This is a genomic window from Rahnella variigena (assembly GCF_003610915.1).
Taxonomy (GTDB): Bacteria; Pseudomonadota; Gammaproteobacteria; order Enterobacterales; family Enterobacteriaceae; genus Rahnella; species Rahnella variigena.
Genome location: NZ_NSDJ01000001.1, coordinates 115344 through 1038089, shown reverse-complemented (window position 1 = coordinate 1038089; position 922746 = coordinate 115344). Strand labels below are relative to the sequence as shown.

Genomic DNA, 922746 nt, shown 5'->3' with positions numbered 1-922746 from the left:
GCGAGGCAAACCAAACCGATCGATGCTCTACTTGAGCGCAATTCGGTGTTTTACGCTATATCTCAGAGCCTATCTCACCAGTGATTATGACGTAAAAATCGCTGATGAGATAGGTTCTAGCGCCACAGCGTAGAAAAAAGGGCATCGAATGATGCCCTTTTAGTGTGTATTGCGTCAACGAATAGTGACAAAAAACTATCAGCGATTAAGCGATAACTTTAGCAACAACACCAGCACCTACAGTACGGCCGCCTTCACGGATTGCGAAACGCAGACCGTCATCCATCGCGATTGGGTGGATCAGGGTAACAACCATGTTCACGTTGTCACCAGGCATTACCATCTCAACGCCTTCTGGCAGTTCGATAGTACCGGTCACGTCAGTTGTACGGAAGTAGAACTGTGGACGGTAGCCTTTGAAGAATGGAGTATGACGACCACCTTCATCTTTGCTCAGGATGTACACTTCAGAATCAAACTTGGTGTGTGGTTTGATTGAACCTGGTTTAGCCAGAACCTGACCACGTTCGATGTCTTCACGTTTGATACCACGCAGCAGAACACCAACGTTCTCACCAGCACGGCCTTCGTCCAGCAGTTTGCGGAACATTTCAACGCCAGTACAAGTAGACTTAACAGTGTCCTTGATACCTACGATTTCAACTTCTTCGCCAACTTTAACGATACCGCGCTCTACACGACCGGTAACAACTGTACCACGACCGGAGATGGAGAATACGTCTTCGATTGGCAGCAGGAATGGCTTATCGATAGCACGCTCTGGCAATGGAATGTAGCTGTCCAGTGCTTCTGCCAGTTCGATGATTTTCGCTTCCCAAGTTGCATCGCCTTCCAGTGCTTTCAGCGCTGAACCTTTGATGACCGGGATGTCGTCGCCTGGGAATTCGTAAGCAGACAGAAGTTCACGAACTTCCATTTCTACCAGTTCCAGCAGCTCTTCATCATCAACCATGTCGCATTTGTTCATGAACACGATCATGTATGGAACGCCAACCTGGCGACCCAGCAGGATGTGCTCACGAGTCTGAGGCATAGGGCCATCAGTTGCAGCAACAACCAGGATAGCGCCGTCCATCTGAGCAGCACCGGTGATCATGTTTTTCACGTAGTCGGCGTGCCCTGGGCAGTCAACGTGCGCGTAGTGACGAGTCGGGGTGTCATATTCAACGTGGGAAGTGTTGATGGTGATACCACGAGCTTTTTCTTCTGGTGCGTTATCGATCTGGTCGAATGCGCGTGCAGAACCGCCGTAGGTTTTAGCCAGAACGGTAGTGATTGCTGCAGTCAGGGTAGTTTTACCGTGGTCGACGTGGCCGATAGTACCAACGTTAACGTGCGGTTTGTTACGTTCAAATTTTTCTTTAGACATCGATTGTCCCTCTAAGACACGGTTAAATCGGTGGTATCACCACATCAACCAAGCATTTGCTTGACGAATTAGTTTACAGAAAGAAAATCAGGAGGGAGGATTTGGAAGTGGTGCTGATAGGCAGATTCGAACTGCCGACCTCACCCTTACCAAGGGTGCGCTCTACCAACTGAGCTATATCAGCACATACTTGGAGCGGGCAGTGGGAATCGAACCCACATCATCAGCTTGGAAGGCTGAGGTAATAGCCATTATACGATGCCCGCATCCTGGAACTCGGCTACCTGATTGTTCTGAAGAACTTCGAAGACGGGGAAAAGGACGTGAGACACTTAATTCCTCACCTTCACTTGAAGCGACTCTTTCACTTCAAGCTGCCTCATTGCTAAGGCTTGTATGGTGGTGGGGGAAGGATTCGAACCTTCGAAGTCGATGACGGCAGATTTACAGTCTGCTCCCTTTGGCCGCTCGGGAACCCCACCTAATTGTTAGTACTTGAATGGTGCCGGCACCAAGAGTCGAACTCGGGACCTACTGATTACAAGTCAGTTGCTCTACCAACTGAGCTATGCCGGCATCAAGTGCTGCGCATTCTAGGGAGACTTTAAGGGGTATGCAACAAAAAAATTGCATGTTTTGCGCTATCGCTCATGTTTTATTCAAAAAACCTGTTTTTTTACATTTTTAAGCGTTTAAAGGGTTAAATAACGCGCGAAAATATTGCTTCCCTGCGCGGTGATGGCAGCCGCTACCTTCTGTTGTTTTCCAGTTGCTCTCTAAAAAACCTTCTTTACCTGCATTTAAGCCTGGCTTATGCACCACAAAAGTACCTTTGCTTCAGTAATGAGCGTGAAAAGCTGCTTTCTCTTTTACGGAGGCTGATTTCTCAGCCGAATTTGTTGGCGTAATTTTTGCAACCTCCTTTATGAACGCACTGTTTTTATCATCCAAGGAGTGCAACGATGAAGATTATTATGCTTAATGCCGCGACATTACCGGTCTACAGAGATGAACTCGCGCGATTGCTGGTAGAGGCTAACAGCCAGGGAGCTTCTGCAGGCTTCCCTCACGTTATGGAACAAAAGCAGGCTGAAGATTCATTTCATGATTTGCGCCCTGCTCTTTCTCAAAATGAAGTATTGCTTTGGATTGCCAGAGACGAGCAGGGTGTCGTCGGTACCGTTCAGCTTGATTTAGCCGGTAAGACTGAGCTATCCCATCAGGCTGAAATCAGCACCCTGCTGGTGTGTTCTCGGGCGAGACGTCGCGGTGTGGGACGCAAGTTGATGCGAGTTCTGGAAAACACCGCTCAGGATTTGCGTTGCACTATGCTTTCCTCAGATATGCAGTCAGGCTCAGAGGCTGAAGCTTTCTATCGCTCTCAGGGATATCGCTGCATAGAATGCAGGCACGACACGACCGGCTACAGCCGAAAAAAAGAAGTGGTCTATTACAAGCAGCTCTCCCTCTTTAACCCCGCGTCCTATCCCCATCTCTAGTCCGCTATTGTGCGGTGAATTGCACGCCGCACTACAAGAGACTTTTCCCTGTTTGCATAACTTTCTTAAAAATTTTTAAACTCAATCAAAGAAATCGATAAGTTATAAGAAAAAGATCTCCCCCAAAAATTAAGGTGTCTATAATATGCTGCTGGTTTACTGTCTGGAGTTGGCGTGATCGCCTTTCCTGACCTGCGCTAACAGGCAGACTTTAACTTATGAAAAAAAGAGACCCATCTTTGGCAACTCCTTATCTGCAGTTTGACCGTGCGCAGTGGGCAGCCTTACGTGATTCAGTACCCCTCACGCTTAAAGAAGCGGAAGTGGTAAACCTGAAAGGCATCAACGAGGACTTGTCCCTTGAAGAAGTGGCGCAGATCTACCTGCCGCTTTCGCGCCTTCTCAATTTTTATATCAGCTCCAACCTGCGCCGGCAGGCCGTGCTCGAGCAGTTCCTTGGCACCGACGGGCAAAAAATACCCTATGTGATTGGGATTGCGGGCAGCGTTGCAGTAGGTAAAAGCACCACGGCGCGTGTCCTTCAGGCACTCCTGAGCCGCTGGCCAGAGCATCGTTCTGTTGAGCTGATTACGACTGATGGTTTCCTGTATCCCAATAAGACGCTCCAGGAGCGCGGGATCATGAAGAAAAAAGGCTTCCCGCAGTCTTACGATATGCATCAGCTGGTCAATTTCGTTTCCGAAGTCAAATCAGGTGCTAAGCATGTGACTGCGCCAGTTTATTCACATCTTATTTATGATGTGATCCCAGAGGGGAATAAAGTCATTGAGCAACCGGATATTTTAATCCTGGAAGGGCTTAACGTACTGCAAAGTGGAATGGATTATCCGCACGATCCGCACCATGTATTTGTTTCCGATTTTGTTGATTTTTCAATATACGTTGATGCTCCGGAAGACTTATTACAGGGTTGGTACATTAACCGGTTCCTCAAATTCCGTCAGGGCGCCTTCTCCGATCCAGATTCTTATTTCCATCACTATGCAAAGCTGCCAGAAGAAGAAGCAGTGAATATTGCGACACAGTTATGGAATGAGATTAATGGATTGAATTTAAAAGAAAACATACTACCAACACGTGAGCGAGCCAGTCTAATTTTGACAAAGAGCGCCAATCACGCGGTCGAAAGTGTCCGACTGAGAAAATAAACGTTCATCCATCGATATAACCATAAAGGAGAGCCGGGCTCTCCTTTATTTTGATCAAAGACCACGCAGTGAAATTTCCCCACCGATATAAGGCTTAACGACTCCGTCTTGCTCAAGCAGCAAAGCGCCCTGAGGATCAATTCCACGTTCAATACCATGAATCTCCTGTTCACCGATCAGCAACTTAACCGGACGATCAAGGAAATTATCCAGACCACGCCAGCGGGCGATAAACGGTGTCAGTCCTTCACGCTCAAAATGCAGTAAAGCAGAACGCAGCTCATTTAAAAGTGTGGCAGTAAGTTCATTACGATCTATATTAACGCCGGCTTCCTGCAGGTTAATCCAGCCCTGATTAATCGTATCAGCCGCAGGCTCACGCATTTTGAGGTTAATACCCGCACCGATAACCAGTTGCGCGGCATCTCCGGTTTTACCTGTCAGCTCAACAAGGATCCCCGCCAGTTTACGGTCATTAAGATAAAGATCGTTCGGCCATTTAACCCGGACATCTTTGGCTCCCAGACGCTGAAGCACTTCGGCCATCACTATCCCAATCACCAGACTGAGTCCCATCGCGGCGGCTGGGCCTTGTTCCAGTTTCCAGTACATTGAAAGATAGAGATTGCTGCCAAATGGCGAAAACCATTTGCGGCCCCGGCGACCACGCCCCGCCTGCTGATACTCGGCCACACAGGCATCACCAGAACTCAGCTCGCCGATTCTGTCCATCAAATACTGGTTCGTTGAATCAATGACAGGCAGAACGCTAACCTTTCCAGATGGGAGCATCTCGAGAATTTTAGCTTCATCAAGCAACTGGATCGGATGCGGAAGGCTGTAACCTTTCCCAGGAACGGTAAATATATCTACCCCCCAGTCCCGTACCGTCTGAATATGCTTATTAATCGCCGCACGACTCATTCCCATGGCCGTACCTAATTGCTCACCAGAATGAAACTCGCCATCAGCCAGGATAGATATTAACTGCAACGGAACCGTAATATCTTTCATGACAACGCCCCTACGGCATTCACTTCGCCCTGAGAGGCGATGAAACGGACTTCTGGTTCAAGCCAGATCCCAAATTTTGCAGCCACAGTATCACGCACGTATTTAGCCAGTGCGCGTACATCTGCGCTGGTGGCATGATCTTTATTAATCAGCACTAACGCCTGTTTATCATGGACAGCCGCGCCGCCAATGCTAAAGCCTTTCAGACCAGCGTGTTCTACTAACCAGCCTGCTGCGAGTTTAATTTGCCCATCCGGCTGAGGATAAGCAGGCATGGAGGGATACTCTAGACTGATTCTTTTGGCGACAGAGGCATCGACAGTCGGATTTTTATAAAAGCTTCCCGCATTACCTGTCACCGCAGGGTCTGGCAACTTACTTTGGCGCATTGCACATACGGAATCGAAGATCTGGCGGGGAGTCACAGTTTCAGGGCTCAGACGGCTTAAATCACCATAAGTAAGTTTTGGCTGCCATTGTTTTACCAGCTTGAGTCCGACGGCGACGATGGCGTAACCTTCTTTATAGGCATGTTTAAAAATACTTTCACGATAACCGAACTGGCATTCAGCAGACGTTAAACGGGTAACCTTCCCAGCCTTAAGATCCAAAACATCAACGTAATCGCAAATGCTTTGCAACTCGATTCCATACGCGCCGATATTTTGAATGGGGGCCGAACCGACACAACCTGGAATTAAGGCAAGATTCTCAAGACCGGCAATATTATGCTCCAGGGCATAACAAACCAGCTGATGCCAGTTCTCACCAGCCCCCACATGCATGAGCCATTCATTGGCATTTTCAATCAGCTCAATACCTTTAATCCGGTTAAGGACGATGATTCCGGCAAAATCCTCAAGGAAAAGAACATTACTTCCTTCACCTAAAAGCAAAAAGGGCTGCTGCTTTTCCTGCGCCAATTTCCAGGCATTTGATAACTGTTCTGCATTGTGAGCAAAAGTAATTTCAGCAGCATGGGCTGCAAGAGAAAAGGTATTCAGAGACTGAAGAGAAGTGTCGCCAATCGACATAACAATATTACTCATGAGTGACTTAGTTGTGGCTAGTTTAACCGATCCCAAACCCCGTTACTTCGGGTTTTGTGGGCCGTAATGGAGTAACAAACGCCAATACCAGTACAAACATCGAACAAAAAACCCCAAATTCCCCATAGCAAAAAGCCCTGTACGTCAGTACAGGGCTTTCCACTTATTTGATGCCTGGCAGTTCCCTACTCTCGCATGGGGAGACCCCACACTACCATCGGCGCTACGGCGTTTCACTTCTGAGTTCGGCATGGGGTCAGGTGGGACCACCGCGCTACTGCCGCCAGGCAAATTCTGTTTCATCCATACCGCATCATGTCATGATTTCTCACACACTCCGCCATACGAACCAATCTCGGAACATTCAGCTGAAAATCTACTTCAAGTCTCTAAAAACACCTTTGGTGTTGTAAGGTTAAGCCTCTCGGGTCATTAGTACTGGTTAGCTCAATGCATCGCTGCACTTACACACCCAGCCTATCAACGTCTTAGTCTTAAACGTCCCTTCAGGTGGCTTAAAGCCACAGGGAAGACTCATCTCGAGGCAAGTTTCGCGCTTAGATGCTTTCAGCGCTTATCTTTTCCGCATTTAGCTACCGGGCAATGCCATTGGCATGACAACCCGAACACCAGTGATGCGTCCACTCCGGTCCTCTCGTACTAGGAGCAGCCCCTCTCAATCTTCCAACGCCCACGGCAGATAGGGACCGAACTGTCTCACGACGTTCTAAACCCAGCTCGCGTACCACTTTAAATGGCGAACAGCCATACCCTTGGGACCTACTTCAGCCCCAGGATGTGATGAGCCGACATCGAGGTGCCAAACACCGCCGTCGATATGAACTCTTGGGCGGTATCAGCCTGTTATCCCCGGAGTACCTTTTATCCGTTGAGCGATGGCCCTTCCATTCAGAACCACCGGATCACTATGACCTACTTTCGTACCTGCTCGAGCCGTCACTCTCGCAGTCAAGCTAGCTTATGCCATTGCACTAACCTCACGATGTCCGACCGTGATTAGCTAACCTTCGTGCTCCTCCGTTACTCTTTAGGAGGAGACCGCCCCAGTCAAACTACCCACCAGACACTGTCCTCACCCCGGATCACGGGGCCGAGTTAGAACATCAAACATTAAAGGGTGGTATTTCAAGGTTGGCTCCACGCAGACTGGCGTCCACGCTTCAAAGCCTCCCACCTATCCTACACATCAAGGCTCAATGTTCAGTGTCAAGCTATAGTAAAGGTTCACGGGGTCTTTCCGTCTTGCCGCGGGTACACTGCATCTTCACAGCGAGTTCAATTTCACTGAGTCTCGGGTGGAGACAGCCTGGCCATCATTACGCCATTCGTGCAGGTCGGAACTTACCCGACAAGGAATTTCGCTACCTTAGGACCGTTATAGTTACGGCCGCCGTTTACCGGGGCTTCGATCAAGAGCTTCTCCTTGCGGATAACCCCATCAATTAACCTTCCGGCACCGGGCAGGCGTCACACCGTATACGTCCACTTTCGTGTTTGCACAGTGCTGTGTTTTTATTAAACAGTTGCAGCCAGCTGGTATCTTCGACTGGCTTCAGCTCCGGGAGCAAGTCCCTTCACCTACGCGCCAGCGTGCCTTCTCCCGAAGTTACGGCACCATTTTGCCTAGTTCCTTCACCCGAGTTCTCTCAAGCGCCTGAGTATTCTCTACCTGACCACCTGTGTCGGTTTGGGGTACGATTTCGTGTTACCTGGAGCTTAGAGGCTTTTCCTGGAAGCTTGGCATCAACTACTTCACCACCGTAGTGGCTCGTTATCACGCCTCAGGGTTAATATGCGACCGGATTTACCAAATCACACCCCCTACACGCTTGAACCGGGACAACCGTCGCCCGGCTAGCCTAGCCTTCTCCGTCCCCCCTTCGCAGTAACACCAAGTGCTGGAATATTAACCAGCTTCCCATCGACTACGCTTTTCAGCCTCGCCTTAGGGGTCGACTCACCCTGCCCCGATTAACGTTGGACAGGAACCCTTGGTCTTCCGGCGTGCGGGTTTTTCACCCGCATTATCGTTACTTATGTCAGCATTCGCACTTCTGATACCTCCAGCAAACCTCACAGTTCACCTTCGACGGCTTACAGAACGCTCCCCTACCCAACAACGCATAAGCGTCGCTGCCGCAGCTTCGGTGCATGGTTTAGCCCCGTTACATCTTCCGCGCAGGCCGACTCGACCAGTGAGCTATTACGCTTTCTTTAAATGATGGCTGCTTCTAAGCCAACATCCTGGCTGTCTATGCCTTCCCACATCGTTTCCCACTTAACCATGACTTTGGGACCTTAGCTGGCGGTCTGGGTTGTTTCCCTCTTCACGACGGACGTTAGCACCCGCCGTGTGTCTCCCGTGATAACATTCTTCGGTATTCGTAGTTTGCATCGAGTTGGTAAGCCGGGATGGCCCCCTAGTCGAAACAGTGCTCTACCCCCGAAGATGAGTTCACGAGGCGCTACCTAAATAGCTTTCGGGGAGAACCAGCTATCTCCCGGTTTGATTGGCCTTTCACCCCCAGCCACAAGTCATCCGCTAATTTTTCAACATTAGTCGGTTCGGTCCTCCAGTTAGTGTTACCCAACCTTCAACCTGCCCATGGCTAGATCACCGGGTTTCGGGTCTATACCTTGCAACTTGACGCCCAGTTAAGACTCGGTTTCCCTACGGCTCCCCTATACGGTTAACCTTGCTACAAAATATAAGTCGCTGACCCATTATACAAAAGGTACGCAGTCACCCAACAAAGTAGGCTCCCACTGCTTGTACGTACACGGTTTCAGGTTCTATTTCACTCCCCTCGCCGGGGTTCTTTTCGCCTTTCCCTCACGGTACTGGTTCACTATCGGTCAGTCAGGAGTATTTAGCCTTGGAGGATGGTCCCCCCATATTCAGACAGGATGTCACGTGTCCCGCCCTACTCATCGAACTCACAACATATGCATTTTTGTGTACGGGACTATCACCCTATACTGTGCGACTTTCCAGACGCTTCCACTAACACATACGCTGATTCTGGTTCTGGGCTCTTCCCCGTTCGCTCGCCGCTACTGGGGGAATCTCGGTTGATTTCTTTTCCTCGGGGTACTTAGATGTTTCAGTTCCCCCGGTTCGCCTCATTACACTATGTATTCATGTAATGATAATGTGTCGAAACACACTGGGTTTCCCCATTCGGGTATCGTCGGTTGTAACGGTTCATATCACCTTACCGACGCTTTTCGCAGATTAGCACGCCCTTCATCGCCTCTGACTGCCTAGGCATCCACCGTGTACGCTTAGTCGCTTAACCTCACAACCCGAAGGTGTTTCCACCGTCGCGCTGCGATTATTTGAGAGACTCTGTTACAGACTAATCCACCACTCAGTACTTCTACGGAGAGTGATGTTCAGCTGTAAACTTTCAATTTTCAGCTTGTTCCAGATTGTTAAAGAGCAATATCTTAAACACGACTTGTTAAAGTCATCTTTAAGATATTCATTTGATAATGTCTTTCACACATTATCGGAGTGGCGTCCCCAAGGGGATTCGAACCCCTGTTACAGCCGTGAAAGGGCAGTGTCCTAGGCCTCTAGACGATGGGGACACGAAAATTCCGTACCAGACCACACAGTGGTTTGGCACTTTTCGCATCAGCGTAAGGTTACCCTTACTGCATCAACAGGTGCTCTTGCTCATTAATTTCATCAGACAATCTGTGTGGACACTGCACAATGCGTATCTTGAGGTAAGGAGGTGATCCAACCGCAGGTTCCCCTACGGTTACCTTGTTACGACTTCACCCCAGTCATGAATCACAAAGTGGTAAGCGCCCTCCCGAAGGTTAAGCTACCTACTTCTTTTGCAACCCACTCCCATGGTGTGACGGGCGGTGTGTACAAGGCCCGGGAACGTATTCACCGTAGCATTCTGATCTACGATTACTAGCGATTCCGACTTCATGGAGTCGAGTTGCAGACTCCAATCCGGACTACGACATACTTTATGAGGTCCGCTTGCTCTCGCGAGTTCGCTTCTCTTTGTATATGCCATTGTAGCACGTGTGTAGCCCTACTCGTAAGGGCCATGATGACTTGACGTCATCCCCACCTTCCTCCGGTTTATCACCGGCAGTCTCCTTTGAGTTCCCACCATTACGTGCTGGCAACAAAGGATAAGGGTTGCGCTCGTTGCGGGACTTAACCCAACATTTCACAACACGAGCTGACGACAGCCATGCAGCACCTGTCTCAGAGTTCCCGAAGGCACTAAGCTATCTCTAGCGAATTCTCTGGATGTCAAGAGTAGGTAAGGTTCTTCGCGTTGCATCGAATTAAACCACATGCTCCACCGCTTGTGCGGGCCCCCGTCAATTCATTTGAGTTTTAACCTTGCGGCCGTACTCCCCAGGCGGTCGACTTAACGCGTTAGCTCCGGAAGCCACGCCTCAAGGGCACAACCTCCAAGTCGACATCGTTTACAGCGTGGACTACCAGGGTATCTAATCCTGTTTGCTCCCCACGCTTTCGCACCTGAGCGTCAGTCTTTGTCCAGGGGGCCGCCTTCGCCACCGGTATTCCTCCAGATCTCTACGCATTTCACCGCTACACCTGGAATTCTACCCCCCTCTACAAGACTCTAGCTTGCCAGTTTCAAATGCAGTTCCCAAGTTAAGCTCGGGGATTTCACATCTGACTTAACAAACCGCCTGCGTGCGCTTTACGCCCAGTAATTCCGATTAACGCTTGCACCCTCCGTATTACCGCGGCTGCTGGCACGGAGTTAGCCGGTGCTTCTTCTGCGAGTAACGTCAATGTACAGTGCTATTAACACTGAACCCTTCCTCCTCGCTGAAAGTGCTTTACAACCCTAAGGCCTTCTTCACACACGCGGCATGGCTGCATCAGGCTTGCGCCCATTGTGCAATATTCCCCACTGCTGCCTCCCGTAGGAGTCTGGACCGTGTCTCAGTTCCAGTGTGGCTGGTCATCCTCTCAGACCAGCTAGGGATCGTCGCCTAGGTGAGCCATTACCTCACCTACTAGCTAATCCCATCTGGGCACATCCGATGGCGTGAGGCCCGAAGGTCCCCCACTTTGCTCTTGCGAGGTCATGCGGTATTAGCTACCGTTTCCAGTAGTTATCCCCCTCCATCAGGCAGTTTCCCAGACATTACTCACCCGTCCGCCGCTCGCCGGCAAAGTAGCAAGCTACTTCCCGCTGCCGCTCGACTTGCATGTGTTAGGCCTGCCGCCAGCGTTCAATCTGAGCCATGATCAAACTCTTCAATTAAAAGTTCGATTTGCTTAAACAAGTTAAGCGGTGCTCAGAGATTACTTCGTAATAATTCAACTAAATGAATTACTGCTTGGTCACTCTAAGACTTGACATTGCTGTCAATAAATATTTTGCCACCGAAGTGGCTGATATCGTCTTGTGAGTGCCCACACAGATTGTCTGATAAATTGTTAAAGAGCGTACGTTGCGAGACTTAACTCAGCAACGTGGGAGGCAGATAATACTCTTTCTCCCTGAAGAGTCAACCATTTTCTTTTACAAGATGCGGTGTTTTCACCGGGTTGAATCTTCCTGACTGGGCGACTTGGTTCTCGTTAGAGGAGTCGTTGTTCCCGGTCAGTGGAGGCGCATTATAGGGAGTTCTCAGAAGGCCGCAACCCCTAATTTCAAAAAACTTTCTGAATGCTTTCTTTTTGGTCTATACGTCTATAAAGCCCGCATTAATGCGATTTTTTATACGATATCTGCCCAAAATCTTCAGCGAATTTAGCCACCTGCTGCCAGTCGGTGTATTCCACTTCTTTTCGCGTATCGGTTTCGCCGCCTGTCATACGCATAATAAGTTGGATCATTACTTTATCGAACCAGCGATATCGTGGATAACGCAGCGCACCGGCGAATACTGCGCATATTGCAGGTTTCCACGGCGTGGCCAGCAGGAACTTACGCACATACGCATTAGTTTGCGGAGTCCGCTTCTCTGCTTTACGCGCCGTCAGATTCACACCGAAAAATGCCGAAGGCATCTGGTTCAGCGTCTGCACGTGTTTCTCAACGAATTTATCCAGCACCGGATTGAAATGACCATAACGTATAGAAGCACCGATCATCACCTGGTCATAGTTTTTCAAATCGACGTGTTCGGCATGAACGAGATCGATGACATCGCAACTGCACTTCTCTTTCAGCTCACTTGCTATATAAGAAGCAATCGCGTGTGTCTGTCCGTCACGACTTGAATAGAGTATCAACGCTTTCATTCTTGTTTCCCTTTCTTAAAACTCATTCGCGCCAGAACGTCGGCGTGAACAGTACCAATAATGTGAACACTTCGAGACGACCAAACAACATGGTGACGATAAGGATCCATTTCGCCACTGAATTCATAGATGCAAAGTTATCGGCCACAACGCCTAATCCCGGCCCCAGGTTATTCAGCGTAGCCGTGACCGCAGCAAAAGCAGAGAAGTTATCTACGCCGGTCGCCACGATCGCCAGCATGCTGATAATGAAAACCAGTGCGTAAGCGGAGAAAAATCCCCACACAGCTTCGATAATACGTTCTGGCAGTGCGCGATTACCGAGTTTGATGGTGTAAACCGCGTTCGGGTGAACCAGCCTTTTCAGCTCGCGTGTTCCCTGTAAATAAAGCAACAGGATGCGGATCACTTTCAGACCGCCGCCGGTGGAACCCGCACAGCCGCCGATAAACGCAGAGCACAATAATAAAAGAGGCAGGAACAACGGCCATTTGGAAATACTGTCGGTGGTATATCCTGCCGTAGTGGCCATTGAGACTACCTGGAAGAATGCCTGATTGAGCGTTTCCAGCGGCGAGCCGTAGGTATTATGGATCCACAGAATCACCGTGCAGATGACGACCAGCGTGAACTGCACGCCGATAAACATGCGAAATTCCGGATCACGCCAGTACACCTTGAGGTTGCGCCCGCTCAGCACTGCGAAGTGCAGGCCGTAGTTACAACCGGAAATCAACAGGAATACCGCCACAATGCTATTAATAGTGCCGCTATGGAAATAACCGATGCTGGCGTCGTGCGTCGAGAAACCGCCAATCGCAATCGTCGAGAAACTGTGCCCAATCGCATCAAAGACCGACATCCCCGCGCCCCATAAAGACAAAGCACAGGCAATTGTCAGCAGAACATAGATAAGCCACAGCGTTTTAGCCGTCTCAGCAATACGCGGGCGCATCTTGTTATCTTTCAGCGGCCCCGGCATTTCTGCGCGATATAACTGCATCCCCCCGACGCCCAATATCGGCAGAATTGCCACCGCGAGCACAATGATCCCCATCCCGCCAAACCATTGCAGCATCTGCCGGTAGAAGAGAATCGCCTTCGGCAGGGAGTCCAGCCCGACAAGCGTGGTGGCGCCTGTTGTAGTCAGACCGGAGAAGGATTCGAAGAACGCATCGGTCAGGGAAAGGTTCGGCCGCTCAGAGAACAGGAATGGCAATGCCCCGACGCTGCCCAGCACCGTCCAGAACAGCACCACGATCAGGAAACCTTCGCGCGGCTTGAGCTCACTCTTTTGTTTCCGGTTGGGAAGCCAGAGGAATAGCCCAATCGCCAGGGCGACAAAGAATGTCTGACTGAATGCACGCCCCGCACCATCACGGTAAATTAAAGCGACCAGTCCGGGAATGATCATCGTTCCCGAGAAAAGGATGACAAGCACCCCCACGATGCGTGTTATGGCACGAAAATGCATGCTGGTGCGTTCCTCAGCGAATTAACCATAGAAAATTTAAGAAACCGGACGCAGGATAAGCGTGCCACGGCTGATATCGAATAAGTGACTGACGGTTGCCGGCGCATCCGCGGCGGGTAGCGCCAGAACGAGATCTACCGCAGCGCCAAACTCACTGCGTAAAATATGTCCACCGACTTGCGAAAGCAGGGTTTCCACCAGCTGTAACTGGCTGTAATCACACTGCACCGCGAACTCCGCCAGCGGAACTTTTTGCTGCACGACAAGTTGCTTTAATGCCTGCTGAACACCGCCGCCATAGGCTTTCACCAGCCCGCCGGTTCCCAGCATAATGCCACCGTAATAACGTACGACGACGGCGGTAATTTCTCCGATCCCGCTTCCCATCAGCTGACTGAGGATCGGTTTACCTGCTGTGCCCGCAGGTTCCCCGTCATCAGAAAATCCCAGTTGCTGAGAATCATCAGGCGCACCCGCCACAAACGCCCAGCAGTGATGACGCGCTGCGGGGTGCTGGTTTCTGATCTCCTGGATAAAAGCTTTTGCCGCTTCAACTCCCTCAGTTCTCGCCAGCAGGGTGATGAAACGGCTCTTCTTTATTTCTTCGCTGAAACTGACAGGTTCAGCGGGGACGGAATAAGGCTGCATCAGGCCAGCTTCAGATCACGTGTCATGTTCTCGATACGATTATCGTGGATGACAATGTTGTCTTCGATACGAATGCCGCCAAACGGCTTCATTGCGTCGATGCGATCCCAGGCAAAGTGCTTGCTGAACTGCCCTTCCCGCCACGGTAACAGCAACGAATCAATGAAATACAAACCTGGCTCGATAGTCAGCACCATTCCCGGCTCAAGAACACGGGTACAACGCAGATACGGATATTGCGAAGGCGCCGCCAGATGCGTACCGGTGTCGTCCTGCATGAAACCGGCCACATCGTGTACCTGTAATCCCAGCGGATGTCCCAGACCATGCGGCAGGAAAGGCCCGGTCAGATTCTGTTCCACCATAGCGTCTTCACTGATATCAACCACCAGCTTGTGCGCTTTCAATAATTTGGCGATACGGTGATGCATCTGAACATGATAGTCGGTATAGCGCACACCAGCCTTAATCGTATCGATCAGCGCCAGCTCTTCCGTGTTCAGATCTTTGATCAGCGCAGCGAAATCACTGTCCGGTTTTGCGGCATAGGTCCGCGTCAGGTCAGCGGCATAACCGTTATATTCCGCGCCCGCATCCAGCAGGAAGCTGCGCATTTCGGCAGGTGGCTGGTTATCGAGCGTGGTGTAGTGCAGCACGGAAGCGTGTTCATTGAGCGCGACGATGTTGCTGTAAGGCACATCGGTATCACGGTGACCGGTCGCAGTCAGATACGCCAGGTTGATATCGAACTCGCTCATGCCAGAAAGGAACGCTTCTTTCGCCGCACGATGGCCACTCACCGCCACTTTCTGCGCTTCACGCATACAGGCCAGTTCGTAATCTGTTTTGTAGGCGCGTTGATAATGCAGGTAATCCAGCACCGCTTTCGGGTTCACATTCGCAGCAGGGATACCCATGCTGATCGCGCGATCCTGACTGTAGCCGATATAACCGACACGCTTGAGATCAACCGGCAACTGGCCTTTGATGTCATCGGCATTAGCCAGCGGCGTCAGGGAAATTTCTTTGGTCCAGAAGGACTCCGGCAGCGGTTCATGGCTGTGCCAGTAGTCCACCGGCGAATAGAACCACAGCTTCGGCGCATTCACGCCATCCACCCATAACCAGCAATTAGGCACCTGCGTGACCGGCACCCAGGCTTTGAACTGCGGGTTTACTTTGAACGGATAACTATGATCATCAAGGAAGGTCGTCAGCAATTCACCAGAGTGAATCAGTAACGCATCAAGCTGAGAACGTTGCAGAATTTCACGGGCACGCGTCTGCAGCGTGGCGATATGTTCTTTATAAAGCGTAGTAAGCGATTCCATCCAACTGTCCTTTTTCACCTGAAAGACGATGCAGCATCTTACCACAGCCTCACCGTGACCATAGTCCCGGAAGGTTTGTGATCTTGCCTGCAAATAAAACACATCTCATTTGCAAATTATTAACATAAAAACCACACTCCAAAGCATCTGGTCATACCAGATCATCCCAGATGATTCAGGAGAGACACATGCTCTACCAAGGCGAAACATTACACCTGCACTGGCTCGACGGCGGTATCGCGGAGCTGGTGTTTGATGCTCCAGGCTCGGTTAACAAGCTCGACACCCAAACTGTCGCCAGCCTGGGCGAAGCCATTGCGATACTTGAAAAACAGTCTGACCTGAAAGGTTTGCTGCTCAGTTCAGCCAAACCGGCGTTTATCGTCGGCGCGGATATCACTGAATTTTTATCACTGTTTAATGCGCCAGCCGAAAAACTGCACGAGTGGCTGGATTTCGCTAACAGCATTTTTAACCGGCTGGAAGACCTGCCGGTGCCGACCCTTTCTGCCATCAGTGGTTATGCGCTGGGCGGCGGTTGCGAATGCGTGCTGGCGACGGATTTTCGTATCAGCACCGCCGATGCGCGTATCGGTCTGCCGGAAACCAGCTTAGGCATCATGCCGGGCTTTGGTGGCTCCGTGCGTTTGCCACGCCTGATTGGTACTGACAGTGCGCTGGAAATTATCGCCGCCGGTAAAAACATCAGCGGGAAAGAGGCTCTGAAAGTCGGGCTGGTTGATGCAGTGGTTGAAGCGGATAAACTGCGCGACGCCGGTATCACCATGCTGAAAAATGCCATCGACGGCAAACTGGAATGGCACAGCCGTCGTGACCCGAAACGTCTGCCACTGAAACTCAGCCAGATTGAAGCGACGATGAGTTTCAGCGTGGCCAAAAGTATGGTCATGCAAAATGCCGGCAAACATTATCCGGCACCAATGACCGCAGTAAAAACGATTGAAGCCGCAGCCCGTCTGGGTCGTGACGAAGCTTTGCAGCTGGAAACCGCCAGCTTTGTGCCACTTGCACAATCGAAAGAAGCCCGTGCGCTGGTCAGCATTTTCCTTAACGATCAGTTCGTGAAAGGCAAAGCTAAAAAACTGGCGCAAGACAGCGAAAAACCGAAGCAGGCTACAGTTTTGGGCGCAGGCATTATGGGCGGCGGGATCGCTTATCAGTCCGCGCTGAAAGGCGTACCGGTAGTGATGAAAGACATCAGCGACCAGTCCCTGACGCTCGGCATGAACGAAGCGGCCAAATTGCTGAACAAGCAGCTTGAGCGCGGCAAACTCGACGGTCTGAAAATGGCCAAAGTACTGTCGACCATTCATCCAACACTGGATTACAGCGGCATCGAACGTGCTTCCGTCGTCGTTGAAGCTGTAGTTGAAAATCCTAAAGTCAAAGCCGCAGTTCTTGCGGAAGCGGAATCCTTACTCAGCGCCGATACCATTCTGGCCTCGAATACCTCAACCATTCCTATCGATCAGCTGGCTTCTTCGCTGAAACGTCCGGAAAACTTCTGCGGTATGCACTTCTTTAACCCGGTTCACCGTATGCCGCTGGTTGAAATCGTGCGTGGCGAGAAAACTTCAGACAAAACCATTTCGCGTATCGTTTCTTACGCACTGGCGATGGGCAAAACGCCGATCGTGGTGAACGACTGCCCGGGCTTCTTTGTTAACCGCGTGCTGTTCCCGTATTTCTCCGGCTTCAGTTTGCTGCTGCGAGATGGCGCTGATTTCCGCCAGATCGACAAAGTAATGGAAAAACAGTTCGGCTGGCCAATGGGCCCGGCCTATCTGCTGGACGTGGTCGGCATCGACACCGCTCACCACGCGCAGGCCGTCATGGCCGCCGGTTTCCCGCAACGCATGGCCCGCGATTATCGTGATGCGGTTGATGTCCTGTTCGACAACCGGCGCTTCGGTCAGAAAAACCAGCTCGGCTTCTACCGCTACAGCGAAGACAGCAAAGGCAAACCGCGCAAGGAAGTCGATGAACAGGCGATCAACCTGCTGGCCGATAACCTGAAACCGGCTCACGCTGACTTCTCACCGCAGGACATCATCGCCCGCATGATGATCCCGATGATTAACGAAGTGGTGCGTTGCTTTGAAGAAGGCATTATTGCCAGCCCTGCTGAAGCCGATATGGCGCTGGTGTACGGCATCGGATTCCCGCCGTTCCACGGCGGGCCGTTCCGTTATCTTGATACCCTCGGCACCGCCGAATATCTGAAAATGACCGAACAGTACGCACATCTGGGGCCGATGTATCAGGCACCGGCAGGGTTACGCGCCAAAGCGCAAACCAATGAAAGTTACTATCCGGTTGCCGCTCCGCTGGAAAATCTCAGCACCGGCAATCAGGCATAAGGACCGAAATCATGGAAAACGTAGTCATTGTTGATGCAGTCCGCACGCCGATGGGTCGTTCGAAAGGCGGCGCATTCCGCCATGTCAGGGCTGAAGATCTCTCCGCACATCTGATGCGCGCCGTGCTGGCCCGCAACCCGGCGCTGAACGCCAAAGATATTGATGATATTTACTGGGGCTGCGTCCAGCAGACGCTGGAACAAGGCTTTAATATTGCCCGTAACGCCTCGCTGCTGGCGGAAATTCCGCACAGCGTGCCGGCGACTACGGTCAACCGCCTGTGCGGATCGTCCATGCAGGCTCTGCACGACGCGGCCCGCGCCATTATGGTCGGCGATGCACAAGTCAGCCTGATTGGCGGTGTGGAACACATGGGCCATGTGCCGATGAATCACGGCGTCGATTTTCATCCTGGCCTGAGCAAAACTGTCGCTAAAGCGGCGGGGATGATGGGACTGACCGCGGAAATGCTGGCGAAAATGCACCAGATCAGCCGTGAAATGCAGGATGAATTTGCCGCACGCTCCCATCAGCGCGCGCATGCCGCCACGGTTGCCGGGCATTTTGCCAATGAAGTTGTCCCGACCGAAGGCCATAACGCCGAAGGTGTGCTGACCCGTTATGATTTCGACGAAGTGATCCGCCCGGAAACGACGGTCGCCACACTGGCGGCACTGCGTCCGGCGTTCGATCCGGTGAACGGCACCGTCACGGCGGGCACGTCTTCTGCCCTGTCCGACGGTGCGTCAGCGATGCTGCTGATGAGCGAATCCCATGCCAAATCTTTAGGTCTGACAGCCCGCGCCCGCATCCGTGCGATGGCGGTGGTCGGCTGCGATCCGTCGATTATGGGCTACGGTCCGGTACCGGCAACGCGTCTGGCATTGAAACGCGCCGGACTGAGCGTGCAGGACATCGGCCTGTTCGAGCTGAACGAAGCTTTTGCAGCACAAGCCTTACCGTGCGTGAAAGATTTGGGACTGCTGGAAACCATGGAAGATCGCGTCAACCTGAACGGCGGCGCCATTGCGCTCGGTCATCCGCTGGGTTGTTCCGGTTCACGCATTTCCACCACGCTGCTGAACCTGATGGAGCGCCGTGACGTACAGTTTGGCGTGGCGACCATGTGCATCGGTTTAGGTCAGGGTATCGCGACCGTTTTCGAACGCGTCTGATTTTCCCTTTCTGCAAAACAAAAAAAGCGGGCATTCAGCCCGCTTTCATCAATGTGTCTTATCCGTTTTAGTTGCCGTTTTCCCGCCTGTCAGGGGCGGGCTTTTTCATCTTTCTCTCCGATCCTTAAATACAAATCAGATGAAAGAGAAGGCATCCCCAAACAGACGATCTTCCTGCGCACCGCGTTCCGCGACAAAACGCTCACGGGCGATTTTAGCCATCTCAAAACGACCGGCGATATAAATATCGTGCTCAGACAGTGAAGAGAAATCCTGTAAAACCGCGCTCAGCACGGTACCGCTTCTGCCCTGCCAGCCCTCTTCCGGCTGTTCAACTACCGGGATCACTTTCAGGTTCGGATGATTAATGCTCATCGCTTCCAGCTCACCAAGATCGTACAGATGCTTCAGTTCACGCCCGCCCCAGTAAATGGAGATATCGCGGTGCGGTTGCTGCTCGAGTGCGGTGATAAGAATCGAACGGACGTAGGAGAAGCCGGTACCACCGGCAATCAGCACCAGAGGACGCTCGCCGTCTTCACGCAGCCAGGCATCGCCATGCGGAATATCGACGGTGATCGCCTGCTCTTTCAGAATGCGATCCATAACCGCCATCGCGTACAGATTCAGTTCCGACGCGCCGATGTGCAGCTCAATCACATTGTGTTGCGCAGGCGTGGAGGCCAGTGAGAACGGGCGCTTATCGCGCTCATCCATTACCACCATCAGATACTGACCCGCGCGGAACGAGAAAGGCGCTTCCGGAACCAGGCGGACGCGATACACCGTATCCGTTATCGCCTCAACCGAGGTCACTTTACAGCTCAATGTTGTCATGCGTTCCCTCTGTGGGTCATCAAAGCAAAGCGTAGGACAAAGATTCGATTATTTTTTCGCATCGTCTTTATCATTAAGAATAGCGAGTTCATCCCAAATAGCGTCGATACGCGCGGTGACTTCCGGATCTTTCACAATCGGACGTCCCCACTCACGCTGCGTTTCACCCGGCCATTTGTTGGTCGCATCCATCCCCATTTTTGAGCCAAGCCCCGAAACCGGAGAGGCAAAATCGAGATAATCAATCGGCGTGTTTTCTACCAGAACCGTATCCCGTGCAGGATCCATACGGGTAGTAATCGCCCAAATCACGTCGTTCCAGTCGCGGGCATTCACATCGTCGTCACACACAATCACGAACTTGGTGTACATGAACTGACGCAGGAATGACCAGACGCCCATCATCACGCGTTTCGCATGACCGGCGTATTGCTTCTTCATGGTAACGACAGCCAGACGGTAGGAGCAACCCTCAGGCGGCAGATAGAAGTCCACAATTTCCGGAAACTGCTTTTTCAGGATTGGCACAAACACTTCATTCAACGCCACACCCAGAACCGCAGGTTCATCCGGCGGACGGCCGGTGTAGGTCGAATGATAGATAGCGTCTTTCCGCTGCGTCATGTGCGTAATGGTGAATACCGGGAAACTGTCTACTTCATTATAGTAGCCGGTATGGTCACCATAAGGGCCTTCCGGGGCCATTTCGCCCGGTTCAATATACCCTTCGAGCACAATCTCAGCGCTGGCCGGCACTTCCAGATCGTTAGAAATACACTTCACGACTTCGGTTTTATTGCCGCGCAACAAACCCGCGAAGGCATATTCAGACAGCGTATCGGGAACCGGTGTCACGGCACCAAGGATCGTTGCCGGATCGGCACCCAGCGCCACCGAAACAGGAAAACGCTGCCCCGGGTTTTGCTGGCACCATTCCTGGAAATCCAGCGCGCCGCCGCGATGGGATAACCAGCGCATAATCACTTTGTTTTTGCCCAGCACCTGCTGGCGGTAAATGCCCAGATTCTGGCGAGGTTTATTCGGACCGCGGGTGACGGTCAGACCCCAGGTGATCAGCGGTGCGGCGTCTTCCGGCCAGCACTGCATCACAGGGATCTTAGTGATATCAACGGCATCGCCTTCCCAAATCTGTTCCTGACAAGGTGCAGAATGCAGCACTTTGGTCGGCATATTCAGCACTTGTTTAAACTTCGGCGCTTTGTCGAATAAATCACGAAAACCGCGCGGCGGCTCAGGTTCCTTCAGAAACGCCAGCAATTCACCGACTTCACGCAACGCACTGACATCTTCTTTACCCATGCCCATCGCCACACGCTGCGGTGTGCCGAATAAATTGCACAGGACCGGCATGTCATAGCCCTTTGGATTTTCGAACAACAGAGCCGGGCCGCCGGCACGCAAGGTGCGATCGGCAATCTCGGTCATTTCCAGATAAGGGTCGACAGACTGGCTAATGCGTTTCAGCTGGCCTCTCTTTTCGAGTAACGAGAGGAAGTCACGTAAATCACGGTATTTCATGCTAATTCTGAGTCGCCGGGTTGAAGGAGGGCATTATAGAGCCTCTCCGGGGTTGTTGCTGCTTTTTTGTTATCAGCAGGTTTCTTTTTAGTAAGACTCTTACCCTAAGTAAACGCCGATTACGAAAAAGCAGTATAACCGTCAGTCCCGATATTTCTGGTCTGACGGTGCGGATTAGATCTGTGCAAAAATTACTGGCAGTTAAAAGGTACCAGAGGTTGGATCGCCTGAGTATCCTGATATTCCTGCGTTTCCTGCCCATGACGGAACACTTTGAAACCCTGCTCTTTGGCACTGAAGTAACTCAGATCGTTACCGGACACCTGCAGCAAACTGCCTTCACGCAACGCAATCACCGATTCAGACGGATTAACCGCACAGAACTCGGCGATACGCTCATCACGTGTTTCACCCATGTGACCGCTTAAATGCGCATCAATATAATGCGGATTGATTTGCACCGGGAACAGGTTCAGCGCAGGCAGAACGATTGAATTGCGCACCGGCATATCATTGGTGGTACGAATGCTTGGCGTCGCAACATTACAACCCGCGCTCCAGCCGACATACGGCACATTGCGCTCACGCACCGCGCGCTGAATTGGCACGATCAGGCTGTTTTCATGCAGCATCTGATTGAGCATCCAGGTATTCCCGCCACTGATAAGAATACACTCTGCGCTGGCAATCGCCTCAGCCGGGCTTGCTGCGTGATGAATACTGCTGACCTGAATACCCAGCGCATCTGAAAGTTCTTTCGCACGCGCGTCATAATCACTGCGGATCAGGGCGTAAGGGATCAGGACAGCAGAAGTAATTTTGCGGGCCTGTAACATGGCCTGGATGCGCGCTTTCGCGTAGCCCAGTAACTCAGATTCGCCTGAAAGCTTACCGTTACTCAGTAAGAACAACTCCATGAGACTTCTCCTGATAAAATAAGACTAATAGAGGGGATAAGAAGGTGCATTCCTTCGATAATAAAAGATAACGGGTCGACAATCAGCAAACGTATGCAAAGACTTGCACTGTCTGTATCTCGTGAGCGGCTTTTGGTATGCTGCCCCGCTCGACGCTTTAATGTGGGAACCTATGGAATCCTGGTATTTACTCTATTGCAAACGTGGTCAGCTTCTGCGCGCCAAGGAACATCTTGAACGCCAGCAGGTAAACTGCCTGACACCAATGATCACACTGGAAAAGCTGGTGCGTGGACGCCGTACGGCGGTCAGCGAGCCCCTGTTTCCAAATTACATGTTCATTGAGTTTGACCCTGAGCGGATCCATACCACGACGATCAACGCAACGCGTGGCGTCAGTCACTTCATCCGCTTTGGCGCAAAGCTGGCAACTGTCCAGCCGGACGTGATCAAACAACTGATGGAGCCGCCGACGATTGAAGTTCGCGATCCTGATACACCGTATGAAGGCGATCCGGTTGTCATCACTGACGGCATTTTCGCCGGAATCGAAGCCATTTATACCGAGCCGGATGGCGAAGCCCGTTCGTTGCTGATGCTCAACCTGATCAATCAGCCGGTTCGCCAGAGCATTGAAAATACCCACTTCCAGAAACTCTGACCGGTATTTTCGACACATCAGAACTCAAAAGGCACCTTCTGCGGTGCCTTTTTCATGGATTCAGCGACGCTCCGGTAACGCAAATAGCTTACGCGCATTATCATCCGTGATATCAGCCAGCCATTGCGGGTCTTCACCCCGCCATAGTGCCACCTGATTCACGATATGCGGCAGGAAAGCCGGTTCGTTGCGACGGTTCTTTGGTTTGTTCTCCATATCCCGCGGCAGTAAATACGGCGCATCCGTTTCAAGCATCAGCCTTTCAGCCGGGATCAGCGGCAACATTTCACGCAGCTCCAGTCCGCGACGCTCGTCGCACACCCAGCCGGTAATTCCAATCGACAGACCAAGGGACAAATACAACTCAAGCTCCTGGCGGGTGCCGGTAAAACAATGCACAACGCCACCCGGCAAATCTGCCAGCCAGGGTTTCAGCAATGCGGCAAAACGCTCACCGGCGTCGCGACAATGCAAAAACACCGGCAACTGTAATTCTTTCGCCAGTGCCAGTTGCGCCGTAAAAGCCGCTTCCTGAAGGTCAGCTGGCGAAAAGTTGCGATTGAAATCCAGCCCGCATTCACCGATGGCGACGACGTTGGGCAATTCAGCCAGCTGACGAATGTTTGCAGCAACCTGCTCGTTCCAGTCGCTTGCCTGATGCGGATGTACACCTGCCGTCGACCAGCAGAAGTCCGGATGCTCTGCCGCCATCATCTGCGCTTCGATACTTTCCCGCGCAGAGGTACCGGTGATCAACATGCCGCTCAGCCCGGCGGTCCGGGCTCTTTCCACCACCTGCGGCCGGTCTTTGTCAAACTGGCTGCTGGTGAGGTTTATACCGATTTCAAACATGGAAAGTCCTGAAACAGAAACCGCCCAACAGGGCGGTTTTTTAGAGCAGAATAAGGATTATGCAGGCCGATCCGGATCGGTATCAGACTCTGTATCGACATCAGACCGGCGGCGTGCTCCGACGTAGAAACGGGCAAAGAACACCCCGATTTCAAACAGCAGATACATCGGAATTGCCAGCAGCGTTTGCGAGAACACATCCGGCGGCGTTAACAACATGCCCACCACAAATGCCCCAACCAGGACATACGGACGTTTCTTTTTCAGGTCTTCCGGCGTGGTCACGCCACTCCAGCAGAGCAGCACAATCGCGATAGGCACTTCGAAAGACACACCAAAGGCCATAAACAACGCCATCACGAAATCGAGATAGTTGTTAATGTCGGTAGCAATCTGTACGCCAACCGGCGCGGTTTTCGCAAAGAAAGCAAACGCCAGCGGGAACACCACGAAATACGCAAATGCCACGCCCAGATAGAATAACGCAGAGCTTGAGAACAGCAGCGGCATCATCAGACGTCGTTCATGTTTGTACAGCGCCGGCGCCACAAACGCCCAGACCTGATACAAAATGAACGGCGCGGATAAGAACACCGACACGATCATCGTCAGTTTAATTGGCGTAAAGAACGGTGATGCGACATCGGTCGCAATCATGCTCGCGCCCATCGGCATCTGCTTAATCAGCGGTGAGGCCACCAGCTGATAGATGTCATTCGCAAAATAAACCAGCGCTAAAAACACCACCAGAATGCAGATAATGGCATTCAGCAGGCGCTTGCGCAGTTCAATCAGATGACTGATCAGTGGTTGAGTATCTTCAACTGCCATGTTTAACGGTCACCTGTCGTTTGAGTTGATGAAGCCGGTTTGACGGGTGCGGCAGTTTCAGCAACAGGGGCTTCATCCACAGCAGCTTTCGTCAACGGTGCAACCTCAACAGAAGTGTCAGGCACCGGTTCCGTTGGTGTCATCAATGGCTGAGCAGCATGAGCGGATTTATTCGATGCGAGTGCAGCATCAACAGCGCTTTGAGGCGCACCTGCCGGAGCAGAAACCACTTTGTCTGCCGTTGCCGGAGAAACACCCGCGTCATGATGCGCTTCCGCTTCATCCAGAACCGGATTATGAATGGTATTGCCTTCAGCTTTGGCTTCTTCCACCGCCTTCTCCGCAGGGTTAAGCCCTGAATTGATAGACTTTTTCATGGATTCTGCCGCTTCTTTCAATTCGTCCATAGACGCTTTGATTTCAGGCGTTAAATTCTTCAGACCGGACTCTTCCGCTTTCTTCAGGCTATCCTGCAACTCCTGAAGTTTCAGCTCCTGCGATAATTCGCTTTGAACTGAAGCGGCCATTGCACGAAGCGTACGGATCCAGCCTGCTACTGTTCTCACTGCTACAGGTAAACGCTCCGGCCCGAGAACAACCAGGCCAATCACCAATACCAGCAGCAGTTCACTAAATCCAATATCGAACACGGCTTATACCTGCTCTTTGTTTTGGCTCTTGGTGTCTTCTGCTTTCGCTTCCGGCTTGATCTCAACAGACTTTGCCGTGAAATCAGCATCAGTTGGAGAAATGTCAGCGTCTTTAGTTTTTGGCTGAGTGTCGTCATCGCTCATGGCCTTTTTGAAGCCTTTGATGGACGCGCCCAGATCAGAACCCAGACCACGCAGTTTCTTCGTACCGAACAGCAGTACCACAAGAACAACGAGAATCAGGATTTTTGTAATACTAATACCACCCATTTTTTTCACCTCAATAGGAAGGAACGACATTCATTGCCGTTCGCAAACGGCATTCAATTTAAAACAATATGATTAGCTGGCGCGCTTCCATCCGATCAACCAGGAAACAGCACCGGCAGCCATCAGGCAGGCTGGATAAATCTTCACGTCGCCCAACAGCAAAAGGGTTCCGCTTAACAACAGCGTCGCACCTATTCCCAGAAGATAACGAGACTGCCCCTGACGGGAACTCTGGTTATGGATCTGCGAGGAAAGCTTCTCAATGTTGTATTGCAACAGCTTGTGCTGATGCAGACTCTGATACACCAAATCCGGCAACTCAGGCATTTTCTCGAGCCAGAACGGCGCACGCTCTTTCAGTGCGCGGATCATCGCCGGTAAACCGACCTGATCGCGTACCCAGCTTTCGAGGAACGGCTTTGCCGTGGTCCACAAATCCAGCTGAGGATAAAGCTGACGCCCGAGGCCTTCGACATACAACAGTGTTTTTTGCAGCAACACCAGCTGAGGCTGGACTTCCATATTAAAGCGCCGCGCCGTGTTAAACAGGTTTAACAATACGTTGCCAAAGGAAATCTCTGCCAGTGGTTTCTCAAAAATCGGTTCGCAGACCGTACGGATAGCAAATTCGAATTCTTCAACGTTGGTATCGCGGGGAACCCAGCCGGAATCGACATGCAGCTCAGCCACTTTGCGATAATCGCGGTTAAAGAACGCGATGAAGTTCTCCGCCAGATAGCGCTTGTCTTCCTTATTGAGCGAACCCACTATGCCGCAATCGATCCCTATGTAGCAAGGGTCTTCCGGCGTTTCGTAGCTGACGAAAATATTGCCCGGATGCATATCGGCATGGAAAAAACTGTCGCGGAAAACCTGTGTGAAGAACACCTGCACACCACGCTCTGCCAGCAATTTCATATTGGTGCCCTGTTTTTTCAGTGCCTCAATATCAGAAACCGGAATGCCGTAAATGCGCTCCATCACCATCAGTCGTTCGCTGCAGTAGTCCGGATACACTTCCGGCACATACAGCATCGGACTACCTTCAAAGTTACGACGAAGCTGAATCGCATTTGCTGCTTCACGTAACAGATTCAGTTCATCGAGCAAGGTTTTCTCATACTCGCGTACCACTTCACGCGGGCGCAAACGGCGACCATCGGGTAGCAGAATCGGCAGCCAGCTTGCAAGGCGAGACATCAGGCGGATGTCCGCCACAATGGTCGGCAAAATATCCGGGCGGATAACCTTGAGTACGACTGGCTTGCCGTTTTCCTTGAGGATTGCCGTATGAACCTGTGCAATCGAGGCAGAAGCCAGCGGAGTCTGATCGAACTCATCAAACCAGGTTTCCAGCGGACCACCAAGTGCAGCATCGATTTGCTGACGCGCTTTTGCGCCATCAAACGGCGGTACATGGTCCTGCAGCAGAGCGAGTTGATCGGCAATATGCGGAGGGAAAAGATCGCGGCGCGTGGACATCATCTGACCAAACTTGATCCAAACCGGCCCAAGTTGTTCCAGCGCCAGACGCATGCGCTCGCCCAACGGCTTATCTTTGTGACGATGAGGTAACCAGAAAAAAAGATAACGGCCCATTCGCAGCGGCAGCGTTAAGCGGATTTTAGGGATCAGTTCGTCAAGGCCGTAGATAAGAAACATGCGGATAATCAGGTATAAACGTCGCATTTCCCTAGGCGTCACGGTTTGCCCTCCAGTTTTTCGATACGTTTATCCAGCGCATCAAGTTCATGCTTCAGTGCAGTGACTTCATCGCTAAACCAGACGACTTCCAGCGGACCGGGTGCCATTTTCCACTCCTCGGTCAGCGTCTGCGCCACATAACTTTGCTGATGCTTCAGGCCTTTTTGCAAAAAATTAAAGCCGCCCTGAACCGCCTGACTTAACCCCTGTGCGGCGATATCACCGATATAGGGCGCCAGAAATTCTGCGGGCTCAAATTCCGCCATATCCAGCAACGCAGAGAACTGCTGAACCACGGAAATATCCCCGTCGACCACCAGTTCGCCACTGCGCATCATCGGTGACAGCTGCTGGCGATCCCGTAATTTTCGCAGAGATGAAATCCGGGAAGTGACGGTGCAATCGGCCGCGCCGTCCCATTGTCCGAGGACATCGATTTTTTGCTCGCTGAAAACAAAGGTCAGCGGTGAGCTCAGTTCCTGCAACTCAACACGTAAAACTTTACCTGCCAGACGCGTGCGCGCCGCCTTCATGCTGCGATCTTTGAAAAGCAGAAAATTGAGCGGCGTCTCGATAGCGGCAGTCAGCAACGGCGTTAACAACATCGGCATACTCATATCAGAATTTAAAACCCCGATGCAGTGCGACAATGCCACCCGTCAGATTGTGATACGTCACATTTTCAAAACCAGCATCGCCCATCATGCCCTTCAGGGTTTCCTGATCAGGGTGCATACGGATAGATTCGGCCAGGTAGCGGTAGCTCTCAGCATCCTGCGCAACCAGCTCGCCAATGCGCGGCAGAATGTGGAAGGAATAGGTATCGTAGGCTTTGCTCAAAGGCTTGAGGACAGGTTTGGAGAATTCCAGAACCAGTAAACGACCGCCCGGCTTAAGCACGCGGAACATTGAACGCAGCGCTTTTTCTTTTTCGGTAACGTTACGCAGACCGAAGGAAATCGTGATGCAGTCAAAATAGTTATCAGGGAAAGGCAGGGCTTCGGCGTTCGCCTGTACGTAGCTGACGTTACCGACAATGCCGAGATTGCGCAGCTTTTCGCGGCCCATTTTCAGCATGGAATCGTTGATATCGGCCAGCACAACTTCGCCTTTCTCACCCACCAGACGGGAGAATTTAGCGGTCAGGTCACCCGTACCACCAGCCAGATCCAGTACACGATGTCCCTGACGGACACCGCTGCAATCAATCGTGAAGCGCTTCCAGATACGATGAATACCGAAAGACATCAGGTCATTCATCAAATCATATTTTGCCGCAACGGAATGGAAGACTTCTGCCACCATTTCCTGTTTTTCATCTTTGGCTACTGTACGAAAACCAAAATGAGTGGTTTCCTGCGTCTGCTTTTCCATTTTATATGCCTGCTTTTTCAGTCGAACTCTTGGGGAGAAGTGTATCAGAACCCATAGGAAAGCCCCATCACCGATGGTGATTCAACATATTGCAATAATTCACACGTTGAATCTGAAATGCCGTGCTGGCCATTCCGGCAAGCGCGGCCTATTGATGCAGGTTTAGCTCGCGCGGGTTCAGTGTCTGTTCTTCTTCCGCATCAGAGGTATCTGGCAGAGATGCGGTATCTTCAGGTTCATTTTCCGCTTTAGCCCTCTCAGCCAGAGAAGGACTGATTGGCCGTTTAACTTCAACACCCAGAGCGCGGAAACTCTCAACCTGTCCGATAAGATTACCACGGCCTTGCGTGAGTTTATTCATCGCAGCGCGATAACTTCCCTGCGCTTTGTCGAGGCTCTGCCCCATCGACTCCATGTCATCCACAAACAGCCGCAGTTTGTCGTAAAGACGCGCAGCGCGATCGGCAATACGTTTGGCGTTCTGGCTCTGGTGTTCATAGCGCCACAGATTACTGATCGTGCGTAACGCCACCAGCAGAGTCGTCGGGCTGACAAGCATAATATTGTGACGGAGCGCTTCGCTGATCAATTCGGGCTCCCGGTCGATGGCCAGCAGGAAAGCAGGTTCAACAGGGATAAACATCAGCACATAATCGAGGCTGCGCAGGCCTGGAAGTTGCTGATAATCTTTGCGTCCGAGCAGGCGGATGTGCCCGCGTACTGAGGCAATGTGTTCATTGAGAGCGATTTCGCGCTCAGCGTCATCTTCACTATTGAAATAACGCTCGTAAGCGACCAGCGTCATTTTGGCGTCAATCACCACGTCTTTGTTTTGCGGTAACCGCACCACCACGTCAGGCTGCATGCGGCTGTTGCTGTCTACCTGCACGCTGACCTGCGTCTGATATTCATAGCCTTCACGTAATCCGGAAGCCTCAAGCACGCGGCTGAGCACCACTTCGCCCCAGTTGCCCTGCGTTTTGTTGTCACCTTTCAGTGCTTTGGTCAGGTTGACGGCTTCACGCGCCATCTCGACATTCAGCTGTTGCAGATTGCGGATTTCGTGGGCCAGCGTATGCCGTTCACGGGCTTCCTGCCCGAAGCTGTCCTGCACCTGACGGCGGAAACCGTCGAGTTGCTCGCGCAACGGCAGCAGTAATTTGTCGAGGCTTTGCTTATTCTGTTCGTCGGCGCGACGGCCATTTTGTTCGAAAATCCGGTTCGCCAGATTCTCAAACTGACTGCTGAGACGCTGTTCGCTGTTGATCAGCAGACGCTGCTTCTCCTCAGCCGCCATGCGGGTTTCATCCAGACGGGTGGAAACCTCACGCAATTCTGCCTCCTGCGCACTGTTAATTTCCCGCTGTGCGCGCAGTTCCTGATTCAGCTGTTCACACTCGTTTTGCCAGTGCGCCAGCAGTTGCAGCTTTTCCTGACTGGCGGCCTGCAGGCTATGCAATTTTCTCAACTCAAGTTCAGCTTCACGCAGTTGCTGCTGGCCCGATAGCCGCTCGCTTTTGTGCGTATCATTTTCCGCTTTAACCTGCTCCAGCGATTGTTCCAGCAAACGGCGCTGCGTTTCGTACTCCGTTTGCTGTTGCTGTTGTCGCAAACTGGCGACAAGCCACCCCACCAGTAAGCCAATTAACGCCGCTGCCAGAGCAGTCAGAATGCTGATATCCACACGATTTCCCTCTTGAAGTCTCTTGCGGCCAAGGTAATGTCAGGCTGTATGGATGTCCAGTCTATTTTCTGTTGCATTGAGCCTTGGCGAGACGTCTTCCAAAAGGGAATTTCTCTGTACTTGCCCCCTTGCGGCGGTCAGCCACAGGGAGCAGGATTCAAAACCAGCGGCTCAGCCACTGAATGCCAAAAGCGCCAGGCGCCAGAATGCCGAAAGCCCAGATAAGCGCCGACGTCACATTGGCAATCTGAAAATATTTTTGCGGCATACCGCAAATCCCCGCGACCAGCGGCACAACAGCACGCAGCGGGCCAAAGAAACGGCCGATAAACGCGCCCGGCATGCCCCACTTGTCAAAGAAAGCATGACCGCGCACCAGCATTTGCGGATGACGTGAGAAAGGCCAGAAGTTACCCACTCTGTCCTGAAAATGGTTGCCGACCCAATAGGAAAGCCAGTCACCAAAGAAAGCACCCGCAGCGGCGGCGGCCCAGATGGGCCAGAAAGGAATACCGGTTTCGCCAATCAGCGCGCCCAATCCCAGCAGGATAAAGGTCGCAGGAAGGAGCAGTGACAAAAAGGCCAGAGACTCACCAAAAGCCAGAAAGAAGACGATGGGCGCAGCCCACACCTGATGCGCGCGGATAAAGGTGGTGGTGTAATCGAGAAGATCATGAACAGTCAAAAATGCAGTTCCTTTTTATCAGAGATACGGAGCGGGAATTGATCAATTATTCCAGACGCATTACTAACATGACCTTAACAGATCTGCTTAACAGGACAAAAAAATGGGCCGCCAGAGGCAGCCCATCAATGTGATGTAGTTTCTTTATAATCCGATCCTTTCCCTAAATCATTCGAGTTGCAGAAAGGATGACGGGAAATTAGATAAGTCGGCGAGCCGCTTCTACAACAATCTTCACCGCATGGCTTTCGGTCTTCTTCATGGTTTCCGCATCAGGGATTTCCTGCTGCGTACGGTTCACGATCACACCGGCAACCATACCGGCGCGCAGGCCCTGGCTGGCGCACATGGTCAGCAAGGTGGCGGACTCCATTTCATAGTTCATGACGCCCATTTCCTGCCACTCTTTCATCGATTCTTTGAAGCGACGGACAACGCGGCCGGAGAAGGTGTCATAACGTTCCTGACCCGGATAGAAGGTGTCAGAAGACGCGGTCACGCCAATGTGCGTGGCAGCGCCTGCGGATTCTGCCGCAGCAACCAGCGCGGTGGTACAGGCAAAATCGGCGACCGCAGGGAATTCCATTGGGGCGAAATGCAGGCTTGCGCCATCAAGGCGAACGGCGGCGGTAGTCACCAGAACGTCACCCACATTGATGTGTGGCTGGATAGCACCAGTGGTACCGACACGCAGGAAGGTACGGATCCCCAGTTGCGCCAGTTCTTCAACCGCGATGGAAGTCGAAGGACCCCCAATACCGGTTGAACAAACAATCACAGATTTGCCATCAAGCTCAGCACGCCATGAGGTAAATTCGCGGTGGGAAGCCAGACGAACCGGGTTCTCCATCAGTTTGGCAATTTTTTCCACGCGCTCAGGGTCGCCGGGAACAATCGCCAGCGTCGCGCCGTTTAAATCTTTTTTGGCCAGGCCAAGATGGAAAACTTCAGGCTGAGACATAACAAACTCCTCTGTGTGTAAGGTCATAAATTGGCAGGAGGAACACCCGGCAACTGTACTGAACATTGTGACGTTATTTCGTGACGGTCGTCACTATGATGTAACAACAGGAATTACGCATACATTTAATTTGTGATGGTGGTCACAAATTAACAGGCGATTGACGCGATTTTAAACAGCCTGGCTCCGCTACCGGAGACAGGCTGTTTTCAGTTATGACAAATCAGGCAGGAACCGCATCTGCCGCTGCACTACGCGACCAGATACGGTGTTTCAGCATTTCTTTCAGGAACGTTTTCAGCAATGCGCCTTCGGCTTTTTCACCTTCGACAACGCCCTCTTCCGGCACATCATCCTTCAGCCCCAGCAGCGATTTGAAGCGACGCGCATCACCACTTAAACCGATCACTTTCAGGTGCTTATAGGCTTCGAGCAGGTAATGACGGGAATCGCCGTTCATCAGCAGTGCATCGATATGCCCGTGCGGAACAATCACTGCATCGACGGTAATGGAAGGCGACCCGGCAAATGTGGCATCCACCGGTAATGTCGAACCATCATCGGCGGTGACAGTCCCTAAATGACTCGCCAGTAATTTAGGATGCACACCCGCCGCCTGAAGCGCCTGCAAGGTTTCCAGTACATCGGCCGCATTCACGCCTTCACCGAGCAGAATTGCCACCTGACGCCCTTTAATCGTGCCTTTGCCACTGGCATACAAACTCAGGGTCGGATCACTTTTCAGGCCATTCACCGGCTTCGGCGCTTTTATCTTCAGGGTGTCAGCGGAAAGCGTAATACCCAGATTTTTAGCCACTTTCTGCGCCAGCGTCTGGTCAACATGCGCCAGTAAATCCACCACACGCTCGCGGATATACGGCCGCGCCACCTTCGACAATTCAAACGAGAAGGCCCCGACAATATGATCCTGCTCCGCTGTTGTCTGGCTCAGCCAGAACAAACGCGGGTGGGAATAATACTCAGCAAATGACGGACTGCGCTGACGGATTTTTTCCGCATCTATCCGCTCCGGATAGCTTTCGAAGCCGCCGCCGGACGCTGCCGGAGGTGTCTCCCTCGGCCAGTTATTGTTGATGGAATTCGGCTCATAATTCGCCGGATTGGTATCGATATCCTGCCGGTGCATGCCGTCACGCTGGAAGTTATGGTACGGACAGGTCGGGCGGTTAATCGGAATTTCATGGAAATTCGGTCCGCCAAGACGACTGATCTGCGTATCGGTATATGAGAACAGACGCCCCTGCAACAGCGGGTCATTGGTGAAATCGATGCCCGGCACTACGTGTCCCGGATGGAATGCGACCTGTTCGGTTTCCGCGAAGTAATTATCGGGGTTACGGTCAAGTACCATCTTGCCGATGAGTTCTACCGGCACCAGTTTTTCAGGGATCAGCTTGGTCGGATCCAGCAGATCGAAATCAAATTTGAATTCGTCTTCTTCAGGGATCAGCTGAACGCCCAGTTCATATTCAGGATAATCACCGGCTTCGATGGCTTCCCACAAATCACGGCGGTGGAAATCCGCATCTTTCCCGGCCAGTTTCTGCGCCTCATCCCACAACAAAGAGGCCTTTCCGGCCAGCGGCTTCCAGTGGAAACGCACAAAAGTGGCTTTCCCTTCAGCATTCACGAAACGGAATGTATGGATGCCAAAACCTTCCATCGTACGGTAACTGCGCGGAATGCCACGGTCGGACATCGCCCAGAAAACGTTATGCAGGGTTTCAGGTTGCAGGGACACGTAATCCCAGAAGGAATCGTGCGCACTGGCGCCCTGCGGGATTTCATTATGCGGTTCGGGTTTTACCGCATGGACAAAATCAGGGAATTTATGGGCATCCTGAATAAAGAATACCGGCGTATTGTTGCCGACCAGGTCGTAAATGCCTTCATCGGTATAAAATTTGGTCGCCCAGCCACGGATGTCGCGAACAGAATCCGCCGAGCCACGCGAGCCCTGAACGGTAGAGAAACGCACAAACACCGGCGTTTTCTTTGCCGGATCAGAGAGAAAATGGGCTTTCGTGACGTCTTTCATGCTGCGGTATGGCTGGAAATAGCCGTGCGCCGCCGCACCGCGCGCATGAACAATACGTTCAGGAATGCGCTCGTGGTCAAAATGGGTAATTTTCTCGCGGAGGATAAAATCTTCCAGCAACGTCGGCCCGCGGTTGCCGGCTTTCAGCGAGTTCTGATCATCCGAGATTTTGGTGCCCTGATTGGTGGTCAGCGGCTGCTTTTCGCCATTTTTACGATGGCGCTCTAATGCGTCCAGTTTGGCATTGGTATTTTTCGGACTTTTGGCACTGCCGGAAGCGGTCGGCTCTTTCCCCGGCGGTGTCGGCTGGGGTGAAGGCTGATAAGCACGATCGGCGGGTGCCAGGTCGCCCAGGCCAGGTTGAGAGGACTCGATGCCCGTGGCGGGGGCGCGGCTTACCGGTTTTGGCTCACTTTTTTTGGTCACTTTAGACGGTGATTTTGACATTGAACATAGCTCCTAAGACTAAGGTTTCGGGCGTTTGGTGTACGTTCTGTAAATCTTCCATGATGACTTTCCTGATTAACTTTTAACTATAGAACATCTCTTGCGCCTTGCTGTTCATGCTTTAGGGCTATAGTTTTAATCCAAAGCCACAGATTTTCGTATGGACACTTGCCTGGAGACCCCCGATGAAAAAAGAAGAATTGCTTACCCTGAAACAGGCTCCGACCAGCTTTGCTCCTGCCGTCACTCCCGTCGCCAGTACCACCATCCACACCGATACCGACGGACTGCACGCAGGCCAGACCACTATTCCTTCGCAGGGCGAAGACATGCCTGCCTATCTTGCCCGTCCGGAACAGTTCACCGGCAAATTACCGATCATTCTTGTAGTGCAGGAAATTTTTGGCGTACACGAACACATTCAGGATGTCTGCCGCCGTCTGGCGAAACAGGGCTATATGGCCATCGCGCCTGAGCTGTATTTCCGTCAGGGCGACCCGCGTGATTACACCGAAATCAGCGAGCTTTTCGCCAAACTGGTCAGCAAAGTGCCGGATCAGCAGGTGCTTTCCGATCTCGACCACACCGCACACTGGGCCGCGCAACATGGCGGGGATATTTCCAAATTAGGCATCACCGGTTTCTGCTGGGGCGGACGCATCACCTGGCTGTATGCGGCGCACAATCCGCAGCTGAAAGCGGGCGTAGCCTGGTATGGCAAACTGGTGGGTGACAAAACGCTGACCAGCCCGTCACAACCGGTCGATCGCGCCGCCGCGCTGGATGCGCCTGTTCTGGGTTTATACGGCGCAGAAGATTCCAGCATTCCTCTGGATACGATTGAAACCATGCGTCAGGCCATCCGCGCAGCCAACGCCACGGCGGAAATCGTGGTCTATCCGGAAGCCGGTCACGCGTTTAACGCTGATTACCGCCCGAGCTACCACGCGGAAGCCGCCGCTGATGGCTGGCAGCGTATGCTGGATTTCTTTGTCCAGTATGGTGTGAAGTAAAAGTACGGTATTGAGCAAATAAAAAAGCCCGGCAGATTTTCCTGTCGGGCTTTTTACTGGCATTCAGTCAGTTACAGCGGCAATCCTTTAACAACGATAATCTGCTTACAACGACAATCGCCCAAGCGCGCCCTGCCAGTCCTGTTCGAAATTATCGACCGCTTTTCTAAACAGCGTGCTATGCCTGCGGAGGCTGACCGTTTGAGGCAGAAAGTCCGCCATCAACCGGCAAATTAACGCCCGTCACGAAGCGCGCATCATCACTGGCGAGAAACGCAATCACATCGGCAATTTCTTCCGGCTCTGCCCCACGCCCCAGCGGGATACGTTCGGCAAATTTCGCCAGTAACGGCTGGTTATCTTTAATGCCAGCCGCCATATCCGTGAAGGTCAGCGACGGACAAACAGCGTTGACACGCACGCCGTCTTTACCGTGATCCATAGCAATCGAACGGGTGAAGTTGGTCACACCACCTTTCGCGGCATTATAGAAGCTCATGCCCCAGTCACCGCCGATGCCGGACACCGAGGAAATATTCACGATATTGCCTTTGCTTTTAATCAGCGCGGGCATAAAGAAACGTGTGCAGTAGAAAACACCGCTCAGATCGATACCCATGATTTTCTGCCAGTCATCGAGGCTGGCTTCTGTCACTTTGCCCTGCACCACGACGCCTGCGCCATTTACCAGCACATCGACCCGGCCGAATTTATCTTCAATCACTTCTGCCATACGCTCCACATCCTGTGCGGAAGAAACATCCGCCAGATGAATGTAATACTGCGTACTGCTCAACGTTTTAGCGACTTTCTCCAGCTTTTCTTTCGTCCGGCCGACAAGTACCACAATCGCCCCTTCTGAAGAAAAACGCCGTGCCGATGCAGCACCCATGCCGGAACCTGCGCCAGTCACTACCACGACTTTGTCTGTAAACCGGTTCATATTTTCTCCCTGTCTGATGGGTAAAAAGAAAGTAAATCCTGATTTAAGCCTAGCGGAGAACCGCGCCGTGTGCGGAAACTGCCTGAAACCCAGCGCCGTAATCGCGCTACAGCCGCCGTATGACGCGGGCTGAAAAAGACGTAACAAAGTGCAAATGGGAGCAATAAAAAGGGGGCACCGGAGTGCCCCAAATGTTTCAGCAACAACACAACGACTCTTTATTTCAGGCTTTCTCAGCACGCAGGCGCCTGGCGGCTTTCACCATGTTTTCCAGCGACTCGCGGGTTTCCGGCCAGCCACGGGTTTTCAGGCCACAGTCCGGGTTGACCCACAGACGTTCTGCCGGAATGCGATCCGCGGCTTTACGCAGCAAATCTTCAATCCATTCCACGCTTGGCACGTTAGGCGAGTGAATGTCGTAGACGCCCGGCCCGATTTCATTTGGATACTCGAAGTCCTTGAACGACTCCAGCAGGTCCATATCGGAACGCGAGGTTTCGATGGTGATCACGTCAGCATCCAGCGCGGCAATAGAATCCATAATGTCGTTGAATTCGCAGTAACACATGTGGGTGTGGATCTGCGTGTCATCGCGGGCAATCGCGGCATTGAGTTTGAACGCATCCACTGCCCAGCGCAGGTACGCATTCCATTCAGACTGACGCAATGGCAGACCTTCGCGCAGTGCTGGTTCGTCAATCTGGATGATACCGATACCGGCTTTTTCCAGATCCTCCACTTCGTCACGCAGCGCCAGCGCGATTTGTTTGGCGATGGTTTCACGGCTGACATCTTCACGCGGGAAGGACCAGCACAGGATCGTAAGCGGGCCGGTCAGCATGCCTTTCACCGGTTTTTCGGTCAGAGACTGCGCGTACTTCGCCCACTCAACGGTAATTGCTTGCGGACGGCTGACGTCGCCGATAATGACCGGAGGTTTTACGCAACGTGAACCGTAGCTTTGTACCCAGCCGTTTTGCGTGAACACAAAACCGTCCAGATGCTCGCCAAAGTATTCAACCATGTCGTTACGTTCAGCTTCGCCGTGAACCAGCACGTCGATACCCAGACGTTCCTGCTCTTTAATGGCTTGCTTAATATGTTCGCTGATCCCGGTGCGGTATTTAGTGTTGTCGAGACGCCCCTGTTTGAAGTCCAGACGCAGGCCACGGATCTCCGTGGTTTGCGGGAATGAACCGATGGTGGTCGTTGGCCATGCTGGCAGATTGAAACGGGCGCGCTGCGCTTTGGCGCGTTCGGTATAAACGTGTGCACGCTCGATATCTGCGGCGGTGATTGCCGCCACACGTTTACCGACGGCTGCGTTATTTACACGAGCAGATTCGCGGCGGGCGCGGATTGGCGCGCTGTATTCTGCCAGTTTTTGCTGCGCTTCAGCGGTCGGATTGTTCAGTGCAGAGGTCAGTAATGCCAGCTCGGCGCATTTTTGCAGCGCAAAGGCGAACCAGCTTTTCACTTCTTCATCCAGACGGCTTTCAACGCTTAAGTCGATCGGGCTGTGCAGCAGCGAACATGAGCTGCCGATCCAGACATTTCGGCCCGCCACCAGCGGTTTCAGACGCTCAAACCAGGTGCTTAGATCCGCACGCCAGACATTACGGCCATTGATCACGCCCAGAGAAATCAGCCAGTTTTCTGGCAGCTGACTGATGACGGTTTGCAGGTCATCACGACCGGCGACAGCGTCAATATGCAGACCCTGAACCGGTAACTGGCGGATAGTGTCGAGGTTGTGCCCGACGCTGTCGAAATAAGTGGTCAGCAGTAGTTTGGTTTTGCTCTGTTCCAGCGCGGTATAAGCCGGTTTATACGCATCCAGCCATTCCTGCGGCAATTCCAGCACCAGAGCCGGTTCGTCAATCTGCACCCATTCGATATCGCGTTTTGCCAGTTCGGCCAGAACTTGCTGATAAACAGGCAGTATATCGTTGAGCAGGGAAAGACGGTCAAACTGTTCGCCCTTCACTTTGCCGAGCCACAGATAGGTCAGCGGCCCCAGCAGAACAGGTTTCACTTTATGGCCGAGCGCCAGCGCTTCGTCCACTTCTTCCAGCAGTTGTGTCCAGGTCAGTTTGAATTTCTGCCCTTTCACAAACTCCGGCACCATGTAGTGATAGTTGGTGTTAAACCATTTTGTCATTTCCGCTGCGGCAGCCGGTTTACCGGTCGGTGCGCGGCCACGGCCAAGACGGAATAAGGTATCGAGATCAACAGAGCCATCGGCATTCTGATGACGGGCCGGTACGTTGCCCAGCAACAAACTGGTGGTCAGTACGTGATCGTACCAGGCGAAATCACCCACCGGCACCAAATCCACGCCTGCTTCAGCTTGTTGCTTCCAGTGACGGGCGCGAAGTTCACGTCCGGTTGCCAGCAGTTCTTCCTGAGTGGAATTGCCTGCCCAGTAGCTTTCTTGTGCTTTTTTAAGTTCACGACGCAGACCAACGCGTGGAAAACCCAGAGTGTGATTCAGTATCGTCATCTTTTTAATTCCTGTTTAGCCATCCAGATGTTTACACATCCATAATCCGCAGGTAGTGTATATTCCACAAGCGCAAATTATTCATGACACAGTGAAGGACTCTCATGATCGAACTGAAACACCTGCGAACGTTGCAAGCACTGCGCAACACCGGGTCACTGGCCGCAGCCGCCTCGCAGCTTCATCAGACCCAATCGGCTCTGTCGCACCAGTTCAGTGACCTGGAGCAACGCCTGGGTTTCAGGTTGTTCGTGCGAAAAAGTCAGCCTTTACGTTTCACCCCGCAGGGCGAGATCATGCTGAATCTGGCAGAACAGGTGCTGCCGCAAATCCAGCAGGCATTGCAGGCCTGTAATGAACCGCACCAGACTTCACTGCGTATTGCGATTGAATGTCACAGTTGTATTCAGTGGCTGACGCCCGCGCTGGATAACTTCCACCAGAACTGGCCGCAGGTGTTGATGGATTTCAAATCCGGCGTGACCTTCGACCCGCAGCCCGCGCTGCAACAGGGCGAGCTGGATATCGTATTAACCTCCGACATTCTGCCGCGCAGCGGTCTGCATTATTCCCCGATGTTTGATTTTGAAGTGCGTTTGGTGCTGGCACCGGATCACCCGCTGGCAGCTAAAACGGTGATCACGCCGGAAGATCTCAGCGCGGAAACGTTGATGATATATCCGGTACAGCGTCAGCGTCTGGATATCTGGCGGCATTTCCTGCAACCGGCAGGCGTCAGCCCGGCACTGAAAAGTGTCGATAACACGTTGTTATTGATTCAGATGGTGTCGGCGAGAATGGGGATTGCGGCGTTACCCCACTGGGTGGTGGAGAGTTTTGAGCGCCAGGGTCTGGTGGTGACCAAAACCCTGGGCGATGGCTTATGGAGCCGCCTGTACGCCGCCGTACGTGATGGCGAACAGCGTCAGCCGGTAACCGAAGCCTTTATTCGTTCGGCGCGGCAGCACGCGTGCGATCATCTGCCGTTTGTTCGCGACGCGGCACGACCCAATGCCGGTGCACCCACAGTGAGGACATAATCACTGCGGCGCCCACGATAAAGCTCGGCCAGTGCGGCTGCTGTTGCCAGATTGCCAGGTTAACCAGCAGCCCGGCGGGGACGTGAAAGTTGTTCATAATCCCCAGCGTTCCCGCATCAACCTGCGTCGCCCCGTAGTTCCACATGAAATATCCCAGCCCGGAAGCGCCAATCCCCAGCCACACCAGAATGCCCCATTGCAGATTCGTGGTCGGCAGTTTTTGCGGATTGCCCCACAGGAACCACGCCACCACCGCACAGAGCAACGCCCCCAGATAGAACCAGGAAAACGCCGTATGCTGCGGCATCGGACGGGTTTCCATCAGGCGTTTATACCCCACCTGCCCGATGGCAAAACAGATATTCGCCGCCTGCACCAGCAACAGGCCGATGATGAAATGCTCGCTGATGTGGTCGTAACGAATAATCGCCGCCCCCGCCACCGCCAGCAGTGCGCTCAGCGCATAACCGATGCGTATTTTGCGGCCACTGATCAGGTCATAAATCAGCGTGACGTAAAGCGGCGTCATCACTGTAAACAGCAGGAACTCCGGTACCGACAGGTACAGATACGCCTCGAAACTGATGAGATACATGATCCCAAGCTGCATCGCACCTACGGCCATATACAGCAAAATGGTGGTCAGCTGATGGCCTTTCCAGCGCAGGAATGGCAGGAAAACCAGCGCCGCCAGCCCTAAACGGACTAACACGGAGAATACGCTGTCGACCTGTCCGGCCAGATAGACGCCGATCAGGCTGAAGGAAAAGGCCCACAAAATGGTGGTAATAATGAGTAAAGGCACGGCAGTTGAGCCCTAAAATGTTAAAGATAGATAATTGTAACGGAATGAAGGAAACCGCGAAGTGCGAAGGTGGTTTACATCTGTTTAATTATAGAGCAAACGAGAGCAATGCCACGCTTTGAGGGAAACGTGCGCTCAAAGGACACGTTCACGGCTGCGATGGCATACACTTAAAGTATGACTGGAAACGGAGGATGAACTGATGAAATGTTTATATGGAATGCTCGCCGCGCTGCCGCTGCTGTTTGCCGTTCAGACCGCCAGTGCAGTCGAAAAAGTGCCGAACCCTAACGACCCGCTGCTGAACAATCCTTCGCAACAGCGGATGCAGCAACAACAACAGAATAACCAGCAGATGCAGAAACGTCAGCAGGAACAGGATATGCGTAACAGTCAGCAACAGCAGCAACTGAAGCTGAAATCACAGATTCAGAGCAATCAGCAACGATTGCAGATCCAGCAAAATAACCAGACGCTGGGTCAGAAATTGAATCAGACGCCTTAGTTAATCTTTCAGGCGCGGTGGTCACTGCGCCTGATCTGTGCTTTTAGCGCCATGTTCTAGGTAAAATCCGGCCCAATCACATCAATCTTATCGGTACAAATACAGTCCACGCCCCAGCCCAGTAATTCGCGGGCGCGCGCCGGATTATTCACCGTATACACCAGAATATGCAGTCCGGCGTCTTTGATGGCTTTAACGCGTTCTTCATTGAGCAGTTTATGGTTGAGATGCAGAGAAACGCATTCCAGTTCGTCGGTCAGCGCTTTCCAGTTCTCGTGCCATTCGTCGATCAGCAAACCACGTGGCAGTTCGGGGGCGGCTTTTTTAGCGGCAACCAGCGCGTCGAATTCGAACGAGGAAAGCAACGGCGCAACAGGCTGATTTTTCCACAGCTCACGGGCGGCCAGCGCCACGTCAGTACCGGTTTTCTCGTTCAGACCGGTGGTCGGTTTGATCTCGATATTCACCATCATATGATGACGCGCACAGCGTTCGGCAACCTGCGCCAGCAGCGGCAGTTTCTCGCCTTTAAATGCGGCGCTGTACCAGTTACCGGCATCGAGCTGTTCGAGTTTTTCCCACGGCAGTTCACCCGCCACGCCCCAGCCGTTACTGGTGCGGTTCAGGGTATCGTCGTGCAACAGGAAGATTTCCCCGTCCTGCGCCAGTTTGGCGTCAAATTCGATCATGGTATGACCGTATTTTGCGCCCATATCGATGGCGGCCAGCGTGTTTTCCGGAGCCAGCGCGCCGCCGCCACGGTGCGCCACAATGCGAGGATAAGGCCAGGCTTTCATGTTTATTCCATCCGTAATCCGCTGTGAGTATCGAAAAAGTGTAACGCTTTCGCCGGGAAAACCAAGCGCAACAGCGAGCCGGCTGTCGGGAACACTTCATGGGATAAACGCACCACGACGCCGCTGCCCGCCAGTTTGCCGTGCGCCAGATTATCCGCGCCCAGCAGTTCCAGCGTATTCAGCACCATCGAAATACCGTTCTGGGTGTCATCGGTCAGATGGATATGTTCAGGGCGAATACCGACCGTCAGCTCACGACCGCCCCACTCAGGGCGCGGAACCGGCAGCGGCAACTCAAATCCGCCTTCCATCACCAGCGACGTACCGTCAGAGGTCAGCTGACCGGGCAACAGATTCATGGCCGGAGAGCCGATAAAGCTGGCGACAAACAGGCTGGCCGGACGGCGGTAGACTTCCGAAGGCGTACCGATCTGCTCGGCGATACCTTTGTTCATCACGATCACGCGTTCGGCCAGTGTCATGGCTTCCACCTGATCGTGCGTCACGTACAAACTGGTGGTGCGCAGACGGCGATGCAATTGTTGCAGTTCAAGGCGCATCTGCACGCGCAGTTTGGCGTCGAGGTTGGAAAGCGGTTCGTCGAACAGGAACACCGCCGGTTCACGCACAATAGCGCGCCCCATTGCCACACGCTGACGCTGACCGCCGGAAAGCTCACGCGGTTTGCGTTTAAGCAGCGGGCCGAGTTCCAGAATACGCGCCGCCTCTTCAACGCGGTCATTGATCTGCGCTTTGCCAAAACCGCGGATTTTCAGGCCATAGGCCATGTTGTCGTACACGCTCATGTGCGGATATAGCGCGTAGTTCTGGAACACCATCGCGATGCCGCGATCTTTCGGTTCCAGTTCGGTGACACGCTGGTCGTTGATGTAGATATCGCCGGACGTGGTGCGCTCAAGCCCGGCCACCATCCGCAGCAGGGTCGATTTTCCGCAGCCGGAAGGCCCGACCATCACGATGAATTCGCCGTCGGCGACGTCCAGATCGATACTTTTAATGATCTGATTTTTGCCGTCGTAGGACTTGGTCACTGCCTGTAATTTCAAATTTGCCATTTCAGTTACTTCTCACTGTCTACCAGACCGCGCACAAACCAGCGCTGCATCAGGAGCACCACCGCCAGCGGTGGTAATAAGGTCAGGATCATGGCCGCCATCACCTGATTCCATTGAGTCGAGCCGTCGCCGGAGGAAATCATGCTTTTAATCCCCGCCACCGCCGTACCCATCGAGGCATCGCTGGTGATCAGAATCGGCCACAAATATTGGTTCCAGCCATAAATGAAGGTGATGACGAACAGCGCCGCGAGATTGGTTTTCGACAGCGGCAACACGATGTCCCAGAAGAAGCGCATCGCACCCGCGCCATCGATACGCGCGGCTTCCAGCAGCTCATCCGGCAAGGTCATAAAGAACTGGCGGAAGAGGAAGGTCGCGGTCGCCGAGGCCATCAGCGGCAGCGTCAGGCCGGTGTAGCTGTCGAGCATATGCAGATTGGCGATCACCTGAACTGTCGGGAAAATACGCACTTCCACCGGCAGCATCAGCGTCATAAAAATCAGCCAGAAGAACAGGTTACGCAGCGGAAAACGGAAATAGACAATCGCGTAGGCCGAGAGCATCGACACCGAAATCTTACCGACGGTGATCACCATCGCCATGATGAAGCTGTTGATCAGCAAACGACCAAACGCCGGGCTGTTATTGCCAGCGCCCTGCGTCCAGATGGTGCTGATGTTTTCCCATAAATGGGTGCCTGGGATCAGCGTCATCGGCACATCAAAAATCTGTTTGTTATCCAGCGACGCCGCCACAAACGCGACATACAGCGGGAATAAAATCACCAGCACGCCGAGCAGCAGCATGATGTGGCTGAAAATATCCAGCCCTCTGCGGTTTTCAATCATTGGTAACGCACCTTACGCTCGACAAAGCGGAACTGAATGAACGTCAGGCCGCAAACCAGCATCATCAGAATGACGGACTGCGCGGCGGAGCTGGACAGGTCCAGACCGGAGAAACCTTCGCGATACACTTTATAAATCAGCGTCGTCGTCGCCTGCACCGGGCCGCCCGCTGTCGCGGCATCGATCACCGGGAAAGTATCAAAGAAGGCGTAAACCAGATTGACCACCAGCAGGAAGAAGCTCACCGGAGAAATCAGCGGCAGCACCAGATTGAAAAAGCGTCGAACCGGGCCTGCGCCGTCGATAGCCGCCGCTTCCACCAGCGATTTAGGGATCGACTGCAAGGCCGCGAGGAAGAACAGGAAGTTGTAGCTGATTTGCTTCCAGACCGACGCCAGCACCACCAGGAACATCGCCTGACCGCTGTTTTGCGCGTGGTTCCAGTTATAGCCCATCGAGCCTAAGAAGTGGGTAATCAGACCCAGACCGGGGCTGAACAGGAACATCCACAAGACGGCAGCCACGGCAGGCGCAACGGCATAAGGCAGGATCATCAGCGTCTGATAAATCCGGCTGCCGCGTACCACGTGATCGACCAGCGCCGCGAAAAACAGCGAAACCGCCAGTCCGATAAAGGCCACCATAAAGCTGAATTTCAGCGTGGTGTAGAAAGAGTCGAGATAGTACGGATCCTGAAACAGCTGCGTGAAGTTCGTCATACCCGCGAAAGTGCTGGAAAGTCCGAACGGATCCAGCGTCTGCACCGAATACCACAGCGCCTGACCGGCAGGCCACAGGAAAAATATCGCGGTGATTAACAGCTGCGGCAAAACCAGCGCGTAGGGCAACCAGCTGCAACCAAAACCGGGACGGTGTGAACTCATGATGGTTTACTCGTTGATATAAAAGACTCCCCGAAAGGGAGCAAACCAGGTTGGTTTTGAATTTGGCTTTTGGCTCCTCCCCCTGCAAAGGGGGAGGTTGGGAGGGGGTTTTAAAGACGACTAAGGAGCTGCCATTAATACCCCACCCCAGCCCTCCCCTTCGCAGGGGAGGGAGCAAAACGGGATTACTTAGTAGAAGCTTCGAAGCGACGTAACAGTAAATTCCCGCGCTGTACTGCAGTGTCTAACGCTTCTTTCGCCGTTTTCTTACCGCTCCACACGCTTTCCAGTTCTTCATCCACGATGGTACGGATCTGCGGCATGTTGCCCAGACGCAGGCCTTTGGTGAACGGTAACGGTGGCTTGTTCAGCATCTGGCGGGTGGCGACGTCAGAACCCGGGTTCTTCTCGTAAAAGCCATCTTTTTTGGTCAGTTCATACGCTGCGGTGGTCACAGGCAGATAACCGGTTTTCTGGTGCCATTCGGCTGCGATTTCCGGCGTGGTCAGGAATTGCAGGAATTCGGCAACGCCTTTGTAGGTGTCTTTATCTTTGCCATTCATCACCCACAGGCTTGCGCCGCCGATGATGGCGTTTTGTGGTGCGCCTTTGATGTCTGCGTCGTAAGGCATCATGCCCACGCCGTAGTTGAATTTGGAATACTGACGGATGTCGGCCAGTGAACCGGAAGACGCGGTGGTCATCGCGCAATCGCCGTTATAGAACTTGGCGGTGGATTCATCTTTACGACCAAAATAGGTGAAATCACCTTTCTTGTTCATGTCTTCCAGCATCTGGATGTGTTTGATTTGCTCTGGTTTGTTGAATTCCAGAACCGCATCAGTGCCATCGAAGCCGTTGTTTTTGGTGGCGATTGGCAGACCGTGCCAGGCGCTGAAGTTCTCAATCTGGATCCAGCCCTGCCAGCCGCTGGCGTAACCACATTTCATGCCCGCTTCACGCAATTTCTCGGTGTAGGCGGCCATATCCTGCCAGGTTTTCGGCGGCTGATCCGGGTTCAGACCGGCTTTCTTAAAGGCATCTTTGTTGTAATACAGCACCGGCGTAGAGCTGTTGAATGGCTGTGACAGCAGGCGGCCTTTGGAATCGGAGTAATAACCGGAAACAGTCGGCACAAACTGAGAAACGTCTTCTTTAATGCCCGCATCGCTGAACACTTCGTAAACCGGTTTGATGGCTTTGCTGGCCATCATGGTCGCAGTGCCCACTTCGTAAACCTGCAAAATCGCCGGAGCATTACCGGTACGGTATGCCGCGATACCGGCCGCCAGGCTTTCGTCGTATTTGCCTTTATAGACAGGCACGATTTTGACATCAGGGTGCGTCTGGTTAAAACGGTCGGCCAGCGAGTTCACTTCTTTGCCTAACTCGCCGTCCATTGAGTGCCAGAAAGGAATTTCTGTCACAGCGAAAGCATTGGCGCTAAAAGCCAGCGTCAGCGCGGTGCCGATAACCGTTTTTTTGAGGTTGATGAACATGCCTGTCTCCTGAATTCTGCTGGTGTGCTGCAAGTGCAGAGAAATAATGGATGTTAAGAAACGTTTTTAATCGCAGGTAAAATGACACGGAAAAATGACAATAAGGTTACGGGAAGGTTAAGCGGGGATGACAGACAGATGGCAGAAAATGGGGTTCATAGCGGTTAAACGTTAGGAAAAACCGTCCGCAGGACGGCTTATCTTATTAGATTTAGGCTACGGTGCGTTCATTCCAACTGTCTTTAAATATTATGTTCCCATCGACATATTTCCATTGAATTGACTCATAGCGCATTTCAATATTTTCCAGATGCGTTCCTGTTCCCGAACCGGGATGAAGGCTCGGAGTAATACCGGTGATCTTCACATTTTCCATGCGGATGTTGAAATACTCCGCTTCTACACCAGCGTCTAATATGTGATACATCTTAAATTCAGCGGATTTAAGCGTGATTCCCTGACTAATCGTACGGTAAAGTATTGGTGTTGTGCGATCAAATTCCTTTTGAAATAATATCGGTGTATGAATACGCGTACCTGTCAATTTCCCAGTATTTCTATCCGTCGGAACTGTCAGGTGGTGTGAAAGTGACTTAACTTCAATAGAACCCACACGCCCGTGAACATTACAACTTCCGATAACAGGAGAACCATTTTCATCCGTTAACCACAAATAAGCAGGATTAGAAATTTTTATTTCCTTAATTTAACGTTTAGACTTTTTTTTCCTATAGTCTTCTATTTTTCCGATCCACTTCGATACACAGAAGAAACAAACCAGCCATCCTGCGGCATAAACGAATTTCATAGGCCACACAACTGGCAACATAAGGCATCCGATTAACCCGCCAACAAAAAATACAGATTCAAAAAAATCCCATAACTTGACGACAGCAAATATCACCCATTTCGCTGCGCCTTTTGCGACAACATGAAGCGGTTTATTGAGTGACATGCAGTTTTCGCCCTACAGCATCAATTATCCTGTCAAACGCAGGCTGCCCACGCGTAGCACCAATGTGCACTGCATCAATGAACGGTTTAACAGCGGGTTCATAAAGAAAGTAGGTAAGATCATAATCGTGGGGTCGAAGGAGCCTGTAAATCTCCGGCGCATCGATGGCAAGGCTTTCTGATTTTCTTATTGAGCGCTCACTCATTCCCCCTATAAGTAAAATCATCGTCACCCTGCCAATCCAGTTTTTAGCACTTTGCGCACCGATAAATGACACTCTCGCAAGCACGGCAGCACCGGTGACGGCAATAATTTTCGCGATAAGTAAACGCCCGGCAATCGATGATACCACACCCCGATAGACATTATTTTGTTTAGTCACTGAAGCATACTTATCGAATTCTTTAAATATGATCTCTATAGCATTTGTTATATGTTTGTAATTGAGTATGTCATTATGTATTGCTTCAGCCATGCGAAAACTCTGTGTCTGATGTGCATAGCGAGAATCTGTATCAAAATACCCTATAGCCAGATAACCCATATCTAAAGGAACGGTAAGCGCTCCATTTATTAATCCGGTAATTGTGGCTGGGGACATGATGATATCTGAAATTCTATTTGCAACATCGTCTATATCACTTGAAACGTTATTGATATCTGCCACGATAAACCTCCCTGATTTCGTGTTGATATGACCTTAATACAATAAGGGTTAAATGACCAAGTGTTATAAATTCAATTTTTTTTATTAAATGTGCGGCATACCGTGGAATATCAGGGAGCAATATGAATGAAGTACTGTACCTGCCAGCAACTGCCCCTCGCTGTCTGGCAGGCTGAGGTTTACCTTCAGACACCCCTGGTTTTTCTGGTACCAGAGCGATGAAGCAAAAAATAAGGCGCATCAGGTTAACGATGCGCCTCAGGGAATACGAAAAAGAGGGATTACAGTGCGCGTTTCAGACGGGCGACCGCCTCGTGCATTTGCTCTTCGGTTGCGGTCGCGAAGGAAAGACGGAAGGTCGAGTGATCCGGGTTATCGGCATAGAAGAATTCGCCCGGCACAAACACCACGCCCTGCTCCAGCGTCTTTTTCATCCATTCAGCGCAATTACGCGGCTCGCGGAAACGCGCCCACAGGAACATGCCGCCTTTCGGATATTCAAACGTCAGCACGTCGCCCAGCTCGCGTTCCAGCAGTTCGGCCATGATCTGGCATTTCTTTTTATACGCCGCACGGATGGTTTCGATCTGCTTCGGCAGACGACCCAAACCGAGATAGTATTCCGCGATAGTCTGCGACAGCGCGCTGGCGTGCAGATCTGCGGCCTGTTTGATGATGGCAACTTTGTGCAGCAGCCAGTCAGGCATAATCACCCAGCCCAGACGCAGGCCCGGTGCCAGAATTTTAGAGAACGTCGAGGTGTAGATGATGTTTTCGACGTGACCGAACAGCGATTTCGACAGCTCGAACAGCGTCGGCTGGCGTTCATCGGTGAAACGCAGTTCGCCATACGGGTCATCTTCTACAATCAGGAATTCGTGCTGTGCTGCCAGTTTCACCAGTTGCTCACGACGGGCGCGGCTCAGGGTCACGCCGCTCGGGTTACCAAACGTTGGCACCAGATACACGCCTTTGATTTTCTGCGTTTTAAGCAGCTCCGCCAGTTCATCAACAATCATGCCGTCGCCGTCAGAACCGACGGACAGCAGTTTAGCTTCGGCCAGTTCCAGCGTCTGTAACGCCGCCAGATAGGTCGGGCGTTCCACCACAAACACGTCATCCGGGTTAACCACGGCGCGCATCACCAGATCCAGCGCCTGCTGAGAGCCTGCGGTGACCACGATGTCGTCGGGGCTCGCCACCACGCCACGTTCCTGACAAAGCTCAGCAATACGCTCACGCAGCGTATAACTGCCTTCGGTCAGGCCATACTGAAAAGCGTGCTCAGGCTGTTCGGTGATCGCCAGTTGTGTAGCTTCACGCAGGCCGTCGAAATCAAAAAGCGCTGAAGAAGGAATACCACCCGCCAGTGAGATAACGCCTTCCATTTTGCTGTGTTTCAGCAATTCCCGGATGGCCGAACTTTTAAGCCTGACCATACGGGCGGCGAGTAAACCTTCTGTGTTCATGACATGTTCCTGATGATGTGCAAAGTTATAAGAATGTAAGAGATGTTAATTTATAGACAAAATAAAAACCGCAAAGCGCTTGCCGTGCGGTTTACCAGATTTATCACAGATTTTTAAAATGTGAAGCCACTTTATGCACCGAGATAGGCCGCACGCACCGCTTCGTTCGCCAGCAAGGCCGCGCCGGTATCTTCCAGCACCACATGACCGTTTTCCAGCACATAACCACGGTCGGCGAGTTTCAGCGCCTGATTGGCATTTTGCTCGACCAGGAAGATGGTCATCCCTTCTTCGCGCAGTTGCTGGATGGTGTCGAAAATCTGCTGGATGATGATGGGTGCCAGTCCCAGCGACGGCTCATCGAGCAGCAGCAAACGCGGCTGGCTCATCAGCGCACGACCAATTGCCAGCATCTGTTGCTCACCGCCGGACATGGTGCCCGAACGCTGAATGCGGCGCTCTTTCAGACGCGGGAACAGCGTAAACACGCGTTCCAGACGGGCATGATACTGGTCGCGCGTGGCGAAGAATCCGCCCATCGCCAGATTCTCTTCCACCGTCATACGTGAAAACACGCGACGGCCTTCCGGCACAATCGCGATATCGCCGCGCATGATTTTGGCGGTTTGCCACTGCGTGATGTCCTGACCTTCGAAAATGATCGAGCCGTTCGTCGCACGCGGTTCGCCACACAAACTGCCGAGCAGCGTGGTTTTACCCGCGCCGTTCGCGCCGATCAGCGTGACGATTTCCCCTTTATTAATACTCAGGCTGACTTCATGCAGCGCCTGAATTTTGCCGTAATGGGCGGATACCTGATTGAATGACAACATCTTGTTCTGTCCCTTAGCCTTCGCCCATCAACCTTCGCCTAAATAGGCGCGGATCACGTCAGGATTATTACGAATTTCAGCCGGTGTGCCTTGTGCCAGCGGCGTGCCCTGATTCACTACGTAGATGCGATCGGAAATGCCCATCACCAGTTTCATGTCGTGCTCAATCAGCAGAACCGACACGTTGTGCTGGTTACGCAGTTCGGCAATCAGCTGATTCAGCTCTTCGGTTTCACGCGGGTTAAGACCGGCAGCCGGTTCATCGAGCATCAGGATTTCCGGGCGCGTGACCATGCAGCGGACAATTTCCAGACGGCGTTGCTGACCGTAAGCCAGATTGCCCGCCTGACGGTTTGCCAGCTCGAGTAATCCGACACGTTCCAGCCAGTCGGCAGCGCGATCGAGCGCATCCGCTTCGGCGCGACGGAATCCCGGCGTTTTGAACAGCCCCGCCAGTACGCCGCTTTTCAGGTGCTGATGCTGGGCGACCAGCAGGTTTTCAATCACCGTCATTTCGCGGAACAGACGCACGTGCTGGAAAGTACGCACCACGCCCATGCGGGCAATTTTCTGCCCCGGCAATCCTTCCAGATGCTGGTCACGCAGTTTAATGGTGCCGCCGCTCGGTTTATAGAAACCGGTCAGGCAGTTAAATACCGTGGTTTTACCGGCACCGTTCGGGCCGATCAGCGAAACAATTTCGCCCTGGTTGAGGTTCAGCGCCACGTTGTTGACCGCCAGCAGGCCACCAAAACGCATCATCAATCCCTCAACCGCTAACAGAGGTTGCGTACTCATGCCTGTTCCCCCTGATCCGCGATTTGTTTCTTCGAAAGCTTCAGTTTGAGATGAACACGTTTCATCGGCAGCAAGCCCTGTGGACGCCAGATCATCATCAGCACCATTAACGCACCGAGCAGCAACATGCTGTATTCGTTGAGGTCACGCATCAGTTCACGGGAAACCACCAGCAAAATAGCCGCCAGAATGACGGCAAACTGCGAGCCCATCCCGCCGAGCACGACGATAGCCAGCACGAAAGCGGATTCCGCAAAGGTGAAGGATTCCGGGCTGACAAAGCCCTGACGCGCGGCAAACAGCGTACCGGCGAAACCGGCAAATGCGGCGCTGATGGTGAATGCGGTCAGTTTGATGCGGGTCGGGTTCAGCCCCAGCGAACGGCAGGCAATTTCATCCTCACGCAACGCTTCCCACGCACGCCCCAGCGGCATACGCAGCAGACGGTTGATGATGAACAAGGTCGCGATCACCAGCAGCAGCGCCACCATATACAGGAAGATAATGCGGTCGCTCGGATCGTACGCCACATGGAAGAAATTACTGAACGTGTCCCAGCCGCCGTCACGCGGTGTCCGGCTGAATTCCAGCCCGAACAGCGTCGGTTTCGGGATCTGGCTGATGCCGTTCGGCCCGCCGGTCAGTTCGGTATTATTGAGCAGCAGGATACGGACGATTTCGCCGAACCCGAGCGTCACAATCGCCAGATAGTCACCCCGCAACCGCAGCACCGGGAATCCGAGCAGGAAACCAAACGCCGCCGACACCAGTCCGGCCAGCGGTAATGCTTCCCAGAATCCGATGCCGTAATAGTGATTGAGCAGCGCGTAGGTGTAAGCGCCGATGGCATAAAAACCGCCGTAACCCAGTACCAGCAGGCCGGACAATCCGACCACCACGTTCAGACCGAGACCCAGCATGATGTAGATCAGGGTCAGCGTGGCGATATCCACCGTGCCGCGCGAGACGATAAACGGCCAGGCGATAGCGGCGATAATCAGCACCAGCACCAGCAGTTTTTGTTTCGGCGTCGAGCCATCAAAGCTCGGCAAAACCCAGCCCGGTCCGGAGACTTTTTTCAGGCTGCTGCTGACCATCGGGCGGAACAACTGAAACACGAAGACGATGGCGCAGCCGATGGCAATCCACGTCCAGCGCACTTCACCGGCCCCGTTGACCACCAGTTTTGTACCGTCGAGGCTCAGCTGTAATCCCATGATGAACGCGGCCAGCACCAGCAGAACGAAAGCCGAGACCAGCGCATTTAACAGATTCAGGCGCTTCATACTTTCTCAACCTCCGGACGTCCGAGAATACCGGTTGGCAGCACCAGCAACACGACGATCAGCAAGGCGAAGGACACCACATCTTTGTATTCGGTGCTCAGATACGCCGAGGTCAGCGCTTCGGCCACGCCTAAAATCAGGCCGCCGATCATCGCGCCCGGAATGCTGCCGATGCCGCCGAGAACCGCCGCGGTGAAGGCTTTCATCCCGGCCATAAAGCCGATGTAGGGGTTAATCACGCCGTAGAACTGACCGAGCAGAACGCCCGCGACGGCGGCCATTAATGCGCCAATGACGAAAGTCAGCGAGATCACGCGGTCAGTGCTGATCCCCAGCAGGCTGGCCATTTTCAGATCTTCCGCACAAGCGCGGCAGGCACGTCCCATACGCGAATAACGGATGAACAGCGTCAGCGCCAGCATCGCGACAAACGTGACTATCCAGATAATCAGTTGCATGGTGCTGATGGTCGCGGCGAAACCATTCGCCTCGCCCAGAGTCCACTGGCCGGTCACCAGACTGGGTAAAGCGAGATCGCGTGAGCCCTGTGTGAGGCTGACGTAGTTTTGCAGAAAAATGGACATCCCGATGGCAGAAATCAGTGCAATCAGACGCTTGGAGTTACGCACCGGCTTATACGCCACGCGTTCAATACTCCAGCCGTAGGCACTGGAAATCACAATCGCGGCGATAAAACCGGCACCGATCAGCAACCAGCTGGCGTCGATACCCATCATCATCAGAGCGGCGATTACGATAAAGGAGACATAACTGCCGATCATATACACCTCGCCGTGGGCGAAGTTGATCATGCCGATAATGCCGTAAACCATGGTGTAACCAATGGCGATCAGCGCATAAGTGCTGCCCAACGTGACACCGTTGAACATCTGCTGAATGAAATAGAGGAACTGCTCTGACATACCCTATCCTTATTAATCAAGGGTTTGAAGACTTGCATAGCTCCTCCCCCTGCGAAGGGGGAGGCCGGGAGGGGGTTTTAATGGCAAAACTAAAGCCAAAGCACACTTCAAGTCTTTGATTCGCCATTAATACCCCACCCCAACCCTCCCCTTCGCAGGGGAGGGAGCAGAACGGTGAATACCTCTCTCTTCGCAGCGAAAGGTGTTAAGACCATTATTTGATCGGGGTAGACGTGCCGTCCTTATGCCACTCGAAAATACCGAATTCGAATCCTTTCAGGTCACCTTTCTCATCCCAGCTCAGCGGACCCATTACGGTATCCACTGACGCTGATTTCAGATTTTTAGCGATGTCAGCCGGTTCCATGCTGCCGCTGCGTTCCATACCGGTGGTCAGCGCCTGCAATGCAGCGTAAGTCGTCCAGACGAACGGACCGGTTGGATCCAGTTTCTTGGCTTTCAGCGCATCAACGATTGGCTGGTTAGCCGGGACCTGGTCATAACGTTTTGGCAGCGTCACCAGCATACCTTCAGAGGCATCACCGGCGATGTTAGACAATGAGGAGTTGCCCACGCCTTCCGGCCCCATGAATTTGGCGTTCAGACCGGCTTGCTTGGACTGGCGCAGGATCTGGCCCATTTCCGGGTAGTAGCCGCCGAAGTAAACGAAATCGACGTTTTCTTTCTTCAGACGTGCCACCAGCGTGGAGAAGTCTTTATCACCGGCGGTCACACCTTCAAAAAGAACGACGTTGCCGCCACCTTTTTTCAGCGCGTCCTGCACGGAACGGGCCAGGCCTTCGCCGTATTGCTGTTTGTCATGCACAACGGCGATACGTTTTGGTTTGATGGTGTCGAGGATGTATTTGGCTGCGGTCGGGCCCTGATCGGAATCCAGACCGGTGGTGCGCATCACCATTTTATAACCGCGGGTGGTCAGGTCAGCGTTGGTCGCGGCCGGAGTGATCATCAGCACGCCTTCATCTTCATAGATGTCAGAAGCAGGCTGAGTAGAGGAAGAGCACAGGTGGCCGATCACATAACGGATACCGTCGTTGATCACTTTGTTCGCTACCGCAACCGCCTGTTTCGGGTCACAGGCATCGTCATATTCCACGCCAACCAGTTTGTCACCTTTCACGCCGCCTTTGGCGTTGATGTCAGCGATGGCTTGTTTTGCACCTGTAAATTCCATGTCACCGTACTGGGCGACCGGACCTGACATAGCACCAACAATGGCGACTTTAATATCTTTTGCGAATGCCGCCTGACTCATTGCTAATGCAATACAACCTGCCAGCCAGATCTTACCCTTCATTGCTTTCATCCGATTACCCCGTTCATGTGTGTGTTGTGGTTTGCTCTTTGTTGCCTGTTTAAAACATCATCACTTAGGAAATTTAGTATAAGTAATAACGAGTTAACGGCTTATTTCGTCTTATTTTCGAATAAGACTTTATAATTCATATCATTAAACAGGAATTTTCTTCTGCAAATCAAATAGCACAATCAGAAATATGAGGTGTAAACAGAATTTTATTTGGGTGAAAAGGCGGGCTCGGATGTAAACAATCAGTCGTTAACACTGGCTTTATTGATTAAAGCCAACATTTATCGCTTATGCAGAGATCGCTAAAAAACTTTTCGACCTGTTACTGTACAAAAAAAGTTACGCCCGTTCTGCAGAACGATCCGCTACACTGATCGCCTCCTTTTTCTCACCTTTCGCATCATGAAACTAACTATCCAAAAACTGACGTCACTCAGCGCGCAGGACCTGATCGATCTGGCAAAAATCTGGCCGGAGCAAACTGAAAGTGACTGGCAAGCCAGCCTGCAAAACGACCGTGCGCTGTTTGCGGCGGTGTTTAATGAACGCATTCTGGGCGCGGTGAAAATCACGCTCGATGGTAATCAGGCTGAACTGAGTGATTTGCTGGTGCGCGACGTCACGCGTCGTCGCGGTGTCGGGCTGTATCTGATGGAAGATGTGCAGGCGCAGCTGCCGCAGGTGAAAAGCTGGACGATGAAAGCAGAACCTGAGCCCGTGCTGGATGCGTTTATGCAGGCATGTGGTTTTCACAATGAAAAAGGTGTGTGGCGCAAATAAGTGCTACAGGCGACCCGTCCCCCGGTCGCCTGAGTTTCTCTTTTACTGACTGGTTTTCAGCTGGCTTTCCGGTAACTGAGGTGTTTCAGGTTTTGCCCTGAGAAGCGCTATCGCGACCACGCCAAACAACGTGATGCCGCAAAGGGTGAGTAAGCCGGCAATATTATTCGAGAACATACTGTCCGCGGCCACACGGATTTGTGGTGCCAGGAATCCGCCAATCGCCCCGAACAGATTGATGAAACCAATCCCCGCCGCCAGCGCACTGCCGCTAAGCAACGTGGTCGGAATGGTCCAGAACACCGGCTGTACGGCAATAAACCCAACGGCGGCAAAGCACAGCGCACCTATCGCCAGCACCGGACTGGCAACCAGAGCAGAACCCCCAATCCCCAGCCCGGCGGCCAGTAAGGTGAACGCGGCTATCGAACGTAAATGGCCAGTTTTATCGGCATAGCGCGGAATAAAGAAGGTGCCGAACATCGCCGCAATCCAGGGAACAGACGCGATCAGCGACGCACTGAAACCGACTTTTGTTCCCAGCAAACTGGCGACCTGCGTCGGCAGGAAGAAAATCAGCCCGTAAACGCCAATCTGAATAATCAGATAAACCAGCCCGAGGTGCCAGATCGCCGGAATGCTGAAGGCATCCCGCAGGCGCGAATTCTGTTTCAGTTTCTCTTCTTTCGCCAGTTCACCGATCAGCGCCTGTTTTTGTTCAGCTGACAGGAAACGCGCCGTCGCCGGGCCATTATCGAGATACCAGAATGTCCAGATACCGGCCATCACCGCCAGCACCCCTTCAATCATAAACATCCAGAACCAGCCCGGATGTCCGGCAAAACCGTGCATCTCCAGCAACGCACCAGAAAGCGGGCTGCCAAACGTCAGCGCCAGCGGAACGCCCATATAAAATAATCCCATCACTGAAGCCCGGTTTTTGGCCGGAAACCACAGGGATGTCAGGTAGATCATGCCGGGGAAGAATCCGGCCTCGGCAGCACCCAGCAGAAAACGCACCAGCAGGAATTTGAATTCCGTGTCGGCAAAAGCCATTGCTGACGAGAGAACGCCCCACACCAGCGTGGTGCAGCCAATCCATTGTTTGGCACCGAACTTTTTCATTAATAAATTTCCCGGCGCACCGAGAAAAGCATAAGCGACGAAGAATATTCCCGCCCCCATCGCAAAAGCTTCATTACTTAATCCGGTATCAATCTGGTAAGACTCTTTCGCAAAACCAATATTCGCCCGATCCAGAAAGGCCAATATATATAACGAAAGCATAAAAGGAATCAGACGCCAGCGGGTTTTCTCAACGGCTTTATTTAATATCGTCGTCATAATATGAACCTTTTTATAACCGGCCTGTTATTAGTCAAAAAAGGATATCAATAACAGGCCGAAGTAAACGTTCGGATAAATAGTCTGTCGCAGAAATTAATGCTGATATGGGCGGGTTAATTTGCACTCAGGATTTAATTCCACCCCGAATCCCGGTTTATCCAGTACCGATTTATGAATACGTCCGTTCACCGGCACCGGCTCATTAAGCAGGATTGGCGCAAACTGCGCACGGGTGTGGTCAGCCTCAGGTGCAGTCATCAGGAACTCGCTGAAAGGCGTATTGGTGAAGGTAATCACCGCATGATGTGAATACACGGAGGAACCGTGCGGCACCACTAATTGCCCTTTCGCCTTGGCGATGGCGGCGATTTCCAGCAAGGTGGTGAGCCCGCCACACCAGCCCACATCAGGCTGCATGATATCGACGCCGGTTTCTGACAACGTCTGGAAAGACTCCAGCGTGCCGTGGTGTTCACCGGTGGTGACCATCATCCCGGCTGGCGCGTTGCGTTTGATTTCGCGGTAACCGTCATACTGTTGCGGCGGCAGACACTCCTCAATCCATTTGAGGTTATAAGGCGCACAGGCATGTGCTACTTTGGTAGCGAAATTAACGTCCATCGACATCCAGCAGTCAAGCATCAGCCAGAAATCCGGGCCGCATTTCTCGCGCATATCCGCCACCATAGCAGCCGTTTCACGCACGCCGTGGTCGCCATCATGCGGGCCAAAATGCGTCACCATTTTGCCGCCGATGAAGCCCATCTCTTTGGCCAGATCCGGACGTGAACCCGTGGCGTAGAATTGGATTTCATCGCGCACTGCGCCGCCGAGCAGTTTATACACCGGCAGTTGCGCACATTTACCGAACAGATCCCACAGCGCCAGGTCGACGCAGGAAATCGTATTCATCACCAGACCGCCGCTGCCGGCGTAGAACATCGTGGATCGCATCATCTGGTCGTGGATCAGTTTGATTTCTGAGACACAGCGTCCTTCAATAAAACGGTTGAGATGTTTTTCGACAATAAAACACCCCATTTCACCTGCCGTAGACACCGCAAAACCGGTGACGCCATTGTCGGCTTCTATTTCAACTACCAGCGTACCCAATACGTTAATACCGAATGACTGTCGGGATTGTTCATATTCTTTATATTTACTCATTGGCGTACAGACTTTATCGTCGATCCAGTGTTTTTCCTGCTGGTCATGATAATCCGCACCGCCACTGCCTTTTTCTGCGGTCGCGCCGCCCATGAAATATGCACGAATTTCTTTAATTTTAGGTAATGCTCTTGATTCCATCATAATGTAAACTCCGTTTATTTTATCAGGGTAAGGAGAGAGGTTATTTCTTTATTCAGGGAAAAGCTTAAATCATCTATCTTTTGCTTTATTTCATCCGAAAGCGGAATTTTATTTTCGCCCAACGGGAAACCACGTAATGACATGCCAAGTTTATATCCCAGCGGAAAAGGCAATGACGCCATCATCGACATCACGGGTAATGCGGCAAATTGTAATGCCTTTGATTGTTCCGTTTTTCCTTCGCTGAAGAGATCATAAATTTTACGCATCACTTCCGGCAAAACGCCTGCGGTCGCGGTCACGCTGCCGGTGGCTCCGGCACATAATGCGGAGAAGAAAAATTCTTCCCGGCCGGTCATCACAGCAAAATCTGCGTCTGCCTGCGGACAACAGGACAGCATTTTCATCATGCCGACGGCATCACCGCTGGAATCTTTAATACCGACAATATTCGGATGGGCTGCCAGTTCAGCGACACTTTCGGCACTTAACGGATCGGCGAAAAACGGGATGTTATACAGGCATAACGGCAGATTTACCGCGCTGGCAACCTGGCGAAAAACAGTGGTCAGCGTCGCAGCATCATAGTGATAAAACGAAGGCGGCATCAGCACGACCCCGCTGGCACCGGCGCGTTCTGCCGCATGTGCCAGTGCGATGCTTTCATCCGCCGTGGTCGCCGGGATCCCCGCCCAGACGGGGACACGTCCGGCAGTCTGTTCAACGACGGTTTCGACTACCGCACGCTTTTGCTCAACGTCCATATAACCGGCTTCGCCCACCGAACTCACCGGGAACAGAGCACTCAGGCCAGCCGCTATCTGAAAATCGACAATTTTGCGCAACATGTCCATGTCCGGCTTCCCTGCTTTCCAGGGGGTTAACATGGCGCTGATGACTCCTGAAGGTCGTAACATCATTGATTCCTTATGCTTTGTAGCCCAGATCCCTGGAGATTTCCCAGGCGGTTTTTTTTACCTTGTCAGCCAGTGCGTCGATATTTTCCGGCATGACATGCAAGGTGGTGCCCACGACGGAAATCGCTGCCGTGACGCGATGTGCTGCATTGAACACCGGCGCGCTGATACAGCGGATATTCGCCACATCTTCTTCATCATCGAAAGCCCATCCGCGCTGATGGATTTGCTGTAACGCCGTGCGCAGCTGCTGAGCACTGGTCAGCGAGTTGGGCAATACCGGGCTGAATTCCAGTGCAGCAATCAGTGCGTCCTGACGTTCACGACCGCACCAGGTCAGCAGGCATTTGCCCAGCGAAGAGCGGCACAGAGACAGGCGTTTTCCTTCCCAGGTGCGAACCTGAATATTCGACTGGCTTTCGACTTTGATCAGATAAATCGGCGTATCCCCGTCCAGCACGCCGAGATGGCAGAGCAGCCCGGTGTCGTGCATCAGTGCTTTCAGATGCGGGAGTGCGACATTGCGCAAATCGAGCTGGCGGGAAACCTGACTGCCCAGCTCCAGCAATCTGAGCCCGAGGCGGTAGTTACCGGAATTAGACTGGGTAACTAAACGCTGATTTTTCAGTTCCTCCAGCAGCAGATACACGGTGCTTTTGGGCATCCCCAGTTCACTGACCAGCTGGTTCGCGTTGCACTGTCCCTGCCGGAAAATGATGTCGAGAATGGCGACGGCGCGCGTCAGTGCCGGAACTTTTGATTTAGCGATTAATTCCATCATGCTGGAATCCATTCTGTTGAGATGGACAAGTTATAGAGGCAAAAATGAGCAGACGACAGGACGCTTGTGATCCTCTGTGATTGAGTTCTCTATAAAGTTGAATATTCCAACATACTGGAATAACCAGATGATTTAGAAGGGAAAATATTCAGAGTAATTCCAGTATGCTGGAATTAACAGGGGCGTTCAGAGGGGAATTTCAGGCATAAAAAAAGCGACCATAAAGGTCGCTTTTTCACTTCGGAAACTGCGTTTATCAGGCTTCGATTGCCACACGCAGTTTTTTCATCGCGTTCTTTTCCAGCTGACGAACACGTTCTGCGGATACACCGTATTTATCGGCAAGCTCCTGCAGAGTCGATTTGTTTTCGTCGTCTAACCAGCGGGCACGAATGATATCCTGGCTGCGCTCATCCAGACCTTCCATTGCAGAGGAAAGTTTGTCTGTCGCGTCCTGATCCCAGTTATCTTCTTCGATGGTTTCTGCAAAGTCAGAACTCTTGTCTTGCAGATACAGCATCGGTGCCATCGCAGCGCCGTCGCGTGGTTCATCGTCCGGGGTCGGATCAAACGTCATGTCCTGTGCGGCCATGCGTGATTCCATTTCCAGCACATCTTTGCTGGTTACACCCAGTTCGCGGGCAACGTGCTCTACTTCGTCGTGGCTGAACCAGCCCAGACGCTGTTTGTTTTTACGCAGGTTAAAGAACAGCTTACGCTGCGCTTTAGTGGTGGCGACTTTCACGATGCGCCAGTTACGCAGCACATATTCGTGAATTTCTGCTTTGATCCAATGCACGGCAAAGGACACCAGACGCACACCGACTTCCGGATTAAAACGGCGAACCGCTTTCATCAGGCCGATATTCCCTTCCTGGATAAGGTCTGCCTGTGGCAAACCGTAACCTGAATAGTTGCGGGCAATGTGAGCAACAAAGCGCAGGTGAGACAGGATCAGCTCTTTCGCTGCTTCCAGGTCACCGTCGTAATGCAGCCGTTCAGCCAGCGCCCGTTCTTCCTCTGCGGTGAGCATAGGATAGGCATTGGCGGCCCGAACATAGGCTTCCAGGCTACCTTGGGGTACTAATGCTAAAGTGCGCATTTCTTTGGTCATTCAAGCCTCTCATGTATGACGTAATGCAGGTTTTATACCACGTTGCTGCGGGATGATACCGCTACGTTGCTGGCCTTAAGGGGCGACAACAAAGCAACGCCGAGCCCTTCATATTCGCTGCTCTACGACCACGAATTTTACATAAAGTTCACGGACAGATTCAACAGTCTGATGACTGTATGTGACACACTGACTATTGGATAGTGAATTTGTGCCATTGCAGGGGAAGCAGGAAAATGATGGGACGATATAGCAAGAATCGGCTGTTCCCCTGTACACAAAGACTGAGCAGCAGGGGAACATTATAGCAAATTATCGCTACTGTGGTGTAAATCGCCGTAAATGTTGAACCGTCGCCAGCCAGGCTGCAATCCAGCCAATCATCGCGGACACGATCAGCAGCAGCAGGCTTTCATCCCAGCCCAAACCGTGCAGGTCAAAGGTGGTACCGAACACCTGCGCCACCTGGGTCACTACGCTCTCAAGGCGCAGCACCAGCACTTCCGAGAGGATCAGCGACAACAATGCGCCAGTGAAACCGAGCATCGCGCCGCCGTTCAGGAACGGTCTGAGAATGAACCCGTCGGTCGCGCCAATCAGCTTCATGACGTTGATGGTATCGCGTCGGCTGAAGATGCTCAGTCGCACACTGTTACCAATAACCAGGAAGACGGCGATCACCATCAGCACGCCGATCATCGCCGCAATCTGCCCGACCAGACCGGTCAGCGCCGCAAGACGGGCAAACCAGCTGTCATCCATACGCACTTCATCCACGCCATGTACGGCCGCCACGCGGTCGCGCAAGGTGTTGAGTGTCGCAGAATCCTGGAAATTCATTTTAGGCGTGATGATAGCCACCGCTGGCAGCGGGTTTTGCTCCAGCATGTCCATTGCGCCGCCAAAGCCAGACCAGTTGCGGAACTCGCCCATCGCTTCTTCACGGGACAGATAATTAACTTTATCTACGCCCGCTTCGGTTTTGAGGGTTTTCACCACGTTTTCTGCGGCGTCATCATCCAGCGCTTTGTCGAGATACACGGTCAGCTGCGGCGTCGGATACCACTGTTCAGCCGCGGTACTGACGTTTTTCCACACCAGATAACAGACACTCGGCAGCGTCAGGGAAATCGCGATGACCATCACCGTGAGCAGTGTTGCCAGCGGCTGACGCAGCATGTCAGCCAGCGCGTTCATCCACGCATAACGCCACTGTTCGCGCCAGCCACCCTGCAACGCTTTGCTTTTTGCAGCGCGGGCGCTTTTTGCAGTTTTCGCCGGGTTCGGACTGTTCGCCATTAGTACACCCCTCCCGACATACGCCCCTGACTCAGCGTCAGCGTGCGGTAATTACGACGGGCAATCAGACCCACATCATGCGTCGCCATCAGGACGGTGACGCCGACGCGGTTAAATTCTTCGAACAGACGCAAAATGCCTTCCGACAATTCGCCATCGAGGTTACCGGTCGGTTCATCCGCCAGCAGCACCGCAGGCTTGTTCACCACCGCACGGGCGATGCCCACACGTTGTTGTTCACCGCCGGAAAGCTGGATTGGCAGGTTCTTCGCTTTATCCAGTAATCCGACTTTATCCAGCGCAGCCGATACACGACGGCGGATATCTTCGCTGCTGGCCCCGGAAATGATCAGCGGCATCGCCACGTTGTCATACACAGTGCGATCCATCAGCAGATGGTGATCCTGAAAGATCATGCCGATCTGACGACGCAGGAACGGCACTTCGCTGGATTTCAGGCGGCTGATGTCATGGCCGCCAAACAAAATATGTCCGGCACTCGGGCGTTCAATGCCGCAAATCAGCTTGAGCAGGGTACTTTTACCCGCGCCTGAGTGTCCGGTCAGAAATGCCATTTCCGCTTGCTGGATGTGAAAGTTGACGCCCTGAAGCGCCTGTCGTCCGCCCAGATAAGCTTTACTGACCTGTTCAAAGCGAATCATCCGTATTAATCCTCTCGGGCAAAAAGTGCCTCAATAAAATCGTCTGCCTTAAACGGCCTTAAATCTTCGATACCTTCACCGACACCAATGTAGCGGATCGGAATGCTGAACTGATCGGCGATGGCAAAGATCACGCCGCCTTTCGCGGTGCCATCCAGTTTAGTCAGCGTTATCCCGGTCAGCCCGACGGCTTCGTTGAATAATTTCGCCTGACTCACCGCATTCTGGCCGGTGCTGGCATCGAGCGTCAGCATCACTTCATGCGGCGCATCTTCGTCGAGCTTCTTCATCACGCGGACGATTTTCTTCAGCTCTTCCATCAGGTGCGCTTTGTTCTGCAAACGCCCGGCGGTATCGGCAATCAGCACGTCGATATTACGGGCTTTCGCCGCCTGAATCGCATCGAAGATAACGGACGCGGAATCCGCACCGGTATGCTGTGCAATCACCGGGATCTTGTTGCGCTGACCCCAGACCTGCAACTGTTCAACAGCTGCGGCACGGAACGTATCGCCCGCCGCCAGCATCACAGATTTACCCTGTGCTTCAAACTGGCGCGCCATTTTACCGATGGTGGTAGTTTTACCGACGCCGTTTACGCCAACCATCAGAATGACATACGGGGTTTTCCCGCTGACATCCAGTGGCTCGTCAACTTTCGCCAGTATTTCGGACATTTCTTCCTTCAGCTTACCGTACAGCGCGTCAGCATCTTTCAGCTGTTTACGCGAAGCGTGTTCGGTCAGTGAAGCAATGATTTTACGGGTAGTTTCGACGCCAACGTCGGCGATCAACAGCTGTTCTTCCAGCTCTTCGAACAGATCGTCGTCGATTTTTTTACCGCGGAACAGGCCGACAAAACCAGAGCCCAGATTCTGCTTGGTTTTGACCAGACTGCGTTTCAGCCGCGCAAAGAAACCTTCTTTGGTCGGACGCTCCTGCTCAGTTTCACCGGCCGGTAAAACGACGATAGGATCCAGCGGCACCGGCAGCGGTTCTTCGGCTGCGACAGAATCGTCGACATAATCAATGGCATCGAGACGTTCGTCTTCGGCAATTTCTTCGCCCGATTCAGCAAATTCGTCTTCAGCAACAACTTCTTCAATCAGATCGTCTTCAGGCACCACTGGCTGCGCAGCAACCTGTTCGGTGATGTGAACAATTTCTTCTGCCAGTTCAGCGGCGGCCTGTTCGCGAACCGGTTCAGGTTCTTTCAGCGGTTCCGGCTCAATTTCTGGCTCAGGTTCCACTTCCGGTGCAGGTTCGACTTCTGGCTCAGGTTCGACTTCTGGCTCAGGTTCAACCACAGGTGCGATTTCTGCGGCAGATTCTGCGGAGGCTGCGGTATCCCATTCGCCAGGGTGCTGCTCAACCGGAACACCCGGCTCTTCGGCTAGCGGATGTTCTTCAACGACCGCATGTTCTTCAACAACAGACTGTTCTTCAATAACAGGCTGTTCTTCGCGGATTTCTTCCTTCTGCTGCTCTTCTTCCTGACGGCCACGGCCAAACCAGGAGAAGAAACCGCGTTTTTTATCTTTTGCCATTTTACAACTTCACTCCTCGCCGTTAATGACTGGCGAACGGATTATTAATAGGGTTATGGTCAGGCAGTCTATCACTTTCCCCTGCAGGCAACACGCCCGCGTATTGAATTCCGGTGGTTTTTCAATCGACAATGTTAAACATTTGCCCAATGGCCGCACACCGGTAGAATAGCCTTCCAAACGATATGCAACGAAGCCTGACGGCTTTGGATTACACAAGCGAACTATGGCAAAGAAACCCAACACTCCCGCCGCCGGCCAGATCCGAATTATTGGCGGACAATGGCGCGGACGCAAACTTCCGGTTCCACATAGCCCGGGACTGCGCCCGACCACCGATCGCGTACGCGAAACGCTGTTTAACTGGCTGGCGCCGGTTTTACAGGGCGCACATTGTCTGGACTGTTTTGCAGGCAGCGGCGCGCTCGGTCTGGAAGCCTTGTCACGTTATGCGGCCAGCGCCACACTGCTGGAGTTTGAACGCCCGGTTGCGCAACAGTTAGAGAAAAACCTGGCGCTGCTAAACGCCGGTGATGCGAAAGTATTTAACGTCAATACATTGAACTGGCTGGCAAAAGCCGGAAATGCCTTTGATGTGGTTTTCCTCGATCCGCCTTTCCGTAAAGGCATTCTGCAAGACACCCTGAACCTGCTGGAGCAAAACCAGTGGCTGGCGGATGAAGCCTGGATTTATGTCGAAACAGAAGCCGAGCACGGTACATTGGATGTGCCCGCCAGCTGGCGGCTGCACCGTGAAAAAGTCGCCGGACAAGTTGCTTATCGCCTCTACCATCGCGATGTGACGCCTGAAACCGGCTCACCAGAACAGGAGCAGTAAGATGTTGATCAATATTGGTCGGTTGTTGATGTTATGTATTTGGGCGTTTCTGGCGTTTAACCTGATCCACCCGTTCCCGAAGCCGATCAAATACTTTTTAGACGTGGCGATTGTGTTCATGTTCTTTATGCACGGCCTGCAGGTGATGCTGCTTAAAGCCACGCAGGGCAAGGAAAAGGACACCATCGGCCCGTGGCTGCAAACCCGCATCTTCCTGTTCGGCGTGTTCGAACTGATGGCGTGGCAGAAAAAACAGCCGCCGCTGCCCGCTAAAAAGTAATGCCTGTATTGTCGGCGCGTCAGGCGCCGTTCATTTCCTGCGTCGCCCCACAATTTTAAAACTGCGTTAATCAGACCCGTCGTTACGGGGATTTCTGATTGTCGCCGGTGTGCCCTCTCTCCTACACTGAAAGCAAGTACAGGAAAACAGGATGTGTTTTCCTGAAGGCAGATCCTTGCATCGGTTCCATGTTCTGTTCTTACATTTAAAAGGATAAACAATGAGTTGGCCATTCCTCGCAGTATTTTTCTCTGGCTGGTTATTCGTTGACGCCAGCTATCGCGGCCCGCGCTGGCAGCGCTGGGTGTTTAAACCCGTCACCTTACTGCTGCTGCTTTTGCTTGCCTGGCAGGCACCCACGCTCAATGTTTACAGCTACCTGATCCTGCTGGGACTGGCGGCGACGCTGGTGGCAGACGGCCTGTTGTTGCTGCCTGAAGAGCGGTTCATGTACGCCATCGGCGCGTTCTTCCTCTCGCATCTGCTGTATACGTTGAGTTTCGCCAGCCAGATGACCATTACCTTCTTCTGGCCGTTGCCACTGACGCTACTGATTATCGGCGCCATATTGCTGGCAGTGATCTGGACGCGGCTGTCCGAACTGAGATGGCCAGTGACCACTTACATTGCGATGACCCTGCTGATGGTCTGGCTGGCAGGCGAGCAGTATTTCGCGCGCAGTACCGACATGGCGTTTTCGCTGTTCTGCGGCGCGGTGCTGTTGCTGCTGGCGAATATTCTGTGGCTGGTCAGCCGCTATCGCTTCAAATTCCGTGCGGCAGACGCACTGGTCGCCGCCTGTTACTTTGGCGGTCACTTCCTGATCGTACGCTCACTTTATTTGTAATCTCCCGCAGAAAAACCCTTAAAGCGGAACCGTTCTGGTTCCGCTCAATCAAATCGCTTGACCTTAGAGCTGACTCCAGGGTTTACACTGGTCGTAATTCCACTCGGTTTCGAACCGGAGGCTTTATGATCCCAATGAAAAATAACAACAGCTGTAGCTGCGGATGTCAGGGCAAACGCGCGCCTGGACTGCATATCAACAAAATCGGCGCTATTGCCCAGTCCGGTACACATCCTGCCAGCTGTTGCAGTGATAATTCCCCGCTGGCGGCGTCGGCTTGTGCCACCACTTCTGACAGTTGCTGTGCGCCGAAGGCAGGTGAGCACTCACACACTTCTGATGACGGCAGCACAGAAGGTTCGCCGGGCGAAGATGACCCCAGCGCGCCGCCTTCAGGCACTCAGCAATACAGCTGGAAAGTGGAAGGTATGGATTGCCCGGCCTGTGCCCGCAAAATCGAAAATTCTGTTGCCGGTCTGGATGGCGTAAACCGCGCCAGAGTGCTTTTCGCGACAGAAAAACTGGTCATTGATGCCAGCCACGACATCTCACAAAACGTGATGCAGGCCGTGACCGGTGCAGGTTTTACCCTGCAATCCCTCGATAAAAATCAACATACTCCGCAACCGGAAGAGTCGCGCCTGAAAGAGGCGCTGCCGCTGATCGCCCTTTCGGTTCTGATGCTGCTGAGCTGGGTGCTCGACCATTTCAACCCGCAAATGGGTGAAATTGCGTTTATTGCCACCACACTGGTAGGACTGTGGCCGGTGCTTCGTCAGGCTATTCGCCAGACCCGTTCCGGCTCGCCTTTCGCCATCGAAACCCTGATGAGCATTGCCGCAATCGGCGCGCTGTTTATCGGTGCCACTGCCGAAGCGGCGATGGTGTTGCTGCTGTTTATGGTCGGCGAACGCCTTGAATCCTTTGCCGCCAACCGGGCGCGCAGCGGTGTGAAATCCCTGATGGCGCTGATACCCGATACCGCCGTCCGCGTAGTGAATGGTAAATCTGAAACCGTGCCGGTCAGCAGTTTGCGTCCCGGCGATGTTATCGAAATCGCCGCAGGCGCACGTCTGCCCGCCGATGCCATTTTGCAAGGCGCTGCCAGTTTCGATGAAAGTGCTCTGACCGGTGAGTCAGTACCTGTAGACCATCAGCCCGGTGAGAAAGTCCCGGCGGGCAGCCTTTGCGTTGACCGCCTCGCACGTCTGGAAGTGGCTTCCGCCCCCGGCAACAGCGCCATCGACCGCATCCTGCAACTGATCGAAGAAGCCGATGAACGCCGTGCGCCAATCGAGCGTTTCCTCGATACTTTCAGCCGCTATTACACACCGGTCATTATGCTGATGGCGCTGCTGGTGATTGTCGTTCCGCCGCTGGCAATGGGACTGTCGTGGGAAACCTGGATTTACCGCGGGCTGACTTTATTGCTGATTGGCTGCCCGTGTGCCCTGGTAATTTCAACGCCGGCTGCGATCACCTCCGGGCTGGCCGCGGCAACGCGTCAGGGCGCTTTAATCAAAGGCGGTGCAGCGCTGGAACAACTGGCGCTGATTCAAACCGTGGCGCTGGATAAAACCGGCACACTGACCGAAGGCAAGCCCGAAGTCACTGACGTTTTAATCCTGAACGGTGCCAGTGAAGGCGAAGTATTAAGTCTGGCCTCGGCGGTGGAAGAAGGTTCGCATCACCCGCTGGCACAGGCGATTTTAGCCCGTGCAAAAATCAGTAATCCGTTACCGCTCACGGCGCAGGATCGCCGTGCGCTGGCTGGTTCAGGCGTGGAAGGTCTCGTTTCAGGTCGCAAAATTCAGGTACTGGCACCAAAAAGCGTGACTGAAAACAGTCTGACAGCGGAAACCCTTACGCAAATTACTGACTGGGAATCCACCGGAAAAACCGTGGTGGTAGTGTTGCAGGAAAATAACGCGATCGGGCTGATTGCCATGCAGGATCGCCTGCGTGATGACGCGGCAGAGGCGTTGCAGAAACTGAAAGCACTCGGCGTTTCAGCAGTGATGCTGACCGGTGACAATCCGCGGGCAGCGAAAACCATCGCTGACCGGCTGGGCATTGATTTCCGTGCCGGTTTACTGCCTGCGGATAAAGTCTCGGCGGTCACCGCGCTGAATGCGCAAAAACCGGTGGCAATGGTCGGTGATGGCATTAACGATGCGCCGGCGATGAAAGCCGCGACTATCGGTATTGCGATGGGAAGCGGAACGGACGTCGCGCTGGAAACGGCGGATGCCGCGCTGACGCACAACCGTCTGAGCGGGCTGGCGCAGATGATCAGCCTGTCACGCGCCACGCGGGCGAATATCCGTCAGAACATCACGATCGCGCTGGGGCTGAAAGCGATTTTCCTGGTCACCACGCTGATGGGGCTGACCGGATTGTGGCTGGCCGTGCTGGCGGACTCCGGCGCAACGGCGCTGGTCACCGCCAATGCGCTAAGGCTGTTGCGCAATAAATCGAAATAAGCTTAATCGATGCGAACTTAATCGCAGCAGACAAGACTCAGGGCTGAGCTATCAGCCCTGTTTTTCGACTAAACCTTTGCACAATAAATAGCGATACGGCTGGCTTTCGGTATCCGACGCCAGCAGCGTATGTTCCATAAAACGGCAGAAACCGGGAATATCGCGGGTCGTTGCCGGATCATCGGCGATGATCAACAGCGTTTCGCCATCTTTCATGGTGCGTACCGCTTTGCGAACCATCATCACAGGTTCCGGGCAACGCAGGCCGAGCGCATCAAGCTGATGGTCGGGATTGATAAAGGGATCGGTCATTTCGTGTCTCAACATCTTCGGGCGCGGCAAAGCCTGATAGTTTAACCCGCTGGATTTCCCGCGCAACTGACACGGCTCATTGCGCTAAAATTAACCGTCAGATCTGTTGCGCAAACGGTGTGCAAACAGGTACTATGCGCGCCGCAAACCGCTAACGCCCCTGCGACAGCTTCAAGAACGCAGGGTATTTGGGTTCCCTCACCCCAATTTGTTCATAAAAAAAGGTCACATATATGTACTCCTTTACTGCTCAGCAGCGGTTTTCCGCGCTGATATGGCTTTCGCTATTCCACATTGCCATCATTACTTCCAGTAACTATCTGGTTCAGTTACCCGTCTCCATTTTTGGTTTCCATACAACCTGGGGCGCGTTCACCTTCCCGTTCATTTTTCTGGCTACTGACCTGACCGTCCGTATATTCGGCGCGCCGCTGGCACGACGGATTATACTTTCCGTGATGGTGCCTGCGCTGGCGATTTCCTATGTCATCTCGGCGTTATTCTTTGAAGCGCAATGGCAGGGAGCAGAAGCACTCAGCAGCCTGAATATCATGGTCGCGCGTATCGCTACCGCCAGTTTTATGGCGTATGTGCTGGGGCAAATTCTTGACGTTCACGTGTTTAACCGCCTGCGTCAGAACCGCCGCTGGTGGATAGCGCCGGTCGCCTCAATGTTCCTCGGCAATATCAGCGACACCCTGTCCTTCTTCTTTATCGCTTTCTACAAAAGTACCGATGCTTTTATGGCGCAGCACTGGGTGGAAATCGCGATGGTGGATTACACATTCAAAGTGCTGATCTGCCTGGTATTCTTCCTGCCGATGTACGGCATGCTGCTGAATATGCTGCTTAAGCGTTTATCCGCGCAGGGAAATAACCCGCATTCTGCCGTCCGCGTGCACTAAACTGTGAGCGGGGAAGACACAAATCGCGCCATAATCTGACTTGCTTTTGTGGCCTGAATAGGTTGCCATAAAGGCTGTTAAGTCAACATGTAAGCCTGGTTAACAGGCCACTTAAGGAAGCCCGATGCGTAATATCGCGAAAATGATGGGAATGGCAGTACTGATCGCTGGTCTGGCTGCGTGTGACGGTAAAACTACCGATGCACCTGCCGCAGATAAAGGTGCGCCAGCGGCCTCAGCAACGGCAGCGACCGTACCGGTCAGCCTGCTGGAAGGTAAAGTCACCTTCTCCCTGCCGCAGGGAATGAGCGACCAGAGCGGTAAGCTGGGCACTCAGGCAAACAATATGCATGTGTACGCTGACAGCACCGGTCAGAAAGCCGTGATTGTGATCCTGGGTGATAACACCACCGAATCGCTGGATGTTCTGGCGGGTCGTTTACAGGATCAGCAAAAAGCCCGTGATACCAATCTGCAGGTTGTGACCAATAAATCTATTCAGGTCAATGGCCAGACGCTGCAACAACTGGACACCGTAATCACTTCTGCGGGTCAGAAAGCCTACTCTTCCATCGTACTGGGCAAAGTTGACAGCCATTTGCTGACCCTGCAAATCACCCTGCCAGCGGATAATCAGCAGCAGGCGCAGACCGATGCAGAAACCATTATCAACACCCTGAAAATTCAATAAATCCAGAGGTATTGAAAATATCAGGCGGGGCTCAGGCTCCGCCTTTTTTTGTCTTATGCTGTTACTCAATCTCACAAACCCCGCCTCCGCTGTAATAAAAATGTAACATTCCCGTCATAAATCACAGTTCGTTTGTGCGCGAATAGCTAAAATGATGTTCGTTTTGGAACACACCGGCTTCGCCATTTCGTTCGTGGCTCACGATGAGTCCCACCTGATTTATGCCATCGGAGGCATTTATGCTCAGTATCTTTAAACCCGCGCCCCACAAAGCTCCTGTTGATGAGGCCCACGTCGATCCGCTCTACCGCCGTCTCCGCTGGCAAATCTTTATGGGGATATTCTTCGGTTATGCGGCCTACTATCTGGTGCGCAAAAATTTCGCACTGGCCATGCCTTATCTGATTGATCAGGGCTTTTCCCGTGGAGACCTCGGGTTTGCGCTGTCCGGGATTTCCATTGCTTACGGCATATCAAAATTCATTATGGGGTCGGTGTCTGACCGCTCGAATCCGCGTGTTTTCCTGCCCGCGGGTTTAATTCTGGCTGCGGCGGTGATGTTGTTTATGGGCTTCGTGCCGTGGGCAACATCGAGCATTGCCATCATGTTTGTGTTGCTGTTCCTCTGCGGCTGGTTCCAGGGAATGGGCTGGCCGCCGTGCGGTCGCACCATGGTTCACTGGTGGTCGCAGAAAGAACGCGGCGGCGTGGTGTCGGTATGGAACTGTGCGCATAACGTCGGTGGCGGTATTCCTCCGCTGCTGTTCCTGCTGGGCATGGCGTGGTTTAACGACTGGCATGCGGCGCTGTATATGCCAGCCTTCGGCGCGATCCTGCTGGCGGTATTTGCCTTCATGACCATGCGCGATACGCCGCAATCCTGCGGCCTGCCACCAATTGAAGAATACAAAAACGATTACCCGCCGGACTATGTGAAAGAGTCAGCCGAACAGGAACTGACGGCGAAACAGATTTTCATGCAGTACATTTTGCCGAACAAATTGCTGTGGTATATCGCGCTGGCTAACGTTTTTGTTTATCTGCTGCGCTACGGGATCCTGGACTGGTCACCGACTTACCTGAAAGAAGTGAAGCATTTTGCTCTGGATAAATCCTCGTGGGCGTATTTCCTTTATGAATACGCAGGGATCCCCGGCACGCTGCTGTGCGGCTGGATGTCGGACAAAGTGTTTAAAGGCAACCGCGGCGCGACCGGTGTGTTCTTCATGGTGCTGGTGACTATCGCCACCGTCGTTTACTGGCTGAATCCGGTCGGCAATCCGGGCATTGATATGGCCTGTATGATCACCATCGGCTTCCTGATTTACGGGCCTGTGATGCTGATAGGTTTACATGCACTGGAACTGGCACCGAAGAAAGCGGCCGGAACTGCGGCAGGATTCACCGGGCTGTTTGGTTATCTGGGCGGCTCGGTCGCGGCCAGCGCCATTGTCGGCTATACCGTGGATTACTTTGGCTGGGACGGCGGGTTTATCGTGATGATTGCCGGTTGTGTGCTGGCCGTTGTGTTGCTTTTACTGACCATGCTCAGCGAGAACAAACACAAAGCGCAACTGAGAAAAAATGCCTGATTGGTTTTGATGTTCGTCGAAAGGCACCGAAAGGTGCCTTTTTTGTTTTACACAGCTTCAGAAGGGATCCGTCTGCCCGCTTCATCAAACAGTAAAATACTGGCGGCATTAAATCCAAAACTGAGCGGCGTATTTTTAGCAAAAGAGAGCTGTTTTGACGATTTCATTTTCAGGATGTGCTCGCCGAAACGCGCGTATACCAGCGTAGAATCGCCCTGTAATTCAGTGAAATCGACTAAAACGTCAAATGCGTGTTCCGTCGCTTCATTCAGGCGCAACAGCTCAGGGCGGATCGCCAGCGACACGGTTTGTCCATCCTGCGCCGCGGGGAATTTATTGCCCAGAGGAAACATCGGCTGCCCGTCAATACACAACTGGCGGCCAGTCACCTGCGCGGGGATCACATTGATTTTCGGCGTACCGATAAAACCGGCAACAAACAAACTGGCCGGACAGTTGTAGAGTTCAACCGGCGAACCAATCTGCTCAATATTACCCTGATTAAGCACCACAATCCGGTCCGCCAGCGTCATGGCCTCGACCTGATCGTGGGTCACGTAAATCATGGTGTTTTTCAGGCGTGCATGCAGCTGACTGATTTCCTGACGCATCTGAACGCGCAGCGCGGCATCGAGATTCGACAGCGGTTCATCAAACAAAAATACTTTCGGCTGCTGAACGATAGAGCGCCCGATGGCGACGCGCTGACGCTGCCCGCCGGAAAGATTTTGCGGCAACCGGTCGAGCATCTCGTCCAGCCGCAGGATCAGAGCCGCTTCGCTGATGCGTCGGGCGATTTCAGCCGGTGGCGTTCGGATATTCTTCAGACCAAACGCCAGATTCTGCCTGACGGTCATGTGCGGATAAAGCGCGTAGGATTGAAATACCATCGACAGACCGCGCTTTCCGGCGGGCAACTCCGTCACGTCAGTGTCCTCAATGTGGATGGTCCCGTCGCACAGCCCATCCAGCCCGGCAATCATGCGCAGCAATGTTGATTTACCACAGCCCGACGGCCCTACCAGAACCAGAAACTCACCGGAACGGATCTCCAGAGTTAAATCGGGGATCACGGCTGTTTTGCCATAGTATTTTTTGACGTTTTTTAGCGTTAAGCCTGACATAGCGTTGTCCTTTGAAACAAAAAGATGCGCGGTTACGCCCCGGAAAAGGCGAGCAGTATTCCGCCAACATCGGTCATTGCGTCCTGATGGCCCCGCCAGATTTCAGGTAGAACCACGTATAATTAACCTAAACTCCAGGTCGTGGTGAATATTGGTTTTACCTTCCAGCAACAGGGCTGCGGCTATTTCACCTTTTTTAACCGGGTCCTGCGAGATTGTCGTGAGCCCGATCTCATTCACTGGCCGGGGAATATTATCAAAACCAGTAACGGCTATATTTCCCGGAACAGATAGCCCGCTTTTCCGGCAATAATTAATGGCACCCTGCGCGAAGCGGTCGGACAGGCAAATAAACGCGGTGATATCGGGATTACTTATCAGTAATTCCCTGGCAGCTATTTCGCCAAATGTTTCATGATGGTTCGTTTCGCAAAGAAAGCATTTATTCAGATCAATATTCCATTCCCGGAAAGTTGCCACGCAGGCATTCACACGGGTAATCATCACCTGATTATCACCGGAAATACTCTGACTCAATGGCATCACTCCTTTTCGTCCCTGAAGAGAAGGGAATGAAATAATCCCAAATTCACGGTGCCCTTTTTCCAGCAGGTGCAGACAGATTTCCCTCATCGCCCTGTCGTTATCAATAGATACGCTGCTGTGCGAGGGAATTTTAAAATCCGTAGTCACCACGGGTAGATTTTTGGACAACGCTTTGGCGATGATCTGATCATTATTGTGTGTCGCATTAAGGATATAGCCATCTACAGCCGTATTGATGACACTGGCCCGCGCGCCCTGCCCGTTATGCAACGGGATCAGGATAATGCTGACTCCTTTTCGGTCACATTCACCGGCGATGCCTTGCATAAGCTGCACGTCATGACTGTCTGTAAACACATAGCTGAGCGTGTCATTAAAAATAATCCCGATGGCATTCGATTTCCCGGTACGCAATGCCCGACCAAGATTGTCAGGCCCGTAGAAATTAACGGAATGCGCATAATCGATTATTCGTTTTCTTAATGATTCTGACAGTTTTCCCGGATTATTAAATGCATTCGACACCGTGGTGTGCGTCACGCCTAATTCGCGGGCAATTGACTTTAACGTTATCTTACTCAGCTTACACACTCCTGAATGCGGTGAATAAAGGAAGCCCTGCCTCTGAAATGCAATAAATTATCCCACATATACTCACAGCCAACAGGCTATTGCAACGATTATAAAAATAAAGTTTAACGTTAAACAAAATCATTTATGTGACTGTAATAACGTTTATTCAATGATTGTCCATGCTAGCGTTTAAATAGACGTTAATTCATAAAAAAATAATATGAATAACCATTAAATATAATTTCGCATTATGACTAATAACCTAATAGAAACGGGAAATAGCATGAAAATAATGAAACTGGCTGCTATTGCAGGTATCACGTTATTTCTTTCGGGCTGTGGCCCTGATGAAAAAGACCAAACCAGCATTAAAATGTGGGTCGCGCCGAATATTACGCAGGAAGTATATTGGGGTGAAATCGTTAAAGAATGGAACAGCAACCCGGCCAACCGGAAAGTAGAATTCACCTCAATACCGGCGGCAGGAAGTTCTGAAGAAGCCATCATGAATGCGCTGGCGTCGGGTACAGAGCCAGACATTTCGACCAATATTTTTATCGGCTTTGCTAAGCAGTTATCCGAACTTAAGCAGCTCACTGATTATTCCAAAATGCCCGGTTTTCAGACACTGACAGAAACCCGTCATATGGGAAAAACGATTTCAAACTGGCAGTTCGACGGACAGCAGACGGTCATCCCCATTTACATCAGCCCAGTTCTCTACTGGTGGCGCAGTGATCTGCTGACAGCTCAGGGTTTTGACCACGTTCCGACCTCTTATGACGAAATTTACACGCTTTCAGAACGTATCGCGCTCACTCAGAAGGGTTACAGCCTGCAACTGACCAGCGGTAAAAACTGGTGGGATCGCTGGTTCGACTTTATTCCGCTGTATTACGCCGCCGCGGGTGGCCGCCCGTATATTCAGGATAATAAATCGGCTTTCGATAATGAGTCCGGTCTGGAAGCACTGAATTTCATGGCGAAAATGTTTGCCAATAAGTGGACCAGCTACGATTTCACAACCGCAGACGATCCTCTGGCGGCGGGAATGGTGCTGGGAGCCATGCGCGGGCCCTGGGATATCGAACGTTATCAGAAACAATTCCCTGAAGTACTGAAAGAGATCCGTATCGGCCCAATGCCGACTCAGTCTGGCGCGCCGGGTGCAAATACCATGGCCGACAGCAAAGGGATCGTGATGTTCAGTACCTCGAAAGTGCAGAACGACGCCTGGAAATTTATTCAATGGGTATACAGCGACCCGAAACACGATCTGCGCTGGCTTGAACTGACAGGTATGCCTCCGGCCAGAGAAGATTTGCAAAGTAATCCGGTGTTCAGCGACTACCTGCAACAGCATCCGCTGGTGAATGACATCGTCTCCTACGTCCCGAAAGCTGTGCCGCCTGCCGCCGTCACGAAAACGGTCGAAGTCCAGCGCACGATGACCCAAATGATTGAAAAACTGATGTTTGAAAACAACTCAGTGCCGGACGCGCTGCACCAGTCTTCGCAAGAGATTGACAAAATACTGGAACAATAAAGCGATGATTAAACTGAAAGAGTCCACCACAGGAGGCCTTCTGGCCTCCACTTACCTCGGATATTCTCTGGTATTCTGGCTTTATCCTTTTATCTGGTTAGCGGTACTGAGCTTTACTGACTGGAAATTTATTGGCACGCCCTCTTTTAATGGCGTGAAGAATATTATTGCCGTCATGCAGAATCCTTTGTTCTGGACAGCAATGTATAACGTATTTAAATTTCTGGCTTACTATCTGCCGATTGTTTTGGTGTCTTCATTATTATTCGCCTTCGGTTTAAGGAAACTAAAATATGGCAAAGCCTTTGTTGCCCTGAGTTTCCTGCTCGCCAATGTTTCATCCGGCGTGGCGTATTCTATTGTATTTTCCAAACTGTTGAGTGAAACAGGCCCCATAAATGCCTTTCTGATGAACACAATGGGTATTAATGTTCCGTGGTTTACCCATCCGGATTTTGCCATGTTATCTGTTGCTCTTATTATCACATGGAAATTTGTTGGCTACTACGGCCTGATTTTTTATTCCGGACTGATTACGATTCCGAAAGATATTTACGATGCGGCAGACCTCGATAAAACCAGCGGCCCCGGAAAAATATGGCATATCACATTGCCCCTGATGAATGCGCAGATCGTCATGGTGCTGGTTCTGGCGATCACAGTCGCGTTCAGTATTTTCACCGAACCCTATCTCATCACCGGCGGCGGTCCGCTGCAAAGCACCACCACGCCAATGGTAGTGATGTATGAAGCCGCGTTCCGGCAGATGCAGCCAAGCTGGGCCGCCACCATGTCAATTATTGTCGCCGTATTCAGCTTCTCACTGATCTGGATATTGCGCCGGTGTCTGGAAAAGAAAATCGAGATCGTATGATGAAGACTAAAACTGCACAGATGCCGACAGCCTCTCCTGTGCAAAAATATTCGCTGAAAAGAACACTCAGTTCTGTGGTGATCCATCTGCTGATGTTTGTGCTAGCCATCACCTGGTTATATCCCTATTTATGGATGCTAATCGGTTCTTTTAAAAACACCGCTGATATTTATACCACTTCGCTTTTTTCCGGCCCGCTGTCTTTCGATAATTATACTTTCCTGTTCGACGGCAGCGGTAAAGCGGAAAAACCCTTTCTTCGCACGTTGTTTAATTCCATTTTCATTACATTAACCATTACAGTGTGCGTCACACTGAGTTCCTGTTTAATAGGTTATGCGCTGGCAAAAATGGAATTCAAAGGCCGGAATACTTTTAAAAACCTGCTGATCTTGCAAATGGTTTTCCCGGCATTCATGTTTATTATTCCGCATTTTGTACTTATGCGGGAACTCGGCATGCTTAATTCGTATGGCGCACTTATTTTACCGTTTGTCATGAATGGCTGGGGTATTTTTATGATTTCCCAGAGTTTTAAAGGCACGCCCAATGACTATATTCATGCCGCGCGATTAGATCACGCCGGTCTTTTCAAAATTCTGTTCCATGTCATGTTGCCTCTCAATAAATCCATTCTGGCTATCGTCGCGATATTTACCTTCACCAGCGCCTGGGACAATTTCCTCTGGCCGCTGATTGTTATGCAGGACGCTAACAAAATGCCGCTTTCCGTTCTGCTGGCGACGTTCAGTAAATCTTACAGCGTCTATGTCGGCCCGATTCTGGCGGGGTCGGTGGTACAAACTTTGCCGATCGTCGTCTTGTTTATCCTCTTCAGGAAGCATTTCCTGGAAGGGATGTCGCTTTCACTTAAATAACAGGCATGAATGATGAATAACCTGAAAACAGCGCAGGAACGGGTATTTTATCAGGTGTATTTGCCGTCTTTCTGCGACGGTAATACGGACGGATTGGGCGATTTTCAAGGTCTGATTTCTAAGCTGGATTATCTGGCTGAGCTGGGCATTGGCGGTATCTGGGTGACGCCTTTTTACCCGTCTCCGCTGGTGGATAATGGCTATGACATCAGCGACCACTGCGCTGTTGATCCGCGTTTTGGCACGTTAGCGCTTTTTGATGAACTGATTGCAGCCTGTCATCAGCGCGACATTTTGCTGGTGATCGACGTGGTTATTAATCACGTGTCAGATCAGCATCCTTGGTTTCAGGCAGCGCTCAGCCAGCCTGGCAGCCCTTTCCGCGACTTCTTTTTCTTTCGTGAGCAAACTAATAACTGGACCTCTTTCTTCGGCGGTTCAGCCTGGACACAGGAGCCTGGCGGAAAGGCCAGTTACTACCATAAATTCTCGCCTCAGCAGGTTTGCCTCAACTGGTCTCAGCCTGCCGTTGAGCGTGAGATTAAAAAAATCTTCGATTTCTGGATAGCCCGCGGCGTCGACGGTTTCCGTTTTGACGTGATTAATTTTCTGACCACCGATGGCATCGGGGAAGATCACCCGCCAGCCGAAACGGGCGCAGAGCCACCTCATGAAAAAGATATCAATCAGCCCGGTGTGCTCGATGTAGTGAAGCGCCTGTGCCGCCATATCCGTGCACAAGGGGAATTCCTGCTGATTGGCGAAGTGGGCAGTGAAGTATTGCCGGTGATGGCGCCTTATCAGGGTGCGGAGCTGCTGGACGTGGTCTTCAATTTTAATCTTGGCAGCCAGAAACACTTCGATATCACCGCGATCTTCGCCGAAATGCAGGCTATGGAAGCCACGCTGCCCGGCTTACCGACGCTGTTTTTTTCCAGCCATGATATGTCACGCATGATCAGTCGCTTCGGTGAATCCTCCCGGGATGTTCCCCGTGCGGTGGCCGTTTTCGCCCTGCAAATGACCGCCCGTGGTCTGCCTTTCATCTTTCAGGGTGAGGAAATCGGCATGACGGATTTTGTCCCGCAGAATTTGCAGCAAATGCGGGATATTCAGGGCATCACTCAATATCACACCGCAATTTCACAAGGCATGGATGAAGAGCAAGCACTTACTTATGCATTGCCTTTCTGCCGCGATGCCTCCCGCTTACCCGTTCCCTGGACGCCAGCCATTAACAGCGAAGGGCAAATAAACGTCGCGGCCGAGAGTAAGTGCTCACATTCAATTTTTGGCGCGTATAAACAACTGATTGCGCTGAGAAATACCCATCCGGCGCTTCAGCGTGGTCGCTATGAGTACCTCACGCTGTTTAAACAATGCCTGATATTCCGCCGCTTTCTGAAAGGGGAATGTCTGGAAGTGATGATCAATTTCGGCGCGACGGTCGTCAACGTAGGTTATGGCGATGGCAATCCCGTCTTGTTCGGCGCGGATGAACCGCTGCTGGAAAAAAACCAAATTCTTATCAAAAAGGTAAACCATGAAAATACTCAGAAGTGATAAAAATCCGCTGTTAACACCTGCCGATATCATCCCTTCCCAGCCCGGCTGGAAGGTCGATTGTGTATTTAATGCAGGCGTGTGTTCGTATCAGGATGAAACCCTGCTACTGCTTCGTGTTGCGGAAAGCGTGGTCTCAACGGACGCCAATTGTCTGGAAGTACCGCTTCTGGTGAACCGGCAAAATACCTGGCATCCGGGCACTAAACGTTTTCAACGGGACGACCCGGCCTATGACTTCAGTGACCCCAGAATGATTGCACTGAAAGCCGATCCTTCGGTTATCTGGCTGACCTCCATGTCGCATCTGCGGTTAGCGAGAAGTCAGAATGGTGAAGATTTTATTGTGGATACTCAGCCATTTTTAACCGCCGATACGCAATATGAGCAATTCGGCTGCGAAGATCCGCGAATTACGCTGATAGACGGTGTTTACTACATTAACTATTCGGCCATTTCGCCGTATGGCATTTCTACCGCACTGGCGACCACCACCGATTTTATTGCTGTGGAAAAACAAGGCGTGATTTTCTGCCCGGATAACCGCGACGTGTGTTTCTTCCCGGAAAAAATTAACGGCAAATATCAGGCGCTGACCCGTCCTTCGCCCAAACATTTTGGTAAGCCGGAGATCTGGATCTGTGAATCCCCGGACATGCTGCACTGGGGCAATCATCGCCATTTACTCGGCAGCGCGTCCGGCGACTGGGATGCGCTGAAACTGGGCGGTGGCGCCCCGCTGATGAAAACGGCACGTGGCTGGTTACAGATTTATCACGGCGTGGATAAAGATCAGCGCTATTGCCTCGGCGCCATGCTGCTCGACTTGCATAATCCATTGAAAATTATCGCCAAATCCTCAGCGCCGCTGCTACAACCGGAAGCGATTTACGAGAGAGAAGGATTCTTTGGCAACGTAGTCTTTACCTGCGGCGCGCTACTTGAAAAGGACACGCTGAAAATTTACTACGGGGCCGCCGATGAGTGTATTGCGCTGGCGACAATGCCGCTGGCGGATTTGTGGCAACATCTGGGCATTTCAGTAAGTGCAGATTAGGCAGGATCAGAGGCGGGAACCACCAAAGCAGAGTGAATACCCTGCTTTGGTTTTACGACTTTTGTTTTACGACTTTGCTTTAAAACTGATTAGCTTTCTTCAGCCAGATACATCTTACGCAGGTAATGCGGCACGGCATCGTCGGCGTTGGATCCGATGATTTCTGCATCCGGCATGGCGGCTTTCAGTCGTGGCAATGAACCGCTCATCAGACAACCTTTACCGGCCATGGTCAGCATTTCAAGGTCATTCAGGCCATCACCAAAAGCGATGCAATCTTTCAGCGAATAACCCATCAGCTTTGAAACATATTCCAGCGCATGACCTTTTGACACGCCGCCTGCCATGACTTCCAGACATACCGGCAGTGAGAAGCTGACATTCACACGATCGCCCCAGCGCGCATTGATCGCCTCTTCCAGTGGCAGCAGTTTTTCGTGGTCTTCACAGGTGAAATACACTTTGCAGATACCGTCAGTTTCCAGCAAACCCGGCTCATACAGTTTGTATTTGAAAACGGATTCACGGAAGAAATCATCCTGATCGGCGCGGTCACGGTTCATGTACCAGTCATCATTACGATAAACGTTGGTCAGAATATCCGGGTTGTTATGCATGATGCCGAACAGGTCTCTGGCGATGTCTTCATCCAGATTGTGCGAGAAAATCAGGTCGCCGTCGGTGTTATGCACGCGCGCACCGTTGGAGGTGATCATGTACGCGCTGATTTCCAGATTGTCGCGCATCTGCGCCACGTCGATATGGTGGCGTCCGGTGGCGAAAACGAAATGCACGTCGCGCTGAGTCAGCAGTTTCAGCGTCTCTTTGGCGAACGGGCTCAGGGTATGATCAGGTGATAGCAGCGTGCCATCTAAATCGGAAGCAACAACATGGTACATAGCGTTAGGTTCTAACCTCTGATGGAGTTGTGCGCGGCGAACCGCGGATTAAAGCTGTCGCGCAAAAAAGCGCATGATAGCGTCCAGCGCCTGTGCCCTCAGGTCGTCCCGTTCAAACAGGATCTCATGGCGCGCGCCTTCGATGACCAGCGGTTTTTCCCCTTCACAAGGGTGCCCCGCAACGGCCATGGCCTGACAAAAAGCAAGATGGGACCGGTTATCCACCACACGGTCTTCGCTCGCCTGCAATAACAGAACAGGAGTGGTGATTTTTTCGGCTTCTTTCAGGATATGCATCCCCGCCTCAATCCCTTCACGCACCCAGTGATAGGTAGGTCCGCCGACCTGCAACTCAGGATAATCGGCGTAAAACCGCAAATTGCGGCGATAACGCGCGCGACTGTGCGTCAGCTGGTTGACTACAAACGGCAGCGGCCGCCAGTGGCCGGTACCCAGCGCATAGCCATCACGACGAACCGGACGATTTTCCGCCCAGTTAAGGATACGGCGCGATAACCATCCCGGCATCGGCAAATAAATACCGGTCATCGGTGCCAGTAACGCCGCAGCATCGAAATTCTGCGGATTTTTTGCCAGATACAACGCCAGAATTGCCCCGCCCATAGAGTGTGCCAGCGCAAACTTTTTCTGGTACTGACGCGGCGCAACCTCCAGCTGATAAAAGCGGTCGAAATCTTCGACATAATCGTCAAAGTGCTTCACGTGACCACAATGCGGATCATCGAGCATACGCCCGGAGCGTCCCTGACCACGGTGATCGACAATCATGACATCGTAGCCGCAATGGAATAAATCGTAGGCCACTTCGGGATATTTTACGTAGCTTTCTATACGACCCGGTGACACAACGATGACTTTATCGTGAGCAGGCGAACAAAACCGGACATAACGGACAGGAACATCATCAACGCCGCTAAACTCGCCTTCTTCGCGTGTCCGCCAGAAATCCAGCAAAGGCCCGGTCGCAAAGGCTGCAAACTCCTTCTCACGTGTTAACCACTTCGCATAATTCGCAGGCATTCAATGATCCAAAGTCGTCAAACAGGGAGGATGAAAGTGTTATTTGTGAGCTATAGCGCAATTATAGACAATGGCGTATTGTGCCATAAAACAACCTAAAACGTACTCAGGGAGTCTCGCAATGACACTGGACTGGTGGTTAACCTACCTGCTCACCACTTCTATTTTAAGTTTATCACCCGGTTCCGGCGCGATTAACACCATGAGCACCGGCATCAGCCACGGCTATCGTGGTGCCGTGGCCTCAATTGCCGGGTTACAACTCGGTTTAGCGATCCACATCGTGCTGGTCGGTATCGGGCTGGGCGCGCTGATTTCATCATCGCTGCTGGCCTTTGAGTTTCTCAAATGGTTTGGCGCCGCCTACCTGATCTGGCTGGGTATTTGCCAGTGGCGCTCTGCCGGGGCGATTGACCTGAACGCGCTCGCCAGCAGTATGCCGCGACGCCGTTTGTTCAAACGCGCCATTCTGGTGAACCTGACCAATCCAAAAAGCATTGTGTTTCTCGCCGCATTATTCCCGCAGTTTATCATTGCGCACCAGCCTCAGGCTGCACAATACGTGGTACTGGGTGTCACGACAGTGGTTGTCGATATCATCGTGATGATCGGTTACGCCACGCTGGCTACCCGCATCGCCGGTTGGGTGAAAGCACCGAAACAAATGCAGTTGCTGAACCGTATCTTTGGCTCGCTGTTTATGCTGGTGGGTGTGTTGCTGGCCAGTGCGCGGAAGGTTTGATTTCTCAGAATGCAAAAAGGGTCCGGCATCAACCGAACCCTTTTTTATTAACCGGCTAATTTGCTCAGCGGTTGATGATTAAGGCAACACCAAAGCCTGCAAACACCACACCCGCCACGCCATCAATCCATTTCGCCAGACGCTGATACCCGCGGCGCATTTTCGGCAGGGCAAATACCAGTGCCACTAATGAGAACCAGGCCAGGGTTTCCACGACGATCAGCAGAAATATGCCCAGACGTTCGCCGCCGCTGACGCTGTCGCTAACAAACATCGAGAACACGCTGCCGAAGTAAATGACGGCTTTCGGGTTAGAAAGATTGGTCAGCAGTCCGCGCATAAACGTGCGGCCACGGGCAGGCAGAGTCACCGGTGTATCATCGCCGATTTGTTTCTTAGCACGCGCAGATTTCAGCAGTTGCCAGCCCATCCAGCACAGATACAATCCGCCGCCGACGGTGATGATCTGATGCAACCAGGCCATTTTTTGCAGAATAAGATGCAACCCCATCAGCGCAACGGCGGCCCACACCAGCACGCCCAGCGTAATGCCAATCACGCCCATCATGGCTTCTTTACGCGACCGGCTGGCGGCGGTTTGTGAGACAAAGAAGAAGTCCGGTCCCGGACTCATCAGCGCGATCAGATGAACCATCGCAACCGTCAGGAATAGCATCAGCATGATTAACTCTCTGTGTTATGTGTAGGAAACAGAATTCTTACTCGTCGCCGTTATCGATGTGATCGCGGATCATCGCCATAAATGGCCGACCGAATTTCTCCAGCTTACGCTGACCGACACCGGTGATGTCGAGCAAATCGCTCGCGCTGACCGGCAGATGTTCAGCCATTTCCAGCAGCGTCGTGTCGTTAAATACCACGTATGGCGGCACATTATTATCATCCGCCAGTGACTTACGCAGTTTACGCAATTTAGCAAACAGCTTACGGTCGTAATTTCCACCGTAGGTTTTCTGACTGGCACTGCTTTTAATTTTGAGCGTCTGAATACGCGGCACCGCCAGTTGCAGCGGGATTTCACCACGCAGCACCGGACGCGCAGATTCGGTCAGCTGTAACGCAGAGTGCATGGCGATGTTTTGCATCACCAGCCCGAGGTGAATCAGCTGGCGCACCACGCTGGTCCAGTGCTCGTTACTGTGTTCTTTGCCGATACCGTAAACCGACAACTTCTCGTGGCCGTATTCGCGGATACGCTGATTGTTCGAGCCGCGCAGCACTTCGACCACATAACCCAGACCAAAACGTTGCCCGACGCGTGCGATGACGGACAGCGCTTTCTGCGCATCCAGCAAGCCGTCGTAGCGTTTTGGTGGATCGAGGCACACGTCGCAGTTACCGCAGGCGTTCTGTTTACCTTCGCCAAAGTAATTGAGCAGCACCAGACGGCGACAGGTTTGAGCCTCCGCGAATGCGTTCATGGCATTCAGTTTGTGGCGTTCAACATCCTGTTGCGCGCCAGCCGGTTTCTCTTCCAGACAGCGGCGCAACCAGGCCATATCGGCCGGATCATAAAGCAGTACGGCTTCCGCTGGCAGGCCGTCACGTCCGGCACGCCCCGTTTCCTGATAATAAGATTCAATGGTGCGCGGAATATCGAAGTGCACCACAAAACGCACGTTAGGCTTGTTGATGCCCATACCGAAGGCGACGGTGGCAACCACAATTTGCAGGTCATCACGCTGAAAACCTTCCTGCACGCGGGCACGGGTTTCGTTATCCAGTCCGGCATGATAAGCGCCAACGCTCAGCCCGCGACTTTGCAATCGCGCTGCGGTGTCTTCAACTTTGGCACGGCTGTTACAGTAAATGATGCCGCTTTTGCCGCGCTGATCCTGCACAAAGCGAATCAGCTGATCGAGCGGCTTAAATTTTTCCACCAGCGTGTAACGGATATTTGGACGGTCAAAACTGCTGACCTGAATCAGCGGGTCATTAAGTTCCAGCAGGCGGACGATATCGTTACGTGTGGCTTCATCGGCGGTCGCGGTCAGGGCGATCACCGGCAGTTGCGGATAACGCAGTTTCAGCTGGCCAAGGGCGCGATATTCCGGACGAAAATCGTGGCCCCATTGGGAAATACAGTGGGCTTCATCGACAGCCAGCATCGCCGGATTCCACTGTTGCAGCTGTTCCAGGAAATCGCCCATCATCAGGCGTTCTGGCGCGATATACAGCATTTTGATACGTCCCGCGCGGCAACCGGCCATGACTTCCAGCTGTTGCTCACGGGTTTGCGTCGAGTTCAGGCAACCGGCTTCAACGCCTGCGGCCATCAGCTGATCAACCTGATCTTTCATCAGGGAAATGAGCGGCGAAACCACCAGCGTCAGGCCGTCCATCACCAGTGCGGGGATTTGATAGCACAGCGATTTACCGCCGCCTGTTGGCATCACTACCAGACAATCCCGGCCAGAAATGGCGGTGTTGATGATAGTTTGCTGGCCTGGTCTGAATTGCTGATAACCGAAGGTATCGCGTAATACCTGATGAGCCAGCTCTTCTTTGTTTATCACTGCCGCCGTAGACACTCAATTCCCCAACTGTTCAAACCACCCGGCTAAGCCCTAAAGCCGCCGGGGCTGTACTGCACAGACATAATATACCCTAAATTATCCGCGATGCAGCCAACGCAACTGCAACCAGAAGTATGGCGGGGATTACATAATGTCGTTAAGCATAATACCGACGCCGATACGGGTCTGCTTATGGTTATAGTCGATCAATGACTCGCCGTAACCACTGAATACCTGAGTATAGAAGCGAACTTGTTTGGAAATCGGGTAGCTCCAGCCGGTCGTCGCGCCGCCGTAACCGGTATTCCAGTTGTAACGGCTTTCGACGCTGAACACGCTGTCGCCCCACGCATAGCCAACTTTCAGGCGGTAATAGCCCATGTACTTGGCGATGTCCGGGTTGTCGTCATCTTCATCGCTCTCAGGGATGCGATACCAGGGTTTCAGATCAACCTGCCAGTTGCCGTGCTGCGCCATGAAACGGGCATACACACGGTTCCAGCTGCGGGACGTCGGGTCGGAGCGACCGTTAGACTGGTGACTGACACCATATTCTGCTTCACGCAATGTCCAGCCGAGGACATCGTAATCCGTTGCCCAGGCCAGGAAAAGCTGTGGCTCGTAGTTGGTCTCACGGAAAGGTGAAGACTGCCCGCTGTTAGAAAGCTGCCAGAATGATTTTTGCGTGTAGGATGCGCCGAGAACCGAGTTATCACCCGCAATACCGCGCCACAGAGGGAATGCCAGGCTGAGCTGGAACTCGACTTCATCGTGACGTGCTTTATCTGCCCAGTCGTAAGACTCAATCGCTTTCTTGTTGATATTGCTGGTATCGGTGTAAATCAGAAAGTTGGGTTCATAAGGATATAACGTGAACGGGTTGTCATGCTCTTGCAGCATATTTGCAATAATGCTTCCGCGCACAGCAGGTTTATCATGTACTTCCTGTACCGTGGCTTCCTCTGCATAGCCCAACAATGGCAACGCCAACAGCGTGGCACCGACAGCCCAATTTTTACGCATTATTCCTTACCCTCACCCTAAAGTTATTGATTCATTATTTTTTGATAATCAGCCTTCCGCCCGGCCGGCAATGCGCAGACTACAATCCGGAAATCTCAAAGCAGGGCATTTTACACACAAATACATTTCTACATGAGTACTGAATACATTTATCCTTCGCCCGGTAGAAATCCATCCTGCCCGCACCTAAAATCAACACTTCGTTAACTTTTTCGGCGAACATACGATCCACTCGTTTTCGTCAGGAATTTATTCATGTCTGCTTCATCTCTCAGCCACGAGGCCGCCCTGCAACTGATCGGCAATATTTTCGTTTACGATATGCCGTTTAACCGCGAACTGGGCCTCGAGCTGAAACGTCTCGACTGCGACTACGCAGAGTTAAAATTTACCAACCAGACCAAACTGGTGGGCAATGCCGCACAAAAAATCCTGCACGGCGGCGTGATTGCGGCGGTGCTGGATGTCGCCGCCGGTCTGGTTTGTGTGACCAGTTCACTGATCCGCCGTGACAAGCCGGATCATCCGTTGCTGGAAGCGGAAATGCGCCAGCGGTTATCCAAAATGGGCACCATTGATTTGCGCGTTGATTATCTGCGTCCGGGCCGTGGCGACTACTTTATTGCCTCGGCAAGCCTGGTCCGCGCCGGCAATAAAGTGTCCGTTGCGCGCGTGGATTTGCACAGCGATACCGGCGTTCACATCGCCACGACCACGGCGACCTATATGGTCGGCTGAAATCAGGTAAACTCCGCTTCTTTCCTTACTCATTTTCAGGTACCACATGGACGCACATCGTACCCGGCAAGGTGTTATTTTTGCCTTTATTGCCTATCTGATCTGGGGAGTCGCGCCCGCGTACTTCAAGCTGATCAAACAGGTGCCTGCTGACGAAATTCTGACTCACCGGGTGATCTGGTCATTCTTCTTTATGTTAGTGCTGCTCTCCGTCAGCCGAAGCTGGGGCGATGTCCGGCGGGTACTTGCACAACCGAAGAAAGTCGGCATGTTACTGATTACCGCCCTGCTTGTCGGTGGGAACTGGCTGATTTTTATCTGGGCGATAAATCATGATCACATTCTGGAAGCCAGCCTCGGCTACTTTATCAATCCGCTGGTCAATGTGGTGCTCGGCATGCTGTTTTTGCGGGAAAGATTCCGAAGTTTGCAGTGGTTTGCCGTCGCGCTGGCTTTCGCCGGAGTACTGATTCAGGTGTGGATTTTTGGTTCGGTGCCGGTCATCGCCATCGGCCTGTCACTGACGTTTGCCTTTTACGGCCTGCTGCGTAAAAAAATCGGTGTGGACTCGCAAACCGGCATGTTGATTGAAACGCTATGGCTGCTGCCGGTCGCCGGGATTTACCTGTTCTTTATCGCCAACAGCCCGACCAGTAACCTGGCCGCAAATCCGTGGTCGCTTGATTTGCTGCTGATGGCTGCCGGGATTATTACCACCATCCCGTTGCTGTTCTTCACTGCCGCCGCCGCCCGCCTGAAGCTTTCAACGCTGGGCTTTTTCCAGTATCTGGGGCCGACCCTGATGTTCCTGCTGGCAGTGTTGTTCTACGGTGAAACTGTTAATACATCACAGCTCATCACCTTCGGTTTTATCTGGGTTGGTCTGCTGTGCTTTATCACGGATGCACTGTATACGCAGGGCCGTTTACGACGAGGAAGAAGCGGGCACAGCGCTGCGTGAAATAAAGCGCGCCATCGCCGGACCGGTTGCCAGGATGGTGATCAGACGCAACGTCTGCATCGCCATCACAAATCCTAAATCCGCGTGGCTGCCCGCCGCAATAATCGCTACGGTGTCCAGCCCGCCCGGGCTGGTCGCCAGATAGGCCGTCAGCATATCTACGCCCAGCAATTTGGTCAGCACCCACGCCATGCCACCGCAAATCAGCATCAGCCCGATAATCGATGCAATCATCTGCGGCAGCGTGCGCAAAGCCAGTTTGAAAATCGGCCGCGTGAAGCGCAATCCGACACTCCAGCCAATCAGCGTGTAAGCCATCGCCAGCAGCCATTCCGGCACTTCTAAGGCCACGGTACCGGTGGAATGCAAAACCGCGCCGACAATGGCCGGGAGCAGCAATGCGCCGGAAGGAATACGCAGACGCGGCCCCAGCCAGACACCGGCCACCGCCAGAAATAGCGTCGCAAAGAAACGCCACGTCAGCGGCGGAAACCACACCACCGCCGCCGCCAGAGACGCGCTGTCGCCCATCGCCATGCGAGCCACAAATGCGGCCGCGGTGGCCACAAACAGCACGCGCAGATACTGCATAAACGCCACCAGACGAACGTCAGCCCCGAAATCACCGGCCATAGCCACCATCGCACTGGCACCGCCCGGGGATGAGCCCCACGCACCGGTCGGGCCGGGTAACTGGCTAAAACGCACCAGCAGCCAGCCGGAAAGCCCGCTGGCCAGCAGCGTCGCCACCAGCACCATCAGCACCAGCGGCCAGTCATTGAGTAACGGGGGTAATATCGACGGCGACAGGCTTTGGGCAATCATGCAGCCCAAAACGCCCTGAGAGAGTTTGAAAAACAGCGGGTGAATACGCACGCTGGCGCCCAGCAGCCCCATAATGACGCCGATAATCATCGGCCCCAGTAACAGTGCGGCTGGCACATGGAAGGTCTGAAAAATAATGCCCAGAATCAGCGAGGAAACGACGAGGATAAACCACTGCCCCGCCGGAACCATCCTTTCCATCAGCATCGCAGGTTATAACCAGTTTTTACGTTTGAAGTACAAATAAGGTGCCAGACCGGCGAGGATCATCAACGCAATCGCTCCCGGATAACCGAATGACCATTTCAGCTCAGGCATGAACTCGAAGTTCATCCCGTAGCTGGATGCCACCAGCGTTGGCGGCAGGAACACCACGGAAACCACCGAGAAAATCTTGATGATGCGGTTCTGTTCGATGTTGATAAAGCCCATCGCCGCCTGCATCAGGAAGTTCACTTTCTGGAACAGGGATTCGTTGTGCGGCAGCAGGGATTCGATATCGCGTAACACTTCGCGCGCCTGCTCCAGCTGACCTGCCGGTAAACGGGCTTTGCGCACCAGAAAATTCAGCGCGCGCTGGGTATCCATCAGACATAAACGGACTTTCCAGCCGATATCTTCCAGTTCTGCCAGCGTGGAAAGCGCGGCGTCATATTCGTCGCCCTGATGCCCTTCCATGATCACACGGCTGAGTTTTTCCAGATCGCTGTAGATGTTTTCGATTTCGTCCGCCAGCTGTTCGATTTTGGTTTCGAACAAATCCAGCAGCAGTTCATAGGCATTACCATCGACCAGTTTCTGGTTGCGGGCACGCATACGGTAGAGACGAAACGCCGGTAACTCGCGTTCACGCAGGGTGTACAAGCGGCCTTCGCGCACGGTAAAGGCGACGGTGCTGTTACCGGCATGATCATCGGCATCTTCGTAATAAAAGAAGGAGTGAATGTGCAGACCGTCTTCGTCTTCAAAGAAACGCGCAGAGGCTTCGATGTCGTCCAGTTCCGGACGCGTCGCCAGGCTTTGCCCTAATTCGCATTGAACGCGCTCACGTTCCTGATCGTCAGGCTCAACCAGATCGACCCACAGTGAAGTTTTGAGATCGTCTGACTCGTCCAGCTCTAAACGGGATAAGCGGCTGTTTTCTAATTTAAAAGCACTCAGCATGTGCCCGTTCTCCCAAAAATTACGGAAAGTGGACAACGCGTTGAAGCACAGAAAATCACGGAGTGAAAAATGTCACCGGCGTAATTCAGACCAACTTCAGATCTGACTCACAGCGACAGAACGGGGGTCGCTGACAACCACTGAGGCCATCAGCAATGAGGAGGGCCTTAGAAGTGGTACCTGGAAAACAGGTTGTTGAGCCAGTATCTACTGGGTGTGTCCAAGGCGCAGTTCCTCATTGATAATAGTGCGCGCATGTTACGCCGGTAATAAAAAGACTGTCAACCGCGAACAAATCTATTCTGGCAACATTTATGCATAAATTTCAGGCGGTGTTGATAACCTTTATCGGCTTATGTCTCATCGTTTTTTTGGCTACACTCAGGCACCTTATTTCTACGTTACCAGGCTTCTCAGGCAGAGACTGAAATGATTAAACAAATAAACCAGGACACGCTGTGTGATCTGATCACCAAAGCCGCTCATTCCCCGCGACTACGCCAGAATCTGAATATCCATCCGGCGCCGGAAGATGACGTGCAACGTCTGGCCATTGCGATGGAACCGGGCACTTACGTGCGCATCCATCGCCATCCGCATACCTGGGAAATGCTGACCGCCCTGCGCGGACGTTTTCTGGTGCTGATTTACGATAACAGCGGCAAAGTCACCGACCGTCTGTGGCTCGGCGCAGAAACCCGCCTGCTTGAAATCCCGGCCAACACCTGGCACAGCGTGTTATCCCTCGACGAAGGTGGCGTGATTTTTGAAGTGAAATATGGCGCGTATCAGCCAGTGCAGGAACAAGATTATCTGCCAGACACCCCGCCGGAAGGCGAAGAAGGCGTGAAAGAAACGCTGGAGTGGTATGCGAAAGCCGAAGTGGGTGAAATTTTTAGCCTCTAGCCTTTCGGCTCCTCCCCCTGCGAAGGGGGAGGCTGGGAGGGGGTTCTAAAAAGACAAAACCAACGTTAAAGTACGCTTAAACGTTGGTTTTTGACCTTAATACCCCACCCCAACCCTCCCCTTAGCAGGGGAGGGAGTTAAAAATCAGACGGCCTCTAACCTGGCGTAGGCGGCGACCAGCCACTTAATCCCTTCCCCCGGGAACGCCACCTGCAGACGGCTGTGTTCGCCGCTGCCTTCCATGTTAACGATGGTGCCTTCACCGAATTTTGGATGGAGGACGCGCTGGCCGAGTTTGAATCCGGTATCGCTGACGCTGGTTGGCGTGCCGACGCTGCGGTTGCTCATCGGACGCGAGACATTGGCGCGCATTCTGACTTCTTCGACACAGTCCTCCGGTAATTCACCAACGAAACGTGACGGACGATGCGACACTTCTTTGCCGTATAAGCGGCGGGTTTCAGCGTAAGTGAGGGTGAGTTTTTGCATGGCACGCGTAACGCCGACGTACGCCAGACGGCGTTCTTCTTCCAGACGCCCGCCTTCTTCCAGCGACATCTGACTCGGGAACATGCCTTCTTCCATGCCGACGATAAACACTTGCGGGAACTCCAGCCCTTTGGCCGAGTGCAGTGTCATCAGCTGCGTGGCGTCCTGATTGGCATCCGCCTGCCCTTCGCCTGCTTCGAGCGCGGCATGGGACAGGAATGCCTGCAACGGCATCAGGTCTTCGTCTTCGTCCTGATAGCTGAACTGACGCGTTGCCGTCACCAGTTCTTCTAAGTTTTCGATGCGCGCCTGGCCTTTTTCGCCCTTCTCCTGCTCATACATGATGAACAGGCCGGAGTCTTTGATTACGCGGTCAGTCTGCACGTGCAGCGGCATGTCTGAGGTTTCATGCGCCAGTGCGTCAACCAGTTCGGTGAAGCGCTGCAGAGCAGACGCGGCACGACCTGCCAGAACCTTTTCCTGTAACAATGCACGCGTGGCCTGCCACATGGTCAGCTGACGGTCACGGGCTGTCTGACGCACCACATCCAGCGTACGGTCGCCGATGCCGCGCGTCGGGGTGTTCACCACGCGCTCGAACGCTGCATCGTCATTACGGTTAGCCATCAGACGCAGATACGCCAGCGCATCTTTGATTTCCTGACGGTCGAAGAACCGCTGGCCGCCGTAAATACGGTACGGCATCGCCATCTGCAACAAGGCTTCTTCCAGCACTCGCGACTGGGCGTTGCTGCGGTAAAGAATGGCGCAATCTTTCAGCGCACCGCCGTTGTCCTGCCAGGTTTTGATGCGGTTAACCACAAAGCGCGATTCATCCAGTTCGTTGAATGCGCAATACAGTGAAATCGGTTCGCCCTCGCCGTCTTCGGTCCACAGGTTTTTACCCATGCGGCCGTTGTTGTTTTCAATCAGCGAGTTAGCAGCCTTCAGAATGGTGCTGGTCGAACGGTAGTTCTGCTCCAGACGGATAGTTTCCGCATTCGGGAAATCTTTCAGGAAACGCTGGATGTTTTCGACCTGCGCACCGCGCCATCCGTAAATCGACTGGTCATCGTCGCCAACGATCATCACGTTATTGTTGTCGCCCGCCAGCAGACGGATCCACGCGTACTGAATGCTGTTGGTGTCCTGGAATTCGTCCACCATCAGGTTGGTAAAGCGTTCTCGGTAATGCTGCAAAATATGCGGCTTGTTCAGCCAGAGTTCGTGGGCGCGCAGCAATAACTCGGCAAAATCCACCAGACCGGCACGGTCGCAGGCTTCCTGATAGGCCTGATAAATGCGTAACCAGGTCGCCTCGACAGGATTGTTATAAGTTTCAACGTGCTGCGGGCGAAGACCTTCATCTTTTTTGCCGTTGATGTACCACATCGCCTGACGCGGCGGCCATTGTTTCTCGTCGATGTTCAGCGCTTTGATCAGACGCTTGATCAGACGCATCTGGTCGTCGCTGTCGAGGATTTGGAAATCCTGCGGCAAATTGGCGTCCAAATGGTGCGCGCGCAGCAAACGGTGCGCGAGGCCGTGGAAGGTACCAATCCACATGCCGCCCTGACTGGTGCCGATCAGCTGGTCGATACGGTGGCGCATTTCTGCCGCCGCTTTGTTGGTGAAGGTAACCGCCATAATGGAATACGGCGAACACTTCTCTACCGCCAGTAGCCACGCGATGCGGTGAACCAGCACGCGGGTTTTACCACTGCCTGCCCCGGCCAGTACCAACAGATTGCTGCGCGGCGCGGCCACGGCTTCACGTTGTTTTTCATTCAGGCTGTCGAGCAGGTCAGAAACGTCCATAGGCACCGTTTGTCAGGATGAGAAAAGCACTCACCCGGTGAATGCTTTTCTACTGTGAATTTATACAGAGTAATTTAAGAAGGGATTATAGCAATGCTGTCAGCGATGCCAACTGCGAAATCTCAATATGCGGTAACAGACGGGCATCCTTAATGTGCATCAGGTCGCCTTCGCGCAAATTAATCCAGCACGATTGCATCCCGCAACGCACGGAACCCGCGACGTCGGTCGTCAGGTCATCACCCACATGGAGGATGTTTTCCAGCGGGATATCCAGCTTCATTGACGCCTTTTTATACATGTCAGCGTAAGGTTTCGCCCGGCCGTGATCGCCAGCACGCAAGGTGAACTGGAAATATTGCGCCAGACCACAGGCGTGCGGATCGGCATTGCCATTGGTGATCGCCACTAAAGGCCAGCGTTCTGCCAGAGCGGCCAGCGCGTCGTGATTCTCACCCGGAACATAAATCCGGCTGCGCCACAGGGCGAAGGTTTCCATCGCAGCTTTCGTGCCCAGCGTGGCATCACTTTCGCTCAGACCAGCGCGTTTCATCGCCAGCAATACCGCCTGACGACGCCATTCGGTGACGTCGTGATAAATTTCCGCGTCCTCTGCCAGCAATTCTGCGCGCATCAGGCGGATGGTGTCCGGTGCCATGTCGGCCAGCGCCGGATGGAAACCCTGAATCGATTTCAGCGTTTCAGAATCAGTACGACGGATAACATCGTAATTGTCATACAGCGTGTCGTCTAAATCGAAGGTGATCGCTTCAATGCGTTTCAGCGGACGATAGAACTTCATCATGATTTTCCTCGTTTTGCGCGGGGATGCGCGGCGTCGTAAACCGTCGCCAGATGTTGAAAGTCCAGATGGGTATATATTTGCGTGGTGGACAAGTTCGCGTGACCCAGCAATTCCTGTACCGCGCGTAAATCGCCGCTGGATTCCAGCACGTGCGTGGCGAACGAGTGGCGCAGTTTATGCGGATGAATATGGCTGTTCACACCCTGTTTCACGCCCCATTCGGCAAAACGCTTCTGAACATTACGCGCAGAAATACGGCTACCTTTGCTCGACAAAAACATCGCGTCATCCTGCGGATTAAACAGACCACGACGTTCCAGCCAGTGTTCCAGCCAGGTGACGGCCGTGCGCCCGATCGGCACTTTGCGTTCTTTGCTGCCTTTACCCAACACGCGCACTTCGCCGGAAGCCATATCAATATGTTTGCAGTCGATACCCACCAGTTCAGAAAGACGCAGTCCCCCGCCGTACATCACTTCCAGCATCGCGCGGTCACGCACGGAAAGCGGATCGTTGAGGTCGATTTCAAGAAGTTTATTCACTTCATCGACATCAAGATTTTTTGGCAGATGTTTTGGAGAACGCGGGGTAGAAATCCCTTTGGCAGGATTGGCGCTCAATACGCCCTGACGCACCAGCCAGTCGAGAAAACTGCGCAGTGAAGACATGCGCAGCGCCAGACTGGAAGGCCCTAAACCGGCGCGTTTACTGCGCGCCAGTAACATACGAACTTTTGGTGCATCGAGTTGCTGCCAGTTGGAAATACCGATCTCGCCGGAGATGGCGATCAGGGCTTCTAACTGGCGGCTGTAATTAGTCGTGGTGAGCGGGCTGAGTTGACGTTCAACGTGCAGATAACGCAGAAACGCCTCGACCGCGGGATACAGAGGCGATTCGGTGTGGCTCATACCCGTTCGATCCAACGTTCCAGCAGGCCGGGTAACATTTTAGCCAGCTGATTGAGTAAGACGGTGCCCATTCCCGGCTGATAGTGTTGCGGATCACGGCTGCTGAAAATCAGTACGCCCAGTTCACCCTGCTCGCCCATCAGGGAAAGCGCGACAGAACCGACGGCTTTGGCCTGAGGTAATAACAGCAACAGTTCCGGGCCGTTCAGACCACCAAGGTAATGCGGAGTTTCGCCCAGACGCTGAATACGCATCGATTCAAATGCGCTGCGACTTACCGCCAGATGGGTGAAATCGGAAGGCGCGCCGATACGCCAGCCCTCACTGAACAGACGCACATTGGCGCCCGCCAGTCCGAGACTGCGCGCCCAGCGCTGCAGGCGATTTAGCATATCCTGCAAACTGCTGGCCGCCGCAAGCGTGGCCTGCAGTTCGATCATCCGTCCGAACAGCGACTCGTTGATCGAGGCCTGCTCCATCAGCAAAGTAATTTCTTCTTCAAGCTGCGCAATCTGATGACGCTGACGTCCGAGCTGCCATTCAACCAGCGAAATACTGCCTTTCACCGGATGCGGTACGTGCATCTGCTCGACACTTCGGGCATTGCGAATAAAGAAATCCGGGTTTTGCAGCAGATATTGCATCACGCTGTCGTCGTCGAGTGCTATCACCGGTTCAATCTGGTCATCAAGATTGTTCATAGATGAATAAATCCGTCGTAAACATGAGTGGCAGGTCCGGTCATATACAGCGGATGACCCGGCCCTTTCCAGCGAATTTCGAGGCTGCCTCCCGGCAGTTCCACCTGAACTTCTTCAGCAAGTAACCCTTGCTGGATACCTACCGCCACGGCGGCACAGGCACCACTTCCGCACGCCTGTGTTTCACCGGCGCCGCGTTCGTACACGCGTAATTTCACGCTTTCCGGACTGAGGATCTGCATAAACCCGACGTTCACGCGTTCGGGGAAACGCTCATGGCTTTCCAGCATCGGCCCGAGGATATCGACTTCAGCCGTTAATACATCCTCGACCTGCAATACGCAGTGCGGGTTTCCCATCGACACGACGCCGCAAAATACTGTGCGCTCTTCTGCACGCAGAATATAGGTCTTTTCCGGTTTCACTGCACGGAAAGGCACCTGTTGCGGCTCGAACACCGGCTCGCCCATGTTGACCTGAACTTCTTCATCTTCCGTTACCGTCAGCACCATACGACCAGTCTGCGTACTGACGCGAATGTCGCGTTTGTTGGTTAGACCTTTAATGCGGACAAATCGGGCAAAGCAACGCGCGCCGTTGCCACACTGCGCCACTTCGCTGCCGTCGGCATTGAAAATGCGGTAGTGGAAATCTAATTCGGGGTCATAAGGTGGCTCTACCACCAGCAGCTGGTCAAAACCCACGCCACGGTGACGGTCGGACAAACGGCGGATCAACTCAGGCGAGAAGTAGACATTTTGAGTGACGGCATCAACGACCATAAAATCGTTACCCAGGCCGTGCATTTTGGAGAACTGCATAACTGACTCCGTTTACCGCTGGTCAAATCCAGTCGCGATGATCCCTGAAGGAAAGGGCTTCGGCAACGTTGCACGAAACCCCCGGCACAGGCCGGTTAATCTCTGGAATTAGTCGTGAGATCTTCTGGTGATACACCTTTCTGCTGCGATGAACCGTCGTTAGCAGTACCTGGAACATTACTGGTTTTCTGAGTGGTTGATTTTTCCGGTGGTGGGAAATACAACGGCCCTTTCAGTCCGCAACCGGAGAGAGAAAATAATATCGTCGCGGCCAGAGACCAGCGTAAAGCGTTTTTCATTTTATGAATGCCCGTAATTCATGCGACCAAGCTCTCTATAATCGCAGGTGGATCATGAAAAGCAACAGGAATCGATAAAACACACGGGCACATTTTCAGGGTTTAAAGAGAAGGAAAGCCAGATATTCTGCCGCGTGTCCGGGATTGGGACAACTTTTCTAATGCAACTGAAATTGCTGTTTCAACCGGGAAGGTTCGACTTCAGTTTCAGGCAAAGGCGCGCAGGCCGCAGATAACGCATTGCTGCGAAACGGGATCACCTGAATGCGCTCATCAAGAGACACAATCTGGTAGAACTGCGGCAGGTTAAAGTTGATGAAGCTTGAGCCGTAGGTAAACCGGTCATGCGAGGAAGAGTAGAAGCGGCTGACGTCACGCACCAGATCTTCTTTACTGCCTTCACAATGGTGATAAACCTCGACGCGGTTCGACTCATCCAGAATGTAGATGTTGAAACCGATGTCGTCGGAACTGTCTTCGAAGAAGAACTGAATGATCCCTTCGCTGGCGTAGCCGTCAATGACCGCCGGAAGATGTGCCTGGTCAGTCTGCAATTTCACCGACAATCCGTGCAGTTTGTTGTTGGAGATCGCACCGTAGAACTCAATGGCGTTTTCCAGCTTCTGCACGGAAACACTCAGGCGCTCGAAGAACAGACCCCAGGTTTGTCCGGCAACGCGCACGGCTTTGAAACGGCCAGGTTCGAGACGTTTGCTGGAAAGGCGAAGTTCGATGCACTCCGACACCAGTTGCTGAACGCGCGTGCGGATAAGGCCGCGCAAATGCTGGCTGTAGCAGAACACTTCCACCGACTCCGGCGGTGCGGCGTCCTGATGCATTTTGCCCAGAATAGTTTTCAGCGCTTCCAGCACCGCCTGTTCACCGCTGAAATGCAGCGTACGCACTTCGTTCCACGAGTTGCGGTAAAGCAGGTCGATACTGCCGACCATACATTCCTGATTCTGCCCGAAACTGAAAACATCCAGTTTACGGAAATCAAAATGCACGACCTGATTACGGAAGGCCGCGGTCGGATCGTGTTCCAGATTGACGATAATCGCTAAGTGGCGGATCTCACACGGGCTGTACAACGCTTTCGGCGTCGGTGCGGCCAGTCGCAGCGGGAAGTGATGCGACACATCCGCCACCAGTTCGCGCAGTTTAGCGATATCACACAGACCGCCGCTTTTGATGTGCAGACGCGTAGTCGACGTCAGCAGGCCGTTGAAATAGGCCCACGCCACCAGCTTGTTCAGATAACGGTTATATTCCAGCGGCTGATGGCTGACGATAGATTCCATCGACGGCGACTGGTTATACAGATACCAGCCTGTGCGGTTAGCACGGCCAATCGGCACATGAATAAAGGTTAAATCGTTCTCAGACAGGTCAGGTGAAATCTGCGGGTTCACCAGCGTGACTTTGCCCGGCAGCGCTTCGAAAGCGGCGTACAACTTACGGGTCAGCACGCCGATATCCTGCGGGCTGGCACTGACGCTTAAATTGTTGCGACGGGCAAAGCGGATCAGGTTGCGATAGCTTTGCATCATGGCATCAAGCAGTTCGTTATGCGCTTCGCGCACACGTTCGATTTTCCAGTTCGCCCGGTTATCCAGAATAGCCAGACGCTCTTCGTCCCAGCCCCATTCCGCCACCAGCTGACTGAGAATTTCACGACGCCAGCCGACCGATGCCCGTGCGCGGGACAATTTTTCGCAGACTTTTAAATAGAAACAGCGGCGGACTAAATCAAGGCGGGTGGTGTCTTCAATCTGGGTGAGATAGCGGGTCACGCGGTCGAGCATCATACAATAGGAATCAAGCCCGAAGCAGACGATTTCGCCCTGATGCAGACGCTGTTTAATGTCCATCGCCAGCAACTGGGTTTGCGGGTATTCCCACGAATAGGCTTCCAGCAACAGCGTTTTGAGCACCGCTTTATAAGGCGAATCGATACTTTTATACAGCTGCCACAGGCTCGCGCCGAAATACTCTTCCGCCGAGAGCGTACTCAGGCCGCCCAGATCCAGCCATTCATTTGGCGTCAGGGCGCCCTGCGAGTAAAGCGAAAGGACGTATTCGTCGTAATGCGCTTCTTCTTCGCCCGGCACCATATTCCACAGAATACGCTTACCGGCCATGCGCACCGCAGTGCGATAGAATTCGTCGAGCAATAAGATGTGCTGCGTTGAACCGCAGTCTTCGCCGCCCAGGCTGCCACTTTCGTTATGGCGGAAACGGTTTTCGTCGATCAGGAAGAAGCTGACTTCCACGCCCAGCGAGGCCGCCCATTTTTCTAACAGGCTGCATTTTTGCTGTAAGCGGTTGCGTTCTTCGTTATCGAGCCAGGACTGATGGCAGACCCAGATATCCAGATCAGAACTTTGGCTCTGACCGATTGAGGAGGTACTGCCCATGGAATAGATGCCGGTGACAGGCAATTCGCCTTTCACCATGGGCTCAAGCGGGCTGCCCCATTTCTCTTCCAGGTCATTCAGATAGGTTTGCTGGGATTCATCAGGCGTGAAAATACAGATACCATGCGGAACCTTACCTTCAAGGTATCCCGGCATCAGAGGGTGATGTTGATGTAAAAAGACAGGAAGCAGCGTGTAGACCTGTTGAAACGCAGGACCCATGGCTGCCAGTGCACGATCGACTCGTAACTGGTTGATCGCATCCAATCTTTGCTTCAATGTCTCGATGTAGAGGTACAAGACGTTTCGCCTGATTATACAGTGTCTGGAAATAACCCCGTTCCAAATCCGTCATTTATCGTGATGCTTATGCTTTGAACAATCGAAATTGTGCAAATAGTTGACGAATAATTGCTGGAAACGTGATCAATTTAACACCTTGCTGATTGACCGTAAAGAAAGTAACGCACCACAATTACTCTTCCGCTTCTCTGGATTTTACCGTCTGTTCCGCAAAGGAACAATTCCCCGCAGTGACCGTTAACCTTCTTTTACGAATGGCTTCTTACGCTGACAGCTTTCTATTGTCAGTGGTAGGATGGTCGCAGAGACAGTTAAACGGTAACAAACATGTTAGACAAAATCATTCGAATTGCCACCCGCCAGAGCCCGCTGGCTCTGTGGCAGGCACAATATGTTCAAAGCCAGCTGATGGCCTGTCACCCCGGTTTACAGGTGGAACTGGTCCCAATGGTCACCAAGGGCGATATCATTTTAGATACCCCGCTGGCCAAAGTGGGCGGCAAAGGTTTGTTCGTCAAAGAACTCGAACTGGCAATGCTCGATGGCCGCGCGGATATTGCCGTGCATTCCATGAAAGATGTGCCGGTTGAATTCCCGGAAGGTCTGGGACTGGTCACAATTTGTGAGCGCGAAGACCCGCGCGACGCTTTCGTCTCAAATCAATACGCCAGTCTGGCGGATCTGCCCCACGGCAGTATTGTCGGGACATCCAGCCTGCGCCGTCAGTGCCAGTTGCGCCAGAAGCGTCCGGATCTGGTGATCCGCGATCTGCGCGGCAACGTGGGCACGCGCTTATCCAAACTCGATAACGGCGAATACGACGCCATTATTCTGGCCGTCGCAGGCCTGAAACGTCTGGGTCTTGAGAACCGTATCCGTACGGCGCTGACGCCGGAAGAGTGTCTGCCCGCAGTCGGACAAGGTGCCGTCGGTATCGAATGCCGTCTCGACGATCACATCACCCGCGAATTACTCGCGCCACTGGCTCACCGCGAAACTACGGTACGCGTTGAGGCAGAACGCGCCATGAATATGCGCCTCGAAGGCGGTTGTCAGGTGCCGATCGGCAGCTACGCGGAACTCACTGGCGACAACCTGTGGCTTCGCGCACTCGTTGGCGCACCCGATGGCAGCCAGATGGTCTCCGGCGAACGTCGCGGTCCGGCCGCAGAAGCATACAGTATGGGCGTGGAGCTGGCCGAAGAGCTGCTGGCCAACGGCGCACGGGAAATTCTGCAAGAGGTCTATCAGGGGAACGCCCCACGATGACCATTCTGGTTACCCGCCCCTCTCCGGCAGGAGAAATGCTGGTCAACCGGCTGCGTACACTGGGCCGGGTAGCCTTTCATTCCCCGTTGATTGAATTTGCGCCAGGGAACCAGCTCGCAATGCTGCCGAACCTGCTATCCTCATTAAATCAGCAGGATCTGGTGTTTGTACTCTCTCAACATGCCGTGAACTACGCCGATCGCGCATTACGTCAGTCTGCCACCCGTTGGCCGGATAACGTCAGCTATTATGCGATTGGCCGCACCACAGGCCTGCTGTTTCATCGTGCCAGCAGTCTCCCGGTTATCTATCCGCAGGAGGGTGAAACCAGCGAGACGCTATTGAATCTCCCGGCGTTGCAGCGCATTCAGGGCAAAAAAGCGCTGATATTGCGGGGCAATGGCGGAAGGGAATTGCTGGCCGAAACGCTCACGGAACGCGGCGTTGAAGTGACCTACTGCGAATGTTATCAGCGCAGCCCGGTTTACTACGATGCCAGCGAACAGAGCGCACTCTGGCAACGCGCCGGAATTGATACGCTGGTCGTGACCAGCGGAGAAATGCTGCAACAGCTGTACCAGTTAGTTCCTGAATACTATCGAAATTCATGGTTACTGCGCTGTAACCTGGTGGTGGTCAGTGAACGTTTGGCAACCCTCGCCCGCCAGCTTGGCTGGAGCGCAATTAGGGTTGCAGAAAATGCAGACAATGATGCGCTGATCCGCGCATTACAACTACCTGACTAAGGGATGTGCCAAAATGACGGAACAAAAAAATCCTTCCGCGCCGGATGAGAACGTTGTGATCTCCCCAGCGGTTGAGAGCCCCCAGCCAGACGCTTCAGAACGTGACCAGGAGCTGAAAACGCTGCGTAAAAAGCAACGTACCGCGCCGGTATTAGGCGCTATTGCGATTGTATTAGTGATCGCGCTTGGTGCAGGTCTTTACTATCACGGCCACCAGCAATCGCTGGCGCAGGCCGCAGCCAATGCGGCGCTTTCCGAACAGCTTGATGCCCTGCAAAAAAGCCAGCAACAGGATAAGCAGCAAATCGCTTCCCTGCTCGCTCAGCAGGATAAGACTCAGCAGGCCGCTGATCGCCAGCAGGCGTCGTTTGGTCGTCAGTTGAATGAATTACAAGATAAAGTCGCCAGCATTTCCGGCAGCGATGCCAAAACCTGGTTACTGGCTCAGGCCGATTATCTGGTGAAACTGGCAGGTCGCAAACTGTGGAGCGATCAGGATGTCACCACCGCCGCCGCTTTGCTGAAAAGTGCCGATGCCAGCCTCGCGGACATGAATGACCCGAGCCTGATTGACGTGCGTCGTGCGCTGAACGAAGACGTAGGCAGCCTTTCTGCCGTCGCACAGGTCGATTTTGACGGTATCATTCTCAAGTTGAATCAGCTGTCAAATCAGGTGGATAACCTGCGTCTGGCCGACAATGACACCGATGATTCCCCGATGGACAACGACAGCTCAAGCCTTTCCGGTTCGCTGACCGAATGGCGTCAGAACCTGACCAAAAGCTGGCACAACTTTATGGATGACTTCATTACCATCCGCCGTCGTGATACCAGCGCAGAACCGCTGCTGGCGCCGAATCAGGATGTGTATCTGCGCGAAAATATCCGCTCACGTTTGCTGATTGCCGCACAGGCCGTTCCGCGTCATCAGGATGAAGTTTACAAGCAGTCACTGGAAAGCGTATCGACCTGGGTTCGCGCCTATTTTGATACGTCTGACCCGTCAACCAAAGCTTTCCTGGAAGAACTGGATAATCTCAGTCAGCAATCCATTTCGATGGATGTACCGGACGAGCTGAAAAGCCAGCCGATGCTGGAAAAACTGATGCAGACCCGCGTGCGTAACCTGCTCCAGCAGCCCGCCGCCGCCACGCAGGGGGAATAACGCATGTTACGAGTCTTCGTGTTATTCCTGATTGTGTTTGCCGGGATTATTGTCGGCCCGATGCTGGCCGGTCATCAGGGTTATGTACTGATCCAGACCGATAACTACAACATTGAAACCAGCGTCACCGGTTTAGTTATCATGCTGATCGTGCTGATTCTGGTGCTGTTCTTTATTGAATGGATCCTGCGACGCATTCTGCGTACTGGTGCGCGTACCCGCGGCTGGTTTGCCGGGCGTAAAAGCTCTAAAGCGCGTAAGCAAACTAAGGCTGCGATGCTCAAACTGGCAGAAGGCGATCATCGCCAGATGGAGAAACTGCTGGCACGCAATGCTGATCATGCCGAACAACCCGTGGTGAACTATTTACTGGCAGCAGAAGCGGCGCAGCAGCGTGGCGATGACATCCGCACTAATCAGTATCTGGAACGCGCAGCGGAAATTGCCGACACCGACCAGATGCCGGTGGATATTACCCGAGTACGCATTCAGCTGGCGCAGGGCGAAATCCATGCCGCGCGCCATGGCGTTGACCGTTTGCTCGGCCAGTCGCCACGTCATCCGGAAGTGTTACGTCTGGCGGAACAGGCTTATCTGCGTACCGGTGCCTACGGTTCACTGCTGGAAATATTACCGTCGATGGCTAAAGCCGGCGTCCGTAATGACGATGAAATCCGCGTTCTTCAGGAACAGGCTTATATCGGCATGATGAATCAGCTGATGGCAGAAGAAGGCAGCGAAGGCCTGAAACGCTGGTGGAAAGATCAGAGCCGCAAAACCCGACATGAAGTGGCATTGCAGGTGGCGATGGCAACGCATCTGATTGAATGCAACGATCAGGATCTGGCGCAGGAAGTGATCCTCGACGGACTGAAGCGTCAGTATGACGACCGTCTGGTTGCGCTGATGCCGAAACTGCGTTCAGGTAATCCTGAGCAGCTTGAAAAGACTTTGCGTCAGCTCATTAAGCAAAACGGCACTACGCCGCTGCTGAGCAGCACGCTCGGTCAGTTGCTGATGAAACACGGTGAATGGCAGCAGGCCAGCGAAGCGTTCCGTGAAGCGCTGAAACAACGCCCTGACGCGTATGATTATGCGTGGCTGGCCGATGCGCTGGATAAGCTGCACAAACCGGCTGAAGCGGCTGAGATGCGCCGTGAAGGATTGATGCTGACACTGAATAATTCACAGCAACCGTAAGAAAATTGCTGTCTGCTAAAGGCTCCTTCGGGAGCCTTTTTTATGTCATCAATACTTATACCCCAAATCATTTGAGCTGCAGATGCATTGGCTGCTCAAAGGATGACGGGTATGGGCAAAAAAAAACACCTGCGTATGGGCAGGTGTCTAAAACAATCAGGTCCAGGACAACAGATTTAGTGCCTCACTCAACGTTTTGCCTTCTGGATGATAGCGCTTGCGCGTTATCGGTCAGGATGACAATAGGCACTGTAAATTGGCTCTGCGTCATTCCCAGGTTTATGAAGCCGGAGCAAACATAATAGGTGGAATGAGCATCTACGGCGGGAATATTGCAGGACGCGTGCCAGGATGGCAAGGGTCTGTTAATAATTTTTTATTCTACTGATAATTAACAACTTTATTTTTATTACGTATCAGCACCCATTTTCAGAGATGTCAGAGACCGTCCGGTAATCCCCCATTCTGTCGTCAGTGGACGACGTATGAATGTCAGCTTATATGAGTCTATATTTATCAATAAGATACGTGTCTCCTGACAGAGACAGGCATACAGCGGAATGTCGCGGATAAACAACAGGGTGAGTTGAGAAACTCCAGACGAAAAAAAACCTGCTTTAAAAAAGCAGGTTTCTTCGAATGTGGTCGGCGAGAGAGGATGACGCGCATCTTCGATGCTTGCCCTACGGGTCGTTGCTAAAGCAACGTTGTCTCGCTTCGCTCGGCTCAAACCTCCTTCGGAGGTTCTCATCCTCATAAACTTTAGACGAAAAAAAACCTGCTTTAAAAAAGCAGGTTTCTTCGAATGTGGTCGGCGAGAGAGGATGACGCGCATCTTCGATGCTTGCCCTGCGGGTCGTTGCTAAAGCAACGTTGTCTCGCTTCGCTCGGCTCAAACCTCCTTCGGAGGTTCTCATCCTCATAAACTTTAGACGAAAAAAAACCTGCTTTAAAAAAGCAGGTTTCTTCGAATGTGGTCGGCGAGAGAGGATTCGAACCTCCGACCCACTGGTCCCAAACCAGTTGCGCTACCAAGCTGCGCTACTCGCCGATGTCGTGCATCTTACTACTTTCTGATGCTAACTGCATCATTTAAATGAAATTTGTGTGTGGTGCGAAGGGAGGGACTCGAACCCTCACATCCGAAGGACACTAACACCTGAAGCTAGCGCGTCTACCAATTCCGCCACCATCGCATGTCACAATCACAAAATCATTTTTAGAGTGGGGTGGCTAATGGGGCTCGAACCCACGACAACTGGAATCACAATCCAGGGCTCTACCAACTGAGCTATAGCCACCATATCTCTAACTACTAACGTGAACTGTCAGACTTCAACATTTCACCGCAACTCTAGCGCATACTAAATGGTGCGCCCGACAGGATTCGAACCTGAGACCTCTGCCTCCGGAGGGCAGCGCTCTATCCAGCTGAGCTACGGGCGCTTAGCGCCGTTGCGGGTGGGGATACTACGGTTTTAACGCTTGGCTGTCTAGTGCTTTTTTTCAGAAATATTGCGTTTGATTACGCTTTATCCAATACGCATTAAAAGTAAGCGCCTTCCCTTCCCCACCCATGACTTACGGCGTTATTTTAGTTTTTCCGACGTCAGCGCGGCACGTTTGTGCATGCCGAGGCCGAAGTATATCAGCGACACCGCCGCGATGAAAATCCCACCCACCAGCAATGAAACGCGGGTATCCGGATTAATCGCCATACCGACCAGCACACACGCCAGGAAAAGCAGCGTCAGATAGTTGGTATAAGGAAAGAGAATCGATTTAAACGGATGGTTTTTCAGTTTCTCTTTATGCGCATCACGAAAACGCAGCTGGCTGATCAGCACCACAAACCACGGCACCATGCCCGGCAATACGCTGGCGCTGTAAACGTACACAAATACTTTCTCAGGATTCGGAATGATGTAGTTCAGGCACGAACCGACCAGCAGACACAAAATCGTGATCGCAATGCCGTAAACCGGCACACCGCTTTTAGATACATTGCTCAGGAACGCTGGCAACTGACGATTCTGAGACAACGCATACAGCATACGTCCGCAGCTATACATGCCGCTGTTACAACCCGACAGTGCCGCTGTCAGCACCACAAAGTTGATAATACCCGCCGCTGAAGCGATACCAATCTTCGCAAAGGTCAGCACGAACGGACTGCCGTGCGAGCCCATTTCGTTCCACGGGAAGATGGTGATGATAACGAAAATCGCGCCAACGTAGAAAATCAGGATACGCCACAGGATGTTATTGATGGCGCGTTTGAGGGTAACCTGCGGGTTTTTGGCTTCACCGGCGGTGATACCCACCAGTTCCACGCCCTGATAGGACGCCACGACAATACACAGCGCAAACAGGAAGCCTTTCCAGCCGCCGGCAAAGAAGCCGCCGTGCGCGGTCAGGTTCGCAAACCCCACCGGTTCGCCGTGATTACCAAATCCGAAGAAAATCACCGCCAGCCCGACTACGATCATCACAATGATGGTGGTGATTTTGATCAGCGCAAACCAGAACTCCATTTCACCATAGAGTTTCACAGCCGCGAGGTTTGCCGCAGCAACAATCGCCACAGCCGCCAGCGCGGGGATCCACTGCGGTAAATCCGGAAACCAGTATTGCGCGTAAACGCCAATCGCGGTGATTTCGGAAATCCCCACCGCTATCCACATGAACCAGTAACTCCACGCGGTAAGATAACCGTAATACGGCCCGAGATATTTATGCGCATACACTGCAAACGAACCGGCCACCGGCTCCAGATGCAGCATTTCGCCCATCGAACGCATGATAAAGAAGACAAACACACCAGCCAGAATGTACGCCAGTAACACTGACGGCCCGGCCCATTTCAGGGTGCTCGCCGCGCCCATGAATAATCCGACACCGATGGTACCGCCCAGAGCGATCAGCTCAATATGTCTCGCCTCCAGCCCCCGGTGTAGCCCACCCTTTTCTTCTTTATTCTCCATAGATCCTCAATTTCTCTCTCGTTGTGTTTGCCTTCCGGAAGGAGCGGAATGTTATTTTTATTGTGATGATGCCCGTATAGGGCGGAAAAACGGCGTTATGGTTCCGTATTTTCCGACGAGTTGCAAACGCCTATTGAGAAAGATAAGCACTGATATGCAAAGCGGACAGGAAACACAGGCAAGAGAAGTGAAGAAATGAGAGGTGACGCGCCGTCCTGAAGATTCAGAACGGCGGATTCGTTACAGACGACCGGTGTAGTAATAACGGACGAATTTGAGCAGTTTGAGCTGACGACGCAAACGGCTTGGCTGCAAAATTAGACGATAGAGCCATTCCAGCCCCATGTTTTGCCAGATTTTTGGCGCCCGTTTCACGTGGCCGGTGAAAACGTCGTAGGTGCCTCCGATGCCCATATAGAGCGCATCCGGATGAACCAGACGACAATCACGCATCAGGATTTCCTGTTTCGGCGAGCCCATCGCCACCGTCACAATCGCTGCCCCGCTGCCTCTGACGCGTTCGAATAACGAGCCACGCTGCTCCGGCGTGAAGTAGCCATTCTGGCTGCCGACAATATTGACGTTCCACTGCGTGCGCAGCTTTTCTTCCGTTTGTTCCAGAACTTCAGGTTTGCCGCCAATCAGAAAGACCGGCGTTCCTTCACGACCGGCGCGCTCCATCAGGCCTTCCCAGAGATCGGCACCGGCGATACGGGAAACCTGCGCCTGCGGGTATTTACGGCGGATGGCCCGCACAATGCTGATACCGTCAGGATATTTGTATTCAGCGCGGCCAATCAGCTCACTCATTTCGGGATTACTTTCGACGGTCAGCACTTTCTCGGCATTTATCGCCACCAGCGCACCGGTTTTCACCTTGTGACCGGCAAAAAGGTAATCGAGAAAATGCGCCATATTACGAAAGCCCCAAAGGCGGATCCCGCGGATATCGTATTGCGGAACGTTATTCTCCAGATTCATGATTCTTCCTTACTGCCAGCGGCTCCATGAGGTTTTTTCTGCGGGGTATTTTGGCACGTATCAGCCCGGCGGCGTCAAACATCCAGTACAACAATTTGGCCACCACCAGACATGCGCCGAAAACGACACAGAAGAAGACCACCCGCGAAAAGAAGGAATCCACGCCTTCACGGGCCAGCACAATCATATTAAAGACCGCACCGAAGCAAAAACTTTGCAGGATGGCGGCTTTGTAGCGGTTGGTGTCTGCTTTGCCTTTTTCGTACAACCAGTCGAACCATTTGATGATCATACCGACGGCAACAGCGCCCAGCGGGATAAACCACACGCCGCCCATCACCACCAGCGAGCCAATCAGCGTCGGTGAAATCGCCAGGCCGGAATGGTTATCCAGCACTTCCCAGGTGAAATAGTTGGCCGAGTTAAGCACCACGCCCGGACGATCGTGCCACAGCCAGCCGGGGATAAAGACGTAGAAATCACGCACAATCGGTGCCAGTCCCTGAAAACTGATTTTGTCGTAGTTTTGCAGCAACAGCCCCAGATTCTCCCACGGCGAGAAGGTATCGCGCGTCAGATAAAGGAAGGTATAAATGGCCTCCGGACCGCTGACGTTCAGACCGTAGCGTTTAAGCGCCAGCCAGAACATGCCGACGATACCCAGCACGCCCGCCGCCGCCAGCATCCATAAGCTGATCCAGCCGCGAACAATGCCAATAAACAGAAACAGGGCGAACGCGATAATGATATTGGCGCGGGTACCGCCGACGATGACATACGTCAGGAAGCCAAACGCCACCGTACTGGCGAGGAAAAACAGCCAGCGGCGCACGTCGGGTTTAAGGAAAAAGACCACCAGCATGGCCGGAATAAAGAAGTAGAAGAAGCGTTTGAGCGCCACGCCGGACACATCGCTGGAGAATATCTGGCTGTACGACTTGAGCTTAAACAGCAAAAAGCCGTTATGCGCAAAGAAAATAGAAACCGTCACCACCGCAATCAGCGCCAGCAACATCCAGGTGAGATGGGTTTCCACCCGGTTCATGGTAAACAGCGGGCGTGAGGGCCCGTCACGTTTTGCCTTCAGCCGTGTTTTATAGCTGACGTAATAAATGCCGTAGAAACAGGTGGCGGCCAGCATGGCCTGCAACAGGTTTTCGACCGGCACCACTTTCACATCAAACTGGAAAACCAGCAGACAAGTCAGAGGAAAACCGAAATAGAATGTCAGCAGATAGAGCAGAGAAAACAAGACGTTGAAGTTAAAGCGCACGCGGCGAAACTCTTTATACGTCAGCGTCAGAATGAACAGCAGCGAGAACGCATACACCAGTGACAAGCCACCGAGCTGTGTCAGCGTCATGATGCGTCTCCCGCCGCCAGCTGCAAGGCCTGCTGCCAGCCCGCGATGTAATTCGGATTAAAAAAGGCGATATTTTGGCGATCAGCGCTCAGCAACTGGCGTCGTGCTTCCGCCACTGTTTTGGCATCCAGCGCATCGCCGTAAAACAGCACCGGCAAATGCTGCTCAGCCAGATCCTGCCAGAACGGATTCTGACGGCTGACGACGAACGGCACGCCGAACTGAATAAGCAGACATTGCGTCCCAATGCCCTGCTGGCGGTCGAAAATAAAATACCCCAGCGAACAGCGGCGCAGCACGTTGAGATAGTCGTCAAACGCCATCGCGCCGGTCATCAGTTCAACGTTTTCAGGCGCAAAAAGTTTTAATGCCTCAGCGCGAACCTGCTCAATGTAAGTCTGGTTATTGGCCGGATAGCCCATCGGGATAATCACCCGGATATCGGCTCCGAACTGCTGATGCAACGAACGCAGCGCTTCAATATGCTGGTTAGTGCGATCGCCGGAGTTACCGACCAGAACCGTCATCGGCCCTTCGGGCTCGGGCAAATCCGCAGGCTGCGTGAGCGCCGGATCCATCCGCGTCGGGAAATACAGCAACGAAGAAGGCACGCGGGGATGGCGCTGATGGAAGTGGATCAAGTCACCGCGGGTGGCGAAAACATGCCCGATACGGCCCTGCACCAGACGACGCATCAGATAGAACAGACGGAATTTCAGACCGCCTGCCGATTCATAAAGGTCTGCGCCCCAGATATGCCAGCTGACCTGTCGTGCCTTAATTTTGCCGGTCAGCAATGCCAGCCAGAGTGTCGGATTAAACTGGCCGTGGAAGAAAAAGTGATGTGTGCGTTCCTGCGCGCGGGAAATCACCGCCGCCGCCAGCGTCTTTTTATCCGGATAAACGCGAATATCCAGACGCGTGAACTCAGCAAACGCTGATGCATCCGCCGCCGCGACCATAAAATGACAAATCAGCTTTTCCGGCGCGCATTCGGCCAGTACACCATTAAAAAAGCGCAGTACGGTGACATTATGGTGGGGAATGTCAGATCCCAGAACGTGAATCAGCGTTGTCATGCTCGTCTACGATAGATAACAAATACGGTGCAACACAGGGTGAAATAGACGATGTAGGTCGCCATATAGGCCTGTGCAGCGCCAAGAGAACCGTGTATCGGGATCAGCCAGTGAGAGAATCCCGTCAGTAACGCGAACTGGCTGATTTCAGTCAGCACGTAAAAGCGCAATGACGCTCTGGCGATCACCAGATACCCAAAAACATACGAGCCGACTTTCAGCACATCGCCGACCAGCTGCCACGCAAACAAATCGCGCATCGCGATAAATTGTTTTGAAAACAGCAGCCAGATAGCAAAGTCGCGCAGCAGCCAGACGGTAAAACTGACCGCCGCCACCGCAGGCAAAACGAATTTCAGCGATTTCACAATCTCGCGAGTGACATCGCGCTTATCGGTCAGGCGCGATAACGTCGGTAACAGATACACGCTGAAAGAGGCGGTAATGAACTGCAAATAGGCATCGGAAATGCTGCTGACACCCTGCCAGATCCCCACTTCTTTCCAGCTGTAATGCTCCGCCAGCAGATTTCGCATCATCACATACGCCACCGGTAAGGTAACGGAGGTGATCAGCGCCATCAGCGTAAATTTGCCCAGATGGCTGGCGATAAAGCGATCCCAGCCCGGCTTTAAATAATGCAGCGGGAAGGATTTCCGCCGCCACAACATGCCGCCCGCAGGCAGGATCACCAGCGCCGGCACCAGCGCCAGCCCGGCCAAAGCGCCTTCGTAGCCGCCCAGCTTAAAGCACAGCAGATAGGCCAGAAGACCGATCAGGCTGCCGCCGATCACCGCCAGCGCGTTGCCCATGGCATCACGGTAGCCTTTCAGGATGGCCTGAAAATAGTTGGCGTAGGCGATGCCCATCTGAATAAAAGCCACAAAGCGGACGACTGCCTGATAGCGGTCATGGCCGAACAGCGCGACACTCACCGGTCCGGCGGCCAGCAGAAAAACGGCCGCCAGCACCGTCGAGAAACCTAAAATCAGCGTGGAAGACGTGCCGAGAACGGCTTGTAACCGCTCCGGGTTTTCATGATGTTCAGCGACGTATTTGGTAACGCCGTTGAAAATTCCGGCACCGGAAAGCACGCCCAGTACTGTCACCAGCTGGCGGAAATTCCCCGCCTGCCCCACACCATCAGGCCCGAAAGCCACCGCCAGCAGTTTCACCACCAGCAGCCCGGCACCGATTTTAATCAGCGTGGAACCAGCGGTCCAGACGGACGCTTTTGCCAGCGACATATCAGGCGAAATATTGCAGCATGGCCGCAATCACCGTGCGCTGCGTGTCGTCGGTCATGTTGTAGAACAACGGCAGTCGCACCAGACGTTCACTTTCTTTGGTCGTGAAACGATCGACACCAGAGAAACGACCAAAATCTTCACCCGCCGGACAGGCGTGCAGCGGGATGTAATGGAATACAGTCAGGATATCCGCCGCTTTCATGTGACGAATAAACGCGTCGCGATCTTCGATATCGTTCAGGCGGACATAGAACATGTGGGCGTTTTGCACGCAATCCTGCGGAACTGAAGGCAGCTGAACACGGCCAGCGTCGGCCAGATCCTGCAACGCTTCGTAATACTCATTCCAGATGCTCAGACGGCGCTGGTTAATCTTTTCAGCGGCATCGAGATTTCCCCACAGATACGCGGCCTGTAAATCGGACATCAGATAACTGGAACCGATATCACGCCAGGTGTATTTATCCACCTGCCCGCGGAAGAACTGGCTGCGGTTAGTGCCTTTTTCGCGAATGATTTCAGCACGGTCAATCAGCGCCGGATCGTTAATCAGCGTTGCCCCGCCTTCGCCACCCGCAGTGTAATTTTTGGTTTCGTGAAAACTGAAACAGCCGATATGACCTATAGTGCCCAACGCTTTGCCTTTGTAAGTCGACATCACGCCCTGCGCCGCATCTTCCACCACAAACAGACGATACTTTTCGGCCAGCGCCATAATGGTGTCCATTTCACAGGCCACACCGGCGTAATGCACGGGAACAATCACTTTCGTTTTCTCAGTGATCGCCGCTTCAATCAGGGTTTCATCGATATTCATAGTGTCCAGACGGACATCAACAAACACGATTTTGGCGCCACGCAGTACGAACGCGTTAGCGGTCGAAACAAAGGTGAAACTCGGCATGATCACTTCGTCGCCGGGCTGGATGTCTAGCAATAATGCCGCCATCTCCAGAGAAGCGGTACAGGAAGGCGTCAGCAACACTTTCGGGCAGTTAAAACGTTGTTCAAACCACTTCTGGCAGCGCAGGGTGAATCCGCCATCGCCACACAGTTTGCCGCTGCTCATCGCCTCGCGCATGAAATCAATTTCAGTACCCACAATCGGTGGCGCATTAAAAGGGATCATCGTTTCACCTGTACAACCAGTATGCCGTGCGGGCAACTTTGCCACCGCTGGCGAGATAAAGATTCAAGGCCGCGAGATTGCCGGTTTGCGTGGCGACATATAATCGCGACACGCCTTGTTCAGCACACCATTTTTTCGCAGCCGCCATTAACTTTTTGCCCGCTCCCTTCCCCTGATACTCAGGTCTGACAGCCAGCAGGCCAATTCTTACTTCATCTTCGGACAGACGTCGCAGCGTGACAAAGCCCAGTCCGTTGCCCTGTTCATCGTCAATCCACAGGCAAAGGTGATCAAAGGTGCCGAGAACCGCTTTTTCTGCCCACATCGCGTAAAAACGTGCGCTGTCATCCGGCTGATACCAGGGCGCACGAAAACGACTAAGGCGAAATGCCTGACGGGCAATCGCGGTCACATCGGCAATGTCTTCCGGAATGGCCAGACGCCCGGCCGCCAGCGCATTATCCTGCGGCGTCACCGTCACGCAAATGTCCGTTTCACCTTCTGCCAGCCGGAAACCCAGCGCCGAAAGTGCATCCAGCGTATGCGTTTCTGACGCATCCACTTTCGCCTGCACCAGCGCATAGTCATCCAGCGCCTGTGTCGTGATGCCAGTCGCTGCGGCGTCCGGCGTCAGTCGCGCGCTTTTCAGCCGGAAGAATTCACTCTCCCAGACCAGCGGTTCAAGCACGCCGCGCAACGACTGGTTTATCGCCATACGCCTTTGGTATCCACAATCCAGGACTGCTGGATCTGATCGGCGGGGATCGCTTTAAACGATTTATGATCGACCAGCATCACCAGCAGATCGGCTTCTTTCAACGCACGATCAACAGGCTGTAGCGTGACTTTGTTCGCGAGTGACGACGGAAGCTGATGAACGTTAGGTTCAACCGCCCAGGTTTCGCCTGAATGCCAGTCAGCAATCAGATGGGTCACTTCAACTGCCGGACTTTCGCGGAGATCGTCAATATTCGGTTTAAACGCCAGCCCGAAGCAGGCGATTTTGATATCAGCGGCACGCTTGCCGGTCACGGTAAGGCAATCCGCCAGCGCCGCTTTCACACGGTCAACGACCCAGTGTGGTTTGCTGTCGTTCACTTCACGCGCCGTGCGGATCATGCGCGCCAGCTCAGGGTTTTGTGCCACGATAAACCACGGATCGACCGCGATACAGTGGCCGCCGACGCCCGGACCGGGTTGTAAAATATTCACGCGCGGATGGCGGTTCGCCAGACTAATCAGTTCCCAGACGTTAATCCCCTGTGCATCGCAAATCAGCGACAGCTCGTTCGCAAAGGCAATATTCACGTCACGGAAACTGTTTTCGGTCAGCTTGCACATTTCAGCGGTGCGGGAATGGGTGATCACACATTCGCCTTCGAGGAAAATGTTATACAAGTCACTGGCTCGCTGTGAACACACCGAAGTCATGCCGCCAATCACGCGGTCATTTTTAATCAGCTCAACCATCACCTGCCCAGGCAAAACACGTTCAGGACAGTAGGCGACGTTGATATCAGACTGCTCACCGGCCTGCTGCGGGAAGCTCAGATCAGGACGCGCTTCTGCCAGCCACTGCGCCATTTGCTCTGTCGCACCGACCGGTGAAGTGGATTCCAGAATAATCAGATCGCCTTTTTTCAGAACCGGCGCCAGCGAGCGGGCGGCAGATTCGACGAATTTCATATCCGGCAAATGATCGCCCTTAAATGGCGTCGGCACGGCAATCAGGAACGCATCAGCCGGTTCAGGCTGCGTCGTTGCGCGCAGGAAACCGTCTTCAACCGCACGCTTTACCAGCACATCAAGGTCTGGCTCAACAATATGGATAGCCCCGCGGTTAATGGTTTCCACAGCGTGCTGATTGATATCCACACCTACCACTTTTTTCTGACGGGAGGCGAAAGCGGCGGCGGTAGGTAAACCGATGTAACCCAGGCCAATAACAGAAATAATGTCAAAACTCATTGTGATACCCAATGATTCTTCAAAGCGTCAAGAATGTGGCGACAGGCATGCCCGTCACCGTAAGGATTGTGCGCCCGGCTCATGCTGTTGTATTCGTTTTCATCGTTCAGCAGGCGATTCACTTCCTCAACTATTTTAGCGGGATCTGTCCCTACCAGCCGCACCGTTCCGGCATCAACCGCTTCCGGACGTTCGGTAGTTTCACGCATCACCAGCACGGGCTTGCCCAGCGACGGCGCTTCTTCCTGCACGCCACCGGAATCGGTGAGGATCAGATACGCTTTATCCATCAGATAGACAAACGGCAGATAGTCCTGCGGATCAATCAGAACAATATTATCAATGCCTTGCAGAATGCGGTTCACCGGTTCACTGACGTTCGGATTGAGATGGACCGGATACACGATTTGTACGTCGGGATGCTGACGGGCAATGTCCGCCAAAGCCGAGCAGATGCGCTCAAAACCTTCCCCGAAACTTTCACGACGGTGGCCGGTGACCAGAATCAGCTTTTTAGCGGCATCAAGGAACGGGTAGCTATCCGCCAGTTGCTGAGCCAGCGACGCATCACTGCTAAAGCGATCGCGTACCCACAGCAGTGCATCAATCACGGTATTGCCGGTGACAAAAATGCCCTGCGGAGCAATATTTTCCTGCTGTAAATTTGCGCGGGCGTTTTCCGTCGGCGCGAAATGCCACTTAGCCAGATGCCCGGTCAGCAGACGGTTGCCTTCTTCCGGCCAGGGAGAAGAGAGATCGCCGGTACGCAATCCGGCCTCAACATGACCGACAGGGATCTGGTGATAAAACGCAGCAAGGCTAGCCGACAATGTCGTCGTCGTATCGCCATGCACCAGAACTACATCAGGCTGGAATTCATCCAGCACAGGCTTCAGCCCGGTCAGGATGCGGCTGGTAATTTCCGTCAGCCCCTGCCCCGGTTTCATGACATTAAGATCATAATCCGGCGTAATTTCAAAGAGGCGTAATACCTGGTCAAGCATTTCACGGTGCTGGGCCGTGACACAAACTTTGGATTCAAATGCCGCATCCTGCGACAAAGCGAGCACCAGCGGGGCCATTTTAATGGCCTCCGGACGGGTGCCGAAAATCGTCAACACTTTCACAATGTGTTTCTCTTATTTTTACGGCGAGTCAGGGCCACGCCAGCCCCGATTAGACCACCGACAATGCCCCACATAATCATCAGTAATACCCTGCGGGGACTGTCACGTTTTACTGGCTCTTCCGGCGTTCTCAGATAACGATAGGTCTGGAATTTCGCGGTGAGCGTAGGGCCGACATTCAGTGTTGAAAGCATCGCGCGGTTCTGGTCGTAATCAAGATCAAACCCCGGACCTGAAGCCTGCAATAATTCCAGACGGGCTTTCAACATCGGCACGCCCAGCAGGAACATATCGGAATTCGGCAGTTCTTCGGCAGGCGTATCGGTCACGCTTTTATTGATATTTTGCTGCTGAGCTATCTTAAGTGCCTGTTCAGTGGTGTTTGTCGTGCGGGCGAAAACTGCCTGCGCCACGGCTTCCTGACGCTTCACCTGGGCTTTCATGGACTGTGTACGAGCCGCCCATGCGCCTTCCAGCTCATCATATAAATGCTGTGCCGCGCGATGACTGGCGAAATCAACATACTGACGCAGCAGCTTATTGGCGTCGGTGGCGTTTTCCGCTGTCAGCTTAACAATATCATTCGGCACTTTAGCCGCATCACGCGCCGTAAACTGAATGTCGTTGATCAGTTCATCGAGCAGAACGGCATCGGCACGCGGGTCATTCTCCTGACGCTGCTTGTAATAAGGACTTTGCATCCAGAAATCACGACGTGTGTCGTACGCTGCCAGCTGCATAACAAACTCGTTATATGCTTCATCAGAAATCGCCGGACGGTTAACGTCCGATTGCGGCGCATTACGGATATCTAAATTGCGCAGGAACTGTGCCTGGGAAAAATAGGAAGACAGATTATTCACTGTCGGGCGGTCGGTGATCGCCGTGGAACTCCACTCCTGTTTCATCAGATAAGACGAACCCAGTGCCACCAAAGCAAACAGTATCGCCAGGCCAGCAATCCAGAATTTACCGTTCCATAGCGTGCAGCACAGGCCGCGAATATCGAGTTCATTCTCGATGTCGTGTTCGTTCTGGTTTCTGATCATTTCTGGTTTATCCACAGCCAGTATGCCCCTGCTTAAGAGAGTGATTATTGATTAGAGGAACGGCGCAAACGCCTTTTAATACGTTTAATAAACCGCGCCACACGCCAGGCGTGCTTGATGCAGATGCCATACAACAGGAAGGCAACAAAAAATAAGGCCAGCATGACCCATTCAGGTACAAAACTCAGGTGCTCGCCAATGACGCCGACGGCCGCGAGGAGCGCCGCCGCTAATGTGATCAGAACAAAGGCCTGACGGGAAGTAAAACCTGCCCGCATGATCAAATGATGAATGTGCTGGCGGTCAGCAGAGAACGGGCTCATTCCTTTGCGCAAGCGGCGATACATGATGGCAACCATGTCCATCAGCGGAATGGCGATAAGCCACAGCGCGGTCACCGGATTCATCGGATGGGATTCGCCTTGCGTACTTTGCAAAAGGATCCAAATCACGGTGAAACCAATCAGTGTGCTGCCCGCATCGCCCATAAAGACTTTATAGCGCGGCCCCAAAACACCCAGATTGAGCAAAATATAAGGAACGATGGCGGCAATCATCGCAAAGCACCAGAGCGCCAGCTCCATATGCCCGCTGTCATACATGATGATGCCTAATGAGCCGAAGCTGACACAAGACAGGCCGCCCAGTAATCCGTCGATACCATCGACCATATTGAAAGCATTGATAGCGGCCCATACCGCAAACAATGTGATGAGATAGCCGAACGGACCTAATACCATTTCCCACGGGCCAATCAGATGGCCGAGGCTGCGCAGATCGAGGTTAGCGAAACTCATCATCGCGATAGCGACGACGGCCTGAACCATGGCACGGGTTTTGACACTGATATCGTAACGGTCGTCCAGCGCACCGACGAGCACCAGCAAACCGGCGCAGGCAAGATAAAGCTTGCCATGTGGAATGGTGTAATTGGTGATCAGAAAGGCAAAGCAAACGCCTGCATAGACAGAAATGCCGCCCACCAGCGGGATCAACCCCTGGTGACGTTTACGAAAATTGGGTTTATCAACGAGTCCTATTTTATTCGCAACCTTCCGGGCAACGAACAAAAAGAGGAATGAAAATACGAAGACAACAGCTAGCTCAGTACTCATATTGAGTAAATTCACAGTTAAGAGATCTCTTCTGCAAAAATAAGGTGCGGGGAATGGAAAACATCATAAACCTCACAGCCTTAAATCATATCCTATGGTGACAGTTATGGTTTTGTCTCGGGCAAGACCTTATCTGCTGCCATTTCTCGGGCAATCTACCGACAAAGTAAAGAAAGGGCATGTGAAAAACCATCAGCTATTATCCGAATAGTCTGACCATCTTTCCAAAGTAGCATTATGGTAGCTACCAAAAGCAAAAAACGCCACGACTGAGCGTGGCGTTAGACTGAGTTTTACACCAAATTACGACCGTTTCATCATGTCGAAGAAGTCGTCATTGGTTTTGGTCATGGCGAGCTTGTTAATGAGGAATTCCATCGCATCAATCTCACCCATCGGATGAATGATTTTGCGCAGGATCCACATTTTTTGCAGCTCTTCAGACGTGGTCAGCAGCTCTTCTTTACGGGTACCTGAGCGGTTGTAGTCAATCGCAGGGAATACACGTTTTTCAGCGATTTTACGCGCCAGATGCAGTTCCATGTTGCCGGTACCTTTGAATTCTTCATAGATAACTTCATCCATTTTAGAACCGGTATCGACCAGCGCCGTAGCGATGATAGTCAGGCTTCCACCCTCTTCCACGTTACGTGCAGCACCGAAGAAACGTTTCGGACGGTGCAGGGCGTTGGCGTCCACACCACCGGTCAGGACTTTACCTGACGCTGGAACCACGGTGTTGTAGGCACGCGCCAGACGGGTGATGGAGTCCAGCAAAATGATCACGTCTTTCTTATGCTCAACCAGACGCTTCGCCTTCTCGATAACCATTTCGGCTACCTGCACGTGACGGGATGCCGGTTCGTCAAAGGTAGAAGCGATAACTTCGCCTTTTACCAGACGTTGCATCTCGGTCACTTCTTCCGGACGTTCGTCAATCAGCAGAACCATCAGTACGCAATCAGGATGGTTGTACGCAATGCTGGTCGCGATGTTTTGCAGCAGCATGGTTTTACCGGCTTTCGGCGGTGCAACAATCAGACCACGTTGGCCACGGCCAATCGGAGAGGCTAAGTCGAGTACGCGAGCGGTCAAATCTTCTGTTGAACCGTTACCACGTTCCATACGCAGACGTGAATTTGCATGCAGAGGGGTTAAGTTTTCGAACAGGATTTTGCTGCGGGCGTTTTCGGGTTTGTCGTAGTTAACTTCGTTAACTTTCAACAGGGCAAAATAACGTTCACCTTCTTTAGGTGGGCGGATTTTACCGGAAATGGTGTCGCCAGTGCGAAGGTTGAAGCGGCGGATTTGGCTTGGTGATACGTAGATGTCGTCGGGGCCTGCGAGGTAGGAACTGTCTCCGGAGCGGAGGAAACCAAATCCATCCTGCAATATCTCCAGTACGCCATCACCGAAGATGTCTTCTCCGCTTTTCGCATGCTGCTTCAATATTGAAAAGATAATGTCTTGCTTGCGCATGCGGGCCTGGTTTTCCAGTCCCATATTTTCGCCGAGTGCAATCAGGTCAGAGACCGGCGTATTCTTTAATTCGGTAAGATTCATAATGGTGGGTTCTTAAACTCGGGGTATGTCTCGAACATCTGTCGTGAATGGGTATGGCAGGGTCATCCATGCCTGTTTATTGTATGACACTTAAATAACAGCCCAGAAATCCAGCCGCAGGCAGTCGCACGCGGGCGATTCTTGAGGGGTAATGCTGATATTGAAGGTGTCTTAAAGCCGATTTTGTCAAAACCGTTAGATGGTCAAGCACAGTGCCAGTTCAATTTAATTATTATTCAAAGAAACTTTATAGGCAGATGTTTTTGACACAACAGAGTAAAACGTAAGAATCAAACTACAGGTAAGCTCTATTTGCAGTAAGCGTAAACTTAGCACGCTTCTTGACAGGCGTCTAGCGGACAATGTGAAAAACACGGCAGCCCGCTAAACACCTGGCTTGGGTCATCCGGACCTATTACAGATTAGCTGTTAAGAACTCTTTCAGCTGACCTTTCGACAGTGCGCCAACTTTAGTTGCTGCGACTTCGCCGCCTTTAAATAACAGCAGGGTAGGAATACCACGGATGCCGTATTTAGGTGCAGTACCTGGGTTTTCATCGATATTCAGTTTCGCGATGGTCAGCTTGCCTTCGAACTCAGTGGCAATTTCATCCAGAATTGGAGCGATCATTTTGCATGGTCCGCACCACTCTGCCCAAAAATCGACCAGCACCAGCCCTTCGGCTTTCAATACGTCGTTGTCGAAACTGTCATCGGTCAGGTGAATAATTTTATCGCTCATGTTTACTCCAAAGGATTATCTTTACCTTGTTGATGTAGCATTAACCAACATCAGGTTGACTTTATTTCACCGGATACGCTTTCGTAAAGCAATAGTTAGCTGATATTCTACCACACTATGAGCAAAACACACTTGACCGAACAGAAGTTTTCCGACTTCGCCCTGCACCCGCTGGCAGTAGAAGCCCTTGAAAAGAAAGGGTTCCATTACTGCACGCCTATTCAGGCATTGGCATTGCCGATCACGCTCGCTGGGCGTGATGTTGCAGGTCAGGCGCAAACCGGTACCGGCAAGACGCTGGCTTTTCTAGCGTCTACTTTCCATTATCTGCTTTCTCACCCTGCTGCGGAAGGTCGTCAGACTAACCAGCCGCGTGCCTTGATCATGGCACCTACGCGTGAACTCGCGGTGCAGATCCATTCCGACGCCGAAGCATTATCTGAATCTACCGGACTGAAACTAGGTCTGGCCTATGGCGGCGACGGTTACGACAAACAGCTTAAAGTGCTGGAGAGCGGCGTGGACATCCTGATCGGAACCACTGGCCGTTTAATCGATTACACTAAACAGAACCATATCGACCTGGGCGCAATCCAGGTAGTGGTGCTGGATGAAGCAGACCGCATGTTCGATCTGGGCTTCATCAAAGATATCCGCTGGTTGTTCCGCCGGATGCCACCTGCTAATCAACGCCTGAACATGCTGTTCTCAGCAACCCTTTCCTATCGTGTGAAAGAACTGGCGTTCGAAAACATGAACAATGCCGAGTCGATTGAAATCGAACCGGAACAAAAAACCGGTCACCGTATTCAGGAAGAACTGTTCTATCCTTCAAACGAAGAAAAAATGCGCCTGTTACAGACGCTGATTGAAGAAGAATGGCCAGACCGTTGCATTATCTTCGCGAACACCAAACACCGCTGTGAAGACGTCTGGGGCCATCTGGCTGCCGATGGTCATCGCGTTGGCTTGCTGACCGGCGACGTTCCGCAGAAAAAACGTCTGCGCGTTCTGGAAGATTTCACCAAAGGCACGATCGATATTTTGGTGGCGACTGACGTTGCTGCCCGTGGTTTGCACATTCCTGCCGTAACGCACGTCTTTAACTATGACCTGCCTGACGACTGTGAAGACTACGTACACCGCATTGGCCGTACCGGTCGCGCGGGACTGAGCGGTCATTCCATCAGCCTGGCCTGTGAAGAATATGCCCTGAATCTGCCGGCGATTGAAACGTACACCGGCCACAGCATTCCGGTCAGTAAATATAACAGCGATGCGCTGTTAACTGATTTGCCTCCTGCAAAACGTCTTGCCCGCTCGCGTACCGGTAACGGCCCGCGTCGCAACAGCAATTCGTCTTCACGTCGCAGCAGTGCACCACGTAGCAACCGTAAACGTCCGGGCTGATAACCTATGCTAAGCTCCACCTCACTGTATGCAGCGATTGATCTGGGCTCTAACAGCTTTCACATGCTGGTTGTTCGTGAGGTGGCAGGCAGTATCCAGACCCTCGCCAGAATTAAGCGCAAAGTGCGTCTGGCAGCGGGTCTGGATAAGCAAAACCTGCTTTCTCAGGATGCGATGCAGCGCGGATGGCAATGCCTGAAGCTATTTTCTGAAAGATTGCAGGATATCCCCCGCGACCAAATCCGCGTCGTTGCTACCGCAACGCTGCGGCTTGCCAGTAATGCCGACGAATTTCTGGGTAAAGCGCAGGAAATCCTTGGCTGTCCGATTCAGGTCATCACCGGTGAAGAAGAAGCGCGTCTGATTTATCACGGCGTTGCCCATACGACGGGCGGCCCGGATAAACGTCTGGTTGTTGATATTGGTGGCGGCAGCACAGAACTGGTCACCGGTGTTGGCGCGCAGGCCACCACGCTGTTCAGTCTTTCCATGGGCTGTGTGACCTGGCTTGAGCGTTATTTTGCAGACCGCAATCTGGCCAAAGAAAACTTCGATCAGGCTGAACAGGCCGCGATCGACATGATCTTGCCTGTTTCACCTGAGCTGATTGCCAATGGCTGGCAGATTTGCGTCGGGGCTTCCGGAACCGTGCAGGCATTGCAGGAAATCATGGTCGCTCAGGGCATGGATGAACGCATCACGCTGCCTAAGCTTCAGCAACTCAAACAGCGCGCCATACAGTGCGGCAAACTGGAAGAGCTGGAGATTGAAGGCCTGACTCTTGAACGTGCGCTGGTTTTCCCCAGCGGACTGTCCATTCTGATCGCCATTTTCAAAACGCTGAACATCGAAACCATGACACTCGCTGGCGGCGCGCTGCGTGAAGGTCTGGTTTACGGCATGCTGCATTTGCCGATTGAACAGGATATCCGTCAGCGTACGCTGCGGAATCTGCAACGCCGTTACCTGCTCGATAATGAACAGGCCGAACGCGTCGCTCAGCTGGCAGAGAATTTCTCGCTGCAGGTGGCTCAGGAATGGAAACTGGATGCCCGCGCCCGTGACTTACTCAACAGTGCTTGCCTGATCCACGAAATCGGACTGAGTGTCGATTTCAAAAAAGCGCCGCATCACGCCGCGTATCTTATTCGTCATCTGGATTTGCCGGGCTTCACGCCTGCGCAGAAAAAGCTGCTGGCAACGCTTTTGCAAAATCAGAATGGCACGCTGGATTTGCCGCTGCTGAATGAGCAAAATGCCGTACCGCCGCGTCAGGCTCAGCGTCTTTGCCGCATTATGCGACTGGCGATTATCTTTGCCAGCCGCCGCCGCGACGACACATTGCCTGCGGTGCGTTTACGCGCCAATGATGATGAGCTGAGTGTGATTGTGCCGCAGGGCTGGCTGGAACAGCATCCGCTGCGCGCTGAAGAGTTAGAACAGGAAAGCCACTGGCAGAGTTATGTCCACTGGCCGATGTTTGTCGAAGAACAGTAAACGTTCATTTGAAAATCATGAAAAAAGCAGAGACCTGAGCGATCAGCCTCTGCTTTTTTTGTGGTTCATGTTTAAGATCTGATAATTAAAGTCTGACGACTAATTGCCGCCCCTGGCTTTCGCCAGCTGTTCGCGGATTTTCTCCAGATGGCTTTGCCCTTTCACCATGCGTTCCTGGGCGCTGACCACCTTACGTTCACTTTCCCACGCCAAATCGTCCTGCGGTAATTCCATCAGGAAGCGGCTCGGTTCCGGGCGGATCAGCTCACCGTACTGGCGGCGCTCGCGGCAGAGCGTAAACGTCAGCTCTTTTTGTGCACGGGTGATGCCCACGTACGCCAGACGCCGCTCTTCATCCACGTTATCTTCATCAATACTGCTCTGATGCGGTAACAGCCCTTCTTCCATGCCGACCAGATAGACATACGGGAACTCCAGCCCTTTTGAGGCGTGCAGCGTCATCAGCTGAACCTGATCCAGCTCTTCATCGTTCTCGCCACGTTCCATCATGTCGCGCAGCGTAAAGCGCGTGACCACCTGAGTGAGCGTCATCGGCTCATCCAGATCGGTGCCTTCCAGCATTTCTGTCATCCAGCTGAACAGCTGATTGACGTTTTTCATGCGCATTTCTGCCGCTTTCGGACTCGGCGAGGTTTCGAACAGCCAGCTTTCGTAATCAACGCCGTGGATCAAATCTCTGACGGCAGCGACCGGTTCACGTTCTGCCAGCTCGGAAATATTGCCCATCCAGTGCGTGAAACGTTGCAGGGATTCCAGGCCACGACCGGTCAGAGACTGACTCAGTCCCATATCAAAACTGGCTTTGAACAATCCTTTGTTGCGCTGATTTGCCCACTCCCCCAGTTTCTGCAACGTAGCCGCACCGATTTCACGGCGTGGCGTGTTAACGATACGCAGGAAAGCGCTGTCGTCATCGGGATTGGTCAGCACACGCAGATAGGCCAGCAGGTCTTTAATCTCCGGTCGGGAGAAGAAGGAAGTGCCGCCGGAAATACGGTACGGGATGCGGTTCTGCATCAGCATTTTTTCAAACAGGCGCGACTGGTGATTACCGCGGTATAAAATTGCGTAATCGCCATACGCTGTTTTATTGATGAAGTGATGAGCGATCAGCTCACCCACGACGCGTTCCGCCTCATGGTCTTCATTATTCGCTGTCACCACTTTCAGTGACTCGCCATAAGCCAGTTCAGAGAACAGACGCTTCTCGAACACATGCGGGTTATTGGCGATCAAAATGTTGGCGGCTTTCAGAATACGCTGCGTGGAACGGTAATTCTGTTCCAGCTTGATGACCTGCAACTGCGGGAAATCTTCTTTCAGCAGCACCAGGTTTTGCGGCCGTGCGCCACGCCAGGAGTAAATCGACTGGTCATCGTCGCCGACCACCGTAAAGCGTGCGCGGTTGCCGACCAGCAGTTTCACCATCATGTACTGGCTGGTGTTGGTGTCCTGATATTCATCGACCAGCAGATAACGCAGCTTGTTCTGCCAGCGTTCGCGCACTTCTTCATTTTTCTGCAACAGCAGCGTCGGCAACAGGATCAGGTCGTCGAAATCGAGAATATTACAGGCACGCATATGGTCGTGATAAAGGCTGTAGCAGTGCGCGAAGATCTGATCGCGTTCCGATCGCGCCAGACCGGCGGCATGGGAAGGATCAACCAGATCGTTTTTCCAGTTGGAGATCGTCGACACCAGTTGCTGCAATAACGTTTTATCGTTCTCCAGCCATTTCTCGCTCAGCTCTTTGAGCAGCGCCAGCTGGTCCTGATCATCAAATAAAGAGAAGTTAGATTTCATGCCCAGCGCGGCAAATTCGCGTTTGATGATCTCCAGCCCGAGCGTATGGAAGGTGGCAATCAGCAAGCCCCGCGCCTCTTTGCGCCCGAGGGTTTGTCCGACACGCTCTTTCATTTCGCGTGCGGCTTTATTGGTAAAGGTGACGGCCGCGATGTGACGTGCCTGATAACCACATTCACGGATCAGGTGTGCGATTTTATTGGTAATGACCCGGGTTTTGCCGGAGCCAGCCCCCGCCAGAACCAGGCAGGGTCCGGTGACGAATTCGACGGCGTTTTGTTGGCTGGGGTTTAATCGCATGGCGTATTTTTGCTCACCTGATAGACAAGGACGGCGATTGTAGCAGAAACGTCGGCTGAGATTGACTGGCTTTACAGCGCAATTCTTATCCCGGAACGCAGGCCGGATTCCCCACGCGCCGTTTCAGATGTTACATTACGCGTCTGGAAACACTCTCGCAAAAAAGGTCTTATCATGGCAAAAACTGCCGCAGCAATGCACATCCTGGTAAAGGAAGAAGCACAGGCGCTTGATCTTCTGGAACAACTGAAGAACGGTGGCGATTTTGAGAAACTGGCTAAGAAGCATTCTACCTGCCCGTCAGGTAAGAAAGGCGGCCATTTAGGTGAATTCAAGCAAGGCGCAATGGTGCCGGCTTTCGATAAAGTAGTTTTCTCAGCACCACTGATCGAGCCACAAGGCCCGCTGCACACTCAGTTCGGTTACCACATCATTAAGATTTTGTACCGCAACTAAGTTCTGCTTCAGCCAGAACCAAAAGAAAGGGCACCGCATTTTCATGCAGTGCCCTTTTTATTTATCTTCCGAAAACCCTAAATAATTCGAGTTGCAGGAAGGCGGCAAGTGAATGAACCCCGATGAGCTTACATAAGTAAGTGATTCGGGTGAACGAACGCAGCCAACGCCCCTGCGGCTTGAAGTATGACGGGTTTAACTGGCGACGGCGATACGCTTCATATCGGTCATATAGCCACGCAGAGTACGGCCGATAGACTCAATCGGGTGGTTGCGAATGGCTTCGTTAACATCACGCAGTTGCGCGTTATCAACCTGCGTTTCAGCCACAGATTTGCCCAAATCGCCCGCCTGCAGCGTGGTCATGAACTCTTTCAGCAACGGCACGGCAGCGTTAGCGAACAGGTAGTTACCGTATTCAGCGGTATCAGAGATAACCACGTTCATTTCGTACAGACGCTTACGCGCAACGGTGTTGGCGATCAGCGGCAGTTCGTGCAGTGATTCGTAGTAAGCCGATTCTTCGATGATGCCGGAAGCCACCATGGTTTCGAAGGCCAGCTCAACGCCCGCTTTCACCATCGCAATCATCACAACACCGTGGTCGAAGTATTCCTGCTCGGAAATTTTACCGTCGAACTGTGGTGCGTTTTCGAACGCAGTTGCGCCCGTTTCTTCACGCCAGGTCAGCAGGTTTTTGTCGTCGTTCGCCCAGTCAGCCATCATGCCGCTGGAGAATTCGCCGGAGATGATGTCGTCCATGTGTTTCTGGAACAGTGGCGCCATGATCTCTTTCAGTTGTTCAGACAGCGCATAAGCACGCAGTTTCGCCGGGTTAGACAGACGATCCATCATCAGCGTAATACCGCCTTGTTTCAGCGCTTCGGTGATGGTTTCCCAGCCGAACTGCAGCAGTTTTTCTGCGTACGCTTCATCAACACCGTCAGCAACCAGTTTGTCGAAGCACAGCAGAGAACCCGCCTGCAACATACCGCACAGGATAGTCTGCTCGCCCATCAGGTCAGATTTCACTTCGGCTACGAAAGAAGACTGCAGAACGCCCGCACGATGGCCGCCGGTGGCTGCTGCCCAGGCTTTAGCAATCGCCATGCCTTCGCCTTTCGGGTCGTTTTCCGGGTGAACCGCGATCAGGGTTGGTACACCGAAACCACGTTTGTATTCTTCACGCACTTCAGTGCCCGGGCATTTCGGCGCAACCATCACCACGGTGATGTCTTTACGGATTTGCTCGCCCACTTCAACGATGTTGAAACCATGGGAATAGCCCAGCGTTGCGCCGTCTTTCATCAGAGGCTGAACCGCTTTAACCACCGCGCTGTGCTGTTTGTCTGGCGTCAGGTTAACCACCAGATCCGCTTGCGGGATCAGTTCTTCGTAGGTGCCGACTTTAAAGCCGTTTTCGGTCGCTTTACGCCATGAAGCACGCTTCTCAGCAATGGCTTCTGCACGCAGGGTGTAAGACACATCCAGACCGGAATCACGCATGTTCAGACCCTGGTTCAGGCCCTGTGCGCCACAGCCTACAATCACCACTTTTTTACCTTTGAGATAGCTGGCTTCGTCCGCGAATTCATCGCGCCCCATGAAGCGGCATTTGCCCAGTTGCGCCAGCTGCTGACGCAGGTTCAGTGTGTTGAAATAGTTAGCCATGTGTTGCTCCGTTCTATCGAGGTAAGTGCTGTTATTTTTTGTTTCACCGGTGAGCTGGTGAACGCCGTGAATTCACTATATGTCATGTGACACATTGCTTAAATTGATATATTACGAAGATGACGTTGCAGATTATGCAATACTCTCAATCAGTCATCTTTAACGCCAAAGAGCCGGACATTCTTTATGGACTTACGTGATCTGAAACTGTTTTTACATCTGGCGGAAAGCCGCCATTTCGGGCGTTCGTCGAAGGCGATGCATGTCAGCCCGTCCACGTTATCGCGCCAGATCCAGCGGCTGGAGGAAGAACTCGGCCAGCCGTTATTTCAGCGAGATAACCGCACCGTACAACTGACAAGTGCAGGCGAACAACTCAAAAACTTTGCCCAGCAGACGCTGCTCCATTACCAGCAACTGCGCAGCGGGTTGGATCAGCATGGCCCGACGCTGAGCGGCGAACTGCACCTGTTCTGCTCAGTCACCGCCGCCTACAGCCATTTACCGCCGATCCTTGACCGTTTCCGTGCGCAGCATCCGCTGGTCGAAATCAAACTGACCACCGGCGACGCCGCGGATGCGGTTGAAAAAGTCCAGTCCACAGAAGCGGATCTGGCGATTGCAGGTCGTCCGGAAAGTTTACCGGGCAGCGTCGATTTCACGCAGATCGGCGAAATCCCGATGATCCTGATTTCCCCTTCGCTGCCTTGCGCGGTGCGTACACAAGTCAGCGAGCCACATCCGGACTGGTCACAAATTCCGTTCATCCTGCCGGAACACGGCCCGGCGCGAAAACGTATCGACATCTGGTTCAAACGTAACCGCCTGAGTAATCCGCAGATTTACGCCACGGTGTCCGGCCACGAAGCCATTGTGTCGATGGTCGCGCTCGGTTGCGGGATCGCGCTTATTCCGTCGGTGGTGGTCGATAACAGTCCGGAGCCGGTACGCAACCGTATTTCTGTTCTGGATAACGTCACGCTCGGCGCACCGCTGGAGCTGGGCGTCTGCGTGCAGAAAAAACGTCTGAACGAACCGCTGATCGACGCGTTCTGGCAGTTACTCTGAGCAATCGCCGGATAAAAAAAGGGGCACTTTTCAGGTGCCCCTCTGAGTCTAGCCCGCTAAGAAGAAGCGGAACGCCGGATTATCACTTTCGTTGTGACAGTCATAGCCCAGCGCCGACAGGTTCTGTTCGAACTCCGGCTCTTCTTCGTTCAGCTCAAACGCCGCCAGCACGCGACCAAAATCGGTGCCATGGCTGCGGTAATGGAACAGCGAAATATTCCAGTGCGTGCCCAGCGTGTGCAGGAATTTCAGCAAGGCACCCGGGGATTCCGGGAATTCAAAGCTGTAAAGCCGCTCGCGCAGAGGCTTGGTCGGACGCCCGCCCACCATGTAACGCACGTGAAGTTTCGCCATTTCATCGTCGGACAAATCCACAACCTGATAACCGTCGTGATTCAGTTCGTCGATGATTTCCTGACGCTCTGCATGCCCGCGCGTCAGACGCACACCCACAAAAATGCAGGCGTTGTCCGCATCGGCATAACGGTAGTTAAACTCCGTCACCGAACGGCCACCCAGCAGCTGACAGAATTTCAGGAAGCTGCCTTTGCGCTCAGGAATGGTCACCGCCAGCAGGGCTTCGCGTTGCTCGCCCAGCTCGCAGCGTTCTGATACATAACGCAGACCGTGGAAATTCACGTTTGCGCCGGAAAGCACATGCGCCAGACGCTCGCCCTGAATGTTGTGCTGCTGCACGTATTTCTTCAGTCCCGCCAGCGCCAGCGCGCCGGAAGGTTCAGCAATTGCACGGACGTCTTCGAACAAATCTTTCACTGCGGCGCAGATGGAATCGCTGTCGACAGTGATCACGTCATCGAGATATTCGCGACACAGACGGAAGGTTTCGTTGCCGATGCGCTTCACCGCCACGCCTTCTGCGAACAACCCGACACGCGCCAGATCCACCGGTTCACCGGCGTCCATTGCCGCGCGCAGACAGGCTGAATCTTCGGCTTCAACGCCGATCACCTGAATCTGCGGCATCAGCTGTTTGATAAGCACCGCCACACCGGCAGCCAGACCGCCACCACCGACGGGTACGAATACGCGATCGAGATGCGCATCCTGTTGCAGCAGTTCCATCGCCAGCGTGCCTTGTCCGGCGATCACCGCCGGATGGTCGAACGGTGGCACAAACGTCATGCCCTGTTCCTGCGACAGCGTAATCGCTTTGGCTTTTGCCTCATCGAAATTCGCGCCATGCAGCAGCACTTCGCCGCCAAAATTACGCACGGCATCCACTTTGATATCGGCTGTCGCCACCGGCATCACAATCAGAGATTTGATGCCTTTTTTGGTCGCCGACAATGCGACGCCCTGTGCGTGATTGCCCGCTGACGCCGTGACGACGCCGCGTGCGGCCTGCTCTTCGGTCAGGCTGGCAATCATCGAATACGCACCGCGCAGTTTAAAACTGTGGACGGCCTGACGATCCTCCCTCTTCACCAGAATGGTATTACCCAGCCGGGAAGAGATCTTTTCCATGACCTGCAAAGGCGTCACCTGCGCGACTTCATAAACCGGCGCACGCAGCACGGCACGCAGATATTCTGCGCCGCACGGCTGGTCGGGTAGAGGTTGTGATACCGCCATGACTGTCAGCCTCCCAGCTTAGACTTGTCGCGTACTGCGCCTTTGTCCGCGCTGGTTGCCAGCAATGCGTAAGCACGCAGCGCCAGAGAAACCACACGTTCACGGTTTTTCGGCGTCCAGGCTTTGTCGCCACGCGCCAGTTCGGCTTCGTGACGCGCTGCCAGTTCCGCCGCAGGAACGTCCAGCACCATTTTGCGGTTTGGAATATCGATGTCGATGATGTCGCCATCCTCCACCAGCGCAATCAGGCCGCCGCTGCCCGCTTCCGGAGAAACGTGGCCGATGGACAGACCGGAGGTACCGCCGGAGAAACGACCGTCGGTGATCAGCGCACACTCTTTGCCCAGACCCATGGATTTCAGATAGGTGGTCGGATACAGCATTTCCTGCATCCCCGGCCCGCCTTTCGGCCCTTCGTAACGGATAACTACCACATCGCCGGAAACCACTTTGCCGCCGAGGATCGCGGAAACGGCATCATCCTGGCTTTCGTAAACTTTGGCCGGACCACGGAAAGTCAGGTTGGATTCATCCACGCCTGCGGTTTTAACGATGCTGCCCGCTTCGGCGATGTTGCCGTAAAGCACGGCCAGACCGCCGTCTTTGCTGAAGGCATGTTCCAGAGAACGGATACAACCTTCGGCGCGGTCGTCATCGAGCGTATCCCAGCGGCAATCCTGTGAGAACGCCTGGGTAGTACGGATACCTGCCGGACCGGCGCGGAACATTTTTTTCACCGCTTCGTCTTTGGTCAGCATGATGTCGTACTGATCCAGCGTCTGGTTCAGGGTCAGGCCAAGAATGTTTTTCACGTCGCGGTTCAGAAGATTGGCGCGATCCAGTTCGCCCAGAATAGCCAGCACGCCACCGGCCCGGTGAACGTCTTCCATGTGGTATTTCTGTGTGCTCGGCGCAACTTTACACAGGTGCGGGACTTTGCGTGACAGACGGTCGATGTCGGTCATGTCGAAGTCGATTTCGCCTTCCTGCGCGGCAGCCAGCAGGTGAAGAACGGTGTTAGTCGAGCCGCCCATCGCGATATCCAGGATCATGGCGTTTTCGAATGCGGCTTTGCTGGCGATGTTGCGCGGCAATGCGCTTTCATCGTCTTTTTCGTAATAACGTTTGGTCAGCTCAACGATACGGCGACCGGCGTTCAGGAACAAATCCCGGCGATCGGCGTGCGTTGCCAGCAATGAACCGTTGCCCGGCTGAGACAGACCCAGCGCTTCGGTCAGACAGTTCATCGAGTTGGCAGTAAACATACCGGAACAGGAACCGCAGGTCGGACAGGCAGAACGCTCGATTTGTTCGCTGTCGGCATCGCTGACGTTCGGGTTTGCGCCCTGAATCATTGCATCGACCAGGTCGAGTTTGATGATTTTGTCTGACAGTTTGGTTTTACCGGCTTCCATCGGACCGCCGGAAACAAAGATCACCGGAATGTTCAGGCGCAGTGAGGCCATCAGCATTCCCGGGGTGATTTTGTCGCAGTTGGAAATACAGACCATGGCATCGGCGCAGTGCGCGTTAACCATGTATTCCACGGAGTCCGCGATCAGCTCGCGAGAAGGCAGTGAATACAGCATGCCGCCATGACCCATGGCGATCCCGTCATCCACGGCGATAGTGTTGAACTCTTTCGCCACGCCGCCGGATGCTTCGATTTGCTCGGCAACCAGTTTACCCAGATCGCGCAAATGCACGTGGCCCGGTACGAACTGGGTGAATGAGTTGACGACGGCAATAATCGGTTTGCCGAAATCGTTATCCGTCATGCCGGTGGCACGCCATAAAGCGCGGGCGCCAGCCATGTTGCGGCCATGTGTCGTGGTGTGGGAACGGTACTTAGGCATGCTCTGTTCACTCCAAATCATTTCTGTTTAGCAGGCAGCGATATCGCTGCCTGCTGAATTTCTAATTTATCCTCATCATTACCCTAAATCATTCGGGTTGCAGCAAGGCGGCAACTGAATGAATCCCCGGGAGCTTACTCAGGTAAGTGACCGGGGTGAATAAAGGCAGCCAACGCAGAAGCAGCCTGAAGGATGACGGGTAATTACTGTGGGTTGATTGGATCCAACCAACCCCATTTATCTTCGGTTTTGCCGGTGAACAGGCCGAAGAACGCATCCTGAATTTGTTTGGTGACCGGACCACGTTTGCCGATGCCGACCTGAATGCCGTCGACGCTGCGAACTGGCGTGATTTCTGCGGCAGTACCGGACATGAAGACTTCGTCAGCCAGATACAGGGATTCACGGGACAGAACTTGTTCACGAACTTCCAGTCCCATGTCTTTCGCCAGTTTAATAATCGCGTCACGGGTGATACCCGGCAGGGCGGAAGAGGTGAACGGAGGTGTAAACAGAATGCCGTCTTTCACTTCAAACAGGTTTTCGCCTGCGCCTTCAGAGACATAACCGTGAACGTCCAGCGCGATACCTTCCTGATAACCGTGGCGACGTGCTTCGCTGCCGACCAGCAATGAGGACAGGTAGTTACCACCGGCTTTCGCGGCAGTTGGAATGGTGTTGGCGGCAACGCGGTTCCAGGAAGACACCATCGCGTCGATACCCTGTTCCAGCGCTTCTTCACCCAGATACGCGCCCCACGGGAAAGCGGCGATGATCACGTCAGTTTTGTAGCCGTCCGGCGGGTTAACGCCCATACCCACATCGCCGACAAAGACCAGCGGACGAATATACGCGCTGACCAGATTATTTTTGCGCAGAGTCTCGCGGCAAGCTTCCATCAGCTCATCCACGCTCTGGGAAACCGGCATACGGTAGATTTTTGCGGAATCGCGCAGACGCTGCATGTGTTCACGGTGACGGAATACGACCGGGCCTTTATGGGAGTCGTAGCAACGCACGCCTTCAAATACGGACGTGCCGTAATGCAGTGCGTGTGACATGACGTGAACCTTCGCTTCTGCCCACGGAACCATCTCGCCATTGAACCAAATGTAATCAGCTTTCTTCGTCATTCTTTCGTTCCTTTACTCACGCATTCGCGCGTATTTGTTGTGATGTATGTTGCTGGATCTCGACACAAGCGACATCCATAAGTTTGCGTAACTGTGATGACAGTAAATCTACCGGGCGCTGGCTGGCAACGGTCAATTCGATATTTATGTTTTCCGCATTGACCATCGGGGTCATGTTCATCGCGCACACCTGGAAACCACGGTGGCGGACAACGCGTAATACGCGTTCTAACATTTCAGGGCGGAAACGGGCCTGGATTGAGACGTTATGCTGCATCATGACATTTTCTCCAACATGGTTTCGTTGCCTGCGCCCGGTGGAACCAGCGGCCAGACATTCTCATTTTCGTCGATGGAAACCTGAAGCAAATACGGACCTTCGCTATTGAAGAACGCGTCCAGAGCGGCATCGACTTGGTCTTTACGGTGGATACGCTGGCCGGGGATGTTGAATGCGCTGGCCAGCGTGACAAAATCGGGATTATCAGAAAGGTTGGTTTCACTGAAGCGTCCGTCAAAGAACAGTTCCTGCCACTGTCGGACCATCCCTAAACGCTGGTTATCCAGCAGCAGGATTTTGACGGGCAACTGTTTTCGTTTGATGGTGCCCAGCTCCTGAACGTTCATCATGAACGAGCCGTCGCCGGAAACGCAGATCACCATGTCGTCCGGACGGGCAACCTGTGCACCGACGGCCGCCGGAACGCCAAAGCCCATCGTGCCCAGACCACTGGAGGTGATGAAGTTTTCCGGGCGGCTGAACTGCATGTGCTGCGCGGTCCACATCTGATGCTGACCGACGTCGGTGGTCACGACGGTATTTTCAGATTTACGATCAGAGATTTGTTTCAGTAACAGCGGCGCATAAATCGCTTCGCCCGGATGGTCGTAGCGCCATTCGCCCTGCGCTTTCAGCGTCATCACTTCGTCACGCCATGCGCTGATATTCAGCGGCTGGCCGTTCTTAGAAGATGAGTAAAGCGCAGGTAACAGAGCATTCAGATCGCCCTGCAACGCTACGTGCGCCTGACGCAGTTTGTTCAGTTCGGCCGGGTCGATATCCATATGGATAACGGCCGCGTTTGGCGCAAAGGTGTTCAGCTTGCCGGTCACCCGGTCATCAAAACGCGCACCGACGGCAATCAGTAAATCGCAGGACTGAACCGCCAGATTAGCGGCTTTGGTGCCGTGCATACCCAGCATTCCCAGATAGCACGGGTCAGTGGCATCCGGTGCGCCCAGCCCTTTCAGCGTGGCGACGGCCGGGATACCGGTTGCTGAGATGAATTCACGTAAGGCCGGAACTGCCTGCGCCATCCCCACGCCGCCGCCGACGTAGACCATCGGTTTTTGCGCCGCAGCGATCATCGCGCTGGCCTGTTGCAGTTCAGCCATCGGATGCGGGAAGGTTTCTTCCACAGCCAGCAGGTGTGGCGGCAATTCTCCGGTCGCCAGCTGGATATCTTTCGGGATGTCGATCAGAACCGGCCCCGGACGCCCTGAAGTGGCGATAGCAAAAGCTTCCGCCATGATTTCCGGCAATGCGTCCAGCGATTCAACCAGGAAGCTGTGTTTGGTGCAGGCCAGAGATAAACCTAAAACGTCGATCTCCTGGAAAGCATCGGTACCAATGAATGCGGAGCCAACCTGACCGGTGATAGCCACCAGCGGAACAGAATCTAACAGCGCGTCGGCCAGACCGGTGATGAGGTTGGTCGCGCCAGGACCGGAAGTGGCGATACAGACGCCAACTTTCCCGGTTGAACGGGCATAGCCGATAGCAGCCATTGCGGCGCCCTGCTCGTGCCGGCACAACAGGTGTTCCACGCCGCCGTCATACAATGCATCGTATACCGGCATGATTGCCCCGCCAGGATATCCAAATACTGTATTTACACCCTGCGCACGCAACGCTTGTACTACCCACTGTGCTCCGTTCATCCTTATTCTCCTGCCTTTTTGCGACAAGTGCAGAATATTATGCTGTTGCTCATTTTCCGACCCCGCTTCACTGTTCTCTGAAATTCCTGACCCAAAAAAAAACCCCGGACCTTTCGGTGCGGGGTTTCTTTTCAGGTTCAGGCTTGTTTAATAAGCCTTTCTTCGTCCAAGTGCAGCCCCGCACGGTGGGATAATAATCACCACCACGCTAATCACGACTAGGCTAACTACGAGGAGAAGGGCTTTCATTTTTAGGTTTCTATAATTCATATTGCGAACGATTGCCTACAGAGTTATCACAGTCAGCTATTTAATGACAACATTTTTCTTGCGTTATTATTTGCAGCCCGTTGCACAATTCGCAGGAAATCGTCTGATAAATCAAACCTTAGCGCGATCATTAACCTTCTGATTATTTATTGCTCCGGCAATGGCTTTTCCGCGGGTATCCCGGCCAAATGCCACCAGAACCGAAATCAGAATGGCAACAGTACCGGCCACTATCGCCATTGCCAGTCCATAATTGTGTCCATGGCTTTCGGCAATGTAGGCCTGAAGCGTCGCATTAACTGAAGCAATCAGGTTGCCGAGCTGGTAAACGAATCCCGGCAGAACCGCACGGGTATTGGCGGGCACCAGTTCTGTCAGATAAGTCGGCACCACGCCCCATGCGCCCTGCACCATAAACTGCATCAGAAACGCCCCGAGTCCCAGCATCCACGAACCGCCGGAAAATGCCCATAAAGGAATGACCGGGAGTGAAAGCAGTGCGGCAATAATAATCGCCTTCTTGCGACCAATCTTTTCAGAAAGCGAGCCGAAGAAGATCCCGCCGATAATTGACGCGATATTGTAGCTTATGGCGATTAAACTGACGGTATGTGCATCGAAGCCGTGCTGAACTTTCAGGAAGGTCGGGTAGAGATCTTGCGTACCGTGACTGAAGAAATTAAAGCCCGCCATCAGCACCACCAGATAGACACACAGCTTCCAGTTTTTCTTCAGCACCGGCATCAGAGCTGTGCTTTCATTGCGTTCCCGCGCTGCCAGCCAGACCGGTGATTCCTGCACTTTGAACCAGATAAATGGCAGCAGGAAAATCGGCACCGCACCAATCACAAACATTCCGCGCCAGCCCACCACATCAAACAATAAGCCGTACACCACGGCGGCCAGCAAATAACCAAAGGGATAACCTGCCTGGAAAATCCCCGACATCATGCCGCGTGAACGGTCAGGAATGGTTTCCATCGCCAGCGAAGAGGCCACGCCCCAGACACCGCCCATCGCAATGCCGTAAATGACGCGAAGGATCAGGAATACGGTCAACGAAGGCGCCGCCGCAGTACACAGTTCGAAGAATGAAAACAGCGCGATGTTGACCATCAGAACCGGCTTGCGCCCGTATTTCTCCGCAGCACGCCCGAACAGCAGCGCACCGATTGGCCGCACGGCCAGCGTCAGCAGGATAGCCAGCGTGACCTGTTTGATATCCACCTGAAACGCCGTGGCAATATCACTGAGCAGGAAGACCAGAACGAAGAAGTCAAAAGCATCGAGAGTCCAGCTCAGAAAACTGGCGATGGCAACGTTACGCTGCCGAGAAGTCCAACCAAACATGGGTGTATCCCTATTCCGGAATAGCTGTAGGTTATGCGCTCACCGGGACGTTCCGGAAAACCCTCAGTAAGGCCGCGAGATGTTAATCAATGATTCGTATTTGTTTATTTATTGTTAAATACAATTAAATTAAACACCTCAGCCTGTATAACCAGCAACTTAATTAGCGGGCTAATTTGTTTCCGAACACATCAAACTGTTAATGAGTATTGCTGCGGTTGCGATACGCTTCGCATCTGTCTGTGTTAACCCACTGACTTACAAAATATTTATCCGCGATGGTACGCATCGTGCAAATCTTCTCCCCGCAAGTGTTTCAGGCTCAGGCATGCTGGCCCCAGGAAATCTCACAGCAAAGGAAAAAGCATGTCATTAGCCGTGGTGTATACCCGCGCCTCACTGGGTGTTCAGGCGCCCGGCGTCTCGGTTGAGGTACATATCAGCAACGGTTTACCGGCTCTGACGCTGGTCGGTTTACCGGAAACCACCGTCAAAGAGGCCAGAGACAGGGTTCGCAGCGCCATCATCAACTGCGGATTCACCTTTCCGGCAAAACGCATCACCGTGAATCTTGCCCCAGCCGATTTGCCGAAAGAAGGTGGCCGCTATGATTTATCCATTGCGCTGGCGATTCTGGTGGCCTCAGAGCAGCTTCAGGGGGATAAGCTTGAGGAGTACGAGTTTGTGGGCGAACTCGGGCTTTCCGGTGCGCTACGCAGCGTAAATGGCGCGATACCGGCGGCACTTGAGGCGCAGAAAGCAGGCCGGATATTGATCCTGCCGCAAAGTAATCAAACGGAAATGACGCTGCTCGATCCCGGTGTCGCGCGGGTGGCTGGGCACTTATTGCAGGTCTGCGCTTTTTTGCAGGGCGAAGATAATTTGCCAGCCATCGAATTTCCCGTTCACCCGCCCATTCCGGCACATCAGCCTGACATTTCAGACATCATCGGGCAGGAACAATCCAAGCGCGCACTGGAGGTCGCAGCGGCAGGCGGCCATAACTTATTGCTGATAGGACCGCCGGGCACCGGAAAAACCATGCTGGCGAGCCGGTTGCCGGGATTGTTGCCACCGCTGACCAATGAGGAAAAGTTAGAAACCGCAGCTATCGCCAGTCTGGTGTATAACCCGGAGGAAGACGGCGGTTTTTCACGCGTGCGTCCATTTCGGGCACCGCATCACAGCACGTCGATGAGTGCGCTGGTCGGGGGTGGCTCGCTGCCCAGACCGGGGGAAATATCCCTGGCTCATAACGGCGTATTGTTTCTCGACGAACTGCCTGAATTTCAGCGGCAGGTTCTGGATGCCTTGCGCCAGCCGATGGAATCCGGCGAAATCACCATTTCCCGCGCACGGGCGAAAGTCCGCTATCCGGCAAGAGCGCAGCTGATTGCAGCGATGAATCCCAGCCCGACCGGACATTATCAGGGCATCCACAACCGCACGCCGCCACAGCAGGTTTTACGCTATCTGAGCCGGCTTTCCGGGCCTTTCCTCGACCGGTTCGATCTGTCGATTGAAGTCCCGCTCCTGCCGCCCGGTATTTTGAGTCAGCAAAACCATACGCCTGTTCTGAGGGAAAACAGCGCACAAGTGCGGGAACGGGTACTGAACGCCAGAGAAATTCAGTTAAACCGCGCGGGGAAAATCAATGCGCATCTGAGCAGCAGCGAAGTGGAAACGTATTGTGTGTTAACCAAAGCAGACGCAGAGTTCCTGGAAGAGGTACTGCATAAGCTGGGTTTATCGGTCAGAGCCTGGCATCGCATTCTGAAAGTCGCGAGAACATTGGCTGATTTGGGGAGTGTTGAGGGGATTGAACGACGGCATATTGCTGAGGCGCTAAGCTATCGCAGCATGGATAGGCTATTGTTAACTCTGCATAAGAGTCTGGTATAAAAAAACGGGGCATCGCCCCGTTTCATTAGTCATCGCTTTCCGTGTAGTCTTCTACAGCGTCAGCCTGCGGTTTACCGCCAGACAACGTGTGGAATTTCTTCGGACGACGGGTGCGGACAATGTATTTGTTCCACACTTTTTCTGCATCTGTCACAGGTTCACGCGTACCGCGGCAAACCTCCAGGAACAGTTTTTCTTCGTCGTTAGCAGGCTCACGTTTTCCCAGATCCAGCTCGTTAAAGGCAAAGCCGTAACGTTCTAGCATTTGCGCTTCTTTAATGGTGAAATCGCCATGCCGGGAGAACCCGCGAGGGTAATGTTTATTATCAAAAAAACGATTTGTCGTGGTGAAGCTTTCCGCCATCTGACACGCTCCTAATTCTCTCATGGTCGTGCTGTTATGGCGCGGAGTATTAGTTAGGCTTGACATTGTGTAAAACAAAACATTTAAATCTTAACGACAAAAAATATTGGAGATAGTTTTGGACACGGAATTACTGAAAACCTTTTTGGAGGTCAGTAGAACTCGCCACTTTGGTCGGGCGGCGGAATCCCTATATCTGACGCAATCTGCCGTCAGTTTTCGTATCCGACAACTGGAAACCCAACTTGGCGCCAATTTGTTCACACGGCATCGCAACAATATCCGGTTAACGCCCGCAGGAGAACGCCTGCTGCCTTATGCTGAGAATCTGATGTCAACCTGGCAGATGGCGAAAAAAGAGGTGGTGCGTTCGTTACAGCACACTGAATTGTCGATTGGGGCAACGGCCTCGCTTTGGGAAGCCTATCTGACCCCGTGGCTGCAATCGCTTTACACGCAGCGCGGCGCACTGAGACTTGAGGCACGCATCGCCCTTCGCCAGTCTCTGGTCAAACAATTGCATGAAAGACAACTGGATTTACTGATCACCACTGAACCGCCGAAGATGGATGAGCTTTCAAGCCAGCTGTTAGGTAATTTCTCGTTACGACTTTTTTCATCACAGAAAACGGTCAGGGAAGAACATCCGCCGTATGTGAAACTGGAATGGGGTGCGGACTTCCCGCAGCAGGAAAAGCTGCAAAACAGCGATCAGGAACCGGTGCTGACCACAACGTCTGCGCATCTGACGCGCCAGTTGCTGGAAAACACCGGCGGTTGCGCTTTCCTGCCCGCGCATTGGGCGAAGGAATATCCGCAACTGTCGGTGCATGAAGAGATCCCTCCGGTGATCCGCCCGCTGTACGCCGTCTGGCTGCAAACCAGCGATCAGCAGGTTCTGATCCGTCAGTTACTCAAAACGCCGCTGATCACTAATCTCTGAACCGTCCGGCCTCAGGACGGTTCAGGCCGGGGATGGCGCGCTCTTCTGGCTGTCCAGAAGGTACCCATACCTTTTTGCAATCCGATGAAGATGAACAGCAACACCCCCATCACGATTTTGGTCCACCACGAGCTGAGCGTGCCATCGAAGGTGATGTAGGTTTGTATCAGCCCCTGAATGAGCACGCCAAACAAGCTGCCCAACACTGTGCCTACGCCGCCGCTCAGCAACGTACCGCCAATGACGACAGAAGCGATAGCATCGAGCTCTACGCCGCTGGCAGCGAGTGCATACCCTGCAGATGTGTACAGCGAGAAAATGATGCCGGATAACACGGCCAGCGAACTTGAGAGCATATAGATATAAATCGTGGTACGGCGAACCGGCACACCCATCAGCGCAGCAGAAACGTTACTTCCGCCGACGGCATAGACGTTGTTACCAAATCGCGTGCGATGCGCCAGAATAATCCCGCCCAGCACCACCAGCAACATGACCAGAGCCAGCAAAGTGAAACGGCCACCTCCGGGCATTTTCCAGGCATAATTGGCGAGGAAATCATAAACCGGATGGTTAATCGGCAACGATTCTTCCGAGACGATAAAACTCATTCCGCGCACAAAAAACATGCCCGCCAGCGTGATGATGAAAGCCGGCAGTTTCAGCGTATCAATAATCCAGCCCATCAGCGCCCCGAACAGCGCGCCCATCAAAAGCACAATGACAAACGCGTAACCGGGCGCAACGCCATAAGTGCCTATCAGTTTCGCCAGCAATACGCCCGTGAAAGCGATAACAGAGCCCACGGAAAGGTCGATACCGCCGGAGAGAATAACGAACGTCATACCAACCGCGACAATGCCCAGGAAAGCGTTGTCCGTCAGTAAATCAAAGAAGACACGCGTCGAAGCAAAGCCCGGAAACTGCGTGAAGCAATAAGCGTATCCCGCCAGGAACACCAAGATAGTAATCAGCAGGGGCAGATTTCTTTTAAGCATTATCCCTTCCTCCGGAACAGATTACTGAGCGAAACGCGGGGTGACTGAACCACCAGTACGGCGAGAACCACCAGGGCTTTCAATACCAGATTGAATTCAGGTTTAAAGCCGGAGAGCAGAATGCCGGTATTCATTCCCTGAATAATCAGCGCACCGACTACCGAAAGAAGCAGGTTAAAACGGCCGCCCAGCAACGAACCGCCACCGATGACGACGGCAAGAATAGCGTCAAGCTCCAGCCATAAACCGGCGTTATTGGCATCTGCACCCCGGATATCAGCAGTCACAATCACGCCTGCGACAGCCGCGCAAATCCCGCAGATGACGTAAGTGGAAATCAGTACTAAACGGGCGTTTACGCCGGCGTTATAAGCAGAGCGGATGTTGATACCCACCGATTCGATAAACAACCCGAGCGCCGTTTTACGCGTCAGCGCCCAGACCAGCACCAGCATGACGACGGCAATGATCACAGGCATCGGCAGATAAAACAGCGAACCACTACCAAACTGCGACAAACCGTTATGTTCAAACGTGACGATCTGTCCTTCCGTTATTAACTGTGCGATCCCCCTTCCGGCGACCATCAACATCAGCGTGGCAACGATCGGTTGTATTTGCAGGACTGCGACCAGAAATCCATTCCACAAGCCACATATCGCACCAACACCCACCGATGCCAGCAATACCATCGCCAGCGGATACCCCTGAACGGTCATAGTCGCCGCCGTCGCACCCGCTATCGCCATCACGGCACCGACGGAAAGGTCGATCCCGCCGGTCGCGATAACCAGCGTCATCCCCAGAGCCAGCAGTGCTACAGGCGCGCCGCGGTTGAATATATCAACCAGGCTGCCAAACAGGCGACCATCCTGAATGTGGATAGAGAAAAATCCGGGGGCGACCAGGCTGTCGATGATTAATATGGCGACGAAAGCGCCGATTTGCGTGGCACCCTTAGGAAATACAAATCTTACTTTGCGCGGTCTTCCCGTCATTGGCAGACTCCTGTTGCTCATTGATATCTCCTCATTGCGCCGCAATGGCTTTCATAATGGCTGGTACGGAGATTTCAGCCTGCTCGATTTCGGTAACATGACGACGGTCGCGTAACACCACGATGCGGTCGGCATAGCCGGACAGCTCTTCCAGTTCAGATGAAATGACCAGTAAGGCCAGCCCTTCATCGCAAAGTTTCTCAATCAGACGGATGATTTCTGCATGAGCCCCCACATCAATGCCACGTGTGGGTTCGTCGAGAATGAGGAAACGGGGATTGGTCGCAAGCCAGCGGGAAAGAAGCACTTTTTGCTGATTACCGCCGGAGAGATACTGAATTTCCTGCTCCGTACCGGGTGTGCGGATACCGAGCAGCTTGATGAATTTTTCGGCTATCTGGTGCTGCTCTTTCATAGGCAGGGGTCGCAACCAGCCGCGCTGAGCCTGTAAGGCAAGGATGATATTTTCACGCACTGTGGCGGCACCGATAATCCCATCCGTTTTGCGGTCTTCCGGGCAATAACCAAACCCAAGCTTCGCAGCCTTACGGGGGGTGCTGATGGTTTCGGGTTTGCCATCAACCTGCGCGCTGCCGCTGTCATGTCCCTTGATACCGAAGATCAACTGCGCCGTTTCTGTTCGCCCTGACCCCAGCAAACCTGCCAGCCCTACGATTTCGCCCCGCCGTACTTTCAGGTCGAAATTTTCAATGACCCCACGACGGCCATAATCTTTGAAATCGACCAAAGGCTCGCCCGTCACATTGCGATGCTCGGTACGCTTTAGCAGGCTTTCATCAAAGCTGTGTCCCAGCATCATTGGCACCAGATCGATACGTGGCAGATCAACAGTACGTTCAGATCCCACCCGTTTACCGTTACGTAAAACAGTTATCCGGTCGCTGATCCGATAAACCTGGTCGAGGAAATGCGTCACGAAAATCATCCCCACGCCTTTGTCACGCAGCTGAACAAGAATATCGAGCAACATGCTGACTTCTTTGGCATCCAGGCTGGCTGTTGGCTCATCGAGTATTAAGACTTGCGCTGAAAGATCGACAGCGCGGGCAATGGCCACGATTTGCTGGATAGCAATGGAATAAGTGGAAAGAGGCTGGCTGACATCCAGATGCAGACCATAACCTTCCAGAAGGGATTCGGCCTGTTGTTCCATCTTGCGCTGATTGACCAGCCCGAAGCGGGTCGGTTCGCGCCCGATGAAGAGATTGGCGGCAACAGAGATATTCGGCAGAAGGTTAACTTCCTGATATACCGTGCCGATCCCAAGCGACTGAGCATCAGCGGTATTGACAGGTTCAATCGATTTTCCGTTGAGAAAAACTTGTCCGGAAGAGCGCTTATAAACACCGGTAAGCGCTTTAATCATCGTGGACTTGCCCGCCCCGTTTTCACCTAACAGTGCCACTATTTCGCCACGTTCAAGCGTGAAGTCGACATTTTCCAGCGCTTTCACGCCGGGAAATTCTACGGATAAACCGCGGACCTCAAGCAGTGTTTCTGAACCAGGATTATCCGTCACGTCACTACTCCTGCTGCATTCGCCAGGAGGCGAAAAGGGAATAATTTTTACCGGCCTGCCGCTGAGGCAAGCCGGTAAACCGGCTTAATAACCCATGTCTTTTTTCATGTCGTATTCTTTCTGAGCCATATCCGGCAGGATAAGCGCAGACTGAGTCTGAATGAATTTCTTAGGCTGAGTACCATCCTTTTTCATTGCAATCAGAGCATCAAATGCAGGGCCCGCCATATTAGGCGTCAGCTCGACAGAAGCATTCGCTTCACCGGCCAACATCGCTTTGTAGATGTCAGGAACGCCATCGATTGAAACAATTTTAATCTGCGAACCCGGCTTAAGACCGGCTTCTTTAATGGCCTGAATCGCACCGATTGCCATGTCATCGTTATGGGCGTAAACAGCACAAATGTTCTTACCGTTTTGTTCAGCCTTGATGAAGCTTTCCATGACTTCTTTACCTTTACTACGGGTGAAGTCACCAGATTGTGAACGGATAATTTTGACGTTTGGCGCAGCTTTCAGCGCATCGGCAAAGCCTTGTTTACGGTTTAAGGCGACGCTTGCGCCCACGGTGCCTTGTAATTCAACAACATTACACGGCTTACCGGCGACATCTTTGACCAACCAGTCTCCAGCCACTTTGCCTTCATATACGCTGTCCGAAGCCACTGCGGCGGTGTAGAGAGAAGGATCAGTGACTTCGATAGTACGGTCTAACAGGAATACCGGGATCTTGGCTTCTTTAGCTTCCGTCAGAACCGGAGCCCAGCCGGTGGCCACGACCGGTGCGATGAAAATGGCATCCACACCCTGAGCGATAAAGGAGCGTATGGCTTTGATTTGATTTTCTTGTTTCTGCTGAGCATCAGCAATTTTGAGTGTGATACCGCGTTTTTCGGCCTCGGACTTAGCCACTTTTGTTTCCGCAGAACGCCACCCAGACTCAGAGCCAATCTGCGAAAAACCAACAACCAGCGGAGCTGCATGAGCCGCGCCACAAAGTGCTGTTGCCACTGCTGCTGCCACAATTAAGCGTTTGTACATGTTTCTTTCCTCGCGTGTAGTCTGAGCTACTTTTTGTTATGACTCGTAGGGTACGGCCAGGACGTTCACCCGACCTCAGTGTTCATTCCTCTCGACACGACGTCAGGAAAAAGAATGAAAACAGTATTGTCAGGGGCGGTTTGTCGTCACAGGACGATGATTAGGTTTAGTACACTGGGAAAAAGGGAGCATGAGCGGGGTCACATACGGGGAGAACAATCAATTAGTGCATGTATTCAGCCAAAACATGACAAAAAACAACCAGGAAAATGGAGCGGATTGAGCCGAAATGGTGCAAAAGCCGGCAAGACAGAGGTTTTATTGAGGGATTAATGAGCGCGATAAGAAAGGAGGACAAATTACAGACGAAAAAAAACCCCTCGCTTTCGCGAAGGGTTTCAATATGGCAGGGGCGGAGAGACTCGAACTCGCGACACCCGGTTTTGGAGACCGGTGCTCTACCAACTGAGCTACGCCCCTAAATTACGCTTAACATTATGCCTGCTAAAATTAGCAGGCATAATCAAATAATTGGCGGAACGGACGGGGCTCGAACCCGCGACCCCCTGCGTGACAGGCAGGTATTCTAACCAACTGAACTACCGCTCCACCGGTTCTTTCACACGCATCAGCAATCGGCTGATACCTGCTTGTTCCTGTTATTTTCCTTGTCAGGGGAAAAGGAACACGTTCTTTACTAATTTGATGCCTGGCAGTTCCCTACTCTCGCATGGGGAGACCCCACACTACCATCGGCGCTACGGCGTTTCACTTCTGAGTTCGGCATGGGGTCAGGTGGGACCACCGCGCTACTGCCGCCAGGCAAATTCTGTTTCATTCATACCGCATCGTGCCATGATTTCTCATACCACTCCGCCATACGAACCAATCTCGGAACATTCAGCTGAAAATCTACTTCAAGTCTCTAAAAACACCTTTGGTGTTGTAAGGTTAAGCCTCTCGGGTCATTAGTACTGGTTAGCTCAATGCATCGCTGCACTTACACACCCAGCCTATCAACGTCTTAGTCTTAAACGTCCCTTCAGGTGGCTTAAAGCCACAGGGAAGACTCATCTCGAGGCAAGTTTCGCGCTTAGATGCTTTCAGCGCTTATCTTTTCCGCATTTAGCTACCGGGCAATGCCATTGGCATGACAACCCGAACACCAGTGATGCGTCCACTCCGGTCCTCTCGTACTAGGAGCAGCCCCTCTCAATCTTCCAACGCCCACGGCAGATAGGGACCGAACTGTCTCACGACGTTCTAAACCCAGCTCGCGTACCACTTTAAATGGCGAACAGCCATACCCTTGGGACCTACTTCAGCCCCAGGATGTGATGAGCCGACATCGAGGTGCCAAACACCGCCGTCGATATGAACTCTTGGGCGGTATCAGCCTGTTATCCCCGGAGTACCTTTTATCCGTTGAGCGATGGCCCTTCCATTCAGAACCACCGGATCACTATGACCTACTTTCGTACCTGCTCGAGCCGTCACTCTCGCAGTCAAGCTAGCTTATGCCATTGCACTAACCTCACGATGTCCGACCGTGATTAGCTAACCTTCGTGCTCCTCCGTTACTCTTTAGGAGGAGACCGCCCCAGTCAAACTACCCACCAGACACTGTCCTCACCCCGGATCACGGGGCCGAGTTAGAACATCAAACATTAAAGGGTGGTATTTCAAGGTTGGCTCCACGCAGACTGGCGTCCACGCTTCAAAGCCTCCCACCTATCCTACACATCAAGGCTCAATGTTCAGTGTCAAGCTATAGTAAAGGTTCACGGGGTCTTTCCGTCTTGCCGCGGGTACACTGCATCTTCACAGCGAGTTCAATTTCACTGAGTCTCGGGTGGAGACAGCCTGGCCATCATTACGCCATTCGTGCAGGTCGGAACTTACCCGACAAGGAATTTCGCTACCTTAGGACCGTTATAGTTACGGCCGCCGTTTACCGGGGCTTCGATCAAGAGCTTCTCCTTGCGGATAACCCCATCAATTAACCTTCCGGCACCGGGCAGGCGTCACACCGTATACGTCCACTTTCGTGTTTGCACAGTGCTGTGTTTTTATTAAACAGTTGCAGCCAGCTGGTATCTTCGACTGGCTTCAGCTCCGGGAGCAAGTCCCTTCACCTACGCGCCAGCGTGCCTTCTCCCGAAGTTACGGCACCATTTTGCCTAGTTCCTTCACCCGAGTTCTCTCAAGCGCCTGAGTATTCTCTACCTGACCACCTGTGTCGGTTTGGGGTACGATTTCGTGTTACCTGGAGCTTAGAGGCTTTTCCTGGAAGCTTGGCATCAACTACTTCACCACCGTAGTGGCTCGTTATCACGCCTCAGGGTTAATATGCGACCGGATTTACCAAATCACACCCCCTACACGCTTGAACCGGGACAACCGTCGCCCGGCTAGCCTAGCCTTCTCCGTCCCCCCTTCGCAGTAACACCAAGTGCTGGAATATTAACCAGCTTCCCATCGACTACGCTTTTCAGCCTCGCCTTAGGGGTCGACTCACCCTGCCCCGATTAACGTTGGACAGGAACCCTTGGTCTTCCGGCGTGCGGGTTTTTCACCCGCATTATCGTTACTTATGTCAGCATTCGCACTTCTGATACCTCCAGCAAACCTCACAGTTCACCTTCGACGGCTTACAGAACGCTCCCCTACCCAACAACGCATAAGCGTCGCTGCCGCAGCTTCGGTGCATGGTTTAGCCCCGTTACATCTTCCGCGCAGGCCGACTCGACCAGTGAGCTATTACGCTTTCTTTAAATGATGGCTGCTTCTAAGCCAACATCCTGGCTGTCTATGCCTTCCCACATCGTTTCCCACTTAACCATGACTTTGGGACCTTAGCTGGCGGTCTGGGTTGTTTCCCTCTTCACGACGGACGTTAGCACCCGCCGTGTGTCTCCCGTGATAACATTCTTCGGTATTCGTAGTTTGCATCGAGTTGGTAAGCCGGGATGGCCCCCTAGTCGAAACAGTGCTCTACCCCCGAAGATGAGTTCACGAGGCGCTACCTAAATAGCTTTCGGGGAGAACCAGCTATCTCCCGGTTTGATTGGCCTTTCACCCCCAGCCACAAGTCATCCGCTAATTTTTCAACATTAGTCGGTTCGGTCCTCCAGTTAGTGTTACCCAACCTTCAACCTGCCCATGGCTAGATCACCGGGTTTCGGGTCTATACCTTGCAACTTGACGCCCAGTTAAGACTCGGTTTCCCTACGGCTCCCCTATACGGTTAACCTTGCTACAAAATATAAGTCGCTGACCCATTATACAAAAGGTACGCAGTCACCCAACAAAGTAGGCTCCCACTGCTTGTACGTACACGGTTTCAGGTTCTATTTCACTCCCCTCGCCGGGGTTCTTTTCGCCTTTCCCTCACGGTACTGGTTCACTATCGGTCAGTCAGGAGTATTTAGCCTTGGAGGATGGTCCCCCCATATTCAGACAGGATGTCACGTGTCCCGCCCTACTCATCGAACTCACAACGTATGCATTTTTGTGTACGGGACTATCACCCTATACTGTGCGACTTTCCAGACGCTTCCACTAACACATACGCTGATTCTGGTTCTGGGCTCTTCCCCGTTCGCTCGCCGCTACTGGGGGAATCTCGGTTGATTTCTTTTCCTCGGGGTACTTAGATGTTTCAGTTCCCCCGGTTCGCCTCATTACACTATGTATTCATGTAATGATAATGTGTCGAAACACACTGGGTTTCCCCATTCGGGTATCGTCGGGTATAACGGTTCATATCACCTTACCGACGCTTTTCGCAGATTAGCACGCCCTTCATCGCCTCTGACTGCCTAGGCATCCACCGTGTACGCTTAGTCGCTTAACCTCACAACCCGAAGGTGTTTCCACCGTCGCGCTGCGATTATTTGAGAGACTCTGTTACAGACTAATCCACCACTCAGTACTTCTACGGAGAGTGATGTTCAGCTGTAAACTTTCAATTTTCAGCTTGTTCCAGATTGTTAAAGAGCAAAATACTTCGCAGTATACTGTTTCCAATACACTCTGAAGTATTATTTAGGGGCTGTACGGTAATGGTGGAGCTAAGCGGGATCGAACCGCTGACCTCCTGCGTGCAAGGCAGGCGCTCTCCCAGCTGAGCTATAGCCCCATACAGTCACTTACAGATACCTTAATCACTAACACACCAGCAAGATGAGTTAGCCAATTTGTTCTCAGGCAAGGCGGAGTTCATACGACGTTTGCAAGTGCAAACGAGTGTGACGACAACGCAGCATGAGGACGAATTGGTAGGCCTGAGTGGACTTGAACCACCGACCTCACCCTTATCAGGGGTGCGCTCTAACCACCTGAGCTACAAGCCTATTAAGGTATTTCTGCTCGTTACTTTCTATCAGACAATCTGTGTGGACACTGCACAATGCGTATCTTGAGGTAAGGAGGTGATCCAACCGCAGGTTCCCCTACGGTTACCTTGTTACGACTTCACCCCAGTCATGAATCACAAAGTGGTAAGCGCCCTCCCGAAGGTTAAGCTACCTACTTCTTTTGCAACCCACTCCCATGGTGTGACGGGCGGTGTGTACAAGGCCCGGGAACGTATTCACCGTAGCATTCTGATCTACGATTACTAGCGATTCCGACTTCATGGAGTCGAGTTGCAGACTCCAATCCGGACTACGACATACTTTATGAGGTCCGCTTGCTCTCGCGAGTTTGCTTCTCTTTGTATATGCCATTGTAGCACGTGTGTAGCCCTACTCGTAAGGGCCATGATGACTTGACGTCATCCCCACCTTCCTCCGGTTTATCACCGGCAGTCTCCTTTGAGTTCCCACCATTACGTGCTGGCAACAAAGGATAAGGGTTGCGCTCGTTGCGGGACTTAACCCAACATTTCACAACACGAGCTGACGACAGCCATGCAGCACCTGTCTCAGAGTTCCCGAAGGCACTAAGCTATCTCTAGCGAATTCTCTGGATGTCAAGAGTAGGTAAGGTTCTTCGCGTTGCATCGAATTAAACCACATGCTCCACCGCTTGTGCGGGCCCCCGTCAATTCATTTGAGTTTTAACCTTGCGGCCGTACTCCCCAGGCGGTCGACTTAACGCGTTAGCTCCGGAAGCCACGCCTCAAGGGCACAACCTCCAAGTCGACATCGTTTACAGCGTGGACTACCAGGGTATCTAATCCTGTTTGCTCCCCACGCTTTCGCACCTGAGCGTCAGTCTTTGTCCAGGGGGCCGCCTTCGCCACCGGTATTCCTCCAGATCTCTACGCATTTCACCGCTACACCTGGAATTCTACCCCCCTCTACAAGACTCTAGCTTGCCAGTTTCAAATGCAGTTCCCAAGTTAAGCTCGGGGATTTCACATCTGACTTAACAAACCGCCTGCGTGCGCTTTACGCCCAGTAATTCCGATTAACGCTTGCACCCTCCGTATTACCGCGGCTGCTGGCACGGAGTTAGCCGGTGCTTCTTCTGCGAGTAACGTCAATGTACAGTGCTATTAACACTGAACCCTTCCTCCTCGCTGAAAGTGCTTTACAACCCTAAGGCCTTCTTCACACACGCGGCATGGCTGCATCAGGCTTGCGCCCATTGTGCAATATTCCCCACTGCTGCCTCCCGTAGGAGTCTGGACCGTGTCTCAGTTCCAGTGTGGCTGGTCATCCTCTCAGACCAGCTAGGGATCGTCGCCTAGGTGAGCCATTACCTCACCTACTAGCTAATCCCATCTGGGCACATCCGATGGCGTGAGGCCCGAAGGTCCCCCACTTTGCTCTTACGAGGTCATGCGGTATTAGCTACCGTTTCCAGTAGTTATCCCCCTCCATCAGGCAGTTTCCCAGACATTACTCACCCGTCCGCCGCTCGCCGGCAAAGTAGCAAGCTACTTCCCGCTGCCGCTCGACTTGCATGTGTTAGGCCTGCCGCCAGCGTTCAATCTGAGCCATGATCAAACTCTTCAATTAAAAGTTCGATTTGCTTAAACAAGTTAAGCGGTGCTCAGAGATTACTTCGTAATAATTCAACTAAATGAATTACTGCTTGGTCACTCTAAGACTTGACATTACTGTCAGTAAATATTTTGCCACCGAAGTGGCTGATATCGTCTTGTGAGTGCCCACACAGATTGTCTGATAAATTGTTAAAGAGCATGCCGCGGTTCGCAAGGAATCTTATGCGGCGCGGGAGGCGTATATTACGTTTTCCCGCTGAAGAGTCAAGAGATTATTCATTCGAACTTTCTACTTTTTCTCTTCCTGTCCGAGCGACTTGTCAGTCGTTGTTCCCGGTCAGTGGAGGCGCATTATAGGGAGTTCTCAGAAGGCCGCAACCCCTAAAATACAAATAATTTACTGACCGCTGAATCTTTCATCAAATGGTGTTTAAAGCGGCAATTCCTGGATACTTCTGAAGCCATATGACTGTAAAACAGGCAGCAAACTTTGCGCCTCCGCGGTCATCGCCATGCAGTAGGCGACACTCTCTATTTCAACACCGGCTTTTTTTTCTGGAATAGCGACGTGAGAAGTCTCAATTAACCAGTGCGCGCGTCTGGCAATCGCAGAACCGGAGTCGATCATACGCGTGCCGTCTGGCAAAACCTGTGACAGCTCTTGCGAAAGCAGCGGGAAATGCGTGCAACCTAATACCACGGTATCCGGTGGTTCACGTAAACGCAGCCACGGATGCAAGATTTTCTTCAATACAGCCAGTGAAACCTCTTCGCCATGCAGCTTCGCTTCCGCCAGCTCAACCAGCTCCGCCGAGCCCAGCATCAGAATCTGACAATCCGTCGCAAAGCGGGCGACCAGATCATGCGTATAAGGACGCTGTACCGTCGCGCGCGTCGCCAGCAATCCGACCACACCATTACGCGTCAATTTAGCAGCGGGCTTAATCGCAGGGACAACCCCGACAACGGGGCAACTGAATTTGGCGCGTAATGCAGGGAGGGAGACGGTACTCGCGGTGTTACAGGCGATGACAATAATAGAGAGGGGATGGCGTTTCGCGACAGCGGTGACAATCTCCACCACGCGCTCAACGATAAACTCTTCGGATTTCTCGCCGTAGGGGAAAGCCACATTATCGAAGGCATATATATAGTGCAGGTCCGGCAACATCTGCCGGACCTCATCATACACCGACAACCCGCCGACACCGGAATCGAAAACCAGCACCGTCGGGCGGTCAGGAACTTGTGTTGTATCAGAAGGTATAGCTTCCAGAGAGGTAGTACTCACGTCCTGGTGTGGCATAGCCATAAGCCGTCTCGTAATCTTTATCAAACAAGTTGGCAATTCTACCACGAACTGTCAGGTGTGAGGTCACAGGATATGATGCCGCGAGATCCCACAAACTAACACCGCCCAGTTTAACGGTCTGATAAGGATAGGTTCCGTAGTCGGTATCGTAACGCTGTCCCAGATACTGATAGTTGATCGACCAGTCAATGTCAGCGATGTCCCAGTCAATCTGGTATTTAGCCTGCTGCTTGGCACGACGGGTCAGAATTTCGTTGGTTGTCGCATCACGAGGGTCGAGATATTCCAGAGTAATCTTGTGCTGCAACGGGCCGGTATCAAAGGAACCCGTCCATTCAACGCCTTTGATGGTCGCTTTGCCGATGTTGTAATAATTGCTGGTCGAGTCGTTGTAAGAGATCATCTGATCGATGTCATTACGATAGACGGACAAGCGCCAGTCCAGCGGACCCGTCAGGCCTTCAAGCCCGCCTTCCCATTGCTTACTCTCTTCCGGCTTCAGATCGGGATTACCATAGTAATCACTGTAGAGCTGACTCAGGTTCGGTGATTTATAAGCGGTACCGTAGGAAGCAATCAGGCGATAGCCATCGATAAACTCCCATGCGGCGCTGCTCTGCCAGGTGGTGTGCTGACCAAACTGGGAGTTGTCGTCGCTGCGCACCGCGCCTTCCAGTGTGAAATCGCTGATTTTTTGCTGCGTGGTCAGATACACGCCGGTATTGTGCTGATCATAGCCATCGGCAAGATAGCTGGTACCCGGCTCGGTAGTCAGTTTCTGCCAGTCCAGACCTGCGCTGACTTCCCCTTTCCATATCTGGAACGTATTACCCCATTGCACGTTGTACTGATCGGAATCGTCCAGGGAAGCGGAGGCGTCATACGGGCCATATTTCGGATCGTAGTTATAGTCTTTGACGTGGCTGTAGCTGCCGATGAGCTGCGTGGCATAAATGCCGTTCTGATAACGCAGACCTGTGTCATATGTCCGGCTGTAAAGCTGGCGGGTATCAATCAGCGCGCTGCCCGGCGAGTAATACGCATCATAAGCCGTGCGGTTGTCATACCCGTAGGCGCGCGCAAAGCCGCTGATCTCTTCATTGAACTGATGTTGCAGCGCCAGATACAGCGTCTTGCTCATGAAGCCGTCGCGGTCGGGCTGAGGAACGCCGCCGTTATTGCCGTCAGCGACCACGTCAATCCCACGGGTGTAGGTGTAATCCCCTGCTGCCGTCAGCGTGGTGTTCTCACCTAATTTCTGCTGCGTTGAGCCGTTGTAGTTCTGATAGCCGTGTGAGCCGATACCCGCGCCGAGCGTTGTGCCGTCTTTGTCGCGTGTCGTAATAATATTAATGACGCCGCCGATGGCATCCGAGCCATAAACCGCCGAACGCGGGCCGCGAATAAATTCAATGCGCTGAACTAATGAAAGAGGGATCTGGCTGATATCTACTGATCCGGAAATACCCGCCTGATTGAGACGCACACCATCCATCAGGACCAATGTGTGGCTGGAGCTGGTACCGCGAACATATACAGAGGTCAGTTGCCCCATTCCGCCGCTCTGGCTGATATCCACGCCAGGTAAACGACGCAACACATCGGCCACGGATTTTGACTGCCACCGGTCGATATCTTCACGCGTGACGATATCCGTCGGCGCTAATACAGAAGAAACGGGCTGTGGAAAACGGTTAGCAGTAACGACCATATTATCGCTGCTGTTTGTGGAAGTGCTGTCTTGCGCCCACCCTGAAAAAGCCGTGACGGATAATGCCGTCAGCAGCACGTGCTTTTTAATTGTCATGAATCGAGCATCCAAACTTAATTGGCGGATGCCGCAGAGGATCACCGGCGGTAATTCGCGACGACGATGATTAATGCGACGTAACATCGGCAGGTCTTCGGACTTAGGATTTGCAGGCTTATTAATTACACCGTAATTAATTGAAATTACCCGCACCGGGCGATGACTTCCCATCTCCTCTTTCTCCTTTCCTATATAAGGAGAGAAGGAAGAAACAGTGTCTGCAAAATAAAGAATGCTATCGCCGTGATTTCCCCATACCGCTGCGCGCCAGTTCCGGATTCACACCGGATTCCCTTTTAACTCAGTCAATGAGGCCGAAGCGCAATCGTACGATCAACCTATTTGGAAATCCAGACATCCGTAATAGCCAGTAAGCTTTCACGATATAAATGTAACAATGGTGGACTTAACGGAGACATTCCCTACAATCCCCCGCTAAGTTTGTCCATTCATTCCCTGTTAGACGAGATAACCGATGACGCCTGAAAACCTGCCCATTGAACAGTACGACGACCAGCTGGCGGAAAAGACCGCACGTCTCACGGCGATGATGTCGCCATTTAATGCGCCGCAGCCTGACGTTTTCCGTTCTCCTGTCAGCCATTATCGTATGCGCGCGGAATTTCGCGTCTGGCACGATGAGGGCGACCTGTACCACATCATGTTTGATCAGCAGACCAAAGCCCGCGTGCGCGTGGACCAGTTTCCGACCGCCAGCGAACTGATTAACCGTCTGATGCCGGTGCTGATTTCGGCTATTAAGCAAGATCCGGCATTGCGCCGTAAGATCTTCCAGATCGACTATCTGTCGACCCGCAGCGGCAAAATCATCGCCTCGCTCCTTTACCATCGTAAGCTTGATGACGAATGGCAGCAGGCCGCAACCGCGCTGCGTGACCAGCTGCGTGCTGATGGTTTTGATATCCAGCTGATTGGACGTGCCGCGAAAACCAAAATCATGCTCGACCAGGATTATGTTGATGAAGTTCTGCCGGTCGCGGGCCGCGATATGATTTATCGTCAGGTGGAAAACAGCTTCACTCAGCCAAACGCCGAGATGAATATTCAGATGCTGGAATGGGCACTGAAGGCCACGGAAAACTCGACCGGAGATTTACTGGAACTTTACTGCGGTAACGGCAACTTCTCGCTGGCTCTGGCACGTAACTTCCGCCGCGTACTGGCGACCGAAATCGCCAAACCTTCTGTCGCCGCCGCGCAATACAACATTGCCGCGAACCACATTGATAACGTGCAGATTATCCGCATGGCAGCCGAAGATTTCACACAGGCGCTGAATGGCGTGCGTGAATTCCGCCGTTTGCAGGATGTCGATTTAAGCGGATACGAGTGCAACACCATTTTTGTCGATCCACCGCGCAGCGGGCTGGATGATGAAACGGTGAAAATGGTGGCAGGCTATGACCGTATTCTTTATATCTCCTGCAATCCGGAAACGCTGTGTGCGAATCTGGAAACCCTGAGCAAAACGCACCGCATCACGCGTCTGGCTTTGTTTGATCAGTTCCCGTATACGCACCATATGGAATCTGGTGTGCTGCTGGAAAAAATCTGACAGCGGATGGAAAAACAAAAACGGGCACCTTTTGAGTGCCCGTTTTTATTTCAGTCCGTTGTCCACGATATTACAACACGATATTACAAATAGACCCGCAGATATTCTGACAGACACAGGATCGCCATCGCCTGCCCGTAAGGCATAGATGTCAGGGCGATTTCACGGTAGAAATCGAGATCATTGCCCATCGCCGTGCCGAATGAGGTTTGCGTCAGTTCACCGGTCGGATTGATATGCTTGATCACACCCTGAATGGCTTTCTCCGCCACCGGCGCATAAGACGCATCGATATAACGTTTACGTACCGCTTTCAGGATGCCGTAGGCAAAACCAGCGGTCGCCGAACTTTCCAGATAAGAGTGCGGATCGTCGAGCAGCGTATGCCATAAACCGCTGTCGTCCTGACATCTCGCCAGCGCACTGACCTGACTTTCCAGCACCTGCAATAAATAGCGGCGTGTTGCGTTGTTTTCCGGTAAATCCACCAGTTCGAGGAATTCCGGAATAGCAATCGTCAGCCAGCTGTTACCGCGCGCCCAGCGAGCCTGAGCAAAGTTATGATGCCCGTCAAACGTCCAGCCGTGGAACCACAGGCCGGTTTCGCGATCCATCAGGTACTGCACGTGCATCAGGAACTGATACGTCGCTTCTTCAACAAATTCCGGGCGATCCAGTAATTTGCCGATTTTCGCCAGCGGCAGCACGCTCATCATCAGCGTGTCGTCCCACATTTGCTGATGATTTTCGTTGTTATAAACGATGTGCTGCATCGCACCTTTATCAGTGCGCGGCATTTCATACATCACCCATTCAGCCCAGCGCTCCAGATAAGGGCGCCATGCCGCATTGCCGGTTTCCTCATAACGATAAGCCAGCGTCAGGAACGGACTCATGGTATTGACGTTTTTGGTCGGCGTGCCTTCCGCCAGACGTGCGGTAAACCAGTCGTCGATCACCGCCCGCATTTTTTCGTCGCCGGTCTGCTGATAATACTGATAGATACCGTAAAGCCCGATGCCGTGCGTCCATTCCCAGCCCGCCCAGCCTTTGGTATCAATTACGCGGCCATCGTCGAGGCGTAACAAGAATTCACCGGTTTTATCTTCAATATTCACCAGATTGTCAGTCACGTTGTGGATCAGCGATTTCAGTTCGTTGCGTGAAATGAAATGTTCCGGCTGTCGCAGCAAAGCACTGTGTTTAACTTCAAAAACTTTCATGGGGTTCTCCTGTGAATTCAAAATTTATAAACGTCCCTGGACCGGCATTTCAGCAGTATTTTCGCGGGTCAGCTTTTCGGGTGGCGGATTATTGCGATGCAGATAACCGATGTTGTTATTGCCCCACAGAGATTCGTATTTCATCCCTGTCAGCATTTCGACCGTTGCGCGGTCTTCCGGTGTAATTTGTTCCGGGACGATGCGGTTGGCATCACGCATTTTTTGCGTTTCGCGGGTCAGCACGCCGTGCGTTTTCTGATTCAGGCGGAAGAATAAAGAAATCATGAAACCCATGCTGAGCATCAGCAATGACCCGATCACCAGTACACCAAGAATCGTATGACCGACCGCCGGTACCTGCTGGCTTTGCCCGGAAACAAATCCGGCGAGTTGCAGAATGATCCCCACCAGCATGACTGCGCCCGCCTGAGACGCTTTGCGGGTCAGCGTCATCACCCCGGCAAAAATCCCTTCGCGGCGCTGACCGGTAATGGTTTCATCGACATCAGCAATATAGGTATAGATATTCCACGGCACGTAGTTGATCCCGCCGCGTCCCAGACCGGCCAGCGCGGAAATCAGCAACAGTAATGACATCGAATCATTCATGCCGGTGAAATACAGCACACCGTAGGAAATGGTCGCCAGCCCGAACAGCGTAACGGCCAGACGATAAGACGGCGCAGGGCCGAAGCGGATGCACAACGGGATCATGCCGATCACCGCCACGAATTGCAGAATCGCCATCATGCCCATCAGATTGGAAGCAATCGCTGCGCTTTGCATCAGCACGAACACCACGTAATAGGTGAACACGGCGTTAAACACATCCTGCGCGATATACCCGCCAAGGTACAAACCCAGATGCTGGCGGAAAATTTTGATTCGTAACGTGGAAGATAACTCGACTTTCAGGCGTTTCAGGCTTTGTGCCAGCGTCAGTTGCTGACGCTCGCGTTCAATTTTCTTCGTGGCTTCCGATTTGAGTTCTTCCGGACGTTCCCAGGTAAAGAAATAGACCAGCGTCAGGACGAAGGCGCAAATCACCGCAAAGACCAGACTCGAGTAGAAGAAGGAAATGGCGTTATCTTTGCCGAAATGCTGCAACAAAATGCCCGGCAGGAACGCCGCCAGAATCGCAGAAAGCTGCGCCAGCGCGATACGTGCGCCAGAGAATTTGGTCTTCTGTTTAAAGTCATCGGTCATTTCCGGTACCAGTGTTTCATATGGCACCAGAATCATGGTGTAGACGATATCGAACAGCAAATAAGTCAGCAGATAGTAGACGTATCCCATGTCGCCCACCCACATAAAGCTGTAGCTGAACACACAGGGTATACCGAGCAGAATGAAGAACTTACGCCGGCCAAACCGTTTGCCTAGCCAGGTGTTACCGAAGTTATCAGTGAGATACCCCATCAGCGGGCTCAGTACCGCATCGGCGACGCGCGCAGTAGCAAAAATAAAGGTCGCTTCGATGGGCGAAAGGCCGCAAAAGGTGGTGTAGAAATAAAGCAGCCATGCTGCCGTCAGAGCGGTGGTGCCTGCCCCCAGAAAATCGCCAGAACCGTAGGCGATGTAATTAAAGAATCCAATTTTACGTGTTTTCATTGCCGTGTTGCCTCTGTTAAATCACCTATAGGCGTAGGCTGAATGCGAACGAAAATGTATCGTCCGGCCATGATTCAAATTAACGAGGAGCAGGAATGAAAACCTTTTGGTTTTTGCCACTCAAAGCCACTTTATGGCAATGAAATAAAGAAGTGGGCGATCAATCTCTAAATATTGAACATGGGTTTGATATTAATGAAATGACAGTTCATTAAATGAATGAGGGGGATGAAAAATAAAAAAAGGCAATCCACAGATTGCCCTTTATGCATGGCGGGGAAAAGTCTTACTGTAACGTGGATTTTCGCTTTTTCAGCTTCAGGCCTATCCAGAACACCAGCGCGACACTGATCAGCGACGGCACGAAATTAGAACCCAGTTCAGGGTATTCCGCCCGGACAATGGTGCTGTACAGCACCAAGCCCAGCAGGAAACAGGCTGCCGCCAGAACCGGTAATCCTTTCGGCATTTCGCCACGGTGGTAACGCACGTGCAGGCAGTACACCGCCAACACCAGAGAAATAATCGGGAAGATCGAAAACGTTACGACAGAACTGAATAACGCATCGAAAGTGCCATTAATCGACAGCCCGGCAATCAGAGCCAAAACCAGAGTGCCATTATCCTGGTTCGGTTGTTCGGTCATCTTCTTTACCTCAGGTCTTATTATTGATGGAAGTCACAGCCGTACGTTCCTGTTGACGGCGATACCAGTAATACGCGCCTTTGGAGATCATCCGCAGTTGCAGCACCAGCCGTTCTTCCAGCTGACGGCGTTGAGCGATATCCACATCCAGCGCTTCCGCACCGGCGTTGAAAACGATGATCACCATGGCTTCAGCCTGCGCTTCGGTAAAACTGCGCGGCATATGGTTTTCGAGTTGCAGATAATCGGCAAGTTCCGCAATAAAATGCTGAATTTCACGGGCGACGGCGGCACGGAATGCCGAAGACGTGCCGGAGCGTTCACGCAGCAGCAAACGGAATGCGTTGGGATTATTACCGATGAATTCCATAAAGGTGGAAACGGACGTGCGGATCACGCTGCCGCCTTTGGCAATACGCTGACGTGCCTGGCGCATCAGCTGGCGCAGCATCAGGCCGCTTTCATCCACCATGGTCAGGCCCAGCTCATCCACATCGCGAAAATGCCGGTAAAAGGATGTGGGTGCAATACCTGCCTCGCGGGAAACCTCACGCAAACTCAGACTGGCAAAGCTGCGCTCGGCACTGAGCTGGCTAAAAGCCGCCTCAATCAGCGAACGACGCGTGCGCTCTTTTTGTTGTGCTCTTACGCCCATAACCTTCATCCGGATAGTATTCTTCTTTTTGATTATTCGCCCGTTACCGATTCACTATACCAAAATTTTTGACGGGCGGAGCCAAAGATACCACAGCATAAAGTGGGTCAGAATGTTGCTGCTTTACCATTAAATGACAACCGCTTGTGGGGTAAACAGGTGTAATATGTTACTTTCTCGTTGTGATTTTGTATAAAAATAGGTTTCGAACTATGCCACAGCACTCACATTTTGATGCCATTATCATTGGCTCAGGCCCTGGCGGAGAAGGCGCCGCGATGGGACTGGTTAAACAAGGCGCCCGGGTTGCTGTCATCGAACGCTATAACAACGTCGGTGGCGGATGTACTCACTGGGGCACCATCCCTTCCAAAGCACTGCGCCACGCCGTCAGCAGAATCATCGAATTTAACCAGAACCCGCTCTACAGCGATAACTCACGCACCATGAGTTCAAGCTTCCCGGACATTCTGCGTCACGCCGATTCAGTTATTAATCAGCAGACCCGTATGCGTCAGGGTTTCTATGAAAGAAACCAGTGCCAGTTGTTCTCCGGCGATGCCAGCTTTGTCGATGCCAACACCGTCAGCATCCGTTATGCCGACAACACACACGAACAAATCACCGCTGACAATATCGTCATTGCCTGCGGTTCGCGTCCTTACCGCCCTGCTAATGTCGATTTTGGTCACCCGCGCATTTATGACAGCGACCTGATCCTCGAACTGAGCCATGAACCGCGCCATGTGATTATTTACGGTGCGGGTGTGATCGGCTGCGAATATGCGTCGATCTTCCGTGGTCTTAACGTCAAAGTGGACTTAATCAACACCCGTGACCGCCTGCTGTCTTTCCTCGATCAGGAAATGTCAGACGCCCTTTCTTATCACTTCTGGAACAACGGTGTGGTTATCCGCCACAACGAAGAATTCGAGATGATCGAAGGCGTGGAAGACGGTGTGATCATGCACCTCAAATCCGGTAAAAAAGTGAAAGCCGACGCGCTGTTGTACGCTAACGGACGCACCGGTAACACCGATCAGCTGGGTCTGGAGAATATTGGTCTTGAAGCGGACAGCCGTGGTCTGCTGAAAGTGAACAGCATGTACCAGACGGCGCTGTCGCATATTTATGCGGTCGGCGATGTGATTGGTTACCCAAGTCTGGCATCCGCCGCTTATGATCAGGGCCGTATTGCCGCGCAGGCAATGATTCAGGGAGAAGCCAAAGTCCACCTGATCGAAAACATTCCGACCGGTATCTACACCATCCCTGAAATCAGTTCCGTCGGTAAAACCGAGCAGGAACTGACAGCGATGAAAGTGCCATACGAAGTGGGTCGCGCGCAGTTCAAACATCTGGCACGCGCACAAATTGCCGGAATGAACGTGGGCAGTCTGAAGCTCCTGTTCCACCGTGATACCAAAGAAATTCTGGGGATCCACTGCTTTGGTGAACGCGCTGCCGAGATTATTCACATCGGCCAGGCCATCATGGAACAGAAAGGTGAAGGGAATACTATCGAGTATTTCGTTAATACCACCTTCAACTATCCGACCATGGCAGAGGCCTATCGCGTTGCGGCACTGAACGGATTAAACCGCCTGTTTTAAGACTGCGGTTCGGTCCATATAAGGCTGCATGTGCTCTTTAATGGCTTCGGCCAGTTGTTCGTAACGCCCGCGCAGTGGCGAACCGGGACGATATACCAGCGCGATGGTGCGTCGCGGTTCCGGTTTGTCACAGGTCAGGTACGTCACTCCGTCACGGCTGCGCTCATTAGGCACGGCCAGTGATGGCAGCAATGTGATCCCGCTCCCCGCCGCCACCATATTACGCAGTGTTTCCAGACTGGTTGCGCGGAAATGGGTATCTTCATCTGCGCCCGCCTGGAAGCAAAAACCGAGTGCCTGATCGCGCAGACAGTGCCCGTCTTCCAGCATCAGCAGTTTCTCACCGGCCAGATCGGCCATCGCCACGCGATCGCGTGATGCCCACGGATGATCGTCATAGATCGCCAGTTTCATCGGCTCATCAAACAGCGGCACTTCAATAAACGCTTCGCTCTCTTTCACCAGCGCCAGAATCGCGCAATCGAGCTTTCCGCTGTCGAGCTGCGCCAGCAACTGATGAGTTTGCGCTTCGTGCAGATACATTTCCAGTTTAGGAAACGTCTTGTGCAGTGAAGGAATAATTTGCGGCAACAGATAAGGTCCGACGGTTGGGATGAGTCCGATGTGCATCGGCCCGGACATCGCTTCACCCTGCTGACTCGCCATCTCTTTAAGTACTTTCACTTCACGCAGCACTGTGCGCGCCTGATCGACCAGCAGTAAACCCGCTTGGGTAAACAGCACCTTACGGCTGGTTCTTTCCAGCAACATCACACCCAGCTCGTCTTCCAGTTTGCGGATCTGTCCGCTTAACGTTGGCTGGCTGACATGGCATGAGTCTGCGGCGCGACGAAAATGGCGGAACTCTGCCAGTGCCACCAGATACTCTAAATCACGGATGTTCATTTTTTCCTCCAGTCCCTAAAAGGCAATGCGATAGCCGGTAACGATAGATAAGATAGCAATCAACGATTATATCTATCAACCTTTATCGTTAATAATGCCTTCCAACGAAACGGCAATGCCGAAAATACTTTCTATTTGATTGATTAATTAAGAGGTTATTCATGTTTGCAAGCCAGGAAGGGAAACACGTACCGCAAGTTACTTTTCACACCCGCCAGGGCGACCAGTGGGTAGATCTCAGCAGCGATGAGCTGTTTAAAAATAAAACTGTGATTGTTTTTTCACTGCCGGGCGCATTTACCCCGACCTGTTCTTCGAGCCATCTGCCACGTTACAACGAACTGGCACCGGTGTTTAAAAGCCACGGCGTTGACAGCATTCTGTGTGTTTCCGTGAATGACACCTTCGTGATGAACGCGTGGAAAGCTGAACAGAACGCGTCCAACATCACTTTCATCCCGGACGGCAACGGTGAATTCACCAAAGGGATGGACATGCTGGTCGAAAAAGCCGATTTAGGTTTCGGCCCGCGCTCATGGCGTTATTCCATGCTGGTGCGTAACGGCGTGGTCGAGAAAATGTTCGTCGAGCCAAACAAACCGGGCGACCCATTTGAAGTGTCTGATGCCGACACCATGCTGAAATACCTGGCACCTGAATTCAAAGTGCAGGAATCCGTGTCTGTGTTCACCAAACCGGGCTGTCCGTTCTGTGCGAAAGCCAAACAAATGTTGCAGGAACGCGGCATTCAGTACGAAGAAATTGTATTAGGTAAAGATGCAACGACTGTCAGTCTGCGCGCCGTGACGGGCCGGGCGACAGTGCCGCAAGTCTTTATCGGTGGACGCCACATCGGGGGAAGTGACGACCTGGAGGTTTACCTCCATTCAGAAACAGAAGACCTGTGTGAAGTCGCACAATAATCTTCGATAAGAAACAGCTGTAAGAAGTAAGACAAGAAATCCCTGCATTACCAACAAAAAGAAGCAAAGTAAGACTACGTGAACGTTGGCGGATCTCTGATCCGCCTTTTTTTTATTTTACGCTAAACGCGCTTTCGCATCGGCAATCGCCTGGGCGACCTGCTGCGGAGAAACACCCCCTTTGGCGGCACGTTTGTCGAGACAGGATTGCAGCTCGAGAATGGCGTAAACGTCATCGCCAATCACAGAGCTAAATTTCTGCAAATCCGCCAGCGGCAATTCTTCCAGCGCTTTGCCTTGATTAATGGCTTCGACAACCGCTTCACCGACAATATGGTGCGCTTCACGGAACGGCACGCCTTTAGCAACCAGATAATCGGCCAGCTCGGTAGAGTTGGCGTAACCTTGCTGCGCGGCCTCTTTCGCACGCGGGCGTTTCACCTGAATTCCATCCAGCACCAGAGAAGCCATGTTCAGGCAATCCATCCAGGTGTCGAGCGCGTCGAACAACCCTTCTTTGTCTTCCTGCATGTCTTTGTTATACGCCAGCGGCAGGCCTTTCATGGTCATCATCATGCCGGTCAGTGCGCCCTGCACACGACCACATTTGCCACGGATCAGCTCCAGCGCGTCCGGGTTTTTCTTCTGCGGCATCAGGGAAGAACCGGAAGTCACGCGGTCGGACAAATCGATAAACGCCGCTTCACCGGTATTGAAGAAGATCAGGTCTTCGGCAAAACGGGAAAGGTGAACCATGCTGATAGCCGCGTTAGAAAGCAGTTCAAGCACGTGGTCGCGGTCAGACACGCTGTCGAGGCTGTTACGGGTCGCTGAAGCAAAACCTAACCAGCCTGCCAGCTGTTCGCGGTCCATCGGATAGGCAGTACCGGCCAGAGCGCCACAACCCAGCGGGCTGACGTCCAGACGAGTCAGGGTATCTTTCAGGCGGCTTTCATCACGCGCCAGCATTTCGACATACGCCATGCACCAGTGCGCAAAGGTCACCGGCTGAGCGCGTTGCAGGTGGGTGTAACCCGGCATCACGGCATCCTGATTGGCTTCGGCCGTCGCGACCAGCGCCTGCTGCAAGTGATGTAATGCCTCGCCCAGTTCAACCACTTGCGCTTTGCACCACAGTTTGATGTCGGTCGCGACCTGATCGTTACGGCTGCGGCCGGTATGCAGTTTTTTACCGAGGTTGCCCACTTTGTCGATAAGCTTGCCTTCGACCCAGCTGTGAATGTCTTCAGCGTCGCTGGCTAAAATAGCGCGGGGATTGGCACGGACTTCTTCCAGCAATACGGTCAGGGCTTCTTCCAGCTGGATTTGCTCATCGGCTGTTAATACGTTCACAGTCACCAGCGCTTTGGACCAGGCCACGGAACCTACGATGTCCTGCTCTGCCAGCCGGTAATCGAAACGCAGTGAGTCATTGAGTTCTTTAAACCGCTGATCCGCTGCCTGAGTAAAACGTCCGCCCCAAAGTGCCATTTTCCTGCTCCTGAATTTATTATGCAAAAGGGCGCACTATGCTGCGCCCTTGAAAAGGGTATACCGAATGCGCCGCCGGTGCGTTACGCCAGTATGCGTGTGCCGATGGCGACACCGTTAAAGAGTGCTGGTAATTGTTCAGCGTGACGCCAGCTGGCGATATCCACCGGACGTCCGAGAGAACGCGCAGCGTCCAGCGCGGCGTTAACTTTGACGATCATACCGTCAGTGATGATGCCCTGATCGATAAGCTGTTCAGCTTTCTCTGCACTCATTTCCGGAATGCGCTGGCCTTTGCCATCGAGAATACCGCTAACATCCGACAACAGGATCAGATCTGCGCCCAGTGTAGCCGCCAGCGCCGTCGCTGCCTGATCCGCATTAACATTCATCAGTTCGCCAGCAGCAGTGATGCCGATAGAGCTGACAATCGGCAGATAACCTGCGCCGGTCAGCGTGTTGATCAGCGCCGGATTACCCGCTTCGGCTTTGCCGACAAAGCCCAGTGATTCATCCAGCTGCGTCACGCTGACCGTGCCGCCATCCGCCAGAGACAGGCCAACCGCATTGATGTGGTTTTTGACCGCCCACGCCAGCAGGGTTTTATTAGCACTGCCCGCCAGCGCGCCGGTGATGATATCAATCTGATCAGCCGGAGTAACACGCAGACCGGCCTTTTTCACCACAGGCAGATTCAGCTTTTTCATCAGCTCATCAACCAGGTAGCCGCCACCGTGAACAATGACCAGCGGGCGGTGATATTCCTGACGATAAGCCACTACCGCCATGAACAGGCGCTCAAGCGCTTCTTCATTGTCCAGCAACACACCACCTAATTTGATGACTAACGGATTCATAGCTGTTCGCGCCCCGACCGGTTGAGAATGTTAATTAATAACAATAGGTTTCATTTAATCTAGCACCCCTGCGCGTCTGGATAAACGCTCAGGGGCGATTGTTTTTGTCTGCTGACAATCAGAGAGATCGTTAAAGCAGCGATTGCGTTTCAGGGAAGCCGAAACGGATATTCATGCACTGAACCGCCTGTGCAGACGCGCCTTTCAGCACATTATCTTCCGTCGCTACCACAATCAGATGTTCGCCTTTCACCGCAAAACCAATGTCGCAGAACGGCAGCCCGACCACGTCTTTCAGTGCCGGAACACCTTTGGTGTACAAACGCACCAGCGGTTTATCGTGATAAGCATTATGGAAAGCTTCCGCCACATCCTGCTCCGTCACACCCGCGTTCAGACGGCAGGTGATGGTCGCCAGAATACCGCGCGGGAAGTTGCCCAGATGCGGAGTAAAAATCACCGGCACGCCAAGGTGTTCAGCGATTTCCGGCTGATGACGGTGACTGAAGAGTTTGTACGGCTGAAGGCTGACTTCGCAGAAGCTGTTGCCGAGCGTGGCTTTACGCCCTGCGCCGCTGACGCCGCTGGTGGCGTTGATGACCGGCCACTGGCTGTCATTGAGCAAACCATTTTCGATAAGCGGTTTCAGCGCCAGCTGTGAAGCGGTCGGGTAGCAACCCGGCACGGCAATCAGCTGCGCGTCTTTTAATTTGTCAGCCTGCCATTCCGCCAGGCCGTACACGGCTTTGTCGAGCAAATCGAGATGCTGATGCTCGAAGCCGTAGAATTCGGTGTAAAACTCAGGTTTGCTGACGCGGAAGGCACCGGAGAGATCAAACACCACACAGCCCGCCGCCAGAAACTGCGGCGCGAGGTCATGGCTGACTTCGTGCGCGGTCGCCAGAAATACCACATCGACACCTTTCGCTGCTTCCGCCACGTCAGTGAGTGGCAAAACAGGCAAATCGACGATGCCTTTTAATTGAGGATGCAAATCAGAAAGCAATTTTCCTGCATCTGCACTTTGCGCTGAAACCGTTAAACCGGTTATGTTCATATGTGGGTGGCGATTCAGGTAAGCAGCGAGTTCGGCTCCGGCATAACCTGTGGCACCGACAATCAGCGTATTCAACATAGGGCTTGTTCACCTTCTCAATTTTGGGTAGGGGCCGGATGAATTTTTTTCCGGTTTCCTTACGCGCTGGCTTATTGTATTTTTATTCACAATTATTGCATGAATATGAATACTACCCTAACTAAAGGCTGTCAACAGTGAAGATGAAATTACCTCCTTTTATTGAGCTCTACCGGGCGTTAATCGCAACCCCTTCCATCAGCGCAACAGATGCGGCGCTGGACCAGAGCAATGAGACGTTAATCAATTTACTGGCAGGCTGGTTCGGTGATTTAGGCTTCAAAGTCGAAGTGCAACCCGTTCCAGGAACGCGCCATAAATTCAATATGTTAGCCAGTACCGGCGAAGGCGCAGGCGGCTTACTGCTGGCCGGTCACACCGACACCGTTCCGTTTGATGACGGCCGCTGGACACGCGATCCTTTCACCCTCACCGAGCATGAAAATAAGCTCTATGGTTTGGGTACCGCCGACATGAAAGGTTTCTTCGCCTTTATCCTCGATTCACTGCGTGATGTTGACCTGACCAAACTGACTAAACCGCTGTATATTTTGGCGACCGCCGATGAAGAAACCACCATGGCCGGTGCCAGCTATTTCTCCAAAAACGCCAAAATTCGCCCTGACTGCGCGATCATCGGCGAACCGACGTCCCTGAAGCCTGTTCGTGCGCATAAAGGTCACTTGTCGAATGCGATCCGCATCACCGGCCAGTCCGGTCATTCAAGTGACCCTTCACGTGGCGTGAATGCCATTGAACTGATGCACGAATCGATTACCCATTTAATGACGCTGCGCAATACGCTGAAAAGCCGTTACAACCACAGTGGTTTCGTCATTCCGTACCCGACCATGAACTTTGGCTACATTAACGGCGGCGATGCGCCAAACCGTATTTGTGCCTGCTGCGAAATGCATATGGATATCCGCCCGCTGCCGGGTCTGACGCTGACCGACATTGATGGTCTGCTGAACGAGGCTCTGGCACCGGTGAGCGAACGCTGGCCGGGACGTATCATGATTGAAGAACTGCATCCGCCGATCCCTGGCTATGAGTGTCCGCCGGATCATCCGCTGGTGCAGGTGGTCGAGAAACTGCTGGGTGTGGAAACGGAAATCGTTAACTACTGCACCGAAGCGCCGTTTATTCAGGAACTGTGCCCGACGCTGGTTCTCGGACCGGGTTCTATCGATCAGGCGCACCAGCCAGATGAATATATTGATACTGCGTTCATTAGACCGACTCGCGAGCTGATTTCTCAGGTTGTTCATCATTTCTGTTATCACTGATACTGAATGACGGATTGATGAAGAAACAATCAGGGCGCTCACAGGCGCCCTTTGATACTGTACAAAACGTTGATTAGCCAAACTGATATCGTCGCTGTTGTAATTAAATTTCAGCGACATCGCCAAAAAGACCATTTTTCACGTGAGTGATCGGGGGTTTTTGGGTTAAAACAGGGGTGGCTTTTAAAAAGTGTGGCCAGGTTGGCAGGGTGAACGGGGCAAGAATGCCTGACGGGTGAAAGTTATTTACAGAATATAAAAATTAAACGAGAGAACGGGTCAGAGGTAATATGAACGAACAATATTCCGCAATGCGAAGTAATGTCAGTACCTTAGGTAAATTGCTAGGCGACACGATCAAAGATACGTTGGGAGAGCATATCCTGGATCGTGTTGAGAAAATCCGTAAGCTGTCGAAATCCTCCCGTGCCGGAAACGACGCGGATCGACAGGAATTACTGTCAACGCTGCAAAATCTCTCCAATGATGAGTTGCTGCCTGTTGCCCGTGCCTTTAGCCAGTTCCTGAATTTAGCCAACGTGGCGGAACAATATCACAGCATTTCGCCGCACGGCGAAGCGGCCAGCAATCCTGAAGCGCTGGCGCAATTGTTCGATCGTCTGAAATCCAAAAATCTCTCTGAACAGCAATTACGTGATGCCGTTGACCAGCTTTCTATCGAACTGGTGCTTACCGCGCACCCGACAGAAATTGCCCGCCGTACGCTGATCCACAAACTGGTGGAAGTGAATAACTGCCTCAAACAACTCGACCATAACGATCTGGCCGATTACGAGCGCAAACAAATCATGCGCCGTCTGCGTCAGCTGATCGCGCAGTCATGGCATACCGATGAAATCCGCAAAAACCGCCCTTCTCCGGTGGATGAAGCCAAATGGGGCTTTGCCGTTGTTGAGAACAGCCTGTGGGAAGGCGTGCCTGCTTTCCTGCGTGAACTGAACGAACAGCTGGAAACCTCACTGGATTATAAAATGCCAGTGGAAGCCGTGCCGGTGCGCTTCACCTCCTGGATGGGTGGCGACCGCGACGGTAACCCGAACGTGACCGCCGATATCACCCGTCACGTGCTGTTGCTGAGCCGCTGGAAAGCCACTGACCTGTTCCTGCGCGATATCGCAGTGCTGGTATCAGAGCTGTCGATGACCGAATGTACACCGGAGTTGCGCGAGCTGGCCGGCGGTGCGGACATCCTCGAACCTTACCGCGAAATCATGAAACAGCTGCGTTCGCAGCTGACCAATACCCAGGTGTATCTGGAAGCCCGTCTGAAAGGCGAGCGCGTTGCGCGTCCTCACGATTTGTTGGTGAAAAATGACCAGCTGTGGGCACCGCTTTACGCCTGTTACCAGTCGCTGCAAGCCTGCAATATGGGCATTATCGCCAACGGTCAGTTGCTGGATACCCTGCGTCGTGTGCGCTGCTTCGGCGTGCCGCTGGTGCGTATCGACGTGCGTCAGGAAAGCACCCGTCATACCGACGCGATTGCTGAAATCACCCGCTATCTGGGGTTAGGCGATTACGAAAGCTGGTCAGAATCCGACAAACAGGCTTTCCTGATCCGCGAACTGAACTCACAGCGTCCGCTGGTGCCGCGTCACTGGGAACCGAGCGCTGACACCAAAGAAGTGCTCGATACCTGTCAGGTTATCGCCGAAGCGCCGGAAGGCTCAATTGCCGCATACGTGATTTCGATGGCGCGTACGCCGTCTGACGTGCTGGCCGTGCATCTGCTGCTTAAAGAAGCCGGTTGCCCGTTCCCGATGCCTGTCGCGCCGCTGTTCGAAACGCTGGACGACCTGAACAATGCCGACGATGTCATGAAGCAATTGCTGAGCATCGACTGGTATCGCGGTTTTATTCAGGGCAAACAGATGGTGATGATTGGCTATTCCGACTCCGCGAAAGACGCGGGCGTGATGGCGGCATCGTGGGCGCAATATCGCGCGCAGGATGCACTGATCAAAACCTGCGAGAAAGCCGGTATTGCCCTGACACTGTTCCACGGACGCGGCGGTTCTATCGGCCGCGGCGGCGCACCGGCTCAGGCAGCGTTGTTGTCTCAGCCTCCGGGCAGCCTGAAAGGCGGTCTGCGCGTTACCGAACAGGGCGAGATGATCCGCTTCAAATTCGGTTTGCCGGAAGTCACCATCAGCAGCCTGGCGCTTTACACTTCTGCGATTCTGGAAGCCAACTTGTTGCCACCGCCTGAGCCGAAACAAGCCTGGGTGGACATCATGGAACAGCTGTCTGATGTGTCGTGCAAGATGTACCGCGGGTACGTGCGTGAGAACAAAGACTTCGTGCCTTACTTCCGCGCCGCAACGCCTGAACAGGAACTGGCAAAACTGCCACTGGGTTCACGCCCGGCGAAACGTAAAGCCAGCGGCGGCGTTGAAAGCCTGCGTGCTATTCCGTGGATTTTCGCCTGGACGCAAAACCGTCTGATGCTGCCAGCCTGGCTGGGCGCAGGTGCCGGTTTGCAGTCTGTGGTGGATGGCGGTAAACGCGACGAACTGGAAACCATGTGCCGTGACTGGCCATTCTTCTCCACCCGTATCGGCATGCTGGAAATGGTGTTTGCGAAAGCGGACCTGTGGCTGGCGGAATACTACGATCACCGTCTGGTGGGTGAAGAGCTGTGGCCGCTCGGCCAGCAGCTGCGCGACCAGCTGGCGAGCGACATCAAAGTGATTCTGGCGATTTCTAACGACGATCACCTGATGGAAGATTTGCCGTGGATTGCAGAATCCATCGCACTGCGTAATGTCTATACCGACCCGCTTAACGTGTTGCAGGCTGAATTGCTGCACCGTTCCCGCGAGCTGGAAAAAGACGGTAAACAGGATGCCAACGTAGAGCAGGCGCTGATGGTGACGATCGCCGGCGTGGCAGCAGGTATGCGCAATACCGGCTAGTTTCCGCAGAAAAGCAGCCAAAGAAAAACCCGCGAATTCGCGGGTTTTTTGTTTTCAGGATTTAAGCAGGAAAGATTACGCGCGAACCGGCACGGCAATTTCAGGACGCACACCCAGCGTGTGGCAAATCGCATAACTCATTTCTGCACGGTTCAGGGTGTAGAAGTGGAAGTCCTTCACACCTTCGCGGCTGAGGATTTTCACCATGTCCATCGCGATATTGGCACCGACCATTTTGCGGGTTTCTGCATCATCATCCAGCCCTTCAAACTGGCTGTTCATCCATTTCGGCACACGCACGTTCGTCATAGTGGCAAAACGTGTCAGCTGTTTGAAGTTGGAGACCGGCAGAATGCCCGGCACGATTTCCACATCAATGCCCTGACCGGCGCAGCGGTCACGAAAACGCAGGTAGCTTTCCACATCGAAGAAGAACTGCGTGATGGCGCGGTTGGCGCCGGCATCAATTTTACGCTTCAGGTTAATCAGGTCAGACTGCGCGCTTTTGGCTTCAGGATGCACTTCCGGATAAGCCGCGACCGAAATATCGAAGTCACCCACTTCTTTCAGCAACTGCACCAGATCGGTGGCATACATTTCCGGTTTGCCGCCGCCTGCCGGTAAATCACCGCGCAGGGCCACAATGTGACGAATGCCGCTGTTCCAGTAATCCTCTGCAATCTGGCGCAACTCATCCCGGCTGGCATCGATACAGGTCAGATGCGGAGCCGCTTCCAGACCGGTACGTTCTTTAATGCCTTTGATGATGCTGTGCGTACGGTCGCGCTCGCCTGAGTTCGCGCCGTAAGTCACAGAGACAAACTTGGGCTTGAGGCTGCTGAGACGGTCAATAGAGCTCCACAACGTGTCTTCCATTTCGCTGGTACGCGGCGGGAAAAATTCGAAAGAAACGTTAATCTGACCTTGTAACTCGGCCAGATTCTGGTTCAGCGCTTCGCGCTGGTTTGCGTGGAAAAAGCTCATAAACACTACCTCATGGATCACTGCGTTTTATTATGATTCGTTATGATGGACGTTTGGACGTCTAAACGTATAGATAGAAAATGACGTAAAGCGGACAAAGTGTCAACGTTAAAATGAGGGCAAGGGATGATTAATCTTCACGCAATCTGAAAGAATTTCACTTTGGGAAGGTTTTGCTGCGGGGAAGGTGCGGAAAAGTGAAGAACAGCCCTTACGGTAAGTACCGGAAGGGCTGAGATAAATTACAGAAGTTGCGTCAGGCGGTTAAGGTCAGACTGCAATGCACCGGCGGTGACATCACGTCCTGCCCCCGGCCCGCGGATCACCAGCGGGTTATCGCGATACCAGCGACTTTCGATGGCAAACACGTTATCGCATGGCAACAGGGAAGCCAGAGGATGATCTTCACGCACAGCTTCAACTCCAACGCGTGCTTTGCCGTTCGCATCGAAACGCGCTACGTAGCGCAGCACCAGACCCATTTCGCGGGCAGCTTCCAGACGCTGTAGCATTTGCTGGTTCAGCGCCTCGCCGTCTTCAAAGAACTGATCGACAGAACCGTGCGCACAGCTTTCCGGCACCAGTGATTCCACTCGAACCTGCGTCGGCTCGATGTCATAACCGGCTTCACGCGCCAGGATCACCAGCTTACGCATCACATCCTGACCGGATAAATCATCACGCGGATCCGGTTCAGTCAGCCCCTGTTGCCACGCCAAATCCACCAGTTCGGTGAACGGCAGCGTGCCGTCAAATTGCAGGAACAGCCAGGACAATGTGCCGGAAAAAATCCCGCTGATGGCCAGAATACTGTCGCCGCTTTCGCGTAAATCACGCACCGTATGGTTAACCGGTAAACCGGCACCGACCGTGGCGTTATATAGCCAGTGGCTGTCGGTTTTGGAAAACGCGTCGCGGATCTGACGGTATTTATGGGTATCCGACGCGCCCGCCAGTTTGTTGGCGCTGATGACGTGGAAACCATAGCTGGCGAAATCCAGATACTGATCGGCCAGTTCGGCGCTGGCGGTGACGTCCAGCACCACTAAATCGTCATAGGGATGCGCACGCATCCACAGGAACAGCGATTCTTCGTCGTGCGCCTGCGATTCATCATCAAAGAAGGCCAGAGCACGGCTGGCATCCAGTCCCTCGTAATTGAGCAAACTGCGCTTGCTGTCGACCACACCGGCCAGCACAAACTCAAAACCGCTGCGGGCAGAAATGTTCTTTTGCTCGCGGGCAAACAGTTCCAGCCAGCGGGAACCGATATTGCCTTTACCAAACAGCATCAGACCGATTTGCTTTTCAGCACGGAACAGCGTTTTGTGCAGCCCCTGAATCAGGTGCGCGGTCGGGCCGATACGCAGCACGGCGACCAGACTGATACCGTCTTCCGCCTGCCAGATAAACTCTACCGGCTGATCCTTCATTTCCTGATAGAAACGGTGGCTGTGAAGCGGGTTCTTGCACACGCCCGCACCGACCAGCGCTACCAGCGCCAGCCCTTCACGCAGCGTCAGACGCGCCGGAAGTGCCGCTTCTTCAATAACTTGCAAGGCGCTTCCCGCCACTTCGGAGGTGTAGCACAGTTGCAGCAAATTACGGTCCGGGTGAATGCCGGTACACAGCGGTTTGATCTGCGCGCGTTTGAGCAGCAGCTCGACATCTTTTTGCGCCAGGCCAAAATCGTGGCCGGATGGAATGACCATCTCGATCAGACAAATATCATCGTGACTGGTGACAATTTTTGCACCGGTACCGGAAGCCAGCACGCGTTCAATACGCGTTGAGCCCTGCTCCGGCTGATAGCTGCAACGCAGCTGTAAATCGATATCGCTGCCGGAAACCGGCTGAAGCGTACGGGTGTGCAGCACCGGAGCCGCCAGACGCGCCAGTTCACTGGCTTCATCGAGACGCAGCAACGGCAGCAGGCAGGCATCTTTCACTTTACGCGGGTCAGCGCTGTAAACACCGGCCACGTCACTCCAGATGGTCACGCGGCTGGCATCAGCCAGTGCGCCAATCTGGGTGGCGGAATAGTCACTGCCGTTACGTCCCAACAGTACGGTTTCACCCGCATCGCTGCGGGCGATAAAGCCGGTGACGACCAGATATTGCTGAGGATGTTGCGCCAGCAGTTGTTGCAGCAGCGGATACGAACGGCCTTCATCGACCTGAGGTTGAGCGGCACGTTCGGCACGCAGGAATTCACGCGCATCCAGCCAGGCGGCCGGTAATTCCAGTTTGCACAGCACCGCAGACATCAGGCGCGCAGACCAGACTTCACCGTGCCCGACGACTTCGGCGTAAATCGCATCAGTCATTTTGCCATCAAGCAAAACAGCCAGACGTTCGAGATCATGAATAAACGAAGCAATAAGCGGTTCGGCCATTTCCGGCGGCAACAGGCCGGTTATCAAATCACTCTGATAACGGCGCAAAGCCTGCTGAACCTGATGCGCGGCAATTCTGTCTGTCTGGCTGAGTTTCAGCCAGCTGATCAGCTGGTTGGTTGTACTGCCCGCCGCCGACACCACCATCATGTCGCCCGGTTTGGCATACTCGGCCATGATCCCGGCGACGCGCAGATAACATTTCACGTCGGCCAGACTGCTACCACCAAATTTGTGCAACTGACGGCTTCCCGCCGGCGCTGCAACCGCTATTGCATTCATACTTACCTCGTTGCCACTGACTGGAATGCATGTTCCAGATCAGCAATCAAATCTTCGCTGTCTTCAAGACCTACAGAAATACGGAGCAAGCTGTCAGAAATCCCGGCGGCTTTACGCGCTTCCGGCGCCATGCCAGCGTGCGTCATGGTCGCGGTATGAGAAATCAGGCTTTCGACGCCCCCCAGTGATTCTGCGAGGGTAAATAACTTCAATTCTTTCAGGAAATGACGCAGCTGAGCTTCATCTCCGTTAAATTCAAAACTGATCATGGCACCGAAGCCACGTTGCTGACGGCGGGCAATGTCGTGCCCCTGGTTTTCCGGCAGCGACGGATGATACAGCTTTTTGACCTGCGATTGTTTCTGTAAATAAGCAACAATTGCCAGTGCATTTTCCTGCTGCTGTTTCACGCGAACCGTCAGCGTGCGCAGACCACGCAATAACAGATAGCTGTCAAAAGCTGCAGCGGTCACACCAATGTTGTTCGCCCACCACGCCAGTTCTGTCGCGTGTTCGGCGGTCTTAGATATTACCGTACCGGCGACCACATCAGAATGCCCGTTAAGATATTTCGTACACGAATGAACGACTAAATCCGCGCCAAGTTGTAGCGGATTTTGCAACGCCGGGCTGAGGAAGGTGTTATCCACCACGGTCAGCGCACCGGCGGCGCGGGATGCGTCACAAATCGCCTGAATATCCACCACGCGCAGCAACGGGTTGCTCGGGGTTTCTATCAGCACCAGCTTCGGTTGTTCTTTCAGTGCTTCGGCCAGCGCCTGCGGGTCGCCCTGATCGACAAACAGCACGCGATACGCGCCGCGTTTGCTCAGGCTGTCGAACAGACGATAGCTGCCGCCGTAGCAATCGTGCGGTGCCAGCAGTAAATCGCCAGGTTTCAGAAAGACTGTACACACCAGATGAATAGCAGACATACCGCTGCTGGTCAGTACCGCGCCGGCACCGCCTTCCAGATCCGCCAGCGCTTTCTGGACAACATCACGTGACGGATTACCGCGACGCGAATAGTCATGGGCTCTTGGCTGATTGAAATCTTCAAAGTTGTAGGTACTGGAAAGGTAGATTGGCGGAACAACACAACCATATTGCTGATCATTGTTCAGGCCACTGCCTACGGCAATGGTGGCTTGCTTGTGCGTCATAATCATTTCTTCCTGACGAAATGCGGAGGATGAGGGTGTCAAGAGTAACGCCCGGAGTTATAGACGTCAATACATCTGGACATCTAAACTTCTTTGCGTATAGATTGAGCAACAGAGCAATACCCGCTAAAATTATGGCGTTAATGAAGATGTCAGGCAGATCTGTCGCGCTGAGGTTATTGAGCGCAAGGTGACAAAACGAATAATGCCGCAGGAGAAATCGTGAGATATCCCTGTCAAATTCCGACATTTATTTAGTGAGAACAGTGAAAATCGGGCATAATCACGCGGTTTTCAGAATTTTATTTTTTGATAAATTTAAGGTGTCCCATGGCTGAGTGGAACGGCGAATATGTCAGCCCTTACGCTGAACACGGTAAGAAAAGCGAACAAGTTAAGAAAATTACGGTATCCATTCCGCTGAAAGTCCTCAAAATTCTGACTGATGAGCGTACCCGTCGCCAGGTGAACAACCTGCGTCATGCGACCAACAGTGAATTATTGTGTGAAGCTTTCCTTCATGCCTTCACCGGTCAGCCTTTGCCGAATGACGAAGACCTGCGTAAAGAACGCAGTGACGAAATCCCGGAAGCGGCGAAGATCCTGATGCGTGAACTGGGTGTGGATCCTGATACCTGGGAATACTGATCGCAGCTGCACAGAGATATGCTGAAAGACCGTGCGACCCGTCGCGCGTTTTTTCAGTGTCTTTGTGAGAAAAGAAGGTTTGTCTGGCGGGAAGTGAAACGACAGGCAACAAAAAAGGCGCCTAAGGCGCCTTTTTTTGCTCTCAAGCGTAGCTTATTTGCTGCTTGGAACGCTGAAACGCTTGTTGAAGCGGTCAACGCGGCCACCGGTAGCCACTTCACGTTGCTTACCAGTGTAGAACGGGTGACATTCGCCACAAACGTCCAGGTTCAGATCGTGACCCACAGTTGAGTGAGTTTTGATAACGTTACCGCATGAGCAGTTTGCAGTAACTTCTACGTATTTAGGGTGAATACCTTTTTTCATGGAAAACCTCTTCTTAAGGCCGCGTCGCTATCCAACCCTGTTCTGTCAGACACCACGCGTAGTGGATGATAGGCTTTGAGTACGAAATGCACCAAAGGCGGCGAATCATACAGAATCTCTGAGAACCGCGCAATGATGTTCATGCATTTCGAAGGACACAGTGTACACTATCTCGTCATTTTTTTATAGTCTGGATCCACAATGCCTGTTGCCCACGTTGCTTTACCTGTCCCGCTTGCCCGTACTTTCGACTATCTGTTGCCACCTGACATGGCGGTTTCAAAGGGTTGCCGGGTCAGTGTGCCTTTCGGTAAACGCGACGCTATCGGCATTGTCGTCAACGTCAGTGAATCCAGTGATTTTGGCCTGGATAAGCTGAAACCGGTACGCGAAGTGCTCGACAGTTCCAGTCTGTTTACCCCTGATTTGTGGCGCATTCTGTTCTGGGCAGCCGACTATTATCATTATCCGATTGGTGAAGTGCTGTTCCATGCGCTGCCGGTATTACTGCGCCAGGGGAAACCCGCCGAACTGACGCCGCTATGGCAATGGTTCGCCACCGAACAGGGGCGCGCTACGCCGCTCGACAGCCTCAAACGTGCGCCAAAACAGCAGCAGGCCATGGCTGCGCTGATGCAAAAGCCGCTGTATCGCCATCAGGTCGCCGATCTTGATCTCACGGATACGGCGTTGCAGGCGTTACGCGCCAAAGGTCTGACGGATTTACGCAGCATCGCGCCCGCCACGCTCGACTGGCGCAAAGATTTCTCGGTGGTCGGCGAGCGTTTACGGCTCAATACTGAACAGGCCACCGCCGTTGGCGCGATCCGCAGTGAAGATCAGCAGTTTTCCGCCTGGCTGCTGGCCGGTGTGACCGGTTCAGGTAAAACCGAAGTGTATCTGAGCGTACTGGAAAACATTCTGGCGCAAGGGCGGCAGGCGCTGGTGATGGTGCCGGAAATTGGCCTGACGCCGCAAACCATCGCGCGTTTTCGCGAACGTTTCAGCGCGCCGGTGGATGTGCTGCATTCCGGCCTGAACGACAGTGAGCGTCTCGCCGTCTGGCTGCGGGCGCGTAATGGCGAAGCAGGCATTGTGATTGGTACGCGCTCTTCGCTCTTTACGCCATTCGCGCGTCTCGGCGTTATTATTATCGATGAAGAACACGACAGTTCTTATAAGCAGCAGGAAGGCTGGCGTTATCACGCGCGGGATCTGGCGGTATACCGCGCTCATGCGGAAAATATCCCGATTATTATGGGCTCTGCGACCCCTGCGCTGGAAACCCTGCACAACGTGGAACTGGGGAAATATCGCCAGCTCAAACTGACCAAGCGCGCCGGGAATGCCAAACTTGCCCGGCAGAATTTGCTGGATTTAAAAGGGTTGCAGCTGAAAGTCGGGCTGTCGCAGCCGCTGATCCAAAAAATGCAGGAACATCTGAAAGCCGATAATCAGGTGATGTTGTTCCTGAATCGCCGGGGTTATGCACCTGCCCTGCTTTGCCACGAATGCGGCTGGATTGCCGAATGCCAGCGCTGTGACCACTATTACACCCTGCATCAGAATCAGCGCCAGCTGCGCTGCCACCATTGCGACAGCCAGCGCGCTGTGCCGCATCAGTGTCCGCACTGCGGATCGACACAACTGGTTTCCGTCGGTGTTGGTACCGAACAGCTGGAAAACGAACTCGCGCCGTTGTTCCCGGATACGCCCATCACGCGAATTGACCGCGATACCACCAGCCGTAAAGGCTCGCTGGAACAACATCTGAATGAAGTCCATCGCGGCGGCGCGCGCATTCTTATCGGCACGCAGATGCTGGCGAAAGGGCATCACTTCCCGGACGTCACACTGGTGTCATTATTAGACGTCGACGGCGCGCTGTTCTCGGCGGACTTTCGTTCTGCCGAGCGCTTTGCCCAGCTTTATACTCAGGTTTCCGGTCGTGCCGGTCGTGCAGGGAAACAGGGTGAAGTCGTGTTGCAGACGCACCATCCGGAACATCCGTTATTGCAGGTTCTGTTACAGCAAGGCTATGACGAGTTCGCCAGACAAACGCTGGCGGAGCGCAAAAGCGTGTTTCTTCCTCCTTTTACCAGCCATATTCTGATCCGCTCTGAAGATCACGATAATCAGCAGTCCGCGCTGTTTCTCCAGCAGTTACGCAATTTGCTCGAATCCAGCCCGCTGAAAGATGATTCGCTGTGGATTTTAGGGCCGGTTCCCGCCTTGCAGCCTAAACGCAGCGGACGCTTCCGCTGGCAGTTGCTGCTACAGCATCCTTCACGGCGCGTTTTACAGCATCTGATCAAAAGTTCTCAGCCGTTGATTGCCAGCCTGCCGCAGGCTAAAAAAGTGAAATGGACGCTGGATGTGGACCCGATTGACAGCTGATCCCTGAAGGGAATCCGCATAATTAGTCAGGATTTCTGCGTGATGGATCGAAAAAAGCATCTGCATCACACTTTTAATGCAAATTAGGTAACAAATCCTACTCACATTCTGTTTAGAATGTGATGTGCTACACATCATCGGTAGCCAGGTGAGGAATGTTGATGTTGTTGTGTCAGTTTGATGCTGTTGCAAGGAGAGAGACGTTGGAGCACAAGAAAGAATTACCCGCCGCGACAATGAAAGATGTGGCTGAACAAGCAGGCGTTTCAACAGCAACGGTATCCCGCGCGTTAATGAATCCGGAGAAAGTCTCCGCCTCTACCCGTCAAAAGGTTGATCAGGCCGTCATGGCTGTGGGTTATTCTCCTCACGCCCTGTCCCGCAACCTGAAACGTAACGAATCGCGTACGATTTTGGTGATCGTCCCGGACATCTGCGATCCGTTTTTTTCAGACCTGATCCAGGGGATCGAACGCACAGCGGCTGAAAGCGGTTATCTGGTGCTCATCGGCGATTGCGCCCAACAGAATCAGCAAGAAAAAACCTTTATCAATCTGATCATTACCAAGCAAATTGACGGCATGTTGCTGCTCGGCTCCGATTTACCTTTCGACGCCAGCAAGGAAGAACAGCGCAATCTGCCACCGATGGTGATGGCTAACGAATTTGCGCCGGAACTGGAACTGCCAACGGTACACATCGACAACCTGACCGCCGCGTTTGAAGCCGTACATTATCTTCTCAAACTGGGACATCAGCGCATTGCCTGCATCGCCGGGCCGAAACATATGCCGCTGTGCCAGTACCGTTCACAAGGCTATGTGCAGGCACTGCGCCGTAACGGGCTAAGCGTCGAAAAGCAGCTGACGGTTGACGGTGATTTTAGTTATGAATCCGGCGCACAGGCTGTTACCGAACTGATGTCGCTGCCGGAGCCGCCAACGGCAATTTTTTGTCATAACGATATTATGGCGATTGGCGCGATGTTCCAGGCGAAAAAAATGGGTCTGCGCGTCCCGGAGGATCTCTCGGTTGTCGGCTTCGATGACATTAAGGCCAGCCAGTATACCGATCCTCCGCTGACCACCGTCGCGCAGCCAAGATTCCAGCTTGGTCGTCAGGCCATGTTATTATTACTTGAGCAGTTACAGGGAAATCAGGTACAAAGCGGTTCATTGCTGCTCGACAGCGAACTGGTTGTGCGTGAAAGCACCGCCGCTCCCAAAGCGTGAGTCAGTTTTGATGGCTGTTCAGTGATTTTAATTTCAGTAAATGTTCAGGGTTGAGTAACATGACGCACTTCTTCATTCATCACGACACAGCGAAACGATAGTGGCACAAAGAGACTATGTAAGCCGTGGGCGCTCAGGAGCGCGGCGGAAAAGTACCAGCCGGAGTAAAAAACGCAGTTCCCCAACGATCTCCAAAACCATGGTGGTGTTAGCCGTTGCGGTGCTGGTGGTGTTTGTCGGTGGCCTCTATTTTATTGCGCACAATAAACATGAAGAAGCGGTGGTATTGCCGACGCATCCTGTCCGTCCGGGTAATGGATTGCCACCTAAGCCAGAAGAACGCTGGCGCTACATCAAAGAGCTGGAAAACCGCCAGATGGGCGTGACCACGCCAACCGAGCCGACTGCCGGGGGTCAGGTAGAATCCAAGACGCAGCTGACACCGGAACAACGTCAGTTGCTCGAGCAGATGCAGGCCGATATGCGCCAGACGCCGACACAATTGTCGGAAGTGCCGTATAACGACCCGAATCAGGCGACACAAACGCGTACAGCGCCAGCACAGCGCCAGGTTCAGCAACAACAGCCGACGTACGCGCAGCAGCAACCGGTACAGACTCAGCCGCGTCAGGTGCAGCCAACGTATACGCCGCAAACGCAGCCAGTACGTGCGCCGCAGGCTCAGGTGCAAACACAGGCCGTTCAGCCAAAACCGAAACCACAGGTCAAAGAACCGGTGAAAGAGGTGCCGAAAGAAGTGGCGAAACCGCAACAACCGGCGGCAATCACGCAGGTCGCACCAGAAAAACCGAAAGCGCAGGAAAAAACCCAGCACTTTGTGGTTCAGTGCGGTTCGTTCAAAGGGTCTGAGCAGGCGGAATCCCAGCGCGCCAAGCTGGCATTCGAAGGTTTTGAAGGCCGGATCACCACCGGCGGTGGCTGGAGTCGCGTCGTCATCGGCCCGTACAACAGCCGTTCTGGTGCTGACAGCACACTATCGCGCCTCAAAGGCGCTGGCATCTCCGGTTGCATTCCCGTCGCAACCGGGGGTTGAAAACCCGTAATCCTTCCCCAATCTATACTTTCAATATGCCCCGTAAGTTTGTGAGACACGCTCAGTGTCCCGCAAACCTGCGGGGATCTTTTCCGTCTGCAACGAGGAACCGCTCGTGACAACAATTGTAAGTGTACGCCGCAACGGCAAGGTCGTTATTGGTGGTGATGGCCAGGCCACATTGGGAAATACCGTCATGAAGGGCAACGTCAAAAAAGTACGTCGCCTGTATAACGACAAAGTGATCGCCGGTTTTGCTGGCGGTACTGCTGATGCCTTCACGCTGTTTGAGCTGTTCGAACGCAAACTGGAAATGCACCAGGGTCATCTGGTGAAAGCCGCCGTTGAACTGGCAAAAGACTGGCGTACTGACCGTATGTTACGTCGTCTGGAAGCCCTTCTGGCCGTGGCCGATGAAAACGCATCCCTTATCATCAGCGGTAACGGTGACGTTATACAGCCTGAAAACGATCTGATCGCGATTGGTTCCGGTGGCCCGTACGCGCAAGCGGCAGCCCGTGCATTGCTGGAAAACTCAGAGCTTGAAGCACGCGACATCGTCGAAAAATCGCTGAGCATCGCCGGTGACATCTGCATCTACACCAACCAATTCCACACTATCGAAGAATTGTCTTCTAAAGCGTAAGGATCGAAAATTATGTCTGAGATGACCCCGCGCGAGATTGTCAGCGAGTTAGACAGCTACATCATTGGCCAGGATAAAGCGAAACGCGCCGTGGCCATTGCTTTGCGTAACCGCTGGCGCCGTATGCAGCTTGATGAAGCGCTGCGCCACGAAGTCACCCCGAAAAATATTCTGATGATCGGCCCGACCGGTGTCGGTAAAACCGAAATCGCGCGTCGCCTGGCCAAACTGGCTAATGCGCCGTTCATCAAAGTTGAAGCGACCAAATTCACCGAAGTGGGTTATGTCGGTAAAGAAGTAGACTCTATTATCCGCGATCTGACCGATTCCGCCGTGAAAATGGTGCGCCTGCAATCGATTGAGAAAAACCGTTACCGTGCCGAAGAAATGGCTGAAGAGCGCATTCTCGACGTGCTGATCCCGCCAGCGAAAAATAACTGGGGACAGGCCGACGAAGCGCAGGAACCTTCTGCTGCACGCCAGAACTTCCGCAAGAAACTGCGTGAAGGCCAGCTCGACGATAAAGAAATCGAAATCAGTCTGGCATCCGGTCCGATGGGCGTTGAAATCATGTCCCCTCCGGGCATGGAAGAAATGACTAATCAGCTCCAGTCGATGTTCCAGAGCATGGGGGCTCAGAAACAGAAACCGCGCAAACTGAAAATCAAAGAAGCGTATAAGCTGCTGATTGAGGAAGAAGCGGCAAAACTGGTGAACCCGGAAGAGCTGAAAGAACAGGCGATTGAAGCCGTTGAACAGCACGGTATCGTGTTTATTGATGAGATCGATAAAATCTGTAAACGCGGCGGCCAAAGCTCCGGTCCTGACGTTTCCCGTGAAGGTGTTCAGCGCGACCTGCTGCCACTGGTAGAAGGCTGCACGGTTTCGACCAAGCACGGCATGGTGAAAACGGATCACATCCTGTTTATCGCCTCCGGTGCTTTCCAGACTGCCAGCCCGTCAGACCTGATCCCTGAATTGCAGGGCCGTCTGCCAATCCGTGTGGAACTGCAGGCGCTGTCGACTGAAGACTTCGAGCGCATCCTGACCGAGCCGAGTGCTTCGCTGACTCATCAGTACAAAGCATTGATGGCGACCGAAGGCGTGACCATTGATTTCACGGCTGACGGTATCCGTCGTATTGCCGAAGCAGCATGGCAGGTGAACGAAACCACCGAGAACATTGGTGCACGTCGTCTGCATACCGTTCTGGAGCGTTTGATGGAGGATATCTCCTATGACGCGAGTGAAAGTAACGGAATCTCTATAAACATTGATGCAGATTATGTTAGAAGCCACCTTGACCAGCTGGTAGCTGATGAAGATCTGAGCCGTTTTATCTTATAATTTGCTCATACGTTCCGAAAGTGATCTTCAGGGAGGCGTTTGCCTCCCTGATTTTTTTTAGATTTCGGACTGATTCTTCACCTGAGCGAAATCACCTATGAGCACAATGACTCCCTGCACCCCGACAACGCCTGCCCGCGCGTGGCTGGAAAGCCTGCGTCCAAAAACGTTGCCCCTGGCTTTTGCCTCTATCGTCATGGGGTCTGCCATTGCCAGCCTGCAAGGCGTTTTCCATCCGCTTATCGCGCTTCTGGCACTTCTGACTGCCGGATGTCTGCAAATTTTGTCGAATCTGGCAAATGACTATGGCGACGCCGAAAAAGGCAGCGATACCCCCGATCGCGTCGGGCCATTGCGCGGTATGCAAAAAGGCCTGATTACGGCCGCACAAATGAAGCGCGCCATCATGCTGACTATTGCGCTGACCATCGTTTGCGGGATTGCACTGATTGCCGTTGCCTGCCACAAACCGAGCGACGTGGTAGGTTTTCTGATCCTCGGTCTGCTCTCGATTGGCGCCGCCATCACCTATACCGTCGGCACGCGCCCTTACGGTTACATGGGACTGGGTGATATTTCCGTGCTGATTTTCTTCGGCTGGATAAGCGTCGCGGGCACATTCTATTTGCAGGCGGGTTATTTCGACTGGATCGTGATGTTACCGGCGACGGCGACCGGTTTGCTCTCGACCGCGGTGCTCAATATCAATAATTTGCGCGATATCGAAACCGACAGTGCGAATGGCAAGAACACGCTGGCTGTACGTCTCGGCCCGGTCAATGCCCGCCGCTATCATGCAACCATTTTGACGGCCGCTGTCGTGTGTCTGGCGATATTCTCCGCCGTGCATCTGCATCACTGGACTGGCTGGTTGTTTATTCTGGCGATTCCGATGCTGGCAAAACACGTCCTGCGTGTGATGCGCGCTAAAACATCCACCGAAGTACGTCCCCTTCTGGAACATATGGTAAAAGCGGCGTTACTGACTAACATCTTGTTTGCGATGGGTCTGTTGCTCAACTGAGTAAAGTTGGCCTGATGTGCGTTTATCGGGCTGCTTTTCACATTTAACAATTGATGATTTTGCCAACATCTGCCGGAAAGGGATATACTGAACACTCATGCAGCAACCAGATGAAATCCTATGAAATACGATACTTCCGAACTTTGCGACATCTACCATGAAGAAGTGAATGTCGTCGAACCCCTGTTCTCCAACTTTGGCGGCCGTACTTCATTTGGCGGGCAAATCACGACAGTGAAATGCTTTGAAGATAATGGCTTGCTTTATGACCTGCTGGAAGAAAATGGCCGTGGCCGCGTGTTAGTGGTCGATGGCGGCGGCTCTGTTCGTCGCGCATTGCTGGATGCCGGACTGGCACGCCAGGCATTGCAAAACGAATGGGAAGGCATTGTGATTTACGGTGCTGTCCGTCAGGTAGACGATCTGGAAGAGCTCGACATCGGCATTCAGGCGATGGCAGCCATTCCTGCGGGCGCAGGCAGTGAAGGGATCGGCGAAAGCGACATTCGTGTCAATTTTGGCGGCGTCACCTTCTTCTCCGGCGATCATCTGTATGCCGACAATACCGGCATCGTGTTGTCAGAAGATCCGCTCGATATCGAGTAAACCGCTGTTTTCAGCCACAAAAAAGGACGCCGAGGCGTCCTTTTTCATTGAATGGCGGAAGTACTCAGACTTCTTCCATTTTTCCCAACAGTGCACGCAGACGATCCTGCCAGACGTGTTGTTCTTCTTTCAGCTGCGCGTTTTCACGCACCAGAGACTCGTGATTGCCGCTGGCCTGCTGAACTTCCTGAGACAAGGTGTTGTTCTGCTCTTTCAGTTCTTCGATTTCCATCTGCAACAGAGTGATGGTATCAATCGCTTGCTGAACTTTAGCTTCTAATTTCTCAAATACTTCAAATGACATTTTTCGGTCCCCTTATGTTCGCAAGGCGCACATCTTATGTTCTGCCGCATCGTCCGGACACGGCTCAAAAATTCCTGCACTCCGTCGATTTTCATAACGAATTCAATTCAAAATTTCGTATAAACGTCGGGTGTCTTAACGGGTGATTGTATGTAGCCAGCTTTGCCCTGTCTACCCAGAACCCCTTTATCCACGCAGTCTGTTGCAATTTAACAGTGCCGGGTATCAGGAAATGCTTAAAAAGCGGTACCGCTTACCAGAAATCGTCCTTAATACCGAATAACCTTAGCCGCCGTAGTGCTATGCGGCGGGGTGTTCGTTTGGCTCAAACGCCCGTATAAAATGTTAAACCCTGTGCTTTTTGCTCTACATCAAGTTAAGCCAATACGCGAAATCGCTCATTTTTATGACACGACACACAAAATTTGATTTCGCTATTTCTCGTTTATGCTCGTTAACGATAAATTCACATTACGTTCTCATTTAATGATGAACGTCAAAATCCGATTACGTTCACGTACGCACGACAGAAAAACTATAACTAACCATTAACATCATCCTTAGCAGGATCAAACTATGAGCCAAACCATGAGTTCCACATTAAAAGGTCAGTGCATCGCTGAGTTTCTGGGTACCGGGCTTATCATTTTCTTCGGTGCGGGCTGTGTTGCTGCGCTGAAACTTGCCGGAGCATCCTTTGGCCAGTGGGAAATCAGTATCGTCTGGGGATTTGGTGTGGCAATGGCCATCTACCTGACTGCCGCGATTTCAGGCGCACACCTGAACCCGGCTGTAACCGTCGCATTATGTTTGTTCGCGAACTTTGAAGGACGCAAAGTTCTGCCTTACATCATCGCACAGGTTGCAGGCGCCTTCTGTGCCGCCGCACTGGTCTACGGCCTTTATTACAATCTGTTCTTCGATTTCGAGCAAAGCCACAACATGGTGCGCGGCAGTGTCGAAAGTCTGGATCTGGCCGGTATCTTCTCGACCTATCCAAACCCGCACATCAGCGTATTACAGGCATTCTTCGTTGAAACCGTGATTACTGCAGTTCTGATGGCGCTGATCCTCGGCCTGACTGACGACGGTAACGGCCTGCCGCGTGGCCCGCTGGCACCGCTGCTGATCGGTATTCTGATTGCAGTTATCGGCGCATCAATGGGGCCACTGACCGGATTCGCCCTGAACCCTGCGCGTGACTTCGGTCCTAAACTTTTCGCCTACTTCGCTGGCTGGGGCAAAGTCGCCTTTACCGGTGCCCGCGATATCCCTTATTTCCTGGTGCCAATTTTCGGTCCGCTGGTGGGTGCTGCCCTGGGTGCCGCCGGTTATAAAGCGTTGATTAGTCGCAATCTGCCACATCAGATTAATGTGCCGGTTGAAGATAAAGCACCGCAGCCAACCAAACAGCGTAAGGCCTGATCGGCTAAACTGTTCCACAGCTTACTTATTCGCAGGATGAACATTATGTCAGCAGATACGACTCACGAAAAAAAATACATTGTCGCACTCGACCAGGGTACGACCAGTTCACGCGCCGTGGTTCTGGATCACGATGCCAACATCGTCAGCGTTTCACAGCGCGAATTCACCCAGATATACCCTAAATCTGGCTGGGTTGAGCATGACCCGATGGAAATCTGGTCTTCGCAAAGCTCGGTGCTGGTGGAAGTGCTGGCGAAAGCCGACATCAACTCTGATCAGATCGCCGGTATCGGTATCACCAACCAGCGTGAAACCACCATCGTGTGGGAAAAAGAAACCGGCAAGCCAATCTATAACGCGATTGTGTGGCAATGCCGCCGTACTGCTGACATCTGTGAAAAGCTGAAAAAAGATGGCATGGAAGAGTACATCCGTCATAACACCGGCCTGGTGGTTGACCCGTATTTCTCCGGCACCAAACTGAAATGGATCCTCGATCACGTTGAAGGCTCCCGCGAGCGTGCTAAACGTGGCGAACTGCTGTTCGGCACCGTTGACACCTGGTTAGTCTGGAAAATGACTCAGGGACGCGTTCACGTAACGGATTACACTAACGCCTCACGTACCATGCTGTTCAACATCCACGACCTGAAGTGGGATGACCGTATGCTGGAAGCGCTGGATATTCCGCGTGAAATGCTGCCGGAAGTGCGTCCTTCTTCTGAGATTTACGGCCAGACCAACATTGGTGGTAAAGGCGGTACGCGTATTCCTATCGCCGGTATCGCAGGTGACCAGCAGGCGGCGCTGTACGGCCAGCTTTGCGTGCAACCGGGTATGGCGAAAAATACCTACGGCACCGGCTGCTTCCTGCTGATGAACACCGGTACTGAAGCGGTCGCGTCTAAAAACGGTCTGCTGACCACCATCGCCTGCGGTCCGCGCGGCGAAGTGAACTACGCACTGGAAGGCGCGGTGTTTGTTGGCGGGGCTTCGATTCAGTGGCTGCGCGACGAACTGAAACTGATCAGCGATGCAACAGACTCCGAATACTTCGCGTCTAAAGTGAAAGACACCAACGGCGTTTACGTGGTACCGGCTTTCACCGGACTCGGTGCGCCTTACTGGGACCCGTATGCCCGTGGTGCCATCTTCGGTCTGAGCCGTGGCGCCAACAGCAACCACATCATCCGTGCAACACTGGAATCTATCGCTTACCAGACCCGCGACGTGCTGGATGCGATGCAGGCTGACTCAGGCACACGTCTGCAGGCGCTGCGTGTGGACGGCGGCGCGGTTGCCAACAACTTCCTGATGCAATTCCAGTCAGACATTCTGGGCACCCGCGTTGAGCGTCCGGAAGTGCTGGAAGTCACCGCGCTGGGTTCTGCTTTCCTCGCAGGTCTGGCCGTCGGCTTCTGGAACGATCTGGAAGAAGTGCGCAGCAAAGCCACTATCGAACGTGAATTCCGCCCAAGCATTGAAACGACGGAACGTAATGTCCGCTATAAAGGCTGGCAAAAAGCGGTGGCACGCGTTCGCTCGTGGGAAGATCACGACGAGTAATCGCCGGATATTATCGCCAACACCTTTCTGAAACTCCCCGCACGGGGAGTTTTTTTATGCCGATTCCCCGTTGTGCTAAAATCGCTCCACAGATGAGCCCTGCCTCACCGACCTCTTTTTTTCTTTCTACAGGCTTTCCAATGAAACGTGAATTAGCAATCGAGTTCTCCCGCGTGACCGAAGCTGCCGCGCTCGCCGGTTATAAATGGCTGGGCCGGGGTGATAAAAACCTCGCCGACAACGCTGCCGTTCAGTCCATGCGCATCATGCTCAACAAAGTCGATATCGACGGCACTATCGTCATTGGCGAAGGGGAAATTGATGAAGCGCCGATGCTGTATATCGGTGAAAAGGTCGGTACCGGGAATGGCGATGCGGTGGATATCGCGGTCGATCCGATTGAGGGTACGCGCATGACTGCAATGGGACAATCCAACGCACTGGCCGTTCTGGCCGTCGGCGACAAAGGGTCTTTCCTCAATGCGCCGGACATGTACATGGAAAAAATCGCCGTCGGGCCGGGTGCCAAAGGCGCTATCGATCTGAACCTGACGCTGGCTGAGAATCTGGCAAATGTAGCCAGAGCGCTGGATAAACCCCTGACAGAACTGACTGTGGCTGTTTTGGCGAAACCACGCCATGACGACGCTATCCGTGAAATGCTGGCCTCCGGCGTGCGTGTGTTCGCATTCCCGGACGGTGACGTGGCGGCAACTATTCTGACCTGTATGCCGGAAAGCGAAGTGGACGTGTTGTACGGCATCGGCGGCGCACCTGAAGGGGTGATTTCCGCTGCAGTGATCCGCGCGCTGGATGGTGATATGCAAGGCCGTTTACTGGCACGTCATCACGTGAAAGGCGATACACCGGAAAACCGCCGCATGGGCGAAGATGAGCTGGCGCGTTGCCAGGCGATGGGGATTGAAGCCGGTAAAGTGCTGCTGCTTGATGATATGGCGCGCAACGATAACGTGATTTTCTCCGCGACCGGCATTACCAAAGGCGATTTGCTGGAAGGCATCAGCCGCACGGGGAATATGGCGACCACCGAAACGCTGCTGATCCGCGGTAAATCCCGCACCATCCGTCGTATACGCTCGACGCATTATCTCGACCGTAAAGACGCCGCGTTGCACGAATTTATTATCTGACCGGATGCCTTAAAGACAAAAAGCAGAGCTCAGGCTCTGCTTTTTTTATGCGCCGGAAACAGTATCAGACCGTGTGGCCCTGCTCCTGCTGCCGGTTGGACATTGGCCACCAGCACAGCAAGATCAGCACCGCCATCGCAAACATCAGCAAGCCCAGACTGAACTGACCGGTTTGCGGCAACATCGCGGACATCCACGCCACCAGCCCTGAGCCCATATTTTGCAGGCCACCCACCAGCGCACCCGCCGCACCCGCCAGATACGGAAAAGGCTCCATTGCACCGGTAGTTGCCAGTGGGAACAACATCCCAGCGCCGAAGAAGAACAGAGAAGCGGGAACGATCAGCGTCCAGATATTCATGATGCCCAGCCAGCCCGGGATCCACATCGCCAGCCCGGCCAGCAGACAACTGATGACCGAATGCCACATCAGCTGCTGGAAACTTTTTTCGGTACGCCCGGCATACCAGGCACCAAAGAATGCCGCGGGGATCGGCAGGATAAACAGGATGCTGACCATCACGCCGCTCAGTCCGAGAACACCGCCCATCAGCACGCCACAACTGGCTTCGAAAACTGCCACACCGGCCAGCGCACCCACCAGCATTACCAGATAGCGGCTGAAATTGGCGTCGGCCAGGAGTAAACGCAGGCTGGCGAGCATTTTACGCGGCGGATTATCAGCCGTGAATCCCGGACGGGTTTCAGGCAGCCAGCGGTACATAGAAAACGCCACGCCCGCGCACAGGATCAGCAGAAAACCAAAGCTTGCACGCCAGCCCAGCCACGCAGACAAAGCCCCGCCGATGACCGGCGCCAGCAGCGGACTCACCAGAATTCCCATGTTCAGCAGGCTGTTGGCATGACGCAGTGCGCCGCCGCTGTACAAATCACGCGGCATGGTGCGCGCCATCACGCCCGCCACGCCGGTACCCAGCCCCTGAACCGCACTGGCCAGGATCAGCATATTCAGACTGGTCGACATCATTGCGCCCGCCGCGCCAATCAGGAAAATCATCAGACCGGTCAGGATCACCGGTCTGCGCCCGATGTTATCGGAGAGCGGTCCGTAAATCAGCTGTGAGCCGCCGTACGTCAGCAGATAGGCCGCCATCACACGCTGCACGGCACCGGGTTTCACCGCCAGACTGGTTGCCATATCCGCGATATTCGGCACATAAATGGTTTGCGCCATCTGGCCAACAGCGACCAGCAAAATCAGCATTACAAGCAGGTGAATGTTTTCCAGTTTTTTCATTTTTCAGTTCATTATCAGACAGTGATGGAAAAGTGCAGAACAAATAACCAGTAAAACCGGCCGCACGGGCGGCGGCGCATAAGTTAACAAATTAAGATGAATAAGCGAGTATCGCAGTGAACTATCCCGTCTGCCGACTGGCAGCAGGATAAGCCAGCGGTGTAACGCTGGGTGTACGAAAATCGATACTGGCTAACCAGAGCTGATCAGGCTGATAACATTTAACCGATAAGGGATCCGAAAAATTTGAAATAAAATCAGGCCTCAATTTCGGTATTCATGAATAAATCAGGAACAACGGGAGTTTTTATGGCTGATTGGGTAACGGGAAAAGTCAAAAAAGTTGAGCACTGGACAGACAATTTGTTCAGCATCACGGTCAATGCACCGGTCGATCCTTTTACCGCAGGTCAGTTCGCCAAACTCTCTCTGGATATCGATGGCGAACGCGTTCAGCGTGCCTATTCGTATGTGAATCCGCCCTCCAGCAACGAACTGGAGTTCTATCTGGTCAATGTGCCGGAAGGAAAGCTCAGCCCGCGCCTGCACGTGATGCAGCCGGGTGACGAAATTAATATCACCAAAGAAGCCGCAGGTTTTTTCGTCATCGAAGAAGTGCCGGAATGCGACACGTTGTGGATGCTGGCAACCGGCACGGCAATCGGGCCGTATCTGTCGATTTTGCAGGAAGGGCTCGGGCTGGAGCGGTTCAAAAATATTGTTCTGGTTCACGCTGCACGCTTCGCGGCTGACCTGAGTTATCTGCCACTGATGCAACAGCTTCAGCGTCGCTATGAGGGCAAATTACATATTCAGACCGTGGTCAGCCGCGAAGAGATTGCCGGTTCGCTGAGCGGTCGCGTACCGGCGCTGATTGAAAACGGCACGCTGGAAAGCGCTGTCGGCCTGAAGATGCTGGCAGAAGACAGCCATGTGATGCTGTGCGGAAACCCGCAAATGGTGCGCGATACCCAGCAAGTCCTGAAAGACACGCGGGGTATGCGCAAGCATCTCAAACGCAAGCCGGGCCATATGACCAGCGAGCATTACTGGTAAGCCTGTTCCTGCAAAACTAGCGGAATTTAACGTCATCCGGTTCCGGGCCAAAACGATTTGTGCCCGGCGTACCGACAAACGCGCCGCAGTCGATAATCAGCATGATGAAAATCACGGATGGCGCCAGACGGCCTAACACCCAGCTCCAGGTTTGCGGCATCGCCGCTGCCCAGTTTCCGGCCACCAGCATCCACGCCAGCACAAACAGCAATGCCCACCAGGCGGATTTATTGCGATCATGCAATCTTTTCACCAGCACCGCCGCGGTCGGCCACAGTAATACGACCAGCGCAAAACCGGCGGTCTGATAGGTAATCCATTCCTGTGCGGCAAAAAAGAAATCAGCCACCATCAGAATCAGCCAGCTGACCATCCAGATCCAGAAATCGCGGCGGCCAAGGCGGCCGTTAAAAGAAAACAGTGCATGCTGTAACGTCATTGACAGTCCGTTCCGTAAAGTCCAATGGGAGTAAATTGTTAAATCAGGCGGAGTGTAACCTACAGGCAGCGGCCGCGAGAATCTTTACGCTCTCCTTTTGACATTACCCCCCGTTCCCCGCTTTAATCGGTCTGTTGAAACAAAATAAGAAATGCCCTATGACTGTTGCTCAATCTTTATTACGTCTGGCGCTGCCCGCGCTGCTGATGCTGGCGAGCCAAAACACCGCGCTTGCCGACCCGCCGGCCGACCACTCAGGCGCGGAAGAAATGCCCAAAGCTCCTTACCTGCTGGCTGGCGCACCGACGTTTGAAACGACGCTGATCAACTTCCGCGCCAAATACAATGAAGCCAATCCGACCCAGCAGATCGGCGAGTTTCGTTCTATCAGCGATAAATCGCCGAACAGTTCCCTGACCCGGGCCGCCAGCAAGATTAACGAAAATCTTTACGCCTCGACGGCGCTGGAAAAAGGCACCGGCAAAATCAAAACGCTGCAAATTACCTATTTGCCGATTCAGGGTGCCGAAGAGAAAGCCGCGCGCACGCTGGCGATCAGCTACATGGCAAACCTGATGCGTCAGTTTGACGCCACACTTTCTGCGCCACAAAGCGTGGCGAAAGTGACGTCCATGATTGAGAAAGGTAAAGGTCAGCAGTTTTATAAGCAGGAAGTAGGCGCGGTGCGTTTTGTGATTTCAGACAATGGCGAAAAAGGTCTGACATTCGCCGTGGAGCCGGTCAAGCTTGCGCTGGCTGAGCCGTGAGATGACGGCTTTTAATGACAAAAAGCAAAGCCTTTACGTCCAATGATCTCTATACTGTTGCACAGGTAATCTGCTTATTTGGCAGAAATTTTAATCGACACTCGCGTCCCCTTTTGGAGGAAAAAACATGCGACATCCATTAGTGATGGGTAACTGGAAGCTTAACGGCAGCACCCACATGGTTAACGAACTGATTGCTGCTCTGCGTACTGAACTGAGCACAGTAGTAGGTTGTGGCGTTGCGATTGCTCCACCAGAAGTTTACCTGTCACAGGCTAAACACGCTCTGGCTGGCAGCCGTATCGCGCTGGGTGCTCAGAACGTTGATGCTAACCTGTCCGGCGCATTCACCGGTGAAATCTCTGCCGACATGCTGAAAGACATCGGTGCGCAATACATCATCATCGGTCACTCAGAACGCCGCACTTACCACAAAGAAAGCGACGAGTTCATCGCGAAGAAATTCGGCGTGCTGAAAGAAGCGGGTCTGATCCCTGTTCTGTGCATCGGTGAAACCGAAGCAGAAAACGAAGCAGGCAAAACTGAAGCCGTTTGCGCTAAGCAACTGGATGCGGTTCTGAACACTCTGGGCGCGAAAGCATTCGAAGGCGCTGTTATCGCTTACGAACCAGTTTGGGCGATCGGTACCGGTAAATCTGCAACTCCTGCGCAAGCTCAGGCTGTTCACAAATTCATCCGTGACCACATCGCGAAACAAGATGCTGCGGTTGCTGAACAAGTAATCATCCAGTACGGCGGTTCCGTTAACGCGGCTAACGCTGCTGAGCTGTTCACCCAGCCAGACATCGATGGCGCACTGGTTGGCGGCGCATCACTGAAAGCGGATGCTTTCGCAGTGATCGTGAAAGCGGCTGCAGAAGCTAAACAAGCGTAAGCCTGTTTCTTTTCTTCTGCGCAAAAAAAACCCCGGCATGCCGGGGTTTTCTTTTTTGTATGCAAAGAGAGTTATTTGCGAAAGACCTGTCTGTAAAACGTCATTAACGCTTAGAGATCTGATCAAAAATACCGTCTGTCGCGAAATGGTCTTTCTGCGCCTGTGCCCAGGTACCTGCAACCTGATCAATGGTGAACAGTTTCAGTTTCGGGAATTCAGAAGCGAATTTCTTTTCGACTTGCGGATCACGAGGGCGGTAATAGTTTTCTGCCGCGATAGTCTGGCCTTCCGGTGAATACAGATACTTCAGATAAGCATCCGCCACAGTGCGGGTATCACGTTTATCCACCACTTTATCGACCACAGAAACCGTTGGCTCAGCCAGAATCGATTCGCTTGGCGTCACGATTTCAAACTTATCTTTGCCGACTTCTTTGGTCGCCAGCAACGCTTCGTTTTCCCACGCAATCAGCACATCACCGATACCGCGCTCAACGAAAGTATTGGTTGCGCCACGCGCGCCGGAATCCAGCACTTCGACGTTTTTATACAATGCTTTCACGAAATCCTGAGCCTTCGCTTTATCATTGTTGTTGTGATGCAGGGCATAACCCCATGCTGCGAGATAGTTCCAGCGGGCACCGCCTGACGTTTTAGGGTTCGGCGTGATAACCGACACACCCGGCTTGATCAAATCATTCCAGTCGTGAATTTGTTTCGGATTGCCTTTGCGCACCAGGAAAACAATGGTGGACGTATAAGGTGCAGAGTTGTCCGGCAGACGGGTGATCCAGTTTTTATCGATACGGCCGCGCTCGGCAATAGCATCAACGTCATAAGCCAGCGCCAGTGTTACCACATCCGCTTCAATGCCGTTAATAACAGACGTGGCCTGTTTTCCTGAACCGCCATGTGACTGACGCACGGTCACGGTATCGCCCGTTTTAGCCTGCCAGTATTTGCTGAACGCCTTGTTGTATTGTTCATAGAACTCACGCGTTGGATCGTATGACACGTTCAGAATCTGAATATCTTTGGCAATTGCTCCGGTTGCCACCAACAGTAATCCCAAACCTACAGCCCATTTACGCATCGTACTCTCCCGAGATAGTTTCTATGGATTTCATTTATTTGTTCGTTAAGGAGAGCGTGCCAGATAAAAATGAAACGTATAAAGAATAAAAGGTTTTTTTCTATTACTTTCTGGAATAAACAAAAGACGGGCGAAAAAAAACCTCCCGTAAAGGAGGTTCTTTCCATTGCGTAATCAACTGTATCAGAACAGTTTTTTCGCAGTGTCGTACCAGTCTTCTTTGAATTTGCTTTTCTTATTCTCTGGTGCGATACAAACCGAGATCAGCTCGTGAACCATTTTCTCGTTTTCTACGCCGACACAGAAACCGCCCTGAGAATAGTCGCGGCCTTCTTCCAGCAGCAGGTCAACAGCATAAGCGCCCATGCGGGAAGCTAAGATGCGGTCGTAAGCGACTGGCGCACCACCACGCTGAATGTGACCTAATACCGTGCCACGCGTTTCGCGGCAGGTTTCTTTCTCAATGTATTTGGCCAGCTCTTCGATGTTATCTAACTTCTCAGTGATGGCGACGATCGCGTGTTTTTTACCTTTCGCGATGCCTGCTTTGATTTCAGCAACCAGATCATCACGTTTGAATTCAACTTCCGGGATAGCAATAAATTCGCAACCACCGGCAATCGCAGCCGCCAGAGTCAGGTCGCCGCAATAACGGCCCATCACTTCAACGATGGAGATACGCTGGTGTGAAGAGGAGGTATCACGCAGACGGTCAATCGCTTCTACCACAGTGCCCAGCGCCGTGAAGAAACCGATGGTGTAGTCAGTACCGGCAACATCGTTATCGATAGTGCCTGGCAGGCCGATACAACGGATGCCGCCTTCTTTGGTCAGCAAGTCTGCACCTGCATAAGAACCGTCACCACCGATAACCACCAGGCCATCAATACCGCGGTCTTTCATATTCTGCAGCGCTACTTTACGCATTTCCGGGTCACGGAATTCCGGGAAACGAGCTGAACCCAGGAAAGTACCGCCGCGGTTAATCATGTCTGAAACGCTGTAGCGATCCAGTTTGCGCATGCGGTTTTCGTACATGCCGAGGTAGCCATCTTCAATACCGTAGACTTCTAAATCTGCAGATAAAGCGGAGCGGACAACGCCACGGATCGCAGCATTCATGCCTGGGGCATCGCCACCACTTGTCAGTACACCAATTTTTTTGATCATGACTACCTCTGAACTTGTAGATGCAATTTCTTAAGAATCTTGAGCCAGCCTGTTGGGCGAATTTTTCTTGTGCAGCCAAAAGGGCTTACTAGCGTTTGAGCCTATAGTATAACAAAACACCGGTGCTGAATTGATTCAAGTCAGCAAGAATACGCATACACTGCTCTGTACTTCGCAATTTACTGATTCATACGGCTTTTACAAGATATTTCCCGTTCGTTACGCGCAGATTTCCACCTTGTTAATTTCCGCTTTTGTGAACCCATCCCGAATTGCAGGCAAAAAAAACCCCACCTTTCGGCGGGGGAAGACAGGGATGGTGTCTATGGCAAGGAAAAACAGGGATCTTACTCGGTCGTGCTGGTACTACTCGTCTTCTGGGCAGAAGAGGGCTGTAATCCAGATAACTGCTTACGCATCTGTTGCATGCGCTGCTCATGTTTCTGGTTCAATACATCTTTTTGCTCAGGCGTCAGCAGATTAAACATCTGGTTGCGGATGCGGGCCATTTCGACCTGACGATCCACCTGTTCCTGAGCCATTAATTCGGCTTGTGCCCGGACTGCGGCCTGATCAAACTTTTCGGCGGTAACCAACCTGTGCATCGTTTCTATCTGTTCTACATTTACATGAGGCAGATCTTTACGAGCCTGGTGCATCAGGTCACGCATTTGCTGGCGCTGCTGCTCAGTGAGATTTACACCATCAAACATGGTGTTGCGTTCCTGAGGCTTATCCAACATCGTGCTATCATGTTCTGCTGGCATCGCCGACACTGGTTTTGCGCCATCTGCTAAAACGACACCTGAACTCAGCGTCAGAAGCGTGGCCAAACCGAATGAAGCTGCCTTAAACATCACATACTCCTAAAGTCTTTATCGCTTCATCGCGAATCATTGAAAAGCAGTCTAAACCTGCTGCTGCAAACAAGCGTCAGTGCTTGTAAAAGTACGTAAAGTCATGGAATAGCGGCAATTGATGACGTATTTTGCGTCTAGAGGTAAATACAATGAATAAAATTTTGTTGGTTGATGACGACCGTGAACTGACTTCACTTTTGAAAGAATTGCTCGAAATGGAAGGCTTTAATGTTGTGGTGGCTTACGACGGTGAGCAGGCATTAGAGAAAATCGATAATACCATCGATCTTCTGTTACTTGACGTGATGATGCCGAAGAAAAACGGCATTGAAACCCTTAAAGAATTACGCCAGCGCCACCAGACGCCAGTGATTATGTTAACCGCTCGCGGCAGTGAATTAGACCGTGTTCTTGGCCTCGAACTGGGTGCCGATGACTATCTGCCAAAACCGTTTAATGACCGCGAACTGGTTGCCCGGATCCGGGCGATGTTGCGCCGTTCCAACTGGAGCGAGCAGCAGCAAACCAATGAGAACAACGGTTCACCGACGCTGGAAGTCGATGGCTTGCAGCTGAATCCGGGCCGTCAGGAAGCCAGCTTTAATGGCGAAGCGCTGGATCTGACCGGTACCGAATTTACCCTGCTGTATTTACTGGCAAAACATCTCGGACAGGTCGTTTCCCGCGAACATCTGAGCCAGGAAGTATTGGGTAAACGCCTGACACCGTTTGACCGTGCGATTGATATGCACATCTCTAATTTACGCCGTAAATTGCCCGATCGTCAGGACGGACATCCGTGGTTTAAAACCCTGCGCGGACGCGGTTATCTGATGGTTTCTGCTTCATGATAAACAGCCTTACGGCACGTATTTTTGCCATTTTCTGGTTTACGTTAGCCCTGGTGCTAATGCTGGTATTGATGGTGCCGAAACTCGATTCACGCCAGATTACGCCGTTGCTCGATAACGAACAACGGCAGGGCCTGATGATTGAACAGCACGTCGAAGCTGAGCTGGCGACCGATCCTGCCAATGATCTGATGTGGTGGCGCAGACTGTTCCGCGCTATCGACAAATGGGCTCCGCCGGGTCAGCGTTTGTTGCTGGTCACCAGCGAAGGGCGCGTGATTGGCGCTCAGCGCAATGAAATGCAGATTGTACGTAACTTTATCGGTCAGTCTGATAACTCAGATCGTCCGAAAAAGAAAAAATATGGCCGTGTGGAAATGGTCGGGCCCTTCTCGGTTCGTGATGGTGAAGACAATTACCAGCTTTACCTGATGCGCCCTGCCAGCAGTTCTCAGTCTGATTTTATCAACCTGATGTTCGACCGCCCTCTGCTTCTGCTTATCGTCACTATGCTCATCAGCGCCCCGCTGTTGCTCTGGCTGGCGTGGAGTCTGGCGAAACCTGCGCGTAAGTTGAAAAACGCCGCAGATGACGTTGCACGCGGCAATCTCAAGCAGCATCCGGAACTCGAAGCCGGCCCGCAGGAATTCCTTGCGACCGGTGCCAGTTTCAACCAGATGGTCAGCGCTCTCGAACGAATGGTGACGGCGCAACAACGGCTGATATCTGATATCTCACATGAACTTCGTACCCCGCTGACGCGTCTGCAACTGGCTACTGCGCTGATGCGTCGTCGTCATGGCGAAGGTAAAGAGCTGCAACGCATTGAAAATGAAGCGCAACGTCTTGATGGTATGATCAATGACTTACTGGTGTTATCACGCAGTCAGCATAAAAATGAGCTGTCGCGCGAGACCCTGAAAGCCAATGAACTGTGGGAAGGCGTGATTGACGATGCGCAGTTTGAAGCCGAGCAGATGGGCAAAACGCTGGAGGTCACGTCGCCGCCTGGTCCGTGGAAACTGATCGGGAATGCCGCGGCACTCGACAGCGCACTGGAAAATATTGTGCGTAATGCCCTGCGTTATTCACATCATCACATTGCGCTGAACTTCGCCCACGACAGTGAAGGGATCACCATCACCGTTGATGACGACGGTCCGGGCGTGAGTGAAGAAGATCGTGAGCAGATTTTCCGTCCGTTCTACCGGACTGATGAAGCGCGTGACCGTGAATCCGGCGGTACCGGCCTTGGGCTGGCTATCGTGGATACTGCGGTTCAGCAGCACAGAGGCAAAGTCAGAGCCGAGGACAGCCCGCTGGGCGGCCTTCGTTTGATTATCTGGCTGCCGCTGCACCAGCGCTAAGTTTCTGCTATTCTGCGTTCCTCTATCAGGGGGACGCATGCTTAACATCGTTTTATTTGAACCAGAAATCCCGCCAAATACCGGCAATATTATCCGCCTGTGTGCCAACACCGGATGTCAGCTTCACCTCATCGAACCTTTAGGTTTCGGCTGGGACGATAAACGTCTGCGCCGCGCCGGGCTCGATTACCATGAATTCGCCCATATTAAGCATCATGCCAATTATGACGCGTTCCTCAGCAGCGAAAATCCACAACGTCTTTTTGCACTGACGACCAAAGGTACGCCCGCGCACAGTGCCGTCAGCTATCAGGATAATGATTTCCTGCTGTTCGGCCCTGAAACACGTGGTCTGCCGGCATCCATTCTGGATAATCTGCCCGCACAGCACAAAATCCGTATTCCGATGCTCGCAGAAAGCCGCAGCATGAACTTGTCGAATGCTGTTTCGGTGGTGGTATATGAAGCCTGGCGCCAGCTGGGATATCCGGGCGCACTGCTGAAAGAATAGCGTTGTGGAAATGAAGACGATGGCATGCAGAATGATGCCATCGGAAATGCCTGTCAGATACCGTCGCCGAATTCAAAACCCTGCGCAATACCGTTGAAATGCTGATCCATATCCATGGAAGGACGCTCGCTTTCCGGACGCCCGACAATACGCGCCGGTACGCCTGCAGCGGTGGTATGCGGAGGAACGGATTGCAACACGACTGAGCCCGCCCCGATTTTCGCACCCGCACCCACTTCGATATTACCGAGTATTTTCGCACCAGCACCAATCATGACGCCTTCACGAATTTTAGGGTGACGGTCGCCGCAAGTTTTACCGGTACCGCCAAGGGTAACGGATTGCAAAATCGACACGTCGTTCTCAACAACAGCCGTTTCACCGATGACAATTCCGGTCGCATGGTCAAACATGATGCCGCAACCAATGCGTGCTGCCGGATGAATATCTACGCCAAAGGACACTGAAATCTGATTCTGGAAATAAATCGCCAGCGCTTTACGATCCTGCTTCCACAGCCAGTTACCGATACGGTATGCCTGAAGTGCGTGGAAACCTTTCAGATAGAGCAGCGGAGTCGAATATTTATCGACCGCCGCATCGCGCTGATGCACAGCCAGAATGTCGCGGGCAGCGGACAAGATCATTTGTTCGTCGTTGCGATAGGCTTCTTCAACCACTTCACGGATAGCCATCGCGGGCATAATCGGATTGCCCAGCTTATTGGCCAGAATGTAGCTCAGTGCGCCGCCCAGCGTTTCATGTTTAAGTAACGTCGCATGGAAAAAACTCGCCAGCATCGGTTCACACTCAGCCAGTGCTCTCGCTTCTGATTTAATGTTATTCCAGACCAGCTCTAATTCTTCTAGCGACATCACTTTTCCTTACGACTTTGCAAGTTCGGGTAATAAAAAGCCGCCCTGTCGGGAACACCAACAAGGTGGCTATACTTTATACGCCTTTCAGTGGCTGTGTTTTTCGTCCTTGCTCGCACGGGCAAGTAAACTGATCGCTGCTTCACGCGCATCTTTACCGCAGTACAACACCTGGTAAATCTGTTCTGTGATTGGCATTTCAACGTTGTTACGCTGCGCCAGAGCCCGTACTTCTTTCGTATTGCGATAGCCTTCTACAACCTGTCCGATGGTGTCCTGAGCGGTCTGAACATCCTTGCCTTGTCCCAGCATAATGCCGAAACGACGGTTGCGGGACTGGTTGTCTGTGCAGGTTAACACCAAATCACCCAGCCCTGCCATGCCCATAAATGTCGCAGGGTCAGCGCCCAAAGCGGCACCCAGACGTGTCATTTCAGCCAGCCCGCGGGTAATCAGCGCGGTTCGGGCATTAGCGCCAAAGCCAATACCATCTGACATTCCGGCACCAATGGCGATAACGTTTTTAATCGCACCACCCAGCTGAACGCCGATAAAATCCGGGTTGCTGTAGACACGAAAACTTTTGCCACAGTGCAGTAACTGCTGCAAATCGTCGGCAAACGTCGCATCGGTTGCGGCCAGAGAGATTGCCGTCGGCATACCTGCCGCGAGTTCTTTGGCGAATGTCGGCCCGGAAACCACGGCTAACGGAATGGCATCGCCGAGTTCTTCGCGTGCGACATCCTGCAACAGACGGCCGGTTTCCGCCTCCAGCCCCTTCGTCGCCCACACCACACGCGCATCAGGACGCAAGTGAGGTTTCAGCTGGCGCAATACGTCACCAAATACATGGCTGGGTACCACAACCAGCACATTACGGCTGGCGGCTAACGCGACAGACAGATTAGTTTCGAGCAACAGATTATCGGGGAACGGAACATCAGGAAGGAATTCCTGATTACAGCGGGCACGTTGTAAGGCGTTGATGTGGTCGGGATTATGTCCCCACAGCACAACGGGATGGCCATTTCTGGCGAGAGTAATCGCTAAAGCGGTGCCGTACGAGCCGGCACCGATCACTGTCATTGACGCATTGACGGTTTTCATCAGGCATCCTGATGCGGTTCTGCACCTTCGCCTTCAGCTTGCTGTTGCAGATAGTTCATGAACAGAGCGTCAAAGTTAACAGGTGCCAGATTCAGTTGCGGGAAAGTACCGCGGGAGACCAGGCTGGTGATGCACTCACGGGCATACGGGAACAGAATGTTCGGGCAATATGCACCCAGGCAATGCGCCATCTGGTTACCATCGATACCGGAGATGGTGAAGATACCACCTTGCTGAACTTCACACAGGAACGCAGTTTCGTCGCCCAGAGAAGACGTTACGGTCACACGCAAGACAACTTCGTATACACCTTCGGCCAGCTGGCTGGAAGCGGTATCAAGATCCAGTTTAACTTCTGGCTGCCAGTCTTGCTGGAAAACCTGAGGCGCATTTGGCGCTTCAAAAGAGATGTCTTTGGTATAAATACGTTGGATCTGGAAAGCCATCTCGGTGTTATTTTGTTCTGACATGTGAGTAGTACCCTTAAGTTAATAGTCCTTTTAAACACGTAATGCGAAACCACCGCCGCCCTGATTAACCCAGCATTGGGTCAAGGCCACCGCGTGCATCAAGTGCATGTAAATCATCACAACCGCCAACGTGCTGTCCGTCGATAAAGATCTGAGGAACCGTTGAACGACCGCTGCGGGCGATCATTTTTTCACGCTTATCTGCATCACCATCGATAGCGATTTCATCGAATGAAGCGCCTTTGCTATTGAGCAGGGCTTTCGCACGATGGCAGTAAGGGCAGGTTGCCTTGGTATAGATTTCAATTTTAGCCATGGGTTCCACCTCAGAGTCGTAGAATTTAATGCCGTAGCGGTTATCTGAACGTCTTATTTACCGCGAATCATTTACCGCGAACTAAAGGCAGGTTTTCACCGCTCCAGCCGCTGATGCCTTCTTTGAGTGTGAACACACGCTCAAAACCAGCAGCAATCAGGCCTTCAGCCGCAGTACGGGAAGTTTGTCCGGTGGCACATACCACGATTACTGGCTGTGCTTTGTGTTTGGTCAGTTCACCCAGATTGTTGTTTTTGATGTCAGCAGACAACACATTCTGTGATTCAGCGATGTGGCCTTTGCGGAATTCTTCACGCGCGCGAACATCGACAACGATGGCATCTTCTTTATTAATCAGGCGTGTTGCTTCGCCACGGGTGATCTCTTTCACTTTAGAGAAACGTGTTTTAAAGGTGGTCACAATTACTGCAATCAGTAACGCAACCCACGCCAGGCTGAGAACCGGATGCGCACTGATGAACGGCATAATATCTTGCATGGGGTGTAACAACTCCCGTCAGTTGGGGGAAAATTCAAGGCTTCAGAGTATACCTGCGCGCCGGAGCAAATACAGCCAGTAAGCGCGGGCGAATGCCACAATCTGCGGCACGTCTCGGAAAATTAACACGCCTTTATGCTGAAAGTTAACCCTCACCTCACCTCATCTTTGATCTCCTCCGGCTATTCACTTCCTGCACTGGGGTAAAATCAGCCGGCTTAAATGCCTTTAGTCGCGCCTGTTTATCCCGTTTCAGCGGGCGAGCCTATTGAGCATTTCATCTTTTAAACTGAGGTCAATTGACATGTCGAGCAACAAAAAACCGATGGTTCTGGTGATTCTGGACGGCTATGGACATCGCGAAGAGCAACAAGATAACGCGATTCTGAACGCCAAAACGCCGGTGATGGATAATCTGTGGGCCACTCATCCTCACACACTTATCGCAGCCTCCGGACTGGACGTCGGTCTGCCCGACGGTCAGATGGGCAACTCCGAAGTCGGCCATGTCAATTTAGGTGCGGGCCGCATCGTGTATCAGGATCTCACCCGTCTGGACAAAGAAATCAAAGAAGGCGACTTCTTTAATAATAGCGTACTGACCGGTGCGGTTGATCGTGCCATTGCCGCAGGCAAAGCGGTTCACATTATGGGTCTGTTGTCTGCGGGCGGCGTTCACAGTCACGAAGACCACATTATGGCGATGGTGGAACTGGCGCACCGTCGTGGCGCGAAAGCCATTTATCTGCACGCCTTCCTCGATGGCCGTGATACACCGCCGCGCAGCGCTGAAGCTGCACTGAAACGCTTCTCTGAGAAATTCGCACAAATCGGTACTGGCCGTATCGCATCTATCGTAGGCCGCTATTACGCGATGGACCGCGATAACCGCTGGGATCGCGTACAACTGGCTTACGATTTGATGTCACAGGCAAAAGGCGCGTTCACTGCCGATAATGCACTGACTGGCCTGCAGGCCGCTTATGCCCGTGATGAAAATGATGAATTCGTGAAGCCAACCGTATTGCAGGCAGCAGGCGAAGAATCCGCGGCCATCAATGACGGCGATGCACTGATCTTCATGAACTTCCGCGCAGACCGGGCCCGCGAAATCACCCGCGCCTTTATCAGTCCGGACTTCGATGGTTTTGCCCGCGAAAAAGTCATCAACTTCGGCGATTTCATCATGCTGACCGAATATGCCGCGGACATCAACGCCGCCTGCGCCTATCCGCCAGCATCACTGAAAAATACCCTTGGCGAGTGGCTGATGGCACATGGCAAAACGCAGCTGCGTATTTCCGAAACTGAGAAATATGCACACGTTACCTTCTTCTTTAACGGCGGCATGGAAGACTCGTTTGAAGGCGAAGACCGCATTCTGGTGAAATCCCCGAACGTGGCGACTTATGACCTGCAACCGGAAATGAGTTCGGCTGAACTGACGGAAAAACTGCTTGGCGCAATTGCCAGCGGCAAATATGACACCATCATTTGTAACTACCCGAATGGCGATATGGTCGGTCATACCGGCGTTTACGACGCCGCGGTGAGCGCCGTTGAAGCACTGGATAATTGTGTTGCTCAGGTTGTGGATGCCGTGAAAGCAGCCGGTGGCCAGTTGCTGATCACCGCCGACCACGGTAACGCAGAACAAATGCGCGACCCGGCGACCGGTCAGGCACACACCGCGCACACCAGTCTGCCGGTGCCATTAATCTACATTGGCGGAAACGCAGAAGCGGTTGAAGGCGGTAAATTGTCTGATATCGCACCAACAATGCTTTCACTGATGGGCATGGAAATTCCGGCAGAAATGAGCGGCAAACCGCTGTTTATCGCACGCTAATTTCTCTTAAAGCTCTGTTACAAAGGCGTACTGACACCCGTTGGTACGCCTTTTTTGTTTGTGCATCAGCCGGTTGATTAGTGTTACGATACGAGAAGGGACAGCCATATTGTCTATCATCCACGGTCGACAAGCGGAAAAAAGTTTGAGCAAATTCATTCATTTCAGCCTGATGAGAACCCGCCTTTCCGCTCAGGACAAGGCCGTATCTGCCTTCCCATCTTCAGCCTTATTACTTTGTGCTTCTTTACTCTCTCTTTCCGTGAGTGTGCATGCTGACGACAATAAAGATCAGCTAAAAACCATTCAGCAAAATATCGCGGAAAAAGAAAAAAGCGTTAAGCAGCAGAAACAACAGCGCGGCACTTTATTGCAGCAATTGCAGGCGCAGGAAAAAACCATTGCCTCCGCCAGCAGCCAGCTACGCGGAACTCAGTCAACCCTCGCCACACTCAGTAAAGACATTGCCGGGCTTAACGCCTCTATCGATAAGTTGCAAAAACAGCAAAAGACGCAGGAAGAGATCCTGGCAAAACAGCTCGATGCTGCCTTCCGTATCGGTCAGCATAAAGGCTTGCAACTGCTGCTCAGCGGCGAAGAGAGCGAACGTAATGAGCGGATCCTGGCGTATTTCGGCTATCTGAATACCGAACGACAGAAAACCATCGAAGAGCTGAAACAAACCCGCACCACGCTGGCTGAACAGCGTGTTTCTTTGCAATCAAAGCAAACACAACAAAAAAGCCTGCTGAGTGAACAACAATCACAGCAACAAAAACTCGAACAGGCGCGTGCCGCCCGTAAGCAAACGCTCACGGCGCTGGAATCCTCATTGCAAAAAGATGAGCAGAGCCTGACGGAGCTGCGCGCCAACGAATCCAGCCTGCAAAACAAAATTGCCGCCGCTGAACGTGCCGCCAAAGCCCGTGCGGAAAAAGAAGCGCGGGAAGCCGCCGCCGTGCGAGCGAAAGAACAGCAAGCGAAGAAAAAAGGTTCAACCTATAAACCGACCCAAAGCGAACAGTCACTGATGGCCCGAACCGGCGGTCTGGGACGCCCGTCTGGTCAAAATATGTGGCCGGTTAACGGTTCGTTGATACATCGTTTCGGCGAACAGCTACAGGGTGAACTACGCTGGAAAGGCATTGTCATTTCAGCACGTGAGGGCAGTGATGTACGGGCTATTGCCGACGGACGCGTCATTCTGGCGGACTGGTTACAGGGCTACGGGCTGGTTGTGGTTATCGACCACGGTAAAGGCGATATGAGTCTTTACGGTTACAACCAGGATGCGCTGGTCAGCGTTGGCGATCAGGTGAGAACCGGTCAGGCCATTGCTAAAGTTGGGAACAGCGGCGGACAGGGCCAGCCATCGCTGTATTTTGAAATTCGTCGTCAGGGCCAGGCAGTAAATCCACAGCCGTGGTTGGGAAGATAGCATTGCGATATAAAAAGTCCGTTTTAGCTGCCCTTTGTGGTACTGCGTTTTTCGTTTGTCAGGTTCAGGCAGCGAAATTATCCATCCTGATTGATGACTTTGGTTATCGCCAGCATGAGGAAAACCAGGTACTTCAGATGCCAAAAGCGGTATCCGTTGCGATTTTCCCTAATGCGCCAGATTCGCAGATGATGATGAACAAGGCACATCAGCAGGGCCGTGAAATATTGATCCACCTGCCGATGGCGCCGCTCAGCAAACAACCGCTGGAAAAAGATACGCTGACACCTTCGATGAGTGCCGCAGAAGTGAAGCGTATTGTCGATCAGGCCATCAGCAATATCCCGTATGCGATTGGTATCAACAATCATATGGGCAGCGCCATGACCTCCAGCTTGACCGGCATGGAAAACGTCATGCAGGCCATGAATGCTCACAACTTATTCTTCCTCGACAGTATGACCATCGGCAATACCAAATCGGTTCAGGCCGCTCAGGGAACCCGGGTGAAAGTGATTAAGCGCAACGTCTTTTTAGATGATGTGCAGAACGAAGCGGAAATCCGCCATCAGTTTGAACGGGCTATTCAGCTCGCCCGCAAGAACGGTTATGCCATCGCCATCGGCCATCCCCATCCGACCACGGTGAAAGTGCTGCAACAAATGCTGCCGAATTTGCCTTCCGATATCGTTCTGGTGCGGCCAAGCGATCTGCTCAACGAACCCCAGCGCAACGCCCCGGCGGGGAAAGCGACCGGTATCACGGCGTCCAAACCATCACGCAAAGGCATCAGCATCTGCCGCGTGAAACAACCGGTTCCGCAAGTGTATGCCGACAGCATGTTTAGAGTGCTGGGCGAAAGCCTGTCTGCATTGCCGGCAATACAGTTTGTTGAACGCCAATATCTAGCATGGACCACATTTCCTAAAAAATAGGATTCAGGGACATTGACTGGCGGCAGGTTCCCATTTTCGAAAAAATGGATTTGAAATATTCATACAACATATTGATATGAGTGATTTTAGTATCAGAATCAAATATGTAGAGCTTATAGAATTTGCCTCTTATAATGGGTAGCATATTTTTTTAACCGGGCTGAGCAAGGGCGCTATCCGATGGGACTAGATCGATCTAAAATTCTGCTGCTCGACAGCGGCAAAGAATGGGGAGGTGGCACCAACAGCATGTTGGAGTTGCTGAAAAGAATCGATCGTGAAAAGTTTGAAATCAGTTGCTGCTTTTACAATGACTACGCCCGGGATAACGGGGAAACCATTAGCCAGATATTGAACTCGCTCAATGTGCCGGTATTTTTCATTCCTCAGGTCAGACAACCCACCTGGGCAAAAATCAGCAAAGAAGTCCTGCGAACGCTGTTTTTCTTTAGCGGAAATTTACGCCAGAAAGCGATTTATTCTGTTGATAAAATCTGGCGTATAAACCCCAATATCCGCAAAATCCATTCCCTGCTTGAGCTCGGTCAGTTTGATATTTTATATATGAATAATCAGCCAAGTTCTAACGTGGAAGGCTATTATTCGACCGAAGGCTTACCGACAGAAATCGTGCAGCATTGCCGCATCGAACCGGTTCTGAACAAAGACGTCGTGGGCATTGTTAACCGTTTTTGCCACAGCATCATTTCTGTTTCTCAGGGGGTTCAGGAACAGTTGCTCAAACGTGGCGTGCGCAAAGAGCTGTGTTTTACCGTCTTCAACGGCATTGATATTAACCAGCCGTTACCTGATGGCATCAGGATCCGCGCAGAACTCGGCGCAACAGAAGATACTTTCATCTTTGGCAGTATCGGTTCTCTGATTAATCGTAAAGCCCACCACTTCACCCTGCTGGCACTCGATAAATTTAACCGTGCTTTCCCGGAAGCAAAATGGAAAATGGTCTTTGTCGGTGAAGGCCCGAATTTACGCCGCCTGATCCAGCAGGCTGCCGCACTGAATATGATGGATAAAGTCATCTTCACCGGTTTTCAAAGCAATCCTCTGGAATATCTGGCGGCTTTTGATGCCTTTATATTAGGCTCAAAAAGTGAAGGTTTACCGCGGGTGGTTCTGGAATCCATGTTACTGAAAACGCCGGTGATTGGATCCAATGTCACGGGGACTGCCGAACTGATTAAAAATGCAGAAACCGGAATGCTTTTCGAGTATGGCGATATTGAGATGCTCTTCAACCATATGAAAACGCTGTATCTCAACGCCCATTTGCGCAGTGAAATCGCTACGCAGGCAAATCTCACTGTCCGCGAAAAATTTGCGATTGAAAAATATGTCTCTGGCGTGGAAACCGTTTTGAGCAGCGTTAAAAAGAAACAAGGCTGAACATGTTCAAATTTCTAAACTCTAAATATCGTCATATTCTTTCACGCCACAATCTGCCTTATGCCGATACCGTCAAGGCAGGCGCGCCAAAGAATAATATCACCTCTGTCGTCGTTCCTTCCGCGGGTGCTGACTACATTGAAGAAGCCTGTTTATGCGCGGAATTTGCCGACAAATTCGCGACACAATTGCAGGAAATTGTCATTGTGACCGATCAGGATGCCAGCCTGTTCCGGCCTCTGCCTGAAAAAGTCCGCATCGTGACACTGAATCCCGAAACTAAATCCGGCGATTATCGCTATAAACAAATTTATCTCAGCCGTCTGATCAAACTGCTGGCGCCTTTGCAGGCTAAAACTGACGGCATTTTGATGATCGACTCTGATCTGAATCTGCTGAAAATGCCTGAAATTCAGCTGCATGAAAATCATATTTATTCGAGTTTCCGTCAGGGCAAAATGATTGCCAAACTCGGGGATTGTGACCCTGAAATTATTCCAGCGTATTACAAAGACAGCGTGCGGCCTTATATCGTTGACCACGTCAACGGCGCATTTTTAGCGGCGACGCGTAAAACCTGGGAACGTTTGTGCCCGTTGTGGATTATGTTTTTCAGAGATACCTGGAATATCCTGCCAGATAATCAGCCACCGACCGATCAGCTGCCCCTGGCGGCGATGCTCGACACTCTGGACATTAAAAGCGTGAATCTCGGCGACTGGATGAACTGGCCGGTCTCGAAGAAAATTGGCGGCACGCCGTCGGTGATTCCGAAAGAGGTCATTGGCGCGCACGGCGGTTTCCCGCTGACAGAATGGCAAAAGTATCTGGCCTCGCCAGACAATGAACTGCTGTTTAAAGGGCAGGATTACACCCGCAAAGTGCGATATCTGACGGATGCAGAGAAACAAAAGGCAGAACCGGAAGCCTGAACACTCCCGTTAGCCAGAAAAAAGCCCGCTGTTGTGGACTGCACCCCAAAAGTTGGACACCCAACTGAGTAAGGTGCAGTTTTTTATGGCGAAGCCAAAATATACCCTCGAAACCAGAATGGCTGTGGTCAGCCATTACCTCTACGGCAATGACGGGACACAACGGACCGCAGAACGTTTTGGTGTCGAAAGAACATCCGTTCGTCGCTGGGTCAGAGCCTGGCAATTACACGGTATTGATGGCATTACCTGGAAAAATGACCGCCATTCTCCGGCATTCCGGATTGCTGTTGTCCGGACTGTTCTCGGTGAAGAACTTTCAATGCGCGAAGCTGCCGCACGGTTTAATATCTCAAACGAGACCGTCGTCCGGCACTGGGTTAATGTCTACAAAGACGCTGGTGAGAATGGACTTCTGAGCATAAAACCCGGCCGGAGCAAAGGCATGACAAAACCCAAAAAAGCATCCCCACTTACCGATGAGGCGCTGGAAAAGTTATCTCCCGAAGAGCTGCGGGCTGAGCTCCGTTACCTGCGTGCAGAGAATGCCTACCTAAAAAAGCTAAAGGCCTTAGTTCAAAGCGAGAAAAACGGCAAAAAGCCGCAATAATCAGTGAACTAAGGCGTAATTATGCGCTTAGTGACCTTCTGCGTGCAGCGGGGATGTCCCGCAGTACGTGGTATCACAATGTGAACGCGCTGAAGCGAGTGGACAGGCATGCCGGACTGAAAGACAAAATCAGAGAGATATACCACCATCATAAAGGGCGTTATGGTTACCGCAGGATCACGCTCTCACTGAGAAAGCAGGGGCTGCTGGTGAACCATAAAACAGTACAGCGGCTGATGGCAGAGGTGTCGCTCCGGTCGCTTATCAGGGTGAAGAAATATCGCGCCTGGAAAGGGGAAGCGGGCAAGGCAGCCTCCAACATCCTGAGTCGGGACTTCAGTGCATCAAAAGCCAACGAAAAGTGGGTTACGGATGTTACAGAGTTCTCGATACAGGGTAAAAAGTTGTACCTGTCACCGGTTCTCGATCTTTTTAACCGGGAAATCATCTCATACAGCCTGTCGGAAAGACCGGTGATGGAAATGGTGAATACCATGCTGCGTGATGCGTTCGCAAAGCTCAGTCCAGAAGATGCCCCGTTGTTGCACTCGGATCAGGGTTGGCAGTATCGAATGGCAGCCTATCAGGCAAAATTAAAGGCAGAGGGCATAACGCAAAGTATGTCGCGTAAAGGAAACTGCCTGGATAATGCTGTAATGGAGAACTTCTTCGGTACGCTGAAATCGGAGTGTTTTTACCTGAGCCAGTTCGGGAGTCTCAGGGAACTGAGGGAGGCGATAGAGGGATATATCCATTACTACAACAACGAAAGAATAAGCCTGAAATTAAAAGGGTTGAGTCCGGTAGAATACCGAACCCAGGCCCTGAAAGCCGCTTAACATGAACTGTCCAACTTTATGGGGTCAGTCCAGTTGAGCGGGCTTTTTCATCTCTGCGAAAAATCAGATCACCAGTTAAGAATGACCTTTCCGGAATGACCGGAGCGCATCGCATCAAACCCTTTCTGGAATTCATCAATCGGGAAATGGTGAGTGATTAACGGAGTGAGATCCAGCCCGGACTGAATGAGCGCCGCCATTTTGTACCAGGTTTCAAACATTTCCCGGCCATAGATCCCCTTGATAAACAGCCCCTTGAAAATCACCTGATTCCAGTCAATGGCCATTTCTGCAGAAGGAATGCCGAGCATGGCAATCCGCCCGCCGTGATTCATCGCACTGAGCATGCTGCGAAATGCTGCCGGTGCGCCGGACATTTCCAGCCCGACATCAAACCCTTCCGTCATCCCCAGTTCTTCCATGACGTCCGGCAGGCTTTGCTGACTGACATTGACCGCCCGCGTTACACCCATTTTGCGCGCAAGTTCGAGCCGGTATTCGTTCATGTCAGTGATCACAACATGACGCGCGCCAACGTGTTTGCAGATAGCGGCAGCCATGATACCAATCGGACCCGCGCCGCTTATCAGGACATCTTCCCCGACTAAATCAAAAGACAGCGCGGTATGAACTGCGTTGCCCAATGGGTCGAAAATGGCCGCCAGATCGTCAGAAATATTGTCCGGGATTTTGAACGCATTGAACGCCGGTAAAACAAGATATTCCGCAAAGGCACCGGGACGATTTACCCCGACGCCCTGCGCATTGCGGCATAAGTGCGTGCGCCCGCCGCGGCAGTTGCGGCAATGCCCGCAGGTGATATGACCTTCGCCGGAAACACGGTCGCCGATGCTGAAGCCTTTAACTTCCTGCCCGATCCCGACGACTTCGCCGACGTATTCATGGCCGACCACCATCGGCACCGGAATGGTTTTTTGCGACCATGCATCCCAGTTATAAATATGCACATCGGTGCCACAGATGGCTGTTTTGCGGATTTTGATCAGCAAATCGTTATGGCCCATTTCAGGCACCGGCGCATCCGTCATCCAGATGCCTTCCTCACGTTTGAGTTTTGCTAAGGCTTTCATGGAAACTCCTCAGGCGATCACGCCAAGCTTTTTGCCAATACGGGTAAAGGCTTCAACCGCCTTTTCGATTTGTTCAATGCTGTGCGCCGCAGACATCTGGGTACGGATACGCGCCTGGCCTTGCGGCACGACCGGATAAAAGAAACCGGTGACATAAATACCTTCCCGTTGCAAAAGCGCGGCAAATTCTTGCGCTAAACGGGCTTCGCCCAGCATCACAGGAATGATGGCGTGATCGGCCCCTGCCAACGTGAAACCGGCTGCTGTCATTTTTTCACGGAACATTTTTGAATTGCTGAGCAGGCGCTCACGCAGTTCGCTGCCTTCTTCCAGCATGGAGAGCACTTTCAGCGAGGCAGAGACAATCGACGGTGCCAGTGAATTGGAGAAAAGATAAGGACGTGAACGCTGACGTAACCAGTCGATGACTTCCTGACGGGCTGCGGTATAACCACCGGAAGCTCCGCCCAGCGCTTTACCGAGCGTTCCGGTGATGATGTCTACCCGCCCCATCACGTCACAATATTCATGAGTACCGCGCCCTTCGGCACCGACAAAACCGACAGCATGGGAATCATCGACCATCACCAGCGCGTCAAATCGTTCTGCCAGATCGCAGACACCTTTCAGGTTAGCAATCACACCATCCATGGAAAATACACCGTCGGTAGCGACCAGAATATGCCGGGCACCGTCGTCTTTCGCCTGCTGCAAACGGGCTTCAAGTTCGTCCATATTATTGTTGGCATAGCGGTAGCGTTTCGCTTTGCACAACCGGACGCCGTCGATGATTGATGCGTGATTCAGCGCATCCGAAATGATGGCGTCTTCTTCGCCCAGCAGCGTTTCGAATAATCCGCCGTTGGCATCAAAACAGGAGGAATAAAGGATCGCGTCGTCCATACCGAGAAAATCGGCCAGGCGGTGTTCGAGTTCTTTATGGGCATCTTGTGTACCGCAGATAAAACGCACCGACGCCATGCCAAAACCGTGGCTGTCGAGCCCTTCTTTAGCGGCCCTGATGAGCTCCGGATGGTTAGCTAATCCGAGATAGTTGTTCGCGCAGAAATTGATGACCGGCTTGCCACCCGCGACAGAGACTTCAGCCTGCTGAGGCGTGGTGAGTATACGTTCTTCTTTAAACAGTCCTTCAACCCGCGCCTGATCGAGCTGGTCTTCCAACTGCCGATAAAACGAAACAGACATACAGTATTCTCCTGAAATGACTCATTCACGGAATACATTACTAATCTGAATACGAAATAACGATGGAACCGCTCACAATATCTTTGTTTTGCAGCATAGTTCACGCCTTACGGTCTGAAACACAAGAATGCGTGTTATCGGACACCTTCCCAATGTGAGCTTCATAATGAAGTGTTATGATATTACCCAATTACAGGCGGCGCATGGTGCGCGGTTCTTAAAATGATTAAAGGTGGATCCCATGATAATCGTCACTGGCGGCGCTGGTTTTATCGGCAGCAATATTATTAAATCGCTCAATGATATGGGATACCGCGATATTCTGGTGGTCGATAACCTGAAAGACGGCACCAAATTCGTCAATCTGGTTGATCTGGATATTGCGGATTATTGTGATAAAGAAGATTTCATCGCCAGTATCGTTGCAGGCGATGATTTAGGTGATATTGACGCCATTTTCCACGAAGGCGCCTGTTCGTCCACCACCGAGTGGGACGGAAAGTACATGATGGACAACAACTATCAGTACTCTAAAGATATCCTGCATTATTGTCTGGATCGCAGTATTCCTTTCCTTTACGCCTCTTCCGCGGCGACTTACGGCAGCCAGAGCACCAGCTTTGTTGAAGATCGTAAATATGAGCAGCCACTGAACGTCTATGGCTATTCTAAATTCCTTTTTGACCAGTATGTTCGCGAAATTCTGCCACACGCAGAATCTCAGATTTGTGGTTTTCGTTACTTCAACGTTTACGGACCACGCGAAGGCCATAAAGGCAGCATGGCCAGCGTCGCGTTCCACCTGAACAACCAGATCAACGCCGGCGAGAACCCGAAATTGTTCTCCGGCAGCGAAGGCTTCAAACGCGATTTCATCTACGTGGGCGATGTGGCTGCGGTGAACCTGTGGTTCTGGCAGAACGGCGTTTCCGGTATTTTCAACTGCGGTACCGGTCGTTCAGAATCCTTCCAGGCGGTGGCAGACGCGGTCGTGGCGTACCACAAATCTGGCGATATCGAATACATTCCTTTCCCGGAAAAATTGAAAGGCCGTTATCAGTCCTTCACTCAGGCCGATATGACCGCGCTGCGTAATGCCGGTTATGACAAACCCTTCAAAACGGTTGCTGAAGGCGTGACGGAATACATGAGCTGGCTTAACCGCACAGTTTAAGCCCTGCACATTGAGGAATGGATTAACGGTATGAAAATACTGGTAATTGGGCCGTCATGGGTCGGTGACATGATGATGTCTCAAAGTCTCTACCGCACCCTGAAAGCTGCGCACCCGCAAGCACAAATTGACGTGATGGCACCTGCATGGTGCCGTCCCTTGCTCGACCGGATGCCGGAAGTGAATCAGGCGCTGGCGATGCCATTGGGTCATGGCGCACTGGAACTTGGCGAGCGTCGTCGTCTGGGCGTTTCATTGCGCGATACGCATTATGACCGCGCTTATGTCTTGCCTAACTCTTTTAAATCAGCGCTGGTTCCGTTCTTTGCGCGCATTCCTCAGCGCACTGGCTGGCGTGGCGAAATGCGCTATGGCTTGCTCAATGATTTACGGGTCCTCGATAAAGCCGCATTTCCGCTGATGGTTCAGCGCTACGCGGCGCTCGGCTACGAAGCCGGAAAAATCAAAACTGCGGCCGACCTTCCACAACCCATTCTGTGGCCAAAACTGCAGGTCACTGGAGCCGAAATCGCGGCCGTCAAAATCGCCTTTGCTGTCGATAATTCACGTCCGTTGATTGGCTTTTGTCCGGGTGCTGAATTCGGCCCGGCCAAACGCTGGCCGCATTATCACTACGCCGTACTGGCTGAAAAACTGATCAGCGAAGGCTATCAGGTCGTGCTGTTTGGTTCGGCAAAAGACAATGCCGCCGGAGAGCAAATCCGTCTGGCACTGAATGAAAGTGCTCAAGCTTTCTGCCTGAATCTTGCGGGTAAAACTTCTCTGGATCAGGCTGTGGTGATGATCGCGGCCTGCCAGGCTGTGGTCAGCAATGATTCTGGTCTGATGCATGTCGCTGCTGCACTGGATAAACCGCTGGTGGCACTCTACGGGCCGAGCAGCCCGGACTTCACCCCGCCACTCAGCCATCAGGCGAAAGTTATCCGCCTGATCACCGGCTACCATAAAGTCCGCAAAGGCGATGCCGAAGAAGGCTATCACCAGAGTCTGATTGATATTCAACCTGAGCAGGTTTATCAGGAATTAAACCAGTTACTGAGCGCAAGGAAGGAGATTTAATGCGGGTTCTCATTGTCAAAACCTCGTCCATGGGCGACGTTCTGCATACGCTTCCTGCATTAACGGATGCCATGCAGGCTATTCCCGGGATCCGCTTTGACTGGGTTGTGGAAGAAGGTTTCACTCAGATCCCCGGCTGGCATCCGGCCGTCGATCGCGTTATTCCGGTGGCGATTCGCCGCTGGCGCAAAAACTGGTTTGGCTCTGAAACCCGGCAGCAACGCTGTGATTTCAAACGCGAAGTGCAATCCACCCTCTATGACGCCATCATTGACGCTCAGGGATTAATCAAAAGTGCAGCGCTAATCACCCGTGTTGCCAAAGGTGAAAAACACGGGCAAGACTGCAAAAGTGCCCGTGAACCTTTCGCCAGCTGGTTCTACAATCAGCGCCACGAAATTGATAAAAAACAGCATGCAGTGGAGCGCACCAGAGAACTGTTTGCTAAAAGTCTCGGCTATGTAAAACCTGCGACCCAGGGCGACTACGCCATTGCGGCGCGCTTCCTTTCACATTTGCCTGACGATGCCGGTCAGTATCTGGTCTTTCTCCATGCGACCACCCGTGCAGAAAAACACTGGCCGGAAGAAAAGTGGCGTGAACTGATCGGGATGTTGAGTACTGCCAATCTTCGCATCAAACTGCCGTGGGGCGCTGAGCATGAATATCAGCGTGCGTTGCGCCTGGCTGAAGGGTTTCCTTACGTTGAAGTCTTGCCTAAATTGAGTCTCGAGAAAGTGGCTGAGGTGTTAGCCGGTGCGCAAGCCGTGATTTCAGTGGATACCGGACTCAGCCATCTGACTGCGGCGCTGGATCGCCCGAATATCACCCTCTACGGTCCGACCGATCCGGGTTTGATTGGCGGATACGGGAAGAATCAGTGTGTCCTGAAAGCAGAAAACAACTCGCTGGAGGCTCTGCCGGCGGAACGCGTTTTTGAGCAACTCAACGATGTTATTTCTGCCAGTAAGGAAATGAACTGACCATGAGCTATGTAATTATTTTCATTTTGCTGTGGCCATTCAAAATGCTGATGAAACCTTTTCATCAGGGCAAAGGACGCAATCTCGTCATCCAGACCGCCAAAATTGGCGATTTTGTTAACATCACGCCGTTACTCAAACATCTGAAAAAATCGGACGTGTTAATCAGTAAAACGGTGCTGCCACTGGCCGGGCGCGATACAACGATTGAGTCGATCTTCCTGATTGAAGAACACAAGAAGTCTCTCTTCAGTAAAATCCGTCTGGCGTTCAGGCTCCTCAACCGCTATGACAATGTCTATCTGCTGCAACCTAACAGCATTAATGCTTTCTACGCTGCATTTTGTAATGCGAAGCACAAAGCCTTTTTAGAAACCTACGTGCGTAAGTGGTATCACCGGATTTTCTTTGCCACAGCTAACGTGGTTTGTCAGCACGGTAAGTATGACCTCGCTTTAGAAAACTACCTGAAACTGGCTGATCCCGCGCTGACGGCTGACAGTTACCACTCGCATGCCACGCTGCCGTTATGGATCCCGAAAACTCACTATCCTGTGCTGGATAAAACCGGTGAAATCAAAATTGGGATCAGTATTTCTGCGGGGAATCGTGCAAAAACCATCCCACGGGAAGTCTGGCAGCAGATCATACAAAATCTGTCGAATCTTGACTGTCAGTTCATCGTGTTCGGTCCGGCTAATGAACAGCCTTATCTGGATGCTTTACTTGAAATATTAAGTGAAGAGGAAAAATCACGCGTCGTGAGCCTAATCGGTCAGATGCCGTTAGAAGATGTGCCTTTTGCGCTAGGTCAACTTGATGCTTATATCGCCTCAGATTCAGGAAATGCCTATATAGCAGATTCACAAAAAACGCCTATCATCTGCTTTACCGGCCCATGTTGTAAGGAAGAACAGCGTCCGTTAGGTAAGGTGCTGTTTATTGAACCTGAAAACTTTGAACCTGCTTCGTTTGTTTTTGAAACCAGAACCCGTTTTAGCCTGACGCCGGAACAATTGTTTGCGCTGAACGAACATAAATTAAAAGCGATTCACGAGTTCATTACTGACAGCAGAGGTCAGGAGCGCCCTTATGGCTAATACCTTGCATCCATCAATTAAGAATAGGGAAGAGATTGTTAACTCTCTGGGAACTGAAAAAGATGTGGTGCATCTCTCTTTCGGTATCAATGACAGTTATGCTCGCGGAATGGGCATTGCTGTGTTCTCAGTTCTGGAAAACAACCCTGATCTGCGCTTTCATGTTCATTTATTCGGTACAACGCTCAGCAATGAGAGCATCAGCCGAATTATTGAGTTAGCGAAGATGTTTCCCCTTGCCGTCACCACCTATACCTTCAAAGATGAGGCTTTTCAGGGATTGCCGATGGTTGGCCGCTACACACACGCCATCTATTACCGGTTATTTATCCCGCTCATCCTCGCTGATATCACAGATAAAGTGATTTATCTGGATGCTGATACGCTATGTGTCGGTCAGTACAATGACCTGATCAAACTGGATATCAGTCAACACACGTTATGTGCAGTAAATGATGAAAAAAGGGCGCGAGCTAAACTTTGCCCGGTGCTAAAGCTGACTTCTGGTAATTATTTCAACTCCGGATTTCTTTATATCAATATCGAAAAATGGGTTGCCAGAGACACCACCAACCGGGTGATTAATGAGCTTCGCGAAAACGGGGATAAATTTAAATTCCCTGATCAGGAAGCCCTGAATGTCGTGCTGGAAAACGAAATCCTGCTACTGCCTAAAGAATATAATTATATCGTCGATATCATTTACAAACGCGTAGGCCATGAGAAAGCCCTTCCTGCCGGTGTGATCCTGATTCATTACACCGGAAAATGTAAACCCTGGCATTCGTGGGGTGGAAGCAAAGTGGCTGATCTCTATTACTCCTATTATGAGCGCTCCCCATGGAGAGGCATTTCGCTCGACATGCCAGTAAGTTATAAAGAAATGAAACGCTATGCTCGTGTCCTGTGGTTTAAAGGAGACTACTTAAGTAGCGTGAAATGGATGGCTAAGTATATGAACACAAAAGTATTCAGGAAAAGAACACATGATTAACCCTTGGTTATCAGCAATCAAAAAATCGTCATTTGACGATAAGCTTGCTGCACTGTTTTTCTTATTCACCACCATCTCGATTTCTTTTTTTATGCTGTCCGGAGAAGTCACCCGAAACTTTTTCTATATCACGACATATATCGCAGTTATCTATTTCGTATACATCACGTTTAAAAAAGATAAAAAAGTCCATTTTTACGTTTTTTCATGGATTGTATTACTGCTCGGTGTTAGCAAAGTATTGTGGGTCGCATTGACGACCAATGAACAGTATCCGCTGATTGCTCACCATTATCAGATAAGCGGCAAGCGACTTATCCTGGCGGCCTTTATTCTTTATGCTATAGAGCATAATTTGCACAGATGGAAGATATCGACAGTGACTGTCCGCACGGGAATTGCGATCATGACATTGTTATTTATGATTATCTCCGTCATGCATATCGCGGTTTACCTGAAAACGGGCGAGCGTATCCGAATTAACTCTGATGCACCGACTTCCGGTGCTTATACGTTTACTATTTTCTCGTTACTGGTGATGTACAGCCTGAAATTTCATGGACTAAAACATTACAGGCTTTTTTGTCTGGTGATCATGACCATGACATTTGGCGTTCTGGCAGCAACAGAAACCCGATCAGCGGCAATCCTGTTTACCTTTATTAGCGTCTGTAGTGTGCTCTATGATTTCGCGAAGAGTTCACATACATCAAAAATGATTTATGGCTTCGCCATTGCAGGGCTAATCATTTCTGCTCTTTTATCCGGCCATCCGTATTACAACAAAATCGTCACCCGGATCGATAATCTGCAGAATGAAGTCGCCTCTTACGATGCCGGAGACCGTAATACTTCCGTAGGCGCCCGTTTCTCAATGTGGCGCGCGGGTATCGATGCTTTTGAACATCATCCGTTCGGACAGTCAGCAGACAGCCGGAATGCGCTTGCGACAGCCTTCATTAATCAACATGAAGGGGGAAATCCGGAAGCCTTACGTAATCTGCCATTCCATTTGCACAATGACATCATTGACACCTTGTCATTACAGGGCATTTTTGGCGGGATTATTATGGTGTTGTTCTTCGCCGTATTATTGTTATATCCCTTTAAACTCGTCCCTAAAGGCTACGAATTCCTGCTGCTTTCAGTACCGGTCATTTATTTCAGTCAGGGCGATTCTCAGTTCTATAATCGCGAGACGCCGTATTTTGTCGTTCTGATAGTGGGGTATCTGCTGATGTTGCGGATGAAGACCCCTTCAGTCTCTGAAAAATAATGATTTTACGTGCCGGGCACTGCGCCCGGCGCGGTTGCCAGCACTCCTTATTCGTGGAAATTATGTGTCATGACCCTAACAACACCATCCGAAACCATTAAGCTCAGCGCGATCATCCCTATGTACAACGCAGGGGCGATGTTCCGAAATTTTATGGATTCACTCGTCGCGCAAACGCTGGATAGCCTCGAGATTATCATTGTTAACGACGGCTCTACGGACGGGTCAGAGCAGACAGCACAAGAGTACGCCGCAAAATATCCCCATATTCAGGTTATTACCCAGGAAAACGGCGGGGTTTCTCGGGCGCGTAATGCCGGTCTGGATATTGCCCGGGGCAAGTATGTAACCTTTCCGGATGCCGATGACATCATCTCTCCGGATATGTACAAAACGTTGATAGAGATGTGTGAGCAGGATGATCTGGATGCCGCTCAGTGCAATGGTGAACGCTATTTTGTCGGCTCAGAAAAAGTAAAAACGCTCATTCCTGAGGACCGTTTAACCTCAACGGGTGTACTGGATGGGCCGTTGTGGTTGAAAACGGCGCTGGCGACTAACCGGTATTTGCATGTTGTCTGGCTTGGCGTCTATCGTCTCGAATTGATTAGAAAACAGGGACTGTATTTTGAACCTGGTTTACACCATCAGGATATTCCCTGGACGACCGAATTCATGTTCAATGCCCGCCGCGTGAGATACACCCAAACGATCCTATACCGCTACTACATTCACGGTCAGTCAATCAGTAATCAAAAACGCACTGGGATGAAGAACGTTGAATATCAAAGACATTATCTGAAAATTGCCAAAATGCTTGATGAGCTGAATGAGCAATATAAAGACCGGATAAAAATTTATGCTGAGTTTCCACGGCAGGTCACACGTGAAGCGCTGACGGTATGCCACTCAGTTCGTCGTGAGCCTGATCCTGCGGCTCAAAAAGCCATGATTGAAGATATTTATACCTCCGGCACACGTAAGATAATGCTCCGTAATGCCCGCGGCCCGAAGCAATGGTGGCAACTATTATTGTGGCTAAAGCGCCTGCATAACTTACGCAAAAAACTCGCCTGAGGCCTTTAAGAAAGAGATGATTTCCTTACCCACATAATTCCTTTATAACTATTTCCTAAACGAAGTTATTTACCTTTCTATATCAGGCAGATAAATAACTTCACAGCATAGGATTCTTCACCTAAAATCTATTCACTATATTCTAATATCAGATAATAGAATGCCTAACTCAGAAGCCAAGTACGCAGCCTTTATCCCCAGACGAATTTTGCTGGTGAAACTCCGTCATCACGGAGATATGGTGCTCACAACACCAGTGATAAACAGACTGCGCCAGCATTATCCTGATGCTGAAATTGATGTGCTTCTCTATAAAGAAACCCGCCCTATTCTGAGCGAACATCCGTCGCTTTCCCATATTCATGTCATTGACAGAACTTGGAAAAAGCAAGGCATCCGCTATCAGTTACAGCAAGAATATCAGCTGCTGAAAGCCGTTCGCGCACGCCATTATGATCTGGTGATCAACCTGGCTGATCAGTGGCGCAGTGCGCTACTTTCGTTGTTTTCCGGAGCAAAAGTCCGGCTGGGTTTTGACTATAAAAAACGCCGTTCTCCGGTCTGGCGGGCTGGCCATACAGAGTTAGTGACGACTGAAAATCACAGTATTTTGCATACCGTTGAACAAAATATGTCGATTTTATCTCCGCTTGGGATCCCGGTGGAGAATGCCCAAACCTCGATGCATTATTCAGAAAGTGACAAGGCTTTTTGCCAGCAGTTGCTTCTCAAACATCATGTCACCGGCGGATACATCGTGATTCAGCCGACCTCACGCTGGACGTTCAAATGCTGGGATGATGATAAATTTGCCAGCGTCATTGATGGCCTCGCAGATACAGGGCTGACGATTGTCATGACCGCGGGTCCTGATAAAAAAGAACGGGACATGGTGCGTAAAATCCAGGATCTCACTCACAATCCTCAGGTTATTTCTGTTGCCGGGCAGTTGTCGCTGACGCAACTGGCCGCCATGATTGACGGTGCAAAACTTTTTATCGGTGTTGATTCCGCGCCGATGCACATGGCAGCGGCCCTGAATACTCCCTGCGTGGCTTTGTTCGGCCCGACAAAAATGCAGCACTGGCGCCCCTGGGGCAATAACAATACAACTCTCTGGGCCGGAGATTACGCTCCGCTGCCCGCGCCGGATTCTATCGACACAAAAACCCAACAGCGTTATTTGCATGCTATTCCGGTCAGCGATGTTATTGATGCCGCCAGGAGTTATCTGCATGAGTGATTCTGCTGATCAGACAAAAAATATTCGTTTAGCGATCGTCAGACAAAAGTATCGCCCGGATGGCGGTGCAGAGCGTTTTATATCCCGAGCGCTGGAAGCCCTGAACGATCAGAATATCGACCTGAACATCATCACCCGTCAGTGGGAAGGCAAGCCTAATCCGAAATGGAAAATTCATATTTGTAACCCGGCAAAATACGGTCGCGTTTCAAGGGAAAAAGGCTTTGCCGCAGCCGCGCAGCAATGCTGGAAGCAGGAACATTTCGATATAGTCCAAAGTCATGAGCGCATCCCGGGTTGCGATATTTTCCGTGCAGGAGACGGCGCACATCGCGTCTGGCTGGAACAAAGGGCACGCGTCATTTCCCCTTTTCAGCGTTTCCTTACGCAAATCAGTCCCTACCACCGCTATGTTCTGCAAGCCGAAGAAGCGATGTTCCATTCGCCGGAATTGAAAAAAATCATCTGTAATTCTGAGATGGTAAAACGCGACATCATGCGTTGTTACGGGGTCGATGAGAGCCGGTTCGAGGTTATTTATAATGCTATCGACTCGCAAAAGTTTATTCCTGCAACTGACGAGCAACGCAATGCCTCGCGCGAAACACTTTCTATCCCTGCCGGCGCTGTTGCCCTGATTTATGTGGGTTCAGGCTTCGAGCGTAAGGGGCTTAAACCCGCGATAGAAGCCATTGCCGCCAGTGACCGCTATCTCATCGTTGTCGGACAGGATAAAGACCAGAAGAAGTATGAATCTCTGGCGAAGCAGGCAGGATGTCTGGAAAGAGTCCGTTTCGCCGGCGTACAAAACAATGTTATCCCGTTCTATCACGCAGCTGATGGAATGATTTTACCGACGTTGTATGACCCGTTTCCTAACGTCATTCTTGAAGCGATGGCCTGCGGCCTTCCGGTGATCACCAGCCAGACATGTGGCGGTGCTGAATTCATCAGGGAAGGACATGAAGGGTTTGTTTGTGATGCGCTGGATGTGGCAAAACTCACTGAATTCGTGAAGAAAATTCCTTCCCGAAGGGAAAATGCTGAGATGGGAAATGCGGCCAGAGAGCGTATTCTCCCCTATAGCCCAAAAAACCTTTCACAACAATTAGTTGCACTTTATTACTCGTTGCTGGCCTGATGCCATTCGCGCTGACATGATGAGTCGATCACACTTATCTGGTAACATGTGCCCATCTATCCGCCGGGACTATTTTCGCTATATGAAATTGACTTTCCCTTATGCAACGCCTGATAAAAGATGAATATTTTTTATAATATAATCATATATTTAATTCAGCCATTGATTTGGATCCGTTTACTGTTGCGCAGCCGGAAGTCTCCTGCATACCGTAAACGCTGGGCTGAACGTTATGGCTTCTGCAAAGGGAAGGTTGTGTCCGGTGGCATTATGCTGCATTCCGTTTCCGTGGGCGAAACACTGGCAGCCATTCCTTTAGTCCGCGCTTTACGTCATCGCTATCCTTCCTTGCCAATTACCGTCACGACAATGACCCCGACCGGCTCGGAGCGTGTTCAGTCGGCCTTTGGCAAAGGTGTGCATCACGTCTATCTGCCTTATGATCTGGCAGGATCGGTAAATCGTTTTCTTGATGAAGTAAACCCTAAGCTGGTGATCATCATGGAAACCGAGTTGTGGCCGAATCTGATCAGTGCCCTGCACCGTCGCCAGATCCCGCTGGTCATCGCCAATGCGCGCCTTTCAGCCCGTTCGGCAAAGGGATATCAGAAGCTGGGCAAATTCATTCGTACCATTTTGCAACGTATCACGCTGATTGCCGCGCAAAACCAGGAAGACGGTGAACGTTTCCTCTCCTTAGGCCTGAAACGAAATCAGCTCGCTGTCACCGGTAGCCTGAAATTCGATATCTCCGTGACACCTGAACTGGCGGCAAAAGCCATTGCGCTGCGCAGTCAATGGGCATCACGCCGTCAGGTCTGGATAGCTACCAGCACGCATGAGGGTGAAGAAACTCTGCTGCTGGAAGCACACAAAGAACTGCTGAAAGCGCATCCTAACTTGCTGCTGATTCTGGTTCCCCGCCATCCGGAACGTTTCCCGGTGGCCTGTGAACTGACGCGTAAAGCAGGACTCTCCTTCATTCAGCGCAGCTCCGGTGAAGTGCCATCCTCGACCACTCAGGTGGTGATCGGCGATACCATGGGCGAATTAATGCTGCTGTACGGCATTGCTGACCTGGCATTTGTCGGCGGCAGTCTGGTCGATCGCGGTGGTCATAACCCGCTTGAAGCCGCCGCACACGCCATCCCGGTACTGATGGGGCCGCACACCGTTAATTTCAAAGACATTTGCGCCAAGTTAGCTCAGGACGACGGTCTGATTACGGTGATGGATACGGCATCGCTGGTGAAAGAAATTTCGACCCTGCTGACTGACGAAGACTATCGTTTGTATTACGGGCGTCACGCCGTTGAAGTTCTGCATCAAAATCAGGGGGCATTACAACGCCTGCTGCATTTACTGGAGCCTTATCTGCCTGTCCGGAGTCATTAATGGCTGATAAAAAACGTTTATCTGTTGTACTGATTGCGCGTGATGAAGCCGGTTTGTTGCCGGAATGCCTTGAATCAGTTGCATGGGCGGATGAAATTATTCTGCTCGACTCCGGCAGCAAAGATGCAACTCAGGATGTCGCCCGCAGTTTTGGCGCAAAAGTATTTCAAAATACCGACTGGCCGGGGTTCGGCAAACAACGTCAGCTGGCGCAAAGCTATGCCAGCGGTGACTATATTTTGATGATCGATGCCGACGAGCGTGTAACGCCGGAATTGCGCCAGTCGATTGAAAATGTCCTGAAAACTCCGCAGGAAAACACCGTTTATAGCCTCGGGCGCAGTAATCTTTTTCTCGGAAGATTCATGCGCCACAGCGGATGGTATCCGGATCGCGTGAACCGGTTGTATCCTTCCACATTCAGTTATAACGACGATCTGGTTCATGAATCACTGAACACCGGGAGTGCTGCGGTCGTGCCATTGCAAGGCGATCTCCAGCATCTCACCTGTCGTGACCTTTTCGCTTTCCAGCGTAAACAGCTCAGTTATGCGCAGGCGTGGGCAGAACAACGTCATCAGCAAGGGCGTAAGTGCAGTTTCTTCTCGGTTATTTCGCATACGCTGGGGGCATTCATGAAAACCTGGATCCTTCGCGCTGGCTTTCTGGATGGTAAGCAGGGGTTGATACTGGCAGGCGTCAATGCACAATATACCTTCAATAAGTATGCCGCCCTGTGGGCACTCAGCCATCAACTGCAAAAGTGAGCCGTCATGAGCACTAAGGCAATTTATCCCGGCACGTTCGACCCGATGACCAACGGGCATCTTGATATCGTCACCCGTGCGGCACTGATGTTTGACCATGTTATTCTTGCGATTGCGGCCAGCCCAGGCAAAAAACCGATGTTCTCGCTGGATGAGCGCGTGGCGCTGGCGACACAAGTGACGTCGCATCTGGATAATGTTGAAGTGATTGGATTCAGCGATCTGATGGCGAATTTTGCCAAAGCTCAGGGCGCTAACGTGCTGGTTCGTGGTTTACGCGCGGTGTCTGATTTTGAATATGAAATGCAGCTTGCGAACATGAACCGGCATTTACTGCCGACGCTGGAAAGCGTGTTCATGATGCCATCGAAAGAGTGGTCGTTTATTTCCTCTTCACTGGTCAAAGAAGTGGCACGACACGGTGGCGACATCGCGCCTTTCCTGCCACAGGTTATTACTCAGGCCCTGATGGAAAAAATCAGCGCCTGAATCGCTTATCAGCGCTGGCAGTTCGGGCAGAAAAACGTGGTGCGCTGAGCGTGTTTCTTACTCTCAATCGGCGTACCACATGCCCGGCAAAGCTCGCCAGCTCTTCCGTACACCTGTAATTCCTGCGCAAAATATCCCGGCTTTCCATCTGACTGTAAAAAGTCCTTCAGCGTCGTCCCGCCCTGTTCAATCGAACGCAACAGTACTGCTTTGATGGTTCTGACCAGCAACTCCGCTTCATCACGTTTGAGCGAGTGCGCGGGTCTGTCAGGTGAAATACCGGCAACAAACAAGGATTCGCTGGCGTAGATATTCCCCACGCCGACCACCAGTTTGTTGTCCATCAGCCAGGGTTTGATCGGTGATTTTTTCGTACGGCATTTCTCAAACAGATAATCTGCCGTGAAATTTTCGCTCAGCGGTTCAGGACCGAGATGCGCCAGGACATTGCTGGCCGCCAGATCAGAAGACCATAACCAGGCGCCAAAACGCCGCGGATCGGTATAACGCAACACGTGGCCGGTATCCATCACCAGATCAACGTGGTCATGTTTGCCCGGCTCAGTCTCTTCCGGCAACACGCGCAAACTGCCAGACATGCCCAGATGAATGATGATCCATCCGGTTTTCAGCTCGACCAGCAGATATTTAGCGCGACGCTGAACACTCAGAACAGGCTGATCGCTCAACGCTAAGATCTCCGCCGAGACAGGCCAGCGCAAACGCGGATTGCGTACGACAGCATGGAGTATCGTGTGACCTTTCAGATAGGGTTCAATCCCTCTGCGGCTGGTTTCAACCTCAGGTAATTCCGGCATTAATTTCTCCCTTAGCAGAATCGTGTTCAGAGTGTGTCGCAGACACCGACATCAGGCAAATAAAAGTCGCTGTGAATGGAAATCCCAAAATTCAGGCAATAAAAAACCCGGCCGGAGCCGGGTTTTTAGCAATCCACTAAAATTATTTAATTTTAGCTTCTTTGTAGATCACGTGTTGACGGACAACTGGATCGAATTTCTTCAGTTCCAATTTTTCCGGCTTAGTACGCTTGTTCTTCGTGGTGGTATAGAAGTGACCAGTACCAGCAGAAGAAACCAGCTTGATCTTCTCGCGAACACCTTTAGCCATGATGCAGTTCCTTAATACTTCTCACCGCGGGCACGCAGATCGGCCAAGACCGTCTCAATACCCTTCTTATCAATAACACGCATACCTTTAGCAGATACACGCAGAGTTACAAAGCGCTTCTCAGCCTCAACCCAAAAACGGTGGGAGTGCAGGTTCGGCAGAAAACGGCGTTTGGTCGCGTTCATTGCGTGGGAACGGTTGTTACCGCTCACCGGGCGCTTGCCAGTAACTTGGCAGACTCGGGACATGTCTATTCTCCAAAAATCAAATCAGCTCGAGCTTCGTATAGGGTATGGCCGCCTCGTCAGGCTTTTAGAGCCCATCTCAGCAAACTCCACTGAGAACCGACTCACTGTCGTCGGGTAAAAACCAATTCATCAGGTTAGAAACCTGCTGAGATAGGCTCTTATCGCCAAACCCAAGATTCTCAAAGGTGGCGTAGTATACGCTCTGTAGCGTAAGTGCTCAAGTCCCGAACAGCTAAAGATCCCAAAGGATCTTCAAAAAACAAGGCTAAATCCAACCACGCTCGGCAAAAGATACCGTTTCTCCGTGACCTACAACCAAATGGTCGAGGACACGAATCTCAAGCAGCTGGCACGCTCGAATAATCTGTTCAGTCACTTTTCTGTCCATCAGGCTGGGCTCAGCCCGACCGGATGGGTGATTATGCGCCAGAATTAGGGCTGCCGCATTAACCTTCATCGCACCACGAACAATTTCGCGGGGATACACTTCTACGTGCCCAATAGTACCAGCAAACATCTCCTCATGGCGAATAACGCGATGCTGGTTGTCGAGAAAAAGTACCAGAAACACCTCTCTTTCCCGGAAAACGAGCAAATTCTGCAAATATTCTCTGATAACCTCCGGGCTGAGCATCGCATTTTCAGCACTCAAATGACGCAAATAGGCGCGACGTGATAATTCGGAGACCGCGACCAGCTGGGAAAACTTGGCGACGCCCATCCCTTTCGTGCGGGCCATCGCGTCAAAATCGGCCATCAGTAACTGATGCAATGAACCGAATTCCTCCAGCAGGTTCTTTGCCAGTTCCATCACATGCAATCCCCGGCATCCGGTGCGCAGATAAATCGCCAGCAGCTCCTGATCCGTCAGCTCTTTTGCACCAAGTTGCAATAATTTCTCCCGCGGCGGCATCACGCCCGGCCAGGGCTCTTGTCGTTTCGTCATCCTGACTCCTTAATTGACCAGGATTGTGGCACAACGCCATAGCCGTCGTGATTTCCACCGGGTCAGCTTGCGAGACATTACGCAGAATTTTTATTGCTCCGGTAACGGAGCATCGCCAATAGCTGTCATCATTGCGCGTTATGCTAAAATGTCGCTTCTTCCAGCTTTCAACCAATCGGACAATGATGATGACGGGACTTTCCGGCAAACATATTGTGCTCGGTATCAGCGGTGGTATCGCTGCCTATAAAGCACCAGAACTGGTACGTCGCTTACGTGAAAGGGGCGCTGAAGTCCGCGTCGTTATGACAGAAGCGGCGAAATCCTTTGTGACTCCGCTGAGCCTGCAGGCTGTTTCTGGCTATCCGGTTTCCGACGACCTGCTTGATCCCGCAGCTGAAGCGGCAATGGGTCATATTGAGTTAGGCAAATGGGCTGATTTAGTGATTATCGCCCCCGCCACGGCGGATTTGCTGGCCCGCATGAATGCCGGTATGGCGAATGATCTGCTGACGACGGTTTGTCTGGCGACAGCCGCGCCGGTCGCGGTGCTCCCTGCGATGAATCAGCAAATGTATCGCGCTGCCGTCACGCAGGAAAATCTGCAAAGCCTGGCGGCGCGGGGCACGTTGTTGTGGGGCCCTGACAGCGGCAGTCAGGCTTGTGGCGACGTAGGTCCGGGACGCATGCTCGATCCGCTGGTGATTGTTGATATGGCAAACGCGCATTTCTCTTCACGCAAAGATCTGGCCCATCTGAACATTATGGTGACCGCAGGTCCGACCCGTGAGCCGCTGGATCCTGTCCGCTTCATCAGTAATCACAGTTCCGGCAAAATGGGTTTTTCGATTGCCAAAGCCGCCGCTGAACGCGGTGCGCAGGTTACGCTAATCGCCGGACCGGTCACCCAGCCGACACCGCCTAACGTCCGCCGGATTGATGTGGAAAGTGCGCTGGAAATGCAAAAAGCGGTGCAGCTTTCTGCGGGTTCTCAGCATATTTTTATTTCCTGCGCTGCCGTGGCTGATTACCGCGCAGAAATTATTGCTGATGAGAAAATCAAAAAGCAAGGCGATGAAATCACTGTGAAAATGGTGAAAAACCCCGACATTGTCGCGGGCGTTGCCGCCATGACAGAGAACCGGCCATACGTTGTGGGGTTTGCCGCTGAAACCCAGAATGTGGAAGAATACGCGCGGCAAAAAAGGATCCGCAAGAATCTGGATCTGATCTGCGCTAACGATGTTTCACTTGCCGGGCAGGGTTTCAACAGTGATTCCAATGCCCTGCATCTTTTTTGGCAGGACGGGGATAAAATTTTACCGCTCAGCGATAAGTCCCTGCTTGGTCAACGTTTATTAGAAGAGATTGTCAGCCGTTATGATGAAAAAAATCGACATTAAAATTCTCGACCCGCGCATCGGTTCGACTTTCCCTTTACCGGCTTACGCGACACCAGGGTCTGCGGGTCTGGATTTACGCGCCTGTCTGGACGCGTCTGTAGAACTGAAACCGGGTGAAACTACGCTGCTGCCAACTGGTCTGGCTATCCATATTGGTGATGCTAATCTGGCGGCGGTGATTTTGCCGCGCTCCGGCCTGGGCCATAAACACGGCGTCGTGCTGGGCAATCTGGTCGGTCTTATCGACTCTGATTATCAGGGCCAGCTGATGGTGTCTGTATGGAACCGCGGTCAGACCACATTTATTATTGAACCGGGCGAGCGCATTGCTCAGATGGTATTTGTCCCTGTGGTTCAGGCAGAATTCAATCTGGTGGAAGATTTTAACGCCAGTGAACGCGGCGAAGGGGGCTTTGGCCACTCAGGTCGCCAATAAGAACCTGTTCAGCACCGCAGATTTTGACGCGATATTGAACAGATCCTTATCACTATCAGACCGTAACAACGCGAAGGGAACGAAATAAGCCGCAGGATCACAGCGATTCATGCGGCAGTTGTGCGGTTTCTCCATGGTTTTAGCCGTTTTTTAGCAAGGGTCTATTCAGACATGGCAGAGAAAGAAACGACAAAAAGGAACAGGCGCGAAGAGATTTTGCAGGCGTTAGCGCAAATGCTTCAGTCCAGCGATGGCAGCCAGCGGATCACAACGGCAAAGCTTGCCGCCAGTGTAGGTGTTTCAGAAGCAGCTCTTTACCGTCATTTCCCCAGTAAAACGCGGATGTTTGACAGTTTAATCGAGTTTATCGAAGACAGTCTGATCACTCGTATCAATCTCATCCTGCAGGATGAAAAAGATACGCTAAACAGAATCCGTCTGATTTTGCTGCTGATTTTAGGATTTGCCGAACGTAATCCGGGATTAACCCGCATCATGACCGGTCATGCCCTGATGTTTGAACAGGACCGCCTGCAAGGTCGCATCAACCAGCTGTTCGAGCGAATCGAAGCGCAATTGCGTCAGGTTTTGCGGGAAAAGAAAATGCGTGAAGGCAGCGGGTTTATCAGTGATGAAACCCTGCTCGCCAGCCAGTTACTGGCATTCTGCGAAGGAATGCTGTCGCGTTTTGTACGCTCTGAATTCAAGTACAAGCCGACACAAGACTTCGATACCCGCTGGCCGCTTATCTCCGCTCAGTTGCAATAAAAACACGACGCAGCGACAAACATCAGATATCAAAAAGGGCCGAAAGGCCCTTTTGTTTTTCCCGCTACGGCTGAATCATTTTTCCATTTTCATCCAGCATAGCGGTCAGTAAAGCCGACCCGTCTTCTCCTACCCGAAATGCACCATAACGTGCGCTGGCGAAACGCTCACCGTGGCCTTCCTGGAAAAAGTAAGCATCAGTACCCACCGTCAGCGTTCCGGCATTCATATGATAGTTAACCCGCAACTCATCGGGCTTCAGCGGGTCACCGCTATCAAACCGCGCCTGAGTGACCTGCCGGTGCTCATTAACGGCCACAATAATTTTGCCACTGACAGGAAGACAAGGCGTCTGTGGAACAGAATCACAAACCTGACGTTGCTGGTATAACTCCTGCTGCAAAGAACGCGTAATGGCATAGTTGAGAACCATGTAATCCCCCTGCATCAGAGAGCGCGGATCAACCGGCGCAAGCTGCAATATCATCACCGCGCCCTGTTTAAGTACCTGCTCTTTTTGCCAGATACCCGCATTCACTGCGATTAGCGCCAGCAGTATCACTAATCCTGCCAGCCATTTTCTCAGATTACCGGTTCGCATAAGTTTGCTCCTTACACGCGGGGATCAGCTTTTTGGCTGCAAATGCCAGCGCCAGCAACACCACGCCTGTGACAAACATCAGAAGAGATTTATGCAATAAGCTGACGCCGAGGAAGTAATACCAGTCAATGATATACAGCGCCACAAAACAGCCGCTCGCGGCTAAAATCCCCTGACTTCCCTGATAACGGGCCATCAGTAATAACCACAGGCCCAGGCCGATTCCCGGCACATAAAAGGCTGCGGCACCACACAAAACCGCCGCTGCCAGATACAGCATGGCTGATGGCGTCTTTTTCACCCCAGTCTGATACAAACACCCCAGTATTAAACCGGCGGCAATACCTGCGCCGGTACCCTGCGAAAGAGTGAAATACCCTGCTGGCTGCCAGAAAAAGTCGAAGAGAAGCGAGGAATTAATACCGGAAAAACACTGCAATATCAGGCCGGAAGGAATACCCCAGAGGAAAGGAGAAACCGCATCAGCCCATGATGTGGCTTTTAGGTTAATTTGTTCTCTGATAATCCACAGCCAGAAAATCACTATCGCAGCGACCAGCGCTGAAACGGCCCAAAAACTGGCGGCCGGCGGTAAATACATGCCAGCCAGCAAATTGCCGGAAAGGATCAGAAAAAATGTCAGCGCGGTTATCGCCATAAAGCGGAAAGTACGATCAGGCATGGCCAGCGCCATCAACGCAAGCACCGGCAATGAACAGAGCGAGCCCACCAGGAAAGACATTTCCCAACCAGGCTCAAAGAGAATATAGAAACCAAAACAGAGGCCACAGGTTGCGGCTATTACCCATGCCAGCCCGATATGATGCTTGCTCACGCCCTGTACGCGCAAAAGTCCGCCGGCGACAAAGGCAAGGAGCAGCGAAGGGATAATCACCGTGGCAGCGTTGGGATCATTGAGCAGGCCGACAACATACAGCACCAGTATCAGCAGAAGTAAAATAATCATCGCCGCCACCCAGCCACCGATACCCAGCGTCAGCCGCAGATACCAGGGAAGGTGAGAGGAGTGATCGTATTGCTGAATCTCTTCAATTTGCGTCTGATTAAGCAAATTATGCTGACGTAATTGCTCCGCCAGTAAAGCGATCTCCGTGGAGGAGACCTCGACCGGCTGGCGCTCATAGAGTTTACGCCGCCAGTAGAGCATCAGAGCACCACATCCCGCCAGCCATAAAGCCATCAGACAGCCCAGCATAAACAGGCCACCCACATCGTAAGAACTGTCGAACATTTGCATGATCAATACGCATCCAACGGCAGCCAAACTGACCGTCCCCAACGTCAGCATGCAAAGATCGGGATGGCGATAGCGGTAGAAGAGGTATCCCGCCAGCAAAACAACCAGCCATAACGCGGTAATAAAGGGATGATGGTTACCGTAGCTCCAGCCGGATATATTTCCCGCCACGATGGACGTCAGCATCAACAGCAGAAAACCAGCCATCACGCGGGAGAACCAGCGACTGGCAAGCCAGGACTGAGGATTATGTTTTAGGGTCCGCAGGGCAAGCACTTCACGCGTAACCAGACACAATATCTGCACAATCAGATAGCTGCAGAGCGCAGTTGCAGGGAAATAGTCGAGACCGTCAAATGCCGCGCTGTCCAGCAAAGACATTGACACCGTAGCGTAATAGAGCTGAAACGTAAGATTGGCAAGTAACCAGGAGCAGAACCACAGACTGTTCTGTCGGGCGATGAGGGCTAAAGGCAGGAAAACAAACAACCAGGCTCTGAACAACTCCCAGCTGTCGGCGCCCGTCTGATAAATCTGGCCATAGAGGGCAAACAGCGCACCAAAGCTGAGGCCGGCGGCCAGCAAGGCGCTGCGTGCAAGTCCGTCATACCAGCGCCACCAGACTACGACGGCAAGCGCAACGATCAACAACTCTGCCAGCGCAAATTTTGCCATCTTCGGCATATTTGCCCAGTTCCAGGCGACAAAAAAGACGGCACCCGCGACCAGCGACAATAAACCCAGCAGCGAGAGTAACGGGACCAGAAATTTTCGCCATTCAGGATAATCAGGCCGGACACCAAAAAAATCATAAATACGCTGGCATTCCGCTGGCGTCAGGATGCGGCTTCTGACCAGGCGCTGCGTCTGGCGACAGAGAAACTCTGCCGCCCGGGAAGGGATCCATGCTTTGCTGCCCGCTTCAATTTGTGTCATGACATCCCTGCCTTATGAAGTTTTACCCGATATTAAACGCCATACTCCTGCCGGTAAGCCCGCACAGCAGCCAGATGGTCAGCCATTTCCGCTTTTTCTTCCAGATACTCAATCAGGTCGGCCAGCGTAATAATTGAAATCACTTTGCAATGATAGTCGCGTTCAACTTCCTGAATGGCGGAGATGTCTGCGCGTCCGCGTTCCTGACGATCCAGAGAAATCAGCACACCTGCCAGAGTGGCGTTATTGGCATTGATGATTTCCATCGATTCACGGATAGCCGTCCCGGCGGTGATGACATCATCCACCAGCATGACGCGCCCCTGCAACGGACTGCCTACCAGCAAACCGCCTTCGCCGTGGTCTTTGGCCTCTTTGCGGTTAAAGCAGTATGGCACATCGCGCTCATGGTGCTCAGCCAGCGCAACCGCCGTGGTCGTCGCGATCGGAATACCTTTGTAAGCCGGTCCAAACACTAAATCGAAATCAATTTTAGAATCCACCAATGCTTCGGCATAAAAACGTCCCAGTAACGCCAGATCACGGCCGGTATTAAACAAACCGGCATTGAAGAAGTAAGGGCTGATGCGCCCTGACTTCAGGGTAAATTCGCCGAATTTCAAAACCTGTTTGTTCAGTGCGAACTCAATAAACTGGCGCTGATAGGCTTTCATTGATGGTCTCCTCGATAATGTCTTATTTCTAATTGTCAGCCCGCAGGCCATAAAAAAGGCGACTTCTCAGTCGCCTTAAAAAATTATTCCGCCAGCGCCGCTTTCTGCGCCTGGAAGATAGTGTCGATGCCCCCTCGGGCGAGGGCCAGTAAACCGAGTAGCTCCTCATGACTGAACGGCTCGCCCTCTGCGGTGCCCTGCACCTCAATCATGCGGCCATCTTCCATCATCACGACGTTCATATCGGTTTCAGCTGCCGAATCTTCGACATACTCAAGGTCACACAGCGCTTCGCCTTTAACGATACCGACAGACACCGCGGCAACCATGCCTTTCATCGGGTTAGCTTTCAGTTTCCCCGCAGCCACCAGCGCATTAAGCGCATCGGCCAGAGCCACACACGCACCAGAAATGGACGCAGTGCGCGTACCACCATCAGCCTGCAACACGTCGCAGTCGAGGGTAATGGTGAACTCACCTAACTTTTTCAGATCGACAGCAGCACGCAGGGAACGGGCAATCAGACGCTGAATTTCCAGCGTACGGCCGCCTTGCTTGCCTTTGGCAGCTTCACGCGCATTACGCGTGTGGGTAGAACGCGGCAACATGCCGTACTCAGCGGTGATCCAACCTTGTCCCTGACCTTTCAGAAAACGCGGAACACCTTCCTCCACCGTGGCGGTACACAGCACTTTGGTATCACCAAACTCCACCAGCACGGAACCTTCAGCGTGTTTAGTGTAATGGCGGGTCAGTGTTACGGGGCGCACTTGTTGTGCATTTCGGCCTGCTGGACGCATGGATAGTTCTCCGGGTCGCGAATCATGTTTGGCTGCGCATTATACGGACTTCGCGAGGTAATGCCTATCATGACCGGCACGGCACGGCTATAATCGCTGCATCTTTACATTAACAGGTACGCATACATGATCAGAAGTATGACCGCTTATGCCCGACGCGAAATTAAGGGTGACTGGGGCAGCGCAGCGTGGGAACTCCGCTCGGTAAACCAACGTTATCTCGAAACTTACATCCGTCTGCCCGAGCAATTCCGCAGCCTGGAGCCGGTCGTCCGTGAGCGTATTCGTTCTCGCCTGACCCGCGGTAAAGTCGAATGTAATCTGCGTTTTGATCTCGATCCGGGCGCACAGAGCACATTGCAGCTCAATGAAAAGCTGGCTAAACAGCTGGTTGAAGCCGCGCAATGGGTAAAAATGCAAAGTGACGAAGGCGAAATCAATCCGCTGGAAGTTCTGCGCTGGCCGGGCGTCATGCTGGCCGAAGAACAGGATCTAGATGCTATCAGCAACGAATTGCTGGTGGCTCTGGAAACTGCGCTCGACGATTTCATCAGCGCCCGTGAAAGCGAAGGTGCCGCGCTGAAAACCATGATCGAGCAACGTCTCGACGGTGTCAGTGCTGAAGTGATCAAGGTTCGTGCCCAGATGCCAAACATTTTGCAATGGCAGCGCGAACGTCTGGTCAGCAAGCTGGAAGATGCCCAGGTACAGCTGGAAAACACCCGTCTGGAGCAGGAACTGGTGCTGATGGCGCAGCGTGTTGATGTGGCAGAAGAGCTGGACCGTCTGGAAGCACACGTCAAAGAAACGCACAAAATCATGAAGAAGGAAGAAGCCGTTGGCCGTCGTCTTGATTTCATGATGCAGGAATTTAACCGCGAGTCGAATACGCTGGCGTCTAAATCCATCAACGCCGATGTCACGACTTCCGCCATTGAGCTGAAAGTATTGATCGAGCAAATGCGCGAGCAGATCCAGAATATTGAGTAAAACGTCAAAGCGTATTATTAAGTCTTACTAACATTAGAAAGTCCGCATCCTGGCGGGCTTTTTTTTATTCTCAGGAGTTATCATGAAGGCGCCTTAAAACGCGCTAGCCATTCCCTTGTTCTGGCCAGCTGTATCATTTGCAATATGGAGATTGGCATGAACGAACACCATCAACCTTTTGAAAAACTTCGTCTGAACAACGAAAATGGAAGTGAGTATTGGTCAGCAAGAGACCTGTCCTCTTTATTGGATTATAAAGACTGGAGGAATTTCCAGAAGGTTCTATCCAGAGCTATGCAAGCCTGTGAGACAAGTAATCAGGAGATAGCAGACCATTTCGTTGACGCCACCAAAATGGTTACTCTTGGTTCAACAGCATTGCGTGAATTAGATGACGTTCATCTGTCGAGATACGCATGTTATCTGGTTGTCCAAAATGGTGATCCCGGCAAACCCGTCATCGCTGCAGGACAGACTTACTTTGCTCTGCAAACCAGACGGCAAGAATTAGCTGATGATGAAAACTTTAAGCGACTCAGGGAAGATGAAAAGCGTCTGTTCCTGCGTAACGAGCTAAAAGAGCATAACAAACAATTAGTCGAAGTCGCTCAACAGGCCGGCGTAAAAACCACTCTGGATTTTGCCGTGTTTCAGAATCATGGCTATCAGGGGCTGTATGGCGGATTAGACACATTTTGATGTGGGTAGTAAGGTTCGGAAAACAATCGAAGAATTAGGCGGAACCATGCCGGAAAATCTCCCCGCTCCGGAACACAGCATCAGGCAAATTGAATCAGCCGCAAAGCGTCTGAATAAAAAATAACGACAACAGGTTCATTGCCTCACGCACAAAAAAAAAGCCTCCGGTCATCACAACCCGAGGCGTTTTTTATGCTTTAACAGCGAGGGAAATTAGTTTTCCCAGCGTTTCAACAGCACGCAGGCGTTCACGCCACCGAAACCGAAGCCGTTTGACAGGGCATAGGTAATCTCATGTTTCTGCGCGGTATTACCGACAATGTTCAGACCTGCAGCTGCTTCATCTTTGTTTTCCAGATTCAGCGTCGGAGGAACAATCTGGTCACGCACGGCCAGAATGGTGAAGATGGTTTCCAGACCACCAGCCGCGCCCAGAAGATGCCCGGTCGCAGATTTGGTGGATGTCACCGCCAGCTTACCGTCGGTTCCGAACAGGGTTTTAATCGCATTGATTTCACCCAGATCCCCCACCGGCGTAGAGGTAGCATGAGCATTCAGGTGCTGCACATCTGAAGGCTGGATACCCGCCTGACGCAGCGCGATTTTCATGGCGCGACCCGCGCCGTTGCCATCTTCCGCACCCGAAGTCATATGGTAAGCGTCACCGCTGGTGCCGTAACCGACAATCTCAGCCAGAATTTTCGCACCACGGGCTTTCGCGTGTTCCAGTTCTTCAATCACCAGCATGCCGGCACCTTCGCCCATGATGAAACCATCACGAGCACTGTCGAACGGGCGGGAAGCTTTTTCCGGATGATCTTCATGGCCGGTGGACATCGCTTTCGCCGCAGCAAAACCACCCAAACTCACGGTATCGATAGCCGCTTCTGCACCGCCACAAAGCGCAACATCCGCTTCGTCATTACGAATCAAACGTACAGCATCGCCAATCGCCTGAACACCTGCCGCGCAAGCCGTTACCGGTGCGCCAATCGGGCCTTTGAACTGATGCTTAATGGAAACCTGACCAGACGCCAGATTCACCAGAAATGAAGGGATCGTGAACGGGGACAAACGCTTAGCGCCACGGCTGTCGTTAGTACGCACAGCATGGGCAATCGCAGGGAAACCACCGATACCGGAACCGATTACCGTTGCGGTACGTTCCTGCTGTTCCTGCGTTTCTGCTTTCCAGCCCGCATCAGCAACGGCCATATCAGCAGCAGCCATCGCGAATAGAATGAAACGGTCCATTTTTTTCTGGTCTTTGGGCACCACGAACTGATCCGGATCGAATCCTGACTCAGGATCCTGTTCTTTGGTTTGTACCTGACCACCAATTTTCACGGACAGGGTTTCAACAATCTCTTCCGGTAAAACACGGATACCGGACTGACCGGCCAGCAGGCGCTTCCAGATCGTTTCGATATCACAGCCCAGAGGACTCACAGCCCCCATGCCGGTTATAACTACTCGACGATGAGACATAAATATTCCTCTCTGTCTGTTTAGGACTTAAGTTTCTGCGGGCGCTTTGGTGTACCGGCCAGAAACGGGTTTCTGATAATAAGGCTGACAGTATGTGACGAATTACGATTTTGTAAACCCGTAACCAAAAATTTCGTTATGGCTATTTTGCCAAACTGCGCAGAACCAGGCTGGTAATCGCCTGAACGCGCTCTTCCAGTTGTTCCGGCGTTTTTTGTTCCAGCAACAATGGGTGCGAAAAAGGCGTGGTCACGCTGGTGATCGCCATGCAAACTTCATCAAGCGGCGTTTTACGCTCAAACTCACCAGATTCGCGCCCGTCTGTGACCACTTTCTCAACAATGCTGTACATCATTGCCCGGTGATTTAGTGTCGATTTCCATTGCTGAGCCGCTGCTGTCGCGGCCAGATCATGTAATTTACGATCCTGGAAAAAGAGATCCAGACTACGTGTCAGCAGCGTTTTAAAAATAGATCTCAGGCGCAGAGTCGCACTTTGGTCGCTTTGTGCAATCAACAGGAGTGCTTCATCTATCTGCCCAACGCGCTGCGAGCAAATGGCCTCGCCAATAGCCTGTTTAGACTCAAAAAACTTATAGATATAAGCACTTGAAACGCCAATCGATTTTGCCAGATCGGCAACCGACGTTTTGGCAAACCCATAAAGGCGAAAGTGCTCGAAAGCAGCATCAATGATTTGCTCACGCCGTTCGTGCCCGGCAGGTCCACGCTGTGTTAACGCAACCGGAATATCGGGTTTCATACACGCCTCCGGGCAGATAAAACTATTATGCAGTGCGTCAATGAGTGACGATTTTAAATAATCGTAACTTATAAACAGAGAAAATTCACCTCTGATAAGAATGTCGGGCGTACATAAAGAGTAAAAGGAAGGTTAAAGTAACGAGCAATTGCAATTTTTCTAATCTAAAATAATACGCTATTCTTACCCATCCTTTTACACAGGCAAGTTTCATGGGTAATCGCATTAGATTTAGTAATTTCAAAATCAATGCAAAAGAAAAACTCAGTCGAGAGACAATGGGAAACTCATTACTCTACGCGGCTATCGCTTTCTCATTACTGATTCGTCTGGCGCACATCGATGTTACTCACTGTTCTTTATATTATTGGGATCACCGCAGAGGCCATGACCGGTGCTCTTGCTGCCGGACGGCGTAAAATGGACTCCTTTGGCGTCATTATTATCGCATCAGCGACGGCAATTGGTGGCGGCTCTGTCCGCGATATGCTGCTGGGGCACTATCCTTTGGGGTGGGTTAAGCATCCGGAATACATTGTCATTGTGGCCGTCGCCGCACTCATGACCACCTGGCTTGCACCGCTTATGCAACACCTGCGGCGGCTCTTTTTGGTACTGGATGCGCTGGGGCTGGTGGTGTTTTCTATTATCGGGACACAAGTGGCGCTCGATATGGGACATGGTCCTATCATCGCTTCGGTTTGCGCAGTCATCACCGGCGTTTTCGGTGGCGTCCTGAGGGACATGATGTGTAATCAGATCCCATTGGTCTTCCAGAAAGAGATATATGCAGGCGTTTCATTTGCCTCTGCCTGGGTGTATATCGGCCTGCAATATTTCTCGTTGCCACACAATCTGGTGGTAATCATTACCCTGCTGGTCGGGTTTATTGCTCGCCTGATTGCATTACGGTTCCGCCTTGGATTGCCTGTCTTCAATTATCCGCATTCGGACCATTAACCCGGTTTTTATAGCTCACTGAAAGGCAGGCAAATGCGCCTGTCTTAACGCCCCGGCGATTGCCATCACCTGCGGGTGATGAATAAACTCAAAAATCTGGTTCGCCCGCGTTTTCCCGATTCCTGCTGTTGCTTCCCATTCCGGCGAGGTCATTGCTTTCAGCTGGTTCCAGGAATGCTGGCGTTCTGCAAATTTCAATGCAAATGTTGGAAATCCCATTGCTGAAAGCCAGTGGCGAAAATCTTTTTCCCGCGTCAGGGAAATCTGGGCCATCAGCTTTTGAGCCTGTTTAACACCAATGCCCGGAACCGCAGCCATCTCTTTTTCGGTGATATCCAACCAGCTTACCAGCGAATCAGCAGGACGAGCATTGAGCAGTTTTTTCCAGGTTGCCCCGCCAAACCCGGCCATATCCAGCGCTTCCGGACCGCTGAGCCAGACCAGACGGGAAAGGAACTGCTGCGCGCAGCCGGGCTCAGGCGTGAAGCAAGAAAGCGCGTTGTATTGCTGTGGGTCTGGCAGTTGCAGCCCCGTGCGCTCACTCACGCGCCACACAACTTCGTCAAGACGCGGGATCCCTTGCCCGGCCAGTGTAATGGCCACCTGATCTCCCGGGAGCACATCCCATTTTCTGAAACGATTTATGGATCCCACATTCACCTTATTCACCCATTTGTCGTCCAGCCTGAGGCTTTTCAGATTCAGAATGATGGTGACTTTCCCGCTGCGCCCGATAGTCGTCGTGATACCCGCAACTTCAGTGAGCTGTCTTGCCGGTGGATATTTCCACGCCACGGCCCAGGTCGCTGGCTTATTTCTCCAATATTTTCCCGCAGGCTCCTCTTCCTGACGGATGACGACGCCATCGGTCGCAAAAGGCAGTGGCCGGAGAAACCAGGTATCACGCCATTTAGCGACTTCATCAACAGATTTCACGGGCAGGGTGTATTGAGAAACCACAGGAAAACCGAACTGGCTGAGTTTCCCGAGATGCGAGCTCATACTGAGCGGACCATCCGGCCACGACCAGATGAAAATACCCAACTGATTCAATATGTCAGAGACCGAAGTGCGCAACATTGCCCCCGCGACTTTCGATCGCGCATTCAAGCCGCCATTAGCACTTTGCTGATGACCGGTCATCTTCAGATAGAGCTCGCCCTGTAACACCAGTTGGGGTGCCAGGTCGGGGATAGTCAGAGGTATAGCCGGAATCAATGCAGCTTTTGCGGTCCAGCTTTGTCCTTTTTCACCATCACCGCGGCTTAGCAACGCGGCGAGTTGCCCGTATCGGTAAATCAGCGTCACTGCTACACCATCTATTTTGGGCTGCACCCAAAGGTTTTCACGCCCCTTCATCCAGTCTGCAACAGCTCGCTTGTCTTTCATTTTATTCAGCCCGGTATGAGAAACCGGATGAACGGAAATAGCATCTTCTGCGCGGGGGATCACTGGTGCAGGAAGTACCTGACCAGCACATTGCAGCCAAAAACTCTGTTTCTGGCGTAAATTGTCATAGACCGAATCCTCAACCGGGCTGATGCCAGACTGATGGTAAGCAGTGTCCCATTGTGCGAGTTGGGCCGTGAGCTGAAGGGTTTCCTTTTCCAGATGTGTCGCTGGCCAGGCAGGACATGCACGCTCAGACAACTCAGCGCTTAGAGAAGAAAAATGGATAAATAACAGACTGATAATGATGAGCTGGCGCATAAGCACCTCCTTGTGGGCGCCAGTAAACGCCGCAGAGATATCTTCCGCCAGTCGCATTTTTGATTCCTGCGAGATGCATTCACCGTTATTTAGTGAGTTGCTGTAACGAAAAGAAATTTTGGAAGACGGCACGTAAATCTACAAAGAAAGGCTATTTTCCCGTGCGAAGTTGCGATGAAATACGTCTGGGCACTGCACCGAATGCGGCGAGCGTGTATACTGTGCGAGAGATCACTCTTCGCATACTTCCTATCAACCCATTCAGTTGAAACGTCATCATGGTTCAAGGCACGCTATATATTGTCTCCGCCCCTAGTGGAGCAGGTAAATCAAGTCTGATTCAGGCTTTACTTAAAACACAACCGCTCTACGACACACAGGTTTCTATTTCTCATACCACCCGTTCAATGCGACCGGGCGAGAAACACAGCGAACATTACTTCTTTGTCTCTAAAGAAGAGTTTCGCGAGATGATTGAACGTGATGCCTTTTTAGAACACGCAGAAGTTTTCGGTAATTACTACGGCACTTCGCGTGAAACCATTGAGCAGGTTTTAGCTTCTGGTGTGGATGTTTTCCTGGATATCGACTGGCAAGGCGCTCAGCAAATCCGGGAAAAAATGCCTCAGGCACGCAGTATTTTTGTATTGCCGCCATCCAAAGATGAACTTGACCGCCGCTTACGTGGCCGTGGTCAGGACAGCGAAGACGTTATCGCAAAACGTATGGCACAAGCTGTTGCGGAAATGACGCACTTTGCTGAATACGACTATTTAATTGTGAATGATGATTTTGATCTGGCGTTATCGGATTTAAAAACCATTATTCGCGCCGAACGTCTGCGTCTGAGCCGTCAGCGGCTCCGTCATGACGGATTAATCACCAAACTATTGGCAGACTGAAGTCACTTTCAGTATTATGCCCAGTCTTTCGTCACCCTGTGGAGTAGCACATATATGGCACGCGTAACTGTTCAAGACGCTGTTGAGAAAATTGGTAACCGTTTTGACCTGGTGTTGGTGGCTGCTCGTCGCGCACGCCAGCTGCAATCTGGTGGTAAAGATCCACTGGTCGCTGAAGAAAACGATAAATTCACCGTTATTGCCCTGCGCGAAATCGAAGAAGGCCTGATCACTAATCAGATCCTCGACGTTCGTGACCGTCAGGAGCAACAAGAGCAGGAAGCCGCAGAGATTCAGGCAGTGACTGCCATCGCTGAAGGCCGTCGTTAATTAACGAAACGGATCTCACTTGTATATCTTTGAAAGCCTGAATCAACTGATTCAAAAATACCTGCCGGAGGAGCAAATTAAGCGCCTCGTGCAGGCTTACCTCGTGGCGCGGGATGCGCACGAGGGGCAAACACGTTCCAGCGGTGAGCCGTATATTACTCACCCGGTGGCCGTGGCCTGTATTTTGGCTGAAATGAGGCTCGATCATGAGACTCTGATGGCGGCGTTATTACACGACGTTATCGAAGACACGCCTGCAACTTACCAGGATATGGAACAACTGTTTGGCAAGAGCGTTGCTGAGCTGGTTGAAGGCGTTTCAAAGTTAGACAAGCTGAAGTTCCGCGATAAGAAAGAAGCGCAGGCGGAAAACTTCCGCAAAATGGTCATGGCGATGGTGCAAGACATCCGCGTCATTCTGATCAAACTCGCTGACCGTACCCATAACATGCGCACGCTGGGCTCTTTGCGCCCGGATAAACGTCGCCGCATTGCCCGCGAAACGCTGGAAATTTACAGCCCGCTGGCACACCGTTTGGGTATTCATCACCTGAAAACCGAGCTCGAAGAGCTGGGCTTCGAAGCACTCTATCCAAACCGTTATCGCGTCATCAAAGAAGTGGTGAAAGCCGCGCGTGGTAACCGTAAAGAGATGATCCAAAAAATCCTCTCTGAGATAGAAGGCCGTTTAACCGAAGCCGGTATTCAGTGCCGTGTCAGTGGTCGCGAAAAACACCTGTACTCTATCTATTGCAAAATGCACCTCAAGGAACAGCGTTTCCATTCCATCATGGATATCTACGCCTTCCGGGTGATCGTTAAAGACCTCGATACCTGCTATCGCGTGTTAGGGCAGGCTCACAGCCTCTACAAACCGCGTCCGGGTCGGGTCAAAGATTACATCGCAATCCCAAAAGCCAACGGCTATCAATCTTTGCATACCTCACTTATCGGCCCGCACGGCGTGCCGGTTGAAGTGCAGATCCGTACTGAAGATATGGATCAGATGGCAGAGATGGGGGTTGCCGCTCACTGGGCTTATAAAGAGAACAGTGAAACCAGCACGACGGCGCAGATCCGCGCTCAACGCTGGTTGCAGAGTTTGCTTGAGCTGCAACAAAGCGCAGGTAACTCCTTTGAATTTATCGAGAGTGTGAAATCGGATCTGTTCCCGGATGAGATTTATGTCTTTACGCCGGAAGGTCGTATCGTCGAATTGCCTGCGGGCGCGACGCCGGTCGACTTTGCTTACGCCGTGCATACCGATATCGGCCATGCCTGTGTCGGCGCGCGCGTTGACCGCCAGCCTTATCCGCTTTCACAACCGCTCACCAGCGGTCAGACTATCGAAATCATTACCGCTCCGGGTGCCCGCCCGAACGCTGCCTGGCTGAACTTTGTCGTCAGCTCACGCGCTCGCGCCAAAATCCGCCAGATGCTTAAAAACCTGAAACGTGATGATTCCGTTTCGCTGGGTCGTCGTCTGCTGAATCACGCGCTGGGTGCCGGTAAAAAACTGTCAGATATTCCGCCAGAAAACATTAAAAACGAGCTGGATCGCATGAAGCTCGTGGCGATGGATGATCTGCTGGCTGAAATCGGTCTCGGTAACGCGATGAGCGTGGTGGTTGCTAAAAATCTGATGGGCGATCAGTCATCAATGGCATCGTCAGGCACGCGTAACCTGCCGATTAAAGGCGCAGACGGCGTGCTGATCACGTTCGCAAAATGTTGCCGTCCGATCCCGGGTGACCCGATTATTGCGCACGTCAGCCCGGGCAAAGGTCTGGTTATCCACCATGAGTCCTGCCGTAATATTCGTGGCTATCAGAAAGAACCTGAGAAATTCATGGCCGTTGACTGGGATGACCATCAGGAAACGGATCAGGAATTTATCGCCGAAATCAAAGTCGATATGTTCAACCATCAGGGCGCACTGGCGAACCTGACAGCAGCAATTAATGCTGCTCAGTCGAACATTCAGAGCCTGAGCACCGAAGAAAAAGACGGTCGCGTCTACAGCGCCTTTATCCGCCTGACGACTCGCGACCGCGTTCATCTGGCGAATATCATGCGTAAAATTCGTATCATGCCGGACGTCATTAAAGTTACCCGCAACCGAAACTGATTGTTATGACCCCAGAACGTTATGCGCGTATCCGCGAAATGCTTGCGGCCCGACAGCCAGACCTGACGGTCTGCATGGAACAGGTGCATAAACCGCATAACGTTTCTGCCGTCATTCGCACGGCAGACGCCGTCGGCGTTCATGAAATCCATGCCGTCTGGCCTACCACCCGAATGAAAACACTGGTCTCTTCGGCGGCGGGCAGCAACAGCTGGGTTCAGGTCAAAACACACAAAACCATTCAGGAAGCCGTCGCTAAAATGAAGGCGAAGGGTATGCAAATACTCGCTACGAATCTTTCTGAAAAAGCTGTCGATTTCCGTGCCATTGATTACACCCGTCCGACCTGTATCTTGCTCGGACAAGAAAAAACGGGTATCACTCCAGAAGCTTTAGCTCTCGCGGACAGCGATATCATCATTCCGATGATCGGGATGGTGCAATCTCTGAACGTATCTGTCGCCTCAGCACTTATCCTGTACGAAGCACAGCGCCAGCGGGAAAACGCCGGTCTGTATCGCCGCGAAACCAGCCTGCTGAGCGAGAAAGAGCAGCAGCGATTGCTGTTTGAAGGTGGCTATCCGGTGCTGTCGAATGTGGCGAAGCGCAAGAAACTTCCACGCCCTTTCATTGACGATCACGGCCAGATTGTTGCCGATGACGAATGGTGGTCTGCGATGCAAATGACGGTTAAAAAAAGATGAAAGGCCGCCTGCTCGACGCCATCCCGCTGACGTCGCTTTCCGGCGTCGGAGCCAGTCAGGCAGATAAACTCGCTAAACTCGGCCTTGAAACTATTCAGGATTTACTGCTTCACCTGCCTTTGCGTTATGAAGATCGCACCCGCCTTTACACCATCAATGATTTACAGCCTGGCATTTTCGCGACCATAGAAGGCGAAGTGCTGCGCAGTGATATCAGTTTTGGCCGCCGCAGAATGCTGACCTGTCAGATAAGCGATGGCACCGGCATGGTGACGTTGCGGTTCTTCAATTTTAACGCCGCGATGAAAAACAGTCTGGCCGCAGGCCGTCGTGTCACCGCGTATGGCGAAATTAAACGCGGCACCATCGGCGCAGAAGTTATCCATCCGGAATACCGCATTCAGGGTGAAAACAGTGAAGTGGTTTTGCAGGAATCGCTCACGCCGGTTTATCCGACAACGGAAGGTATTCGCCAGGCAACATTGCGTAAGCTGACCGATCAGGCTTTAGAATTACTCGATACCGTACCTATCGCCGAATTATTGCCGGAAGAATTAAGCCGTTCGCTGATCCCGCTTCCTCAGGCGCTGCATTTACTGCATCGCCCGCCGCCAGACATCCAGCTCGCCGATCTTGAGAAAGGTCATCATCCTGCTCAGCGACGCCTGATTATGGAAGAACTGGTAGCGCATAATCTCAGTATGCTGGCCGTTCGCGCCGGTACACAAAGTTATAAAGCACTGCCGTTGCACCATGACGATCGCCTGAAAAAGCAGTTCCTCGCTTCTCTTCCTTTCAGCCCGACAGGTGCGCAGCAGCGCGTGGTGGCTGAAATCGAGCAGGATTTAGCGAAAAGCTACCCGATGATGCGTCTGGTTCAGGGCGATGTGGGTTCAGGCAAGACGCTGGTGGCCGCTCTCGCAGCACTCTGCGCTATCGCTCAGGGGCAACAGGTCGGATTAATGGCACCGACAGAATTGCTGGCCGAACAACATGCCAATAATTTCCGTCAGTGGTTTGAACCGCTGGGAATTCAGGTCGGCTGGCTGGCAGGAAAACAAAAAGGTAAAGCCCGGCAGGCGCAGCAAGACGCGATTGCCAGCGGTCAGGTTTCAATGGTGGTGGGCACGCATGCCATCTTCCAGGAGCAGGTTTTGTTCTCGTCACTTTCTCTGGTCATCATTGATGAACAGCACCGGTTTGGTGTACACCAGCGTCTGGCGCTGTGGGAGAAAGGCCTGCAACAAGGGTTCCATCCACATCAGCTGATCATGACGGCGACGCCTATCCCGCGAACTCTGGCCATGACTGCCTATGCGGATCTTGATACGTCAGTGATCGACGAACTGCCGCCAGGCCGTACGCCGGTGACAACCGTCGCGATCCCCGATACCCGCCGCAGTGATATTATCAGCCGCGTCAAAAGTGCCTGCGAGCAGGAAAATCGTCAGGCTTATTGGGTATGTACGCTGATCGAAGAATCAGAAATGCTCGAGGCTCAGGCAGCCGAAGCCACCTGGGAAGGACTAAAAGAGGCCCTGCCAGCGCTCAATATCGGCCTGGTGCATGGCCGCATGAAAGCGCAGGAAAAACAGGCCGTCATGCAGGCGTTTAAACAAGGCGAAGTGCAACTTCTGGTGGCGACGACCGTTATTGAAGTTGGCGTTGACGTGCCAAACGCCAGCCTGATGATTATCGAAAACCCGGAGCGTTTAGGGCTGGCGCAGTTACACCAGCTGCGCGGACGCGTCGGGCGCGGCGCCGTGGCTTCTCACTGTGTTCTGCTCTACAAAACGCCGCTGAGCAAAACTGCGCAGAAACGTTTGCAGGTACTGCGTGACAGTAACGATGGTTTTGTCATTGCCCAGCAGGATTTAGAGATCCGCGGACCGGGCGAATTACTGGGTACACGCCAGACCGGCAGTGCAGAGTTTAAAGTCGCGGACCTGTTACGCGACCAGGCAATGATCCCCGACGTACAACGTATAGCGCGCTATCTGCAACAGCAGTTCCCGGATCACGCCAAAGCATTGATAGAACGCTGGCTGCCGGAAAGAGTCAGATACACCAACGCCTGATCCCCTTCTCCACTCTCTCTTATCGTCGAAACATTATTAAAAATGATGTTTTTGCGCCTTCACATTCATGCAAATTTTAATGTAACCGCAGCTGAACCGCTTTCTTCGTTGGTTATTTGATGACCTTCACAGAGTGGGGCAAAGTCGGTAACCGGTTTCACACCCCGCCACTACACTGATGATAATTAAGGCAACCGTGTCTGAACTCTTCAACATAAGGCCAATATTATTATGAGCATCAGCCAGTCACTCTTTAACTTTATAGAACTAAAGATCAGCCCTTTTGCTGCCCGGCTTTCCTCACAACGGCACGTCATGGCAGTACGTGACGGCTTCATTTCAGCAATGCCGTTTATGATTGTCGGCTCATTTTTACTGGTTTTTGTCCACCCGCCATTCTCGCCTGAATCTTCGTGGGGTTTCGCCAGGGGCTGGCTGGCGCTTTCGGCTAAATATGAAGTACAAATTTTGACGCCGTTCAATATGACGATGGGGATTATGTCGATCTACATCGCGGCATCGATTGCCTACAATCTGGCAAGAAGTTACAAACTTGACCCGTTTATGACGGCGATGCTGGCGCTGATGTCTTTTCTGCTGGTTGCTGCGCCGCAGGTTGATGAGAAAATGTCGACCGTCGCGCTGGGTGGCGTGGGCATATTTACCGCCATTCTGGTGGCGATTTATGTGACTGAGCTGACGCGGCTGCTGAAAAAATACAATATCGGCATACGCTTACCTGAACAGGTTCCTTCAAACATTAAGCATTCATTCGATTTGCTGATCCCGATTATTGCGGTAGTGGTGACGCTTTTCCCTTTGAGTTTGCTGGTGCAGTCAGGGTTTGACATGCTGTTACCACAGGCGATTATGGCGCTGTTCGAACCGCTGATTTCCGCCGCTGACTCACTGCCCGCGGTACTTCTCGCCGTGCTGATTTGCCACCTGCTGTGGTTTGCCGGCATTCACGGTTCAGCCATCGTTTCCGGCATGTTGCAGGCTTTCTGGTTAACCAACCTTGGCCTGAATCAGACAGATCTCGCCGCAGGTTTACCGATGACGCACATCATGACTGAGGCTTTCTGGAATTTCCTGATCGTTATCGGCGGCTCCGGCGCAACCATCGGGCTGGTGTTGCTGTTTTGTCGCAGCAAGTCGGCGCATCTGCGCACAATGGGCAAACTCAGTCTGGTTCCCAGCTGCTTTAACATCAATGAGCCGGTGATCTTCGGCACGCCAATTGTTATGAACCCGGTATTTTTCATCCCCTTCCTTCTGGCACCGATGGTGAATGCCGTCATTGCCTACACTGCGGTTAAAACCGATCTTCTGCCGCATATGATTTCACTGGTTCCCTGGACATCTCCGGCGCCGATTGGCGCAGCCTGGGCAATGGGCTGGGATTTCAAAGTGTCGATTCTGGTCGTCATGCTGATGGCGCTTTCGATGGTGATTTACTATCCGTTTTTCAAGGTTTATGAAAAACAGCTGATGGCGCAGGAGAAAGCCGCTGAAGCGGAAGAGGTGTTTACGGAAAAGGCAGCACAGTAAGCGATAAATCAGAAGGAAAGGCAGGCACAGAAGCGAAACTTCTGTGCCTGTTTTTTTAACTGAAAGCCGGGAATATTGGCAGCATCAGATACAGTTTAATGACGATCGCATTCGCAATATCAATGAAGAATGCACCGACCATCGGCACAACCAGGAAGGCCAGATGCGAAGGACCAAACTGGTTGGTGATCGCCTGCATATTTGCAATCGCCGTCGGCGTTGCACCCAACCCGAAGCCACAATGTCCGGCAGCCAGTACCGCGGCATCATAGTTTTTGCCCATTACGCGATACGTTACGAAAATCGCGTAAAGCGCCATCGCGATGGTCTGTACGATGAGGATTGCCATCATCGGCAAAGCCAGTGACGCCATTTCCCACAGTTTCAGACTCATCAGTGCCATCGCCAGGAACAATGACAGGCTGACATTACCCAGTACTGAAACGGCCCGGTCGAAAACACGATAAAAACCGAGCCACGCCATGACGTTGCTCAGGATCACACCCACGAACAGAACACAGACAAATGTCGGAATTTCGAAGGCAGACCCCTGAAGCAGGCTGGCAAAGTAAGTTCCAGCCATCAGACATATCGCGATCAGCGCGATCGTTTCCACCATCACCAGCGGGGTGATCATTCGCCCGATGGTCGGTTTTTCAAATGCGCTGGGATCGGCGGCATCTTCCGGTGTGCCGTTTGGTGTTGAAGAATGGCTGACCAGATAACGCGCCACGGGACCGCCGATAATTCCACCTAACACCAGGCCGAAGGTCGCGCAGGCCATTGCAACTTCCGTCGCGTTTTCAAAGCCATAACGTTCGATAAACAGCTTGCTCCACGCCGCACCTGTTCCGTGACCGCCAGAAAGTGTAATCGAACCGGCCAGCAGCCCCATCAGCGGATCAAGCCCCAGCATTTTCGCCATCCCGATACCGATGGCGTTTTGCATCAGTAACAGGCCGATCACGACAAAGACCAGAAGAAATAAAGATTTGCCGCCTGCACGCAAGCTGGAAAGATTGGCATTCAAACCAATTGTCGCAAAGAACGCCAGCATCAGGGGCTCTTTCAGGGACATATCAAAGCCGATTTCCAATCCGAACATCTGATTGGCAATCAGCAACAGCAAAGCGACCAGTAACCCGCCGGCAACGGGCTCAGGAATAGTGTATTTCTTTAGAAATTTGACCGACTGGACGCATTTTCGTCCTAAAAGGAGTACCAACGTGGCGGCAACGAGCGTGCCGTAGGTGTCGAGTTGAATCATTGAAAAACTCCATTTTAAAAAAATATCCAAAAATATTATTGAGTTATAAACATCTCATTTAAGTATCATTTCCCCAGAGGCTGAATTAGAAGTCATTAAAGCTGCGATAAGCAAGAAAAACAGATCGTAAATCTCCCCTTAACCCAAACTCCCCATCAAAAATTGCCGATAGCAAACGATTGCTTTTGTCGGTAATTTCAATAAAAATGCCCGCTTTGCCGCTTATTGGAATGCCACAACATGAGTTCGCAAACCGCAGAACAAGAAACACAGCCATCTGACCTCTCACGCCAGCAAAAAAGTGAACTGATTTACCGCCTCGAAGATCGTCCGCCACTTCCTCAGACGTTATTTGCCGCCTGTCAGCATTTGCTGGCGATGTTTGTTGCGGTAATCACACCGGCATTGCTGATTTGCCAGGCCCTGGGTTTACCCGCGCAGGACACACAGCACATCATCAGCATGTCGCTGTTCGCCTCTGGCCTCGCTTCCATTTTGCAGATTAAAACCTGGGGGCCTGTCGGTTCAGGTTTACTCTCCATTCAGGGTACCAGCTTTAACTTTGTGGCACCGCTTATCATGGGCGGAATGGCGCTGAAAAATGGCGGTGCCGATGTCCCGACCATGATGGCGGCGCTGTTCGGCACCCTGATGCTGGCTTCCTGTACTGAAATCATTCTTTCCCGTTTCCTGCATCTCGCACGCCGCATCATTACGCCGCTGGTTTCCGGCATCGTGGTGATGATTATCGGGCTGTCACTGATTCAGGTCGGACTGACGTCTATTGGCGGCGGTTACTCCGCCATGAGTGATCACACTTTCGGCGCGCCGAAAAATCTGTTGCTGGCTGCCGTGGTGCTGGTGGTGATTGTTCTGCTGAACCGTCAGCGCAACCCTTATCTGCGCGTGGCATCTCTGGTGATCGCCATGGCCGTGGGTTATCTGGCGGCCTGGATGATGGGGATGTTGCCCTCCGTCGCGCCAGCCACACAGACAAACTGGATAACCTTACCGACGCCGCTGTATTACGGTCTGGGCTTCGACTGGAATCTGCTGATCCCGCTGATGCTGATTTTCATGGTCACGTCGCTGGAAACTATCGGTGATATTACCGCGACCTCAGACGTTTCGGAGCAGCCGGTCAGCGGCCCGCTCTATATGAAGCGCATCAAAGGCGGTGTTCTGGCAAACGGCCTGAACTCAATGCTGTCTGCGGTATTTAACACTTTCCCGAATTCATGTTTCGGGCAAAACAACGGCGTGATTCAGCTGACCGGAGTTGCAAGCCGCTATGTCGGTTTTGTTGTCGCTCTGATGCTGATCATCCTTGGGCTGTTCCCTGCCGTAGCGGGTTTTGTGCAACATATTCCTGAACCGGTTCTGGGCGGCGCAACCATCGTGATGTTCGGTACGATCGCGGCTTCCGGCGTGCGTATTGTTTCCCGGGAGCGCCTTAACCGCCGCGCAATCATGATCATGGCGCTTTCACTGGCCGTCGGTATGGGTGTTTCCCAGCAACCGCTGATCCTGCAATTCGCACCCGACTGGCTGAAAACCCTTCTGTCTTCGGGAATTGCTGCCGGTGGTATTACTGCGATTGTTCTGAATCTGGTCTTCCCTCACGAAAAGTAATCACGGGATGTAATCCGTGTGTAACAGCGGCAGCGGGTCTGGAACCCCTGCCGCTTTTTATTGTCTCCATTCTGCTAACCTGTTGAGAAAAGTCGCTGTTTGCGGCATAAACAAAGAATCTTTTTTCCGCTTTCCCGTTACAGGGCTCCAGACGATGAGATTTATCGGTAAAATTTTGCTGACGTTCGCCTTACTTCTGGTGCTGGCGATCGTGCTGGTGTACGTCCTATTACAAACCCGCTGGGCGGCTGGCTGGGTCAGCCGCTGGATCAGCGATAACAGCGAGTACCGCGTCTCCGTAGAGAAAATCGACCACAACTGGTCGTCTCCGGGTCGTGTGACGTTAAACAATGTCGTCTTCGGGCAAAAGAATCAGCCGGAAATCCTGAACGCTGGCGAAGTCGATCTGGATTTAAGCTTGCGACAGATAACCGAGCCACGCTTTTTCGATCGCGTCGTTCTGGCTAACGGTCGCCTCAGCGTCAGCCCTTCCTCAATGAATTTACCGTTGCAGGCCAATACGCTGCAGCTCAGCAAAATGGCGCTGACCGGGAATACCGCCGGATTAGATATTCAGGGACAGCAGATTAATGCCGGCATTTCGCCGTGGCAGCCAAAACCGGCTCAGCTACTGGGTGACAAAGCCGATTTCCAGCTGAGTGCCGCGAATCTGACGGTCAACGGTCTTCCGGCCGAAAATGTGCTGATTCAGGGCAATATCAATAATAAGAATCTGACGCTCAGTAATTTTGGCGGCGATCTGGCGCGCGGTCAGCTGACCGGTAAAGCCACACAGGCCGCTGACGGTAGCTGGAACATTGAAAACCTGCGCCTGAGCAATGTACGCCTGCAAACCTCTAAATCACTTGCTGCTTTTTTTGATGATTACCAGACATTGCCTAAAGTGACTATCCAGCGTCTTGACCTGATCGATGCCCGCTTGCAGGGAACTGACTGGGCATTCAGCGACGTTGATTTGTCTGTACAGGATCTGACTCTGGAAAAAGGCGACTGGCAAAGCGATGACGGGGAAATCACCCTGAATGCAACCGATATGATTGATGGCAATCTGCATATCCAGGATCCTATTATCAGTCTCGACCTTTCACCGCAGGGCATTGCCATCAAACAGGCGACGGCGCGCTGGGAGCGTAGTTTGCTCCGTACCACAGGGAACTGGTTGCGCGCCAACAAACGCCTGCAACTTGATGAAGTTTCCGTCGCTGGCCTGGAATATACGTTGCCGGAAAACTGGAAACAGCTCTGGAATCAGGCGTTGCCGGATTCGCTTTCTGAAGTCTTTGTCGGCCGGTTTATTGCCAACCGAAACCTGATTATTGATATCAACCCGCAGTTCCCTTTCCAGCTGACCGCGCTTGATGGTCTGGGCAATAATCTGTTGCTGGCACGTAATCATCAATGGGGGATCTGGAGCGGTACGCTAAATCTGAATGCCAGCGAAGCCACATTTAATCGTAATGACGTGCGTCGTCCTTCAATAACCCTGAATGCGAACGACAGTCAGGTGAATATTTCCGAACTGAGCGCCTTTACTAAAGAAGGTTTGCTGGAAGCCAGTGCGACCGTTGACCAGCAGCCGCAACGTCATTTCTCATTGAAGATGACCGGCCGCTCCGTACCGGCAAATCAGCTTGAAAACTGGGGATGGCCACATGTGCCGCTGGAAGGTAACGTCAATATGCAGCTCAATCTGCAAGGGCAGATGCCGGCAAATGTCGATTACAAACCGACGCTGAACGGCACATTGCAGATAAACGGCAGCGAGACCATTGACCAGAGGATGGTGAACGGATTGGTTTCCGGTGCGCCATCCCCCGTTGCGCCATAAATCAGTTCGTCTGGCTATAACGCAAAAAGGCACCGCAATCGCGGTGCCTTTTGTTTGGGCTAAAGCAAATCAGTTAATTTCGGGTTCGAGCGGTGCGCCGGGTGCAGCCGGAAGCACCAGATAGGTACCTTCAAACACTGCGCCGTCTACCTCATCGCCGTATAAATTCACTTCGAGTTGCACGCGCGCCTTACGCCCGCGAGCCAGACGATCAAGGTCGCCGCTGACAGAGCCTAAATCCGCCACCGCACGCGGCCTGCCGGTCACCGGCGAACTGTAACGGATATGTGCATCCGCCAGCACAATGGTGCCGCCCAGATGCCGTTCACGCAGCAGCAGCCAGATCAAACCCCAGCCTGTCAGCGTTGCCAGCGAGAACAGACTTCCCGCAAATAACGTATGGTGCGGATTCTGATTGCCGGTTTCCGGCATCGTAGTGACAAAACGCTGTCCGGTATACTGGCTGATCCGCACACCCATTTTCTCACTCAGCGGGATATGGTCGTACCAGGCTTGTTGCAGTTGTCCGCACCAGTCGGGGCGATGAAGAATATCATCCAGCGTTTCGATCGGTTTAATCATCAGGAAGTGACGAACCGGTGTAGTTTGCGGGGTGGTAATTTCCCCCTGATTCACAAAGCCCAGTTTGGCAAAAAAATCCACTGCGTCTTCGCGGGCGCTACAGACCACGCGCTTTACCCCTTCCTGACGCGCCACAGACTCCAGGGTCATCGCCACCAGTGTTCCTAACCCTTTGTCCTGTACATTCGGGTCAACGGCCAGGAAGCGGATTGAGGCCTCGTTATCGGCATTAATGTATAAACGGCCAACAGCAACCGGCTCGCCGCTTTCATCTACGACCATCTGATGATGCGCAATGGAATCGTAGGCATCACGTTCGGAACCTTCAGGCTGACGCAGTGGTTTGCGCAGCATTTCCCAGCGGAATCGGTAATAGGCGGCCAGCTCTTTTTCGGTCGTCGGTACTCTAAGGTGATACATAGATGCGTTCTCTCCGGCGTTATGCCTTATCGATCAGACTTGTAGCCAGAAGGTCACCGGCCCGTCGTTCACCAGTGCCACTTTCATATCCGCAGCGAAGCGCCCGGTTTCGGTCACAATGCCTTTCTCACGACACTGCCCGCAAAAATACTGATACAACCGGTCGGCTTCCTGTGGTTCAGCACCGCGTGAGAACCCCGGACGCATGCCTTTTTGTGTGTCAGCCGCCAGTGTGAACTGCGACACCACCAGCAGGCTACCGCCCGCCTGCTGTACGTTAAGATTCATTTTGTCATTTTCGTCACCGAAAATTCGGTACCCGATCACCCGTTCGCAAAGGCGTTTAGCTTTTTGTTCGTCATCGCCCTGTTCAACACCCAGTAAAACCAGTAATCCCGGCCCTATCTGGCCGCAAACGTCGCCATCGATAGTCACGCTGGCATTCAATACCCGCTGAATTAACGCAATCATACAAATCCTTCGAACTGATTATTCTTCTGCTTTGTATTGAGCAGACTGCAATTTTCTCACAGAACGGAACTCGCCAAGCGTGACGGTAATTTCTGCGCCAAGAAGCACGATACACCAGCTGACATAGACCCAGAGAAATAAAATGGGGATCACAGCCAGTACACCGTAAATCAACTGATACGATGGGAAAAGCTGAATATACAAGGTGAAGATTTTTTTACTCAGCTCAAATAAGGCACCGGAAACCAGGGCGCCTACCAGCGCATCCTTTGCCGGAACTCTCACCGTTGGCACGACCTGATATAAGAGCCAGAACGTCACCCAGGAAATCAGCAAAGGCAGGATCCGCAGCGCATGGTCGATGAGGGAATGCACGCCGCTGAGGTTAAGCCAGTTCAGGGAGAGTAAATAAGAGCTGACCGCCACGCTGGCCACCAGAAGAATGGGCCCGAGCGTTAATACCATCCAGTAGACCGCAAATGAGAACACAATCGGACGCTTGGTTTTGCTGTCCCAAATTTTATTCAGCACGCTGTCCACTGAAGCGATCAGCAGTAATGCGGTGACAATTAATCCGCAGGTACCCACCGCCGTCATTTTGCTGGAGTTGGCAACAAACTGTTCGAGATAACGCTGAATGGTATTGCCCGTGGCCGGCATGAAGTTAGAAAAAATGAAGGTTTTAAGCTGTGCACTGATATCCGAAAAGACCGGAAATAATGCAAACAGCGAAAACACCACGGCAATCAGCGGAACCAGAGAAAGCAAAGAAACATAGGCTAAATGGCCCGCCAGAAGCGTCAGGCCATCCTTATCTGAGCGCTTTAAGAGCAGGACTGTGAATTTCCATAATGATTTTGGGTAGTGGCTCAATGCCCTTTTGTGCATCCTTACATCCTTCAGGAAAAGTATTTCGGTACCGTCTGGTTATCTTCCACCCACACAGCTTCAATGCCTGCCGCGCGGGCAGCCTCGATGTTTTCGGCAACATCATCAAAGAACACGGCCTGATCGGCGGTGAATCCTTCTTTCTCCAGCACATGCTGGAAAATTTCCGGTTCAGGTTTGCGCATACCCAGATTTTGCGAAAGATACATCGCATCGGTATTGGCTTCGATTTCCGGATAGTGCTGCGGCCAGAAATCCAGGTGTAAGCGGTTAGTATTCGACAGCACGACAACGCGATGACCTTCTTCGCGCAGCTTTTGGAATAACGTGATGACTTCAGGACGTAAACCGACGAAAACGGCATGCCAGCCCGCACTGAACTGCTCAAAACTGAGCGCAATGCCCATTTCATTACACAGATCGGCGGCGAACTGCTCATCGCTGATTTCACCCCGCTCGTGCTGCTGGAACACCTCGCCCATGTTGAAACGCTCGGTCAGCGTAGCCAGTGGCGTTCCGCTGAGATGGCTCCACACGCCAAGGACACGTTTGAAATCAATATCAATAATGACGTTTCCCATATCAAAAATGTACAGCATTGCACGCTCCTGATTTCAAAGATGACTTTTAACTTTAGCGGTAAAACGTACACCTGAACAGTGACAGAGTTGCGCTGTTGAGCTCAGCGTTAGAAAAAAGACAAAAAAAAACAGGGTACCCAAAGGCACCCTGTTTCTGTGTAACGGCACGCGTTAAAGAAGATTAACCTTCTTTAGGACCACGCATTGCACGTTTACGATCGTTCTCGGTCAGGTGACGTTTACGAATACGTACAGACTGAGGAGTCACTTCTACCAGTTCGTCATCATCGATGAATTCCAGAGCTTGCTCCAGAGACATTTTGATAGCAGGAACCAGAGTCGTTGCTTCGTCAGTACCGGACGCACGCATGTTGGTCAGTTTCTTACCGGTCAGGCAGTTCACGGTCAGGTCGTTAGAACGTGAGTGAATACCGATGATCTGGCCTTCATACACTTCTGCGCCGTGGCCCAGGAACAATTTACCGCGGTCTTGCAGGCTGAACAGTGCAAACGCAACTGCTTTACCCTGACCGTTGGAGATCAGCACGCCGTTCTGACGCTGGCCGATTTCGCCCGGACGAACGTCATCGTAGTGGCTGAACGTGGAGTACAGCAGACCGGTACCAGAAGTCATGGTCATGAATTCTGTACGGAAGCCGATCAGGCCACGTGCAGGGATCAGGTAATCAAGACGGATACGACCTTTGCCGTCTGGGATCATGTCTTTGACATCGCCTTTACGCTCACCCATGGCCTGCATTACAGAACCCTGGTGTTGCTCTTCGATATCCAGTGTCACGTTCTCGAATGGCTCTTGCATGCGGCCATCGATTTTACGGTTGATTACTTTAGGGCGGGAAACCGCCAGCTCGAAACCTTCACGACGCATGTTTTCGATCAGAACCGACAGGTGAAGTTCACCACGGCCTGAAACGCGGAATGCATCAGCATCTTCAGTTTCTTCAACACGCAATGCAACGTTGTGCACCAGTTCTTTGTTCAGACGGTCAAGGATCTGACGTGAAGTCACATACTTACCTTCTTTACCACAGAACGGAGAGGTGTTTACGTTGAAGTACATGGTTACTGTTGGTTCATCAACGCTCAGCGCTGGCAGAGCTTCAACATTCGCCGGATCACAGATTGTGTCGGAGATGTTCAGTTCGCCCAGGCCGGTGATTGCGATGATGTCGCCCGCTTCAGCAACGGTGGCTTCGATACGCTCAAGACCCATGTGGGTCAGAACTTTACCGACTTTACCGTTACGGGTTTTGCCTTCGCTGTCGATGACAGTGATTTGCTGGTTAGGCTTAACGGTACCGCGTTTGATGCGGCCGATGCCGATGACGCCAACATAGTTGTTGTAGTCCAGCTGAGAGATTTGCATCTGGAAAGGTGCATCCATCTCAACTTGTGGCGGAGATACGTGGTCAACGATCGCCTGGTACAACGGGGTCATGTCTTCGGCCATATCGTTATGGTCGTTACCCGCGATACCCATCAATGCGGATGCATAGATGATTGGGAAATCGAGTTGTTCGTCGGTTGCGTCCAGGTTTACGAACAGGTCGAAGACCTGATCAACAACCCAGTCAGGACGCGCGCCAGGGCGGTCAACCTTGTTGATTACCACGATCGGTTTCAGACCATTAGCGAATGCTTTTTTGGTCACGAAACGGGTTTGCGGCATTGGGCCATCCATTGCATCCACAACCAGCAGCACCGAGTCGACCATTGACATCACACGCTCTACCTCACCGCCGAAGTCGGCGTGTCCTGGGGTATCCACGATGTTGATGCGGTAGTCTTTCCAATTAATGGCGGTGTTTTTTGCGAGGATGGTAATCCCACGCTCTTTCTCCAAATCGTTGGAGTCCATTACGCGTTCAGTGGCTTCTACACGCTCTCCGAAAGTACCGGATTGTTGCAGCAGCTTGTCGACCAGGGTGGTTTTACCATGGTCAACGTGGGCAATAATGGCGATGTTACGCAAATTTTCGATCACAGCTTTGCCTCAGGCATTAGAAATAGCGCGCTATTGTACACGTATTAAGCGAGGTTCTAAACAAGATCACAAGGATCTTGATGAAACAACTTATGGATGGTTACTTTGTGATCCCTTTCACGGTGCAAAAAGACCACTGAACCATTATGACGCACCGTTTTGGTGCTATGCATCTCAGAGTTAGCACCATTATAGTGCAGAAATTCCGTTATGGTGCATACTTATCGAGTGCAAGAGCCCTGTAAAATGGCGTTGTTTGCATTTTCTCAAAGTTGGCACACTTTTCGCTAATAGTTTTTAGGGTAAAAAAAAGTTTTTACAGGGTGACGCGTCTGACCAGTCAAATAATAGCGCTGTTCAGTCCACACGCCAGTTCAAGTAAAGCTGTTATTTCCAACTAAAGACCAAAAATGGTTATTCGTTCCACGACGATAATGAGAAATTCGGGAGAACTAGTATGTCCGCTGAACACGTTTTGACGATGCTGAATGAGCATGAAGTGAAATTCGTAGATTTACGTTTCACAGATACCAAAGGCAAAGAACAGCACGTCACCATTCCTGCACACCAGGTTAGCGCTGACTTCTTCGAAGAAGGCAAAATGTTTGATGGCTCTTCAATCGGTGGCTGGAAAGGCATTAACGAATCTGACATGGTTTTGATGCCAGATGCGAGCACTGCTGTTCTTGACCCGTTCTACGAAGAAACCACGCTGATCATTCGTTGCGACATCCTTGAGCCAACTACGCTGCAAGGTTATGACCGCGACCCACGTTCTACCGCGAAACGTGCAGAAGACTTCCTGCGCTCTTCCGGTATCGCGGACACCGTTCTGTTCGGGCCAGAGCCAGAATTCTTCCTGTTTGATGATGTGCGCTTCGGCAGCAGCATCTCCGGTTCTCACGTGGCTATCGATGATATCGAAGGCGCATGGAACTCCAGCACCAAATACGAAGGCGGCAACAAAGGCCACCGTCCTGCAGTTAAAGGCGGTTACTTCCCGGTTCCTCCGGTCGACTCCTCCCAGGATCTGCGTTCTACCATGTGTCTGACCATGGAAGAAATGGGTCTGGTTGTTGAAGCTCACCACCACGAAGTGGCAACCGCGGGTCAGAACGAAGTGGCAACCCGCTTCAATACCCTGACCAAAAAAGCTGACGAAATCCAAATCTACAAATACGTGGTTCACAACGTGGCTCACGCATTTGGCAAAACTGCGACCTTCATGCCAAAACCAATGTTTGGCGATAACGGTTCCGGTATGCACTGCCACATGTCTCTGTCCAAGAACGGTAACAACCTGTTCGCTGGCGACAAATACGGCGGCCTGTCTGAAATGGCACTGTTCTACATCGGCGGTATCATCAAGCACGCCAAAGCAATCAACGCCTACGCTAACCCGACTACCAACTCCTATAAGCGTCTGGTCCCGGGCTACGAAGCGCCAGTGATGCTGGCTTACTCTGCGCGTAACCGTTCTGCATCCATCCGTATTCCACACGTATCAACGCCTAAAGCGATGCGTATCGAAGCACGCTTCCCTGATCCAGCGGCTAACCCATACCTGGCGTTTGCTGCACTGATGATGGCTGGCCTGGACGGTATCATCAACAAGATCCACCCTGGCGATGCGATGGACAAAAACCTGTATGACCTGCCACCGGAAGAAGAAGCAGAAATTCCAAAAGTTGCAGGTTCACTGGAAGAAGCGCTGAACGCACTGAACGAAGACCGCGAGTTCCTGACCCGTGGCGGCGTGTTCACTGACGACGCTATCGATGCTTACATCGGTCTGCGTAAAGAAGAAATGGATCGCGTGCGTATGACTCCGCATCCGGTTGAGTTCGAGCTGTATTACAGCGTCTAAACACAGCGTTTAATTCTCGAATTAGCTGCTGAACTCAGCGCCCGTCCTCTGACCGGCGCTGAGAGAAATACCCGACTGGAGGCCTGGCAGTAAGAAAGCCTTCAGCGTCAAAATTAAGTAAGACGATTTTATTTGTTGCCGTGGAAACTTTCAGCCCATCTCCGGATGGGCTTTTTTCTCCACACTCTTTCCTGCTTAACCCCTCTGACCCGTGTTTTGGCCGGGTAGCGAGACAAATTGCACCCATCAGGTGCGGGAGACTGCGGTATGGCAACTGGCAAGCTGCCCGATGCTGGGCAGATCCTGAATTCTTTAATCAACAGCGTTCTGCTGTTGGACGACGATTTGGCTGTGCATTACGCCAACCCGGCGGCTCAGCAATTACTGGCGCAAAGTTCCCGCAAACTTTTTGGCACCCCGTTGCCAGAGCTGGTGGGATATTTTTCGCTGAACATCGAGTTAATGCGTGAAAGTCTGACGGCCGGACAGGGCTTTACAGACAGCGAAGTGACTTTAGTCGTCGATGGCCGCGCACATGTGTTGTCACTGACCGCACAGATGCTGCCGGAAGGTTTTATTCTGCTCGAACTGGCGCCGATGGATAATCAGCGACGTTTGAGTCAGGAACAATTGCAGCATGCTCAACAGGTTGCAGCCCGCGATTTGATCCGCGGCCTCGCGCATGAAATTAAAAATCCGCTTGGCGGTTTGCGTGGTGCGGCACAGTTGTTATCCAGAGCGCTGCCCGATCCGGCTTTGCTTGAGTACACCAAAGTCATTATTGAGCAGGCCGACCGTCTGCGTAATCTGGTCGACAGATTGCTGGGTCCGCAACGTCCGAGCCAGCATGTGACACAAAGTATTCATCAGGTTGCGGAGCGCGTTTGTCAGCTGGTGTCGATGGAAAAACCCGATAACGTTCAGCTGGTACGGGACTATGATCCGAGCCTGCCGGAACTGGCACACGACCCCGATCAGATAGAACAGATTTTACTGAATATCACCCGCAATGCCTTGCAGGCGCTGGGGGAGGAAGGCGGCACAATAACACTGCGTACGCGGACTGCTTTCCAGATTACGTTACACGGCGTGCGTTATCGTCTGGCGGCACGCATCGATATTGAAGATGACGGCCCCGGCGTACCGGCACATTTGCAGGACACTCTTTTTTACCCCATGGTCAGTGGCCGCGAAGGGGGCACCGGACTGGGCCTCTCTATCGCACGCAGTTTGATTGACCAGCATTCGGGTAAAGTTGAATTTAACAGTTGGCCAGGACATACCGAATTCTCGGTTTTCCTGCCTATTCGCCAGTGAGGTTCTTATGCAACGAGGGATAGTCTGGATCGTCGATGACGATAGCTCCATCCGCTGGGTACTTGAACGTGCGCTCACTGGAGCCGGTTTGACCTGCACCACGTTTGACAGCGGCAATGAAGTGCTTGATGCCATTGCGACTCAAACCCCTGACGTTTTGTTATCAGATATCCGTATGCCGGGGATGGACGGTTTAGCGCTGTTAAAGCAAATTAAACAGCGCCATCCGATGCTTCCGGTCATCATAATGACAGCGCACTCCGATCTGGATGCGGCGGTCAGCGCCTATCAGCAAGGCGCATTTGATTATCTGCCAAAACCTTTCGACATTGACGAAGCAGTGGCGCTGGTTGAACGCGCTATCAGCCATTATCAGGAGCAACAGCAACCGGCTCGCAGCCAGCCTGCAAGTGGCCCGACGGCGGATATTATCGGTGAAGCGCCAGCCATGCAGGACGTCTTTCGCATCATCGGCCGTTTGTCCCGCTCTTCAATCAGCGTGCTGATTAACGGGGAATCCGGTACCGGTAAAGAGCTGGTGGCTCATGCTTTACACCGTCACAGCCCGCGCGCCAAAGCGCCTTTTATCGCACTGAACATGGCGGCAATCCCGAAAGACCTGATCGAATCCGAACTATTCGGCCACGAGAAAGGGGCGTTTACTGGCGCTAACACCATCCGTCAGGGACGTTTTGAGCAGGCCGACAACGGCACGCTGTTCCTTGATGAAATCGGTGATATGCCCCTCGATGTGCAAACCCGTCTTCTGCGCGTGCTGGCAGATGGTCAGTTCTATCGTGTGGGCGGTTATGCACCGGTGAAAGTGGATGTGCGTATTATCGCTGCGACTCACCAGAATCTGGAATTACGGGTTCAGGAAGGGAAATTCCGCGAGGATTTATTCCACCGCCTGAATGTTATCCGTGTTCATCTGCCACCGCTGCGCGAACGTCGCGAAGATATTCCGCGTCTGGCACGTTATTTCCTGCAAGTGGCAGCGAAAGAATTGGGCGTGGAAGCGAAAAACCTGCATCCGGAAACAGAGACCGCGCTGACGCGTCTGCCGTGGCAGGGCAACGTGCGCCAGCTGGAAAATACCTGTCGCTGGTTAACGGTGATGGCTGCGGGTCAGGAAGTCCTGATTCAGGATTTACCGAGCGAACTGTTTGAAACGTCTGCCCCGGAAACCGGTGGTCAGAGCTTACCGGACAGCTGGGCAACACTGCTGGCACAATGGGCCGATCGCGCCCTGCGTTCCGGTCATCAAAACCTGTTGTCAGAAGCGCAGCCTGAAATGGAGCGCACTTTGCTGACCACGGCATTGCGTCACACGCAGGGACATAAACAGGAAGCCGCACGCTTACTGGGCTGGGGACGCAATACGCTGACCCGCAAGCTGAAAGAACTGGGTATGGAATAACCGGGCCTGAAATAAAAGCCCTGTGCCAGAAAGCAAAACAGCCGCTTATGCGGCTGTTTTTGTTGATAGCAAAGAAATCAGATCACGCGGGAGAATTGCTGCTGACGTACCTGACGGCGCAGATAAATATCAAAGCACATGCAGATGTTGCGGATAAGCAAACGCCCGCGTGGCGTTACCTGAATATGCGTCTCGCTCACCTCAACCAGCCCGTCTTCAACCAGCGGTTTCAGCAGCGCCAGATCATCGGAAAAATAGTCTGTAAAGCGGATGCCATAGCGCTCTTCCATATCCGCAAAGCTCAGCTCGAAATGGCAGATCAGCGATTTAATGACATCGCGACGCAGGCAATCATCATCCGTCATTTCCAGACCACGCCATAACGCATTCCCCTGCTGTTCTACTCTGGCGTAATACGTTTTGAGGTCTTTCTCGTTCTGCGCGTAAGTATCGCCCAGCATGCTGATGGCTGACACGCCCATTCCCAGTAAATCACTGTCGCCCTGCGTGGTATATCCCTGGAAATTACGGTGCAGCTTGCCTTCACGTTGGGCAATCGCCAGTTCGTCATCAGGACGCGCAAAGTGATCCATGCCGATAAAGCGGTAACCGGAGGCGGTCAGCGAGGCAATGGTTTCCTGCAGAATTTTCAATTTCTCTTCTGCGCCCGGCAAATCAGCGTCTTTTATTTTACGCTGAGCGGCAAACAGTTTTGGCATGTGGGCGTAATTGAACACGCTCAGGCGATCCGGGTTCAGCTCTGCCACGCGTTGCAGCGTATACGCAAAACTTTCCGCCGTTTGCTTCGGCAGGCCGTAAATCAGGTCGATGTTGGTGGAATTGAAACCCAGCGCTCTGGCGCGTTCAATCAGCGCAAAGATGAAATCTTCATCCTGCTCGCGATTCACCAGACGCTGCACTTCTTTATTGAAATCCTGCACGCCCATGCTCAGCCGATTAAAGCCTTCGCTGCGCAGATGGTCGAGCACATTCAGCTCGATTTCGCGGGGATCCACTTCCAGTGATATTTCTGCATCGGGGAGAATATCAAAGTGTGCCCGCAGAAGGCCCATCAGACGGCTTATCTGCGCTTTATCGAGGTAAGTCGGAGTACCACCGCCCCAATGCAACTGACTGACCTGACGGCCCTTAAAGAGCGGCGCACGGTGACTTATCTCTTTCTCAAGTACGTCGAGATATTCTTCGGCTTTATGCTGCTGACGGGTTACCAGTTTATTGCAGCCGCAGAAATAGCAGAGCTTATGGCAGAAAGGGATATGCACATACAGAGAAAGGGAGCGCTCAGGGTAACGGACAGCCGCTTGATTAAAAGCCGCATCGTCGTAGCTTTCGCTGAATTCGAGTGCTGTTGGATAGGATGTGTATCGCGGACCTGAATAGTTGTACTTCTGGATCAGCGCTAAATCCCAGACGGTTGTCTGTTCTGACATGGGTGACTTACTCCTTCCGGCGTCGGATGCTGCCGGTTTCCCTTACAGGCAGGCTTTTGGCCTGCCTTACAAAGGTCGCTCTGCGCAAACGTGCTTTGGTTTTCGATAACCGTCGTAGTTTACCGAATAACCAAAGGAGATAACATGCAAAGAGTAAGGCTATTGCCGGAATGACCCAGCGCATCGCTTAGAAACCTTCTTTTGGATTCCCGCGTTTGAGCAACTGCATCATATCTTCGTTCTTCTCTTCTTCTTCGTCATCTTCATCGTCGCCGAGTTCGATACCGAGAATTTCCATCAGAACATCAATACGATCCAGAGTCTGGTCAACATAAGCCTGATCTTCTGCACTCAGCGCTTTGCCGTCGTCGATAAGATCAAGCAATGAATCCAGACGCTCATCGTTTTCCAGTAATGTCAGTTCTTCCTGCGGAGACATTTTTGGTTTTGCCTCTGGCTTCGGCTGAGCGGCTTTCTTCGCTTTCGCTGCATTGTTGGTGACGGTTTCCACGATCAATGGCACCGCTTTTTTACTGCCGATACGCGGATCGGTCTTTTTAGCGCCTGCGCCGCTTTGATTCTGGGCAGCGTCCGGATTTGCGCGTGAGCCTGCTTTATGGCCACGACGCTTATTGTCACGCTTGCGTTCGCGCGCTTCGATATCAAGCTCTACACGACTTTTCTTCTTCGTTTTAGCTGTCGCGGTATTGGCGCGCGGGGCTTTCGCTGGCTGTTTCATGGCATCTGCTCTTAGGTGTGTACATTTAGTATAGATTTGCGGCGGAATCTAGCAGAAAGCGGACAAAGAAAAAAGGCAGCAAGTTAACCTTGCTGCCTTTTTCTTTCCTTCAGAAGAAGGATATTCCTCAAACACTTTCCCTGTATAGCGTCAACGTCCCGGTTTTTCCTTTGCCTTTCAGAGCCTCCGGCTCCGTTTGTCCTTAAATCGCGATGCATTTCCCGTGATCCCTGAATGCAATATTCGTCCTTGTTTCCGTTCTCGCCTTCACCGCGTAAGAAATACTTTACCCGACTGGCACAAAGGCTCAAGATACCCGCCAGCCGTCTTGTCGGTTTCATAACGATATAAATTTTATCTTATTGAAATTGCACAATATTAAAAATTTCGGCGACAAAACAAGCGAAATAACCCGCATCATGAATAGCAAATGTCTTACATCATGAAGGCAATTTCCCCCGCCTTCATCTCTGTGGTCCCTTCGCCTCATCATTCGGATTTTAAAAACACGAACGCATCTCGGCTCTGTTGCAGTTATAATCGCCAGCCAGATACTCATGCCTCACGGAGACGCACGCTTTGACCAGCCAAACTTACAACTATCATATGACCCATTTCGTCATGAGCGCCCCGGATATCCGGCATTTGCCATCTGACGCAGGCATTGAAGTCGCATTTGCTGGTCGTTCAAACGCCGGCAAATCCAGCGCACTGAATACTCTGACGCAGCAGAAAAGCCTCGCACGTACCAGTAAAACGCCTGGCCGTACTCAGCTCATCAACCTGTTTGAAGTGAAGCCGGGCATCCGTCTGGTCGACTTGCCGGGTTATGGTTACGCGGAAGTACCGGAAGAAATGAAGCGTAAATGGCAGCGCGCGCTGGGCGAATATCTGCAAATGCGCAACTCGCTGAAAGGTCTGGTGGTGTTGATGGATATCCGTCATCCGCTGAAAGATCTCGATCAGCAGATGATTCAATGGGCTGTCGATGTGGGTACGCCGGTGATGTTGCTGCTGACGAAAGCCGACAAACTGGCATCCGGCGCGCGTCAGGCGCAGATCAAAATGGTCCGCGAAGCCGTGAAAGAATTCATGGGCGATATTCAGGTGGAAGCCTTCTCTTCCCCGAAGAAAATGGGCGTCGATAAACTGAGTGACAAACTGAACACCTGGTTCAGCGAAATCCCACCCGAAGTGCTGGAAGAAGAGCTTTTTGACGAAGGCGAGTAAATCTCGGCTTAAACGAAGAAGTCTGTAAGTAAAGAACATATCAGGGTAGCCAACAGGCTGCCCTTTTTTATGGGCCGGATTTTTATCACTGGTAGTCAGAAGATAGGCGTAACCCTGTGAAAAATCCAATAAAAAACGCCCCAGACATAAATGCCTGGGGCGGCTAAAATATTCAGCCAAATCCGATTACGTGAAGTAAAAGGTCTGAAAGATAGAACATCTTACCTCTGTACCCTACGAGAGAAACTTTACCCTATTTCATGACGGGGAAAAAGAACTTTTTGTAGTTTACTTACACAAAAATCGTGGATTATGCGATCACCTTCATGGTCTGAGCACATAATCCTGTAGCTTAATTACAAAAAAAGCTTAATTACTATCCACTTAGTGAGCCTGATCCCAGTTCTCGCCAGTACCGACATCCACTTTCAACGGAACCGCCAGTGTCATACTGGCTTCCATCAGGTTGCGAATTTTTTCACTCGCTGCAGCAACATCATCTTTATGCACTTCAAACACCAGTTCATCGTGTACCTGCATGATAATGCGGGCACGCGGAGCATCTGACTGTTTCAGCCAGGCATCGACGCTGATCATGGCGCGTTTGATAATGTCAGCCGCAGTACCCTGCATCGGGGCGTTGATCGCGGCACGCTCGGCACCTTTACGGCGCATCGCGTTGCTGGATTTGATGTCCGGCAGATACAGACGGCGACCATCGAGCGTTTCAACGTAACCCTGCTCAGAAGCCTGAGTGCGGGTACGCTCCATATATTCCAGCACGCCCGGATAACGCTCGAAGTACAAATCCATATAACGCTGGGATTCTTTGCGTGGAATATTGAGCTGACGCGATAAGCCAAAGGCGCTCATGCCGTAAATCAGACCAAAGTTAATCGCTTTAGCGCTGCGACGCTGTTCACCAGATACTTTCTCCAGCGGTGTGCCGAAAACTTCTGCGGCGGTCGCGCGGTGAATATCCTGGCCTTCAGCAAAAGCTTTCAGCAAGCCTTCATCTTTCGATAAATGTGCCATGATGCGCAGTTCAATCTGCGAATAGTCGGCCGCCAGAATGATGTAGTCTTTTGGCGCAATAAACGCCTGACGGATACGGCGCCCTTCATCATTACGCACCGGAATGTTTTGCAGGTTGGGATCGCTGGAAGACAGACGCCCCGTCGCGGTCACGGCCTGATGGTAGGACGTATGAACGCGGCCAGACTGCGGGTTGATCATCAATGGCAGTTTATCGGTGTAAGTCGATTTCAGTTTTGCCAGACCACGATATTCCAGAATCACTTTCGGCAACGGATAATCCAGCGCCAGTTCAGCCAGAACTTCTTCGTTAGTTGATGGCGCACCACCCGGAGTTTTCTTCAGGATTGGCAGTTTTTGTTTTTCATACAAAATAGCCTGCAACTGTTTGGTCGAAGAGAGGTTGAAAGGCTCTTCAGCCAGTTCATGCGCTTTGTTTTCCAGCTCATTCAGTCGAATTGCCAGCTCTTTCGAGTGAGCTGCGAGGATGTTCTGATCAATCAGAACCCCGGTACGCTCGATATGAGAAAGAACAGGAACTAGCGGCATTTCAATATCCGTGAACACTTTGGTCAGGGATTCGCTTTCCTGAATGCGTGGCCAGAGTGCCTGATGCAATTGCAATGTAACATCGGCATCTTCTGCCGCGTAAGGCGCTGCCTGCTCAAGGGCTATCTGGTTGAAGGTTAGCTGGTTCTTACCTTTACCCGCAATTTCTTCAAAGCCCACGGTTTTATGGCCGAGATAACGGTCTGCCAAACTGTCCATGTCATGGCGGCCAGATACGCTATCGAGCACGTAAGATTCAAGCATGGTGTCGAAGGCGATACCTTTCATTTCGATGTCATAACGCAGTAAAACACCGCGGTCGAATTTGAGGTTCTGCCCGACTTTCAGCTGCTTTTCATCTTCGAGTAACGGCTTGAGTTGTTTCAGCACATCATCGCGGTCCAGCTGCGCCGGTGCATCCAGATAGTCATGTGCCACAGGAAGATAAGCCGCTTTACCCGCTTCTGTGGCGAAAGATAAGCCGATCAGATTGGCAGTCAGGGTATCCAGACCATCCGTTTCGGTATCGAAAGCGAAAACATTGGATGCTTTCAGATAACCGATCCACTCATCAAGAGTCGCCTGATCCAGAATGGTGACATATCCCTCCTGCGAGAGCTGGTTTGGTTCAACAGCGGATACTGACGTCGTTTCTTCTGCCGGAGCACCTTTCTTCGCTGCTGCCGACGCTTTACCTGCCGATTTTTTGGCGCTCAGCCAGGTGCCGGATTCAACATCTGCCAGCCAGCGCTTGAATTCATAGCGGCCAAATAACTTGTGAAGTTCATCGGCATCGGGTTCTGAAACCGTCAGCTCAGCACAAGTGAGATCCAGCTTAACGTCAGTTTTAATGGTCGCCAGCTGATAAGAGAGGTAGGCAACTTCTTTATTATCTGCCAGTTTTGCCGCCATGGTTTTTGAACCACGGAAACTGAGTGTCGATACTTTATCCAGATCGGCATATAACGCATCAAGGCCACCAATGCCTTGTAACAGTGCCTGTGCCGTTTTCTCACCAACGCCCGGTACGCCCGGAATGTTGTCCGAGGAGTCACCCATCAGGGCGAGGAAATCGATGATCAGTTCAGGCGGCACACCGTATTTCTCGACAACTTCATCTGGCCCCAGAATCGCATTGTTCATGGTGTTGATCAAAGTGACACCCGGCGTCACCAGCTGAGCCATATCTTTATCGCCGGTGCTGATCAGAACCGCATGACCAGCCTGTTCTGCTTCGAGTGCTAACGTACCGATCACGTCGTCCGCCTCTACGCCGGAAACCACCAGTAATGGCAACCCCATCGCTTTCACCATTTGATGAAGCGGCTCAATTTGAGAACGCAGATCATCCGGCATCGGAGGACGATGGGATTTATATTGTTCGAAAAGCTCATCACGGAAGGTTTTGCCTTTCGCGTCAAAAACCACCGCAACATGGCTTGGTGTGTATTGCAGCAAAAGACTGCGCAACATATTCAGCACACCGTACATCGCGCCGGTCGGTTCACCCGCAGAGTTGGTCAGCGGAGGGAACGCATGATAAGCGCGATAAAGGTAGGACGAACCGTCCACCAGGATTAATGGGTTTTCTGCTATCTGGGCCATAACTCTTCTTTATTCGTGATCAGACATGCTCTAAGGATGCCATAGCCAGCAGGAAAGACGAACCTTGAGAAGGAAATTCATTACGAAGTTGCGGGGGATCTCGAAGGATCATCCTGTGGATAACTTTGTGAATAGTTTTAACAGGAAATTAATTCGGAGGGTTAATCCGAAAACATATCAGGATTTTAGCTACGTGTTTCATCAGGTTATAGGATTGCTTAATGAAATATTGATGTAATAGAAGCTTAATAGCTATTGTGGATAGTAATATTTACTGGAAAACTTTCTGCGGGATATTTTTTATATTCACGCCTGCAAACATTTCCTTTTTCTCATTTCTTCGAAAATATAACGCCAGCCCGAAAGCTGGCGTTGAGATCAGAAATTCTTATTTTTTGGTCGCTAAGAAGTTGATCACATCAGAATATTGTTTGACGTACATATCCATTGAGCTGGTATCAAGTCCGTCATTTTTAACCATATATTTGCCGTTCACAAATACGGAAGGAACGCCTTGCAGACCCAGGTCAGCAGCGGCTTTCTCTTGTTGAACAACCAGAGATTTCACAACAAAGCTGTTAAGTGCAGCATCGTAATCCTCGCCTTTCACACCCGCCTGAATAAAGACTTTACGGATATCATCAGCATTCTGAATGGATTGCTGTTTCTGCACAGCATCAAACATCAGCGGACTCACTTTGTCTTCCACACCCAGGGCAATCGCAACAGCCCAGGCTTGAGTTAATTGTTTACCCAATGGCCCCAGGAATTCGACGTGATATTTGGCATATTTAACATCTTTAGGCAGGTTCTTGCGGATGTTGTCAGAGACATGCCAGACTTGTTCAAACTGGTAGCAGTGCGGGCAATAAAATGAGAAGAACTCGAGTACCTGTGGCTCATTAGCAACGGTTTTATCTAAAGTAACGTACTGTGCGCCATCAGAAAACTGCGCGGCAGACACACTGAAGGCCATAACCATACCAACCAGTGCCAGGAATATCTTTTTCATATAAAGCCTATCTCCATTTAATTAAACTTCGAACATTAATCATGACTTAATACATTGGCATCAGCTGTAAAGGAGGTGCCTGTAATTTCTTAACTTGCTCAGTAAACGCCGCTATCTGACTACGCCAGAAATCTTCATCCTGCATCCAGGGGAAACTCTTAGGAAATGCAGGATCCTCCCAGCGACGGGCAACCCAGGCCAGATAATAAACCATACGCATAGCCCGCAGCGGTTCAATCAAAGAGAGTTCGCGCGTATCTAAATCAGCAAACTCTCCGTAAGCTTCCAGCAAGATATCTAACTGGAGCCTTTGCTCACTTTGATCCCCATGCAACAGCATCCAGAGATCCTGAATTGCCGGACCATTACGGGCATCATCCATATCGACAAACAATGGCCCGTCACGCCAGAGAATATTCCCTGGGTGGCAATCGCCATGTAAGCGTAGAGGTTGCCAGTCAGTATGCCAATAATCGCCCGTAGTGCGAATCAGCTGGTCTGTTGCGGATAAGAAGGGTTCACGCAAACTCTTGGGGATCAGCGGACATTGCGCGAGAACTTCGCGCGGCCGGACGAGATATTCATCAAGTCCGATAGTTGGCCGTGCGGTAAACAGGCTTTCACTGCCCACCTGATGAATGCGCCCAAGAAAACGTCCTACCCACTCCAGCTGATCGAGATTATCGATTTCATACTGACGACCACCCACGCTGGGAAATACGGTAAACATATATCCCTGGTAGTGGTGCAATGTGTTTTCGTTGATAGAAAGAGGGGCAACAGCAGGAATTTCTGCATCAGCCATATCAAGTGAAAACTGATGCTCTTCGTGGATTTGTTCTTCGGTCCATCGCTCAGGACGGTAAAACTTCACCACATAGCGTTTTCTGTCTTCACTAAGAAACTGGTAAACGCGGTTTTCATAACTGTTTAATGCAGTGAGGCCGGACTCAGCAATAAGACCGACACTCTCTAACGCATCAAGGATAAGATCCGGCGACAATGCCTGAAAATTAAAAGCTGAATTGTTCATAACTTCATTCGGATTGGCCGCACAGAAAAATGACAATGGGAAATAGTATCATCTATTTTTGGCGGTTCGCATGAAGTTCACATAAGTTTACATCAATCCTTAATCACGCCACGGGCACGTAAAAGTGCAGTTTTAAAGTCATCCTCATAGTCTTTCTTTAAACCCGGGATTTCAGTCGTGCTGTCAGTACCACGCATTTTCAGGTGATAAATCAATGTGTCATCACTGAGTTCGCCTAATGTCCCCTGGTATCCACATTCTGTGGCCAGCTTCTGGATGAACTCCATCAGGTTCAGATCGCAATCCTCTTTCCATGCCGGATGCAGCAGTTCGATCAGCTCGTTTACGCGATGTTCTTTCATGATAATCCTTCTCCACTTGTTTTCAGACCTTAAAAATAACAGGGTTATTTCGTCAGGGAAAGTACAAGCTCACTGTAAAAAAGTTTAACCTGCCCGGTATAAATTAAGGCGTTACAATGACGGTAATAATGAGGTTCTGAAAGGCGGATATTATGGATCGCAGTAACATCACTGGCGTTATTTTAGCAGGCGGTCGGTCGAGCAGGATGGGCGAAGAGAAAGGGCTGATTGATATTAATGGTCAGCCTTTATTTGAACATATCGCCCAAAGATTACATCCCCAAGTCGGAGAAATTCTGATCAGCTGTAATCAGAATTCTGAACGCTATGGCAGAAATAACCAGACCGTCCCGGACATCAAACAGAATTTCTCGGGGCCACTCGCCGGTATGCTTGCTGCGTTATCAGTGAGTAAAACCGAATGGATACTCTTCGTTCCCTGCGACGTGCCAGATTTTCCCATCGACCTGAGTGAAAGATTATTTGCCGGGCTATCAGGGCAGAAAGCAGCTTATGTGCGTGATCCGGAGCGTGAGCATCCAACGCTTTGCCTGTTAAACCGGAGTCTGTTACCGGCACTGACGTCGTACCTGGAAAACGGCGACAGGAAGCTCATGATTTTCCTTCATAATATCGGAGCAAACTCGGTGCTGTTCAGTGAGTCCGCTGCGTTTTTCAATCTTAATACGCCTGAAGATGTGGCGCTTTGGAAAACCCGCAATCAGGATCCCTCAAGATGATAAACAAACCAATCCCATTACTTGGGATCGTCGCTTATAGCGGTACAGGAAAAACAACGCTGCTGAAACAACTCATCCCCTGGCTTCGTCAGCGTGGTATCCGGACGGGTCTGATAAAACATACCCATCATGATATTGATGTAGATACGCCGGGGAAAGACAGTTTCGAGCTACGCAAAGCTGGCGCAGACCAGACAATGGTTGCCAGCAATAGCCGGTGGGCGCTGATGACTGAAACACCCGGGCATGACGACTTCAGTCTTGAGTATCTGGCAACGCGTTTCGACAGTAGTAATCTTGATATGATTTTGGTTGAGGGATTTAAACATGAAGATATCGATAAAATCGTGCTGCACAGGAAGGAAACGGGAAAGTCACTGGAGAGTCTGATTGATATTCACGTTGTTGCAGTCGCAACTAATGATCTGTTCGCGCCTGTTAGGCAGGTGATCAACATCCTGAATATAAATGAGGTAGATAAAGTGGGGGAATTTGTTGTTCAGTGGCTGGAAAGTCAGCAAAACTAGAGGTTCTGCCCTCTTTTATTTTCCTAAATCTCACATAGCAAAAAGCCCTGTACGTCAGTACAGGGCTTTCCACTTATTTGATGCCTGGCAGTTCCCTACTCTCGCATGGGGAGACCCCACACTACCATCGGCGCTACGGCGTTTCACTTCTGAGTTCGGCATGGGGTCAGGTGGGACCACCGCGCTACTGCCGCCAGGCAAATTCTGTTTCATCCATACCGCATCATGTCATGATTTCTCACACACTCCGCCATACGAACCAATCTCGGAACATTCAGCTGAAAATCTACTTCAAGTCTCTAAAAACACCTTTGGTGTTGTAAGGTTAAGCCTCTCGGGTCATTAGTACTGGTTAGCTCAATGCATCGCTGCACTTACACACCCAGCCTATCAACGTCTTAGTCTTAAACGTCCCTTCAGGTGGCTTAAAGCCACAGGGAAGACTCATCTCGAGGCAAGTTTCGCGCTTAGATGCTTTCAGCGCTTATCTTTTCCGCATTTAGCTACCGGGCAATGCCATTGGCATGACAACCCGAACACCAGTGATGCGTCCACTCCGGTCCTCTCGTACTAGGAGCAGCCCCTCTCAATCTTCCAACGCCCACGGCAGATAGGGACCGAACTGTCTCACGACGTTCTAAACCCAGCTCGCGTACCACTTTAAATGGCGAACAGCCATACCCTTGGGACCTACTTCAGCCCCAGGATGTGATGAGCCGACATCGAGGTGCCAAACACCGCCGTCGATATGAACTCTTGGGCGGTATCAGCCTGTTATCCCCGGAGTACCTTTTATCCGTTGAGCGATGGCCCTTCCATTCAGAACCACCGGATCACTATGACCTACTTTCGTACCTGCTCGAGCCGTCACTCTCGCAGTCAAGCTAGCTTATGCCATTGCACTAACCTCACGATGTCCGACCGTGATTAGCTAACCTTCGTGCTCCTCCGTTACTCTTTAGGAGGAGACCGCCCCAGTCAAACTACCCACCAGACACTGTCCTCACCCCGGATCACGGGGCCGAGTTAGAACATCAAACATTAAAGGGTGGTATTTCAAGGTTGGCTCCACGCAGACTGGCGTCCACGCTTCAAAGCCTCCCACCTATCCTACACATCAAGGCTCAATGTTCAGTGTCAAGCTATAGTAAAGGTTCACGGGGTCTTTCCGTCTTGCCGCGGGTACACTGCATCTTCACAGCGAGTTCAATTTCACTGAGTCTCGGGTGGAGACAGCCTGGCCATCATTACGCCATTCGTGCAGGTCGGAACTTACCCGACAAGGAATTTCGCTACCTTAGGACCGTTATAGTTACGGCCGCCGTTTACCGGGGCTTCGATCAAGAGCTTCTCCTTGCGGATAACCCCATCAATTAACCTTCCGGCACCGGGCAGGCGTCACACCGTATACGTCCACTTTCGTGTTTGCACAGTGCTGTGTTTTTATTAAACAGTTGCAGCCAGCTGGTATCTTCGACTGGCTTCAGCTCCGGGAGCAAGTCCCTTCACCTACGCGCCAGCGTGCCTTCTCCCGAAGTTACGGCACCATTTTGCCTAGTTCCTTCACCCGAGTTCTCTCAAGCGCCTGAGTATTCTCTACCTGACCACCTGTGTCGGTTTGGGGTACGATTTCGTGTTACCTGGAGCTTAGAGGCTTTTCCTGGAAGCTTGGCATCAACTACTTCACCACCGTAGTGGCTCGTTATCACGCCTCAGGGTTAATATGCGACCGGATTTACCAAATCACACCCCCTACACGCTTGAACCGGGACAACCGTCGCCCGGCTAGCCTAGCCTTCTCCGTCCCCCCTTCGCAGTAACACCAAGTGCTGGAATATTAACCAGCTTCCCATCGACTACGCTTTTCAGCCTCGCCTTAGGGGTCGACTCACCCTGCCCCGATTAACGTTGGACAGGAACCCTTGGTCTTCCGGCGTGCGGGTTTTTCACCCGCATTATCGTTACTTATGTCAGCATTCGCACTTCTGATACCTCCAGCAAACCTCACAGTTCACCTTCGACGGCTTACAGAACGCTCCCCTACCCAACAACGCATAAGCGTCGCTGCCGCAGCTTCGGTGCATGGTTTAGCCCCGTTACATCTTCCGCGCAGGCCGACTCGACCAGTGAGCTATTACGCTTTCTTTAAATGATGGCTGCTTCTAAGCCAACATCCTGGCTGTCTATGCCTTCCCACATCGTTTCCCACTTAACCATGACTTTGGGACCTTAGCTGGCGGTCTGGGTTGTTTCCCTCTTCACGACGGACGTTAGCACCCGCCGTGTGTCTCCCGTGATAACATTCTTCGGTATTCGTAGTTTGCATCGAGTTGGTAAGCCGGGATGGCCCCCTAGTCGAAACAGTGCTCTACCCCCGAAGATGAGTTCACGAGGCGCTACCTAAATAGCTTTCGGGGAGAACCAGCTATCTCCCGGTTTGATTGGCCTTTCACCCCCAGCCACAAGTCATCCGCTAATTTTTCAACATTAGTCGGTTCGGTCCTCCAGTTAGTGTTACCCAACCTTCAACCTGCCCATGGCTAGATCACCGGGTTTCGGGTCTATACCTTGCAACTTGACGCCCAGTTAAGACTCGGTTTCCCTACGGCTCCCCTATACGGTTAACCTTGCTACAAAATATAAGTCGCTGACCCATTATACAAAAGGTACGCAGTCACCCAACAAAGTAGGCTCCCACTGCTTGTACGTACACGGTTTCAGGTTCTATTTCACTCCCCTCGCCGGGGTTCTTTTCGCCTTTCCCTCACGGTACTGGTTCACTATCGGTCAGTCAGGAGTATTTAGCCTTGGAGGATGGTCCCCCCATATTCAGACAGGATGTCACGTGTCCCGCCCTACTCATCGAACTCACAACATATGCATTTTTGTGTACGGGACTATCACCCTATACTGTGCGACTTTCCAGACGCTTCCACTAACACATACGCTGATTCTGGTTCTGGGCTCTTCCCCGTTCGCTCGCCGCTACTGGGGGAATCTCGGTTGATTTCTTTTCCTCGGGGTACTTAGATGTTTCAGTTCCCCCGGTTCGCCTCATTACACTATGTATTCATGTAATGATAATGTGTCGAAACACACTGGGTTTCCCCATTCGGGTATCGTCGGTTGTAACGGTTCATATCACCTTACCGACGCTTTTCGCAGATTAGCACGCCCTTCATCGCCTCTGACTGCCTAGGCATCCACCGTGTACGCTTAGTCGCTTAACCTCACAACCCGAAGGTGTTTCCACCGTCGCGCTGCGATTATTTGAGAGACTCTGTTACAGACTAATCCACCACTCAGCACTTCTACGGAGAGTGATGTTCAGCTGTAAACTTTCAATTTTCAGCTTGTTCCAGATTGTTAAAGAGCAATATCTTAAACACGACTTGTTAAAGTCATCTTTAAGATATTCATTTGATAATGTCTTTCACACATTATCGGAGTGGCGTCCCCAAGGGGATTCGAACCCCTGTTACAGCCGTGAAAGGGCAGTGTCCTAGGCCTCTAGACGATGGGGACACGAAAATTCCGTACCAGACCACACAGTGGTTTGGCACTTTTCGCATCAGCGTAAGGTTACCCTTACTGCATCAACAGGTGCTCTTGCTCATTAATTTCATCAGACAATCTGTGTGGACACTGCACAATGCGTATCTTGAGGTAAGGAGGTGATCCAACCGCAGGTTCCCCTACGGTTACCTTGTTACGACTTCACCCCAGTCATGAATCACAAAGTGGTAAGCGCCCTCCCGAAGGTTAAGCTACCTACTTCTTTTGCAACCCACTCCCATGGTGTGACGGGCGGTGTGTACAAGGCCCGGGAACGTATTCACCGTAGCATTCTGATCTACGATTACTAGCGATTCCGACTTCATGGAGTCGAGTTGCAGACTCCAATCCGGACTACGACATACTTTATGAGGTCCGCTTGCTCTCGCGAGTTCGCTTCTCTTTGTATATGCCATTGTAGCACGTGTGTAGCCCTACTCGTAAGGGCCATGATGACTTGACGTCATCCCCACCTTCCTCCGGTTTATCACCGGCAGTCTCCTTTGAGTTCCCACCATTACGTGCTGGCAACAAAGGATAAGGGTTGCGCTCGTTGCGGGACTTAACCCAACATTTCACAACACGAGCTGACGACAGCCATGCAGCACCTGTCTCAGAGTTCCCGAAGGCACTAAGCTATCTCTAGCGAATTCTCTGGATGTCAAGAGTAGGTAAGGTTCTTCGCGTTGCATCGAATTAAACCACATGCTCCACCGCTTGTGCGGGCCCCCGTCAATTCATTTGAGTTTTAACCTTGCGGCCGTACTCCCCAGGCGGTCGACTTAACGCGTTAGCTCCGGAAGCCACGCCTCAAGGGCACAACCTCCAAGTCGACATCGTTTACAGCGTGGACTACCAGGGTATCTAATCCTGTTTGCTCCCCACGCTTTCGCACCTGAGCGTCAGTCTTTGTCCAGGGGGCCGCCTTCGCCACCGGTATTCCTCCAGATCTCTACGCATTTCACCGCTACACCTGGAATTCTACCCCCCTCTACAAGACTCTAGCTTGCCAGTTTCAAATGCAGTTCCCAAGTTAAGCTCGGGGATTTCACATCTGACTTAACAAACCGCCTGCGTGCGCTTTACGCCCAGTAATTCCGATTAACGCTTGCACCCTCCGTATTACCGCGGCTGCTGGCACGGAGTTAGCCGGTGCTTCTTCTGCGAGTAACGTCAATGTACAGTGCTATTAACACTGAACCCTTCCTCCTCGCTGAAAGTGCTTTACAACCCTAAGGCCTTCTTCACACACGCGGCATGGCTGCATCAGGCTTGCGCCCATTGTGCAATATTCCCCACTGCTGCCTCCCGTAGGAGTCTGGACCGTGTCTCAGTTCCAGTGTGGCTGGTCATCCTCTCAGACCAGCTAGGGATCGTCGCCTAGGTGAGCCATTACCTCACCTACTAGCTAATCCCATCTGGGCACATCCGATGGCGTGAGGCCCGAAGGTCCCCCACTTTGCTCTTGCGAGGTCATGCGGTATTAGCTACCGTTTCCAGTAGTTATCCCCCTCCATCAGGCAGTTTCCCAGACATTACTCACCCGTCCGCCGCTCGCCGGCAAAGTAGCAAGCTACTTCCCGCTGCCGCTCGACTTGCATGTGTTAGGCCTGCCGCCAGCGTTCAATCTGAGCCATGATCAAACTCTTCAATTAAAAGTTCGATTTGCTTAAACAAGTTAAGCGGTGCTCAGAGATTACTTCGTAATAATTCAACTAAATGAATTACTGCTTGGTCACTCTAAGACTTGACATTGCTGTCAATAAATATTTTGCCACCGAAGTGGCTGATATCGTCTTGTGAGTGCCCACACAGATTGTCTGATAAATTGTTAAAGAGCGTACGTTGCGAGACTTAACTCAGCAACGTGGGAGGCAGATAATACTCTTTCTCCCTGAAGAGTCAACCATTTTCTTTTACAAGATGCGGTGTTTTCACCGGGTTGAATCTTCCTGACTGGGCGACTTGGTTCTCGTTAGAGGAGTCGTTGTTCCCGGTCAGTGGAGGCGCATTATAGGGAGTTCTCAGAAGGCCGCAACCCCTAATTTCAAATAATTTACTGACCGTTCGCAAATTAAACAATTTCGCCCGAAACGGACAAATAGCGACCTATTTCAGCGTAAAACACACCAGTTTTAGACCAGAGGCTGGAGTAAACTCTCCTTTATAATAAGAGAAAAACATTCAGGAATACCTTACATGTTACTTAATGCCCATCAGCAAGCGGCTCAGCGCAACCTTTCTTATCTGCTGGCAGAGAAAATTGCACAACGCGTTTTGTCTGGCGAGTATCCGGAAGGTGCAATCCTTCCTGGTGAGAATGAGTTAGGGGAGATTTTTGGCGTCAGCCGGACTGCGGTACGTGAAGCAGTAAAAACACTGACCGCAAAAGGAATGCTTTTACCCCGTCCACGGATTGGTACCCGGGTAATGCCTCAATCGAGCTGGAATTTTCTCGATCAGGAATTACTGACCTGGTGGATGACACGCGAAAACTTCGATCAGGTGATGGCGCATTTTATCGTACTACGCCGGGCTCTCGAACCGCAGGCTTGTGCGCTAGCTGCACTTTCTGCAAGTGAAGAACAAAAGCATCAGCTCTCTCTATATATGTATGAAATGCGCCAGCTGCATAACAGCTTTGATCGGGAACGCTGGATAACGGTCGATACCCAGTTTCATCAGCTGATTTATGAGGCGGGGAAGAATCCCTTCCTTACGTCTTTCTCGAATTTGTTCAGTTCGGTGTATCAAAGCTATTTTCGGGCGATTACCGGCAATGAAGTGATTAAGCTGGAACATCACCAGCGGCTGACGGATGCAATTCTTGCCGGTGACGCCAATACCGCCCTTCTGGAATGCCAGAGGCTGTTACTTACCGATGTATGATCCGACGGACTCACGCACGACCAGTTCCGGCGTGAGCACTAAAACTTGCGGCTCGGAATCCGGGTCCTGCAACCGATGTAATAAAGCATCGACGGCCAGTTCGCCCAGCGAGTCTTTGGGCTGATGAATGGTGGTCAGCGGCGGCATCATATATTGCGCCAGCTGGATGTCATCGTAGCCCATCACCGCCACATCATCGGGAACACGTAATCCACGCTGATAAAGCGCCTGATAAACGCCAACTGCCATTGCGTCGTTGCCAGCGAAAACAGCATGAGGCGGTTCGGGCAGCGCCAGCAACTCCTGCATCGCGGCTAATCCGCCTTCAAATTCAAAATCACCACTCACTTCATAACCGGGCAAAATCTTCAGACCTGCTTTATCCATAGCCTGACGATATCCACTCAGCCGTTCCTGCGCGGTAGTTTTATCCAGCGGGCCGGTAATACAGGCAATACGCTGGTAACCCTGACGGATTAAAAACTCTGTCGCCATTTCCCCGCCTAGCAAGGCGTTATCCTGAATGATATCAATGGCGCCATCAAAGGGTGACCAGTCCATCATCACAATCGGTAATGACGGATAACGGCTGATCGCTTCTTTTGAAGGCCGGTGATTTTCCGTACACATGATAAGCAGCCCGTCGACCCGCTTTTGCAACAACGTTTCGAGGCTACGGTTCATACGTTCTGCATCATTATCGGTATTACACAAAATCAGACTGTATCCGCGCTCATAGCAACTACGCTCAACACCCCGCACCACTTCTGAATAAAAAGGGTTACTGCTGGCAGTCAGTAACATGCCGAGAGTACGTGTCTGGTTCAGTTTCAGGCTGCGCGCTAACGCGGAAGGTGCGTAATTGAGTTGTTCAACGGCGGCATTCACTTTGTCAGCGATAGATTCACTGACAAAACGATTCTTGTTGATCACATGGGAGACTGTCGAGGTTGAAACGCCCGCGAGGCGGGCGACATCTTTCATGGTGGCCAATCAGGCCTCCTGTTGTGCAAGAAAATCGTCGATTTCTTTACGCCACGGCACGGAAGGTTGCGCACCAGGACGCGTCACTGCAATCGCCGCTGCCGCGTGTGCGAATCGTACCGCACTGTCCATTGGTTTGCCTTCCAGCAATGCTGTCACCAGCGCGCCGTTAAACGTATCGCCGGCCGCAATGGTATCGACGGCTTTTACACGGAATCCGGCCACTAACTTACCTTCACCGTTCTCGCTCAGCCAGACGCCTTTACTGCCTAACGTAATGATGACAGTCGCGATGCCTTTGTCGTGCAGCGCTTTCGCGGCCCGTGCGGCATCTTCAATATTATCGACTTTAATTCCTGTCAGCTTTTCAGCTTCGGTTTCGTTCGGGGTGATCATATCCACCCGCGCCAGCAATTCATCGGGCAATTCACAGGCCGGAGCCGGATTGAGGATCACCTGCGTTCCGTTGTCTTTGGCAATCTTCGCCGCCGCAATCACCGTCTCGAGCGGCGATTCCAGCTGCATTAATAATGCTGATGCGCCAATGACCTGCTGTTTATAGCGATCAAGGTATTCGGGCGTCACAGCTTTATTCGCCCCCGCATCGATACCGATAACATTCTCACCTTCCGCATTCACGAAAATCAGCGCTACGCCGGTGGTTGTGTCTTTGATGGCTTCGATGGGTTGCGTATCAATATGATCACTGGCCAGCTGTTTACGAACGCGCTCGCCAATATCGTCATCTCCCACACAGGCAATAAAAGAAATATCAGCGCCACTGCGACCAGCTGCAACAGCCTGATTCGCCCCTTTACCGCCAAAGGCTACGGTGTATTGCTTACCGATAACCGTTTCGCCCGGTTGCGGGAAGTGGTTGATATTCAAAATGTGGTCAGCGTTGATACTGCCGAGTACCACCAGTTTGCCTGTCTTCATGTGGAGATCCCTGAGTTAAATAGCGCCTCCCCGAAGGAGGCGCAGTGACAGCATAAATAAAGAGGGTATTACGGCTGAGCAACCAGTTTCAAATCAACAGGGATAACAGCCGGAACTTTCTCGCCTTTCAGCACTTTATCTGCAGTCTGAACACCGATCACACCGATTTGCTCAGGACGCTGTGCCACAGTCGCGCCCATTTTACCGCTGTTAACCGCTTTAATACCGTCTTCGGTGCCGTCAAAACCTACGACCAGTACATCCGTTTTACCGGCAGTCTGCAGGGCACGCAATGCACCCAGCGCCATTTCATCGTTCTGAGCAAACACGGCCTGCACATCCTGATGCGCGGTCAGCAGGTTCTGCATCACGTTCAGACCTTTGGTGCGGTCGAAGTCAGCAGGCTGGCTGGCGAGTATCTGGAAATGATGTTTTTCAGCCGCCTGAGCGAAACCTTTACCGCGTTCACGGGCAACAGACGTACCGGCGATACCTTCCAGTTCGATAACTTTGGCATTTTCGCCCAGTTTCTTAGCGATGTAATCACCGGCCATTTTGCCGCCGAAGGCGTTATCAGAAGCCACGTGGCTGGCGACAACGCCTTTAGTTGCCTGACGGTCAAGGGTGATCACCGGGATTTTCGCCTGGTTTGCCATCGCAACGGCGTTACCTACCGCATCAGAATCCGTCGGGTTGATCAGCATCAGTTTGGTGCCGCGAACGGTCAGATCCTGCACGTTCGCCAGTTCTTTCGCCGGGTTGTTCTGAGAATCAAGTACCACCAGGTTGTAACCCAGTTTGTCCGCTTCTTTTTGCGCGCCGTCTTTCATGGAAACGAAGAACGGGTTGTTCAGAGTAGAAACGACCAGCGCAATGGTGTCTTTCGCCAGAACGTTAGCACTGAAAGAAGCGGTGATCGCTGCGGCGGAAACCCAGACAGCCAGTTTTTTCATATTCATGGTCATAAGTCCTGTAGGAGAGGTTATTTGTTGCTTTTGTTATCCACCAGTACCGCCAGCAGGATGACAACTGCTTTTACGATCATCTGGTAGTAGGAAGAAACACCTAATAAGTTCAAACCGTTATTCAGGAAGCCAAGGATCAGTGCCCCGATCAGCGTTCCGACAATGCGTCCTTTACCCCCGGACAGGCTGGTTCCCCCTAATACCACTGCGGCAATCGCATCCAGCTCGTAACCTGTACCGGCGTTAGGCTGCGCAGAAGACAGGCGCGCCACTTCGATGATACTGGCCAGAGCCGCCAACAAACCACACAGGGAGTAGACGATAATTTTAACTTTATCGACGCTGATACCTGACAGACGCGTCGCGGATTCGTTACCGCCCAGCGCGTAGATATAACGTCCTAAGCGGGTGTGATGGAGCATGTACCAGGCCGCAATAAACACCACCGCCATCAGCCAGACCGGCGTCGGGATGCCCAGCGGGCGGCCGATACCAAACCAGCCGAAGACATCGGCAACATCATTAAAACCCGTGCTGATCGGGCTGCCGTTGGTGTACACCATCGTGATACCGCGCAGCAGCAACATCATGACCAGCGTGGCGATAAACGCCTGCACTTTGCCTTTGGCGACAATCACCCCGGTCACCGCACCGACGGCGGCACCCAGCGCCAAAGCTCCCGCCACCGCGACTAATGCATTCACTTCCAGCCCAACAATCGAGGCTGCCACCGCGCCGGTCAGCGCCAGCAAAGAACCGACGGATAAATCGATACCTGAGGTGAGGATCACCAGCGTCATGCCGACCGCCATAATGGCGTTGACCGACGTCTGCTGAAGAATGTTAAACAGGTTATTGAGCGTGAAGAAATTCGGGCTCATGGAAGAAACCACGGCAATCAACACCAGCAGCGCAATCAGAGACTTTTGCTCCAACAACCACTCTTTACTGATCCAGCGCTTCTTGGCTGGCAATGTCTGAGAACTCATATCTGATTACTCCTGCGTCACGCCGTATTGCTTGCCGACAGCGGCTGCCATCAACACTTCTTGCGTAGCCTGTTCTATCGGGAATTCACCGCTTAAATGACCTTCATGCATCACCAAAACACGGTCACTCATGCCGATCACTTCCGGCATTTCTGAGGAAACCAGGATGATGCTCAGCCCTTCGCGCTTGAACTGGTTTATAAGCTGGTAAATCTCTTTTTTGGCACCGACGTCAACGCCACGCGTCGGTTCGTCGAGGATCAGGACTTTTGGCCGCGTCATCAATCCGCGGGCAATCGCCACTTTTTGCTGATTACCACCGGAAAGCAGGCCGATTGTCTGCATCATCGACGGCGTTTTAATATTGAAGAGACGGATAAAGTCGCCAACGGCCTGCTGTTCTTCCGCGTGCCTGAGACGTCCGCCACCATGGCTGAAATAGCGCAGCGCAGTCAGTGACATATTTTCTTTCACTGACATACCAAGCACCAGGCCATCGCGCTTACGATCTTCTGAGATGTAAACGATGCCGTTTGCCAGTCCGTCCTGCGGTGAATGCGTTACCACTTCGCGTCCATCAAGCGACACATAGCCACTTTTACGCGGCAATGCACCGTAGAGAATTTTCATCAGTTCAGTACGGCCTGCGCCCATCAAACCGGAAATCCCCAGAATTTCGCCGCTGTGCAGATCAAAGCTGACGTTATCCACGCCCGGACCGCTGACATCACGCACCTGCAGACGCAACGCACCGCGCTGATGATTAATACGCGGGTATTGTTCTTCGAGACGGCGGCCAACCATCATTTCAATCAGCGTGTCTTCTTCCAGCGAACTGACCGGACGCTCAGCGATAAACTGCCCGTCACGGAATACCGTCACGTCATCGCAGATTTCAAAGATTTCTTTCATGCGGTGGGAGATATACACCACGCCACAGCCTGCGGCTTTCAGCTCGCGGATCACGCTAAATAAAGAGGCGGTTTCGGTATCGGTCAGGGCGTCCGTGGGTTCATCCATGATGATGACTTTCGACTCAAAGCTCAGCACCTTGGCAATTTCGACCATCTGCTGATCGCCAATTGATAATTCGCCAACCAGACGATCGCTTTTGTAGCGCAGGTTCAGGCGCGCCAGCAGTTTATCGGCTTCGGCATACATCTTTTTCCAGTTAATGCGGCCAAAACCGTTCACAAACTCACGGCCCAGAAAGATATTTTCAGCGATGGTCAGCTGAGGGATCAGATTCAGTTCCTGATGGATGATGCCAATTCCAGCTTCCTGAGAAGCTTTCGGGCCATTGAACGCCGCTTCCTTGCCCAGAAAATGTACTGAGCCGGCATCTTTCTGGTAGATGCCGGTCAGCACTTTCATCATGGTGGACTTGCCCGCGCCGTTTTCTCCCACCAGCGCCATCACACGTCCCGGATAGACGCTGAGCGCCGCGCCGGAAAGTGCTTTAACGCCGGGAAAGGCTTTATCAATGCCTGTCAGTTGCAGCAAAGGTTGCATAAAGGCCTCAGAAGGTTACGCCGGCACACAGAATAACGTTCGCGTAAGGCGAACATTCCCCGCTGCGGATCACAGCCCGACTTTTTTCGCTTTGCGCTTTGAATGCCTCATGACTGACGTAATCCAAAGCAATGGTGTTTCCCTGGTGTTGTTCGAGTTGTGTCAATTGGGCGAGCAACGCTTCATGGAGTTGAGGATTTTTAGTGAAGATTTCCTCGGCGAGGATAGCCCGCTCAACCTGCATCTCATGTGTCACTACCTCTAAGACTTGTAAAAAGGTGGGAACTCCCTGGGTCAGAGCCAGATCGATGCGTTGGCAAGCTGCTGGCACCGGAAGTCCGGCATCGCCAATAACCAGCTGATCGGTGTGACCTAACCGGGCAATAACATGTGAGATTTCGGCATTTAACAGCGGTGACTTCTTCATTGTGAACTCCTACAGCGAAACGTTTCGCTCACGGATGAGTTTATTAACTTCACCACGCATGGCAACGGACAAGTGATGGAATTGTGATCAGCGTCGAAACGTTTCGCTGAATGATTCAGAAACAGCAGGGAAATTTGAGTTAGTCGTTTCAGAAAGGAGAAAGCGAAAATAAAACAGGGCACCCGAAGGTGCCCTGTGACGGCAGAAATTAGCGTTAAATTTCTACCTGCGTACCGAGTTCGATCACCCTGTTAGGCGGAATTTCAAACTGATCCGGTGCGCGTAAGGCGTTACGGCTGAGCGCCATAAAGAGCTTGCCACGGAAGTAGAGATACCACGGGCGTTTGGTCAGGATCAGCGATTCGTGCGACATAAAGAATGAGGTTTCCATCATCCGGCATGGCAGCCCTTCCAGACCACAGCGGTGGAAAACCTCTTCCACATTCGGCGTCTCTTTAAATCCGTAACTCGCGACCACACGCCAGAACGTCGGCGAAAGCTGTTCGATGGTGACGCGCCGGACGTTATGCACATAAGGCGCATCTTCGGTGCGTAACGTCAGCAGTACCACGCGTTCATGCAACACTTTGTTGTGCTTGAGGTTATGCAGCAAGGCAAACGGAATGACGTTGATGGCGCGGGACATATACACCGCGGTTCCCGGAACGCGAACCGGCGGGGATTTCTCCAGAGACGCAATCATCGCTTCAAGAGAGTTGCCGTGCTCGTTCATGCGGCGCATAAGGCGGAAACGCTCGCTTTTCCAGGTAGTCATAACGATAAACATGCACAAACCCAGCGTCAGCGGCAACCAGCCGCCGGAGAACAATTTCGTGGCATTCGCCGCGAACAGCGGGATATCCATAAACAGCAGACCGATCAGCAAAAGCCCCACCAGGAACGGTTTCCAGTGCCAGTTTTTAAGCGCCACCGTACAGGAAAGAATACTGGTCAGCACCATCGTACCGGTCACAGCAATACCGTATGCCGCCGCCAGGTTGCTCGAATGCTCGAAGCTGGCAATAACGATAACCACCGCAAAATACAGCAGCCAGTTAATGGCCGGGATATAAATCTGACCCGCTTCCATTTCTGAGGTGTGAATAATGCGCATTGGCGGCAGATAACCCAGACGCACCGCCTGACGGGTCAGGGAAAACACTCCGGAGATAACAGCCTGAGACGCGATAATAGTCGCCAGCGTCGCCAGCACCAGTAACGGAATTAAAGCCCAGTCAGGTGCCAGCAGGAAGAACGGGTTTTTAATCGACTCCGGATCTTTGAGCAGCAATGCGCCCTGACCGAAGTAGTTCAGCACCAGAGAAGGCAGCACGACGGTGAACCAGGCCAGACGGATCGGGAATTTCCCGAAGTGCCCCATATCCGCATACAGCGCTTCCACGCCGGTAATCGACAGAACGACCGCACCGAGCGCCAGGAAGGAAAACGACTTATGCTCGATAAAGAAGTTAACCGCCCACATCGGGTTCATGGCGCGAAGTACTTCAGGGTTCTGCATGATGCTGTTGACGCCGAGAACAGCCAGCGTCAGGAACCACAACAACATCACCGGCGCAAACAGTTTGCCCACGATGCCAGTGCCGTGTTTCTGAATAATGAAAAGCAGCGTCAGGACAGTAATAGAAAGAGGGACAATATAGGGATCAAGTGAAGGTGCTGCGATTTCCAGACCTTCCATCGCGGAAAGAACAGAAATAGCCGGAGTGATCACCACTTCACCATAGAAGAAGCTTCCCCCAATCAGGCCGAGAATGACCAGTACGGCGGTGGTGCGTGCCGAAGTGTTTCTGCCCGCCAGAGACATCAGCGTCAGAATACCGCCCTCGCCTGCGTTGTCCGCCCGCATCACATACGTGAGGTACTTGAGCGAAACAATGAGGATTAACATCCAGAAAATCAGAGAAAGAAAACCAAAAACGACGCTGGGTTCAACGTTGAAACCATAATGACCGGAAAAACACTCTCTTAAGGTATAGAGAGGACTGGTACCAATGTCGCCATAGACCACACCAATGGCGGCCAGGGTTACTGCTGGGAGTGACCGTTTATGTTCAGTGCTCATATTTCGTTTCTTTTCTTTTTTGCTCGAACATCTGTAAGCGATGCGTGCGCTCAGTCTTATGATGCCCACTAAAAGGCGCACAGTATGCACGAATAAATCTGATTGCCTACCCTTAAATGTGCAGCTAAACCAGGGTTCAGATGAACGGGTTCACAATTTTGATAATAGAAAATTTTTAGTAATCAACAAGCTATAACGATAAAAATAATCGTAGCTTCTCATAAGAACCCAGTACACTATTCAACAACTAAATGGAAACCGGAAGAGACAGTATGGCGCAATCTCCCCTTCTGGCAGAACGGATCGCCCGTCTTGCTAACGCACTAGAACATGGCCTGTACGAGCGGCAGGATGCCATACGACTTTGCCTGCTGGCCGCACTGTGCGGTGAAAGCGTTTTCCTGCTCGGCCCGCCGGGTATTGCAAAAAGTCTGATTGCCCGCCGTCTGAAATTTGCCTTCCGTCACGCCCGCGCGTTTGAATATCTTATGACGCGCTTTTCCACGCCGGAAGAAGTCTTTGGTCCGCTGTCGATTCAGGCCCTGAAAGATGAAGGCCGTTATCTGCGTCTGACTGAAGGTTATCTGCCAGAAGCTGAAATTGTCTTCCTTGATGAAATCTGGAAAGCAGGCCCTGCCATCCTTAATACGCTACTGACGGCCATCAACGAACGTCGTTTCCGTAATGGCGAGCGCGAAGCCCCTATTCCGATGCGCCTGCTGGTCAGTGCGTCTAACGAATTACCTGAAGCCGACGGCGGTCTGGAAGCGCTGTATGACCGTATGCTGATCCGTCTGTGGCTGGATAAAGTGCAGGATAAGCAAAATTTCCGCTCGCTGCTCACCAGCCGCAATAATGAAAGCACCAATCCGGTGGCAGAGTCCCTGAGTATCAGCGATGAAGAATACCAACAATGGCAGCCGGAAATCGACAAAGTTACGCTTTCAGACAGCTGCTTTGAACTGATTTTCCAGTTGCGCCAGCGTCTTGATGCCCTGGATACCGCGCCTTATGTCTCCGACCGTCGCTGGAAAAAAGCCCTGCGTCTGTTGCAGGCCTGCGCCTTCTTCAGCGGCCGGAATGCGATCACGCCAGTCGATCTGATCCTGCTCAAAGACTGTTTATGGCACGACCTGAACACCTATAACCTGCTGCAAACGCAGATCGAACAGCTGATCACCGAACAGGCTTTTCAGCAGCAAACATTGCTGATGAAAATCCAGCAGCTTAATCAGCAATGGATGCAACATCAGCAGCAACAAAGCTCACAGCAGTCCATCAAGCTGAGCAAAAAAGCCGGAATATTCAGCCGCAAGCCGCAATACTCCCTGCCTGACACGATGACCACCACCAGCCTGACATTATTACTGCAAACGCCTTTGCATCTGCATGACATTAAAGTCACGCATTTGCTGTTTGAACGTATCGTTCTGGAGGATTGGCTCAATAAAGGGGGCGTACTGAAAGCCAAAATCAATGGCATTGGCTTTGCTCAGACCGTTGATCTGGAAATCGACGATAAACAGCAATTGCTGGTGCTGGATGTGAGTCGTCAGAGCACACCGCTGACCCTGCCAGGACATGAGCATATTGCCGTTCCCGATGAGATGAAAAATACGCTCAGCGATCTCACCGCAAAACTGGCTCAGCAAAGGCATGAATTCGGCCAGCAGCAAAACTGCCTGTTTGTGCCGGCAGAATGGATGGCAAAAATAGAGGCCAGCCTGTTGCAGGTATCTGAACAGCTGCGTCATCAGCAACAGACGTTCAGCGGACACTGATCATGTTCAGTCTGGAGTCTTTGGATCTTCTGCTGGCCATCAGCGAGGCTGAACTGATTGAGGAATCGATCATCGGCCTGCTGGCGGCACCGGCAATGGCGGTTTTCTTCAAGAAATTCCCACGTCTCAAACGGGCGCTGACCAAAGATCTTCCCGAATGGAAAATGCGACTTCGCCAGAGGATCCACGAAACCCCTGTTCCGGAAGATCTGGCGAAAGAATTCTATCTTTATCAGCATTGCCAGCAGACTGATGCCGTTACTTTTCAGTCGGAACTGCCTGCGCTTCTTGAAGAGCTTGAACGGCTAACCTCCCCTTTCACCACAGAAGCCCGAACGTTGCAGCAGAATCATGAAGCCTCCCGCACCGCCAAAACTGGCAACAGCTTTCAGACCCTGTTCCTCCAGCGCTGGCGCCTGAATCTGACCTTCCAGACGGTGACCGTTCATCAGCAGTTACTGGAACAGGAACAGGAGCAGCTGCAGGAAGAATTGCTGCAACGCCTGGAGCTCAGCAGCGAGCTCTCTCCTTTATTAGCAGAGAACGATACGGCGGCCGGTCGTTTATGGGATATGAGTAAAGGAAAGCGCATGCGTGGCGATATCCAGTCGCTGGCGCGTTTCGGGGCATTTCTGCAGCAGCAACCTGAACTGATGCATCTGGCCGAACAGCTGGGGCGCAGTCAGACCGTCAAAACCAGCCCGCATGAAGATGCCAAAATGGAAACGCACCGGCTGATGGTGCGTGAACCCGCGACGGTACCGGAAGAAGTCAACGGTATCCATCAGAGCGACGATATTTTGCGCCTGATGCCGACGGAGCTGGTAACGCTGGGGCTTCCCGAACTGGAGTACGAATTTTACCGCCGCCTGCTGGAAAAGCGGCTGATGACTTATCGGCTGCAAGGTGATGTCTGGCGTGAGAAAGTGGTTAAACGCCCGGTGGTTTATCAGCAACAGGAACCACAACCGCGCGGGCCTTTTGTGGTGTGCGTCGATACCTCGGGTTCTATGGGCGGTTTTAACGAACAGTGCGCCAAAGCATTCTGTCTGGCACTACTGAAAATTGCACTGGCGGATAACCGCCGCTGTTACATCATGTTGTTCGCCAGTGAAGTGATCCATTATGAACTGACGTCCAATGGCGGTCTGGATCAGGCGCTGCGCTTTCTGGGACAGCATTTTCGCGGCGGTACCGATCTGGCAGCCTGTCTGAATGCCACGCTGGATAAACTGGCGTCACCACAATGGCATGATGCCGATGCCGTGGTCATTTCCGATTTTATCGCCCAGCGCCTGCCTGATGAGGTGCAAAGAAAAGTCAGGACGCTGCAAAAAGAAAAGCAGCATCGCTTTCATGCTCTGGCGATGTCACATTATGGCAAGCCCGGAATCCTGCGGATCTTCGATCACATCTGGCGCTTTGATACGGGCGTTAAAAGCCGCGTACAACGTCGCTGGCAGCGAAATTAAGCCTACAGAGAAAGATAACCATGACTGAAATCTATCAGCTCGATGAGCTGGATCGCGGGATCCTGAATGCATTGATGGAGAACGCCCGTACCCCTTATGCGGAACTGGCAAAAGTGTTCACGGTCAGCCCGGGAACTATCCACGTCCGCGTAGAGAAAATGAAGCAGGCAGGCATCATTACCGGCGCGCATATTACCGTTAATCCCAAGCAACTGGGTTATGACGTGTGCTGCTTTATTGGCATCATTTTAAAAAGCGCCAAGGATTATCCGTCAGCGCTGAAAAAGCTCGAGAGTATAGAAGAAGTGGTCGAAGCCTATTACACCACCGGGCATTACAGCATTTTCATTAAGATCATGTGCCGCTCGATTGATTCCCTCCAGCATGTACTTATCAACAAGATCCAGACAATTGACGAGATCCAGTCAACCGAGACGCTGATCTCCCTGCAGAACCCCATCACACGTACCATCCAGCCCTGAGCACTGATTTCTATACCCCTATTATCCACAGGTAGATCCCAGCTCATTCACAGCGTACAATAGCCTCCTTTTCCCGGGTGAGAGCACCATGTCTGACATTACCCTGATCAGTGGCAGTACGCTTGGCAGTGCCGAATATGTAGCAGAACACGTGGCTGAGAAACTGGAAGAAGCCGGTTTTTCCACTCAGATGTTCCATGGCCCCGAGCTCTATGAAGTTCCGCAGGAAGGGATCTGGCTGGTTGTGTGCTCGACACACGGCGCGGGCGAGTTACCTGATAACCTGCAACCTTTTTTGGAGCAGCTGGAAGATCAGCAACCCGATCTGTCTAAAGTACGCTTTGGCGCATTAGGCCTGGGCAGCAGTGAATATGACACCTTCTGTGGCGCGATCGGTACGTTGGATCAAAAACTGACGTCATTAGGGGCAAAACGGATCGGTGATCGTCTAGAGATCGACGTGACTCAACACGAAATTCCTGAGGATCCGGCCGAGGTTTGGGTGATCAACTGGATTAATTTGATCAAATAAGTGTAAATTTCAGGCGATCAGATGTGGATAACTATGCTTAAAAGCAGGGTAAAACCCGTAGTTATCCCTCTAACAACTCCTGTACGCTTTTCATGCTGTGCATAACTCTCACTTCTGATCCCAGCTTATACTGTCCAGGATCACCGGTCATTCACAGCATTCGATCCTTCTTAGCATACTGATCTTCATAAACAAAAATGACTTATGCACAGAGGATCGCGATCTTAATAGAAGTATTAATAAGAGATCTTTAAATAAAAAAGATCTTCTTTTAATTAGTGAAGATCCCCGGGGACTTGTGGAAGCTCAAAACTTGAGTAGAATCCCTCCTCCCAACGCCATACAAAGAAAGTTCGCTTGAACGCCGAGGTGCAGTCGCATGTTTTATCCGGATCAATTTGACGTCATCATCATAGGTGGTGGTCATGCAGGTACCGAAGCCGCCATGGCTTCTGCACGCATGGGACGTCAGACCTTATTATTAACCCACAATATCGACACGCTGGGACAGATGTCGTGTAACCCTGCAATTGGCGGGATCGGGAAAGGACATCTGGTAAAAGAAGTGGACGCACTGGGCGGACTGATGGCCACGGCTATCGATCATGCGGGCATTCAGTTTAGGATACTAAACGCCAGCAAAGGCCCTGCTGTCAGGGCGACACGTGCTCAGGCTGACCGAGTTCTGTATCGCCATGCAGTACGCACCGCACTGGAAAACCAGCCAAACCTGATGATCTTCCAGCAACCGGTTGAAGACCTGATCGTCGAAAACGATCGTGTCGTGGGTGCTGTGACCAAAATGGGGCTGAAATTCCGCGCCAAATCGGTTGTTCTGACGGTGGGAACCTTTCTGGATGGGAAGATCCACATCGGTCTGGAGAACTACAGCGGTGGTCGTGCCGGAGATCCTCCTGCGATCTCCTTGTCCCAGCGCCTGCGTGAATTACCTTTACGCGTTAACCGTCTTAAAACCGGTACACCTCCGCGTATCGATGCCCGCACCATTGATTTCAGCGTGCTGGCACAACAACACGGTGATAATCCGGCACCGGTATTCTCATTTATGGGCAACGTGTCGCAGCATCCGCGCCAGATCCCGTGTTACATGACCTATACCAACGAAAAAACCCATGATGTGATCCGCAATAACCTGGATCGCAGCCCGATGTATGCCGGGATCATCGAAGGGATCGGCCCGCGTTACTGTCCGTCGATCGAAGATAAAGTCATGCGTTTTGCCGATCGCAATTCTCATCAGATCTTCCTTGAACCGGAAGGCCTGACCAGCAATGAAGTTTATCCAAACGGTATTTCCACCAGCCTGCCATTCGATGTGCAGATGCAGATCGTCCGGTCTATGCAGGGGATGGAAAATGCCGTCATCGTTCGTCCGGGTTATGCGATTGAATACGATTTCTTCGATCCGCGTGATTTGAAACCGACGCTGGAAAGCAAATTTATCGCCGGTCTGTTCTTTGCCGGACAGATCAACGGCACCACTGGTTATGAAGAAGCCGCTGCGCAGGGCTTGCTGGCTGGCATGAACGCTGCCCGTTGTGCCACTGAGCAGGAAGGCTGGGCACCGCGTCGCGACCAGGCTTATCTCGGTGTGCTGGTTGATGACCTGTGTACGCTGGGCACCAAAGAACCGTACCGCATGTTTACCTCACGTGCTGAGTACCGCCTGATGCTGCGCGAAGATAATGCCGATTTACGTCTGACTGAAAAAGGCCGTGAGTTAGGTCTGGTTGATGATGCTCGCTGGGCGCGCTTCAACGAAAAACTGGAAATGATCGAACAGGAACGTCAGCGCCTGCGTGGCATCTGGGTGAACCCGCATCATGCACAGGTTGAAGAAATTAACGCGCATCTTTCTGCTCCGCTTTCTAAAGAAGCCAGTGCGGAAGAGTTACTGCGTCGTCCTGAAATGACCTATGAGCTGATCACAAGTCTTTCCCCGTTCGCACCTTCCGTTCCGGATGTACAGGCGGCAGAACAGGTAGAAATTCAGATCAAATATGAAGGCTATATTGCCCGTCAGCAGGAAGAGATCGAAAAACAGCAGCGCAATGAAAACACCGTGCTGCCGGTTGATCTTGATTACCGGCAGGTGAATGGTCTTTCCAATGAAGTGATCGCCAAGCTTAATGATCACAAGCCGACCTCCATTGGTCAGGCATCGCGGATCTCGGGTATTACGCCTGCAGCTATCTCGATCTTGCTGATCTGGCTTAAAAAACAAGGCTTACTGCGCCGTAGCGCATAAATCACATCTCAATGACCGCCCTTTGTAGCCAAAGCGGCGGTCAGTTCTTACTTTTCCCATCTTTCTGAGTGTTTTATCATTTCTCTACCGGGCTGTTCCCGGAATATCGACTCTTTCTGAGGATTCACTGTGCAAAAGAAACTGGACTCGCTGCTTGCTGCGGCAGGAATAGCGTTACCCGATCAGCAAAAACAGCAACTGATTGGCTATGTTGAACTGCTGCATAAGTGGAACAAGGCCTATAACCTGACGTCTGTTCGTGACCCGATGCAAATGCTGGTGCGTCATATCATGGACAGCATCGTGGTGAATGAACACCTGCAAGGCAGTCGTTTCATTGATGTCGGCACCGGTCCTGGTTTGCCAGGCGTTCCTCTGGCCATTGTTCGCCCTGATTCACACTTCACGCTGCTGGACAGCCTGGGTAAACGTGTACGCTTCCTGCGTCAGGTTCAGCATGAGCTCGGGCTGAAAAATATCGAACCGGTACAAAGCCGTGTGGAAGAGTTTGAGCCAGAGCCGCCGTTTGATGGGGTAATTAGCCGTGCTTTTGCATCTCTTCAGGATATGCTTTCCTGGTGCCATCATCTGCCGCAAAAAGGGCAGGGGCGGTTTTACGCCTTAAAAGGAGTCAGCCCTGATGATGAACTGGCCGCATTACCGGAAGGTATCACTTTGGAATCTGTCATAAAACTGCAGGTACCAGAACTTGACGGGGAACGACATCTCGTCATTCTTCTCTCAAACTAAAGTTGCGTTTTATCAAATAATATTTAAAAAATGGCTGTGTTTACACAGTTAAAATGAGCAGGCTAATTATATAGCGGTGGCAAAGTCTCTATCACCGCTTTTTTACACACTGATAGCATTTAAGAGATGTTTTTATTTTAATCCGGACTGTAATAGTCACTTGTGAAATTGAACGTCCGTCACCCTGCGGATATTCAACTTGTAATGAAAATGTTGTTATTTGTTGGGTTGTTGTGTCAATAAATCGTGGTTATTTTTAAATAAGTTTGTTTAACGAGCAGTGTTTTATTAACAAATTGATTTATAAAGGTTTTAAAAGGCCTGATTAGCTAAAGACATTCAAACAGTGCAGGGTATATAAAGTGTCCTGCGTTAATTATGTGATCCAGTGCACGCTTCTTTGTCGGGTGATGAAATAACCGTATCAAACCAAAAAGGGCAAATTCAGCTATAGTTTGGTTGTCAAAATAGTCGTGAAGGGGAAAATTTAAATAATTGTTCACCTTTTCGCTACTTATCCATTGAATTCGTCCCTGTGCCCCGTATAATTTGCTCGGTTTTTGCTGCTTGACTCAAAACAGTAAAGGCAGTGATATACGGCATTCAGTCTACCTCCAGCTAGGTACTTGATACGGAGAGAACAAACGTCATGTCTGTATCCGGTATTTTACACAGTACAAATAGTGTGAAGGTTGCCAGAAAGCTGTTGATACTGCAGTTATTGACCTTTGTTCTGCTCAGTGCAGTATTTGGTCTTAAAAGCCTGGAATGGACCACATCGGCTCTTATGGGTGGTTTGGCCGCCTGGGTGCCAAATGTACTGTTCATGCTGTTTGCATGGCGCCACCAGGCGCAAACAACGGTCTCTGGACGGGTTGCCTGGTCCTTTGCTATCGGAGAAGCGCTGAAGGTGCTGGTTACGGTGATCTTAATGGTTATCGCACTTGGCCTGTTTAAGGCGGCATTTGCTCCGTTGGGGTTGGCCTATTTATCGGTGTTGATGACCCAGATTTTGGCACCGGCCGTCATTAACAGTTACCGTACTTAACTACTAAAGGGTAAGAGGCATCATGTCTGCATCAGGAGAAATCTCTACTCCACAAGAGTATATCGGTCACCATCTGACTCAGCTTCAGATCGGGACGGGATTCTGGTCGATTAACATCGATTCGATGTTTTTCTCCGTGTTCCTCGGAGTACTCTTTCTGGTTATTTTCCATCGCGTAGCCAAAAACGCCACCAGCGGTGTCCCGGGTAAACTGCAAACCGCAGTTGAACTGGTCGTTGGTTTCGTCGACAGCAGCGTGCGTGACATGTATCACGGCAAAAGCAAAGTGATTGCACCTCTCGCGCTGACCGTCTTCGTCTGGGTGTTTATGATGAACCTGATGGATTTGCTGCCAATCGATTTGCTGCCATTCATCGGCGAGCACATCTTTGGTCTGCCAGCGTTGCGTGTGGTTCCTACGGCTGACGTGAACATCACGTTGTCCATGGCACTTGGCGTATTCATTCTGATTCTTTTCTATAGCATTAAGATGAAAGGCTTTGGCGGTTTCATTAAAGAACTGACAATGCAGCCATTCAATCATCCGGTTTTCATTCCGGTTAACCTGATTCTTGAAGGTGTCAGCCTGCTGTCTAAACCAGTTTCACTGGGTCTGCGACTGTTTGGCAATATGTATGCGGGTGAGTTGATCTTCATCCTTATTGCTGGCCTGTTGCCGTGGTGGTCACAGTGGGTTCTGAATGTGCCTTGGGCCATTTTCCACATACTGATCATTACGCTACAAGCCTTTATTTTCATGGTTCTGACGATTGTCTATCTCTCGATGGCATCTGAAAAACACTGATTTTCTTTCAACACTACTGCGTTTTAACTGAAACAAACTGGAGACTGTCATGGAAAACCTGAGTATGGATCTGCTGTACATGGCTGCCGCTGTGATGATGGGCCTGGCGGCAATCGGTGCTGCAATCGGTATCGGCATCTTGGGTGGTAAATTCTTGGAAGGTGCTGCACGTCAGCCTGACCTGATCCCTCTGTTGCGTACACAGTTCTTTATCGTTATGGGTCTGGTCGATGCAATCCCAATGATTGCGGTTGGTCTGGGTCTGTACGTGATGTTTGCTGTCGCCTAACACTGAGTTCGCTCAGCGTTAATCGAACTACATCAAATAATTCACTTTGAAAGAGGCATTGTGCTGTGAATCTTAACGCAACAATCCTCGGCCAGGCTATCGCGTTCGTCCTGTTTGTCTGGTTCTGCATGAAGTACGTATGGCCGCCAATTATGGCTGCCATCGAAAAACGTCAGAAAGAAATTTCTGAAGGTTTATCTTCCGCAGAACGTGCCAAAAAAGAGCTGGACTTAGCGCAAGCCGATGCGACCGACCAACTGAAGAAAGCCAAAGCAGAAGCTCAGGTAATCATCGATCAGGCGAACAAGCGTAAAGCTCAAATCGTCGACGAAGCAAAAGCTGAAGCCGAGCAGGAACGTAACAAGATCGTGACGCAAGCCAAGGCAGAGATCGACGCCGAACGCCAACGCGCCCGTGAAGAGTTGCGTAAGCAAGTCGGAATTTTGGCCATTGCTGGCGCCGAGAAGATCATCGAACGTTCCGTGGATGAAGCTGCTAACAGCGACATCGTTGATAAACTGGTCGCTGAACTGTAAGGAGGGAGGGGCTGATGTCTGAATTTGTAACTGTAGCTCGCCCCTACGCCAAAGCAGCTTTTGACTTTGCCGTTGAGCACCAAAGCTTAGATCGCTGGCAATCCATGCTAGCGTTCACGGCTGAAGTCACGCGCAATGAACAAATTGAAGAACTGCTTTCCGGTGCTAGCGCGCCTGAAACTTTGTCTAAAACGTTTATTGCCGTATGTGGTGACGAACTCGACGACGCAGGCCAAAACCTGATTAAGGTAATGGCTGAAAATGGACGTTTACGCGTTCTTCCGCAAGTGCTGGAGCAGTTTATCGAACTGCGCGCCTCTCTCGAGGCTGTTGCTGAAGTTGAAGTTACTTCAGCAAATCCGCTTACGGAAGAACAGCAGGCAAAAATTGCTGCTGCGATGGAAAAACGTCTGTCTCGCAAAGTTAAGCTGAATTGCAAAATTGACAAGTCTGTTCTTGCCGGTGTCGTAATCCGTGCAGGTGATATGGTGATTGATGGCAGCGTTCGCAGTCGTCTTGAACGCCTGGCAGACGTCTTGCAGTCTTAAGGGGACTGGAGCATGCAACTGAATTCCACCGAAATCAGCGAACTGATCAAGCAGCGCATTGCTCAGTTCAATGTGGTGAGCGAAGCTCACAATGAAGGTACTATCGTTTCCGTCAGTGACGGGATCATCCGCGTGCACGGCTTAGCCGATGTCATGCAAGGCGAAATGATTGCGCTGCCGGGTAACCGCTACGCTATCGCCCTGAACCTGGAGCGCGACTCTGTAGGTGCTGTTGTAATGGGCCCTTACGCTGACCTCGCCGAAGGTATGAAAGTAAAATGTACGGGTCGTATCCTGGAAGTTCCTGTTGGCCGTGGCCTGTTAGGTCGCGTTGTTAACACCCTGGGTGCACCTATTGACGGTAAAGGTCCGGTAGAGCATGACGGCTTCTCAGCTGTTGAAGCGATCGCACCTGGCGTTATCGAACGTCAGTCCGTAGATGAACCTGTGCAAACAGGTTATAAGTCCGTTGATGCCATGATCCCAATTGGTCGTGGTCAGCGTGAACTGGTCATCGGCGACCGTCAAACCGGTAAAACAGCTCTGGCGATCGATGCGATCATCAACCAGCGTGATTCCGGCATCAAATGTATCTATGTGGCTATCGGCCAGAAAGCGTCCACCATTTCTAACGTGGTTCGTAAACTGGAAGAGCACGGCGCACTGGCAAACACCATCGTTGTTGTTGCAACTGCATCAGAATCTGCTGCACTGCAATACCTGGCACCGTACTCCGGTTGCGCAATGGGTGAATACTTCCGTGACCGCGGTGAAGACGCACTGATCGTTTATGATGACCTGTCTAAACAGGCTGTTGCTTACCGTCAGATTTCCCTGCTGCTTCGTCGTCCACCAGGTCGTGAAGCTTACCCAGGCGACGTTTTCTATCTCCACTCCCGTCTGCTGGAACGTGCTGCGCGTGTTAACGCCGAGTATGTTGAAGCATTCACCAAGGGTGAAGTGAAAGGCAAAACCGGTTCCCTGACTGCGCTTCCAATTATCGAAACGCAAGCAGGTGACGTTTCCGCGTTCGTTCCGACCAACGTAATCTCGATTACAGATGGTCAGATCTTCCTGGAATCAAACCTGTTCAACGCCGGTATTCGTCCTGCGGTTAACCCGGGTATTTCGGTATCCCGTGTTGGTGGTGCTGCTCAGACTAAGATCATGAAGAAACTGTCCGGTGGTATTCGTACTGCTCTGGCACAGTATCGTGAGCTGGCTGCGTTCTCGCAGTTCGCCTCAGATCTGGACGAAGCAACGCGTAAACAGCTGAACCATGGTCAGAAAGTGACCGAGCTGCTGAAGCAGAAACAATACGCTCCGATGTCAATCGTCGCGCAGTCTCTGATCATCTTCGCAGCAGAACGTGGTTATCTGGAAGACGTTGAATTGTCTAAAGTCGGTAGCTTCGAAGCGGCACTGTTGGCTTATGCCGACCGTGAGCACGGCGAGCTTCTGCAGCAAATCAACCAAACTGGTGCGTATAACGATGAGATCGAGGGTAAATTCAAAAATATCCTCGATACCTTCAAAGCAACCCAGTCCTGGTAACACTAAACGGTCCTGCTGGTATTAAAACCCGGCAGGCCGTTTGGTCTTGAGGAGAAGCAGAGATGGCCGGCGGAAAAGAGATACGTAGTAAGATCAGCAGCGTGCAAAACACGCAAAAGATCACTAAAGCGATGGAAATGGTCGCCGCCTCCAAAATGCGTAAAACGCAGGATCGCATGGCGGCCAGCCGTCCTTATGCAGAAACCATCCGTGAAGTGATTGGTCACCTCGCGCTTGGTAATCTGGAATACAAGCACCCGTACCTGGATGAGCGTGAAATTAAGCGCGTCGGGTATCTGGTGGTGTCTACCGACCGTGGTCTTTGTGGTGGTCTGAACATTAACCTGTTCAAAAAGCTGCTGTCAGAGATGAAAGGCTGGTCCGAAAAAGGTGTTGAAGTTGATCTCGCACTGATCGGTTCCAAAGCAGCCTCTTTCTTCGGCTCCGTGGGGGGCAACGTTGTTGCTCAGGTGACTGGCATGGGGGATAACCCTTCTCTGTCAGAACTGATCGGACCCGTAAAAGTGATGTTGCAGGCTTTCGACGAAGGTCGCTTAGACAAGTTATGCGTTGTCAGCAATAAATTTATCAATACCATGTCTCAGGAACCCCGCATCGTTCAGCTGTTACCACTGCCACCGGCAGAAGATGGCGAACTGGCGAAGAAGTCCTGGGATTACCTGTATGAGCCGGACCCTAAAGCCTTGCTGGACACCCTCCTGCGTCGCTACGTGGAATCTCAGGTTTATCAGGGCGTCGTAGAAAACCTGGCCAGCGAACAGGCCGCGCGAATGGTAGCGATGAAAGCCGCAACCGATAACGGCGGCAGCCTGATCAAAGAGCTGCAGTTGGTATACAACAAAGCTCGTCAGGCCAGCATCACTCAGGAACTCACCGAGATCGTCGGGGGAGCCTCCGCGGTTTAAGCTAGGTTTACGAATTACGTAGAGGATTCAAGATGGCTACTGGAAAGATTATCCAGGTAATCGGCGCCGTGGTGGACGTCGAGTTCCCTCAGGATGCAGTACCGAACGTGTACAATGCTCTTGAGGTAGAAAACGGTACCTCCAAACTGGTGCTGGAAGTACAGCAACAGTTAGGCGGCGGCGTTGTTCGTTGTATCGCAATGGGTACCTCAGACGGCCTGCGTCGCGGTCTGAAAGTGAACAACCTGGAACACCCAATTGAAGTTCCGGTTGGTAAAGCGACTCTGGGTCGTATCATGAACGTATTGGGTGAACCAATCGACATGAAAGGTGAAATCGGCGAAGAAGAACGTCGTGCTATTCACCGTGCTGCGCCTTCTTATGAAGAGCTGGCAAACTCCCAGGAATTGCTGGAAACCGGTATCAAAGTTATGGACCTGATGTGTCCGTTCGCTAAGGGCGGTAAAGTCGGTCTGTTCGGTGGTGCGGGTGTGGGTAAAACTGTAAACATGATGGAGCTGATCCGTAACATCGCGATCGAGCACTCCGGTTATTCTGTGTTTGCGGGCGTGGGTGAACGTACTCGTGAGGGTAACGACTTCTATCACGAAATGACCGACTCCAACGTTATCGACAAAGTTTCTCTGGTCTATGGTCAGATGAATGAGCCACCTGGTAACCGTCTGCGCGTTGCACTGACCGGCCTGACCATGGCGGAGAAATTCCGTGATGAAGGTCGTGACGTACTGCTGTTCGTTGACAACATTTACCGTTACACCCTGGCCGGTACCGAAGTGTCTGCACTTCTGGGTCGTATGCCATCAGCGGTAGGTTATCAGCCAACGCTGGCGGAAGAGATGGGCGCTCTGCAAGAACGTATCACCTCGACCAAAAGTGGTTCTATCACCTCCGTACAGGCCGTTTACGTTCCTGCGGATGACTTGACTGACCCATCTCCAGCGACCACCTTCGCTCACTTAGATGCGACCGTGGTTCTGAGCCGTCAGATCGCGTCACTGGGTATCTACCCGGCGGTTGACCCACTGGATTCTACCAGCCGTCAGCTGGATCCACTGGTTGTTGGTCAGGAACACTACGATGTGGCTCGTGGCGTGCAGTCTATTTTGCAACGTTACCAGGAACTGAAAGACATCATCGCGATCCTGGGTATGGACGAATTGTCAGAAGATGACAAACTGGTCGTATCCCGTGCGCGTAAGATTCAGCGCTTCCTGTCCCAGCCATTCTTCGTGGCCGAAGTCTTCACCGGTTCTCCGGGCAAGTTCGTATCGCTGAAAGATACCATTCGTGGTTTCAAAGGTATTATGGACGGCGACTACGATCACCTGCCGGAACAAGCGTTCTACATGGTTGGCACCATTGATGAAGCAGTGGAAAAAGCCAAAAAACTGTAACGCTAGCTTGTTGTGAGAGAGGATGACATGGCTGAAAAAGCTTACCATCTGGACGTTGTTAGTGCTGAAAAACGTATGTTTGAAGGCATGGTACAAAAAATCCAGGTGACGGGTAGCGAAGGCGAGCTGGGGATTTTCCCCGGGCATGCTCCGCTGCTCACCGCCATCAAGCCTGGCATGGTGCGCATTGTTAAAGAACACGGTGAAGAAGAGTATATCTATCTTTCTGGTGGCATTCTTGAGGTGCAGCCGAATGCAACGACCGTGTTGGCTGATACTGCAATCCGTGGGCAAGACCTCGACGAAGCGCGCGCGCTTGAAGCTAAGCGCAAAGCGGAAGAACACATTAGTGGTTCTCACGGCGACGTTGATTACGCTCAGGCGTCAGCGGAACTGGCTAAGGCGATCGCGAAACTTCGCGTTATCGAACTGACCAGAAAAGCGATGTAACGACATAAGTTAGAAAAGCGACCTTCGGGTCGCTTTTTTTTTGCCTTTAAAAAAGTACATTTTCAGTGTTTTTCCCAACGCAAATTTTCGCTTTTAGTGGAATACTTGCGTGATTAATCGACACTTTACCCTCAGTTTTTTTGGTGTAGTCTATGCAGCATACAACCCTTGCAGACTGCGGTCTGCGGGCGGTTTTTGAAGCGAAATATGTAGTAATCCGCGCACTGAACGGGTTACTTTTGTCACTCAAATTGGATTTGTCAGGTTACCTATGTCGAACAGCGCACTGAGTGTGGTGATCCTTGCCGCGGGCAAGGGGACACGCATGTACTCCAACCTTCCGAAAGTTCTTCATCCTTTGGCCGGCAAGCCAATGGTTCAGCACGTCATTGATGCGGCCACGCAAGTGGGTGCCCGGAACGTGCATCTGGTCTATGGCCACGGCGGCGATTTACTGAAGAAAAATCTGGCAGGCAGTGATCTGAATTGGGTATTGCAGGCAGAGCAACTGGGCACAGGTCATGCAATGCAGCAGGCGGCGCCGTTCTTTGCCGATGATGAAGATGTGCTGATGCTGTACGGCGATGTTCCGCTGATTTCCGTCGAGACCCTGAACAAATTACTCAAAGCCAAGCCTGATGGCGGCATTGGTTTACTGACCGTTGTGCTGGATGACCCGACCGGTTATGGCCGCATTGTTCGTGAGAACGGTATTGTTACCGGCATCATTGAGCAGAAAGATGCCAGCGAAGAACAGCTGAAAATTCAGGAAATTAACACCGGTATTCTGGTGGCTAACGGCGCGTCATTCAAACGCTGGCTCGGTCAGCTGAACAACAATAACGCGCAGGGTGAATACTACATCACCGATATTATTGCGATGGCGCATGCTGAAGGGCATCTGATCGCCACCGTGCATCCGGCGCGAAACAGCGAAGTGGACGGCGTAAATAACCGCCTGCAACTTTCCCGTCTCGAGCGCGTATATCAGAGCGAACAGGCTGAGCGTCTGTTGCTGGAAGGTGTGATGTTGATGGATCCGGCGCGGTTTGATCTGCGCGGTGAACTGGCGCACGGTATTGATGTGGTGATCGACACTAACGTTATCATTGAAGGCCAGGTAAAACTGGGCGATCGCGTCAAAATTGGTACAGGCTGCGTGCTGAAGAACTGCGTGATAGGTGATGACTGTGAAGTCAGCCCGTACAGCGTGTTCGAAGATGCGGTGCTGGAAAGCGGTTGTACTGTCGGACCGTTTGCCCGTCTGCGCCCCGGCGCTGAACTGGCTGAAGGCGCGCATGTAGGTAATTTTGTCGAAATTAAAAAGACGCGTCTGGGTAAAGGCTCGAAAGCCGGTCATCTTTCCTATCTTGGCGATGCCGAGATTGGCGACAACGTGAATATCGGTGCGGGCACCATCACCTGTAACTACGACGGCGTGAACAAGCATAAAACTGTCATCGGTAATGATGTCTTCGTCGGGTCTGACACACAGCTGGTCGCGCCAGTCACCGTGGGTAATAACGTGACTATCGCTGCGGGTACGACAGTGACGCGCGATGTGCCAGAAAACGGTCTGCTGCTAAGTCGTGTACCGCAGGTGCATAAACCTGACTGGCAGAAACCGGTGAAGAAAAAATAAGCTATTCTGAGATTTAAGCATTCAGGCGCAGTTCTCTGCGCCTGATGTTTGTTTATCTCATTGTGTTTTGGTCTGCGTTTTCTTCGAAATTCAGCCCAAAACATAATAATCCCCAACTCTCTACAAGGCTCGGGGAACCGCAAGTACACCGGAAAACGGGGCTTGTGGATAAATCAGGTCAGGCATCAAAAAAGGTCCCGAAAGACCTTCTATAGGAATAAAACTGATGTGTGGAATTGTAGGCGCTGTGGCGCAACGCGATATTGCTGAAATTTTGTTGGAAGGTTTACGCCGTCTCGAATACCGCGGTTATGACTCAGCCGGTCTGGCTGTGATTGATGCCGACGGGAAAATGGGACGTCTGCGTCGTCTGGGCAAAGTCCAGATGCTGGCTGATGCGCTGGATGAACATCCGTTGCACGGCGGTACCGGTATTGCTCACACCCGCTGGGCAACACATGGCGAGCCTTCTGAAGCCAATGCCCACCCGCATGTGTCTGATTACATTGCGGTAGTGCATAACGGTATTATCGAAAACCACGAACCTCTGCGTGAATTACTGATTGAACGCGGCTACCGTTTTGATTCTGAAACGGATACCGAAGTGATCGCGCATCTGGTGCATTGGGAACAACTTCAGGGCGGCACGCTGCTTGAAGTCGTTCAGCGTGTTATCCCGCAACTGCGTGGCGCGTACGGTACGGTAGTGATGGACCGCCGCGACCCGTCTGTTCTGGTCGCCGCCCGTTCCGGTAGCCCGCTGGTTATTGGCCGTGGCGTGGGTGAAAACTTCATCGCTTCCGACCAGCTGGCGCTGTTACCTGTTACCCGCCGTTTCCTGTTCCTGGAAGAAGGTGATGTTGCTGAGGTTAAGCGCCGTTCTGTCAGCGTTTATGACAAAAATGGTCATGCCGTTGAGCGTGAAGAAATCGAATCCAAAGTACAGTACGACGCCGGTGACAAAGGCGTTTACCGTCACTACATGCAAAAAGAGATTTACGAACAGCCGCTGGCCATTAAAAACACCCTCGAAGGGCGTTTCAGTCACGGCGAAGTGAATCTGAGCGAGCTGGGCGAAAAAGCTGACGAGATCTTATCGTGTGTTCAGCACGTGCAGATCATCGCCTGCGGGACGTCTTACAACTCCGGCATGGTGGCTCGTTACTGGTTCGAATCTCTGGCCGGTATGCCATGTGATGTCGAAATCGCGTCAGAATTCCGCTATCGCAAATCCGCTGTTCGTCCGGGCAGCCTTATCATCACGCTTTCTCAGTCTGGTGAAACGGCTGATACGCTGGCAGCGCTGCGTCTGTCCAAAGAGCTGGGTTATCTCGGTTCTCTGGCGGTCTGTAACGTGGCCGGTTCTTCTCTGGTACGTGAATCCGATCTGGCGCTGATGACTAAAGCCGGAACCGAAATTGGCGTGGCCTCTACTAAAGCGTTCACCACGCAGCTGACCGTTCTGCTGATGCTGGTGGCTCGCATGGGCCGTCTGAAAGGGATGAGCCCGCAAGTTGAGCATGACATTGTTCACGCGCTCCAGGCGTTGCCTGCGCGTATCGAACAAATGCTGTCGCTGGATAAAACCATCGAATCTCTGGCTGAAGGTTTCTCTGACAAGCATCACGCCCTGTTCCTCGGTCGCGGCGATCAGTATCCGATCGCGATGGAAGGTGCACTGAAGCTGAAAGAGATTTCCTATATTCACGCAGAAGCTTATGCGGCGGGCGAGCTGAAACATGGCCCGCTGGCGCTGATTGACGCGGATATGCCGGTGATCGTCGTTGCACCTAATAACGAATTGCTGGAAAAACTGAAATCGAATATCGAAGAAGTGCGCGCCCGTGGCGGGCTGCTGTATGTCTTCGCCGATCAGGACGCCGGTTTCACTGACAGCGAAGGGATGAAAATTATCCAGCTGCCACACGTTGAAGAAATCGTCGCACCGATTTTCTACACCGTGCCATTACAGTTGCTGTCCTACTACGTTGCGCTGATTAAAGGCACCGACGTTGACCAGCCACGTAACCTGGCGAAGTCTGTGACCGTCGAATAAAATCGACCGGTTCAGTCGCTGATTCTCTGAGCGCCTTTCGGGGCGCTTTTTTATTGTTTCCGGTTTGTCTCTTTCTCAGTAAACGGTCACGATTTTCTTCTCTCAGACTTCGTAACCCGCGCCGGATAAGGTATAGTTCGCGTTTTTCTGAAGGTGCTTTGCTCAATGCAGACCGACTCCATTCGTCTTAACAAATACATCAGCGAGAGCGGAATTTGCTCGCGCCGCGATGCCGATCGTTACATCGAACAGGGAAATGTTTTTATTAACGGCAGGCGTGCCGCGGTAGGGGCTCAGGTATTTGCCGGCGATGTGGTGAAAGTGAATGGTCAGGTTATCGAGCCGCGTGATGAAGAAGATCTGGTACTGATCGCGCTGAACAAACCTGTCGGCATCATCACCACGATGGAAGAAGGTGAGCGGGACAACATCCGTGATTTCGTTAACCACAGCAAACGCGTCTTCCCGATTGGCCGTCTGGATAAAGATTCCCAGGGCCTGATTTTACTGACCAATCACGGTGATCTGGTCAACAAAATCCTGCGTGCCGGTAACGACCACGAAAAAGAATACATTGTGACCGTCAACAAGCCGATCACAGACGAGTTTATTGCCGGTATGGGCGCGGGCGTGCCGATGCTCGGTACCGTGACCAAAAAGTGCAAAGTGAAGAAAGAAGCGCCGATGGTGTTTCGTATTACGCTGGTTCAGGGGCTTAACCGCCAGATCCGCCGTATGACCAAGCACTTTGGTTTTGAAGTCACTAAGCTCGAACGCGTGCGCATCATGAACATCAATCTGAAAGGATTGCCGCTGGGCGAATGGCGCGACCTGACCGATGATGAACTGATTGAGTTATTTAAACTGATTGAAAATTCGTCGTCTGAAGATAAACCGGCGAAAAAAGCGCAGGCAAAAACTGCTCAGGCTAAGAAACCCACTGCTGCAAAACCCGCTGTCACAAAACCGAAAAATACCGAAAAACCGGAGGGTAATTCAGGCTCCCGTAAGCGTTTTGCGCAGCCCGGACGTAAGAAGAAAGGGCGATAATTTGCCCGCTTTTTGTCATCTGCCGGTGTCACAACCGGCATTTCCCGCTTAAAACCCCCGCATTTTGCCCGTATGGTTCGAATTGTGACCAGTGTCATGAAACTGTCACATAACGTACATTTTACTGTCACTAAACTGTCCTATTTTCCTCCTGTGCCAAACACTTTAATTAACGTCGACATCAGTCGGGAAGTTTAAAACCACCAGGAGTGGAACATGAAATTGATGCGTAACACCGTCGCCGGTCTTGTAGCAGCGACTTTCTCCCTCACAGCAATGTCTGCTTTCGCTGCCACTAACCTGACTGGCGCTGGCGGTACCTTCCCAGCTCCTGTTTACGCTAAGTGGGCTGACGCATATCAGAAAGAAACCGGTACTCAGGTTAACTATCAGGGCATCGGTTCTTCCGGCGGCGTAAAACAAATCATCGCCAAGACCGTAGACTTCGGCGCATCTGATGCCCCGATGAAAGACGAAGATCTGGCCAAAAACGGCCTGTTCCAGTTCCCTACCGTGATCGGTGGCGTGGTACTGGCTGTTAACATCCCGGGGATCAAATCCGGTCAGCTGACGCTGGACGGCGCAACGCTGGGTGATATCTACCTCGGCAAAATCAAAAAGTGGAACGACGCGGCGATCACCAAGCTGAACCCGGGCGTGAAACTGCCAGACACCAACATCGCGGTCGTTCGCCGTGCTGACGGTTCCGGTACCTCTTATGTCTTCACCAGCTACCTGGCGAAAGTAAACAGCGAGTGGAAAGACAAAATCGGTTCTGGTTCTACTGTGAACTGGCCAACGGGTCTCGGCGGTAAAGGTAACGACGGCGTTGCAGCCTTTGTTCAGCGTCTGCCTGGTTCAATCGGTTATGTAGAATATGCTTACGCCAAGCAAAACAACCTGGCTTACACCAAGCTGGTTGATGCTGACGGTAAAGCGATCAGCCCGACGGAAGAATCCTTCAGCGCAGCGGCTAAAGGCGCTGACTGGAGCAAAACCTTCGCTCAGGACCTGACTAATCAGAAAGGTGACAATGCGTGGCCAATCAGCTCCACCACCTTCATTCTGATTTACAAAGATCAGCAAGACGCAGCGAAAGGCACTGAAGTGCTGAAGTTCTTCGACTGGGCTTACAAAAACGGCAACAAGCTGACGACCGATCTGGATTACGCAGCTCTGCCTGAATCAGTGGTTGAGCAGATCCGTGCAGCATGGAAAACCAACGTTAAAGACAGCAGCGGCAAAGCACTGTACTAGGAATACCCGTCATACCTGAAGCTGCACCGGCGTTAGCTGCGCTCGTTCACCCGAATCACTTACCTGAGTAAGCTCACCGGGATTCACTTGCAGCTGGCTTGGTGCAACTCCAATTATTTTGGGTATAGTAACTCTGCTTCATTCCCTCTCCGGCCGGGGAGGGAATTAAATCTGAATTAAAAGAGAGTGGTATGGCTGAATACAAGCCGGCTATCAAGGCACCCAGCAAAAACGGTGACATCATCTTCGGCGCTCTGGTCAAACTGGCTGCGCTGATTGTGCTATTCATGCTGGGCGGCATTATCGTCTCGCTGTTTATTGCTTCCCTGCCGAGCATCGAAAAGTTTGGTTTATCCTTCCTGTGGACGAAAATCTGGGATGCTCCGAACGAACAATTCGGCGCACTGGTGCCGATTTACGGCACGGTCGTGACCTCCATTATTGCCTTGCTGATTGCAGTTCCTGTCAGCTTTGGTATCGCATTATTCCTCACTGAGCTGGCGCCGAACTGGATGAAACGCCCGCTGGGTATTGCTATCGAACTGCTGGCGGCGATCCCCAGCATTGTTTATGGCATGTGGGGGCTGTTTGTTTTCGCCCCACTGTTTGCGCAGTACTTCCAGACGCCTGTGGGTGATGTACTTTCCGGTATCCCGATTGTTGGCGCACTGTTCGCCGGCCCGGGTTTTGGTATCGGTATTCTGGCGGCGGGCGTCATTCTCGCCATTATGATCATCCCGTACATTGCCTCCGTCATGCGTGACGTGTTCGAGCAAACGCCGGTGATGATGAAAGAATCTGCTTACGGCATTGGTTGCACCACGTGGGAAGTGATCTGGCGCATCGTGTTGCCTTTCACCAAAAACGGCGTTATCGGTGGCGTGATGTTAGGTCTGGGACGCGCACTGGGCGAAACCATGGCAGTGACCTTTATTATCGGTAACACCTACCAGCTCGACAGCGCCTCACTTTATGCGCCGGGCAACAGTATTACCTCCGCACTGGCAAACGAATTTGCCGAAGCGGAAGCCGGCCTGCACACTGCCGCGCTGATGGAACTGGGGCTGATCTTGTTTGTTATCACCTTTATTGTCCTGGCGCTGTCGAAAGTGATGATCCTGCGTCTGGCTAAGAAAGAGGGCCGTTAAGATGACGACACTCGACATGCAAAGTAACGCAGCATTACTGGAATCACGCCGTAAACGTCAGGCATGGCGCCGTCAGAAAAACCGTATCGCGCTGATGGTCTCGATGATGACCATGGCTTTTGGTCTGTTCTGGCTGGTCTGGATCCTGTTTACCACCATCGTCAAAGGTGTGGACGGGATGTCGCTGGCGCTGTTCACGCAAAACACGCCACCACCGAACACGGCGGGCGGCGGTCTGGCGAATGCCATTGCGGGCAGCGGATTACTGATTTTATGGGCGACGGTCATCGGTACGCCGCTGGGCGTAATGGCGGGGATTTATCTGGCCGAATATGGTCGCAAATCCTGGCTCGCTGAATTCATTCGCTTCATCAACGACATTTTGCTTTCTGCGCCATCCATCGTTGTCGGCCTGTTTGTGTACACCATTATGGTGGCAAAAATGGGTCACTTCTCTGGGTGGGCGGGCGTTCTGGCGCTGGCGTTGTTACAAATCCCGATTGTTATCCGTACCACGGAAAACATGCTGAAACTGGTGCCCGACAGCCTGCGTGAAGCGGCTTACGCGCTGGGTACGCCGAAATGGAAAATGATTTCGGCCATCACGCTGAAAGCGTCTGTTTCCGGCATTATCACCGGTATTTTGCTGGCGATTGCCCGTATTGCCGGTGAAACCGCGCCGCTGCTGTTCACGTCACTCTCCAACCAGTTCTGGAGCACTGACATGATGCAGCCGATTGCCAACCTGCCGGTGACTATCTTTAAGTTTGCGATGAGCCCGTTTGGCGAGTGGCAACAACTGGCCTGGGCGGGCGTGCTGCTGATTACGGTGTGCGTGCTGCTGCTGAACATTCTGGCGCGTGTGATTTTCGCGCCGAAAAAGCAATAAGTTCATTCATTATCGATGGCAGACGAAAACGGCTGCCGTCACTGTTTACCCGGCGTCGCCACGCGGCGCGCGAATAAGAGAGATGTCTTAATGAGTCGAATGACTGACGCATCCAACAGCAAGATTCAGGTTCGCGATCTGAACTTTTATTACGGCAAATTCCACGCGCTGAAAAATATTTCCCTGGATATCGCTAAGAACGAAGTCACGGCATTCATTGGCCCGTCCGGCTGTGGTAAATCCACGCTGCTGCGTACGTTCAACAAAATGTATCAGCTGTATCCGGAACAGCACGCAGAAGGTGAAATCCTGCTCGATGGCGAAAACATTCTGGTGGATAAGCAGGATATCGCGTTGCTGCGCGCCAAAGTCGGCATGGTCTTCCAGAAACCGACGCCATTCCCGATGTCGATTTATGACAACATCGCCTTTGGTGTGCGTCTGTTTGAAAAGCTTTCCCGTACCGATATGGACGAGCGCGTGCAATGGGCACTGACCAAGGCCGCGCTGTGGAACGAATCCAAAGATAAGCTGCACCAGAGCGGTTACAGCCTGTCCGGTGGTCAGCAACAGCGTCTGTGTATCGCCCGCGGTATTGCGATCCGCCCAGACGTTCTGCTGCTCGACGAACCTTGTTCTGCGCTGGATCCGATTTCTACCGGTCGTATCGAAGAACTGATCACCGAGCTAAAATCTGATTACACCGTGGTGATCGTGACCCACAACATGCAGCAGGCTGCGCGTTGTTCAGATCGCACTGCGTTTATGTATCTGGGCGAACTGATCGAATACAGCGATACCGACTCGCTGTTCACGTCGCCAGCGCGCAAACAGACTGAAGATTACATTACTGGCCGCTACGGTTGAGGTAAGAACAATGGACAACCTGAACTTAAACAAACACATTTCCGGCCAGTTCAACGCCGAGCTTGAACACATCCGCACGCAGGTTCTGGCAATGGGCGGGCTGGTCGAGCAACAACTGACTGATGCCATTACGGCGATGCACAATCAGGATGCCGAACTGGCGCAACGCGTCATCAAAGGTGATGACAAAGTTAACCTGATGGAAGTGGCGATCGACGAAGCCTGTGTGCGCATTATTGCCAAGCGCCAGCCGACCGCCAGCGATTTGCGTCTGGTGATGGCGATCATCAAAACCATTTCTGAACTCGAACGTATCGGTGACGTGGCAGATAAAATCTGCCGCACAGCGCTGGAAAAATTCTCGCATCTGCATCAGCCGCTGCTGGTCAGCCTGGAATCTCTGGGTCGCCACACCGTAGAAATGCTGCATGATGTGCTGGATGCGTTTGCGCGTATGGATCTTGACGAAGCGGTACGTATTTACCGTGAAGACAAGAAAGTGGATCAGGAATATGAAGGCATTGTGCGCCAGCTGATGACCTACATGATGGAAGATCCGCGCACTATCCCGAGCGTGCTGACTGCGCTGTTCTGCGCCCGTTCCATTGAGCGTATCGGCGACCGTTGCCAGAACATCTGCGAATTCATTTTCTACTTCGTGAAGGGTCAGGATTTCCGTCACGTGGGCGGCGATGCGCTGGACAAACTGCTGACAGACGGCAAAGACGCGCCGAAAGAATAATCGCTGGCTGATATTGCCCGACAAAAAAAGGCCTCTTACGAGGCCTTTTTGATATCCGCTCTATAACAGCGTCCGATCAGCACAATTACTTCATCACGTAGCGCAGGGCAACCATGACGGCCAGCTGACGGTAATGGGCGGTCTGTAAATCCACTTCATCCGGATTTTCAAACAATGCGCCGAACGTGTACTGGTTGGCAACCTGGTGCACGCACAGGCTGCTGATCAGACGGTGAACGTCGCGTGCCTGCGCATCTTCTTTGAAAAGATGGCTTTGCTTGCCGCGCGCGAGAATATCTTCCAGCAGCGTTAATGCCGATTTGTTGATTTCACGGATGCTGGTGGACTGACGGATAAACCGGCCGCGCAGCATGTTTTCCGTTGAAACAATACGAATGAATTCCGGATGTGAGACGTGGAAATCAAAGCTGGCTTCGACCAGTTTGACGATAGCTTCAGCGGGCGGAAATGACGAGAGATCCAGATCCAGCTCGTGCTGACGGATACCGCGGTAAACGTGCTCCAGCACCAGCATGTACAAGGCTTCTTTGGTCTTGTAGTGATAGACCACCATACGTTTCGTGGTGCTGGCGTTGGAAGCGATATTTTCCATGCGTGCGCCCATCAGACCGGATTCTGCGAATTCTGCCAAAGCGCTGTCAAAAATGCGCTGCTTCAGTCCTATCGGATCATTTTTACGTCCCGGCGCCGGGGAACTTTGGCTGCTCAGCGTCTTATCCTCATCATTAACCACATTCACGCCACAGAGATTAACCATTGCGTCGCTCAGTTACAATCTGCGCGTTCATACAACGCCTCTGCACTTGACGAACGTGGCGTGAGGGTCCACTACTGTAAGTATCGAAGCCTGACTTAAAGGACGCTATTTTGCCTGCAACCACCCGTTTACGTTCAATTGCAACAGTTTCAGTACCAGGAACCTTGCCTGAAAAGCTCACGGCGATAGCTGCTGCGGGATTTGATGGTGTGGAAATATTCGAAGATGATTTGCTTAAAAGTCCGGTCAAGCCGGTGGCTATCCGTAATCTCGCCGATTCCCTCGGCTTACGTATTTTCCTGCTGCAGCCTTTCCGCGATTTCGAAGGCGTTCCGGCGGAAAAACGTATCGAAAAACTCGCCAGCGCGCGCCGTCAGTTTGACCTGATGCGCGAGCTGGGCTGCGATCATTTACTGGTGTGCAGCAACACCGATCCGCAAAGCTCGCCGGAGCGGGAGGTGCAGATTGCCGATCTCGCCGCGCTGGCTGAAATGGCGGAGCCTTATGATATCCGCATCGGTTTTGAAGCGCTGGCGTGGGGCAAACACATCAACCGCTACCGGCAGGCGTGGGATCGCGTACGTGAGGTGAACAGTCCGGCGCTGGGCATTGTGCTCGACAGCTTCCATATTCTCGCCGTGGGCGACAATCTTGACCGGCTGGACGAAGTGCCGCTGGATAAAATCAGCTTCCTGCAACTGGCTGATGCGCCCTACAAAGACATGAACGTGCAGCAATGGAGCCGCAGTTACCGCTGTTATCCGGGACAGGGGGATTTACCCTTGGTGGATTTCGTCAGCACGCTGAACCGAAAAGGCTTCACCGGACCGTGGTCGCTGGAAATCTTCAATGATAAAACCCTGCCGCTGGCAGATGGCCTGCGATCCTTAGCGGAGCTGGAAAAGCGGATGCAGGCTTACGATCAGGATCACAATTCAAATCCATTCATAGAGGAAATTTAGGTTAAGTTTTACATCGTGTATAATTCGGCGTATTAACCATGAAAAAACAAGGGAATGTTATTCATGGATTTCAGAAGTCAGATGTTGAAGAACGCGGTTGCCAGTGAGCAGGCCACTTCTACCCCTTCAGGCTGCAAAGCCTGCCAGCGGAAAGGATTACCAATCTACCCGCTGCGTGTCGCAGCGGTGCCTCATACTCTGGTGAATACAGACTGGCGACCAGATGTTCCTCAGCAAGAAGTTGAACTGACCGGAAGCGAATTTAAATATGCGCTGCGTACTTTACGCATGGGCTATGTGTATGTCTTGCTGGATAAGCGGATCTGGCAGGGCTATCAGGTGACGGCCAAAGGCTTTCTGCGACAATTCAATCCCTTCAATATGCCCGAAAGTGAAACCGTTGAACTGCTGAGTGAATCCTGTGCTCAGCACGGGCACGATGTTTCTGCCAGTTTCATCAATATCGATGACAAAAAATACAGTGAAGCCTGGCTGGCTTTCAGCCGCGATCCCTGGAGTAAAGAGGTGCTTGAGGAATATAAGTCCGAAAGGCGCCCGGTCAGTCGTTTCACCAAAATTTCTCTTCCGGAGTTGAAAAATAATCCGGCGAGTATACCCGCAGCGCTGGTTATGGATCCGCAACTCTCCTCAATGAAAGCTAATGTCGCGGAGTTTGCCACCGAGTATTTTTTCAATAATCCCAAAAGACTTACCGGTGAACCAGACGGTGGCGTTCACGGTTTTTTCCCCCGTACGGACATTGTTAAACAGAGAATTCTGGAACAGAAAATCTCGCACTTTAATGTTGAGTACCAATGCCAGACCGTGGCGCTGGCGCTGAATGACAGCGTGGGCGTGATTCAGGAACTGAATAATAGCCGTATGCAGATTGCGGAAGCGAGGCTGGAATATCTTGAGCTTCCCGGCGTCTTCCACCGACATATGATTTCTGAGGCGATCTGTCAGTACCTCGACAATATAAAAACGGAGGTAGTGAATAATCCCCGCCAGGCGTCATCAGGTCCGGGTATCGGGGGCGGCTATCCACGACCCGTTCCCTGGGAGAAAACGTTCAGCCAACAAACGCATCGTTTGCTGGAAAACTATGACGAACCGGCGCGGGCGTCCTTTGCCGCTGAATTTGAAGAGCGATTTACCTCCCCTGAAAAGCAGCTTGCCGCCATTGATACAGATCTTGCCGCCTGGTATCAGGCACCCGGCTGGCAGACGATCATTACGCATGATTATTCTCCTGATAGCAGTGCGGGGAGCTGGGCTGCGCAGATGCTGACGCTTGCTGCCTGTGTGCAGGGCGGTGCAATGGGCAAAGATACCTTAAAGGTCTGGGCGTTGTGGCTCGAAAAGGCTGACTCACCGGCGTATCAGGGCTTTACGGGAATGGACACCTCATTGCTGAACACTGTTTTCAACTACGGTAATTATAAAGCGGCGGCAACTTCCGATGAGTTTGGTCAGTATCTGAAAGGTGCTGCCATCCAGCGGAGCTGGGCTATCCGTATGCTGGCAGTCACTGGCTCTGCCGCCCGGCTGGGTAAGTCGCTGGCCGAGGCTCCCCGCAAAGGGTTTATGTGGATGATGCAGGCGGCCATGCTGACTGCGGGCGAATCCGTCGTTGTACTGAGATACCAGACGACCTTCCGCGGGTTGCAGAAACATCTCAGACATTCCGCTTCCCTGCGTCAGGCCATGTCGCAAAACGGCCCCGTGCTCAGGCTAACCGGTGGCAGTATGTCGGTGGTGGATGAAATTCAGGGGATGCGGGGCAAAGGGCTGGATACGCCGCTCTGGGTGGAATTCAGTGCGCCGGGGACACTGGCGAAAATGCAAAGCGAGTTACCCGGCTTGACGGAGAAACCGTTCAATAACCCCGCGGTATTGGATGAATTGCACGATGTCTATCTTTCTGAACTGTCGCTGGCAGAAAAAGGCGCAACTGGTCCGGTGCTTAAAGCAACTTATGCGCAGATCGCCAAATATGGCGAGTTAAGCCGCCGCTTGGTCAGCGGTGACGGTGCCGGCCTGATACTGGGGGCAGGATTGCTGGCGATGCAGTGGTTTAACTGGCGTGAACTGACGGAGCGGCTGAATAACTCCGTGGGCACAGATAAAGATCTCGTCGCGGATATGGCCATTAACACCCTGCTGATGATGGAAGGCTTCTCAGAATTGTCAGGTTTTGCCTACAAACTGGCGTTAAAGAAAAACTGGGTGGTGCTGAGCGCCGCAGAGCAGGTGCCCGCCATGGTCAGGTTTGGGGCGGTGTTAGGGGGGATTGCGGGTATTATTGAGGGCTTCGGTACTTGGGCTGATGGGTGGGATGCTTATAAAACTGGAGATACAGGAAGCATAGTTGCTTATGGAATAGGTGGCGCTGCGCTTATTGCTGGTGGCTTGATTAGCGGGTTTTATGGTGCCCAAGGTATTTTCACTTTAACAAGTACTGTAACGACTGGATTTATGGGGTTAGGCCCAGCAGGTTGGGCGGCTCTCCTGCTGATTAGCGGGGCCATGCTGGCCTATGTTGGCAGTGAGTTGCGCACCAAAGCGTTTGAAATCTGGTTGCGACGTACCTGCTTCGGCATTGAGCTGAAGCGGCATGGTAACGATATCGTCTGGCATGCCACCAGCCTGGAAGACCTGGCTGAAGCCCTGATCGATTACCGGGCGATTGTCAGCGGCATGGTGGCAGATGTGGCTTTTGCTTCTGCTTTTAGCCCGACCGGTCGCACCACCCTTGAGGGTGTGATTTATGAACGCATCGATCTGCGGGTGAGTATGCCCGGATGGGCGGCAGGCAAAGGTGGCTGGTCCGTGCATCTGGCGCGTGCCGGCGACGATAAGGTATTGTTCTCGCAATCAGTGAGTGCGCCGGGGCAGGCTGATGGGTATCAGGCTGTGGAGCCTTCCGGTTATTATAAATACCGTCTGTCAGTGGATGAGGAGACGGTAACGGAAGGCGGTAAAGAGAGGAAGATAAACAGCCTGAATCTTATGGTCAGTGTCTGGGCGGAGCAAAGCCGTACAGCGAAAGTGACACTAATCGCGAATTACTGGCCGGATAATACTGATGCAGATTATCAGCTGAGCCTGACGGTCAGTAAACAGGGATGATGTGATGAAACGACAGTCCAGACTTGATGCGCCAGTTCGATACTGGGATGAAGATTTACCTAAACAGGCAGACGATCAGAAAGCTCCGCCGCAGCTGATCCGGGTGAATGAAATCAATGATGTGTGGATGGAGATCCCGCGTTATGTGAATCATGGTTGGGGTGGGCTATGGTTTTTTTCAATAATCTCATTCTTTCCATTGATTACAATCATTATTTTTATTCTGGCGCCAGGGGTTGCTTCTAATCCACTACTGCTAATTACATCTGGCATAATAATTTTTGTTTTTGTTTCACTGCTTATACATTTTTTTAAGATCGTTTTATTTGAACCCCGGGGCGCACCTGTTCGTTTTAACCGCAAGCGGCAGAAAGTCTATGTATATGAATATCAGCGCAGCGTCTGGCCCTGGAAGCGCTGGCGGGTGGTGATCAAGGTATTTGACTGGGCCGATATTCAGGGAGAACGGGTGCAGCTGGCGGGACATGCAGACTGGGGGCACCGGATATACTGCGCGGTTTGTAAACCGGGAACATATGAGGTCGTGGACCGGTTTGTGCTCGCCTGGACGGTGGGCAATCTGCGCGATGCTTACAGTTTATGGAGCCACTGCTGCCACTACATGGAAGCCAGACCGGTGCCTAAAAACCCGCTGCTGACCGATAAGCCAGCAGACTGGACGCCGTTCAGAACGGTACGCTGGCCGTCAGATGTTGAGCGTGAATCAACCACCGCAACAGGATGATGTGATGAAACGACAGTCCAGGCTTGATGCGCCAGTTCGATACTGGGATGAAGATTTACCTAAACAGGCAGACGATCAGAAAGCTCCGCCGCAGCTGATCCGGGTGAATGAAATCAATGATGTGTGGATGGAGATCCCGCGTTATGTGAATTACGGGTGGGGGGGACAATGGTTCTCCTCTATTACTGCTTTATTTTGCCTACCTTTCTGTTTTTTGTTTCTTTCACTCCCAGACTTCGTAATTAATATTCCAATTGTATTATTACTCTTCATTCTCCTAGCTGAATTTGGATTACTTTTCTTTTGTATCTTTGGATTCAGATCTGTTTTATTTGAACCCCGGGGCGCACCTGTTCGTTTTAACCGCAAGCGGCAGAAAGTCTATGTATATGAATATCAGCGCAGCGTCTGGCCCTGGAAGCGCTGGCGGGTGGTGATCAAGGTATTTGACTGGGCCGATATTCAGGGAGAACGGGTGCAGCTGGCGGGACATGCAGACTGGGGGCACCGGATATACTGCGCGGTTTGTAAACCGGGAACATATGAGGTCGTGGACCGGTTTGTGCTCGCCTGGACGGTGGGTAACCTGCGCGATGCTTACGGTTTATGGAGCCACTGCTGCCACTACATGGAAGCCAGACCGGTGCCTAAAAATCCGCTGCTGACCGATAAGCCAGCAGACTGGACGCCGTTCAGAACGGTACGCTGGCTGCCTGATGTTGAGCGTGAATCAACAACGGATCGCCCTTAACCCGTGATCTGATACCCCATCTCCCGCCAGATCCCCGGCAGTTCGCGCATGTCGTGGAAAGTCGTCACCAGCGGGTGATCCAGCGGCGGGTTATGCGGATCGGCGCAGTAGTAAAACACCGGGATGCCTGCGGTGATCCCGGCCTGTGCGCCTGCCACTGAATCTTCTACCAGAATGCAGTTCTCCACCGGCACGTTCATGACCTCGGCGGCTTTGTACAATACCGCCGGATCGGGTTTCCAGCGCTGCAAATCGTAGCCGCTGAACAGCTTATCGCCCATGAAAGGCAGCAAACCTGTCAGTCCGAGGGAGTGCTGCATTTTGGTGACCGGGCCGTTGGAGACGACGCACATTGGCACGGTAATGTGTTCCAGCAATTCACGCGCACCGTCAATCGGCTCAAGTTTAGTGTCGAAAAGCCGCGCGACGTGCTGGCGGAACACCACTTCCATTTCTTCTTTCGGCACATCGATACCGTGCTCTTTATTCACAATTGCGACGATTTCGTAAAGTTTGACGCCTTTGTATTTCTTATACATTTCGTCGAAAGAAACCGTCACACCAAAATGCGCGAACATTTCGACGTAGGCTTCGCAGCACAACAATTCACTGTCCACCAGCGTACCGTCGCAATCAAAAAAGACACATTCAACCTGTGACATACTTTCTCCCTGTGAGCGTTTCATCTATTGGCGTGCATTATGGCACTGTACCCGAACGATAGATTTAATCCCATACATCCAGTGCTGGCGCTTTCGGGCTAAAATCCTTAGGATACCCCCCGATTGTTTTTCCCCCATTTTGGAACTCACCAATGAGCACACCACAGAGCAATGCGACTGCGGGTAAAGGTCTGGCTGAACGTCTGTTTAAACTGACGCAGCACGGCACCACCGTACGCACCGAAACTATCGCCGGTTTAACTACCTTCCTGACCATGGTCTATATCGTTTTCGTGAACCCGCAGATCCTGGGTGTTGCGGGGATGGATAAACAGGCCGTGTTCGTGACCACCTGCCTGATTGCCGCGTTCGGCAGCATCCTGATGGGCGTGATCGCCAACCTTCCGGTCGCTCTGGCACCGGCGATGGGTCTGAATGCGTTCTTTGCTTTTGTGGTCGTGGGCGCGATGGGCGTTTCCTGGCAGATCGGGATGGGCGCGATTTTCTGGGGCGCGGTCGGCTTGCTGCTGCTGACCATTTTCCGCATCCGTTACTGGATGATTGCCAATATTCCGGTCAGTCTGCGCGTGGGCATTACCGCCGGTATCGGGCTGTTTATCGGCATGATGGGGCTGAAAAACGCCGGCATTATCGTTCCGAACCCTGACACCATCGTCACCATCGGTAATCTGACCTCGCACAACGTGCTGCTGGGCGTACTCGGGTTCTTCATTATTGCCGTGCTGGCGTCGCGTAATTTCCATGCCTCGGTGCTGGTGTCGATTATTGTCACCACCGTGATTGGCCTGATGATTGGCGACGTGCATTACACCGGTTTCTGGTCGATGCCGCCAAGCATCACCACGGTTGTCGGTCAGGTGGATCTGAAAGGCGCGCTGAATATCGGTCTGGCGGGCGTCATCTTCTCCTTCATGCTGGTGAACCTGTTTGACTCCTCCGGCACGCTGATCGGCGTGACCGACAAGGCCGGTCTGGCGGATGAGAAAGGTAAATTCCCGCAGATGAAACAGGCGCTGTATGTAGACAGCGTATCTTCCGTTGCCGGCGCATTTATCGGCACGTCTTCTGTGGGCGCTTACATTGAAAGCACCTCCGGCGTGTCCGTCGGTGGCCGTACCGGTCTGACTGCGGTTGTCACCGGTTTGCTGTTCCTGCTGGTGATCTTCATTTCCCCGCTGGCCGGCATGGTGCCGGAATACGCCGCAGCGGGTGCGCTGATTTATGTCGGCGTACTGATGACTTCCAGCCTGGCGCGCGTGTCATGGGATGACCTGACCGAAGCCGTTCCGGCGTTCGTTACTGCGGTGATGATGCCATTCAGTTTCTCGATCACTGAAGGTATCGCGCTGGGCTTCATCTCTTACGTGGTGATGAAACTGGGCACCGGCCGCTGGAAAGAAATCAGCCCCTGTGTGGTTGTGGTTGCGCTGCTGTTCGTGCTGAAAATCGCGTTCGTAGACGGGCATTAATCCGCTGACGTCTGCTTAACGCCGATAAAAAACAGCCCGCATTTTGGACTGACCCCATAAAGTTGGACAGTTCATGTTAAGCGGCTTTCAGGGCCTGGGTTCGGTATTCTACCGGACTCAGGCCTTTTAATTTCAGGCTTATTCTTTCGTTGTTGTAGTAATGGATATACCCCTCTATCGCCTCCCTCAGTTCCCTGAGACTCCCGAACTGGCTCAGGTAAAAACACTCCGATTTCAGCGTACCGAAGAAGTTCTCCATTACAGCATTATCCAGGCAGTTTCCTTTACGCGACATACTTTGCGTTATGCCCTCTGCCTTTAATTTTGCCTGATAGGCTGCCATTCGATACTGCCAACCCTGATCCGAGTGCAACAACGGGGCATCTTCTGGACTGAGCTTTGCGAACGCATCACGCAGCATAGTATTCACCATTTCCATCACCGGTCTTTCCGACAGGCTGTATGAGATGATTTCCCGGTTAAAAAGATCGAGAACCGGTGACAGGTACAACTTTTTACCCTGTATCGAGAACTCTGTAACATCCGTAACCCACTTTTCGTTGGCTTTTGATGCACTGAAGTCCCGACTCAGGATGTTGGAGGCTGCCTTGCCCGCTTCCCCTTTCCAGGCGCGATATTTCTTCACCCTGATAAGCGACCGGAGCGACACCTCTGCCATCAGCCGCTGTACTGTTTTATGGTTCACCAGTAGCCCCTGCTTTCTCAGTGAGAGCGTGATCCTGCGGTAACCATAACGCCCTTTATGATGGTGGTATATCTCTCTGATTTTGTCTTTCAGTCCGGCATGCCTGTCCACTCGCTTCAGCGCGTTCATATTGTGATACCACGTACTGCGGGACATCCCCGCTGCACGCAGAAGGTCACTAAGCGCATAATTACGCCTTAGCTCACTGATTATTGCGGCTTTTTGCCGTTTTTCTCGCTTTGAACTAAGGCCTTTAGCTTTTTTAGGTAGGCATTCTCTGCACGCAGGTAACGGAGCTCAGCCCGCAGCTCTTCGGGAGATAACTTTTCCAGCGCCTCATCGGTAAGTGGGGATGCTTTTTTGGGTTTTGTCATGCCTTTGCTCCGGCCGGGTTTTATGCTCAGAAGTCCATTCTCACCAGCGTCTTTGTAGACATTAACCCAGTGCCGGACGACGGTCTCGTTTGAGATATTAAACCGTGCGGCAGCTTCGCGCATTGAAAGTTCTTCACCGAGAACAGTCCGGACAACAGCAATCCGGAATGCCGGAGAATGGCGGTCATTTTTCCAGGTAATGCCATCAATACCGTGTAATTGCCAGGCTCTGACCCAGCGACGAACGGATGTTCTTTCGACACCAAAACGTTCTGCGGTCCGTTGTGTCCCGTCATTGCCGTAGAGGTAATGGCTGACCACAGCCATTCTGGTTTCGAGGGTATATTTTGGCTTCGCCATAAAAAACTGCACCTTACTCAGTTGGGTGTCCAACTTTTGGGGTGCAGTCCATTTGCGGGCTGTTTGCATTTCTGATGACCGGAATTATTTGCTGACGCGGCGGGTATAGTCGGCAAATGCCGTCAGCTGGCCGCACAGGAAATCGAGCGTCCCCTGATCAACCACTTCGCCTGTCTGCTCATCCACTTTGCTCTGAATGACGCCACCCATGAATTCAGGTTTGTTCATGACCATGGCATCAAGGAAAACCAGGATCTGGCGCAGGTGATACTGGCAGCGTGCGCCACCGACCGGACCCATTGAACTGGTTTGGATCAGCACGGGCTTTCCGGCCAGCGGCTGGTTTGGCAAACGTGAAATCCAGTCGATGGCATTTTTCAGGCCACCCGGTACGGAATAGTTATATTCCGGCGTGACGATAATGACGCCATCCGCCTGACGGATTTGTTCCGCAATCGCTTCAACATCCGCCGGAAAGCCTTCTTCCTGCTGAATATCCGCATCATAGAGTGGAATGGCACCGATGGAAGGTAATGCTTCAATCACGATGCCCTCAGGGGCGACATTCGGTAATGTACGCGCCACCATGTCGTTGTATGACGCTTTACGAAGACTACCTAACAGTGTGACAAACTTCAGTGGTGTAACTGACATGGCTAACTCCTGTTATGGATGATTTTACGAAAGGAACTGCCTGTAACCATAAACGAAAAACGGGTCGACGAGCGTAAACATAAGTGAAGTTTTATTTAGCAGGCGGCAGACTGATGAATTTCATAAAGTGCGGTGATTCGGACTGCTGATCTGTGGAAAGTGTTTGTGTGCGGGTGAAACCGTTTTCGGGTTCATAGCGCCAGCACTGCAAGCGGATTATCGAGGGGGATTGCGCGCATGACCAGGTTATCGACCCTTCAATATCACTCATTACCTGCGCCTCCGGTGTCACGGCAGACCGCAAACGGCCAGAAGCCGGATTCAGGCTGAGCGTCAGCGGACCCTGATCGTTGAGGCCGGACATCTTCAGCATGCTCTGGCGGATACACCACAGTTGCAGCGAGGATTCCACAGGATCGGATTGCATGGCAATCCAGGTTTTCTCCACCGCAGAAAGCTGTAACTGCTGTTGCGGATTCACCAGCGCACTGCGGGCATGAATGATTTCGAGATCCAGACCGACTTTCCCTTCGCTGCTGATTAAGACACCGACAGTGCTTCCGGCATACGCCAGGCTGAAATCAGGGAGATCAAGGGATTCGAAACTCGGACGACCGCTGGGTAAGGTGATCACGTTAGGTAGTTCAGCAATTCCGTACAGGTAGAAAATCATTTCTGCCAGAAGCACGCGGCCGTTTAAGAAACGCTTGCGCTGTTTTTCGGAAAGGTGTTTTGCGAATAATACGATCTCTTTGGGCAACCGGTGTGTATCCGGTTCTGCATCCGTCATTGCCCATCTTGCAAAATGGCACGCCATTGTTCACTCCATGATTAATGGTTCGACCGTATTTTCTCAATTGTTCTAAAGAATAACATTAAGAGAAATCATTAAAAACCGCTTAAAACTCGCAGTGGCGCACACTTCATTCACTTTTCAGACAGATTTTCATCACCATAAAGTGAAACAAATCACAGTTTTAATCGCCAGTTGAGAAGAAATCTCATCGGAATGATGTTCTGGATTTTCACTCATACGATCCGGGTTCCAGATATATCTACTATAGCAACATAAAGAATCGTCAGAAAATGCCGTTACTAGTTAAGCAGCGATCTCGCTGCTTCGCCTGTGAGTACCCTAAAATGTTAAAAACAACGCAATCCCGCTTTATCGCATTGATCAGCTTGTTTTTTATTGTGCTGGTCATCGTTACGCTTATCGTGATCCAGGTCTTTATTGCTCCTCAGCTGAAACAAACGGAAAGTAATCTGGTGGCTAACCAGGTGGATGATGTGGCCGTCGCCATTAACGATCGCCTGAATAAAGTTGAGTCTCAGGTACGCACCATCACCCAGACCGTCGCACAAATGGACAGCGACAGTATCGACCGGCTGCTGCCTGCTCTGGTTGATCAGTATGGTGATGCCGCCGTGTTTGGTGGCGGTATCTGGCCGTTGCCGAACCAGCGCGATCCCGCAAAAATCAAATTCAGCACCTTCTTTGCCCGGAACAGTAATAATCAGCTGACGGTGAATACTTTCTGGAACAGCGCAGAATCGCCGAATTATTTCGATCAGTCCTGGTATCTCGCAGCATCTAAAGGTGAAAAGGGGCAGTGCGTCTGGGCTCCGGCCTATTTCGATGACGCCAGCACCCAGCCACGCACCAACTGTGCGATGCCGATTTATAAAGGCGACAAACAGTGGGGCGTTGCCACTATCGACGTGACGCTGGGCTTCTTTAACCAGCTGGTGACGGAAATGGAGAAAAAGGTTCACGCGACAATTTATATTGTGGAGAAAGACGGCACCATTGTCGGGACCAGCCATTCCACGGATGAAAAGCTGCCGAAACTGGCGTCTCTGGGCGAAACTTCTCCGCTGGCGATGCAAATCCGCAAAGGTCTGGATCAGATTAACGATCAATCCTCTCTGGTGGCGGATTACGACAACGACGGCACGTCGCATACGATGTTCATGAGTAAAATTCAGGGCCCGTGGTATATCGCCACCGATATGCCGACCAGTCAGTTGCTGGCGCGCAGCCATAGCATTCTGACGAGTCTCGGGCTGGTACAAATCCCGATGGTCTTACTGCTGCTGATTGTACTGATTGCGGCGATTAAAGTGTTTATGCGCCAGCTTGCAGCACTGAATAAAAATATCGCTCAGCTTTCAGCGGGCGGCGCGGATTTAACCCGACGCTTACCGGACAGCCGCAGTCCTGAGTTCAATCAGATCAACCAGAGTTTCAACAGCTTCCTGTCTTTCCTGCAATCCATTTTGCGTCAGGTCGGTGACAGCAGTCTGGCGATTACCTCGGCGTCGCGCCAGATTGCCAGCGGTAACCTGGACTTGTCCGCGCGAACTGAAGAACAGGCCAGCTCAATTGTCGAAACGGCAGCCTCAATGGAACAGCTGACCAGCACCGTTAAGCAAAATGCAGCCAATGCGGAGGGCGCTAACCAGCTGGCGCGTGATGCATCGGCAGTCGCGGAAAAAGGTTCGGAAGTGGTGAAGCAGGTGGTTGAAACGATGGGGTCGATCACCCGTTCCTCCCACAAAATCGTCGATATCATCAGTGTGATCGACGGCATCGCTTTCCAGACCAACATTCTGGCGCTGAATGCGGCGGTAGAAGCAGCGCGTGCCGGTGAACAGGGGCGCGGTTTTGCCGTGGTGGCCTCCGAAGTGCGCAGTCTGGCGCAACGCTCGGCGACCTCTGCGCGTGAAATCAAAAAGTTGATTGAAGATTCTGTGGCGGATATTTCCACCGGCAGCAATCTGGTGGCAACGGCGGGGACGACAATGGATGAAGTCATGGGCGGCGTGAACAACGTGGCGACACTGATGAACGAAATCATGTCTTCCAGTCAGGAGCAAAGTCTGGGCATCGAGCAGGTAAACGTGGCCATCACGCAGCTGGATAACGCCACGCAGCAGAACGCCGCGCTGGTCGAACAGGTTTCTGCCGCCGCGCAGGCGATGCAGGATCAGACCGTTCAGCTGGAAACCGTGGTTGCGGGCTTTAAGCTCTGATTTCGTCTGATTCAAAATGTTCAAAACTGAGCGGTAGTGAGCGATCACTTACCGCTTTTTGTTTTGCGCAGTGATCAGTAAAAAGTGTTTTCAGTCATGTAGTTAATCAGGCTGGTCAGTTTAGCGCGCGGCCTGAAATCAGGCAGATACACCAGATGCACCACCCGGGGTTTCGGGATAAAAGACTCCAGCACCGGGATCAGCTTGCCGCTGGCGATATCCTCCGCCAGCAGGACTTTGGGCTGCAACAGCAAACCGGCGCCTTCCAGTGCCGCAGCACGCAGCGCATGACCGTCGTTGGACACATAGCGGCTGTTAACCGGCCACGCTGACGTGGTGCGTTCTGCATTCGCCAGATGCCAGCCTTCGCTCTGATTCCAGACGGTATGCACCAGACACGGATGCGTTTTCAGGTCTTCGGGCGTCGCGGGCGTGCCGAACTGCTGCAAATACCCCGGAGACGCGCAGATCACCATTTCATAAGGTTTCATCGGCTTCGCGACCAGCCGGTCATCGCCGATTTCGCCAATACGAATTGCTGCGTCAAAACCTTCGCCGATCAAATCCACCCTCGCGTTACTCAGTATCAGCTCTACATTCACTTTGGGATGTGTTTGCAGATAACGGGCCAGCATCGGTGCTATAACGCTCGAGCCAAGGGATACCGGCGCGCTGACCCGCAGCAATCCGGTCGGTACGCTTTGCAGGCTTTCCATCGCGCTTTCCGTGAATTTCATCTGATCCAGCACCCGTTTGCCGTTTTCATAAAACACTTCACCGGCATCGGTCAGGCTTTGCCTGCGCGTAGTGCGTTGCAGCAGACGGGCATTGAGATGTTTTTCCAGTTGCTGAATGTGTTTACCGACCATCACCGCCGAAATCCCCAGTTTTTCCGCCGCAGTGCTGAAATTTCCGGATTCTACTACGCTGACAAAGACTTCAATATTCCGCAGCTTATCCACATTACAAACCCTGAGTTAGTACAGAACGAATAATACGAGTCTATATCTAACTCTCAGTTTGGTGAAAGATGATCCAACAAACAACGTTGAGGAAGCTGTGATGAAAATTTTAGTGATTGGCGGGACGGGTACATTGGGTAAAGCGGTGATCCGGGAATTCGGGGCAGAACATGAAATTATCACCGCAGGCAAGACGCGCGGTGATTTTCAGGTCGATATCACCGATGAAAACAGCGTAAAAGCGCTTTTCAAAAGTACCGGGAAAGTCGATGCGATTATCGCGACGACCGGCAGCCTGCACTTTGGCCCGCTGACTGAAATGACCGCAGAGCAATTCAATATCGGCTTGCAGGATAAACTGCTCGGGCAGGTACGCATTGCGCTGATCGGTCAGTCATTCCTTAAAGATGGCGGCTCCGTCACCCTGACCAGCGGGATCATTGCTGATGAACCTATCCGTCAGGGCGCAAACGCCACCACGGTCAATGCGGCTGTGGAAGGTTTTGTCCGTGGTGCGGCGATTGAACTGCCACGCGGCATCCGCATCAACGTGGTCAGCCCGACCGTAGTAGAAGAGTCGCTGAAAGCTTACGGCCCGTTCTTCTCGGGCTTTGAAGCCGCTCCGGCGGCTCGCGTGGCGAAAGCGTATCGCCGCAGCGTGGAAGGGGCGCAGACCGGACGTGTTTATAAAGTCTGGTAAGCTGTAATACTTTGAATACAATAAAAAACCCACATTTTGCAATGTGGGTTTTGTTTGATGCGAAGGGCGGATTACTTACCGATACAGAAGCTGGAGAAGATGCGCCCCAGCAAGTCATCCGACGTAAATTCGCCAGTGATTTCGCTCAGCGACTGCTGCGCCATGCGCAGTTCCTCTGCCAGTAATTCACCGGCCCGGGCGCCAAGCAGCTGGTCTTTACCCTGAACCAGATGCTGTGCGGCGTCTTCCAGTGCGTGCAGATGACGGCGACGGGCGAGGAATCCACCTTCCATATTGTGATTAAAGCCCATGACCTGTTTCAGATGGTCACGCAGCAGATCAACGCCATCGCCGGTTCGGGCTGAAAGCCGAATAAGTGAGTGACCATTTACTTCGGTTTGCCCCAATGCTTCGCCGGTGATATCGGCTTTATTACGCACAACGACAATCGGTAAAGACGCGGGCAGACGTGCCATAAACTCTGGCCAGATTTCCGCGGGCTCAGTCGCGGCGGTTGTGGTGCCATCTACCATAAACAGCACTAAGTCAGCCTGTTCGATCTCATTCCATGCACGTTCAATACCAATGCGCTCAACTTCATCGCTGGCTTCGCGTAACCCGGCGGTGTCGATAATATGCAAAGGCATACCGTCGAGGTGGATGTGTTCGCGTAAAACGTCACGCGTGGTGCCCGCGATATCGGTAACGATCGCCGCTTCACGACCGGCCAGCGCGTTCAGCAGGCTGGATTTACCGGCGTTCGGACGCCCGGCAATTACCACTTTCATCCCTTCGCGCAGCAAGCTGCCCTGACGTGCTTCAGCACGTACCGCATCCAGATCGCCCATCACTGTATTGAGTTTGGCTTCGATTTTGCCGTCAGACAGGAAGTCGATTTCTTCATCCGGGAAGTCGATAGCGGCTTCAACAAAGATCCGCAGGTGAGTGAGTGCTTCCACCAGATGATGAATACGGTGAGAGAAAGCGCCCTGAAGTGAGTTAACTGCAGAACGTGCGGCCTGCTCGGAACTGGCGTCGATAAGATCGGCAATCGCCTCTGCCTGTGCCAGATCGAGCTTATCGTTGAGGAAAGCACGCTCAGAGAATTCGCCCGGACGCGCAATGCGCACGTTTTCCAGCGCGATAATGCGTTTAAGCAGCAAATCCAGGATCACAGGGCCGCCGTGGCCTTGCAGCTCAAGCACGTCTTCACCGGTGAAGGAATTCGGGCCGGGAAACCACAGCGCGATGCCCTGATCCAGCGTGCTGCCGTCTGCATCCTGAAACGGCAGATAATCGGCATAACGCGGCTTGGGCAGTTTACCTAAGACAGCCTGTGCCACATCACGCGCCGCACGGCCGGAAATGCGCAAAATGCCCACACCACCGCGGCCGGGTGGGGTTGCCTGGGCAATAATGGTATCTGAGGTGCTCATAGCAATGATCTCTGTTGGTCTTTTTATGGATATGCAAAAGGCGGTCAAATGACCGCCTTTGTCTTTTATCATCAAGTTTAGCGGTCAGGACGAAAGCCGCCCTGACATTCACTTATGACTTTTTCTTGTCGCGGCTGTGCAGGCCACGTTTTTCCAGCCCGCGATAAATCAGCTGCTGCTGGAGAATGGTTACCAGGTTACTGACGATGTAGTACACCACCAGACCGGACGGGAACCACAGGAAGAACACGGTGAAGATGACCGGCATGAAGGTCATGATCTTCTGCTGCATCGGGTCAGTGACGGTGGTCGGCGACATCTTCTGAATGAAGAACATCGTGATACCCATCAGAACCGGCAGAATGTAGTACGGGTCTTGCGCTGACAGGTCATGGATCCACAGGATGAATGGCGCGTGGCGCAATTCAATGGAACCAGACAGCATGTAATACAGTGCCAGAAAGATTGGCATCTGAATAACCAGCGGCAGACAACCACCCAGCGGGTTCACTTTCTCAGACTTATACAGCGCCATCATTTCCTGACTCATGCGCTGTTTGTCATCACCGATACGTTCACGCATGGCGGCCAGTTTTGGCTGCAGCATACGCATTTTCGCCATCGACGTGTACTGAGCGCGGGTCAGTGGGTACATGATACCGCGGACAATAAAGGTGATTACGATGATCGAGAAGCCCCAGTTACCGACGAACCCTTGAATGAATTTCAACAGTTTGAACAGTGGCTGAGAGATGAACCATAACCAACCGTAGTCAACAGTCAGATCAAGGTGAGGCGCGATGGCCGCCATCTTGTCCTGAATTTCCGGGCCAACCCATAGAGTGGAAGCCACTTGTTGTTGTGCGCCTGGTGCAACGGTAAACGGCGTGCCTTTGAAACCAATCGAAGAAATGCCGTTGTTGGTGCTGGTAAAGAAGGTATTGGTGTCTTTCGCTGACGGGATCCATGCAGTCGCAAAGTACTGCTGCAGCATCGCAACCCAACCGCCCTGAGTGGTGACATTCAGTACTTCGCTCTTATCGAACGCGTACTTCTGATATTTGTCATCACTTGACGAGTATGCCGCGCCGCGGAACGTGTGCAGAGCAAAGTTATTGCTGCCGGTGTCACGGTGCTTAGGCAATTCGGTGGTTTGTTTCAGCTGACCGAACAGAGTCAGTTCAAGCGGAGCTGCTGTGGTGTTGTTGATATTGTATTCAACACTCACCGCGTAAGAGCCACGTTTGATCACGAAGGTTTTGGTGTAAATCGCACCGTTTGCCGCCGTGTAAGTCATCGGAATGCGCAGTTCAGACTGGCCTTCAGACATCGTGAAGTTATCCGAGCTGGTCTGGAACAGAGGACGTTCGCCGTTAGCCGGATTATCTGGACCGTTTTTACCTGTCAGACCGCTTTGTGCCTGATAGATGAAATTAGGAGTGGTTTCCAGTAACTGGAAAGGCTGGTCAGAGCCCAAAGTCGTCGGGTAAGCCTTCAGCAGAGCCTGCTCAATGTCGCCACCACGGGTGTTGATTGTTAATGACAGCACATCACTGTTAACTGTAATTAATTTGCCCTGTCCGCTACCAGGAACAGCCTGGTTAGCAGCATCACCGTTTGCAGTGTTCGCAGTCTGTTGCGTGGTCTGGTTGGCCGGTTGCGGAGCGTGGTCCGTTTGCCATGCCTGCCAGATCATGAAAGACACGAACAGCAGAGCGATGAGGAAAAGATTGCGTTGCGAATCCATCGTTAGAGTTCTCTGTTATTGTCGGTTTTCGGCGGTACGGGGTCATCACCACCTGGGTTCAAAGGATGGCATTTTAATACGCGTTTCAAAGTCAACCAACTGCCTTTTAACATGCCAAAACGACCAATTGCTTCAATACCGTATTGAGAGCAGGTTGGTCGAAAGCGGCAATGTGGCCCGAGCAACGGACTGATGAATAACTGATAACCACGTATCAGCTTTATCAGGATGCGGGAGCCTGTCGGCAATGTCGACGCCATAATTTCTCCAACGCTTCCGTCAGCGCGCGATTATCTAAATCGGCGACACCCTTCTTGGCGACCACCACAAAATCCATCGACGGCAGCGTATGCTGATTCAACCGGAAACTTTCGCGGGTTAGGCGTTTAATCCGATTGCGTTCATGTGCGCGTTTGACGTGTTTTTTTGCGACGGTGAGACCGATGCGGGGATGCCCCAGCTCGTTCAGGCGGCCGAGTATAGTGATTTGCGGCGTGCCAGCCCGTTGTGGCTGCTGGAAGACGAAAGTGAAATGACGGGGAGTTAACAAACGTAACTCCCTGGGAAAAGCGAGCTTAACCACTAAATAGGTTAGCTTTTATTACTTAGAAGCTGACAGACGGGTACGGCCTTTCGCACGACGGCGAGCCAGAACCTGACGACCATTTTTGGTGGCCATACGAGCACGGAAGCCGTGGCTACGGTTGCGCTTCAATACGGACGGTTGGAAAGTGCGTTTCATGGCGATTTCTACCTAAACTTAAATTATTACTGATCAGTAAACGCGAAGACATTTCGGCGAAAAAAAGACCGGTGCCTTTGTCGCAACATATAAAGAAGCGGGATTGTAATAACTGTACAGTCCTGAGTCAATTTACATTGCCAGAAATGGTTCAAGTGTTTACCAGAATTGCCCGTGGTCACACCGCAATATCCATCTGGTTATGACCATCAGGAACACAGGCTTCACACGTAGGGCTGAAGATTATACGGACTCTGCCGTAAATCGCAAGGATCCTCGCCTGATCCTTATCCACAGGGCGGAGATCTTTCTCGCAATGTGATGAAATTTAGCTCAGCGGACTCCTATTTTTTCACCACAGTGATGATTACATCGCCTATTTTAAAAAGGATCGGCTAAGCTTACCCACTTGCCGACCGCTGCCTGTGGATAAAAAGGATCTAAACTGTCAGGAAGGGGAGGATCTCTGTGTCGGATTGCGTTATGATCCGCCATTCCGATCGCGATCCCGGCTGGGTAGCTTTCGACACAAACCGTAAAAAGCGGTTCGCACGTGACTTTACGCCACTGACAGGGTGGTGAGAGAAATTTCCCCCATCCCCTTATACAGGCAGGCGGGACGTGTGCCAAAAATCATGATTTAAAAAATATCCTGATCCTTTTCTTTTTTGATACTTGTTCGAGTGGAGTCCGCCGTGTCACTTTCGCTTTGGCAGCAATGTCTTGCCCGTTTGCAGGATGAACTACCTGCCACAGAATTCAGTATGTGGATACGCCCCCTGCAGGCGGAACTCAACGACAATACGCTGGCGCTTTACGCCCCGAATCGTTTTGTCCTTGATTGGGTTCGTGACAAATACTTAAACAATATTAACGGCTTGCTCAACGATTTCTGTGGGGCGGATGCGCCGTTGCTGCGTTTTGAAGTCGGCAGCAAACCCATGATTCAGCGCGTCAGTCAACCCGTTGCGGCCAGCGTCAGTTCTCAGACTGCACCTGCTATTCCGCGTCTGGCGCCTTCACGTCCGAGCTGGGACAGTTCGCCTGTTCAGCCCGAGCTTTCATACCGCTCGAACGTCAATCCAAAACACACTTTTGATAACTTCGTAGAAGGTAAGTCTAACCAGCTGGCCCGCGCGGCGGCGCGTCAGGTGGCGGACAATCCGGGCGGCGCCTACAACCCGCTCTTCCTTTATGGTGGCACCGGTCTGGGTAAAACCCACTTATTGCATGCGGTCGGTAACGGCATCATGGCGCGTAAAGCCAATGCAAAAGTGGTGTACATGCACTCCGAGCGCTTTGTGCAGGACATGGTAAAAGCCCTGCAAAACAACGCCATTGAAGAGTTCAAACGTTACTACCGTTCAGTCGATGCGTTGCTCATCGATGACATCCAATTCTTTGCTAATAAAGAACGTTCCCAGGAAGAGTTCTTCCACACCTTTAATGCCCTGCTGGAAGGCAATCAGCAGATCATCCTGACCTCGGATCGTTATCCAAAAGAGATCAACGGTGTTGAAGATCGTCTGAAATCGCGTTTCGGCTGGGGCCTGACGGTGGCGATCGAGCCGCCAGAATTAGAAACCCGCGTGGCGATCCTGATGAAAAAGGCCGACGAGAACGATATCCGTCTGCCGGGCGAAGTTGCCTTCTTTATAGCTAAACGTCTGCGTTCTAATGTGCGTGAGCTTGAAGGCGCACTGAACCGCGTGATCGCCAATGCCAACTTTACCGGCCGTGCGATTACCATCGACTTCGTTCGTGAAGCGTTGCGCGATTTGTTAGCGCTTCAGGAGAAGCTGGTCACTATCGATAATATTCAGAAAACAGTGGCCGAATATTATAAAATCAAGGTCGCTGACCTGCTTTCCAAACGGCGCTCCCGTTCGGTAGCCCGCCCACGCCAGATGGCGATGGCGCTGGCGAAAGAGCTGACCAACCACAGCCTGCCAGAAATCGGCGATGCGTTCGGTGGTCGGGACCATACCACGGTGTTGCACGCCTGCCGTAAAATCGAGCAGTTGCGTGAAGAAAGTCACGACATCAAAGAAGATTTCTCCAACTTAATCAGAACATTATCTTCCTAGCGCTATGAAATTTATTGTTGAACGTGAGCATTTGCTGAAACCACTGCAACAGGTCAGTAGCCCGCTGGGTGGACGACCGACGTTGCCTATTCTGGGTAACCTGTTATTACAGGTGACGGATGGCGCGCTGTCGCTGACCGGGACGGATTTGGAAATGGAGATGGTGGCGAAAGTCGCGCTGTCTCAGCCACATGAAGCGGGTGCCACCACGGTACCGGCGCGTAAATTCTTTGATATCTGCCGTGGATTGCCCGAAGGCGCGGAAATTTCCGTTGCTCTCGATGGCGACCGCATGCTGGTAAAATCAGGCCGCAGCCGTTTCTCGCTGTCGACCTTACCGGCAACAGATTTCCCTAATCTCGACGACTGGCAAAGCGAAGTAGAATTCACCCTGCCGCAGGCCACGTTGAAACGTCTGATCGAAGCCACGCAGTTTTCTATGGCGCATCAGGACGTTCGTTATTATTTAAACGGCATGTTGTTCGAAACCGAAGGTGAAGAACTGCGTACTGTTGCGACCGACGGTCACCGTCTGGCCGTATGTTCGATGCCAATCGGCCAGTCTCTGCCGTCGCATTCAGTCATCGTGCCGCGTAAAGGCGTGATGGAACTGGTGCGTCTGCTTGACGGCGGTGACACCACATTGCAGCTGCAAATCGGCAGCAACAATATCCGTGCTCACGTCGGCGACTTTATCTTTACGTCCAAACTGGTTGACGGTCGTTTTCCTGACTATCGCCGCGTGTTGCCGAAAAATCCGGACAAAACGCTGCAGGCCGGGTGCGATTTGCTGAAACAGGCATTTGCCCGTGCAGCGATCCTGTCCAATGAAAAATTCCGCGGCGTGCGTTTGTATGTCAGCCATAACCAGCTGAAAATCACCGCGAATAACCCGGAACAAGAAGAAGCAGAAGAAATTCTGGATGTCGGCTACGAAGGCACCGAAATGGAAATCGGCTTTAACGTCAGTTACGTGCTCGACGTGCTGAATGCGCTCAAGTGCGAAGACGTTAATCTGCTGCTGACAGACTCTGTTTCCAGCGTGCAGATCGAAGACGCTGCGAGCCAGTCGGCGGCTTACGTCGTTATGCCAATGAGGCTCTGATCGGGCTATCTTACTTGTCATTTTGCGATTGGGCAGTGCTCGCAATGCTCACGTACTTGAGTACGCTCCGCTTGTTGTGCGCTGTCCGCACGCAAACTGACCGCGACGAAGACGCCCTGGAATTGGTTTAGATGGCCTTAACGCGCTTACTGATAAAAGATTTCCGCAACATCGAGGCGGCGGATTTAGATCCGTCGCCCGGTTTTAACTTTCTGGTCGGTCCCAATGGCAGCGGTAAAACCAGCGTGCTCGAAGCGGTCTATACGCTGGGGCATGGCCGCGCTTTTCGCAGTTTGCAGGCCGGACGGGTTATCCGTCACGATCAGCCGGAGTTTGTTCTTCACGCCCGTGTAGATGACGGCGGCGATCGTGAGTTGTCGATTGGCCTGAGTAAAAGCCGTCAGGGCGACAGCAAAGTGCGCATTGATGGCACTGACGGTCATAAAGTGTCTGAACTGGCACAAATGCTGCCGATGCAACTGATCACACCCGAAGGCTTCACCCTGCTCAACGGCGGACCGAAGTACCGGCGGGCATTTATTGACTGGGGTTGTTTTCATCACGACCCCGGTTTTTTTATCGCCTGGAGCAACCTGCGACGGTTACTCAAGCAGCGCAACGCCGCGCTGCGACAGGTGAGTCGTTATGCGCAAATTCGTGCCTGGGATCAGGAACTGATCCCGTTAGCCGAGCGCATTAGCGAATGGCGGGCAGCGTACAGCGACGCGATCGCGGCTGATATCAGCGCGACCTGCGCACAATTCCTGCCTGAATTCGCCCTCAGTTTTTCTTTCCAGCGTGGATGGGACAAGGAGACTGAGTACGGCGAGTTGCTGGAGCGTAATTTTGAGCGCGACAGAGCCTTAACTTACACCGCATCAGGCCCGCATAAAGCGGATTTCCGCATTCGTGCCGACGGCACGCCGGTGGAAGATTTACTGTCCCGTGGACAGCTGAAGCTACTGATGTGTGCGCTGAGACTGGCGCAGGGTGAGTTTCTCACCCGACAGAGCGGGCGGCGTTGCCTGTATCTTCTTGACGATTTTGCCTCTGAGCTGGACGCCGACCGACGTCGGTTGCTGGCCGATCGCCTGAAAGCCACCCAGGCACAGGTTTTTGTCAGTGCGATAAGCGCTGAGCAAGTGACCGACATGATGGGTGAAAAGGGCAAGATGTTCCGCGTGGAACAAGGTAAAATAGCCGTTCTATCACAGGACTAAAAATGAGCGAGAAACGTTGATGTCGAATTCTTATGACTCCTCAAGTATCAAGGTATTAAAAGGGCTGGACGCGGTGCGTAAGCGCCCCGGCATGTATATCGGCGATACCGATGACGGCACTGGTCTGCACCACATGGTATTCGAGGTTGTGGACAACGCTATCGACGAAGCCCTCGCGGGCCACTGTAAAGAGATTCAGGTCACGATCCATGCGGATAACTCTGTTTCCGTACAGGATGATGGTCGTGGTATTCCGACCGGTATTCATGAAGAAGAGGGCGTTTCTGCTGCTCAGGTCATCATGACCGTTCTTCATGCCGGCGGTAAATTTGACGATAACTCGTATAAAGTTTCCGGTGGTCTGCATGGCGTGGGTGTTTCCGTCGTTAACGCCCTGTCGGAAAAACTGGAACTGGTTATCCGCCGCGAAGGCAAAGTCCATACTCAGACTTACGTGCACGGTGAGCCTCAGGATCCGCTGAAAGTGATTGGCGATACTGACGTGACCGGTACCACGGTACGTTTCTGGCCAAGCTTCAACACCTTCACCAATCACACTGAATTCGAGTATGACATTCTGGCGAAACGCCTGCGCGAACTGTCATTCCTGAACTCCGGCGTGGCTATCCGCCTGCTGGATAAACGTGATGGTAAAAATGATCACTTCCATTATGAAGGCGGTATCAAAGCTTTCGTGGAATATCTGAACAAAAACAAAACCCCAATCCATCCGACCGTGTTCTATTTCTCCACGGTAAAAGATGACATTGGCGTTGAAGTGGCGTTGCAGTGGAACGATGGTTTCCAGGAAAATATTTACTGCTTCACCAACAACATTCCACAGCGCGATGGCGGGACTCACTTAGCCGGTTTCCGTTCGGCGATGACCCGTACCCTGAACGCGTACATGGATAAAGAAGGCTACAGCAAGAAATCTAAAATCAGCGCCACCGGTGACGATGCCCGTGAAGGCCTGATTGCTGTGGTGTCGGTGAAGGTTCCGGATCCTAAGTTCTCTTCTCAGACCAAAGACAAACTGGTTTCTTCCGAAGTGAAAACGGCCGTTGAAACGCTGATGAACGAGAAGCTGGTGGATTACCTGATGGAAAACCCGTCAGACGCCAAAATCGTTGTCGGTAAAATCATCGACGCGGCGCGTGCCCGTGAAGCGGCGCGTAAAGCGCGTGAAATGACCCGTCGTAAAGGCGCGTTGGATCTGGCTGGCTTGCCAGGCAAACTGGCGGACTGTCAGGAACGTGACCCGGCGCATTCCGAACTGTACTTAGTGGAAGGGGACTCAGCGGGCGGCTCTGCAAAACAAGGCCGTAACCGTAAGAACCAGGCGATTCTGCCGTTGAAAGGTAAAATCCTCAACGTCGAGAAAGCGCGCTTCGACAAAATGCTCTCTTCTCAGGAAGTGGCAACGCTGATTACCGCACTCGGTTGCGGCATTGGCCGTGACGAATACAACCCGGACAAATTGCGCTATCACAGCATCATCATCATGACCGATGCCGACGTCGATGGTTCACACATCCGTACCCTGCTGCTGACCTTCTTCTACCGTCAGATGCCTGAAATTGTAGAACGTGGCCACGTGTTTATCGCACAGCCGCCGTTGTACAAAGTGAAAAAAGGTAAGCAGGAACAGTATATTAAAGATGACGAAGCGATGGATCAGTATCAGATTTCCATCGCCATGGACGGGGCAACGTTACACGCCAACGCCCATGCACCGGCCCTGGCGGGTGAACCGCTGGAGAAACTGGTGGCTGAACATCACAGCGTGCAGAAAATGATTGGCCGTATGGAACGTCGTTATCCGCGTGCGCTGCTGAACAACCTGATCTATCAGCCAACCCTGCCGGGTGCGGATCTGACCGATCAGGCGAAAGTTCAGGCCTGGATGGAATCGCTGGTGGCGCGTCTCAACGAGAAAGAGCAGCACGGCAGTTCTTACAGCGCGATCGTGCGTGAAAACCGCGAACATCAGCTGTTCGAACCGGTTCTGCGTATCCGTACGCACGGTGTCGATACGGATTACGATCTGGATGCAGACTTCATTCAGGGCGGCGAATACCGCAAAATCTGTGCGCTGGGCGAACAGCTGCGCGGCCTGATCGAAGAAGATGCTTACATCGAACGTGGCGAACGCCGTCAGCCAGTGACCAGCTTCGAACAGGCGCTGGAATGGCTGGTGAAAGAGTCCCGTCGTGGTCTGTCGATTCAGCGATATAAAGGTCTGGGCGAAATGAACCCTGATCAGCTGTGGGAAACCACCATGGATCCTGAGCAACGTCGCATGTTACGTGTGACCGTGAAAGATGCCATTGCCGCTGACCAGTTGTTTACCACGCTGATGGGCGATGCGGTTGAACCGCGCCGCGCCTTCATCGAAGAGAACGCGCTGAAAGCCGCCAACATCGATATCTGATAATCGATATCTGATAACGGTATGAGCCGATACAGAGTCCGAACGGGAAACCGCTTCGGACTTTTTTTCGTCTGTGCGAACCCGCTTTCCGGCTGGCTTTACAGCCGGTAATCGCGATAGCATTGAGGAAGATTTCTTAAACTCTGAGGATGCTATGGCTATTGAATTAATTGCAATTGATATGGACGGGACGTTGCTCAATCCGCAGCATGAAGTGACGCCTGCCGTTAAAAAAGCGTTGTCAGAAGCACGGGCGAAAGGTGTGCAAATCGTTCTGGCGACCGGGCGTCCGTTCGTCGGCGTGCAGCGTTACCTGATGGAACTGGATTTGCAGCAGGACGGTTGTTACTGCATCACCAATAACGGTGCGCTGGTACATAATGCCAAAGATGGCAGCGTGATTGCCGAAGTAGCCCTCAGGATTGAAGATTATCACTACTTTGAACAACTGGCGCGCGAGCTGGGTGTGCATTTCCATGCACTCACCAAAACTGACCTGTTTACCGCCAACCGCTTTATCAGCAAATACAGCGTGCATGAATCTTTCACCACCGGCATTCCGTTGCAGTTCTGTCCGGCAGACGAAATGGATCCGGCGCTGACCTTCCCGAAAGTGATGATGATTGATGATCCTGAACTGCTGGATCGCGCCATCAGTCAGCTTCCGGCCGAAGCCAAAGAACGCTATACCATCATGAAAAGCTCGCCGTACTTCCTCGAAATTCTGGATAAACGCGTCAATAAAGGCGAAGGCGTGAAAGTGCTGGCGGAAAAACTGGGTATCGCGCGCGAGAGCGTAATGACGCTGGGCGACCAGGAAAACGACATCGCTATGCTGGAATACGCCGGAATTGGTGTCGCAATGGGCAATGCGCTGGACAGCGTGAAAGCCGTCAGCCAGTTCGTCACCAAAACTAACACCGAAGACGGCGTGGCGTTTGCGGTCGAGAAGTTTGTTCTGAACGACTGAGTTGGCAGAAAGGAACCTCGCAGCCATGGAAAAACAATTAACCTCTGATGCCCGCGGGCATCAGCTGACTAACATTAATGTCTGGACGCCGGACAGCCAGTGGCTGGTGTACGACGTGCGTCCGCATGGCGGTTCTTTCACCGGCTCAACCATTGAGCGGGTGAATGTCGAAACCGGTGAGGCGGAAGTGGTTTATCAGGCGCAAGATGGCGCACATGTGGGAGTGGTAACGGTCAGCCCCGACCTTCCCGCCCGTTATGCGTTTATTCATGGCCCGGAAAATCCGGATGCCAGCTGGCAGTACGATTTTCACCATCGTCGCGGCGTTATCGTGTCTGAGCCCTTCTGTGAAAAGGCGGTCACGCTGGATGCGATGGATATTACCGCGCCTTATACCGCCGGAGCCCTGCGCGGCGGCACGCACGTCCACGTTTTCAGTCCGGACGGTTCGCGTCTGAGTTTTACCTATAACGACCATGTTTTACATGAACTGGATCCGGCTCTCGACCTGCGCAATGTCGGTATTGCCCTTTCCGGCTATGCCGTTACGCCGCCAAAATATCACCCTCGTGAATACGATGGCAGCCATTACAGCGTACTGGTCAGCGAAACAACGCCTGCTCCTCAGCCCGCCAGCAATGATATCAACCGTGCTTATGAAGAAGGCTGGATCGGGCAGGAAGGCTATGTAAAAGCCGACGGTTCCCGGCAGCGTTGGGCGCTGGCCTTTATCGGCGATACCCTTTCTGCTGATGGCAAAAAGCATCCGGAAATCTTCGTGGTGGATTTACCTGAGAACGATGCGGATTACCGTCAGGCGGGTGATAAACCTTTGCAAGGCACGCCGGAAACATTGCCTGCGCCACCGGCGGGCGTGAAGCAAAGACGGATCACGTTCACTGAAATGGGCATTGCCCTGCAACCGCGTCACTGGCTGCGCACGTCAGCGGATGGCGCACAGATTGCGTTTCTGATGAAGGATATAAACGATGTGGTTCAGGTCTGGACGGTGTCACCCAACGGCGGTGAACCTGTGCAGATCAGTCATTCTGACAACGGCATTCAGTCGGCATTCAGCTGGAGCCCGGACGGAAAATCGCTGGCGCTGGTCTGCGATAACAGCGTGATGCGTCTTGATGTTAAAAGCGGAGTAATGCAGCGTTTGACGCAGAGAACAGAGATTGCGCCTTGCGCCGATGCGGTAGTGTATTCACCGGATGGCGGCAAAGTGGCGTTTATGCGTCAGTGCGGAGAATTCGCTCAGATTTTTGTGACCGACGCTCAGTAGCGCATTGAGTAAACCGGCCAGGTTTCGAAAGGATCTCATCATGTTGGCCGGTTTTTTACGCTTATTTTTTATGCGTTGAAGACTTGTGTCCGCGATCGGTGGTGGTCATTGGCGGAACGTGGTCAATATCCACGCCATTGCTCAGCGCAATATTGTGTTCTTCACTCGCTCTGACGCGATCGCGCGTCGTCACTTTTCCGCTGCGGTAATAATCATAAGGCAGTAATACCGTATCCAGCAGGGCGCTGAAGGGTAAATCAATGAGCAGCAGAGGCGTCATCGCCCAGCTGGTATCATCGCTTTTCATCATGTTCACATCAGCACGTGCACCTGAATAATATCCGGTGTCTCCCCCGGTATGGCTCATCACGCTGGAACAACCGCTCGTCGCTAAAAAAACACATCCTGTCATCAGCGGCGTCAGTGCAAATTTAATCATGTTAGAACTCATCTTATGCTGTCAGGCTGAGCTTTTAAGTCAAAGTGACTTATACCACTCAGCACAAAAAATTAACAAAGCAAGCTGTAGCTCTGTGGCTGCGATCCCACTAAGTGTAATTACTATTTGAAATCTTGCAGGAATCTGCCTGCTCTCCCTGGCTTTTCGCTCTGACCTGTCATGTATTTTGGCTGTCAGCATATAAACAACAGCCAAATTTTTTTGTTTTTACCGGCTTGAAAAAATCCCTTTCGTCTCCATTTTTACTGTACGACGCAGGAGGAGGAACGCCGGAAGGGTTCTCCTGTCATCACTGCGACGCTGGCCTGTCCGAATGGAAGGCTATTTAAAAATACTCGCTGAATATCAGGAGAAGTGGGCATGCGTAATTTTGATTTATCCCCGTTATATCGTTCTGCCATTGGTTTTGACCGTTTATTTAATCTTATCGAATCGGGTCAGAATCAGGGCGGCGGCTATCCCCCATATAATGTCGAGCTGGTTGACGAAAACCATTACCGGATTGCTATCGCGGTCGCGGGTTTTGCCGAGTCAGAGCTGGACATCACGGCCCATGACAACATGCTGGTGGTGAAAGGCGCACATGCACCGACTGAAACCGACCGCACTTATTTATATCAGGGCATCGCTGAACGTAATTTCGAACGCAAATTCCAGCTGGCGGAACATATTCAAATAAAAGCCGCCAATCTGTCGAACGGTTTGCTGTATATCGATCTGGAACGCATCGTTCCTGAAACGTCCAAACCGCGGCGTATCGAAATCCGCTGATTTGTCGGCAATAAGTGCCGGCACTAAGTCACTGGCGGCCATCGTTATTGACCGCCAAAAAATGAAAAAGTTTAGGCTCGCCGTCAGGGAGCTGCACCGTCACATCCAGACAGGATGACGGAATGTTAAATCTCGCTTCAAAGAAGGAGTTATACCATGCGTAATTACGATATTTCCCCATTACTGCGTCAGTGGATTGGTTTCGATAAATTAGCCAGTTCAATGCAGGGCGCGGATCAGGCTTTTCCTCCTTACAATATTGAAAAGTCTGACGACAATCATTATCGCATTTCACTGGCGCTGGCCGGTTTCCAGCAGAGCGAGCTGAATATTGAGGTCGAAGGGCCACGTTTAACCGTCAGCGGTACACCTGCTCAGCCGGAAACTAAAGTGGAATATCTGCATCAGGGGTTAGTGATCAAGCCTTTCACCCTGAGCTTTACTCTGGCAGAGCATATGCACGTATCGGCAGCTGAATTTACCAATGGCCTGCTGCATATCAGTCTGGTGCGTGATGTTCCGGAAGCGTTGCAGCCGCAGAAAATTGCGATTGGTACAGAAAAACCTGCGCTGGAAAACACGTCGGCTTAAGAAGTGATCTGTTTATGTTCCCCCTGTAAGGGGGGAACATAAAACAGGGCGGGATGAGGAGTATATTATGTAAATCAGTAAGTAAAACGAGAGATAATTATTATGTTAAACTTTTTATAAGCTTCGTAAAATAAAAAATAAAGAGCAGACTTGAAATACTTTCGTCCTGCTTCTGTGTCAGGGTAGGATATTTCACCGAAATTAGGATCAAAAAGTTTTATCCTTTTTTTTCCGGTTGTAAGACTTACTGAATGTCCGCTTCCCCCGCCTCTGATGCTTAACTGGTAGCCAAAGTTTGAATCAATATGTTTCATTAAGGTTTCTATTCTTTCCTCAATGTCTTCAATCGGTGATAGTTCAATTTTGCTGATAAAGTTAATATTCCCCTGAACCTTTATCAATAACTTAATCGCATCTGCAGTACTGACGTATTCTATTTGTTTGGGGGCAGTTATCTTTTTTGAATTGCTGACTGCTGATGTGCCTTTTTGTGCCATTGCCTGAGAGTTTGCCTGTTCAGCGGCAATTTTCCTCGCCCGACTGACTTCACCCATTTGTTCCTGATAATTCATGATGCCGAGTGTGAGCCGGTGGCACTCAGCGGAATCAAGATATTGTTTGAATGTGCTCCAGTCATGTCCTTTCACCAGATAGGCCGCAGACAGGCCCAGGCACACCCCTTGTAAACCATATAAGTTTTTATTTATCCCCGGAAGTCGGAAACTGCCAATCCAGGCCCCTTTCAGGTTTCGTGGATTGTCGCCTACCCAGTGATTTTTCCGCATATAAGCATTTTGATCAAAAGTAGAGTATTGACCCTGAGTTTGAGAGGCAAGTAGCGCTAATTTATTTTCTATAGGCATGGGCGATTTTTCTAAGAGTTAATTTATGAATGATTGTCTTACGAAAAAGTAGGGTTTCATACTAAGGTTTTTTCATAAGCGAAGTGCTTAATGATGAATTAAGTATGTGTTTAATTACGGAGATATTCAGGATTTGTTTTTAAATAAAAGATGCTTTCTGAAAACAAAAAGGCCAGGGTAATTAAGCTGTTACCCTGGCCTTAAATAATCGACTCTCAACCTTCCGCGTGCGCTTTTTCCACTTCTTCCGCCAGAATCTTCACACCGCGCTCGATCTGCTCTGCGTCAGGCACGTAATTCATGCGCATACATTGATGCGTGTGCGGCCACGGATGTTCCAGCCCCGGGAAGAAATAATCGCCCGGCACCATCAGAACACCGCGCTGTTTAAGGCGCTGATACAGCACTTCGGTGGTGATCGGCAAATCTTTGAACCACAGCCACAGGAAAATCGCACCTTCCGGTTTGTGGATCAGACAACGTTCTTCCGGCAGATAACGGCGCAGCGTGGCGATAGTTTCCTGCACGCGCTGGAAATAGAATGGTTTGATGACCTCGTTTGAAAGGCGCAGTAAATCGCCACGCGCAATCATCTCATGGGCAATCGCTGGTCCGACGCTGCCCGGAGACAGGCTGATAATGCCGTTCATATTACTGATCGCTTTGATGATTTTCTCATCGGCAATCACGATGCCGCAGCGTGAGCCCGGCAGGCCGAGTTTCGACAGACTCATGCACAGAATAATATTCGGGTTCCACAACGGCGTCGCGTCAGTGAACACAATGCCGGGGAACGGCACGCCATAGGCATTATCAATGAGTAACGGAATATCTTTCTGCTGTGCCAGTGCATCAAGGCGGATCAGCTCTTCGTCGGTAATCACGTTGCCGGTCGGGTTGGTCGGACGGGAAACGCAGATCAGGCCGATGTCATCAGTAATATTCAGATGATCGAAATCGACGTGATACTTGAACTGGCCTTCCGGCAGTAATTCGATGTTTGGCTTGGCTGAAACAAACAGATTTTCGTCCAGTCCTGCGTCGGCATAGCCCAGGTATTCCGGTGCCAGCGGGAACAACACTTTGGACATGCTGCCATCGGCACGACGTCCGGCGAACAGGTTGAATAAATAGAAGAAGGCACTCTGGCTGCCATTGGTCAGCGCAATGTTTTGCGCATCCAGCTGCCAGCCGAGCTCTTTCTGTAACATCTCTGCCAGCGCGTGGCGCAACACGTCTTTGCCCTGCGGACCGTCGTAGTTGCACAGCGCTTCCGTCAGCTTGCCGGCGGCCAGCATTTCCGACAGCAGCGTCTGGAAATAATCCTGCATCTCAGGAATTTGCGCCGGATTGCCCCCGCCCAGCATCACGGCGCCGGGTGTGCGCAGACCGTCATTCATATCGCCCATCAGGCGTGTAATGCCTGAAAAACGTGTAAATTTGTCACCGAAAGCAGAAAACGTCATAGAAAACTTTGTATGTTATCAAAATGTGTCTTCCACCATAACGCCTGCAGCAAAACAGTGCAATCGGACCAGCGGGTTTTGACGCGGAGAAGTATTAAAAAAGATGAATACGGAAAATAATTCACTGTATTTTTCGAATATCCCTGAACGGATCCCTTTATGCTTAATGACAGAGTAATAAAAAACGGCTTATGATATTTTTTCTCCCTTGGCATAATTATGCTTAAGAATATATAAATCAGGTTGATAAAATGAAAAGAAGCATACTTATACTGAATATCTTCACGGCAGGCGGAGGAGACCATGCGCTGGGAAAGAAAATAAAAGACATCGCGCGAAGCACCCAGGCTGAGGGGGCATTAATTACGGTAAATGCCAAAACCAGACATATTAATATCCAGGGGAAGGAAGTATTCAATCAGGGTAAAAAATTGAATTATGATGACCCGGTGATTATTGTAACGCCCCACAGTCTCCTGTCACCCGATGTATTATCGACAATGCTGGCTGATTTTTTCTATCAGCTGGACATAATAACGTGCGATACCGTTATTCTGATTGATGAGATGGACGTCACCCGGGATGCCGCTTCATCTGATCGTGATTATAAAGCTGCCCTGTTGAGTCTGTGCTTAGAAAATATCATTGTCCAAAGCCTTGGATTCGCTGAGAAATCGCTGGGTTATTTGCCCATGCCTGAGCAGGAAGTTATCAATGTAAAAAAATCAGCGAAACAGGAAATCATTAAATTACTGGACAGTTACAACTTATCGTTGCCGGCAAACTGTAGCTTATATCTTGCTTATTTAAGTTCTGACACCGTGACAACCTGCGCTCAGATTTTTATTGTTAATTCATTGATAGAAGACAGTGGTTTACTGAATAATTCAGCTTATGTTCTGGTGTGTAGAGAAAAAGGAAGCATTGAACGATTACTGAAAAACCTCAAAGAGTCCTTGTCAGGGTCAATTTATAATGATTTGTTTTCTGAATGTCATTATTCAACCATGAATGACGTAAATATATTCCAGTGCCACGGCTTTTCCCGCGGTACGGGGAAGAAAAAAGTACATATTGTTATTACCCAAACCATTCCCGGCACGACGTTTAAAAATCTGACCAGTATCAGCAAGACCGGCATGATGTCGGGCGATCAAAGCCTTTCCGACTATTTGTCACTGAAAAAGCGTTTACCTTATTACGACAAGCAAACCTGGAAAGATCCTCTTATTAAAGGATTGAATGCCCGTGCCCGTGAACTGGGGGGCGAAGAGCTGCTCAACAAATTTAAGTCGATGGTCGCCGGAAGAAAAGCCTTTAATGGCAGCCTTTCCTTTAAGCTTCTGGCACCCGACGATGCCCCGACGCTGGCAATGAAAAGCAGTCTTCATGCGTTTAACAAGGAAATATATGCAAGAAAAGCCGACGGGAAAATCAGAGAGATATTAATGAGGTACCTCTGACCCTTCGAAGAATAATCGGGAGACCGGCCGCAGGATTGCGCCCCGACCGGTCTTGCCCCTTTTTTATCTTACTTCTTCAGAACTTCCGGATTCACGCAGAACTGTTTCACGTCACCCTTGAGTGCAGCAATCAGGTTATCCACCGCGCAGGCCGCCATATCGTAGCGGGTCTCGTGGGTCGCGGAACCTATATGCGGCAGCGCCACCACGTTTGGCAGGCTCAGCAGCGGAGAATCTTTTGGCAGCGGCTCAGTCTCGAACACGTCCATACCCGCACCATAAATCGTACCGGCTTTCAGTGCTTCAATCAGGGCCGGTTCATCAATGACCGGCCCGCGACCTGCGCTGACCAGAATCGCGCTGGATTTCATTTTCGCCAGTTCTTCCTTACCGATCAGATGGAAGGTTTGTTCGGTCATTGGCAGCAAGATACAGACGAAATCAGACTTTTTCAGCAACTCGTCCAGCTCGCATTTACGTGCGCCAAACTTCTCTTCCGCTTCTTTATGCTGGCTGCGTGCGTTATACAAAATCGGCATATCGAAACCGAAATGCGCACGTTGCGCCAGCGCCAGACCGATACGGCCCATGCCGACGATACCCATGGTTTTGTGGTGAACATCGATGCCGAACCAGTCTTCGCCAATGTTTTCGTTCCACTCACCGGCTTTCACACGCTCGGCCACATTCACCACGCGGCGTGCAGTCGATAACACCAGCGCCATCACGGTATCAGCGACGGTATCGGTCAGCGCCGTCGGTGTGTGCATCATCGGAATTTCGCGACGGGTCAGTTCTGCCACGTCAAAGTTATCGTAGCCGACGGAAATGGTAGAAACCCCGCGCAGGCGTGGCGCATGGTCGAACAACTCTTTATCGATTTTTCCGCCAGAACCCAGCAGCCCTTCTGCGTTTTGCAGAGCATCAAAAACCTCGGCACGGTTTTTGTCAGTGATGCCATCGAATTCGGTAATAGCAAAATGCTCTTCAAGACGTTGATGCAAATCGGCAGGCAGTTTTTTGTACAGAACAATTGACGGCTTATTCATTACAAACTCCAACTCTTTAAATGAGTATTTTCAGATTTTCAGGTTAAGGAAACTTTCCCTTTCGGTTTCATTGCGGCCTTTCGTGGCCTGACGACCAGGGTTAATCCCGCAGAAAGCAGCAGCGAGACGGCCATAAAAATAAATGAGGCGGCCGGGCTACCGGTGCTGCCGTTCAGATAGCCGACAAACCAGGAGCCAAAGAACGAGCCCAGCGCACCGAGGCTGTTGATTAAGGCCATGGCACCGCCGGACACATTCTTCGGCAGCATTTCAGGAATGATGGCAAAGAACGGACCATACGGGGCATACATTGCGGCAGCGGCGACTACCAGTAAACTGTACGAAAGCCAGAAATTGTTTGTGCCAACGGCCCAGGATCCAAAGAACGCCAGGGCGCCGACCAGCAACAGCGGCCAGACAAACAGCTTACGGTTTTGCATTTTATCTGATGCCCATGACACCAGAATCATCGCGATGGTTGCCGCCAGATAAGGAGCGGAAGAGAGCCAGCCCGCTTCGACCATGCCCATCGACTTACCATCACGCAAAATCGACGGCAGCCAGAGCACAAAGCCATACACGCCGATGCTCCAGAAGAAATATTGCAGACAGAGGAAAATCACATTTCGCGAGCGGAAGGCTTCGCGGTAACCGCCGACTGCCTGAATATCTTTCTGTTCTTCTTCTAGCTGTTCGGCCAGGGCTTTTTTCTCCTGCTCACTCAGCCAGCTGACTTCTTCGGGCTTATCTTTGACGCTGAACCACCAGATAATCGCCCAGATCACCGCCGGAATGCCTTCAAAGATAAACATCTCCCGCCAGCCAAACGATTTGATCAGATAGCCGGAAAGCACCGACATCCACAGCACCGTGACCGGATTACCCAAAATCAAAAACGTATTGGCGCGCGAGCGTTCGGATTTCGTAAACCAGTTGCTGATGTAGACCAGCATGGCGGGCATCACGGCGGCTTCCACCACGCCGAGGGCAAAGCGGATCACCGCCAGCATCGGGATATTCGTCACCACGCCGGTCAGCGAAGCAAAACCGCCCCACAGCAATAAACACCAGAAAATCAGTTTCTTAACGCTGCGCCGTTCGGCATAAATCGTGCCGGGGATCTGGAAGAAAAAGTAGCCTAGGAAAAACAGGGCACCGAGCAGGGAGGACATGCCTTTGGTGATGTGAAGATCATCATTGATACCGGCCGCCGACGCGAAACTGAAGTTTGAGCGATCGACGTACGCCAGACTGTAAGTGATGAACACGATTGGCATGATGTACCACCAGCGGCGCGAGGCCAGTCTGGACTTGTTCATAACGGTATCTCCTGATAATGCCTCAGCCTTCCCCGCACCGGTGAGGGTGCCGCGAAATCAGCCGCGTAAAACGTCCACGTAATGGCGCGTTACGGCGGTCAAATCATCCCCTTCAAGCGGGAATTCGATGCCGCGCGGAACATCCTGAGGCAACATTTTCAATAAGGGTTCCCAGCTGCCATCGCTGTTATCGAGCGCCACGGCGTGCCATTTACCAGCACGTTTTTCCGCTGCTTTCACATGCACATAACCGACATGACGTGCCAGACGCTCAGCGGCAATCGCCGGATCCTGTCCGACCCACAGCCAGTTGGCCATGTCGAAAGTCATACTCAATGGCAAATGCAGGGATTCCGCGGCAAACATGAAGGCATTGATGCGCGACAGAATTCCGCATTCCGGGGTCTGATCGTTCTCCACTACCAGCTTCACCGGGCTGGATGCCAGCACCACTTTCAGCGGTGTCAGATCCTGACCCGGTTCAAATTCACCGAGTGAAAACTTAATCGTGCGGGCATTGAGAATGCGCGCCTCTTCAAAATATTGTGGTGCATCAGGATTAAGCTCGCCACCCGACAACTCTCCACCCGACAAAAATAGCGGGAAGGGCACCGAGTAAACCGCAAACAATCCGTGATGCTGAATTTTTTCCGCCAGCGCCGGCAACGTATCCAGCTCCTGCGGGGAGAACAATTCACGGCGGATTTCCACGCCATCGGCTTTTGCCGCGGCAATGACAGAAAGCAGTTCAGCCTGACCACCGAGGTCTTTCACTACGCTGTTGCCGTAGGCGGCGGTGACAATGACGATTTCTCTTTTCATGAACGTTTTTCCTGTGTGGGCGCGCTGCCAATAAGGTGCAGGCAATCATTTCGACACCTCATTTTAGTCAAGCAAATGAGACGTCGTGCCGTTGTTAACGTTTTGTTTCGTTTTATACAACCTAATTGGAACCGGTTCCAGACGACAGAACAAAAGCCCGAAAATATGATCCCGCTCACGAAGAACGGGCAGGAAATCGGGAAGTAAAAGGGATCAGCGAGCTGCGGTAGAACCGCGCGCAATGAGTTCGCCGGAGAACTCCAGGTCTTTAACCGGCTCAGTATTGCCCTGAATGCGGGTCACCAGTTGTCTGAGCGCCGCCACGCCCATGTCGTAAGTGGGTTGTTTGAGGGTGGTAATGCCGACGCCCGCCAGATCGGCCCACACCAGTTCATCGAAACCGGATAAACCGATGTCCGGCCCCCAGCGGAGATTCAGCCGCTGCATGGCGCGCGCGACCTGTAGTGTCAGTGCGCCATTCACGCACATCACCGCTTTGTGTTTATCTGCGTGTCGCGCGACAAAATCGCGCAGCAAATTGTCCAGCCCTTCGGTGTTATACAGCTCAATTTCACCCTGTTCGCCCGTCAGTTGCGGGGATTGCTGCATCCGTTGCAGGAACGTGCGCAGGCGGTCGAAACGGGTATTGACGGTGGCGGGTTCGCTGACGAAAAGCAGCGCTTCGAAACCTTGTTGTACGAGGTGATCGGTCATCATCTGTGTGGCTTCGACGTTTTTCAGGCCGATGACGTCGCAGGCGAAATTCGCGACTTTGCGGTCAATCAGCACCATCGGTAAATTGGCCTGTTGCAGCGTGGAAATCGCCGCTTCGCGCATACCCACGGCGTTCACCACAATGCCATCCACGCGATAACTGCTGAGCAGTTGCAGGTAATGCTTTTCCTGATCCAGCTCGTTGTTGGTGTTACACACCAGCAGCGTCAGCCCTTCCTGACGGCAGGCGGCTTCAACGCCGCGCATCACATCGACAGAATAGGGATTGGTAATATCGGCGAGGATCAGCCCGATAAGACGCGTCTGGCCGCTTTTCAGGCTGCGCGCCATCTGGCTCGGCTGATAATCGAGCAGGGAGATGGCCCGCCCGATGCGCTCTTTCAGCGAATCGGACAGCAGGTGTTGTTCACCGTTGAGATAACGTGAAACGCTGGTTTTACCCGTTTTAGCGGCGCTGGCGACGTCACGTATCGTGGCCCGAACCGCCGCGCCCGGTTCCTGTTTTTTACTCACAGCCTTTCTCCCCTCATGCTTGTCCCACGGAGACTAGCACAGAGTGCCGAAAGGCTGCATCCCGTAAGTCAGCGCAATCCTTCTGCCGTCTGGACGCCGGAAACCGCCCCGGGCTCAGGTCTGTTGCTCAGCGTAAAGGCCGAAATGATCGTCACGCCAAAGGCAATACCGCCGAGGATCAGATAGGTATCGCTGAACCCGATGCGGTCGTACAGGTTACCGGCAAATGCGGAAAGGAAAATCGCTGCCAGCTGTTTGGCAAAGTTAAACCCGATCAGATAAATGGTCGCCGAGAACCGGACATCAAAAATCTGCGTGATGTATTTGAACACACCGACCAGCAGGAACGGCACTTCCAGCGCGTGCAGCATTTTCAGCAGGATCACTTCGATGGCCGTGGTCGCAAAAGAGGAACCGACAATGCGGATCGACATAATCGTACCCGCCAGCAGCAACGTATTTTTTGCGCCGATGCGGTTAATAATCCACGGAGAACAGAACATAATCAGCGCGTTACACAACTCACCGGCGGTGGTGACGTAGCCGAACATTTCCGTGCCCTGTTGCGGAGAAGCAAAGAAGGTTTTGAAGAACGTCGCGAACTGCTGATCAAACACATCATATACACAGGCCACACCAATCACGTACAAAATCAGCATCCACAATTTGCGCTCTTTCAGTAACAACGCCGCCGTTTTCAGAGAGAATTGCGGCTGATTGGCACCGAGTTTATCCAGCACCTGCGCGTTTTTGTTTTCCTGCGGGCGGGCAATCAGCAGCAAAATCATCAAAATGATCGCCGCGCCGGAACCCATCCAGAACACAATGTCCGGATTGATGTTAAACAGCACGCCCGCCGTCGAGGCGCAAATCCCCCAGCCGAAACAACCGAACATCCGTGCCTTGCCGTATTCAAATGAGCTGTTGCGGCTGACCCTTTCGATATACGCCTCAGTCGCGCCCGAGCCACCCGCGAACACGAAACCGATATAGGCACCGCCGAGAATGGCGCCGAGCACAATATTGAGTTTTAACAACGGCGCGAAGACGTAAATAAAGAACGGCGCAAACAGGAACAGCAGCACGGCGATGACCCACAGAAGATGTTTCTTCAGGCCGAGCTTGTCAGAAATGATGCCGAAAACCGGCTGAAACAGAATAGCGAACAGCGACATGCTGGAAAACACGATGCCAGTTTCCGTTTTGCTCAGGCCGATCACGTCAGAAAGCCAGATCGGTAAAAACGGATAACAGGTCGCCATAATGAAGAAGTAGAGGAAGAAATAGCTGCCAAATATCCAGAAGTTAGTATTGTTTTTATAGAAGCAACGATCGGAAGTTTGTGTAGGGTTCATAGTGATTTCCTTGCCGAAACCATGAAAACCGGCACTGTCGTACCGGCGTTTTTTGTTGTTATCTGATTTCTTCGAAGCCCAGAAGCAGGGCGCTTTCCGGATCCAGCACCGGCAACGCCAGCCCGGCATTCGCCAGCCATTCACCGCTCAGCACCGGCGATTCATGCAGCCAGGCCGGTTGCACGCGCATGGTGTGACCGCTGCAGCCGCCTTTCAGCAACGGCGGTTCGTCCAGCACCGTCACGCGATAACGCGCTTCAGGTTTCAGCCCCGGTACCCGTAACGATCCGGGCAATGACCAGGTCGGCATCGCCAGCTGGCTGATCAGAAATACCGCGCTGCCGGCGTTTTTACTGATCACACCGTTAATCAGTACCGTCTCGTCATGCGTATCCACGCGGTACACATCGCCGCTGTGTAATAACGGGCGCAGCTGCTGATGCAGGCGGGTGTATTTCGCAAAACCGGCGCGCTCCGCCTCGCCTTCTTTCACCGGATCCAGCTCAATGCCCATGTGACCGAACAACGCGGTCAGGCCGCGGAATTCAATGCTGTGCTGGCGTGACGTGGCATGGCACAGCTTGTTGCCGATGTGCGATCCCATCACTTCCGGCGGGAAGAAATAGCTCATGCCGCGCTGAATTTTCTGTCGCTCCAGCGCGTCGTTATTGTCAGATGTCCAGAAACGATGGCTGCGTTTAAGCACCTCGAAATCAATACGGCCACCGCCGGACGCGCAGGATTCAAACTCGATGTGCGGGAAGCGTTCGCCCAGCACATCCAGCAGACGGTAAAACTCATGCGTTTGCGCCGTCAGCGCCGCGCGACCTTCGTGACCGGGCTGAACGATTTCGCGGTTCATGTCCCATTTCACGTAATCCACATCGTGCTCGCCGAGCAGCCAGCTCATGCGTTCCACAAGATAATCAAAGACCTGCGGATTATTCAGGTCGAGCACGAACTGATGACGCCCGCTAGGTTGCTGATAACCGGGCAATGCCAGCAGCCAGTCGGGATGGGCGCGATATAAATCTGAATCCGGGTTAATCATTTCCGGCTCGACCCAGATACCAAATTCCATGCCGAGATTTTTGACGTGGTCGATCACCGGTTTCAGGCCGTGCGGGTATTTCTTCTCATCGAGATACCAGTCACCCAGCGCGGCGCGGTCGTGGTCGCGGCCACGGAACCAGCCGTCGTCGATAATGAAGCGTTCCACGCCTAACGCGGCGGACTCAGTCGCCATCTGCATGATGTAGTCTGGATCGTGATCGAAATAAATCCCTTCCCAGGTGTTGAGATGCACCGGACGCGGTTTCTCAGCCGGGAAGCGCAAAATCTGTTCGCGCACAAAGCGGTGGAATTGCTGACTCATGCGGTTCAGGCCGCAGGCGGAATAGCTGGCGTACAGCCACGGAGTTTCCAGCGTTTCACCTTGTTCAAGCCGTTGTTCGCCTGGGAAATACAACGCTTCGGCCTGCACCAGACGCCGGCCGTCGATTTTGATGTCAGCGCGCAGACGATGGTTGCCGCTCCAGCCCAGATGAATCCCCCAGACTTCGCCCTGTTCTTCGCTGAAACCCGGATGACCGATCATCATCGCCGGGAAATATTCGGAAGACGTTTTACCGCGCCGGTTTTCCTGAATGATGCCGCCGTGATCCAGCTGCGTGCGGTGTGGCTGGAACTCTTTGATCCAGCGACCATGAAACGCCATTACCTCGGCGGCGCGCTCCGGCAGCGGCAGCGTCACAGCCAGCCGCGTCACCTGATAGGTGCCAGGCTTGAGATTGGTCAGCGCATTACGCGCCTGCAAAACGCCGCTGTCATCAAGGCGCAATTCGCTGCGAAATTGCAGACCGGCGATCGCGTCTTCGGTGATGATGGTGAGCTGATTCCCGTCGTGCTTTACCTGTGTGGTATTGAACACCGGCGACCAGTCCAGCCCGTCGCGATGGCCTTCCATCCCCGGTGTGCCGAAAGAACCCCGTCCGGAATCCGCGCTGACATTCACCGGCGCTTCCACATCAATCCGGCCATTGGGCACGGCGCGGCTCAGCGAAATGATGTCATCTGCGGAAAACTGACTGAGGCGGTTTCCCCAGTAAAGAATTTCGGCGTAAGGCGTGCAACGGACGATCAGGCTGGTATGCCCGCCGGTTAAATGAACAATCTGGTTTTCCATATAGTCACTGCTCCACAGAGAGATTTGCGCTGATAAGACGCGATCAGGTGGAGTAACTATTGATCAGAAACGTTTCGGGTGGGAAATGTGAAGGTTAAAAACTGTGATATAGGGTGGAAAAATAATCTAAGGGGGAAATATCAGCGTGGTGGATGGACGGTGACGCCCGCCTGCAATTCCGGTTGCCAGAGAACCTGCAGGTTTTTCAGCGGTTCGTTGCGGATCAGCGCCATGGTCATGGTGGCGATTTGCAGCCCGACCGCTTCACGCGTGCCCTGACGGACAGCGGTCACGGCCACATCGGGCACGCTGTCGCACGGCAATCCGTCAAAGATTATCAGGGAAACAGCGCCGCTGAGCAGTAAACCGGCTTCATGCAACGCCAGCGCAGCGCCTTCGCCATGCATATTACAGTCGCAGACGATCGCCGTCGGTGGCACCGGTAAGGCCAGCAGCGCCTGCGTAGTCTGATAACCGGCGCGGCGGCTCGGGCTGATTTTATGCACGTAATCAGGATGATGTGGCAGGGCGTTTGACTGCAATCCGTCGAGATAACCCTGATAGCGCTGACCGATAAACGATTGCTGGTTATTTTCGCCGAGAAACGCGATGCGCTGATGCCCGAGCGCGGCGAGATGATCGACCGCCATCTGCATACCGGCCCGGTTATCGAAATCAAACCAGGCGTAATCCTGCGTCAGACATCCGCTGCGCCCGAGCGCCAGAAACGGAAAATTACGCTGCTGCAAATCCAGCAGTCGTGGATCGTTATCCAGCGTATGCGCCACCAGCATGGCATCGACGCGTTTACTTTCGATGAGTCTGCGCCACGAAAAGGTGCCCAGTTCATCCGGCACCAGCAGTAAATCGATTTCATATTTTGCCAGTTCGCGGGTGATACAGCCGACCATTTCTATAAAGGCGGAATTGCTTAACGGATGAGAAGTGAAGGGGAAAATGAGGCCAACGGCGTCGATTTTACCCATTTTCAACCGGCGGGCGAGGGTGTTGGGCCGGTAGCCACGCAAATCTGCCGCCGCCTGAACGCGTGCTTTGGTGTCCGCTGAAACGTCATCGTACCCGTTCAGCGCACGGCTGACGGTGGTGACAGAGAGACCGAGATCTTTCGCAATGGCTTTCAGAGACATACTCACATCCGTTACACAGGTGGAAAGGCACGTGGCGGGAGAATATCACAAACGCGAAAACGGAGCCGGGTGGCTCCGTTTTTATCAGGGGGATGACGAAATTTACTGCAACGGACTGAGGGTGATCTCGACGCGACGGTTCTGCGCTTTGCCCGCTTCGGTGCTGTTGCTGGCGATCGGATTGTCCGGGCCAGCGCCAGTGGTATGAACGCGGCTGCCTTCAACACCTTGCGTGATCAGCGCGCTGCCCACGCCGTCAGCACGTTGCTGCGACAGCTTCATGTTGAGCGCACGGGTGCCGGTGCTGTCGGTGTAACCGACGACGTTGACGGCGGTTTTCGGATACTCTTTCAGTACCATCGCCACGCCGGTCAGCGTGTTAGCGCCAGCGGGTTTCAGCGTGCTGCTGTTGGTATCGAAGGTCACGTTATTTGGCATGTTCAGCACGATGTTATCGCCCTGACGGGTCACGCTGACGCCGGTGCCTTTCATTTTGTCGCGCAGTTTAGATTCCTGCACATCCATGTAATAACCTGCACCGCCACCCAGCGCGGCACCGGCTGCGGCACCGATCAACGCGCCTTTGCCGCGGTCGTGTTTAGAAGAAGACAGCATACCGACGCCTGCGCCGAGCGCGGCCCCAAGACCTGCGCCAATGCCGGATTTCCCTGCTTCTGATTCGCCGGTGTAAGGGTTAGTGGTACAGGCCGACAGGCCCAGGGTGGCGCAAAGTACGCCCGCAACCACAACTAATCTTTTGCTCATCTTATTTCCTTCAGGATGTTTATTATTCAGAACTTCACCGCTGCATTATGACTGCCTGATTTCCGACAAGTTGCACAGAAAAAGGTGTCAAAACATAAACAAATGCAACGGGAGGACATCAGTCCTGCGGCGTTCTGGCGCTCTTTATGCGCAATTTCGCGGTGTTAAGCAGTAGGAGAATTCCGGATATCCCTTTTTGTATTTTTACCGGTTTCAGGAACTTATTCAGAAAGGGGCTGGAACCAGCGCAGGATATAGGTCGGCAGGTCAGTGCCGGGGTGAAGGGTGCGGGCGGTGATTTCAAACTTTTCTTTGTGATAGAACGCGATGGCACGGTGATTTTGCTGATAGACCTCCAGCAGCAGCACCGGATATTCCTCTTTAGCGGCGCCCATCAGCCGTTGTGCGGTGCCGTCGCCGTAATGAGATTCTTCGACAAAAAGCGCACCAATAAACTGCTGATTGAGCACGCCGATAAATCCGCAAATCACATCATTCGCATCACAATCCACCCAGACGCGCGCTTTGGGCAGAAACTCTTCCCTGACCATTTGCAGGCTTTCAATCCAGTAAGAATCGGCAATAAAAGGATGGGAAAGTAATGAGCTGCGCAGCCACAGCATCAGAATGGCTTCGGTATCGCCGGGCTGCGCAGCGCGGATCATGACGGCTGATTCGCGAGATGGCAGAAGCAATATGACTGATGATCGTTCACCAGCCCGGCGGCCTGCATAAAGGCATAACAAATCGTGGAGCCGATGAATTTAAAGCCTTTCTTTTTAAGCGCTTTGGACATGGCATCAGACACTGCCGTTTTCGCCGGAACGCCTTCGGGACCGGGGGGATTATTGATGACCGGTTGACCGCCGACAAAATCCCAGATGAATTCTGAGAAGTCCTCCCCGCTGGCCTGCATCGCCAGATACGCCTGTGCGTTGCCGATAATGGCTTTGATTTTGCCACGGTGACGAATAATACCCGCGTCGAGCACCAGACGTTCCACATCGTCATCGGTCATTTTCGCGATACGTTTGGGGTCAAAATTATGGAAGTTCTGACGATAATTCTCACGCTTTCTCAGCACGGTGATCCAGGAAAGCCCCGCCTGCTGGCCTTCGAGGCACAGCATTTCAAACAGTTCGCGGCCATCCTTAACCGGAACGCCCCATTCTTTATCGTGGTATTCGAGATAAACCGGCTCTTTCGAAACCCAGCTGCATCGGGTGGTCGCCATTCTGTTGTCCTTATAAGAGGCTGACATGCGTGGCGTCAGTGTGTGGCTTCTCGGATAACTCTGCAACGTCGCAATTTCTGAACCTCTGCCTTGACGCTGGTCGGATCTGAACAATATTTAAAGCCACTTATTACGCAATCCTTACATTTATTCATAGCGTTGCGACACCGATCTTTTAGGGATATCACACTTATGAGCGGCAAAAAGACGTCCAGATTACGGCTGAAGAAAGGAGCATTTGCGGTGGCACTGTGCCTGGGATTACAGGTTCCGGCGCAGGCTTTTGACCAGCTTTATGTTTTCGGCGACAGCCTGAGTGATACCGGCAATATTGGCCGCTGGACCTTCGACAGCAGTTCACATCAGCTTTATGACGAAATCCTGGCGAACAACATCGGCACAACGTTAACGCCGTCCTCAAAAGGCGGCCTGAACTATGCTGAAGGCGGCGGCGTCGCGGTACCGGGGCTGGATTCTGACTACACCACGCAGGATCAGGTCAAAAGCTATCTGGCCTCGACCGGCGGCAAAGCCGACCCGAACGGGCTGTATATTCACTGGATTGGCGGTAACGATCTGGCCGCTGCGGCGCTGAGCCTGAACCCGATCACGGCGGTGGAAATTGCCACCAACAGCGCGACGCAGGCGGCGTCCCAGGTGAACGATTTATTGAAAGCCGGTGCCGGAACCGTCGTGGTGCCAACGGTGCCCAATATCGGTCTGACGCCGGTGCTGATGGAAGGCGTGATACAGGTCGGATTACTGCCAGTGCAGCAACAGGCGCTGGAAGCGGCATATCAGTATCTCAATGCACAAAATACGCCGAATGCCGATGCCCGCACCGAAGCCATTCACAATGCACTGGCGGCCGCTGCAGCGGAAGGCTCCGGTATTCCGCTGGTGCAGGACGTGATCGCAAAAGGGCTGGCAGCGGCTTATGACGCGCTGAAAGACGTAGCTGGCGGCCTGACAGACACCTACAACACCACCGAAGATATCGCGCTGGCGAAAACCGGTGGCAATATTGCGCGTGTGGATATCAACGGGTTGTTCAACGAAGTGGTGGCCGATCCGGCGTTATACGGTTTCGCCAATACTGCCGGTACCGCCTGTCCGGTCGGGACATCCGCGTCGGAATGTACCTCGAACCTGCCGGGTTTCGACACCAGTAAAGCTTTCCTGTTTTCTGACCATTTCCACCCGACACCTCAGGCGCACGCGCTGATTGCCCAGTATATGCAGTCGGTGATCGACGGCCCGCTGGAAGCCTCGGCGCTGAGTCAGGGGTCACTGGCATTGGCGAGAAATACGCAGGGATTGCTCGACAGCCGTTATCAGCAGCTGCGCACGCAGGATAATGACGCCGGAACTTTCGGCATGTTTGGCGGCTATGCCGGACAAAGTGCGGACAGCAAATTCAGCCCGTCGATGGGGCTGGGCGATGGCGACCTGACATCTAACTCGCTGAATATCGGAATGGATTATCAGATGACCGATCGCTGGATGATGGGGCTGATGCTTTCCGGTTCCGATGATAAAGACGATCCGACCGATCATTACAGCTACCGCACGCGCGGCTGGATGGCGACCGCATTCACGGGCATTAAAATCGCCGAAAATGGCTGGATCAACGGCGATGTGCATTATGGTTCGCTCAATTATGACGACATCAAACGTCGCATCACCCTCGGGCCAACCACCCGTACCGAACGTGGTGATACCGACGGCAAACAGATCGGCGGACGCGTCACCGCAGGCTGGGATTTCCCGGTGCTGCCGGTGCTGAAAACCGGGCCGGTTGCGCAATACAGCTGGGATTACAGCAGTGTTGACGGTTACAGCGAGAAGGGGAATAACAGCACCTCAATGCGCTTTGGCGATCAGACTTCCCATTCACAAATCGGCGCACTGGGCTGGCGTGTAAATGCCGAACTCGGCATCGTCAATCCGTACGCGCAGGTAACGTATGACCGGCAGTTTGGGGATAAAACCTACACCACCACCGGCGCGATCAAATCCACCCGCACGCGGTTCAGCCGCACTACCGGCGAGCAGGATGACGACTGGGTTGATATGACCGCAGGCTTAAACGTGCAAATCACCCACAGCATTTCAGCATTTGCGACTATTTCTCAAACCACCGGGCTGGATTCCGGCGAGCAAACTTCCTATAACGCGGGGATCAGTGCGCGGTTTTAAGGGATAAAGGGGCGTTCAGCCCCTTTTTACTGCGCCAGCAGATCGCTGAAAACTAAACAATACCTTTCCGAATCTCTCTGCTGCCTGATTCTGGCTGATTATCTTCCGTGCAGCGGGTATACTGTCGCACTCTCTTTACACCCACTTTCTCGCGTGCGAATCCAACATGCAAAAGTTTGATACCAAGACATTTCAGGGCCTGATCCTGACACTGCAAGATTATTGGGCGCAGCAGGGCTGCACCATTGTTCAACCGCTGGATATGGAAGTCGGCGCGGGCACCTCGCACCCGATGACCAGCCTGCGCGCACTCGGCCCTGAGCCTTTTGCGGCAGCGTATGTTCAGCCATCACGTCGTCCGACCGACGGCCGCTACGGCGAAAACCCTAACCGTCTGCAGCACTATTATCAGTTCCAGGTGATGATCAAACCTTCACCGGAAAACATTCAGGAGCTGTACCTCGGCTCGCTGAAAGAGCTGGGTCTTGACCCGCTGATCCACGATATCCGCTTCGTTGAAGACAACTGGGAAAACCCGACGCTCGGCGCCTGGGGTCTTGGCTGGGAAGTGTGGCTGAACGGCATGGAAGTGACGCAGTTCACTTACTTCCAGCAGGTCGGCGGCCTGGAATGTAAACCGGTAACCGGCGAAATCACTTACGGTCTGGAACGTCTGGCGATGTACATCCAGGGCGTGGACAGCGTTTACGATCTGGTCTGGAGCAACGGTCCGCTGGGTAAAACCACCTACGGCGACGTGTTCCATCAGAACGAAGTGGAGCAATCGACGTATAACTTTGAATACGCCGACGTCGATTTCCTGTTCACCTGTTTTGAACAGCACGAGAAAGAAGCGCAAACCCTGCTGGCACTCGAAAAGCCACTGGCACTGCCGGCGTACGAGCGCATCCTGAAAGCGGCCCATTGCTTCAACCTGCTCGACGCGCGTAAAGCGATTTCTGTGACTGAACGTCAGCGCTACATTCTGCGCATCCGTACCCTGACTAAAGCGGTAGCTGAGGCGTATTACGCTTCCCGCGAAGTGCTGGGCTTCCCGATGTGCAAAAAGAACGAGAAGTGAGATAAGTCAATGACTGAAAAAACATTTCTGGTGGAAATCGGCACGGAAGAACTGCCACCGAAGGCTCTGCGCAGCCTTGCTGAATCTTTTGCAGCTAACCTGACTGCGGAGCTGGATGCGGCGAACCTGCCACACGGCGACGTAAAATGGTTTGCAGCTCCGCGCCGTCTGGCGCTGAAAGTCTCCGGTCTGCATGAATCTCAGGCTGACCGCGAAGTTGAAAAACGCGGCCCGGCTGTCGCGCAGGCATTCGATGCCGAAGGCAAACCAAGCAAAGCCGCTGAAGGCTGGGCTCGCGGTTGCGGTATCACCGTTGATCAGGCCGATCGTCTGGTCACCGACAAAGGTGAATGGCTGGTTTACCGTGCGCACGTCAAAGGCGAAAGCGCGCAACAACTGCTGCCGGCGATGATCGCCACTTCACTGTCTAAACTGCCAATCCCTAAACTGATGCGCTGGGGCGATTCCGACGTGCAGTTTGTGCGTCCGGTTCACACCGTCACGCTGCTGTTAGGCGATGAGCTGATCCCGGCGAAAATCCTCGGTATCGATTCTGCCCGCACGGTTCGCGGTCACCGCTTCATGGGTGAGCCTGAATTCACCCTCGACAACGCCGATCAGTATCCACAGATTCTGCTGGAACGCGGCAAAGTCATTGCGGATTACGAACAGCGTAAAGCGCTGATCAAACAGGATGCTGAGAAAGCGGCGAAAGAGATTGGCGGCATCGCTGATCTGAGCGAAAGCCTGCTGGAAGAAGTGGCGTCTCTGGTCGAATGGCCGGTGGTGCTGACCGCGAAATTCGAAGAGAAATTCCTGGCGGTTCCGGCTGAAGCGCTGGTTTACACCATGAAAGGCGACCAGAAGTATTTCCCGGTGTACGACGCTGCGGGCAAACTTCTGCCGAACTTTATCTTCGTGGCTAACATCGAGTCGAAAGATCCGCAGCAAATCATTTCCGGTAACGAAAAAGTGGTGCGTCCGCGTCTGGCCGATGCCGAATTCTTCTTCAATACCGACCGCAAAAAACGTCTCGAAGATAACCTGCCGCGTCTGGAAACCGTGTTGTTCCAGAAACAGCTGGGTACGCTGCGCGACAAAACCGACCGTATTCAGGCGTTGTCAGGCTGGATCGCTGAGAAAATCGGTGCCAACGTTGAGAACGCAAAACGCGCAGGTCTGCTGTCAAAATGTGACCTGATGACCAACATGGTCTTCGAATTCACCGACACGCAGGGCGTGATGGGCATGCACTATGCGCGTCACGACGGCGAGCAGGAAGAAGTCGCGGTAGCCCTGAACGAACAGTATCAGCCACGCTTTGCGGGCGACGAGTTACCGGCATCGCTGGTAGCGTGCGCGCTGGCAATCGCTGACAAGATGGACACCCTGGCCGGTATTTTCGGCATCGGTCAGCATCCGAAAGGCGATAAAGACCCGTTCGCATTGCGTCGTGCCGCGCTCGGTGTTCTGCGTATCATCGTTGAGAAAAACCTGCCGCTTGATCTGCAAACCCTGACCGAAGAAGCAGTGCGCCTGTACGGCGACAAGCTGACTAACGCCAAGGTTGTCGATGAAGTGGTTGATTTCATGCTCGGTCGTTTCCGTGCGTGGTATCAGGAAGAAGGTCACGCGGTCGATACTATTCAGGCTGTGCTGGCACGTCGTCCGACCAAACCGGCAGATTTCGATGCGCGCGTGAAAGCGGTGAGCTACTTCCGTACGCTCGATGAAGCGGCAACGCTGGCTGCGGCCAACAAGCGTGTGTCCAACATTCTGGCGAAATCCACCGACGTTCTGCTGGATCACGTTCACGCATCCGTGCTGAAAGAACCTGCGGAGCTGAAACTGGCGACGCATCTGGTGGTTCTGCGTGACAAACTGGAACCGCTGTTTGCGGCCGGTGAGTACAAAGAAGCGCTGGTGGAACTGGCTGCGCTGCGCGAAACCGTCGATACGTTCTTTGATACCGTGATGGTAATGGATGAGAACGAAGCGGTGCGTATCAACCGTCTGACGCTGCTGTCCAAACTGCGGGAGCTGTTCCTGCAAGTCGCGGATATTTCGCTGCTTCAGTAAATTTAGCTTTTGCGCCCTCCCCTGCGAAGGGGAGGGTTGGGGTGGGGTATTACAGCAACATCAAAAAGTTGAAGTATGCGTTGACCCTTGTTTTGTCTTTAATACCCCCTCCCGGCCTCCCCCTTCGCAGGGGGAGGAGCAAGGCACCTTATCGGATGCCAATTTCTACGCTTTTTTAAAAAGCGTTCTCCCCCCAATTGTTCTATCCTATAACCCGCATGGAATGCACAGCATCGGCAGGGAACTGGCCGGAAGAAGAACATTGAAATCAGGAGTCAGGACTCATGGCTGTAGGGATCAGAAGCGGTGTATTTTCTCGCTGGCTGGCGCCGTTTATCGCATTGCTGGTCGTTTTCCAGCTCACTGCCTGTGGCGATAAAGAACCGGAACAACGCAAAGCCTTTATCGATTATTTGCAAAATACCGTCATGCGCAGCGGGCAAAATTTGCCTTCGCTGAGTGAAGATCAGAAACAACGTTTTGGTAATTACGCGAACGACTACGGCATTATCCTGTCATTCTCCCGCCAGATGAAAGGCGCCGTAGATGGCAGCCTGGTACCGGTGGTCAGCGCGATTGGTCAGGTGCGTACTCCGCAGGATTACATGACCCAGCGCAGCGCATTGCAACAGGCAGCCAGCACGCTGAGTATGCTGAATGCACAGTTGCGTGATTCAAAAGTGAAAGCCGATACAGCGATGGCTGCACTGAAACAACCGGATGATCTGAAAGCGGTTTACGGCCAGGTGTACAACACGGTTGTCACCCAGCCAGCGAACGTGCTGACGCCTCTGGTGCCAGCGCTGCAAAGCTTCACGCAGGATATCGTCTCTGTCGGTGATTATCTGCAACAACAGGGCCCTCAGGTCGCGTTTGCCAATGGTGGCGTACAGTTCCCGACGCAGCAGCAGGCAACACAGTACAACACCATGATGTCCAATCTGGTTGGTAAACAGCAGACATTGCTTCAGGCGCAGAAAGTCGCCCAGGGTGATTTCAGCAACTAAGCCAGACCATCGTTTTCAAACAAGCCACGTCATCGCGTACGTGGCTTTTTTATTTCCGTCATTCCTGCCCTTATATTTATAAAAAATGACAATTTTTAGCCTGCAAATCCGGCCAAATTCCTCTACTTTTGAAGGCAACTGTTCGATTTTCCCCGTATTTCACTTTAAGGATTTTTGATGAAACGTCAGACGATGACTCTGTTGGCTTCTCTGGTGCTGGCGCCGACGCTGGCTTTTGCTGCCGACAGCGCAACCGCAGATTTCACCCCGGCGCAGCAGGAAGCCATTGGTAAAATTGCGGCGGATTACATGTTGCAGCATCCGGAAATTCTGGTGCAGGTCAGCCAGAAATTGCAGGCACAGCAGGCTGATCAGCAACAACAGCAAACCCTGAGTGCAGTGCTGGCAAACGCCAAAGCGCTGGTGAATGACCCGGCGACCCCAAGCTACGGCCCGAAAGATGCCAAAGTGGCATTCGTGGAATTCTTCGATTACCAGTGCCTGTATTGCAGTCACATGGCGCCGCTGGTTGAGCAGACAGTGAAAGCCAATCCGAACGTGCGTTTCGTCTTTAAAGAATGGCCAATCTTCGGTGACCGCTGGAAAGCGTCCATCACTGCCGCTGAAACCGGTATGGCTATATGGAAAGAAAAAGGCGCTCAGGCGTACTTTGATTACCACAACAGCATTTACCGCTCCGGCCACGACGAAGGCAAACTGACCGATGCCGATATCGCGGGCGCAGTGAAAGCCGCCAAAGCCACAGCACCGACCGACGCACAGCGTAAAGCAACGCACGAAGCCATCGCATCGAACGATGAACTGGCACGTACGCTGGGCTTCAGCGGCACGCCAGGTTTCGTGGTGATGCCAACCAGCGGCGCGACCGCTGAAAACACCACCGTGCTGCCGGGCGCCGTGTCTGCCGAAGATTTGCAGGCAGCCATTGTGAAGGCGCAGGGCGGGAAGTAATTCGGAGTTCAATCCGGCAGCCAATGCTGTCGGATTTTTTCATGACTATAGTTTGGAAAGCACTTCTCAGTATTGAATGTAATGGCTGAAACTGAGTAAATTTTTACGCACTTCGTTGGTTTTCTCGTGGTAACCTTCCTTTCTTCATGGATATTTATTCCAGTGAAGCAATCTCTGATTATTTAGGTCTGACATCAGAGTTCCCTCAAATTCTCACTTATTACATGGATAGTTTATGATTGTTCAATTCGCTGATTATGCTGCGTTGAAAACGGATGAACAGCATTCCGAATTCTCAGCAGTGGAGAGCACGGGATCAGAGCACGTTATTGATCTTTTGGCCCGGCGTCAGTCTGCTGCATATAAAAAGGCCATGGCTCAGGTTTTGGAAGAAGCAGCCAAGCTAGACTGGTAACATTCAGGCTGTCCAGTCATTGGAGTGTCTATGGCTGAACCGGCAAAAAAAAATCATTTCATTACCTGCATCAAATCAATCATTCGGCAATAATAACAGCATTGATGATATTCGTGAGCGCCGCTCACAAGAACTGGTCATCGGACTTTGTGGGGCGAGTGGATCAGGGGTTAAAACCCTTAAAGAAAAAATCATCACTAAACTTAAAGCCTGTAATTATCATGTTGTGCATATAAGAATTAGCGATTTAATGGCAGACACCCTGTCAGCTGCTGAAGCGGCAGAGTTAAAGAAACTTGAAGGCTATGAGCATTTTATCCAGTTGCAAAATCTCGGTAATACTCTGCGTGAAAAACATGGCAATATCATTAACTCCGAATTGGTTATCCGGAAAATAAAAGTTATCAGGACGGCAAATTTAAATACGGGAGATTTTAAAGGAGTATCAGGAAAATCAACCAGTAAAATAGCTTACATTGTCGATCAATTAAAACATCCTGAAGAAGTTGATCTCTTTCGTGAGGTGTATCGTAATAATTTTTATCTGATCGGCTTAGTGAGAACGATTAATGAAAGAGTTATTAATTTGAAAAAGGATTTTCTTAACGATCATCAGATTGCCGAAATAATCAGGCGCGACAGGCGTTCCGAGTACCCTTATGGTCAACATGTCGAGGACACATTGCAGTGTGCCGATTATTTTATCAGGAACATAAATAATGATCAGATTAAAAAATCGATAGCCCGATTTATCGACCTTGTACATGGCGCAAATAATGTGAGTCCCAGCCAGGATGAAACCGGCATGTTCACCGCAAATTCAGCCGCATTACGCTCTGCCTGCTTATCGCGTCAGGTGGGGGCTGCTATTATGGATGATAATTGCAACATCCTCTCCACTGGCTGCAATGATGTACCTGCTGCAGGTGGAGGTCTCTATTCCTGTGAAAGCAAGAGCGATAAACGCTGTTATAACAACGATGGCTGCCATAGTGATATGCACAAGGATTTAGTCAGGCGTGAGGTCGAAGCAGTGATCGCCCGAAGCGATCCGTCACGGGCGAATGAACTTGCAATACAGATTATGAAAACCCCAAAAATAAAGTCCCTGATTGAATACTCGCGTGCTATTCATGCCGAAATGGATGCAATTACAACGATGGCGCGTCTTGCGAATGCAACTACTTGTGGTAAGACACTTTATTGCACGACTTATCCTTGCCACAACTGCGCACGACATATTGTTGCCGCCGGCTTGAAGAGGGTGGTTTATATCGAACCTTATGCCAAGAGTCTGGCTGAAGACCTTCACGGTGATTCGATAGCTCACGCCGACAGTACGGATAAAACTAAAAAGGTTATTTTCGAGAATTTTGAGGGAACGGCACCGAGGCGGTATACAAAATTTTTCGGTTATAGCCGTCCAAGAAAAGATGACAGAGGCAAGCCAATTTCTTATGAAATCCCTGCTTCCCATCACGTTGATCCACAATATCTGGATAGCTATGGTGATTCTGAATCAAAAGTGATTTTGAATGTTACTCATAAGCTTCGTGATGAACCTCTCCCCGATTAACGAAGACGCGGGTATTCGGGATACCCGCTCCCCCTTGTAATTTTATTTCAACCTCTCCTCCGTAAACTCACTTTTCCATTACCGTGACACGTCTGAATGCTTTTTAAGCGAAATAAGCCCGTCTGCCCAAAAATACTTTGTGATGAATATCACGTTTTAATGATAAAGAATCGTTAACAAATAGTGATTTAAGTCACATTTTTGACGGTGTTGCGTTTAAATAATAATCAGTGTAGCCGGGTTACAGGGTGTTTTTGTGATCATGATCACCAAAAGTGAGGGGGTGATGGCCGTATACGTGTGATCTCCGTCACGGGCTGCCGGGTGGCTACGCGAGGCCTATAATCACGTGGTAGAGTCCGCCTCGCAGACAGCAATTCGACGGACGGATTTTTAAAGCAGTGGCAGAAAAACCGAAATAACCGTCACCGATAATTAACTGATATCACGCGCTCTATTGTCAGCGCGTATCAATAGGGGTGCGTTTTATGTTTTCACCAGACGTTAAGATCAAAGTTCAAAACTTTGGTCGCTTCCTGAGTAACATGGTAATGCCCAACATCGGCGCGTTTATCGCCTGGGGTATCATTACCGCTCTGTTCATTCCTACCGGCTGGATCCCTAATGAAACATTAGCGAAGCTGGTTGGCCCGATGATCACCTATCTTCTGCCATTGCTCATCGGTTATACCGGTGGTCGTCTGGTGGGTGGTGACCGCGGTGGTGTGGTCGGTGCAATCACCGTTATGGGTGTTATCGTTGGTGCGGATATGCCAATGTTCCTCGGCGCAATGATTGCAGGTCCGCTGGGCGGCTGGTGCATCAAGCGTTTCGACCGCTGGGTTGACGGTAAAATCAAAAGCGGCTTCGAGATGCTGGTTAACAACTTCTCTGCCGGTATTATCGGTATGCTGCTGGCGATCCTGGCCTTCCTGGCGATTGGTCCGCTGGTAGAAGCGCTGTCTAAAGTGCTGGCTGCAGGCGTGCACATCATGGTTATTCATAACCTGTTGCCGCTGGCCTCTATCTTTGTTGAACCGGCGAAAATCCTGTTCCTCAACAACGCCATCAACCACGGTATCTTCTCTCCGCTGGGTATCCAGCAGGCGACTGAAACCGGTAAATCAATCTTCTTCCTGATCGAAGCGAACCCGGGTCCGGGTATGGGCGTCCTGATGGCGTACATGTTCTTCGGTCGTGGCAGCGCCAAGCAATCTGCTGGCGGCGCGGCAATCATCCACTTCCTGGGTGGTATCCACGAAATTTACTTCCCATACGTTCTGATGAACCCGCGCCTGTTACTGGCGGTCATTCTGGGCGGTATGACGGGCGTGTTTACCCTGACTCTGCTGAACGGCGGTCTGGTGTCTCCGGCTTCTCCGGGTTCCATCCTGGCCGTGCTGGCGATGACGCCAAAAGGTGCGTACTTCGCTAATATCGCGGCCATCGTGGCAGCCTTTGCGGTGTCCTTCGTTATCTCCGCTTTGCTGCTGAAAACCACCAAAGCGAAAGACGGCGACGATCTGGACGAAGCAACACGCCGTATGCAGGACATGAAAGCACAGTCTAAAGGCGGCAAACCTGCTGTTGCAGGCGTGGCGGGCGACCTGTCTACCGTACGTAAAATCATCGTAGCCTGTGACGCCGGTATGGGTTCCAGCGCAATGGGTGCCGGTGTTCTGCGCAAAAAAGTGCAGGATGCAGGACTGACCAACATCAGCGTCACCAACAGCGCCATCAACAATCTGCCTGATGATGTGGATCTGGTGATTACGCACCGTGACCTGACTGAACGCGCCATGCGTCAGGTGCCACATGCGCAGCACATTTCGCTGACCAACTTCCTCGACAGCGGCCTGTACACTGACCTGACCTCCCGTCTGGTGGAAGTGAACAAAGCCAGCCAGTACAAAGAGAAAGTGACGACGACGCTGGGCGACAGCATCGTGGCAGACAATGAAAACGAAAACCTGTTCCGAATCAGCGAAAGCAATATCTTCCTCGGCCTGAGCGCTGGCACGAAAGAAGAAGCGATTCGTTTTGCGGGTGAGCAACTGGTGAAAGGCGGGTATGTTCAGGCAGAATATGTCGACGCGATGCTGGCACGTGAGCAGCTGACCTCGACGTATCTGGGCGAATCCATCGCTGTGCCACACGGCACCATCGAAGCAAAAGACCGTGTACTGAAAACCGGTATCGTGTTCTGCCAGTATCCGGCGGGTATCCGCTGGGGCGATGATGAAGATGACCGCGCACGTCTGGTCGTCGGTATCGCAGCACGCAATAATGAGCACATCAACGTGATCACCAAACTGACCACGGCACTGGACGAAGACGGTGTTATCGAGCGTCTGGCGAACACCACCAGCGTTGAAGAAGTACTGACTATTCTTCGCGGCTGATACTGAGCAGTTAATCGAAAAGTAATTACTAAGCGGGTCTTGCGAGACCCGCTTGTTGATTCGGAGCCCGGTGCTCCTCACGATTTGAAGGAATAAATATGAAAGCATTACATTTTGGTGCAGGTAACATTGGTCGCGGTTTTATCGGTAAATTACTGGCTGATGCCGGGATTGAACTGACGTTTGCCGATGTCAGTCCTGCCTTGCTGGATGCGCTGAACAGCCGCAAAGGCTACGACGTGCACGTTGTCGGCGAACAGGCCACCGTTGAGCCTGTCAGTAATGTGAATGCCGTAAACAGCGCCGGTCAGGATGCCATTAACCTGATCGCCGAAGTTGATCTGGTGACCACTGCCGTCGGCCCGACCGTGCTGGAAAAAATCGCGCCAAACGTGGCTAAAGGTCTGGTTCTGCGTCATCAGCAGGGCAACGAAAAGCCGCTGAATATTATCGCCTGTGAAAACATGGTGCGCGGGACCAGCCAGTTCAAACAGCACGTATTCAACGCGCTGCCGGAAGATGAAAAGGCCTGGGTTGAAGCGCATATCGGTTTTGTCGATTCCGCCGTAGACCGTATCGTTCCGCCAGCGGCAGCCGGTACTACCGATCCGCTGGAAGTCACCGTTGAAACCTTCAGCGAATGGATTGTGGATAAAACCCAGTTCAAAGGTGAATTGCCGCACATCGCCGGTATGGAGCTGACCGATAATTTGATGGCGTTCGTCGAACGTAAACTGTTCACCCTGAACACCGGTCATGCAATCACCGCGTATCTCGGTCAGCAAGCCGGTCACGCGACAATCCGTGATGCAATCCTCGACGAGAAAGTGCGTCTGGTGGTTCGTGGTGCGATGGAAGAAAGCGGTGAAGTGCTGATCCGCCGTTACGGTTTTGACCCGGAAAAACATTTTGCCTACATCGAAAAAATTCTGACCCGTTTCGAAAACCCGTACCTGCATGACGACGTTGAGCGCGTTGGCCGTCAGCCACTGCGTAAACTGAGCGCAGGCGATCGACTGATTAAACCGTTGCTGGGCACGCAGGAATACCGCCTGCCGAACGACAACCTGATCAGAGGGATTGCCGCCGCGATGCATTACCGCAGCGAGCAAGACCCGCAAGCTAAAGAACTGGTAGAATTGCTGGAGAAAGTCGGGCCAAAAGCCGCCCTCGCCCAGATTTCAGGTCTGCCAGAAGATGGCGAAGTTGTGGCGAAAGCCGTCGCTCTCTACGAATCGATGCACTAATACTGCGTTTATTTTGATTTCGCCAACACCAGGCAAAGAAAGCCCTGTCGGGCAGGATGTTTCTGTCCGACATGCGCGCATCATGGATGACGCCAGGGGCGCTGTCAGCATCGGCACTTTACTGCAAGTAAGCCCTATGGAAAAAGCTCAGGCGTTTGAAAACCGTGTACTCGAAAAGCTCAATGCGGGTAAAACTGTGCGCAGTTTTTTGATGACTGCCGTGGAATTACTGGCCGAAGCGCTGGATATTCTGGTGGTGCAGGTTTTTCGCAAAGACGATTACGCGGTGAAATATGCGGTCGAACCGTTACTGACCGGCACTGGTCCGCTCGGTGATTTGTCGGTGCGTCTCAAACTGATTTATGCGCTGGGTGTGATCAGCCGTCATGAATATGAAGATGCGGAATTACTGATGGCGCTGCGTGAAGAGCTGAATTACGACGGCGAAGAGTATCGTTTTACCGATGATGAAATTCTCGGCCCGTTCGGTGAACTGCATTGTGTGACGGAACTGCCACCGGCACCGACGTTCCTGAAACCGGGAGAAGCTGACGAATCGCTGATCGCCATGCAACGTCAGCGTTACCAGCAAATCGTCCGCTCCACGATGGTCCTTTCCGTGACCGGGCTGATCGCCCATATCAGTAATCAGCAGCCTTCCAGGCTCTCTCCGGTTCAGAAATAAATCCCCGTCATACTTCGAGCCGCAGATGCGTTAGCTGCGTTAAGTTAACCGAATCACTTACTTGAGTAAGCTCATCGGGACTCCATCACTTGCCGCCTTTCTGCAACCCGAACTATTTTGGGGATTCGTTTTAGTTAAGCGCATGGCGCACTTCGCCGACCAGCAGCCACAGCGCGGTTAACGCCATCATCCCGCCCATGATCGTGTTGAACATCTTCAGTTTCCATTCCACACGTAACGCCTGACGTAACCTGTCACCCATCACTACCCAGACCAGAATGCATGGCAGATTGATCAGCGCAAAGCCGAGGCAAATCAGCAGTGTGTGATGCAGCATATTGCCATCCGGCGGGGTAAACAGAATCGCAACATTGGTCGCCATCAGCCAGGCTTTCGGATTCACTGCCTGAAATAACGCGCCATTAATCATATTCATCGGCTGTTGTTTTTCGCCTTCTTTCGGCGAGCCGGAACGGTAAATTTTCCACGACAGCCAGAACAGATACGCGCAACCGATCGCCGCCATTGGCAGGCGCACGACCGTCATCCAGCTGAGTAAAATCGCCAGCATAGAAGTCATCAGGGCGCACTGCACCACGCAGCCGAGGGTTATCCCCAGCATCATCGGCACGCTGCGGCGCAGCCCAAAATTCACCCCGGAAGCCGCCAGCAAAAGATTGTTCGGGCCTGGCGTAATTGACATCACGGTGACGTAACTGACAAAAGCGGTATCTATCATTTTAGTTTTCCTGCATCCCCTGTTTTCCAGACAACCAGAGTAAACAGTGAACAGGAAAGGTAACAGAACCAGAAATACGCTATTGTCATGGTTACAGATTGCGTAACGAAAAACTGTATCCATCACTTTTCACGGAACTGACACCATGACTGATACTGCGGATTTCAGCGACACCCGATATAACCAGCTGGCGGAACAACTGGCCGATGCCATTCGTCGCGGCACACTGGCGCCCGGCAGCCGCTTGCCATCGGTGCGGCGCAGTGCGCAAACCTGGTCAGTCAGCATCAATACCGTGGTGGCGGCTTACCGGCGGCTGGAAGATCGCGGGTTTATCGAGGCGCGTCCGCAGTCCGGATTTTATGTCCGTGCAGCACTGCCTGCGCTGACTCATCAGACACACGAACAACCGCAGACGCCCGCCGCAGAACCGGCAGATGAAGTGCTGGATTTGATCGACAAAGTCTTCGCCTCGCAAATCGACCCGACGTATACCAATCTGTCGCTGGCCTGTCCGCAGTCGAATGATTTTTATCCGACCGGAAAGCTCGGACGGATTATGTCGTCTTTGCTGCGCCGTCAGCCAAATCTCATCGGGCAATACGCGTTGCCGCCGGGCAGTCCGGCGTTACGCCAGCAAATCGCCCGCCGTGCGCTGACGCTCGGCATGATTTTAGAACCGGCCGACATCACGATTACGCACGGTTGTATGGAAGCGTTACAGCTGGCGCTGCGCGTCACCACCAAACCGGGCGACAGCGTCGGGCTGGAAACGCCGACTTATTTTTATCTGCTGCCGATGCTGGCGAGCCTCGGGCTAAAAGCGGTGGAAATCCCGACTGATCCGCAAACCGGTTTATCCCTGGATGTGCTGGAAATGCTGCTCACCGAGAAACGGCTGAATGCGGTGATCGCCATGCCGACGGCGCAAAATCCGCTCGGCTTCACTATGCCGCTGGCAGCGAAGAAAAGGCTGGCGCGCCTGATGAACGATCATCAGGTTCCACTGATAGAAGACGGGCTTTACGCTGAAATTCAGTTTGGCGCGACGCTGTCTCCGGCGGTGAAATCTTTTGATCGTGACGGCTGGATCCTGTTTTGCACCAGCTTTACCAAAACGCTGGCGCCCGATTTCCGCATTGGCTGGGTAGAAGGCGGGCGCTTTGCCGATAAGCTGCATAAACTGAAAGCGGTGTCATCGATGGCAGAATCCGCGTTGCTTTCTCAAACGCTGACGGTGTTTCTGGAATCGGGCGGTTATGACCATCATCTGCGGGCTTTACGCAAACGCTACGCATCACAGGTTGAACAGGCGCGCGCGCTGATCGCCCGCCATTTCCCGCAGGGGACGCGTGCCACACAACCGGCGGGTGGTTTTGTGATTTGGGTCGATTTCCCGCCGGGCGTTGATTGCGTCACGCTGTTTCGCCAGTTGCTGAAAGATAAAATCTGCATGACGCCGGGACAACTGTATTCGCCGAGCGGTCGCTACAGTAACGGCCTGCGGTTGTCGTGCTGTTATGTTTTTGATACCCGTTATATTTCGGCGATGATCCGCATTGGCGAGCGTGCCTGTGAGATGTGTGGTTTACCGCCCGGGCTGGCAGAAACGCAGGAGCAAGCTGAAGAATCGCGCACTTCCTGATACACTGACGGTTATTATTCCCAATTTACAATCGTGCCCGCTGCGGCATGAACGGATCTGAAATCATGAAAGAAGTCGAAAAAGCCGAGATCAAGCGTCTCAGCGACATGCTGGATGCACTGAATCACAAAGATGCGACCGTTATTCAGGCAGGTAATGCTGAACTGATCGACAAGCACGAAGAAGAGAAAGAAAAGCTGGCTGCCGAGATCGCGCGTCTGAAAGAAGTGCGTGTGAAAAAACTCAGCACTGAAGCGCAGAAACTGGAAAAGCTGTTCAGCCGTGAAATCACCAAGAAAGAACAGGCTGATATGGGCACGCTGAAGAAAACTGTACGCGGTATCGTGGTGGTTCACCCGATGACTGCACTGGGCCGTGAAATGGGCCTGAAAGCGGTGACCGGTTTCGCGAAAAAAGAATTCTAGTGTAACTTTTCCTCCCCCTTCGCAGGGGGAGGAGCAAAGAAAAACCCCGCCAGCTACACCCGATGTGTTTTTACTTCCCAAATAATCTCCGCCCAAAATCCTCAATCTTGCGATTCACCAGACGCATTTGCATGGTTTTACTCCAGCTTGCTGAAATCCCCGCCGCAGACATCAGCCGCCGGTACTGTTCTTCATCGAACGGCATGTGAAACGCAATAGAAATAGCTTCGGAGACGGAGACTTCACTGTTGCGCGTCAGCAATTCCAGCGGACGATCGCCACTGGTTTTTCCTGTGCCCACGACGCGATATAACCAGCCGCAGCGGCCGCTTTGCTGCAACAGTGGCGACAGATTCTGGCAGTCGAGAAAATGGTTCAGCTTGTAGCAGGGCGCGCGAGGCTGCGTGACCTGAATCAGCGTTTCGCCCCAGCGGAAAATATCGCCGATAAATACGTTATCTTCGGTCATGCCGAGCGTGGAAAGGTTTTCGCCAAAAGCAGGCGGATGGAAACGATCTTCTTCTTCGGGAAACTGCTGGCGCAGCCAGGCGTAATGCTCGCGGGGGAAATGGCACAGCGCGCGGTCAGCGCCACCGTGATATGACTTTTCGGCCTGCTGATCGCCTTCCAGCCCGAAAGGCGTTAAGGCGATGCCACCATCAACCTGACGTTTGGCAATCGCACTGAGTGAGAAATCGGGATATTGCTCGATGGTACCGATGTACACGTCGGGATAATGCATAAGCTCTCCGCTGCTGAAATGTCACTCACACCAGCATAACCTGCATTGAGCAGCGGGAATAGAAGGAATACCTGCGCGCAATCAGGGAACTGCGCGCAGTAAAGAGGGGTCAGAACGTTTCCCAGTTTTCCTGGCTGGTTTTGCCTTGCACTGGCGGTGCGAGAGTCGGGCGACGAAGCGGGGCGGACGCCGGTGCGTTCAGCATATTGTCGTTCCCGGCGAGACGGAATACCGAAACCGCCTGCGTCAGCGTAGCAGCCTGATCTTCAAGGGAATCAGCGGCAGCAGACGACTGCTCAACCAGCGCGGCGTTCTGCTGGGTGGTGCTGTCCATCTCCACAATCGCCTGTGATATCTGCGCGATACCCCGGCTTTGCTCGTCAGACGCCGAGGCAATTTCACCCATAATATCGCGAACATGCGAGACGGATTTCACGATGTCCTGCATAGTGCGCCCGGTATTTTCCACCAGTCTGGCACCGGTACTGACGCGTTCAACCGACTCGGCAATCAGCCCTTCAATCTCTTTTGCCGCCTGCGCGCTGCGTTGCGCCAGTGTGCGGACTTCAGAGGCCACCACGGAGAATCCGCGTCCCTGTTCACCGGCTCGCGCAGCTTCAACCGCTGCGTTCAGTGCCAGAATGTTGGTCTGGAAAGCGATGCCGTTAATGACCGAGGTAATTTCGGCAATGCGTTTTGAGCTGCCGGAAATCTGCTGCATGGTATCGACCACTTCGCCAACTTGCTTGCCGCCAAGCGTCGCCGTGCCTGAAGCCTCGCTGGCCAGTTTGCTGGCGTGATGGGCGTTATCAGCGTTCTGTTTCACCGTTGCGCTCAGCTCTTCCATGCTGGCAGCGGTTTCTTCAACGGCCGCCGCCTGCTGCTCGGTGCGTGAGGAGAGATCGGTATTCCCCGCAGCGATTTCAGCTGCGGCGTGGGACACCTGCGAAACGCCGGAGCGGATTTCATAAATCATGGTGCTGAGATTCTGGCTCATCGCGGCGACTGCGTTCATCAGCATCCCCAGCTCGTCACGACGTGTTGTCGGATGTGCGGCGGTCAGATCACCCTGAGCAATAGCTTCGGCAGTTTTCAGTGTATCGCGCAGCGGCTGGGCAATCTGGCGGGTAATGCGCCACGCAATGATGATGCCGGCCAGCATCACAATCAGTGTAATCACCATCATGATCATCTGCGCATGGCTGATATCCAGATGCGTATTTTCCAGCTCGTTTTTGAAGATTTTCGCCACCAGCGCATTCATTTCTGTGGCTTTTACCGACAGCAGCTGGGAGTTTTTCTGCTCTTCTTCATAGGCGGGCATATACGCCACAACGTGACTTTTATACGTCGCCAGCGCGCTCATCAGCGGGGCGAGAGTGGCCTGCTGATTTGGCAACAGCAGCGCATTCAGCTTTTTGGCATTCGCTTGTGTGTCATCAATCGACTGCAACAGTTTGGCTTCGGATTCTTTGTTAATGCTCAGCAACAGCCCGCGCACGTTATAACGCACGCTGATCAGTTTCTGAATTACCTCAGCCAGAGAAAGACGGATGGAAGGATCGGCATCTTCCACGCGCAACTGATCCTGTAAACGCGTCACCACGGCTTCAGTTTCGGAAAGGTTCCAGCTCGCGCGAACGGCATCCTTCTTATCGACAGCCAGCTTAAAGGCGTCCTGAGCCTGCTGATATTCGTGGATTTTAACCGGCACCTGATTGAGTTCTGCCAGACTCGCTGCATCCCACTCCAGTTTGTCTTTCGACTGGGCAATCAGCTGCGAAAGTGCGCTGATTTTGTCCTGATTTTGTTTGAGATAAGCGGGATCGTAATTGAGCTGATACAGCGTGCGGCTGAGACGGGCTTCGTTTAACAGCGCATTCATCTGGTTGCTGAAATCGACTTTTTCAGCGCGCTGGCTGATGTCGTTAAATTTGATCATCCCTGCCACGGTGATGGCCGCGGCGATCAGAAGTACCAGCCCGAAGCCCAGACCCAGTTTGGTGCCGACCTTGAGATTATTCATCCACTGCGAAAGACCTGTTCCGTTGCTCATGTTCATTCTCCGTCGAACATCCCTTTAAAATTAATAAGTGATTTTGTGAAGCCTTTGTGAACAACCTATCGGTGGACTTAAGAGAAACTTTATAGGGAACGGCGCGTATTTTTGATTAATGCGAGCGGGATCGGATAAGGGCAGAGGGGAAATGAATAATTGGCAATAAAACAGTGATCAGGCTTAGGTCTTTACTCAATAAAGAGTACATGAAAATGGACATAAAAAAGGCGGGTCAGTGACCCGCCATTGGCGAAAACATCGTGCCCGTTATGGGCGGTAAAGCGAAATTACTTCGCTTCAGCCAGACGTTTTGCTGCTTCGTCCCAGTTTACAACATCCCAGAAGGCTTTGATGTAATCAGGGCGTTTGTTCTGATATTTCAGGTAGTAAGCGTGTTCCCAAACGTCCAGACCCAGCAGCGGGTAACCGGATGCGCCTGAAACAGCTTCGCCCATCAGCGGGCTGTCCTGGTTAGCGGTAGAAACAACGGCCAGTTTGCCGTCTTTCAGAACCAGCCATGCCCAACCTGAACCGAAACGAGTGGTTGCTGCTTTCTCGAAAGTTTCTTTGAAAGCGTCAACGCTGCCGAAATCGCGTTCGATAGCAGATTTCAGTTCGCCCTGCAGGGTGGTGCCGGTTTTCAGGCCTTTCCAGAACAGGCTGTGGTTAGCGTGGCCACCTGCGTTGTTACGCAGTGCAACTTTCTTGTCCGCAGGCACTTTGTCCAGGTTTGCGATCAGCTCTTCAACAGGAAGTTTTGCCAGTTCTGGCAGGCTTTCCAGTGCAGCGTTCGCGTTGTTCACGTAAGCCTGGTGGTGTTTAGAGTGATGGATTTCCATCGTTTCTTTGTCGAAATGCGGTTCGAGTGCGTCGTATGCGTAAGGCAGTGATGGCAGTGAATAACTCATGTTCATCGTCTCCATAGTGTAGGGCGGCACCGTCATTGTGAGCACCGCGTAATCAGTCGGATCATTATAGTTAATTAAATGATATTGAAAATGATTATCTATGCTCCACCCTTTGTACGGGTACTCGTAAGCGCCTGTTATACGGGGCTTAGAACCAGATAACCGCAAACAATCCTAAATTGTCTAAAGGCACGTGAAGCTTAGAGGGTCAGCGTAACCGCTGCGGATGCGTATACACCGTTGCCCGTCCCGGTTTGCTGAAACCGACCAGCGTCAGGTTACATTTTTCGGCGACGTCTACCGCCAGCGTAGTGGCGGCGGAGACGGCAAACAAAATTTCGACACCGCACATCGCGGCTTTCTGCACCATTTCATAGCTGGCGCGGCTCGACACCAGCGCGGCGCCGGATTGCCATTCACTTTGTTTTTCTCGCAGGCCAAGCATTTTGTCGAGTGCCACGTGACGTCCCACGTCCTCGCAGCCACCCAGTAAGTCGCCCTGCGAGGTTATCCACGCGGCGGCATGCGTACAGCCGGTCAGCTGACCGATTTCCTGCACGGATTTCAGCTGATTCAGCGCGTTATCCAGATTCGCCAGCTCAAACGTTTGGGTAAACGGCAGCGGGGCGAGCGGGCGGAACAAATCGCCTAGCTGTTCGATGCCGCACACGCCGCAGCCGGTTCGGCCTGCCATGGCACGACGACGCTCTTTCAGCCCGGCAAAACGGCGGCTCGATAATTCGATGTTAACTTCAATACCGTTACAGTTTGGTGTTACGTCCAGCCCGTAAATATCCGCAGCCGATTCGATAATTCCTTCCGACAGCGAAAACCCCAGCGCAAAGGCTTCGAGATCTTTCGGCGACGCCATCATTACCACATGTGAAATTCCGTTATAGACCAGCGCAACGGGCACTTCTTCTGCAATCCAGTCGTCTTCCAGTTCGCCAGGATGTGTGCGCTGCATCACCGGTTTTTGACTGGCTCCGATGATCTGAGTCACTTTTTTATCATCTTTTTCGCTCAGTTCTTTTACTTGATGGACATCCATTGGCAATAACCTTATAAACATTCCGGCTACATAAGCCGTACAAACTGTCAGGACTTTAGGTCTTAATTTTACCGCTTCCGCATCTGCAACGGAAAGCGGCAATTTGAAAGCAATGTGTTAACAAATGATGGGAAGGAGTCTTTCATGCAAGTCAGCAGAAGACAATTATTCAAAATATGTGCGGGCGGTATGGCCGGCACTACCGCAGCATTATTGGGGTTTGCCCCGACAATCGCGCTGGCGGAAACCCGCCAATATAAACTGCTTCGCTCGCGTGAAACCCGCAACAACTGCACGTACTGCTCAGTCGGTTGCGGCATGTTGATTTACAGCCAGGGCGACGGCGCGAAAAACGTCACTGAAAATATCTTCCACGTAGAGGGTGACGCCGATCATCCGGTCAGTCGTGGCTCGTTGTGCCCGAAAGGCGCAGGGGTACTGGATTACATCCACAGCGAAGGCCGTCTGAGATATCCGGAATATCGCGCGCCCGGCTCCGATAAATGGCAGCGTATCAGCTGGGATGAGGCGATTTCCCGTATCGCCCGCCTGATGAAAGATGACCGCGACGCCAACTTTGTCGAGAAAAATGAAAACAACGTCACGGTTAACCGCTGGCTGACCACCGGCATGTTGTGTTCGTCCGCGGCCAGTAACGAAACCGGCCTGCTGGATCAGAAATTCACCCGCGCGCTGGGCATGGTTGCCATCGACTGTCAGGCACGTCTTTGCCATGGCCCGACCGTCGCGGCATTAGCGCCAAGCTTTGGTCGCGGTGCGATGACCAACAACTGGGTCGATATCAAAAACGCCAACGTCATTTTGATTATGGGCGGAAACGCGGCAGAAGCGCATCCGGTCGGATTCAAATGGGTGATTGAGGCGAAAACCAAAAATAACGCCAAAGTTATCGTCGTCGATCCGCGTTTCAACCGCAGCGCCGCCGTGGCCGATATCTATGCGCCAATCCGCGCCGGTTCGGACACCGCTTTCCTGCTCGGCATGATCAACTACCTGATTACGCATAATAAAATTCAGACCGAATACGTCAGGGAGTACACCAACGCCAGCCTGCTGGTGCGGGAAGATTATGCCTTTAACGATGGCCTGTTCAGCGGCTTCGACGCGACGAAAAAATCCTACAACAAAGACAGCTGGCACTATCAGCTGGATGAAAACGGTCTGGCGAAACAAGACAAAACCTTGCAGGATCCGCGCTGTGTCTGGAATCTGCTGAAAGAGCATGTTTCCCGGTACACGCCGGAACTGGTGGAGCGTCTGTGCGGCACCTCGAAAGAAGATTTCCTGCTGATCAGCTCTATTCTGGCGGAAACCTGCGCGCGCGATAAAACCTCGACCATTCTTTATGCGCTGGGCTGGACGCATCACACCGGCGGCGCGCAAATCATCCGTTGTGCGGCGATGATCCAGCTGTTGCTGGGCAATATCGGCATGCCTGGCGGCGGCGTGAATGCGCTGCGCGGTCACTCCAATATTCAGGGTTACACCGACCTCGGTTTGCTCTCGCTGAATCTGCCGGGCTATATGCCTTTGCCTTCGGAAAAACAGACGAATTTCAGCGATTATCTGCAACAGATCACGCCGACACCGCTGGTGGACGGGCAGGTCAATTTCTGGAAAAACACGCCGAACTTCTTCGTCAGTATGATGAAAAGTTTCTGGGGCGATCATGCCACGGCGGAAAACGACTGGGGCTTCGACTGGCTGCCGAAATGGGACAAAAGCTACGATGTGATGCAGCAAGCCGAGCTGATGACTGAAGGCAAACTGAACGGTTATATCGTGCAGGGCTTCAACCCGCTGGCGGCATTCCCGGACAAAAACAAATCCTCGCGCGCGCTCTCAAAACTGAAATACATGGTGGTGATCGACCCGCTGGTGACCGAGTCCTCGAACTTCTGGCAAAACCACGGTGCGATGAACGACGTGCAGACCGCCGATATTCAGACCGAAGTGTTTCGCCTGCCGTCTTCCTGTTTTGCGGAGGAAAACGGTTCGATTGTGAACTCCGGCCGCTGGCTGCAATGGCACTTCCAGGCGTCTGAGCCACCGGGTGAAGCGCTGCACGACGGCAAAATTATCGCGCGCCTGTTTATGAAACTGCGCGAGCTGTATCAGAAAGAAGGCGGTGCCAATCCGCTGCCGGTGATGAATATGGCGTGGGATTATCAGGATCCGCTCGACCCGCTGCCGGAAGAAATCGCCCGCGAAGCCAACGGCAAAGCGCTGGCAGATATCCATGACGATCAGGGCAATCTGCTGGCGAAAAAAGGTCAGCAGATTTCGACCTTTGCCCATCTGAAAAACGACGGCAGCACCGCCAGTTTCTGCTGGATTTACGCCGGTAGCTGGACAGAAGCCGGTAACCAGATGGCGCGCCGCGATAACGCCGATCCATCGGGTCTGGGCTGTACGTCCGGCTGGGCGTGGTGCTGGCCGCTGAACCGCCGCATTCTGTATAACCGTGCCTCCGTTGACCCGCAGGGTAAACCGTGGGATCCAAAACGCGAAATCATCCGCTGGGATGGCGCGAAATGGACCGGCTTTGATGTCCCGGATTACAGCGCTGCGGCGCCGGGCACCGGCGTAGGGCCGTTCATCATGCAGCAGGAAGGCGTCGGGCGTTTATTTGCCACCGACAAAATGGCCGACGGTCCGTTCCCTGAGCATTACGAACCGATTGAATCGCCGATTGGCACCAACCCGCTGCATCCGGCGGTGATCTCCAATCCGGTCGCACGTATTTTTGCCAGCGATTTGCCGAATATGGGCACTGCTAAAGACTTCCCGTATGTGGCGACCACTTATTCAATCACCGAATTGTTCCGCCACTGGACCAAACACGCGTTGCTGAATGCCATCGCGCAGCCTGAACAGTTTATCGAGATCGGCGAAGGTCTGGCCGCCTCGAAAGGCATTGCGCAGGGCGATGAGGTGAAAGTCTCCTCGAAGCGCGGATTCATCGTGGCGAAAGCCGTGGTGACCAAACGCATCAGGCCGCTGACCATCGACGGTAAGCACGTCGACACCATTGGCATCCCGTGCCACTGGGGCTTTGAAGGCGCGACGCGTAAGGGCTATTTAGCCAACACGCTGACGCCGTCAGTCGGCGACGCTAACTCGCAAACGCCGGAGTTCAAGGCGTTCCTGGTTAACGTGGAAAAGGTCTAACGGAGGCGAATTATGGCAATGCAATCACAGGACATACTTCGTAAGTCCGCAACCAACGGGTTCACGCCTGCACCGCGTGCCCGTGACCATCAGCAGGAAGTGGCGAAACTCATCGACGTCACCACCTGCATCGGCTGTAAAGGCTGTCAGGTCGCCTGTTCCGAATGGAACGACCTGCGCGATGAAGTGGGTATCAATACCGGCGTGTACGACAACCCGATGGATCTCAGTGCGAAATCCTGGACGGTGATGCGTTTCTCGGAAGTGGAACAAAACGGCAAGCTGGAATGGCTGATCCGCAAAGACGGCTGTATGCACTGCGCCGATCCGGGCTGTCTGAAAGCCTGTCCGGCGGAAGGCGCAATTTTGCAGTACGCCAACGGCATCGTCGATTTTCAGTCAGAACATTGTATCGGCTGCGGTTACTGCATCGCCGGTTGCCCGTTCAACGTTCCGCGTATCAACAAACAGGATAACCGTGCCTACAAATGCACACTGTGCGTTGATCGCGTGAGCGTCGGCCAGGAACCGGCTTGTGTGAAAACCTGCCCGACCGGCGCAATTCATTTCGGCACCAAAACCGCGATGCAGGATCTGGCCGCAGAACGCGTCAGCGAACTGAAAGGCCGCGGTTTTGAGCACGCCGGTTTGTACGATCCGCAGGGCGTCGGCGGCACACACGTGATGTACGTGCTGCATCACGCTGACAACCCGCAGCTGTATCACGGCCTGCCGAAAGATCCGGCCATCAGCGCCGCAGTCACTTTATGGAAAGGTGTCTGGAAACCGCTGGCTGCAGTCGGCTTCGCGGTAACCTTCGCAGCAGCAGCCTTCCACTTCCTTGGCGTGGGTCCGAACTACGTGAAAGAGGAAGAGCAAGCAGAAGAAGGCGAAAAACATGACGATGAGGAGAAACGTCCATGAAAAAAGAGAAGTTAATCCAGCGCTATAACCTGGTGGAACGCCTCAATCACTGGATTGTTGCCTTTTGTTTTGTGACGCTGGCGCTCAGTGGGATCGGCTTTTTCTTCCCGTCGTTTAACTGGCTGATGAACGTTTACGGCACGCCGCAACTGGCGCGTATCCTGCACCCGTTCTTCGGCGTGGTGATGTTCGTCTCTTTCCTCGGCATGTTCTTCCGTTACTGGAAGCACAACCTGCCGGAAAAAGACGACCTCGTGTGGGCGAAAAATATCGACAAGGTGCTGACCAATCATGAAGTCGGCGACACAGGTCGCTATAACTTCGGTCAGAAATGCGTGTTCTGGGCGGCGATCAGCTGTCTGGTGCTGCTGATGGCAAGCGGCGTGATTATCTGGCGTCCGTGGTTTGCGGATTTCTTCCCGATCCCGCTGATCCGTCTGGCGCTGCTGGTGCATTCGCTGGCCGGTATCGGGCTGATTCTGGTGATCATCATGCACGTCTACGCGGCGACCTGGGCGAAAGGCTCGATCGCGGCGATGACCGGCGGCAAAGTGCCGGTGTCATGGGCGAAGTATCATCATCCGCGCTGGTATCGCCAGGTGCGTGATGAAGAGCAGAAAAAAGAACAAGACCAGAGGAAAGCCGGATGAGCATCCAGATTGTTCCACAGGACGAACTGGCAGACGGTAAAAACGCGGCGGGAAACATCCCGCCTGTGCTGTTCGCCAATCTGAAAACGCTCTATCAGCGCCGCGCCGATCGTCTGCGCGCGCTGGCAGAAAACAGCCCGCTCGACGGGTATCTCAATTTTGCTGCGGCGATATGCGATGCCCAGCAGCGCGTGCTGAAGGAATTTCCACTCAGTATCGATCTGAGCGGAGAATTAGAGAAAGCCGCCGGTAAACCGCCGCTCGATTGCGCTCTGTTTCCTCGTACGCCGCACTGGCTGACGTTGCTGGATGCGCTGATTGCTGTCCTGAAACCGGATGCTTCTGAGCCGGTGCGTGCGGTGCTGGAATGTCTCGAACAGTCCCCGAACCTTCAGCGTGAAATGATGGCGACAGAACTGCTTTGCCAGGATTTCAAACACGTTCCGGCTGACAAAGCGCCGTTTATCTGGGCGGCGCTGTCCCTTTACTGGGCGCAGATGGCGGCGCAACTTCGCGGCGTCGGACGTGCGGATTACGGTGAAAATCGTCAGTTCTGCCCGGTCTGCGGCAGTATTCCTGTGTCTGCGGTGATCAATGCCGGTGGCCTGCGCTATCTGCACTGCAATCTGTGTGAAAGCGAATGGCATGTGGTTCGGGCTAAATGCAGCAACTGCGACGAGATGGAGCATCTGAATCTGTGGTCGATTGATGATGAGCAGGCAACGGTGAAAGCCGAAGCCTGTGATGATTGCGGCGCTTACCTGAAAGTGATTTATCAGGATAAAGACCCGCAGGCTGACGCTGTGGCGGACGACCTTGCCACGCTGCTGCTCGATGACCGTATGGAAGACAAAGGTTTTTCCGGCAGCGGCATCAACCCGTTCCTGTTTCCGGCAGAGTAACCTGTAAATCTGGCAGCCATGACTGGTAAACCCCGGCATGGCTGCTAGCTTTAAAAGAGGTTCCGGCGAAAACGAGGAGGGTGTGATGAAGTTGATCGGCAGCTATACCAGCCCGTATGTGCGCAAGATTTCGGTGATGTTGCTGGAAAAGGGCATCCCGTTTGATTTCATTAACGACACGCCCCATGAACCGGGCTGCAAAATCACCCAGTTCAATCCCCTCGGAAAAGTCCCCGCGCTGGTCGCCGACGATGGCGAAATTTTCTATGATTCCCCGATCATTGTGCAGTTCATCGAGCTGATGAATGTCGCGCCCACGCTGTTGCCGTGGCAGCCGCTGGAAGCATTACGTGTTAAGCAAATCGAAGCGCTGGCCGATGGCGTGACGGACGCCGCCGTGGCATTAGTGCTGGAAGGGCGTCGCGATGCCGATAAGCGTAACGAAGCCTGGATTTTGCGTCAGCGTGAAAAGCTGCTGCGCGGGCTGGATGCACTGGAAAAACATGCCGCGAGCCGCACGCTGCTCAATTCTGAAAGCCTGAATGTGGCGGATATCGCCGTCGCCTGTTGTCTGGGATATCTCAACTTTCGTCGTATCGCGCCGGGCTGGTGCGTCGAACATCCTGAGCTGATAAAACTGGTCGAACGCCTGTTCCAGCGTGAGAGTTTTGCGCGCACGACGCCCCCCGGAAGCGGTAACACCAGCGTTGCAGCAAAAAAGGTGTGAGGCCGCTCGAAGAGTTCTCTTTACATCCCGCCGGTTCGATTTTCACTGCCTAAACTTTATGCAGCGCTCTGCTAAAAACCTGCTGCATAAAGGAGTTCCATCATGGCTTATGATAAAAATCCTCATGCCGTCAAACCGGAAGAATACGGTTTTCCGCTCAAACTCAAAAAACAATACGACAACTTCATTGGCGGCGAATGGGTCGCACCGGTAAAAAAAGAGTATTACGACAATCTGACGCCGGTGACCGGCGAAGTGCTGTGTAAAGTCGCCAGTTCCAGTACCGATGACGTCGAGCTGGCGCTGGACGCCGCCCATAAAGCCAAAGATGAATGGGGCAAAATGCCGGTGCAGCAGCGCGCAAACCTGTTGCTGAAAGTCGCCGATCGCATGGAACAAAACATCGAATTGCTGGCAAATGCCGAAACCTGGGATAACGGAAAACCTATCCGCGAAACCAGCGGCGCCGATGTGCCGTTAGCCATCGACCACTTCCGCTATTTCGCCTCCTGCGTACGTGCGCAGGAAGGCGGGATCAGTGAAATCGACAGCGAAACCGTCGCCTATCACTTCCACGAACCGCTGGGCGTCGTGGCGCAAATCATCCCTTGGAACTTCCCGCTGCTGATGGCTTGCTGGAAAATGGCACCGGCGCTGGCGGCAGGTAACTGCATCGTGCTCAAACCGGCCAAACTGACCCCGCTTTCTGTGTTGCTGCTGATGGAACTGGTGCAGGACATTCTGCCTGCGGGCGTCATCAACGTAGTCAACGGTGCGGGTGGCGAAATCGGCGAATATCTGGCGACGTCCAAACGCATCGCCAAAGTGGCGTTTACCGGTTCGACCGAAGTCGGCCAGCAAATCGCCGGATATGCCGCACAAAACCTGATCCCGGCGACGCTGGAACTGGGCGGTAAATCCCCGAATATCTTCTTCGCGGATGTGATGGATAAAGAAGACGAATTCTTCGACAAGGCGCTGGAAGGCTTTGCGCTGTTTGCCTTCAATCAGGGCGAAGTCTGTACCTGCCCGAGCCGTGCGCTGGTGCAGGAATCCATCTACGAACGCTTTATGGAGCGCGCCATCAAACGCGTTGAAGCGATCAAAACCGGTAATCCGTTAGATATGGAAACGCAGATGGGTGCGCAGGTGTCTGCCGGTCAGATGAAAACCATTCTGGATTACATCGAAATCGGTAAGAAAGAGGGCGCGGAAGTGCTGACCGGTGGCGCGAAGAAAAAACTCGAAGGCTCGCTGAATGAAGGTTATTACCTGCAACCGACGATTTTGCTGGGTAAAAACAACATGCGCGTTTTCCAGGAAGAGATCTTCGGACCGGTGCTGGCGGTAACCACCTTCAAAGATATGGATGAGGCATTGCAAATCGCCAACGATACGGCGTACGGGCTGGGAGCGGGTGTCTGGAGCCGTGACGGCAACGTGGCGTATCACATGGGGCGCAACATTCAGGCCGGTCGTGTCTGGACCAACTGCTATCACGCCTATCCGGCGCATGCGGCGTTTGGCGGCTACAAACAGTCTGGTATCGGGCGCGAAACTCACAAGATGATGCTGGACCACTATCAGCAAACGAAATGTCTGCTCGTTTCTTATTCGAGTAAACCGATGGGGTTATTCTGATTCTGAGTTGCCATTAATACCCCACCCCAGCCCTCCCCTTCGCAGGGGAGGGAGCAGGTCGGCGTTTTTACTCCTCCCCCTTCGCAGGGGAGGGAGCAGGTCGGCGTTTTACTCCTCCCCCTGCGAAGGGGGAGGCGGGGAGGGGGTTTTGCAGGCGACTCAGATCGAAATCACACTACGCTGTTCGGCGGCAACACGACCTGGCGGCTGCGCAGAAACACCACCACCAGCGCCAGCCAGGCGAGGCCGCTTAACAGGTTGAACATGTTAAACATCCCCGCACCGCCTTCGACGTATGCCACTTTTGCCAGCTCGATCCCGACCGTGAAAATCATCATGCTGATGACGCCCATCGCGGCAGAAACCGTGCCTTTGCTCATGTCGCTGGAGAACAGCGTCAGGCGGTACAAACCGGCATTCGCCACACCAATACCGAACGCGTACAGGCTCAGACCGGCGGTCATCCACAGGTACGCATGCGCCGAAAACATCGTTGCCGCTGCGGCGATCAGCAGACCGACCACCATCGGGCCCGCGCCCAGTTTAATCAGGTATTCGACGGTGCGTTTGCCGGTCAGACGCGCCAGCGTCACGTTACCGATAATCAGCGCGCCGAAAATCGGCACCTGCAACAGGCCGTAATCGTAAGCAGCTAAGCCTTCGCCACTGATTAAAATCACCGGCGACTGTGCAATCCACGTCAGCAGCGGCAGGCTGGCAAAACCGATCGCCAGTGCGCCACACACGAACAGACGGTTTTTCAGCACATGTTTGTAATCACGCAGCAGGCTGGGCATGGAGAACGGTTCGCCAAGACGCGAGGCTGTTTCCGGCATAGATTTCCATAATCCCCACAGCGCGATGGCGGCGAGCACGGCAAAAATCACAAACATCGACTGCCACGGCGCAACGTGGATCAGCGCCGCACCGGCCAGCGGACCGAGCAGCGGCGCAATCAGGGCGACGTTCGCCATCATGGCAGTGATTTTGATACACACCGATTCTTCAAACGATTCCTGTATCGCGGCATACCCGACGGCGCCGATAAAGCACAGGCTGATACCTTGCAGGAAACGCATCACCATAAACTGCTCGATGTTTTGCACGAACAGAATCGCCAGGCAGGTGATGATGAAAAAGGTCACGCCGGTCAGCATCACCGGGCGACGGCCGCGGCGATCTGACAGTGGCCCGAGCAGCCATTGCAGGAACATGCCGCCAGCGAGATAAGCGGTCATGGATGTCGGCACCCATTCTTCCCCGGCATTAAAATTAGCCACGACGGCCAGCATGCCAGGTTGGATCATATCGTTGCCGATATAGGTCGCGAACTCGAAAAGCACCAGACACAGAGGGAACAAAAGCGCCTGCCGACCCAAAAGGGACGCAGTATTTGGAGAATTATGCATTTTAGTTATTTCACAGACGTAAGGCTAATCGGTTGAAAATTAGCAGAAAAAAAGAGACTGTCCGGGCGGGTTTCGCAAGCGAGGCAGTAATGCTGGCTATTTTGCCGATTATTTGAGCGCAACGCAATCATCTGATTCATCTTCAGCACAATCTGAGATCGGTGCTTTTACCTTGTTAGCCGCGCAAAAGCTCGCTAGGCTGCAAAGCGAACATCGAAAAGAAGGAAATTGCAGTTAATGAGCCTAAAAATTAGCTGGATAGATAATTTGCGCGCGCTCGCCTGCATGATGGTGGTGACGATCCACGCCAGCACGTCACTGGTGGTCAATTTCGCTGCAGTGCATTCCGCTGAATGGAACGCCGCCAATCTGCTTAATTCCGCCTCGCGTGTTTGTGTGCCGCTGTTCTTTATGATTTCCGGTGCGCTGTTTTTTGGTGAGAAGAGTGCGCAAAAAAGGCATTTCCTGCGCGTCACTTTATGCCTGCTTTTTTACAGCGCCGTCTCGCTTATCTATATCCTCACGATGACAAAAATCGGATTTTGGCCGTCTTTGCGTCTCATTCTGGAAAAACCGGTGTTTTATCACCTTTGGTTTTTCTATGCGATTATCGTGATCTACCTGCTTTCCCCGCTGATTAACGTTAAGGCCGTGTCCGGAAAATATTTGCTGATCGCCGGAATGTTGCTCGGTGTGCTGGCAAATCCCCAGCTGCCGGTCGTGACGTGGCAGAAAATCCATCTTCTGCCGCTGGATTTGTATATCAGCGGCGACACCTTCTATTACGTATTGTATGCCCTGATGGGGCGCGCCATCAGCCAGCTTAATACCGGAAAAACGCCGGTCACACTGGCGGCCAGTGTCATGTTTATTCTCAGCACGCTGGCGATTGCCACGGGCACTTACCGGCAGATGCAGATTAACCAGAATTTCGCCGACACCTTTTACGTCTACAGCGGTCCGCTGGTGTTTATCTCCGCGATGTCGCTGTTTGTGGTTTTCAAAAACGCGCTGGCGCAACGCATCCTGCCGGGATTTGCGCTGATCTCCCGCCATTCGCTGGCCATTTACGGCTTTCATGCGCTGATCATCATTGCCATGCGCAGCCAGCATCTCGATTTCCCGCAATATCCGCTGCTGAATATCGCGTATCTGTTCGCCTGCGGGCTTGGTGGTGGTTTATTACTGGCGATGGGACTGGGGAAAATTGACCGGCGGAATTGGGTGAGTTAAAAACAGAGTTGTCTATTTATATTTTTTATGAATAGTAGTGCATTATATTATTAATTCACTCCTAATATATTTCTATTAAACCGTTGCAGTACGATAAGTATTTTTCATTATCTTTGTCATTTTATTCTGGATACTCTTTCTTTTCATTTATTCAGGCAAAACACTATGACATGCTGGCTGCCATTTGAAATAAACGGTGAAATTTATACGCTGGAGCATCTGCGTGCATCGACAATTATCGCCGTGAGGCCCGCCAGTCATGATTTCCCTGCCCGTCAGTTGCGGATTTTTATTGTTTACACTGATCATTGTTTTACGGCGCATCAGGCCACGTCGGAGTTATGGTTTTATCCGCACAGTCCTGGTAATCACCGGCGATATTTCTGCCGGGAGCGTTATACTTATTCATGTCGCTTACCCGACCTTGTTAATAAGTTAATTAACGAAAATGCGATATTGGCAAGAGCGCCCCATAAGCATCAGGAAACTTTTTATTATCTCGAAGAGCATTATATGGATGTAGATTATTGTTTGTTTTTCGAAATAACAAAAAACAACCATCCGGCGAGCGATATACGATTAAAAGTGATGACGGGTTACCCAAGAGAAAAATGGGCTGGTCCGGTTGGCGTAAACGGGCGATTCAGTTTTTGGTATATTTTTGGTGCGAGAATGAAAGGACTGAAACTGCCGACAAAGCGCAGATAGCAAAAAAGCGACCCAGGGTCGCTTTTTTGTTTTTTACAGTTTCAGGCGGAGGTCTTTGGATTCTCATCTTATCGCGGCACGGCCAGCGGCCTTTACAGGCAGACACCGACGTACTGTTTAGCCCAGCTATTCAGTCCCACAAACCGTCAGTGAGTAAAATTTTACTCACTTATTGCTCAACTTGCAATCAGCCTTGTACAGACTCCCATCTTTCCTGCGCCCGTCTGAACTGTCTTGCGGACGAGAATCCGGCGGCGAGGGCGGCTTTTTCAATGCCTGCGCCTTGTTGCAGGCGTTGTTGGGCGATGGCGATGCGCAGTTGCTCGTGGTAGTCGCGCACGCTGATCCCCAGATGCTGGCGGAACAAACGGGTGAGGTGACGGCTGCTGATGTGTGCCTTTGCGGCGACGTCCTCAACCTGCCAGGCAGATTCGGGTTCGGCGGCCATCAGGTTTTGCGCGCGGTGTACGGCGGGATGCAGGTGATTGCGATAACGCAGCCATGGAGAAAGTTGCGGGTCATCGCCCCCACGGCGGAAATACACCACCATTTCGCGGGCGACATCCAGCGCGGCCTGCGGCCCCAGATGGGTGGCGATCAGATGCAGCGCCAGATCGATACCGGCGCTGATACCCGCGCTGGTCAGCACTGAGCGGTCTTCGACAAATATCCGGTTATCCTTCACCTGCGCGGCGGGTACCTGCTGGCGTAAACGCCCGATCACGTCGTGATGCGTGGTGCACTGATAGCCGTCAAGCAGCCCGGCTTTCCCGGCCAGCAGGCTGCCGGAACAGATACACACCAGCGTTAAATCCCCCGCCTCAATCGCGCCTTTCTGCTGATGCAGCCAGTCGCAGGCGGTCTGTGCCACCGGCGAGGCGAAGTTTTCGGTGGATTCCGCCACACCCGGCATGATCAAAATACTGCCTGCGGGCAGACTTTCTGGCAGCGGTTGCAAATGGCTGACCGTCAGGCCGGTAGACATCACAACTTCCGCCTGCGGTCCGATGTAATGCAGGTGGAATTGCCCGGCAAGGCGCAGCGCTTCTGCCGGACCGGTCAGATCCAAAGACATCACGCCGGGGAGCGTCACAAAGTAGACATTTCGCTGCATAGTGCTTTATCCGTCCGCAGGGGGAAAACGCTATCTTCACACAGCGCGGTCGAGTTCCGCCAGCGCACCGGTCACGTCGGAAATGGTGGCAAAGCGGTCGGCGAGAACCAGCTCGGTACGCAATTTGATGTCCTGCGCGCTCAGCGTGATGCCGCTGGCGTGGGTCATCGGGAAGGTCAGCGTCGCTTCGGTGACAAAAGTCACTGTGTAGCCCAGATCGGAGGCCACGCGTGCCGTTGTTTCGCAGCACTGTTCGGTACGCATTCCGGCGATGATCAGATGCGTGATGCCGTTTTCGCGCAGCCAGCCGTCGAGGCCGGACTCGGTCAGGGAATTGTGGACGTGTTTATGCACCACATGTTGCGGCTGATGACTCAGAAAAGACATCGGTGTCACCAGGCCGGAATCCAGCGAGAACACGCCGTCGGGATTAACATGAAACACGTCGATGACCGGCACATTACGGGTCTGACAGCCGTCGATCAGGCGGGTTAATGCTGCGCTGAAAGCCGGTAAATCATTCTGCTGCCAGAAATCTTTGTGTTCGAATGAACGCTGGACGTCGATGTTTAGCAGGGCACTGTGTGTCATTTTCGGACTCCATCTGATGAGTGTGAAGTCAGTGTGCGCCTGAATTGAGATGATGAGAATGCCAAAAACGGACATGAAACTGACAGCTACGGACGATCTTCGTTATCCGCCGCTGTCAGCGTTTTAATCACAGCATGTTGATCAAAGCTTCTGGTCGGCGCGCCAGTGGTGATAATCGATATGATCGGCCTGGAAATTGGTGGTTTCAGCGTCGCCGGTCAGGCGGTACGCCAGCTGGAAAGCAAAATCGAACGCCAGCCCTAATCCTTTACCGCTCAGCAGGTTGCCGTCTTCCACAAAGGACTGATTGACGTAAACGCCGTCTTTCACGTCTTTGTATAAATCGCCGGAACACACGTAACGGCGGCCTTTCAGCAGGCCGTTTCCGCCCAGCACGCGGGCGGCAGCGGAGCACAGCGGGCAAATCAGTTTACCGGCCTCATCGTGACGGCGGACAAATTCCACCACTTCTTTGCTGGCTGCCAGCGCCACTGAGCCTTCCGGCCCGCCGGGCATGACGACGGCGTCGAATAAACGGTCGCCCTGCGCAGACAGCAATTCGTTGGCCTGCATCTGAATGCCGTGATAGGTGCGCAGTGTCAGGCTTTTCTGGCACGCCAGCGTGGTGACCTGAATGTCCAGCCGCTCGAGAATATCGAGCACAATCACAGCTTCGCCTTCTTCAAATCCGTCGGCCAGCAGCAGTGCGACCTGCTTTTTCGCGTTGTCCTTTACCATAATGCAAATGTCCTCTGAGGATAAAAATCAGAGGACATCATAAAATGAAACGATGTTTTAATATTGTGAGTGTCGTTGCAGACTGAACTAGAAAACCAGCTGCACTTTCGACGCTTTGGATTTATCCATCGCGTAGTCCAGCGCTTCCACCAGGCTTTCCTGCGGGAATTCCGCCGACAGCAACGGCATCGGATCAACGGTTTTATTCGCCAGCCATTCCACTGCCGTGTTGAATTCTTCAGTGAAGCGGAAGCTGCCGACCCAGTTAATTTCTTTGGCAATCAGCATCATCAGCGGGAATTCATTCACTACCGGTCCCATGCCGACCTGCACCAGCGTGCCACGTGCGCGGGTCACTTCCAGACAGCGGCGGATGGATGAAGGATGGCCTGAGGCGTCAAAGGTCACATCGAAGAAACCTTTCTCTGCCTGATATTCGCTGAAATCGCCCTGTGCGGCATCCAGCGCTTTGCTTGCGCCCACAGCCAGTGCCAGCGTCCGGCAGCGTTCACTCGGGTCAGTCACCACGATTTGCGCTGCGCCTTTGGCTTTCGCTGCCAGCACGATTAAGCAGCCAATCGGGCCGACGCCGGACACAAAAACGGTTTTGCCATGAATATCACCCGCCTGATTCACGGCATGAATGGCGACAGCCAGCGGTTCGGCGAACACCATCAGGCGGTCGCTGACCTGATTGTCGTAAGGAATGCACTGGGCGCTGTCGACGATTTTGTACTGCGTGAACGCGCCGTTGATGTGCGGGAAATACATCGCGCTGCCGAAGAATTTCATGGTAGTACACTGGTTCTCGTCACCGGACAGGCAATATTTACAGGCCTTGCACGGCTTACTCGGATTGAGCGCCACTTTCTGGCCGGGCTGCAAATCTGGGTTATCCGATTTCTCCACCACACCAACCACTTCGTGACCGAGCACCATCGCCTCGCGCACTTTGAAATCGCCCACCGCGCCGTGTTCGTAGTAATGCAGGTCGGAACCGCAGATCCCGCCGCGGGTAATTTTTACCAGCGTGCCCTGGCCGGTATAGTCGATAGTCTGGTCGATGACCGAAACGTCTTTTTTCCCGGTCACGACGCAGGATTGTGTGGCAATAGTCATGGAATTCTCGCTCTTTAAAGGGCCTGATTGCGCCCAGTAAAAAGGGTTTGCCGGTCAGAAAATGTGATCGTCGTCACTTTGCGCCGTGTTACGAAAACCTGTTACCCAGAACTTGAACGGACTCAACCTTTCCCGGCGGATTTATCACGGTTTCGCGCCGGAATACTCAGGATCAGATGCGTAATTACGCCGCCCGCCAGCCCCCAGAATGCCGAACCGACACCCAGCAGCGTGACGCCGGACGCGGTGATCAGAAAGGTGATGATGGCCGCATCGCGCTGCTTTTCGTTTTCCAGTGCGCGGTACAGGCTGCCCGCAATGGTGCCGAGCAACGCCAGCCCGGCGATGGTGTGGATCAGCGCTTCCGGCAGCGCGGTAAAGACCATACCGATGGACCCGCCAAACACGCCCGCGATCAGATAGAAAATGCCTGCCGCCACCGCCGCCATATAACGTTTTTTCGGATCAGGATGAATATCCTCGCCCATACAAATTGCGGCGGTAATGGCGGCGATACAGACGGTAAAACCGCCGAACGGTGCTAAAACCAATGCCGTCAGCGCCGTCCAGGTAATCAATGGAGAAACGGGCAGGTGATAGCCGTGCGCTTTCAGGGTGGCGATCCCCGGTGCGTTTTGTGAAGCCATCGTTACGACAAAGAACGGAATACCGATGCCGATAATCGAGGAAAGCGTGAAATGCGGCATGACAAACTCCGGCGCCGCGAAGGTCAGCGTCTGGCCGTGCAGCGCAATATCGCCCTGTAAACCGGCGACAATCAACCCGGCGGCCAGCGCGAGCACCACCGCATAGCGTGGCAGGGCGCGTTTCGCCAGCAGATACACCAGACACATGCTGCCCGCGAGGGCGAAATTACTTTGCAGCGAGGTAAACGCATTCAGCCCAAAGCGCAGCAGAATGCCGCCCAGCATCGCCGCCGAGAGTGCCTGCGGAATGTAATGCATCAGCCGGGCAAACAGGCCGGTCACGCCGCACAGCAGGATAAGTCCGGTGGCAAAAATAAATACGCCAATCGCCTCATTCAGCGAGGTGCCGGGCAGGCTGGTGACCAGCAGCGCTGCGCCGGGCGTAGACCAGGCGGTGACGACCGGCGTGCGGTAATACAGCGACAGACCAATACTGGTGACGCCCATTCCCAGGCCGAGCATACTCAGCCAGCCACCGATTTGCGCCACGCTGGCGCCCGCCGCTTCCGCTGCCTGAAAGATAATCGCCGCCGAGCTGGTATAACCGACTAAAACCGCGACAAAGCCGGCGATTACCGCCGAAAAAGTTAAATCCTGCAAACTAAAACGCGAGGCCATGGGTGAAAATCCTTCTGGTTAGCGGACGCTGGCGGTATGCTGTTGTGCGTTATAGCGCACATCGGATGCGCTCAAGATATCACTGTGCGTTATAACGCACAATGGCGATGAACGATCATCGTCGCAGAGGAGATACCATGCAGGAAATCACCCGCCATATTGGCCGCCAGCTTAAGGCCGTTCGCAGCGAACGCGGCTGGAGTCTCACTCAGGCGGCAGAAAAAACCGGTGTCAGTAAGGCGATGCTCGGGCAAATTGAGCGTGGCGAATCCAGCCCGACGGTGGCGACATTGTGGAAAATCGCCAGCGGCCTGAATGTATCGTTTTCGGAATTTCTTGAAACGCCACCTGAGCAGTCAGCCGCGTTGCATCGCCACGGCTTGCTGACCACCTTCAACAGTCAAACCTCAGGAATGCGCGTCGTGCCGTTATTTCCCTACGACACCACGTTGCGCATGGACATGTTTGTTATCGATCTCGAACCGGGCGGGTGCAGTGAATCCACGCCTCATGAAGCTGGCGTAATCGAGCATGTGATTGTGACTGAAGGTGAACTGACGCTGACCGTTGATGGCGTAACGCGCATATTGAGTGCCGGAGAGGCGCTGCGTTTTGCCGCCGATTGCCCGCATGCTTACCGCAACGAAAGCGGCCATTCCGTGCGTTTCCACGACCTGATACATTATCCGCATTCGCGCCCGTAACGTTTTCATTTCCTGAGGAGAATGACCCCATGAGCCAGCCGCAAGATGTTGTGATCCGTCCGTTAACGCCCGCTGACCGTGAAGGTTGGGAAACCCTGTGGCGTGCATATCTGGATTTTTACCAGTCAGGTCTGGATCCGGCGCAGTTTGATTACACTTTCACGCGTTTATCTCAGCCTGACTACGCCAGCATGTTTGGCTATGTGGCGGAATACGAGGGAAAACTGGTCGGGCTGGTGAATTGTATCAATCACGATCATGGCTGGCACATGCAGCAGGTGGTCTATTTGCAGGATTTATACGTCGATGACAGCGCACGCAAACTGGGGATCGGGCAGAAACTGATTGAAGCGGTTTACGCTTACGCCGACCAGCACGACAAAGCTAACGTCTACTGGACGACGAAAACCAGTAACCATACGGCCCGCAAATTGTATGACCGTATTGGTACGCTGACCGAATTTATTAAATATCAGCGCTAAGCGGTTTACGCATATTCATTTTCGTCGTGACGTAACCCAGGCTGGCGTACAGCGCCTGCGCACCGGGATTGCTGGCAAAGACATTCAGTTCGATTGCCGCACAGCCCTGTTCCTGCAGGCGTTCTTCCATCAATCTGAACGCTGCCGCCGCATGACCCTGACGGCGGAATTGCGGAAACACCGTCAGCTCGTACACGAACGCGCTGCGTACGCCATAACGTTCGACGTTAGAAAACCATAAATAGCCTGCGGTTTCGCCGTTCTCTTCGGTTTTAATCTCGAAAAGATACTGATCCGGCGTATCAATACCTTGCGGCAGTGCATTTTGCGTAGAACTTCGCGCCCGTTCCAGCGCGGTATCCGCCTGCCACAGACCGGCGGTTACGTTCTCTTCGGCATAATCTATTGCCAGCTGTTCGGCGAAATTCGGGTAAAACGCGGCCCTCATCGGCGCTAAAATAGTCATCATTTCCCTCTGATTTATTTGTTATTTTCCGGCTTCTTATAAGGCGTTACGTAGCATTCGCTGATGGTCGTTGAGTGGCTTTCGACCTGCGTGATGATGTAGCCCTTGTCGGTCAGCGCCACGGAGCTGTAAGGCGTTTCATTATGCTTGTCCGAAATCACATCCTGGAATGACTGAATGATTTTCGCTTTCTCATTGGCTCGCGCCGGATCGTCCAGTCCCTCAACCTGAATCATGGCCTGTTTGAACTGGTTGTTGAAGGCGTATTTCCCTGCGCGGCTTTCAATAATCGCCTTGATGTTCACCGTGATGTCATTTCCCAGCAAAAACAGCGTATTGCTCTGATAAATCAGCACATTTTTCCGCTTAGACACGACAAAGCCGTTTTCAATGACTTTCATTTTGCTGTTGTTGGCATACGTCACATCATCGAGGCAAATGGTTTTATCCCCGACCTTAAACTGGCTGAATCGCGCTTTGATTTCTTTCGGCGTGGAAGCCGCCTGCGAACACAGTGGCGCAAGCAACAAAAGAGGTAAGAGCCATGACTTCATAGGAGTTTCCTGGAAAGGTGCTGAATCAGCCGACATAACAGCAGTATAGGGAGACGTGAGCAGGATGCGAACGTTTATCTTTGCCGGCCGGTTTTTTACCGTTTTGGCTAAAGCATCTCCGCCTGTTGCCGATAATTCAGACGATAACGGAATTCCCGCTTCTGCCGGGCCAGCGTCAGGGACAGATCATCCGCGTTATTTCATCGTGAGTTTTCACAGTACGTTTTTCTGTTCCGGGGTAATTTTATGAGTCAGATGCAGGCGCTTTCACCGGCGGCCAGAGTTGAGGCTGCAACAAAGAAAAATGCCCCTAAGAAGGCGATGCGTACCCGTACGCTGATGCTGATTGTCGGGCTGATCACTATCAGTCTGGGTTACATCATTACGGTCGGATTGCTCAGCTGGCAGTCGGCCAATCAGCAGCGTGAGATTGCCCGCCGTTATCTGCAACAAACCGCCAGCACCGACGGCTATCTGGCCCGTCAGAAACTCGATACCGCATTACAAGCCGCCCGCGACCTGGGTCAGAGCATGATAAGCCTGCGTGAAGCCGGACATGCTGACCGCAAACTGGCCGATACCCTTTTGCAAAATGCCCTGAAAAGTCACCCGGATTTTCTCTCTATGTCGCTGGCCTGGGAGCCGGATGCTTTTGATGGCAAAGATGAAGACCTCGCCGCCAAGGAAGGGCAGGATCCGGATGGCCGCTACGTCCGTTATGTGGACCGGGATACCAGCGGCAACGTCGTTTTGCATAACCTCACGGATTACGAAACGCCGGGCAGCGGTGATTATTATCTGCTGCCGCGCAAGCTGCAAAAAGAGGTGATCCTCGAGCCTTACAGTTATCCGTATAACGGCGTGGATACCTTGCTGACGTCAATTGCCGTGCCGATTATGGTGGATGGCAAATTCCTCGGTTCTGTCACGGCGGACTTCTCCCTGCAAACCCTGCAGACGCTGGTCAATAGCATCAAACCTTATCAGGGCACCGGCTATGCGATGCTGTTTTCGCAGTCAGGTAATTACATTTCTTCGCCGAAAAAAGACCAGATCACGCATAAGCTGGAAAATGACCCGTCATTGCTGAAAAGCATTCAGACCGGACAGATGACCAGCCGCGAACAGCAGGATCCGGTGCTGGGAGAAAAGGCGTTTTCCGAATTTGTGCCGATTCAGATTGGTAATACGGGCACGCCGTGGATGCTGGGTATCGTGGCGCCTGTAAACGCGGTGATGAAAGAAAGCACCCGTCAGCTTTATTACGCGCTGGCGCTGATGGTACTCAGCATCATCGTGGTCTTCGCGGTGCTGAGCGTTATCTTTACCCGCAAAGTGTTACGCCCTGTGGGCGGCGAACCTTCCGATGCGGCAAAAATTGCGCTGACGGTAGCGGATGGCGATCTGACACATCCGATTGTGACGCAGAAAAACGATCAGTCGAGCATCTTCTTTGCGCTGCAAACCATGCAATCGCAGTTACGCCATGTGGTGAATGACATCATTTCCACCAGTCATGCCGTCGGCAGCGGCGCGTCGCAGATTGCGGCGGGCAATATCGATCTGGCCTCGCGAACGGAACAACAGGCGGCAGCGCTGGAAGAAACGGCGGCCAGCATGGAACAGCTGACGGCGACCGTAAAACAAAACGCCGATAATGCCCATGTGGCGACAGAGCTGACCGCCAATGCCACGAAAATCGCCGGTAAAGGTGACAGCATCATGACGGATGTTGTCGGCATTATGGGGGAAATTGACGACAGTTCGCGGCGTATTTCTGAAATCACGTCAGTGATTAATGGCATTGCGTTCCAGACTAACATTCTGGCGCTCAACGCCGCGGTAGAAGCCGCGCGTGCAGGTGAACAGGGGCGCGGATTTGCGGTAGTGGCCTCGGAAGTGCGCAGTCTGGCGCAGCGCAGCGCCGATGCGGTGAAAGAGATTTCCGCCCTGATTGAGGAATCGACAAGTCGTGTGGATCACGGTGTCGGGCTGGTGAAAAATGCCGGCGAAACGATGAAAGAAATCATGAAAGCCGTTACGGATGTGCGCGATATCATGAGCGACATCGTCTCGGCATCTGACGAGCAATCACGTGGCATCAGTCAGGTAACACAGGCGGTTCATGAAATGGATGGCGTCACGCAACAGAACTCCGCGCTGGTTCAGGAAGCCTCAGCCGCTTCGGCTTCTCTGGAAGATCAGGCGCGTCGCCTGAATGAAATTGTTCAGGTGTTCCGGCTGAAATAATAGCGACGCAGATGCCATTAATACCCCACCCCAACCCTCCCCTTCGCAGGGGAGGGAGCAGATCGCGTTTTTGCTCCTCCCCCTGCGAAGGGGGAGGCTGGGAGGGGGTTTTACACCGGACAGGAGAACTGAAATATCGGTTTTTTTAACGACACACCCCACTTTCTGCGCTATGTTTTTCTTCCTTTTGCTTTATTTTTTTCAGGAGATTTCCATGAGCCAGTCTTCGCTGATTTTGTATTCCGATGCTAATTTTTTCAGTCCTTACGTAATGTCTGCTTTTGTGGCGCTGACTGAAAAGGGCATTCCGTTTGAACTGGAAACGGTCAGCCTGGATGATGCGGAGAACCTGAAAGAAACGTATTCGGCGCTGTCCTTGACCCGTCGCGTTCCGACGCTGACCAACGGCACGTTTGTTTTATCCGAATCTTCGGCGATTGATGAGTACGTTGAAGAGCTTTTCCCTGCGCCGACGTTTCCGGCTATCTATCCGGCTGATCCGGAAAACCGTGCCAAAGCGCGTGAAGTGCAGGCGTGGCTGCGCAGTGACCTGATGCCCATCCGTGAGGAGCGCTCAACGGAAGTGGTGTTTGCCGGGGCAAAATGTCCGCCGCTTTCTGCTAAAGCGCAGCAGGCTGCGGAAAAGTTGTTTGCCGCCGCCGAACGTTTGCTGGGCGACAAAGAACATCTGTTTGGTGAATGGAGTATTGCGGATGTGGATCTGGCGCTGATGCTGAACCGTCTGCGTTTAAATGGTGATGCGATGCCGGAGAAACTGGCGGCGTACGCACAAGCGCAGTGGCAACGTCCTGCGGTTCTGGAATGGCTGGCGCTGTCGGCTAAATAACCGAAAAATTGCGCGGCCCGTTCAGCCGCGCTTCCCCGATTCAGCCTAATGTCTTGGTCAGGAAATACCGGGTATGGGTAGACGGCGCATCCTCAGGCGTGCGGGTATCGCGGATATAATCTTCCAGCGCCATCTGCATCTCGTAACCCATTCGCTCATAGAATGGCCGGGCCTGAAAACTAAAGGTATCCACCAGCGAATAGCGACATCCCCGCGTTTTAGCTTCTGCTTCCGCCTCGGCAATCAGTTGCGTTCCGACATCTTTTCCGCGTAACGACTCATCGACCCACAACATTTGGATATACATCCATTTACCGACCGTTTCCGCCACAATCCCGGCCTGTTTGCTGCCGTTCTCGTCTTCCACAAAAATACCTAACTCGCGAAATTTCGACTGAGGAACAAAATTCCGGTTGAAAGTGCGCAGAGCTGTTTTGATCTCCTCAATATCATGTTCTGTCGGAGCATGGGTAAGACGGGTCTTCATGACAGGATTCCTTTTAGTTAGCGTTTAGTCATAGCGAGTCGTACTGCAAAGGCGAGAAAAACGGTGCCGGTTAAGCGATCAAGTGTTCTGACCACCGCAGGGCGGCGCAACCAGCGCGATAACGGGCGCGTGGCGGAAATCATGGTGATGGACCAGAGTGTGCCGATCACGGCGTGCATAGCGGCGAGTCCAAAAATATACGGCCCGACCGGATAGCCTGTGGCGACAAACTGCGGCAGGAAAGAAACATAAAACACGCCGACTTTCGGGTTCAGCACATTGCCAAATAATCCCCTTATGAACGGAGAATTGCCGATGCGTAACACTTTCCGGCTGCCCTCCGGCGCGGCCATGTTCATTTCGCTTCGCGGTTTGAGCAGCATCTGCAAACCGAGCCAGGCCAGATAAGCTGCGCCGGTCCACTTAAGCAGTGTAAATGCCATTTCCGACGCCGCAAGAACCGCGCCTAAGCCGAGCGCCACCATTGCGCCCCAGATAAGACAGCCGGTACTGATGCCAAATGCTGACAATAAGGCTTTTTTGCTGCCCTGACTGGCCGCCGTGCGCAGAACCAATGCGGTATCAAGGCCTGGTGTCAGCGTTAAAATTCCGGCAGCAAGTGCATAAGAAAGGAGAGATTCGGTAACGGTCATGGCTTTTCCTGATGAGCGAAAAAACCAGAATAGTGAACAGGATGGGATAGTTGCAATCGCGAATTTAAACGAAATTCGGCATAAAAATACTGGCAAATAAAAAAGCCTGTGGAAGTCGGGCTTCCACAGGCTTTTCAGAGAGTTTTACGCGGGAGATTATTTATAAATTTCAGCGTCAGCGTGCAGTTTGTTGTTACCGGTCACAGAGATGATGCGGTAAGAAGATGCGCCAGCGTCTTTAGCCTGCTGAGATAATTTCGCTTCCAGACCGCTAAGGGTCGTTGAGTTAGCGGCAGAAATTACGCCGATTTTCTGCATGTCGCCGGATGGCTGGGTAATCTGTTGAGCTGCGAAGCTGCCGAAAGAAATCAGAGAAAGGGTAGCAGCTACAGCAAAAATTTTGACGTTTTTCATGATGTTTAATCCATTCAGGTTTATGAGAGTGAAAGGTGTTTGCCTTTCGATGGATGCATAATAGGCCGGATAGCTGACGATGAAAAACGGATTGATTTGAGTATCTCATTCAAAATATTTGGTCTACTTTTTACGCAGTTTTACGTGCGAATGCGGGTAGCTGACGAAACCACATTCGTGCTGACACAGCCTGAAATTGCCTTAGATTTCTCTGCTTTTCTCTCCCTTCCTGCTGATTTTGGGCGGTTTTGTAGAATCGGTGCTAGACTTTGATTGCAGTTCAAGAAGAGGGGCGTTCGTGTAAAACACACGTTCTGCTCGCAGAGCGCGAAACGTTCTGCTTTTGTTTGGCTAACTTGGTTGAACAATATTCACGGTAACGGAAATTTATTCGGAGGAGTCGAAAATGGGAATTTTATCCTGGATTATCTTTGGTCTGATTGCAGGTATTCTGGCGAAATGGATCATGCCTGGCAAAGATGGCGGCGGATTTATTCTGACCGTAGTCCTGGGTGTTGTCGGTGCCGTTGTGGGTGGTTATATCAGTACTTTCTTCGGTTTTGGTCGCGTAGACGGATTCAACTTCGGCAGCTTCGTTGTCGCCGTGATTGGTGCGATCGTCGTACTGTTTATCTACCGTAAAGTCAGAAGCTAAGCTTTCGACCTTAGGTTGAGATGTGAAAAGCCGCGCATGTCGCGGCTTTTTTGTGTCTGTTAATCCTGAAAGATAGCCAGATAGCTGGCTTCAGGCTCATGCAATCTCATGGAAAGAACATCAGCAGGAGAACGGCTTTGATGCATGATAGCGATAAAGATTATCGCCTCAGGTGTCGTTAAAAAGTACGCCATGTGGTGTTGATGTGGAAAACGGAAAAGATCTTCGCGAAACGACACCGGCCTTCCCATCTCAGGATGAGTTGCCAGCATAGAAAAAAGGACAAATAATTCAGAGAGATATTTATCGGACTGGGCTTTTCCCCAATGTTTTTGGGAATAGCGCTGAATATCAAATAAATCCTCCTGTGCCTCCCTGGCAATCTGATAGCGACTCATTTTAGTCTCGTTTTCCACTCATCAGCTGAGCGAAAAAGGTTTCGCCATCCATGACGTCTCCGCGGGCAATATCCGCTTCAGCACGCGACACTTTTTCTTTAAGAAGCCGCATCTTCACTTCTTCAAGCATCTGATAATCTTCGATAGAGAGCATTACTGCGACGGGTTTGCCGTTACGATTGATCTGAACGGGTTCCCGCTGAACTCTCAAAAGAACATCGCCAAATTGAGTTTTTACTTCATTAGCGCTTAGTGATTTCATGCTACTTCCTTCGAATGGTTCGTGCGATTCGTTCGAAGAATTGTACGCCTGATAGTCTCAGATTGCCTAAGGTTTACTCAAAAGGATTTTACTCCACCGGTGACGTCGGCAACCGTACGATGTCCTGATTATCATTTCCCATCCAGTAAACGCCTTCCTTCGCCCAGAACGGCCCTTCGATAAAGTCGAGCAGGTCGGAATACTCTTCGTAAAACTGTTTGCCGTCGCGGTTGTAGACACGCATATAGCCGGAATAATGCCCGCCGTCGCCCGGCAGGGTCATGCGCGGAATAAATTCGAAAGTTTTATACTCTCGCACCACATATTGTTTGTTGGGGCTCCACTGCTCGGAGACGAGTTTCCCTTGTTTCCACCACTGATGGCCTGCGGCGATCACCGCCAACAGTACCGCCAGCATTATCCAGCGCTTGCGCTGACGCACCAGAGCTTCCTGACTTTTGATTTTTGGCATTAACTTAACTCTGTACTTTTACGCGGACGTCCGCCTTTTTTACCATTTTCCCGGCTGGCACTGGCTTTAACCGCGCTGCGCATGGCACCGTTAATTGAGGCAACAATTTTCTGTAAGTCGCTGGCATCAAAAAGAATTTTTGCAAGTAATCCCGGCAGGTAAATATCCACATCACAGGCCGGAATACGCAGTGCTTTGCTGAAACCATCGACTTCTGCGGTGTTCAGTTGTTCCTGTGTTGCGTGCTGAAGTTCTTCAATCAAATCAATGTTAATAAGATACCCGACGCCGTTGCCGTGCATGATCATAAAGGCATGTTGTTCAGGACGGTATTCGACCGAAACAGGGCGGGAAGGGTCATTAGCCGTTTGCTCCCCGCGTTTTAACGCCGCATCAAATCGTGTCATTGGTGCCATGGATCTTCTCCCATTCAGCATTGAGCGTGACGATATTTGCTTCTAAGTAACGAAACAAAGCTTTGATCTCCGCGAACGTGGCGACACCATAAATTTCCATTGTGTCGTAGTTAAGTGAAACCCTGTCAAAAGCCATTTTGATTCTTTGGTCGCCGCGCCGTAAATGAACGTGGCGCGGCAGGTGATCATGGCTGTAAACCATAATCAACCATCCTGAAAAGCGGAGAATTGTGGGCATGAGTTTATCCATAAACCTAGCAGTTAGGTTTATGGTAGACCTGAAGGGATGAATTAGCGAGCGTTACTTTATGAGGGACTAAATCGCCACCAGCCCCCGTACGCCTTCCGCTTCCATTTCTTCTCCGCGCCCGCGTTTTATAATGCTGCCGCGGGACATCACCAGATAGCTGTCGGCCAGTTCGGCGGCGAAATCGTAGAATTGTTCGACCAGCAGTATCGCCATGTCTCCCCGGGCGGCGAGTTGTTTGATCACGGCGCCGATTTCCTTAATCACCGACGGCTGAATGCCTTCGGTCGGTTCATCGAGGATCAGGAGATTCGGTTTGCAGGCCAGTGCGCGGCCGATCGCCAGCTGTTGCTGCTGGCCGCCGGACAAATCCCCGCCGCGGCGATGCTTCATTTCCAGCAGGATCGGGAACAGATGGTAGATTTCATCCGGCACCTGTTTTGCATCGCTTCCGGAAAAACGCGATAAGCCCATCAGCAGATTTTCTTCGACAGTCAGACGCGGAAAAATTTCACGTCCCTGCGGGACATAGGCAATGCCCGCCTGCACGCGCTGGTGCGGTTTGCGGGAATTGATCACCTGACTCTGCCAGCTGATGGTGCCGGACTTCGCCGGGATCAGCCCCATCAGGCATTTCAGCAACGTGGTTTTGCCGACGCCATTTCGACCGAGCAGGCAGGTCACTTCACCGATTTTTGCCTCAAAAGACAAGCCGCGCAAAATGTGGCTGCCGCCGTAAAACTGATTCAGTTCATTTACCTGCAACATAATGCGACTCCTCAGCGCCCTAAATACACGTCGATAACCTGCTCGTTGGCCTGCACATCGCGCAGCGAACCTTCGGCCAGAACCTGCCCCTGATGCAGCACCGTCACGTGGTCGGCGATGGTTTCCACAAAGCCCATGTCGTGCTCGACCACCATCAGCGAATGCTTGCCCGCCAGTTGTTTGAACAGCTCGGCGGTATACTCGGTTTCGGCATCGGTCATGCCTGCTGCCGGTTCATCGAGCAGTAATAAATGCGGCTCCTGTACCAGTAACATGCCGATTTCCAGAAACTGTTTCTGACCGTGTGAAAGCAAGCCCGCCGGGCGATGACGTTCCGCCGCCAGACGCAGCGTGCCGAGCATGTCATCGATGCGGTCGCGCTGTTCGCTGTTCATTTTGGCGCGCAGACAGGCCCATACCGACTTATTGGTTTTCTGCGCGATCTCCAGATTTTCGAACACCGTCAGCGCTTCAAACACCGTCGGCTTCTGGAATTTACGGCCAATGCCGGACTGCGCAATGCGCACCGGATCCAGTTTGGTCAGATCGGTGCGCTGATCGTAAAAAACGCGGCCGCTTTGCGGTTTGGTTTTGCCAGTGATCACGTCCATCAGCGTGGTTTTCCCCGCGCCGTTCGGGCCGATCACGCAACGTAATTCGCCTACGCCGATGTTCAGCGACAAATTGGTCAGCGCCTTAAATCCGTCAAAGCTGACGTTAATGTTTTCCAGCTGCAAAATCGGGTCGGTCTGCCGGCGATGCCGGTCGGCCAGTTGCGGCTGGGTAAACAGATCTTCTGTCATGGTCATCGGGCTCATCAGGATTTCCTTTTACGCAGCAGGCCAATCACGCCTTGCGGCAGGAACAGCGTCACCAGAATAAACATGCCGCCGAGCACAAATTGCCAGTATTCGGGAATGGCGACCGTGAACCAGCTTTTCGCGCCGTTGACGATGCCTGCACCGATAATCGGGCCGATCAGCGTGCCGCGCCCGCCGAGTGCCACCCAGATGGCGGCTTCGATGGAGTTGGTCGGCGACATTTCGCTCGGGTTGATGATGCCGACCTGCGGAACGTACAACGCACCCGCCAGGCCGCACAGCATGGCGGAAATCGTCCAGACGAAAAGCTTGAAACCTTTCGGGTCGTAGCCGCAGAAAATCAGCCGGTTTTCAGCGTCGCGTACCGCCGTCAGCACGCGGCCATATTTACTGCGTGCCAGCGCAAAGCCGAGCGCCAGACTGGCGACCAGCACCAGAACCGTGGCTAAAAATAATCCCACACGGGTGCCGGTGGCGGTGACCGGAAAGCCGAGCAGGGTGGTGAAACCGGTGAAACCGTTATTGCCGCCGAAGCCGGTTTCATTGCGGAAAAACAGCAACATCCCGGCGTAGGTCAGTGCCTGCGTCATGATCGAAAAATACACGCCTTTGATTTTTGAACGGAAAGCAAAGTAGCCGAACACAAACGCCAGCGCGCCGGGCACCAGCACAATCAGGCACAGCGCCCAGGCGAAATGCTGCGTGCCCGCCCAGAACCACGGCAACTCGGTCCATGAGAGGAACGACATAAAATCCGGCAGCCCGCTGCCTGCGGCCTGTCGCATCAGATACATGCCCATCGCGTAACCGCCGAGGGCGAAAAACAGCCCGTGACCCAGCGACAATAATCCGGCGTAGCCCCACACCAGATCGAGCGCGATCGCGACGATCGCATAACACAGGATCTTGCCGATCAGCGTCAGCGTATAGGTGGAGATCGCCAGCGGATTCGTGGCAGGCAGCAGCGCCAGAAACGGCATCAAAATCAGGATGATGAGCACCAGCGTGCCCACCGAAATCGCAACCTTTGGCGCTTTTTGTACGCCGGTAATCGTCAGCGGCTGGCTCATCAGTCAATCACCCTGCCTTTGAAGGCGAAGAGTCCCTGCGGACGTTTCTGAATAAACAGGATAATCAGTGCGAGGATCAGGATTTTGCCCAGTACCGCGCCGATTTCCGGCTCAAGAATTTTGTTCACAATGCCCAGACCAAAGGCTGCCACCACGGTACCTGCCAGTTGCCCGACACCGCCGAGCACCACGACTAAGAAGGAATCGATGATGTAACCCTGACCGAGTTCCGGGCCGACGTTACTCAGCTGCGACAGTGCGACGCCGCCCAGACCGGCAATACCTGAACCGAGACCGAACGCCAGCATATCAACGCGTCCGGTCGGCACGCCGCAGCAGGCCGCCATGGCGCGGTTTTGCGTCACGGCACGCACGTTCATGCCAAGGCGCGTTTTATTGAGCAGCAGCCAGGTCAGCCCAAGTACCAGCATGACGAAGATGATTACCGCGATGCGGTTGTACGGCAGCACCAGATTCGGCAACAGCTGAATGCCGCCGGAGAGCCAGCCGGGATTGGCCACTTCAACGTTCTGCGCCCCAAACAGTACGCGCACGCCCTGGATCAGGATCAGGCTGATGCCCCACGTCGCCAGCAGGGTTTCCAGCGGACGACCGTATAAATGGCGGATGACGGTGCGCTCCAGCGCCATGCCGATCCCGGCGGTAATGAAAAAGGCCACCGGCAGCGCGACCAGCGGATACAGCGCCAGCAGCCCCGGCGCGTAGTGCTGAAACAGCGACTGCACCATGTAGGTTGAATAGGAACCGAGCATGAGCATTTCGCCGTGCGCCATGTTAATCACGCCCAGCAAACCGTAAGTGATTGCCAGCCCCAGCGCGGCCAGCAGCAAAATCGAGCCGAGCGATAAACCGGTAAAGGCCTGACCGAGCAGATCGCCGATCATCAGGCGATGTTGTACCGCTTTCAGGCTGGCAAGCGCGGCGTCACGCACTGTCGCATCGGCCTCAGCTTTCGGATCCGTCAGACTTTGCAGACGACCTTGTGTATCCGGATCACCCGACGTGCCGAGCAGTTCAACGGCTTTCAGGCGCACCTGCGGACTGGCATCGGCCAGCTGTAAATTCGCCAGCGCAATGGAAAGGGCATCGTGAACCGTGCTGTCTTTTTCCAGTTCAAGACGATGCGTCAGCAGCGGCAGCTGATCGGCCTGCGCTTCACGCTGTAAGGCTTTTGCTGCCTGCAAACGGATGGCGCTGTCGGTGCTCACCAGACGGTGTGCGGAAAGCGCATTAGCAATCAAAATCCGCAGGCGGTTGTTCAGCCAGACTTTTTTACTGTCACCCTGCGGTTTGACGTCGCCTTCCAGCGGCGTCAGCCGATCGCCATTCTGGATGAATGCGTGTTTCGCTTCGTCGATGACGACGTTTTCCTGCTTCAGCGCCTCGAGCAGCGGCAGCCTTTCCGGTTGCGGATCCGCCGCCCATTGCTGTAATAACGTGGCCTGCTGGCTGCGGCTGGCGGCAGCAAAGTCATTCGCCGCACCTGCCTCTGCCAGCAACGGAAGGCAACAAAGCAGGAAAAGCAGTGATCGGATGAGGATTCTCATAATGTTCTCGCCGCATAAAGTTGATGCTGGTTTGCTCCTCCCCCTGCGAAGGGGGAGGCGGGGAGGGGGTTTTGCAAGCAACACAGTCGCCATTAATACCCCACCCCAGCCCTCCCCTTCGCAGGGGAGGGAGCTGACCGGTTTTCTCTTCAACCCCTTCGCAAGAAGGAGCTAAAACAATCAGTTACTGGCTGTTTTCACCGGGGTATCTGGCTTTTTATCGTTACCCGCGATGTACGGGCTCCACGGCTGGGCGCGGATCGGTTTATCGGTCTGCCAGACCACGTTGAACTGACCGTTGGATTCGATTTCACCGATCATCACCGGTTTGTGCAGGTGATGGTTGGTTTTATCCATGGTCAGCGTGAAGCCGGAAGGTGCGGCGAAGGTCTGTCCGGCCATTGCGGTACGCACTTTATCCACGTCTGTCGTCCCGGCTTTTTCCACCGCCTGCGCCCACATATGGATGCCGACATAGGTCGCCTCCATCGGGTCGTTGGTCACGGCGTTATCGGCGTTCGGCAGTTTGTGCGCCTTCGCGTAAGCCTTCCATTCAGCCACGAATTTCTTGTTGGTCGGGTTATCCACCGACTGGAAGTAGTTCCACGCTGCGAGATCGCCGACCAGCGGTTTGGTGTCGATGCCGCGCAGCTCTTCTTCGCCGACGGAGAAGGCCACCACCGGCACATCGGTGGCTTTCACCCCCTGGTTCGCCAGCTCTTTATAGAACGGCACGTTGGAATCGCCGTTGATGGTGGAGATCACCGCGGTTTTGCCGCCTGCGGAGAATTTCTTAATATTGGAAACGATGGTCTGATAATCGCTGTAACCGAACGGCGTATAGACTTCTTCGATGTCGCTGTCTTTCACGCCTTTGGAATGCAGGAAGGCACGCAGGATTTTGTTGGTGGTGCGCGGATACACGTAGTCGGTGCCGAGCAGGAAGAAGCGTTTGGCACCGCCGCCGTCTTCACTCATCAGATATTCCACCGCCGGAATGGCCTGCTGGTTAGGCGCGGCGCCGGTGTAGAACACATTTGGCGACATCTCTTCACCTTCGTACTGCACCGGATAGAACAGCAGACCGTTCAGTTCTTCAAACACCGGCAGCACGGATTTACGCGACACCGACGTCCAGCAGCCGAACACTACCGCGACTTTATCCTGCGTCAGCAACTGGCGGGCTTTTTCAGCGAACAGCGGCCAGTTAGAGGCCGGATCGACCACTACCGGCTCCAGCTTTTTACCCAGCACGCCGCCTTTAGCGTTGATGTCATCAATGGTCATCAGCGCGATGTCTTTCAGCGGGGTTTCTGAAATGGCCATGGTGCCGGAAAGCGAATGCATGATACCGACTTTGATGGTGTCGGCAGCCTGTGCGCTCCAGGCTAGACCCATGCTGACTACGGTGGCGGAAAGAGCAAAGGCTTTAATAAAACGTCGACGTTGCATAGATGAATCCTCTGTAAAAATGCTGTGATGTAATTACGTTAAGAGAACGCTGTTATGGTGAAAGTCGAAAAAACATTTAAAAAAGTCATGACGGGTTGCCCGCGTCACTCTCCGCCCGCGCCCGGTGCAACATATGCAGGGTAATTTTGCGCACCTCGGCTTTACTGACGGCAATGTGGTCGTGTAACTGGCGCTGCGCCTCCTCTGTTTGTTGTTGAATGATGGCGAGCAGAATGCCCGTGTGCTCTTTATAGGTGGCGTTCACACGCTCACCTTTGGTGAAATCCAGACGCCGTATGATGCGGATTTTTTCGGTCAGTTCGCGGTGAATGCGCGCCATTTCGGCGTTACCCGCCGCGGCCACCAGCGTCATGTGAAACTCTTCGTCATAGCGCGACACCAGCTGACCGTCTTCGAGCGGCGGCTGATCAATCCAGAAGGCTTTCAGTTCGGCCAGTTGCAACGGCTGAACGGCAGGCGGCAGCGCGCACAAACGTTTCACCGCTTCCAGTTCCAGCACGATGCGCAGGTCATACAGTTGCTCGAAAAAATCGAAATCGAACGGACGAACCTGCCAGCCGCTGCGGAAAAACACTTCGACGTAGCCTTCGTGTTCCAGCCAGAACAGCGCCTGACGCACAGGCGTGCGGCTGACCTCCATCCGGTCGGCAATGTCGTTTTCGCTGAACCGGTCACCGGGCAGCAGGCGGAAGCTGAAAATGTCATCTTTCAGCTGCTGATAGATGCGTTCCGCCAGTCCTTCCGGACGGTTTTTACTGCGTGAAGATTTAGAGCCCGTCAGTTGCATGCAATATTCCCTGTATGTCGGTAGCGTTAAACGGCTGCGTCCAGCCACAGCAAAGCATCGCCCGGTCCGACCGGACGCCCCTGCTGGCAACTGATTTTCAGTACGGTTCCGGCGCAAGGCGCATTCACCGACAGCTCCATTTTCATGGCTTCGACGACGATCAGCGGCTGGCCTTCTTCCACCTGCTGGCCCGGCTCGACCAGGATTTTCCAGACGTTGCCGTTCAGGTCGGCGCTGACTAAATGCCCGTCCTGATCTGCATCGTCTTCCACTAACTGCACGGCGTTGGCCGCAGCTTCCACCGCGGCGCTTTCGGCTTCATGCCAGTGCGCCACTTCGCGGGTAAAGGCTTCGGTTTGTTTCGAGCGGAAATCAGCAATATCGGCGGCGTTGTCGGCAAGAAATTGCGTGTACTGCGCGAAATCGAACTCAGTTTCTTCGATGCGGATTTGTGCGCGGCCTTCGCGGAACGCCTCGCGCTGGATTTCCAGTTCGGCTTCGGTAACTTCATAGAACCGCACCTGATCGAAGAAGTGCAGCAGCCACGGCTCGCCGTTTTTAAACTGCTCATTCTTGAGAAACTTATTCCAGATCGGCAGCGTGCGGCCGACCAGCTGATAGCCGCCCGGCGAATCCATGCCATAAATGCACATGTACATGCCGCCGATACCGACCGTGCCTTCGGCGGTAAAGGTGCGCGCCGGGTTGTATTTGGAACTCAGCAGGCGATGGCGCGGATCGACCGGCACCGCGCACGGCGCGCCGAGATACACATCGCCCAGCCCGAGGATCAGATAGCTGGCGTCGAAAATGATGTTTTTCACATCTTCGCGGCTCGCCAGCCCGTTGGTGCGCTGGATGAAATCGACGTTATTTGGCAGCCACGGCGCGTCTGCGCGCACGGTTTGCTGATAGCGTTCGACCGCGCCGAGTGTGGCGGAATCTTCAAATGCCATCGGCATATGCACGATGCGGGTCGGGATCTTGAGCTGGCTGACATCCGCCAGGTTGTGTTCGAGCGTCAGTAAATGCTGAAGCAGCGCCGTCTGATGCAGCACGCGGCTGTCGTAGCGGATTTGCAGCGAACGCACGCCCGGCGACAGTTCTTCAATACCCTGCTGACCGGCGGCTTTGATGGCGTTCATCAGCAGGTAGATGCGCATACGCACCGCCAGATCCAGCACGTTATCGCCGTACTCAATCAGCACGTAGCCGTCGCCTGCCTGACGGTATTCCACCGAAGGACGTTCAGCCGTCGCCGGAAGCGCCGCGAGAATGGTGGCGGAGGCCGTGGTGTCCGGCAGCAGAGACGGCACCGGCAGCGCCATCGCGTTGACTGGCATCAGCGAGTCCAGCGTGCCTTGCTGCGCCAGTTCCAGCGCCTGTGCCTGTTCAAAACTGATCGGATGAAAACGGATTTTATCGCCCGGTTTTACCTGACCGACTTTCCACAATTCGGCTTTGGCAATGGTCACCGGACAGACGAAACCGCCGAGGCTTGGCCCGTCGCGGGTCAGAATGACAGGAAAGTCACCGGTGAAATTAATCGCGCCGATGGCGTACTCGCAGTCATGCACGTTTGACGGATGCAGACCGGCTTCGCCGCCATCCTGCCGCGCCCAGTGTGGTTTCGGGCCAACCAGCCGCACGCCGAGGCGGTTGGAGTTGTAATGCACCTGCCATTCAGACTGGAAGAAAGTGTCGATGGATCCTGTGGTGAAGAAATCCGGTGCGCCGTGCGGCCCGTAAAGCACGCCGATATTCCAGATGTCGCCGTAAGGCGGCACGATATTTTCCGCCGCCGCCTGCGGTAAACCGACCGGTGCGGGCGTGGTGCAGGCCGCAAGTTCCGGCTGCGAAACGGTCAGCATATCGGCGACACGCAGCGTGCGACCGGCGTGACCGCCAAATTGCCCGAGCGCAAACGTCGAACGGCTGCCGAGATACACCGGCACGTCGAAACCGTTACGCACGGCAAGATACGTGCGGCAACCCTGCATAGCGCGGCCAAGAGTCAGCGTCTGACCGGCCTTAACGTTCACCGGCTGCCAGTAAGAAACAGCTTCGCCATCGAGATGTGCCGGACAGCGTGCGCCGGTCAGCGCGATCACCGCGTCGCAATGAAAGCGCAGGGTGGGTCCCTGTAACGTGAATTCCAGACCGGCGGCATCCAGATGATTGCCGACAATGCGGTTGGCGAGACGGAAGGCAAAATCGTCCATCGGACCGGACGGCGGCACGCCGATATCCCAGTAACCGAGACGCCCCGGATAATCCTGCACGCTGCTGTACGTACCGGGCGCGATCACCTCGATGGCGTTTGGCGAGTAAACAAAACTGTCGAGCATGCGCGTCCACATTTCGCCGTCGCGGAACACCGGCGTGGCAACCACCTGACGCAGATAATCGATATTGGTGGCGATGCCGTGCAGACGGGTGGCGGCCAGCGCAGACGACATTTTCGCCAGTGCGTCCTGACGGTCGGTGCCGTGAACAATCAGTTTGGCGATCATCGGGTCGTAAAAGGCCGACACTTCACTGCCGGTTGAAACCCAGCCATCGACGCGGACGTCTTCGGGGAAAAAGACTTCGGTCAGCACGCCCGGACTCGGCTGGAAATTCTTCAGCGGATCTTCGGCGTAAATACGCACTTCCACCGACGCGCCCTGCGGGGCTTTTTCCATTGCAGGCCAGTCGGGCGGTTCACCGGCGGCGACGTTCAGCATGCATTCGATCAAGTCCAGACCGGTGACCATTTCGGTGACCGGATGCTCCACCTGCAAACGGGTATTCACTTCGAGAAAATAAAATTCGTCGCGCGTGGCGTCATAGATAAATTCAACGGTACCGGCGCTGCGGTAGTTCACCGATTCGCCGAGATGCACGGCGGCGCGATGTAACGCTTCGCGGCTGGCCTGCGGCAAATTCGGTGCAGGGGTTTCTTCCACCACTTTCTGATTGCGGCGCTGCAACGAACAGTCGCGTTCGCCGAGTGCCATCACCCGGCCTTTGCCGTCGCCAAAAATCTGTACTTCGACGTGACGGGCGCGATCGACAAAGCGTTCGAGAAACACACCGGCGTCGCGGAAAAACTGTTCGCCGAGACGCTTCACGCTGTCCCACGCGGCGCGCAGGGCCTCTTCATCGTCACAGCGCGTCAGGCCAATGCCTCCGCCGCCTGCGGTGCTTTTCAGCATCACCGGATAACCGATGTCTGCGGCGGCTTTCACGGCGTCATCAAGGCTGGCGAGCAACCCGGTGCCCGGCGTCATCGGTACATTTGCGGCACCGGCCAATTCGCGGGCACGATGCTTGAGGCCAAACTCGCGGATTTGTCCGGCGGTCGGGCCGATAAACGCAATGCCTGCCGCTTCGCAGGCATCGGCGAATTCTGCGCTTTCCGATAAAAAGCCATATCCCGGATAAATCGCCTGCGCGCCGGTTTCTTTCGCGGCGGCCAGAATTTTGTCGATCATCAGGTAGCTTTCGCTGGCCTTTTCGCCGCCCAGCGCGATGGCGATATCCGCCTGCGTGACGTGCGGTGCATTGCGGTCAGCGTCGGAATAAACGGCCACGCTGGTCACGCCCAGACGTTTCAGCGTACGGATCGCGCGGCAGGCAATTTCGCCACGGTTAGCAATTAAAACGGTGTTAAACATGTGCGCGTCCTCAGCTTTTTACCGGTGAATTCAGGCTCTGGATGTAACTTCTCCAGCCGCCAAATGCGGTGATATCGGTGGCCTCGCCAAGCGCCCACGGCTCGCAGATAAAGCCTTTCACCCTGCGTCCGTCAGCCAGTTCGAGCGAACCCATGCCGAGTGGTGCCGGGATTTCAGCGACGAATTCACCAAAGCGCGCCAGCGGGATATCCCACAGTTCGACGATAATCGCGCTGCCGCCTTCTGCCCGCACCAGCCCCGGTTTTGGCGGTGTGGTATTGGCGAGGGCGTAAAGTTTGTAGGTTGCAGCGGTCGTGGTTTGTTCGACGCGTACCGCGTTGCGGCTGGTGAGCTGGAAGTTCAGCGGCATGCCGGTCAGGTGTGCGCCAACCACGGCAACGCGCACGCTGGCAGCGCTGACCGGCGCAGATGCCATGAATTCTTCGGATTTCATCGCCAGCCCGGTTGCGCCGAGCGGCAGATTCAGGCTGCGCTGCCACTGACGGCCAAAACTGGCCAGTGCATCGTCGTGCCAGGCTGGAGCAATCAGCGTGATACCGGCGGGCAGACCGTCGGCGCGCAGGCTGGAAGGCAGCGCCAGCGCGGACAAATCCGCCAGATTGGTGAAGTTGGTGTAAATGCCGAACTGCGAGTTGTAGAGCACCGGTTCCTGCACCAGCTCTTGCTGCGTGCGGATGGTCGGTGATGTCGGCACCACCAGTGCATCAAATCCTTCCAGCGTCAGACTGATTTTGCGTGACAGCTCAGCGCGTAAATATTCAGCGCGCCAGGCATCGCTCGCGGTGTAGTTCAGGCCATTGGCGACAATCCCGCGAACGATCGGATCCATCGCTTCCGGGCTTTCTTCGAAAATTTCGCCGACCGCTACGGTGCGTTCTGCCACCCATGCGCCGTAATACAGTTGCTCTGCCAGTTCGCGGAACGGCGTGAAATCGACGGGAACGAGGGTGATGCCGCTGCTGTTCAGACGTTCCAGCGCCTGATCGAACTCAAATTCCGCCAGCGCGTCGCCGAAAAATTCCAGACTGTCCGGCACGGCAAAGCGCGGATGCGGTGACATGGCGACCGGCGCGGTAAACGGATTTCTACGGGAGTAGGCATCGGCAGCATCAAAACCGCCAGCGGCCTGGGCGACGGTCTGGGCATCGGCGACTGTCAGGGCGAAAATCGAGACGGAATCATTCAGGCGGCAGGCCGGAACCACGCCGGTATTCGACAGCCAGCCTTTGGTCGGTTTCAGCCCGACGACATTATTAAAGCCTGCCGGAACACGGCCGGAACCGGCGGTGTCGGTGCCCAGCGAAAAGGCCACCAGACCGCGTGCCAGAACGGAAGCCGAACCAGAACTGGATCCGCCGCTGACGTAATCAGGATTGAAGGTATTAGGGACTGCGCCGTAAGGAGAACGGGTGCCGACCAGGCCGGTGGCGAACTGATCGAGATTGGTTTTGCCAATCACTATTGCGCCTTTGGCTTTCAGATTGGCAATCACGGTAGCGTCTGCTTCTGCGGTGTAAGCAAACGCCGGACACGCCGCCGTGGTCGGCCAGCCCGCGATATCCATATTGTCTTTAACGGCGAAGGGCACACCAAACAACGGCAGGGCACTCAGCGAGCCTTCATGCTGATGGCGAAGGGCTTCAAGGTGGAGGATTTGCGCCTCCAGCTGCTCTGCGTTGGCGAGATAAATCCAGGCATTGTCGTTTTGACTCAGGCTTCCCATAACCAGAGAAAGCGTGGTGCGCAGGCTGTCTGGCGCACTACGGTAATGTTGCTGCCATTCCCGCAAGGTAAAACCGCGAAAGGGTGATGTGACTGTGTCTGAAACTGAAGCCATGTTTTGAATCCCATCTGGTATACAAGATTGAATTCATCTAAGCAAAGCTTGTGCCACATCATTATTCATTGATTTTATTGAGTTTAGTCATTGTTGTATGACCGGGCTGTATATTTGTTGCACCACGGACGGAATGCAATTGGGCAAAATTGGGGCGAAAATTTGCGCGATGCCTCGCATCAAAAAGATAAATCTGGCTCAGTAGAGGTATCGGTATATAGTTGTATGAACCGATGATTTATTATTATTTGCAGAAAGGCTGGTATGGCTATGTCTAAAGAAACTATCGACCATTCCACATTAATTTGTCTGGCAGAAGCTGGCGCGGTCAGCCAGTTCAGCGTGGTCGCACAACAGGGAGGGTGGATAATAGTGATCAGATACGGCGAACATCAGCGGACCCTTATCGCACAACGCAGCGGTAAAGTGCGGGTTTTCAAGCGTTTCGACACGCTGGCGGCTTATTTAAAAGACCTGGGCATAAACCAGTTCGAAGTGGATATTACCGACTATGATCCTGTAGGGAGCGGTAAAGGAACTCGCCCCGACCGGTCGGCAGCGCTAAAAAGGGCGCATGAAGCTGCCGCGATGGATGAAGCTACCTATGATTTGTGGTTCCGGAAACGGGTTCAGGAATCACTGGATGATCCGCGCCCCGTCATTCCTCACGAACAGGTGAAGGCTGAGTTTGCAGCCCGGAAAGCCGCGTTACTTAAGGAACAGGAAAAGTAACGAATGATCAAAATGCTGGTATGGAAACCACATGCGCAGGATGATCGCGAGCATATATTCAGTTATGTCGCGGGTGAGAATCCTCATGCCGCTATTGAACTGGATGATGATTTTGATGACGCAGCAGAGCGCATTCTACTCAGTCCCGACATGTATGTAGCAGGACGCGTTACCGGAACCAGAGAATGTATTATTCGTAAGCATTTCAGGATGGTATATCGCGTGACTGACACCGAAATTCAAATCATCAGACTGGTGCATAGCGCTCAGCATTGGCCAGAGGAAACCCCTATTTAATGCAACTTCGTCATCTCTCTGAACGCCTGAAAAAGCTGTTACTGGCGCTGATTCTGGTGATTATTACGCTGCTGGCTGTGCGTACTTATGACGCCTTACAGGGGCCGCCGCTTGAGCCGTGGCACAAACTGGTGCCGGACGAACTGAGTACGGAGCAACTGGATAAGAGCGACTGGCCGGCGTATTTACGCGCCGAGCAGCAGGCGTTTGCTGAAGTGAAGCAGCAGGTGACGGACAAACTCGACAGAGAAGATCGTATTCCGCTTAACCGCTATTACGATCGCAGCCCGATTTATCCCGAGCATTTTGCGCAGGACTGGAACCGCTCTTATGAGCTGATGCCCGACGGTAAACCGGTCGGCGCGGTGGTGCTGTTGCACGGTCTGACCGATTCCCCATACAGTCTGCGGCATATTGCGCAGGATTATCGTCGCCGTGGATTCGTTGCCGTCGGTATCCGTCTGCCCGGACACGGCACCGTACCGGGGGGACTGACCAACGTCGACTGGGAACAGTGGCTGGCGGCAACGCGGCTGGCAATTCGCGAGGCACGACGTGCAGCGGGGGCGGATGTGCCGCTGCAACTGGTGGGTTTCTCCAACGGTGGTGCGCTGGCGATGAAATACACCCTGGATTCGCTCGATGATCCGGCTCTGGCGCGGCCTTCGCGGGTGGTGCTGATTTCCCCGATGATTGGCGTGACCAGTTTTGCGCGCTTTGCCGGATATGCGGGCTGGCCGGCAATTTTCCCTGCCTTTGCCAAAACCGCCTGGCTGAATCTGATGCCTGAATTTAATCCGTTTAAATACAATTCATTCCCGGTGAAAGCGGCGCGTCAGTCTTATCTGCTGACCCATGTTTTGCAACAGCAAATCAGTAAAGACGCGGAGTCCGGCAAGCTTTCAAAGTTACCGCCTGTGCTGGCGTTCCAGTCGGTGGTTGATTCAACCGTCAGCGCCCGTGCGGTGGTGACGGCGTTGTTTAATCAGCTCCCGGCAAACGGCAGCCAGCTGGTACTGTTTGATATTAACCGCAGTGCGTATGTCGGGCCGCTGCTGCGTCCGTCATCGGAAACCGCCGTTGAGCGCCTGCTGCCTGCGCCGCCGCGCGCCTATCAGACGACGGTGATTACCAATGCTTCGCCGGATGATGCGGCCACGGTAGCGAAAATCACAGTAGCAGGGCAAAACAGCGCTTCAGTTACGCCACTCGGTCTGAACTATCCTTCAGAATTCTATTCGCTGTCGCATGTCGCGCTGCCTTTTCCGACAAATGATTCGCTGTACGGGCGCAATCCGCAAGGCCCTGCGCAATTTGGTATCAGGCTCGGTACGCTGGCCGCGCGGGGTGAAAGCGGTGCGCTGGTGGTAAGTATGGATCAGCTGATGCGTGTTTCATCCAACCCGTTTTATCCGTATATGCTGCAGCGGATTGAAGGTTTCTGAACCGGCGGGTTGAGATAACATAAAAAAGCGCTTGCGATAATATCGCGCGCTATATATATTGGCGACATGAACATGACAACAGATACCGACTCAACACAAAACGGCATGCTGCATCTGGATCAACAGATGTGTTTCGCGCTGTACTCCGCGAATCTGGCACTGCATAAGGTTTACCGTAAATTGCTCGGGCAACTCGATCTGACTTACCCGCAATATCTGGTGATGCTGGTGCTCTGGCAGCGTGATGAAGTCACAGTATCTGAAATCGGCGAAAAACTGTTTCTCGATTCTGCTACTTTGACGCCACTGTTAAAGCGTCTGGAAACCGCCGGTTTGCTGATGCGTCAGCGGGCGAAAGCCGATGAGCGTCAGGTGATTATCTCCCTGACCGCAGAAGGCCGGGCGTTACGCGAAAAAGCGCAGGGTATTCCCGAAGCCATTTTGTGTGCGACCGAATGTGAAGTTGGCGAAATTGTGGCGCTGAAGCAGCAACTGGAAGTCTTACGGGCGAAGCTTCAGGACAAAGCGTAAAACTTCGCTTTGAAGAGTGTTAAACAGACGAGTCTGAAGGAGCATCTTAGACTCGTTTGATAGAATCAAATAAGTAGTGTGCGATTAAATCGTTTAATATTTTATGACTCTCACTGATTAAGGAACGAAATATGTCTATTGAAAAAGTTGTGTATCGTGCTCATGCCTCAGCCACCGGTGGTCGTGATGGTCGTGCGACTTCTGACGACGGCGTTCTTGACGTCAAACTGGGTGTACCAAAAGAAATGGGCGGCATGGGCGGCGGCACCAACCCTGAGCAGTTGTTTGCAGCGGGTTATTCCGCCTGCTTCCTCGGCGCACTGAAAGCCGTTGCCGCACAAGAAAAAATTAAGATCCCTGCGGACGCCAAAATTGAAGGCGCAGTCGGCATCGGCGCAATTCCGGGCGGTTACGGTATTGAAGTTCAGCTGGATATTACCCTGCCAGGCTTCGAGCGCAGCGAAGCAGAAGCACTGGTGGCGAAAGCCCATCAGGTTTGCCCGTACTCTAATGCGACCCGCGGCAACATCGACGTCACTTTGAATATTAAGTAATTTTTAGTCATACCGCCTTCACCAGGGGCGTTTTAATGAAATACCAGGGAGGCTCCGGCCTCCTTTTTCATGTCTGAAAAACCCGCCATGATCTCTCTGTCACCTCTGCAGGGCGCTTCTTTCCTGCTGTTCAGGCCAGTATGTATATAAACGTAATCTCAGCATAATCCGTGAACTCGAGGGGCATAAACATGTCACAATGATTCAGAATCTTTCAAAAAACTTCCGGAAAACCACATTACATGAATAGAGTGAAAACTCTATCGCAGCAAAATATCTCTTTATTGTTAGCGATTTACATTGGCATTTTCCTGAATGTCTCCGTGTTTCAACGCCGCTTTGCCGCTTTGGTCAATCATTTCACTTCAACTGAACTGATTCAGGCAGTCACCGAAGTTTGTGCCATCGTCCTGTTTACCTTCTTCGTGCTGCGTTTAATTTCGCTGGGTGGAAAGCTGTTTTTCCGCATCATCGCCACATTACTGGTGCTGATTTCGGTCGCCGCCAGTTATTACATGGTGATGTTCAACGTGGTGATTGGGTACGGCATTGTCGTTTCGGTGATGACCACGGATATCGACCTCAGCAAAGAAATCATCGGGTGGCATCTGTTTATCTGGATGGCGCTGGTCAGTGCTGTTCCGTTATTCCTTATCTGGAAAAACAACCTGCGTCTGACGCTGATGGAGCAGATAAAAACGCCGGGGCAACGTGCGTTGCCATTGATCGTTTTGCTGGCGACAGCGTTACTTGTCTGGCTGCCGCTGCGATATCTCGACCACGAACAAAGTGTGAATGAGAAGAAAACCAACGTCGATTTGCCCAGTTATGGTGGCGTCGTCGCGCACTCCTATCTGCCGTCTAACTGGCTGGCCGCGCTGGGTTTGTATGCTTATACGCAGGTTGATGAAAGCCGGGATGCCGGTAATTACTTTGATCCGGCGAAGGAATTCACCTACGTTCCGCCCGCAGATATCGACGATACCTACGTCGTATTTATCATCGGCGAAACTACCCGCTGGGATCACTTAGGCATTCTGGGTTATGAGCGCGATACCACGCCGCGCTTGTCGAAAGAAAAGAATCTGGTGGCGTTCCGCGGTACCTCCTGTGATACGGCAACCAAGCTGTCGCTGCGCTGTATGTTTGTGCGCGAAGGCGGTACGGCGGATAACCCGCAGCGTACGTTGAAAGAGCAGAATATTTTCGCGGTGATGAAGTCGCTGGGCTTCACCTCTGAGCTGTTCGCGATGCAAAGCGAGCTGTGGTTCTACAACAACGCGGACACCAATAACTTCTCTTTCCGCGAAATCATAGCCTCTGAAAAGCGCAACGACGGCAAGCCGGTCGATGACATGTTGCTGGTCAATGAGTTACAGGAATCCCTGAGAACGCACCCGAAAGGTAAGCATCTGGTGATCCTGCATACAAAAGGCTCGCATTACCTCTATTCCCAGCGTTATCCGCGCAGTTACGCACGTTATACGCCGGAGTGTAAGAGCAATACCTGTACCAAAGATGAACTGATCAACGCCTTTGATAACAGCGTGTTGTATACCGATACCTTTATCGACAACGTGATTGATCAGTTGCGTGATAAGAAAGCGCTGGTGTTTTATGCCTCCGATCACGGTGAATCAATTGATGAGAATTCACATCTGCACGGCACGCCGCGCGAGATGGCCCCGCCGGAGCAGTTCCGCGTGCCGATGATGGTGTGGGCTTCTGACAGCTTCCTGGAGCAGCCAGAACACAAGCTGGCGTTTGAACAGCTACAGGCACAGCAGCGGGTCGGTGCGAGGAAACGTCACGTTGAGCTATTCGATTCGATTTTAGGCTGTCTGGGTTATACATCGCCAGACGGTGGTATTAATCCGGCGAATAACTGGTGTGCTAAACCTCAGGCAGAACAGAAGCTATAGGTTATTTTGGCGCCGTATAGGACAAAATCTGGGCAGTCAGTGCGGATGTTATAAAAAGCCGTTGACGCTCTGAGGGGGTCGCAGTAAGATGCGCCCCATTCGGCGAGTAGCGCAGCTTGGTAGCGCAACTGGTTTGGGACCAGTGGGTCGGAGGTTCGAATCCTCTCTCGCCGACCACATTTGAAAAACCTGCTTTTTAAAGCAGGTTTTTTTTCGCCTGTAGTAAAAGAGGATGAGAACCTCCGAAGGAGGTTTGAGCCGAGCGAAGCGAGACAACGTTGCTTTAGCAACGACCCGCAGGGCAAGCATCGCAGATGCGCGTCATCCTCTCTCGCCGACCACATTTGAAAAACCTGCTTTTTAAAGCAGGTTTTTTTTCGCCTGTAGTAAAAGAGGATGAGAACCTCCGAAGGAGGTTTGAGCCGAGCGAAGCGAGACAACGTTGCTTTAGCAACGACCCGCAGGGCAAGCATCGCAGATGCGCGTCATCCTCTCTCGCCGACCACATTTGAAAAACCTGCTTTTTAAAGCAGGTTTTTTTTCGCCTGTAAAAGCCCGCGGCCTTCTGGTTGCGGGTTTTTGCTTTGTGAGAAGTTATTTCATCATCTTCAAATCACCTTTACGGTGATTTTTATGGTCCTGATAGAAGTTCTCATGCGAATCCAGGCTCAGCAGATACAGTTCTATTTTCTCTTCCCGCCAGCAGTATCCCAGTAATGCCTGCTGTTTTTCGAGCGGAAATTTATGCACTCTTAAATAGCTGAGATCGCCTTTCTTCAGTTCTCCGATCAGTGGATTTCCCTGTATGCGCTCGATTTCATCATCGACGGCAATCTGCTGTGACAAAGTTAATCGTCCAAAGGCTCTGGTAAAGCGATGAGATTCAAACGTATCAATCCTTTGACCGCTCAGTCCTTCTGGCATAGCGCGTTACCTTGTTGTTATCCATCTCGCTTTTGGCTAATAACGTTTCCACAATGAACCGGTAAGTCAGATCAGGATTGTCTTCAGCGATCCGGCCGATTTTTGCCCAGTGTTCAATCTGCTTGGGAATGCTCCGGTGGGAGGCTTCCGCATGTATTTTCACATCACTCACAAAGTCGTCGTCTAAACGAATACTGGTTGCCATGGTTTACCTCTGGTCGTTTTGTATACCCGATAGCAGGGTGCGCCATAACATTGCTTTACGCAACAAATTGTCGCGAATTTCGATCAATCTCCTCATTGCCTGAGAACCGAGAATAGGCAGCTCTTCCCACGTAAGAAAGGGATTTTTGGCAGGACTTTGAAGGTCTGCGAGGTGTCATGTAAAAAGGTTTGTTGGGATATTTTATTTGCACCCGATGTTAGGTGCTTTCTCGCAAATCTGGCAGGTAATAAGCTCTTAAGAATAAGCAATAAGCGCGCCACAATTTAAAAACTCCTTAACATATTCGTTTCAATCAATGTCCGTCCTCTCCCTCCCTGATGCCGGAAAAACAGGCTAAACCGGTACGGATATTGACCTGCACCACCCCTGTGCGTTTGCGCCATTTTGGGGTGTTTTGACGGTGCCGGGGTAAACACGTTCTCTGAACCTGCACGGTCATTTGCTGCACTTCCCAGCATTTTCCGCTGGTTTCCACCCCTATCTCAAAAATAACCGTTCATATATTCATCGTTTAGCAAGAAATTTTTAGGGATTTAAAATGGGTGAAACCCCCAGGAATATTCTTTTACAAAGGGGATTGTGTGGTTATTTGCTGTGCAGACTGAACATTCGTCCTGATTTGGTTAACGAAATGTTTTTTTATGTTTGTTTGTTGTAACTCACAGTCTGTGTAAATGCCTGATGGTTATATTGACGTCAAGGATAGGAGTTGCCAAATTGATAGCCCCAAGGAAGACCAGTGATTATTTCCGGTAAGCTTTTGTAAAGACAACTTTACAGATCGCAGGAAAAAAATGGCAGTTCACCATGCTCTGGTTGGACTTATTGCAGCGCACGAGCAAACACAGTCACCCGCAAATAAAAATAAAGGGTGACGTGAGCTGTATACACAACACACACATCCACATCACCATTAATCAATGGAGCAGAAGCGATGACAATCTCTTTAGGTAAGTCGGGGCTACTGAAATTCAGTATGGGCCTGATTGCGCTGACCGTTGCGGCCAGTGTCCAGGCAAAAACGTTAGTGTTTTGTTCTGAAGGTTCACCTGAAGGCTTTAACCCTCAGTTGTTCACCTCAGGCACCACGTATGACGCAAGCTCCGTGCCTATCTACAACCGTCTGGTTGAGTTCAAAATCGGCACCACCGAAATCCAGCCTGGCCTGGCTGAAAAGTGGGACGTGTCTGCTGATGGCAAAACCTACACCTTCCATCTGCGCAAAGGCGTGAAATGGCAGGACAACAAGGAATTCAAACCGACCCGTGATTTCAACGCGGACGACGTTGTGTTCTCCTTCGAGCGTCAGCTGGACAAAAATAACGCATACCACGGTGTTTCTGGCGGCAGCTACGAATACTTCGAAGGTATGGGCATGGGCGATCTGATCAACAAGATCGTGAAAGTGGACGACAACACTGTGCAGTTCGTCCTGAACCGCCCGGAGTCTCCGTTCCTGGCTGACCTGGCGATGGACTTCGCTTCCATCCTGTCTGCGGAATACGCTGACAACATGCTGAAAGCGAAAACCCCTGAGAAGGTTGACCTGGATCCCATCGGTACCGGTCCGTTCCAGCTTCTGCAATACCAGAAAGATTCACGCATCCTCTACAAAGCATTCCCGGGCTACTGGGGCACCAAGCCGCAGATCGACCGTTTAGTCTTCTCCATCACGCCTGACGCTTCCGTGCGTTACGCGAAACTGCAGAAAAACGAATGCCAGGTCATGCCGTATCCAAACCCGGCTGACATCGCAGCAATGAAAAAAGATAAAACCATCAACCTGATGCAACAGCCAGGTCTGAACGTGGGTTATCTGTCCTTCAACGTTGAGAAGAAACCGCTGGATGAAGTGAAAGTGCGTCAGGCACTGACCATGGCTGTGAACAAAAAAGCCATCATCGATGCGGTTTATCAGGGTGCTGGCCAGCCGGCTAAAAACCTGATCCCACCAACAATGTGGGGCTACAACAAAGACGTCGTGGATTACGAATACAATCCTGAGAAAGCCAAAGAGCTGCTGAAAGAAGCAGGTCATGCAGACGGTTTCACTATCGATCTGTGGGCGATGCCGGTACAGCGTCCGTACAACCCGAACGCACGCCGTATGGCTGAAATGATCCAGGCTGACTGGGCGAAAATTGGCGTGAAAGCCAACATCGTGACTTACGAGTGGGGCGAATACCTCAAGCGTGCGAAAAACGGCGAGCACCAGTCTGTGATGATGGGCTGGACCGGCGACAATGGGGATCCGGATAACTTCTTCGCCACCCTGTTCAGCTGTGCGGCAGCCAAAGACGGTTCCAACTACTCCCGCTGGTGCTACAAGCCGTTTGAAGATTTGATCCAGCCAGCCCGTGCTGAATCTGATCACGCCAAACGTGCTGCGCTGTACCAGCAGGCTCAGGTGGTGATGCATGACCAGGCTCCGGCGCTGATCATTGCTCACTCCACCGTGTACGAACCTGTTCGTAAAGAAGTTAAAGGGTATGTCGTAGACCCGCTCGGCAAACACCACTTCGAAAACGTCTCAATGGAGTGATCGCTTACTGAATAACCCGGGAGCTGCGTTGTGCGGTGCTCGCAATCTTCGCCTACCTGAAGGTATGTCTTGATTGCTGTGCTCCTCCGCCTTGCTCGCGGGCCATTCAGTACAGCCTTGATTCTCAAGAAAGAAATGTGAGCCACAATAAGCCCGGCGAGCTACGGTTCTCCGGGCATTTTATACAGAGAGTACGGGATATGTTGCAGTTCATACTCCGACGTCTGGGGTTAGTTATCCCAACGTTTATCGGCATTACTTTGCTGACTTTTGCCTTCGTACACATGATACCAGGCGACCCGGTCACCATCATGGCAGGCGAGCGCGGGGTTTCCCCCGAACGTCACGCCCAGCTGATGGCAGATATGGGGCTCGACAAGCCTCTTTACCAGCAATATTTCCACTACGTGAACGGTGTGCTGCATGGCGACCTGGGCACGTCCTTAAAAAGCCGCACCCCTGTCTGGCAGGAATTTGTACCGCGCTTTAAAGCCACTCTGGAACTGGGCATCTGCGCGATGATTTTCGCGATCATTGTCGGCATTCCGGTGGGTGTGCTGGCGGCGGTAAAACGGGGATCGATATTTGACCACACGGCCGTGGGGATATCACTGACCGGTTATTCGATGCCTATATTCTGGTGGGGGATCATGCTGGTGATGCTGGTCTCGGTGCAGCTTAATCTGACGCCCGTATCGGGGCGAATAAGCGATACCGTGTTCCTGGATGACAGCCTGCCGCTGACCGGTTTTATGCTGATCGACACGCTTTTCTGGGGCGAACCGGGTGATTTCGTGGATGCTGTGATGCACATGATTTTACCGGCTATCGTGCTGGGCACCATTCCGCTGGCGGTGATTGTGCGTATGACCCGTTCTTCCATGCTGGAAGTGCTGGGCGAAGACTACATCCGTACCGCGCGCGCCAAAGGCGTCAGCCGTATGCGGGTGATCGTCATCCACGCACTGCGCAATGCGCTGCTGCCGGTGGTGACCATCATTGGTTTGCAGGTCGGTACGCTGCTCGGCGGTGCCATCCTGACGGAAACCATCTTCTCCTGGCCGGGACTCGGCCGGTGGCTGATCGACGCACTCCAGCGCCGCGACTATCCGGTCGTGCAGGGCGGGGTGTTGCTGGTCGCTACTCTGATCATCGTGGTTAACCTGCTGGTAGATGTGCTCTACGGCGTGGTCAACCCGCGTATTCGCCACAAGAAATAAGGGGCGCACAATGTCTCAAACCACTGAGCCGGTCGCTAACGAGTTAGTGACGGCTGCGCCAGTGCCGATGCCGCCTTTGCGCGAATTCTGGCATTACTTCAAGCGTAACAAAGGGGCCGTTGTCGGCCTGGCTTACATCATTATCATGCTGGTCATTGCGATTGGCGCGAACGTGATTGCACCGCATTTGCCTGCTGAACAGTTCCGTGACGCGCTGCTGCGCCCGCCGGTGTGGATGGAAGGCGGTAGCTGGAAATTCCTGCTGGGCACCGACGACGTGGGCCGCGATATTCTGTCGCGTCTGATGTACGGCGCGCGTTTATCGCTGCTGGTCGGTTGTCTGGTGGTCGTACTGTCGCTGATCCTCGGCGTGGTGTTCGGTCTGTTTGCCGGTTACTACGGCGGTGTGGTTGACGCCATTATCATGCGTGTGGTCGATATCATGCTGGCCCTGCCAAGCCTGTTGCTGGCGCTGGTGCTGGTCGCCATTTTCGGCCCGTCGATTGTTAACGCCTCGCTGGCGCTGACCTTCGTAGCGTTACCGCACTATGTCCGTTTAACCCGTGCGGCGGTGCTGGTGGAAGTGAACCGCGACTATGTGACCGCGTCGCGCGTCGCCGGTGCCGGTTCTGCCCGTCAGATGTTCATCAACATTTTACCTAACTGCTTAGCGCCGCTGATTGTTCAGGCATCGCTCGGCTTCTCCAACGCCATCCTCGATATGGCAGCGTTGGGCTTCCTCGGTATGGGCGCACAGCCGCCAACGCCGGAGTGGGGCACCATGCTGTCGGACGTCTTACAGTTTGCTCAAAGTGCCTGGTGGGTCGTGACCTTTCCTGGCGTGATCATTCTGCTGACGGTGCTGGCATTTAACCTGATGGGTGATGGCCTGCGTGATGCCCTCGACCCTAAACTTAAGCAGTAAGGGGTTGGAGATGGAAACAACATTAACGAATGAAGTTCAGGTCGGCAAAACGTTGCTGACCGTGGATAAGCTCTCCGTTCACTTTGGTGACGAAGGGACGCCATTCCGCGCGGTAGACCGTATCAGTTACAGCGTGAAACAGGGCGAAGTGGTTGGGATTGTCGGCGAGTCCGGCTCCGGTAAATCGGTCAGTTCACTGGCACTGATGGGACTGATCGACTTCCCCGGCAAAGTGATGGCGGAAAAACTGGAGTTTGGTGGCCGTAACCTGCAGGGCATCAGCGAAAAAGAGCGCCGCCAGATTGTCGGTGCCGAAGTCGCGATGATTTTCCAGGATCCGATGACCAGCCTGAACCCGTGTTACACCGTGGGTTTCCAGATTATGGAAGCTATCAAGGTGCATCAGGGCGGTAACAAAAAGACCCGTCGTCAGCGCACCATCGATTTGCTCAATCTGGTGGGTATTCCTGATCCGGCTTCGCGTCTCGACGTGTATCCGCACCAGCTTTCCGGCGGGATGAGCCAGCGCGTGATGATCGCCATGGCGATCGCCTGTCGCCCGAAATTGCTGATTGCCGATGAGCCGACCACCGCGCTCGACGTGACCATCCAGGCGCAGATCATCGAACTGTTGCTTGAGCTGCAACAGAAAGAAAACATGGCGCTGATGCTGATCACCCATGACCTGGCGCTGGTGGCGGAAGCCGCGCATCACATCATCGTGATGTACGCCGGTCAGGTGGTGGAATCGGCGAAAGCCACGGAAATCTTCCGTGCGCCGCGTCATCCGTATACTCAGGCACTGCTGCGCTCACTGCCGGAATTCGCCGCTGACAAAGCGCGTTTACAGTCATTGCCGGGCGTAGTGCCGGGCAAATATGACCGTCCGAACGGCTGTCTGCTTAATCCGCGCTGCCCGTATGCAACTGACCGTTGCCGTAAAGAAGAACCTGCGCTGCGTGACCTCGCGAACGGGCGTCAGTCGAAGTGCCATTATCCGCTGGATGATGCCGGGAGACCTACTTATGAGTCCTGATAACACCTCATCGCAGCCGCTGTTGCACGCGATTGATCTGAAAAAACATTACCCGGTGAAGAAGGGCATCTTCGGCCAGGAACGCACGGTGAAAGCGCTCGACGGCGTGTCGTTTACGCTCGAACGCGGTAAAACGCTGGCGGTGGTGGGCGAATCTGGTTGTGGTAAATCCACGCTGGGCCGCCTGCTGACCATGATTGAAGTGCCGACCGGCGGTGAACTGTATTACCGCGGTCAGGATTTGCTGAAACCTGATGCGACCGCTGAAAAGCTGCGTCGTCAGAAGATCCAAATCGTGTTCCAGAATCCTTACGGATCGCTGAACCCGCGCAAGAAAGTCGGCCAGATCCTCGAAGAACCGCTACTGATCAACACCAAACTGACCCGCGAAGAACGTCGCGAGAAAGCGCTGGCGATGATGGCGAAAGTCGGCCTGAAAACCGAGCACTACGACCGCTATCCGCACATGTTCTCCGGCGGCCAGCGTCAGCGTATTGCTATCGCCCGTGGTCTGATGCTGGATCCGGACGTGGTGATCGCCGATGAACCGGTGTCCGCGCTCGACGTTTCCGTGCGTGCGCAGGTACTGAATCTGATGATGGATTTGCAGCAGGATTTAGGGCTGTCATACGTCTTCATCTCGCATGATTTGTCAGTGGTGGAACATATCGCTGATGAAGTGATGGTGATGTATCTGGGGCGTTGCGTGGAGAAGGGGCCGAAAGAGGCTGTTTTCAGCAATCCGCGCCATCCGTACACGCAGGCATTGCTGTCCGCGACGCCGCGTCTGAATCCGGACGAACGCCGTGAACGTATCAAGCTGACCGGCGAACTGCCAAGCCCGCTGAATCCGCCTGCCGGTTGCGCCTTCAACGCCCGCTGCCGCCGTGCGTTCGGCACCTGCAAACAGTTCCAGCCTCAGCTGAAACAGTACGGCGATCAGCTCGTCGCCTGCTTTGCCGTCGATCAGGATGAAACCGGCACCACGCAGACCGTTGCCTAAAACAGCCTGAACAGCTGAAATGAAAAAGCCCGCGAAATGGACTGACCCCATAAAGTTGGACAGTTCATGTTAAGCGGCTTTCAGGGCCTGGGTTCGGTATTCTACCGGACTCAGGCCTTTTAATTTCAGGCTTATTCTTTCGTTGTTGTAGTAATGGATATACCCCTCTATCGCCTCCCTCAGTTCCCTGAGACTCCCGAACTGGCTCAGGTAAAAACACTCCGATTTCAGCGTACCGAAGAAGTTCTCCATTACAGCATTATCCAGGCAGTTTCCTTTACGCGACATACTTTGCGTTATGCCCTCTGCCTTTAATTTTGCCTGATAGGCTGCCATTCGATACTGCCAACCCTGATCCGAGTGCAACAACGGGGCATCTTCTGGACTGAGCTTTGCGAACGCATCACGCAGCATAGTATTCACCATTTCCATCACCGGTCTTTCCGACAGGCTGTATGAGATGATTTCCCGGTTAAAAAGATCGAGAACCGGTGACAGGTACAACTTTTTACCCTGTATCGAGAACTCTGTAACATCCGTAACCCACTTTTCGTTGGCTTTTGATGCACTGAAGTCCCGACTCAGGATGTTGGAGGCTGCCTTGCCCGCTTCCCCTTTCCAGGCGCGATATTTCTTCACCCTGATAAGCGACCGGAGCGACACCTCTGCCATCAGCCGCTGTACTGTTTTATGGTTCACCAGTAGCCCCTGCTTTCTCAGTGAGAGCGTGATCCTGCGGTAACCATAACGCCCTTTATGATGGTGGTATATCTCTCTGATTTTGTCTTTCAGTCCGGCATGCCTGTCCACTCGCTTCAGCGCGTTCATATTGTGATACCACGTACTGCGGGACATCCCCGCTGCACGCAGAAGGTCACTAAGCGCATAATTACGCCTTAGCTCACTGATTATTGCGGCTTTTTGCCGTTTTTCTCGCTTTGAACTAAGGCCTTTAGCTTTTTTAGGTAGGCATTCTCTGCACGCAGGTAACGGAGCTCAGCCCGCAGCTCTTCGGGAGATAACTTTTCCAGCGCCTCATCGGTAAGTGGGGATGCTTTTTTGGGTTTTGTCATGCCTTTGCTCCGGCCGGGTTTTATGCTCAGAAGTCCATTCTCACCAGCGTCTTTGTAGACATTAACCCAGTGCCGGACGACGGTCTCGTTTGAGATATTAAACCGTGCGGCAGCTTCGCGCATTGAAAGTTCTTCACCGAGAACAGTCCGGACAACAGCAATCCGGAATGCCGGAGAATGGCGGTCATTTTTCCAGGTAATGCCATCAATACCGTGTAATTGCCAGGCTCTGACCCAGCGACGAACGGATGTTCTTTCGACACCAAAACGTTCTGCGGTCCGTTGTGTCCCGTCATTGCCGTAGAGGTAATGGCTGACCACAGCCATTCTGGTTTCGAGGGTATATTTTGGCTTCGCCATAAAAAACTGCACCTTACTCAGTTGGGTGTCCAACTTTTGGGGTGCAGTCCAAAAAGCGGGCTTTTTTGTGGGCAATACTTAGTCAGAAGCAAATCTGATAAGGTGCCTATAATCGCCATTGTCGGCTTCTCTCAAAGCGAGAATGTATTCAGCGCGATGTGCATCTGGTGAAACGAGTTCGCCTGCTGATATCCCCCAGGGAAAGAACCCCCTTCCAAGCGCGCGACGAAGCACATCGCAAAATATCCGGGAATGCCTTCCATTCCCATTGGGAAAAGGGTGGATCCATACAATGTCTCTGTGAAGTCTCAGGCAGATTTCATCGGGTGGGTAAGTTTCGTTTTCAATCCAGAAAACTGCATTATCGAGAGTATCTCTGACACGCATTGAGATCATATAAGGTGGCGTATTCCCGATGTTTACTTCTCTGCGTCTGAGTTGACCCGCCCATTCCCACGTTTTATTGAACATGTTGCGGTGTAATCGAAGACAGAAATCGACAGTTAAGATCTGTATGTAACTCAGCTTCTGACGGCTGAGATGCGCTAATGCCTGCTGTATGTTCGTTTTTTCAAATTGATTCAGGTCTTCCCGGGTAAAGATGTAGTCGGGAATTAAACCGGCCAGATCGTCAGGGCTAAGTTCCGTTGCCCCTTCAGGAAGGCCATTATTGATGGTTTCGCTCATTTTTCATCCCAGAAATCCCGAGGCCATTTTTGTAATAGGTCGCTTTTAAGCTTGTCTTGTGTCGATTTTTGGAAAGCTGATGATGTGGGTTGCTGTTCCAGCGACATATGAATTTCAGTGTACTGATTAAGGAATCTCGCTTTTTTCTCGGCCTGCTGCTCTCTTAGTTCTTGCAACGTTCGCCCTTGCTTTGGCTGCAAAAAGTATACAAGCTCACAATCCAGGCCCTCAGCGATTTTTTCCAGTGTATTCAGCGTTAGCGACCCCTCAATTTCACCTTTTTCTATCAGCGAAATGCGCGACTGACTTAAACCACATCGTTCGGCAAGCGAGCGGGTGCTCATGCCCAGCGCGCTTCTGAGAAGTTGTATCCATCCTTTTTTTGGACGCTTGGCTTTGCGTCGAGGTTTCATTTCATTGAGAAGGTTGTCTACCTGTTTGATTTTTAATTCTTTATCCCACATAGAGAAACCTTTTAATTGCATATTTACAATAGATTTATTGATTTTCAATATTGAATATACAATCAAATTTGGATAAATCAATTGTATATATGAAATCATTTTAGAATTAATCGATTGTATATATACAATCGATCACAACAAAAAAGGCCAGTCAGCATCCCCCTGACTGGCCTTTTTATTCCAGAGTATGGCTTACCCTTTATGACTCGCCCACCAGCTCAGCAGTTGCAGGGTGGAAGAATAGTAATCGTCTTTCGGTGCCAGATTCGGGCTGATGGCGCCGGCGTTGGCCATGGTGAAATCGCGAATGGCTAACAGGCCCGGCGACATGTTGTAGCCCGCTTTGGTGCCGGTCATCACGTCAATCCAGGCCGGTGTCGCATCGCGTGGGGATTTCTGCCACCACAGAATGAACGGTGCCATCTGCGGGCTGCCCGGATGTGCCCAGCCGAGATACAGCGGGATACGTACCGCATCGTAACTGAAACGCGTCGGCCAGCGGCTGGCCGGTTTCAGGGTGCCATCGGCCTGCATATCCACCCAGTCGGTCGGCAGACGGAATTCACCAAACGCCATTTTACTGAGCATCGCTGTACTGCTTTCATCCAGATCTTTCCAGACTTTCAAATGGCTGTGAGCGTAAAACGCCTGCCAGGCCGGGAAGATGAAATAGGACGGATTGACGGTTACGTTGCTGGTCTGATTGAAACCTTTCACGCCCGGCAGCATCACTTTGTACCCGGCATAATCAATCACATTGTATTTGATCAGCGCCGTCTGCAATTTCTCCGAGGCTTTGGTGTAACGGCTGTCGTTCCACTTATCGCCCGCCAGCAGCAGTGCCCAGGCCATCAGCGTATCGCCATCAGAGGCATTGTTAGTATCCGCCACATGCGGGGTGCTGTTCGGGTCATAACGCCATGAGTACAGGCCGATATCTTTGCGATAAAGCGTGGTGTTCGCCCACTGCCAGAGTTTATCGAACGTCGCCTGATCGTCATTGAAGACCGCCAGCAACATGCTGAATCCCTGGCCTTCGGTGTGACTGACGTTTTTATTGGCGGTATCAATGATGCGCCCGTCCGGCATCAGAAAGCGGCTTTTATACGCTGACCAGCCAGAGTCCTGAGCCATTACGGCAGAGCTGAAAAACGCGAAAATAACGCCGAACCACAGCACAAGACTGTAGCGTCGAAATAACAACATAGGGATCCCTTACAAACCATTTTGATAACGGAAAACGAATGCGCCTTCCGGTGTGCTTTCCTGCCAGCGCAGCGGAACATAAGGCTGTCCGCCCTGTGACAACAACCACTCCGCATAAAGACCTTCAAACAGCGAGATCAGCGCGATGCGCCAAAGCTCGTCATCCTGACCCTGCGGTGAAACCGGCCAGGCAATGTGGACCAGCGCCAGCTGTTGCTGAGTGGCTTCCAGTTTCACCACGCCCCAGTCGAACCGGCTGAGAATATGATTGATATTGTCTTCCAGCTCGCCCAGTGTCGCAGAGGCGGGAAGCGGATGCTGACGCGCCAGATTATTGCCTATCAGCGTAAGAAAACGACGGCCATCCTCATCATCGGCGGAGGCCAGAATACCTGAAAATAGCACCTGCACCAGGCTTTGCCAGCCCGGTGTGGTATGGCGCTGGCGGTAATATTCCTGCGCGACCTGAGTATAGTTATTTTCTTGCATGGTTTTATTTCACCGCGATTAATTTTGACCCATCAGGTAACGGAAGTAGACCTGCGCTGTGCTTTCGTTGTAGTCACCGAAAGTATCGTAGCCAACCTGTCCGCCAATCTGCATGCTTTTGTTCAGATGATAATTGCCGCCCACGCCTGCATTCCAGCCGATGCCGTTCTGCGTTTTACCGCCATAATAGGCTTCGGTGCCGTAACCTTCTGCCACCAGATCTTCCAGCTGTTTCTGCAGTTCCGGATTATTCGGGAAGTAAGCGCTCTTATCCTGAGAGTAAGACTGATAACCCACAGCACCGGACAGTTTCAGATCCCAGTCGTCATACTTCTGGGTGTATTCCACCGGGAAGGAGACGCTGACATAGTTTTGCGGGCTGAAGTAACCACCCTGACCATAAGAGTAGTAGCTGAGGTTTTTGTCGAAGTTCATGTAACCGACGTTGATACCGGTTTTCAGCTCGCGATCGTCATAACGGTAAGGGCGGACATACAAACCGGCATTGGCGTTCACCGATGTGTTGCTCTTCACGTTATTACCCAGATAACTGTAGTAACCGCCTTCGGCATAGAAACCGGCGTCGCCATCGTCGTAGGACAGATTAATGCTGCCGCCGTTTTTGGTGACCTGACCCCATTCCTTGCCGCTGTAATTATCTTTGGTCCCGACGTAAGACAGAATACTGTCGGTGACGGCACGACGTTCAGCAGTCACGCGCAGGGTGGTGAAGTCGGTCAGTTTCGGTGCCCATTGCACACCACCGACCAGCGAGTTCAGATCCTGCCCGAGCGGCGTGCTGCCGATATCGGCTTTGTAGCTGTCACCGGTCAGTGCGGCGTTCACTTCCACGCCAGTTGCACTCTGATTTCCGGCGGATGGCGCGGCATACGTCGTCGGATCCGTGCCGGTAATGGTGTTGTACGCGACGCACTGATCGGACGTGGCATTGGCGGAAGTACAGTTGGTGCTGGAGTTCGCCGCAGCGGCCGCCTGCAATTTGGCAAAGGTGCTGTAGTTGGCGATATCCAGACCGGCCGCTGCGGCTGCGGCGGCCACATCTTTCTGCGCCGACTGCGCTGCTGCCAGTGCGCCCTGACCGAAACGTGCGTTGCCGGTGCCGGAAGGGCTGCCTGCGCTGAGAGAAACCGGTGTGACGCCGATACTCAGACGTGACGTATCAAACGGCACGAAGGCAAAGGTCATCGGCGCTTTGGCTTCGGTCAGCTGGCTGAGACCGCTTTCGCCGTCACGACCACGAATCGACATGTCGCCCTGCGCCCAGGTCGCGGTTTTGCCCTGCAAATCGTCGAGCATGTCGTCGATCTGTTTTTCGGTTGCATTACGTTGCGCCACTGCCGTCGGTTGTGCGGTGGCTGCCGGAATATTGCCCGGCGTGGAAATCTGATCAGACACCTGCCACGGCAACACGGTGCCGTAAGAGGATTGCGTTGCCGGACGTGAGGCCGACGTGCGCGTTGAGCGGTTGATGAACGGGTTGTCGCTGATCTGCAATCCGGCGACCTGTGCCGGACTGTCTGCACCTTCCAGTCCGATCATCTTGCCTTTGGCGGAACGCAGTAACGCCATGGCCTGCTGATGATCGCCCTGTGCTTCGGCAACGCGTGCTTCTAACAGCAGACGATCTGGCGTACGCGGCCCGGTCAGGCCTTCCGTCAGGGTTTTCGCCCGCTGGTTATCGCCTTCGCCCAGCGCCACGTTAATCGCACCCACGCGCGCATCCTGCGTCGGCGTGTCGTTGCTCATCAGATAGTTATAAACCTGACCCGCCTGTTTATTGAGTTTGCCTGACTGATACAGACGTGCCATCGCCAGCATCAGGTCGCGGTTTTGCGGATCGGCCTGCAGCGCGACGACCAGTTTGTCGTAAGCCGCCGCATACTGACCTTGCTCGCGCAGCTGGTCAGCCTGATTGATGACAAAGCCGTTACGCAGATTTGCCAGCGCAGTCGGTGACGTGCCGGACTGAATCTGCGGATTTTGCAGGAAGGCTTGCGCCTCATTGCTCAGACCAGCCTGATTGAGCACGGTCACCTGATCGGCATAATCACCGGCATTACCCTTAACACCCTGACGCATATTCTGGCGCACCAGCTGCACCGCCAGCGGAAGCTGTCCCGCTGCCGCCAGATTTTTCGCCAGCGAACCGACATCCGCCGGTGCGCTCGGTGGATTTTGTGCCAGTGCGCGCAGCGTATTCGAGGCTGCCGCAGTATTGCCCTGTTGCAGATAATTTTCGGCATCCGCCATCTGCGCATTGTAGTTGGCGCGCTGCGCCAGTTCACGCATACCCTGATTCTGACTGCTGCGCGGAATGCGCGAGAGCAGAGCGTTGGCGGTGGACCAGTTTTTGGTTTCGGAAGCAAAAAGTGCCGCGGCGTACAAATCAGCGGAAGACGCGCCCGGACGTGAAGACGGCGCCATAATGGCCTGCGCCTGCGCGGTCTGGCCTTGCGATTGCAGGATGCGTGCCATATCCAGTTTTACCCACACGTTCGACGGCTGACGTTCCTGCGCCTGCTGCAGAATATTCAGTGCGCGCTGCGGATCGTTGTTCGCCACCGCCTGCGCGGCCTGACGACGCAATGGTTCGATGACATCCGCCACGGCCGGCGGGTTCATCTTGGCCTGTAGTCCGGCTGGCAGAGTTTTCAGAACCTGATTAGCTTCGGCGGTTTTGTTTTGCTGACGCAGCACATAATACAATCCGGCGCGGGCATCGGCGTTATCGCCCAGCGCGCTGTATTGCTGCTCAGCGCCGGGAAGATCCCCTTTGCGGCGCAGAATATCCGCACGTAACAAACTGGCAGACTGGCCTTTCTCGCCACCCACCTGCGTCAGCGGAGTGACCGCCGCCAGCGCAGCGTCGTAACTGCCGGAACCCGCAGCGTCTTTGGCTTTAGCTAATTGCGCATAAAACGCCGAATCCTGCGCCTGATTGCTCAGTTGCGCGCTGTTCGGACCGCCCTGCGCGGCGGCTTTGCTCAGATATTGCGACGCTTCTTCAAAATTGCCGCTGCGCTGGGCGATATACCCCAGACCGGCCAGTGCATCGGCGTCGTTCGGGTTATCGGCCAGTACGCTTTCGAATTTGGATTTAGCGCTGGTGACGTCGCCGCTGTTCAGCGCAGTAAAGCCCTGACCTTTCGCTGCGCCGCCAATGTTTTTCTGGAAATAGGCCATCACGCCGGTGTCATTGGGATGACGCGCCTGATAACCCTGATACAAATCACGGTCACCTTCCTGCGGTGCCATCCACAGCAGCGCCTGACGTAATGAGCGGTCCGCTTCGGTGCTGGAACCGGCCATGGTGCTCAGCAGTTTAATGCCGTCGCGACGGGTGGATTCCTGATAAGTCAGCACTTTGCCCAGACCGAGACGTGCCTGCGTATCGTCCGGACGGGAGGCGATGCGCTGTTGTAATCCGGCAATGGCCTGCGGCTGGAGCGATTTATCGCCTGCCATGGTCAGATAATATTCGGTTGCCAGACTGTCGAGCGGCTGGTTACCGTTAAAAATGGTGCGGTACGCCGATAATGCGCCGCTGACGTTCCCTTGTGCCGCCATCTGACGGGCAGAAGCCAGCTGAGCGGGGGGAATCGACTGCATCGCTTTGGCGCTGTTTAGCGACGCCAGACGTGGATCGTCAGGCGAGACGGCAGACAGTTTTTCACGCCACTGATTAGCCGACGTTTTATCGCCACTTTGCATGGAATACAGCGACATCAAATACATCGCCTGCGCATTGTCCGGCTCCACCAGCAGCACTTTCTGCAAGGCGTCTTTAGCCAGATCATCATGCGCGCGCTCGTGCCAGTAAGCGGCCTGATCAAACAGGGCTTTCATGGCCGGATTGGTGGTGTCCGCTGCAAATGTAGCGGCGCTAAAACTCGCGACTCCGGCCATCCCTACCAGATAAATAGCCCTGATCACCGCCAGGGACAGTTTATGTTTTTTCATTTTCCAGCTCCGGTAATCGCCAGAGGGTCGCCTGAAACACAGGCGACTTTGATTGTTTTTGTTATACAGCCGATGCTTTTCATTTCTGACCCAGACGTTTAGCCGCATGACGACGCAGGACCACGAACAGGCTCAGGCCAATCACCAGCGAAACCAGGGTAGCGATCAGCGACAGGATCACGATATGTGTGCTGGCGTACCAGAGCACCATCATGTACCACGGCATTTGTCCGGTCGGGAATTGCTGGCCAACGGAGAAACTGCGGATGCCATTTTCATCGGTAATGATCGCCAGATCACCGCGCACGTTGGCGTTAATTTTTGGCGATTTCAGATCGTTATGGATTTTCAGTAACTGCTGATCGTCTGTACCGGTCGCGACCACCACCACGTGATCGTTAGACCAGCGCGAGCGGTAACTGACGAAGCCGCGCCATGCGCCGGTCGAGGACAGATACCGGTCGGCATCCACCGGCTGGCGGTACCAGTCACCGGTCAGCCAGGCCACGAGACGCTGGACTTCGGTGGGCGTTTTTACGCCCATCGCACCGGCATTGATGCTAAACGGCGAGTCAGCCAGCAACTGCTGATTGAACGGCGTATCGCCAAGCGTAGTGACGGCCAGAATATCGCGGTCAAACAGCGGGTTATTCTGTTCGTCGCCCTTCAGACCAAAGGCCACCTGAACGTGGTTCACCGGCACACCGGTGGCTTTACCGGCGCGTGAGGCCAGGTTCAGCAGGGTATGGATTTCATCCGCCGTCGGCGTTTGCGGCAACAGCATCAGTGTGTCGGAGAAATCAGCCAGTTTGGAATACGGATAAGAGGCGCCTACGAAATACGACAGGTTCGGCAACTGGGCGAAGTGATAGCTTCCGCTCAGATCGATGAAGGATTTCGGGTCGATACGGCTCTTGATGTTATCGCTGGTCAGAATGCTGCACGGCGCATCTTTTTTCGGCTTGATGTCGAAATAAAATTGCAGCTGGTTATCGCCGTAAATCAGGTACGGCGCGAGCTGGATGGTGTAGCGTTCCTGACGGCTGTCACCGCCCAGACGACGCCAGAGGTTCTCGATCAGTCCGACTTTGTTCACTGTCAGGCTGCGCAGATAATTGCTGTTGATGGAGACATTCAGCCTCGAGCTGTCTTCATCAATCCAGTTTTCGGTCGGGAAGCGGTAATCAATGCGCACCGGAATATTGTGACCATCCCACATGAACAAGTCCGGCGCAGCGCGGAATGCCACCTGAATACCGTCGTGATAAATCCCGTTAGAAATCAGTGAATCCTGATCTTTACCCGCCAGTTCACCCAGCGTGACCGGCCGTGAGGTATCAATCCAGCGCGGCGCGTCATACGGTTTGCTCGCAGGAATGGTTTGCTGCGCGACATCCAGATGATCGACGCTATTCGGCATACCGCCGCTGATCAGGCGATACGCGGCCTGACGCAGTTCGTTGTCGTCATTGCCCAGCACCAGCAGCAGTTTGTAGACCGGATTAATCGGGTTATCGATGATCTGAATCGATGCGCCGTTGCTCGCCGGCAAGGTCAGCGAACCGATTTTATCCCCCGGCTTGCCGAACAGTATGCCGTTCTGATCCGGCAAATCGTTCAGGATGACCGGGAAATCGACGCTGCGATAATCGGACAACATGCCGAGATAAGAAGAGACCATCGCCGCTGCGCTGACATCTCCGGGTTTCATCGACGACGTGAAGCCCATGGTGATTTTGGACTCCTGCATTTGCAGGCCATCAAAGAACGGACGCGGGAAGTTACCCAGATTGCGGCCGATATTGAGCTGCTGACCTTCCAGACCAATGCTGGTGGTCGGCAAAATCGTGACCCAGTATTTATCCGACTGATCTTTCTCGCAGGTCATGGTGTTGCTGTCATGCACGCGGAAGCTCAGGTTATTGCTGGACACCACCATCGCAGACGGGATATCCAGATCGTAAACATCGCCGCCGTTACTGCTTTGATTCAGTGGCAGATTACCCAGCGGCTGACCGTTGAGCATCAGCTCGAGCGTGGTATCGCGGGCAATCAGCGCCGGAGAAATTTTCAGCGCCAGCGAAAGATGCGCGTTGGTCACCACTTCGTCCGCCGGCAGGGTGAAGAGAATGCCCGACTGTAACTGGCCGCCGCTGAGCGTCAGCCCGTTTGGCTGTCCCATTTCCGCCACGGTAATATTACTGGTGACCGGCTGAACCAGCGGGATCACCGGTGCCGGCGCGGCGGCCGGATCGGTAACCGGAGTCACAGGCGCAGACAGTGAGCTGCTGTTATTCACCGGCGTGGTATCGGCCTGCGGGGCGTCAGCAGCCGGAGCAGAATCTGCCGGTGCCGCATTGCTGGCGGGCGTTGTGTTGTCTTCCGGCATCGGTGTGACCGGCGGCAGCCACGATGGCGCAGCGGGCAAACTGGTGGCAGGATCCACCGCCGGAGCTGGCGTTTCTTCCGCCTGCGTGAACGGCAGGCTGCTGAACGTCAGCAACAGGCCGGTAGTGATTTTCCTGAGCAGGGACGCCCCCGGCACAGCAGAGAAACGGCGCTTTACGGTCGGTTCAGGTAGTCGGTTCATGCTGCTTCACTCTTGCTGGCGGCGTCAGCGGGTTTATCTTTAGCACGGCGTTCTTTCCACGTGTTGTAGAACAATTCGAACACGCAACGGATGATGCTGAGCAGTGATTTGAACGGGTTATCCTGCGGGTATTCTTCCCCAATCCAGGCGTCGGCTCTGCATAACACCACGCGTACCAGTTCACGGCGTTTTGAGAGCGGCAGGTTTTCAAATTGCAGACGAATGCGCTCTTTGTTGCCGCTGACCTGGCTGACCGGGAAGCTCTCGGCGCCGGATGACAGCTGGATTTCCACTTCTTCAATTTCTTCTTCGAGATAACGCACATCCGGCGTCACCAGCTGCACGCCACCCATCGACATATCGATCGTAGTGGTGCGCAGTGAAATCCCGTTGGCGTAATGAATAATCGCCGGGATCGCCACATCAACACGGATGGTTTTACGCACCTGACGCGTCTCTTTCGCCACTGCAATTGCCGCCAGCAGGATCAGCACGCTAAAGCTGCCCCACGCCACATTAAGCGCGATAACGCTGGGATCAATGGCAAAGTAATCGTGGAAGATGGCGCGCACTATTCCGTAACCGATACCGATAAACATCAGGATCGCGACAATCAGATGCGGCTTCACAATGTTGAAGTCAAAGAAGCCGACGTCGAGCAAACCGCCTTTGTCCGTCACGTTGAACTTGCCGCGTTTTGGCGCGAGCAGGGTCACAATCGTTGGCAGGATCAGGTGGAACGCCATGACGGTTTCATAAATTTCCCCCCAGAAGGTGTAACGGAAACGGCCATTCATGCGGGAGTTGATGTACAGCGACATCACCAGGTGCGGCAGCGCGTAAGCGAAAATCAGGCTGGCGGACGAGGAAATAATGTTCAGATTAAACAGCAGGAACGCCAGCGGAGCGGTCAGGAAGACCACGCGTGGCAGGCCAAACTGGAAGTGCAGCATGGCGTTCAGGTAGCACAGACGTTGCTGCCATTTCAGACCACGGCCAAGCAGCGGATTATCGACGCGGAAAATCTGCGTCATGCCGCGCGCCCAGCGTGTACGCTGAATAACGTGCAGGCCAAGACGCTCTGTCGCCAGACCGGCGGCCAGCGGGATATCCAGAAACGCGGTATTCCAGCCACGACGCTGCATTTTCAGCGCGGAGTGGGCATCTTCGGTGACGGTTTCAACGGCAAAGCCGCCGACTTCTTCCAGCGCCACGCGGCGGATAACCGCACAGGAGCCACAGAAGAACGTCGCGTTCCAGTTGTCATTCCCCTGCTGAACCGGACCGTAGAACAGCGCACCTTCGTTGGGCATGGTGCGGCCAGCAGAAAGATTTCGTTCGAACGGGTCGGGCGAATAGAAATAGTGAGGCGTCTGGATCAGCGCCAGACGCGGATCTTTCAGGAAGCTGCCGACGGTGGCCTGTAAAAAGGCGCGGGTCGCCACGTGGTCGCAGTCGAACACGCAAATCAACTCGCCCTTAGTGAGTTTCATCGCATGGTTAAGGTTACCGGCTTTGGCGTGGGAGTTATCATTACGGGTGATATATCCCACGCCGGCGTCCGCTGAGAACACCGCAAATTCGTCGCGCTTACCGTCATCCAGCACGTAAATTTTGATTTTATCTTTCGGATAATCGATGCACTGCGCCGCCAGAACGGTATCGCGAACCACGTCGAGGCTTTCGTTATAGGAAGGAATATACACGTCGACGGTTGGCCATAAACTGATGTCATCCGGTAAAGGTTCGATGGTGCGTTTTAATGGCCAGGTGGTTTGCAGATAACCCAGCAATAAAATCAGCCAGACATACAGTTCGGCAAGGAATAAACCGATCCCTAAAATAGCTTCAATTGTGGAATTAAAATGCAGTGTTTCTGTGGCGCGCCAGTAAATATAACGCGTCGACATGATGATAGACATGATCACCATGACCACACTAATGCGGCGGCTTTTACTGATGCCGAGCAGGAATAATAGCCCGATGCTGATCAGGCCAAAAATGTACTGCTTCTGGCTGCCCATCGGCGTGATGATGATGACTGCTGCCACCGGCAGCAGCAGAAGAACAAGCAGGGAAAACAGGAATTTATTCATCGCTTTGGGGTCGCTGTTATCGGTGATAGTTAATAACTGCCAGATTTAGGCGCGGCGTGTAATTCACCATCACCGACTTTAATCCCTAAGATGGCGGCGACTTTTTTGCTGATCAGTTCAATATCAAATGCCGAAGCGGATACCGGACTAAAATCAATAATAGAGCGCTGCGAGGCATTCGCCTCTGGCACGCATTCATCCCTGTGGATTGTGCCCAATAATCTTTCATTTAAACGCTGTTCGAAAAATTGTGTGACATCGCGACTTAATGTACGACGGGTGTCACTTTGATTGACGACATAATATTCACCCTTCTTATTATTAAGCGGGGTGCCAATTAATTTATTCTTTTCCATTAACGGCAATAAAGATAATGACGCGGTATCGGCAAGCATGACCACAATATGTAAATCCGCAATAGCCTGAACCGCTTTTAATGCCGGACTTGGACCCGGAGGGAAATCAGCAATAATAATTAAACCCGGATAATTCAGGACGGTATTTAATCCGCGCTGTAAAAAATGCGGATCGGTGGCCAGCTGGTGCTCAAATTCAAGACGCTGGTCTTCGTTGACTTCGCCATAAGGTAATACAAACGTATTTGAACCCGCCTTGAGAATAAACTGGCTCCAGTCGGATTCGTTACCCGAACCTGCCACAAAGCCGCGGGTATCGGAAATAGGCACACCGAAATGAAGGCGAAGGGCGTTCTGCACATCAAAATCAATAACCAGCACTTTGCTGCCACTGCGGGCGAGCGAATAGGCCAGGTTGGAGGCCACCGTGGTTTTTCCTACCCCACCTTTCGGTGAACAAACGCAAACTAACGGCATGAGGCAATCATCTCTAACAAGGGTTGAAGCGGGGTGTCGCGATGTAAATAAGCGCTGGCAGGCTGCGGAGCCCGCTGTTTAAACATCTGTTTAAAGCGCTGGTTAGCATCAGCTGACGCCGGGGGCGCGGAGACCACTGGCGCTGTGCTGCGCACAGGCGCAGGGCTGTAAGCGGGCGCTGAAGGTTGTACCGGCGGCTGGTGATAAAGCGTCGCGGCGGGTTGTTGTACTGGCTGAAGCACCTGCGCGGGTTGAACCGGATTCGGTGCGGGTTGTTTTGGCGCTTCAGGCATGGCTTTACGCAGCGAATCAAGCAAACCCGACCCGCTGTCAGGAATAACAGACTGTGCGTGCAATGTTGGTGCCGGATGAACAGGCTGATGCTGTGCGGACTGAACCGCTGCTGGCACAGGTGTTGCAGCAGCAGGAGGCAGCGTTTCACGCAGCGCATCCAGCAAGCCAAATCCGGCAGCCGGAGGAGCCACTTCAGAAGACATTGGCGCGTGTGCAACGGGGGGTTGCGTTATCTGGCGGTTATCCTGGTGTTCATTCACAGGCCGGGCGGCAGATAGCGAAAATTCATCCGCAGAAATAGACTGAGGGGTGGGTTGCGTCGAACGGCCATTATCGAGAGGACCGGCAGGATCTTCACTGGCGGAAACTTGTTTAATTAACGTCCACTGATTCATTGAACCGGTAATGGATTCACCCGTTGATTTTTCATTAAGCTCTTTATAATCAAGCTTTTCCAACTTCGTCTTATCCATAAAACGTTTAATATCGTCATATTTATTCATAAATCCCGCCCGGTAGGATTATATATATCGGTGTTTTCTGGACGTCAAAACGACCGTGAATGGTCGTTAACAAAGAGTGTGAAAAGTTTAATTTTTTTAAAGTTTTTAGTGGGAATGAGACTCGTCTTAATATATCAGTTCTTTTACAGCATAGAGCAGTTTTTACAAAAAATAGGAATTTCCCGCATAAAAACGAGGGTGACATAACTGGCTGTCTCGAAAAGGTTTTTGGTGTTATTTTACTGCTTGTTTGTCTTAAGTTAGTTGAAAAGCTTATCTTTATTGTGATGTATAGCGCATAAACTTCATCAGTGTTGCTGAACCCTGGATGTTCTGGCTGCGGGGGTATCCGGTTATGCTTCGTAATGTATGTTTTTCGTAAGTTAATTATCTTAACGGATAATTAGTTTAGAAATTTTTTGGCAAACATGTTGTTTTTTATAGCCAAAATATTGACTCAGACCTCGTAAAAACGCGTTATAAGGTATACTGCGCAGAAGTACCGTTCCTGTTAAGGTGAGCGGGTCAAAACGTGTCTGCGGTTAATGGAGAATAAAGTTGCGGGTCAGGCGTTCATTAACGATCAAACAGATGGCAGCGGTTTCAGGCATCGCTGCGTTCACTATCTGTATCTTTATCGTCATCCAGCTGTTTCACTTTGTACAGCAGCGGAGGGATGATTACGCCCAGCAACTTGAAAATATTGCACATTCTGTCCGTGAGCCCCTGTCGCAGGCAGTACTGGATGTCGATCTGTCAGAAACGCAGGATATCCTTAACACGCTGCAACCGGTGGGCATTCTGAGCCGTGCCGATGTGGTGATGCCGAACCAAATCGCGGCGCTGCATACGCATTTCCCACCTGGCCGCCCGGTGCCGCAATGGGTTACCCGCGGTTTTAATTTACCGGTGACCATTTCAGTTCCTCTCTATTCTGCTGCTGCCAGCCCAAAATCGCCCAAGCCGCTGGCATTTCTGGTGCTCCAGGCTGATTCCTACCGTATGTATCAGTTCATTATCAGCGCGCTGTCGACCATGCTGACCACTTATCTGCTGCTGGCGCTGATCCTGACAATTTCCGTGAGCTGGATTGTCAACCGCCTGATCGTTAAACCGCTGCGTACGATTGCCCGCGAGCTGGAATCCCTGCCGGAAAGCGAAGTGCCTTCTCACCAGCTGACGCTGCCGCAGCGCCATGAAGACGACGAAATCGGCATGCTGGTGCGCAGCTACAACCGCAATCAGCAACAACGGGAAAAGTTACCGCAAAAGAGTGATGACGTGTCGCTGTGTTCCGGAAGCAGCCTGAATAATGAAGAACAATTCATTCAGCGCCTGCAACAGCGGCTCAGTTCAGCGGAGCCTGAGAAAGGTTTCCACCTGCTGCTGATCGGCATCGAAAGCCTGCGTGATGACGGCCATGTCGATTGCCCGCTGATATCTTCCATTATGGATGTGCTGCCGGAAAACTGTCTGATGGCGCGTCTGAGTTACAACGAATTTGCCCTGCTGGCGGGAGACATTGCGCGTCCCTTTATGGCGATGCGTCTGGCACGACAAATCATGGAGCGCATCAATGCGCCACAGGAAAGTGATGCCGGCAATATGTCGCTGCATCCGACGGGCAGTATCGGTATCGTCCAGCACACAGGCGAATTCCCGGTGACGGCGCAGCAGATGATGTCTAACGCGCGTGCCGCCAGATTGTCCGCTTATCAGCAGGGTAAGAATCAGATCCTGTTCTTCGAGCCTGAGCTGACCGAAAAGATTCAGAAACGCTTATTGCAGGAAAACGATATTCTGCACGCCATGGAGCAAAGCGATTTCACGCTGTTTATCCAGCCGCAGATGAATATGAAAACCGGTGCAGTGGTCGGCGCGGAAGCCTTGCTGCGGCGTAAAATGCCCGACGGCAGTTACGGGCTGGAAAGTGATTTCATCGTGCTGGCCGAAGAAATTGGTGTGATGAGCCTGCTGGGTTACAAGATTCTCGAACTCGGTTGCCAGATCCTGGCGGACTGGCAGCAGCGCGGCATTACATTGCCCTTGTCGGTCAACCTTTCCGGCGTGCAGGTGCAGCAGCGTAATTTCCTGCCGGAACTGCGCAGCCTCCTGAGCCGTTACAAAATCAATCCGGGGCAACTGGTTCTGGAAATTACGGAAACGGCGCGGATTGAAGATTTAGATCGCGCACTGGTGCTGCTGAGTGAATTACGCGCAGCAGGCGTATCGATTGAACTGGATGATTTTGGCCTGGGCTATTCAGGTCTTGAATATCTCAACCGCCTGCGTTCGCTGCCGATTGATGTCATCAAAATCGACCGCAGCTTTGTCAGCGTGTTGCCTGAGGACGAAGTGATGGTGAACATTGTGGCGTCCATTGGACGTGCAATGAATATCCAGCTGGTCGCCGAAGGGGTTGAAACCGAGGAGCAGCGTTTGTGGTTGCTGAACGAGAATATTCACCTCGGACAGGGGTATTTATTCTCCCCGCCGCTTTCCAAAAAAGAATTTGAACGCAAATTCTGCCAGCCTTCCTGAACGCTCTGAAGGGCAGGAAACCCCTTCCTGCCGGCACTTTTTCTGACTCTCTTTGATTTCTTTACTTACTTAAATCTGAGCTGAATGGTTTCCGCTCTGGTTTTTCATGAGTCGTCATTGCGCAGAGAAACGAAATATTTCCATCATGTTGTGTTGATGTTACTTCAATGCACTCGCCTCATTATCTTTGATCTTAAAAAACCAAGGGCGATGCACTCACTTCAGGATGGGTATTCATGAAAAAATCACTCTTCAAGAGTCTGTATTTTCAGGTTCTTTTAGCAATTACTGTGGGCGTGCTGCTGGGGCATTTCTATCCGGACATCGGCGCGCAAATGAAACCGTTAGGTGATGGTTTTGTTAAGTTAATCAAAATGATCATTGCGCCTGTTATCTTCTGTACCGTCGTTACCGGCATCGCAGGCATGGAAAGCATGAAAGCGGTGGGGCGCACAGGCGCCATCGCGCTGCTCTATTTTGAAATTGTGAGTACTCTGGCACTGATCATCGGGCTGGTGATCGTCAACATCGTACAACCGGGTGCCGGGATGAACGTCGATCCGGCAGCGCTGGACGCCAAAGCCGTCGCGGTTTACGCCGAGCAGGCACAAAGTCAGGGCATCATTCCTTTCCTGCTCGATGTGATCCCTTCAAGCGTGATTGGTGCGTTCGCCAGCGGTAATATTCTGCAGGTGCTGCTGTTTGCAGTGCTGTTTGGATTTGCGCTGCATCGCATGGGTCACAAAGGTCAGCTGATTTTCAATGTGATTGAAAGCTTCTCAGGGGTCATTTTCGGCATCATTAACATGATCATGCGCCTGGCACCTTTAGGTGCTTTCGGGGCGATGGCGTTCACTATCGGTAAATACGGTGTCGGTTCTCTGGTCCAGCTCGGTCAGCTGATCCTGTGCTTCTACCTGACCTGTATTCTGTTCGTGGTGGTGGTGCTCGGGCTTATCGCACGCTTCACCGGTTTCAGCATCTTCAAATTTGTGAATTACATTAAAGAAGAATTGCTGATCGTTCTCGGCACCTCGTCTTCTGAATCCGCACTTCCGCGTATGCTGGATAAAATGGAGCGTCTGGGCTGCAAAAAGTCCGTGGTCGGCCTGGTTATCCCGACGGGTTATTCCTTCAATCTGGACGGCACCTCGATTTATCTGACCATGGCGGCGGTCTTTATCGCTCAGGCCACCAATACCCATATGGATATCTGGCATCAGATCACCCTGATTGTGGTACTGCTGTTGTCTTCAAAAGGCGCGGCGGGCGTGACCGGCAGTGGCTTCATCGTACTGGCGGCAACATTGTCGGCGGTAGGGCACTTACCGGTGGCAGGGCTGGCGCTGATTCTGGGCATTGACCGCTTTATGTCTGAAGCGCGTGCGCTCACCAATCTGGTGGGTAACGGCGTAGCGACTATCGTGGTGGCAAAATGGTGTGATCAGCTCGATGAAGGGCAATTGAAAGCGACATTGAATGGCCAGAAAGGTCTGACAGAGGCTGAGAAGTCTGCTTCAGGTTTTTGAATGATGGCCTGATGATGGAAGAAAATAGCGTTAAACGTTTATAAAAACGCATTTATTTAGCCTCAAATTCCCCTAATATCCACCGGTTGCTTGATGTAACCGGTGGATTATCTTCATAATATGTCTCCAGAACGCCACCTCCGGCTATTATTCCCAGAATATTTTTGGCGGCTGCGCGACTTTGCAGGAAAAGCGCGGTCTAACGAAGGACTGTATTTTTCGTCCTTAAACTTACGCATTCAGTTCCTGTGGGCGAGTCAACTGACACCGGCAGGACAGCAAATTTAAAATTAGATTGTCATTACGTAGGGGTTCACATGCAGGGCACCAAAATCCGTTTACTCATTGGTGGATTGTTGCTGGCAGCAGCCGCAAGTCATGTGCAAGCTGAAGCATTACAACCTGATCCTGCCTGGCAGCAGGGGAAGCTGGACAATGGATTTACCTGGCAGTTGCTGACGACGCCGCAACGCCCGAGTGATCGTATCGAATTACGCCTGGTGGTTCGCACCGGCTCGCTGGCAGAATCTGCCCAGCAATCGGGCTATGCCCATTTCCTTCCGCGTCTGGCACTGATGCACAGCGAAGGATTCAGCACGTCTCAGTTACAGTCTTTATGGCAGCAAGGTATCAATCCGCAGCGCCCGCTGCCGCCGGCTGTCAGTTCTTATGACTTCACTGTGTATAATCTGAGTCTGCCAAATAACCGTCCTGATCTGATGAAGGATGCGCTGAACTGGCTGGCGAATACCGCCGGTAAAATCTCTGTGACGCCTGAGCTGGTGAGTGCCGCGCGTCAGGAATCTCAGGATCCGGTGGGCTCTTTACCACAAAATACGCAGGACGCCTGGTGGCGCGCGCGTATGGCCGGTTCGACCCTGGTCGGGCACAGTCCTGATCAGTTGCCGACAAAACCCATCAATATCGAAGCCTTAACCCGATTTTATCATCAGTGGTATACCCCTGATGCGATGACGTTGTTTGTGGTTGGGAATGTGGATAGTCGTGGTCTTAGCGAACAAATCAACCGGACTTTCTCTGTTCTGAAAGGCAGCCGTCAGACACCACAAACCTTGCCGACACTCTCTGAAGTCACGACCAAATCGATGAGCGTGATGGATGAAAATCTGACTCAGGATCGTCTCTCATTAATGTGGGATAACGCCTGGCAGCCGATTCAGGATTCACAGGCGCTTTCCGCGTACTGGCGCAGTGATTTAGCCCGTGAGGCGCTGTTCTGGCATTTGCAGGAAGCCCTGAAAACTGCTTTCGAAAATAAGAAAGATGCCACCACACCGGGCCCGTCCCTGGGCTTTGACTGCAACGTGCAGTATCAGCGCGCCCAATGTGCCATCCGTATCGACGCCTCACAGGCGAAGCTTGCCGAGCTGTTTAAGCGTTTGTCCGAAGAGTTGCTGGTGGTGCGTGATAAAGGTATTTCGCAGTCTGAATTTGATGCGCTGATTGCGCAAAAGAACGATCAGCTGAGCAAGCTTTTCGCCACCTACGCCCGTACCGACACCGATGTGCTGATGAGCCAGCGTTTGCGTTCGCAGCAGAACGGCGTCGTGGATATCGCACCGGAACAGTACCAGCAATTGCGTCAGCAGTTCCTTACCACGCTGACGTTGCCGGTGCTGAATCAGGAGCTGAAACAGCAGCTTTCCCGCGAACCCGCCATGCTGATTGCACAACCGAAAGGCGAGTCTGAACTGAATGCAGCTGAACTGCGGGCGGTGTATGACAAAGTGATGGCACCGGTGGAGAGCGCTCCGGCAGCGGGTGATGTGCCGGCGGCATCGGCGGCGACGCAATAAAGATCTCGATCGGCTCCCTCCCCTGCGAAGGGGAGGGTTGGGGTGGGGTATTAAGGTCTACATCAAAAAATTTAAGTGTGCTTTAGCAAAGAGTTAGTCATTAAAACCCCCTCCCAGCCTCCCCCTTCGCAGGGGGAGGAGTAAAAACCAAAGCCCAATTCGGCCCGCCCGGAGTAAAGAAAACCGTTATACCCGCCCCGGCATAAACTCCATCGGGATGATCGCCCCGCGATGCTGAATCACGGTGCTCGCTGTCTCATGCCCGCGCACTGCCGCTTCCACCGCGCTTCCACCGGTGAGCCTCACTGCTAAATACCCGGCGCTGAAGGAATCCCCTGCGGCGGTCGTATCGATCACTTTCTCTTTCGGCAATTTCACTGCAGGCACATCGTGCTGCTCGCCTTCGGCGCTGGACACGATGCAGCTTTCGGCTCCGCGTTTTACCACCACTTCGCTGACACCCAGCGCGTGGGTGCGTGCGATCACTTCCTCATACGGCTTCTGACCCCACAACATGTCTTCATCGTCGAGCGTCAGGAAAGCGATATCCGTGCAGGAAAGCATTGCGTTATACGCGGCCTGCGTCTGTTCTTTGCTGGCCCACAGGCGCGGACGATAGTTGTTGTCGAAAATGACTTTGCCACCGCGTGAACGGCAGGCTTTCAGCAGGGTCATCAGACGGTCACGGCTTTCATCGTTAAGGATCGCCAGACTGATGCCGCTCAGGTACAGATAATCGAATTCTGCCAGCTTCTGACAAATCTCTTCGGATTGCGGGCTGTCGAGCCAGTAGCGCGCGGCGGCATCATTGCGCCAGTAATAGAACGTGCGCTCGCCGGTGTCGTCGGTTTCAATCACATACAAGCCAGGCAGTTTGTTTTCCAGACGCTGAGTCAGATCTGTGTTCACGCCTTCCTGCTGCCACGCCTGCAACATCTCATTGCTGAAACTGTCGGTGCCGAGCGCGGTCACGTAATGCACGTTCAGCGCATCAGGGGAAACCTGACGGGAAATATAAACAGACGTATTCAGCGTGTCGCCACCAAAACCGCGGTGGAGGGCATCGCCTTTCTGAGATAATTCGATCATGCATTCGCCGATTACGGCAATGTTTTTGCGGGTCATTGTACCTGGCCTATGTCTGAAGCATTAAAACGAAAGGAAAGAAAAGATCGTCATTATTGCGCTCTAGTCTCTTCATAAGAATGCGGTCAGTCAAATAAATTAAAACGAGGTTTTATTTTTTTCTGCAGGAGGTAAAAAAACGCAGGAAAATCTGAGAAAAAGTGGAAGCAGCGGCACTTCCACCTGCGGGCGTTACTGACTTTCGTTGCGCAATTCAGTCACCGGACGGCCACCCAGACCCCAGTTATCTGTGTCGACCTCATCAATAATGACGAAAGTGCTGGCCGGGTTTTTACCCAGCGTATCCACCAGCAACTGCGTCACACCGGCAATCAGGGCTTTCTTCTGTTCTGCCGTCGCGCCCTCACGGGTGATTTTGATATTGACGTAAGGCATTGCTCTCTCCGGATTGTGAATAAGACGTTAGTGAAATGTTTCATCCATCCCAATGTAGAGCCTGCTGAAAGGAACTTCCAGCCCGGTTTTCGGGTTTTTTATGCGCAAATCATGCAGAGAAATGCGGAGTGATTAAAGTTTCCCCGCGCTACGCCGATAGATAACTCTACTAATGAAAGCCAGGAAACCGGGCTACTTTGCCGCCATGAAACGACGTGCTTCGCTGAAGTCCGGTCTGTTCACATGGACGCCATTGTCGTCACGCAACACATGTTGCCGCATGTCCCCTGATGATCTGATTCTTATTCATGACGGCAGAAAAATATGATAACTAAGATGATGTTAGGGCTGATTACGCCTTCTTTTACCGCGATTGAACGCGTAAAAGCACAGTCTTACTGGCGTCAGTGTCAGAGAGTGTACCGTTTTCAGCCTATTTATCGCACGACAGGAAAGCTGTTGGGGATTGAATTACTGACCGGGGTTTTCCACCCGGCGGATCCGCACAAATTCATTTCACCTGAAGAATATTTTGTTGCGATAGCCGTGGGCAAACGTCTGCAAATCGTGCAGGAGCAGCTCGACCTGTTACAGCGCTGGCAAAGTCTGTTCATCGACCATGAATTACTGGCTTCTATCAACGTCGATGGTCAGGTGCTGGAAATGCTGCAATCTGACACCGCGCTGCGCGCGCAAATCAGCGCGATGCCTTACGTACGTTTTGAACTGGTCGAAAGCGCTGAACATGCACTGAGTATTCCGTTGTCGCAAATCGAGCAATCTGACCGTTTATGGCTCGACGATTTTGGTCAGGGGATCGCAAACTTTTCTTCTTTCACCACCTGGCATTACGAATACATCAAAATCGCCCGCGATTTGTTTATTCTTTTGGGACAGAGCGAAGAAGGCTCGCGCCTGTTTTATACGCTGGTGACGCTGATGAACCGCTACAGCAAAGGCGTGATCATTGAAGGGGTCGAAACAGCCTCGGAATGGGCGATGGTGTGTAATTCGGATGCGCTCGCCGCTCAGGGCTATTATCTGGCGCGTCCTGCGACGTTCGACAATCTTGATAACCTGCCAATACATTTCAAAGGATAATGGATCACACCTTACCCGCTGAGGCGAAGTCTCAAATTGCCCGGTGCGTAGAGGTGGTGTGATTCATTGTTATTCTGTTGATTTAAATGCTTTTAAAGTTACATCTCCTGCCTCGTTTTTCTTCTTTTTCACACGCCGGTTCCGGCAAATTGCGACAAATTCAACTATGGTTAAACACTGGGATTCGTTAACTGTCTGAAAGGAACAGCTTTATGACGCGCACAGGTAAAGTGATCTCCTGGGTTGTGGGCATCATTGTGATTCTGTTGATCGCTGTCGTGATTTTCATCGCGACCTTCGACTGGAACCGCCTCAAACCTACCATTAATCAAAAGGTCAGCGCTGAACTGAACCGTACTTTTGCCATTCGCGGCAATTTAGGGGTGGACTGGTCGCGGCAGAAAGATGAGGCGGGCTGGCGTGCTTGGGTGCCGTGGCCGCACATTCATGCTGAAGATATCGTGCTCGGTAACCCTTCTGATGTGCAAACTGGCGAAAAAGACGCGCAGATGGTGAAACTCGCCCGCGTGGACGCCAGTATTGCGCCACTCGCGCTGCTGCATAAAGAAGTCCTTATTCCGCGTATCTGGCTGAAACAGCCGGATGCGTCGCTGGTACGTCTCGATAATGGCAAAAATAACTGGACGTTTAATCTTGCCAACAGCGACACCAAAGACCCGGCTCAGCCGCCTTCCGCCTGGTCATTTACCCTCAATGACATCGTGTTTGACCGCGGACAAATCGATTATAAAGACGCGAAAATGAAAGCCGATTTCCGCGCTATTATTGATCCGCTGGGCAAACCGCTGCCGTTTACCGAAGTGGTCGGCGATAAAAAAGACGCGTCGAAATCTAAAACTCCGCCGTACGTTTTCGGCTGGAAAGTTGACGGTAAATACAACGGCGAATCGCTCTCTGGTAGCGGTAAAATCGGTGGCATGCTGGCGCTGAAAGACCCCGATGCGCTGTTCCCGTTACAGGCCGATGTACGTTCAGGTAACACGCGGGTAGCGGTGGCCGGGACCTTGCAGGATGCGATGAACCTCGGCGGTCTGGATTTACGCCTGAAATTCTCCGGCCAGACGCTGTCTGATTTGTACGGTCTGACCGGCGTGTTGTTGCCGCAAACGCCACCTTATTCCACTGACGGGCATTTATCGGCGACGTTGCATGGCAAAAATGGCGCGATTTACCGTTATCAGAACTTTAATGGTGAAATTGGCGACAGCGACATTCACGGTTCCCTGACCTATCAGGCCAGCAAACCACGGCCAAAACTGACCGGTGATGTGGTGTCTAAACAACTGCGCTTTGCCGATCTGGCGCCGCTGATTGGTGCGGATTCCAACAAAGATAAGGCCAAACGTGGGGAAACTACCCGCCAGCCTGCCGATAAAGTGCTGCCGGTGGAGAAATTTGATACCAAGAGCTGGCGCGTAATGGATGCTGATGTGAAGTTCAGCGCCAAACGCATCGAGCACGGCAAATCTCTGCCGCTGAGTGATTTGAGCACACATCTGAAACTGACGGACGGTGAAATCTTGCTGGATCCGCTGCGCTTCGGCGTCGCGGGCGGGAACCTGAATTCCACTATCCGCCTCGAAGGGGATAAATCGCCAATGCAGGCGCGTGCAGATATTCATGCGCGTAAGCTGAAACTGAAACAGCTGCTGCCAAGCGTGCAGTCGATGGAGCGCAGCCTGGGCGACCTGAACGGTGACGCCACGCTGACCGGTACAGGCAATTCGGTTGCGGCGCTTCTGGGCACCAGCAACGGCGACATGAAAATCCTCATCAACGACGGCGTGATTAGCCGTGGTCTGATGGAACTGGCTGGGCTAAATGTCGGTAACTACGTGGTCAGCAAACTGTTTGGCGATGACGAAGTGGCCATCAACTGTGCGGCCGCCAACGTCAACGTGAAGAGCGGGCTGGTAACGCCACGGCTGTTTGTGTTTGATACCGAGAACGCGGTCATCAACATCACCGGTAACACCAATATGGCGACTGAGCGTCTGGACTTGTCGATCAACCCTGAAAGTAAGGGCGTGCGTATCCTGACCTTACGTTCACCGTTGTACGTTCGCGGTACTTACAAAAATCCGGATGCCGGCGTGAAACCGGGTCCGCTGATTGCCCGTGGTGCCGCCGCCGTCGCGCTCGGTGCAGTGGTGGCTCCCGCCGCGGCATTACTCGCCCTGATTTCTCCAAGCGATAATGAAGAAAATCAGTGCGGCCCGATATTGCAGCAGATGAAAGAGAAGTAATCGTGTTGGATTAACTCCTCCCCCTTGTGAAAAGGTGAAGGAGTTAACCATGCGCGCCTTCCGGCATCTGCATCACTGAGGCACCGGATCCAGTACCGCACATTTGTGGTCCTGGATCTCCTCGGTCGAGGCGTTATTGAGTTTCAGTAAGTCACGCTCACTGGCGAGCAGCAGGAAATCGCCGCCCGGCAGACTGACCATTGCCATGCCGAAATGCCCCATCTTTTTATCCGCTTCCGGCACGCCTTCGGCCAGAAGCCGGAAAGCACCTTTTTCATTCAGTTCAGCCTGTGTCACTTTGCGCGCCAGATAGGTATGTCCGAGCAGCTTATCCGGCAGCTCTTGCCAGTTATATCCCATCTGCGCGCCATCTTTGCTCAGCGTGGTTTTCACCTGTGGCAGAAGGCAGGAAATGTGGATATGCAGCTGATTCTGCGATCGGCCATACTGCGAGTTAATCGCCAGCGAGACATTGCTGTCATCGATCGGTTTACCGTATTTATCCGCCATAAAATGCCGCGCATTCCATGCCTGACTGAAAAAGTTCGGCGTTGCTGGTTCAAGTAAAGCCGGGCTTTCCATACCGGTGATCCGCGCGGTGGGCATCAGCAGATATTGCAGCGGGCCGTTCAGATCTTTCAGCACCACAAAACCTTGTGGTTCATCGACCTGTGCGCAGGGCTCAGGTTTGCCTGTGCTTTGCTGATTCGGCACGCATTTCTTACTGATGATGTTCCACAGGGCGTTGGGATTGGAGGTATGAGGCCAGAAATACCAAAAGGCCGCAGCAATAACGATAAGCAAGATCAGAACAGGCAGGATAAAACGTCGTAAGCGCATAAGGAACCTTCGCTGAAGGCACCGTGCCGGGCGCATACCGGGCACGGTGTCGGGTCAGTTACAGTGACTGATGGGCGGTTTCTTTGGACAACAGCAGCGCGATCAGTGTCAGCGTTGCCATCGAGGCCAGATACACGCCCACGTAGAACAACCCGTAATGAGTTGCCAGCCAGGTGGCGATATACGGCGCGACGGACGCACCCAGTATCGAAGACACATTATAGGAGAAGGATGCGCCGGTATAACGAACTTCTGTCGGGAAAAGTTCCGGCAGCAGTGCGCCCATCGGACCGAAGGTCAGTCCCATCACCATAAATCCGCACAGCAGGAATACCATCACCAGCGCCTGTGAACCGGCACCCAGAATGGTCGGGAAGCACAGGGCGAAGACGATCATCAGCAGCGTAATGCAAATCATGGTTTTGCGACGGCCAAACTTATCCGCCAGCTGACCGGCAACCGGCACCATCACGCCGAAGCCGATCACGCCAATCATTAGCATCAGCAGAAATTCATTGCGCGGAATGCCCAGTCCGACCGGCTTTGCCGCCGTGCCGTAACCCAGTGAATACACGGTCATGATGTAGAACAGCGTGTAAGTCGCGACCATGATGAACGTGCCGAGCAGCGTCGCTTTTTTGTATTTGGTGAACAGCGTACCGATGGGCACTTTCACCTGTTTACCGGCTTTGGCGATTTTGGCGAACACCGGCGTTTCGTGCAGGGAAACACGCACATACAGGCCGACAATCACCAGCACCGCAGACAGCAGGAACGGCACACGCCAGCCCCAGGAAATGAACTGTTCATCGGTCAGCAGCCACGACAGCAGCAGGAACATGCCGTTGGCGAAGAAGAAGCCGATCGGCGCGCCAAGCTGCGGGAAAGAACCGTACAGGGCACGTTTCTTCGCGGGCGCATTCTCGGTGGCCAGCAGCGCTGCGCCGCCCCATTCACCGCCCAGTCCCAGACCCTGACCAAAGCGCGCCAGCGCCAGCAGCAACGGTGCGAAGACGCCAATTGTCGCGTAGGTCGGCAGCAGGCCGATCACCACGGTGGACACGCCCATGGTCAGCAAAGATGCCACAAGGGTGACTTTACGCCCGACGCGGTCGCCGAAGTGACCGAACAGTGCCGAGCCAATCGGACGTGCAATAAAGGCGATGGCGAAGGTGGCGAGCGACTGAAGTGTGGCCGCTGTCGGATCACCCTGCGGGAAGAAAATGTGCGGGAATACAATTACCGCGGCAGTGGCGTAGATATAAAAGTCGAAGAATTCAATGGCCGTACCGATTAGCGATGCCACGATAACTTTGCCGCGGGAGTTCTGACTCACCAGGTTGGCGTCAGCTTCTAATTCTGGAGTGATAGTGGCTTGCATAAGTGTTTCTTATTTGTAATGAGTGGGAGGGATCTAATGTAAATAAATGTATATCGAAAAGGCATCTTATGCAGAGCAGGGCGGTATTTCAACGCAGCGGAGGCGCTGAAAAAAGGCGTTTAAAGCCGGATCGGGGGAATGTTTTATCAGGGCGAGATTTCACCATTCATAAGTTTGGCGAATGGTTAAAAGGCAGAGTAACTGACTGCAAAACCGCGAAATAAAAGTACGGCTCTCAGTCAGTTATTCTGGTTTTCAGCGCAGTGCAATGCCTGATTTGGCATTATTCACTGCTTTTTAATCTCATTATCAGAATTAATTGCTGATATATGCATTTCATCTGGCACGATGAGATTGTCCGGCGTGTATTCACTGTCGTTTTCCGTGGCGTTTTTCTCATTTTTGCCTGCATTCTGACGGTGATCCGGCATTTTCGGATCATCTTTGTATTTTGCAGTCGCTATCCACGCCGCCACAAATAACGTCAGACGGGCGAAGAAATAGAAGAAAGCCATCAGCCCGATCACCGAACCGAACGCCGCGCCAGAAGGCGACGTCGCCAGTTTCGGCAGCGTCATGGTCATCACGAATTTGATCACCTCAAAGCCCACCGCCGCCAGCAACGTCCCGCGCAGCAGCGCTTTTTTACGTGGCTTGTGGCGCGGCAGCATCCAGAAAATCCACAGGAACAGCAGATAGTTGGCGGCAATGGAAATCACCAGCGTGATGCTGGTCATCACCGGACGCAGCCAGTCAATGCCGCCAAGACCCAGCGCATCGACGATGGTTTTTTGCGCGGCACCGGCAATCGACGTCAGCGACAGCGTGATAATCAGCGCCAGCACCAGCCCGGTCAGTGAAATAAAGTCGCGGATGTAGCGGCGGTAAATCTTTTCCTGATCCTGCGGATTACGTTCCCAGACATCGCGCGATTGTGCGCGGATCGCCTCGCGCAAATTCCCCATCCAGCTGATACCGGAATAGAGCGCAATCAGCAAACCGGATAACCCCACGGCGGTACGCTGCTGGATGGCGGTATTCACCGTACTTTTCAGGGTGTTCGCCAGATTCGGGTCGCTGATGCTGTTGACGATTTTATTGATCAGTTCCGCCAGCAAATCGGGATTTGAGGCCAGCACAAAACCGACGGCGGCGAAGGACACCATCAGGATCGGGATCAGCGACAGAAACGAAAAATAGGTAATAGCCGCGCCAAACTGGCTGCCAAGACGGTCATTAAAGCGCTCGGTAGCGCGCAGCAGGTGGGCGACCCAGCCCCATGACTGAACGTGTTCTACCAGTCGTGAAAATCTGCCGATGTTTTTATCCACCGTAGAATTACCGGTTTTGATATTAATCAGCGGCTCGGGTTTTTCCTGTGTATCAGGTTCTTGTTTAGAAATGATGGGCATTGATCCATGTTGTCCTTAAAAGTGCATCCGGCTTTAAGTATAGACGCCTGAGCCGCCGGGACTAAGTCGCGGCGGTTTAAGCGGTCAGGCAATGAACGTTTGAGTAATGTCGGTCAGCCAGTCCATAAACACTTTCACGCGGCGGGAAAGGTTCAGGCGGTGCGGATAAACCAGCGTCACCGGCATTGGCGGGGCACGGAACTGCGGCAAAATACTCACCAGCTGACCGCTTGCCAGCGCGTCACGCACGCCCAGCAACGGCGCCTGAATAATGCCCAATCCGGCCAGACAGGCAGAGACGTAAGTTTCAGTGCTGTTGACCGTCACTGCGCCGCCGCTTTTAACGGTTTTCACCTGCTTACCGTCGAGATATTCAAAGGCGGACGTATGGCTGCCGAGAATTTGTTCGTAATGTACCATCGCGTGCTGCGCCAGCTGGTCAGGATGATCCGGCGTACCGTAGCGGCGCAGGTAGCCGGGGCTGGCGCAGTTCACCACGCTGAGCTGCCCGAGCGGGCGGGCAATCAGGCCGGAATCCTTCAGCGTGCCGGTGCGGATCACGCAATCGAACCCTTCTCGCACCACGTCCACGCGATGATCGGTACAGCTCAGCTCAATTTCCAGCGCAGGATAACGGTTGAGGAATTCTGCCAGGCGCGGCAGCACCAGATTGGTCGCCATGCCGGTGGTCATATCAACCCGTAAACGCCCGCTGACGCTGGCCGGATTCGACTGAAACATCGACTCCAGTTCCTCCATGTTGGCGAGCAGCTCTTTACAGCGCTGATAAAACACCTGCCCGTCCTGCGTCAGCTGCACGCGGCGCGTGGAACGGTGCAGCAGGCGTGCCGACATCCGCGTTTCAAGTTGCTGGACGAGGCGCGAGACACTGCCTTTTGGCAAACCGAGACTTTCTGCTGCACGGGTAAAATTACTCAGCTCCGCCACGCGAACGAAGACCTGCATTGATTGAATTTTATCCACATCTTGCCCGATTGTTGTTGGTATTGAGACAGTGAAACTCATTATGAACCATTTATCGCACTCAGGTAATCCAATAGGCTATGTTTCAACCGATGTATCAGTGACAAAAATCCAAAGAGGCCCAAAATGAACCGTAAAATCGCTATTGTGACCGGCGGAAGCCGTGGATTAGGCAAGAATGCCATTGAAAAGCTGGCAAAAAACAATGTTGATATCATTCTGACTTACCACAGCCAGGCGGATGCGGCGCAGGCGGTGGTGCAATCAGTTGAAGCACAGGGCGGAAAAGCGGTGGCGTTAAAGCTGGATACCGGCGCGTCCGGCAGCTTTGACACTTTTGTGGCGCAGGTAAAAACTCAGCTGCTACAAATCTGGCAGCGCGACACTTTTGATTTTCTGGTGAACAATGCCGGTGTGGGTTTGCATGAGTCTTTTGCTGATACCACTGAAGAACAGTTTGACCTGATGATGAACGTCCACCTGAAAGGGCCATTTTTCCTGACGCAGAAACTGCTGCCGCTGATGGCAGACGGTGGCCGCATTCTGAATGTTTCCAGCGGACTGGCTCGTTTCGCTCTGCCGGGCTCTTCGGCTTACGCCATCATGAAAGGTGCGATTGAAGTGCTGACCCGCTATCAGGCCAAAGAACTGGGCGCCCGTGGCATTACCGCTAACGTGCTGGCACCTGGCGCGATCGAAACGGATTTCAGCGGCGGTATGGTGCGCGATAATCCGGAAGTGAACAAAATTGTCTCAGCCAATACCGCACTGGGACGCGCCGGTTTGCCGGATGATATTGGCGGGATGGTGGCGATGATGCTGAGCGATGAAGCTGGCTGGATGACCGCCCAGCGCGTCGAGGCTTCAGGCGGTATGTTTATCTAAACCTTAATCGTGCTGGAAACGTTTTGCTTTCATATGTTGCTGTTTTTCCAGTTCGAAAATTGCCCGTTGCAGGTCGCGTTCCTGCGCGGGCGATAAATTCGGAAACTTAAAACTCAGCCGCTGTTTGCTGACAGTTTCACCTTTATTGCTCACCGATTTACGCGCCATCGCGCCGATGTACTGCAAATCCACTTTGAATTTCCCAAGCTCAGCCAGTTCGATCAGGGAATCTTTCAGCACTGCGCCTGAACTGATTTCCGGCGGCGTCATGCCGTCAATCTCCAGCCCCAGCCCGCCAAGAGAAATATCCCTCACGCGATAGGCAAAGTCTGAGGTATCCGGCAGTTTTCCGCTGCAACGGTAATCCGGCAGCCACGGCACATTCACGCGGAAATACTCACGACGCTGAATGGAATACAACACGGGCGGGATATCACAGGTGAAAGTGGGTAAACCTTCGTATGCCACCTGACGAACTTTATTGCATGAAAATTCGACCTTTGCGCCTGCCGGTTCTGCCACAAAATTCAGCGTATCGGCGTCCATTGCCAGACCATTTTCATAATCTGAGCTGCCGAGATCGAATAAAAACTGGTGGTGGTCAGCGTCGACGTCCAGAATTTTGCTGATAAATTGCCCGCGGGAATGGCTGACCATAACCAGCGTCTGGTTCTTCTTTAAGTCACGCAAAACGGACAAGATTGCCAGCGTGTTCCGCTTCGCAAACGACTCTTTAGATACTTCGCTCACCTGCCGCACCTCATAAGAAATAAATGCAAAATTATGGCGCAGCCGTTGACGTGTAAGGCGCCCAATACGGATTATCGGCCACTCAGAACAAAACTTTATCGCGTAATAACGTGGTTTGTGACCGGCCCAAAGGGAAATTGTGCGCCGCAGGGCGCTGTTTGCGCGTCCCTGATTTATATATAGGCTATCTTTGGGCGTTCTGACGTATCTTTTCTCCTGCGTTTTTTATCATTTAAAACATATCGGACGAGAATTATTTTCTCTCATACCGAATAGAAACCGGTCCTCAGGTGTTTACCTTTATATCGAACACTGACGGGCACTGTTTCTATGCAACGATTAACCTCAACTTCAACGCCATCTCCGGTTCTTCGCAGCCGCTATGACGGGCTGACTATTTTACTGCACTGGCTGACGGCGCTGGCCGTCATCTTCCTGTTTGCCAGCGCGCATATCTGGGAAGTCCTCGAGCGTGGCACGCCGCTGCGAAAAGGGCTGCAATCGGTGCATATCTCGGTCGGGATATTGCTGGCGGCGATTATCACCGGGCGTCTTTTGTGGCGCCTGTTTACCGTCAGCACCGGTCGCAGCAAACAGCAACCGGTCGCCATGCCGACGCTGATGAAAGCCGCCGCGCACCTGACGCATCTGGCGCTCTATTTATTGCTGGTCGCGCAAATCATTTTGGGATTTTTATTCCGCTGGTCGCAGGCTGAGCCGTTCTATTTCTTCGGTTTATTCCCCATTCCTGACGTATTCAATTTCGACAGCGTGATGACGAAAACTTTTGGCTCGCTGCACAACAACGTTGCCTGGGCGCTGATCATCATTGCTGGCGTGCATGCGCTGGCGGCACTGTTCCACCATTACGTTCTCCGCGACGGCATTCTGCGCCGCATGTTACCGGGCAGCGCAGGCCGCCCGTAAGTCATCCGTTACTCCCTTACAGGACATCATTATGAAGACAAAAACGGTAATACAGGCGCTGTCGGTTGCTTGTCTGGCTGGCAATCTGCTGTTTTTCAGCGCAGCAGCGAATGCGATGGGCGACGATTCCGACGCGAAGAAAACGCCGGACTGCCCGAAAGGACAAATCTATGACAGCAAAACTAAAAGCTGCATGGTGGATAAAGGCAGCATGATTTCCGATCAGGATAAAACGCAGTACGCCTATCATCTGGCGAAAACCGGGCGTTATCAGGAAGCGCTGACCGTGCTGAATACGCTCAAAGATCAGAACACCAAAGAAGCCTGGAATTATCGCGGCTACGCCACCCGTAAACTGGGTCGCACCGACGAAGGCATCAGCTATTATCAGAAGTCGATTGCCATTGACGCGAATTACGCCAAAGTCCGGGAATATCTCGGCGAGGCTTATATGATTAAAGGGCGTCCTGATCTCGCCAAAGCCCAGCTGGCGACCATCAAAGGCTTATGCGGTACCGGCTGCGAAGAATACCGCGACCTGAGCGCCGCCATCGACGGCCATCCCGAATCCTGATCACGGAGAAACGATAAATCTCACCGGCAGACTTACGTTCTGAACTGAGCCAGTGCCTGTCACGTTTGTGGCGCTACGCGATGGTGTTATCGCGCAAGCACGACGTGGCAGACGATCTGGTGCAATCCACCTGCGTGCGGGCGCTGGAACGCTGCGCGCAGGTCGCCGACAGCACCGGCGTGGATCGCTGGCTCTTTTCTATTCTGCACTCTATATGGGTTAACGAACTCAGGGCGCAGCACGTTCGTCAGGGGCAGGGATTTGCGGATGTGGATGAAACGGAGGCGCCCGCCGACACGCTGTCTTTTGAAGAACGTCACTGGCATACGCAGGTGATGCAGCGGGTGAACCGGCTGCCGGAAGCCCAGCGCAACGCGGTGTTTCTGGTGTACGTCGAAGGTTTTACCTATCAGGAGGCGGCAATGACACTGAGTGTGCCCGCCGGCACCATCATGAGCCGTCTGGCGGCCGCACGGCTGACGCTGGCAAAAGATGCCGGTGCCGCCACACAACCGCAGCAGGGAGTGAAAAAATGACCCGTGAAGTCCCGTCTGCGCCTTATTCCGATGAAACTCTGGTCGCTTATCTCGATAACCAGTTAAGCGAACCGCAGCGCGCAAAATTTGAAGCACAACTGGCGCAGGATAACGTGCTGGCGCAGCGGCTGGCACAGATGTCGCGCAGCAATTTGCCCTTCCACGACGCGTTCGGTGCGATGTTACAGCAAGCGCCGGTCGGTAAATTACAGGCCGCGCTGGATGCCATTCCCGATGTTCCGGCTGCCGGTTCGCGCCGCTTTAGTCGTCGCGCACTGCTCGCCGCGTCGGTAAGCTTTCTGGCCGTCGGACTGCTGGCAGGGCGTTATTCCACGCTTATTGAATCGGAGGATAACTGGCGCGTGCGCGTGGCGGATTACATGTCGCTGTATACCGCGCAGACGCTGGCGGATGTGTATGACTCTGCGGGGCAACAAAAAATCCAGCTGGCGCGGGTGCAAAATACCTTAGGTATCGCACTGAGGCCGGCGGCGCTGGAGGTGCAGGGGGCAGATCTGAAAGATGCCCGCATGTTGCATTATGACGACTATGACATCGCGCAAATCACCTATCTGGATGTGCGCTACGGCCCGATGGCGCTGTGTATTACGCGCAGCGAACACCGTGACACGACGGCGCAGCAGAGTGAAATCCGTCGCGGAATGAACGTGGTTTACTGGCGCAACGCCGGTTACAATTTCATGCTGATTGGCCACAGTCCGGCACCGGCTCTGGCTGCGCATGCAGCGGCTTTGCAGGCGAATCTGGCCTGAGTAATTTCGTCACGTCACTAACTTATGTAATTATTTAAAGTATTAAACTATTTTTAATGCACGTAACGGCAATGTTAAATTATTTACGAAATCTCGATAATATGAGTATTCGGTAACATTTGTGTGGTTGATTTGTCGTTCTTCGCCGCGGTTTTCGTTACTCCCCATTATTGTCCTTTCATACTCTGTGGAAATAATCGCTTAATTCCCACCGCACCGGGTTGTTGATTTCGTTTATCCAGGGGAAATCTGGATAGCTTTCACCTGCAAAACTAAAACTAAACATTCAGAGAAACAGACGTCATGAGAAAGATACTCGCCATGATCCTCTGCCTTAACGTGGTTGCTTTCAGCCAGTCAGCGTTGGCAGAAGATGAAAAACCCGTTGATGTGTTACTGATCGGCGGCGGCATTATGAGCGCGACGCTGGGGACATACCTTCAGGAATTAGAACCAGACTGGTCAATCGACATGGTTGAGCGTCTCGACGGCGTGGCGCTGGAAAGCTCCAACGGCTGGAACAACGCCGGCACCGGTCACTCTGCGCTGGCGGAAATGAACTACACGCCGGAAAAAGCCGACGGCAGTATCGATATCTCCAAAGCGGTCGAAATCAACGAATCCTTCCAGATTTCCCGTCAGTTCTGGACCTATCAGGTTGAGAACGGCGTACTGCACAATCCGCGCTCTTTCATCAACAGCACGCCGCACATGAGTTTTGTGTGGGGTGACGACAACATCAATTTCCTGCGTAAACGTTTTGCGGCGCTGCAGCAAAGCACGCTGTTCCGCGGCATGGAATATTCAGAAGACCCGGCGCAAATTAAACAGTGGATCCCGCTGGTGATGGAAGGGCGTGACCCGGCGCAGAAAGTGGCCGCGACCCGCATTCCGATTGGTACCGACGTGAACTTTGGTGAAATCACCCGTCAGCTGGTGGCCTCATTGCAGAAGAAACCTAACTTCTCGCTGAGCCTCGGCCATGAAGTGCGCGACATCAAACGTAACCCGGATAACACCTGGAACGTGACCGTTGCCGACCTGAAAAACGGCGACAAAGAAAGCGTCATCAAAGCGAAATTCGTGTTTATCGGCGCAGGCGGCGCGTCACTGACGTTGCTGCAAAAATCCGGTATTCCGGAAGCAGATAACTACGGCGGCTTCCCGGTCGGCGGCGAATTCCTGGTGACCGAGAACCCGGACGTGGTGAAACGCCATCTGGCAAAAGTGTACGGTAAAGCGTCTGTCGGCTCACCGCCGATGTCCGTACCGCACCTCGACACCCGTATTCTGGATGGCAAACAGGTTCTGCTGTTCGGGCCGTTCGCGACCTTCTCCAGCAAATTCCTGAAAAACGGTTCCCTGTGGGATCTGTTCGGCAGCGTGAATTTCTCCAACATCATGCCGATGACCCACGTGGGTATCGACAACTTCGATCTGGTGAAATATCTGGTCAGCCAGGTGATGTTGTCCGACGACGATCGTTTCGATGCGTTACGTGAATACTTCCCGGATGCGAAGAAAGAAGACTGGCGTCTGTGGGAAGCGGGCCAGCGTGTGCAGATCATCAAAAAAGATGAGAAAGAAGGCGGCGTTCTGCGTCTCGGCACCGAAGTGGTCAGCTCTAAAGATGGCAGCATTACAGCGCTGCTGGGCGCTTCTCCGGGCGCATCCACTGCGGCACCGATCATGCTGCACCTGATGGAAAAAGTGTTTAAAGACAAAGTCGCAACGCCAGAATGGCAGGCCAAACTGAAGGACATCATCCCTTCTTACGGCACTGAACTGAACGGCAATGTGGCGGCGACCGAGAAAGAACTGGGCGACACCAGCCGCGTTCTGATGCTCGACAACCCGCAGCCAAAAGCGGCGGAACCGGCACCCGCAGCGGACAATTCTTCAGCCCCTAAAAAGGGTGAAGAGCAGAAGCAGGTTGCAGACGTCGCGTTGTAATCTGATTCCGTAAAAAGTGATCGCAAAGGCGCGGGCAACTGCGCCTTTTTAACATCTCATTTTCGCCTCAAAACCCGATTTAGCACGAATAGCTCGTTCTTTGACCGCCCCAAAGCCCTCCAAAACTCCTTTGCAGAATCCTTCAAATCCAGCGGTGACGCGGCCTGAAGCGCTGTCCGGTATCCCGTTTGCCTGTTTTTTTGAAACGTTAAATCCTTTTTTAAATTATGTAGTGATAATGTTATATTCGTAGCCAGTATTTTAAATAATGAAGTTTCAGTAACGATCCCGCGTGTTTTTTTGCTAATTTCTTGTTCGACAGCCATAACAATATTCTTAACCGAATCGCCAAGAACAGAACTGAACATTTAGAGAAACAGACGTCATGAGAAAGATACTTGGTATGCTTCTCAACCGTGACTCACTGGGTGCCAGCGAGCCTGCGGCCGCAGAAGACGAAAAATCCGTTGATGTATTGCTGGTCGGCGGCGGAATTATGAGTGCAACCCTGGGGACCTACCTCCAGGAACTCGAGCCGGACTGGTCAGTCCATATGATTGAACGCATGGACGGCGTGGCGCAGGAAAGCTCCAACGGCTGGAATAACGCCGGTACCGGCCATTCCGCACTGGCAGAAATGAACTATACCCCGCTGATGCCCGACGGTTCTGTCGATATCACTAAAGCGGTGGCGATCAACGAAGCCTTCCAGGTTTCCCGTCAGTTTATGGCGTATCAGGTGCAGAAAGGCGTGCTGAATAACCCGCGCTCCTTTATCAACAGCGTGCCGCACATGAGCTTTGTCTGGGGCGATGACAACATCGATTTCCTGCGCAAACGTTTTGCTGCGTTGCAGGAAAGCACCCTGTTCCGCGGGATGGAATATTCAGAAGACCCGGAACAAATCAGACAGTGGATCCCGGCAGTGATGGAAGGCCGTGATCCGGCGCAAAAAGTCGCCGCAACCCGCACCACCGCAGGCACCGACGTGAACTTCGGCGAAGTCACCCGCCAGCTGGTCGAAGCATTGCAGAAAAAATCCAATTTCACGCTGGCAAACGGTCAGGAAGTGCGTGATATCCAGCGCAATCCGGATAAAAGCTGGCGCGTGACAATTACCGATCTCAAACACAGCCACAAACACCATGTGGTGAATGCGAAATTCGTGTTCATCGGCGCGGGCGGGGCGTCACTGACGCTGCTGCAAAAATCCGGCATTCCGGAAGCGCGTGAATACGGCGGTTTCCCGGTCGGTGGTGAATTCCTGGTGACCGAAAATCAGGATGTAGTGAAACGTCATCTGGCGAAAGTTTATGGCAAAGCTGCCGTGGGCGCGCCGCCGATGTCTGTCCCGCATCTCGACACCCGCATTATTGATGGCAAACAGGTTCTGCTGTTCGGGCCGTTCGCCACCTTCTCCAGCAAATTCCTGAAAAACGGTTCCCTGTGGGATTTGTTCGGCAGTGTGAACAGTTCTAACCTGCTGCCGATGACCCGCGTTGGCATGGGCAACTTCGATCTGGTGAAATATCTGGTCGGGCAGGTGATGCTCAGTGATGAAGACCGTCATGCCGCGCTGAAGGAGTTCTTCCCACAGGCCGAGCAAAAAGACTGGAAACGCTGGGTGGCCGGACAACGCGTGCAGGTCATTAAAAAAGATGGCAAACACGGCGGCGTATTGCGTCTCGGCACCGAAGTGGTCAGCGCGAAGGACGGCAGTATCGCCGCCTTGCTGGGGGCTTCACCGGGTGCATCCACCGCAGCGCCTATCATGATGAAACTGCTGGAAACGGTCTTTAAAGAAAAAGCCGCCAGTGCAGAATGGCAGGCCAAATTCCGGGAAATCATCCCGTCCTATGGCACTAAACTGAATGGCAATATCGAAGCGACCGAGAAAGAGCTGCTGGAAACCAGCCGCATTCTGCAACTGGAAACGCCGTCGATGATCACCACGCCGGTCGCCGACGTGGTTCAGCTGCGACCGCTCGACGTTCAGGCCAAACAAGAGCCAAAACAGCCTGCGGATATTGCTTTGTAATCTCCTGATTTCAGGTACAAAAAAACCGCTTCAGAGAGCGGTTTTTTTGTTGAGGAAGTTCAGTTAGCGCTAAGCTTTCTCAATTTTCATTTGCTTAAATAAGCGGGACAATCAGCCCAGACCGGATAAATATACCTAAGTGAAGAATTCCCCGCAAGCTTAAATTATGATCAATAACCTTACAAATATCATAGGCATGATGGTAGCATCTGCGCGGGGCTAGTTTGCCCGTTTAGCGGCGGGTCACCGGGCTTGAAATTAGCACTTGAGTACCGCGGGGACAATCAGCCCAGATGCTGCTTGTTCTTCTCCAGTCGGTCCCGGTGCTTATTGGTGAAACGCGGTTGTAAAAGGCCGCAACAATGAAAAAGTGTATTTATGCACTGATCGTTGTGCTGGGTTCTTTGATGACGTCGGAAAATGATGGATGGAACGTAAACGTTTCTCATATCAATATTAACGTCAACATAGGGTCTGGTTTGTAGTCATTAAGGAACCGCCCTTTGGGGCGGTTTTCTTAGTTCAGTCTTTACGCCCTAATCCCCAGCACACCAGTCCCGCCACCAGCAGCGACGGGATCGTCGCGCCGACGTCAGGCAGCAGATTTGCCATCAGATGATAGACCGCGATACCGATAAACCAGGCCGCGACAGAGCAAATGTTCAGGTCCTTTTGTGTCTGCCGGCGCAGAACAAAATGATGCGTCAGTACCACACCGAACAGCGGCGCAAATACCGAACCAATCAGCAGCAGGAAGTTTTCGTATTGCGTCAGCGGCACTGACCAGGCAATCAGGGTACACAGCAGGCCGATACCCAGCGTCAGTTTACCGACACTGACCGGCAGAGAAGTGCCCGCCGATACCGCCGCAGAGTGAATATCCGCAAAGGCATTTTCATGTTCATCCACCAGAATCAGCAACAGCGGAATACCCAGCGCAACGCCGGAAAGCGCCAGCAGCAGCGCATTGGCATCGGCTGATGTGCTGACAAACGCCAGCGTATAAGCGACGCCGAGTGACATCATCCACACGCTGCCGAGGAAATATCCGCAGGCGGTGCCCCAGAAATTTTGTCGCGCAGATTTGCCGAAACGGGTGTAATCCGACACCAGCGGCAGCCATGAAAACGCCATCGACACCACGATATCGCAGGCCAGCGCGAACGGCATCGAACCGTCTCCGGCTTTATGCCACAGCGTCGATAAATCCGCGTGCAGAAACAGATAACCGGTCAGCCATGCGCAGCTCGCCAGCAGCAACCAGATACCCCAGCGGCGCAGCACCACGCGGATAAACGCCAGTGGCCCGCTGGCCGCCAGCAAGGTGGCGACGATGCCGAAAATAAACGTCCAGAGGGTCGGATCCGCCCAAAAACTGCCGTCGCCCCAGGCCCGTTTTGCCAGCAGACTGGCGGCATCGCGCATCACAACAATTTCAAACGCGCCCCAGCCGACCAGCTGGATCAGATTGAACAAGACCGGCAACGCCACGCCACGTTTTCCGAGGCTCAGCTTTAGCGACGCCATTGAAGACAAACCTGTTTGCCCGCCGGCCACGCCGACCAGCGCCAGCAGCGCAACCCCGACGGCTGATCCCAGCGCAATCGCCGCCAGAGAACCCGCCAGCCCGAGTCCCGGTGCCAGAATCGCTCCGGCCTGCAACACCATCAGGCCCATACCGAGTGAGAACCACAACGAGAATAAATCAGGCCAACCCAGCACCCGTGATTTTTCCGGCACAGACCCCTGCGGGGAGTAAATACTATTATCTTTCATGAGGTTAATTTCGTGGCTAATGCGAATGCCTGTTATAGCATATTGCGATGTGATCCTGATGAAGGGGCGGGGGAGAAGCGCACTTTTCGATTTTGACAGCGGAATTTCAGGTACAAAAAAACCGCTTCAGAGAGCGGTTATTTTGTTGGGAGATTCAGTTAGCGCTAAATCAACCCAGTTTCACGCTTTAATAATAAGCGGGATCAGGCAACCCAAACGCCACTAACATTTGATGAATATCTATAACGACGGCGAGCTTGAGCGAGTTGCAACCATCCGGAAATTCCGGATAGTTCGTCAGGAAGGGACGCGGGAGGTTTCCCGGCATATTGATTATTACAATCTTGATGCCATCCTTGCGGTCGGATATCGCGTCCGCTCTGCCCGTGGTACGCAATTCCGTCAGTGCGCGACCCAAACCCTGCAAGAATATGTCATTAAAGGGTTTGTAATGGACGATCCACGACTGAAAAATCCGCCAGTGGGTCAGTCAGTTGTGCCGGATTATTTCGACGAAATGTTGGAGCGCATCCGGGATATACGTGCCAGCGAACGCCGTATTTATCTTCGTATCAAAGATATTTTTGCAGGGCAGCGGTAAAACCAGCAAAAAAGAAGCGGATGAAAAAGCTTGCCATCAACATGAGAAATTCGCTGAACAGCGTCGCAAGTTGAAAGAGGCCGAAGGCGAAAAAAGTAATATTGAGGCGCTTTGCGCTCTCGCACAGAAAAAACGTTAACTGCTCTTTCAAATCCCGTCATTTCGAATGGATCACAATCATCCCCAATTTTTCCAGCAAGTGACTTTGCTGCCAGTCGTCGATTTTCACGCCATCGAGATCGACTTTACGGATGTTCAGTTCGCCCAGATCTGAATTCGTCAGGTCGCAATGGGTGATGTTGACGTTATTCCAGTCGAACTCGGTGAATTCTCCACCGGAAAGGTCGGAGCCGCTTAAGTTTGCGCCCTGCACGTTTGCGCCGGTCCAGCGGTTTTCCCATAACTCGCATTTCTCCAGAATGACTTTGCTGAAGTTGGCGTAGCTGAAGTTATTTTTAGTCATGAAGGCGCTGCAAAACCAGGTGCGTGAGGTGATCATGTTCATAAAACTGGCACCGCTGAAATCTGCGCCGGTGGCTTTGCATTCACGGATTTCACAGCCCAGCGCCTGAATGTTTTTGAAATCTGCCATCGTCAGGTCACAGCGCTTAAAGCTGGCATCCTGCAATTTTGCATGCTGGAAAGAGCAGCCTTTTTGTTCTTCATCATCGTAAAAAAGACAATCGACAAATGCGGTTTCTGACAGATCGGTGCTGTCGAACCGGCAGCGGTAGAAGCGGCAGTTCTCCAGTGTCTCGCCGGTGAATTGCTTCACGCTAAAACGCTGGTCAGTGAATACTTGATTGGTGAACATCCTCAATCCTGTTAATTTTTTTATTTCAGTTATAAATAGGTTATCAGAAGTTCCATGTCACGTTAATGATTTTATATTATCAGTAGCTTGCTTTACTTTATAATATTTTCAATCTGATTAATTACTAAGTAAGTGGCTATGAAGGTGTTTTTATTTTAATCTCTTCATTATTTATTTTTGAATATGGAGCATTAATATATGCTTGCACCGGATAAAAAATTTCTCACCAAAAAGACAGCAGGCGAGAAGATCTTACACAATACCCGCAACAGATGGTCCTCACAAACCAGTGAGAGCATGATTCGTAATGGTATTCTGTGGCAGCCCGGCAAGAAAACGATAGATGATTATTCTGTGCATAACTATCACGCATTACGAATAGCACTGGGTAAATTGACGATTCAGGAGCAGAGTTTTTTTAATACCCTGTCTCAGGCACCTTTCTATGCTGTTCACTGTACAGATTCACTTGACGTGGTCAATAAGAACAACGATCTGATTTTATATTCGAGGAAGAAATTAATCAGTAAGGGGGTCCGGTTTAATGCAGGTAACACTCAGCCTATAGATATTTCGATGTTGGGAAATGACGGTTATGTATTTTTTTCTTTAGAAGTGGGTTCACCATTACTGAAATCCTCAAGTCGCTTTGGCAGTATATTTTATAAAATAGCCTATTCTCATCCTGTTTTTCGAAATTCATCGCTGGTGCTAACGGATCAGGTCGCTTTAGTGATGCCGAGATGTCATATTCCAGAACTGAGCCGGGAGGCGGTTAATATATTAGAAAAGAGGGCGTTTAACCGTCTGTCGATAATTTTTAACGGGAAGATGCTCTCCATTTTAGGACTGACGTATTCTATTATTTTAGATAGCCGGAGTTTACCGCCCGCAGATCAGAAAATAATCCTGTCTGCCAGAAATAACGCACAACTGTCTAACGTAGTGAACAGTTTTTTCCGGCCGGAGATCCGTGTTCCGAAAATGGTTGGCATAAAATCTGATGAATATGCAATCCATATGGAGCATTACAAGCCACGGATGAGCAGTTCCAGCTCAAGTGACAGTGATGAAGGCGCTTATGGTAGCGATTTCTTCGGCTCAGGTTCAGACAGCTCAGAGGCAGAAGACTGACAGCCTGCGGTGTGAAAAGTAGTCGACCTTGATTAAGAACGAATCGGTTTGTGGGCAAATTCTACCCTGTCAATTTTGCCCAATTCCCTGCCTGTTACTATGCTCAAAGACTTAAAGGAACTCAGGCAAAGGAAAATCCAAAAATGCGTCTCTCTCCTCTTTTTCTCTCTTTAACTCTGGCATGCAGCCAATATGCAGCCGCTGCACAATCCACATCTGCACCGGCACCAATGCAGGAGCACGTTATGAATCACGCCATCAACGCAGATAACCCATTTCTGAAACCCAGCCCGCTGGAATATCAGGCGCCACAATTTAATCTCTATAAAGACAGCGATTACGAGCCGGCGATTCTCGAAGGCATTCGCCAGAAACTGGCTGAAGTCGATAAAATTGCTAACGACACAGCGCCGCCTACTTTTGAAAATACTTATGTGGCGCTGGAAAAATCCGGCGTTATGCTGCAGCGCGTACAAAATGTTTTTGGCGCGATGACCGGCGCAAATACCAACGACACGCTGCAAAAAATCGACGAAGACACGTCGCCTGAACTGGCAGCGATGGATGACAGTATCCATCTCAACAGCAAACTGTTTGCGCGGCTGAAAGCGGTGTATGACCAGCGTAGCAGCCTGAAAATTTCCCCCGAATCACAGCGCCTGATCGACGTGACGTTTAAAGATTTCGAGCTGGCAGGTGCCAATCTTTCTGATGCCGATAAAGACAAACTCAAGGCGCTGAACCAGCAGGCCGCGACGCTCAGCACGCAGTTCACTAACAAATTGCTGGCCGCGACCAAAGCGGGCGGCCTGACGGTGAAAGATAAAGCGCAGCTTTCCGGGCTAAGTGATGCTGAGTTATCGGCTGCCGCGCAGGCCGCCAAAGACCGCAAGCTGGATAACGCCTGGCTGCTGGTGCTGCAAAACACCACGCAGCAGCCGTTATTACAGTCGCTCGATGACCGTGACACACGGCAGGCGCTGTATGAAGCTTCCATTAATCGCGCTGAAAAAGGCGATGCCAACGACACCCGTACGCTGATTGCGAAGCTGGCAAAAGTCCGCGCGGAGCAGGCTCAGGTGCTGGGTTTCCCGAGCTATGCCGCGTGGAAGCTGGAAGATCAGATGGCGAAAACGCCGCAAGCCGCACTGGATTTCATGCACAAAATTGTGCCAGCCGCGACCGCCCGCGCGCAGCGTGAGGCGCAGGATATTCAGGCCGAAATCGATAAACAGAAGGGTGGCTTTAAAGTGGCTGCCTGGGACTGGCAGCACTATGCGCAGCAGGTGCGCAAAGAGAAATATGATCTGGACGACGCGCAGATCAAACCGTATTTCGAGCTGAACAACGTGCTGGAGAATGGCGTGTTTTATGCCGCTAACCTGTTGTATGGCATCACGTTTAAAGAGCGCAAAGACCTGCCGGTATATAACCCGGACGTGAGGGTTTTCGAGGTGTTCGATAAAGACGGTAAATCGATGGCGCTTTTCTATGCCGATTATTATCAGCGTGATAATAAAGGCGGCGGCGCGTGGATGAGCAATTACGTCGATCAGTCGAAATTACTGGGTAATAAGCCGGTGATTTATAACGTGGCGAACTTCCAGAAACCGGCGGCAGGGCAACCGGCATTGCTGTCGTGGGACGATGTCATCACCCTGTTCCACGAGTTTGGTCATACGCTGCACGGTTTGTTTGCCGATCAGGAATACCCGAGCCTTTCCGGCACCGCGACACCGCGTGATTTTGTCGAGTTCCCGTCGCAGTTTAACGAGCACTGGGCGAGCGACCCGAAAGTGTTTACTCACTTCGCTAAACATTATCAGACCGGCGAAGTGATGCCGCAGGCCTTGCAGGACAAAATCGAAAAGGCCAGTAAGTTCAACAAAGGGTATGACATGACCGAGCTGCTGGCCGCGGCGCTGCTGGATATGCACTGGCACAGTCTGAGCGCAGACGCACCGCAGCATGACGTTGATAAGTTCGAAGCGGAGTCACTGGCGAAAGACAAAGTGAATCTGGCGTATGTGCCGCCGCGTTACCGTTCCAGCTATTTCCAGCACATTTGGGGTAATGGCTATGCGGCCGGATATTACGCCTATCTGTGGACCGAAATGCTGGCCGACGATGCCTTTGCCGGTATCACTGAACAGGGCGGGCTGACGCGGGAGAATGGTCAGAAATTCCGCGACCAGATCCTCTCACGTGGTAACAGCGAAGACCTCGAAAAGCTCTACGAAACCTGGCGTGGCAAAGCGCCATCGATTGAGCCGATGCTGAAAAACCGCGGTCTGGAAGAGTAAAAGCAGCCGTGCCCGGTATCACGCCGGGCACGTATTATCTTGTCGTAAGTAGTGAACGGAAAAAGGTAAAATCAACGCCCGAAAAACGTCGCTACCCCTGCTCAAATTCCCCTATGCTTTTCCCCATGTCTCCGGTCTGCGAGTGAAATCATGTTGTTCGATTTGCCTGACGATGATGTTCTTTATGCTGCGCTGATTGCCCGTGATCCTGCTTACGATGGCTTTGCCTTTGTCGGCGTGAAAAGCACCGGTATTTTCTGCCGGCTGACCTGTCCCGCGCGTAAACCCAAACGTGAAAATTCCGTATTTTATCCATCGATGGTCAGCGCGATGGAAGCCGGATTCCGGCCGTGTAAACGCTGCCGGCCGCTCATGCAGGGCGGCGAAAAAGACCCGCTGGTGCTGAAATTACTGGCCGCGCTGGAAAATGAGCCGTACAGAAAATGGAGCGAGGGCGATGTGCAGGCGATGAATGTCGATCCTTCCACTGTCCGCCGCGCCTTTAAACGGCAGTTTGGCATCACCTTTCTGGAAATGGCGCGTTTGCGGCGGGTAGGTAAAGGTGTCGATGCGCTTACTCACGGTGAGGCCGTGATTGAGGCGCAACTGGACGCCAGCTTTGGATCCGGTAGCGGATTTCGTGCAGCGATCACCCGGCAAATCGGCAGTAACCCCAGTCAGGCGAGAAAGCATCAGTTTCTGAAAGCAGACTGGCTGGATACGCCCATCGGTTCAATGCTGGCAATTGCCAGTCGCGAGGCGCTGTATCTGCTGGAGTTTATTGACCGTCCGGCATTGCCGAATGAAATTGAGCGGCTGAAGCAGCTCACATCCTCTGAAATTATTTTTGGACGAACGCCACTGGTTGATCAGGTTGAACAGGAGCTGACGGCCTATTTCGCGGGTGAAACACACACATTCGCCACGCCGCTGGCAGAGTTCGGCTCGTTATTTACCCGTAAAGTCTGGGATGCGCTCAGAGACATTCCTGCAGGTGAGCTGCGCAGTTATTCCGCGCTGGCGGCAGATATCGGGCAGGCAACGGCGTCCCGCGCGGTAGCACGTGCCAACGGTGCTAACCAGATTTCAATTCTGATCCCTTGTCATCGCGTAATCGGTGCCGACGGTTCGCTGACCGGTTACGGCGGCGGATTATGGCGCAAGCGATGGCTGATTGAACACGAACGAAGAATGGCGCTAAGCCGCTAAACGAGGAGCAGGGTATGAGTCAGCAAAGTCAGGCAGTGGCATTTTCAGAGCTTCACCAGAAATATAATCCGGTCGTTTTATACAACATCTGGGATGCGGGCAGCGCGCTGGCCGTGGCGCAGGCGGGGGCAAAAGCCATCGCCACCGGAAGCTGGTCGTGTGCGGCGGCGCAGGGATATCAGGATGGCGAAGCCATGCCTTTTTCCAGCCTGTTACACACGGTGCAACGTATTGCCTCAGTTATTAGTTTGCCGCTGACGGTGGATTTCGAAACCGGTTATGGTGCAGCCCGCCGCGACAACCTGAGCGCGCTTTTGCAGGCCGGTGTGGTGGGGATTAATGTTGAGGATCAGCAACTGGGATTATCCGCGCTGAACGGAGTACGAGAACAATGCGAGATTTTAAACTCTCTTCGTCAGGAGGCGGAGTCTCAGGGAATTACGCTATTTATCAATGCCCGAACCGATGTCTTTTTGCAGCAGCCTGACGCCACGCAACATTCGGCGCTGATGGCCGAAGTCAAAAAGCGGCTGACTGCTTATCAGAATGCGGGTGCCAGCGGGTTTTTTGTTCCAGGTCTGAGTGACGTTGGATTGATTGCCGAACTTTGCGATGTCTCAGCATTGCCGGTGAATATTATGGCCAGCAGCCTGACGCCGCCGCTGGCTGAACTCACTGCGGCGGGTATCAGTCGGTTGAGCTACGGCCCTTATCCTTATATCGGACTGATGGAAACCCTTAAACAACAGGCGCGCGCGCTGTATTAGCCGCCAGCCGGTGTCCCATCCAGAAGAATACCAGGCCGCCCACCGAGGCGGCGATCAGCGCGATAAACATCACCGGCGGGGCGGCGTAACTGAGCAGAAAACCGCACATCACCGGGTTTATCGCGCCGCCGAGATTGCTCAGATTCTGCATCCCGTAATAACTGCCTTTCATGTTTTCTGGCGCGATAAAGTCGATAAACATGTATTCCACCGGAATAACGATCAGCTCGCCGAAGCTGAAAATCGCCATGGCGATCACCCAGAACAGTATGGATTGTCCGGCAGTCATAAAGCCAATCAGGCCGATGATGAAGAAAATTGTGCCGAGCAGCAGCCATTTCAGCAGCGTATTTTGCTTCATCCGGCTGCTTAATACGTACTGGAAAGCGATAACAATCACGGCGTTGGTGATCATCACTGCGCCGATAATCTTGTAGGCAAAGGTCGCGTCCGACACCAGGATCAGATACTGCGACAGATAACCGGCGAACTGCCCGAACACTATCGACCCCAGCGTACTGCCCAGCGTGAAGTAAATCAGGCGGCGGTCGTGCGCGAGAATGCTCAATGTCTGGCGAAGGTTCGGTTTGGGCAGCGGTTTTTGTTCAGGCGTGGTCTGCGGCGGTTTATGCGGAATATTGCGCAATCCCCAGGTCAGGGAAGTCACGGTGCCCAGTGCCAGCACGCCGGAAATCACGAACGGCAGCATCGGGCTGAAACCCGCCAGCCAGACGCCCAGCGATGATCCCACCGCCCAGCCGACGTTCACCAGCGTATAGTTCATCGAAAAGGCTTTCACCCGTTTTTCCACCGGCAACCAGCTGGCGATACAGGCTTTGAGCGTGATGCTGAGCAGGGCGTAAGACGCATTCAGCAGCGCCAGAACCAGCAGAACGCCGGTCACATTGGGCAGAAACGGCAGCAGTAAGAAGCTCAGACCAAACAGATTGACGGAGACAGTAATCAGCGTCCGGTGATTGAATTTATCCACCAGATAACCGCCGTACAGACTGCTGAGAATGCCGATCGCCAGGCTGGCTCCGAGAATAATCCCGACGCTTTTCGGCAACAGATGATAGTGCTCAGTCAGATAAATCGTGATAAACGGCAGTGTGACGCCTCGTCCGATAGTGAGTACTAACGAACTGGCTAACAGCGCGAGAATTAACGGCGGCATTCCCTTCATGTTAAACGGCATTCCCTGAGTAACAGCAACATTTTCGTTACATCATAAAGGAGTCTGCGCAGTATTTTTCATTACAAAAAAGAGGGATTTAAGAGAGTTGCGCGGCTATCCCCGCGCTTGCCGGAATTTCCCTTACGGCTTCTGCGGTGCCACGCCGTGGAACAGCAAAAGGGCGACATGTTTGCGCAGCATATCGAGGGAAATAGGCGACGCGCCTTCCTGACGCATTTTCATTGAGGCCATCGGGAACAGCGTCAGGCCGAACAGTGAAATAAACAGCAATGCCGGGTTCAGATCCGGGTTCAGTTTTCCTTCGGCCTGCCAGCGGGTGATGCATTCATGCACGATTTTGCGGTTCTTGTCGCCGTTGCGTTCTTCCATGCGTTTTTTCAGCATGCCGCTTTCGCTGATGACTTCGCGCACCCACAGCGGCGCCACCCACGGATATTTTTCTGCCGCATCAATCATGCACTGCGCCATGTGGGTGATCGCCATCAGCGGGTCGTCGGCGTGTGTTTCAAAAATGTCGGTAAATCCGGCACGCACCGGCTGAAAACGTTCGTCGATCATCACGTCCAGAAGCTGTTCGCGGGTCCTGAAATAGTAATGGAGCATGGCGGTAGTGACGCCCGCTTCTTTGGCGATCATGCTCAGCGGCGTTTCAGCGATGCCGTATTGGGCAAACAGTTTCAGAGCCGCGTCCAGCAGCAGTTCACGCTTATCTGCTCCGGATTTTGCACTGCGCGGACGGCCCGGACGACGCGCGGTTGTCGTCTCTGGTTTTTGATCCTTTTGTGCGGATCTCGCCGTTTCTGAGATTTTTCTGTCTGCCATAAGGGGGTTGATCCATTGACCAGATTAATTTGATGCTTCAATATTAATTATACAGTTAATTAATTACAAGTCAGGATGTCATTCATGACGACAATAAATTCGGCACAGAGCGAAGTCGCGAAGGAGAAGCCTTCAATAAAGCTGCTGTTCTCCGCGCTGATGCTGGTGATGCTGCTGGCCGCACTCGACCAGACGATTGTGTCTACCGCGTTGCCGACTATCGTCAGCGAGCTCGGCGGGCTGGATCAGCTCTCGTGGGTGGTGACCTCTTATCTGCTGGCTTCCACGATTGTGGTGCCGCTATACGGTAAGTTTGGTGATCTGCTCGGACGCAAAATCGTGCTGCAAACGGCGATTATTGTGTTCCTGCTCGGTTCGGTATTGTGCGGGCTGGCGCAAAACATGACGCAGCTGATCCTGATGCGCGCCCTGCAAGGGCTGGGCGGTGGCGGGCTGATGGTGGTCAGTATGGCGGCGGTCGGTGATGTCATTCCGCCGTCAGAGCGCGGAAAATATCAGGGGCTGTTCGGCGGCGTATTTGGTCTGGCGACGGTGATCGGGCCGCTGATCGGTGGTTTTCTGGTGGAGCATATTTCGTGGCGCTGGATTTTCTACATCAACCTGCCGCTGGGGATTTTTGCCCTGCTGGTGATTGGCGTGGCGCTGAAATCGCAAAGCGCGCGCATCCGCCATGAAATCGATTTTCTCGGCGCGGGTTATCTCGCGGCGGCGCTGACCTGCATCATTTTGTTCACCAGCGAAGGCGGCACGGTGTATCAGTGGTCGGATCCGCAGCTGTGGTGCATTCTGGCGTTCGGTATCGTGACGCTTGGCGGCTTTATTTACGAAGAGACGCTGGCGGCAGAGCCAATCATTCCGCTGGGTCTGTTCCGCGACCGCACCTTCCTGCTGAGCTGCGCAATCAGCTTTATTATCGGCATGTCGCTGATGGGTTCGATGACTTTCCTGCCGCTGTATCTGCAGGTGGTGAAAGGGTCATCGCCGTCGGGAGCGGGGATGCAGCTGTTGCCGCTGATGGGCGCATTGCTGTTCAGTTCGATAGTCAGCGGGCGTCTGATCAGCCGTATTGGCCGTTATCGTATTTTCCCGATTATCGGTACGTTACTGAGTTTCGCCGGCATGGTGCTGCTGGGCTTTCTGAAAGTCAGTACGCCGGTACATATGCTGTATCTCTATATCGGCGTGCTCGGTTTCGGACTGGGGATGGTGATGCAGGTGCTGGTGCTGGCGGTGCAGAACTCGGTTTCGATGAAACAAATGGGCGTGGCGACCTCCGGTGTGACGCTGTTCCGCTCGATTGGGGGTTCTATCGGCGTGGCGATGTTTGGCGCGATTTTCACCCACGTTCTGCGTGATCAACTGGTGGCGCTGATCCCCGAAGGTACGGTGCTTCCGCGCTCACTCAGCGCGCAGGCAGTACAAGAATTACCGACCGCCATACGCGATGATTATTTACAGGCGTTTGGCTCGGCGCTGCACTCGGTATATCTGATTGCGGCCTGCGTCATGGTGCTGGCGTTTGTCCTGTCACTGCTGCAAAAAGATGCGGTGCTGAAGAAATAACCGGCTGTAATCTCCGTGATTTGCACTAAGCTTTCCCCTTTACGGCGTTGAAATGGCATGGAAACCAGCAACGCCGACAGGGAAATCATAAAGGGGATCGCTATGCTGTTTCGCCGTTTCGAGCGAATGATCGACATCTTCCGTGAGGCACCGGCTGCTGAGCCGCCGGATCAGGTTCTGCCTTTCTATCTTTATTACCTGCGCCAGGTCTGGCCGAGTTTTGCGATTTTGCTGGTGGTGGGGCTGGTCTGTGCGCTGATTGAAGTCTCGCTGTTCAGCTATCTCAGTCAGATTATCGATCTGACCAAAGACACTCCGCCGGGCAGTTTTTTCACCGACCATATGGGCGAGCTGTTGTGGATGGCGGCGGTGGCGATGATCCTGCGGCCGGTATTTATCGGGCTGCATGATTTGCTGGTTCACCAGACTATCAGCCCCGGTATGACCAGCATGATCCGCTGGCAGAATCATAAGTATGTCCTCAAACAAAGCCTGAACTTTTTCCAGAGTGATTTCGCCGGACGCATTGCCCAGCGCATTATGCAGACCGGTAACTCGCTGCGCGATTCTGCGGTGCAGGCGGTGGATGCCATCTGGCACGTGGTGATTTACGCCGCCAGTGCGCTGTTCCTGTTTGCTGAAGCGGACTGGCGGCTGATGATCCCGCTGATTATCTGGATATTCGGTTACGGTGTTTGTCTGCGTTATTTCGTGCCGCGCGTGAAACAACGTTCAGTGCAGTCGTCGGAAGCGCGCTCGAAACTGATGGGCTGCATTGTTGACGGTTACACCAATATCACCACGCTGAAACTGTTCGCGCATACCGATCTGGAGCAGAAATACGCCCGCGAAGCGATTACCGAACAGACTGAGAAAACTCAGCTGGCGGGGCGTCTGGTCACCGGCATGGACGTGTCGATTACCACGCTGAATGGCTTGCTGATTGTCAGCACCACGGGTCTGGCGCTGTGGTTGTGGACGCAGTCGCTGATAAGCGTCGGAGCCATCGCGCTGGCGACCGGTCTGGTGATCCGTATCGTGAATATGTCCGGCTGGATCATGTGGGTGGTGAACGGTATTTTCGAAAATATCGGCATGGTTCAGGATGGCCTGCACACGATTGCAAAACCGCTGACCGTCACCGATCAACCGCAGGCGAAAGCGCTGAAAGTCGATCCGGGTGCGATCCACTTTGATCACATTCAGTTTAATTATGGCAAAGAGAATTCCGGCAAAGGCGGAAGGGTGATCCCCAATCTGGATCTGGCGATCCGCCCCGGCGAGAAGATCGGCCTGATCGGCCCTTCCGGCGCGGGGAAATCCACGCTGGTGAACCTGTTGCTGCGTTTGTATGACATCGACGGTGGCCGCATTATGATTGACCAGCAGAATATCGCTGAGGTCACGCAGGAAAGCCTGCGCGCGCAAATCGGCATGATCACGCAGGACACCTCGCTGCTGCACCGTTCTATACGCGATAACCTGCTCTACGGCAGGCCGGGAGCGACGGAAGAAGAGTTGCAGCTGGCAATCCGTCAGGCGCGTGCCGATGAATTCATTCCGCAGCTATATGATTCGCTGGGCAGAACCGGGCTTGATGCCCATGTCGGTGAGCGCGGCGTCAAACTCTCCGGCGGCCAGCGTCAGCGTATTGCGATTGCCCGCGTATTGCTGAAAAACGCGCCGATCCTGATCATGGACGAAGCCACGTCAGCGCTGGATTCCGAAGTGGAAGCGGCGATTCAGGAAAGTCTGGAGACGCTGATGGGCGGCAAAACGGTGATTGCCATTGCGCACCGTTTATCAACAATTGCCAAAATGGACCGGCTGGTGGTGCTGGAAAAAGGGCAGATTGTCGAGATGGGCAATCACGCCGAACTGCTGGCGCACGGCGGGCTTTATGCGCGCCTGTGGCAACATCAGACCGGCGGATTTGTCGGTATGGATTAAGGCCCGAACTTAACAGACGTCGTGCCGGTAGGGCAGCACTTCACGGGCTTCGTCGGCCCAGCGCTGCACGCCGGCACGTTCTTCCACTAAAAAATCTTCCACGGCATCGCGTAAACCCGGATGACGTAAATAGTGCCACGAGTCGGTGATCACCGGCTCAAAGCCACGCAGCAGTTTGTGTTCGCCCTGTGCGCCCGCATCAAACCGTTTCAGGCCGCTGGCAATCGCGTATTCCATCCCCTGATAGAAACAGGTTTCAAAATGCAGCCGGTCGAATTCTGCCAGACAGCCCCAGTAACGCCCGTAGAAGGTATCGCCGCTGATTAAGCTGAACGCCATCGCTAAGTCACGCCCGTTTTGTTGCGCGAATACCACGCGGATCGCCTCAGGCATTCTTTCCGCCAGCAGGCTGAAAAATGCGCGGGTCAGATACGGCGACTGACCGCGGATGTGATAGGTATTGCTGTAGCAGGCGTAGACGAAATCCCATTGCGCTTCAGTGACCTGCGCGCCTCCCAGCCAGACAAAATCAATGCCCTGCGCCGCCACCTGTTCGCGCTCTTTGCGAAACTGTTTACGCTTGCGCGACGTGAGCGCGTCGAGGTAATCCTGAAAATCGCGATAATCACGGTTTTGCCAGTGATACTGCAACCCTTGCCGGTGCTGCCAGACGGGTTCTGCTGCGATCAGCCGGTTGGCGCGTTCATCGGTAAAATTGATGTGTGCGCCGGTCAGGCCGTTCTCTTCAAGATAATCTGGTATCGCCTGCAACAGACTGACTGCTGCCGGTTCATCGCCCAGCAATCGTGCGCCGGTCACCGGGCTGAAAGGCACCGCGCCGAGCCATTTCGGGTAATAAGCAATCCCGGAACGCTGGCAGGCATCTGCCCAGCCCTGATCAAACACGTATTCGCCATAAGAATGACGTTTGCGGTAGCCGGGAATGGCGGCGAGGATGTTGCCGTTTTCCTGCCAGGTCAGGTGCTGCGTACGCCAGCCTGAATTTGGGCCCAGGCTGCCGCTGTCTTCCAGCGCCGATAAAAATGCATAGCTGAGGAACGGCTGTTGCGCAGGCACCAGCGCATCCCACTGAGCAGCAGGACAATCGGCGAGACGGTCTAACGTGATAACAGGCATCAATTATTCTCGCTGTGGCGTAAAAGAGAAATCGGTTAACTGTCGTTCAGGCAGGGGGATATTACGGCAGAGGTTAAGGTAACAATATAATAAGACTTAAGTCGCTGATTTATCATCCGGAACATTATTTAAAAATGTTCCGGATGTTTTATTTAACGGGCAATTAACTGGCGCGGACTTCCGGGTTATCTGACAGCGAAATAAAGGATGCGCTTTTCGCATCAAAGGCTTCGATGCAACCCGATTCAATATCATACACCCAGCCGTGCAGGGTGATTTCCCCTTTTGCCAGCGCGACCGCGACACAAGGATGCGTGCGCAGGTTACTCAGCTGAGCCACCACGTTCTGATGCACCATACCGCTGACGCGTGCTTCAGGGTTTTCGTGTTCGACGGATTCATTGATGGCTTTCGCGGCATCAGAATAACGCAGCCAGTGCGCAACCGCAGGCATGTGATCGAGACAGGTGCAGTTAGCGATGGCGCTCATTGCGCCGCAGTTTGAGTGCCCGCAGATGACGATATCTTTCACGCCCAGCGCTTTAACCGCGTACTCAACCGTAGCGGAAACGCCGCCCGGTTCCGGACCGAATGGCGGCACAATATTACCGGCATTACGGATAACAAACAGTTCGCCCGGTTCACGCTGCGTGACTAATTCCGGCACTAACCGGCTGTCAGAACAGGAGATAAACAGGGTCTTAGGATTTTGGTTTAATGCGAGTTCTTTGAATAACTTAGAGCGTTGCGGAAACGCCTCTTTCTGGAATCTGAGGAAACCTTCAATTACGTCTTTCATAGGGGAATTCCATGTATTTCAATGCCAGTGAGTCTGCCACGAAAAAAAAGGCAGATCAATCAGACACAATATCAACACTATTTACAGGGAAATAAGCGGTAGCAAAATAATATAATTTTCCGGCGATAAGCATTTCACATTCTGTTTTTTTAATGCCATACCTTTATCTCAGCATTATCCGTCCCCATATTTCCTCTATACCCTGAGTGAAGGAGTCAGTATGACAATCGAATACGCTATTTTCGGTGGCGGCTGTTTCTGGTGTACAGAAGCGGTATTTAAAGACGTCATCGGCGTGGAGTCGGTGGAAAGCGTTTATACCGGCGGGCGTCGTCCGAACCCGAATTACGAGCAGGTTTGTACCGGTACGACCGGTCATGCGGAAGCCATCCGTGTGGGGTTTGACCCTGAAAAACTGACCTACGGTGATTTGCTGGATATCCACTTTGTGACGCACGATCCAACCCAGCTTAACCGCCAGGGTAACGACGTCGGCACGCAATACCGTTCGGCGATTTTCCCGGCGAATGAGCAGCAAAAAGCAGAGGCCGAAGCGGCAATCCTGCGCGCGCAGCACGATCACAGTGATCCGATTGTCACCAGCATCGAACCGCTCGGTGAAGTGTACGTAGCTGAAGGTTATCACCAGAATTACTGGGACGGCGCCGGACAGCAGAACCGCTATTGCATGGCGGTGATCCCGCCGAAATTACAAAAACTGCGTAAGAGTTTTGCGCAGCGGACGAAATCCCTGAACCCGTAATTGCCAACATTGACAGCAAGTACACAGTAAAAGTACACATTAAAAACCAGAACCTCTGTTCTGGTTTTTTTGTTTCCGGGACTTCATCGGGATGACATCGCAATGTGTGGCTTTATTGAGTGCGGACAACTACCCGTTTAGGTGTGCGGTAACGCAGATAGAGATTGTTGAGGATCAGGGCAAAACCGGTGATGCAGGCACCGGCAATTTCAGGTGTGCCGGGCTTGATGCCGGTCAGGGCTGAAATAGAGAAAGCCGTGATCGGGACAACATCCATAAACAACACCCCGTTGAGTGGCGTCAGGATTTTATTGCCAATATTCCAGCACAGGATGCCGATAAAACTGGCGACAAAAGCGGTGTAAAAGACATGTGGGATCACATACTCGAAGTCGCTAACGGCGGGTACTTCCACGAGGCCAGTGATATACAGCAGCGCGTTTAATACCAGCACGCTGGACATCCCGAGAACGCTCGTCAGGGCGGTGTATTTAAGCGGTGACCAGGTCGGGAAAAACGACGCGCCTACGGTGTAAAAAACCCAGCAAAGTGCGCCGAAAATAATCAGGGCGTTGGCTTTGTAGCTGGAAGGGGAATCAAACAGGCTGGCATAGTGCCCTTTGGTGATCACGGTCATGACCCCGAAGAAAGACATCATAATCAGACCGATAGAGACGGCGGGCGGGACGATTTTGCGTAATACGCCATTGACCAGAATACCCAGCATCGGCATGGTGGCCATCATAATTGACGTGGTTAGCGCGCCATTTTCCCCGGCCATTTGCTGGCCCAGAAAGACAAAAAAGCCAAAGCCGACAAAGGCTGCTGAACCTAATAACCACGCCAGACCGGCGCGTTCACCTTTCAGATTCAGCCCCTCTTTTCCTTCACGTAATCTCAGTGCAGTCACTAACGCGATAGCGGCGAACCCATAACGCAACGTGGTAAAAGTATAAGGATCGAGGTGCCTCAGCGCACTGGTCATCATCGGGAAAGTCGCGCCCCATGAAAGGGTGGCGATCAGGCAGCAGAAAACGCCCGCAGAATAAGAATTTTTCATTTCTTTATGTTCCGGTTGAGTTACGTTCTGATTTTATTAAAGCGGGAGGCTGATACGAATTAAGGCGGAAATACGTCTGGCACAACGCGATTATTTCGTCAGTCAGCACATCAAAAATAAACAACTGCCGACTGACGTTTCATACCGGGGAAATTAATCCCCCATCAGTTCTCCCCCTTTTGCCCAATGTGATTTAGGAATTTCAGTGATCACCACATCGACACTTTCAGGCTTACATTTAAGGGTTTCCACCGCGACGCGGGTCACTTCGCGGGCAAAGTCGCGTTTTTGTTCAGCGGTACGGCCTGGCAGCATTTCTAAACGGATCATCGGCATAGTAAATCCTTATTGATTAGGCCCCTCACGGCGGGGCAAAACCTATTCTACGTAAGGATTGAGAAGAATAAATATGTGTTAAGTTGAATGAATTGAAACCTGTGGGTTGTTAATCATGAGCAAATTGTCCGGGATGGAGATGTTTGTCAGAGTGGTGGAATGCGGCAGTTTCACGGCAGCGGCGATAGCCAGCGATGTCTCGCCCACGATGGTGGGTAAGCAAATCCGGGAGATTGAGCAGCGGCTGGGCGCTCGTTTATTGCATCGCACGACCCGGCGACAGCAACTGACGGAAGTCGGGCAACTCTATTTTGAACGCTGCCGCCGGGTATTATCGGAAGTCGCGCTCGCTGAGAATAGTGCGATGGAATTACAGTCCGCGCCTAAAGGACTGGTGCGTATGGTTGCCCCCGTGAGCTTCGGCGGTCAGCGTCTGGTGCCTGAACTGAGCCTTTATATGGCCCGCAATCCCGACGTAAATGTCATGCTGAATCTGGATAACCGGGTGCCCAATCTGACGGAGGGAAATTACGAGCTGGGTATTCAGATCGGCGAGGTATGCGAACCGGGTGTGGTCGCGCGTCCTTTACGTCCGTATCGCCGGATACTGGCCGCTTCGCCAGACTATATCCGACAGCACGGCATGCCGGAACATCCTGACCAGTTGGGCAATTACAGCTGTCTGGGGATGTCTTACTGGCTGCATCAGGACCGCTGGGACCTGACCGGGCCAGACGGCGAGACGTTTAAGGCCTTTATCAACGGGCGCTTTATGTCTAATCAGGGCAACGCGCTCAGGATTGCGGCACTCAGCGGCTGCGGCATTGTTCTGCAACCTGATTACGTGTTGATGGACGATATTGCACAAGGCCGTCTGGTGCCTGTACTGCCGCAGTGGTCGTATAAACAGACGCCGTTGTACCTGATTTATCATCAGGACAGTCGCCCCTCCGCTAAGCTACGCAGCGTGATTGATTTTCTTATCGAACGGCTTGGCGAAAACAGTCAGGTGATGCTGGATAAACGCCCGAGGTCTGACGCTGTTTAAGTAAAAGACGTTCTCAACAGACCTTCTTAAAAGAAAAAGGCATTCCTTTGCGGGGGTGCCTTTTTCATTTCTGCGTATCCGGTATCCAGGAAACATTGGCAAGTTGTGACCCTCATCACCCCGACTTTAATCAGACAGACAGGTTTATAAGTAATGAGTCCAGGGATCTAATGAATTTGCCGGTTCGGACTCTTAGGATAATGACACGCGAAAAGGTAAGAGAGTCTGGAAACGCTGATTTTCTAAGAAAATTCGACCGGAAGCATCAGAACATCTGAGCCGTAAATAAGGAGGGAAAAATATGGAGACTACTAAAAATTCGCTGGCCGGATTTATATCACCCGAATTGGTTTATTTAAATTGCAGTTATACCACTCAGGATGCGTTTTTTTCGGATTCATATCAGAAACTTTATAAACAAGGATTTGTTGAGGCGACCTATCATGAAAATATTCTTGTCAGGGAAGCGCATTATCCGACAGGATTAATAACATCCTGCCTGAATATTGCCATACCTCATACTGACCCGCTGTATATAAAAAAGCCTTTCGTGGCGATTACCCAACTCACAAAACCGCTGACATTTTTGCTTATGGGCAGTACGGATGAAAAAGTAGACGTAGACTGGATTTTCTCTCTTGGCGTGACCCGGGATGAAAATCAGATCGTCTTATTGCAGACATTAATGTCCGTATTTTCTGATGAAAACAAGATTAGCCAGTTAGTCGGGCTTGATTCCCGTGAAGGAATTTGTGAATTTTTCCATTCATTGTAAAAGGTGACGTTATGATTATCTATAATATTAATGAAGCTCCCTTTATTAAAGAAATGTGTGATATTACGCTCAAGCTGTGGGAAAAAGGCTGGGCTGAAAGAAATGGCGGTAATATCAGTTATCTCCTGAGGGAAGAGGAAGTGGCACCTTACCTTGATACACAAAAGGTGATATCAGAAGTCGCACTGCCGATGCCTTTCCCTGAATTGAAAAATAAAATATTTATGGTTTCAGGTTCCGGGAAATACTTCCGCAATGTCATTAAGAATCCGGCCGATACGCTGATTATTTTAAAAATATCTGAAGACGGAAAACATTATCAGCAGCTCTGGGGGCTGGTAAACGGCGGTTGCCCGACCAGCGAACTGGCCTCACATTTAAAATGCCATGCGACACGATTAAAACATGACCCTGAACATCGCGTTATTTTACACACCCATGCGAATGCCACGATTGCGATGACATTTGCCCACGATCTGGATGAAAAGAAATTTTCAAAAACGCTGTGGCAACAAATTACTGAATGCCTGGTGGTATTCCCGGAAGGCGTGGGGATTGTGCCGTGGATGGTGGCAGGCACCATTGATCTGGGTCTGGCTTCCGCTGCCAAAATGGAGTATTGCCGCATTGTGATCTGGGCGCATCACGGAATTATGGGAGCAGGTAGCAATTTTGATGATGCTTTCGGGTTGGTTGAAACGGTGGATAAAGCTGCCGATATTTATCTGCGTTCCGCTGCTGTCGGAATTAAACAGTCGATCACCAGCGCGGAACTGCGCGCCCTTGCTGATGCCTTTAATGTTACCCCACGGGATGGCATTTTATAATTTCTGCTGAATGACAAATAAGAGTAACTATGAAAAATATTAATGTTATTTCCGTCTGCGGATCAGGAACCGTCACCAGTTCCATGGTGGCAGAAAAAGTAAAAGATATTCTTGAAGTCAACGGATATAAGGCAAAAACCGTTGAAGTCAGTCCCGGCGGGGTAGAAGGGCAATTAAGTTCAGGTAAGTGGGATATTATTGTTCATACCAGTCCGCTGAGGGATAAGTATGATATTCCGACCATCAATGCAGTCGGGTTGTTAATCGGTACCGATGAAGATGGATTTATAGAAGAATTACTGCATGAAGTTGAGAGCCTGAAAATATAGAGGGTCTGACTCCACAAACGTTGGTTTGTGGAGAACCTACTTATTGTTCGTAATATGATAATGAAACCTTATCTACAGAGTAAGGAGTCTTGAGCATGTTAGACATTCTTTCGAAAATTATGAATTCATTTGGTGCGGCGATTGTTGTGCCTTTTGTCATTTATATTATTGCTATCATCATGAAAGTAACCCCCAAAAAAGCCTTTAAAGCCGGGCTTAATGCCGGTATTGGTCTGACCGGATTTGGGATGCTCATTGGTGCCTACACGCCTGTCGTCACGCCGGTGATTAATCGTATGGTGGAGACGTCCGGTATTTCACTGCGTATCCTGGATACCGGCTGGCAGGCAACAAGCGTTGTTGCCTATTCAACCAATGTCGGGATGATTTTTTTAGGCCTCGGATTGCTGTTTCAGACAATTTTATTTGTCACACGTTTTACCAATATTTTTATGCCCTCAGATATGTGGAATAACTTTTCCTTTATGTTGTGGGGGTCGATGCTCTATATCGCGACAGGAAATATCTATCTGGCAATTGGATTGATGCTGTTATCCAATCTTTATTCTCTGGTTTGCTCCGAAATAGTGGCTAAACGATGGTCTGTTTATTACGGCTATCCCGGATGCACCATGACCGCTCCTCATCATGTGTGCTCTGTACCGCTGGCGATAGGGGTGGACTGGATATTAAATAAGCTGGGCGCGGACAAAATAAAATGGAATCCGCAGACCTTACAGGACAAATTAGGTTTCATGGGGGAGCCGATTACACTGGGCCTGGTACTCGGGTGTTTAATCGGCATTTCCGGAAATTATACCCGTCTGGGCAGCATTGAAGCCTGGGGAGAAATCTGTAAAGTCGGGATCGCCACATCAGCTGTCATGTGTATCTTCCCAAAAATCGCCGGGGTGTTTGCCTCTGCATTCACTACCATTACCGATGCGTCACGTAAAGCCGCAAAATCGAGTGGCAAAGACCGGGTCTGGTTCCTGGCCATTAATGATGCGGCAGGTTATGGCGAATCAGCAACACTGTTAACCGGAATGTTGTTGATTCCGATTATATTTATTCTGGCGATTATATTACCGGGCAATGAAACGTTACCGATGGTAGACCTTATTGCTATTCCTTACATGATCGAACTGATCATTGCGATATCTGCCGGTAATATTTTTAAATCATTAATTTCAGGGACCATCTGGTGTGTGGGTGGTTTATATATGATCACCGCCGTGGCACCTGTATTTACCGATGTCGCTAAAGATGTCGGTGTGGTTCTGCCGGTGGGTGCCATGTTGATTTGTAGTTTTGCTGTGATGACCAATCATCTTATGGGCGGATTATTCCTGATTTTTCTCACCCAAAACCCTGTCTATATCGCCCTCAGCGTCGCGGTATATATCGTGTTCTACCTTTTCGTCCGCATTAAAAAAGAGTCGATACATGCTTATCTCGAAAGACAAGCTGGTACCGGCAGTGAGCCCAATCAACTGACTCAATAGAGGATGACACAATATGAAACTCGTTATTATTGGTGATGCGCTGGTCAGTAGTGCGACATTAAGGGATGCCGCGAAAGATATTGATTTTCCGGGCAGAGATGAAAGCGAACTGGATGTCGTTTCTTACGAATGGTATTCCGATTTAGAAAAGGAAAAGTTTCAGGAAAAAATTCTGCTGATTGAAAAGAACGGCCCGGAGGCGGTGGAAATTCCCGCTGGCGTGACCGAAGCACTGAAAGACGCGGATTACCTGCTGGTGCATATTGCCCCTGTGTCGAAAAGTATGCTGGAATCGGCGTCAAAACTTAAACTTATCGGAACATGCCGGGGCGGGCTGGAGCATATTGCATTAAACAGTGTGAAGGAAAAAAACATCACGCTTATCCATGTCATCCGTAATGCTGAACCGGTCGCCGATTTCACCTTAAGCCTGATGTACGCGGAGACCCGAAATATTGCCCGGGCGCATCATGAAATTAAAAATGGCAAATGGCGAAAAAGCTTTTCGAATGATGAGCATAAGACGGTACTGGCCAATCATACCGTGGGACTGATTGGCCTGGGTTATATCGGCAAGCTGGTGGCGAAAAGGCTTAACGCATTGGGCGTCAGAGTGATTGCCCATGACCCCTTTATCGATAAGTCGCTCATCATAAAGGAAGGGCTGAGGGTTGAATTACTGGATATGGATTCTGTCATTTCGCAATCAGATATCCTTTCTTTGCATATGCGACTGACACCTGAAACGGAAAATATCATCAATAAAGACGTCTTCAATAAAATGAAGGCCGGAAGCTATATTATTAATACCGCAAGGGCCGGGATGGTGCATAAAGCTGACCTTATTGATGCGTTAAAAAACAGGCGCATAGCCGGTGCTGCGCTGGATGTGAGCTGGGATGAGCCTATCAGTCCCGATGATCCTTTACTCCAGCTGGATAATGTGACCCTGACCCCACATATTGCAGGTGACACGATAGATGCCATTCCTAAAGCGCCTTATCTGCTCAAAACGGTTCTGAATGATTATTTTAAAACGGGTCACAGCGATATGTTGATCATTCAGTAAACGTACAGGGAATTTATCGGAATTTTCATTATTCATCCGGGGAACCGTTATGATCAAAGAAACGTTGACGCTCAATAATAAAACTGGTCTCCATGCGCGCCCGGCCAGTGCGATTGCTAAAATAGTGGGGAAGTGTCAGTCGAAAGTGGAATTTATCTCCCGTGATAAAGTGATTAAGGGGAAAAGCGTCATAGGTTTAATGACTGCCGGAATTACAGGCGGTGCAAAGGTTGAGGTAATTTGTGAAGGAACCGATGAAGAAGCGGTATTTCTCGAGATAAAGGCGTTATTCAATGCCGGCTTCGGGGAGGAATAGCACGGTCTGTGCCTCTTTACATCAGTAAAGGCCTGAATGAGCATTGCCGGCCTTTACTGATTTTTTCCCGATTTAGAAGTGCCCGGTTATTGTAATATATAGATTTTATGACTTCCGTCCGTTAATCTAAAAAAACACTTATCAAGACGTCTTGACTATGAACAAACCTATCTTTCAGGATTATTTTGTTTCTGATCAGCAAAATGTGATTATTACTTCCCGTCTGCCACAAGATTATTCACCCAAAACTCAGTTTAATTACAGTAAAATAACATTGATTACCGGTGGGATTGGTCTGCATATTATTAATGGTAAACCCTATTCAATTTATCCACGGATGTTGTTTTTTACTCAGGCCACTGATTTACACATTTATGAACATGCGCAAGACCTGAGCTTAATTAATATTTATTATCAACCTTCGGAGCATTTCTTTCTGATAAAAGGCTTTGAATCCCTTATTCCTAAGCAATTTGCCTCCTTCCACATCCACCGTTTCTTAGATAAAAAAAGCGCTTTGCTGATACGGGGCTCCCTGGATAAACTCATTGCCAGCCAGCATAAAGGCAGTATTGAACAGGAAAGCCTGTTCCTGCGGCTGCTGGTCGATTTGCGCTACTGTAGTTACTTCTATGATGAGAATAACACCAATGAAAGAAGGATCTTACGGCTAATCCGCTGGCTGCACGCGAACTTTCACGAGAAAATTGACTGGAACCAACTGGCCGATCAGTTTTCCATCAACGTCAGAACGATGCACCGTTACCTGGATAAGGATATCGGCTTCTCACCCCAGCGTTATCTCACCAAATTACGCTTGTTTCATTCCCTCTACCCGCTGCTGTATTCGAACAAACCCATTACCTCGATTGCGCAGGACATCGGCTTTGATGACCACTCCTATTTTGCTACCTGCTTCCGGCGCGAATTTGGCCTCCCTCCCAGAGAGTTTAAATCCACCGCTGCGGGGCAGTCTTTGCTGTCCAGATAGATGCTATAACACACAGCTGGTTTTTGACCCTGAAAACCACAGATCCGATACTCAGTCTGTTCCCTCTGCACGTGATATAATGATGTGTACTAATCATCCTAATCGCGATTGAGGGGCATTCCGCTTTATCCGAAAATGCGAATCAGTATTTACCTATTCCCTGAGTTTTCTGAAAATGAATGATGATATATGTCAGTTTTTGCCTCCTTTTTCATGGTCTGAGGCATCGTTAAATCGACAATTTCTTCTTTTCTTTAGCATAAAAAAGAAGTCTGATTTGCCTTTTATTATTGCAATGTATTGATTGTAATGGTTTTTTGTCTAGTAGTGGTTTTGCTAAATAATCATTTCAGTGAAAGTGGGTGTTCCACAGGGTCTTTTGCTGGGAAAATAATTTGTTCTAGCAGTAAAACCCTACAGGATAATCTACATGAATAAGCCTTGCTCAATGTCTTTGACTCTCATTGCGTTAATCGCGTTGAGTGCATGTAGCACAAAAAATAATGTGGCTACAATAAAAGAGACGTCAGTTAATAAAGGTACGAATAATACCTGCGTTAACGAATTCAAAGCATTACAGCGTCTTTCTCCTCATGATTTTGATATTTATCAGCAACAATTTAATCAGCTGACAAAATCTTATGATGTTTACAAAACGAATAAGGGTCTGATAAACAAAGATGCGCAGGAAATTCTGAACATCGAACTGGACTCAAAATTGAAACTTATCTGCGCAAGAGTTAAAGGTGCGACCTTTAAGAGCATGGACGAGCGCTCTCAGGAAGTGAATAAAATATGATGGCGCGAGTGAAGTCTTTCTTCCTGATTCTGTTACTGATCAACATACAGGGGGCACATGCTGAAGATTCCGTTGATGCTAATCTGAGCCTTTTAGATCAGTTGCAGAGTGAAAATTTAATTTCTGCTCCGGAATCGTCTGTTTTTGCGGAAAAAAATAAGACTTCCACTCCGCTGATTCAGCCTCCAAAAGATATTGTCGTCCCAAAAACACCTGTTGAAAAAGCCGTCGCGCCGCCGTCGCAGTCGCGGCCTAAACCTTCTCCGGCTCCGGTAAAAAAGGCCCCTAAAACACCTCAGCCTGTGCGTGTTCCCTCTGCCACAGCAGATGTCAGCGAGATGAAGAGCAAGGCCGATACCAAGGCTAACGGGCAGCTAAAAAAATCCCTCGAGATGGCAAAATCCACAGCAGAAAAATCCCGTGATCAATATGCCGCCTTGCAGAAATCCTTCGCGGATACGCAAAAAGAAAACCAACAACTACAAGTTCAGATCGAGGCATTAAAAACCAAACCTGCCGTTGTCTCGCCATCTGCAGACCAAAAGCTTGCGCAGAAGAAAGCGCAGGATGAACTGAAACAACTGCAAAATTTGCTGAAAAACACACAACAAGAAAACCAGCAGATGGCATCTAAGTTGCAGAAGCTTCAGGGTAGCCAGAAACAAGCCGAAAGCCTGAGCGAAAAATTATCCGTTGCACAGACGGTGACAAAAAAATCACAAGACGAAATGGCTGATATTCAGCAGTCTTTGAAAAAGACAATGAGTGAAAATGCCGCATTGAAAGCCCAGTTAACGGCGTTTAAAACCAGTCAGGACGGCTCAGCGAAAAAAGCCTCCGAGCAAGTGGCCACCTCTCAGCTGGCGACCAAAAAAGCCCAGAAGGAAATTGCTACCCTCGAGGCGAGTTTTAAGAAATTAAGCACTGAGAATGCGCAGATTAAAACGCAACTTGATACCGTGAAAAAGCAATCCTCAGCACGCATCGAACAACTGGTCTCCTCTGGACACGCCAACGGTAAATCACTGGCGGAATTCGCGGTGCTGAATGCGACATTACAGCAGGCGACAGAAGAAAATCATAAGCTCAAAACGCAGTTCGAGACGCTGCAAAAGCAATCCAAGGCAGAAGCCGAAAAATTGCACGCTTTAGAGAGTACAGGCAACAAATCGCAAGCCAATGTGGTTGAACTGCAAATGACCGCAAAACAAGCTGCCGCTGAAAATGCGCAACTGAAAACTCAACTGTCCACCCTGGAGAAACAGGGTGCCAGCCAGAACGAAAAAATTGCGTTTGCCGTGGCTGCAAATAGCAAATCACTGAATGAAAATCAGACTCTGCAAACAAACCTTAAAAAGGCTGCAGACGAGAATGCGCAGTTGAAATCGCAGCTTGCAGACTTGCAAAAACAGGGCGCTGCGCGGAATGACAAATTGTCAGCGTCAGACGCGGTTAATAAGAAATCTCAGGCTGACTCTATGGCTTTGCAGAAAACCCTCAAACAGGCTGTTGAAGAAAATGCTCAGCTGAAAATCCAGCTGGCAGCAGTGCAAAAACAAGCCGCTGCGCAGAATGACAAACTGTCTGTGTCAGATGCAGCTGCTAAAAAATCTCAGGCTGACTATGCGGCTTTACAGCAAACCCTTAAAAAGGCCGCTGATGAGAATGTTCAGCTGAAAAACCAACTGGCGGACAGGCAAAAACAGGGCGCTGCGCAGAATGACAAACTGTCTGTGTCAGATGCTGCTGCTAAAAAATCTCAGGCTGACTATGCGGCTTTACAGCAAACCCTTAAAAAGGCCGCTGATGAGAATGTTCAGCTGAAAAACCAGCTGGCGGACAGGCAAAAACAGGACGCTTCGCAGAATGACAAACTGTCTGTGTCTGAAGCGGTCATCAAAAAATCACAGGCTGATTATCTGGCCTTGCAGAAAAGCGTCAATCAAACTGCTGATGAGAATGCCCAGCTTAAAACCCAGCTGACTGACCTGAAAAAACAAAGCGCTGAGCAGAATGACAAATTGTCAGCGTCAGAAGCTGCCAATAAAAAGTCACAGGCTGACTACCTGGCCTTGCAGAAAACCCTCAAACAAGCCGCGGATGACGCAGCGCAGTTGAAAACTCAGTTGGCCGACTTGCAGAAACAAAGTGCTGACCAGAGTGAAAAACTGGCGGCTTCTGAGGTCACGAACAAAAAATCGCAGAGCGATTATCAGATATCTCAGGCGGCACTCTCAAAATCTTCTGAGGAAGTTAAACGCCTGACCAGCCAGCTCACTGAAAGTCAGCAGGCTGCGAATAACGCTGCCGAAGAAAAAAGTAAGCTGACAGCTGAACTGGAAAAAACCAAAAAAGATCTCGCCTCACACAGCATCGCGGCCGTTACGCAATCTGGCGGAGAACTGCTCAGTGACGCAGAACTAAAAACACTGCAGGCGAAAGAAAGTAAGAAAACCGGACGCTCTTATTCTGTCGGGTATTTGCTGGGGCAAGCCGCGAATTCAAAAATCGAACAGGTGGTTTCTGCCGGTGAGAAAATTGATCGCAATGTGATTATCAAAGGCTTTGTTGACCGGATGAATGAGCTGTCCAGCATGTCAACAAACGACATGAGAGAGTCGCTGAACAGTCTGGATACTGATATTCGCTCACGTCAGGAAAAGCAAAAATCCTCGAATGAAGAGAATAACCAAAAAATCCTGAATAAAGCGGGCAAAGTCAAAGGTGCAGTTAAAGCAAAATCAGGCTTCATTTACCTCATCAGCAAGCCGGGCTCACAGCCAAAAGTCACGATGGATAAGAGTATTCGTCTGCAGATTGTTGAGACGTTGGGTGACGGTAAAGTCATTGCCAGTGAAAAAGACAACAATGTGATCAGCGCCGCTGTGACGGAAATTCCGGCAGTTCTTCAGGAAGTTGTACTTAAGCTTGGCTTACAAGGTGAAGCCACAATCTACATTCCGCCTGAACTGGCGTATGGCAAAGAAGGCATTCCGGGAAAAATTCCGCCGAATTCGCTTTCCATCATGAAGATCAAAATATTAGGCGTTAAAGACAACTAAAAGTGGTCGGATAAAAAAAGGCAGGTGATTATCAAATCACCTGCCTTTTTTGTTTCTTCAGCGTTGATTTTGCTGATTTCAAAAAAGGTGTTGTTGTTCCTGTCAGACTGAAAAAAAGCTGTATTGACGACTTTTGATATAGGCTGACACCTGTCAAAAAAATCTGAACAAGTTGCCAAATTCTTTCCGCTATCCGCTTTTGAAGTCCTGTCCTATTGTTAATTCCAGCAGCACAACAACACAACGTTAAATAAAAGAACACAACCCAACAATGCACTCTGAGAGGAAATGAAAATGTCTAAATTCGATCTGCTGGACCCACAGAATTCCACCCTGATTTTCATCGACCATCAGCCACAAATGTCATTCGGCGTCGCCAATATCGATCGCCAGCAGCTTAAAAATAATACGGTCGCTCTGGCTAAAGCGGGCAAAGTTTTTAACGTGCCGGTGATTTACACCTCAGTCGAAACGGAAAGTTTCAGCGGCTACATCTGGCCGGAACTGCTGGCGGTTCACCCTGATGTGAAGCCGATTGAGCGTACCTCGATGAATTCCTGGGAAGATGCAGCGTTCGTGAAAGCAGTGGAAGCCACGGGGCGTAAAAAACTGATTATCTCTGCATTGTGGACGGAAGTGTGTCTGACGTTCCCGGCGCTGATGGCGCTGAAAGAAGGCTATGAAGTGTATGTGGTGACCGACACCTCCGGCGGCACCAGCGTGGATGCTCACGAACGTTCCATCGACCGTATGGTGCAGGCCGGTGCGGTGCCGGTCACCTGGCAGCAGGTTCTGCTCGAATACCAGCGCGACTGGTCACGCAAAGAGACTTACGACGCAGTCATGGATCTGGTGCGTGAACACAGCGGTGCGTACGGCATGGGCGTCGATTATGCCTACACCATGGTGCACAAAGCGCCACAGCGTCAGGGTTAATGCCTGAATGCATAGCCCGGTTATTCCGGGCTATAAACGGTGCTCAGTCCGTCGAAATCCTGCAAATTCTCCCGCCACCACATGGCAGCGTTACCGGTGGCATTTTCGTTCCAGGCCATAAAGGCCTGATCGCGGCGGGTTTCTGAATCGAGGCGACGTTCAACCAGCGCGCCGCTTTCCAGATGGGGCGCAGCCAGATAACGTGGCAGATAGCCGCAACCCAGCCCGGCGATTTGTGCATGAACTTTGGCATTAAAGTCATGAACGCTCAGCATTTTCTGCTCGTCCAGCACACGCAAATCAGCGCCGGTGCTGTGGCGGGATGTATCGTGAACGACCACGGCGCGATACTGGCGGATTTGCTCGCGCACCAGCGGTTCCGGCATCGAGGCCAACGGATGAAGCGGCGCAACGGCAAACACATATTCCAGCCAGCCGATCGGGCGATATTCAATGCCGCTGCGTGTGAGAGGTTCCTGCACGGCACCAAATACGATGTCAGCTTCGCCATAACTCAGCGCTTCCCAGCAACCGCCGAGCACGTCGTGGCGGAATAATAATTGGGTATGCTGATGCTCTGCGCAAAAACGGTCGATCAGCGGTGTCAGTAGTGCAAAGGGCACGGAGGCATCAAGGCTGATGGTCAGTTTGCTTTCCCAGCCGCTTTCAACGTACTGCGCCTGTTGCTCCAGTTCGCTGACAGCGCGCAGCAGCACGCGGCCTTTGTCCAGCATCAGACGACCTGTAGGGGTAAAAGTGGCGCGATGGCCGGACCGATCCAGCAGTTTAATGTTCAGATCACTTTCCATTTTCTGCACGGTATAACTCAGTGCCGATGCGGTTTTAAACAGTCGGGCACCCGCCGCGGCAAACGTACCGTGACGGTCTAACGCGTCGAGGATCAGCAGGGCTTCAAGGCTTAATCGCATTCTTTTTCCCACTAAAAAGAGTTGAATACCGGAAAACATTTCCGGTAGTTATGGCTTCCCCATTTCGTATTGTTTAGAGGGATAACGCAACAAATAGTTAACCAGAGGTTGATGACTGTATGCATTGCCAGTATTATCCGTTTGTTTTCTATACAACGTTTATCCGGTCAAAGCAGGTCAGCTATTTTGTGGAATCCCGAAAAAGAGCTTTTTACTGAGCTCTATCAGTACCCTGAACATCTTCGCCATACCTTAGAAAATTTACCCGGCAGCAGCGGCGTCTATATTTTTTACGGTGACGATAAGGCTTTTCCGCTGTATATCGGCAAAAGCGTGAATATCCGCAGCCGCGTGATGTCGCACTTTCGCAATCCTGCCGAAGCCAAACTTCTGCATATGACCCGGGATATTGAACACATTGAAACGATCGGTGAAGTCGGCGCGTTATTGCTGGAATCTGACCTGATTAAAACCCGTCGTCCGCTGTTTAATAAGCGTCTGCGCACCGCCCGCAAGCTGTGTTCCATCCGGCTTCAGGGGCTGACGGCCAGCATTGTGTTCAGCGATGATGTGGATTTTTCCCACAGCGAAGATTTATTTGGCCTGTTTAAAACTAAAATGTCGGCAGTCGAAAAAATCCGGGATATCGCCGATCAGGAAAAGTTGTGTTATGGCGCGCTGGGGCTGGAAAAACTGTCAAAAAATCGCGCCTGTTTCCGCTTTTCATTGGGTAAATGTGCCGGAGTCTGTTGCGGAAAAGAAACGCCGGAAGCCCATCAGACGCGTCTCAGAAGCGCGCTAAGCACCCTGAAAATCCGCAGCTGGCCGTATCCGGGACGGATCGCTATCGTCGAAGAAGCTAATGGTCAGACGGATTATCACGTCATCAATCACTGGTTCTATCTGGGCACAGTAAAAACGCTGGCGGCCGCGAAAGCCTTTGATATCGCCGTCCCGCACTTTGACCGCGACAGTTATAAAATCCTCTGCAGGCCGCTATTCGAGACGGACAGTTCGAAAGTGATTTTGCTGGACTGACGGCAATAAAAAAGGCTGCCAATCGGCAGCCATTCTGTTCATTGCAATACAGCGCAATGCCCGCGAATTAACGCATGGTAACAAACTCTTCCGCACCGGTCGGGTGGATGGCGACGGTGTTGTCGAAGTCTTTCTTGGTGGCGCCCATTTTCAGTGCGACCGCGAAGCCCTGCAACATTTCGTCCATGCCGTAGCCGATACCGTGGATGCCGACGATTTTTTCTTCAGCACCGACGCACACCAGCTTCATGCGGCACGGCTGACGGTGTTGTGTGACGGCGGTGTACATCGCGGTGAAGGCGGATTTGTACACTTTCACGTTGTCTTCGCCGAACTGCTCTTTCGCCTGTGGTTCAGTCAGGCCGACTGTACCGATTGGCGGGTGACTGAACACGACGGTCGCGATGTTGCTGTAATCCAGATGTTCGTCAGGTTTGTTGTTAAACAGACGCTCAGACAAACGACGACCCGCAGCAACGGCAACCGGAGTCAGTTCTACCGCACCGGTATTATCGCCCACGGCGTAAATGCCTTTAACGCTGGTATTCTGGAACTTATCGACGACGATGTAACCTTTATCGTTGGTTTTCACGCCAGTCGCTTTCAGGTTGAAGTTGTCAGTTTCAGGTTCGCGGCCAATCGCCCAGACCAGGCTGTCGACTTCAAATTCTTGTCCGTTTTCCAGTTTCAGCGTCAGGCTGCCGTCTGCATTTTTCACCACTTCTTTCGGAATGGACTCTTTATGCAGCGCAGGGCCTTCGGTTTCCATTACTTCAACCAGCGTTTCAACGATCAGCGGATCGAAAGTACGCAGCGGGGCGTGTTTACGCACGAACAGATGGGTTTCGGCACCCAGCGCGTTCATCACACCGGCGATTTCTACCGCGATGTAACCTGCGCCAACTACTGCAACACGTTTTGGCATTTCGCTCAGATCGAAGAAACCGTCTGAATCGATACCGTATTCTGCACCCGGAATATCCGGATGGCTCGGACGGCCACCGGTGGCGATCAGGATGTGATCCGCGGTGATCTTCTCGCCGTTGACTTCAACGGTGTGATCGTCGACAAAGCGCGCGAAGCCTTTGATCACGTCCACTTTATTTTTGCCCAGCACGTTGTCGTACGAGGTGTGGATACGGTCGATGTAAGCGGTACGGTTGGCGACCAGCGTTTTCCAGTTGAAGCTGTTCACGGTGGTATCAAAGCCGTAATCCGGGCCGTAGTTGCGGATCGCTTCAGCGATTTGCGCGGCGTGCCACATCACTTTTTTCGGGACACAACCCACGTTGACGCATGTGCCGCCCAGCTCTTTAGCTTCGATCAGCGCGCATTTTTTCCCATACATGGCTGCACGGTTGATTGATGCGATACCGCCGCTGCCGCCGCCAATTGCCAGATAGTCATAATGTTTGGTCATCGTTTTATCCGTAAGTTGTGAAAAATGGAGACACTGATTCAGCGTCATTAATCTCAAAATTTGCCTAAGAGTTTAACGTGTTGTGGGAAAGATTGGATCAATGATTGTAATAGGTTTGATAGCTGAGACCTTAGAAAAAGGCCTCAGCGAGGGGAAAAGCTTTACTTACTCAGGCACAACCCAGTTAACCGTAGTATGACCGGTACCGGAAGGCACCAGCACTTTGAGCAGCCACGGCAGAACGTTGTTCATCTGCTGCTCGAGTTTCCACGGCGGGTTAATCACGATCATGCCGGAAGCGGTCATACCGCGCTGATCGCTGTCCGGGCGCACGCCCAGCTCGATTTGCAGAATACGGCGGATGCCGGTCGCTTCGAGATCACGCAGCATTTTCTTGATTTGCTGACGCATCACCACCGGATACCACAGCGCGTAAGTGCCGGTGGCAAAACGCTTGTAGCCTTCCTGAATGCCTTTTACCACGTCCTGATAATCGGTTTTCATTTCGTACGGCGGATCCATCAGGATCAGGCCACGGCGGGAAGGCGGTGGCAGCTGGGCTTTCAGCTGCTGATAACCGTCGGCACGCGCAACGCGGGTACGGTCATCTTTCTGGAATTCACTGCGCAGCAGCGGGAAATCGCTCGGGTGCAGTTCGGTCAGATGCAGTTTGTCGTCTTCGCGCAACAGCTGACGGGCAATCAGCGGCGAACCCGGGTAATAACGCAGATTTTCATTGCGGTTGAAGTGATTGACGACAGACATGTACGCCGCCAGTTCTTCAGGAATATCGTCCCGCTGCCAGATGCGCGCGATGCCTTCCAGATATTCGCCGGTGCGTTCGGCGTGTTCGCCGCTCAGCTGATAGCGCCCGGCACCCGCGTGGGTGTCGAGATAAAGGAAGGGCTTTTCTTTTTCTTTCAGAGATTCAATGATCAGGCTCTGAACGGTGTGTTTCAGTACGTCGGCATGGTTGCCTGCGTGAAAACTGTGGCGGTAACTCAACATAACTTTATTGTTCCGGAGTGGCGTATTGCCGACAGTATAAACTGTTTACACCCTTCATACTTCACGTTGCAGGGGCGATCTTACTTCCCAACCCAGCTGTTCTTGATTTTGAATTTGTCCGCACGGTTATAACTGATTGAGTAGTTGAAGGTTTTTCCGTCTTCCAGTTTGGTGATGCCAGAGACTTTCAGCATCGGCAGACCGGTTTCGCTTTCCAGCAGCGCAGAAAGGGTGTCGTCGAACAGCGAAGCTTCGATCACTGAGTTATAGAATTTAATTTTCCGGCCGGTTTTATTCTCGATATATTCATATAAAGACCCGTTCTGTAAAACCGACTCAGGAATAATGTCGATCATCGCACAGGGAATATAGGAGTCTTCGATCAGGACCGGAATATTGTCCACCAGCCGGACGCGGCGGATATAATGCACGTCGTCTTTTTCATCAATATCCAGCTGACTGGCGATATATTCACCGGCTTTACGCGTTTTCAGGCTGATTAAGCGGCTGGAGACTTTAACGTTATCTTTAAATTCGCGCGAAAAACCGAGAATAGAATCGCTGGTGCCGTTATTGAGCAGATAAACATTGTCTTCAATAACTTTGGTAACGAACATCCCTTTGCCATGAATGCGTTCGATAAAGCCTTCCTGCTCCAGCATATGCATGGCTTTTTGCAGCGTCACGCGTGTCACTTCAAAGCGAACCGCCAGTTCCCGCTCGGAAGGGATTTTATCGCCGACACGATATTCTTTGTTCAGGATGGCCTGTTTCAGGCTGTTTTTGATATCAATATAACGGGCGGTCATTAGCGTAACTTCTTCATGTCAGAGTTATTTTTGAGCAGTATAGACACATGCCTCGCGGACCGGAAGCGTTCGCCCCGGTCCGGGATGTTTCAGCGGAGCCTGATCAATACAGGCGCAGGTTGTTCAAAGGCACGGTGCAGAATTTCCATGGTGGTCATCACATCAGCGGCTGGCACATACGGCGCATGTCCCTGACATATCGTGGCATATACAGCATCATAAACGCGGCCATAATCGCCGTTGCCCGCATCGACATGTTCGGTAATGGTTTGGCCGCTGTCATCAATGTATTTCAGCACGCCATATTCCGTTTCCTGACCAAAATCCGGAGTGCCCGGTAAATTCCCGGCTTTCAGCCAGGTTTCCTGCTGATCGATATTCAGTTTAATAAAGGAGCCTTTTTCCCCGTGAAGAATAAATTTCGGGTATGGCTGCATCACCAGATGGCTGCATTTCACCATGGCTTTGGTTTCGCCGTAATAAAGTTGCAGTTCAAAAGTATCGTCAGGATTGTTTTTATTTCTCACCGAACGGATATCGTAATGCACTAAATCTGGTCGTCCGAACAGGCTGACCACCTGATCGACAAGATGCACGCCCAGCCCGTAAAAAGCACCGTGGGTATAGTCTGCCGGTGCATCGGGGGCGTCAGGACGGAAGTAATCGAAATGACTTTCGAACTCGACGATTTTACCGAGCACGCCGCTGTCGATGACTTTTTTAACGGCTAAAAAACAGCTGTCGAAGCGCCGGTTTTGATATGGCGTCACGGTCAGCCCCTTTTCGGCGGCGAGCGCAAATAGCGACTGCGCTTCTGCCAGCGTCCGGGTAAACGGTTTTTCGACGATGACATTTTTCCCGTGCTCAAGGCACCGTTTTGCCAGGTCATAATGGGTTTGCGGCGGCGTACACAGCGTCACCAGCGTAATACTTTCGTCGTGCAGAATATCGTTCAGATCAGAGGTGAAACGGATGCCCTGATACGCCTCCTCTTTTTCAATGTCCGGGCGGCGGGTGATATCGAAAATGGTTTTAACCTGAAACGTGTCGCGTCGCTGTAAAACGTAAGGCAAGTGGTAACGTGTCGCGCTTTTCCCAAATCCTGCAAATGCGCAGTTTATCTTCATGACGTTTCCTTCCGTTGTAATTGGCGTTTATGCACTGACCTGCGCTGCATTAACTGGAATACCCGCTTCTTCCAGTGCCAGCTGTTTCTTTTCCATCAGCCGGAAGAAGGGATAATAAATGATTGTCGAAATAATAATCATGACGCCTGACCACAAAGCCGCCGGAATATTGCCGCCGGTGGCGAAATATCCATTCAGCAAAGGCGGCATCGTCCAGGGAATTTGTAATACCGGGCGGCCAATAATGTTAAACGTCATCAGAAAATACGACAGGGTGCATAACAGCATCGGCGTGATAATTAACGGCAGCATCATCAGCGGATTAAACACCATCGGCACGCCGAAAATGACCGGCTCATTAATACAAAACAGCGAGGGTGCAAAAGACATGCGACCCAGCGATTTATAATAACGACTTTTCGACATCATCATCGCCAGAACCAGCCCCATCGTCGCGCCTGAACCGCCGGTGCAAATAAAGAAGTTATAAAATCCTTCAGCGAAAATATGCGGTATCGGCTGGTGGCTGAGATAAGCCTGAGTATTTTCGACAATAAACTTAAGAAATATCGGCGCGGTAATGCCGGAGAGCACGTTGGTGCCGTGGATCCCGCAACACCACAGCAGCGAGATAAGAAACACCAAAATTAACATGCCCGGCAGTGTGCCAAGTCCGATGACCAGCGGGCTGAGGATCAGCGTGAAGAATGCGTTGATATCAAAATGCAGGATCACCCGCACAAACCACACCAGCGCCAGACAGACAATCGCCGGGATCACGCTGACAAAAGATTGCAGCACGGCCGGCGGCACATTATCCGGCAGCCGGATGTAGATTTTATGTTCGATGAAAAAGCGAATGATATAGACGGTGAGGATCGAAAGAATAATGGCGGAGAATAACCCCGCGGCGCCGAGATTATCGACGTTAAGCGTGTAGTCATCATTTAACTGCGCCATCAGGAATACGGCGACAGTAATGGCGCAGCAGGTCAGTCCGTCAAGCTTATAATGTTTCGCCAGGTTATAACTGATGCCCATCGCCGAAATTAAACCGATGATCCCGAACGTGACCAGAACCGGTGCATTCAGCGCGGTGCCAAACTGACCTAAATATTCTGTCCATCCGGGGATCGGCAGATTGGCAATAATTAAAAAGATACTGCCGGAAATAATAAACGGCAGCGTCAGCGTAATGCCGTTGCGCACCGCGACCAGAATAACGTTATCACCGACTTTCACCAGACACGGCACCAGTCGTGATTCTATGAATTTCATCATGATGTGATATGCCCGTGATTATTGTGGATATTGCGGCAGGAAAGGCCGGTTTACGACGAGGTATTCGTCGAGAATTTTTTCGGCAATATCCACTGACGGCATTAGCGGATGCACCGAAAGCGCCATTAATGCGGTGGAATAATCGCCAGTGACGGCGGCTTCGATGGTGAGTTCCTCAAAGGCTTTGACGCTCTGGATCAGGCCACGGATTTTCACCGGCAAACGCCCGTAAGCCAGAGGATGCGCACCCTGACGATCTATCATTGCGTTCGTTTCTACCACACTGTTTTCGTCGAGATCGGGCGTTGCTCCGCGATTGAGCGTATTGACGACGTGGATCTCCTGCCGGTTGTTATAAATCGCGCTGATGATCGAACAGGCAGTATCCGAGTAATACGCACCGCCCCGGCTTTCCAGTTCTTTCGGTTTGCTCTCAAGCTGCGGGTTTTTATAGAGTTCAAAAAGCTGGCGTTCTATTTCACGCGTTTGTTCTCCGCGTGTGCCGTGCGTCTGGCTGTCTTTTACGCTGTGCGCCACCATTTCACGGTGCAGATAGAAATACTTCAGGTAGGAAAGGGGATAAAGTCCGAGCGCGCGGATAAAGGCCGGTGGCAATCCGGTATCGGGAATGTTTTGCAGCTGATTCTGGCCATTGCCCTGCGCCAGTTTCTCAATAAATTCTGCGGTGACGTCGTGGCCTTTGACGGCGATCTGATCGGCAAATATCAGGTGATTCAGCCCCATCACGCGGGCATATACGTCTTCACGACGGACGTCATACACCTTCGCGATATCCATCATCATGCTGTTCGCACCGCTGCAAATGCCCAGCGTTTTGATGCTCGAATATTTTTCAATGGCCTCAGTAACAATTCCTGCCGGATTGGTGAAATTGATCAGCCACGCATCCGGGCACAACCTTTCCATATCGCGGCACAAATCTAACAGCACGGGAATGGTGCGCTGTGCCTTCATAAAGCCGCCTGCACCGGTGGTTTCCTGGCCGAGAACGCCGTATTTCAGCGGGATCGCCTCATCGTGAATACGGGCTTCCTGCTGGCCGACGCGCAGCTGAGTCGTAACGAAGTCCGCGTTACGCAACGCGGCTTCGCGGTCGGTGGTCAGATGCACGGTCATCGGGAGCCCGGCTTTTTTGACCATCCGTTGTGCCAGCGCACCGACGATTTTCAGCTTTTCCTCACCGGCTGCGATATCCACCAGCCAGAACTGCGAAACCGGCAATTCGTCGTAGCGCCGGATAAATCCGTCGATCAGTTCCGGTGTGTAACCTGAGCCGCCGCCCAGTGTGACAATTTTGAGTGTTTTCATTCCCCGCTGACTCCCTGTGCTGTGGAAAAACTGTACTGGCATACGCCAGATAACGGAAAGCTAACAGGAATAACCTCGTTGTAAATAGGGTTTAGCGGCAGGAGACAGACAAAGATGAAAATTGCGAGGCAGGTCTTGCTGCAACCTGATAAGCCGAACGGGAGTGATTGATAACATGAATATCTATGGCCGCCGGGCGAAATCGCCGCCCCCCATTGATTTCCCCATAACTTGACCGCATGTTAGAAGTTACGTCATCTTTAAGACGACCCGAATTCACGGCGTGGTGCGCCACAGACGCATCAGCCCCAAACGCTATTACGAAGGACTGGCCCTATGACTGAACAGCAAAACGCGTCGAATCCGCTCTTAAAACCGTTCGCCCTGCCACCTTTCTCTGCGATCAAGCCTGAACATATTGTCCCTGCGATGAAATCCGCTATCGAAGAAAGCCGCCAGACGATTGAACGCGTCGTCGCGCAGGGTGCGCCTTATACGTGGGAAAACCTGTGTCAGCCGCTGGCCGAAAGTGACGATCGCCTGAGCCGTATCTGGTCGCCGATCGGGCATCTCAATGCAGTGAAAAACAGCCCGGAACTGCGAGAAGCTTACGAGCAATGCCTGCCCATTCTGTCTGAATTCAGCACCTGGACCGGGCAGCATGCCGGTTTGTATCAGGCATACCGCGATTTAAAAGACAGCGAACATTTCAGCACGCTTTCTCTGGCGCAGAAAAAAGCCATTGATAACGCGCTGCGTGATTTCGAGTTATCCGGCATTGGTTTGCCGATGGAAAAACAAAAACGCTATGGCGAAATTTCCGCGCGTCTGTCTGAGCTGGGTTCGACCTACAGCAACAACGTGCTCGATGCCACTATGGGCTGGAGCAAACTCATCACGGATGAGAATGACCTGAAAGGTCTGCCGGAAAGCGCACTGGCCGCGGCGAAGGCGCTGGCGGAATCGAAAGAGCAGGAAGGCTGGTTGTTAACGCTGGATATCCCAAGCTATCTGCCGGTGATCACGTACTGCGAAAACCGTGAACTGCGCGAAGAAATGTATCGAGCGTTCGCGACCCGGGCGTCCGATCAGGGCCCGAATGCCGGTAAGTGGGACAACAGCGAAGTGATGGCTGAAGAACTGGCGCTGCGTCACGAACTGGCTCAGCTGTTAGGTTTTGATTCCTTCGCGGATATGTCGCTCGCCACCAAAATGGCCGAAAGCCCGAAACAGGTGATCGACTTCCTGAGCGGTCTGGCAAAACGTGCGCGTCCGCAGGGCGAGCAGGAACTAGCGCAGCTGCGAGCTTTCGCCAAAGAACATTTCGGCGTGGATGAAATGGAAGCCTGGGATTTGCCGTTCTACGGTGAAAAACAGAAACAGCATCTGTTCTCTATCAACGACGAGCAGTTACGCCCGTACTTCCCTGAACAGCGTGCGCTGGAAGGGCTGTTCGAAGTGGTGAAACGCATTTACGGCATCACCGCCAAAGAACGTAAAGACGTAGAAACCTGGCACAAAGACGTGCGTTTCTTCGATCTGTTCGATGAAACCGGCGACTTGCGCGGCAGTTTCTATCTCGACCTGTATGCCCGCGAGCACAAACGCGGTGGCGCATGGATGAATGACTGCGTCGGCAGCATGCGTAAAGCGGACGGCGAACTGCAAAAACCGGTCGCGTATCTCACCTGTAACTTTAACGGTCCGGTGGGCAACAAACCGGCGCTGTTCACGCACAACGAAGTCACCACGCTGTTCCATGAGTTCGGTCACGGCCTGCATCATATGCTGACCCGCATCGACACCCCGGGAGTGGCCGGTATTTCCGGTGTACCGTGGGATGCTGTCGAGCTGCCAAGTCAGTTTATGGAAAACTGGTGCTGGGAGCCGGACGCACTGGCATTTATCTCTGGTCATTTCGAAACCGGCGAACCGTTGCCGAAAGAGATGCTGGATAAAATGCTGGCGGCGAAGAACTATCAGGCGGCGCTGTTTATCCTGCGTCAGCTGGAGTTCGGTCTGTTTGATTTCCGTATGCATGCGGAATATGACCCGGCCAAAGGCGCGCAAATCCTGCAAACGCTGGCAGAAATCAAGAAACAGGTTGCCGTGGTGCCGTCACCGTCATGGGGACGCTTCCCGCACGCCTTCAGCCACATCTTTGCAGGCGGTTATGCGGCGGGTTATTACAGCTATCTGTGGGCGGAAGTGCTGTCGGCCGATGCCTATTCCCGCTTTGAAGAAGAAGGAATTTTCAACCGCGAAACCGGTCAGTCGTTCCTGGATAACATTCTGTCGCGCGGCGGTTCCGAAGAGCCAATGGAGCTGTTCAAACGCTTCCGCGGGCGTGAGCCGCAGCTGGATGCTATGCTGCGCCACTACGGAATCAAAGGATAACCTCTGCCTGTGAGTGTGTGTTTACTGTGTGAAGAAGGCGCCGATGAAGGCGCCTTATCTGTTCTGGCGCAGCGCTGGAATCTGACGTCTGACCCGGATGCCGTGATGGCGCTGGTGCTGACGCCTGAACGTCTGGAATTACGCAAACGCGACGAGCCCAAACTCGGCGCGATTTTTGTCGATTTCGTCGGCGGCACGATGGCGCATCGTCGCAAATTCGGTGGCGGACGTGGCGAAGCGGTAGCGAAAGCCGTCGGTATCAAAGGCAGTTATCTGCCGGATGTGGTCGATGCGACCGCAGGACTGGGCCGCGATGCGTTTGTGCTGGCCTCTCTGGGCTGCAAAGTGCGGATGCTGGAGCGCAATCCGGTCGTCGCGGCATTGCTCGATGACGGGCTGACGCGTGGCTATCGTGATGCAGAAATCGGCCCGTGGTTGCGTGAGCGCATGACGCTGCTGCATGCTTCAAGTCTGACGGCGCTTTCTGAGCTTTCACCAAAGCCGGAAGTGGTGTATCTCGACCCGATGTATCCGCACAAACAGAAAAGTGCGCTGGTGAAGAAAGAGATGCGGGTGTTTCAGGGTTTAGTCGGCCCGGATGAAGATGCCGACGGCCTGCTGGAACCGGCGCGCCGCTTAGCGACTAAACGTATCGTGGTAAAACGTCCGGACTATGCGCCGCCAATGGCTGATATCGCCGCACAGGCCGCAGTTGTGACCAAGAGTCACCGGTTTGATATTTATACGCCGTTATAGAAAGCCTTTGTTGTATCTCAACGAGATGAAAAAGAAACCAGAAAGCACTGCGCATACGTTCTGGTTTCTTATTTTCATGCCTGATTACGCAAATCCTCAATAAACTCAGTGACTGGTACGGTTTTTTCGCGATCCCGTTGTGCCTCGTCGATCTTGTTTAACTGCTCAATAAGGATTTTTTTCATTTCAGCTTCTGCAAAGCGCGTGAGCAAATCCCTGACCATCGGCTGGTAACCAATCTGGTGATGTGCCGCGATAGTTTTCAGGTTATTGAGCAGCGACTTTTGCAGCCTGATTGAAATTGCCTGAAGTTCCATCATGTCATCGTACTCAGCGGCCTCAGACGGGGAAACCGCTTCTGCGTGTTCTTCGGATGCACCTAGTTCGCGGTTATCCCACATTTCTGCATTATCCTGAGCATCCTGGCGGGTTTTCATAATGTCTTCCTCTAAATTTGGAGCGTGACTGCCGATTTTCAAAGAGCACCTTTACTGGCGTAAATTCGCCTTTCAATTTCGTTAGGCTCGAAAGCTGATTTTAGCTGAGCCGGGAGCCCGTTATAGGGTGGCACAAAGCAAATTTTAAGTGTCCGGCCTCTGTTCGTTTCAGCAATAAACCACAAGGTGGGCGGCGTCGTCAGGTGCTTCTCTCGGGTATCCTTAAGGTAATTACCCTCACGGTTGGCAAAACATTCGAAGACCTCTTTCTCCACAACACTGTGTTTTACGAACAATTTCTCTTTCACTGCCGCTGAAAACTGGATTTTCATGATACATCCTGTATGAAAAACTTCATCCGTATATACCTAACATTTTAATTTATTATGTCTAATAAACAGATAGATATTGATTTTATGCAGATATGAAAATTTTCTGTATATACAAAATACGCTTTTGCTCAGGGATTGACCAGAATTCCACGTTAAAATCTCATAAAAAAATGCCCGCCGGTTTTCACCTGCGGGCATTTTTATGTCAGCGTTAACGCAATAATACGTCTTACGCTTCTTCTTCCTCATCGCGCAAAGGCACGATCAGCATGTCGATGTGAACGGTGTTGATCAGCTGACGCGCGGACGACATCAGTTTGCTCCAGAAATCCTGGTGATGGCCGCACAGCACTAAATCCACGCCATATTTATTAATGGCATCCACCAGCACCTGCGCTAAATCACCGCTGCCGCTCAGGGTTTCTGAAATCGGGTAACCGGCGTTTTGCGACAGTTCGTTCAGTGCGTGGTGCGTCTCTTCGGAAATGCGTTTCTGCATGTCGCCCAGATTGACGTCGATAAGACCGGTGTACAGGTCTGAATAGTTCACATCAACGTGGATCAGGGACACCTTGGCGTTATACGGACGCGCCATGGAAACCGCTTTCTCGACTAAAACTTTGCTCTCAGGTGAGAGGTCAACAGCAATCAATATGTGTTTGTAAGCCATAAGAAAACTCCTTCCATAAGTCGGTTAATAGCAATATCAGCATCATGCGAATGTCATGACTTCAGTATAGCGCCAAAATGGTCAGAGAAATCAAGCATACAGATCCCATTTCCAAATCCGGGCATCTATAGATAGAAATAATATGAACAGTTCGGGATTCGTTTCCTACACTCAATAATGCAGGCTTCTCCTGCTTTGGCAATCTTCTGTGGTACGAAAAGAGGGCGGGCGCAGTTTGCCCGGGGGTGTGAAATTGCGGAAAGGCAGGGCGAAACGTCGGGTATGCGCCGCTATTTTACCGGTGCATTGCGCGGTGTCAGTTCGCCTTGAGGGGGAATCATGATCAGTCCCGTTGCGCTGTTTTGGGCTTTATGTTTTGTGTGTGTCGTGAATATGCTGCGCTATTACTCTTCTTTGCGCGCATTGCTGGTGGTACTGCGGGGGTGCGATCCGCTGCTGTATCAATACGTTGATGGCGGGGGATTCTTCACGTCGCACGGTCAGCCGAGCAAACAAATAAGACTGGTGCGTTACATTTATGCTCAGCGCTATGTTGAACATCACGATCCTGAGTTTATCCGCCGCTGTGAACGGGTCCGCGGTCAGTTTATGCTGACAACTGCACTGGTCGGATTAATTTTAATCAGTATGTTAGCGATGCTGATCTGGTACTAGCATACCCTTCGTACTTGAAGCTGCAGCGGCGTTAGCGGCTCTCGTTCACCCGAATCACTGACCTGTGTCAGCACATCGGGATTCTCTCGCTTGCTGCCTTGCTGCAACTCCAATTACTTTGGTTATGAATTAGGGAGGATGTGTGAAAAAGGAAAAAAAAAGGCGACCGCTGCTGAGCAGGGTCGCCTTTTTAATGCCGTTCAGAAAGCTATCAGATCAGCTTCAGCGCAAGCCAGTACAGCACGCCGGAAAGGACAATCGACACTGGCAGGGTTAAGATCCACGCCATTGCAATGTTCTTCACGGTCTTCGACTGCACACCGCCGCCATCCACAATCATGGTCCCTGCAACCGCAGAAGACAGCACGTGTGTGGTGGAAACCGGCATACCCGTATAGCTGGCAACGCCGATAGAAACGGCCGCGGTCAGCTGTGCAGACAAGCCTTGTGCGTACGTCATGCCTTTCTTACCAATCTTCTCACCGATGGTGGTCGCCACGCGTTTCCAGCCAATCATGGTACCCAGTGCCAGCGCCAGAGCGACAGCAATGATGATCCAGATTGGTGCGTATTCAACGGTTTGCAGAATGTCTGTTTTCAGCTCGCCGAGGAAGCGTTTATCCGCAGGAGAGGTTTCCGGCAGCTTGGCCACTTTATCCGCAGTATCAGAAACACACATCAGCAGACGGCGCATATGGCTGCGTTCTTCCGGTGCCAGGTCGCTGTAAGACTGAAGATTGGTCAGCAGTGTTTGCGCGCGGCCGATAGCGTCAAGTGCGTGGCTGCTGTCGCAGTGGAACACTTTAGGCTCATCAGTCGGTGCGATATTGACGTCCGGTGCAGGCACCATTGGCGTCTGTGCAACCACGTGCGGCACGGCATCAACATGTTGCTGATAATACTGGCCGAGGTGAGTCACGGCGTCGCGGGTACGGGTAATGTCGTAACCGGTCGCGTTCATATTCACCACAAAACCCGCTGGCGCCACGCCAATCAGCACCAGCATGATCAGACCGATACCCTTCTGACCATCGTTAGCGCCGTGAGAGAAACTCACGCCGATAGCCGACAGAATCAGGCCGGTACGTGTCCAGAATGGCGGCTTTTTCTTGCCGTCTTTCTTCTCACGTTCCGCCGGTGTCAGGTGGATACGGGCATGTTTCTTATTGCCACTCCAGTAACGGCGCAGCAGGAAAATCATGGTACCCGCGATAATCATCCCGACCAGCGGAGAGATAATCAGCGAAGCAAAAATACCAATCATTTTAGGGATGTTTAACGCATCGACCACGGAAGTGTGAGTCATTAATGCATTGGTCAGCCCTACGCCAATGATGGCGCCGATAAGGGTATGGGAACTGGACGCCGGCAAACCAAAATACCAGGTGCCGAGATTCCAGATGATCGCCGCCAGTAACATAGAGAACACCATGGCAAGGCCATGTGCGGAACCTACATTGAGCAGCAGATCGGTTGGGAGTAAATGGACGATGGCATAGGCCACGCTCAAACCACCGAGCAGGACGCCAAAGAAGTTAAATACCCCTGCCATCACGACCGCTAATTGCGAACGCATTGCCCGGGTATAGATGACGGTTGCTACTGCGTTGGCCGTATCATGGAAGCCGTTAATCGCTTCGTAGAACAGAACAAACAGTAACGCGAGAATCAATAACGAACCGGTATGAATATCCAACCCGGCAAATAGATGCAGCATAATTGTTACGCCAGTTAGTGGTCATGAACGCCGCGCATTATCTGCGAGAACAGGGTGAGGGGAAAAGGAAAATATGACATTTTTTTGACTAAAAACAGTTCAAAAATCACGTTTGTTTCAATTAAATTTTTATTTATCAAAATCTTATTCCTCCTTTGCCAGCTGAAACATTTCCTTACGACGTTCAGAAAGCAAGCTGTCTGACTGGTTTAAGACGCGTCTGTCCCTTACAATTCGCGCCACTCAGGGGGCAGCACGCCCGCTCAGAAGGGGAAACCCTATCTAAAACGTAGTCGAATATTCATAAAGAGAGGCCGAAAGTGGAACAGGTTGATGTGGTCGTCATTGGTGCAGGTGCTGCAGGTATGTTCTGTGCGGCACAGGCCGGACAGGGTGGCTGCCGGGTTCTGCTGCTGGATAATGGCAAAAAAACCGGACGTAAAATCCTGATGTCGGGGGGCGGACGCTGCAACTTCACGAATCTCTACGCCGAGCCGGCGGCTTATCTTTCTGAAAATCCGCATTTCTGTAAATCTGCACTGGCGCGTTACACCCAGTGGGATTTCATCGATATGGTCAACCGTTACAATATCGCCTGGCATGAGAAAACCCTCGGCCAGCTTTTCTGTGATGACTCCGCGCAGCAGATTGTGGCGATGCTCGATAAAGAGTGCGAAACGGGTAACGTTGATGTGCGTCTGAGAAGTGAAATCACCGACGTTCAGAAAACGGAAGAAGGCTTTGTTATCAACGTGAACGGCTCAGCTGTGAGTACTCACTCACTTGTTGTTGCCAGCGGTGGGCTTTCGATGCCGGGACTCGGCGCTTCGCCTTTTGGTTACCGTCTGGCGGAACAGTTTGGCCTGAAAGTGTTGCCGACCCGTGCCGGTCTGGTGCCGTTTACCCTGCACAAACCGCTGCTTGAACATTTACAGACGCTTTCCGGCGTTTCCGTTCCTGCGGTGCTGACCGCCGAAGACGGTACGGTGTTCCGGGAAAGCATTCTGTTTACTCACCGTGGTCTTTCCGGTCCGGCTGTTTTACAACTTTCAAGCTACTGGCAGCCTGGAGAGTTTGTAAGTGTTAACTTACTCCCTGATGTCGATCTGGCGGCGTTTCTGAATACGCAGCGTCAGGAGCATCCTAATCAGAGCCTGAAGAATACGCTGGCGATGCAACTGCCGAAGCGTCTGGTGGAATGTTTGCAAACGCTGGGACAGCTTCCGGATGTGACGCTCAAACAGCTAAACGTGCCGCAACAGGCCGCACTGGTGGAACAGCTGCAAAACTGGCAGGTGCAGCCGAATGGCACCGAAGGTTACCGCACGGCAGAAGTGACACTCGGCGGTGTCGATACCAAAGAGTTGTCTTCTAAAACGATGGCGGCGGCGAAAGTCCCCGGTTTGTATTTCATCGGCGAAGTGGTGGATGTGACCGGCTGGCTCGGCGGGTATAACTTCCAGTGGGCCTGGAGTTCGGCGTGGGCGTGTGCGCAAGATTTGGTGGCGCGGTCGTTCGCCGTGAATCAGCCCTAAATGGATATCTGAGCAGTCGGAGAGGTTTCCCAGCTGCTCATCATTTTTTCGTCTTATTAAAAGTATTTGTTAACGCCAAAATCAATTTTCTCATGCATTGCCACAAACGCAATCAGCCTGTTAGGGATGATGATTTCAATTCCACCCTCATCATCATGAGGGCCCTGATAACAAAATCCCAGCCTCCCCAGCGCGGGAATTAAGGGGCTTTTTAGTTTAATGACAGATGTTTTCATGTCCTCTGGCAGGGCATCTATAATCATTCTGGCTTTAGCAAAACCGGTAATACTTGAGTTCTCCAGTTCCGGTCCTTTACATATAAGCACTTTCATATCATGGATAAGCGTGACCGTATGCCCGTAGGGATGCTGGTAATCAACACGATATCCCGCCGCCACATTTTTAGTTTTGGCCACGTAAAATCCGGCCCAGTCAGCCTCCCTCGGAAAGGATGAGTGCAGCGTACGCATATGATCAAGCTGCTGGTATGCAGCAACTTTAAAACCGATGTGGCCTTTTCTGAGAATGCTTCTTTCAATAGTAATCATATTATTCTTCTAATAAATTATGTGGGGCTGGAATTCACCTTATCGGAAGTGAATAGCTGATTTTATTATGGTAACTGATATATAATATCAAAGCTGTGTTCCTAAATGCATTTAGTTAAATTACAATTGTGTTTAGGAAACTTAATTATTGGTTATTAGCCGGAATATGTAACATTAATTTTTACATGTGAACTGCATTGGTTATGTATTTCACACAATGCGCCGTCATTATTTATTTTCTAATTCTTCAGCAATTGGATAATCCATTCCAGTCTCTCGTCATTTTTCGCCTTACTGTGAATATAAGCATAAATATCAATAGTATCTTCCTCCATCCAGGGGATTTCGACACTGCGCACGTTTAAGTGTACGGGGATGTGCTTGAGCAGGAATGCCGGAAAGAACATCACAGCATCACTTTTTTCAATACAGTAAAGCATATTAATCAGCGAGTTAGATCTGTAACGGATATTCCTCTGATGAGACAATCCATACAGCTTCTCAGGAAGGTAAGCGCTGGTTTCGGCGGAGCTGAGAACGATATGTTCCTCTGCCATCCACTGCTCGTCGCTCAATTGGTTTTTTATACGGGGATGTCCTTTCCGGCACAAACCCACGATCCGTGACTGGGCAATCTTTGTTGAAATGAACGAGTGGTTATGTCTGATGGCTGAGCCAATATCAATGTCGACTTCTCTTGATACCAGCGCGGTGCTCCGCTGGTCTTCCAGCATGATGCGGTTGTTAAAGGTAAAATTTAACTCCTGGGGAAATTTTTTATTTTTTAATAACTTATCAACCAAATAATATTCAATCATCGTATTTGTTCTGATAATAACATTGGAAATTTCAGGGGGATCATCAGTACTCACCATTAAGGAATGGGATATTTCTTCGTCAACATTTTTAAACGAGGGATAAAGCTGGTTAGCAAGCGGTGTGGCTTTTAGTCCTTTGACGGATTTGATGAATAAGGGGTCATTGTAATAATCACGGAGTTTATTTAATGCATAGGTCAGCGTGGGTGACGATATTCCTAATGCTTGTGCAGATTTACTCATGCTTCTGGTTTCATACACCAGCACCAGCGTTTTGATGAGATTGTAGTCAAATTTATTGTTCATTTTCAGTTATTCTTTCTTTGATCAAGTACTTAGTTCAGGTGATATAAAAAATTCAAAGCACGACTTCGAAAAACCTCTATTGTGTCTTATCTCAGGGGAATGCTTAATAACACCTGTTGCCGTGCTAATGAAAAGAAGGTGTGATGAAAGTCCTGACTGATAAACCGACATTTGAAAAATGGTTTGTAGAAGATTATTTGAATATTAACCATAACCCTATGAATCCCTCGATTCTCACTGATGAAGAATTGGACATCGCCCTTTCTGAATCTGCGCCAGAGTCATTCCCGTGTCTGGTTTTCATGGGAGCCCAGGATATTTATTCTGATGGAAATCAGTTGCGGTATATCTACAAGGACGAGTTAAGGCTAATGCAAGAATTACTGGAAGGGAAAGGATTTAGTCATTGAAAGTGGAATAAAATTATTTCAAAAGGATAACCAAAATATCCAAAGTGTATAAAAGAAGTCCTTATCATTGATTTGGTGAATGCATTCGAATGCGAAGGGCACTTTACTGCGTCCTTTGCATTCTGTCTGATCAGTGAAACACCCCGCCACAGATCCCACTATACCTGACCTGCTATGACCGGCACGGCAGAACCGCCTGGATGAGGTAATAGATTTGTTATTTTGTGCTCAAAATTAATCAATCCTGCCTTCTGATTTTTTTCACTTAAGAAACTAGAAAATTCCTAAGCAAAGTGAGTAAAAAGAGCGATATGTTTAGTGATCATTGAGTATTGGTGATTATTTGCCATTTTCTCCATCCAAATTATAACGTTGTTATACATGTCAATCAGACTGGAAAAATAGTTGAAAGCAAATATAAACAGAGAATGCGACTATTTATTATTTATGATTAGTGTTTTATGCTGCTTGAATGTTAATGGCTGGTGATTAATTTCTTGTTTTTTGGTTATTTACAGATTTATCTAATATGTTTAGAAAATTCCTAAGTCCGCCCGCCCGACCTCCCCGCTATCGACATGTCAAAACAGCCTCACTAAGATTAGCCCGTGTTCAGGAGGATTAGGATTTTTCCTCAGAAAAGAATTACAACGGAAAGTACTACCAATGGAATGATAAATGAAACAAACAGTTGTTATCCACTCTGGCTATTATGAGATGCTGACGCTCTCGTCTATCCTTAATCATGTTAATTCAAAAGTTAACTTATTTACTTCATTGAATGAGTTCTACGAATCTGGAATCGGCATGAGCGTAGACTGCATTATTATTGAGATAAATAATAACGTAGAAAACTTTAACTCTGTGATTAAGTTCATCCGGAGAATGGATTTTTTATACAAGCCACCGCGCGTCATTGTAATCACTAAAATAGAACAATACGACAGACTGACACGCCTGGTTGAAGAGAACATTGATATGCTCATCTCTGAACAGGAAGAGTTAACGGTGCTGAGAAAGATGCTCATTACCGGTGTTGTTGACCTTAATTATCAGATGACAATCAGCCCCTATTTAAACAGAAAGAAAAATGAAGTATTTCATCCGGCGAGAATGTGTCTGACCTCAATGGAACGCGAAGTGTTATGTGAGATTAAAAGCATGAAGACCAATTCGGGTGTAGCGCAAAAAATGGGGAAGAGCAGTAAGACGATCAGTACCCACAAGCGAAATGCCATGAAAAAATTGGGGCTTAAAAATTCGATAGATTTGTACAAGTATCTTATGCAGTGATCAGTGCACAGATTTTCTTGCCCGGATACCCTGAAAAGTCGTCTTTATAAGGCAAAAAAGCTATCGATAAACGATAGCTTTTTTTATAGATGAAATACCGAGGCCTGGCTGTCATACAGAATGATTGAGCACACGATTAAGGTAGTGAAACAGCTCTTTGGTACTTTTAAGACCGAGCTTTCTCATCGCGCTGTATTTGTAGTAATAAAGGTTAGAAATTGGAATTGCCGTGATTTTCTCAATGCTTTTCATTCGCTGGTTCTTTGACAGGCAGCGGAGCAGAATGACTTCGTTTTTACTGAGCAAATAGTCCTCAAGAAAAGGTTTGATTGAGTCGTATTTCCCTTTCAATAAGCTGTCAAAGAAGAAATATACTTTCGAGAATGAGTTCTCTTTACATACGCAAAAGTCAGCTAACTTGCTGTTAACAATGATGTTATCACTGAAGATGATGACTTTGCTTTCCTGCTGTGTTTTCGATTTTAAATTATAGATGAATTTATCAATATTAAACTCGAAGCTGATCTCTCCTGGTTCCAGGATATAAACGTCGAAGTTTTCAGCATGTTTATCCAGCGCATCTTCCGCACTGATATGATTGAACGTAATGCCTGAAGTTGTGCGGATTAAAGAAAAGAGGTTTTTTAACCCTACATATGTCAATGTGCATGAGTCAATAAGTGCAATGCGCATCATTAATCCATTCCTTTAAATGCATCGGCTTCCGTAGAGATCATTGCGTATACCTGATAATACATCTCCGTTATTATTACCAAATAAGCTTTCAGGTATACTATCGGGTAAGAATGCAGTCGTCAACGTAACCAAATATGATCATCTTATTATCAAGTAAATAAAATTTGTGAAACCCACAGTGCAACTGCCTGATAATAGATGGTATTTTTTCTATTGCTGACAAAATAAATTACGTGTCTAGGAATATTTTTAATTTCTTCGTTTAATGCTTAAACATTCTTAAGTTAATGTACAAAAACTGACACTCTTAGACACCAGAAAAGAAACCCCACGTTACCTGCTCCCCTTGTAATTTAAATGATTTAACAGACGTGGAAATTGTTGTTTTGAAGATTCCCCCCATAAGAAAAAATCCCTTCAGATAAGGCCATGAATTTTCGTTTCACGAAACTTTCGAAAGAATATCGGATGAAATCTCTGCAAAGGTTGTCCATTTTATCTCGCAATGACGATAAGCGGGTGGCTAATACTTAAGGAGGATTGTCAGATGATGTTTAATCATTATTGCGGGCGACGGCAAGATGTTTTTACATTGTCTTTAAATCATTGTTAACAAAATGTTGCTTTTAATCTGTGAGTGAAAATTTGTTTTTATTCTCTCCTTTTTCATCGGATCACGGTCATGAATGCCTGTTAAAGGGGAAATAACAGGGATTTATTTGTAAGGATTTTGCAAATTATCCTAAGATATGACTGAGTTTTGTAAAGCTATCAATCAAAATGATGCCAATTTTCACTGTAAATCCGCCTTTCAGACGATCAGATTTTTCCCTTTTTTATTAAAAACAACATACTGATTTATAACATTAATCACATTCACCTAATGAATGTGAACATTAGGATTTTTCCACCTTCGTGAATGTATTTCTGCTTACTTACGTAATTTTTGACCACTTTTTCTGCAGCGCGAAGATTGTAATAATGAGACCAGAGTCACAGGAAACAGGGGGCTGGAGGACTGTGCAATGGCTGCACGAGGACGTTCTCCCTAAGGATAATGACAGGAGTGTCAGATGAACAAATGGTCTAAGATTATTGCCATACCGTTAAGCATTTTGGGGGTGTTACTGACATTCCCTGGCGTGGTCTTTGCAAATGTTTCAGAAAATGTCAACGCGTGGGCTAACGCACCTGCGATGAGAGGGCTCGATTCTGTTGATCTGAAATCAACCATCTTGCAGGCATTTTCTCGCAGTCCTTCGGTTACGCAGCAAGCCTATCAGTTGGGTATCGGCCAGGCGCAGATCCGGGAAGCGCAAAGTGCGTGGTATCCGCAGGTGGGGCTGACGGCGAATACTGGCAACTCAACCCAGCAGGATTTTTCTAACAGCCTGAATAATGCGGCTGCCTATGGTCTGACGCTTTCTCAGCTGGTTTATGATTTTGGCAAAACGAATGCCAATGTCAGCCAGCAGAAATCAACGCAGGAAAGCTATCGCTATAAATTACTGGCGACAATGTCTGACGTGGCCGAACAAACCGCGACCGCGTATCTGGACGTATTAAAATATCAGGACCTCACCCGCACGGTTGAGGAAAATATCCGTGCCCTGGAAGACGTCAGAAGAATGTCTTCATTACGTGCGGACGCGGGATTAAGCACCCGTTCTGATGTATTGCAGGCGCAATCGCGTATTTCAGGGATGCGTTCAACGCTGAAACAATATCAGGCGAGTTTATCGGCGGCCAAAGCGCAATTAGAATCGCTGACCGGCGTGAAAGCTAAATATTATCAGCCGTTTGCCGCCAATGATTTTGATAATCCGGTTGTGCCGGAGAATATCGATTATTCGAAAATTCCTACCGTTTTATTTGCACAGACACAGCAAGAATCTGCCTCTTATGAAGTCAGTAAAGCCAAATCGGATTATTTACCGACGCTGAGTTTACAGGCCAGCCGGACGCGTTACGAAACGAATAATAATCCGTACTGGAATAATCAAATCCAGTTACATGTGGATGCGCCGCTCTATCAGGGCGGGGCCGTTTCTGCACGCGTGAGTCAGGCAGAAGGACGCAAAAATATTGCTGCGACGCTCGTTGATCAGGCCAAGCTGGATATCTTGCAAAAAGCGTCAGTAGCTTATGCCAACTGGGCGGGTGCCGAAGGGCAGGTGCAGGCCAGCGCAGCACAGTTGCAGGATTCCATCCGCTCGCGCGATGTGTACAAAAGCGAATATAAACTTAACCAGCGCACGCTGAATGATTTACTCAGCGTAGAGCAGGACGTCTTCCAGGCTGAGTTTTCACAAGTCAGCGCCAAATACGACAGCTGGTATTCACTGATTAATTACACGACGGCGGTAAATAACTTATTGCCTCAGCTTGGAATTAGTCAGGGTGAGAAACAGTCGTTACCCGATCTGAAATAACCTGCAGTTAAATCAACAACAAAAATGTTTTTTAGCATTGAAACAACACCTCACATTACAGACAAGGATTAAGGACAATATCATGAGCAGAAGCATAGATATTATCTCTCGCAAAACGTCGCTGAAGAACGAATTCACTGCCCAGGGAAATACGGCACTCGCAATGAACGAATCGGGCATCGTGGTTATTCATGACTCGGTGAAAAATGTCGCCAGCTATGAACGAAGCGGTAATGACCTGATTATTCATATGCAGGATGGCTCGGTCATCCGTTGTGTAGGATATTTTGAGAATATCGGTCAGGATAATGAAAATAAACTGGTTTTCCAGGATGAAAATCAGCAACTGACCGAAATTGATTTCACCGATGCGACAGCGGCGCATGATACGGCTGCCTTTACGGTTCATGCGGTTGAAACGCCCCTCGCAGGCCTCGAACCTTTACTGCTCAGCACCACGGAAGTCAGTGTTGAATGGCCATATTTACTGGCTGGCGTGCTGGGTGCAGGTGCCGTGGGTGCTTTGCTGGGCCACAGCGGCGGCAGTGACGAAAAAACAAAAGTCATTGATAACACGAAAGATGTCGAAGTCGCCCGTCCAACTTTCCTGGTGACGGATACGCAGGGTGACAGCCAGGGCATTCTTGCCAATCAGGCTGTGACCGATGACGTGCGTCCTACTTTCACCGGCACCGGTAATCCGGGGGCTGAAATTTCTATTGTGGATGCCAGCGGAAAAATTATCGCGACGACGCTGGTCGATGCCAGCGGACAGTGGACGGCACAGCTCGCGCCTCAGTCTGCGGGATCACATACCTACATTGTGGTTCAGGAAAGCAATGGTTCCAGCACCAGCGCGGGTTCCATTACGCTCAACATCGTGACCGAAAAAGCGTCACTGAGTGTCGATACGCTGGCCGGAGATAACGTGCTGAATGCCGCAGAAGCGGGCGCAGATGTTTCCCTGTCTGGCCAAAGCGCGAATCTTGCCGCGGGAACCACCGTGACGGTTTCCCTCAATGGTTCAAGCTGGCAGACCACCGTGGCGGCGGACGGCAGCTGGTCGGTCAATGTCCCGGCTGCGGATGCGCAGGCCCTTGCCGACGGCGTGTATACCGTTCAGGTCAGCGGCGTGGATCGCGCGGGCAATACCATTACCTCCAGCTCGACCTTAACGGTTGATACCCATCCTCCTGCGCTGGTGATTAACACTGTTGCGGGAGACGATATTCTCAATGCCGCAGAATCAGGTCAGCCACTGACGCTCAGCGGGACGTCGGATGCCGGAGCCGGGCAGGTTGTGACGCTGCTGCTTAACGGCATCGCCTACACCGCAACCGTGGATGCCAATGGTCAATGGTCGGTGGATGTTCCTGCTGCCCATGCGGGTGTACTCAAAGACGGAAATGTCACTGTCAGCGCCTCGGTCAGCGATGCGGCGGGGAACAGCACCTCCACCACGCACGATGTACTGGTCGATACGACGGTTCCGGTCGTCACCATCAATACCATCGCCGGTGACAATATCCTCAACAGCGCAGAGCAAACTCAGGCGCAAATCGTCAGCGGCACCAGTACCGGTGGAGAAGCTGGCGACACCGTGACGCTGGTCATCAATGGTCAGACTTACACTACCACGCTGGCGGCTGATGGCTCATGGAGTGTCGGTTTACCGGCGTCCGTATTCAGTTCACTGGCGGATGGCAGTTACGAAGTCAACGTCAGCATCACTGATAAAGCGGGCAACACGGGCTCGCAGTCAACATCAGTACTGGTTGCTTCAGAAGTGCCGGAACTGGCAATTAATACCGTTGCCACCGACGACGTCATTAATGCCATTGAAAAGGGCGAAGCGCTGGAAATCAGCGGGACCAGCAACAGTGCCGATGGCACGCCGGTTACCCTGACGCTGAACGGCATTACCTACACCGGAACCGTATCCGGCGGCAACTGGACGGTCACCGTTCCGGCCACCGATGTTTCAAAACTCGGCGAAGCAACCTATACCCTGTCCGCCCGCATCACTGACGCTGAGGGTAACAGCGGGTCAGCCACACACAACGTAGTTGTCGACTCCGTTCTGCCGAATGTCACCATTGCAGTCACGGCAGGCGACGACATTATTAATGCCACTGAAATCGACGCCGATCAGACCATCAGCGGCAAAGTCACCAATGCGGCGGCGGGCGATGTCGTTACTGTCACCGTAGGTGGCAATGTCTATAACGCGACAGTGCAGAACGACCTGAGCTGGAGCGTCAGCGTGCCGTCCGCAGACCTGAAAGGATTTGGCGACGGCGACCTGACCATCAGTGCCTCTGTAACCAATCAGCACGGCAACACCGGCACCAACGATCGCGAGATCAACATCGACGCCGGTCTGCCGGGGCTGCGTATTGATACCGTTGCTGGCGACGATATCGTCAACAGCATCGAGATCCAGCAGAACCAGATCGTCAGCGGCACCAGCACTGACATCGCGGCAGGCAGTTCGGTCACCGTGACCATCAACGGCGTCGATTATCAGGCGACCGTGGGCGCGAATGGCGCGTGGTCTGCGGCGGTTCCGGCAGCGGACGTGGCGAACTGGCCAGCGGGTCAGCTTGCCATAAGCGTCAGCGGCTCTGATGTCTCCGGCAACTCTGTGACCATCTCCAGTAACGTAACCGTTGATCTGAGCAGCCTCGCCATTGCGATTGATACGATTGCTGCAGACGACATCATAAACGCAGCAGAAAAAGCGGCAGACCTGACGCTGAGCGGTTCAACCCAAAACGTCGAAGCCGGTCAGATCGTGACTGTGAATTTCGCGGGTCACACCTATACCGCGACCGTTGGCACAGACGGCAGCTGGAGCGTAACTGTTCCTGCAGCGGATATGCGCACTCTGAAAGACGGTGACGCGACAGTCAGCGTCAGTGTGACCAATGCGGCGGGCAACAGCGTGGGCGCAGCTCAGGATGTGACGGTTGATACCGTTGCTCCGGCTATCACCATCAACACCATCGCCGGTGACAACGTGCTGAACAGCGCGGAAGCCGGTGCAGATGTGGTGCTGAGCGGGACATCTACCGCCGAAGCCGGTCAGATCGTCACTGTCACCCTGAACGGCAACGAATACACCGCGACCGTCGGCACCGACGGCACCTGGAGCACGGCGGTTCCGGCGGCGGACGCCTCGGCGCTGACCGACGGCACCTATTCTGTGAACGCGACGGTGAAAGATGTCGCGGGCAACAGCTCTTCTGTCAGCGGTTCGGTGCTGGTGGATATCACCCCACCAGCTCTGACTATCAATACCGTTTCCACCGACGACGTGATCAACGCGCAGGAGCATCAGCAGAACCTGATGATCTCCGGTGGTTCCACGGGCGTTCCGGCGGGCGGATTAGTCACCGTTGACATCGACGGCCACAGCTACACGGCAGCCGTTGATGCCAATGGCAACTGGAGCGTTGGCGTACCTGCGAACGTGGTCAGCACGCTGACCGACGGAAGCTATACCGTAACGGCTTCTGTGAAAGATGCCGCAGGCAACGACGGTTCTGTCACACACGACGTCACTGTTGATACCGTTGCGCCGGTTCTGACTATCAATACCGTTGCAGCCGACGACGTCATTAACGCCATCGAAAAAGGCGAAGCGCTGACCGTCAGCGGTACCAGCAATGGTACCGACGGCAGCGTGATTACGCTGAACCTCAACGGCCAGAACTACACCGCAACGGTTACTAACGGCACGTGGACGCTGAACGTTCCGGCTTCCGACGTCGCGAAACTGGGCGAAGCGGATTACACCCTGACCGCCAGCAGCACCGACGCAGCGGGTAACACCGGCAGCACCACGCACGACATTCTGGTCGACAGTTCGCTGCCGTCCGTGAGCATCAGCCCGGTGGCGACAGACAACATCGTTAACGCCACTGAAATCAACGCCGATCAGACTATAAGCGGCAAAGTCACCAACGCCGCAGCAGGCGATACCGTCACCATTACTTTGGGCGGTAAAACCTACACGGCTGAAGTTCAGGACGATCTGAGCTGGAGCGTCAGCGTGCCGTCCGCAGACCTGAAAGGATTTGGCGACGGCGACCTGACCATCAGTGCATCCGTGACCAATCAGCACGGCAACACCGGCACCAACGATCGCGAGATCAACATCGACGCCGGTCTGCCAGGGCTGCGTATCAACACCGTTGCTGGTGACGATGTGGTCAACAGCATCGAGATCCAGCAGAACCAGATCGTCAGCGGCACCAGCACTGACATCGCGGCAGGAAGTTCGGTCACCGTGACCATCAACGGCGTCGATTATCAGGCGACCGTGGGCGCGAATGGCGCGTGGTCTGCGGCGGTTCCGGCAGCGGACGTGGCGAACTGGCCAGCGGGTCAGCTCGCCATAAGCGTCAGCGGCTCTGATGTCTCCGGCAACTCTGTGACCATCTCCAGTAACGTCACCGTTGATCTGAGCAGCCTCGCCATTGCGATTGATACGATTGCTGCAGACGACATCATTAACGCAGCAGAAAAAGCGGCAGACCTGACGCTGAGCGGTTCGACCCAAAATGTCGAAGCCGGTCAGACCGTGACCGTAAACTTTGCGGGTCATACGTACACCGCGACTGTGCAGGACAACGGCAGCTGGAGCGTGAAGGTTCCGGCAGGCGACATGACCAGCCTGAAAGACGGCGACGTCACCGCAACCGCCAGCGTCACCAACGTAGCGGGCAACAGCGCCAGCGCAGCGAATACGGCGGAAGTGGACACCTCGGCGCCAGCCATCACCATCAACACCATCGCCGGTGACAACGTGCTCAACAGCGCGGAAGCGGGTGCAGATGTGTTGCTGAGCGGGACATCTACCGCCGAAGCCGGTCAGATCGTCACTGTCACCCTGAACGGCAACGAATACACCGCGACCGTCGGCACCGACGGCACCTGGAGCACGGCGGTTCCGGCGGCGGACGCCTCGGCGCTGACCGACGGCACCTATTCTGTGAACGCGACGGTGAAAGATGTCGCGGGCAACAGCTCTTCTGTCAGCGGTTCGATGCTGGTGGATATCACCGCGCCAGCTCTGACTATCAATACCGTTTCCACCGACGACGTGATCAACGCTCAGGAGCATCAGCAGAACCTGATGATCTCCGGTGGCAGCACGGGCGTTCCGGCGGGCGGATTAGTCACCGTTGAAATCGACGGCCACAGCTACACCGCAGCCGTGGATGCCAATGGCAACTGGAGCATTGGTGTACCGGCAAACGTGGTCAGCACGCTGACCGACGGTTCTTACACCGTCAGCGCAAGCGTCAAAGATGCCGCAGGCAACGACGGTTCTGTCACACACGACGTCACTGTTGATACCGTTGCGCCGGTTCTGACTATCAATACCGTTGCAGCCGACGACGTCATTAACGCCATCGAAAAAGGCGAAGCGCTGACCGTCAGCGGTACCAGCAATGGTACCGACGGCAGCGTGATTACGCTGAACCTCAACGGCCAGAACTACACCGCAACGGTTACTAACGGCACGTGGACGCTGAACGTTCCGGCTTCCGACGTCGCGAAACTGGGCGAAGCGGATTACACCCTGACCGCCAGCAGCACCGACGCGGCGGGTAATACCGGCAGCACCACGCACGATGTTCTGGTCGACAGTTCTCTGCCGTCCGTCAGCATCAGCCCGGTCGCTACTGACAACATCGTTAACGCCACTGAAATCAACGCCGATCAGCTGATCAGCGGCAAGGTCACCAACGCGGCGGCGGGCGATACCGTCACCCTTACGCTGGGCGGTAAAACCTACACGGCTGAAGTTCAGGACGATCTGAGCTGGAGCGTCAGCGTACCTTCTGCCGATCTGAAAGGATTTGGCGACGGCGACCTGACCATCAGTGCATCCGTGACCAATCAGCATGGCAACACAGGCAGTGCAGATCGCGAGATCAACATCGACGCCGGTCTGCCGGGTCTGCGTATCAACACCGTAGCTGGCGACGATATCGTCAACAGCATCGAGATCCAGCAGAACCAGATCGTCAGCGGTACCAGCACCGATATCGCGGTTGGCAGTTCAGTCACCGTGACCATCAACGGCGTCGATTATCAGGCGACCGTTGGCGCGAACGGCGCGTGGTCTGCGGCGGTTCCGGCAGCGGACGTGGCGAACTGGCCAGCGGGTCAGCTTGCGATTAGCGTGACCGGCACCGATGCTTCGGGCAACAGCGTAACCATCTCGAATAATGTCACCGTGGATCTGAGCAGCGTGGCGATCACCGTAGATACCATCGCGGTGGACGACATGATCAATGCCGCCGAAAAAGCGGCAGACCTGACGCTGAGCGGTTCGACCCAAAACGTCGAAGCCGGTCAGACCGTGACCGTGAACTTCGCGGGCCACACCTATACCGCGACCGTCGGCACCGACGGCAGCTGGAGCGTTAAAGTTCCGGCAGGCGATATGACCAGCCTGAAAGACGGCGACGTCACCGCAACCGCCAGCGTCACCAACGTAGCGGGCAATAGCGCCAGCGCAGCGAATACGGCGGAAGTGGATGCGTCGGCACCGGCCATCACCATCAACACCATCGCCGGTGACAACGTGCTGAACAGCGCGGAAGCAGGCGCAGATGTGGTGCTGAGCGGCACGTCTACCGCCGAAGCCGGTCAGGTGGTAACCATCACCCTGAACGGCAACGAGTACACCGCGACCGTCGGCACCGACGGCAGCTGGAGCACTTCAGTTCCGGCGGCGGACGTCTCGGCGCTGACTGACGGCACCTATTCTGTGAACGCGACGGTGAAAGATGTCGCCGGTAACAGCAGCAGCGTCAGCGGTTCGGTTCTGGTGGATATCACTGCGCCAGCCCTGACCATCAACACCGTGTCAGCCGATGACGTGATCAACGCGCAGGAGCATCAGCAGAACCTGATGATCTCCGGTGGTTCCACGGGCGTTCCGGCGGGCGGATTAGTCACCGTTGAAATCGACGGCCACAGTTATACTGCCGCCGTGGATGCCAATGGCAACTGGAGCGTCGGGGTTCCTGCTAACGTGGTCAGCACCCTGACCGACGGAAGCTATACCGTAACGGCTTCTGTGAAAGATGCCGCAGGCAACGACGGTTCCGTGACCCGCGACGTCACTGTCGACACCGTTGCGCCGGTTCTGACTATCAATACCGTGGCTGCTGATGACGTGATCAACGCCATCGAGAAAGGCGAAGCCCTGACCGTCAGCGGTACCAGCAACGGCGCGGACGGCAGCACCGTCACGCTGAACCTCAACGGCCAGAACTACACTGCGACCGTCAGCAACGGCACGTGGACGCTGAACGTTCCGGCTTCCGACGTCGCGAAACTCGGCGAAGCGGATTACACCCTGACCGCCAGCAGCACCGACGCGGCAGGTAACACCGGCAGCGCGACGCACGATGTTTTAGTCGACAGTTCGCTGCCGTCCGTGAGCATCAGCCCGGTGGCGACAGACAACATCGTTAACGCCACTGAAATCAACGCCGATCAGCTGATCAGCGGCAAGGTTACCAACGCGGCAGCGGGCGATACCGTCACCCTTACGCTGGGCGGGAAGACTTACACCACGACCGTTCAGGAAGACCTGAGCTGGAGCGTCAGCGTACCTTCTGCCGATCTGAAAGGATTTGGCGACGGCGACCTGACGATTTCCGCCAGCGTTACTAATCAGCACGGCAACACCGGCACCAACGATCGCGAGATCAACATCGACGCCGGTCTGCCGGGTCTGCGTATCAACACCGTAGCTGGCGACGATATCGTCAACAGCATCGAGATTAATCAGAACCAGATTATCAGCGGCACCAGCACTGACATCGCAGCGGGAAGTTCGGTCACCGTGACCATCAACGGCGTCGATTATCAGGCGACCGTTGGCGCGAACGGCGCATGGTCTGCGGCGGTTCCGGCAGCGGACGTGGCGAACTGGCCAGCGGGTGCGTTGAATATCAGCGTGACGGGCACCGACGTGTCCGGCAACAGCGTAACCATCTCGAACAACGTCACCGTGGATCTGAGCAGCGTGGCGATCACCGTAGATACCATCGCGGTGGACGACATGATCAATGCGGCTGAAAAAGCGGCAGACCTGACGCTGACGGGGTCGACGCAAAATGTCGAAGCCGGTCAGACCGTGACCGTAAACTTTGCGGGTCATACGTACACCGCGACTGTGCAGGACAACGGCAGCTGGAGCGTGAAGGTTCCGGCAGGCGATATGACCAGCCTGAAAGACGGCGACGTGACCGCAACCGCCAGCGTCACCAACGTGGCGGGCAACAGCGCCAGCGCGGCGAATACGGCGGAAGTGGATGCGTCGGCACCGACCATCACCATCAACACCATCGCCGGTGACAACGTGCTGAACAGCGCGGAAGCAGGCGCAGATGTGGTGCTGAGCGGCACGTCGACGGCAGAAGCCGGTCAGGTGGTGACCATCACTTTGAACGGCAATGAGTACACCGCGACCGTCGGCACCGACGGCAGCTGGAGCACGTCGGTTCCGGCGGCAGACGCCTCGGCGCTGACTGACGGCACCTATTCTGTGAACGCGACGGTGAAAGACGTGGCGGGCAACAGCTCTTCTGTCAGCGGTTCAGTTCTGGTGGATATCACCCCACCAGCTCTGACTATTAACACCGTTTCCGCCGACGACGTGATCAACGCGCAGGAGCATCAGCAGAACCTGATGATCTCCGGTGGCAGCACGGGCGTTCCGGCAGGCGGTCTGGTGACCGTTGACATCGACGGCCACAGCTACACGGCAGCCGTTGATGCCAATGGCAACTGGAGCGTCGGCGTACCGGCGAACGTGGTCAGCACGCTGACCGACGGTTCCTACACCATCAGCGCAAGCGTCAAAGATGCCGCAGGTAACGACGGTTCTGTCACACACGACGTCACTGTCGACACCGTTGCGCCGGTTCTGACCATCAATACCGTTGCGGCCGACGACGTGATTAACGCCATCGAGAAAGGCGAAGCCCTGACCGTCAGCGGCACCAGCAATGGCGCGGAAGGCAGCACCGTGACGCTGAACCTCAACGGCCAGAACTACACTGCGACCGTCAGCAACGGCGCGTGGACGCTGAACGTTCCGGCTTCCGACGTCGCGAAACTCGGCGAAGCGGATTACACCCTGACCGCCAGCAGCACCGACGCGGCGGGTAATACCGGCAGCGCAACGCACGACATTCTGGTCGACAGTTCGCTGCCGTCCGTGAGCATCAGCCCGGTGGCGACAGACAACATCGTTAACGCGACGGAAATCAACGCCGATCAGCTGATCAGCGGCAAGGTCACCAACGCGGCGGCGGGCGATACCGTCACCATTACTTTGGGCGGTAAAACCTACACGGCTGAAGTACAAAGTGACCTGAGCTGGAGCGTCAGCGTACCTTCTGCGGATCTGAAAGGATTTGGCGACGGCGACCTGACGATTTCCGCCAGCGTGACCAATCAGCACGGCAACACCGGCAGCGCCGATCGCGAGATCAACATCGACGCCGGTCTGCCGGGTCTGCGTATCAACACCGTGGCTGGCGACGATGTGGTCAACAGCATCGAGATCCAGCAGAACCAGATCGTCAGCGGTACCAGCACCGACATCGCAGCGGGCAGCAGTGTTACCGTGACCATCAACGGCGTCGATTATCAGGCGACCGTTGGCGCGAACGGCGCGTGGTCTGCGGCGGTTCCGGCAGCGGACGTGGCGAACTGGCCAGCGGGTCAGCTTGCGATTAGCGTGACCGGCACCGATGCTTCGGGCAACAGCGTAACCATCTCGAATAATGTCACCGTGGATCTGAGCAGCGTGGCGATCACCGTAGATACCATCGCGGTGGACGACATGATCAATGCCGCCGAAAAAGCGGCAGACCTGACGCTGAGCGGTTCGACCCAAAACGTCGAAGCCGGTCAGACCGTGACCGTAAACTTTGCGGGTCATACGTACACCGCGACTGTGCAGGACAACGGCAGCTGGAGCGTGAAGGTTCCGGCAGGCGATATGACCAGCCTGAAAGACGGCGACGTCACCGCAACCGCCAGCGTCACCAACGTGGCGGGCAACAGCGCCAGCGCGGCGAATACGGCGGAAGTGGATGCATCGGCACCGACCGTAACCATTCAAACCATCAGCGCCAGTGATGTGCTGACCGCCATCAATGCGGGTACCGAGGTCACACTCAGCGGCACCAGTACGGCGCAGGCCGGGCAGACCGTCACCATCACGCTGGGCAGTGAAACTTACACCGCGACGGTAGCCGCAGACGGCACCTGGACAACCGGCGTGCCGAACAGCGTGTTCTCCGGTCTGGGCGACGGTGCTTATACCCTGACCGCCAGCGTCAGCGATATCGCAGGTAATCCGGCGACCGCCACCGGCACCGCGCAGGTTGATCTGACCGCGCCGGAAGTCACGATTAATACCGTGGCGGGCGATAACGTCATCAACAGTACCGAACACGGACAGGCGCAGGTGATCAGCGGCACCGTAAGCGGGGTGGCCGCGGGTTCTGTGGTCACGGTGACCATCAACAACGTCGATTACCGTGCGGTCAGTGATGGCTCGGGTAACTGGAGCGTCGGGGTTCCGGCGAATGTGGTCAGCGGCCTGAATGACGGCAGCTACACCATCACCGCGAAGGTCACCGACACTGCCGGAAATACCGGTTCTGCCAGTCGTGACGTGACGGTGGAAACCACTGCGCCGGTATTTGTTATCAATGACATGGCGGGTGGCGATAACATTCTTAACGCCACCGAAGCACTGACCACGCTCACCGTCACCGGTACCGTGACAGGGCTGGCTGATGGCGCGACGGTTATTGTGACGCTTAACGGCCTGAACTATCAGGGCACCGTCAACGGCGGCGTCTGGAGTGCAGATATTCCGGCCAGCGATCTGGCGAATCTGGGGCAGGCGCTTTATCAGGTCAGCGTCAGCGGCACCGACGTTTATGGCAACAGCGGGTCTTCGGCTAAAACGCTGCAAACCTCGTCCGACAGCCCGGCAGTGACCATTAATACGGTCGCCGGTGATGACGTGATCAACGCCACTGAAATCACGCAGGATCAGGTGATCAGCGGCACCGTTACACACGCGGAAGCGGGACAAACCGTCACCGTGACCGTGGGCGGTAAAACCTACACCGCAGAGGTGCAGAACGATCTCTCCTGGAGCCTGACCGTTCCGGCAGCCGATCTGGCCGCCATGGGCGACGGCAGCCTGAACATTTCCGCCAGCGTGACCAACACCAGCGGCAACAGCGGTTCCGGTGAACGCGATATCGTCATTGATGCGGCAATCCCGGGTCTGCGCATCGACACCATTGCCGGCGACGATATCGTCAACAGCATCGAAATTAATCAGAACCAGATTGTCAGCGGTACCAGCACCGGTCTGGCCGCGGGCAGCAGCGTGACCGTGACCATCAACGGCGTCGATTATGCGGCGACCGTCGGCGCAGGCGGCAAGTGGTCAGCGGCAGTTCCTGCGGCTGACGTGGCGAACTGGCCTGCCGGTGCGTTAACGGTGTCTGTGAGCGGCACCAGTGCTGCGGGTAACAGCGTCACCATCAGCAATGACATCACCGTTGATCTCAGCAGCGTCAGTATCGCCATCGATACGGTTTCCACTGACAACATGCTGAATGCCGCAGAGAAAGCGGCAGATTTAACCCTGAGCGGTACTACGTTAAACGTTGAAGCTGGTCAGACGGTGACCGTTATTTTTGCGGGTCACAGCTACACCACTCAGGTGCAAACCGGTGGGACATGGAGCCTGACCGTTCCGGCTGCGGATATGACCCTGCTGAAAGATGGCGATGCCTCAATTCAGGTGTCGGTAACCAACACTGCCGGTAACAGCGCCAGCGCAGCTCAGGATGTGACGGTTGATACCGTTGCTCCGGCTATCACCATCAACACCATCGCCGGTGACAACGTGCTCAACAGCGCGGAAGCCGGTGCAGATGTGGTGCTGAGCGGGACATCTACCGCCGAAGCCGGTCAGGTGGTAACCATCACCCTGAACGGCAAAGATTACACCGCGACCGTTGGCACCGACGGCACCTGGAGCACGGCGGTTCCGGCGGCGGACGCCTCGGCGCTGACCGACGGCACGTACTCTGTGAACGCGACGGTGAAAGACGTGGCGGGCAACAGCTCTTCTGTCAGCGGTTCAGTTCTGGTGGATGTCACCCCACCAGCTTTGACTATTAACACCGTTTCCACCGACGACGTGATCAACGCGCAGGAGCATCAGCAGAACCTGATGATCTCCGGTGGTTCCACGGGCGTTCCGGCGGGCGGATTAGTCACCGTTGACATCGACGGCCACAGCTACACGGCAGCCGTTGATGCCAATGGCAACTGGAGCGTTGGCGTACCTGCGAACGTGGTCAGCACGCTGACCGACGGTTCCTACACCGTCAGCGCAAGCGTCAAAGATGCCGCAGGCAACGACGGTTCCGTCACGCACGACGTCACTGTTGATACCGTTGCGCCGGTTCTGACTATCAATACCGTTGCAGCGGACGACGTCATTAACGCTATCGAAAAAGGCGAAGCGCTGACCGTCAGCGGTACCAGCAATGGTACCGACGGCAGCGTGATTACGCTGAACCTCAACGGCCAGAACTACACCGCAACGGTTACTAACGGCGCGTGGACGCTGAACGTTCCGGCGTCCGACGTCGCGAAACTCGGCGAAGCGGATTACACCCTGACCGCCAGCAGCACCGACGCGGCGGGCAACACCGGCAGCGCAACGCACGATGTTCTGGTCGACAGTTCGCTGCCGTCCGTCAGCATCAGCCCGGTGGCGACAGACAACATTGTTAACGCCACTGAAATCAACGCCGATCAGACCATCAGCGGCAAGGTTACCAACGCGGCAGCGGGCGATACCGTCACCCTTACGCTGGGCGGGAAGACTTACACCACGATCGTTCAGGACGATCTGAGCTGGAGCGTCAGCGTACCTTCTGCCGATCTGAAAGGATTTGGCGACGGCGACCTGACCATCAGTGCATCCGTGACCAATCAGCATGGCAACACAGGCAGTGCAGATCGCGAGATCAACATCGACGCCGGTCTGCCGGGTCTGCGTATTGATACGGTTGCGGGTGACGATGTCGTCAACAGCATCGAGATCCAGCAGAACCAGATCGTCAGCGGTACCAGCACCGATATCGCGGTTGGCAGTTCAGTCACCGTGACCATCAACGGCGTCGATTATCAGGCGACCGTTGGCGCGAACGGCGTGTGGTCTGCGGCGGTTCCGGCAGCGGACGTGGCGAACTGGCCAGCGGGTGCGTTGAATATCAGCGTGACCGGCACCGACGTGTCCGGCAACAGCGTAACCATCTCGAACAACGTCACCGTGGATCTGAGCAGCGTGGCAATCACCGTCGATACCATCGCGGTGGACGACATGATCAATGCGGCTGAAAAAGCGGCAGACCTGACGCTGACGGGGTCGACGCAAAATGTCGAAGCCGGTCAGACCGTGACCGTGAATTTTGCGGGTCACACCTATACCGCGACCGTCGGCACCGACGGCAGCTGGAGCGTGAAAGTTCCGGCAGGCGATATGACCAGCCTGAAAGACGGCGACGTCACCGCAACCGCCAGCGTTACCAACGTAGCGGGCAATAGCGCCAGCGCAGCGAATACGGCGGAAGTGGATGCGTCGGCACCGACCATCACCATCAACACCATCGCCGGTGACAACGTGCTGAACAGCGCGGAAGCAGGCGCAGATGTGGTGCTGAGCGGCACGTCTACCGCCGAAGCCGGTCAGGTGGTAACCATCACCCTGAACGGCAACGAGTACACCGCGACCGTCGGCACCGACGGCAGCTGGAGCACTTCAGTTCCGGCGGCGGACGCCTCGGCGCTGACTGACGGCACCTATTCTGTGAACGCGACGGTAAAAGACGTGGCGGGCAACAGCTCTTCTGTCAGCGGTTCCATTCTGGTGGATATCACTGCGCCGATCGTCAGCGTGAATACGGTGGCGGGCGACGATGTGATCAACGCGGCGGAACACTCGCAGGCACAGGTGATTACCGGCGGCAGCACCGGCACCCAGCCGGGCAATCTGGTCACGCTGGTGATTGGCGGAGTCACCTATTCCACGGTGGTGGATGCCAGCGGTAACTGGAGTGTCGGCGTTCCGGCAAGTGTGATTAAGGGGCTGGCCTCCGGCGAGAACACGATTTCTGTCAGCATCACCGACAGTGCGGGGAACACCGGCAGCAGCGATCACCTGATCACCGTGAATGCCAGTGCGGTCAGCCTGAGCATCGACACGATTGCGCAGGACGACATCATCAACGCGGCGGAAAAAGGCGCCAGCCTGACGATTTCTGGCGGCAGCGACATGCTGGCGACGGGTACCGAAGTGACCGTGGTGCTGAACGGAAAAAGTTATACCGCAGAAGTCGGCGCGAACGGCGCATGGACGCTGAGCGTTCCGTCAACCGATCTGGCGGCGATTGCGGACGGTAATTACACCGTGAGCGCCAGTGCCAGCGATGCGGCGGGCAATACGGCCAGCACGACGCACAACGTGGTGGTTGATGCTACCGCGCCTGCGCTGCTGATCAATCCGGTCACCGCCGATGGCATGCTGAATGCCGCCGAACTGGGCCAGCCGCTGACGCTCAGCGGCACGTCTACCGCGCAGGCGGGTCAGACGGTCAGCGTGACGCTCAACAATGAAACCTACACCACCACCGTGAATACCAACGGCACCTGGTCGGTGAATGTTCCGGCGGACGACGTGGCAGCCCTGAAAGACGGCACGCTGACGGTTACCGCCAGCACTACCGATGTGGCGGGTAATCCGGCATCTGCCAATACCTCGGTGATTGTCGATACGGTTGCGCCAACGCTGACCATCAGCACCATCGCCGGTGATGACATCATCAACACAACCGAGCAGCTGGCGGGTCAGACCATCAGCGGCACCACGTCGGCGGAAGCGGGACAGATTGTCACCGTGACCTTTAACAATCGCGAATACCACGCCACCGTCACTACCGGCGGCACGTGGAGCGTGAATGTGCCTGCGGCGGATTTCAACGGCGCGGCAGACGGCAGTTATACCGTCACTGCATCCGTGAAAGATGTGGCGGGTAATCCGGCGGCGACAGATTCTTCTGTCAGCCTCAGCGGTGCCGTACCTGAAATCACCATCAACACCTTCGCGCAGGACGATGTGGTCAGCGCGGCGGAACACAGTGGTCCGCTGGTGATCACCGGTACCTCAACCGCAGCGGCCGGTTCGACCGTGACCGTGACCCTGAACGGCGTGACGTACACCACGCAGGTGGCAAACGATCAGAGCTGGACGCTGAACCTGAGCGCCAATGCCGTGAATGCGCTGGCGGATGGTGAGAATTACAGCATCACCGCATCGGTCACCAACAGCATCGGTAACAGCGGTTCGGCCAGCCACGACATTGCGGTGGATACCACCGCGCCATCAATGACCATCAGCATTGATTCGGTCAGCGATGACACCGGTCGCAGCACCAGCGATTTCGTGACCAGCGATAACACCATCACGCTCAAAGGCGCGTTGTCTGCGGCTCTGGGTAACAACGAGTCCGCGCAAATCAGCCTGGATGGCGGGGTGACCTGGACCACGCTGACCGTGACCGGAACCACCTGGAGCTACGCGCAGGGAAGCGCGCTGTCGGATGGCAGTTACACCTATAACGTGCGGGTGATTGACGCGGCGGGTAACGTCGGATCAACGGCGTCGCAGACGGTGGTGATTGACACCGTGGCACCGGACGCCAGCCAGACCATCAGTATCGATGCAATTTCGCAGGATACCGGCCTGAGCAGCAGCGACTTTATCACCAGCGACACCACCATCAATCTGCGCGGCACGCTCGGTGCGGCGCTGGGGGCGGATGAGTACGCACAAATCAGCCTCGACGGTGGCACGACCTGGAATGACGTCAGTATCAGCGGCCTGACCTGGACGTACATCGACGGGCGCACGCTGACCGACGGGGATTACAACTACCAGATGCGGGTGGTGGATCTGGCCGGTAACGTCGGCGCGACCGCCAGTCAGGTGGTCACGATTGATACTACCGCACCGGACAGCAGCAAAACGGTCAGCGTTGATGCCATCAGCACGGATACCGGCCTGAGCAGCACTGACTTCGTGACCAGCGACACCTCGCTGACCGTCACCGGTTCGCTTGGCGCAACGCTGGCTGCCGATGAAGTGGTGCAGGTGAGTGTCGACGGCGGTCTGACGTGGGCGAACGCGACGACGATCGGCACCGGCTGGACATTTACCGATGGCCGCACGCTGACTGACGGTGATTACACCTACAACGTCCGCGTGGTCGATGCGGCGGGTAACGTCGGCGACGTGACCTCGAAAGTGGTTACCGTCGATACCACTGCGCCGGACAGCAGCAAAACCGTGACCATCGACAGCATCACGACGGACACCGGTTCTTCTGCCAGCGATTTTGTCACCAGCGATACCTCGCTGACGGTCAAAGGGTCAATTGGCGCGGAACTGAGTCCGGGTGAAGTGGTGCAGATCAGCATCGATAACGGCGCAACCTGGACCACCGTAACGCTTCAGGGCAGCACCTGGACTTACGTTGATGGCCGCACGCTGACTGACGGGCAGACGCTGTATCAGGTTCGCGTGGTGGATCAGGCCGGGAACGTCGGTCAGACCGCGCAGCAGGTGGTGACGATTGACACCACCGCGCCGACGCAAGTCATCACCATTGAAGCGATCAGCAATGATACCGGCGATTCCGCCAGTGACTTCATCACCAGCGACAATACGCTGACGATGACCGGTTCACTGAGCGCGGCACTCGCCACCGATGAAAGGGCGCAAATCAGCCTCGACGGCGGTAAAACCTGGTCTGACGTGGTGGTGAACGGTCTGGGCTGGAGCTATGACGCAACCGGCACCGTGCTGGCGGACGGCAATTACAACGTGCAGGTTCGGGTTATCGATCAGGCGGGCAACATCGGCACTATCGGCAGCCAGACCGTGGTTATCGACACGCTGAACCCTGAGGCCGTGGCGACCATCGTTCAGTATTCCGATGACGAAGGCGATCGCACGGGTTCGTTCGGTTCCGGCACGTACACCGATGAAACCGCACCGACGCTGAGCGGCACGCTGAGCAAGGCGCTGGCCGATGGCGAAGTGCTGAAAATCTACCGTAACGGCGTGTATGTCGGTGTTGCCACGGTGGTCGGTCTGGCGTGGACCTTCTCCGATTCAGCGCTGGCGGACGGCACGTATATCTATGTGGCGAAATCGCAGGATCTGGCCGGAAACACCACGTCGTCCACTGATTTCACCCTGACGGTAGATACGTCGATTCCGACCACGATTGCCACCGTGACGGCGGAATCCACGCAGGATACGACGCCGATCATCAGCGGTACCTTGTCCGAAGCGCTGGGCGAAGGGATGTATGTTCAGGTGGTGGTGAACGGCGTGACCTACACGTCGGAAACCGGCGGCGCCGTGGTGGTCGATCCGCTGAACAACACCTGGTATCTGCAGGTGCCGGGCGCGCTCGGACTGGCAAGTTATGACGTGACCGCGCAGGTCAGAAGCAGCGCAGGTAACGGTAACGATGCCGGCATCAGCACCAGCGCGATAGTGATTTATGCAGAAACGGCGGTGGACACCAGCTGGGCAACCACTGCGGGTGCCACATCGACCAATGCCATGGCTTTCAGCCTGAACAGCGGCGGTTTGTGGAACATTGTCACCGGTATTTCCGATTACACCAGTTCTGGCCTGAACAGTTATACCGGCACCACGCTGACCAACTCACGCGGCAATATCGTGGTGAGCTACACGCTGGCCGATACCGACCGTAACGGCACGTCAGACATTTATGCAACGGAAACCAACTACGGTGGCTATATTCAGGGCAAATGGACGGCGAATACGGATGGCACTTATACCTACGGGCAGCAGGCGATCGGCACGCTGATCTGGTACGGCGGCGTGATTGCTTACGACAAAACCGGTGACGGCTGGGTTGATCTGGCTTACGGCGATGCCGGTGGTGACTCCCGTACTTATCTGGTCAACAACAATGGCGTGGTGACCCCAGACGGCACCAACGGTGCGGCGGGCCTTGCCGGAGTTTCTTATCGTGAAATCTCCGGTGTGGATATCAATAACGACGGTACCGTGGACATCGTTCAGCACACCAACCGCAACGGCGTGTACGCCCTGACGGTGGTGAACAATAACGGGACCGGCACATTGTCGGAAACGCAGAGCATTGCCAACGTGTTTGTGCCAAATGCCGCAAACACCACCACGGCCGTGTCTATGACCTGGGCGGATTTCAACGGCGACGGCCTGATGGACTTGTACATTTCCTCCGGCCTGAATCCGAACGGAACGTACAACTATGGTGGCGCGATTTACTACAACAGCGGGCAGGGAACGTTGCTGACTACGCCAACGGCGGTGGAAACATCGACCACGAACGCAGCGTCAGCCGGTTATCTGTCAGCCGCTGTGGACTGGGACGGTGACGGTGATATGGACATCATCAAGTTCAGCACCTATTCCGGCAGCCAGACCGCCACGTTGTATCTGAACGACGGCACCGGCAAAGGCTGGACAAACAGCGCGCTGGCGTCATCGCTGGTCAACGTAACGGGGATTGCGACCCTCGATTACGACTGGAACGGGACGCAGGATCTGCTGGTATCGCAGGCCAACGGCAAAGTGGTGTACATCGCTAACAACAGCACCATTGCAGACGGCACGGCGATCCACCTGCGCATTCTCGACGGCGAAGGGATGAACGTGTTCTACGGCAACACCGTGCAGCTTTATAACTCTGCCGGTGAACTGGTGGCCTCGCAGATCATCAACGCCCAGTCAGGTATCGGTATCAACGATGCCTCGGCGCTGGTGAATTTCTACGGGCTGGATCCGAATGAAACCTATTCGGCAGTGCTGGTACGTAACATCAATGGCGTGTCATCCAATGCGACCTGGAATGACCTGACCGCAGGCGATGGTACCAGCAGCTACTCGTTAACCGCAGATGCGGCAACCGGCGGTAACAGCGGGACGATCACCGGTACCGGCTACAACGACACGTTTATCGCGGAAAGCGGCACCTATGTGTACAACGGCTCCGGCGGCTGGAGCACCACGTCAGACCATGCGATATGGAGCGCCACCGGCGGTCAGGACATCGTCGATTTCCGCAATGCCACCAGCGGCGTCACGGTGGATCTGAGCAGCAGTAACGCGCAGAACACCGGGTTCAACACGTCAACCTTCAGGGATATCGAGGGAATTGCCGGATCGAACTATGACGATGTGTTCACCGGCAGTGCGGGCGATAACGTGTTCGAAGGGCGCGGCGGCAACGATACCTTCAACTTAGGCAACGGCGGGCACGACACGCTGCTGTACAAGTTGCTGGACAGCGCCGACGCCACCGGCGGTAACGGCTCGGATACCATCAACGGCTTTACGGTCGGCACATGGGAAGGCACGGCGAACTCAGACCGTCTGGATCTGAGCGAACTGTTGCAGTCCGGCGGTTACACCGGCACGGGCTCGGCCAGCTACGTCAATGGCGTGGCGACGCTCGATGCCTCGGCGGGCAACATCACCGATTACCTGTCGGTGACCACAGAAGGCAACAATACCGTCATCAAGGTGGATATGGATGGCAGTGGTTCAGCGCAGTCGATGACTACCATCGCCACGCTGAATAACGTGCATACCGATCTGGCGACGTTGCTGGCGAACCATCAGCTGATTGTCGGTTAATCAGTCGCAGAGCGGAGCAGGGGAAAGACCCTGTTCCGCTTCTGCGGATGGCCTGTTCATGTTCCGGAATGAGCGTGAAGGAAGAATGAATTAGGGAAGAATGAAGATGAAAAAAGAGACCATGTTAGATAAAGGCTACACCGCCTGGCTGAAAGCCATGCTCGATATCGCGAAACACTACCGTCTGGATTATTCAGAAGAACACGTTAAAGCCACTATCGCGTGGGAAATGGGTTCACCGGCTGACGTCGTGCTTGATGAAATGGCAAAAAAGCTCGGGCTGGGACGCGTGACCCGTGATTTGCATCCGCGTGATTTGGATCCGGTCAGTGTGCCGTTTGTGGTCACGCTCGATAACGGCCGGCTGGGTGTGGTGACACATCTGGACGCCAGCGGCCAGTGCGCCGTGCAATTTACTGAAGATAACGGGCTGGAAACCACCCTGACGTCTGAACAACTTTCTGAGCGGGCGCAGAGCATCACGCTGCTGCGACCGCTGCATACCATTCCTGATGCGCGCGTTGATAACTACATCAAACCGTACAAGAAAAACTGGTTCTGGGATCTGGCACTGAAAGACTGGCGTCGTTACAGCGACATCATGCTGGCGTCGATGATTGCCAACGTGCTGGCGCTGGCGGGCATGCTGTTTTCCATGCAGGTGTATGACCGCGTGGTGCCGTCGCAATCTATCCCGACACTGTGGGTGTTATTTGCCGGTGTGATGCTGGCGATCACCTTTGAATTCGTGATGCGCATGGTGCGTGTCCATATCTCGGACGTGGTGGGTAAGCGCGCCGATTTGCGTATTTCCGACCGCGTTTTTGGCCGCGCGCTGCGCATTAAAAACGGTGCCCGTTCCAAATCCACCGGCTCCTTTATTTCGCAAATCCGCGAGCTGGAATCGGTACGTGAACTGATCACCTCGACCACCATCAGCGTGATGGCCGACCTGCCGTTCTTCCTGCTGTTCACGGTGATTTTGTGGATGATTGGCGGCCCGCTGGTGTTTGTCGTGTTACTGGCACTGCCGCTGTTGCTGATCCCCGGATTACTGATCCAGAAACCGCTGGCGAAACTGGCCAGTGAAGGGATGCGCGAATCGGCGGTGCGTAATGCGTCGCTGGTGGAAGCGGTGGAATCTCTGGAAGACATCAAACTCATGCGCGCCGAACAACGTTTTCAGAACCAGTGGAATCACTGCAATGAAGTGTCGGCGGATATCAGTATGCGTCAGCGTTTTCTGACCAGCATGCTGATGACCTGGACGCAGGAAGTGCAGTCCATCGTCTACGCCGTGGTGCTGCTGGTCGGTTGTTATCTGGTGATGAGCGGCGATATGACTACCGGTGCGCTGGTCGGCACCACAATTCTGGCTTCGCGTACCATTGCGCCGCTGGCGCAGATTTCCGGTGTGCTTTCCCGCTGGCAGCAGGCGAAAGTCGCGCGTAAAGGGCTGGATGAACTGATGCAGCGCCCGATTGATCAGGAAGACGGTCAGAAGATGGTCCACAAGGCGCAAATCACCGGCGACTACGCGCTGCATGACGCGGTGTTTTATTACGATGAGGAAGAAAAAGTCGCCAATCTGACCATTGCAAAACTGCACATCAAACCGGGTGAGAAAATCGCCGTGCTGGGCAAAAACGGGGCGGGCAAATCGACGCTGTTGCAGGTGCTGGCGGGTATGCAGCAGGTTCAGCAAGGGCAGGTGGTGCTCGATAACGTCAATATTAAACAGATTGATCCGGCGGATTTACGCCGTGACGTCGCGCTGCATAACCAGAATGCCAGCCTGTTCTTCGGGTCGGTGCGCGACAACATCACTATGGGACGCCCGCAGGCCACTGACGAAGAAATTCATCAGGCGCTGGTTATCAGCGGTGCGCTGACGTTTGTGCAGCAAAAAGAGAACGGCCTGAATTTCCTCATTCATGAAGGCGGTGTCGGACTTTCGGGCGGTCAGCGTCAGGCACTGTTGCTGGCGCGTAATATCATCACCCAGCCGCAGGTTCTGTTGCTCGATGAACCGACCGCATGGCTGGATGAGATTTCTGAATGGAATCTGATCAATCAGCTCTCCGGCTGGGCAAAAGACAAAACGCTGGTCGTCGCCACGCACCGTCTGGCGCTTTTACAGCTGGTGGATCGCATCATCGTCATGGATAACGGGCGCATTTCTCTCGACGGCAACAAAGACGAAATCCTCAACAAGCATTTCAGGCAAAAAGGACAGGCACCGGCAGCGGCGCAACAGCCCGTGAAACCGCCGGTTAAACAGGAGGCATCATGATGAACGGACGCACATCATTCCAGCGCCAGCAGGCAGAAAAAGCGCTGCCACGCTCCACCCTTCTGGTGTGGGCCTTATCGCTGATGCTGCTGTGTTTTTTCCTGTGGGCGAATTTCTACACCCTGGATGAAGTCACCACCGGCACCGGTAAAGTCATTCCTTCTTCTCACGAGCAGATCGTGCAGTCGCTGGAAGGCGGGATTGTTCACAGCATCGACGTGCAGGAAGGCGAAGTGGTGGAACGCGGGCAGCGTCTGGCGCAGCTCGACCGGACCAAAACCGAATCCGGCGTCCAGGAAAGCGTGGCGCGTTTACATGCCGCGCTGGCGACGGCGGCGCGTTTGACGGCGCAGATCAACAACACGCCGCTGGTGTTCCCGCAAGAGCTGGATGACGAGCCGGAGCTGGTGAAATCAGAAACCGAACTGTACAACTCCAGCCGCAACAGTCTGGAAAAGCAGTTAACTGGCCTGAAACAGGGCGTGACGCTGATCCGTCGTGAGCTGTCGATGACCGTGCCGCTGGTCAAACAGGGCGCGGCCAGTGACGTGGAAGTGCTGCGTCTGCAACGCCAGATTAATGAAATGGAAAGTAAGGCGACCGATCTCGAAACGCAGTATCACGTGCGCGCCGGTGAAGAGCTGGCCAAGGCCAACGCTGAGATTGAAGCGCAGCGCTCGGTGATTTTAGGGCGTAAAGACTCACTGAATCGTCTGGAATTCTTCTCGCCGGTCAAAGGGATTGTGAAGAATATCGACGTCAATACCGTCGGCGGCGTGATCCCGCCGAATGGCAAGCTGATGACGCTGGTTCCGATCGACGATCAGATGCTGGTGGAAGCGCAGATTTCCCCGCGCGATGTGGCATTTATTCATCCGGGGCAAAAAGCCAAAGTGAAGATTACCGCCTATGACTATTCTATCTACGGCAGTTTCGACGGCGAAGTGACCACCATTTCTCCGGACACGATCCAGGATGAAGTCCGCCGTGATGTTTACTATTACCGGGTGAATATCAAAACCAGCGCTAATTATCTGGAAAATAAACACCACGAGAAGTTTTATATTTTCCCCGGCATGATCGCGACGGTAGATATCAAAACCGGCAACAAAAGCATTCTTGATTATCTGCTGAAGCCGCTCAACAAAATGAACGAAGCGCTCAGGGAGCGTTAATCTTCCTTCCCGCCTTCTGAAAAACTGCAGCCTGAGTGCTGCAGTTTTTTTTCATTACTGCGCCATTTCAGCTTCGGCAAGAAACATAAAAACGCGGTCGTCGTTTTACAAAATCCTTTCAACGGGCGTAATTACATGGGTCATGATCTGCTGCTGAAAATGGCGATGGCTAATGATTATCGTGAAAAATGCGCAGGGCGGGAAAATTCCTATAAATAGAAATGAGATCCTGACGGTTAATAATGTTTAACGCAGATAAATCATTGCGTTGGTTTATTTTTATATTAAGATTTACATATTAAATACTTTTTATTTTCAATGTTAAATATAGAATACCGCCACGTAATTTTAAAATATCAGATCCTGAAGATTATTGTATGACAAGTGTTATGCAATATTATCCGTTTTGTAAAACTTAACTCTTTCAAGGAACCTTATGTCCCTCTCCCGCAAAAAAGGAATTTACCTGTTCAGTGCCCTGATGATGTCAGGAATGACGCTATCTGCCAGCGCAACTGAACCGGCCGCGGCGCCAGTGACGCCATCAGTGACGCCATCAGCGACGGCACCGGTTGTGGCTCCTGCTCCGGCACCCACACCCGCCGTAGATCCTGCATCAGCACCTGTTCCCGCACCAGAACAGACGCCTGAGCCAGTAACCACCAAAGCACCGGCTGCTGAAACAACGTTGCCAACCACTCCGGCAGACACCACGCCTCCGGCACCGGAACCGGCAAAAAATGTCATCCCGGAAGAGGTCACCGCTGAAAGCATTAACGCCGCCGGAATAGCCCCTGCACCGGCGCAGATGCCCGACAGTGAAGAGCAGAAGCGTGCGTATGCCAGCGGTGTCATGCTGGCGCACTTTATCGAAGAGCAGCTCGCTAACCAGAAAAGCCTGCATATCACGCTGAACAAAAATATCCTGCTGGCGGGTATCGCCGATACGTTCGCCCATCAGGGGAAAATGACCGACGAAGATATCCGGGCGACCATGTCCGCGTTTGATGAGCAGGTTAAAGTGCTGACGCAGGCGCAAAACGAGAAGAAACAGGCGGAAGATAAGGCCTACGTTGATGCGTTTGCCAAACGTGAAGGCGTCAAAAAGACCAGGCAGGGTCTGCTGTATTTCATTGACAATAAAGGGGAAGGCGCTGCGCTGAAAGACACCGATACCTTACAGGTGAACTACAAAGGGGTGCTGGTCGATGGCACGGTAGTGGACGCGCCGAAAATCGATAATGCCTACGAGGTTTTCCGCGTGGCCACTATGCCGCCGGTGCTGCGCGACAGTGTGAAACTGATCCGCAAAGGGGGACAGATTACCGTGGTGATCCCACCGGCGACGCTGGAAAAAACCAAAGACGCCAGGGGTGAATCGCCGCTGAATAACGTCGTGATTTACACCATTTCCGTGGTTGATGTGAATCAGTCTAAATAAAATTTTCGTTCTTTAAGCAACGGGACCCGCAGGCCCCGTTGCTGGTGTTCAGCTAGCTGAATCAGTGATGCACAGCAATATACCGTTCGTACTTCGCCGGTTTTAGCTGGCTGAGATCCACCAGCACCAGACCATCAATACAGTTGTTGAATTCCGGATCACTGCCGAAATCAATGAACTGCACGCCGCCGCTTTCACATAGTTCTGAATACTGCTTATACAGCGCCGGAATACTGCATCCGAGATTGGTCAGTAAGCGCTTCAGACGTAGTAAATCTTCCTGATAATCGTCGCCGCAAAACTGTGCCAGCACATCGGGCAGCGAAGCCGGATACGGGCGGCGCGAGGTCGCCAGCGGTAACGCCGGTGCGAAATACAAACGATAAAATGCCACCAGCAAATCGCGTGCAGGCAGCGGCATTCCGCCGGAAATCGACACCGGACCAAACAGATAACGCGTCTGCGGATATTTCGCCAGATACGCGCCAATGCCCAGCCACAGGTAATCCAGCCCGCGTTTGCCCCAGTAAGCGGGCTGAATAAAGCTGCGTCCGAGTTCGATGCCCTGCGCCAGAATCGGGTCCATCTGATGGCCGTACTGGAACAGACTCTGACTGTAAATTCCGTTCAGTCCTTTGCTGGCGACCTGATCGGCGGTCGGGATAAACCGGTAAGCGCCGACGATTTCCAGCGCCTGCGGATCCCATAAGACCAGATGATAATAGTCGTCGTCGTAGCCATCGAGATCACGGCGGCGACCGCTGCCTTCCCCGACGGCGCGGAATGCAATTTCCCGCAGACGCCCCAGCTCACGCAGAACAGGGACGTAATCCTCGCCGTGACGACGATAGAGATAAATCATTTTGCCGTCCGGCGTTTTGCCCAGCACTTCGCTGGCTTCCAGCGCGTGTTTCAGTACGGCGCGATCTTCCGCACGCGCAATCGAGGTTTCAGTGTGGAACAGCCCCGGCTTACCTGCGCCGAGGCGGTAAAGATGTTTACGAAAACGCGCCGCCAGATCGCCTGCCTGCATTTGTCCGTCGTGCCAGCTGGAATACGGAATGCGTGCGCCGATTTTCAGCGTCAGACTGTTGCCGCGCTGGCCGAACATTTCATGCACCAGCAACAGCGTACTGAGCGGGCGGTAAATCATCGACGTGAGATAAAACAGCGCGCTGTTGCTGCCGCTGATATGTACCGGCACCACCGGCGCACGGGCTTTGGCGGCCAGACGGATAAAACCGGTGTGCCATTTGCCGTCGCGCACGCCTTTGGAACTCATACGTGAGACTTCACCCGCCGGGAACACAATCAGCACGCCCTGATTTTCCAGATGTTCCTGCATCTGTGTCACCTGATTTCGCCGCGTGCGGTTGCCCATATTGTCCACCGGGATCATCAGGCTGCCGAGCGAGGACACCAGCGACAACAGCTGATTCGCCACCACTTTGACATCCGGACGCACCGACGCCACCGCGTGCAGCAGCGCCAGACCGTCCAGCGTACCAATCGGATGGTTGGCGACAATCACCACCGGGCCGTAACTGGGGATTTGCTCGCGGTCACGTTCCGTCAGTTCACAGCGAATAGTAAAATGCTCCAGCACCTGCTCGGCCATATCAATCCCTTTCAGGTGCTGATACTGACCGGCAAAGCGGTGAAATTCTTTTTCGCGGAATAAGATTTTTAACAGACGGCGTTGCCAGGAAGGGGTTTTGTGCTGCGGGTCGAGATCCTGAAACAGGGTATCCATGCTGAACATAGGATGTCCTCCGGTTGAAGTCTCCCGACCATAATCAGGGCGCATGACAGTGATGTGTCACTTTGATGGCAGTACGGGGAAGCGTGAATAAAACAGCGGTTCAATTTGTTGCGAAAGTCATCAATTGCTAATAAAGTCAAAGACTCATTTACGGCTTCGCAACATGCCTGAACCTTCTTCGTGAGACACGAATTTCCATGCCTGAACCTGCTTCGCCCGACCTTGCTGCGGTCAGCCCGTCTAAGACCACGCTGCGAATTCTCTCCATTCTGGTGTTCAACTTTGCCAACTATCTGACCATCGGCCTGCCGCTGGCGATTTTGCCGGGTTACGTCCACGAACATCTTGGTTACAGCGCGTTCTGGGCCGGGTTGGTGATCAGCCTGCAATATTTCGCCACGCTGCTGAGCCGTCCGTATGCCGGGCGTTATGCCGATAAAATCGGGCCGAAGAGGGTGGTGATGTTCGGGCTGAGCGGTTGTCTGCTCAGCGGCGTGTTTTATCTGCTGGCGCTGGGATTTGATGCGTCACCGGCGGTCAGCCTGGCGCTGTTGTGTGCCGGAAGGATATTACTGGGCGCAGGGCAAAGTTTTGCCGGAACCGGCTCAACGCTGTGGGGCATCAGCGTGGTAGGTTCGCTGCATATCGGCAAAGTGATTTCGTGGAGCGGCGTGGTGACGTATGGCGCGATGGCGATTGGCGCACCGCTCGGCGTGCTGATTTTTAGTCTCGGCGGCCTGACGCTGCTGTCGGCCTGCATCATTCTGGTGGCACTGGCGGCGTTAATTACCGCATGGCGCAAACCGCCCGTAACCGGCACTGCGTCTGCGCAAATTCCGTTCCGTCAGGTGCTGGGCAAAATTCTGCCGTACGGCATGATGCTGGCGCTGGCGTCCACCGGCTTTGGTGTGATCGCCACCTTCATCACCCTGTTTTATGCCGCCAAAGGCTGGTCCGGCGCGGCGTTCTCGCTGACTTTCTTCAGCGTGGCATTTGTCGGCATGCGGTTGCTACTGCCCAACAGCATTACTCGTTTTGGCGGATTGCAGGTGGCGTTGGCCTGTTTTGTGGTGGAAATCGCCGGGCTGATGATGGTGTTTTTCGCCCCGACCGCATGGGCAGCGATGGCCGGTGCGTTTATTACCGGCGTGGGATTCTCGCTGGTGTATCCGGCGCTGGGCGTGGTGGCGGTGAAGAAATTGCCGCAGGAAAATCAGGGCAGCGCGCTGGCGACCTATTCGGCGTTTCTGGATCTATCTCTGGGAATTACCGGCCCGCTGGCCGGTGTGCTGATGGCGCAGGCCGGGATTGATGCGATCTATCCCGGCTCGGCCTTGCTGGTGTTTATCGCGATGGCGCTGGGTCTGCGGTTGCTGTTACGTCAGCCCTCGCCGGAAACCAGCGCCTCTGTCAGTGCCGATTAAACCGCCTGCCGGAGGCCACGGATGCGCCCCATATGCAGCGTATCCACCAGCTCGCCGTCACGCAGGGCGTAGCACGGGCTGAGGCCTTCAACGCTGAAACCGAACTTTTTGTACAGCCCGATAGCAGCCTCGTTATCGGCATAGACCGTCAGTTCAACGCGGGTCACGTGCAGCCATTTGTCGCATAACTCAAGGGCAGCTTCGATAAGCTTGCTGCCGACGCCTCGCCCCTGAAATTGCGTATCCACACCAATCCCGAACGTTGCCACATGGCGGCGTCGCCACGGCTGCTCGACCATTAAGGTCAGATTGCCGACCAGTTTACCGTCGATGCACGCCACCAGCGCGAACCGGCCGGGCGCGGCGTTAGCAAGCCGGTCTTCCCAGAGCGTGGCGGGCGGATAAGGTAGTTGTAGTGTGTCGCTGTAAACAGGAACCTGAGCGTATAGGTGCTGAAGCGCCTCTGCATCTGCGGCTTCAGCGTGACGAATGACTATTTCGCTCATGGCGACACTCCTCTTTTTGTGGTTACTGTTTGAATATCCTCTACATTTATCAGGAATAGGAAAACTGTCAATTGAATGTTTGGTGAAAAAAAATGCTTTACAAGTGCGAATGATAATGATTATTATTGCCATGCGTTCCGGGGATGGCCTCACACCAAGGTCAAACGGGTCCCCATGAATGCACGACATTGCTCACATTGCTTCCAGTATTACTTAGCCAGCCTTAAGCGCTGGCTTTTTTTTCTTCATATTTTGAGCCGTGGGTTCGTTGGCTGCGCTCGCTCACCCCGGTCACATACTTGTGTATGCTCCCGGGGATTCACTTGCTGGCCGCCTGCCCACAACTCAAACTATTTCGAAAAATGTCCTTTCATATTTTGAGCTGTGGATGCGTTGGCTGCGCTTGCTCACTCCGGTCACATAGTAATCTATGCTCCCGGGGATTCGCTCGCTTGCCGCCTGCTCACAACCCGAATTATTTTGGAAAAAATTTCCTTTCATATTACGGATTCGCTCGCTGGCCGCCTGCCCACAACTCAAACTATTTCTAAAAACACGTTAATTAGAAAAATCCCGCGTCAGGCAAGGATCATATTCTGCTGCCATATCACCCGATCTCCGGCGGGTGGTTGGGCGATGACGGTGCTGCCGGATAAGCGGTTATTGAGGAACATCAGTGAGCTGGCCGGTTGTGCAGTGACGTCGGTGAAATCGAACGTTGCCTGCGTCAGGGTTGAGGAAAGAATATCGATTTGCTTTGGCGCAGTGCCGGAAAGCGTGAAGCCGACCTGATTAAATTGCGAAGCCTGAACCGACAGCGTGGAAGATTTCAGGATCACCGGCGCAGACTGTGTGGCGGCGTTAAACGTACAGCGCACAAAATTTACAGGCGCGGTGCTGTCGAATGCGTGTCCGCTAATAGCGTTGAACACCATATCGGTAAAGGTAATAGCAGCCGTCACGTTGTTTCGCACCACCGGCGCACCGTCTTCCAGAAATGAAAACTGGCACTGACGAATGACGTTCGGGCGCGCAGCGCGTTGCGAGGCCTGACTGATAATCAGCGTGCCATCGGCGGTGCAGCCGGTCATCTGCAAACCGTCGGCATTGACCCACAACATCCCGGACTGCGGGATGGCCTCGTTGGTGATCACCACCAGATCTTCCAGCGTCAGTTCACTCACGCCGGAGCGGGCGACAAACCACGGGCAGACGTGCTTACGTACATTGATACGTTTGGCGCTGCCTCCCCAGGTGACGCCGGAATTGGCAAAGGTCATCAGGCCGGAATTACCGGTATAAGTGAGATCGTGTTCGTACTGACCGTGGGTGACGAACGGGCCTTTTTCCGCGCTTTGTCCGCTGGCATGACAATTCTCGACCAGGCAATACGCCGACGCCGTGAAATCATTTAAATGCCGTGCATTTGCCACGCTGCAATCACTGACATGGCCGTACAGACAATAGATTTGCTGTGTCAGATATCCGGCACCGCCAAAGGCCGTATTCGGCGGATTGGTGAGAGAGCATTGCTGCGTCAGATAATGGGTATTCCAGCGGCGCATCACCACCGGCCAGAAAGAACCCGTTGAGTGGATCCCCTTCACGTTGGCATATACCGCGTATTCAAACGCCACCGGATGACTGCCGGTGATCTGATCATCTCCCGCCCCGGAGAACTGCATATTTTTAACAGTAACGAATTCAACTGGCTCGACTTTTTGCCAGCTGATCACCCTGCCAGCCAGCAGTTCCCAGCCGTTGTAATAGCCAATCTGGATATGTGTGCTGTCAGGAATAGCGATGATTTCCACCAGCTTTTGCAGCTCGCGTTCCGCCGCGCCTTTCACCGGCGTAACCTCCACCGCGTACCAGTCGCCCACGCTGAACAGTGATGAATCGGCAACAGGGAAGATATCGGTCTGTTCCTGCAACGTTTCTGTCAGCGTGAAGGTGACAGGCGTGCCGGTGACAGTGCCCTGGAAAAACAGCACGGCGGCAAACGGGTCATTGACCGGTGCGCTGGCAATGCCGGTGGTGAAAACGCGGTTGTTCTGGAAATCCAGGGTGATGTCAGAACGTGTGAAATGATGGCGGCGCTGAAAGAGCAAATCCGTGAACGCCAGAATCTGGCTGATTTGCGGATCATTCACTAACGCATCCAGCGCATCGTCAGCGGGTTGATCAGCATTAAGAATGCCGAAAGTGCGGAAATCGCCCACGCCCTGATGGATCAGACACCAGCGGCCATTGGCCGAATGGTCAGAACTGATCACTGTGCCGTTATTGGCGGGCAGAACGCAGTTTTTGTCCCAGTGATAATGACCGCCGCCGCCGTCACCGGCCTGAAAATAACCATTAACGAAGACATTATGATCCAGACGTATTTTATGATTCTTCAGCGCGGATACAGAATTGAACGTTTTCATGGAAGATTCCTTATGAGGCTCAGGGGTGAGCCACTTTATTTTGTTATACCTCCGTGTTTTCAACCACAATATGCGGCCCTGTACTGGCTGGCACAATAGAGGTGGTATTTATCAGGATGTTATTCTGTTCGATAAAATAAGAGGGGCGGGAGAATGCCTTATCTGAAAATAACCGTCTGCCGTGCGTGAATGTCACGTGATGTGCCTGATAATGATTAATACCTGCGGCAATCTGAATATGAAGCTGATCGTCACCTGTCACTTCAGTTTGCAATGGCCCTAACCGCCAGGTCACGGGATGGTCGCCGGTGCGCGAAAGTAAAGGCCGGGACATGTGATCGCCGGCCAGCGTGGAATCGCCATTAATCACGATTTTCTGCGGTCCATCTGCGGTTAAAATAAGGGACACATTTTCAATACGGCAGGCGTTAAAGTTAATTTCTTTATTTTTAATTAACAGCGAAACATCTTTGTCCGTTCCTTTGAACTGGCAATGGGAAAAATAGACCAATGAACGACCGTTAATGGAATTTCGGGCTTCAGCCGCCGGATGAGAAACAATAAACGGATCGTCCGGTGCCAGATTACTGATCGTGGAATCATGACGCGGATCCAGCACAAATCCGCAGTTTTCAAACACGTTCATTTTGATACTGCGGCGGCTGTTTTGCAGTAATGTCAGCTCTCCGCTGACACTGCAGTTTTGCACCGTCAGGCCGTCACAGTTGAGGCGCAATATACCGAGATTATCCTGTTCCCCATTCCGGTAAATGCACACATCCGTTAAGGTCAGATCCGTGACATGCGTGTCTGCGGTCAGCATGGAACAGCGGTGTTGGTTGATGACAATCCGTGCTGCCGACTGACCCCAGGCTTTGCCGGAATTGGCCAGCGTCAGGATGCCGGAGTTGGCTGTGAAGTGCAGATCATGCTCATACTGGCCGTGTGTCACGAAAGCACCGGAACTGTCACCGTTGCTGTGACAGTTCTTTACCACGCAGGAAGAGCTGGCGGTCAGATCGTTAAGATGTCGGGCATTAGACGTTGTACAGTCGCTAATCACGCCATACTGGCAGTAAATTTGTTGGGTCAGATACCCTGCGCCGCCCCAGGAAACCGAAGGCGGGTTGGTCAGCGAACAGTGTTCTGTGCGAAAGAAGGTATTCCAGCGGCGGAAAATAACCGACCAGAAGGTGCCCTGCGCGTGAACGTTAATGACATCGCAATAAATGGCATATACCAGAGCGACGGGCTGGGAACTGTTATTAGCCAGCTGCCCCTCTTCGACATATTGCATATTCCGGATACAGACATTTTCAACCGGCGTGACTTTCGCCAGTGCAGATGACTTTGTTCTTTCAGCACCCAGCCGCTTCTGTAATTGAGCCGGATATGTGTTTCATCAATCTGTTCTGTCACCTGCACCAGTCGTTGTATTTTGCGCTCCCAGTGGCCGGTTAGCCTGGCCGATTCCAGGCAATACCACTGGCCGACAGGATATAAGTCGCTGTCCTCTACCGGATAGATTTCTGATAATAAAGGCAAAGGCTCCCGGAGAACGGATACAGTGGTTTGCTCTTCAGCCAGACCTGTGAAAGAAAAAATAGCGGCAAGATAATTATTTTTGGGGTCAGCCAGTATTTCCAGCCCCGACGCTGTCACTGTGTGGTTATTAATATCAAGGGTGATATTCGAGCGATTAAAGCGGTGGCGTGACATGAAGTTCAGCGAGGTATGGGCTTCAATCCGGTGAATAAGCGGATCATTGACCATCGCATTCAGTGCCGCATCTGCCGCGTTCTGTCCGTTAAATATGCCGAACTGACGAAAGTCCATGACGCCGTTATGTAATTGCAGCCAGCGGCCTTTAGCAGATTTAAGCTAAGAAATGACGGTGCCCTGATTGGCTGTTTTCTCGCTACCGGCATCCCAGTACACCAGTTTTGGTGCGCCATCCCCGGCAAAGTGATATCCCAACACCACGGCGCAGGTCCGGTCAGCAGGCGCAGAGAAGTTTCTTAACGCCATAATGTTGCTCACGCTAATTATATTATCCGAATTAATTTCAACGGATTTAAATAATCCGGCCGAGACGACCCCACCGGTTATTCCCGCGATCAACTCGCGGCGGTTAATCATGATCATTCCCGGAAAACAGACGTCACATTAGCGTTCCTGAATATGTTCAATATTTGAGTATTGTACTGATGAGTCATTAAGCAACTTACGGGAGAACAATTTGCCTTAATTTTCTTCAAATCCTTTGGAATCCGTTGCCTGCAATTGTTCATGTTTTTTGAACAGAGGAGTGAAGTTTTTACGCTTTCTTATTCTCAGCCGTTGACTAGACTAGAGAAAACATTGAGGAGAGTTGAACATGATTTACTTACGCAAAGCACAAGAACGCGGTCACGCAAGTCACGGCTGGCTGGAAAGCTGGCATACCTTCTCTTTTGCCGATTATTACGATGCGAACTTTATGGGATTCTCCGCGCTGCGGGTAATCAATGAAGATTTCATCGATGCGGGGCAGGGTTTTGGTAAGCATCCGCATAAAGACATGGAAATTCTGACCTACGTGCTCGACGGCACCGTGGAACACCAGGACAGCATGGGCAATAAAGAACAAATCCAGGCCGGTGAGTTCCAGATAATGAGCGCCGGTACCGGTGTGACGCATTCCGAATACAACGGTAACAGCGACCGTAAACTGCACCTGTATCAGATCTGGATTATTCCAAATCAGAAAGGGCTGGAACCGCGTTACGAACAACGCATGTTCGATGCGCCGCAGGGTCGCCAGCTGGTGCTTTCTCCGGATGCCCGTGAAGGTTCGCTGAAAGTCTTCCAGGATATGGAATTGTCCCGCTGGGCGCTGAAAAAAGACGAACAGTCTGTTTATCAGATTCAGGCTGAACGCCGCGTGTGGATCCAGGTGGTGAAAGGCACGGTTTCCGTTAACGGCCAGAAAGCCGGGGCGAGCGATGCGCTGGCGATCTGGGATGAAACGGCGCTGTCGGTTCACGCAGACGAAGACAGTGAAATCCTGCTGTTTGACCTGCCGCCGGTCTGATAACAGGCAAGTCAAAAGCGTAAGGCGATGCAATGGCATCGCCTTTTTTGCGTCCTGATTTCGTTATTTAAAGCTGACGTTAATGCCGATATTGCCCTGATAACCTTCCTGTTTACCGTCAAAACCCCGCAGATAATTGGCGCTGGCATACAAGGCTGCATTTTTGCTCAGCGTCGCAGTGATCCCGCCGCCCGCTTTCCAGGTACTTTGCGTGAAGTCAGGCGAAATACGGGTACTGGCGATAGTGACCGCGGGGGCATCGCTGAATGTCGATACCGCATCAAGGTTCAGGTACGGCGTAATGTTCGGCTGATCCACCTGCGGCAGATGGGAAAGTCGCACACCGGCCCGTGCCTGCACGCTGTTGTCAGTGGTTTTTTCTACCGAGGCTATCCCGTCGTTGAAGCCTTTCATGTGCAGATACTGATAAATCACCTGCGTCTGAGGTTCGAGTCGCCAGCTTTGGGTTATCGCAAACGGAATGCCGCCTTCGGCAGACAACGCCACCCCGTAGCCGTCCTGTTTAGCCTGCGTTTCACTCTGGAATTCGGTGTGGTAATCGGTGACTTGCCCGACGAAATCCAGATACGCGCCGCTGTCGGTCTTCACGGTGTAATAACCGCCAATGCCGTAAGCATCGGTAGACACATCTCCGGTATCGGTGGATTCACCCACCAGCCCGCGGGCGCTGTCCGAGCTGTTGGTTTTCTGATCCCCCAGCGAAATCATTATCCCGGCATGCACATTATTCCCGCGCGGTGTCTCATCCTGATACAAATCCTTGCCGATCTGGATATAACGGATGTCGCTGTCAAAACTGAAGCGTCCGATATCGTAATTATCATGCGCCCCGCCGATGCGGGCCCATGTGCCATCCTGAGCGCGTTTGACGCTGTCGCCGGTACGTTCGTGATAAGACCCCATTGAGCTAAAACCGTACTGCCGGTTAAGGAAGGGCGCGGCAATGTAACCCACGACATCCGTCCGGTAGGCGATCACTGGTTTAGGTATCGGTGTCGGTTGCGGTGTAGGTTCTGGTGCCGGATCAGGATCAGGCACCGGTTCCGGCGGCGGCACTGGCTCCAGATAAGTGCGCAAATACCAGTCTTTTGACGAACTGCTGCCACCTTTATAGAGATAATAATCGTAGGCCCCGGCACTGACTTTTCTCAGCAATTTCAGTGATGAGGTGTCAGCCCCATCCACCTGCACCAGACGGATCCCATCGCCTGTTGTCAGCGCGCCGCTGCCCCCGACATTGCGCACCAGCACGCCAAATTGTCCGCTCGCGTTACCCTGAACATGCAGTAAATCGGTGGGGGAATTATCGCTGCCCAGTTGCGTGTTGAAATTCAGCGAACCGTTGCCGGAAAGCGTGCTGGCGTTAAGAGTGTGGAATTGCCCCTGCTGCGGTTGAGTGAAGTTCAGCAGACTGTTATCCATAGATAAATTAGTGAGTACTGAATCGCCGGTCAGATTCCACACCGACTGGTTATTCAGCGTCAGTGAGGAGAGATTTTGCACCGCGCCGGTCAGCACGGAGCCATCCAGCGTGACATCGGTTTTCGCCGTGGTCCCATTGATAATATTGCCGATAATCTGGCTTTTGCCGCTGACATTCACCGTGCTGGCGCCGTTATCGGCAAAAGTCATCGCTGCATTAATCCCTAAAACGAGGGAAGCATTGTCGATGATCACCTGGGCAGCACCGTCGTAAATCTTACTGATCCCGACATTGCCACTGTTGATGGTCGCATTATCAATGCGCACTTTTTGCACCTGATCGGCTGTCATGGGGTCGGCATTCAGCGCCAGGCCGACAGAGGCGTTTCCAGGGGTGGAAATAAGCAGTCCGTCTGCCAGTGTCAGATCGTTGGCACCATTAATTGTTACGCCATTTGTTGCAGCCGCTTGTGTGGTAATGGAACCGCCGCTGACTTGCACCACGCTGTCGTTTTGCACCATCAGACCGTTGCTGTACTGCCCTAATGTGTGGATATCAACGTTCTTCATTTGCAAATTACCGAACGTCACTGCCACTGCATTACTCTGATCACTGTCCGTCACGATGGTTCCGCGATCATAAGTAACATTTGAAAAACGGTCAGCAGACCCGTCGATACTTATCCCCTCACGAACCTGAGACAAAATTGACGTATTCAGTAATGTGGCATCGGCATTGTTGATAGCTATTGCAGAACTGCTGGACATTCCCCCAAGATGATTAACGGTCAATCCCGTGGCATTCAGCGTTGCGCCCGTATTGACTTCAACGGCATTATCCGCATTATTGGCATTAATTGTGGTGTTAAGCATATTTGCCGTGGCATTCTCATTAATCACCAGTGCGGCACTATTTGAATTAATCGTTGCCTCGTTGATATTTAATACACTTCCTGTGTCCTGAACAGTGATGGCGTGAGAAATACCGGATGACGTGCTGTTGTGATTAATGACGGAATCTTTTCCGATATTAATTATCCCGCCATTTTGAGCAATGAGGGAGGAACTAAGCTGACTGCCCGTTGCGTTAAACTGGTTGGCGAGTACAGTCAGTTCTGCGCCATTGTTCACCATTATTCCATATTTTATCAACGGGTTATCCGCGACAATATTTTCGTTATCCTTTGTGGATAAGGTCAGCGTTTGATTGTTCGTGAGTAATAGCGGCAAAGAGTAATTTGCCGCACTGGCACTCATGATAGCTATATTTTGCAGACAGCACGCCAGCAGGATAAATCGGGTTATTTGACTGTATTTAAACGCCGGCATCGGGCATTCCTCAAAGAAAACAGGTGATGAATGCCGGACAATGTATTCAATAATCCTCAAACGATAAAATCATTCGATATCAATTTTTAACAGAACGCAGGCAATGATATTAATCGGATTTAGTTTTTATTTATGACACCGTAAAATATTTTATTGATATGTCATTTCATGCTGTAGTGATAATTGTTATTCGTTTTCTCTGTAGCGACACTTTTTTCCTGCGCGAATGACATTTGCTCAAAATGTGAAACATTTCACATCGCCGGACAATCTCCGTGAAATTTTATGAACAGGCTCGCACATTTTCCCGGAAACCATGGAAACCGGTTTCCATAACGCCTCAAATACCCTCAGCAAGCAGAAACGGGCAGAACATAAATCATCTGGGAGTGAAGCAAAATGAAAAGAATCATGCTTTGTTGTTCGGCGGGAATGTCGACCAGTTTATTAGTACGCAAAATGAAAGAAGTGGCGGCAGAGCGCGGCGAAGAAGTGCAGATCGACGCGTTCGGAGCCAGCGAGTTTGACGAAAAATTCCGCGACTATCAGGTCGTGCTGCTCGGGCCGCAGGTGCGTTATATGCAGGCTGATTTATCCAAAAGAGCCGCAGAATTCAATATTCCGGTAGAAACCATCAACATGATGGATTACGGCATGCAGCGCGGCGACAACGTGCTCGACTTCGCTTACGGCCTGATCGCACAGGAAGGAAGCCGCGTATGAGTGGCCTTTATCAGGCGATGGTTAACGTCATCGAAAAACACATCACGCCACTGGCGGGCAGCGTCGGTCAGCAACGGCATGTGATCGCCATTCGTGACGGGTTTATCGCGGCGTTGCCTTTCATGATTATCGGCTCATTCATGCTGGTGTTTATCTTCCCGCCTTTCTCGCCGGACACCACCTGGGGTTTCGCGCGCGGCTGGCTGGATTTGTCGCTGAAGTACCGCGAGCAGCTGATGCTGCCGTGGTATCTGAGCATGGGCGTGATGACATTTTTCATCTCGGTGGGCATCGGCGCAAGTCTCGGTAAACACTATAAACTCGACCCGATCATGACCGGCTTGCTGGCGTTTATGGCATTCCTGCTGGTGGCGGCGCCGTATCATGACAAACAAATCTCGACGCAATATTTCTCCGGCGAAGGCATTTTCACTGCGATCCTGACGGCGATTTATGCCGCCGAAGTGTATGCGCTGCTCAAACGCCGCAACATCACCATTCGTCTGCCGAAAGAAGTGCCGACCGGCGTGGCGCGTTCGTTTGAAATTCTGATCCCGGTGGTGGTGATTGTCGCCACGCTGCATCCGCTGAACCTGTTTATTCAGTCCACCACTGGCATGATTATTCCTGAAGCCATCATGCACTTGCTGGCACCGCTGGTTTCCGCATCCGATTCTTTGCCGGCAATTTTGATTTCGGTGTTTATCTGTCAGGTGCTGTGGTTTGCAGGCATTCACGGTGCGCTGATTGTGACCGGCATCATGAACCCGTTCTGGATGACCAATCTGGCGCTGAACCAGACGGCGTTACAGAACGGCGAGCCGCTGCCACATATCTATCTGCAAGGATTCTGGGATCACTATCTGCTGATTGGCGGCGTCGGCTCGACCCTGCCGCTGGCGATCCTGCTGCTGTGCAGTAAGGCCGTGCATCTGCGCACCATAGGCAAGATGGGCGTGGTGCCGAGCTTCTTCAACATCAACGAACCGATCCTGTTTGGTACGCCGATTATCATGAATCCGGTGTTCTTCCTGCCGTTCACACTGGTACCGATGCTGAACGCAATTTTTGCGTATACCGCCACCAAACTGGGCTGGGTCGCGCAAGTGGTCTCGCTCACGCCCTGGACAACGCCCGCGCCAATTGGTGCGTCATGGGCCGCAAACTGGGCATTCAGTCCGGTAATTATGTGCCTGTTCTGTATGGTGTTATCAGCCGTAATGTACTACCCGTTCCTGAAAGCCTATGAACGTACGTTGCTGAAACAGGAAGCGGAAAAAGCCACGGCACAAACGGCGGACAATGCCGTACCGGCAAACAGCTAAACAGTCAAATAATTCAGTTAAAAACGTTAAGCTAACGGACAGCGAGGATGACAATGAAATACGCATTTCCAAAAGAATTCTGGTGGGGCAGTGCCAGTTCCGCGCCGCAGACGGAAGGTGAAACCCTGAGCCACGGCAAAAGCGCGACGGTGTGGGATCACTGGTATTCACAGCAGCCGACACGTTTCCACAACGACGTGGGTCCGCAGGATACCTCGACGTTTTATAAAAACTGGCGCGAAGACATTGCGCTGCTGAAACAGCTGAACCACAACACGTTTCGCACGTCGATTTCCTGGGCGCGTTTGATCCCCAACGGACGCGGCGAAGTGAATCAGGAAGCGGTCACGTTTTATAATCAGGTGATCGACGAAATGCTGGTGCAGGGCGTGCAGCCGTTTATCAATCTGTTCCACTTTGATATGCCGATGGCGATGCAGGAAATCGGCGGCTGGGAAAACCGCGACGTCGTGCAGGCTTACGCAAAATATGCCGATACCTGTTTTGAGTTGTTCGGTGACCGCGTGAAGCACTGGTTCACCTTCAACGAACCGGTGGTGCCGGTGGAAGGCGGCTATCTGTATGACTTCCATTACCCGAATGTGGTGGATTTCAAACGTGCCGCCACGGTGGCGTATCACACCATGCTGGCGCATTCTCTGGCGGTGAAAGCCTATCGTGCCCGCAATACCGGTGGTGAAATCGGCATCATTCTTAACCTCACGCCGTCTTATCCGCGCTCGCAAAATCCGGCAGATGTGAAAGCCGCCAATATTGCGGATCTGATGTTTAACCGCAGTTTCCTCGATCCGGCGCTGCGCGGTGAATATCCGCAGGAGCTGGTGGAATTGCTGAAAAAATACGATCAGCTGCCGGTCTGTCAGCAGGGCGATAAAGAACTGCTGCAACAGGGCGTGGTGGATTTACTCGGCATTAACTATTACCAGCCGCGCCGTATTCAGTGCCGCGACAGTATGGTCAATCCGGAAAGTCCGTTTATGCCGGAATGGTTTTTCGATAACTACGTGATGCCGGGCCGTAAAATGAACCCGCACCGTGGCTGGGAAATCTACGAGCAGGGCATTTACGATATCCTCACCAATTTGCGCGAAAACTACGGCAATCCGCGCTGTTTCATTTCTGAAAACGGCATGGGCGTAGAGCATGAACTGCGCTTCGAAAAGGATGGCCGGATTGACGATGATTACCGCATTGAGTTCGTCAGCGGGCATCTGAAATGGTTGCACCGGGCATTGCAGGAAGGCAGCGGCTGTCTCGGCTACCATATGTGGACATTTATTGACTGCTGGTCATGGATGAATGCCTATAAAAACCGGTATGGTTTCATCCAGCTGGATCTGGAAACCCAAAAACGCACAGTGAAGAAAAGCGGCGAATGGTTCGCGGCGGTGTCTAAAAACAACGGTTTCGATTAACACAAGGAAAGACATGGCAAACATTAACGACGTTTCGCGGCTGGCGAAGGTGTCGAAAGCGACGGTGTCCCGTGTTTTGAGTGGCAGCCGCGGTGTGAAAGAGGAAAGCCGCCTGGCCGTAATGCAGGCGGTGGAAACACTGCAATACAAACCGAGCGTGATTGCGCAGTCGCTGTCGACTCAGTCTACCGGCTGTATCGGCGTGATTTGTGCGACGGAAAACATTAACCAGTCCACCGGTTATCTGCACGCGCTGGAAAAAGAGCTGCGGCTGAATCAGAAATATTTGCTGTTGCGCTTTGCCACCGACGCAGCAAGCCTCACGCATTCCGTGGATGAAATCGGGCGCGGTCTGTGCGATGCGATGATTGTGATTGGCGCGCGATTTGCGTTGCCGGCATTGCCTGAAAACGTCATCACCATTGATTGTCTGGATGCAGATTCAGCGCGCAGTATTCATTTTGACCGCAGCTTTGCGGCCGAAACCGCCTGCCAGTATGTGCTCAAACAAGGGCGCAGACAGATTGCGCTGATCAATACGGAGAGTCATGAAACTGCCGGGCAAATCTTGCAGGGATATCATCTCGCGCTGGAGAAATTCCTGCTGCCTTATGACCGGCGGCTGGTACACAGCGGCGGACAGGCATTGTCGCAACTGCTGGCACAGAACGTGCCGTTCAACGCGCTGCTGGTGCCGGACGATGCCACCGCGCAGGACGCACTCCGTCAGCTTGCACAGCACGGGCGTGCCGTGCCTGAAAATGTGATGGTATTCAGCCTCGACAGCACGCTGCCGCCGGGTGTTTCTGCCGTTCCGGCAATTGCCTATCCGCTGGAAACACTGGCACAACGTGCGATGGCGTTACTGACCGGACAGTTTTCCGCAAACCTCCGCGCACCGGTTCGCGGTCAGCTTTCCCTGCCATCCTGACAAACCTCTCATGTCGCGCAGCAACGGATATCCGCCTGCGCGATTGTTTGCTAACATCACACTCTGATCCCTTAACCTTTTCAGCGGCACCATCTCATTGATGAATATCAAGAAAAAAAGACCCGTACTCCAGGATGTTGCCGACAAGGTGGGCGTCACCAAAATGACGGTCAGCCGTTATTTGCGCAATCCTGAACAGGTTTCCGGTGCGTTGCAGGAAAAGATTTCTGCGGCGCTCGATGAGCTGGGTTACATCCCCAATCGCGCACCGGATATTCTTTCCAATGCGAAAAGCCGCGCCATCGGTGTGCTGCTGCCGTCGCTGACCAACCAGGTATTCGCCGAAGTGCTGCGCGGTATCGAAAGCGTGACCGATATCCACGGCTATCAAACTATGCTGGCGCACTACGGCTACAGCCAGGAGCGCGAAGAACAGCGTCTGACCTCGCTGCTTTCCTACAATATCGACGGGCTGATTTTGTCCGAACGCCATCACACGGCGCGTACGCTGAAGATGATTGAAGTGGCCGGTATTCCGGTGGTGGAAATGATGGACTGCGTATCGCCGTGCGTCGATCTGGCGGTCGGGTTCAACAACTTTGAGGCCGCCCGCCAAATGACCCAGCAAATTATCGCCCGCGGCCATCGGCATGTGGTGTATTTCGGCGCGCGTCAGGACGAACGTACGATTATCAAACAGCAAGGTTACGAGCAGGCGATGCGCGAATCCGGGCTGGAGCCTTACAGCGTGATGACCAGCCGCTCCTCGAGTTACAGCGCGGGCGCGGAATTACTGCGTCAGGCGCAAAAAGACTGGCCGAAAATCGACAGTATTTTCTGCACCAACGATGACCTGGCGGCGGGCGCATTCTTTGAATGCCAGCGTCAGGGACTGAAAATCCCGTCACAAATGGCGATTGCTGGTTTCCACGGTCACAACATGGGACAGGCGATGGAACCGCCGCTGGCAAGCGTACTCACGCCGCGCGAAAGAATGGGGCAGATTTCCGCCGAACGCCTGCTGGCGAGATTACGCGGCGAAGAAGTGGTGCCGAGAATGGTGGATGTCGGATTTACGATATCTGCGGGTGGAAGTATCTGATCTTTTACTCCTTCCCCTCTCACGAGGGGAAGGCTGGGATGGGGTGTGGGTTTTGCAGATGACAGCGCTGCCATTAAAACCCCCTCCCGACCTCCCCCTTCGCAGGGGGAGGAGAAAGTCTTACTTCTGTACTGTCTTCAGTGCTGCAATACAACGATCCACCACACCTTCAAACTTGTGATCGATATTCACGCGCAACACATCCGGTTCATCATCGCCCGGTTCTTCGAGGGCATCGAACTGGCTGCGCAGTAAATCGGTCGGCATAAAGTGTCCGGCGCGGGCTTTCAGGCGGTCGGCAATCACGTCAAAACTGCCTTTCATGTAGATGAACACCATGCCTTCGTTGTCTTTACGCAGCGCGTCGCGGTAGCGGCGTTTCAGCGCAGAACAGACAATAATGCCGGTTTCATTTTTATGGCGCAGGCTGTAAGCCGCGTCGTTCAGGCGCAATAACCACGGCGCACGGTCGTCGTCGTTGAGTGGCGTGCCGCTGGCCATTTTCTGGATATTGGCGCGGGGATGAAGATCATCGCCGTCGATAAATTTCGCGTTAATTTCACGGGCCAGTGCCGCGCCGACGGTGGATTTACCGCTGCCTGACACGCCCATCAGAATGATGCTTTGTCCTGCCATAAGTATGATCTCTATCCCAAAATGAACATTTTGACTGCGCAGTGAGTCCTAATATTAGCATGTTACCGGTATCATGATACCGGTAACAAATGGAGATGTGACTAATATCACAAAGGAATGCACTGCTGTTTTAGCGGTCGCGGTCTGTACCCGTTGCACTGTTAATTCCTACAACATGTTGAAAATTAAAAACAATGCGTCACCCGGTTTTTAGCCATACCGCAGTGACAGCATGAGGGGAAAGAATATGCCATTAGTTATTGTAGCGGTGGGTGTCGCACTGCTGTTGTTACTTATGATCCGATTTAAGCTTAATGGCTTCATTGCACTGATCCTGGTCGCGCTGGCGGTGGGTATCATGCAGGGAATGCCGGTCGACAAAGTCATCACGTCGATCAAAAACGGGGTAGGCGGCACGCTCGGCAGTCTGGCGCTGATCATGGGCTTCGGTGCCATGCTCGGAAAAATGCTGGCGGACTGCGGCGGTGCGCAGCGCATCGCGACCACGCTTATCGAAAAGTTTGGCCGTGAACACATTCAGTGGGCGATTGTGCTGACTGGTTTTATCGTCGGTTTTGCGCTGTTCTATGAAGTCGGCTTCGTGCTGATGCTGCCACTGGTATTTACCGTGGCGGCGGCGGCGCGTCTGCCACTGCTGTATGTCGGTGTGCCGATGGCGGCTGCATTGTCCGTGACGCACGGTTTCCTGCCTCCGCACCCTGGCCCGACAGCGATTGCCACCATTTTCCATGCGGATATGGGCAAAACCCTGCTGTATGGCTCACTGCTGGCGGTGCCGACGGTCATTCTGGCGGGTCCGGTTTATGCGCGTTTCCTGAAAGGGATCGACAAACCGGTTCCGGAAGGCCTGTTCAACCCGAAAACCTTCACGGAAGAAGAGATGCCGGGCTTTGGTGTCAGCGTGGCGACGTCCCTGGTGCCGGTTATTCTGATGGCATTCCGCGCCGTCTGCGAAATGATCTTGCCGAAAGGCCATCCGGTACTGGCTTACGCTGAGTTCTTTGGCGATCCGGTAATGGCCACGCTGATTGCGGTACTCATCGCTATCTTCACCTTCGGCCTGAACCGCGGTCGTAAGATGGATGAAGTGATGGCAACCGTCAGCGATTCCATCAAAATCATCGCCATGATGTTGTTAATCATCGGCGGTGGCGGCGCGTTCAAACAGGTGCTGGTAGACAGCGGTATTGAAAAATACATCGCCGCCCTGATGCACGGCAGCAACCTTTCGCCAATCCTGCTGGCGTGGTCAATTGCGGCAGTGCTGCGTATCGCACTGGGTTCTGCCACCGTTGCCGCGATTACCGCGGGCGGCATTGCTGCGCCACTGATCGCGACCACCGGCGTCAGCCCTGAACTGATGGTGATCGCCGTCGGTTCCGGCAGCGTGATTTTCTCACACGTCAACGATCCGGGTTTCTGGTTGTTCAAGGAGTACTTCAACCTGAGCATTGTCGAAACCTTCAAATCCTGGTCCGTGCTGGAAACCATCATCTCCCTGTGTGGTCTGGGCGGATGTCTGTTGCTGTCGATGGTCGTCTGACGACAGATTGTTAGCATAAAAAAGGCGAGCCGCGTGGCTCGCCTTTTTCGTTTTCATATTTATGGCTTTCAACAGTTTTTACGCAAAGACAACTCTGAGCGAACCTGTCTGCTGACGGGATTCGGCGATAACAATTTCTACATCCCGGCCCAGTTTATTCAGGCAATCAATCATCTTGGCTTCGCTGATCCCACGAAATTGTCCGCGAAGCAAAGCTGATACCTTTGGCTGGGTCATACCGAAAAGCTTAGCGGCAGCAACCTGTGTTAAGCGTCGGTTTTGCATCAGCTCGCTGATCTTCTGAGCAAGCTGAGCTTTGACCAGCATTTCCTGAGCATCGGGTAAGCCCAAATCGGCGTATACATTTCCGCTGCTGGTCTCGATTAGAACTTCGCTATCTTTATTCATATTCCAGTCCTCTTGCATGAGTTTCAGCAATTTTCAGACGTGCGTTTATCTTTTCAATATCGGGTTTTGGCGTTGAAATTCCACTGGAGGATTTCTTCTGAAACACGTGAAGGACATAAACCGCAGCGGCTATTTTTACTGTGTAAACCGCGCGATAGGTATCACCGATATAGTCTTCCACCACTTCCAGAACGCCGGCACCTTTGTAGCCCTTCAGAGGTTTTGCGTGACTATGTTTACTGCCAGTCTGCGCAAGATGAAGTGCATATCCGAAAGAATCCTGAATATCTTCCGGCAATGAAGCCAAATCCTTTCTGCTGCTTCCAATCCAGTAAAGCGTTTTCATATGAGTTCTCTTCCGTGAACATCAAATCAAATATACCCAAGTAGGTATATTTTGTCTATTTAATAACCCACTAAATCTTCAAATACGCCCTGATTCCATCGAGGAACATCTGCGTCGAGAGCATGACCAGAATCAGGCCCATCAGGCGTTCGAGGGCGCTGACGCCTTTGTCGCCGAGCAGTCGCAGGAACAAATTCGACAGTAGAAGAATGGCCATCGACAGGCCCCAGGCGATGAACAGGGCCAGCGTTAAATGGCTCATCTGATTCGGATACTGGTGCGAAAGCAGCATCAGCGTGGCGAGAATCGACGGACCGGCCACCAGCGGGATCGCCATCGGCACGAGGAAGGGTTCTTCACCGGCAGGCAGGCCGCTGCTGCTTTTCTCTTCCGACGGGAAAATCATTTTGATAGCAATCAGGAACAGAATGATACCGCCGGAAATCGACACGGTTTCGGTGCGCAGATTCAGGAACGACAGGATTTTTTCACCGGCGAACAGGAAAATCAGCATCAGGATAAGCGCGATCAGCATTTCGCGGATCAGCACCACTCTGCGACGTTTCGGGTCGAGATGTTTTAAGACCGACATAAAAATCGGTAAGTTGCCCAGCGGATCCATAATTAAAAACAGCAAAATGGTTGCTGAAATCATTTCGGTCATAACTACCTCAGAAAAAATGCCTGTTATAAGTTGCGCTGCTATTAAAGGCTGCACTATTGATTAAATTCACTTGCCACTTCTACTACATTTTGTAAGGTGGTAGACCCGCGCGTTAACGGGGCACAGTGCATCAAAACAGGCACTCGCTTAGTGCAAACGCGCGTTCAGGCTGTTTTAAGCAGTTATCACCCTCAGGGCAGGACAGATATTATGAAAAATGTAGGTTTCGTTGGCTGGCGTGGAATGGTTGGTTCTGTACTCATGCAACGCATGATTGAAGAACGCGATTTCGACGCTATCCGTCCGGTATTCTTCTCCACCTCTCAGCACGGTCAGGCCGCGCCTTCTTTCACGGGTCAGTCTGGGACCTTGCAGGATGCCTATGATCTGGACGCACTGAGTGCGCTGGACATTATCATCACCTGTCAGGGCGGCGATTATACCAATGAAATCTATCCTAAGCTGCGTGAAATCGGTTGGTCCGGCTACTGGATTGACGCAGCTTCCTCTCTGAGAATGGAAGATGACGCGATAATCATCCTCGACCCGGTCAACAGCGCCGTGATCCATCAGGGTATCGACAAAGGTATCAAAACCTTTGTGGGCGGTAACTGTACCGTCAGCCTGATGCTGATGTCGCTCGGCGGCCTGTTCGCCAATGACCTTATCGAATGGGCATCTGTCGCCACCTATCAGGCGGCATCCGGCGGCGGCGCGCGTCACATGCGTGAACTGCTGACCCAGATGGGCATGCTGCATAACAGCGTGGCGAAAGAGCTGGAAAACCCGGCATCGGCGATTCTGGATATCGAACGTAACGTCACTGCGCTGACCCGCAGCGGCACATTGCCGACCGATAACTTCGGTGTTCCGCTGGCAGGCGGTCTGATCCCGTGGATCGACAAACAGCTCGATAACGGCCAGACCAAAGAAGAGTGGAAAGGTCAGGCGGAAACCAACAAAATTCTCGGCACTTCCAGCATTATTCCGGTGGATGGCCTGTGTGTCCGTATCGGCGCGCTGCGCTGCCACAGCCAGGCATTCACCCTGAAGCTGAAAAAAGACGTGTCGATTCCAGAAATCGAACAGATGCTGGCATCGCACAATGACTGGGTTCGCGTGATCCCGAATGACCGTGAACTGTCGATGCGCGAACTGACCCCAGCGGCGGTAACCGGCACCATGAACACGCCGGTTGGCCGTCTGCGTAAACTGAATATGGGGCCGCAATATCTGTCGGCGTTCACCGTCGGTGACCAGCTGCTGTGGGGCGCGGCAGAGCCTTTACGCCGTATGCTGCGCATCCTTTTGTAAGGTGAAAACTGCCCTGTTTTCTTTGTAAATATTTCCCCCGCGGGACATCAGCACGGTGTCCCGTTTTTATTTAAGCCTTCAATAACTTCCGCCATTTCTCTCCCCGTCCGCAGCGCTTTTTACTGTATTTTTCTTTTTCAAAAATTTGTCCATATTTGAACTCCTTAACGCCCTGCCTTTTTTAATCTTTGTCTATGCTTAGTAGAAGAGCTCTGCCTTTTTGAGAAGCGGAATTAGAGACTTATTTGGAAATTGTGAACACAGACGCACTGGCGCATTTTTTGGCAAAACTGAAGTACCGCCAGATCACAATGCAACGATAAAAAGGGGAGCACACTTAACTTACGGTCGTATTGAATATCTGAATGATTTTATTTGATTTATTGATTTAATTAATCATAGGACGAAATGCATGTCTGTACTTCCCGATCAGCACGTCATTAATCAAATTATATCTGGCCACTACGCTGATCCTTTTTCTCTTTTGGGAATGCATTCTGTCGCTGCCGGGCTGGAAGTACGTGCCCTGTTGCCGGATGCCGATCAGGTCTGGGTTATTGATGTAGAAAAAGGCAAGCAGGTGGCAGAACTGCGCCGTTATGACGAGCGCGGTTTCTTTGTCGGCCTGATCCCACGTCGTAAAAATGCGTTCCGTTACAAGCTGGAAGTCCGCTGGGGCGAGGATCGCCATGTGATTGACGACCCGTACCGGTTCGGCACGTTGTTGCAGGAGCTGGATATCTGGCTGCTGGCAGAAGGCACGCATCTGCGGCCGTATGAGAAACTCGGTGCGCATCCGCAAACGCTGGACGATGTCGAAGGCGTCAGTTTCGCGGTCTGGGCACCGAATGCCACCCGGATTTCCGTGGTGGGTGAATTCAACTTCTGGGATGGCCGCCGTCACCCGATGCGTCAGCGCCGTGAAAACGGCATCTGGGAATTATTCATTCCTGCCGTCCGCGAAGGTCAGCTGTATAAATTTGAAATTATCGACTGCCGTGGCAATGTCAGTCTGCGTGCCGATCCTTATGCCTTTGAGGCGCAGATGCGTCCGGACACCGCCTCGTGCGTGCGTAAATTACCGGATGTTGTGCCGCATTCAGAAAGCAGAAAGAAAGCAAATGCGCTGAATCAGCCCGTTTCTGTCTATGAAGTGCATCTGGGTTCCTGGCGTCGTCATACCGATGACAATTTCTGGCTCAGCTATGGCGAGCTGGCCGAGCAGTTAGTGTCCTATGCCAAATGGATGGGCTTCACGCATATCGAACTGATGCCGGTCAACGAGCATCCGTTCGACGGTAGCTGGGGTTATCAGCCGCTGGGTATGTACGCGCCGACCCGTCGTTTCGGCACGCCGATGGAGTTCAAAGCCTTTATCGATGCCGCGCATAACGCCGGTCTGAATGTGATCCTCGACTGGGTGCCGGGGCATTTCCCGAGCGATGCCTACGGGCTGGCGCAGTTCGACGGCACCGCGCTGTACGAATATGCCGATCCGCGCGAAGGTTATCATCAGGACTGGAACACGCTGATTTATAACTATGGCCGCCATGAAGTGCGTAACTATCTGGCCGGCAATGGTTTTTACTGGATTGAACGCTTCGGCATTGACGGTCTGCGCGTTGATGCCGTGGCGTCGATGATTTACCGCGATTACAGCCGTAAAGCCGGCGAGTGGATCCCCAATTATTACGGCGGCCGTGAAAACCTCGAAGCCATTTCTTTCCTGAAATACACCAACCATACGATTGGCAAGGAACTCGGCGGCGCAGTGACGCTGGCCGAAGAATCGACTGATTATCCGGGCGTCACCATGCCGCCGGACGCGAACGGACTGGGCTTCCATTACAAATGGAATCTGGGCTGGATGCACGACTCGCTGACCTATATGCAGCTCGATCCGGTTCACCGCAAATACCACCACAATCTCATGACGTTCGGCGTACTTTACGCCTACAGCGAGAACTTCATGCTGCCGCTTTCGCACGATGAAGTGGTACACGGTAAAAAATCCCTGCTGGATAAAATGCCCGGCGACGTCTGGCAGAAGTTTGCCAACCTGCGCGCTTATTACGGCTTTATGTGGGCACATCCGGGCAAAAAACTGCTGTTTATGGGCGGTGAATTTGCGCAGGGGCGCGAGTGGAATTTCGACGCCAGCCTCGACTGGCATCTGCTGGACGACGCGACCGGCTGGCACAGCGGCGTACAGCATCTGGTGCGCGACCTGAACCTGACGTATCAGGCCAACGCACCGCTGTATGAACTGGATTACAACCCGCGTGGCTTTGAATGGCTGGTGGTCGATGACCATGAAAACTCTATTTTCGCCTTTGCACGTCGCGACGAAAACGGCGGTGAAATCATCGTTATCAGCAATTTCACGCCGGTGCCCCGTGAGCACTATCGCATCGGCATTAGCCGCCCTGGCCGTTACCGCGAAATTCTTAACACCGATTCGCATTTCTACCGTGGCAGCAATGTCGGCAACGGCTGCGACGTTTACAGCGAAAACACCGGTCATCATCAGCGTGAACATTCCATCAGCGTAACGATCCCGCCGCTGGCGACGGTCTATTTGCGAAGGGAGGCGTAATGAAACAGCTCGCGACCGGTCAGCCCGCGCCTTTTGGTGCGCATCTCAGAGATAACGGCGTCAATTTTTGTCTGTACTCCGCGCATGCGGAGAAAGTGGAATTATGTCTTTTTGATGAGACCGGCAGCGAGCAGCACCTGCCTTTACGGGGGCGCACCGGCAATCTGTGGCACGGTTTTCTGCCCGACGCCAAAGCCGGACAGCGTTACGGTTACCGCATTTACGGACCGTTCGACCCGAAAAATGGCCATCGCTTTAACCCGAAAAAAGTGCTGATTGACCCGAGTGCGCGGGCGATTGACGGTGTGCTGCATGACAATGCGCGCTTTACCGGCGGCACTGACGCACCGGACGATAAAGACAGCGCCGTGGTTGCGCCAAAATCTGTCGTCGTCGCCGGGAATTTCGACTGGGGCGATGACAAACCGCCCGCAATACCCTGGGGCGAAACGGTGATTTACGAGGCGCATGTACGCGGCCTGACCCGCCAGCACCCGCGTATTCCGGCGGCCATTCGCGGCACCTACGCCGGACTGGCGCATCCGGTCATGCTCGAGTATTTACAGCATCTGGGCGTGACGGCGATTGAGCTTTTGCCGGTGCAACATCATGCCGATGAGCCGCGTTTGCAAAAACTGGGGCTGAGTAATTACTGGGGCTACAACGTGCTGGCGCCGTGCGCCGTGGACCCGCGTTATGCCAGCGGACAGGGCGGTGTGTCAGCGCTGAATGAGTTTAAATCGGCGGTTAAAGCCCTGCATCAGGCCGGTATCGAAGTGATCCTCGACGTGGTGTTCAATCACAGTGCTGAGCTGGATATCGACGGGCCGTTTATCTCGTTTCGCGGCATCGACAATGCCAGTTATTACTGGCTCAACGAAGACGGTTCCGATAACAACATGACCGGCTGTGGCAACACGCTGCGCCTGATGGACGACGAAGTCATCGCCTGGACAATTGACTGCCTGAATTACTGGGTGCGTGAATGTCACGTCGATGGCTTCCGTTTTGATTTAGCCACCGTTCTTGGCAGAACGCCGGAGTTCAGCCCGCAATCGCCGCTGTTCAACGCCATTAAGCAGGATACCGTTCTCTCACAGGTCAAACTGATTGCAGAACCCTGGGATATCGGCACCGGCGGCTATCAGCTCGGCAATTTCCCGCCCCCGTTTGCTGAATGGAGCGATATCTGGCGCGACGATATGCGTCAGTTCTGGCTGCACGGCGATATTTCTCTCGGCCAGTTTGCCGGACGTCTGGCAGCCTCCGCCGACAAATTCAATCCCGCAAAGCGCGAACCCTGGGCCAGCGTAAATATGCTGACGGCACACGACGGTTTCACGCTGCGCGATCTCGTGAGTTTTAACCAGAAACACAACCAGGCCAACGGCGAAGAAAACCGCGATGGCCACAATGAAAATTTCAGCCAAAACCACGGCGAAGAAGGGCTGGAGGCGTCTGCACAAGTGCTGCAACAGCGCCGTCTCAGTCAGCGTGCTTTGCTGGCGACTCTGTTTCTGTCACAGGGCACGCCGATGTTGCTGGCCGGTGACGAGCAGGGTAACAGCCAGTCGGGCAACAACAACGCCTATTGTCAGGACAATCCGCTGACCTGGCTCGACTGGGAAAATGCCGATGAAAGCCTGACGGCCTATACCTCTGCGCTGATTGCCCTGCGCCGGAAAATTCCGGCACTGACGCAAAACCGCTGGTGGCAGGAAGGCAGTGAAGATGTGCAATGGCTGAATCAACAGGGGCAACCGATGAGCCCCGGCGACTGGGAACAGGGGCCGCAGCAATGGCTGCAAATCTGTCTGTCTCAGCGCTGGTTGCTTATAGTCAATGCTTCGCTGCACGAGGTTGATTTGCAGCTGCCGCCGGGAAACTGGCAGCCGGTTGCACCGTTCAACAGCGTGCTTTTTGATGAGGAACCCCGGCGTGTCATGGAAGGCTCGCAATGGCGGGCAGCAGCAAAAACCCTCTGTGTCCTACAAGATTTCACTCCACAGAGCCGGTCATTATAAAAACAAAGGAGTCAGATATGGCGACATTAGACAACCGGGACCCGGTCATGCTGGCACGACAGTTGCCGCTGAAATCCGTGGCGTTAATCCTTGCCGGGGGACGTGGTTCAAGACTGAAAGATTTGACCGCAACCCGGGCTAAACCCGCCGTCCACTTCGGCGGGAAATTCCGCATCATTGATTTTGCCCTGTCGAATTGCCTGAACTCGGGCATTCGCCGCATCGGTGTCATTACGCAATATCAGTCGCACACGCTGGTTCAGCATATTCAGCGCGGATGGTCTTTCTTCAATGAAGAAATGAACGAGTTCGTGGATTTACTGCCCGCGCAGCAACGCCACAGCACCGAGCACTGGTACAAAGGCACCGCCGATGCGGTGTATCAGAATCTGGATATTATCCGCCGCTATAACGCCGAATTTGTGGTGATCCTGGCGGGCGATCATATCTACAAAATGGACTACTCGCGGATGCTGATCGACCACGTGCAGAAGGGCGGTGAATGTACCGTCGCCTGCCTGGAAGTGCCGCGCGCTGAGGCCAGCGAGTTCGGGGTTATCGGCGTCACTGAGGATTATCACATCACCAGTTTCGTCGAAAAACCGAAAGACCCGCCAGCGATGCCCGGCAATCCCGATATGGCGCTGGCGAGCATGGGCATCTACATTTTTAATGCGGACTATCTGTTTCGTATGCTCGAAGAAGACATGGCCAGTGAGGAATCCAGCCATGATTTCGGCAAAGACCTGATCCCGAAACTGACCCGTCAGGGCGTTGCCCGTGCGCATCCGTTCGGACTTTCCTGCGTAACGCAAAACGATGACGCGCCGCCGTACTGGCGTGATGTCGGCACGCTTGACGCCTACTGGCGCGCTAATCTGGATCTGGCGTCAGTCACGCCGGAGCTGGATATGTACGACCGCGACTGGCCGATCCGCACGCACATGGAGCCATTACCACCGGCCAAATTTGTGCAGGATCGCTCAGGCAGCCACGGTATGACCATGAACTCGCTGGTGGCTGGCGGCGTGATTGTCTCCGGTTCAGTGGTGGTGCATTCGGTGCTGTTCCCGCGGGTACGCGTTAACTCTTTCTGCAACATTGATTCGACGATTATTTTGCCGGATGTGAACGTGGGGCGTTCATGCCGCTTACGTAAATGCGTCATCGACCGCGCCTGTCAGATCCCCGAAGGCATGGTGATTGGCGAGAACGCGGATGAAGACAGCCGCCGGTTCTATCGTTCCGAAGGCGGCGTGGTGCTGGTCACGCGCGCGATGCTGGCGAAACTATAAACAGATATTAGAAAGCACGACTTTTCGTCATCCCGGTATTGCCGGGATGACCGGGATAATCAGGAGCGCGAATGCAGGTTTTACATGTTTGTTCCGAGCTGTTTCCGCTGTTAAAAACGGGCGGCCTTGCTGACGTCGCCGGTGCACTGCCCGCCGCTCAGATTGCGGAGGGCGCGGATGTCCGCGTGCTCATTCCAGGTTTTCCTGATGTCAAAAAAGGACTGGGAGAAACGCAGGTCATCGGCACGCTGGCGACCTTTGCCGGGCATGTCACCCTTTCACTGGGTTACTTTGATGGCGTGGGTATTTATGTGATTGATGTGCCCGGTTTGTACGATCGCCCCGGCAGCCCGTATCACGATCAATCGTCTTTTGCCTACCCGGATAACCATCTGCGCTTTGCGTTGCTGAGCTGGATGGCCTGCGAGCTGGCACTGAATTTTGACCCGCACTGGAAGCCGGATATCGTCCATTCTCACGACTGGCACGCCGGGCTGTGTTCCGCCTATATCCGCGCCCGAAACGCGCCGGTACGTACCGTGTTTACGGTGCATAATCTGGCGTTTCAGGGGCTGTTCTTCGCACATCATCTCGATGAACTTTATATCCCGCGCGAATTCTTCCAGATGCACGGGCTGGAATTCTACGGCCAGATTTCTTTCCTGAAAGCCGGTCTGTTCTATTCCGACCATGTCACCACCGTCAGCCCGACCTACGCCAAAGAGATTACCCGGCCGGAGTTTGGTTACGGCATGGAATCGCTGCTGCTGGAGCGTGAAATGCAGGGGCGGCTGACCGGTATTCTTAACGGCGTCGATGAAGCCATCTGGCAGCCGCGCGACGACGTGCTGCTGTCGGCGCGTTACGACGCTGATGATTTGCGATCCAAAGCGGTCAACAAAGCCTATCTGCAACGGGCGATGGGGCTGGATGTGGATGATTCGCGTCTGGTCTTCGCGGTCGTCAGCCGCCTGACCAGCCAGAAAGGGCTGGATCTGGTGCTTGAAGCCTTGCCGGATTTACTCGAACGCGGCGGTCAGCTGGCGCTGTTAGGCGCGGGTGACGCGGTGTTGCAACAGGCATTCCTGGCGGCAGCGGCGGACAATCCGGGGCAGGTCGGCGTGCAGCTCGGTTATCACGAAGCGTTTTCCCACCGCATCATCGGCGGGGCGGACGTCATCATGGTGCCGAGCCGTTTCGAGCCCTGCGGATTAACCCAACTTTACGGACTCAAATACGGCACCTTGCCGCTGGTACGTCGTACCGGCGGGCTGGCCGACACGGTAGTCGATTGTGCGCTGGAAAATCTGGCCGACGGAACTGCCAGTGGTTTTGTGTTTGAAGAAGCAACGGGGAAATCGCTCGGAAATGCGATCCGCCGCGCATTTGTTTTGTGGAGCCGTCCTAAGCACTGGCGACACGTACAACAACACGCCATGGGTATTGATTTTGGCTGGAAGGTGGCTGCACAGGAATATCTCACCCTGTATAACCGCCTGATGTCCTGACCCCTGAACGCAGCTAATTTGATCGGGAATGTAACGTTATGACTTCACCGTTTAATTACAACTCACCGACAGTCAGTGTCGAAGCGCTAAAGCATTCGATTGCCTATAAACTGATGTTTATTATCGGCAAAGATCCGTCCATTGCGACGCAACATGACTGGCTGAACGCCACGCTGTTTGCGGTTCGTGATCGTATGGTGGAACGCTGGCTGCGTTCTAACCGTGCGCAAACTTCACAGGACGTCCGGCAGGTTTATTACCTGTCGATGGAGTTTCTGATTGGACGAACCCTTTCCAATGCGTTGCTGGCGATGGGGATTTACGACGATCTGAAAAGTGCGCTCGATGAAATGGGCTTTGATCTTGAAGAACTGATCGGCGAAGAAAATGACCCGGGTTTAGGCAACGGTGGCCTCGGACGGCTGGCGGCGTGTTTCCTCGATTCGCTGGCCACGCTGGCGCTGCCGGGACGCGGTTACGGTATCCGCTACGAATACGGCATGTTCGCGCAAAGCATCATCAACGGTGAGCAAAAAGAAGCGCCAGATTACTGGCTGGAATACGGTAATCCATGGGAGTTTCAGCGTTATAACACCCGCTATAAAGTGCGTTTCGGCGGACGTGTACAGCACGAGGGCGTCAAAACCCGCTGGCTGGAAACCGAAGAAGTCATTGCCTGCGCTTACGATCAGGTGATTCCGGGTTACGACACTGATGCCACCAATACCCTGCGGTTGTGGGGCGCGCAGGCGAGTAACGAAATCAATCTGGGTAAATTTAATCAGGGCGATTACTTTGCGGCGGTGGAAGATAAAAACCATTCCGAAAACGTGTCGCGCGTTCTGTATCCCGATGACTCGACCTATTCAGGCCGCGAGCTGCGGTTACGCCAGGAATATTTCCTGGTGTCGGCGACCGTGCAGGACATCCTCAACCGCCATTACACCACGCACCATACTTACGACAATCTGGCCGACAAAATTGCTATTCACCTCAACGATACGCACCCGGTGCTGTCGATCCCTGAGCTGATGCGTCTGCTTATCGACGAGCATAAATTTGAATGGAAAGACGCGTGGGAGACGGTGTGTCGGGTGTTCTCTTATACCAACCACACGCTGATGAGCGAAGCGCTGGAAACCTGGCCGGTAGACATGATCGGCAAGATCCTGCCGCGTCATCTGGAGATTATTTTCCAGATTAACGATCACTTCCTCAAAGAAGTGGCGGAGAAAATTCCCAACGATAACGGCCTGCTGTCACGCGTTTCGATAATCGATGAAGGGAATGGCCGCAAAGTGCGGATGGCATGGCTTGCGGTCATCGCCAGCCACAAAGTCAACGGCGTGTCGGAGCTGCATTCCGAGCTGATGGTGCAGTCGCTGTTTGCTGATTTTGCCCGCGTTTATCCGGATCGTTTCTGCAATAAAACCAATGGCGTGACGCCGCGCCGCTGGCTGGCACTGGCCAACAAACCGCTGTCAGCGGTGATTGATGACGCCATCGGCCAGACCTGGCGTTCTGATCTCAGCCAGCTGGCGGAACTGAAACAGAATCTGGATTACCTGAGTTTCCTGCAGGCGATCCGCAAGGCCAAGCTGGACAATAAAAAGCGGCTGGCGCTGTATATCGCCCAGAAACTGAACATTGTGGTGGATCCGAAAAGCCTGTTCGACGTGCAGATTAAACGCATCCACGAATACAAACGTCAGCTGATGAACGTGCTGCACGTCATCACCCGTTATAACCGTATTCTGGAAGAGCCGGACGCCGAGTGGGTACCACGCACGGTGATTTTCGCCGGTAAAGCGGCATCGGCCTATTACGCCGCCAAACAGATCATCCGGCTGATCAACGACGTGGCGACGGTGATCAACAGTGATCCGCGTATCGGCAACAAACTGAAGATCGTCTTCATTCCCAACTACAGCGTCAGTCTGGCGCAGCTGATCATTCCGGCGGCGGATCTTTCCGAGCAGATCTCGCTGGCGGGTACTGAAGCGTCTGGTACCAGTAACATGAAATTTGCCCTGAACGGCGCGCTGACTATCGGTACGCTGGACGGTGCCAACGTCGAAATGCTCGAACATGTGGGTGAGGACAATATCTTTATCTTCGGCAACACCACGCCGCAGGTCGAGGAACTGCGCCAGAAAGGTTACAACCCGCATACCTACTTCGAGCAGGACGCTGAACTGCATCAGGTGCTGACGCAAATCGCCACCGGCGTCTTCAGCCCGACCGAGCCGAAGCGCTACACCAACCTTTTCGATACGCTGGTTAATCTCGGTGATCACTATCAGGTGCTGGCGGATTACCGCAGTTATGTCGATACGCAGGATAAAGTCGATGAGCTGTATAAACTGCCGGAAGAGTGGACGCGCCGCACGTTGCATAACATCGCCAACATGGGCTATTTCTCTTCGGATCGTACCATTCAGGAATACGCCGATGAGATCTGGAATATTAAACCGGTGAAGTTGTAGAGCGGGAATAAAGGTGGGACTTTCAGCTCCTCCCCCTTCGCAGGGGATTCAGAAGCGACTTCAATCAGCTCCCTCCCCTGCGAAGGGGAGGGTTGGGGTGGGGTATTAAGGTCAAAAACAAAATGTTAAGTGTGCATAAGCACTTGTTTTGTCTGTTAAACCCGCTCCCGGCCTCCCCCTTCGCAGGGGGAGGAGCTAACTAATTTAAGATGCCAGCGACAAATGTTTCTTCTGCTGTTTGTGTGTTTCCAGCCATTCGGCGACGCGCTGTTGCTGAGTTTTATCCAGCCACATACCGAGTTTTGTACGACGCCAGATAGCATCATCAAGCTGTGAAACCCACTCTTTTTCCACCAGATAACGCAGTTCCGCTTCGTAGAACCCGTGACCAAAATCTTCGCCCAGCGATTCCAGGCTGGTCGCGTCATTCAGGAACAGCTCCGTCTGGCTGCCGTAAGTCCGTGCATACCGGCGTGCCAGTGATTCCGGTAACCATTTGAAGCGGGTACGCAGATTGGCGCTGTAGGTATCACGGTCGCCGTTCAGTTTCCCGCCCGGCAATACGGCCGTTTTGGTCCACGCCGGACCGGCTTTCGGATAGTACTTCACCAGTTTTTCCAGCGCGTGTTCCGCCAGTTTACGGTAGGTTGTCAGCTTGCCGCCAAATACAGAAAGCAGCGGCGCTTTGCCGTCCTGATCGTGAACATCGAGCGTGTAATCGCGGGTTACGGCTTGCGGTGAATCAGATTCGTCATCACACAGCGGACGCACGCCGGAATAAGTCCAGACGATGTCTTCGGTGGTCAGCTGTTTCTTAAAGTGGTCGTTATACACTTTCAGCAGATAACCGATTTCTTTGTCGTCGATTTTCACGTCTTTCGGATCGCCGTGATATTCCACGTCGGTGGTGCCGATGATCGAGAATTCATCCATCCACGGGATCACAAACACAATACGGTGATCTTCGTTTTGCAGAATGTAGGCCTGCGGCTGATTGTGCGCGCGTGGCACCACAATATGGCTGCCTTTGATCAGACGAATACCGTAAGGCGATTTCAGCTTCAGGCCGTCGTCGAAGAAATGTTTTACCCACGGACCGGTAGCATTCACCAGACCTTTGGCGCGCCAGGTATAGGTTTTGCCGGTGTCGATATCTTCGGCTTCCACCATCCACATGCCGTCTTCACGCCATGCGCGGGTCACCCGGGTGCGGGTACGGACTTCGCCGCCACGCTCTTCCACTTCCTGAGCGTTGACGACCACTAAACGCGCGTCATCCACCCAGCAGTCTGAATATTCAAAACCTTTGGTCAGTTCGGGTTTCAGCACGGATTCACTGCCGAATTTCAGGCCTTTACTGGCCGGCAGGCTGGTGCGTTTGCCCAGATGGTCGTAAAGGAACAGACCGGCGCGGATCATCCAGGCCGGACGCAAATGCGGCTGATGCGGTAAACGGAAACGCATCGGGAAAGCAATATGCGGCGCCATTTTCAACAGCACTTCACGTTCAGCCAGCGCTTCGCTGACCAGACGGAATTCGTAATGTTCCAGATAGCGCAGGCCACCGTGGATCAGTTTCGAACTGGCCGAAGAGGTCGCGCAGGCCAAGTCTTGCGCTTCAAGCAGCAGAACAGACAGCCCGCGGCCAGCTGCATCTACTGCGATGCCGGTACCATTAATACCGCCACCAATTACGATCAAGTCTTTGGTTTCCACGTCATCTTCCTCCAGATGTTCGCAATAGCTCTTTTATGTTCGTTTTCGCTCATGATTGTAATCGAGAATCGACAAACAAGCCAAGCGTTAACCAAATAAAAACAATTATGCGTGATGAAGGTAACATTTTTATGTCGGTTTCGAGCATGAAGGCAAAGAGGGAACGAAACCGAACGCGGTGAAGCGTGGAATTTTTCGAAATTGTTCGTTTGAAAGAGAAGAGAGGAGGGAGAAGAAAAACCAGGAGCGCGGCATTCGCGCTCCTCAAAAAAACAACAATTAGCAGAGTTCGAGATGAACGTCGTATTTATCGATAATGCTTTTTACACTGTCCGGCGGCTGTTTGTCGGTAAACATGTAATGGATTAAATCCATTTTACCGAGGTTAACCATGGCATTACGGCCAAATTTAGAATGGTCGGTGACCAGCATGACGCAGCGTGAGTTTTCGATAATCGCACGCTTGGTGCGCGCTTCGTGATAATCGAATTCGAGCAATGAGCCGTCCATATCAATGCCGCTGATGCCGAGAATGCCGTAATCGAGGCGGAACTGAGAGATGAAATCGAGCGTCGCTTCACCCATGATCCCGCCATCACGGGCGCGAACTTCGCCGCCGGCAAGAAACAGACGGCAGTCATCTTTGGCACTGTACAGCGTGGCGACATTCAGATTATTGGTGACGATACGCAGGTCTTTATGATTCAGCAGCGCATGTGCCACGGCTTCCGGCGTGGTGCCGATATCAATAAATAAGGTCGAACCGTCGGGGATCTGGCTGGCAACGCGCGCGGCAATCCGCGCTTTCGCTTCTGACCACATCACTTTACGGTCGTTATACGCCGCATTCACCGAGCTCGACGGTAATGCCGCACCGCCGTGGTGACGGTGAATTTTATTCTGTTCGGCCAGGTCGTTGAGATCACGGCGAATAGTTTGCGGGCTGACTGCAAAATGCTCCACCAACTCTTCGGTACTGACATAACCCTGCTGGCGGACTAAATCGATAATCGCATCATGGCGTTGTGTTTGTTTCACCCGGAGCCCCTACTTACTTTTTTTGTTGCGCGGAGTGCGCGTATCAACAAATGCCATCACCAGACCCAGACCCAGGCCAAAGGCGTGTGCGGCATTAGCCACGGCTGCGCCACCTGTGGCATAACCGATGAACATAAAGATCAGAGAAATAACCAGTAATCCGCCGGGCACGTACAAGCGGCTTTCCGGTTTCAGTTGCCCGGTCAGCCAGGCGTAACCCATCAGCGCGTACACCACGCCCGACAGTCCGCCAAACCAGACGCCGCTGACCATCGACTGGCCCCAGCCGCTGATTAAGGCAGAAATCAGTGTGACAGTGAATAATTTTCCGCTGCCCAGATGCATCTCAATCTGGCTGGCCAGATACCACCACCAGGCCAGGTTAATCAGTAACGCGATAAACGAGAAATTCATCAGGGCAGGCGTGAACCAGCGCCAGACCTGGAAGACGCGCGAACTGTCCGGCCACGCCAGCCAGCTCATCACTAACTCGTCACCCACCATTTGTTGCAGGATAAACACCGCCAGACATAACACAATCATGCCGATGGTCAGCGGCCCCGCGCGGGAGCGCAGACTTTTAAGAAACGGGGTGTGCGACATTTTTAAATGCGGCTGCGCTTTTCCGGTTTTCCAGCTGGCTTCCTGATAACGCGGGTGCAGCGGATCGCGGACAAACAACGCGACCTGTTTTTCGGCCTCTTCCAGACGGGATTCGTCTTCCAGCCAGAGCTGAACTTCCTGACTTTCAAGTTTTATGGTCAGTGTAAAACCCTGCGTTGCCATGTAATCGACAAACGCCTGAGCGAGGCGGGGATTGTTCAGATTTAGAATGCGCACCATAGCGTTAAGCGGTTTCCCTAATTGTTTGACTGCGGTAATTCATTGTTATGTAGACAGGCGATAACGGTATCGCCCGATTATCTGTCAGCAGGCGTCTGGTTAACAGTGTCATGCTAACCTAAATGCTGACGACATCGCATTTTGCTCGCGTGCAGAGAGGCCAATTTTGCTGGCAATTGTTGGCCACTGCCTGACGATTTGCCGGCAGCGCTGGATGATATCCTGCGCATCGCTGTCTGAAATGCGAAAAACGGGCGCGACGGAAAGCGCTAAATCGAGATCCAACGCATTATCAGATTCGCTGATATTCAGTTTCAATCCTGTGCTTTGTGCCACCGGATTCATGTCATAGGCCGGTGCAAGACGCCATCCTTTTCCCGGTTCCAGCAGAAAGCCGTGATTACGCAGATGATCGTCGGTATTGGATACCAGCAAGTTGAAAACGATGCGTGACCAGAGTTCGCGTAAATCCTGATTGGGTTGCGCGCCCTGATTAATAAGTACCGCTGCCAGTTCAAGGTAGCTGACACCGGAAGAGGCATCATCGCCATCCTGATGGCCGGTCAGTGTCATCGCCGAGGCAAAATGTTTACGCTGACCCTGTGCCGTCCGATCAAAACGCTTCACTAAAAAACAGTGGTGAGGATTGGCATAGCGGCGGGCAAGGCTTTCAGGCACATTCAGACCACAGGCTTTTGCCAGCGTACTGACCACCAGTTCCCAGGCGCCGATATCATATTCGTCATTAATGCTGGGGAATTTTGCTATCCAAAGATGACCATCTGGTGCGCTGACGCTGGCTTTCGGGCGGGCGCCGCCAAGCGATCCGCCCGGTGCAATCAGTAAACGTAACCATTCATCACCCGCGGCATCCTGATTTTCACTGTCCTTTTCCAGCGCCCGGCTGGCGGCTTCGAGTTCGCGAATCTGAATGAAAGGAGGAGCCGCAACATCATGACGGTCATCGAGAAAATTGCCTTCATCATTGAGCCGAAACCGCAACGCGCCGATACGAAAATTGTCATGAACGCCCAGCAGGTAATCAGATTCATAAAGACGCTGACCAGCAGGGGCCACGCCTGCGCGTTTTTCCCGTTCCAGCCGTCTTTTCATCAACAACCGTCCCCAGCGATCCGGGCAGGTATCTGCGAAGGCACCAAAAATATCCTGCCCTTGTGCCGGATATTGCGGGCCAGTGAATAAACCTATCCGTGGATCAAGCTGAAGATTGGCAAAATCAGGATGCTCCAGCGCAGCCTGATCATATTCAAAGGCAAAAATTTCACGGCCTGCGGCCTGATGCACATTGAGATAACCGATGCGCAAAGGTGACGGGAGGGGGTTCCAGTCGGCATACACGGCAATCCTTACCGTCATTTCTTCGTCCTTTTAGGGTTTTTTTTACCGGTATTTTCACCCTCCTGAAGCAGTGACGCTAATGAACCGGCACTTAAAAAATCATCCTTAGCCCAGTCACTTTGGGTATCCGTTTCCTCAGATTTTGAACGAGGACGCTCTGCGGGCGCAGATGAAGGCGTCCGTTTTGAACGGGAACTGCGTGAGATGGGTTTGCGGGGAATTAATGTGGCGTCCTGTAACTGGCGTCCGAAGGGGTCATCTTTGAGCAACAAATTGAGATCTTGTTCTACGCCCAGAACCTGCATTACCGCCAGACAGGCACCGAGAGTGACGCCTGTGTTGCCGCGTTCAAGATTGCGCAATGTCATGGGAACCATACCTGCGCGTTCTGCGACCTGTGCTGCCGTCAGTTTGCGGCGCAGCCTCGCCAGACGAAGACGATCGCCAAATTCAGTTAATAGCGATTCAGTTGCCGGAAGCAAAGGCGACGTTTTTCGGGGCATGGTAGCAGCCAATTTGAAGTGTAAACTGAAAGTATTATGGCGATATATGCTCAATATCGCCATAATAATTACACTTTAGCGTGCGGGTAATGTGATGCTCAGCGCGATTTCCGGGTCTTTTACAATCCTTCCAGCGCCTGCTGCAGGTCCGCAATCAGGTCTTCGGTGTCTTCAATACCGATACTGATGCGCACCAGTCCGTCGGTAATACCGCTCTGACGGCGGATTTCCGGCGCGACGGCGCTGTGCGTGGTGGACGCCGGATGGCAGGCCAGCGAATCGGTGTCTCCCAGAGAAACCGCCTGCGTGATGATGCTCAGCTTATCGAGGAAAGTCCGTGCCGCGTTCAGCCCGCCTTTCAGCTCAATGGCCATAATCCCGCCAAACAGTTTCATTTGTTTAGATGCCGTAGCGTGACCCGGATGCTGTTTCAGTCCCGGATAAAACACGGTGTCTACTGCGCTGTGCCCGTCGAGGAATTCCGCGACTGCCTGCGCGCTCAGAGAACTGGCCTCGACGCGCAGCGGCAAGGTTTTCAGTCCGCGGATCAGCAAACTGGCTTCGAACGGGCTCAGATTTCCGCCGAACTGTTTCAGGCCCAGGGTGCGGATTGGCGTGATCAATGCCGCAGGACCGGCCACCACGCCGCCGGTCGCATCGCCATGACCGCCGATGTATTTGGTCGCGGAATGCAGAACGATATCAATGCCCAGTTCCAGCGGGCGCGTCAGGTACGGCGTGGCAAACGTATTATCCGCCACACTGACTGCACCGGCGGCTTTGGCAAGGCGGGCAATTTCTGCCAGATCGGCGATATCCAGCCCCGGGTTAGCCGGTGTTTCCACCAGTACCACTTTGGTATTTTTGGTGAATGCCGCTTCCAGTTCGTTCACATTCGTGACGTGAACCGGTTTGATGCCATAACGCGGCAACAGGTTGCGCACCACACCTTCGGTGCCGCCGTACAGCGTGCCGATATGAATGATTTCATCGCCGGGAACCAGCAGGGCAAACAATGTGGCGCTGATCGCCGCCATGCCACTTGCGCAGGCCACGGCGGTTTCTGCGCCTTCGAGTGCCGCCAGTTTCTGTTCGAAAACGGCCACCGTCGGATTGGCGAAACGGCTGTAAATATAACCGGGTTCTTCACCGCTGAAACGACGTGCGCCGCTGTCAAAGTCCGGGTACGAAAATGCCGATGCGGCGGTGATAGGTGTCGCAATCGCGCCGGTCAGGGCATCGGGCTGCTGTCCGCCATGAACGGCGAGCGTACGCATCCCTAAAGAACGTGAAGTGTTCAGATGTTTCATCTTGGAATCCTGTCGATAGTAGGCAGAAATTATATCAACACTGGAGAAAGGTAGCTTTTTCAGCTTAAGAACATTTTCGGCGCAAACTCATTAGCCTGGTTATAAAGACCTGGGTTAAAACGACCCGGTTTATAAAGACCCAGTTAATAAAGACTATAGCCTGCGCCGGAGGCAAATAAAGGTGGGATCAGGCTTCGATATCTTGCGGGAAGGTTTTTGACCAGGCTTCGAAACCGCCGTCAACGCTGTACACCGACTCGAAACCCTGAGAAATCAGGAATTGCGCGGCGCCACGGCTGCTGATGCCGTGATAGCACATCACCAGTACCGGCGTTTTGGCATCGGCCTGCTGAATAAAGGCGGGCAGGCTGTCGTTGCTCAGGTGATAAGCGCCCGGGGCATGTGCTGCGCCGAAGCTTTGCGGGTCGCGGATATCGACCATCACGGCTTCGCCTGAAGTCAGGCGGGTATGCGCTTGTTCAACGCTGATTGCTTCAAATTGTTCCATTCTGGTCGTGCCTCATAAAAGGTTATGCCGCTATTCTACCCAATAATTGCGCGACTAAGACCAGACGAAAAGCAGGGTTAAGCATTAAACGAGGATCACCTGCACACCTTTCTGGCGTAATTGTTCGATGATTTCACTGTTGGCTTCTTTGCCGGTGATCAGCACATCGATTTGCTCGGTGCGGCTGAACAGCATACCTGCACGTTGGCCGATTTTGCTGCTGTCGACCAGTGCCGCCAGTTTTCCGACATAATTCAGCATCTTCTGCTCGGCCATCGCCGTCAGCATGTCGGTTTTATACAGGCCGTCAGTGGTCAGTCCTGCGCCGCTGGTGAACATCCAGTGCCCGGCATACAGGCTGGCGTCGCCGTCCTGTGGCGCCAGGGTAATTGACTGACTTTTATTGTACTGACCGCCCATGATCACCACGCTGTCGTGTTCCTGCTCAATCAGATAATTGGCCAGCGGCAGATAATTGGTGATGACCTGAATGTCTTTCCCGCACATTTCGCGCCCCAGCAAAAACGCCGTCGACCCGCAGTTAATCACCACACTTTCACCCGGCTGGCACAGTCCGGCAGCCGCTTTGGCGATGCGCATTTTCTCATTGAGATTGTGCGTCTGATGGATGTTCAGCGGCGTCCAGTTCTGACGCGGCTGATTCACGGCTTCCGCCCCATTACGCACTTTACGCAGTTTGCCCAGTTCGTTGAGCTTGGTGATGTCACGACGCGCCGTAGCGGGTGAAATATCAAACTGATCAATCACATCAGCGACGGAAATCTGCCCCTGACGTTGCAGCAGATCGAGAATAGCATTGTGGCGTTGTGGCTCAGTCATGGTGGCTCCGGGCAAAATCGTTAAATGATTATTCCATGATTATAAACGAGCAGTAATGCGAAATGCATTGTTTATGAAGACGCAAATTAATCGGCCTCAATCAATACCCTAAATAATTCGAGTTGCAGCAAGGCGACAAGCTCAGGAAGCCCCGGGAGCTTAGTTAACTAAGTGACCGGGGGGAGTGAGCGCAGTCAACGCATCTGCAACTTGAAGTATGACGGGTATTTATAAGAAGGATTTAAACGGCAGGTCGGTTTCTGTCGTAAAGCAGTCGTCAAAGCCACGCGGATAGTGATACTCGAAGTTATCCTTATCATCCGGATACGTGAATTTACCGCCAACCTGCCAGATAAACGGTTTGAAGCCGTATTTCAGGCGATCTTTTTTCATCTCCCACAGCACACGGATTTCCTGCGGATCGGCCTGGAAATTCGACCAGATGTCGTGGTGGAACGGAATAACGACTTTGGTGTTCAGGGATTCCGCCATGCGCAGCATATCCACGCTGGTCATTTTGTCGGTCACGCCGCGCGGGTTCTCGCCATAAGAGCCGAGCGCCACGTCAATCTGATACTCGTTGCCGTGTTTGGCGTAGTAGTTGGAATAGTGCGAATCGCCGCTGTGATACAGGTTTCCGCCCGGCGTTTTGAACAGATAATTCACCGCACGCTGATCCATCATATCCGGCAATACGCCGGCGGCTTTCTGGTTTGCGGGCAGGGTAATCAGCACCGTGCGGTCGAAGGAATCCAGAGCGTGAATTTCCACGTCTTTGATCCGTATCACTTTGCCCGGCGTCATCACGATACAGCGGCTGGCAGGCACGCCCCAGCTCATCCACAAATCCACGCAGGTTTGCGGGCCGATGAACGGGACTTCAGAAGAACAGTTTTGCATGACAGCGGCGGCCACGTTCACATCGATATGATCGTTATGATCGTGGGTGGACAACACCGCGTCGATCTCCCTGATCGCAAAGGGATCGAGAACGAACGGCGTGGTGCGCAGATTCGGCTGGAGCTTCTTCACACCGGCCATGCGCTGCATCTGGTGGCCGGTTTTCATCAGCGGACTGCTGTGATTCTGCTTGCCCACGCCGCACCATAAATCGACGCAGATATTGGCTCCACCCTCAGACTTCAGCCAGATCCCCGTACAGCCCAGCCACCACATGGCGAAGGTGCCCGGCGCGACCTTTTCCTGCTCGATTTCTTCGTTTAACCAGGTGCCCCATTCCGGAAAAGTGCTGAGGATCCAGGACTCGCGGCTGATCGTTTCTACTTTGCTCATGGTATTCCCTCATCTGAGTTGGCTTTGAAGTAGCGTCATAATGAATCATTTAATGATTATATATGATTTGTTTGTGAGAAAGTTATCATCGAAAACTCATCATGACAATGATTTTCAGGATGTGTTTCTCAGCGGGGATAGCGACAGGAGGGGATGAAGATGTATGGATTTAGCAGGATATCCGTTTTTGTTTAAATGCTTATCGTATTGAAATGCATAATAAATATAAGAATTTTCATTGCGGTGGCAATGACACATCATGACGATATCTTGCGAGACTGCTCACAAATAATCATTATGAATCTTTATCTGATTCGATGTGAGCATTAGAGTGCATCTGTCCCTCACTGTTTAGCGCGGAGTTTGCTATACAAACGTGCTGAAGAGATCAAACAAGGTCAGACGGAGAGTCTTATGGAATTCCTCTACACCATCTTCACCGTATTTTTTAATCAGGTTATGACCAACGCGCCGTTGCTGTTGGGGCTTGTGACCATGCTCGGTTACATCCTGCTCAGGAAGAGCGCGACGGTGATCATCAAGGGCACCATCAAAACCATTATCGGCTTTATGTTACTGCAGGCAGGATCCGGCATTCTGACCGGTACCTTTAAACCGGTGGTGGCAAAACTTTCAGAAGTGTATGGCATTAACGGCGCAATATCAGACACCTATGCGTCGATGATGGCCACGGTTGAGCGCATGGGCGAGGCCTACAGCTGGGTCGGATATGCGGTGCTGATCGCGCTGGCGCTGAATATTCTGATGGTGGTGTTCCGCCGCATTACCGGCATTCGCACCATCATGCTGACCGGCCACATTATGTTTCAGCAGGCGGGGCTGATTGCGGTGTTCTTCTTCATCATGGGCTACCCGATGTGGACGACCATCTGGTCAACCGCAATTCTGGTGTCGCTGTACTGGGGAATCACCTCGAACATGATGTACAAACCGACGCAGGCCGTGACCGAAAACAGCGGCTTCTCGATTGGTCATCAGCAGCAATTCGCCTCGTGGATTGCCTGTAAGGTCGCGCCGTATCTCGGTAAAAAAGAAGACAGTGTAGAAAACCTTAAACTGCCGGGCTGGCTGAATATCTTCCACGACAATATCGTCTCTACTGCCATCGTGATGACCGTATTCTTCGGCATTATTCTGTGCTCTTTTGGCCTCGATACGCTGCAACAAATGGCCGGAAAAACTCACTGGACGATTTACATCCTGCAAACCGGTCTGATGTTTGCGGTGGCGATTTTCATCATCATTCAGGGCGTGCGCATGTTCGTCGCTGAACTGACCGAAGCCTTTAACGGCATCTCCCAGCGATTAATTCCCGGTGCCGTTCTGGCCATCGACTGCGCGGCTATCTACAGCTTTGCGCCGAACGCCGTGGTCTGGGGCTTTATGTGGGGCACCATCGGCCAGCTGATTGCCGTCGCCATTCTGTTTGGCATGGGCTCTTCCATCATGATCATTCCCGGCTTTATCCCGATGTTCTTCTCCAACGCTACCATCGGCGTGTTTGCCAACCACTTCGGTGGCTGGCGCGCGGCGCTGAAAATCTGTCTGGTGATGGGAATGATCGAAATCTTCGGCTGCGTCTGGGCCATCAAACTCACCGGTCTGAGCGCCTGGATGGGCATGGCCGACTGGTCAATTCTGGCACCGCCAATGATGCAGGGCTTCTTCAGCCTCGGCATGGCCTTTATGGGCGTCATCGCGGTCATCGCATTGCTTTACATGTTCTTCGCCGGTCGCACCTTGCGTGCTGAAGAAGATGCTGAAAAACAAACGCTTAATCAGTCCGTTTCTCACTAATGACTTCTCATAAATGATTTATCACCAAACAAAGAGGTTCTCATGACAGTACGAATTCTGGCGGTATGCGGTTGCGGGCAGGGCAGTTCGATGATCATGAAGATGAAAATCGGCCAGTTCCTGACCCAGGAAGGCGTGGATCACACCATGAACAGCTGCGCGGTGGGGGAATACAAATCTGAGCTGAGCGGCGCCGACATTATTGTCGCCTCCACACACGTGGCGGATGAAATCACCGTCAGTGGCAACAAATACGTGGTCGGCGTGCGCAACATGCTGTCGGCGGCGGACTTCGGTCCGAAAGTGATGGAAGTGATTAACGCGCACTTTTCCGCTGACCTGAAAAAGTAAGGAGCGATGTATGAAACTGCGAGATTCGCTGGCTGAAAACAACTCGATTCGCCTTAACGCAGAAGCAGAAACCTGGCAGGACGCCGTGAAAATTGGCGTCGATATGCTGGTGGAAGCCGGTGTGGTCGAGCCGCGTTATTACCAGGCGATTCTGGATGGCGTGAAACAGTTCGGGCCGTACTTCGTGATCGCGCCGGGTCTGGCAATGCCGCATGGCCGCCCGGAAGAAGGGGTTCTCAAAACCGGTTTTGCGCTGGTGACACTGAAAACGCCGCGGGTGTTCAATCATGAGGATAACGATCCGGTGGATATCCTTATTACGCTGGCGGCGGTGGATGCCAATGCACATCAGGAAGTGGGCATCATGCAGGTGGTGAACCTGTTTGATGATGAAGCCAATTTTGACCGCCTGCGCGCCTGCACCACCGCGCAACAGGTGCTGGATTTGATCGACCTGACCTCCGCCACGGCGGTTCACTAATTCGTTATCAGAGAAGGAATTCACTATGACTCATTCATTACCGATGTTGCAGGTGGCGCTGGATAACCAGTCGATGGACGATGCCTACAAAACCACGCGCCTGATCGCCAGTGAAGTCGACATTATCGAAGTCGGCACCATTTTGTGTGTCGCAGAAGGCGTGCGCGCGGTGCGTGATCTTAAAGCGCTGTATCCGGAGAAAATCGTGCTGGCCGATGCCAAAATCGCCGACGCCGGAAAAATACTCTCGCGCATGTGTTTTGAAGCCAATGCCGACTGGGTAACGGTGATTTGCTGCGCCGACATCAACACCACCAAAGGCGCGCTGGAAGTGGCGAAGGAATTCAACGGCGATGTGCAGATTGAACTGACCGGTTACTGGACGTGGGAACAGGCGCAGGAATGGCATGATGCCGGTATCCAGCAGGTGGTTTATCACCGCAGCCGTGACGCACAGGCTGCCGGTGTGGCGTGGAGCGATGCCGATATCACCGCAATCAAACGCCTTTCCGGCATGGGCTTTAAAGTGACGATCACAGGCGGTCTGGCGCTGGAAGATTTGCCGCTGTTTAAAGACATTCCGGTTCACGTATTTATTGCCGGGCGCAGTATCCGCGATGCCAAAGATCCGGTTGATGCGGCGCGTCAGTTCAAAAAATCCATCCGCCAGCTCTGGGGCTAAGGAACATCAGATGATGCACAAAGCCGTTCCCCTCGGTATCTATGAAAAAGCCCTGCCTGCGGGCGAAGACTGGCTGGCGCGCCTGACCATGGCGAAAGAGCTGGGCTTCGATTTCGTTGAGATGTCGGTGGATGAAACCGACCACCGGCTGGCGCGGCTTGACTGGTCACGTGAGCAGCGTTTGCAGGTCGTCGATGCGATTTCGCGTACCGGCATCCGTATTCCGTCGATGTGCCTGAGCGCACACCGGCGGTTCCCGCTCGGCGCAGAAGACGATGAAACCCGCAATCACGGGCTGGAAATCATGCGTAAAGCCATCGTGCTGGCGCAGGACTTGGGCATCCGCGTGATCCAGCTCGCCGGTTATGACGTCTGGTACCAGCAGGCCAACGATCATACCCGCGAGCGTTTTCGTGACGGTTTGCAGGAGTCCGTCGAAATGGCCAGTCGCGCGCAGGTGACGCTGGCGATGGAAATCATGGATTACCCGCTGATGAACTCGATCAGCAAAGCGCTCGGCTACACGCATTACCTGAATAATCCGTGGTTCCAGCTTTATCCTGACATTGGCAATTTATCGGCGTGGGACAACGACGTGCAGATGGAACTGGCGAGCGGCGCAGGACACATCGTCGCCGTGCATATTAAAGACACGCAGCCCGGCGTATTTAAAAACGTGCCGTTTGGCAGCGGCGTGGTGGAGTTCGAGCGCTGTTTTGAAACCCTGCAAAAAAGCGGCTATCGCGGGCCGTATCTGATCGAAATGTGGAGCGAAACTGCCGCCGACCCGATGCAGGAAGTGCGCAATGCCCGCGCCTGGGTAGTGGATAAAATGCAGAAAGCCGGGCTGAACATGGAGGAAATGGCATGACGGAGGCACTGAAACAACGCGTATTTGAAGCTAACATGGCGCTGCCGGCTTTTGGTCTGGTGACGTTCACATGGGGAAATGTCAGCGGCATTGACCGCGAGCGCGGGCTGGTGGTCATCAAACCGAGCGGCGTGGAATACGAGACAATGCAGGCCAGCGACATGGTAGTGCTGAACCTGCAAGGTGAGGTCGTGGAAGGGCATTACAAACCCTCTTCAGATACCGCCACGCATCTCGAACTTTACGCCCGTTTCCCGCAGCTTGGTGGCATCGTGCATACCCATTCGACTTATGCAACCTCCTGGGCGCAGGCCGGAGTGGCGATCCCGCCGCTCGGCACCACGCACGCGGATTATTTTGCCGGAGCCATTCCCTGCACGCGGCCGTTGTCGCGCCACGAAGTGAACGGGGAATATGAACTTGAAACTGGCAAAGTGATCGCCGCTGCGCTGACCGGTACCGACCCGCTGCATATGCCCGGCATTCTGGTCGCCCAGCACGGTCCGTTCTGCTGGGGAACCACGCCGGAACAGGCAGTACACAACGCCGTAGTACTGGAAGAAGTCGCGAAAATGGCGTGGATCACCGGTTCCATCCGCCGTAATCAAACCCCGATGGATGATTACCTGCTGCAAAAACATTTCAGCCGAAAACACGGGCCGGATGCGTATTACGGGCAGAAATAGTCGCTATTGAGATGCCATTAAAACCCCACCCCAACCCTCCCCTTCGCAGGGGAGGGAGCCGATCGAGTTTTTGCTCCTCCCCCTGCGAAGGGGGAGGCGGGGAGGGGGTTTTAATGGCAACGCCCCATCCCTTCGACATGATTTCATGCATTTTTCCTCATCCCCGCAGTGAGCATTTTTCCAGCATAGGGTTTATACATAGATATCGCGATCACACTTTTTCTCACGGAAGCATTCCGTCCCCTCAGACAGAAAAGAGACTGCCCTATGTCGAAGATCACGTTTAAGCAGGATGTTTTTTTGGCGGCGCTCACCCGCCAGTGGCAAGCGTTCGGACTCACTTCAGCTTCAGATATGACTCAGCATCAGTGGTGGCACGCAGTCAGTGCTGCCGTCGCCGAACAACTTCCTCCGCAAAATGATACCGTCAGCGGTAAAAGCAAAAAAATTACCCGCCACGTTAACTACATCTCGATGGAATTTCTGGTCGGGCGTCTTACCGGTAACAATCTGATTAACCTCGGCTGGTACGAAAAAATTGCCAGTGCGCTGCAGCCGTTTGATATCAATCTGACTGATTTGCTGGAGGAGGAAATCGATCCGGCGTTGGGCAACGGCGGACTGGGACGGCTGGCGGCCTGTTATCTGGATGCGATGGCCTCGGTCGGGCAACCCGGTATCGGTTATGGCCTGAACTATCAGTACGGTTTATTCCGCCAGCGTTTTGTTGACGGCAAACAGAAAGAGTCGCCGGACGACTGGCACCGCAACGAATATCCATGGTTTCGCCATAACAGTTCGCTGGCGGTCAGCGTCGGCGTCGGCGGTAAAGTCGTGAAAGATGAGCAAGGTGTTTCGCGCTGGGAACCGGAATTTACGCTGCGTGGCGAAGCCTGGGATCTGCCGGTGATGGGCTATCGCAATGGCATCACACAGCCGCTGCGCTTATGGGAAGCCACGCATCCGCATCCGTTTGATCTCGAAAAGTTTAATGACGGCGAGTTTCTGAAAGCGGAACAACAGGGCATCGACGCCGCTAAACTCACCAAAGTGTTATACCCGAATGACAACCATCAGGCCGGTAAACGCCTGCGCCTGATGCAGCAGTATTTCCAGTGCGCCTGCTCGGTGGCCGATATCCTGCGGCGTCACCATTTCCTTGGCCGCAAAATCAGCGAACTGCCGGATTATGAAGTCATCCAGCTTAACGATACGCACCCGACCATCGCCATTCCTGAAATGCTGCGCGTGCTGCTCGACGAGCATCAGCTGAGCTGGGATGACGCATGGCACATCACCAGCCGTACGTTTGCGTACACCAACCACACGCTGATGCCGGAAGCGCTGGAAACCTGGGACGAGCGTCTGGTGCGTAGCCTGCTGCCGCGCCATTTCCAGATCATTAAACAAATCAACGCCAACTTTAAGAAACGGGTCAGCAAAGAATGGCCGGGTGACGAGGCTGTCTGGGCGAAGCTTGCCGTGCATCACGACAAACAGGTGCGTATGGCAAACCTCTGCGTGGTTGCCGGTTTTGCGGTTAACGGCGTGGCGGCGCTGCATTCGGATCTGGTGGTCAAAGATCTGTTCCCGGAATATCACCAGCTTTGGCCGCAGAAATTCCACAACGTGACCAACGGCATTACGCCGCGCCGCTGGCTGAAACAGTGCAATCCGGCGCTGTCCGCGCTGATTGACGAACGCCTGAAAACCGACGGCTGGGTGAACAATCTGGATTTGCTGAAAGGTCTGGAAGACGGCGTCAAAGACAAAAAATTCTGCAAGCAGTACCGCAAAATCAAGCACGACAATAAAGTGCGGCTGGCGGAATACGTCTGGCAGCGCATGGGGATCCGGCTCAATCCTGACGCGATTTTCGATGTGCAGATCAAACGCCTGCACGAGTATAAACGTCAGCATCTCAATCTTCTGCACATTCTTTCACTGTACCGCCAAATCCGCGATAACCCGAAACTCGACATCGTGCCGCGTGTTTTCCTGTTCGGTGCAAAAGCCGCGCCCGGCTATTACCTCGCCAAAAATATCATCTATGCGATCAATCAGGTGGCAGAGAAGATCAACAACGATCCGATCGTCGCCGATCGTATCAAAGTGGTATTCATCCCGGATTATTGCGTGTCGGTGGCTGAACTGATGATCCCGGCGGCGGATGTCTCCGAGCAGATTTCTACTGCAGGCAAAGAAGCTTCCGGTACCGGCAATATGAAACTGGCGCTGAACGGTGCGCTGACCGTCGGCACGCTGGATGGTGCCAATGTCGAAATTGCCGAACAAGTCGGCGAGGACAACATCTTTATCTTTGGCCTGACCGTCGATGAAGTAAAAGCGCAGCTGAAAAAAGGCTACAAGCCGAAAGCGCTGGTGAAAAAGGACAAACATCTCAAAGCCATTCTCGACGAACTGGCCAGCGGCTTTTATGCCAATGGCGACAAGAAAGCCTTCGATCTGATGCTCAACAGCCTGCTCGACGGCGGTGACCCGTATCTGGTGCTGGCCGATTTTGCGGCCTATTGCGAGGCGCAGAAACAGGTCGATACGCTGTTCCGTAATACCGATGAATGGACGCGCCGCACGTTACTGAATACGGCGCGGGTCGGCATGTTCAGCGCCGACCGTTCTATCCGCGATTATCAGCAACGCATCTGGCAGGCCAAACGATAGGAGCAGACATGGAAGATAAGCAACTCGTTGCAGCCGCGCGCCGGGCAGGGATTGTAGACAGTTTCATCAATATGACGGATGACGTCGAAACAGTATCCGATGACACGCGGACGGCTTTGCTCGCGGCGATGGGGCGGGACCCGGCTGACGTGCCGGAAATCACGCCCGTACCGCCGGTAAAAGTATTTACACAAGGCAAAAAAGTGCTGCTAACGCCGGAAGGTGCTGGCGCTTTCGGCTGGCAACTGACGCAGGAAAACGGCAGTCAGACGCACGGCGACATCCCGGCGGGTCAGGCGCTGAACCTCGGCGCAGCGCTGCCTGCCGGTTATCACCAGCTGACGTTATCGCAAAACGGCAATGTCTGGCACTGCCGGATTATCGTCGCGCCGCCGCGTTGCTATGAGCCGCAGGCGTTGCGGGCGGGCAAAAAACTGTGGGGCGCGACGGTGCAGCTTTACACGCTGCGTTCGGAAAATAACTGGGGCGTGGGTGATTTCGGTGACCTGAAAAAAATGGTCGAAGAAGTTGGCAAACGTGGCGGGGCGTTCGTCGGGCTGAATCCTGTCCATTCGCTGTATCCGGCGAATCCGCAAAGTGCCAGTCCGTACAGCCCGTCGTCCCGCCGCTGGCTGAACCTGACCTACATCGATGTGAACGCCGTGGAGGAATTCGCCGCCAGTCGCGAAGCACAAAACTGGTGGCATTCCGGAGAGACGCGTGACGCGTTATTGCAGGCGCGCAGTACGGAGTTTGTGGATTATCCGCAGGTCATGGCGCTGAAATCCGCCGCGTTGAAACTGGCCTGGCCGCTGTTTTGTGAACTGGCGGAAGACAAGCCGCGTAAGCAGGATTTCCGCCGGTTCGTGGAACTCGGCGGCGACAGTTTGCGGCAACAGGCGCTGTTCGACGCGCTGCATGTGCATCTGCGGGATCTGGATTTAGGCCAGTGGGGCTGGCCGGTGTGGCCGCAAGCCTATCGCGATGCCCAAAGCGCGGATGTACGCGAATTCAGTGAGCGTTATGCCAGTGAAGTTGAGTTCTTTCAGTGGCAGCAATGGCTGGCGCATACGCAGTTTTCTGAATGCTATCAGCGCAGTGTGGAACTGGAGATGCCGATCGGCGTGTACCGTGATCTGGCGGTCGGCGTGGCGCAAGGCGGCGCGGAAACCTGGTCTGATCCGGCGCTGTATTGCCTGAAAGCGACGATTGGCGCACCGCCGGATATTCTTGGCCCACAGGGGCAAAACTGGGGACTTCCGCCCATTGATCCGCACGAAATGAAAGTCCGTGCCTATCAGCCGTTTATTGATTTGCTGCGGGCAAATATGGCGGAGTGCGGCGCGCTGCGTATCGATCACGTGATGGGGCTGCTGCGTTTGTGGTGGATACCGGCGGATCAGGAGGCGGGGAATGGCGCGTATGTCCGTTATCCGCTGGAAGATTTACTCGGCGTGCTGGCGCTGGAAAGTCAGCGGCATCAGTGCATGGTGATTGGCGAAGATCTCGGTACAGTGCCGAAAGAGATTGTCGCCAGCCTGCGTGACAGCGGGGTGTATTCCTACAAAGTGTTGTATTTCGAGCACGATAAAAACTACGTTTACCGGCCGCCGGAGGATTATGTTCCGCAGGCAATGGCAACGGTCACCACGCATGATCTGCCTACGTTGCGCGGTTACTGGGAAGGCGGCGATTTAACGCTCGGTGCGTCACTGGGCGTTTATCCTGATCCGCAGGTGCTGGAGAAATTGCGTGGGGAGCGTGAACACAGCAAGCAGGGATTGCTGGATGCGTTACATCAGACAGGGTGCGTGCCGAAATCGATCGGCAAAACGGCAGCAAACATGCCGATGACGCCGGTGCTAAATGGCGGGCTACAGCGTTATCTGGCGGGCAGTGCCAGCGCATTGCTCGGCCTGCAACCGGAAGACTGGCTGGATATGGATTTGCCGGTTAATGTGCCGGGCACGAATACTGAATACCCTAACTGGCAGCGCAAACTGACGCGAACGCTGGAGGAAATGTTTGGCGATGAGCATATTGATGCGCTGCTGGCCGATTTGAGCAAACGGCGAAAGGGGTAATCCATGTGGCAGAAAAGGGCCTGAGTTTCCTCAGGCCGCTGTGATTAATTCTCTGTTGCCGCCTTGTAGCCTTTCACGATCAGCAACGGTGGATGGTTGGTTTCGGTGGAATCGAAGGTGTACGTCCCGCCATTCTGGTCACCACCGAGGTAGAAAGCGACTTCCGTTTTGCCTTCTGCCAGCGCCTGGCGAACAGCCGTATCCACGATAGCGTCGCGATACTGACGGTTATTATTCATCGAGATGGTGCCAGCTGACTGGTAATCCGTTGCCGGATGGTTATCCCAGTTCACTGTTTTGCCATCCCAGTCCGTGGATGTGCTGTAGACATTCAGCTTGCCGGTGGCGCTGGAAGCCGCATTGCCACCAAACACCCGCAGACGGTAGACGAATAATCCCTCTTCAGAGGCCGGGATGGCTTCTGGCAGCGCAGGAATTTTAAACTTAAACAGGATCAGGCTTTCCGGATTACTGGCATGACCGCCGTTTTTCCAGTTGTCGCTGGCGGTCAGCAACGTGCTGCTGCCGTAATTGGTGCTGCTGTTGGTACTGCTGACGACCGTGTCTTCCAGTGCAGGCTCGTAGCTGTAAGGGATGGTGTTACTGCAATCGAAAGCCAGATTCATACACAAGTCGGTCATGTATTTCGCTGACTGTTCAGGCCAGCCATTCACAAAATCACCATGGGCGGTGTAAATGCTGCCCCACTTCTCGATGCGTTGATCACCGACCATTTCAGGGTCCAGCGAAAGCTGTATTTTGCTGGTATCCAGTGAGGTGATTTGCGGCAACACGTAGGCAATGTTCATGTTGACCTTAGGTATTTTCACCGGAAAAGCCGCAGGACAGACATTGTTTGAGTCATACGTGGCGTTCGCCACACCCTTCTCAGGTTTCAGATGAACACCGTCCCAGCAGTTGGGGAAGTTAATGCCGATGTTGAACTGCACGGCATCCCCGCCTGAGCGCAAACCACAGACCTGATCGGCGGTGTTTGTGTAGCCGTTCCCATTGGCACACAAGAAGCTGACGTGCGGATTGGGTGCGGTGCCCACGTGATCCCCTGCCAGCAGCTGTAACCCCTTTGGGAAAGGCGTCAGCGGATACTTTTCTACCGAGTTAGCCTGATAATAGGTTTTCTGATACGACGGCTTCACCACTTCGCCTGTAGGCAGTTTCATGGTCGGTGCCCAATAGGCGGTGGAATCTGCCTTGTTGTCGCAGGTGGTTTCCGGGTTCGCCTGCAGCGTGTCGTAGGTGGAATACGCATCGGTGCTGGTGTTACCAAAGAAATCGTGCAGCATCGCGTGATTGGGCATACCAAACATCAGAATGGCATCGTCGCCGAGGGTATGGCTATAGGAACAGGAAACGTTGGACTGTCCTGATGCCGCATGAGAAGCCAGCGGCATCAGGGCGAACAGACCCGCGAGAGGGACTAAAACGCGTAAGGTTTTTTTCATAACAGACTCCGGACAGACAGTGATTTCCTTAGAAATGACATCCGGGGAAGTGTGTGTGTCCGGCCTGGCTCTCGCTTGAGAAAGCAGGTCTGAGACGTGTTGTAATACACGATTCCTTTTCCCCTGCCTCTGTTTTATGCGCAATCTGTGCGTGCTGAAAGCGAGTCTGGTTGTGCCATTACGGGCACAGCGACTGACGCAAATTATTGCTCATTAAAGACAGTGTGTATCGCGTCACAATTAAGCAATTGTTAACAATAAAACCACAATAATTAAATGGTTAATGGCATAAAATCATCCTAGCTAAATTGGAGCGTAAGGGGCTGGGATGGCACTAAATGGAAAGTTTGTTATTAACGATGCTGATTATTCACCGTTAAGTTTTCCGGGGTTAGGAACGTTTCTCGCGTTTTCTGGTAACGGTGCTTATCGCAACCTTGGCGGGTGCGGGATGATTCCAGTCAAAGGGCCAATACCAGCCGGTAAATATTGGATTGTTGACCGTCCAGAGGGGGGGCTGAAATCGCGACTTGAAACTGGCATAAAAGACACATACAACCACTACAGAAAAGGTGCTACGTATAAGCATTCCGACTGGTTTGCTTTGTGGCGTGATGATTGGACGATAGACGATTACACCTGGATAGAATTAGTAAAACGGGGGAATTTCCGCCTCCACCCCGGCACCTTATCTGAGGGATGTATTACGCTCCCCCACGATTCAGATTTTGCGATGGTAAGAAACGCACTGTTAAGAACAACATTAATCGATGTGCCTTGCATGAAAGCTTTAAAAGCTTACGGCAGCATTGAGGTGATCGTAAATGGCAAAACCTGTCCGTAGCCTAAATTCCTGTTTCAAATATTTAGCCATGAAATTAGGCAAACTGGCCTTATTTTTTGTGCTGCTTTATTTGGCTGCACTGGCAATAAACCCGGAAAGTTTTATCAGCCTCGAGGCATCTGAAAGTTTTGCTCAGCGGGCAGATGGTTTTGTGAGTCAGGAAAATTTTGATGATTTATGGGTTTTAACATGGGTGGTTTGTTCAGTACTTTCCGCCGTTGTTGGATATGTCGTGATAATGAAATCAATTAAAAAAATAAGGAGAAAGTAAAATGCCGATCCCCCCGTACCTATGGCTTAAAGATGATGGTGGTGCAGACATCAAAGGCTCCGTTGACGTCAACGGCCGCGAGGGCAGTATCGAGGTTATTGGAATGAGCCACGGGCTTAATCTGCCTGTTGATCCCGCTTCTGGCAAAATCACTGGCCCGCGGTCTCATTCAGCTTTCATGTTTGAGAAAGAGACCGACAGTTCAAGTCCGTACCTGTACAAAGCTGTGGCGACTGGCCAGATGCTTAAAAGTGCAGAAGTTCGTTTTTATTCAATCAATGATGCCGGTCAGGAGGTGTGTTACTTCATTGTTGTCATGGAGGGCGTGAAGATAACCGGCGTAAATCCGTGCGTGCCAAATATCCGCATGGCCGGTAACTCACAGATGAACCACATGGAGTCAGTTTCCATGATGTACGAAAAAATCACCTGGAAGTTTGTAGACGGCAACATTCATTACAGCGATGCGTGGACGGAAAGAGTGACGGCGTGATGACTCTTTGTCGTTCTTTTCATAATGCAGTGTTTGCTTGCAGCCACGGCGCAGAATATAAAGAAGAAAAGAGTAGCCCCAGCTGAATAAGTGTGGGGAGTCAGCAACCTTTAGGGCCCAGCAGTGCTGAACCCTAAAGTATTGTGATACTGGAATGGCGTTAACCGATCAGTAGAACGAGTGTTCACCGCGCTGGTGTTCGGTCAGGTCACGAACGCCTTTCAGCTCAGGGAAGTTTTGCAGCAGTTCTTTCTCGATGCCGTCTTTCAGGGTGACATCAATCATTGAACAACCGTTACAGCCGCCGCCGAATTGCAGAACAGCGATACCGTCGTCAGTGATTTCCATCAGGGAAACACGTCCGCCGTGGCTGGCTAGCTGCGGGTTAATCTGCGATTGCAGCTGATATTCAACACGTTCCATCAGCGGCGCATCGTCAGAGACTTTACGCATTTTGGCGTTCGGTGCTTTCAGCGTCAGCTGAGAACCGAGCTGATCGGTAACGAAATCGATGACCGCATCCTGCAGATAAGGTGCGCTTAATTCATCGACGAAAGCGGACAGTTTCTCGAACTTCAGTTCGGTATCCGTCGCTTCAACGGCGTCCGGCGGGCAATAAGAGACACCGCATTCTGCGGTCGGCGTACCGGGATTGATCACGAATACGCGGATTTGGGTGCCTTCTTCCTGGCTTGCCAGCAATTTGGCAAAGTGCTCTTGGGCAGCATCGGTAATAAGGATCATAACATTCGCTCAATAGTTGACTACTCTAGTTGGTTATAATACGCCCTTTCATTTTACCCGTCACCCTTCACGTTGCCAGAGTGTTAGCAGCACGTGCCTATGTCTGCAACGTCCGGCAGATACACGCGATTTGCAGTGAAGCAACGCCCTGATTGCGCAGTAATTTACTGATTTCACGCACTGTGCTGCCGGTCGTCACCACATCATCCAGCAGCATCACGTGCTTATCTCGCAGATTGATATGGCAGGTGAAGGCTTTACGCAGATTCCACTTTCTTTCCCGCTCGGTCAGGCTTTGTTGTGATGTCGTCTGCCGGTCGCGGCTCAGGGCATCGGGCAGGTATTCACAATGCAGCCAGCGTGCCAGTGGTTTTGCCAGCAATTCACTCTGATTATAACCGCGTGAGAAATAGCGTTTCTGATGCAGCGGCACGCTGAGGAGCACGTCGGGTCTGGGCAGATTGCGCATCCGGTAGCGTTCCTGCCAGCGCAGCAACAGCAAGCGGGCGAGTGCGGTGTCGAGCTCTGGTTGCCCGGAGAATTTGAACCGCAACACCAGCCCGCTCACCGGCATTTCATAGGGACTGGCGAAGATCATCGCGTCCCACGGCGGCGGTTTTAATAAACACCGCCCGCAATCAGCCTCACCGCCGCTGGAGGGCAATCCGCAGCGCAGGCAATGCGGCGGGGCGACCGGCAGATGTTTCATACACAGGCTGCAAATGCCCTGGATCGTAAGATGCAGCGGACACTGGCATAGCCAACAGCGGCCGGCAATTGTTAGCATAGTGGCGGGTTCCTTTAGCCATTCAGACAGACACGGACAATACGCTATGAACACGCTTTACCAGGAGACAATCGGCGAAGGAGATCGCCATCTTGCGCTGCTTCACGGATGGGGGCTGAATGCCGAAGTCTGGCGTTACACGGCAGAGCGACTTGCGCCGCAATTTTGTCTGCATCTGATCGACCTGCCGGGCTATGGCCGCAGTGAGGGTTTCGGGGCGATGACGCTGGAAGAGATGGCGGAAACGGTTCTGGCGGTCATGCCGCCAAAGGCCTCGCTGATGGGCTGGTCGCTGGGCGGTCTGGTCGCCAGCCAGATTGCGCTGAGCGCGCCGCAGCGCGTGGAAAAACTGATTACCGTAGCATCTTCGCCTTGCTTTACCGCGCACGAAGACTGGCCGGGGATCCGCCCCGACGTGCTGCAGGGTTTTCAGCATCAGCTGAGTGAAGATTTCCAGCGCACGGTCGAGCGTTTTCTGGCGTTGCAGACACTCGGCAGCGACAGCGCGCGTCAGGATGCCCGATTGCTTAAATCGATTGTCCTGAATCTGCCGATGCCACCGGCTGATGTGCTCAACGGCGGGCTGGAGATTTTGCGCACGGCCGATTTACGCCAGCCGATGACGCAGCTGACGTTGCCAATATTGCGTATTTACGGCGCGCTGGACGGGCTGGTGCCGCGAAAAGTCGTGCCGTTGCTGGATGCGTTACTGCCGGATTCCCGTTCAGAAGTCATTGAAAAAGCAGCACATGCGCCGTTTATTTCTCATCCGGATGCATTTTGTGAACTTGCCGGTCAGTTCCTGATGTCAGAATGAAAATCAATGTAAATATTTTTTACTAATTTCTGGATAATTCCCGAAGGTGATTAATACTTAAGCCGATAGATGCCGGAGGTGAGAGGGTAAGAGTTTCCATCGCCCGTTTGTGTCTCTGGGGAGAAATCTGGTGGTTGACCAGGAAGGTTCGTGCCAGCACAGATTCACCTGCCGTTCATATCTTGACTGCTTTCTTTCAAAATTATTCATCCAATTAGAGGTAATGTCATGAAATCAAATAAAATTATTATTGCAGCTGTTCTGGCAGGTTTGTTCTCTGTGAACGCAATGGCCGCTGAGATGATCACCAAAGAAGAAGCCAAAGATAAGGGTTACACCAGCCTGGGCGTGGTAACGACCAGCAATGAATACACTGCGCCAATGGATGCTAAAGATGAGCTGTCCAAACTGGCTGATGAAAAAGGCGGGAAATACTACGTCGTCATCGCCGCGCAGGAGAAAAAGAAAATCACTGCTACCGCAGAAGTGTTCAAGTAATTCTCTGAATCTGCGAAAAAGGGATGCCTGGTGCATCCCTTTTTTTCGCCTGTTTTTGCGCACTTCCTCTCATTCCTTGTTCTGTATCAAACTGTTTTTAAAGAATTCTCTCCAATCGTTACTCTCAGAGTAACGAAGTGTCAGCGCCCTTAATTGATGGGTATCTCACCGCTTCCTATACTTAACACGCTAATTAAACAGGTCAATTGTGATGCAACCGCCACTTGACTGAACTTCCCACCCTCCTTTTTGTTTCATCACGACGGGAAAGATTCAGCAAGCTCAACCCAGGGAGGTTTGGCATGCCGCAACATCCGCAGACCACGAAAGTATGGGACACCCGCCGCAGCGAAAAACAACGGCGTATCGACAGTGTCCGTTCCGTGGCAGAGGGTAAAGTTTTACCCACAGATAAAATCATCCCCATCCTCGAAACGCTGATCGCCTCCGGTGACCGCGTGGTGATGGAAGGTAACAACCAAAAACAAGCTGACTTTCTTTCCCGTTCGCTGGCAAAAGTGAACCCTGAAAAGCTGCATGATTTACATATGATCATGCCGAGCGTCAGCCGTGCTGAACATCTGGATCTCTTCGAACGCGGTATCGCCCGCAAGCTTGATTTCGCTTTCTCCGGCCCCCAAAGCCTGCGTATCGCGCAACTGCTTGAAGACGGCCAGATGGAAATCGGCGCTATCCATACGTACATCGAACTGTATTCCCGTCTTTATGTCGATCTGGTGCCGAACATCGCGCTGATCGCCGGCTTCAAAGCGGACCGTAAAGGCAATCTGTATACCGGCGCAAGCACTGAAGATACGCCGGCGCTGGTCGAAGCCGCTGCCTTTAAAAACGGCATCGTGATTGCGCAGGTGAATGAACTTGTCGAAGAAGACACCGACCTGCCGCGCGTCGATATTCCAGGTGACTGGATTGATTTCGTGGTCGTCGCCGACAAGCCGTTCTTCATCGAACCGCTGTTCACCCGTGACCCGCGCCTGATTAAACCGGTTCACGTACTGATGGCGATGATGGCGATTAAGGGTATTTACGCCAAACACAACGTGCAGTCCCTGAACCACGGTATCGGTTTTAACACCGCAGCCATCGAACTGCTGCTGCCGACGTACGGCGAACAACTCGGTCTGCGCGGCAAAATCTGTAAACACTGGACGCTGAATCCGCATCCGACGCTGATCCCGGCTATCGAAAGCGGCTGGGTGGAAACCGTTCACTGCTTCGGCGGCGAAATGGGGATGGAAGAGTACATTCGCGCTCGTCCGGATGTGTTCTTCACCGGCTCCGACGGCTCCATGCGTTCCAACCGCGCGTTCTGCCAGATGGCCGGCCAGTACGCCGTCGACATGTTCATCGGTTCCACCTTGCAGGTCGATGGTCTGGCGAACTCCTCAACGGTGACCCGCGGTCGTCTGGCCGGTTTCGGTGGCGCGCCTAATATGGGCCATGACCCGCACGGTCGTCGTCACTCCACGCCAGCCTGGCTCGACATGATTGAAGAGCCGGATCCGATGGCCCGCGGTAAAAAACTGGTCGTACAGATGGTGGAAACCTTCCAGGCCGGGGGCAAACCGACGTTCGTTGAGAAACTCGAAGCCGTCGATGTGGGTAAAGAGTCCGGTATGCCGCTGGCGCCTGTGATGATTTACGGCGACGACGTGACCCACGTGCTGACCGAAGAGGGAATTGCTTATCTGCACCGCGCCCGCTCTCTGGAAGAACGCCGTGCAATGGTCGCTGCGGTGGCCGGTATCACTGACATCGGTCTGGGCGTTGACGCCAAACGCGTCGCCGACCTGCGCCGTCAGGAACTGGTGGTCTTCCCTGAAGACATGGGCATTCGTCGCACCGATGCCACCCGTTCTTTACTGGCGGCAGGCAGCGTGAGCGAACTGGTTGACTGGTCCGGCGGTTTGTATAACCCGCCTGCTAAATTCCGTAGCTGGTAATCATGATGCCGCAGACTTTAACGATTGGCGCTGTACTGACAGCGGAAGAACTGGCCGAAAGGCTGGCAGAAACGGCGACGCAGGCGCTGATCGACGAAGCGCGGCTTAGCCCGAAACCGGGACTGGTAGACAGCCGGAGTTCCGGCGCACATCAGGATTTAACGTTGGATCTGATGGTGCGTTCGGCACGCAGCCTGACCTCCACTTTCTATTTGCTGGCTTTACACAGCTGGCAGCGCCCGGCGGATATCGCCCTGCGTCAGGAAGTGGGGCGCCTAGGTCGTGCTGGTGAAGCACAAATGATGGCGGAAACCGGCGGAGTGAATACTCACCGGGGCGCTATCTGGGCGATGGGGCTGCTGGTCAGCGCCGTTGCCATGCAGCCGGAACGTTTGCTGCCGCAAAGTATTGCGCAGCGCGCCGCGAAAATTGCGGCGTTACCCGATGCTTTCAGCCCGAAAAAATTCAGTAAAGGTTCGCACGCCGTGCAGCGTTATCAGGTGCCGGGTGCGCGTGAAGAAGCACAAAGTGGTTTCCCGCACATTATCGACCGGGCACTGCCGCAGCTTCATCACAGCCGGACACGAGGCGCCAGCGAAAGCGAAGCACAGGTTGATGCCTTGCTGGCGGTGATGACCACGCTTGCCGACACCTGTGTGCTGTCACGCGGCGGTTTACCGGCGCTTGAAGCCATGCATCAGGGCGCGCAGGCGGTACTGGAAGCTGGTGGCACCAGCACGATGGCGGGCAAACAACTGTTGCGCCATCTCGAACACCGGATGCTGGCGGACAACACATCGCCCGGCGGTGCCGCTGATTTACTGGCCGCGACGCTGTTCCTCGACCGCGTGAGCGTGGTCTGAACCGGATACGAATTAACTAACATCAGTACAAAGAGGTGTTATGGAACGTTTTGAATTTAACTACCCGGCGGCTAAACCGCTGGCAGGCCGCGCCGAAGCCGGCGTGGTAGGTTCCGGCGATTTAGAAGCGCTGTATGAACCCGACACAGCCAGTGCGCTGAAAATTATCGTCACCACATCGGTCGACGGCAGCCATACCTTGTGGCAGAACTTTTTTAACCGTCTGAGTGCGCTGCGTGAATTACCGGCAGGCCGTCTGGACATTAATGATTTTGGCGCCACACCAGGGGTTGCCCGTCTGCGTATCGAACAGGTCTTTGAGGAGGCAGAAAATGCCAACTGATACTGATCAGAGCTTTATCGAACTGAGCGCCCGTCAGCGCGCCCGCAAACTGCTGGACGACGGCACTTTCCGCGAACTGCTCGGGCCGTTCGAACGCGTGATGTCGCCATGGCTGGAACCGCAGGGCATCGTGCCGCAAGCCGATGATGGCATGGTGGTCGCGAAAGGCCAGATTAACGGTCAGCCCGCCGTGGTTGTGGCGATTGAAGGCAGTTTCCAGGGCGGCAGCATGGGCGAGGTGTCCGGTGCCAAAATGGCCGCGGCGCTGGAACTGGCCGCAGAAGATAACCGCAACGGCATCCCGACGCAGGCTGTTCTGCTGCTCGAAACCGGCGGTGTACGTTTGCAGGAAGCCAATCTGGGTCTGGCGGCGATCGCGGATATTCACGCCGCAATCGTAGATTTACGCCGCTATACGCCGGTGATTGGCGTGGTTGCCGGTACGGTCGGTTGCTTTGGCGGGATGTCGATTGCCGCCGCGCTGTGCAGCTATCTGATTGTCACCCGCGAAGCCCGTCTGGGTCTAAATGGTCCGCAGGTTATTGAACAGGAAGCCGGTATCGATGAATACGATTCCCGCGACCGTCCGTTTATCTGGAGCATGACCGGTGGCGAAGTGCGCTATCACAGCGGGTTTGTTGATGCGCTGGTGAAAGATTCCCTGAATGAAGTGAAAGACAGCGTACTGTCCTTTATTAAAGCGGGCGTACCTGCGACACATCGTTCTGATAATTATGATTATTACCTGCCAAAACTGACCGGTTTTGACACCGCGCAGCAGGCCAACCGTGAAGTGACGGAAGCCTTGTTTAACCGGGAGGATCGCGCATGAGCAACGTAGCAAATAATGCAGCCAGCCGGGGTGATTACTGGTTCGCTGAACTGACCAAAGATGCCACGCCGGTAAACGGTCTTTGCCCTTCCGTGAAAGCGGCTGACGGCAAACTGAATGACCAGCCCGTGCGTTTCATCGCCGTGGTACCGGATAAAAATAACCAGTATCCGCGTGCTGCGGGCGGCGAAGTCGGCCTGCTCGAAGGCTGGAATCTGGCAAAAGTAGTCAACGACGTCATCGATGCCGACGCTAATGCCATCACCAAACGCGCCATCGTGGCTGTGATTGATGTGCCAAGTCAGGCATACGGTCGTCGCGAAGAAGCATTCGGTATCCATCAGGCGCTGGCCGGTGCCGCAGGGGCGTACGCCAAAGCACGTCTGGCCGGGCATCCGGTGGTCGGGCTGATTGTCGGTAAAGCGATGTCCGGTGCGTTTCTGGCGCACGGTTATCAGGCCAACAAACTGATCGCCTTCAAAAACAACGGCGTGATGATCCACGCGATGGGTAAAGAATCCGCCGCACGTATCACCTTACGCTCTGTGGACGCGCTGGAAAAACTGGCTGCCACCATTCCGCCGATGGCTTATGACATCGAAAACTACGCCACGCTGGGCCTGCTGTCGCAATTACTCGACATCGCTGATCCGGACAAGGCAACACCCGACGACATCAGCAACGTGCAAAACGTTGTCTGGCAAAACATTCAGGACGCACGCAAAGAAGGCGTTAGCCTCAGCAACCGTCTGGGTGCGGAAAACCGCGCAAGTTCGCAGCGCGTTCGCCAGCTGATGCGTCAGGAATGGTAATTCGTTAAAACTTTCAGTCTCAACCGGTAACGCACCTGCAAACAGCGTGACGCAGCCGCATTGCGGGTTCCCGCCCTGACATACCGTCCGGGCGAGGACCTGCTGTTGTCTGCAACTGGACTGTCATACTAAAAAAACCATCGCACCGGCGCCGACTGAGCATTTATTTTTTGCCTCAGGAAAAACGCTATGACTTACGTAATATTGCACGCGCTTGCCCCTATTTTCGTCATCATGATCCTCGGTTTTTACGCCGGGAAAGCGAAAATGGTGGATAACCAGAATGTCTCTTTACTTAATATTTTCGTGATGGATTTTGCTTTACCCGCTGCGCTGTTTGCAGCAACCGTACAGACCCCGTGGGCGGGCATTGTTGAACAGTCACCGCTGATTCTGGTGCTGGTTCTGGCGATGTGGATAACCTACGCGGCGATTTACTTTATTTGTACCAAAGTCTTTAAAAAGTCTCCGCAGGATGCGGCGGTTCTGACGCTGACTGTGGCACTGCCGAACTATGCGGCGCTTGGTTTGCCGATTCTGAGCAGCGTGATGGGTGATGCGCCGTCGACTTCACTGTCCGTCGCGGTATCTATCGCCTGCGGTTCCGTGCTGATGACGCCGTTCTGTCTGCTGATCCTAGAACGTGAAAAAGCGCGTCTCAGTGGTGAAAATCAGGGGTCCTCTCTGGCACTGTTGCCGGTTCTGATGTGGCGTTCAGTGAAAAAACCGATCGTCTGGGCACCGTTGCTGGGCGTGATCCTGTCGGCGATTGGCATTAAAATGCCGGAAATTTTCCTGGCATCGATCAAACCGCTGGGTCTTTCAGCCACCGCGTCTGCGCTGTTCCTGACCGGTGTTATCCTGTCAGCGCGTAAACTGAAAATTAACGGCCCGGTGCTGTTGTCTTGCGTGGCGAAAAACCTGATCCAGCCGTTTATTGCCTGGGGTCTGGTTCTGGCATTTGGCCTGAGCGGTCAGGTGGCTGTGACGGCGATCCTGATGATTGCGTTGTCTGCTGGTTTCTTCGGTATCGTGTTCGGTAACCGTTTCGGGGTTCAGTCTCCGGATGCAGAAGCGTCACTGCTGATCAGTTCCGTATTATGTATCGTGACCTTGCCGCTGTTTATCTCTCTGACAGCCGCACTTCACTAATCAGAAAGGTTGGAATATGTGTGACCCGCGTGCCCATGATTTTGTCTGGATTAGCGACCGTTCAGCGCTGCAAAGCGACGACACGTTACCCGCGTGGGTAAACACCGGCTGGCGTACATCGCTGCCGCTGGTGGTGCGTCGCGATAAGCGGGCTGACGGCGCAGTTCCTGTGGGCATTCGCGGCATGACCCGTATTCAGCGTGCCGCCGCCTGGATAGATCCGGTGGCGGTGGTGCGGGTCGTCACGCCCGAATCTCTGGTCAGCGACATGAATGCATTACTGCATTCGCCGTTTGTGTCACAGCAACCGGTGCAGGCGCTGATTACGTTATGCAGTCTGAAGCTGCCTTTCCCGTGGGGCGTGACGGGCAGTTGCGCCTACGCGCTGGTCAGTGACCTTCCCGTCATGCACGCCGACAGCGATCTTGATTTACTTGTGCGCTGCGACACGTCGCAGGATCCTTCTCAGTTTTCCGATTTTTACGACCAGCTTCAGCGGCTTCCCTGCCGCGCCGATGTTCAGATCAATACGCCACAGGGCGGATTTGCCCTCAGCGAATGGCTGCGTGGCGGTGACATCATGCTGAAAACGGCGTCCGGCCCGTTGCTGGTGCGCGACCCGTGGCAATTGCCGGCAGACTGAAACCGGCCACAAGAAGCAAGGAGCACGATGAAAATCTTATTTACTTTCCCCGGACAGGGCCCGCAGGTGCCGCAAATGCTGCATCGCCTGCCGGATAACCCGCTCACACATTCCCTCATTGAACAGGCCAGCCTCGCGCTGGGCGAAGATGTTTTACTGCTTGATACCGCCGACGCCTTACGCTCCACCCGCGCCGTACAACTGTGTTTGCTGATTGCCGGTGTGGTCTGGGCGAAACAATGCCAGGCCGAAGGCGTTGAGGCCGATTTTTGCAGCGGGCTGTCAATTGGTGCGTTTCCGGCAGCGGTGATTGCCGGTGCGCTCGACTTTGATGATGCCGTACGGCTGGTCGCGCTGCGCGGGGAACTGATGCAAAAGGCCTATCCGCAAGGCTTTGGCCTTTCAGCGATCACCGGGTTGCGTCAGATGCAGGTTGAGGAACTGGTGGCGCAGGTCAACAGCGCTGAATCTCCGGTGTATCTGGCGAATATTAACGCGGAAGACCAGCTGGTGGTTGCGGGCAGCGATGCCGCTATGGCACAGGTCATGCAACTGGCGAAAGGGCTGGGAGCGCAGAAAACGCATCAGCTGACGGTCAGTGTGCCATCACATTGCGCACTGCTCGATGAACCTGCGGCGAAACTGGTTGAGGCGTTTAAACAGATTCACATTTCCCGTCCGACCTGCGGTTATCTCAGCGGAACAACCGGGCGTGTTTACTGGCAGGCGGAAAAAATCGCGGACGATCTGGCGATGAACATGGCGCGTACCGTGAACTGGCGTGATGCCATGGTCGCGGCCTACCAGCGCGATGTGCGACTGGCAATTGAAATGCCGCCGGGCGCGGTGCTTACCGGCCTGACCCGCCGTGCGATGGAACAGGGCGAAGCGCTGTCTTTATGCCAGTCAGGTATGCATGTTGCGGGACGTCTCGCAGCGCGGTTACGGGAAAACGAACGCTGATTAAAGGCATGATAGGTTGGGGATGAAACGCGTGGCGCTGTTTGATTATTGCGCAGCGTGCTATTGTCCAACCACTCTGAACGAAGGGATATCATGCCAGTTTTAATTCGCGGGGATTCGCAAATGATCGTGCTTGAAAGATCGTACAGTCCGGCCACTCTGGCCCGACGGTTTGAAGTCATTGATGAAATCCGTTTCAACAACATTGATATGTTGGTCATCTATGATGAAAAAATTCCATTTATCGCCATTGCCGAAGCCCAAACCAGAACCGATAACCGGGGTGAAAACCGACACCATGTGGTGGCAACGCTGGAACTTGCCCGCAGGGAAAATAGCGTTGAACTGCTCGAAGTACGACAGTTCTGGGAAGACGATAAAGCGTTTCAGGTGGAAGGCGTGGTGGTTAATGCCGGAATGCGAGATTACCGTTTAGCGACCTTGTTGTATGAAACGCTGGTGGTAAAAAAGCATCTCACGTTGATGAGTGATAACGATCATTACACCGGCGGTCGCGCCTTGTGGAAACGTCTTGCGCAGGATTCTGCAGGATTATTAGTTTTTATACTCGATACAGAGAAAGGGCAATTTTACCCTTATGATGGCTCGAAAATGCGTTATGACGGGGTGAGCATTCCTGAGTCTGCTATCTGGAGTCACCATCCGGATCAAACGCACTGGCCGGTCGTATTGATTGCGCAAAACAGCGAGCATCTGTCAGCGCTTTCTGCTCACTAGCGCATACATCCGGCTTTCAGCGGCGAGGGCGAGGAGGTTGGGATCGTGCTCGCGGCTGTGCGGGAAGACCAGCGAAATGGTCTGGCGCATCTGATAGGCTTCTGCCAGTGGCAGTAATTTCACCGTATTTTCGTACACGCCTTTCATCCTGCCGGGAATGAGCGTGTATCCGACGCCCGCCTGTACCAGACTCAGCATCGAAAAAATATCGTTTACCCGTGTGACAATGTCCGGCTCAAAACCGGCGACCTGAAAGGCTTCCTGAAAGCCGTGGTAAGTCGCAAACCCTTCTGCCAGTGAAACGAATTTCTTCTGTTTGTAATCGCGTAAATCCGCCGTGCCTTCCGACGCCAGTTCTGCGCTGGCGGGGGCAGCGAGAAAAATATCATCCTGAAACAGCGGCAACTGATCGTAGCGCTGTGCGTCCACGCTCGAATCACTGGTCGAAATCAGAATCGCATCCAGCAGGCCGTCTTCCAGCTTTTGCAGCAAATCACTGTTAGACCCCATCACCAGCTCCAGTTCAAGCTCGGGTCTGCGCAGTTTCAGCCCCATAATCAGGCGCGGAATGGTTTCCAGGGTCAGTGAATACAACGTGCCGACTTTCAGGCGTTTATCCCCAAAACCGGCGGCGCGCTGCGTGGCCTGGATCCCGTGTTCCATCTGTTCAATCACCTGCGTGGCATGTTCCAGTAACGCTTCAGCCGCGGGCAACGGCAGCAGATTGCGCCCGCGATGGATAAACAACGGACAGCGCAAACCTTCTTCCAGAGAATGCAGGGCGCGATGCACGCTCACGCTGCTCAGACCGAGTTGTTCGGCTGCGCGGGTGATGTTTTGCTTTTCCATGTAAGCGAGAAAAATTTCGAGTTTGCGGAAGGTGATTTCACTGTCGATCATACAGGCTCCTGCGGCGCGTTTTAGGCCGTTGCGGTCTGAGATGATAGCTGAATAGCCGCCGGGCGACTATTCAGGAAGGGCGGCAAAGTCGGGTTCAGGGGATCAGGGTGTAAGACACGGTCAGGCACTTTTTGCCGTCAGCGCAACTTTTACAGCTGCCGCTCAGACAGCTGTCATCCGCTTCCACCGTTTCTGCTTTTCGCATCGCCACCAGCCGTTCGAGCATGGCCTGCACCAGCGGTTGCGGAGCCTTTAGCTGCTGGCTGAGCTGGCGGGCATCTGCCCGGCCAGCCAGTGCGAGAGAGTCGCGAACCTGAATCAGCGTAGTCATGTTATCTCCTAGTGGCAGTCGCTGCCGGTAGCCGGTTCGCAACAGGCCGCGATATTACGCGGCTGCAAATGGAGGCTGACCCGGCTGCGTGCCTTGCGCAGGCAGGTGAGGACGATAGCGTTGAACAGCAGCACGATGAAGATGACGCCCGCACTGTAGGCCGGATGGTTGCTGAAAGTGGCCACCTGATAGAACAGGGTCGCCAGCGAGTAGGCGACGTTCAGCCCCCAGAAAATGGAGAACGTCATCCAGCTGCGGCTGGTTTCACGGGCAATCGCCCCCATCACCGAGACGCAAGGCACGTAAAGCAGCACGAAAATCAGGTAACTGTAAGCCGAAATGGCGGTACCGAATTTGGTGCTCATGACGCCCATGGAGCTGACGCCCATTTCGCCGTCACCTTTGCTGGCTTCGATCGGGTTCGACAGTACGCTGATGCTGAAGGTGTCTTTCAGCCCCTGCCAGGTTTCCTGCACTGCGCCGCCCAGTTCATCGAACAGGTTGAAGCTGGCAGCGTCGAATTCCTCATTGTGGATATGTTCGGCGGTGTACAGCGTGTTCAGCGTACCGACCACCACTTCTTTCGCCATCGCGCCGGTGACCAGACCCACGGTCGCCTGCCAGTTGTCAGAATGTACGCCCATCGGCGCCAGCACCGGTGTCAGTACTTTACTGACCGAGGCCAGTGCAGAATCATTGATGTTATCCACCGCCTGACCGCTGAACGAGAAGCTGTTCAGTGCGCCGATGAAAATACTCGCAATCACGATCACTTTACCGGCGCGCAGCACGAAACCTTTCAGACGCTGCCAGGTTTGCAGCAGCAGACTTTTCAGGTGCGGAACGTGATACACCGGCAGTTCCATCACAAACGGCGAGGCTTCACCGCGCATAATGGTGTATTTCAGCAGCAGGCCGGTCAGGATAGCGACCACAATACCGAGCAGATACAACGAGAACACGATGGATGCACCGCTTTGCCCGAAGAATGCCGCAGAAAACACCGCGAAAATTGCCAGACGTGCGCCGCAGGACATAAACGGCGCCATCATCACGGTGATGAGGCGTTCACGCGGGGCATCCAGCGTACGGGCACCCATAATGGACGGCACGTTACAGCCAAAGCCAACAATCAGCGGCACGAAAGATTTACCCGGCAGACCCAGCGATTGCATCAGCCTGTCCATCACGAACGCGGCGCGGGCCATATAACCGGAATCTTCAAGGAAGGAGAGGAACAGATACATCATGCCGATTTGCGGCACCAGCGGCAGAACCGTATTGATACCGCCGCCCACGCCCTGTGCCAGGAAAATGGTCAGCCACTGCGGGAAGTGCAGGGTGAAGCCAACCCATTGCATACCCTGAATGAAAATTGCTGCCGAGCCAATATCGAAAATCGGTTGCAACGCGCCGCCGATGTTGATCGCCAGCACGAACATCAGATACATCACCAGCAGGAAGATCGGTACGCCGAGGAAACGGTTGAGGATCACGCGGTCCAGCACCTGCGTCAGCTTGTTGGGCGCGGTGAGGTGCGAGTTACTGACGTCCGCGCACAGTGACGCAATGCTCTGATAACGCGCATCGGCAATCAGCAGCGCCGGATCTTCCAGCTTTTGCTCTACCAGACGGGCTTTCACCTGCGGCAGTAAAGCCTGCGCGTTACCTGCGTGCGTCTGGCTGTAAATATCCCCTTCGAGGATTTGCAAAGCCAGCCAGCGACGCTGTTGCAGCGTCATATCTTGCGGCATTTCAGTGGCCAGCACTTCCACTTCCTGTTGCAGCACCGGATGATATTTCACACGTTCCAGCGCGGCCACTTGTGGCAATTCATCAATGGCCGCTTTCAGTTCTTTGATCCCGCTGGCGCGGGTAGACACCAGGGCAACAACAGGGCAGCCCAGGCGTGCAGACAGCGCCGGGATATCAATATTGATGTTCTGAATTTTGGCGATGTCGAGCATGTTCAGCGCGACAATGCAGGGCACGCCCAGCTCAAGCAGTTGCAGTGTCAGGTATAAGTTGCGCTCAAGGTTTGAGGCATCCACGACGTTAATCATCAGATCTGCGTCGCCGCTCAGAATGTAATGACAGGCAATTTGCTCATCGAGCGAGGTTTGCTCGGAGATGGTGGTCAGTGAATAGGTGCCGGGCAAATCGACCAGCGTAATCTGGTGGTCTGCGGTGGCGAACTGGCCTTCTTTACGTTCAACGGTGACGCCAGCCCAGTTACCGACGCGTTGTCGCGAACCGGTTAACTGGTTGAAAAGGGTCGTTTTACCTGAGTTGGGATTACCAATCAGGCCAATAGTCAGTGCTTTCATACGTTCAGATCTACGTGTGAGAAAGGAAAAAACGCGGAAGACTCAACAGAGCCGCGCTAAACAATCTTTCAGAAACCCATCAGAAAGGTCAGGCCAGAAGCTCAAGCTTGAGCAGGTCGAGGTCTTTTTTGCGCACGACCAGACTGGTGCGGCGGGTTTCTATCTGCACCGGGTCGCCCATCGGTGCCACGCGGATGATGTTGAAGAATGATCCCGGAAGCATGCCGAGAGACAGCAGTTTCTGGCGATAGGCCGGACTGATTTCATGAGAAAAGCCGGTGATTTTATAAGCACATTTTGATTGAAGTTGCATAGTTCCTCGCGAAGCGTTCAGGCATTTTGGGGGCAGCGTCACAAAGGTGACGCCGCGCTTCCGTGCCCGTTGATTTCACTGCTCGTGAAATATTGCTCAGAAATTGTCCCTGGTGCGAAATTGCCAGCCTGAGGCTGACGGCGTACTGAATACGCAAAGAAGTACAAACGAGAATAGTTATCATAATTAGTACGCGTGTGGAGACAAAATAAAAGAGGGGGGCCTCTTCACGGGAATCTCCACCGCGTCGCTATCCTAAGCCTGCAACAGTGAGGATTTATTGATTTACCTCAGTGATTGATTCAATAGGAGAGACTTTAAAAAGTGTCGAAAAAAGACACATAAAAAAAGCCGCTGAATATCAGCGGCTTCCGTTTTGCAGGAAAAAACGAGAAATTAGCGTTTTTTGCCGAGAGCGGCAGCCAGAGCATCGGCCATCGCATTATTGCCCGCCGGTGCGGCATTGCGTCCCGCAGGTTTGTTTGGTGTATGGCGTTTCTGATTGTCACGCGAATCTGACGCTGGCGCGGAAGAACGGCGTGCCGGTGCTTCGCCCGGTTGCTCATCCAGACGCATGGTCAGCGCGATACGTTTACGTTGCAGATCGACTTCCATCACTTTGACTTTGACGATATCGCCAGCTTTCACCACGGTATGCGGATCTTCAACGAATTTATTCGCCAGTGATGAGATGTGAACCAGACCATCCTGATGTACGCCGATATCCACGAATGCCCCGAAGTTGGTGACGTTGGTGACAGAACCTTCAAGGATCATGCCCGGCATCAGGTCATTCATGGTTTCCACACCATCGGCAAAGGTCGCGGTCTTAAACTCAGGACGCGGATCGTGCCCCGGCTTTTCCAGCTCTTTGATGATGTCAGTAACAGTCGGCACGCCGAACTGTTCGTCAGTGAATTCACTGGCTTTCAGGCCGCGCAGCACATTCGAATCGCCCATCAGTTCTTTCAGCGCCAGTTGCGTCGCTGCCAGAATGCGTTCGACCACCGGATAGGTTTCCGGGTGAACCGTTGAGGCATCAAGCGGGTTGTCGCCGTGATTGATACGCAGGAAGCCTGCACATTGCTCGAAGGCTTTTGGCCCCAAACGGCTGACTTTCAGCAGCTGTTCGCGGTTACGGAACTGACCGTTTTCGTCGCGCCAGTTAACGATATTCTGCGCCATCATGCGCGTCAGACCAGCCACGCGGGTCAGCAGCGGAACGGACGCGGTATTCAGATCCACACCCACTGCGTTCACGCAGTCTTCGACGACGGTATCGAGTTTTTTCGCCAGCTGAGACTGGCTGACGTCATGCTGATACTGGCCGACTCCGATGGATTTCGGGTCGATTTTCACCAGTTCAGCCAGCGGATCTTGCAGACGACGCGCAATGGAAACGGCACCACGAATCGAAACATCCAGATCCGGGAATTCCAGCGCCGCCAGCTCGGAAGCGGAATACACCGACGCACCGGCTTCACTGACGATCACTTTCTGCGCTTTGACCGCCGGGAACTGTTTTTGCAGTTCGAGGAAGAAGCGCTCGGTTTCGCGGGAAGCGGTACCGTTACCGATAGCGACCAGTTCGACATTATGTTTGATGCACAGCGCGGCAACCTGTTGTGCGGCTTTTACAGCCTGGCCGGTGTGGGGATAAACGGTATCGATATCCACCAGTTTGCCGGTGTTATCCACAACGGCGACTTTAACACCGGTACGTAAACCCGGATCCAGGCCCATGGTTGCGCGCATACCCGCTGGCGCAGCCATCAGTAAATCATGCATGTTGCGGGCGAATACGTTAATCGCTTCATCTTCAGCGCGTTCGCGCACGGTGCCCATCAGCTCGGTTTCAAGGTGCAGCAGCACTTTGATGCGCCATGTCCAGTTGACCACGGCACGGCGCCAGACGTCGGCTGGCGCGTTGTTCAGGCGCAGACCCAGATGGTCGATGATAATTTGTTCGGCATAACTTTCTTTCGGCGGCTCGTCATGCTGCGGATCGGCATTCAGCGCCAGCTGCAGGATACCTTCATTGCGGCCACGGAACATCGCCAGCGCACGGTGAGAAGGCACCTGAGAAATCGGTTCATGGTGATCGAAGTAGTCGCGGAATTTCGCGCCTTCCTGCTCTTTACCCTCGACCATGCGGGAGGTCAGATGGGCGTTTTTCCACAGGTAATCACGAACTTTCGCCAGCAGCGACGCATCTTCAGCGAAACGCTCCATCAGAATGTAGCGTGCGCCATCCAGCGCTGCTTTGGTGTCGGCGACGCCTTTATCCGCATCAATAAACTTCGCGGCGGCGGTTTCAGGTTCGTTTTGCGGATCGTTCCACAACAATTCTGCCAGCGGTTCCAGCCCCGCCTCGATAGCGATTTGCCCGCGCGTGCGGCGCTTCGGTTTGAACGGCAGATACAGGTCTTCCAGCTCGGTTTTGCTCAGCGTGGTTTTAATGGCTTTCGCTAAATCGTCGCTCAGTTTGCCCTGTTCTTCGATGGACTTGAGGATAGTCTGGCGGCGGTCTTCCAGCTCACGTAAATAACCCAGACGGGTGTCCAACTGACGCAGTTGGGTATCATCCAACCCACCGGTGACTTCCTTACGATACCGCGCAATAAACGGCACGGTATTACCTTCATCCAGCAGACGCACCACGGAAGCAACCTGCTCCGGGCGAACCTGCAATTCACTTGCGATAATGCGGCTCAGTTGATCATTCATAGGTCTGGTATCAGTTTTATTCGTTAAAAAAGCAGGGCACAGTTATACGGTTTGAAGACCGAAAATGCCAGTCATCAGGCCGCCCGTCTGCGCGTTTTGAGAGTTAGCTGATCATTTCCCGTAGTCAATCTCATTGACGTACCAGGTCGCGTCGCCGGCTGGCGTGGTCACCACCAGACTGTCGCCGACTTCTTTTTTCAGCAGGGCGCGTGCCATCGGGGAATCGATAGAAATGTAGTCTTTGCGGCCAAAAATTTCGTCATAGCCGACAATGCGAAAACGCTTGATGTCGCCGTCGTCGTTTTCGACTTCCACCCAGGCGCCAAAGAACACTTTGCCGTCCTGCTGCGGCGAATAATCGACGATGCGCAGCTGTTCCAGACATTTGGTCAGATAGCGGATACGGCGGTCGATTTCGCGCAGCCGTTTCTTGTTGTACTGATAATCGGCATTCTCGCTGCGATCGCCCAGGCTTGCGGCCCAGGTCACTTTTTTGGTCACTTCCGGGCGCTCTTCACGCCACAGGAAATCGAGCTCAGTTTTGAGCTTGTCGTAGCCTTCACGGGTAATCAGTTTCGTTTTCATATTACCTGTCACTTTCTCACTGTTTTCCTGCACAGAAATCTGCCGCCATTGTTTCACACAATCGCTTTCCTGACAGCGCACAAATTGACCGAAAAGTCTGACTCACTGCTACGCTTTATATGATGGCTTTTTAGCCAGAGAGCTATTATCCTTCTGTGCTGCTTCTTACGTTTTTTTACCTTCAGATATTTCACGTAATATAATGAATTAAATAAAAATATCTCTCGCGTTTAACCGTCTACAGGGATTGGGGTACAGGTACAAATGGATTTATTAAAATTCTTACTTCGTCTGCCTTTTACATTGATAAAAGGCATCCTGCGCGTGCTGGCCTTTGTATTGGGTCTGCTGGGCCGCATTTTTAAACCGATTGTCGGCAATATCGACTGGCGTGCGCCTGTCTGGTGGACGGCAATGTCCGGCTGGCTTAAGCGTGGTTTTGCGCGTCTTGAAGGCGGAGTAGATAAGTACCCCAAAGCCATCAGTCTGGCGATTCTGGTTTTGCTGTGCGCCGCGGGTGCGGGCGTTTATGGCTGGCACTGGTGGCTCAACCGGCCGCAGCCGATCGAACCGGCGCCGATGGTTTATCAGGATACCAGCGTGCGCATCAGCGGCCCCGAAGCCATTAATTACGCGGCGCAAAAACCTGCACCGCAGCAGGCGATTTTCAATTTCCGTAACTCCGTCGCGCCAATTACCGACGTGGGCAAAGTGGTCGAAAAAGGGATAGCCCTGAAACCGGCCGCCGAAGGTGAGTGGAAATGGGTGAGCGGCTACACCTTAGTCTTCACCCCGAAAAATCCGCTGCCGATGGGCACCCAATATGAAGTGAATTTCTCGCCTGACGTCCTGCTCGCGCCGCAAATCAAGCTGGCGAAAACCCGTTATGAATTCACCGCTCCGGCGTTCGGTTATCAGCTGGGGCAAGCCGAGTACTATCAGGATCCGCAAGACCCGCAAAAACGCAGCGCGATTTTTAACGTTAAGTTCAACGCGCCGGTGGATGTCACCAGTTTTGAAAAACAGATTTCGCTTGGCCTGACCGAAGGCAAAGCCAAAACTGAGTCGAAACTCAATTATTCCGTGGTCTACGACCAGAAGAAACTCAATGCCTGGGTGCATTCCGAACCGCTGAAATCGCTCGACCACGGCGGTTCCGTGCGGGTGACCATTGGCGAAGGCGTGAAAGCGTCCGTCCCTTCTGCACCGACCACACAGGCACGAAATGGCGTGGTGTCTGTGCCGACGCTTTACAGCCTGATGGTTAACGAAGCCAGCGCGCAGGTGGTGGATGCCGACGGCGCGAAAGGTCAGCGTGCGCTGATCGTCGGCTTCAGCGATGCGGTCAAAAACAAAGATATCCGCCAGGCGGTCAAAGTCTGGTTACTGCCACAGCACAATCCAAACGATCAGGATGAAGCCAAAGGCCCGGATGATTACGCCAGCTGGGAAGTCGACAGCGTGGAAAATAACGTCCTCGCGCAGTCTACGCCGCTGAACATTCAGCTGAATGACGCCGAAAGTGATTATCAGCCACAGTTCAGTTTCCGATTTGATGCGCCAGCACACCGCGCCATGCTGGTGGAAATCGACAATATTCTGACTTCTTCCGGTGGCTACAAAATGCCGGAAAAAGTGTACCGCATCGTCGCGGTGCCTGATTATCCAAAATCCCTGCAATTTATGTCGCAAGGCTCACTGCTGTCGGTCAACGGTGACAAGCAAATCAGCGTCGCGGCACGCAACGTGCCGGGCATGCGTCTGGATATCAAACGGGTGATCCCAGACCAGCTGCAACACATCGTGTCGTTCAAAAGTCGCCAGTATTCTTCGGCGGAATTTAACCGACTCAATGACGAGTATTTTACCGAGCACTTTAAATACCAGACCGCGGTAAACAACGATAAGCCGGGTGAAGTGAATTATCAGGGCGTCGACCTCTCGCGTTATCTCTCCACCGATCCGACATCACATCGCGGCGTTTTCCTGCTGACGCTGTCGGAATGGGATCCGAAGAAGAAAGAAGTGAAACCCGAAGCGGATGATGACGGCAATATCTATCAGGACGAAGATCAGAGCGGGGATGAAGCGCCGGTTGGGGATTCGCGCTTTGTCGTGGTCACCGATTTGGGGATTATTGCCAAGCGTTCGCAGGATAAAACCCGTGATGTGTTTGTGCAGTCGATTCACAGTGGCACGCCGGTGGCAAACGCAAAAGTCTCTGTCATCGCTAAAAACGGTGTGACGTTGCTGACCCAAATCACCGGTGACGACGGCCACGTGCGTTTCCCTGCGCTGGACGTCTATACCAGTGAGCGCCAGCCGGTGATGTTCCTGGTCGAAAAAGAAGGCGATGTGTCCTTCCTGCCTGCTGACAGAAATAACGACCGCGGCCTCGATTTCTCCCGTTTTGAGGTCGATGGTGAAATTACCCCGAACGACCCGCGTACGCTGAGCAGTTATCTGTTCTCCGATCGCGGCGTTTATCGTCCGGGCGATACCTTCAATATCGGTCTGATCACCCGCGCCGCCGACTGGAGCAACGGACTGGCTGGTGTACCGGTGCGTGCCGAAATCCATGATCCGCGCGACAAGCTGATGAGTACCATCCCGCTGACGCTGGGTGCCAGCGGTTTCAATGAGCTGAGTTATACCACTGACGATAATTCTCCGACCGGTGAATGGAACGTCTATTTGTATCTGATCGGCAAAGACAACGAGTCTTCCACCTTGCTGGGCCATACCTCGGTAAACGTTAAAGAATTCGAGCCGGATCAGCTGAAGGTGAAACTGCAACTGACGCCGGAGCGTAAACAAGGCTGGGTGAAACCGTCAGAACTGCAGGCCAATATCGACGTGCAGAACCTGTTTGGTACGCCAGCGCAGGACCGCCGTGTGACCTCGAAACTGACGCTGCGCCCGATGTATCCGAGCTTCGATCAGTTCCCGGATTACGCATTCTACGAGAACCGCCAGAACAGCGACGGTTTCGAAACGGAACTGGAAGACCGCACAACCGATGAAAAAGGTACGGCGACTATTCCGCTGGATCTGAAATCTTACGCTGACGCGACCTATCAGCTGCAACTGCTTTCCGAGGCGTTCGTGGCCGGTGGCGGGCGTTCGGTGGCCGCAACGGCGCGGGTGCTGGTGTCACCTTATGACTATCTGATTGGGGTAAAAGCTGACGGTGATTTGGGATACATCACCCATAACGCGGTCCGTCACCTGAACGTGATTGCGGTCGATCCTTCGCTGAATAAGATTGCGTTACCGGATCTGAAAGTCGCGCTCGTCGAGCAGAAATATATCTCTGTGCTGACCAAACAGGATTCCGGCGTTTACAAATATCAGTCGAAAATGAAAGAAGTACAGCTGTCGGAACAGCCTCTGTCGCTGACGGCGCAGGGCAATAACCTGACGCTGGCGACGGATAAACCGGGTGATTTCGTGCTGGTGGTGGAAGATGTCAAGGGCAACGTGCTGAACCGTATTGGCTACACTGTGGCCGGTAACGCCAACCTGAGCCGTTCGCTGGACAGAAATGCCGAGCTGAAACTGAAACTCAATCAGGCGCAATACCAGCCGGGTGAGGAAATCGAAGTGGCTGTTAACGCGCCTTACACCGGCAGCGGGCTGATCACCATCGAGAAAGACAAAGTCTACAGCTGGCAGTGGTTCCATACTGATACCACCAGTTCTGTGCAGAAAATCCGCGTGCCTGCGGGTATGGAAGGGAACGGATACATCAACGTGCAGTTTGTGCGTGATGTGAATTCCGATGAAATCTTTATGAGCCCGCTGAGCTACGGCGTGATGCCGTTCAAAATCAGCACCAAAGCGCGCCAGAATACTCTTGAAGTCGAAGCGCCTGAAGTGATTAAACCTGGCGAAAATCTGGCCATGACGGTGACAACTGACGGCCCGCAACAGGTGGCGCTGTTTGCTGTTGATGAGGGGATTTTGCAGGTGGCACGTTATCGCCTGAAAGATCCGCTGGAATACTTCTTCCGCAAACGCGAACTGGGCGTGGAAAGCTCACAAATCCTGGATCTTATTCTACCGGAGTTCAGCAAACTGATGCAGCTTGCGGCTGCCCCGGGCGGTGACGCGGGTGAAGGGCTGGATCTGAACGTCAATCCATTCAAACGCAAGCGTGATAAGCCTGTGGCTTACTGGTCAGGGATTACCGAAGTCAACGGCAGGAAGCAGTTCGATTATCAGGTACCGGATTACTTCAACGGTAAAATCCGCGTGATGGCGATTTCCGTGACGCCGGACAAAATCGGTAAAGCGCAGACGTCTGCGACCGTGCGCGACAACTTCATTATGACGCCGAACGTGCCGTCAATGGTGGCACCGGGTGATGAGTTTGACGTCAGCGTGGGAGTCAGCAATAACCTTGAAGGGCTGAACGGTAAAAGCATTCCGGTCGCGATTCACCTGAGTGTGCCACCACAGCTGGAAGTGGTGGGTAAAGCCGAACAGAGCCTGTCGCTGGCCGAAAAACGTGAAGGTGTGATTAACTTCCGTCTGCGCGCCAAAGCCTTGCCGGGCGATGCGCCGCTGGTGTTTGACGCGACGTATGGCGATAAAGTCAGCCGCCGGACCATCAGTACCTCAGTGCGTCCGGCAATGCCGTTCCGCACGCAGTCAGTGATGGGACGCATGAGCGGCAGCAGTCAGAACGTCGATAATCTGCGTCAGATGTTTGACGCCTACGCGGTGCGCACAGCAGCAGTGTCTAACTCGCCGCTGGTGCTGACCCGCGGGCTGTCACAGTATCTGGCTGATTATCCTTATTACTGTTCTGAACAGATTGTCAGCCGCTCGGTCCCGCTGATCCTCGGCACTCTTCATCCTGAAATGAAAGGTGAACAAAGTCAGGCGGAAAGCAGTAAGCAGCTGAAAGATATGCTGGGAGTGCTGCGTTCACGTCAGAATGACAGCGGCGCGATTGGCCTGTGGCGTTCGTCGCCGCAAACCGATCCGTTCGTCACGCCTTACGTGGTGCAATATCTGCTGGAAGCCAAAGCCGCGGGCGTTGCATTGCCAGCCGGTATGCTGGAGGAGGCCAATTCGGCACTGCGCGAACTGGCAGCGAATCAGAATGATGATTTATATACGCTACGTCTGCGCGCATGGGCGGTGTATCTGCTGACGCGTCAGGGTGAAATCACCACCAGTTCGCTGGCCTCGGTACAAGACACCTTGCAGCAGCGTTATCCGGACACCTGGAAAACCGATCTGAGTGCGATGTATCTGGCGTCGTCTTATCGTCTGCTGAAAATGGATGATGAAGCGAATACGCTGTTGCAGCCAACCTGGAAGCAACTGAGCAAGGCGTATGACAAAGCCTGGTGGACGCAAAGTTACTTTGATCCGCTGGTGCAGGACGCGACGCGGCTGTATCTGATCACCCGTCACTTCCCGGAAAAAGTCTCCGCTATTCCGCCGCAGGTGCTGGAGAATATGGTCAAAGCGCTGAAAGAGGAACGTTATACGACGTATTCCTCTGCGATGAGCATTCTGGCGCTGGAGAGTTATTCCGCCGAGGTGGCGGCGCAGGCAACGGCACCGGATGCGCTGAAAATCACCCAGTTAAGCAAAACCAAAAATGTGCAACCGCAGCAGATTTCACAGGTTCAGGGGTTGTTTGCTAAAGCGAATTTCACCGCCGATGCACAGGCGCTTCGTATTGAAAACGGCAACGATGCGCCCGCCTGGTACGTGGTGACACAGGCCGGTTATGACCTGTCTGCGCCGAAGAAAGCCATTTCACGTGGTCTGGAAATCACCCGCGATTACACGGATGAAAAAGGCAATGCGGTCACTCAGGTGACACTGGGGCAGAAGATCAATGTGCATCTGAAAGTCCGCGCTAATTCGCAGGAAGGACAGGACAATCTGGCGATTGTCGATTTGCTGCCGGGCGGTTTTGAAGTGGTTCAGCAAACGCCACCGGAGCCGGAGTCTGACAGCAGTGATGAAAACAGTGATGCAGAAGCGTCGGCCTCCTGGCAGTCACCGCTGGCGGCATCGGGTTCAACATGGGCACCGGATTACAGTGATATTCGTGAAGACAGAGTGGTGATCTACGGCAGCGCAAGCACCGATGTGCAGGAGTTTGTGTATCAGATCAAAGCCACCAACACCGGCAGTTTTGTGATCCCGCCAGCTTACGGTGAAGCAATGTATGACCGCGACGTTCAGGCGCTTTCCGTCAGTGATAAAAAACTGGTGGTCGTGCCGGCTGACGAAGCGGCTGTTGCTAAAAAATAACAAAACGCAGTCGCCCCGTCGTTAACGGCGGGGCGTAACCTGTTCTGAGTAGCAAGATGATTTCCTTTTCCGCGTTTTCTAAATCCACTAAACGGCTGCTGCAAAATATCGCAATGGCCGTTTTTTTACTGGCGCTGATCGTACTGGCATGCCGGCTCTGGCCCCATCCGCCACTTTCTCAGGGACAGCCTTTTTCCTCCGCCTATTACGACCGGCAGGGCATTCTGATGCGCATCACGCTGGCTAACGATGACCGTTACCGATTGTGGACGCCGCTGGAACAGGTTTCTCCGCTGGCGGTGAAAGGGCTTCTGCTGCATGAAGATCGCAGTTTTTACTACAATCCTGGCTTCAATCCGTTCAGCCTGATGCGTGGCTTCTGGCGCAGTTATGTGACAGGCGGGAAAATGCAGGGCGGTTCAACCATCACCATGCAGCTGGCGCGTATGCACTGGCATCTGAATACCCGCACGCCGGCGGGCAAAATCATGCAGGTTCTGCGTGCGGTACAACTTGAACTGAGTTACTCCAAACATGACATTCTCGAAGCCTATCTGAACGCCGCGCCTTATGGCCGTAACATTGAGAGTATCGGCGCAGCCAGTCTGATCTATTTCAACAAAGCGCCGAAAGACCTGACGTTACCCGAAGCGCTGACGCTGGCGGTTTTGCCACAATCACCGAGTTATCGTATTGACCCTAAGACCGGTATCTTGGGCGCGGCGCTGACGCAGGCGCGTAACCGGCTTTTCCAGCGCTGGCAGGCACATTATGAAACTGACAGCAGCCAGATCTCTTTGTTCAGATTGCCGCTGGCGCTGCGTCAGCCGGAGCAGATGCCCTATATTGCACCGCATTTAATTGAACAGCTTCGTCAGCAGAATCAGCACCTTGCCGGTACAGACACCCGGACAGACACCACGATTGACGCCGGCTTGCAGCGGCTGATTGAGCGGCAGGTCAATGCGTTTATCACCCGCAATGAAAGTCGCGGCATTCATAATGCGGCTGTTTTGCTGGTCGATACCCGGGACATGGGGGTGCGATCGCTGGTGGGATCCGCCGATTACTACAACCGCGATATTCAGGGACAGGTAAACGGCACCAACGCGAAACGCTCACCGGGCTCGGCGCTCAAACCGTTTATTTACGCACTGGGAATGGAGCAGGGGGTGTTGCATCCGATGACTATTCTCAAAGACGTGCCTTCTGCTTTTGGTGCTTATGCGCCGGAAAATTTCGACCGCCGTTTTCTCGGTCCGGTGACCGCAACCGATGCCCTGAACTTCAGCCGTAATATTCCCGCCGTGTATGTTGCATCGCAGCTGCGCCAGCCGACGTTTTATCAGTTTCTCCGGCTTTCCGGCGTGGCGGATATGTCCAGTGAAAACCATTACGGTCTGTCGCTGGTGCTGGGCGGCGGAGAAGTGACGATGCAGGAGCTGGCAAAACTGTATGCGTTACTGGCGAACCGCGGTGTGTTGCAACCACTGCGGATGCAGAAAACTGATGCGCAACAGACAACGTCCGTACGTTTGCTCAGTGAAGAAGCCAGTTTCATGACGCTGGATATGCTTCGTCAGCACCGCCGTCCGGGGGATACGCTGGCTCAGGCACCGTCTTCGTTGCCGGTTTACTGGAAAACGGGCACCTCGTGGGGCTTTCGCGATGCGTGGAGCGTCGGGATTTTCGGCCCTTATGTCCTGGTGGTCTGGGAGGGTAATTTCGACAGTAAAGGTAATAACGTTTTTGTCGGTGCCGATGCTGCCGCACCGTTGTTCTTCAATATTATCGACAGTATTACCGCCAGCTATCCTGCATTACAGGAGCCAAAACGACCCTTCCCTAAAGGGCTGAAACGGGTGGATATCTGCCTCGCCAGCGGGAATTTACCGACGCCATGGTGCCAGCAAAAAGGCAAAACCTGGTTTATTCCCGGTAAGTCGCCGATCAAAGTGGATACTGTTTACCGTCCTGTACGTCTCGATAAACTGAGCGGTGAAGTCGCCTGCCCGCCTTATGAGGAAGACGAAACCCGTACGGAAGTGTTTGAGTTCTGGCCATCGGACCTGGCCAATGTCTTTGCGCAGGCCGGATTACCAAAGCGGAAACCGCCGGTGAATCACTGCAAAGATGAGGGCGTGGACGTGAGTGGTAATCCGCCGCGCATCACGTCACCGCTGAAAAACACCACGTATACGCTGCGTCAGTCCCAGCAGGGGCGTGACCGGATTTCATTTAATGCGGTGACCGATGCGGACAGTAAAACGGTGTACTGGTTTGTCGATGATATCTATCTGGGAAGCTCCGCCAGTAAAACCGCCATTGACTGGCAGCCTATCAATAACGGGCAATACCGTATCCGCGCGGTAGATGATCATGGCCGCGCGGACAGCCGGTTAGTGAGTATTGAGATTGTGAACTGAACAACGTGGCGGGCTTATCGGATATCTATTTTCAAGGTCGCCATGCCACTGAATTCACCGGTATCCAGACTGCCCCCAATCAGATTAATCGGGTAAGCCGTCATTGAGATATTCCCCATACCATTTTGATTCATAGGTAAATTTCCCGATTCAAAAGGTATCGCTGTACCGCCGGCATTTTCAACGCGAATTCCAATATCGGGTAGATTGTCAGAAGGTCGGCGTCTCGCTATCAGCGTGTATTGATCTGCCAGATCGTCACCTTTCAACAGCATGGCAAGCTGTGTGCCGGTCGGTATCTGAGGCAATCCATTTGCTGTGCAGTCATACGTAATGTTAAATGTTGTGGGAATATGGCCCTTAGGTGGCTGATTTAGAGTGATAAATTTACTGGCGGCGATAGCACCGAAATTGACCGTAATCGTTTCACCTTTATTGATTTCACAGCTTTGCGGTACGGTCAGTTTTCCGCTGATGTAGACGCGGGCAACAGGCGGACCAAGCGGAGGGGCGGTCACTATGGCCGTGCCCGATGACAAATAAACTTCAGCAATCTCGGTTCTTGGTATGTCCACTTCGCCGATAAAAGGTGTGCTGATATAAAAAGTTAATGAGCCTTGAGAGCCAATATTCAGGCTGGCACGGGTACTTTGCTGAGCACAAACGCCATTATTATTTGCATCGGTGTGATGCGTGGCATCACCGAGTGTTTTTGTTGTCGGTACAGCGATACCTGTTGCCGGAGGCAGATCGAGCATTGCCTTGACATCAATGTGGTCGTTAATTTTGTAATATCCCGGCTCAGTTCCCTTAGGCAAGGCGGTTTTTACGGTGTACATCAGTAAAACCCCGCCGCTGCTGGTGGCATCACTGTCGGTACAATTGCAACTGATGGTGTAATTTTGCATCCCACCATTCATGTTTTTTTCATACTTCTTCCCTCTCTCATTATCAGATGCGGGAATATCTTCCTGAAGAAAATTTTCATAATTCGCGCCAGCGCCATCTTCCGGCGAGCATATCGCTGATCCCGCGTGTGCAAGGGATGAAAAACTATTGATGGCCATTCCCAGCAGGGTAAGCTTTATTAACGATGTCAGGTTGCGCAAAACCTGTTTTGTTGTGTGCATGAATTATCCTTAAATACACGGAGCCGTCAGCGAATTCACCTGAGAGGTTGAGGCCGAGATGTTGAATTGAGCCTGACATTGCTGAGAGGCTTCATTCCCCCATTTCACATGAAGTAAAACCTGTTTTTCTAACGGGATACCCGACAGGTAAACGACACCGCCTTCATCCACGATATTGCTTTGTTTATCAGTTGCCGCCATGGCACCAAAAGGCACTGTGGCACCGTTTGGTCGAACCAGTGTCACCAGAATTCGGGCTCCCACACGGGCATCAAAATGTGCCGTTACCATGGCGCCAGAATTCGGGATCACAATGGCTGAGGTATTTTCGATATCTACGTCGTCAGGCAGGGTGGTGGTGTCCATTGCGATACGGTTTTCGTTATACGCAGTCAGATACGGGACGACAGCGAAACCACGCCAGTCAGTTCTGACACCCGGCAAATTTTGCAGACGTGCTCCGCTGGCGCCATTGGTATCTATCAATGCAAAGGAATCACCGAGCGGTTGAGACAGCGTGGCTCCCCGGGAATGCGCCACGATACCGCCTGCAATGCCGTAACTGAGTTGCTGAGAATCTCTGCTGTAGTTGTAACCTGCGTTGAGATTGCCAAAGGAGGAGCGGTAAGTTGAGTAAAGATTGCTCCCGCTCTCATTGTCTTGCTCGGTATAACTTTGCTGAACTGAATAGCTGAGGCGACGATCGTCAAGTGCGGTTCCGCTTAACCCAACCTGATGGCGTGTTCCCTCGCCTTTCTGGTGTGAGACATTGTATGTACCCCAACTTTGTGGCAACCAACGGCTGAGCGGAATACGGAGGTTCAGGGATATCTGTTGATCGTTGTCTTCATCTTGCAGCTGGCTGTAGGAATAGCTCAGGTTATAGCTGACTCCAAAGAGAGTGTTGTTTAAGCCGACGGAGAGGTTCTTTTCCTTGCCGCCATTGTTCCAGTAGTCCTGCTCATATCCTGACAGATACAGGCTCGCACCTTCCCATAATGTCTGATTGATATTGAACTGAATTTTGCTGCGCTTGTGATAGTCAAGTTCCGGAGCATTGTCTCCATCAAGATATTGTGTGGATTCATCAAAATCGTAATAGCCCGCACTTGAATACCGATAGCTTGCCAGACTGAAATCCGTGTCGGTCATTTCAATGTTTTTCGAATACTGGACGCGGTATGACTGGCCTGAGGTGGTTTGATTATTATCCAGAGTGGAACGGGCATGTGTAACATCAGCCGAAATGCCGCCCAGCCACTGGAGGTTATAACCCACACCGATGAGTCCTGAGAGGTAATCTTCAGATACCACTGAGCCCCCGTAGGACGTAATGGTGTTTGAAATACCATAGATAGCTGTACCCTGAGCAAAGGTTGGCTCTTTCTCATTGCTATCTGTCGCGCGATAAACACCTGCTGTTGCACTGTATTTCAACCGGCCGGGGCGTTGCATAACGGGAATCGCGGAAAAAGGCTGATTAAACCGGCGTTCTGTTCCGTCAGCTTCTTTCACCGTTATCTCAAGATTTCCGCTGTAGGATGAGGGATAAAGGTCATTAATCTCAAAGGCGCCCGGAGGGACAAACGACTGATAAATAATGTGATCATTTTGCCGGATAGTGACTTCAGCATTGGAGTTTGCAACACCCCTTATAGTGGGGGCGAAACCGCGCTGGCTGTTAGGCAGCATATTATCGTCAGAAAAAAGCTGAACCCCGGAGAACGGAACACTGCTGAGAATTTCCCCTGAGGTTGAGTTTTCACCAAGCAGCAACTTTGATTTGATGGATTTTATGTCCCGTTCCACGTAGGTCGAGATCGTGTCCCATTTTTTCTCATCTCCGCTGTCGCTGTAAGTGGTGTAATTGCGTACGCGCCAGGGGCCAACGTTTAAGCCATTTTGCAGATTCAGGTACTGGCTGGAATCATCGTTGCCATTTCGATAACTCCGCTGGCCGCCTGAATAGGAATAATTGGAGAAAAGAGAAGGGGCACCATCATCCCATTTTGACGGGTCAATATAGTCTTCAGCTTTCTGAAGGATCGCTGCCTGCGGAATGCTGAAATTAAGCTGCATGAGGTAGAAATCGAATTTGACGTCTGCCGCTGGGATATATTGTGCAAGCGAATCCAGTGGCGCATCTGGCTGAAGACTTTTTAATGCCGGAAAAGCATCAACATTGACGCCCAGTGCCCGCAAGATATTGGGCGTAATCTGCGGTTCAAGTGTGCCATCTGGTCTGGATAAGTAGCTGATTGAATGTCGTAATTTTAATTTTTTATTTACATACAAGGCTGTGTCATAGTCACCAGGCAGCTGCGCCTGATCATTACTCTGGAACAAAGAAAGATCGACATCCCCAACGTCACCCGCTTTACGCTCGATAAACTGAGGGTCGAAATAGACATCTTCTGCATGTGCTGCCTGAGCGGCGAGTAATCCAATAGCCGTACTGGCCAGCAGGCTACCCAGTTTAAGCACGAGCGGCGCTGAGTTCTTTTTAACATCCTCAGTCAAGCTCGTGTGTAAAAATTTTTCATCCGTGAGCATAGTTTTCTCGTACTTCTGAGTTGCCGTAATTTGGCGATGGCTGTGAGTTATGGTGTGGCTTTATTTGTCTGGTTATAAAGGCTGTTCATAGCGTGCTGTTGTTCCGCCATAGTCATTAATCGCATCCCATTTCACACTGCTTCCTGAGGTACCCGGTGGAAGTACAACGTCCAACTGGCTCAAAGGCGCAATCATTGCCACATCTTTTAAGAAAGTAGAGCCAATGCTGAGTGAGCTGAAAACCACGTGATAGGGGCTCGGATTTTTAATAACGAGATGACCGTTGTTTCTGGCGAAAGTGAGCGCCTTCGGTGCTTCAAACGATTTTCCGGGCAGTTTTGTTGGCCGGTAAAAAAGCTTTATCCGCGTATTGACGACCAGTTTAAGTTCGTTTTTTGTATTTTTAGGCGTTGAAGGAATCGCTTTAACATTGATATAGAAAACTGACTCTCTGTCTGTCGGGAGGTCGCTGCCGGTATAGGAAATACGCAGGTTACTTTCCTGTTGAGCATTCAGACGAAATAGCGGTGGAGTGATGATAAAAGGACCGCGTGTTTTTTCTTCCCCCGCATCAACCCAGGACTGTATGAGGAAAGGATTGCTTTCAGCATTATTCTTAACGGAAAGCGTAGCTTCCCTTTTATCTGCGTCATAAATAACGCGGGTGCGCCCCACAACAATTCCGCCAGCATAAGTTATTTGTGACGTGAATAATGAAATTATAATTAAAAATAATATATATGGATTTTTTCTACCCATGCGAATATGAATCCTTACAGTAGCAATATATTCATGCGGTAATTGAATTAGCCCTTAATAAATTGCCCTGCAAAGTTGACTTTATGCAGGGCAAGATTAAAGGTGCTTATCTGTAATCGAGAGTGACTTTCACGCGGGCGTCGGCGGCACCGGCAGTGATATCGCCAGGTAATTTGAACGACTCATAGTACGCAAGAAGGTTCACATTCATGACCTTACCTGGGATTGGGTAGATGATGTCAGGCAGGCCATTAATTTTCATGATGTCATTTGTTGCCGCATCTTCGATTCTGATGCCTACACCATCCGCCATGGCGTCACCATAATCATTGCCAAGTGCAATCAAATCAGTGGTGTCAGCAACGGTATCTGACTCCAGCCATATCCGGAAGTGAGGGGTAGGGTTCGCCTCTGAAACGACTGGGCAGTTATCAAGTGGCAGGGTGAAAGGGATTTTTGGCGAGAGGTCACCAATTTCCTGGAATTGTGCTGCTGAATAAGTCCCTAACGGTATATTAAGTTCTTCCCCACCATTAATCTCACAGGCTTCTTCAACAATTGCGCCTGTGAAATTAATAGCACCATCGATCGCATAGCTATTTGCAGCCATAGCCAAAAATATCCCGCCCGCTAAGAGCTTGAACTTGGTTTTCATTTTTTGCGTCCATTCAGAAATAAAAATTGGAGGTTGACCTAAAGATAATGTTATCTGGTTCAATAATTGAATTCATCACCTTTAGATGCCGGATTCTACCAAGTGTTTTATACCTTGAATAGTAGATGGTAGCCAGCCTGTTTAAAGGATAATGCATTTTTAGTCTGATACATCACTGCCAATGATCATTATCATTTAGATAATTCATTAAAATGATCCGTTGGCGGGTAAATAATCTATTTCCCAAAGAAAACATTATTCTTATGGCTTTGTTATTAAGTAAGCGAATAAATATAATCGTTAGAGTTTTCTTCCCGCAGGCACAATGAAGTGATCATTTTTCTGATACCTATCGCAGGGCTGCTCAGATAACGACCAATGAAACGGGCGAACAGATTTCGGAGAGCGGGACAAACCGTAACAAACCAACCTTCGCTTGCAGAAGATTCCTCTGATATTGTTGATAAATTAGGAAATCCATAATCATTGTTACAATTTCGGCTAGAATATATACCATTAAACGCTGTCTGTTTTAGCTGACTTTTCTGACAATACAAGCTTCAGGCATTCACGCCTTTGGGAGATTTAAATGCAAGAAAATCACAAGATTCTGGTGGTCGATGATGACATGCGCCTTCGCGCACTTTTGGAACGTTATCTGACTGAACAGGGCTTCCAGGTGCGTAGCGTTGCCAATGCCGAACAAATGGATCGCCTGCTGACTCGTGAGTCATTCCATCTGATGGTTCTCGACCTGATGCTGCCGGGCGAAGATGGCTTGTCTATCTGCCGTCGTCTGCGCAGTCAAAGTAACCCGATGCCGATCATCATGGTCACCGCTAAAGGCGAAGAAGTTGACCGTATCGTAGGCCTGGAAATTGGTGCCGACGACTATATTCCAAAACCGTTTAACCCGCGTGAATTGCTGGCCCGTATCCGCGCTGTGTTGCGTCGTCAGGCTAACGAATTGCCAGGTGCGCCTTCTCAGGAAGAAGCGGTCATTTCATTTGGTAAGTTCAAACTGAACCTCGGTACCCGCGAAATGTTCCGTGAAGACGAGCCTATGCCGCTGACCAGCGGTGAGTTCGCCGTGCTGAAAGCACTGGTGAGTCATCCACGTGAGCCGCTGTCCCGTGACAAGCTGATGAATCTTGCACGTGGTCGTGAATACAGTGCGATGGAACGTTCTATCGATGTGCAGATTTCCCGTCTGCGTCGCATGGTAGAAGAAGATCCGGCGCATCCGCGTTACATTCAGACCGTTTGGGGTCTGGGCTACGTATTTGTGCCGGACGGCAGTAAGGCATGAAGCGAATACGCTTTTCACCGCGTAGCTCGTTTGCCCGAACACTGTTATTAATCGTCACCTTGCTGTTCGTCAGCCTGGTGACGACCTATCTGGTGGTGCTTAACTTCGCCATTCTTCCCAGTCTGCAGCAGTTCAATAAGGTTCTGGCATACGAAGTGCGTATGCTGATGACCGACCGGTTGCAGCTGGAAGATGGCACGTTGCTGGCTGTGCCACCGGCGTTTCGTCGCGAAATTTACCGCGAACTGGGCATTTCTCTTTATACCAACTCTGCAGCCGAGGAGAGTGGTCTGCGCTGGGCGCAGCATTACGAATTCCTCAGCCAGCAGATGGCGCAGCAGCTCGGTGGTCCTACCGATGTCCGCGTCGAGGTGAATAAAAATACCCCGGTTGTGTGGCTGAAAACCTGGTTGTCGCCTGACATCTGGGTACGCGTTCCGCTTACTGAGATTCATCAGGGCGATTTCTCTCCGCTGTTCCGTTATACGTTAGCGATTATGTTGCTGGCGATTGGTGGCGCGTGGCTGTTTATCCGTATTCAGAACCGACCCCTGGTCGAACTGGAGCACGCGGCATTGCAGGTCGGGAAAGGCATTATTCCGCCGCCATTACGTGAATACGGTGCGTCGGAAGTGCGGTCAGTGACGCGTGCATTTAACCAGATGGCAGCAGGTGTCAAACTGCTGGCCGATGACCGTACCTTGCTGATGGCCGGTGTGAGTCACGATTTGCGAACACCGCTGACACGCATTCGTTTAGCGACTGAAATGATGAGCGACGGTGATGGTTATCTTGCCGAGTCGATCAACAAAGATATCGAAGAGTGCAACGCCATTATCGAGCAGTTCATCGACTATCTGCGCACTGGCCAGGAAATGCCGACAGAGATCACCGATCTTAACGGTATTTTGGGCGAAGTGATTGCGACAGAAAGCGGCTACGAGCGCGAAATAGATTCAGATCTGGCCGACGGCGAATTACTGGTGAATGCGCATCCGCTTTCCATTAAGCGTGCTGTTGTGAATATGGTGGTCAACGCCGCCCGTTACGGCGATGGCTGGATTAAAGTCAGCAGCGGTCGTGAACTCCAGCGTGCATGGTTCCAGGTTGAAGATGATGGCCCGGGCATTGCGCCGGACCAGCTCAAACATCTTTTCCAGCCGTTTGTGCGCGGTGAAAGCGCCCGAACCACCAGCGGAACCGGCCTCGGTCTGGCGATTATTCAGCGTATCGTTGATGCCCATTCCGGGACGCTGGATATCGGGAAGAGTGACCGCGGGGGATTACGGATCCGGGCGTATCTGCCGTTACCAGTGGAGATGCTGAAAGCGGTGGCGGTTCAGCAGAAACCAGTTTGATTAAGGGGGGCCTTAATAATCCCCCTGGCTTAAATTGCATTAGGACTTTAAAAGCAGACTAAGAAAATTTCGGTTTCTCAATTGCGGTTATCACTTATCACGCTGCGCCGAAACCGCCCAAGAGAGGGAAGTGCTTTCCCTCTCTTGGATCTCTCCCCGCTTTTTACTCCCCGCTACCGCTCGCTGGCTATGTTTCAGGTAGCGATGCGATAGCCGCAAAATTCCGCCGCTGCGCGGTGCCCTCCGTTCGGGCTACAACCCGCGCAAAAAGACGCACGGTTTTGCGCCTCTCCTCCGGCGGTATTTTGGAACCGGCCCTAGGCTTTGACTTCACAACCTCACTCTCTTTATTTTTAAAATGCTGCGGGCGATTCAGAAATCTTGCTGAACGAAGCGGCCTGAAGACCAGAGGCTTCAGGACCGAGTGAAGGCACCGCAATGCGGCAAGATTTCCAGCCTGTCGCTGCGGCTGATGAAACATAGCCAGCGAGCGAAGCGCGCAGTAAAAGAGCCGGGGATTCTTAAGGGTGGTGGCGATAAGCCACCCTTAAGGCCGGTGTGGGCGGCAGCACACGGTTTTGACCTAAGGCCGGTGTGGGCGGCAGCACACGGTTTTGACCTAAGGCCGGTGTGGGCGGCAGCACACGGTTTTGACCTAAGGCCGGTGTGGGCGGCAGCACACGGTTTTGACCTAAGGCCGGTGTGGGCGGCAGCTCACGGTTTTGACCTAAGGCCGATGTGGGCGGCAATCCACAATTCAGCTCTTCCTGCTCATCACATAATACTCTGCCGCTTCTTCCCGCCATCTCGGCGTATTCCCCGTATCCCACGGATTAACCAATAAGACACCTGTGTGCGCAAACGCTTCATCATGCTCGGTCGCCAGAGTCGCCTGATGATTCAGGCAAATAGCCGCCAGTTGTCTGTCCTGCTCTGACATCACTACATTGGCAGCTTCTGACAAGGTCATGATCCGCGGATAATGCAGCGCGCTTGCTGCATCAAACGACAGTAATCGACCGGCAAAATCCTGATTCAGCATTTCCAGCAAGGCTTCAGAAAGCGCGGCTTTCGGCTGGTTCTCCGGCAGATTATCTGCCCAGGTGAAAAGTGCCGCTACGCTCAGGCTGGTCAGGTACAGCTGTGTGGCATCCTGCGCATCCAGCCATTGCAGAACGTTCTTTTGTGGCCTGGGATTGATCATCTCAAAAATGACGGCGGTATTAAGAATGATCATTTGGGTGGCAGTTCCAGTGGCTCAGCGATCACGGATGAAAAACGCTGGCGGAGCTGGCTACCGAGGCCAAAGTCAGGCTGGGTGGGAGTGAGCGCCTGTTTCAGAATGAGACGTGCTTCTTCTTCCATCGAGTGGCCTTTTTTGGCCGCCGCGATACGCAGCAGTTCCTTCACATCGTCATCGAGATTGCGTACGGTAATCGTCGCCATATGAGGTTCCTCTGACAGCAATGCCGTCATTCTGAAATGCTGCCGGGCCGGTTGCAATAAAAAAGGCGCGGAAGCCCGCGCCTGATGAGAGATTATTGCCAGATTACCGTTTCGGTCCGGCGCTGACCAACGCGGCACCTGCCGGGGTGTCGGTATATTTATCAAAGTTATCGATAAACAATTGCGCGAGATGCTCTGCTTTTTCCTGCCACTGCTCACGGCTGGCGTAGGTATTGCGCGGATCCAAAATATGGGTGTCGACGCCCGGTAACGTAGTCGGAACGGCCAGGTCAAACATCGGCAGAGTGAACGTTTCGGCATCATCAATAGTGCCATCTAAGATGGCATTGATAATCGCACGGGTGTTCTTCAGCGAGATGCGTTTGCCGGTGCCATTCCAGCCTGTATTCACCAGATAAGCCTGTGCGCCCGCAGTTTCCATACGTTTCACTAATACTTCTGCGTATTGCGTCGGGTGCAGCATCAGGAACGCGGCACCGAAGCAGGCGGAGAATGTCGGAGTCGGTTCATTGACGCCACGCTCAGTGCCTGCAAGTTTGGCCGTAAAACCGGACAGGAAATGATATTGCGTCTGCGAAGCTGTCAGGCGCGAAACTGGCGGCAGGACACCAAACGCATCAGCAGTCAGGAAAATTACTTTGCTGGCGTGTCCGGCTTTGGAAACCGGCTTGACGATATTTTCAATGTGGTAAATCGGGTATGAAACGCGGGTGTTCTCGGTTTTGCTGCCGTCATCAAAGTCGATTTTGCCGTCTTCACTGACCATCACGTTTTCCAGTAACGCGTCGCGTTTGATGGCTTTGAAGATTTCCGGTTCGGCTTCTTTGCTAAGTTTGATGGTTTTGGCATAGCAACCGCCTTCAAAATTGAAGACACCATCATCGTCCCAGCCGTGTTCATCGTCGCCGATAAGTTTGCGCTTCGGATCCGTCGACAACGTGGTTTTACCCGTGCCTGAAAGCCCGAAAAATACCGCGACATCGCCTTTTTCGCCGACGTTAGCCGAACAGTGCATGGAAGCAATGCCTTGTAATGGCAGCAGATAATTCATGACGGCGAACATGCCTTTCTTCATTTCGCCGCCATACCACGAACCGCCGATCAGCTGGATACGCTCGGTCAGGTTGAAGGCGATGAAGTTTTCTGAATTCAGCCCCTGTTTCTGCCAGTCAGGATTGGTGCATTTCGCGCCGTTCATGACGATGAAATCAGGTTCGAAATTTTCCAGTTCGCTTTCGGTCGGGCGGATAAACATGTTTTTGACGAAATGCGCCTGCCAGGCGACTTCGGTAATAAAGCGGACTTTAAGACGGGAATCGGCGTTTGCGCCGCAGAAAGCATCAATGATAAACAGACGTTTGCCGGACAACTGTTTGCTCACCAGAGCCTTCAGTGACGTCCAGGTTTCCTGTGACATCGGCTTGTTATCATTTTTGCCTTTGCCCTGATCAGACCACCACAGCGTATCGCGGGTGGTGTCATCGCGGACGATGTATTTATCTTTCGGCGAACGACCGGTGAAGATACCGGTATCCACATTGACTGCACCCAGCTCTGTCACTTGCCCGCGCTCAAAGCCTTCGAGACCCGGCGCCGTCTCTTCATTAAAAAGAGTTTCGTAATCAGGGTTATAGACGATTTCGCTATTCTGATGAATCCCATAAAGGGCGAGTTTTTCGGCGGTGATCCCGATAGTCGTAGGCATTTCCCTGCTCCTCACTGAACTTTGAATCCCTCGGTAGGGATAAATCAGTTGTTATTGTAGGTATTTATCGCGTTTTAACCGCGACAAGTCTCAAAGAATAACGGGAGGTGTAAATGTTTTTCCAGAATTGTGATGAAAAACTCGAAAGGTATGCAAAAAGGTTATGTAAAAGAAACAAAAAAGGGACTTTTCGGCGAAAAGTCCCTCAATTTTAAACTGTTAACGATCAGTGAACCTGGTCATCTCCGGAGTGAACATCTCCGCCCGCTTTCAGCGTCGCCATATCCATCGCGTCAAACTCGTAGTCTGCGCCGCAATAATCGCAGTGCATTTCGATTTTGCCATCCGCTTCCAGCATTTCGAGAATATCTTCATCTGGCAGCGTCAGCAGCGCGCCTGCACAGCGTTCACGCGAGCAGGTACAACGGAAACAGACTTCCTGCGGTTCGTATAGCGTGACTTCTTCCTGATGATACAGGCGGTAAAGCACTTCGTTAGCCGGAAGGTTCAGCAGCTCTTCCGCTTTGATGGTGGTGGTCAGCTGCGCCAGATGACTGAATTCTTCAGGATCGGTATCTTCAGCGGGCAGAACCTGCAACAACATGCCGCCTGCAGCAGGCTGGCCTTCAACTTCACCGGTACGGATGAAGATGCGGGTTGGCAATTGCTCGGATTGCATGAAGTAGTTTTCCAGGCATTCCGCCAGGTTTTCACCTTCCAGACCGACCACGCCCTGATAGCGTTCACCGACGGTCGGAGAAATGGTGATCACCATGTAGCCGTTACCAATCATCTCTTTCAGAGAACTGCCTTCGGTAATGTCACCTTGCAGACGCGCAATACCGCGCAGTTCCTGTTTGTTGTTCCCGTTAATCACGGCCAGTTTCAGCGGGCCATCGCCCTGCAGCTGCACGGTAATATCGCCGTCGAATTTCAGGGTCGCGGTCAGCAGGCTGGTCGCCACCAACATTTCGCCCAGCAGATTACGGACTTCTGCTGGATAGTCATGACCGGCAACAATCTCCCGGAAGGTTTCTTTGAGCGAGACCAGTTCACCGCGAACGGCGTGATGATTGAACAGGTAGCGATGCAGTTGGTCGTGATTAGACATAATTTTCTCTCTGTTTAGCGAACTCAAATCCTTCATCCTTCACCGAAGGATTGCGGATTTATTCAGAATCGCCATATTTAAATTTGATCAGGGTCCGCCGTTCCTTTTTATCCGGGCGTCTGTCCGGATGCGGCATTGCATTCATTTTGCGGGCCTCGGAGATTTTCTCCCGGCTGGCAATGCTTGCGTCGGTTTCCTGATACAGTTTCTGTGCTTCTTCCGCGCTGCGGCGCTGAGTAGTCAGCCCCAGAACGGTGATCGTTTTGGTGTCATTTCCCTGACGCAGCGTTATTTCGGCATTCAGTTCCATCAGCTTGCTGGGTTTCCCCCGCTGGCCGTTGTAATGCACTTTGCCGCCATCAATCATCTCTCGTGCCAGCGCGCGGGTCTTATAAAAACGAGCTGCCCACAGCCATTTATCGAGACGTACTGCGTTCTCGTCGTCGTCCTTTTTACCTTTCATCTTTCTCCCCTGACGCTGCCGGAATTATTTAGCCGGGCCTGTTACGGGGTGAATCGAAGGCAACAGGCTACGGAAGTCATTAATGGAGGGATGGTCCTGAAATGACTTATCTGCCATGGTCGAATCCGGATTTTCTATACCCAGACAATAGCGGATACCGAAGGTTTTTGCCGCATTCAGGATCGGCTCACCGTCATCGACAAATAAAGTCCGTTCAGGATCAAAGCCTGTTTGCTTTTGGACCGCAGACCACAACCGCTGATCTTCCTTCGGATATCCAAATGTGTGGGTGGAAAGTAATAAATCAAGGTGCTGATCTAAACCGGTATGCTCAATTTTAACGGACAGGCTGTGCGGATGTGCGTTGGTCAGCAAAATAGTCTGACGCCCGCTTTCACGAAGATGCGTCAGAAAAGGCAGCGTATCGTCACGCAATCGCGCATTTTTGCCGATATTTGTGGTCATCTGATAGATATCCATGTCCAGCTGCTCGCTCCAGTAATCAAAGCAATACCAGTTCATGGTGTGCTGCACCGCCAGATATTCCTCATGAATAATCTGCCGGGCATTTTCAAGCGGAATAGACCGCTGCTGGCTGAGTGCTAACGGTACATCCTGCAACCAGAACTGGCTGTCGAACGCCAGATCCAGCAATGTGCCGTCCATGTCGAGCAAAACGGTATCAATGGAATTCCAGTTAAAATCAGGGGGCATGAAAACTCCATGTCCTGTCGGCTGAAGTGGTACCGGGCGCCGCAGGAAAGAAAAAGTGAGAGCAGGGGAAGGGTTTCAGGGTAGCATAATTTCACAGGGCGGCGCAGAGCCACCCTGCGGTTTTCAGCCAGGGTTATGTGGCATCACAGGCGTCAGCGTGGGGTGAAAACACGAATTGTAATGTTGCTGGATATCGTCGATGCGACGCTTATCTTTTATAAAGCGGCTGATAAACAACACGCTGTTCACCAGCAGAATTCCGAACAACAGGAACAGCAACACGCTGGTACCGAGATAACGCCACAGCGTCGAGATGTCCGGCTCGCTGTGCAATGAAATATGACGGGTACCGTTGGCATCAACGCTGATACTGGTGATCACACCCTGTGCACTGAACGGGGTGTGAAGCAGCAGGGTAGATAAGTGTTGCAGTTGCTTCCACTGATCCTGTGGCGGATTGGCGTACAACCCGACCGGGGGCACTGGCATTTCAATCAAATTGCGGCCTTCATCATTGCTGATTAAGAAGCCACCTGGAGGCGGGCTGTTGAGGCTGTCAGCCGCACGACGGGTTTCCTGCATGAAGAACGACGACGTGGCGTTATTCACCAGCTCACTCAGCGACTGCGCACTGACCGGTCGCAACAGCACGTTGATGCCCTGCAATGAGCCCGCTTTCGCCCGTTTGACCAGTGAATTCCAGTTACTTGAGTTCCCCAGATTCACCAGCGCGTTTTTCAGCCGCACGCAATCATTGCTGTTTCCGCATAACGCTTCTGTTTTCAGCACGATATCGGCAAAGTCATCCAGCAGGATCATGCCGGATTTCTCAATCGCGGTAGCCAGCTGAGGGTTGATGTTTTGCTCCGGGCTTTCGCCGGGGTGCATCTGATTATTGACGGTAGTCTGCAACGCCGTCGCGGCTTCAATGATTTCTGACTGCGGTACAGGCAGCGGCGTTGCGTTATTCCAGTAGATGGCTGAACAATCGAAAGGCATATAACCGGAGGTGGTACGGATAGCTGACGGTGGCACATAACACATGCCAGTCCCCTGAACTTTCAGGGTATCGCCAACGCGCAGCGTAGTTTTTTCCAGATCCTGAACGCTGTTAACCTGCGTACTTTGCGCACCCTGTAGCCAGGCAATGCTGAGCTTCAATGGCAGGCCAAGAGGGACATAAACCACTAATGCCAGCAGCAGAAGAAATGCGCTGGTAGCCAGTACAAGATTTTTTCCCCAAAGCTGGAGCGGGAATTTTTTGACCTCATCATGCAATGACAAAATGCTGCCCTGACGGACAACCTGACTGTTCATATACACTTCGACATCCGTCGGCTGACCCAGGTCGCGGCCAATATAAGGTTGCCAGTGTGGCGGATATATCAGGTCGATAGCACCAAGAGAAATATTGCTGATATCACCTTGCTTGGACTCACCAAATAATCCCCAGCGTTTAGGTAAACCCCGCAGGCAGTGGATTTCTTTACGGTTTTTACCGAAGCGTTCAGACACTACCCGCCAGATAACCCAGCCCGCCAGCGCTGCGGCAACCATCAGGATCCAGGGGAGAAAGATCACCGGACTTTGCAACGTGATGAACAGCAGCAGGAGAATACCCGAAACGGCCAGCGCTTCTTTGACGCCGTTCGAACGGGTCAGGGCGCGTTCCTCGCGGGTTTCGCTGCGCACTTTCACCAGTTCAATATGTTCACTTTCTTCATGGCGGATTGAAGCGTTCTGCGGCTGTGAAGGGATTACCGCTGAAACCGGCACCGGACCTTCGTAGACATGATCGGCCAAAGTGTGGCCGTTGAGTGAAATCACCAGCGGCAGGGTCTGAGTTTTGATCAGCTCGACTTCGTTTTCCTGAGCGATGTACTGCTCCCAGAAAGGCGGCAGGTGAATTTCAGTCGCATCCAGGAAATAACGCCATTTATTCGGATCTTCGCTCGCCACGCCATAACGGGTGATTGCACGCTTAAGGCTGTAAACATTTTCGCTTTTAGTGGTCAGCGTCAGTTTATCTTGCAGGATAATCAGATTATTTCGATGGGTGATCGGCGTTTGCCCGAGGCCTTCATACTGGCGAAGATAACGCTCTACGGCATCGCGTTCTTTTTGTGAAAGTTTGCGCTGGCTTGGTGCGGAAAAACGCACGACAGATTCGTCGCGTTGGCGGCGGCGCAATACAAGCCAAAAATAAGACGCTGTGGCAATGATTGCGATACACAACAACACCAATGTCACGACTACTGTGCTCATCCGATCCCCGTTCAGACGTGGGTGACTTACGTCAACTCTGTGAAAGTATTATACATAAATGGAATGCACATTCTGCGCGCGAGTGCCTTTTAGGTAGGAATTTTATTATTCTTTGGGTGAATATTATGCACAAAAATACCACGCTAGAGGATACCTGCATTTAAGAACTGTCTGGTATCGGTATAATCCTATTTTGATGTCTCAATGTTTTTGTTACAGCAAAAATGTGACCAGCGTGAGTGTTCGGTTGCTTTTTACGCTTTTTTTGCTGATTTTTTAGGGGCTTTCTGTGCAAAAAATGAGTGCGTTCTGAACCGGTTTACAGTAAAGATTGCGATTCTGGCTCTCAATAACGCACAATGCTTATTGATAGCGGTCTTTAAACAGAAAAACGAACCCATTAGAACACCTCTGGTCAGGTGAATAATAAGTTGGGGATGAAATGACACAACACCTGCAAAAACCGAAAATCACTAAGGTGGAAACCGTAGCCCGTTCGCGTCTGTTCACCATTGAATCCGTTGATCTGACGTTCAGCAATGGCGCAGAGCGTGTTTACGAACGTATGCGGCCCTCAGATCGCGAAGCGGTGATGATTATTCCTGTCATTGATAATGAGCTGGTGTTAATCCACGAATATGCTGTTGGCATTGAAAGCTATGAACTGGGTTTTCCTAAAGGGCTGATTGATCCCGGCGAGAGTATTCTGGAAGCGGCTAACCGCGAACTTATGGAAGAAGTCGGCTTTGGTGCCCGGCATTTTGATGTGCTGGCCAAACTGACTATGGCACCTTCGTATTTTTCCAGCCGCATGAATATCGTCATTGCCAAAGATCTTTACCTGAAAAGTCTGGAAGGCGATGAGCCGGAACCCTTGCCGCAAACCCGCTGGCCGGTTTCGCGGATGATGGAATTGCTGCAACACCCTGATTTTTGCGAAGCCCGTAACGTCAGCGCTCTGTTCCTTGCGCATGATTTTCTGACGCGCAACGCCCGCTGAATTCCCCGATAAAACCCCATTAAAAAAGCCGGTCATGCTTGATGCAGACCGGCTTTTTGCTTTACAGCTTATGCATCAGAACAGTTCATGTTCCTGACCGTTATCCATGATGGTGGTCCCCACTTCATGCACGGCATGTTCTGTCGGCTGAGTCCCGTCGATGAAGTATTCCGGACGACTGTTACCGCCGCCGTCAGACAACTTACCGGAACTCTTATCGATAGTGACCGTCACCACGCCTGGCGGTGGCGTTTGTGGTTGTTCAGGCACACCTTCCAGCACGGCTTTCATGTAATCATCCCAGGCTGGCTGAGCACTTTTCGCGCCGCCTTCTGCACCGGAAATCTGATCAGGGATCACGCCTGAAGCCGTTGAACGACCCAGATCACGACGGTGATCGTCAAAACCAATCCAGACCGAGGTGACAACATTCGGGCCATAACCTGAGAACCACGCATCTTTCGAGCTGTTGGTTGTACCGGTTTTACCGCCAATATCGTGGCGCTTAAGGTCACGCCCTGCACGCCAGCCGGTCCCCATCCAGCCTGGTTCACCGAAAATGTTGGAGTTCAGTGCATCGCTTATCAGGAATGAAAGCGGTGTGCTGATCACGTGCGGCGCGTATTGCTGCGCGGCGTCAACCTGCGGTGAGTTAGGCGGGACCTGCTCCAGTTGCGGAGTTGGTACGCTGGTATTATTGCCGGTGGTCGATGTCGCCACGTTTTCTACGTTGTCATCGGACAGCACCGCTGATTTCTGAGTATCGCCATAAATCACCGGAATATTACAGGTGCGGCAGGCAATTTTAGGTTTTGCTTCAAACTGAACCTGACCGGATTCATCCACGATTTTGGTGATGAAATAAGGGTCAACCAGATAGCCGCCGTTGGTCAGGGTGGCGTAACCGCGCACAACCTGTAACGGGGTGAAAGAAGCCGAGCCCAGCGCCAGCGATTCGGAATGCACAATGTTAGAAGCCGGGAAGCCGAAACGTTGCAGATATTCTGCTGCGTAATCCACACCCATGGCACGCATCGCACGCACCATCACCACGTTTTTAGACTCACCCAGACCCCGGCGTAAGCGGATCGGACCGTAATACGTTGGCGGTGAGTTCTTCGGACGCCAGTCTGTACCGGCACCGGCATCCCAGCGGGTAATCGGCATGTCATTCAGAATGGTCGCCAGCGTCAGGCCTTTGTCCATTGCTGCGGTATACAGGAACGGTTTGATGTTTGAACCGAGCTGACGTACCGCCTGATTGGCACGGTTGAATTTACTCTGGTTAAAGTCAAAGCCGCCGACCAGTGCTTCAATCGCGCCGTCGTTTGGATTAAGCGAAACGATAGCCGAGTTCACGTCCGGAACCTGCGCCAGCCACCAGACATCGCCCACTTTACGAACCCAAATCTGCTGACCTGGGCGTACCACGTCAGACACTTTTTTCGGGGTCGGCCCCTGAGCATTGTCGTTGCGATAAGGACGCGCCCAGCGCATGCCGCTGAACGGCAGGCTGATCACCGCGCGGTTCGACATGGTCGCCGTTGCCTGTGCGTCATCCGTTGCGGTGATGACCGCAGGGAACAGCGGGCCATACACTGGCAGCGTTTTCAGTGACTGAACAATTTTGTCCTGATCCCACGCCGGTTCGCCGACTTTCCACAGCTCGTTAGACGGACCGCGATAGCCGTGACGCATATCGTAGTTGAGAACGTTGGTACGCAAGGCTTCCTGCGCGGCAAGCTGCGTTTTCCTGGTAATGGTGGTGTAAACCATGTAGCCATCGTTATAAGCGTTATCGCCATAACGTTTCACCATTTCCTGACGCACCATTTCTGTCAGGTACGGCGCAGAGAACTCAATGTGCGGGGCATGATAATTCGCCACCAGCGGCTCAGCGCGAGCCTGATCGTACTGCGCCTGCGTGATGTATTTCTCATCCAGCATACGCGCCAGCACGGTGTTACGACGCGCCAGAGAACGGTCATGGGAATACAACGGGTTAAAGGTTGACGGTGCTTTAGGCAGACCGGCGATCACTGCCATTTCACTCAGTGTCAGCTGGCTGACATCTTTACCGAAATAAACCTGTGCAGCGGCACCCACGCCATAGGCACGGTAACCGAGATAAATCTTGTTGAGATACAGCTCGAGGATTTCATCTTTGGACATCATCTGCTCAATGCGGATGGCCAAAAACGCTTCCTTAATTTTACGGGTCAGCGTGCGTTCAGGACTTAAGAAGAAGTTACGCGCCAGCTGCTGAGTAATGGTACTCGCGCCCTGTGAGGCATGGCCGGACACCAGCGCAACGGAAGCCGCACGGAAAATACCGATTGGATCCACGCCGTGGTGTTCATAGAAACGACTGTCTTCGGTCGCGATAAACGCATGCACCATTTCCGGTGGGATTTGGTCGAGTTTCAGCGGGATACGACGTTTTTCGCCGTATTGGGCGATTAAATCGCCATCAGCACTGAAAACCTGCATGGGTGTTTGCAGGCGCACGTCTTTGAGCGTGGCGACATCGGGTAACTGAGGCTCGATATATTTATACAATCCGAAGATCGAGGCGGCTCCCAGCAAAATGCAACACACTGCAAGAATCAATAAATACTTTACGAACTTCACCTGAGATTTCCCATTAAGTGTCAATTGGGCAGTTTATAAACAACCGCGCGGTAGTATAAAGGCAAGCCAGCAACATGGATACGTTCTTTTATTTACCTGACAATATGGAGATTGGGCGAAAATGAGACTACAAGCATGGCAGGTAGGTCTGGATATTCAAGCCGGTTTTGCCCGTGCGATCGCCGTTCAGCGGCGGCGGAATGGCTGGCAATTACGTCACTGGTGGCAGCATTCGCTGCCTTCCTTCACATTGAGGGAGGGGATATTACATGAGACCGCGCCGCTGATCGCCATTTTATCGTGCTGGCGAAAAACCCTCCCGACGACATTTTCTCTGCGAATTACCCTTCCGGCACAACGGATTATGCAACAACGCATGGCGGCGCCGGATCCCCGTTTGCGCGATCCGGCCCGCAGTGCGTTTATCTTTGCGCATGCAGCGAAACAGTTTCCGCTGGGCATGGAACATCTGGTGATGGATTACCGCGCTGATCCGCACGGCGACAATCAGGTGGTGGTCACCGCAGCCAGACAACAGGAAATTCAGCAATGGATGGAATGTCTGTCTCAGGCGCAGCTTTATCCGGATGCCATCGAACTGACCCCCTGCGCACTTCAGGTGGCGGCTTTTGCTGCCGGCCTTCCGGGTGACGCATTGCTGGTTCATCGGCTTGATGACGGATTCCTCTGGGCCTCGCCCCACAGTTTGCCATTTCAGTTTGGTTTGTCTGATGACGCATCTGAAGATCTGCCGCTGTCAGAACGCATCCGCCAGCAATACCGCGCGGCGGCGTTGTGCCACAGCGAATGCTTTTTCAGCGGAGCGTCTCCACTTCCGGCAATGCAATGCTGGTCGCCCCTCAGTGCTATTGCGCAGTTATCCGCGCCGTTGCCCGTCAATCCGGGGGATTTTGCACCCGCAGTTGGGCTGGCATTGCGGCAGGGCGATCACTGATGCTGCAGGTAAATTTATTGCCCTGGCGGAAACTTCGCCTGCAGCGCCGGAGCCGTTACTGGCTGAAAATGTTTATCAGTTTTCCGGCGATTATCACGATGACTTTTCTGACACTGACCGCCTTTCTCGTTCAGGAGCGGGCACTGCGGCAACTGCATTTATCTGCGCTGAATACCTCTGTTCAGGTGTTATCGCGCCAGCTGCTGGAGGTGAACGCGGCAACGGAACGGGTAAAAACGCTGAATGCGCAGCGTCTGGCTGCTCTTCAGCAACTGAAGCGAAGTCAGGATTATCTTCAGTTACTGGAATTAGTGGCTGCGCAGATCCCGCAAGACGTGAGCCTGACTGAAATGACGGAGCATCAGCAAGCTCTGACGCTGAAGGGAGAGGGCCACTTTTATCACGATATTTTGTCTTTCCGGGACGTGCTGGCGGCCAGCGGGTTGTTTGGCAACGTCAGCCTTTCTGATGTTCAGCAACAACCTGACCGGATACTGAGCTTCGTGATAAAGACACAATTCCGTTCCGCCAGTCCCGCGCCTGAACAAGGGAAAGCGCCATGATGAGGCTTTTTTCAGAACGCCTCGAGCCGCTGATGGAAAAACGGGCCTGGCAGAGAGGCCTGACTCTGACCGCTGGCGTGCTGGTTCTGATGCTGTTGCTTTACGTCTTCGCATTTCGCGGATTGTGGCAGCAACAGGATGCACTGACACGGGATATTGCGGTCGCACAGCGCACCGTTTTTCAGTCTCAGAGGGATTTGTTGCGTTTACCTCCGCTGAGCACCCTGAAGCAGGAAATCCAAAATAACGCCGCTCTTGTGCAAGAGAGTTTGCCGCTAGCGCAACAATTTGCTCAGCCGCTGAAAGACGCCGGAGCAGAGTTGCTTCGCTGGTCGCCAGCCCTGCAGCCGAAAGCAGAAGAGCAGGGGACGCTGGATTTGCAGCTGACTTTTTCCGGCCTGATACATTTTCTTCATGCCTTGCTGCAACGTCCGGAACATCCCGCGTTCAGTGAGCCGGATATCAGGATGACTGCCTCCGGCTTAAAAGCATCGATTCTGCTGACGCAAACGACCGGTACCGGCGGTTTGGCTTTCAACTCACCCGGCGCTGTGGCCGCGCGCGACCCTTTTTCACGTCTGGCTTCCACAACATGTCCCGACGATTCTGCGATGTCGGGTTGGATCCTGAGCGGCATTTCACAGGTGGGTGGCCGGCAATCGGGCTGGCTGTTATCACCGGATGGACGCTGGACAAAAGTCGAGGCCGGTAATCAGGTGGGAACGCCCGCATGGACGGTTGAAACTCTTAACGCCTCGCAGGCAGAGCTCAGTCTCAGCGAGCCACGGTGCGGTTTGCTGCGCCAGACTCTGCGCTTGGGTAAGAACTCTGCGTTTAAGTAAGAAAAACGATTCTCCATGGAAAGGAAAATAATGAAATACATCAATCATAAACTGGCTTTTATTCTGCTTTGCCTGTGTCTAAGTCCGGTGAAAGCTGCCCCGGCGCTTATTTCTCTGGAGTTTCCGTCATCACCTGTCGGCCTGGTCTTGCAGGCACTGGCGGATTCGCGACAACTTAACCTGGTCACTGCACCGGGTGTGGACGGCGAAATCAGCGTGAAGCTCAAAGAGGTGCCGTGGCAGCAGGCGCTCGACATCATCCTGAAAATGAGCCATCTCACCAGCGAGTTGCAGGGTAATGTTTTACTGGTGTTTCCGGTGGTTGACCCGCTGATTCAGCGACAGCAGCAGGAAGATGCCGCCGGGCAACGGGCGCTCAACAGCCCGATTATCAGCATGACCGTGCCGCTGCGGTATGCGGATGCCAAAGATACTGCGCAGAGTCTGAATACCCAAAAAGGGTCGTTGCTTTCGGTGAAAGGCAATGCCTCGGCCGATACCCGTACCAATACGCTTTTATTACGTGATACGCAGGAGGCGCTGGACGTTGTGGCGCCGTGGATAAAAGAAATGGATTTCCCGCTACAGCAGGTACAACTGGCGGCACATATCGTAACGATGAACAGTGAGAGCTTGCGGGAGTTGGGCGTGCAATGGGGGTTTAACGGTGACGAGCCGATCACGAAAGCCGTGCGTATGAACAATTTCAGTATGGGAATGCCGGTAGAGAATCCGATATTTACGGCGGGCTTCAATCTGGCGCACATCAGCGGGCGGATCCTGGAACTGGAACTGACGGCCCTTGAGCAGGAAGATAAGGTGGATATTATTGCCAGTCCGCGCCTGATGACGGCGCATATGCAAACCGCCAGTATCAAGCAGGGGACCGAAATTCCTTATCAGGTTTCGAGCGGCGCCAGTGGCAGCACATCCATTGAATTCAAAGAAGCTGTGCTCGGGATGGAAGTGACGCCGAAGATCTTACGCGACGGGCGCATTCAGATGGCCTTACAGATAAGCCAGAACATGCCGGGAAGAAGTATAAAACAGTCAGAAGGCGAGGCACTGGCTATCGACAAGCAGGAAATTAAAACTCAGGTGACGGTGAAGGATGGGGAAACCATTGTGCTTGGCGGGATATTTCAGCGTAAAAATCAAAAAACAGACACAAAAGTGCCGGTGCTGGGCGATATGCCGGTGGTCGGTTCCTTGTTTAAACACCAGTACACAAGTGAACAGCGGCGTGAGTTGGTGATTTTTATCACTCCGACCCTAATCCACACGCGATAAACGGGTATTCTGACTTAACGTAAATTGCACAATAACGTTGAGCACATGCAACTTTTTGTGTCGCAAGAGGCTTCTGCGTTTGACGCTGCCGTCGATTTAGCTTACAAGGGTTACCGAATTGAGCACCGTGATCTTTTTATTACGACAGACACGCCGATAAAAACGTACGGTTTCCCTCCTGCGGCGTGCAAAGTGATTTATTCGGTTGCCAAACTACCAAGAGTGTTGAGATAATTTTTTTCTGATCTCGCACTATATCGCTCATGAGGTTTCAGTTTAGGTCCCGCCGCTAATTTGATTGGCGGGGCGGGTTATCATCAACGAATTGTCTTAGTAATACCGAAAAACATGGCAGAGAAACGCAATATCTTTCTGGTTGGGCCTATGGGTGCCGGCAAAAGCACTATTGGTCGACAGTTAGCTCAGCAACTCAATATGGAGTTTTTCGACTCCGATCACGAAATTGAGCGACGTACCGGAGCTGATGTGGGCTGGGTATTTGATTTAGAAGGCGAAGACGGATTCCGCGACCGCGAAGAAAAAGTGATCAACGAACTGACCGAAAAACAAGGCATTGTTCTGGCAACAGGTGGCGGTTCCGTGAAATCACGTGAAACCCGTAACCGTTTGTCAGCGCGTGGCGTTGTCGTCTATCTTGAAACTACCATCGAAAAACAACTGGCGCGTACACAACGCGACAAAAAACGTCCATTATTACAAGTGAGTGCTCCGCCACGTGAAGTGCTTGAAGCACTGGCGAGAGAGCGCAATCCTTTGTATGAAGAGATTGCCGACGTCACTATTCGTACCGATGATCAAAGTGCCAAAGTCGTTGCTAACCAGATTATTAACATGCTGGAAAGTAACTGATTATTGGTTTCCATCATTGCCTGAGGGTGTCAGTTAAAGAAGGTCACAGAGCACGACATGGAGAGGATTACCGTAACGTTAGGGGAGCGTAGCTACCCCATTACGATTGCTGCCGGATTGTTCCACGATCCGGCTTCTTTTATGCCGGTAAAGGCAGGCGATCAGGTCATGATAGTGACCAATGAAACCCTCGCCCCTCTCTATCTGGACGCAATCCGTTCAGTGCTGGAGCAGGCAGGCGTTCGTGTTGATCAGGTGATTTTGCCTGATGGTGAACAATACAAATCCCTGGCTGTTCTAAATGACGTGTTTTCCGCGCTGCTTGAAAAGCCGCACGGACGTGATACCACGCTTGTCGCCCTTGGCGGCGGCGTTGTCGGTGATTTAACCGGCTTCGCCGCAGCCAGTTATCAACGCGGTGTACGCTTTGTTCAGGTGCCTACCACGCTGCTTTCTCAGGTCGATTCCTCTGTTGGCGGTAAAACAGCGGTAAACCATCCCCTCGGAAAAAACATGATCGGCGCGTTTTATCAGCCTGCGTCGGTGGTGGTTGATCTCGACTGTCTGAGAACTCTGCCTGCCCGTGAAATGTCATCGGGTCTCGCGGAAGTCATCAAATACGGCATTATTTTGGATGCCGACTTCTTTACCTGGCTTGAAGACAACATGGACGCTCTGCTGGCGCTGGATATGAACGCGCTGGCTTACTGCATCCGTCGTTGCTGCGAGCTGAAAGCCGAGGTTGTGGCAGCCGATGAACGTGAAAACGGACTGCGCGCCTTGCTGAATCTGGGCCATACTTACGGCCATGCTATTGAAGCAGAAATGGGTTATGGCAACTGGTTGCACGGCGAGGCTGTGGCGGCCGGGATGGTGATGGCCTGTTATACGGCTCATCGTCTTGGGCAATTCAGTCTGGGTGATATTGCCCGGGTGAAAGCGTTGCTGACTCGTGCGGGTTTACCGGTAACCGGTCCCGAAACGATGGACGCCCCGTCTTATCTGCCCCACATGATGCGTGATAAGAAAGTGCTGGCTGGCGAGTTGCGTCTGGTTTTACCAAAAGCCATTGGTCAGTCTGAAGTACGCTCCGGCGTATCACATGAAATGGTGCTGGCTTCGATTGAAGATTGCCGTTAAGACTGCGGCCATAATTTTGGCCAGATAACGACCGATTTCACCCATGCCAGCAAAGCTTTATTTTTTTAGTCAGGATAGTTGCTCCGCGTAAAGCCAGTTAAGGCTTTTAGCCGGGTTGGAGGTTTTAGATGGATGATTTAACACCGGAAGACGATCTCAAACCAGACACCAGCGATCGCCGCCCGCCGCGCGCCCGCAAACCGTCTCCTTCCATTCCCAAAGTTGCTGTTTCCCGCCAGTACGTGATGATCGGCATCGGTATTGTGGTGCTGGTATTGCTGATTGTCGGCATCGGCTCCGCCATGAAGTCGCCAACATCCAATCAGCCAGCCCAGCAGAACAACGGACCGAAAGACATTAGTCTTGCCGGTAACGATGCAGCAGCGCCTGCTCAGCCTTCTGCCCAGGCTCAGGCCAATACGGCGCAAGCCGTTAACGGTCAGCAACCTGCTGATGGCCAGCAACCGAAGAGTATCGGCTTACCGCCGGTTTCCTCCACACCTACGGAAGCCCAGCCCGTTCCGGATAATGGTCAGGCGAAAGAGCGTGTCGATTTGCCTGGAGATATGAGTGATGCGTTATCTTCTCAGCAAAATCAGGTGGATAATGCCGCGCAGGGGGGGATGAATCCTGCTGCACAGTCACTGACCTCTTTGCCAACCGCCCCGGCGACCGTGAACGGTTCTGCCCGCACTCAGGCAGCGGCCGGTGCTCAACCATCCGCCTCGCATATCCGCCCGGCTCCGGTTGTTCGTAATCCGCAGACTTCACACACGGCGAAACCGGCAGAGCACAAACCTGCTGCGACCAGCCAGACTGCACATGCAACCAAACCGCAGGCTTCCAAATCATCGGCAACAGCGGCTCCGTCAGCGTCATCTTCTGTCGCATCGGCAGGCAGTTCAGCGGCCATCAAGTCAGCGCCGGGTACGCACTTTACCCTGCAATTAAGCGGTGCTTCTCAATCGAACTCGCTGAACGCCTTTGCTAAACAGCAAGGTCTGAAAAATTATCTGGTATATCAGACAGCCCGCGACGGGAAGCCGTGGTTTGTGCTGGTCAGTGGTAACTATGCTTCTTCTGCAGAAGCCAAACGTGCCATTTCCAGCTTGCCTGCGGAAGTTCAGGCGAAAAAACCGTGGGTCAAACCTGTACATCAGGTACAGCAAGACCTGAAAAAATGAAACTGATCTCAACGCGATTTGCTGTCTAAAAACAGGATACAATCCGCGGCTGTGAATTGTATAAGTAGCTAACTGACGGCATGAAGAAGAACCGCGCGTTTTTGAAGTGGGCTGGCGGCAAATACCCGCTGATTGATGACATCAAACGTCATCTTCCGGCGGGAGATTGTCTGATTGAGCCTTTTGTTGGCGCGGGCTCGGTATTTTTAAATACCGAGTATGACGCTTATATTCTGGCGGACATCAACAACGACCTGATCAACCTCTACAACATTGTGAAGACACGCACTGATGAATTTGTGCGTGATGCCCGTGTGCTTTTCACGCCAGAGTTTAATGAGTCAGAGCGTTTTTACGTCCTGAGGGCTGAGTTTAATGCCAGCAGCGACCCTTATCGTCGTTCAGTGCTTTTCCTCTATCTCAACCGCCATTGTTACAACGGCCTGTGCCGTTACAATCTCAGTGGGGCATTTAATGTGCCTTTCGGCCGTTATAAAAAGCCGTATTTCCCGGAAGAAGAACTCTACTGGTTTGCTGAAAAAGCAAAAAATGCAGTTTTTGTGTGTGAGCATTATCAGGACACTTTGCTGAAAGCACAGGTTGGCTCGGTGGTGTATTGCGATCCTCCGTATGCCCCGCTTTCTGCGACTGCAAATTTTACGGCTTACCACACCAACAGTTTTAGTATGGATGATCAGCGTAATCTGGCGCGGCTGGCGTATCAGCTTTCCCATGAGAATGATGTGCCGGTACTGATATCCAACCACGAAACACCACAAACGCTGGAATGGTACGCACAGGCGGTTCTGCATCGTGTTTCAGCACGGCGTACCATCAGCAGTAAAGTTGCAAAACGCAGCCTGGTGAATGAACTTTTAGCGCTCTACCGGTGATTGCCGTTCAGCGGTAATCGACGGATAACCCTATCGTTTGGAGAAGCGGATGAAACAGTTTTTGATTGCACCGTCCATTCTGTCGGCTGACTTTGCCCGTCTGGGTGAAGACACTGCCAAAGCACTGGAAGCTGGCGGAGATGTTGTCCATTTTGATGTCATGGATAACCACTACGTACCTAATCTGACGATGGGGCCGGCGGTACTGAAATCGCTGCGCAACTACGGCATTACGGCGCCGATCGATGTTCACCTGATGGTTAAACCGGTTGATCGTATCATCCCGGATTTTGCCGAGGCTGGTGCGACTTACATCACCTTCCATCCGGAAGCCTCAGAACACGTTGACCGTTCGCTGCAACTGATTAAAAGCCATGGCTGTAAAGCGGGTCTGGTGTTTAACCCTGCGACTTCGCTGAGTTATCTCGAATACGTGATGGATAAACTCGATGTGATCCTGCTGATGTCGGTGAACCCGGGCTTTGGCGGTCAGTCGTTTATTCCGGGCACGCTCGATAAACTGCGTCAGGTGCGTAAAATCATTGATGCCAGCGGTTATGACATTCGTCTGGAAGTTGACGGCGGTGTGAAAGCTGAAAATATCGGTGAAATCGCTGCGGCGGGCGCGGATATGTTCGTGGCCGGTTCAGCCATCTTTAATCAGCCGGATTACCGAAGCGTTATCGACCACATGCGCAGTGAGCTGGCTAAGGCCACCCATGACTGAGCCCCTGAAAGCCCTCGGTTTAGGCTTTGATCTCGACGGCACGCTGGTTGACAGCGCGCCCGGTCTTTCTGACGCGCTGGACAGGGCGCTGCAAGATTTTAATTTGCCTGCCGCAGGCGTTGAACGCCTGAGCACCTGGATTGGTAACGGTGCCGATATCATGGTTGAGCGCGCCGTGCGCTGGGCCGAAGGCGATTTATCACCGCAGTTTCTGCAGAAAGTGCGCGATAAATTCGATCACTATTATGCCGATACTGCCGCGGGCGGCAGCCGTTTGTACCCCCAAGTCAAAGAGACGCTGGCCGCTCTGGCCGCAGCCGGAATTCCGATGGGGCTGGTGACTAACAAACCGACGCCTTTCATCGCGCCATTACTGCAATCTCTGGGTATCGACAGCTATTTCACCGTGGTGATTGGCGGTGACGATGTCGTGGCGAAAAAACCGCATCCGGCACCCGTCTACATGACGTTAGCCTTGCTCGGATTGCGCGCCAGTGAAATGGTATTCGTGGGCGATTCCCGCAATGATATCCATGCCGCACAGGCCGCAGGTTGCCCGTGTGTCGGCATGACTTATGGCTATAACTACGGTGAAACCATCGCGCTGACCAAACCCGATCGTGTGCTGGATAATTTTGCCGACCTTTTGCCCACATTAGGGCTGTCATCTTTAAAAGATCAGGAAGCATAAAATGAGTAAACCCATCGTATTTAGTGGCGCACAGCCCTCCGGCGAATTGACCATTGGCAACTACATGGGTGCGCTGCGTCAATGGGTCAAAATGCAGGACGATTACGAATGCATTTACTGCATCGTCGATTTGCACGCGATCACCGTGCGTCAGGATCCGGAAAAACTGCGCAAAGCGACACTCGACACGCTGGCGCTGTATCTGGCGGTCGGCATTGATCCGAAGAAAAGTACCATCTTCGTGCAGTCTCACGTTCCTGAACACAGTCAGCTGAGCTGGGCGCTGAACTGCTACACCTATTTCGGTGAGCTGGGTCGTATGACGCAGTTTAAAGACAAGTCTGCGCGCTACGAGACTTCTAACAGCGAAAGCATCACTGCCGGTCTGTTCGACTATCCGGTGCTGATGGCGGCCGATATTCTGCTTTACCAGACCAATCAGGTGCCGGTGGGTGAAGACCAGAAACAACATCTGGAACTGAGCCGCGATATCGCTGCCCGTTTCAACGCGCTGTATGGCGATGTGTTTACTGTGCCTGAGCCGTTTATTCCGAAGTCTGGTGCCCGCGTGATGTCCCTGCAGGAACCGACCAAGAAGATGTCCAAGTCTGATGACAACCGTAAAAACGTTATCGGCCTGCTGGAAGATCCGAAAGCGGTGACCAAGAAAATTAAAAGTGCGATGACCGACTCTGAAGAGCCGCCAGTCATCCGTTACGACATTAAGAACAAGCCGGGCGTTTCTAACCTGCTGGATATTCTTTCCGGTGTCACTGGCAAAGCGATCCCTGAGCTGGAAGCAGAATTCGAAGGCCAGATGTATGGTCATCTGAAAGGCGCAGTGGCCGAAGCTGTTTCAGGCATGCTGACCGAGGTGCAGGAGCGCTTTAACCGTTTCCGCAGTGACGAAGCTTATCTGCAACAGGTGATGAAAGAGGGCGCTGAAAAAGCCCGCGCCCGTGCCAGCGTGACGCTGAAAAAAGCCTACGAAGCCATTGGCTTTGTCAGCTACGAATAATTCTGGTCTGGCATCAAAGTAAAAAAACCACGTCCCCGGACGTGGTTTTTTATTTTCAGCGCATCATGAGCCGGAACTGAAGTTATAGGTAAATGTCGCGTTATAACGCCAGTCGCGGGATGTGCTGTCGAGCGGCGTGTCGCCAATCGGGCGGGCGGCTTCCACGGATAACGTGTAATGACGGTTATCGCCAAACATCACACCGATGGCGTAAGACGACAGATTTTGCTTCGGTAACCCCTGCTGATTGAACCCCGTATGCGCCGCATCCACCACGGCGTAAGGCTGAATGGTTTTCAGCCACACTCCCTGTTCCAGGCTATGGATATAGCGCATTTCCACCTGTCCGCCGACGCCATAATCCCCCTGCGCATCGCTGTCCGGATAGCCACGCCCGTAATGCAGGGCACCAAAATTCACCCGCTCAGGCTCCGGCAAATCATTGTCAGACCAGTCGCCTTCAACCGACGCGCTGAGCCGCCATTTTTTATCAAACAGATACGCCGAGTCCCCGTTAAATTTCCAGCGGGTAAAGGTCAGATCGGCGTTGGGTGTCGAATTGGTGGCGCCGAGTCCGTCAATTCCCTGACGAACGTTAAACGTCGTATTCCAGTAAGACTGATCGTATTCCCGATATCCGGTCAGGGAAAGCTCGGCTGCCGGATAGCGTATCCGCTGGTTCACCTGCGGTAATTGCAGTTTCTGATCGCCGAGTCTTGCCAGTAAATCGTACTCATATTTCTTGTCGAGATAATCCAGACCGCCGCTGACCGTCCACTGTTTTTTCCGCGTCAGTTGTAACGGGTAACTGAATACCACGCCACCGTTGTATTGCGTTTGCTTATCCTGTGAATCCACAGTGATGCCGTTAGGCAGAAACAGGATGGTGTTGTAATCCTTGTCTTTCTGCTGGTAATAGCTGCCTTTAAGCTGCATCAGCAATCCATCGTCACCGAGATATTGCTGATAGTTCAGACCGGCATAGGTTTTGCGGGTATCACTTTCCAGCGGGATGAGTGTCGCAATACCCAGTTGTTCGCCGTAGGTGCTCAGGCCGCTCAGCGTGGCGTTCACCACCGCAGAACTGTCACCTTTGCGGGTATCCACGGCGGTGGCGATATTCCAGTTTCGCTGCCGCACCGCATCTACATTCAGCGCGGTGGCGCCGTAAATATTGTTCGGATTATTGGCCGTCGCGCTGACTTTAGTGTCCGGCGTGCGTTGCATCAGAATCGTGTAGCGCTCGAAGGTGTCCTGCGTCAGCGGTTTCTCCGCCATGATGTGCTGCGATAATTTGCTTAGCCAGCGGCCGACCTGCTGATTGTCGCTGTGGATTTGGGTTCCGGAAATATATCCTTCGACCAGCCCGACTTTGAGGGTGCCGTCTTTAAAGTTATCGGCCGGAATATAGGCGTAAGAGAGAATAAAACCGTCGCGGTGATAGCGTTGCGTGATGGAATCAGTGGCGGACAGTAATGCCGACAGCGGCACCTTTTTGCCCACAAAGGACGCGAAGGGCGCAACCAGAGAATCCAGCGGGTATTGAGTACCGCCGATAAACTGAATGTGTTTTATCTCAATCAGCGTCTGAGGTGTCAGCTTGGGGGCGGAATCTTTTGCCGGTAAGGAGTGTGAAGGTAAGGCGATTTTTTGCGTTTTGGCCGGAGGCTGGGAAATGGGCTCAGCCAGTTTGGCCGGGTTATTCGGGTCGATCAAAGTGGGAAACATATCTGCCGAACTGTAACCAATGGCAGAACCCAATAAAGCCACCATGCAGGATTTTATTCTCATAAATATTCCTTTGAACGCACAGGCAAATGTTGGAACCCGGTGAATCAAGCCCGCTCTGCGCAGGAAACCGGAGAGCGGGCTTTTTTACAGCTGAAGACAACAACGACAGATTTACAGCTATAGATTTACCACATCAGACTTATGGGGTTGTTTTGACTTTCAGACCCAGTCCTCCTGTGAGGCCGCCGACGGTGGTGCCCACGCCAGCAAGTAATCCTCCTGATTGTGAAGCCGATGCTCCTGCTCCGGCTGAGATGCTGCCGGAATTACTGGCGGTTGTCGTGGTGGTGCTGCTCGCCGGAACCAGGATCGTGCCGGTTTTAGAAACGGCCTGTCCGGTATCCGTCACCGTTGTCCCCAGGCCGGCTAGTGCTGGCGTGCTGGTGGAAAGTTGCGTGCCTGCGCCACTCACGGTGGTGCCGACCTGATTCAGCAAGCCGTTAACCGGTGCGCCCAGTCCTGTGGCACCGCCCACGGTTTGAGTAGTGCCCTGAATCTTGGCGACAACGGGGGTGACGATGCCGGTGGCGGCAGTGGTTACATTGGAGAGTGAGCCGGTCTGCACATTCGCGGCTAATCCGTTACCCGTGGTGGTGACCACTTTCCCGACATTATCCACCAGACCGCCTGCGGCTGATGTCACGCCACTGGCAGGTGTTCCGGTGGTGTTTGCTGCCAGAGAAGTACCCAGTCCGGAAACGCCGGTGCCTAAATCAGCCACGGCAACAGGTACACCGGCGACAGTGGTGCCTATTGCATTCGGATTGGTGCCGAGTTGTCCTACACCGTTTTGCACGCCGCTGCCGACGGCAGTTACGGCTTTACCGGTGCTGTCGATGATGGTCACGACGCCGGTACCGGCGACAGGAATATTACTGACTGGCGTCTGAGTTGCGATGCTGCTGACTTGCGTCCCTACACCGCTCACCGCACCGCCCGCACTGCTCAGGATGGTGCCCGTCGCGAGGGTTGTTGATGGTGTTGTTCCGGTCCCTGTTCCGGTGCCAGTCCCCGTTCCTGTGCCTGTTCCGGTACCCGTTCCGCTTCCATTCCCCGCAGTAGTTGTGCCATCACCTGTAGTGGTGGTTCCTGTCCCTGTACTGGTGCCGGTTCCTGCGGTAGTGGTTCCGTCACTGCCTGAAGTCGTTCCATCGCCGGTTGTTGCCGATCCGGTCGTGGATGTTTTTGCCGTATGAGAAGAACCGCCGCCGCCACTGCCGCTACAGGCAGCCAGTGACAGGGCGACTAAGATTGCCAGGGCAACCTTGTTAACATGACCAACATGAATGGTATGGCGCATGATTTGACCCTCCACGGGAGATTACGCCACAGTTGGCGTAATTAAAGTTTAAGGTGAAGATTCTGAATATTCCATTTGGGTCTGGTGATTATTTTGAATTGCGATCGCGAAAGGTGAGATAACAAGAATTATATTCTGTTATAAGATTTATCTTATAAGTGGAGGGCGAGAAGTGAATCTGAATTCACTTCTCTGAATTGATTAATAAAATAAATGGAGATTTTTTGAGCAGAAGGGCGTTACAGACGGGTTTCGCTGGCAAACCAGTTCAGTTTCTGACGCAAACTCACTACGGTACCTACAATGATCAAACTCGGGCTCTGTACCTGTGTCGCCAGATTACCGAGCTCAGTGAGAATGCCGGTGACCACGCGCTGCGTCTGGCTGGTGCCGTTTTCGACCAGTGCCACAGGCGTTTCTGCTGGCAACCCGTTTTCCAGCAGACGGCGCTGGATCTCAGAGGCCTGGGTCAGCCCCATATAAAACACCAGCGTTTGCTGACCCTGCGCCAGACAGGCCCAGTCTAAAACGCCATCCTGCTTTGCATGACCGGTGATGAGCCGCACGCTTTGCGCGTGATCGCGATGGGTCAGTGGAATGCCGCTATAGGCAGAGCACCCGGATGCCGCCGTGATACCCGGTACCACGGAAAATGCGATACCCGCGGCTTTCAGTGCTTCCAGTTCTTCGCCGCCACGGCCAAAGATAAAGGGATCGCCGCCTTTTAGCCGGACAACGCGTTTGCCCATTTGCGCCTGTTCCAGCAGGATTTCGTTGATACGTTCCTGCGGCACACAATGATGCCCGGCGCGTTTGCCGACAAAAATTCGCTCGGCATCACGACGTATCAGATTCATCACGCCGTCGGAAACCAGCCGGTCGTAAACCACCACATCGGCCAGTTGCATGTGCTGCAAACCTTTCAGTGTCAGCAATCCGGCATCGCCCGGCCCGGCACCGACCAGAATGACCTCGCCGTGTTTATCGACCGGTTCGCTGAACAGTTCTTCGAGATATTGCCCGCTTTGTGCCTCGTCATTATTCGCCAGCGACTGCGCCAGACGATGATGATTGAACAGCTTTTCCCACCAGCGGCGGCGCTCAGAGGCATCGGTAAAGTGCGTTTTCACGCGAGCCCGCAATCCGCCCGCCACCTGTGCCAGTTTGCCCAGATGTTGCGGCAAAATGGATTCCAGACGTTCACGCAGCAAACGCGCCAGCACCGGGGCATTGCCGCCGGAAGACACCGCGATCATCAGCGGTGAACGGTCGATGATCGACGGCATGATTACGCTGGCGCTTTCAGGGGCATCGACCACATTACAGAATACGCGGCGATGTTCAGCGGCTTCGCTGACTTCCTGATTCACTAAGTCTGAATCGGTCGCGGCGATCACCAGCCATTTTTCATCGACCAGCAACGGGGAAAATTCGCCTTTCAGCAGCCGGACTTTGCCTTCCTCAGCCCAGATCTGAAACTGTGACGTGAAGGTGAGGGCGTTAACCGTCAGTTTTGCACCGGCATCCAGCAGCAGGCGCGCTTTACGTTCAGCCACGTCACCGGCACCGACCAGCAAACAGGCTCTGTTTTTTAACTGACAAAAAAGGGGCAGGTAATCCATAGATAATCTTCTCTGAGATGGCGCGTTTTGATACGGCGTTCTTTTAACGACATTCTTTTAAATATGAACAACGCCGCCCGGAGGCGGCGTGGAAAGCGCGGAGTTTAGCTGGTTTGCACCTGAAGACTGGCGGTATTCAGTTCAACATTGCCGTCGTGGACACGCACGTCGTAGGCGGAAATTGAATGCGCTTCATCTTCCATACAAAGGCCGTCTGTCAGGCGAAAATGTTGTTTTTTCAGCGGACTGGCGACCCAGAGTTCGCCCTGATGTTCGGCGATAATCCCGCGTGACAGCACGCTGGCCTGCGCGAACGGGTCGATATTCGACAGCGCAAAAATCTGCTCGTCGGCATACGGACGGAACAGCGCGATTTGCTGACCGTCCGCCAGTGCGCAAACGCCGCAACCTGGCAGGATCTGATCGACAGAACAAAGCGTTAACCACTGGCTCATAATACTTCCTCCCCGTCAGCGATTTGTGTCACCGGAATACGCTCGTCCGGACGCGCCGGACGATGCTGCTGACGTTCACCGACGAACTGCACATTCGGGTCGCGCTGGCTGCTGTTGATAAAGTGGGTAAAGCGGGTTTGCGCCGCCGGGTCATTCAGCGTTTCCTGCCACTCGCAAACCGCGGATCCCCGCAGGCGCGACAGTTCGGCTTCCAGCTGATCGTTTAACCCCAGTTTGTTATCGATGATGACTTTACGCAGGTAGTCGATGCCGCCTTCGAGGTTGTCCATCCAGACTGACGTACGTTGCAACTTATCGGCAGTGCGGATGTAGAACATCATGAAGCGGTCGAGGTAACGCAGCAGGGTATCGTTATCAAGGTCGGCTGCCAGTAAATCGCCATGGCGAGGTTTCATGCCGCCGTTACCGCAGACGTACAGGTTCCAGCCATTTTCCGTCGCGATAATCCCGACATCCTTGCCCTGCGCTTCAGAACATTCGCGGGTACAGCCGGACACGCCGAACTTCATTTTGTGCGGCGTACGGATGCCTTTGTAGCGGTTTTCCAGGCTGATGCCGAAACCGAGGCTGTCGCCCACGCCGTAACGGCACCAGGTGCTGCCGACGCAGGTTTTCGCCATACGCAACGCTTTGGCGTAGGCCTGACCGGTTTCGAATCCGGCGTTGATCAGTTTCTGCCAGATGGCCGGTAAATCGTCTTTCTGCGCGCCGAACATGCCGATGCGCTGCGAGCCGGTGATCTTGGTGTAAAGATTATATTCAGCTGCGATTTCGCCAATCGCCTGCAACCCTTGCGGCGTGATTTCACCGCCCGGCGAGCGCGGGATCACGGAATAGGTGCCGTCTTTTTGCATGTTGGCGAGGAACACATCATTGGTGTCCTGCAACGGCGTGTGCTGTGGCTTGAGCACGTAATCGTTCCAGCACGACGCCAGCAGCGAGCCGACGGTCGGTTTACACACTTCGCAGCCGTAGCCTTTGCCGTATTTATTCAGCAAATCATCGTACGAACGGATGCCTTCAACGCGGATCAGGTGATAAAGCTCCTGACGTGAATAGGCGAAGTGCTCGCACAGATGATGATTAACTTCGATGCCCTGCTTGCTCAGTTCGGCATTCAGCACCTGTGTCACCAGCGGAATACAGCCGCCGCAGCCGGTACCGGCTTTGGTCGCTGATTTCAGTGCCGCTACGGTATGACAACCGCCCTGAACGGCTTTGATGATGTCGCCTTTAGTGACGTCAAAGCAGGAGCAAATTTGCGCGCTTTCCGGCAAGGCATCGGTACCAATGACCGCGCCGCCGCCGCTGCCTGCGTGGGCAGGTAAGATCAGCGCGTCCGGGTTTTCTGGCAACGGAATGCTGTTCAGCACCAGTTGCAGCAGATTGCCGTAATCGCTGGTATCACCCACCAGCACTGCGCCGAGCAGTGTTTTATTGTCTTCGCTGACCACCAGACGTTTATAGAGCGCCTTGCTTTCATCGAGGTAAACGTAGCTGCGCGCGCCCGGTGTGCGTGCGTGCGCATCACCGATACCGGCCACATCTACGCCTAACAGTTTCAGTTTGGCGCTCATGTCTGCGCCCGTGAAGGCGTTATCGCGACCAAGTAAATGGTCGGCGGTGACCTGCGCCATTTTGTAGCCCGGCGCCACCAGACCGAAGGTGCGCTGATTCCACGACGCACATTCGCCGATGGCGTACACATCCGGATCGCTGGTCTGGCACTGATCGTTAATCACGATGCCACCGCGCGGGGCGATGTCTAAATCACACTGGCGCGCCAGTTTATCCTGCGGGCGGATACCGGTAGAGAACACGATGAAATCGACTTCGAGGAAAGTGCCGTCGGCGAATTCCATCGTCTTACGGGCAGACGTGCCGCCCTGAACAATCTGTTTGGTATTTTTGGCGGTATGAACCTGCACACCCATGCTTTCGATTTTCTGGCGCAGCTGGCTGCCGCCCATGACATCGAGCTGTTCGGCCATCAGACCGGGTGCGAATTCAACTACATGCGTTTCAACGCCGAGGTTTTTCAACGCACCGGCGGCTTCGAGGCCGAGCAAACCGCCGCCGACTACTGCCCCGCGTTTGCTGCGACGGGCGCAGGATTCAATCGCGTGTAGGTCTTCAATGGTGCGGTAAACAAAGCAATCCTGACCGTCAGAGCCAGTGATCGGCGGAACCCACGGGTAGGAACCGGTCGCGATAATCAGTTTGTCGTAATACACCGTCCGGCCGCTGCTGGAATGAATAACTTTTTCCTGGCGGTTGAGCGTAATGGCGCGTTCGCCAATCAGCACATTCACGTTGTGCTTTTCGTAAAACCCTTCACGAACCAGTGACAGTTCTTCGGCGGTGTGATGTGAAAAATAGGAGGAAAGATGGACGCGGTCATAGGCCACGCGCGGCTCTTCACATAATACCGTGATGTCGAACTGACCCGGTTCTGCTTTATCCAGTAAGTCTTCGATAAAGCGATGGCCGACCATGCCGTTGCCAATAATCGCGAGTCTGACTTTGCTCATAATTGCCTCAATTTTGATTTTCTGAGGCTAAACATAACGCGCGCGTAACAGGGGGTATTGATGCAAATCAAGCCACTCCCAATATACTCCTTAGGAGGTATTTGGCTGATTTCATTGGGTTTTTATGTAACCTTTCGATTTATAAACACTTTCAGGCTATTGTTCTAAGATTAGCTTTAACATCAGTGATGATGACGTCTTTCTAAAACGATGAGGTAACGCGTGACCAAAACTCCTTTGCGTACCATTAAAAATGTACGCCTGCCTGACCGGGAAGGATTGTGGCAGATAGATATCGAAGACGGTGTCATTCGCCATATCACTTCGCAGCTTGATAATGCCGATTACGGCGAACATATCCTGGACGCGGAAGGCGGGCTGGCAATACCTCCTTTTATCGAGCCGCATATTCATCTCGATACTACGCAGACCGCCGGTCAGCCAGCGTGGAATCAGTCCGGTACATTATTTGAAGGCATTGAACGCTGGGCGGAACGCAAGGCGTTGTTGTCGCATGAGGATGTCAAACAGCGCGCATGGCAGACGCTGAAATGGCAAATCGCCAACGGCATTCAGCATGTGCGTACACATGTTGATGTTTCCGACCCGACGCTCACCGCGCTGAAAGCGATGCTCGAAGTGAAAGCCGAAGTTGCCCCGTGGGTAACACTGCAAATTGTGGCGTTCCCGCAGGAAGGTATTATGTCTTACCCGAACGGCGAAGCCCTGCTGGAAGAGGCGCTGAAGCTGGGTGCGGACGTGGTCGGCGCTATCCCTCATTTTGAATTCACCCGCGAATACGGCGTGGAATCTCTGCACAAAACTTTCGCGCTGGCGAAAAAATATCATGCGCTTATCGATGTGCATTGCGATGAAATTGACGATGAACAATCGCGTTTTGTCGAAACCGTCGCGGCACTCGCGCTGCGGGAAAACATGGGCGCACGCGTCACCGCCAGCCACACGACGGCGATGCATTCCTACAACGGCGCTTACACCTCGCGCTTATTCCGCCTGCTGAAGATGTCGGGAATTAACTTTGTCGCCAATCCGCTGGTGAATATTCATCTGCAGGGACGGTTTGATACCTATCCGAAACGCCGCGGCATTACGCGGGTCAAAGAGATGCTGGACGCTGGCATAAACGTCTGTTTTGGTCATGACGATGTGTTTGACCCGTGGTATCCGCTGGGCACTGCCAGTATGTTGCAGGTGCTGCACATGGGGCTGCATGTTTGCCAGCTGATGGGTTATCAGCAAATTGATGACGGGCTGAAGCTGATTACGACTTACAGCGCGCGCACCATGAATCTGGACGGTTATGGTCTGGAAAGTGGCAACGCCGCCAGTCTGGTGATCCTGCCAGCAGAAAGCGGATTTGATGCGCTACGCAGGCAAGTCCCTGTGCGCTATTCCATCCGGCAGGGCTCGGTGATAGCCGAAACTCAGCCTGCGAAAACGACGATCCATCTTGATAAAGATTATCCCGTTAATTTCAACAGCTAACCGCTGAGAAAACGATAGTAACAATTTGAAATATCTGAAAAAGTTGCTATGAAGCGTAAATAACCGTAAAGGTCTGGCGCTGAGCGTAAAGGCTCTTTAGAATCAGTGGGATCTGTTGTTTGTACTTTCAAGAAAGGAATTGTCATGTTTAAACGTACTTTGGTGGCCTTAACTGCGCTGCTTTCCCTGACTGCAATAACGCCGGCTTTTGCTGCTGGTCAAACCCACGTCATGCTGACCACTTCAGCAGGGAATATCGAACTGGAACTCGACAGTGCTAAAGCACCGGTTTCTGTGAAGAATTTCGTTGATTACGCCCAGAGCGGATATTACAACAACACCATTTTCCACCGCGTGATCCCGGGCTTTATGGTTCAGGGCGGCGGTTTTACTGCTGATATGCAGCAGAAAGCGACGAAAGAGCCGATCAAGAACGAAGCCGACAACGGTCTGCGTAACCTGCGTGGTACTGTCGCGATGGCGCGTACTGCTGACAAAGACAGCGCAACCAGCCAGTTCTTCATCAATGTAGCGGATAACGCCTTCCTGGATCACGGTCAGCGTGATTTCGGCTATGCCGTATTCGGTAAAGTCATCAAAGGCATGGACGTGGTAGACAAAATGTCACAGGTGAAAACGGACAACGTCGGGCCTTACCAGAACGTGCCGACCACGCCGATTGTGATTTTGTCTGCGAAAGTGCTGCCTTAATTTCTCAGCCTTTCCGTTCCTTTCTGCAGTACAAGATCAAGCCTCCGCCAGCCGGGGGCTTTTTCTTGCCCATTTGACGCTCCCTTTCTTGACGCCCATCCCGCCGACTAATAGGTTTTAAGGAACGCCCTGCGTCCACTTTCAAGGAAAATGAAATGAGTGAAGCCCGTCTGATTGCAAAAGCCATGAATGAAGGTAAACCGGTGCAGGATCTGGTGATCCTCCCCGCGCTGGCCAACCGCCACGGACTCATTACCGGCGCGACCGGTACCGGCAAAACGGTCACGTTGCAGAGAATGGCCGAACAGTTTTCCCGCATCGGCATTCCGGTATTCCTGGCGGATGTGAAAGGGGATTTATCCGGTATTGGCGCAGAAGGCGTACCGTCGGAAAAACTCACCGCGCGGCTGAATAATATCGGTGTGACGGACTGGCAACCGCAAGCGTGCAGCATTATTCCGTGGGATATTTTCGGAGAAAAAGGCCATCCGATCCGTGCGACGATTTCTGATCTGGGGCCGTTGCTTCTGGCGCGGTTACTTGATCTCAATGAAGTGCAAAGCGGCGTATTACAACTGGTGTTTAAGATTGCCGACGACAATGGCCTGTTGTTGCTCGACATGAAAGATTTGCGTGCCATGGTGCAGTTTACCGGTGATAACGCGAAACAATTCCAGACGCAGTACGGCAATATTTCCTCTGCCTCCATTGGTGCCATCCAGCGCGGTCTGCTGACGCTGGAAGGTCAGGGTGCCAACCAGTTCTTCGGTGAGCCGATGCTGGATATCAACGACCTGATGAAAACCGATAAAAACGGCCACGGCATTATTAATTTACTGGCCGCTGATAAGCTCATCAACCAGCCGAAGCTCTATTCTGTTTTCCTGTTGTGGCTGCTGGCAGAACTGTTTGAGCAGCTGCCGGAAGTCGGTGACCCTGAACAGCCGAAACTGGTGTTCTTCTTCGATGAAGCGCATTTATTGTTTAACGATGCGCCGCAGGCTTTGCTGACTAAAATCGAGCAGGTGGTGCGCCTGATCCGCTCCAAAGGCGTGGGGATTTATTTTGTCACGCAGAATCCGCTGGATATTCCCGACAGCGTGCTCGGGCAGCTGGGCAACCGCGTGCAGCACGCCCTGCGCGCTTTCACGCCGCGTGATCAAAAAGCAGTGAAAGCGGCAGCGCAAACTCTGCGGGCGAATCCGGCTTTCGATGCTGAAACGGTCATTACCGAGCTGGGCGTTGGCGAAGCGCTGGTGTCATTCCTCGATGAAAAGGGACGTCCGGAGGTGGTGCAGCGTGCGATGGTGATCGCCCCGGAATCCAAAATGGGCATGTTGGGCGACGATGAGCGCAACAAAGCGATTAATCAGTCTCCGCTGTATGGCCGCTATGACGACAGCATTGACCGCGAATCCGCTTACGAGAAAATCACCGCGCAAGGCTTTGGCACCGTCGCTGCGCCGCAACAAACGGGCACGCAGAAACCGGCAGAACAAACGCCTTCCGGCGGCGGGCTGCTGGGCGGCCTGAATGAAATCCTGTTTGGCAGCACCGGTCCGCGTGGCGGTAAACGCGACGGCGTGGTGCAGGTCGCAGCCAAAAGCATGGCGCGCGATTTAGGGCGTCAGATCCTGCGCGGCGTACTCGGCTCGATTATGGGCGGAAGGAAAAAGTAATCACTGTTCTGCTTACGCACAAAAGCTGAAACGGATCAGCTTTTGTGCATTTAGTCCTGTCTGAGTTCTCATTTTCATCTGCAATTTTTTCTTTAATGCATGGCTTTTTGCGGAGTCCGGCACGTTACTGCCTGCGGTTCAGTATTAAAACCGCTCAACTTGAAGGCTGTCACGTTTTTAGGCTGTGTGGGTTTGTAGGCTGAATTGCTTTTGGGCTAAATCAATTCAGCAAAAAGGAGTTATTGTGAAAAAATTACTCGTTACCGGGATCGTCATGGGGCTTTTTTCGTGGCAGGCTGCCGCACAAACCATTGTGCTGACGGATGCTGAAGCCGGTACTGAACTGGGAAACTGGAAGACAGACAGTAAAAAGCTGAATATCGCAGGTCCGGATTTCAGCATCGAGCAGAAAGTGTTGCACGGGGGTAAACAGGAAGGGTCAAAAGTCATCACCATTACCAGCAAGGGGCTGACAATTGCGCTTAGCCCGACGCGGGGGATGGATTTGCTACACGTCACCGGCGATAACATCCGCTTAGGCTGGGATTCACCGGTTCAGGAAGTGGTCAATCCGGCGTATATCAACCTTGAAAGCCGTAACGGTGTGGGCTGGCTGGAAGGTTTCAATGAAATGATGGTGCGCTGCGGCTTTGAATGGACCGGACATCCGGTGACCGCAGACGGCATGATTTATACGCTGCACGGACGGGCGGGCAATACGCCAGCCTCGAAAGTGGAGGTTGAGATTGCCGACAAAGCCCCGTATGAAATCACCGTACGAGGCTTGCTGAAAGAAGACACCTTTAAGAAAGCCAGACTGGAAACCTGGACCGAGCTGCGTTACGTGCCCGGCAGCCATTCCTGGACTATCCACGACACCCTGACAAACCTGTCGGATTATCCGCACGACTACCAGATTATTTATCACAGTAACTTCGGTCAGCCGATCCTCGAAGCGGGCGCCCGTTTCATCGCGCCTCTGAAATCAATTTCACCGTTCAATGATTACGCCAAAAAAGGGTTAGCTGACTGGCAGACTTACGCCGGACCGACCAAAGGATTTGATGAGATGGTCTTTAATATGGTGCCGCTGGCAGATGCGCAGGGCAAAACCATTGCCGGTGTGGTGAACAAAGCGGGGAACAAAGGGGCATCGATTGAATTCGACACGCATCAGTTGCCGCTGCTGACACTATGGAAAAACACTGACACCCTGAAACAAGGTTACGTGACAGGCATCGAACCGGGCACCAACTATGCATATCCGGTCACCATCGAGCGTAAACAAGGGCGCGTCAAACAGTTACAGCCTGGCCAGAGTACGGTGTTTGAGTTGAAATATTCACTTCTGCCTGATGCACAGGCAGTGAAGCAACTTGAGGAACGGGTGAAAACGCTGCAGGACACGCATAAAATCGATGTGAACGAGACGCCGATCGCTGTTGAATAATCCGAGTTTAGGGCGCTAAGGCTGGCGCCCTTTTTTCTCTGTCTATACTTAATCCCACAAGGTATGCGCCCGAATGGCGGTAACCAGGGAGGAAATATGGCGAAGAAACTGACACTCAGACAGCAGGAAAAACTCTTTCGCGAACGTCAGCGGCAGAATTTTCAGGCCAGCAGCGCGCTGGATGGCCTGGAGGTGGAAGTCGTGTCTCTGGATAACGAGAAAATCGCACAACGTCTGGCCGAACTGAGGGGGCACTATGAACGATAAACTCGTGGACGGTGCGGATCCTTATTATTATCCCGGCATCAATGTCCTGAAAAACTCTCTCGATATCCGTGAAGCTCACCGGCTGCAACAGGCTGAACTGGCCTTTACGGCGTTACGGGCGGCGGCTATGCCACTCGGCCCGGCGGTTATGGGGTTGCCACATCTGTGTGCCATTCACCTGTCGCTCTTTCAGGATATTTATCCGTGGGCAGGGGAGTTTCGTGAGATCGACATCTACAAGGACGATACCCAGTTCTGCCATTTCGGCTATATCGAAAATGAAGGCAACGCCCTGATGCAGGAGCTTGAGGAAGAGGAGTTTCTGGTCGGATTGCCGCTGGATAAGTTTGCCGAGCGGCTGGCTCACTATTATACCGGCCTGAATTTGTTGCATCCTTTTCGCGAGGGCAACGGGCGGGTGCTGAGAATTTTTGTCGAGCAGCTGGTTATCCACGCCGGGTATGACATCGACTGGTCCAGCATCAGCCGTGAACGCTGGCTGTCCGCCAATAAAACGGCGGTGTTTGGTGATGAAACCGATCTGGTCGCCATCTTCAATGAAGTGATCAGTGAAATCGATGACGAACATTGATGCGCAAGATCAGAGCGACAAAATACTGAAGCCTGTGCTGAAAAATGCGTAGAATTGCCCGGTAAATTTTCGACTTTTACCGGGAACGCTATGCTGCTGCTGATCGACAACTACGACTCCTTCACCTACAACCTTTATCAATATTTTTGCGAGCTGGGCGCTGAGGTGAAAGTGCTGCGTAACGATCAGCTGACGCTGACCGATATAGAGCAACTTGCTCCGTCGCATCTGGTGATTTCTCCCGGCCCCTGCACACCGGATCAGGCGGGTATTTCCCTGCAAGCCATCACGCATTTCTCCACCCGTTTGCCGATCCTCGGCGTGTGCCTCGGGCATCAGGCCATGGCGCAGGCGTTCGGCGCGAAAATCGTGCGGGCGCGTCAGGCTATCCACGGTAAAACATCGCCGGTGCGACATACCGGCCAGAGCGTATTTACCGGGCTGAATAATCCGCTGACTGTCACCCGCTACCATTCGCTGGTGGTGGCGCCCGAAACGCTGCCGGACTGTTTTGACGTCACCGCCTGGACAGAGCGCTACGGCGAGCGCGATGAAATCATGGGCATCATGCACAAAACCTTGCCGCTGCACGGGGTGCAGTTTCACCCGGAAAGCATTCTGAGCGAGCAGGGGCATCAGCTTCTGGATAATTTCCTTAAAATCTAACCGTTTAATTCCTCGTTAACATCGCTGCAAAAATTACTTACCCATCAGGTGCGATTTCTGTTTGCCTGCGTGTGATTTTTTATGCATATTTTATGATTATATTTTCACATCACTATCAGTAAGGGCGAAGGGTTATGGCAGAAAAATCAGCGGTAGATCGGGGTACGTTCGACAAAGTGATTTTGCCGGTTTATTCACCTGCGAAATTTATTCCTGTTAAAGGTAAAGGCAGTCGTGTCTGGGATCAGCAGGGCACCGAATACGTTGATTTCGCTGGCGGCATCGCGGTGACGGCGCTCGGACATTGCCATCCGGCACTGGTAAAAGCGTTACACGAACAGGGCGAAACCCTGTGGCATGTCAGCAACGTGTTTACCAACGAACCCGCGCTGCGACTGGCTCAGAAGCTGATCGACGCGACCTTTGCAGACCGCGTATTTTTTGCCAACTCCGGCGCTGAAGCCAATGAAGCTGCTTTTAAACTGGCGCGTTATTACGCTTCCCATCGCCACAGCCCGTACAAAAGTAAGATCATTGCTTTCCATAACGCTTTCCATGGCCGCACATTGTTTACCGTTTCTGTCGGCGGTCAGCCAAAATATTCCGACGGCTTCGGCCCGAAACCGGCTGACATTGTCCACGTGCCGTTTAACGATCTGGACGCGGTAAAAGCGGTCATCGACGATCACACCTGTGCGATCGTTGTCGAACCCGTTCAGGGTGAAGGCGGAGTCACTCCGGCTACTAAAGAGTTCCTGCAAGGGCTGCGCGAGCTTTGCGATAAACATAATGCGCTGCTGGTACTGGACGAAGTACAAAGCGGCATGGGGCGCAGCGGTAAGTTGTTCAGCTATATGCATTACGGCGTGACGCCGGATATCCTGACCACCGCCAAAGCGCTGGGCGGCGGCTTCCCGGTTTCCGCCATGCTGGCAACCGAAGAAGTGGCCTCGGTGATGGAACCGGGCAAACACGGCACCACTTACGGCGGTAACCCGCTGGCCTGCGCCGTCGCTGAAGCCGCACTGGATATCATCAATACGCCAGACGTGCTGGCCGGTATCAACGAGCGTCGCGAGAAATTTATCAGCGCGCTGGAGGCCATCAATCAGAAATATCACATCTTCAGCGAGTTCCGCGGTCAGGGTTTGCTGATTGGCGCTGAGCTTTCCGACGCGTTTAAAAATCGTGCAGGCGAATTCCATGCCGCCGCCGCCGAATTCGGCCTGATGATGCTGGTCGCCGGACCGAACGTCATGCGGTTTGCGCCCTCACTGGTGATTGATTTCGCTGATATCAGCGAAGGGATGGAAAGATTTGAGAAAGCAGTGGGGAAAGTTTGTGGGGGGTGAGCCCCACGGCCCTATCTTTGCAACTGACTGAGTAAATTTCGGTTTTTCAATAACGGTTATCACAAGGCCTTGTGTGCCGAAACCGAGCAGAGGGGAAAGGCTTTTCCCCTCTGCACTCCCCTCGCTTTTTCACTGCGCGCTGCCGCGGGTATGACGGACATGTTCTGACGCATCAGTGTGTGGCGCAAAATGTCATCGCTCCCCGATTCCCGAATTTCAGGATTCGAGCCTCAAGTCTCGAACCATTCATTCGGTGCCATTTTTGAGCACGCCAATCAACTTATCTAAAAGATAAAAACGGTCAGCCGTTGAATTTAAGATCTCACGGGCGAATCAGAAATCTTGCTGAACGGAGCGGCTTCGAGACCCAGGGCTCGAAGACCGAGAGAAGGAACCGCAAAGCGGCAAGATTTCCAGCCTGTCACTGTGGTTGCTGAAACATAGCCAGCGAGCGGAGCGCGTGTTGAAAAAGCGAGGAGGAATCCAAAGGAGGAAAAGCATTTTCCTCCTTTGGGCGGTTTCGGCGCAGCGCGTTAAGTGATCCCCGTACTTGAGAAACCGAAATATTCTCCGGTCTGCTTCAAGCCGCCAGTACACGGCATCCGTACTTAAGAAACCGAAATATTCTCCGATTAGCTTTAAAAAGCAGTCTGGCTGTAAGCCAGTAAAAAGGGGATTTAAAAGGGGCAATCCCCTTCACGTTCACGCCTTCCGCGTCAACCAGATCCCATGATGTGGCCTCTGCTTCCACGCCAGTGACGAAATAGTATGCATCACGCTGAGATGTGAAATCACACGCCGCAGATGGCGTTCCATCTCGGTCAGGGGCATATCAGGATGCAGTTCCGGTGCATTGATCAGCGTGTTCTCATTGCCCGGCCCGTCATAAAGCAGTCGCTGCTGACAACTTTGCAACGCAATTTCACAGGTCTGTAAATACTCCGTCGCCAGTTTCTCCGGCAGCATGTAATGCTCGCGGGCGAGAATGGTCATTGCGTTGATGTGCTCGACAATGAACTGGCTGTGCGTCACCCACAGGCGCATATCCGCCAGATAATGCGAGTTAAAGCCGGGCTCCTGCATCGCCTGATTCAGTGACGTGAAAAGCTTGTTGTGCGCCTGATTGACCTGCATGCGGGTGTAAGCAAGCTTCGAGGTATCCGGATTTTCCTCAAGCAGTAAGCGGATAGCATCCTGATAGGTTTCCAGCGCCTGGTGCGCGTTCTGACGCAGTAATCCGCTCTGCCATTGCGGCCACAGCCAGATGGTGCCGCCGAACGCCAGCGCGCAGCCGATCAGCGTATCCACCAGCCGCGGTACCAGAAAATGCACGCCGTTCATCGCCAGCAGTTGCAGGGTATATACCGCCGTCACGGTCATGCCGACCATCGCCAGCCCGTAGTTTTTACGCAGCACCGTATACGACACCAGCGTGACGATCAGCATACACATCAGCGTGATGCCTTCGGGTAATTCCAGCTTCAGCAAACCGGCGGCAATCAGCAATCCGGCCAGCGTGCCCAGCGCACGGTGCTGGATCCGCACGCGCGTGGCGTTATAACCGTTCTGACTCACCAGCATGATGGTCAGCAAAATCCAGTAGGGCTTGGGCAGATTAAAGAACAGCCCCAGGCTGCTGCCAATCGCCAGAATGATCCCCAGACGGGCGGCATTGCGCAGGGCGACAGATTTGAAGGAAAGATAGCTTTTCAGCGCCGGCCAGAAGGGTAAACGCGGCTGAGTGTTCATCAGGTCACGTTTGTACAACGGGCGCTGTGTCCGCAGCAGGCGTGCAATGCGGCTGAAGTGGTAGTAGCAAAACTGGCCGACCGGATTCTCAGGATTGCGCGCGGCGATTTTCTCCAGCGCGGCCAGCTCGTTGGCCATCGTAAACCGTTCGGATAAACGGTGATAAAGAATGTCGTCGGCGATGACCCGCAGACGGGCGGAAATCACCTGCGCATTACGGCGGATAACCGCTTCGGCGTGGCTTTCTTCCACCAGCTTCTGCACTTCTTCCGGCTGATGCAGGCTCACCGTGATGTGCTCCTGCAAATCAAGCGCGACCTGAAAACGCTGAAACAGTCTTTTATGGTGATGATGATGGCCGTGTTGCGGCAGCATGTGCAGTTGCTGATAGAGCAGGGCAATCAGGTCGATGACCTGCTGCTGGCGCGTCAGCAACGGGGGTAACGCGGTTTCAGGATCGGTGTGTTGCGTCAGCAGGCTGTATTTAGCTTCGAAGTAATCCGCGAGTTGCAGATAGAGCTGGCTGAGCGTTTCGCGCATCGGCTGTTCTTCCGATATGCGAAACCACGCCCAGTTAAATAATCCGTACCAGGCCGTACCGGCGGCGAAAAGCACCGGCGCCTGCCATATCGGGCGAACGCCGACCATACTCAGTGTAAAGATGGTCGCCACCAGCGCGCCGGGCAACAGCCGCGCATGCAACGGGCTGATTTCGCCGGTTACGCCAAGCAGTAATGCCAGCGACAACATGATGAGTGGCAGGGGAATGTGCCAGCTTTCCAGCATCACTTGCAGCAGAATGCTGCTCATGGCAAAGAGCGTTCCGCCAATTATCAGGCGTTTGAAAAAGCGTTTATGCGGAGTATCCAGGCCCGCGACGTTGCAGCAGGCAGGACAAAGAGAGAACAGCAGCCCCATTTGCAGATTGCCGAACAACCAGCAGATACCAACGGGCAGGCACAACACCAGCGTCTGGCGCAGCGCGTAGTTAACTTCCGGATGGTAAAACAGTCTTCGCCATAGCGTCATGGATAAAGCTTAGCCCATAAAAAAGGCGCGACAGTGTTCTGCCGCGCCGATTTTTAAGGGATTAACGTGTGCCGTAAACGACAATCGTTTTACCGTGTGCCGAGATCAGACTTTGATCTTCCAGCATTTTGAGAATACGTCCGACTGTTTCACGTGAACAACCGACGATTTGGCCGATTTCCTGACGGGTGATCTTGATTTGCATCCCGTCCGGATGGGTCATCGCATCAGGCTGTTTAGCCAGATTAAGCAGAGTTTGAGCGATACGCCCTGTTACGTCGAGGAAGGCCAGGTTGCCGACTTTCTCTGACGTCACTTGCAGACGGTTTGCCATCTGCGCGGAAAGACGCATCAGAATATCCGGGTTAACCTGAATCAGCTGGCGGAATTTTTTATAAGAAATTTCAGCCACTTCACAGGCAGTTTTTGCACGAACCCACGCACTACGTTCCTGACCTTCTTCGAAGAGTCCCAGCTCGCCGATGAAGTCACCTTGGTTAAGGTAGGACAGTATCATTTCTTTGCCTTCTTCATCCTTGATAAGGACAGCAACTGACCCTTTCACGATGTAGTAAAGCGTTTCGGCTTTTTCACCCTGGTGAATCAGCGTACTTTTAGAAGGATACTTATGTATATGACAGTGAGACAGGAACCATTCGAGAGTCGGGTCTGTTTGTGGCTTGCCGAGAACCATTTGCTATTATCCTCTGTTGTTATCGCTGCCCAAAATCACAGGGCTCAGAGTTCCCTGTATGGCACTTCAAAATCAAAAGCGCCCTTTCAGCATATAACTCCCCAGAAATGCTGCAAGCGGGTGTCGGAGTGAAACAGCCTGATTATTGCCGTTATCACCGTGGGTTCTGTTCTTAAACCGCGAAAACCGTCACCGCAATTCACTGGAAAGTATGTTTCGGCTTTGTTTGTAGCACAGGTTTGCAATGCTGTCTTCTGTTGTCTCGCTTCAGCATGATGGCGATCGGGTTACGTTGCCAGATTTTAGGTGAAAGGGTACTCTGGGAGCGGAATTCGACGAGTTTATTCACCGGGAGAATAGTTCATGCACGCACGCGTAAAATGGGTAGAAGGGCTGACGTTTTTAGGCGAGTCAGCGTCAGGCCACCAGATTTCTATGGATGGTAATGCGGGCGATAAAGCACCCAGCCCGATGGAAATGCTGCTGATGTCCGCAGGCGGTTGCAGCGCGATTGATGTGGTGTCTATTTTGCAAAAAGGCCGTAACGACGTGCGTGATTGTGAAGTCAAGCTGACCTCACAACGCCGCGAAGAAGCGCCGCGCCTGTTCACGCACATCAATCTGCATTTTATCGTCACCGGTAAAGATCTCACCGATAAGATTGTTGAACGTGCCGTCAGCCTGTCTGCGGAAAAGTATTGCTCGGTGTCCCTGATGCTCGGCAAAGCGGCGACCATCACGCACAGCTTTGAAGTGATCAGCGTCGAATAAGTTACGACCAGTCATACGCGTGGCACTGGCTGCGCAATAAATCCAAAAATCGCCGCGCGGCAAACGTCAGCGGCGATTTTTGCGAGTAAAGCACACAGTATTCTGCCTGCGGCAGGGTATCGATATTGAGCATACTCAGCCTGTCTTCCAGCCCGAACGGCGCTTTCATCGCCCGCGCCACAATGGTCAGATAATCAGACTGCAACACCATATTTAGCCCGCACACCACCGAATCTGTATGCACCGGCATTTCCGCTGCCGGCTGATGAAATCCTCCCATCGATAACCTGATTTGCTGGTAATACCCCATATCCGTTTCGGGCAACAGCCAGCGCGCATCTTGTAATTCTTCGAAGGTCGTGGCGCCCGCCAGCGGATGTCCACGCCGGGCGATAACGCAGAAAGGTGCGCTGAACAGTGGCTCACGTACCAGATCTTCCAGCGGAAATCCCGGCCCGGCGGTACCGACCGCGAAATCCAGTTTCCCTTCGCGCAGTGCAGGTAATAACGTGGAAAGTTGCCCTTCTTTGATCAGCAGTTTGGACTGCGGAAACTGCGTCTTAAATTCTCCTGCCAGTCCGGGAAAAACCGTCAGCGCCAGCAGCGATGAAAATCCAATGGCGACGGAGCCCTGCGAATATTGTTCGATCTGGCGAATTTCATCGGCGGCGCGCTCAAGCTCTTCGAGGATAAATTGCATACGCTGTGCAAATGCCCGCCCCGTTTCGGTCAGCGTCATCCCCTGATTGCCACGCACGATCAGCTGCGTATCGAGCGTTTGTTCCAGTTCACGCAATGTTCTGCTGACCGCCGGTTGTGACTGATTCAACGCCCGCGCCGCGCCGCGAATACTGCCGCTGCGGATAACCTGCTGGAAAACCTTCAGTTGCTGTAATTTCGGCAAATAGCGCATCACGATCCCTATCAGTAAAAAGCATCACCCGCCCAAAAATTGCATCTTATGGTCACGCTGTAAAGCTGATAGCGTCAGGATCGCGAAAAATAATATGTTGTTATTCAGTTGATTACGTGATGCATGTCGCATTTTACGATTCATCCGGCAGTGAGAAAATCTGACGTGGTGATAACAAAAAGGGATATCCGCTATGAAAAGTCGTTCCCTGATGATCTTCCTGCTATTTGTCGGTTATGCCGTGGTGTATATCGATAAAACAGTGATGGGTTTTGCGCTGCTGCCCATCGAGCGCGAATTTAATCTGCAACCTGAACAGCTGGGGTATATCACCGGTATTTTCTTCCTGGCCTATTCGCTGTTTCAGATCCCCGCGGGCTGGCTGAATGACCGGTTCGGCTACAAAAAAGTGCTCGGTATGTCGCTGTTCTTGCTGGGCGGCTTCGCGCTGTGTTTCGGAACGCTGGGCCTCAGCCTGGGATTACTGGTCACGTTCCGGTTTCTCTCCGGCGTCGGCCATTCCGGCTATCCTGCGTCCTGCGCCAAAGCGGTAGTGTCTAATTTCGCAGTTGAGAAGCGAACCTTTGCGCAGTCGATTTTGCTGTCTTCCGCCGGACTGGCGATGACTGCCGGACCGCTGATTGCGGTTTACAGCCTGGATCATCTTGGCTGGCGCGGATCGTTCTCCATTCTCGGATTGCTGGCTTTTGCCATCGCCGTAGCGATTGTGATTTTTGTGCCCAATCCGCCGGAAGCACAAGCCCGTACCGGCGCGAAAACTGGTTATCGGGAGTTGCTGAAAAACCCGATTGTCCTGCTGCTGTTTGTCTCAATTTTCTGCATCAACATTCCGTCTTACGGCCTGATGGCGTGGTTGCCAAAATATCTCGTCCAGCAGCGCGGTATGTCACTCGACGTGTCAGGCATGGTGGTCGCGACCGGCGGGCTGGGTATCTGGATTTCTTCACTGGCAACCGGCTGGCTGGTCGGACGCTATATGCAGGGCAAAGAGCCGAAAGTGATTTTCTGCTGCGCACTGCTCAGTGCGTTGTGTATCTGGCTGGTGTTTACGTCGGCATCGGCGGTTACGGCCGGGTTGTTCCTGTTCCTCGGCTACGTTTTCCTGATGGCGTCCTTTGTGACCGTCTTTACGCTGCCGATGAAACGCCTGCCTTCTGACGTCATGGGCGCGGCGATGGGGATCATTAATACCGGCGGGACTCTCGGCGGATTTGTGGCGCCGATTGCGATGGGATATCTCATCACCGCCAGCCACGGTTACCTTTCTACGTTTGTATTTCTGGCGCTGGCGATGGTGGTGGCCGGTCTGGCTATCCTGCCGCTGGCAATAAAACCTCGTGCGCCAATGCGCGATGTGGCTTAACTGAGGAGAAGAGTGGTGACTTTTAATTTCGAAGCAATGCTGGCTGAAGTCAAAGCGGACGTCCTGCGCTGGCGCAGACATATTCATGCCCATCCTGAACTCTCTTTTCAGGAGCATAAAACGGCGGCATACATTACTCAGCAGCTGGAAAGTTTCGGCGGTCTGACCCTGACACATCTGACGCCCAACAGCGTGATTGCCGATCTGAAAGGGGCGCATCCGGGGCCGGTATATGCGCTGCGGGCGGATATTGATGCCCTGCCGATTCAGGAAGAGAACGATGAACCTTTCTGCTCAACGGTCCCCGGCGTGATGCACGCCTGTGGTCATGATGCTCACACCGCAATGTTGCTGGGTGCGGCAAAAGTGCTGACTCAATGTCAGTCTGAGTTGCATGGTTCTGTGCGGTTTATCTTCCAGCATGCTGAAGAAGTGCCACCGGGCGGGGCGCAGGAACTGGTGGATTTAGGCGTGCTGGATGGCGTTGAGAAAATCTTCGGCCTTCACGTGATGCCTAATTCTCCGACCGGTGAAGTGGGGCTGAAAGAGGGGGTATTCTGTGCCTCAACGGATAATTTCGACATCACCATTACCGGCAAAGGCGGCCACGGTTCTATGCCGCATTTGTGTATCGATCCGGTGGTGATCGGCGCGGAAGTCGTCACCGCACTGCAAAACGTTGTGGCGCGCCGTATTGATCCGCTTCAGGTGCCGGTGCTGACTATCGCAACCTTCCAGACGGGCGAAAGTTATAACGTGATCCCGGAGCGGGTGAAGCTCGCCGGAACGCTGCGGACGCATCACAGCAACGTGCGCGAACAGGTGCCGCAGGTGATGGAGCAGATCATTTCCGGAATTACTGCAGCGCATGGCGCAACATACGAACTGCGCTGGACACGCGGCTATGTGAACGGTCACAACCATCCTGAGGCCTGTGCGATAGCGCGTCAGGTGATTGAAAAAACGCTGGGACCGCAGGCGCTGCGCGAAGTTACTCAGCCGCTGTTTGGCGGAGAGGATTTCTCTTCCTACCAGCAAAAAGTGCCGGGGTGTTTTCTGTTTATTGGCAGCGGGAATGAAAAAATTGGCGCGACTTACGGCGTACATAATCCGCGTTTTCGTCTCGATGAAGAGGCGTTACAGACTGGCGTCGCGCTGCATGTCGGGTTTATCCTTCAGTTGCTGATGAACGACGCCTGAGTCCGTTACTCGATCTTTTTCCCTTCCATCAGGCGCTGCACCAGCGGCGCCATAATCAGTTCCATCGCCAGCCCCATTTTTCCACCCGGCACCACCAGCGTTTTGATGTGCGAGATAAACGAACCCTGCAACATCGCCAGCAGATACGGGAAATCAATGTCATCCAGCCCCTGGAAGTGGATCACCACAAAGCTTTCATCCAGTGAAGGAATGGCTTTAGCGGCAAAAGGGTTGGAAGTATCGATTGTCGGTACGCGCTGGAAGTTGATGTGCGTGCGCGAGAACTGCGGCGTAATGTAACTGATGTAGTCATCCATCGAACGCACTACAGAATCCATCACTGCTTCGCGGGAATGTCCGCGCTCGCCGGTATCGCGCACCAGTTTCTGAATCCATTCAAGGTTAACGATGGGCACCACGCCGACCAGTAAATCAACCTGCGCGGCAACGTCAATTTTGTCTGCGACAACGCCGCCGTGCAGGCCTTCGTAGAACAAAATGTCAGTCGGTTCCGGCAGCGCCTGCCACGGCGTAAAGGTGCCCGGCACCTGATTGTAGGGAACCGCTTCGTCATAAGTATGCAGATACTTGCGCGAACGACCGGTACCGGTTTTACCGTATTCGATAAAACTTTTTTCCAGCAGACCAAAGTCGTTGGCTTCCGGTCCGAAATAGCTGATGTGACGTCCGAGGTCACGGGCTTTGCGGATTGCCGCATCCATTTCAGGGCGGGTGAAATGGTGAAAGCTGTCGCCTTCCAGCTCAGCGGCACGCAGGCCAAGCTGCTGAAATATTTTACGAAATGCCAGGCTGGTGGTGGTGGTGCCTGCTCCGCTGGAGCCGGTAACTGCTATAACAGGATGTTTTGCTGACATAGTCGGGCTTACTCCTTAAACGTCACGCCATATTGCCCTTCAGGTCATTCAGGGCAGGCGGAAACAAAGCGCATAATTAATCCCATTGTTACCATAATTATTCGCAGAGGGACAGGCTGTCCAAATCCATTTTATGATCGTGTTTACCAGTCTTGCGGGTTTTCTTCCTGTCCGGCGCGGAACTGACCGCGCGGCATAATGTTCAGCGTTTCATGCAGTTCTGACCAGACCAGCACGATCTCGCCACTTTTCAGCTGACGTTTTACGTCGTCGACTTTCTGTTCCAGAGATCGCTCCTGCTCGCCATAATCGGTGCCTTCGCGCAATACGAAGGATTCCACCACGCTGGTGAGCAGTTCGGCGTCCAGTTCCTGCCAGGGAATAATCACTTTGTTGCTTCCTTTTTCTTTGTTTCTGTCTTTGTTTCTAAAAACGGGGCGATCCAGGCCGGAATGCGCTGTTCCAGCCACATTTGCGGATGACGTAAGCTGCCGGAAACAAAGCCGACATGCCCGCCATGTTCAGTTAACTGATATTCCACGCAAGCCGGCAAATCCTCGGCTTTCGGGATCACTTCCGGCGTCATAAACGGGTCGTCTTTCGCATGGATAATCAGCAGCGGCGTTCTGACCTGCGACAGCAACGGCAGACCGCTGCAACGGCGGTAATAATCCAGCGCGTCGGTAAACCCGTGCGCCTTTGAAGTGATGGCATCGTCAAATTCACGAATGCGGCGCATGGCTTTCAGCTGTGTCAGCGTCACTGGCAACGTGCCCGGATATTTCGCCAGTTTGCGCGAAGCATTGCCTTTGAGCTGATCGAGAAGGTATCGCTGATAAATGCGCGATGAACCGCGCTCCAGCCGGTAAGCGCATGGCTCAAGCATCAGCGGCGCCGACACCACAACCGCCGCTTCAAGCGTACATTTTTCACCTTCCTGCCCGAGATAACAGGCCAGCATATTACCCCCTAGCGAGACCCCTACCGCGCCGGTCGGCACTTCGCCATAGGTTTCATTTAGCCAGCGAATGAAAAAACGCGCATCTTCGGTTTCGCCGGAATGATAAATCCGCTGAAGTTTATTCGGTTCGCCGCTGCATCCGCGAAAATGCATCACGACGCCGAGCCAGCCTTTGTCTTTCCACGCCTGCAATAAGCCATGGGCGTAAGGGCTGTAGAAACTGCCTTCCAGTCCGTGAAACAAGATCATGCGCGGTTTATGACGCGCCTGTTCCGGGTCTTCGCTCCAGGCTAAATCGAGAAAATCTCCGTCCGGCGTATCGAGTCTTTGCCAGTGAGGTTTGAGTTTTGCATGGCGGCGCACCAGCCGTGGTAACAACGTCTGGATGTGAGGATTACTGGCCCCGCGCAGGGGACGAAAGGATTCAACCATAAGATGAATAAATTTCTCTTAAGAGGCTCTTGTGCGATCAATATCACGCTGTTAGCTTCAATGCTATCGCACATCTTTCGGGTCGGAGTACCCAAATTAAATGGAACTTGGTTTATTTTTCTCGATGCTCGGATTTTTATGGGTCGCTGCAATCACCCCGGGCCCGAACAATATGTTGTTAACAACATCTGGCGCTAACTTTGGTTTCTTCCGCTCAATCTGGCTGATGATCGGCATTATGCTCGGCATGCAGAGTATTTTGCTGCTGGTGGCCTTCGGCGTTGGCGGGCTGATCACGGTTTATCCCGCGTTACACCTTTTCCTCAAAATTGCCGGCAGCCTGTATCTGTTGTGGCTGGCGTGGAAAATTGCGACGTCGGCCTATGAAAAACTGGAAACTGGCGCACCGCCACCGAAACCCATCCACATGTATCAGGGCTGGTTGCTGCAATTCCTCAACCCGAAAGCGTGGCTGATGGGGCTGGGCGCAGTGGCGAGTTTCAGTCTGGCGGGTGCGGCTTACAACCATTCGATTGCCGGTATCAGCCTCGGCATGTTCCTGGTGAATCTGGTTTCCGGGATTATCTGGCTTGGGTTCGGTACCGTCATTGGCCGTCTGCTGCGCAGCAAGCGTGCGTGGTACACCTTCAATATCGCGATGGGGATTCTGACCGCCGCCTGTGTGTTGCTGATCTGGCACTGATTTGCAGACAAAAGAAAGGCGCCGTCGTGGCGCCTTTCTCATTTCTTACCGAACGATCCACTAGTCGAGATCAAACGCCTTCGACATGTCTTCCAGCTGTTCCTGTGCATCGAGCCAGGTCATTTCGGTTTCTTCCAGCGCGCCTTTGACTTTGGTCTGCTGTTGCAGACATTCAGTCAGTTCGGCTTTACGGCTGTTGTCGTAAATCGCGGAATCAGCCAGACGCTCTTCGATAGCCGCCAGCTCGGTACTCAGTTTTTCCATCTGGGTTTCGAGTTTGGTGATTTGCTTACGCAGCGGCTGAGTCTGATTACGGAAATCGGCTTCGCGACGTTTCTGGTCTTTACGCGACTGCGCGCTGTTAACGCCGCCGTCTTTGGCCGGTGCATCCTGCTGGCTTTCCTGACGCTGAATGTCCACCAGCCATTGCTGGTAATCTTCCAGATCGCCGTCGAACTGCTCCACTTTGCCGCCGTGAACCAGATACAAATCGTCGGTGGTAGAACGCAGTAAGTGACGGTCATGCGAGACGACAACCATCGCGCCTTCGAAGTCGATCAGGGCTTCGGTCAGCGCCTGACGCATATCGAGATCCAGGTGGTTGGTCGGTTCATCGAGCAGCAGCAGGTTAGGACGTTGCCAGACAATCAGGGCCAGCACCAGACGCGCTTTTTCGCCGCCGGAGAAACGCCCGGTAGGATCTGTCACTTTATCGCCGTGGAAACCAAATCCGCCAAGATAATCGCGCAGTTGCTGTTCGGTTTCTTTGTTCGCCAGACGCACCAGATGTTGCAACGGTGAATCTTCAGCGCGCAAAAACTCCAGCTGATGCTGGGCGAAGTAACCAAGCTTAACGCCTTTCGCCAGGCCAATATCGCCCTGAAGCGGTGGCATGGTGCCTGCGAGCAGTTTGATCAGCGTGGATTTACCGGCACCGTTACGGCCCAGTAAGCCGATACGCGATCCCGGCACAAGATTCAGTTTGATCGACTCCAGAATGGTGGTGTCACCATAACCGGCGCTGACTTTTTCCATGCGCAGCAGCGGATCGGGCAAACTTTCCGGCGATCGGAAGCTAAAATGAAAAGGATTGTCGACGTGTGCCGGCGCAATCAGCTCCATACGCTCCAGCATTTTGATACGGCTTTGCGCCTGCTTGGCCTTGGTCGCCTGTGCACGGAACCGGTCGATGTAGCTTTGCAGATGCGCCACTTTTTCCTGCTGACTTTCAAACAATGCCTGCTGTTGCGACAGTTTGGTCGCACGCTGGCGCTCGAAGGACGAGTAGTTGCCGGTGTATTCGTTCAGCGACTGCTGTTCGATATGCAGTATTTTATCGACGATCGGGTCGAGGAAATCCCGGTCATGGGAAATCAGCACCAGCGTGCCGGTGTAGCTTTTCAGCCATTTTTCCAGCCAGATCACCGCGTCTAAATCCAGGTGGTTGGTCGGTTCGTCGAGCAGCAATAAATCAGAACGGCAAATCAGCGCCTGCGCCAGGTTGAGGCGCATACGCCAGCCACCGGAGAAGGATTTCACCGGCTGCTGTAACTGATTCTGGGTAAAGCCCAACCCGCTGAGCAGGCTGGCCGCGCGAGCAGGAATGGTCCAGGCGTTAATGGCGTCGAGCTTACCGTGCAGCGTGGCGATGGCATGGCCGTCATCCCGCTCGTTGGCTTGTTGTAATTGTGCTTCCAGCTGGCGGAACTCGCGGTCGCCGTCGATAACATACTCTATCGCCGGTTCGTCCAGCGCAGGCGTTTCCTGATTCACCCAGGCCAGCGCCCAGTTAGACGGAAACGTCAGGTTGCCAGCATCGGCGCTCATTTCACCTTTTAACAGGGAAATCAGGGTGGATTTACCGCAGCCATTTTTGCCCACCAGCCCGACTTTCTGGCCGGGATTGATGGTCGCAGACGCGTTGTCCAGCAGCACATTGGTGCCGCGTCGGATTTGTAAGGAGGAGAAAACAATCATAAAGCGCCGTGTTGAGAGTATGTTAAATTGTCATGATAATGATCTAAACAAGACGTATCGCGTCCCATTTTGTCTTTGCGAAGCATGGTAACGGAAAAACCGCACCCTGACGACGCTTTGGAGGTATTGATGTCGCAGCCACCAAAGGTTTTGCTGCTGTATGCCCATCCGGAATCACCCGATTCGGTCGCCAACCGCGTTTTACTGCAACAAGCTCAACAGCTTGAACATGTCACCGTGCATGATTTGTACGCCCACTATCCTGATTTTTTTATTGATATTCATCGTGAGCAGCAACTGCTGCGCGATCACAAGGTGATTGTTTTTCAGCATCCTCTTTATACCTACAGCTGTCCGGCGTTGTTGAAAGAGTGGATGGATCGCGTGCTGGCGCGTGGTTTTGCCAGCGGGGCAGGCGGTAATGCGCTTAACGGCAAGTACTGGCGTTCGGTGGTCACCACGGGTGAACCGGAAGGTGCGTACCGGGCGGGCGGTTATAACCGTTATCCGATGTCCGACATTATGCGGCCATTCGAGCTGACGTCTGCTATGTGCCATATGCACTGGATGACGCCCATCATCATTTACTGGGCGCGTCGTCAGAAACCGGATGTGCTGCAAAGTCATGCCGAAGCTTACGGCGAATGGCTGAAATCGCCGTTACCGCAGGGGGGAATTGCCTGATGGATGTTTCGAATATTCCCATGGCGATCCTGCTGTTTTTGTTCGCTGCCGTAGTGGCGGTGCCGGTGGCACAGCGTTTAGGCATTGGCGCAGTGCTGGGTTATTTGCTGGCCGGTATTGCCATCGGTCCGTGGGGTTTAGGCTTTATCCGCGACGTGGATGAAATTCTGCACTTCTCCGAACTGGGCGTGGTTTTCCTGATGTTTATCATCGGGCTGGAACTGAACCCCGGAAAACTGTGGGCGCTGCGGCGGCAAATCTTTGGTGTCGGCGCCGGGCAGGTGATCCTGACTGCACTGGTGCTCGGCGGTTTGTTGTATCTGACGAAGTTTTCCTGGCAAGCCGCGGTGATTGGCGGTATCGGGCTGGCGATGTCATCCACGGCGATGGCATTACAACTGATGCGCGACAAAGGCATGACGCGTAACGAAGGCGGTCAGCTGGGTTTCGCCGTGTTGTTGTTCCAGGATATCGCGGTGATCCCGGCGCTGGCGCTGATCCCGATTCTGGCGGGCGGTTCGGAAGGCAGCAATAACTGGGAGATGATCGGCCTGAAAGTGCTGGCCTTTGGCGGCATGCTGATTGGCGGACGCTATCTGCTGCGGCCGATTTTCCGGCTGATTGTGGCTTCCGGCGTGCGTGAAGTGTTTACCGCCGCCGCACTGCTGGTGGTGCTTGGTTCGGCGCTGTTTATGGATACGCTGGGCTTTTCGATGGCGCTCGGAACATTTATCGCCGGGATTTTACTGGCTGAAAGCGAATATCAGCACGAACTGGAAATCGCTATCGAGCCGTTTAAGGGTTTACTGCTCGGGCTGTTCTTTATTTCTGTCGGCATGGCGCTGAATCTGGGCGTGCTGTATACCCATATTTTGCTGGTGCTGGCAGGCGTGATGATTCTGGTGACGGTCAAAGGCGCGGTGCTGTACGGGCTTTCCCGCATATTTGGTCTGCGGACATCGGTACGCTTGCAGTTTTCTGCTGTGCTCAGTCAGGGGGGGGAATTTGCTTTCGTGCTGTTTTCGGCGGCTGGTGCGCAGAAAGTGATTTCCTCGTCGCAGCTTTCGCTGTTGCTGGTCGTGGTGACGATATCAATGATGACCACGCCGTTGCTGATGCAGTGGGTCGACCGCATCCTGGTACGACGCTACAACGACGGCGAAGAAAGTGACGAAAAGCATTTTGTGCAGGATGACGAACCGCAGGTGATTATTGTCGGGTTCGGACGTTTCGGACAGGTGATCGGACGTTTGCTGATGGCCAATAAAATGCGCATCACGGTGCTTGAGCGTGATATCAGCGCCGTCGGGCTGATGCGGACTTACGGTTATAAAGTGTATTACGGCGATGCGACCGAACTGGAACTGCTCAGGGCTTCGGGTGCTGAAAAGGCCAAATCGATTGTGATTACGTGTGATGAGCCTGCGGACACCATGACCATCGTGCATTTGTGTCAGCAGCATTTTCCTCATCTGAATATTCTGGCACGCGCCCGTGGCCGTGTTGAAGCGCATGAACTGTTGCAGGCCGGTGTGGCGAATTTTTCCCGCGAGACGTTTTCCAGTGCGCTGGAATTAGGCAAAAAGGCGCTGGTCACGCTGGGTATGCATCCGCACAGTGCGTACCGTGCCCAACAACATTTCCGTCGTCTTGATATGCGGATGCTACGTGAACTGGTGCCGCAAAACCGCGGCGATGTGGCGCAGATTTCCCGTGTGAAAGAAGCGCGGCGCGAACTGGAGGATATCTTCCAGAGCGAAATGCACAACGAACGTCGTCAGCTTGATGGCTGGGACGATGATGAATAGTCCGGCTGGCGAAAAAATAATGTTGCCGTCTGAATGAAAAATGACCGGACGCAATGTCGCAGATTTCAGGAGAAGTAACATGGCTACAACCCGTAAACGGTTTATCGCTGGTGCGGTATGTCCGAAATGTAAGGCGATGGATACGCTGGCTTTATGGCAGGAAGATCAGGTCGAAGTGGTGGAGTGTGTGAAGTGCGGGCACCATCAGCGTCAGACGGATGCACAGGTCAGCAAGAAGCTGCGGCCGGAAGAGCAGGTGATTGGTATTTTCGATCCGAAGTAGCGTTCTTGCTCGTGTTTTTTTATGCTGGTAGTACAGAGACGCGGATTTCCGTTACACTCTTCGCCAAATTTATCCGGTCGCACTTTTCAGGATGATCTCATCGAAAAGTGGCCGACACTGAATTAGCCTTAAGCGAAGTTGCGTGTGTTATGAAACGCCCGCAGACAACAAATTGAGTTTCCAACGGTAGGAGTTATCATGAAAGTAGCAAAAGACCTGGTCATCAGCGTGGCATATCAGGTACGTACAGAAGACGGTGTGTTGGTTGATGAATCTCCGGTGAGCGCGCCGTTGGATTATCTGCACGGCCATGGTTCCCTGATCTCCGGTCTGGAAACTGCGCTGGAAGGTCATGCCATTGGTGACGTTTTTGATGTGCATGTTGGCGCCAACGACGCTTACGGCAACTACGACGAAAACCTGGTTCAGCGCGTGCCTAAAGACGTGTTCATGGGTGTTGATGAGCTGGAAGTCGGTATGCGTTTCCTGGCTGACACCGATCAGGGGCCGGTTCCTGTAGAAATCACTGAAGTTGACGGCGACCACGTTGTTGTCGACGGCAACCACATGCTGGCAGGTCAGGATCTGAACTTCCACGTCGAAGTGGTGGCAATCCGTGAAGCAACTGAAGAAGAACTGGCTCACGGCCACGTTCACGGCGAACACGGCCACGATCATGGTCACGACCATGAACACGGCGAAGGCTGCTGCGGTGGTCACGGCCACGACCATGATCACGACCACGGTCATGATCACGGCAAAAAAGGCGGTTGTGGCGGTAACGGTGGCTGCGGTTGCCACTAATCACTCTGTTTGCTGAGTGATAAAAACGAAAGGCGCCGGAAGGGCGCCTTTTTGTTGCGTCAGAAACAGTATCAATAATGCGGCGGAGGCGTTTCTTCCGACTGATCGGCAATCATTGATGGCTGGCTGGCGCGGAGTTTATCTGTCAGAAGGCGCAGGTGATCGTGCAATCTGCTCATTTCCAGCTGATGCTGTGTGACGATCAAGTTCAGCTCTTCGATAGTAATTTCCTGAAAAGCCAGCTTGTTTTCCAGCATCTCCAGACGTTGTTCAACGGTGTTTGAGTCCATAATTATTACCTCATTTTGCGGCTCAAGTTGATCAGGTTGAGCACTGACCGGAACCCCATACTCTATTGTAGACCGGCAATTCTACCCGTAAACCTGCTTAATTACCTGACCTCTGCGGCGCTTTATCTTTGACTCCTCAGGAGCAGACGAAACTAATTGATGTAAAAAAGGTCTGAATATGACGCTAATGGCGTGTATAGAGATTGTTTTGTCGTGAGACGGACAGTTATAGTAACCGCCGAACTTTCGTAATTATTACCAGAGGTCATACGCTTCTGGTCCTGGAGAAATGGATGAAATCACTGTTTAAAGTAACTCTGCTGGCAACCACCATGGCGATCGCCCTGAATGCCACTCAGGTTATGGCTGCTGAAGCCACAGCACCGGCCGCTGCTGCACCCGCGCCAGCCGCTGCCCCTGCTGCAGCTGCTCCGGCAGCAACAGACACGACCAAGTTCAAAAGTGATGACGAGCAGGCTGCTTATGCTCTCGGCGCATCACTGGGTCGCTACATGGACAACTCCCTGAAAGAACAAGAAAAACTGGGTATCAAACTGGATAAAGACCAGCTGATCGCCGGTGTTCAGGATGCGTTCGCCAACAAAAGCAAACTGTCTGATCAGGAAATCGAGAAGACTCTGCAAACCTTCGAAGGCCGTGTGAAAGCATCTGCGCAGGCTAAGATGGAGCAAGACGCTAAAGCTAACGCTGACAAAGGCGACAAGTTCCGTGCTGATTTCGCCAAAGAAAAAGGCGTGAAGAAGACTGAATCAGGCCTGCTGTATCAGGTTGAAAAACCAGGTGCTGGCGCAGCGCCAAAAGACAGCGATACCGTTGTAGTGAACTACAAAGGGACTCTGACCGACGGTACTGAGTTTGATAACTCTTATACCCGTGGCGAGCCGCTGTCTTTCCGTCTTGATGGTGTTATCCCTGGCTGGACCGAAGGCCTGAAACACATTAAGAAAGGCGGCAAAATCAAGCTGGTCATTCCACCAGCGCTGGCTTACGGCAAAACTGGCGTCCCGGGGATCCCGGCTAACTCTACTCTGGTGTTCGATGTTGAACTGCTGGATGTGAAAGCGGCACCTAAGGCTGACCCTAAAGCAGCTGAAAAACCTGCTGAAGCTGAAGCGGCACCAAAAGCAAACTAAGTTGCTGTTGAGCTGTTGCAGAAAACCGTCGCTAAATGCGGCGGTTTTTTTTCGCCTGAAACTTTTCTTACAGGCCGCCCTTCATTTTATTGAGGTTACTCTATGATGATAACTTGACGCTTTTGTTTCCCCGGCATAACGTCACAGATCCATATAATCGCAAGGCCGTTTTTTCTGTGTCTTTGATACAGTAACGACCGTGGAATGATGAATAATGCGTCCTGACTCCCGTTGGAAGGCGCGATAGAGAGGGTGGTAGCTTCAATGTCTAATTCGCTTATAACTGGCGAAACCGGTGAACTGGATTTGCTGGACCAACGTCCGTTCAGCCAGGTCGATCATGAGATTTTGTCTTCATACGAGGCCGTGGTGGACGGGCTTGCGATGCTGATCGGTGAGCATTGCGAAATTGTTCTGCATTCACTGGAAGACCTGAAATGTTCAGCGGTCCGTATTGCAAATGGTGAGCATACCGGCCGTAAGATCGGCTCACCGATTACCGATTTAGCCCTGCGCATGTTGCATGACATGACCGGTGCGGACAGCAATGTGTCCAAAGCCTACTTCACCCGTGCGAAAAGTGGTGTGCTGATGAAGTCAGTCACCATCGCTATTCGCAACCGTGAGCAACGCGTCATTGGTCTGCTGTGCATCAACATGAATCTCGACGTACCTTTCTCGCAAATTATTCAGACCTTTATGCCACCTGAAACTCAGGAAGTGGCCTCTTCCGTAAACTTCGCCTCATCTGTGGATGACCTGGTAGCGCAAACGCTGGAATTCACCATCGAAGAAGTGAACGCTGACCGCACTGTTTCTAATAACGCGAAGAACCGACAGGTTGTGCTGAATCTTTATGAAAAGGGTATTTTTGATATCAAAGATGCCATCAATCAGGTGGCTGACCGCCTGAATATTTCAAAGCATACCGTTTACCTGTATATCCGCCAGTTTAAAAGCGGGGATCTGGTGGGGAACGAGCGTTGAAACTGCGTTATTGCCTCCTGGTAACCGGTCCTGCTTACGGCACACAACAAGCCAGTGCGGCGTATCAGTTCGCACTGGCATTGATTGGCAGTGGCCATCAGCTGGACAGCGTGTTTTTTTATCGTGAGGGCGTTCTCAACGGTAATATGCTTTCTGCACCTGCTTCGGATGAATTTGATCTGGTCAGATCCTGGCAGCGTATGGCGGCAGACCATCAGGTTGCTCTCAATGTTTGCGTGGCAGCGGCTTTACGTCGCGGTGTCATCGATGAAACAGAAGCCCACAATCAGGGCCACGGCCAGACGAATTTACAAGCCGGCTTTGCCCTGACCGGATTGGGCAGCCTCGCTGAAGCGTCGCTGACCTGCGATCGCATGGTGCAGTTCTGATGGGTTATGGCAGGGACAGGCAATGAAAAAGATAGCGTTCGTGTTCACTCAGGGACCGCACGGCACATCAGCGGGAAGAGAAGGCCTTGATGCGCTGCTGGCTACGTCAGCTCTGACCGAAGATATCGGCGTGTTTTTTATGGCTGACGGTGTTTTTCAGCTCATGCCGGCACAACAACCCGAAAAAATTCTCGCCCGTAATTATATTGCCACATTCGGTGTGTTATCACTTTATGACGTCGATCAGTGCTTTGTCTGTGAAGACTCGCTGAAGTCACGCGGTTTATCTGCGGGACATGAATGGGTGCTGGATGTGGAGCCGTTGTCTGCGACTGAAATTCGCGGGCGACTGGCCAGTTTTGATGTGGTGATGACGTTTTAAATCAGGAAATTCCATGCTTTTTACTCTAGCCCGTTCCCCGCAACAATGTGATTTCTCATTGATTGTTAAGCTGGTTGCTCAGGAAGATGCACTTTTGCTGATGCAGGATGGCGTACTGGCTGCGCTTGATGGCAGCGAGGCGTGTAATCTGCTCAGCCAGCATGTTCAATCGATTTATGTTCTCAGCGAGGATCTGGCGGCCAGAGGATTGGTTGGTCAAATTTCGCACAAAATCACATTGATCGACTATACTGGATTCGTCGCGCTGACTGAGAAACACACCCAGCAAACAGCATGGTGATTTACTGATGTGCTGTATATTTCTTGACACCCTCTTAGGTCAGCCCTAAAATTCTGCGTCCCCATATTAGCTAATGCTTTTTATGGGGCGATTTATCACGCGTTTACAAAGTAGTTTATGAACCAAAATCCAGGAGCTTTTTAATGGCAACAATTAATCAGCTGGTACGCAAACCACGCTCTACGAAGGTTGTTAAAAGCAACGTTCCAGCGCTGGAAGCTTGCCCGCAGAAACGTGGCGTATGTACTCGTGTATATACTACCACCCCTAAAAAACCAAACTCCGCATTGCGTAAAGTATGCCGTGTGCGTTTGACTAACGGTTTTGAAGTTACCTCCTACATCGGCGGTGAAGGTCATAACCTGCAGGAACACTCCGTGATCCTGATCCGTGGCGGTCGTGTAAAAGACTTGCCAGGTGTGCGTTATCACACCGTCCGTGGCGCGCTGGACTGTTCAGGCGTTAAGGATCGTAAGCAATCTCGTTCTAAATACGGCGTTAAAAAGCCGAAGTCTTAATGGTTCTCCGTTAAGTAAGGCCAAACATTTTCACTTTACTGTCAAAATAAACTCTTAGAGTTTTGGACAATCCTGAATTAACAACGGAGTATTTCCATGCCACGTCGTCGCGTCATTGGTCAACGTAAAATCCTGCCAGATCCTAAGTTCGGATCCGAACTGCTGGCAAAATTCGTCAACATTCTGATGGTAGATGGTAAAAAATCTACTGCAGAAGCAATCGTCTACACTGCTCTTGAGACCCTGGCTCAACGTAGCGGTAAAGGCCACCTGGAAGCTTTCGAAGTCGCTCTGGACAACGTTCGTCCGACTGTCGAAGTTAAGTCCCGCCGCGTAGGTGGTTCTACTTATCAGGTTCCAGTTGAAGTCCGTCCGGTTCGTCGTAATGCTCTGGCAATGCGTTGGATCGTTGAAGCTGCTCGTAAACGCGGTGATAAATCCATGGCTCTCCGCCTGGCGAACGAACTTTCTGATGCTGCAGAGAACAAAGGTACTGCAGTTAAGAAACGTGAAGACGTTCACCGTATGGCTGAAGCCAACAAGGCGTTCGCGCACTACCGCTGGTAATCACTTCGCAGTAGTTATGCTAACCAAGCGGGCGCTTCAAGAAGCCAACCCGCTTGGGTTAACTGAACTTGAACGTCCTAGTTATAGAGGAATCAAATGGCTCGTAAAACACCCATTGAGCGCTACCGTAACATTGGTATCAGTGCTCACATCGACGCCGGTAAGACAACCACTACCGAACGTGTTCTGTTCTACACCGGTGTAAACCACAAAATCGGTGAAGTGCATGATGGCGCAGCCACCATGGACTGGATGGAGCAGGAGCAGGAACGTGGTATTACCATCACGTCCGCTGCGACCACCTGTTTCTGGTCAGGTATGGCTAAGCAGTTCGAACCACACCACATCAACATCATCGACACCCCAGGGCACGTTGACTTCACCATCGAAGTTGAACGTTCCATGCGTGTTCTTGATGGCGCGGTAATGGTTTACTGTGCTGTTGGTGGTGTTCAGCCACAGTCTGAGACCGTATGGCGTCAGGCAAACAAATATAAAGTTCCTCGTATCGCGTTCGTTAACAAAATGGACCGTATGGGTGCTAACTTCCTGAAAGTTGTTGATCAGATTGAAAAACGTCTGGGCGCAACTCCGGTGCCACTGCAACTGGCAATCGGCGCGGAAGAGAAATTCACCGGTGTTGTTGACCTGGTGAAGATGAAAGCTATCAACTGGAACGAAGCTGATCAGGGCGTTACCTTCGAATACGAAGAAATCCCTGCAAACATGCAAGAACTGGCTGAAGAATGGCGTCAGAAACTGGTTGAGGCCGCTGCTGAAGGCTCTGATGAGCTGATGGAGAAATTCTTTGGTGGCGAAGAGCTGACTGAAGAAGAGATCAAAACTTCTCTGCGTAAGCGCGTTCTGAACAACGAAATCATCCTGGTTACCTGTGGTTCTGCGTTTAAAAACAAAGGCGTACAGGCAATGCTGGATGCTGTTGTTGAGTATCTGCCAGCACCAACTGACGTTGAAGCTATCAACGGTCTGTTGGATGACGGTAAAGACACTCCGGCAGTTCGCCATTCTGACGATTCAGAGCCGTTCTCTGCTCTGGCGTTCAAAATCGCTACTGACCCATTCGTGGGTAACTTGACGTTCTTCCGTGTTTATTCCGGTCTCGTCAATTCAGGTGACACTGTATTTAACCCAGTGAAATCTCAGCGTGAACGTCTGGGTCGTATCGTTCAGATGCACGCTAACAAGCGTGAAGAAATTAAAGAAGTTCGTGCAGGCGATATCGCTGCAGCAATCGGTCTGAAAGACGTGACTACAGGTGATACCCTGTGTGATCCAGATAACGTGATTATCCTGGAACGCATGGAATTCCCTGAGCCGGTAATCTCCGTTGCGGTAGAACCAAAAACCAAAGCTGACCAGGAAAAAATGGGTCTGGCTCTGGGCCGTCTGGCGAAAGAAGACCCATCATTCCGCGTTTGGACTGATGAAGAGTCTGGTCAGACAATCATCGCAGGTATGGGTGAGCTTCACCTGGATATCCTGGTTGACCGTATGCGTCGTGAATTTAACGTTGAAGCTAACGTCGGTAAGCCGCAGGTTGCATACCGTGAAGCTATCCGCGCTAAAGTTACCGATGTTGAAGGTAAACACGCTAAGCAGTCTGGTGGTCGCGGTCAGTATGGTCACGTTGTGATCGACATGTACCCATTAGAACCTGGCACAAATCCGAAAGGATATGAGTTTGTCAACGAAATCAAAGGTGGTGTAATTCCTGGTGAATTCATCGGCGCGATTGACAAAGGCATCCAGGAACAGCTGAAGTCTGGTCCACTGGCCGGTTATCCGGTAGTAGATCTGGGCGTGCGTCTGCACTTCGGTTCTTACCATGACGTCGACTCCTCTGAGCTGGCGTTTAAACTGGCCGCTTCTATCGCCTTCAAAGATGGCTTTAAGAAAGCGAAACCAGTTCTGCTTGAGCCGATCATGAAGGTTGAAGTAGAGACTCCGGAAGAGAACACTGGTGACGTCATCGGTGACCTTAGCCGTCGTCGTGGTATGCTGAAAGGCCAAGAATCTAACGCTACTGGCGTTGTGATTCATGCTGAAGTTCCGCTTTCCGAAATGTTCGGTTATGCAACTCAGCTGCGTTCACTGACCAAAGGCCGTGCATCTTACTCCATGGAATTCCTGAAGTATGATGATGCGCCAAATAACGTGGCCCTGGCCGTTATTGAAGCTCGTGGCAAATAAGCCACAGTTTTAAACACAATGATCCCGTGCTCTCTCTATGAAGGGAGAGCACAAGAGTAAGGAATATAGCCGTGTCTAAAGAAAAATTTGAACGTAACAAACCGCACGTCAACGTTGGTACTATCGGCCACGTCGACCACGGTAAAACTACCCTGACTGCAGCAATCACTACCGTTCTGGCTAAAACCTACGGCGGTTCTGCACGCGCATTCGACCAGATCGATAACGCACCAGAAGAAAAAGCTCGTGGTATCACCATCAACACTTCCCACGTTGAATATGACACCCCGACTCGTCACTACGCGCACGTTGACTGCCCAGGGCACGCCGACTACGTGAAAAACATGATCACCGGTGCTGCTCAGATGGACGGCGCTATCTTGGTTGTTGCTGCAACTGACGGCCCTATGCCTCAGACTCGTGAGCACATCCTGCTGGGTCGCCAGGTTGGCGTTCCATACATGATCGTGTTCATGAACAAATGCGACATGGTTGATGATGAAGAGCTGCTGGAACTGGTAGAAATGGAAGTTCGTGAACTTCTGTCTGCTTACGAATTCCCAGGCGACGACATCCCGGTCATCAAAGGTTCAGCGCTGAAAGCACTGGAAGGCGATGCAACTTGGGAAGCGAAAATCATCGAACTGGCAGAAGCACTGGACAGCTACATTCCATTGCCAGAGCGTGCTATCGATAAGCCATTCCTGCTGCCAATCGAAGACGTATTCTCCATCTCCGGTCGTGGTACAGTTGTTACCGGTCGTGTAGAGCGCGGTATCGTTAAAGTTGGCGAAGAAGTTGAAATCGTAGGTATCAAGGACACTGTTAAGTCTACTTGTACTGGCGTTGAAATGTTCCGCAAACTGCTGGACGAAGGCCGTGCTGGTGAGAACGTTGGTGTTCTGCTGCGTGGTATCAAACGTGAAGACATCGAACGTGGTCAGGTTCTGGCTAAACCAGGTTCAATCAAACCACACACCAAGTTTGATTCTGAAGTGTACATCCTGAGCAAAGATGAAGGTGGTCGTCATACTCCATTCTTCAAAGGCTACCGTCCACAGTTCTACTTCCGTACAACTGACGTGACCGGTACTATCGAACTGCCAGAAGGCGTTGAGATGGTAATGCCTGGTGACAACGTGAACATGGTTGTTACCCTGATCCACCCAATCGCGATGGATGACGGTCTGCGTTTCGCAATCCGTGAAGGCGGCCGTACTGTAGGCGCTGGTGTTGTTGCTAAAGTTATCGCTTAATCGCTGATAATTAAGAGCAAAAAAAGGGTGCTTCGGCACCCTTTTTTATTGCCTAAATTTGCATACCAAAGAGAGCAAACTACATTTGCAATAATAACCATTCTCATTTACAGTTAGTTCAAGATTTATGCGAAGTGTGGTTTATATGTACGTGTGTTTGTGCAATTCAGTCAGTGATAAAACGATCAGACAGGCTGTCAGGCGTTACCAGCCGCAAACGTTCCAACAGCTGAGGAATTTTGTTCCGGTAGGAACGCAATGTGGCAAATGTGTTCGCATGGCACGACAGATAATGGAAGATGAATTACAGCAAATTCCTGAATACAAAAACATCGCTTAAAAATACTTAGTTAAAAAGTGTGCCTTTTTTTTGACTTACTCTGAACCGGATCTACGCTTTAGATACCGGAACGGAGGAGTTACCTATGAAAGGCGATAAAAAAGTCATTGCACACCTCAATAAACTTCTTGGAAATGAACTGGTTGCTATCAATCAGTACTTTTTGCATGCCCGTATGTTTAAAAACTGGGGACTGATGCGGCTCAACGGTATCGAATATCATGAATCCATTGATGAAATGAAGCATGCCGATATCTACATTGAGCGGATCCTATTCCTTGAAGGCCTCCCAAATTTGCAGGATCTCGGCAAACTCAATATTGGTGAAGATGTTGAGGAAATGCTGAAGTCTGATTTGCTGCTGGAACTCGAAGGGGCGAAGGACTTACGCGAAGGCATTGCTTACGCAGACTCGGTTCATGATTATGTCAGCCGCGATTTAATGATTACTATTCTGGCGGATGAAGAACATCACATTGACTGGCTGGAAACCGAACTGGAATTAATCGGGCGTATCGGCATCCAGAATTACATTCAGTCTCAGTTGAAAGAAGAATCCCAATAAACTCCGGTGTCTTAACTAAACATCAGCCAGACTATGTTGCTTTCCTGGCTGATGTAAATCAGCGCGCCGGCCATTGCCAGACAAGGGCCGAAAGGGATTTGCTCTGACATTTTATAAACGCCCATCCGTATCAATACGAAGACAATCCCCGCCAGCGCAGCCAGAATGCATAAATAGGGTAACATCTGCCAGCCCACCCAGGCACCCAGGGCCGCCAGCAATTTAAAATCGCCGTACCCCATTCCTTCTTTTCCACTGACGATTTTGACTCCCCAGTACAAAAGCCACAACGCCAGATAACCTGCGGCTGCACCATATAATGCATCCTGAAGAGTCACTTCTCCGGAAATGGAATGAACAAGTAATCCGGCCCAGAGCAGTGGCAGTGTAAGCCGATCCGGAAGCAGGTAAGTGGCCAGGTCAATCAGGCTAAGCGCCAGAAGAAACCAAAATAACAGTAAAGCACTCAGTAAACTCAGGGGCGTGGTAAACAGAAACGAGAGGCCAAGGAACATGGCAGCACAACCGGCTTCTGTCAGAGGATACCTTTTCGAGATCGAGGCTGCGCAATAATGGCATTTTCCTCGTAACAACAACCAGCTCAGAACCGGTATGTTCTGCCAGTATTTTAGCGGATGTTTACAGGCCGGGCAGTGTGATGCCGGAAGGCTCAGATTAAAGCCATGTCCGGTCAGTTGACCCTCGTTGTGAATCATCAGCGGCAAGCGATAAACGACGACGTTAAGAAAGCTGCCCAGCAGCAATCCCAAAACAGCGACACAGGTGTGATAAAACCCGCCGGGTAATGAGGTGATAAAAGTCAATTGCAGCCATCCTCCGTCCATACGAAACATCTCTCTTGTTGTTACATCTGCCCGTTAACGCAGTGTGAGTAGTGGAACACTGACGCTTCCGGTGGGGCCGGTACCTGTCACTATTGAGATGGCCACGACCTGAATACCGTATTCCTTATTGAGGATTTCAAGCCAGCGTAAAAGGGTGGCGTAAGGGACCTGTTCAAAGCTTAGGGTGACTCCCCGTTCATTCTGAGTAGTCTTAGGAAGTTGCAGGGATAAACCCGCCGCTGAGGTGTTAATAGCATCCGTCAGCTTTTCTGTCTTAACCCGCAGTCCGGAAGGTGCCCCGAGCCGCTGAGTTTGCTGAAGCATCCATTCCAGCTGGTGACGTTGGGTATTGATCTGGATCCGTGATTGGGCAATCTGATTGTTGAGCGGCGTTAAAATGCCATACCAGACAAAAGCCACCGCCAGCAAAAAAACGGCAATCAGTATCAGTCGCCTTTCACTTTCACTTTTCATCATCAGCCACTGTTTCATGATTTACTCCGCTGAATGAGAGTGGCGGTGATGCCCGCTGATGACGTGGCTAAATTAGAAATGGCAAAGTGAAAATCACTGGCAGTCAGTTCGACGAAATCATCAATTGCCGCGCGATCATCGGTTGTAATCTGCAACGTGAGCAATTTCGTTTCCTGCTGGAAAGCCAGTTTATCGATGGCAATTTGTGGGATCTTACCCTGGTACACGGTTAATTTTGCCAGTGCAGGAAGAAAAGCCGTGGGTGCTTTTTTCATATTTTGTTCGAAATAGAACTTAAGATTGCGGGTGTGCTTGTCCTGCGGAAACCAGGTCTGATGAAGTGCCAGCATCTCGTTTTTCAATAATGATTCTTGCTGTGAAACTTGCCACCAGGTGAACAATTTAGTACCGATAATCAACACCAGTGTGAATATCGCCATACCTGTTGCTATCCGCTGTAAATGACGGCCCCATGCAGGTTCTTCTTCGCGCACGGCGAATTCGCCCTGAAGTAAATTCACGGCAGACGGGCAGTTATTTTTCATCATGATCAGAGGATGAATGGGCTGGTCAGCGCGAATCCAGTCAGCAGGGATATCCTGTTCAAACCCGTGATAATGCACTGACTCTGGCTTTGCGATGTCCAGCAGTGTATCGAGTAAAACCTGTTCTGCCAGACATCCCGAATAGTCTGACTGCCGTAGCAGCCACTGATGATCAATACGGGCTGCCGACCAGCCTTTTTCAGGCAGAGGTAACAGCAAAGCATCAATATAGACATCCCTTACCTTCAGACTGGCATCACTCATTATCTGTAGCCAACTTCTCAGGAATTCAGCTTCAACACCCGCCACAAACAGAGTCTGCTCCTCACGAAAAAGCTCAACCCAGTGCAACGTATCGACATCGCTGGCGATACTTTCCTCCGTCAGCCAGGCAATCATCTGGCGGGTATTTTTACCCGCGCGCGGCGGCAATGTGACCTGTCGAAAAACAACTTCACTGGCAGGAATGAGCAGACAGACATTCTGTGCTGACGGCTGTGTGGCAAGTTCTGATAAATGCTCAACTTCCGGCAACAGATGAATGTCCTCATCATTTTCTGCCAACTCCGTGAACCAGTGGAGTGAATGCTCTGGCGTGCTGCCAGCACTGATAAACAGCCTGTTGGCCGGTTGAAGGTATTCCATTTACTCAATTACCCGATAGCGTCGCTGATAAATTTGGATTTTTGAATCCTTTGGATTGAACTGCACATAACTGCTCATGGTGTTTTGCTGTTCTTCGAACTTGCCTTGCGTATAGAGAACGAAGTACTGGCTGCGAACTGTCAGTAGCGGTTTCAGTTCCCCGCTTTGTACTTCCAGAGTCAGCTTTTGTTTTTTGACCTCTTTCAGAAAAGCATCAACTGAAATCCAGCCTCTGCGCGGGCGCGCAGCGATGAGTTTCGTTGCATCATCATCGTTAATGCCCCCGAGGAATAAGGCGCTCAGAAGGGGTGTCTGTTCCAGGGTCAGCGTATTCACATTAATTTGCTGGAACTCTTCCGGGAGAGTGCAAAGCTGATTTCGTATTTGCTTCAACGGTGTAAGAGGCAGGTCTGGCAGCAATGCCAGTTCATTTAGGGAAAAAAGACGTTGGTTAGCCGCGGCACTTGGCGGTGTCAGTGACTCGTAATAGTCGGATTCGGCTCCGGCGGCGCGGATGTCGTTATCGGTATCAAGATAATCGCTGAGAGTGTCAGTGAACCTTTCAGTTTGCACGGAGGTTGCCTGCGCGTTGAGCAGTAGCTGCTTCAGTATCTGCGTATTATAAGGTTCATCTTCCTGTGTTTTTCCAGGTTCGTTATTACGCAGGCTGTTAAGGTTAAAGCAGTTTTGGCCATCCGCGACAATGTAGCTTACGGAGAAACCGTCTCGCCCGTTAAAAACGCCTTCCTGCATGGCAAACTGATCAAGGTTATTGTTATACGTGTTCTCAGTTAGCTCTTTCCGAAGGCGCGGCAATGCTATTTCCTCCGCAGCAAAGGTTAGCCAGCGTAATTGCTGCTGGTTGAGCAACCAGCTTTGACGCTGCTGGCTGACCTGAAATTGCAACGTCATTTTCGTGGCTAATGCCGCCATGATGGCCAGGATCATTAATACGATCAGCAGTGCGACGCCTTGTTGTTTATTCATTGATGATGCTCTCTCCACTCATTGGAACCTGCGGTGCGGACACAGAATCTGCCGGCACAGGTGCTTTGCCCGTAGCTTCAGCCACTATGCTCCCGGGTGCAGCTGGCAGGAGGAAGAGCCGGCGTATTTCGCCCATGTCTTCCAGAGTGACAACGAGTTCGATGGCTGCAGGGAAAGTGCTGGCCTCGCTCCAGCGGTCAGTCCAGCCGGTGGAATAAAAACGCCAGTGCAAAGTGCGTACGCCGGTCAGCATGGTCAAGGCGGAAAGCGTTGATGCATCCGATAAAGACGGAGAAGGCTGGGGGTTCACACTGCGAGTCAACGCGTGGTCGGTGATTGACCACTCAACCTGGGCTAAATCACTGGCAGATAAAGGCTCCGCTGCCCCATAGCTGCCAATAGTGGTAAAGCGCAATGAAGTCTCAGTCGTTGATAAGAACGCCTCTTCTGTATTGGACTGTCTTGGCAATATTTGTATCAGGTCGCGTTCCAGCAGGGAAAATGCCGTCTGAATTTCGTTCAGCCGTGCAGTGTGTTCCTGTGCTATTTCACTGTTTTTCACCGATGCAGAAAGGATCTGATAGGCCAGCAGGCTCAGCATCGCAAATATTGCCATCGCAATCATGACTTCTATCAGCGTAAAGCCTTGCTGTTTGGTTGTGCGACTTTTACTCATGGTTTCTCTGTCGCTATATGTGTCCAGCTGCTGACGGAAAGGATCGGTGTATGAGCACCTTCAGCCTCAAGAACAAGTGCGCGGTTCAGGAGAATTTTGTTTCCGGCGTCAACGGCATGTTGTTGTTCAACAAACCACTGCTGACCTGCAAGCGTGACGGTTTCCCTTTCTTTCTTTCCTGATTGGATCTGCGTTTCTACCAGAGCATTTTCGGCGACCCAACTGGCAAAAAGGGTAGTGCGGAAATGCTCTACCGCATTCATTTGCGAACTCATACTGTTCAGTAACGCCAGCGCGGCGGTGGCGAAAATAGCGAGCGCGATGATCACTTCAAGCAGAGTCATCCCTTGCTGACTTTTAGCGTCAGGTTTTACTGGCATACGCATTATTTTTCAGACCTTCTCACATTGAATATCAGAGGCAATCGTCCTTCTGAAACAATGCTGCAACAGGCTGGTCCAGATGCTGAAGAAGAGAAACTGAGTTCAAATATTGAAAGCGTGCCGTCGGGCATAAAAACAATCTGTGGTGGCCGGTCGATAGATTTGTTGAGCGGCAACGGACTGAGTGAAAGGGTTTCTTCTTTCTCAAATTCACCACCAAGCGGCATGCGCTCAGAGTCTATTTCTGCCCACTCAGGCTCACGGCTCTCAGGAATTAGCCTTAACTCGTTACCCAAAATAACGAACTGATAGGCGCTGGCCGTTAAGGAAAGCCCAAGTGGCTTCCCTTCTAACACGGCGCGTTCAGAAGCATATTCCATTATCGTCTTCATCTGCTCAGCGCGCTGGAGTTGGGCGTTGTCGGAAGGTAAAACCATGACAACTACGCCAGCGGCAATGGCAAATATTGCCAGCACCATCAGGATTTCCAGTAGCGTAAAGCCGGATTGTTTAGCCGCAGACAAGGTTATTTATCCTTCTCAACCCAGTTCTTGATGTCATCTGCCGTATTAGGTTCACCGTCTGGACCGGCAGAAAAGACATCGATAGCGCCATGTTCACCCGGGCTGAGCAGCATGTATTCATTACCCCATGGATCGGCGGGCAAACGTTTTATATATCCGTCATTGCGATAATTGGCCGGCAACGGGTTAATCGTGGGCAGGGTGACAAGGGCTTCAAGCGTCTGTTCGGTTGTCGGATAGCGGTGATTATCCAGTTTATACATATCGAGTGCGTTCTCGAGAGCGACGATATCGCTGACGGCTTTTTGCGTATCCGCCCGCTCTTTGTTACCCATGACATTAGGGACGACGAGAGCAGCCAGAACGCCAAGGATGACGATAACTACCATCAGCTCCATCAGCGTGAAGCCTTGTTGATTTTTATGCGTAGCAGAATGATGTTTTTGAATATTTAACATTGGGTTATTCCTTTAGCTGACCAGGTTATTGAGCTGGAGAATGGGTTGTAAAATCGACATGATGATGAACAAGACGATGCTCGCCATCGTGACGATTAACAGGGGTTCAAACAGAGCTAATGCCATCGAAAGCCGGTGCTGCATCAGCTTGTCCTGATTGTCTGCCGCGTGTGCCATGAGTTCGCCAAGGCGTCCGCTTTGTTCGCCGGAAGCAATCATGTAAAGCATCATGGGCGGAAAGAGGCGCGTCTGTTCCAGCACGGCAAAGAGCGAACTGCCCTGTCGGACATGTTCTGCCGCCTGGACAAGCAGGTAATGGATGCGCAGGTTGGTTATCCCTTCAGTCGAGATTTTCATTGCATCGAGTAAAGGCACACCACTTGATTGCAAAATGCTGAGGGTGCGGGCATAGCGCGCACTGTTTATCGCCCTGATAAGGGGGCCTAAAACCGCAACACTGAGCAACGCCGTATGAAAACGCATAAGGTTGTTTTGACGGCGGAGAAGCAGTTTTAAGGCAGTGATAGCTGCGAATATGCCAATGACTAACAGCCACCACGTACGCTCCAGGAATCCACTCACGCCGATTAAGATGCGGGTAGTGATGGGCAGCGTATGTTTCATATGAACAAACTGTTCGATGATTTGTGGGACGACGGCAACCAGCAGAATAATGATCACCAGGATGGCGACGATCGTGAGCATGGCCGGGTAGATCATGGCCTGAGACAGTTTGCTTTTGATCTGTTGCCGGATTTCATAATAATCCGCCATTTTTTCCAGTACGGTACCGAGCTGTCCGGTTCGTTCACCGGCGGTGACCAGCGTTCTAAACATCGGGTCAAAGATGCGCGGGTAATCAGCCAGAGCATCGGCAAGGGAGTGTCCTTCCACTACTTTATGACGAATGGCTGTAAGTACTTGCGTGAGTCCGGCGTGCTCTGTTTGTCGGGCGATCACGGCCAAAGCGGCTTCTACGGGCAGGGCTGCATTGGTTAATGTCGCAAGCTGACGTGAAAATAATGAGACAGCATGGGATGGGACGCGGGTTTTTAATCCTTTGTTTTTCATCTTGCTGGCAGTCAGCGAGTTGCCGACTTGCTTTATTTCAACAAGCGTTAACCCTCGCTCCCGCATAATCTGGCGAGCCTGGCGGAGAGTATCGGCTTCAATTACGCCACGTTGCGTCTTGCCCGTCGAATCGATGGAATGAAAGGAGAAGCGGCTCATCAGACAGAGTTCCCTGTCGTAATCTCTTGTTCCGCGGTGACCCTGATCACTTCTTCAAGAGTGGTTTCGCCACTGATAGCCTTGAGCAAACCATTTTCCCGCAGGCTTCGGGCCTTTATGCGATGAATGTTCTCAATGGAAAACTCATCCTGATTTTCATGAATGGCCTGACGGATAGCATTATCGACCACCATGCATTCGTGGATCGCTGCCCGGCCTTTATAACCTGTGAAATGACATTGTGCGCATCCGACAGCTTTAAAAACGGCGGCCGGTGGCTCAGGTAAAAAGCGGAACAAAGGAATGTGGGAGATATCCAATGGCGCGGGTTGAGCACAATGCGGACACAGGCGCCGCACAAGGCGCTGAGCCACCACGCCTAACAGTGACGACGCGAGGAGGAAAGGTTCAAGTCCCATGTCACGTAAACGAGTGATGGCACCGACTGCGCTGTTGGTGTGCAGCGTTGACATCACCAGGTGACCGGTCAGTGAGGCCTGAACTGCAATTTGAGCGGTTTCACTGTCGCGGACCTCACCGACCATAACGACATCCGGATCCTGGCGTAAAATTGCCCTTAGCCCGAGAGCAAATGTCATGTCTACACGCGGATTAACCTGCGTCTGACCCACGCCTTCCAGCTCATACTCAATCGGGTCTTCTACGGTAAGAATGTTCCGCTCGTTATTGTTCAGCGCAGAGAGCACTGCGTACAGGGTTGTGCTTTTGCCGGAACCGGTCGGGCCGGTGACCAGAATGATCCCGTGGGGTTTATGGATTAATGCTGTGAGCCGTTGCTCATCCTGTTGGGACAGGCCAAGTTTCGGGATATCGAGGCATAAGTTGTTTTTATCCAGCAGGCGCATCACAACACGTTCGCCATACTGAGCAGGAATGGTTGAAACGCGAATATCAATCGCCCGGTGGCCGATACGCAGCGAAATGCGCCCGTCCTGAGGTAAACGTTTTTCAGCGATATCCAGTTTTGCCATGACCTTGATACGGGATACGAGGAACGGTGCCAGTTTGCGTGCCGGTTGCAGGATCTGGCGCAGGACTCCATCGATACGGAACCGAATACTCAGCATGCGTTCGAAGGTTTCGATATGAATATCTGAAGCGCCTTCTTTTACTGCTTCGGACAGCACCGCATTAATCAGGCGGATAATCGGCGAGTTTTCGTCACTGGCCAGCAAGTCTTCGTTGTCAGGCAGTTCTTCAGATAAAGACAGAAGATCGACCTCGTTATCAATATCATCAATAATTTGCTGAGAGGCTCCGCTACTGCGCTGGTAAGTTGCAGATAACTTTTCATCGAAAAGTTGTGCGTCCACGATTTCAATCGCTGTGATTTCACCCATGACCCGCCGCGCTTCAAGCAGCGTTTCTACTGAAATGTCCTGACGGCAAAAAAGCACGCTATCAACCCGGGTAATGCCTTTTTCTTTTGCATAGCTATAAGGCAGAGCAGGATTGACCTGTTCTGCTTGCGGAGCCTGTGGCGATTCGATATCCCTGTTCATGGCTTATCCACTAAACGGGTTGCGAGGTTTGCCGTCATTTGGTGTAGCCGAAATGGACGTTTTAGGTACAGTTTTTTCCGGGTAATCCGGTAAAACAGAACGGGTATTTGGTATGAGCAGATCCTGATGATCTTCATCCTGACGTGCTTTCTGCAACTTCTGGAAATGTGAATATTTCTTGTTAGAAATTGAGGAATACACCTCATCATCACGAATAATTGTCGGCCGGATAAATACCATAAGATTGCGTTTAGCTGATTCTGTACTGGTATAGCGGAACAAATTGCCTACCCACGGAATGTCACCCAGCAGAGGGACTTTCGATTTGGTTTCTTTGGTACTGTCATCCAGCAAACCACCAAGCACGACGGTTTCCCCGGTTCGAACCAGCACGGCGTTGGAAATAGTGCGGGTATTGAAGGTTGGGCCCAGCGAAGAGTTGGTAGAAGTATCCACGCTGGACACTTCCTGTTCGATTTCCATCAGCACTGAGTCACCTTCGTTGATTTGTGGTGTGACCTTTAATTTCGTGCCGACGGTTTTGTAAACCACGCTGCTATAAATGTTGTCGCCGGATGTGGTCTGTGAGCCGGAGAGGGAAGGGACTTCCTGACCGACGTTGAATGAGGCTTCTTTATTATCGAGTGTGACGATGCTCGGCGTGGCAAGAATGTCGTTTTTATTACTGGTGGATAAGGCGGTCATTAAGACATTCCAGTCACCGCTAAAGAAACCAGCTGTCATGCCGTTGAAAGTTTGCAGGGTACTACTGAGGGGGTTATCGCTGCTGATTACACCGTCTTTTTTGTACTGCCGTACGCCAGCCGCAACGGTCGATATCGGTGCTCCGGTACCGGTAAATTGTGTTCCGCCAAATTTGTCGTTGCTCCACTGGATACCCAGGTTGAGTCCGTTACCATCCTGAACCTCAACAATAATGGCTTCGACTAACACTTGTGCACGGCGGATATCGAGCTTGGTAATGACCTGCTCAAGTGACTGCATTACATCCTGCTGTGCAGTAATGACGATGGAGTTAGTTTGTTCATCCGCGGTGATACTCATCGGCTTGCCAGAGCCACCCCCTGATTGACTCGACTTGCCATCTTTCATCTCCTGCGTGATACCTGTCAGGACGGGAACAATTTTTTCTGCTTTAGCATATTTCAGATAGAAAACACGGGTGTTGCCCTGGGATGACTGGTCTTTATCAAGCTGGCTGACCAGTTTTGCTGCGCGGCTGCGTACGCCTTCTGGCCCGCTGACGATTAAGGTATTGGTTCTCTCATCTGCGACGATTTTGGCTTGTAATATGGAAGACGATTGCCCTTTGGATTCTTCGCGGATCAGGTTATTCATCATCTCTGCCATTTCTGGCGCAGAGGCGTATTTAAGTTTGATGGTTTGCCTTTGCTGGTCACCCATTGTGTCAACGCGTTCGACCAGATCAACAAGCCGGTTGATCACAGAAGCCCTGCCGGTCAGAAGTAAGACATTGGACGGTTCGTAGTGAACGACATTACCGACTCCGGTGCTGTCATTCATCTGGCGAAGCAAAGGGGCCAATTCCCTGACCGGCACATTACGAAGCGTCACGACACGGGTGACAATTTCATCTCCTTTGCCGGGACGGTTTTTGTCCGCGACAGGTACGCCTGACATCTTGGCATTCGCTGAACGCACGACCTTCAGCAGCCCGTTATCCATCGGAACCACGGCATAACCATAGACATCCAGCACACTTAGAAAGAATTGGTAGTATTGCTCTTCATTCAGAACATCATAGCTTTTTACAGAAACAGTTCCCTGCACGGAGGGGTCGATAAGGATGGTTTTATTGAGATTCTTACTGACGGTATCAATAAACTCTTTAATATCCGTGCCTTTAAAACTCGCAGTAAATTCTTCCGCGTGGACAATCCCAGGAAGAGTGGCAAATAATATGCATGCCTTTACTAAGAGGGGGTTAATGAACTTCTTCATAACTTTCTGTATCCAACGATGTTTCGATAGTAGCTAAATTTATATAGATATTCTGAAGCTGATTCTCTCTCAGAACGGTAAGTTGCACATCTCTCAGACTTTCCAGTTGCTCAATGTGTTTTTCTGCGGTGGTAATGTCGTCGAGAGCTTGTCCATTTATTTTCATGACAACCTCGTCAGGAATGAGTCCCGTTCTAAGATAAATATTACTGCCGGTTCTGGGATTAAACCTATAACCTGCAAGTTTCTCATCTTTATATATGGGGTTGGCAACTAAATAATGCATTAAGTATTTTGCATGTTCTCTTTTAGCCTTCGATTTTAACGGTTCAGGATGTTTATTATCTCTTAATTTATCATTAAGGAATAAAGTTACCGTTCCCCGAGGTGTGCGTATTAACACTTCATCAGGTTTGACTGACTGCAGGTAGACATTATCCATATCAGCAATTTTCTCGCCCTCCCGATAGCTGTGCTGACCGGAAGGACCATGCAGGATGGCCAGCGAGCGGCTGCTGTCGCTGCTTGCCAGAATCCCCTTGAGGACTAACGGCAACTTAAGATTCACGGCAGAAGACTGTACTGCCTGTTTAAGCGCAGGTTTTTTACGATTCAAGAAGAGCGTATTTGGCGTATTGGCTGCGGGTTGGAACGTGCGAGAAGGCTGCAACGACCCACTGCTTGTTCCGTCACTCATCACAAAAATGAATATGCTTGAGCAACAAAGCATTGAGCATGTGAATATAATTGCGATATACATTGCCATCTTCAATGATATCTTTGGCCAATACCTTTTATTCTTGATGGCATACATGTGTTGGATCATTCCTTTGCACTTTCATTATTCCAGTGGGTTACTTATTAGGCTATATTATACGCAGAAAAACATTGATGCACATTAATACATGTTCAATATGAATGAGGTTGTGTGTCTTGATTTTTCAGACTGACTCCTCTTTCGGGTTCTTGTATTTATACACCATTCATTGAATGTGTAAAATGTTATGGAAATTGGCATGTACTGTGATTACTTTAAACTTATTACCCACCCGTTTCTGGACGGTAATTATTTCAATAATATACGTTTGTTAGCTGCTCAGGACTTTATTCGTCAGACGTTAAATCAGGGCGGCATTGCGATTATCGGTGGGAATAAAGGCGTGGGGAAAACACGCCTGGCACATGAAATAGCCAGAGAGAGTCAGCGCAAAGTCCTGAACTTAAGTGCAGCCGCAGTGAACGATGCCGATAACGAAAGCCTCGGTCAGTTGTTAGCCTGTTGTTTTCATTTAAAAAAATGGCGAACATTGCCAACTTCTATACTTCCTCTGCGAATTGCAGAATTTTTTGGACAAACGGAAAATACCGCTCAGCCGTGGTTGATCGTTGTAGACAATGCCGAAAATCTCTGTGCAGAAAGCTATGAGTTTTTAAGAACATTCAAAAGCTATCCGCAATCCTCCCGCATTTCGTTTCTGTTAGTTGAAGAACGGAAAGGGATTTCTGGCGACGGTAAAGGATGCCGGAAGCCTTTTCCACATACTGATTACCATCTGCTTCCAATGAGCTTTACCGAAACCTCAGATTATTTGTCACAACGACTGCAATCAGCTGGAGCGGAACCCGCATTAATCCACGGACCGGTGGCCAAACTGCTGCATAACGCTTCGGGGGGACGATTCCAATTGATCAATGAATTGGCCGCGGACTCACTTAACAGCGCTTATGCAGAAAAAACACCGTCAGTCACCTACCGGCAGATGAAGGTTTGTATAGAAGCCCGCGGGCTGATGCCGGGCAGAAAAAAATGCCTCACGCTGCTCATCGCCTCGTACATGCTTTTTGGCGGTATTTTGGGTTGGACCTATTTCAACTATGCAAAACCATATCTCCCCCTGCCCGTAACCCTTTCGCAAAGGCTGCATGAAATCCCTGCGGGAGCGAGCACAATCAGTGAAGTTGGCAGTAATGAGCGTCACGGTATGCGTCAGCTCTTCCAGGTATGGGGATATGATGTATCTGCTGATGATGCGTTTTGCGATCAAGCTGCGCGGGCGCAACTGACCTGCAAAAAAGGCACAGCAATACTCGATACCTTAATAGAGGAAGGCATGCCCTGGCTGAACCCGATTAACGTCGATGGGCAGACTGTCTATGTGACCGTAGTGAAAGTGACAGATGAGACACTGGATATTCTCATTAAAGGCGATACGTGGACGGTCCAGCGCAACTGGTTTGATAGCGTGTGGGCGGGGGAGTATACCCAGCTATTGCCACAGACACCGAGCGGGAAGAGCGTCATCAACAATACCAGCCCAGAAACGGATACTGCCTGGCTGGATATGACCCTCAGTAAAATCCTGAACCTGCCATTCAGTAAAACCGGGCGATGGGACAACGATTTGACCGGTAAAATTAAATTATTCCAGCAACGGGAAAATCTGGCCGTTGATGGGCGGGTAGGTAAAGGCACCCTCATACAAATAGCTAAACGTACTGGCAACATGCCTGAACTGCTTACAAAAGAAGATCTCTAGGTCAAAAATGCAAAATATCCATTTATCGGCTTACACAAGCCACTTAAACAAACAAAAGGTAAGGGTGGCGGTTCGTCGCTCGCTCAGGAAAAGTCTATATTGCCTGATGTTTATCGGCCTTTTTCTGTCCGCAGGTGGGCTGGCCGGTTCATATCTCCATCTGGCATACCTTAACTGGCAGAGTCACCGGATTGCCGTCAGTGAAGAGTCTCACCTTCCTTATAAGCAATCCCCTTTGCATTACATCTATAAGAACAGAACGCTGCCCGCAGTGAATCAAACGGCCTCTATAGATGACAATTCTACGCCCGAGGATGAATTACCTGCCGAAGCAGCGGATGCAGCGGACTATTCAGCGACTGAAAATGAGGCTCAGGAAGATGCCCCCGTTGATGAAAGTGATGACAATCAAATCATGGCGTTAGAAAAGAAGAGCCCTGACATGCCATTACAGGAATGGCTTAAGAAGGCGATGATTGAGCAGCAGCAAGAAGAGAAAAGCGCAAAATAAAAGCATTTTCAGTGTGGTTTGGATTGCTTCTTGCTGGTGTTTAAGTATAATGCGCGGGCTTACCTAATCTTGGTAAGTCTGATTCAATATGAGTCAGTGGGCCGATGAGTTTACTTGCCGGTCAACAATACTCCCGATATGGGGGTTATGTGAAGAACGATTACACTCTCCCATCAATCGAAATGGGTTTGAGGAGTAATCATTTACGTTTAAAATAATTGGAGCTCTGGTCTCATGCAGAACCAAAGAATCCGTATCCGCCTGAAAGCGTTTGATCATCGTCTGATCGATCAATCAACTGCGGAAATCGTTGAGACTGCGAAGCGCACTGGTGCGCAAGTTCGTGGTCCAATCCCGCTGCCGACCCGCAAAGAGCGCTTTACCATTCTGATTTCTCCGCACGTCAATAAAGATGCGCGCGATCAGTATGAGATTCGCACTCACAAGCGTCTGGTTGACATCGTTGAGCCAACCGAGAAAACCGTTGATGCTCTGATGCGTCTGGATCTGGCTGCTGGTGTAGACGTGCAGATCAGCCTGGGTTAATCAGGGTCATTGAGCGATTGAGAGGTTGAAACAATGATTGGTTTAGTCGGTAAGAAAGTGGGTATGACTCGTATCTTCACTGAAGATGGCGTTTCTATCCCTGTAACCGTTATCGAAATTGAAGCAAACCGCGTTACTCAGGTCAAAGACCTGGACAACGACGGTTACCGCGCTGTGCAAGTTACTACTGGTAGCAAAAAAGCTAACCGTGTAACCAAACCAGAAGCGGGTCACTTCGCTAAAGCTGGCGTAGAAGCTGGCCGCGGTCTGTGGGAATTCCGCCTTGCAGAAGGTGAAGAGTTCACTGCAGGTCAGAACATTAGCGTTGAAATTTTCGCAGACGTTAAGAAAGTTGATGTTACCGGTACTTCTAAAGGTAAAGGTTTTGCTGGCACAGTTAAGCGCTGGAATTTCCGTACCCAAGACGCGACCCACGGTAACTCCTTGTCTCACCGTGTTCCGGGTTCTATCGGTCAGAACCAGACTCCGGGCAAAGTGTTCAAAGGCAAGAAAATGGCAGGCCAACTGGGTAACGAGCGTGTAACCGTTCAAAGCCTGGACGTAGTACGTGTTGACGCTGAGCGCAACCTGCTGCTGGTCAAGGGTGCTGTTCCGGGTGCAACCGGTGGCAACCTGATCGTTAAACCTGCTGTTAAGGCTTAACGTCGAGGAGATAGGAATGGAATTAGTAGTGAAAGACGCGCAGAGCGCGCTGACTGTTTCCGAAACTACCTTCGGGCGTGATTTCAATGAAGCGCTGGTACACCAGGTCGTTGTTGCTTATGCAGCAGGTGCCCGTCAAGGTACTCGCGCTCAGAAGACCCGTGCTGAAGTAACCGGTTCCGGTAAAAAACCTTGGCGTCAGAAAGGTACTGGCCGTGCGCGTTCAGGTTCTGTAAAGAGCCCGATCTGGCGTTCCGGTGGTGTAACCTTCGCTGCAAAGCCACAGGACCACAGTCAAAAAGTAAATAAAAAGATGTACCGCGGCGCGCTGAAAAGCATCCTGTCCGAACTGGTACGTCAAGATCGTTTGATCGTTGTCGAGACGTTCTCTGTAGAAGCGCCTAAAACTAAGCTGCTGGCACAGAAACTGAAAGACATGGCTCTGGAAGACGTGCTGATTGTAACTGGCGAAGTCGACGAGAATCTGTTCCTGGCCGCACGTAACCTGTACAAGGTTGACGTTCGTGATGTAGCAGGTATCGATCCAGTAAGCCTGATCGCCTTCGACAAAGTAGTTATGACTGCTGACGCTGTGAAGCAAGTTGAGGAGATGCTGGCATGATTCGTGAAGAACGTCTGCTGAAAGTGCTGCGCGCGCCGCACGTTTCTGAAAAAGCGTCTACTGCGATGGAAAAGAACAACACCATCGTTCTCAAAGTTGCCAAAGACGCGACTAAAGCGGAAATCAAAGCTGCGGTTTCGAAACTGTTTGAAGTCGAAGTCGAAGATGTGAACACCTTGCTGGTTAAAGGCAAAGTTAAACGTCACGGTCAGCGTGTTGGTCGTCGTAGCGACTGGAAAAAAGCTTACGTAACCCTGAAAGAAGGCCAGAATCTGGACTTCATCAGCGGCGCTGAGTAAGTCGGAGGAGTAAGAACAATGGCAATTGTTAAATGTAAACCTACATCTCCGGGTCGTCGCCACGTTGTTAAAGTGGTTAACCCTGAGCTGCACAAGGGTAAACCTTATGCTCCGCTGCTTGAAAAACTGAGCAAAAGCGGTGGCCGTAACAACAATGGCCGTATCACCACCCGTCATATCGGTGGTGGCCACAAACAGCATTATCGTCTGGTTGACTTCAAACGCAACAAAGATGGTATCGCTGCAGTGGTTGAGCGTCTGGAGTACGATCCGAACCGTTCCGCGAACATCGCGCTGGTTCTGTACAAAGACGGCGAACGCCGTTACATCCTGGCGCCGAAAGGCCTGAAAGTGGGTGACCAGATCCAATCTGGCGTTGATGCTGCAATCAAGACAGGTAACACCCTGCCTATGCGCAACATCCCAGTAGGTTCAACGGTTCACAACGTAGAAATGAAACCAGGTAAAGGCGGCCAAATGGCTCGTTCTGCTGGTGCCTACGTTCAGATCGTTGCTCGTGACGGTTCCTACGTAACTCTGCGTCTGCGCTCTGGCGAAATGCGTAAAGTTCAGATCGATTGCCGCGCCACCTTAGGTGAAGTCGGTAACTCTGAACACATGCTTCGCGTTCTGGGTAAAGCAGGTGCTGCTCGTTGGCGTGGTATTCGTCCTACCGTTCGCGGTACTGCGATGAACCCAGTCGATCACCCACACGGTGGTGGTGAAGGTCGTAACTTTGGTAAGCACCCGGTAACTCCATGGGGCGTTCAAACCAAAGGTAAGAAGACCCGTAGCAACAAGCGTACTGATAAATTCATTGTACGTCGCCGTAGCAAAAAATAATTAGAGGATAAGCCATGCCACGTTCTCTCAAGAAAGGTCCTTTTATTGACCTGCACTTGCTGAAGAAGGTAGAGAAAGCGGTGGAAAGCGGTGACAAGAAGCCTTTGCGCACTTGGTCCCGTCGTTCAACGATCTTTCCTAACATGATCGGTTTGACCATCGCTGTCCATAATGGTCGTCAGCACGTACCAGTATTTGTTTCCGATGAAATGGTCGGTCACAAACTGGGTGAATTCGCGCCGACTCGTACTTATCGCGGCCATGCGGCTGATAAAAAAGCTAAAAAGCGCTAAGGTAGGAGGAAGAGATGGAAACTATCGCTAAACATCGCCACGCTCGTTCTTCTGCTCAGAAGGTTCGCCTTGTTGCTGACCTGATTCGCGGTAAGAAAGTGTCGCAAGCTCTGGAAACTCTGGCCTACACCAACAAGAAAGCTGCTGGTCTGGTTAAGAAGGTACTAGAGTCTGCCATTGCTAACGCAGAACACAACGATGGCGCTGACATCGATGATCTGAAAGTCACGAAGATTTTCGTAGACGAAGGCCCAAGCATGAAGCGCATTATGCCGCGTGCTAAAGGTCGTGCAGATCGCATTCTGAAGCGCACCAGCCACATTACTGTGGTTGTGTCCGATCGCTGAGACTCTGGAGACTAGCAATGGGTCAGAAAGTACATCCTAATGGTATTCGACTGGGTATTGTCAAACCTTGGAACTCTACTTGGTATGCAAATACCAAAGATTTCGCTGACAACCTGGACGGCGACTTTAAAGTTCGTCAGTTCCTGACTAAGGAATTGGCGAAAGCTTCCGTTTCTCGCATCGTTATCGAGCGTCCAGCGAAGAGCATCCGTGTGACTATTCACACTGCTCGTCCTGGCATCGTTATCGGCAAGAAAGGTGAAGATGTCGAAAAACTGCGTAAGGTCGTAGCGGATATCGCTGGCGTTCCTGCGCAGATTAACATCGCCGAAGTCCGTAAACCGGAACTGGACGCAAAATTGGTTGCTGACAGCATCACTTCACAGCTGGAACGTCGTGTTATGTTCCGTCGTGCTATGAAGCGTGCTGTACAGAACGCAATGCGTCTTGGCGCTAAAGGTATCAAAGTTGAAGTAAGCGGCCGTCTTGGCGGTGCTGAAATCGCGCGTACCGAATGGTACCGTGAAGGTCGTGTTCCGTTGCATACTCTGCGTGCGGATATCGATTACAACACATCTGAAGCGCACACCACTTACGGTGTAATCGGCGTTAAGGTATGGATCTTCAAAGGTGAGATCCTGGGTGGTATGGCTGCAGTTGAACAACCGGAACCGGCTGCTCAACCTAAAAAGCAGCAGCGTAAAGGCCGCAAGTAAGGAGAGTCGCTGATGTTACAACCAAAGCGTACAAAATTCCGTAAGGTGCACAAGGGCCGCAACCGTGGTCTTGCGCAAGGTACGGATGTGAGCTTCGGCACTTACGGTCTGAAAGCTGTTGGCCGTGGTCGTCTGACTGCTCGTCAAATTGAAGCAGCACGTCGTGCGATGACCCGTGCAGTTAAGCGTCAAGGTAAGATTTGGATCCGAGTATTCCCGGACAAACCGATCACCGAGAAACCGCTCGAAGTTCGTATGGGTAAAGGTAAAGGCAACGTAGAGTATTGGGTTGCTTTGATCCAGCCTGGTAAAGTCCTGTACGAAATGGACGGTGTGCCTGAAGAGCTGGCTCGTGAAGCCTTCCAGCTGGCAGCAGCCAAACTGCCTATCAAAACCACCTTTGTAACTAAGACGGTGATGTAATGAAAGCACAAGAGCTGCGCGAAAAAAGCGTGGAAGAGCTGAACACTGAGTTGCTGAACCTTTTGCGTGAGCAGTTTAACCTGCGCATGCAAACGGCAAGCGGTCAGTTGCAGCAAACACACCTGTTGAAGCAAGTGCGTCGTGATGTTGCACGTGTGAAAACTTTACTGACTGAAAAGGCGGGTGCGTAATGACTGACAAGATCCGTACTCTGCAGGGTCGTGTAATCAGTGACAAAATGGAAAAATCCATTGTTGTTGCGATTGAACGCGTGGTGAAACACCCGATTTACGGTAAGTTCATCAAACGTACGACCAAATTGCACGTACATGACGAGAACAATGAATGTGGTATCGGCGACGTTGTGGAAATCAGCGAATGCCGTCCACTGTCTAAGACTAAGTCTTGGACCTTGGTTCGCGTTGTAGAGAAAGCGATTCTGTAATACAGTAGCGCCTCTCGAAAATAGGTAAACGGCTCATGTACGTGGGCCGTTTATTTTTTCTACCCATAATCGGGAACCGGTGTTATAATGCCGCGCCCTCATATTGTGGGGATTTCTTAACGACCTATCCTGGGTCCTAAAGTTGTAGTTGACATTAGCGGAGCACTAACATGATCCAAGAACAGACTATGCTGACCGTGGCCGACAACTCCGGTGCACGTCGCGTAATGTGTATCAAGGTTCTAGGTGGCTCGCACCGTCGCTACGCAGGCGTCGGCGACATCATCAAAATTACCATCAAGGAAGCAATTCCTCGCGGTAAGGTGAAGAAAGGCGATGTGCTGAAGGCGGTAGTGGTGCGCACCAAGAAGGGTGTTCGTCGCCCGGACGGTTCTGTCATTCGCTTCGATGGTAATGCATGCGTTATTTTAAACAATAACAGCGAGCAGCCAATCGGCACGCGTATTTTTGGGCCGGTAACTCGTGAACTGCGTAATGAGAAGTTCATGAAAATTATCTCTCTGGCACCAGAAGTACTCTAAGGAGCGAACCATGGCAGCGAAAATCCGTCGCGATGACGAAGTTATCCTGCTTACCGGTAAAGATAAAGGTAAGCGCGGTAAAGTAAAAAATGTCCTGTCTTCTGGCAAGGTCATTGTTGAAGGTATCAACCTGGTTAAAAAACATCAGAAGCCTGTACCGGCCCTGAACCAACCAGGTGGCATCGTTGAAAAAGAAGCTGCAATTCCGGTTTCTAACGTTGCGCTCTTCAACACGGCTACTGGCAAGGCGGACCGTGTAGGCTTTAGATTCGAAGACGGCAAAAAAGTCCGTTTCTTCAAATCTAACAGCGAAACTATCAAGTAATTTGGAGTAGTACGATGGCGAAACTGCATGATTACTACAAAGACGATGTCGTAAAAAAACTCATGGCTGAGTTTGGTTACAATTCTGTCATGCAAGTCCCTCGGGTCGAGAAGATCACCCTGAACATGGGTGTTGGTGAAGCGATCGCTGACAAGAAACTGCTGGATAACGCAGCAGCTGACCTGGCAGCAATCTCCGGTCAAAAACCGCTGATCACCAAAGCACGCAAATCAGTTGCAGGCTTCAAAATCCGTCAGGGCTATCCGATCGGCTGTAAAGTAACCCTCCGCGGCGAACGCATGTGGGAGTTCTTTGAGCGTCTGGTCTCCATTGCTGTACCACGTATTCGTGACTTCCGCGGCTTGTCTGCTAAGTCTTTCGATGGTCGTGGTAACTACAGCATGGGCGTGCGTGAACAGATCATCTTCCCGGAAATCGATTATGATAAAGTCGATCGCGTTCGTGGTTTAGATATTACTATCACCACTACTGCGAAATCCGATGATGAAGGCCGTGCGTTGCTGACAGCCTTTAACTTCCCGTTCCGCAAGTAAGGCAGGGTTACTAATGGCTAAGCAATCCATGAAAGCACGCGAAGTCGTTCGCGTAAAACTGGCTGATAAATACCGCGCTAAACGCGAGGAATTGAAAGCTATTATCTCTGGTGTGAACTCATCCGACGAAGATCGTTGGGATGCAGTTCTTAAGCTGCAGTCTCTGCCGCGTGATTCCAGCCCGTCTCGTCAGCGTAACCGCTGCCGTCAAACTGGTCGTCCGCATGCTTTCCTGCGGAAGTTCGGGTTGAGCCGTATTAAGGTCCGTGAAGCCGCTATGCGCGGTGAAATTCCGGGTCTTAAGAAGGCTAGCTGGTAATTGTCACCAATTGAATCACGGGAGTAAAGACAGATGAGCATGCAAGATCCGATCGCGGATATGCTGACCCGTATCCGTAACGGTCAAGCCGCGAACAAAGTTGCGGTCACCATGCCTTCCTCCAAGCTGAAAGTGGCTATTGCCAACGTGCTGAAGGAAGAAGGCTATATTGAAGAATTTAAAATCGAAGGCGACGCCAAACCTGAACTGGAATTAGTACTGAAGTACTTCCAGGGCAAGGCAGTGGTAGAAAGCATTCAACGTATCAGCCGTCCAGGTCTGCGCATCTATAAGAAAAAAGATGAGCTGCCAAAAGTTATGGCCGGTATGGGTATCGCTGTTATTTCTACCTCTAAAGGTGTTATGACCGATCGTGCAGCTCGCCAGGCTGGTCTTGGTGGCGAGATTATCTGCTACGTAGCTTAATTGGGAGGAAAGAATGTCTCGTGTTGCAAAAGCACCCGTCGTCATTCCTGCCGGCGTAGAGGTAAAACTCAACGGTCAGGTTATTTCGATTAAGGGTAAAAACGGCGAGCTGTCACGTACTATCCATGACGCTGTTGTAGTTAAGCAGGAAGAAAATGCACTGACTTTCGCTCCACGCGAAGGCGCTGCAGACGGTTGGGCCCAAGCGGGTACCACTCGTGCACTGTTGAACTCTATGGTTGTAGGTGTTACCGACGGCTTCACTAAAAAGCTTCAACTGGTAGGTGTTGGTTATCGTGCTGCTGTTAAAGGCAACGTGGTGAATTTAGCCTTAGGCTTCTCTCACCCGGTCGATCACCAACTGCCGGAAGGCATTACTGCAGAATGTCCGACCCAAACCGAAATCGTGCTGAAAGGCGCTGATAAACAGGTTATCGGTCAGGTTGCTGCGGATTTACGTGCCTACCGTCGTCCTGAGCCTTATAAAGGCAAGGGTGTCCGTTACGCCGACGAAGTCGTGCGTACCAAAGAGGCTAAGAAGAAGTAAGGTAACACTATGGATAAGAAATCTGCTCGTATCCGTCGTGCGACCCGCGCACGCCGCAAGCTCAAAGAATTGGGTGCGACTCGTCTGGTGGTACATCGTACCCCGCGTCATATTTACGCACAGGTCATCGCACCAAACGGTTCTGAAGTAATAGTTGCTGCATCTACTGTAGAAAAAACTATCACTGAGCAACTGAAGTATACCGGCAACAAAGATGCTGCCACTGCTGTAGGTAAAGCTATCGCAGAACGCGCATTGGAAAAAGGGATCACGAAAGTATCCTTTGACCGTTCCGGTTTCCAATATCATGGTCGAGTCCAGGCACTGGCAGATGCTGCCCGTGAAGCTGGCCTTCAGTTCTAAGGAAGAGGTTTAAGATGGCTCACATCGAAAAACAAGCTGGCGAACTGCAGGAAAAGCTGATCGCGGTAAACCGCGTATCTAAAACCGTAAAAGGTGGCCGTATCTTCAGCTTTACCGCACTGACAGTAGTTGGTGATGGTAACGGTCGCGTTGGTTTTGGCTACGGCAAAGCACGCGAAGTTCCGGCAGCGATCCAGAAAGCGATGGAAAAAGCCCGTCGCAACATGATGAATGTCGCGCTGAATAGCGGCACCCTGCAGCATCCTGTTAAAGGTGCTCATACGGGTTCCCGTGTGTTCATGCAGCCGGCTTCCGAAGGTACCGGTATTATCGCCGGTGGTGCAATGCGCGCCGTCCTGGAAGTTGCAGGGGTTCATAACGTATTGGCTAAGGCTTATGGTTCCACCAACCCGATCAACGTGGTTCGTGCAACTATCGATGCTTTGGCAAATATGAAATCCCCACAAATGGTCGCTGCCAAGCGTGGTAAATCCGTTGAAGAAATTCTGGGGTAATTAACCATGGCAAAGACTATTAAAGTTACACAAACTCGCAGTTCCATTGGCCGTCTGCCGAAGCATAAAGCTACTCTGCTGGGCCTGGGTCTGCGTCGTATTGGTCACACCGTTGAGCGCGAGGATACTCCTGCTGTACGCGGTATGATCAACCTGGTTTCCTACATGGTTAAGGTTGAGGAGTAAGAGATGCGTTTAAATACTCTGTCTCCGGCTGATGGTGCCAAACAAGCGCCAAGGCGTGTAGGTCGTGGTATTGGTTCTGGCCTGGGTAAAACCGGCGGTCGTGGTCACAAAGGTCAGAACTCACGTTCTGGTGGTGGCGTACGTCGTGGTTTTGAAGGTGGTCAGATGCCTTTATATCGTCGTTTGCCGAAATTCGGCTTCACCTCCCGCAAAGCTATGATCACGGCAGAAGTTCGTCTGTCTGAACTGGCTCTGGTGGAAGGCGACGTGATCGACCTGAACGCGCTGAAAGCCGCTAACGTAGTTGGTATCCAGATCGAGTTCGCGAAAGTAATCCTTTCTGGCGAAGTTGGTCGTGCGGTAACTCTGCGTGGTTTGCGTGTCACCAAAGGCGCTCGTGTTGCTATCGAAGCTGCTGGCGGTAAAATTGAGGAATAAGTAGCAGATGGCTAAGCAACCGGGATTAGATTTTCAAAGTGCCAAGGGTGGACTAGGCGAACTGAAGCGCAGACTTTTGTTTGTTATCGGTGCGCTGATTGTTTTCCGTATCGGCTCTTTTATTCCGATCCCTGGTATTGATGCCACTGTACTTGCCAAATTGCTCGAGCAGCAAAGAGGTACCATCATTGAAATGTTTAACATGTTCTCTGGTGGTGCCCTTAGCCGTGCTTCAATCTTTGCTCTGGGGATCATGCCGTACATTTCGGCATCGATCATTATCCAGTTGTTAACGGTGGTTCATCCAGCGTTAGCAGAAATTAAGAAAGAAGGGGAGGCTGGCCGTCGTAAGATTAGTCAGTACACCCGTTACGGTACGCTGGTATTGGCAGTGTTTCAGTCGATCGGTATTGCTACCGGTCTACCGAACATGCCTGGTATGCAGGGCCTGGTGTTAAATCCAGGCTTTGCGTTCTACTTTACCGCAGTTGTGAGCTTAGTGACTGGGACAATGTTCCTGATGTGGCTGGGTGAGCAGATTACTGAACGAGGTATCGGTAACGGTATTTCAATCATAATTTTTGCTGGTATCGTAGCGGGTCTTCCGCCGGCGATTGCACATACTATTGAACAAGCTCGGCAAGGCGACCTGCACTTCCTCCTGTTGCTGTTGGTTGCAGTTTTAGTGTTTGCAGTGACTTTCTTTGTGGTGTTTGTTGAACGTGGTCAACGTCGTATCGTCGTTAACTATGCTAAACGCCAACAAGGTCGTCGTGTCTATGCAGCACAGAGCACGCACTTACCGTTGAAAGTGAATATGGCCGGGGTTATCCCAGCAATCTTCGCTTCCAGCATTATTCTGTTCCCTGCCACGATTGCATCATGGTTTGGGGGCGGGACTGGTTGGAACTGGCTGACAACGATTTCGCTGTATTTGCAGCCTGGGCAACCGCTTTATGTGTTACTCTATGCGACTGCAATCATCTTCTTCTGTTTCTTTTATACTGCGTTGGTGTTCAACCCGCGTGAGACAGCAGATAACCTGAAGAAGTCCGGTGCATTTGTACCAGGAATTCGTCCGGGAGAGCAAACGGCGAAGTACATCGATAAAGTAATGACTCGTTTAACCTTAATCGGTGCGATGTATATTACTTTCATCTGCCTTATCCCGGAGTTCATGCGTGACGCGATGAAAGTTCCATTCTACTTTGGTGGTACTTCTCTACTGATCGTAGTCGTCGTTATCATGGACTTTATGGCTCAAGTGCAAACTCTGATGATGTCAAGTCAGTACGAGTCTGCATTGAAGAAAGCAAACCTGAAAGGCTATAACCGCTAATCTGGTGAGTTTGCGAAGTTACGGAGAGTAAAAATGAAAGTTCGTGCTTCCGTCAAGAAATTATGTCGTAACTGCAAAATTGTTAAGCGTAACGGTGTCGTTCGCGTAATCTGCAGTGCAGAACCGAAGCATAAACAGCGTCAAGGCTGATTATCTCGCATATTTTTCTTGCAAAGTTGGGTTGAGCTGGCTAGATTAGCCAGCCAATCTTTTGTATGTAAGCAGCAATACTATTTGAGTATCCTGAAAACGGGCTTTTCAGAATGGTGTTGCCGTATATAAATAGTAGGAGTGCATAGTGGCCCGTATAGCAGGCATTAACATTCCTGATCAGAAACATACCGTGATCGCATTAACTTCGATCTACGGCATCGGTAAAACCCGCTCACAGTCTATCTGTGCTGCATCCGGTATTGCTGAAAATGTTAAGATCAGTGAGCTGTCTGAAGAGCAAATCGAAAAACTGCGTGACGAAGTTGCCAAGTTCATTGTTGAAGGTGATCTGCGTCGTGAAGTCACCCTGAGCATCAAGCGTCTTATGGACCTTGGGACTTATCGTGGTTTGCGTCATCGTCGTGGTCTTCCAGTACGCGGTCAGCGTACCAAGACTAACGCACGTACCCGTAAGGGTCCGCGTAAACCGATCAAGAAATAATCGGGGTGATTGAATAAATGGCAAAGGCACCTGTTCGTACACGTAAACGTGTAAGAAAACAAGTCTCTGACGGCGTGGCTCATATCCATGCTTCTTTCAACAACACCATTGTTACCATTACCGATCGTCAGGGTAATGCTTTGGGTTGGGCAACAGCTGGTGGTTCCGGTTTCCGTGGTTCTCGTAAATCCACTCCGTTCGCAGCTCAGGTTGCAGCAGAGCGCTGCGCTGACGCAGTGAAAGAATACGGTATCAAGAATCTGGAAGTTATGGTTAAAGGACCTGGTCCTGGTCGTGAGTCTACTATCCGCGCATTAAACGCGGCTGGTTTCCGCATCACTAATATTACTGATGTGACTCCTATCCCTCATAACGGTTGTCGTCCGCCGAAAAAGCGTCGCGTATAACGCTGCTTTTAGGTTTGTTGGAGAGAGAAAATGGCAAGATATTTGGGTCCTAAGCTCAAGCTTAGCCGTCGTGAGGGCACAGATTTATTCCTTAAATCTGGCGTTCGCGCGATCGATACCAAGTGTAAAATTGAACAAGCTCCTGGTCAGCATGGTGCGCGTAAACCGCGTCTGTCTGACTATGGTGTGCAGTTACGTGAAAAGCAAAAAGTTCGCCGTACTTACGGTGTTCTGGAGCGCCAGTTCCGTAACTATTACAAAGAAGCAGCACGCCTGAAAGGCAACACCGGTGAAAACCTGTTGCAACTGCTTGAAGGTCGTTTGGACAACGTCGTTTATCGTATGGGCTTCGGCGCTACTCGTGCGGAATCGCGCCAGTTAGTTAGCCACAAAGCTATCATCGTAAACGGTCGCGTTGTTAACATCGCTTCTTATCAGGTATCTCCGAATGACGTTGTCAGCATCCGTGAGAAAGCTAAAAAGCAATCTCGCGTGAAGGCCGCTTTGGAGTTGGCTGAACAGCGTGAAAAGCCGACTTGGCTTGAAGTTGATGCTGCTAAGATGGAAGGTGTGTTCAAGCGTATGCCTGAACGTACTGATCTGTCTTCCGACATTAACGAACACCTGATCGTCGAGCTTTACTCCAAGTAAAGCTTAGTACCAAAGAGAGGACACAATGCAGGGTTCTGTGACAGAGTTTCTAAAACCGCGCCTGGTAGATATCGAGCAAGTCAGTTCGACGCACGCCAAGGTGACCCTTGAGCCTTTAGAACGTGGCTTTGGCCATACTTTAGGCAACGCACTGCGCCGTATTCTGCTTTCATCCATGCCGGGTTGCGCGGTGACCGAGGTTGAGATTGATGGTGTACTGCATGAGTACAGCACCAAAGAAGGCGTACAGGAAGATATCCTGGAGATCCTGCTCAACCTGAAAGGGCTGGCGGTGAGAGTTCAAGGTAAAGATGAAGTTATTCTTACCCTGAATAAGTCTGGCATTGGCCCTGTGACTGCAGCCGACATTACCCATGATGGTGATGTCGAAATCGTCAAGCCGCAACACGTCATCTGCCACCTGACCGATGAGAACGCTGCTATCAGCATGCGTATCAAAGTTCAGCGCGGTCGTGGTTATGTGCCGGCGTCTGCCCGAATTCATTCGGAAGAAGATGAGCGCCCAATTGGTCGTCTGTTAGTAGACGCATGCTACAGCCCTGTAGAGCGAATTGCCTACAATGTTGAAGCAGCGCGTGTAGAACAGCGTACTGATTTGGACAAGCTGGTTATCGAAATGGAAACCAACGGTACGATCGATCCTGAAGAGGCGATCCGTCGTGCGGCAACCATTCTTGCTGAACAACTTGAAGCTTTCGTTGATTTACGTGATGTACGTCAACCGGAAGTCAAAGAAGAGAAGCCGGAATTCGATCCAATCCTGCTGCGCCCTGTTGACGATCTGGAATTGACTGTCCGCTCTGCTAACTGCCTTAAGGCAGAAGCAATCCACTACATCGGTGATCTGGTACAGCGTACCGAGGTTGAGTTACTTAAAACACCTAACCTGGGTAAAAAATCTCTTACTGAGATCAAAGACGTACTTGCGTCCCGTGGTTTGTCTCTGGGCATGCGCCTGGAAAACTGGCCACCAGCAAGTATTGCTGACGAGTAACCGGATCACAGGTTAAGGTTTTACTGAGAAGGATAAGGTCATGCGCCATCGTAAGAGTGGTCGTCAACTGAACCGTAACAGCAGCCACCGACAGGCTATGTTCCGTAACATGGCCGGCTCTTTGGTTCGTCATGAGATCATCAAGACGACCCTGCCGAAAGCGAAAGAGCTGCGTCGCGTTGTTGAGCCGCTGATTACTCTTGCCAAGACCGACAACGTTGCAAATCGTCGTCTGGCATTCGCCCGTACTCGTGATAACGAGATCGTGGCAAAACTGTTTAATGAACTGGGCCCGCGTTTCGCGAGCCGTGCCGGTGGTTACACTCGTATTCTTAAGTGTGGCTTCCGTGCAGGCGACAATGCGCCGATGGCATACATCGAGCTCGTTGATCGTGCAGAGTCAAAAGCAGAAGTAGCAACTGCTGAATAATCTGTAGATGCATGAAAAAACCGGGCTTATGCCCGGTTTTTTTACATCTAAAATCTGAACTACCCATCTTCTTCACTGCCGGCAGAATTGAACCTGAATTCCCACCCCGTTCGCGTTAAGCTGCAAGTATGATCTATGATGATCCTTTCCATTTTCTAAAGGTAAATTCATGCTCCTTGTCGACCAGTGGGTAGAGAAACACATCAAAGATGCTCAGGAAAAGGGGGACTTTGATAATCTGCCAGGCAACGGGCAGCCATTAAGTCTGGATGATGATAGCGCTGTACCCGAAGACCTAAGAGTCGCATTTCGCATCTTAAAAAATGCAGGCTATTTGCCACCAGCGCTTCAGGACAGAAAGGAAGCTGTCGAGTTGGAGCATTTATTACAGACGCTGGACAATGATGACCCACAATTTGCCGTTTCTGAAAAACGACTCAGAGTTCTTCAACTGCGGTTGCAGCAGGCGGGTATGAATACTGGTTTTTTGCAGGGGCATTATAAAGATGCACTGCATGATAAATTCAGGAGGAAATAGTATGTACAAAATTGGTGAGCTGGCCGGATTGGCAAATGTTTCCGCTGACACTGTCCGCTACTATGAGAAGCAAGGGATGATGAGCCCTGGCACCCGCAATCCTTCGGGTTATCGCCAATATGATGATAATGATCTGCAGCGGCTTCGCTTTATCCGTTACGCTAAATCGACAGGATTTACGCTGGACGCCATCAAGGAGCTGCTATCAATTCGCATCGATCCTTTGCACCACACGTGTCAGGAATCTAAAGCAATTGTGGACGAACGACTTGCTGAGGTTGAGTTCAAGTTACAGGAATTGACTCAGATGCGCGAGTCGTTACAAAGACTGAGTGCTGCCTGCTGCGGTACGGCGCATACCAGCGTAACTTGCTCTATTTTAGAAGCTTTAGAGGATGGTGCGGGAAAAGTTAGCTAAATGGTTTAGTCGTTTTATATACCACTTTCGGGCAGAAAATTTTCGCAGTATGATGTGTACGGATTTTGTCCAAAATGTATTTCACATATCGAGGATCTATGACTCAGTATAAGCATCAAAAAGGTATTATTCAGGATAATGCGTTGCAGGCTCTTCTCCATGATCCACTTTTCAAACAGCGTATTGAGAAGAATCAGAAAGGGAAAGGAAGTTATCGTCGTAAAGAGAAGAATGGGAAGGGGAGTTATCTGGAGGGCAGTGTTGAGTGTTCAGTCGAATATTCAACACTGCCCTTCTAAAATCAGTCAGAGTTTAACTGCCTGACTTTTACTTTTAGAGTTTTGGCGTCTGTTGTTCTTTCAGCAAATCACGAATTTCCGCCAGTAATGTTTCTTCTGCCGTTGGTTTTGGCGGAGCTGCAGGAGCATCTTCTTGCTTACGACGCATCTTGTTCATCAGAGTGATCGCCATAAATATCGCCAGAGCAACGATGATGAAATCAAAAACGTTCTGAATAAACACGCCGTAGTGCATAACAACGGCTGGCGTAGCGCCCTGAGCATCTCTTAGAACAAAAGCAAATTGTTTAAAATCTACCCCGCCAATCAATAATCCCAGTGGTGGCATAATAATATCGGCGACAAATGATGACACTATTTTGCCAAATGCTGCACCGATGATGACACCCACAGCAAGGTCAACCACGTTGCCACGCATGGCAAACTCACGAAACTCTTTCATAAAACTCATAAAATACTCCTTGGCAAATTCATCAAATATGTCAAAACAAGTAAAGACCATTTGTAGAGTCTTCGCTACAAAAGTTCTTACCAGAATACTAATTAGCGGGAATTCCTATAAGCCTCTTCATCCAATTATAAGAAGAATGGACTCGGCTGGAACAACCGCTCAACGTCTCTGACAAATTTCTTATCGGTGATGAACATAACAACGTGATCACCTTGTTGGATCCTGCTGGTACCGTTAGCAATGATCACATCGTTCCCGCGAACAATCGCACCAATGGTTGTACCTGGCGGAAGTTTGATTTGTTCGACCGTACGGCCAACTACTTTTGAGGTGGTTTCATCACCATGTGCAATTGCCTCGATGGCTTCAGCAACACCGCGGCGCAGCGAAGAAACGCTGACAATATCAGCTTTTCTGACATGCCCCAGTAATGCGGAAATTGTGGCCTGCTGCGGTGAAATCGCAATATCGATTACGCTGCCCTGAACCAAATCCACGTAAGCGCTGCGTTGGATAAGGACCATCGCTTTCTTCGCACCCATTCGCTTGGCCAGCATGGCAGACATGATGTTAGCTTCATCATCATTGGTAATGGCAATGAAAACATCAACCTGCTCAATATGCTCTTCGGCCAGAAGTTCCTGATCTGAAGCGTCCCCATAGAAGACGATAGTGTCTTGCAAAAGCTCGGCGAGCTCGGCGGCGCGCTGCTGATCGCGTTCGATAAGTTTTACGCTGTAATTTTTCTCAAGGCGTTGCGCCAAACCCGCGCCGACATTGCCACCGCCAACGATCATAATCCGCTTATAAGGTTTTTCCAGTCTCTGGAGTTCACTCATGACGGCACGGATATGCTGCGATGCCGCCACAAAGAAGACTTCATCACCTGCTTCAATGATGGTCGAACCTTGAGGACGGATCGGACGATCCTGACGGAATATTGCGGCCACTCGCGTTTCAATATGCGGCATATGTTCACGCATAGAAGAAAGCGCGTTACCGACCAGTGGTCCGCCGTAGTAGGCTTTCACAGCGGCGATACTGACCTTTCCTTCAGCAAAATTGACAACCTGAAGTGCACCAGGATACTCGATAAGTTTGTAGATATAGTCTGTGACTAATTGCTCTGGCGAGATCAGATGATCAATTGGAACGGCTTCAGGCAAGAACAGCTTTTCAGATTCGCGGATGTATTCCGTTGAGCGAATACGCGCTATACGATTAGGCGTGTTAAACAGCGAGTAGGCTATCTGGCAAGCAATCATATTGGTTTCGTCAGAATTGGTCACAGCGACCAGCATATCCGCGTCTTCAGCGCCGGCCTCACGCAATACACGCGGATGGGAGCCATGTCCCTGTACAACCCGAAGATCGAATTTATCTTGCAGTTGGCGTAACCGGACGGTATTGGTGTCGACAACGGTAATATCATTGTTTTCACCCACCAGGTTTTCGGCGAGTGTTCCGCCAACCTGCCCGGCACCGAGAATTATTATTTTCATATGACTCTCTGCTTTGCCTCAACACTGTCAGCCAGCATCAATGCTGCTGACAGGAAATGATTAACTTTTAATAAGTTTAGCGTAATAGAAACCGTCGCCATCTTCAGCATGAGGAAGATTTTGTCGTCCGGGATTTTCCAGCGTGCCAGTTTCGACCAATGTCGCATCCGGATGTGATTGCAGGAATGCGGCCACTTGCTGAGAATTTTCATCCGGTAATACTGAGCAGGTGGCATAGACTAATACGCCCTTACTTTTCAGTCTTGGCCATACAGCTTCAAGGATTTCTTTTTGAAGACCCGCGAGTTCAGCGATATCGCTGTCTCTGCGTAGCCATTTAATGTCGGGATGTCGGCGGATTACGCCGGTTGCTGAACAAGGCGCATCAAGCAAAATACGGTCAAATATACGATCACCCGCCCAAACCTGCGGCTCGCGGCCATCACCCTGTTTGACTTCGGCACTTAGTTTCAAACGTTGCAAGTTTTCATGCACACGCTTCAAACGCTGCTCGTCCACATCAACTGCCAGAACATGAGCTTTTGGTGCAGCTTCCAAAATGTGCGTGGTCTTTCCCCCCGGCGCACAGCACAAATCGAGGATCATCTCGCCATTCTGTGGATCCAGCAGATCAACGCTTCCTTGTGCCGATGCATCCTGAACGGTGACCCAACCTTCCGCAAATCCCGGAAGGAGATTGACCTGACAAGGCGTGACTAATCGCAATGCATCACGGTATTCAGTATGTGCAACGGCCTCAATCTGGGCGTCGTTAAGTAATTGCAGATACTCATCGCGGGTGTGATGCATGCGGTTTACGCGCAGCCACATAGGCGGTCTTTGGTTGTTTGCTTCTACAATACTTTCCCATTGCTCTGGATACGCTTTTTTGAGGCGGTTCAGCAACCAGCTTGGGTGAAGATAGCGACTGTCATTGTTCGCCATGCGTTGCAACAATTCTTCCTGTTGACGCTGGAACTGACGCAGAACCCCGTTGATAAGACCTTTCAACTGAGGGCGTTTCAGGGCAACGGCACCTTCGACGGTTTCTGCAAGAACGGCGTGTGCCGGAATACGGGTATGCATCAGCTGGTAGAGGCCAACCATCAGTAAATAATGCAAAGTTCTCTGCTTGCCGGTGAGCGGTTTTGCCATCAGTTGCTGCAAACACCATTCCAGCTGAGGAAGAACCCGCAAGGTACCGAAGCAGAGTTCCTGAAGTAACCCACGATCTTTATCTGAGACATTTTTTTGCAAGCCAGGCAGAACGGTCGAAAGAGACAGACCTTTGTCCAACACCTGGCTAATGGCTTGAGCTGCAATACTACGGAGATTATAGGCTGTTTTCATAGTCAAAAAAGCTGACCGAAGCCAGCATTATCAGAGAGATATGGCCCGACGAGATATCGGGCGTAGTCGTAAAGGTCAGGCTAAAAGTGTGCCTTCGATAAACCATTCACGACGAGAGTTAAGCAAGTCCTGTGCGGACATCGCCTTTTTACCCGAAGGTTGTAGCTGGGTGATATTCAGAACGCCGTCAGATGTCGCGACCAGAATCCCTTTTTTGTCAGCAGAGATGATAGTTCCCGGCAATTTATCGTGTTGCGTTGCCAGACATTCAGCCTGCCAGACTTTCACGGGCTGATCATCAATCATAAAGAAGCTGACGGGCCATGGGTTAAATGCACGAATACAGCGTTCAAGTTGTTCGGCCGACAGATTCCAGTCTAAGCGGGCTTCTTCCTTGCAGAGTTTCTCAGCGTAGGTTACGTGCTCTTCGCTTTGAACTTCAGGTTTTGCTGTGCCGTTCGCCAGCTGCTGTAATGTTTCAAGCATACCCTGCGGACCCAGCTCAGCCAGCTTGTTGTAAAGCGATGCGCTGGTATCTTCCGGCAGGATGTCACATTCTACTTTGTGCAGCATATCGCCGGTATCAAGGCCGACATCCATCTGCATGATGGTGACACCCGTTTTAGCATCCCCAGCCCACAATGAACGTTGAATAGGGGCCGCGCCACGCCAGCGGGGCAGAAGAGAACCATGAACGTTAATACAGCCCAATTTTGGCATATCGAGCACGGCTTTTGGCAGGATTAAACCATAAGCTACGACTACCATAATGTCAGCCCCGAGCGCTGAAACCAGAGACTGATTTTCTTCAGGACGCAGAGATTTTGGCTGAAAAACAGGGATGTCGTGAGTTTGAGCCAGAATCTTCACCGGACTTGCGGTCAGTTTATTACCGCGGCCGGCGGGGCGATCAGGCTGAGTAAAAACGCCTACCACCTGATGTTCTGATGATAAAAGCGCGTCAAGATGACGCGCTGCAAAGTCGGGAGTACCGGCAAATATGATTCGCAAAGCAGTGTCCTGTGTTACACGAATATTAGTCAGCCCGTGCGTTCAGCTTGGCCATTTTTTCCATCTTCTGGCGGATACGCTGACGTTTCAATGGGGACAAATAATCCACAAATAATTTACCCACCAGATGATCCATTTCATGCTGGATACAGATCGCCAGCAAGTCATCAGCTTCTAGCTCAAAGGTTTTACCGTCGCGATCAAGCGCACGTACTTTGACTTTCTCTGCACGCGGCACGAGAGCCCGTTGATCAGGGATCGACAGGCAGCCTTCTTCAATCCCTGTTTCGCCGCTTTTTTCCAGCAGTTCAGGGTTGATGAGAACCAAACGTTCGTCGCGGTTTTCAGAGACATCAATCACGATGATGCGTTGATGAATGTCTACCTGAGTCGCAGCCAGGCCGATGCCTTCTTCTGCATACATGGTTTCAAACATATCATCCACGATCTGCTGAATTTCGGCGTTAACTTCTTTGACCGGTTTTGCAGTAATGCGAAGCCGCTCGTCTGGGAAATGTAATATCTGTAATACGGACATATTTTTCTGGATCTTTATTCAAATGATTGAAGATATATAGACTCTATTCTAGACATTTCCCGCTGCGATTGACAGCATCCTCTGCCAATTGAATCAGTCGCTGAAAGGCATTAAGCAAGGAAAGCATAATGACACTACAGGAAGTGTGGGTACGTTTGTCGAGAGTTAAACGCCTTGATGCGGGTCTGGCCGAAGGGATTATCCAGTCATTATTTAACAGCGGAATTTATTCCCCCTCTGCATTAGTAAGTTGCGGTCTTTCAGAGGGACAACTCTCGGAGTTTCGACATTGTAATGCGCAATGGGTTGCAGAATCACTGAGATGGCTGGAAGGCGATCATCACCATCTGATTACTTTTGGCAGCGCTTTGTATTCGGCTTTGTTGGCCCAAATATCTTCTCCTCCATTGATTCTGTTTGTGGAAGGGGATCCTGATTTACTGTCCTCGCCTCAAATCGCGATGGTCGGGAGTCGTGAATTTACTCATTACGGCGAACAATACGCGCAGGTCTTTGCCAGCGGGCTGGTAAGTAGCGGTTTTACTGTGACGAGCGGTCTGGCTATGGGGATCGACGGAATTAGTCATCGTGCAACGCTTGCGGCGCAGGGGAAAACGATTGCTGTTCTGGGAAGCGGATTGTTAAAACGTTATCCGCCCCGGCATTCAACGCTAGCTCAGCACATTCTTGAAGCTGGAGGGGCTCTGGTGTCAGAGCATTTAGTGACGGCTCCGCCGCTCGCTGCACATTTTCCCCGACGTAACAGGATAATTAGCGGATTAAGCGCTGGCGTGCTGGTCATCGAGGCAACATTACGCAGTGGTTCCCTTATCACTGCCCGTTACGCACTGGAGCAGGGAAGAGAAGTGTTCGCCCTCCCAGGCCCATTGGGCAGTGTGACATCAGAAGGCACGCACTGGCTTATTCAGCAGGGCGCTTATCTGGTGACGGAGCCTAACGATATTGCCGAGCATATTGGCAGCGGGCTGACCTGGTTTCCTGATATTCGTGCTTCAGAATCTTTTAAAAAGCCTGCAAACAAGAGTTCCGTTGCTCCACAGACGATTATTTGTGCGCAAGATAGCGAAGTTGAATTGCCATTTGCTGATGTGTTGGCTAACGTAGAATATGAGGTGACATCTGTTGACGTCGTCGCCGAACGTGCCGGCCAACCTGTGCCAGAAGTGGTAGGTAAGCTACTCGAGCTGGAGTTAGCAGGATGGATCGCAGCTGTATCCGGCGGCTATGTCCGAATTAAGAGGGCAAGCCATGTTCGACGTACTAATGTACTTATTTGAAACTTACATTCACAACGAAGCGGAGATGAATGTTGACGAGGATAGGTTAACGGATGACTTGACCGAAGCTGGTTTCCACCGGGCCGATATTCACAATGCGTTGAGTTGGCTTGAAAAACTTGCGGATATGCAAGAGGGTGGAACCCCATCTTATATGCTGGATTCCGATCCTTCAGCATTACGTATTTATACCGATGAGGAAACAAGTCGGTTAGATAGCAGTTGTCGTGGCTTTTTATTGTTCCTGGAACAGATCAAAGTACTGAACTTCGATACCAGAGAGATGGTTATCGATCGTGTTATGGCTCTGGACACTGAAGAATTCGATCTTGAGGATCTGAAGTGGGTCGTGCTGATGGTTCTCTTTAATATTCCCGGATATGAAAGTGCATATCAGCAAATGGAAGAGCTGTTGTTTGAGGTTAATGAAGGTTATCTGCATTAAGAGATAACAGGTAAAAAGTAAGATATGACAAAAGCAGCACTTTTTGCTGAGAAGCAAAATGAATCCTGTCCGGAATGCGGGGCCGATCTGGTGATCCGTAGTGGTCGCCACGGCCCCTTTCTGAGTTGTTCATCCTATCCACAATGCCAGTATATTCGTCCTCTGAAATCTCAGGCTGATGGCCATATTGTGAAAGTCCTGGATGGACAATTATGCCCTAAATGTGAGTCGACCTTAGTGCTGCGTCAGGGGCGTTACGGCATGTTTATTGGTTGTAGTCAGTATCCGGAATGTGACCACATTGAAGTGATAGATAAACCGGAAGAAACCAGCCTGGATTGCCCGCAATGTGGTAAAGGGCATTTGTTGCAGCGAAAATCACGCTTTGGCAAAGTGTTTCATGCCTGTGATCGTTACCCGGATTGTCAGTTTGCCATTAATAACAAGCCGGTGGCGGGGGAATGCGTCCATTGCCATTACCCTTTATTGATGGAAAAGAAAACGGCGCAGGGTATTAAGCTATTTTGTGCCAGTAAATTGTGCGGTAAGGCCGTAGAAATTAAAGATAACGAACAAGATGAATAAAAGCTTAGAAAACTCATTTACCCTCGTGCTTGATGCGCTGCGTGAGCAACAAGTCGTTGCTTATCCGACTGAGGCCGTCTTTGGTCTCGGATGTGATCCGGATAGCGAACAGGCTGTCGATGCGCTTCTGGCGCTAAAAAAGCGGCCAAAAGATAAAGGTCTTATTTTGATTGCTGATAATTATCAGCAGCTTCTCCCTTATATAGATGACTCATCGCTCACTGAACAACAGCTTGCGCATATCTGCTCATTTTGGCCGGGCCCGGTAACGTGGGTCATGCCTGCGAAACCGTCAACGCCTGAATGGTTAACCGGACGCTTTACGTCGCTGGCGGTACGGGTCACTGATCATCCTCTGGTCAAAGAGCTGTGCCAAAAATTTGGTAAGCCGCTGGTATCTACCAGTGCGAATCTCAATGGCGAGCCGCCATGCCGTTTGCCCGCAGAAGTCCGGCTCCAGTTTGGGGATAATTTCCCTGTAATTGATGGCGATGTCGGCGGAAGAGAAAATCCCTCAGAAATCCGGGATGCCCTTACCGGCAACCTGATCCGTCAAGGTTAAAGGAAAAAGTGATGCCATCTTTCGCGGTATTTGGAAATCCTATCGGCCACAGTAAATCCCCTCGTATTCATGCATTGTTTGCCAGCCAGACCGGAATCGATCACACCTACGGCACTGTGCTTGCTCCGCATGAAGAGTTTGAAGAAACGCTGCGAACCTTTTTCGACGACGGAGCCCGTGGGGCAAATATCACCGTGCCTTTCAAAGAGCGCGCTTTTGCAGAATCTGATGAACTGACTGACCGTGCTGCGATGTCCGGTGCCGTGAACACCCTGAAAAAGCTCAAAGACGGCCGGTTACTCGGGGACAACACTGATGGCATTGGCATGCTGAGTGATCTAGAGCGGCTGGCGCTTTTGAAGCAAAGTGATCGGGTTTTATTGATCGGTGCCGGCGGCGCGGCGAGAGGGGTGATACTTCCTTTGCTGTCTCATGGCTGTTCAGTGGTTGTCACCAACCGGACGTTTGAACGCGCACAACATCTGAGCCATATCTTCGAAGAAAAAGGGGATATCCGGGCTATCGCATTAGCCGATCTGGCTGATGAGTCTTTCGATCTGATCATTAACGCCACGGCTTCGGGTATTAAAGGTGAGATCCCTGCGATCCCAGAAAAAGTGCTGACCGCGCAGACCCGTGTCTACGATATGTATTATCAGGCAGGTTTAACGCCTTTTCTCACCTGGGCCAAAAATAACGGGGTAACGGCTTATGCCGACGGGTTGGGAATGCTGGTGGGGCAAGCTGCCCATGCTTTCTATATGTGGCATGGTGTTATGCCAGAGATAGAGCCTGTGCTGGAGCAGTTAAAGAAAGACTTGCTGGCTTAACCAGTAATGCCTGAACAGTGTGCATTTTACTGTTCAGGCAACGCTATTCTTTATTGTTCCTGTGAACGGTAGAGATCTTTCCAGGTCACATAGTTATTCGAAGAGTATGTCAGCCCTGCAAGTTCCTCTGACGTCAGCTCGCGTATCTGTTTAACCGGACTGCCTAAATAGAGATAACCGCTTTCGAGGGTTTTTCCTGGCGGCACCAAACTGCCGGCGCCAATCATCACATCATCTTCAACGATCGCACCGTCCAACAGTATCGCTCCCATTCCTACCAGTACCCGGTTTCCGATAGTGCAACCATGCAACATAGCTTTATGGCCGACGGTCACGTCCTCTCCAATAATAAGAGGGTAGCCCTCAGGATTATGCCGCGACTGGTGAGTGACATGCAGCACGCTTCCATCCTGCACATTGGTTCTGCAGCCGATCACGACATTATTCACATCACCACGTATCACCACCAGCGGCCAGATACTGACATCATCAGCCAGATCCACATCACCAATCACCACACTGGAGGGATCAACCATGACTCTTTCTCCTAATGTTGGTGTTAATCCTTGATAAGCACGCAAAGCCTGAGACATCTGAAGCACCCCATAAGTGAGTTTTGACCTTGGCAATATAGTTCGGGTCTGAGGAAATACCAATTTCGACTCAATCAGATCGGCGTGAAAACCAGCGGATCGAACGAGATCTCCGCGAAAGGGTTGAAAAACACGCAGTCGATCCTTTTATTGGAAAAAAGGCTTGTGCAAAAAATTCGGATCCCTATAATGCCGCTCCATCGACAGGGAACAACGTGAACAACATCACGAAGTAACCGGGTCGGAAAGATTAAAAACAGCGGCAATCGGATGAAATAAACGGTTGACACTGAATGAGGAAAGCGTAATATACGCCACCTCGAGTTAGCAAGCGAAAGCGCGTAACTCACTGCTCTTTAACAATTTATCAGACAATCTGTGTGGGCACTCACAAGACGATATCAGCCACTTCGGTGGCAAAATATTTATTGACAGCAATGTCAAGTCTTAGAGTGACCAAGCAGTAATTCATTTAGTTGAATTATTACGAAGTAATCTCTGAGCACCGCTTAACTTGTTTAAGCAAATCGAACTTTTAATTGAAGAGTTTGATCATGGCTCAGATTGAACGCTGGCGGCAGGCCTAACACATGCAAGTCGAGCGGCAGCGGGAAGTAGCTTGCTACTTTGCCGGCGAGCGGCGGACGGGTGAGTAATGTCTGGGAAACTGCCTGATGGAGGGGGATAACTACTGGAAACGGTAGCTAATACCGCATGACCTCGCAAGAGCAAAGTGGGGGACCTTCGGGCCTCACGCCATCGGATGTGCCCAGATGGGATTAGCTAGTAGGTGAGGTAATGGCTCACCTAGGCGACGATCCCTAGCTGGTCTGAGAGGATGACCAGCCACACTGGAACTGAGACACGGTCCAGACTCCTACGGGAGGCAGCAGTGGGGAATATTGCACAATGGGCGCAAGCCTGATGCAGCCATGCCGCGTGTGTGAAGAAGGCCTTAGGGTTGTAAAGCACTTTCAGCGAGGAGGAAGGGTTCAGTGTTAATAGCACTGTGCATTGACGTTACTCGCAGAAGAAGCACCGGCTAACTCCGTGCCAGCAGCCGCGGTAATACGGAGGGTGCAAGCGTTAATCGGAATTACTGGGCGTAAAGCGCACGCAGGCGGTTTGTTAAGTCAGATGTGAAATCCCCGAGCTTAACTTGGGAACTGCATTTGAAACTGGCAAGCTAGAGTCTTGTAGAGGGGGGTAGAATTCCAGGTGTAGCGGTGAAATGCGTAGAGATCTGGAGGAATACCGGTGGCGAAGGCGGCCCCCTGGACAAAGACTGACGCTCAGGTGCGAAAGCGTGGGGAGCAAACAGGATTAGATACCCTGGTAGTCCACGCTGTAAACGATGTCGACTTGGAGGTTGTGCCCTTGAGGCGTGGCTTCCGGAGCTAACGCGTTAAGTCGACCGCCTGGGGAGTACGGCCGCAAGGTTAAAACTCAAATGAATTGACGGGGGCCCGCACAAGCGGTGGAGCATGTGGTTTAATTCGATGCAACGCGAAGAACCTTACCTACTCTTGACATCCAGAGAATTCGCTAGAGATAGCTTAGTGCCTTCGGGAACTCTGAGACAGGTGCTGCATGGCTGTCGTCAGCTCGTGTTGTGAAATGTTGGGTTAAGTCCCGCAACGAGCGCAACCCTTATCCTTTGTTGCCAGCACGTAATGGTGGGAACTCAAAGGAGACTGCCGGTGATAAACCGGAGGAAGGTGGGGATGACGTCAAGTCATCATGGCCCTTACGAGTAGGGCTACACACGTGCTACAATGGCATATACAAAGAGAAGCGAACTCGCGAGAGCAAGCGGACCTCATAAAGTATGTCGTAGTCCGGATTGGAGTCTGCAACTCGACTCCATGAAGTCGGAATCGCTAGTAATCGTAGATCAGAATGCTACGGTGAATACGTTCCCGGGCCTTGTACACACCGCCCGTCACACCATGGGAGTGGGTTGCAAAAGAAGTAGGTAGCTTAACCTTCGGGAGGGCGCTTACCACTTTGTGATTCATGACTGGGGTGAAGTCGTAACAAGGTAACCGTAGGGGAACCTGCGGTTGGATCACCTCCTTACCTCAAGATACGCATTGTGCAGTGTCCACACAGATTGTCTGATGAAATTAATGAGCAAGAGCACCTGTTGATGCAGTAAGGGTAACCTTACGCTGATGCGAAAAGTGCCAAACCACTGTGTGGTCTGGTACGGAATTTTCGTGTCCCCATCGTCTAGAGGCCTAGGACACTGCCCTTTCACGGCTGTAACAGGGGTTCGAATCCCCTTGGGGACGCCACTCCGATAATGTGTGAAAGACATTATCAAATGAATATCTTAAAGATGACTTTAACAAGTCGTGTTTAAGATATTGCTCTTTAACAATCTGGAACAAGCTGAAAATTGAAAGTTTACAGCTGAACATCACTCTCCGTAGAAGTACTGAGTGGTGGATTAGTCTGTAACAGAGTCTCTCAAATAATCGCAGCGCGACGGTGGAAACACCTTCGGGTTGTGAGGTTAAGCGACTAAGCGTACACGGTGGATGCCTAGGCAGTCAGAGGCGATGAAGGGCGTGCTAATCTGCGAAAAGCGTCGGTAAGGTGATATGAACCGTTACAACCGACGATACCCGAATGGGGAAACCCAGTGTGTTTCGACACATTATCATTACATGAATACATAGTGTAATGAGGCGAACCGGGGGAACTGAAACATCTAAGTACCCCGAGGAAAAGAAATCAACCGAGATTCCCCCAGTAGCGGCGAGCGAACGGGGAAGAGCCCAGAACCAGAATCAGCGTATGTGTTAGTGGAAGCGTCTGGAAAGTCGCACAGTATAGGGTGATAGTCCCGTACACAAAAATGCATATGTTGTGAGTTCGATGAGTAGGGCGGGACACGTGACATCCTGTCTGAATATGGGGGGACCATCCTCCAAGGCTAAATACTCCTGACTGACCGATAGTGAACCAGTACCGTGAGGGAAAGGCGAAAAGAACCCCGGCGAGGGGAGTGAAATAGAACCTGAAACCGTGTACGTACAAGCAGTGGGAGCCTACTTTGTTGGGTGACTGCGTACCTTTTGTATAATGGGTCAGCGACTTATATTTTGTAGCAAGGTTAACCGAATAGGGGAGCCGTAGGGAAACCGAGTCTTAACTGGGCGTCAAGTTGCAAGGTATAGACCCGAAACCCGGTGATCTAGCCATGGGCAGGTTGAAGGTTGGGTAACACTAACTGGAGGACCGAACCGACTAATGTTGAAAAATTAGCGGATGACTTGTGGCTGGGGGTGAAAGGCCAATCAAACCGGGAGATAGCTGGTTCTCCCCGAAAGCTATTTAGGTAGCGCCTCGTGAACTCATCTTCGGGGGTAGAGCACTGTTTCGACTAGGGGGCCATCCCGGCTTACCAACTCGATGCAAACTACGAATACCGAAGAATGTTATCACGGGAGACACACGGCGGGTGCTAACGTCCGTCGTGAAGAGGGAAACAACCCAGACCGCCAGCTAAGGTCCCAAAGTCATGGTTAAGTGGGAAACGATGTGGGAAGGCATAGACAGCCAGGATGTTGGCTTAGAAGCAGCCATCATTTAAAGAAAGCGTAATAGCTCACTGGTCGAGTCGGCCTGCGCGGAAGATGTAACGGGGCTAAACCATGCACCGAAGCTGCGGCAGCGACGCTTATGCGTTGTTGGGTAGGGGAGCGTTCTGTAAGCCGTCGAAGGTGAACTGTGAGGTTTGCTGGAGGTATCAGAAGTGCGAATGCTGACATAAGTAACGATAATGCGGGTGAAAAACCCGCACGCCGGAAGACCAAGGGTTCCTGTCCAACGTTAATCGGGGCAGGGTGAGTCGACCCCTAAGGCGAGGCTGAAAAGCGTAGTCGATGGGAAGCTGGTTAATATTCCAGCACTTGGTGTTACTGCGAAGGGGGGACGGAGAAGGCTAGGCTAGCCGGGCGACGGTTGTCCCGGTTCAAGCGTGTAGGGGGTGTGATTTGGTAAATCCGGTCGCATATCAACCCTGAGGCGTGATAACGAGCCACTACGGTGGTGAAGTAGTTGATGCCAAGCTTCCAGGAAAAGCCTCTAAGCTCCAGGTAACACGAAATCGTACCCCAAACCGACACAGGTGGTCAGGTAGAGAATACTCAGGCGCTTGAGAGAACTCGGGTGAAGGAACTAGGCAAAATGGTGCCGTAACTTCGGGAGAAGGCACGCTGGCGCGTAGGTGAAGGGACTTGCTCCCGGAGCTGAAGCCAGTCGAAGATACCAGCTGGCTGCAACTGTTTAATAAAAACACAGCACTGTGCAAACACGAAAGTGGACGTATACGGTGTGACGCCTGCCCGGTGCCGGAAGGTTAATTGATGGGGTTATCCGCAAGGAGAAGCTCTTGATCGAAGCCCCGGTAAACGGCGGCCGTAACTATAACGGTCCTAAGGTAGCGAAATTCCTTGTCGGGTAAGTTCCGACCTGCACGAATGGCGTAATGATGGCCAGGCTGTCTCCACCCGAGACTCAGTGAAATTGAACTCGCTGTGAAGATGCAGTGTACCCGCGGCAAGACGGAAAGACCCCGTGAACCTTTACTATAGCTTGACACTGAACATTGAGCCTTGATGTGTAGGATAGGTGGGAGGCTTTGAAGCGTGGACGCCAGTCTGCGTGGAGCCAACCTTGAAATACCACCCTTTAATGTTTGATGTTCTAACTCGGCCCCGTGATCCGGGGTGAGGACAGTGTCTGGTGGGTAGTTTGACTGGGGCGGTCTCCTCCTAAAGAGTAACGGAGGAGCACGAAGGTTAGCTAATCACGGTCGGACATCGTGAGGTTAGTGCAATGGCATAAGCTAGCTTGACTGCGAGAGTGACGGCTCGAGCAGGTACGAAAGTAGGTCATAGTGATCCGGTGGTTCTGAATGGAAGGGCCATCGCTCAACGGATAAAAGGTACTCCGGGGATAACAGGCTGATACCGCCCAAGAGTTCATATCGACGGCGGTGTTTGGCACCTCGATGTCGGCTCATCACATCCTGGGGCTGAAGTAGGTCCCAAGGGTATGGCTGTTCGCCATTTAAAGTGGTACGCGAGCTGGGTTTAGAACGTCGTGAGACAGTTCGGTCCCTATCTGCCGTGGGCGTTGGAAGATTGAGAGGGGCTGCTCCTAGTACGAGAGGACCGGAGTGGACGCATCACTGGTGTTCGGGTTGTCATGCCAATGGCATTGCCCGGTAGCTAAATGCGGAAAAGATAAGCGCTGAAAGCATCTAAGCGCGAAACTTGCCTCGAGATGAGTCTTCCCTGTGGCTTTAAGCCACCTGAAGGGACGTTTAAGACTAAGACGTTGATAGGCTGGGTGTGTAAGTGCAGCGATGCATTGAGCTAACCAGTACTAATGACCCGAGAGGCTTAACCTTACAACACCAAAGGTGTTTTTAGAGACTTGAAGTAGATTTTCAGCTGAATGTTCCGAGATTGGTTCGTATGGCGGAGTGTGTGAGAAATCATGACATGATGCGGTATGGATGAAACAGAATTTGCCTGGCGGCAGTAGCGCGGTGGTCCCACCTGACCCCATGCCGAACTCAGAAGTGAAACGCCGTAGCGCCGATGGTAGTGTGGGGTCTCCCCATGCGAGAGTAGGGAACTGCCAGGCATTAAATTAGTAAAGCTTGCTTATAAGCGAGCTGTTAGAAGAATAAGCGTGCTGATATGGCTCAGTTGGTAGAGCGCACCCTTGGTAAGGGTGAGGTCCCCAGTTCGACTCTGGGTATCAGCACCAGTAATAAGCGTAGAGTTCGGTAAATTACAGAATTTGCCTGGCGGCACTAGCGCGGTGGTCCCACCTGACCCCATGCCGAACTCAGAAGTGAAACGCCGTAGCGCCGATGGTAGTGTGGGGTCTCCCCATGCGAGAGTAGGGAACTGCCAGGCATCAAAAAAAGACAAAAGCCCCGTACAAAAGTACGGGGCTTTTGTCTTTTCTACATTCAAAGGCTCTGCGATTTAAGACTGAAGATTCAAACAAAAGGCCATCCTCAGGGATGGCCTTTTGCGTTTCTGAAATCAGAACAATCAGTGATTAGAACTTTGAGAGATCCCGATCCCGGTTTGTGAGCGTACAAACTGAGGATAGAAACGTTCCCTTTCTTTCTGGCCTTCCTGAGAGTTATCAGTAATCGAGAAGAACCAGGTCCCCACGAAGGCGACAATCATCGAGAATAAGGCTGGGTATTCATACGGATAAATAGGTTTGGCATGCCCTAAAATCTGCACCCAGATAGTTGGCCCGAGGATCATGAGTATGACTGCAGTGAGTAATCCAAGCCAGCCACCAATCATTGCTCCACGCGTAGTCAGTTTGGACCAGTACATTGAAAGCAGGATAATCGGGAAGTTACAGCTCGCAGCGATGGAGAAAGCCAGACCGACCATGAACGCAATATTCTGTTTTTCAAACAAAATACCCAGAGCAATCGCCACGATCCCTAACAAGATGACTGTTATCTTCGAAACGCGTAACTCATCCCGTTCAGTGGCTTTCCCATCCTTGATAACACTGGCATAAAGGTCATGCGATACCGCTGAAGCGCCCGCTAATGTCAGACCTGCAACAACGGCGAGAATAGTAGCGAAGGCGACGGCAGAGATGAAGCCAAGGAAGAAGCTTCCTCCAACGGCATCAGCCAGATGGACTGCTGCCATATTATTGCCGCCGAGCAATACACCGCTGGCATCTTTAAAGGCAGGATTCCCACTGACCAGAACGATGGCGCCGAAACCGATAATGAAGGTCAGAATATAGAAGTAACCAATAAAGCCGGTGGCATAAAATACGCTTTTACGCGCTTCTTTAGCATCGTTAACCGTGAAGAAACGCATCAGGATATGCGGCAGACCGGCGGTACCGAACATCAGCGCGAGGCCAAGAGACAGAGCTGATATCGGGTCTGAAACCAATCCTCCCGGGCTCATGATCGCAATCCCTTTAGAATGCACCGCAACGGCCTGAGTAAAGAGCGTATTGAAGTTAAAGCCGACAGATCTCATGACCATCACGGCCATGAATGTCGCACCCGCCAGCAGCAGAATTGCTTTGATGATTTGCACCCAGGTTGTCGCCAGCATCCCGCCAAACAACACATAGAGCACCATCAGGATCCCGACCAGGATCACGGCAACATGATAGTTAAGACCAAACAGCAGCTGGATTAACTTACCGGCACCGACCATCTGTGCAATAAGATACAACGCGACTACGACCAGCGAACCACAGGCTGAAAGCAGCCGGATGGGTTTCTGTTTCAGACGGTAAGACGCCACGTCGGCAAAGGTATATTTACCCAGGTTTCGCAGACGTTCGGCGATGAGGAACAGGATAATAGGCCAGCCAATCAGGAAACCGATGGAGTAAATCAGCCCATCGTATCCGGAGGTGTAAACCAGCGCAGAGATGCCCAGGAAAGACGCGGCTGACATAAAGTCACCAGCAATCGCCATACCGTTTTGCAGGCCGGTAATACGCCCGCCCGCAGTGTAGTAATCCTGACGGGATCGTGTACGTTTTGCTGCCCAATAGGTGATATATAACGTCGCACCGACAAACAGTACGAACATTACAATCGCTTCTATATTAAGAGGCTGACGTTTCACTTCACCTGCAATCCCTTCGGCGGCAAACAGGCTGAAGGGGAAGGCTGAAGCCAACGCCAGTAAAAGGAGAGAGCCACGACGCGCCTTCATGGCTGCACCTCGCGGATAATATCTGCCGTCAGCCGGTCAAATTCGCTATTCGCACGGATGACATAAATCCCGGTCAGGACGAAAGAGATAACGATCAGCCCCACGCCAACAGGAATACCCCGGGTAATGGTGGCACCTTCATAAAGTGGGGTTCCCAGCCACTGCGGATCAAAAGCAATCAGCAGGATAAAGGCAACGTACAGAACCAAGGTAATCCCTGACAGTAACCAGGCAAAACGACTGCGTTTTTGCACCAGTTCCCTAAAGCGCGGATTATTTACAACTCTCTGATAAATGAGATCATTCATCTCAGTGACTCCTGTGAGGCATTGATAGAGTTCACCGCGCCAGGGCGGTGAAAATTACGACGGCACTTTCATTGATTGTTTTTCTTCCAACAATTTGTCGACTACGCCCGGATCCGCCAGCGTAGAGGTGTCTCCCAGATTACTGGTGTCACCGGCAGCAATTTTGCGCAGGATACGGCGCATGATTTTTCCGGAGCGGGTTTTAGGTAATGAGTCCGTCCAGTGAAGAACGTCTGGTGTGGCGATGGATCCTATCTCTTTGCGCACCCAGTTGCGCACTTCGGTATAGAGTTCCGGTGACGGTTCTTCGCCGTGATTGAGAGTGATATAGGCGTAAATAGCTTGCCCTTTGATGTTATGCGGAATGCCGACAACAGCCGCTTCTGCAATTTTAGGGTGTGAAACCAGCGCGGATTCAATCTCAGCGGTTCCCAGACGATGGCCGGAAATATTCAGCACGTCATCAACACGACCGGTGATCCAGTAATAACCATCTTCGTCACGACGGGCACCGTCGCCACTGAAATACATATTCTTGAACGTTGAGAAATAGGTCTGCTCGAAGCGTTCATGATCACCAAAGAGCGTACGCGCCTGTCCGGGCCATGAATCGGTGATCACCAGATTGCCTTCGCACGCACCTTCCTGTGGAACACCTTCGTTATCCACCAGCGCAGGCTGAACGCCAAAGAACGGTCGCGTTGCCGAACCGGCTTTCAGCTCAGTGGCGCCTGGCAATGGCGTTATCATGAAACCGCCAGTTTCGGTTTGCCACCAGGTATCGACAATCGGGCAATGGCTGTTGCCTATTGTTTTGTAGTACCACTCCCAGGCTTCCGGGTTAATGGGTTCCCCCACCGAGCCCATGATCCGCAGCGATTCACGGCTGGTCCCTTCAATCGCTTTATCGCCTTCAGCCATCAGTGCACGGATAGCGGTAGGAGCCGTATAGAGAATGTTTACTTTATGCTTATCAATGACCTGAGCCATGCGAGCAGGTGTCGGATAATTTGGTACACCTTCAAACATCAGGCTGATTGCGCCGCATGCCAGCGGGCCGTAGAGCAAATAGCTGTGACCCGTTACCCAGCCAACATCGGCGGTACACCAGTAAATGTCCCCATCGTGATAATCAAAGGTGTATTTAAATGTAAGAGCGGCATAGACAAGATAACCGCCTGTGGTGTGCAGCACGCCTTTTGGCTTACCGGTAGAACCTGAGGTATAGAGGATAAAGAGCGGATCTTCCGCTTTCATTTCTTCGGCCGGACATTCAGCTGAAACGCCATCAATGGCATCATGCCACCAGATATCACGACCTTCTTTCCACTCGCCCTGTTTGCCGGTGCGTTTGAAAATAATGGAATGTGTCACACTGGTGACTGAAGGATTTTTCAGCGCATCGTCCACATTCTGCTTGAGCGGAATAGTGCGTCCCGCACGCAGCCCTTCATCAGCGGTGATAACCACTTTCGCGCTGGAGTCGATAATACGACCAGAGACGGCTTCAGGTGAGAAACCGGCAAAGATAACTGAATGCACGGCACCAATACGCGCGCAGGCCAGCATGGCAACGGCAGCTTCCGGCACCATCGGCATATAAATAGCGACAACGTCGCCTTTTTTAACACCCAATCCTTTCAGTACATTCGCAAACTTGCAGACATCATGGTGAAGCTGTTTGTAGGTGACGTGTTTGTTTTCAGCGTTAGGGTCATCGCCTTCCCATATCAGCGCCGTCTGGTCGCCTTTTTCCGCTAAATGACGATCCAGGCAGTTCGCGGCCAGATTGAGGGTACCGTCCTCAAACCAGCGGATATCGATATTTCCCGGTGCGAATGACGTGTTCTTCACTTTTGTGAAAGGTTTGATCCAGTCCAGAACTTTCGCCTGTTCGGCCCAGAATGCATCCGGATCTTCGACAGACTGTTGATAAAACTGCTGATATTTCTCAGGTGTGATCAGGGTACGTTCTGCGACAGAGGCAGGAATAGGGTGCTTATAAACATGGCTCATGGTTTTTCTCCTTTGATTTGTTAATGATATGTCAATCAAAGGTTAAGTGTAGTTTGCTGTTTGGCTTTGTTTGGTTTTTGGGGGTCAGATCACGCAAGCAGAGTAAAAACAGCAGGATATGCGCATGTTCATTGCGGAGCACTCCACATAAATAAAATGGAGCCAGGGAAGAGAAAAAAGGAGTGTTTAGTAAAAATTTATGATTAAAAATGTAATAAATTGGTTAAATAAAGCTTAACTCACCTTATCTAATGCGAAAATTATTATTCATTAGAGAACATTTAATATCATTTATTTTAACTTATAAGTTAATTTCCTTTCATAATGGCAATGTTTAAAGATTAATCCGAGCGTAAAACTCTTAATATTTGCATTAAGCGAATTATTATAACGTTAAATCAAAAATATCAGTATATTGATCTGGCAAGAGAGGGGTGCTCTCTTCGGTACAGCGAATAATATCGCTTAACAGCTGCTTAACGCTTAATAGCTACCGTTACAATCTCAAGGACTTACTATGTTTAACGCTAAGAACAAGACACTGGTTATCGCTTTATCTGCCCTTATTTCTGCTTCAGCTTTCGCAGATGATGTTACAACACCGCCGACAGGAACCGATCAGGGCTCTGGCCGCATTCATTTCACCGGAACCGTTATTAATGCGCCTTGCTCAATTGCTCCAGGAGATGAGGACATTAATGTGAACATGGGTCAGGTAGCAAATAAGGTGCTGGAAAGCGGTAATAAATATTCCCAGAACGTTAACTACACCATTCACCTGCAAGGCTGCGACCTGACTGCACAAACTGCGGGCACCGTCGAATATCCGGCGATGTCTAAAGTGGCCGTTTCATTTGCCGGCACACCTGACAGCAGCGCGAGTGAATTGCTGGCTAACACCGGCACTGCAAAAGGTGCGGGCATTCGTCTGATTGATGCGAACGGTGACCTGCTGAAAGTCGGTGATACCTCTAAAGATATTAACCTTGTCACCGGTAATAATGAGCTGGTGTTTGCTGCGCGCGTTGAAGCCAACTCACAGCCAGTTTCGACCGGTACTATCGTTTCTCAGGCAACGTACGCCCTGAATTATAAATAAGCATTGTTATTATTTAGGGGAGTTATCTCCCCTTTATTTTCCAGGTGCACCTGCGCCAGGGGTTTATGTTTGATCTATAAAAGCAAAAAGTGATTTTATTATGTTGTTTGCGATGGATGGAACATCGACAAGGAAGGGGACAGGTTTTTGGCTTATTTTCCTTTTGTCGGGATGCTTAATTTCAATCAGAAGCCTGGCGGTGGAATTTAACGTTAACTTTATTGATTCTGCCGATCGCAATAACGTCGATCTGTCGCGTTTTCAGGTTGCCAATTACATCGCGCCTGGAGAGTACCTGCTGGATGTGATGCTTAATGGTCGCACCTTCGGTGACCAGAGTGTCATTCAATATATTCCGGTCGATGATAATAAAAATAGCCGGTTATGCTTACCACCTTCACTGGTGGATAAATTCGATCTGACCAAAGCAGCCCGGGAAAAAATAACCCTCTGGCATCACGGCAAATGTACGTCACTGGATAAAATGCCGGAAGTGACCACACGTTACGATCAGGAAAGGCAGACGCTTAATATCAGCATTCCGCAAGCCTGGCTGACGTTCCACGACCAGAACTGGGTGCCACCTTCTCAATGGGATGAGGGTGTAAACGGCGTTTTGCTCGACTATAACCTGCTGGGTAGCCGTTACATGCCTCAACAGGGCGATACTTCGACCAGTTTCAGCAGCTACGGTACCACCGGGTTTAACCTCGGGGCGTGGCGCGCCCGTGCGGATTATCAGTATTCCTCTTCCCGCACCTCAGGTTCGCCAGCCAGTGATAATTTCACCTGGACGCAGAAATACGTGTATCGCGCTTTACCCTCTATCGGCGCACGCCTGACCGGGGGACAAACGTATCTGAGTTCTGACATTTTTGATTCATTCCGCTTTCTCGGTGCGTCGCTAAACAGTGACCAGCGCATGTTGCCACCGTCGTTACGTGGCTATGCGCCGCAGGTGACCGGGATCGCCAAAACCAATGCCAAAGTCAGTATCAGCCAGAATGGACGGGTCATCTACCAGACCAACGTCTCGCCGGGGCCATTCGTGGTTCAGGACCTGACCGAAGCAGTACAGGGTTCGCTGGACGTCAAAATCGAAGAAGAAAATGGCAGCGTCACTACCTATCAGGTGACGACGGCCACCATTCCCTTTCTGACCCGCAAAGGCCAGGTGCGGTTTAAAACGGCCATGGGTAAACCGACCACAGGCAGCAGCAACCGCGTTTTACAGCCGGGTTTTTACAGCGGGGAAATGTCGTGGGGGGCGCTAAATGATTTCTCGCTTTATGGCGGGCTGATTGCGACGACCGGGAATTATCAGGCGCAGGCGCTGGGTATCGGGCAAAACCTGCAAAAACTCGGCGCGGTATCTTTTGACGTGACTCGCTCTTCTGCGACCGTACCAGATGCGGGTAAACAAACCGGTTTCAGCTACCGCGCCAACTATTCCAAACGCTTTAATTCGACCGGCAGTCAGATCACGTTCGCCGGTTATCGCTTCTCACAAAAGACGTTTATGTCTTTTAACCAGTATCTCGACAAGGTGAACGGCGACGGCTATTCCCGTGATGACAAACAAACGTACACAGTGACCGCTAACCAGTATCTGCCGTGGCCGGCGATCACCTTATATCTGTCAGCGACGCATAAGGTCTACTGGAACGAGGATCCGAGTAACAACTACAGCGTATCCGTTAGCAAGATTTTCGATATCGGGCGTTTTACCGGTGTCTCTGCCACCTTTTCGGCCAGCAAGCTGAACTACCGTGATACCGATGAAAACCAGATGTTCCTGTCACTCAGCCTTCCGCTGTCTTCAGGACAACAAATCAGCTACGACGCGCAGCAGGATTCGCAAAGCGGCTTCTCGCAAACCGCGTCGTATTACAACAGTCAGGACCCGAACAATACCTGGCGCGTTGGCGCGGGCGGGAGTAGCCCGGATATACAAAAAGGTAACGGCGTGTTTCGCGCGAACTATCAGCATATGTCGCCGTACGGCCAGTTCGGCGCTAACGGCAGCGTGAAAAATAACGATTACCGTTCGGTGAATGCGAACTGGTACGGCTCGTTTACCGCCACTGCGGCGGGTGCGGCCTTGCATCAGAGCAGCGCGGGCAGCGAGCCTCGCATGATGGTGTCGACCGGCGTGAAAGGCATTCCGATAAGCGACGGGGCGTCCGTGACCAATGATTACGGCATTGCGGTGGTGAATGGCGTGTCCAGTTATCAGACCTCTGATATCCGCGTTGATGTGAACCATTTACCGGATGACGTGGAAGTCTACAGCTCAGTGGTCAGTAAAACCCTGACCGAAGGAGCAATAGGTTTTCGCAAAATCCGCGCGATTAAAGGTGAGCGTCTGATGGCGGTGATCCGCCTGAAAGATGGCAGTCATCCGCCGCTCGGGGCATCAGTTACCGACAACAGTTCCGGTTTTGAAGCCGGACTAATCGGTGACGGCGGTCTGGCCTATCTGGCCGGGGTGTCAGGTGAGAAATCCCTGACTGTCCGCTGGGGAGACGACCAGCAGTGCCAGGTTCAGGTGCCGCCGCAGCCTGAAACCTCTTCAGGGCAGGTATTGCTGCCGTGCAATTAATGATGAAAAGCGGTCTGAAGGGATCGCACTAGTAAGGGAATAACCAGATGAAAAAAATGATTTTACGCTGCGTAGCCGTACTGATGTTGGCCGGAGCATGTTATCCGGCAGTCGCCGCGGTGAATCTTGACCGGACGCGCATCATCTATAACGCCAGCGATAAATCCGTCAGTGTCATGCTCGAGAACCAGAGCAAGGAGCTGCCTTATCTGGCGCAGGTCTGGCTGGAGAACGCACAGGGCGAAAAAATCACCTCGCCGCTGGTGGCGCTGCCGCCGATGCAGCGAATTGATGCCGGGCAGAAAAGCCAGATCCGTATCCTGCAACTGCCGGAAACCGCCGGTTTACCGAAAGACCGCGAGTCGCTGTTCTACTTCAACGTGCGCGAAGTGCCGCCAAAAAGTGATATGGCGAACGTGATGCAGGTGGCGATCCAAAGCCGCGTGAAATTGTTCTTCCGCCCGGCGGAACTGAGAAAACTGTTGAAAGCCAACTGGCAGGAACAGCTCCAGGTTTCGCGGCTCAGCAACGGGCTGAAACTGACGAATCCGACACCTTTTTACATCACTGTCGGATATCTGGGTAAAGTCAACAAAGGCAATGCTTCGGGTTTTGACAGCGTCATGCTGGCGCCGTTTGCGACGGAATCTCTGACCGGCAGTCAGTACGTCAGCGAACGTTACAGTCTCGGGTACATGGACGATTACGGCGGTCTTCAGGTCAATCAATACAATTGCCCGTCCGTGCAATGTCAGCTTATCAGCAAGGATGATAAGCGATAACAACCACGTGAGAAGCCGTGACTGAACGGATTTACCATAAAGAAAAGGGATTGTTATGCCTGATATTTGCAGATTATCCATTGGCCGGATGGCAATCATCATCCTGCTCTTCTTATTTTCCCGCAGCGCCCTGGCGCTCGATTGTGTGGAGAAAGGCACAGGTATTGTGGATAAACCGGCGATACCGGTAGGGCAACTGGCTATTCCGGCGAATGTACCTGTCGGCACCAAGGTCTGGGAATCGAATGACATCAACGTCACGGCCTATTGCGACAATGTGCTGGGGTCGATTATTGACGTTGTGCATTTCTACTTTAACCCTAAATCCCAGTCGATCGGGGAAGGCTTATTGCTGGGCGTGAGCTACAACGGGCAGGATCTGGAACAGAACGAGCAGAGACTCAGTACTAACAGTACTCCTATCAAAAAAGGCCAGAACGTCACCGTCAACGTGACGTTCCGCCTGTATATCAAAGTCAGTGGAAATGCACCTTCCAGCGGGCATTACCAAGGCGCGGACCAGTTCACCGTCTTTCAGCTTGATGGCAGCAGAGGTATTAACAAATCCCCCGGTGCTAAAAACCTCAAATACAATCTTTCTGGCTTGCAGGGGATCCGTTTTCTGGCCTGCGGTTCTGATCTGAAAGTGTATCCGGAATCTCAGATTGTCGATTTTGGCGCCATTCAAAGCACGACCCTTTCACGGTCTTCAGGTATTTCACTGCCGTTTGCCATCAAGGCTGTAAAACAAGGATGTCTGGATAACTTCTCACTACAGGCAGAATTTTCAACGGCCAGTCCGCTGCTGGATGACACCGCGATTGACCTTTCGAACGGTGCCAAGCTCATGCTCTACAACGACCAGCAGAAGGCCATTACTTTCAACCGGTACGATAACTTTGCAGAGCTTAACAATGTGAATGAGGTCACCAAAAACTTCACTGCAAAACTGAGTGCCATCCCGGGAAAAACACTTTCTCTCGGGCAGTTTGATGCGTCGGTGATCGTCAAGATTAACTATTACTGACCGCAAAGATAAGGGAGAACGATATGCTAAGAACGGCAAAATTGCGGGCTCAGGCGCTGGAGGAACCCATATACTCCGCACAGGCACCGGAACTCATCGCAGAAAAGCACATTCACGCCCTGCTGCAAACCCTGCGCGAAGATGCCGGATTGAGTAAAACTGAACTGGCCAGACGGCTTGGGATCACGCCACCGGCAATCACCCGTCTTGAGAAGCGGCCAGCTCAGGCAAGCTTCAGTACTTTGTCTCGTTATGCTCAGGCTTGCGGTTATGATTTATATCTTTACTATAAATAATCAGGCTTCATCCATTTCGCTGTTTTTAAAAAGATTTTTTGAAAACACATAATGCAAACGGAGACTGATTACTTTCTATCAGCATGGTGTTGTCATCATATTTCTTCAACACCATCGTATCGGTATGCCCGGTTAGAAAAAAACTGTTTATCATCAGAAGCGAAGAAATCCCCCAGTCCATATTGTCTATGCTATCAATGTTAATCTGTCTGCTGGTCATTGAATAGGTATCGGTCACTTTGCTCTCCTGTACGTAGTCATAATAGATATTCCTCAGCAAAGTTTTCCTGTTTACCAGTTTTCCTTCCTCATTGTATAAATATGCAGTTCCACTGAGTGAAACTAAAATTTTACGATTATCAAGAAAACTAAAGTACAAAGAGGTCACCATTTTCGCTCTCTGATGATCATATTGTGCTTCTACGATCATACTTCCCCTGCAAGGGATATTAACCGGAAACGTATGCTTGTCCTTTCTCAGAGACATTCCATATAACACTAACAGCAACGCAGCGACAGGAAGTAACGTGTAAATAATAGTTTTCTTGCCCGGAGGAATAAATTTTCTATCACTGATCATGCGTGGTCCTGTCATTTGTATAATAGCTTATGCAAACACTTGCTTTATGATTGTCATCGGTGCTGCATTGTGCGAGAAACTCCCGCACTGAACCGGTATTTATTGGCGAAGAGAAAAGCTCGCTTTGAAATATAAGAATGTGTCCTGGTTTGCATGAGATATTGTTCTTATGCAGAAAATCTTCTGCCAGTTGAATAAAATTACTCTTATTTGACCGGGAAACCGGGGCCGTTGCGTACAAGCTGCAGGATCCGATTTTGGCAATCTCTAAGTCAGCTTTCGGATCACTCATGTCATTGTAAAAAATGAAAATTGCCCAGACTGTCAGTGCGGCAGTGACCAGAATGCTCATTATAAAATAATGATGATATTTTCCCTTCTGCGGTTCAGGTTCAGTTGCATTTTGCTGTGGCGCCACAGAATGATTTATTATTTCGTCATCCGGCATCGCTTCGCCCGGAACATTATCGGGCTCTTTAGCGACTTCATCACCATTTTCTACTAATACCTGAGTCTCAATCTTATTGGCACAGGTCTCAATAATGATTTCCTTCCGGATGATAAAACCGACCTTAGGGACAGTAACGATAAATTCATTTTGGTATCCCAGGGTTGAGATGACTTTACGTAATTTGCTGATACAGTGATTAAGGTTATTATTGCTAGCGTTCAGGCCGTAGTCATCCCATACTTTTTTAAAGAATGTTTCACGCTGAACGACCACGCCTTGTTGTTCAATTAACAATAATAATATTCTCCGTGCAGGATTTGAGACGGTGATCTTACTTTCATCATCACTCAGTAATGAAAGCGAATTTTCCTCCGGATTGAAGACTATTTGATTTTCAATCAGATAAACCATGGGCATGCCACTCCTCCCTGTTTAGAATATTCGGTCATTTCCGCTGCATCAGTTAATTAGTACAGTGCTGCTTTACGGGTGTTTTATCTTTATATACTGCTTCACAGAGGGCAGTTAGTATAAACCCTTCTATTTTAAAAACAGATTTCTGTAGTAAATGTTTACAGAGCAGTCACTTGAAATGTAAATGGCCGGGATATGAAACAGGAAGATGATAATAAATCACATACGGAATTTTAGTAGTACGTGATTTCGGAGGTATCAGCGCAAGTAATGACCAGAGATGTCGATATGCTGGTGATCAAAGTCCACAATAATATCAGTACCCAGAGGGAGTGTTAACATCGGATGGGTATGGCAACAGTCAAAGCCATCGACCAGGGGAATTTCCTGCCCGTTCAGAATCTCCAGCAGAACGTCCGCCGGCTGTCTTCCCGTACCGGCATTATCGAACAGTTCGTGTTTTCCGAGCAGAATGGCGCTTACACGATCGAAAACTCCGTTGAGCTTCAGCATCGAGAAAGAGCGTTCAACGGTGGCAATATCTTTAAGGCTGTCTTCAATAAACAAAATATCGCCCTGATGAATTTCCGGCATATAAGGGCTACCCCAGATGCCTGATAAAGTATTCAGGTTCCCGCCGATAACCCGTCCCTCAATGCGTCCTGCCCCGAGAAAACGGCAGGTATTTGCATACAATTTTTTGGCTCTTACTGGCGTGACGTCATTCCAGTTGAGCTTTTCGTCCGTCCAGTATGCAGGAAGAGGATAACGGTAAGGCGCTTTATGGCGGGTCATCAGGATATCGGCAAAAGAGGCCCAGGTTTCATCAACCAGCGGGGGAAACTCGCCGAAAGAAGCCACCAGCGCCGGACCGTAGAACGTGATGAGACCGGTCTGGGCATAAATTCCGGCCAGAAGCGCCGTGGAATCGGAGTATCCGATAATGATTTTCGGGTCAGCGCGCAGCGCATCGTAGTCCAGATAAGGCAGCAGGGAGTTGCTGTTATTGCCTCCAATCGTCGACATCACACAACGCACCTGCGGATCGCGGATCAACTGATTTAATTCTTCCGCTCTGGCGGCAACTGAACCTGAACGGTAATGGTCAGAATGCCCCGTCAGTGAGCCCGCTTTCAGTACAAATCCTTTTTCTTCAAGAAATTTCTTTCCACGAGAAAAACGCTCAGGTGCCGTAGCAGTAACAGGTGACGACGCAGAGAAAAAACCAACGGTATCGCCGGCTTTCAACGGAGAAGCGAGTAGCGGATTTGTGGACGAAGGCATTTTATATCCTATAAATTTACTCAATGTTCAATCTGCAATGTATCAGCTCAAGTGCAGGTTTAATATGAGTTTATAGGGGATAACAGTGGGGGATTTCACAGGAAATGATGTGGGCTGAGCAAGCGTCAGACAATTGGGGATGAGGTTCGATGGAGAGTCCATGATCTTTATAAGAACCCAGAAAGCAAAAAACCAGCCGTTAGGCTGGTTTCTTTAAATATGGTGCCCGGACTCGGAATCGAACCAAGGACACAGGGATTTTCAATCCCTTGCTCTACCGACTGAGCTATCCGGGCAACGGGGCGCATTAAACCGTATTGGGCCTGTGCCGTCAACGGCTTTGTCATCTAAAACACATAAAATGCGTTCGTTTGCTGCCTTTTCATTCAAAAAAAGCGAATTCGCGGGTCTGAAGACCAGAGAAGTCAGGAAAGCGCGCCATGTTCGCGGCAACGGGCGACGTTCAGCACATCCTCTGCCAGACGGCGGGCGACTTCCACGTCGTTCAGCTGGCGCTTAACCAGCAATTTACTCAGACACCCTTCCAGGATCAGTTCCATCTGCTGAGCGACCATTTCTGCATCATCCGACCCCATTTCCTGCAAAAGCGCCAGAGTGTAGTCATAGGATGCCCGTTTCTGTTGCTGAGCTAACTGATGGATCGGCATATCGCTGTCAGGGAAAAACGTACAGGCGGCGATAAACAGGCAACCGGGGTAGCGTTGCTGGCGCACCTGCTCATCCAGTACTTTGTACCGGGCCAGTAATTTCTGCGGCGCAGAAAGGGATTCATCAAGCATCAGCTGACGTCGCCAGATATCAATCTGTTCACCGTGATAACGCAGGCTGTCATACAGCAGAGCTTCGGCATCCGGCCAGAAACGGCCTAATTCATTGAGCGGAACATCCACCAGTTCGGCGACAGTTTCCAGTGACAATGTTGCAAGGCCACGTTGTTCCAAAAGATTAAGGGTTTTATCGAGAACTTGTTCACGTAGCACGTTTGCCTCCTCACAATTCGCGTACTTCAAAAGGTAGTGTCGTTTAAGGGCGGGTTTTCTGCAAATGCGCGCTGAACTCTGCGGCATTCATAAACCCTGTCACCCTCGACTGTGGCAACTCATGTCCATCAGGTCCGAAGAATAAAATCGTCGGCAGGCCCAGAACCTTCAAACGCTCTAATAACGCTTTCTGCTCCGCGGAGTTATGGGTGACATCAGCCTGCAGCAACAAGGTATTCGTCAGTTCATTCTGCACTTCTGGCGCTGAGAAGGTATATTTTTCGAACTCTTTACACGCCACACACCAGTCCGCGTACAAATCCAGCATGACGCGTTTGCCCTGAGCCCCCTGAAGGGCGGCATCCAGTTCACCCACATTATGGATTTTCTGGAAATTCAACGCGTGCTGCGGCGCAGTTGTTTCACCAGCTGGCGTAAATGCCCAGTCCTGTAAGGGGCGGCTGACAATCAGTGCCGCCGCAAGAAAGACTAACTGCAGCACCCGAACCACGCCTCGCTGGCTTTTCAGGCTCAGTGCCAGCGCCCAGCCGAAGAAGGCCACGCCGAGCAGACTCCACAAACGCAGTCCCCAGGTATCGCCAATCACGCGTTCCAGCAGGAAAACCGGCAGTGCCAGTATCACAAAGCCAAAACCTTCCTTGACGTACTGCATCCACGGCCCGCTACGTGGCAGCAGTTTGTTGCCAAACATCGTGACGATAATCAGCGGAATGCCCATCCCCAGCGCATAAAGATACAGCGTGCCAGCCCCCGCCAGCAGATCCCCGCTCTGGGCGATATACAACAAAATCGCGCTGAGCGGCGCGGTAGTGCAGGGCGAGCAGATCAGTCCCGCCAGTGCGCCCATAATAAAGACGCCGGGCAGCGAGCCGCCTTTTTGTTCATTACTCCACAAAGCCAGACGGGTCTGGACTGAAGAAGGAAGTTGCAGGCTGAACGTGCCAAACATCGACAGCGCCAGTGCAATGAACATCACCGAAAGCACAATCAGTACCCACGGACTTTGCAGCGCCGCCTGGAACTGCAAGCCAGCGGCAGCCACTATCATGCCGAGCAGCGTGTATGTCAGCGCCATGCCCTGCACGTAAACCAGTGCCAGCAGGAAGATACGCTTCATACTGTGAGGGCGCTGGCGTCCGAGAATGATGCCTGAAATCAGCGGATACATCGGCAGCACGCAAGGCGTAAAGGCAATCCCGATGCCGATCAGCAAAGCCCATAGCGGAGAAAACGGCAGGGGCGTGGATTGTGTTTCAGGCGTCGCGATAACCGACGCGTTATCCGTTGCAGGCGTGCTGGCGAGTTCCGGTTGTGTTACAGCACTCAGCGGAACCTCACGGGTTTCCGGCGGGTAACAGAACCCTGCGGCAGCACATCCCTGATAAGTGACACGAACCGTCGCCTCGGCGCTTGCCTCACGTATCGGAACTACAATATTTAGCGCGTTTTCATAAACTTCGCTCTCACCAAAAAATTCGTCGTGATGTTCGCGCCCCTTCGGCAAAAGGAAGGCGGCGAGCTGCGCATTCTTCGGTTCAAGCTCAATTTTACTGCGGTACAGATAATAGCCGTCGCGGATTTGCCAGCTAAGTTTGAGATCATGTCCCTGCTGGTGAAAATCAAAACTGAAAGCCTGATCGACAGGCACAAACTGCGCCGCAGCGGGTTTGCCAAACAAAGAGGCATTCGCCTGAAAGGGCAAAAGACACAGGCTGCAAAGCAGGAAGAAAATTCGAAGAATGCGGTGATCCATGCGGAGTAAAGTTCTCTTTGTCGCGGCAGATATACAGCCACTGAGTGAATCGACAGAAGAAGCGGACGGCTTCATGCCGCAGCGCGTTAATGAAATACGAGTATACCCCGCACAATCGGTGAGCAGAAAGCCCTGCAGGTGCTGAACGTGGTCTGACGCGGGAAGAATGCAGAAACAACGGGGGCCGTAGCCCCCGAAAAAACTGTCAGAGAATAATACTGCCGAAGCCAAATCCGAAAAGTACCGACAGGAACACGCCGATGGTGCCCGGGATAAAGAACGGATGGTTGAAGACGAAGCGTCCGATGCGTGTGGTGCCGGTGTCATCCATCTGCACGGCTGCAACCAGCGTCGGGTATGTTGGCAGAATGAATAAACCGGAAACGGCAGCAAAAGAACCCACTGCGGTCAGTGGCGATACGCTCAGCGCCAGCGCCATCGGCAGCAGGGCTTTGGTGGTGGCAGCCTGTGAATACAACAGCGCAGAGCTGAAGAAGAAAATTACGGCCAGCAGCCACGGATGTGCCTGAATCAGGGTGCCTGCCGTTTCTTTGATCCAGCCGAGATTGGCCTGGACAAAAGTGTCGCCCAGCCAGGCTACACCGAGAATACAAATACAGGCGCTCATGCCGGATTTAAAGGTGCTGGAGGACAGAATTGAATCCGTATCGATACGGCACAGCAGGGTAATCAACGTCGCGACGCTGAGCATGATAATCAGAATGGCGCTGTTAGTGGTCATCACCGGTTGTGCGACCCAGCCCAGACTCGGGCTGTTGATCACCGCGTATCCGACCACACCAAAAACGCCGAGCAGGAACAACAACACGGAGAGTTTTGCGCCAGGTTTGATTTCCATGACCTTATCGCCACGCAGCTCAATCAGCCCTTCTTCATAACGTTTCAGGTAAACCGGATCGTTGGAAAGTTTGGAGTCAAAGCACCAGCTGACAATCAGTGACATCAGGATAACAGCGGCCAGCGTTGCCGGGATCATCACCATCAGCAGATGCAGATAACTGACGCCGTGGCCTTCCATGGTTGACGCCATATAAACAACAGCGGCAGAAATGGGGGATGCGGTAATCGCTATCTGCGCGGAAACGACGGCAGTCGAAAGCGGACGACAGGGTTTGATCCCCTGTTCTTTCGCCACTTCTGAAATCACGGGGAGGGCGGAAAGCGAGATGTTGCCGGTGCCGGCCATAATCGTCAGGAAATAAGTGACGATGGGCGCGAGGATCGTAATGTGCTTGGGGTTACGGCGCAGAAGCTTTTCAGTTTGCTGCACCAGATAATCCATTCCGCCCGCCACCTGCATGGCCGAGATAGCCGCGATTACTGCCATAATGATGGAGATGACATCAAAAGGGATGGTACCCGGTTTGACGCCAATCAGCGCCAGCACCAGCACGCCCAGTCCTCCGGCGAATCCGATGCCGATACCGCCCAGGCGCGCGCCGAGGAAAATCGCTGCCAGTACAATAATAAGTTCGATGATTAGCATGGTTGTCCGTCCATAATCCTGCTACTCCTTAAGGGATTGATAATTAATAAGGAATTGATAATTAATTGTTATGTAATTGTTGTATCGCAAAAAGTAAAAAGGCCCGTTATTCCGCAGAACAACGAGCCTTTAAAAGGTCAGTAATTTAATCTGTTACTGTTCATTTTCATCAGTATAGCGTTTCGCTTTGTAGGCCGGATGCTTCAGGTTCTCGATAGAGAAAATGTCGTCCAACTCGGCTTCAGTCAGCAATCCGCGCTCAAGAACCACTTCTCTGACACTCTTGCCGGTTTCCGCACAGATCTTCCCGACGATATCGCCATTGTGGTGGCCGATGAACGGGTTGAGATAGGTGACGATACCGATAGAGTTGAAGACGTAGAACTCGCACACTTCTTTATTGGCTGTAATGCCGTTGATGCATTTTTCCAGCAAGTTGTAGCAGGCGTTCGTCAGGATATGCACTGACTCAAACATCGCCTGACCAATCACCGGTTCCATCACGTTCAGCTGTAACTGACCTGCTTCGGCAGCCATGGTGACGCACACGTCGTTACCGATGACTTTGAAGCACACCTGGTTCACCACTTCCGGGATAACCGGGTTAACTTTGGCTGGCATGATAGAAGAACCGGCCTGCAATTCTGGCAGATTGATTTCGTTCAGGCCAGCGCGCGGGCCGGAAGAGAGCAGGCGCAGGTCGTTACAGATTTTAGAAAGTTTAACCGCCAGACGTTTCAGTGAACTGTGAACCATCACGTAGGCGCCGCAGTCAGACGTCGCTTCGATCAGGTCTTCTGCCGGTACACAAGCCAGATTGCTGACTTCAGCCAGTTTCTCTACTGCCAGCTGCTGATAACCTTCCGGTGTGTTCAGACGTGTACCGATCGCTGTAGCGCCGAGGTTCACTTCCAGCAGTAATTCGCCGGTGCGCATCAGGTTGCGGGTTTCTTCTTTGAGCAGCACGTTGAATGCGTGGAATTCCTGACCGAGGGTCATCGGAACCGCATCCTGCAACTGCGTGCGTCCCATTTTGATGATGTTTTCGAACTCAACCGCTTTACGCTCGAAACCGTCGCCCAGCTGAGAAATCGCATCAACCAGTTTCAGCAAAGAGGTGTACACCGCGATACGGAAACCTGTCGGGTAGGCATCATTGGTGGACTGGCATTTGTTCAGATGATCGTTTGGATTCAGGAACTGGTAATCGCCTTTCTGGTGTCCCATCAGTTCCAGACCGATGTTCGCCAGCACTTCATTCGTGTTCATATTTACCGAGGTTCCCGCACCGCCCTGATAGACGTCGATAGGGAACTGGTCCATGCATTTGCCTTTATCAAGCACTTCGTCGCACGCCTGAATAATGATGTCCGCAATATGACGTGGGATGGTACGCAGCTCTTTATTGGCCAGAGCCGCCGCCTTTTTCACCATCACCATGCCACGAACAAACTCAGGGACATCGCTGATCTTGGTGTTGCTGATATAGAAGTTTTCAATCGCCCGCAGGGTGTGAATGCCGTAATAAGCTTCTGCCGGTACTTCGCGCGTGCCCAGCAGGTCTTCCTCGATACGAATGGTGTTTGACATGAGAACCTTCTCTTCGGTACTGAATGTGTTATGCGATGTTTAAAATTATGTTACTTACCGTGTTAAATATAAAACGATCAACCGTTGTTTAGGCAACGAAGGCGATCATATGCTGCTTCAGGCGAATTGCACGTACTAAGATCACTATCCTGCCCTATTACTGTGCATGTTTTTGGTATCTGTGAGAATTCTCACAATTCATTCAGCGGCTCAATTAAATCAGGTCTTACGCTTGAAATCACTGTGATGTAGCACCATCTCAGTGTAGTCAGCCTGCATTTCTTTGAAAGCAAAGATCCTGAGCAGGCACTTATTCCTGGTTTCGATTGCCTCTGTGACCGTATTTTACGACAGAGTTTTCGGAGCCTAATTACAAGGAGAATGCGGTGCGCTGGTTACCGTTATTACTGTTATTTCTGCTGGCCTACATCGAAATCACCTTATTTATCAAGGTGGCTGCGGTGGTCGGCGTTGCCACAACATTATTGCTGGTGGTGTTTACTTCCTGCGTAGGTGTTTCTCTGGTGAAGAATCAGGGCATGAAAACCTTTATGCAATTGCAGCAAAAGCTGGCGGTCGGGGAAAGCCCGGCAGCTGAGATGGTGAAAAGCGTTTCGCTGGTGATTGCCGGTTTCCTGTTGCTGGTACCGGGGTTCTTTACCGATTTCCTCGGCTTACTGCTGTTGTTACCACCAATACAGAAACGCCTGACCTTAAAACTGATGCCGCACCTGAACATTGTCCGCTCTGGCGGCAACTGGGGGAGCAGCGCGCCGACAGGAAATACCTTTGACGGCGAGTTTCAGCGCACGGATGAAACGCAGGAACGTCTGGTTTCACCAAAAAAAGATGACGACACAGAGCACCGCGATCGCTAATCTCTGTGGCCTTGATTGTTAAAAGATTGTTGGGAAGCGCTGCGAAAGCCGATTTTTAGCGGTCAGAGCAGCGAAAGAAAAAGCGAAAATTTTTCTGTTCTTCCCCTTGAAGGGCAGGGTATCGCCCCCATTAAACAAACCACGAGGCCAGGCAGGTTTTGCCAGGCATTCAACCCTAAAAATAGATATGGACCCGCTCACAGGAGAGTTATCAATGAAAATTCGTCCATTGCATGACCGCGTTATCGTCAAGCGTAAAGAAGTAGAATCTAAATCCGCTGGCGGCATCGTTCTGACTGGCTCAGCTGCTGGTAAATCTACCCGTGGCGAAATCCTGGCTGTCGGCCATGGTCGCATTCTGGAAAACGGTGAAGTTAAAGCGCTGGACGTGAAAGTTGGCGACATCGTCATTTTCAACGACGGTTACGGCGTTAAAGCTGAGAAGATCGACAATGAAGAAGTGTTGATCATGTCTGAGAGCGACATTCTGGCAATCGTAGAAGCCTGATCGTCCCCCGATCCACTTTTTTCTGAACAGAACGAATTTAAGGGAAATTAACAATGGCAGCTAAAGAAGTAAAATTCGGTAACGACGCCCGTGTGAAAATGCTGCGTGGCGTAAACATCCTTGCTGATGCAGTAAAAGTGACCCTGGGCCCTAAAGGCCGCAACGTGGTTTTGGACAAATCTTTCGGCGCACCAACCATCACTAAAGACGGCGTGTCTGTTGCACGTGAAATCGAACTGGAAGACAAGTTCGAAAACATGGGCGCACAGATGGTGAAAGAAGTCGCGTCCAAAGCGAACGATGCAGCGGGTGACGGTACGACTACCGCAACCGTTCTGGCACAAGCCATCATCACTGAAGGCCTGAAAGCTGTTGCCGCCGGTATGAACCCGATGGATCTGAAACGCGGTATCGACAAAGCTGTCGTTCATGCGGTTGAAGAACTGAAAAAATTATCTGTCCCTTGCGCTGACTCTAAAGCTATCGCACAGGTTGGTACCATCTCTGCTAACTCCGACGAAACTGTCGGCAAACTGATCGCTGAAGCGATGGAAAAAGTAGGCAAAGAAGGCGTCATCACTGTTGAAGAAGGTACCGGCCTGCAAGACGAGCTGGACGTTGTTGAAGGTATGCAATTCGATCGCGGTTACCTGTCTCCATACTTCATCAACAAACCAGAAACCGGTTCTGTTGAACTTGAAAGCCCGTTCATCCTGCTGGCTGACAAGAAAATTTCTAACATCCGCGAAATGCTGCCAGTACTGGAAGCCGTTGCTAAAGCCGGTAAACCACTGCTGATCATTGCTGAAGACGTTGAAGGCGAAGCCCTGGCGACTCTGGTAGTGAACACCATGCGTGGCATCGTGAAAGTAGCTGCGGTTAAAGCACCGGGCTTCGGCGACCGTCGTAAAGCTATGCTGCAGGACATCGCAACTCTGACCGGCGGTACCGTTATCTCTGAAGAGATCGGTCTGGAACTGGAAAAAGCGACTCTGGAAGATATGGGTCAGGCGAAACGTGTTGTTATCAACAAAGACACCACCATCATCATCGATGGCGTTGGCGAAGAAGCAACAATCCAGGGCCGTGTTTCTCAGATCCGTCAGCAGATCGAAGAAGCGACTTCTGATTACGACCGCGAAAAACTGCAAGAGCGTGTGGCTAAACTGGCAGGCGGCGTAGCTGTTCTGAAAGTTGGCGCAGCGACTGAAGTTGAAATGAAAGAGAAGAAAGCTCGCGTTGAAGATGCCCTGCACGCAACCCGTGCTGCGGTAGAAGAAGGCGTAGTTGCTGGTGGTGGTGTTGCGCTGATCCGCGTTGCTCACACTCTGGCTAACCTGACCGGCGACAACGACGACCAGAACGTGGGTATCCGCGTTGCTCTGCGCGCAATGGAATCTCCACTGCGTCAGATCGTTGTGAACGCAGGTGAAGAAGCTTCTGTTATCGCCAACAAAGTGAAAGCGGGCGAAGGCAGCTTCGGCTACAACGCTTACACCGAAGAATACGGCGACATGATCGCAATGGGTATCCTGGATCCAACTAAAGTAACCCGTTCTGCTCTGCAGTACGCGTCTTCTGTAGCTGGCCTGATGATCACCACTGAGTGCATGATCACCGACCTGCCTAAAGACGATAAAGTCGATATGGGCGGCGCTGGCGGTATGGGTGGCATGGGCGGTATGGGCGGCATGATGTAATCATCATCCCCCTGCGTTCATCCGCAGGTACGCGAAATCAGCGGACATTCTTGTTCACTGACACAACGTACTGAAGAAACCCGGTCTGAAAAGGCCGGGTTTTTTTATTTGACCATTTTTTATCGGGTTCAGTAAGATAACTCTCATTGTCGTCGGCCATTAACGTGTAGACTCATTTTTGCGTGATTTTCGGATTGATTCCGATAGCGCAAACCTTGGGCATGCGTGGCAACGGATGCCTAAGAGAGCCAGGTGTTTTCTGATAGGCTTTATGTGATTACAAAAACAAATGGGGAAAGTGATGCGGATTAAAATGTTACTGGGCCTGTCAGCTATCGCGCTGCTTGCCGGGTGCAGTACCACTCATCAACTGGATGCAGCGGGCCAGCAGGTGAAATTCACGGATGACAAACCAGGCGCAAATTGTCAGCTGCTTGGCGAAGTCACCGGTGCCCAAAGCAACTGGTTCTCCGGTACCGGCGGTGACGGTAGCTCTATGCGTGGTGCAGCCAATGACCTGCGTAACAAAGCGGCAGCGATGGGCGGCAACACTATTTATGGTGCCAACAGCCCGTCCCAAAACTTCCTGTCCAGCTTTGCACCGGTTGACAGCAAAATGGTCGGCCAGGTTTATAAGTGCTCATAGTCGGGCTGTACGCCGTTTAATTGCGTGAATGCCAGATAGAATAAAGGGATGCCAGTGGCATCCCTTTTTGCGTTCCCCCTTCATATCTCAAGCCGCTGGTGCGTTGGCTACGTTCAGTCACCCGAATCATTTACCTGAGTAAGCTCATCGGGACTCCATCACTTGTCGCCTTCCCGCAACTTGATTTATTTTGGGGTAAGATATGCGTGTTAAGACTGCTTCAGCCGCAGATCCAGAATGGTTTTACTCGGCTCGCCGCCAATCTCGCGGGTCAGCTTCGGTACCATATAACCAGACACCTTACTCATCAGCCCTTTCATGATGACGCGCGCTTCGTCGTCGTTGACCATGAAATGCGCCGCGCCCTGGACTTTATCCAGCACGTGGATGTAGTAAGGCAGAATACCGGCATCAAACAGCGCATTGCTCAGTGTCGCCAGCACATCAGCAGAATCATTCACGCCACGCAGCAGCACACTTTGGTTAAGCAGCGTCACGCCGTGGTGTTTCAGCTTCGCCATGCTGGCGCGCAGCGCATCATCAATTTCATTGGCGTGATTGATATGCGTCACCATCAGCACCTGAAGGCGTGATTTTTCAAGGCGCTGGCAGAAGGTATCCGTGATACGTGCAGGGATCACTACCGGCAGACGCGTATGAATACGCAAGCGTTTGATGTGCGCGATGCCTTCCAGTTCACCGATCAGCCAGTCGAGTTCGTGATCTTTCGCCATCAGCGGATCACCGCCGGAGAAAATAATTTCATCGAGTTCGGGGCGTGTGCGGATATAATCCAGCGCCTGAACCCAGTTGGCTTTATTTCCCTGGTTGTCCTGATACGGGAAATGACGACGGAAACAGTAGCGGCAATTCACCGCACATCCGCCTTTCACCAGTAACAGGGCACGATTGCTATACTTGTGCAACAGACCCGGAACAACGCTGCGTTGTTCATCAAGCGGGTCGGTGGTAAAGCCCGGCGCGGCGATAAATTCCTCGCGTGCGGTCAATACCTGAAGCAATAAAGGATCCTGTGGATCGCCCGGCTGCATACGTGCCACAAAGGCGCGGGGTACGCGAAGCGGGAACAAACGACGGGCTTCACGCCCACTTTGCAGTTCTGCATTGTCGTTAAGTGCCAGAAGAGTAAGCAGTTCATCCGGGTCAGTGATAACATCGCCGAGTTGATACAACCAATCTTCTCTAAATGGCGTGTTTAGGGTTACAATGTTTGCCATTTTTTTGGCTAATACCAGTTTAAAATTAGAGGGCCATCATGGCGACTTATTCTAGCAACGATTTCCGTCCGGGTCTTAAAATCATGTTCGAGGGCGAGCCTTACGCTATCGAATCCAGTGAATTCGTAAAACCAGGCAAAGGCCAGGCTTTCGCACGCGTTAAAATGCGTCGTCTGCTGACCGGTTCCCGTGTAGAAAAAACCTTCAAATCTACTGACTCATGCGAAGGCGCTGACGTTGTAGATACCAACATGAACTACCTGTACAACGATGGTGAGTTCTACCACTTCATGCACCCTGAAACTTTCGAACAGCATCAGGTTGAAGAGAAAACCGTTTCTGACGCCTCTAAATGGCTGCAGGACAACGCAGAATGTATCGTCACTCTGTGGGATGGTCGTCCTATCGCTGTTCAGCCACCGAACTTCATCGAAGCTGAAGTTGTTGATACTGATCCGGGCCTGAAAGGTGATACCGCAGGTACCGGCGGCAAGCCTGCAACCCTGAGCACCGGCGCTGTGGTTAAAGTGCCATTATTCGTGCAGATCGGCGAAATCGTCCGTTGTGACACCCGCTCTGGCGAATACGTTTCCCGCGTTAAATAAGTTCTCAACGCTTATTACGTCGGATGAAAGCTGCCGCAGGTGAAAGCCTGTCGCAGCTTTCCAGCCCCAACTTGTTGAATTGGATTGTGTTTACCATGTTGAAGAAGATGATGTTTATCGTAGTTTCAGTGATGTTGCTGGCTTCGTTATCCGGCTGCAACACGGTTCATGGTTTCGGTGAAGACATCCAGCATCTGGGTGGCGCGATTTCCAAAGCAGGCTGATCCCTTCAGCCTCATTTTTACCAACTTTCCTAAAAATCCTGCCTGTTTCCTTCTCTATCCAGAAAGTTAGCTACACTAAAAGTGTCGTACTTTACATTCTCTTATAGGAAGGAAATTTATATGCTGAAGAAAAGTATCCTCGCTATCTTATCTGTTCTTGTTCTGTCTTCTGCGTTGACTGCCTGCAATACCACGCGTGGCGTGGGTGAAGATGTGTCTGCGGGTGGGCAAGCAATCCAGAAAAGCGCGCAATAGCGGGTGAATCACCTGAAGTAAGCTGAAGTCTGCCTGCACATTGATGCAGGCAGTGTTGTTTCTGGCGTCCGGAAATGAGGTAAATTAAGGTTGTTTCACCCATACCAGTTTGCTGGTATCAAATCCGTATCGCTGCGCAGTTTGCAGAAGCTTCTGCTTCACGCTGTCATCCAGCGTCGGTGTGCGCGACAGGATCCACAAATAGCTTTTATCCGGCCCGCAGACCAGCGCGTAGCGGTAATCTTTATCCAGCTCAATGACGTTATAGCCGCCATAGAACGGGCCAAAGAATGACACCTTAAGCGCCGCCCTATCCGTAGAACCCGTGAAGTATCCTTTGCCCTCACTTTCCTGCCATTTGTTTTTCTGCGGATTAAACCCGCGGTTGATGACTTTCACACCGCCGTCGTCGCGCAGGCTGTAATTGGCCGTGACGCGTTCCAGCCCGCTTTCAAAACTATGATCCAGTCTGGCGACTTCATACCAGGTGCCAAGATAGCGGCTGAGTTCGAAGTTATTAACGACGTTGACGTCTTTTGGTGGTGTGACGCTGCAGGCCACAGACATGAGAGCTGTGACGATGACGCCGAGTTTTGACCAGATACGCATAGAGTCTCCTTCCTTAGGTTGTTCTCTAAGTGTAGGTAACAAAAAGGAAAAGGAAAAACAAGTGAGGAAGAAATGAAAACAGCGGCCAGAGAGCCGGCCGCTGGAAAGTCAGATCTTAAGGGATCACAGACGGATCAGTACGATAAGAGTAACAATACTTAAGATCGTTGCCAGACCGTAGAATACCCATTTTCCGGCCGGAGCGTGGATCTTCAGGTCATGCATAGCGTGATGGATCCGGTGCAGTCCGCACCAAAGCGGCAGCACGATCATCAGCAGCAGGAACAGGCGTCCTATCCAGCTCTGCGCGAACGCCAGCACGCGCGGATAACTCAGGGCGTCGCCGGGGAAGAAACCCAGGGGCAGCAGGAAGCACACCAGCAGAATCATCACTGGCGCGAAAATTGCGCTCCACATACCGCCTGCACCAAACAATCCCCAGAACACCGGCTCGTCTGAACGTTTAGGAAGAGTATTTTTCATGTCGCCTCCTTAAAGAAACAGTGCGATGACGAGAACAACCAGCGTCACGACAATGGTCACGCCCCAGAAACCCGCAATCACCGGCTCCGGCCCCATTTTTTTACCTTTCACCACTACGATCGAGGCTTTCGGTGCCAGTTCAAACCAGGTTTTGGTATGCAACAAAGCGGCAATCAGGGCGATCAGATTAATCAGCATGACCACCGGATTTTGCAGAAAATGCACAAAACCCGCCCAGCTTTCCGGCCCGTTACGCAACGAGAAAACCCCTGCCAGCAGCAAAAGGCTAAACCACACAGCCGGAACTGCCGTGCCTTCGCGCAGCATATAAAAACGGTAGAACGGTAAGCTTTTCCACCAGCTGGCTTTCATCTCACGCACGTAGGGTTTACGTTTGCTGCCCGTACTTTGAGTCGTCATATTTTCCTCCCTCATTGCGGTCTCAGCCTCGCTATCATGAAGTCTTTTGAGCTTTCGACTTTGCCTTGCTGAATGGCGGCGGCAGGGTCTACGTGCTTCGGACAGACTTCGGAGCAATAACCCACAAACGTACAGCTCCAGACACCGTTCTGACCGTTTAACTGCGGCATACGTTGTGCTTTGCCGTGGTCACGGTTATCGAGGTTGTAGCGGTGCGCCAGAGTGATAGCAGCCGGGCCAATGAACTCCGGATTCAGACCGAATTGCGGGCAGGCGGCGTAACATAAACCACAGTTGATGCAGCCGGAGAACTGGTGATATTTCTCCATTTGCGCCGGGGTTTGTTTACCTGGGCCTTCCCCGACCGTGCGGGTGTTGCCGATGATATAAGGTTTGATGGCTTCCAGGCTTTCGATAAAGTGGGTCATATCGACCACCAGATCACGTTCTACCGGGAAGTTACCGAGTGCCTCGACCTGCATACCGTCCGGGTATTCCCGCAGGAACGTTTTGCACGCCAGCTTTGGCACTCGGTTCACCATCATGCCGCACGAGCCGCAAATCGCCATACGACACGACCAGCGGTAGGAAAGATCAGCGGCCAGATGGTCCTTGATGTAGCCCAGAGCATCGAGCAGAGACGTTGTTTCATCGAAAGGCACGTCATACACCACCGGATGCGGCGCGCTGTCCGTTTCCGGGTTATAGCGCATGATTTCAACCTTCAGGCTGCGCATTTTAGCCACGTGATTGCTCCTTATCTTTTTTATCGTGAGTCTCAGATTCCCCGCCGTATACACGTTTTGCCGGAGGCAGCGTGGTAATTTTCACGTCACCGTATTCCAGACGCGGGGCGGAATCCGGCTGATAAAATGCCAGGGTATGCTTGAGGAAATTCACGTCATCGCGTTCGGTACAACCTTCATCAAGACGCTGATGCGCGCCGCGTGATTCGCGACGATGCAGGGCGGAGTGCGCCATACATTCAGCCACTTCAAGGCCATGACCCAGCTCGATGGTGTACAGCAGATCAGTATTAAAGACGCTGGAGGTATCCTGAATTTTCACCCGTTTGAAGCGTTCTTTCAGTTCGGCCAGCTTATCGACGGTTTTTTGCATCAGCTCAGTGGTGCGGTAAATCCCGCAGCCTTCTTCCATCGCCAGACCCATTTCGTCGCGGATGGCTGCCCAGCTTTCATCGCCCTCCTGCGCCATCAGAGCGACAAGACGGTTTTCGATATCACACACCTGCGCGTCGAGCGCGGCGCTGTTCCCGGTATCTTTGGCTTCCACGGCACGCTCTGCCGCTTTTTCACCGGCCATACGCCCGAACACCACCAGCTCTGCCAGTGAGTTGGAACCGAGTCGGTTGGCGCCGTGCAGACCGACGGAAGAACATTCGCCGACCGCAAACAGGCCTTTGATACGGGTTTCACACTGCGCATCCGTTTCGATGCCGCCCATGGTGTAGTGCGCGGTAGGGCGAACCGGGATCGGATCGGTAATTGGATCGACGCCGACGTAGGCTTTAGCCAGCTCGCAGATAAATGGCAGACGTTCGCGCAGTTTTTTCTCGCCGAGATGACGTAAATCCAGATACACCACGTCGCCACGCGGCGTTTCGATGGTGCGTCCGGCGCGCCATTCATGCCAGAACGCCTGAGACACTTTGTCGCGCGGCCCCAGTTCCATGTATTTGTTTTTCGGCTCGCCGAGCGGGGTTTCCGGTCCCATGCCGTAATCTTGCAGATAACGGTAACCGTCTTTATTGACCAGAATACCGCCTTCACCACGACAGCCTTCCGTCATCAGAATGCCGGAACCCGGCAGGCCGGTCGGATGATATTGCACGAATTCCATGTCGCGCAGCGGAATGCCGTGGCGGAACGCCATACCCATGCCGTCGCCGGTGACGATACCGCCGTTGGTGTTGTAGCGGTAAACGCGGCCAGCGCCGCCGGTGGCCATGACCACCGCGTTGGCACGGATTTGTACGCGTGTGCCTTCCATCATATTGATGGCGACGACGCCGCGTACCTGGCCTTCATCGACCAGAATATCGAGGACAAAATGTTCGTCGAAGCGTTTGATTTGCGGGTATTTCAGCGAGGTCTGGAACAGGGTGTGCAGCATGTGGAAGCCGGTTTTATCCGCCGCAAACCACGTACGTTCGATCTTCATTCCGCCGAAGCGGCGGACATTGACTGAACCATCATCCTTACGGCTCCACGGGCACCCCCACAGTTCCAGCTGGGCCATTTCAGTCGGGCATTGATGAACGAAGTGATCCACCACGTCCTGCTCACACAGCCAGTCGCCTCCGGAAACGGTATCCTGGAAGTGAAAATCGAAGCTGTCGTGATCTTGCGTCACAGCGGCAGAACCGCCTTCGGCCGCCACGGTGTGGCTGCGCATAGGGTACACTTTCGAAATCAACGCGATATTCAGGTTGGGATTGGCTTCCGCTGCGGCTATTGCTGCGCGTAAACCCGCCCCACCTGCACCTATAATTGCAATGTCGGCGTTAAAGGTTTGCACTGCATTCCTCCACTATCATCAATGAGATCGGGTTTGAAACACCCGCGAAAAGCTCTTCATAATCGAAGAGTTAGTGAACCCCGATGACACACAGGCGCTGTCCCGGTGGCTGGTATTCTTATTGTTTGTAAGGGAATTATGATACCAAAGGGGTAGAAGTGGTAATTTGATGTGAACGCGCATTTAGGCTTTCTGTGCTTTATGCATCTCAAAATGAGATATTTGTTTGCCTGCGGGGATGCAGGTAGACTGCATGACTTTTCTGAATTCGGAGTAAATCACCATGAGCGAAACAGCAAGCTGGCAACCCAGTGCTCCTGTCGCCAATTTGTTGAAGCGTGCGGCTATCCTCGCTGAGATTCGACGTTTCTTTGCCGATCGCGGTGTGCTGGAAGTTGAAACGCCGGCGATGAGCCAGGCTACGGTGACCGACATTCATCTGGTGCCGTTCGAGACACGTTTTGTCGGGCCGGGTGCGGCTGATGGCATGACGCTGTATCTGATGACCAGCCCGGAATACCATATGAAACGCTTGCTGGCTGCGGGCAGCGGGCCGATTTATCAGATGGGGCGCAGTTTCCGTAACGAAGAAGCGGGACGTCACCACAATCCCGAATTCACCATGCTCGAATGGTACCGTCCGCGTTATGACATGTACCGCCTGATGAATGAAGTGGATGATTTACTCCAGCAGGTTCTTGATTGTGATACCGCTGAAACCCTGTCTTATCAGCAGGCGTTTACCCGCCACCTGAATGTTGATCCGTTATCCGCCGATAAAGCGGAACTGCGTGAAGCAGCGGCAAAACTGGATTTATCCAACATCGCCGATACTGAAGAAGATCGCGATACACTGTTGCAGTTGCTGTTTACGATGGGTGTTGAACCGCACATCGGGCGCGACAAACCAACCTTCGTTTATCACTTCCCGGCGACTCAGGCCTCTCTGGCGGAAATCAGTACGGAAGATCACCGCGTCGCGGAGCGTTTCGAGGTGTATTACAAAGGCATTGAGCTGGCGAATGGTTTCCGTGAACTGACGGACAGCCGTGAGCAGCGTCAGCGTTTCGAGCAGGATAACCGCAAACGTGCGGCGCGCGGCCTGCCGCAGCATCCTGTCGATAACAATCTGCTGGATGCGTTAGAGCACGGTATGCCGGAATGTTCCGGTGTGGCGCTGGGCGTTGACCGCCTGATTATGATTGCGCTGGGCGCTTCCAGCCTGAGCGACGTGCTGGCCTTCCCGGTGACTCGCGCCTGATAGTGATTAAGCCCTGATCTCAGGTCGGGGCTTCCTTCCCAAACTCTTCCTGTTACGCCCCATCATTGTGCAATTAATCCAAAATCGCGCATTTACTGAAACAAAAGTACCCAAATGGCGCAACACTGATTTTAAAGTTTCAGTGTCAGGCGCAGTGCGCCACACCCCGTAAACAGGGCATTCCTCATGCTTTAACGGAAATTTTCCTCCGGCTGGCCTGATTTATGCATTACCGGATTATCATTCATCATCCGGAAAACCCGTTATGTCAGAATCCAACGACAAAGAACTTCTTTATGGACTGGAAGAACGCATTGCACCGGCACCGGCATTTTTTACCGCCATCCAGCACGTGCTGGCAAGCGTGGTGGGGATTATCACGCCGCCGCTGATTATCGGTTCAGTGCTGGGGCTGAATGCGTATTTACCCTATCTCATCAGCATGTCTTTGCTGGCGTCCGGCATCGGGACATTTATTCAGGCGCGCCGCTTTATGTCAGTCGGCGCGGGGATGATTTGTCTGCAGGGCACCAGCTTTGCGTTTCTGGGGGTGATCCTCTCCGGCGGTATGCTGGTAAAAAGCCGCGGTGGTTCGCCGGAAGACATCATGGCGATGATTTTTGGGGTGAACTTTGTGGCGGCATTTATCCCGCTGCTGGTCAGCCGGTTCATCGGCCAGATGCGCCGCGTGTTTACGCCGCTGGTGAGCGGCACCGTCATTGCGCTTATCGGTATCAGCCTGATTAAAGTCAGCATTACCGACTGGGCAGGTGGGCATGGCGCGGTGAATTTTGGCGCACCGGCTAATCTCGGGCTGGGGGCGCTGACGCTGCTGGTGATTGTCGCCTGTAACCGTATCGAGGTGCGCTGGCTGCGCCTGTCATCAATCGTTTTGGGCATTGTTGTCGGCTGTATCGCCGCTGCGCTGACCGGCCATCTGACGGTGAAACCTTTGCAGGGTGACTGGTTTGCATTGCCGCAACTGTTCCGTTTTGGTTTTAAGTTTGACTGGATTATTTTCGTACCCATCGCGCTGGTGTCGTTTATCAGCATTCTTGAAGCGGTGGGGGATCTGACGGCTAACTGCATGCTGTCACAGCAGCCGATTGAAGGGGAAAGCTTCCGTAAGCGTCTTAAAGGCGGCATTCTGGCCGATGGCATCAGCTGTCTAATCGCGGCGGCCTTCTCGTCATTTCCTAACACGACATTTGCACAGAATAACGGCGTGATCCAGATGACCGGCGTCGCCAGCCGTTATGTCGGTATGTATATCGGCGCGGTATTATTAGTGCTCGGATTGTTCCCGTTCATCGGTGAAATCCTGCAGCAAATTCCTGCGCCAGTGCTGGGCGGTGCGACACTGGTGATGTTCGGCAGTGTGGTTGCGGCGGGGATCCGCATCATGACGCAGTCGCCGGTCGGGCGTCGCGAAATGTTGATTATCGCTATCGCCTTTGGCATCGGTCTGGGCATTGAAGCGGTGCCGGATGTCCTTGGCCAGTTCCCGCCAATCGTCGGTAATATTTTCGGCCATGCGGTGACCAGTGGTGGCGTTCTCGCTATCCTGCTCAACTTACTGATGCCGGCAGAACGCAGCACAAGTGTTGCGGCACAGGAAGTTAAGGTTCACTGAAATCCCGCGCGTTGCGCCCCTGGATCAGCAGACAGGGCATAACTGAGCTGACTCACTTTTTGAATTTATTGTGACCTTAAAAAGGAAGTCAGATATGTCAGAACAACGCATGTGGATCAAAAATCCGCTGGCGGTTTTTACCGCCAATGAACTCGATGCCCGTGGCGGCATCGTCATTGAGGGGCAGAAAATTGCCGAAGTGCTGGCCTCTGGTCAGCATCCCTCACACCCGGTCGATCACATCTTTGATGCCTCAGAATCTGTACTGCTGCCGGGCCTCATCAATACACATCACCATTTCTATCAGACACTGACCCGCGCCTGGGCGCCTGTGGTCAACGTGCCGTTATTCCCGTGGCTGAAAAAGCTTTATCCCGTGTGGGCTCGTTTAGGGCCGGAGGCTCTGGGGCTGGCAAGCCGCGTCGCGATGGCTGAGCTGCTGCTTTCCGGCTGCACCACCACCACCGACCACCATTATCTTTTCCCGCAGGGTATGGAAGAAGCCATTGATGTGCAGGTCGAGGTCGTCCGTGAACTGGGCATGCGTGCGTTGCTGACCCGTGGCTCGATGAGTCTTGGCGAAGAACAGGGCGGTCTGCCGCCGGAACAGACGGTGCAGTCGGGCGAGGTGATTTTGCAGGACAGTCAGCGTCTGATTGACCGTTATCACCAGCGCGGAGAGGGTGCCTGGATGCAGATTGCGCTGGCGCCGTGCTCGCCGTTTTCGGTCACGACCGAGATTATGCGCGAGAGTGCAAGGCTGGCCCAGCAAGAAGATGTCCGGCTGCATACGCATCTGGCGGAAACGCTGGACGAAGAACAGTTTTGCCTGAAAATGTTTGGCCTGCGTACAGTCGATTATCTGGAAAGCGTCGGCTGGCTGAGCGACCGCACGTGGCTGGCGCACGGTATTCATTTTAACGACGATGAGATCCGCCGTCTGGGCGCGGCGGGCACCGGTATCTGTCATTGCCCTGTGTCGAATATGCGGCTGGCGTCCGGCATGTGTCCGACACGTGATCTGGAAGCGGCAGGCGTGCCGATTGGTCTGGGCGTTGACGGCTCTGCGTCGAACGATGCCTCAAATCTGATGTATGAAGCGCGGCAGGCGTTGTATCTGCAACGTTTGAAATACGGTGCGGAATACGTCACGCCGGAAAGAGTGCTGGGTTGGGCGACGAGCGGTTCGGCGAAGCTTATCGGTCGCGATGATATCGGGCAGATTGCCGTGGGCAAACAGGCCGACCTGGCGCTGTTTAAACTCGATGAATTACGTTTCAGCGGCAGCCATGATCCGGTTGCCGCGCTATTACTGTGTGGCGCGGAAAAAGCCGATCGCGTGATGGTCGGCGGAAAATGGCGGGTCATTGACGGTGAAATTGTCGGCATGGATATCCGATCGCTGATATCACACCATCGCAAAGCGGCGGCGGCGCTGATCGCCGGTCTCTAAACTGCGGGTATTAAAAAGGGCAGAGGAATCTGCCCTTTTGCTGTACTTGTTACTGCTGTAAATCGACTGCTATAAATCGCCCGGCGAACGCGAACTGTTTCCGCTGCGGCCACTGCCGCTGCTGCTGGTAAAGGTCGCGTTATTGCCATTTTGCGCACGATGTAGTGTTTCCATACGCACCTGGAATGGCGGGAACGGCAGTGTGATGCCGTGCTCGCGGAATCCGGCCAGGATCAGCTGATGGATTTCATGACGAAGCGGCATACGGTGCGCCATTTCAGCGGCGTGCATACGCAGCTCGAAAATCTGAATACCTTGCTGTAAATCAACCAGATAGGCTTCCGGCGCTGGCATATCCAGCACCAGCGAGCAGCGGTGCGCCGCATTCAGCAGGATTTCCGTCACTTCTTCCGAATTGGCTTCTGACGGCGCAGGAACGGTGAGTACCACACGGGTGACGGAATCCGACAGCGACCAGTTGATGAACTGCTCGGTAATAAAGGCCTTGTTCGGCACGATAATCTCTTTGCGGTCCCAGTCAGCGATCGTGGTGGCGCGGGTGTTGATCTTGGTGATGCTGCCGGTCAGATTACGGATCGTCACGGTATCGCCGATACGGATTGGTTTTTCAAACAAGATAATCAGGCCCGAAATGAAGTTGGCGAAAATCTCCTGCAAACCAAAGCCCAGACCGACACCCAGTGCGGCGACCAGCCATTGCAGTTTTGCCCATTCGATGCCGATCAGCGAGAAGCCGGTCAGGCCACCAATCAGCAACAACACGTATTTGGTGACGGTCAGCACGGCGTAACCGGTACCCGGCGTCAGATCCAGATGTTGCAGCAAGGCCAGTTCAAGCAGTGCAGGCAAATTACGCACCAGCTGCGTGGTGATAATCAGCACCAGAATGGCGATCAGTACCGATCCCAGGGTGATCGGCTGCATACTTTCCACGCCCTGCACGGTAGAGGCAACCTGCCACAGATGGATATTTTCCAGGAAAGAGAAGGCTGAATGGATCTCAGACCACAGGAAGATCACTGAGATCAGCGCGATCAGCGTCAGCAGCGAACGAACGAGGCGTAATGATTGCGCGGAGATCGCATCCAGATCGACCACCGGCTCTTCCACTTCTACCGTACCTTCGTTGCTGGTGTTGACGTGATTCGCATCCTCTTCACCACGTGCGCGCTGATTCAGCATTTCAGCACGGCGCTGTTTGGCGCGCTCGAAAGCAATACGACGTCGCTGGATCAGCATCCAGCGGCGGATAATGTGATAAATCACCAGCAGTACAAACCAGATAGCCACCGAGGTTTCCAGACGCGCCAGCAACGCCTGCGAGGTCGCCAGATAACCCAGCAGTGAGGCCAGCGCCGCCACAATTGGCGCGCCCAGCAGCATCCACCACAGCGTTTTGTTGATGACGTTTTCGCTGTTGCCCTTTTTATCGTGATATAGCGGAATACCGGCTCGTTTCAGGCTGTGAGTGACCAGCGCCACCACCAGACACAGAATGACAAAGCACAAACGCCCGAGCGTATTGGAGAATTCGCGGTCATTGAGATTATCGAAAGTAATCAGCGCCATAATCAGCGGCACCATGACCCAGATCGACAGCGCGTAATAGCGCAGTGCGCGTGAAACGGCACGCTGCGGCCAGCCGAAGTGCGCGACAAACAGCCCCTGAGGATGCGCCAGTGCTGCGCTGACCATAAACGCCCACAGAATCGGCAGCGTAGCGGTCACGCCATCACCAATCGCCACTGCAATCGGATACGGCCAGGCACTTTGCAGCCCGAAGCCCAGCGCGGCCCACAAGACCGGCAGCGGCATCGCCACCAGAATTGACCAGAATACGGTGCGCATCGTCAGCGAGAACTGATCCTGCGTAACTTTACCGACCCGGCTGCTGGCACGTTCAAGGAATGCATAGTAATGCTTGCGGGAGCTGATGCTGATAATCACCAGGATCAGCGCACCAAACAGCGGCAACAGCGTTTCTTTGCTGGTGACCATCATCATGAAAGCGCCGCCGAGCTGGGTCAGTGAATCCAGTGACACCAGACGTTTCAGGTCATGCGCCACCTGCACCGGATAAGAAATCCCGATGGCGCTGACGTCCGCCACCCAGAACAGATAGCGGTGGGCGGCCTCATGTACGTCATTCAGCGCTTCGACCAGCTGACTGTTGGCCACTTTCAGCTTGGTCAGTTCAAGAATTTGGGTATCGCAGCCTGAAAGCAGGGAATTGAGCAAATCACGCTGAGTCCGCAACTGGGCATCAAGGATTTTCTGCTGCGCGGCGGTCAGCGGCTTGCCGTCGTCCTGCCGTGCCTGACGATAAATCGGCTGCTTATCGAGTAAATCTTCATAGTGCAGACGCTGAACGCGTAGCTGGCCCATGTCGCGGTCAAGCTGTTGCGGTTTTGGCATTTCCGGCAGACGGGAGACCTGCGCCCGCAGCGTTTCCCCCAGAAGATTGGATGCACCGAGCCATTGCGCCTGTTCGCGAATGGTATTGATCGCCTGACGCACCTGCTGTGTCTGAGCGGCAGCCTGACGTTGCTGGGAAGATATCAGATCCATCCGCTGCGCCTGCTGATTCAGTGCCAGCGACAACTCACGGTTGGACTGCAATTGCTGACTGATGGAATGCGGCAGTTCGCCACTTTGCTCGGCCAGCAACTCGGTTTTTTCCAGCGCCTGTTCGGCTTCACGCTGGCGCTGATTATTCAGCGTATTGCGTAAAGCCTGTAATTGCTGATCCAGATAATCGGCGCGCTTTTTGTAGAGATCGGTGCGCATTCTCGACAATTCCTGCCGGTTATTGGCAGAAAGCTGAGCCAGCTCCAGTTCATCGACTTTGGCTTTGCGCGCGGCAGATTCCGCCTGCAAGGCACTCAGCTGCGCCTGCGCCAGCGGGGACGATGTGGCTGCCGCAGTTGCCGCCTGCATCCTCTGCTCAATGTCACCAAGTGCATTGCGGGCCTCAGATTGCTGTTGCGGGATCAGACTCAGAGAATCGCTGATGTCCCGTGAGCGGTCCTGCTCCTGACGTAACTGGCGGGTTTCTTCCAGCTGCTGGCTGCTGACTTGCAGAATTTGCTGCTCGAGCTGAGCAGTAGGAATGCTGCCATCAACCGCTGGCGGTTTATCCGGCTGATTTTGTAATTCCTGACGCAGTGCCTGCGTCAGTTTTGGGAAGTCATCAATGACCTTCTGGTACTGCTCGGTGCGACCGGCTGAAACACTGGCTTCATTCAGCCAGTTGAGCGCGCTTTGCAGCGCCTCAACCACCTGTGTCTGATTGGCCATTTCTTTGTTGGCTTCCGCCTGTTTCAGTTCCTGTTTGAGCTGATCTTCAGTCGGCGCTGCACCCGCCATCAATGGCAGGGACAGCAGTAAACTCATCAGCAAGGCGGGGATCAGGCGCACTCGGTCACATCCTTTTCTTCAGTTCTTTATGTCAGTTCAGTCTGAACTCAGTAGTCTTTAGGCGCTTGTGGTTCAGCCGTTGCCACACCTGCTGGTGTTTCTGTTTTGACAGGGACTTCGGTAACCACAGGCTCAGCGACTACAGGTTTTGTAACTACAGGCTCAGTAACTACAGGCTCAGTAACTACAGGCTTTGTAACTACAGTTTCTGCAACGACTGGCTCCGCTACGATCGGTTCTGCTACAACCGGTTCCGCCGTTGCAGTTGCTGGTGTACGCAGAGCTTCGGCGAACGGTTCGCCCATGCGGGTCACGGTGCCATTTTTCAAATTTGGCATGAAACGGGTCTGATTTGCTGCAAACAGGTTGATCACGGTGGAACCCAGTTTGAAGCGGCCCATTTCCTGACCTTTTTCCAGTGCGATGGCGCCTTCTTCGCCTGCAGCCGGATAGGTCCAGCGCTTGATAATGCCTTCGCGCGGCGGTGTGACACAGCCAGCCCAGACGGTTTCAATACTGCCGACAATCGTCGCGCCAACCAGAATCTGCACCATCGGACCGAATTCAGTATCAAAGACGCAGATGACGCGCTCGTTACGGGCGAACAGATTCGGCACGTTGGCGGCAGTCAGCGGATTCACGGAGAACAAATCGCCCGGCACATAAATCATTTCGCGCAGCACGCCGTCGCACGGCATATGCACGCGGTGATAATCGCGCGGTGCCAGATAGATAGTCGCGAACTGACCGTCTCTGAACTGCTCTGCCAGCTGATAGTTACCCGCCAGCAGCGCTTCTAAACTGTAAAAATGGCCTTTGGCCTGGAACAGTTTGCCATCGGTAATTGCGCCTAACTGACTGACTGCACCGTCGGCTGGCAGGCAAAGCATATCCAGACCGCTGACCACCGGACGTGCGCCATCGCGCAGCGGGCGGACGAAGAATTCGTTGAATGTCGCGTAAGATTTCAGATCCGGATTTTGTGCTTCTTTCATGTCGACGTTATAAAAACGCGCAAAGGCTTTGATCACCCAATGGGTCAGCGTGGCGGCACGTTTATCTGCGCCCCAGCCTGCAAGACGGGTCAGTCCTTGTTTAGGAAGTAAGTATTGAAGTTTGATTTTGATACTGTCCAGCACGGGGAAAACCTCTTGGATGGTATGAATGACCGGCGTTACCGGCCATTTTGCAGGAAACTCTGAATCCTGTTCAGAGTCACGCAGTGTTGTATGGCGGAGGATTGTAACGGGGTGAAATCAACGGTTCAACTTCCGTTAACTTCACCCGTTTGCCATTAACATGTTAATTCAATTAATTAGCATTAAAGCGCGTCAAAGTTTTTACGCGTTTTTACGTCTTCCATACTTTCCAGAATACGGTGGTAGTTGTCGAAACGTTCTTCGGCAATTTCGCCACGGTCTACGGCGTCACGGATTGCACAGCCCGGATCACTGCCGTGTTTACAGTCGCGGAATTTGCAGTAGCCGAGGAAAGGACGGAATTCGACAAAGCCCTGGGTGATCTGCTCTGGCGCAAGGTGCCACAAACCAAATTCACGCACGCCCGGGGAATCGATAACGTCGCCGCCATGCTGGAAGTGATACAGACGCGCTGCAGTGGTGGTGTGCTGGCCAAGACCTGAGTTATCAGACACTTCGTTCACCAGAATTTGTTTTTCATCCGGTGGCAGAAGGGCATTCAGCAGGCTTGATTTACCTACACCCGACTGACCCGCGAAAATACTGATGCGATCGGTCAGCGCCGTTTCAAACGCTGGCATGCCTTCGCCGGTCTGGCTCGACACTTCAAGTACGCGATAATTGATATTGCGGTAGATATCCATCATGCCCTGAACGAATTTACGGCCTTCGTCATCAAGCAGATCGATTTTGTTGAGCACAATCAGCGGCTCAACTTCCACGGTTTCGCACGCAACCAGATAACGGTCGATGATATTAAGCGACAGCTCCGGCAGAATGGCGGAGACAATCACAATCTGGTTAATGTTCGCGGCGATGGGTTTTACGCCATCATAGAAATCAGGGCGTGTCAGAACGGATGTGCGTTCGTGTACCGCCTCGACGATGCCTTTCACACTGGTGTTTTCCCCGGCGCGCCATACAACGCGGTCACCGGTGACCAGAGAACGGATGGTACGGCGGATATTGCAACGGTGCTGGCTGCCGTCGGCCGCTTCAACGTCCGCATGCATCCCGAAACGGCTGATGACAACACCGTCCTGCGGTTCGCCATGCAGAGAATCGTCCAGCTCTTTCCGTTTGTCGGTCTGTGTCAGACGACGCTGATGGTTAGTCTGAACGCGACGTTGTTGCCCTTTAGACAGTTTTGACTTAGTCACTGCGCCTCACTTAACTGGCTTTAATCGCTCGGTGCGACCAAAACGACTATGATACCAGCTATTTTATATTAAATGCCCGAATGACGGAGATCTCCGTCAACTCTCTACTTTGTAACAGGACACATCATGGCTGCAAATGACTCGAACTTAATTTGGATCGACCTGGAAATGACCGGTCTGGATCCTGAACGTGACCGCATTATTGAGATTGCTACGCTGGTGACCGACGCGCATCTGAACATTCTGGCCGAAGGGCCGGTGATGGCAGTGCATCAGTCTGACGCTCAGCTGGCGCTGATGGACGACTGGAATGTGCGCACGCACACCGGCAGCGGTCTGGTGGAACGTGTGAAAGCCAGCCCGTTTGATGACAATGCGGCGCAGCAAAAAACCATCGAGTTTCTGCGCGAGTGGGTTCCGGCGGGTAAATCGCCGATTTGTGGTAACAGCGTCGGGCAGGACAGACGCTTCCTGTTTAAGTACATGCCGGAGCTGGAAGCCTATTTCCATTACCGCTATCTGGACGTCAGCACGCTCAAAGAACTGGCGCGTCGCTGGAAACCGGAAGTGCTGGGCGGCTTTAAGAAGCAGAATACCCATCAGGCGCTGGACGATATTCGTGAATCCGTGGCTGAGTTAGCGTATTACCGCGAACACTTTATTAATCTTTAATCTCCGTCATCCTTCTGGCTGCTGATGCGTTGGCTGCACTCTCTCACCCGAATCACTGACCATGTCAGCCCATCGGGATGAACGAGTTTGCCGCCTTCCTGCAACCCGAATGATTTAGGAGAAATATTTTAAAAATCTTTAAAAAGGTCTGTGGAACACGAATTCACCGTGTTTCGCTGATTAATTCACCGGTTTGATGTTTTAATCGGCACTTGAACGAAAAATTCATTTTTTTGCTTTCAGGGGCTTGCGGCTAAAAGGATTTCTCGTATAATGCGCACCCCGTACCGATGAAGAATTTCGTTGAGTGCGCAGAGCGGGAATAGCTCAGTTGGTAGAGCACGACCTTGCCAAGGTCGGGGTCGCGAGTTCGAGTCTCGTTTCCCGCTCCAAATTTTTAAGTAGTTAGATTTAAAGATTAAAACGTAAAAAATGCAGTGCCATGCGACGCGGGAATAGCTCAGTTGGTAGAGCACGACCTTGCCAAGGTCGGGGTCGCGAGTTCGAGTCTCGTTTCCCGCTCCAAAATTTCAAAGTCTGTACATTTTTAACAGTACAGCAGATGCCAGACATCTCAATGCGGGAATAGCTCAGTTGGTAGAGCACGACCTTGCCAAGGTCGGGGTCGCGAGTTCGAGTCTCGTTTCCCGCTCCAATTTTCTTCTTCAGTACAAAATCATTTCTTTATGCCTTTCTGGTGCATGTTTCGTGCGCAAATGAAACAATCATTACACGGTTTGTATTATTTTTTTAAACAGACTTATCCACAGCTTTAGTTGTTTTTTTGCACTGTCTGTTTTTTGTGCCTGCCATATTGCCAAAATATAACACGCTGATTTATATCAAAATAAATTTATAGCGAAACGTTATGACGATCACTTGCTCTTTTTTTTGCACTTGATTGGCAAAGCATTTTTATTTTTATGCACAGAAAATTATACAAAGCAGATCATCGTTTTTTGGGAAATGTTATGCATCCCTTGGCAAACCTTTTTCCACCGCTCGGATCAGCCGTTTCTGCTGCAGTGTTTGTACTTCAATACGATGTTCATTTCTTCTTTGAACCTGTTGCGCGATAGCCCAGCTGATATGTTCATCCAGCAGCGCATTTTCCCCTTCGCGCGAATGCAGCGAATCCATCACGTCCTGCGAGTAGGGCGCATTGCCTAATGCCACTGCTATGTTGCGCAGCCAGCGCAGATGTCCGATACGTCGTATCGGCGAACCTTCCGTAATCCGTAAAAACTTCTCTTCCGTCCAGCCAAACAAAGTCACCAGCACCGGCGCATGCAGCGCGGCGCGCGGGCTAAAATCCTCTTCATCAGTCAGTTGCGAATAACGATTCCAGGGGCAGATCAGCTGACAGTCATCGCAGCCGTAGATGCGGTTGCCCATCAGCGGGCGGAATTCTTCCGGTATTGCCCCTTCAAGTTCGATAGTCAGATAGGAAATACAGCGGCGCGCGTCAACGGTATAAGGCGCAACGATGGCACCGGTCGGACAGGTAGTGATACAGGCCACGCATTTGCCGCATTTCTCTTCCTGGGGCTGATCGACGGGTAACGGCAAATCAATCAGCAGTTCGCCGAGAAAGAACCACGAGCCGGATTCACGGTTGAGAATAAGTGAGTGTTTACCAACCCAGCCAAGACCGGCTTTCGCTGCCAGCGGGCGCTCCATGACCGGCGCGGAATCGACAAAGGGGCGGAAGGTGACGGTCTGATCAGCATGCTCAGTACAATGCGCCTGGATCATGTCGCCCAGTTTTTTCAGGCGCTGCCGCAACACCTTGTGATAGTCGCGTCCCAGGGCGTAACGGCTGACATAACCGAGTTGCGGATTATTCAGGGTTTTGGCAAAGGCGGCTTTGGCGGGCAGATAGTTCATGCGCACGCTGATCACCCGCAGCGTGCCGGGCAGCAATTCATGCGGACGGGCACGTAACATGCCGTGGCGCGCCATCCAGTCCATCTCGCCATGATATTGTTTATCAAGCCAGTCTTGCAGTTTGGGCTCTTCAACAGATAAGTCTGTATCGCAGATGCCAACCTGCTGGAAGCCTAGCGATTGGCCCCATTGCTTGATATGTTGAGCCAGTTGAACGAGATCGAGAGGGAGTGTCATGACGAACCAACGTGAAAAACGAAACGAGGCGAGTTTACCACATTCCGTGTTTTCTGCTGACTGGCTGCAAAAAGCTGAGCGTCAGGCGGCGCAGGAAACGGGGATTTCTCTGTTTACACTGATGCAACGTGCGGCGAAGGCCGCTTTTTTACTGGCGCAGCGTGAATTTCCACATACGCGTCACTGGCTGATTTTATGTGGTCACGGCAATAACGGCGGTGACGGTTTTGAAATGGCGCGTCTGGCGAAAAGCGCAGGCATACGCGTGACGCTGCTGGCCGTGGAAGGGAGCAAACCGCTGCCTGATGAAGCGGAAATGGCGCGAACAGGCTGGCTGAAAAGTGGCGGAGAAATCAATTCTGCCGATTCTGCATGGCCGCATGATGCAGATCTGATTATTGATGGTTTGCTCGGCACCGGTTTATCTTCTGCGCCCCGCGCACCTTACGACGGGCTGATTGACGCCACTAATTCGGCATCTTTGCCTGTGATATCTCTCGATATTCCTTCGGGGCTTGATACGCAAACTGGCCAGACAGCGGGGAAGGCGGTTCACGCCACGTACACTGTCAGTTTCATCGCCCTTAAACCCGGTTTGCTGACCGGACAGGCGCGCGATTACACCGGTAAATTACATTGTGATGCGCTGGGGCTGCAAAGCTGGCTGGGTGGACATCTGGCAGCGTTACAGCGGCTGGACGCGTCGCAGTTAGGCACATGGTTGCACCCGCGCCGTCCATGTTCTCATAAAGGAGAACACGGGCGTTTATTGGTGATTGGCGGCGATACCGGTTTTGCTGGAGCAATCCGTATGGCGTCGGAAGCCGCTTTGCGCGCCGGTGCCGGATTGGTGCGAGTACTCACTCACAAAGAGCACGCTGGCCCGTTGCTGACCGCCAGACCTGAGCTCATGGTGCAGGAACTGACCGCAGCATCGCTAGATGAAGGGCTGGAATGGGCTGATGTGTTAGTCATCGGCCCCGGTCTGGGCCAGAAAGAATGGGGTAAACAGGCGGTTGATCGCGCGGCAAAATGGGATAAACCGGCGTTATGGGACGCTGATGCGCTTAACCTGCTGGCAATCAATCCCGGGAAACGGCAAAATCGCGTACTGACGCCTCATCCTGGCGAGGCAGCCCGCTTACTCGGTTGCAGCGTGAAGGAAATTGAGAGTGACCGCTTACTTTCGGCGCAGAAACTCACGGAACGCTATGGCGGCGTGGTGGTGCTGAAAGGTGCGGGCAGTCTGATTGCCAGTGAACATGGCGAAATGGCGCTGGCAGATGTCGGCAATGCCGGTATGGCATCGGGCGGCATGGGCGACGTGCTTTCTGGTATCATTGGCGGATTGCTGGCTCAGAAACTGAATATTTATGATGCGGCCTGCGCGGGCTCAGTGGTTCATGGCGCTGCCGCAGACGAAATTGCCCACCGGCAGGGAACGCGCGGTATGCTGGCAACTGATCTTTTAGCGGTGATTGCCCCGTTAGTTAATCCAGACCTGAAGAAATAGATATCACTGAATGAATCAACTTAATATCTCTCTACCCGACGAAGCGGCGACGCTGCAACTAGGTGCTTCACTGGCGAAAGCCTGCGAGGGCTCTACGGTTATCCATCTTTATGGCGAACTGGGAGCCGGTAAAACAACCTTTAGCCGGGGATTTCTTCAGGCATTGGGGCATCAGGGCAATGTGAAAAGCCCGACCTATACGCTGGTTGAGCCTTATCAGCTGGAAAAGATCGCCGTCTATCATTTTGACTTGTATCGCCTGGCTGATCCTGAAGAACTGGAATTTATGGGTATCCGCGACTATTTCGCACAGGATGCTATTTGTCTGGTGGAATGGCCGCAGCAGGGTGCTGGCGTGTTACCCGAATCAGATATAGAACTGACGCTGGATTATTCCCAGACCGGGCGCACCGCGAAGCTGGTGGCGGTTTCCGAATCTGGTATAAATTTGCTGCATCGTGTTCAACAGCAAGGATGATCACGCGATGAACTCACGTTTTACCTCTCTGTTTACGTCGGCGGCGATGTCATTATCGACGCGGATGTTATCGACGCTGGTGTTATCAACGCTGATGTTGTTTGCTGTGCTGGCGTCGCCGGTTTTTGCGGCGGGTATGAAAAATATCAATGTCTCTAATGGCCAGACGCAGTCGACAATTACGATTACGTTTGACGGTTCGCCGGATTACTCCTTTTTCCCGCTGCATAATCCTGAACGTGTGGTGATGGATATCCGTCAGGACGGCGTGATGAAAGGCCTGCCGCTGAATTTTAATGGCCAGAACCTGGTGACGCGTGTGCGTGCCAGTACGCCGCCGAATGCACAAAGCCAGCGTCTGGTGTTTGAGCTGAATCAGAAAGTCAGAACCAACGCGACGAAACAAAAAGACGGCAGCCAGTACACGGTAGTGCTGACCATGAATGCCGCCGCGCCCGCACCACGCCGTGCTGCGCCGGTTGTCACAGCCACCAATACGCCTTCGCCAAATGCAGGCAAAACGGTCACGCCGTCGTCGAAATCCAATCCGTTTACCAACGATCAGACTAAAGTGGTTTCCACTTCCGTCGCCCCTGATAACTCGCGTTCATCAACTGTCAGCACCAGCGACAGCAGAATCATTGTCGCGATTGATGCCGGTCACGGCGGACAGGATCCCGGAGCCATCGGTGCGGGCGGTCTTAAAGAAAAGAACGTCACTATTGCCATCGCCCGGAAATTGCAGGCGATTCTGAATGCTGATCCTATGTTCCAGCCGGTATTAACCCGTGACGGTGATTACTTTATTTCCGTTATGGGACGTTCCGATGTGGCGCGTAAGAAAAACGCCAACGTACTGGTTTCCATTCACGCCGATGCCGCGCCAAGCCGCAGCGCGCGTGGCGCATCGGTCTGGGTACTATCGAACCGCCGTGCGAACAGCGAAATGGGTAACTGGCTCGAGCAGCACGAGAAGCAATCTGAGCTGTTAGGTGGTGCGGGTGACGTGCTGGCGAATACCGCATCCGATCCTTACCTGAGTCAGGCCGTGCTCGATTTGCAGTTTGGTCATTCTCAACGTGTCGGCTATGACGTTGCGACCCGTGTTCTGCGCGAACTGCGCTCCGTCGGCTCGTTGCATAAAGCCAAGCCGGAGCACGCCAGTTTAGGCGTATTACGCTCGCCAGATATTCCTTCCCTGCTGGTGGAAACCGGCTTTATCAGTAACTCAACTGAGGAGCGGCTGCTGGGCAGCAGCGCGTACCAGGATAAAATTGCGAGGGCCATTCACATCGGTCTGCGTAATTATTTCCAGTCGCATCCGATACAAAACGGCCCAAAGGTCGAAAACCGTCCGCTGCTGGCCTCATCAGCAGCGGCGGCCGGCAGTAGCGCGAAAGCCAGTAATCAGCCGGGACCGATTGAAGTGACCGCCGGTGCAGCCGGTGCGACGCAGATCCATAAAGTGACCCGCGGCGAAACGCTGACCGGCATCGCAAACAGCTACGGCACGACGACTGCGGCGCTGCGTGATCTCAATAAACTGAAAAAAGACGGTGTCTGGGTCGGCCAGCGATTGAAAGTGCCAGCGGGCACCCGCACATCTTCTGGTACAACGGCAAAAGCGTCGAAGAAATCGTCGAAACATACGGTTAAACGCGGTGATACGTTGTCGGCAATCGCGAGTAAATATGGTGTCAGTATGAATGACATCAAAACCGCAAATCACATGAAGTCTGGCGAGGTACAGCTCGGCCAAACCTTAACTATTCCACAGTCATAGGCGGTTCATCACCGTCAGCCACAGGAGCCGCTATGCCGATCAAGGTACTGCCGCCGCAACTTGCTAACCAGATAGCTGCGGGCGAAGTTGTCGAAAGGCCGGCTTCCGTGGTGAAAGAGCTGGTGGAAAACAGCCTTGATGCCGGCGCAACGCGAATCGATATTGATATCGATCGCGGCGGTGCCAAGCTAATCCGCATTCGCGATAACGGCTGTGGTATTGGCAAAGACGAACTGGCGCTGGCGCTGGCGCGTCATGCAACCAGTAAAATCACCTGTCTTGACGATCTCGAAGCTATCATGAGTCTGGGATTCCGCGGCGAAGCGCTGGCGAGTATCAGCTCGGTTTCGCGTCTTATCCTGACATCACGAACGGCTGAGCAAAATGAAGCCTGGCAGGCCTACGCCGAAGGGCGCGACATGGCGGTCACAGTCAAACCCGCAGCGCATCCGCAGGGCTCGACCATCGAAGTGCTGGATTTGTTCTACAACACGCCCGCCCGCCGTAAGTTCATGCGCACCGAGAAAACCGAATTTACCCATATTGATGAAGTTGTCCGCCGGATTGCGCTGGCGCGCTTTGACGTGTCCGTCAATCTCAGCCACAACGGCAAGCTTATTCGCCAGTATCGCGCGGTCAAAGACCCTTCGCAGTTCTCCCGACGTCTGGCAAGCATTTGCAGCCCGACATTTGTCGAGCACGCGCTGGAAGTGGAATGGAGTCACGGTGACCTGGCGATCCGTGGCTGGGTGGCGGATCCGGCAGGTTCGCGCAACCTGACTGACATGCAATATTGTTATGTGAATAATCGTATGATGAAGGATCGTCTGATAAATCACGCGATCCGTCAGGCCTATCAGGATCAGCTGAAAGACGATCAGCAACCCGCGTACGTGCTTTATCTGGATGTCGATCCGCATCAGGTGGATGTCAATGTGCATCCGGCCAAACACGAAGTGCGTTTCCATCAGTCGCGGCTGGTACACGATTTTATTTATCAGGCGGTGATGTCCGTATTGCAGCAGGCGGGCGCGCCGGTTCTGGATGAGCCACAGCTACAGGAAGATACACCACGCTGGCAGCAGGAAAATCGTCAGGCCGCAGGCGGGAATCATTTCTCGCAACCGGCAGAACGTAAATCATCACCACCGCGTGAAAATGTGTTTCCTGAAACAGCACGTGCCAGCCAGCCCCGGGAACCGGCTTTTCGCAGCAATGAACAGGCTTACAATCCTTCTGAAAGCAAGGCTTACGGCCGTTTATTGCAGCCTGCGCCGGAGTCATTCATCTTACAGGAACCGGCTCCTGTCGTGGCACAGCCCGCTAAGTCTGCCGCTTCTGCGGCCCGTACACTGGCTGAACCGGCGCTGGAATCACACAGCCAGAGTTTCGGACGTGTGCTGACGGTCTGTTCGGCGGAATATGCGTTACTCGAGCGCGGCAAACAACTGGTGCTGCTGTCGTTGCCGGTGGCCGATCGCTGGCTGAAATGGGCGCAGCTGACACCGCCGGAAGAAGGGTTACGTCCGCAGCCGCTTTTGATTCCGCTTAAACTGAACGTCAGTAAAGAAGAGGCCGCTGTCATGGCGCGGCATCAGACGTTATTGCAGCATTTTGGTTTAGAAATGCTCAATGAGTCGCATCGTGTGACGGTTCGCGCGGTACCTTTACCATTACGACAACAAAATTTACAAAAGTTGATACCTGATCTGTTAGGTTACCTTGCTGTTCAGCAGGAGGTGACTTCTGATGCGGTAGCCATGTGGTTTGCCCGCCACTGTGGCTGCGAGCACGAGGTCTGGACGATTTCACAAGCCATACAATTACTCACGGATGTTGAGCGTCTTTGCCCGCAGTTGGTGAAATCGCCTCCGTCCGGACTTCTGCAACCTCTTGATTTACAGTCCGCGCTGGCGGCTTTTAAGCATGACTGACTCTGAAAACAACGCGCTTCCCCCGGCAATCTTTATCATGGGGCCGACCGCATCCGGTAAAACGGCACTGGCGATGTCGCTGATGAACCATCTTCCCGTTGAGTTAGTCAGCGTGGACTCGGCTTTAATCTATCGTGGGATGGACATCGGCACAGCGAAACCGACGGCGGAAGAGCTGGCGCAGGCGCCGCACCGTCTGATCGACATTCTGGATCCGGCCGAGGCTTATTCCGCGGCAGACTTTCGTCGCGACGCATTACGCGAAATGGCTGAAATAACCTCACGCAATAAGATCCCGTTATTGGTAGGTGGGACTATGCTTTATTTCAAGGCATTGCTTGAAGGACTTTCCCCGTTGCCCCCTGCTAATCCTGACGTTCGTGAACGTATCGAAAAGCAGGCGGCGGAGCAGGGTTGGGAAGCACTTCATGACCAACTGCGCGAGATAGACCCGGTGGCGGCAATGCGAATTCATCCGAATGATCCGCAGAGACTGTCCAGAGCACTGGAAGTTTTTTTTATTTCGGGTAAAACTTTAACGGAACTGACTAAAATTTCGGGTGAAACATTGCCCTATCGTGTTCATCAGTTTGCGATTGCCCCGACCCGTCGTGAATTATTACATACGCGGATCGAGGAACGTTTTAGTCAGATGTTGTCCAATGGTTTTGAAGACGAAGTCAGAACGCTGATAGCTCGGGGCGATTTGCATACCGATTTGCCTTCTATTCGCTGTGTAGGCTATCGCCAGATGTGGTCATATTTGTCTGGTGAATTCGATTACGATGAAATGGTTTATCGTGGTGTTTGCGCGACACGACAGCTGGCCAAACGTCAGATGACCTGGTTGCGAGGTTGGGAGGGTGTCGAATGGCTCGATTCTGAGAAGCCAGAAGAGGCCTTAAACCGTGTAATTCAGGTTGTTAGTGCATAGGTTGGGTGATTGTGTACAATTGATGAGTACTCAGCGCGCAAATTTTTTATGTGATTTATTTTCGAGCCGATAGGCTCAAAGTTACAAACAACAAACTAATAAGGAAAAGATAGAATGGCTAAGGGGCAATCTTTGCAAGATCCGTTCCTGAACGCATTGCGTCGTGAACGTGTTCCGGTTTCTATTTACTTGGTGAATGGTATTAAGCTGCAAGGCCAGATTGAGTCTTTTGACCAGTTTGTCATTCTGTTAAAAAATACGGTAAGCCAGATGGTGTATAAACACGCTATCTCCACCGTAGTGCCTTCCCGCCCGGTGTCACACCATAGCAATAATCCAGGTTCGGGCAGCACCAACAATTATCACCAAGGTAGTACTCCGTCTGCGCAACAGCCGCAGCAGGAAAACGATGACGCTGAATAAAGCGCAACGTTGGTCAACCACGAAGGGGTTCATAAGTATTCCGATTATGCTTATGCACCCCCGGCTGGCGAATATTTCCCAAATGAGAGGTCGCAAGCTTGTTTGACCGTTATGAAGCCGGTGAGCAGGCCGTACTGGTTCATATCTATTTCTCGCAAGACAAAGACACGGAAGACCTGAGCGAATTTGAATCGCTGGTTTCTTCTGCAGGTGTAGAGGCGTTGCAAGTCGTCACCGGGAGCCGTAAGGCACCGCACCCTAAATACTTTGTCGGTGAAGGAAAGGCCCAAGAAATCGCAGATGCCGTCAAAGCAACGGGCGCCTCTGTCATCCTGTTTGATCACGCCTTGTCTCCCGGCCAGGAAAGAAACCTGGAAGCCTTATGCGAATGTCGCGTTGTCGACCGCACCGGATTGATATTAGATATTTTTGCCCAGCGGGCCCGAACACACGAAGGTAAGTTACAAGTAGAACTGGCGCAATTACGCCACATTGCTACCCGACTGGTTCGTGGCTGGACGCACCTTGAACGACAGGGCGGCGGTATTGGCGCACGTGGTCCGGGTGAAACCCAGCTCGAAACTGACCGCCGTTTACTGCGAGACAGAATCACTTTAATCCTCAGCCGTCTTGAAAAAGTGGCTAAGCAGCGTGAACAAGGTCGCCGTTCACGCGTTCGTGCGGATATTCCGACGGTGTCTTTGGTTGGATATACCAACGCCGGGAAATCCACACTTTTTAACCGTATTACTCAGGCCGATGTTTATGTGGCCAATCAGTTGTTTGCTACGCTTGATCCTACGCTGCGCCGTATTATGGTCGCAGATGTCGGGGAAACAGTTTTGGCGGACACCGTAGGGTTTATTCGTCACCTGCCCCATGATTTGGTTGCGGCCTTTAAAGCAACGTTGCAGGAAACCCGACAGGCATCTCTGTTATTACATGTTATTGATGCAGCGGACATCCGTGCTCAGGAAAATATTGACGCGGTGAATACGGTGCTGGCAGAGATCGAAGCAGATGAAATTCCTGCGCTGTTAGTGATGAACAAAATAGATATGTTGGATGATTTTGTCCCGCGTATCGACCGCAACGAGGAGAATTTGCCTGTCAGAGTCTGGCTTTCAGCCGTGACAGGTGAAGGCATTCCGTTGCTATTTCAGGCATTAACGGAGCGACTCTCCGGCGAAATCGCGCAGCATGAATTGTGCTTGCCGCCGGAAGCAGGCCGCCTTCGTAGCCGTTTTTACCAGCTTCAGGCAATTGAAAAAGAATGGATTGAAGAGGATGGCAGTATTGGTCTGATGGTGCGAATGCCCATCGTTGACTGGCGCCGCCTCTGCAAACAAGAGCAGGAACTGGAAAGCTATGTCCGCAACCAGAGCCTGTCTGATTTGGCCTGAAGAACACCAATCATAGAATAATGGAGCTATAACATGGCGTGGAATCAGCCCGGTAATAACGGACAGGACCGCGACCCCTGGGGCAGCAGCAATAATAATAGCGGCAACTCTGGTGGAAATTCTGGTGGAAATAATGACAACAAAGGCGGCCGCAATCAGGGGCCACCTGATCTGGATGATATCTTCCGTAAACTCAGCAAAAAACTGGGTGGTTTCGGTGGAAAAGGTTCAGGCAACAATAACAACAACAGCAATAACAACGGTGCGCCAACCGGTTCCGGTCATGGAATGAGTGGCACCCGGATTGCCGGCATCGCGGTCGCTGCGGTGGTGGTTATCTGGGCTGCAACAGGTTTCTATACCATTAAAGAAGCCGAACGTGGCGTTGTGACCCGTTTTGGTAAGTTCAGCCATCTGGTTGAGCCAGGCCTGAACTGGAAACCGACCTTCATCGACCAGGTACGCGCAGTGAACGTAGAATCGGTACGTGAACTTGCTGCGTCTGGCGTGATGCTGACCTCTGACGAAAACGTGGTACGCGTTGAAATGAACGTACAGTACCGCGTGACGGATCCTGAAGCTTATCTGTTCAGCGTCGCCAATCCTGACGACAGCCTGAGCCAGGCAACGGACAGCGCATTACGTGGCGTAATCGGCAAATACACGATGGATAAAATCCTGACTGAAGGCCGTACCACGGTGCGTAGCGATACCCAACGTGTACTGGAAGAAACCATTCGTCCGTACAAAATGGGTATCACTATTCAGGACGTTAACTTCCAGACCGCGCGTCCGCCGGAAGAAGTGAAAGCTTCCTTCGATAACGCGATCGCTGCCCGTGAAAGAGAGCAACAGTCTATTCGTGAAGCAGAAGCTTATGCGAACCAGATCCAGCCTCTGGCAAACGGTGAAGCACAGCGCTTACTGGAAGACGCAAAAGCCTATAAAGACCGTACTGTTCTGGAAGCACAGGGTGAAGTTGCCCGTTTCTCCAAACTGTTACCTGAATATAAAGCCGCGCCGGAAATTACCCGTGAGCGTCTTTATATCGAAACCATGGAAAAAGTCCTCAGTCACACCCGTAAAGTTCTGGTGAGTGACAAAGGGAATAACCTGATGGTATTACCGCTGGATCAGATGCTGCGTGGCGGCAATGCAGCAGCCAATGACACCAGCAAAAATGATGAATCAGGTTTGTTGCCTTCCGTTCCGGGTTTAACCAGCAGTAATGGCAAAAGCAGTGCCGGTACCAGCAGTTCCCGTTCGTCTGGCAGTGTCATGGACCAGCGCCGTGCAAACGCACAGCGTGACGATACACTTCGCGTAGGGAGAGAATAACAATGCGTAAGTCATTTTTACTTATCGTCGTTGTGGTGCTGGTGGCGCTTTATGCCTCACTGTTTGTCGTTCAGGAAGGTCAGCGCGGGATCGTGCTGCGTTTCGGTAAAGTCCTGCGTGACAGCGATAATAAACCGCTGGTCTATGCGCCGGGCCTGCATTTTAAAGTTCCTTTTGTGGAATCCATTAAAATGCTCGATGCGCGTATTCAGACCATGGACAACCAGGCTGACCGCTTCGTGACCAGCGAGAAGAAAGACTTGATCGTCGATTCTTACCTGAAATGGCGTATCAGTGATTTCAGCCGCTACTACCTGGCAACAGGCGGTGGTGATGTGTCTCAGGCAGAAATTCTGCTGAAACGTAAATTCAGTGACCGTCTGCGTTCTGAAATTGGTCGTCTTGATGTGAAAGACATCGTGACCGATTCCCGTGGCCGTCTGACGCTGGATGTGCGTGATGCGCTGAACACCGGTAGCGTAGGTGATGAACCTGAAGCGACCACAGAAGCTGATGATGCGATTGCCTCTGCGGCAAAACGTGTTGAACAGGAAACCAAAGGCAAACAGCCTGCGGTCAACCCGAACAGCATGGCAGCACTGGGTATTGAAGTGGTGGACGTCCGTCTGAAACAAATCAACTTGCCGGAAGAAGTGTCCAGCGCGATTTACGATCGTATGCGCGCTGAGCGTAATGCGGTGGCATTGCGTCACATTTCTCAGGGTAAAGAAGAGGCGACCAAGATCCAGGCAGCGGCGGATTACGAAAGAACCCGTACTGTGGCTGAAGCAGAACGTACAGCCCGTATCACCCGCGGTGAAGGTGATGCCGAAGCGGCGAAACTGTTTGCTGATGCATTCAGCCAGGATCCTGACTTCTACGCATTCATCCGTAGCCTGCGTGCTTACGAGGCCAGCTTCAAGAGCGGTAACGACGTGATGGTGTTGAGCCCTGACAGCGATTTCTTCCGCTTCATGAAGTCTCCTGATCAAAAGAACAAATAATTGCTGATGCAATTTCCAAAAGGCCCTTAACGGGCCTTTTGTCTTTTCTGAAACCGGTATAATTTTCCGCAAAGGAAGCACTGAGACACTCAACATGAATTCGACAATTTGGCTGGCGCTGGCGTTAGTTTTGGTTCTTGAAGGTTTGGGGCCGATGCTTTATCCAAAAACATGGAGAAAAATGATCCTCTCACTGGCGAATCTTCCGGACCACATTTTACGGCGTTTTGGCGGGGGACTTGTGGTGGCAGGCTTCGTTATTTACTACATGTTGCGTAGTCGTCTGGGCGGCTGAGGTTTTGTTACAACCCTGGTGTCACGTCTTGCTGCGACGCGTAGCACGCAATTAAAATTTTTCCCGCAAACGTGTGCTAAAAGTGCTGGAAAGCACAGAATGAGATGTTAGAATCCTTTTTTAAGCAACCTGGTGATTCTTGAGATGGGTAAGAACGTCGTCGTACTCGGCACTCAATGGGGTGATGAAGGGAAAGGCAAGGTCGTAGACCTGCTTACTGAACGGGCTAAATATGTTGTGCGCTATCAGGGCGGTCACAACGCCGGTCACACTCTGGTTATCAACGGTGAAAAAACCGTTCTTCATTTAATTCCTTCTGGCATTCTGCGTGAAAACGTGACCAGCATCATCGGCAACGGTGTTGTTCTGGCGCCTGACGCGTTGATGAAAGAAATGGGCGAACTTGAAGCTCGTGGCATCCCTGTACGCGAACGTCTGTTACTGTCTGAAGCTTGCCCGCTGATCCTGCCTTACCATGTCGCGCTCGACATGGCGCGCGAAAAAGCGCGTGGCGATAAAGCGATCGGCACTACCGGTCGTGGTATCGGCCCGGCTTATGAAGATAAAGTTGCCCGTCGCGGTCTGCGCGTAGGCGATCTCTTCAACAAAGAAACTTTCGCTATCAAGCTGAAAGAAATCATCGATTACCATAACTTCCAGCTGGTTAACTACTACAAAGTAGAAGCCGTTGATTTCCAGAAAACGTTGGATGATGTCATGGCTATCGCCGACATCCTGACGGCTATGGTTGTTGACGTGTCTGAGCTGCTGGATGGCGCGCGCAAGCGTGGCGACCTGATCATGTTCGAAGGCGCGCAAGGCACGCTTCTGGATATTGACCACGGGACTTATCCGTACGTGACCTCTTCCAACACCACCGCTGGCGGCGTCGCTACCGGTTCAGGTATTGGTCCGCGTTATGTTGATTATGTTCTGGGTATCGTCAAAGCCTACTCCACCCGCGTGGGTGCAGGTCCGTTCCCGACTGAACTGTTCGACGAAACTGGCGAGTTCCTGCGTAAGCAAGGTAACGAGTTTGGCGCGACCACTGGCCGTAGCCGTCGTTGTGGCTGGCTGGACATCGTGGCTGTACGTCGTTCTGTGCAGATCAACTCCCTGTCTGGTTTCTGTCTGACCAAACTGGACGTGCTGGACGGTCTGAAAGAAGTGAAGCTGTGTGTCGGTTACCGTATGCCTGATGGCCGCGAAATGACCACCACTCCGCTGGCTGCTGAAGGCTGGGAAGGTATCGAGCCAATTTACGAAATCATGCCTGGCTGGACCGAAACCACCTTCGGCGTGAAAGAAGTAGAAAACCTGCCACAGGCAGCGTTGAACTACATCAAGCGTATTGAAGAGCTGACAGAAGTGCCGGTCGATATTATCTCTACTGGCCCGGATCGTAGCGAAACCATGATCCTGCGCGACCCGTTTGACGCATAACAGCCTGAGCTGATTGCGTAAAAACGTCTAACCGGGCAAAACTGCCCGGTTTATTTTTTTGTGAATCCCTTCTCTTGTGTACTTTCCATAAACCATCCACTATCTAAATGATTAGCTGCAAAGTTCGCGGCTGGTTTATCATCAAAGTGTCATAATAAACAATCATCTTCACCCTGTTGGCATGGCTGACGTGGAAAGACCGGGTAATAGCTACCCAGAGGTATGTGTGCAGTTAACGAGTTTTACTGATTATGGTTTGAGAGCGTTGATTTATATGGCTTCGTTGCCGGATGATCAGATGACCAATATTTCGCAGGTCACCGAGGTTTACGGTGTATCGCGCAACCACATGGTGAAAATCATTAATCAGTTGAGCCGTGCTGGCCTGGTGACTGCCGTTCGCGGAAAGAACGGAGGGATCAAACTGGGCAAGCCCGCAGAGACCATTCGCATTGGCGACGTGGTGCGCGAACTGGAACCTCTTTCGCTGGTCAATTGTGCCAGCGACTTTTGTCATATCACGCCTGCATGCCGGCTAAAACAAGTCCTGCACACTGCTGTAGAACATTTTCTTGATGAGCTGAATCAGTACACTCTGGCCGATATGGTCAAAGACAACTCAACGCTCTACAAATTATTGCTTGTTGAATGAAAGACTCTCAACAAACTGCTGATGACAACGGAGGAACCGCTATGTCACAAGATCCATTCCTGGAACGAGAAGCAGAAAAATACGAATCACCTATTCCCAGCCGTGAATTCATTCTGGAACATCTCGCGAAACGTGAAACCCCAGCCAGCCGGGAAGAAATCGGTAACGAACTGAATCTGTCCGGAGAAGAAGCGCTGGAAGCCCTGCGCCGTCGTCTGCGCGCGATGGAACGTGATGGCCAGTTAGTCTTCACCCGCCGTCAGTGCTACGCGCTGCCGGAGCGTCTGGACTTGCTGAAAGGCACGGTTATCGGCCATCGCGATGGTTACGGATTCCTGCGCCTTGAAGGCGTGAAGAAAGACGATGTGTATCTTTCTGCTGAACAAATGAAAATGTGCATCCACGGCGACGTGGTTCTGGCACAGCCGGTCGGCACCGACCGTAAAGGCCGCCGTGAAGCGCGCATTGTGCGTGTTCTGGTGCCGAAAACCAGCCAGATTGTTGGCCGTTACTTTACTGATGCCGGTGCCGGTTTTGTGGTGCCTGACGACAGTCGTCTGAGCTTTGACATCCTGATCCCGGCCGACGCCATTAACGGTGCGCGCATGGGCTATATGGTTGTTGTTGAACTGACTCAGCGTCCGACCCGCCGGACCAAAGCGGTGGGTAAAATCGTTGAAGTCCTCGGCGATAAAATGGGTACCAGCATGGCGGTGGATATCGCGCTGCGCACCCATGAAATTCCGCACGTCTGGCCGCCACAGGTTCTGAAACAGGTCGAAGATCTGAGCGAACAGGTGCCGGAAGAAGCGAAAAAAGGCCGTGTCGATTTACGCAGCCTGCCGCTGGTTACCATTGACGGTGAAGACGCGCGTGACTTCGATGACGCCGTGTACTGCGAGAAAAAACGCGGCGGTGGCTGGCGCCTGTGGGTCGCCATCGCCGATGTGAGCTATTACGTCCGTCACGGCACCGCGCTGGACGATGAAGCACGCAGCCGCGCAACGTCCGTTTACTTCCCGTCGCAGGTTGTCCCGATGCTGCCGGAAGTGCTGTCTAATGGCCTGTGTTCCCTGAACCCGCAGGTAGACCGCCTGTGTATGGTCTGTGAGATGACTATCTCCGCGCAGGGCAAGCTGACCAGCTCTAAATTCTACGAAGCGGTGATGAGCTCCTACGCACGTCTGACGTACAACAAAGTCTGGCGCATCATCGAAGGCGATCCGGAACTGCGCGAGCAGTATTCGCCGCTGGTTAAGCATTTGCTTGAACTGCACACTATGTACAAAGTGCTGGATCAGGCGCGTGCAGAACGTGGTGGTATCGCGTTCGAAACCGAAGAAGCTAAATTTATCTTCAATGCCGAGCGCCGTATCGAACGTGTCGAACCGACCGTGCGTAACGACGCCCACAAACTGATTGAAGAATGCATGATCCTGGCGAACATTGCTGCGGCGCGTTTTGTTGAAAAACATAATGAACCGGCGCTGTTCCGTGTGCATGACCGTCCAAGTGATGACCATATTTCTGCGCTGAAAAGCGTGCTGGGCGAACTGGGTCTGGTGATGGGCGGTGGCATGAAACCTGAGCCGAAAGATTACGCTCAGATCATGGATGAACTGGCCGATCGTCCTGACCGCGAAATGCTGCAAACCATGTTGCTGCGTTCGATGAAACAGGCGATTTACGATCCGGAAAACCGTGGCCACTTTGGTCTGGCGTTACAATCTTACGGACACTTCACTTCACCAATCCGTCGTTATCCGGATCTGGCGCTGCACCGTGCGATCAAGTACCTGCTGGCGAAAGAGCACGGCACGCTGAAAGATCGCTGGACGCCAACCGGCGGCTGGCACAGTGATTACGAAGACATGTTGCAGTTAGGCGAGCATTGTTCAATGGCAGAACGCCGTGCGGACGAAGCGACCCGTAACGTGGCGGACTGGCTGAAATGTGACTTTATGCAGGATCACGTGGGTGAAGTCTTCACCGGCATCATCGCCAGCGTGACCGGCTTCGGCTTCTTCGTGCGCCTCAACGATCTGTTCATCGACGGACTGGTGCATGTGTCCTCGCTCGACAACGATTACTACCGTTACGATAACATCGGCCAGCGTCTGGTCGGCGAGTCTTCCGGTGCCGTTTACCGCCTCGGCGATACCGTCGAAATCCGTGTTGAAGCCGTGCATATGGACGAGCGTAAAATCGATTTCGCGCTGGTTTCCAGCACCCGCAAAGCGCGTGGTGAAGGCAAAACCGCACGTGATCGCGCTAAAAAAAGCGGCGAGCGTTCTATGCGTTCCGCAGCACCGGCCAACGCCGGCCGTCGTCGCACCGGTAAGAAAAACGTGAACTTCGAGCCGGACAGCGCCTTCCGCAAAGATGACGCGAAACCCGCCAAGCCGAAGAAAGAGAAAGCGGTAAGCGCGGTCGGTAAAGACGGTAAGCCGAAGAAAGCTAAAAAGCCTTCTGATAAAACAGCAAAAATTGCTGCGGCCACCAGAGCCAAACGCGCGAAGAAAAAGTCAGCAGAAAGCTAAGTCAGACGGGCTGGTATTCTACCCGAAAGCATTCAGGTTGCAGGAAGGCGGCAAACGAAGGAATCCCGATGAGCTTACTCAGGTAAGTGATTCGGGTGACTGAGTGCCGCCAACGCATCTGCAGCATGAATGATGAAGGGTATGATAGAATCGCCCGCAATCCCTGTTAACTTGCGGACAGCTTGCTGTCCGCAAGTCTATTTTAAAGAGCATCATGAGCGAAATTATCTACGGTATCCATTCCGTTAAAGCCTTACTCGATAACGATCCGCAACGCTTTCTGGAAGTCTTCATCCTGAAAGGTCGCGACGATAAACGCCTGAAACCGCTGATCGACGAGCTGGAAGCCAGCGGTATTGTGATCCAGGTGGCGAGCCGTCAGTGGCTGGATGATAAATCCGAAGGCGCCGTGCATCAGGGCATTATTGCGCGCGTGCGTGAAGGTCGTCAGTATCAGGAAAACGACCTGCCTGCATTGCTGGAAAGCCTCGATTGTCCGTTCCTGCTGGTTCTGGACGGCGTCACCGATCCGCATAACCTGGGCGCTTGTCTGCGTACTGCGGATGCAGCCGGTGTTCACGCGGTAATCGTCCCGCGCGACCGTTCTGCCAAACTGAATGCGACCGCCAAAAAAGTCGCCAGCGGCGCAGCTGAAAACGTGCCGTTGATCAACGTGACCAATCTGGCGCGTACCTTGCGCGTGTTGCAGGAACACAATGTCTGGATCGTCGGTACCGCCGGTGAAGCCGATCACGATCTGTTCCAGAGCAAAATGACCGGCCCGATGGCGCTGGTGATGGGCGCAGAGGGCGAAGGTATGCGCCGTCTGACCCGCGAACATTGCGACGAGCTGATCAGCATCCCGATGGCGGGCAGCGTCTCTTCCCTGAACGTTTCCGTCGCGACCGGCGTTTGCCTGTTTGAAGCGGTACGCCAGCGTGGTCTGAAGGAAAGCTGATTTCTGCTTTCTCAGCTGTTGATTAAACGGGAGCCTTTGGGCTCCCGTTTGCATTTCTGCCTTTGTGATCTGTCTGCCTGTTAATTCCCCGATTTTTACCATACTTAGGCCATATCCTTTTAACAGGGAGCAGGCGATGAACTGGGAAACACATCGGGTTTTTAATCAACCCAAGCCACTGAGTAACAGTAACTTATTCCTTTCCGATACACCGCTGCGCGAAGCGGTTTCCCGTCAGCAGGCGGGATGGGATGCTGACGTGCTGGCGTCGCTCGGGCAGCAGTTAGGCTCTGCGGAATCGCTGGAGCTGGGGAGGCTGGCGAATACCAATCCACCGGAGCTTTTACGTTATGACTCCTGCGGTGAGCGTCTGGACGACGTTCGTTTTCATCCCGCCTGGCATCTGCTGATGCAGGGGCTGATCGCCAACCGTGTGCATAATTTGCCGTGGCAGGAAGATGCGCGTATCGGTTCGGCAGTAGCCCGTGCAGCGCGATTTATTCTTCACGGTCAGGTTGAAGCGGGAACGTTATGCCCGGTGACCATGACATTCGGCGCGATCCCGTTGCTGCAAAAAACGCTGCCGCCGGAATTCAGCGGCTGGCTGAAACCGCTGTTATCCGATCGTTATGATCCGCATCTGCAATCCGGCGACCAGAAGAAAGGCGTGCTGATCGGCATGGGCATGACCGAGAAGCAGGGCGGCTCTGATGTCCTCAGCAATACCACGCGGGCGATGGCGCTCGAGGGGCGCGGCGGCGGAAAGCCTTATCATCTGGTCGGCCATAAATGGTTTTTCTCTGTGCCGCAAAGCGACGCGCATCTGGTGCTGGCGCAGACTGATGGCGGACTTTCCTGTTTCTTTATGCCGAGAGTTTTGCCAGACGGAACACGCAATGCGATCCGCATTGAGCGGCTGAAAGACAAACTGGGTAACCGTTCGAACGCCAGCAGCGAAGGGGAGTTTCAGAATGCCACCGGCTGGCTGCTGGGCGAAGAGGGCGAGGGCATCCGCCATATCCTGAAAATGGGCGGTCATACGCGCTTTGACTGCGCGCTGGGCAGCCATGCCATGATGCGCCGGGCGTTGTCGGTAGCGCTTTACCACGCCTTCCAGCGGCAGGTTTTTGGTAAACCTCTTATCGAACAACCGCTGATGCGTCAGACGCTGAGCCGGATGGCGCTGCTGCTGGAAGGGCAGACGATGTTGCTGATGCGTCTGGCTGCGGCGTCTGGCGCGCAGGATAATCCGGCAGAACAGTTGCTGTGCCGGTTGATGACACCTGCCGCCAAATTTGAAGTGTGCCGTCAGGGAATGCCGTTTGTGTCTGAGGCGATGGAAGTGCTGGGCGGGATTGGATATTGCGAAGACAGCGAGCTGCCGCGTTTGTATCGTGAAATGCCCGTCAACAGCATCTGGGAAGGCTCGGGGAATGTGATGTGTCTGGATGTGCTGCGCACGTTCAAAAAACTGCCCGCCAGCGGAGAAATGCTGCAACAGATTTTGTATCAGGCGCGCGGCCAAAACCGCATATTCGACCGCGCTTCCCGTCAGTTTTTACAACGTCTGCGTACAGCGGAAGAAGCGCACGGACGCTGGCTGACAGGTCAGTTGTTCAACCTGATGACGGCAACACAGATGCTGGAATTTGCTTCGCCACCGGTGGCAGACGCCTGGTGCAGAATGGTGCTCGATCCGCGCGGCGAAACGCTGTTGCCGGAACGTTTGTGCCAGCTGTTGCTTAACCGCGCGATCGGCGCTGAATAATCAGCGGTAGAGTGTGGCCTGTGAGTACCAGCGGCCGGGAATAATGGTTTCGCTGTTAAACATGATCACGTAGTAATGCGCCCCTGCAGCATCAGCGCGACGCTGAACTTCTGCTTCTGCATCCATCGGGCTGCCAATCACATCCACCGTGATGCTGCCAATTTTCGTGAGTGTTGACGTCTGCGCACGGGTAATTTCCTGCGCTTTGGCTGTCACGGCGGGCGGAGGAACCGGCGTGGTATGCATCAGATTACTGCAACCGCTTAACGCAACGAGTAACAGCAACGCAGCGGAGATTCGGAGGGATTTCATCGTGATATCCGGTAAAAGGGCGATACCCTGAAGTGTAGCCCTTTCACCGGTCTGCTGGCGAGTCCGCGCGGTGTTTATTGACGCGCGAACCGCATTCTATCGCTCGGAAATTTTAAAGACGCTGACCAGTTTTGAGAGATGTCGCCCTTGTTCGCTGAGCGCCGCGGCAGTCTGCTGTGAGTTTTCGACCAGAGTGGCGTTTTCCTGCGTTGCTTTGCCAATCTGCATAATGGCGATATTCACCTGCGAAATGCCGGAGGATTGTTCGTGCGACGCCACATCAATATCGCTCATCAGCACTTTCACCTGACGGATCCCCTGCAATATATTGCTCATATTCGCCTGCGTTTTAGCAGCACTCTGATGCCCGTCTTCGACTTTGCTCAGGGAATCGGCGACCAGATTTTCAATCTCTTTAACCGCATTAGAACTGCGCTGCGCCAGTGCCCGGACTTCCGAGGCGACTACCGCAAAACCACGACCGTGTTCACCGGCTCTGGCGGCTTCTACGGCGGCGTTAAGTGCCAGAATATTGGTCTGGAAGGCGATGCCTTCGATAACGGTGGTGATATCCGCGATGCGCGTTGAGGCGTGCTTAATGGCCTCCATGCTTTCAACCGACTGATTCACCGCATCAGCGCCAACGGTGGCGGCTTGGTCGGTCTGCTGCACCAGCTGAGTCGCCTGCGTGGCGTTATCCGCCGTATTCTGCACAGTAGCGGTGATCTGCTCCATGCTGGCGGACGTTTCTTCCAGACTGCTGGCCTGCGTGCCGATCTGCTGATTGATCTGCTCGCTGTCGTGCGCCAGTCCTTGCGTGTTGAGCATGATTTCAGACGAAACCTGCCGTACCTCGCCGACAATTTTTTCCAGGCCGTGGCCGATGCCGTCGATGGCGTGCATCAGCGCGCCAATTTCATCCACGCGTTGCGTTTGTGCCCGCGCGCGCAGGTCGCCGCTGGCATATTGCTGCGCGATACTCACGACGTCGCTGAGCGGGCGGCTGACCAGTTTGCGCGTCAGCCAGATAAATAGCGCGGCGAAACAGGCCAGCGCCAGCAGGCTGATCAGCAGGAAGTGATTACGCGTACTGTTCACCTGCTCCATCAGGCTGTCTTTATCCGTGCTGCCGACCACGACCCAGTGCCACGCGGGAACATTCGCGTAGACCATAAATTGCTGGTGATGAGTGGCCGTGTCTGTGTACTCACGCTGGCCTTTCGGCTGCGCCATCACCTGTTGCAGTTCGCCTTCAGGCCACGCTGGCGTTTTTCCTTCATCAGTGGAATGCACCAGATATTTACCGAGATCTTTACCGGGTGCGCTGTTGAGCACAAAGAAATAGCCTTTCTCGCCAATGCGTTTGGACAGGATTTTCTGGCGCATGTCGGCGTATTCCTGCGTGATATCCACACCCACGAACAAAATCCCAATGACGCTGCCCTGCGCATCGCGCACCGGCTCATATTTGGTGATGTATTTTTTGCCAAACAGCGTTGCCAGCCCGCTGAAAGATTGTCCTGCCATAATTTGCGCATAAGCGGGACTGGTATTGTCGAGCAAGGTGCCGATCGCGCGGTTGCCGTCTTGTTTTTTCAGCGAAGTCGTCACGCGGATAAAGTCATCGCCGCGGCGTGCAAACACGGTGGAAATTGCGCCGGTGCGGGCCAGAAAGTCATCGGGAATTTTGCTGTCGAGATTCAGCGGCAACCCGCCGGCTTTAATGACCGGCGCAGATTGTTCACCGACCATTACCGGATTGGTGGTATCCAGCTCGAAATCTGACGGCAGGAAATGGCTGAACAAGCGTGTGTAGCTGTCCACTTCGGCATTCAGGCTGGCGTTGTACATTTCAATCATGTCCACCACACCGGTGACCTGCTCAGAAATGGCGTTGACGGCAAGTGTATTCACCTGCCTTCCGGCGGAGTGAGTCAGTGACAAAGTGAAAATAATAAATAACGAGCCGACCAGTAAAGAGGCGATGCTGGCCAGTTTTGCGCCAATGCTCCAGCGGCGAAAGGCGCGTTTTGATGACGTTTTCATTAAATTTTTCCGTTAGCTTCTGATAGCGCACTAACGGCGAAAAACAGGAAAGGATTAATGATCAAATGTAACTGGTTATTTCAATAAAAATTGATTTGAATCAATGAAATAATATTGAATCTATGAATTTGAATTAAGGCCAGTGGTCCTGAAAATCAGAATTAAACATAACGGGTTATAAATTATACGAAAAAGGGAGTGGTTGCCGGTTTGCAGACCCGTAGAATGTCAGAGCACAGTAACGCCATATATTTTTCTAAATGCGCAGGGGAATTCACGATGGTAGAGATGTACGAAGAAACTGTTGAGGGGATCCAGGTGATCCACGCAGTACCCGCCGGGCAGTATCAGCAACAGCTCCCGACGATTTTTTTCTATCACGGTTTTTTGTCATCCAAAGAAATTTATTCCTATTTCGGTTACACGCTGGCAAAAGCGGGTTTTCGCGTGATCTTGCCTGATGCCTTAATGCATGGTGCCCGCGCAGAAAAAGATGAGGCCCGAACCGTGGCGAATTTCTGGGGCATTTTGCAAAACAACATCGATGAGCTGGCAATACTGAAAGATGTGTTTGTCGGACGCGGTCTGGCAGATCCGCAGCGTTTAGGCGTCGGCGGTGTCTCGATGGGCGGAATGACCACCATGGCGGCGCTGATGAAATTCCCGTGGGTGAAAGTGGCGGCGAACCTGATGGGTTCAGGTTATTTCACCCGTCTATCGCACCATCTTTTCCCTGCTTACAACGCCGGGGACATCGTATCACGCGACGTGTTTGAGCGCGAAGTCGCCCCTTTACTCAGTCTGGATATCGGCGGAAAAGCGGCGTTAATCGCCGATGTTCCGTTATTTGTCTGGCATGGCGAAGAAGATGATGTCGTCCCCTTTGCTGAAAGCCAGCGGTTGCGGCAGGAACTGTCAGAAAGCGGCGCGGATGCCAATCTGACCTTTATTTCTGAAGCGGGCGCGAAGCATAAAGTCTCGGTTCATGCGCTGGCAGAAGCTACGGCATTCTTCGCGGCGAAGCTGTAGAGAAATTAATCTGCCTTTCTCCTTGAGTTTCCCACAGGCTGTACATATAATTGCGCGTCATTTTTTCGACCGCACACAAACACGTTCCTTGCTTCCATGGGCCGCGGTTGACCCTGACAGGAGGCTGAATAATCCGTAAGGAGCAATTCGATGCGTCATTACGAAATCGTTTTTATGGTTCACCCTGACCAAAGCGAACAGGTTCCGGGCATGATCGAGCGTTACAGTGCAGTAATCACTAACGCTGCTGGTCAGATTCACCGTCTGGAAGACTGGGGCCGCCGTCAACTGGCTTACCCGATCAACAAACTGCACAAAGCTCACTACGTTCTGCTGAACGTTGAAGCTCCGCAGGAAGCGATCGATGAGCTGGAAACTAACTTCCGCTTCAACGACGCCGTTATCCGTAGCATGGTTATGCGTACTAAACACGCGGTAACTGAAGCATCTCCAATGGTTAAAGCTAAAGACGAGCGCCGTGATCGCCGCGAAGATTTTGCTGAAGCTAACGATGATGCTGAAGCTGGGGATTCTGAAGAGTAATTGCCGTGACGGCGAATCGTCTGGTGTTGTCCGGCACAGTGTGCAAGACCCCCATTCGTAAAGTCAGTCCTTCGGGCATTCCACACTGCCAGTTTGTGCTAGAACACAAATCCTCGCAGCAGGAAGCCGGATTTAACCGACAAGCATGGTGCAGAATGCCCGTGGTTGTCAGTGGACAAGCGTCACAAGCATTAACTCACAGTTTAACGGTCGGCACGCAACTCACTGTTACCGGATTCATTAGCTGCCATCAAGGGCGTAATGGACTGAATAAAGTGGTGTTACATGCCGAGCAGATTGATTTGATAGATACTGGAGACTAGCCTAATGGCACGTTATTTCCGTCGTCGCAAGTTCTGCCGTTTCACCGCGGAAGGCGTTGTAGAGATTGATTACAAAGACATCGCTACACTGAAAAACTACATTACCGAAAGCGGTAAAATTGTCCCGAGCCGTATTACCGGTACTCGTGCAAAATACCAGCGTCAGCTCGCTCGTTGCATCAAGCGCGCTCGCTACCTTTCATTGTTGCCATACACTGATCGTCATCAGTAATCGGCACTGTCTATTAACGACTTTGAGAGGATAAAGTAATGCAAGTTATTCTGCTTGATAAAGTAGCAAACCTGGGCAGCCTGGGTGATCAAGTTAACGTTAAAGCGGGCTACGCTCGTAACTTCCTGGTACCACAGGGCAAAGCTGTTCCTGCTACCAAGAAAAACGTTGAGTTCTTCGAAGCACGTCGTGCAGAACTGGAAGCCAAACTGGCTGACGTTCTGAACGCTGCTGAAGCTCGCGCAACTAAAATCAACGAACTGGGTTCAGTAACCATCGCGTCTAAATCAGGCGACGAAGGCAAACTGTTCGGCTCTATCGGTACTCGCGATATCGCTGATGCAGTAACTGCTGCTGGCGTTGAAGTTGCTAAAAGCGAAGTTCGTTTGCCGAATGGCGTTCTGCGTACCACTGGTGAACACGAAGTTGAGTTCCAGGTACACAGCGACGTATTCGCTAAACTGAACGTAGTTGTGGTTGCTGAAGCGTAATAGCGCTGAAGTTAACCTGTGAAACGCCGGCCATGCGCCGGCGTTTTGCTTTTCTGCGTTTGGGAAAGCGGAAAGGTATCGTCTGAAAATCGGGATCAGTTACTGCGCTGGAAACTGCCGTCCGGCTGACGGGTAAATGTCACCGTAACATTCTGATCTGTCGTCACCTGCAAAGCAGTGACAACCCCTTGCGCATCACGTTGAATTTTCACTTCCTGCCCGGTCTTCAGGGTACTCAGCGGTTTTTCTGCGCCTTCAACCCTTGCCATCGAGAACACATCATTGATCGCCATATTGTTATCGCGGAATAACTGCGCCAGCGTCTGACCGGATTGCACCTGATAACTGCGCCATGCGCCGCTGTTGTCATTACTTTGCGGCGAAACAGGATCCGGCTGTGCCATCTGGGTGGTGCGACCCTGATCGTTACGCAAATCAGCCTGCATCGGAATGCTGGTCGGTTGTTGCGGCTGCGCAGGCGCATAGGTATTTTCAGGCGTATAAGGCCACAGCAGTGCCAGAAGGATCACCAGTACCGCAAGAATAATGCCGCGGCGATGCGCATAAGGCAGTGGCGACATCCAGTGGAAATCGTCGCTCAGATGCCAGATTTTATTGAGCAGTGTTTTGCCCCGGCTGACCGCCGGCTTTTCAGTTTCAGCGGTGACGCTGTCCTGAATGTCGCTTTCACTTTCGCTCTGTGCTGACGTGTCTCGCAATGGCCTTTTCATAATGGCAATCCAGGATCTCAACATGGGTTGATAAATACGGATGGCTTTCCTTCTCCTGGGCGGGATTCTGCCCATGACGACCTCTCTTGTTAACTGTCGCAATTTCTACTGGCTGTTGCTGCCTAGTATAGCTGTTTAACTGCTTGATGCGGAAAGGGACAAAGCACAAATATCACCCAAACGATGTGCTAAATGGCGTCAAATGCGAAAAATTTCCCGAAAAGGGAAAGGAACTGCGCCTGCCGTCATGTTGCCTCACAGAGGATTTTACCCAAAAGCCTTGCGCTGCTATGCTGCGCCTTCGACATTTTTAAGAGCTAAGGAAATTTCATGACTACCCCTTCATTTGACAGCGTAGAAGCGCAGGCAAGTTACGGTATCGGCCTGCAGGTCGGTCAACAGTTGCAGGAATCAGGTTTGCAGGGCTTAGAGCCTGACGCACTGCTGGCAGGCTTACGCGACGCGCTGGAAGGGAATACGCCAGCCGTTCCTGTTGATGTGGTTCACCGCGCACTGCGTGAAGTCCACGAACGTGCTGATGCTGTCCGTCGTGAACGTCAGGAAGCTCTGGCTGTTCAGGGTCAGGAATTCCTGGCTGCAAATGCACAGCGCGAAGGCGTGAGCAGCACCGAGTCTGGTCTGCAATTCTCTGTTATCACTCAGGGCGAAGGCACCATCCCGGGCCGTCAGGACCGTGTACGCGTTCACTACACCGGTAAACTGATCGACGGTACTGTGTTCGACAGTTCAGTTCAACGTGGCGAACCGGCTGAATTCCCGGTTAACGGCGTGATCGCAGGCTGGATCGAAGCACTGACCCTGATGCCAGTCGGTTCTAAATGGGAGTTGTACATCCCTCATAACCTGGCTTACGGCGAACGTGGTGCGGGTGCTTCCATCCCTCCATACAGCGCGCTTATCTTTGAAGTTGAGCTGCTGGAAATTCTGTAATTCTTCTCAGAATACAGAAACAAGAAAGGGCGCATATGCGCCCTTTTTTACGTATGAATCTCAGATTATTTTTGTAAATCGACCTGATAAATCTCGAAACCCACAGCGTCCGGACCTTTAGCCGTCATCGGATACTGGGCGTGAGTTTTGATGAAGTTTGCCGCTTTCTCGCCAGGCGATGTTTCGAAACGAATGTCCAGAGGCTGTGATGCTTTAATCGGTGCCAGCTTCCAGTTGTTATCAGCGGTTGGCGTGACTGCACCCGCTTTTTTCGTTTCGGCACTGATATAGGCCGCGACCACGGAACGGTTTTCATCCGGTGAAGCAAAGGCGATGTGCTTATCGCCGGTACCCGCGAATTTTCCACCGTACGCACGGTAGTTATTCGTGGCAACCAGGAAGGTCGCTTTCAGGTCAATCGGCTTACCGTTGTAGGTCAGGTTTTTGATGCGTTCCGCATCTTTATTAATCAGCGTACATTCACCGTCGAATTTCGCAGGCTGGCTGACATCAATCTGATAATTCACGCCGTCGATGACGTCAAAATTATAAGTACGGAAACCATCCCAGTTAATCAGTGACTGCGGTTTGGTGCTGTTAACGTCAATCTGATTAAACTGGCCGGCGGAGCATTCCAGCCAGTCTTTGACTTCCTGACCGGTGACTTTCATCACCACCAGCGTATTCGGATACAGATATAAATCCGCCGCGTTACGGAAAGTCAGTTCGCCTTTTTCTACTTCCACAAAGCTGGCCGGATCGTTTTTACGACCGCCGACTTTAAACGGCGCGGCCGCAGAAAGCACCGGCAAATCGGCTAAATCCGGATCACCCTGAATGAAATGCTCGGTATAGGCTTTCTGGGCGTTATTGACGATTTGCACCGTCGGGTCATCCTGAACCAGTGCCAGATAGCTGTACATGTTGTCGTTAGATTTACCGATCGGCTTACTGACAAACTCGCGAGTGGCGTCATGTGACGGCGCCAGAACCTTGACTAAATCCTGATCTTCCGCCGCCAGTGATTTCTTCTGCTCTTTGTCGTAAATCGGGCGCGCTTCGGCTTTGGCTGTCTCGACTTTCCAGTGCCCATCGTCGTTACTGAGCACCATATCGACGACGCCCAGATGGTCGCCCCACATGCCCGGCATCACGGCAGGGACGCCATTCAGCGTACCTTGTTTGATGTCCGCCCCTTTGATACTGGCGAATTCCTCACTCGGGAAAACGGCGTGGGCATGGCCGAACATAATGGCGTCGATGCCTTTTACCTGGCTCAGGTAATAGACCGAGTTTTCCGCCATGGTTTTGTACGGATCGCCCGACAGGCCGGAGTGCGGAATGGCGACAATAATGTCGGCGCCTTGTTTGCGCATTTCCGGTATCCACTTTTTAGCCGTCTCGGTGATATCCGCGACGGTCACTTTGCCCTGCAAATTGGCTTTGTCCCAGACCATGATTTGCGGCGGCACAAAACCGATATAGCCGATGCGCAGATTATGGGTTTTACCGTCGCGGTCTTTGACTGCGTTATCGGTGATCAGGAACGGCGTGAACAGCGGCTTCCCGGTTTTATCATCAATCACGTTGGCGTTCACGTAAGGGAATTTCGCCCCGGCCAGTGCTTTTTTCAGGTAATCCAGGCCGTAGTTAAATTCGTGATTGCCCAGGTTACCGACCGCATAATTCAGCGTATTCATCGCCAGATACACCGGATGAACGTCGCCCTGCTTCAGGCCTTTCGCCGCCATGTAATCGCCCAGCGGGCTGCCCTGAATGATGTCGCCGTTATCGACTAACACTGAGTTGGTGACTTCGTTACGCGCCGCGTGGATCAGGCTGGCGGTGCGCACCAGACCGAATTTATCGGTCGGTTTATCTTTGTAGTAATCGAAGTCCATCATGTTGCTGTGAAGATCCGTGGTTTCCATGATGCGCAGATCCACCTGTGACGCCTGAACGGATGCCGCCGTCAGTGTCGCCAGCAGGGATAACGTCAGATGACGCTTATTCATTGCCTTGCCTCCAGAGAAAGGGATGATGCCCGGAAAAGAAAAACCGGATATGTATCTCAAAATTTGCTGAGAATGTAATCAGTTGTCATAAATAAATGTGAGATGTAACGGCTTTATGACGCGTTAACATGACGGGATGGCTATTCGCGGCAAAAAAAACTAGGCTTGAGGAATGAGAATCAAAGCACTGAGGTAAAAGATGTTAGAGCAAATTTGTCAGTTAGCGCGCGACGCAGGCGATGCGATCATGGCTGTATACGATGGCGAACAGCCGCTGGATGCGCGTCATAAACAGGATGACTCGCCGGTGACCGCCGCCGATATCGCGGCACATAACGTGATTAAAGCAGGTCTGAAAGCACTGGATCCACAAACGCCGATACTGTCGGAAGAAGATCCGCAAAGCTGGAGCGAACGCCAGAACTGGACGCGTTACTGGCTGGTCGATCCGCTGGATGGCACCAAAGAATTCCTCAAGCGTAATGGTGAATTCACGGTAAATATCGCGCTGATCGAAGACGGTGTTCCGGTGCTGGGCGTGGTGTACGTGCCGGTGACCAAAGTGATGTACAGCGCGGCAGAAGGCAAAGCCTGGAAGGAAGAGCAGGGCGCGCGTCAGCAGATTGAAGTGAAAGAAGCGTATCCGCCGCTGGTAGTGGTCAGCCGTTCGCATTTCAGCAATGACCCTGAATTGCAGGATTACCTCGCACAGCTGGGCGAGCATCAGACGGTAGCGATTGGTTCATCGCTGAAATTCTGTCTGGTCGCAGAAGGCGCGGCGCAACTTTATCCGCGCTTCGGGCCAACCAACATCTGGGATACCGGAGCAGGGCACGCGGTTGCGCTGGCCGCCGGCGCACAGGTGCATGACTGGAAAGGTCAGACGCTGACCTACACCCCGCGTGAATCCTTCCTCAATCCGGGCTTCCGGGTCTCTTTATTCTGATGTCATCCCCCGGTTTTGCGACCGGGGTTTTCGCGTTTTATTCTTTGACCAGCTTATCTACCAGCGTAATCACCTGCTGAACTTCCTGCGGTGACAACTGGCCATCTTTGGCGAATTTAATTACCCCGTTTTTATCCAGCACCACCACCGCTGAACTTTCCGGTTGCAGTTCCCAGGCCTTTTTTACCGTGCCGTTGCTGTCGATAATTATCTGCGACCACGGGAATTCACGTTTGCCGCTTTCAATGCTTTTACGCACAAACATGCCGGTGCCGATAATGGCGTCGTCGGTATTAACGATGGTGGTCGTCTGATAACGGTCATGCGGCAAATTTGCGGCTCTGATGGCGGTGATCAGCGGTTCGTTCAACGCCTTGGCGCTGCTTCTGCCCGCCATGTGCTGCACGATACGCACTTTTCCCGGCAGCTTCGCGCTGTTCCATTTGTTGTAACTGAAGGTGTCATTAACGTCATTCAGTTCGCCTTTGTCGTCTACGCCAACCGGAGCCAGGCGCTGGCCGACAGTAAAATTGTGGGCGGAAGCGAAAAACGAAAATGTCACAAAAGTGATCACAAAAAGACTTCTTAAAAGCATAGATTCTCCGGGGCACAAATGAACGGTTCAGCCAATCATAGGATCGCTGAAGTGGTCTGTCCTGTTGAGATGTTAAAATTGTGTTGCTGGTTACAAAATTGCCACATAAAGCAGGGTTATACTGCTGCAGAACGTCAAGACTTAAGACAATACTGAAAAGCAATGTAAAAGCAGTTAAATCCACTGGCAATACCTGACTGCCCTGCTATGTTATAAGTCTCTTCACTGCACTACACTTTTTGGTCCCGGTATCTGTCGCCTTGCGACGTGGCCGGTACATGCAGTGATTTAACGGAGTAAAAGAGAAAAATGAGAATCTTCCAGCGTTACAATCCGATGAAAGTCGCAAAGTACGTTAAGACACTGTTTCGTGGACGTTTGTATATCAAGGACGTCGGCGCATTCGAATTCGACCAAGGCAAGATCCTGTTGCCAAAGGTACGCGATAAGCGCCACTTTAGCGTGATGTCTGAAGTTAACCGGCAGGTTACGCATTTACAGGCAGAAATGGGTTAAACGCCCCGCGCGTTGTCGCTGCCACTTTGCAGCTTGCGCAAAAAAACGGCCCCGATGGGGCCGTTAGTGTTTTCAGAATCCGGAACTTTTTACTGAAGGTCTGTTTACCGAGGGGGCCGATTACTGAGCCTGAGCCTTCTGCTCATCTTTAATTTCCTGCGGCGTTTTAGGCAGCAGCGGTGTCGCAGGCTGATCGACAATTCGCGTGACCAGTAGCTGATCAATCTTATAGCTGTCGATATCCACCACTTCAAATTTGTAGCCGGAGAATTTCACGAAGTCCGTACGTTTCGGGATTTTACGCAACATAAACATCATAAAGCCGCCGATGGTTTCGTAGTTGCCGGACTGCGGGAATTCTTCGATATGCAGCACACGCATCACGTCTTCGATGGGTGTACCGCCTTCAATCAGCCAGGAATGCTCGTCACGGGCCACAATCTGTTCTTCCATACCCTGACCGACCAGGTCGCCCATCAGCGTCGTCATCACGTCATTGAGCGTGATAATACCGACCACCAGCGCATATTCGTTCAGGATAACGGCAAAGTCTTCGCCAGCGGCTTTGAAGCTTTCCAGCGCTTCAGAAAGCGTCAGCGTATCCGGCACGATCAGCGCGTTGCGGATTTGCACGCCGCTGCTCAGCATTAAACTCTGATTGCCCAGCACGCGGTTCAGTAAGTCTTTGGAATCGACATACCCGACCACCTGATCAATATGACCGTCACACACCAGGAATTTCGAATGCGGATGGGTGGCGATTTTCTCTTTGATACTTTCTTCGCTTTCCCGCAGATCAAAATAAATCACGCTTTCACGCGAGGTCATCGAAGAAGGGACGGTACGCGATTCGAGTTCGAATACGTTTTCAATCAGTTCATGTTCCTGCTTACGCAGTACACCCGCCAGAGCGCCGGCTTCAAACACGGCGTAGATGTCGTCAGACGTAATGTCGTCATTACGCACCATCGGCAGTTTAAACAGGCGGAAAATCATGTTCGCCATACCGTTGAAGAACCACACCATCGGGCGGCAAATCATCAGGCAGAAACGCATCGGGTTGACTATACGAACGGCAACCGTCTCAGGTGAAATCATACCGATGCGCTTCGGTGTGAGGTCAGCAAACAGAATGAACAGGCTGGTGACCAGAACGAAGGAACAGATAAAGCTGACTTGATCCGCCATTTCAGGCGACATAAAGCGAATAAAGAACGTCTGGAACGCAGGGGAGAATGCGGCATCACCTACGATACCCCCGAGGATGGCGACGGCATTCAGGCCAATCTGCACCACGGTAAAGAACAGGCCAGGCGTTTCCTGTAATTTCATTACGCGGGAGGCATTGACGTTTCCTTCGTCTGCCAACTGTTTAAGCTTTATTTTGCGGGAAGCGGCCAGCGATATCTCAGACAGCGAGAAAAAGGCACTGATCGCGATAAGTAGAAGAATCAGTAAAATACTGTTTAACATAATCTATCCGTTTAACACCGGGCTGAACCGGCAGGGAAAGGCACTCATTATTTTTGTTGCTTAAATGAACATCATTTTATTAGAACGACTAAAAAGCTGTTCAGAAGAAAAAAGCGTAAGGATGAAAAACAAAGATAATTGCCAGAAAATAGTTTTAAAGGGTCACATTTGTGACCCGCATAGTATAGCAGCAGCACTGAGACCGCCGCCAGCGCTTAAAAATCCCGCATTATTGAGGTGGCAGACAGACGCCAATCCCGCCTAATCCGCAGTAACCTTCCGGATTTTTAAACAGGTATTGCTGATGTTCGTCTTCAGCATAATAGAACGGCAGGGCTTCGGTGATTTCCGTGGTGATGGTGCGCTTATCGTTCGCTTCGTCCATCGCCTGCTGGAAACTCGCCAGACTGGCCAGCGCCTGATCTTGCTGCTCTGCGCTCAGTACGTACAATCCTGAGCGATATTGCGTGCCGATATCCCCGCCCTGGCGCATGCCCTGAGCCGGATCGTGGTTTTCCCAAAAAATCTGCAACAGCTTCGCATAACTGATCACCGCCGGATCAAACACCACGCGCACCACTTCCGCATGACCGGTCTGGCCGGTACACACTTCGCGGTAGGTCGGATTAGGGGTGAAACCGCCGCTGTAACCGGCTGCTGTGCTGTAAACCCCTTCCTGTTGCCAGAACAAACGCTCTACGCCCCAGAAGCAGCCCATCGCAAAAATCGCGACTTCCATGTTGTCAGGAACATGCGTCATTGAATGTTCATTTACTGCATGAATAGTTGCCACTGGCATCGGGGTTGTACGGCCAGGTAACGCGTCTGCCTGCGTGACAGGCTGCGTTTTATCGGAAAGTTGCACCACGGAAAACTCCAGTTGTTGCTTAAATGAACAAGGTTTGTAACAAAGTGGCCTTAAGAATAACCATGACCAACAGGCCAGTGTTAGTTGTATCTGATTGCGTCTTTGCACACAATATGGGGAACGTTGCTTCGTCGTTGAACATTTTCAGGGGATTAGCACTAAACTGCTTTCATCTGAGCTTCTGAAGATGAATCTGCCAAAGACGAGCAGATATTCTCCGGCGGGCATCTGATATTTTAACAGGACAGTAAAATTAGCAGGAGTGCGTGTGCCACGATATCGTGAACTGGGTTTGTTATTGGTACTGCTGGCCCCCTCACTTTCCATGGCAGCGAAGGTGCGTTTGCAGCTGGAAGGCCTGGATGGCGATTTGGAAAAGAACGTCCGCGTTCGTTTATCTTCTATTCAAAGCGATGAAGTCGGCGCTAATGGCCGGTTCCGCGCGCGTGTCAGTGCGGCGATCCAGCAGGGATTACGGCCGCTGGGCTATTATTCCCCGACGATCGATTTTGATTATCGCGAGACACCCCCGCCGGGGCGTCCGGTTCTGATTGCCAAAGTCACGCCGGGAACACCGGTGAAAATCGCCGGTACCAGCGTGGTGATTGAAGGGCAGGCGGATAAAGATAATGAATTCGAACAGCTTAAAAAGCGTGATGTGCCTGCGGTCGGGACGATTTTAAACCACGGGACTTACGACAATTTTAAAAGCTCGCTGACCGGGATTGCGCTGCGTAAAGGCTATTTTGATGCCAACATGCGCAAGAGCCAGCTCGGCGTGATTGAAGATGAACATAAAGCGTTCTGGGATATTCAGTTCGACAGCGGCGAGCGTTACCGCTTCGGCGACGTTCATTATCAGGGATCACAGATCCGCGACGAGTATCTGCAAAATCTGGTGCCATTCCATAAGGGTGATTATTACACCACGGCGCAACTGGCTGAGCTTAACCGCCGCCTGTCCGCAACCGGCTGGTTTAACTCTGTGGTCGTGTCTCCAGATTTTACTGATGCCAAAGCCACAAAAACCTTGCCGCTCAATGCGGTGGTGTCGCCGCGTACCGAAAATACCATCGAAACCGGTGTCGGTTATTCGACGGATATTGGCCCGCGCGTAACGGCCAACTGGAAAAAACCATGGGTTAACGATCGCGGTCAGAGTTTTGAAACCTCCACCACACTGTCTGGCCCTGAGCAGTCTTTAGATCTTAGTTATAAAATTCCGCTGCTTAAATCGCCGCTGGAGCAATATTACCTGGTGCAGGGTGGCTTCAAACGCGAAGATCTCAACGATACCAACTCGGATTCCACCACCGTCAATCTGGCGCGTTATTGGGATCTCTCAAGCGGCTGGCAGCATGCAGTGAACCTGCGCTGGAGCCTTGACCACTTTACGCAGGGTAGCGTGACCAACACGACTATGCTGATTTATCCGGGTGTGAGCCTCAACCGTACGCGTCAGCGCGGCGGCCTGATGCCGACCTGGGGCGATTCCCAGCGTTATTCTCTCGATGTGTCTGATACCACGTGGGGATCTGACGTCGATTTCGCCGTGATTCAGGCGCAAAACGTTTGGATCCGCACGCTGGCGGATAAACACCGCTTTGTGTTTCGCGGCAATCTCGGCTGGATTGAAACCAATGACTTCGAGCGCGTGCCGCCATCCCTGCGTTTCTTCGCCGGGGGTGACCGCAGTATTCGCGGCTACAAATATAAATCCATTTCCCCGCGTGATGATGAAGGCAAGCTGACCGGTGCGTCCTATCTGGGTACCGGTTCGGTGGAGTACCAATACAACGTGACCGGAAAATGGTGGGGCGCGGTGTTTGTCGATTCCGGCGAAGCAGTTAACGACATCACACAAAACGATTTCAAAACCGGCGCGGGGGTGGGTGTGCGCTGGGCTTCACCGATAGGCCCGGTGAAATTAGATGTTGCCGCACCTGTCGGCGACAAAGATGAGCATGGATTGCAGTTTTACATCGGCTTGGGTCCGGAATTATGAGTTTATTTAAGAAAATCTGTCTGGGTTTCCTGATCTTCCTGGTGCTGTTAATCAGCCTGGTGGCTTTCCTTGTCGGGACGCAAACCGGTCTGCATCTGATGATCAATGGCGCGAACCGCTTTGTGCCAGGGCTGAACATCGCCAGCACGGAAGGCGGCTGGCGCGATCTGACGCTCAAAGGCGTGCATTACGAAATGCCGGGCGTGGATGTGAAAGCCGGAGAGTTCCATCTTTCCCTCGATTTCTCGTGTCTGAAAAACAGTGCGCTGTGCGTCAATGCGTTGCGGGTAAAAGACGTCAACGTGGTGGTGAACACCAAAGAGATGACGCCCGCTGCGGCTCAGCCGGAGCCGGAAAACAGCGAGCCACTGACTAATCTCAGCACGCCGTATCCCATCACTCTCCGTCTGCTGACGCTGGATAATATTAATATCACGCTGGATGATCGGGCGATTTCGCTGGCGTCATTCCGCACCGGCGCACACTGGGAAGGCCGTGCCATTCAGCTGATGCCAACACGTATCGGCGGATTACTGATTGCGTTGCCAAAAACGCCGGTCAATCCGCTGCCGGAAGTGGTGCAGGCCGCGCAGGACAAAGCCGTGGAGAAAGCGACGGGCAAACCGGCTGAGCCGCCGGTGGTGGTACCGGAGAAACCGCTGGGTGAAACATTGCAGGAGATGTTTGCCAAACCGCTGCTGCCTGATTTACCCGATTTCCGTTTGCCGGTCGATCTGGATATTCAGCAAATCCTCGGTGAAAACCTGCGGCTGACCGGTGATACCGATGTGCTGATCACCCGTTTTGAACTGAAGGCCAGCACGCAGGATCAGCAGGTTAAGCTGGATAAACTGATGGTGCGCTCTGCTCAGGGTTCTGTCGATGGCACGGGGCAGGCGACGCTCAATCAAAACTGGCCGGTGGATCTGACGATTAACACCGCAGTGAATATCGACCCGCTGAAGGGGGAGAAGATCAAACTGAAAGTGGGTGGCGGATTACGCGACAAACTGGATGTTGGCCTGAATCTTTCCGGCCCGGTTCGTGCGCAGCTGGCGCTGGAAACTCAGCTGGCAGAAGCCGGTCTGCCGCTGGATCTGAAACTTACCAGCGACGCGCTGCAATGGCCGCTGACCGGCACACCGCAGTATCAGGTGAAAGGCTTCAAACTTAATTTCAGCGGTAAAGCGACCGATTATGCGCTTTCGCTGCGTTCAGATTTCAAAGGTGATCAGATCCCACCCGCCACTCTGACACTTGACGGTAAAGGCAATGTGGAGCAGTTCAAACTGACGCTGCTGCGCCTTGCGGCGCTGGAAGGGAATACCGATCTGACCGGCGTGGTGGACTGGAGTAAAGCCATCAGCTGGAACAGTGAACTGAAGCTGACCGGCATCAATACCGCGAAACAGTATCCGGACTGGCCTGCGAAGTTGCAGGGCAAGATCACCACACGCGGCAGTCTGTATGGCGGCACGTGGCAGATGCAGGTGCCGGTGCTGGATCTGACCGGGAACGTCAAGCAAAACGCCGTCAAAGCACAAGGTAACGTGCGCGGAAACAGTTACGGGCAGTGGGATATTCCGCAACTGCACCTTGAACTGGGGCGCAACAATCTGGATGTGAAGGGCACGCTAGGCGACACCTGGAACCTCGATGCCAAAGTGGATGCGCCACATCTTGACGGCGCACTGCCGGGACTGGGCGGCGTGGTGAAAGGGATGTTGCAACTGCGCGGTGATCTTAAAGCGCCGAAGCTGCTGGCGGATCTGACCGCCACCGGACTGAAGTGGCAGGCACTGACGGTGCGTCGCGTGGATATCAAAGGCGACGTCAGCTCAACCGATCAGATCCAGGGCAATCTTGCCGTGCGCGTTCAGCAACTTAAACAGGATGCGCTGGATATCACCGATATTAATCTCGATGCCAAAGGTAACGAGAAACAGCATCAGCTGACGCTGAAAGTCGACGGTAAACCGGTGTCCGGTCGCCTGGCGTTAAGCGGCAGTTTTGACCGTGCAACCGAAGAGTGGAAAGGCAGTATCACCAATACGTTATTTGATACGCCGGTCGGGCAGTGGCGCCTCAACCGTTCTATTGCGCTGGATTACTTCAACAAAGAACAACGCCTCACTGTCGGACCGCACTGCTGGCAAAACCCGAATGCGGATTTGTGTGTGCCGAAAACCATTGATGCCGGTGCCAGCGGGCAGGCGAGCGTTGTGCTCAACCGCTTTGATCTGGCGATGGTCAAACCTTTCCTCACCGATGATACACAGCTGAACGGTGTGTTCAGCGGTAAAGCGGATGTGAGCTGGAAAGCTGAGGGCGGTCTGCCACAGGCCAGCGTCTCACTGGTGGGTAAAGGCGTGAAGGTTCAGCAACTGGTGCAGGGCAGTCCGCTGCCTGTCGCCTTCGACACGCTGAACCTGAGTGCCGGGCTGAACAATGGCCGTGCGAATCTCGACTGGTTAATCAGGATAACTAATAACGGCCAGCTGGATGGCAGCATTCAGATTGCCGATCCGCAGGGCAAACGTAATCTTAGCGGTAATGTGAATATCGCCCGTATTTCCATGGCCTTACTGCAACCGGCGCTGATGGACGGCGAAAAAGCGTCGGGTATTCTGAATGCCAATCTGCGGCTCGGCGGGAATGCACAGAAACCGCTGGTGTTTGGCAAGCTGGCGCTGACCGGTGTCGATTTCGACGCGCAGTTTATGCCGTTTGATATCACTGACGCCAATATCGGCATTAATTTCAACGGCATGTCATCCATCATGGAAGGGGTAATTAAAACCGCGCAGGGCCAGCTGGAACTGAACGGTAACGCCGACTGGAGTGAGCTTAATGCCTGGCGGGCGCGTATTGCAGCGCGGGGCAACAAAGTACGTGTTTCGGTGCCGCCGATGGTGCGTCTGGACGTTTCACCGGATTTAGTGTTTGATGCCACACCGCAGCTGTTCTCGCTTAACGGAACCGTTGATATTCCGTGGGCGCGAATTACGGTGCAGGAATTGCCGGAAAGCGCGGTAGGGGTTTCATCGGATGAAGTGATGCTTAACGATCAGCGTCAGCCGATTGCGCCAAAGTCAGCGTCTATTCCGATCAACAGCAACCTGATGGTGAATATTGGGAAAGATGTTCGCCTCGATGCATTCGGTCTGAAAGCGCGTCTTGAAGGCGCACTTAAAGTGGCGCAGGACAGTCGCGGTCTGGGGCTGAACGGACAAATTAATATTCCGTCCGGGCGCTTCCACGCTTACGGGCAAGACTTGATTGTGCGTAAAGGCCAGATGCTGTTCTCCGGACCAGCGGATCAACCGTTGCTGAATCTGGAGGCGATCCGTAACCCGGAAGCGACAGAGAACGACGTGGTGGCGGGGTTGAGGGTTACAGGTGAGGCTGATGCGCCTAAACTTGAAATATTCTCAGATCCGGCGATGTCGCAGCAGGAAGCCTTGTCCTACCTGCTTCGCGGGCAGGGATTAGACAATTCTGGCGGTGACAGTGGCGCAATGACCTCCGCTCTTATCGGGTTAGGGGTTGCGCAAAGTGGTAAACTTGTGGGTAAAATCGGCGAGGCATTCGGTGTCAGCAATCTGGCGCTGGATACTCAGGGCGTGGGAGACAGTTCTCAGGTCGTAGTCAGTGGTTATGTTTTACCAGGATTACAGGTGAAATATGGTGTTGGAATATTCGACTCACTGGCGACTCTGACTCTGCGCTACCGGTTGATGCCAAAGCTTTACCTGCAGGCTGTATCAGGCATCGATCAGGCATTGGATTTGCTCTATCAGTTTGAGTTTTAATTCATGTGACTTTTACTATACGAATATAAACATGCGAATAATTGTTTACGGTAGTCTGCGACGCAAGCAAGGCAACAGTCATTGGATGACGAATGCTCAATGGTTGGGTGACCATGAGCTGGAAGGGTATGCCCTGTATAATCTGGGCCACTATCCTGCTGTTATACCAGGGGAAGGCAAAGTCTATTGCGAAGTTTACCGCATTACCTCGTCAATACTGGCGGAGTTGGATGAGCTTAAAAGTAACACCAAGGATTACCGTCGTGAGCTGATTTCGACACCGTATGGCAGCGCCTGGATTTACCTCTACATTCGCTCACTGGATGGTGTGCCGAGAATAGCAGGTGGAGACTGGGTAAAGCGTAACGAAGCGGTCAGTGAGTGATCTGAGCAAGGTCGTCTAAAAATAATCGTTGTCTGACAACGCTTAATACATAAAAAAACACCGCCATCTGGCGGTGTTTTTTTCTTTTAAACGGCAGTTATTCAAATAGCTGAAAGCTTATTTGTTTTTAGCGCGTTCGAAAGAAGTCACGATTTCAGCTTTTGCTGCAGCAGCGTCAGCCCAACCGTCAACTTTTACCCATTTGCCTTTTTCCAGCGCTTTGTATTGCTCGAAGAAGTGGGTGATCTGGCCGCGCAGCAGTTCTGGCAGGTCGTTCACATCTTTAATGTGATCGTATTCTTTGCTCAGTTTGGTGTGCGGAACAGCAACCAGTTTCGCATCTTCACCGGCTTCGTCGGTCATTTTCAGCATACCGACAGGGCGGCAGCGGATCACAGAACCTGGTTGCAGCGGGTATGGCGTTGGAACCAGAACGTCAACCGGGTCGCCATCCAGAGACAGAGTGTGGTTGATGTAACCGTAGTTGCACGGATAGAACATCGCAGTTGACATGAAACGGTCTACAAACAGCGCGCCGGTATCTTTATCCACTTCGTACTTGATTGGATCTGCGTTTGCAGGGATTTCGATAACGACATAGATATCTTCTGGCAGTTCTTTGCCCGCCGGGACATTCAGTAAGCTCATTGTTGGTTTCCTTCGTTGAACCAGGAATAGAGTGCCGCACATTATAGCCAACTCTCCCGCGATTTCCCGCCCTTTTCGTCAGAACCTCTTAGCGCTTTTTCCGGCACGACCTGCTGCTGAAGGTCGTCAAAATCCTCAGCGGTGGCAGTAAAATTTACTCATCCGACGCTTTACCGTGTAACTGCCTGTTTTTACTTTTCTTATCAAGAAATTCAGTCCGTTGCCGATAACAATATTCAAACAAAAAATCAGGAATCACCTGATCCCTACCTCACCGGAAGTATCTCTTTTCACCTGAATGGCTGGATAACATCGTATGTTGAATAAGTTGAGCGTAAAAGCCGGTCTGATCGGTTTGCTGGTATTTATGACGTTGATTTTACTGCTGGTTAGCGTGCTGGGTGCCAATGCTATCAGGCAGAGTGCGACTTCCCTGCAAAAGATTAATCAGCTTCAGGGTGATGAACTTGGTTCACTGGCCGACAGCTACAGTTTCTCACTGCGCACGCGCGTTGCCAGCGGTGTGGCTGTACGCCAGCTGGAAATCGGCATGATGGATGATGCCAAAATGACTGCCGATCGCATTGCCGGTTATATCAAACAGGCTGATACCGATCTGGCAAAATTTGTCAGCATTCAGGATGAAACTCAGCAGGGCAGAGATTTATCCGACGCCGTGAAGAAAACCTACGACGCGTATAAAGCTAACGGTTTAGTCCCGATTCTGGCCGCGCTTCAGGCGCAAAGCGCAGACGGTTATTACGATGTGCTGGAAAATAAAATCACGCCTTACAGCAATGCTTACGACAAAGCGCTGGCAGATTTTCGTGCTTATGCGGTCGATAACACCAGCAAGCGCATCGAACAGGCTCGCGCCAATGCACGTATCCAGCTGACGGTGATCGTTGCGGCTTTCGTCATTGCGCTAACGATCGCGGTGCTGGCGTGGTTTGCCTTGCAGAAAATCATCATGCATCCGCTGAATTTCTCTATCGCTCAGCTGGAATTTATCGCCAAAGGCGACCTGACTCATGAGATTGATGATTCCCGCAATAATGAGATGGGGCGTTTGCTGAAAGCGATGAAACAAATGCAGGACTCTCTGGTTGAGTCGGTCGGTCGCGTGCGCGATGCCGGAAATCAGATTGATGTCGGTTCCCGCGAACTGGCTGCCGGTAACGTGCATCTGGCGCAGCGCACGGAAGAATCCGCTGCGTCACTGGAAGAAACCGCAGCAAGTATGGAACAGCTGACATCTACCGTGCGTATGAATGCCGCGAACTCCGAACAGGCGAATCAGCTGGCGCAGAGCGTTTCGGTTATTGCCGGTAAGGGCAGCGAAGTCGTGCATCAGGTCATGGATAAAATGCAGGGCATTACCGACAGCTCGAAACGCATTGGCGACATTATTACTGTTATCGACGGCATCGCATTCCAGACCAATATTCTGGCGCTGAATGCCGCGGTCGAAGCGGCGCGAGCGGGCGAACAGGGGCGTGGTTTTGCCGTGGTAGCCGGTGAAGTGCGTAGCCTGGCGCAACGCAGTGCGCAATCTGCTAAAGAAATCAAAGAGCTGATTGTTGACTCTGAAAGCCGCGTTTCTGAGGGTTCGGATATGGTGAAATCAGCCGCCGATACGATGCTGGAAATTTCCAGCGAAGTGACGCGCGTGACCAGTCTGATGCGCGAAATATCTATCGCAACCACCGAGCAGACTCATGGCATCGAACAGGTGAACGTGGCGATTACCCAAATGGATCAGGTGGCGCAGCAGAATGCGGCACTGGTAGAGCAGGCGACAGCGGCCACGCGTTCTCTGGAAGAACAGGCGCAGTTGCTGGCTGAAAGCATGGCGGTGTTTAAGCTGAACCGGGCAGGTCAGTTCTGATTTCTGAACGTCGGGCTGAATAAAGAAAAGGTGGCTGAAAAGCCACCTTTTTACGTTCTGGAGTATTGCTAAGTTACAGAGGTATCACGTTCATTCTTTGATGATTTTATTGAGGCAAGTTTGATTATTCATCCGGGAACTGCGCGATAAAGCGTTCTGCATCTTCGACCATTGAACTGTTACCGACAAAGAACGGCGCACGTTCATGCAGTTTTTGCGGAACGATATCCAGAATACGATTTTTACCGTCACTGGCTTTACCACCGGCCTGCTCCGCAAGGAAAGCCATCGGGTTGCATTCATACAGCAAACGCAGTTTTCCGTTCGGATGACTGGCAGTGCTTGGGTAAATATAAATGCCGCCTTTCAGCAGGTTACGATGGAAGTCTGCGACCAGCGAGCCGATATAACGTGAAGTGTAAGGGCGTTGTGTGGCTTCATCCTGCTCCTGGCAATACTTGATGTATTTTTTAACGCCAAGAGGGAACTTGATGTAATTACCTTCGTTGATCGAGTACATGTTGCCCTTTTTAGGGAAACAGACTTTTTCGTGAGAAAGGCAGAACACACCGAGAGAAGGATCGTAAGTAAAGGCATGAACGCCAGCACCAGTGGTGTACACCAGCATGGTTGAAGAACCATACACGACGTAACCTGCGGCAACCTGACGATTCCCCGGTTGCAGGAAATCAGCTTCAGTAACCGGCTGGCCCAACGGGGTGGTACGACGGTAAATGGAGAAGATCGTGCCGACGGAGACGTTTACGTCGATGTTGGAGGAACCATCCAGCGGATCCATCAAAATGACGTATTTTGCATTTTCAGCGCGTTCGCCCTCGAAAATGACGATTTCATCTTCTTCTTCAGACGCGATACCGGCAATTTCACCGCGCGCCTTCATGGCTGCTTTTAGTTTTTCATTTGCGTACAGATCGAGTTTCATCTGCACTTCACCCTGCACATTCTCAGCACCACTGGTGCCCAGAATATCAACCAAACCCGCTTTGTTGATGTCGCGGTGAATGATTTTGGCGCCGAGTTTTATCGCTGAAAGCAACGCTGTCAGTTCACCGGTTGCATGTGGAAAATCCTGCTGCTTTTCAACAATAAATTCGCCTAACGTTTTCATGACACTTTCCCTGAATCGAGGATAGATAACGGTACGTTAATAAAAATTTCACAAGAGCGGAGGCAGTTTAGCCCAAATATATGGACGAATCATAGGCAAATCCATTTCTTCTGGAGGAATCTGAGCGGTAGAATAGCGGCTGACTTAAAGGCATCAATGGAAAATATATGCGCATTCATATTCTTGGGATTTGCGGCACGTTTATGGGCGGGCTGGCGATGCTGGCTCGTGCTCAGGGGCATCAGGTCACCGGTTCGGACGACAACGTTTATCCACCGATGAGTACGCTTCTGGAAAATCAGGGGATCAACCTGATCCAGGGCTACGATCCTGCACAGCTCGATCCGCACCCTGATCTGGTGATTATCGGCAACGCGATGACGCGCGGTAATCCTTGCGTCGAGGCCGTACTGGAGCAGGGGATCCCTTATGTTTCAGGGCCACAATGGCTGCACGATCACGTTCTTCCGGGACGCTGGGTTATTGCGGTGGCGGGTACGCACGGCAAAACGACGACGGCGGGAATGGTCACGTGGATCCTCGAGGCCTGCGGCTATGAGCCGGGTTATGTCATTGGCGGCGTGCCGGGCAATTTCGAGGTCTCTGCACGTCTTGGCAACAGTCCGTTTATGGTGCTTGAAGCCGACGAATACGACTGCGCGTTCTTTGATAAACGATCCAAGTTCGTTCATTACAGCCCGCGTACACTGGTGCTCAATAACCTCGAGTTCGATCACGCTGATATCTTCGACGATCTCAAGGCCATTCAGAAACAGTTCCACCATCTGGTGCGTCTGGTGCCGGGCAAAGGCAAAATTATTTTGCCAGAGCACGACACACCACTGAAACAGGTCATGGCGATGGGATGCTGGAGTGAGCAGGAATTTGCCGGTGAAGCTGAAAATTGTGCATGGGATGCGAAAAAACTGACGCCGGACGCCAGCACTTTCGAAGTCTATCTGCACGGCGAAGTGGTCGGTCAGGTTAACTGGAATCTGGTCGGCGAACATAACATGCATAACGGACTGATGGCGATCGCCGCTGCCCGTCATGTTGGCGTTAAGCCGGAAGATGCCTGCAAAGCGCTCGGAGAATTTATCAATGCCCGCCGCCGTCTGGAGCTTCGCGGTGTGGAAAACGGTGTCAGCGTGTACGACGATTTCGCTCACCATCCGACAGCCATTCTGGCCACGCTTTCTGCGTTGCGCAGCAAAGTTGGCGGGACTGCGCGCATTCTTGCGGTTCTCGAACCTCGTTCAAATACCATGAAAATGGGGATGAGTAAGAATGAACTGGCACCGTCCCTGGGTCGTGCTGACGAAGTCTTCCTGTTACAACCGCAGCATATTCCATGGCAGGTGGCTGAAGTGGCTGAACATTGTATTCAGCCAGCGCACTGGAGCGCAGATGTAGATTCGCTGGTTGATATGGTGATCAAGGCTTCCCAGCCGGGCGACCATATTCTGGTGATGAGCAACGGCGGCTTCGGCGGCATTCACGGCAAACTGCTGGCGGCTCTGGCAGCCAAGGCGCAGGCTGTGCAAGAGCTGTAAAACCGTAAATTGATGGAACCAGGCACAGCTCCGGCTGTGCTTTTTTTTTGCCTTTTACCGACGGACATGACTCTTTGAGGCCATTCAGGCAAAAAAAAGCCCTCAAAAATTGAGGGCCAAAGGGTGTCGTCGGACAGGACGACGAGGGTATCGTTAGCCGGAGAGCAAGGCAGTGGCGGTGTCAGCTCTCCTTCCAGCCTCAACAGCGCAGTGTATTTTCGCTGTATTTCTTCGAACAGTGGCTGTTGAAACCCGGTAACGCTAATTCAAAATACTCAAACAGTGGCTTTGTATCAGGGACTTACTCAGGGATCTTACTGATAGATTTCTGCGGTTGCATGATAAGCGCCGTCGTTATGGGCTTCTATCACGCGGAAAGATTTAGCGCCTTTACTGTCGGCTTTATCAGACAGTTGCTGGCGGATATCGGTCGGAACACCATCGACGCCGCTGACGCTGATTGTTCCCATAGGCTGTAAATTTTCTGCCTGCTGATTAGTCACCAGCTGAGCGGCGGATGCACCAAAAGAAACAGCAGATAACAGGCTAAGGGCGGCAATAGTAGTAATGATTTTCATGATAATTTCCTGAATTCACTGACGTTGTTAGATTATTTCGAGAGCAACGTCGATTGATGTCTGGATTCATCAGAACTGTGATATCGGGTTCAGGAGTGCGTAAAGCCTACGGGAACGCAGATGATGCAGTGACAAATCCGTCCAGATGCGCATTGCGCGGGCCCGATTCATTCAGGCCCCTTCGCTACGTTTACCCGAACTTATTGGTAAATTTCAGCGGTCGCGTGGTAGTTACCTTCTTCACGAACTTCAATAACACGGAATGCTTTAGCGCCTTTGGCATCGGCTTTGTCTGACAATGCCTGACGGATATCAGAAGGTGCGCCGGCAACGCCGCTCACGCTGATCATACCAGTTGATTGCAGATTTGAAGCCTGTTCCTGTGTTACAGGTTGTGCTGCAAAAACGCCAAATGACAGGGCAGATAGAATGCTTAATGTTGCGATTGTAGTTTTAACTTTCATGATTTTGACCTCGTCGATTTTATTATGTTTTCAATATCCGGTGCTTCACACCACGGAAATGAGTATACATCTAATAACTGTAAATATTAATAGTTTGCTAATAGTTATTTGGGTTTCTATGTGTGTCCTATGTGTATTTTTAATAACTAAAAAGAATAAAAAACGCGTGAAAAATAGACTTTTTGTGTTAATTTTTCGTAAAATCAATAAATTGGGTGAATGTAGCTATTTGTGCTTATTTTTGCAGTGAATCACATCGTCGAGATCTTTCTGTGACGTGGTTGTGGTGCTTGTTAAGGGATTTAACAGGAATGACTGCGAGATGCTCTTGAAAGGGAACAGTGATTCAGAAAGGAGGTAGTAAAGAGGAGGCCAGAAAGCGTGTTCTTCTGACCTCTGGCACAGAAAAGGTGCTGCAGCAGGTTCAAAATGAGGCGGATTTACAGTTCCTGCTCGAACAGACTGAGTATCGCGTCATGGAGTTGCTTAACGCTAAAGCTGCGGGCCGGTGTCGTGAAGATGGTGTCATCGCCGGCAATCGTGCCGAGGATCCCTTCTGATTTACCCAGGGAGTCAAGTAAACGCGCGATAAGTTGTGCCGCGCCCGGACTGGTGCGGATCACGACAACCGCGTCATTATGATCTATATCCAATACCAGATTTTTCAGCGGGCTGGTGGTGGTGGGCACCCCAATCTCAGCAGGAAGGCAGTACACCATTTCCATCTTCGCATTACGGGTTCTGACAGCACCAAACTTGGTCAGCATCCGTGAGACTTTTGACTGATTGATATTTTCGAAACCGTCATCCTGAAGTGCGGCAACAATTTCCCCCTGAGAACTGAATTTCTCTTCCTTCAACAATGCTTTGAAGGCTTTGATTAAATCTTCCTGTTTAGCAGGATTACGCATTTTGCACCCTGGTCTCTGTATCATAGTTGTGTTGATTATGCAGATAATTGCATTTTTATGCAACAGAACCAAGAGATGCAGATCCCGAATTATGCATCCGGCAAGGAACACAGGCGTTATGGATAAAAAGGAGAGGTAATGGATATGCCAAAATTGTGCATTACGGCGAGATCAGGCCTTCAATCCTTCCTTAATCTGATGATCTCGATTCAGCTCTCAACATTGGAGCGAATTTAACCATTTATTAACCTGGTGTGTTTTGTGCTGCTACTTTTAATAATGTCGCTTTCCGATAAAAAGTCATAAAAGACCGGAAAAGGTCGTCGTAAAGGTTTTTTTTTACTTTCTAAACGACCAACCTCAGTTTCTCTGCAGGTGAGCAATTGTTTTTAACAGCGTAAGTGATTAAGGTCACACTAAAATAATTCCACGACACTTATAAGTTAATGATAAAAAAGGAGTATAGGATGAAAGTTGCAGTTCTCGGTGCTGCGGGCGGTATCGGTCAAGCCCTCGCGCTTCTGCTCAAGACCCAGCTACCTTCCGGTTCCGAACTCTCATTGTATGATATCGCTCCGGTTACTCCGGGTGTCGCTGTCGATCTCAGTCATATCCCCACCGCAGTTAAAATCAAAGGTTTTTGCGGTGAAGATGCGAAGCCGGCTCTGGTTGGCGCGGACATCGTCCTGATCTCTGCCGGTGTCGCCCGTAAACCCGGCATGGATCGGTCTGATTTGTTCAACGTGAATGCGGGTATTGTTCGCAATCTGATCCAGCAAGTGGCCAGTACATGCCCGAAAGCCTGCATCGGTATCATCACCAATCCTGTTAATACGACCGTTGCGATTGCGGCTGAAGTGTTGAAAAACGCAGGTGTATACGACAAAAACAAACTGTTTGGTGTGACAACGCTCGATGCTATTCGCTCTAACACTTTCGTTGCTGAACTCAAAGGTAAGCAGCCAGAAGACGTTGAAGTGCCGGTCATTGGCGGGCACTCAGGGGTGACTATCCTTCCTCTGTTATCTCAGCTTTCTGAAATCACGTTCAGTGATAGCGAAGTTGAAGCGCTGACAAAGCGTATTCAGAACGCCGGTACGGAAGTTGTAGAAGCTAAAGCGGGTGGCGGTTCCGCCACGCTTTCTATGGGACAAGCCGCCGCACGCTTCGGGCTTTCTCTGGTCCGGGCCTTACAAGGTGAAAGCAATGTGGTTGAATGTGCTTATGTTGAAGGAAAAGGCGAGCATGCCCGTTTCTTTGCGCAGCCTGTTCTTCTGGGTAAAGAAGGGGTATCTGAGCTTATCAGTATCGGCAAGCTCAGCCATTTTGAGCAGCAATCCCTGAACTCAATGTTAGATATCCTGCGTAAAGATATCGAGTTAGGCGAGCAGTTCATTAATAAGTAAGTCCTCATTAAGTCAGACATCAACAAGCAGGCCGTTGAGTCAAAGAGCCGCCAGAAAAATCTGGCGGTTTTTTTCTGAATATTTGATTTTATACGCGCGTATCGGGAGTCGGCCGGCAACGACGTTCGATGATCTTTAATGTTTTTGCATCAAAGTAACGGCTGGGCCAGATGAGCGACGGATGAATACCCAACGCACTGGCAATCAGCAATTCCCCCTTTGGCCACGGTCTTGATAATGCGTTTGAAAGCGTGGAGGAACTCAGCCCTGCAGAACGCGAAACCGCAGCCAGTGTTGTTCCTTTTTTACGAAGCGCTGCAATGATATCCGCCTGGTGCCAGTCTTTATTATTTGCCGTCATGATCTTTCCTTATGGGTTAAACAGATTATAAGAAGCTATAAGAGGCTATTGCCAAAAATATATATTCCTCGAGTGCTTGTTGTAATTTTAGTTAGTCTCATCAATGTTTCCGAATAATAAGCTATTCTCTTATTTCGAAAATACATTCTTATTATCATTAAAACAAACAAGTAATTTAAATTTGCTTTTTGTGATTTGTCTCGATTTTTAGTGAATTTGTTGAATACATTTTATTAGGATGCGTTATTGGAATGTTGTTATTTTTAGCAATTACATTGGTATTGGTAATGTATGAATAAATTCTTAAGGGGGAAAGTGATTGATTGCGGGAGGTTAGTATCAGGCTGGGAAATATTTTTTCTGTAAGGTTATGTTATTAATGATATTTATTGTGGTGATTGCGTTTCTGAAAGAGATTGCTTTCATAACTTTCTGAAAAAGTCCTTTTTATTGGGTTCAACAACTCTTGATGAATATAATTCATGGAAACTTTTTAAAGCAGCAGTAGACGCATTCTGAAAAATTGAATATCTTCTTTTCTTTAAATACCTGTATTCCTAAATGACACGTGTTAATACCATCTTTAAAAAAAACGCTCACCAGCCAGGAAGGACATCATGATTAATTGCATGTCATGAATCTATAACAACAAGCTTTCTTATTCTTATATAAGAAATACAAGGAATGTTATGAAAAAAGAGTGGTTTGCTGCAAAGGAATTGACCGGAAAAGAAGGCCTTCCCACATCCACACAGGGTGTGCATGGAATGGCCCGCAGATTAGGCTGGGTAAAGCGTCGCAGGCGAGGCGTACAGGGGCGGGCGGTGGAATATCACATCGACAGTTTACCGGGCAGTGCGGTGGCGAGTCTGGCCATGAACGAACACTCAGCGGAATATGTGTATACATCTCATCAGGACCCTTTGGCGATTTGGATAGAAAGTTATAAACAACTCAGGGAGCCGGAACGGGAAACGATGATTTCTTTTATCGTGCGGGAAGGTGTGGCGGAAATGCTTAACAGGTTGCGCAAACCGGGAGAGGCTTAATCGCACAAGACCGTCGTACCCGCCTGCTTGCGGGTACGACGGAGTATGTTCAGAAATCGCGTTTTACAGACATATGAGCCAGACCTTCGAGCGCGGCCCGATATTCAGACTCAGGAAGAACCTGCAGTGCCTGAATGGCTTTATCGGCTTCTTCTTCAGCACGCTGACGGGTATACGTCAGTGAGCCCCATTGATGCATCGCGGCAAGAACAGGTTCCAGTAAATGACGTCCGTTTCCTTCTTCGATAGCTTTTCGAATCATGGCCGATTGTTCAGCATTGCCGTGCTTCATTGCATGCAGAAGCGGCAACGTCGGTTTCCCTTCATCAAGATCATCACCAGTGTTTTTGCCCAGTGTTTCACCGTCAGCATCATAATCGAGCAAATCGTCAATCAGCTGAAATGCAGTACCGAGATAACGGCCGTAATCCTGCAACGCTTTAATCTGCTCATCATTCCCGCCAGCCAGCATGGCAGAGGATTGAGATGCCGCTTCAAACAGGCGCGCAGTTTTGCTGTAGATAACCTGCATATAGCTTTCTTCAGTGATGTCCGGATCATTGCAGTTGATCAATTGCTGAACTTCACCTTCTGCAATCACATTCACGGCTTTTGCCATCAGCGCAAGAACAGGGAGCGATTCCAGATCAGTCATCATTTGAAATGCCCGGGTGTAGATAAAATCACCGACAAGCACGCTGGCTGCGTTACCAAATGCGGCATTAGCCGTCGCTTTACCTCGACGCATATCAGACTCATCAACGACGTCGTCATGCAACAGCGTGGCTGTGTGGATAAACTCAATCAGAGCGGCGACTTTTACGTGTTTGTCGCCCTCATAGGATAGTGCTTTGGCTGCCAGTACTGCTATCATCGGGCGGATACGTTTGCCGCCGCCACTGATGATGTAATATCCCAGTTGATTGATGAGAGAAACCTCTGAATTCAACTGTTCAAGGATGGATGCGTTGACTGCAGCCATGTCGTCCTGGGTAAGATCAATAATCTGTTCTAGGTTCATTGTGTTTTTTCGGCTGTTGTTCTCTTCACCGCAATGAGATCTGGCTCACATTGGCACATGGCGCTAACTGTAAAGGGGATTGTACTTGAAAAACAGTGTAGATAAATGCTATCGAAAGAACTGCGCTTTTTTTCTTCTTTTGTAGGCATTGTGCTCTTGTCTTATGCTGATTTTTTGCGTAGAATTCGCGCCCTATTGTGAATATTTATAGCGCCCTCTGGACTATACAAAGTTGAGTGCGCGGAAAGCGGAGTTTTATATGTACGCGGTTTTCCAAAGTGGTGGTAAACAACACCGTGTCAGCGAAGGCCAGACTATTCGTCTGGAGAAGCTGGACGTTGCAACTGGCGAAGCTATCGAATTCGATCAGGTTCTGATGATTGCAAACGGTGAAGAAATCAACATCGGCCTGCCTTTAGTTGCTGGCGGTGTAATTAAAGCTGAAGTCGTTGCTCACGGTCGTGGCGAAAAGGTCAAAATCGTTAAGTTTCGTCGTCGTAAACACTATCGTAAGCAGCAGGGCCACCGTCAGTGGTTCACTGACGTTAAAATCACCGGCATCAGCGCTTAAGATTAGGAGAGCGGAACAATGGCACACAAAAAGGCTGGCGGCTCCACACGTAACGGTCGCGATTCAGAAGCTAAACGTCTGGGCGTAAAACGCTTTGGCGGCGAAGCAGTACTGGCAGGCAGCATCATCGTTCGTCAGCGCGGCACCAAATTCCACGCTGGTATCAACGTGGGTTGCGGCAAGGACCACACTCTGTTTGCTTTGGCTGACGGTAAAGTCAAGTTCGAAGTTAAAGGCCCGAAAAACCGTAAGTACATCAGCATCGAAGCTGAATAAGTTTTTCGCGTCTTAGTAAATAGATGTAAGCCCCGCAATTCGTTGCGGGGCTTTTTACATTCTGGTTAGCCCATTCTGGCGGGATATGGACACGAAATCGCAGGCCCCGGTTGGGATTATGTTGGCGCTGATCACTGCTATGAGTTGGGGATCTTTGCCCATCGCCATGAAGCAGGTTTTAGTGGTGATGGATCCCTTCACGGTAGTCTGGTATCGGTTTTCTATGGCTGCCATTGTGTTGGGTTGTATTCTTGCTGCCAGACGCAGATTGCCGCCGAAAGCGATTTTTAGCCGGCCACGCTGGCTGGTTTTAGTCCTGATTGCCACCTGCGGATTGCTGGGGAACTTTGTTCTTTTTAGTTCTTCCCTGCAATTTCTCAGCCCGACGGCCTCGCAGGTAATCGGTCAGCTTTCTCCTGTCGGTATGATGGTGGCCAGCGTGATCATCCTTAAAGAAAGGATGCGTGTTACGCAGGTCATTGGCGCCAGTATGTTAATCTTCGGGCTAATATTATTTTTTAATACCAGCCTGATTGAGATTTTTACCCGTCTGACGGATTACACCCTGGGTGTGATTTTGGGCGTCGGGGCAGCAACGGTTTGGGTGATATACGGCGTGGCGCAAAAGGTATTGTTGCGTCAACTGGCTTCACCGCAAATCCTGTTTTTGCTGTACACTTTATGTTCTATCGCATTGCTCCCGCTGGCCAGCCCGGCGGTGCTTTCACAGCTCAGCGGCTGGCAGTTTGCCTGTCTGTTGTTTTGCGGCGCGAATACCTTAGTAGGATATGGCGCCTTAGCGGAAGCGATGGCGAGATGGCAGGCTGCTCAGGTCAGTGCTCTTGTGACACTGACCCCGCTGTTTACCCTGCTATTTTCAGATTTATTGGCACTTGCCTGGCCTGACTTTTTTGCTGCACCAGTGCTTAATTTCATTGGTTATCTTGGGGCATTTGTGGTGGTGGCGGGTGCAATGTTTTCCGCAATTGGCCATCGTTGGTGGCCACGTCGGACAGAGCAAAACCTGGTAGCTAAACTTTAGCTGCCCGGCGAATGATTTACGGAGACGGTACAAATGAAGTTTGTTGATGAAGCCACGATTCTGGTTGTGGCCGGTGATGGCGGTAACGGGTGCGTCAGCTTCCGCCGCGAAAAATACATTCCACGTGGCGGCCCTGACGGCGGCGACGGTGGTGATGGCGGCGATGTTTACCTGGTTGCTGATGAGAACCTCAATACGCTGATCGATTTCCGCTTTGTGAAATCTTATCGTGCTGAGCGCGGTACTAACGGTCAGAGCAGCGACTGTACCGGTAAGCGCGGTAAAGATATCACCATTAAAGTGCCTGTCGGAACGCGCGTTCTCGACCAAAGCACGGGTGAAGTCCTGGCCGACATGACCCAAAATGGTCAGGTTAATATGGTCGCGAAAGGTGGTTTCCACGGGCTGGGTAACACCCGCTTTAAATCTTCCGTGAACCGTTCACCGCGTCAGAAAACCATGGGCACCAAAGGTGAAGAGCGCGATATCGCACTCGAACTGATGCTTCTGGCTGATGTTGGTATGCTGGGTCTGCCAAATGCGGGTAAATCTACATTTATCCGTTCAGTGTCTGCGGCGAAACCTAAAGTTGCTGATTATCCGTTTACCACGCTGGTTCCGAGCCTGGGCGTTGTCCGTATGGATCATGAGCAGAGCTTTGTGGTTGCAGATATCCCGGGTCTGATTGAAGGGGCATCTGAAGGAGCAGGTCTGGGTATTCGCTTCCTGAAGCACCTCGAGCGTTGCCGTGTTCTTTTGCATCTGATCGACATCGCACCGATTGATGAATCTGATCCGATCGAAAATGCGAAAGTCATCATCAACGAGTTGAAGCAATACAATGCCAAGCTGGCTGAAAAGCCGCGCTGGTTAGTATTCAACAAAGTTGACCTGATCGAAAAAGAAGAAGCGGAAGCACGTGCAAAAACAATCGCCGATGCTTTGGGTTGGGAAGGTAATTACTATCTGATTTCCGCCGCAAACCGCGAAGGCGTGAACGCGTTGTGCTGGGACGTGATGAAATTCATCAATGAAAATCCTAAGCACATGGCAATCGAAGAAGCTGCGCCAGAGAAAGTTGAGTTCATGTGGGATGACTATCACCGTGAACAACTGGCTGAAGTGGAAGCTGAAGCTGACGACGACTGGGATGATGACTGGGATGAAGATGACGACGAAGGCGTAGAAATCATTTACGAACGTTAACTCCCGTGTATTAGCGTCACATCTCTGAAAGAAAGGCTGCCATTGGCAGCCTTTTTCTTTTTGATCGCGTGTTAATAAGAGCGTGTATTAGCGGGCGTCTGGTGAAAGTGTCAGAGAGCTTTGTAATGCGACATCCGGTAACCAGCATTGCGCGCTGAGGCCAGTGTTGCCAGTGCGGTTTAGCAATGTCAGCCTACCGGCATGCAGGTGCGCTATTCGAACCACAATATTTAATCCCAGACCGCTGCCACCATACCGCTGATCGCTGCGTTTAAATGCCTGTGTCAGTTCGCTGGCTTTGGTCTCATCAATGCCTGGGCCCGCATCATCTATCTGTATCAGGAAGCCGTTATCTTTTGACGCAATCGTAATTATGATGTCGCTATTTTCCGGACTGTAACGGTAAGCGTTCTCGACCAGATTCCTCACCATCAACCGCAGCAGCACGGCATCTCCCTGAATTTCAGCAAGCGGCGGTAAGTGCATTTTCAGCTTCTGCCCGCGTTCATCGAGCATTTCGCGTAACTCTTCTTCGAGTGGCATCATGACGTTACTGATCAGATCAACTTGCTGATATTCGCCTTTCGCGAAATTTTGTCCGGCGCGGGCCAGCATGAGCAATTGCTCTATGGTGTGCATCAGCAGGTCGATACGACTTATCAACGTATCACTGCCTTCCACGCCATTTTTCTGCATGATTTCCAGGTGCAAGCGTACGCCAGCAAGAGGGGTGCGTAGCTCATGCGCCGCATCGGCAGTGAACAATCGTTCCTGCTGAATAGTGCTGGAGAGACGGGAAAATAGCTGGTTCAGCGCATTGGTGACGGCAACAACTTCCCTGATTTCACTGTTAAGTGGCAGGGGAGAAAGGTTATCAGCAGAACGGGTTTCAAGACGTTTCTGTAACTGATTGAGCGGGCGGATAATCCAGCTGATCGCCCAGAAGGACAGAACCAGTGTAATACTCATCATCAGCAGCGAAGGCGCAATGAGCGAAGCAATCGCCTCTGCGATTTCTCTCTCAACATGCGCGTTCCGTACTTTTGCAGAAAGCGTGTCATTAACCAGTAAATTAATCTGTTCCTGACTTTCATGCCAGAGCCAGAAAACACTGGTGAGCTGAGTGACGAATAAAATCAATGCCAGCATGACCAGCAGGCGGCGACGCATACTGGTCATTGCAGGATTTCCAGCCGGTAGCCAATGCCACGTACGGTGCGGATGACTTCTTTACCGAGCTTACGACGCAGATTATGAACATGGACTTCGAGCGTGTTGGAACCCAGATCATCCTGCCAGGTGTAGAGATCCTGCTGAAGTAATTCCCGGTTCACGGTTTGCCCCGCACGCATCATCAGGCGCGACAAAATCGCGAACTCTTTGGGAGTGACTTCCACCGGATTGTTGTCGAGATAAGCCTGTTGCGAGGATAAATTGATTTTCAGATTACCCACTGAAATTTGATTGTCGCTTTGTCCCTGATAACGGCGGATAAGCGCTCTCACTCGGGCCTGTAATTCGACCAGCGCAAAAGGTTTGATCAGGTAATCATCAGCGCCGGCATCAAGACCATCGACGCGGTCTTCTAACGCATCCCGGGCGGTAAGGATAAGAACGGGGAGAGCGATATTCTGGCGTCGCCACTCGCGCAGCAACGTTGCCCCGTCTTTGTCTGGCAATCCTAAATCCAGGATCACCAGACTGTACTGGCTGGTTTGAATCAGGCTGTGCGCCTCGGCCGCCGTTGAAGCGCAGTCGCAGGCATAATTTTCACTGGTAAGTGCCAGCATCAACCCCTGCCGTAAGAGTTCATCATCTTCAACGATCAGTAGTTTCATCTTCTGGCACTTCTCCGTGGTTAATTATTTTGGTAGATATCCTTGTAGAGACGGCTTTCAAAGCGTACGAGCGGAGCCCGTCGTGTGCGTTGATCTTCAGGCGGAACCGCATAACCTGAAAGGAACTGGACGAAGGCCATGCGCTGTCCGCTGGCTGTCGTAATAAAGCCTGCAAGGTTGTAGACACCAGACAGCGAGCCGGTTTTCGCAGATACTTTGCCGTCAACGCCTGCTTCATGCAGACCGCCGCGATATTGCAAGGTACCGTCGTGACCCGCTAATGGCAGCATTGAGATAAAGTCTAACTCTTTATCATGCTGCGCGATGTATTGAAGTACCTGCATCATGGTGGCCGGTGACAGCAAGTCATGACGAGAAAGACCGGAACCATCAACCTGAATAGAGTTACCTAAATCCACGCCTGCTTTCTGACGCAAAATCTGACGGACAGCATCCGAACCGGCACGCCACGTTCCCGGCACGCCAAAACGCTGATGGCCAATAGTACGAAATACCGTATCGGCGATCATGTTATCTGATTTCTTCAGCATCTGATGCAACAGGTCATGCAACGGCGCCGACTGGGTTTGTGCCAGAACGGTACCCGCCGGTGTTGGTTGAGTCTGACGCTTCAGCGTGCCATCGATCTGAATATCAGCCTGCAACAGCTCATCTTTTAAAATCGCACCGGCATAACTCGCGCCATCCTGAATAGCGAACGCCAGCGGCAAAGGTTCGCTGCGTTGGGTCAGACAGCCGGTGAGGGTATAGCGGTTGAATTCACCAGGTACGACGTCCAGCTCACAATATTGTGCATCCGGAGAACCTTTTGCCAGAGTGCGTACTTCGCTGAACATATGCACCGGATAGTAAGATGCTACGCGGATAAACGCGTTTTCGTCGGGTTTCGGGGCACTGTACAGTGAGACTGAGAAACAGTTTCTGTCGACAATAGCGGCAGCCGGCGGTGCGCTAAAGCATTGGGTGATGTCGTTCCACGGCCATCCGGGCGCTTTATCATGGCTGGCAAAAACCGAAGTGTTGATAATCACATCGCCGGTAATTTCTTTGACGCCCTGTTTTTTCAACACAGCGACCATATTCCGAATATTCTGACGTTTTAATGTCGGATCGCCGGAAAAACGAGCGACCAAATCACCCTTTAATACGCCATCAGAAACGGAACCCGGTGTTTCAAGTGTGGTGGTGAAACGAAAATCAGGCCCAAGCTGCAGCAAAGCCGCCAGCGCGGTCAGAATCTTCATGGTACTGGCGGGTAGCGCCATTTGAGTACCGTGATAGTCTATAGCCGGCGCAGGCGCGCCAATTTTCTGTACCAGCACAGCCAGATTCGTGCCGTCAGGCAGATATTCTGTGTAATTTTCGATCTGAGCCGCATTTGTATTCAGTACAAACGCGCATGCTAATCCACTGACAATTCGTAAAAAACGCATTATTTTGAGTAAAGGCTCTGGGTAACGGCGGGATAATGTGGTGCCATACTACGATGCTACGAACCAAGGCGCAACGTGGCTGAAACTAAACGATGATCCTCAAGGAACTCTACGTTAAAATACGAATCAAAATGCAAAATGAATCCTGGCCTGGTGGCAACTCCGGGTGAGGTTTTTTTTGCTTTTCGCCAGAGAGTCGGTCAGAAGCGCTGGCTTAATTTCTTACCTGATTCAATCAGGACGGTGTTTACCGAAAGGACCAAGTTAGAGGTAATAAATATATGAAACCGATTCCGATGACATTGCGTGGCGCAGAAAGATTACGTGAAGAACTGGACCATCTGAAAGGTGTCCGTCGCCCGAAAATCATTGCTGATATCGCGACCGCACGTGAACACGGCGATTTGAAAGAGAATGCTGAATACCATGCTGCGCGTGAGCAGCAGGGTTTTTGTGAAGGTCGTATCCAGGAAATCGAAGCCAAGCTGTCGAATGCTCAGGTTATTGATGTGACTAAAATGCCTGCTACTGGCCGCGTGATTTTTGGCGCCACAGTGACAGTGCTGAATCTGGATACTGAAGAAGAGCAGAAATACCGCATTGTCGGCGATGACGAAGCTGATTTTAAACAGAACCTCATTTCTGTTAACTCACCGATTGCACGTGGTTTAATCGGCAAAGAACAGGATGATGTCGTTGTTATCAAAACACCTGGCGGTGATGTTGAGTTTGAAGTATTGAAGGTCGAATACCTCTAAAATCTGCATTAAAAAGGGCGAAACGTGATGTTTCGCCCTGTAATTCTCACATTCATGCAGTGAATTGCTTCACAGTAAATTGAAAACTAAAGTAAAAAGGCCCGCTGAGACCTTCCCCTGAACGTGATTTCGTGGCACCTTTCCGAAAATCTACAGCGCTTTTCGTTAAACCTTAATGGATTAACGCGGTAAGATAATTTTGCGGTCTTCGGTGGAAGGGCGATAAAGTACCAGCATATTGCCGATGACTTGCACATTACACGCCTTGGTTTCACGCACAATCGCGTCTACGATCAAGGTCTTCGTCTCACGTTCTTCTGCCGCGACTTTTACCTTGATCAGTTCGTGATGTTGCAGTGCCTGTTCGATTTCGGCTAACACACCTTCTGTCAGGCCGTTGTTGCCCAGCATAACAACCGGTTTCAGTGGATGTGCCAGACCTTTCAGGTACTGTTTTTGTTTATTGTTAAGATTCATCGTCTTTTTTGCTTAAGTTGGGATTGAAAACGGGTCATTCTACCGCCATCTCATGTATATGACCAACCCGGACTGCTTCGGGAGGTCAATTATACTGACTTAGCCATAGACGCCATGATGCTAACGGCTTGTTCCAAAGGCTCTAACTCAGGGTGGTTGGAAAACTATATGGTTACTAAATAATGTCTAATAAAAAGCGTTCTGCAAGTTCCAGTCGCTGGTTGCAGGAACACTTTAGCGATAAATATGTGCTACAAGCACAGAAAAAAGGGCTGCGCTCCCGTGCCTGGTTTAAACTTGATGAAATACAGCAAAGCGATAAGCTGTTTAAACAAGGTATGACGGTGGTTGATTTAGGTGCAGCGCCTGGCGGTTGGTCACAGTATGTGGCCTCGCAGATCGGTAACAAAGGGCGAATTATTGCTCTTGACCTTTTACCTATGGATCCTATTGTTGGAGTCGACTTCCTTCAGGGGGATTTTCGTGATGAATTAGTTCTCAAAGCGCTGCTCGAACGCGTGGGAGAAAGCAAAGTTCAGGTGGTCATGTCTGACATGGCGCCTAATATGAGCGGTACTCCGGCAGTCGATATTCCAAAATCGATGTATCTGGTTGAATTAGCATTGGATATGTGTCGGGATGTATTAGCACCAGGCGGAAGTTTCCTGGTGAAGGTGTTTCAGGGAGATGGCTTTGATGAATACCTGCGGGAAATTCGCTCCCTGTTTACGAAGGTGAAGATTCGTAAGCCAGACGCTTCCCGAGCACGTTCGCGAGAAGTGTACATCGTAGCGACAGGGCGGAAACTGTAGTTCCCTAACGCTGTTTGTTAACACAGTTGTAATATGAGGTTAATCCCTTGAGTGACATGGCGAAGAACCTGATCCTCTGGTTAGTCATCGCAGTTGTATTGATGTCTGTATTTCAGAGTTTTGGTCCCAGCGAATCTAATGGCAGTAAGGTAGATTACACTACCTTTACAACCGAAGTGGCCCAAGACCAGGTCCGTGAAGTACGTATCAATGGACGTGCGATTGACGTTATCAAAAAAGACAGCAGCAAATACACAACCTATATTCCGGTTAATGATCCTAAATTACTGGATACGCTGCTGAGCAAAAACGTGAAAGTTGTTGGTGAACCGCCTGAACAGCAGAGTTTCCTGGCGACTATCTTCATTTCATGGTTCCCGATGCTGCTTCTGATTGGCGTCTGGATATTCTTTATGCGGCAGATGCAGGGTGGCGGTGGCAAAGGCGCAATGTCCTTTGGTAAAAGCAAAGCCCGCATGCTGACGGAAGACCAAATCAAAACGACGTTTGCTGACGTTGCAGGTTGTGACGAAGCGAAGGAAGAGGTGAGCGAGCTGGTAGATTACCTGCGCGAGCCAAGCCGTTTCCAGAAACTGGGCGGAAAGATTCCTAAAGGCGTTCTGATGGTTGGTCCTCCGGGTACCGGTAAAACCTTGCTGGCGAAAGCCATTGCCGGCGAAGCCAAAGTGCCATTCTTTACGATTTCCGGTTCTGACTTCGTAGAAATGTTCGTGGGTGTCGGTGCATCTCGTGTGCGTGACATGTTTGAACAGGCGAAGAAAGCCGCTCCATGTATCATCTTTATCGATGAGATCGACGCCGTTGGCCGTCAGCGTGGTGCAGGTTTAGGTGGCGGTCACGATGAACGTGAACAGACACTGAACCAGATGTTGGTTGAGATGGATGGCTTCGAAGGTAATGAAGGTATCATCGTAATTGCAGCAACTAACCGTCCTGACGTTCTTGACCCGGCATTACTGCGTCCGGGCCGTTTCGACCGTCAGGTTGTTGTAGGCTTGCCAGACGTACGTGGCCGTGAACAGATCCTGAAAGTTCACATGCGTCGCGTTCCGCTGGCAACTGACGTTGATGCGTCTGTGATTGCCCGTGGTACCCCTGGTTTCTCCGGTGCGGACCTGGCTAACCTGGTGAATGAAGCTGCATTGTTCTCTGCGCGTGGTAACAAACGTGTGGTGTCGATGGTTGAGTTCGAAAAAGCCAAAGACAAAATCATGATGGGTGCTGAGCGTCGTTCCATGGTGATGACTGAATCGCAGAAAGAGTCCACTGCCTATCATGAAGCAGGCCACGCCATCATTGGTCGTCTGGTTCCTGAACATGACCCGGTGCATAAAGTGACCATTATTCCTCGTGGCCGTGCATTAGGTGTGACCTTCTTCCTGCCTGAAGGCGATGCTATCAGTGCAAGCCGTCAGAAACTGGAAAGCCAGATTTCTACCTTGTACGGTGGTCGTCTTGCTGAAGAGATCATTTACGGCGTGGAAAAAGTGTCTACCGGTGCGTCGAACGACATCAAGGTTGCCACCTCTATTGCCCGTAACATGGTTACGCAGTGGGGCTTCTCAGAGAAATTAGGTCCGTTACTGTATGCGGAAGAAGAAGGCGAAGTCTTCCTCGGTCGTTCAGTTGCGAAAGCTAAACATATGTCTGATGAAACTGCCCGTATCATCGATCAGGAAGTGAAATCTCTGGTTGAGCGTAACTACATTCGTGCGCGTACGTTGCTGATGGAAAACATGGATATCCTTCATTCAATGAAAGATGCCCTGATGAAATACGAAACCATCGATGCGCCGCAAATTGATGACCTGATGAACCGTACGGAAGTTCGCCCGCCTGCTGGCTGGGATGATGCTAACGGTAAAAACGGCAACAATAATTCTAACGACGGCGGTGCTCCAAAAGCGCCAACGCCAGTTGACGAACCTCGCACGCCAAATCCTGGCAACACGATGTTTGAGCAATTCAGCGGCAAATAAGCAGCTGGTTGGAAAATAACGCAGATAACACTCAACCCCGGGCTTGCCCGGGGTTTTTTATGCGTGCATTCTTTGTGTCGGAATTTGAAACTGCCTCAACGAATGACCAGAAGGGACATGATTTATGCACCTCACAGCCAGAGACTCGATACTGGATCTCACTTTTCCCCAGGTGATGGGGATCCTGAATGTTACCCCGGATTCCTTTTCTGATGGCGGACGACACAACACGCTTGATCTTGCGCTTCGCCACGCTCAGGCGATGGTCGATGCCGGCGCGACAATCCTTGATATTGGCGGCGAATCAACGCGTCCGGGCGCTGCTGAAGTCAGCGAAGAGGAAGAGCTGGCCCGTGTGGTACCGGTCGTAGAAGCCATCGCCCGACGTTTTGATGTCTGGATCTCGGTGGATACTTCGAAGGCTTCTGTTATCCGTGAAGCGTCAAATGCCGGTATGCATCTGATTAACGATATTCGCTCGCTTCAGGAGCCAGGGGCATTGCAGGCTGCGGCAGAAACGGGTTTGCCCGTTTGTCTGATGCACATGCAAGGTGACCCGAAAACGATGCAACATGCCCCGCATTACGACAACGTCGTTGCGCAGGTAGACCAGTATTTTGTCGAGCAAATTGCACGTTGTGTGAATGCCGGCATTCCGAAAAGCAAATTGTTGCTCGACCCGGGCTTCGGTTTCGGTAAAAATTTAGAGCATAACTACCAGTTACTCGCCAGACTGGCTGAGTTCCATCACTTCGGTTTACCACTTCTTGTGGGGATGTCGAGGAAATCTATGGTAGGGCAGCTACTGCATGTGTCACCGGAGAAACGCGTGACGGGCAGCGTTGCCTGCGCTGTGATTGCTGCCATGCAGGGAGCTCAGATAGTTCGCGTACATGATGTTAAAGAAACCGTCGAAGCGATGCGTATCGTGGAAGCGACACTTTCTGCAAGGGATAAAAAATAATTATGAGCAACCGTAAATACTTTGGTACTGATGGCATACGTGGAAAAGTAGGCGACAGCCCGATCACCCCTGATTTCGTTCTCAAACTGGGCTGGGCTGCAGGCAAAGTATTAGCGCGTCATGGTTCGGGTAAAGTGATTATCGGCAAAGATACCCGTATTTCCGGCTATATGCTGGAATCTGCACTTGAAGCCGGTCTGGCTGCTGCGGGACTGTCGGCTTCCTTTACCGGCCCGATGCCAACACCCGCGGTTGCGTATCTGACCCGTACATTCCGTGCTGAAGCCGGGATTGTGATTTCTGCATCGCATAACCCGTTCTACGATAACGGCATAAAATTCTTCACTATTGACGGTACAAAGCTGCCGGACGAAGTGGAAGAAGCCATCGAAGCTGAGCTGGAAAAACCTCTTACTTGCGTGGAATCCGCTGCGTTGGGTAAAGCCAGCCGTATTGTGGATGCTGCCGGTCGCTATATCGAATTCTGCAAAGGGACGTTCCCGAGCGAACTGAGCCTGAACGGACTGAAAATCGTTGTGGATTGTGCCAATGGCGCGACTTACCACATTGCGCCAAGCGTTCTGCGGGAACTGGGCGCTAAAGTGATTACTATCGGCTGCGACCCGGATGGGATGAACATTAACGAAGAGTGCGGTGCGACCGACGTCCGTCAGTTACAGCAACGCGTTCTGGCAGAAAAAGCCCATGTCGGGCTGGCATTTGACGGCGACGGCGATCGTCTGATTATGGTCGACCATGAAGGCAATAAAGTCGATGGTGACCAGATCCTTTATATCATTGCTCGTGAAGGCTTGCGTCAGGGCCAGCTGAAAGGCGGCGCCGTCGGCACCCTGATGAGTAATATGGGCCTGGAACTGGCATTAAAACAGCTCGGTATTCCATTTACACGCGCGAAAGTGGGCGACCGTTACGTGCTGGAAAAAATGCAGGAAAAAGGCTGGCGTATTGGTGCTGAGAACTCCGGCCACATTATCTTGCTGGACAAAACCACCACCGGTGACGGCATCGTGGCCGGTTTGCAAGTGCTTACCGCCATGGTTCGCAATCACATGAGCCTGCATGATTTGTGCAGCGGTATGAAATTGCTGCCACAAATCCTGATTAACGTCCGTTTTGCTGGCCAACATGATCCGCTGGAATCCGACGAAGTTAAGCAGGTCACTGCAGACGTTGAAAAACAGTTAGCGGGTCGTGGCCGGGTGCTGTTGCGTAAATCAGGTACCGAGCCTTTGCTGCGGGTGATGGTGGAAGGCGAAGACGCGGAACTGGTGGAAAAACTGGCTAACCGTATTGCCGATGCGGTAAAAGCAGTCAAAGCGTAACCTGATAAAAAACGGTGAATTTTCGTGATATGCGTGGCTGAACAGCGTCCTGTCAGCCACTTTGCTTCAAATTTGCCGTTTTTTTCCGCAAACGAACATTTTGATGAAGATTGCCCTTGCACGGCAATACGGCTTTGGTTAGTATTCACACCCGCTTCAGTGGGTCCTTGAATGACCTGCTAAATGGTGAGAAGCAATTGGCATGCGGTGAACCCGCGAGGATACAGGTACTACTATGTACGACGCTCTTCTGGTGATTTTCCTTATCGTAGCAATCGGGCTTGTTGCTCTGGTTATGCTGCAACAAGGCAAAGGCGCTGATATGGGAGCCTCTTTCGGAGCAGGTGCTTCTGGCACATTGTTCGGTTCGAGTGGTTCCGGTAACTTCATGACCCGTATGACCGGCATCTTGGCAGCACTGTTCTTTATCATTAGTTTGATTCTCGGGAACATGAGCACCAATAAAAGCCAAAAAGGTAGTGAGTGGGAAAACCTGAGTCAGCCAGCGAAAACTGAGCAGACCACTGCACCGGCAGCTCCAGCAGCGCCTAACAGTGACGTTCCTCACTAAGCAGTAACCTTCTTATCGCAAGAAGTGAAAAGTTTTAAACAGTGGCTTGTACTTGGACAGTAGAAGCGATTGTGAAAAAAAAGAGTGCCGAGGTGGTGGAATTGGTAGACACGCTACCTTGAGGTGGTAGTGCCCGAATGGGCTTACGGGTTCAAGTCCCGTCCTCGGTACCAATCTTTGTGATAATTTGCTTTTTAGCGATTATCGGCGTAGTATTTGCCACGTTTTCGGACGCGGGGTGGAGCAGCCTGGTAGCTCGTCGGGCTCATAACCCGAAGGTCGTCGGTTCAAATCCGGCCCCCGCAACCACTTTCCCTAAGTGTTTATTTCAAATAGACTTTCAGTGTCTTCCTGTGATGTTCTGCAGTTCCAATTTGAAAGTTTCTATTTGAAATAACACTTCGCGAAAGTTGTACCGAAGCCGCTATGCGGCGAATAGGGTCCAGTTGCATAAAGCCCCGATTTATCGGGGTTTTTTGTTATTTGGCAACAGAATCACTGGGCTATTTAGCCCTTTTTTTATGTCTTGGGGGTGGGCTTGTCCACATTAGAACAAAAATTAACAGAGCTGATTACAGCACCAGTCGAGGCACTTGGCTTTGAGCTGGTGGGCATCGAGTTCGTTCGGGCTCGCCAATCGACGTTGCGCATCTATATTGATAGTGACGCCGGGATCAATGTTGATGATTGTGCTGATGTCAGCCACCAGGTGAGCGCTGTGCTGGACGTTGAAGATCCAGTCACCGTCGCCTACAACCTGGAAGTTTCCTCTCCAGGCCTTGATCGTCCTATGTTCACCGCTGAACATTATCAACGTTTCCTGGGTGACGAAGTCAGCATTGTTCTGCGTATGGCAGTGCAGAATCGTCGCAAATGGCAGGGCATTATTAAGGCTGTCGAAGGCGAAATGATCACGGTGACAGTGGAAGGGAAAGATGAAGTGTTCGCACTGAGCAACATCCAGAAAGCGAACCTGGTACCCCACTTTTAAAGAGTTTGGAAGAGGCAACTAGGATGAACAAAGAGATTCTGGCTGTTGTAGAAGCAGTTTCTAATGAAAAATCCCTCCCGCGCGAGAAGATTTTTGAAGCGCTGGAAATTGCATTATCAACGGCGACCAAGAAAAAATACGAGCAGGAAATCGAAGTCCGCGTCAGCATTGACCGCAAAACAGGTGACTTCGATACCTTCCGTCGTTGGGTGGCAGTCAACGAAGTGACTCAACCGACCCGCGAAATCACCCTCGAAGCTGCACAATACGAAGATCCGTCAATCGACCTCGGCGGATATATTGAAGATCAAATCGAGTCAGTCACTTTTGACCGCATCACCACGCAAACTGCCAAGCAAGTTATCGTACAGAAAGTACGTGAAGCAGAGCGCGCGATGGTGGTTGATCAATTCCGTGAGCAGCAAGGTGAGATCGTCACCGGCGTGGTTAAGAAAGTTAACCGTGACAGCATCGCTCTGGATTTAGGCAGCAACGCTGAAGCCGTTATTCTGCGTGAAGACATGCTTCCGCGTGAAAACTTCCGCTCCGGCGACCGTATTCGTGGCGTTCTGTATGATGTGCGCCCTGAAGCACGCGGTGCCCAGCTGTTTGTCAGCCGTTCACGTAACGAGATGCTGATTGAGCTGTTCCGCATCGAAGTGCCGGAAATTGGCGAAGAGCTGATTGAGATTAAAGCGGCAGCCCGTGATCCTGGCTCCCGTGCGAAAATTGCAGTAAAAACCAACGACAAACGTATCGACCCGGTCGGTGCTTGTGTCGGCATGCGTGGTGCACGCGTTCAGGCTGTTTCCAGTGAATTGGGCGGTGAACGTATCGATATCATCCTTTGGGATGATAATCCTGCGCAATTCGTTATCAACGCAATGGCACCGGCAGATGTCGCTTCCATCGTGGTTGATGAAGATAAATGCACCATGGATATCGCCGTTGAAGCCAGCAATCTGGCACAGGCGATTGGCCGTAATGGCCAGAACGTGCGTTTGGCCTCCCAATTGTTGAAACAGCATCGTGGTGATGACAAGTGGGAACTGAACGTGATGACAGCAGACGACCTGCAAGCCAAACATCAGGCTGAGGCACACGCTGCGATTGATACCTTCACCAAATACCTGGCCATCGATGAAGATTTCGCCACGGTTCTGGTAGAAGAAGGTTTCTCAACGCTTGAAGAACTGGCTTATGTGCCAGTCAACGAGCTGCTTGAAATCGACGGCCTGGATGAAGACACGGTGGATGCGCTGCGCGAACGTGCAAAAGAAGCGCTGACCACACTGGCTTTAGCTCAGGAAGAAAGTCTCGGTGACAAAAAGCCTGCTGACGATCTGCTTAACCTGGCGGGTCTGGAACGTAGCATGGCATTTAAACTGGCTGCACAAGGGGTTTGTACGCTGGAAGATCTTGCCGAGCAGGGTGTCGACGATCTGGCTGATATTGAAGGTCTTAGTGACGAGAAGGCTGGTGAACTTATCATGGCCGCGCGCAATATCTGCTGGTTTGGCGACAACGCGTAATAAACTGTAGCAGGAAGGAACAGCATGACAGATGTAACTGTAAAAGCGCTGGCGGCAGAGATTCAGACTCCGGTAGATCGCCTGGTACAGCAATTTGCTGATGCAGGGATCTCAAAGTCCGAAACTGACTCTGTGACCCAGCAAGAAAAAGAGACTTTATTGGCGCACCTGAATGGCGGAAATGCCGGTGCGACAAACAAACTGACGTTACAACGCAAAACGCGTAGTACACTGAATATTCCGAGCACCGGCGGGAAGAGTAAATCGGTGCAAATCGAGGTCCGCAAGAAACGCACTTATGTTAAACGTGATATGACCGAGGCAGAAGTTGCCCAGGCCGAAGCGGAAGAGCAGGCGAAGCGTGACGCGGAAGAACAGGCACAGCGTGCAGCAGCGGAGCAAGCCCAGCGCGAAGCTCAGGAAAAAGCCAAACGCGCCGCCGAAGAGCAAGCTAAACGTGAGGCCGCTGATAAAGCTAAGCGTGATGCAGCGGAAAAAGATAAAGTGACCAACCAAAATACCGATGAAGTAACTAAACCAGCTCAGGCAGAGAAAGCACGCCGTGAAGCTGAAGCCGCAGAGCTGAAACGCAAAACGGAAGAAGAAGCCCAGCGTAAGATTGAAGAAAACGCCAAGCGCATCGCAGAAGAAGCCCGTAAAATGGCTGACTCTGGTGTCTGGACTGAAGCTACCGCTCCAAGCGAATCAGAATCTGCTGACTACCATGTCACCACTTCTACCCATGCTCGTGCTGCTGAAGACGAAAATGACGCCAAAGTTGAAGGCGAACGTCGTAGCCGTACTCGCGGTGGCAAAGCGACCAAACAGAAAAAAGGCAACAAGCTGTCCGAATCTAAAGCGGATCGCGAAGAAGCCCGTGCTGTTGGCCGTAACGGTAAAGGTAAGCGTAAGCCAAGTACCTTACAGCAGAGCTTTAACAAGCCTGTTGTTGCCGTTAACCGTGATGTTGTAGTGGGTGAAACCATTACTGTTGCTGAGCTGGCAAACAAAATGGCAGTTAAAGGTTCTCAGGTCATCAAAACCATGATGAAACTGGGCGCCATGGCCACCATCAACCAGGTTATTGATCAGGAAACTGCTCAGCTGGTTGCGGAAGAAATGGGCCACAAAGTTATCCTGCGTCGTGAGAACGAGCTGGAAGAAGCGCTGATGAGCGATCGTGATACAGCTTCTTCTGCTGCCGCTGAGCCACGTGCTCCGGTTGTGACCATCATGGGCCACGTTGACCACGGTAAAACCTCATTGCTTGACTACATTCGTTCAACGAAAGTGGCAGCAGGCGAGGCCGGTGGTATTACCCAGCATATCGGTGCTTACCACGTAGAAACCGAAAACGGCATGATCACCTTCCTGGATACTCCGGGACACGCCGCGTTTACTTCAATGCGTGCTCGTGGTGCTCAGGCAACGGATATCGTTGTACTGGTTGTTTCTGCAGATGATGGCGTAATGCCACAAACCATCGAAGCCGTACAGCATGCGAAAGCTGCTGGCGTGCCAATCGTGGTTGCAGTGAACAAAATTGATAAGCCAGACTCTGATCCGGACCGCGTTCGTACCGAACTCTCTCAGTATGGCGTTATGCCAGAAGAGTGGGGCGGTGAATCTCAGTTCATCCATGTGTCTGCGAAAGTGGGTACCGGTATCGACGATTTGCTGCAAGCTATCTTGCTGCAAGCCGAAGTTCTGGAACTGAAAGCAGTTCGCACCGGCATGGCAAGCGGCGTTGTGATCGAGTCCTTCCTGGACAAAGGTCGTGGCCCGGTTGCAACCGTTCTGGTTCAGGAAGGTACTCTGAACAAAGGCGACATCATTCTGTGTGGCTTCGAATACGGCCGTGTCCGTGCGATGCGTGACGAAATGGGTCGTGACATTACGTCTGCGGGTCCTTCTATTCCTGTCGAAGTTCTGGGTCTGTCCAGCGTTCCGGCTGCGGGTGATGAAGTGACTGTTGTTCGTGACGAGAAGAAAGCGCGTGAAGTTGCTCTGTATCGTCAGGGTAAATTCCGCGAAGTGAAACTGGCTCGTCAGCAGAAATCTAAACTGGAAAACATGTTCGCGAACATGACTGAAGGCGAAGTTTCTGAACTGAACATCGTTCTGAAATCTGACGTTCAGGGTTCTTGCGAAGCGATTTCCGATGCGTTGCAGAATCTGTCTACTGACGAAGTTAAAGTTAAAATCGTCGGTATGGGTGTCGGTGGTATCACCGAGACTGACGCAACACTGGCCGCTGCTTCCAACGCGATCATCCTGGGCTTCAACGTCCGTGCAGATGCTTCTGCACGCCGTGTCGTAGAAAGCGAAAGTCTGGATCTGCGTTACTATTCCGTTATCTATAACCTGATTGACGAAGTTAAACAGGCGATGAGCGGTATGTTGGCGCCAGAATACAAACAGCAAATCATCGGCCTGGCTGAAGTTCGTGACGTGTTCAAGTCACCGAAATTCGGCGCTATTGCAGGTTGTATGGTGACTGAGGGTATGATCAAGCGTAACAACCCAATCCGTGTACTGCGTGAAAACGTGGTGATCTACGAAGGCGAACTGGAATCCCTGCGTCGCTTCAAAGATGACGTTGCTGAAGTTCGTAACGGCATGGAATGTGGTATCGGCGTTAAGAACTATAACGATGTGCGTACTGGCGATGTGATCGAAGTCTTCGAAATCATCGAGATCAAACGTACTATCGCTTAACGTTTGCGAAGTAGCTGATATCCAGATGGGGGGCCTTGCGCCCCCTTGTTTGTCTGGAGCAAGTGAGGAGAAAAGCATCATGGCAAAAGAATTTAGCCGTACTCAGCGCGTCTCTCAGGAGATGCAAAAAGAAATCGCCATCATCTTACAGCGTGAAGTCAAAGACCCGCGCGTAGGCATGGCGACCGTTTCAGGCGTTGAAGTTTCACGTGACCTGGCCTATGCCAAAGTGTTCGTGACCTTCCTGGACGTGCTGACGACTGACAATCACGATCCTGATCGTGTGAAGAATGGCATCAAAGCTTTGCAGGACGCGTCAGGTTTCATCCGTACGCTGATCGGTAAAGCGATGCGTTTGCGTGTCGTACCAGAACTGACTTTCGCATACGACAACTCTTTGGTTGAAGGTATGCGTATGTCCAATCTGGTGACCAACGTCGTGAAGAACGATGCTGAACGCCGTTCAGCTGCAGGCGATGACGAGGAAGTATAATGAGTCGCCCACGTCGCCGCGGCCGTGATATACACGGTGTTCTGCTACTGGACAAATCTTTAGGCTTGTCTTCTAACGATGCCCTGCAAAAGGTTAAACGCCTTTATAACGCTAACCGGGCAGGACATACCGGCGCGCTCGATCCTTTAGCCACTGGCATGTTGCCGCTGTGCTTAGGCGAAGCGACCAAGTTTTCCCGGTTCCTGCTCGATTCTGACAAACGTTATCGCGTGATTGCCCGTATGGGACAACGCACGGATACGTCAGATGCTGAAGGTGCCATCATTTCTGAACGTGAAATGGCCTTCACTCAGCAGCAACTGGACGATGCTCTCGACAGTTTCCGCGGGGAAACCCGGCAAATTCCTTCCATGTATTCTGCATTGAAATATGAAGGGAAAAAGCTGTACGAGTACGCGCGTCAGGGCATCGAAGTTCCGCGAGAATCCCGCAGCATCACCGTGTATGAACTCAAGTTCATCCGCTGGGAAGGCTTCGAGGTTGAATTAGAAATCCACTGTTCCAAAGGCACATATATCCGCACGATTGTGGATGATCTGGGCGAAAAATTGGGCTGTGGTGCGCACGTGACTTATTTGCGTCGTTTGCAGGTGGCAACCTATCCTTCAGAGCGTATGGTCACCATGGAAAAACTCCATGAACTGATCGCTCAGGCAGAAGAGCAGGGCATAGAGGCACGCTTATTGCTGGATCCCTTGTTATTGCCTATGGACAGCGCGTGTGAAGACTTCCCGGAAGTGAACCTGCTCCCTGTCGTCGCCGGATATGTTAAACAGGGCCAACCTGTTCAGGCATCTGGCGCACCGGTCAGTGGTATGGTTCGCATCACTGAAGGCGAAGAACGTAAGTTTATCGGTGTGGGCGAAATTGATGATGATGGCCGCATTGCGCCGCGTCGTCTGGTCGTCGAATACACGGATTAAGCGCTTTCTGCTCACCTTGCGATCACATATAGCAAAGGGTAGAATAGCGCAGCTTATGCATTGGGTTGCTGAATTAGAGATCGGCACCCGTTTAATTATCTATAATATTTTGGAGTAAGATTATGTCTCTAAGCGTTGAAGCTAAAGCTCAAATCGTTTCCGACTTCGGTCGTGGCACTAACGACAGTGGTTCTACCGAAGTTCAGGTTGCTCTGCTGACTGCTCAAATTAACCATCTGCAAGGTCACTTTGCAGAGCACAAAAAAGATCACCACAGCCGTCGTGGTCTGCTGCGTATGGTTTCTCAGCGTCGTAAACTGCTGGACTACCTGAAGCGTAAAGATGTAGCACGTTACACCAGCCTGATCGAACGTCTGGGTCTGCGTCGCTAATCAAGCGAGTTTCAGTGTAAAGGGGCCAATAGGCCCCTTTATTCTAGGAAGCAACGCCAAATCAGGGTACTGTATGGCTGCTGTTTCTGTTGTTATTCTAAGTACATGAACTTCCGTTACAGATGTTTTCGCGCGGCTAATGAGAGACTTTATTACCACATTGCCAGGTATATAAGGATTGTCATTAGTCGCGAGAATGTAGTGAGAAGCTCGGATATTGATCGGCGTGAACTGCTGTCATAACAGCTGCGCGTCATACAAAAGGACATTACATTGCTTAATCCGACTATTCGTAAATTCCAATACGGCCAGCACACCGTTACGCTGGAAACCGGCATGATGGCTCGTCAGGCAACTGCCGCTGTTATGGTTAGCATGGACGACACTGCGGTATTCGTTACCGTTGTTGGCCAGAAAAAAGCTAAACCAGGTCAGAGCTTCTTCCCGCTGACTGTTAACTATCAGGAGCGTACTTACGCTGCTGGTCGTATTCCGGGTAGCTTCTTCCGTCGTGAAGGCCGTCCAAGCGAAGGCGAAACTCTGACTTCACGTCTGATTGACCGTCCGATTCGCCCTCTGTTCCCGGACTCCTTCCTGAATGAAGTTCAGGTTATCGCGACTGTGGTTTCCCTGAACCCACAAGTTAACCCTGACATCGTTGCGATGATCGGTGCGTCTGCTGCCCTGAGCCTGTCTGGTATTCCATTCAACGGCCCAATCGGTGCTGCACGCGTTGGTTACATCAACGACCAGTATGTTCTGAACCCAACCGCAGATGAGCTGAAAACAAGCCGTCTGGACTTGGTTGTTGCCGGTACTCAGGGCGCGGTTCTGATGGTTGAATCTGAAGCTGAAGTGCTGAGCGAAGATCAGATGCTGGGCGCGGTCGTATTCGGCCACGAACAACAACAAATCGTTATCGACAACATCAACTCACTGGTTGCTGAAGCCGGTAAGCCAAAATGGGACTGGCAGCCAGAAGTGGTTAACGCTGAGCTGCATGCTCGCGTGGCTGCACTGTCTGAATCCCGTCTGGGTGATGCGTACCTGATCACCGAGAAACAAGAGCGTTACAACCAGATTAACGTCATCAAATCTGACGTTGTTCAGGCTCTGCAAGCTGAAGACGAAACTCTGGACGCTGGCGAAATCTCTGACATTCTGGGCAGCATCGAGAAGAACGTGGTTCGTAGCCGTGTTCTGCGTGGTGAGCCACGTATCGATGGCCGTGAAAAAGACATGATCCGTGGTCTGGATGTGCGTACTGGCGTTCTGCCACGTACTCACGGTTCAGCGCTGTTCACTCGTGGTGAAACTCAGGCACTGGTTACTGCAACACTGGGTACTGCCCGTGATGCACAGAACCTGGATGAGCTGATGGGCGAGAAAACTGACAGCTTCCTGTTCCACTACAACTTCCCTCCGTACTCTGTTGGTGAGACCGGTATGGTAGGTTCGCCAAAACGTCGTGAGATTGGTCATGGCCGTCTTGCTAAACGTGGCGTACTGGCGATGATGCCAAAACCAGAAGACTTCCCGTACACCGTACGTGTGGTATCTGAAATCACTGAATCTAACGGTTCATCTTCAATGGCTTCCGTTTGTGGCGCATCTCTGGCCCTGATGGATGCAGGCGTGCCGATTAAAGCCGCTGTTGCGGGTATCGCAATGGGTCTGGTTAAAGAAGGCGAAAGCTTTATCGTTCTGTCCGACATTCTGGGTGACGAAGATCACCTGGGCGACATGGACTTTAAAGTGGCCGGTAGCCGCGACGGTATCACCGCGCTGCAGATGGACATTAAAATCGAAGGTATCACCCGCGAAATCATGCAGGTGGCTCTGAACCAGGCTAAGGGTGCGCGTCTGCACATTCTGGGCGTGATGGAACAGGCTATCAGCACACCACGTGGCGATATCTCTCAGTTTGCTCCACGTATTCACACCATCAAGATCAGCCCGGACAAAATCAAGGACGTGATCGGTAAAGGTGGTTCTGTGATCCGTGCTCTGACTGAAGAAACCGGCACCACTATCGAAATCGAAGATGACGGTACTGTGAAAATCGCAGCTACAGACGGCGAGAAAGCGAAATATGCTATCCGCCGTATCGAAGAGATCACTGCTGAAATCGAAGTTGGCCGTATCTATCAGGGTAAAGTGACCCGTATCGTAGACTTTGGTGCGTTTGTTGCCATCGGCGGCGGTAAAGAAGGTCTGGTACACATCTCTCAGATCGCTGACAAGCGTGTAGAGAAAGTGACTGATTACCTGCAGATGGGCCAGGAAGTTCCGGTTAAAGTTCTCGAAGTTGACCGTCAGGGTCGTGTGCGTCTGAGCATCAAAGAAGCTACCGCACCTTCTCAGGACGAAACAACTGAGCAACCTGCAGCAGAATAATCTGTAACAGAAGTTTTACAGCTCCTTTCCACATGGGGAGGAGCTGTTCGTCTCACGGACGCAGGACGCGTTTGTGTTAAGCAAGCGGATGACAGGATGTTCATCCAATGTTTGTCTCCGGGAGTAGAAATGAAGCCTTTCTTGCGCTGGTGTTATGTTGCGACAGCACTTATGTTGGCAGGATGCAGCAACCATGATTGGCGTAAAAACGAAGTTCTGGCGATTCCGTTGCAGCCGACGTTGCAGCAGGAAGTCATCCTGGCACGCATGGAACAAATACTTGCCAGCCGGTCATTAACCGATGATGAGAGAGCACAGCTATTATATGAGCGCGGTGTGCTGTATGATAGTCTCGGGCTAAGAGCACTGGCGCGAAATGATTTTTCACAAGCGCTGTCTATTCGTCCTGATATGCCAGAAGTTTTTAACTACCTGGGGATTTACCTAACGCAGGCAGGCAATTTCGATGCTGCCTATGAAGCGTTTGATTCTGTACTAGAGCTTGATCCAACTTACAACTACGCGCGTTTGAACCGAGGTATCGCCCTGTATTACGGTGGCCGATTCTCGTTAGCGCAGGATGATCTGCAGGCGTTTTATCGAGACGATCCAAATGATCCCTTCCGTTCGTTATGGCTTTATCTTGCGGAGCGAGAAATCAATCCGAAGAATGCCGAAGTAGCGCTCCAGGAGCGTTATGACAAAGCGGACAGAGGGCAATGGGGATGGAATATCGTCGAATTCTACCTGGGCAAAATCAGCGAATCTACGCTGATGGAACGCCTCAAGGCAGAAGCAACGGATAACACTTCGCTCGCTGAGCATCTCAGTGAAACTGACTTCTATTTAGGTAAGCATTACCTAAGTCTGGGGGACAAGAACAGCGCCGCGGCACTGTTCAAACTGACGGTAGCTAACAACGTCCATAACTTCGTTGAGCACCGCTATGCATTGTTGGAATTGGCGCTTTTGGGCCATGAGCAAGACGACCTATCAGAATCGGACCAGCAATAGCTGACGACACCAATCAGCCTTTTTAATCATGGTATTTACCATTTTTAAGCGCCTTAACGGGCGAGGGTTGCTTTGTTCGTTTTATAATCTAATTTGAGCCGGTTCACACTTTTCAATGAAAATGACTGAAAATTTTCTCGACGAGTTATGTAGACTGGCTGCCATTATTAATGAGGCACGTGTACATGACTACTGAGCTTGAAACCTCTTTTGCTGACCTGGGGCTGTCTGCTCCGATCATTTCTGCCCTGACTGATTTGGGCTACGAAAAACCTTCACCAATCCAGGCTGAGTGTATTCCTCACCTGTTAAATGGCCGCGACGTTCTGGGCATGGCTCAGACAGGTTCCGGTAAAACAGCTGCATTCTCCTTACCGCTGCTGCATAACATTGATGCTTCACTGAAAGCACCACAAATTCTTGTTCTGGCACCGACCCGCGAACTGGCGGTTCAGGTTGCTGAAGCAATGACTGATTTCTCTAAACACATGCATGGCGTGAATGTGGTTGCCCTTTACGGCGGCCAGCGCTATGACGTTCAGCTGCGCGCACTGCGTCAGGGACCACAAGTTGTTGTGGGTACCCCGGGCCGTCTGCTGGACCACCTGAAACGCGGTACCCTAAACCTCTCAAACCTGAGCGGCCTGGTGCTGGACGAAGCTGATGAAATGCTACGTATGGGCTTCATCGAAGACGTCGAAACTATCATGGCGCAGATCCCGGCTGAACATCAGACCGCGTTGTTCTCTGCAACCATGCCAGAAGCTATCCGTCGTATTACCCGTCGCTTCATGAAAGAGCCTCAGGAAGTACGTATCCAGTCAAGCGTGACTACCCGTCCAGACATCAGCCAGAGCTACTGGTCTGTCTACGGTCTGCGTAAAAACGAAGCGCTGGTGCGTTTCCTTGAAGCAGAAGATTTTGATGCGGCGATCATCTTCGTTCGTACCAAAAACGCGACACTGGAAGTGGCTGAAGCTCTGGAACGTAGCGGCTACAGCAGCGCTGCACTGAACGGTGACATGAACCAGGCGCTGCGTGAGCAGACTCTGGAACGTCTGAAAGATGGCCGTCTGGACATTCTGATCGCAACCGACGTGGCAGCACGTGGTCTCGACGTAGAACGTATCAGCCTGGTTGTTAACTACGACATCCCGATGGACTCAGAATCTTACGTTCACCGTATCGGTCGTACCGGTCGTGCTGGCCGTGCGGGTCGCGCATTACTGTTCGTTGAGAACCGTGAGCGTCGTCTGCTGCGTAACATTGAACGCACCATGAAGCTGACCATTCCAGAAGTTGAAATCCCAACTGCAGAAGTACTGGGCGAACGTCGTCTGGCTAAATTCGCAGCGAAAGTTCAGCAGCAACTGGAAAGCAGCGATCTGGATCAGTACCGTGGTCTGCTGGCTAAACTGCAACCTGCAGAAGAGCTGGACATCGAAACACTGGCTGCGGCACTGCTGAAAATGGCACAGGGCGAACGTCCTCTGATCGTTGCAGCGGATCCGGTCTTCAAAAGCCGTCCACCACGTCGTGAATTCGAAGATCGTGGCGACCGCGGTGATCGTGGCGATCGTCGTGACCGTCCGGCTCGCAGCAACGACCGTCCTGCACGTGATGGCGACAGCCCACGTCGTGAGCGTCGTGACGCTGGCGAAATGGAACTGTATCGCATCGAAGTGGGTCGTGATGATGGTGTTGAAGTTCGTCACATCGTTGGCGCTATCGCTAACGAAGGCGACATCAGCAGCCGTTACATCGGTAACATCAAGCTGTTCGGTACGCACTCAACTATCGAACTGCCTAAAGGTATGCCGGGCGAGATCCTGTCTCACTTCACCCGTACGCGTATCCTGAACAAACCGATGAACATGCAGCTGATCGGTGATGCAGTGCCACAGGCTCCACGTCGTGATCGTCCGGCCGGTGCTGGCGGTGAGCGTCGTGGTAACGGTGCTCCGCGTCCTTTCAACGGTGAACGTCGTGAAGGTGGCCGTGGTAACGGTGCTCCACGTTCTTTCAGCGGTGATCGTCGTGAAGGTTCTTCAGCAGCTGGCGACCGTCGTCCGCCAAGCCGCGCAGCACGTCGTACTACTGACGCATAATCTGAATCCAGCTCGCTGAGTTTCAGATGACTTAACGTCAGAAAATAAAAAACCAGCCTTCATCGGGCTGGTTTTTTTTCGTCTGCAATTTACTTTCGTCTGCAATTTACTTTCGTCTGTAATTTACTACGAGGATCAGCTGATGCGCTGCTCTTTGACCAGATCGCCCTGCAACTGAGACACAATTTCGAACGAATGCAGACGAGCCTGGTGATCAAAAATCTGACCGTTGATCATCAGCTCATCAGCTTCGGTTTCACGCAGGATATTTTGCAGCCCCTGACGCACTGTTTCTTTGTTACCGACCACTGACATGCGCAGCGCGTTATCGACGCCAAAGCGTTCCTGAGCTGACCACAGGCTTTCAATGTTATCGACCGGTGCAGGGAGTTTACCCGGCATTCCGCGGCGCAGATTAATGAACTGCTGCTGATTGGAGGTAAACATCCGGCGCGCTTCTTCATCGGTGTCTGCGGCAATCGCGTTGATGCACACCATCGCATGAGGTTTTTCGAGCTGAGCGGAAGGCTGGAATTTGCTGCGATAAATCGCCAGTGCCTGATACAGCATGTCCGGTGCAAAATGTGAGGCGAAGGCAAATGGCAGGCCAAGAGCCGCCGCCAGTTGCGCGCTGTAAAGGCTTGAACCGAGTAACCAGAGTGGCACATGCAAACCTTGTCCCGGCACGGCCTGTACGGCCTGCTGTGGCTGAACGTCGCCGAAATACATCTGCAATTCCTGCACATCCTGCGGGAAGTTATCGATTTCACCGGAAAGATGACGGCGCAGCGCAATCATTGTGCGCTGGTCTGTACCCGGCGCGCGGCCAAGTCCCAGATCTACACGATTTGGATACAGCGTGGCGAGCGTGCCGAACTGTTCAGCAATCACCAGCGGGGAGTGGTTTGGCAGCATCACACCGCCGGAACCTACGCGGATCGTTTTGGTTCCGCCCGCGATGTAACCCAGCAGCACGGAGGTCGCCGCACTGGCGATACCGGTCATGTTGTGATGTTCTGCCATCCAGTAACGCTGGTAGCCCCACTTCTCAGCGTGCTGCGCCAGTTCAAGGGAACACTGGAATGCCCGGGCCGGATCGGCTCCTTGCGGAACCGGCGCCAGATCGAGCACGGAAAGGGGAACGGTGTTTTTCTCAGACATAATCACGGCTCACTCATCAAAGGAAAGCGCGGAGAAAGCATTCACTCCGCTCATAATTAGAACGAGTATTACCCAATAACTACTGATTGAATACGGCATTTGTGCCCTTAATTGCCGTTAAAACATCCTTAAAATCGATTTGAGTAACTTAAATTATAGTTTTTATGAATATGTTGTTTTGTGTTAAACAGTCTTTGTTCATCCCGCTATGATTTGACACAAGCGCACACGCGCCTTTAAGAACGGGCGTTGGCGGGAAAGGACAATCATGGAATGGAGAACCAAAAGCCGATGATAAACACAGGCAAACAAAAAGGATGAAGCACCGATGAGTAAACGAATATTATTGACCCTGTTGCTGGTTGCGGCGGCGGTTTCTCTGGCGGTGCTGTTTCGTGCGCACAATCAGGATTTACTGTTACAGGGAGAAGTCGATGCGCCAGAAGTGATTGTGGCGTCGAAATCGAAAGGCCGCGTGATTGAACGTCATGTTGAACGCGGTGACGATGTAAAAGCCGGGCAATTGCTGATAACTCTCGACAGCCCGGAAATGATGGCGCAATTGCGCGCTGCCGAAGCTGCCCGCGATCAGGCAAAAGCGCAGCTCGATCTCTCGGTTAACGGTACCCGCGAAGAAAGTATCCGTAACCTCAAAGCCACCCTGGCGCAGTCTCAGGCAGAATATGTGAACGCCCGCGATCTCTACAACCGCAATGTCAAAGTGGCGGCTAAAGGGTTTATTTCAGCCTCTGATTTAGAAGATTCACGCCGCGCCCGCGACAGCGCATATGCACAAGTTCTGGTCGCTAAAGCCAATCTTGATGAAGGCGTAAACGGCGACCGCGTGGAACAGCGCGATAGCTATGCCGCGCAGCTTCGTCAGGCGGAAGAAGACTTACTGGAAGTGAAAGCGCAAACCGATGACTTACAGGTTAAAGCGCCGGTCGATGGTGAAGTGGGGCCGATCCCGGTAGAAGTCGGCGAACTGGAAAGTGCCAACAGTCCTTTGCTGACATTGGTCCGTCTGCCTGACGCCTATTTCGTCTTTAACCTGCGTGAAGATATTCTGGCTGGCGTGCGCAAAGGCGACAAAGTGCAGATGCGCGTTCCCGCGCTGAATAACCAGATGATTGAAGCCGAAGTTCGCTATATCGCGCCGCTCGGAGACTATGCGACCAAACGCGCCACGCGCGCGACGGGTGACTTCGATTTAAAAACCTTTGAAGTGCGTCTTTACCCTGCGAAACCGGTGCCCGGACTGCGTCAGGGCATGAGTGCATTGTGGCAATGGAAAGCGAAGTGAAGCCGGTAAAAGCGCCACGCAGTGAAAGGGTAAAAGCCGCATGGCGCTGTTTCAGCCGCTCTTTTACCCGTGAAGTGAATCACGCCTTTCGCAAACCGGTGATCCACTGGCTGTGCTGGATTTTCCCTTTGCTTCTGTTTGGTCTTATCAGCAGCAACTTTTCCGAAGGCACGTTGCTGGATTTACCGGTGTCTGTGGTCGATAACGATCACAGCTCATTATCCAAAACGCTTACCCGCAAACTGGACGCCGGTTCACACGCGCATGTGCAGGCGTTCGAAGGCGGTTTACCGGAAGCGGAATACCGCCTGCGTACCGCGCAGGATTATGCGCTGTTGTATATTCCCAATGATTTTGAAGCCGACGTACTGGCTGGAAAACAGCCGAGCGTGGTGCTGTATTACAACGCGTTATTTTACGGTGCCGGTCTGTATTCCACGCAGGATTTCAGCGGGCTGATCACCGAACTGAATACCAGTTACCGTTCGATTATTGCGACTGAAATCGGCAAAACGCTGCCATCGCTGGCCAGCGTCGATTTATCCTACGGCAGCCTGTTTAACGCCAGCGGCAGCTACATCTATTACCAGCAATTCGCTGCGACGATTCACCTGCTGCAACTGTTTACCGTGACCTGCATGATCTACGTGATGGCACGCAGCCAGGCGTTGCTCAGTGCGCCGTCATTTACGCTGGCGCTGCTCGGCAAACTTGCACCCTATACGCTGTGTTTCACCACGTTACTGATGGTGGAAATCGCGATGCTGGTTGGATTCTTTGACGCCCGCGTCAGCGGTAATCCTTTGTATATGGTGGTGATTGGCTTCTTCTATGTGATCGCTGCGCAAAGCCTCGGGCTGTTACTTTTCACCTTCACCAAAACCACCATTACCGCTTACACCATGATGGGGATTTTCGTCAGTATCGCGCTGACTTTCTCCGGAATGGCGGTACCGGTGCTGTCGATGCCGCTGCCAGCGCGTATTATTTCCGGCATTGAGCCGCTCAGTTATGCGCTGGCCGCAATGTTTGACGTCTTCCTGCGCGAAGTCTCGGTGCGCGGTATTCTGATGGTGTGCTGCATCCTGCTCATTTATCCGCTGCTGACCGGCCTGCTGGTGCGCAGATGCCTCTACATGCGGCTTAAACGACAGGAGGCAGGCCAGTGACCCGTCGTGAATGGTTTAAAACCTGGTGGACGACATTCCGTAAAGTGCTCACCGGTTTGCTCGACAAGCCAATGTGGATGATGTTGCTGCTGTCATTGTGCGTGATGAGCCTGGTCTATGCGAACCGCACGGTGTGGGATTTGCCGGTGGCGGTGGTCGATCAGGATCACAGCACCGCCAGCCGGATGCTGACTCGTCAGCTGGACGCCACTTCCAAAGTCGCGACGGTGGCTTACGACAGCCTGGCGCAGGCCGAACACGATCTGGCGTTGCGTAAGCTCTTCGCGGTGATCATCATGCCGGTAGATCTTGAGAAGAAGATCCTCGCGGGGCAGAACATTGTGATCCCGGTGTACGGCGATGCGACTAACCGGCTGGCGAACGGGCAGATCCAGCAGGATGTGCTGTCGGCGTATCAGGCAATTCTCACGCAATACAACACGGATTTGTTGCTGAGCAGCGGCTTCAGTGAGCGGCAGGCCAGCGTGGTGCTTTCGCCGATTGTCGGACAGACGCTGGATGTGTTTAACCCCGGCATCAGCTTTGCGGCAATTATTTTCCCCGGCCTGCTGGTGATGTTATTGCAGCACTCATTATTGATCGCCAGCGTGCGCGTGAGCATTGTGCTCAACAGCGGACCTTCCGGAAAACCGGCGATACCGGCGTTTCTGGGCGGCATTTCGGCGCTGATCCCGGTCTGGCTGTTTCTGTCGATCGTCTTGTTTGTGCTGTGGCCATGGATCCTGGGTTACCGGCAAACGGCCAGCATTCCTGAAATTTTGCTGCTGACCTTCCCGTTCCTGCTGGCAGTGCTGGGGCTCGGGAAACTGGTGACGGAATGCCTGCGCAGCGTCGAACTGATTTACCTCACGCTGGCCTTTATCACCACACCGGTCTTTTATATTTCCGGTACTATCTGGCCGTTACAGGCGATGCCCGCGTGGGTCAGGGGCGTTTCGTCTATGCTGCCTTCAACCTGGGCGACCAAAGCTATTGCCGGTGTGAATCAGATGGGGCTGCCGTTTAAAGATGTGGGCGGCGATATTCTGATGCTGCTGATCTTGTGCCTGTTTTACACCTTTATTGGCATTGCCGTGGGCATGTTGCGCGATGGTGTCCGGCTCAGAGCGATGTTCCGTCCGAAGCAGAGAAATTTGTGATAAAAAAGGGAGATGACCGCCAGGTCTTCTCCCTTTTCACTGAACAGGCGCTGTCAGGGGCGCAGTTCCAGCCCGGCGACACGCTGCCAGTAGCCGTTACAGTCAGCTTTATCGGTGAGTGTCAGTGGCAGCAAACCGCGTTCATTGTTACGGAACGCTTCCAGCGTAGCGAGGGTATCTTTGGTTTCCGGCGACAGGCGCACGATGTCGACTAATCCCTGCATTGATACCAGTTCATTGCCAAGGTTATAGCAGTAGCCGCTCTGCGTCTGAATGCCGTTGAGCACGAACACCTGCTGATTTTCCTGCGACAGCATTTTGCGTCCCTGCGGATAATTGATGCAACAGGTTTCGCATTCATCTTTCGCACGGTTTTCAGAACGAGCCGTGAAACAGCGTGCCGAATAGGCCAGCGGTAAATGTCCGTACGACAGCACTTCCACTTCAAACTTATCGCGGATACCCAGGTCATCGCACTGGTTCAGCAGATTGACCAGCCAGTCGCGGGAAAGCTCGACCGGCATACACCAGCGCATCATGCCCTGTTTTTGCAGGATTTTTAGCGTGACGGCGTTGTAGCAGTTCAGCGCATGACCGACGACAAACGGCAGATTGCGTTCGGCTGCCATGTTCACCGCGCCGAAATCGTTAGCTTCCAGCAGAAACTCGCCGTTTTCTACATAGCGTTTCAGTTCATTCAGTTCGGACGGTGCCTGCAACAAGGCCAGCGTGGAAATCACCACCTGTTTACCGGATGCGGCCAGCTGACGCGCGACCTCCATCCAGTCATTCACTTTCATCTCACGGCGTTTGGTACAGACGTTTTCACCGAGATAAATGATATCCGCACTGCTGTCCGCTGCGGCCTGATAAAACTCTTCAACCTGCGTTTTCGGCCAGTAGTAAAGAATGGCCCCTAAAGAATATTTCATCATCGTCTCTTCGATTACTGCCACTTGCGGTGATAAGCACCGAGCGTGGTTTGTGTACCTTCAGACATGGAGCCCAGCGTTTTCATCCAGGCGTCATCGGTTTTGAAGTTTTGCGGATCCGCCATACAGCGGTCGATTGCCGCACGCCATACGCGGGCTACCTGACTGACATACGCCGGGCTGCGCTGACGTCCTTCAATTTTCACGGAGGCGATATTGGCGGCGAACAACTCCGGCAATAACTCCAGCGTATTCAGACTGGTTGGTTCTTCCAGCGCATGATATTTCGCACCATCTACCAGATAACGCCCTTTGCACAGGGTCGGATAACCGGCGTTTTCACCTTCGTCATAACGGTCGATCAGCACGTCGTTGAGGCGGGATTCCATGCCCTGCGCCGTTTGCTGCCAGCGAACAAAACGCGCCGGTGAACAGGCACCCACGGTATTTGGCGATTCACCGGTCAGATAGGAAGAAAGATAGCAGCGGCCTTCGGCCATGATGCACAAGCTGCCAAAGGCGAATACTTCCAGCGGCACGACAGTGGTACGGGAAAGCTGACGCACCTGATGCATCGAAAGCACGCGCGGCAAAACAACGCGGGCGACATCAAAGTTACGTTTATAGAAGCGGATGGCTTCATCGTTGGTGGCCGATGCCTGCACCGACACATGGCGCTCAACGTGAGGATATTTATTCGCGGCGTAATCGAGCATGGCGATATCGGCCAGAATCAGCGCATCTGCGCCGAGCTGTGCGGCCATATCCACTGCGCGTTCCCAGCGCTGATAGCCGTCAGGATGCGCAAACGTATTGATGGCGATATGCAGTTTACGGCGGTGACGGTGAACGTAATCCGCAGCTTCCTGCAATTTTTTATCCGTGAAATTCAGTCCGGCGAAATGGCGTGCATTGGTGTCATCTTTCAGGCCGATATACACCGCGTCTGCGCCATTATCGATCGCCGCTTTCAATGCAGGTAAATTCCCTGCCGGGCAAAGTAGCTCCATTCTCGTTCCTTACTGCAACCGGCCAGCCAGAGCTGAGGTTGGTGGGTGATGAAAAGCCAGTTGCCGACGTCATTCATTCATCAGTCAGGGCTTTGATTGGCGAACTATTTTAGAGAAGCAATGGATGCAATATTTTGATTTGAGGCAGTTTCTGCGGCTTTGGAAGGCATACAGCGCCCGGGGAGGTTGTACGTGATGTTTTTCTGTTGCAGTATTTATTGATGTAGACCGCTGAACGTTCCCGGCAATGTGTCAAAATAGGCGGTATAACTGCCTTAAAACTTGCCGAAAAGTTACCGAAAGGAGTAGTGCCAGTGTTGCAAAAACTACGTGCACGTGTGGTCCGTCAGGGACCATCCCTGTTAAGTCTGCCTTTGAAATTCACGCCTTTTGCGTTGCAACGGCAGGTTTTGCAAGAGGTCCTGAGCTGGCAGCTTCGTCAGGCGCTGGCCGACGGAGAGCTGGATTTCCTTGAAGGCCGCTGGTTGAAAATTGAGGTCAGCGATCTTAGCCTGACCTGGCTGATGTCAGTGCAGGAGAGCAAACTGGTGATCGCTGAACGTGGCGAAGCCGATGTCAGCTTCAGCGGTAATGCAAACGATCTGATCCTGATCGCTGCCCGTAAAGAAGATCCGGACACGCTGTTCTTCCAGCGCCGTCTTCGTATTGAGGGTGATACCGAACTGGGCTTGTACGTGAAGAATCTGATGGATTCTATCGATCTTGATACTATGCCGCTGCTGCTGAAAAATGGCCTGCTGCGCCTGGCCGATTTTGTCGAAGCGGGTCTGCAAGAGGACCGTGAGCCGCAAGCTCCGGTAGCTGAGCCATGTTAATTCGTACTGAAATTCCGGTAGATGCTGCGGGCATTGACCGTTTGTTACGCGCCTCATTCCCGACGGGCGCAGAAGCGGATCTGGTGCAGGAACTGCGCGAAGATGGCCTGCTGACGCTGGGCGTTGTGGCGACCGACGATGAAGGCGGTGTGGTGGGTTATGTTGCTTTCTGCCCGGTGGATATCCGGGGCGAAGACCGCAACTGGGTCGGGCTCGCGCCGCTGGCAGTAGATGAATCTTTGCGCGGTCAGGGGCTGGGCGAAAAACTGGTTTATGAAGGGTTAGATTCCCTGAATGAGTTCAGCTATGCCGCGGTAGTGGTATTGGGTGATCCGGCGTATTACCAGCGCTTTGGATTCAAACCGGCTGCTGCTCATGACCTGCATTGCCGCTGGCCGGAAACGGAAACGGCTTTCCAGCTGTTCACCTTATCAGACGACGCACTGAAAGATGCCAGCGGAGAGGTGGTTTTCCCGTCGGCGTTCAATCGTTTCTGATATCTCAGGGCCAACTTTTTTGCTCAGATAAAACAAAGGCCGGTTTCCGGCCTTTTTCATTTCCCGCTTTCCGTTAAACCCAGATAATTTTCCAGACATTCCGGTGCATTTCTCACCAGCAACTCTTTCTGCGCTTTGCTCAGTTTTTTGACTTTAATCTCCAGCTTTGAAGCCAGTGAACGGTCGCCAGCCGGACAATGAAATGCCAGCGTCAGCTCACCTTTTCCCCGCAACGATTTCGCCCCTTTTCCGCACTGATGCTGGCCTAAACGCCGTGTCACGTCGGTCGTTATGCCGGTGTAAAGCATCCCGGTCGGGGTTCTCAGCATGTATAAAAACCAGTTGGATGGGGCGGACATAAGCTCTGCGTGTCAGGAAATTTTGTGTCAGTTTACCTGAAAGGCACACTATTTATCTTAAAGGCACAACAGAGTGAGGCAAAACATCAACATGGGGCGGTAAACTGACACAAACCAAAATAAGGCGCATGTGATGAATAACCCTGATGACCTGAAACATATTCTGAAGTTTCTAAATAAACAGCATGTGCTGGCGCTGTGTGCCGTTGCGGACGGCGAGATGTGGAGCGCGAACTGTTTTTACGTCACGGATGCAGAAAGCATGACGTTGTATTTCATGACCGAAATGAAAACCCTGCACGGTACGCTGATGGCGAAATCACCGCATATAGTCGGCACGATTGCTCCGCATCCGAAAACAATTGCCCTGATTAAAGGCATTCAGTATCGCGGTGAAGCCACCGTGCTTAGCGGTGAAGAAGAAGCGCATGCGCGACATCTTTATTGCAGGCATTTCCCGGTCGCCATCGCCATGAAAGCGCCGGTCTGGGGACTGAAACTCAGTCACATTAAAATGACCGATAACGCGCTGGGTTTTGGCAAGAAACTGCTATGGGACAGGGAAGTTTGAAGAGAAATCGCCCCTTCCGCAGAAGGGGCGCAAGGCTTATGCCGCCAGAATTTTCAGTGATTCACGGTTAAAGGCGGGCAGATCGTCCGGCGTCCGGCTGGTGACCAGCGTGTTATCGTCAACCACGACTTCTTTATCGTAAAACTCTGCACCGGCGTTTTTAACGTCGACGACTACCGGTTTAACCGTTGTGAGTTTTCGGCCACGTATAACATCGGCGCTGATCAGTAGCTGCGGGCCGTGGCAGATGGCGAAAATGGGTTTGCCGCTTTTCGCAAAATCACGGGTGAAATCGACAAATCTGTCGTCACCACGCAAGGTATCCGGCGAATGTCCGCCAGGTAGCAACAGCGCATCGAAGTCAGCCACGTTGACATCATCAATCGATTTATCAATGGTGACTTTCGCCTTGCCCTGTTTGCCTTTGATCACGTTGCCCGCTTTGTTTTCGATGGTAATAACCTGATGGCCAGCTTTTTTATAGGCCTCGGCGGGTGAAGTGAATTCTGAATCCTCAAATTCATCAGTGATGAGTACCGCTATCTTCTTGCTCATGGTTCCTCCTGCTGAGAATGTGTTTTCGTCATACACTACTAAGCCTACAAGCCAGCGGCGGGATGATCAAACTGGATTCGTCCGAGTCTGCGAAAGTAACAGGAACTGTCTTATAGCGTGATATTTACATTCAGGTAACACTTCAAATATCTGTTCATGCTTTCATGTTTCAGAACCCGTGTTTCAGAATCCATGTTTCAAAATCGCAGCGCGAAAGCCGTTTTTTAAAAGGAAGTGATATGGCAAAAGTTCTTCTGCTGGGCGGAAGTGGCCTGATCGGGCGTGAGCTCTTACGTCTGTTGCAACTTGATCCACGAGTCAGCCGCATCGTGGCACCCAGCCGTCGTCCGCTGCTGCCAGGGAATAAGCTGTTTAATCCGCTCGGAGACAATCTCACGTCACTGGTGGTCGCACTCGATGAGCCGATTGATTTACTGTTCTGCTGTCTGGGCACCACGCGAAAACAGGCGGGCAGTGCGCAGGCATTCCGGGCGGTGGATTACGATCTGGTGGTGGATTGCGCCAAAGCGGCACGCGAACTGGGCGCACGCCATTGTCTGGCTGTGAGTGCTAACGGCGCCGATGCCCGTTCGCGTTTTCTCTATAACCGCACCAAAGGCGAAATGGAGCTGGCGCTGATGCAGCAGGGATGGCCGTTGCTGACATTAGTCAGGCCTTCGTTATTAGTCGGAAAGCGCCATCCGCCGCGTCTTCTTGAGCAACTCAGTGCGCCGCTGTTTAAAATGCTGCCGGGGAAATGGAAAGCGATTGATTCTGATGTGGTGGCGAAAGCATTGCAGGAGCAGGCATTTAACGCCGGATTAGGCGGCATCACCGTGCTGGAATCCAATGAGATTGCCGCCAGTATCGAAGATCTTTAATTCGCGTGATCCGCTGAGCCGGATCCTTGTGATATGGTATCAGGCAAAAAACGCGAATTTTCCTCAGACTGCTTTCAACTCAATATCACGCCAGATCCCTACAGGTATTTTTCTGCGAAAACGTGCAGATCCCTGAAGTCCGGCATCCTTTCTTTCAGTGTTTCATGATCCCAGTCCCACCAGCGGCTGGCTTCGATCCGCCCGATCATCGTGTCATCAAAGCGCATGCCGATCTTTTTCGCTGCCACGCCCGCGACGATCGAATAAGGCTCAACATCTTTCGTCACCACCGCAGACGTGCCGATCACTGCGCCATTGCCGACTTGCACGCCGGGCATCAGCACCGCGTTATGGCCGATCCACACATCGTTACCTACGGTGACATGATGCTCACGCCGCCAGTCGAAAAATCCCTGATCGTCCTCACCGAGTCCGTAGACAGAACTGCGATAGGTGAAATGATGCTGGGCAACGCGCTGATAGGTCGGATGATTGCCGGGATTGATCCGCACATAGGTGGCGATCGACACAAATTTTCCAATCGTGGCGCAGAAGATCTGATTGTTTCCGGCGGTATAAGAGTAATCGCCGATCTGCGTTTCGTCGATGATCGCGTTGTCGGCAATATGCACATACTGACCCAGCGTTGACCGGTTCAGCTCGACCTGCTGACCGATTTTTGGCCGCGAATAATCCTGCTCGTCAGCCAGCGAAAACGGATGAATGATGTCTGTCATAAAATCGCTCATGATGAAGTGACGGGATAAATAAACGCGCTGACCGGCAAGGCAAGAATGGCCAGCAGATGCTGTAAAGTCTCGTGCAACGCACCGTCATTATTCAGCCGGTGGCAGCCGGCGGGCAGGGCGTTTTCGTACTCTCTGGCACGCTGAAGACGACCGGCGATTTGCGTCGTATCTTCACGTCCGCGACGCGTCAGGCGTTCAGTCAGTACCGTTTCAGAAACCTGTAAACAAACCGGTACCAGCCGCTGGCCATAGCGCTGGCGGGCTTTTTCCAGATGTGCGCGCGAGCCGTTGACCACCACGTGAAAACCGAGCTGCATCCAGGTGTCTATCTCAATGCCCACGGCGTACCGGTACTGATGCGCATGCCAGTCCATAGCGAATAAACCGTGCTGGCGACGCTGAATAAATTCGGCTTCGCTCAGCGCAATATGGTTTTCCGAACCCGCATCCGCCGGGCGCGTAATATAACGATGCGCAACGGCGACATCGGTGGGCAAATGCTGGCGCAGCGCGTCCAGAAGACTGTCTTTGCCAGAACCCGAAGCGCCCATCAGATAGAGTAAACGACTCATCTCATCTCCCCTCAGAACACCTGAATGCCCTGACGCCAGACGTTCTGCACAAAAAAGTGATCGCCATGTGCGCGTGCCAGCACCAGATCCGCGCGTTTGCCTTCGGCGATTTCTCCGCGATCTTTCAGACCCAGCGCGTTAGCCGGATTACGGGTCACCAGTTTCACCGCCTGCGGCAAACTGAACGCATTGCTCTCATCGTTGGCAATCCGGAAAACCGCGTCGAGCAGGCTGGCGGGATAGTAATCGGAAGAGAGAATATCCAGCAGGCCAAGCGAAGCCAGATGGTGCGCAGCCACGTTGCCGGAATGCGAACCGCCACGCACGATATTCGGTGCGCCCATCAGCACCTGCAAGCCGCTGTTGTGCGAGGCGCGAGCTGCCTCTTCGGTGGTCGGGAACTCTGCAATCACGCTGCCGAGCGCCAGTGATTCTTCAACGTGGGCGGCGGTGGCATCGTCATGGCTGGCCAGCGAAATATGGCGCTTGCGGCAGTGTGCGGCAATCGCTTCACGGTTTGGCTGCGCCCAGCGCCGGGAGAGGGCGATTTGCTCTTCCTGAAAATCGTCCATTTGCTCGTCGTTCATGTGATATTTGCCCTGATAATACTCACGGTATTTCTGCGGAGTAGCGAACTGGCGCTGGCCCGGCGAATGGTCCATCAGAGAAACCAGTGACAGCACCGAGGTATCCATCAGCTTCTCAAACAGCGGCAACGTGGTTTCGTGTGGCAGTTCGCAGCGCAGATGCAGACGGTGCTCGGCGCGGTTCAGCCCGGCGTTCTGGCTGTTCACAATCGCGTCGATCATCTTTTGCAGATTATCCAGACGATGCCCGCCATCGCGTACGTCACCGACGGCGACGGCATCCAGCACGGTAGTGATCCCGCTGGCGACCATCAGTGCATCGTGGCTGCTCATGGCAGAATGCGCTGGCCAGTCTACTTTTGGTCGCGGTGTGAAAAACTTATCCAGATTATCCGTGTGCAGTTCGATAAAGCCCGGCAGCAGCCAGCCGCCCTGAGCATCCAGCGCCTGCGGCAGCTGACTGCGGTTGTCAGCAAAGGCGCTGATCACGCCGTTTTGCATCTCAAGCGACCCTTCAACCACCTGATCGTCGAGCACCAGTTTGACGTTATTTATGATCATGCGGACATCTCCGGCGCCGTTTCCGGGCTCATTTCATACAAGCGATCGGCAACGCGTTCGCGCACATCTTCATCATGGAAAATCCCGACCACCGCCGCACCGCGCGCTTTTGCCTGCTCGATCAGTGTGACAACGGCGGCACGGTTGGTGGCGTCCAGCGAAGCGGTCGGTTCATCGAGCAACAGCACCGGATAATCGACCACAAAACCCCGGGCGATATTCACGCGCTGCTGTTCGCCGCCGGAAAACGTGGAGGGCGCGAGATGCCACAGACGTTCCGGTACATTCAGATGGCGGAGCAACGCGCTGGCGCGGGCTTCACTTTGTGCTTTATCCACACCCAGTTCCAGCAGCGGCTGCATCACCAGATTCAGTGCGCTGATGCGCGGAATGACCCGCAGGAACTGGCTGACCCAGCCGACCGTATGGCGGCGAACGGCCAGAATATCCCGTGCTTCGGCGCTGACCATATCAATCTGCTGGCCCTGATGCTCGACCCAGATTTTGCCGCTGTCCGGCAGATAGTTGCCGTATAAAGAACGCAGAAGGGTGGACTTTCCGCTGCCGGAATGGCCGTGCAGCACCACGCATTCCCCGGCATTCACGGTCAGGCTGGCATTGCTGAAAACCGGCAATCTGGCGCTGTTCTGGTTATGCAGAACAAAAGTTTTACTGAGATTTTCGACCCTGAGCTTCGTCGTCATTTTGGTCACTCTTTCTCTGAAATTAGGTTAGGAAAGCACGGAAGAAACGAGCAGTTGCGTATACGGATGATGCGGATCGTCGAGCACGCGGTCGGTTAAGCCACTTTCCACTACCTGACCCTGTTTCATCACCAGCAGACGGTGCGCCAGCAGGCGGGCAACCCCCAAATCGTGGGTGACAATCACCACCGCTAGTTGCATTTCCACCACCAGCGTGCGCAGCAGATCCAGCAGACGTGCCTGAACCGAAACGTCGAGTCCGCCGGTCGGTTCATCCATAAACACCAGACGCGGATGCGTTACCAGATTGCGGGCTATTTGCAGACGTTGCTGCATCCCGCCGGAAAACGTAGTCGGCAGGTCATCGATACGGGAAACCGGAATTTCGACATCTTCCAGCCACTGACCGGCCTTCTTGCGGATATCGCCATAATGACGTTCTCCGACGGCCATCAGGCGCTCGCCGATGTTGCCGCCGGCAGAAACCTGACGGCGCAAACCGTCCATCGGATGCTGATGCACCACGCCCCAGTCGGTGCGCAACAGACGGCGGCGATCGCTTTCCGCCATGTCATACAGCGACTGCGCGGCGGCCTGGCCATTGTTGTAGATGACCTGTCCTTCCTGAGGCGCGAGACGGGCAGAAATCGACTGCAACAGCGTGGTTTTACCCGAGCCGGATTCGCCGACAATACCCAGCACTTCTCCCGGATACAGATTGAACGACACATCGCTAAAGCCTTTGCCCGGCGCATAAAGATGAGTCAGGTTATTCACCGACAGCAGCGGTTCGGCGGCAAGATTTAAGGGAGTGGTCATCAGCGGTTAACCTCGTTGGAAGCCTGTTGCTCAACCTGCTGAGCACAAAAATCGGTGTCGGAGCACACGAACATGCGGTTGCCCTGATCGTCGAGCACCACTTCATCGAGATAGCTGTGGTGCGATCCGCAAATCGCGCACGGCTCATCCCATTGCTGAACGGTGAACGGATGATCATCGAAATCCAGGCTCTCAACTTTGGTGAACGGTGGCAGGGCATAAATGCGTTTTTCGCGTCCGGCTCCGAACAACTGTAATGCGGGCATCATGTTCATTTTCGGGTTATCAAATTTCGGGATCGGCGACGGATCCATCACGTAGCGGTCATTCACTTTCACCGGATACGCATAAGTCGTGGCGATATGGCCGAAGCGCGCGATGTCTTCATACAGCTTCACCTGCATCACGCCGTATTCTTCCAGCGCGTGCATTTTGCGGGTTTCGGTTTCTCGCGGTTCGATAAAGCGCAGCGGTTCCGGGATCGGCACCTGGAAAATCAGGATCTGATCTTCCTGCAACGGCGTTTCCGGAATGCGGTGACGGGTCTGGATCAGGCTGGCTTCCACAGTTTTTTCAGTGGTTTTCACCCCGGCGACACTCTGGAAGAACTTGCGGATCGACACGGCATTGGTGGTGTCATCCGCGCCCTGGTCGATCACTTTCAGCACATCTGTTGTGCCGATAACGCTGGCGGTCAGCTGGATCCCGCCGGTGCCCCAGCCGTATGGCATCGGCATTTCGCGACCGGCGAACGGCACCTGATAACCGGGGATCGCCACGGCTTTGAGGATCCCGCGGCGGATCATGCGTTTCGTCTGCTCGTCGAGATAACCGTGGTTGTAGCCGGTCATCGTTTGGGCGACATTATTGTTCATTGGCTGAGTCCTGTTCTTTCGCAGCGCGCAGGCGTTTTAACAACTCCAGCTCCGCCTGGAAATCGACGTAATGCGGCAATTTAAGATGCGAGACAAAACCGGCAGCTTCGACATTATCGGCGTGGGACAAGACAAATTCTTCGTCCTGCGCCGGGCTGCTAATTTGCTCGTTGTATTCACGGGTTTGCAGTGCGCGATCCACCAGCGACATCGACATCGCCTTGCGTTCGGCGCGGCCAAACACCAGCCCGTAGCCACGGGTAAAGTGCGGCGGCTTGTCTTCAGGGGCGACAAAACCGTTCACCATTTCGCATTCAGTCAGCAGGATCTCGCCGATATCAATGGCAAAACCCAGCTCTTCCGGCACGATCTCGACGGTGAGCCAGCCGGTGCGGATTTCACCGGCAAACGGATGTGTGCGGCCATAGCCGCGCTGGGTGGAATAACTCAGTGACAGCAGAAAACCTTCGTCGCCACGCACCAGCTGTTGCAGACGTGCCGCACGGGACGCCGGAAATACCGGCGGCGTGCGGGTGATGTCTTCCGGTTCGGTACCGTCATCTTCTTCCTGTACCGCCAGCTGTTGTTGCGTCAGCAAATCAAACACATGGCCGCAATCTTCCGGCTGTGGTTCATCGGCAATCGGGGTGAACGGCGCCTCGCCTTCGGCCAGCAGCGCGAAATCCAGCAGGCGGTGGGTGTAATCGTAAGTCGGGCCGAGCACCTGCCCGCCGGGCAAATCTTTGTAGATAGCAGAGATACGTCGTTCGAGGCGCATCGCCTGAGTCTTCAGCGGCTCGCTGGTCGCCAGACGTGGCAGCGTAGTGCGGTAAGCGCGCAGCAGGAAAATCGCTTCGACCAGATCGCCACCGGATTGCTTGATCGCCAGTGCGGCCAGCTCACGGTCGTAAATTCCGCCTTCGCTCATCACCCGGTCAACGGCTAAACCCAGCTGTTGTTCAATCTGTTCGCAGCCAAGTTCATTCACATCGGTATTGCCGCGGCGCTCATGCGCCAGCAGCTGATGGGCGGCGGCAATCGCCTTCTCACCCCCTTTAACGGCGACGTACATCAGCACACCTCCACGCGCGTGGTGCGCGGTACGGCAATCAGTTCTTCGCCACAGGTGAACATAAAGTCCAGACCCAGCGGGAAACGGTGAGGGCGGTTAAGCAGATAATCACGAACAGAATCAGGCAACTGCGGTGAAATCATGCGGCTGCTCTCGATGCCCGGCCCGCGCAGACGCAGCGGCGTGCCGCCGGTCAGACTTTCCAGCTGCACAATCACGCTGGTCGCCAGCTCCGGCGACATCTCATCACCGCACGGGAAAGCCAGCAGCGTGGCGCTGTCGAGCGCCGGATCGGCCAGCGCAAAACTGACGGCAGATGGGTCATTGGTGAGCACTGCACCGGTATGGAAGCGCAGGTTCTTACGCAGGATTTCATCGTTAAGCGAGGCACTCAGCCACAGCGGCGTGTCGTTATCGATAAGCGTCAGCAGCACGCAGGCGCTGGCGGAACCTAACGCCCCGAAGCCGGGCATGGCTGGCAACTGCACGCTGACGCCGGGTTCGCTTAACGCTTTGAGAATACGGCGAAAACTGTACTGCGCATCCGCAACCGGATGTTGAAAACTGGCAACAAGTGACATGAATTATTCTCCGCGAACCAGGGTAAAGAAATCGACGCGACTGGAAGCCACTTCACGGGCGCGTTGCTGGCGGCGTTCCTGTTGCAGAGCAGCCAGCGGCGCTATCACACGTTTGTGCAGCAGTTCGTCCATGCCCTGCATTTGCAGCAAGGCATCGATGACCGCGCACAGTTCGGCGTGGGACTTATTGCGCCCGCTGACGTAGCTGTAGCCGTAGACACCGCCGTCTAACTGAATGACGGCGCGGGTGACGGTCATATCGCCCATCACAAAACGTTTGCCTGTGCCGCCCATGCGCCCCTGAAGCTGGGTCAGACCGGTTTCAGCAGCGCGGAGTCGTTCAAATTGCGGGGATAAATTCAGCGGTTGCCAGTGGGCGAGCAGCTCATCGGGACGGCTGTGAGCCAGCACCGACATCCAGCGCTGGCGGGTTTGCAGGTGATCCATTCAGTGCTCCATGGTCAGTTCGATCATGTCGGCACGCGTCAGGCTGACGGAATATTCCGCCACCGAATCGCTGCCTTCACAAATATTCAGGGTGCGGACACACAGCAGCGGTGCCTGCGGGACGATTTCGAGTAATTTGCTCTCTTTTGCCAGCGCGCGGCGGGCATTAATGCGGGTGGTACGGCGGCTGAGTTTTTGCTTAATCTCTTCGCGGATAAAATCGTGCAGCGAGCCGTTATGGAAGTTTTGCAATGCAGGCCACCAGTCGAGATCGGGAAGATAGTGATCAATCACGCAGACCGGCACGCCGTTCACGCGGCGCAGGGTACGCAGATGAATAACGGTGTCGCCTTCCTGACGCGACAGCGCCGCCGCGACGTGATCGGTGGCCGGACGCAGCACCGCCAGCAGACGTTCGCTTGTCGGATGGCTGCCCTGATCCAGCAGGTTCTGGCTGAAACGCGCCTGCGAATGCAGCGGATAATCGTAAGGACGCATCAGCACCAGCGTGCCAATACCCTGACGGCGTTGCAGCCAGCCGCGATCGACCAGCTCATCCACCGCACGGCGCAACGTATGGCGGTTCACCTGAAAACGTTCGGCAAGCTGTTGTTCCGGCGGCAGATAATCGCCGCAGCGGTAACCGTTACGCAGTTCCTGTTCCAGTTCGGCAGCGATTTGCTGATACACCGTGGTGTGACTGGTCGGATGTCTAGATAAGTTCATCACAATGAATACCTCGCACGGGACAAACGGGCAGTGACAGAGAAAAGTTGAAAGCGGTATGAAAGAGCCATGATGTAAACCTCAGTGTGGCGTTGGCTTCATCTTGGGCGTGCTAAATGACAATTGGGTGAAGCTCTGGTTGCAGGAAAATGAAGAGTTGGAAGACGTCCCGCAGGAATGAAAGAGGGGGATTTACGGGCTATCAGGAGGGAATTACATTTCTCCGGCGCGGCGGATACCGAAATTTAGCAAGGCGATCTTTTATTCTATTATATAAATTTTTGTATATTTCATTCGGGAAGGTATGATGAAAAGGATTTTCTTTGTCGACAGCAGTTTGGCGGATTTACAGCGTTTTCCCTTGCAGGCTCGTCGGGAAGCAGGGTACCAGTTACATCGGGTGCAACATGGGGAAATGCCTTTTGACTGGAAACCCATGCCGGATGTAGGGATGGGGGTGCGCGAATTACGGATTAAAGATACGGAGGGTATCTACCGGATTTTGTATATCGCCAAATTTAAAGAAGCCATTTATGTGCTGCACTGCTTTCAGAAAAAATCCCAGGCCACGAATCATCATGATCTGGAGCTGGCTAAAAAACGCTATAAATCAGAAGTAAGCCGGAGGAAAAATGATTCAGAGTTTTGACAATATCTGGGATGCCATCGAAGAAACGCCCCAGGAAGCTGAGAATATGAAAATACGCTCTAAATTAATGATGGTTCTTACTGCACATATCGAAAAGAACAAAATGACTCAGGCTCAGGCTGCGAAGTTTTTCGGAGTCACTCAGCCACGCATATCGGATCTGGTACGCGGTAAAATCTCAGTATTCAGTATTGATATGCTGGTCAACATGCTGGCGAGCGCGGATTTACATATCACCCACATTGAAATCGGTGGGAAAGCACTGGTATGAAAATGAAGAGTTGGAAGGCGTCTCGCAGGAATGAAAGAGGGGGATTTACGGGATGAACAGTACAAATTACACTCTGGTTGTCGGATGTTTTTTTAAACATTAATTACAAAAGGACTTTGTATGTCAGAAGCACTCAATCGTGAATTCAATGATTTACCTGTTACGTTAATACCCGAAACACCTGCGCAGAAATGGAGGCGTGAAAATCAAAAAGGAATTGAGGCGATAAATAAATACGTCGAAGAACATGGTTCGTTTTCTGATTATCAGCGTGCATTTTGATGGAGCAATACGTTGTTTATGAAAACAAAGGAGACGGAAAGGTAGCGTATCCTTTTTTGCTGAATATCCATCATTCGGCTGCGAGTGGGTTCGGTAATACGGTAATGATTCCGTTGGTGCCACTGCTCGAATTAATAGACTTTCCGCCAAAAAAACTTTGTCCTTTGCTTAAGATTGAGCAAGAGCAGTATGTGGCAATGACGCATATGCTGGGGGGCGTTAAGTCACGAGAAATTGGCGATCAGGTCAGGCAGCTCGACGGGGAAACCTATGAAGTGAAAAATGCGTTTGATTTTTTACTGAATGGAATTTGAACCGGATGTGAGGGGAATAATTTCCCCTCTGAAAGTATTAACGCAAATAATGGATCACCTGATTACCGCTGCCGCGCCAGATAAGTGCAGGGTCTTTCAGTTCCTGCACAAATTTCCCGTCGACCAGCACGTTGATTAACGCCACGACTTCCCGCTGTTCAGCGCTCAGTTCCCCGAGCGTATAACCCGTCCACATCCACACATCTTTGCCCGGACACTCTGCCTGCACGCGTAACAATAGCTGGCGCACCGCAGAAAGATTTTGCGGATGCAGCGGATCGCCGCCGGACAGCGTTAAACCCTGACGCGGGATCACCGTGTTTTGCAGATCTGCGATAATGCGGTTTTCGTCTTCCTGCGTAAAAGGTTTGCCGGAGTCCAGCCGCCAGGTGCTTTTGTTATAGCACCCGCGGCATTCGTGGACGCAGCCGGAAACGAACAGCACGCAGCGTGTTCCCGGCCCGTTCACCACATCAATCGGGTAATACTGATGGAAGTTCAAAGTATTAACCCAGCTGACCGTTACCCAGATGTTTAATCCGGCGCTTCACTTCTTCCTGCTTACCGGCGTTAAACGGACGGGCATCCGGGCTGCCGAGATAACCACACACGCGGCGGGTGACTGACACGCGGGAAGGTTCGTGATTGCCGCATTTCGGGCAGGTGAATCCTTTGCTGGTGCATTCGAATTCGCCGGTATAGCCGCAGTCGTAGCATTCATCGATTGGCGTGTTGGTGCCGTAATACGGCACGCGGGTATAACTGTAATCCCACACGTCTTCCAGCGCTTTCAGATTGTGTTGCAGGTTAGGGTATTCGCCATAGCAGATGAAACCGCCGTTGCTGAGTGGCGGATACGGCGCTTCGAAGTCGAGTTTTTCGTACGGATTTACCTTCTTCTCGACGTCCAGATGGAAGCTGTTGGTGTAGTAACCTTTATCAGTCACACCGGCCACCAGCCCGAATTCGGCTTTATCCAGACGACAGAAGCGGTCGCACAGGTTTTCGCTCGGCGTGCTGTACAGGCTGAAACCGTAGCCCGTTTCGTCTTTCCAGCTTTCGGTTGCCGCTTTCAGACGAGCCACAATCGCCTCGGCTTTTTCGCGTAACTGGCTGGCGTCGAACACGTGGGTCTGGTTGCCGAACAGTGCGTTAATGGTTTCATGCACGCCAATGTATCCGAGCGAAATCGAGGCACGACCATTTTTGAAGATGCCGGAAATATCGTCGTCAGCTTTCAGGCGCACACCGCAGGCGCCTTCCATGTACAGGATTGGCGCCACGCGGGCTTTGATGCCTTCCAGACGTGCAATACGGGTCATCAGGGCTTTCTTCGCCAGCAGTAAACGCTCGTCGAGCAGTGTCCAGAACGCCGCTTCGTCGCGGTTCGCTTCCAGCGCGATGCGCGGCAGGTTCAGGCTGATCACGCCGATATTATTGCGGCCCTCGTGGATCATCTCGCCATTTTCTTCATACACGCCCAGGAAACTGCGGCAGCCCATCGGCGTTTTGAACGAACCGGTGACTTTCACCACCTGATCATAATTTAGGATGTCCGGGTACATACGCTTGCTGGCGCATTCCAGTGCCAGTTGCTTAATGTCGTAGTTGGCGTCACCGGCTTTATGATTCAGGCCGTCACGGATGGCAAATACCAGTTTCGGGAATACAGCGGTTTTGCGATTTTTGCCCAGTCCGGCAATGCGGTTACGCAGAATGGTTTGCTGGATCAGGCGCGATTCCCACGATGTGCCGAGGCCAAAACCGAAGGTGACAAACGGCGTCTGGCCGTTGGCGGTGTGCAGGGTATTGACCTCATATTCCAGCGACTGGAAGGCGTCATAACACTCTTTTTCGGTACGGCTGTGAGCAAAGCCATCCGCATCCGCAATCTGCCACTCTTCGGCAGTCTGACGATGTTTATTGAAGCTGGCGGTGACGAACGGTGCCAGGACTTCATCGATGCGGTTAATGGTCGTGCCGCCGTAAATATGGCTGGCGACCTGCGCGATAATCTGCGCGGTGACGGCCGTAGCGGTGGAAATAGACTTTGGCGTGTCAATTTCCGCATTACCCATTTTGAAACCGTGATTCAGCATGCCTTTAAGGTCGATCAGCATGCAGTTAAACATCGGGAAGAACGGTGAATAATCGAGGTCATGATAATGGATTTCGCCACGCTCATGCGCCAGTACGACATCGCGCGGTAAAATATGCTGTTTGGCGTAATGCTTGGCGACAATACCGGCCAGCAGGTCACGCTGTGTCGGGATCACTTTGCTGTCTTTGTTGGCGTTTTCGTTGAGCAACGCCATATTGCTTTGTTCAACCAGACCCCGGATTTCCTGATTCAGGCGGCCACGCATTTCACGTTTCACATCGCGGTCATGACGGTATTCGATATAAGCGCGTGCCAGCTTTTTATGCGGACCTGCCATCAGCTGATTTTCAACCGCATCCTGAATATCGTGGATATCTACACGAGCCTGATCTTGCAGACTTTCCGCCACCACGCGGGCAACCTGAGCGCAATAATCCACGCTGTCGATACCCGCAGCCGCCGCCGCGCGTTGCACGGCTTGTTTAATCAGAACTTCATCGAAAGGGACCTGGCAACCATCCCGCTTGATCACGATGGGCTGCATTGTTGTGGATTTTGCGGGTACGGTTTCCAGTCTGTCTGCCTTCACAATGTCACTCCTATTGGGCGGATCCCGCGCCCCACAAGGCTTACAGGCCGGTTGTGTGGCTTTTGCAGAAAACCGCTATATATTGGGTTGGGTGTGTACTATACACACTACATGTAGCATTCACGCGAGTGATAATTCCCGTTTTATTGACCTGAAACAAAGAATTTTTTTGGCGGAAGAATTGATGACCAACTGTAAGTTCTGGCCTGAGTTTTGCGTGTTGTTTTATAAGGAGATCCATAAAAAACAAACGGGCCAGACACGAATGTGACTGACCCGGCAGAACAGAAATTTCAGATTATTCGGTGAGCTGCCAGAAGCATTCGTACGGACGAAGCGTTCCGGAAACCGCAGGGGATGCGTAATTACTCAGCAGCGTGCTGCCGGGGAATTCCGGCAATGTGAAGGCCTGATCCTGTGCGCTCAGGTTTGCCATCACCCGCAGGGTTTTGCCGTCTGCCGTGCGGGTATAGCACCAGAGTTGCGGATGCTCCGGCAGCAAATCCTGATAATCGCCCCCGCTCAGTACCGGCAGCGTTTTGCGCAGTCGGATCAGTTGCTGATAGAGATAAAAGACAGAGTCTTTATCCGCCAGTGCCTGTTCGGTATTGATGTCCTGCGCGTTGTGGCTGACGGAAATCCACGGTGTGCCGGTGGTAAATCCGGCCTGATCTCCGGCGTTCCATTGCATCGGCGTGCGCGAATTATCCCGTGATTTCTTCGCCAGAATGCGTAACAGCTCTTCGTTGCTGCGCCCGTCGGATTTCAGTTCGGCAAACATATTCAGACTTTCCACATCGCGATATTGTTCGAGATGTTTAAAACCAGGATTGGTCATGCCGATTTCTTCGCCCTGATAGATATACGGCGTGCCCTGCAAACCGTGCAGCACCATCGCCAGCATTTTGGCAGACGTCGTGCGCAGTGCCCCTTCATCACCAAAGCGCGACACAATGCGCGGCTGATCGTGATTACACCAGAACAGCGCATTCCACGCATGCCCGTGCATTCCCTGCTGCCATTCGCGGAAAATCTGTTTGAGCTGGACGAAATCCGGCGGCGCATCCGTCCATTTTTCGCCGTTCGGATAATCCACTTTCAGATGATGAAAGTTAAAGGTCATCGACAGTTCGCTGCCGTCGTTAGCGGCGTAGCGGCGGCAATGCTCAAGCTTCGTTGAAGACATCTCGCCGACCGTCATCAGCCCGAGCGGTTTGAACACATCGCGGCTGAACTCCTGCAGGAACTCATGAATGCGCGGGCCGTCGGTATAAAAACGGCGGCCATCACCGGCATCGTCGGACGGGAAGTCCTGCTGTTTTGAAACCAGATTAATCACGTCCAGACGCAGTCCGTCGACGCCTTTATCCGCCCAGAACTGGCAGACTTTTTTCAGCGCCTCGCGCACCGGCGGGTATTCCCAGTTGAGATCCGCCTGCTCGGTAGCGAACAGATGCAGATAATACTGCCCGCTGGTTTCATGCCACTGCCAGGCGCCGCCACCGAATTTAGAACGCCAGTTATTCGGCGGGCCGCCTTCGGTCGCGCTGTCACGCCAGATATAAAACGGGCGGAACGGACTGCCCGGATCCTGCGACTGGCGGAACCATTCGTGGTGCGTCGAAGTATGGTTAAACACCATATCCATTACGATGCGCATCCCGCGCTGATGCGCCTCTGCGGTCAGCCGCTCGAAGTCTTCCAGCGTGCCGAAAGCCGGGTCAATCTCGCAGTAATCCGCTACGTCGTAGCCGTTATCAATCTGTGGCGACAGGTACATCGGCGTCAGCCACAGGGCATCGACGCCCAGTGTTTTCAGGTAATCCAGACGTTGCGTAATACCGTTGATATCACCGGTGCCGCTGCCCGTAGTGTCCTGAAAGCTCTTTGGGTAAATCTGGTAAATCACGCCGTTTTTCCACCACGGCAATTCGCTGTTCATTCCATTTTCCTTCTTAAATTTCTTACACCACTGCCAGTTCGCCACGGCGGGCTTTGCGCTGATAAACCAGCACGGTCAGGATAATCGGCACCACAATTGCCACCAGCATGGCCAGTGCGTAGATGCTCCAGAACTGCGGTTTGATGGACAGAATGCCCGGCAATCCGCCGACCCCAATACCGTTAGCCGTGACGTGGAACAGACCGCAAATCAGACCGGCAAACGCCGAGCCGATCATCGCGCACAGCATCGGGAAGCGGTATTTCAGGTTGATCCCGTACATCGCCGGTTCAGTTACGCCGAGGAAGGCTGAGATGGCGGCGGGCACGGAAATCTCACGTTCGTTGTGTTTACGGCTGACGATAATCACGCCGACGACCGCGGCTGCCTGCGCAATGTTAGACAGAGCGATCAGCGGCCAGACCGGCGTTCCGCCAGTGCTTTGTACCATCTGCATATCGATGGCGAGTGTGGTCTGATGCACGCCGGTAATGACCAGCGGCGCATAGAGGAAACCAAACAGCGCGGCACCGATCGGCGCGAGGCTGCCGGTCATGATGAATTTCACTGCGAAAGCCACGCCGTCGCCAATCATGCGGCCAAACGGCCCGATCAGCGTGTGCGCCAGGAACACGGCAATAATCAGTGAGCTGACCGGAACAATCACCAGATAAAGGTAATTAGGGATAATGCGTTTCAGGCCATTTTCGATGACCGCCAGCGCCATACCCGCCAGAACGGAAGGAATGACCTGCGCCTGATAACCCACTTTTTCGATGGTGAACCAGCCGAAATTCCACACTTCAGGGATTTGCTGCCCGAGGTTGTAGGAGTTCATTAACTGCGGCGACACCAGCGTGATACCGAGCACGATGCCGAGGATTTCGGTACCGCCCATTTTTCTGACCGTTGACCAGCAGACCGCCACCGGCAGGAACATAAACACAGCTTCGCCGAGCAGCCACAGGAAATCGTAAATCGACTGCCACAACGGGTGCATCTGCGCCAGCGTCTGGCCATCGCTCATCGGGATTTCACCGATAACGTTACGGAAACCGAGAATCAAACCGCCGCTGATCAGCGCCGGTAACAGCGGGAAGAAGATTTCAGCGAAATGAGAAATGCTGCGCTCAAACCAGCTCATATTCTGGCGGGCGGCGACTTTTGCCTGTTCTTTTCCGGCCGCACTTTTACCGGTGCTGGCAATCAGGACTTTATAGTAATCATCCACTTCCGGCCCGATAACGACCTGGAACTGACCGGCATTGGTAAAGCAGCCTTTGACCATCGGCAGGGCTTCGAGACCTTTCGGGTCGGCTTTGGACGGGTCATTGAGGACAAAACGAAGACGCGTAATGCAGTGAGTCACCATCGCGATATTGTCGCTGCCGCCAACGAGGGCGATCAGCTGATCAACATCCTGTTGCTTAACTTTGCTCATAGGGAATGGCCTGTGATTTTGCGTAAGTGTGTAGGGTACGGTTCAAGCATAGCGAAGGTGATGGGAACCTGTCCGGGAACGTTCCCGGTTTTGCCGGAACGATCACAAAGTTTCTGCTTTGGGGAAAGGCAAGGTCAGAAAATTGGGGGATTCAGAAAGCAAGCTTTCCGGGGATGATCAGCTGCTGCACGGCCGCAGATCCGCTGAGCTGTGCCAGCAGTTGTTTAGCCGCCGCTTCGCCGCCTGCGCCATAACCGAGTTCTACGGAATACGATTCCGGGAACAGGAAATGCAGCAGCGGGTTGTTACCGATACCGCACACCTGGATGTCGCGGATTTGCTGCTGTTGCAGGTATTTCTGTGCGCCGATAGCGATAGTATCGGAGGCACAAATTACCGCCTGGACATTGCTTTTCAGCAATTGCGGGATCAGATCAAAACCGCTCTGATAGGTGAGTTCACCCAGCGCAATGTGCGGTGTCAGGCCGTTCTCCTGACAAAATGCCCGGTAGGCTTCGCTGCGGCGCTGGCCCGTCGTGGTGTCCTGCGGGGAAACGCCAATAAAGCCAATGTTGCGCAGGTTATGTGCCATCAGCTTTTGCATCAGCAACTGCACCGCCCCCGCATCGTCGTAACACACGGACGACAGCCCCGGCATATCACGCGCCAGCATCACCATTTTGTCCTGCCACGGCGTCAGCATCTGCGCCGATAAACCGGTAAAACCAAACAACACCACGCCGTCGATATTGCGCTGTTTCAGCACCTGCAAATGCTCTTTAACACGTTCGGTGCTGAACTGACTTTCCAGCACAATCGGATCGTAACCTTGCTGATAAAACAGTGGCAGCATGGCACGGACGGCCTGATTTTCTGACGGAGAGTCGAGGCGTGAAACAATGATCGCCACGATTTTATCGCTGAACCCGCGCATTGCCCGCGCTGATTTCGACGGGCTGAAATGTTCCTGCTCAATCACCTGTAATACCCGTTCGCGGGTTTGCGGGCTGACATTGCCTTCGTTATTCAGGACGCGGGAAACCGTGGATTTACCGACGCCGCTCAGGCGCGCAATGTCATTTATGGTCAGGCGATTTTGCATAGTTATTTTGTATGGTTAAGTGAGATCAGGTTTAAGTTCGGTTGTAGTAAACAGGTTTATAATCCGCGGAAAATACGCCTGAGGCGTAGTTAACAGCTCTACCCTAACGGATTTTTATACCCGATGCGTATGAATTTCCAGACCGTTCCTTACCGGAGGTGAAAACCCATGGAACCCGACCCCAATTCTGTAGGTCCGTTGTGATCCGGTAAGCACCCGCTTTTGCTGCTGCTTACCGTGACATTAAATGTTATCAGGTAAGCGGTGGTGTACGTCTGTTCGTTCGCCCCTGTTTTGTTATAACCCTTTTGCCCGTCTGCGGTCGTTTTGCCGTGGGCGCAATAAGGTGCGAATGATGTTCAAAGATTTCACCTCCCGGCTGCTCAGCGCGCTCAGCCGCAACTTACCGCGCCGTTTAGTCCGTCGCGATCCGATGCTCGAAAACGTGCCAGGCCGCGCTGCACAGGCTGTTCCTGCGGCGATGGCTGCACATTGTCAGGCGTGTGCCCGCGCCACCGAAGACCAGCTGTACCTGCAATTTGCCAGCCATCCGGAAGGGCTGACCGCGCAGGAAGCTGACGCGATCCGCGACGTTTCAGGCCTCAATCAGACCGGCGATCAGCAGCCTGCACCGTGGTGGCTGCACCTGTGGCACTGCTACCGCAATCCGTTCAACCTGCTGCTGACTGTGCTCGGGCTGGTGTCTTACGCCACCGACGATTTAACGGCGGCGCTGGTGATTGGCGCGATGGTGTTTATTTCCACCTTTATGCATTTCATTCAGGAAGCGCGCTCCAACAAAGCTGCCGATGCGCTAAAAGCCATGGTCAGCAACACCGCCACGGTGTTGCGCAGTGACGCGCAAACCGGGCGCAGCGAAACGGTAGAAACCCCGATCAGCCAGCTGGTGCCGGGTGACCTGATCAAGCTTTCTGCGGGGGATATGATCCCGGCAGATTTGCGCATTCTCTCCGCCAAAGACTTGTTTATCAGCCAGGCGGCGCTGACCGGTGAATCGCTGCCGGTCGAAAAACACGCCTGCGAGAAAAAACCGGTTGCGGCGGATCCGCTCGAACTGAATACGCTGTGCTTTATGGGCACCAACGTGGTCAGCGGTACGGCGATTGCGATGGTGATCGCCACCGGCGGCAAAACCTGGTTCGGTCAGCTGGCCGAACGCGTGGTGCAGGAAGATACCCAGCCGAATGCATTCCAGGCAGGTATCAGCAAAGTCAGCTGGCTGCTGATCCGCTTTATGATGGTGATGACACCGGTGGTGCTGGTGATCAACGGCTACACCAAAGGCGACTGGTGGGAAGCAGCGCTGTTTGCGCTCTCCGTGGCGGTCGGGCTGACGCCTGAAATGCTGCCGATGATTGTCACCTCGACGCTGGCGAAAGGCGCGGTGAAACTCTCCCGCCAGAAAGTGATCGTCAAACGTCTGGACGCTATCCAGAACTTTGGCGCGATGGACATCCTCTGCACCGATAAAACCGGCACGCTGACGCAGGATAAAATTGTACTTGAGCGCCACACTGACGTACTCGGGGTGACCAGCGACGACGTGCTGCATCTGGCGTGGCTGAACAGCCATTATCAGACCGGCCTGAAAAACCTGCTGGATGTTGCCGTGCTGGAAGCGGGCGATGCCGGTCCGGTGCATAACTCGCTGAAAGTGGATGAAATTCCGTTTGATTTCGACCGTCGCCGCATGTCCGTGGTGGTCGCCGAAAACGATCATAATCACCGCCTGATTTGCAAAGGCGCGCTGGAAGAAATGCTGTCGATATGCACGCTGGTGCAGCTCAACGGTGAGATTGTGCCGCTGACCGATGTACTGCTCGCGCGCATCCGCCGCATTACTGATGACCTGAATCAGCAGGGGCTGCGCGTGGTGGCGGTGGCACATAAAGTGATGCCATCACGCACGCAGGGGTACGGCGTGACCGATGAATCCAGCCTGATCCTGGCCGGGTATATCGCGTTCCTCGATCCGCCAAAAGAAAGCACCGCACCGGCGCTGGAAGCGTTGCAGCGTAAAGGCGTCACCGTGAAAATTCTCACCGGCGATAACCCGCTGGTGGCGCGTAAGGTCTGCAAAGATGTCGGATTACATGCAGAAACGGTTCTGATCGGCAGCGATATAGATGCACTCGACGATGTGCAACTGCTGAACGTCGCCCGCGAAACCACGGTGTTTGCCAAACTGACGCCGATGCACAAAGAACGCATTGTGCGCGTGCTGCGCGGTGAAGGGCATGTGGTCGGCTTTATGGGCGACGGCATTAACGATGCACCGGCGCTGCGCGCGGCAGACATTGGCATTTCCGTGGATTCGGCGGTGGATATCGCCAAAGAAGCGGCGGACATTATTCTGCTGGAAAAAAGCCTGATGGTGCTGGAGCAGGGCGTGACAGAAGGGCGCAGAACCTTCGCCAACATGCTGAAATACATCAAGATGACCGCCAGTTCTAACTTCGGTAATGTGTTCAGTGTGCTGGTGGCCAGCGCCTTCCTGCCGTTCCTGCCGATGTTGCCGCTGCATCTGCTGATCCAGAATCTTATCTACGATGTGTCACAGGTAGCGATTCCGTTTGATAACGTTGATGAGGAGCAACTGGCAAAACCGCAGCGCTGGAATGCGGGTGACATTGGCCGTTTTATGGTGTTCTTCGGGCCAATCAGTTCCGTGTTCGACATCCTGACCTTCAGCCTGATGTGGTGGGTGTTCCAGGCCAATACGGTTGAGGCGCAGACACTGTTCCAGTCCGGCTGGTTCATTGAAGGGCTGCTGTCGCAGACGCTGATTGTGCATATGATCCGCACCCGCAAAGTGCCGTTTATTCAGAGCCGCGCCTCCTGGCCGTTGTGCATCATGACGCTGATGGTGGTAGTCACCGGTATCGCGTTGATCTACTCGCCTGTTGCCGGATTCCTGCAATTGCAGGCGCTGCCGCTGAGCTATTTCCCGTGGCTGATCGCGATTCTTGCGGGCTACATGGTGCTGACGCAGTGCGTGAAAGGCTGGTTCGTGCGTCGTTACGGCTGGCAGTAATCGTTTCGCGTTAAATATTAATCATACAGGCGGTGATTGTTAACTCAGTCACCGCCTTTATTTTATCCAGCGACTATAGTAATTCCTTTAGCTTCAGCGGGCTAAGATGGTGCGCTTTTTACTCTGAGGAATTTCACCGATGTTATTGCCTTTCCGTCGTACCCTTCTGGCTTCATCCCTGTTTCTCACCTTTTCCGCTTTTGCCGCGCCAGCCGGGGATTTACCGCTGATGCCATGGCCGGATATCAAACTCTAATGCAAGTGATTTATTTTATATGTTTCGTTTAAAGAAATTCTAATAAGTGTGTATTTTACACAATAAGTGAACTTTCAAATAACAAAAATCAAGAACAAGTAATGTCAGGTTAGTCAGTAACGAGTGAGTAATGTGATTGAATGCTTGTTGGTGAAAAAGGGTTGAGGGAAGGCAATAGTATAGTAAGGCGTACAGACCGAAGTCCGCGTAATGAATTTCCGTTCCTTGGCTACGCCATCACTCATAAGCATTTTTGTAAAACGTTGGTAGATGTATACGCCGTATGAATTAATATATCAAAACGAGTGATTCAGTATTAATTGGTGCCCGACTAAACTGGGCTTTTTTGCCAGAACTCCATTGTAAGTAAAAAATCTAGTGCGTACGTGTATAATGCAATACCATTAGGATGGGAATGAATCATAACTAAGGGACTAATATGGCTGACATTGATGATATATCCACGCGCATTGCTGGGATTATTCTTTCCCCCGAATCAGTAAATGGCCTCATAAACGGTGCGTTCACCGTGCCGCTTGATATGGGCTATATGGTATATGGTGTGTTTGATACAGGCTCACGGTTCAGGCGTGAAACAGCTAGAATTAGAATGGCTGGCGCTATAAGAAACGATATCTTGAATTATGACCATATCATAGATGCGATTAAGATAATTTTTAATAATTTTAACATCTACGTTACCGAAACAGAGCAGGATAATATTTATAGAGGCGTAATTACATCATTTGTGGGAAGGATGGGGACTAATACAATCATGGCTATGATAACGGCTGCAGTATTAGAAAGAGTTTCTTTTATCTCAGCTACATTTAAATCAAAACCCATAGCTGTATTAACTGGAACGTTGTTAATTGGTGGTATGACTGAGCGCTCAATACGAACCTCTGAACGGTTGGAGGCTGAGAACCCAGAAATATATAATTTATTGAGTGCGAAAGACTATGACCTCCTTTACTTCTTATTTGAGCCATCCGTTCAACCTTTTGTAGATGCGATGCATATCAGAATAACGCAAGGCGAACCTACATTCAGAAAAATAATTGAGTTGGTGAGGAAGAAAATAAATGCCTAAAGACGGGGTGTTTTTTAAAGTCATTAATATGATTCTTACTGCAACCGAAAAAATAGTTGCTTTTATAATTTATTATTTATTTGAGTTCGCATTTGCACCCTTGATGATATTTGGGCCAATACTTTGCATTATATACATCGAGCCGTGGCCGATGAAGTTTGTAGGTATAGGAGCCTGGCTAATATTTCTATACATCTTGTACAAAGTGATTGATAAAATCACAGGCAGAGAAAAACGTAATAATTAACTTTATAAGGATATAACATGTCAATTCCAGCTTATTTATTTCTAACAGATGAAAATAATTCTCCGATTATTGGCGGCTCGTTGGTTTCTGGCCGCGTGGGTGCCATTGAGTTGAAATCGTTTGCTCACCACCTTTCTATACCCTGCTGCGGGCACACGGGGAGACTGACGGGTACACGCGTACATGAGCCCATCAACATTCAAAAAGAGTTCGATAAAGTCACCCCGTTGCTATACCGCGCTCTCACAAATAACCTGGTATTGAAATCTGCAACAATAAAGATGTATCAAATAATGGATTCAGGCATGGAACATGAGTATTTCAATATTCTGTTAGAGAACGTGAAGATCACTGCGATCACTCCAACGCTCCATCCTGGCGGCACAACGGGAACGCATCTGGAAAACATTCAGCTACGTTATGAGGCGATTACCTGGAAGCACTGCGACGGTAATATCATACACAAAGATAAATGGAATGAGAGGGCCACAGCGTAGCATTGCCTGCCAAAGCTCATCTTTGGTCAGTTGGACGGGCTCGTAATCGGAGTGGAGGTATGCCGATGGAAATAAGCTTTGATAATCTTCATTGAAAATAAACAGGTAAAATAATGAATGGACGTGATATCCGCCCATTCATTATTCCTGATTAATGCTATGACTTTCGCGTATTGTTTAGATCGTTACGACGGTTCACCCATGTGTTAATCAGCAGGGTGATGATCAGAATCGACGCAATCACACCCAGCGAAATCCCTACCGGAATGTGGAACACGTCGAGCAGCAGCATTTTGATGCCGATGAAAATCAGGATCACCGCCAGACCGTATTTCAGCATTGAGAAACGTTCCGCCACGCCTGCCAGAAGGAAGTACATCGCACGCAGGCCGAGGATCGCAAACAGGTTAGACGTCAGCACAATGAACGGGTCGGTGGTCACGGCGAAGATAGCCGGGATACTGTCGACCGCGAAAATCACGTCGCTCAGCTCGACCATAATCAGTACCAGCAACAGCGGGGTGGCGAACAGAATACCGTTGCGGCGTACGAAGAATTTCTCGCCCTGCAAATCGTCGGTCATACGCATTTTACTGCGCAGCCAGCGGATCATCGGTTTCTCGCCCACTTCTCCGTCGTCATCTTTCGCCAGTGCCATCTTGATACCGGTGAACAGCAGGAACGCGCCGAACACGTACAAGATCCAGCTGAATTGCCCCACCAGCCAGCTACCCGCGAAAATCATACCGGTACGCAGGACGATGGCGCCAAGTACGCCGTAGACCAGCACGCGGCGTTGCAGGTTGGCCGGAATGGAGAAGTAGCTGAACAGGATCAGCCAGACGAAGACGTTATCGACCGCCAGGGCTTTTTCCAGCAGATAGCCGGTCAGGAACATCGTGGCTTTGGCGTCGGCGACTTCACGACCAAACTCACCGTTGAGATACCACCAGAAGCCGAAGTTGAACAGCAGCGACAGGCCAATCCACACCAGCGACCACATCGCGGCACTTTTCATACTCATGGTTTGCGCGCCTTTGCGACCCTGCAACAGCAGGTCGAACGCGAGCATAATTATCACTACCACGGCAAAAGAGCCCCATAAAATCGGGTTGCCTACGGAGTTCATCATTACGGTATCCTCGAAAAAACATCAAAAAAAAACGGCCAGCGTCGGAAGACGTTAGCCGCTCATTTTTTGAGCTGTGAGCAAACCTCGCCTTCCGGCAAGGTCTCACTTACAAAGATAAGTATTCATCTTGTGAATGCTTATCTTTGCCCCGGTAACCGGGTGGCTGAGACGGCGCTGCGTGAGCGCGGGTCCAGACACCGTAATGACGATTATCCGGCGAAGAAGTTACTCCCCTTTGCACTTTGCAAACTAATGCAAAATGTGTCCGGTGTCAAACATTCAGAAACATTATAGTGCATTAACCCGCCAGCGCCTGACGTTTGCCGAGTGCGCCGACAAAGGCCAGCAGCAGCCCCTGACTGAGCGGTGTTTCGCTAAGTTGCTGAGCCTGATGAGTAAAGTCCACCGAATCGTCTTCGGCGAGGGATCCCAGCCATGACAGATACGTTTTCATCACCGCCAGAGTGAATTCCGGATGGAACTGGGTGCTGACAGCATTCGGGCCATAACGCAGGATCTGATGCGGGTCGTGCAGCGTTTTCGCCAGCACCGTCGCCGTCGCAGGCGGCGTAATAACAGTTTGCAGATGGATCAGATTGGCCGCGAACTGTGCCGGAAGCTGCGACACCAGCGGGTCCAGATGCCCGGCAGGCGTCAGCGTGACTTCATGGGTGCCCACTTCAATCCCTTGCGGGTGATAATCCACCTCGCCGCCCAGCGCATACGCCATCAGCTGATGACCGTAGCAGGCGCCGAACATCGGTAACTCCTGCAACATGCCCAGACGTACCCAGTCCGCCGCGTCTTCACTCCACGCCAGATGTTCTGTCACCATGCTGCGCGACCCGGTAATGATCGCCCCGCAATAGTTTTCCGGCGGCAGCGGGCGTTCACCCGCCTGCAAATCGACAATCACGACCTGCTGCGGGTCGATATCTCCCTGGCGGATAAACATCTGCGGGAAGTTATCGTGTGCGCGGCGGATAGGCTCCGGCGCGTGACCGGTCTGTAAAATCAACAGCGGTTTCTGGCTGGGTGCAATCATCTGTTACTCCCGATACTTACGGAACATTAAGGCTGATTATCGGCCGGAAACACCACGCCGGTCTGACGACGGATTTCCGTCAGCACTTTGGCGGTGATGCGCGAGACTTCCAGCCCCGGGTGCGCGACAAACTGGCTGTCGACCAGAATCGCAAATGTTTCTGCTTCATACAGCATGGTGTTGATGTGTTGCGGTTGCGTCAGGTCCAGTTTCTGGCTGCCGCGTGGCGTCAGGCTGAGCGTCTGGCATTCAGACAGTTTTTCCATCTGCAGGGTGCCGTCTTCGCCCTGAATTTCGCTTGGCAGCAGGGAGTCGCTGATCTTGGAATGGTTGATCACCACTTCGAAATTATCCGCATAAGACAAAATCACCGTGCCCTGACCGTCGACGCCGCTTTCCAGCAACATTGCAGTGGCTTTTACCGTTTCCGGTTCGCCAAACAGCGAAATGGCGCTGGCCAGACAGTAATAGCCAATATCCATGATTGAGCCGTTGGAAAACGCCGGGTTAAAGGTGTTAGGGTTTTCACCGGCCAGATAGCGCGGATAACGTGAGGAATACTGACAGTAGTTCAGAATGGCTTTACGCAGTTTACCGATACGGTTCAGCGCGCCTTTCATATGCAGGAAATTCGGCAGATAGGCGGTTTTAAACGCTTCGAACAGCACCACGTTGTTCTCTTTCGCGCAGGCGATCAGGCTTTCGGCTTCTTGCAGATTAGATGCCAGCGGCTTCTCGCAAATCACGTGCTTTTTATGGCTGAGGAACAACAGCGATTGTGGGGCATGTAGTGAATTCGGGCTGGCAATGTAGACGGCATCAATCAGGTCAGATGCGGCCATTGCTTCAAGGGAATCAAAATAATGTTCAACCGGATAATCCTCACCGAGCTTTTTAGCGCCTTCCAGCGTGCGGGAGTAAATCGCGGTTAACTTCATCTTACCGCTCTCGTGTGCGGCATCAATAAAACGCTGGGTGATCCAGTTGGTGCCGACGACTGCAAAGCGAATCATATGTATTCCCTATAGATAAGTGGACAATGAATTATTGGTATAACTTGCCGAATATTTCCAGATGCGTCAGGTACATGCGCGTGTCGAATTCTAACTGATGATAGTCGGGCGTCATATGACAGCACAGGCTGTAGAAAGCTTTGTTGTGTTCTTTTTCTTTCAGGTGCGCGAGTTCGTGAACCACAATCATTTTCAGAAACGCTTCCGGCGCGCTTTTAAATACCGTCGCGACGCGGATTTCCGCTTTGGCTTTCAGCTTGCCGCCCTGAATGCGCGATATGGCGGTATGCAGCCCCAGCGCGTGCTTCATCACGTGGATTTTATTGTCATAAGCGACTTTGCTTAACGGCGATGAACTGCGCAAAAACTGGTTTTTCAGGTCCAGCGTATACTGATAGAGCGATTTGTCAGTGGTCAGCTCGTGCGGCTCGGGGTATCGCGTCAGCAACACTTTACCTAAACGTTCCTGTTCGATTAACTGGCGAACCTGAGCCTGAAGATTCTCGGGATAGCCTTGCAGATAGGTCAATTCAGGCATAACTGTTTGCTTTGTCTCTTTATTGACGGGGAAAAGATGCCATACCGGTAAGCGGTGTTTTCGTCACGATCGCGCCAGTCCGGCAGATAAACCCCTTTTTAACTGAAAAAACGTTTTACTGATAGACCAAATTAAGGGATAAACAGCGCAAATTGAATATAGAGGAGGGCCAATGAGCCAATTCGAAACCGAAACAGGTGGTCAGTTATTGCAACTGCGTCTGGAACGTTATCCGCTGGAAGAAGCGGCAACGCAGTTACAGGCATGGGAAGCGGCGGATGAATATCTGCTGCAAAACCTGAACACCGACGCGCTCAACGGCCGTCCGCTGCTGATTTTCAACGATGCTTTTGGCACGCTGGCCTGCGCCTTGCAGCCGCACAACCCGACCAGCATCAATGACTCTTTCATGAGTCAGCTGGCGATGCGCCATAACCTGCGTCTTAACGGATTTGACGAAGACAGCGTGGCGGCGCAAAGCAGCCTGGTGCCGTTGCCGATCAATCCGGGTCTGGTCATCATCAAAGTGCCAAAAACGCTGGCGCTGCTGGAACAACAACTGCTGGCGCTGCGTGAAGTGGTGACGCCGGACACGCAGATTATCGCCGGCGCAAAAGCCCGTGATATTCACACCTCTACGTTGCAGTTGTTCGAGAAAATCCTCGGGCCAACCAAAACCAGCCTGGCATGGAAAAAAGCCCGTCTGATCCATTGTGAAGCGACTCTGCCTGCCCAAACCGCAGAGCCGGTGATTTCCGAATGGGCGCTGGATGACAGCGAATTCCGTATTTCCAACCACGCCAACGTGTTCTCTCGCGGCGGTCTGGATATCGGCGCACGCTTCTTCATGCAGCATCTGCCGGAAGGTATCGAAGGGCGCATGGCGGATCTGGGTTGCGGTAACGGCGTGATCGGCATGACCGCGCTGGCGCTGAATCCGGATGCAGAAATGCTGTTCGTCGATGAATCTTATATGGCGGTAGAATCGAGCCGTATTAACGTCGAAAACAATTTGCCGCAGGATGTCAGCCGCTGTCATTTCGAAGTGAACAACATGCTGGCCGGTGTCGAGCGCGAAACCCTGCACGCCGTGCTGTGTAACCCGCCGTTCCACCAGGGCACCGTGGTCAGTGATGACACCGCCTGGCGCATGTTCTGCGACGCCAAACGTTGCCTGCAAACCGGCGGCGAACTGCGCATCGTCGGCAACCGCCATCTGGATTACTACCAGAAACTGCGCCGCCTGTTCGGCAACTGCACGACGATCGCCACCAACCAGAAGTTTGTGATCCTGCGTGCGGTGAAAACGGCGTCGCATCACTGATCGCTGAATTGCTGACATTAAAAAGCCGCTTATCGCGGCTTTTTTTTCGTCTGCAGTTTTCTAATCCAATGTTTATATCTTCAGCGCCAGCCGCGTGCCCTGATCGATAGCCCGACGGGCATCCAGTTCGACGGCGACGTCTGCACCGCCGATCAGATGCACGGTTTTTCCGGCATCCTGCAAGGGCTGATACAGGGCGCGCTGCGGTTCCTGTCCGGCGCAGATAATTACGTTATCCACTTCCAGACACAGCGGGTCGCCGTTCATGATCAGATGCAAACCCGCATCGTCGATGCGTTCGTAGCTGACGCCGCTTTGCATCTTCACGCCACGCTGCAGCAGGCTGGCGCGGTGGATCCAGCCGGTGGTTTTCCCCAGTCCTGCGCCGACTTTGGTGGTTTTGCGTTGCAGCAGTACGATCTCCCGCGCCGCCGGTTCTGGCTGCGGTCCCTGCGGTGCCAGACCGCCGCGATGCGTCAGGCTCTGGTCGATTCCCCATTCGTGGCTGAAGGCCTGAGTACTCAGGCTTGATGACACGCCTTTATGCACCAGATATTCGGCGGTATCAAAACCGATACCGCCCGCGCCAATAATGGCGACGCGCTGGCCGACCGGTTTTTTATCGCGCAGCACGTCGAGGTAAGTCAGTACGCTCGGGTGATCAATGCCAGTAATATCCGGCAGGCGTGGTGAAATACCGCAGGCGAGGATCACTTCGTCATAACCCGTTAACTGGCTGGCGGTGACGGTTTCACCCAGACGCAGCGTGACGCCCAATAATGTCAGCTGACGCGAGTAATAGCGCAGCGTCTGATAAAACTCTTCTTTGCCGGGGATCTGTTTGGCGACATTAAATTGGCCGCCGATTTCATTGTGTGCATCAAATAATGTGACGTGATGTCCGCGGCTGGCGGCAGTGGTGGCAAATGCCAGTCCGGCTGGCCCGGAGCCGACCACAGCCAGGCGTTTGGTGATTTCCGCACGGGTTAGGGGTAACTGCGTTTCACGGCAGGCGCGGGGATTCACCAGGCAGGACGTGACTTCTCCGGCGAATATCTGATCCAGACAGGCCTGATTACAGCCGATGCAGGTATTGATTTCATCAGCACGCCCTTGTGCGGCTTTTTCGACAAATGCCGGATCGGCGAGGAACGGGCGCGCCATCGACACCATATCCGCGCAACCTTCGGCGAGAATTTTCTCCGCCACGTCGGGATCATTAATGCGGTTGGTGGTGATCAGCGGAATACCGACTTTGCCCATCAGTTTTTGCGTCACCCAGCTGAACGCCGCGCGGGGAACCATCGTGGCGATGGTCGGAATGCGTGCTTCATGCCAGCCGATGCCGGTGTTAATAATGCTCGCGCCAGCCAGCTCGATGCGTTGCGCCAGAGTTTCGACTTCCTGCCAGTCCGAGCCTTCCTCGACCAGATCCAGCATGGATAAGCGATAAATAATGATGAACTCCCGGCCACAGGTTTCGCGCACGCGGCGCACCGCTTCTGTCGCAAACCGCATACGGTTATCGGCCGAACCGCCCCAGCTGTCCGTGCGCTGATTGGTGCGCGCGGTGAGGAACTGGTTTATCAGATAACCTTCGGAGCCCATGATTTCCACACCGTCATAGCCGGACGCCTTGGCGAGTTGCGCACAGCGGGCAAAATCTGACAGTGTTGATTCGATTTCTTCTTCGCTGAGAGCGTGAGGTGTAAAGCGGTTAATCGGTGCCTGAAGTGCTGAAGGCGCGACGGGGTGGGGCTGATAGCTGTAACGCCCTGCATGAAGAATTTGCAGCGCAATTTTTCCCCCGGCGGCATGAACGGCATCGGTCACTACGCGGTGATGCGTGATGTGCTCCTGTTCTGCGAGGATTGAACCACCCTGATACACCACGCCCTGCGCGTTGGGGGAAATGCCGCCGGTGACAATCAGCCCGACACCAGCGGCGGCGCGTTCGGCATAAAAGGCCGCCAGACGTTCAGGCCCGTCCTCCAGTTCTTCCAGTCCGGTGTGCATAGAACCCATCAGCACGCGATTTTTCAGTTGTGTAAAACCTAAATCCAGCGGCGCCAGCAGGTGCGGATAAAACAGCGAAGCGCGTTCAGTCATGGAATTCTCTTAAGTGGTCGGAGGAGATGAGTTCAATTTAGCGGGTGGCAGAGCAATTGGAAAGTCAGCGTGCAATGACTGTGATATGCGTCACTTTGGGGAAATCCCTGAGAGTTAATTAACTATTACGCATATTATTAATCGCCAAACATTAATTATGGTGGATTATTTTTTGCGGAAGTCTGGTCGTCTGAAGTCGCGAATAAAAAGATTATTTCTTTGTTTTTACACAATATTGATTGGTTGCAGGTTGTTTATTTTAAACATTTTTTTATTACGTTTATGCGCTTAGGATTATTTTTATAAAACAATCTCGAATCGATTCAGTTCAGGTTAGAGCTGGACTAGGCTGGAGCTGCTTCACCCTAAAAAATTCATTTCTAACCTGGATATATACTATGAATCTTATTGACCATACAGCCTGCCGCCCGTTTACCGAAGCCGGGCATTTGTCCCAGATTGCAGCCTATTATGAAGAAGGCCGTAATGTCATGTGGATGATGCTCAGGTCTTATCCACGTCCCTGTTTTAATCAGGAGCTTATTGAAGACATCATGACGCTGACCTATGCAGCAAAGGCGTCGGGGCTGCGTTTTGATTTTTGGGTCACCGGTTCTTTGGTACCCAATATGTACAATGTGGGAGGTGATCTGAGTTTCTTTGTCGACTCTATCGTCAATAACAAGCGCGAGGCTTTGCGCGCCTACGCCAGAGCCTGTGTGGACTGTGTTCATGCGGCAGCGCGTGGATTTGATGTGGGCGCGATCAGCTTGTCGATGATTGAAGGTACGGCACTGGGCGGCGGATTCGAAGCGGCGCTGGCGCACCATTATGTGCTGGCGCAAAACACGGCCCGGATGGGATTTCCGGAAATCGCCTTTAACCTCTTTCCGGGAATGGGCGGTTATTCGCTGGTCTCGCGCAAAGCGGGCATGAAGCTGGCGGAGGAACTGATTTCCACCGGTGAGTCTCATACGGCGGAATGGTTTGAAAGCCGCGGGCTGGTGGATGTGTTATTCCAGCCGGGTGAGGCGTTCAACGCCACGCGTACGTTTATGGATGTGCTGCGGCCAAAACTTAACGGGATCCGCGCCATGATCCGCGCACGTCAGCGTGTGCTGCAACTTTCACGTTCCGAGCTGATGGATATTACGGAGGATTGGGTGGATGCCGCGTTTACGCTGGAGGAGAAAGACCTGAGTTATATGGAGCGTCTGGTCATGCTGCAAAACCGGCATACGGCATCACTGCGTAAAACCGGCTAGCAGCGGGCAGAAAGAGCCCGTCACTGGAGCTATTTCTGTTTTGCTTTAGGTTTAAAAATATTGGGTGAAGCAATCATTTTTTCTTCAAGCCAGTGCTCGAGTTCCGTTGCGGGCATTGGCCTTGCGTAAAGAAAGCCCTGTTTACTGTCCACACCAATCTCGTCAATTAATTTCTCTTCTTCAGCCGTTTCTACCCCTTCCGCCACCACGGTCAGTTGCAGGGTTTTCGCTACTGCCACAATCGCCCGCACCAGCGCCTGAGAAACCGGATTGTCATTGATCCCACGGACAAAACTCTGGTCGAGCTTGATGCAGTCGAGCGGAATGCGTGCCAGCTGGGACAGGGAAGAATAACCGGTACCGAAATCATCCAGATGCACCTGCGCGCCGAGTTTATGCAACTGGTTAATCATGGCGACAGCTGCACCTTCGTCTTCCACCAGGCAGCTTTCGGTCAGTTCAAAATCGAGCAGACACCCTTTCATGCCGGCTTTTTTCATGGCGTCAGACAGCGTCGTGATAAACGAGCCATTATTCAGCTGGCGTCCGGAAAGATTCACGGCCACGCGCAGATTCAGCCCCTTTTTCTGCCATTCCGTCGCCTGACGGGTGGCGGTTTCGATCACCCATTTGCCGATGGGCGTAATCAGGCCAGATTCTTCGGCATAAGGGATAAAACTTTGTGGCTGGATCAGGCCGCGTTCCGGCGAATTCCAGCGCAACAGCGCTTCCACACTTTGCACAGTGCCATAAAGTGACACTTTCGGCTGATAGTGCAAAACCAGCTGGTCTTTTTCCGCCAGCGCTTTGCGTAAATGCGTATCCAGCCACATGTATTCTGAGGCTTTTTCATTCATACCCGGCGAGAAAACGCAGTGCGCATTTTTGCCTTTTTCCTTCGCCACATACATGGCGGTATCGGCGTTTTGCAGCAGCGTATCGCCGTCAGTGCCGTGTTCCGGACAGATAGCAATACCGCCGGAACAGCCGGTATAGACTTCAATGAGACCGATACGAAATGGCAGGCTCAGGCGGCGCAACACGCGCTGGCTCAGTGCCTCCAGCGCGCTCAGTTCGGCATGGATACTGAGGATAATGAATTCATCGCCGCCGAGGCGCGCGAGCTTATCGTTAGGCGACAGACAATCCTGAATAGCGTCGGATACCGCCCGCAACAGGTGATCGCCAAACATATGGCCGTAGGCGTCGTTCACCTTTTTGAAGTTATCCAGATCCAGATAAATCAGCCCGACTTTATTTTCGCCGCGCTCGAGAAGGGCTCTGGCCAGAGATTCCTGTAACGCGTTGCGGTTGGCGAAACCGGTGACCAGATCGGTGTTGGCCAGCACGCGCAGACGTTCCTGCGCTTTGCGCTCGTCCGTAATGTCAGAACCCGAGCAGATCAGGTATTTTTGCTGTTTACCGCTGCCGCTGTGGACGAATTTATTACGAAACAGAAACAGCCGCTGACCTTTAACCGTATTGATCCAGCGTTCGACTTCGTAGGATTGCTGATGCTGAAAAAAACCGTTGATGTTCTGGCGTGATGCCAGACCTTCTTCCATCGACATGAATAAATCGTAGGCGCTGCGGCCAATGACATCTTCTTCGCGCAGGCCGGTATATTCTTCGCTCAGCCGGTTAAAACGATGGATTTTGCCTTCCTGGTCGATGATCACAATCACGGAGTTGGCTTCGGAAACCACCTGTTCAGCGAAAGTCAGACCGACTTCAAGATCATGCGCGACGGATTCAGTGTCCTGATACGCCGATGCCGTGCCAGCCCAGGCTTTGCTGTCAATTTTTCGGCCGACAAGATAAAGGCGTACAGGGGAGCCGAACAGGGTGATGTCCAGCGTGAAACTTGAGGTGATCCCGGTCAGTTGCCTGATTTTTCCCGCCTGCCATTGGGTCAGGGAGATAGCAACATTAACCACGCCTTTCTCTGCGGACAGCTCCAGTGCATTGCTGTCAGATCCCACTCGCCAGTATGGGCGGGGCGTACCAAAATGCAGGTACAGGATGGACGCATCTTGAGAATCGACCATGAATGTTTCTCCGAAAAGAACGCTATACGCCGCCAGTGTGGCGACATGGCGATAGTCAGCACAGACGGAGTTTACTCTGCTCAGCACACCCGCACCGCTCCGCAACTATCGGATACAGAGCCGGAAGGCGTAACACATTGAATTTAAGGTTAGCAACTGTCGGTTATATATCCAGTCACCGGACAGAAATTACTGCTCAGAACAGGCGTGTTCCGTTGCCGGGATCCCGCCTGAGAGAGAACGTGCTGACTACATATCGGGCCTGGTTTCAGAACCTAAATGTTATTTCAGCAGGAAGCTGGTTTTCTTCACATCCTGAGAATCTAACCCGACGAATACGTTGAACTTACCGGGTTCAGAGGCCCATTTCAGCTTGTCATTGTAGAAACGTAAATCTCTTTCATTGATAGCAAATGTCACGGTTTTCTCTTCACCCGGCTGGAGGGTGATCTTCTCAAAGTTCTTCAGCTCTTTCACCGGACGACTGATCGACGCGGTGACATCCTGCAGATACAGCTGGACGATCGTCGCGCCACTGACTTTGCCGGTGTTTTTCACCGTGACACTGGCTGTCAGCGGATGTTTCGCATCCATGGTTGTGGATGAAAGGCTCACGTCAGACACGCTGAAACGGGTGTAGCTCAGGCCATAACCAAACGGGAACAGCGGCCCGTTGGTGATATCGAAATAACGGGTTGTGTATTTATCCGGATGCTGCGGATTGAACGGACGACCGGTATTCAGCACGCTGTTATACAAAGGAATTTGCCCGACCGAACGCGGGAAGGTCATCGGCAGTTTGCCTGACGGGTTGTAATCGCCAAACAGAACGTCGGCAATCGCGTGACCGCCTTCGGTGCCGGCGAACCAGGTTTCCAGCATGGCATCAGAGATGTCATTTTCCCACGTCAGTGTCAGAGGACGACCATTCATCAGCACAATCACCAGCGGTTTACCGGTGGCTTTCAGCGCCTTGAGCAGGTCACGCTGGCTTTGCGGAATGCTGATATCTGAACGGCTGGAGGCTTCATGCGCCATACCCTGTGCTTCACCGACCACAGCCACCACGACATCTGATTTCTCTGCTGTTTTCACCGCTTCATCAATCATGTCCGGCGGTTTACGCGGGTCGTTGATCACCTGCTTGTCGTAGGAATTAAGGAAATCGACCATCCCCTGATCGTCGGTGATGTTAGCACCGCGTGCATATAACAATGTGCCTTTGTCACCGAGGACATCTTTCATCCCCTGCAAGACAGTCACGGCCTGAGCGGCTTTACCGGCGGCAGACCAGCTGCCCATCACATCGCGTTTGCTGTCAGCCAGCGGGCCAATCACGGCAATGGTGCCTTTTTTCTGTAACGGCAGCGTCTCATTAGTGTTTTTCAGCAACACGAGGGACGTGCGCGCGACTTCGCGGGCTTCGGTGCGGTGCAGACGGCTTTCGGCATTGGTGTCCGCCGGGTCGCTCGACTGCGGGCCTAAATGACGGTATTCATCGACAAACAACCCCATGTCCCATTTCGCGGCCAGAACGTCACGCACGGCACGGTCAATATCCTGCTGACTCACCAGGCCATCGGCGAGCAATCCTTTCAGATACTTACCGTACATATTGTCGGCCATGTCCATATCGACACCGGCTTTCAGCGCCATCGCAGCCGCCTGACGATCATCTTCGGCCACACCGTGTTTGACCAGACCGCCAATAGCGCCGTGGTCACTCACTGTCAGACCTTTGAACTGCCAGTCATCGCGCAGAATATCTTTCAGCAACCAAGTATTTGACGTCGCGGGGATGCCGTTAACACTGTTGAGGGCAACCATCACGCCACCGGCACCGGCATCTACCGCCGCTTTATACGGTGGCATGTAATCGTTAAACATGCGGGTCAGGCTCATGTCCACGGTGTTGTATTCGCGACCGCCTTCCACCGCGCCGTACAGCGCGTAGTGTTTGACGTTAGCCATCACGGCGTCGGGTGCTGAAGGGTCTTTACCCTGATAACCCGTCACCATTTCATGTGCCAGGCGGGACGTCAGGTAGGTGTCTTCGCCAAAACCTTCGGAGACACGGCCCCAGCGCGGATCACGGGTAATATCGACCATTGGCGAGAAGGTCATATTCAGGCCATCAGCTGCGGTTTCAAGTGCGGAAATACGTGCGCTGGTGTTGACGGCCTGCATATCCCAGCTGGCGGCAAGGCCCAGGCTGATAGGGAAAATAGTGCGCTGACCATGCACCACGTCATAGGCATAAAACGGGGGGATCTTCAGGCGGCTTTCTTTGACCTGATCCTGCATACGGCGAATATCAGGTTTAGTGACGGTATTAAACACGCCACCGACTTTACCGGCGCGGATGTCGGCCATAATGGCTTCTTTCTGATAATCCGGCCCCACAGTGACCAGATTTAGCTGACCGATTTTTTCATCAATGGTCATTTTTTTCATCAGGTCAGCAATAAACGCATTGCGCTCTTTTACCTGATCCTGGGGAATGCCCGTCGTTTCAACGGCGAGCGAAGAAGCAGAACTTACCAGTAACACTAACGCGCCAAGCACGTGATGCGTATTCATCGGAATTCCTTCAGCCATAAGCAGGGGTGCCAAACCGGTGAAAATTCAGCAGCCTGAAGCAAAAAAAGCAATGATCATTCTAAGAAAAGTATGGGTGAGAATCTAATACGACCCTTCAACTATTAGCAATGAATAGTTTATGCCCTGCGCACAATATCGTTTTACATTGCGGAGCAGACTGCAATTTACAGGTAATCAGAAACTCACGTACAAAAAGACCTCAGATACGCCACGCATTTTTCTAAATTTAGGATTAAATGATATGCAGGTGAACAAATAATCAGCAAGCTGGCCTGAATGTTCATTATCAGGGCAATAAAAAAGGCAGAACATTATGTTCTGCCTTTCTTTCATCGGTTCTCAACGACACGCGGTGAGCGAATCGGATTAATAGTAATAAGACATATCGGTCGGGGTTTTGCTCATCACATCAAAGAAAACGTCTTTCGTGTTTGCCCAGAACTGCGCGACGGCGGCGGCATCATAATTCATGCCCATCAGGCTCATGACGAAGAAACAGGTCACGGTCAGGCCGAGACCGCTGCAAACAAAGGCCATGGTATTGCGGCTGGACTGGCGGCAAACAATATTAAGCTGGCTGGTGCAGAACATCAAAAAGGCGCTCAGCAATTCCCAGCGCATCATGACAATCCCTGCAGTTAAAGTACCCATCGATAAAATCCTTACTCACTACAGCCGTTTACACAAAGCCAAAATCAGCCGGATGGCTGTTATAACAGGTTGGCAGCGGGCTTTTCTGAAGAAATGGTGAATTACAATAGTGTGACGAAGGTCACATTATATCACCGGATTTTATTTTTGAGCAAAATATGTTCGCTAATGAAAAATAGGCATAACACATCAACTTATTTTGATGATGTGTTATGAAAAGAGAAGTGCGCGATAACGCAAGTGTGCGTTGCCTTACCCGGTGAATCAGGCGCCGTAGCCCATCACCTGTAATAAATGTTGTGCCTGCTGAACAGCTTCCTGACGGTGTGCCACGCCCAGTTTCTGGTACAAATTGCGGATATGCGTTTTGATGGTGGTGGACGCGACATCGAGTTCACCGGCAATCTGGTCATTGCTGTAACCGGAGTAAATCAGCCCGAGAACCTGCCATTCGCGCTGGGTCAGCGGACTGGTGCGGATCAGTTCCGGCACCTGCGGATGGGTCAGCAGTTTGTTGACGAACCCTTCGTCGAAGTGCGCGAACTTATGACGATGGTGCTGGTTAATTTCACGCAGAATTTGCTGAGCACGGCGCTGTTCCAGTTCCGGCAGCAGATTGAGTTGCAGCAACTGACGCAACTGCTGCGCCATCATTTCCCCTTCGATGACGAAATGACTGACAAAACCCGTACGGTTCGCCAGCCCCAGCGCTTCGATTAACACCCGCTGCGCATCATTTTTACGGCCGGTATGCCAGTAAAGCAGATTGCTGAGCAGCAGATTGCGGTTGAGATCGCTGGTCAGGCGCAACTGACGCGCATTCTGATTCAGCTCATCGAGCACCACTTCGGCTTCATCAAACTGTTCCAGCAAAATCTGCACGCGGGCGATATTACGCCACTGGCCTTGCTGGAAATGGTTGTCGGCCATGTCGGGTTTACGCGCCTGTTGCAGCCACTGGCGGGCAGCGGCTTTGTCGCCGATCATCTGCCAGTAAATCACCCGTGGCTTGTCGGTATTGGTCAGCCAGTCGATGTGATACTGACCGGTTTTGAGCAGGCTTTCACAGCGCTGTAAATGGTGATGTGCGTTATCGAGCTGACCGCGGGCCAGAGAACATTTCGCCAGCATCGCCAGACACTGCAACTGCTGTTGCGGCTGGAAGTTGGTCAGCACGTCGAGCCCCTGACGGGCGGCGTCTTCGGCATCATCAAGCCGCGACCATGACCACAGTAATTGCGAGCGCAGGCGCAGTAGAAATTCGTGCATCGGCAGCTGTTCCAGATGCTGTTCACGCACCAGTTCAAAAGCGCGATCCTGCATCTCAAACGCCGCCTGCAAAAAGCCCTGCGCAATCAGAATTTCACTCTGTTGCAGCAATGCCCATAACGCGTAGTGATAGGCTTCATAACGGCGGGCAATCTGTTCGGTTTGCTGCATCAGCGGCAGCGCGCGGGTCAGATCACCTTTGCAGTGCTGGATTTCGCCGGTGACTGAGGTCGCCACAATCCGGCTGTAATAGCTTTCATACGGCAGATATTTCAGGGCGTCGGCGGCCAGTTTTTCAGCTTCATCCTGACGGCCATCGTTAATCGCCACCTGCGCCCGCAGGGCATCAAATTCCGCCGCGAGTTCCTGTTCCATGACGATATTGCGCTGCTGCATTTCGCTTTCGGCGCGCAACAGTAACGTTTCCACTTCGGCATAACGGTGCTGACTTTGTGCCAGCCACGCCTGCAACAGCACCAGTTTAGGATTCTGGATCAGGCGGTCATACGGCAGCGCGGCCAGACATTCTTCCAGCAACGCCAGTTCGCTCTGATTGAACAGCGCCCAGGCGTGTTGCAGCAGAATATCGCGCAGCATATTGATGTCTTCCGCCCCCAGCGCATGATGAATAGCTTCGGCCGGAAAGCCCTGAGCCAGCCAGCCTTCGGCAGCGGCACGGTGAATCGCCGGCAGTTCTGTCGACAGTTCCCACTGACACCGCTGGCGCAGGAAAGTGGCAAACAGGGGATGGAAATTAAACCATTCACCGGTGTCATCCATACGGTGAATGAAAAGCCCCTGACGTTCCAGTTCCTCGAGGCGCTGCTGGCCGTTTTCGCTGCCGGTCAGGCGCACAATCAGTGCATCGTTCATTGACCGCAGCAGTGAGCAGCGCAGCAAAAAGTCTCGTGTCGGCGCATCCACGCGATCCAGCACTTCATCCACCAGATATTCTGAAAGATGGCTGGCATTCAGCCCGGCCAGTTTGCGGGCGGACTGCTGCGTAGACTGTTGCGACGACGTGGTGGACTGACGTGCGGATAACGCGATCAGCTGGAGTGCCGTTGCCCAGCCAGCCACTTCGTCGCACAGACGGCCACTGTCGGCCTGATCGATGGGGTCTTTCAACCGGTTGTCGAAAAATTGCTGTGTTTCCGGATGCGTAAAGGCCAGATGTGTGGCGTTAAGTTCCAGCAACTGATCGCGGACACGCATATTGGCGATACCCAGCGGTGGCAGGGTGCGCGAAAGAACCACCAGCGACAGATTTTCCGGCTGATGACGCAGGAAAAAACGCATCCCTTCATGGATGGCGTCGTTAGAAATCAGGTGATAATCGTCGATAACCAGCAGCAGCGGACGGTGCCAGTCGGAAAGCTCAACAAACAGCTGAGCAAACAGCGCCGATAAACTGGCGTACTGGTGTTTCTGACTCAGCGCTTCACTTTTGACGCAATGACCGCCGCAGGCCTGTTGTACCGCCGCAATCAGATAGCTGGCAAAACGCTCCGGCTGATTGTCACTTTCATCCAGCGAATACCAGCCGAGATCGCTTTTGCCCGCCGCCCAATGTGCGACCAGCGTCGTTTTCCCATAGCCCGCCGGACTGGCGACCAGGGTCAGACGGTAATTTGGCGCAGTCGAGAGCTTCGTCAGCAGACGATCGCGAACCACTGTATTTTGCTGCCGCACCGGGCGGCTCAATTTCGACGGGATCAGCATTTTTTTCGATTCTTTTGACGGTAGTCAGGAGGCGTAATAATTATTTCGCAGCGTGTAATTAATCACTTTTTCTAAAGTCCTCCTTTGAAACATTGATTGCAAGAATGTTACGTTTTTACATGCCGTTAAGTTGCTCTGCATCACACTTCTAAATACAAATTTTCAGAGCTTCCCCCTGATCCCCCGTCTCCTCCGGCTACGCCCCGTTTCTCCTCCCTGCCTAATCTTTGGCAGGATGATGCTGCTCACAGGCACAAGCGTCAGCATAGTGATAATCAACATCAGACTTCCCTACAAATTCCCGGATAAAGAGGCATGTGATGCAGGTGACTTTGGATAAGACGCAGTTTTTAGCCGCGCTAAAACGCCAGTGGCAGGGATTCGGTTTGCAACAGGCAAAGGATATGACACCGCATCAGTGGTGGCAGGCCACCAGTGCCGCGCTGTCCGAACAGCTGAGTGCGCAGCCTGCGCCTAAAGCGACAAAACAGCCGCAACGGCACGTAAACTATATTTCGATGGAATTTCTGATCGGGCGCCTGACCGCGAATAACCTGATCAACCTCGGCTGGTATGAAACCGTCAACCTGGCGCTGAAAGAGCAGGGCGTTGAGCTGGCCGATGTGCTGGAGCAGGAAACCGATCCGGCGCTGGGTAATGGCGGATTAGGGCGTCTGGCAGCCTGTTTCCTCGATTCAATGGCGACCGTCGGACAACCGGCAACCGGCTACGGCCTGAATTATCAGTACGGTCTGTTCCGTCAGTCGTTCAGCGAAGGCAAACAGCAGGAAGCGCCGGATAACTGGCATCGCGAAAGCTATCCGTGGTTCAGCCACAACAGCTCGCTGTCTGTTGACGTGGCGTTTGGCGGCAAACTGACCAGGAACGAGAATGGCGAAGAACAATGGCATCCGGCGTTCTCCCTGCGCGGTGAAGCCTGGGATTTGCCGGTGGTCGGCTATAAAAATGGCGTCACCCAGCCACTGCGTTTGTGGCAGGCGACTGATGTGCATCCGTTTGATCTGACCTTGTTCAACGACGGTGAATTCCTCAAAGCTGAGCAAAAAGGCATTGATGCGGCGAAGCTCACCAAAGTGTTGTATCCGAATGACAACCACGACGCCGGTAAACGCCTGCGCCTGATGCAGCAGTATTTCCAGTGCGCCTGTTCGGTAGGCGATATCCTGCGTCGTCATCATTTCCTCGGTCGCAAAATTGAGGATTTACCGAAATTCGAAGTCATCCAGCTCAACGACACGCACCCGACCATTGCCATTCCTGAACTGCTGCGTATTTTGCTCGACGAGCATCAGCTGGACTGGGACGCTGCCTGGGCGATCACCAGCCAGACCTTTGCGTATACCAACCACACGCTGATGCCTGAAGCGCTGGAATGCTGGGACGAAAAACTGGTGCGCAGCCTGTTACCGCGCCACTTCTCGCTGATCAAAGCCATTAACACCCGCTTCAAGAAAGTGGTCGAAAAGCAGTGGCCGGGCGATAAAGCGGTGTGGGAAAAACTGTCTGTTCACCAGAACAAACAAGTCCGTATGGCCAACCTGTGCGTAGTCAGTGGTTTTGCGGTGAACGGCGTGGCGGCGTTGCACTCCGAACTGGTGGTGAAAGATCTGTTCCCGGAATATCACCAGCTGTGGCCGAACAAATTCCATAACGTCACCAACGGTATTACGCCGCGCCGCTGGCTGAAACAGTGTAATCCGGCCCTGTCTGCGCTGATTGACGACACGCTGAAAACCGAATGGGTTAACGATCTGGATGCCCTGAAAGGGCTGGAAAGTTTCGCCGACGATAAAAAATTCCGTCAGCGTTATCAGACGATTAAGCGCGAGAATAAAATCAAACTGGCGCACTACGTGAAAAGCGTTATGGGGCTGACGCTCAATCCTGACGCCATTTTCGATGTGCAGATCAAACGCCTGCACGAATACAAACGTCAGCATCTTAACCTGCTGCACATTCTGTCCCTTTACCGTCAGCTGCGTGATAACCCGGAAATGGACATGGTGCCACGCGTCTTCCTGTTCGGCGCGAAAGCGGCACCGGGTTATTACCTGGCGAAAAACATCATCTACGCTATTAACAAAGTGGCGGAAAAAGTGAATAACGACCCGCTGGTGCGCGACCGCATCAAAGTGGTGTTTATCCCGGATTACCGCGTGTCCGTGGCTGAGTTGATGATCCCGGCCGCGGACGTTTCCGAGCAGATTTCGACCGCCGGGAAAGAAGCCTCAGGCACCGGTAACATGAAGCTGGCGCTGAACGGCGCGCTGACCGTCGGCACGCTCGACGGCGCGAATGTCGAGATTGCTGAAGAAGTCGGGGAAGACAATATCTTCATCTTTGGCAACACGGTTGATCAGGTCAAAGCGTTGCAGGCGAAAGGCTACGATCCGCTCAAGATCCGCAAAAAAGACAAGCACCTGGATAAGATCCTCAAAGAGCTGGAAAACGGCTTCTTCAGCGATGGCGACAAACAGGCCTTCAGCCTGATGCTCGACAGTTTGCTGGGTGGCGGTGATCCTTATCTGGTGCTGGCGGACTTTGCTGATTATTGCGCTGCACAGCAAAAAGTTGATGTGCTGTATCGTGACCAGGAAGACTGGACGCGCAAAACCATTCTCAACACGGCGCGTGTTGGGATGTTCAGTTCCGACCGCTCGATCCGCGATTACCAGCAGCGGATCTGGCAGGCGAAACGTTAAGGAGCCCGCATGGAGAACAAAGCACTGGAGCAGGCTGCCAGGGAGGCGGGTATTTCCTCTGGTTTTATCAACGCGCACGGTAAGCAGCAGGCGATTGCGCCTGAAACTAAGCGTGAACTGTTAGCCGCAATGGGCTGGGTGGCGGAAAGCCGCCCGGTTGTTATGCCGGTTCCTGCGGTGAAAGTGTTCGTTTCCGGCAGCCGTCTGGCATTGCCGGTCGGGGGTGAAGGCGAATATGCCTGGACACTCAAACTGGAAAGCGGCGCAATTCAGCAAGGGCGCATCAGCGGTAAAATGACCCTGGCGCTGCCGGGTAAAATCCCTGCCGGTTATCACCAGCTGACGCTGACACAGGATGCGCAGCAGTGGGATTGCCGGGTGATTGTCGCCCCGAAACGTTGCTATGAACCTGATGCGTTACTGGCGGGTAAAAAGCTGTGGGGCGCGTGCGTACAACTTTATACGCTGCGTTCGGAAAATAACTGGGGGATTGGCGATTTCGGCGATCTCCGGTTGTTGCTGAAAAAGGTCGCTGAGCGTGGCGGTGCGTTTGTCGGGCTGAATCCTATTCATGCGCTGTATCCGGCCAATCCGGTGGCGGCCAGCCCTTACAGTCCGTCGTCGCGCCGCTGGCTGAACGTGATTTATATCGACGTCAGTGCCGTCGACGATTTCAGGCTGAGCCAGGCCGCCCAACAGTGGTGGAATCTGCCGCTGACGCAGCAACGGTTACAGGCGGTACGCGCCAGCGACTGGGTGGATTACGGTGAAGTAATGCCGCTCAAACTCGAAGGATTACGGCTGGCCTACGCGCAATTCCTGAAGCGTAAAGTGCAGGATGCGCAGGTGAAATCGCTGACCGCTTTTGTGAAGCAGGGCGGGGAAAGTCTGTATCTGCAGGCGGCGTTTGACGCGTTATACGAACATCTGGCGAAAGAGACGGATGTTGCGCTCGGGTGGAACCGCTGGCCGGAGCAATATCATGATGCGCGTGGCCCTGCAGTGCGCGCTTTCTGCGAACAACATGCGCAGGATGTGGAGTTTTACCTCTGGCTGCAATGGCTGGCAGAAACGCAATTTTCACAATGCTACGAGGTCAGCCAGCAGGGCGACATGCCGATCGGTTTATACCGCGATCTGGCCGTCGGTGTGGTGGAAGGTGGCTCGGAAACCTGGGGCGATGGCGAGCTGTACTGCCTGAAAGCCTCGGTCGGCGCACCGCCGGATATCCTCGGGCCGCTGGGTCAGAACTGGGATCTGCGCCCGATGGATCCACACGTGATGGTGAAACGCGGTTATCAGCCGTTTATCGATCTGCTGCGTTCAAACATGACCAGCTGTGGCGCGTTGCGTATTGATCACGTGATGACGTTATTGCGTTTATGGTGGATCCCTGCCGGTGAAACGGCGGATAAAGGCGCATATGTGCAATATCCGGTAGACGATCTGCTGGCTATTCTGGCGCTGGAAAGTCAGCGTCACCGCTGCATGGTGATTGGTGAAGATCTGGGCACCGTCCCGGTAGAGATCGTCAGTAAGCTGCGCGAAGGCGGGGTGTATTCCTACAAAGTGCTGTATTTCGAGCGTGATGAGGAAAACAACTTCCGTGCGCCGCAGTCGTATCCGGTTCAGGCGATGGCGACGATCACCACGCATGACCTGCCGACGCTGCGCGGATACTGGCAAAGTGACGATCTGGCGCTGGGTAAATCGCTGGGACTGTACCGCGATGAAGATGTGTTGCAGGAGCTGTACGCCGACCGCGCCCGTGCGCGTCAGGGGCTGCTTGACGGCTTACACCATTACGACTGCATCCCTAAAAAAACCGGACGTAAAGCGGCATTGATGGAGATGACGCCGGTGCTCAACCGTGGCCTGCAACGCTACGTCGCTGACAGCGCCTGTGCTTTGCTCGGCCTGCAACCAGAAGACTGGTTAGACATGGACGCGCCGGTCAACGTGCCCGGCACCAGCGACGAATACCCGAACTGGCGCCGTAAACTGTCCACCTCCCTCGAAGAGATGTTCGCCGACGAGCAGGTGAATAAGCTAATTAAAGACCTCGATAAACGCCGCCGGAAAGTTTCGGTAAGCTGAGGTTTAAAAAAGAAGTGAAAAAGGGAGTGCTGCCGTGAGGGAGTGCTCCCTTTGTTCAAAAAGCTGCATTATTCCTGTTCGAGTGAGAACGGATTCAGAAATTGTCTACCCCAAAGAAGATTGCGGTCAACCTCGTTAAGCTCAGCCTCATCACATACTGAGGTCCAGTTATCTTCTATCACACTGATCTGATGCTCAAAAATGTCCCGGGCTTCGTTTTCCGCCAGTAAGAATGAATGAGCGGCACTCAGGCAGGTTTTGAGACGACTGAGATTATTATCTCCTGAAATCAACATCGCCTGAGAGGCTTCATTACCGGCTCTTCCTTGCGGGCAAATATCGTAAGCCGGTGTCAGGCTTAATGTTTTGCCATCCCAGAATGCCGCATGGTTCCGGGCATGATCATCGGTATTGCCACAAAGAATGTTAAAAACGAGTCGTGAAAACAATTCTTTAGTGCTTTTTTTGGGTTCAGAGAAACGATGCCTGATGATACCTGCAAATTCTTCGTAACTGGCATAGCGCGCCATCATGTCATCAAGACCAAATAAAGTCAGGGCAGATATCATGCATTTCCTGGACCAGCCATTTTCTTTTTTCAGCCGGTCAAAGCGTTGAATAAGCAATACGTCTTTATTCGCGGCACGAGCCATTTTGACGGGGGCGACGCTGAGCCCGGCGAGGGACGCAAGTCGCATCGCGATAAATTCTGCTTTTACCACGCTGTAGAGATCGGTGGTTGAGGAAAATTTTGCCACATACTTACAACCCTGATCCTCTATCAATGCCTTAGGTCGTGCTCCGCCGATCGAGCTGCCACGAAAAAGTGCCTGATCGAGTTCAGGGGTGAGCGCGATCCCTTTTTCAACGCGTTCTGCCGATTGAAGCAGTTCTTCCAGACTGACATTACTGGCTGAACGTGAAACGTATTCCGTCGCTGATCGCTGGAAATCCAAAGCGCCGATGCGGTCTGAGCCAGACTCCAGTAAATACGTCAGTTCATCTAACATTGCGGTATCTGTCGATGCGCCTTTCTGCCCTAGCTTTCTGTTAATGATTACCCGACGCCCCCAGGCGTCTGGTGCGGCGTCGCGCAGGCATCCGTAGAAATTGAGCCCCTTCTTTACGGGCAACAGCCCCGGCTGTAAAGGCAATTCAGGTTCGTAAATCGAAATGGCAGCCCGCTTGTCATTGCGACGTTCGAGATAGCTTTTACCGTAATTAAATTCGATATCTTTGCCGTCAGACACTATTTTTCCCGCAACAATGGGGCGTGTTTCTTCCGGAAGCCAAATCCAGACAAAAGCCTCAGTGTCCTTACGCTTAGAAGTCATCGTCTATTTCCTTATGTGCTTTACGAACCGATTTCGGCATCAGTGCCAGTTTGTCTTCTGTTTGTCTGAGATGGCGCGAAACTGAATTTTCGTCCGCATCGAATAATCTGACGCCGACAATAACAGCCACTTCAAAGACTGCCCCTATTTCACATTTGAGATCGCCTTTCTCAATGCGCTGCACTAACCCTCTGGAAACGCCGGCGCGTTCTGCCACTTCCTGAACGGTCAGTTTATTCTCCAGACGTGCAGTTCGAATTAATCCGCTGAGCAATGATGCTGCTTTACGGGTGTATCGGGAATAGGTACGCACTCTTGGATTCGCCATCGTATGTCTATGCTCATTATGAAATTCATCGAAAATTTGGCTACATTTCATCCAGTGAAATGCTAGGCTCGTGACTTAAATCTGTCAATTAAAATGATCTTTATATGAATCATAATAGCTCATTATGATTCATATAAAGATCATTAATCGTCACTTTTACGTATTCCATTACACAAAAAAAGGCGGCTTATTCAGCCGCCCAAGACACAGGTAATTGATCAAGTACTACAAAGCGCATTAGCCTTACATTTAACCTTTCACACCGCCTGCCGTTAAGCCGCCGACCAGCCAGCGTTGGGCGATCAGGAATACTGCCGTAATCGGGATGGCGGACAATATGGCCGCTGCCGCGAAATCGCCCCACAGGTAGTTTTGCGGGTTCAGATATTGCTGCATACCGACCGCCAGGGTGTAGCTGTTCACGTCACGCAGCAGTAAAGATGCCACCGGCACTTCGGTGATGGCTGCGATGAACGACAGAATGAACACGACGGCCAGAATCGGTACCGACAGCGGCAGCAGCACCAGACGGAAAGCCTGCCACGGGGTGGCACCATCCAGTGCGGCGGCTTCTTCCAGCGAGCCGTCGATGGTTTCGAAATAGCCTTTGATGGTCCAGACGTGCAGGGCGATGCCGCCCATATAGGCGAAGATCACGCCGCCGTGAGTGTTCAGGCCAAGGAACGGCACGTACATGCCGAGGCGGTCGAACAGGGCGTATAACGCCACCAGCGACAGCACCGCCGGGAACATCTGGAAGATCAGCATCCCTTTGAGCAGCGAACTTTTACCGCGGAATTTCATGCGGGCAAACGCGTAGGCGCAGGTGGTGGAAAGGGCGACGATGCCGACCGCGGTGATCCCGGCGATCTTGATCGAGTTCCATAACCACAACATCACCGGGAATGGCGGCGGCGTGATGCTGCCGTCGCTGTTGGTGACCGCGATGCCGAGCGCCAGTTTCCAGTGATCCCACGAGACCTGATCCGGGATCAGGCTGCCGGTAGCAAAGTTACCCGGACGCAGCGAGATGGCGAATACCATCAGCAGCGGGAACAGGATCAGCGCCAGAAAACACAGCAGTAAAAGGTGCGTGACCAGCAATCTGACTTTCTGCGACTTAGGTTTAACCATGGGCATTGTCTGTTTCTCCTTAGTCGAATTTCATGCGTGAGGCTTTCAGGTTCACGACAGCCAGCGCACCGACCAGCAGGAAGATCAGCGTGGCAATCGCCGCCGCCAGTCCGAAGTCCTGCCCGCCGCCGCCTTCGAAGGCGATGCGGTAGGTGTAGCTGACCAGCAAATCGGTATGACCCGCTGGCGTGGTGGTGCCGAGCATGTCCGGCCCGCCGTTGGTCAGTAACTGGATCAGCACGAAGTTATTAAAGTTAAAGGCAAAGCTGGCGATCATCAGCGGCGTCAGCGGTTTAATGAGCAAAGGCAGCGTGATGCGGAAGAAATTCTGCATCGGCGTGGCACCGTCCATTGCCGAAGCTTCATAAAGATCGTCAGGAATGGCTTTCAGCAGGCCCATACACAAGATCATCATGTACGGATAACCGAGCCAGGTGTTGACGATAATGATCATGCTTTTGGCGGTCCACGGATCGCTGAACCATGCCGGTTTAATGCCGAACAACGCGCTGAGCATCAGGTTGATTTCACCGAAACTCTGGTTGAATAACCCCTTGAAAATCAGAATCGAAATAAAGGCCGGCACCGCATAAGGCAGGATCAGCAGGATGCGGTAAGCGGCTTTGCCTTTCAGCTCTTCCCACTGCACGACGCAGGCCAGCACCATGCCGACGGCGACGGTCAGGATCACGGTCAGCAGGGCAAAAACAACGGTCCAGACGAAAATCGACAGGAAGGGTTTCTGGATCCCTTCATCATGCAATACGCGCAGGAAATTGCCCCAGCCGATGCCGACGGTAAAGCCCGGGCTGAGTTGTTCGGCCTGCCATTCGCCCTGAGCGTTCACTGCCTGATAGAAGCCGGTTTTTGTGTTCGGGCGGTAGATTGTGCCGGTTTCAACGTTAGTCAGCTGCTTTTCATCGTCGCCCAGTTTGTACAGCGGTTGGGTGCCGGAGAACTGGCGCAGTGAACTCATGCGCAGCGTTTCGCCGTCGGGTAATTTCGCCGAGAGCTGACCCAGCGCTGCACGGTTTTGTGTCACCACGCGCAGACCGGCTTTTTCCGTCGAAGGGGCGGTCTGCGGGAGCATCTCCAGCGTTTGTGGCGCGGAAGCGTTAAAGGCAAAAGGTGGCGAAACCAGCGTTTCACTGTTATCCGCTGACGTCAGTGCCAGCTGCCATTTATCACCTGCAGACTTTTCACCAGCAGGGAAGAGCGCAAAATTCAGCGCTTTTCCGCCCTGAAATTGACGGTCCATCAGCACCGACTGCGCACGTTCAAACGTCAGCTGGTTAGTGCTGCTGTAATTCGTAAAGGCAATCGCGATGGTGCAGACCAGCGGGAACAGCACAAATAACGACATCCCGGCGAGGCCAGGATAGACATAGCGCCACGAATAGGCGCGGCGGTTGCCGTAAATGTATAAACCGACGCTGGAAAGAATCAGGGTCAGAACGGCAAAAAGGGTTTCGCCCTGCGCATACATCAGCACGATCAGATAACCGGTAAAGCAGGCGAGCAGGGCGATGACCAGCCATTTGAACGCATTGCTGAACGGCCGTTTTTTGGCTCTTGGCATAAGGACAATCCTTGTGGTGGCGGTACGGAACCCGTGAGTCCCGTACCGTTCATTGAGCTAATGCTTCGGCATTACTTGGTAATGCGTGTTTCTACGTCTTTCAGTGCTTGCGGAACAGTCTGGCGGCCATTCACCGCATTGATGATGGCGCTGCGTTCTGCATACCAGAAGGCGCTCATCTGCGGGATGTTAGGCATGATTTCGCCGTTTTTGGAGTTAGCCATGGTGGCGGCGATGCGCGGATCTTTCTCCAGTTGTTCCTGATACGTATTCAGTGCCACAGCGCCCAGCGGTTTATCTTTGTTCACCACCGCCAGACCTTCGTCGGTGATCAGATAGTTTTCCAGGAACTCTTTCGCCAGTTCTTTATTCGGGCTGGCGGCGTTGATACCGGCAGTCAGCACGCCGACGAACGGTTTAGACGGTTTGCCGTGGAAGCTTGGCAGCAGCGTCACGCCGTAATTGATTTTGCTCTTGTCGAGGTTTGACCAGGCCCACGGACCGTCGATAGTCATCGCGGTCTGGCCTTTGTTGAAGGCGGCTTCGGCGATGGAATAATCGGTATCGGCGTTGATGTGTTTGTTTTTCACCAGATCGATGATGAATTGCAGGCCAGCCTGAGAACCTGCGTTATTCACACCCGTGTCTTTGATGTTGTATTTGCCGTTTTCATACTTGAACGCATAACCGCCGTCAGCGGCGATGATTGGCCAGGTGAAGTACGGTTCCTGCAAGTTCCACATGATGGCGCTCTTGCCTTTGGCGCGCAGCTCTTTGTCCAGTGCCGGGATTTCTTCCCAGGTTTTTGGCGCTTCTTTAATGATGTCTTTGTTGTAAATCAGTGACAGCGCTTCAACCGCGACCGGATAGCCGATCAGCTTGCCGTTGAAGGTCACTGCATCCCAGGTGAACGGGAACAATTTGTCTTTGAAGGCTTTATCCGGGCTGATTTCAGCCAGCAGACCAGACTGTGCGTAACCGCCGAAACGGTCGTGCGCCCAGAAGATAATGTCAGGGCCGTCGCCGGTGGCCGCCACTTGCGGATATTTTTCTTCCAGCTTGTCCGGATGTTCTACCGTGACTTTAATGCCGGTGTCTTTCTCAAACTTCTTACCGACTTCCGCCAGGCCGTTATAGCCTTTGTCACCGTTGATCCAGATGACCAGCTTTCCTTCTTCTATTTTGGCAAATGCGGAAGATGACAGCACCAGCGTAGCCAGCGCTGAGAGTGCCAGTGTTTGTTTAACAATCTTTTTAATGCTGAGAGTCATAATCCAATCCTTTTTATTTCCTGTGAAGAGTCGGTTTTCTGTCGTCTGAGACGGGAAAAGACAGGGTACGACGCCAGTGTGGATTCAACCCGACAACGCTTCATCATCCCCCCCTCTACGCCCCCGCCTCTCAGAATGTGATCCCGCCGACACTCTCTGGCGTTATGTGGTTCATCACTCAAAAATATGCGTCGTTTTTTGCCATTCAGATCACGAATTTGATTTTTGCTGTGAACTTTCATCCGGTTGCGCGAATCCGTCATCCTCCCTGCTCCTCCCCCATGAAAAACTTTGTTACGGATGATTACGCTTAGCGGCTATTCCTTCACTCTTCGTTGCATTGAGTTTTCTCGCTGGCAGCAAGTACAGGAGTTCAGGATGGCGAGCGTTTCCCTTAACAGCGTGTACAAAGCCTTTGGTGAAACCGTGATTTCCAGCGACATCAATCTGGAAATCGAAGAGGGCGAGTTTGTGGTGTTTGTCGGGCCATCCGGCTGCGGTAAATCAACCCTGCTGCGCATGATTGCCGGTCTGGAAGACATCACTTCCGGCGAACTGAAAATCGGTGATAAACGCATGAATGAAGTGCCGCCCGCAGACCGCGGCATCGGCATGGTATTTCAGTCTTATGCGCTTTATCCGCACCTGTCGGTGGCTGAAAACATGTCTTTTGGCCTCAAGCTGGCCGGAGCGAAGAAAGCCGAAATCAATCAGCGTGTGAATCAGGTTTCTGAAGTGTTGCAGCTGGCGCACCTGTTGGATCGTCGTCCGAAAGCGCTTTCCGGCGGACAACGTCAGCGCGTAGCGATTGGCCGTACGCTGGTGGCAGAACCGACGGTTTTCCTGCTCGATGAACCGCTTTCCAACTTAGATGCCGCGCTGCGTGTGCAGATGCGTATTGAGATTTCGCGCCTGCATAAGCGCCTGAAACGCACCATGATTTACGTGACCCACGATCAGGTCGAAGCGATGACGCTGGCCGATAAAATCGTGGTGCTCGATGCCGGACATATCGCTCAGGTCGGTAAGCCGCTCGAGCTGTATCACTATCCTGCCAACCGTTTTGTCGCCGGTTTTATCGGCTCTCCAAAAATGAATTTCCTGCCGGTGAAAGTCACCGGTGCTGAACCTGCACGTGTGCAGGTCGAGTTGCCAAACCGCCAGCAAGTCTGGTTGCCCGTCGAAGGCACCGACGTCAAAGTCGGCAGCAACCTCTCGCTGGGTATCCGTCCTGAACATCTTCTGCCAAGCGACGTCGCGGAAGTGACGCTTTCCGGTGAAGTGCAGGTCGTCGAGCAACTGGGTAACGAAACACAGATCCACATCCAAATTCCGGCAATTCGTCAGAACCTGGTGTACCGCCAGAACGACGTGGTGCTGGTAGAAGAAGGTGCAACATTCGCCATCGGGTTGCCACCACACCGCTGCCATCTGTTCCGCGAGGACGGAACTGCATGTCGCCGGTTACATCCCGAATCTGGTGTTTGAAAGCACGCGATCCCCTACAGGAGAAAATGATGATTACAATGCGTAGTTCTTCCCTGGCGCTGGCAGTGGCTGCCGGAATCCTTTCTACACAAGCAATGGCAGTCGATTTTACCGGTTATGCCCGTTCGGGCATCGGCTGGACTGGCAGCGGCGGCGAGCAGCAATGTTTCAAAGCGACAGGCGCTGACAGTAAATACCGTCTGGGTAACGAATGTGAGACCTATGCGGAGTTAAAACTCGGTCAGGAAGTGTGGAAAGAAGGGGATAAGAGCTTCTACTTCGACACCAACGTGGCGTATTCCGTATCACAACAGAACGACTGGGAGTCAACCGATCCGGCTTTCCGCGAAGCAAACGTGAAGGGTAAGAACCTGATCGAATGGCTGCCGGGTTCCACCATCTGGGCCGGTAAGCGTTTCTACCAACGTCATGACGTTCACATGATCGACTTCTACTACTGGGATATTTCAGGTCCTGGTGCGGGTCTGGAAGATGTGGATCTGGGCTTCGGTAAACTGTCTCTTGCAGCGACCCGTAACACCGAAAGCGGCGGCTCATACGGCTATATTGCTGACCAGCGTAACGAAGTGCCAACGTCCAACGACGTGTTCGACGTTCGTCTGGCAGGCCTGCAAACTAACCCGGGCGGCGTGCTGGAGTTAGGTGTGGATTACGGTCGTGCCAATGCGCGTGACGGTTATTCCTTCGCGGACAATGCGACCAAAGATGGCTTCCTGGTGACTGCAGAACATACGCAGAGCATCTACAACGGCTACAACAAATTCGTCCTGCAATACGCGTCTGACTCCATGACTGATCCGGGTCAGGGCGCAGCGAACGGCCACTCCAACGGTGCAGCCATCGACAACAACGGCAGCATGATCCGTGTTCTCGACCACGGTGCGATTGACTTCAACGATACCTGGAGCCTGATGTATGTGGCGATGTATCAGGATGTTGACCGCGATAACAATAACGGCACAACCTGGTATACCGTCGGTGTCCGTCCGATGTACAAATGGACCCCGATCATGAGCACCTTGCTGGAAGTCGGTTACGACAACGTGAAATCCCAGCGCACCGGCGACAAAAACGGTCAGTACAAAGTTACCCTTGCGCAACAATGGCAGGCTGGCGACAGCATCTGGTCACGTCCGGCCATCCGCGTGTTTGCAACCTATGCAAACTGGGATGAAAAATGGGGCTACGACACTGACAGCGGCGCAAACAATGGCTTAGCGATGAACGATACCAGCACAAGAACCTTCAGCCGCGGTAATGACGATGAAGTCACCTTCGGCGCCCAGATGGAAATCTGGTGGTGATCCTCTTCGTCCTTTGAGCCGCAGATGCGTTAGCTGCCCTCACTCACCCCGGTCACATACTTGTGTATGCTCCCGGGGATGAGTTCAGTTGCCGCCTTCCTGCAACTCAAATGACTTCGAGGCCTGTGCCAGTTTTTAAAAGTAAAAGCAGTAAAGAAGATGTGCTGGCTGGCGGATTATCGCTGATGACCGCCAGCCTTCATGGTGATTTCAAAGGAAACAATAATGAAAAAGAATCTGCTGTCACTGTGTCTGTCGCTGAGCCTGCTGGCTGCTGCACCTGCGGTCGTGAATGCGGCGCAGAATGATGCGAATACCGCACCCGCGATTTCCAGCCAGACCTTACGCAACCTTTCATGGACGCCGCTGGTCCCGCCAGTGACGCAGGATGTGACGCTCGGAACGTCCAGCGCACAGATTAATCAGGGTCAAATTCAGGGCGCCGTCGGGGCATTCGCATTGCCTGCCGACCGGGGTTCACTTGAAATTACGCTGACCAGTATCGCGACCGGTAAAACCGTGTATGCGCCAAATGTTCTGGTGCTGGATGAGCAGATGCGTCCGGCAGCCTTTTATCCTTCCAGCTATTTCCCGTATCAGAAACCGGGGATCGTCTCCAGCGACCGTCTGGAAGGCACACTGAAACTGACGCCAGCGCTGGGTCAGAAACAAATTTATCTGCTGGTGTACACCACCCGTCAGGATCTGGCTGAAACGACGCAGATGGTGAACCCGGCCAAAGCCTTTGCCGCGGGCGTGGGTAACGCGGTACCAGATATCCCGGATCCGATAGCCCGTCATACTCCGACCGGCACGCTGAGCCTGAAAGTCACCGCCGAGCAGAAAACCGGTAACGTGATGATTGGTCAGTTCCTCCCGTCATCCGCACCGGCTGCTGCCGCGCCAGTGGTTGTCGGCAGCACCCAGGCACCTGCGCCTGCGGCAGCCCCGGCCAAACCGTCTGAGCCAATGCTCAGCGATTCCGAAACCTATTTCAACGACGCGATTAAGAAAGCGGTGAAAGCAGGGGACGTCGATAAAGCCCTGAAACTGCTGGACGAAGCCGAACGTCTGGGTTCTAAAACCGCCCGTAAAACCTTTATTGAAAGCGTGAAACACTAAGTTTTCTTAGCGCCTCCCACGGGAAAAAGCTGGCAGTTTTTTCAGCTCCTCCCCCTGCAAGTGCAGGAGAGAAAGCAGACGGTTTTTAGCTCCTCCCCCTGCGAAGGGGGAGGCAGGGAGGGGGTTTTAAAGGCTAACACCTTGTTTAAATACACTTTAACTTTTTGATTTTGAAATTAATACCCCACCCCAGCCCTCCCCTTCGCAGGGGAGGGAGCCGCCCGAGTGTTATTCACTCCTTCTATTTGTTACCCTGTTGTTAATTCATTCAGCGGGGGATTTATGGCGTCTGCAAACTGGGTCGATTTATCGAAAGATAAAGAC

The 922746-nt window shown here is 52.4% G+C and carries 803 protein-coding genes, 23 tRNA genes, 13 rRNA genes, 4 other RNA genes, 4 pseudogenes and 1 riboswitch (1 of these 848 cut by a window edge); of the genes and pseudogenes, 434 read left to right on the top strand and 413 right to left on the bottom strand.

The window, feature by feature from the left end; all coding sequences use genetic code 11:
- Positions 1-205: 205 nt before the first annotated feature.
- From tuf (CKQ54_RS04825) to CKQ54_RS04805, 5 genes are all read right to left on the bottom strand, one after another.
- On the bottom strand, positions 206-1390 hold the full coding sequence (gene tuf / locus CKQ54_RS04825; protein ID WP_013573670.1) for an elongation factor Tu: 1185 nt from the start codon (positions 1388-1390) through the stop codon (positions 206-208).
- Positions 1391-1498: 108 nt separating this feature from the next.
- Positions 1499-1574, bottom strand: a tRNA-Thr gene (locus CKQ54_RS04820).
- A 7-nt stretch (positions 1575-1581) separates the two neighbouring features.
- Positions 1582-1656: transfer RNA gene (locus CKQ54_RS04815), tRNA-Gly, on the bottom strand.
- Between the two features lie 131 nt (positions 1657-1787).
- A tRNA-Tyr gene (locus CKQ54_RS04810) sits at positions 1788-1872 on the bottom strand.
- Positions 1873-1890: 18 nt separating this feature from the next.
- A tRNA-Thr gene (locus tag CKQ54_RS04805) sits at positions 1891-1966 on the bottom strand.
- Positions 1967-2352: 386 nt separating this feature from the next.
- Here CKQ54_RS04805 and CKQ54_RS04800 point away from each other — a divergent pair.
- Positions 2353-2889 (top strand): GNAT family N-acetyltransferase, encoded by a 537-nt coding sequence (locus CKQ54_RS04800; protein ID WP_120164117.1) that lies wholly within the window; start codon positions 2353-2355, stop codon positions 2887-2889.
- Positions 2890-3107: 218 nt separating this feature from the next.
- Positions 3108-4058: a type I pantothenate kinase gene (gene coaA, locus CKQ54_RS04795; RefSeq protein ID WP_112291820.1), complete on the top strand. Its 951-nt coding sequence runs from the start codon at positions 3108-3110 to the stop codon at positions 4056-4058.
- Positions 4059-4112: 54 nt separating this feature from the next.
- On the opposite strand, the gene birA is transcribed toward coaA, so the two are convergent.
- From birA to pepQ, 10 genes are all read right to left on the bottom strand, one after another.
- Positions 4113-5072 carry a bifunctional biotin--[acetyl-CoA-carboxylase] ligase/biotin operon repressor BirA gene (gene birA / locus CKQ54_RS04790; protein ID WP_120164118.1) on the bottom strand — a complete coding sequence of 320 codons (960 nt, stop codon included), beginning with the start codon at positions 5070-5072 and terminating at the stop codon, positions 4113-4115.
- Positions 5069-6106, bottom strand: a complete 1038-nt coding sequence (gene murB, locus CKQ54_RS04785; RefSeq protein WP_120164119.1) for a UDP-N-acetylmuramate dehydrogenase — start codon at positions 6104-6106, stop codon at positions 5069-5071. The genes birA and murB overlap by 4 nt, the downstream gene beginning before the upstream one ends.
- Positions 6107-6293: 187 nt before the next feature.
- Positions 6294-6409 (bottom strand): 5S ribosomal RNA (gene rrf, locus CKQ54_RS04780).
- Between the two features lie 123 nt (positions 6410-6532).
- Positions 6533-9441 (bottom strand): 23S ribosomal RNA (locus tag CKQ54_RS04775).
- A 219-nt stretch (positions 9442-9660) separates the two neighbouring features.
- Positions 9661-9736, bottom strand: a tRNA-Glu gene (locus CKQ54_RS04770).
- Between the two features lie 142 nt (positions 9737-9878).
- A 16S ribosomal RNA gene (locus tag CKQ54_RS04765) occupies positions 9879-11421 on the bottom strand.
- Positions 11422-11867: 446 nt separating this feature from the next.
- Positions 11868-12407: a menaquinone-dependent protoporphyrinogen IX dehydrogenase gene (gene hemG, locus CKQ54_RS04760; RefSeq protein WP_120162759.1), complete on the bottom strand. Its 540-nt coding sequence runs from the start codon at positions 12405-12407 to the stop codon at positions 11868-11870.
- A gap of 22 nt (positions 12408-12429) precedes the next feature.
- Positions 12430-13881 carry a Trk system potassium transporter TrkH gene (trkH, locus tag CKQ54_RS04755; protein ID WP_120162760.1) on the bottom strand — a complete coding sequence of 484 codons (1452 nt, stop codon included), beginning with the start codon at positions 13879-13881 and terminating at the stop codon, positions 12430-12432.
- A 36-nt stretch (positions 13882-13917) separates the two neighbouring features.
- Positions 13918-14529: an IMPACT family protein gene (locus tag CKQ54_RS04750; protein WP_120162761.1), complete on the bottom strand. Its 612-nt coding sequence runs from the start codon at positions 14527-14529 to the stop codon at positions 13918-13920.
- The gene (pepQ, locus tag CKQ54_RS04745) at positions 14529-15860 is read right to left on the bottom strand and encodes a Xaa-Pro dipeptidase (protein ID WP_120162762.1); all 1332 of its coding nucleotides are present in this window, start codon (positions 15858-15860) and stop codon (positions 14529-14531) included. Before pepQ ends, CKQ54_RS04750 begins: the two co-directional genes overlap by 1 nt.
- A gap of 188 nt (positions 15861-16048) precedes the next feature.
- Between pepQ and fadB the strand changes: the two genes are divergently transcribed.
- Both fadB and fadA read left to right on the top strand, forming a co-directional pair.
- Positions 16049-18241: a fatty acid oxidation complex subunit alpha FadB gene (gene fadB, locus CKQ54_RS04740; protein WP_120162763.1), complete on the top strand. Its 2193-nt coding sequence runs from the start codon at positions 16049-16051 to the stop codon at positions 18239-18241.
- A gap of 11 nt (positions 18242-18252) precedes the next feature.
- Complete coding sequence (gene fadA, locus CKQ54_RS04735) at positions 18253-19416, top strand: acetyl-CoA C-acyltransferase FadA (protein ID WP_120162764.1); 1164 nt, start codon at positions 18253-18255, stop codon at positions 19414-19416.
- A gap of 135 nt (positions 19417-19551) precedes the next feature.
- Here the strand turns inward: fadA and fre are convergent, their stop codons facing one another.
- The 3 genes from fre to pepE all read right to left on the bottom strand — a co-directional run bounded on the left by fre (position 19552) and on the right by pepE (position 22709).
- Positions 19552-20253, bottom strand: a complete 702-nt coding sequence (gene fre, locus CKQ54_RS04730) for an NAD(P)H-flavin reductase (protein ID WP_113878003.1) — start codon at positions 20251-20253, stop codon at positions 19552-19554.
- A 48-nt stretch (positions 20254-20301) separates the two neighbouring features.
- Positions 20302-21792, bottom strand: a complete 1491-nt coding sequence (gene ubiD / locus CKQ54_RS04725) for a 4-hydroxy-3-polyprenylbenzoate decarboxylase (RefSeq protein WP_112290958.1) — start codon at positions 21790-21792, stop codon at positions 20302-20304.
- A 191-nt stretch (positions 21793-21983) separates the two neighbouring features.
- Positions 21984-22709 carry a dipeptidase PepE gene (pepE, locus tag CKQ54_RS04720; RefSeq protein WP_120162765.1) on the bottom strand — a complete coding sequence of 242 codons (726 nt, stop codon included), beginning with the start codon at positions 22707-22709 and terminating at the stop codon, positions 21984-21986.
- A 172-nt stretch (positions 22710-22881) separates the two neighbouring features.
- Here pepE and rfaH point away from each other — a divergent pair, with 172 nt between their 5' ends.
- Complete coding sequence (gene rfaH / locus CKQ54_RS04715; protein WP_181955594.1) at positions 22882-23370, top strand: transcription/translation regulatory transformer protein RfaH; 489 nt, start codon at positions 22882-22884, stop codon at positions 23368-23370.
- Positions 23371-23430: 60 nt separating this feature from the next.
- Here the strand turns inward: rfaH and tatD are convergent, their stop codons facing one another.
- The 11 genes from tatD to katE form a co-directional block, all read right to left on the bottom strand.
- The gene (tatD, locus tag CKQ54_RS04710) at positions 23431-24222 is read right to left on the bottom strand and encodes a 3'-5' ssDNA/RNA exonuclease TatD (RefSeq protein ID WP_120162766.1); all 792 of its coding nucleotides are present in this window, start codon (positions 24220-24222) and stop codon (positions 23431-23433) included.
- 57 nt (positions 24223-24279) lie between these two features.
- The gene (gene tatC / locus CKQ54_RS04705; RefSeq protein ID WP_120162767.1) at positions 24280-25053 is read right to left on the bottom strand and encodes a Sec-independent protein translocase subunit TatC; all 774 of its coding nucleotides are present in this window, start codon (positions 25051-25053) and stop codon (positions 24280-24282) included.
- A 2-nt stretch (positions 25054-25055) separates the two neighbouring features.
- The gene (gene tatB, locus CKQ54_RS04700; RefSeq protein ID WP_120162768.1) at positions 25056-25703 is read right to left on the bottom strand and encodes a Sec-independent protein translocase protein TatB; all 648 of its coding nucleotides are present in this window, start codon (positions 25701-25703) and stop codon (positions 25056-25058) included.
- A gap of 3 nt (positions 25704-25706) precedes the next feature.
- A complete protein-coding gene (gene tatA, locus CKQ54_RS04695; RefSeq protein ID WP_112290973.1) occupies positions 25707-25973 on the bottom strand; it encodes a Sec-independent protein translocase subunit TatA in 267 nt (88 codons plus the stop codon).
- Between the two features lie 72 nt (positions 25974-26045).
- Positions 26046-27677: a ubiquinone biosynthesis regulatory protein kinase UbiB gene (gene ubiB / locus CKQ54_RS04690; RefSeq protein WP_112290949.1), complete on the bottom strand. Its 1632-nt coding sequence runs from the start codon at positions 27675-27677 to the stop codon at positions 26046-26048.
- Positions 27674-28282 (bottom strand): ubiquinone biosynthesis protein UbiJ, encoded by a 609-nt coding sequence (ubiJ, locus tag CKQ54_RS04685; RefSeq protein ID WP_120162815.1) that lies wholly within the window; start codon positions 28280-28282, stop codon positions 27674-27676. The genes ubiB and ubiJ overlap by 4 nt, the downstream gene beginning before the upstream one ends.
- Positions 28283-28295: 13 nt before the next feature.
- Complete coding sequence (gene ubiE, locus CKQ54_RS04680) at positions 28296-29051, bottom strand: bifunctional demethylmenaquinone methyltransferase/2-methoxy-6-polyprenyl-1,4-benzoquinol methylase UbiE (RefSeq protein WP_112290948.1); 756 nt, start codon at positions 29049-29051, stop codon at positions 28296-28298.
- A 148-nt stretch (positions 29052-29199) separates the two neighbouring features.
- Positions 29200-30735: a DNA recombination protein RmuC gene (gene rmuC, locus CKQ54_RS04675; protein ID WP_120162769.1), complete on the bottom strand. Its 1536-nt coding sequence runs from the start codon at positions 30733-30735 to the stop codon at positions 29200-29202.
- A 157-nt stretch (positions 30736-30892) separates the two neighbouring features.
- The gene (locus CKQ54_RS04670) at positions 30893-31420 is read right to left on the bottom strand and encodes a DedA family protein (protein WP_113878008.1); all 528 of its coding nucleotides are present in this window, start codon (positions 31418-31420) and stop codon (positions 30893-30895) included.
- Positions 31421-31619: 199 nt separating this feature from the next.
- On the bottom strand, positions 31620-32381 hold the full coding sequence (gene udp / locus CKQ54_RS04665; RefSeq protein WP_112290943.1) for a uridine phosphorylase: 762 nt from the start codon (positions 32379-32381) through the stop codon (positions 31620-31622).
- A 223-nt stretch (positions 32382-32604) separates the two neighbouring features.
- Complete coding sequence (gene katE, locus CKQ54_RS04660; protein WP_369964587.1) at positions 32605-34887, bottom strand: catalase HPII; 2283 nt, start codon at positions 34885-34887, stop codon at positions 32605-32607.
- 185 nt (positions 34888-35072) lie between these two features.
- Here katE and CKQ54_RS04655 point away from each other — a divergent pair, with 185 nt between their 5' ends.
- The gene (locus CKQ54_RS04655) at positions 35073-35900 is read left to right on the top strand and encodes a dienelactone hydrolase family protein (RefSeq protein ID WP_120162770.1); all 828 of its coding nucleotides are present in this window, start codon (positions 35073-35075) and stop codon (positions 35898-35900) included.
- Positions 35901-36078: 178 nt separating this feature from the next.
- On the opposite strand, the gene budC is transcribed toward CKQ54_RS04655, so the two are convergent.
- Together budC and metE are read right to left on the bottom strand one after the other, a co-directional pair.
- A complete protein-coding gene (budC, locus tag CKQ54_RS04650; RefSeq protein ID WP_112290940.1) occupies positions 36079-36843 on the bottom strand; it encodes a meso-2,3-butanediol dehydrogenase in 765 nt (254 codons plus the stop codon).
- A gap of 223 nt (positions 36844-37066) precedes the next feature.
- Positions 37067-39346, bottom strand: coding sequence for a 5-methyltetrahydropteroyltriglutamate--homocysteine S-methyltransferase (metE, locus tag CKQ54_RS04645; RefSeq protein ID WP_120162771.1), 2280 nt, complete (start codon positions 39344-39346; stop codon positions 37067-37069).
- A gap of 104 nt (positions 39347-39450) precedes the next feature.
- Between metE and metR the strand changes: the two genes are divergently transcribed.
- Positions 39451-40386 carry an HTH-type transcriptional regulator MetR gene (gene metR / locus CKQ54_RS04640; RefSeq protein WP_112290937.1) on the top strand — a complete coding sequence of 312 codons (936 nt, stop codon included), beginning with the start codon at positions 39451-39453 and terminating at the stop codon, positions 40384-40386.
- On the opposite strand, the gene CKQ54_RS04635 is transcribed toward metR, so the two are convergent.
- On the bottom strand, positions 40292-41191 hold the full coding sequence (locus CKQ54_RS04635) for a carboxylate/amino acid/amine transporter (RefSeq protein ID WP_120162772.1): 900 nt from the start codon (positions 41189-41191) through the stop codon (positions 40292-40294). The two genes, metR and CKQ54_RS04635, sit on opposite strands and share 95 nt — an antisense overlap.
- A 202-nt stretch (positions 41192-41393) precedes the next feature.
- On the opposite strand from CKQ54_RS04635, the gene CKQ54_RS04630 reads away from it, so the two are divergent.
- Positions 41394-41696 carry a DUF2756 domain-containing protein gene (locus CKQ54_RS04630; protein WP_112290935.1) on the top strand — a complete coding sequence of 101 codons (303 nt, stop codon included), beginning with the start codon at positions 41394-41396 and terminating at the stop codon, positions 41694-41696.
- Positions 41697-41752: 56 nt separating this feature from the next.
- Here the strand turns inward: CKQ54_RS04630 and ugpQ are convergent, their stop codons facing one another.
- From ugpQ to CKQ54_RS04560, 14 genes are all read right to left on the bottom strand, one after another.
- A complete protein-coding gene (gene ugpQ / locus CKQ54_RS04625; protein ID WP_120162773.1) occupies positions 41753-42493 on the bottom strand; it encodes a glycerophosphodiester phosphodiesterase in 741 nt (246 codons plus the stop codon).
- A gap of 2 nt (positions 42494-42495) precedes the next feature.
- Positions 42496-43569, bottom strand: coding sequence for a sn-glycerol-3-phosphate import ATP-binding protein UgpC (locus tag CKQ54_RS04620; protein ID WP_120162774.1), 1074 nt, complete (start codon positions 43567-43569; stop codon positions 42496-42498).
- A gap of 5 nt (positions 43570-43574) precedes the next feature.
- Positions 43575-44420, bottom strand: a complete 846-nt coding sequence (gene ugpE / locus CKQ54_RS04615) for a sn-glycerol-3-phosphate ABC transporter permease UgpE (protein WP_112290926.1) — start codon at positions 44418-44420, stop codon at positions 43575-43577.
- Positions 44417-45304 (bottom strand): sn-glycerol-3-phosphate ABC transporter permease UgpA, encoded by an 888-nt coding sequence (ugpA, locus tag CKQ54_RS04610; protein ID WP_112290924.1) that lies wholly within the window; start codon positions 45302-45304, stop codon positions 44417-44419. Before ugpA ends, ugpE begins: the two co-directional genes overlap by 4 nt.
- A gap of 185 nt (positions 45305-45489) precedes the next feature.
- Positions 45490-46803 carry a sn-glycerol-3-phosphate ABC transporter substrate-binding protein UgpB gene (gene ugpB / locus CKQ54_RS04605; RefSeq protein ID WP_112291887.1) on the bottom strand — a complete coding sequence of 438 codons (1314 nt, stop codon included), beginning with the start codon at positions 46801-46803 and terminating at the stop codon, positions 45490-45492.
- A gap of 211 nt (positions 46804-47014) precedes the next feature.
- On the bottom strand, positions 47015-47494 hold the full coding sequence (locus CKQ54_RS04600; RefSeq protein WP_013577460.1) for an Hcp family type VI secretion system effector: 480 nt from the start codon (positions 47492-47494) through the stop codon (positions 47015-47017).
- Positions 47495-47509: 15 nt separating this feature from the next.
- Positions 47510-47758: a hypothetical protein gene (locus CKQ54_RS04595; protein WP_120162775.1), complete on the bottom strand. Its 249-nt coding sequence runs from the start codon at positions 47756-47758 to the stop codon at positions 47510-47512.
- A complete protein-coding gene (locus CKQ54_RS04590; RefSeq protein WP_120162776.1) occupies positions 47745-48425 on the bottom strand; it encodes a hypothetical protein in 681 nt (226 codons plus the stop codon). Before CKQ54_RS04590 ends, CKQ54_RS04595 begins: the two co-directional genes overlap by 14 nt.
- A 281-nt stretch (positions 48426-48706) precedes the next feature.
- A complete protein-coding gene (locus CKQ54_RS04585) occupies positions 48707-49894 on the bottom strand; it encodes an aminotransferase-like domain-containing protein (RefSeq protein ID WP_120162777.1) in 1188 nt (395 codons plus the stop codon).
- Positions 49895-50025: 131 nt separating this feature from the next.
- Positions 50026-50727: a high-affinity branched-chain amino acid ABC transporter ATP-binding protein LivF gene (gene livF / locus CKQ54_RS04580; protein ID WP_112291891.1), complete on the bottom strand. Its 702-nt coding sequence runs from the start codon at positions 50725-50727 to the stop codon at positions 50026-50028.
- 27 nt (positions 50728-50754) lie between these two features.
- Positions 50755-51525 carry a high-affinity branched-chain amino acid ABC transporter ATP-binding protein LivG gene (gene livG / locus CKQ54_RS04575; protein WP_013577465.1) on the bottom strand — a complete coding sequence of 257 codons (771 nt, stop codon included), beginning with the start codon at positions 51523-51525 and terminating at the stop codon, positions 50755-50757.
- Positions 51522-52811: a high-affinity branched-chain amino acid ABC transporter permease LivM gene (locus CKQ54_RS04570; protein WP_120162778.1), complete on the bottom strand. Its 1290-nt coding sequence runs from the start codon at positions 52809-52811 to the stop codon at positions 51522-51524. The genes livG and CKQ54_RS04570 overlap by 4 nt, the downstream gene beginning before the upstream one ends.
- Positions 52808-53734: a high-affinity branched-chain amino acid ABC transporter permease LivH gene (gene livH, locus CKQ54_RS04565; protein ID WP_113878018.1), complete on the bottom strand. Its 927-nt coding sequence runs from the start codon at positions 53732-53734 to the stop codon at positions 52808-52810. The genes CKQ54_RS04570 and livH overlap by 4 nt, the downstream gene beginning before the upstream one ends.
- Before the next feature lie 214 nt (positions 53735-53948).
- Positions 53949-55061, bottom strand: coding sequence for a branched-chain amino acid ABC transporter substrate-binding protein (locus CKQ54_RS04560; RefSeq protein ID WP_112290547.1), 1113 nt, complete (start codon positions 55059-55061; stop codon positions 53949-53951).
- A 405-nt stretch (positions 55062-55466) separates the two neighbouring features.
- Between CKQ54_RS04560 and panM the strand changes: the two genes are divergently transcribed.
- Positions 55467-55844 carry an aspartate 1-decarboxylase autocleavage activator PanM gene (gene panM / locus CKQ54_RS04555; RefSeq protein WP_120162779.1) on the top strand — a complete coding sequence of 126 codons (378 nt, stop codon included), beginning with the start codon at positions 55467-55469 and terminating at the stop codon, positions 55842-55844.
- 42 nt (positions 55845-55886) lie between these two features.
- Here the strand turns inward: panM and CKQ54_RS04550 are convergent, their stop codons facing one another.
- The 8 genes from CKQ54_RS04550 to ftsY form a co-directional block, all read right to left on the bottom strand.
- Positions 55887-57191: an MFS transporter gene (locus CKQ54_RS04550; protein WP_120162780.1), complete on the bottom strand. Its 1305-nt coding sequence runs from the start codon at positions 57189-57191 to the stop codon at positions 55887-55889.
- Between the two features lie 93 nt (positions 57192-57284).
- Positions 57285-58499 (bottom strand): L-rhamnonate dehydratase, encoded by a 1215-nt coding sequence (gene rhmD, locus CKQ54_RS04545; protein WP_120162816.1) that lies wholly within the window; start codon positions 58497-58499, stop codon positions 57285-57287.
- A gap of 17 nt (positions 58500-58516) precedes the next feature.
- Complete coding sequence (locus CKQ54_RS04540) at positions 58517-59419, bottom strand: dihydrodipicolinate synthase family protein (protein ID WP_279630526.1); 903 nt, start codon at positions 59417-59419, stop codon at positions 58517-58519.
- A 10-nt stretch (positions 59420-59429) separates the two neighbouring features.
- Positions 59430-60200: an IclR family transcriptional regulator gene (locus tag CKQ54_RS04535; RefSeq protein WP_244220167.1), complete on the bottom strand. Its 771-nt coding sequence runs from the start codon at positions 60198-60200 to the stop codon at positions 59430-59432.
- Between the two features lie 256 nt (positions 60201-60456).
- Complete coding sequence (gene rpoH, locus CKQ54_RS04530) at positions 60457-61314, bottom strand: RNA polymerase sigma factor RpoH (protein WP_112290541.1); 858 nt, start codon at positions 61312-61314, stop codon at positions 60457-60459.
- 318 nt (positions 61315-61632) lie between these two features.
- Complete coding sequence (gene ftsX, locus CKQ54_RS04525) at positions 61633-62613, bottom strand: permease-like cell division protein FtsX (protein WP_112290540.1); 981 nt, start codon at positions 62611-62613, stop codon at positions 61633-61635.
- Positions 62613-63275, bottom strand: a complete 663-nt coding sequence (gene ftsE / locus CKQ54_RS04520) for a cell division ATP-binding protein FtsE (protein ID WP_013577472.1) — start codon at positions 63273-63275, stop codon at positions 62613-62615. Before ftsE ends, ftsX begins: the two co-directional genes overlap by 1 nt.
- A 5-nt stretch (positions 63276-63280) precedes the next feature.
- Positions 63281-64822 carry a signal recognition particle-docking protein FtsY gene (gene ftsY / locus CKQ54_RS04515; protein WP_120162782.1) on the bottom strand — a complete coding sequence of 514 codons (1542 nt, stop codon included), beginning with the start codon at positions 64820-64822 and terminating at the stop codon, positions 63281-63283.
- Between the two features lie 226 nt (positions 64823-65048).
- On the opposite strand from ftsY, the gene rsmD reads away from it, so the two are divergent.
- From rsmD to CKQ54_RS04495, 4 genes are all read left to right on the top strand, one after another.
- Positions 65049-65660 (top strand): 16S rRNA (guanine(966)-N(2))-methyltransferase, encoded by a 612-nt coding sequence (gene rsmD / locus CKQ54_RS04510; protein ID WP_112290537.1) that lies wholly within the window; start codon positions 65049-65051, stop codon positions 65658-65660.
- Position 65661: 1 nt separating this feature from the next.
- The gene (locus tag CKQ54_RS04505) at positions 65662-65940 is read left to right on the top strand and encodes a DUF1145 family protein (protein WP_013577475.1); all 279 of its coding nucleotides are present in this window, start codon (positions 65662-65664) and stop codon (positions 65938-65940) included.
- Between the two features lie 220 nt (positions 65941-66160).
- Positions 66161-66787 carry a lysoplasmalogenase gene (locus CKQ54_RS04500; RefSeq protein ID WP_120162783.1) on the top strand — a complete coding sequence of 209 codons (627 nt, stop codon included), beginning with the start codon at positions 66161-66163 and terminating at the stop codon, positions 66785-66787.
- 125 nt (positions 66788-66912) lie between these two features.
- Positions 66913-69270, top strand: coding sequence for a zinc/cadmium/mercury/lead-transporting ATPase (locus tag CKQ54_RS04495; protein ID WP_120162784.1), 2358 nt, complete (start codon positions 66913-66915; stop codon positions 69268-69270).
- Between the two features lie 51 nt (positions 69271-69321).
- On the opposite strand, the gene tusA is transcribed toward CKQ54_RS04495, so the two are convergent.
- Positions 69322-69582, bottom strand: coding sequence for a sulfurtransferase TusA (gene tusA, locus CKQ54_RS04490; protein ID WP_120162785.1), 261 nt, complete (start codon positions 69580-69582; stop codon positions 69322-69324).
- Between the two features lie 233 nt (positions 69583-69815).
- On the opposite strand from tusA, the gene CKQ54_RS04485 reads away from it, so the two are divergent.
- From CKQ54_RS04485 to glpT, 3 genes are all read left to right on the top strand, one after another.
- The gene (locus tag CKQ54_RS04485) at positions 69816-70487 is read left to right on the top strand and encodes a 7-cyano-7-deazaguanine/7-aminomethyl-7-deazaguanine transporter (RefSeq protein WP_112290530.1); all 672 of its coding nucleotides are present in this window, start codon (positions 69816-69818) and stop codon (positions 70485-70487) included.
- Between the two features lie 124 nt (positions 70488-70611).
- Positions 70612-71178 carry a DcrB family lipoprotein gene (locus tag CKQ54_RS04480; RefSeq protein ID WP_112290529.1) on the top strand — a complete coding sequence of 189 codons (567 nt, stop codon included), beginning with the start codon at positions 70612-70614 and terminating at the stop codon, positions 71176-71178.
- Between the two features lie 239 nt (positions 71179-71417).
- Positions 71418-72770, top strand: coding sequence for a glycerol-3-phosphate transporter (gene glpT, locus CKQ54_RS04475; RefSeq protein ID WP_120162786.1), 1353 nt, complete (start codon positions 71418-71420; stop codon positions 72768-72770).
- Positions 72771-72817: 47 nt separating this feature from the next.
- On the opposite strand, the gene CKQ54_RS04470 is transcribed toward glpT, so the two are convergent.
- Entirely contained in the window at positions 72818-73894 is a 1077-nt protein-coding gene (locus CKQ54_RS04470) for an ABC transporter ATP-binding protein (RefSeq protein ID WP_120162787.1), read from the bottom strand.
- A gap of 102 nt (positions 73895-73996) precedes the next feature.
- Positions 73997-75031 (bottom strand): LacI family DNA-binding transcriptional regulator, encoded by a 1035-nt coding sequence (locus tag CKQ54_RS04465; protein ID WP_120162788.1) that lies wholly within the window; start codon positions 75029-75031, stop codon positions 73997-73999.
- Between the two features lie 265 nt (positions 75032-75296).
- Between CKQ54_RS04465 and CKQ54_RS04460 the strand changes: the two genes are divergently transcribed.
- From CKQ54_RS04460 to CKQ54_RS04440, 5 genes are read left to right on the top strand one after another with little or no spacing between them, the layout of a single operon-like run.
- On the top strand, positions 75297-76559 hold the full coding sequence (locus tag CKQ54_RS04460) for an ABC transporter substrate-binding protein (RefSeq protein WP_120162789.1): 1263 nt from the start codon (positions 75297-75299) through the stop codon (positions 76557-76559).
- A 4-nt stretch (positions 76560-76563) separates the two neighbouring features.
- The gene (locus tag CKQ54_RS04455) at positions 76564-77433 is read left to right on the top strand and encodes a carbohydrate ABC transporter permease (protein WP_120162790.1); all 870 of its coding nucleotides are present in this window, start codon (positions 76564-76566) and stop codon (positions 77431-77433) included.
- 20 nt (positions 77434-77453) lie between these two features.
- The gene (locus CKQ54_RS04450; protein ID WP_425272801.1) at positions 77454-78311 is read left to right on the top strand and encodes a carbohydrate ABC transporter permease; all 858 of its coding nucleotides are present in this window, start codon (positions 77454-77456) and stop codon (positions 78309-78311) included.
- A gap of 12 nt (positions 78312-78323) precedes the next feature.
- Positions 78324-79874 carry an alpha-amylase family glycosyl hydrolase gene (locus tag CKQ54_RS04445; protein ID WP_120162792.1) on the top strand — a complete coding sequence of 517 codons (1551 nt, stop codon included), beginning with the start codon at positions 78324-78326 and terminating at the stop codon, positions 79872-79874.
- Positions 79861-80931 carry a glycoside hydrolase family 130 protein gene (locus tag CKQ54_RS04440; protein ID WP_167459661.1) on the top strand — a complete coding sequence of 357 codons (1071 nt, stop codon included), beginning with the start codon at positions 79861-79863 and terminating at the stop codon, positions 80929-80931. Before CKQ54_RS04445 ends, CKQ54_RS04440 begins: the two co-directional genes overlap by 14 nt.
- 89 nt (positions 80932-81020) lie before the next feature.
- On the opposite strand, the gene yigL is transcribed toward CKQ54_RS04440, so the two are convergent.
- Entirely contained in the window at positions 81021-81830 is an 810-nt protein-coding gene (yigL, locus tag CKQ54_RS04435) for a sugar/pyridoxal phosphate phosphatase YigL (protein WP_113878084.1), read from the bottom strand.
- A 48-nt stretch (positions 81831-81878) separates the two neighbouring features.
- A complete protein-coding gene (gene pldB / locus CKQ54_RS04430) occupies positions 81879-82871 on the bottom strand; it encodes a lysophospholipase L2 (RefSeq protein ID WP_112291313.1) in 993 nt (330 codons plus the stop codon).
- Positions 82872-82992: 121 nt separating this feature from the next.
- Here pldB and rhtB point away from each other — a divergent pair, with 121 nt between their 5' ends.
- Positions 82993-83613 (top strand): homoserine/homoserine lactone efflux protein, encoded by a 621-nt coding sequence (rhtB, locus tag CKQ54_RS04425; protein WP_112291315.1) that lies wholly within the window; start codon positions 82993-82995, stop codon positions 83611-83613.
- Positions 83614-83677: 64 nt separating this feature from the next.
- Here the strand turns inward: rhtB and rhtC are convergent, their stop codons facing one another.
- The 3 genes from rhtC to pldA form a co-directional block, all read right to left on the bottom strand.
- Positions 83678-84295, bottom strand: a complete 618-nt coding sequence (gene rhtC, locus CKQ54_RS04420; protein WP_120162794.1) for a threonine export protein RhtC — start codon at positions 84293-84295, stop codon at positions 83678-83680.
- Positions 84296-84332: 37 nt separating this feature from the next.
- Positions 84333-86165, bottom strand: coding sequence for an ATP-dependent DNA helicase RecQ (gene recQ, locus CKQ54_RS04415; RefSeq protein WP_112291318.1), 1833 nt, complete (start codon positions 86163-86165; stop codon positions 84333-84335).
- Between the two features lie 129 nt (positions 86166-86294).
- Positions 86295-87173 (bottom strand): phospholipase A, encoded by an 879-nt coding sequence (gene pldA, locus CKQ54_RS04410; RefSeq protein ID WP_120162795.1) that lies wholly within the window; start codon positions 87171-87173, stop codon positions 86295-86297.
- A gap of 255 nt (positions 87174-87428) precedes the next feature.
- On the opposite strand from pldA, the gene CKQ54_RS04405 reads away from it, so the two are divergent.
- A complete protein-coding gene (locus tag CKQ54_RS04405) occupies positions 87429-87911 on the top strand; it encodes a thioesterase family protein (protein WP_113878087.1) in 483 nt (160 codons plus the stop codon).
- Positions 87912-87957: 46 nt separating this feature from the next.
- A complete protein-coding gene (gene rarD / locus CKQ54_RS04400; protein WP_120162796.1) occupies positions 87958-88872 on the top strand; it encodes an EamA family transporter RarD in 915 nt (304 codons plus the stop codon).
- On the opposite strand, the gene CKQ54_RS04395 is transcribed toward rarD, so the two are convergent.
- From CKQ54_RS04395 to ysgD, 3 genes are all read right to left on the bottom strand, one after another.
- Positions 88837-89889, bottom strand: a complete 1053-nt coding sequence (locus CKQ54_RS04395; RefSeq protein WP_425272800.1) for an AbrB family transcriptional regulator — start codon at positions 89887-89889, stop codon at positions 88837-88839. The genes rarD and CKQ54_RS04395 overlap by 36 nt on opposite strands.
- 21 nt (positions 89890-89910) lie before the next feature.
- On the bottom strand, positions 89911-90861 hold the full coding sequence (gene corA, locus CKQ54_RS04390) for a magnesium/cobalt transporter CorA (RefSeq protein ID WP_095924204.1): 951 nt from the start codon (positions 90859-90861) through the stop codon (positions 89911-89913).
- A 167-nt stretch (positions 90862-91028) separates the two neighbouring features.
- A complete protein-coding gene (gene ysgD, locus CKQ54_RS26080; protein ID WP_369921081.1) occupies positions 91029-91085 on the bottom strand; it encodes a YsgD/CorL family protein in 57 nt (18 codons plus the stop codon).
- Between the two features lie 205 nt (positions 91086-91290).
- On the opposite strand from ysgD, the gene CKQ54_RS04385 reads away from it, so the two are divergent.
- Entirely contained in the window at positions 91291-91767 is a 477-nt protein-coding gene (locus CKQ54_RS04385; RefSeq protein WP_120162797.1) for a WbuC family cupin fold metalloprotein, read from the top strand.
- Between the two features lie 144 nt (positions 91768-91911).
- Here the strand turns inward: CKQ54_RS04385 and uvrD are convergent, their stop codons facing one another.
- The 7 genes from uvrD to CKQ54_RS04350 all read right to left on the bottom strand — a co-directional run bounded on the left by uvrD (position 91912) and on the right by CKQ54_RS04350 (position 100325).
- Positions 91912-94074: a DNA helicase II gene (uvrD, locus tag CKQ54_RS04380; RefSeq protein WP_120162798.1), complete on the bottom strand. Its 2163-nt coding sequence runs from the start codon at positions 94072-94074 to the stop codon at positions 91912-91914.
- A gap of 85 nt (positions 94075-94159) precedes the next feature.
- On the bottom strand, positions 94160-94876 hold the full coding sequence (gene yigB / locus CKQ54_RS04375) for a 5-amino-6-(5-phospho-D-ribitylamino)uracil phosphatase YigB (protein WP_120162799.1): 717 nt from the start codon (positions 94874-94876) through the stop codon (positions 94160-94162).
- On the bottom strand, positions 94876-95787 hold the full coding sequence (gene xerC / locus CKQ54_RS04370) for a tyrosine recombinase XerC (protein WP_113878092.1): 912 nt from the start codon (positions 95785-95787) through the stop codon (positions 94876-94878). The genes yigB and xerC overlap by 1 nt, the downstream gene beginning before the upstream one ends.
- Entirely contained in the window at positions 95784-96488 is a 705-nt protein-coding gene (locus CKQ54_RS04365) for a DUF484 domain-containing protein (RefSeq protein WP_112290265.1), read from the bottom strand. The genes xerC and CKQ54_RS04365 overlap by 4 nt, the downstream gene beginning before the upstream one ends.
- Positions 96485-97309, bottom strand: a complete 825-nt coding sequence (gene dapF, locus CKQ54_RS04360) for a diaminopimelate epimerase (RefSeq protein ID WP_113878094.1) — start codon at positions 97307-97309, stop codon at positions 96485-96487. The genes CKQ54_RS04365 and dapF overlap by 4 nt, the downstream gene beginning before the upstream one ends.
- A gap of 95 nt (positions 97310-97404) precedes the next feature.
- The gene (gene lptM, locus CKQ54_RS04355) at positions 97405-97608 is read right to left on the bottom strand and encodes an LPS translocon maturation chaperone LptM (protein ID WP_112290268.1); all 204 of its coding nucleotides are present in this window, start codon (positions 97606-97608) and stop codon (positions 97405-97407) included.
- A gap of 158 nt (positions 97609-97766) precedes the next feature.
- Positions 97767-100325: a class I adenylate cyclase gene (locus CKQ54_RS04350; protein ID WP_120162800.1), complete on the bottom strand. Its 2559-nt coding sequence runs from the start codon at positions 100323-100325 to the stop codon at positions 97767-97769.
- A 330-nt stretch (positions 100326-100655) separates the two neighbouring features.
- Between CKQ54_RS04350 and hemC the strand changes: the two genes are divergently transcribed.
- The 4 genes from hemC to hemY are packed head-to-tail and all read left to right on the top strand — an operon-like array spanning position 100656 to position 104708.
- Positions 100656-101597 carry a hydroxymethylbilane synthase gene (gene hemC / locus CKQ54_RS04345; RefSeq protein ID WP_120162801.1) on the top strand — a complete coding sequence of 314 codons (942 nt, stop codon included), beginning with the start codon at positions 100656-100658 and terminating at the stop codon, positions 101595-101597.
- A complete protein-coding gene (hemD, locus tag CKQ54_RS04340; RefSeq protein ID WP_113878095.1) occupies positions 101594-102343 on the top strand; it encodes a uroporphyrinogen-III synthase in 750 nt (249 codons plus the stop codon). The genes hemC and hemD overlap by 4 nt, the downstream gene beginning before the upstream one ends.
- A gap of 13 nt (positions 102344-102356) precedes the next feature.
- Entirely contained in the window at positions 102357-103508 is a 1152-nt protein-coding gene (gene hemX / locus CKQ54_RS04335) for a uroporphyrinogen-III C-methyltransferase (RefSeq protein WP_112290275.1), read from the top strand.
- A gap of 3 nt (positions 103509-103511) precedes the next feature.
- Positions 103512-104708 carry a protoheme IX biogenesis protein HemY gene (gene hemY, locus CKQ54_RS04330; RefSeq protein WP_113878096.1) on the top strand — a complete coding sequence of 399 codons (1197 nt, stop codon included), beginning with the start codon at positions 103512-103514 and terminating at the stop codon, positions 104706-104708.
- Positions 104709-105350: 642 nt separating this feature from the next.
- On the opposite strand, the gene CKQ54_RS04325 is transcribed toward hemY, so the two are convergent.
- The 19 genes from CKQ54_RS04325 to trxA all read right to left on the bottom strand — a co-directional run bounded on the left by CKQ54_RS04325 (position 105351) and on the right by trxA (position 121058).
- A non-coding RNA gene (locus tag CKQ54_RS04325) (RtT sRNA) lies at positions 105351-105479 on the bottom strand.
- Positions 105480-105516: 37 nt separating this feature from the next.
- A non-coding RNA gene (locus CKQ54_RS04320) (RtT sRNA) lies at positions 105517-105645 on the bottom strand.
- A 37-nt stretch (positions 105646-105682) separates the two neighbouring features.
- A tRNA-Pro gene (locus CKQ54_RS04315) sits at positions 105683-105759 on the bottom strand.
- 59 nt (positions 105760-105818) lie between these two features.
- Positions 105819-105904, bottom strand: a tRNA-Leu gene (locus tag CKQ54_RS04310).
- A gap of 29 nt (positions 105905-105933) precedes the next feature.
- Positions 105934-106009 (bottom strand) — tRNA-His (locus CKQ54_RS04305).
- 68 nt (positions 106010-106077) lie between these two features.
- Positions 106078-106154, bottom strand: a tRNA-Arg gene (locus CKQ54_RS04300).
- A gap of 143 nt (positions 106155-106297) precedes the next feature.
- On the bottom strand, positions 106298-107692 hold the full coding sequence (thrP, locus tag CKQ54_RS04295) for a bifunctional threonine/serine APC transporter ThrP (protein ID WP_112290315.1): 1395 nt from the start codon (positions 107690-107692) through the stop codon (positions 106298-106300).
- A 240-nt stretch (positions 107693-107932) separates the two neighbouring features.
- Entirely contained in the window at positions 107933-108673 is a 741-nt protein-coding gene (gene wecG, locus CKQ54_RS04290; RefSeq protein WP_113878098.1) for a lipopolysaccharide N-acetylmannosaminouronosyltransferase, read from the bottom strand.
- Positions 108657-110036, bottom strand: a complete 1380-nt coding sequence (wzyE, locus tag CKQ54_RS04285; RefSeq protein ID WP_113878099.1) for an ECA oligosaccharide polymerase — start codon at positions 110034-110036, stop codon at positions 108657-108659. Before wzyE ends, wecG begins: the two co-directional genes overlap by 17 nt.
- A complete protein-coding gene (locus CKQ54_RS04280) occupies positions 110033-111115 on the bottom strand; it encodes a TDP-N-acetylfucosamine:lipid II N-acetylfucosaminyltransferase (protein ID WP_120162802.1) in 1083 nt (360 codons plus the stop codon). Before CKQ54_RS04280 ends, wzyE begins: the two co-directional genes overlap by 4 nt.
- Positions 111112-112362 carry a lipid III flippase WzxE gene (gene wzxE, locus CKQ54_RS04275; protein WP_120162803.1) on the bottom strand — a complete coding sequence of 417 codons (1251 nt, stop codon included), beginning with the start codon at positions 112360-112362 and terminating at the stop codon, positions 111112-111114. The genes CKQ54_RS04280 and wzxE overlap by 4 nt, the downstream gene beginning before the upstream one ends.
- Before the next feature lies 1 nt (position 112363).
- Positions 112364-113494 (bottom strand): dTDP-4-amino-4,6-dideoxygalactose transaminase, encoded by a 1131-nt coding sequence (rffA, locus tag CKQ54_RS04270; protein WP_120162804.1) that lies wholly within the window; start codon positions 113492-113494, stop codon positions 112364-112366.
- A gap of 4 nt (positions 113495-113498) precedes the next feature.
- Positions 113499-114209, bottom strand: coding sequence for a dTDP-4-amino-4,6-dideoxy-D-galactose acyltransferase (rffC, locus tag CKQ54_RS04265; protein WP_208644582.1), 711 nt, complete (start codon positions 114207-114209; stop codon positions 113499-113501).
- Positions 114200-115462, bottom strand: coding sequence for a UDP-N-acetyl-D-mannosamine dehydrogenase (gene wecC / locus CKQ54_RS04260; RefSeq protein ID WP_120162806.1), 1263 nt, complete (start codon positions 115460-115462; stop codon positions 114200-114202). Before wecC ends, rffC begins: the two co-directional genes overlap by 10 nt.
- The gene (gene wecB, locus CKQ54_RS04255) at positions 115459-116589 is read right to left on the bottom strand and encodes a non-hydrolyzing UDP-N-acetylglucosamine 2-epimerase (RefSeq protein WP_113878105.1); all 1131 of its coding nucleotides are present in this window, start codon (positions 116587-116589) and stop codon (positions 115459-115461) included. Before wecB ends, wecC begins: the two co-directional genes overlap by 4 nt.
- Positions 116586-117638, bottom strand: a complete 1053-nt coding sequence (wzzE, locus tag CKQ54_RS04250) for an ECA polysaccharide chain length modulation protein (RefSeq protein ID WP_120162819.1) — start codon at positions 117636-117638, stop codon at positions 116586-116588. Before wzzE ends, wecB begins: the two co-directional genes overlap by 4 nt.
- Positions 117639-117682: 44 nt before the next feature.
- The gene (gene wecA, locus CKQ54_RS04245; protein WP_120162807.1) at positions 117683-118768 is read right to left on the bottom strand and encodes a UDP-N-acetylglucosamine--undecaprenyl-phosphate N-acetylglucosaminephosphotransferase; all 1086 of its coding nucleotides are present in this window, start codon (positions 118766-118768) and stop codon (positions 117683-117685) included.
- A 288-nt stretch (positions 118769-119056) separates the two neighbouring features.
- Complete coding sequence (gene rho / locus CKQ54_RS04240; protein ID WP_013577536.1) at positions 119057-120316, bottom strand: transcription termination factor Rho; 1260 nt, start codon at positions 120314-120316, stop codon at positions 119057-119059.
- 415 nt (positions 120317-120731) lie between these two features.
- A complete protein-coding gene (gene trxA, locus CKQ54_RS04235) occupies positions 120732-121058 on the bottom strand; it encodes a thioredoxin TrxA (protein WP_013577537.1) in 327 nt (108 codons plus the stop codon).
- Between the two features lie 117 nt (positions 121059-121175).
- Here trxA and rhlB point away from each other — a divergent pair, with 117 nt between their 5' ends.
- Both rhlB and gppA read left to right on the top strand, forming a co-directional pair.
- A complete protein-coding gene (gene rhlB / locus CKQ54_RS04230) occupies positions 121176-122468 on the top strand; it encodes an ATP-dependent RNA helicase RhlB (RefSeq protein ID WP_112290300.1) in 1293 nt (430 codons plus the stop codon).
- Between the two features lie 6 nt (positions 122469-122474).
- A complete protein-coding gene (gene gppA, locus CKQ54_RS04225; protein WP_120162808.1) occupies positions 122475-123965 on the top strand; it encodes a guanosine-5'-triphosphate,3'-diphosphate diphosphatase in 1491 nt (496 codons plus the stop codon).
- Positions 123966-124064: 99 nt separating this feature from the next.
- Here gppA and rep read toward each other — a convergent pair whose 3' ends face one another.
- Positions 124065-126089, bottom strand: a complete 2025-nt coding sequence (rep, locus tag CKQ54_RS04220; protein ID WP_120162809.1) for a DNA helicase Rep — start codon at positions 126087-126089, stop codon at positions 124065-124067.
- A gap of 174 nt (positions 126090-126263) precedes the next feature.
- Here rep and ppiC point away from each other — a divergent pair, with 174 nt between their 5' ends.
- On the top strand, positions 126264-126545 hold the full coding sequence (gene ppiC, locus CKQ54_RS04215) for a peptidylprolyl isomerase PpiC (RefSeq protein ID WP_015690589.1): 282 nt from the start codon (positions 126264-126266) through the stop codon (positions 126543-126545).
- A 195-nt stretch (positions 126546-126740) separates the two neighbouring features.
- Here the strand turns inward: ppiC and ilvC are convergent, their stop codons facing one another.
- On the bottom strand, positions 126741-128216 hold the full coding sequence (gene ilvC, locus CKQ54_RS04210) for a ketol-acid reductoisomerase (protein ID WP_056772344.1): 1476 nt from the start codon (positions 128214-128216) through the stop codon (positions 126741-126743).
- A gap of 186 nt (positions 128217-128402) precedes the next feature.
- On the opposite strand from ilvC, the gene ilvY reads away from it, so the two are divergent.
- Entirely contained in the window at positions 128403-129284 is an 882-nt protein-coding gene (gene ilvY, locus CKQ54_RS04205; protein ID WP_112290295.1) for an HTH-type transcriptional activator IlvY, read from the top strand.
- Between the two features lie 48 nt (positions 129285-129332).
- Here ilvY and ilvA read toward each other — a convergent pair whose 3' ends face one another.
- From ilvA to CKQ54_RS04170, 7 genes are all read right to left on the bottom strand, one after another.
- Positions 129333-130877, bottom strand: a complete 1545-nt coding sequence (gene ilvA / locus CKQ54_RS04200; RefSeq protein WP_120162810.1) for a threonine ammonia-lyase, biosynthetic — start codon at positions 130875-130877, stop codon at positions 129333-129335.
- 5 nt (positions 130878-130882) lie between these two features.
- A complete protein-coding gene (gene ilvD / locus CKQ54_RS04195; protein ID WP_112290317.1) occupies positions 130883-132733 on the bottom strand; it encodes a dihydroxy-acid dehydratase in 1851 nt (616 codons plus the stop codon).
- A 203-nt stretch (positions 132734-132936) separates the two neighbouring features.
- Positions 132937-133866 (bottom strand): branched-chain amino acid transaminase, encoded by a 930-nt coding sequence (locus CKQ54_RS04190; protein ID WP_101079475.1) that lies wholly within the window; start codon positions 133864-133866, stop codon positions 132937-132939.
- A 16-nt stretch (positions 133867-133882) separates the two neighbouring features.
- Entirely contained in the window at positions 133883-134146 is a 264-nt protein-coding gene (gene ilvM / locus CKQ54_RS04185) for an acetolactate synthase 2 small subunit (RefSeq protein WP_013577547.1), read from the bottom strand.
- Entirely contained in the window at positions 134143-135807 is a 1665-nt protein-coding gene (gene ilvG, locus CKQ54_RS04180; protein WP_120162811.1) for an acetolactate synthase 2 catalytic subunit, read from the bottom strand. The genes ilvM and ilvG overlap by 4 nt, the downstream gene beginning before the upstream one ends.
- Positions 135808-135954: 147 nt before the next feature.
- Entirely contained in the window at positions 135955-136056 is a 102-nt protein-coding gene (gene ilvL, locus CKQ54_RS04175) for an ilv operon leader peptide (RefSeq protein WP_015699153.1), read from the bottom strand.
- Positions 136057-136188: 132 nt separating this feature from the next.
- Positions 136189-137427: an MFS transporter gene (locus tag CKQ54_RS04170; protein ID WP_120162812.1), complete on the bottom strand. Its 1239-nt coding sequence runs from the start codon at positions 137425-137427 to the stop codon at positions 136189-136191.
- 366 nt (positions 137428-137793) lie between these two features.
- Between CKQ54_RS04170 and CKQ54_RS04165 the strand changes: the two genes are divergently transcribed.
- Positions 137794-139329: a YifB family Mg chelatase-like AAA ATPase gene (locus CKQ54_RS04165; RefSeq protein ID WP_120162813.1), complete on the top strand. Its 1536-nt coding sequence runs from the start codon at positions 137794-137796 to the stop codon at positions 139327-139329.
- A 25-nt stretch (positions 139330-139354) separates the two neighbouring features.
- Here CKQ54_RS04165 and CKQ54_RS04160 read toward each other — a convergent pair whose 3' ends face one another.
- Positions 139355-139693: a MaoP family protein gene (locus CKQ54_RS04160; RefSeq protein WP_112290286.1), complete on the bottom strand. Its 339-nt coding sequence runs from the start codon at positions 139691-139693 to the stop codon at positions 139355-139357.
- Positions 139694-139811: 118 nt separating this feature from the next.
- Between CKQ54_RS04160 and hdfR the strand changes: the two genes are divergently transcribed.
- Positions 139812-140636 carry an HTH-type transcriptional regulator HdfR gene (gene hdfR, locus CKQ54_RS04155; protein ID WP_112290284.1) on the top strand — a complete coding sequence of 275 codons (825 nt, stop codon included), beginning with the start codon at positions 139812-139814 and terminating at the stop codon, positions 140634-140636.
- A gap of 11 nt (positions 140637-140647) precedes the next feature.
- Here hdfR and yjfF read toward each other — a convergent pair whose 3' ends face one another.
- From yjfF to btuB, 13 genes are all read right to left on the bottom strand, one after another.
- Entirely contained in the window at positions 140648-141634 is a 987-nt protein-coding gene (gene yjfF, locus CKQ54_RS04150; RefSeq protein ID WP_113878114.1) for a galactofuranose ABC transporter, permease protein YjfF, read from the bottom strand.
- A complete protein-coding gene (ytfT, locus tag CKQ54_RS04145) occupies positions 141634-142653 on the bottom strand; it encodes a galactofuranose ABC transporter, ATP-binding protein YtfT (protein ID WP_112290281.1) in 1020 nt (339 codons plus the stop codon). The genes yjfF and ytfT overlap by 1 nt, the downstream gene beginning before the upstream one ends.
- Positions 142654-142663: 10 nt before the next feature.
- Positions 142664-144145: a galactofuranose ABC transporter, ATP-binding protein YtfR gene (ytfR, locus tag CKQ54_RS04140; RefSeq protein WP_198659741.1), complete on the bottom strand. Its 1482-nt coding sequence runs from the start codon at positions 144143-144145 to the stop codon at positions 142664-142666.
- 111 nt (positions 144146-144256) lie between these two features.
- Positions 144257-145213 carry a galactofuranose ABC transporter, galactofuranose-binding protein YtfQ gene (gene ytfQ, locus CKQ54_RS04135; protein WP_120162814.1) on the bottom strand — a complete coding sequence of 319 codons (957 nt, stop codon included), beginning with the start codon at positions 145211-145213 and terminating at the stop codon, positions 144257-144259.
- Between the two features lie 404 nt (positions 145214-145617).
- Positions 145618-145693: transfer RNA gene (locus CKQ54_RS04130), tRNA-Trp, on the bottom strand.
- 52 nt (positions 145694-145745) lie between these two features.
- Positions 145746-145822 (bottom strand) — tRNA-Asp (locus tag CKQ54_RS04125).
- Positions 145823-145920: 98 nt separating this feature from the next.
- A 5S ribosomal RNA gene (gene rrf / locus CKQ54_RS04120) occupies positions 145921-146036 on the bottom strand.
- A 124-nt stretch (positions 146037-146160) separates the two neighbouring features.
- A 23S ribosomal RNA gene (locus CKQ54_RS04115) occupies positions 146161-149069 on the bottom strand.
- 209 nt (positions 149070-149278) lie between these two features.
- Positions 149279-149354: transfer RNA gene (locus CKQ54_RS04110), tRNA-Ala, on the bottom strand.
- Between the two features lie 137 nt (positions 149355-149491).
- Positions 149492-149568: transfer RNA gene (locus CKQ54_RS04105), tRNA-Ile, on the bottom strand.
- A 71-nt stretch (positions 149569-149639) separates the two neighbouring features.
- Positions 149640-151182, bottom strand: a 16S ribosomal RNA gene (locus CKQ54_RS04100).
- Between the two features lie 417 nt (positions 151183-151599).
- Positions 151600-152481, bottom strand: a complete 882-nt coding sequence (gene murI / locus CKQ54_RS04095; protein WP_120163778.1) for a glutamate racemase — start codon at positions 152479-152481, stop codon at positions 151600-151602.
- Positions 152426-154288 (bottom strand): TonB-dependent vitamin B12 receptor BtuB, encoded by a 1863-nt coding sequence (gene btuB / locus CKQ54_RS04090; protein WP_120163779.1) that lies wholly within the window; start codon positions 154286-154288, stop codon positions 152426-152428. Before btuB ends, murI begins: the two co-directional genes overlap by 56 nt.
- 71 nt (positions 154289-154359) lie before the next feature.
- Positions 154360-154625, bottom strand: a riboswitch (cobalamin riboswitch).
- A 141-nt stretch (positions 154626-154766) separates the two neighbouring features.
- Here btuB and trmA point away from each other — a divergent pair.
- Positions 154767-155867: a tRNA (uridine(54)-C5)-methyltransferase TrmA gene (gene trmA / locus CKQ54_RS04085; RefSeq protein ID WP_120163780.1), complete on the top strand. Its 1101-nt coding sequence runs from the start codon at positions 154767-154769 to the stop codon at positions 155865-155867.
- An 83-nt stretch (positions 155868-155950) separates the two neighbouring features.
- Here the strand turns inward: trmA and bglB are convergent, their stop codons facing one another.
- The 4 genes from bglB to fabR form a co-directional block, all read right to left on the bottom strand.
- Positions 155951-157090, bottom strand: a complete 1140-nt coding sequence (gene bglB, locus CKQ54_RS04080; protein WP_120163781.1) for a beta-galactosidase BglB — start codon at positions 157088-157090, stop codon at positions 155951-155953.
- Between the two features lie 24 nt (positions 157091-157114).
- On the bottom strand, positions 157115-158701 hold the full coding sequence (locus CKQ54_RS04075) for an MFS transporter (protein WP_112289363.1): 1587 nt from the start codon (positions 158699-158701) through the stop codon (positions 157115-157117).
- Between the two features lie 286 nt (positions 158702-158987).
- Complete coding sequence (locus CKQ54_RS04070; protein ID WP_113877606.1) at positions 158988-159347, bottom strand: YijD family membrane protein; 360 nt, start codon at positions 159345-159347, stop codon at positions 158988-158990.
- A gap of 10 nt (positions 159348-159357) precedes the next feature.
- On the bottom strand, positions 159358-160002 hold the full coding sequence (fabR, locus tag CKQ54_RS04065; RefSeq protein ID WP_120163782.1) for an HTH-type transcriptional repressor FabR: 645 nt from the start codon (positions 160000-160002) through the stop codon (positions 159358-159360).
- Between the two features lie 212 nt (positions 160003-160214).
- On the opposite strand from fabR, the gene sthA reads away from it, so the two are divergent.
- Complete coding sequence (gene sthA, locus CKQ54_RS04060; protein WP_112289360.1) at positions 160215-161615, top strand: Si-specific NAD(P)(+) transhydrogenase; 1401 nt, start codon at positions 160215-160217, stop codon at positions 161613-161615.
- On the opposite strand, the gene oxyR is transcribed toward sthA, so the two are convergent.
- Entirely contained in the window at positions 161598-162521 is a 924-nt protein-coding gene (gene oxyR / locus CKQ54_RS04055) for a DNA-binding transcriptional regulator OxyR (protein ID WP_112289359.1), read from the bottom strand. The genes sthA and oxyR overlap by 18 nt on opposite strands.
- A 161-nt stretch (positions 162522-162682) precedes the next feature.
- Between oxyR and CKQ54_RS04050 the strand changes: the two genes are divergently transcribed.
- Complete coding sequence (locus CKQ54_RS04050) at positions 162683-163444, top strand: glutathione peroxidase (RefSeq protein ID WP_112289358.1); 762 nt, start codon at positions 162683-162685, stop codon at positions 163442-163444.
- A 117-nt stretch (positions 163445-163561) separates the two neighbouring features.
- Here the strand turns inward: CKQ54_RS04050 and argH are convergent, their stop codons facing one another.
- From argH to argC, 3 genes are all read right to left on the bottom strand, one after another.
- Positions 163562-164935: an argininosuccinate lyase gene (argH, locus tag CKQ54_RS04045; RefSeq protein WP_113877610.1), complete on the bottom strand. Its 1374-nt coding sequence runs from the start codon at positions 164933-164935 to the stop codon at positions 163562-163564.
- A gap of 83 nt (positions 164936-165018) precedes the next feature.
- The gene (gene argB / locus CKQ54_RS04040; protein ID WP_120163783.1) at positions 165019-165792 is read right to left on the bottom strand and encodes an acetylglutamate kinase; all 774 of its coding nucleotides are present in this window, start codon (positions 165790-165792) and stop codon (positions 165019-165021) included.
- A 130-nt stretch (positions 165793-165922) separates the two neighbouring features.
- The gene (gene argC, locus CKQ54_RS04035) at positions 165923-166927 is read right to left on the bottom strand and encodes an N-acetyl-gamma-glutamyl-phosphate reductase (protein ID WP_047608610.1); all 1005 of its coding nucleotides are present in this window, start codon (positions 166925-166927) and stop codon (positions 165923-165925) included.
- Between the two features lie 137 nt (positions 166928-167064).
- On the opposite strand from argC, the gene argE reads away from it, so the two are divergent.
- Both argE and ppc read left to right on the top strand, forming a co-directional pair.
- Positions 167065-168216 carry an acetylornithine deacetylase gene (gene argE, locus CKQ54_RS04030; RefSeq protein ID WP_120163784.1) on the top strand — a complete coding sequence of 384 codons (1152 nt, stop codon included), beginning with the start codon at positions 167065-167067 and terminating at the stop codon, positions 168214-168216.
- Between the two features lie 290 nt (positions 168217-168506).
- Complete coding sequence (gene ppc, locus CKQ54_RS04025; RefSeq protein ID WP_120163785.1) at positions 168507-171152, top strand: phosphoenolpyruvate carboxylase; 2646 nt, start codon at positions 168507-168509, stop codon at positions 171150-171152.
- Between the two features lie 75 nt (positions 171153-171227).
- Here the strand turns inward: ppc and metF are convergent, their stop codons facing one another.
- The 3 genes from metF to metB all read right to left on the bottom strand — a co-directional run bounded on the left by metF (position 171228) and on the right by metB (position 175977).
- Entirely contained in the window at positions 171228-172136 is a 909-nt protein-coding gene (gene metF, locus CKQ54_RS04020; protein ID WP_113877611.1) for a methylenetetrahydrofolate reductase, read from the bottom strand.
- A gap of 242 nt (positions 172137-172378) precedes the next feature.
- Positions 172379-174814 (bottom strand): bifunctional aspartate kinase/homoserine dehydrogenase II, encoded by a 2436-nt coding sequence (locus CKQ54_RS04015; protein WP_120163786.1) that lies wholly within the window; start codon positions 174812-174814, stop codon positions 172379-172381.
- Between the two features lie 2 nt (positions 174815-174816).
- Positions 174817-175977, bottom strand: coding sequence for a cystathionine gamma-synthase (gene metB, locus CKQ54_RS04010; RefSeq protein WP_120163787.1), 1161 nt, complete (start codon positions 175975-175977; stop codon positions 174817-174819).
- A gap of 330 nt (positions 175978-176307) precedes the next feature.
- Between metB and metJ the strand changes: the two genes are divergently transcribed.
- Positions 176308-176625 carry a met regulon transcriptional regulator MetJ gene (metJ, locus tag CKQ54_RS04000; protein ID WP_004392248.1) on the top strand — a complete coding sequence of 106 codons (318 nt, stop codon included), beginning with the start codon at positions 176308-176310 and terminating at the stop codon, positions 176623-176625.
- Positions 176626-176778: 153 nt separating this feature from the next.
- Here metJ and rpmE read toward each other — a convergent pair whose 3' ends face one another.
- The gene (gene rpmE / locus CKQ54_RS03995; protein WP_112289349.1) at positions 176779-176991 is read right to left on the bottom strand and encodes a 50S ribosomal protein L31; all 213 of its coding nucleotides are present in this window, start codon (positions 176989-176991) and stop codon (positions 176779-176781) included.
- Positions 176992-177192: 201 nt separating this feature from the next.
- On the opposite strand from rpmE, the gene priA reads away from it, so the two are divergent.
- From priA to rraA, 7 genes are all read left to right on the top strand, one after another.
- The gene (gene priA / locus CKQ54_RS03990; protein WP_120163789.1) at positions 177193-179388 is read left to right on the top strand and encodes a primosomal protein N'; all 2196 of its coding nucleotides are present in this window, start codon (positions 177193-177195) and stop codon (positions 179386-179388) included.
- A 203-nt stretch (positions 179389-179591) separates the two neighbouring features.
- Positions 179592-180620, top strand: coding sequence for a DNA-binding transcriptional regulator CytR (gene cytR, locus CKQ54_RS03985; protein WP_112289347.1), 1029 nt, complete (start codon positions 179592-179594; stop codon positions 180618-180620).
- Positions 180621-180720: 100 nt separating this feature from the next.
- Positions 180721-181674, top strand: coding sequence for a cell division protein FtsN (gene ftsN, locus CKQ54_RS03980; RefSeq protein WP_120163790.1), 954 nt, complete (start codon positions 180721-180723; stop codon positions 181672-181674).
- A 115-nt stretch (positions 181675-181789) separates the two neighbouring features.
- Positions 181790-182320 (top strand): ATP-dependent protease subunit HslV, encoded by a 531-nt coding sequence (hslV, locus tag CKQ54_RS03975; RefSeq protein ID WP_015690599.1) that lies wholly within the window; start codon positions 181790-181792, stop codon positions 182318-182320.
- Positions 182321-182332: 12 nt separating this feature from the next.
- Positions 182333-183667 (top strand): HslU--HslV peptidase ATPase subunit, encoded by a 1335-nt coding sequence (gene hslU, locus CKQ54_RS03970; protein ID WP_112289345.1) that lies wholly within the window; start codon positions 182333-182335, stop codon positions 183665-183667.
- A 97-nt stretch (positions 183668-183764) separates the two neighbouring features.
- Positions 183765-184691 (top strand): 1,4-dihydroxy-2-naphthoate polyprenyltransferase, encoded by a 927-nt coding sequence (locus tag CKQ54_RS03965; protein ID WP_120163791.1) that lies wholly within the window; start codon positions 183765-183767, stop codon positions 184689-184691.
- Between the two features lie 120 nt (positions 184692-184811).
- Entirely contained in the window at positions 184812-185297 is a 486-nt protein-coding gene (gene rraA, locus CKQ54_RS03960) for a ribonuclease E activity regulator RraA (RefSeq protein WP_104923992.1), read from the top strand.
- A gap of 64 nt (positions 185298-185361) precedes the next feature.
- On the opposite strand, the gene zapB is transcribed toward rraA, so the two are convergent.
- Positions 185362-185601, bottom strand: a complete 240-nt coding sequence (zapB, locus tag CKQ54_RS03955) for a septal ring assembly protein ZapB (protein WP_013577585.1) — start codon at positions 185599-185601, stop codon at positions 185362-185364.
- Between the two features lie 576 nt (positions 185602-186177).
- On the opposite strand from zapB, the gene CKQ54_RS03950 reads away from it, so the two are divergent.
- From CKQ54_RS03950 to glpX, 3 genes are all read left to right on the top strand, one after another.
- Positions 186178-187026 carry an MIP/aquaporin family protein gene (locus CKQ54_RS03950; RefSeq protein WP_120163792.1) on the top strand — a complete coding sequence of 283 codons (849 nt, stop codon included), beginning with the start codon at positions 186178-186180 and terminating at the stop codon, positions 187024-187026.
- Between the two features lie 45 nt (positions 187027-187071).
- On the top strand, positions 187072-188595 hold the full coding sequence (gene glpK / locus CKQ54_RS03945; protein WP_112289342.1) for a glycerol kinase GlpK: 1524 nt from the start codon (positions 187072-187074) through the stop codon (positions 188593-188595).
- A gap of 140 nt (positions 188596-188735) precedes the next feature.
- Entirely contained in the window at positions 188736-189746 is a 1011-nt protein-coding gene (gene glpX / locus CKQ54_RS03940; protein WP_113877617.1) for a class II fructose-bisphosphatase, read from the top strand.
- 64 nt (positions 189747-189810) lie between these two features.
- Here the strand turns inward: glpX and emrD are convergent, their stop codons facing one another.
- A complete protein-coding gene (emrD, locus tag CKQ54_RS03935; protein ID WP_120163793.1) occupies positions 189811-191004 on the bottom strand; it encodes a multidrug efflux MFS transporter EmrD in 1194 nt (397 codons plus the stop codon).
- Between the two features lie 309 nt (positions 191005-191313).
- Here emrD and fpr point away from each other — a divergent pair, with 309 nt between their 5' ends.
- Positions 191314-192060 (top strand): ferredoxin--NADP(+) reductase, encoded by a 747-nt coding sequence (gene fpr, locus CKQ54_RS03930; protein ID WP_113877619.1) that lies wholly within the window; start codon positions 191314-191316, stop codon positions 192058-192060.
- 16 nt (positions 192061-192076) lie between these two features.
- Here fpr and CKQ54_RS03925 read toward each other — a convergent pair whose 3' ends face one another.
- Positions 192077-192499: a DUF805 domain-containing protein gene (locus CKQ54_RS03925; protein ID WP_120163794.1), complete on the bottom strand. Its 423-nt coding sequence runs from the start codon at positions 192497-192499 to the stop codon at positions 192077-192079.
- A gap of 158 nt (positions 192500-192657) precedes the next feature.
- On the opposite strand from CKQ54_RS03925, the gene CKQ54_RS03920 reads away from it, so the two are divergent.
- A complete protein-coding gene (locus tag CKQ54_RS03920; protein WP_120163795.1) occupies positions 192658-193266 on the top strand; it encodes a DUF1454 family protein in 609 nt (202 codons plus the stop codon).
- Between the two features lie 127 nt (positions 193267-193393).
- Positions 193394-194161, top strand: a complete 768-nt coding sequence (gene tpiA / locus CKQ54_RS03915; protein ID WP_112289336.1) for a triose-phosphate isomerase — start codon at positions 193394-193396, stop codon at positions 194159-194161.
- 103 nt (positions 194162-194264) lie between these two features.
- Here tpiA and CKQ54_RS03910 read toward each other — a convergent pair whose 3' ends face one another.
- The 3 genes from CKQ54_RS03910 to cpxP all read right to left on the bottom strand — a co-directional run bounded on the left by CKQ54_RS03910 (position 194265) and on the right by cpxP (position 197281).
- Positions 194265-195254 carry a sulfate ABC transporter substrate-binding protein gene (locus tag CKQ54_RS03910; RefSeq protein WP_113877622.1) on the bottom strand — a complete coding sequence of 330 codons (990 nt, stop codon included), beginning with the start codon at positions 195252-195254 and terminating at the stop codon, positions 194265-194267.
- A gap of 183 nt (positions 195255-195437) precedes the next feature.
- On the bottom strand, positions 195438-196424 hold the full coding sequence (pfkA, locus tag CKQ54_RS03905; protein WP_112289334.1) for a 6-phosphofructokinase: 987 nt from the start codon (positions 196422-196424) through the stop codon (positions 195438-195440).
- Positions 196425-196771: 347 nt separating this feature from the next.
- Complete coding sequence (gene cpxP / locus CKQ54_RS03900) at positions 196772-197281, bottom strand: cell-envelope stress modulator CpxP (protein ID WP_120163796.1); 510 nt, start codon at positions 197279-197281, stop codon at positions 196772-196774.
- A 152-nt stretch (positions 197282-197433) separates the two neighbouring features.
- Between cpxP and cpxR the strand changes: the two genes are divergently transcribed.
- Genes cpxR through trmL form a run of 3 tightly spaced genes read left to right on the top strand, consistent with a single transcriptional unit; the run spans position 197434 to position 200013 of the window.
- A complete protein-coding gene (gene cpxR / locus CKQ54_RS03895) occupies positions 197434-198135 on the top strand; it encodes an envelope stress response regulator transcription factor CpxR (protein WP_013577597.1) in 702 nt (233 codons plus the stop codon).
- The gene (cpxA, locus tag CKQ54_RS03890; protein ID WP_112289332.1) at positions 198132-199502 is read left to right on the top strand and encodes an envelope stress sensor histidine kinase CpxA; all 1371 of its coding nucleotides are present in this window, start codon (positions 198132-198134) and stop codon (positions 199500-199502) included. Before cpxR ends, cpxA begins: the two co-directional genes overlap by 4 nt.
- A gap of 37 nt (positions 199503-199539) precedes the next feature.
- Complete coding sequence (gene trmL / locus CKQ54_RS03885) at positions 199540-200013, top strand: tRNA (uridine(34)/cytosine(34)/5-carboxymethylaminomethyluridine(34)-2'-O)-methyltransferase TrmL (RefSeq protein WP_112289331.1); 474 nt, start codon at positions 199540-199542, stop codon at positions 200011-200013.
- 53 nt (positions 200014-200066) lie between these two features.
- On the opposite strand, the gene cysE is transcribed toward trmL, so the two are convergent.
- From cysE to CKQ54_RS03860, 5 genes are all read right to left on the bottom strand, one after another.
- The gene (gene cysE / locus CKQ54_RS03880) at positions 200067-200888 is read right to left on the bottom strand and encodes a serine O-acetyltransferase (RefSeq protein WP_013577600.1); all 822 of its coding nucleotides are present in this window, start codon (positions 200886-200888) and stop codon (positions 200067-200069) included.
- Between the two features lie 87 nt (positions 200889-200975).
- Positions 200976-201995, bottom strand: coding sequence for an NAD(P)H-dependent glycerol-3-phosphate dehydrogenase (gene gpsA / locus CKQ54_RS03875; protein WP_113877623.1), 1020 nt, complete (start codon positions 201993-201995; stop codon positions 200976-200978).
- Positions 201995-202465 carry a protein-export chaperone SecB gene (secB, locus tag CKQ54_RS03870; RefSeq protein ID WP_013577602.1) on the bottom strand — a complete coding sequence of 157 codons (471 nt, stop codon included), beginning with the start codon at positions 202463-202465 and terminating at the stop codon, positions 201995-201997. Before secB ends, gpsA begins: the two co-directional genes overlap by 1 nt.
- A 64-nt stretch (positions 202466-202529) precedes the next feature.
- Entirely contained in the window at positions 202530-202781 is a 252-nt protein-coding gene (grxC, locus tag CKQ54_RS03865) for a glutaredoxin 3 (RefSeq protein ID WP_013577603.1), read from the bottom strand.
- A 67-nt stretch (positions 202782-202848) separates the two neighbouring features.
- A complete protein-coding gene (locus CKQ54_RS03860; protein WP_015699203.1) occupies positions 202849-203280 on the bottom strand; it encodes a rhodanese-like domain-containing protein in 432 nt (143 codons plus the stop codon).
- Positions 203281-203584: 304 nt separating this feature from the next.
- Between CKQ54_RS03860 and gpmM the strand changes: the two genes are divergently transcribed.
- From gpmM to CKQ54_RS03830, 6 genes are all read left to right on the top strand, one after another.
- A complete protein-coding gene (gpmM, locus tag CKQ54_RS03855) occupies positions 203585-205129 on the top strand; it encodes a 2,3-bisphosphoglycerate-independent phosphoglycerate mutase (protein ID WP_120163797.1) in 1545 nt (514 codons plus the stop codon).
- 172 nt (positions 205130-205301) lie between these two features.
- Positions 205302-206567, top strand: coding sequence for a murein hydrolase activator EnvC (gene envC, locus CKQ54_RS03850; protein ID WP_244220250.1), 1266 nt, complete (start codon positions 205302-205304; stop codon positions 206565-206567).
- Positions 206568-206569: 2 nt separating this feature from the next.
- Positions 206570-207502, top strand: coding sequence for a divergent polysaccharide deacetylase family protein (locus tag CKQ54_RS03845; RefSeq protein ID WP_120163799.1), 933 nt, complete (start codon positions 206570-206572; stop codon positions 207500-207502).
- Positions 207503-207682: 180 nt separating this feature from the next.
- Entirely contained in the window at positions 207683-208906 is a 1224-nt protein-coding gene (locus CKQ54_RS03840) for a glycosyltransferase (RefSeq protein WP_120163800.1), read from the top strand.
- A 2-nt stretch (positions 208907-208908) separates the two neighbouring features.
- The gene (locus tag CKQ54_RS03835) at positions 208909-209838 is read left to right on the top strand and encodes a hypothetical protein (RefSeq protein ID WP_120163801.1); all 930 of its coding nucleotides are present in this window, start codon (positions 208909-208911) and stop codon (positions 209836-209838) included.
- Between the two features lie 85 nt (positions 209839-209923).
- Positions 209924-211287, top strand: a protein-coding gene (locus CKQ54_RS03830; RefSeq protein WP_120349673.1) for an IS3 family transposase whose coding sequence is annotated in 2 segments (ribosomal slippage) — positions 209924-210413 and positions 210413-211287 — 1365 coding nt in all. Because the reading frame shifts where the segments join, the coding sequence is not laid out codon by codon here.
- Positions 211288-211355: 68 nt separating this feature from the next.
- Here the strand turns inward: CKQ54_RS03830 and tdh are convergent.
- On the bottom strand, positions 211356-212378 hold the full coding sequence (gene tdh, locus CKQ54_RS03825) for an L-threonine 3-dehydrogenase (protein WP_112289325.1): 1023 nt from the start codon (positions 212376-212378) through the stop codon (positions 211356-211358).
- Positions 212379-212387: 9 nt separating this feature from the next.
- Positions 212388-213584, bottom strand: coding sequence for a glycine C-acetyltransferase (gene kbl, locus CKQ54_RS03820; RefSeq protein WP_120163703.1), 1197 nt, complete (start codon positions 213582-213584; stop codon positions 212388-212390).
- A gap of 241 nt (positions 213585-213825) precedes the next feature.
- Here kbl and rfaD point away from each other — a divergent pair, with 241 nt between their 5' ends.
- The 12 genes from rfaD to coaD all read left to right on the top strand — a co-directional run bounded on the left by rfaD (position 213826) and on the right by coaD (position 226303).
- Positions 213826-214758: an ADP-glyceromanno-heptose 6-epimerase gene (gene rfaD, locus CKQ54_RS03815; RefSeq protein ID WP_112289323.1), complete on the top strand. Its 933-nt coding sequence runs from the start codon at positions 213826-213828 to the stop codon at positions 214756-214758.
- A gap of 30 nt (positions 214759-214788) precedes the next feature.
- The gene (rfaF, locus tag CKQ54_RS03810) at positions 214789-215838 is read left to right on the top strand and encodes an ADP-heptose--LPS heptosyltransferase RfaF (protein WP_120163702.1); all 1050 of its coding nucleotides are present in this window, start codon (positions 214789-214791) and stop codon (positions 215836-215838) included.
- A complete protein-coding gene (rfaC, locus tag CKQ54_RS03805; RefSeq protein ID WP_120163701.1) occupies positions 215838-216821 on the top strand; it encodes a lipopolysaccharide heptosyltransferase RfaC in 984 nt (327 codons plus the stop codon). Before rfaF ends, rfaC begins: the two co-directional genes overlap by 1 nt.
- Before the next feature lie 2 nt (positions 216822-216823).
- Entirely contained in the window at positions 216824-217921 is a 1098-nt protein-coding gene (locus tag CKQ54_RS03800) for a glycosyltransferase family 9 protein (RefSeq protein ID WP_120163700.1), read from the top strand.
- Entirely contained in the window at positions 217914-218915 is a 1002-nt protein-coding gene (locus tag CKQ54_RS03795; protein ID WP_120163699.1) for a glycosyltransferase family 8 protein, read from the top strand. Before CKQ54_RS03800 ends, CKQ54_RS03795 begins: the two co-directional genes overlap by 8 nt.
- Positions 218908-220191, top strand: a complete 1284-nt coding sequence (locus CKQ54_RS03790; protein ID WP_120163698.1) for an O-antigen ligase family protein — start codon at positions 218908-218910, stop codon at positions 220189-220191. Before CKQ54_RS03795 ends, CKQ54_RS03790 begins: the two co-directional genes overlap by 8 nt.
- 69 nt (positions 220192-220260) lie before the next feature.
- Positions 220261-221268: a glycosyltransferase gene (locus tag CKQ54_RS03785; RefSeq protein ID WP_120163697.1), complete on the top strand. Its 1008-nt coding sequence runs from the start codon at positions 220261-220263 to the stop codon at positions 221266-221268.
- Positions 221269-221428: 160 nt separating this feature from the next.
- On the top strand, positions 221429-222511 hold the full coding sequence (gene rfaQ, locus CKQ54_RS03780) for a putative lipopolysaccharide heptosyltransferase III (protein ID WP_120163696.1): 1083 nt from the start codon (positions 221429-221431) through the stop codon (positions 222509-222511).
- Positions 222504-223652: a glycosyltransferase family 4 protein gene (locus CKQ54_RS03775; RefSeq protein WP_120163695.1), complete on the top strand. Its 1149-nt coding sequence runs from the start codon at positions 222504-222506 to the stop codon at positions 223650-223652. The genes rfaQ and CKQ54_RS03775 overlap by 8 nt, the downstream gene beginning before the upstream one ends.
- 120 nt (positions 223653-223772) lie before the next feature.
- Positions 223773-225047, top strand: coding sequence for a lipid IV(A) 3-deoxy-D-manno-octulosonic acid transferase (gene waaA / locus CKQ54_RS03770; RefSeq protein WP_120163694.1), 1275 nt, complete (start codon positions 223773-223775; stop codon positions 225045-225047).
- Positions 225047-225814, top strand: a complete 768-nt coding sequence (locus CKQ54_RS03765; protein WP_120163693.1) for a glycosyltransferase family 2 protein — start codon at positions 225047-225049, stop codon at positions 225812-225814. The genes waaA and CKQ54_RS03765 overlap by 1 nt, the downstream gene beginning before the upstream one ends.
- Before the next feature lie 6 nt (positions 225815-225820).
- Entirely contained in the window at positions 225821-226303 is a 483-nt protein-coding gene (gene coaD / locus CKQ54_RS03760) for a pantetheine-phosphate adenylyltransferase (protein WP_120163692.1), read from the top strand.
- Positions 226304-226311: 8 nt separating this feature from the next.
- Here the strand turns inward: coaD and mutM are convergent, their stop codons facing one another.
- The 4 genes from mutM to radC all read right to left on the bottom strand — a co-directional run bounded on the left by mutM (position 226312) and on the right by radC (position 228625).
- The gene (gene mutM, locus CKQ54_RS03755; RefSeq protein ID WP_120163691.1) at positions 226312-227121 is read right to left on the bottom strand and encodes a bifunctional DNA-formamidopyrimidine glycosylase/DNA-(apurinic or apyrimidinic site) lyase; all 810 of its coding nucleotides are present in this window, start codon (positions 227119-227121) and stop codon (positions 226312-226314) included.
- Between the two features lie 142 nt (positions 227122-227263).
- Positions 227264-227431, bottom strand: coding sequence for a 50S ribosomal protein L33 (gene rpmG / locus CKQ54_RS03750; protein WP_004392084.1), 168 nt, complete (start codon positions 227429-227431; stop codon positions 227264-227266).
- Between the two features lie 11 nt (positions 227432-227442).
- Positions 227443-227679: a 50S ribosomal protein L28 gene (gene rpmB, locus CKQ54_RS03745; RefSeq protein WP_004931195.1), complete on the bottom strand. Its 237-nt coding sequence runs from the start codon at positions 227677-227679 to the stop codon at positions 227443-227445.
- A 265-nt stretch (positions 227680-227944) separates the two neighbouring features.
- Positions 227945-228625, bottom strand: a complete 681-nt coding sequence (gene radC / locus CKQ54_RS03735; RefSeq protein ID WP_120163690.1) for a RadC family protein — start codon at positions 228623-228625, stop codon at positions 227945-227947.
- Positions 228626-228810: 185 nt separating this feature from the next.
- On the opposite strand from radC, the gene coaBC reads away from it, so the two are divergent.
- From coaBC to slmA, 3 genes are all read left to right on the top strand, one after another.
- Positions 228811-230028, top strand: coding sequence for a bifunctional phosphopantothenoylcysteine decarboxylase/phosphopantothenate--cysteine ligase CoaBC (gene coaBC, locus CKQ54_RS03730; RefSeq protein WP_120163689.1), 1218 nt, complete (start codon positions 228811-228813; stop codon positions 230026-230028).
- A complete protein-coding gene (gene dut / locus CKQ54_RS03725; RefSeq protein WP_167459615.1) occupies positions 230006-230464 on the top strand; it encodes a dUTP diphosphatase in 459 nt (152 codons plus the stop codon). The genes coaBC and dut overlap by 23 nt, the downstream gene beginning before the upstream one ends.
- A gap of 171 nt (positions 230465-230635) precedes the next feature.
- Positions 230636-231232, top strand: coding sequence for a nucleoid occlusion factor SlmA (gene slmA / locus CKQ54_RS03720; RefSeq protein WP_013577628.1), 597 nt, complete (start codon positions 230636-230638; stop codon positions 231230-231232).
- A gap of 64 nt (positions 231233-231296) precedes the next feature.
- On the opposite strand, the gene CKQ54_RS03715 is transcribed toward slmA, so the two are convergent.
- The 4 genes from CKQ54_RS03715 to rph form a co-directional block, all read right to left on the bottom strand.
- Positions 231297-231833, bottom strand: a complete 537-nt coding sequence (locus tag CKQ54_RS03715; protein WP_120163688.1) for a GDYXXLXY domain-containing protein — start codon at positions 231831-231833, stop codon at positions 231297-231299.
- The gene (locus CKQ54_RS03710) at positions 231820-234027 is read right to left on the bottom strand and encodes a DUF2157 domain-containing protein (RefSeq protein WP_120163687.1); all 2208 of its coding nucleotides are present in this window, start codon (positions 234025-234027) and stop codon (positions 231820-231822) included. Before CKQ54_RS03710 ends, CKQ54_RS03715 begins: the two co-directional genes overlap by 14 nt.
- 32 nt (positions 234028-234059) lie before the next feature.
- Positions 234060-234701 carry an orotate phosphoribosyltransferase gene (pyrE, locus tag CKQ54_RS03705; protein WP_113877644.1) on the bottom strand — a complete coding sequence of 214 codons (642 nt, stop codon included), beginning with the start codon at positions 234699-234701 and terminating at the stop codon, positions 234060-234062.
- Between the two features lie 83 nt (positions 234702-234784).
- Positions 234785-235501 carry a ribonuclease PH gene (rph, locus tag CKQ54_RS03700; protein WP_013577632.1) on the bottom strand — a complete coding sequence of 239 codons (717 nt, stop codon included), beginning with the start codon at positions 235499-235501 and terminating at the stop codon, positions 234785-234787.
- A 126-nt stretch (positions 235502-235627) separates the two neighbouring features.
- Between rph and CKQ54_RS03695 the strand changes: the two genes are divergently transcribed.
- Both CKQ54_RS03695 and dinD read left to right on the top strand, forming a co-directional pair.
- On the top strand, positions 235628-236491 hold the full coding sequence (locus CKQ54_RS03695) for a YicC/YloC family endoribonuclease (protein ID WP_112289305.1): 864 nt from the start codon (positions 235628-235630) through the stop codon (positions 236489-236491).
- Positions 236492-236647: 156 nt separating this feature from the next.
- Positions 236648-237314: pseudogene (gene dinD, locus CKQ54_RS03690) on the top strand (DNA damage-inducible protein D).
- Positions 237315-237403: 89 nt separating this feature from the next.
- Here dinD and fabF read toward each other — a convergent pair.
- Both fabF and CKQ54_RS03680 read right to left on the bottom strand, forming a co-directional pair.
- Complete coding sequence (gene fabF / locus CKQ54_RS03685; protein ID WP_112289304.1) at positions 237404-238678, bottom strand: beta-ketoacyl-ACP synthase II; 1275 nt, start codon at positions 238676-238678, stop codon at positions 237404-237406.
- A gap of 142 nt (positions 238679-238820) precedes the next feature.
- Positions 238821-239441 carry a TetR/AcrR family transcriptional regulator gene (locus CKQ54_RS03680; protein ID WP_112289303.1) on the bottom strand — a complete coding sequence of 207 codons (621 nt, stop codon included), beginning with the start codon at positions 239439-239441 and terminating at the stop codon, positions 238821-238823.
- Between the two features lie 342 nt (positions 239442-239783).
- On the opposite strand from CKQ54_RS03680, the gene CKQ54_RS03675 reads away from it, so the two are divergent.
- Positions 239784-240401 carry a trimeric intracellular cation channel family protein gene (locus tag CKQ54_RS03675; RefSeq protein WP_112289302.1) on the top strand — a complete coding sequence of 206 codons (618 nt, stop codon included), beginning with the start codon at positions 239784-239786 and terminating at the stop codon, positions 240399-240401.
- A 15-nt stretch (positions 240402-240416) separates the two neighbouring features.
- On the opposite strand, the gene ligB is transcribed toward CKQ54_RS03675, so the two are convergent.
- A complete protein-coding gene (gene ligB / locus CKQ54_RS03670; protein WP_120163704.1) occupies positions 240417-242111 on the bottom strand; it encodes an NAD-dependent DNA ligase LigB in 1695 nt (564 codons plus the stop codon).
- Between the two features lie 278 nt (positions 242112-242389).
- Here ligB and gmk point away from each other — a divergent pair, with 278 nt between their 5' ends.
- The 6 genes from gmk (at position 242390) to CKQ54_RS03640 (ending at position 249804) form a co-directional block, all read left to right on the top strand.
- Entirely contained in the window at positions 242390-243013 is a 624-nt protein-coding gene (gene gmk, locus CKQ54_RS03665) for a guanylate kinase (RefSeq protein WP_120163686.1), read from the top strand.
- Between the two features lie 54 nt (positions 243014-243067).
- Entirely contained in the window at positions 243068-243343 is a 276-nt protein-coding gene (gene rpoZ / locus CKQ54_RS03660; RefSeq protein WP_015699238.1) for a DNA-directed RNA polymerase subunit omega, read from the top strand.
- 19 nt (positions 243344-243362) lie between these two features.
- Complete coding sequence (gene spoT, locus CKQ54_RS03655; RefSeq protein ID WP_112289300.1) at positions 243363-245471, top strand: bifunctional GTP diphosphokinase/guanosine-3',5'-bis pyrophosphate 3'-pyrophosphohydrolase; 2109 nt, start codon at positions 243363-243365, stop codon at positions 245469-245471.
- 5 nt (positions 245472-245476) lie between these two features.
- On the top strand, positions 245477-246175 hold the full coding sequence (trmH, locus tag CKQ54_RS03650) for a tRNA (guanosine(18)-2'-O)-methyltransferase TrmH (RefSeq protein ID WP_112289299.1): 699 nt from the start codon (positions 245477-245479) through the stop codon (positions 246173-246175).
- The gene (gene recG, locus CKQ54_RS03645) at positions 246172-248253 is read left to right on the top strand and encodes an ATP-dependent DNA helicase RecG (RefSeq protein ID WP_120163685.1); all 2082 of its coding nucleotides are present in this window, start codon (positions 246172-246174) and stop codon (positions 248251-248253) included. Before trmH ends, recG begins: the two co-directional genes overlap by 4 nt.
- A 231-nt stretch (positions 248254-248484) precedes the next feature.
- Entirely contained in the window at positions 248485-249804 is a 1320-nt protein-coding gene (locus tag CKQ54_RS03640) for a PTS sugar transporter subunit IIC (protein WP_120163684.1), read from the top strand.
- Positions 249805-249859: 55 nt separating this feature from the next.
- Here the strand turns inward: CKQ54_RS03640 and gltS are convergent, their stop codons facing one another.
- Positions 249860-251071, bottom strand: coding sequence for a sodium/glutamate symporter (gene gltS, locus CKQ54_RS03635; protein ID WP_120163683.1), 1212 nt, complete (start codon positions 251069-251071; stop codon positions 249860-249862).
- 240 nt (positions 251072-251311) lie between these two features.
- Between gltS and CKQ54_RS03630 the strand changes: the two genes are divergently transcribed.
- A complete protein-coding gene (locus tag CKQ54_RS03630; protein ID WP_120163682.1) occupies positions 251312-252703 on the top strand; it encodes a nucleobase:cation symporter-2 family protein in 1392 nt (463 codons plus the stop codon).
- Positions 252704-252857: 154 nt separating this feature from the next.
- Entirely contained in the window at positions 252858-254552 is a 1695-nt protein-coding gene (locus CKQ54_RS03625) for an AsmA family protein (RefSeq protein WP_120163681.1), read from the top strand.
- A 69-nt stretch (positions 254553-254621) separates the two neighbouring features.
- On the opposite strand, the gene fabY is transcribed toward CKQ54_RS03625, so the two are convergent.
- The 5 genes from fabY to typA all read right to left on the bottom strand — a co-directional run bounded on the left by fabY (position 254622) and on the right by typA (position 259499).
- Positions 254622-255554: a fatty acid biosynthesis protein FabY gene (fabY, locus tag CKQ54_RS03620; RefSeq protein WP_112289294.1), complete on the bottom strand. Its 933-nt coding sequence runs from the start codon at positions 255552-255554 to the stop codon at positions 254622-254624.
- Between the two features lie 33 nt (positions 255555-255587).
- On the bottom strand, positions 255588-256025 hold the full coding sequence (dtd, locus tag CKQ54_RS03615; RefSeq protein ID WP_112289293.1) for a D-aminoacyl-tRNA deacylase: 438 nt from the start codon (positions 256023-256025) through the stop codon (positions 255588-255590).
- A gap of 18 nt (positions 256026-256043) precedes the next feature.
- Complete coding sequence (locus tag CKQ54_RS03610) at positions 256044-256913, bottom strand: virulence factor BrkB family protein (protein WP_112289292.1); 870 nt, start codon at positions 256911-256913, stop codon at positions 256044-256046.
- Positions 256914-256924: 11 nt separating this feature from the next.
- A complete protein-coding gene (gene yihX / locus CKQ54_RS03605) occupies positions 256925-257512 on the bottom strand; it encodes a glucose-1-phosphatase (protein WP_120163680.1) in 588 nt (195 codons plus the stop codon).
- A 163-nt stretch (positions 257513-257675) separates the two neighbouring features.
- Entirely contained in the window at positions 257676-259499 is a 1824-nt protein-coding gene (typA, locus tag CKQ54_RS03600) for a ribosome-dependent GTPase TypA (RefSeq protein WP_112289290.1), read from the bottom strand.
- A gap of 457 nt (positions 259500-259956) precedes the next feature.
- On the opposite strand from typA, the gene glnA reads away from it, so the two are divergent.
- The 3 genes from glnA (at position 259957) to glnG (ending at position 264103) form a co-directional block, all read left to right on the top strand.
- Entirely contained in the window at positions 259957-261366 is a 1410-nt protein-coding gene (gene glnA / locus CKQ54_RS03595) for a glutamate--ammonia ligase (protein ID WP_013577652.1), read from the top strand.
- Between the two features lie 267 nt (positions 261367-261633).
- A complete protein-coding gene (gene glnL, locus CKQ54_RS03590; protein WP_120163679.1) occupies positions 261634-262683 on the top strand; it encodes a nitrogen regulation protein NR(II) in 1050 nt (349 codons plus the stop codon).
- Between the two features lie 7 nt (positions 262684-262690).
- Positions 262691-264103, top strand: coding sequence for a nitrogen regulation protein NR(I) (gene glnG, locus CKQ54_RS03585; RefSeq protein WP_095924078.1), 1413 nt, complete (start codon positions 262691-262693; stop codon positions 264101-264103).
- Between the two features lie 77 nt (positions 264104-264180).
- Here glnG and hemN read toward each other — a convergent pair whose 3' ends face one another.
- Together hemN and yihI are read right to left on the bottom strand one after the other, a co-directional pair.
- A complete protein-coding gene (hemN, locus tag CKQ54_RS03580; RefSeq protein ID WP_120163678.1) occupies positions 264181-265554 on the bottom strand; it encodes an oxygen-independent coproporphyrinogen III oxidase in 1374 nt (457 codons plus the stop codon).
- Between the two features lie 187 nt (positions 265555-265741).
- Positions 265742-266293, bottom strand: coding sequence for a Der GTPase-activating protein YihI (gene yihI, locus CKQ54_RS03570; protein ID WP_112289286.1), 552 nt, complete (start codon positions 266291-266293; stop codon positions 265742-265744).
- Positions 266294-266872: 579 nt separating this feature from the next.
- Here yihI and yihA point away from each other — a divergent pair.
- Entirely contained in the window at positions 266873-267523 is a 651-nt protein-coding gene (gene yihA / locus CKQ54_RS03565; RefSeq protein WP_112289285.1) for a ribosome biogenesis GTP-binding protein YihA/YsxC, read from the top strand.
- 172 nt (positions 267524-267695) lie between these two features.
- Here yihA and spfP read toward each other — a convergent pair whose 3' ends face one another.
- The 5 genes from spfP to CKQ54_RS03545 form a co-directional block, all read right to left on the bottom strand.
- Positions 267696-267743 (bottom strand): small protein SpfP, encoded by a 48-nt coding sequence (gene spfP, locus CKQ54_RS26160; RefSeq protein ID WP_071892919.1) that lies wholly within the window; start codon positions 267741-267743, stop codon positions 267696-267698.
- A 164-nt stretch (positions 267744-267907) separates the two neighbouring features.
- Positions 267908-270712: a DNA polymerase I gene (polA, locus tag CKQ54_RS03560; RefSeq protein WP_120163677.1), complete on the bottom strand. Its 2805-nt coding sequence runs from the start codon at positions 270710-270712 to the stop codon at positions 267908-267910.
- Between the two features lie 388 nt (positions 270713-271100).
- On the bottom strand, positions 271101-271724 hold the full coding sequence (dsbA, locus tag CKQ54_RS03555; protein ID WP_112289283.1) for a thiol:disulfide interchange protein DsbA: 624 nt from the start codon (positions 271722-271724) through the stop codon (positions 271101-271103).
- A 46-nt stretch (positions 271725-271770) separates the two neighbouring features.
- The gene (locus CKQ54_RS03550) at positions 271771-272757 is read right to left on the bottom strand and encodes a serine/threonine protein kinase (RefSeq protein WP_120163676.1); all 987 of its coding nucleotides are present in this window, start codon (positions 272755-272757) and stop codon (positions 271771-271773) included.
- Positions 272758-272849: 92 nt separating this feature from the next.
- A complete protein-coding gene (locus CKQ54_RS03545; RefSeq protein ID WP_112289281.1) occupies positions 272850-273119 on the bottom strand; it encodes a YihD family protein in 270 nt (89 codons plus the stop codon).
- Between the two features lie 152 nt (positions 273120-273271).
- On the opposite strand from CKQ54_RS03545, the gene mobA reads away from it, so the two are divergent.
- Together mobA and mobB are read left to right on the top strand one after the other, a co-directional pair.
- The gene (gene mobA, locus CKQ54_RS03540) at positions 273272-273859 is read left to right on the top strand and encodes a molybdenum cofactor guanylyltransferase MobA (RefSeq protein ID WP_120163675.1); all 588 of its coding nucleotides are present in this window, start codon (positions 273272-273274) and stop codon (positions 273857-273859) included.
- The gene (gene mobB, locus CKQ54_RS03535; RefSeq protein ID WP_120163674.1) at positions 273856-274386 is read left to right on the top strand and encodes a molybdopterin-guanine dinucleotide biosynthesis protein MobB; all 531 of its coding nucleotides are present in this window, start codon (positions 273856-273858) and stop codon (positions 274384-274386) included. The genes mobA and mobB overlap by 4 nt, the downstream gene beginning before the upstream one ends.
- 82 nt (positions 274387-274468) lie before the next feature.
- Here mobB and rrf (CKQ54_RS03530) read toward each other — a convergent pair.
- The 4 genes from rrf (CKQ54_RS03530) to CKQ54_RS03515 form a co-directional block, all read right to left on the bottom strand.
- A 5S ribosomal RNA gene (gene rrf, locus CKQ54_RS03530) occupies positions 274469-274584 on the bottom strand.
- A 123-nt stretch (positions 274585-274707) separates the two neighbouring features.
- Positions 274708-277616, bottom strand: a 23S ribosomal RNA gene (locus CKQ54_RS03525).
- 219 nt (positions 277617-277835) lie between these two features.
- Positions 277836-277911, bottom strand: a tRNA-Glu gene (locus CKQ54_RS03520).
- A 142-nt stretch (positions 277912-278053) separates the two neighbouring features.
- Positions 278054-279596 (bottom strand): 16S ribosomal RNA (locus tag CKQ54_RS03515).
- Between the two features lie 544 nt (positions 279597-280140).
- Here CKQ54_RS03515 and CKQ54_RS03510 point away from each other — a divergent pair.
- A complete protein-coding gene (locus tag CKQ54_RS03510; RefSeq protein WP_120163939.1) occupies positions 280141-280830 on the top strand; it encodes a FadR/GntR family transcriptional regulator in 690 nt (229 codons plus the stop codon).
- Here CKQ54_RS03510 and rbsR read toward each other — a convergent pair.
- The 7 genes from rbsR to kup all read right to left on the bottom strand — a co-directional run bounded on the left by rbsR (position 280813) and on the right by kup (position 288729).
- Positions 280813-281823, bottom strand: coding sequence for a ribose operon transcriptional repressor RbsR (gene rbsR, locus CKQ54_RS03505; RefSeq protein WP_120163940.1), 1011 nt, complete (start codon positions 281821-281823; stop codon positions 280813-280815). The two genes, CKQ54_RS03510 and rbsR, sit on opposite strands and share 18 nt — an antisense overlap.
- Entirely contained in the window at positions 281824-282753 is a 930-nt protein-coding gene (gene rbsK / locus CKQ54_RS03500; RefSeq protein ID WP_120163941.1) for a ribokinase, read from the bottom strand.
- 68 nt (positions 282754-282821) lie between these two features.
- Positions 282822-283712: a ribose ABC transporter substrate-binding protein RbsB gene (gene rbsB, locus CKQ54_RS03495; protein WP_112290844.1), complete on the bottom strand. Its 891-nt coding sequence runs from the start codon at positions 283710-283712 to the stop codon at positions 282822-282824.
- A 23-nt stretch (positions 283713-283735) separates the two neighbouring features.
- Positions 283736-284707: a ribose ABC transporter permease gene (rbsC, locus tag CKQ54_RS03490; RefSeq protein WP_112290846.1), complete on the bottom strand. Its 972-nt coding sequence runs from the start codon at positions 284705-284707 to the stop codon at positions 283736-283738.
- A 6-nt stretch (positions 284708-284713) separates the two neighbouring features.
- Positions 284714-286219, bottom strand: a complete 1506-nt coding sequence (rbsA, locus tag CKQ54_RS03485; protein ID WP_120163942.1) for a ribose ABC transporter ATP-binding protein RbsA — start codon at positions 286217-286219, stop codon at positions 284714-284716.
- A gap of 7 nt (positions 286220-286226) precedes the next feature.
- Entirely contained in the window at positions 286227-286646 is a 420-nt protein-coding gene (rbsD, locus tag CKQ54_RS03480; protein WP_120163943.1) for a D-ribose pyranase, read from the bottom strand.
- 214 nt (positions 286647-286860) lie between these two features.
- Entirely contained in the window at positions 286861-288729 is a 1869-nt protein-coding gene (gene kup / locus CKQ54_RS03475; RefSeq protein WP_095924060.1) for a low affinity potassium transporter Kup, read from the bottom strand.
- A 272-nt stretch (positions 288730-289001) separates the two neighbouring features.
- Between kup and ravA the strand changes: the two genes are divergently transcribed.
- From ravA to phoU, 23 genes are all read left to right on the top strand, one after another.
- Positions 289002-290510, top strand: a complete 1509-nt coding sequence (gene ravA, locus CKQ54_RS03470; RefSeq protein WP_120163944.1) for an ATPase RavA — start codon at positions 289002-289004, stop codon at positions 290508-290510.
- Positions 290511-290512: 2 nt separating this feature from the next.
- The gene (gene viaA / locus CKQ54_RS03465; protein WP_120163945.1) at positions 290513-291982 is read left to right on the top strand and encodes an ATPase RavA stimulator ViaA; all 1470 of its coding nucleotides are present in this window, start codon (positions 290513-290515) and stop codon (positions 291980-291982) included.
- A 20-nt stretch (positions 291983-292002) separates the two neighbouring features.
- A complete protein-coding gene (gene asnC, locus CKQ54_RS03460) occupies positions 292003-292464 on the top strand; it encodes a transcriptional regulator AsnC (RefSeq protein WP_095924057.1) in 462 nt (153 codons plus the stop codon).
- Between the two features lie 88 nt (positions 292465-292552).
- Complete coding sequence (gene mioC, locus CKQ54_RS03455; RefSeq protein WP_112290852.1) at positions 292553-292996, top strand: FMN-binding protein MioC; 444 nt, start codon at positions 292553-292555, stop codon at positions 292994-292996.
- A gap of 379 nt (positions 292997-293375) precedes the next feature.
- On the top strand, positions 293376-295265 hold the full coding sequence (gene mnmG, locus CKQ54_RS03445) for a tRNA uridine-5-carboxymethylaminomethyl(34) synthesis enzyme MnmG (RefSeq protein WP_120163946.1): 1890 nt from the start codon (positions 293376-293378) through the stop codon (positions 295263-295265).
- A 129-nt stretch (positions 295266-295394) separates the two neighbouring features.
- Positions 295395-296015 carry a 16S rRNA (guanine(527)-N(7))-methyltransferase RsmG gene (gene rsmG, locus CKQ54_RS03440; RefSeq protein ID WP_120163947.1) on the top strand — a complete coding sequence of 207 codons (621 nt, stop codon included), beginning with the start codon at positions 295395-295397 and terminating at the stop codon, positions 296013-296015.
- Between the two features lie 649 nt (positions 296016-296664).
- Positions 296665-297063 carry a F0F1 ATP synthase subunit I gene (atpI, locus tag CKQ54_RS03435; protein ID WP_112290857.1) on the top strand — a complete coding sequence of 133 codons (399 nt, stop codon included), beginning with the start codon at positions 296665-296667 and terminating at the stop codon, positions 297061-297063.
- 22 nt (positions 297064-297085) lie between these two features.
- Positions 297086-297868, top strand: a complete 783-nt coding sequence (atpB, locus tag CKQ54_RS03430) for a F0F1 ATP synthase subunit A (RefSeq protein ID WP_112290858.1) — start codon at positions 297086-297088, stop codon at positions 297866-297868.
- 49 nt (positions 297869-297917) lie between these two features.
- Positions 297918-298157: a F0F1 ATP synthase subunit C gene (gene atpE, locus CKQ54_RS03425; RefSeq protein ID WP_004093904.1), complete on the top strand. Its 240-nt coding sequence runs from the start codon at positions 297918-297920 to the stop codon at positions 298155-298157.
- Positions 298158-298222: 65 nt separating this feature from the next.
- The gene (gene atpF / locus CKQ54_RS03420) at positions 298223-298693 is read left to right on the top strand and encodes a F0F1 ATP synthase subunit B (protein ID WP_095924051.1); all 471 of its coding nucleotides are present in this window, start codon (positions 298223-298225) and stop codon (positions 298691-298693) included.
- 14 nt (positions 298694-298707) lie between these two features.
- A complete protein-coding gene (gene atpH / locus CKQ54_RS03415; protein WP_015699277.1) occupies positions 298708-299241 on the top strand; it encodes a F0F1 ATP synthase subunit delta in 534 nt (177 codons plus the stop codon).
- Between the two features lie 12 nt (positions 299242-299253).
- On the top strand, positions 299254-300795 hold the full coding sequence (gene atpA / locus CKQ54_RS03410; protein ID WP_013577682.1) for a F0F1 ATP synthase subunit alpha: 1542 nt from the start codon (positions 299254-299256) through the stop codon (positions 300793-300795).
- Between the two features lie 62 nt (positions 300796-300857).
- The gene (gene atpG / locus CKQ54_RS03405; protein ID WP_112290861.1) at positions 300858-301721 is read left to right on the top strand and encodes a F0F1 ATP synthase subunit gamma; all 864 of its coding nucleotides are present in this window, start codon (positions 300858-300860) and stop codon (positions 301719-301721) included.
- Positions 301722-301753: 32 nt separating this feature from the next.
- A complete protein-coding gene (gene atpD, locus CKQ54_RS03400) occupies positions 301754-303136 on the top strand; it encodes a F0F1 ATP synthase subunit beta (protein WP_015699278.1) in 1383 nt (460 codons plus the stop codon).
- Positions 303137-303163: 27 nt separating this feature from the next.
- Positions 303164-303586 (top strand): F0F1 ATP synthase subunit epsilon, encoded by a 423-nt coding sequence (locus CKQ54_RS03395; protein WP_095924048.1) that lies wholly within the window; start codon positions 303164-303166, stop codon positions 303584-303586.
- 271 nt (positions 303587-303857) lie between these two features.
- Positions 303858-305228: a bifunctional UDP-N-acetylglucosamine diphosphorylase/glucosamine-1-phosphate N-acetyltransferase GlmU gene (glmU, locus tag CKQ54_RS03390; protein WP_120163948.1), complete on the top strand. Its 1371-nt coding sequence runs from the start codon at positions 303858-303860 to the stop codon at positions 305226-305228.
- A gap of 226 nt (positions 305229-305454) precedes the next feature.
- Positions 305455-307284 carry a glutamine--fructose-6-phosphate transaminase (isomerizing) gene (gene glmS, locus CKQ54_RS03385; protein WP_120163949.1) on the top strand — a complete coding sequence of 610 codons (1830 nt, stop codon included), beginning with the start codon at positions 305455-305457 and terminating at the stop codon, positions 307282-307284.
- Positions 307285-307449: 165 nt separating this feature from the next.
- Positions 307450-308334, top strand: a complete 885-nt coding sequence (rluF, locus tag CKQ54_RS03380; protein WP_112290866.1) for a 23S rRNA pseudouridine(2604) synthase RluF — start codon at positions 307450-307452, stop codon at positions 308332-308334.
- 216 nt (positions 308335-308550) lie between these two features.
- Entirely contained in the window at positions 308551-309591 is a 1041-nt protein-coding gene (pstS, locus tag CKQ54_RS03375; protein WP_112290868.1) for a phosphate ABC transporter substrate-binding protein PstS, read from the top strand.
- A gap of 191 nt (positions 309592-309782) precedes the next feature.
- Positions 309783-310739, top strand: coding sequence for a phosphate ABC transporter permease PstC (pstC, locus tag CKQ54_RS03370; protein WP_120163950.1), 957 nt, complete (start codon positions 309783-309785; stop codon positions 310737-310739).
- A 1-nt stretch (position 310740) separates the two neighbouring features.
- Positions 310741-311628: a phosphate ABC transporter permease PstA gene (gene pstA, locus CKQ54_RS03365; protein ID WP_112290871.1), complete on the top strand. Its 888-nt coding sequence runs from the start codon at positions 310741-310743 to the stop codon at positions 311626-311628.
- Positions 311629-311727: 99 nt separating this feature from the next.
- Entirely contained in the window at positions 311728-312495 is a 768-nt protein-coding gene (pstB, locus tag CKQ54_RS03360) for a phosphate ABC transporter ATP-binding protein PstB (RefSeq protein ID WP_013577692.1), read from the top strand.
- A 10-nt stretch (positions 312496-312505) separates the two neighbouring features.
- Complete coding sequence (gene phoU / locus CKQ54_RS03355; RefSeq protein ID WP_112290873.1) at positions 312506-313237, top strand: phosphate signaling complex protein PhoU; 732 nt, start codon at positions 312506-312508, stop codon at positions 313235-313237.
- Between the two features lie 85 nt (positions 313238-313322).
- Here the strand turns inward: phoU and CKQ54_RS03350 are convergent, their stop codons facing one another.
- A complete protein-coding gene (locus tag CKQ54_RS03350; RefSeq protein WP_113876811.1) occupies positions 313323-314015 on the bottom strand; it encodes a TetR/AcrR family transcriptional regulator in 693 nt (230 codons plus the stop codon).
- A gap of 110 nt (positions 314016-314125) precedes the next feature.
- On the opposite strand from CKQ54_RS03350, the pseudogene CKQ54_RS03345 reads away from it, so the two are divergent.
- From CKQ54_RS03345 to CKQ54_RS03330, 4 genes and pseudogenes are all read left to right on the top strand, one after another.
- A pseudogene (locus tag CKQ54_RS03345) lies at positions 314126-314944 on the top strand (sugar phosphate isomerase/epimerase family protein); the annotation flags it as partial.
- 96 nt (positions 314945-315040) lie between these two features.
- Positions 315041-318109, top strand: a complete 3069-nt coding sequence (locus CKQ54_RS03340; protein ID WP_120163952.1) for a T6SS effector BTH_I2691 family protein — start codon at positions 315041-315043, stop codon at positions 318107-318109.
- Positions 318110-318113: 4 nt separating this feature from the next.
- Positions 318114-318854 (top strand): DUF6708 domain-containing protein, encoded by a 741-nt coding sequence (locus CKQ54_RS03335; protein ID WP_120349661.1) that lies wholly within the window; start codon positions 318114-318116, stop codon positions 318852-318854.
- 4 nt (positions 318855-318858) lie between these two features.
- Positions 318859-319605 carry a DUF6708 domain-containing protein gene (locus CKQ54_RS03330; RefSeq protein ID WP_120163955.1) on the top strand — a complete coding sequence of 249 codons (747 nt, stop codon included), beginning with the start codon at positions 318859-318861 and terminating at the stop codon, positions 319603-319605.
- On the opposite strand, the gene yieH is transcribed toward CKQ54_RS03330, so the two are convergent.
- Positions 319602-320267: a 6-phosphogluconate phosphatase gene (yieH, locus tag CKQ54_RS03325; RefSeq protein WP_120163956.1), complete on the bottom strand. Its 666-nt coding sequence runs from the start codon at positions 320265-320267 to the stop codon at positions 319602-319604. The genes CKQ54_RS03330 and yieH overlap by 4 nt on opposite strands.
- Positions 320268-320419: 152 nt before the next feature.
- On the opposite strand from yieH, the gene CKQ54_RS03320 reads away from it, so the two are divergent.
- Positions 320420-321757, top strand: a complete 1338-nt coding sequence (locus tag CKQ54_RS03320; RefSeq protein WP_112292033.1) for an NCS2 family permease — start codon at positions 320420-320422, stop codon at positions 321755-321757.
- A gap of 76 nt (positions 321758-321833) precedes the next feature.
- Here the strand turns inward: CKQ54_RS03320 and CKQ54_RS03315 are convergent.
- The 3 genes from CKQ54_RS03315 to CKQ54_RS03305 form a co-directional block, all read right to left on the bottom strand.
- A protein-coding gene (locus CKQ54_RS03315) for an IS3 family transposase (RefSeq protein ID WP_120349660.1) occupies positions 321834-323197 on the bottom strand; the annotation gives its coding sequence in 2 pieces (ribosomal slippage) (positions 321834-322708 and positions 322708-323197; 1365 coding nt in all).
- An 84-nt stretch (positions 323198-323281) separates the two neighbouring features.
- Complete coding sequence (locus CKQ54_RS03310; RefSeq protein WP_120163116.1) at positions 323282-323851, bottom strand: NADPH-dependent FMN reductase; 570 nt, start codon at positions 323849-323851, stop codon at positions 323282-323284.
- A 91-nt stretch (positions 323852-323942) separates the two neighbouring features.
- Entirely contained in the window at positions 323943-324668 is a 726-nt protein-coding gene (locus tag CKQ54_RS03305) for a 4'-phosphopantetheinyl transferase family protein (RefSeq protein WP_112287214.1), read from the bottom strand.
- Between the two features lie 323 nt (positions 324669-324991).
- Here CKQ54_RS03305 and CKQ54_RS03300 point away from each other — a divergent pair, with 323 nt between their 5' ends.
- Positions 324992-326887, top strand: a complete 1896-nt coding sequence (locus CKQ54_RS03300) for a methyl-accepting chemotaxis protein (RefSeq protein ID WP_120163117.1) — start codon at positions 324992-324994, stop codon at positions 326885-326887.
- A gap of 74 nt (positions 326888-326961) precedes the next feature.
- Here the strand turns inward: CKQ54_RS03300 and CKQ54_RS03295 are convergent, their stop codons facing one another.
- A complete protein-coding gene (locus CKQ54_RS03295) occupies positions 326962-327849 on the bottom strand; it encodes a LysR family transcriptional regulator (protein ID WP_120163118.1) in 888 nt (295 codons plus the stop codon).
- A 100-nt stretch (positions 327850-327949) separates the two neighbouring features.
- On the opposite strand from CKQ54_RS03295, the gene CKQ54_RS03290 reads away from it, so the two are divergent.
- Complete coding sequence (locus tag CKQ54_RS03290) at positions 327950-328549, top strand: short chain dehydrogenase (protein WP_120163119.1); 600 nt, start codon at positions 327950-327952, stop codon at positions 328547-328549.
- 71 nt (positions 328550-328620) lie between these two features.
- Here CKQ54_RS03290 and mnmE read toward each other — a convergent pair whose 3' ends face one another.
- From mnmE to rpmH, 5 genes are all read right to left on the bottom strand, one after another.
- Positions 328621-329985, bottom strand: coding sequence for a tRNA uridine-5-carboxymethylaminomethyl(34) synthesis GTPase MnmE (gene mnmE / locus CKQ54_RS03285; protein WP_112287217.1), 1365 nt, complete (start codon positions 329983-329985; stop codon positions 328621-328623).
- 112 nt (positions 329986-330097) lie between these two features.
- Entirely contained in the window at positions 330098-331732 is a 1635-nt protein-coding gene (gene yidC, locus CKQ54_RS03280; protein ID WP_113876819.1) for a membrane protein insertase YidC, read from the bottom strand.
- Between the two features lie 2 nt (positions 331733-331734).
- Positions 331735-331992: a membrane protein insertion efficiency factor YidD gene (gene yidD / locus CKQ54_RS03275; RefSeq protein WP_112287219.1), complete on the bottom strand. Its 258-nt coding sequence runs from the start codon at positions 331990-331992 to the stop codon at positions 331735-331737.
- Positions 331956-332315: a ribonuclease P protein component gene (rnpA, locus tag CKQ54_RS03270; protein WP_071823635.1), complete on the bottom strand. Its 360-nt coding sequence runs from the start codon at positions 332313-332315 to the stop codon at positions 331956-331958. Before rnpA ends, yidD begins: the two co-directional genes overlap by 37 nt.
- A gap of 18 nt (positions 332316-332333) precedes the next feature.
- The gene (gene rpmH, locus CKQ54_RS03265) at positions 332334-332474 is read right to left on the bottom strand and encodes a 50S ribosomal protein L34 (RefSeq protein WP_009637487.1); all 141 of its coding nucleotides are present in this window, start codon (positions 332472-332474) and stop codon (positions 332334-332336) included.
- Positions 332475-333169: 695 nt separating this feature from the next.
- Between rpmH and dnaA the strand changes: the two genes are divergently transcribed.
- From dnaA to CKQ54_RS03230, 6 genes are all read left to right on the top strand, one after another.
- Complete coding sequence (gene dnaA / locus CKQ54_RS03255; protein ID WP_112287221.1) at positions 333170-334561, top strand: chromosomal replication initiator protein DnaA; 1392 nt, start codon at positions 333170-333172, stop codon at positions 334559-334561.
- A gap of 4 nt (positions 334562-334565) precedes the next feature.
- Entirely contained in the window at positions 334566-335666 is a 1101-nt protein-coding gene (gene dnaN, locus CKQ54_RS03250) for a DNA polymerase III subunit beta (RefSeq protein WP_013573353.1), read from the top strand.
- A gap of 131 nt (positions 335667-335797) precedes the next feature.
- Positions 335798-336886 (top strand): DNA replication/repair protein RecF, encoded by a 1089-nt coding sequence (gene recF / locus CKQ54_RS03245; RefSeq protein WP_113876820.1) that lies wholly within the window; start codon positions 335798-335800, stop codon positions 336884-336886.
- A 19-nt stretch (positions 336887-336905) separates the two neighbouring features.
- A complete protein-coding gene (gyrB, locus tag CKQ54_RS03240) occupies positions 336906-339320 on the top strand; it encodes a DNA topoisomerase (ATP-hydrolyzing) subunit B (protein WP_112287223.1) in 2415 nt (804 codons plus the stop codon).
- Positions 339321-339474: 154 nt separating this feature from the next.
- Positions 339475-340290 (top strand): sugar-phosphatase, encoded by an 816-nt coding sequence (gene yidA / locus CKQ54_RS03235; protein ID WP_120163120.1) that lies wholly within the window; start codon positions 339475-339477, stop codon positions 340288-340290.
- Between the two features lie 25 nt (positions 340291-340315).
- Positions 340316-341578, top strand: coding sequence for a YidR family protein (locus CKQ54_RS03230; RefSeq protein WP_120163121.1), 1263 nt, complete (start codon positions 340316-340318; stop codon positions 341576-341578).
- A 61-nt stretch (positions 341579-341639) separates the two neighbouring features.
- Here CKQ54_RS03230 and CKQ54_RS03225 read toward each other — a convergent pair whose 3' ends face one another.
- Positions 341640-342017, bottom strand: a complete 378-nt coding sequence (locus tag CKQ54_RS03225) for a YceK/YidQ family lipoprotein (protein WP_120163173.1) — start codon at positions 342015-342017, stop codon at positions 341640-341642.
- 381 nt (positions 342018-342398) lie between these two features.
- On the opposite strand from CKQ54_RS03225, the gene ibpA reads away from it, so the two are divergent.
- Positions 342399-342809, top strand: a complete 411-nt coding sequence (ibpA, locus tag CKQ54_RS03220) for a small heat shock chaperone IbpA (RefSeq protein WP_112287226.1) — start codon at positions 342399-342401, stop codon at positions 342807-342809.
- Positions 342810-342965: 156 nt separating this feature from the next.
- On the top strand, positions 342966-343400 hold the full coding sequence (gene ibpB / locus CKQ54_RS03215; RefSeq protein ID WP_112287227.1) for a small heat shock chaperone IbpB: 435 nt from the start codon (positions 342966-342968) through the stop codon (positions 343398-343400).
- Positions 343401-343474: 74 nt separating this feature from the next.
- Here the strand turns inward: ibpB and CKQ54_RS03210 are convergent, their stop codons facing one another.
- Both CKQ54_RS03210 and CKQ54_RS03205 read right to left on the bottom strand, forming a co-directional pair.
- Complete coding sequence (locus tag CKQ54_RS03210) at positions 343475-344263, bottom strand: YopT-type cysteine protease domain-containing protein (RefSeq protein WP_120163122.1); 789 nt, start codon at positions 344261-344263, stop codon at positions 343475-343477.
- A gap of 215 nt (positions 344264-344478) precedes the next feature.
- A complete protein-coding gene (locus CKQ54_RS03205) occupies positions 344479-345729 on the bottom strand; it encodes a valine--pyruvate transaminase (protein ID WP_120163123.1) in 1251 nt (416 codons plus the stop codon).
- A gap of 251 nt (positions 345730-345980) precedes the next feature.
- Here CKQ54_RS03205 and CKQ54_RS03200 point away from each other — a divergent pair, with 251 nt between their 5' ends.
- A complete protein-coding gene (locus tag CKQ54_RS03200) occupies positions 345981-347192 on the top strand; it encodes a hypothetical protein (protein WP_120163124.1) in 1212 nt (403 codons plus the stop codon).
- Positions 347193-347260: 68 nt separating this feature from the next.
- Here the strand turns inward: CKQ54_RS03200 and ghrB are convergent, their stop codons facing one another.
- The 10 genes from ghrB to CKQ54_RS03150 form a co-directional block, all read right to left on the bottom strand.
- Entirely contained in the window at positions 347261-348241 is a 981-nt protein-coding gene (gene ghrB, locus CKQ54_RS03195; RefSeq protein WP_120163125.1) for a glyoxylate/hydroxypyruvate reductase GhrB, read from the bottom strand.
- 38 nt (positions 348242-348279) lie between these two features.
- The gene (locus CKQ54_RS03190) at positions 348280-349560 is read right to left on the bottom strand and encodes an MFS transporter (RefSeq protein ID WP_120163126.1); all 1281 of its coding nucleotides are present in this window, start codon (positions 349558-349560) and stop codon (positions 348280-348282) included.
- Positions 349561-349617: 57 nt separating this feature from the next.
- Positions 349618-350382, bottom strand: coding sequence for a sugar phosphate isomerase/epimerase family protein (locus CKQ54_RS03185; protein ID WP_120163127.1), 765 nt, complete (start codon positions 350380-350382; stop codon positions 349618-349620).
- A 213-nt stretch (positions 350383-350595) separates the two neighbouring features.
- On the bottom strand, positions 350596-351630 hold the full coding sequence (locus tag CKQ54_RS03180; protein WP_120163128.1) for a LacI family DNA-binding transcriptional regulator: 1035 nt from the start codon (positions 351628-351630) through the stop codon (positions 350596-350598).
- 68 nt (positions 351631-351698) lie between these two features.
- Positions 351699-352985, bottom strand: coding sequence for an MFS transporter (locus CKQ54_RS03175; protein ID WP_120163129.1), 1287 nt, complete (start codon positions 352983-352985; stop codon positions 351699-351701).
- Between the two features lie 58 nt (positions 352986-353043).
- Positions 353044-355170 (bottom strand): alpha-galactosidase, encoded by a 2127-nt coding sequence (locus tag CKQ54_RS03170; RefSeq protein WP_120163130.1) that lies wholly within the window; start codon positions 355168-355170, stop codon positions 353044-353046.
- A gap of 140 nt (positions 355171-355310) precedes the next feature.
- A complete protein-coding gene (locus CKQ54_RS03165; RefSeq protein WP_113876834.1) occupies positions 355311-356318 on the bottom strand; it encodes a LacI family DNA-binding transcriptional regulator in 1008 nt (335 codons plus the stop codon).
- A gap of 102 nt (positions 356319-356420) precedes the next feature.
- A complete protein-coding gene (locus CKQ54_RS03160) occupies positions 356421-357083 on the bottom strand; it encodes an OmpA family lipoprotein (RefSeq protein WP_112287239.1) in 663 nt (220 codons plus the stop codon).
- A 221-nt stretch (positions 357084-357304) separates the two neighbouring features.
- The gene (locus tag CKQ54_RS03155) at positions 357305-357748 is read right to left on the bottom strand and encodes an N-acetyltransferase (RefSeq protein ID WP_113876836.1); all 444 of its coding nucleotides are present in this window, start codon (positions 357746-357748) and stop codon (positions 357305-357307) included.
- Positions 357745-358317 carry a DNA-3-methyladenine glycosylase I gene (locus tag CKQ54_RS03150; protein ID WP_120163131.1) on the bottom strand — a complete coding sequence of 191 codons (573 nt, stop codon included), beginning with the start codon at positions 358315-358317 and terminating at the stop codon, positions 357745-357747. Before CKQ54_RS03150 ends, CKQ54_RS03155 begins: the two co-directional genes overlap by 4 nt.
- A 192-nt stretch (positions 358318-358509) precedes the next feature.
- Here CKQ54_RS03150 and CKQ54_RS03145 point away from each other — a divergent pair, with 192 nt between their 5' ends.
- From CKQ54_RS03145 to CKQ54_RS03100, 10 genes are all read left to right on the top strand, one after another.
- Complete coding sequence (locus CKQ54_RS03145; RefSeq protein WP_120163132.1) at positions 358510-360516, top strand: autotransporter outer membrane beta-barrel domain-containing protein; 2007 nt, start codon at positions 358510-358512, stop codon at positions 360514-360516.
- 166 nt (positions 360517-360682) lie between these two features.
- Complete coding sequence (glyQ, locus tag CKQ54_RS03140; protein WP_014333298.1) at positions 360683-361597, top strand: glycine--tRNA ligase subunit alpha; 915 nt, start codon at positions 360683-360685, stop codon at positions 361595-361597.
- Positions 361598-361606: 9 nt separating this feature from the next.
- On the top strand, positions 361607-363676 hold the full coding sequence (gene glyS / locus CKQ54_RS03135) for a glycine--tRNA ligase subunit beta (RefSeq protein ID WP_113876841.1): 2070 nt from the start codon (positions 361607-361609) through the stop codon (positions 363674-363676).
- Between the two features lie 284 nt (positions 363677-363960).
- Complete coding sequence (locus CKQ54_RS03130) at positions 363961-364683, top strand: DUF3053 domain-containing protein (protein WP_113876842.1); 723 nt, start codon at positions 363961-363963, stop codon at positions 364681-364683.
- Between the two features lie 177 nt (positions 364684-364860).
- The gene (locus CKQ54_RS03125; protein WP_120163133.1) at positions 364861-365655 is read left to right on the top strand and encodes a DsbA family protein; all 795 of its coding nucleotides are present in this window, start codon (positions 364861-364863) and stop codon (positions 365653-365655) included.
- 235 nt (positions 365656-365890) lie between these two features.
- Entirely contained in the window at positions 365891-366070 is a 180-nt protein-coding gene (locus CKQ54_RS03120; RefSeq protein WP_120163134.1) for a hypothetical protein, read from the top strand.
- Between the two features lie 19 nt (positions 366071-366089).
- Positions 366090-367646, top strand: a complete 1557-nt coding sequence (locus CKQ54_RS03115; protein ID WP_244220165.1) for an anti-phage dCTP deaminase — start codon at positions 366090-366092, stop codon at positions 367644-367646.
- Between the two features lie 488 nt (positions 367647-368134).
- A complete protein-coding gene (locus tag CKQ54_RS03110) occupies positions 368135-370048 on the top strand; it encodes a PTS mannitol transporter subunit IICBA (protein ID WP_113876846.1) in 1914 nt (637 codons plus the stop codon).
- A gap of 98 nt (positions 370049-370146) precedes the next feature.
- Positions 370147-371295 carry a mannitol-1-phosphate 5-dehydrogenase gene (locus CKQ54_RS03105; RefSeq protein ID WP_120163136.1) on the top strand — a complete coding sequence of 383 codons (1149 nt, stop codon included), beginning with the start codon at positions 370147-370149 and terminating at the stop codon, positions 371293-371295.
- Positions 371296-371431: 136 nt separating this feature from the next.
- Positions 371432-371980: an MltR family transcriptional regulator gene (locus CKQ54_RS03100; RefSeq protein WP_014411435.1), complete on the top strand. Its 549-nt coding sequence runs from the start codon at positions 371432-371434 to the stop codon at positions 371978-371980.
- Between the two features lie 130 nt (positions 371981-372110).
- Here the strand turns inward: CKQ54_RS03100 and CKQ54_RS03095 are convergent, their stop codons facing one another.
- A complete protein-coding gene (locus tag CKQ54_RS03095; RefSeq protein WP_112287248.1) occupies positions 372111-372719 on the bottom strand; it encodes a LysE family translocator in 609 nt (202 codons plus the stop codon).
- A gap of 145 nt (positions 372720-372864) precedes the next feature.
- Between CKQ54_RS03095 and CKQ54_RS03090 the strand changes: the two genes are divergently transcribed.
- Both CKQ54_RS03090 and CKQ54_RS03085 read left to right on the top strand, forming a co-directional pair.
- On the top strand, positions 372865-374364 hold the full coding sequence (locus CKQ54_RS03090; protein WP_120163137.1) for an aminotransferase-like domain-containing protein: 1500 nt from the start codon (positions 372865-372867) through the stop codon (positions 374362-374364).
- Positions 374365-374429: 65 nt separating this feature from the next.
- Positions 374430-374789 carry a YibL family ribosome-associated protein gene (locus tag CKQ54_RS03085; RefSeq protein ID WP_120163138.1) on the top strand — a complete coding sequence of 120 codons (360 nt, stop codon included), beginning with the start codon at positions 374430-374432 and terminating at the stop codon, positions 374787-374789.
- 70 nt (positions 374790-374859) lie between these two features.
- Here the strand turns inward: CKQ54_RS03085 and yiiM are convergent, their stop codons facing one another.
- The 4 genes from yiiM to fdhD form a co-directional block, all read right to left on the bottom strand.
- Entirely contained in the window at positions 374860-375531 is a 672-nt protein-coding gene (gene yiiM / locus CKQ54_RS03080; RefSeq protein WP_120163139.1) for a 6-hydroxyaminopurine reductase, read from the bottom strand.
- 109 nt (positions 375532-375640) lie between these two features.
- Positions 375641-377587 (bottom strand): methyl-accepting chemotaxis protein, encoded by a 1947-nt coding sequence (locus tag CKQ54_RS03075; protein WP_120163140.1) that lies wholly within the window; start codon positions 377585-377587, stop codon positions 375641-375643.
- 290 nt (positions 377588-377877) lie between these two features.
- Positions 377878-378498 (bottom strand): superoxide dismutase [Mn], encoded by a 621-nt coding sequence (gene sodA, locus CKQ54_RS03070; protein WP_113876859.1) that lies wholly within the window; start codon positions 378496-378498, stop codon positions 377878-377880.
- A 208-nt stretch (positions 378499-378706) separates the two neighbouring features.
- The gene (gene fdhD / locus CKQ54_RS03065) at positions 378707-379549 is read right to left on the bottom strand and encodes a formate dehydrogenase accessory sulfurtransferase FdhD (protein ID WP_120163141.1); all 843 of its coding nucleotides are present in this window, start codon (positions 379547-379549) and stop codon (positions 378707-378709) included.
- 144 nt (positions 379550-379693) lie between these two features.
- Here fdhD and fdnG point away from each other — a divergent pair, with 144 nt between their 5' ends.
- From fdnG to exaC, 6 genes are all read left to right on the top strand, one after another.
- Complete coding sequence (fdnG, locus tag CKQ54_RS03060) at positions 379694-382741, top strand: formate dehydrogenase-N subunit alpha (protein ID WP_120163142.1); 3048 nt, start codon at positions 379694-379696, stop codon at positions 382739-382741.
- 12 nt (positions 382742-382753) lie between these two features.
- Positions 382754-383665 (top strand): formate dehydrogenase subunit beta, encoded by a 912-nt coding sequence (gene fdxH / locus CKQ54_RS03055; RefSeq protein ID WP_120163143.1) that lies wholly within the window; start codon positions 382754-382756, stop codon positions 383663-383665.
- Entirely contained in the window at positions 383662-384315 is a 654-nt protein-coding gene (gene fdoI, locus CKQ54_RS03050) for a formate dehydrogenase cytochrome b556 subunit (RefSeq protein WP_112291570.1), read from the top strand. Before fdxH ends, fdoI begins: the two co-directional genes overlap by 4 nt.
- On the top strand, positions 384312-385217 hold the full coding sequence (gene fdhE, locus CKQ54_RS03045; RefSeq protein ID WP_120163144.1) for a formate dehydrogenase accessory protein FdhE: 906 nt from the start codon (positions 384312-384314) through the stop codon (positions 385215-385217). Before fdoI ends, fdhE begins: the two co-directional genes overlap by 4 nt.
- Positions 385218-385302: 85 nt before the next feature.
- Positions 385303-385944: a glutathione S-transferase gene (locus tag CKQ54_RS03040; RefSeq protein ID WP_112291566.1), complete on the top strand. Its 642-nt coding sequence runs from the start codon at positions 385303-385305 to the stop codon at positions 385942-385944.
- A 102-nt stretch (positions 385945-386046) separates the two neighbouring features.
- Positions 386047-387585 carry an acetaldehyde dehydrogenase ExaC gene (gene exaC / locus CKQ54_RS03035; protein ID WP_112291565.1) on the top strand — a complete coding sequence of 513 codons (1539 nt, stop codon included), beginning with the start codon at positions 386047-386049 and terminating at the stop codon, positions 387583-387585.
- 170 nt (positions 387586-387755) lie between these two features.
- Here exaC and CKQ54_RS03030 read toward each other — a convergent pair whose 3' ends face one another.
- Positions 387756-388994: an MFS transporter gene (locus CKQ54_RS03030; protein ID WP_120163145.1), complete on the bottom strand. Its 1239-nt coding sequence runs from the start codon at positions 388992-388994 to the stop codon at positions 387756-387758.
- Between the two features lie 237 nt (positions 388995-389231).
- Between CKQ54_RS03030 and CKQ54_RS03025 the strand changes: the two genes are divergently transcribed.
- Together CKQ54_RS03025 and CKQ54_RS03020 are read left to right on the top strand one after the other, a co-directional pair.
- Positions 389232-390227 carry an acyltransferase gene (locus tag CKQ54_RS03025; protein ID WP_120163146.1) on the top strand — a complete coding sequence of 332 codons (996 nt, stop codon included), beginning with the start codon at positions 389232-389234 and terminating at the stop codon, positions 390225-390227.
- Between the two features lie 165 nt (positions 390228-390392).
- Positions 390393-390935 (top strand): hypothetical protein, encoded by a 543-nt coding sequence (locus CKQ54_RS03020; RefSeq protein WP_120163147.1) that lies wholly within the window; start codon positions 390393-390395, stop codon positions 390933-390935.
- Positions 390936-391122: 187 nt separating this feature from the next.
- Here the strand turns inward: CKQ54_RS03020 and CKQ54_RS03015 are convergent, their stop codons facing one another.
- The 5 genes and pseudogenes from CKQ54_RS03015 to CKQ54_RS02995 all read right to left on the bottom strand — a co-directional run bounded on the left by CKQ54_RS03015 (position 391123) and on the right by CKQ54_RS02995 (position 395822).
- The gene (locus tag CKQ54_RS03015; RefSeq protein WP_120163148.1) at positions 391123-392049 is read right to left on the bottom strand and encodes a GlxA family transcriptional regulator; all 927 of its coding nucleotides are present in this window, start codon (positions 392047-392049) and stop codon (positions 391123-391125) included.
- A 48-nt stretch (positions 392050-392097) separates the two neighbouring features.
- Positions 392098-392640 (bottom strand): annotated as a pseudogene (locus CKQ54_RS03010) (isochorismatase family protein); the annotation flags it as partial.
- Between the two features lie 141 nt (positions 392641-392781).
- Complete coding sequence (locus tag CKQ54_RS03005) at positions 392782-393378, bottom strand: DJ-1/PfpI family protein (protein WP_120163150.1); 597 nt, start codon at positions 393376-393378, stop codon at positions 392782-392784.
- Between the two features lie 87 nt (positions 393379-393465).
- Positions 393466-394497, bottom strand: coding sequence for an L-idonate 5-dehydrogenase (gene idnD / locus CKQ54_RS03000; RefSeq protein WP_120163151.1), 1032 nt, complete (start codon positions 394495-394497; stop codon positions 393466-393468).
- Between the two features lie 122 nt (positions 394498-394619).
- A complete protein-coding gene (locus tag CKQ54_RS02995; protein WP_120163152.1) occupies positions 394620-395822 on the bottom strand; it encodes a benzoate/H(+) symporter BenE family transporter in 1203 nt (400 codons plus the stop codon).
- 137 nt (positions 395823-395959) lie between these two features.
- Between CKQ54_RS02995 and CKQ54_RS02990 the strand changes: the two genes are divergently transcribed.
- Together CKQ54_RS02990 and CKQ54_RS02985 are read left to right on the top strand one after the other, a co-directional pair.
- Entirely contained in the window at positions 395960-396526 is a 567-nt protein-coding gene (locus CKQ54_RS02990; protein ID WP_120163153.1) for a helix-turn-helix domain-containing protein, read from the top strand.
- Positions 396527-396555: 29 nt separating this feature from the next.
- Positions 396556-397008: a GNAT family N-acetyltransferase gene (locus tag CKQ54_RS02985; protein ID WP_113876879.1), complete on the top strand. Its 453-nt coding sequence runs from the start codon at positions 396556-396558 to the stop codon at positions 397006-397008.
- Here CKQ54_RS02985 and CKQ54_RS02980 read toward each other — a convergent pair.
- Both CKQ54_RS02980 and CKQ54_RS02975 read right to left on the bottom strand, forming a co-directional pair.
- Positions 396992-397477, bottom strand: a complete 486-nt coding sequence (locus CKQ54_RS02980; protein WP_244220164.1) for a GNAT family N-acetyltransferase — start codon at positions 397475-397477, stop codon at positions 396992-396994. The two genes, CKQ54_RS02985 and CKQ54_RS02980, sit on opposite strands and share 17 nt — an antisense overlap.
- A gap of 11 nt (positions 397478-397488) precedes the next feature.
- Complete coding sequence (locus tag CKQ54_RS02975; protein ID WP_120163155.1) at positions 397489-398028, bottom strand: hypothetical protein; 540 nt, start codon at positions 398026-398028, stop codon at positions 397489-397491.
- Between the two features lie 255 nt (positions 398029-398283).
- Between CKQ54_RS02975 and CKQ54_RS02965 the strand changes: the two genes are divergently transcribed.
- Both CKQ54_RS02965 and yfcF read left to right on the top strand, forming a co-directional pair.
- Entirely contained in the window at positions 398284-400278 is a 1995-nt protein-coding gene (locus tag CKQ54_RS02965; RefSeq protein WP_425272799.1) for a methyl-accepting chemotaxis protein, read from the top strand.
- Positions 400279-400492: 214 nt separating this feature from the next.
- Positions 400493-401125: a glutathione transferase gene (yfcF, locus tag CKQ54_RS02960; protein WP_120163157.1), complete on the top strand. Its 633-nt coding sequence runs from the start codon at positions 400493-400495 to the stop codon at positions 401123-401125.
- Between the two features lie 40 nt (positions 401126-401165).
- Here yfcF and CKQ54_RS02955 read toward each other — a convergent pair whose 3' ends face one another.
- The 3 genes from CKQ54_RS02955 to bhsA form a co-directional block, all read right to left on the bottom strand.
- Positions 401166-401612 (bottom strand): GNAT family N-acetyltransferase, encoded by a 447-nt coding sequence (locus CKQ54_RS02955; RefSeq protein WP_120163158.1) that lies wholly within the window; start codon positions 401610-401612, stop codon positions 401166-401168.
- 17 nt (positions 401613-401629) lie between these two features.
- Positions 401630-402265, bottom strand: coding sequence for a LysE family translocator (locus CKQ54_RS02950; protein ID WP_120163159.1), 636 nt, complete (start codon positions 402263-402265; stop codon positions 401630-401632).
- A 156-nt stretch (positions 402266-402421) separates the two neighbouring features.
- Positions 402422-402679 carry a multiple stress resistance protein BhsA gene (gene bhsA, locus CKQ54_RS02945; protein WP_112291538.1) on the bottom strand — a complete coding sequence of 86 codons (258 nt, stop codon included), beginning with the start codon at positions 402677-402679 and terminating at the stop codon, positions 402422-402424.
- Between the two features lie 406 nt (positions 402680-403085).
- On the opposite strand from bhsA, the gene CKQ54_RS02940 reads away from it, so the two are divergent.
- Entirely contained in the window at positions 403086-403334 is a 249-nt protein-coding gene (locus CKQ54_RS02940) for a GlsB/YeaQ/YmgE family stress response membrane protein (RefSeq protein WP_013573417.1), read from the top strand.
- Between the two features lie 59 nt (positions 403335-403393).
- On the opposite strand, the gene CKQ54_RS02935 is transcribed toward CKQ54_RS02940, so the two are convergent.
- The 13 genes from CKQ54_RS02935 to atzF all read right to left on the bottom strand — a co-directional run bounded on the left by CKQ54_RS02935 (position 403394) and on the right by atzF (position 417133).
- A complete protein-coding gene (locus CKQ54_RS02935; RefSeq protein WP_120163160.1) occupies positions 403394-403732 on the bottom strand; it encodes a type II toxin-antitoxin system RelE/ParE family toxin in 339 nt (112 codons plus the stop codon).
- A 1-nt stretch (position 403733) separates the two neighbouring features.
- Positions 403734-403994 (bottom strand): type II toxin-antitoxin system Phd/YefM family antitoxin, encoded by a 261-nt coding sequence (locus CKQ54_RS02930; protein ID WP_120163161.1) that lies wholly within the window; start codon positions 403992-403994, stop codon positions 403734-403736.
- Between the two features lie 88 nt (positions 403995-404082).
- Positions 404083-404466: a hypothetical protein gene (locus CKQ54_RS02925; protein WP_120163162.1), complete on the bottom strand. Its 384-nt coding sequence runs from the start codon at positions 404464-404466 to the stop codon at positions 404083-404085.
- Positions 404466-404882 (bottom strand): DUF2442 domain-containing protein, encoded by a 417-nt coding sequence (locus tag CKQ54_RS02920; protein ID WP_112291532.1) that lies wholly within the window; start codon positions 404880-404882, stop codon positions 404466-404468. The genes CKQ54_RS02925 and CKQ54_RS02920 overlap by 1 nt, the downstream gene beginning before the upstream one ends.
- A complete protein-coding gene (locus CKQ54_RS02915) occupies positions 404860-405120 on the bottom strand; it encodes a DUF4160 domain-containing protein (RefSeq protein ID WP_157961031.1) in 261 nt (86 codons plus the stop codon). Before CKQ54_RS02915 ends, CKQ54_RS02920 begins: the two co-directional genes overlap by 23 nt.
- A 78-nt stretch (positions 405121-405198) precedes the next feature.
- The gene (gene urtE / locus CKQ54_RS02910; protein ID WP_120163163.1) at positions 405199-405897 is read right to left on the bottom strand and encodes an urea ABC transporter ATP-binding subunit UrtE; all 699 of its coding nucleotides are present in this window, start codon (positions 405895-405897) and stop codon (positions 405199-405201) included.
- Positions 405898-405908: 11 nt separating this feature from the next.
- A complete protein-coding gene (urtD, locus tag CKQ54_RS02905; protein ID WP_425272798.1) occupies positions 405909-406706 on the bottom strand; it encodes an urea ABC transporter ATP-binding protein UrtD in 798 nt (265 codons plus the stop codon).
- Positions 406707-406714: 8 nt separating this feature from the next.
- Positions 406715-407788 (bottom strand): urea ABC transporter permease subunit UrtC, encoded by a 1074-nt coding sequence (urtC, locus tag CKQ54_RS02900; RefSeq protein WP_120163164.1) that lies wholly within the window; start codon positions 407786-407788, stop codon positions 406715-406717.
- The gene (gene urtB / locus CKQ54_RS02895) at positions 407788-409356 is read right to left on the bottom strand and encodes an urea ABC transporter permease subunit UrtB (protein WP_120163165.1); all 1569 of its coding nucleotides are present in this window, start codon (positions 409354-409356) and stop codon (positions 407788-407790) included. Before urtB ends, urtC begins: the two co-directional genes overlap by 1 nt.
- A gap of 180 nt (positions 409357-409536) precedes the next feature.
- The gene (gene urtA / locus CKQ54_RS02890; protein WP_120163166.1) at positions 409537-410808 is read right to left on the bottom strand and encodes an urea ABC transporter substrate-binding protein; all 1272 of its coding nucleotides are present in this window, start codon (positions 410806-410808) and stop codon (positions 409537-409539) included.
- Between the two features lie 85 nt (positions 410809-410893).
- Positions 410894-411616 carry a GntR family transcriptional regulator gene (locus CKQ54_RS02885; RefSeq protein ID WP_120163167.1) on the bottom strand — a complete coding sequence of 241 codons (723 nt, stop codon included), beginning with the start codon at positions 411614-411616 and terminating at the stop codon, positions 410894-410896.
- A gap of 26 nt (positions 411617-411642) precedes the next feature.
- Positions 411643-415275: an urea carboxylase gene (gene uca, locus CKQ54_RS02880; RefSeq protein WP_120163168.1), complete on the bottom strand. Its 3633-nt coding sequence runs from the start codon at positions 415273-415275 to the stop codon at positions 411643-411645.
- A 10-nt stretch (positions 415276-415285) separates the two neighbouring features.
- Entirely contained in the window at positions 415286-417133 is a 1848-nt protein-coding gene (atzF, locus tag CKQ54_RS02875) for an allophanate hydrolase (protein ID WP_120163169.1), read from the bottom strand.
- 264 nt (positions 417134-417397) lie between these two features.
- On the opposite strand from atzF, the gene relB reads away from it, so the two are divergent.
- The 9 genes from relB to CKQ54_RS02830 all read left to right on the top strand — a co-directional run bounded on the left by relB (position 417398) and on the right by CKQ54_RS02830 (position 423119).
- Positions 417398-417865: a type II toxin-antitoxin system RelB family antitoxin gene (relB, locus tag CKQ54_RS02870; protein ID WP_244220163.1), complete on the top strand. Its 468-nt coding sequence runs from the start codon at positions 417398-417400 to the stop codon at positions 417863-417865.
- A 3-nt stretch (positions 417866-417868) separates the two neighbouring features.
- Positions 417869-418162: a type II toxin-antitoxin system RelE/ParE family toxin gene (locus tag CKQ54_RS02865; RefSeq protein WP_113876892.1), complete on the top strand. Its 294-nt coding sequence runs from the start codon at positions 417869-417871 to the stop codon at positions 418160-418162.
- Complete coding sequence (locus CKQ54_RS02860; RefSeq protein WP_120163170.1) at positions 418162-419607, top strand: alpha/beta hydrolase; 1446 nt, start codon at positions 418162-418164, stop codon at positions 419605-419607. The genes CKQ54_RS02865 and CKQ54_RS02860 overlap by 1 nt, the downstream gene beginning before the upstream one ends.
- Positions 419608-419673: 66 nt before the next feature.
- Complete coding sequence (locus tag CKQ54_RS02855; RefSeq protein ID WP_425272780.1) at positions 419674-420138, top strand: MarR family winged helix-turn-helix transcriptional regulator; 465 nt, start codon at positions 419674-419676, stop codon at positions 420136-420138.
- A gap of 131 nt (positions 420139-420269) precedes the next feature.
- The gene (locus CKQ54_RS02850; protein ID WP_112291684.1) at positions 420270-420692 is read left to right on the top strand and encodes an organic hydroperoxide resistance protein; all 423 of its coding nucleotides are present in this window, start codon (positions 420270-420272) and stop codon (positions 420690-420692) included.
- A gap of 242 nt (positions 420693-420934) precedes the next feature.
- Complete coding sequence (eptB, locus tag CKQ54_RS02845; RefSeq protein ID WP_120163172.1) at positions 420935-422614, top strand: kdo(2)-lipid A phosphoethanolamine 7''-transferase; 1680 nt, start codon at positions 420935-420937, stop codon at positions 422612-422614.
- Positions 422615-422714: 100 nt separating this feature from the next.
- Positions 422715-422791, top strand: a tRNA-Pro gene (locus tag CKQ54_RS02840).
- A gap of 34 nt (positions 422792-422825) precedes the next feature.
- A non-coding RNA gene (locus CKQ54_RS02835) (RtT sRNA) lies at positions 422826-422955 on the top strand.
- Positions 422956-422989: 34 nt separating this feature from the next.
- Positions 422990-423119, top strand: a non-coding RNA gene (locus CKQ54_RS02830) — RtT sRNA.
- A gap of 89 nt (positions 423120-423208) precedes the next feature.
- Here CKQ54_RS02830 and CKQ54_RS02825 read toward each other — a convergent pair.
- Together CKQ54_RS02825 and CKQ54_RS02820 are read right to left on the bottom strand one after the other, a co-directional pair.
- A complete protein-coding gene (locus CKQ54_RS02825; RefSeq protein ID WP_120164113.1) occupies positions 423209-423538 on the bottom strand; it encodes a type II toxin-antitoxin system RelE/ParE family toxin in 330 nt (109 codons plus the stop codon).
- Positions 423507-423743: a ParD-like family protein gene (locus CKQ54_RS02820; protein WP_120164112.1), complete on the bottom strand. Its 237-nt coding sequence runs from the start codon at positions 423741-423743 to the stop codon at positions 423507-423509. The genes CKQ54_RS02825 and CKQ54_RS02820 overlap by 32 nt, the downstream gene beginning before the upstream one ends.
- A 955-nt stretch (positions 423744-424698) precedes the next feature.
- On the opposite strand from CKQ54_RS02820, the gene dppA reads away from it, so the two are divergent.
- The 5 genes from dppA to dppF all read left to right on the top strand — a co-directional run bounded on the left by dppA (position 424699) and on the right by dppF (position 430490).
- Positions 424699-426306, top strand: coding sequence for a dipeptide ABC transporter periplasmic-binding protein DppA (gene dppA, locus CKQ54_RS02815; RefSeq protein WP_120164111.1), 1608 nt, complete (start codon positions 424699-424701; stop codon positions 426304-426306).
- A gap of 200 nt (positions 426307-426506) precedes the next feature.
- The gene (gene dppB / locus CKQ54_RS02810) at positions 426507-427526 is read left to right on the top strand and encodes a dipeptide ABC transporter permease DppB (protein ID WP_013573445.1); all 1020 of its coding nucleotides are present in this window, start codon (positions 426507-426509) and stop codon (positions 427524-427526) included.
- Between the two features lie 10 nt (positions 427527-427536).
- On the top strand, positions 427537-428451 hold the full coding sequence (gene dppC, locus CKQ54_RS02805; protein WP_013573446.1) for a dipeptide ABC transporter permease DppC: 915 nt from the start codon (positions 427537-427539) through the stop codon (positions 428449-428451).
- Between the two features lie 10 nt (positions 428452-428461).
- On the top strand, positions 428462-429487 hold the full coding sequence (dppD, locus tag CKQ54_RS02800; protein ID WP_120164110.1) for a dipeptide ABC transporter ATP-binding protein: 1026 nt from the start codon (positions 428462-428464) through the stop codon (positions 429485-429487).
- Positions 429477-430490 carry a dipeptide ABC transporter ATP-binding subunit DppF gene (dppF, locus tag CKQ54_RS02795; protein WP_120164109.1) on the top strand — a complete coding sequence of 338 codons (1014 nt, stop codon included), beginning with the start codon at positions 429477-429479 and terminating at the stop codon, positions 430488-430490. Before dppD ends, dppF begins: the two co-directional genes overlap by 11 nt.
- 69 nt (positions 430491-430559) lie before the next feature.
- Here dppF and CKQ54_RS02790 read toward each other — a convergent pair.
- The 10 genes from CKQ54_RS02790 to CKQ54_RS02740 all read right to left on the bottom strand — a co-directional run bounded on the left by CKQ54_RS02790 (position 430560) and on the right by CKQ54_RS02740 (position 445066).
- Positions 430560-431923, bottom strand: a protein-coding gene (locus CKQ54_RS02790; RefSeq protein WP_120349660.1) for an IS3 family transposase whose coding sequence is annotated in 2 segments (ribosomal slippage) — positions 430560-431434 and positions 431434-431923 — 1365 coding nt in all. Because the reading frame shifts where the segments join, the coding sequence is not laid out codon by codon here.
- A gap of 78 nt (positions 431924-432001) precedes the next feature.
- A complete protein-coding gene (locus tag CKQ54_RS02780) occupies positions 432002-432610 on the bottom strand; it encodes a mobile mystery protein B (protein WP_120164038.1) in 609 nt (202 codons plus the stop codon).
- Positions 432607-433074 (bottom strand): mobile mystery protein A, encoded by a 468-nt coding sequence (locus CKQ54_RS02775; protein ID WP_112291829.1) that lies wholly within the window; start codon positions 433072-433074, stop codon positions 432607-432609. The genes CKQ54_RS02780 and CKQ54_RS02775 overlap by 4 nt, the downstream gene beginning before the upstream one ends.
- Positions 433075-433266: 192 nt before the next feature.
- Positions 433267-434280: a family 8 glycosyl hydrolase gene (locus CKQ54_RS02770; protein ID WP_120164039.1), complete on the bottom strand. Its 1014-nt coding sequence runs from the start codon at positions 434278-434280 to the stop codon at positions 433267-433269.
- Positions 434281-434289: 9 nt separating this feature from the next.
- Positions 434290-434769, bottom strand: a complete 480-nt coding sequence (gene bcsD / locus CKQ54_RS02765) for a cellulose biosynthesis protein BcsD (protein WP_120164040.1) — start codon at positions 434767-434769, stop codon at positions 434290-434292.
- A gap of 18 nt (positions 434770-434787) precedes the next feature.
- A complete protein-coding gene (locus CKQ54_RS02760; protein WP_120164041.1) occupies positions 434788-438750 on the bottom strand; it encodes a cellulose biosynthesis protein BcsC in 3963 nt (1320 codons plus the stop codon).
- A gap of 79 nt (positions 438751-438829) precedes the next feature.
- A complete protein-coding gene (bcsB, locus tag CKQ54_RS02755; RefSeq protein ID WP_120164042.1) occupies positions 438830-441340 on the bottom strand; it encodes a cellulose biosynthesis cyclic di-GMP-binding regulatory protein BcsB in 2511 nt (836 codons plus the stop codon).
- Positions 441337-443436, bottom strand: a complete 2100-nt coding sequence (gene bcsA / locus CKQ54_RS02750; RefSeq protein ID WP_120164043.1) for a UDP-forming cellulose synthase catalytic subunit — start codon at positions 443434-443436, stop codon at positions 441337-441339. The genes bcsB and bcsA overlap by 4 nt, the downstream gene beginning before the upstream one ends.
- Positions 443437-443465: 29 nt before the next feature.
- Positions 443466-444269, bottom strand: a complete 804-nt coding sequence (gene bcsQ, locus CKQ54_RS02745) for a cellulose biosynthesis protein BcsQ (protein ID WP_112291838.1) — start codon at positions 444267-444269, stop codon at positions 443466-443468.
- Positions 444260-445066 carry a hypothetical protein gene (locus CKQ54_RS02740; RefSeq protein ID WP_120164044.1) on the bottom strand — a complete coding sequence of 269 codons (807 nt, stop codon included), beginning with the start codon at positions 445064-445066 and terminating at the stop codon, positions 444260-444262. Before CKQ54_RS02740 ends, bcsQ begins: the two co-directional genes overlap by 10 nt.
- Before the next feature lie 558 nt (positions 445067-445624).
- On the opposite strand from CKQ54_RS02740, the gene hmsP reads away from it, so the two are divergent.
- The 3 genes from hmsP to CKQ54_RS02720 all read left to right on the top strand — a co-directional run bounded on the left by hmsP (position 445625) and on the right by CKQ54_RS02720 (position 450953).
- The gene (gene hmsP, locus CKQ54_RS02730; RefSeq protein ID WP_120164046.1) at positions 445625-447607 is read left to right on the top strand and encodes a biofilm formation regulator HmsP; all 1983 of its coding nucleotides are present in this window, start codon (positions 445625-445627) and stop codon (positions 447605-447607) included.
- 236 nt (positions 447608-447843) lie between these two features.
- Entirely contained in the window at positions 447844-449136 is a 1293-nt protein-coding gene (locus CKQ54_RS02725; RefSeq protein ID WP_112291844.1) for a dicarboxylate/amino acid:cation symporter, read from the top strand.
- A 317-nt stretch (positions 449137-449453) separates the two neighbouring features.
- Positions 449454-450953 (top strand): M16 family metallopeptidase, encoded by a 1500-nt coding sequence (locus tag CKQ54_RS02720; RefSeq protein ID WP_120164047.1) that lies wholly within the window; start codon positions 449454-449456, stop codon positions 450951-450953.
- A 186-nt stretch (positions 450954-451139) separates the two neighbouring features.
- On the opposite strand, the gene kdgK is transcribed toward CKQ54_RS02720, so the two are convergent.
- Together kdgK and CKQ54_RS02710 are read right to left on the bottom strand one after the other, a co-directional pair.
- On the bottom strand, positions 451140-452078 hold the full coding sequence (kdgK, locus tag CKQ54_RS02715; RefSeq protein WP_120163520.1) for a 2-dehydro-3-deoxygluconokinase: 939 nt from the start codon (positions 452076-452078) through the stop codon (positions 451140-451142).
- Between the two features lie 192 nt (positions 452079-452270).
- A complete protein-coding gene (locus tag CKQ54_RS02710; RefSeq protein ID WP_120163519.1) occupies positions 452271-452474 on the bottom strand; it encodes a 2-hydroxymuconate tautomerase family protein in 204 nt (67 codons plus the stop codon).
- Between the two features lie 324 nt (positions 452475-452798).
- Here CKQ54_RS02710 and pdeH point away from each other — a divergent pair, with 324 nt between their 5' ends.
- The gene (gene pdeH, locus CKQ54_RS02705) at positions 452799-453575 is read left to right on the top strand and encodes a cyclic-guanylate-specific phosphodiesterase (RefSeq protein ID WP_113876905.1); all 777 of its coding nucleotides are present in this window, start codon (positions 452799-452801) and stop codon (positions 453573-453575) included.
- A gap of 212 nt (positions 453576-453787) precedes the next feature.
- Positions 453788-455842 carry an AsmA family protein gene (locus tag CKQ54_RS02700; protein ID WP_120163518.1) on the top strand — a complete coding sequence of 685 codons (2055 nt, stop codon included), beginning with the start codon at positions 453788-453790 and terminating at the stop codon, positions 455840-455842.
- Between the two features lie 72 nt (positions 455843-455914).
- Here the strand turns inward: CKQ54_RS02700 and CKQ54_RS02695 are convergent, their stop codons facing one another.
- The 4 genes from CKQ54_RS02695 to CKQ54_RS02680 form a co-directional block, all read right to left on the bottom strand.
- Positions 455915-456682: a CDP-diacylglycerol diphosphatase gene (locus CKQ54_RS02695; RefSeq protein WP_112288018.1), complete on the bottom strand. Its 768-nt coding sequence runs from the start codon at positions 456680-456682 to the stop codon at positions 455915-455917.
- A 58-nt stretch (positions 456683-456740) separates the two neighbouring features.
- Positions 456741-458063 (bottom strand): MFS transporter, encoded by a 1323-nt coding sequence (locus CKQ54_RS02690; protein WP_112288019.1) that lies wholly within the window; start codon positions 458061-458063, stop codon positions 456741-456743.
- Between the two features lie 287 nt (positions 458064-458350).
- Positions 458351-459475 (bottom strand): inner membrane protein YhjD, encoded by a 1125-nt coding sequence (gene yhjD / locus CKQ54_RS02685; RefSeq protein ID WP_112288020.1) that lies wholly within the window; start codon positions 459473-459475, stop codon positions 458351-458353.
- 84 nt (positions 459476-459559) lie between these two features.
- Positions 459560-460459: a LysR family transcriptional regulator gene (locus tag CKQ54_RS02680; protein WP_192878637.1), complete on the bottom strand. Its 900-nt coding sequence runs from the start codon at positions 460457-460459 to the stop codon at positions 459560-459562.
- Between the two features lie 126 nt (positions 460460-460585).
- On the opposite strand from CKQ54_RS02680, the gene CKQ54_RS02675 reads away from it, so the two are divergent.
- Positions 460586-461344, top strand: coding sequence for an SDR family NAD(P)-dependent oxidoreductase (locus CKQ54_RS02675; protein ID WP_120163516.1), 759 nt, complete (start codon positions 460586-460588; stop codon positions 461342-461344).
- A 3-nt stretch (positions 461345-461347) separates the two neighbouring features.
- On the opposite strand, the gene CKQ54_RS02670 is transcribed toward CKQ54_RS02675, so the two are convergent.
- The gene (locus CKQ54_RS02670) at positions 461348-462094 is read right to left on the bottom strand and encodes a flagellar brake protein (protein ID WP_120163515.1); all 747 of its coding nucleotides are present in this window, start codon (positions 462092-462094) and stop codon (positions 461348-461350) included.
- A gap of 330 nt (positions 462095-462424) precedes the next feature.
- On the opposite strand from CKQ54_RS02670, the gene CKQ54_RS02665 reads away from it, so the two are divergent.
- The 5 genes from CKQ54_RS02665 (at position 462425) to CKQ54_RS02645 (ending at position 466857) form a co-directional block, all read left to right on the top strand.
- Positions 462425-463021 (top strand): cytochrome b, encoded by a 597-nt coding sequence (locus tag CKQ54_RS02665; RefSeq protein WP_120163514.1) that lies wholly within the window; start codon positions 462425-462427, stop codon positions 463019-463021.
- Positions 463022-463052: 31 nt separating this feature from the next.
- Positions 463053-463595 (top strand): tetratricopeptide repeat protein, encoded by a 543-nt coding sequence (locus tag CKQ54_RS02660; RefSeq protein WP_120163513.1) that lies wholly within the window; start codon positions 463053-463055, stop codon positions 463593-463595.
- An 80-nt stretch (positions 463596-463675) separates the two neighbouring features.
- The gene (locus CKQ54_RS02655; RefSeq protein WP_341868536.1) at positions 463676-464131 is read left to right on the top strand and encodes a sigma-70 family RNA polymerase sigma factor; all 456 of its coding nucleotides are present in this window, start codon (positions 463676-463678) and stop codon (positions 464129-464131) included.
- Positions 464128-464904 carry an anti-sigma factor family protein gene (locus CKQ54_RS02650; RefSeq protein ID WP_120163511.1) on the top strand — a complete coding sequence of 259 codons (777 nt, stop codon included), beginning with the start codon at positions 464128-464130 and terminating at the stop codon, positions 464902-464904. Before CKQ54_RS02655 ends, CKQ54_RS02650 begins: the two co-directional genes overlap by 4 nt.
- Positions 464905-465207: 303 nt before the next feature.
- Positions 465208-466857 carry a malate:quinone oxidoreductase gene (locus CKQ54_RS02645; protein ID WP_120163510.1) on the top strand — a complete coding sequence of 550 codons (1650 nt, stop codon included), beginning with the start codon at positions 465208-465210 and terminating at the stop codon, positions 466855-466857.
- Positions 466858-466913: 56 nt separating this feature from the next.
- Here the strand turns inward: CKQ54_RS02645 and CKQ54_RS02640 are convergent, their stop codons facing one another.
- A complete protein-coding gene (locus CKQ54_RS02640) occupies positions 466914-467183 on the bottom strand; it encodes a hypothetical protein (protein ID WP_120163509.1) in 270 nt (89 codons plus the stop codon).
- Between the two features lie 59 nt (positions 467184-467242).
- On the opposite strand from CKQ54_RS02640, the gene mqo reads away from it, so the two are divergent.
- Positions 467243-468895 carry a malate dehydrogenase (quinone) gene (gene mqo, locus CKQ54_RS02635; RefSeq protein ID WP_120163508.1) on the top strand — a complete coding sequence of 551 codons (1653 nt, stop codon included), beginning with the start codon at positions 467243-467245 and terminating at the stop codon, positions 468893-468895.
- Between the two features lie 522 nt (positions 468896-469417).
- Here mqo and cytX read toward each other — a convergent pair.
- On the bottom strand, positions 469418-470671 hold the full coding sequence (gene cytX / locus CKQ54_RS02630; RefSeq protein ID WP_120163507.1) for a putative hydroxymethylpyrimidine transporter CytX: 1254 nt from the start codon (positions 470669-470671) through the stop codon (positions 469418-469420).
- Positions 470672-470897: 226 nt separating this feature from the next.
- Here cytX and rhuM point away from each other — a divergent pair.
- Positions 470898-471260 (top strand): annotated as a pseudogene (gene rhuM / locus CKQ54_RS02625) (RhuM family protein); the annotation flags it as partial.
- Positions 471256-471411 carry a hypothetical protein gene (locus tag CKQ54_RS26035; RefSeq protein WP_208644581.1) on the top strand — a complete coding sequence of 52 codons (156 nt, stop codon included), beginning with the start codon at positions 471256-471258 and terminating at the stop codon, positions 471409-471411. The pseudogene rhuM and the gene CKQ54_RS26035, both read left to right, overlap by 5 nt.
- Before the next feature lie 18 nt (positions 471412-471429).
- On the opposite strand, the gene CKQ54_RS02620 is transcribed toward CKQ54_RS26035, so the two are convergent.
- Positions 471430-472086 (bottom strand): Qnr family pentapeptide repeat protein, encoded by a 657-nt coding sequence (locus CKQ54_RS02620; protein WP_112288028.1) that lies wholly within the window; start codon positions 472084-472086, stop codon positions 471430-471432.
- A 198-nt stretch (positions 472087-472284) separates the two neighbouring features.
- On the opposite strand from CKQ54_RS02620, the gene CKQ54_RS02615 reads away from it, so the two are divergent.
- From CKQ54_RS02615 to CKQ54_RS02600, 4 genes are all read left to right on the top strand, one after another.
- Positions 472285-473220, top strand: coding sequence for a hypothetical protein (locus CKQ54_RS02615; RefSeq protein ID WP_120163506.1), 936 nt, complete (start codon positions 472285-472287; stop codon positions 473218-473220).
- A gap of 143 nt (positions 473221-473363) precedes the next feature.
- On the top strand, positions 473364-475523 hold the full coding sequence (gene dcp, locus CKQ54_RS02610) for a peptidyl-dipeptidase Dcp (RefSeq protein ID WP_120163505.1): 2160 nt from the start codon (positions 473364-473366) through the stop codon (positions 475521-475523).
- A gap of 150 nt (positions 475524-475673) precedes the next feature.
- Positions 475674-476732: a bifunctional transcriptional activator/DNA repair enzyme AdaA gene (locus tag CKQ54_RS02605; protein ID WP_120163504.1), complete on the top strand. Its 1059-nt coding sequence runs from the start codon at positions 475674-475676 to the stop codon at positions 476730-476732.
- 14 nt (positions 476733-476746) lie between these two features.
- Entirely contained in the window at positions 476747-477499 is a 753-nt protein-coding gene (locus CKQ54_RS02600; protein WP_120163503.1) for an isocitrate lyase/PEP mutase family protein, read from the top strand.
- Here CKQ54_RS02600 and CKQ54_RS02595 read toward each other — a convergent pair.
- A complete protein-coding gene (locus CKQ54_RS02595) occupies positions 477471-478685 on the bottom strand; it encodes an MFS transporter (protein ID WP_120163522.1) in 1215 nt (404 codons plus the stop codon). The genes CKQ54_RS02600 and CKQ54_RS02595 overlap by 29 nt on opposite strands.
- A gap of 132 nt (positions 478686-478817) precedes the next feature.
- Positions 478818-479519, bottom strand: a complete 702-nt coding sequence (locus CKQ54_RS02590) for a TetR/AcrR family transcriptional regulator (RefSeq protein ID WP_120163502.1) — start codon at positions 479517-479519, stop codon at positions 478818-478820.
- Positions 479520-479603: 84 nt separating this feature from the next.
- On the opposite strand from CKQ54_RS02590, the gene CKQ54_RS02585 reads away from it, so the two are divergent.
- Both CKQ54_RS02585 and CKQ54_RS02580 read left to right on the top strand, forming a co-directional pair.
- Positions 479604-481103, top strand: a complete 1500-nt coding sequence (locus CKQ54_RS02585; RefSeq protein WP_120163501.1) for an MDR family MFS transporter — start codon at positions 479604-479606, stop codon at positions 481101-481103.
- Positions 481104-481205: 102 nt separating this feature from the next.
- Positions 481206-483053 carry an ABC transporter ATP-binding protein gene (locus CKQ54_RS02580; RefSeq protein ID WP_120163500.1) on the top strand — a complete coding sequence of 616 codons (1848 nt, stop codon included), beginning with the start codon at positions 481206-481208 and terminating at the stop codon, positions 483051-483053.
- 9 nt (positions 483054-483062) lie between these two features.
- Here the strand turns inward: CKQ54_RS02580 and CKQ54_RS02575 are convergent, their stop codons facing one another.
- Positions 483063-484190, bottom strand: coding sequence for a GNAT family N-acetyltransferase (locus CKQ54_RS02575; protein WP_120163499.1), 1128 nt, complete (start codon positions 484188-484190; stop codon positions 483063-483065).
- Positions 484191-484353: 163 nt separating this feature from the next.
- Positions 484354-484989: a carbonic anhydrase gene (locus CKQ54_RS02570; protein ID WP_120163498.1), complete on the bottom strand. Its 636-nt coding sequence runs from the start codon at positions 484987-484989 to the stop codon at positions 484354-484356.
- 220 nt (positions 484990-485209) lie between these two features.
- Here CKQ54_RS02570 and msrA (CKQ54_RS02565) point away from each other — a divergent pair, with 220 nt between their 5' ends.
- Complete coding sequence (msrA, locus tag CKQ54_RS02565) at positions 485210-485752, top strand: peptide-methionine (S)-S-oxide reductase MsrA (RefSeq protein ID WP_112288068.1); 543 nt, start codon at positions 485210-485212, stop codon at positions 485750-485752.
- A gap of 112 nt (positions 485753-485864) precedes the next feature.
- Here the strand turns inward: msrA (CKQ54_RS02565) and CKQ54_RS02560 are convergent, their stop codons facing one another.
- Together CKQ54_RS02560 and CKQ54_RS02555 are read right to left on the bottom strand one after the other, a co-directional pair.
- A complete protein-coding gene (locus CKQ54_RS02560) occupies positions 485865-486812 on the bottom strand; it encodes a DMT family transporter (protein WP_120163497.1) in 948 nt (315 codons plus the stop codon).
- Positions 486813-486965: 153 nt separating this feature from the next.
- Positions 486966-487148 carry a 4-oxalocrotonate tautomerase gene (locus tag CKQ54_RS02555; RefSeq protein WP_095923902.1) on the bottom strand — a complete coding sequence of 61 codons (183 nt, stop codon included), beginning with the start codon at positions 487146-487148 and terminating at the stop codon, positions 486966-486968.
- 115 nt (positions 487149-487263) lie between these two features.
- Between CKQ54_RS02555 and CKQ54_RS02550 the strand changes: the two genes are divergently transcribed.
- The 11 genes from CKQ54_RS02550 (at position 487264) to CKQ54_RS02500 (ending at position 498805) form a co-directional block, all read left to right on the top strand.
- Positions 487264-488196 (top strand): LysR family transcriptional regulator, encoded by a 933-nt coding sequence (locus tag CKQ54_RS02550; RefSeq protein WP_120163496.1) that lies wholly within the window; start codon positions 487264-487266, stop codon positions 488194-488196.
- A 301-nt stretch (positions 488197-488497) separates the two neighbouring features.
- Entirely contained in the window at positions 488498-488971 is a 474-nt protein-coding gene (locus tag CKQ54_RS02545) for a PTS sugar transporter subunit IIA (RefSeq protein ID WP_120163495.1), read from the top strand.
- 11 nt (positions 488972-488982) lie between these two features.
- Entirely contained in the window at positions 488983-489798 is an 816-nt protein-coding gene (gene rhaD / locus CKQ54_RS02540; RefSeq protein WP_120163494.1) for a rhamnulose-1-phosphate aldolase, read from the top strand.
- Between the two features lie 29 nt (positions 489799-489827).
- Complete coding sequence (locus CKQ54_RS02535) at positions 489828-490127, top strand: PTS sugar transporter subunit IIB (RefSeq protein WP_120163493.1); 300 nt, start codon at positions 489828-489830, stop codon at positions 490125-490127.
- A gap of 95 nt (positions 490128-490222) precedes the next feature.
- Entirely contained in the window at positions 490223-491632 is a 1410-nt protein-coding gene (locus CKQ54_RS02530) for a PTS galactitol transporter subunit IIC (protein WP_120163492.1), read from the top strand.
- A 13-nt stretch (positions 491633-491645) separates the two neighbouring features.
- Positions 491646-492701 carry a 2-hydroxyacid dehydrogenase gene (locus CKQ54_RS02525; RefSeq protein ID WP_120163491.1) on the top strand — a complete coding sequence of 352 codons (1056 nt, stop codon included), beginning with the start codon at positions 491646-491648 and terminating at the stop codon, positions 492699-492701.
- A 49-nt stretch (positions 492702-492750) separates the two neighbouring features.
- Positions 492751-493017 carry an HPr family phosphocarrier protein gene (locus tag CKQ54_RS02520; RefSeq protein WP_120163490.1) on the top strand — a complete coding sequence of 89 codons (267 nt, stop codon included), beginning with the start codon at positions 492751-492753 and terminating at the stop codon, positions 493015-493017.
- Between the two features lie 157 nt (positions 493018-493174).
- Positions 493175-494008, top strand: coding sequence for a helix-turn-helix domain-containing protein (locus CKQ54_RS02515; protein WP_120163489.1), 834 nt, complete (start codon positions 493175-493177; stop codon positions 494006-494008).
- Positions 494009-494438: 430 nt separating this feature from the next.
- Positions 494439-494807: a hypothetical protein gene (locus CKQ54_RS02510; RefSeq protein ID WP_120163488.1), complete on the top strand. Its 369-nt coding sequence runs from the start codon at positions 494439-494441 to the stop codon at positions 494805-494807.
- Positions 494804-497869, top strand: a complete 3066-nt coding sequence (locus CKQ54_RS02505) for an FKBP-type peptidyl-prolyl cis-trans isomerase N-terminal domain-containing protein (RefSeq protein WP_120349658.1) — start codon at positions 494804-494806, stop codon at positions 497867-497869. Before CKQ54_RS02510 ends, CKQ54_RS02505 begins: the two co-directional genes overlap by 4 nt.
- Positions 497870-498163: 294 nt before the next feature.
- The gene (locus tag CKQ54_RS02500) at positions 498164-498805 is read left to right on the top strand and encodes a hydrolase (protein WP_113876934.1); all 642 of its coding nucleotides are present in this window, start codon (positions 498164-498166) and stop codon (positions 498803-498805) included.
- A gap of 20 nt (positions 498806-498825) precedes the next feature.
- On the opposite strand, the gene CKQ54_RS02495 is transcribed toward CKQ54_RS02500, so the two are convergent.
- Positions 498826-499734, bottom strand: coding sequence for a LysR family transcriptional regulator (locus tag CKQ54_RS02495; protein ID WP_120163486.1), 909 nt, complete (start codon positions 499732-499734; stop codon positions 498826-498828).
- Positions 499735-499920: 186 nt separating this feature from the next.
- On the opposite strand from CKQ54_RS02495, the gene cho reads away from it, so the two are divergent.
- On the top strand, positions 499921-500772 hold the full coding sequence (cho, locus tag CKQ54_RS02490) for an excinuclease Cho (RefSeq protein WP_120163521.1): 852 nt from the start codon (positions 499921-499923) through the stop codon (positions 500770-500772).
- Between the two features lie 67 nt (positions 500773-500839).
- Here cho and gorA read toward each other — a convergent pair whose 3' ends face one another.
- The 6 genes from gorA to CKQ54_RS02460 all read right to left on the bottom strand — a co-directional run bounded on the left by gorA (position 500840) and on the right by CKQ54_RS02460 (position 507746).
- On the bottom strand, positions 500840-502192 hold the full coding sequence (gorA, locus tag CKQ54_RS02485; protein ID WP_120163485.1) for a glutathione-disulfide reductase: 1353 nt from the start codon (positions 502190-502192) through the stop codon (positions 500840-500842).
- Positions 502193-502357: 165 nt separating this feature from the next.
- The gene (locus CKQ54_RS02480; RefSeq protein ID WP_013573521.1) at positions 502358-503200 is read right to left on the bottom strand and encodes a 23S rRNA (adenine(2030)-N(6))-methyltransferase RlmJ; all 843 of its coding nucleotides are present in this window, start codon (positions 503198-503200) and stop codon (positions 502358-502360) included.
- An 80-nt stretch (positions 503201-503280) separates the two neighbouring features.
- Complete coding sequence (locus tag CKQ54_RS02475; RefSeq protein WP_120163484.1) at positions 503281-504009, bottom strand: GntR family transcriptional regulator; 729 nt, start codon at positions 504007-504009, stop codon at positions 503281-503283.
- A gap of 89 nt (positions 504010-504098) precedes the next feature.
- Complete coding sequence (locus CKQ54_RS02470; RefSeq protein ID WP_120163483.1) at positions 504099-505136, bottom strand: oxidoreductase; 1038 nt, start codon at positions 505134-505136, stop codon at positions 504099-504101.
- Positions 505137-505163: 27 nt separating this feature from the next.
- Complete coding sequence (locus CKQ54_RS02465; protein WP_112288050.1) at positions 505164-506417, bottom strand: PTS sugar transporter subunit IIC; 1254 nt, start codon at positions 506415-506417, stop codon at positions 505164-505166.
- 18 nt (positions 506418-506435) lie between these two features.
- Positions 506436-507746 carry a 6-phospho-beta-glucosidase gene (locus tag CKQ54_RS02460; RefSeq protein WP_120163482.1) on the bottom strand — a complete coding sequence of 437 codons (1311 nt, stop codon included), beginning with the start codon at positions 507744-507746 and terminating at the stop codon, positions 506436-506438.
- A 336-nt stretch (positions 507747-508082) separates the two neighbouring features.
- On the opposite strand from CKQ54_RS02460, the gene prlC reads away from it, so the two are divergent.
- Positions 508083-510143 carry an oligopeptidase A gene (gene prlC / locus CKQ54_RS02455; RefSeq protein WP_120163481.1) on the top strand — a complete coding sequence of 687 codons (2061 nt, stop codon included), beginning with the start codon at positions 508083-508085 and terminating at the stop codon, positions 510141-510143.
- Positions 510144-510152: 9 nt separating this feature from the next.
- The gene (gene rsmJ, locus CKQ54_RS02450; RefSeq protein ID WP_120163480.1) at positions 510153-510899 is read left to right on the top strand and encodes a 16S rRNA (guanine(1516)-N(2))-methyltransferase RsmJ; all 747 of its coding nucleotides are present in this window, start codon (positions 510153-510155) and stop codon (positions 510897-510899) included.
- Between the two features lie 74 nt (positions 510900-510973).
- Here rsmJ and CKQ54_RS02445 read toward each other — a convergent pair whose 3' ends face one another.
- From CKQ54_RS02445 to uspA, 3 genes are all read right to left on the bottom strand, one after another.
- On the bottom strand, positions 510974-511336 hold the full coding sequence (locus CKQ54_RS02445; RefSeq protein WP_113876938.1) for a hypothetical protein: 363 nt from the start codon (positions 511334-511336) through the stop codon (positions 510974-510976).
- A 38-nt stretch (positions 511337-511374) separates the two neighbouring features.
- A complete protein-coding gene (locus CKQ54_RS02440; protein ID WP_113876939.1) occupies positions 511375-511668 on the bottom strand; it encodes an ADP-ribosyl-(dinitrogen reductase) hydrolase in 294 nt (97 codons plus the stop codon).
- Positions 511669-511897: 229 nt separating this feature from the next.
- Positions 511898-512338 carry a universal stress protein UspA gene (gene uspA, locus CKQ54_RS02435; protein ID WP_014333460.1) on the bottom strand — a complete coding sequence of 147 codons (441 nt, stop codon included), beginning with the start codon at positions 512336-512338 and terminating at the stop codon, positions 511898-511900.
- Positions 512339-512677: 339 nt separating this feature from the next.
- Here uspA and uspB point away from each other — a divergent pair, with 339 nt between their 5' ends.
- Positions 512678-513013 carry a universal stress protein UspB gene (uspB, locus tag CKQ54_RS02430; protein WP_112288044.1) on the top strand — a complete coding sequence of 112 codons (336 nt, stop codon included), beginning with the start codon at positions 512678-512680 and terminating at the stop codon, positions 513011-513013.
- 211 nt (positions 513014-513224) lie between these two features.
- Here the strand turns inward: uspB and pitA are convergent, their stop codons facing one another.
- Positions 513225-514730, bottom strand: coding sequence for an inorganic phosphate transporter PitA (gene pitA / locus CKQ54_RS02425; protein ID WP_112288043.1), 1506 nt, complete (start codon positions 514728-514730; stop codon positions 513225-513227).
- A gap of 320 nt (positions 514731-515050) precedes the next feature.
- On the opposite strand from pitA, the gene CKQ54_RS02420 reads away from it, so the two are divergent.
- Entirely contained in the window at positions 515051-516265 is a 1215-nt protein-coding gene (locus tag CKQ54_RS02420; RefSeq protein ID WP_120163479.1) for a BaiN/RdsA family NAD(P)/FAD-dependent oxidoreductase, read from the top strand.
- 56 nt (positions 516266-516321) lie between these two features.
- Here CKQ54_RS02420 and CKQ54_RS02415 read toward each other — a convergent pair whose 3' ends face one another.
- Positions 516322-516813, bottom strand: coding sequence for a hypothetical protein (locus tag CKQ54_RS02415; protein ID WP_120163478.1), 492 nt, complete (start codon positions 516811-516813; stop codon positions 516322-516324).
- 239 nt (positions 516814-517052) lie between these two features.
- On the bottom strand, positions 517053-517937 hold the full coding sequence (locus CKQ54_RS02410) for a LysR family transcriptional regulator (protein WP_120163477.1): 885 nt from the start codon (positions 517935-517937) through the stop codon (positions 517053-517055).
- Between the two features lie 143 nt (positions 517938-518080).
- Here CKQ54_RS02410 and CKQ54_RS02405 point away from each other — a divergent pair, with 143 nt between their 5' ends.
- A complete protein-coding gene (locus CKQ54_RS02405; RefSeq protein ID WP_120163476.1) occupies positions 518081-518347 on the top strand; it encodes a hypothetical protein in 267 nt (88 codons plus the stop codon).
- Positions 518348-519025: 678 nt separating this feature from the next.
- Entirely contained in the window at positions 519026-519640 is a 615-nt protein-coding gene (locus CKQ54_RS02400; protein WP_120163475.1) for a helix-turn-helix transcriptional regulator, read from the top strand.
- Positions 519641-519751: 111 nt separating this feature from the next.
- Here CKQ54_RS02400 and CKQ54_RS02395 read toward each other — a convergent pair whose 3' ends face one another.
- A complete protein-coding gene (locus CKQ54_RS02395) occupies positions 519752-520336 on the bottom strand; it encodes a helix-turn-helix domain-containing protein (RefSeq protein WP_120163474.1) in 585 nt (194 codons plus the stop codon).
- A 1073-nt stretch (positions 520337-521409) separates the two neighbouring features.
- Here CKQ54_RS02395 and CKQ54_RS02390 point away from each other — a divergent pair.
- From CKQ54_RS02390 to CKQ54_RS02365, 5 genes are all read left to right on the top strand, one after another.
- Positions 521410-522768, top strand: coding sequence for a TolC family outer membrane protein (locus CKQ54_RS02390; protein ID WP_113876945.1), 1359 nt, complete (start codon positions 521410-521412; stop codon positions 522766-522768).
- Positions 522769-522850: 82 nt separating this feature from the next.
- Positions 522851-542635 (top strand): Ig-like domain-containing protein, encoded by a 19785-nt coding sequence (locus CKQ54_RS02385; RefSeq protein WP_120349657.1) that lies wholly within the window; start codon positions 522851-522853, stop codon positions 542633-542635.
- A gap of 106 nt (positions 542636-542741) precedes the next feature.
- Positions 542742-544928, top strand: coding sequence for a type I secretion system permease/ATPase (locus tag CKQ54_RS02380; protein ID WP_240783269.1), 2187 nt, complete (start codon positions 542742-542744; stop codon positions 544926-544928).
- On the top strand, positions 544928-546103 hold the full coding sequence (locus CKQ54_RS02375; protein ID WP_113877249.1) for an HlyD family type I secretion periplasmic adaptor subunit: 1176 nt from the start codon (positions 544928-544930) through the stop codon (positions 546101-546103). The genes CKQ54_RS02380 and CKQ54_RS02375 overlap by 1 nt, the downstream gene beginning before the upstream one ends.
- 436 nt (positions 546104-546539) lie before the next feature.
- The gene (locus CKQ54_RS02365; protein WP_120162651.1) at positions 546540-547544 is read left to right on the top strand and encodes an FKBP-type peptidyl-prolyl cis-trans isomerase N-terminal domain-containing protein; all 1005 of its coding nucleotides are present in this window, start codon (positions 546540-546542) and stop codon (positions 547542-547544) included.
- Positions 547545-547605: 61 nt separating this feature from the next.
- Here the strand turns inward: CKQ54_RS02365 and olsF are convergent, their stop codons facing one another.
- Positions 547606-549306 (bottom strand): bifunctional ornithine lipid synthase OlsF, encoded by a 1701-nt coding sequence (gene olsF / locus CKQ54_RS02360; RefSeq protein WP_120162650.1) that lies wholly within the window; start codon positions 549304-549306, stop codon positions 547606-547608.
- Between the two features lie 197 nt (positions 549307-549503).
- Between olsF and CKQ54_RS02355 the strand changes: the two genes are divergently transcribed.
- On the top strand, positions 549504-550730 hold the full coding sequence (locus CKQ54_RS02355; protein WP_120162649.1) for an MFS transporter: 1227 nt from the start codon (positions 549504-549506) through the stop codon (positions 550728-550730).
- Here the strand turns inward: CKQ54_RS02355 and CKQ54_RS02350 are convergent.
- From CKQ54_RS02350 to CKQ54_RS25725, 4 genes are all read right to left on the bottom strand, one after another.
- A complete protein-coding gene (locus tag CKQ54_RS02350; protein WP_113877241.1) occupies positions 550727-551236 on the bottom strand; it encodes a GNAT family N-acetyltransferase in 510 nt (169 codons plus the stop codon). The genes CKQ54_RS02355 and CKQ54_RS02350 overlap by 4 nt on opposite strands.
- A 578-nt stretch (positions 551237-551814) precedes the next feature.
- Positions 551815-553665, bottom strand: a complete 1851-nt coding sequence (locus CKQ54_RS02340; RefSeq protein ID WP_120162647.1) for a hypothetical protein — start codon at positions 553663-553665, stop codon at positions 551815-551817.
- A gap of 43 nt (positions 553666-553708) precedes the next feature.
- A complete protein-coding gene (locus tag CKQ54_RS25730) occupies positions 553709-554962 on the bottom strand; it encodes a hypothetical protein (RefSeq protein WP_244220162.1) in 1254 nt (417 codons plus the stop codon).
- Between the two features lie 584 nt (positions 554963-555546).
- Entirely contained in the window at positions 555547-555804 is a 258-nt protein-coding gene (locus CKQ54_RS25725) for a hypothetical protein (protein WP_244220161.1), read from the bottom strand.
- Between the two features lie 238 nt (positions 555805-556042).
- On the opposite strand from CKQ54_RS25725, the gene CKQ54_RS02330 reads away from it, so the two are divergent.
- Positions 556043-556738 (top strand): pirin family protein, encoded by a 696-nt coding sequence (locus CKQ54_RS02330; protein WP_112289204.1) that lies wholly within the window; start codon positions 556043-556045, stop codon positions 556736-556738.
- A 63-nt stretch (positions 556739-556801) separates the two neighbouring features.
- Here CKQ54_RS02330 and CKQ54_RS02325 read toward each other — a convergent pair whose 3' ends face one another.
- Entirely contained in the window at positions 556802-559510 is a 2709-nt protein-coding gene (locus CKQ54_RS02325; protein WP_120162646.1) for an autotransporter family protein, read from the bottom strand.
- 399 nt (positions 559511-559909) lie between these two features.
- On the opposite strand from CKQ54_RS02325, the gene CKQ54_RS02320 reads away from it, so the two are divergent.
- The 5 genes from CKQ54_RS02320 (at position 559910) to gntR (ending at position 565027) form a co-directional block, all read left to right on the top strand.
- Positions 559910-560233: a PTS sugar transporter subunit IIB gene (locus CKQ54_RS02320; RefSeq protein WP_112289202.1), complete on the top strand. Its 324-nt coding sequence runs from the start codon at positions 559910-559912 to the stop codon at positions 560231-560233.
- A complete protein-coding gene (locus tag CKQ54_RS02315) occupies positions 560230-561558 on the top strand; it encodes a PTS sugar transporter subunit IIC (RefSeq protein ID WP_120162645.1) in 1329 nt (442 codons plus the stop codon). The genes CKQ54_RS02320 and CKQ54_RS02315 overlap by 4 nt, the downstream gene beginning before the upstream one ends.
- 53 nt (positions 561559-561611) lie before the next feature.
- Positions 561612-562994, top strand: coding sequence for a glycoside hydrolase family 1 protein (locus CKQ54_RS02310; protein ID WP_120162644.1), 1383 nt, complete (start codon positions 561612-561614; stop codon positions 562992-562994).
- 13 nt (positions 562995-563007) lie between these two features.
- Positions 563008-563925 (top strand): LacI family DNA-binding transcriptional regulator, encoded by a 918-nt coding sequence (locus CKQ54_RS02305; RefSeq protein WP_120162643.1) that lies wholly within the window; start codon positions 563008-563010, stop codon positions 563923-563925.
- A gap of 106 nt (positions 563926-564031) precedes the next feature.
- Positions 564032-565027, top strand: coding sequence for a gluconate operon transcriptional repressor GntR (gene gntR, locus CKQ54_RS02300; RefSeq protein ID WP_112289207.1), 996 nt, complete (start codon positions 564032-564034; stop codon positions 565025-565027).
- A 120-nt stretch (positions 565028-565147) separates the two neighbouring features.
- On the opposite strand, the gene CKQ54_RS02295 is transcribed toward gntR, so the two are convergent.
- Entirely contained in the window at positions 565148-565663 is a 516-nt protein-coding gene (locus CKQ54_RS02295; RefSeq protein ID WP_120162642.1) for a gluconokinase, read from the bottom strand.
- A gap of 247 nt (positions 565664-565910) precedes the next feature.
- Between CKQ54_RS02295 and gntT the strand changes: the two genes are divergently transcribed.
- Entirely contained in the window at positions 565911-567227 is a 1317-nt protein-coding gene (gene gntT / locus CKQ54_RS02290; protein ID WP_112289197.1) for a gluconate transporter, read from the top strand.
- A 78-nt stretch (positions 567228-567305) separates the two neighbouring features.
- On the opposite strand, the gene CKQ54_RS02285 is transcribed toward gntT, so the two are convergent.
- The 3 genes from CKQ54_RS02285 to CKQ54_RS02275 form a co-directional block, all read right to left on the bottom strand.
- Positions 567306-567635: a helix-turn-helix domain-containing protein gene (locus tag CKQ54_RS02285; RefSeq protein WP_113877231.1), complete on the bottom strand. Its 330-nt coding sequence runs from the start codon at positions 567633-567635 to the stop codon at positions 567306-567308.
- The gene (locus CKQ54_RS02280) at positions 567628-567981 is read right to left on the bottom strand and encodes a type II toxin-antitoxin system RelE/ParE family toxin (RefSeq protein WP_113877230.1); all 354 of its coding nucleotides are present in this window, start codon (positions 567979-567981) and stop codon (positions 567628-567630) included. Before CKQ54_RS02280 ends, CKQ54_RS02285 begins: the two co-directional genes overlap by 8 nt.
- Positions 567982-568051: 70 nt before the next feature.
- Positions 568052-568645 carry a YhgN family NAAT transporter gene (locus CKQ54_RS02275; protein WP_095923864.1) on the bottom strand — a complete coding sequence of 198 codons (594 nt, stop codon included), beginning with the start codon at positions 568643-568645 and terminating at the stop codon, positions 568052-568054.
- 210 nt (positions 568646-568855) lie between these two features.
- Here CKQ54_RS02275 and asd (CKQ54_RS02270) point away from each other — a divergent pair, with 210 nt between their 5' ends.
- From asd (CKQ54_RS02270) to glgP, 6 genes are all read left to right on the top strand, one after another.
- Complete coding sequence (asd, locus tag CKQ54_RS02270) at positions 568856-569959, top strand: aspartate-semialdehyde dehydrogenase (RefSeq protein ID WP_113877229.1); 1104 nt, start codon at positions 568856-568858, stop codon at positions 569957-569959.
- 412 nt (positions 569960-570371) lie between these two features.
- Positions 570372-572555, top strand: coding sequence for a 1,4-alpha-glucan branching protein GlgB (gene glgB / locus CKQ54_RS02265; protein WP_113877228.1), 2184 nt, complete (start codon positions 570372-570374; stop codon positions 572553-572555).
- Positions 572555-574579, top strand: coding sequence for a glycogen debranching protein GlgX (glgX, locus tag CKQ54_RS02260; RefSeq protein WP_120162641.1), 2025 nt, complete (start codon positions 572555-572557; stop codon positions 574577-574579). Before glgB ends, glgX begins: the two co-directional genes overlap by 1 nt.
- A gap of 17 nt (positions 574580-574596) precedes the next feature.
- Positions 574597-575874 carry a glucose-1-phosphate adenylyltransferase gene (glgC, locus tag CKQ54_RS02255; protein WP_113877226.1) on the top strand — a complete coding sequence of 426 codons (1278 nt, stop codon included), beginning with the start codon at positions 574597-574599 and terminating at the stop codon, positions 575872-575874.
- 71 nt (positions 575875-575945) lie between these two features.
- Positions 575946-577382 carry a glycogen synthase GlgA gene (glgA, locus tag CKQ54_RS02250; protein ID WP_112289190.1) on the top strand — a complete coding sequence of 479 codons (1437 nt, stop codon included), beginning with the start codon at positions 575946-575948 and terminating at the stop codon, positions 577380-577382.
- 38 nt (positions 577383-577420) lie between these two features.
- A complete protein-coding gene (glgP, locus tag CKQ54_RS02245; protein WP_120162640.1) occupies positions 577421-579868 on the top strand; it encodes a glycogen phosphorylase in 2448 nt (815 codons plus the stop codon).
- A 204-nt stretch (positions 579869-580072) separates the two neighbouring features.
- Here the strand turns inward: glgP and glpD are convergent, their stop codons facing one another.
- The 9 genes from glpD to ulaG form a co-directional block, all read right to left on the bottom strand.
- The gene (glpD, locus tag CKQ54_RS02240) at positions 580073-581584 is read right to left on the bottom strand and encodes a glycerol-3-phosphate dehydrogenase (RefSeq protein ID WP_112291928.1); all 1512 of its coding nucleotides are present in this window, start codon (positions 581582-581584) and stop codon (positions 580073-580075) included.
- Between the two features lie 279 nt (positions 581585-581863).
- Positions 581864-582622: a DeoR/GlpR family transcriptional regulator gene (locus CKQ54_RS02235; protein WP_112291926.1), complete on the bottom strand. Its 759-nt coding sequence runs from the start codon at positions 582620-582622 to the stop codon at positions 581864-581866.
- A gap of 9 nt (positions 582623-582631) precedes the next feature.
- Positions 582632-583465 (bottom strand): rhomboid family intramembrane serine protease GlpG, encoded by an 834-nt coding sequence (gene glpG, locus CKQ54_RS02230; RefSeq protein ID WP_112291924.1) that lies wholly within the window; start codon positions 583463-583465, stop codon positions 582632-582634.
- Between the two features lie 108 nt (positions 583466-583573).
- Positions 583574-584842: a type II toxin-antitoxin system HipA family toxin gene (locus CKQ54_RS02225; protein WP_120162639.1), complete on the bottom strand. Its 1269-nt coding sequence runs from the start codon at positions 584840-584842 to the stop codon at positions 583574-583576.
- Positions 584839-585327, bottom strand: a complete 489-nt coding sequence (locus tag CKQ54_RS02220; protein WP_120162638.1) for a helix-turn-helix domain-containing protein — start codon at positions 585325-585327, stop codon at positions 584839-584841. The genes CKQ54_RS02225 and CKQ54_RS02220 overlap by 4 nt, the downstream gene beginning before the upstream one ends.
- A 119-nt stretch (positions 585328-585446) precedes the next feature.
- Entirely contained in the window at positions 585447-586637 is a 1191-nt protein-coding gene (locus CKQ54_RS02215) for a trans-sulfuration enzyme family protein (protein WP_112291919.1), read from the bottom strand.
- Between the two features lie 187 nt (positions 586638-586824).
- On the bottom strand, positions 586825-587145 hold the full coding sequence (gene glpE / locus CKQ54_RS02210) for a thiosulfate sulfurtransferase GlpE (protein WP_120162637.1): 321 nt from the start codon (positions 587143-587145) through the stop codon (positions 586825-586827).
- Between the two features lie 84 nt (positions 587146-587229).
- The gene (gene ulaR / locus CKQ54_RS02205) at positions 587230-587985 is read right to left on the bottom strand and encodes an HTH-type transcriptional regulator UlaR (protein ID WP_113877221.1); all 756 of its coding nucleotides are present in this window, start codon (positions 587983-587985) and stop codon (positions 587230-587232) included.
- Between the two features lie 228 nt (positions 587986-588213).
- Complete coding sequence (ulaG, locus tag CKQ54_RS02200) at positions 588214-589278, bottom strand: L-ascorbate 6-phosphate lactonase (RefSeq protein WP_120162636.1); 1065 nt, start codon at positions 589276-589278, stop codon at positions 588214-588216.
- Between the two features lie 414 nt (positions 589279-589692).
- On the opposite strand from ulaG, the gene ulaA reads away from it, so the two are divergent.
- The 8 genes from ulaA to malQ (CKQ54_RS02160) all read left to right on the top strand — a co-directional run bounded on the left by ulaA (position 589693) and on the right by malQ (CKQ54_RS02160) (position 598933).
- Positions 589693-591096 (top strand): PTS ascorbate transporter subunit IIC, encoded by a 1404-nt coding sequence (gene ulaA / locus CKQ54_RS02195; protein ID WP_113877219.1) that lies wholly within the window; start codon positions 589693-589695, stop codon positions 591094-591096.
- Between the two features lie 42 nt (positions 591097-591138).
- On the top strand, positions 591139-591447 hold the full coding sequence (ulaB, locus tag CKQ54_RS02190) for a PTS ascorbate transporter subunit IIB (RefSeq protein WP_013573565.1): 309 nt from the start codon (positions 591139-591141) through the stop codon (positions 591445-591447).
- Positions 591448-591457: 10 nt separating this feature from the next.
- Complete coding sequence (gene ulaC, locus CKQ54_RS02185) at positions 591458-591928, top strand: PTS ascorbate transporter subunit IIA (protein WP_113877217.1); 471 nt, start codon at positions 591458-591460, stop codon at positions 591926-591928.
- A gap of 25 nt (positions 591929-591953) precedes the next feature.
- Positions 591954-592610, top strand: a complete 657-nt coding sequence (locus CKQ54_RS02180; RefSeq protein ID WP_113877216.1) for a 3-keto-L-gulonate-6-phosphate decarboxylase UlaD — start codon at positions 591954-591956, stop codon at positions 592608-592610.
- 10 nt (positions 592611-592620) lie between these two features.
- Positions 592621-593481 (top strand): L-ribulose-5-phosphate 3-epimerase, encoded by an 861-nt coding sequence (locus tag CKQ54_RS02175; protein WP_120162635.1) that lies wholly within the window; start codon positions 592621-592623, stop codon positions 593479-593481.
- Complete coding sequence (locus CKQ54_RS02170) at positions 593478-594167, top strand: L-ribulose-5-phosphate 4-epimerase (protein ID WP_120162634.1); 690 nt, start codon at positions 593478-593480, stop codon at positions 594165-594167. The genes CKQ54_RS02175 and CKQ54_RS02170 overlap by 4 nt, the downstream gene beginning before the upstream one ends.
- 267 nt (positions 594168-594434) lie before the next feature.
- Positions 594435-596849 carry a maltodextrin phosphorylase gene (gene malP / locus CKQ54_RS02165; protein WP_120162633.1) on the top strand — a complete coding sequence of 805 codons (2415 nt, stop codon included), beginning with the start codon at positions 594435-594437 and terminating at the stop codon, positions 596847-596849.
- Positions 596850-596857: 8 nt separating this feature from the next.
- Positions 596858-598933: a 4-alpha-glucanotransferase gene (malQ, locus tag CKQ54_RS02160; protein ID WP_120162632.1), complete on the top strand. Its 2076-nt coding sequence runs from the start codon at positions 596858-596860 to the stop codon at positions 598931-598933.
- Between the two features lie 44 nt (positions 598934-598977).
- Here the strand turns inward: malQ (CKQ54_RS02160) and CKQ54_RS02155 are convergent, their stop codons facing one another.
- Positions 598978-600396, bottom strand: coding sequence for a DUF1996 domain-containing protein (locus CKQ54_RS02155; protein ID WP_120162631.1), 1419 nt, complete (start codon positions 600394-600396; stop codon positions 598978-598980).
- A gap of 328 nt (positions 600397-600724) precedes the next feature.
- Between CKQ54_RS02155 and CKQ54_RS02150 the strand changes: the two genes are divergently transcribed.
- The 3 genes from CKQ54_RS02150 to tssD are packed head-to-tail and all read left to right on the top strand — an operon-like array spanning position 600725 to position 602004.
- The gene (locus CKQ54_RS02150) at positions 600725-601240 is read left to right on the top strand and encodes a DUF2778 domain-containing protein (RefSeq protein WP_120162630.1); all 516 of its coding nucleotides are present in this window, start codon (positions 600725-600727) and stop codon (positions 601238-601240) included.
- A complete protein-coding gene (locus tag CKQ54_RS02145; RefSeq protein ID WP_120162629.1) occupies positions 601221-601511 on the top strand; it encodes a hypothetical protein in 291 nt (96 codons plus the stop codon). Before CKQ54_RS02150 ends, CKQ54_RS02145 begins: the two co-directional genes overlap by 20 nt.
- A 1-nt stretch (position 601512) precedes the next feature.
- Positions 601513-602004 (top strand): type VI secretion system tube protein TssD, encoded by a 492-nt coding sequence (tssD, locus tag CKQ54_RS02140; RefSeq protein ID WP_120162628.1) that lies wholly within the window; start codon positions 601513-601515, stop codon positions 602002-602004.
- 168 nt (positions 602005-602172) lie between these two features.
- Here tssD and nfuA read toward each other — a convergent pair whose 3' ends face one another.
- Together nfuA and gntX are read right to left on the bottom strand one after the other, a co-directional pair.
- Entirely contained in the window at positions 602173-602748 is a 576-nt protein-coding gene (gene nfuA, locus CKQ54_RS02135; RefSeq protein WP_112288671.1) for a Fe-S biogenesis protein NfuA, read from the bottom strand.
- 97 nt (positions 602749-602845) lie between these two features.
- Complete coding sequence (gntX, locus tag CKQ54_RS02130) at positions 602846-603535, bottom strand: DNA utilization protein GntX (RefSeq protein WP_120162627.1); 690 nt, start codon at positions 603533-603535, stop codon at positions 602846-602848.
- A 46-nt stretch (positions 603536-603581) separates the two neighbouring features.
- On the opposite strand from gntX, the gene bioH reads away from it, so the two are divergent.
- From bioH to CKQ54_RS02075, 11 genes are all read left to right on the top strand, one after another.
- Entirely contained in the window at positions 603582-604352 is a 771-nt protein-coding gene (bioH, locus tag CKQ54_RS02125) for a pimeloyl-ACP methyl ester esterase BioH (RefSeq protein WP_120162626.1), read from the top strand.
- 228 nt (positions 604353-604580) lie between these two features.
- Positions 604581-604850: a YdgH/BhsA/McbA-like domain containing protein gene (locus tag CKQ54_RS02120; protein ID WP_112288668.1), complete on the top strand. Its 270-nt coding sequence runs from the start codon at positions 604581-604583 to the stop codon at positions 604848-604850.
- A 302-nt stretch (positions 604851-605152) separates the two neighbouring features.
- Complete coding sequence (gene mdcA / locus CKQ54_RS02115; RefSeq protein ID WP_112288667.1) at positions 605153-606814, top strand: malonate decarboxylase subunit alpha; 1662 nt, start codon at positions 605153-605155, stop codon at positions 606812-606814.
- 5 nt (positions 606815-606819) lie between these two features.
- Positions 606820-607677: a triphosphoribosyl-dephospho-CoA synthase gene (locus CKQ54_RS02110; RefSeq protein ID WP_120162655.1), complete on the top strand. Its 858-nt coding sequence runs from the start codon at positions 606820-606822 to the stop codon at positions 607675-607677.
- A gap of 40 nt (positions 607678-607717) precedes the next feature.
- Complete coding sequence (locus CKQ54_RS02105; protein ID WP_112288665.1) at positions 607718-608020, top strand: malonate decarboxylase subunit delta; 303 nt, start codon at positions 607718-607720, stop codon at positions 608018-608020.
- Positions 608010-608852, top strand: coding sequence for a biotin-independent malonate decarboxylase subunit beta (locus CKQ54_RS02100; protein WP_120162625.1), 843 nt, complete (start codon positions 608010-608012; stop codon positions 608850-608852). Before CKQ54_RS02105 ends, CKQ54_RS02100 begins: the two co-directional genes overlap by 11 nt.
- Complete coding sequence (gene mdcE / locus CKQ54_RS02095) at positions 608849-609664, top strand: biotin-independent malonate decarboxylase subunit gamma (RefSeq protein ID WP_120162624.1); 816 nt, start codon at positions 608849-608851, stop codon at positions 609662-609664. The genes CKQ54_RS02100 and mdcE overlap by 4 nt, the downstream gene beginning before the upstream one ends.
- A gap of 189 nt (positions 609665-609853) precedes the next feature.
- Positions 609854-610816: an AEC family transporter gene (locus CKQ54_RS02090; protein WP_095923831.1), complete on the top strand. Its 963-nt coding sequence runs from the start codon at positions 609854-609856 to the stop codon at positions 610814-610816.
- A 16-nt stretch (positions 610817-610832) separates the two neighbouring features.
- Positions 610833-611459 (top strand): malonate decarboxylase holo-ACP synthase, encoded by a 627-nt coding sequence (locus CKQ54_RS02085; protein WP_120162623.1) that lies wholly within the window; start codon positions 610833-610835, stop codon positions 611457-611459.
- Between the two features lie 27 nt (positions 611460-611486).
- On the top strand, positions 611487-612422 hold the full coding sequence (mdcH, locus tag CKQ54_RS02080; protein ID WP_120162622.1) for a malonate decarboxylase subunit epsilon: 936 nt from the start codon (positions 611487-611489) through the stop codon (positions 612420-612422).
- 93 nt (positions 612423-612515) lie between these two features.
- Entirely contained in the window at positions 612516-613160 is a 645-nt protein-coding gene (locus tag CKQ54_RS02075; RefSeq protein WP_120162621.1) for a hypothetical protein, read from the top strand.
- Here the strand turns inward: CKQ54_RS02075 and CKQ54_RS02070 are convergent.
- From CKQ54_RS02070 to greB, 6 genes are all read right to left on the bottom strand, one after another.
- Complete coding sequence (locus CKQ54_RS02070) at positions 613140-614060, bottom strand: LysR family transcriptional regulator (RefSeq protein WP_120162620.1); 921 nt, start codon at positions 614058-614060, stop codon at positions 613140-613142. The two genes, CKQ54_RS02075 and CKQ54_RS02070, sit on opposite strands and share 21 nt — an antisense overlap.
- 94 nt (positions 614061-614154) lie before the next feature.
- Positions 614155-614391 carry a FeoC-like transcriptional regulator gene (locus tag CKQ54_RS02065; RefSeq protein ID WP_112288657.1) on the bottom strand — a complete coding sequence of 79 codons (237 nt, stop codon included), beginning with the start codon at positions 614389-614391 and terminating at the stop codon, positions 614155-614157.
- An 8-nt stretch (positions 614392-614399) separates the two neighbouring features.
- Complete coding sequence (gene feoB / locus CKQ54_RS02060; RefSeq protein ID WP_120162619.1) at positions 614400-616718, bottom strand: Fe(2+) transporter permease subunit FeoB; 2319 nt, start codon at positions 616716-616718, stop codon at positions 614400-614402.
- Positions 616719-616806: 88 nt separating this feature from the next.
- The gene (feoA, locus tag CKQ54_RS02055; protein ID WP_112288655.1) at positions 616807-617031 is read right to left on the bottom strand and encodes a ferrous iron transporter A; all 225 of its coding nucleotides are present in this window, start codon (positions 617029-617031) and stop codon (positions 616807-616809) included.
- 396 nt (positions 617032-617427) lie between these two features.
- Positions 617428-619758 carry a Tex family protein gene (locus CKQ54_RS02050; RefSeq protein WP_120162618.1) on the bottom strand — a complete coding sequence of 777 codons (2331 nt, stop codon included), beginning with the start codon at positions 619756-619758 and terminating at the stop codon, positions 617428-617430.
- A gap of 111 nt (positions 619759-619869) precedes the next feature.
- Positions 619870-620343, bottom strand: coding sequence for a transcription elongation factor GreB (gene greB / locus CKQ54_RS02045; RefSeq protein WP_113877248.1), 474 nt, complete (start codon positions 620341-620343; stop codon positions 619870-619872).
- Between the two features lie 264 nt (positions 620344-620607).
- Between greB and CKQ54_RS02040 the strand changes: the two genes are divergently transcribed.
- Complete coding sequence (locus CKQ54_RS02040) at positions 620608-626625, top strand: alpha-2-macroglobulin family protein (protein ID WP_120162617.1); 6018 nt, start codon at positions 620608-620610, stop codon at positions 626623-626625.
- Between the two features lie 56 nt (positions 626626-626681).
- Positions 626682-629051 (top strand): penicillin-binding protein 1C, encoded by a 2370-nt coding sequence (pbpC, locus tag CKQ54_RS02035; protein ID WP_120162616.1) that lies wholly within the window; start codon positions 626682-626684, stop codon positions 629049-629051.
- A gap of 14 nt (positions 629052-629065) precedes the next feature.
- Here the strand turns inward: pbpC and CKQ54_RS02030 are convergent, their stop codons facing one another.
- From CKQ54_RS02030 to CKQ54_RS02015, 4 genes are all read right to left on the bottom strand, one after another.
- Positions 629066-630181, bottom strand: a complete 1116-nt coding sequence (locus tag CKQ54_RS02030; protein WP_120162615.1) for a fimbrial protein — start codon at positions 630179-630181, stop codon at positions 629066-629068.
- Between the two features lie 9 nt (positions 630182-630190).
- A complete protein-coding gene (locus CKQ54_RS02025; RefSeq protein WP_120162614.1) occupies positions 630191-632734 on the bottom strand; it encodes a fimbria/pilus outer membrane usher protein in 2544 nt (847 codons plus the stop codon).
- Positions 632735-632806: 72 nt separating this feature from the next.
- On the bottom strand, positions 632807-633493 hold the full coding sequence (locus tag CKQ54_RS02020) for a fimbrial biogenesis chaperone (RefSeq protein ID WP_120162613.1): 687 nt from the start codon (positions 633491-633493) through the stop codon (positions 632807-632809).
- A gap of 106 nt (positions 633494-633599) precedes the next feature.
- Complete coding sequence (locus CKQ54_RS02015) at positions 633600-634148, bottom strand: fimbrial protein (protein ID WP_120162612.1); 549 nt, start codon at positions 634146-634148, stop codon at positions 633600-633602.
- A gap of 589 nt (positions 634149-634737) precedes the next feature.
- Between CKQ54_RS02015 and ompR the strand changes: the two genes are divergently transcribed.
- On the top strand, positions 634738-635457 hold the full coding sequence (ompR, locus tag CKQ54_RS02010; protein ID WP_009635740.1) for an osmolarity response regulator transcription factor OmpR: 720 nt from the start codon (positions 634738-634740) through the stop codon (positions 635455-635457).
- The gene (gene envZ / locus CKQ54_RS02005; RefSeq protein WP_112288648.1) at positions 635454-636815 is read left to right on the top strand and encodes a two-component system sensor histidine kinase EnvZ; all 1362 of its coding nucleotides are present in this window, start codon (positions 635454-635456) and stop codon (positions 636813-636815) included. Before ompR ends, envZ begins: the two co-directional genes overlap by 4 nt.
- A gap of 757 nt (positions 636816-637572) precedes the next feature.
- Here the strand turns inward: envZ and CKQ54_RS01990 are convergent.
- The 7 genes from CKQ54_RS01990 to CKQ54_RS01960 form a co-directional block, all read right to left on the bottom strand.
- Entirely contained in the window at positions 637573-638052 is a 480-nt protein-coding gene (locus CKQ54_RS01990) for a PIN domain-containing protein (protein WP_120162609.1), read from the bottom strand.
- Positions 638049-638261, bottom strand: coding sequence for a FitA-like ribbon-helix-helix domain-containing protein (locus tag CKQ54_RS01985; RefSeq protein ID WP_120162608.1), 213 nt, complete (start codon positions 638259-638261; stop codon positions 638049-638051). The genes CKQ54_RS01990 and CKQ54_RS01985 overlap by 4 nt, the downstream gene beginning before the upstream one ends.
- Positions 638262-638364: 103 nt before the next feature.
- Positions 638365-639987, bottom strand: coding sequence for a phosphoenolpyruvate carboxykinase (ATP) (pckA, locus tag CKQ54_RS01980; RefSeq protein ID WP_120162607.1), 1623 nt, complete (start codon positions 639985-639987; stop codon positions 638365-638367).
- Between the two features lie 226 nt (positions 639988-640213).
- Positions 640214-641098, bottom strand: coding sequence for an Hsp33 family molecular chaperone HslO (gene hslO, locus CKQ54_RS01975; RefSeq protein WP_095923811.1), 885 nt, complete (start codon positions 641096-641098; stop codon positions 640214-640216).
- Positions 641099-641156: 58 nt separating this feature from the next.
- Positions 641157-641561 (bottom strand): ribosome-associated heat shock protein Hsp15, encoded by a 405-nt coding sequence (hslR, locus tag CKQ54_RS01970; RefSeq protein WP_120162606.1) that lies wholly within the window; start codon positions 641559-641561, stop codon positions 641157-641159.
- Between the two features lie 24 nt (positions 641562-641585).
- Positions 641586-642275, bottom strand: a complete 690-nt coding sequence (gene yrfG / locus CKQ54_RS01965) for a GMP/IMP nucleotidase (protein ID WP_120162605.1) — start codon at positions 642273-642275, stop codon at positions 641586-641588.
- Between the two features lie 123 nt (positions 642276-642398).
- Positions 642399-644540 (bottom strand): intracellular growth attenuator family protein, encoded by a 2142-nt coding sequence (locus CKQ54_RS01960; protein WP_208644580.1) that lies wholly within the window; start codon positions 644538-644540, stop codon positions 642399-642401.
- Positions 644541-644982: 442 nt separating this feature from the next.
- Here CKQ54_RS01960 and nudE point away from each other — a divergent pair, with 442 nt between their 5' ends.
- Positions 644983-645540 carry an ADP compounds hydrolase NudE gene (gene nudE / locus CKQ54_RS01955; protein ID WP_112288641.1) on the top strand — a complete coding sequence of 186 codons (558 nt, stop codon included), beginning with the start codon at positions 644983-644985 and terminating at the stop codon, positions 645538-645540.
- 75 nt (positions 645541-645615) lie between these two features.
- On the opposite strand, the gene mrcA is transcribed toward nudE, so the two are convergent.
- Positions 645616-648171: a peptidoglycan glycosyltransferase/peptidoglycan DD-transpeptidase MrcA gene (gene mrcA, locus CKQ54_RS01950; protein WP_120162604.1), complete on the bottom strand. Its 2556-nt coding sequence runs from the start codon at positions 648169-648171 to the stop codon at positions 645616-645618.
- 121 nt (positions 648172-648292) lie between these two features.
- Between mrcA and pilM the strand changes: the two genes are divergently transcribed.
- From pilM to trpS, 11 genes are all read left to right on the top strand, one after another.
- Positions 648293-649126: a pilus assembly protein PilM gene (pilM, locus tag CKQ54_RS01945; RefSeq protein ID WP_120162603.1), complete on the top strand. Its 834-nt coding sequence runs from the start codon at positions 648293-648295 to the stop codon at positions 649124-649126.
- Positions 649126-649689, top strand: coding sequence for a PilN domain-containing protein (locus tag CKQ54_RS01940; RefSeq protein WP_120162602.1), 564 nt, complete (start codon positions 649126-649128; stop codon positions 649687-649689). Before pilM ends, CKQ54_RS01940 begins: the two co-directional genes overlap by 1 nt.
- The gene (locus tag CKQ54_RS01935) at positions 649686-650531 is read left to right on the top strand and encodes a pilus assembly protein PilO (protein ID WP_120162601.1); all 846 of its coding nucleotides are present in this window, start codon (positions 649686-649688) and stop codon (positions 650529-650531) included. The genes CKQ54_RS01940 and CKQ54_RS01935 overlap by 4 nt, the downstream gene beginning before the upstream one ends.
- Positions 650532-650561: 30 nt before the next feature.
- Positions 650562-651821: a DNA uptake porin HofQ gene (gene hofQ, locus CKQ54_RS01930; RefSeq protein WP_120162600.1), complete on the top strand. Its 1260-nt coding sequence runs from the start codon at positions 650562-650564 to the stop codon at positions 651819-651821.
- A 348-nt stretch (positions 651822-652169) separates the two neighbouring features.
- A complete protein-coding gene (gene aroK, locus CKQ54_RS01925; protein ID WP_014333540.1) occupies positions 652170-652691 on the top strand; it encodes a shikimate kinase AroK in 522 nt (173 codons plus the stop codon).
- Between the two features lie 57 nt (positions 652692-652748).
- Positions 652749-653831, top strand: coding sequence for a 3-dehydroquinate synthase (aroB, locus tag CKQ54_RS01920; RefSeq protein WP_113877185.1), 1083 nt, complete (start codon positions 652749-652751; stop codon positions 653829-653831).
- 128 nt (positions 653832-653959) lie between these two features.
- Positions 653960-655015: an SPOR domain-containing protein gene (locus tag CKQ54_RS01915; protein ID WP_113877184.1), complete on the top strand. Its 1056-nt coding sequence runs from the start codon at positions 653960-653962 to the stop codon at positions 655013-655015.
- 80 nt (positions 655016-655095) lie between these two features.
- A complete protein-coding gene (gene dam, locus CKQ54_RS01910; RefSeq protein ID WP_113877183.1) occupies positions 655096-655908 on the top strand; it encodes an adenine-specific DNA-methyltransferase in 813 nt (270 codons plus the stop codon).
- A gap of 49 nt (positions 655909-655957) precedes the next feature.
- Positions 655958-656635 (top strand): ribulose-phosphate 3-epimerase, encoded by a 678-nt coding sequence (gene rpe, locus CKQ54_RS01905; RefSeq protein WP_113877182.1) that lies wholly within the window; start codon positions 655958-655960, stop codon positions 656633-656635.
- Entirely contained in the window at positions 656628-657326 is a 699-nt protein-coding gene (locus tag CKQ54_RS01900) for a phosphoglycolate phosphatase (protein ID WP_113877181.1), read from the top strand. The genes rpe and CKQ54_RS01900 overlap by 8 nt, the downstream gene beginning before the upstream one ends.
- 1 nt (position 657327) lies before the next feature.
- Positions 657328-658344, top strand: coding sequence for a tryptophan--tRNA ligase (gene trpS, locus CKQ54_RS01895; protein WP_112288630.1), 1017 nt, complete (start codon positions 657328-657330; stop codon positions 658342-658344).
- Between the two features lie 63 nt (positions 658345-658407).
- Here trpS and CKQ54_RS01890 read toward each other — a convergent pair whose 3' ends face one another.
- From CKQ54_RS01890 to nirB, 5 genes are all read right to left on the bottom strand, one after another.
- Positions 658408-660135 carry a ShlB/FhaC/HecB family hemolysin secretion/activation protein gene (locus tag CKQ54_RS01890; RefSeq protein ID WP_120162599.1) on the bottom strand — a complete coding sequence of 576 codons (1728 nt, stop codon included), beginning with the start codon at positions 660133-660135 and terminating at the stop codon, positions 658408-658410.
- Between the two features lie 139 nt (positions 660136-660274).
- Entirely contained in the window at positions 660275-661435 is a 1161-nt protein-coding gene (locus CKQ54_RS01885) for a collagen-like triple helix repeat-containing protein (RefSeq protein ID WP_120162598.1), read from the bottom strand.
- A gap of 239 nt (positions 661436-661674) precedes the next feature.
- A complete protein-coding gene (gene cysG, locus CKQ54_RS01880; protein WP_120162597.1) occupies positions 661675-663057 on the bottom strand; it encodes a siroheme synthase CysG in 1383 nt (460 codons plus the stop codon).
- Positions 663058-663161: 104 nt separating this feature from the next.
- Positions 663162-663512, bottom strand: a complete 351-nt coding sequence (gene nirD, locus CKQ54_RS01875) for a nitrite reductase small subunit NirD (RefSeq protein WP_120162596.1) — start codon at positions 663510-663512, stop codon at positions 663162-663164.
- A complete protein-coding gene (nirB, locus tag CKQ54_RS01870; protein WP_120162595.1) occupies positions 663509-666064 on the bottom strand; it encodes a nitrite reductase large subunit NirB in 2556 nt (851 codons plus the stop codon). The genes nirD and nirB overlap by 4 nt, the downstream gene beginning before the upstream one ends.
- 222 nt (positions 666065-666286) lie before the next feature.
- On the opposite strand from nirB, the gene CKQ54_RS01865 reads away from it, so the two are divergent.
- The 8 genes from CKQ54_RS01865 to argD all read left to right on the top strand — a co-directional run bounded on the left by CKQ54_RS01865 (position 666287) and on the right by argD (position 674287).
- Positions 666287-667570 (top strand): cytosine deaminase, encoded by a 1284-nt coding sequence (locus CKQ54_RS01865; RefSeq protein WP_120162594.1) that lies wholly within the window; start codon positions 666287-666289, stop codon positions 667568-667570.
- A gap of 144 nt (positions 667571-667714) precedes the next feature.
- A complete protein-coding gene (ppiA, locus tag CKQ54_RS01860; protein WP_112288623.1) occupies positions 667715-668281 on the top strand; it encodes a peptidylprolyl isomerase A in 567 nt (188 codons plus the stop codon).
- 155 nt (positions 668282-668436) lie between these two features.
- On the top strand, positions 668437-669960 hold the full coding sequence (locus CKQ54_RS01855; protein WP_120162593.1) for a helicase HerA-like domain-containing protein: 1524 nt from the start codon (positions 668437-668439) through the stop codon (positions 669958-669960).
- A gap of 244 nt (positions 669961-670204) precedes the next feature.
- A complete protein-coding gene (locus tag CKQ54_RS01850; protein ID WP_120162592.1) occupies positions 670205-671410 on the top strand; it encodes an aldose 1-epimerase family protein in 1206 nt (401 codons plus the stop codon).
- Between the two features lie 96 nt (positions 671411-671506).
- Positions 671507-671677, top strand: a complete 171-nt coding sequence (locus CKQ54_RS01845; protein WP_112288617.1) for a YhfG family protein — start codon at positions 671507-671509, stop codon at positions 671675-671677.
- On the top strand, positions 671667-672269 hold the full coding sequence (locus CKQ54_RS01840; RefSeq protein ID WP_120162591.1) for a putative adenosine monophosphate-protein transferase Fic: 603 nt from the start codon (positions 671667-671669) through the stop codon (positions 672267-672269). The genes CKQ54_RS01845 and CKQ54_RS01840 overlap by 11 nt, the downstream gene beginning before the upstream one ends.
- Before the next feature lie 90 nt (positions 672270-672359).
- Positions 672360-672935, top strand: coding sequence for an aminodeoxychorismate synthase component II (locus tag CKQ54_RS01835; RefSeq protein WP_120162590.1), 576 nt, complete (start codon positions 672360-672362; stop codon positions 672933-672935).
- Positions 672936-673069: 134 nt separating this feature from the next.
- Positions 673070-674287: a bifunctional acetylornithine/succinyldiaminopimelate transaminase gene (argD, locus tag CKQ54_RS01830; RefSeq protein WP_120162589.1), complete on the top strand. Its 1218-nt coding sequence runs from the start codon at positions 673070-673072 to the stop codon at positions 674285-674287.
- A gap of 702 nt (positions 674288-674989) precedes the next feature.
- Here the strand turns inward: argD and CKQ54_RS01825 are convergent.
- Both CKQ54_RS01825 and crp read right to left on the bottom strand, forming a co-directional pair.
- The gene (locus tag CKQ54_RS01825; protein WP_120162588.1) at positions 674990-677065 is read right to left on the bottom strand and encodes a YccS/YhfK family putative transporter; all 2076 of its coding nucleotides are present in this window, start codon (positions 677063-677065) and stop codon (positions 674990-674992) included.
- 61 nt (positions 677066-677126) lie between these two features.
- Positions 677127-677759, bottom strand: a complete 633-nt coding sequence (gene crp / locus CKQ54_RS01820; protein ID WP_013573634.1) for a cAMP-activated global transcriptional regulator CRP — start codon at positions 677757-677759, stop codon at positions 677127-677129.
- 363 nt (positions 677760-678122) lie between these two features.
- On the opposite strand from crp, the gene CKQ54_RS01815 reads away from it, so the two are divergent.
- Positions 678123-678530, top strand: a complete 408-nt coding sequence (locus tag CKQ54_RS01815; RefSeq protein WP_112288612.1) for an OsmC family protein — start codon at positions 678123-678125, stop codon at positions 678528-678530.
- A gap of 1 nt (position 678531) precedes the next feature.
- Here the strand turns inward: CKQ54_RS01815 and CKQ54_RS01810 are convergent, their stop codons facing one another.
- Positions 678532-679443, bottom strand: a complete 912-nt coding sequence (locus tag CKQ54_RS01810; protein ID WP_120162587.1) for a LysR substrate-binding domain-containing protein — start codon at positions 679441-679443, stop codon at positions 678532-678534.
- A gap of 193 nt (positions 679444-679636) precedes the next feature.
- On the opposite strand from CKQ54_RS01810, the gene CKQ54_RS01805 reads away from it, so the two are divergent.
- Both CKQ54_RS01805 and CKQ54_RS01800 read left to right on the top strand, forming a co-directional pair.
- On the top strand, positions 679637-680827 hold the full coding sequence (locus tag CKQ54_RS01805) for an MFS transporter (RefSeq protein ID WP_120162586.1): 1191 nt from the start codon (positions 679637-679639) through the stop codon (positions 680825-680827).
- 15 nt (positions 680828-680842) lie between these two features.
- Entirely contained in the window at positions 680843-682027 is a 1185-nt protein-coding gene (locus tag CKQ54_RS01800; RefSeq protein ID WP_244220160.1) for an amidohydrolase, read from the top strand.
- A gap of 5 nt (positions 682028-682032) precedes the next feature.
- Here the strand turns inward: CKQ54_RS01800 and CKQ54_RS01795 are convergent, their stop codons facing one another.
- The 3 genes from CKQ54_RS01795 to CKQ54_RS01785 form a co-directional block, all read right to left on the bottom strand.
- The gene (locus tag CKQ54_RS01795; RefSeq protein ID WP_112288608.1) at positions 682033-682902 is read right to left on the bottom strand and encodes a phosphoribulokinase; all 870 of its coding nucleotides are present in this window, start codon (positions 682900-682902) and stop codon (positions 682033-682035) included.
- A 143-nt stretch (positions 682903-683045) separates the two neighbouring features.
- Positions 683046-683291: a YheU family protein gene (locus tag CKQ54_RS01790; RefSeq protein WP_112288607.1), complete on the bottom strand. Its 246-nt coding sequence runs from the start codon at positions 683289-683291 to the stop codon at positions 683046-683048.
- On the bottom strand, positions 683288-684295 hold the full coding sequence (locus tag CKQ54_RS01785) for a hydrolase (protein ID WP_120162585.1): 1008 nt from the start codon (positions 684293-684295) through the stop codon (positions 683288-683290). The genes CKQ54_RS01790 and CKQ54_RS01785 overlap by 4 nt, the downstream gene beginning before the upstream one ends.
- 100 nt (positions 684296-684395) lie before the next feature.
- Here CKQ54_RS01785 and CKQ54_RS01780 point away from each other — a divergent pair, with 100 nt between their 5' ends.
- Positions 684396-684998, top strand: coding sequence for a LysE family translocator (locus CKQ54_RS01780; RefSeq protein WP_120162584.1), 603 nt, complete (start codon positions 684396-684398; stop codon positions 684996-684998).
- A 60-nt stretch (positions 684999-685058) separates the two neighbouring features.
- On the opposite strand, the gene CKQ54_RS01775 is transcribed toward CKQ54_RS01780, so the two are convergent.
- The gene (locus tag CKQ54_RS01775; protein WP_120162583.1) at positions 685059-686975 is read right to left on the bottom strand and encodes an ABC transporter ATP-binding protein; all 1917 of its coding nucleotides are present in this window, start codon (positions 686973-686975) and stop codon (positions 685059-685061) included.
- Positions 686976-687104: 129 nt separating this feature from the next.
- Between CKQ54_RS01775 and kefG the strand changes: the two genes are divergently transcribed.
- The 4 genes from kefG to slyD all read left to right on the top strand — a co-directional run bounded on the left by kefG (position 687105) and on the right by slyD (position 690554).
- On the top strand, positions 687105-687659 hold the full coding sequence (gene kefG / locus CKQ54_RS01770) for a glutathione-regulated potassium-efflux system ancillary protein KefG (RefSeq protein ID WP_112288602.1): 555 nt from the start codon (positions 687105-687107) through the stop codon (positions 687657-687659).
- Complete coding sequence (gene kefB / locus CKQ54_RS01765) at positions 687659-689467, top strand: glutathione-regulated potassium-efflux system protein KefB (protein ID WP_112288601.1); 1809 nt, start codon at positions 687659-687661, stop codon at positions 689465-689467. The genes kefG and kefB overlap by 1 nt, the downstream gene beginning before the upstream one ends.
- 79 nt (positions 689468-689546) lie before the next feature.
- Positions 689547-689750, top strand: a complete 204-nt coding sequence (locus CKQ54_RS01760) for a YheV family putative zinc ribbon protein (protein WP_013573660.1) — start codon at positions 689547-689549, stop codon at positions 689748-689750.
- 198 nt (positions 689751-689948) lie between these two features.
- Positions 689949-690554 carry a peptidylprolyl isomerase gene (gene slyD, locus CKQ54_RS01755; RefSeq protein ID WP_120162582.1) on the top strand — a complete coding sequence of 202 codons (606 nt, stop codon included), beginning with the start codon at positions 689949-689951 and terminating at the stop codon, positions 690552-690554.
- A gap of 71 nt (positions 690555-690625) precedes the next feature.
- Here the strand turns inward: slyD and CKQ54_RS01750 are convergent, their stop codons facing one another.
- Complete coding sequence (locus CKQ54_RS01750; protein ID WP_112288598.1) at positions 690626-690844, bottom strand: protein SlyX; 219 nt, start codon at positions 690842-690844, stop codon at positions 690626-690628.
- 293 nt (positions 690845-691137) lie between these two features.
- Here CKQ54_RS01750 and fkpA point away from each other — a divergent pair, with 293 nt between their 5' ends.
- The 11 genes from fkpA to bfr all read left to right on the top strand — a co-directional run bounded on the left by fkpA (position 691138) and on the right by bfr (position 699514).
- Entirely contained in the window at positions 691138-691998 is an 861-nt protein-coding gene (gene fkpA, locus CKQ54_RS01745) for an FKBP-type peptidyl-prolyl cis-trans isomerase (RefSeq protein WP_112288597.1), read from the top strand.
- A gap of 264 nt (positions 691999-692262) precedes the next feature.
- Complete coding sequence (locus tag CKQ54_RS01740) at positions 692263-692985, top strand: helix-turn-helix transcriptional regulator (RefSeq protein ID WP_167459614.1); 723 nt, start codon at positions 692263-692265, stop codon at positions 692983-692985.
- A complete protein-coding gene (gene tusD / locus CKQ54_RS01735; protein ID WP_112288595.1) occupies positions 692982-693374 on the top strand; it encodes a sulfurtransferase complex subunit TusD in 393 nt (130 codons plus the stop codon). The genes CKQ54_RS01740 and tusD overlap by 4 nt, the downstream gene beginning before the upstream one ends.
- A 22-nt stretch (positions 693375-693396) precedes the next feature.
- Positions 693397-693756: a sulfurtransferase complex subunit TusC gene (gene tusC / locus CKQ54_RS01730; RefSeq protein ID WP_120162580.1), complete on the top strand. Its 360-nt coding sequence runs from the start codon at positions 693397-693399 to the stop codon at positions 693754-693756.
- Positions 693757-693769: 13 nt separating this feature from the next.
- Positions 693770-694057 carry a sulfurtransferase complex subunit TusB gene (gene tusB / locus CKQ54_RS01725; RefSeq protein ID WP_112288593.1) on the top strand — a complete coding sequence of 96 codons (288 nt, stop codon included), beginning with the start codon at positions 693770-693772 and terminating at the stop codon, positions 694055-694057.
- A 143-nt stretch (positions 694058-694200) separates the two neighbouring features.
- A complete protein-coding gene (gene rpsL / locus CKQ54_RS01720) occupies positions 694201-694575 on the top strand; it encodes a 30S ribosomal protein S12 (protein WP_009638963.1) in 375 nt (124 codons plus the stop codon).
- A 96-nt stretch (positions 694576-694671) separates the two neighbouring features.
- A complete protein-coding gene (gene rpsG / locus CKQ54_RS01715) occupies positions 694672-695142 on the top strand; it encodes a 30S ribosomal protein S7 (RefSeq protein ID WP_005969574.1) in 471 nt (156 codons plus the stop codon).
- A 96-nt stretch (positions 695143-695238) separates the two neighbouring features.
- Complete coding sequence (fusA, locus tag CKQ54_RS01710; RefSeq protein WP_013573669.1) at positions 695239-697353, top strand: elongation factor G; 2115 nt, start codon at positions 695239-695241, stop codon at positions 697351-697353.
- 71 nt (positions 697354-697424) lie between these two features.
- On the top strand, positions 697425-698609 hold the full coding sequence (gene tuf, locus CKQ54_RS01700) for an elongation factor Tu (RefSeq protein ID WP_013573670.1): 1185 nt from the start codon (positions 697425-697427) through the stop codon (positions 698607-698609).
- Between the two features lie 145 nt (positions 698610-698754).
- A complete protein-coding gene (gene bfd, locus CKQ54_RS01695; RefSeq protein WP_112288122.1) occupies positions 698755-698949 on the top strand; it encodes a bacterioferritin-associated ferredoxin in 195 nt (64 codons plus the stop codon).
- A gap of 85 nt (positions 698950-699034) precedes the next feature.
- On the top strand, positions 699035-699514 hold the full coding sequence (gene bfr / locus CKQ54_RS01690) for a bacterioferritin (protein ID WP_014333589.1): 480 nt from the start codon (positions 699035-699037) through the stop codon (positions 699512-699514).
- 11 nt (positions 699515-699525) lie between these two features.
- Here the strand turns inward: bfr and CKQ54_RS01685 are convergent, their stop codons facing one another.
- Genes CKQ54_RS01685 through gspC form a run of 12 tightly spaced genes read right to left on the bottom strand, consistent with a single transcriptional unit; the run spans position 699526 to position 710601 of the window.
- Positions 699526-700359, bottom strand: a complete 834-nt coding sequence (locus CKQ54_RS01685) for a prepilin peptidase (protein ID WP_120163973.1) — start codon at positions 700357-700359, stop codon at positions 699526-699528.
- Between the two features lie 33 nt (positions 700360-700392).
- Entirely contained in the window at positions 700393-700851 is a 459-nt protein-coding gene (gene gspM / locus CKQ54_RS01680) for a type II secretion system protein GspM (protein ID WP_120163972.1), read from the bottom strand.
- The gene (gene gspL, locus CKQ54_RS01675; RefSeq protein ID WP_120163971.1) at positions 700848-702023 is read right to left on the bottom strand and encodes a type II secretion system protein GspL; all 1176 of its coding nucleotides are present in this window, start codon (positions 702021-702023) and stop codon (positions 700848-700850) included. Before gspL ends, gspM begins: the two co-directional genes overlap by 4 nt.
- Complete coding sequence (gene gspK, locus CKQ54_RS01670) at positions 702024-703010, bottom strand: type II secretion system minor pseudopilin GspK (RefSeq protein WP_120163970.1); 987 nt, start codon at positions 703008-703010, stop codon at positions 702024-702026. It abuts the gene before it with no gap.
- The gene (gspJ, locus tag CKQ54_RS01665; RefSeq protein WP_120163969.1) at positions 703003-703686 is read right to left on the bottom strand and encodes a type II secretion system minor pseudopilin GspJ; all 684 of its coding nucleotides are present in this window, start codon (positions 703684-703686) and stop codon (positions 703003-703005) included. The genes gspK and gspJ overlap by 8 nt, the downstream gene beginning before the upstream one ends.
- Positions 703683-704072: a type II secretion system minor pseudopilin GspI gene (gspI, locus tag CKQ54_RS01660; protein ID WP_113878301.1), complete on the bottom strand. Its 390-nt coding sequence runs from the start codon at positions 704070-704072 to the stop codon at positions 703683-703685. Before gspI ends, gspJ begins: the two co-directional genes overlap by 4 nt.
- Positions 704072-704593, bottom strand: coding sequence for a type II secretion system minor pseudopilin GspH (gspH, locus tag CKQ54_RS01655; protein ID WP_112288129.1), 522 nt, complete (start codon positions 704591-704593; stop codon positions 704072-704074). The genes gspI and gspH overlap by 1 nt, the downstream gene beginning before the upstream one ends.
- 2 nt (positions 704594-704595) lie before the next feature.
- On the bottom strand, positions 704596-705051 hold the full coding sequence (gspG, locus tag CKQ54_RS01650; RefSeq protein ID WP_112288130.1) for a type II secretion system major pseudopilin GspG: 456 nt from the start codon (positions 705049-705051) through the stop codon (positions 704596-704598).
- 12 nt (positions 705052-705063) lie between these two features.
- The gene (gspF, locus tag CKQ54_RS01645; protein ID WP_120163968.1) at positions 705064-706281 is read right to left on the bottom strand and encodes a type II secretion system inner membrane protein GspF; all 1218 of its coding nucleotides are present in this window, start codon (positions 706279-706281) and stop codon (positions 705064-705066) included.
- The gene (gspE, locus tag CKQ54_RS01640; RefSeq protein ID WP_113878297.1) at positions 706281-707804 is read right to left on the bottom strand and encodes a type II secretion system ATPase GspE; all 1524 of its coding nucleotides are present in this window, start codon (positions 707802-707804) and stop codon (positions 706281-706283) included. Before gspE ends, gspF begins: the two co-directional genes overlap by 1 nt.
- A 3-nt stretch (positions 707805-707807) precedes the next feature.
- The gene (gene gspD, locus CKQ54_RS01635) at positions 707808-709787 is read right to left on the bottom strand and encodes a type II secretion system secretin GspD (RefSeq protein WP_112288133.1); all 1980 of its coding nucleotides are present in this window, start codon (positions 709785-709787) and stop codon (positions 707808-707810) included.
- Positions 709771-710601: a type II secretion system protein GspC gene (gspC, locus tag CKQ54_RS01630; RefSeq protein WP_120163967.1), complete on the bottom strand. Its 831-nt coding sequence runs from the start codon at positions 710599-710601 to the stop codon at positions 709771-709773. Before gspC ends, gspD begins: the two co-directional genes overlap by 17 nt.
- 190 nt (positions 710602-710791) lie before the next feature.
- Between gspC and CKQ54_RS01625 the strand changes: the two genes are divergently transcribed.
- From CKQ54_RS01625 to CKQ54_RS01465, 33 genes are all read left to right on the top strand, one after another.
- Positions 710792-712324 carry an ExeA family protein gene (locus CKQ54_RS01625; protein ID WP_244220159.1) on the top strand — a complete coding sequence of 511 codons (1533 nt, stop codon included), beginning with the start codon at positions 710792-710794 and terminating at the stop codon, positions 712322-712324.
- Positions 712325-712331: 7 nt separating this feature from the next.
- The gene (locus tag CKQ54_RS01620; protein WP_120163965.1) at positions 712332-712835 is read left to right on the top strand and encodes a hypothetical protein; all 504 of its coding nucleotides are present in this window, start codon (positions 712332-712334) and stop codon (positions 712833-712835) included.
- 234 nt (positions 712836-713069) lie between these two features.
- Positions 713070-713381, top strand: a complete 312-nt coding sequence (gene rpsJ / locus CKQ54_RS01615; RefSeq protein WP_009639175.1) for a 30S ribosomal protein S10 — start codon at positions 713070-713072, stop codon at positions 713379-713381.
- A 33-nt stretch (positions 713382-713414) separates the two neighbouring features.
- A complete protein-coding gene (gene rplC / locus CKQ54_RS01610; protein ID WP_013573687.1) occupies positions 713415-714044 on the top strand; it encodes a 50S ribosomal protein L3 in 630 nt (209 codons plus the stop codon).
- 16 nt (positions 714045-714060) lie between these two features.
- Complete coding sequence (rplD, locus tag CKQ54_RS01605) at positions 714061-714666, top strand: 50S ribosomal protein L4 (protein WP_013573688.1); 606 nt, start codon at positions 714061-714063, stop codon at positions 714664-714666.
- A complete protein-coding gene (gene rplW, locus CKQ54_RS01600) occupies positions 714663-714965 on the top strand; it encodes a 50S ribosomal protein L23 (protein ID WP_013573689.1) in 303 nt (100 codons plus the stop codon). The genes rplD and rplW overlap by 4 nt, the downstream gene beginning before the upstream one ends.
- An 18-nt stretch (positions 714966-714983) precedes the next feature.
- Complete coding sequence (gene rplB, locus CKQ54_RS01595; RefSeq protein WP_112288137.1) at positions 714984-715808, top strand: 50S ribosomal protein L2; 825 nt, start codon at positions 714984-714986, stop codon at positions 715806-715808.
- A 14-nt stretch (positions 715809-715822) separates the two neighbouring features.
- The gene (gene rpsS / locus CKQ54_RS01590; protein WP_004929772.1) at positions 715823-716101 is read left to right on the top strand and encodes a 30S ribosomal protein S19; all 279 of its coding nucleotides are present in this window, start codon (positions 715823-715825) and stop codon (positions 716099-716101) included.
- A 14-nt stretch (positions 716102-716115) separates the two neighbouring features.
- A complete protein-coding gene (gene rplV, locus CKQ54_RS01585) occupies positions 716116-716448 on the top strand; it encodes a 50S ribosomal protein L22 (protein ID WP_004391423.1) in 333 nt (110 codons plus the stop codon).
- 17 nt (positions 716449-716465) lie between these two features.
- On the top strand, positions 716466-717164 hold the full coding sequence (gene rpsC, locus CKQ54_RS01580) for a 30S ribosomal protein S3 (RefSeq protein ID WP_013573691.1): 699 nt from the start codon (positions 716466-716468) through the stop codon (positions 717162-717164).
- Positions 717165-717176: 12 nt separating this feature from the next.
- Entirely contained in the window at positions 717177-717587 is a 411-nt protein-coding gene (gene rplP / locus CKQ54_RS01575) for a 50S ribosomal protein L16 (RefSeq protein ID WP_009639183.1), read from the top strand.
- Positions 717587-717778 (top strand): 50S ribosomal protein L29, encoded by a 192-nt coding sequence (rpmC, locus tag CKQ54_RS01570; RefSeq protein WP_013573692.1) that lies wholly within the window; start codon positions 717587-717589, stop codon positions 717776-717778. The genes rplP and rpmC overlap by 1 nt, the downstream gene beginning before the upstream one ends.
- A complete protein-coding gene (gene rpsQ / locus CKQ54_RS01565) occupies positions 717778-718032 on the top strand; it encodes a 30S ribosomal protein S17 (RefSeq protein WP_014333604.1) in 255 nt (84 codons plus the stop codon). The genes rpmC and rpsQ overlap by 1 nt, the downstream gene beginning before the upstream one ends.
- 170 nt (positions 718033-718202) lie before the next feature.
- Positions 718203-718574, top strand: a complete 372-nt coding sequence (gene rplN, locus CKQ54_RS01560) for a 50S ribosomal protein L14 (protein WP_008457164.1) — start codon at positions 718203-718205, stop codon at positions 718572-718574.
- 10 nt (positions 718575-718584) lie between these two features.
- Complete coding sequence (gene rplX / locus CKQ54_RS01555; protein WP_095923752.1) at positions 718585-718899, top strand: 50S ribosomal protein L24; 315 nt, start codon at positions 718585-718587, stop codon at positions 718897-718899.
- Between the two features lie 14 nt (positions 718900-718913).
- Entirely contained in the window at positions 718914-719453 is a 540-nt protein-coding gene (rplE, locus tag CKQ54_RS01550) for a 50S ribosomal protein L5 (RefSeq protein WP_013573695.1), read from the top strand.
- 13 nt (positions 719454-719466) lie between these two features.
- Positions 719467-719772, top strand: a complete 306-nt coding sequence (gene rpsN, locus CKQ54_RS01545; protein WP_013573696.1) for a 30S ribosomal protein S14 — start codon at positions 719467-719469, stop codon at positions 719770-719772.
- 33 nt (positions 719773-719805) lie between these two features.
- Complete coding sequence (gene rpsH / locus CKQ54_RS01540; RefSeq protein ID WP_013573697.1) at positions 719806-720198, top strand: 30S ribosomal protein S8; 393 nt, start codon at positions 719806-719808, stop codon at positions 720196-720198.
- Between the two features lie 13 nt (positions 720199-720211).
- The gene (rplF, locus tag CKQ54_RS01535; RefSeq protein WP_112288138.1) at positions 720212-720745 is read left to right on the top strand and encodes a 50S ribosomal protein L6; all 534 of its coding nucleotides are present in this window, start codon (positions 720212-720214) and stop codon (positions 720743-720745) included.
- Between the two features lie 9 nt (positions 720746-720754).
- Entirely contained in the window at positions 720755-721108 is a 354-nt protein-coding gene (gene rplR, locus CKQ54_RS01530; protein WP_013573699.1) for a 50S ribosomal protein L18, read from the top strand.
- Between the two features lie 14 nt (positions 721109-721122).
- Entirely contained in the window at positions 721123-721623 is a 501-nt protein-coding gene (gene rpsE / locus CKQ54_RS01525; RefSeq protein WP_013573700.1) for a 30S ribosomal protein S5, read from the top strand.
- A gap of 6 nt (positions 721624-721629) precedes the next feature.
- On the top strand, positions 721630-721809 hold the full coding sequence (gene rpmD, locus CKQ54_RS01520; RefSeq protein ID WP_013573701.1) for a 50S ribosomal protein L30: 180 nt from the start codon (positions 721630-721632) through the stop codon (positions 721807-721809).
- Positions 721810-721812: 3 nt separating this feature from the next.
- Entirely contained in the window at positions 721813-722247 is a 435-nt protein-coding gene (gene rplO, locus CKQ54_RS01515; protein ID WP_013573702.1) for a 50S ribosomal protein L15, read from the top strand.
- Positions 722248-722254: 7 nt separating this feature from the next.
- The gene (gene secY, locus CKQ54_RS01510; RefSeq protein WP_013573703.1) at positions 722255-723586 is read left to right on the top strand and encodes a preprotein translocase subunit SecY; all 1332 of its coding nucleotides are present in this window, start codon (positions 722255-722257) and stop codon (positions 723584-723586) included.
- Positions 723587-723619: 33 nt separating this feature from the next.
- Positions 723620-723736, top strand: a complete 117-nt coding sequence (gene rpmJ / locus CKQ54_RS01505; protein ID WP_002227352.1) for a 50S ribosomal protein L36 — start codon at positions 723620-723622, stop codon at positions 723734-723736.
- Positions 723737-723884: 148 nt separating this feature from the next.
- Positions 723885-724241, top strand: a complete 357-nt coding sequence (gene rpsM / locus CKQ54_RS01500) for a 30S ribosomal protein S13 (protein ID WP_013573704.1) — start codon at positions 723885-723887, stop codon at positions 724239-724241.
- A 17-nt stretch (positions 724242-724258) separates the two neighbouring features.
- Positions 724259-724648 carry a 30S ribosomal protein S11 gene (gene rpsK, locus CKQ54_RS01495; protein WP_004929731.1) on the top strand — a complete coding sequence of 130 codons (390 nt, stop codon included), beginning with the start codon at positions 724259-724261 and terminating at the stop codon, positions 724646-724648.
- A gap of 30 nt (positions 724649-724678) precedes the next feature.
- Positions 724679-725299, top strand: coding sequence for a 30S ribosomal protein S4 (gene rpsD, locus CKQ54_RS01490; protein WP_112288139.1), 621 nt, complete (start codon positions 724679-724681; stop codon positions 725297-725299).
- Between the two features lie 25 nt (positions 725300-725324).
- Positions 725325-726314 (top strand): DNA-directed RNA polymerase subunit alpha, encoded by a 990-nt coding sequence (locus CKQ54_RS01485; protein ID WP_002919219.1) that lies wholly within the window; start codon positions 725325-725327, stop codon positions 726312-726314.
- A gap of 40 nt (positions 726315-726354) precedes the next feature.
- A complete protein-coding gene (gene rplQ, locus CKQ54_RS01480) occupies positions 726355-726744 on the top strand; it encodes a 50S ribosomal protein L17 (RefSeq protein WP_013573706.1) in 390 nt (129 codons plus the stop codon).
- Between the two features lie 169 nt (positions 726745-726913).
- Positions 726914-727282, top strand: coding sequence for a DnaJ family domain-containing protein (locus CKQ54_RS01475; RefSeq protein ID WP_120163964.1), 369 nt, complete (start codon positions 726914-726916; stop codon positions 727280-727282).
- Between the two features lies 1 nt (position 727283).
- A complete protein-coding gene (gene zntR / locus CKQ54_RS01470; RefSeq protein WP_120163963.1) occupies positions 727284-727700 on the top strand; it encodes a Zn(2+)-responsive transcriptional regulator in 417 nt (138 codons plus the stop codon).
- Positions 727701-727798: 98 nt separating this feature from the next.
- Positions 727799-727999: an alternative ribosome-rescue factor A gene (locus CKQ54_RS01465; RefSeq protein ID WP_112288142.1), complete on the top strand. Its 201-nt coding sequence runs from the start codon at positions 727799-727801 to the stop codon at positions 727997-727999.
- A 34-nt stretch (positions 728000-728033) separates the two neighbouring features.
- On the opposite strand, the gene mscL is transcribed toward CKQ54_RS01465, so the two are convergent.
- The 5 genes from mscL to def form a co-directional block, all read right to left on the bottom strand.
- Positions 728034-728450, bottom strand: a complete 417-nt coding sequence (gene mscL / locus CKQ54_RS01460; protein ID WP_112288143.1) for a large-conductance mechanosensitive channel protein MscL — start codon at positions 728448-728450, stop codon at positions 728034-728036.
- 125 nt (positions 728451-728575) lie between these two features.
- A complete protein-coding gene (gene trkA, locus CKQ54_RS01455) occupies positions 728576-729952 on the bottom strand; it encodes a Trk system potassium transporter TrkA (RefSeq protein WP_112288144.1) in 1377 nt (458 codons plus the stop codon).
- 60 nt (positions 729953-730012) lie between these two features.
- Positions 730013-731302: a 16S rRNA (cytosine(967)-C(5))-methyltransferase RsmB gene (gene rsmB / locus CKQ54_RS01450; RefSeq protein WP_120163962.1), complete on the bottom strand. Its 1290-nt coding sequence runs from the start codon at positions 731300-731302 to the stop codon at positions 730013-730015.
- Positions 731303-731377: 75 nt separating this feature from the next.
- Positions 731378-732337, bottom strand: a complete 960-nt coding sequence (fmt, locus tag CKQ54_RS01445) for a methionyl-tRNA formyltransferase (protein WP_208644603.1) — start codon at positions 732335-732337, stop codon at positions 731378-731380.
- A gap of 1 nt (position 732338) precedes the next feature.
- A complete protein-coding gene (def, locus tag CKQ54_RS01440; RefSeq protein ID WP_112288147.1) occupies positions 732339-732851 on the bottom strand; it encodes a peptide deformylase in 513 nt (170 codons plus the stop codon).
- Between the two features lie 128 nt (positions 732852-732979).
- On the opposite strand from def, the gene dprA reads away from it, so the two are divergent.
- From dprA to aroE, 5 genes are read left to right on the top strand one after another with little or no spacing between them, the layout of a single operon-like run.
- On the top strand, positions 732980-734149 hold the full coding sequence (gene dprA / locus CKQ54_RS01435; RefSeq protein ID WP_120163960.1) for a DNA-protecting protein DprA: 1170 nt from the start codon (positions 732980-732982) through the stop codon (positions 734147-734149).
- Positions 734121-734594, top strand: coding sequence for a DUF494 family protein (locus CKQ54_RS01430; RefSeq protein ID WP_112288149.1), 474 nt, complete (start codon positions 734121-734123; stop codon positions 734592-734594). The genes dprA and CKQ54_RS01430 overlap by 29 nt, the downstream gene beginning before the upstream one ends.
- Positions 734595-734618: 24 nt before the next feature.
- On the top strand, positions 734619-735179 hold the full coding sequence (locus tag CKQ54_RS01425) for a DNA topoisomerase family protein (RefSeq protein WP_112288150.1): 561 nt from the start codon (positions 734619-734621) through the stop codon (positions 735177-735179).
- Positions 735172-735741, top strand: a complete 570-nt coding sequence (gene tsaC, locus CKQ54_RS01420) for an L-threonylcarbamoyladenylate synthase type 1 TsaC (protein WP_120163959.1) — start codon at positions 735172-735174, stop codon at positions 735739-735741. The genes CKQ54_RS01425 and tsaC overlap by 8 nt, the downstream gene beginning before the upstream one ends.
- Positions 735742-735749: 8 nt before the next feature.
- Entirely contained in the window at positions 735750-736571 is an 822-nt protein-coding gene (aroE, locus tag CKQ54_RS01415; RefSeq protein ID WP_167459613.1) for a shikimate dehydrogenase, read from the top strand.
- A gap of 50 nt (positions 736572-736621) precedes the next feature.
- On the opposite strand, the gene CKQ54_RS01410 is transcribed toward aroE, so the two are convergent.
- Entirely contained in the window at positions 736622-737164 is a 543-nt protein-coding gene (locus CKQ54_RS01410; protein WP_120163957.1) for a gamma carbonic anhydrase family protein, read from the bottom strand.
- 536 nt (positions 737165-737700) lie between these two features.
- Here CKQ54_RS01410 and CKQ54_RS01405 point away from each other — a divergent pair.
- The 6 genes from CKQ54_RS01405 (at position 737701) to rrf (CKQ54_RS01380) (ending at position 743106) form a co-directional block, all read left to right on the top strand.
- Positions 737701-739243: ribosomal RNA gene (locus CKQ54_RS01405) — 16S ribosomal RNA — on the top strand.
- A 142-nt stretch (positions 739244-739385) separates the two neighbouring features.
- Positions 739386-739461: transfer RNA gene (locus tag CKQ54_RS01400), tRNA-Glu, on the top strand.
- A 219-nt stretch (positions 739462-739680) separates the two neighbouring features.
- A 23S ribosomal RNA gene (locus CKQ54_RS01395) occupies positions 739681-742589 on the top strand.
- A gap of 123 nt (positions 742590-742712) precedes the next feature.
- A 5S ribosomal RNA gene (gene rrf / locus CKQ54_RS01390) occupies positions 742713-742828 on the top strand.
- Between the two features lie 50 nt (positions 742829-742878).
- Positions 742879-742954 (top strand) — tRNA-Thr (locus CKQ54_RS01385).
- A gap of 36 nt (positions 742955-742990) precedes the next feature.
- A 5S ribosomal RNA gene (gene rrf, locus CKQ54_RS01380) occupies positions 742991-743106 on the top strand.
- A gap of 141 nt (positions 743107-743247) precedes the next feature.
- Here the strand turns inward: rrf (CKQ54_RS01380) and actP are convergent.
- From actP to acs, 3 genes are read right to left on the bottom strand one after another with little or no spacing between them, the layout of a single operon-like run.
- A complete protein-coding gene (gene actP, locus CKQ54_RS01375; RefSeq protein ID WP_120162448.1) occupies positions 743248-744915 on the bottom strand; it encodes a cation/acetate symporter ActP in 1668 nt (555 codons plus the stop codon).
- Positions 744912-745223, bottom strand: a complete 312-nt coding sequence (locus CKQ54_RS01370) for a DUF485 domain-containing protein (RefSeq protein WP_112289154.1) — start codon at positions 745221-745223, stop codon at positions 744912-744914. Before CKQ54_RS01370 ends, actP begins: the two co-directional genes overlap by 4 nt.
- A 54-nt stretch (positions 745224-745277) precedes the next feature.
- Entirely contained in the window at positions 745278-747239 is a 1962-nt protein-coding gene (gene acs, locus CKQ54_RS01365) for an acetate--CoA ligase (RefSeq protein ID WP_120162447.1), read from the bottom strand.
- Between the two features lie 517 nt (positions 747240-747756).
- Between acs and CKQ54_RS01360 the strand changes: the two genes are divergently transcribed.
- The 5 genes from CKQ54_RS01360 (at position 747757) to CKQ54_RS01340 (ending at position 753045) form a co-directional block, all read left to right on the top strand.
- Complete coding sequence (locus tag CKQ54_RS01360; protein WP_120162446.1) at positions 747757-748338, top strand: fimbrial protein; 582 nt, start codon at positions 747757-747759, stop codon at positions 748336-748338.
- A gap of 199 nt (positions 748339-748537) precedes the next feature.
- Positions 748538-750940, top strand: coding sequence for a fimbria/pilus outer membrane usher protein (locus CKQ54_RS01355; RefSeq protein ID WP_244220158.1), 2403 nt, complete (start codon positions 748538-748540; stop codon positions 750938-750940).
- A 56-nt stretch (positions 750941-750996) separates the two neighbouring features.
- Entirely contained in the window at positions 750997-751722 is a 726-nt protein-coding gene (locus CKQ54_RS01350) for a fimbrial biogenesis chaperone (RefSeq protein WP_425272797.1), read from the top strand.
- Positions 751723-751777: 55 nt separating this feature from the next.
- A complete protein-coding gene (locus CKQ54_RS01345) occupies positions 751778-752749 on the top strand; it encodes a fimbrial protein (RefSeq protein WP_113878358.1) in 972 nt (323 codons plus the stop codon).
- 23 nt (positions 752750-752772) lie between these two features.
- Positions 752773-753045 (top strand): helix-turn-helix domain-containing protein, encoded by a 273-nt coding sequence (locus tag CKQ54_RS01340; RefSeq protein WP_112289160.1) that lies wholly within the window; start codon positions 752773-752775, stop codon positions 753043-753045.
- A gap of 25 nt (positions 753046-753070) precedes the next feature.
- Here CKQ54_RS01340 and CKQ54_RS01335 read toward each other — a convergent pair whose 3' ends face one another.
- The 8 genes from CKQ54_RS01335 to aspA all read right to left on the bottom strand — a co-directional run bounded on the left by CKQ54_RS01335 (position 753071) and on the right by aspA (position 761646).
- Positions 753071-753625, bottom strand: a complete 555-nt coding sequence (locus tag CKQ54_RS01335) for a FidL-like protein (protein ID WP_120162443.1) — start codon at positions 753623-753625, stop codon at positions 753071-753073.
- On the bottom strand, positions 753615-754487 hold the full coding sequence (locus CKQ54_RS01330; protein ID WP_244220157.1) for a winged helix-turn-helix domain-containing protein: 873 nt from the start codon (positions 754485-754487) through the stop codon (positions 753615-753617). The genes CKQ54_RS01335 and CKQ54_RS01330 overlap by 11 nt, the downstream gene beginning before the upstream one ends.
- 261 nt (positions 754488-754748) lie before the next feature.
- Positions 754749-755774, bottom strand: coding sequence for a S66 family peptidase (locus tag CKQ54_RS01325; RefSeq protein ID WP_120162441.1), 1026 nt, complete (start codon positions 755772-755774; stop codon positions 754749-754751).
- A 220-nt stretch (positions 755775-755994) separates the two neighbouring features.
- Positions 755995-756070: transfer RNA gene (locus tag CKQ54_RS01320), tRNA-Phe, on the bottom strand.
- A 129-nt stretch (positions 756071-756199) separates the two neighbouring features.
- On the bottom strand, positions 756200-756775 hold the full coding sequence (gene dicD, locus CKQ54_RS01315) for a division control transcriptional repressor DicD (protein ID WP_120162440.1): 576 nt from the start codon (positions 756773-756775) through the stop codon (positions 756200-756202).
- Positions 756776-756818: 43 nt separating this feature from the next.
- A complete protein-coding gene (locus tag CKQ54_RS01310) occupies positions 756819-758549 on the bottom strand; it encodes a protein-disulfide reductase DsbD (protein WP_120162439.1) in 1731 nt (576 codons plus the stop codon).
- 205 nt (positions 758550-758754) lie between these two features.
- The gene (locus tag CKQ54_RS01305; protein ID WP_120162438.1) at positions 758755-760056 is read right to left on the bottom strand and encodes an anaerobic C4-dicarboxylate transporter; all 1302 of its coding nucleotides are present in this window, start codon (positions 760054-760056) and stop codon (positions 758755-758757) included.
- Between the two features lie 153 nt (positions 760057-760209).
- Entirely contained in the window at positions 760210-761646 is a 1437-nt protein-coding gene (gene aspA / locus CKQ54_RS01300) for an aspartate ammonia-lyase (protein ID WP_112289751.1), read from the bottom strand.
- Between the two features lie 386 nt (positions 761647-762032).
- Between aspA and CKQ54_RS01295 the strand changes: the two genes are divergently transcribed.
- The 4 genes from CKQ54_RS01295 (at position 762033) to CKQ54_RS01280 (ending at position 765378) form a co-directional block, all read left to right on the top strand.
- Positions 762033-762524, top strand: a complete 492-nt coding sequence (locus tag CKQ54_RS01295) for an FxsA family protein (RefSeq protein WP_014333639.1) — start codon at positions 762033-762035, stop codon at positions 762522-762524.
- Positions 762525-762738: 214 nt separating this feature from the next.
- Positions 762739-763032, top strand: a complete 294-nt coding sequence (locus CKQ54_RS01290) for a co-chaperone GroES (RefSeq protein ID WP_009636718.1) — start codon at positions 762739-762741, stop codon at positions 763030-763032.
- 53 nt (positions 763033-763085) lie between these two features.
- A complete protein-coding gene (groL, locus tag CKQ54_RS01285; protein ID WP_112289754.1) occupies positions 763086-764732 on the top strand; it encodes a chaperonin GroEL in 1647 nt (548 codons plus the stop codon).
- 301 nt (positions 764733-765033) lie between these two features.
- A complete protein-coding gene (locus CKQ54_RS01280; RefSeq protein WP_112289755.1) occupies positions 765034-765378 on the top strand; it encodes a DUF4156 domain-containing protein in 345 nt (114 codons plus the stop codon).
- Positions 765379-765587: 209 nt separating this feature from the next.
- Here the strand turns inward: CKQ54_RS01280 and epmB are convergent, their stop codons facing one another.
- Complete coding sequence (gene epmB, locus CKQ54_RS01270) at positions 765588-766616, bottom strand: EF-P beta-lysylation protein EpmB (protein ID WP_120162437.1); 1029 nt, start codon at positions 766614-766616, stop codon at positions 765588-765590.
- Positions 766617-766654: 38 nt separating this feature from the next.
- On the opposite strand from epmB, the gene efp reads away from it, so the two are divergent.
- The 3 genes from efp to CKQ54_RS01255 all read left to right on the top strand — a co-directional run bounded on the left by efp (position 766655) and on the right by CKQ54_RS01255 (position 767700).
- On the top strand, positions 766655-767221 hold the full coding sequence (efp, locus tag CKQ54_RS01265; protein ID WP_013573742.1) for an elongation factor P: 567 nt from the start codon (positions 766655-766657) through the stop codon (positions 767219-767221).
- Positions 767222-767352: 131 nt separating this feature from the next.
- Positions 767353-767445 carry an entericidin A/B family lipoprotein gene (locus tag CKQ54_RS01260; RefSeq protein ID WP_377442435.1) on the top strand — a complete coding sequence of 31 codons (93 nt, stop codon included), beginning with the start codon at positions 767353-767355 and terminating at the stop codon, positions 767443-767445.
- A gap of 120 nt (positions 767446-767565) precedes the next feature.
- The gene (locus CKQ54_RS01255) at positions 767566-767700 is read left to right on the top strand and encodes an entericidin A/B family lipoprotein (RefSeq protein WP_014333643.1); all 135 of its coding nucleotides are present in this window, start codon (positions 767566-767568) and stop codon (positions 767698-767700) included.
- 84 nt (positions 767701-767784) lie between these two features.
- Here CKQ54_RS01255 and blc read toward each other — a convergent pair whose 3' ends face one another.
- From blc to frdA, 5 genes are all read right to left on the bottom strand, one after another.
- Positions 767785-768309, bottom strand: a complete 525-nt coding sequence (gene blc, locus CKQ54_RS01250; RefSeq protein ID WP_120162436.1) for an outer membrane lipoprotein Blc — start codon at positions 768307-768309, stop codon at positions 767785-767787.
- Positions 768310-768432: 123 nt separating this feature from the next.
- Positions 768433-768792: a fumarate reductase subunit FrdD gene (gene frdD, locus CKQ54_RS01245; protein ID WP_120162435.1), complete on the bottom strand. Its 360-nt coding sequence runs from the start codon at positions 768790-768792 to the stop codon at positions 768433-768435.
- Between the two features lie 9 nt (positions 768793-768801).
- Complete coding sequence (gene frdC / locus CKQ54_RS01240; protein WP_120162434.1) at positions 768802-769212, bottom strand: fumarate reductase subunit FrdC; 411 nt, start codon at positions 769210-769212, stop codon at positions 768802-768804.
- Positions 769213-769223: 11 nt separating this feature from the next.
- Complete coding sequence (locus CKQ54_RS01235; RefSeq protein WP_238484726.1) at positions 769224-769949, bottom strand: succinate dehydrogenase/fumarate reductase iron-sulfur subunit; 726 nt, start codon at positions 769947-769949, stop codon at positions 769224-769226.
- A 1-nt stretch (position 769950) separates the two neighbouring features.
- On the bottom strand, positions 769951-771750 hold the full coding sequence (gene frdA / locus CKQ54_RS01230) for a fumarate reductase (quinol) flavoprotein subunit (protein WP_120162433.1): 1800 nt from the start codon (positions 771748-771750) through the stop codon (positions 769951-769953).
- A 283-nt stretch (positions 771751-772033) separates the two neighbouring features.
- On the opposite strand from frdA, the gene epmA reads away from it, so the two are divergent.
- The 3 genes from epmA to CKQ54_RS01215 all read left to right on the top strand — a co-directional run bounded on the left by epmA (position 772034) and on the right by CKQ54_RS01215 (position 776097).
- Positions 772034-773011: an elongation factor P--(R)-beta-lysine ligase gene (epmA, locus tag CKQ54_RS01225; RefSeq protein WP_113877077.1), complete on the top strand. Its 978-nt coding sequence runs from the start codon at positions 772034-772036 to the stop codon at positions 773009-773011.
- Between the two features lie 265 nt (positions 773012-773276).
- Positions 773277-774644: a uracil-xanthine permease family protein gene (locus tag CKQ54_RS01220; protein ID WP_120162432.1), complete on the top strand. Its 1368-nt coding sequence runs from the start codon at positions 773277-773279 to the stop codon at positions 774642-774644.
- 94 nt (positions 774645-774738) lie between these two features.
- Entirely contained in the window at positions 774739-776097 is a 1359-nt protein-coding gene (locus CKQ54_RS01215; protein WP_120162431.1) for an 8-oxoguanine deaminase, read from the top strand.
- 69 nt (positions 776098-776166) lie between these two features.
- Here the strand turns inward: CKQ54_RS01215 and mscM are convergent, their stop codons facing one another.
- The 3 genes from mscM to rsgA all read right to left on the bottom strand — a co-directional run bounded on the left by mscM (position 776167) and on the right by rsgA (position 781894).
- The gene (mscM, locus tag CKQ54_RS01210) at positions 776167-779535 is read right to left on the bottom strand and encodes a miniconductance mechanosensitive channel MscM (RefSeq protein WP_120162430.1); all 3369 of its coding nucleotides are present in this window, start codon (positions 779533-779535) and stop codon (positions 776167-776169) included.
- A gap of 47 nt (positions 779536-779582) precedes the next feature.
- The gene (asd, locus tag CKQ54_RS01205) at positions 779583-780674 is read right to left on the bottom strand and encodes an archaetidylserine decarboxylase (RefSeq protein WP_244220156.1); all 1092 of its coding nucleotides are present in this window, start codon (positions 780672-780674) and stop codon (positions 779583-779585) included.
- Between the two features lie 182 nt (positions 780675-780856).
- A complete protein-coding gene (rsgA, locus tag CKQ54_RS01200; protein WP_112289774.1) occupies positions 780857-781894 on the bottom strand; it encodes a small ribosomal subunit biogenesis GTPase RsgA in 1038 nt (345 codons plus the stop codon).
- A 126-nt stretch (positions 781895-782020) separates the two neighbouring features.
- Between rsgA and orn the strand changes: the two genes are divergently transcribed.
- The 4 genes from orn (at position 782021) to CKQ54_RS01180 (ending at position 783221) form a co-directional block, all read left to right on the top strand.
- A complete protein-coding gene (gene orn / locus CKQ54_RS01195) occupies positions 782021-782566 on the top strand; it encodes an oligoribonuclease (protein ID WP_120162429.1) in 546 nt (181 codons plus the stop codon).
- Positions 782567-782882: 316 nt separating this feature from the next.
- Positions 782883-782958 (top strand) — tRNA-Gly (locus CKQ54_RS01190).
- Positions 782959-783015: 57 nt separating this feature from the next.
- Positions 783016-783091 (top strand) — tRNA-Gly (locus CKQ54_RS01185).
- 54 nt (positions 783092-783145) lie between these two features.
- A tRNA-Gly gene (locus CKQ54_RS01180) sits at positions 783146-783221 on the top strand.
- Positions 783222-783535: 314 nt separating this feature from the next.
- Here CKQ54_RS01180 and queG read toward each other — a convergent pair.
- Positions 783536-784690, bottom strand: a complete 1155-nt coding sequence (queG, locus tag CKQ54_RS01175; RefSeq protein ID WP_120162428.1) for a tRNA epoxyqueuosine(34) reductase QueG — start codon at positions 784688-784690, stop codon at positions 783536-783538.
- Between queG and nnr the strand changes: the two genes are divergently transcribed.
- From nnr to CKQ54_RS01100, 15 genes are all read left to right on the top strand, one after another.
- Positions 784689-786203, top strand: a complete 1515-nt coding sequence (nnr, locus tag CKQ54_RS01170; RefSeq protein WP_120162427.1) for a bifunctional ADP-dependent NAD(P)H-hydrate dehydratase/NAD(P)H-hydrate epimerase — start codon at positions 784689-784691, stop codon at positions 786201-786203. The genes queG and nnr overlap by 2 nt on opposite strands.
- A 10-nt stretch (positions 786204-786213) precedes the next feature.
- Positions 786214-786681 carry a tRNA (adenosine(37)-N6)-threonylcarbamoyltransferase complex ATPase subunit type 1 TsaE gene (gene tsaE / locus CKQ54_RS01165; RefSeq protein ID WP_120162426.1) on the top strand — a complete coding sequence of 156 codons (468 nt, stop codon included), beginning with the start codon at positions 786214-786216 and terminating at the stop codon, positions 786679-786681.
- A gap of 7 nt (positions 786682-786688) precedes the next feature.
- The gene (gene amiB / locus CKQ54_RS01160; protein WP_120162425.1) at positions 786689-788464 is read left to right on the top strand and encodes an N-acetylmuramoyl-L-alanine amidase AmiB; all 1776 of its coding nucleotides are present in this window, start codon (positions 786689-786691) and stop codon (positions 788462-788464) included.
- Positions 788465-788496: 32 nt separating this feature from the next.
- Positions 788497-790398 carry a DNA mismatch repair endonuclease MutL gene (gene mutL, locus CKQ54_RS01155; protein ID WP_120162424.1) on the top strand — a complete coding sequence of 634 codons (1902 nt, stop codon included), beginning with the start codon at positions 788497-788499 and terminating at the stop codon, positions 790396-790398.
- Positions 790391-791332, top strand: coding sequence for a tRNA (adenosine(37)-N6)-dimethylallyltransferase MiaA (miaA, locus tag CKQ54_RS01150; protein ID WP_120162423.1), 942 nt, complete (start codon positions 790391-790393; stop codon positions 791330-791332). Before mutL ends, miaA begins: the two co-directional genes overlap by 8 nt.
- A gap of 114 nt (positions 791333-791446) precedes the next feature.
- The gene (gene hfq / locus CKQ54_RS01145) at positions 791447-791755 is read left to right on the top strand and encodes an RNA chaperone Hfq (RefSeq protein WP_013573763.1); all 309 of its coding nucleotides are present in this window, start codon (positions 791447-791449) and stop codon (positions 791753-791755) included.
- 98 nt (positions 791756-791853) lie between these two features.
- Entirely contained in the window at positions 791854-793158 is a 1305-nt protein-coding gene (gene hflX, locus CKQ54_RS01140; RefSeq protein WP_120162422.1) for a ribosome rescue GTPase HflX, read from the top strand.
- Positions 793159-793191: 33 nt separating this feature from the next.
- The gene (gene hflK / locus CKQ54_RS01135; protein ID WP_113877087.1) at positions 793192-794496 is read left to right on the top strand and encodes an FtsH protease activity modulator HflK; all 1305 of its coding nucleotides are present in this window, start codon (positions 793192-793194) and stop codon (positions 794494-794496) included.
- A 2-nt stretch (positions 794497-794498) separates the two neighbouring features.
- Entirely contained in the window at positions 794499-795500 is a 1002-nt protein-coding gene (gene hflC / locus CKQ54_RS01130; RefSeq protein ID WP_112286828.1) for a protease modulator HflC, read from the top strand.
- A gap of 94 nt (positions 795501-795594) precedes the next feature.
- Positions 795595-795795 (top strand): DUF2065 domain-containing protein, encoded by a 201-nt coding sequence (locus tag CKQ54_RS01125; protein WP_120162421.1) that lies wholly within the window; start codon positions 795595-795597, stop codon positions 795793-795795.
- A 144-nt stretch (positions 795796-795939) separates the two neighbouring features.
- Positions 795940-797238, top strand: coding sequence for an adenylosuccinate synthase (locus tag CKQ54_RS01120; RefSeq protein ID WP_112286826.1), 1299 nt, complete (start codon positions 795940-795942; stop codon positions 797236-797238).
- A 226-nt stretch (positions 797239-797464) separates the two neighbouring features.
- Complete coding sequence (gene nsrR, locus CKQ54_RS01115; RefSeq protein ID WP_013573769.1) at positions 797465-797890, top strand: nitric oxide-sensing transcriptional repressor NsrR; 426 nt, start codon at positions 797465-797467, stop codon at positions 797888-797890.
- A 41-nt stretch (positions 797891-797931) separates the two neighbouring features.
- The gene (gene rnr, locus CKQ54_RS01110; protein WP_120162420.1) at positions 797932-800430 is read left to right on the top strand and encodes a ribonuclease R; all 2499 of its coding nucleotides are present in this window, start codon (positions 797932-797934) and stop codon (positions 800428-800430) included.
- Between the two features lie 214 nt (positions 800431-800644).
- Positions 800645-801388 carry a 23S rRNA (guanosine(2251)-2'-O)-methyltransferase RlmB gene (gene rlmB / locus CKQ54_RS01105; protein WP_120162419.1) on the top strand — a complete coding sequence of 248 codons (744 nt, stop codon included), beginning with the start codon at positions 800645-800647 and terminating at the stop codon, positions 801386-801388.
- 136 nt (positions 801389-801524) lie between these two features.
- Positions 801525-803156 (top strand): isovaleryl-CoA dehydrogenase, encoded by a 1632-nt coding sequence (locus CKQ54_RS01100; protein WP_120162418.1) that lies wholly within the window; start codon positions 801525-801527, stop codon positions 803154-803156.
- Here the strand turns inward: CKQ54_RS01100 and bsmA are convergent, their stop codons facing one another.
- Both bsmA and CKQ54_RS01090 read right to left on the bottom strand, forming a co-directional pair.
- Positions 803157-803468 carry a biofilm peroxide resistance protein BsmA gene (bsmA, locus tag CKQ54_RS01095; RefSeq protein WP_113877090.1) on the bottom strand — a complete coding sequence of 104 codons (312 nt, stop codon included), beginning with the start codon at positions 803466-803468 and terminating at the stop codon, positions 803157-803159.
- Positions 803469-803564: 96 nt separating this feature from the next.
- Positions 803565-805514 carry a methyl-accepting chemotaxis protein gene (locus CKQ54_RS01090; protein ID WP_120162417.1) on the bottom strand — a complete coding sequence of 650 codons (1950 nt, stop codon included), beginning with the start codon at positions 805512-805514 and terminating at the stop codon, positions 803565-803567.
- Between the two features lie 279 nt (positions 805515-805793).
- On the opposite strand from CKQ54_RS01090, the gene yjfP reads away from it, so the two are divergent.
- From yjfP to rplI, 5 genes are all read left to right on the top strand, one after another.
- On the top strand, positions 805794-806543 hold the full coding sequence (gene yjfP, locus CKQ54_RS01085; RefSeq protein ID WP_120162416.1) for an esterase: 750 nt from the start codon (positions 805794-805796) through the stop codon (positions 806541-806543).
- 150 nt (positions 806544-806693) lie between these two features.
- On the top strand, positions 806694-807086 hold the full coding sequence (gene rpsF, locus CKQ54_RS01080; protein WP_013573776.1) for a 30S ribosomal protein S6: 393 nt from the start codon (positions 806694-806696) through the stop codon (positions 807084-807086).
- Between the two features lie 5 nt (positions 807087-807091).
- Positions 807092-807409, top strand: coding sequence for a primosomal replication protein N (gene priB / locus CKQ54_RS01075; RefSeq protein ID WP_095923688.1), 318 nt, complete (start codon positions 807092-807094; stop codon positions 807407-807409).
- A gap of 4 nt (positions 807410-807413) precedes the next feature.
- Positions 807414-807641 (top strand): 30S ribosomal protein S18, encoded by a 228-nt coding sequence (gene rpsR, locus CKQ54_RS01070; protein ID WP_002210155.1) that lies wholly within the window; start codon positions 807414-807416, stop codon positions 807639-807641.
- A 38-nt stretch (positions 807642-807679) separates the two neighbouring features.
- Positions 807680-808132, top strand: a complete 453-nt coding sequence (gene rplI / locus CKQ54_RS01065; protein ID WP_013573778.1) for a 50S ribosomal protein L9 — start codon at positions 807680-807682, stop codon at positions 808130-808132.
- A 95-nt stretch (positions 808133-808227) separates the two neighbouring features.
- On the opposite strand, the gene CKQ54_RS01060 is transcribed toward rplI, so the two are convergent.
- Positions 808228-808938, bottom strand: coding sequence for a LysM-like peptidoglycan-binding domain-containing protein (locus tag CKQ54_RS01060; protein ID WP_120162415.1), 711 nt, complete (start codon positions 808936-808938; stop codon positions 808228-808230).
- A gap of 255 nt (positions 808939-809193) precedes the next feature.
- On the opposite strand from CKQ54_RS01060, the gene bamJ reads away from it, so the two are divergent.
- Positions 809194-809814: a BamJ family beta-barrel-assembly machinery protein gene (gene bamJ, locus CKQ54_RS01055; protein WP_037034256.1), complete on the top strand. Its 621-nt coding sequence runs from the start codon at positions 809194-809196 to the stop codon at positions 809812-809814.
- Positions 809815-809879: 65 nt separating this feature from the next.
- Here the strand turns inward: bamJ and CKQ54_RS01050 are convergent, their stop codons facing one another.
- Positions 809880-811829, bottom strand: a complete 1950-nt coding sequence (locus tag CKQ54_RS01050) for a bifunctional 2',3'-cyclic-nucleotide 2'-phosphodiesterase/3'-nucleotidase (RefSeq protein WP_120162414.1) — start codon at positions 811827-811829, stop codon at positions 809880-809882.
- Between the two features lie 199 nt (positions 811830-812028).
- On the opposite strand from CKQ54_RS01050, the gene cysQ reads away from it, so the two are divergent.
- Positions 812029-812775, top strand: coding sequence for a 3'(2'),5'-bisphosphate nucleotidase CysQ (cysQ, locus tag CKQ54_RS01045; RefSeq protein WP_120162413.1), 747 nt, complete (start codon positions 812029-812031; stop codon positions 812773-812775).
- A gap of 37 nt (positions 812776-812812) precedes the next feature.
- Here cysQ and CKQ54_RS01040 read toward each other — a convergent pair whose 3' ends face one another.
- Positions 812813-813370 (bottom strand): YtfJ family protein, encoded by a 558-nt coding sequence (locus tag CKQ54_RS01040; RefSeq protein ID WP_120162412.1) that lies wholly within the window; start codon positions 813368-813370, stop codon positions 812813-812815.
- Positions 813371-813679: 309 nt separating this feature from the next.
- On the opposite strand from CKQ54_RS01040, the gene CKQ54_RS01035 reads away from it, so the two are divergent.
- Positions 813680-813886 (top strand): DUF1107 domain-containing protein, encoded by a 207-nt coding sequence (locus CKQ54_RS01035; RefSeq protein ID WP_013573785.1) that lies wholly within the window; start codon positions 813680-813682, stop codon positions 813884-813886.
- A 120-nt stretch (positions 813887-814006) separates the two neighbouring features.
- On the opposite strand, the gene paeA is transcribed toward CKQ54_RS01035, so the two are convergent.
- Positions 814007-815359, bottom strand: coding sequence for a polyamine export protein PaeA (gene paeA, locus CKQ54_RS01030; RefSeq protein ID WP_112286816.1), 1353 nt, complete (start codon positions 815357-815359; stop codon positions 814007-814009).
- A gap of 229 nt (positions 815360-815588) precedes the next feature.
- Positions 815589-816224 (bottom strand): peptide-methionine (S)-S-oxide reductase MsrA, encoded by a 636-nt coding sequence (msrA, locus tag CKQ54_RS01025; protein ID WP_153062839.1) that lies wholly within the window; start codon positions 816222-816224, stop codon positions 815589-815591.
- A gap of 328 nt (positions 816225-816552) precedes the next feature.
- Between msrA (CKQ54_RS01025) and tamA the strand changes: the two genes are divergently transcribed.
- From tamA to CKQ54_RS01010, 3 genes are read left to right on the top strand one after another with little or no spacing between them, the layout of a single operon-like run.
- Positions 816553-818232: an autotransporter assembly complex protein TamA gene (gene tamA, locus CKQ54_RS01020; RefSeq protein WP_279630525.1), complete on the top strand. Its 1680-nt coding sequence runs from the start codon at positions 816553-816555 to the stop codon at positions 818230-818232.
- Positions 818229-822044: an autotransporter assembly complex protein TamB gene (gene tamB, locus CKQ54_RS01015; RefSeq protein WP_120162410.1), complete on the top strand. Its 3816-nt coding sequence runs from the start codon at positions 818229-818231 to the stop codon at positions 822042-822044. The genes tamA and tamB overlap by 4 nt, the downstream gene beginning before the upstream one ends.
- Positions 822045-822075: 31 nt before the next feature.
- The gene (locus tag CKQ54_RS01010; protein ID WP_112286813.1) at positions 822076-822429 is read left to right on the top strand and encodes a gamma-glutamylcyclotransferase family protein; all 354 of its coding nucleotides are present in this window, start codon (positions 822076-822078) and stop codon (positions 822427-822429) included.
- A gap of 117 nt (positions 822430-822546) precedes the next feature.
- Here the strand turns inward: CKQ54_RS01010 and ppa are convergent, their stop codons facing one another.
- A complete protein-coding gene (gene ppa, locus CKQ54_RS01005; protein WP_013573791.1) occupies positions 822547-823077 on the bottom strand; it encodes an inorganic diphosphatase in 531 nt (176 codons plus the stop codon).
- 316 nt (positions 823078-823393) lie between these two features.
- Between ppa and CKQ54_RS01000 the strand changes: the two genes are divergently transcribed.
- The gene (locus CKQ54_RS01000; RefSeq protein ID WP_120162409.1) at positions 823394-824965 is read left to right on the top strand and encodes a methyl-accepting chemotaxis protein; all 1572 of its coding nucleotides are present in this window, start codon (positions 823394-823396) and stop codon (positions 824963-824965) included.
- 124 nt (positions 824966-825089) lie between these two features.
- Here CKQ54_RS01000 and fbp read toward each other — a convergent pair whose 3' ends face one another.
- Entirely contained in the window at positions 825090-826094 is a 1005-nt protein-coding gene (gene fbp, locus CKQ54_RS00995) for a class 1 fructose-bisphosphatase (RefSeq protein ID WP_112286811.1), read from the bottom strand.
- 167 nt (positions 826095-826261) lie between these two features.
- Between fbp and mpl the strand changes: the two genes are divergently transcribed.
- Entirely contained in the window at positions 826262-827647 is a 1386-nt protein-coding gene (gene mpl, locus CKQ54_RS00990) for a UDP-N-acetylmuramate:L-alanyl-gamma-D-glutamyl-meso-diaminopimelate ligase (protein WP_120162408.1), read from the top strand.
- A 314-nt stretch (positions 827648-827961) separates the two neighbouring features.
- Here mpl and yhcN (CKQ54_RS00985) read toward each other — a convergent pair whose 3' ends face one another.
- The 3 genes from yhcN (CKQ54_RS00985) to argR form a co-directional block, all read right to left on the bottom strand.
- Positions 827962-828225: a peroxide/acid stress response protein YhcN gene (gene yhcN / locus CKQ54_RS00985; protein ID WP_112286809.1), complete on the bottom strand. Its 264-nt coding sequence runs from the start codon at positions 828223-828225 to the stop codon at positions 827962-827964.
- A 200-nt stretch (positions 828226-828425) separates the two neighbouring features.
- On the bottom strand, positions 828426-828689 hold the full coding sequence (gene yhcN, locus CKQ54_RS00980) for a peroxide/acid stress response protein YhcN (RefSeq protein WP_112286808.1): 264 nt from the start codon (positions 828687-828689) through the stop codon (positions 828426-828428).
- 440 nt (positions 828690-829129) lie between these two features.
- On the bottom strand, positions 829130-829600 hold the full coding sequence (argR, locus tag CKQ54_RS00975; RefSeq protein WP_120162407.1) for a transcriptional regulator ArgR: 471 nt from the start codon (positions 829598-829600) through the stop codon (positions 829130-829132).
- Positions 829601-830067: 467 nt separating this feature from the next.
- Here argR and mdh point away from each other — a divergent pair, with 467 nt between their 5' ends.
- Complete coding sequence (mdh, locus tag CKQ54_RS00970) at positions 830068-831006, top strand: malate dehydrogenase (protein ID WP_120162406.1); 939 nt, start codon at positions 830068-830070, stop codon at positions 831004-831006.
- A gap of 88 nt (positions 831007-831094) precedes the next feature.
- On the opposite strand, the gene CKQ54_RS00965 is transcribed toward mdh, so the two are convergent.
- A complete protein-coding gene (locus CKQ54_RS00965; protein WP_120162405.1) occupies positions 831095-831367 on the bottom strand; it encodes a helix-turn-helix domain-containing protein in 273 nt (90 codons plus the stop codon).
- A 689-nt stretch (positions 831368-832056) separates the two neighbouring features.
- Between CKQ54_RS00965 and CKQ54_RS00960 the strand changes: the two genes are divergently transcribed.
- On the top strand, positions 832057-832416 hold the full coding sequence (locus tag CKQ54_RS00960; protein WP_112286804.1) for a DNA-binding protein: 360 nt from the start codon (positions 832057-832059) through the stop codon (positions 832414-832416).
- Between the two features lie 49 nt (positions 832417-832465).
- On the opposite strand, the gene ispB is transcribed toward CKQ54_RS00960, so the two are convergent.
- Entirely contained in the window at positions 832466-833437 is a 972-nt protein-coding gene (gene ispB, locus CKQ54_RS00955) for an octaprenyl diphosphate synthase (protein WP_112286803.1), read from the bottom strand.
- A gap of 259 nt (positions 833438-833696) precedes the next feature.
- Here ispB and rplU point away from each other — a divergent pair, with 259 nt between their 5' ends.
- From rplU to cgtA, 4 genes are all read left to right on the top strand, one after another.
- Positions 833697-834008, top strand: coding sequence for a 50S ribosomal protein L21 (gene rplU, locus CKQ54_RS00950; RefSeq protein ID WP_013573804.1), 312 nt, complete (start codon positions 833697-833699; stop codon positions 834006-834008).
- An 18-nt stretch (positions 834009-834026) separates the two neighbouring features.
- Positions 834027-834284 carry a 50S ribosomal protein L27 gene (gene rpmA / locus CKQ54_RS00945; protein ID WP_013573805.1) on the top strand — a complete coding sequence of 86 codons (258 nt, stop codon included), beginning with the start codon at positions 834027-834029 and terminating at the stop codon, positions 834282-834284.
- Positions 834285-834369: 85 nt separating this feature from the next.
- Complete coding sequence (locus CKQ54_RS00940) at positions 834370-835326, top strand: DMT family transporter (protein WP_120162404.1); 957 nt, start codon at positions 834370-834372, stop codon at positions 835324-835326.
- Positions 835327-835359: 33 nt separating this feature from the next.
- Positions 835360-836532 carry an Obg family GTPase CgtA gene (gene cgtA / locus CKQ54_RS00935; RefSeq protein ID WP_120162403.1) on the top strand — a complete coding sequence of 391 codons (1173 nt, stop codon included), beginning with the start codon at positions 835360-835362 and terminating at the stop codon, positions 836530-836532.
- 87 nt (positions 836533-836619) lie between these two features.
- On the opposite strand, the gene pmrB is transcribed toward cgtA, so the two are convergent.
- From pmrB to dacB, 3 genes are read right to left on the bottom strand one after another with little or no spacing between them, the layout of a single operon-like run.
- Positions 836620-837711, bottom strand: a complete 1092-nt coding sequence (gene pmrB, locus CKQ54_RS00930) for a two-component system sensor histidine kinase PmrB (RefSeq protein WP_120162402.1) — start codon at positions 837709-837711, stop codon at positions 836620-836622.
- On the bottom strand, positions 837708-838370 hold the full coding sequence (gene pmrA / locus CKQ54_RS00925) for a two-component system response regulator PmrA (protein ID WP_113877107.1): 663 nt from the start codon (positions 838368-838370) through the stop codon (positions 837708-837710). The genes pmrB and pmrA overlap by 4 nt, the downstream gene beginning before the upstream one ends.
- Positions 838371-838390: 20 nt before the next feature.
- Positions 838391-839824: a serine-type D-Ala-D-Ala carboxypeptidase gene (dacB, locus tag CKQ54_RS00920; protein WP_120162401.1), complete on the bottom strand. Its 1434-nt coding sequence runs from the start codon at positions 839822-839824 to the stop codon at positions 838391-838393.
- 281 nt (positions 839825-840105) lie between these two features.
- On the opposite strand from dacB, the gene greA reads away from it, so the two are divergent.
- Positions 840106-840582, top strand: coding sequence for a transcription elongation factor GreA (gene greA, locus CKQ54_RS00915; protein ID WP_112286797.1), 477 nt, complete (start codon positions 840106-840108; stop codon positions 840580-840582).
- Between the two features lie 180 nt (positions 840583-840762).
- On the opposite strand, the gene yhbY is transcribed toward greA, so the two are convergent.
- Positions 840763-841059: a ribosome assembly RNA-binding protein YhbY gene (yhbY, locus tag CKQ54_RS00910; protein ID WP_095923662.1), complete on the bottom strand. Its 297-nt coding sequence runs from the start codon at positions 841057-841059 to the stop codon at positions 840763-840765.
- A 182-nt stretch (positions 841060-841241) separates the two neighbouring features.
- Here yhbY and rlmE point away from each other — a divergent pair, with 182 nt between their 5' ends.
- The 17 genes from rlmE to CKQ54_RS00825 all read left to right on the top strand — a co-directional run bounded on the left by rlmE (position 841242) and on the right by CKQ54_RS00825 (position 859338).
- On the top strand, positions 841242-841871 hold the full coding sequence (gene rlmE / locus CKQ54_RS00905; protein WP_112286796.1) for a 23S rRNA (uridine(2552)-2'-O)-methyltransferase RlmE: 630 nt from the start codon (positions 841242-841244) through the stop codon (positions 841869-841871).
- A gap of 56 nt (positions 841872-841927) precedes the next feature.
- Positions 841928-843871 carry an ATP-dependent zinc metalloprotease FtsH gene (ftsH, locus tag CKQ54_RS00900; protein ID WP_112286795.1) on the top strand — a complete coding sequence of 648 codons (1944 nt, stop codon included), beginning with the start codon at positions 841928-841930 and terminating at the stop codon, positions 843869-843871.
- Between the two features lie 124 nt (positions 843872-843995).
- Positions 843996-844835: a dihydropteroate synthase gene (gene folP / locus CKQ54_RS00895; protein WP_120162400.1), complete on the top strand. Its 840-nt coding sequence runs from the start codon at positions 843996-843998 to the stop codon at positions 844833-844835.
- A gap of 2 nt (positions 844836-844837) precedes the next feature.
- A complete protein-coding gene (gene glmM, locus CKQ54_RS00890; protein WP_120162399.1) occupies positions 844838-846178 on the top strand; it encodes a phosphoglucosamine mutase in 1341 nt (446 codons plus the stop codon).
- 235 nt (positions 846179-846413) lie between these two features.
- Positions 846414-846749 carry a preprotein translocase subunit SecG gene (gene secG / locus CKQ54_RS00885; RefSeq protein ID WP_113877110.1) on the top strand — a complete coding sequence of 112 codons (336 nt, stop codon included), beginning with the start codon at positions 846414-846416 and terminating at the stop codon, positions 846747-846749.
- 86 nt (positions 846750-846835) lie between these two features.
- Positions 846836-846922, top strand: a tRNA-Leu gene (locus CKQ54_RS00880).
- A gap of 59 nt (positions 846923-846981) precedes the next feature.
- Positions 846982-847058 (top strand) — tRNA-Met (locus CKQ54_RS00875).
- A 229-nt stretch (positions 847059-847287) separates the two neighbouring features.
- The gene (gene rimP / locus CKQ54_RS00870) at positions 847288-847740 is read left to right on the top strand and encodes a ribosome maturation factor RimP (RefSeq protein WP_147243271.1); all 453 of its coding nucleotides are present in this window, start codon (positions 847288-847290) and stop codon (positions 847738-847740) included.
- A 23-nt stretch (positions 847741-847763) separates the two neighbouring features.
- Entirely contained in the window at positions 847764-849272 is a 1509-nt protein-coding gene (gene nusA, locus CKQ54_RS00865; protein ID WP_120162398.1) for a transcription termination factor NusA, read from the top strand.
- A 24-nt stretch (positions 849273-849296) separates the two neighbouring features.
- The gene (gene infB / locus CKQ54_RS00860) at positions 849297-851990 is read left to right on the top strand and encodes a translation initiation factor IF-2 (RefSeq protein WP_112286789.1); all 2694 of its coding nucleotides are present in this window, start codon (positions 849297-849299) and stop codon (positions 851988-851990) included.
- A 79-nt stretch (positions 851991-852069) separates the two neighbouring features.
- On the top strand, positions 852070-852483 hold the full coding sequence (gene rbfA, locus CKQ54_RS00855) for a 30S ribosome-binding factor RbfA (protein ID WP_101078324.1): 414 nt from the start codon (positions 852070-852072) through the stop codon (positions 852481-852483).
- Entirely contained in the window at positions 852483-853427 is a 945-nt protein-coding gene (truB, locus tag CKQ54_RS00850; protein WP_120162397.1) for a tRNA pseudouridine(55) synthase TruB, read from the top strand. Before rbfA ends, truB begins: the two co-directional genes overlap by 1 nt.
- A 122-nt stretch (positions 853428-853549) precedes the next feature.
- On the top strand, positions 853550-853819 hold the full coding sequence (gene rpsO / locus CKQ54_RS00845; protein WP_014333706.1) for a 30S ribosomal protein S15: 270 nt from the start codon (positions 853550-853552) through the stop codon (positions 853817-853819).
- A 273-nt stretch (positions 853820-854092) separates the two neighbouring features.
- The gene (pnp, locus tag CKQ54_RS00840; RefSeq protein WP_120162396.1) at positions 854093-856216 is read left to right on the top strand and encodes a polyribonucleotide nucleotidyltransferase; all 2124 of its coding nucleotides are present in this window, start codon (positions 854093-854095) and stop codon (positions 856214-856216) included.
- Positions 856217-856345: 129 nt separating this feature from the next.
- Positions 856346-857230 (top strand): lipoprotein NlpI, encoded by an 885-nt coding sequence (nlpI, locus tag CKQ54_RS00835; protein ID WP_112286786.1) that lies wholly within the window; start codon positions 856346-856348, stop codon positions 857228-857230.
- A gap of 115 nt (positions 857231-857345) precedes the next feature.
- Positions 857346-857426 (top strand): protein YrbN, encoded by an 81-nt coding sequence (yrbN, locus tag CKQ54_RS26075; protein ID WP_096335046.1) that lies wholly within the window; start codon positions 857346-857348, stop codon positions 857424-857426.
- Entirely contained in the window at positions 857416-859338 is a 1923-nt protein-coding gene (locus tag CKQ54_RS00825; protein WP_120162395.1) for a DEAD/DEAH family ATP-dependent RNA helicase, read from the top strand. Before yrbN ends, CKQ54_RS00825 begins: the two co-directional genes overlap by 11 nt.
- Before the next feature lie 135 nt (positions 859339-859473).
- On the opposite strand, the gene CKQ54_RS00820 is transcribed toward CKQ54_RS00825, so the two are convergent.
- On the bottom strand, positions 859474-860499 hold the full coding sequence (locus tag CKQ54_RS00820) for a luciferase-like monooxygenase (protein WP_120162394.1): 1026 nt from the start codon (positions 860497-860499) through the stop codon (positions 859474-859476).
- A 328-nt stretch (positions 860500-860827) separates the two neighbouring features.
- On the opposite strand from CKQ54_RS00820, the gene CKQ54_RS00815 reads away from it, so the two are divergent.
- The 3 genes from CKQ54_RS00815 to CKQ54_RS00805 all read left to right on the top strand — a co-directional run bounded on the left by CKQ54_RS00815 (position 860828) and on the right by CKQ54_RS00805 (position 864131).
- Positions 860828-861802 (top strand): HlyD family secretion protein, encoded by a 975-nt coding sequence (locus CKQ54_RS00815; protein ID WP_120162393.1) that lies wholly within the window; start codon positions 860828-860830, stop codon positions 861800-861802.
- Positions 861787-862971: an ABC transporter permease gene (locus tag CKQ54_RS00810; protein ID WP_208644601.1), complete on the top strand. Its 1185-nt coding sequence runs from the start codon at positions 861787-861789 to the stop codon at positions 862969-862971. Before CKQ54_RS00815 ends, CKQ54_RS00810 begins: the two co-directional genes overlap by 16 nt.
- A gap of 71 nt (positions 862972-863042) precedes the next feature.
- Positions 863043-864131, top strand: a complete 1089-nt coding sequence (locus CKQ54_RS00805; protein WP_208644600.1) for an ABC transporter permease — start codon at positions 863043-863045, stop codon at positions 864129-864131.
- 53 nt (positions 864132-864184) lie between these two features.
- Here the strand turns inward: CKQ54_RS00805 and CKQ54_RS00800 are convergent, their stop codons facing one another.
- Both CKQ54_RS00800 and ubiU read right to left on the bottom strand, forming a co-directional pair.
- Positions 864185-865063, bottom strand: coding sequence for a U32 family peptidase (locus tag CKQ54_RS00800; protein WP_113877116.1), 879 nt, complete (start codon positions 865061-865063; stop codon positions 864185-864187).
- Between the two features lie 14 nt (positions 865064-865077).
- Positions 865078-866073, bottom strand: coding sequence for a ubiquinone anaerobic biosynthesis protein UbiU (gene ubiU, locus CKQ54_RS00795; protein WP_112286781.1), 996 nt, complete (start codon positions 866071-866073; stop codon positions 865078-865080).
- Positions 866074-866387: 314 nt separating this feature from the next.
- On the opposite strand from ubiU, the gene ubiT reads away from it, so the two are divergent.
- Together ubiT and CKQ54_RS00785 are read left to right on the top strand one after the other, a co-directional pair.
- The gene (ubiT, locus tag CKQ54_RS00790) at positions 866388-866909 is read left to right on the top strand and encodes a ubiquinone anaerobic biosynthesis accessory factor UbiT (protein WP_120162391.1); all 522 of its coding nucleotides are present in this window, start codon (positions 866388-866390) and stop codon (positions 866907-866909) included.
- Positions 866903-867406, top strand: a complete 504-nt coding sequence (locus CKQ54_RS00785) for a GNAT family N-acetyltransferase (protein ID WP_113877118.1) — start codon at positions 866903-866905, stop codon at positions 867404-867406. Before ubiT ends, CKQ54_RS00785 begins: the two co-directional genes overlap by 7 nt.
- 56 nt (positions 867407-867462) lie before the next feature.
- Here the strand turns inward: CKQ54_RS00785 and CKQ54_RS00780 are convergent, their stop codons facing one another.
- Positions 867463-867765: a GIY-YIG nuclease family protein gene (locus CKQ54_RS00780; protein WP_113877119.1), complete on the bottom strand. Its 303-nt coding sequence runs from the start codon at positions 867763-867765 to the stop codon at positions 867463-867465.
- 133 nt (positions 867766-867898) lie between these two features.
- On the opposite strand from CKQ54_RS00780, the gene CKQ54_RS00775 reads away from it, so the two are divergent.
- On the top strand, positions 867899-868336 hold the full coding sequence (locus CKQ54_RS00775) for a YhbP family protein (RefSeq protein WP_120162390.1): 438 nt from the start codon (positions 867899-867901) through the stop codon (positions 868334-868336).
- Between the two features lie 36 nt (positions 868337-868372).
- Here CKQ54_RS00775 and CKQ54_RS00770 read toward each other — a convergent pair whose 3' ends face one another.
- Positions 868373-868891 carry a type 1 glutamine amidotransferase domain-containing protein gene (locus CKQ54_RS00770; RefSeq protein ID WP_112286776.1) on the bottom strand — a complete coding sequence of 173 codons (519 nt, stop codon included), beginning with the start codon at positions 868889-868891 and terminating at the stop codon, positions 868373-868375.
- A gap of 239 nt (positions 868892-869130) precedes the next feature.
- Here CKQ54_RS00770 and CKQ54_RS00765 point away from each other — a divergent pair, with 239 nt between their 5' ends.
- On the top strand, positions 869131-869772 hold the full coding sequence (locus tag CKQ54_RS00765) for a Rossmann-fold NAD(P)-binding domain-containing protein (RefSeq protein WP_112286840.1): 642 nt from the start codon (positions 869131-869133) through the stop codon (positions 869770-869772).
- A gap of 98 nt (positions 869773-869870) precedes the next feature.
- On the opposite strand, the gene CKQ54_RS00760 is transcribed toward CKQ54_RS00765, so the two are convergent.
- The 10 genes from CKQ54_RS00760 to phnF are packed head-to-tail and all read right to left on the bottom strand — an operon-like array spanning position 869871 to position 877465.
- Positions 869871-870509 (bottom strand): DapH/DapD/GlmU-related protein, encoded by a 639-nt coding sequence (locus CKQ54_RS00760; protein WP_120162449.1) that lies wholly within the window; start codon positions 870507-870509, stop codon positions 869871-869873.
- Positions 870510-870517: 8 nt separating this feature from the next.
- On the bottom strand, positions 870518-871093 hold the full coding sequence (gene phnN, locus CKQ54_RS00755) for a ribose 1,5-bisphosphokinase (protein WP_120162389.1): 576 nt from the start codon (positions 871091-871093) through the stop codon (positions 870518-870520).
- Between the two features lie 11 nt (positions 871094-871104).
- Positions 871105-872241, bottom strand: a complete 1137-nt coding sequence (phnM, locus tag CKQ54_RS00750; protein WP_120162388.1) for an alpha-D-ribose 1-methylphosphonate 5-triphosphate diphosphatase — start codon at positions 872239-872241, stop codon at positions 871105-871107.
- Entirely contained in the window at positions 872238-872945 is a 708-nt protein-coding gene (phnL, locus tag CKQ54_RS00745; protein ID WP_112286773.1) for a phosphonate C-P lyase system protein PhnL, read from the bottom strand. Before phnL ends, phnM begins: the two co-directional genes overlap by 4 nt.
- Positions 872946-872972: 27 nt before the next feature.
- Positions 872973-873764 (bottom strand): phosphonate C-P lyase system protein PhnK, encoded by a 792-nt coding sequence (phnK, locus tag CKQ54_RS00740; protein WP_120162387.1) that lies wholly within the window; start codon positions 873762-873764, stop codon positions 872973-872975.
- Positions 873764-874639: an alpha-D-ribose 1-methylphosphonate 5-phosphate C-P-lyase PhnJ gene (locus CKQ54_RS00735; RefSeq protein WP_120162386.1), complete on the bottom strand. Its 876-nt coding sequence runs from the start codon at positions 874637-874639 to the stop codon at positions 873764-873766. The genes phnK and CKQ54_RS00735 overlap by 1 nt, the downstream gene beginning before the upstream one ends.
- Entirely contained in the window at positions 874629-875711 is a 1083-nt protein-coding gene (locus CKQ54_RS00730; RefSeq protein WP_120162385.1) for a carbon-phosphorus lyase complex subunit, read from the bottom strand. The genes CKQ54_RS00735 and CKQ54_RS00730 overlap by 11 nt, the downstream gene beginning before the upstream one ends.
- Entirely contained in the window at positions 875711-876292 is a 582-nt protein-coding gene (gene phnH / locus CKQ54_RS00725) for a phosphonate C-P lyase system protein PhnH (RefSeq protein WP_120162384.1), read from the bottom strand. Before phnH ends, CKQ54_RS00730 begins: the two co-directional genes overlap by 1 nt.
- 3 nt (positions 876293-876295) lie before the next feature.
- Entirely contained in the window at positions 876296-876739 is a 444-nt protein-coding gene (gene phnG, locus CKQ54_RS00720) for a phosphonate C-P lyase system protein PhnG (protein WP_120162383.1), read from the bottom strand.
- On the bottom strand, positions 876740-877465 hold the full coding sequence (phnF, locus tag CKQ54_RS00715; protein WP_120162382.1) for a phosphonate metabolism transcriptional regulator PhnF: 726 nt from the start codon (positions 877463-877465) through the stop codon (positions 876740-876742).
- 304 nt (positions 877466-877769) lie between these two features.
- Here phnF and CKQ54_RS00710 point away from each other — a divergent pair, with 304 nt between their 5' ends.
- From CKQ54_RS00710 to CKQ54_RS00695, 4 genes are all read left to right on the top strand, one after another.
- On the top strand, positions 877770-878114 hold the full coding sequence (locus tag CKQ54_RS00710) for a type II toxin-antitoxin system RelE/ParE family toxin (RefSeq protein ID WP_244220155.1): 345 nt from the start codon (positions 877770-877772) through the stop codon (positions 878112-878114).
- A complete protein-coding gene (locus tag CKQ54_RS00705; protein ID WP_013573849.1) occupies positions 878098-878385 on the top strand; it encodes a helix-turn-helix domain-containing protein in 288 nt (95 codons plus the stop codon). The genes CKQ54_RS00710 and CKQ54_RS00705 overlap by 17 nt, the downstream gene beginning before the upstream one ends.
- Before the next feature lie 120 nt (positions 878386-878505).
- Positions 878506-878667 carry a type II toxin-antitoxin system CcdA family antitoxin gene (locus CKQ54_RS00700; protein ID WP_112152055.1) on the top strand — a complete coding sequence of 54 codons (162 nt, stop codon included), beginning with the start codon at positions 878506-878508 and terminating at the stop codon, positions 878665-878667.
- The gene (locus CKQ54_RS00695; protein WP_120162380.1) at positions 878667-878981 is read left to right on the top strand and encodes a CcdB family protein; all 315 of its coding nucleotides are present in this window, start codon (positions 878667-878669) and stop codon (positions 878979-878981) included. Before CKQ54_RS00700 ends, CKQ54_RS00695 begins: the two co-directional genes overlap by 1 nt.
- 37 nt (positions 878982-879018) lie before the next feature.
- Here CKQ54_RS00695 and nrdG read toward each other — a convergent pair whose 3' ends face one another.
- The 5 genes from nrdG to treR all read right to left on the bottom strand — a co-directional run bounded on the left by nrdG (position 879019) and on the right by treR (position 886156).
- Entirely contained in the window at positions 879019-879483 is a 465-nt protein-coding gene (gene nrdG / locus CKQ54_RS00690; protein ID WP_120162379.1) for an anaerobic ribonucleoside-triphosphate reductase-activating protein, read from the bottom strand.
- A gap of 4 nt (positions 879484-879487) precedes the next feature.
- Positions 879488-881626 (bottom strand): anaerobic ribonucleoside-triphosphate reductase, encoded by a 2139-nt coding sequence (nrdD, locus tag CKQ54_RS00685; RefSeq protein WP_120162378.1) that lies wholly within the window; start codon positions 881624-881626, stop codon positions 879488-879490.
- A gap of 343 nt (positions 881627-881969) precedes the next feature.
- A complete protein-coding gene (treC, locus tag CKQ54_RS00675; RefSeq protein ID WP_120162376.1) occupies positions 881970-883613 on the bottom strand; it encodes an alpha,alpha-phosphotrehalase in 1644 nt (547 codons plus the stop codon).
- Positions 883614-883635: 22 nt separating this feature from the next.
- A complete protein-coding gene (treB, locus tag CKQ54_RS00670) occupies positions 883636-885054 on the bottom strand; it encodes a PTS trehalose transporter subunit IIBC (protein WP_112286761.1) in 1419 nt (472 codons plus the stop codon).
- 151 nt (positions 885055-885205) lie between these two features.
- Positions 885206-886156, bottom strand: a complete 951-nt coding sequence (gene treR / locus CKQ54_RS00665) for a trehalose operon repressor TreR (RefSeq protein ID WP_167459612.1) — start codon at positions 886154-886156, stop codon at positions 885206-885208.
- 352 nt (positions 886157-886508) lie between these two features.
- Here treR and mgtA point away from each other — a divergent pair, with 352 nt between their 5' ends.
- The 3 genes from mgtA (at position 886509) to CKQ54_RS00645 (ending at position 891304) form a co-directional block, all read left to right on the top strand.
- A complete protein-coding gene (gene mgtA / locus CKQ54_RS00660; RefSeq protein ID WP_120162374.1) occupies positions 886509-889211 on the top strand; it encodes a magnesium-translocating P-type ATPase in 2703 nt (900 codons plus the stop codon).
- 695 nt (positions 889212-889906) lie between these two features.
- On the top strand, positions 889907-890560 hold the full coding sequence (locus CKQ54_RS00655) for a hypothetical protein (RefSeq protein ID WP_120162373.1): 654 nt from the start codon (positions 889907-889909) through the stop codon (positions 890558-890560).
- Positions 890561-890824: 264 nt separating this feature from the next.
- Positions 890825-891304 carry an Hcp family type VI secretion system effector gene (locus CKQ54_RS00645; protein WP_120162371.1) on the top strand — a complete coding sequence of 160 codons (480 nt, stop codon included), beginning with the start codon at positions 890825-890827 and terminating at the stop codon, positions 891302-891304.
- Positions 891305-891461: 157 nt separating this feature from the next.
- Here the strand turns inward: CKQ54_RS00645 and CKQ54_RS00640 are convergent, their stop codons facing one another.
- The 4 genes from CKQ54_RS00640 to CKQ54_RS00625 all read right to left on the bottom strand — a co-directional run bounded on the left by CKQ54_RS00640 (position 891462) and on the right by CKQ54_RS00625 (position 895032).
- On the bottom strand, positions 891462-892433 hold the full coding sequence (locus CKQ54_RS00640) for a TerC family protein (RefSeq protein ID WP_112286838.1): 972 nt from the start codon (positions 892431-892433) through the stop codon (positions 891462-891464).
- Positions 892434-892734: 301 nt separating this feature from the next.
- Positions 892735-893481, bottom strand: coding sequence for a glutamine amidotransferase (locus CKQ54_RS00635; protein WP_120162370.1), 747 nt, complete (start codon positions 893479-893481; stop codon positions 892735-892737).
- Between the two features lie 26 nt (positions 893482-893507).
- The gene (locus CKQ54_RS00630) at positions 893508-894494 is read right to left on the bottom strand and encodes a Gfo/Idh/MocA family protein (RefSeq protein ID WP_120162369.1); all 987 of its coding nucleotides are present in this window, start codon (positions 894492-894494) and stop codon (positions 893508-893510) included.
- A 31-nt stretch (positions 894495-894525) separates the two neighbouring features.
- Positions 894526-895032, bottom strand: a complete 507-nt coding sequence (locus CKQ54_RS00625) for a M48 metallopeptidase family protein (RefSeq protein ID WP_112286754.1) — start codon at positions 895030-895032, stop codon at positions 894526-894528.
- Positions 895033-895204: 172 nt separating this feature from the next.
- On the opposite strand from CKQ54_RS00625, the gene rlmG reads away from it, so the two are divergent.
- A complete protein-coding gene (gene rlmG / locus CKQ54_RS00620) occupies positions 895205-896356 on the top strand; it encodes a 23S rRNA (guanine(1835)-N(2))-methyltransferase RlmG (protein WP_120162368.1) in 1152 nt (383 codons plus the stop codon).
- Positions 896357-896428: 72 nt separating this feature from the next.
- Here the strand turns inward: rlmG and CKQ54_RS00615 are convergent, their stop codons facing one another.
- On the bottom strand, positions 896429-898465 hold the full coding sequence (locus tag CKQ54_RS00615) for an NADPH-dependent 2,4-dienoyl-CoA reductase (protein ID WP_120162367.1): 2037 nt from the start codon (positions 898463-898465) through the stop codon (positions 896429-896431).
- Positions 898466-898863: 398 nt separating this feature from the next.
- Here CKQ54_RS00615 and CKQ54_RS00610 point away from each other — a divergent pair, with 398 nt between their 5' ends.
- A complete protein-coding gene (locus CKQ54_RS00610; RefSeq protein WP_113877142.1) occupies positions 898864-899730 on the top strand; it encodes a crotonase/enoyl-CoA hydratase family protein in 867 nt (288 codons plus the stop codon).
- A 29-nt stretch (positions 899731-899759) separates the two neighbouring features.
- Here CKQ54_RS00610 and pdeR read toward each other — a convergent pair whose 3' ends face one another.
- From pdeR to malT, 4 genes are all read right to left on the bottom strand, one after another.
- Positions 899760-901778 (bottom strand): cyclic di-GMP phosphodiesterase, encoded by a 2019-nt coding sequence (gene pdeR, locus CKQ54_RS00605; protein WP_113877143.1) that lies wholly within the window; start codon positions 901776-901778, stop codon positions 899760-899762.
- A gap of 282 nt (positions 901779-902060) precedes the next feature.
- Entirely contained in the window at positions 902061-904358 is a 2298-nt protein-coding gene (bglX, locus tag CKQ54_RS00600; protein ID WP_120162366.1) for a beta-glucosidase BglX, read from the bottom strand.
- 387 nt (positions 904359-904745) lie between these two features.
- Positions 904746-905030 (bottom strand): YjcB family protein, encoded by a 285-nt coding sequence (locus CKQ54_RS00595; protein WP_112286748.1) that lies wholly within the window; start codon positions 905028-905030, stop codon positions 904746-904748.
- A gap of 264 nt (positions 905031-905294) precedes the next feature.
- Complete coding sequence (gene malT / locus CKQ54_RS00590; RefSeq protein ID WP_120162365.1) at positions 905295-908021, bottom strand: HTH-type transcriptional regulator MalT; 2727 nt, start codon at positions 908019-908021, stop codon at positions 905295-905297.
- Between the two features lie 320 nt (positions 908022-908341).
- On the opposite strand from malT, the gene malP (CKQ54_RS00585) reads away from it, so the two are divergent.
- Together malP (CKQ54_RS00585) and malQ (CKQ54_RS00580) are read left to right on the top strand one after the other, a co-directional pair.
- A complete protein-coding gene (gene malP / locus CKQ54_RS00585; RefSeq protein WP_120162364.1) occupies positions 908342-910744 on the top strand; it encodes a maltodextrin phosphorylase in 2403 nt (800 codons plus the stop codon).
- 9 nt (positions 910745-910753) lie between these two features.
- Positions 910754-912841 (top strand): 4-alpha-glucanotransferase, encoded by a 2088-nt coding sequence (gene malQ / locus CKQ54_RS00580; protein WP_120162363.1) that lies wholly within the window; start codon positions 910754-910756, stop codon positions 912839-912841.
- 68 nt (positions 912842-912909) lie between these two features.
- On the opposite strand, the gene CKQ54_RS00575 is transcribed toward malQ (CKQ54_RS00580), so the two are convergent.
- From CKQ54_RS00575 to malE, 5 genes are all read right to left on the bottom strand, one after another.
- Positions 912910-913851 carry a type II toxin-antitoxin system HipA family toxin gene (locus CKQ54_RS00575; protein ID WP_341868533.1) on the bottom strand — a complete coding sequence of 314 codons (942 nt, stop codon included), beginning with the start codon at positions 913849-913851 and terminating at the stop codon, positions 912910-912912.
- 313 nt (positions 913852-914164) lie between these two features.
- Positions 914165-914503, bottom strand: coding sequence for a helix-turn-helix transcriptional regulator (locus CKQ54_RS00570; protein WP_120162361.1), 339 nt, complete (start codon positions 914501-914503; stop codon positions 914165-914167).
- A 249-nt stretch (positions 914504-914752) separates the two neighbouring features.
- Positions 914753-915643: a maltose ABC transporter permease MalG gene (malG, locus tag CKQ54_RS00565; protein WP_112286742.1), complete on the bottom strand. Its 891-nt coding sequence runs from the start codon at positions 915641-915643 to the stop codon at positions 914753-914755.
- Between the two features lie 13 nt (positions 915644-915656).
- A complete protein-coding gene (malF, locus tag CKQ54_RS00560; protein WP_120162360.1) occupies positions 915657-917216 on the bottom strand; it encodes a maltose ABC transporter permease MalF in 1560 nt (519 codons plus the stop codon).
- 71 nt (positions 917217-917287) lie between these two features.
- Positions 917288-918487, bottom strand: coding sequence for a maltose/maltodextrin ABC transporter substrate-binding protein MalE (gene malE, locus CKQ54_RS00555; RefSeq protein WP_120162359.1), 1200 nt, complete (start codon positions 918485-918487; stop codon positions 917288-917290).
- Between the two features lie 378 nt (positions 918488-918865).
- Between malE and malK the strand changes: the two genes are divergently transcribed.
- From malK to CKQ54_RS00530, 4 genes are all read left to right on the top strand, one after another.
- Positions 918866-919975 (top strand): maltose/maltodextrin ABC transporter ATP-binding protein MalK, encoded by a 1110-nt coding sequence (gene malK / locus CKQ54_RS00545; RefSeq protein ID WP_112286738.1) that lies wholly within the window; start codon positions 918866-918868, stop codon positions 919973-919975.
- Between the two features lie 26 nt (positions 919976-920001).
- Positions 920002-921300: a maltoporin gene (locus CKQ54_RS00540; protein WP_162940769.1), complete on the top strand. Its 1299-nt coding sequence runs from the start codon at positions 920002-920004 to the stop codon at positions 921298-921300.
- Between the two features lie 225 nt (positions 921301-921525).
- Positions 921526-922422 carry a maltose operon protein MalM gene (malM, locus tag CKQ54_RS00535; RefSeq protein ID WP_120162358.1) on the top strand — a complete coding sequence of 299 codons (897 nt, stop codon included), beginning with the start codon at positions 921526-921528 and terminating at the stop codon, positions 922420-922422.
- Between the two features lie 282 nt (positions 922423-922704).
- On the top strand, positions 922705-922746 hold the 5' portion of the coding sequence (locus tag CKQ54_RS00530; RefSeq protein ID WP_120163277.1) for an AraC family transcriptional regulator. Its footprint extends 798 nt past the window's final position; only the first 42 of its 840 coding nucleotides appear in the window; the start codon lies at positions 922705-922707; its stop codon lies off the right edge, out of view.

Bases quoted from the DNA above. Each gene is read 5' to 3' on its own strand.
- urtE (WP_120163163.1), bottom strand. From the start codon at position 405,897: ATGTTGCAGGTAAATGAACTGAATCAGTTTTACGGCGGCAGCCACATT.
- bfd (WP_112288122.1), top strand. From the start codon at position 698,755: ATGTACGTGTGTTTGTGCAATTCAGTCAGTGATAAAACGATCAGACAG.
- fadA (WP_120162764.1), top strand. From the start codon at position 18,253: ATGGAAAACGTAGTCATTGTTGATGCAGTCCGCACGCCGATGGGTCGT.
- rep (WP_120162809.1), bottom strand. From the start codon at position 126,089: ATGCGATTAAACCCCAGCCAACAAAACGCCGTCGAATTCGTCACCGGA.
- CKQ54_RS03310 (WP_120163116.1), bottom strand. From the start codon at position 323,851: ATGTCAGTTACACCACTGAAGTTTGTCACACTGTTAGGTAGTCTTCGT.
- CKQ54_RS02040 (WP_120162617.1), top strand. From the start codon at position 620,608: ATGGATTTATTAAAATTCTTACTTCGTCTGCCTTTTACATTGATAAAA.
- rpsQ (WP_014333604.1), top strand. From the start codon at position 717,778: ATGACTGACAAGATCCGTACTCTGCAGGGTCGTGTAATCAGTGACAAA.
- atpA (WP_013577682.1), top strand. From the start codon at position 299,254: ATGCAACTGAATTCCACCGAAATCAGCGAACTGATCAAGCAGCGCATT.
- yidA (WP_120163120.1), top strand. From the start codon at position 339,475: ATGGCTATTGAATTAATTGCAATTGATATGGACGGGACGTTGCTCAAT.
- ulaG (WP_120162636.1), bottom strand. From the start codon at position 589,278: ATGAGCAAAGTAGAAACGATCAGCCGCGAGTCCTGGATCCTCAGCACT.
- hofQ (WP_120162600.1), top strand. From the start codon at position 650,562: ATGAAATACATCAATCATAAACTGGCTTTTATTCTGCTTTGCCTGTGT.
- thrP (WP_112290315.1), bottom strand. From the start codon at position 107,692: ATGGAGAATAAAGAAGAAAAGGGTGGGCTACACCGGGGGCTGGAGGCG.
- CKQ54_RS02620 (WP_112288028.1), bottom strand. From the start codon at position 472,086: ATGTTCACCAATCAAGTATTCACTGACCAGCGTTTTAGCGTGAAGCAA.
- tsaE (WP_120162426.1), top strand. From the start codon at position 786,214: ATGAATCAACTTAATATCTCTCTACCCGACGAAGCGGCGACGCTGCAA.
- CKQ54_RS02050 (WP_120162618.1), bottom strand. From the start codon at position 619,758: ATGAATGATCAACTGAGCCGCATTATCGCAAGTGAATTGCAGGTTCGC.
- CKQ54_RS01620 (WP_120163965.1), top strand. From the start codon at position 712,332: ATGCAAAATATCCATTTATCGGCTTACACAAGCCACTTAAACAAACAA.
- cpxA (WP_112289332.1), top strand. From the start codon at position 198,132: ATGATAAACAGCCTTACGGCACGTATTTTTGCCATTTTCTGGTTTACG.
- glnA (WP_013577652.1), top strand. From the start codon at position 259,957: ATGTCCGCTGAACACGTTTTGACGATGCTGAATGAGCATGAAGTGAAA.
- CKQ54_RS02775 (WP_112291829.1), bottom strand. From the start codon at position 433,074: ATGTGGGATAAAGAATTAAAAATCAAACAGGTAGACAACCTTCTCAAT.
- mnmG (WP_120163946.1), top strand. From the start codon at position 293,376: ATGTTTTATCCGGATCAATTTGACGTCATCATCATAGGTGGTGGTCAT.
- CKQ54_RS04485 (WP_112290530.1), top strand. From the start codon at position 69,816: ATGTACTCCTTTACTGCTCAGCAGCGGTTTTCCGCGCTGATATGGCTT.
- CKQ54_RS01410 (WP_120163957.1), bottom strand. From the start codon at position 737,164: ATGTCTCAGGCTTTGCGTGCTTATCAAGGATTAACACCAACATTAGGA.
- kup (WP_095924060.1), bottom strand. From the start codon at position 288,729: ATGAGCACTGAACATAAACGGTCACTCCCAGCAGTAACCCTGGCCGCC.
- gpsA (WP_113877623.1), bottom strand. From the start codon at position 201,995: ATGAAAACCGTCAATGCGTCAATGACAGTGATCGGTGCCGGCTCGTAC.
- rpe (WP_113877182.1), top strand. From the start codon at position 655,958: ATGAAACAGTTTTTGATTGCACCGTCCATTCTGTCGGCTGACTTTGCC.
- fabF (WP_112289304.1), bottom strand. From the start codon at position 238,678: ATGTCTCATCGTCGAGTAGTTATAACCGGCATGGGGGCTGTGAGTCCT.
- hemD (WP_113878095.1), top strand. From the start codon at position 101,594: ATGACCATTCTGGTTACCCGCCCCTCTCCGGCAGGAGAAATGCTGGTC.
- trkA (WP_112288144.1), bottom strand. From the start codon at position 729,952: ATGAAAATAATAATTCTCGGTGCCGGGCAGGTTGGCGGAACACTCGCC.
- CKQ54_RS01885 (WP_120162598.1), bottom strand. From the start codon at position 661,435: ATGCGCCATACCATTCATGTTGGTCATGTTAACAAGGTTGCCCTGGCA.
- gspG (WP_112288130.1), bottom strand. From the start codon at position 705,051: ATGTTAAATATTCAAAAACATCATTCTGCTACGCATAAAAATCAACAA.
- rhlB (WP_112290300.1), top strand. From the start codon at position 121,176: ATGAGCAAAACACACTTGACCGAACAGAAGTTTTCCGACTTCGCCCTG.
- CKQ54_RS01835 (WP_120162590.1), top strand. From the start codon at position 672,360: ATGCTGCTGCTGATCGACAACTACGACTCCTTCACCTACAACCTTTAT.
- CKQ54_RS02075 (WP_120162621.1), top strand. From the start codon at position 612,516: ATGCCAGTTTTAATTCGCGGGGATTCGCAAATGATCGTGCTTGAAAGA.
- hslR (WP_120162606.1), bottom strand. From the start codon at position 641,561: ATGAAAGGTAAAAAGGACGACGACGAGAACGCAGTACGTCTCGATAAA.
- ytfQ (WP_120162814.1), bottom strand. From the start codon at position 145,213: ATGTACAAACGCTTAATTGTGGCAGCAGCAGTGGCAACAGCACTTTGT.
- bcsB (WP_120164042.1), bottom strand. From the start codon at position 441,340: ATGAACCGACTACCTGAACCGACCGTAAAGCGCCGTTTCTCTGCTGTG.
- phnN (WP_120162389.1), bottom strand. From the start codon at position 871,093: ATGAGTCGTTTACTCTATCTGATGGGCGCTTCGGGTTCTGGCAAAGAC.
- rplR (WP_013573699.1), top strand. From the start codon at position 720,755: ATGGATAAGAAATCTGCTCGTATCCGTCGTGCGACCCGCGCACGCCGC.
- budC (WP_112290940.1), bottom strand. From the start codon at position 36,843: ATGAACCGGTTTACAGACAAAGTCGTGGTAGTGACTGGCGCAGGTTCC.
- CKQ54_RS03790 (WP_120163698.1), top strand. From the start codon at position 218,908: ATGATTAACCCTTGGTTATCAGCAATCAAAAAATCGTCATTTGACGAT.
- mioC (WP_112290852.1), top strand. From the start codon at position 292,553: ATGTCTGACATTACCCTGATCAGTGGCAGTACGCTTGGCAGTGCCGAA.
- CKQ54_RS02445 (WP_113876938.1), bottom strand. From the start codon at position 511,336: ATGAAAACCCGCCAGGATGCTCAGGATAATGCAGAAATGTGGGATAAC.
- CKQ54_RS02295 (WP_120162642.1), bottom strand. From the start codon at position 565,663: ATGGCAGGACAAAGCATCATTCTGATGGGCGTGTCAGGCAGCGGTAAA.
- ftsX (WP_112290540.1), bottom strand. From the start codon at position 62,613: ATGGCGAACAGTCCGAACCCGGCGAAAACTGCAAAAAGCGCCCGCGCT.
- CKQ54_RS02940 (WP_013573417.1), top strand. From the start codon at position 403,086: ATGGGAATTTTATCCTGGATTATCTTTGGTCTGATTGCAGGTATTCTG.
- gspJ (WP_120163969.1), bottom strand. From the start codon at position 703,686: ATGAGTAAAAGTCGCACAACCAAACAGCAAGGCTTTACGCTGATAGAA.
- bcsA (WP_120164043.1), bottom strand. From the start codon at position 443,436: ATGAATAAATTCCTGTTTTCCCTGCTTGTTCTTCTGCTGCTGCCGGTG.
- CKQ54_RS01465 (WP_112288142.1), top strand. From the start codon at position 727,799: ATGACTCAGTATAAGCATCAAAAAGGTATTATTCAGGATAATGCGTTG.
- gspF (WP_120163968.1), bottom strand. From the start codon at position 706,281: ATGAGCCGCTTCTCCTTTCATTCCATCGATTCGACGGGCAAGACGCAA.
- atpG (WP_112290861.1), top strand. From the start codon at position 300,858: ATGGCCGGCGGAAAAGAGATACGTAGTAAGATCAGCAGCGTGCAAAAC.
- rhaD (WP_120163494.1), top strand. From the start codon at position 488,983: ATGATTATCTATAATATTAATGAAGCTCCCTTTATTAAAGAAATGTGT.
- glgP (WP_120162640.1), top strand. From the start codon at position 577,421: ATGACTTCACCGTTTAATTACAACTCACCGACAGTCAGTGTCGAAGCG.
- eptB (WP_120163172.1), top strand. From the start codon at position 420,935: ATGAATAGAGTGAAAACTCTATCGCAGCAAAATATCTCTTTATTGTTA.
- glyS (WP_113876841.1), top strand. From the start codon at position 361,607: ATGACTGAAAAAACATTTCTGGTGGAAATCGGCACGGAAGAACTGCCA.
- yfcF (WP_120163157.1), top strand. From the start codon at position 400,493: ATGAGCCAGTCTTCGCTGATTTTGTATTCCGATGCTAATTTTTTCAGT.
- rpsL (WP_009638963.1), top strand. From the start codon at position 694,201: ATGGCAACAATTAATCAGCTGGTACGCAAACCACGCTCTACGAAGGTT.
- rpmB (WP_004931195.1), bottom strand. From the start codon at position 227,679: ATGTCCCGAGTCTGCCAAGTTACTGGCAAGCGCCCGGTGAGCGGTAAC.
- yhjD (WP_112288020.1), bottom strand. From the start codon at position 459,475: ATGCCCATCATTTCTAAACAAGAACCTGATACACAGGAAAAACCCGAG.
- malF (WP_120162360.1), bottom strand. From the start codon at position 917,216: ATGCCAAGAGCCAAAAAACGGCCGTTCAGCAATGCGTTCAAATGGCTG.
- gspI (WP_113878301.1), bottom strand. From the start codon at position 704,072: ATGCGTATGCCAGTAAAACCTGACGCTAAAAGTCAGCAAGGGATGACT.
- malQ (WP_120162632.1), top strand. From the start codon at position 596,858: ATGGAAGATAAGCAACTCGTTGCAGCCGCGCGCCGGGCAGGGATTGTA.
- CKQ54_RS03395 (WP_095924048.1), top strand. From the start codon at position 303,164: ATGGCTGAAAAAGCTTACCATCTGGACGTTGTTAGTGCTGAAAAACGT.
- hemY (WP_113878096.1), top strand. From the start codon at position 103,512: ATGTTACGAGTCTTCGTGTTATTCCTGATTGTGTTTGCCGGGATTATT.
- CKQ54_RS02690 (WP_112288019.1), bottom strand. From the start codon at position 458,063: ATGCAAGCCACTATCACTCCAGAATTAGAAGCTGACGCCAACCTGGTG.
- CKQ54_RS02325 (WP_120162646.1), bottom strand. From the start codon at position 559,510: ATGCCGGCGTTTAAATACAGTCAAATAACCCGATTTATCCTGCTGGCG.
- yjfP (WP_120162416.1), top strand. From the start codon at position 805,794: ATGGTAGAGATGTACGAAGAAACTGTTGAGGGGATCCAGGTGATCCAC.
- bglX (WP_120162366.1), bottom strand. From the start codon at position 904,358: ATGAATACGCATCACGTGCTTGGCGCGTTAGTGTTACTGGTAAGTTCT.
- atzF (WP_120163169.1), bottom strand. From the start codon at position 417,133: ATGGCTTCAGTTTCAGACACAGTCACATCACCCTTTCGCGGTTTTACC.
- CKQ54_RS03125 (WP_120163133.1), top strand. From the start codon at position 364,861: ATGAAACGTCAGACGATGACTCTGTTGGCTTCTCTGGTGCTGGCGCCG.
- fabY (WP_112289294.1), bottom strand. From the start codon at position 255,554: ATGTATCACCTTAGAGTACCGACGACCGAAAAAGAGCTGGCCGCCTAT.
- mutL (WP_120162424.1), top strand. From the start codon at position 788,497: ATGCCGATCAAGGTACTGCCGCCGCAACTTGCTAACCAGATAGCTGCG.
- asnC (WP_095924057.1), top strand. From the start codon at position 292,003: ATGACTGAAATCTATCAGCTCGATGAGCTGGATCGCGGGATCCTGAAT.
- CKQ54_RS02065 (WP_112288657.1), bottom strand. From the start codon at position 614,391: ATGACTACGCTGATTCAGGTTCGCGACTCTCTCGCACTGGCTGGCCGG.
- tusB (WP_112288593.1), top strand. From the start codon at position 693,770: ATGCTTTTTACTCTAGCCCGTTCCCCGCAACAATGTGATTTCTCATTG.
- CKQ54_RS01815 (WP_112288612.1), top strand. From the start codon at position 678,123: ATGCACGCACGCGTAAAATGGGTAGAAGGGCTGACGTTTTTAGGCGAG.
- rpsK (WP_004929731.1), top strand. From the start codon at position 724,259: ATGGCAAAGGCACCTGTTCGTACACGTAAACGTGTAAGAAAACAAGTC.
- yihI (WP_112289286.1), bottom strand. From the start codon at position 266,293: ATGAAACAGCCAGCGAAAGCCCCGCGCGCCAATACCGCGACAGCTAAA.
- ftsY (WP_120162782.1), bottom strand. From the start codon at position 64,822: ATGGCAAAAGATAAAAAACGCGGTTTCTTCTCCTGGTTTGGCCGTGGC.
- CKQ54_RS01335 (WP_120162443.1), bottom strand. From the start codon at position 753,625: ATGATCAGTGATAGAAAATTTATTCCTCCGGGCAAGAAAACTATTATT.
- ulaA (WP_113877219.1), top strand. From the start codon at position 589,693: ATGGAATTCCTCTACACCATCTTCACCGTATTTTTTAATCAGGTTATG.
- CKQ54_RS00940 (WP_120162404.1), top strand. From the start codon at position 834,370: ATGGACACGAAATCGCAGGCCCCGGTTGGGATTATGTTGGCGCTGATC.
- urtC (WP_120163164.1), bottom strand. From the start codon at position 407,788: ATGAGCCAGCCGCTGACGATTACCGGCGTACAAAAAGCGCCAAAGGTT.
- CKQ54_RS01750 (WP_112288598.1), bottom strand. From the start codon at position 690,844: ATGGACTCAAACACCGTTGAACAACGTCTGGAGATGCTGGAAAACAAG.
- CKQ54_RS02275 (WP_095923864.1), bottom strand. From the start codon at position 568,645: ATGACCGAAATGATTTCAGCAACCATTTTGCTGTTTTTAATTATGGAT.
- CKQ54_RS01010 (WP_112286813.1), top strand. From the start codon at position 822,076: ATGCGAATAATTGTTTACGGTAGTCTGCGACGCAAGCAAGGCAACAGT.
- CKQ54_RS02595 (WP_120163522.1), bottom strand. From the start codon at position 478,685: ATGAAGGGAATGCCGCCGTTAATTCTCGCGCTGTTAGCCAGTTCGTTA.
- CKQ54_RS04535 (WP_244220167.1), bottom strand. From the start codon at position 60,200: ATGATGGAATTAATCGCTAAATCAAAAGTTCCGGCACTGACGCGCGCC.
- fdnG (WP_120163142.1), top strand. From the start codon at position 379,694: ATGCAAGTCAGCAGAAGACAATTATTCAAAATATGTGCGGGCGGTATG.
- mqo (WP_120163508.1), top strand. From the start codon at position 467,243: ATGAGAAAGATACTTGGTATGCTTCTCAACCGTGACTCACTGGGTGCC.
- trkH (WP_120162760.1), bottom strand. From the start codon at position 13,881: ATGCATTTTCGTGCCATAACACGCATCGTGGGGGTGCTTGTCATCCTT.
- CKQ54_RS02720 (WP_120164047.1), top strand. From the start codon at position 449,454: ATGCAGGGCACCAAAATCCGTTTACTCATTGGTGGATTGTTGCTGGCA.
- btuB (WP_120163779.1), bottom strand. From the start codon at position 154,288: ATGACAATTAAAAAGCACGTGCTGCTGACGGCATTATCCGTCACGGCT.
- pstC (WP_120163950.1), top strand. From the start codon at position 309,783: ATGGCTGAATACAAGCCGGCTATCAAGGCACCCAGCAAAAACGGTGAC.
- gspK (WP_120163970.1), bottom strand. From the start codon at position 703,010: ATGAATAAACAACAAGGCGTCGCACTGCTGATCGTATTAATGATCCTG.
- phnG (WP_120162383.1), bottom strand. From the start codon at position 876,739: ATGGATCACCTGCAAACCCGCCAGCGCTGGATGTCGGTGCTGGCTCAC.
- CKQ54_RS02615 (WP_120163506.1), top strand. From the start codon at position 472,285: ATGCTTGCACCGGATAAAAAATTTCTCACCAAAAAGACAGCAGGCGAG.
- CKQ54_RS02585 (WP_120163501.1), top strand. From the start codon at position 479,604: ATGACGACAATAAATTCGGCACAGAGCGAAGTCGCGAAGGAGAAGCCT.
- rpsD (WP_112288139.1), top strand. From the start codon at position 724,679: ATGGCAAGATATTTGGGTCCTAAGCTCAAGCTTAGCCGTCGTGAGGGC.
- pstB (WP_013577692.1), top strand. From the start codon at position 311,728: ATGACTGACGCATCCAACAGCAAGATTCAGGTTCGCGATCTGAACTTT.
- uvrD (WP_120162798.1), bottom strand. From the start codon at position 94,074: ATGGACGTTTCTGACCTGCTCGACAGCCTGAATGAAAAACAACGTGAA.
- CKQ54_RS02395 (WP_120163474.1), bottom strand. From the start codon at position 520,336: ATGATGCGCATTGCACTTATTGACTCATGCACATTGACATATGTAGGG.
- CKQ54_RS03710 (WP_120163687.1), bottom strand. From the start codon at position 234,027: ATGACACAAATTGAAGCGGGCAGCAAAGCATGGATCCCTTCCCGGGCG.
- rpmD (WP_013573701.1), top strand. From the start codon at position 721,630: ATGGCAAAGACTATTAAAGTTACACAAACTCGCAGTTCCATTGGCCGT.
- hslU (WP_112289345.1), top strand. From the start codon at position 182,333: ATGTCTGAGATGACCCCGCGCGAGATTGTCAGCGAGTTAGACAGCTAC.
- CKQ54_RS00540 (WP_162940769.1), top strand. From the start codon at position 920,002: ATGATGATTACAATGCGTAGTTCTTCCCTGGCGCTGGCAGTGGCTGCC.
- bsmA (WP_113877090.1), bottom strand. From the start codon at position 803,468: ATGAAATCCCTCCGAATCTCCGCTGCGTTGCTGTTACTCGTTGCGTTA.
- CKQ54_RS02995 (WP_120163152.1), bottom strand. From the start codon at position 395,822: ATGGCCTCGCGTTTTAGTTTGCAGGATTTAACTTTTTCGGCGGTAATC.
- rarD (WP_120162796.1), top strand. From the start codon at position 87,958: ATGGACGCACATCGTACCCGGCAAGGTGTTATTTTTGCCTTTATTGCC.
- CKQ54_RS01050 (WP_120162414.1), bottom strand. From the start codon at position 811,829: ATGAATAAGCGTCATCTGACGTTATCCCTGCTGGCGACACTGACGGCG.
- phnF (WP_120162382.1), bottom strand. From the start codon at position 877,465: ATGAACTTATCTAGACATCCGACCAGTCACACCACGGTGTATCAGCAA.
- CKQ54_RS03040 (WP_112291566.1), top strand. From the start codon at position 385,303: ATGAAGTTGATCGGCAGCTATACCAGCCCGTATGTGCGCAAGATTTCG.
- CKQ54_RS01090 (WP_120162417.1), bottom strand. From the start codon at position 805,514: ATGAAAACGTCATCAAAACGCGCCTTTCGCCGCTGGAGCATTGGCGCA.
- CKQ54_RS04570 (WP_120162778.1), bottom strand. From the start codon at position 52,811: ATGAAGCGCCTGAATCTGTTAAATGCGCTGGTCTCGGCTTTCGTTCTG.
- CKQ54_RS01785 (WP_120162585.1), bottom strand. From the start codon at position 684,295: ATGGTTGAATCCTTTCGTCCCCTGCGCGGGGCCAGTAATCCTCACATC.
- pmrA (WP_113877107.1), bottom strand. From the start codon at position 838,370: ATGAAACTACTGATCGTTGAAGATGATGAACTCTTACGGCAGGGGTTG.
- nirD (WP_120162596.1), bottom strand. From the start codon at position 663,512: ATGAGCCAGTGGTTAACGCTTTGTTCTGTCGATCAGATCCTGCCAGGT.
- treR (WP_167459612.1), bottom strand. From the start codon at position 886,156: ATGCAAAATCGCCTGACCATAAATGACATTGCGCGCCTGAGCGGCGTC.
- CKQ54_RS03550 (WP_120163676.1), bottom strand. From the start codon at position 272,757: ATGAACAATTCAGCTTTTAATTTTCAGGCATTGTCGCCGGATCTTATC.
- ilvD (WP_112290317.1), bottom strand. From the start codon at position 132,733: ATGCCTAAGTACCGTTCCCACACCACGACACATGGCCGCAACATGGCT.
- malM (WP_120162358.1), top strand. From the start codon at position 921,526: ATGAAAAAGAATCTGCTGTCACTGTGTCTGTCGCTGAGCCTGCTGGCT.
- yiiM (WP_120163139.1), bottom strand. From the start codon at position 375,531: ATGCATTATCCCGACGTGTACATCGGTACCATCGAGCAATATCCCGAT.
- ulaC (WP_113877217.1), top strand. From the start codon at position 591,458: ATGAAACTGCGAGATTCGCTGGCTGAAAACAACTCGATTCGCCTTAAC.
- CKQ54_RS03910 (WP_113877622.1), bottom strand. From the start codon at position 195,254: ATGCGTAAATGGGCTGTAGGTTTGGGATTACTGTTGGTGGCAACCGGA.
- CKQ54_RS02590 (WP_120163502.1), bottom strand. From the start codon at position 479,519: ATGGCAGACAGAAAAATCTCAGAAACGGCGAGATCCGCACAAAAGGAT.
- CKQ54_RS02330 (WP_112289204.1), top strand. From the start codon at position 556,043: ATGATTTACTTACGCAAAGCACAAGAACGCGGTCACGCAAGTCACGGC.
- CKQ54_RS02925 (WP_120163162.1), bottom strand. From the start codon at position 404,466: ATGCCAAAAATCAAAAGTCAGGAAGCTCTGGTGCGTCAGCGCAAGCGC.
- gppA (WP_120162808.1), top strand. From the start codon at position 122,475: ATGCTAAGCTCCACCTCACTGTATGCAGCGATTGATCTGGGCTCTAAC.
- CKQ54_RS04655 (WP_120162770.1), top strand. From the start codon at position 35,073: ATGAAAAAAGAAGAATTGCTTACCCTGAAACAGGCTCCGACCAGCTTT.
- CKQ54_RS01825 (WP_120162588.1), bottom strand. From the start codon at position 677,065: ATGACGCTATGGCGAAGACTGTTTTACCATCCGGAAGTTAACTACGCG.
- CKQ54_RS00575 (WP_341868533.1), bottom strand. From the start codon at position 913,851: ATGTTAGATGAACTGACGTATTTACTGGAGTCTGGCTCAGACCGCATC.
- CKQ54_RS02770 (WP_120164039.1), bottom strand. From the start codon at position 434,280: ATGTTGTTATTTCGACGCTACAGTCTTGTGCTGTGGTTCGGCGTTATT.
- feoB (WP_120162619.1), bottom strand. From the start codon at position 616,718: ATGAAAGCACTGACTATTGGCCTGATTGGTAATCCCAACTCAGGTAAA.
- udp (WP_112290943.1), bottom strand. From the start codon at position 32,381: ATGTCTCAGCCTGAAGTTTTCCATCTTGGCCTGGCCAAAAAAGATTTA.
- pitA (WP_112288043.1), bottom strand. From the start codon at position 514,730: ATGCTGCATCTATTTGCCGGGTTGGATATTCATACCGGTTCGTTATTG.
- secG (WP_113877110.1), top strand. From the start codon at position 846,414: ATGTACGACGCTCTTCTGGTGATTTTCCTTATCGTAGCAATCGGGCTT.
- yigL (WP_113878084.1), bottom strand. From the start codon at position 81,830: ATGTACCATGTTGTTGCTTCCGATTTAGATGGCACGCTGCTATCACCT.
- yrbN (WP_096335046.1), top strand. From the start codon at position 857,346: ATGAAAATGACTGAAAATTTTCTCGACGAGTTATGTAGACTGGCTGCC.
- xerC (WP_113878092.1), bottom strand. From the start codon at position 95,787: ATGAGCCACACCGAATCGCCTCTGTATCCCGCGGTCGAGGCGTTTCTG.
- rpsC (WP_013573691.1), top strand. From the start codon at position 716,466: ATGGGTCAGAAAGTACATCCTAATGGTATTCGACTGGGTATTGTCAAA.
- CKQ54_RS01220 (WP_120162432.1), top strand. From the start codon at position 773,277: ATGTCAGAATCCAACGACAAAGAACTTCTTTATGGACTGGAAGAACGC.
- CKQ54_RS01475 (WP_120163964.1), top strand. From the start codon at position 726,914: ATGCTCCTTGTCGACCAGTGGGTAGAGAAACACATCAAAGATGCTCAG.
- CKQ54_RS02660 (WP_120163513.1), top strand. From the start codon at position 463,053: ATGAAGACAAAAACGGTAATACAGGCGCTGTCGGTTGCTTGTCTGGCT.
- kefB (WP_112288601.1), top strand. From the start codon at position 687,659: ATGGATGTTTCGAATATTCCCATGGCGATCCTGCTGTTTTTGTTCGCT.
- CKQ54_RS04445 (WP_120162792.1), top strand. From the start codon at position 78,324: ATGAATAACCTGAAAACAGCGCAGGAACGGGTATTTTATCAGGTGTAT.
- CKQ54_RS04385 (WP_120162797.1), top strand. From the start codon at position 91,291: ATGATTAAACAAATAAACCAGGACACGCTGTGTGATCTGATCACCAAA.
- treB (WP_112286761.1), bottom strand. From the start codon at position 885,054: ATGAGCAAAGTTAAGCAACAGGATGTTGATCAGCTGATCGCCCTCGTT.
- CKQ54_RS00965 (WP_120162405.1), bottom strand. From the start codon at position 831,367: ATGACGGCAAATAATAAAGACTGGCACCAGGCGGATATCATTGCAGCG.
- feoA (WP_112288655.1), bottom strand. From the start codon at position 617,031: ATGCAACTTCAATCAAAATGTGCTTATAAAATCACCGGCTTTTCTCAT.
- CKQ54_RS00700 (WP_112152055.1), top strand. From the start codon at position 878,506: ATGTCAGAAGCACTCAATCGTGAATTCAATGATTTACCTGTTACGTTA.
- fpr (WP_113877619.1), top strand. From the start codon at position 191,314: ATGGCTGATTGGGTAACGGGAAAAGTCAAAAAAGTTGAGCACTGGACA.
- CKQ54_RS01685 (WP_120163973.1), bottom strand. From the start codon at position 700,359: ATGGACGGAGGATGGCTGCAATTGACTTTTATCACCTCATTACCCGGC.
- mdcH (WP_120162622.1), top strand. From the start codon at position 611,487: ATGAAAATCTTATTTACTTTCCCCGGACAGGGCCCGCAGGTGCCGCAA.
- dppF (WP_120164109.1), top strand. From the start codon at position 429,477: ATGAGTCCTGATAACACCTCATCGCAGCCGCTGTTGCACGCGATTGAT.
- CKQ54_RS03305 (WP_112287214.1), bottom strand. From the start codon at position 324,668: ATGGCGTGCCATTTTGCAAGATGGGCAATGACGGATGCAGAACCGGAT.
- rfaF (WP_120163702.1), top strand. From the start codon at position 214,789: ATGAAAATACTGGTAATTGGGCCGTCATGGGTCGGTGACATGATGATG.
- ibpA (WP_112287226.1), top strand. From the start codon at position 342,399: ATGCGTAATTTTGATTTATCCCCGTTATATCGTTCTGCCATTGGTTTT.
- paeA (WP_112286816.1), bottom strand. From the start codon at position 815,359: ATGTTAAACAGTATTTTACTGATTCTTCTACTTATCGCGATCAGTGCC.
- CKQ54_RS04170 (WP_120162812.1), bottom strand. From the start codon at position 137,427: ATGTTTGGTTGGACTTCTCGGCAGCGTAACGTTGCCATCGCCAGTTTT.
- ppc (WP_120163785.1), top strand. From the start codon at position 168,507: ATGAACGAACAATATTCCGCAATGCGAAGTAATGTCAGTACCTTAGGT.
- rhmD (WP_120162816.1), bottom strand. From the start codon at position 58,499: ATGGAATCAAGAGCATTACCTAAAATTAAAGAAATTCGTGCATATTTC.
- CKQ54_RS02665 (WP_120163514.1), top strand. From the start codon at position 462,425: ATGCAACGATTAACCTCAACTTCAACGCCATCTCCGGTTCTTCGCAGC.
- CKQ54_RS02480 (WP_013573521.1), bottom strand. From the start codon at position 503,200: ATGTTGAGTTACCGCCACAGTTTTCACGCAGGCAACCATGCCGACGTA.
- CKQ54_RS00610 (WP_113877142.1), top strand. From the start codon at position 898,864: ATGAATCTTATTGACCATACAGCCTGCCGCCCGTTTACCGAAGCCGGG.
- CKQ54_RS03300 (WP_120163117.1), top strand. From the start codon at position 324,992: ATGTTAAAAACAACGCAATCCCGCTTTATCGCATTGATCAGCTTGTTT.
- queG (WP_120162428.1), bottom strand. From the start codon at position 784,690: ATGACACTCCCTCTCGATCTCGTTCAACTGGCTCAACATATCAAGCAA.
- CKQ54_RS02515 (WP_120163489.1), top strand. From the start codon at position 493,175: ATGAACAAACCTATCTTTCAGGATTATTTTGTTTCTGATCAGCAAAAT.
- cgtA (WP_120162403.1), top strand. From the start codon at position 835,360: ATGAAGTTTGTTGATGAAGCCACGATTCTGGTTGTGGCCGGTGATGGC.
- rfaC (WP_120163701.1), top strand. From the start codon at position 215,838: ATGCGGGTTCTCATTGTCAAAACCTCGTCCATGGGCGACGTTCTGCAT.
- pstA (WP_112290871.1), top strand. From the start codon at position 310,741: ATGACGACACTCGACATGCAAAGTAACGCAGCATTACTGGAATCACGC.
- urtD (WP_425272798.1), bottom strand. From the start codon at position 406,706: ATGACCATGACAGAAGATCTGTTTACCCAGCCGCAACTGGCCGACCGG.
- hflK (WP_113877087.1), top strand. From the start codon at position 793,192: ATGGCGTGGAATCAGCCCGGTAATAACGGACAGGACCGCGACCCCTGG.
- dam (WP_113877183.1), top strand. From the start codon at position 655,096: ATGAAGAAGAACCGCGCGTTTTTGAAGTGGGCTGGCGGCAAATACCCG.
- aroB (WP_113877185.1), top strand. From the start codon at position 652,749: ATGGAGAGGATTACCGTAACGTTAGGGGAGCGTAGCTACCCCATTACG.
- CKQ54_RS02985 (WP_113876879.1), top strand. From the start codon at position 396,556: ATGAGCCAGCCGCAAGATGTTGTGATCCGTCCGTTAACGCCCGCTGAC.
- rfaH (WP_181955594.1), top strand. From the start codon at position 22,882: ATGGAATCCTGGTATTTACTCTATTGCAAACGTGGTCAGCTTCTGCGC.
- cysG (WP_120162597.1), bottom strand. From the start codon at position 663,057: ATGGATTACCTGCCCCTTTTTTGTCAGTTAAAAAACAGAGCCTGTTTG.
- malE (WP_120162359.1), bottom strand. From the start codon at position 918,487: ATGACTCTCAGCATTAAAAAGATTGTTAAACAAACACTGGCACTCTCA.
- CKQ54_RS02935 (WP_120163160.1), bottom strand. From the start codon at position 403,732: ATGAGTCGCTATCAGATTGCCAGGGAGGCACAGGAGGATTTATTTGAT.
- CKQ54_RS03330 (WP_120163955.1), top strand. From the start codon at position 318,859: ATGAAACGACAGTCCAGGCTTGATGCGCCAGTTCGATACTGGGATGAA.
- CKQ54_RS04075 (WP_112289363.1), bottom strand. From the start codon at position 158,701: ATGAAAACACGTAAAATTGGATTCTTTAATTACATCGCCTACGGTTCT.
- CKQ54_RS01345 (WP_113878358.1), top strand. From the start codon at position 751,778: ATGCCTGATATTTGCAGATTATCCATTGGCCGGATGGCAATCATCATC.
- argC (WP_047608610.1), bottom strand. From the start codon at position 166,927: ATGTTGAATACGCTGATTGTCGGTGCCACAGGTTATGCCGGAGCCGAA.
- rplI (WP_013573778.1), top strand. From the start codon at position 807,680: ATGCAAGTTATTCTGCTTGATAAAGTAGCAAACCTGGGCAGCCTGGGT.
- CKQ54_RS02650 (WP_120163511.1), top strand. From the start codon at position 464,128: ATGACCCGTGAAGTCCCGTCTGCGCCTTATTCCGATGAAACTCTGGTC.
- CKQ54_RS03020 (WP_120163147.1), top strand. From the start codon at position 390,393: ATGACATGCTGGCTGCCATTTGAAATAAACGGTGAAATTTATACGCTG.
- CKQ54_RS01900 (WP_113877181.1), top strand. From the start codon at position 656,628: ATGACTGAGCCCCTGAAAGCCCTCGGTTTAGGCTTTGATCTCGACGGC.
- rplQ (WP_013573706.1), top strand. From the start codon at position 726,355: ATGCGCCATCGTAAGAGTGGTCGTCAACTGAACCGTAACAGCAGCCAC.
- pckA (WP_120162607.1), bottom strand. From the start codon at position 639,987: ATGCCTACGACTATCGGGATCACCGCCGAAAAACTCGCCCTTTATGGG.
- infB (WP_112286789.1), top strand. From the start codon at position 849,297: ATGACAGATGTAACTGTAAAAGCGCTGGCGGCAGAGATTCAGACTCCG.
- CKQ54_RS03165 (WP_113876834.1), bottom strand. From the start codon at position 356,318: ATGTCTCTGAAAGCCATTGCGAAAGATCTCGGTCTCTCTGTCACCACC.
- CKQ54_RS04405 (WP_113878087.1), top strand. From the start codon at position 87,429: ATGTCTGCTTCATCTCTCAGCCACGAGGCCGCCCTGCAACTGATCGGC.
- CKQ54_RS03110 (WP_113876846.1), top strand. From the start codon at position 368,135: ATGTTTTCACCAGACGTTAAGATCAAAGTTCAAAACTTTGGTCGCTTC.
- glyQ (WP_014333298.1), top strand. From the start codon at position 360,683: ATGCAAAAGTTTGATACCAAGACATTTCAGGGCCTGATCCTGACACTG.
- fdoI (WP_112291570.1), top strand. From the start codon at position 383,662: ATGAAAAAAGAGAAGTTAATCCAGCGCTATAACCTGGTGGAACGCCTC.
- relB (WP_244220163.1), top strand. From the start codon at position 417,398: ATGGCTATGTCTAAAGAAACTATCGACCATTCCACATTAATTTGTCTG.
- dprA (WP_120163960.1), top strand. From the start codon at position 732,980: ATGACACTACAGGAAGTGTGGGTACGTTTGTCGAGAGTTAAACGCCTT.
- CKQ54_RS01890 (WP_120162599.1), bottom strand. From the start codon at position 660,135: ATGAGAATAAAATCCTGCATGGTGGCTTTATTGGGTTCTGCCATTGGT.
- CKQ54_RS03200 (WP_120163124.1), top strand. From the start codon at position 345,981: ATGAAAAGAAGCATACTTATACTGAATATCTTCACGGCAGGCGGAGGA.
- atpI (WP_112290857.1), top strand. From the start codon at position 296,665: ATGTCTGTATCCGGTATTTTACACAGTACAAATAGTGTGAAGGTTGCC.
- CKQ54_RS02780 (WP_120164038.1), bottom strand. From the start codon at position 432,610: ATGAGCGAAACCATCAATAATGGCCTTCCTGAAGGGGCAACGGAACTT.
- atpD (WP_015699278.1), top strand. From the start codon at position 301,754: ATGGCTACTGGAAAGATTATCCAGGTAATCGGCGCCGTGGTGGACGTC.
- CKQ54_RS00615 (WP_120162367.1), bottom strand. From the start codon at position 898,465: ATGACTGAACGCGCTTCGCTGTTTTATCCGCACCTGCTGGCGCCGCTG.
- dcp (WP_120163505.1), top strand. From the start codon at position 473,364: ATGCGTCTCTCTCCTCTTTTTCTCTCTTTAACTCTGGCATGCAGCCAA.
- rplW (WP_013573689.1), top strand. From the start codon at position 714,663: ATGATTCGTGAAGAACGTCTGCTGAAAGTGCTGCGCGCGCCGCACGTT.
- CKQ54_RS02645 (WP_120163510.1), top strand. From the start codon at position 465,208: ATGAGAAAGATACTCGCCATGATCCTCTGCCTTAACGTGGTTGCTTTC.
- CKQ54_RS02825 (WP_120164113.1), bottom strand. From the start codon at position 423,538: ATGCCAGAAGGACTGAGCGGTCAAAGGATTGATACGTTTGAATCTCAT.
- CKQ54_RS04540 (WP_279630526.1), bottom strand. From the start codon at position 59,419: ATGTTACGACCTTCAGGAGTCATCAGCGCCATGTTAACCCCCTGGAAA.
- orn (WP_120162429.1), top strand. From the start codon at position 782,021: ATGGCTGCAAATGACTCGAACTTAATTTGGATCGACCTGGAAATGACC.
- CKQ54_RS01915 (WP_113877184.1), top strand. From the start codon at position 653,960: ATGGATGATTTAACACCGGAAGACGATCTCAAACCAGACACCAGCGAT.
- rluF (WP_112290866.1), top strand. From the start codon at position 307,450: ATGCAGACCGACTCCATTCGTCTTAACAAATACATCAGCGAGAGCGGA.
- rbsA (WP_120163942.1), bottom strand. From the start codon at position 286,219: ATGCAACCTTTGCTGCAACTGACAGGCATTGATAAAGCCTTTCCCGGC.
- rbsD (WP_120163943.1), bottom strand. From the start codon at position 286,646: ATGAAGAAGTCACCGCTGTTAAATGCCGAAATCTCACATGTTATTGCC.
- CKQ54_RS03795 (WP_120163699.1), top strand. From the start codon at position 217,914: ATGGCTAATACCTTGCATCCATCAATTAAGAATAGGGAAGAGATTGTT.
- gspC (WP_120163967.1), bottom strand. From the start codon at position 710,601: ATGTATGCCATCAAGAATAAAAGGTATTGGCCAAAGATATCATTGAAG.
- pyrE (WP_113877644.1), bottom strand. From the start codon at position 234,701: ATGAAAGCCTATCAGCGCCAGTTTATTGAGTTCGCACTGAACAAACAG.
- CKQ54_RS02560 (WP_120163497.1), bottom strand. From the start codon at position 486,812: ATGAAAAATTCTTATTCTGCGGGCGTTTTCTGCTGCCTGATCGCCACC.
- hemN (WP_120163678.1), bottom strand. From the start codon at position 265,554: ATGTCAGAACAGACAACCGTCTGGGATTTAGCGCTGATCCAGAAGTAC.
- tsaC (WP_120163959.1), top strand. From the start codon at position 735,172: ATGAATAAAAGCTTAGAAAACTCATTTACCCTCGTGCTTGATGCGCTG.
- CKQ54_RS01035 (WP_013573785.1), top strand. From the start codon at position 813,680: ATGAGAATCTTCCAGCGTTACAATCCGATGAAAGTCGCAAAGTACGTT.
- dppC (WP_013573446.1), top strand. From the start codon at position 427,537: ATGTCTCAAACCACTGAGCCGGTCGCTAACGAGTTAGTGACGGCTGCG.
- CKQ54_RS01290 (WP_009636718.1), top strand. From the start codon at position 762,739: ATGAAAATTCGTCCATTGCATGACCGCGTTATCGTCAAGCGTAAAGAA.
- CKQ54_RS02575 (WP_120163499.1), bottom strand. From the start codon at position 484,190: ATGCCTGTTATCACGTTAGACCGTCTCGCCGATTGTCCTGCTGCTCAG.
- yidC (WP_113876819.1), bottom strand. From the start codon at position 331,732: ATGGATTCGCAACGCAATCTTTTCCTCATCGCTCTGCTGTTCGTGTCT.
- CKQ54_RS00625 (WP_112286754.1), bottom strand. From the start codon at position 895,032: ATGCCTGAATTGACCTATCTGCAAGGCTATCCCGAGAATCTTCAGGCT.
- CKQ54_RS02100 (WP_120162625.1), top strand. From the start codon at position 608,010: ATGCCAACTGATACTGATCAGAGCTTTATCGAACTGAGCGCCCGTCAG.
- coaD (WP_120163692.1), top strand. From the start codon at position 225,821: ATGAGCACTAAGGCAATTTATCCCGGCACGTTCGACCCGATGACCAAC.
- rpmG (WP_004392084.1), bottom strand. From the start codon at position 227,431: ATGGCTAAAGGTGTTCGCGAGAAGATCAAGCTGGTTTCTTCTGCTGGT.
- CKQ54_RS02355 (WP_120162649.1), top strand. From the start codon at position 549,504: ATGCCTGAACCTGCTTCGCCCGACCTTGCTGCGGTCAGCCCGTCTAAG.
- CKQ54_RS02405 (WP_120163476.1), top strand. From the start codon at position 518,081: ATGAAAGTCCTGACTGATAAACCGACATTTGAAAAATGGTTTGTAGAA.
- hemG (WP_120162759.1), bottom strand. From the start codon at position 12,407: ATGAAAGCGTTGATACTCTATTCAAGTCGTGACGGACAGACACACGCG.
- ppa (WP_013573791.1), bottom strand. From the start codon at position 823,077: ATGAGCTTACTGAATGTCCCGGCGGGCAAAGAACTGCCAGAAGATATC.
- CKQ54_RS02180 (WP_113877216.1), top strand. From the start codon at position 591,954: ATGACTCATTCATTACCGATGTTGCAGGTGGCGCTGGATAACCAGTCG.
- trmL (WP_112289331.1), top strand. From the start codon at position 199,540: ATGCTTAACATCGTTTTATTTGAACCAGAAATCCCGCCAAATACCGGC.
- CKQ54_RS02700 (WP_120163518.1), top strand. From the start codon at position 453,788: ATGACGCGCACAGGTAAAGTGATCTCCTGGGTTGTGGGCATCATTGTG.
- murI (WP_120163778.1), bottom strand. From the start codon at position 152,481: ATGGCTATGCCACACCAGGACGTGAGTACTACCTCTCTGGAAGCTATA.
- slmA (WP_013577628.1), top strand. From the start codon at position 230,636: ATGGCAGAGAAAGAAACGACAAAAAGGAACAGGCGCGAAGAGATTTTG.
- def (WP_112288147.1), bottom strand. From the start codon at position 732,851: ATGTCCGTATTACAGATATTACATTTCCCAGACGAGCGGCTTCGCATT.
- ilvG (WP_120162811.1), bottom strand. From the start codon at position 135,807: ATGAACGGAGCACAGTGGGTAGTACAAGCGTTGCGTGCGCAGGGTGTA.
- CKQ54_RS02305 (WP_120162643.1), top strand. From the start codon at position 563,008: ATGGCAAACATTAACGACGTTTCGCGGCTGGCGAAGGTGTCGAAAGCG.
- CKQ54_RS04505 (WP_013577475.1), top strand. From the start codon at position 65,662: ATGTTGATCAATATTGGTCGGTTGTTGATGTTATGTATTTGGGCGTTT.
- CKQ54_RS02675 (WP_120163516.1), top strand. From the start codon at position 460,586: ATGAACCGTAAAATCGCTATTGTGACCGGCGGAAGCCGTGGATTAGGC.
- CKQ54_RS00810 (WP_208644601.1), top strand. From the start codon at position 861,787: ATGGAAAGCGAAGTGAAGCCGGTAAAAGCGCCACGCAGTGAAAGGGTA.
- CKQ54_RS01810 (WP_120162587.1), bottom strand. From the start codon at position 679,443: ATGCGCTATTTGCCGAAATTACAGCAACTGAAGGTTTTCCAGCAGGTT.
- CKQ54_RS01305 (WP_120162438.1), bottom strand. From the start codon at position 760,056: ATGCTAATCATCGAACTTATTATTGTACTGGCAGCGATTTTCCTCGGC.
- CKQ54_RS02110 (WP_120162655.1), top strand. From the start codon at position 606,820: ATGCCGCAGACTTTAACGATTGGCGCTGTACTGACAGCGGAAGAACTG.
- argR (WP_120162407.1), bottom strand. From the start codon at position 829,600: ATGCGTAATCCTGCTAAACAGGAAGATTTAATCAAAGCCTTCAAAGCA.
- tatD (WP_120162766.1), bottom strand. From the start codon at position 24,222: ATGTTTGAAATCGGTATAAACCTCACCAGCAGCCAGTTTGACAAAGAC.
- rpsH (WP_013573697.1), top strand. From the start codon at position 719,806: ATGAGCATGCAAGATCCGATCGCGGATATGCTGACCCGTATCCGTAAC.
- atpH (WP_015699277.1), top strand. From the start codon at position 298,708: ATGTCTGAATTTGTAACTGTAGCTCGCCCCTACGCCAAAGCAGCTTTT.
- CKQ54_RS02500 (WP_113876934.1), top strand. From the start codon at position 498,164: ATGTCTAAATTCGATCTGCTGGACCCACAGAATTCCACCCTGATTTTC.
- CKQ54_RS01040 (WP_120162412.1), bottom strand. From the start codon at position 813,370: ATGCTTTTAAGAAGTCTTTTTGTGATCACTTTTGTGACATTTTCGTTT.
- CKQ54_RS02855 (WP_425272780.1), top strand. From the start codon at position 419,674: ATGAACATGACAACAGATACCGACTCAACACAAAACGGCATGCTGCAT.
- CKQ54_RS03005 (WP_120163150.1), bottom strand. From the start codon at position 393,378: ATGGTAAAGGACAACGCGAAAAAGCAGGTCGCACTGCTGCTGGCCGAC.
- katE (WP_369964587.1), bottom strand. From the start codon at position 34,887: ATGTCAAAATCACCGTCTAAAGTGACCAAAAAAAGTGAGCCAAAACCG.
- CKQ54_RS01795 (WP_112288608.1), bottom strand. From the start codon at position 682,902: ATGTCAGCAAAACATCCTGTTATAGCAGTTACCGGCTCCAGCGGAGCA.
- argD (WP_120162589.1), top strand. From the start codon at position 673,070: ATGGCAGAAAAATCAGCGGTAGATCGGGGTACGTTCGACAAAGTGATT.
- pepQ (WP_120162762.1), bottom strand. From the start codon at position 15,860: ATGGAATCGCTTACTACGCTTTATAAAGAACATATCGCCACGCTGCAG.
- CKQ54_RS02640 (WP_120163509.1), bottom strand. From the start codon at position 467,183: ATGGCTGTCGAACAAGAAATTAGCAAAAAAACACGCGGGATCGTTACT.
- cytX (WP_120163507.1), bottom strand. From the start codon at position 470,671: ATGAAAGATAATAGTATTTACTCCCCGCAGGGGTCTGTGCCGGAAAAA.
- rplE (WP_013573695.1), top strand. From the start codon at position 718,914: ATGGCGAAACTGCATGATTACTACAAAGACGATGTCGTAAAAAAACTC.
- CKQ54_RS01325 (WP_120162441.1), bottom strand. From the start codon at position 755,774: ATGCCTTCGTCCACAAATCCGCTACTCGCTTCTCCGTTGAAAGCCGGC.
- cysE (WP_013577600.1), bottom strand. From the start codon at position 200,888: ATGTCGCTAGAAGAATTAGAGCTGGTCTGGAATAACATTAAATCAGAA.
- CKQ54_RS00760 (WP_120162449.1), bottom strand. From the start codon at position 870,509: ATGACAGACATCATTCATCCGTTTTCGCTGGCTGACGAGCAGGATTAT.
- CKQ54_RS02145 (WP_120162629.1), top strand. From the start codon at position 601,221: ATGGCAAAACCTGTCCGTAGCCTAAATTCCTGTTTCAAATATTTAGCC.
- CKQ54_RS03340 (WP_120163952.1), top strand. From the start codon at position 315,041: ATGGATTTCAGAAGTCAGATGTTGAAGAACGCGGTTGCCAGTGAGCAG.
- CKQ54_RS03120 (WP_120163134.1), top strand. From the start codon at position 365,891: ATGATTGTTCAATTCGCTGATTATGCTGCGTTGAAAACGGATGAACAG.
- CKQ54_RS00570 (WP_120162361.1), bottom strand. From the start codon at position 914,503: ATGGCGAATCCAAGAGTGCGTACCTATTCCCGATACACCCGTAAAGCA.
- glgC (WP_113877226.1), top strand. From the start codon at position 574,597: ATGGCGACATTAGACAACCGGGACCCGGTCATGCTGGCACGACAGTTG.
- CKQ54_RS00960 (WP_112286804.1), top strand. From the start codon at position 832,057: ATGAAAAAAGAGTGGTTTGCTGCAAAGGAATTGACCGGAAAAGAAGGC.
- CKQ54_RS02725 (WP_112291844.1), top strand. From the start codon at position 447,844: ATGAAAAAATCACTCTTCAAGAGTCTGTATTTTCAGGTTCTTTTAGCA.
- dsbA (WP_112289283.1), bottom strand. From the start codon at position 271,724: ATGAAAAAGATATTCCTGGCACTGGTTGGTATGGTTATGGCCTTCAGT.
- tusC (WP_120162580.1), top strand. From the start codon at position 693,397: ATGAAAAAGATAGCGTTCGTGTTCACTCAGGGACCGCACGGCACATCA.
- CKQ54_RS02415 (WP_120163478.1), bottom strand. From the start codon at position 516,813: ATGATTACTATTGAAAGAAGCATTCTCAGAAAAGGCCACATCGGTTTT.
- CKQ54_RS02535 (WP_120163493.1), top strand. From the start codon at position 489,828: ATGAAAAATATTAATGTTATTTCCGTCTGCGGATCAGGAACCGTCACC.
- wecG (WP_113878098.1), bottom strand. From the start codon at position 108,673: ATGAATCTGGAGAATAACGTTCCGCAATACGATATCCGCGGGATCCGC.
- CKQ54_RS00820 (WP_120162394.1), bottom strand. From the start codon at position 860,499: ATGTCTGAGAAAAACACCGTTCCCCTTTCCGTGCTCGATCTGGCGCCG.
- mgtA (WP_120162374.1), top strand. From the start codon at position 886,509: ATGATGTTCAAAGATTTCACCTCCCGGCTGCTCAGCGCGCTCAGCCGC.
- CKQ54_RS02440 (WP_113876939.1), bottom strand. From the start codon at position 511,668: ATGAAAATCCAGTTTTCAGCGGCAGTGAAAGAGAAATTGTTCGTAAAA.
- ubiU (WP_112286781.1), bottom strand. From the start codon at position 866,073: ATGGAGCTACTTTGCCCGGCAGGGAATTTACCTGCATTGAAAGCGGCG.
- CKQ54_RS03785 (WP_120163697.1), top strand. From the start codon at position 220,261: ATGACCCTAACAACACCATCCGAAACCATTAAGCTCAGCGCGATCATC.
- CKQ54_RS04630 (WP_112290935.1), top strand. From the start codon at position 41,394: ATGAAATGTTTATATGGAATGCTCGCCGCGCTGCCGCTGCTGTTTGCC.
- coaBC (WP_120163689.1), top strand. From the start codon at position 228,811: ATGATGACGGGACTTTCCGGCAAACATATTGTGCTCGGTATCAGCGGT.
- rhtC (WP_120162794.1), bottom strand. From the start codon at position 84,295: ATGCTGATGCTATTCCTGACGGTTGCGATGGTTCATCTGATCGCGCTG.
- urtB (WP_120163165.1), bottom strand. From the start codon at position 409,356: ATGAGAATCCTCATCCGATCACTGCTTTTCCTGCTTTGTTGCCTTCCG.
- CKQ54_RS03715 (WP_120163688.1), bottom strand. From the start codon at position 231,833: ATGCGAACCGGTAATCTGAGAAAATGGCTGGCAGGATTAGTGATACTG.
- malP (WP_120162633.1), top strand. From the start codon at position 594,435: ATGTCGAAGATCACGTTTAAGCAGGATGTTTTTTTGGCGGCGCTCACC.
- CKQ54_RS02510 (WP_120163488.1), top strand. From the start codon at position 494,439: ATGAATAAGCCTTGCTCAATGTCTTTGACTCTCATTGCGTTAATCGCG.
- rplX (WP_095923752.1), top strand. From the start codon at position 718,585: ATGGCAGCGAAAATCCGTCGCGATGACGAAGTTATCCTGCTTACCGGT.
- CKQ54_RS04495 (WP_120162784.1), top strand. From the start codon at position 66,913: ATGATCCCAATGAAAAATAACAACAGCTGTAGCTGCGGATGTCAGGGC.
- rph (WP_013577632.1), bottom strand. From the start codon at position 235,501: ATGCGTCCAGCAGGCCGAAATGCACAACAAGTGCGCCCCGTAACACTG.
- CKQ54_RS03320 (WP_112292033.1), top strand. From the start codon at position 320,420: ATGAGCACACCACAGAGCAATGCGACTGCGGGTAAAGGTCTGGCTGAA.
- CKQ54_RS02555 (WP_095923902.1), bottom strand. From the start codon at position 487,148: ATGCCGATGATCCGTTTAGAAATGCTGCCAGGCCGTACCGCTGAACAA.
- gspM (WP_120163972.1), bottom strand. From the start codon at position 700,851: ATGAAACAGTGGCTGATGATGAAAAGTGAAAGTGAAAGGCGACTGATA.
- fadB (WP_120162763.1), top strand. From the start codon at position 16,049: ATGCTCTACCAAGGCGAAACATTACACCTGCACTGGCTCGACGGCGGT.
- trmH (WP_112289299.1), top strand. From the start codon at position 245,477: ATGACCCCAGAACGTTATGCGCGTATCCGCGAAATGCTTGCGGCCCGA.
- CKQ54_RS03675 (WP_112289302.1), top strand. From the start codon at position 239,784: ATGTTACTCACTGTTCTTTATATTATTGGGATCACCGCAGAGGCCATG.
- mdh (WP_120162406.1), top strand. From the start codon at position 830,068: ATGAAAGTTGCAGTTCTCGGTGCTGCGGGCGGTATCGGTCAAGCCCTC.
- CKQ54_RS01340 (WP_112289160.1), top strand. From the start codon at position 752,773: ATGCTAAGAACGGCAAAATTGCGGGCTCAGGCGCTGGAGGAACCCATA.
- CKQ54_RS03090 (WP_120163137.1), top strand. From the start codon at position 372,865: ATGACTGATACTGCGGATTTCAGCGACACCCGATATAACCAGCTGGCG.
- CKQ54_RS00785 (WP_113877118.1), top strand. From the start codon at position 866,903: ATGTTAATTCGTACTGAAATTCCGGTAGATGCTGCGGGCATTGACCGT.
- aroK (WP_014333540.1), top strand. From the start codon at position 652,170: ATGGCAGAGAAACGCAATATCTTTCTGGTTGGGCCTATGGGTGCCGGC.
- CKQ54_RS02850 (WP_112291684.1), top strand. From the start codon at position 420,270: ATGTCTATTGAAAAAGTTGTGTATCGTGCTCATGCCTCAGCCACCGGT.
- CKQ54_RS02120 (WP_112288668.1), top strand. From the start codon at position 604,581: ATGAAATCAAATAAAATTATTATTGCAGCTGTTCTGGCAGGTTTGTTC.
- CKQ54_RS01260 (WP_377442435.1), top strand. From the start codon at position 767,353: ATGTTGCTGGCTTCGTTATCCGGCTGCAACACGGTTCATGGTTTCGGT.
- slyD (WP_120162582.1), top strand. From the start codon at position 689,949: ATGAAAGTAGCAAAAGACCTGGTCATCAGCGTGGCATATCAGGTACGT.
- CKQ54_RS00710 (WP_244220155.1), top strand. From the start codon at position 877,770: ATGATGAAAAGGATTTTCTTTGTCGACAGCAGTTTGGCGGATTTACAG.
- glmS (WP_120163949.1), top strand. From the start codon at position 305,455: ATGTGTGGAATTGTAGGCGCTGTGGCGCAACGCGATATTGCTGAAATT.
- CKQ54_RS02320 (WP_112289202.1), top strand. From the start codon at position 559,910: ATGAAAAGAATCATGCTTTGTTGTTCGGCGGGAATGTCGACCAGTTTA.
- CKQ54_RS03290 (WP_120163119.1), top strand. From the start codon at position 327,950: ATGAAAATTTTAGTGATTGGCGGGACGGGTACATTGGGTAAAGCGGTG.
- CKQ54_RS04015 (WP_120163786.1), bottom strand. From the start codon at position 174,814: ATGAATGCAATAGCGGTTGCAGCGCCGGCGGGAAGCCGTCAGTTGCAC.
- phoU (WP_112290873.1), top strand. From the start codon at position 312,506: ATGGACAACCTGAACTTAAACAAACACATTTCCGGCCAGTTCAACGCC.
- yigB (WP_120162799.1), bottom strand. From the start codon at position 94,876: ATGAAGTTCTATCGTCCGCTGAAACGCATTGAAGCGATCACCTTCGAT.
- CKQ54_RS00630 (WP_120162369.1), bottom strand. From the start codon at position 894,494: ATGATTCGCTTTGCAGTCGTCGGCACCAACTGGATCACCCAGCGTTTT.
- wzzE (WP_120162819.1), bottom strand. From the start codon at position 117,638: ATGATCAGAAACCAGAACGAACACGACATCGAGAATGAACTCGATATT.
- CKQ54_RS01935 (WP_120162601.1), top strand. From the start codon at position 649,686: ATGATGAGGCTTTTTTCAGAACGCCTCGAGCCGCTGATGGAAAAACGG.
- cysQ (WP_120162413.1), top strand. From the start codon at position 812,029: ATGTTAGAGCAAATTTGTCAGTTAGCGCGCGACGCAGGCGATGCGATC.
- CKQ54_RS02400 (WP_120163475.1), top strand. From the start codon at position 519,026: ATGAAACAAACAGTTGTTATCCACTCTGGCTATTATGAGATGCTGACG.
- glgA (WP_112289190.1), top strand. From the start codon at position 575,946: ATGCAGGTTTTACATGTTTGTTCCGAGCTGTTTCCGCTGTTAAAAACG.
- polA (WP_120163677.1), bottom strand. From the start codon at position 270,712: ATGGCCCAGATAGCAGAAAACCCATTAATCCTGGTGGACGGTTCGTCC.
- murB (WP_120164119.1), bottom strand. From the start codon at position 6,106: ATGTCGATTGGCGACACTTCTCTTCAGTCTCTGAATACCTTTTCTCTT.
- CKQ54_RS01360 (WP_120162446.1), top strand. From the start codon at position 747,757: ATGTTTAACGCTAAGAACAAGACACTGGTTATCGCTTTATCTGCCCTT.
- rpmC (WP_013573692.1), top strand. From the start codon at position 717,587: ATGAAAGCACAAGAGCTGCGCGAAAAAAGCGTGGAAGAGCTGAACACT.
- rffA (WP_120162804.1), bottom strand. From the start codon at position 113,494: ATGATCCCTTTTAATGCGCCACCGATTGTGGGTACTGAAATTGATTTC.
- CKQ54_RS02385 (WP_120349657.1), top strand. From the start codon at position 522,851: ATGAGCAGAAGCATAGATATTATCTCTCGCAAAACGTCGCTGAAGAAC.
- metE (WP_120162771.1), bottom strand. From the start codon at position 39,346: ATGACGATACTGAATCACACTCTGGGTTTTCCACGCGTTGGTCTGCGT.
- CKQ54_RS03610 (WP_112289292.1), bottom strand. From the start codon at position 256,913: ATGCACAAAAGGGCATTGAGCCACTACCCAAAATCATTATGGAAATTC.
- ulaB (WP_013573565.1), top strand. From the start codon at position 591,139: ATGACAGTACGAATTCTGGCGGTATGCGGTTGCGGGCAGGGCAGTTCG.
- tamB (WP_120162410.1), top strand. From the start codon at position 818,229: ATGAGTTTATTTAAGAAAATCTGTCTGGGTTTCCTGATCTTCCTGGTG.
- CKQ54_RS02340 (WP_120162647.1), bottom strand. From the start codon at position 553,665: ATGAAAACGTTCAATTCTGTATCCGCGCTGAAGAATCATAAAATACGT.
- ilvL (WP_015699153.1), bottom strand. From the start codon at position 136,056: ATGAAAGCCCTTCTCCTCGTAGTTAGCCTAGTCGTGATTAGCGTGGTG.
- CKQ54_RS02465 (WP_112288050.1), bottom strand. From the start codon at position 506,417: ATGATGAAATTCATAGAATCACGACTGGTGCCGTGTCTGGTGAAAGTC.
- CKQ54_RS00695 (WP_120162380.1), top strand. From the start codon at position 878,667: ATGGAGCAATACGTTGTTTATGAAAACAAAGGAGACGGAAAGGTAGCG.
- ppiA (WP_112288623.1), top strand. From the start codon at position 667,715: ATGTTTAAACGTACTTTGGTGGCCTTAACTGCGCTGCTTTCCCTGACT.
- rpsS (WP_004929772.1), top strand. From the start codon at position 715,823: ATGCCACGTTCTCTCAAGAAAGGTCCTTTTATTGACCTGCACTTGCTG.
- CKQ54_RS02315 (WP_120162645.1), top strand. From the start codon at position 560,230: ATGAGTGGCCTTTATCAGGCGATGGTTAACGTCATCGAAAAACACATC.
- CKQ54_RS03920 (WP_120163795.1), top strand. From the start codon at position 192,658: ATGACTGTTGCTCAATCTTTATTACGTCTGGCGCTGCCCGCGCTGCTG.
- CKQ54_RS04165 (WP_120162813.1), top strand. From the start codon at position 137,794: ATGTCATTAGCCGTGGTGTATACCCGCGCCTCACTGGGTGTTCAGGCG.
- amiB (WP_120162425.1), top strand. From the start codon at position 786,689: ATGAACTCACGTTTTACCTCTCTGTTTACGTCGGCGGCGATGTCATTA.
- nusA (WP_120162398.1), top strand. From the start codon at position 847,764: ATGAACAAAGAGATTCTGGCTGTTGTAGAAGCAGTTTCTAATGAAAAA.
- rbsC (WP_112290846.1), bottom strand. From the start codon at position 284,707: ATGAGTTCTCAGACATTGCCAGCCAAGAAGCGCTGGATCAGTAAAGAG.
- CKQ54_RS01000 (WP_120162409.1), top strand. From the start codon at position 823,394: ATGTTGAATAAGTTGAGCGTAAAAGCCGGTCTGATCGGTTTGCTGGTA.
- pldB (WP_112291313.1), bottom strand. From the start codon at position 82,871: ATGCCTGCGAATTATGCGAAGTGGTTAACACGTGAGAAGGAGTTTGCA.
- CKQ54_RS02920 (WP_112291532.1), bottom strand. From the start codon at position 404,882: ATGGCACCAATGACACGATTTGATGCGGCGTTAAAACGCGGGGAGCAA.
- waaA (WP_120163694.1), top strand. From the start codon at position 223,773: ATGAATATTTTTTATAATATAATCATATATTTAATTCAGCCATTGATT.
- tatC (WP_120162767.1), bottom strand. From the start codon at position 25,053: ATGGCAGTTGAAGATACTCAACCACTGATCAGTCATCTGATTGAACTG.
- glgX (WP_120162641.1), top strand. From the start codon at position 572,555: ATGAAACAGCTCGCGACCGGTCAGCCCGCGCCTTTTGGTGCGCATCTC.
- rplP (WP_009639183.1), top strand. From the start codon at position 717,177: ATGTTACAACCAAAGCGTACAAAATTCCGTAAGGTGCACAAGGGCCGC.
- CKQ54_RS02285 (WP_113877231.1), bottom strand. From the start codon at position 567,635: ATGAATAAAGATAGCGAAGTTCTAATCGAGACCAGCAGCGGAAATGTA.
- nnr (WP_120162427.1), top strand. From the start codon at position 784,689: ATGACGAACCAACGTGAAAAACGAAACGAGGCGAGTTTACCACATTCC.
- glmU (WP_120163948.1), top strand. From the start codon at position 303,858: ATGTCGAACAGCGCACTGAGTGTGGTGATCCTTGCCGCGGGCAAGGGG.
- CKQ54_RS02390 (WP_113876945.1), top strand. From the start codon at position 521,410: ATGAACAAATGGTCTAAGATTATTGCCATACCGTTAAGCATTTTGGGG.
- ilvA (WP_120162810.1), bottom strand. From the start codon at position 130,877: ATGGCGGTATCACAACCTCTACCCGACCAGCCGTGCGGCGCAGAATAT.
- trxA (WP_013577537.1), bottom strand. From the start codon at position 121,058: ATGAGCGATAAAATTATTCACCTGACCGATGACAGTTTCGACAACGAC.
- CKQ54_RS02550 (WP_120163496.1), top strand. From the start codon at position 487,264: ATGAGCAAATTGTCCGGGATGGAGATGTTTGTCAGAGTGGTGGAATGC.
- CKQ54_RS03350 (WP_113876811.1), bottom strand. From the start codon at position 314,015: ATGGTTAATCTCTGTGGCGTGAATGTGGTTAATGATGAGGATAAGACG.
- frdC (WP_120162434.1), bottom strand. From the start codon at position 769,212: ATGACGACTCAAAGTACGGGCAGCAAACGTAAACCCTACGTGCGTGAG.
- tssD (WP_120162628.1), top strand. From the start codon at position 601,513: ATGCCGATCCCCCCGTACCTATGGCTTAAAGATGATGGTGGTGCAGAC.
- ulaR (WP_113877221.1), bottom strand. From the start codon at position 587,985: ATGACTGAGCCACAACGCCACAATGCTATTCTCGATCTGCTGCAACGT.
- nrdD (WP_120162378.1), bottom strand. From the start codon at position 881,626: ATGCAGCCCATCGTGATCAAGCGGGATGGTTGCCAGGTCCCTTTCGAT.
- CKQ54_RS02820 (WP_120164112.1), bottom strand. From the start codon at position 423,743: ATGGCAACCAGTATTCGTTTAGACGACGACTTTGTGAGTGATGTGAAA.
- CKQ54_RS00805 (WP_208644600.1), top strand. From the start codon at position 863,043: ATGTGGATGATGTTGCTGCTGTCATTGTGCGTGATGAGCCTGGTCTAT.
- argB (WP_120163783.1), bottom strand. From the start codon at position 165,792: ATGAATCCGTTAGTCATCAAATTAGGTGGTGTGTTGCTGGACAATGAA.
- CKQ54_RS01350 (WP_425272797.1), top strand. From the start codon at position 750,997: ATGATTTTACGCTGCGTAGCCGTACTGATGTTGGCCGGAGCATGTTAT.
- CKQ54_RS02695 (WP_112288018.1), bottom strand. From the start codon at position 456,682: ATGCGCTTACGACGTTTTATCCTGCCTGTTCTGATCTTGCTTATCGTT.
- rpmH (WP_009637487.1), bottom strand. From the start codon at position 332,474: ATGAAACGCACTTTCCAACCGTCCGTATTGAAGCGCAACCGTAGCCAC.
- gmk (WP_120163686.1), top strand. From the start codon at position 242,390: ATGGTTCAAGGCACGCTATATATTGTCTCCGCCCCTAGTGGAGCAGGT.
- CKQ54_RS04480 (WP_112290529.1), top strand. From the start codon at position 70,612: ATGCGTAATATCGCGAAAATGATGGGAATGGCAGTACTGATCGCTGGT.
- CKQ54_RS01060 (WP_120162415.1), bottom strand. From the start codon at position 808,938: ATGGGCAGAATCCCGCCCAGGAGAAGGAAAGCCATCCGTATTTATCAA.
- asd (WP_113877229.1), top strand. From the start codon at position 568,856: ATGAAAAATGTAGGTTTCGTTGGCTGGCGTGGAATGGTTGGTTCTGTA.
- CKQ54_RS03950 (WP_120163792.1), top strand. From the start codon at position 186,178: ATGAGCCAAACCATGAGTTCCACATTAAAAGGTCAGTGCATCGCTGAG.
- rpsR (WP_002210155.1), top strand. From the start codon at position 807,414: ATGGCACGTTATTTCCGTCGTCGCAAGTTCTGCCGTTTCACCGCGGAA.
- CKQ54_RS00775 (WP_120162390.1), top strand. From the start codon at position 867,899: ATGAATAACCCTGATGACCTGAAACATATTCTGAAGTTTCTAAATAAA.
- emrD (WP_120163793.1), bottom strand. From the start codon at position 191,004: ATGAAAAAACTGGAAAACATTCACCTGCTTGTAATGCTGATTTTGCTG.
- CKQ54_RS01310 (WP_120162439.1), bottom strand. From the start codon at position 758,549: ATGGATCACCGCATTCTTCGAATTTTCTTCCTGCTTTGCAGCCTGTGT.
- gltS (WP_120163683.1), bottom strand. From the start codon at position 251,071: ATGATTCAACTCGACACCTACGGCACGCTCGTTGCCGCCACGTTGGTA.
- tatA (WP_112290973.1), bottom strand. From the start codon at position 25,973: ATGGGTGGTATTAGTATTACAAAAATCCTGATTCTCGTTGTTCTTGTG.
- rplN (WP_008457164.1), top strand. From the start codon at position 718,203: ATGATCCAAGAACAGACTATGCTGACCGTGGCCGACAACTCCGGTGCA.
- uca (WP_120163168.1), bottom strand. From the start codon at position 415,275: ATGTTTAACACCGTTTTAATTGCTAACCGTGGCGAAATTGCCTGCCGC.
- urtA (WP_120163166.1), bottom strand. From the start codon at position 410,808: ATGCAACGTCGACGTTTTATTAAAGCCTTTGCTCTTTCCGCCACCGTA.
- CKQ54_RS02150 (WP_120162630.1), top strand. From the start codon at position 600,725: ATGGCACTAAATGGAAAGTTTGTTATTAACGATGCTGATTATTCACCG.
- metB (WP_120163787.1), bottom strand. From the start codon at position 175,977: ATGACGCACAAGCAAGCCACCATTGCCGTAGGCAGTGGCCTGAACAAT.
- CKQ54_RS03085 (WP_120163138.1), top strand. From the start codon at position 374,430: ATGAAAGAAGTCGAAAAAGCCGAGATCAAGCGTCTCAGCGACATGCTG.
- mnmE (WP_112287217.1), bottom strand. From the start codon at position 329,985: ATGAGCACCTCAGATACCATTATTGCCCAGGCAACCCCACCCGGCCGC.
- prlC (WP_120163481.1), top strand. From the start codon at position 508,083: ATGACTGAACAGCAAAACGCGTCGAATCCGCTCTTAAAACCGTTCGCC.
- gpmM (WP_120163797.1), top strand. From the start codon at position 203,585: ATGTCGAGCAACAAAAAACCGATGGTTCTGGTGATTCTGGACGGCTAT.
- CKQ54_RS02070 (WP_120162620.1), bottom strand. From the start codon at position 614,060: ATGATCGACAGTGAAATCACCTTCCGCAAACTCGAAATTTTTCTCGCT.
- CKQ54_RS02410 (WP_120163477.1), bottom strand. From the start codon at position 517,937: ATGAACAATAAATTTGACTACAATCTCATCAAAACGCTGGTGCTGGTG.
- CKQ54_RS03185 (WP_120163127.1), bottom strand. From the start codon at position 350,382: ATGAAAAGAGAAATCGTCATTGTCACCGCCGCCTACGGCAACAGCGTA.
- hfq (WP_013573763.1), top strand. From the start codon at position 791,447: ATGGCTAAGGGGCAATCTTTGCAAGATCCGTTCCTGAACGCATTGCGT.
- CKQ54_RS02475 (WP_120163484.1), bottom strand. From the start codon at position 504,009: ATGACCGCCCGTTATATTGATATCAAAAACAGCCTGAAACAGGCCATC.
- CKQ54_RS03190 (WP_120163126.1), bottom strand. From the start codon at position 349,560: ATGAACAAGTCCAGACTGGCCTCGCGCCGCTGGTGGTACATCATGCCA.
- CKQ54_RS02460 (WP_120163482.1), bottom strand. From the start codon at position 507,746: ATGAAAACACTCAAAATTGTCACACTGGGCGGCGGCTCAGGTTACACA.
- bfr (WP_014333589.1), top strand. From the start codon at position 699,035: ATGAAAGGCGATAAAAAAGTCATTGCACACCTCAATAAACTTCTTGGA.
- atpE (WP_004093904.1), top strand. From the start codon at position 297,918: ATGGAAAACCTGAGTATGGATCTGCTGTACATGGCTGCCGCTGTGATG.
- mscL (WP_112288143.1), bottom strand. From the start codon at position 728,450: ATGAGTTTTATGAAAGAGTTTCGTGAGTTTGCCATGCGTGGCAACGTG.
- dapF (WP_113878094.1), bottom strand. From the start codon at position 97,309: ATGCAGTTCTCCAAAATGCACGGCCTGGGTAACGATTTTATGGTCGTT.
- rhtB (WP_112291315.1), top strand. From the start codon at position 82,993: ATGACACTGGACTGGTGGTTAACCTACCTGCTCACCACTTCTATTTTA.
- CKQ54_RS01840 (WP_120162591.1), top strand. From the start codon at position 671,667: ATGAACGATAAACTCGTGGACGGTGCGGATCCTTATTATTATCCCGGC.
- msrA (WP_112288068.1), top strand. From the start codon at position 485,210: ATGACAATCGAATACGCTATTTTCGGTGGCGGCTGTTTCTGGTGTACA.
- fdxH (WP_120163143.1), top strand. From the start codon at position 382,754: ATGGCAATGCAATCACAGGACATACTTCGTAAGTCCGCAACCAACGGG.
- CKQ54_RS01625 (WP_244220159.1), top strand. From the start codon at position 710,792: ATGGAAATTGGCATGTACTGTGATTACTTTAAACTTATTACCCACCCG.
- metJ (WP_004392248.1), top strand. From the start codon at position 176,308: ATGGCTGAGTGGAACGGCGAATATGTCAGCCCTTACGCTGAACACGGT.
- mdcA (WP_112288667.1), top strand. From the start codon at position 605,153: ATGCCGCAACATCCGCAGACCACGAAAGTATGGGACACCCGCCGCAGC.
- ilvY (WP_112290295.1), top strand. From the start codon at position 128,403: ATGGACTTACGTGATCTGAAACTGTTTTTACATCTGGCGGAAAGCCGC.
- CKQ54_RS03025 (WP_120163146.1), top strand. From the start codon at position 389,232: ATGAGCCTAAAAATTAGCTGGATAGATAATTTGCGCGCGCTCGCCTGC.
- CKQ54_RS02375 (WP_113877249.1), top strand. From the start codon at position 544,928: ATGAACGGACGCACATCATTCCAGCGCCAGCAGGCAGAAAAAGCGCTG.
- rplO (WP_013573702.1), top strand. From the start codon at position 721,813: ATGCGTTTAAATACTCTGTCTCCGGCTGATGGTGCCAAACAAGCGCCA.
- glmM (WP_120162399.1), top strand. From the start codon at position 844,838: ATGAGCAACCGTAAATACTTTGGTACTGATGGCATACGTGGAAAAGTA.
- CKQ54_RS01845 (WP_112288617.1), top strand. From the start codon at position 671,507: ATGGCGAAGAAACTGACACTCAGACAGCAGGAAAAACTCTTTCGCGAA.
- CKQ54_RS02365 (WP_120162651.1), top strand. From the start codon at position 546,540: ATGTCCCTCTCCCGCAAAAAAGGAATTTACCTGTTCAGTGCCCTGATG.
- CKQ54_RS03155 (WP_113876836.1), bottom strand. From the start codon at position 357,748: ATGATCCGCGCTGCGCAGCCCGGCGATACCGAAGCCATTCTGATGCTG.
- mobA (WP_120163675.1), top strand. From the start codon at position 273,272: ATGGATCGCAGTAACATCACTGGCGTTATTTTAGCAGGCGGTCGGTCG.
- bamJ (WP_037034256.1), top strand. From the start codon at position 809,194: ATGACTACCCCTTCATTTGACAGCGTAGAAGCGCAGGCAAGTTACGGT.
- CKQ54_RS02580 (WP_120163500.1), top strand. From the start codon at position 481,206: ATGCTGTTTCGCCGTTTCGAGCGAATGATCGACATCTTCCGTGAGGCA.
- ibpB (WP_112287227.1), top strand. From the start codon at position 342,966: ATGCGTAATTACGATATTTCCCCATTACTGCGTCAGTGGATTGGTTTC.
- CKQ54_RS03075 (WP_120163140.1), bottom strand. From the start codon at position 377,587: ATGAGCAACGGAACAGGTCTTTCGCAGTGGATGAATAATCTCAAGGTC.
- rsmD (WP_112290537.1), top strand. From the start codon at position 65,049: ATGGCAAAGAAACCCAACACTCCCGCCGCCGGCCAGATCCGAATTATT.
- CKQ54_RS03230 (WP_120163121.1), top strand. From the start codon at position 340,316: ATGGAAAAACAATTAACCTCTGATGCCCGCGGGCATCAGCTGACTAAC.
- CKQ54_RS03840 (WP_120163800.1), top strand. From the start codon at position 207,683: ATGGGACTAGATCGATCTAAAATTCTGCTGCTCGACAGCGGCAAAGAA.
- atpB (WP_112290858.1), top strand. From the start codon at position 297,086: ATGTCTGCATCAGGAGAAATCTCTACTCCACAAGAGTATATCGGTCAC.
- kbl (WP_120163703.1), bottom strand. From the start codon at position 213,584: ATGTCTGTTTCGTTTTATCGGCAGTTGGAAGACCAGCTCGATCAGGCG.
- CKQ54_RS00770 (WP_112286776.1), bottom strand. From the start codon at position 868,891: ATGAGCAAGAAGATAGCGGTACTCATCACTGATGAATTTGAGGATTCA.
- pldA (WP_120162795.1), bottom strand. From the start codon at position 87,173: ATGCGTAAAAATTGGGCTGTCGGTGCCACGCTGTTGGCGTTGCCATTG.
- CKQ54_RS00655 (WP_120162373.1), top strand. From the start codon at position 889,907: ATGGCTGACATTGATGATATATCCACGCGCATTGCTGGGATTATTCTT.
- trpS (WP_112288630.1), top strand. From the start codon at position 657,328: ATGAGTAAACCCATCGTATTTAGTGGCGCACAGCCCTCCGGCGAATTG.
- yidD (WP_112287219.1), bottom strand. From the start codon at position 331,992: ATGGCGTCGACATTGCCGACAGGCTCCCGCATCCTGATAAAGCTGATA.
- groL (WP_112289754.1), top strand. From the start codon at position 763,086: ATGGCAGCTAAAGAAGTAAAATTCGGTAACGACGCCCGTGTGAAAATG.
- envZ (WP_112288648.1), top strand. From the start codon at position 635,454: ATGAAGCGAATACGCTTTTCACCGCGTAGCTCGTTTGCCCGAACACTG.
- coaA (WP_112291820.1), top strand. From the start codon at position 3,108: ATGAAAAAAAGAGACCCATCTTTGGCAACTCCTTATCTGCAGTTTGAC.
- CKQ54_RS03925 (WP_120163794.1), bottom strand. From the start codon at position 192,499: ATGACGTTACAGCATGCACTGTTTTCTTTTAACGGCCGCCTTGGCCGC.
- uspA (WP_014333460.1), bottom strand. From the start codon at position 512,338: ATGGCTTACAAACACATATTGATTGCTGTTGACCTCTCACCTGAGAGC.
- CKQ54_RS00705 (WP_013573849.1), top strand. From the start codon at position 878,098: ATGATTCAGAGTTTTGACAATATCTGGGATGCCATCGAAGAAACGCCC.
- rplF (WP_112288138.1), top strand. From the start codon at position 720,212: ATGTCTCGTGTTGCAAAAGCACCCGTCGTCATTCCTGCCGGCGTAGAG.
- CKQ54_RS00815 (WP_120162393.1), top strand. From the start codon at position 860,828: ATGAGTAAACGAATATTATTGACCCTGTTGCTGGTTGCGGCGGCGGTT.
- rlmB (WP_120162419.1), top strand. From the start codon at position 800,645: ATGAGCGAAATTATCTACGGTATCCATTCCGTTAAAGCCTTACTCGAT.
- fre (WP_113878003.1), bottom strand. From the start codon at position 20,253: ATGACAACATTGAGCTGTAAAGTGACCTCGGTTGAGGCGATAACGGAT.
- ytfT (WP_112290281.1), bottom strand. From the start codon at position 142,653: ATGAGCAACAGGAGTCTGCCAATGACGGGAAGACCGCGCAAAGTAAGA.
- glgB (WP_113877228.1), top strand. From the start codon at position 570,372: ATGTCTGTACTTCCCGATCAGCACGTCATTAATCAAATTATATCTGGC.
- recF (WP_113876820.1), top strand. From the start codon at position 335,798: ATGGCCTTAACGCGCTTACTGATAAAAGATTTCCGCAACATCGAGGCG.
- rpmA (WP_013573805.1), top strand. From the start codon at position 834,027: ATGGCACACAAAAAGGCTGGCGGCTCCACACGTAACGGTCGCGATTCA.
- CKQ54_RS01430 (WP_112288149.1), top strand. From the start codon at position 734,121: ATGTTCGACGTACTAATGTACTTATTTGAAACTTACATTCACAACGAA.
- tusA (WP_120162785.1), bottom strand. From the start codon at position 69,582: ATGACCGATCCCTTTATCAATCCCGACCATCAGCTTGATGCGCTCGGC.
- CKQ54_RS04470 (WP_120162787.1), bottom strand. From the start codon at position 73,894: ATGTCAGGCTTAACGCTAAAAAACGTCAAAAAATACTATGGCAAAACA.
- phnM (WP_120162388.1), bottom strand. From the start codon at position 872,241: ATGATCATAAATAACGTCAAACTGGTGCTCGACGATCAGGTGGTTGAA.
- CKQ54_RS04620 (WP_120162774.1), bottom strand. From the start codon at position 43,569: ATGGCAAATTTGAAATTACAGGCAGTGACCAAGTCCTACGACGGCAAA.
- CKQ54_RS02155 (WP_120162631.1), bottom strand. From the start codon at position 600,396: ATGAAAAAAACCTTACGCGTTTTAGTCCCTCTCGCGGGTCTGTTCGCC.
- yjfF (WP_113878114.1), bottom strand. From the start codon at position 141,634: ATGCTTAAAAGAAATCTGCCCCTGCTGATTACTATCTTGGTGTTCCTG.
- CKQ54_RS01990 (WP_120162609.1), bottom strand. From the start codon at position 638,052: ATGATCATTCTTAATACCGCCGTCATTTTTGAGATGATCAATCCCAGG.
- CKQ54_RS04460 (WP_120162789.1), top strand. From the start codon at position 75,297: ATGAAAATAATGAAACTGGCTGCTATTGCAGGTATCACGTTATTTCTT.
- CKQ54_RS01120 (WP_112286826.1), top strand. From the start codon at position 795,940: ATGGGTAAGAACGTCGTCGTACTCGGCACTCAATGGGGTGATGAAGGG.
- CKQ54_RS00735 (WP_120162386.1), bottom strand. From the start codon at position 874,639: ATGAACAATAATGTCGCCCAAACGATGACCGGCTACAACCACGGTTAT.
- rplD (WP_013573688.1), top strand. From the start codon at position 714,061: ATGGAATTAGTAGTGAAAGACGCGCAGAGCGCGCTGACTGTTTCCGAA.
- dppB (WP_013573445.1), top strand. From the start codon at position 426,507: ATGTTGCAGTTCATACTCCGACGTCTGGGGTTAGTTATCCCAACGTTT.
- yhbY (WP_095923662.1), bottom strand. From the start codon at position 841,059: ATGAATCTTAACAATAAACAAAAACAGTACCTGAAAGGTCTGGCACAT.
- CKQ54_RS04160 (WP_112290286.1), bottom strand. From the start codon at position 139,693: ATGGCGGAAAGCTTCACCACGACAAATCGTTTTTTTGATAATAAACAT.
- secY (WP_013573703.1), top strand. From the start codon at position 722,255: ATGGCTAAGCAACCGGGATTAGATTTTCAAAGTGCCAAGGGTGGACTA.
- CKQ54_RS01280 (WP_112289755.1), top strand. From the start codon at position 765,034: ATGCGGATTAAAATGTTACTGGGCCTGTCAGCTATCGCGCTGCTTGCC.
- CKQ54_RS02865 (WP_113876892.1), top strand. From the start codon at position 417,869: ATGATCAAAATGCTGGTATGGAAACCACATGCGCAGGATGATCGCGAG.
- zntR (WP_120163963.1), top strand. From the start codon at position 727,284: ATGTACAAAATTGGTGAGCTGGCCGGATTGGCAAATGTTTCCGCTGAC.
- glpX (WP_113877617.1), top strand. From the start codon at position 188,736: ATGAAACGTGAATTAGCAATCGAGTTCTCCCGCGTGACCGAAGCTGCC.
- CKQ54_RS02655 (WP_341868536.1), top strand. From the start codon at position 463,676: ATGGTGTTATCGCGCAAGCACGACGTGGCAGACGATCTGGTGCAATCC.
- CKQ54_RS02495 (WP_120163486.1), bottom strand. From the start codon at position 499,734: ATGCGATTAAGCCTTGAAGCCCTGCTGATCCTCGACGCGTTAGACCGT.
- CKQ54_RS00640 (WP_112286838.1), bottom strand. From the start codon at position 892,433: ATGAACTCCGTAGGCAACCCGATTTTATGGGGCTCTTTTGCCGTGGTA.
- CKQ54_RS03175 (WP_120163129.1), bottom strand. From the start codon at position 352,985: ATGAACCCTACACAAACTTCCGATCGTTGCTTCTATAAAAACAATACT.
- CKQ54_RS02760 (WP_120164041.1), bottom strand. From the start codon at position 438,750: ATGAAAAAACATAAACTGTCCCTGGCGGTGATCAGGGCTATTTATCTG.
- ftsH (WP_112286795.1), top strand. From the start codon at position 841,928: ATGGCGAAGAACCTGATCCTCTGGTTAGTCATCGCAGTTGTATTGATG.
- nfuA (WP_112288671.1), bottom strand. From the start codon at position 602,748: ATGATCCTTATTACCGATGCTGCCCAAGAGCACTTTGCCAAATTGCTG.
- CKQ54_RS02085 (WP_120162623.1), top strand. From the start codon at position 610,833: ATGTGTGACCCGCGTGCCCATGATTTTGTCTGGATTAGCGACCGTTCA.
- bioH (WP_120162626.1), top strand. From the start codon at position 603,582: ATGAACACGCTTTACCAGGAGACAATCGGCGAAGGAGATCGCCATCTT.
- rpoH (WP_112290541.1), bottom strand. From the start codon at position 61,314: ATGACCAAAGAAATGCGCACTTTAGCATTAGTACCCCAAGGTAGCCTG.
- glnG (WP_095924078.1), top strand. From the start codon at position 262,691: ATGCAACGAGGGATAGTCTGGATCGTCGATGACGATAGCTCCATCCGC.
- cpxP (WP_120163796.1), bottom strand. From the start codon at position 197,281: ATGTTTAAGGCAGCTTCATTCGGTTTGGCCACGCTTCTGACGCTGAGT.
- CKQ54_RS01330 (WP_244220157.1), bottom strand. From the start codon at position 754,487: ATGGTTTATCTGATTGAAAATCAAATAGTCTTCAATCCGGAGGAAAAT.
- ligB (WP_120163704.1), bottom strand. From the start codon at position 242,111: ATGCGCCAGCTCATCATTATCAGTCTGTTATTTATCCATTTTTCTTCT.
- rplB (WP_112288137.1), top strand. From the start codon at position 714,984: ATGGCAATTGTTAAATGTAAACCTACATCTCCGGGTCGTCGCCACGTT.
- CKQ54_RS01855 (WP_120162593.1), top strand. From the start codon at position 668,437: ATGAGTGAAGCCCGTCTGATTGCAAAAGCCATGAATGAAGGTAAACCG.
- CKQ54_RS03625 (WP_120163681.1), top strand. From the start codon at position 252,858: ATGAGATTTATCGGTAAAATTTTGCTGACGTTCGCCTTACTTCTGGTG.
- bglB (WP_120163781.1), bottom strand. From the start codon at position 157,090: ATGAAAGTTTTTGAAGTTAAACACAGTGCTTTGCTGCGACAGCCGGAA.
- CKQ54_RS02605 (WP_120163504.1), top strand. From the start codon at position 475,674: ATGTTGTTCGATTTGCCTGACGATGATGTTCTTTATGCTGCGCTGATT.
- rpsE (WP_013573700.1), top strand. From the start codon at position 721,123: ATGGCTCACATCGAAAAACAAGCTGGCGAACTGCAGGAAAAGCTGATC.
- actP (WP_120162448.1), bottom strand. From the start codon at position 744,915: ATGAAGGCGCGTCGTGGCTCTCTCCTTTTACTGGCGTTGGCTTCAGCC.
- blc (WP_120162436.1), bottom strand. From the start codon at position 768,309: ATGCGTATCTGGTCAAAACTCGGCGTCATCGTCACAGCTCTCATGTCT.
- CKQ54_RS03510 (WP_120163939.1), top strand. From the start codon at position 280,141: ATGTTACTTAATGCCCATCAGCAAGCGGCTCAGCGCAACCTTTCTTAT.
- pepE (WP_120162765.1), bottom strand. From the start codon at position 22,709: ATGGAGTTGTTCTTACTGAGTAACGGTAAGCTTTCAGGCGAATCTGAG.
- ubiD (WP_112290958.1), bottom strand. From the start codon at position 21,792: ATGAAATACCGTGATTTACGTGACTTCCTCTCGTTACTCGAAAAGAGA.
- CKQ54_RS03545 (WP_112289281.1), bottom strand. From the start codon at position 273,119: ATGAAAGAACATCGCGTAAACGAGCTGATCGAACTGCTGCATCCGGCA.
- CKQ54_RS04595 (WP_120162775.1), bottom strand. From the start codon at position 47,758: ATGTCACTCAATAAACCGCTTCATGTTGTCGCAAAAGGCGCAGCGAAA.
- CKQ54_RS00780 (WP_113877119.1), bottom strand. From the start codon at position 867,765: ATGTCCGCCCCATCCAACTGGTTTTTATACATGCTGAGAACCCCGACC.
- rpsG (WP_005969574.1), top strand. From the start codon at position 694,672: ATGCCACGTCGTCGCGTCATTGGTCAACGTAAAATCCTGCCAGATCCT.
- rpmJ (WP_002227352.1), top strand. From the start codon at position 723,620: ATGAAAGTTCGTGCTTCCGTCAAGAAATTATGTCGTAACTGCAAAATT.
- CKQ54_RS01255 (WP_014333643.1), top strand. From the start codon at position 767,566: ATGCTGAAGAAAAGTATCCTCGCTATCTTATCTGTTCTTGTTCTGTCT.
- wzyE (WP_113878099.1), bottom strand. From the start codon at position 110,036: ATGACGCTGACACAGCTCGGTGGCTTGTCACTGGTGTATGCGTTCTCG.
- bcsQ (WP_112291838.1), bottom strand. From the start codon at position 444,269: ATGCCGTTAGTTTGCGTTTGTTCACCGAAAGGTGGGGTAGGAAAAACC.
- recG (WP_120163685.1), top strand. From the start codon at position 246,172: ATGAAAGGCCGCCTGCTCGACGCCATCCCGCTGACGTCGCTTTCCGGC.
- hflC (WP_112286828.1), top strand. From the start codon at position 794,499: ATGCGTAAGTCATTTTTACTTATCGTCGTTGTGGTGCTGGTGGCGCTT.
- malQ (WP_120162363.1), top strand. From the start codon at position 910,754: ATGGAGAACAAAGCACTGGAGCAGGCTGCCAGGGAGGCGGGTATTTCC.
- yihX (WP_120163680.1), bottom strand. From the start codon at position 257,512: ATGCTGTACATTTTTGATATGGGAAACGTCATTATTGATATTGATTTC.
- greA (WP_112286797.1), top strand. From the start codon at position 840,106: ATGAAACCGATTCCGATGACATTGCGTGGCGCAGAAAGATTACGTGAA.
- CKQ54_RS00765 (WP_112286840.1), top strand. From the start codon at position 869,131: ATGGCAAAAGTTCTTCTGCTGGGCGGAAGTGGCCTGATCGGGCGTGAG.
- ppiC (WP_015690589.1), top strand. From the start codon at position 126,264: ATGGCAAAAACTGCCGCAGCAATGCACATCCTGGTAAAGGAAGAAGCA.
- ghrB (WP_120163125.1), bottom strand. From the start codon at position 348,241: ATGAATAAGCCGTCAATTGTTCTGTACAAAAAACTGCCTGCCGATTTG.
- CKQ54_RS03030 (WP_120163145.1), bottom strand. From the start codon at position 388,994: ATGCATAATTCTCCAAATACTGCGTCCCTTTTGGGTCGGCAGGCGCTT.
- CKQ54_RS01425 (WP_112288150.1), top strand. From the start codon at position 734,619: ATGACAAAAGCAGCACTTTTTGCTGAGAAGCAAAATGAATCCTGTCCG.
- oxyR (WP_112289359.1), bottom strand. From the start codon at position 162,521: ATGAACATCCGTGATTTAGAGTATCTGGTGGCACTGGCAGAGTTCCGC.
- metF (WP_113877611.1), bottom strand. From the start codon at position 172,136: ATGAGCTTTTTCCACGCAAACCAGCGCGAAGCGCTGAACCAGAATCTG.
- kefG (WP_112288602.1), top strand. From the start codon at position 687,105: ATGTCGCAGCCACCAAAGGTTTTGCTGCTGTATGCCCATCCGGAATCA.
- aspA (WP_112289751.1), bottom strand. From the start codon at position 761,646: ATGTCAAACACCATTCGTATCGAGGAAGACCTGCTGGGCACGCGCGAA.
- CKQ54_RS03105 (WP_120163136.1), top strand. From the start codon at position 370,147: ATGAAAGCATTACATTTTGGTGCAGGTAACATTGGTCGCGGTTTTATC.
- CKQ54_RS02980 (WP_244220164.1), bottom strand. From the start codon at position 397,477: ATGATGACTATTTTAGCGCCGATGAGGGCCGCGTTTTACCCGAATTTC.
- lptM (WP_112290268.1), bottom strand. From the start codon at position 97,608: ATGAAAAACGCTTTACGCTGGTCTCTGGCCGCGACGATATTATTTTCT.
- gorA (WP_120163485.1), bottom strand. From the start codon at position 502,192: ATGACCAAACATTATGACTATCTGGCAATTGGCGGCGGCAGCGGCGGT.
- truB (WP_120162397.1), top strand. From the start codon at position 852,483: ATGAGTCGCCCACGTCGCCGCGGCCGTGATATACACGGTGTTCTGCTA.
- CKQ54_RS01960 (WP_208644580.1), bottom strand. From the start codon at position 644,540: ATGAGCACAGTAGTCGTGACATTGGTGTTGTTGTGTATCGCAATCATT.
- dut (WP_167459615.1), top strand. From the start codon at position 230,006: ATGATGAAAAAAATCGACATTAAAATTCTCGACCCGCGCATCGGTTCG.
- zapB (WP_013577585.1), bottom strand. From the start codon at position 185,601: ATGTCATTTGAAGTATTTGAGAAATTAGAAGCTAAAGTTCAGCAAGCG.
- CKQ54_RS00825 (WP_120162395.1), top strand. From the start codon at position 857,416: ATGACTACTGAGCTTGAAACCTCTTTTGCTGACCTGGGGCTGTCTGCT.
- CKQ54_RS02545 (WP_120163495.1), top strand. From the start codon at position 488,498: ATGGAGACTACTAAAAATTCGCTGGCCGGATTTATATCACCCGAATTG.
- CKQ54_RS02950 (WP_120163159.1), bottom strand. From the start codon at position 402,265: ATGACCGTTACCGAATCTCTCCTTTCTTATGCACTTGCTGCCGGAATT.
- CKQ54_RS04280 (WP_120162802.1), bottom strand. From the start codon at position 111,115: ATGACAACGCTGATTCACGTTCTGGGATCTGACATTCCCCACCATAAT.
- CKQ54_RS01235 (WP_238484726.1), bottom strand. From the start codon at position 769,949: ATGCGCAGCCTGAAGGTTGAAATCATGCGCTATAACCCGGAAACGGAC.
- nudE (WP_112288641.1), top strand. From the start codon at position 644,983: ATGACACAACACCTGCAAAAACCGAAAATCACTAAGGTGGAAACCGTA.
- CKQ54_RS03130 (WP_113876842.1), top strand. From the start codon at position 363,961: ATGGCTGTAGGGATCAGAAGCGGTGTATTTTCTCGCTGGCTGGCGCCG.
- CKQ54_RS04500 (WP_120162783.1), top strand. From the start codon at position 66,161: ATGAGTTGGCCATTCCTCGCAGTATTTTTCTCTGGCTGGTTATTCGTT.
- ompR (WP_009635740.1), top strand. From the start codon at position 634,738: ATGCAAGAAAATCACAAGATTCTGGTGGTCGATGATGACATGCGCCTT.
- CKQ54_RS03095 (WP_112287248.1), bottom strand. From the start codon at position 372,719: ATGATAGATACCGCTTTTGTCAGTTACGTCACCGTGATGTCAATTACG.
- gntX (WP_120162627.1), bottom strand. From the start codon at position 603,535: ATGCTAACAATTGCCGGCCGCTGTTGGCTATGCCAGTGTCCGCTGCAT.
- CKQ54_RS02525 (WP_120163491.1), top strand. From the start codon at position 491,646: ATGAAACTCGTTATTATTGGTGATGCGCTGGTCAGTAGTGCGACATTA.
- CKQ54_RS02710 (WP_120163519.1), bottom strand. From the start codon at position 452,474: ATGCCTTACGTCAATATCAAAATCACCCGTGAGGGCGCGACGGCAGAA.
- CKQ54_RS03765 (WP_120163693.1), top strand. From the start codon at position 225,047: ATGGCTGATAAAAAACGTTTATCTGTTGTACTGATTGCGCGTGATGAA.
- CKQ54_RS04050 (WP_112289358.1), top strand. From the start codon at position 162,683: ATGTTTGCAAGCCAGGAAGGGAAACACGTACCGCAAGTTACTTTTCAC.
- grxC (WP_013577603.1), bottom strand. From the start codon at position 202,781: ATGGCTAAAATTGAAATCTATACCAAGGCAACCTGCCCTTACTGCCAT.
- trmA (WP_120163780.1), top strand. From the start codon at position 154,767: ATGACGCCTGAAAACCTGCCCATTGAACAGTACGACGACCAGCTGGCG.
- glpE (WP_120162637.1), bottom strand. From the start codon at position 587,145: ATGGAACAATTTGAAGCAATCAGCGTTGAACAAGCGCATACCCGCCTG.
- ilvC (WP_056772344.1), bottom strand. From the start codon at position 128,216: ATGGCTAACTATTTCAACACACTGAACCTGCGTCAGCAGCTGGCGCAA.
- CKQ54_RS02520 (WP_120163490.1), top strand. From the start codon at position 492,751: ATGATCAAAGAAACGTTGACGCTCAATAATAAAACTGGTCTCCATGCG.
- phnL (WP_112286773.1), bottom strand. From the start codon at position 872,945: ATGACGACGAAGCTCAGGGTCGAAAATCTCAGTAAAACTTTTGTTCTG.
- rlmE (WP_112286796.1), top strand. From the start codon at position 841,242: ATGTCTAATAAAAAGCGTTCTGCAAGTTCCAGTCGCTGGTTGCAGGAA.
- fusA (WP_013573669.1), top strand. From the start codon at position 695,239: ATGGCTCGTAAAACACCCATTGAGCGCTACCGTAACATTGGTATCAGT.
- cpxR (WP_013577597.1), top strand. From the start codon at position 197,434: ATGAATAAAATTTTGTTGGTTGATGACGACCGTGAACTGACTTCACTT.
- CKQ54_RS02175 (WP_120162635.1), top strand. From the start codon at position 592,621: ATGATGCACAAAGCCGTTCCCCTCGGTATCTATGAAAAAGCCCTGCCT.
- CKQ54_RS04800 (WP_120164117.1), top strand. From the start codon at position 2,353: ATGAAGATTATTATGCTTAATGCCGCGACATTACCGGTCTACAGAGAT.
- rpsO (WP_014333706.1), top strand. From the start codon at position 853,550: ATGTCTCTAAGCGTTGAAGCTAAAGCTCAAATCGTTTCCGACTTCGGT.
- CKQ54_RS03145 (WP_120163132.1), top strand. From the start codon at position 358,510: ATGAGCGGCAAAAAGACGTCCAGATTACGGCTGAAGAAAGGAGCATTT.
- malP (WP_120162364.1), top strand. From the start codon at position 908,342: ATGCAGGTGACTTTGGATAAGACGCAGTTTTTAGCCGCGCTAAAACGC.
- ugpA (WP_112290924.1), bottom strand. From the start codon at position 45,304: ATGAGTTCACACCGTCCCGGTTTTGGTTGCAGCTGGTTGCCCTACGCG.
- pdeR (WP_113877143.1), bottom strand. From the start codon at position 901,778: ATGGTCGATTCTCAAGATGCGTCCATCCTGTACCTGCATTTTGGTACG.
- CKQ54_RS03775 (WP_120163695.1), top strand. From the start codon at position 222,504: ATGAGTGATTCTGCTGATCAGACAAAAAATATTCGTTTAGCGATCGTC.
- CKQ54_RS03835 (WP_120163801.1), top strand. From the start codon at position 208,909: ATGTTCAAATTTCTAAACTCTAAATATCGTCATATTCTTTCACGCCAC.
- bhsA (WP_112291538.1), bottom strand. From the start codon at position 402,679: ATGAAAAACGTCAAAATTTTTGCTGTAGCTGCTACCCTTTCTCTGATT.
- rlmG (WP_120162368.1), top strand. From the start codon at position 895,205: ATGAGCCAATTCGAAACCGAAACAGGTGGTCAGTTATTGCAACTGCGT.
- rraA (WP_104923992.1), top strand. From the start codon at position 184,812: ATGAAATACGATACTTCCGAACTTTGCGACATCTACCATGAAGAAGTG.
- gspE (WP_113878297.1), bottom strand. From the start codon at position 707,804: ATGAACAGGGATATCGAATCGCCACAGGCTCCGCAAGCAGAACAGGTC.
- panM (WP_120162779.1), top strand. From the start codon at position 55,467: ATGAAACTAACTATCCAAAAACTGACGTCACTCAGCGCGCAGGACCTG.
- exaC (WP_112291565.1), top strand. From the start codon at position 386,047: ATGGCTTATGATAAAAATCCTCATGCCGTCAAACCGGAAGAATACGGT.
- CKQ54_RS01215 (WP_120162431.1), top strand. From the start codon at position 774,739: ATGTCAGAACAACGCATGTGGATCAAAAATCCGCTGGCGGTTTTTACC.
- CKQ54_RS02965 (WP_425272799.1), top strand. From the start codon at position 398,284: ATGCAGGCGCTTTCACCGGCGGCCAGAGTTGAGGCTGCAACAAAGAAA.
- olsF (WP_120162650.1), bottom strand. From the start codon at position 549,306: ATGTTCAGCATGGATACCCTGTTTCAGGATCTCGACCCGCAGCACAAA.
- CKQ54_RS02030 (WP_120162615.1), bottom strand. From the start codon at position 630,181: ATGCACACAACAAAACAGGTTTTGCGCAACCTGACATCGTTAATAAAG.
- rfaQ (WP_120163696.1), top strand. From the start codon at position 221,429: ATGCCTAACTCAGAAGCCAAGTACGCAGCCTTTATCCCCAGACGAATT.
- glpT (WP_120162786.1), top strand. From the start codon at position 71,418: ATGCTCAGTATCTTTAAACCCGCGCCCCACAAAGCTCCTGTTGATGAG.
- rpoZ (WP_015699238.1), top strand. From the start codon at position 243,068: ATGGCACGCGTAACTGTTCAAGACGCTGTTGAGAAAATTGGTAACCGT.
- fabR (WP_120163782.1), bottom strand. From the start codon at position 160,002: ATGGGCGTAAGAGCACAACAAAAAGAGCGCACGCGTCGTTCGCTGATT.
- CKQ54_RS02885 (WP_120163167.1), bottom strand. From the start codon at position 411,616: ATGCAACTGACGGGCTCTAAATCTTCACGCAGTAAAAACCGTCCGGAA.
- CKQ54_RS01940 (WP_120162602.1), top strand. From the start codon at position 649,126: ATGCTGCAGGTAAATTTATTGCCCTGGCGGAAACTTCGCCTGCAGCGC.
- wecC (WP_120162806.1), bottom strand. From the start codon at position 115,462: ATGAGTTTTGACATTATTTCTGTTATTGGCCTGGGTTACATCGGTTTA.
- nirB (WP_120162595.1), bottom strand. From the start codon at position 666,064: ATGAGCAAAGTCAGACTCGCGATTATTGGCAACGGCATGGTCGGCCAT.
- CKQ54_RS01780 (WP_120162584.1), top strand. From the start codon at position 684,396: ATGGAACTTGGTTTATTTTTCTCGATGCTCGGATTTTTATGGGTCGCT.
- CKQ54_RS02955 (WP_120163158.1), bottom strand. From the start codon at position 401,612: ATGAAGACCCGTCTTACCCATGCTCCGACAGAACATGATATTGAGGAG.
- CKQ54_RS02930 (WP_120163161.1), bottom strand. From the start codon at position 403,994: ATGAAATCACTAAGCGCTAATGAAGTAAAAACTCAATTTGGCGATGTT.
- livG (WP_013577465.1), bottom strand. From the start codon at position 51,525: ATGAGTACGCAACCTCTGTTAGCGGTTGAGGGATTGATGATGCGTTTT.
- CKQ54_RS02860 (WP_120163170.1), top strand. From the start codon at position 418,162: ATGCAACTTCGTCATCTCTCTGAACGCCTGAAAAAGCTGTTACTGGCG.
- fdhE (WP_120163144.1), top strand. From the start codon at position 384,312: ATGAGCATCCAGATTGTTCCACAGGACGAACTGGCAGACGGTAAAAAC.
- CKQ54_RS00730 (WP_120162385.1), bottom strand. From the start codon at position 875,711: ATGTACGTCGCCGTTAAAGGGGGTGAGAAGGCGATTGCCGCCGCCCAT.
- CKQ54_RS04450 (WP_425272801.1), top strand. From the start codon at position 77,454: ATGCCGACAGCCTCTCCTGTGCAAAAATATTCGCTGAAAAGAACACTC.
- yhcN (WP_112286808.1), bottom strand. From the start codon at position 828,689: ATGAAAGTTAAAACTACAATCGCAACATTAAGCATTCTATCTGCCCTG.
- CKQ54_RS01125 (WP_120162421.1), top strand. From the start codon at position 795,595: ATGAATTCGACAATTTGGCTGGCGCTGGCGTTAGTTTTGGTTCTTGAA.
- mobB (WP_120163674.1), top strand. From the start codon at position 273,856: ATGATAAACAAACCAATCCCATTACTTGGGATCGTCGCTTATAGCGGT.
- CKQ54_RS03800 (WP_120163700.1), top strand. From the start codon at position 216,824: ATGAGCTATGTAATTATTTTCATTTTGCTGTGGCCATTCAAAATGCTG.
- ugpE (WP_112290926.1), bottom strand. From the start codon at position 44,420: ATGATTGAAAACCGCAGAGGGCTGGATATTTTCAGCCACATCATGCTG.
- viaA (WP_120163945.1), top strand. From the start codon at position 290,513: ATGTTCAGTCTGGAGTCTTTGGATCTTCTGCTGGCCATCAGCGAGGCT.
- phnK (WP_120162387.1), bottom strand. From the start codon at position 873,764: ATGACCACTCCCTTAAATCTTGCCGCCGAACCGCTGCTGTCGGTGAAT.
- CKQ54_RS03335 (WP_120349661.1), top strand. From the start codon at position 318,114: ATGAAACGACAGTCCAGACTTGATGCGCCAGTTCGATACTGGGATGAA.
- CKQ54_RS04190 (WP_101079475.1), bottom strand. From the start codon at position 133,866: ATGACGAAGAAAGCTGATTACATTTGGTTCAATGGCGAGATGGTTCCG.
- rpmE (WP_112289349.1), bottom strand. From the start codon at position 176,991: ATGAAAAAAGGTATTCACCCTAAATACGTAGAAGTTACTGCAAACTGC.
- CKQ54_RS02020 (WP_120162613.1), bottom strand. From the start codon at position 633,493: ATGGGTAGAAAAAATCCATATATATTATTTTTAATTATAATTTCATTA.
- CKQ54_RS03630 (WP_120163682.1), top strand. From the start codon at position 251,312: ATGAGTTCGCAAACCGCAGAACAAGAAACACAGCCATCTGACCTCTCA.
- glpK (WP_112289342.1), top strand. From the start codon at position 187,072: ATGTCAGCAGATACGACTCACGAAAAAAAATACATTGTCGCACTCGAC.
- uspB (WP_112288044.1), top strand. From the start codon at position 512,678: ATGATCAGTCCCGTTGCGCTGTTTTGGGCTTTATGTTTTGTGTGTGTC.
- CKQ54_RS03680 (WP_112289303.1), bottom strand. From the start codon at position 239,441: ATGAAACCCGATATTCCGGTTGCGTTAACACAGCGTGGACCTGCCGGG.
- fkpA (WP_112288597.1), top strand. From the start codon at position 691,138: ATGAAATCACTGTTTAAAGTAACTCTGCTGGCAACCACCATGGCGATC.
- epmA (WP_113877077.1), top strand. From the start codon at position 772,034: ATGAGCGAAACAGCAAGCTGGCAACCCAGTGCTCCTGTCGCCAATTTG.
- CKQ54_RS25725 (WP_244220161.1), bottom strand. From the start codon at position 555,804: ATGATTAACCGCCGCGAGTTGATCGCGGGAATAACCGGTGGGGTCGTC.
- gspD (WP_112288133.1), bottom strand. From the start codon at position 709,787: ATGAAGAAGTTCATTAACCCCCTCTTAGTAAAGGCATGCATATTATTT.
- CKQ54_RS04395 (WP_425272800.1), bottom strand. From the start codon at position 89,889: ATGGTTCCGGCGGGGCAGTGGTTTATCCTCGTCGTTTCCTCGCTGATT.
- CKQ54_RS02090 (WP_095923831.1), top strand. From the start codon at position 609,854: ATGACTTACGTAATATTGCACGCGCTTGCCCCTATTTTCGTCATCATG.
- CKQ54_RS02280 (WP_113877230.1), bottom strand. From the start codon at position 567,981: ATGAAAACGCTTTACTGGATTGGAAGCAGCAGAAAGGATTTGGCTTCA.
- CKQ54_RS03160 (WP_112287239.1), bottom strand. From the start codon at position 357,083: ATGAGCAAAAGATTAGTTGTGGTTGCGGGCGTACTTTGCGCCACCCTG.
- miaA (WP_120162423.1), top strand. From the start codon at position 790,391: ATGACTGACTCTGAAAACAACGCGCTTCCCCCGGCAATCTTTATCATG.
- gntT (WP_112289197.1), top strand. From the start codon at position 565,911: ATGCCATTAGTTATTGTAGCGGTGGGTGTCGCACTGCTGTTGTTACTT.
- tamA (WP_279630525.1), top strand. From the start codon at position 816,553: ATGGCAGCGAAGGTGCGTTTGCAGCTGGAAGGCCTGGATGGCGATTTG.
- CKQ54_RS25730 (WP_244220162.1), bottom strand. From the start codon at position 554,962: ATGCAATATGTCGAAGAGGGGCAGCTGGCTAATAACAGTTCCCAGCCC.
- rpsF (WP_013573776.1), top strand. From the start codon at position 806,694: ATGCGTCATTACGAAATCGTTTTTATGGTTCACCCTGACCAAAGCGAA.
- pdeH (WP_113876905.1), top strand. From the start codon at position 452,799: ATGATAACTAAGATGATGTTAGGGCTGATTACGCCTTCTTTTACCGCG.
- mutM (WP_120163691.1), bottom strand. From the start codon at position 227,121: ATGCCGGAATTACCTGAGGTTGAAACCAGCCGCAGAGGGATTGAACCC.
- hemX (WP_112290275.1), top strand. From the start codon at position 102,357: ATGACGGAACAAAAAAATCCTTCCGCGCCGGATGAGAACGTTGTGATC.
- CKQ54_RS01760 (WP_013573660.1), top strand. From the start codon at position 689,547: ATGGCTACAACCCGTAAACGGTTTATCGCTGGTGCGGTATGTCCGAAA.
- CKQ54_RS02225 (WP_120162639.1), bottom strand. From the start codon at position 584,842: ATGACGGTAAGGATTGCCGTGTATGCCGACTGGAACCCCCTCCCGTCA.
- fdhD (WP_120163141.1), bottom strand. From the start codon at position 379,549: ATGGATGTCCATCAAGTAAAAGAACTGAGCGAAAAAGATGATAAAAAA.
- sthA (WP_112289360.1), top strand. From the start codon at position 160,215: ATGCCACAGCACTCACATTTTGATGCCATTATCATTGGCTCAGGCCCT.
- ugpB (WP_112291887.1), bottom strand. From the start codon at position 46,803: ATGTTCATCAACCTCAAAAAAACGGTTATCGGCACCGCGCTGACGCTG.
- CKQ54_RS01985 (WP_120162608.1), bottom strand. From the start codon at position 638,261: ATGGCGACGATTACCGTACGCAATCTCGATGACGATGTGAAGGAACTG.
- sodA (WP_113876859.1), bottom strand. From the start codon at position 378,498: ATGAGTTATTCACTGCCATCACTGCCTTACGCATACGACGCACTCGAA.
- pfkA (WP_112289334.1), bottom strand. From the start codon at position 196,424: ATGATCAAAAAAATTGGTGTACTGACAAGTGGTGGCGATGCCCCAGGC.
- dnaN (WP_013573353.1), top strand. From the start codon at position 334,566: ATGAAATTTATTGTTGAACGTGAGCATTTGCTGAAACCACTGCAACAG.
- pilM (WP_120162603.1), top strand. From the start codon at position 648,293: ATGAGACTACAAGCATGGCAGGTAGGTCTGGATATTCAAGCCGGTTTT.
- CKQ54_RS02215 (WP_112291919.1), bottom strand. From the start codon at position 586,637: ATGAAACATCTGAACACTTCACGTTCTTTAGGGATGCGTACGCTCGCC.
- CKQ54_RS00645 (WP_120162371.1), top strand. From the start codon at position 890,825: ATGTCAATTCCAGCTTATTTATTTCTAACAGATGAAAATAATTCTCCG.
- CKQ54_RS01370 (WP_112289154.1), bottom strand. From the start codon at position 745,223: ATGAATGATCTCATTTATCAGAGAGTTGTAAATAATCCGCGCTTTAGG.
- argH (WP_113877610.1), bottom strand. From the start codon at position 164,935: ATGGCACTTTGGGGCGGACGTTTTACTCAGGCAGCGGATCAGCGGTTT.
- tdh (WP_112289325.1), bottom strand. From the start codon at position 212,378: ATGAAAGCCTTAGCAAAACTCAAACGTGAGGAAGGCATCTGGATGACG.
- corA (WP_095924204.1), bottom strand. From the start codon at position 90,861: ATGCTGAGTGCTTTTAAATTAGAAAACAGCCGCTTATCCCGTTTAGAG.
- efp (WP_013573742.1), top strand. From the start codon at position 766,655: ATGGCGACTTATTCTAGCAACGATTTCCGTCCGGGTCTTAAAATCATG.
- CKQ54_RS02530 (WP_120163492.1), top strand. From the start codon at position 490,223: ATGTTAGACATTCTTTCGAAAATTATGAATTCATTTGGTGCGGCGATT.
- CKQ54_RS00595 (WP_112286748.1), bottom strand. From the start codon at position 905,030: ATGGGTACTTTAACTGCAGGGATTGTCATGATGCGCTGGGAATTGCTG.
- dtd (WP_112289293.1), bottom strand. From the start codon at position 256,025: ATGATTGCGTTAATTCAGCGGGTATTGAATGCCAGCGTGACTATCGAT.
- frdD (WP_120162435.1), bottom strand. From the start codon at position 768,792: ATGAAAAATACTCTTCCTAAACGTTCAGACGAGCCGGTGTTCTGGGGA.
- rffC (WP_208644582.1), bottom strand. From the start codon at position 114,209: ATGGCGATAAACCAGTCGTTGCGCGGCGTGCTTGAACCGCTGGTCTGG.
- CKQ54_RS01100 (WP_120162418.1), top strand. From the start codon at position 801,525: ATGAACTGGGAAACACATCGGGTTTTTAATCAACCCAAGCCACTGAGT.
- rplV (WP_004391423.1), top strand. From the start codon at position 716,116: ATGGAAACTATCGCTAAACATCGCCACGCTCGTTCTTCTGCTCAGAAG.
- CKQ54_RS03205 (WP_120163123.1), bottom strand. From the start codon at position 345,729: ATGACGTTTTCTGCTTTCGGTGACAAATTTACACGTTTTTCAGGCATT.
- dacB (WP_120162401.1), bottom strand. From the start codon at position 839,824: ATGCGTTTTTTACGAATTGTCAGTGGATTAGCATGCGCGTTTGTACTG.
- rplU (WP_013573804.1), top strand. From the start codon at position 833,697: ATGTACGCGGTTTTCCAAAGTGGTGGTAAACAACACCGTGTCAGCGAA.
- ubiE (WP_112290948.1), bottom strand. From the start codon at position 29,051: ATGGAAAAGCAGACGCAGGAAACCACTCATTTTGGTTTTCGTACAGTA.
- pstS (WP_112290868.1), top strand. From the start codon at position 308,551: ATGAAATTGATGCGTAACACCGTCGCCGGTCTTGTAGCAGCGACTTTC.
- mpl (WP_120162408.1), top strand. From the start codon at position 826,262: ATGCGCATTCATATTCTTGGGATTTGCGGCACGTTTATGGGCGGGCTG.
- yrfG (WP_120162605.1), bottom strand. From the start codon at position 642,275: ATGCCCCCTGATTTTAACTGGAATTCCATTGATACCGTTTTGCTCGAC.
- bcsD (WP_120164040.1), bottom strand. From the start codon at position 434,769: ATGCAAGAAAATAACTATACTCAGGTCGCGCAGGAATATTACCGCCAG.
- CKQ54_RS03695 (WP_112289305.1), top strand. From the start codon at position 235,628: ATGATCAGAAGTATGACCGCTTATGCCCGACGCGAAATTAAGGGTGAC.
- nlpI (WP_112286786.1), top strand. From the start codon at position 856,346: ATGAAGCCTTTCTTGCGCTGGTGTTATGTTGCGACAGCACTTATGTTG.
- tuf (WP_013573670.1), bottom strand. From the start codon at position 1,390: ATGTCTAAAGAAAAATTTGAACGTAACAAACCGCACGTTAACGTTGGT.
- metR (WP_112290937.1), top strand. From the start codon at position 39,451: ATGATCGAACTGAAACACCTGCGAACGTTGCAAGCACTGCGCAACACC.
- CKQ54_RS04070 (WP_113877606.1), bottom strand. From the start codon at position 159,347: ATGACCGAACAACCGAACCAGGATAATGGCACTCTGGTTTTGGCTCTG.
- CKQ54_RS02025 (WP_120162614.1), bottom strand. From the start codon at position 632,734: ATGCTCACGGATGAAAAATTTTTACACACGAGCTTGACTGAGGATGTT.
- epmB (WP_120162437.1), bottom strand. From the start codon at position 766,616: ATGGCAAACATTGTAACCCTAAACACGCCATTTAGAGAAGATTGGTTG.
- livF (WP_112291891.1), bottom strand. From the start codon at position 50,727: ATGTTGTCATTCAATCAGGTATCCGCCCATTACGGCAAAATTCAGGCG.
- CKQ54_RS02570 (WP_120163498.1), bottom strand. From the start codon at position 484,989: ATGAAAGACGTAATTGAAGGTTTCCTCAGATTCCAGAAAGAGGCGTTT.
- CKQ54_RS03015 (WP_120163148.1), bottom strand. From the start codon at position 392,049: ATGCAGCGAAATGTCTACTTTGTGACGCTCCCCGGCGTGATGTCTTTG.
- CKQ54_RS02220 (WP_120162638.1), bottom strand. From the start codon at position 585,327: ATGCCCCGAAAAACGTCGCCTTTGCTTCCGGCAACTGAATCGCTATTA.
- acs (WP_120162447.1), bottom strand. From the start codon at position 747,239: ATGAGCCATGTTTATAAGCACCCTATTCCTGCCTCTGTCGCAGAACGT.
- secB (WP_013577602.1), bottom strand. From the start codon at position 202,465: ATGTCAGAACAAAATAACACCGAGATGGCTTTCCAGATCCAACGTATT.
- dppD (WP_120164110.1), top strand. From the start codon at position 428,462: ATGGAAACAACATTAACGAATGAAGTTCAGGTCGGCAAAACGTTGCTG.
- rpsJ (WP_009639175.1), top strand. From the start codon at position 713,070: ATGCAGAACCAAAGAATCCGTATCCGCCTGAAAGCGTTTGATCATCGT.
- CKQ54_RS02740 (WP_120164044.1), bottom strand. From the start codon at position 445,066: ATGAATAAATATGACGATATTAAACGTTTTATGGATAAGACGAAGTTG.
- CKQ54_RS04455 (WP_120162790.1), top strand. From the start codon at position 76,564: ATGATTAAACTGAAAGAGTCCACCACAGGAGGCCTTCTGGCCTCCACT.
- pbpC (WP_120162616.1), top strand. From the start codon at position 626,682: ATGATTTCCTTTTCCGCGTTTTCTAAATCCACTAAACGGCTGCTGCAA.
- fbp (WP_112286811.1), bottom strand. From the start codon at position 826,094: ATGAAAACGTTAGGCGAATTTATTGTTGAAAAGCAGCAGGATTTTCCA.
- CKQ54_RS01740 (WP_167459614.1), top strand. From the start codon at position 692,263: ATGTCTAATTCGCTTATAACTGGCGAAACCGGTGAACTGGATTTGCTG.
- CKQ54_RS02975 (WP_120163155.1), bottom strand. From the start codon at position 398,028: ATGAAGTCATGGCTCTTACCTCTTTTGTTGCTTGCGCCACTGTGTTCG.
- tpiA (WP_112289336.1), top strand. From the start codon at position 193,394: ATGCGACATCCATTAGTGATGGGTAACTGGAAGCTTAACGGCAGCACC.
- CKQ54_RS03150 (WP_120163131.1), bottom strand. From the start codon at position 358,317: ATGGCGACCACCCGATGCAGCTGGGTTTCGAAAGAGCCGGTTTATCTC.
- CKQ54_RS00635 (WP_120162370.1), bottom strand. From the start codon at position 893,481: ATGATTGCACCCAGCCAGAAACCGCTGTTGATTTTACAGACCGGTCAC.
- CKQ54_RS01485 (WP_002919219.1), top strand. From the start codon at position 725,325: ATGCAGGGTTCTGTGACAGAGTTTCTAAAACCGCGCCTGGTAGATATC.
- CKQ54_RS02470 (WP_120163483.1), bottom strand. From the start codon at position 505,136: ATGAAGATAAACTGCGCATTTGCAGGATTTGGGAAAAGCGCGACACGT.
- livH (WP_113878018.1), bottom strand. From the start codon at position 53,734: ATGTCAGAGCAGTTCCTCTATTTCATTCAGCAGATGTTCAACGGTGTC.
- CKQ54_RS02170 (WP_120162634.1), top strand. From the start codon at position 593,478: ATGACGGAGGCACTGAAACAACGCGTATTTGAAGCTAACATGGCGCTG.
- rpsN (WP_013573696.1), top strand. From the start codon at position 719,467: ATGGCTAAGCAATCCATGAAAGCACGCGAAGTCGTTCGCGTAAAACTG.
- gspL (WP_120163971.1), bottom strand. From the start codon at position 702,023: ATGGAATACCTTCAACCGGCCAACAGGCTGTTTATCAGTGCTGGCAGC.
- CKQ54_RS02310 (WP_120162644.1), top strand. From the start codon at position 561,612: ATGAAATACGCATTTCCAAAAGAATTCTGGTGGGGCAGTGCCAGTTCC.
- CKQ54_RS03170 (WP_120163130.1), bottom strand. From the start codon at position 355,170: ATGGAAAACCAGATTGTTCATTTAACCGGCGGGCATACCAGCCTGATC.
- greB (WP_113877248.1), bottom strand. From the start codon at position 620,343: ATGAAAACGAAACTGATTACCCGTGAAGGCTACGACAAGCTCAAAACT.
- malK (WP_112286738.1), top strand. From the start codon at position 918,866: ATGGCGAGCGTTTCCCTTAACAGCGTGTACAAAGCCTTTGGTGAAACC.
- CKQ54_RS03860 (WP_015699203.1), bottom strand. From the start codon at position 203,280: ATGCAAGATATTATGCCGTTCATCAGTGCGCATCCGGTTCTCAGCCTG.
- rplC (WP_013573687.1), top strand. From the start codon at position 713,415: ATGATTGGTTTAGTCGGTAAGAAAGTGGGTATGACTCGTATCTTCACT.
- CKQ54_RS02350 (WP_113877241.1), bottom strand. From the start codon at position 551,236: ATGAGCGAAATAGTCATTCGTCACGCTGAAGCCGCAGATGCAGAGGCG.
- CKQ54_RS00800 (WP_113877116.1), bottom strand. From the start codon at position 865,063: ATGAAATATTCTTTAGGGGCCATTCTTTACTACTGGCCGAAAACGCAG.
- hemC (WP_120162801.1), top strand. From the start codon at position 100,656: ATGTTAGACAAAATCATTCGAATTGCCACCCGCCAGAGCCCGCTGGCT.
- CKQ54_RS02600 (WP_120163503.1), top strand. From the start codon at position 476,747: ATGAGTCAGCAAAGTCAGGCAGTGGCATTTTCAGAGCTTCACCAGAAA.
- CKQ54_RS01775 (WP_120162583.1), bottom strand. From the start codon at position 686,975: ATGATTGTTTTCTCCTCCTTACAAATCCGACGCGGCACCAATGTGCTG.
- CKQ54_RS03965 (WP_120163791.1), top strand. From the start codon at position 183,765: ATGAGCACAATGACTCCCTGCACCCCGACAACGCCTGCCCGCGCGTGG.
- priA (WP_120163789.1), top strand. From the start codon at position 177,193: ATGCCTGTTGCCCACGTTGCTTTACCTGTCCCGCTTGCCCGTACTTTC.
- folP (WP_120162400.1), top strand. From the start codon at position 843,996: ATGCACCTCACAGCCAGAGACTCGATACTGGATCTCACTTTTCCCCAG.
- rfaD (WP_112289323.1), top strand. From the start codon at position 213,826: ATGATAATCGTCACTGGCGGCGCTGGTTTTATCGGCAGCAATATTATT.
- CKQ54_RS04585 (WP_120162777.1), bottom strand. From the start codon at position 49,894: ATGAACACAGAAGGTTTACTCGCCGCCCGTATGGTCAGGCTTAAAAGT.
- CKQ54_RS02105 (WP_112288665.1), top strand. From the start codon at position 607,718: ATGGAACGTTTTGAATTTAACTACCCGGCGGCTAAACCGCTGGCAGGC.
- ravA (WP_120163944.1), top strand. From the start codon at position 289,002: ATGGCGCAATCTCCCCTTCTGGCAGAACGGATCGCCCGTCTTGCTAAC.
- ispB (WP_112286803.1), bottom strand. From the start codon at position 833,437: ATGAACCTAGAACAGATTATTGATCTTACCCAGGACGACATGGCTGCA.
- treC (WP_120162376.1), bottom strand. From the start codon at position 883,613: ATGAACAGCGAATTGCCGTGGTGGAAAAACGGCGTGATTTACCAGATT.
- glnL (WP_120163679.1), top strand. From the start codon at position 261,634: ATGGCAACTGGCAAGCTGCCCGATGCTGGGCAGATCCTGAATTCTTTA.
- CKQ54_RS02990 (WP_120163153.1), top strand. From the start codon at position 395,960: ATGCAGGAAATCACCCGCCATATTGGCCGCCAGCTTAAGGCCGTTCGC.
- dppA (WP_120164111.1), top strand. From the start codon at position 424,699: ATGACAATCTCTTTAGGTAAGTCGGGGCTACTGAAATTCAGTATGGGC.
- rbfA (WP_101078324.1), top strand. From the start codon at position 852,070: ATGGCAAAAGAATTTAGCCGTACTCAGCGCGTCTCTCAGGAGATGCAA.
- gyrB (WP_112287223.1), top strand. From the start codon at position 336,906: ATGTCGAATTCTTATGACTCCTCAAGTATCAAGGTATTAAAAGGGCTG.
- ubiJ (WP_120162815.1), bottom strand. From the start codon at position 28,282: ATGTTGTTAACGCCGTTGCTGACTGCCGCTATCGAGACGCCGCTCAAT.
- malG (WP_112286742.1), bottom strand. From the start codon at position 915,643: ATGCCCATGGTTAAACCTAAGTCGCAGAAAGTCAGATTGCTGGTCACG.
- CKQ54_RS01805 (WP_120162586.1), top strand. From the start codon at position 679,637: ATGAAAAGTCGTTCCCTGATGATCTTCCTGCTATTTGTCGGTTATGCC.
- mdcE (WP_120162624.1), top strand. From the start codon at position 608,849: ATGAGCAACGTAGCAAATAATGCAGCCAGCCGGGGTGATTACTGGTTC.
- CKQ54_RS02380 (WP_240783269.1), top strand. From the start codon at position 542,742: ATGAAAAAAGAGACCATGTTAGATAAAGGCTACACCGCCTGGCTGAAA.
- rnr (WP_120162420.1), top strand. From the start codon at position 797,932: ATGTCACAAGATCCATTCCTGGAACGAGAAGCAGAAAAATACGAATCA.
- CKQ54_RS04750 (WP_120162761.1), bottom strand. From the start codon at position 14,529: ATGCAGCCTTATTCCGTCCCCGCTGAACCTGTCAGTTTCAGCGAAGAA.
- rho (WP_013577536.1), bottom strand. From the start codon at position 120,316: ATGAATCTTACCGAATTAAAGAATACGCCGGTCTCTGACCTGATTGCA.
- idnD (WP_120163151.1), bottom strand. From the start codon at position 394,497: ATGACTATTGCCACACAATCCTGCGTCGTGACCGGGAAAAAAGACGTT.
- CKQ54_RS02915 (WP_157961031.1), bottom strand. From the start codon at position 405,120: ATGCCCACAATTCTCCGCTTTTCAGGATGGTTGATTATGGTTTACAGC.
- pmrB (WP_120162402.1), bottom strand. From the start codon at position 837,711: ATGACCAGTATGCGTCGCCGCCTGCTGGTCATGCTGGCATTGATTTTA.
- CKQ54_RS03225 (WP_120163173.1), bottom strand. From the start codon at position 342,017: ATGATTAAATTTGCACTGACGCCGCTGATGACAGGATGTGTTTTTTTA.
- ugpQ (WP_120162773.1), bottom strand. From the start codon at position 42,493: ATGAAAGCCTGGCCTTATCCTCGCATTGTGGCGCACCGTGGCGGCGGC.
- CKQ54_RS03210 (WP_120163122.1), bottom strand. From the start codon at position 344,263: ATGCCTATAGAAAATAAATTAGCGCTACTTGCCTCTCAAACTCAGGGT.
- hslO (WP_095923811.1), bottom strand. From the start codon at position 641,098: ATGTCTAATCACGACCAACTGCATCGCTACCTGTTCAATCATCACGCC.
- birA (WP_120164118.1), bottom strand. From the start codon at position 5,072: ATGAAAGATATTACGGTTCCGTTGCAGTTAATATCTATCCTGGCTGAT.
- ilvM (WP_013577547.1), bottom strand. From the start codon at position 134,146: ATGATGCAGCATAACGTCTCAATCCAGGCCCGTTTCCGCCCTGAAATG.
- rsmB (WP_120163962.1), bottom strand. From the start codon at position 731,302: ATGAAAACAGCCTATAATCTCCGTAGTATTGCAGCTCAAGCCATTAGC.
- kdgK (WP_120163520.1), bottom strand. From the start codon at position 452,078: ATGACCCGCAAAAACATTGCCGTAATCGGCGAATGCATGATCGAATTA.
- glpG (WP_112291924.1), bottom strand. From the start codon at position 583,465: ATGGTGCGCATTCTAAATCTGAACAATCCCCGCCTCGCTCAGGCGTTT.
- crp (WP_013573634.1), bottom strand. From the start codon at position 677,759: ATGGTTCTCGGCAAGCCACAAACAGACCCGACTCTCGAATGGTTCCTG.
- malT (WP_120162365.1), bottom strand. From the start codon at position 908,021: ATGCTGATCCCGTCGAAATTGAGCCGCCCGGTGCGGCAGCAAAATACA.
- rbsB (WP_112290844.1), bottom strand. From the start codon at position 283,712: ATGAATATGAAAAAACTGGCTGTCTGGGTTTCCGCCGCAGCGATCACC.
- ftsE (WP_013577472.1), bottom strand. From the start codon at position 63,275: ATGATTCGCTTTGAACAGGTCAGTAAAGCTTATCTGGGCGGACGACAG.
- CKQ54_RS04365 (WP_112290265.1), bottom strand. From the start codon at position 96,488: ATGAACAATCTTGATGACCAGATTGAACCGGTGATAGCACTCGACGAC.
- phnH (WP_120162384.1), bottom strand. From the start codon at position 876,292: ATGTCACTTGTTGCCAGTTTTCAACATCCGGTTGCGGATGCGCAGTAC.
- CKQ54_RS04560 (WP_112290547.1), bottom strand. From the start codon at position 55,061: ATGAAAGCAATGAAGGGTAAGATCTGGCTGGCAGGTTGTATTGCATTA.
- wzxE (WP_120162803.1), bottom strand. From the start codon at position 112,362: ATGTCGCTGGCAAAAGCGTCCGTCTGGACCGCTGGTTCCACGCTGATT.
- radC (WP_120163690.1), bottom strand. From the start codon at position 228,625: ATGACGAAACGACAAGAGCCCTGGCCGGGCGTGATGCCGCCGCGGGAG.
- rbsK (WP_120163941.1), bottom strand. From the start codon at position 282,753: ATGAAGACAGGCAAACTGGTGGTACTCGGCAGTATCAACGCTGACCAC.
- envC (WP_244220250.1), top strand. From the start codon at position 205,302: ATGAGAACCCGCCTTTCCGCTCAGGACAAGGCCGTATCTGCCTTCCCA.
- yieH (WP_120163956.1), bottom strand. From the start codon at position 320,267: ATGTCACAGGTTGAATGTGTCTTTTTTGATTGCGACGGTACGCTGGTG.
- CKQ54_RS02015 (WP_120162612.1), bottom strand. From the start codon at position 634,148: ATGAAAACCAAGTTCAAGCTCTTAGCGGGCGGGATATTTTTGGCTATG.
- CKQ54_RS03640 (WP_120163684.1), top strand. From the start codon at position 248,485: ATGAGCATCAGCCAGTCACTCTTTAACTTTATAGAACTAAAGATCAGC.
- CKQ54_RS02505 (WP_120349658.1), top strand. From the start codon at position 494,804: ATGATGGCGCGAGTGAAGTCTTTCTTCCTGATTCTGTTACTGATCAAC.
- CKQ54_RS03100 (WP_014411435.1), top strand. From the start codon at position 371,432: ATGGAAAAAGCTCAGGCGTTTGAAAACCGTGTACTCGAAAAGCTCAAT.
- yhcN (WP_112286809.1), bottom strand. From the start codon at position 828,225: ATGAAAATCATTACTACTATTGCCGCCCTTAGCCTGTTATCTGCTGTT.